The sequence below is a fragment of the Kitasatospora sp. MMS16-BH015 genome, from assembly GCF_002943525.1.
Classification (GTDB): domain Bacteria; phylum Actinomycetota; class Actinomycetes; order Streptomycetales; family Streptomycetaceae; genus Kitasatospora.
Genome location: NZ_CP025394.1, coordinates 4,291,890 through 5,208,263 on the forward strand (window position 1 = coordinate 4,291,890; position 916,374 = coordinate 5,208,263).

Below are 916,374 nucleotides of genomic sequence, written 5' to 3' on the forward strand. Positions count from 1 at the left end.
GCGGACCAGCAGCGCCGGCAGTGCCCGGGACGCCGAGCCCACGGCCGTCGGTGGGACCGAGCCCCAGCGAGTAGAGGTCACCGGACACCGTCGACCCCCTCCGAACCCGAAGCCGCGCCAGTGCCAGTGCCCGCGCCAGTGCCCGCGCCCGCGCCCGCGCCCAGCCCCTCCCAGGGGCGGTCGTAGCGGTAGGCGGCCCGGGCCTCGTCCAGCCGGGAGCCCGCCTCCACGGCCGCCCGGATCCGGCGCTCGGTGGCGTCCACCCGCTCGGCCCGGTCGACCACCTCGGCCAGCCGCGCGGCCGGCACGCAGAGCACGCCGTTGTCGTCGGCGAAGATCAGGTCACCGGGGGCGACGGCGGTGCCGCCGATCTCCAACTCCACCTGCACCCGGTCGAGTTCGACCCGGTTCTTGCCGCTCACCATGGTCACCCCGGTGCTGTGCAGCGGGTAGCCCAGCTCCCGGACCTCGGCCAGATCCCGGGCCGAGCCGTGCAGGACTGTGCCCGCCAGACCCCGGGAGCGGGCCACCGCGGTAAGCAGTGAGCCCCAGTTGGTGCAGGTCAGGCTGCCGCCGTTGTCGATCACCACGACGGCCCCGGCGGGCACCTCGTCCAGGTAGTTGGCCGCGTTGCGGAAGCCCGCCCGGTCGGCCACCGGCCGGTAGCGGACGGTATAGGCGGGGCCGAAGGCCACCGCTCCGGGGACACGGGCCGCCAGGCCCGGCAGTACTCCGGCGATGCCGAGGCTGTCCAGCGCGTCGGAGAGGGCGGCGGTGTCCAGGCGGGCGAGCCGCTCACGCGACACCCCGGTGGCGACCGGGTGGGCGGCAAGGTCGACGGTGCTCATCAGTGGTCCTTTCCCAGCGTCGGGGTGTACAGCGAACGCAGCCCGCGCAGCACGCTCCAGGCCACGAACTCGGCGGCGTAGTCGAAGACTTCGGGCCCACGTCGGGGCACGACCAGGGCGTAGTCACGGTGGCCGGCCACCGTCTCGACGGTGCAGTGCATCGCCAAGGAGCCCGTCCAGCGGTCGGGTTCGGGCTGCTCGCCCTCCGCCCAGGCCCGGACGGTGACCGGGTGCGCCGCGCCCTGGGTGGGGCGCAGGGCCGTGCCGAACAGCTTCTCGGCCCTGCCCCCGGTCAGCCGGTCGTCCAGCTCCACCGTCGCGGTGCTCAACCCGGCCAGCAGCTCGGCGAGTTCCTCGCCGGCCGAGCGGCCGCGGCGGCTCACCACGTGGCCGTCGAGCAGCTCGCTGATCCGCTTCTCCAGGCCGGGGAGGGTGCGGGTGGGCAGCGAGATGTCCACGTAGGGGTAGGTCCAGCGGTACGCGGGCGAGAGCCGGGCCACTCCCTCGGCCGCGATCGCCTCGTCCACGGCGGCGGCCACGTCGGACTCGATCAGCCCGATGGTGCGCCACCGCGGCCACTCCGGCTGGGGCTTGGCGGGGGCGATCCGCTCCAGCAGGGTGCGCAGCATCGGCAGGCACTCCTTCGGCGGGCCGGGGAGCATCACCACCTTGGTGCCGTCCTGGTCGGTGAGCGAACCCCAGGCGGTGCCGTTCTCGTTCGGCAGCAGCTCGCTGCCGGCCGGGAAGAGCGCCTGCCGCTCGTTGTCGGGGTGCACCACCAGGCCGAACCGCTCCAGCCGCTCCACCACGGCCGCCCAGGCCTCGGCGCTGTGGTCCAGCGGCCGGCCGAGCGCCTGGGCCACGCCCTGGCGGGTGCGGTCGTCGGAGGTCGGGCCGAGGCCGCCGATCACCACCAGCAGGTCGTGGCCGAGCAGTTCGGCCACCCCGCCGGAGATGTCGGCCTCGCCGTCGCCCACCGTGCGGCGGGCCCGGGTGCGGAAGCCGTGGGTGCGCAGCAGCTTGCCGGCCTGGCTCGCGTTGGTGTCCACCACGTCGCCGTTCAGCAGCTCGTCGCCGACGGTGAGCACGGCGGCGGTGGGCTCCCGGCTGTCGTCGGTGCAGGCGGCCACCACGGCGGCGGCCGTCTCGGCGGTGCCGGCCGAGCCGCCGAGGTCGTAGGTGAGCACCTCGCCGCGGCGCAGCACCGAGCGGACGGCCCGCGGGATCTCCCGGGCGGCCTCGGCCAGGCCCAGGTGGTCCAGCATCATCGCCAGGGTGAGCATCATCGCGGCCGGGTTGGCCCGGTCCCGCCCGGCCAGGTGCGGGGCGCTGCCGTGCACCGGCTCGAAGTAGCTGCCGGCCGCACCGATGTTGCCGCTCGGGGCCAGCCCGAGGCCGCCCATCACGCCGGCCCCGAGGTCGGAGAGGATGTCGCCGTACATGTTCTCGGCCACGATCACGCCGAACCGCTCGGGGCGGCGCACCAGCCAGAGCGCGACGGCGTCCACGTTCTGCACCTCGGCGGTGATGCCGGGGTACTCGGTGGCCACCCGCTCCAACACCTCGCGGGCGAACTGGCCGCTCTCCCGCAGCACGTTGGGCTTGTCGGCCCAGGTGACCAGGGTGTGGTCGTTGGCCCGGGCGTACTCGAAGGCGTACCGGATCAGCTGCTCCAGGCCGTACCGGGTGAGCAGCCGCAGGCTCACGGCCGAGCCGCCGGGGCCGCTGGCGGCGGCGTTGGGGTGGCTGCCGACCAGGGTGCCGAGCTCGCCGGGCAAGGCCGCCCCGGCGTAGTCGAAGCCCGCGTACAGGCCCTCGGTGTTCTCCCGGATCACCGCGAACCGGTACGGGCGGCCCCGGCCCAGGTGGTTCTCCACCGGGCGGACGTTGGCGTACAGGCCCAGCCGCTGGCGGAGTTGGACCACCGGTGAGACGTACCGCAGGCCCCGACCGCGCAGCGCGGGGTCGAGCTCGGCCTCGGCCTCGCGCGGCGGCTTGCTGGTGACGGCGCCGACCAGCGCGGTGTCGGTGGCGGCGAGCAGCTCCCAGGTGCGGGCCGGGACGGGGTCGCCCTCGCGCTGCCAGCACTTCCAGCCGAGGTCGCCGTGGATCAGCTCCACCGGTGCACCCAGCACGTCGAGCACCGGCAGGGCGGCGTCCACGACCTCGCGGCCGATGCCGTCACCCGGCAGGACGGCGATCTTCTTGGTTGGTGTCACGGTGCCACTCCCTCGAGGCCCTCAAGTGCTGCCAGGAACTCCCGGACGGCTCGTGCGACGAACTCCGGGCTGTCGTACTGCGGCCGCATCCCGGCTCCCGGGACGGCGACCGCGCTGATCTGGGGGTGCCGGCCCGGCACGGCGTGCCGGAGGCCGACCAACTGCGAGCTTTCGCCGTAGAGATGGAGCTGGCGTCCGGTCAACTCATGCGCGTACTTGGTGAGATCGAGGCCGCGCAGCAGGCCGAGACCCTGGGCTATTCGCTCCGCCCCGGCCGAAGGCACGGCCCCGTCCCGCACCGCCGGCACCGCCGGTCCGGCCGAGGCGCCCTCGGGAGTCACGTACCGCTCCAGCAAGCCGTACGCCGCGCCGAGCCGGCCATCGGCAGCCAGGGCGGCGATCTCGCCGAGCCGGGCGTCCAGCAGGCCGTCCGCCCGGCAGGGGGCGGAGAGCAGCAGGGCGGGCCGGGCCCGCAGTTCGGGCCGGGAGAGCAGGGCCAGGGCGGTGGCGCCGCCGAGGGCGGCACCCCCGATCAGGTCGACCGGACCGAGCCCCGCCACCACTGCCGCCCAGCGGTCCGCGAGCCCGCGGAGCACCGCGCCGGGCTCCTGCCCGATCCGGGCGAGCGATGCACCGGCCGACTCCCCGGCCAGCAGCGAGAGCGTGTCGCAGACGGTGACCCGGTAGCCGGCGGCGAGCAGCAGCTCGGTCACCGGGGCGAAGAACGCGCCCTCGTCCCAGACCGCCATCGCCGGGGAGAGCACCACCGCGTGCCGGGTGCCGCTGCCGCTGTCGCCGCCGCCGTCGGGAGCGGCGAACTGCGTGGTGACGGGGGCGGCGCTCACGCGACCGGCACCGCGTGGGCGAGGACGGCGGCCGCGGCGAACTGGTCGGCGATCTGGTGCCCGTCGAGCTCCGCCCGGTGCTCCACCGCGAGGTCGAACCAGCCCAACAGCAGGTCCGGCAGCGGGAGTTCGGGGGTGGATTCGGCCACCGAGGCGGCCAGCCGCTCGGCCAGCGCGAGCGAGGTGCCGAGGTCGTAGCCGGTGCCGGCGTCCCGGCGAGTGAGGTAGGCCAGCCACTGCTCGGTGGCCAGGTTGCCCGGGCCCTTGCCCATGCCGAGCACCGAGGCGTCGATCCAGGTCGCGCCCGCCTCCACGGCGGCGATCGAATTGGCCAGTGCCAGGCCGAGGTTGTTGTGCGCGTGCAGGCCGATCGCGCTGGGCACCACGTGGCCCACCGAGGTGATCAGCCGCCTGGTCTCGTCCGGGGTGAGGCTGCCGTTGGAGTCGGCCAGGTAGATCACGTCGGTACCGAGATCGGCCACCTCGGCGGCGGCGTGCACGAGTTGGCGACGGTCCTGCTGGGTGACCCGGGTGAAGTTGACCGCCACGGTGAACCCGAGGTCCTTGGCCCGACGGACGGTGTCCACGCCGGCGCCGAACTCGGCGGCGTTGAGGCAGATCCGGACCAGCCGGGCGCCCGCCCGATACATCCGGTCGAGGTCGGTCGGGTCGACGTTCTTCGGGTGCAGGATCATGCCCACCCGGTCCGGGCCGATCAGGTCGGCGAAGGCCCGGATGTAGTCGTCCTCGCCGCGCCCGCTCGGGCCGATCCCGGGGATCGGCTTGAACGAGCCGTTGCGGTAGGCGATCTCGACCCACTCCAGCCCGGCACGGGCGCTGAGCTCGGCGTGGGTGCGGGCGTACTCCTCGGGGAAGGAGAAGTTGTTCCGGTAACCGCCGTCGCGCAGGGTGACATCAATGGTGGTGAGCATCGGTTTCTCCTCGACTGGGGGGTGTCGGCGGGAGGTACGGGTGCGGGGACGATTTCCTGGGCCCGTCACCACTTCACCAGCGGCGGAGCGGCCCATCAACGAGCACTTCGAGCTCGCACCGATCGTCCCCGTCGATCAATCGGAAAAGCCGACCGCCGACCCGCCGATCGATCGACTCGACCGATCAAAGCGACCGGTCAAGCCCGGCCGGAACGGTCGAAACGACCGGCCAGGGCGGTCAGGCGGGCCAGGCGGGCCGGGCGGGCCGGGCGGGCCGGGCGGGCCGCCTCAGCCCGCCGAGGCACCGGTCAGCAGCTCGCTGGCCGACTGGCAGGCCGCCACCAGCGGGCGCAGCCGCTCGGGCCGCAGGTCGGCGCGGACGGCCAGCCGGACGGGGACGGTGGGCCCGCCCTCGGCGAACTCGCGGAAGGCGATCCGGCGGGTCACGGCGGCGGCGGTGTTGTCCGCGTAGAAGACCGTCCAGGCGGCCTCGCCCATCGCCATCTCGGCGAAGGTGTCGTGCTGGGTGGTGAAGGGCTGGCCGATGATCGGCCGGAAGCCGGCCTCGGCGCAGGCGGTGACCACCAGGTCGTAGAGTGCGGCGTTCCGCTCCCGGGGGATGATCCGCAGCGGCAGGTCACGCAGTTGGCCCAGTGAGACGGCCGACTGTTCGGCCAGCGGGTGCCAGGCGGGCAGCGCGGCCACCAGCCGGTCCTCCCAGAGGCGGAGCAGCCGTAGGCCCGGCACGGTGGTGATGCCGCGCAGGAAGGCGCCGTCCAGCTTGCCGGTGCGCACCTGCTCGATCCGCTCGTCGCAGTCCAGGTTGGTGAACCGCACCTTGAGACCGGAGCCGTGCGCGGCCACCGCGTCCAGGAAGAGGTCGAGCCGGCTGCCCAGGCTGGTGCCGGTGCCGAGCAGCAGCGCGTCGCCCAGCGGGGCGGCCAGCGCGTGCGCCTCGGCGGTGAGCGCGTCCCCGGCGGCCAGCACCGCGCGGGCCCGGGGCAGCAGCCGGCGCCCGGCCGAGGAGAGCGCGACCACCCGGCTGGACCGGTCGAACAGACAGACGCCCAGCTCGCGCTCCAGCCGCCGCACCTGCTGGCTCACGGTGGACTGGACGATGTGCAGCCGCTCGGCCGCCCGTCCGAAGTGCAGCTCCTCCGCGACCATGACGAAGTACTGAAGCTGCCTGAGCTCCATCGCCGGCCCCCTCTACGCGCCCCCGGGGCGCGGCGGAGCCCCGGGCCCGTCGCGCGTCTTCCGTACGTCTTCCGTACACCAAGCTAGACCCGCCGCCGGAGCTCGATCAGCCGGCCGACCCGGTTCGCCAGACCTCGTCACATCATCCATCCATCGGATGGAGCACGCCCGCGCACTCTCAGCGCGCACGGCGCACGCCCGGGTTTTGGGGGCGCGCAGCGGACAGAGTCGTTCACCGGCGTGATCAGACCCTGTCGAGGCCGACGCCCAGACTGGTGAAAGCCCGACGAAGATGGGTAAATCCCTGACGGACCCGGAGAATTCGTGCTTCTCTGCTGCTGAATCTCCAGCCGGAATCCTTCCTTCCACGGTCGGCCGCGCCAGCCGCCGCACAGTCTCGAACCAGCCCCGCCACTGCCGGGCCGGAAGTCTGTTCGACGGGCGCGTACGGAGCTGAAACGCGGAGCCCAGCATGCTCACCACACTCGAGACTTCCTACACGGACACCCGCGCCGGCGATTTGGCGTGGTGCCTGGGCGGCGAGCCGCTGCCCGCACTCGCGGTGCGGGACCTGAGACTCGACTGCCCCGGCACCGAGCCCAGCGGTGGCGGCGGCGCCACCCTCGGCACCCTGCAGCTGCGCCTGCTCGGCGCCTCCCACCAGGTCGTGCTCGCCGCCGGGCCGGGCGAGTGCCTGGAGACGGTCGCCTGCCTGCCCGGCCGGCAGACCCCACTGCCCGCCCGGGTCGCCAAGCAGGTGGCGGGCTGGGAGTACGAGTTCGCGGCCCGGATCGAGGAGTTGCCGCCGCACATCTTCGCGGCCCGCGCCCAGGAGCTGCTCGCCCTGGTGGAGGGGCACCCGCGCGCGCTGGCCGGGGTCTTCCCGGGCGATCCGAGCGCCTTCACCGCCCTGGTCGCGCACGGTGACCAGAACCGCGTGCTCTGGCGCACCTGGCACGCCTACCCGCAGGAGGGCCGGCTGGTCTGCACCCGCTCCTCCCTGGTGGTGCGCCCGGCCGACCCGGCGCACCGGCCCCGCACCGGCGACCCGAATCGCACAGACTGATGAACCGTCAACTCACGCCACCCCGCTGTCCGTCGAATGGGTGCAGCTATCGGCGGCGGCCGTCGCCTAGCGTTTGGCCATGATCAACCACCTGGGGGAGGGCCCACCCACCCGGCCGGACACCGGGCCCAGCCCGCACCCGGCCCCCCACGCGTCGGGGCCCCGGCCCGGCCGACCGGGACCGGCCGTACCGGAAGGCGCCACCCGGCTCCGACGGCACGGCCGCGCGCACCCGCGCGCGGCCCGCGCCCTGGTGCTGCTCGCCGCCTTCGTCTGTGCGGCCTGCGGTCTGGTGTACGAGCTCGAACTCGTGGCCCTCGGTGGATACTTGCTCGGCGACTCGATGACCCAAACCTCCGTCGTGCTCTCCGTGATGGTCTTCGCGATGGGGGTGGGATCGCTGCTCGCCAAGCGGCTGACCCGCCGCCCGGCCACCTTCTTCGCGCTGGTGGAGTGCGTGCTGGCCCTGATCGGCGGGCTCTCCGTGCTGGCGCTGTACAGCAGTTGGGCCTGGCTGGACCGACACGGCGCCACCACCGCCGGGCTGGTCGCCACCACCTTCGTGATCGGCACCCTGATCGGCGCCGAGATCCCGCTGCTGATGACCCTGATCCAGCGGATCCGCCGCGAGGACGCCGGCCGGGCCGTCGCCGACCTGTTCGCCGCCGACTACGTGGGCGCGCTGATCGGCGGCCTGGCCTTCCCGTTCGTGCTGCTGCCCGCCCTCGGGCAGGCCACCGGCGCACTGGCCACCGGCGCGGTCAACGCACTGGCCGGGGCGGCGGTGGTGCTCTGGCTGTTCCGCGAGGAGCCCTCGCCGCGGGCCCGGCTGCTGCTCTGGACGGGCTGCGGCCTGGTGCTGATCACCCTCGCGGTGGCGGCGGCCTGCACCGGCGCGATCGAACGGGCCGCCCGCCAGGCGCTCTACGGCGCCCAGGTGCGGGCCGCCGTCCGCAGCGGCGGGCACGAGCTGGTGCTGGCCGGCGGCCCGGCCCCCCGGGTGCCGGCCCAGCGGGAGGCGCCGCTGGAGCTCTTCGTGGACGGCCGCCCGGTGCTCTGCGGGCCGGACGAGTACCGCGAGCACGAGGCGCTGGTGCGGCCCGCCCTCGGCGACGGGCCCCGGCGGCGGGTGCTGCTGCTCGGCGGCGGCGACGGGCTGGCCCTGCGCGAGGTGCTGACCGATCCGGCGGTGGCCGAAGTGCTGGTGGTCGAGCCCGACCGGGCCCTGCCGGAGCTGGCCCGCACCGACCCGGCCCTGGCCGAGCTCGGCGGCCACTCCTTCGCCGACCCCCGGGCCCGCCTGGTCACCGCCGACCCGCTCGCCTGGCTCCGCGGCCACCCGTCCCGGCCGGCCGCCTCGCCCACCGCGCCCGACGCCCCCGCCGACGCGACCGACGCGCCCGACACCCCCGCCGCGACCGACTCCCCCTCCGCCGCGGCCATCCCCGCTGCGGCGGACCAGGACGGCCCCTTCGACGTGATCCTCGCCGACCTGCCGAGCTCGGCCTCCGGGCACGACCTGACATACACCACCGCCGAGTTCTACGGCCTGGCCGCCCGCCGGCTCGCCCCCGACGGCCGGCTGGCCGTCCGCTCCGGCCCGCTCGGCCCCGGGCTGTGGGCCGGCGAGGCCGGGCTGCGCGCGGCCGGGCTGCGGACCGTCCCGTACGCGGCGGCGGAGGGCCCGAACCACTGCCCGCGCGGGCCGGCCACCGGGCAGACCTTCGTGCTCGCCGCCCGCGACCAGCCCGAGCTCGCCCTCGACCCCGGAGCACCGCCCCCGCGCTCCCTCACCACCGACTCGCTCCGGCACTCCGCCGACCGACTGGCCGCTCTCCGGCCGGACTCGCCGCCGGCTCCGCGCACCCTGCTCGACTGAACCCCACCCGCCCCGGCCGCCCCACCCGTCGGGGCGTGCTCCGGCGGTCGGCCTGCGCCAAGCGTGCCAACCGGAACGGTGAACCTGACGGCAAGGGTCCGCTCCGGCGAGGTGGATGGGTAGGCTCGCTGACATGGAGCACGAGGTTGTCGTACCGCTGTCGGCCGAAGTCGTCCTGAAGGCCCTCCGGGAGCCGGAGCTGCTGGCCCGGTGCGTGCCCGGGCTGTCCACCGACGCGGTCGACGGCCAGGAGCTGACCGGCCGGCTGCGGCTGCGGCTCGGCAGCTCGACCATCACCTACCGCGGCACCCTCTCCCTGATCGAGGGCCGCGAGGGCGTGCTGACCGTGCTCGCCGAGGGCCAGGAGGCCCGGGGCGAGGGCGAGGTCACCGCCACGCTGCGGATCGCCGCCGAGGCGGCCGACCCCGAGGGCGCGGTGCTCAGATTCACCGGCGACCTCTCCGCCACCGGGCGGCTGGCCGAGTACGAGGAGACCGCGCTGGCCACCGCCGGGCGCCGGCTGCTCGACCGCTTCGTGAGCGCCCTCGCGGTGGAGACCGGCGAGGTCGAGCCGCCCTCGGCCACCGTGCTCTACCTGGAGGACCACGCGGGCTTCGGCGGCGACCTGGACGACGACCTGAGCGACCTGATCGCCTTCTCCGACGGCCCGGGCGAGCCCGGCGACCCCGGGGAGTCCGAGGCCGCGGCGGCCGCCGTGGAGCCGCCCGCCCTGCCGGAGCCGGCCGAGGAGCTGCCGTACGTCTTCCAGGCCGTCCCGGCCGCCGCCGAGGCGGGCGGCGAGGGTCCGGTGCGCCGCAGCATCGTCGGCCGCTCGGCCGAGGAGGTCGACCACGCCCCGCCGCGCGGCCGCTACGCCCCCGCCCCGCCCGCCCGCAGCGCCCGGGCCCGGGCCGCCACCCGCTGGGTCGGCCCGGAGACCGTCCCGGCCCACCAGGGCCCGCTCGGCGGCGTCCCGGCCATGCCCTGGGTGATCGGCGGCGGCGTGGCCCTGCTGGGCGGCGCCGTGGTGCTGGTCCGCGCCCTGCGCCGCCGCTGACCAGCCGCCGCCGTCCTGGTCCGCGCCCTGCGCCGCCGCTGATCGCCCGGCCCTCCAGCCCTTAGACTGGCTGCTCATGAGCAACGACCGCGACGCCCTGCTGGCGCAGATCAAGGACAAGGCCGTCGTACACGGCAAGGTCACCCTCTCCTCCGGCCTCGAGGCCGACTACTACATCGACCTGCGGCGCATCACGCTGGACGCGCAGGCCGCTCCGCTGGTCGGCAAGGTCATGCTGGACGCCACCGCCGAGCTCGACTACGACGCCGTCGGCGGGCTGACCCTGGGCGCCGACCCGGTGGCCACCTCGATGCTGCACGCCGCCGCCGCCCGCGGCCGCGAGCTGGACGCCTTCGTGGTCCGCAAGACCGGCAAGGCGCACGGCATGCAGCGCCGGATCGAGGGCCCCGAGGTCAAGGGCCGCCGGGTGCTGGTGGTCGAGGACGTCTCCACCACCGGTGGTTCGCCGCTGACCGCCGTCGAGGCGCTCCGCGAGGCGGGCGCCGAGGTGGTCGGCGTCGCGGTGATCGTCGAGCGCGGCGCGGCCCCGGCCATCGCCGAGGCCGGCCTGCCCTACCTCGCCGCCTACAGCCTGGCCGACCTGGGCCTCTGAGGCCCCTGAGGCTCCCCGCACACGACGAACGGCCGGGGTTTCACGTGAAACAACGTGAGACCCCGGCCGTTCGGCCGTCCTGGAGCGTTCAGCCCTTGCGGTGACGACCGCCGCCGGCCACCTCGGCGCCGGCCTCCGCGCCACCGGCGCGCTTCTTCTTCCGCTCGCGCAGGATCTCCACCAGGATCGGCGAGATCGAGACCAGGATGATCAGCGCCATCGCCGGGAGCAGGTACTTGTCGATCACCGGCGCCATCCAGGCCCCGGTGAAGTAGCCGATCAGGAGCATCGACTCGGTCCAGAGCACGCCGCCCACGACGTTCCAGACCAGGAAGGTCCTGGCGGGCATCTCGAGCGTCCCGGCCACCGGGTTGAGGAAGGTGCGCACGATCGGGATGAACCGGGCCAGCACCACCGCCTTGGCCGGGCCGAACTTCTCGAAGTACTCCTCGGCCTTGACCACGTACTCCCGCTTGAAGATCTTCGACTCGGGTTTGTCGAAGAGCCTCGGCCCCACCTTGGCCCCGATCAGGTGGCCCAGCTGGGCCCCGGCCACGGCACAGACCGGCGCGCCGAGCAGCAGCACCGCGATCGGCAGCCGGGCCCCCTCGCCGAGCACCGAGGAGGCGGCGCTGGAGGAGGCCACCCCGGCCAGGATCAGCAGCGAGTCGCCGGGGAAGAAGAACCCGATCAGCAAGCCGGTCTCGGCGAAGATGATCGCCAGCAGGCCGATCGCCCCGAGCGAGGAGATCAGCGACTTGGCGTCCAGGACGTTGACAGCGAGTTGGATGTGGTCCACGGGCGCAGGATAGCGCTCCCGTCCTGGCACGGGCTGAACGCGTAGCGGCGGACCTGTGGTGAGCGCACCGGCCCAAGGTCCCGGACCACCCGTGGCCTTGGGCCCGTGCTTCGTGCGCCGACCGTCCCAAGTGGCGGGCCACCTGGTGAAAGGAGGGGGTTCGTCTGGGAAGATGGCTGCGGCGTCCGGACCGTGGTCGCAGAACACCCTCAATCTGCTCCACCGCGTGCCGAAGGCGTAACGAGCGCCGGACAGGCCGTCCTGCGCCGCCACACCGACAGGAGCGGATTCGCATGCCCATCGCAACTCCCGAGGTCTACAACGAGATGCTCGACCGGGCCAAGGCGGGCAAGTTCGCCTACCCGGCCATCAACGTCACCTCGACGCAGACCCTGCACGCCGCCCTCCGCGGCTTCGCCGAGGCGGAGAGCGACGGGATCGTCCAGATCTCCACGGGTGGTGCCGAGTTCCTGGGTGGCCAGTACAGCAAGGACATGGTGACCGGCGCGGTCGCGCTCGCCGAATTCGCCCACATCGTGGCCGCCAAGTACCCGGTCAACATCGCCCTGCACACCGACCACTGCCCCAAGGACAAGCTGGACGGCTACGTCCGCCCGCTGCTCGCGGTCTCCGCCGAGCGCGTGGCCCGGGGCGAGAACCCGCTCTTCCAGTCGCACATGTGGGACGGCTCGGCCGAGACCCTGGCCGACAACCTCTCCATCGCCCAGGAGCTGCTGGTCCAGGCCGCCACCGCGAAGATCATCCTTGAGGTCGAGATCACCCCGACCGGTGGCGAGGAGGACGGCGTCTCGCACGAGATCAACGACGAGCTCTACACCACGGTCAACGACGCCGTCCGCACCGCCGAGGCCCTCGGCCTGGGCGAGAAGGGCCGCTACCTGCTGGCCGCCTCCTTCGGCAACGTGCACGGCGTCTACAAGCCGGGCAACGTCGTGCTGAAGCCGGAGCTGCTCCGCGAGCTCCAGGCCGAGATCGGCAAGGCCTACGGCAAGCAGGACCCGTTCGACTTCGTCTTCCACGGCGGCTCGGGCTCCACCCCCGAGGAGATCGCCACCGCGCTGGAGAACGGCGTCGTGAAGATGAACCTCGACACCGACACCCAGTACGCCTTCACCCGCCCGGTCGTGGACCACATGTTCCGCAACTACGACGGCGTGCTGAAGGTCGACGGCGAGGTCGGCAAGAAGAACACCTACGACCCGCGCACCTGGGGCAAGCTGGCCGAGGCCGGCATGGCCGCCCGCGTGGTCGAGGCCGCCAAGAGCCTCCGCTCGGCCGGCAACCGCCTGAAGTAGGCCAGGCACGCGTGAGCCCCCCGGCCGGGCGGCCGGGGGGCTCACGCGCGTCCTGGAGCGGGTTACTGCTTGAGCTCGGCGTACGCCTCGGGGCTGCTGTCGTTCAGGAACTCCCAGCAGCGCTTCGCCTCCTCGGTCTCACCGATCGAGTCGGCGGCCCGGGCCAGGGCGGCCAGGCAGCGCAGGAAGCCGCGGTTGGCCCGGTGCTCCCAGGGCACCGGGCCGTGCCCCTTCCACCCGGCGCGCCGCAGCGCGTCCAGGCCGCGGTGGTAGCCGGTGCGCGCGTAGGCGTACGACTCGACCACCCGACCGGCGTCGAACGCGTCGTCGGCCAGCATCGCCCAGGCCAGCGAGAAGGAGGGGAAGGCGGCGGCGACCTGGGTGGGCGAGGCCGACTCCTCCCCGAGCATCCGGTACGGCTGCTCCTCCTCGGTCAGCCGGGTCGGTTCCGGGCCGCCGAGCAGGTTCTTGTAATTGGTCATACGGGCAGTCTGCCACTCGACTGGAACCGCGCCATGCATACTGGGTATCTAGACAGAGGAGGGGAGTCACCGCACGGTGGCCGAGCGGGCCGGCACGGCCTGACATCCCGTCGTACCCGATCTGACGGAGGACAACTGTGCCCGTACGTCTGCGCCGCCGCGCCCTCGGCGCGGCCCTCGCCCTGGCCCTGCTCGCCGGCCTCGCGCTCGCCCTGGTCGATCTGAACGAGCGCCACGAGGCCTCCCAGCGGGCCAGTGCCCGGCTGGCCCTGACCCGGGTGGCCACCCTCCAGGACAGCTTCACCGTCGCCAAGGCGGACGGCCCGGCCGCCGGCACCGGCGGCACGCTGCGCCGCTACCGGGTCGAGGTCGAGCGCGGGGTCGAGGTGGACGCGCAGGCCGCCGCCGACCAGGTGCAGCGCATCCTGGCCGACAGGCGGAGCTGGACGGCGGACGGCCAGGACTCCTTCCAGCTGGTCTCGGCCGAGCCCTTCGACTTCACCGTCCGGATAGCCTCGCCCCAGCTGGTCGACCGGATCTGCGGGGCGGCCGGGCTGGACACCAAGGGCGAGGTCAACTGCGACGTGGAGCGCCAGGTGATGGTCAACGCCAAGCGCTGGCAGACCGGCTCACCGCAGTTCACCGGCAGCCTGGACGACTACCGGGCCCTGATCGTCAACCACGAGGTCGGCCACCGGATCGGCCACGGCCACGAGGGCTGCCCCGGCCCGGGCCAACCGGCCCCCGCGATGATGCAGCAGATCTACGGCCTGAACGGCTGCCTGCCGAACGCCTGGCCCTACTCGGCCGACGGCCACTACCTGAGCGGGCCGCCGGTCAAGCCATGACCGGCAGGTGACCGCTGAGGTCGCTGCGCTCCCCGCTCGCCGAGAGCTCCGCCCCCACCGCCTCGGCCCAGGCCAGCCGGCCGGTGGCCAGCCGGATCCAGGTCAGCGCGTCCGTCTCCACCACGTTCGGCGGGGTGCCCCGGGTGTGCCGGGGGCCCGGCACGGCCTGCACCACCGCGAACGGCGGCACCCGCAGCTCCACCGCCCCGCCCGGCACCTGCGCGGCGAAGGCGTCCGCCAGCAGCCGGGAGACGGCCGCCAGCGCCTGCCGAGCGTGCGGGAACTCGGGCAGCCCGAGCGCAGCAGCCAGGTCGTCGGCGTGCACCACCAGCTCCACCAGCCTGGTCACCAGGAAGTCGCCCACCAGCATCGGCCCGAACCGGATCACCAGCCGTCGCGACGGATCCGTGTCGAGCACCGCCAGCAGCGCGTCCGCCGCCGCGTCGAACTCCGCCGCCAGCTCGGCCGGAGCGCCCCCGAAGGCACCGGCGGCCAGCTCCTGCGCGACCGCCCCGATGGCGGGGGCAGCCGTCCGGGTCACCCCGACCCAGTCGGTCAGCGGCAGCGCGGCCCCCGCGGGCACCTCGTCCGCCAGGTGCCTCGGCAGCCACTCCAGACAGAACGCCAGGTGTGCGACCAGCTCCCGCACCCGCCACTCCCCCAGCCGGGTCGGCCGGTCGAGATCCGCCGCATCGAGCCGGTGCACGGCGGCCCGCACCGCCTCGGTCTGCTCCACGAGCGCGGCTCGCACCTTGGCGGGGTCGTACGTACGGGGCTTGTTGGCAGGCATGGACGGCAGGCTAACGCGAAGGGCGGCCCGTGCGGGTGCACGGACCGCCCTTCGAGAAGACGCCGCTACGCGAGCAGCGCCTCGATGACGCCGGTGTGAGCCTCGGTCAGCTCCGCGAGCGAGACCTGGAACTGGCCCTGCACGTCGAGCACGTCACCGTCGACCACGCCGATGCGGGTGACCGGCAGGCCGCGCGCGCCGCACATGTCGTTGAACCGGAGCTCCTCGCTGCGCGGGATCGCCACGATGGCGCGCCCGGCCGACTCGGAGAACAGGTAGACGAACGGGTCCAGGCCCTCGGGGACGACGATGCGGGCACCGTTGCCGCCCTTGAGGCAGCTCTCCACCAGGGCCTGGGCCAGGCCGCCGTCGGAGAGGTCGTGCGCGGCGTCGATCATGCCGTCGCGCGAGGCGGCGATCAGGATCTCGCCGAGCAGCTTCTCGCGGTCCAGGTCGACCTTGGGCGGCAGGCCGCCCAGGTGGTCGTGCGCGACCTGCGACCAGGCCGAGCCGCCCAGCTCGTCGGCGGTGTCGCCGAGCAGGTAGATCAGCTGGCCCTCCTCCGCGAACGCCATCGGCGTGCGGCGGGTGACGTCGTCGATGACGCCGAGCACCGCGACCACGGGGGTCGGGTGGATGGCGACCTCGCCGGTCTGGTTGTAGAGCGAGACGTTGCCGCCGGTCACCGGGGTGCCGAGCGCCAGGCAGGCGTCGGCCAGACCGCGGGTGGCCTCGGCGAACTGCCACATCACGTCCGGGTCCTCGGGGGAGCCGAAGTTGAGGCAGTCCGAGATCGCCAGCGGGCGGGCGCCACCGGCGGCGACGTTGCGGTACGCCTCCGCCAGGGCCAGCTGGGCACCGGTGTACGGGTCCAGCTTGGCGTAGCGGCCGTTGCCGTCGGTGGCCACCGAGACGCCGAGGTTGGTCTCGTCGTCGATCCGGATCATGCCCGAGTCCTCGGGGTACGAGAGCACGGTGTTGCCGAGCACGTACCGGTCGTACTGCGAGGTGATCCACGCCTTGGAGGCCTGGTTCGGCGAGGAGACCAGCTTGAGCAGGGTCTCCTTCAGCTCGGCGCCGTTCGCCGGGCGGGCCAGCCGCTCGGCGGTCGGGGCGTCGGCCTGCAGCGCGTCCTGCCAGGCGGGGCGCGCGAACGGGCGGTTGTAGACCGGGCCGTCGTGGGCGACGGTGCGCGGCGGCACGTCCACGACCTGCTCGCCGTGCCAGAAGATCTCCAGGCGGTCGCCGTCGGTCACCTCACCGATCACGGTGGCGATGACGTCCCACTTCTCGCAGATCTCCAGGAAGCGGGCGACCTTGTCGGGCTCGACGATCGCGCACATGCGCTCCTGCGACTCGCTCATCAGGATCTCCTCGGGAGAGAGCGAGGAGTCGCGCAGCGGAACGGTGTCCAGCTCGACGCGCATGCCGCCGGAGCCGGCCGAGGCCAGCTCGGAGGTGGCGCAGGAGAGGCCGGCGCCGCCGAGGTCCTGGATGCCCTTGACCAGCTTCTCGGCGAAGATCTCCAGGGTGCACTCGATGAGGAGCTTCTCCTGGAACGGGTCGCCGACCTGCACCGCCGGGCGCTTGGCCGGGCCGGTGGAGTCGAAGGTCTCCGAGGCCAGCACCGAGACGCCGCCGATGCCGTCGCCGCCGGTGCGGGCACCGTAGAGGATGACCTTGTTGCCGGCGCCGGACGCCTGCGCGAGGTGGATGTCCTCGTGCTTCATGACGCCCACGCAGAGCGCGTTGACCAGCGGGTTGCCCTGGTAGCAGGAGTCGAAGACGACCTCGCCGCCGATGTTCGGCAGGCCCAGGCAGTTGCCGTAGCCGCCGATGCCCGCGACGATCCCGGGCAGCACGCGCCGGGTGTCCGGGTGGTCGGCCGCACCGAAGCGCAGCGGGTCCATCACGGCGACCGGGCGGGCGCCCATCGCCAGGATGTCGCGCACGATGCCGCCGATGCCGGTGGCCGCACCCTGGTAGGGCTCGATGTACGAGGGGTGGTTGTGCGACTCGACCTTGAAGGTCACCGCGTAGCCCTGGCCGACGTCGACCACACCGGCGTTCTCGCCGATGCCGACGAGCATCGCGTCGGACTGCGGGGCCTTCTCGCCGAACTGCTTGAGGTGCACCTTGGAGCTTTTGTACGAGCAGTGCTCCGACCACATGACCGAGTACATCGCGAGCTCGGCGCCGGTGGGGCGGCGGCCGAGGATCTCGCGGATGCGGGCGTACTCGTCTTCCTTCAGACCGAGCTCGGCCCAGGGCTGCGCGGAGTCCGGGGTCTGCTCGGCGTTCTTGACGGTGTCGAGAGACATCAGGCGTTCACCAGCTGCTTCAGTACGGAGGTGAAGAAACCCAGGCCCTCGGTGTTCGGGCCGGTGAGCTCCTCCACGGCGTGCTCGGGGTGCGGCATCAGACCGACGACGTTGCCGGCGGCGTTGGTGATGCCGGCGATGTCGCGGTACGAACCGTTGGGGTTCACGTCGAGGTACCGGGCGACGATGCGGCCCTCGGCCTCCAGCTCGTCCAGCACGTGCTCGTCGGCCACGAAGCGGCCCTCGCCGTTCTTCAGCGGGACGACGATTTCCTGGCCGGCTGAGTAATCGGCCGTCCAGGCGGTGGCCGCGTTCTCGATCCGCAGCTTCTGGTCGCGGCAGATGAAGTGCAGCGAGTCGTTGCGGGTGAGCGCCCCGGGCAGCAGGTGCGATTCGCACAGCACTTGGAAGCCGTTGCAGATACCGAGGACGGGCATTCCCAGCTTGGCCTGCTCGATGATGGTCTCCATCACCGGCGAGAAGCGGGAGATCGCACCGCAGCGCAGATAGTCGCCGTAGGAGAAACCACCCGGCAGCACGACGGCGTCGACCTGGTGGAGATCCTTGTCACGGTGCCAGAGCGCGACCGGCTCGGCGCCCGCGAGGCGGACGGCGCGGCGGGCGTCCTGGTCGTCGAGCGAGCCGGGGAAAGTGACGACGCCTACGCGCGCGGTCACTTGCCCTCCTCCTCGACTCGGACGGTGAAGTCCTCGATCACGGTGTTGGCGAGGAAGGTCTCGGCAGCCTCACGGATGCGGGCGAGGGCGGCGTCGTCCACCGGCCCCTCCAGCTCCAGCTCGAAACGCTTTCCCTGGCGGACGTCGGCGACCCCGGTGAACCCGAGACGCGGCAGCGCACGCTGCACCGCCTGTCCCTGGGGGTCGAGGATCTCCGGCTTGAGCATGACGTCGACTACGACGCGTGCCACGGGCACTCCCGATGTGTGGTGCGTGAAGGCGGGGGGACCTTCAGAGTACCGGGGCTTTCGGGCGCTTTTGCGAGCGGCCACAGGCGACGCGCGTAGACCGCCGACCCTTACGCAGCAAGGGCTCCGAGCCCCTCGCGCTCCCCTTCCCGGCCGGTTATCACCCGGCCCATTCCTGGTCCAGACCTTCTCCGAGCCGCCCCGAGAACGTCCGAATACCGGCACACCGGACATGTCGACCATCAGTATCCGAAGCGCAAATCCCGGCCGGCGCCGGCCAACGGCGATCCTCCGTGAATATCCGGAAAAAGAATGCACGGGCCCTTCGATTTCAACCCGCTTTTGGTGCAGAATAAGGGCCACCGGCAGCGGAGTGCGCCGCGTATCGGCATGGGCTCGCCCGCTGCTCCGGTGCGCTTTCGCGGCCGCTGCACAGGGCCGGTGTGGCGCACCCTGCACCCGACGGCCGAATTGCCCGAGAGGATTGACACCCATGGCTCAGCGTGTAGTTGTCACGCTCTCCGACGACCTGGACGGCGGCACCGCCGCCGAAACCGTCCACTTCGGCGTCGACGGGAAGTCGTACGAGATCGACCTGTCCCTGGACAACGCGGAAAAGCTGCGGGAGGCCCTCGCCCCGTTCGTCGCGGCCGGCCGGCGCCAGAGCCGCAGCGGCAAGTCCTTCCGCCGCACCGCCCTCACCCCGGACCCGGCGGCCGTCCGCGCCTGGGCCCAGTCGCACGGCATGGAGCTGCCGGCCCGCGGTCGCATCCCCAAGCACGTCTACGAAGCCTTCGCCGACGCGAACTGACCCACCCGTCGCCCCGCCCAGGTCACCGCGGCCAAGGGTGGGGCGACCACCCCGAAACATGGGGTAGAGTATTCCTCGTCGCCGCAACCGGAGAGATCCGAACGAGGCGGCCGGTGCCCACCAGCACCGTGCGGACGTGGCTCAGTTGGTAGAGCATCACCTTGCCAAGGTGAGGGTCGCGAGTTCGAATCTCGTCGTCCGCTCCAGCCCTTCGGGGTGTGCAGTACAACTCAAAATCGTGCGGACGTGGCTCAGTTGGTAGAGCATCACCTTGCCAAGGTGAGGGTCGCGAGTTCGAATCTCGTCGTCCGCTCCAGTCCCGAAAGCCCCCTCGCCGAGGGGGCTTTCGGCGTTTCCGGCTCCGGTCGTCCCCAGCCGTTCGCAGCCGTTCCCGGTTGATCAGTGCCCGAAGGGGGCGTACCGGATCCGGTACGCCCCCTTCCGTCCGCACTCAGCTCCAGCTGAGCCCGGTGAGCAGTTCGTACGCCTCGACGTAGCGGGCGCGGACCCGCTCGGTCACCTCGGCGGGCAGCACCGGCGGCGGCAGCTCGCCGGCCGGGTCCCAGCCGGAGGCCGGGGAGGCCAGCCAGTTGCGGATGATCTGCTTGTCGAAGGAGGGCTGGGCCCGGCCCGGCTGCCACTCGTCGGCCGGCCAGTAGCGGGAGGAATCCGGGGTCAGCACCTCGTCGCCGATCACCAGCTCGCCGTCCAGCAGGCCGAACTCGAACTTGGTGTCGGCCAGGATCAGGCCGCGGTCCCTGGCCACGTCCCGGGCCCGGGAGTACACCGCGAGGGTGGTCTGCCGCAGGGTGGCGGCCAGGTCGGCGCCGATCCGGCGGGCGGTCTCCTCGTAGGAGACGTTCTCGTCGTGCTCGCCGACCTCGGCCTTGAGCGCCGGGGTGTAGATCGGGCTGGGCAGCTCGGAGCCGTCCTCCAGGCCCTCGGGCAGCGCGATCCCGCAGACCGTGCGGTCCTTCACGTACTCCTTGAGGCCGGAGCCGGTCAGGTAGCCGCGGGCCACGCACTCGACCGGCACCATCTCCAGGCTCTTGCAGATCATCGTCCGCCCGGCCCAGTCGGCGGGGGCCCCGGCCGGCACCTCGGTGGAGATCACGTGGTTCGGCACGATGTCCGCGATCCGCTCGAACCACCACAGCGAGAGCTGGGTGAGCACGCGCCCCTTGTCCGGGATCTCGTTGGGCAGCACCCAGTCGAAGGCCGAGGTGCGGTCGCTGGCGACCATCACCAGCTCCCCCGACTCGGCGCGGTAGAGGTCGCGCACCTTGCCGGTGTGCAGGTGGGTCAGGCCAGGCACCTGGACCGGCTCGGGCTTGGTGACAAATCCGCTCAAGGTCGTCTCAGTCCTCAGGGGTGGTACGCGTGTGGGGAACCGCGCGATGGGAGGTCACTGGCCCCGAGTCTTTCACGACCCCTCCGACCAGGCCGATCAGCCGTCCTTGCAGAGCTGGTCGAGGAGGTTGGCGGTGGCCCGCTGGATCCTTTCGTCGGTGTGGCCGGGGCGGTCCAGGGCGGGCGACCAGGCGAAGGTGCCGGCGGCGAAGACGTAGGCGCCGCTGGGGGCCCGGTAGAGCGAGGTCTCCTGGTGGCGGGGGCGGCCGGCCGGGTCGCGGTAGGGGGAGTGGGCCAGCAGGATCCGCTCGCGGTGCGGGGGCAGCGCAGTCCTGGGGTGGTAGTGGTCGGCCTCGCCGGCCACCAGGCCGGGCAGCTCGTCGCCGTCCCGCAGGCCGGTGCCGGCCCAGAGCCAGTGCCCGGTGTTCCGCGCGACCAGCGGCACCGGCGTGCTCACGCTGCCGCCGTACTGCAGCCCGAGCAGCAGTTGCTCGGGCTCGCCCGCGTCGCGCCAGAGCGCGCTCTGACTGCCGGGCACCCCGGCCGCCGCGTGCCCGGCCGGCACCCGCTGCCGCTTGCGGCAGTTGAGCAGCCGGTTCGGCTCCCCCGCCGCCCCCGCGCTCAGCTCCACCCGCCAGTACATGGTGTTGGCCGAGAGGAAGACCAGCGAGGTGCCGCCGTCTCTGGCCCGCTCGACGGCCCGCCGCATCGGCTCGGACCAGTACTCGTCGTGCCCGGGGAAGACCAGCGCCCTGTGCCGGGCGGGCTCGACCAGCCCGGCGTGCAGGTCGGAGGCGGTGGCGTAGGAGAGGTCGTAGCCGTACCGCTCGGCCCAGCGGATGAAGTCGTAGGCGTGGCCCACGTGCAGCGGCAGCCCGGCCCCGGCGTGCGGGCGGTCGAAGGAGACCGTCACGGCGGCCTCCGGCTCGCGCAGCAGCCCGCCCCGGTCGTCCCAGGCGTGGTAGAGGCTGGCGCCCTGCCGGCCGTCCTCGGGGAAGAGGTTGTACGCCTGCCAGGTCACGTCCGGCAGCACCAGCAGCAGCTCGGCGGGATGGGTGGGCTCGGCGAAGTCCCGTACGGTGAACGGGATGTGACTGCGGTGCAGGTTGTCGGCGGTGGTGAGCACCGCGACGTAGGCGCCGGGGTGCCAGTGCGGCGGCACCTGGAGCCGCCAGGACTGCCACCAGTGGTGGCAGGAGACCGTCCGCCCGACCACCAGCGGGGCCGGCTGGGCCACCCCGGCGACCACCGGGCTGCAGGTCATGTGGTGGGCGCCGTCGCCGCCGTAGTGGCCGATCCGGTAGACGTCCACGGTGAACTCGCGCGGCGGGTGCACGGTGACCCGGAAGTCCACCGAGCCGCCGGGGCGGACCACCCCGGCCGAGGCGAAGCCCTTGATCTGCTGCTGCACGTCGTCGGCGTTGGCCGGGGTGCCGACCGGTGGCTTGGGGCGGCCGGTGGCCAGCGGCTGCTGGCCCGGGGCGTCCACGCTCACGTACCAGGGCACCGCCCCCTCGACCTCGGCCAGGTACTGGTCGGGCCCGCGCAGCCAGGGCAGCGGGCCCTGGCCGAAGGGATCCGACACGCCGTGCGCCAGCGTGCCCGACTCCCAGCGGCGGTTGAGTTCCGTCCCCACGCGCCCCTCCCACAGTTCACGCCCGCGAGCGGCATGTGCCAAGCGGATGTGCGTGCGGCCAAGCACACCACACCAGGCTGGCGCTGCGTCACCCCAAGGTAGCAACAACTCTTGTTGAAATCAGGGCAGCTGACGGGCCGTCCGTGCTCCGTCAAACCCCCCGCGACGCCCGCCCGGCTCAGCTCCGGACCGGGCGCTCCAGCCGGATGCCCTCCGCCTCCAGCCAGCCGCGGAGCGGAGCGTCCTTGCCCTGCTCGACCGCCTCGGCGACCGCCAGGGCCAGATCCGGCCGCCGGACGCCGCCGATCAGCAGCACCGGCCCGTCCAGCCAGTCCAGACCGGGGGTGCCCACCCCGGCGTCGATCACCGCGCAGCAGACCGTGGAGGTGACGTGCTCCACCAGCAGATCGGCCCCGCCCCGGGGCTGATCCAACGGAGGCACGCCCGCCGCCGGGGGCGCGGCCGCGGCGGCGCGCGCCACCTGGAGGGCCAGCGCGGCGGCCAGCGACTCCCCCGCCCCCTCGCCCAGCCGGTCGAGCACCCGGCGCAGCGTCGGCCCCGGGGCGCCCGCGCCGCTCTCCGGCCCGACCTCCGACCCGCTCTCCGCTCGGGCCTCCGCGGCACCCTGGGCCCCGCCCGCCAGGGCGGCCCGCAGGGTGGCCACCTGGAGACGCCAGCCCCGGTGGGCCACCTGCTCGGGGTAGTCGGCCCAGTCCAGCGGCTCCCAGCCGGGCTCGGCCCGGCCGACGAAGAGCTCTGCGGCCAGCAGCGAGACGGCCGCGTCCACCCCGCCCGGCTGCTCCAGCAGATCGCAGGCGGGCCGGTCGCCCAGCCGGGTCTCGTAGCCGTCGGCCAGCCTGTCCCGCCGGGAGAGCTCGGTGAGGGCGGCGACCACGCCGGCGTCCAGGTGCGCGGGGTGGCGGCCGAGCCGCCAGGCCGGCAGCGCCACCCTGGTCAGCAGCCTGTCCCAGCCCGCGTAGGCCAGGCCGACCTGCTCCTGGGCGGCCACCCGCAGCCCGTAGTCCACCGCCTTGGCCCGCTCGGAGGCCCGGGCGGCCACCGCCCGCTCCAGCTCGGCGGAGTGCTCCCGGCAGGCGCCGAGCAGCAGCCGCAGCACCCGGGCGGTGAAGCCCCGGCGACCGGCCTCGCCGAGCGCCGCGTCCAGGCTGCGGACGAAACGGCGGGCGGCGGCGATCTCCGGATCGGCCGAGGCGGCCGTGCCGGCCACCACCGGGGCGAGCAGCGCGCGGAGCTCGCCCGCCCGCATCCACCACAGGAACGGCGAGCCGACCACCAGCACCGGAGCCGCGGGCTCCGCCGGGCGGCGGGTGAGCGGGCCGCGGCGCGGGTGCTCCTCCTCCAGCCAGCTGTCGCAGTCCGGCACGATCGCGATGCCCGCCGGGGCGGGCACCTCCAGACCGGCCGCCAGCTCGGTGATCATCCCGTAGAGCTCGGGCGCCTCGCCCGGCGCCACCAGCACGGCGGGCGTCCGCGGCGGCACGGCCCGGGCCAGCGCCCGCACCACCACGGCCGCGCCCAGCAGCGCGACCACCGCGGCTATGCAGACCACCCAGCGGACGACCCCCCAGAACGCGGCGTCCTCCGCCCCGGCGGCCCCGATCCTTCCGGTGACCCGCCCGGCGCACAGCACCACGGCGAAGGCGGCGGGCAGCACGGCGACGGCCAGCGCCCGCCCTCGGACCCGGAGCACGGCCTGGGCACGTGCGCGGGCTGCGTCGACAGCGGCCATACGGCGCGGCACCCCCTTTGGAGCCGAATCGGAATGATCAGTACTCGACCGGGAAACGGCGGTGGCCGACCCCGACTGTGCGTCCTGCGTGGCACTTCTGACAGTTTTGACGCCCGTGTGCGGGTAGGCGTTCCGGAACGCCACACTTTCCACCCGTCCTGGTGACAAGTGGCGCACCGCACCCCCACCGGCGCACCCCGCCAAGATCCCCCGGCCACCCCCGCCACAGCGATTCAGCGCACCATAAGGCCGAACCCGGCACCACGTCAGCCGGATACCGACTCAGTCACCCGAACGACTGGAATCACCCCACCGATCGGTGTGTCGGCTGGCGCGGATATCCGCGCAGAGCGAGTTGCCCTATTAGGGGCGGAAACGACAGGGGCGCGGGCAACGACGCGAGCGTACCTGCACAAAGGTGCATGGTCGGTCGCGCAGTTCCCCGCGCCCCAGGTGGTGCGGCAGTGCCTAGCCCGCGGCCTTGGCCGCGATGTCGGTGCGGTGGTGCGAGCCCTTCAGCGAGATCGCGGCCACGCCGCGGTAGGCCTTCTCCCGGGCCTCGGCGAGGTCGGCGCCCACCGCCGTCACCGACAGCACGCGGCCGCCCGCGCTGAGCACCTCGCCGTTCTCGCCGGCCTTGGTGCCGGCGTGCAGCACGAACGCGGTGCCGTCGGCCTCCGCCTCGGCCAGGCCCTCGATCGGGTCACCGGTGCGCGGCGAGGCCGGGTACCCCTCGGAGGCGATCACCACGGTGACCGCGGCGCCCTCGTCCCAGCGCAGCGGCTCCAGGGCGTCGAGGGTGCCCTCGGCCGAGGCCAGCAGCACGCCCGCCAGCGGGGTGCGCAGGCGGGCCAGCACGACCTGGGTCTCCGGGTCGCCGAAGCGGGCGTTGAACTCGATCACCCGGGTGCCGCGCGAGGTGAGCGCGAGCCCGGCGTAGAGCAGGCCGGAGAACGGGGTGCCCCGGCGTCGCAGCTCGTCCACGGTGGGCTGCAGGACGGTGGCCAGCACCTCCTGCACCAGGCCCTCGGGGGCCCAGGGCAGCGGCGAGTAGGCGCCCATGCCACCGGTGTTCGGGCCCTCGTCGCCGTCCAGCGCGCGCTTGAAGTCCTGCGCGGGCACCAGCGGCAGCACGGTGGTGCCGTCGGTGATCGCGAAGAGCGAGACCTCCGGGCCGTCCAGGTACTCCTCGATCACCACGCGGTCGCAGGAGAGCGCGTGGGCCAGCGCCTCGGCGCGGTCCGAGGTGACCACGACGCCCTTGCCGGCCGCCAGGCCGTCGTCCTTGACCACGTACGGGGCGCCGAAGGCGTCCAGCGCCTCGACGATTTCCGCCTCGGTGGTGCAGACGTAGGACCGGGCGGTGGGCACCCCGGCGCCCGCCATCACGTCCTTGGCGAAGGCCTTGGAGCCCTCCAGCTGGGCCGCCGCCCCGGAGGGGCCGAAGACCGGGATGCCGGCCGCCCGGACGGCGTCGGAGACGCCCGCGACCAGCGGGGCCTCCGGGCCGACCACGACCAGACCGGCCCCGAGCCGCTGGGCGAGCGCCGTGACGGCCGCGCCGTCCAGCTGGTCGACCGGGTGCACGGTGGCGAGCTGGGCGATCCCGGCGTTGCCCGGAGCGCAGTGCAGCTCAGTGACGTCGGGATCTTGGGACAGAGAGCGGCACAGGGCGTGTTCGCGGGCGCCGCCGCCGATGACGAGGACCTTCACGCTTGGAAGGGTAGTCGGTGGCCCGTCCGGGCCGTGGACCGGCTCCGGTCGAACCTCCAACCAGGGCCTCACTGAGCTGCCGATATCTGGAGGAACCTCCAACTCCGGAACCCCCCGGCCCCGGGTGTCAGAGCGGCGGGAGAGAGTGGGCTCGCTCGGACGGGTGAAATCCCACCGTCCCCCGCAACTCTCCCACCTCGGGGAAAGGGGGTGAATTCCGGTAACGATCACCGCCGAAGCGGCCACATGGTCAGCCATTTGGCGGTAAGAAGTGCTGTTGGACAGCGGTACCGCGCCTCGTGGTACGCAGCAGTCAGCGTGGTACGCAGTCAGGTTCGACACCCGAGTTCCACGAGCAGTCAGGTCCGGCACCCGGCCAGGGCCTCAGCAGTCCCCGCCACAGGGAGCCCCACAGGTGAGCCAGCCGGAAATGCAGCCCGAGGAGACCCCCTGGGGCAAGGAGATCGGCGAGGAGGACCAGCCCGCCGCGCCCGGGCGGGCCCCGACCCGCCGCCGCACCGATCTGAGTGCCCGCCAGTTCCCCCTGGGGGACTGGGGCGAGCCCGCCGAGCGGTTGGAGGAGCTCTACCGCTGGTCCGAGGAGCGCGCCGTCGAGGCCATCGACTGGTACCGCCGCGACCGGATCTGGAAGCGCCGCTGGGCCCGGTTGCTCCGCCTCGGCGCCGGCCTGTTCGCCGCCGCCGGCGTCACCGCCCCGGTGGTCGCCCTGACCGGCCTGGCCGACCGCGCCGCCGACTGGGGCTACGTCTCGCTCGCCCTGGCCGCCGCCTGCGTGGGCGCCGACCGCGCCTTCGGCCTGACCTCCGGCTGGATGCGGGACATCTCCACCTCCCAGGCGCTCCAGCGCCGCCTGGAGGCGTTCCAGTTCGACTGGGCCTCCGAGTGCGTGCGCGAGGTGCTCGGCCCCACCGAGGGCACGGCCGGCGAAGCCGCCGAGCGCTGCCTCGGCGTGCTGCGGCGGTTCTGCGAGGACGTCTCCGACATGGTCCGCACCGAGACCGCGGAGTGGATGCTCGAGTTCCGCGCCTCGATGACCCAGCTCCCCACCCAGTCCCCCGGCCCCTGGGGCGGCCGCACCGAACTCGGCGCCGGCGCACAGGTGCGCATCCTCCCGCCGCCGGGCACCCGGCCCACCATGCCGCGGCAGCGGCCCCCGGAGGGGCGGTGATTTTCCCTCCGGGGTGCGGTTGCACGATCAGGGGCGCGGGGAACGGCGCGGCCAGCCAGTGAGCTCGCCGCAGATCGCAGAGATGCCCACTTGCACCGTCAACGGACAGTGCAAGTGGGCATCTGCGGTTACGCGAAGACGATCATGGCACCTTGGGTGACGCTCCGCGTCGCCGCCGCGAACAGCCCCGCCCAGGCATGGCGCTCGCGGGCGTAGGGGTGGATGTCGTCGAGCGGGGGGCCGAAGGGCTGCTCGAGGCCGGTGGGGCCGAGCGGGCGGGTCGGCAGGGGCGGGTTGAGGTGGTCTATGCCGAGCAGGGGGGCCACGGCGAGCAGCTCGCGGAGCAGGCCCTGGGAGGAGCCGAGCGGGCCGCCGGCCTCCAGCAGGGTGTCCACCACCAGCGGCAGCTGGAAGTCGATCGGCACGTACGCCCCGGCGTGGTCGAAGTGCCAGACCAGGTGCGACTGCTCCGCCGTGGATTCGAACATCTCCAGCAGCTGCTCGTAGTCGCCGCCGAGCGCGTCCACCGGGCTCAGCTGGAAGCCGGTCAGGCCCAGCAGGTAGGCGCGCCGCAGGAAGTGCAGCGAGTCGTAGTCGAAGGCGGCTATCGGCTCGACCGTGCCGCTGAATCCCGGCACGTACTCGTAGACCGGCACCTCGGGCAGCCCGTGGGCGGCGAGTGCGGAGTTGTACCGCAGGAGGTCGTCGCGGAAGGGGTTGTCGGGGTTGTGCGTCAGCACGTCCACAAGCGGGACGAGCCAGAGGTCGCAGGCCATGGGCCGGCTCGTCCTCTCCGGTCGGCGGGCAACGACCGCCCACCCTACCGGCCCGTGGCTCCTCCTCCACCGGGCAGCAGCGGGCGGCCGAACCGGCCCGGCGGGAGCGAGCGCGGCAGGGGCACCAGGCCCAGACCGACCTCCGGCCCCTCGACCACCGTCACCTGCGGCACCGCCTCCCGGCAGGGCGCCGACGAGCCTGCAGCGGCCGACGACTCCAGCGGCCGCAGCGGTTCCATCGGCTGCAGCGGCTCCATCGGCTCGACGGCCGAGGTGAGCAGCGGGAGCACGCCCACGGTGTCCAGCGAGTTGCCGGTCAGCCGGGCCATCAGGCTGATGGTGAAGAGGTTGTAGTCGTTCACCACCTGGTGGGCGCCGGCCACGTCCCGGGCCTCGATCCGGTCGACCAGCTCGCTGTGCCGGGCCCAGCAGACCCCGTTCAGGTCCTCGGCGGCCCGCAGGAAGGGCGCGGCGTACATCCAGGACTGCACCCGCAGCCAGTCCAGGTAGTCGGCGGTGCGCCGGTTGTCGAGCAGGGCCCCGGCCTCCTGCCAGAAGCGGCGGTCGCAGCCGACCATCACGTCCAGCTGCCCGGCCCGGGCGGCGGAGGCCGCGGCCTCGGCGCGGCGGCGCAGCGAGGGCAGCCGGCCCCAGTCGTAGCCGGCGGCCAGGTTGGTGAGGCGGCGGAAGGAGCCGTCGGTGAGCAGGGTGCGGCTCTCGAAGATCTCCACGAAGTCGCGCCAGGTGAACTCGGGCACGGTGAAGCCGCGGTGGTGCTCGGCCCAGAGCAGGCCCTGGGCCGCGAGGTCGACCAGCGCCTCGCGGGCCGGGGTCGCCGAGACTCCGTAGAGCTCGGCGATCTCCTTGACGGTGAAGTTGCGACCGGCGGCGAGCCGCCCGGCCATCATCTCCTCGCGCAGCGCTCCGGCGATCTGCTCGCGGAGGCTGTTGCGCTGGATCGGCGCGCGGCTGTGGCCGTCGACGGTGGCGGGCATCGGGCGACGGCCTCCTGTTCGGGCTCGAGCCGGTGGGGCGTCCGCTGCCCGGGGCAGAGAACGCGACGACGGCTCATCTTCTCAAAGATGGTCACCCGATGCGCAATGCCTTAACCCCGCCCAATCCGGACCCAATCCGGACACGGCCCCCGCTACCGCCCCGCCGCTGCCCCTGCGGGCAGTCAGCGCTGGACCGGCGCGGGGATGCCGAGCAGTCTGTCCCGGTGCACCGGGAAGTCCACCCGGGCCTTGGAGACCTCGGCCGCGTCGAACTCGACCGAGAGCACCTCCTCGCCGAGGCCGGCCTCGGCCAGCACCTTGCCCCAGGGGTCGACGACCACGCTGTACCCGCCCTGCTCGACCCCGCCGTGCGTGCCGGCGGTGTTGCAGGCCAGCACGTACGCCTGCTCCTCCACCGCGCGGGCCCGGGCCAGCAGCGACCAGTGCTCGCGGCGGCGCTCCGGCCAGGCGGCGGGGACGACCAGCAGCTCGGCCCCGGCGTCCAGCAGCGCCCGGAACAGCTCCGGGAAGCGCAGGTCGTAGCAGGTGGCCAGGCCCAGGGTGCCGAGCTCGGTGGTGGCGGTGACGATCTCCTGCCCGGCGCCCATCACCACGGCCTCACCGCTGTCGAAGCCGAAGCGGTGGATCTTGCGGTAGGTGTGCGCGAGCTCGCCGTCGGGGGCGAAGAGCAGCGAGGTGTTGTAGATCGGCCCGTCGGGGTCGCGTTCGACGATCGACCCGGCGTGCAGCCAGACCCCGGCCGCCTTGGCCGCCGCCGACATCGCCTCGGCCGTCGGCCCGTCCAGCGTCTCGGCCCCGGTCGACCAGGCGTCGTACGCGAAGCCGCCCAGCGGCCACAGCTCGGGCAGCACCACCAGGTCGGCGCCCTCCTGGGCCCGTACCAACGCGGCCGCGCGGGCCCGCCGTTCGGCCGGGGGCTCCTCGTCGGAGACCGCGAGTTGGATCAATGAAGCGCGCACACTACCACCGTCCGTGAGACGAGTCCTACGATCATCATCCGAAAGCGCTGCCCTGCTGTCACCCGGCAGCGTAACGTGCGGTTAGTGCGTCCGTCCGGCAGCCGGGACACCCGGTCGCCCGCCGCCACCCCCGGCGGCTCCGGGCGCCGTGGGGCAAGGAAGCTGACGGAGAGCCGGAGATCGCCGTGACCGACCAGACGGACCACCAGACGGACAGCCAGACCGTGCAGGGCTACATCGACGCCTGGACACACTCCGTCGAATCCATAATCGAGCTGCTCTCCACCCTCCCGGAGGACTCCTGGAACCGGGCCACCGAGTGCCCCGGCTGGTCCGTCCGGGACGTCGTCTCGCACATCATCGCCCTGGAGTCCGAACTCCTCGGCGACCCGCGGCCGATCCACTCGCTCCCGCGCGACCTGCGGCACGTCACCAGCGAGCTGGCCCGCTACATGGAGCTGCCGGTGGACAAGCGGCGCTGCCACACCGCCCTGGAGATGACCAGCGAGCTGGAGTACGTGGTCATCCGCCGCTCCCGCGCCCTGCGCGAGGCCCGCCAGACCGCCGGCGAACTCGTCCGCTGGTCGGCCGGCCCGCTCTCCCGCGAGCTGCCCTACGCCACCCTGCTCAAGCTCCGCACCTTCGACGTCTGGGTCCACGAGCAGGACCTCCGCCGCGCCCTCGCCACCCCCGGCAACCTCGACTCCCCCGCCGCCCGGATCACCCGCGACCACCTGCTGTCCGCCCTCCCCGCCGTGATCGCCAAGCGGGCCGGCGCCCCGGCCGGCTCCACCGTCACCCTCGACGTCACCGGCCCCCTCGAATTCCTCCGCACCGTCCGCGTCGACCCCACCGGCCGCGCCACCCTCGACGCCACCGTCACCCTCGCCCCCGACGTCCAGCTCTCCCTCGACTGGGAGACCTACCTCCGCCTCGCCTGCGGCCGAGGCCGCCCGGGCCCGGTCAAGGCCGAGGGCGACCAGGAACTGGCCGCCCGCATCCTCGCCAACTTCGCGGTCACCCCATGACAATCTGTGAAGGTTGATAACGATCGGTGCACACCGCCGGGCGCACAACCGTCCGCCCGGCGGGTACCGGTACGTCACTCATTCGGCCTCGTTACGCCATGCAACGGGTAAATCACCCGGCGTAATCGGAGGATGACATGAGCGATCAGGAAGAACAGATGACCCTCGTCCGGACCAGCTTCCCCGTCACGGGGCAGCCGATCCGGGTGGTGCTGATCGACGGCGAGCCGTGGTTCGCGGCTGCCGACGTCTGCGCGGTCATCGGACGGCAGAACCCCAGCGACACGGTGCGGGCCCTCGACCCGTGGCAGACCTGCACCGTGGACCTGCGCGACGTGACCCTCCAGCAAGGTGAAGGCCGGAAAGCGAACAAGCGGGGCAACCCGACCCTCGTCGTGATCAGCGAGGCGGGCCTGTACACCTTGCTCGTGCGGTCGGACAAGGCCGCTGCCAAGCCGTTCCGCCGCTGGGTCACCGACGAGCTCCTGCCCTCGATCCGGCGGGGCGACACCGACGTGCCGTTCCAGCGGCAGCGGATGGCCGAGACCCTCGCCGAGGCGATCGGCCAGCCGGTGGAGATCATCTCCGAGATCGAGGACCTCGACGGCGGACCGAGCTTCCTCGTCCACTCGGACGGCACGGTCCACTGCCGACACGGCGAGATGGAGTTCCGGATGCCCAGCCGGGAGGAGGACAGCGGGCCGCCCTTCGGCGGGTACTTCGAGTGCCCGAGCGTGGAGCGGGTCGGCATCCGGGGCGGGCGGGCCTTCCCGCGCTGCGCGCGGCTCAAGCTGGTGGACCTGATCCGCCGGGCGACCAGGCCGCCGGCCGAGGCGCAGGAGTCGCCGGTTGGTGGGGTGCTGGAGTGGCAGATCCGTAGCAACCGCGTCTTCGGTAACGCCCAGGACCTGGCCGCGCTGCTCCGCGCGTTGGACGAGCTGCCGGAGTAATCCACAGGCGCCGGGAGACTTGTCCACAGCCTGTGCCCCGGCGTTCTCTGCTGACGCCGTATGCCTAGGACAGACCTAGGCATACGGCGTTTCCAATGCCCGAATGCCTATCGCCGCAGGTCGGAAACCCTACGGCCGCCCGACCTTGCCCCGCAGCCGCAGGATCGCGATCACCCCGCCCGCCATCGGCAGCAGCATCCAGCAGAACGCCCACCGGTAGGTCTCCGCCGTGTAGCCGCCGGGGCCGGAGAGGGTGTCGAGGAGGACGCCGACGCCCAGCAGGGTGATCACGGTGCCGATGAAGCCGCCCATGTTGGCGATGCCGGTCGCGGTGCCGAGGCGTTCCAGCGGGTTGTGGGAGCGGGCGTAGTCGAGGCCGACCAGGGAGGCGGGGCCGTTGCTGCCCATGACGAGCAGGATCAGGACGAGGAGCCAGAGCGGGGGGTGGGCGCCGGGCCAGGCGAGGGCGAGGGTCCAGCCGGCGGTGGTGGTGGCGATGACGGCCAGGGTGATCGGCATCCGGGCCCGGGCCGACCGCATCAGCATCCGGCCGAAGACCAGCCCGAAGGCCATGTTCGCCAGCACGAGCAGGGTGAGCAGGCCGCCGGCCTCGGCCCGGGTCACGCCCTGGCCCTCGACCAGGTAGGGCAGGCCCCAGAGCAGGGAGAAGGCGGCACCGGGGAAGGCGGTGGTGAAGTGGACGGCCATGCCGAGCCGGGTGCCGGGCTCGCGCCAGGCGTCCCGGACCTGCTGCCGGACGGGGAGGCGCCGCGGGGCGGCGGGGGCCGGGGCGGGCGCGCCGGCCGGGGCCTCGCGGAGCAGCAGGGCGACCACGGCGAAGACGAGCAGGCCGATCCCGGCCATGGTGCCGAAGGTGGGCGTCCAGCCCTGGGCGTGCAGGGCCTGGGCGATGACCACGGTGGTGATCAGATTGCCGCCGGTGCCGACCAGGCCGGTGAGCTGGGCGACCAGTGCGTTGCGCCCGGCCGGGAACCACCGCGCGACCACCCGCAGCACGCTGATGAAGGTCATCGCGTCGCCGCAGCCGAGCACGGCCCGCGACACCAGCGCGGGCCCGAACCCGGGGCTGAGCGCGAAGGCCAGCTGCCCGGCGCTGAGCAGCAGCACGCCGGTCAGCAGCACCCGCTTCGGCCCGAACCGGTCGACCAGCAGGCCGACCGGGATCTGCATGGCCGCGTAGACCAGCACCTGCAGGATCGAGAAGGTGGCGAGCGCCGAGGCGTTGATGCCGAACCGCTGCGCGGCGTCCAGCCCGGCGACGCCGAGGCTGGTGCGGTGCATCACGGCCAGCACGTAGACGCTGACGGCGATCGACCAGGCGGCCCAGGCGGACCGCCCACCCGGCGGCCCGGTCTCGACCGCAAGAACCGGCGAGGCCGGAGCGGCCGGCGCGGCCGAGGAGCCCTGCGGGGGCCGGGGACCGGGGACGGAGGCGGCACGGGCGGGGCTGGCTGGGTCCACGGTCACCCGGACAGACTAGCCAGCTCACCCGTTCGACCGACAGGGGGTCGTACCCGAACCGCCGGACCGTCTCAACCCTTGAGCGTCCAGGTCGCCGTCCGCGTCATCCGGCTGTCCCGGAACGCCTCGTCCCGGACCCAGTCGGTGGTGTCCCGGACGGTCGCGGTGACGGTCAGCGGGCCGGTCAGGCCGAGCGCGGAGGTGTCCAGCCAGGTGCGGTCGGGGGCCTGCGGCTCGACCGGTGCGCCGTTGACCCGCCAGGCGATCTCCAGGTGGCGGCCGCCGACCAGGTCCACCGGGCGGACCTGGAGGCGCGGGCGCCCGGTCAGTTCGCCCTCGGCGGGCACCGGCGGGTCGACCGGGCTGACCCGGTGGTAGATCTGCTCGATGATCGCCTCCCGGGAGGGCAGGTTGTAGCTGCCGCCGAGGGTCCGCATCACGGAGTCGGTGGTCGGCCGGTAGACACCGTTGGTGCTGCGGTACGCGCCGACCGTGTCGGGGCCGTCGGGCGACTGCGCACCCAGCCAGCGCCACCACTTGAGGTGGTTGCGGAGCATCTCGTCGGCGCCGACCGAGGAGAGGTTGGGGTAGTCCGGGTCGTCGGGCGCGCTGTCGTACTCGTCGCCCAGGTCGCCGACGGTGTGCCCCATCTCGTGCTGGATGATCCGGCCGGCGTCCGGGCTGCCGCCCGCGAGGGTGGTGACCCCGGTGCCGCCCGCACCGCCGTACTCGGCGGAGTTGGCCAGCGCGATCAGGTACTGCGGGCCGTTGCCCTGGCCCGCGTACCGGGCGGTGGCGGTCTCGTCGGCGCAGAGCAGCCGGGCCGTGCCCTCGCACCAGAAGTGCATGCCCAGCGGGGTGCCGAGCTTGCGGCTGTGGTTCTCCGTCTCGGCGATGCCGGCCACCGGGGAGACCACCTCGACCCGCCTTATGTTGAAGAACCCCTGGTACGAGCGGAACGGTTCGATGTCCATCAGCGCGTGCCAGGCCCGGTCGGCCTGGTCGCGGAAGAGCGGCTGCTGGTCGGCGGTGTAGCCGTCGCCGAGCAGCACCAGGGTGATCCGGTTGGCGGGGTCGCCGGTCCGCCTTATGTCGACGGTGGGCGCGCTGCCGGGGCTGCGCAGGTCGGCGCGGGCGGCCGTGTGCGGCGGCACGGCCCGGTCCGGGCCGGCCGCGCTCTCGGGAGCGCCGATCGCGCCGAAGGGGGACGGGGCGACGAGCTCCAGCGCGGCGGGCAGCACGGCGGCCGACAGCAGCACGAGCACGGCCAGACTCCGGACGAGCCGGCCAGGTTTGCCAGTCGGCATACGGGGGCGTCCTCGGTGGTCCGGTCACCCGGCACGTCGCGCGGGTGGGGGGTCGCTCAGACGTACCCCCACCATCGCCCGGACCAGCCCCCCACCACCCGAGGTTCGCCGGGGGGTGCCATTTCCCCGGTCCAACCGGCGCAACCGGCAGGCGGCACCCGTAACCCCTGAGTTAGTCCTTTCGAACACCCCACCGGCTGCCCTTGGTGAGGGCGTGGGTGGCCAGGCCGAGGACCAGGCCCCAGAAGGCGGAGCCGATGCCGTGCAGGGTGAGGCCGGAGGCGGTGGCGAGGAAGGTGACCATGGCGCCGTCGCGGTCGGCCGGGTCGGCGAGGGCGGTGGTGAGGCTGTTCTGCAGGGCGCCGAGGAGGGCCACCCCGGCGACCACGGCGATCAGGGCGGGCGGCAGGCCGGTGAAGAGGCTGACCAGCAGGCCGCCGAAGCTGCCGACCAGGAGGTAGAGGAGGCCGGTGGACATCCCGGCCACGTAGCGGCGGCGCAGGTCGGGGTGGCTCTCCGGGCTGGTGCAGATCGCGGCGGTGATGGCGGCCAGGTTGACGCCCGGGGAGCCGAACGGGGCGAGCAGGATCGAGACGGCGCCGGTGCCGGTGACCAGCAGCCGGTCGTCCGGCTGGTAGCCGGAGGCCCGCATGATGCCCAGGCCCGCCGCGTCCTGCGAGGCCAGCGCGGCGATGGTGAGCGGCAGCGCGAGCCCCACGGTGGCCGACCAGGAGAAGGCGGGCGCCGTCAGCACGGGGTGCACCAGCCCGCCGCCGCCCAGGTGCAGCGGGAGCCCCACGGTGGCGGCGGCCAGCCCGGCCCCGGCCAGCAGGGCGAGCGGCACCGCGTACCGGGGCAGCAGCCGCTTGGCCACCAGGAAGGCGGCGAAGCTGCCGAGCACCAGCGCGGGCGCGCCCGGCAGGGCACCGAAGATGCCCACCCCGAACTCGAACAGGATGCCCGCCAGCATCGCGTTCACGATCCCGGCCGGGATGGCCCGGATCAGCCGCCCGAACAGGCCGGTGGCCCCGAAGACGGTGACGGCCACCCCGCAGAGCAGGTACGCGCCGACCGCCTCCCGGTACGGGTACGTCGCGAGCCCGGTCACCAGCAGCGCCGCGCCGGGGGTGGACCAGGCGGTGATCACCGGCTGCCGGGTGCGCCAGCTGAGCAGCAGGCTGGTCAGCCCGCAGCCCATCGAGACGGCCCAGATCCAGGAGGCGGTGTGCGCGGCGTCCAGGTGCCCGGCCGCCGCCCCGGCCAGCACCACCACCAGCGGCCCGGAGAACCCCACCGCGATGCAGACCAGCCCGGCGAGCAGCGCCGGCACCGAGACGTCCCGGCGCAGCGAGTGGCGGTACGCGGTCTCCGACGGGCCCGGGGGCGCCTCGATCTGGTGTTCAGTCACCCGCGCAGTATCCCGAAGGGCGCCGCGGATCCGCCGGAAAATATTTCGGAACCCACCTGCAACCCCCGGCGGGGATGCGCGTCTGTACGGGTGAAGGGCAACGGGGAGCGGACCGGCGAGTACCGGGGGGACGCGGACACCGGCCACCTTCGACCTGACGAATCATCGACACGCCACCCCTGGGGGAGCTCCATCATGCGTACGTCCGTTATCTCCCGTTCTGTCGCCCTCGCCGCCGCCACCCTCGGCCTCGCCGTGGCCCTCCCGCTCTCGCTCGGCTCCACCGCCGCCTTCGCCTGCGGCGAGGACACCGCGCCGACCGCACCGACCCAGGCCCCCGAGCACCACGACAAGCCGGCCCAGGCGAACTTCATCCCGGAGGTCCCGGGCACCCCGATGACCGTCACGGCGGGCGGTCCGGGCTTCGAACTCGGCGTGGAGATGGCCAACTTCACCGGCGCCCCGTACCGGCACATCGCCCCCGCCTTCAACGTGTTCGCCAGCGCGGACGCAGGGGACGGCAAGCACCTGATCAACCTCCAGCCGGCAGACGTCAAGGTCGAGGTGATGAACGCGGGCCACTGGCTGCCGCTCACCATGCACCACGGCTGCGACCCGACCCTGATCGGTGACACCACCCCCATCCAGGCCCCGCTCGCCGACGGCCACGCCCGCCGCTTCATGTTCCGGATCAGCATCGCCGCCGACACCTCGAAGAAGCTCACCAAGCTCGACGTCTTCACCTACGCCGACGGCCTGGCCAAGATCGACCGCCAGACCCTGACCATCGCCCACCCGGCCGCCACCGCCAAGCCCGTCCCGCCGAAGCCGGTCACTCCCAAGCCCACCCCGACCGCGACCACTCCCGCGCCGACCACCCCGGCCCCGGTCGCGAGCAACACCCCCGCCACCGTCCCGGCCGCCGTGGTCACCAGCACCACCCCCTCGGCCCCGGCCGCCCCGGTCACCCCGGCCACCGCCCCGGTCGCCGCCGAGCTGGCCAGCACCGGCCCCTCCGGCACCATCACCGCCCTGGCCGGCGCGGGCGGCGCCCTCGTCCTGCTCGGCGGCGGCGCGCTCTTCGCCTTCCGCCGCCGCACCGCCCGCTGACGCCGGGCGGAGCCGCCGGCCGCCGGGGGGCCGCCGGACCGCCTCCGCCCGCATCCCACACCGCCACGCCTTCGTACCGCCACACCACTCGTCACCACCGCTTCGGGGGGAAGCTCTGCCATGCGCACGCCCGTTATCACCCGTTTCATCACCTTTGCCCTGACGGTCGCGCTCAGTGCAGCCCTCCCCCTGACCGCCGGAGCCACTGCCGCCGCCGCTGCCTCGGCCTGCGGGAGCGGCACCCCCACCCCGTCGAGCCCGGCCGCCGACCCCGCCGGGCCCCAGCTCGGCAGCCTCCGGGCCGGGTTCGGCGCGAGCCCGCTCGACCTGACCGCGACCGAGGACGAACCGCTGGTGCTGACGGCCGAGTTCGGCACCACCGGCGAGGCCGCGACCGTCCGGCCGGTGCTCGGCCTGGACGCCTACGGGCCGGAGGACTCGCCGCACCGACCCGTCGACCTCCGCCCCGAGGACGTGACGGTCGAGCTGGAGACGGCGGACGGCACCCGGACGCCCCTGCCACTGCGGGCCGGCTGCGCCCCGACGCTGCGGACCGACGGCACGGCCCCCGCCCTGCCGCTGCCCGGCGGCCACAGCGCCCACGTCACGCTCCGGATCACCCTCCGCCCGACCCTGCCCGAGCAGGTCACCTCGCTCTCGCTCGGTCTCGCCGCCGACGGCGGCCCGGCCTTCAGCTCCGGCACCGACCACCGCACCGTCCAGGTCCGCCACCACTGGCCCGCCGCGGCCGGCCCGCGGCTGCGCACCACCCTCCCCACCGGCACCCTCCTCGCGGCGGCCGGTCTCGTACTCCTGGTCGGCGGCGGGGTGCTGTACACCGTGCGGCGCCGCAACGGCTCCCGCTGACCGGGAACGCGGAAGGGCCCGTCCTCGGCGGAGGACGGGCCCTTCCGTACGTACTGCCCGGGGCGTCAGCCCCAGGTGATCAGGCGCTTCGGGCGCTCCAGGATGGCGGCCGTGTCGGCCAGCACCTTGGAGCCGAGCTCGCCGTCGACCAGGCGGTGGTCGAAGGAGAGGGCCAGGGTGGTGACCTGGCGGGGGACGACCTTGCCCTTGTGCACCCAGGGGAGGTCGCGGACGGCACCGAAGGCGAGGATGGCGGCCTCGCCCGGGTTGAGGATCGGGGTGCCGGTGTCGACGCCGAAGACGCCGACGTTGGTGATGGTGATCGAACCGCCCGACATGTCGGCGGGCGGGGTCTTGCCCTGGCGGGCGGTGTCGATCAGGTCGCCGAGCGAGGCGGCCAGCTGCGGCAGGGTCTTGCTGCCGGCGTCCTTGATGTTCGGCACGATCAGCCCGCGCGGGGTGGCCGCGGCGAAGCCGAGGTTGACCTGGCCCTTGATCACGATCTCCTGGGCGGCCTCGTCCCAGCTGGCGTTGATCTCGGGGTAGCGGCGCACCGCGGTGAGCAGCGCCTTGGCGACGATCAGCAGCGGGCTGACCCGCACGCCCGCGCCCAGCTCGCCGCTCTCCTTGAGCTCGCGGACCAGCTTCATCGTCCGGGTCACGTCGACCTGGACGAACTCGGTCACGTGCGGAGCGGTGAACGCCGAGGCGACCATGGCCTGGGCCGTCGCCTTGCGGACACCCTTGACCGGCACCCGGACGTCACCGGCACCGACCGCGACGGGCAGCACCGGAGCGGCCTCGACCACCGGCGCCACGGCCTCGGCCACGGCGGCCGGAGCCGGCGCGGCGGCGGCGTGCACGTCCTCGCGGGTGATCACGCCGTCCGGACCGGTCGGGGTGACCGTCCGCAGGTCGATCCCGAGGTCCTTGGCGAGCTTGCGCACCGGGGGCTTGGCCAACGGCCGCTCCCCCGTCTGCACCGGCTCGGCCACCGGGGCGGGCGCGGGTACGGCCGGAGCGGCCACCGGAGCGGCCGCAGCCGGAGCCGAGGTGGCGACGACCGTGGTCTTGCGGGCCCGGCGCTGGACGCCGCCGGTGCGCGGGCCGTAGCCCACCAGCACCGCGCGCCGCTCGGGCTCGGGCTCGGCCTCGGCGGCCGGGGCGGCGGCCGGGGCGGCGGCCGGAGCCGCCACCGGAGCGGGAGCGGGAGCGGCCGCAGGAGCAGCGCCCTCCACCGCGACCGAGATGATCGAGGTGCCCACGTCCACCGTGGTGCCGGCCGGGAAGAACAGCTGCTCCACCGTGCCGTTGAACGGGATCGGCAGCTCGACGGCGGCCTTGGCCGTCTCGACCTCGCAGACGATCTGACCGTCCGTCACGGTGTCGCCCACCTTGACGAACCAGGTCAGGATCTCGGCCTCGGTGAGGCCCTCACCCACGTCGGGCATCTTGAACTCGCGGAGCGAGCGAACTTCGGTAGTCATGCTTCAGTCGCTCCCGGGATCAGTACGCGAGCGCGCGGTCGACGGCGTCGAGCACACGGTCCAGGTCGGGCAGGAAGGCCTCCTCGACCCGCGACGGCGGGTACGGGGCGTGGTAGCCGCCGACCCGCAGGACCGGGGCCTCCAGGTGGTAGAAGCACTTCTCGGTCAGCCGGGCGGCCAGCTCGGCGCCCATGCCCATGAAGACCGGGGCCTCGTGCACGACCACGGCGCGGCCGGTGCGCTTGACCGACTCCTCCACCGTGGCGAAGTCGATCGGCGAGAGCGAGCGCAGGTCGAGGACCTCCAGGTTGTGCCCGTCCTCGGCCGCGGCGGCCGCGACCTCGTGGCAGACCTTGACCATCGGGCCGTACGCGATCAGCGTCAGGTCGGTGCCCGGCCGCGCGATCCGCGCCGCGTGCAGCGGCAGCGGGGCGGCGGAGCCGACCTCGCCCTTGTCCCAGTAGCGGCGCTTGGGCTCCAGGAAGATGACCGGGTCGTCCGACTCGATCGACTGCTTGAGCATCCAGTACGCGTCGTCCGCGTTCGAGGGGGTGACCACGCGGAGCCCCGCGGTGTGCGCGAAGTACGCCTCGTGCGACTCGCTGTGGTGCTCGACGGCACCGATGCCGCCCGCGTACGGGATGCGGACGGTGACCGGCATCTTCACGTGGCCGAGCGCACGGGCGTGCATCTTGGCCAGCTGGGAGACGATCTGGTCGAAGGCCGGGTAGACGAAGCCGTCGAACTGGATCTCCACCACCGGGCGGTAGCCGCGCAGGGCCAGGCCGATCGCGGTGCCCATGATGCCGGACTCGGCCAGCGGGGTGTCGATGACCCGGGCCTCGCCGAAGTCCTTCTGCAGGCCGTCGGTGATCCGGAAGACACCGCCCAGCTTGCCGATGTCCTCACCCATGAGGACGGTCTTGGGGTCGCTCTCCAGCGACGAGCGAAGCGCGTTGTTGAGCGCCTTCGCGATGCTCAGCTGACCAGCCATCAGTGGTTCTCCCCGCCCTCGAACGACGCCGCGTACGCCTCGTACTCGGCCCGCTCCTCGTCCACCAGCGCGTGCGGCTCGGCGTAGACGTGCTCGAAGATCAGCGTCGGGTCCGGGTCCGGCATGCTGCGGACCCCCTCGCGCACGCGCAGGCCGAGCTGCTCGCTCTCCGCCTCGACGCCGGCGAAGAAGGCCTCGTCGCCGATGCCCTCCTTCTCCAACAGCGCCTTGAGCCGGGAGATCGGGTCCTTGGCCTTCCAGGCCTCGGTCTCCTCGTTCTCGCGGTAGCGGGTCGGGTCGTCGGAGGTGGTGTGCGCGCCCATCCGGTAGGTGAAGGCCTCGATCAGCACCGGGCCGGCCCCGCTGCGGGCGTGGTCGAGCGCCCAGCGGGTCACCGCGAGGCAGGCCAGCACGTCGTTGCCGTCCACCCGGACACCGGGGAAGCCGAAGCCGGAGGCGCGGCGGTAGAGCGGGATCTTGGTCTGCGTGGTGGTGGGCTCGGAGATCGCCCACTGGTTGTTCTGGCAGAAGAAGACCACGGGGGAGTTGTAGACCGAGGCGAAGGTGAAGGCCTCGTTGACGTCGCCCTGGCTGGAGGCGCCGTCGCCGAAGTACGCGATGACCGCGTCGTCCGCGCCGTCCTTGGTGATCCCCATCGCGTAGCCCGTGGCGTGCAGCGCCTGCGAGCCGATCACGATCGTGTAGAGGTGGAAGTTCTTCTCGTTGGGATCCCAGCCGCCGTGGTTCACGCCGCGGAACATGCCGAGCAGGTTCAGCGGGTCCACGTCGCGGCACCAGGCCACGCCGTGCTCACGGTAGGTGGGGAAGGCGTAGTCGCCCTCCCGCATCGCACGGCCCGACCCGACCTGCGCCGCCTCCTGGCCGAGCAGCGAGGCCCACAGGCCCAGCTCGCCCTGGCGCTGGAGGGAGGTGGCCTCGGCGTCGAAGCGCCGGACCAGGACGAGGTCGCGGTACAGCGCGAGCAGCTGCTCCGGCGTCGTCTCCAGGGGGTAGTCCGGGTGCTCGACGCGCTCGCCTTCCGGCGTCAGCAGCTGGATGAGCTCCGGCTGGGCGTCCGTCCCGACGCTCTGGGGGACGGAGGGGGCGGTCTTCTTGCGCGCCCTCGCCGTGCTTTTGACGGTCACGTTCACTCCTCGGTCTGTCCGGCCGCCCGGGGTCGCCGGTGACCGGTCCGGTCACCCCCCTGCAAGCGCGCGTGGGTGTGCGCGCGCCGACTGCTGGGCAGGTGGTGTTCCCTTTCCGACGGCGCCCCTCACGAGAACGTTACCCAGCGGCGCCCCTTGGCGCGCCTGCGCTAGGACGTCCTACTTGTTCTCTCGCCGGGAGCGGCGGGGTGGCGCCGCGCCTCGGACGGTGGCCGTCAGGACACCTGCGCACGCTATCCGGGCAGAGGGCTCCGCGTAAGGGGGTAACACGAACGAAATATTCGGACCCACAAGGAACGGAGCCTGTCCATCCGGTCTCACCTGTCGGACATCCCTGCGGTGGTATGGGAGTATTTGACCGTGACTGAAAACGGGCAAATCAGGGTATTCCTCCTCGACGACCACGAGGTCGTGCGCCGTGGCGTCCACGATCTCCTCGCGATGGAAGGCGACATCGAAGTCGTCGGCGAGGCCGGCACCGCCGCCGAGGCGCTGACCCGGATCCCGGCCGTCCAGCCCGACGTGGCCGTCCTCGACGTGCGCCTGCCGGACGGGAACGGCGTGGAGGTCTGCCGCGAGGTGCGCTCCCAGCACCCGGCGATCAAGTGCCTGATGCTCACCTCGTTCTCCGACGACGAGGCGCTGTTCGACGCGATCATGGCCGGGGCCTCGGGTTACGTGCTCAAGGCGATCCGCGGCACCGACCTCCTCTCGGCCGTCCGGGACGTGGCGGCGGGCAAGTCGCTGCTCGACCCGGTGGCCACCTCCCGGGTGCTCGCGCGGCTGCGCGACGGGGGTGAGAAGGAGGACGAACGACTCGCGCAGTTGACGAAGCAGGAGCGGAAGATCCTCGACTTGATCGGCGAGGGCATGACGAACCGTCAGATCGGCAACGAGCTGCACCTGGCCGAGAAGACCGTGAAGAACTACGTGAGCAGCCTACTTGCCAAGATGGGCATGGAGCGCCGGACTCAGGCCGCCGCCTACGTGGCCCGCCACCAAGCCGACCACCAGCACTGAGAGTTCACGGATCAGATGGCTGACACTCTGTCAAGTCGGCATGCCGCATCCGGCTACGATCTGCCCCGTGACGACGTACGGCCAGCTCTACGTGAGCGCTCCGGAGCGCCCTGACACCACCGCTCCCCCGGTCGGCACCCTCAGCCCCCCGGTCGGCCACCCGGCCGTCGCCGGGGTGCTGCGGGCCTACCGGACCGGTCCGGCCCGGGAGATCCGCCCGGTCTCCGAGGGCTTGTTGAACCGGGGGTACCGCGTCACGACGGGGAGCGGGCGGTACTTCCTCAAGTGCTACGTGGACCACGCGACCGCCTCCCGCCCGGCGATCACCGCCCAGCACCGCGCGACGGCTGCCCTGCACGCCCTCGGGCTGCCCACCGCGCCCCCGCTGACCACCCGGAGCGGCCGCACCGTGACGGCCTACGGCGGCCGCCGGTTCGCGCTCTTCCCGTGGGTCGAGGGCGGCCACCGGCACGGCACCGAGCTCGGCCAGCCGCAGTGCGGGGAGCTCGGGGAGCTGCTGGGGCGAGTGCACGGCGCGCTGGAGCAGGTCTGCGCCCCCGTGGTGCAACCCGCAGGCCACCGCAGCGCCGACCCGGCCGAGACCGCCCGGCTGGTCCGCGACCTGCTCGCCCTGCCCCGGATCCGCGAACGGGCCGAGCCCTTCGACGCCCTGGCCGCCCACCGGCTCGCCGAGCGGCTCGAACTGCTCGCCGCCCACTGGCACCGCCGCCCGGCCCCCGAGGCCGCCCCGCCCACCGGCTGGACGCACGGCGACTTCCACGGCCTCAACCTGCTCTACGGCCCCGGCGACGCGCTGGCGGCCGTGCTCGACTGGGACAAGCTCGGCCGCCGCCCGCGCGCCGAGGAGGCCGTCCGGGCCGCCACCCTGATCTTCAACGACCGGGAGACCGGCGTGCTGGACCTCGTCCGGGTCCGCCGCTACTCCCAGGCCTACCGCGCCGGCGGAGCCGCGACGGCGGCCGAGATGGCCGCCGCCTGCCACCGGGTCTGGTGGGAGCGGCTCAACGACCTCTGGATGCTCCAGTGGCACTACCAGCGCCAGGACCACCGGGCCGACCCGCTCTACCCGGCCTCGGCGGCCCAACTCTCCTGGTGGTGCGAGGAGTACGAGCAGGTGCTGGACGCCTTCTCCAACTGAGGCCCTGGGCCCCGACTACTCGGTGGCCCCGTCGGTGTGCTCCTGCGGGGTCGCCCCGCCCTTCGGCGAACCGCTCGGCGGGGGCGGCGGGCTGGCCGGGGTGCTCGGCGCCGCGGGCGAGCTGGCCGGCTCGCTCGGGGTGCTGGACTCCGTGGGCGAGCTGGAGGCCGAGGGCGAGCTGGACGGCGAGCTGGACGCGGAGGGCGAGCTGGAGGCCGTCTTCGAGCTGGTCGGCGACGGCGAGCTGCTGTGCGTGGCCGGCGGCGGGGTGTTCGGCGCGGTGTCGGTGGGCTGGGTGTACCCGCCGCTGCTCGGAGTCCGCTGGGGCGTCGGCGAGCTCTGCTCGCTGGGCTCCTCGGACGGCGACTGCGAGGCCGTGGCCGGCGCCGTCGGCGCCGTCGGACCGGTCTTGTGGTTGTTGTTGGTGTTGGTCACCGCGAGCACCACACCGACCGTCGCGGCCAGCAGGATCAGCACCGCACCGGCGATCCAGACCGCCGGCCCGCGCCGCCGGTGCTCCGGCTCCTCGTCCTCGGGGTAGTGACCGCCGTAGCCGTCCCCACCGCCACCGCCCGCCGCCGGGTACGGCGCGGCCGGGGTCTGGTAGGGCGAGGCCACCTGGTACGGCAGCACGGCCGTCGGGTCGGCCGGGCCCACGCCCGGCACCAGCGGCTTGGTGAGCGAGCCGTTCGGGGTGCCCTCGAAGGGCGGCTGCGGGCCGTTGCCCGCGCCCGCCGCCGCCAGCCCGGCCGCGGCGGCGGCCGCAGCGGCGGCACCGGCCGCGTAGCCGGCCCCGGCCGCGCCGTGCATCTCGCGCAGCGCGTGCTGGAGGTGGGCGCGGAACTCGTCGGCGCTCTGGAAGCGGTCGTCCGGGTTCTTGGCCAGCGAACGGAGCACCAGCTCGTCCAGCTCGGCCAGCACCCGGGTGTTGACCTGCGAGGGCGGCACCGGCGCGTCCTGGACGTGCTGGTAGACCACCGCGAGCGGGGTCTCGCCGACGAACGGCGGACGCAGCGTCAGCAGCTCGTAGAGCATGCAGCCGGCCGCGTAGAGGTCCGAGCGGTGGTCGACCGGCTTGCCGAGCGCCTGCTCCGGGGAGAGGTACTGCGGGGTGCCCATCACCATGCCGGTCTGGGTCATGGTGGAGGCCGCGCCGGTCAGCGCCCGGGCGATGCCGAAGTCCATCACCTTGACCGCGCCGGAGCTGGTGATGATCACGTTGGCGGGCTTGATGTCCCGGTGCACGATCCCGTGCCGGTGGCTGTAGGCCAGCGCCTCCAGCACCCCGGCGATGATGATCAGCGCCTGGTCGACCGGCGGCGCCTCCTCGTCCACCAGCAGCTCGCGGACGGTGCGGCCCTCGACCAGCTCCATCACGATGAACGGGGTGGACTCGCCGCCCTCCAGCTCCTCGCCGGTGTCGTAGACCGCGACGATCGAGTGGTGGTTGAGCGCCGCGACGGCGTGCGCCTCGCGGGTGAAGCGGAGCCGGGCCACCTCGTCCTGGGCCAGCTCGGAGCGGAGCAGCTTGACCGCCACCGTCCGGGCCAGCCGGATGTCCTGGGCCGCGAAGACCTCGGCCATGCCGCCCCGGCCGAGCCGGTGGGTCAGCCGGTACCGGCCGTCGCCCACCGTGCCGAGCGGCGCGGCGGTGCCCCGGCCGGGCGTGGCCGGGCCGCCGGCCAGCGGCCCGGCGGGCGGCTGGGTGGGCGTGGCGTCGCTGGGCGGCGGCGGAGTGCTGGGCGGACCGGCCGGCGCCGCCGAGGCGGGCAGGGCGGTGGTCTCGGCGGTCTCCTCCGGCGTCCTCGGAGCGCTGCCCCCGGCCGCGTCCTGCTCCGCCTCGCCGTCACCCGGCCGCTGTGTGTCTGCCATCGCTCCTCGCCCCGGGCAGTCGGCTCGGTGCGCTGTCGCCCTGTCGGTTCCGTCCCCTGAACGCTACCGCCTCGGCGCCCTCAGCGTGGAACCGCAGCTCCGGACGCCACCGGAGCGGCGCCGTACGTGCTATGCGTGCGCTGCTTCTGGGTCTTCGAGGCGGCCATCCCGACGATCACCACGGCCAGCACGATCAGCGCCACCAGCACCCCGATCACGATCAGCGCGGTGGCGCACCCGCTGTTGCGCTGCTTCTGCTGCGGCGGCAGGGGCTGCGGCACGTGCGGGGGGACCTGCTGGGGGACCTGCTGGGGGACCTGCTGGGGGACCTGCTGGGGAAAGGGGTGCGGGGTCGGGTAGCCCGGCTGCGGGGCGTACTGCGGCGGCGCGTACGGCTGCTGCTGCTGCGGGAAGGGGTGCGGGGTCGGGTACTGCTGCACCTGCGGGTAGGGAGGCGGGGTCTGCGGCCCGTACGGCGCCGGGGTCGGCGGCTGGTAGAGCGGCAGCGGCTGGCCGGAGAGCGCGCGGGCGTCGCCCGGCACCTGCGGGAAGTCGGTCAGCGAGGGCGCGGCGTGCACCGAGCGCGGCCCCTCCCCGATCACCAGCGGCTGCCCGGCCGCCAGCGGGCTGCCGTGGTCGCCCGCCGCCACCCGCTCGACCTCCTGCCGCATCGCCTCGGCGGTCGGGAACCGGTGGCCCGGGTCCTTCCGCAGCGCCCGCGCCACCAGGGCGTCCACCCCGGGGCGCACCGCCGGGTTGAGCGTGGAGGGCGCGGGCGGCTCCTCCTGCACGTGCTTGTACGCGATCGAGAACGGCGAATCGCCGTCGAAGGGCGGCTGCCCGGTCACCAGTTCGTGCAGCAGGCAGCCGACGGAGTACAGGTCGGAGCGGGCGTCCACGCTCTTGCCGAGCGCCTGCTCCGGCGAGAGGTACTGCGGGGTGCCGACGACCATGCCGGTCTGCGTCATCGAGGTCACCCCGGACTGCAGGGCGCGGGCGATGCCGAAGTCCATCACCTTCACCACGCCCTTGGCCGTCACCATGACGTTGCCCGGCTTGATGTCCCGGTGCACCAGCCCGTGGTCGTGCGAGGCGTCCAGCGCGGCCAGCACCTCGGCGGTGATCCGCAGCGCCTCCTCGGCCGGCATCGCGCCCCTGGCGCGCACCGCCTCGTTGAGCAGGTCGCGCAGGGCCTTGCCCTCCACGTACTCCATCACGATGTACGGCACCGTCACGCCGTCCGGCCCGACGTCCTCGCCACTGTCGAAGACCGCCACCACGTTCGGGTGCTGCAGCCGCGCCACGGCCTGCGCCTCGCGGCGGAACCGCTCGCGGAACGACTGCTCCCGCCCGAGCTCCGTGTGCAGCGTCTTCACCGCCACCTGCCGGTCCAGCACGGTGTCGTGCGCCAGGTGCACGGAGGCCATCCCGCCCTCGCCGAGCAGGTGGCGCAGAACGTACCGGCCGTTGCCCAGGGAGTGCTCGCCCATCGTCTCTCCACTCCCCGCTAGCCCGTCTGCCGGGTCAGATTACCGCCCTCATCCGGACGCGCCTCCCAGGGGCGCGGGGAACGGCGCGGCCAAGCATGCACTCTGCCGCTGTCTTACGCGGATGCCCTTGTCGCACTATCCGTTGACAGTGCAACTGGGCATCTCTGCGATCTTGAAGGCGCGCTTCTTCCGCTTCGCGCAGTTCCCCGCGCCCCTGGAGAGTGCAACTACAGGTACGGTCCGGCCCGCAGGCCCCGGCCGTCGGCAGGGTCGTCGTGGTCCTGTTCGGCGCCGAGGCTGCCGGGCGGCAGGGCCCGCCGCATCTGCTCCAGCTGGGCCCGGGCCGCCATCTGCTGGGCGAAGAGGGCGGTCTGGATGCCGTGGAAGAGGCCCTCCAGCCAGCCGACCAGCTGGGCCTGGGCGATCCGCAGCTCGGCCTCGGTGGGGATGGTGTCGTCGGTGAACGGCAGCGACAGGCGCTCCAGCTCCTCGACCAGCTCGGGGGCGAGGCCGAGCTCCAGCTCCTTGATCGAGCTCTTGTGGATCTCCTTCAGCCGCACCCGGCTGGCCTCGTCGAGGGGAGCCGCCCGCACTTCCTCCAGCAGCTGCTTGATCATGCTGCCGATCCGCATGACCTTGGCCGGCTGCTCGACCATCTCGGTCACCGGCAGCTCCCGGGGCTCCGCGCCCTCGGCGCCCGCCCGGCCGAGCCCCGCACCGACCGGCATCCCGTCCGGTCCCACGATCAGCACCTTCGGGATCTCCCCCGGCTGCGAAGCTTCGTTCATCGGGTTAGTCATAGCTCCTTCATATGCTTCGGCGACGGAGAGGGTCAACTGACACCCCGCCAGTAACCTCGGGGGCTCCGCCCGGTGCGGCGGCCGCACCGGGCTCAGCGCCGCCGCAGCCGCAGGCCGACCAGGGCCAGACCGCAGCCGATCATGGTCAGCCCGGCGCCGAGCGGGAGCTGGAGATTGGCCGGGTCGGTCCAGCGCAGGGGGGCGGCCACCGGTGCGCCGGCGGCCTGGGCGAGCCCCTGGCCGGGGGCTGCGGCAGCCGGGGTGGCCGCCGGCGTGACCTCCTCCTCGGGGGCCTGCGCCGACTCGTCCGGCGCCTGCGGGGCGGCGGCCTCGGCGTCCTCCGGGGCCTGCTCGGGCGCCGCCTCGGCCGGGGCTTCGGCGGGCTCCTGCTCGGGCGGCTGCTCCGCCTGCTGCTGCACCGGCCGGGCCGGGCGCTCGGGCGCCGGGCGGCGGGCCACCGTGCCGGCGGCGGTCGGGTCCGCGACCGAGGTGGCCGAGGGGGTGGCGCTCGGCTGCGGGGTGGAGCTGGGGGTGGGCTCGGCGGAGGGGGTCGGCACCGGGCTCGGGGTGGCGGCGACCGGGCCGGTGGCGGTCGGCTGGGCGGTCTCCGCCGGCGGAGTGGGCTGGGCGGAGGGGGTCGGCGGCGGGGTGGGTATCGCGGTGCCCGGGTCCGGGTCCACCGGGGGTACGGCGGGCGGCGTCGGCGGCTCCACCGGCGGCAGGGTGACCGGCGGCAGGGTGACCGGCGGCACCTCGACCGCCGGGACGGACGGGACCACCACCGGCGGGAGGGTGACCGTCACGGTGGGCAGGGTGGTCGTGGGAAGGGTCGGGAGGACCACCTCCGGGGTGGCCGTGCGGTCGGCCGCGAAGGCCGGGCCGGCCAGCAGGAGGGGTACGGCGAGGCCCGCGGCGGCCCGCACGGCCCAGCGGGCGTGCGGGGAGCGGAGCGCGGGGGAGGCGTACGGAGTTGCGGCCACGGACGGAAGTCCTTCCGACGGCCGTCCGCGCCGGGGCGCGGACGGTGGCGGGACAGCTCCGCACCAGCCTCACACATTCGCGACATTCCGGACATTCGACGGACCCCCGCGCCCGTCACGTCTCGACTCAGCCCAGCACCCGCACCGGGCTCCCCGCCAGGAAGGCGCCGATCGCCTCCACGGCCTGGCCGTAGTACCGCTCGTAGTTGGCCCGGGAGACGTATCCCAGGTGCGGGGTGGCCAGCAGCCGGGGAGCAGTCCGCATCGGGTGGTCGGCGGGCAGCGGTTCGAGGTCGAAGACGTCCACGGCCGCCCCGGCGATCCGGCCCTCGTGCAGGGCGGCGAGCAGGGCGTCCTGGTCCACGATGGCCGCGCGGGAGGTGTTCACCAGGTAGGCGGTGGGCTTCATCAGGGCCAGCTCGGGGGCGCCCAGCAGGCCCCGGGTGCGGTCGCCGAGGGCGAGGTGCACGGAGACGAAGTCGCTGCTCGCGAGCAGCTCCTCCTTGGAGGCGGCGAGGGTCACCCCGGCGGCCTCGGCCCGCTCGGCGGTCAGGTTGGCGCTCCAGGCGGTGACCTCCATCCCGAAGGCCAGCCCGATCCGGGCCATCGGCACGCCGATCTTGCCGAGCCCGAGCAGGCCCAGCCGGCGGCCGTGCAGATCGGCGCCGAGCGTGCTCTGCCAGGGGCCGCCGGTGCGCAGCGCGGTGCTCTCCTCGACCACGCCCCGGGCCAGGCCCAGCAGCAGCGCCCAGGTCAGCTCGACCGGCGGGGTCGAGGAGCTCTCGGTGCCGCAGACGGTGACCCCGTGCTCCGCGGCGGCCGCCAGGTCGATCACCGAGTTGCGCATCCCGGAGGCCACCAGCAGCCGCAGCCCGGGCAGCCGGGCGAACACCTCGGCGGGGAAGGGCACCCGCTCACGCAGGGTCACCACCACCTCGTACCCGTCGAGCGCGGCGACCAGCTCGTCCACCGTGCCGAAGTGCTCCCGGAAGCGGGTGACGGTCACCTCCCCGCCCAGCACCGACCAGTCGGCGCAGCTCTCGGCCACCCCCTGGTAGTCGTCCAGCACCGCACAGCGCAGCGACATCGCAGCCCTCCCGTAGCACCGCCCGACCCCCCTGGCCGGGCGGTGCCGAGTGAACCACACGGGACGTGCCGGTCAGGCGCGGAGCACGACCTTGCCGGTCTGGTCGCCGGCCTCCAGGACGCGGTGGGCCTCGGCGGCCTCGGTGAGCGGGAGGACGCGGTCGATCACGGGCTTGACCACGCCGGATTCGACCAGGGGCCAGACGTGCTCGCGGACGCCCGCGATGATGGCGGCCTTCTCGGCGAGCGGGCGCGGGCGCAGCGCGGTGCCGATCACGGCGGCCCGCTTGGCGAGCAGGGTGCCGAGGTTGAGCTCGCCCTTGACCCCGCCCTGCATGCCGATCACCACCAGGCGGCCGTTGATCGCGAGCGAATCCACGTTCCGCTGGAGGTACTTGGCGCCCATGATGTCGAGGATGACGTCCACCCCGGCGCCGCCGGTAGCCTCGCGGACGACCTCGGCGAAGTCCTGCTCGCGGTAGTTGACCAGCACGTCGGCGCCCAACTCGGCGCAGCGGGCCAGCTTCTCGGCGCTGCCGGCGGTGACGGCCACCTTGGCGCCGATCGCCTTGGCGAGCTGGATGGCCATGGTGCCGATGCCGCTCGCCCCGCCGTGCACCAGCACGGTCTCGCCCGGGCGCAGGTGGGCCACCATGAAGATGTTGGACCAGACGGTGGCCGCCGCCTCGGGCAGTGCGGCGGCCTCTTCCAGACTCAACCCCTTCGGGACGGGCAGGAGTTGGCCGACCGGCACGTTGACCCGCTGGGCGTAGCCGCCGGCCACCAGCAGGGCGCAGACCTCGTCGCCGACGGCCCAGCCGGAGACGCCGGGGCCCAGGGCGGCGATCCGGCCCGCGCACTCCAGGCCGGGGTAGGGCGAGGAGCCGGGCGGCGGCGGGTAGACGCCCTGCCGCTGGAGCAGATCGGCGCGGTTGACGGCCGTCGCCGCCACCTCGACCACCACTTCGCCCTCGGCCGGCTCCGGATCGGGCACGGTGGCCCAGACCAGGGCCTCCGGGCCGCCGTACTGGGGAATCGTCATCGCGTACATGGCTCGACGCTACCGCGCAGTTCAGCGCGGTCGGCCCCGGCTCACCCGATCGTGGGGCGGGCCGGCCGCGGCGGCTCGTACAGGGTGCGAACCCGGTACGAACTGCCGTGCGGCTCCGGCCCGTTCAGCCACGGTGGCGGTCTCAGTGACCGAGCGCCGCGGCACCGGCCGCCGCGAAGGCCTCGTCCTGGTCGCCGCTCGGGGCGCCGGCGACGCCGATGCCCGCGATCGGGGCGCCCGTGGCGTCCACCGGCACGCCGCCGGCCAGGAAGAGGGTGCCGGGGATGTCCTTCAGGTTCGGGGCCTGCGCCAGGCGGCCGGCCAGCACCGAGGTGGTGGCGTTCCAGGAGACGGCGGTGAAGGCCTTCTCCTGCGCGGAGGAGTAGGACTGCGGGCCGGCGCCGTCGCCGCGCAGGCTGACGATGGTGTTGCCGTTGCGGTCGACCACCGCGACGGAGACCTTCTGGCCGGCCTTGGTGGCGGCGTCCACGGCGGCCTGGGCGGCCTTGAGGGCGGCGGCCTCGGTCAGGTGGGTGGTCTGGGTGGTGGTGGAGGCCGGCACCGAGACCGGGGCGGCCGGGGCGGGCGCGGCGGCCGGGGTCTGGGCGGTGGCGGTCACGGCGCCGACCACACCGGCGGTCAGCGCGGCCAGGGTGGCGGCGGCGGTGAGGGCGGTCTTGCGGTGCTTGCGGGGGGTGGCGTTCATGGTGGTGCTCGCTTCCGCTGGGGCCCGTGCTGTCCGGGCCGGTGGTTCCATCCTGGGTTCGGCACCGGCCTGCAGCGGTCGGCCGACGGGGTCGACCCGGCCGGCCGCCCGGGCGACCCCGGGGTCATCCGATCGGCTGATGCGGGCCCCGCCCACCGTGTGACGATGGGAAGGAAAGCGCTGGTGAGGACGGGAGTACGGGATGACCACGCGCACCACCCCCTCCACCCCCGCCCCGGCGGACACCCCGGCCACCGGCTCGGCCCCCAGCCAGGCCGCCTCCGCCGTACGCCCAGCCGCCTCCGGCCCCGACACCGCACCGACCACCGGTCTGGCCGCACCCGGTGCCTTCCCGGCCGGCTCCGCGCTGGGCCAGGCCAACTCGGCCACCGGCTCGGCCACCAGCCAGGCCGCCTCCGCTCTCGCCGCCCCTGCTATCACCGCCCCCGCCACGGCCTCCGCTGCCGTCCCCTCCGACTCGTCCCTCGTCCACGACCCCGTCGGCTCTGCCGACGACGGCCGGGCGGCGGTCCGGGCCGAGCGGCGACTGAGCGCCGTGATGCACGGGGCGTTCTTCGTGCTGCTGGCCGCCTCGCTGGCGCGGTTCCTCCAGCGGCACCCGGGTGACCCGCGGATGCCCTGGGTGCTGGGGGCCGGGGTGGTGCTCGCGGTGGTCTACCTGCTGGCCGGGGCGCTGCGCCGGCGGCCCCGGCTCTGGCTGGCGGCGGTGCTCACAGCCTGGCTGGCACTGGTGCTGCTGGCGCCGAGCTGCTCCTGGTGCGCGGTGCCGCTGCTCTACTCCGCGCTGCGGATCCTGCCGACCAGGCCCGCGATCGTGCTGGTCGGGCTGCTCACCGGGGCGATCGTCGGCTCCGAGGTGCGGCTCTCCGGCTGGGACCCGAACGTGCTGATCGCCCCGCCCGCGATCGCCACCCTGGCGGTCACCGTGCTGCTGCACACCCAGCGCCAGGCCGAGCGGCTGCGCCGCAGCATGGCCGAGCTGGTCCGGGCCCGGGACGAGCTGGCCGTCACCGAGCGCCGGGCCGGGGTGCTGGCCGAGCGCCAGCGGCTGGCCGCCGAGATCCACGACACCCTGGCCCAGGGGCTGGCCAGCCAGCAGTTGCTGCTCCAGGCCGCCGACCGGCACTGGCGGCACGATCCGGTGGCCGCCCGGGCCCAGCTGGCCGCCGCCTCCGAGGCCACCGCCCGCTCGCTCGCCGAGGCCCGCCGCTTCGTCCACGACCTCGCCCCGGCCGATCTGGCCGAGACCGGCGGCCTGGTGGCCGCGCTGCGCGCGGTGACGGCCCGCGAGGGCGCCGGGCTGCACGTGGACGGCACCCCGGTGGAGCTGCCGCAGCGCACCGAGGGCGCGCTGCTGCGGGTGGCCCAGGGCGCGCTGGCCAACACCCGGCGGCACGCGGCGGCGGCCACCAGTACCGTGAGCCTGACCTACCTGGACGACCAGGTGATCCTGGACGTCTGGGACGACGGCCGCGGTTTCGACCCCGCCGGGCTGCCCGGGCCGGGGCCGGACGGCGGCCACGGGCTGCCCGCGATGCGGGCCCGCCTGGGCCAGCTCGGCGGTGCGCTCACCGTGGAGTCCGCGCCCGGCGCGGGCACCACCGTGACGGCCGTCGTCCCGCTGCACGCCCCCGTCCCTCCGGAAGGAACCAGCGCATGATCCGGGTCCTGCTCTGCGACGACCACGCCGTGGTCCGGGCCGGCCTGCGGGCCCTGCTGGGCAGCGAGCCCGGCATCGAGATCGTCGGGGAGGCCGCCTCCGGCGAGGAGGCGCTGGCCGCCACCGCCCGGCTGCGGCCGGACGTGGTGCTGATGGACCTCCAGCTCGGCGAGGGCATGGACGGGGTGGAGACCACCCGTCGGCTCGCCGCCACGGCGGAGGCACCCCGGGTGCTGGTGCTGACCACCTACGACACCGACGCCGACATCACCCGGGCGATCGAGGCGGGCGCCACCGGCTATCTGCTCAAGGCCGAGCGGCCGGAGGAGCTGTTCACCGCGATCAGCGCCGCCGCCCAGGGCCGCACCACCCTCTCGGCCCCGATCGCCACCCGGGTGATGGCCCGCCTCCGGGCCCCGCAACCCGCTCTCACCGCACGCGAGTTGGACATCCTCGGGCAGCTCTCCCAGGGCCTGGGCAACCGTGAGATCGCCCAGGCCCTGTACATCAGCGAGGCCACCGTCAAGACCCACCTGAGCCGGGTCTACGCCAAGCTCGGGGTGGACAACCGGGCCGCCGCCGTGGCCACCGCCAAGGAGCAGCGCCTGCTGCCGTGAGGCCGCCCTCGCCCGCCCGCCGTCAGCTCGCCTGCTGCCGTGAGGCCGCCGTCAGCTCGCCTGGCGCCGGCCGCCCCGCACGGTGGACCAGCGGGACTGGCTCAGGTACTGCTCGGCGAGCTGGTTGATCTGCGCCTCCAGATCGGCGTTGCGCCGGGCCCGGGCCACCCGGAAGCTGGCCTCGATCTCCTCCCGGTCGGCCTGCGCGGCCTGCTCCCGGCGGTAGATCTCCACCTCCTGGCGCACCGTGATGCTGCGCTCCTCCAGCCGCCGCCGGGTGCCCGCCCGGACCACGTTGCTGCGCAGCTGGTCGGCCAGGATGCTGTCGTAACTCGTCGCACCGCCCATGAACTTGACCAGGATCGGCATGCAGTCGAGCAGCAGCACGAGCAGCCGCACCAGCCAGACCCCGGCGAAGACGAAGAAGTTGTCCGAGGCGACCTGCTCGAGCGCCCGGTCCTCGTCCAGCAGCCCGGTGCCGCTGTGGTTCTTCAGGTACTCCTCGGCCTTCGCCTTGGCACCCTGGTTGACCTCGGCGGCCTGGGCGGCGGTGGCCGTCTGGATGCCGGTCGTGAGGCTGTTCTGCCGGTCCCGCAGGGCGGCGAGCTCGCCCGCCCGCTGGGTCATCCGCTGGTCGGTGCGGAAGCGCTGCTCGGCGGCGGTGTCGGCGTCACAGGCCGGGCCCTTGCCCCGGCGGCCGGTGGTGCCGGGGGCGGTGGCGCCGTTGCACTCCGCGTTGGTGGTGGCGGCCAGCGTGTTGAGCTGGGCCTGGAGGCCGTCGAACTCGGCCTGCTGGGTCTTCAGTTGCTGCGCGGTCTCGGCCTGCTCCCGCTGGAGCGAGACCAGCGCGGGCGAGGGCGGCAGGGTGTGGTCCACGCAGCCCTTGAGACCGGGCGGCGGGGTGGCCTGGCTGCAGTCCTGCCAGAGCTTGTACTCGGCGCTGGCGGCGGCCGAGGCAGAGGTGCGGATCTGGTCCCGGATCGAGGGCTGGAAGATCTGCAGCACCAGCGGCTCGGCGATCACCAGCCCGACCACCACCGCCACGGCGAGCCGGGGCAGCAGCAGGACCAGCTTGGAGCGCAGGTCGAAGACCCCGTGACTGGCGGAGACCAGGAAGCCGTCCAGGGTGAGGATCAGCCAGCCCCAGACCAGCGCCACCGGCACCACCGCGAGCAGCGGCGCCCCGGGCACCACCTTGCCCACCGAGACGGCCATCGAGACGGCCGCCAGCAGACCGGTGTTGAGCACCACGAACGCGTACTTGGTGTACCGGGAGCGCTCGTCCGGCGTGAGGTCGAGCAGCTCCTCCCGGATGCCGATCAGTTTGCGCAGGGTCCGGGCCGGCCCCCGGTCCGGCGCCGCCGGCCAGCGCACCGACTCCACCCGCGCGTGCCGCGCCCCCAGCGGCACCGTCGGCGACTCCACGAACCCGCCGACCGGCCCCTCGACCCGTTCGGCGGCCCGCTGCCGGTCGTACTCGGCGGCCCGCTCGGCGGCCCAGGCTTCGGCCTGTGCCTCGGTCCAGCCGACGGGCCCCCCGACCCCGTCGCCCGGCTCCCGGGGCCCGTCGCCCGGTTGTCCGTCCTCGTCCGTCATCTTCAGCCCTCGTACTTCCACAGATCGTCGGCCAGGTCCTCGCCCGGCCCGTCCTCGGGCGGCCCGCCCGGGGACGCGGCCGGCTCCTTGGTCATCCGCACCCCGCCGGGCGCGCTCTCGTCCAGCTCCCGCCGCTCCCCCGAACGGCCCCGCGCGACCGGCTGCTGCGGGTCCTCCTCCCGACGGGCGTAGTCCTCCAGCCCGTCCACGAAGCGTTCCAACTCCTCGACGCTGCTGTCGCCGTAGCCCTTCTGGATGGCCGAGCGCCGCAGCTCGAACCGCATCTCCAGCCGCCGCTGCTGGTCCTCGTAGCGGCGCTGCAGCGCGGCCATCCGCTCGTCCCGGGCCGCCTGGTAGCGCTGGTCGGCCCGGCGGTCGTCCCGCTCCACCTTCCACCGCCGGTCCTCGCGCTCCTGCGCGGCGGCCGTGCGGCGCTCCTCCGTCCGGGCCTGCAGCTCGATCCGGCGGCGGTCCAGCTCGGCCATCTCCTCCCGGCGCAGCGCCTCGGCCCGGGCGTCGTCTCGCTGCACGTCCCAGCGGTAGTCCTCGCGGTCCAGCGATCGGCCGGTCAACCCCCGGTCGTAGGACTGCCGTTCGAGCCGGTCGAGGCGCTCGAAGAGCTCCCGCTCACCGATCTCGCCGCGCTGGTAGGAGAGCCGCACCTGGCGGGCCAGCGAGGCGCCCACCGTCTCCTCGTCGGCCTGGTACTCCTGCCGGGCGAATTCGTTGGAGCGCCGCCGGCGGCCCAACTCGCCACGCTGGTCCAAATCCTGGAGATCGTGGCCGTGCAGCCGCTCGTCCACCTCGTCCAGCCGTACGGTCTGCCGGGTCTCCCGCTGGTAGCCCCGGGCCCGGGTGTCGTACTCGTGGTCCTTGTCGAGCTTGTCGGTGCGGACCAGGTGGCTGTGCTGCTGGTCGATCCGGGTGAGCCGCAACTCCCGCTCGCGGCGGGCTATCGCCTCCTCGTGCTCGCGTTCGGCCGCGCGGCGGGTGTGCTCCTGCTCCTTGAGGATGGCCGGGGTGAGCACGTCGGTGCCGACCACCCGCACCGCCATGCCCGGGTAGGCCGGCGGCTGGATCTCGGTGTAGGCCCGGATCTGGGTCTGCACCAGCTCGCGGACCTCGAACAGCTCGTCCAGGCCGTGCTGCTGGCCGATGTCGTGGATCCGGGGGCAGCCGTTCAGGTAGGCCAGCAGATTGGCCCGGATCCGCCGCCCGTCCTCGACCACCCGGGCCGCGTCCAGCACCGCGCAGGCGAACTCGGCCCGGACGGTGAACTGTTCGGCCTCGTGCGAGCCGAGCTTGAGGTCGACCACCACCGAGACGTCCTTGCGGCAGTCCACCACCGTCACCGAGGTGGCGGCGCGCAGCACCGGGTCGTTCAGCGGCCGGTCGCCGTCCTCCACCAGGTAGGTGTCGCCGACCCGGTAGACCAGCTTCTGGTGCGAGGCGACGGCCGGCAGGTCACCGGGCTGCCGGGCCGGGCTGCCCAGGCTGAACCGCCGTGCCCTGGGCAGCCGTTCGAGCGGTTTCTCGTCGACGATGGGGTAGGTGTCGGTGTCCACTTCGGGATCCCTTCCGCACAGATGGGGTGAAACCCGGGGGTGTCAGGCGCGGACGCCGGCCCGCCGGAGGGCGTCCAGCAGGCGCAGCGCCTCGTCCTTGCTCAGCCGGCCGGCCCGGCCCTCGGCCGTCCGGCGCAGGGCCAGCAGCAGCTTGCGCCACTCCTGGGGCGGCATCCTGGCCTCCAAGGCGCCGCCGAGCAGGCCGAGTTCCTCCTGCGGGCGGTGGCTCACCCGGTCCACCGTCCACAGGCAGGCGTAGAGGGCGGCCCTGGCCCGGCCCAGGGTGGGCACCGCGAGCAGCAGCGGCGCCCACAACTCGGCCAACTGCACGGCCCGTTCGGCCCGGACGTCCTGCTCAAGACCGTCCGCGGTGAGCAGCAGGGCGGCCGCCGAGCGGCCCGGTTCGCCCGCCTCCAGCACGGCCAGCGCGGCCTGCCGGGCGAGCTCCTTGGGCCGGTGGCTGCTCGGCCGGTCGGCGTACCGCTCCAACCGGCCGGCCAGCACGCCGAGCACCACCCTGGTGTCCTCGCCGTACTCCACCAGGCCGGTGAACAGCCGCCCGAGCTCCTCCAACGCCCGCTGCTCCTCGCCACCCTCCTGCCCGGCCACGTGCCAGATCCAGCGCACCGCCTCGGCCGGGAAGCGCACCCCGAGCTCGCCGCCGAGGGCGAGGGCCGCGAGGTAGCGGCGGGTCGGATCCCGGTCGCGGGCGAAGCGGCGAGCCACGTCCAGGGCGGCGGGGGCGAGTTCGTCGTCCATGGCCATGCACCAGAGCGTGTAGGTGGCGGTGAGGGCGTGCGCCGGGCTCTCCTCGGGCTCGGTCCACGGCCAGAGGTACTGGGTGAGCACCTCCTCGAAGGCCGGCCGGGCCAGCAGGGCCAGCCCGGCGGCCACCGAGACCTGGGTCTCGGCGTCCGAACCGGTCACCAACTCGCCCAGCCAGCGCCGGATGCCGTCCCAGAGCTCGAAGTGGTGGCGCTGCCAGAGCTCGCGCAGCACCTGGGCCCGGTGCGCCGGGCGGCGGAAGACCACGGCGGTGCGCGGCAGCACGCCGGAGAGCAGCCGGGTGGTGGTGATCAGTCCGCCGTCGGTGGTCAACTGCCCGCGCAGCGGCAGCAGTCGGGTGCTGCGCGGGGCCTCCTCCGGATCGGCCGGCTCGGGTTCGAGCAGCTGCTGGAGCAGGTGCAGGGCCCGTTCGAAGTCCCGCTCACCCGCGCCCGGCACGAAGGCCAGCGCGGCCACCGCCAGCCGGGCCCGCGGCTCGGGCCCGGCGTCGAACCAGGCCGTCACCACCGGGTCCAGCGCGGCCGTCCGCTCGGCCCAGACCTGCTCGGGCACCGCCCCGGCCGCGATCCGGGCCGCCACGGCGGCCAGTTCGGCCGGGGTGGCGTCCGGCTGCCGGCTGGCCAGCGCCGCCGTCACCGTCTGCTCCCCACAGCCCGCCAGCAGCAGCGCGGTGCGCAACTGCTCGGCCCCGTCGGGAGCCGCCCAGTCCACCGGCCCGAGCGAGCCCGGCAGCCCGCCCTCCAGCCGCTCGGCGGCGGCGGTCACCACCAGGTGCGCCCCGCAGGCCCGCACCTGGTCGCGCACCTGCCGCCAGCCGAAGTCCAGCGCCTCCCCGCCCGCGAGCTCCTCGGTCCGGTTGAGCAGGGCATAACCCCAGCCCCGCTGGTAGTCGGCCCGGGCCAGCTCCTCGGTGGAGAGCACCGGGGAGAGCAGCCGCAGCGGCCCGCCGGCCACCTCCCGCAGCAGGTTGACCGCCCCGCTGCGCTTGCCGCTGTCGGCCGGGCCGACCAGCAGCACCACGCCCTGCTCGCGGAGCCGCTCCAGGGCCCGCCCGTACGGCGCCGGGCGGACGTACCCGCGCAGCAGCCCGGTCACCTCGGCCTCGGAGAGCTTGCCGGTGTTGCTCCGTCGGCCGGTGGCGGGCTCGGCGGCGATGCCGAAGTGCGCACCGGCGGCGTTCACCTGACCGTGGAAGTGGTTGTGCACCCTGGCACCGAAGTCCTCGGCGCGGTGCGGCTGTTGGGCCGGCTCCTCGGGGGCCGGCGGCGGCTCGGTGGTCGAGGTGCTGCTCATCTTCGGTCCTGCACGATCCCGAAGACGGCGCCCCGGGCGTCCACCGCACCCTCGAAGCGGTTCACCACCTGCGGCGCGGGCGCATCCACCTGCGGCGCGGGCGCTTCGGCCTGCGGCGCGGGCTCGGGTTCAGCGGGTTCAGCGGGCTCCAGCTGCGGCTCGGCCTCGGGCAGCTCCAGCGCGTGCACGTCCCCGGTGGGCAGCCAGAGCCAGACCGGTTCGGCGTACTCCCGCTCGGCGAGGCGCACCCGCAGCTCCCGGAAGTCCTCGGCGCGCAGCGGCGGCACGGTAGCCTGGAACACCTCCCCGGAGAGAGCGAGCGCCAGGCTGGCGGTGGAGGCCGTGAGGGCCTGCCGCAGCGGCCGGCTGTCGGCCAGCCGGGAGACCAGCACCGGACCGGGGCCGTGGTACCCGAGCGGCCCGCGCTCGGCCAGCCCGCGGTGGACGGCCATCCGTAACCTGACCTGCTCCTGGGCCGAGGCCCGCCCGTTGTACGCGTCGAGTAGCCCGGCCAACGCCTGGGCGAACGGCCCGACCAGCCGCGCCTCGTCCGCCGGATCCCCCTCCGGCAGCACGGCCAGCACCGAGTCGGCACCCCCCTGCTCCACCCAGCCGGACCGGTCCAGCCCGGCCCGTTCGGCCGCGGCGGCCAGCGCGGCGGGCACCGCGTGCCGCACACTGCGCTGCTCGACCCGGGCACGCGGCGCGTACCCCATGACGTCCACCCGGAACAACAGTCGGCGGGTCGCTCGCTCCGGCCCTCGCTGGTCCGGCCGCTGCGGTGAATTCATGATCGACCCCAGGGACTTCCGGCCGGTGCGCCAACCGCCTCCGGCCTGCCAGTGGGCTGGATATTGTCACATTGGAGACCGATTCGGAAAATCCTGATTACCGATCGTCAAGTTTTGCTTTCCGACCAGATTGAACACCAATTCCCGTACAGCAAAAGATCATTGACGATCCACCAGGTCAAGGCCTGGGTACCGCCCGCTGAATGGTGATCACCCGGTCGGTCAGCTGGAGCACCGCCGCCTCCGGCTCGGTGTACCTCAGCACCCGGTGCCCGCGCACCACGGCCAGCACCAGGTCGTCGCAGGCCCGCGGACTCTTCCCGGCCTCCTCCCGGGTGACCGGCCGCTCCACCACGTCCAGTCCGGTGCCGTAGGTGAGCAGGTCCTCCATCACCGCCCCCGCGTGCGGGCTCAGCACCGACATCCCGAGCAGCCGCCCGGCCGAGCTGGAGCTGGTCACCACCACATCGGCCCCGCTCTGCCGCAGCAGTGGCGCGTTCTCGTCCTCCCGGACGGCCGCCACCACGGTGGCCCCCTTGTTGAGCTGACGTGCCGTCAGGGTCACCAGCACGGCCGTGTCGTCCCGCTCAGGCGCGACCACCACCCGGGCGGCCACCGGGAGTTCGGCTCGCAGCAGGGTGTCGCTCCGGGTCGCGTCGCCGACCACCCCGACCAACCCGTCCCGGTTCGCCTGGTCGATCACCTTCCGCTGCGGGTCCACCACCACGATGGTGTCCTTGGGCACCCCCTGCCCGAGCAGGGTGTCCACCGCGCTGCGGCCCTTGGTGCCGTAGCCGACCACGACGGTGTGCTCGTGCACGGTGTTCCTCCACCGGTCCAGCCGCCACTGCTGGCGGGTGCGCTCGGTCAGCACCTCCAGGGTGGTGCCGACCAGGATGATCAGGAAGACCACGCGCAGCGGCGTGATCACCAGGATGTTGACCAGCCGGGCCGAGTCGCTCACCGGCGTCACATCGCCGTAGCCGGTGGTGGAGAGCGTCACGGTCGCGTAGTACGCGGCGTCCAGCAGGCTCACCGAGTCGTTGGCGTTGTCGTGGTAGCCCGCCCGGTCCAGCCAGACGATCACCGTGGTGGCCACCAGCACCAGCAGCGCCGCCGCCAGCCGCACCCCCACCTGCCGCAGCGGCGGCCGGGTCGGCCGGGCCGGCAGGAAGACCCCGCCGCCGTCCGCCACCGGGGCCGTCCGCAGCGACCGCAGCATGGGCACTCCCCTGGTGATCCGACCCGCCCGCGCCGCCTGGGCTGCCCGCGCCGCCTGTGCCGCCCGCGCTGCCCGTGCCGCCTGTCCGTTCTGCACCGGACGCCGGGCGCTCACGGCAGGGCCAGCAGCTCGACCCGGCCGCCCGCCGGGCAGCCGCCGGGCTCCACCACGGCCAGTGCCTCGGCCAGCGCGAGCCCGCGCAGCATCGCCGGGCCGTCGAAGGCCAGCGGCGTCACACCCTGCTCCGTCCGCCGGACCGGCACCAGCCGGGTGTCGCACGGGTGGCCCGGCAGCGCCACGGCGGCCCGGGCGAAAGCCCCGGCCTCCTCCGCCCGGCCGGCCAGCCGGTGCAGCAGCGGCAGGGCGAGCGTCACCGTGCCCGCGACGGCCGCCAACGGATTGCCCGGCAGGCCCACCAGGTGGCGCCCGCCCGGGAGTTCGGCCAGCAGCATCGGATGACCGGGCCGGATCGCGACCCCGTCCACCAGCAGCCGGGCCCCGGCCGCCGCCAAGGCGTCGTGCAGGAAGTCCACCGGGCCGGCGGCCGTCCCACCGGTGGTCAGCACCAGATCGGCGGGCGAGTGCCGCACCGCGTCCCGCAGCAGCCCGAAGTCGTCCCGCACGTACCGCTGCCCGATCAGCTCCGCCCCGGCCGCCGCCAGCCACGGCGGCAGCAGCGGCCCGAGCGCGTCCCGCACCTGCCCCGGCCCGGGCAGCCCGGCCGTGAGCAGCTCGTCGCCGAGCACCAGCAGCTCCACCGTCGGCCGCCGCCGCACCGACAGCCGGTCGTGCCCGCAGGCCGCCGCCAGCCCCAGCACCGCCGGAGTCACCATCACCCCGCCCGCCAGCAGCGGCTCCCCGCGCCGGCACTCCTGCCCACGCGGCCGCACGTCCTGCCCGGGCGGCACCGAACGGTCGCCGTGCAGCACCCACGGCACCTCCCGACTGGGCACTCCGCTCGGCCCTCCCGGCCGTCCCCCGGACGCCGCCGGCGGCACCGACCGGCCGTGCTCGCGGCGCAGCACCCCGGTGGCCCCGCCCGGCAGCTGCGCGCCGGTCGCGATCTCGACGGCCTCACCGTCCGCCAGCTCCACCCCCGGCTGCCCGGCCAGGACGCGCCCGACCAGCTGCCAGGGTCCCGGCCCGGACACGGCCCAGCCGTCCATCGCCGAGGTGTCGAAGGCCGGCAGATCGGTCAACGCGGCCAACGGCTCGGCCAACGTCCGCCCGAGCGCCGCCCCCAACTCCACCTCGACGGCGGGCAGCACCTGACGCCCCGCCGCCCGCGCCACCGCCCGGGCCCGCGCCCAGGCTGCCGGAGCACCACCCTTCGGCACCGCCCCGGCCCTCCCGGGCTCGGCCCCGCTCGCCGGCTCACCCAGAAAATCACCAGCCGGCCCGCCCAACGGATCACCGGCCGAGCCGTTCGCCGGTCCACCGGCCGGGCCGCGCACCGCACCGTTCCCCTCGCCACCGGCCGGGTCGCCGACCGGACCGAGTGGATCCGCCGTCATGGTGGTCACGCCGGGTCCTTCGACTCATGCCCGGGCGACCCGGCAGCTCCCGAAGCCGTCCCGGCCACCCCCGTCTCCCCGGCAGCTCCCGAAGCCGTCCCGGCCTCCCCCGGCTCCCCCGGCTCCCCCGGCTCCCCGGACCCTCCGGCCTGCGCCACCCAGCGCTCGGCGAGGGCGGCCAGCCGCGCGCTCGCGGCTGCGACGGCCTCCGGCCCGCCACCCTGCTGGGCTGCGGCGTACCCGACCAGGAAGGTGCTCAGGGGCGCGGCCGGCCGGTCCACCCCGTGGGCCACCACCCGGGCGAGGTCGAGCAGACCCCGCACGTCCACCTCGAGGTCGATGCCGAGTTCGGTGCCGGCCTCGGTGATCCAGTCATCCAGCGTGCGCTCCATGGCCCCATGCTGCCTGATCCGGTGCCGCGCGCAGCGCTCCGGTGATGACCGTCGCGCGTCGTTTCGCTCACTCGGCCACCTGACGCGCCGTGAACCCGCACCCCTGCCGTGGGTGGCCTACTCGGCCGGGGCCTCCGCCCGGGCCCGTTCGCGGGCCTGGGCCAGCTCCTCCCAGGTGTCGCAGTCGTAGGCCGTACCGCCGGGATCGGCGAGCCTGGCCGTCCGCAGCGGGGCGAGCAGGCGCCGCAGCGGCTGCCCGGCCGGGTCGCCGAGTTGGGCGAGGGCGGTGCGCAGGGCGGCCGTCCGGTACGCCCCGGCGAGCGGCTGGTCGCGTCCGGCGGCGTCCACCAGGATCGCGGCCTCGGTCTCCTCCGCGTCCAGCGCGGCGAGCAGCCGGTCGATGGTCGGCCGGTCCAGGAACGGCAGGTCGGCCGCCAGCAGCAGCACCCGCTCGGCCGTCACCTGTCCGAGCCCGGCCGCCACCGCCGCCACCGGCCCGCCGCCGGGCGGCTCCTCCCGGGCCCACCGGACCGTCGGCCCGGCGGTCGCCCGCTCGGGGCCCACCACGACCGTCCGCCCGGCCGCCGCACAGGCGGCCAGCACCCGGTCCAGCAACCGCCGCCCGCCGACCTCCAGCCCTGGCTTGTCCGCCCCACCCAGCCGCCGGGCCGCGCCCCCGGCCAGCACCATCGCGTCGTAACCGGTCATACCGTCAGTATCGTCCGGCCCGGCCCGCCACCGGCGGCCCGGCCACGTCCCGGTGCCCGGCCCCCCAGCACCCGCCGGGGCGGCGTCACCGCTCCCCGCCGGTGCCCTCCCCCGGCTCCTCGACGATCTCGGCGTCCACGATCCCGTTCTCCTCGGCCGCCGGCGCCCGCCGGGCCACCTCGTGCCCCTCCTCCGCTCCGCCGGCCGCCTGCTCCAGGGCCGTCGCGGTGGCGGCCTCGGTGTTGGCGGCCGCGCCGAGCTCCAGGATCAGCGGCAGCGTCAGCGCGCCCCACCGCTCGTTGACGGCGGCGGCCAGCGCCTCGGGGTCCTCGGGGTGGTCGGCCAGGGCCCGGTCGAAGTCCCGCAGGTAGGCGTCGGTGAAGCCGAGCACCTGCCGGGCGTCGTCGTCCCCGCCGGGCGCGCGGTGGCCGGCGACCACCCGGTCGGCGCCGAGGTCGGCGATCCGGGCGAGGTTGCGGAGCCACTCCTGCCGCTCGGTGGGGCCGGTGTCGGCGGTCCAGACGTGGGTGCCGTAGTACGCGAAGTCGCCGGCGAGCACGGTGCCGGCGCTGGGCACGTGCACCAGGGTGGAGGCCGCGCAGTCGCCCTGGCCGAGGTGGAGCACCCGGATCAGCTGCTGGTCGATCATCAACGGCTGCGGCAGCAGCGGGGCGGGCAGCAGCGGCTGGTCGGGGATGTCGTCGCCGTACACCGGCTTCCACTGGGCCACCTTGGCGGCGGCGGTCCGGGCGATCTCGGCCACCACCGGCGGGGCGGCCAGCAGCTGGGCCTTGGGGAAGAGCCGCAGCACCTCCTCGGCCCCGAAGTAGTGGTCGGGGTGCTGGTGGGTGATCACGATGGCCAGCAGCGCCCGGCCCTTGCCGGCGATCCACTCGGCGAGCTCGCGGCCCGCACTGCGGGTGAGCTGGGCGTCCACCAGGATCGCGGTGCGCTCGCCCATGATCAGGCTGGAGGTCGCGAAGAACGCCGTCTCCGGGCCGGTGAACACCTCGACGGTCAACGGCGCCGGCACCGGCCCTCCCCCGTGCCCGGGTCCGTAGCCGGGCACCGGGCCGGCCGACCCAGCCGGTACCGGGCCCGGGCCGGCCGCCGGGCCGAGCTCCGCGCCTGCGGTGTGGTCGGGCGGGGACGTGCTCACGGGTGGCTCCCTGGTCGGCGCGGCGGCCCGTTCGGGGCCCTGTTCAGGGCTCCAGCTTGGAAGCACCGCCCCCGGAACGCCGTGCAGGCGCGCCCAGCCGGGTGAGTAGTGCTCGTCACTCCCGGCCGGACCCGCCTGCGGGGCCGACTTCTGGTTACCTCCGGTTACCCGGGGTCCCCTACTTCTTGCCGGTCTTGCCGGTGAGCTTCTGGATACGGCTGTTGATGCCCCAGCCGGTGACGCGGAAGAGGGCTTCGACGAGGATGTTGCGGCTCATCTTGGAGGCGCCGAATTCGCGCTCGATGAAGGTGATGGGGACCTCGACGACCTTGAAGCCGGCCTTGACGGTGCGCCAGGCGAGGTCGACCTGGAAGCAGTAGCCGGCGGAGGCGACCTCGTCCATGCCGATGCCCAGGAGGGTCTCCTTGCGGAAGGCGCGGTAGCCGCCGGTGACGTCCTTGATGGGGACGCCGAGCATCATGCGGGAGTAGAAGGAGCCGCCGCGGGAGATGAGGAGGCGGGACTTGGGCCAGTTGACGACCTTGCCGCCGGGGACCCAGCGGGAGCCCTGGACGAGGTCGGCGCCGCGCAGGGCGGTGAGGAGGCGGTGGAGTTCCTCGGGCTGGTGGGAGCCGTCGGCGTCCATTTCGACGAGGACGCTGTAGCCGTGGTCGATGCCCCAGCGGAAGCCGGCGAGGTAGGCGGCGCCGAGGCCTTCCTTGCCCTTGCGGTGCATGACCTGGACGTGGTCGTCGGTGGCGGCGAGCTTGTCGGCGATGTCGCCGGTGCCGTCGGGGCTGTTGTCGTCGGCGACGAGGACGTGGACCTCGGGGACGGCGGCACGGACGCGGGAGACGATCCGCTCGACGTTCTCGGCCTCGTTGTAGGTCGGGATGATCACCAGGACCTTGCCGAGATCGGCGAAGGTCGTCTCCTCAGGGGCAGTCACGTCTGAGCCTTTCGAAGCAGCCGGGAAGAGGCACCGGGTCTGCGGTCGTCCGTCAGGCGGTCGTCCGTCAGGCGGCGGTGCGCGTCATGCGCTGACCACAGGAACTGGGCCCACGCGGTACGACGTTGCAGTACGGATGCACTGCGGGTGCAACGCGGATGCGCTGCGGGTGCGGTACGGAATGCAGTACTGGTTGCGGTACGACGATGTCAAGAATCCGCATGCTACAACGGCCGAGCGGCCACCCCTGACCTCAGGGCCCGGCCGCCCGGCCCCCACCAGGTAGTCTTCCTGCTCAACCTGAACACCAGCGGGTCGCGGAGCAGGGTCGCTCCCGTCCGGACTCTCGTCGACGGCTGCCCCGAACTCCCGGGGGCCCACCGGACCGGCGCCCCCGAGGCCCGCACCGGTGTCGACCGAGAGCGTGCGGGCTCAGACCGCACCGAGCAGGGTGGAGCGGTAGTGCGGGACCTGAAGCAGTTGGTGAAGGCGTACGACGTGCGTGGCGTGGTCCCGGACCAGTGGGACGAGGGCCTGTCGCGGGCGTTCGGTGCGGCGTTCGTGCGGGTGGTCGGGGCCGCGGCGGTCGTGGTGGGCCACGACATGCGCCCGTCCTCGCCGTCGCTGTCGCGGGCGTTCGCCGAGGGCGCGGCCGCCTCGGGTGCGGACGTGGTCGAGATCGGGCTCTGCTCGACCGACCAGCTGTACTACGCCTCCGGGTCGATGGACCTGCCCGGTGCGATGTTCACCGCCTCCCACAACCCGGCCCAGTACAACGGCATCAAGCTCTGCCGGGCCGGCGCGGCCCCGGTCGGCCAGGACACCGGCCTGTCCGAGATCCGCGAGCTCGTCGAGTCCTGGACGGCCGCGGACGGCACCGTCACCGTCCCGCCGCTGGAGGGCGTCAAGCCCGGCTCGCTCTCGCAGGCGGAGACGCTGCGCGGCTACGCGGACCATCTGCTGGGTCTGGTGGACCTGACGGGGATCCGGCCGTTGAAGGTCGTGGTGGACGCGGGCAACGGCATGGGCGGCCACACCGTCCCCACCGTCTTCGACGGCCTGCCCCTCGATGTCGACGCGCTGTACTTCGAGCTGGACGGCACCTTTCCCAACCACGAGGCGAACCCGCTGGACCCGGCGAACCTGGTGGATCTGCAGGCGCGGGTGCGGGAGGTCGGCGCCGATCTGGGGCTGGCGTTCGACGGGGACGCGGACCGCTGCTTCGTCGTGGACGAGCGCGGTGAGCCGGTCTCGCCGTCGGCGATCACGGCGCTGGTCGCGGCCCGGGAGATCGCCCGGGCCCGTGCCGCGGGTGAGGCGGAGCCGACGGTCATCCACAACCTGATCACCTCGTGGACGGTGCCGGAGGTGGTGCGGGAGCTGGGTGGCAAGCCGGTGCGGACCCGGGTGGGGCACTCCTTCATCAAGCAGGAGATGGCCACGACGGACGCGGTGTTCGGTGGGGAGCACTCGGCGCATTACTACTTCCGGGATTTCTGGCGTGCGGACACCGGCATGCTGGCGGCCCTGCACGTGCTGGCGGCCCTGGGCGGGCAGGACGGCACGCTGTCGGCGTTGACGGCGGAGTACGACCGGTATGCGGCCTCGGGTGAGATCAACTCGACTGTCACGGACCAGGGGGCGAAGGTCGCGGAGGTCCGCGCGGCTTACGAGGGTCGGGACGGGGTGTCCCTCGACACGCTGGACGGGCTGACCGTCGCCGGGGCGGACTGGTGGTTCAACCTCCGTGCGTCCAACACCGAGCCGTTGCTGCGGTTGAACGTGGAGGCGAAGGACCCGGCTCGGATGGCGGAGCTGCGTGACAGCGTGCTGGCCACCGTCCGCGCCTGACCGTCACCTCGCTTCGCCCTCGGAGCTCTGGACACCCGGGCGGCCCCGCACAGCCGCCCGGGTGTCACCCACTTGTTACGAAAGGTCGGCTAAGGTCGATTCCCTCCGCCAGGCCGGTGCCCGCCGCACGGCCCGCGCGGCCCTGCCACTCCGGAACGACTCCGGCAGCCTGACCTCGAAGGACCCGCGACCATGGACAAGCTCGTCAACATCGTCCGCCCCTATGCCTGGGGTTCGGTCACGGCCATACCCGAACTGATGGGCCAGGAGCCGACCGGCGAACCGCAGGCGGAGCTGTGGATGGGCGCCCACCCGGGCTCCCCCTCGCTGGCGGTCCGCGACGGGGGCACCCACTCGCTCGCCGAACTCATCGCCGCCGCACCCGAACGGGAACTCGGCACGGCCGCCGTCGCCAAGTTCGGCCCGGAGCTGCCGTTCCTGCTCAAGGTGCTGGCGGCAGGGCAACCGCTCTCCATCCAGGCCCACCCCGATCTGGCCCAGGCCCGCACCGGGTACGCCGACGAGGAGGCCCGGGGCATCCCGCTGGACGCCCCGCACCGCAACTACAAGGACGCCAACCACAAGCCCGAACTCATCTGCGCCCTCACCGAGTTCGACGGCCTCTGCGGCTTCCGTCCGGCGACCGAGGCCGCCGACCTGCTGGAGTCCCTGAACGTCCCGGAACTGGCCGACCTGATCGACCTGCTCCGCACCAAGCCCGAGGCCGAAGCCCTGAGCGAGGCCCTCGCCACCGTCCTGTCGATGACCGGCCCGACCGCCACCGAGACGGTCGCCCGAGTGGCGGCCGCCGTCGAACGCGCCGCCGCCACGGAGGCTGGGACCGGCTCCGGAACCGAAACCGAGGTCACCGACGGGCAGTTCGCCGGCTACGCCTTCGCGGCCCGTGAATTCCCGGGTGACACCGGGCTGTTGGCAGCTCTGCTGCTCAACTACGTGCGCCTGCAGCCGGGTGAGGCCCTGTACCTGGGCGCAGGGGTGCCGCACGCGTACCTGCGCGGCCTGGGCGTCGAGATCCTGGCCAACTCGGACAACGTGCTGCGCGGCGGGTTCACCCCGAAGCACATCGACGTGCCGGAGCTGCTCCGCGTGGTCGTCTTCGCGGGCGGCCGACCCGAGGTGCTGCGGCCGACCGTCGGCGCGGACGGGGAGCAGCTCTACCCGGTGCCGATCGACGAGTTCCGCCTCTCGCGCTACCAGCCGACGTCCGCCGCACCGGCCGCCCTGGGCGGCACCGCCCCGCAGATCCTCCTCTGCACCGAGGGCAGCGCGGTGCTGAACGGCGCCGACGGCTCCTCCCTCACCCTGGCCCCGGGCGAGTCCGCCTTCCTGCCGGCCGACGGCACCGTCACGACGGTCGCCGGCGCCCCGAGCGCCACGGTCTTCCGGGCTACGGTCACGCTCTGATCTTGCGCCGGCGGATGACCGACGATAACTGACTGCCAACCGATGACGGGTGACCGATGACCGGTGACCGGTATCGGATGGCAGAGATCAGCTGACGACTGACAGCCGACAAAATCTGTCATCGCCATTTGCACCGCTGCCTGCGGTCATCGGTCATCGGTCATCGGTCATCGGTCATCGGTCATCGGTCATCGGTCATCGGTCATCGGTCAAGGCGTAGCCGTCGGCGCGCGCCGCGTCCACCTCAGCCGTACGCCCGCAGGAACGCCCGCACCCCAGCCCGGACCAGCCCCTCGGCCTCCTCCGCCGGCACGGCGACCGTCCCCCACATGCTCCGCGCCTCCACCTCCGCCGTGGCCAGCGCCAGGAAGTGCGCCACCATCCGGTCCACCGCACCCGCCCCCGCAGCATCGACGGCGGTGCCGGCACCGGCACCGGCACCCAGCAGCCCCCGCTCCACCAGCCCCGTGAACCGAGCGACCAGCTCCCGCTGCACCGCCCACGGCCCGACCTCCTGCCAGGCCGCCACCAGCTCGGCCGGCAGGTGCCTCGCCTCCGCCTGGATCTGCCGCACCAACGCGAAGTGCGCCTCGAAGCTCTCCGACCGCGCCGCCAGCGCGAGCCCCAGCCCCACCAGGTCGTCCTCCAGCGAGACCACCTTGCCCAGGTGCCGCTCGATCTCCGCGAGCTGCGCGTCCCGGACCCGCGTCGCGCTCTCTTCGATCACGATCCGGAAGAGCTGCGCCTTGTCGGCGAAGTGGTTGTAGATGGTCCGGGTGGAGACCCCGGCCTCCCGGGCGATCGCGTCGATGCTCGCCCGGGTGTAGCCGTCCTGGGCGAAGACCACACCGGCCCCCTGGACGATGGCCTGCCGCTTCTCCGCCAGGCCACGCCGGGGCGGCCGGTCGGTCGGGCTCTCGGCCTGGCGTTCTGACATCGCTCCTCCATTTTTTGCAGATACCGTTTTACTTGCTGCCATACACGTTGTACTTTACTCAGCACGCCGTCAGTACTCCACCGGCGCGACCACACCACGCCTGCCAACCAAGGAGTTCGCCATGCCCGTCACCACCCCGGTCCGCCTCGCGATCATCATCGGCAGCACCCGCCCCGGCCGGTTCGCCCCCACCATCGCCCGGTGGGCCGCCGAGCAGGCCGACCACTACGGCTTCGAGCTCGATCTCATCGACCTGGCCGAGACCGGCCTGCCGCATGAGCTCGGCGACCCGTCAGCCGAGGGCCGGGCCGCCGTCGCCGCGCTCAGCACCCGCCTGCACCGGGCCGACGCCTTCCTGGTGCTCACCCCCGAGTACAACCACAGCTTCCCGGCCCCGCTGAAGCAGGCCATCGACTCGTTCCGCCCGGAGTGGGCCGCGAAGCCGGTCGCCTTCGTCTCCTACGGCGGGATCAGCGGCGGCCTGCGCGCCGTCGAGCAGCTCAGGCTGGTCTTCGCCGAGCTGCACGCCACCACCATCCGCAACACCGTGAGCTTCCAGAACGCCGGCGCCCGGTTCGACGCCGACGGCCGGCCGGTGGACGCCGCCGACACCAACCTGGCCATGAAGGAGATGCTGCACCAGCTGGACTGGTGGGCGCAGGCCCTGCGCACCGCCCGCGCCACCACTCCCTACGGCCAGAACGGCTGACCGGCCGGGCGCCAACCAGCCGATCCCCCCACCACCTACCCGACGATCTGCTGGAAGAGGACGACCCCACCGGCGAAGCCCGCCCCACCGGCCAACACCGCGTCCGCCGCCCCCGCCCCGCCCAGGGCGGTCAGCACCCCGGCGGCGACCCCCGTCAACACTCCGAGCAGCAGGACGAGCGTCGCCCGCTGGTCGAGCAGAGGCTTCTGAGCACTCACCACGGCCCTCCGTTCGCTTCAGGGCCATCTCCGTTGCGGCGAGACCCACTTGGGGATGTAGGTCCGACCGGCCCCCGGCCCCCTGGTGACCGGCATCACATCGGATTCGCCGACCGCAGCGGGGGAACACGGCTACCAGCGCCCTACCACCCCAGTTGTCAGGCAAGGCCGCACCACCCGGATCACCCACCCGCAGGGAGCCAGCGTGCAGGTCGCAAGCTCTGCCAGCTTCGGAGATCCCGAGCATCCATCGGAAACCCATCAGACCGACCAGCCGACGAACCGTCCGACGAACCGTCCGACGCACCTCCCGACGGACGGGATCTCCACCGAGGACGACTCCACCGACGGTTCCCCCACCGAGGGGGACCGCAGCCACGAACCGACCGGGCCCACCGAACTCACGGGGGCAACAGGGCCCACCGAGCTGACCAGAGCGGAATTCCTGCTCCTGGACGGCTGGTTGACCCTCGGCTCGCCCCGCGAGGACGAGGCCGCCCGGGCCGCCCGGCTCGCCGCCGACCAGCGGTTGGTCGAGCTGCTGCGCCGCGACGGCTTCACCGGACCCCGGTTCGAGCGGTTCGCCGAACGGACCGTCCTCTACGGGGTGAACGTGCTCTCCAAGTGGGCGCTCAGCGGCGAGATCTTCGCCAAGGCGGCCGCCGCCGGGCGACCGGTCCGCACCGTCCGTCGCCCCGCCTGGTCCAGGGACGAACGCCGGGACGTGGCGGTGGAGACGGCCCTGGTCGGCTTCGCACTCTTCCGTCAGCACGGGTTGATCCTCGGCCGCTGGCACCCGAACGGCGGTGCCTCGCTGACCACTTACTACGTGGGCGCCACCTTGCGGGTCTTCCCGCAGACCTATCACCGATGGCACCGGGAATGGCTGAACGGCCAGTACCTCAGGGCCGCCCTGAACCCAGGCTCGGAGGAGGGCCGGGACCACCCCGACGTCGTCGACCACCAGGCCGTGGATCCGTACCGACACGCGGCCGACCGGGACGAGTTGGGCCGACTGCTGCCGAGCGTCCGGGATCCGAAGCTGCGCGCCATCCTCCACTGCGTCGCGGACGGCTACACCCAGGAGGAGACCGCCCGCCGGGTCGGCCTGCCGTCGGCCAAAGCCGTGGAACGACGCCTGGCCCGCGCCCGGAAGACCTGGCGCACCACCCGCACGCGGCAGGTCTGAGATGGGGGGGACCCGATGAATGCCCGCAGCAACAGCAACAGCAACAGCGATCCGGCCGGGCCGCACTTCCGGGCCCCGGGCCCGCCGAACACCCACCCCGACTCGGCCGACCGCACCGACCCGGCAGACCTCTCCGGCCCGACCGAGCACACCAATCCGACCGATCAGACCAACCTGACCGATCACACCGGCCGCGCCGACCCGAGCAGCTCGTCCGTACCGTCCACCTCGCCGAGCCGACCGGCTCACCCCGCCATCCGTGGGGCGAGCCGGCCCTGGGCCGACCAACCCCCCGCCGACCGACCTGCGCCCGCCCCATCCGTGCCGGCCGCCGGTCCAGCCTTCCCGGGGTCCGGCGAACCGGACGAGTTCGAGGCCCTGTTGGCCGCGTCCAGTCTGGGTGCGCCCCACGTGCTGTCCACCGTCGAGCAAGCCGACCCGGCGGTGACCGTGCGGGTCCGCGCTGCCCTACGCCGGGCCTCGGCGGTCTCGACCGCCGGGCCGCCGACCGGGTGGTCGGCGCTGACCCTGCCCCAACGGACCCCGCCGCCGTACCACTGGGTGCTCCCCGAGGCCCACGGTCACCGACACCGCCTCCGGCGGCGCCACCACGCCCGTGTCAGCCCGGTGGCACCCGGCGTCCCGGGCCCGCGCCGCTGAAGGCCGAGCACCACCACCGGGCAGACGCACCGACCCGACCGGCAGACCGTAGGCGCGCCCACCCCGTCCCCACACCGCCGCCTCACACCGGCGGCACCAGCTCGAAGTACCGCTCCAGCAAGCCGGGTTCACCGTGCACCAGTAGCCCGTCAGCGGATCGTCGCTGCCAGAGGAAGAGCATCAACTCCTCTGCGCTCCCAGCGAGTTCGACATCCGCAGCAGGGTCATCCGAAGCTCCCTGCTCCAGCCCGACCGACGGGCCGTCGAAGTGGACCAACCAGTCCCCCGGCCCGTCGGTGCGGCGGAAGCGGTACCGCTCGCCCTCGCCGGGCGGCGCTTCGCGCCAGGCCCGGCGGGCCGGAGCCATCACCTCGAAGACCTGCGGCACCGCATCGGCCGCCAACTCGGCAGCGATCGGCGCCGGTTCGCCGAGGATGGCCTCCGCGTCACAGCGGTGGACGGCCGCCTCGATGGTCTGCATCCGCAGCCAGAAGCGCGCCGACTGGTCCGGCGACCAGCTCCAGACCGGCTCGGCCGCCGCCGCCACCGCCACCGCCACCGCCACCGCCACCGCCTCGAACTGCTCGGCTAGGGCGGCGGCTCCGGCCGCGAACCAGTCCGTCAGCAGCGGAGACACCCCCACCCGGTGCGGGCCGGCGCCGGGCATCGGCCAGCCGGTCAGGTCGGCGGGGAGTCCGTAGATGCTCAGGTCGGTCTCGTCCGGCGGCCCCGACAGCCGCTCCGCCAGGATCCGGTTCACATAGCGCTGCACACCGCCCAGGTGCACCGTCAGATCAGCGGCCGACCAGCCCAGGCAAGAGCCGCACCATCGCCACCGGCTCCACGGCCAGCGCCCGCCGCGCTGCTGCCTCGAAGGCCCGCACCTCACGCCGGAAGTGGGTCACGTAGTCCATCACCCCACTCTGCCAGCACCCACCCGGAAACCTCCCGACACGACCCGGCCGACTCGATGCACCACCACCCAGCCGACTCCCTCCACCACAAGCCGAACCAGCCCAACCAGTCCAACCAGCCCAACCCGATCACCCCCGCAACGACTGGCGCACCATCAGCTTCCCGTCTCGCCGCGCCCTAGGCTCGTACCCGACCACTACCGGACCCGAAGGATCCCGATGCCCTCCTCGACAGCCCAGGTCGCCACCGCCCACGCCGCCCGGTACGCCCACCACCTCGCCGAAGCCCTGGCCAAGGACCCGGCTCCCGGAGTCAGCAGCACCGTCGCCCGGGACGGCCGCACCACCCTCGACTACCCGGGCGGGTCCTGCGTGCTCGCGCCGCTCGGCGACCAGCTCGAACTGCTCGCCACCGCGTCGAGCGGGGCCGCGCTGGAGACCGTCCGTCAGGACGTCACCGAGCGGCTGCGGGTCGAGGCGGCCGGGCAGGAGGAGCTCGGCGTCGACTGGTCCGCTCCGGTCCGAGGCGAGGAGCTGCAGATCACCCACCCGCTGGTCAGCGACTACCTGCTGACCCACTGCACCCCCGCCGACGAGATCCTCCAGGACCTGGTCGTGGAGACCCGGGAGGCCACCGGCGGCGCCGCCGGGATGCAGATCTCACACGACGAGGGTGCGCTGCTCACCATGCTGACCCGCCTGGTCGGGGCCCGCCGGGCCGTCGAGGTGGGCGTGTTCACCGGGTACTCCTCGCTCTGCATCGCCCGCGGCCTCCCGGCCGACGGCCACCTGCTGGCCTGCGACGTCAGCGAGGAGTGGACCTCGCGCGCCAAGCCGTACTGGGAGCGGGCCAGCGTCGCCGACCGGATCGAGCTGAAGATCGGCCCGGCCCTGGACACCCTGCGCGCGCTGCCGCTGGAGGAGACCGTCGACATCGCCTTCATCGACGCCGACAAGATCAGCTACCCGCTCTACTACGAGGAGCTGGTCCCGCGGCTGCGCCCCGGCGGCCTGATCGTGCTGGACAACGTCTTCCTGGCCGGCGGCGCCCTCGACCCGGCCTGCGACCAGCCGCACCAGGTGGCCATGCGTGAGCTCAACGACCTGATCGCCGCCGACCCCCGGGTCGAGTCGGTCATGCTGCCCGTCCGCGACGGCGTCACCCTCGCCCGCAAGCGCACCGGCTGACCCAACTGCCCAGCTGACCAGCACCGGCCGGCCGGCACCGACCGGCCAAGGCCGGCTGACCAGGCCCGCCCCGGTCAGCCGACCGCGCCCACCAGGCCGGCCGCAGCCTCGACGAACGCCCGCACCCGGGCGGTCGCCCGCTCGGCCGGCCACATCAGCCCCCACTCGACCGACGGCGCGTCCCGCAGCGGCACGTAGGCGATGTCCGGCCGCGCGTAGTACCGCCGGGCGTGGCCACCAACCGCCAACAGCCCCTGCCCGGCTCCCACCAGCGTCAACGCCTCGTGGAACGTCCCCGCCACCGGCCCCGACCCAACCCCGGTGCCGCCCTCCCCAGCCTCAGCCTCAGCCCCAGCCCCGACCCCGGCCCCGGCCCCGAGCAGCCCCGCTCCCTGCCCGGCCAGCCGCACCAACGGCACCCCGGCCAACTCCGCCACCGAAACCCCCCACGAAGCCTCGGCAGCCGCCACCCCCGCACCCCGATCGGCGAACGGGTGCGTCACCGGCACCGCCAGCAGCTGCGCCTCCCGCACCAGGGGCCGCCCGCACGCGATCCCGGGCTCCGCCGCAGCCAGCACCCCGAGCCCCAACTCGACCTCGCCCGAGCGCAGCCAGGGCAGCAACTCGGCCGGCTGCGCCTCCCGGATCCGCACCTCGCACCCGGGAGCCCGCTCCCGGAACGCCTCCACCGCCCCGATCACCAACTGCCCGGCCGCCGCGCCGACGAAGGCCACCTCCAGCCGTCCGTCCAAACCCCGTCCGGCAGCCACCGCCCGCTCCACGGCCGTACCGACGGCCGACCAGGCAGGGGCCAGCTCCTCCACCAACCGGCGCCCCACCGGCGTGAGTTCGACCACCCGGCTGGTCCGCCGGAACAGCGGTACGCCGACCCGGCGCTCGACCTTGCGGATGGTCTGGCTGACGTTCGCGGTGGACACGTGCAGCCGCTCGGCCGTCCGCCCGAAGTGCAGCTCCTCCGCGAGCGCCAGCAGCGCCTCCACCTCGTGCCGCTCCAACACCCCGACCCCTCATCGTTAAGCCCTGATTCACGATCCTGGCGCAGACGACCGTTGTTCACCAGCCACGCCCCCGGCAGAGTGATCAGTGACGGCAGCCCCACCCGCAACTCACCGCCACCGAAGCACCCTTGGAGCGATCATGGCCCAGCACGCCCTCTCCGCGCTCGCTGCCCACCCCGGCGACACCGCCGCGACTCTCGCCGAGCTGCGCGCCCGCGCCGAGATCACCGACGCGCTGTACCGCTTCGCCCTGGGCCAGGACCTCAAGGACGCCGAGCTCTTCGCCTCGGCCTTCACCCCCGACGCCGAGCTCGACTTCCGTCCGGCGGCCGCCCGTTGGGGCGCCGAGCCGCCCCTGATGGTCGGTCGGGACTTCATCGTCTCCACCATCCTCGGCATGTTCGCCGGCCGGGTGGACACCACCCATCAGGTCACCAACCCCCGGATCCGCATCGAGGGCGACACCGCCCAGCTGACCGCCCTGGTCGAGGCCCAGCACCTGCTCACCGCCGACCCCACCGTGCACGCCCTGCTCAAGAACCCGTACGAGGTCGAGCTCCACCGCGACGGTGCCCGCTGGCTGATCCACCGGCTGCGGATCCGCAACACCTGGTACACCGGCGACCCGACCGCCATCTTCGGCGGCTGAAAGTAGCGTTCAGTCTCAGATCATTGCAATGACCCGCCTTCTCTTCATTGCATTACCCATCAGATCACCGCAACGATTTCCCACCATCTACCTGCAAGGACAGTCTCAATGCGCAACGAGATGATTGCCAGACCAGTGAATGCAACGTAGCGTTTCCTTCATCAGAAACGACGGGCCGACCAAGCGCCCGCCGCCGGAGAAGGAGCAGCACGATGCAGCAGTTCACCACCCCCACCCCGGTCACCGCCCTCCTGACCATCCCGGTCGGACGGGTGCGCCTGGTCGCCGGCGACCGCAGCGACACCACCGTCGAGGTCCGCCCGGCGAACGGCGCCAAGCGCCGCGACGTCCAGGCCGCCGAGCAGATCGAGATCAGCTACCTCGACGGCGTGCTGCGGATCGCCGCCCCGCCCGCCGAGCACCCGCTGCTCGGCGACTCCGGCTCCGTCGAGGTCACCGTGCAGCTGCCGGCCGGCTCTCGCGTCGAAGCCGCCCTGGCGGACGGCGAGTTCCGCAGCACCGGACGGCTCGGCGAGGTCGTTCTCGACGGCAGCCGCGCCACCGTCCAGCTCGACGAGACCGCGGGCGCCCGGATCGCCGTCCAGGCCGGCTCCCTCACGGTCGGCCGCCTGGGCGGCCCCGCCGAACTCAGCACCCGCCAGGGCGACATCCTGGTCACCGAGGCCGTCACCGGCACGGTCGTCCTGCGCACCGACGCCGGCGCGATCACGGTCGGCGCCACCGCAGGAGCCGAGGCCTCGCTCGACGCCGCCACCTCCTATGGCCGGATCGAGAACGCCCTGCGCACCAGCACGTCCGGCACTCCCGACCTGCGGATCCAGGCCACCACCGCCTACGGCGACATCACCGCCCGCAGCCTCTGACCTCGAACTCGCCTTCGCCTGAAAACCGTTGGGCTCGGATCAGCGGGCGAAGGCCCGCTCCTGCCGGTCGACGTACTCGGCGACGATCGCGAAGAACCGGGCCGGGTCCTCGAACGGCAGCCCGTGCCCGCCCGGGGTCTCCAGGTACTCGGCCCCGCCGATCGCGGCGGCCAACTGCCGCTGGTGGTACGGCGGCACGATCAGATCGTCCGCACTGGCCACCACCAGAGTGGGCGCAGCGACCCGCCCCACGGCCGACCGCAGGTCCACCCGGCCGTTCAACTCGATCTGCCCGAGGATGCGTTCGTCCAGCATGTCGGTGAACCCGGCCGCCAACTCGGCGAACTGCGCCTCGTCCAGCGAGGCGAGCAGCTCGGGCCCCATCGCGGTGAGCACCAACTCCCTTGCCAACAGCCCCTTGTCCGTGCGCAGCAGCCGATCCCACAGGTCGAACATGAACGCCTCGCGCGGCGCCGTCCGCACCCAACCAGCATGCAGCAACAGCGAATTCACCGCCTCAGGATGCCGAGCAGCCACGGCGGTGGCGACCACCGCCCCCAGCGAGTGCCCGGCCAGATGAAACCGCTCCACCCCGGCAGCCCGGGCAGTGGCGACCACCCGGTCCGCCAGCTCCGCCAGGTCGATCGGCCCGTCCACCACGGCAGTGGCCCCCGCCCCGGGCAGGTTCGGAGCGACCACCGCGTACCGGTCACCCACCGCCTCGATCAGCCCACCCCAGTTCGAGACCGCGTCGGCCCCGGTGCCGTGCAGCACCACGAGCCCGGGGCCGGATCCGGCGACGACGTGATCGAGCAGGGCAGCACTGGTCATGGGTCGCCTCCGAGTGAATGACTATCAGCTTCCTTATATATAGCAGAGAGCTGTTATGCCCGCCCATGTTCACCGACGAAGCCACCGCCGGCCGCTGCTTCCGGTGCTCGGATGGCCTGATCGTCCGAGCACCGGGCATCCCGCACCTGGTCGAGGTCATCACTGCGCTGCTCGCGGCGAACGAATTCGCCGGAGCCTTCCACCGCATCGAGGACGAAGAGACGAAGAGCGGGACGAGGAGTAGCTGTAGGGTCTCGCGGCTCGTGTCGCAGGTCACCGTTGTGACCTTTGGTTCTCAGATCTGTCTCACCGCGTGTCGGGGTTGGTCGGTCTCACCACGGTGGCGGATCCCCAGGGCCAAGCTCGTCACTCGTCTTCGTCGTCGAAGTCGAGGGCGGAATGGTCCAGCGCATCATCATCTCGCCCACCTCGTCGGCTTCGAGTGTGACCGGATAGACCTGGCCGTGGGCCCGCTCACCGCGGTGCCTCATCGAGTGGTCGCCCTGGTCCCATTCGATGCCGAGTACCTGGCAGCCGCCGACCTCGATCGCACCAACGTGGAGCGGATGGTCCCACCCGGCCCGCCGGAAGCGGTGGTAGTCGGTGTGCTTGTCGACCGAGACCATGAGGCCCTTGCCGTGGAGGCGGTCGCGCCAGGCCGTGAGTTCGGCCGCGCGCACGGCTGCCTGGGCCACCGAAAGATCGAGCCACCCGTGCGGTCCGTCGACGCCGTACTGCACGATCCGCTCACCACCGAACTGCGCATGCGCATCGTCCGCGTACCGGCCCCAGTAGAAGACGTCAGCGAGCCCGTCGGCCGGCTCGTCGTCCATGCCTGTCCACGCGTCCAGCCCAGAGGCGTCACCGACGACCATGCCGCACCGGTCGACGGGCAGGTCACCAAGCCGTACCGGCATCGACTGTTCTGCTGTCTCGGGCCATGGGAGACCGAGGCTGATCTCCAGGGTCGCGATCGTCGGTTCCTCGTCGAACGGGGACGGAGAGGTGCTCGCCCTCACCCTCAACGGCCGGTCATCAGCGGCAGGGACCGCGACGACCTCGCACAGCCACTCCCGAAGGTGGCCGCCTCCCGACTCCGCCGCTATCTTGGCACGCTCAGACAGGGGCTGACCCAGTTCAGGCCAGTAGTCGATCCACCCGGCCATGCCGAGCACCAGCACACCGGACGGTGCGGTGACAGATCCCAGGTCGATGAAGGTCTCAGGCATGCGCCGATTGTGCCGTCCCGGTACGACACAGTGATCCGTCGGCGGGTCCTGCTACGAACGTCCAACGCTCGAGTGACGGCACCGTCTGCGAGTCTCAGGATGGTGTCGCATCCGACTCTGACCCGACATCAGACCTGAGATTTCGACATGAAATCTGAGACCCTACAGTAGCCCCGCTACTCCCGGGTCATGTCGACGAAGCGGGAGTAGTGGCCCTGGAAGGCCACGGTGATGGTGGCGGTGGGGCCGTTACGGTGCTTGGCGACGATGAGGTCGGCCTCGCCCGCGCGGGGGGACTCCTTCTCGTAGGCGTCCTCGCGGTGGAGCAGGATGACCATATCGGCGTCCTGCTCGATCGAGCCGGATTCGCGCAGGTCGCTGACCATCGGCTTCTTGTCGGTGCGCTGCTCGGGGCCACGGTTCAGCTGGGAGAGCGCGATGACCGGGACTTCGAGCTCCTTGGCCAGCAGCTTGAGGTTACGGGACATGTCCGAGACCTCCTGCTGACGGTTCTCGGCCCGGCGCGAGCCACCGGACTGCATCAGCTGGAGGTAGTCGATGACCACCAGCTTGAGGTCCGCCCGCTGCTTCAACCGGCGGCACTTGGCCCGGATCTCCATCATCGACAGGTTCGGCGAGTCATCGATGTAGAGCGGAGCCGCCGTCACATCCGGCATCCGCCGGGCCACTCGCGTCCAGTCGTCGTCCGTCATCTGCCCCGACCGCATGTGGTGCAGCGCCACCCGCGCCTCCGCCGAGAGCAGTCGCATCGCGATCTCGTTCCGCCCCATTTCGAGCGAGAAGATGACGCTCGGCAGCCCGTTGGTGATCGAGCAGGCCCGGGAGAAGTCCAGCGCCAGGGTGGAGTTGTGCACCACGATGTCGTTGGCAACGAAGTTGTGGGTGCCGTCCACCGTGAGGTCGTAGACCTGCTCCTCGCCCGCCGGGACGACGGATTCGACGGCGTCCCACTGCACGTCCGAGGAGGCCAGATCCAGCAGGGCCCGCGAGTCCAGCGCCTTGGCCAGCTCCATCAGCCGGTGCCGGCTGACCGCCTGGCCGACGTGCCAGTTGTGGCTGCGCGGACGGCCCGTCCGGGCGCTGACCTCGGCCCAGCTCAGCTCGCCCTTCTCGGCAAGGATCAGCTCCCAGACCTCGCTCGGGACCAGATCCAGGTTCGGCCGGCCCACCCGCTCGCCGAAGGTCGCCAGGACCTCGGCCAGCTGGGCCTCCTTCGAGAAGATCCCGACCCGGGCCGCGAAGGTACGGATCTGGTCGATGTCGTGGACCAGCACCTGGAAAGCCGGCCGCCGCTCGCCCTGGTACGCCACGGTGCGGCGTACCACCTTGGCCACGATGCCCAGCCGCAGCAGCAGGTGCGCCACGTCCCGGGCCAGCCGCTCGCTGACCGAGCAGTACCCGATCTGCGGCTGGTTGCCCGGCTCGGAGACCGACGCCCAGCCGTCAGTGGCGTAGAGCCGGGAGAGGAAGAGCGCGATCTGCGGCTCGGAGAGCCGGAAGAAGACCTCGGGCACGAACTTGGTGTGGCTGGTCGTGCCCCACAGCCCCAACTCACGGAGCCTGGCCACGAGCGGGTTTCCCCCGCGGACAGCTGAGCTGAATCGCACCAGGGATGGGTGCTGGTGCTCGGCACGGTCGAAGTCGGGGCAGCCGCGGTCCCGGCAAGGCCTGGCCATGCTGTGCTCCGGACGGAGCGACAGCTGGCGCGCCCAACGGTCGGCGTCGCGCCGGATGGCAGCCGAGAAGGCGGTCAGGTCCGGGGTTCCGCGCGAGATGCAACCGTCGCCGAGCAGGTAGCCCGTCAGGGCCACCAGCGCGCTGGGCAGCTCCGCCGAGGCGCCCGCCTGGAGATCCCGGGCCACCGCGATCCGATCGCCCGGCTGCAGTTCCTCCAGCGGCACCCAACCGCGCAGCGTGCGGAAGGGGTGGTTCGGGGTGGCGGTGATCGACCGGCCAAGCTGGGTAGTCAGCTTCAGGACCGCCCGGCGACCGTTGTCGATGAAGTCCGAGGGCTGGACCGCGCTCAGCTGCCAGCGATCGTCCAGTGTGTGCACTTCAAGGTGCTCGCCGTCCTGCCCGCGCCGCACGAAGTCTGCAATGGTGATACGTTCGCCAGTAGCCGCATCTGTAATGGTCGTATCGCTACTGAGACACTTACCCATAGCCGGTCGTGCCGCGATGACGATCATCTGGCCCGGGTGGAGGCCGTTGGTGAGGGCATCGAGGTCGGCGAAGCCGGTGGGGACGCCGGACATCTGGCCCTGGCGGGAGCCGATGGCCTCGATCTCGTCGAGGGCGCCCTCCATGATGTCGGCGAGGGGGGCATAGTCCTCGCTGGTGCGCTGCTCGGTGACGGCGTAGATCTCGGCCTGGGCGGCGTTGACGATCTCGTCCACGTCGCCCTCGGCGGCGTAGCCCATGCCGGCGATCCGGGTGCCGGCCTCGACCAGGCGGCGCAGTACGGCGCGCTCGTGGACGATCTCCGCGTAGTACTCGGCGTTGGCCGCGGTCGGGACGGAGTTGACCAGGGTGTGCAGGTAGGAGGCACCGCCCACCCGGGCCAGCTCGCCGCGCTTGGTGAGCTCGCTGGCCACGGTGATCGGGTCGGCCGGCTCGCCGCGGGCGTAGAGGTCGAGGATCGCGCTGTGCACGAGCTCGTGGGCCGGGCGGTAGTAGTCGTGCGGCTTGAGCACCTCGACCACGTCGGCGATGGCGTCCTTGGAGAGCAGCATGCCGCCGAGGACGGACTGCTCGGCCGCGAGGTCCTGCGGGGGCACCCGCTCGAACCCCTCGCCGCCGGACCGGCTCTCGCCGCCGCCCTCGGAGTCGGAGTCCCGCTTGCGCTTCCCGTTGAACGAGCCGCCCTTGCCGCCACCACCCCCGCCGGAACCACCGGAACCGGAGCCGGCGGAGCCGCGCTGGCCGCCGTCCCGCCGGGCCACGGGCAGCCGGTCGCCCGGCCCGTCCGGGAAGGGCCCCGGGGGGAAGGCGTCGTCGGACGGCTGCCAGTCGTCCTCCGGGGGCGGAGGCACGTCGTGGTCGTCGTACTGGGGGCCGGTCACGCGAGTTCCCCGATCAGCGAAGCGGTGCGAGTACAGCGAGTACAGCAAGGTGGAGCGGAACGTCGGCGCCGCCGGAGACGTCGTCGGCGCACCTTCCTTCATACGCCACCGGGCGGACAAATCCGACGCCGGGTGGGCAGGTGTCGCCCGGACGGCAGGGCGGGCAGGCGTCCACGCTAAGGGGCCGGGAGCCGATCGGCCAAGATGGTTATCCACAGGACATGTGGACGAAGGTCCCACACCTGTGGGTAACTCCCCCGAACCTGTGCACAACTCTGTGGACATCACTGTGGATAACCACACCATCTACTCGGCGTCAACGCCCTGACCTGCACATACTCCTTCCACGGGCTGTGCATGAGAATTTCTTCACACACCTGAACCATCACTCCGGCGGCCCAGCCGCACCCCGCTCCTTACCGCTGGGTAGGTAAGAATCAATACCCCCTAGCAGTCATTACCTGTGGATGAGTACGCTGGCCCGGTGACCACAGCCCCTACCAACAGCCGGCCCGAGCGCCGCCGCCACGACCGCGAGATCCTCGCCCTGGCCGTGCCGGCCTTCGGCGCGCTCGTCGCCGAGCCGCTCTTCCTGCTGGCCGACTCCGCGATCGTCGGCCACCTCGGCACCGCCCAGCTGGCCGGTCTCGGCGTGGCCGCGACCCTGCTGGCCACCGCCACCGGCGTGTTCGTCTTCCTCGCCTACGCCACCACCGCCGCCGTGGCCCGCCGGATCGGGGCGGGCGACCGGCGGGCGGCCGTACAGCAGGGGATGGACGGGATCTGGCTGGCCCTGCTGCTCTCGGTCGGCGTGGTCGCCCTCGCCCTGCTGCTGGCCCCGGAGGCGGTCCGGGCGCTCGGCGCCTCCGCCACCGCCGCGCCCTACGCCGTGACCTACCTGCGGATCAGCGCCCTGGGCATCCCCGGCATGCTGATGGTGATGGCCGCCACCGGCGTGCTCCGCGGCTTCCAGGACACCCGCACCCCGCTGCTGGTGGCGATCGGCGGCTTCGGCGCCAACATCCTGCTCAACCTGGGCCTGGTCTACGGCGCCGGACTCGGGGTGGCCGGCTCGGCCTGGGGCACGGTGATCGCGCAGACCGCGATGGCCGCCGCGTACCTGGTCGTGGTCGTCCGCGGCGCCCGCCGGGCCGGGGCGAGCCTGCGGCCGGACGCGGCCGGGATCCGGGCCTGCGCCAGGGCCGGCGGACCGCTGCTGATCCGCACCCTGAGCCTGCGCGCGGTGCTGATGATCGCCACCGCCGTGGCGGCGGGACTGGGCGACGCCCAGATCGCCGCGCACCAGATCACCATGACCATCTGGGGCTTCCTGGCCTTCGCGCTGGACGCCATCGCGATCGCCGGCCAGGCGATCGTCGGCCGGTACCTGGGCGCCTCCGACCTGCCCGGCACCCGGGCCGCCGCCCGCCGGATGGTGCAGTGGGGCATCGGCTCCGGCATCGTGCTGGGGCTGGCCCTGGTGCTGGCCCGGCCGCTGTACGTGCCGCTGTTCACCACCGACCCGGCCGTCCGGCACCAGCTCGGCACGGCCCTGCTGCTCGCCGCGCTGACCCAGCCGGTGGGCGGGCTGGTCTTCGTGCTGGACGGCGTGCTGATGGGCGCCGGCGACAGCACCTACCTGGCCTGGGCCATGCTCGGCACGCTCGCCGTCTTCGCCCCGGCCGCCTTCGCCGTCCCGGCGCTGGGCCTCGGCCTGGCCGGCCTCTGGTGGGCGATGAACCTCTTCATGCTGGCCCGCGCCGTCCTTCTCTGGCGCCGCTTCCGCACCGGCGCCTGGCTCGTCCCGGGCGCCGTCCGGGCATAGCCCTCGGCAGGGGGTAGCCCGGGCGCCGTCCGCGCCTGACCCCGGCACGGGCGGTCCGGACACCGCCGGCACGGGAAAAGCCCGAGGGCCGGACACCCCCCGGAAGGGGTGCCCGGCCCTCGGAGCCGGTTCAGCAGAGCTGAGCGCAGCGTCAGGCGGCGACGACGGCGACGTCGAGGTTGGCCTGGACGTCGGCGTGCAGCTTGACCGAGACGCGGTGGGTGCCCACGGTCTTGATCGGCGAGGCGATCGCGACGGCGCGCTTGTCCACGACCGGGCCGTTGGCGGCCTTGATGGCCTCCACGACGTCGGCCTGGGTCACCGAGCCGAACAGGCGGCCGGCGTCGCCGGAGCGAACGGCCAGCTTGACCTGGAGACCCTCGAGCTTGCCCTTGACCTCGTTGGCGGCCTCGAGCGTCTGGATCTCGTGGATCTTGCGGGCGCGACGGATGGCGTCGACGTCCTTCTGACCACCGCGGGTCCAGCGGATGGCGAAGCCACGCGGGACCAGGTAGTTGCGGGCGTAGCCGTCCTTGACCTCGACGACCTCGCCGGCCGAGCCGAGACCGGGAACCTCGTGCGTGAGGATGATCTTCATTGTTCGGTCACCCTCTCTTAGCGCGTGGTGGAGGTGTAGGGCAGCAGCGCCATCTCACGGCTGTTCTTCACGGCCGTGGCGACGTCACGCTGGTGCTGGGTGCAGTTGCCGGTGACCCGGCGGGCGCGGATCTTCCCGCGGTCGGAGATGAACTTGCGAAGCAGGTTCGTGTCCTTGTAGTCAACGTAGTTGACCTTGTCCTTGCAGAAGACGCAAACCTTCTTCTTCGGCTTGCGAGCAGGCGGCTTCGCCATCGTGTGCTCCTGTGGTTACGAAATCTGTCAGCGTCCGCCGGACCCGTGGCCCGACGGTGCACCGCTTAGAACGGGGGCTCTTCCGAGTAGCCGCCGCCGGACGGGGCTCCCCAGCCGCCGCCACCCTGGTTGCCACCAGAGGGAGCGCTGGACGCCCACGGGTCGTCGGACGGGCCGGACTGGCCGCCGCCGGAGTTGCCCTGCGGGCCACCCCAACCGCCGCCACCGCCGCCGCCCTGCTGGCCGCCGTAGCCGCCCTGGCCACCGCCACCGAAGCCGCCGCCGGGACCGCCCTGCCCACCGGACCGGTTGGCCCGGGTGACCTTGGCGGTGGCGGAGCGCAGGCTCGGGCCGACCTCGTCGACCTCGACCTCGAAGACCGTCCGCTTCTCGCCTTCCTTGGTCTCGTAAGACCGCTGGCGCAGCCGGCCCTGCACGATGACGCGCATGCCCCGCTGCAGCGATTCGGCGACGTTCTCCGCGGGCTGACGCCAGACGTTGCACGTGAGGAAGAGGCTCTCGCCGTCCTTCCACTCGTTGGTCTGACGGTCGAAGGTCCGCGGCGTCGAAGCGATGCGGAACTTGGCGACCGCGGCACCCGAAGGGGTGAAGCGCAGCTCGGGGTCGTCGACGAGATTGCCGACGAGGGTGATGACGGTCTCGCCTGCCATGGTGGTGATGACCTCTCGGAAAGAAGTTCTGCGGTGCTCGTCCGGATGTTTCACGTGAAACACCGGACGTGAACCACCCGACGCCTAGGGCGTCAGGGCGTGGCTCAGTGGGTGTCCGGGCGCAGGACCTTGGTCCGCAGAACCGACTCGCTCAGGCCAAGCTGGCGGTCGAGCTCCTTGACGACCTCAGGGGTGGCCTTGAGGTCGATGACCGAGTAGATGCCCTCGGACTGCTTGTTGATCTCGTAAGCCAGGCGGCGGCGACCCCAGGTGTCGACCTTCTCGACCTTGCCGCCGCCGTTGCGGACGACAGCGAGGAAGTTCTCGATCAGGGGGGAGACAGCGCGCTCCTCGACCGAGGGGTCGAGGATGACCATCAGCTCGTAGTGACGCATGAGAAACCCACCTCCTTTGGACTCAGCGGCCACGGTCTCTCCGTGGCAGGAGGGTTGTGCAGCGTCGACACTGGTGCGGTGCGAACAGTGCCGGTCGGCCCGAGGGCAGACGGGGGCACAACTACACCAGTGCAGACCGCACAGCCTACCTGCACCCGTACGGCCGAACAAAACGCATAGGGGTTGTCACCCGCCCCAAACCGCCGCAACCTGTACAGAACGGTGCCGGTGCGCCCATCGCACGGCACGTCTTCCTCCTCAGGAGGTGGGTCCTCATGGCTCAGACCGTCCGCCGCATGCCGGCCTTCACCCTCAACACCGACGGCCATCCGCACCCACGCGAGAACACCCTGGTCGGCCTGACCGTGGTGTTCGGGCTGCTGGCCTTCGTCAGTTCGTTCTTCCACAGCCTGCACCTGCTGAGCTCCTGGACGGGCCTGGCGGGCGTGGTCACCGGCCTCTGGGGCCAGTTCATCTCGGTCACCACGGCGGAGCGGTTCGTCACCGTCATCGCGCTCGGTGCCTCCGCCGTGGGCCTCGGTCTGGGGCTCGCACACGGCGGGCTGTTCGGGTGAACCACCGGGCACTTCGCCCGGACGGCGTAACTTAACCCGCTCCCCCCACGTCTCATTACCTGGTGCACCGGGTGTGCACGGGCCGCGTGGGGGGAGCACCTCCATGTCGGCGGCGCCCCGGAAACGGACCATTCGGGCGATAAGGTCAGGTGGACCAGCCGACCGAGGAGGAACAGCCGAGCATGAGCCTGCGCCTGAGGACGATCACCCGCGAGGAACACCTCAAGTTCATCGAGAGCCGCCCGTCCGCCAGCCACATGCAGGTGCCCTCCTGGGGCGAGGTGAAGGCGGAGTGGCGCTCGGAGAGCATCGGGTGGTTCGACCCGGCGGGCGAGCTGGTCGGGGCCGGGCTGGTGCTGTACCGGCAGCTGCCCAAGCTCAAGCGGTACCTGGCCTACCTGCCCGAGGGCCCGGTGATCGACTGGTACGACCGCGACCTCGACCAGTGGCTGCAGCCGATGCTGGCGCACCTCAAGTCGCAGGGCGCCTTCTCCGTGAAGATGGGCCCGCCGGTGGTGATCCGCCGCTGGGACGCGCCCGCGATCAAGGAGGCGATCGCGGGCAAGGAGGCCAAGCGCCTGCGCGACGTGGAGCCCAGCTGGTACGAGCCCCGGGCCTTCGAGGTGGCCGACCGGCTGCGCAAGTCCGGCTGGCTCCAGGGCGAGGACGGCGGCGCGGGCTTCGGCGACGTCCAGCCCCGGTACGTCTTCCAGGTGCCGCTGGCCGGCCGCTCGCTGGACGACGTCCAGCGCGGCTTCAACCAGCTCTGGCGCCGCAACATCAAGAAGGCCGAGAAGAGCGGGGTCGAGGTCGTCCAGGGCGGCTACGAGGACCTGCCGGTCTTCCACCAGCTGTACGTGGTGACGGCCCAGCGCGACCAGTTCACCCCCCGCCCGCTGGCCTACTTCCAGCGGATGTGGAAGGCGCTGGCCGCCGAGCACCCGGACCGGATGCGGCTCTACCTGGCCTACCACGAGGGCGAGCCGCTGGCCGCGACCACCATGCTCACCGTCGGCGAGCACGTCTGGTACTCCTACGGCGCCTCGGCCAACCACAAGCGCGAGGTGAAGCCCTCCAACGCGATCCAGTGGCGGATGATGCGCGACTCGTACGCGCTCGGCGCCGGGATCTACGACCTGCGCGGGATCAGCGACACGCTCGACGAGGACGACCACCTCTTCGGGCTGATCCAGTTCAAGGTCGGTACCGGCGGCCAGGCCGCCGAGTACCTCGGCGAGTGGGACTTCCCGCTCAACAAGCTGCTGCACAAGGCGCTCGACCTCTACATGTCGCGCCGCTGACGGCCCGTTCGGCGCCACTGACGGCGCCGCACCGGCCGCCCACCCACCGATCCTCTCGGGGAGTACACCCATGACCCTCTCGCTCGCCGTGGACACCGCCCGCTGGCGGACCCACCAACGCGCCGTGCTGGCCGAGTTCCCCGGGCTGGTGCCGGTGGCCAAGGGCAACGGGTACGGGCTGGGCAACGAGCGGCTGGCGGCCGAGGCGGAGCGGCTGGGCACCGGGCTGCTGGCCGTCGGCACGGCGGCCGAGGCGGCGGCGGTGCTGGACCGGTTCCGGGGCGACCTGCTGGTGCTGACGCCCTACCGGGTCGGCGAGGAACCGCTCGAACTGCCCGCCCGGGTGATCCGCACGGTGGCGCACGTGGAGGCACTGCGGGCGCTGCCGGCCGGTACCCGGGTGGTGGTGGAGTGCATGACCAGCATGCGGCGGCACGGGATCTCCCCGGCGGAGCTGGCCCACCTGCCACTGGAGGGGCTGGTCTTCGAGGGGTTCGCGCTGCACCTGCCGCTGGACCGGCCGGGTGGTGCTCCGGGCGACGACGCCTCGGTGGCGGAGTGCGCCGAGTGGGTGGAGGCGATCGCCGCGGCCGGGCTGCCCACCGCCACCGTCTTCCTCAGCCACCTGGGCGCGGCCGGGGTGGCCCGGCTGGGCGAGCGCTACCCGGGCACCACGTTCCGGTCCCGGATCGGCACCCGGCTCTGGCTGGGCGATCCGGGCGCACTGACCGCCCGGGCCACCGTGCTGGACGTGACCCCGATCGCCAAGGGCGAGCGGTACGGCTACCGCCAGCACCGCGCGCCCTCGGACGGCCAGCTGCTGGTGGTCACCGGCGGCACCGCGCACGGGGTCGGCCTGGAGGCCCCCAAGTACCTGCACGGCATGGTGCCGCGGGCCAAGGGCCTGGCCCGGGCCGGCCTGGCCACGGTGAACCGGACCCTCTCGCCGTACTCCTGGTCGGGCCGTCAGCTCTGGTTCGCCGAGCCCCCGCACATGCAGGTGAGCATCCTCTTCCTGCCCGCCGATACCAAGCCCCCGGTGATCGGCGAGGAGCTGCCGCTGAACACCCGCCACACCACCACCCACTTCGACCGGGTGGTGGACCGCTAGGGCCGGCCCTCGGTGTCGGCGCCGGCCTCGGCCGGCGCCCAGTCCAGGTCGTCCAGGCGGTACTCCCGGTACGTCTCCTCCTCCTGCAGCCGCCGGGCGGTGCCGAGCACGAACACGTCCGGCGCGCCGTCGAGGACGCCGCCCGACGGGTCGTCACTGCCGTCCCAGCGCACCGGGTCACGCTCGGGCTGGAGCACGTCGCGGACCACCATCGCGCACAGGTAGAGCGTGCCGACCAGGTGCAGCACCACCGCGAAGTGGTACCAGTCCTGGCCGATGCCGTGCTGCTTGGAGTCGCTCACGAAGGCCAGGTAGGACCAGATGCCGAGGAAGTAGAGCGCCTCGCAGGCCTGCCAGATCAGGAAGTCCCGCCAGCGCGGGCGGGCCAGTGCGGCCAGCGGGATCAGCCAGAGCACGTACTGCGGCGAGTAGACCTTGTTGGTGAGCACGAAGGCGGCCACCACCAGGAAGGCCAGCTGGGCGAAGCGCGGGCGGCGCGGGGCGGCCAGCGCGAGCCAGCCGATGGCCAGGCAGCTGAGCACCAGCAGGCCGGCGATCCAGGTGTTGAGCGTCTCCAGTTGGGCGCCCCGGTCCTGCATCAGGATCAGCCAGAAGGAGCCGTAGTCCTCCTTGCGGGTCTGGCTGAAGGTGTAGAAGGTGGCCCAGCCCTTCCAGTTGGCCATCATGATCGGCAGGTCCACCACCAGCCAGGCCAGCGCCGCGCCCCCGGCCGCCGCGCCGAAGGCGCGCCAGCGGCCGGCCCGCCAGCAGAGCACCAGCAGCGGGCCGAGCAGCAGCACCGGGTAGAGCTTGGCGGCGGTGGCCAGGCCGATGAACACGCCGGACCAGCCGGGGCGGCCGCCGGACCAGTAGGCCATCGCCACCGCGGCCAGCGCCACGGCGAGCAGGTCCCAGTTGATGGTGGAGTCCAGCGCCAGGCAGGGCGCCAGCGCGAAGAGCAGCGCGTCCCAGGGGCGGCGGCGGTGGATGCGGGAGAGCGCGACCACGACCACCACCGCGCAGATCATCAGCATCCCGGCGTTGATCAGCCAGAACAGCTGCTCGCGGTCCTGGCCGCCGCCGGAGCCCGGGGTCAGCCAGGCCGCGACCTGCATGAAGAGCCCGGTCAGCACCGGGTACTCCAGGTACTGCATGTCCGGGGTGGGGTTCGGCAGCTTGTCCAGGTACGGGTGCAGGCCGTCGGCGAAGCCGCGGCCGGTGAACAGGTGCGGGATGTCGCTGTAGCAGGCGTGGGTGTACTGGGCGGCGGCCCCGTGGAACCAGCCGCCGTCGTAGCAGGAGACCTTCTGCACCATGCCGAGCACCGAGGTGATGATCACCGCGAGCGCCAGGAAGCGGGCCGGCACCCACCAGGAGACCCCGAGCAGGGCCCGCCGGCCGGGCGGGCCGCCGAGCACCTCGCTGCCCGCCGCGGCGACCGGGTCCTCGTCCGCCGGGACGACCACGGTGTTGGGCAGCGGGCCCACCGTGGCCGGGCCCATCGTGGCCACGCCCGCTTCGTCACGCTCGCTCGAGGTCATGGCGGACATGATGCCGCACCGATCGGGCCTGGACGAAGAGGCTCCGGCGAACTCTCATTGGTCGATACCACTGGGGTGGCCGGCCGCCGGAAACGCCGAGGGGGCGCGGCTCGGCCGCGCCCCCTCGGGCTCGCACTGCGTCAGGCTCAGCCCGAGGCGCTCTCGTTGTTGGAGAGCGCCCCGCCACCGGCACCGCCGCCGCCACCGCCACCGCCGCCACCGGCGGCCGGGCTGGCGCTGTCGCTGGGCGAGGAGGAGGGCTGACCGCCGCCACCGCCCGGCTTGGTGCGGGTCGGCGAGGGAGCGGTCGGGCTCGAGGACTCGCAGAGCCCCAGCAGACAGGTCGGCGAGCTGCTGGTGGTCGGCGAGCTGGACGGCCGGCCACCGGTGCGGCTGCTGCTCGGGCTCGGCGTGCTGCTCGGGGTGGCGCTCGGCGTCGCGCTGGCCGAGGGCGAGTCGCTGGCCGAGGGCGAGGGCGAGTCGGTGGACGGCGCACCCGAGGAGTTGACGGCCTGGCCGATCGGCTCCGGGTCGGGGAAGTCCATCTTCTCCTGACCGTCCAGCGCCACCTTCATGTACCGGGTGAAGATGTCGGTCGGGAAGTCACCACCGTGCACCGAGGTGTGCCCGGCGGTGCCGTCCAGCGAGAGCAGACCGGGCTTGCCCGGCTCCTCGCGCCACATGCCGACCGAGGTGGTCAGCTGCGGGGTGTAGCCCACCCACCAGGCCGAGGTGCCGGCGTCGGTGGTACCGGTCTTGCCCGCCACCGGGCGGCCCAGCGCGTTGGTCTTGGTACCGGTACCGTTCTTCGCCACGTTCTGCAGCACGTCGGTGACGTTGTCGGCGACGGCCTGGTCGATGACCTGCTTGGCCTTCGGCTTCTCGAAGCCGGGCTTGGGCACGCCGTCCTTGACCAGCTTGAGCACCGAGTACGGGTCGGTCTGCATGCCGCGGGCGGCGAACACCGAGTAGGCCGAGGCCATCCGGATCGCGCTCGGGGTCGAGGTGCCCAGCGGGAAGGTCAGCGAGGTGGTCGGCGCGAAGCCGGCGGTCAGGCCCAGCGACTGGGCCATCGCCTTCACATTGTCGTTGCCGACGTCCTGGCCGAGCTGCACGAACGGCACGTTGTACGAGTACTGCATGGCCTGCTTCAGCGTCACGTAGCCCTTGTCGCCCGGGCTGTCGTTGCGCTGGTGGTACGGCTTGCCGTCGTCGCCGATGGCCGGCGAGCCGTCGGCCTTGTAGATCGGCGCCATGTCGTCGGCCAGGTAGAGGCTGCTGGCGTTGATCGGGGTCGGCTGGCCGTCGGCGCCCTTCTTGGTCAGCACGCCCTTCTGCATCGCGGTGGCCAGCACGAAGGGCTTGAACGTCGAACCGACCGGGATGCCCGAGCCGTCGGCGTTGTTGGTGTAGTGCTTGTTCTCGACCCCGTCACCGCCGTAGATCGCCACGATCGCGCCGTCGTTCGGCACCACCGAGGCGGCACCGATCTGCACGAAGGTGTCGGTCTTGGGGCGCTTGTTGGTGTCGAGGGCCTCGGCCTTGACGTCGTCGACCGCCTTCTTCAGGGCGTCGACCTTGCCCTTGTCGAAGGTGGTGTAGATCTGGAAGCCACCGTGCGCCAGGGTGGCGTCGGTGATCGTCTTGTCCTTGGACTCGATGTAGTTGTTGGCCATGTCGACCAGGTAGCTGATCTCGCCGTTCATGTTCGCCGAGGGGCGCTTCGGGATCGGCTCGGGGAAGGTGGTGCACTTGGCCTTCTCCTCCGGGGTGATCGCCTTGGTGATCACCATCCGGCCGAGGATCCAGTTCCACCGGTCCACCATGCGCTGGTGGTTCGCGGCGTTCAGCGAGGGGTCGTACAGGCCGGCGCCCTTGAGCAGACCGGCCAGCATCGCGCTCTGGCAGACGTCCAGGTTCTTCGCGTCCACGCCGTAGTACGACTGGGCGGCGGCCTGGATGCCGGTGGAGCCACGGCCGAACCAGCTGGTGTTCAGGTAGCCGGTGAGGATCTTGTCCTTGCTCTGGTTCTGGTTGACCTTGAGCGTGATGAAGAGCTCGTCCACCTTGCGGGAGAGGGTCTGCTCCTGGCTCAGGTAGGCGTTCTTCACGTACTGCTGGGTGATGGTCGAGCCACCCTGGGTCTCGCCACCGGTGGCCATGTTGTAGACGGCGCGGGCGATGCCCTTGGGGTCGATGCCGGAGTCGGTCTCGAAGCTCTCGTTCTCGGCCGCGATGACGGCCTTGCGCGCATTCGGGCTGATGTCCTGGAGCTGGACCACCTGACGGTTGGTCGAGCCCTGACGGGTCATCTCCGAGTTGTCGGCCCAGTAGTAGATGTTGTTCTGGTCGTGCACCAGGGCGTTGACGTCCGGGATCGTGGTGTTCGCGTACGCGATGCCGACGGCCGCCACGCAGCTGCCGAAGAAGATCACGAAGGCGGAGAGCACCTGCTTCCAGGAGGGCATCCAGCGCCAGACCCCGCGCTTGCCGTAGCGGGGGTAGTCGATGAAGCGCTTCTTGCCGGGCCCGCTCGGGGCGCCGGCCCCACCGGGGCCGCCCGGCCCCCGGCCACCACGACCGCCGCCGCCGTTGCCCCCGCCGTTGCCGGCGCCGCCGCGGCCGCCGCCCTTGGCGGCCTGCTTGCGCATCTCCGCCCGGGTCAGCCGGGGCTGCTGGGCCGTCTCCCGGTGCACCGCCTGGCGCGGCCCCGGTCCCGGGGCCGGCCGGTCGTACCGCGGGGCACCCTCCGGCGGGGTGCCGTAGGCATAGGGGCGTCCGCCCTCGGGCGCGCGGCGGCCCGGAGGCTGCTCACCGCCGCCCGGGTTGGACGACCTGCGCCGGTGTTCGCTCATCTTCCAGCAACTCCTCGGTCAGACCGCTCGGGCCTGAAGGCAGGGTTCACTTCCGATGCCCGCCAACCGCCTTGTCCCCGGGAGGTGGTCCTCGTGCACACGCGACAGCGTACGCACCTGTAATTCGGTACTAAACGGGCATCAGGCGCATAAGCCCGCATACCGTCGCCAGATCATTACCTGCCCGTTGCGTTCTACCCCCTCCCCGGGGCCGCCCGCCTCTCCGGACCGGCGACCTGACGCACCGTCCAAGCCCACGTGATCACATTCACTCGTGCCCCCCTTGCCCGTTTCGTGACCCAGGTTTACTGTTCTCGATATATCGAGCCGATACATCGAGACGGCATAACCGACGCGACCGCGTCGGAGCCGGCGACAGGGCGGGAGGCAAGACGGCATGAGCAGGCGCTCCGGAGTGCTGGAATTCGCCGTTCTCGGCCTGCTCCACGACGCCCCGATGCACGGGTACGAGCTCCGCAAGCGGCTCAACGTGCTGCTCGGGTCGTTCCGTGCCTTCTCGTACGGCACGCTCTACCCCTGCCTGAAGAGCCTGGTGGCCCAGGGTTTCCTGGTCGAGGACAACCCGGACGTCGAGTACGTCCCCGCCACCGCGCTCAACGGCAAGCGGTCGAAGATCGTCTACCGGCTCTCGGCCGAGGGCAAGCAGCGCTTCGAGGAGCTGCTCGCCGACTCCGGGCCGGACGCGTGGGAGGACGAGCACTTCGGTGTGCGCTTCGCCTTCTTCGGTCAGACCGACCGATCGGTGCGGATGCGCGTCCTGGAGGGCCGCCGCAGCCGGCTGGAGGAGCGGCTGGAGCGGATGCGCAGCTCCATCTCCCGCACCCGCGAGCGGTTCGACGACTACACGCTCGAGCTCCAGCGGCACGGCCTCGAATCGGTGGAGCGCGAAGTCCGCTGGTTGAACGAGCTGATCGAGACCGAGCGGGCCAATCGCACCGGTCGCGGCGGGACCTCCGCCGGCGACCCCAGTACTTCGGACGGCCGTGGCCAGGAGGCCGGGTCGGCAGACCCGCCCAGGCCACCGCACGACCGCCCGGGGCGCTCCGCCATGGAGCGCTGACGCCGCGCACGCCAGGCGGAGCGATCCGCCCGAGCACGTGGCACCGAGTGGGCGCCGTGCGCGCCCGTCGATCAGTCAGAACAGAAGTTGAGCTGAGTCCCGCCTCGCGGCGGGCCTCATGAGAACACAGGGAGCAACCGGAATGGGTTCGGTTCGCGTAGCCATCGTGGGCGTCGGTAACTGCGCCGCGTCGCTGGTGCAGGGTGTCGAGTACTACAAGGACGCCGACCCGGCCGGCAAGGTCCCCGGGCTGATGCACGTGCAGTTCGGCGACTACCACGTCCGTGACGTGGAGTTCGTCGCCGCGTTCGACGTCGACGCCAAGAAGGTCGGCTTCGACCTGGCCGACGCCATCGGCAACAGCGAGAACAACACCATCAAGATCTGCGACGTGCCGCCGACCGGCGTCACCGTGCAGCGTGGCCACACCCTCGACGGTCTGGGCAAGTACTACCTCGAGACCATCGAGCAGTCCGACGAGGCCCCGGTCGACGTCGTCCAGGCCCTCAAGGACGCCCAGGTCGACGTCCTGGTCTGCTACCTGCCGGTCGGCTCGGAGCAGGCTGCCAAGTTCTACGCCCAGTGCGCCATCGACGCCAAGGTCGCCTTCGTGAACGCCCTCCCGGTGTTCATCGCCGGCACCAAGGAGTGGGCCGACAAGTTCACCGAGGCCGGCGTGCCGATCGTCGGCGACGACATCAAGTCGCAGGTCGGCGCCACCATCACGCACCGCGTGATGGCGAAGCTCTTCGAGGACCGCGGTGTCATCCTCGAGCGCACCATGCAGCTGAACGTCGGCGGCAACATGGACTTCAAGAACATGCTCGAGCGCGAGCGCCTGGAGTCCAAGAAGATCTCCAAGACCCAGGCCGTCACCTCGCAGATCCGCGACCGTGACATGGGCGCCAAGAACGTCCACATCGGCCCGTCCGACTACGTCGCGTGGCTCGACGACCGCAAGTGGGCCTACGTCCGCCTCGAGGGCCGCGCCTTCGGCGACGTCCCGCTGAACCTCGAGTACAAGCTCGAGGTCTGGGACTCCCCGAACTCGGCCGGTGTCATCATCGACGCCGTCCGCGCCGCGAAGATCGCCAAGGACCGCGGCATCGGCGGCCCGATCCTCTCCGCGTCCTCGTACTTCATGAAGTCGCCGCCGGTGCAGTACTTCGACGACGAGGCCAAGGAGAACGTCGAGAAGTTCATCCGTGGCGAGGTCGAGCGCTGAGCGCAGCGAAGCATTGCTCGCTGTTGAAGGGTGAGCGCTGAGCGCAGCGAAGCATTGCTCGCTGTTGAACGGTGAGCGCTGCTAGCTGATCTCCACCTTAGGGCCCGAGTGCATCGCACTCGGGCCCTTCGGGCTTTTCCGGGCCGGTACGCCCCGTTTTACGTCATGTTTCACGTGAAACACCGGCAGGTGGCATGGCACCCTGGGCGGGTGGCCCTCACGGAGAACAGCAGCCCCGCAGCCGGTGACACCCAGAGCCCGCCCAGCGCCACCCTCCGCGGGCTGCTGCGTGGCCGGGACTTCCGGCGCCTCCTGACGGCCCGGGTGCTGTCCCAACTCTCCGACGGGGTCTTCCAGGTCTCCCTGGCCTCCTACGTGATCTTCTCCCCCGAACGCCAGGCCAGCCCCGCCGACATCGCCTCGATGCTCGCGGTGCTGCTGCTGCCGTTCTCGGTGATCGGCCCGTTCGCCGGCGTCCTGCTCGACCGCTGGCGGCGCCGACAGGTGCTCTACCTCGGCAACCTCGCCCGGTTCGGCCTGGGCCTGGCCACCGGTGGGCTGCTGCTGGCGCGGGCCCCCGAGTGGCTGTTCTTCGGTGCGGCCCTGCTGGTCACCGCGCTCAACCGCTTCATCCTGGCCGGCCTCTCGGCCGCCCTCCCCCGGGTGGTCGCCGCGGATCAGCTGGTCACCGCCAACTCCCTCTCCCCCACCCTCGGCACCGTCGCCGCCGCGGCGGGCGGCGGGATAGGCTTCCTGGTCCACCTGGTGCTGCCGCCCGGCCGCGACGCCGACGCCACCCTGGTCACCCTGGCCGCCCTGCTCTACCTCTCCGCCTCCCTGGCCGCCCGCCGGATGGCCCCCGACCTGCTCGGCCCGGATGTCCACACCGACCACCCGCCCCTGGGCCGGGCCATCCGCCAGGCCGCCCACGACCTCTCGGCCGGCGTCCGCCACCTGACCCGCGACTGCCGCCCGGCGGTCCACGCACTGGCCGCCGTCACCGTCTCGCGCTTCTGCTACGGCGTCCTGGTGGTGATGGTCCTGATGCTCTCCCGCTACACCTTCAACGACCCCGCCAACAGCACCGCCGGCATGGCGACCCTCGGCAAGACCGTCGCCGTCTCCGCCCTCGGCTTCTTCCTCGCCGCCGTGATCAGCCCCTGGTGCAGCCGCCGCCTCACCGTCCCCGGCTGGCTCGCCACCTGCTCCGCCCTGGCCGCCCTCTTCGTCCCCGCCCTCGGTCTCTTCTTCGCCCCCGGCCCGGCCATCCTCACCGCCCTGCTGCTCGGCATCGTCACCCAGGGCACCAAGATCTGCGCCGACACGCTCGTGCAGGAGGCTGTGGAAGACGAATTCCGGGGGCGGGTCTTCGCGATCTACGACGTGCTCTTCAACCTGGCCTTCGTGGCGGCGGCGGGGGTGACGGCCCTGGTACTGCCACTGAACGGGCGCTCGGCGGCGGTGGTGGTGGGAGTAGCCGTGGTCTACGCGGCGACGGCGGCCCTGTACTGGCGAGCGGCCCGACGGAAGTGATTGAAGATCCACAGACCGCCTTCGAGGCGGTCTGTGAACGCTGGCTCCGGCGCCGATTTCGTTGAATCTTGACTGACCGCCTTCGAGGCGGTCAGTCAAGATTCAACTTACTTCAGTGTCCCGCGCCGTCGTCCAAGGCCCGGAGGAGCCGCTGGCGGCGCCGGGCGATCTCCTTCTCCTCGTCGTCCAACACGATCCGCTCCAGCCGGTCGACCCGGTCGCCCATGGCGTCCAGCTTCCGGCTGTTGCTGCCGACCTCCACGATCAGCGCGTTGAGCAACGGCGTGACCGAGGTGTGGATGACGTTCCGCACCACCCGCTCCGAGACCCGGGCAACCGCCTCGTCGACGCTCCCCGGCGCGAACGGCGGGTTGTCCACAACCCCTCCGGAGGGGTTGTCCACAGGCTGGAACATCGTGCGCCGCTCGATGTCCAGGAGGTAGCACCGCACCTGTCGGGCCACCTCGCTGTCCCGCATCAGCATCGCGAGGTTCAGCACCGTACGGCGGGTGAAGAGCGCCAACGAGCGCGCCCGCGAGGGCGACTTGCCGAGCTCCTTGAACGAGGCGAGCTCCGCCCCGGTCACCACCCGGTAGCCGTTGGACTCCAGCTCGCCCCGGTGGTCGATCACCAGCGAGTGGACCGCCTTCTCCTCGACCTCGAAGTACTGCGCGACGCCCTCGGTCGTGACGTGCATGCCGTCCGGCAGCAGCACGAGCGCCCGGACCTTGTCGAGCACCTCCACGCGGTCGGCGACCGCCGCGCGCATCGTCGGGGACTCGATCAGGACGGTATCGATGGCCATGACTGCTCTCCTTCCGAGGCGGAGGGACTTTCCCTCCCCTCGGACGGAGCAACGAGGCCACTGATCAGCCAGTACGACCTACCGATCAGTACCGCACAATCGAGCGGAAGTTCCCTCCGACCCCTAAAGGGACTAGCACTCGATCCATTAAAAATCGAAAAACGGCGCCGAATCGAACTACTGCTGTGCCGCCCACCACTCGCGCAAGGCGGCGACCGCCGCCTCGTGCTCCATCGGCCCGTGCTCCAGGCGGAGCTCCAGCATGTGCTTGTACGCCTTGCCGACCATCGGCCCCGGCTTCAGGTCCAGCAGGCCCATGATCTCGTTGCCGTCCAGGGCCGGGCGGATCGCGTCGAGCTCCTCCCTCTCCTTGAGCTCGGCGATCCGCACCTCCAGCGAGTCGTACGTGCGCGAGAGCGCCGCTGCCTTCCGCTTGTTGCGGGTGGTGCAGTCGGAGCGGGTCAGCTTGTGGAGGCGCTCGAGCAGCGGGCCGGCGTCCGTGACGTACCGCCGCACCGCCGAATCCGTCCACTCGCCGCCGCCGTAGCCGTGGAAGCGCAGGTGGAGCTCGACCAGCTTGGAGACCTCGTCGATCATCTCCTTGGAGTACTTGAGCTCCCGCATCCGCTTGCGGGTCATCTTCGCGCCGACCACCTCGTGGTGGTGGAAGGAGACCCGGCCGTCGGACTCGAAGCGGCGGGTGCGCGGCTTGCCGATGTCGTGCAGCAGCGCAGCCAGCCGCAGCACCAGGTCCGGGCCGTCCTGCTCCAGGTCGATGGCCTGCTCGAGGACGGTCAGTGAGTGCTCGTAGACGTCCTTGTGGCGGTGGTGCTCGTCGGCTTCGAGCTGCAGCGCCGGGAGCTCGGGCAGCACGTGCTCGGCGAGGCCGGTGTCGACCAGCAGGCGCAGGCCCTTCACCGGGTGGGCGGCCAGCAGCAGCTTGTTGAGCTCGGCCTGGACCCGCTCGGCGGAGACGATGGTGATCCGGTCGGCCATCGCGGTCATCGCCGCGACCACCTCGGGGGCCGGGGTGAAGTCGAGCTGGGCGGCGAAGCGGGCGGCCCGCATCATCCGCAGCGGGTCGTCGGAGAAGGACTCCTCGGGGGTGGCGGGGGTGCGCAGCACCCGGGCCTCCAGGTCGTCCAGCCCGTGGTGCGGGTCGACGAACCCTCGTCCGGGCAGGTCCACGGCCATCGCGTTGACGGTGAAGTCGCGGCGGACCAGGTCCTGCTCGATGGTGTCGCCGTAGGTCACCTCGGGCTTGCGCGAGGTGCGGTCGTACGCCTCGGAGCGGTAGGTGGTGATCTCGATCAGGAAGCTGCCGTCGGCAGTGTCCTTGCGGGCGCCGACGGTGCCGAAGGCGATGCCCACGTCCCAGACCGCGTCCGCCCAGCCACGCACGAGCTTGAGCACCTGCTCCGGCCGGGCGTCGGTGGTGAAGTCGAGGTCGTTGCCGAGCCGGCCGAGCAGCGCGTCGCGCACCGAGCCGCCGACCAGGGCCAGCCGGTAGCCGGCGTCCTGGAAGCGGCGGGCGACCTCGTCGGCGACCGGGGAGACCCGCAGCAGCTCCTGGAGGCCGAGGGCCTGGGCCTCGCTCAGCCCCGGTACGGCCGCAGGGGCCGCAGCAGCCGCGACGGGCTCGGGGGTACGGGCACCAGCGGCGCTGGACTGGACGGGGGGCTCATTGGCAGTGGACACGGCACACAAGGGTACGTGGCCGGACTCCCCCGCTGCCCGGTCACACCCGCCGCCCGCCCCACCAACGGTCAGCCGGAGGCCAGCCGGAGGCGCACCGCCCGACCCGCCGAAGCCCCGCCGAGGCCCCGCCGATCCCCCGCCGAGGCCCCGCCGAGCACCCGCCGAGCACCGTCCGGACACGCACCGGCCGACCCACTGCCCGCCCCGGCCCGGGGTCGCCGGACGGCCGGCCGGGCGTTCAGCCGAGGGCCCGCAACACTGCGGGTGCCGCCACGTCGTTACCATGCCGGTGGGACAGCACCAGCGCGGTACCGCGTCAGCTCCACGCCCGGGCCGGGGGAGCGGCTGCGCCCACCCCACGGACTGATCGAGAAACGGCGAGGGCTGAGCGCGTGAGCGACCGGACGAAGCGGACCGCACACACCGGACAGCGCCTCGCCGCGCTGCTGGCCGGCTTCGCCGCCCTGGTCGCCACCGGCACCCCGGCGCTGGCCGCCGGAGCGGCCCGCCCCGGTCTGCTGACGGCCGCCCCCGAGTACCCGGCCAGTGTCACGATCAACACCGTGAGCCCCTCGGTGGCCGACCAGTCCACCGGCACGGTCACCGTGACCGGCACCGTCACCAACTCCGGCGGCTCCGCGTTCAAGTCCGCCCACGCGGCCGTGCGCAAGCCCTCGCCGGACGGCCGCAAGTCACTGCCGCTGCAGACCCGCAGCGACCTCAACCTGGTCGCCATCCGCAACTCCCCGGGCAGCGCGGACGGCATCGACCTCGCCGCCCCGCTGGACCAGCTCGGCGACCTGGCACCGGGTCAGAGCAAGTCGTTCAAGCTGGAGGTGCCCACCGCCAAGCTGGACCTCGGTGAGGCGGGGGCGTACGAGCTGGCGGTGGACGTCTGGGAGGGCAACGAGGCCGCGGAGAACTCCCACCCGCTCGGCATCGCCCGCACCTTCCTGCCGTACAACACCCCGGCCTCGCCGCTGGCCACCAACGTGGCCGCGCTCTGGCCGATCACTCACTCCCCCGAGCTGGTCGCGCAGACCATGCAGGACGCCGAGCAGACGCCGGTGCTGCGGGACGACAGCCTGACCAAGGACCTCGCCCCCGGCGGCCGGCTCTACGAGCTGGTGAACACCGGCGCCGGGCTGCCCGGGCTGACCTGGATGGTCGACCCGGACCTGCTGGACGCGGTCTACGCGATGACCCGCAACTACCGGGTGCAGAAGCCGGGCACCCAGGCGGAGACCGCCACCAACGACAACACCGTGCCCGGCGGCGGCAAGGCCGTGGCCACCGCCTGGCTGGCCGCGCTGCGCACGGCAGTCGCCACGGCGGGCAGCCAGGTGGTGGCGCTGCCCTACGCGGACCCGGACCTCGCCTCGATCGCGCACAACGGCGTCGGCCTCCCGGGCATGGACACCGCGCTGCGCAAGGCCGGCACGGTCGGCCGGCTGACCGCCGAGGGACGCCTCGCCACCGACGTCACGGCCGGGGTGGCCTGGCCGTACGACGGCTACCTGGACCAGGCCGTGGGCCAGGTCGCGCAGACCGCCGGGGACGGCGTGGTGCTGGTCAACGGCATGAGCCTGCCCGACCCGGCCTCGCTGCGGTACACCCCCAACGCCGTCCGCAAGCTCGGCAACGGACTGACCGCGGTGGTCGCCGACCCGGTGGTCTCCGAGCCCTTCCAGCACGACCTGAGCACGCCCAAGGACGTCACCGCGGCCACCCAGCGCTTCCTGGCCGAGACCATGACGATCACTCAGCAGCAGCCGCAGGACCAGCGCAGCCTGCTGGTGATGCCCCCGCGCGAGCTGACCGCCGCCACCGCCAAGGCGCTGGCCAACGCCCTCACCCAGGCGCAGAACGGCAAGTGGCTCCAGCTGGTCAAGCTGGACACGGTGGCCCAGGCCCAGCCCAACCCGCAGGCCGCCACCAACCCGGCCGACTACCCTGCCGGGGTGCGCGCCTCCGAGCTGGACGGCACCGAGCTGGGCAGCGTGATGTCCATGCAGGGCGACCTCGACCAGCTGCTGCGGATCCTGACCCAGCCGCAGCGGGTGCGCAGCCCCTTCAGCGCCGCGATGCTCCGCTCGATGTCCACCGCCTGGCGCGCCGACCCGGCCGCCGGGGACGACTACCGGGCGGGCGTGAAGAAGTACCTGTACAACCTGATCACGGCGGTCAAGGTCCCGAAGAAGAGCGTGATCACTCTCCCAGGTGACTCGGGCACCCTGCTGGTGAGCGTCAAGAACGACCTCACCCAGGCCGTCGGCAACCTCGAACTGCGCCTCACCTCGGTGCAGCCGAACCGCCTGAACGTCGGCCCGCCGGAGACTGTGGTGCTCGACGCCTCCACCAGCCGCACCCTCCGGTTCCCGGCCGAGGCCAAGGTCAACGGCACCGTCCAGATGACCGCCCAGCTGTACACCACCGGCCCGGGCGGCGGCCCGTACGGCGAGGCGGTGACCTTCAACGTGGACGTCACCTCGGTGACCCAGGGCGTGCTCTACGTGATCGGCGGGGGCGTGGTGCTGATGCTGCTGGCCGGCGGCCGGTTCTACCTCCAGCGCAAGAAGCGGGCCGGTGAGCCCGAGGAGGACCCGGACGCGCCGCTGGAGCCCGGCCCGGACGCGGCGTACGGCGCCAGCGCGGATGCCACTGATCCGGCCGCCGGTGATGAGAAGGTGGGTCACTGAGGAGCCGCCACCGGGGCGCCTCCACCCCAGTGACGAAGAGGTGGCATGAGCGAGCAGCGCCCGCAGCAGGCCCGAGGGCGTGACCAGTCGGACGGCGCCACGGACGCCGCGCGGCCCGCCGACTGGTACCTCTCCGACACCTACGCCGAGGACCCGTTCGCGGCCGGGGCGTACGACACCGAGGCCGGGGCGGACCCGTACGGGCTGCGCGCCGCCGAAGCGGCCGCCGCGCCGCCGAAGCCCCCCGCAACGCCGCTCCCCCCGCAGAGCGGCCCGCCCGAGCCCGCCCTGACGCCCCCGCCGACCCACTGGACCTCGCTCGCGGCCGACCTGGCCGAGCTCAGGGCCGACCTCCAGCCGACCGCACCGGCACCGGCACCGGCCGCCCCCGCGCCGGCTACGCCCGCCGGGCCCGAGGCCGAAGCAGCCGAGGCCGATGCCGAGCCCGTGGTGCCCGAGCTGACCATGGAGCTCCGCGTCCCCGAGGCGCCGGCCCAACCGGTAGAACCGGTCGAGCCGGCCGAGCCGCTGGAACCGGTGGCCGGACCGGTCGAGAGCTCCCCGTGGAACACCGAGACCACCGAGTACGTCGGCGTGGACGCCCTGCTCGGCGCCCGGGCCGCCGCCGAGGAGCCGGAGCAGCATCCCGAGCAGGGGCCCGGGCACCCCACACCCCCGCCGCAGCCGGCCACCCCGCCGATCGAGTTCGACCCGCCGCTCTCCGAGGAGGAGGCCAACCTCCAGGTGGCGGCCGTCCAGGTCCCGCCGGCCCACCTGGTGCCCGAGGAGACCCCGGCGGCCGGCGACGAGGGCCGCGGGGGCGGTGGCGGTGGCGGCGGCAAGGTCTCCGGCCTGCTCGGCTCCAGCGCCGTGATGGCCGCCGGCACCCTGGTCTCCCGGGGCACCGGCTTCCTGCGCACCATGGTGATCGCCGCCGCGATCGGCGTCGGCACCATGGGCGACTCGTACAACGCCGCCAACACCCTCCCCACCCTGCTCTACATCCTGATCGGCGGCGGCGCGCTGAACGCCGTCTTCGTGCCGCAGCTGGTCCGCAGCATGAAGCAGGACGAGGACGGCGGCACCGCCTACGCAAACCGGCTGCTCACCCTGGTGATGACCGGTCTGGCCGGGGTCGCCTTCGTCGCCGTGCTGGCCGCCCCGGTGCTGGTCCAGCTGATCTCGCACTCGCTGATGAAGGACCAGGCGAGCGCCGACGCCACCGTGGCGCTGGCCCGGTACTGCCTGCCGACCATCTTCTTCATGGGCGTGCACGTGGTGATGGGCCAGATCCTCAACGCCCGCGGCCGGTTCGGCGCGATGATGTGGACGCCGGTCCTGAACAACATCGTGGTGATCTTCACCTTCGCGATGTACCTCGGGGTCTTCGGCACCTTCGAGCACAGCGAGGTCACCCCGGACACCGTCTCCCCCGAGGGCATCCGGCTGCTCGGGGTCGGCACCCTGCTCGGCCTCGCCGTCCAGGCGCTCGCGATGGTCCCGTACCTGCGGGCGGCCGGCTTCCACTTCAAGCCGCGCTTCGACTGGCGCGGCCACGGCCTGGGCAAGGCCGCCCGGCTGGCCAAGTGGACCTTCCTCTTCGTGCTGGCCAACCAGGCCGGCTACCTGGTCGTCACCCAGCTGGCCACCGCCGCCGGTTCGAAGGCCGAGAAGGCCGGCCACCTGGGCGTGGGCCTGGCCGCGTACTCCAACGCGCTGCTGATCTGGCAGCTGCCGATGGCGGTGGTCACCGTCTCGGTGATGAGCGCGGTGCTCCCCCGGCTCTCCCGCTCGGCCGCCGACGGCGACCCGGGCGCCGTCCGCGACGACCTCAGCTACGGCCTGCGCACCTCGGCGGTGGCGATCGTGCCCGCCGCCTTCCTCTTCCTCGCCCTCGGCCCGGTGATCGGCAGCGCCATCTACGGCCTGGGCAACGGCGGCGCCGTCGCGCACGGCACCACCGCCGTCGGCTTCATGCTCTCCGCCTTCGCCCTCGGGCTGATCCCGTACTCCGTCCAGTACGTGCTGCTGCGCGGCTTCTACGCCTACGAGGACACCCGCACCCCGTTCTCCAACACCGTCTGGGTGGCCGTCTGCCAGGCCGCCGCCGCCGTGCTCTGCTACCTGGTGCTGCCCGCCCAGTGGGCCGTCACCGGGATGGCCCTGGGGTACGGCGCCGCCTACGCCGTCGGCGTGGCCGTCGCGGTGCCCAAGCTCAAGGCGAAGATCGGCGGCCTGGACACCGGCCGGATCGCCAAGACCTACGTCCGGCTGACCATCGCCTCGCTGCCGGCCGCCGCCGTCGGCCTCGGCGTCGAACTGGCCCTGAACGGCCTGCTCGACGGCTGGCTCGGCAGCGTGCTCACCCTGGTGCTGGCCGCCGGGCTCCAGCTGGCCGTGTTCGGGCTGGTCGCCCGCAGGATGCGGATCGAGGAGCTCAACTCGCTGCTCGGCATGGTGCGCAGCCGACTCGGCCGTTGACGGCGAGCCCACCGGGCCTGGCTCTCCCTCAGGCGGCGCACACCGGGCCGGATTCGACAGATCTCGTCGAATCCGGCCCGTTCGCAGGTGAGCGCCCCTGCCGGGCCCCCGCAGGCGGCCGGTCGGCCCCCGTGCGGTCGTAGCGGGGTGCCAAGAGTGGGCACAATTGTCCTGGCGCGGCGCGACCCCCTTCGACGGGGCGCGCCCGAGCCGGAGTTCGCGGACCGGGGCGATACAAGGGGAGGCAGGACCACGGTGGCTGATGGCACCAAGGCAGTCGTCGACACGTCCGAGGCGGACGAGGCGGCACTCGCCGTGGCACTCGGGGAGACCTCCGACGCCACGCCCCCCGAGACCGCCCGCACACGCTCCACCCCCGACCCCGCTGAGCCCGCCGAACCTGCCGAACCCGCTGCCAAGAGCGGGGCCGCCGCGAAGAGAGACCCGGCCGAGGAGACCACCCCGGCCACTCCGGCCACCCCAGCAGCCCCGGCCGAGAAGACCGCCCAGGTCGAGGAGACCGCCCCGCTCTCCACCGCCGAGATCGCCGCCGAACTGGCCGTCGGCGCCGCAGCCCTCTCCAACGCGGCCCTGCTGCTCGCCGCCGACCACACCGCCGCCCCGGCCCGGTCCACCGCCGCCACCCCGGCCGAGGCCGACCCGGACACCGGCTCACTGCCCGTCCTGCTGCCCGCCCCGCTGCGGCACAGCGGCGACAAGATCGGCGGCCGGTACCGGCTGGAGGAGTGCGTCACCCAGTCCGAGGCGTTCAGCAGCTGGCGGGCCGTGGACGAGAAGCTCCGCCGCGACGTGGGCGTCCACCTGCTCGCCGCCGGCCACCAGCGCGCCCGCGCCGTGCTCGCCGCCGCCAAGGCCGGCGCGCTGCTCAACGACCCGCGCTTCGTCCAGGTGCTCGACGCCGTCCAGGACGGCGAGCTGGTCTACGTGATCCGCGAGTGGCTGCCCGGGGCCGTCGACCTCGCCCAGCAGCTCGCCGACGGCCCGATGGAGCCGTACGACGCCTACCAGATGGTCCGTCAGGTCACCGACGCGATCGCCGCCGCCCACCGGGCCGGGCAGGCCCACCTGCGGCTCACCCCGCGCTGCGTGCTGCGCACCGACTCCGGCCAGTACCGGATCAACGGCATCGCCGTGGACGCCGCCCTGCGCGGCCTGCCCACCGAGGAGGCCGCCCTCGCCGACACCCGGGCGATCGGCGCGCTGCTCTACGCCGCCCTCACCCACCGCTGGCCCTACCCCGAGGACCGGTACGACCTCCAGGGCCTGCCCAAGGACCTCGGCTGCGTGCCGCCCGACCAGGTGCGGGCGGGCGTGCACAAGGGGCTTGCCGAGCTCGCCGCCCGCGCCCTGTGCGCGCAGCCGCCGCACCACCTGGAGCCGATCACCACCCCCGAGCAGCTCGCCAAGGCGATCGCCCTGATGCCCCGGCTGCGCGCGCCCGAGCCCCCGGCCCTCACCCCGCCGTCCGCCTTCGCCTCCCCCGCTACACGCCCGGCCGCCCCTCCGACGCCACCACCGTGCTACCGCCGCACCCCGCCCAGGCGCAGCTCGGCACCGTCCAGATCGGCGCGGGGGCACCCCCCGCCCCGCCCCGGAAGCGGCGCGGACGCCGCCGCAAGGTGGTGAAGCTGGCCAAGTGGACCGTCTCGGCGGTCGCGCTGGCCGCCATCGGCCTGGGCTCCTGGCAGCTGGTCAGCTACCTGCACAACCAGGAGAAGACCGGCGGCACCGGCCACGGCGGCACCCCCGGCCAGAGCGCCGCCCCGCTGCCCCCGACCCCGACCGGTCAGCCGGTGCGGATCAGCGCGGTCACGGCGTACAACCCGCTCGGCACCGGTCTCGAGCACCCGGACACCGCTGCCAACGCCGCCGACGGCAAGCCGGACACCGTCTGGACGACCTCCAAGTACGACTCGCAGCTCGGCTCCTGGAAGCAGGGCACCGGCCTGATCGTCGACCTGGGCTCCGTGCACCACGTCTCCGCCGTCCACGTCGAGGCCGTCGGCGGCCCCACCACGGTCGAGCTCCGGGCCACCGCCGCCACGGTCACCGGCGCGGCCCCCATCGAGCGGGAGGACCTCCCTGCCTACGGCAGCGCCCTCGCCAAGGACATCGGCACCGACCTCAACCTCAACCCGGCCCACGCACTCGACACCCGCTACCTCTTGATCTGGCTCACCGACCTGCCCAAGGATGTGGATGGCAAGTTCCAGGGCCGGATCGCCGAGATCAAGGTCACCGGCTGACCGGCAGCACGAGGGGAGGCGGCATGCCCGCACCGGCTTCCTCCCCCGCTGCCCCCGACTCGGCCGCCGGCGGCTCCGGCGCCGCCCCCGCCACCGGAGCGGCTGAGCGCACCGGGCCCGCCGGGAGCACCCCGCCCACCGACACCACCCCGCCCACCGAGACCTCCACGCTCACCGACGCCGAGCTGCTGGCCCGGCACAGCACCGGCGACCCGGAAGCCTTCGGCCTGCTCTTCCAGCGCCACCGGGACCGCCTCTGGGCCGTCGCCCTGCGCACCCTGGGCGACCCCGAGGAGGCCGCAGACGCCCTCCAGGACGCCCTTGTCTCCGCCTTCCGGGCCGCCGCCGGCTTCGAAGGCCGCTCCGCCGTCACCACCTGGCTGCACCGGATCGTGGTCAACGCCTGCCTGGACCGGGCCCGTCGGGCCGCCACCCGCCGGGCCGGCTCCCTGGACGAGACCCCCGAGCGGCTGGACACCCTGCTCGGCACCGCCGAAGCCCCCGAGACCGCGGTGGTCCGCGCGGAGCAGCAACGCGAGATCTCCGCCGCGCTGGCCGCCCTCCCGCCCGACCAGCGCGCGGCCCTCGTCCTGGTCGACATGCAGGGCTACCCGGTGGCCGAGGCCGCCGCCGTCCTCGGCGTCCCCACCGGCACCGTCAAGAGTCGCTGCGCCCGTGGCCGGGCCCGGCTGCTCCCGCTGCTCGGCCACCTCCGCACCCCGGCCGCCGACCCCGCTGTTTCACGTGAAACCACGGCCCCCGCGCCAGTCGCTGTTTCACGTGAAACAGCGACCGCACCCGGGCCCGCCACCGACGGGAACCCAGCCGGGCCCGCTCCCGTCCAACCAGCGGCCACCGAGCGCCCGAAGCCCACGGATGGCCCGAAGCCCCTGGAAGGGATGTGACCGCCCGATGACGCCCCACACCCCCTCCCAGCCCGCCGACGACCAGCCCGGCCACCCCGAGCTGGAGCTGCTGGCCGACCTCGCCGAGGACCTGCTCCCGCCGGCCCGGGCCACCGAGCTGCACGCCCACCTCGCCGACTGCCCCGAGTGCGCCGACACCTACGCGGCCTTCGCCGAGGTCCGCGAACTGCTGGCCGACACCCCGGCGCCCCCGATGCCCCCCAAGGTCGCCGCCCGCATCGACGCCGCCCTCGCCGCCGAGGCCGCCGCCCGCGCCGAGACCGCCCGAGCCGCCGAAGCCGCCATCCGCACCCAGGCCCAGACCACCGCCCGAGCCGAAACCCCCGCGCCCACCCCCTCCCCCGCCACCACCACCGAGCCCACCGAGCCCACCGAGGCCCCCGGCTCGCGCCCCCACCCCCGGCGCCGACGCCGCCTGCTGGCCGGCGCCCTCGGGCTCGCCGCCGCGCTGGCGATCGGCACCCTGGTCGGTCAGCTCGACGGCTCGGCCCCGAGCACAGCGGGCCCGTCCGCCGGCGCCGCCGCCCAGGCCCCCGTCGGCCCGGCCTTCACCGCCGACAACCTCGCCCCCGAGGTCCGCCGACTGTTCCCGCCCCGGGAGACCGGCAAGCCCTCCACCGGGGCCAACCCCGAGATCCACGGCCTCGCCACCCCGGCCGACCCCGGCACCCCGGACACCATCGCCGTCCCCGAGCCCTGCCTCGCCCAGGCCGTCGGCCACCCGGGCGCCGCCCCGCTCGCCAGCACCAAGGGCAGCTACCAGGGCACCCCCGTCCTGGCCCTGGTCTACCCCCTCCCCGACCAGCCGGCCGACTACGACGTCTACCTGGTCACCCCCGGCTGCCCCGGCGCCACCGTGCTGCTCCACCAGACCGTCCCCGCGCACTGAACCCCTCCGGTCGGCCGCCACCACCGCCGACGCGAGCGCGTATGGGAAAGAGATAGGGCCTGCTTCCAAGATCGGAAACGTCCCGCTCGACCTTCTCCCTCCCATCTCCGGAGCGACACCCATGCAGAAGAAGCGCGCCGCAGCCCTCCTCCTCGCCGCCACCGCGGTCCCGGCCATGCTGCTCGGCACCTCCACCGCTGCCTACGCCGGCACCGGCGTCACCTGGCAGGACGCCGCCACCGGCTACTACCTGGAGTCCGTGACCGGCACCAATTCCGTCATCACCTTCTGGAACGGCGGCGCCCAGGGCACCCACTGGACCGACATCCAGAACAGCGACGGCAGCTGGAACGAGGTCGACCAGTGGGGCCGCTGCCTCACCGCCTACTGGCAGGACCAGGTCTACACCGAGAACTGCAACTCGGCCGCCGACGGCACCAACTGGTACCAGCGCTGGTACGAGGTCAACACCGGCAACGGCTGGAAGCTGGTCAACCGCGAGACCGGCCGCGTCCTGGACAGCAACGGCAACGGCAGCGTCTACACCGGCCCGGACAACGGCGGCTCGTACCAGCGCTGGCACTGATCCCGCCCGGGCCCCTGGGCCCCCGGGCTCCGGGCGGGCCCCGCACCCCGCCCCGCACGACCTGACGAGGTGGACCCGATCGAGCCCTTCCCGGGCCCGACGGGACACCCGCAGCACGAAGCTCCTGGTAGGCAGGCGATCCACCGAACTCGCCCGCACTGCCAGGAGCTTCGTGTTTCCCCCACGCCGCCCCGCCCGGGCGACGGCCCGCCGCCGAGCTCCGCACCACCCGCCCGACCCCTGGTGCTGGCCCGACCACCCATCGGGCGGCTGCTGCGCCGACCCGTGGGAATGAGCGACACTGGTGTGTCGTTGTCCGGGGCGGCGGAGCAGGACCGCCCTCCGCGCAGAAGCGCCCCACCCGCGGTCCAGGCCGTGTGATGCGAACCAGGAGATGCAGTGAGCGACGTCCGTAATGTGATCATCATCGGGTCCGGCCCCGCCGGGTACACCGCCGCGCTCTACACCGCCCGAGCCTCCCTCAAGCCGCTGGTCTTCGAGGGCGCCGTGACCGCCGGCGGCGCGCTGATGAACACCACCGAGGTCGAGAACTTCCCGGGCTTCCGGGACGGCATCATGGGCCCCGAGCTGATGGACAACATGCGGGCCCAGGCCGAGCGCTTCGGCGCCGAGCTGGTGCCGGACGACATCGTCGAGGTCGACCTCACCGGTGACATCAAGACCGTCACCGACTCCGAGGGCACCGTGCACCGCGCCCGCGCCGTGATCGTCACCACCGGCTCGCAGCACCGCAAGCTGGGCCTGCCCCGCGAGGACGAGCTCTCAGGTCGCGGTGTCTCCTGGTGCGCCACCTGCGACGGCTTCTTCTTCCGCGACCAGGACATCGCCGTGGTCGGCGGCGGCGACACCGCGCTGGAGGAGGCGACCTTCCTCTCCCGCTTCGCCAAGTCCGTCACGGTGATCCACCGCCGCGACTCGCTGCGCGCCTCCAAGGCCATGCAGGAGCGCGCCTTCGCCGACCCGAAGATCTCCTTCGCCTGGGACAGCGCCGTGGAGGCCATCCACGGCGACCCGAAGCTGAGCGGTGTCACCCTGCGCGACACCACCACCGGCGAGCTCCGCGAGCTGCCCGTCACCGGCCTGTTCATCGCGATCGGCCACGACCCGCGCACCGAGCTCTTCAAGGGCCAGCTCGACCTCGACGCCGAGGGCTACCTCAAGGTCGAGGCCCCCTCCACCCGCACCAACATCCCGGGCGTCTTCGGCGCCGGCGACGTGGTCGACCACACCTACCGCCAGGCCATCACCGCCTCCGGCACCGGCTGCTCCGCCGCGCTGGACGCCGAGCGCTACCTCGCCTCGCTGGCCGACCTGGAGGCCCAGGCCGCCGCGGTCGCCGTCTGATCCACCACGAGCCCGACGCAGAGCGGGCTTGAAACAAGACAGCAGCCCCGGTTGTTGTCCTCCCCAGAGGTGCCGAGCGGTTCCCAGCCCGCGCACCACCCGTTCGCAACCTTTAGGAGCTCCCGTGGCCGGCGCCACCATCACCGTCACCGACGATTCCTTCGACGCCGAGGTGCTCAAGAGCGAGAAGCCCGTCCTGGTGGACTTCTGGGCCACCTGGTGCGGCCCGTGCCGCATGGTCGCCCCGATCCTCGAGGAGATCGCGGGCGAGCACGGCGACAAGCTCACCGTCGCCAAGATCGACGTCGACGCCAACCAGCAGACCGCTGCCACGTACAACGTCATCTCCATCCCGACGCTGAACGTGTACAAGGGCGGTGAGCTGGTGAAGACCATCACCGGCGCCCGTCCGAAGGCCGCCCTGCTCCGCGAGCTGGCCGAGTACCTCTAAGCCGATTCCTCCGAGCCGGTAGCACCACTCCGGTAGCACGTGCACCGCCGAGGGCGGGCCCTTCCCACAGGGGCCCGCCCTCCGCCGTTCCCGATCACTCCGGTCACCCCGGTCCTCAGAGCAGCCCGGAACAGCGTGGACCGGCCCTCAGAACGGCCGCAGCGCGGGCTCCTTCCGCCGCCCGCCCCGGCCACCGCCCAGGAGGCGCTCCAGGGCCACCTCCACGTCCCCCTTCCAGGAGAGCGTGGTGCGGGCCTCCAGCCGCAGCCGCGGGTACCGGTGGTGCGGCCGCACCGTCTTGAAGCCCACCGCCAGCAGGTGGTCGGCGGGCAGCACGCAGCTCGGGATCTCCCGGCCGACCGCCCCGAAGGCCTCCACCGCACGGAAGCCGCGGCCGACCACGTCCTTGACCACCTGCTGCACCAGCACCCGGCCGAGCCCCTGCCGCTGGTAGCCGGGCAGCACCCGGCTGACCATCAGCTGCACGGCGTCCGGCGAGACCGGGCTGGTCGGGAAGGCGCCGGAGCGCGGCACGTAGGCCGGCGGCGCGTACAGCACGTACCCGGCCGGCACGTCGTCCACGTAGGCGATCCGGCCGCAGGAGCCCCACTCCAGGAGCACCGCCGAGATCCAGCCCTCCTTCTCCAGCTCCGGCTTGCCGCTCTCCACCGCCGCCTTGGCGGTGACCGGGTCCAGCTCCCAGAACACACAGGACCGGCAGGTGGACGGAAGGTCCGCCAGGTTGTCCAGGGTCAGCGGAGCGATCCTGCGTCCCACGCCCGCACCTCCTCCTCAGCACACCAGCTTGCTCCGAAAAGACGGAAACGGGTGCATGTTTCACGTGAAACATGCACCCGTCATAGGGCCCCCGTCGTACGGGACCGGCCGGGGCTCAGCCCTGCGAGAGCCGCAGCCCCTCCTCGCCGGGGGCGAGGCTGTCCAGGATCCGGTTCAGGTCCTCCACCGAGGCGAACTCCAGCACGACCTTGCCCTTGCCGAGCTTGCCGCCGCGCTGCGAGACCTCCACCTTGACCCGGGTGTCGAAACGGTCCGAGAGCCGGCCCGCCAGGTCGTTGAAGGCCGGGGAGATCAGCCGGCCGGCCTTCGGGCCGGCACCCCGCTGCGGCTTCTCCTCCTGGTCCATCACCGCGACCAGCTCCTCGGTGGTGCGCACCGAGAGCCCCTCCGCGATGATCCGCTTGGCCAGCGCGTCCTGCCGCTCGCCGTCCGGCACCCCGAGCAGCGCGCGGGCATGGCCCGCCGTCAGCACGCCCGCCGCCACCCGGCGCTGCACGGCCGGCGAGAGCCGGAGCAGCCGCAGCGTGTTGGAGACGTGCGAGCGGGAACGGCCGATCCGGTCGGCCAGCTCGTCGTGGGTGCAGGAGAAGTCGCGCAGCAGCTGGTCGTAGGCGGCCGCCTCCTCCAGCGGGTTGAGCTCGGCCCGGTGCAGGTTCTCCAGGAGCGCGTCCAGGAGCAGCTTGTCGTCCTCGGTGGCCCGGACGATCGCCGGGATCTGCTCCAGACCGGCCTCCCGGGAGGCCCGCCAGCGCCGCTCGCCCATGATGAGCTCGAAGCGGTCGGCCGAGACCTGCCGCACCACCACCGGCTGGAGCAGGCCCACCTCCTTGATGGAGGCCACCAGCTCGGCCAGCTTGTCCTCGTCGAAGACCTCGCGCGGCTGGCGCGGGTTCGGCGTGATCGAGTCCAGCGGCAGCTCCGCGAAGCGGGCGCCCTCCACCGGGGTCAGCTGGGCCTGCTGCTCGCGGGCGGATTCGGCGGCCGCCTTGGCCGCCACCGTGCCGCGGTCGGTCGGCAGCACCGGCACCGCGCTGGGCGAGACCGCCCCGCTGCCGACCACCGGCGCCGCGCCCGAACGCGCGGGGGCCACCGTGGCCGGCGCGGCGGCGGGCACCCCCGCCGGGATCAGGGCTCCGAGCCCGCGGCCGAGGCCCCTACGTCCACCGCTCACCGGTTGTCCTCCATCGTGCTGCCGTGCTGTGCCATCTCAGCCCCACCGCTGCGCTGCTGCCCCACCGAACCGGCCCCGACCGCCCCGACCCCGACCGCCCGCAGCGCGAGCTCGCGGGCCGCCTCCAGGTAGGAGAGCGCCCCGGTGGAACCCGGATCATAGGTCAGCACCGTCTGCCCGTAGCTCGGCGCCTCCGAGATGCGGACCGAGCGCGGGATCGCGGTGCGCAGCACCTCCTCGCTGAAGTGGGTGCGCACCTCCTCCGCGACCTGGGCGGCCAGCCGGGTGCGGGCGTCGTACATGGTGAGCAGGATGGTGGAGACGTGCAGCTGCGGGTTGAGGTGCTGGCGCACCAGCTCCACGTTGCGCAGCAGCTGGCCGAGGCCCTCCAGCGCGTAGTACTCGCACTGGATCGGGATCAGCACCTCCTGGCAGGCCACCAGGGCGTTCACGGTGAGCAGGCCGAGCGAGGGCGGGCAGTCGATCAGGATGTAGTCCAGCGGCTGCTCGTAGGCCGCGATCGCCCGCTGGAGCCGGCTCTCCCGGGCCACCAGCGAGACCAGCTCGATCTCGGCGCCCGCCAGGTCGATGGTGGCGGGCACGCAGAACAGCCCCTCCACCTCGACCACCGGCTGCACCACGTCGGCCAGCGGCTTGCCGCCGACCACCACGTCGTAGATGGACGGCACCTCCACGTGGTGGTCGATGCCGAGCGCGGTGGAAGCGTTGCCCTGCGGGTCGAGGTCGATGACCAGGACGCGCAGCCCGTGCATGGCCAGCGAGGCGGCCATGTTGACGGTGGTGGTGGTCTTCCCCACCCCGCCCTTCTGGTTCGCCACCACGATCACCCGGGTCGCAGCGGGCCTGGGCAGCCCCTCGCCGGCCCGTCCGATGGCCTGCACAGCGGCCTGCGCGGCCCGTGCGATAGGCGTGTCATCGATCTGGTCGATGGTCTCCGAGTCCTGCATGGGGGTCAGTGTTTCACGTGAAACCGGAGCGGCAACAGTCGCCGCCCGGCCGCGACGGAGGATTCCTGGAAGCAGCGAGCGACGTTTCACAGGAAACACCATGCCCGCAATGTCGGAAATCTGACGGTGCGACACTCCGACCGTAGAACGCGACCAGCCCCGGGGATGAAGCCCCGGGGCTGGTCAGCGGGTGTCGAAGAAGCTCAGCGGCGGCGGCGGGCCTGGCCGCGGCCGCCCTCGCCCGGGCGGCCGGCCCGGCCCGCGCGGGCGGCCTTGGCGCGGCGGGTGGCCGCGCGGACGCCGCCGGGGCTCTCCCCCGCCTCGACCTGGACCACCCGGGTCGAGGTCTCCAGGGTGCCCTCGCCCACCGAGATCACCGTCCACTTCACCGCGCCGAGCTTGGTCAGCGCCGAGCGCGACTCGGCCAGCTCCTGCTCCGCGGTGTCGCCCTTGAGCGCCAGCATCTGGCCGTACGGGCGCAGCAGCGGCAGGCCCCAGCCCGCCAGCCGCTCCATCGGAGCCACCGCGCGGGCGGTCACCACGTCCACCGAGAGCTTGCCGACCATCTCCTCGGCCCGGCCGCGCAGCACCGTGACGTTGTCCAGCCCGAGCTCGCGGACCACCTCCTCCAGGAAGGTGGTGCGGCGCAGCAGCGGCTCCAGCAGCGTCACCGAGACGTCCGGGCGGGCCATCGCCACCGGGATGCCGGGCAGGCCGGCCCCCGAGCCGACGTCGCAGAGCGAGGCGTTCTCCGGCAGCAGCTCCGCCAGCACCGCACAGTTGAGCACGTGCCGGTCCCACAGTCGGGGCACCTCGCGCGGGCCGATCAGGCCGCGCTGCACCCCCGCCGTCGCCAGCAGCTCGGTGTACCGCACGGCGGTCTCGTACCTGTCCCCGAAGACCTCGCGCGCCACCGGCGGCGCCTCGGGCAGGCCCTGCTCGCCGCCCTCCGCCGGGATGCCCTCGGTCGTCACGCCGTCCGTGCTCATCTCAGCCTCTCCGCTCACCGTCTCCACCACCGCACTCGACCAGTCGACCAGTCGACCCACTGTTTCACGTGTGCCGTGTTTCACGTGAAACACCGCACGCGAAACGCATCACCGGGCACCCGGCGCCCTCCTGACGGACGACGACCCCGCCCGCGACAGCGGGCGGGGTCGGTCGTCGATCACCACGTCAGGCCGGAAGAACGACCACGCAACGCTGGGGCTCCTCGCCCTCCGACTCGCTGCGCAGACCCGCCGCGGCCACCGCGTCGTGGACCACCTTGCGCTCGAACGGCGTCATCGGACGGAGCTTGACCTGCTCGCCGGTGCTCTTCGCCCGCTCGGCCGCCTCGCTGCCCAGCTCCGCCAGCTCGGACCGCTTCTTGGCCCGGAAACCCGCGATGTCCAGCATGAGGCGGCTGCGCTCACCGGTCTCCCGGTGCACGGCCAGTCGGGTCAGCTCCTGGAGCGCCTCCAGCACCTCGCCGTCCTGGCCGACCAGACGCTGCAGCGCCCGGTCGTTGCCGTCGCTGACGATGGACACCAGAGCGCGGTCGCCCTCGACATCCATGTCGATGTCACCGTCGAGGTCGGCGATGTCGAGCAGACCCTCCAGGTAGTCGGCCGCGATGTCGCCCTCCTGCTCCAGGCGGGCGACGAGGCTCTCCGCACCGGCCTCGGCCTTGACTGCGGCGGTGGTGCCTTCCGTCACTGATGGACTCCTTCGAGGATGGGCCCGCGGGTGGGGCCGAGAACGTGGTTCGAGGGGCTGAGCGGGCGTCGCAGGGGGAGACTACGGCTTCTTCTTGCGCCCCTGGGCGCCCTGCTGGCCACCGCGCTTCGGCTGCTGGCGCTGGCCCGGCTTGGCCGCCGCCTTGCCGCCCGCACCGGCGCCGCTGGGCTCGGCCGGCTTCTCCTCGACCGGTGCCTCCTCGGCCACCGCGTCCTGCGGCTCCTTGGTCAGGCTGGTCGCGTGGCCCGTGGACTGGCGCTGCGCCTTGGTCTGCTTGCGCGGCTGCTGCCGGCGCACCTGCACGGCCTCCTCGACGGCCGCCCCGGCGTCAGCCGTACCACCGGCGGCGGAGGACTTGCCGGACAGCATCGCCATCAGGCCGACCTTCTTGATCGAACCGTCCGGGTTGATCCGGCCCTGCTTCTTCAGCCGCTCCTGGCGCTCGGCGAAGGCCTGGCTGCCGGGCGTCGGGTTGTTGCGGATGACGATCAGCTGCTGGCCCATCGACCAGACGTTGGTGGTGAGCCAGTAGACCAGCACACCGACCGGGAAGTTGATGCCCATCACGGCGAACATGATCGGGAAGACGTACATCAGCATCTTCTGCTGCTGCATGAACGGCGTCTTGACCGTGAGGTCCATGTTCTTGGTCATCAGCTGGCGCTGCGTGATGAACTGCGACAGCGACATCATGACGATCATGACGGCGGTGACGATCTTCACGTTCAGCTCGGTGCTGTGCACGAAGGTCGCGGAGAGCGGGGCACCGAAGATGTGCGCCTGGCCGGCGCTCGCCAGCAGGTCGCCCTTGATGACACCGATCGGCTCGTGGTGCGCGACCTTGCTCAGCACGCCGTACAGGGCCGTGAAGAACGGCATCTGCACCAGGATGGGAAGGCACGAGGAGAACGGGTTGGTACCCGCCTCCTTGTACAGCTTCATCATCTCTTCGGACTGGCGCTGCTTGTCGTTCTTGTAGCGCTCCTGGATGGCCTTCATCTTGGGCTGGATGGCCTGCATCGCCCGAGTCGCCTTGATCTGCTTCACGAAGAGCGGGATCAGGCAGATCCGGATCACGACCACCATCGAGGCGATCGCCAGGCCCCAGGCCCAACCACCGTTCGGATCGAAGACGTGGCTGTACAGCGAGTGGAACTGGACGATGATCCAGGACACCGCGGTGTACAGGGGGTTGAGGAAGGACCAGGTCACCGGTCAGACTCCTTGGACATCGGGCTTGGCCACCGGCTCAGGCCCGGCGGTCCCGCTCTTCGGGCTCAGCAGATCGCGCAGCCGACGGTGCCAGACCGGGTGCTTGCGCGGCGGAACGTGATCGACCCCGCCGGGCGACCACGGGTTGCAGCGCAGGATGCGCCACGCGGTCAGGCCACTGCCCTTGACCGCGCCGTGCACCCGCACCGCTTCGTACCCGTAATGCGAGCACGAGGGGTAGTACCGGCAGACCGGACCGAGCAACGGACTGATCGTCCACTGGTAGAGCCTGATCAGCCCCATCAGCAGGTACTTCATCGCCCTGCTCCCGTCGGCGCACTGCCGGAAGTGCCCGAAGGCTCGACCCGCAGCAGGCGCCGCAGCGCCGCCGTCAGGTCGTGCTCGAGTTCTGCGTGCGTGGCCGACCCGGCCGGGGGCAGCGCGCGCACCACTATCAGGCTACCTGCGGGCAGGCGCGCCAGATGGTCCCGGACGAGGTGGCGCAGCCGACGCTTCACGCGGTTGCGGACCACGGCGGGCCCGACGGCCTTGCTCACGACGAAACCCGCACGCGCCGAAGGAAGCCCCTCGGCGACGTGCGGGCTGGTGTCGCTGTTCCGGTCGGTCGGCCCCTCGGTCTCCTCAGCTCTGCTGAGGTGGACGACCAAGAGGGGTCGACCGGCCCGGCGACCGCGTTTCACCGCGGTCGCGAAGTCCTGGCGCCGCCGCAGCCGATGCTCGGAGGGCAGCACGACAGACCCTGGCGCGGATCAGGCGGAGATGGCGGCGCGGCCCTTGCCACGGCGAGACGCCAGGATGGCGCGGCCGGCGCGGGTACGCATCCGCAGCCGGAAGCCGTGGGTCTTCGCGCGACGACGGTTGTTCGGCTGGAAGGTGCGCTTGCTCACTCGGGGGCTCCTGGGGTGAATCGAAGGATGACGGGACATCGCTTGGCCGTCACCGTGCGTCCGCGTGATCCCCTGCCCTCCGGTCTCCCGGAGGGTGGCGGTACGGCCCCGACTTCCCAGGTCGGCTGGGTTTCGGAGCATTCCACGGCGCCCGTGCTGCTCGCCTCTGGAAGCGGGAGGACCCGCGGACATGCGGCAGCGGCCATCGACAACTCGACCTGGTTACGGTACGCGGGACGGGGCCGGGGGGTCAAACCGGGTGCCGCCACGGGCCCCTCGCCCACAGCCTGTGGACAACAACTTGAATCAGCTCTGTCCGCTGACTACCGTTGCAGGACTTGTCTGGTTTGTTCTGCTCGGCCGGGCCCCACCCAAGAGTCCTTTGACACCGAGTCCTTTGACACCCCCCTGCCGGGGAACGAGAAAGCGTGCACCAGTGGCTGATGTCAACAGCGATCTCGTCGTGGTCTGGGCGAGGGTCGTCGAGCGGCTGGTCAACGACACCGGTGTCGGGGACAAGGACAAGGCGTGGGTGCGGCGCACCCAGCCGATGTGGATGATGCACGACACCGCCCTGCTCGCGGCGCCCAACGAGTTCGCCAAGCAGGTGCTCGAGGGTCGGCTGATGCCGCAGCTGAGCGAGGCGCTGAGCCGCGAATTCGGCCGCCCGGTGCGGATCGCCGTCATGGTGGACGCCAACGCCGTCCCGCCCACCCCCGCCGCCGCCCCGCAGCCCGAGCCGCCGGCCGCCGAGCCCGAGCGGGAGCGGGAGCGCGAGGAGTGGCAGCAGCCCTACCGCGAGGAGCCCGTCTACGGCGGCGCCCGCGAGCGGGACCGGGAGCGCGGCCGCGAGGCCGGCCGCTGGCCCGGCAGCGCCGGCGAGGACTACCCCGAGCGCGACTACGGCCGCTCCTACGAGCGCCCCGCCGAGCCCGAGTACGGCCGCGGCCGCTACGACAGCTCCGGCTACGACCAGCGCCCCGACCCGTACGCGAGCAACGACCGCACCGGCGCCGACCCGTACGGCAGCGGCGAGCGCTCCGGCGGCGAGGCGTACGGCAGTGGTGAGCGCTCCGGCGGCGAGCCGGGCTACCCCGGTGAGCAGCAGGGCTACCCGGGCGGCGAGCGGCCGGACCCGTACCGCGGCGAGCAGCCGAGCTGGGCCGGGGCCGAGGGGCGCCCGGGCGGCGACTCCGGCGAGCGCTGGGGCCGGGGCGGCTACGGCGCGGCCGAGGGCGGCGGCGAGCGGGAGCGCGAGAGCAACGGCCAGGGCGACCTCTTCGGCGGGGCCTACAGCACCCCGGGCGGCGCCGGCGCCCGGTCCGGCCCCGGCGGGCGGCGGGCCGCCCCGGCACGGCCCCCGGCGGCGGGCGCGTCCGGCGGCTCCGGTGCCCCCGGTGGGGCGAGCGGCCCGGCCGGCGGCGCGCTGGAGCGGCCCGCCGCTCCCCCGGGGCTGCCCGAGCGCACCCCGAGCCCGGGCGTGCCCGCTCCCCCCGGTGCTCCCCCGGCCGGCGGCTCCCGCAAGGACGAGCCCGCGGCCCGGCTCAACCCGAAGTACCTCTTCGACACCTTCGTGATCGGCGCCTCCAACCGCTTCGCGCACGCGGCGGCCGTCGCCGTCGCCGAGGCCCCGGCCAAGGCGTACAACCCGCTGTTCATCTACGGCGAGTCCGGCCTCGGCAAGACCCACCTGCTGCACGCGATCGGGCACTACTCGCGGAGCCTCTTCCCGGGCACCCGGGTGCGGTACGTGAGCTCGGAGGAGTTCACCAACGAGTTCATCAACTCGATCCGGGACGGCAAGGCGGACGCGTTCCGCAAGCGGTACCGGGACATGGACATCCTGCTGGTCGACGACGTGCAGTTCCTGGCGTCCAAGGAGTCGACCCAGGAGGAGTTCTTCCACACCTTCAACACGCTGCACAACGCCAACAAGCAGATCGTGCTCTCCTCGGACCGGCCGCCCAAGCTGCTGACCACGCTGGAGGACCGGCTCCGCAACCGCTTCGAGTGGGGGCTGATCACCGACGTCACCCCGCCGGAGCTGGAGACCCGGATCGCGATCCTGCGCAAGAAGGCGATCCAGGAGCAACTCAACGCTCCCGCCGACGTGTTGGAGTTCATCGCGTCCCGGATCACCCGGAACATCCGGGAGTTGGAGGGCGCGCTGATCCGGGTCACCGCCTTCGCCAACCTCAACCGGGCCCCGGTCGACCTGGAGCTGGCCGGCATCGTCCTCAAGGACCTGATCCCGGGCGGCGACGAGGACGCGGGGCCGGAGATCACGGCGCAGGTCATCATGCAGCAGACCGCCGCCTACTTCGGGCTCGGTGTGGACGACCTATGCGGATCCTCGCGCAGCCGGGTGCTGGTGACGGCCCGCCAGATCGCCATGTACCTCTGCCGCGAGCTCACCGACCTCTCGCTGCCGAAGATCGGTGCCCAGTTCGGCGGGCGCGACCACACCACGGTCATGCACGCCGACCGGAAGATCCGCTCGCTGATGGCCGAGCGGCGCTCGATCTACAACCAGGTCACCGAGCTCACCAACCGCATCAAGAGCTAGCCGGCCCGGCAAGGGCCTTGAGAGGGAGTCAGGACGCCGTCCTGGCTCCCTCTCGGCGTATCCGGGGGCACCGGTTCGGCGTATCCCTGGCGGCGGGAGGTGTAGCCCTCGGAGGGGCTGGGCAGGATTCGTCTCGTCAGCTCCGGGCGCAGGGCGAACACCTGAGCAGCAATTCGAACAGGTCGGGCCGGAACGGCCTTCGTCCACAGGAACGGGTGGTTTCTCCCCGTCCACAGGCCGCCGGGCTCGGAGTTATCCAGAATTCCTCCACAGGGCGAGCGCCGCTACGCTCGTCCGCGCAGGTCAGACCCCTGTGGACTTGTGCACAACGGTTATCCACAGGATGTGGACAGCTGGTACTCCGTCAGGGTGTCCACCAGGTTGTCCACCGGCTGTCCCCAGGGAAAGCCGGGTTATCCCCAGCTTCTCCACAGCACAGTCCACAGTTCGACAACATTGGGGAAGAGTTCACCGACCGGTGTGAAAGGCGTCACGCGACGTTGACCGGGGCCCGTGGATAACCGGTCCATGATCTGGGGACGGACCTGGGGATAACCTGTGGATACTCTGAGTGCCCTGTGGGTAACCCTGCGCTGTCCACAGCAGGGCCTGGTTGTCCACATCGGCCCTCCACAGTCCCTGTGGATGAAAAACCGGGCCTGACCTGCGAAAACGGGGTTATCCACGGTTTCCACAGGCCCTACTACTACCACTACACCTATAGAGCGATGGACTCGGAAAATGGTGGGTGGGCCCGAAATCTGTGGACAACCGCTCTCCGACAACTGTTCGGCTTCCTGCCGCCCGTCTACCCCGCCTGTCGGTGAAGTACGTCAGACTGTCCTAGGCAACCTGGAGCCGAGCGGGCCGAGCCCCGAGCACGGCAGCCAGGTGGACGATCCAAGAGCGAAGCGACAGCAGGACCCAGGAGGCGGTTACCGGTGAAGTTCCGGGTGGAGCGTGACGTCCTCGCGGAGGCGGTGGCCTGGGCTGCCCGCAGCCTCCCGGCGAGGCCGCCGGTGCCGGTGCTGGCCGGCCTGCTGCTGACGGCGCAGGAGGGCAGCCTGGCGCTGTCCGGGTTCGACTACGAGGTCTCGGCCCGGGTCGAGCTGGAGGCGGACGTGGAGGAGGCCGGCACCGTCCTGGTCTCCGGCCGCCTGCTCAACGACATCTCGCGGAACCTTCCCAACCGGCCGGTGGAGATCTCCACCGACGGCATGCGGGTGAGCGTGGTCTGCGGCAGCTCGCGATTCACACTCCCCACCCTGCCTGTGGACGAGTACCCGGCCCTGCCGCAGATGCCCACCGCCACCGGCACCGTCTCCGGTGACGTGTTCGCCGCCGCCGTGAGCCAGGCAGCCGTGGCCGCCGGCCGCGACGACACCCTCCCGGTGCTGACCGGTGTCCGGGTGGAGATCGAGGGCGACAAGATCACGCTGGCGGCCACCGACCGGTACCGCTTCGCCGTCCGCGAGCTGCTCTGGAAGCCCGAGCAGTCGGACATCTCCGCCGTCGCCCTGGTGCCCGCCAAGACCCTGCAGGACATCGCCAAGTCCCTCGGCAGCGGCGACAACGTCTCGATCGCGCTCGCCTCGGGCGGCGCGGGCGAGGGCCTGATCGGCTTCGAGGGCGCCGGCCGCCGGACCACCACCCGCCTGCTGGAGGGTGACTTCCCGAAGTTCCGGAACCTCTTCCCGACCGACTTCTCGGCCACCGCCGCGATCCAGACCCAGCCCTTCCTGGAGGCGCTCAAGCGCGTCTCGCTGGTCGCCGAGCGGAACACCCCCGTCCGGCTCAGCTTCGAGCAGGGCGTGCTGACCCTGGAGGCCGGCTCGGGCGACGACGCACAGGCTGTGGAGCGCATCGAGGCCGACCTGGAAGGTGACGACATCTCGATCGCCTTCAACCCGGGTTACCTCGAGGAGGGCCTCAAGGCGATCGACGCCCCGTACGCCCAGCTCGCCTTCACCACCTCGACGAAGCCCGCCCTGCTCAGCGGGAAGGCCGCGATCGACGCCGAGGCGGACGCCGCGTACCAGTACCTGATCATGCCGGTGCGCCTCTCCGGCTGACTCCGGCGGGCTGGCGCCGTTGTCCCCACGCCTTAGGCTCGGAGGGCGGCAACGGCGCCGCGGTCAGGCACGTCACCACAGTGAAGGACTTGTCATGGAGCTCGGCCTCATCGGTCTCGGCAAGATGGGCGGCAACATGCGCGAGCGCATCCGCCGCGCCGGCCACACCGTCATCGGTTACGACCGCAACCCGGATCTCGCCGACGTCGACAGCCTGGAGCAGCTGGTCGCCAAGCTGGAGGCCCCCCGGGTCGTCTGGGTCATGGTGCCCGCCGGCGGCCCCACCCAGGACACCGTCGACCAGCTGGCCGAGCTGCTCTCCCCCGGCGACGTGGTGGTGGACGGCGGCAACTCGCGCTGGACGGACGACGTCAAGCACGCCGAGGCGCTGGCCGCCAAGGGCATCGGCTTCGTCGACTGCGGCGTCTCGGGCGGTGTCTGGGGCCTGGAGAACGGCTACGCCCTGATGTACGGCGGCGAGGCCGCCGACGTGGCGAAGGTGCAGCCGGTCTTCGACGCCCTCAAGCCCGAGGGCGACTTCGGCAGCGTGCACGCGGGCAAGGTCGGCGCGGGCCACTTCGCCAAGATGGTCCACAACGGCATCGAGTACGCGATGATGCAGGCCTTCGCCGAGGGCTGGGAGCTGCTGGAGGCCGCTCCCGAGGTCACCGACGTGCGCGAGGTCTTCCGCAGCTGGCAGGAGGGCACGGTCATCCGCTCCTGGCTGCTCGACCTGGCCGTCCGCGCGCTGGACGACGACGAGCACCTGGCCAAGCTCAAGGGCTGGGCCGCCGACTCGGGCGAGGGCCGCTGGACGGTCGAGGCCGCGATCGACCACGCGGTGCCGCTGCCGGCCATCACCGCCTCGCTGTTCGCGCGGTTCGCCTCGCGTCAGGAGGACTCCCCGCAGATGAAGATGATCGCCGCGCTGCGCAACCAGTTCGGCGGCCACGCGGTCGAGTCGAAGTAGTCGTTCCACCGGAGCAGAAGGCGGCGTAGTCCACAGCCATGCACGTAGCGCATCTGTCGCTCGCCGATTTCCGTTCCTACGCCCGGGCCGAGGTACCGCTCGGCCCGGGCGTGACGGCTTTCGTGGGGCCGAACGGCCAGGGCAAGACCAATCTGGTCGAGGCGATCGGGTACGTCGCCACCCTGGGCAGCCACCGGGTGGCCAACGACGCCCCGCTGGTGCGGCTCGGCGCGGAGCGCGCCGTGGTGCGGACCTCGGTCGTCCGCGACGCCCGGACCACCCTGGTCGAGCTGGAGATCACCCCGGGCAAGGCCAACCGGGCCCGGATCAACCGCTCGGACAACGTGCGGCCCCGGGACGTGCTCGGGCTGCTGCGCACGGTGCTGTTCGCCCCGGAGGACCTGGCCCTGGTGAAGGGCGATCCGGGTGAGCGGCGGCGCTTCCTGGACGAGCTGCTGGTGGCCAGGGCGCCCCGGCTGGCGGGGGTGCGCTCGGACTACGAGCGGGTGCTCAAGCAGCGCAACGCCCTGCTGAAGACGGCCGCGGCGGCCCGCCGCAGTGGCGGTGGCCGCGCCTCGGACCTGGCCACCCTGGAGGTGTGGGACGGTCATCTGGCCCGCACCGGCGCGGAGTTGACGGCCTTCCGGCTCCAGCTGGTGGCCGCGCTGCAGCCACTGGTGGCCGCGGCTTATGCACAGCTTGCCCCCGGGGCTGGGGAAACCTTGCTGGAGTACCGCAGCTCCTTCGAGGGCGAGCGTCCGGCCAGCCGGGAGGAGGCCGAGCAGCAGCTGCTCGCGGCCCTCGCCGAGGTGCGCGGCCAGGAGCTGGCCCGAGGCCTGACGCTGGTCGGCCCGCACCGGGACGAGCTCGGCCTGCGGCTGGGCGAGCTGCCGGCCAAGGGGTACGCGAGCCACGGGGAGTCCTGGTCGTACGCGCTGGCGCTGCGGCTGGCCTCGTATGAGCTGCTGCGCTCGGACGGCGGTGAGCCGGTGCTGATCCTGGACGACGTCTTCGCCGAGCTGGACGCCCGGCGGCGGGAGCAGCTGGCCGAGCTGGTGGCCCCGGCGGAGCAGGTGCTGGTCACCGCCGCGGTGGCGGAGGACGTGCCGAAGGCGTTGAGCGGGGCGCGGTATGCCGTGGCCGGCGGCGAGGTGACCCAACTCTAGTCAGTTGCACCACCCAGGGGCGCGGGGAACGGCGCGATCGGCCCTCTACGGAGGTGCATGGTCGGCAGCGCAGTTCCCCGCGCCCCAGAAAAAACTCGGCGTACGCTGGTCTGTCCACAGCCTGGGGAAAGGAGATCGCGGTGAGCGATCCGGAGCTGTCGGGCGTGGATCTGGCCCGGGTGGCGTTGCGGGCGGCCAAGGAGGCCGCCCGGCAGCGGGGCGAGCAGGTGCGGGAGAAGCGGGAAGCGAAGAAGCACGGGCTGCGGAGCGGGGCGCGGGCGGACGGGCGGGATCCGGTGCCGCTGGGGGCGGCGCTGAACCGGTTGATCACCGAGCGGGGCTGGGAGGCGCCGGCGGCGGTGGGCGGGGTGATGGGCCGTTGGGCGCAGATCGTCGGGCCGGACATCGCGGCGCACTGTGAGCCGAAGAGCTTCGACGAGGCGGCGGCGGTGTTGACGGTGCAGTGCGACTCCACCGCGTGGGCTACTCAACTCCGGCTGTTGGCACGCCAGTTGGTGGCCCGTCTGAATCACGAGCTGGGCCACGGCACGGTCAAGGTGATCAAGGTGCAGGGGCCGGACGCCCCGGCCCGGGGGTACGGCCGGCTGCGGGCGCCGGGGAGCAAGGGGCCGGGCGACACCTGGGGGTGACCGCTCCCGCGCGGAACGCCACCCTCCGGAATCGCTGACGGCCCTTGTGCGGCCTCTCAGCCCCCCTGGCGAGTATCGGGACATGTGCGACGGGGATTCAGGGCGGCACATCTGCCCTCAGGGGCTGCCAAACGCCCATCTATGTCAGTCCTACCGGTAGACTAGAAGCCAAACACCGTTGCTCGCAGCAACCGAGTCGAAATGCCGTGGTCGCAGGCCCGCCCGAACCGGGGTGGGGGTTGCGGCCGCGCGCTGTGCCAGAGAGGGCGCTTCGTGGCCGATTCCGGCAACCCCAGCCAGAACCCAGACCCCACCGACCAGGCGACCGCCGCGTCGTACGACGCCAGCAACATCCAGGTGCTGGAGGGCCTCGACGCCGTCCGCAAGCGTCCCGGCATGTACATCGGCTCGACCGGCGAGCGGGGCCTGCACCACCTGGTGCAGGAGATCGTGGACAACTCCGTCGACGAGGCGATGGCCGGGCACGCCGACCGCATCGACGTGACCCTGCTGGCCGACGGCGGCGTCCGGGTCGTGGACAACGGCCGCGGGATCCCGGTCGGCATCATGCCGGCCTACAACAAGCCCGCCGTCGAGGTCGTGCTGACCATCCTGCACGCGGGCGGCAAGTTCGGCGGCGGCGGCTACGCCGTCTCCGGCGGTCTGCACGGTGTCGGCATCTCGGTGGTGAACGCGCTCTCCACCCGGCTCGCGGTCGAGATCCACACCGAGGGCTCGCGCTGGACGCAGGAGTACAAGGTCGGTGCGCCGGTCGCCCCGCTGGAGCAGCACGAGGCCACCGAGCGGACGGGCACCGTCGTCACCTTCTGGGCCGACCCGGACATCTTCGAGACCACCGTCTACTCCTTCGAGACGCTCTCCCGGCGCTTCCAGGAGATGGCCTTCCTCAACAAGGGCCTCACCATCGCGCTCACCGACGAGCGCCCGGAGCACGTGGACGAGGAGGGCAAGCCGCTCTCGGTCACGTACAAGTACGACGGCGGCATCGCCGACTTCGTCGCGCACCTGAACTCGCGCAAGGGCGAGGTCATCCACCCCTCGGTGATCGACTTCGAGGCGGAGGACAAGGAGAAGCGGATCTCCGTCGAGATCGCGCTCCAGTGGAACAGCTCCTACACCGAGAGCGTCTACTCCTTCGCCAACACCATCCACACCCACGGCGGCGGCACCCACGAGGAGGGCTTCCGTGCGGCGCTGACCGGCCTGGTCAACCGCTACGCGCGGGACAAGAAGCTGCTCCGCGAGAAGGATGACAACCTCTCCGGCGAGGACATCCGCGAGGGTCTGACCGCGATCATCTCGATCAAGCTCGGCGAGCCGCAGTTCGAGGGCCAGACCAAGGACAAGCTCGGCAACACCGAGGCGAAGACCTTCGTGCAGAAGGTCGTCCACGAGCAGCTCAACGACTGGCTGGACCGCAACCCGAACGAGGCGGCGGACATCATCCGTAAGTCGATCCAGGCGGCCACCGCCCGGGTCGCCGCCCGCAAGGCGCGCGACCTGACCCGGCGCAAGGGCCTGCTGGAGTCGGCCTCGCTGCCGGGCAAGCTGAGCGACTGCCAGTCCAAGGACCCGTCCGAGTGCGAGATCTTCATCGTCGAGGGTGACTCGGCCGGCGGCTCGGCCAAGCAGGGCCGCGACCCGCGCATCCAGGCCATCCTGCCGATCCGCGGCAAGATCCTGAACGTGGAGAAGGCCCGGATCGACAAGGTGCTGCAGAACACCGAGGTCCAGGCGCTGATCTCGGCCTTCGGCTGCGGCATCCAGGAGGACTACGACGAGTCCAAGCTCCGCTATCACAAGATCGTCCTGATGGCGGACGCCGACGTCGACGGGCAGCACATCCGCACCCTGCTGCTCACCCTGCTGTTCCGCTTCATGCGCCCGCTGGTCGAGTCCGGCTACGTGTACCTCGCGATGCCGCCGCTCTACAAGATCAAGTGGGGCAAGGACGACTTCGAGTACGTCTACTCCGACCGCGAGCGCGACAGCGTGATCGCCGCGGGCGTGGCGGCCGGCCGCCGGCTACCCAAGGACGACGCGATCCAGCGCTTCAAGGGTCTGGGCGAGATGAACGCCGAGGAGCTGCGGATCACCACCATGGACCAGCAGCACCGCCTGCTCCAGCAGATCACCCTGGAGGACGCGGCCCGTGCCGACGACCTGTTCTCCGTCCTGATGGGCGAGGACGTCGAGGCCCGGCGCTCCTTCATCCAGCGCAACGCCAAGGACGTCCGGTTCCTGGACGTGTGACGCGCGATCCGTCCGCACACACCTCCAGTCCGCATGAAAGGAAACTGACCACCAGTGGTCGACGAGAACCGTCCTGACGGCGAGCAGCCGGACGACAGCAGCCTCGACACGTTCGTCTCCCGGGTCGAGCCGATCGAGCTCGAGACCGAGATGCAGCGCTCCTACCTCGACTACGCGATGAGCGTGATCGTGAGCCGTGCGCTGCCCGAGGTCCGCGACGGCCTCAAGCCGGTGCACCGCCGGGTGCTGTACGCGATGTACGACGGCGGGTACCGGCCCGAGAAGGGCTACTACAAGTGCGCCCGCGTGGTCGGCGACGTGATGGGCAACTACCACCCGCACGGCGACACCTCGATCTACGACACCGTGGTGCGCCTGGCCCAGCCCTGGTCGCTGCGGATGCCGCTGGTGGACGGCAACGGCAACTTCGGCTCGCCGGGCAACGACCCGGCGGCGGCGATGCGCTACACCGAGTGCAAGCTGATGCCGCTGGCCATGGAGATGATGCGCGACATCGACGAGGAGACCGTCGACTTCGCCGCCAACTACGACGGCCGCTCGCAGGAGCCGACCGTCCTGCCGGCCCGCATCCCCAACCTGCTGGTCAACGGCGCCACCGGCATCGCGGTCGGCATGGCCACCAACATCCCGCCGCACAACCTGCGCGAGGTGGCCTCCGGCGCCCTGTGGGCGCTGGAGCACCCGGAGGCCTCCAACGAGGAGCTGCTGGACGCCCTGATCGAGCGGATCAAGGGCCCGGACTTCCCGACCGGGGCGCTGATCGTCGGCCGCCGGGGCATCGAGGACGCGTACCGCACCGGCCGCGGCTCGATCACCATGCGCGCGGTGGTGGAGGTCGAGGAGATCCAGGGCCGCCAGTGCCTGGTGATCACCGAGCTGCCGTACCAGGTCAACCCGGACAACCTCGCGCTGAAGATCGCCGACCTGGTCAAGGACGGCAAGATCGCGGGCATCGCCGACGTGCGCGACGAGTCCTCCTCGCGCACCGGCCAGCGCCTGGTGGTCGTGCTCAAGCGCGACGCCGTGGCCAAGGTCGTGCTGAACAACCTGTACAAGCACACCGACCTGCAGACCAACTTCGGCGCCAACATGCTGGCCCTGGTCGACGGCGTGCCGCGCACCCTGTCGATCGACGCCTTCATCCGGCACTGGGTGAGCCACCAGGTCGAGGTCATCGTCCGCCGCACCACCTTCCGGCTGCGCAAGGCCGAGGAGCGGGCGCACATCCTGCGCGCGCTGCTCAAGGCGCTGGACCAGATCGACGCGGTGATCGCGCTGATCCGGGCCTCGGAGAGCGCGGACGCGGCCCGCACCGGCCTGATGGACCTGCTGCGGATCGACGAGATCCAGGCCAACGCGATCCTGGAGATGCAGCTGCGCCGCCTGGCGGCCCTGGAGAGCGCCCGCATCCTGAGCGAGCACGACGAGCTGCAGGCCAAGATCGACGAGTACAACGCGATCCTGGCCTCGCCCTCCCGCCAGCGCGAGATCATCTCCGAGGAGCTGACCGCGATCGTCGAGAAGTACGGCGACGAGCGGCGTTCGACCCTGATCCCCTCCGACGGCGACCTCTCGATCGAGGACCTCATCGCCGAGGAGGACATCGTGGTCACCATCACCCGTGGCGGCTACGTCAAGCGCACCCGCTCCGACCTGTACCGCTCGCAGAAGCGCGGCGGCAAGGGCGTGCGCGGCGCGCAGCTGAAGCAGGACGACATCGTCGACCACTTCTTCGTGACCACCACGCACAACTGGATCCTGTTCTTCACCAACAAGGGCCGGGTCTACCGCGCCAAGGGCTACGAGCTGCCCGACGCCGGGCGCGACGCCCGCGGCCAGCACGTGGCCAACCTGCTGGCCTTCCAGCCAGAGGAGCACATCACCCAGGTGATGGCGGTGCGCACCTACGAGGACAAGCCGTACCTGGTGCTGGCCACCCGGGCCGGCCTGGTGAAGAAGTCCGCGCTCAAGGACTACGACTCCCCGCGCTCCGGCGGCCTGATCGCGATCAACCTGCGGCAGGACGAGGAGGGCAAGGACGACGAGCTGATCGGCGCCGAGCTGGTCTCCGCCGAGGACGACCTGCTGCTGGTCTCCCGGAAGGCCCAGTCGATCCGCTTCACCGCCACCGACGAGGCGCTGCGCCCGATGAGCCGGGCCACCTCGGGCGTGAAGGGCATGTCCTTCCGCGAGGACGACGAGCTGCTCTCGATGAACGTGGTCCGTCCGGGCACCTATGTCTTCACGGCCACCGACGGCGGTTACGCCAAGCGGACCTCCGTGGACGAGTACCGTGTCCAGGGGCGGGGCGGTTTCGGTACCAAGGCGGCGAAGATCGTCGAGGGCCGGGGCTCGCTGGTGGGGGCGCTGGTGGTCGAGGAGACCGACGAGATCATGGCGATCACCCTCTCCGGTGGTGTGATCCGCACCAGGGTTTCGGGCGTTCGTGAAACCGGACGTGACACGATGGGCGTCCAACTGATCAACCTCGGAAAGAAGGACGCGGTGGTGGGCATGGCCCGCAACGCGGAGGCCGAGGACGAGGAGCTGGACGAGGTCGAGGGCGAGGGCACTGCCCCCGAGGCCTCGACCGGCGAGAGCGAGACCACGGCGGAGGCCTGATCCTCTGCCCAGGTGGCCGGTGCCTGCCCTTTCGGGCAGGCACCGGCCACCGACCGCGTCCGGGCACACGGCCCGGAGGGCGGAGCTTTGAGCCAGGGCGGAAGGCCGGCCTGGCAGGGACTGCGGGAGGACCAGCGTGAGTGGAGCCACGGGTGCTGCGGGAGGTGCCGGAGGCGGCCTGCCGGGCGCCGGACAGAGCGGGATGCCGTACGGCGGCGTGCCGCAGCCTCCGGCCGAGCACCCGGCCTCGTCCACCTCGCTGATGCCGCCGGTGGGCCAGGCCGGGCAGGGTGGCTACGGCGGCGCGCCGCAGCCACCCGCGCAGCCGCCGCAGGCCGGCTTCTCCCAGCCGACCACGTACACCAAGGGCCAGCCGACCCCGCCCCGGGGCACCCGGACCAGCCAGGGCACCTCCTCGGCCCCGCGCCGCCCCGCGGCGGCCCCCACGGCCGGCCAGGGCGGTGCGCTGAGCGGGCGGGTCCGCAAGGCCCGGCTGCGGATCACCAAGGCCGACCCGTGGTCGGTCATGAAGGTGAGCTTCCTGCTCTCGCTGGCCGTCGGCATCATCATGATCGTCGCGGCCGCGGTGCTCTGGATGACCCTGGACGGCCTCGGCGTCTTCGACTCGCTGAGCACCACGCTCAAGGAGGTCACCGGCTCGGACACCTCCGGCGGCCTCGACATCATGGACTACATCGGCTTCGGCAAGGTGATGCTCTTCACCACCCTGATCGCCGTGGTCGACGTCGTCCTGATGACCGCCCTGGCCACCCTCTCGGCGTTCATCTACAACACCGCCGCGGGCTTCACCGGCGGCATCGAGCTGACCCTCGCCGAGGAGGACTAGTCCCTCCGGAGGTCCGCCAGGTGCGCCCGACCTGACACAGCATCCGGTCGACCGCCGCAATACCGGAATCCCCGAGCCCCCAAGGCCGTTCACTGCCTTGGGGGCTCGCTGGCGTTCGGGTGACAGCGGCTGCGTCCCGGCGTGCCGTCCGGCGTGCCCGTGGACGCCGTCCGATTAGCTGTCCGCGACGTCTTCGGGGCCGGTGACGGGCGGGAACTTCGTGGAGGCACACCATGGCAAAGGTCGCAACGCAACTGGTCGGCGCACTGGAGGAGCTGCTCGGGGCGAGGATCCCGCTGCGGGTCCGGGCCTGGGACGGCAGTGAGGCGGGGGCCCCGGGCGCGCCCCTGGTGGTGCTGCGCAACCGCCGCGCGGTGCGGCACCTGATCTGGCAGCCGGGCGAGCTGGGGCTGGCCCGCGCCTACGTCTCGGGCGATCTGGACCTCGCCCCGGAATCCGACCTGTACGAGGTGCTGGCGGCCGTCGGCACCTTCGCCGAGCAGCAGGAGCTCGCGGGCCAGCAGATCGGCCTCAAGGAGATCACCGGCCCCGAGGGCCGCCGGCTGCTCGCCGCGGCGCTGCGCACCGGCGCGCTGGGCCTGCAGCCCACTCCCCCGCCGGAGGAGGCCCGCCAGCAGGGCCGGCTGCACAGCCGCGGCCGCGACCGGCAGGCGATCAGCCACCACTACGACGTGGGCAACGACTTCTACGAGCTGGTGCTCGGCGACTCGATGGTCTACTCCTGCGCGTACTGGGAGCCGGCCGCCAAGAGCCTGGAGGCCGCCCAGGCGGCCAAGCTCGACCTGATCTGCCGCAAGCTCGGCCTGCGGCCCGGCATGCGCCTGCTGGACGTGGGCTGCGGCTGGGGCTCGATGGCGCTGCACGCGGCGAAGCACTACGGCGTGGACGTGGTCGGCGTCTCGATCTCCACCGAGCAGGTCGCCTACGCCCGCAAGCGGGTGGCCGACGCCGGGCTGACCGACCGGGTCGAGATCCGGATGCAGGACTACCGGGAGATCCCGGACGGCCCCTTCGACGCGATCTCCAGCATCGGCATGGCCGAGCACGTCGGCAGCGCCGAGTACCTCACCTACGCCTCCGGCCTGCACAAGCTGCTGGCCCCGGGCGGGCGCCTGCTCAACCACCAGATCTCCCGCCGGCCCAACCGTCCGGGCCAGCCGCACAACCAGAGCGCCTTCATCAACCGGTACGTCTTCCCCGACGGCGAGCTCTCCCCGGTCGGCTCCACCGTGGGCCTGATCGAGGAGGCGGGCTTCGAGGTCCGGGACGTGGAGTCGCTGCGCGAGCACTACGCCCTGACCCTGCGCGAGTGGGTGGCCAACCTGGAGGCCAACTGGACCCAGGCGGTCGCCCTGGTCGGCAACGGGCGGGCCCGGGTCTGGCGGCTCTACATGGCGGCCTGCGCGATCGCCTTCGAGGAGAACCGGATCGGCATCAACCAGGTGCTCGCAGTTCGCCCCGCCAAGGGCGGCCGCAGTGGTCTGCCGGCCACCCGGGAGCAGTGGCTGACCCGGCACCCGGCCACCGACCCGGCCCCCGAACTGGGCGTCCAGGAGAAGGCCACGGGCACCGCCGCCTGAATGGATTTGGGAGATCGGCCGCCGGTCCGCTAATCTTTGAGTGCGGCAAGGGCCTATAGCTCAGACGGTTAGAGCGCTTCCCTGATAAGGAAGAGGCCACAGGTTCAAGTCCTGTTAGGCCCACCGGCAAGAAGGCCCCCGGTCACGAAAGTGACCGGGGGCCTTCGTCATGTCCGGGCCGTCCGCCGCAGGCCGCCGGGCGGGCTCGCCGGCGGGCTGAGATCCACGTCACAGGCGGGCCGGCCGGGATCCGCAGGTGACCGCCGCGCGCGGTGGTTGGCCTGGCGTCAATCCGTTGCCCGGATCGGCCGGTTGGACGTGGCGGCGCCCGCCCGGTCGGTGGTTACCGGTGTGTATCATCGGCCGGAAGGCGGTCTTCAGCCGGGCCGCTAACCAAGCACGAAGGACGAGGTCCCGCGGTGAAGAAGCTCCTCCTGGTCGCACTGCTCGCCCTCGGCGGGCTCTTTGTCTACCGTCAGGTCCAGGCCGACAAGGCCGAGCAGGACCTGTGGACCGAGGCCACCGACCCGGTGCCCGCCGCCCGCTGAGGCGCCGACCACGGCTCCGGTCCTCCGCCCACGGTGCGTACGCGCCGTGGGCGGAAACCTGCTCACTGATCGCCGGTGGGAGCAGGTACGCTAGGCGCAGCACCGCACGGGGCTTTAGCTCAGTTGGTAGAGCGCTGCCTTTGCAAGGCAGATGTCAGGAGTTCGAGTCTCCTAAGCTCCACGTGCACCGACGCCCCCAGGCTCTTCGAAGCCTGGGGGCGTCCGTCGTCTCCGGCCCCTGACGGCGGGTCAGGGGCCGGAGCGGGCTCAGTGCGGTTTGCGCGGGTCGTGCGGCTTGGGGCGGTCGTCCTGGGGCTTCGGCGGCGGGCCTGGCTCGGGGTGCTCCTCCGGGGCGGGCTCGGTGGCGGCGGAGCCGTTGACCGAGCCGGCCGGGGCGGCGGGCGCCTCGGTGGCGGTGTCGGTGGTGCCGATGCTCGCCGGGGGTTCGACCAGCCATTCGGGGCTGCTCTGGCGGCGCCACCACTGCCAGGCCGCCAGGCCGGCGCCGATCGCCAGCAGCCCGGCCACGGCCAGGCCGGTGCCCCGGCGGTGCCGCCGCTGCTCCCTCCTGGCGTTGCGGTCGGCCAGCTCGCTGATCTCGGCGGCGCTCACGTGGCCCTGGAGGGCGGTGAGGGCCGCGCTGCCGCGCTGCTGGGCCTGGAGGGCCACGGGGGCCAGCGCGGCCTGTGCGGCGCCCACCCTGGGCGCCAGACCGGCCCTGGCCTGGTCGGCGGCGGTGCGGGCGCCCTCGGCGGCGCGGCCGGCCGAGTGCTTGGCGGCCAGCGCGGCCTCCTGGGCCCGGTGGACGGCCTTGAGGGTCTGCGCCTGGGTCTGCGGGGGGAGCGCGGCGAAGGCCTGCTCCAGCTGCGGGGCGAGGTGCTTGGCGTACTGGACGCGGGCGCCCCGGGTGGCCTCGGCGGCTCCGCTGCGGGCCTTGGGCCCGAGCGCCTCGACGGCCGGGCCGAACCGGTCGCGGGCCTCCTGGGCGAGGTGTACGGCGGTGTCCCGGGCTCCGGCGGCGTAGGGCGCGAGCGCCTCCTTGGTCCGGTCGGCCGTCTCGCGGGCTGCGTGCGTCACTGGCTTCTCCTCCTCGGTGCGTCCGTTCTGCTGGGTAGCATCCGTTATGCACCTTTCCACCTGATTGCAGATCATGCCCGGCCATCCGGGGCTCGGCGCGCCGGGTTGCGCCGTCTGCGGCGCGCGGCACGAAGGCTCCGCCCGGGGCAGGTGGATCATGGGATGATTCCCGGGTCAGAGAGACCGGCAGCACCAAGGACAGAAGGAAGGCACACCGTGGCTGAGAAGCTCACCGCCACCCTGAAGACCAACCACGGCGACATCGTCGTGGAGCTCTTCCCGAACCACGCCCCGAAGACGGTCGCCAACTTCGTGGAGCTCGCCGAGGGCACCCGCGAGTGGATCGACCCGAAGACCGGCCAGAAGAGCAACGCCCCGCTGTACAACGGCACGGTCTTCCACCGCGTCATCAAGGACTTCATGAACCAGGGCGGCGACCCGCTCGGCAACGGCACCGGCGGCCCGGGCTACAAGTTCGCCGACGAGTTCCACCCCGACCTGGCCTTCACCAAGCCCTACCTGCTCGCGATGGCCAACGCCGGCCCGGGCACCAACGGCTCGCAGTTCTTCATCACCACCGTGCCGACCACCTGGCTGACCGGCAAGCACACCATCTTCGGTGAGGTCACCGACGAGGCCTCGCAGAAGGTCGTCGACGCCATCAACGGCGTCCAGGTCGGCCGCAACGACCGTCCGGTCCAGGACGTGATCATCGAGTCCGTGGTGATCGACCGCGGCTGAGTGCCGTAACGCCGCACGGCGGTAACCTGGCGGTCCCGGTGACATCCCTTCCGTGGGTGTGGCACCGGGACCAGCCATGAGAGCCGGCGACGGAACGTGAGGGTGGGGATGGACGAGCAGGCCCGACCGCAGGCCGACGGGGGCCACGCCCTGCCCGGCTGCTACCGGCACCCCGACCGCGAGACGGGCATAGCCTGCGCGCGGTGCGGGCGGCCGATCTGCCCCGACTGCATGGTCGACGCCTCGGTGGGCTTCCAGTGCCCGGACTGCGTGCGCGGCGCGCAGCAGCAGGTGCGGCAGGCCACCACGCCCTTCGGCGGGCGGCCGGTGCGGGACCCGGCGCTGGTGACCAAGGTGCTGATCGGGCTCAACCTGCTGGTCTTCGTCTTCACCGCGTACATCCGCCCGGAGTGGCAGTACGACCTGGAGCTGTCGAGCCGGCCGGGGGATTCGCTCTACCTGCCCTACGGCGTCGTGGCCGGTGAGTGGTACCGGCTGGTGTCGGCGGTCTTCGTCCACTACGGGCTGCTGCACATCGTGATGAACATGGTCTCGCTCTGGGTGCTCGGCCCCCAGCTCGAGGCCGCGCTCGGGCGGCTGCGCTACCTGGCGCTCTACCTGGTCTCCGGCGTGGCGGGCAACGCCCTGGTCTACCTGGTGGCCCCCGGCTTCTTCGAGTCGGCCGGCGCCTCGGGGGCGATCTTCGGGCTGCTGGGGGCGACGGCGGTGCTGTTCCGGGTGTACCGCAGGCCGGTCGGCCCGGTGATCGCGCTGCTGGTGTTCAACCTGGTCATCACGTTCTCGGTGCCGCACATCGACTGGCGCGCGCACATCGGCGGCCTGGTCGCCGGCACCGCGATGGCCGCCGGGATGATGTACGCCCCCCGGGCGAACCGGAACCTGCTGCAGGGGCTGACGGTGGCCGCGGTGCTGGGCGCGGCCGTGCTGCTGGTCGTAGTGAGGACCGCCCAGCAGGGGTAGTGCGCCCGGTTGTCCACAGTGCGGGTGGGGGTGTGCGCGGGAGTTTCCGCTACCCCCTGGGGAGAAACCGCGCTACGCGCGTCCAACTCGGGGAACGCGCGGATTCCGGGCCTGGCAAGGGCCGGATGGCGGAAAAGTTATCCACAGGAACGGGGGAGTTTTCCCCACTGTGGATAACCGTGTGGATAAACACATCGTCTGCCGAGGCGGCCGTGCGGCCGCCCCAGCAGACGGAGGGTTCAGCGGGGGCTTACTTCCACTGGGTGGAGACGCCGAAGCCGGCGGCGATGAAGCCGAAGCCGACCAGGATGTTCCAGTTGCCCCAGCTCTGCACCGGCCAGGTCCCGCTCGTCACGTAGTAGGTGACGATCCACACCAGCCCGATCAGGAAGAAGGCCAGCATCAGCGGGGCGACCCAGCTGCGGCCGGTGCCGATCTTCACCGCGGTGGCGGTCGAGGTGGTGGGCGGGGTGTAGTCGGACTTCTTGCGGAGTCGAGACTTCGGCACGAGTGGGTTCTCCTGTCGATGCGCTGTGACCGCGCAGGGTGCAGCGGGCGGAACGGCTGTGGGGGCCGGTCAGTGTCGGGCGCTCCGCACATGCCACCGGCGTCCGTTAGCGTAGTGGCTCGCCGGGTCTGAAGGAGATAAGGGTACGGTGCCTAATTCCACGATTCCTCCGCTTCCGGGCTCCGGACGCCGGATCGGCACCCGAATTGTCGGACGTGCCCTGACCTGCGCCGTCTTCGCGCTCGCCGGATTGCTCTTCTACATCAGCGCGCAGACCGCCAAGGGCACCTCCCTGCGGACCGACAACACCCTGCTCCACCTCAGTGACGTGATACAGCAGCGGTCCACCCAGAACCAGCAGGACCAGGCCGAGCTCTCCGCCCTGCAGGACCGGGCCGACGCCCTGGTCAAGGAGCAGAACCGCAGCCCGGCCGACACCGCCCAGCTGGACGCCCTGCAGAAGGCGGCCGGCCTCCAGGGCCTCCAGGGCCCCGGCCTGACCGTCACCCTCAACGACGCCCCGCCCGGCGCCACCGCCCGCATCCCGGGCGTGCCCGAGCCCGGCGTCAACGACCTGGTCATCCACCAGCAGGACATCCAGGCCGTGGTCAACGCGCTCTGGCGCGGCGGCGCCGAGGGCATCCAGGTGATGGACCAGCGCCTGATCGCCACCAGCGCCGTGCGCTGCGTGGGCAACACCCTGCTGCTCCAGGGCCGGGTCTACTCCCCGCCGTACGTGATCAAGGCGGTGGGCAGGACCGACGGGCTGCGCTCGGCCGTGGACAACGACCCCACCATCCGCAACTACCTCCAGTACGTCGCCGCCTACGGCCTCGGCTGGAAGGTGCAGGAGAGCGGCGACCTCCAGCTGCCCGGCTACGCCGGCACCGTCGACCTGCACGCCGCCACCGGCGGCTGAGCCGCAGCCGACCGGTGGATACCCGCCTGTGGGGCGGGCCCGGCGGTCTAGTCTTTGACTGCGACCTGAACCCTAGGAGTGCCATGTACGACTGGATCTGGCGGCACCTGCCGGGGAACCTCCCCGTCCGGACGATCCTCGCGCTGCTCCTGATCGCCGGGGCGGTCTACGTCCTGTTCCAGTACGTCTTCCCGTGGGTGGAGCCGCTGCTGCCCTTCGGCGACGTCACGGTGGACCAGAGCGGCACCGGATGACCGGGCCTCGGCACACGCACTCCAGGAGTAGTACGCGCATGACCTCCGTCGGCGGCTCGCCCCGCATCCTCGTGGTGGACAACTACGACAGCTTCGTCTTCAACCTCGTGCAGTACCTCTACCAGCTGGGGGCCACCTGCGAGGTGGTGCGCAACGACGAGGTGACGGTGGAGCACGCGGTGCGGCGGGCCGGTGACCAGGGCTTCGACGGGGTGCTGCTCTCCCCCGGGCCCGGATCGCCCGAGGAGGCCGGGGTCTGCGTCGACATGGTGCACCACTGCGCGGCCATCGGGCTGCCGGTCTTCGGCGTCTGCCTCGGCCTGCAGTCGATCGCCGTCGCCTACGGCGCGGTGGTCGGCCGGGCGCCGGAGCTGCTGCACGGCAAGACCTCGCCGGTCGAGCACGAGGACGCCGGCGTCTTCGCCGGCCTGGCCTCGCCGCTCACCTGCACCCGCTACCACTCGCTGGCCGTCGACCCGGCCACCGTGCCCGCCGAGCTGCTGGTCACCGCCCGCACCGCGAGCGGCGTGATCATGGGCCTGCGCCACCGCGACCTGCCGGTGGAGGGAGTGCAGTTCCACCCCGAGTCGGTGCTCACCGAGGGCGGCCACCGGATGCTGGCCAACTGGCTGGCCGAGTGCGGCGACCCCGCCGCCGTCGGCCGCTCGGCCGGGCTCGCGCCGGTGATCGGCCGGGGCTGACCGGGTGACCGTGCTACGCCCGGAGGGGGGCGCCGGCCCGGCCACCGGGGACGGTCCGGGCGCCGGGGGAGAACCGGGGGACTGGGGGGTCTACGAGCCCGCTCCCGAGCCGCCGGCCCCCGCCGACTCGACGCTCCGGCTGCGGATACCCGGCCAGGGCGGCCGACGGGCCGCCGGGGCCGGGACGGCCCTGCGCGGCGGTACCGGACGGCGCCGGGGCGGCCGGGCGCGCGGGCCCCGGACGCGGCGGCCCGAGCCCAAGCGGGTGGTGCTGGCCCGGCTGGTGGGGGAGCTGCTGATCACCCTGGGCGCGGTGATGCTGCTCTTCGTCGCCTACCAGCTCTGGTGGACCAACGTGCAGGCCGACGCCTCGGCCGACGACACCCGCAGCCGCCTGGAGCAGCAGTGGGCCGCCGCCGCCGCCCCCGCCGGCCCGGCACCGGCCACCGGCTCCGGCTCCCCCGCCGCCAGGCCGGCCGGGGCCTTCCAGCCCGGCCAGGGCTTCGCCGTCCTGCACGTGCCCAAGCTGGGCCTGACCTACCCGATCGCCGAGGGCACCGGCAAGCAGCAGGTGCTCGACAAGGGCCTGGTCGGCCACTACACCGGCACCGCGATGCCGGCCGACCCCAGCGGCAACTTCGCGATCGCCGCCCACCGGACCACCCACGGGCAGCCGTTCCGCAAGCTCGCCGAGCTGGTGCCGGGGGACAGGGTGGTGGTGGAGACGGCCACCGCGTACTACACGTACGAGGTCGAGGGCGGCATCCCGGAGACGCCTCCCTCGAACGTGTCGGTGATCCTTCCGGTGCCGAAGGGCTCGCCGTTCGGCGGCCCCGGGCGGTACCTGACCATGACCACCTGCACGCCGGAGTTCAGTGCCCGGGGCAGGCTGATCGTCTTTGGCAAGATGGTCGAGGAACGGCCGAGGAGCCAGGGACAGCCCCCGGCGCTCGGCTGACCCGAGGGTCTGCGAGGCGATCGGTGTGACGAAGGTGCGGCGGAGCCGGGGTGCGGTGCTGCTCGGGGTGGTCGGCGAGCTGCTGATCACCGCCGGGGTGGTGCTGGGCCTGTTTGTGGCGTACTCGCTCTGGTGGACCGACGTGGTCGCCGACCGGCGAGCCGGGCAGGTCGGCGGCGAGCTGCGCCGGGACTGGGCCGCCACCGCGCCCGCCCGGCCCGGCGGCGGTGCCGAGGCCGCCGCGCCGCCGGTGTACGCGGCCGGGGACGGGATCGGCTTCCTGCACGTGCCGGCCTTGGGCAAGGGCGATTCCACGCTGATCCGGATGGGTACCACCCCGGAGGTGCTCAACGAGGGCGTGGCCGGGGTCTACCAGGACCCGTACCGGGCCGCGATGCCCTGGGAGGCCGAGGGCAACTTCGCCCTCGCCGCCCACCGGGACGGCCACGGCGCCCGCTTCCACGACCTCGACCGGCTCGGCAAGGGCGATCCGATCGTGGTGGAGACCAAGGACAGCTGGTACGTCTACCGGGTCGACGCCACCCTCCCGCAGACCTCCCGCTACGACACCGGCATCATCGCCCCCGTCCCGGTCGGCTCCGGCTACCACCAGCCCGGCCGCTACCTCACCCTGACCACCTGCACCCCCGTCTACACCTCGCGCTACCGGATGGCCGTCTGGGCCAGCCTGGTCCGGGTCGATCCGGTGGACGCCAAGCGCACTCCCCCGCCCGAACTGCGCTGAGCCCTGATGTGACCTGTATCACGATGCCGGTTGCCGTAACTCCCCCCGGTGAAGTGGTGAGAACCAGCAAGGCTGGGGTGGTGAGCGGGGCGCAAGGCCCGGCCCGGACAAGGGAGTTGAAGCCATGGCGGGGGAGATGATGCGGGCGGTCGAGGCACAGGCCTGGGGCGGGCCCGAGGTGCTGCGGCCGGTGCAGCGGGAGCGGCCGGAGCCCGGGCCTACCGAGGTGCTGGTGCGGGTGCACGCGGCCGGGATCAACCCGGTGGACTGGAAGACCCGCAAGTACGGCGGTCTGCTGCGGGTGCCGGCGCCGTTCGTGCCCGGCTACGACGTCTCCGGGGTGGTGGAGGCGGTCGGGATGGGCGTGGTGCTCTTCCGGCCGGGGGACGAGGTGTACGGCATGGTGGGCTTCCCCCACCTGCGCGGCGCCTACGCCGAGTACCTCACCGCCCCGACCAGGCACCTGGTGGCCAAGCCGGCCGAGCTCAGCCACGTCACCGCCGCCGCCCTGCCGCTGGCCGCGCTGACGGCCTGGCAGGCGCTCTTCGACGTGGCCGGGCTGCGGGCCGGGCAGCGGGTCCTGGTGCACGCGGCGGCGGGCGGCCTGGGCCACCTGGCCGTCCAGATCGCCAAGGCGGCCGGCGCGTACGTGATCGGTACGGCCAGTACGGCCAAGCACGAGTACCTGCGGGGCCTGGGCGCGGACGAGCTGATCGACTACCGGACCACGGATTTCGCCTCGGCGGTCTCCGATCTCGACGTGGTGCTCGACACCATCGGCGGCGACTACGGCGCCCGGTCGCTGCCGCTGATCAAGGACGGCGGCGCCCTGGTCAACTTCACCGGCCCCGACGACCTCCGCCCCGGCCCGCGCGGCATCCGGTCCTCCTTCATGTTGGTGGAGCCCGACCGCCGCGCCCTGCTCGCCGTCGACGCCCTCGTCCGCGAGGGCCGGCTGCGCCCCACCGTGGTCGACACTTTCCCCCTCGCCGAGGCCGCGAAGGCCCACGAGGTGAGCGAATCCGGCCGCACCACGGGCAAGTTGGTCCTCCGGATGGTCGACTGACCACAACCTGTGGATAACTCCGGGCCAGTTGACGCACCGTGCCGTCAACTGGCCCGTCTGACCAGTGGAGTTGTCGGGACGGCTCCGACTTGACGACCTGTGGACAAGGCTGTGCACAACTCACTGTGGAAGCGCTTGTGCGGCGTCAGCTCGGGTATCACGGAGAGTGGGTGACGTCAGCTGAGGTGAATCACGGGGGTGGGTGCGTGGCGCGGAAGAAGCAGGGCGGCGACTGGTTCTTGGGGCTGCTGCTGGGGCTGATCCTGGTCGTCGGCCTGGCGCCGGGGCTCTTCCTGATCTTCGCGCTGCTCTGGGCGATCGCGCACGGAGCGTCCTTGCCGCCCTGGCACGGGGGCGGGTAGCGGAGTGCTTCGATGCGCTGCTCCGAGAGAGTGACGAAGCTGGCCGGAAATCGTTCCCAGGGCGATCCGGGCGCACCGCCCGGAGCCGCTGCACGAGGTTGAGGTGGGAACGATGGATATCAGCGAAGCCGTGGTGTTGGAGTCGCGGACCCTGCGAGGCACCATGACCGGCCGGGTCGAGGTGCTGGACAAGGTGAAGGCGCTGGTGCTGCTGCCGGACGGGCTGCACGTGACCGGACAGATGGTGGCCGACTACTACGAGGTTGGCTTGGAGGCCATCAAGTCCTTGGTGAAGGACCACCGGGAGGAGCTGGAGAACAGCGGATACCGCGTTGTTGCAGGTCAGGAACTCAGGTCCTTTAAGGACCTGAGTTCCTTCGACCCCCGGACGCCCACGCTCGCGGTTTTCCCGAGGCGGGCCGTGCTCAACGTGGGGATGCTCCTGCGCGACAGCGAGGTGGCCCGGGAGGTGCGGCGGTGGCTGCTGGACCGCGCGGAGCCACCGGGGATGAGCCAGGAGCTGGAGCGACTGAGGGCGGAGCAGCAGCAGCTCAAGGTCGAGCAGCAGCGCCTGTGGGAGGCGCACGCCGCGCTGGCGCGGCAGGCGGAGCTGGACCGGGAGGTGATCGGGGCGCTGAGCGTGCGGATAGCGGACATGTCCTGCGAGGTCCGGACGCTCGGGGGGCGGGTGGACATGCTCTGCTCGCTGGCGAGTGCTCCTGGGCCGGGCCGGCGGCGGTTCACTGGGCGGTCGAGGCGCTAAGAGACCTCTGTGCCTTCAAGGCACAGAGAGTTATCCACAGGGGTGGCGGCACAGAGGTCCTTCAAGGACCTCTGTGACTGGCCTGCGGAAATGCCGGAGGGGGCCACCGCGAGCAGCGGTGGCCCCCTCCGGGTGGGTCAGTTGTTGCCGGCGGGCGGGGAGGCCGAGCCGGAGGGGGACGGGGTGTTGCTGCCGCCGCCGTTCTTGTCGGCGGGCTTGGTGAAGAGGGTGACGCTGCTGCCGGGGGCGGCCTGGTTGCCGGCGCCGGGGGTGGAGTAGAGGACGATGGCGTTCGGGTCCTGGGGGCCGACCACGGTGTAGTGGAGGCCGGCGGCCTCGAGCTGCTTGCCGGCTTCCTTCAGGGTCACGTTCTGGAGCGGGGGGACGGTCACGTTCTGGGCCATCTTGCCGACCATGATCGTGACGGTGCCGCCCTTCTTCAGGGAACCGGTCTTGGGGGACTGGTCGATGACCACGCCGTCCTTGGCCTGGTCGGTGGTGCTGACCGTCTTGACGGACGGGGTGAGGCCGGCGTCGCTGATGGCCTGCTGGGCGGCGTCGGACTGCTGGCCGACCACCGGCGGGACGGGGATCTTGCCCTGGCCGCTGGAGAGGGTCAGGGTGACGGTCGAGCCGGGGGCGGCGTTGCCGGTCACGTCCTGGGAGATCACCGAGTCCTGGGGGACGGAGTCGCTGTCCTTGTAGGCCATCGGGCCGACTGTGAAGCCGGCCTTGGTGAGGGCGGCGGAGGCGTCGTCCTTGGTCTTGCCGGTCACGTCCGGGACGGCCTGGGTGACCGGGCCGGCGGAGAGGTGGACCTTGATGACGGTGTCGGCAGCGACCTGGATGCCGGCCTTGGGCTCCTGGGTGCAGACCTGGCCCTGCTTGATGCTGGTGTCCGGGCACTGGATCTGGTCGCCCTGGCTCAGCTGGAGCTTGGCGTTGGTGTTGGTCACCGCCTGCTGGGCTTCGGCGAAGGTCTTGCCGACCAGGGTGGGCGAGGTGACCTTGCCGCCGCCGCTGTCGCCGGGCGGGGCGATGGCCTGGACGACGAAGTAGGCACCCACCAGGACCAGCACGGCCGCCACGGCCAGGATGATCCAGGAGGTGTTGCTCTTCTTCGGCGGCTCCTGGCCGCGGCGGCCGCCGCGGTCGTAGTCGTCGTAGCCGCCGTTGTCGTTGCCGCCGGGGCCGCCGGGGTAGCCCTGCTGCTCCTGGTAGCCGTAGGCGGGCTGCGGGGGGCCGACCGGCGGCATCATCGTGGTCGGGCCGGCCGCGCCCTGCTGCGGGAGCAGGTTGGTCTGGCCGTACGGGTCGTGCTGGGCGTAGCCCTGCTGCTGGTCGTAGCCGTAGCCGGCCGCGCCCATGCCGTAGGCGGCCTGCTGGGCGGCGATCACCGGGAGGCCGTCGAGGAAGCGCTCGATGTCCTCGCGCATCTCGTCGGCGCTCTGGTACCGGTAGTCGCGGTCCTTGGTGAGCGACTTGAGCACGATCGCGTCGATCTCGGGCCGCAGCTCGGGGTCGTACGTGGACGGCGGCAGCGGGTCCTCGCGGACGTGCTGGTACGCCACCGCGATCGGCGAGTCGCCGACGAACGGCGGGCGGACGGCGAGCAGCTCGTAGAGCAGGCAGCCGGTGGAGTAGATGTCGGAGCGCGCGTCGACCTGCTCGCCCTTGGCCTGCTCCGGGGAGAGGTACTGGGCGGTGCCGATCACGGCGGAGGTCTGGGTCATCGTCATGCCGGCGTCGCCCATGGCGCGGGCGATGCCGAAGTCCATGACCTTGACGTTGCCCTGCCGGGTGAGCATGACGTTGGCGGGCTTGATGTCGCGGTGGACGATCCCGGCCCGGTGCGAGTACTCCAGGGCCTGCAGGATGCCGATGGTCATCTCGAGCGCGCGCTCGGGCAGCAGCCGGCGGCCGGAGTGCAGCAGCTCGCGCAGGGTGGACCCCTCGACGTACTCCATCACGATGTACGGGATGGAGATGTTGTCGATGTAGTCCTCGCCGGTGTCGTAGACGGCGACGATGGTGGGGTGGTTGAGTGAGGCCGCGGACTGCGCCTCGCGACGGAAGCGGGCCTGGAACGAAGGGTCGCGGGCCATGTCGGCCCGCAGCGTCTTCACTGCGACGGAACGGCCGAGCCGGGTGTCATGGGCGAGGTAGACCTCGGCCATGCCGCCGCGTCCGAGGACGCCGCCGAGCTCGTACCTGCCGCCTAGGCGACGAGGCTCTTCCATAGTTCCGACCCTCTCCCTCACCGGCCGGTGAGGATGTCACGTTGGTGTCCCCGCACGCACTCATGGACGCGGCCGACACCACGCTGGTTCTGTGACCTCGGCCCCACGGGGTGGCCGTGGGCGAGCCGCGGGCACACCCGCTGCTGCGGATACGCTACCGCTCCGGCCCGGCGGTGCCGTGCCGGGCCGCCAGCTGAGACCAGACCGGTATCGAAGATGCGACTACTTGAGCACGGCCTCCATGACCGACTTGGCGATCGGCGCGGCGATCGAACCGCCGCTGATCTCGTTGCGCTCGGCGGCGCCGTCCTCGACCACCACGGCCACCGCGACGGACTTGTTGTCGGGGCCCTTGGCGTAGGACATGAACCAGGCGAAGGGCAGGCCGGCGTTGTCCTGGCCGTGCTGGGCGGTGCCGGTCTTGCCGCCGACGGTGAGGCCGTCGATCTGGGCCTTGGTGCCGGTGCCGTTGGCCACCACGCTCTCCATCAGCTGCTGGAGCTTCTGGGCGGTGCCCGGGGAGACGGCCTGGCTGAGCTGCTTGGGGGTGTGCTTGGAGATGACGGTGAGGTTGGCCGAGCGCTCCTGCTCGACCAGGTACGGGGTCATCAGGCTGCCGTTGTTGCAGATGGCCGAGGCCACCATGGCCATCTGGAGCGGGGTGGCGCGGGTGTCGTGCTGGCCGATGGCGTCCATCGCGGTGCCGTCGGGGGAGGAATTGGGCGGGAAGTAGCTCGGGACGGCGCGGATCGGGGTGTCCAGCGCCGGGTTGTTGAAGCCGAACTTCTCCGCCTGGCCGCGCAGCTTGTCCTTGCCGAGGTCGGCGCCGATCTTGCCGAAGACGGTGTTGCAGGAGAAGTCCATGCCGGTCTTCACCGTGGCGTTCGGGCAGGGCTCGGTGTCGCTGGCGTTCTTCAGCTCGGTGTTGGTGCCCGGCAGGATGTAGTGCGCCGGGGTGTCGGTGGTGTCGTCGATGCTCTGGAAGCGGCCGTTCTCGAAGGCCGCCGCTGCGGTGATCAGCTTGAAGGTCGAGCCGGGCGGGTAGGTCTCGCGCAGCGCGCGGTTGAGCAGCGGCTGGTTCGGGTCCTTGTCCAGGGCGGCCTTGGCGTTGCCGTCGGCGGTGGCGCCGCCGGCGAAGGTGGACGGGTCGTAGGACGGGGTGGAGACCAGCGCCAGGATCGCCCCGGTGGCCGGGTCGATCGCGACGGCCGCGCCCTTCTTGTCGCCCAGGCCCTCGAAGGCGGCCTTCTGCGCCTTGGCGTTGATCGTGGTGACCACGTCGCCGCCCTGCTTCTGCTTGCCGGTGAGCATGTCCAGGGTGTTGCGCAGGAACAGCCGGGAGTCGGTGCCGGAGAGGATCGGGTCCTCCAGCTTCTCCAGCTGGCTGGAGTCGAAGGCCTGCGAGGACCAGCCGGTGACCGGTGCGTACATCGGGCCGTCGACCCAGGACTGCTTGTACTTGTAGCGCAGGCCGTTGACGAAGTCGGACTTCGTGACCGGGTTGCCCTGCACGATGATGTTGCCGCGCGGGTAGGCGTACCGGTCGTACTTGTTCCGGTCGTTGTGGCTGTTGCTCGCCCAGGTGTCGGCCTGCACGCCCTGCACCCAGTTGGTGCGGACCATCAGGGCCAGGATCAGGACCAGGCAGAAGACCGAGACCCGGCGGATGGGCTTGTTCACGAGGGGGTGCCCCCAGAGGTCGTTGTCGGCACGGGGTCGGCGGCCGGGCGGCGGGCGCTGTCGCTGATCTTCAGCAGGATCGCGACGAGCGCCCAGTTGGCCACCACGGAGGAACCGCCCTGGGCCAGGAAGGGCATGGTCATGCCGGTCAGCGGGATGAGGCCGGTGACTCCGCCGGCGACCACGAAGACCTGGAGCGCGAAGGCCGAGGAGAGGCCGACGGCCAGCAGCTTGCCGAACGGGTCGCGGGCCGCCAGGCCGGTGCGCAGGCCGCGCTGGACGACCAGGCCGTAGAGCAGGAAGAGCGCCATCATGCCGGTCAGGCCGAGCTCCTCGCCGAAGGAGCCGAGGATGAAGTCGCTCTTGGCGGCGAACTGGATCAGCCAGGAGCGGCCCTGGCCGAGGCCCGAGCCGGTCACCCCGCCGGAGCCGAAGGCCATCAGGGTCTGGCCGATCTGCTCGGTGGAGCCCGGCGGGGGCTTGGGCGAGAAGGCGGCCATCGGGTCGAGCCAGGCGTCGATCCGGGTCTTCACGTGCGCCTCGGAGGAGGCGACCACCACGGCGCCGCCGACCGAGAGCAGCAGGCCGAAGACGATCCAGCTGGTGCGCTCGGTGGCGACGTAGAGCATCACCACGAAGAGGCCGAAGAAGAGGAAGGAGCTGCCGAGGTCGGTCTCGAAGACCAGGATCAGGATCGACAGCAGCCAGACCACGATGATCGGCCCGAGGTCGCGCCCGCGCGGCAGGTAGAGGCCCATGAAGCGGCGGCTGGCCAGGGCCAGCGCGTCCCGCTTGACCATCAGGTACCCGGCGAAGAACACGGTCAGGATGATCTTGGCGAACTCACCGGGCTGGAAGGACATGCTGCCCAGGTGGATCCAGATCTTGGCGCCGTAGTCCTCCTTCCGGGCGGGGAAGAAGGCGGGCGCGGCCAGCAGCACCAGGGCCACGGCCATCGAGATGTAGGTGAACCGCTGGAGGATCCGGTGGTCCTTCAGGAAGACGATCACACCGATGAACAGCGCGACGCCGAGCCCCGACCACATCAGCTGGTTGGCGGCGGCGGGGAAGTTGTTGCGCAGCAGCTGGCCGGCCTTGTCGAGGCGCCAGATCATCACCAGGCCGAGGCCGTTGAGCAGGGTGGCCAGCGGCAGCAGCAGCGGGTCGGCGTAGGGCGCGAACCGGCGCATCACCAGGTGCGCGACCAGGGCCAGCGCCCCCATGCCGAGGCCGTACTCCAGCATCCCGGCGGGCAGCTTCTTGTCCATCGCGAGGCCGACGTTGGCGTACGCCAGCATCGGCACCACCACGGCGAAGGCCAGCAGCGCCAGCTCGGTGTTGCGCCGGTTGGGCGCGGCCGGGGCCGCGTCGGAGCCGGCCGGGCGGCGGCGCAGCGGGAGGCCGAAACGGCGGGTCGAAGGGGTGCTGTCCAGGTCGAGAGTGCTCAAGGGGCCGTCCTACTTGGCCGGGCAGTTGCTCGCCAGGAGCTGCTCCGCCGCGGAGAGCGGCGGGGTGGGGCTCGGGGTCGGCGAGGTGCCCTGTGCGGGCACGGTGGGGCTCGGGCTCGGGCTGGGGGTGGTGGAGGGGGTGGCCGGGCTCGCGCCGTCGATCTTCTTGCAGACGGCGGCCTGGTCGGAGAGGCGCTTCACCTGGTCGCGGGCGTCGTCCAGGCTCTTGGCTTGGATCGTGTTGCTGACCTGGGTGCGCTGGTAGGTCGGCAGGTACTTGAGTTCGACCTCGCCGAAGCTCTGGTAGACCGAGGAGAGGCTCAGGCCGGCCAGGTTCTGGTTGACCCCGCGGTAGACGGCGACCACGTTGCCGTCGGCGCCCACGTAGTACTGGTCCTGGGTCCACCGCCAGCCGAAGTACCCGGCGCCGCCGAGCACGGCCAGGACGGCGACCACGGCGATGGAGACCTTCAGCCCGCGCCGCCGGCGGGGCTCGTCCAGGTAGTCCTCGTCGTAGGGCTCGGGCTCGGCCGCCGCCCGGTAGGGCTCGGCCTGCTGCTGCCCGTAGGGCTCGCCGTAGCTGTCCTCGTAGCCGGTGCCGTAGCCCTCGGCGCCGTACTCCCCGGCGGGGTGGCCCTCGGCCGGGTAGCCCTGCGGGGCGCCGTAGCCCTCGGCCGGGCCGAAGGCACCCTGGGGGGCCGGCGGGGCCTGCGGGGTGCGGCCCAGGCCCGCCGCGCGGGCGGCCGGGTGGTTGGGCATCAGCTGGTCGTGGTGGCCGGGCGGGGTGTCGGCGACGGCGCCGACCACCACCGGCAGGTCGGTCAGCTGACCGCTCAGGGTGTCGGTGTGGCCGACCTCGATCACGTCCGCCACGATGCAGGTGATGTTGTCCGGGCCGCCGCCGCGCAGGGCGAGCTGGATCAGCTCCTGGATGGTCTGCTCGGGGGAGTAGAAGCTGCCGAGGGTCTCCTCCAGGGTCTGGTGGGAGACCGGGCCGGAGAGGCCGTCGGAGCAGATCAGGTACCGGTCGCCGGCCCGGACCTCGCGGATCGACAGGTCGGGCTCGACCTGGCCGCGGCCGTCCAGGGCGCGCATCAGCAGCGAGCGCTGCGGGTGGGTCTCGGCCTCCTCGGGCGTGATCCGGCCCTCGTCGACCAGGCGCTGCACCCAGGTGTGGTCCTGGGTGATCTGGTCGAGGCGGCCGTCCCGGAGCAGGTACGCGCGGGAGTCGCCGATGTGCACCAGGCCCATCTGGCGGCCGGTCCAGAGCAGCGCGGTGAGGGTGCAGCCCATGCCCTCGAGCTGCGGGTCCTCCTCGACCATCTGGCGCAGGCGCTCGTTGGCGTCCTGCACCGCGGTGTTGAGCAGGGTCAGCAGGTCGGCCCCGGAGGTGTCCTGGTCGAGCCGGAGGATCGACCCGAGCACCTCGGAGGAGGCGACCTCACCGGCCGCCGCCCCGCCCATGCCGTCGGCCACGGCGAGCAGCCGCGGCCCGGCGTAGCCGGAGTCCTCGTTCCCCTCCCGGATCAGGCCCTTGTGGGAACCGGCGGCGAACCGCAGCACGAGACTCATACCTACTACTTCCGCAGTTCGATGACGGTCCTGCCGATACGAATCGGCATGCCCGGCTGGAGGGGCGTGGGCGCGGTGAGCCGCTGCCGGTCCAGATAGGTGCCGTTGGTGGAGCCTAGATCCTCGACCGTCCACTGCCCAGTCTGGTCGGGGTAGATCCTGGCATGCCGGGAGGAGGCGTAGTCGTCGTCGAGGACGATGGTGGAGTCGTGCGCCCGGCCCAGCGTGATCGTCTGGCCCTGGAGCGCCACGGTGGTGCCGGCCAGCGAACCCTGCACCACGACCAGCTGGGTGGGCGCGCCGCGGCGCTGCCGGGGCTGGGCCTGGGTGGCGGCGGTCTGCTGCTGCGGCGGCGCGGGGCGCCCGCCCGCGGCGGGCGCGGGCGCGGTGGTCGCACTCGCCCGGCGCGCGCCGCGCGCGCTCACCTTGCTGCCGAACAGGTCACTGCGGATGACCTGTACGGCCACGATGACGAACAGCCACAGCACGGCCAGGAAGCCGAGCCGCATGACCGTCAGGGTCAGTTCTGACATGTGGGGGCCGCTCTACCCTTCGACCTGTCGGTAGACGATGGTGGTGCTCCCCAGGACGATCCTGGAGCCGTCGCGGAGCGTAGCGCGCTGGGTGTGCTGCCCGTCCACCACGATGCCGTTGGTCGAGCCGAGGTCGAGCACCATCGCCGGGGTGCCCGGCCGGATCTCGGCGTGCTTGCGGGAGACGCCTGGGTCGTCGATCCGCACGTCGGCCTCGGTGGAGCGGCCGAGCACGCAGGCGTTCCCGGTGATCTGGTGCCGGGTGCCGTTGACCTCGATCCAGCGCCGGGTGGCGGCGCCGCCGTGGCCCGCGCCGGGGAAGGGGCGGACGTTGCCGCCACCGGGGGCCGCCGGCGGCATGGCCGGGGTGCTCGGGGGCATGCCGGGGGGTGCGGCCGGGGGCGGCGGCGCGGCGTACCCGCCCGCGCCGGGCTGCTGCCAGGGCGCGCCCGGGGCCGGCGGGGTGGGCTGGCGGCCGTAGCCGGTGGGCTGGTGCGGGGGCTGGGCGGGCGGCTGCGGCGGGGCCGGGGGCTCCTCGGCGGCCAGGGTGCGGCTGCGCACCCGGTACAGCCCGGTGTCCAGGTCCTCGGCCCGCTCCAGCGTCACCTGGAGCGGGCCCATGAAGCTGTAGCGCTGCGCCTCGGCGTATTCGCGCACCATGCCGGCCAGCTCGGTGCCGAGCTGGCCGGAGTAGGGGCTGAGCCGCTCGTGGTCGTGCGCGCTCAGCTCCACGATGAAGTCGTTGGGCACCACGGTGCGGTCGCGGTTCCAGATGGTGGCGTTGTTGTCGCACTCGCGCTGCAGGGCGCCGGCGATCTCCACGGGCTGGACCTCGGACTTGAAGACCTTGGCGAAGGTGCCGTTGACGAGACCCTCAAGCCGCTGTTCGAACTTCTTCAGGACTCCCATGGGGCACCTCCCTTCCTGGGCTTCGGTCGGGCCCCTCGGCGGGGCCTGCTGGCGGTACTTCCGTACTGATCGTATCCACGCCCGGGCCATCCGTACGGTTCCCCGCGCGGGCGCGGCCCAGGGGTGAGGCTTGGCACAGGGCACCTCCGGTTCGGGTCGGAGCGGCCCGTGGACCCGTTCGGGCTGCTCCGGTTGCGGGGCCGCCCGGAAGGGATTTCGTGGCCGGGCCGCAGGTCTGCTACTGTTTCTCATGTCGGAAGGGGCGCCCGCAAGGGAGCCGGACGGAAGACCAGCGAAGAGCCCGAGTGGTTCGGAGAGGGTCGGAAGTCAGGTAAGGTTCACGAAGACAGACACCCATGCGCGGGTGGCGGAATAGGCAGACGCGCTGGATTCAGGTTCCAGTGCCCGAAAGGGCGTGGGGGTTCAACTCCCCCCTCGCGCACAGCGAAGCCCCGCAGATCTACGGATCTGCGGGGCTTTTTTGTTGTTCCGGAGTCGGTGAGCGCTCACAGGTCCCGCCCAGGTGCCGTTCAGGGAGGACGGCCTCGGATGTGCGAGGGAGGGGCGTCCAAGGGCACCCCCGCCCGCGCGGCTCGACTTGATGAAGCCGGCGAGCGAGAACGATCAAGCGTCGGTGTCGCCACCCCCGCCGAATGGCGGGCCATAGAGCTCTCCTTGGCATGCGAACTACATTCAAGCGTTACTGATCGGCGAGTTGAATGTCCGTTTTGCCCGTTGTTCGCAAGGTGTAATTGTTTTGTCAATGTTTTGTATGCGCATGACTTTCCGGGGCTCGCCTGCCCGCCTCTGTCCGAGGTGAGTGCTCCGGCGGGCTGCTACCACCTGGCCCTACCGAATCGAGAAGACGAATGAAGCTGTCCTGGTCCGCCCGCGCCGCCGTTGCAGGTGGTGCCGCACTCCTGTCCCTCGGCACAGTCGCCGCCACGGGCGCCCACGCCAGCACGGGGGAGGACAACCAGATGAACCCCACTGCCTGCGTCAGCAACGTGAACAGCAGCTTCCAGTTCACCCTTTGGTACAACTCCTCCTACTCCGGCAGCTGGCGCAACATCGGCTGGAGTGTCCTCGACTTCGATGACGAGCGTGTCGGTGGCGACGCGCAGGCCGGCACCCAGCCGCTGAAGTTCTGCAGCAACGGAGCGGCGGGCGGGGGACAGGGTCTGAAGAACAACGCCGCGTCGGCCCAGAACCGCCATTCGAAGTCCACGGCGAACGTCTACTACAACAAGAACTTCAGGGGCAAAGTGGACTCGCTGGCGAATCGCTCCAGCTGGTTCCAGTTGAAGGAGACCTACAACAACAACGCTTCGTTCCAGTGGATCTGACGAACCTCCACCGCCCGGGCAGGGGCGGACCGTCCCGCCGCCGCCCGGGTTGTACCCCACCCCGGCTTTCTTCCGTCCGCTGAGGACGGCGCACCACCCTTCAATCTTGGAGCACCACCATGGCGACCTCCGTCCGACGGATGTCCGCAGCACTCGCACTCATCGCCGCCCTCAGCACGGTCGGCGCCTGCTCGCAGGCTTCCTCGCCCGCCCGTCCCGCCGCTGCCCCCACCAAGGCAGCGGCAGCGGGGGTCGCCTTCGACCAGGCCGACCCGAAGACCTGGACCCTCCCGATGGAGGCCTACCTGCCCACCGACGCCGAGAACCGGCAACTGGGCCGCGCCTCGGCCGCGTTGATGGAGAGTTGCATGCACAAGGCCGGGTTCACGGCTTGGCAGCCCGCGCCCGATCTGCCCAAGCTCGGACCCAAGACGCTCACCGACTGGCGCTACGGCATCCACGAGAAGGCACTGTCCAGCAAGCGCGGCTACCACACCGACGCCGCTGAGCAGGAGGCGTACGACGTCGCCATGCAGGCAGGCGCACTCGACGGCACGACCCCCGAGAACGCGCAGACACGCTCCAGCTGCGCCGACAAGACCGTCGGCGCGCTCGGTCGCACCGGGAAGACCTACGGCGAGCTGGCCCAGCAGCTCGGCAACGACGCCTATCTCCGAGCCAAGCAGGAACCCGAGGTCGTCGCGGCGTTCAAGCAGTGGTCCGACTGCATGAAGGAGAGCGGTTACTCCTACAAGGAACCGATGGACGCCAACGACGACCAGCGCTTCAGCGGGCGCGATGTGTCCCGTGAGGAGATCGCCACCGCCCTTGCCGATCTCGGCTGCCGCAGCCGTACCCAGGTCGCGTTGGTCTGGTACCGCGCGGAGGTAGGGCTCCAGCAGGCGGCGCTGGAGCAGAATGCCCAGGCGCTGCGCGCCGAGCGCCAAGAGCTGGACGCCGTCGTGAAGAAGGCCGCGGGCGTGCTCGCGGACGCCCGGTAGGAGCAAGCGATGACCGAGCTCGACACCCCGGACACTGGGCTGCGCCGCCGCCGTAAGCTGCTGGTCGCGATCGTGGTCACTGCGGTACTGGCCGCTGCTGCCGGCGCTGGCGCGGCCACCGTCCTCAAGTCGCCCGCCCAGGTGGCAGCCGAGACCGCGCCCCCGGCGCCCGACACGCTCACGGCGGCCGTGGAGCGCCGGGTGGTCGTCGATACCTTGATCACCCGTGGGAAGGCCGTGTCGACGTCCGCTGCGGGCGTCCAGGGTACGGCTCCCGCCGGTGTGGAGGGCGCCCGACCGGTCGTCACCAAGGTCAAGGTGTCCTCCGGCGAGAGCCTGGAGCCCGGCCGCCAGCTCTTCGAGGTGTCGGGTCGGCCGGTCTTCACGCTGAGCGGCCCGCTGCCCGCGTACCGGGACCTGCGGACCGGGGCCACCGGTGAGGACGTCGCCCAGCTCCAGCACGCACTTGCCACCCTCGGCCGTTCCAGTGCCCCCGACCGCAGCGGCACGTTCGGCCCCGGGACGGAACGGGCGGTGACCGCCCTCTACAAGTCGCTCGGCTACCAGCCGGTCCGGATGCCGAACGCATCCGGCCGCAGTGACACCCCAAAAACGGCCGACAGTCCTGCTCCTCCCGCCTCGGCGGCCCCGGCCGTACCAACGGCCGGTACCGCCTCTGCCCCGGCCGCCCCGACGGCCGACGCCGTGGTGGTCCCGATGGCCGAGGTCGTCTACCTCAGTGCTCTTCCGGCGCGGGCCGAGTCGGTCACCGCCACCGTCGGCCAGGCCCCCGGAGACCGGCTGATGACCGTCTCGACCGGGGACCTGATGATCGACGCGCTGGTGTCCGGCGACGAGAAGGCACGGCTCAAACCCGGCCAGCGGACCGAGATCCTGGACGAGGCCACGGGCACCCGAACTGGCGGCAGCGTGCTGTCCGTCTCCGATTCCGTCGTCAAACCCAAGGACGAGCAGACCGGGTCCGGTGCGCCCGGGTACCAGCTGCGGATCAAACCGGACCACGCCCTCGGACCGGACCTGGCCGGCAAGGACGTCAGGCTCACCATCACTTCCGCGTCCTCAGAGGTCCCGGTGCTCACCGTGCCGTCGGCTGCGGTGTCGTCCGGCGCCGACGGCCGTAGCAGTGTCGGCGTGCTGGAAGCGGACGGCACCGTCCGCCGGGTCGTCGTGCGCCCCGGCCTTTCGGGGGACGGGTTCCTCGGGGTCACCGCCGAGGACGGAGCCTCCCTGGCACCCGGCCAGCGCGTGGTGGTCGGCACCAAGCCCGCGGGCGGCCGTCCATGACGGCCGAGGCCTCGGTCATCGAGCTTTCGGGCGTGGGCCTGACCTATCCGGGACCGCCCACCGTGACAGCGCTGCACACGTGCGATCTGACTGTACGGCGCGGTGAGTACGTCACCGTGGTCGGCCCCTCCGGCGCCGGAAAGTCGACGTTACTGAACATCGTCGGCCTGCTCGACGCCCCCACCTCCGGTCGCTACCTGCTGGACGGAGTCGATGTCGCGACCCTGCCCGACGCTGGACGCACCGCACTGCGCGGCGGCCGGATCGGCTTCGTCTTCCAGTCCTTTCACCTGCTCCCGCACCGCACGGCCCTCGAGAACGTCGAATTGTCGATGGTGTACCAGCGCGTCCCACGGCATGCGCGACGGACCCGTGCGGTCGACGCCCTCGAGCGGGTCGGGCTCGGTCACCGGATGGCGACTCTGCCCACCAGGCTCTCCGGCGGAGAACGGCAGCGCGCCGCGATCGCCCGGGCCCTGGCCGCACAGCCGTCCCTGCTGCTGTGCGACGAGCCCACCGGAAACCTGGACTCCGACACCACCGCCTCGATCCTCGACCTCTTCGACCGGCTCCACCAGGACGGCATGACCATCGTGATGATCACCCATGACCCGCAGGTGGCCCACCGGGCCCACCGGACCGTGACCATCCGCGACGGCCGACTGGCGGAGACCACATCCGGGAACCAGCGATGACCCACCGCCCGGCCGGAACCGGCCGCTCCCGCCTGGCCGTCCGCGACCTGCTCGCCGAAGCGGTGGCGGGAATCCTGCAACGGCCGGCCCGCTCGTCCCTCACCGCCCTCGGGACCGTCCTGGGAGTCGGATCGCTGATAACGGTACTGGGACTCACCAGCACCGCCGCCTCGCAGATCGACGCCCGTTTCGACGAGCTCACCGCCACCGAGGTCACCCTCGAAGACGTCGCACCGAGAACCACCGCGCTCGCGTTCCCGGCCGATGCCGACACCCGGATGGAAGGACTGAACGGCGTCACCGCCGCAGGGGTCAGCTGGCGGATCCGGCTCGCACCCGGCCAGCGGGTGGCCGCAGGCCCGGACCCCGCCACGGCCGGCACCGACAGCCAGGCCCAACTCGTCGCGGCCTCATTCGGGATGCTGAAAGCAGCCGGAGCCTCCTACGAACAGGGCCGCGCCTTCGACTCCTTCCACGACCACCGCCAAGAGCGGGTCGCGGTGCTCGGCGCAGCCGCAGCCCGGCGGCTCGGCATCTCCTCCGTGCAGAACCAGCCCGCCGTCTTCGTGGGTGGCACGGCATTCACCGTGGTCGGCATCCTTGCCGACGTCCAGCGCCGCCCCGACCTCCTGACCTCGGTCATCGTGCCGCGCGGCACCGCAGAGCACCTGTGGGGACAACCCGCCGACGAGCGCGCCAAGATGCTCGTCACCACCCGACTCGGCGCCGCGACCCAGATTGCCGACGAAGCCCCCCTCGCCCTTTGCCCCGAGCACCCGGAGTACCTGCGCGCGGTGGCGCCCCCGGACCCCCGGACACTGCGCTCCGGCGTGAAGACCGACCTGGGGCAGTTGTTTCTGCTCCTGGCCGGCGTCTGCCTGTTCATCGGCGCGGTCGGGATCGCCAACACCACGCTGGTCGCGGTGATGGAACGGACCGGCGAGATCGGGCTGCGGCGGGCCCTCGGTGCCCGCGGGCGGCACATCACCGCCCAGTTCCTCGCCGAATCGACGGCGCTCGGCCTGCTCGGCGGCCTCGTCGGTGCCGCGATCGGCACCGTGACGATCGTGACCGTCTCCGTAGTCAAGGAATGGACGCCGGTGCTGCAGCCCGCAGCGCTGGCGAGCGCCCCGCTGCTCGGGCTGGCCACCGGTCTGCTGGCAGGCGTCTACCCGGCCTGGCGGGCCTCGCGCATCGCCCCGGTCGAGGCCCTCCGCCGCTGAGGCCCCCGCTTCCCCGTCCCACTGAAGTCTTCGCCTGACCGCGCTCGAGCATGCCTCGACCGCTGTCCGGTCGATCCGTCATGCGCCGGCACCGGCGCCTGGCCCCTCGCACCAAGGAGAGCCGATGAGGCTGAAACCGTTCAGGGCACGGCGCCCGCTGGCGGCACTGTCCGCCGCGTTCGTCGCCGCGACCCTGGTCCAGGGCACCAACGCCTTCGCCGACACCGCCACCCCGCCCGAGGCGCTCACCGCGCCGTCTGCCGACAAGCCGTCCGAGGTCGTGCCCCAGGACCGGGACAAGGTCCTCGGCAAGGACTGGAAGACATCCACCGACCGGGCCTGGACCACCTCCGGCGACGCGGACGGCTTCCACGTCCTGACCGCCGACGCCAAGGCCGGATACGGCTGGCGGACCGCGGCCACCCTGAAGGAACCCGGTTTCGACGCCGACCAGTGGATCGGCAACGCCTGCGTCACCGGCTCCGGCAAGCGCCTGGTCGCCGTCTACGCGCCGCGGACCTTCACCAACGACGCCACCCTGTTCGCCCGCGGAGGCTTCGCCGCAGTCGTCGACCTGGAATCCGGCGTCGTGACCAAACTGGCCGTCAACGCCTCGCTCGCGTACTACAGCCCCGGCTGCGGTGCCGGCGAGCAGGCCGTGCTCACCCAGAGCGGCGGTGACGACAAGCCCGGCACCCGCCTGGTCACCGTGGACGCCACCAGCGGCAAGACGGCCGCCCCACTGGCCGTCGAGGGCCAGGTCACCTCCGCCGTTCCGGCCGCCGACGGCTCGTTCGTCGCGGCCGACACCGACCGGGTCGTCCGGATCACCACCGACGGCAAGCGTGCCGAGCTCACCCGCACCGACGGCACCCCCTTCCACCTGAAGCCGGACGCCGAGGGCGGCGTGGTCTTCATGGACCACGCCAACACCGCCGCCAGCGTCAAGCGTCTGCCCGGCCGCCCCGGACACGCCCCCACGGCGCGGCCCAAGGCGGACGTGCTCGCCACCGGTGCGAGCGACCAGCTCGGCCTCACCGCCGGTGCGGGCGGCCGGGTCTTCATCACCGGCGACCCGAAGCAGACCGGACACCTCCCCGGCCCCGTCAAGCAGGTGAAGGCCCCGGTCGAGGCCACCGTCTCCACCGAGGGTCGCTCCGTCGTCAACCAGACCCGCTGGGCCGACCAGAGCTCCCCGCAGCTCGCCTCCCCGACCGGCACCGACCCCCGCCCGGTCGCCATCGAACTGTCCGTCCCCGGCACCGGCCAGTCCGCGGACTTCACCGTGAAGCCGGCCGAGCAGCCGCTCGGGACGGCAGCCGTCGGATCGGCGCCCTCGCCGGCGCTCCGCTCCACCGCCAAGGGCGCCACGCAGGCCCCGTCCTCGCCGGCCAAGAGCAACGCGCCGAGCGCCGTCGCGCCGCGCTCGCTCGCAGCTGCCCCGGCCGCTCCGGCTGCCGCACCCACCGGCTCCAGCTCCGACCCGGTCGAAGCGGAGCGGGTCTGCGCCGTGCCGCGCAACGACCCGCGCAACCAGGCGATGCAGCCCAAGCCGCGCCAGGTCGAATGGGCCGTGGACCAGGCCATCGTGGGCAACCTGAACACCCCGCGCCCGGCCAACTGGAAGAACCTGGGCATGCCCGCCTACACCCCGCAGGGGCTCTTCCCCCCGACCGCCCTGGAGGGCGGCGGTCACATACCCGCGCAGATCATGCTGGGCATCATCGCCCAGGAGTCCAACATGTGGCAGGCCGCCCGCTACGCCGTGCCCGGGGTCACCGGCAACCCGCTGGTCGGCAACTTCTACGGGCGTGAGCTCTACAACGCCTCCAGCGCCGACGACTGGGACATCGACTTCGCCAAGGCGGACTGCGGCTACGGCCTCACCCAGCAGACCGACGGTATGCGCCTGCCCGCGTTCAGCCCCAAGGACACCCCCGCCTTCGCCTACCAGACGCAGCGCGCGGTGGCACTCGACTACGCGACCAACATCGCCGCCGGGCTGAACACCCTGGCGGAGAAGTGGAACACCACCCGCCGGGCGGGGATGACCGTAAACAACGGTGACGTCTCCAAGCCGGAGAACTGGTACTACGCCGCCTGGGCCTACAACTCCGGCTTCCACCCGAAGACCTCCGACGGCAGCCCGTGGGGCCTGGGCTGGTCCAACAACCCCGCCAACCCCAACTACCCGGCCAACCGCAAGCCGTTCCTCAACAACAACAGCTACGCGGACGCCGCCCACCCCCAGGACTGGCCCTACCCCGAGAAGATCATGGGCTGGGCCGCCTATCCGATCGAGGGCCTGGAATCCCCCGGCAAGACCGTGCCGGGCTTCCGCGCGGCCTGGTGGAACGGCAAGGACGCCAACCTCGCCGCGGCCAACCGCTTCACCAACTCCCCGCCGCTGAACCAGTTCTGCGACGACAGCAACTCCTGCAAGCCCGGCCAGTCCTTCACCCCGAACGCCCCCGATGTGGCCGGCGCCAAGGCCGGGCCCTGCGCCCACCAGAACGCGGGCGGCCAGTATGACCTGCACTGCTGGTACAACAAGCCGGTCACCTGGAAGAGCGACTGCTCCTACAGCTGCGGCAACGAGGTCATCCGCTTCAACACCACCTACCCTGAAGAGGCGGACGGCACCGCCTACCCGCCCAACTGCACCACCAACCCGGGCCTGCCGATCGGCGCCATGGTCATCGACGACCTGCCGGACGATGTCCCCTCCATCCGCCCCAACTGCCCACGCACTGCCAACAGCGGCACCTTCTCCCTGGACTTCGCCCAGGACAGCTCAGGGCACTTCCCTTCCAAGGTGGACCTCCACCAGCTCGGCGCCGGCTTCGGCGGCCACTTCTACTTCGCCCACACCCGCACCGCTGGCGCCGAGGGCGGCAAGCTCGCCGTCACCGGCACCTGGAAGCTGAACCAGGACGTCAACGGCCCCGCCCAGGTACTCGTCCATCTCCCTGACCACGGAGCCCAGACCACCCAGGCGGCCTACCAGGTGGAAACCGCCAAGGGCACGCGCACCCGGGTGATCCCCCAGCCCGGCACCGGCAACCGCTGGGTGCCGATCGGTACGTTCCTCTTCAACGGCAAGCCCACCGTGCGTCTCTCCAACGTGACCGACAACGGCACCGGCGACCAGGACATCGCCTACGACGCCATTGCGGTCGCCCCGGTCAAGGGACAGTTCGTGGAACGCACCTTCGACGCCGTCTCGGTGTTCGACCCGAACCAGAGCCTCGACAGCAACATGCCGTCCCAGATCAACACGCCGATGCGGGGGATGGACACTCTCTATGACTGGGCCAAGGGGCTGGCTGACCAGGGTCCGGGCTGGAACGACCATTCGACCAGTACGAGGGGTATCCTCGCCGACCCCGTGTGCGCGGCGGGGCAGACCGGCGCGTGCGTGAAGCCGGCTGTCGGTGCGGCGGCCAAGCAGTGGTACGACGATATCGTCAACGGCGGCCGTGCCGTCCGCTCCGACGGTTCGGCGCCCGCCATGTCGGAGCCGGTCTGGATGGGCATGGCCAACCGACGCCCCGACCCGGCAGCGACCGTGGACAACGCCTTCGCGTCCCAGGACAGTTACAAGATCAAGAGTCGAGTCACCGTCAGCTATCTGCTCGGCGACGACGGCAAGATCATCTCCGGCAGTGAGTTCGCGGACGGCGGGACACAGGTCGGCAATGCCCACCTGCCGAAGTTCGTCACCGGACTGATCCATGCCGTTGCGCAGGACTACGGCATCCCCGAGCCCGATCTGTCCTATGACGAGATCGACGCCTACCGGTACAGCGGCGGCAACAAGCTACACGTCAACCCGCTGGTGGACGGCGACACTCCAGGCCAGGCGTACCTGCCGCACACCAGGGGTGCCCGGCTCAGCGCCGACGGCCAGTGCGTCGATGTCCGCCACACCGGTGGTGGAGTGCACGGCTACCGCGCCATGACCGCCCAGCAGAGTGTCAACGACAACTTCAAGGCATGGGTGGACAAGGTCAACGGCAACGGCGCCGTCCAGCCGGCCGTAGCCCACGCTGTCAGCGAGATCTACCAGATGTTCTTCAAGAACCAGGGCCCGCTCGGCTACAACACCTTCGGCAACACGATCGGCAACGCCCCGCCGATCTGGCACAACATTGCCATGGCGTTCTGCGCGGACGGCTCGGTCAAGGCCACCCAGAACTTCCCCAACCGAGACTCCCAGCCGAATTACGGCCTGGTGTACCAGAGCTACATGCCCGACCTGTACCTCTACCTCGACGGCCGGCTGGTGGACAACGAGGGCAAGCCCACGGCCACGCCCGTTCATAAGGGAGACTGGAAGAACTTCTCGAACATCCCTCTGCTGAACAGCGACGCGGGCAACGCTTTCGGCCAGTGCGATGTCGATGCCCGTGGCAGTGGCGGCAACCCGTGGAACATCGGTATCCCGTTCCCGGTGATCGGCAACGCGCCCGGCGACATCCCCACCCGGATGAAGCACTGCGACGACACCGGCACCACCTTCAACAGCACCTTCACCCCCTGACCCCCGGGGCGGCCCGGTACTAAGGATCATCAAGCACATGGCACTCGGCGTGGTCTTTCTCGGCGGCATCTTGCTCCTCCTGGCCGCCGTGGTCGGAGCAGCTTGCTCCTACTGGGCATCCGGCTCCGTGCTCCGGCGAGCAGGAATGGGGTGCCTCTGTGGGGTAGCGATCGTTCTTCTGCCACTGACAGTGATCATCCTGCCGCTGTTCTTCATACGCTGAGCCTGCCGAGCGGTCGTCGGCAGCGGGCCGGTCCTCGGCTCACCTCGACAGCAGCCACGCCGGACGCCCTCGTGGTGGGGCCTGATCACGGGCCCCACCACCTGACCGAGAACCGTGCCCGTGTCCTCCCACCACATCACCCGAGCCGCACTCGTAGCGGCGCCGCCCGTCTTCACCACCACCCTCGCGGTCACCGCAGGCATAACCCCCACGCCGGCCGACCTTGTGTACTGCACCGTCATCGCAATGCTGCCCGCCGCAGGTCTTTGGCACTTCTCCCGGCACCTTCCGACCGGCCGCCCCGCAGAGACTCTGAGAAACCCCGGGGTATGGGCCGCCGTCACCACCGCGCTGCTCGCGTGCTTGACCATCGCGGCCTTCTGCTACGGGTACTTCTTCGCGTTCCTACTCGCCCCACTGCTCGGTATCTTCACGGCCTTCAGCGCTGTCGGCTGTGTCGCGCTGCATCGCCGGCGTCGTTCAGGAGTTGCCCTCTCCATCGTCCCTCCCACGACGCTCGCGATGATCGCACTCCTCACTACGGCCGCAAGCACGCTCACCAGTACTGTTCTGGCCGCCGATATCGTCCTGCTCATCCCGGCAGGGCTGACCTGGATCACCAGCCGTCAGCGAGACCCGTTCGAGAAGCCGTAGTCCAGGCCGGCCGGAACCGATGCGGCTTGATTCTCCATCCCGAGTACCCCGTGACTGACGGCTGCACCCCTTCGACTCTTCTGCTCGGCACCGCTGGAGCCACCGCCCTCGCCATCGGGGGCTGGTACGCCTGGCAAACTCAGGACCACACCCTGCGCGTCGCCACCGTCGCCGTCGCGCTGGTGCTCGTCGGGGTGATCGGCGCTGCCCGCGAACTCAGGCGGTCCTGCCGCAAGAGCGCCGCAGGAGCGGCGTTCCTCCTGCGGCTGTTTGCCACGGCCGCGCTGGCCCGGCGCCTCCTGCGCACGGGCCACCGGCTTGGCGCGGTGATCGACTCCCTCCTGCTCACCGGTGTCGCCTGGGCTGCCTTCGCTGCTCCCGCCGCTGACCCTGGTGGCCCGTTCTCGGCGGCCTGGCCACTGCGTCAGCAGCCCTCTTCGCCGTAACCGTCACCACCGCCCACCCCGAGTGGAGAACGGCTCGGCCACGCTGAGATACGTTCGTTCGAGGGTCTGGGTGAGCGACTCGACGATCTGCCGCAGTGGCGTGAACAGCCCCGTTCCGGGGCGTGGGGGGCGATGGCGTCTGGTTCCATCGGACCAAGGTTCGCCGACGGCCTTCACCACTCGCAGGGTAACGATTCGGGAACATTGAGGGTCCAGGTGAGGGTCAGGGGCTTCAGGTGTGTCGAATGCCACAATGGTCGGCCCCTGCGAGGTCACCCGTGCGGGTGCGTGGGCGATGGTGCGAGGAAGTGATCTTCGGGGTTGCCGGAGCGGCCTGGCTGCTGTCCGGTGAAGCCGCAGGTCAGTGGGGCGTAGCGGCTCAGCATGGCGCGGCGCCGAGCTGCCCGGGCCTGCGTGATCCTCTCGTTGTCCTGCGTTGGTGGAGCGCTCCGAGGGGCCTCCCAGGTACCGCTCAGGACACTCCCAGGTATCACCTTGGCAAAACCCGCCGCCCTCTCGGTGATGTTGTCTCTCCGGACTGATAAAAAGCTCATCAGGAAATCCCGCTGGCAGGTCCAGAGAGAGATGTCCGGATTGGTGTCATTAGCACCTGTTCGCCTCTCTCCCCCAGTGGTTGATTCGTGGGGGCTGAGCAAATCTTTCTTCAGTCGTTCATGGGGTCGCGCGCTTGTCCGGGGTTCCTCCTGTCGCTTGTCACAGCCATCCCAAGGAGAACGCGGATGCTCGACCCGTCGGGTCCCCAGCGGACGCCTCGCGCACGAGGCCCCCTCGGCCGCGCGACCACGCTGGCCGCCATCACCGTCGCCCTCGTGGCCGGTGCCGGTACGCCGAACGCCCTGGCCGCCCCCACCACTTCGCTCGCGCCGCAGCGCCTGAGCGGTGACCTGGGCCAGCTGCCCGCCGACGCGGTCAAGACCGCGGCGCCGGCCGGCGACACCCCCCTCGACCTGTCGGTCACCCTCGCGATGCGCGACGAGGCCGGTGCCCAGGCCCTGGCCGCCGCCATGACCGACCCGTCCTCGGCGGAGTACCACCACTTCCTGGCCACCGGCGAGTTCGCCAAGCGCTTCGGCGCGGACGCGGCCACCGTCGCCAAGGTCACCCAGGCGCTCAAGGACGCGGGCCTGCAGCCCGGCGCCCTCGGCGCGGACGGCCTGACCCTCCCGGTGCACACCACCGTCGCGGGTGCCAAGAAGGCCTTCGACGTCGACTTCGCGGGCTACCGCCTGGGCGACGGCACCTCCGCCTTCCGCAACACCGAGGCCCCGGCGCTGCGCGGCGACGTGGTCGGCTCGGTCGCCGCGATCACCGGCATGAACAGCACGGCCAAGCCGCACGCCCACCACAAGGGCGCGCAGGACCTGGCCACCGTGCCGGCCGCCAAGTACAGCTCCAACGCCTCGGCCGCCGCTGCCTACCCGCAGCTGTGCCAGAGCGTGAAGGACTACTACGCGGGCAAGGGCCGCATCGACGGCCGGGACTACTTCAGCCCCGCCTCGCTGGCCAACGCCTACGGCCTGAACGGCCTGAGCGACGGCGGCGCCGGCACCACCGTGGCGATCTTCTCGCTGGAGTCGTACTCCGCCCCCGCGCTGAAGACCTACCAGGACTGCGTGGGCACCAACGCCACCGTCAACACGGTGCTGGTCAACGCGGGCAACCCGGCCCCGGCCGACCCCGCCAAGGAGATCGGCCTGGAGGCCGCGCTCGACATCGACACCGTGGTGGGCCTCGCCCCCAAGGCGAAGGTGCTCTTCTACCAGGGCAAGGACGCCGCCCAGGCGACCGACGCGGACGTGATCAACACGTACCGTCAGATCGTCACGGACAACCAGGCCGACGTCATCTCGACGAGCTGGGGCTCCTGCGACTACGTCAACGACCGCAACACCCTGAAGGCGGAGAGCAACGTCTTCCTCCAGGGCGCCCTCCAGGGCATCTCGATGGTGGCGGCCTCGGGTGACGACGGCTCGACCGACTGCACCCGCTCCACCAACGACCCGGTGGCCCAGAAGCACCTGAGCGCGGACGACCCGTCCTCGCAGCCCTTCGTCACCGGCGTGGGCGGCACCACCCTCTCCGCCTCCGGCGAGACGGTCTGGAACCACGACCACGGCGCCTCCGGCGGCGGCGAGAGCACCTTCTGGGCGCTCCCCAACGGTGGTTACCAGAACGGCTTCAAGGCCCCCGGCTTCGACAACTCGCGCTGCGAGCTGCACGACGCCACCCACCTGTGCCGCCAGTCGCCCGACGTGGCCGCCGACGCCGACCCGGCGACCGGCTACATCGTCGCGGTGGGCGCGGGCCAGTGGATGCGGATCGGCGGCACCTCCGGTGCGGCCCCGCTCTGGGCGGCCGTCACGGCGCACGTCGACTCCACCCCGACCTGCACCGGTCGCGTGGGTCTGCTCAACACCCCGCTGTACCAGGCCGCCCGCACCGGCCGCAGCCCGCTCAACGACGTGACCGTCGGCAACAACGACGTCGACAACCAGCAGGGTGGCCTCTACGCCGCCGCCGCCGGTTACGACATGGCCACCGGCCTGGGCACCCCCAAGGGCGCCGAGCTGGTGAGCACCCTCTGCATGCCGGCCGCGACCTACCAGCCGGTCACCCCGAGCCGCATCCTCGACACCCGCAACGGCACCGGCCGCGGTCAGGTCGCCGGGCTGCACTCGGTCGACCTCCAGGTCACCGGCAAGGCCGGCGTGCCGTCCACCAACGTCACCGCCGTGGTGCTCAACACCACCGTGGTCGACACCGCCGCCGCGGGTTACCTGACGGCCTACCCGGCCGCCACCAAGCGCCCGCTCTCGTCCAACCTGAACTGGACCCAGGGCGGCGTCGTGCCGAACCTGGTCACCGTCCCGGTCAGCGCCGACGGCAAGATCACCCTCTTCAACGGCAGCTGGGGCGCGAGCGACTTCGTCGCCGACGTGGCCGGCTACTACACCACCGACGGTTCGGGCGCGCAGCTCGCTCCGCTGGCCCCGACCCGCCTGCTGGACACCCGTCGTCCGAAGGCCACCCTCGCGGGCAAGACCGGCACCTCCCTCCAGGTCACCGGCCGTGCCGGCGTCCCGGCCGGTGCCACCGCCGCCGTGCTCAACGTGACCGTCGCGGACACCGCCTCCAGCGGCTACCTGACCGTCTCCCCGAGCGGCATCGCGCGCCCGCTGGCCTCCAACCTGAACTGGGTGCCCGGCCAGGTCGTGCCGAACGCGGTCATCGTCCCGATCGGTGCCGACGGCAAGATCGACATCTTCAACGGCGGCCTCGGCTCCACCGACGTGGTCGTCGACATCGCCGGCTACTTCTCCCCGAAGGCCACCGGCGGCAAGTTCCAGGCCGTCAAGCCGGCCCGCCAGCTCGACACCCGTCAGGGCCACGGCGCGCTGACCAACGGCAAGGTCACCCCGCTGGCCCTGTCGGTGCCGGCCAACGCCACCTCGGTGACGCTGAACGTGACCGTCACCAACACCACCTCCCCGGGCTACCTGACCGCCTGGGCGGACGGCTCGACCCGCCCGCTGGCCTCCAACCTCAACTGGGTGCAGGGCAACACGATCGCCAACCTGGTGACCGTGCCCGTGCACAACGGCAAGGTGGACCTGGTCGTCTCCGGCTGGGGCCAGGCCGACGTGGTCGTCGACCTGTTCGGCTACTACAGCAACTGAGCTGACCGCTAGACACCTCCGGTAGCCCAACGCGGCGCCCTTCCCCTCCGGGGGGAGGGCGCCGTTGCCATGACCGGGGGTCAGGCGGGCAGCTCGGCGCGGAGCAGGAAGCCGCCGTCCGGGGTGGGGCCGGCCGTCAGGGTGCCGCCCAGCAGGGTGGCCCGCTCGCGCAGGCCCACCAGGCCGTGGCCGCCGCCCGGCAGTGGGTCGGGACGCCGGGCGGGCGGGCCGTTGCGGACCTCCACCAGCAGCCGGGGGCCGGCCGAGCCGACCCGGACGGTCAGCTCGGCGCCCGGGGCGTGCTTGCCGGCGTTGGTGAGCGCCTCCTGGACGGTCCGGTAGGCCGCCCGCTCCACCGCCTCCGGCCAGGGGCCCGGGCCCGGGTCGAACTCGGTGCGCACCGGCAGCCCGCAGCCCGCGACCAGCTCCGGCAGATCGGCCAGCCGGGGCTGCGGGTTGAGCGGCACCCCCGGCCGCACCCCCGCCGCCCGCAGCACCCCGACCATCTGCCGCAGCTCCTCCAGCGTGCGCACCGACAGCTCCCGGATGGTCCGCGCGGTGTCCTTGGCCACCGGGTCGGGCGAGCTGATCTGGAGCGCCCCGGCCTGGATCGAGATCAGGCTCACCTGGTGCGAGACCACGTCGTGCATCTCCCGGGCCAACCGGGCCCGCTCGGTGACCAGCACCCGCTCGGTCAGCAGCCGGTGCTCCCGCTGCTGCCCCCGGGTCAGCTCGTCCAGCCGGTCGGCCAGCTCGTGCCGGGTGCGGGCCAGCAGGCCCAGCGCGGCCGGCCCGGCGGCCAGCATCAGGCACTGGATGGCGTAGAGCGCGTTGTCCCGGTCCAGGGCCAGCGGGTGGTCCGAGAGCGGCCAGTGGAAGAACTCCACCAGGGCGAAGACGGTGGCGCAGAGCACGGTGACCCTCGGCTGCGCCCGGTGGGCGGCCACCGAGTAGACCGCGGTGATCGGCGCGATCCAGATGTAGCTGAGGAAGCTGCCGGGCAGGGTCAGCAGCAGCACCAGGACGGGCCACCGGCGGCGCAGCAGCAGGGCCAGGGCGGCCAGGGCCGAGAGGGCGACCGCCCAGCCGGGCGAGTCCTTGGCGACCAGGGCGGAGTCCACCCCGGCGAGCAGCACGGGCAGGGTGAGCAGGAACCAGGGGGCGGTGGTCCAGGCCGGCCGGGCCGTGCGGGCCGCGGGCCCGGCGGGGGTCATGCCTCGGGCTGCCGGGGCGTGCGGACCAGCCCCGCCCGGTTGGCCACCACGGCGGCCTGGACGCGGTTGGCGGCGCCGAGCTTGCCCAGGATGGCGCTGATGTGGTCCTTGACGGTGCCGGTGCCCAGGAAGAGCCGGTCGGCTATCTCGGCGTTGGAGAGCCCCTCGCCGAGCAAGGCCAGCACGTCCAGCTCGCGGCCGGTGAGGGTGCGGGTGAGCGCGGCGGCCTCGGCGTCCGGGCCGCCGCCCTCCACGTAGCCGCCGATCACGGTGCGGGTCACGGTCGGGGAGAGCACGCTGCCGCCGGCCGCCAGCACCCGGACGGCGTGCACCAACTGCTCGGGGGCGGTGTCCTTGAGCAGGAAGCCGGCCGCGCCCGAGCGCAGCGCGGTGCCGATGTACTCGTCGGTGTCGAAGGTGGTGAGCATCGCCACGGCGGGCGGGTGCGGCAGGGCGCGCAGCCGGCGCAGCGCCGAGATGCCGTCCAGGTCGGGCATCCGGATGTCGAGCAGCACCACCTGCGGGCGCAGCTCCACCGCCAGCTGCTCGGCCTGCCCGCCGGAGCAGTCGCCGACCACCTCCAGATCGGGGGCGGAGCCGACGATCAGGCCGAGTCCGGACCGGACCAGGACCTCGTCGTCCACGATGAGGACGCGGATCGGGGTCATGGTGCTTCTCCTCGGGGGTACGACCAGCGGTCGGGTGCGGCGGCAGGGGTGGTCCGAGCCGAAACAGGGGTGGTCCGAGCCTAAGACAGCCAGGCGCGCGGGGCGCCGCCCCCGCCGATCGGCGGGGTGGGAATCGGCTGCCCGGTTCACGTAATTCTCATCGGGGGTGAGCAACCATGGAGACGGCGGGGTGTGCGGATGCGCCCCCACATCTGATCGTTTGGAATTGAGCCGTGTCCTCCACCGTGAAGCCGGAGCCTTCCGCCGCCCCCGAGAAGCAGCCCGGTGCCGCCGCCCGGGTGCTGGCCCGCTGGCGGCCCCGCGCCGCCGCGACCACCGTCTGGTACCTGCGCCTGCTGGCGCTGCTGAACCTCGTCGCGGTGCTCGCGGTGCCCTTCCGGCACCAGGTGCAGCACCACAACGAGGGCGAGTACTTCACCCCGTACCTGCTGACCGCCGGTCTGACCTCGGTGGTGCTCTCGCTGGCCCTCGCGGTGGCGATGCGCCGGCGCAAGCGGGCCGCCTGGATCTTCAACACCGCGCTCTCCGGCTTCTTCGCCGTGCTGTACGTGGCGGCGATGCTGCTGCCGGAGTTCCACCGGCACGCCTTCAACTACGTCTCGACCGTGCTGACGGTGGTCTTCTTCCTGGCCTGCCTGATCGGGCGCCGGGAGTTCACCTCCAAGGGCGACCGCTCCAACCCGAAGACCGGGGTGGCCGCGGCGATCGGCGGCCTGCTGCTCGGCGGGGTGGTGGGCAGCCTGTTCGTGCAGGCGACCAACACCGTCGCGGGCGCGGACTTCTGGGACCGGTTCACCTACGCGTTCTTCCGGATGGTCACGCTCCAGCCCTCGGAGCACGCGATCAGCGTGATCTCGGTGCCCACCTGGGTGAATGCTTTCATCAACGCGATGGGCGCCGTGCTCTTCCTGCTGGTGATGTGGGTGGCCTTCCGCAGCCCGCGTGGCCAGGAGCTGCTGAGCGACGAGGAGGAGGCGAAGCTGCGCGTGCTGCTGGACAAGCAGGGCGGGCGGGATTCGCTGGGGTACTTCGCGCTGCGCCGGGACAAGGCGGTGATCTTCTCGCCGAGCGGGAAGGCGGCGGTCTCCTACCGGGTGGTCGGCGGGGTATCGCTGGCCTCGGGCGACCCGATCGGTGACCCGGAGGCCTGGCCGGGCGCGATCGAGGGCTGGCTGGCCGAGGCGCGCGAGCACGCCTGGGTGCCGGCCGTGATGGGCGCCTCCGAGGAGGCCGGGGTGATTTACGCCCGGCACGGTCTGGACGCGCTGGAGCTGGGCGACGAGGCGATCGTCGAGCTGGACGAGTTCTCGCTGGACGGCCGGGCCATGCGGGTGGTCCGCCAGGCGTACAACCGGGTGAAGCGGGCCGGGTACACCGTGCGGATCCGCCGCCACGAGGACATCCCCGAGGCGGAGATGGCCGAGCTGGTGGAGAAGGCCGACCACTGGCGGGACGGCGCCACCGAGCGCGGCTTCTCGATGGCGCTCGGCCGCCTGGGCGATGCCGGGGACGGCCGCTGCGTGATGCTGGAGTGCCACGACGGCCAGGGCGAGCTGCAGGCCCTGCTCAGTTTCGTGCCCTGGGGCGACAAGGGATTGTCGCTGGACCTGATGCGCCGGGCCCGGGACACCGAGAACGGCCTGATGGAATTCATGGTGATCGAACTCCTGCAGGGTTCGAAGCAGGTCGAGCTGGAACGCGTCTCGCTGAACTTCGCGATGTTCCGTTCCGTCTTCGAGCGCGGGTCGAAGCTCGGCGCGGGCCCGGTGCTGCGGCTCTGGCGCTCGGTGCTCGGCTTCTTCTCCCGCTGGTGGCAGATCGAGTCCCTCTACCGGGCCAACGCGAAGTACCGCCCGATCTGGGAGCCCCGCTACCTGCTCTTCGAGAAGAGCAGCGAGATCCCGCGGATCGGCCTGGCCAGCGCCCGGGCCGAGGGCTTCATCACCGCACCGAGCCTGCCCGCTCTGTTCCGTCGTCGACATGTCCGGTCCGCCGCTCCTGCGGCCGCCGGGCTGCCGGCGGCGGAGCGCAGTGGGAAGGGGTAGTCCCTCCGCCGGGGGGCGGAGGGGTGCCGTAGGGGTTCATCCCGAGGGTTGTCCGGCATATGGGGGGTTGCCCTCGGGGTTTTGTCAGACTCCAGGATGAGCCCGGATTCGGCTTTTAAGCTGAGGCATTCCGTATAGCGAGTCCTTAGTGTGGATGTAGTGGCCCGCGGCAGCATCCGGGGTGGATGGTTCCGGGCACGAAACGTGTAGGACCGAGAAGGAGCCGACGGGAGCTGCGGTCGTGAATCAGACAACCCACGCGGGGGGCGTGCGAAAGGGGCCGGTGGCGCATGCCAAACAGGCCGCTGTCGCCGAGTGGGGGGCGCTCTACGCCGCCGTTCGCGAGCAGGTGGTGCGCAAGAAGTTCGCGGCCGTGCCGCTCGCCACGACGGCGACACTGCTGATCCTGCTGTTCAGCATCGTCCAGCACCTGCCCGGCGGGGAGCGCTTCGTCACCCATCTGGGCGTGGTGAAGGCATCCCTTCCGCTCGACGTCTCGCTGCTGCGCACGCCGCTCTCGCTCTACGTGCCCGCGCTCGACCTGCCGGTCTGGGGCGCGCTGGCCCAGGTGCTGCTGGTCTTCGGCCTGGCCGAGATCGTGCTCGGCCGCCGGATGACGCTGGTGGTCGCCTACGTCTGCACGCTGGCCGGCACGCTCTTCGCCCGGGTCGGCATCGCGCTCGGCCCGGAGCACGTCCTCGGCTTCCCCAAGTGGGTCGCCTACGTGCGGGACACCGGCCCCTCGGCCGCCGTGGTGGGCCTGGCCGTGGTGATCGCGTTCCGGGTCCGCGCCTGGTGGACGGGCGGCACCGTGATCGGCGCGATGGCCCTGGAGGTCGCGCTCAAGCCGAACCTGGCGGGGCTGGAGCACATCGTGGCGCTGGTCTTCGCGGTGCTGATCGCCGTCTCGGTCGAGGTCTTCGGCGACTTCTGGCCGCGGGTGCTGGCCGGGGTCGGCGCCGCCACCTCGGTGGCGAACCAGGCGCGGCGGCGGGCGGCCATCGCCCGCTGACGTACCGGTCGCACGCGAGCCCTCGAGGGCGCGGGGCTCTGCCCCGCGCCCTCGCCGCGTCCGGGCCGTCAGCTCCGGGGGAGCGGCATCTCGAACCAGACCACCTTGCCGACGGCCTTGCGGGCCGTGCCCCAGCGCTCGGCGAGCTTGCTGACCAGGTTGAGGCCCCGGCCGTGCTCGTCGCCCGCGTCGGCGGGCTCCAGCGAGGGCAGGTTGTGGTTGTCGTCGCTGACCTCGACCAGCAGCTTGTCCACCCGGATCAGCTGGAGCTGGACGTGGTCGCGGGCCACCCGGACGGCGTTGGTGACCAGCTCGGAGACCAGCAGCTCCACGGTGTCGGTCAGCCCGGAGAGCCGCCAGGCGGCCAGCTGCTCGCGGACCAGAGCCCGGGCGTGCCGCACCTCGCCGGTGGCCACGCTCAGCTGCCAGGTGGCCACCTCCGTCGGCGGCACCCCGTCGAACCGGGCCACCAGGAGTGCGATGTCGTCCTGCCGGTCCTCCGAGTGCAGCCGCTCCAGCACCACGTCGCAGGCCTGCTCGGGGCTCTGTTTCGGGTCGATCAGGTTGCCGCAGAGCGCCGCGAGCCCCGCTCCTATGTCCCCGCCCCGGACCTCGACCAGCCCGTCGGTGCAGAGCACCAGCATCGAGCCGTCCGTCACCTCGATCTTCTTCGCCACGAACGGCACCCCGCCGACCCCGATCGGCGCCCCCGCCGGGATCTCCAGCAGCTCGCCGCTGCCGTCCGGGTGCACCAGCACCGGCGGCACGTGGCCGGCGCTGGCCAGCTCGCAGGTGCGGTTGATCGGGTCGTAGACCGCGTACAGGCAGGTGGCCAGGTGGTCGTCGCCCAGCTTGTGCGCCAGGTTGTCCAGGTGGCGCAGCAGCTGGCCCGGCGGCAGGTCGAGGGCGGCCAGGGTCTGCATCGCGGTGCGGAAGCGGCCCATCGCCGCCGCCGAGTGCAGGCCGTGGCCCATCACGTCGCCGACCACCAGCGCCACCCGGCTGCCCGGCAGCTGGATCGCGTCGAACCAGTCGCCGCCCACCTCGGCCCGGCGGTCGCCCGGCATGTAGCGGTGGGCGATCTGCACCCCGGGGATCCGCGGCGGGCTGGTCGGGATCATGCTCCGCTGCAGCGTGGTGGCCACCTTGGACTCGGCCCGGTGCAGCCGGGCGTTGTCCAGCGAGAGCGCGGCCCGGGCGGCCAGCTCGCGCAGGGTGGCCGCGTCGGCGCGGTCGAAGGGGGTGCGGTCGGGCAGCCGCAGCAGCTTGAGGATGCCGAGCACGGTGCCGCGGGCGGAGAGCGGCAGCACCAGCATCGAGCGGCCGGTCACTATCGGCACCAGGTCCTGGCTGCCCAGCGATAGCGCGTACTCCACCGCCACGTCCGGGGTGACCGTCTCCACCAGCACCGGGGAGTTCTCCTGGAGCGCCAGGCCGGGCGGGGTGGAGCGCGGCATCGACATCAGCGCGCCCTCCTCCAGCACATGCTCCCACTCGCCGGTGGCCGCGTTGAAGGCCCGGGCCACCCGGCGCAGCGAGGTGTCGTCGTCCGGCCGGCCGATCGGCAGCTCGGAGTCGGCGATCAGGCCGTCCAGCAGGTCGACGCAGGCGAAGTCGGCGACCCGGGGCACCAGCACCTCGCACAGCTCGCGGGCCGTGGTGTCGAGGTCCAGGGTGGTGCCGACACTGCTGCCGACCTCGCTCAGCAGGGCCAGCTGCTCGCTCGCCGGGCCGCTGGTCAGCACCTCGACGGCCGTGGAGGACTGGGCGGGCAGGGTGGTGACCAGCGCCGGGGCGGCGTGGCCGTGGGCGGAAGGTTCGATGGTGGGGCCTCCCGTGGTCGGGGCGGTGGAGTGCGAGCTCGCTCCCGGGCCGCTCTCGCTCGGGCCGCCGGGGCCGTGCGGGTTGCGGGGGGCGTCGGCGCTCGGGCCGGTCGGTGCGGCCGGGGGGTACGGCGGGGCGGCGCTGCGCGGGCCGGGCACGCCGACCGGCAGCAGGCCGATCGCGGCCTGGCCGGGCGCGGGCCGGGCCGGCTCTGGCGGCCGCCGGGCGGCGGACCGGGGCTGGACGGCGCGCTGCTGCGCCGTCGGGTAGCGCCGGCCGAGCCCGGCCGCGACCCGGGCCACCCCGGAGCCGGCCGGTTCGTAGGGCAGCACCGGCAGGCGGGTGGCGGAGTCGACCCAGAGCGCGGGGGCGCCGGTGCCGGTCAGCTGGGCCAGCAGGCTCCGGCGGCGCTCCTCGGAGCAGCGGGGCAGCAGGGCCTCGGCTGCGGCCAGGGCGGCGGCGCCGTCGGCGGGGGCGGGCGCGCCGGGGGTGGCGGTGACGGGGGTGAAGCCGGCCGCGATGCGGTGGAAGCCGCCCCGGCCGGCCGGGGCCGCCGCGTACGGGAGGAGGCGCTCGCCGAGGGCGATCCGGGGGCCGGCCGCGCGGAGCGGGCGGGCGTCGGCGGCCAGTACCAGGAGGGTGCGGCCTGCCGGTTCGGTGAGCGGGTAGGCCCACCAGAGCATGTCGCGCAGCCGCTCCTCACGGTCCAGCACCGCCATCGAACCGGCCCAGGGCAGGCCGTCGGCGCCGGTCAGCGCGGCCAGGGTGTCGAAGGCGTCGCAGCGGCGGCCCGCCCCGCCGGGCTGGCCGCCGGCCGTCTCCGGGCGGGGCTCCACGGCGGGCAGCAGCCCGCTGGCGGCCCGGCCCCGGGTGACCTCGGCGCGGTGGCCGAACAGCTCCTCGGCGGCCCGGTTCCACCGGTCGATCCGGCCGTGGGTGTCGACCAGCACGGAGGCCACCCGCAGCAGCGCGACCACCCCGGCGGGGCGGATGCCGGGCGGGACGACGGAACTGCGGGCGCTTGCCGGCGGGGGTGTGGCGGCGGGTGCGGGTGTGGCGGGGCCGGCCGGCCCGGTGGGGGCCGGTGGGTGGGGCGTGCCGTGGCTGCTGGGCGCGCGGTGCGTGTGCGGCGCGCTCGGCGTGTCCGGCGTACTCGGTGTGGAGTTTGGCTCGTCCGCCATGGATCCGGTCTGCTCCCGCCTGGCCGCTGCGCCTTCCTGATGTCCGCCCGGCTTTCGTGCGCCTTCCAGCGAAGCACGGAGAGGGGCGGGACTGATAGCTAATCGAGGAGATTCGTCAGTATCAGTTGCGTGTCGTGCGGGGCGCGCCCCCTGGTGCTCCTGATCCATCCGTCCGGACGGAGGCCGTCCGGGTGGCGGGGCGCTTGGGTAGGGTGGCGCGGGTGAGTGCCGAGACGCCTGCCCCCTGGACCGATCCCGAGCGGCAGCAGCTGGAGGAGTTGGTCGCCGCGACCGAGCTGGCCTGGCTGACGCTCGACGTCGAGGTGGAGACCCTGCGGGTCGAGATCGACAACTTCGCGCTGGTCCACCACGAGCTGCTCGGGCCGCTGTACGCCCGGCTGGACGAGCTGGACGCGCTGATCGCCGAGGCGGTGGCCGCCGCGAGCGGCGACCCGGAGGACCTGCGGCGGGCCGAGGAGGCCCGGCGGCTGGTCGCCGACCAGCCGGAGCTCGACGCCCTGCGGGACGCGGTCGCGGCGGCCGAGGCGGAGGCGGCGGCCGAGCCGGCCGAGCCGCCCACGGCCGGGCGGCGGGTGCGGCCGGACCGGGAGGCGCAGCGGGTCTACCGCGAGCTGGCCCGCCGGGCCCACCCGGACCTGTCCACCGACCCGGCCGAGCAGGAGCGCCGCTCGGCCTTCATCGCGCGGGTCAACGAGGCGTACGCGGCGGGCGACTCCGGCCGGCTGACCGAGCTCGCGGAGGAGTGGCGGACGGCCCCCGAATCGGCGCCGGACCTCGGCTCCCCCGACCGGCTCGGCTGGCTGCGGGACCGGTTGGAGTGGCTGCGCGGCCGGATCGGCGCCCTGGCCACCGAGCAGGTCCGGCTGGAGCGCACCCCGATGGGCGAGCTGCTGCAGCTCGCCCCGCAGGAGCCCGAGCGCCTGCTGGAGGAGCTGGCCGAGCAGCTGCTCGCCCGCGCCGCCGACCGGCGCGCGGAGCTGGAGCGGGTGCTCGGTGAGCTGGAGCAGCGGATGACGGGCGGCTCCTCCTACGGCGCGGCCGGGGCCGATGGGCCCGGGGGCGGCGGCCCGTACGCCGGGCAGACCGGGGTGGGCGCGGCTGACGCCGGCGACCACGGTGCGCGGGGCGCGGGCGGCGACGCCTACGGCGCGCCTACGGCGGCCGGCGTACCTGGTGGGGTGGCTGGGCAGGAGACCGCCGGCGCCTACGGCGCGCCTACGGCCGGGCAGGCGGCTGGGCAGGGGGTCGGGCAGGGGGTCGGTCGGGACGCCGCCGAGGGGTACGACAATGGTGGGGCCGATCACCACAGGACTCAGGAGAGCTCGACGATGTTCACTCAGCTGCCCAGCACCGACGCCGCCTCGGTGCCCGATGACGCTCTGCTGCTCGACGTGCGGGAGCAGGACGAGTGGGACGCCGGGCACGTGGACGGTGCGCTGCACATCCCGATCGGCGAGGTCGTCGAGCGGCTCGGTGAGTTGCCGGACGGGAAGCTCTACGTGGTGTGCCGGGTCGGCGGTCGCTCGGCGCAGGTGGTGCAGTACCTGGTGGCCCAGGGGCGGGAGGCCGTGAACGTGGACGGCGGGATGTTCGCCTGGGAGGGCGCCGGGCGGCCGATGGTGAGCTCGGACGGGCGGGACGCCTTCGTCCTCTGAGGGCCCGGGGGCCGGCGGACCCCTGTCGCGGGTGCGGCCCGGTGGGGCAGGATGACCGGGCACACCGCGCTGGGAGGAGGCCGCCGTGGAGCCACGGGTCTGGTCCCGCCCGGCGAAGGCGGTGCTCGGGGTCGGCGGAGCCGGGCTGGTGCTCGGCACGCTGGCGTTCCTGGCGGCGCTGTTCCTGCACGTCGCGCCCGCCAACGTGCTCTCGCAGCGCTACCAGGCGCAGGTCGACGCGGTGGTCTACCCCGAGTTCGAGCAGAACTGGCGGCTCTTCGCGCCCAACCCCGTGCAGCAGGACCAGCACCTGGACGCCCGGGTGCAGACCATCGCCGCCGGGCGGATCACCACCCGGGAGTGGGTGGACCTGACGGCGCAGGACTACGCGGCCGTCCGGCACGATCCGGCGCCCGGGCACGTGGCGCAGAACCTGCTCCGGCGGGCCTGGGACTTCTACGCCTCCACCCACCCCTCGGGTGACGGCCCGGCCGACGAGGAGCGCGGCCGGCTGGCCGAGGAGTACCTGAAGCGGGCCGGGCTGGCCCGGATCGGGGCGGTGGCGGCCGGGGAGCGGGTGCTCCAGGTGGAGTTCCGGCTGCGGACGGCCGCGATCGGGCCGCCGGCCTGGAGCCGGGAGGACCCGTCCGCGGCCGTGCCGGACCGGGTGCTGCCCTGGTGGCCGGTGGACGGGACCGACCTGCGGGGGCTCGGATGAGGCTCCGTCAGGCGGTCGGGGTGTTCCTCGGACGGCCGGTGGGCCGCTACCAGGCGGCCGTGCTGCGGATCGGCTTCGGGCTGGCCTGGGCCGCGTACCTGCTGCGCGAGTGGCCCGAGCGGCGGGTGCTGTACGGCGACCGCTCGCCCTGGTCCGAGGAGTTGGCCGGGCGGCTGCTCGCGCAGACGCACGCCTTCACCGTGCTCCCGTGGCAGCACGGGCGGCTCTGGGCGGAGCTGGTCTACCACCTGGCGATCCTGGCCGCGCTGCTGCTCGCGCTCGGCTGGCGGACCAGGGCCAGTGCGGCGCTGTTCGCCGTCACCGTGCTCTCGCTGCAGAACCGGGACGTGCTGATCGGGGACGGCGGCGACAACCTCGTCCACCTGATGGCCCTGTACCTGCTGACGGTGCGTTGCTCGCTGGTCTGGTCGCTGGACGCCCGGCGGCTGCGGCGGACCGGCCGGAGCGGGGCGGTCTGGCTCTGGGCCGGGCTCGGGGCGGCGCTCGCGCTGCTGGAGCCCGGGCCGCGGGCCGGGTGGTGGCTCTGGGTGCTCTGGGCGGTGGCGGGGCTCTGGTGGGCGGTGGACCGGTGGTGGCCGACGGGCGAGCCGCGGGCCGTGCTGGACGCGCTGGCCACCATGCTGCACAACTGCGGGATGCCGGTGATCGCCGTCCAGGTGGTGCTGGTGTACGCCACGGCCGGTTGGTACAAGGTGCAGGGCTCGCGCTGGCAGGACGGCACCGCGCTCTACTACCCGCTGCACCTGGGCTACTTCACCCCCTGGCCCGCCCTCTCCGGGGCGGTGGCCGCGCTGCTGCCGGTGGTCTTCCTGCTCAGCTACGGCACCGTGCTGCTCCAGGTGGCCTTCCCGTTCACCCTGGCCAACCGGCGGCTCAAGAACGTGCTGCTGGTGGTGGTGATGGCCGAGCACCTGGGGATCGCGGTGCTGCTCGGGCTGCCGTTCTTCTCGCTGGCGATGCTGGCGGCCGACGCGGTCTTCCTGCCCACGGCCTGGCTGCTGGGCGCCGAGCGGCGGATCGGGCAGTGGACGAGGTCGTGGCGGGCGCAGGCCGTAAGCTGACGATATGTCCTGGTCTGCGGCTCTGGGTGCCACCGTGAAGGCCGGGCTGCACCTGGACCGGCGGCTGACCAGCCCCAAGCGGGCGCTGCGCGGGGCGGTGGCGGTGGCCGTGGTGGTCTTCCCCGCGCTCGCGCTGGCCGGGCCGGCCGCCGCCACCTCGGCGGCGATGGGCGCGTTCATCGCCGGCACCGCCACCTTCCAGCGCAGCTTCCGGCCGCGAGTCTCGCTGGCCGTGGCGGCCGGGATCGGACTGGGCGTCAGCACCTTCCTCGGCTACCTGGCGGTCGGGGTGCCCGGGGCCTTCCCGGTGCTGCTCGCGGTCTGGGCCTTCGGCGCCGGGATGGCCTGGTCGATCGGGCCGAGCAGCGGGGTGGTGGCCGCCAACACGCTCTCGGTGATGCTGGTCGTGGTCCAACTGCCCGTCAGCGTGCCGACGGCCCTGGGCCACGGGCTGCTCTGCGCGCTGGGCGGCGCCGTGCAGGCGTTGGTGGTGACGGTCTGGCCGATGGACAGCTGGCGGGCGCAGCGCGACGCGCTCGCCGACACCTACGCCTCGCTGGCCGACTACGCCCGGCGGCTGCGGCAGGACCCCACCGCGCACGTGGACCCCGAGCCGTTCATCCTGGCCCGGCAGGCGGCCACCCTGACGCCCTGGCAGGCCCGGCACCGCCCGCCCGAACTGGCCGGGCTGCGCGGCATCGCCGAACGCGTCCGCCCTGCGCTCGCCGCCCTGGCCGACCCCAAGGTCGGCGCCCCCGAGGAGGGCCCGCAGCGCGACCGGGCGCGGGAGGTGCTGGCCGCCTCGGCCGAGGCGCTGGACTCGCTGGCCCGGGCGATCCGGCACGCCGAGCCGCTGCGCGCCACCCGCTCGGCCCCGGCGCTGACCCTGCTGGCCCCCGAGGAGACCGCCGAGGCCCGGCTCACCGGCCCGGCCCGGCGGGCCGCCCGGCGGTTGATCACCCTGCTGCGCAGGGCCGCCGACACCTTCGACAAGCAGGACCAGGAGACCGTCTCCACCCCCACCGTCGGCCCCGGCCTGCGCCGCCCGCCGCTGTTCCGGCTGGTGCCCACCGCCTGGCAGGCCGTCCGCCGCCAGCTCCAGCCGCGCTCGGCCGTCTTCCAGCACGCCGTCCGGCTGGCCGGGGTGGTGACGGTGGCCTACCTGACGGCCAAACTGCTCGGCCTGCACCACGGCTACTGGGCGCCGATGACCGCCGCGATGGTGATGCGGCCCGACTTCGCCCAGACCTACAGCCGGGGCTTCGCCCGGCTGGCCGGCACGGTGGTCGGGGTGGCGCTCAGCACGGCGGTGGTGCAGGCCCTGCACCCCGGGCAGTGGCTCTCGGTGGCGCTGGCCGTGGTCTGCATCGGCGGGGCCTACCTGACGCTGCGCACCGGGTACGCGCTGATGACGGCCTGCGTCTCCTCCTACGTCGTCTTCCTGCTCGGCATCCAGCTGGGCGAGCCGTACCGGACGGCGGTGGACCGGGTCGGGCTGACCCTGGTGGGCGGGGTGGTCGCGCTGCTCGCGTACGCGCTCTTCCCCACCTGGCAGACGGCCCGGCTGGCCGAGCGGCTGGCGGAGTGGCTGGCCGCCGCCGGGCGGTACGCGGGGGCGGTGCTCGGGGTCTTCGGCGAGCCGGCCCGGCGCGGGAGCGGGGAGGTGCGCAAGGCCCTGCTCGATTCGCGGGAGGCCCGCTCGGAGCTGCTCCAGGCGATCGAGCGGGCGGACGCCGAGCCGGTGCGGCACTCGGCGCACTCCCCCGAGCTCTCCCGCAAGCAGATCGACCGGGCCCGGGCGGCGGTCGGGCTGCTCGGGCGCAGCGTGGTGCTGCTCGAGGCGCACCTGCCGGAGGCGGACGCGGCGCCGGTGCCGGGGGCGGCGGAGTTCGCGGAGGAGCTGCGGTACGCCACGGCGATCGCGGCGGCGGCGCTGCTGGTGGGTCAGGAGGTGGACTTCGAGGGCCTGCGCAAGGCCCACCGGCAGTGGGAGGAGCAGCTGGCGGCGGCCGGGGCGGAGGGGGACGCGGTGCGGGTGGCCCGGGCGGGCGGCCGGCTGGTGATGCAGGCGGTGGGCGACCTGGAGAAGGCGGTGCGGCGGCGGGGGCCCGTACCCTCGGGGGCGTGAGCAGCGAAGGCGTGCCCCAGGTGGGGGAGCAGTACGACGAGGATCCGGACCGCGAGATCGGGGTGGGGCCCTACCCCGGGCCGTGGCCGGAGGGGGAGCAGTACGACCCGGAGCTGCTGGCCGGCGGCGACCGGCGCAACGTGGTGGACCAGTACCGGTACTGGCGGCACGAGGCGATCGTGGCGGACCTGGACACCCGGCGGCACGGGTTCCACGTGGCCGTGGAGAACTGGCAGCACGACTTCAACATCGGGTCGGTGGTGCGGACGGCCAACGCCTTCCTGGCCCAGGAGGTGCACATCGTCGGGCGCCGGCGGTGGAACCGGCGCGGGGCGATGGTGACGGACCGGTACCAGCACGTGCGGCACCACTCGGACGTGGAGTCGCTGGCGGCGTACGCGGCGGGCCTGGGCATCCCGGTGATCGGGATCGACAACCTGCCGGGGGCGGTGCCGCTGGAGACCTTCGAGCTGCCGGAGCGGTGCGTGCTGCTGTTCGGGCAGGAGGGGCCGGGGCTGACGGAGGCGGCTTGGGCGCACTCGTCGGCGGTGTGTTCCATCGCGCAGTACGGGTCGACGAGGTCGATCAATGCGGGGGCGGCGGCGGCCATTGCGATGCACTCGTGGATTCGGGTGCACGGCAGATAGTGCAACGGGCTGTTCTGTGGGTGGGCGCGGGGAGGGCGGGGGTTGGCCGCGCCGTTCCCCGCGCCCCCGATCGGATCACGTGAACAGTTTTCTCCACGTGTCCGGGCCGGGGTAGCCGTCGGCTTCGGTGCCCTGCCAGCCGAGGGAGTGTTGGAAGTCGGCGACGTTGAGGCGGTCGCTTTCGGACCAGGTGGGGCCGGGGCCTTCCGTGTAGTGGCGGCCGAAGCCCTTGCGGACGAGTTGCTCGCCGAGCTGCTTGACGGAGTCGTTGGACTGGCCGGGGCCGAAGGCGGCCGTGCCGGGGAAGGGCGGGGCTGCCGAGGCGGGCGGCGGGGGTGCCGGGGTCGGGGGGATGTCGTGGCCGTGGCCGGTGACCAGGAGGTTCCAGGTGTCCTTGCCGGGGTAGCCGTCGGCCTCGCTGCCCTGCCAGCCCTGGGCGCGTTGGAAGGCCTCGGTGGCGCGGCGGTCGGCCTCGCCCCAGCTGGGGTCGGGGCCCTCGCCGTAGAAGCGGGCGGCGCCGCGCTGGACCAGCATCTCGCCGAGCCGCTTGACGTAGTCGTTGGTGCGACCGGGGCCGAAGGCGTCGGTGCCGGGGAAGAGGTCGGCGGTGCCGGCGGCCAGGCCGCGGTAGCGGTAGGGGACGTAGGAGTCGGCGTGGCTCCAGTAGGCGTACGGGGTGGCGCGGCGGCGGGTGGTCGGGCGGGTCTGCTCGTAGGCGAGGTAGCGGGTGTGGGCGGAGTCCTGCCAGCCGCCGAAGAGGACGGTGTGCGAGCCGCCCTGCGGGTTGTCGCTGTTGTTGTAGACCAGGATGTCGCCGGGCTGGAGGTCGGCGGGCGCTATTCGGTCGGCGAAGTCGGGCAGGGTCCAGGTGGTCTGGCTCGAGCCGAGGCCCCAGGCCATCGAGACGTAGCCCGAGCAGTCCTGGCGGTAGCCGTCGCTCCAGTAGCTGCTCATGCTGTACGGCACCTGCTGGTCGACCCAGCGCTGGGCCCGGGCCATGATCTCGCCGCGGGTGGTGGCGGCGGCTGCGCCGCGGGTGTGCGGGGTGAGGGTGCGGCCGCCGAAGAGCGGGCTGACCTCTCCCTGGGGGGTGTCGGTGTCGGCGGGGCTGCTGGTGCCGCCGGCCCTGGGGGCGGCGCCGGCGGTGGCGGCGGCGCCGAGCACGGTGGAGACGGCGGCCATCAGGACGGCGGCGCGGCGCGCCCGGTGGGGGGTGGGGCGGGGCCGCGGGCTGCGGCGGGCGGCGCAGTCGCCGCAGCCGCAGCTCGCGTCCGGGGCTATCTCGGTGAACTCCATCAGCACGGGGGTGCCCTCCTCAGATGAGAGCAGATGTGTTCCACCGTGAGCTGAGGACGAATCAGGACAATGGTCACATAAAAGGAAAATATAGGTCAGTAGTAGTCGCGCATCAGTTCGGTGGCCCAGGCCGGCTGACGGGTCTCGCCGAGGGGCGCGAACTCGGCCATGTACGGCTTGATGTCCAGGACGGGCGTGCCCTCGACGGCGTCCAGGCCGAGCACGTGGATGTCCAGGCCGTCCGTCTTGACCAGGCGGCAGCGCGAGACGCCGATCCGGTTGGGGCGGTTCTTGCCGCGCTGGGCGAAGATGCCGACCAGCGGGAGGTCGGGGTTGTTGCGCGGGTGGCGGTGGCCGGTCTCGATCTTCGCCAGCGGCACCCGGTCGAAGTGGAAGACCACTTCGAGGTGGGAGAAGTCGGTCAGGCCGGAGACGGCGTCCGGGGTGAAGCGGGACTCGTCCAGCCGGATCACGGCGGCGACCCCGCCCCACTCGAAGCGGTCGTCGACCTCGGTGCGGTCGCTGCGGTGGACGGTGGCTATGGGGTCCAGAACGATCTCGGTCATGGCGGTCAGTATCGGGCCGTCGGCGGGTTGGCGGGGGAGTATTCCGGGGCGGTCCAGGTGAGGGGGGTCGCGTGGGCGATCTCGACGGCGCGTTCGACGGTGAACTCGACGCCCTCGCGGTCGGTGCGGGCGGTGCCGGAGAGGTGGAGGGCGGAGCCGGTCTCCCAGTCGGGGAGGAGCAGGGCGGCGGCCGGGTTGAGTTCGAGGTTGCCGAGCGTCATGAAGAGCTGGTTGCCCGGGTACTCGGGCCAGCGCAGGAGGTTCGGGGCGGGCGAGGTCAGGAAGCCCGGCAGGCCGCCCCGGTGGGAGGCGTCGGCCTTGCCCAGGGGGTCGGCGGTGGCCACGAAGAAGGTGTCGGCGGTGGTGGTGAACAGCCGCTGGGCCGTGGTCAGCTCCGGGGTGTCGCTGACCAGGCAGGGGGTCTGCGGGCGCTCGACGTCGAGCGGGGTGCGGCGCTGGATGTACTTGGGGCAGTTGGCGAAGACCTGCTCGGTGGTGATGGTCAGGCCGCCGTCGGCGGTGGGAGTGGCGAGGCCGTTGACCCGCATCCGGCGGCGGCCGGCCGAGTCGAGGGCGATGGTGCCGACCTCGGTGGGCCCGGTGAGGCCGCCCGCGAGCGGGTCCACGGTGGCGGGGCGGGCCGCGACGGTGAGGGTGTGGTCGTCGGGCGCCTGCAGGAAGCCCGCCGGGCCGGAGAGCTGGGTGATCCAGAGCCGACCGGTGGGGTCGGGGGCGGCGAGGACGAGCGTGCGGCGTTCGGTGAGGAAGCGGGCTGCTACGGCGGGGATGGTGGTGCGGATGGCCTTGGCGGCTTGGGTTGCTGTTGGCATGCGGGAACTCCCTCTGGGGGCGCGGGGAACTGCGCGAGGGCGGGAGAAGCGGAGTCGTCATCTCGCCGGGGGAGCCAGTTGCACCGTCAACGGATAGTGCAAGTGGGCGATGGAGTAAGACAGCCGGAGGTGCGGGATTGGCCGCGCCGTTCCCCGCGCCCCTGGCCTTACCCTCCGTCAGAAGAAGCCGCAGGTCGGGGCCTCTGACGGGGCCGCCACGGCTTCCGTCATCGCCTGGGCGGTGTAGATCTCCAGGCGGGTGCCGTCGGGGTCGGTGAAGAAGATCCCGCCGGAGGCGGAGCCCTCGTGGTGGGGGACGACGCCCTCGTGGGTGAAGTGGGTGCCGAGGGACTTGAGGGTGGCTTCGGTGGCGAGGACCTCGGCGAGGGTGTCGAGCTGGAAGGAGAGGTGGTGCAGGCCCGGGCGGTCGGTGGCGAAGGTGTCGGTGGACTGCTGCCAGAGGGTCACCAGGGTGCGGTCACCGGTGCCGAGGAAGGCGTGGTCCTCGGCCTTGTAGGTGGTCTCCAGGCCGAGGGCTTGCTCGTAGAAGGCGGTGGAGCGGGCGAGGTCGGTGACGTTGATCCCGATGTGGCCGGTCTGCAGGGAGGACATCCGTACGGCTCCAAAGTCGGCGTGGCCCGGTCTCTCCAACCGGTACTGATGACAGTAGTGGTTAGAAAGACGAAGGGTCAACCGTTATGGAGTTCTGAAGGGGTTAGAAGTCCTACTCCCACTCCCAACGGATCCCGACCTGGCCGGGGGCCTGGTCGAGGGCGAGCACGTGGGCACTGGCCGAGGCGCCGATCCAGAGCTGGCGGCGGCGGCTGTCCTCCTCGGTGCCGGGGTCGCGGTCGTACTGCTCGCAGTGGGCGGGCACGGCGGCCGGGTCGAAGTGCACCTGGAGCACGTACTCGCGCACCGGCACGGCGAACCGGCGGGCGTAGGTGGTGGCCGGGGCGCCGGGCGGGATCTCGACCTCGTACTCCAGCACGGTGCTGTCGCCCTGGCCGAGCGGGCGGTCGAGCAGCAGCTCGGCCACCAGCAGGCCGCTCTCCGGGCGGCGGCGCACCCTGCCCAGGCGGGCGTGCCGGACGGAGGTGATCTCCGGGCAGCCGGTGGCCTCCTCGTCGGCCTTGTGCACCACCAGGCAGCGGGAGACCCCGCTCACGGTGGCCCGGACGACCTGCCGCATCCGCAGCAGCGAGCCGCGCCGCTCGGCGTCCACGTAGTAGGAGTCGTGGATGGAGAGCCGCTCCAGCTCACCGGTGGGCGGGGCGTCCAGCTCGGCGAAGACGCCGTAGATCTCGTCCTCGCCGGGCCAGATCTCCTCGACCGGGAGACTGTCGGTGGCGGCGGGGGTGACCCAGCGGCCGCGCGGGCGGGGCGGGCCGAGCAGGGCCGAGAGGGTGGCGTGCGGGAGACCGAGCAGCTCCTCCAGCAGGTGCACCGCGCGCAGCGAGGTGGCCCGCTCGGGCTGGCTGCGGCCGCGCCGCCAGTAACTGAGGGTGGTGACACTGACTCTGACGCCCTGTTGGGCCAGCGCCGATCTGAGCCGGTCCAGGCTGAGCCCGCTGGCCTCGATCGCCGTGTGCAGCGTCTCGGCGAAGGTGCCGGCCGGACGCGGCGGGGCCGCCACGGGGGCGAGCTGCGCGGCCGACGGGGTCGCCGCGACGGGGGTGGCGGCCACCGGTGCGGCGCTGCCGTGGCGGTGTGCCACCAGACGGAGCCGGCCGGCGTGCTGTGCGTGTTGTGAGGCCATTGCGAAACCCCTCCCCACCAGGCGAGTTCGGTGGGATGAGCCCAACGCGGATGCGTCGGGAAACCGGCCACCGAGTTGCCGGAACCCTACGCACGAGCGAGAGGCTACGTCATCCACCTGGCGGTATGACAGTGGTCACGACAAGAAATCCGTCCACCGGCCGGAAATGAAACAAGGCGGAAACACGCGGCGGCCGGCACGGGCGGTGGAGCCCGTACCGGCCGCTGAGCTGGCCTGACGTCAGGAGACGTTGAGCGCGGTGTCGTCGATCACGAAGCTGGTCTGGAGCGAGGAGTCCTCCACACCGTTGAACTTGATGGTGACGCTCTGGCCGGCGTAGGCCGAGAGGTCGAAGGTGCGCTGGGTGTAGCCGGTGGCCGCGTCCACGTTGGAGTAGGTCTTCAGCGTGGTGCCGTTCACCGAGACGGTGAGCTTGTCGTACGCGGTGGTGCCGGTCTCGGCGGTGTCGATGTGCAGCCAGAAGCTGAAGCTGGCCTTGCAGCCGGCCGGGATGGTGACGGTCTGCGAGACGGTGTCGGTGTGGGCCGAGCCGTAACCGTTCATCCAGGCCTTCCAGGAGCCGCTGTGGGCGGCCTGGGAGGAGCTGTTGTCGACCACGCCGGAGGTGGTGGTCCACGGGGCGGCGGTGCCGGTCTCGAAGCCGGCGTTGCCGAGCAGCTGGGCCGGGGTGCAGCCGGTGGAGCCGCCGGTGACCGTCCAGGTGAAGGAGGTCGAGCCGGTCGCGCCGGTGGTGTCGGTGGCGGTGACCGTGACGGTGCCGGAGGTGGCGGTGGTCGGGGTGCCGGTGATCAGGCCCGAGGCGGAGATCGACAGGCCGGCCGGGAGGCCGGTGGCCGAGTAGCTCAGGGTCTGGCCGGAGGCCGAGTCGGAGCCGCTGACCTGCAGGCTGACGGCGGTGCCGACGGTGCCGTTCTGGGTGCCCGGGTTGGTCACCGTGACGGTGTTGCCGGTCGGGGTGCCGCCGCTGTTGATCAGGGCGGTGGCCAGCGCGTCGGCGACCGGGGTGCCCCAGCCGGTGACCTGGTCGTAGCCGGTCTTGGTGGAGAAGTCCTGGTTGGCGCCCGAGGTCACGTCGTGAAACGTGGTGCCGTAGCTGCTGCTGTTGGCGATCGAGTAGAGCTTCGGGTTGGCCTCGCCCAGGACGGCCTTGCCCGCGGCGGCGGCCTTCTGGTTGTAGAGCGCGGCGTAGCCGGACCAGAGCGGGGCGGCGGCGGAGGTGCCACCGTAGACCTGCCAGCCGGCGCTGGTCGAGCCCTGGGTGTAGATCGCGAAGCCGCTGTTCGGGTCGGCGTTGGAGGAGACGTCGGGCACGGTGCGCATGGTGCCGGAGACGCCGGTGCCGGTCTGCCAGGAGGGCTTGGCGAACTGGGTCGAGACGCCGCCGCCCGCGGTGGACCAGGCGCTCTCGGAGGAGTACGTGGTGCCGGAGACCTTGAGGTTGGTGCCGCCGACGCCGGTGTTGTACGGGCTGGAGGCCGGGAAGTCGACGGCCTTGACCGTGGAGCCGCTGGTGGAGCGGGTGCAGTCGCGCGAGCCGTCGTCACCCGAGGCCGAGAAGATCGAGATGCCCTGGGCGGCGGCCTGCTTGAAGGAGTTGTTCACGGCCGTCATCGAGGCGGCGGTGGTGTCCGGCTCGCAGGAGCCCCAGGAGATGGAGACGACCGAGACCTGGTTGTCCGAGACGATCTTGGCGGCCATGTCGATCTCGCCCTGGTCGCTGTTCGGGGCCTCGTAGACCAGCTGGGTGGCCTTGGGGGCCACGCCGCGCACGATCTCGGAGTCCAGCTCGACCTCGCCCTGGCCCTGGCCGGGGGCGGAGTCGTAGTTGGCGCCGTCCACCGAGACGGTGGTGACCGTCGGGCCGGTCAGGCCGTACTGGGTGTCGTAGGTCTTCAGGTTGGTCGACTTGTAGCCGTCGAACTCCCAGAGCGCGACCTTGACGCCGGTGCCGTCGGTGCCGACCTTGTTCAGGTTGTAGGCGCCGTCGTACTGGCTCGGGCCGAAGCCGCTCGGGGTGGCGTGCGGGGTGACCGTGTTCGGCTTCGCCACGCGGGTGGTGCGCACGGTGTAGTTGTTCAGGCCGGCTATGCCGGAGACGACGTCCGCGAGGGCGGCCGGGACGGTGGCCGCGCCCTCGTTGGCGAAGAAGGAACGGTTCTTCGAGGCGTCGAAGTAGCTGCTCTCCTGGGTCCCGAAGGCCTTGGAGATCTGCGCGGCGGTGCCGCGGGCGTTCACCACCTGGCGGTTGGCGCTGACCGAGTCGACGGCCAGGCCCTGGCCGGCCAGGTAGGTCTTGACCTGGTCCACGTCCGCCTGGGTGGGGCCGAAGCGGGCGTTGAACTGGGCCGGGGTCAGGTACTGGCCGAAGAGCGGGTTGCCCTTGGTGGAGACGGCCTTGAGGAAGGCGTCCAGCGCGTCCGTGTTGCGCAGCTTGAGGCTGATCGCGACCGAGATCTGCGTGTTGCTGGGCAGGGTGGCCTTCTTCGCCGAGTGGGCGACGGCCGGGGTCACGGTGTTGGGGAGCGCCACCCGGGAGACGGAGGCGTTCGGGGTCGGCGCGGCGGTCGCGACGGTGGCACCCAGGGACACGACGGTCAGGGGAAGCACAGCGAGAGCCGAGACGAGAGCGAGCGAGCGGGGTCGCACGGGTCCTCCGGATTGTGTGGGGGCGCTCCGGGGTTGAAACGCTGGAGAAAAACCTCCCAGAAAGCTCACAGGATTGGGGCCATGAGCTGGCAATTGGTTCCTAAAAAACAGTCAAGTGTGGAATGCGCATTCATGAACAGAATGTGCGGCCTTCCATACAGTGAATAAAGCTCGGAGGGCGCCGGAGCTAGACTCACTGGTATGGCCGACCCACGTGACCCGCGCCCCCTCATCGGTGAACCGCTCGCCCTCGATCTGTTGAACACCCGGTGGCACTCGGCCGGTGAGCAGGACCTTCTCGCCGATCTCGACGGGTACGGGGTGTGGCTCTCCTCGGCCGGTCTGGCCGACCGCTGCCCCGTGGACGAGGCCGGTCTGGCCGCCGCCCGACAGGCCCGTGCGGCCCTCGCGGAGGCCGTCGGGGGCGGCGGGGCGGGCGAGTTGAACGCGGTGCTGGCGCGCGGGCGGGTACGGCGCTCGCTCGGGCCGGACGGGCCGCAGGAGTCGGTGGAGACCGACGGCCCCGAGTGGCTGGCCGGCTGGCTGGCCGCCGACGACTACCTCGCGCTGCTGCGGCAGGGCGCGCAGCGGATCCGGCAGTGCGCCGGCGCCGGCTGCGTGCTGCATTTCTTCGACACCTCGCAGAACGGGCGTCGGCGGTGGTGCTCGATGGCCGCCTGCGGAAATCGCGCGAAAGCGGCGCGGCATTACGAGAAGGTCAGCGGGGGCGGGCCGGAGGCGAAGGGCTGAGAGCGCGCGCTCAGGGTCGGCGGGGTGGGTGGGCGCTCGGCTGAGAGCGCGCGCTCAGGGTTTGGTCGGTGGGGGCGCCGATCGGTGCGGGGGCGCGGTGGGCGGGCGGCGATCGGGTTGTTGCCTTCCGCAGTCGCGCAGTTCCCCGCGCCCCTAGGGGTACCCGCCCCTGGTGGTACCGCCCCTGGTTCCGGTGTCCTCAGCTCGGGGTGCCGAGAAGGGTGGCGAGGGCGGCGCGGATCTCGCCGCGGCTGGGGTCGACGGCGGCCCAGGCCGCGTAGCCGTCCGGGCGGACCAGCAGCACGGTGTCGCGTAGCTTGCCGTGCGGGTCGGCGGGAGCGGCGGTGACCAGGCGGTCCTCCCAGGCGTCGGCCACCGAGAGCTCGTCGTTGCTGATCAGGACGGCCTTGCCGGCTTGCAGCGCCGCGTACAGGCGGTCCGGGCCGCCGGCGGTGTCCACGGCTAGCCGCAGGTCCGGGACGCGGTGGCCGGTCAGCGGGTGGGCGTCCTTGGCAGCCGGGTAGGAGATGCCGAGGCCCGAGACGGTGCGGGCGGCCCGGCTGGTGACCGGGCCGAGCAGGCCGGCCGCGCCGGTCAGCGCCGAGCGCAGCGCGCGCTGCGGGGCCGTCCGGCCGACGGCCAGGCGGATCAGCGCGCCGGAGCTGCGCAGCACCGACCGGCCGACCGGGTGACGCTCCGTCTGGTAGGTGTCCAACAGGGCGTCGGGCGACCAGCCGTTCAGCACGGCGGCCAGCTTCCAGCTCAGGTTGGCGGCGTCCTGGAGGCCGGTGTTCATGCCCTGGCCGCCGGCCGGGGAGTGGCAGTGCGCCGCGTCCCCGGCGAGGAACACCCGGCCGGAGCGGTAGCTGGGCACCTGCCGCTCGTCGCTGTGGAAGCGGGACATCCAGCGGGGGTCGTGCAGGCCGTGGTCGACCCCGAACACCTCGCGCACCAGCTCGGTCAGCTCGCTGAACACCACCGGTGCGCTGTCCGGGAGTTGGCGGCTGCGGTCCCAGGCGATCACCCGGTACCAGCCGTCGCCGAACGGCACCAGGAAGGCCAGGCCGCGGTCGGTCGCCTCGGCGGTGAGCAGCTCGGCCGGGGGCCGCTCCAGCCGGACGTCGGCCAGCACCACCGAGCTGATCACCGACTCGCCGGGGTACGGGATGCCGAGCAACTCCCGGACGGTGGAGTGCACTCCGTCGGCGCCGACGGCGTACCGGGCCCGCAGGGCGGCCCGGCCGCCCTCGGTCTCGGCCGTCAGTTCGACGCCCTGGGCGTCCTGCCGCAGGCCGGTCAGGCGGGCGCCGCGCAGGAAGGTCACGCCCTGCTTCGCAGCCCGCTCCTGGAGCAGCCGCTCGGTGTTGGACTGCGGGGTGATCAGCACGAACGGGAAGCGGCTGGGCAGGTCGCCCAGCCGCAGGTCGAGCCGGCCGCCGAAGAACCGGAGCGAGCTCAGCGCGGTGCCGGTCGCGATCAGGTCCTCCGCCAGCCCCCGGGCGTCCAGCAGCTCCAGGGTCCGCGCGTGCACCGCGAAGGCCCTGGTCAGGTTGGACTCGACGGCCCGCTTCTCCACCACCGTCACGGCGAGCCCGGCGGCGGCCAGGTCGCCGGCGAGCAGGAGCCCGGTGGGGCCCGCCCCGACGACCACGACATCGGCGGTCAGCTGCTGGTCGACCATCTGCCATCTCCCGGTGCTCGGAGGACCGTTCGCGAAGGTGCTCGCTCAGCGAGCGTAGTAGCCGTTCACGTCCGCGACCACGTGTACCGGGCCATTGCTGCCGTTGTAGAGGTCGACGGCGCCGAAACCGGGCTTGACCACGACCTGGTTGGGGATGGTCTCGCCGGTGGTCCAGTTGAGGTTGGAGGCCAGCGGGCGGTCGGTGTCGTACGGGAAGGCGGTCAGGTAGCCGGGGGCGGTGCCGCCGGTGACGGTGACGTTCAGGGCGACGGCCGTCGCGTCCGGGGTGTCGGTGCCGAAGGTCGGCGCGCGGTGCGGGGCGACCGGGCCGGGGTGGCCTGCGCCGTAGCGGTCGTTCGGGTTCGGGATCCAGTCGTCGCTGCGGGTGTCGATGATCCGGTACGGGGTGAGGGCGTGGTAGCTGTCGCCGCCGGTGGCGGTGAAGTAGCCGGCGAGGTCGGCGACCACGTTCACGCTGCCGTAGGTGCCGCCGGTGACCAGGCTGACCTTGCCGTCCTTGACCGGGACGGTGACCAGGTTGGGGATGGTCTTGCCCTTGGGCCAGTTGAGGTTGGAGGCGGTCGGGCGGGCGCTGCCGTGCGGGTAGACGGTCAGGTAGCCCTGGTCGGTGGTGTCGGTGGCTGTCACGTTGAGGGTGACGGCGGTGATGTCCTTCGGCACGTCCTTGAGGCCGGCGATCTGGAGGTCGATCGGCTTGCCGTTGGTGAGCGGGGTCTTGGGTGCGCCGGTGCCGTCGCGGGTGTCGAGCAGGCGGGTCGGCGTGGTGCTGGTGTAGCCGCTGCCTTCGGCGGTGCTGTAGGTGCCGAGCAGGTCGGCGACGATGTGCACGGTGCCCTGGCTGCCGTTGTAGAAGGAGACCTTGCCTCTGTTCACCTTGGCGGTCACCAGGTTCGGGATGGTCTGGCCGGGCGTCCAGTTGAGGCTGGAGGCGGTCGGACGCTCCGCACCGGTCGGGTAGACGGTGAGGTAGCCCGGGCCCGTGCCGCCGGTGACGGTGACGTTCATGGTGACGGCGGTCATGCCCTTGATCGCGACGCCGTTCAGGCTGAGAACCGGGAGGTCGAGGGTGCCGCCCGGGGCGACGGCTATGCCCATGCCGGTGCGGGTGTCGAGGATGCGGACCGGGCCGACTGGGGTGTAGCGGGCGGCGAAGCTGTCGATCTCGAAGGCGCCGCGGTCGCGCAGGCCCGAGCCCGTGCCGTTGTTCGGTGCGTACGGGTCGTCCACCGCGGTGTCGCCCTTGAGGTCGGTGGCGGTCATCCCGGGGGCGGATTCGTCGGCCGAGTCGACCACCGGGGAGACGGACTTGCCCGAATCGCCGTTCACCGGACGGATGTTGGAGTCACCAATGATGTCGTGGCCACCCTGGCCGGAGGCGGCGGCGAACGCGGCCACCGTACGGTGGACCGTGCCGGCCCACTGGTACACCGGGCTGTTGTCGGCGCTGTAGGTGTTGTAGGCGACCTTGGTGCCACTGGTCGCCTCGGCGGCGACCGACAGCTGCGGGGTGCTCGCCGGTGCGCCGCAGCCCGGCTCCGCGCCGGCCTGCTGGACGTTGGTGAACACGTTGTTCTCGATCGTCGCCCCGGTGGAGCTGCCGGTGAGCTTAATCAGGCTGTCGCACCACCGCTCCAGGGTGTTGCCGACGATCACCGTGTCGGGGGCCGAATCGGCGAGGATCGCCGGGCCCGCGAAGGGCTCGGCAGCGAGGTTGGTGGCGATCACGGTGCCGCGTACCCCGGCTGCCAGGCGCGCGAAGGTGCCTCGTGAGCCAAAGTTCTGACGAATCGTCACATCATGAGTGGTGCCCTTGAGGTCGAACGCGGTGGTGCCCAGCGAGGAGGTGTGCTGGACCGTGACGTCCGAGCCGCCGTCGATCAGCGTCGCGCTGGCGGAGCCGCTGAGTTCGAGGTCCTGGACGAGGACGTGGGCGGCGCCGTCGATCACCAGACCGTGCTGGACGGCGCGGGCCCCGAGCACGGTGTGCCGGGACGAGGACTGGTGCAGGTAGCCCTTGCTACCCACGTAGTCCGAGGCGTCGCCGGTGAGTGGGCCGCGCACGCCGGTGAAGGTGATCGGTGCGGCGGCCGTGCCGGACCGGGTGAGCGTGACCTGCTCGGGGTAGTCGCCGGCGGCAATATGCACGGTCTGGCCCGGCTCGACGGTCTTGGCCGCGGCGGAGACGGTGCAGTACGGCTGGGCGGTGGTGCCGTGGCCGGCGTCGGAGCAGTGCGCGGCGGCGGCGTTGTTCACGTACAGGTCGGTGACGGCCGCGCTCGCGCCGGTGGTGATGCCCGGCACGCTCAGGGCGGCGAGGGCTGCGGCTGCGGCGAAGGCGGCGGTGCGGCGGCTGTTGATGGTGGTCCCCCGTGGAAAGGTCTTCGGAAGGCAGGGTCTTCGGAACGCAGTGTCTTCGAAAAGCACTGCACCCCGTCGGACTGCTCCGACGGGGTGAAGGTTGTACGGGAAGAACGGCTGATTTTCAGCGGGCGTAGTAGCCGTTCACGTCCACGACCACCTGCGTCGGGGTGTCGCTCCCGTTGTAGATGGAGATGTCACCGCTCGCCGCACCGACGACCACCTGGTTGGGGACGGTCTGGCCGGCGGTCCAGTTGAGGTTGGAGGCCAGCGGCCGATCGGAGTAACGCGGGTAGACCGTAAGGAAGCCAGGACCGGTTGCACCGGCGACCGTGACGTTCATGGCGACCGAGTGCGCGTTCGAGTCGGGGATGCGGGTGTAGAAGACCGGGGCCCGACGCGGGGCGATCGGGCCCGGGTGGGAGCCGGACTGACCGTTGTCGGGGATCCAGCTGTCGGTGCGGGTGTCGATCACGCGGTACGGCGTGAGGGCGTGGTAGCTGTCGCCGCCCCCGGCGGTGAAGTAGCCGGCCACGTCGGCGACCAGGTCGGCGGTGCCATTGGTGCCGCCGGTGACCAGGGTGATCCTGCCGTCCACCACCGGGACGGTGACCAGGTTCGGGACGGTCTTGCCCGCCGTCCAGTTGAGGTTGGAGGCGGTCGGACGGGCGTCGCCGTAGGGGTAGACCGTCAGGTAGCCGTGGTCGGTGGTGTTGGTGGCCGTGACGTTGAGGGTGACGGCGGTGACGTCGGTGGCGGGCACCCCGCCCCGGCCGATGATCTGCAGGTCGATCGGCCGGCCGTTGGTGAGCGGGGCCTTGGGCGCGCCGGTGCCGTCGCGGGTGTCGAGGATGCGGGTCGGGGTGAGGGTGGCGTAGCCGCTGCCGGTGCGGCTGTACTGGCCGAGCAGGTCGGCGACCACGTGCACGGTGCCCTGGCTGCCGTTGTAGAACGACACCTTGCCGTCGCTCACCTTGGCGGTCACCAGGTTGGCGATGGTCTGGCCCGGCGTCCAGTTGAGGTTGGAAGCGGTCGGGCGGGTGGCGCCGTGCGGGTAGACGGTGAGGTAGCCCGGGCCGGTGCCGCCGGTCACCGTGACGTTCAGGGATACGGCGGTCAGGCCCGTGGTGGGCACGCCGTGCAGGCCGGCCACCGGGAGGTCGACGGTGCCGCCGGGGCCGACGGCCTTGCCGGCGCCGGTCCGGGTGTCGAGCAGGCGGACGGGGGTGACCGGGGTATAGCGGGCGGCGAAGTTGTCGATCTCGAAGGCGCCGCGGTCGCGCAGGCCCGAGCCCGTACCGCTGTTCGGCACGTACGGGTCGTCGACGGCAGCCCGGCCGTCGAAGTCGACGCTGGTCATGCCGGGAACGTTCTCGTCGGCGGAGTCGACCACCGGGGACACCTTGTCGCCGGGGTCGCCGGTGTACGGGTTGACGGAGGTGTCGCCGATGATGTCGTGGTCGCCCTGGCCGGTGGCGGCGGCGAAGTCCGCCACGGTGCGGTAGGTCTGCCCGGCCCAGCGGTACGCGGAGGAGCCGCCCTGGGTGTAGGCGTTGTAGGCCACCTTGGTGCCGCTGGTCGCCTCGGCCTCGACGCTGACCTGGGCGAGCTTCGGCAGGGCCGCCTCGCAGTTGGTCCTGCTGCGGTCCAGGACCACGTTGTTCTCGACCGTCGCGCCGACCGAGGCGCCGGCCAGGCTGATCACATCGGTGCAGGCCTGCTCCAAGGTGTTGCCGACGACGACCGTCCCGGGCGCGGACTCAGCGGCGACCAGTGGTGTCTTCCCACCGGCGCCCCAGACGTGGTTGGTGGCGATCACGGTGTCCCTGACCCCGGCGGCGAGATGGACGAACGGTGAGCCGCCGCCCTCGCTCCGACTGATCGTCACCCCCTGGGCCGCGCCCTTGACTTCGATGTTGGCATCGGGTGTGTAGGCACCGGTGGAGAAGCTGATCTGGGAGAGCCGGAGATCGGAGCCGCCGTCGATCACCGTCGAGGCCGCGGTGCCGGCCAGGGTCATGTTCTGGAATCGGAGGTGCGAGGCCCCGGTGGTCGTCAGCGCGTGGCTGTCGCCGCCGAGCCAGGTGTAGGTGCCCACGCCGTTGTCGTAGTACGACTTGCCCGCCCCGATGAACGTGATGGGGGCGGCGGCGGTGCCCGAGCGGGTGACGCTGACCTGCTCGGGGTAGCGGCCGGCGGCGATGTGCACGGTCTGGCCGGGCTGGGCCGCGTCGGCGGCGGCCTGGACGGTGCAGTACGGCTGCGTCTGGGTGCCGTGGCCGGCGTCGGAGCAGTGGGCGGCCGAGGCGTTGTCGACGTAGAGGTCGGTGACGGCGGCCCCGGCGCTGGTGGTCAGGCCCGGGACGCTCAGGGCGCCCAGCACGACGGCTGCGGCGAGGGCGGCGGTGCGGCGGGTTTTGATGGCGGACTCCCCCGGTCGGTGATGGCAAGCACTACGCCCGGTCAGATGCTCCTGACCGGGCGAAGGTTGTACGTCGTGCTCGGGAGATCAGGGCGCGTAGTAGCCGTTCAGGTCGGCGACCACCTGCACCGGCCCGATGCTGCCGTTGTAGAAGCTGACGCCCTGGATGTTGGTGCTGGAATCCCAGAGCCAGCCCTGCTTGACCACGACCTGGTTGGGGATGGTCTGGCCGGTGGTCCAGTTGAGGTTGGAGGCCAGCGGGCGGTTGGCGTCGACTGGGAAGGCGGTCAGGAAGCCGGGGGCGGTGCCGCCGGTCACGGTCACGTTCATGGCGACGGAGTCGGCCCGGGTGACACCGGTCGGGAGCTGGGTGGTCTGGTACGGGCCCACCGCCTTGTCCGTGCGGGTGTCGAGCAGGCGGTACGGGGTGAGGGCGTGGTACGTGTCGCCGCCGGTGGCGGTGAAGTAGCCGGCGAGGTCGGCGACCACGTTCGCGGTGCCGTTGGTGCCGCCGGTGACGAGCGAGATCCTGCCGTCCTTGACGGGCACGGTGACCAGGTTGGGGATGGTCTGCCCGGCCGTCCAGTTGAGGTTGGACGCGGTGGGGCGGGCACTGCCGTGCGGGTAGGCGGTCAGGTACCCGTGGTCGGTGGTGCCGGTGGCCGTCACGTTGAGGGTGACGGCGGTGATGTCCTTCGGCACGCCCCGGACACCGGCGATCTGGAGGTCGACCGGCTTGCCATTGGTGAGCGGGGCCTTGGCGGCGCCGGTGCCGTCGCGGGTGTCGAGCAGCCGGGTCGGCGTGGCGGTGGTGTAGCCGCTGCCGGTGCGGGCGTAGGCGCCGAGCAGGTCGGCGACGATGTGCACGGTGCCCTGGCTGCCGTTGTAGAAGGAGACCTTGCCGTCGCTCACCTTGGTGGTGACGAGGTTGGGGATGATCTGGCCGGCGGTCCAGTTGAGGTTGGAGGCCAGCGGCCGGTCGGCGCCGTGCGGGTAGACCGTCAGGTAGCCGGGGCCGGTGCCGCCGGTGACGGTCACGTTCATGGTGACGGCGGTCAGGCCGGTGGCCGGGAGGCCGTTCAGACCGGCGATCGGGAGGTCGACGGTGCCGCCCGGGGCGACGGCCTTGCCGCCGCCGGTGCGGGTGTCGAGCACGCGGACCGGGCCGACCGGGGTGTAGCGGGCGGCGAAGTCATCGATCTCGTACGCACCCCGGTCGCGCAGGCCCGAGCCCGTGCCGGTGTTCGCGGCGTACGGGTCGTCCACCGGCCGGAGCCCGCGGAGGTCGGTGTCGAGCATGCCGGGGGCCGACTCGTCGGCGGAGTCGATGGCCGAGGAGCCGGTGCCCGGGTCGCTGTAGGAGGAGTTCACGAAGGCGAAGTCACCGCCGTCGTGCTGTCCCTGTCCGGTGACGGCGGTGAAGTCCTTGGTGTAGGAGTACTTGGTGCCCGCCCAGTCGTACGTGTAGCGGCCGGGACCGGCGAAGGAGTTGTAGTCCGCTTTGATGCCGCGGGCGGCCTCGGCGTCGACGGCCAAGGCAGCCACCACGTACATCTGCGGGCTGTCCGAGGAGAGACCGCTGAGCACGTTGTTCTCGACGACGGTGCCGGTGGCCGTGCCCGTCACGGCGATCCCGACGTTCTCGCTCCGGGCAATGGTGTTGCTGACGATCACCGTGCCGGGGGCCGAGTCGGCCTCCAGCGCGGGGATGCGGTCCAGCTCCGCGCCGAAGTCGTTGGTGGAGACCACAGTGCCCTCGACGCCGGGGCTCAGGTGGAGGTACGGCGCTCCGGCGCCCGTGGTCCGCTGGACGGTCAGGCCCTGCGCTGCGCCCTTGACCTCGATGGTGGGCCGGAAAGCCGAGGAGGAGGTGATCCGGGCCCGGGAGAGCGTGAGGTCGGAGCCGCCGTCGACCGTCACCGCGCCCTTGAGGCCGGCGAGCGCGAGGTCGTGGATCCGGACGTGCGAGGCGTGGTCCAGCACGAGGGCCTGGTCGGGGCCGGACTGGCCGGAGGCGCCGACCAGGGTGGTCCGGGGCTTGGACCCGACGGGTGCGAGGGTGCTCAGGCCCGCGCCCGCCCCGGTGAAGGTGATCGGGGCCTCGGCGGTGCCGGAGCGGGTGAGGGTGACGGTCTCGGGGTAGCTGCCCTCGGCGATGTGCACCGTCTGGCCCGGGTTCACCACCTTGGCGGCGGCTCCGATGGTGCAGTACGGCTGGTCGGCGGCGCCGTGGCCGGTGTCCGAGCAGTGCGCGGCGGCGGCGTTGTCCACGTACAGGTCGGTGACGGCGGCGTTCGCGGTGGTGGTGAGCGCGGGCAGACTCAGTGCGCCCAGCGCGACGGCTGTGGCGAGGGCGGCGGTGCGACGGGTACTGATGGTGATCTCCCCCGGGATGATGGCCTGAAGAACCTTCGTCCCGTCAGACTCACTCGACGGGGCGAAGGTTGTACGGGGGCGATCCGGTCTCTCAGGGGGCGTAGTAGCCGTTCAGGTCGGTGACCACGTGCACGGTGCCCTGGCTGCCGTTGTAGTAGTCGTCGTCACGGCCACCCAGGCCCACGACGACCTGGTTGGCGACGGTCTGGCCGGTGGTCCAGTTGAGGTTGGAGGCCAGCGGCCGGAGGTTGTCCGGGTTGGAGGGGTAGACCGTGAGGTAGCCCGGAGCGGTGCCGCCGGTCACGGTGACGTTCAGCGAGACGGCGGTTGCCGCGGTGTCCCGGGTTTTGGCGGTGAAGACCGGTGCCCGGCGCGGGGCGATCGGACCTGCATGCCATGGGCCCTGATCGGCGGGGATCCACGGGTCGACCCGGGTGTCCCGTATGCGGGTCGGGGTGAGCGCGTGGTAGCTGTCGCCGCCAGTGACGGTGAAGTAGCCGGAGACATCGGCGACCACATCCACGGTGCCGTTGGTGCCACCCGCCACCAGGCTGACCTTGCCGTCCTTGACCGGGACGGTGACCAGGTTGGGCACGGTCTGGCCGGCGGTCCAGTTGAGGTTGGACGCGGTGGGGCGGTCGGTGCCGTGCGGGTAGGCGGTGAGGTAGCCGCGGTCGGTGGCGCCGGTGGCCGTGACGTTGAGGGTCACGGCGGTGACTCCGGTGGCGGGGACGCCGCCGCGGCCGGTGACCTGGAGGTCGATCGGCTTGCCGTTGATGAGTGGGGCCTTGGCGGCGCCGGTGCCGTCGCGGGTGTCGAGGAGGCGGCTCGGCGCGGTGGCGTGGTATCCGCTGCCGTCGAGGCGGTAGGAGCCGAGCAGGTCGGCGACGACGTGCACGGTGCTGTTACTGCCGTTGTAGAAGGAGAGCTTGCCGTCGATCACCTTGGCGGTGACGAGGTTGGGGACGGTCTGCCCGGCGGTCCAGTTGACGCTGGAGGCGAGCGGGCGGTCCTCGCCGTGGGGGTAGACCGTGAGGTACCCGGGGCAGGCCGCTCCGGTCGCGGTGACGTTCATGGTGACGGCGCTGATGCCGGTGGCCGGGAGACCGCCCAGACCGGCGACCTGGAGGTCGATGGTGCCGTGCGGTGGGACGGCGGTGGCCTTGTCCACCCCGGTGCCGTTGCGGGTGTCGAGGATCCGGGTAGGGCCGGTGGGGGTGTAGCGGGTGGCGAAGTTCGCCACCTCGTAGGCGCCCCGGTCGCGGTGGCCGGAGCCCGTGCCGGTGTCGGGCACCCATGGGTCGTCGACGGCGGGCTCACCGGTGATGTCGGTGTCGGTCATGCCTGGGGCGTTCTCGTCGGCCGAGTCGAAGATCGGGGAAGGCCGGTCGGTCGCGCCGTACCACGGGACGAAGGGCGTGTCGGCGACGAGGTCGTGGGCACCCTGGCCGGTGGCGGCGGCGAATTCGGCCAAGGACGAGTAAGCCGTGCCCGCCCACTGGTAGATCGGGCCGCCGCCGGTGGGGTAGACGTTGTAGGCGGCCTTGGTGCCGCTCGCCGCTGCGGCGGTGACGCTGACCTGGCCCGACTGCGGCCGGTTGCTGCAGAGGAACGGTTGGATCACGTTGTTCTCTATGGTGGCGCCGGTGGTGGCGCCCATGACTGCGATGACCTCCGCGCAGCCCTGGGTGAGGGTGTTGCCGACGATCACCGTGCCTGGGGCCGAGTCCACGGAGATCACCGGCCCTGACCTGGAGTCCGCGTTCGGGACGGCGTTGGTGGACAGTACGGTGTCCCTGGCCCCGGGGGCGACGTGGACGAAGGGGGTGACCCGGCTCTCGGTCTGACTGATGGTCACTCCCTGGGCTGCTCCGCCGACTTCGATCGCGGCACCGCTGCCACCGGTGCCGACGAACTGGTCACGGGAGAGCCGGATGTCGGAGCCGCCCTCGATCGTCACCGTGCCCGAGGCACCGGCGAGCTGCATGTCCTGGAAGCGGACGTGGGAAGCCCCGGCGATCGTCAGTGCGGGCTTGGCACCGCCGGAGGCAGGCTTGCCGAGCACGGTGGTCTGGACACCACTGGGCGGGCTGGAGGTCCGCTGGAGGTCGATGGCGGCGCCGGCGCCGGTGAAGGTGATCGGCGCACCGGCGGTGCCGGAGCGGGTGAGGGTGACCTGCTCCGGGTAGTCGCCGGGGGCGATGTGCACGGTCTGGCCGGGCTGGACGGTATCGGCTGCGGCACCGATGGTGCAGTACGGCTGGATGGCGGTGCCCTGGCCGGTGTCCGAGCAGTGCGCGGCGGCTCTGTCGACGTACAGGTCGGTGAGGGTTGCGCTCGCGACGGCGGTGGTGACGGGCAGGCTCAGGGTACCGAGCACGACGGCTGCGGCGACTGCGGCGGTGCGGCGGGTGTTGATGGCGATCCCCCGGATGGCTGGTGGTTGGAAGAACCTCTGGTCTGGTGGGACCTTCGCCCCGTCGGGTGCTTGCGACGGGGCGAAGGTGGTACCCGGGACCACCGACTGACGGTCAGTGGGAGTAGTAGCCGTTGACGTCGAGGACGAGGTGCACCGGGCCGTCGCTGCCGTCGTAGAAGTCGTCGGCGCCGTTGCCGCCGGTCTTGGTCACCACCTGGTTGGCGATGGTCTGGCCAGCCGTCCAGTTGAGGTTGGAGGCGAGCGGTCGGTCGGTCCCCGTCGGGTACGCGGTGAGGTAGCCGGGGGCGGTGCCGCCGGTGACGGTGGCGTTCATCGCCACGGCGGTGGCCGGGAACTGGAGACGGGAGTACCAGAAGCTCGGTGCCCGGCGAGCGGCGATCGGGCCGGGGTGCAGGCCGATCGGGCCGTCGTCGGTGTAGTCGACCGCGATCCAGTCGTCGGACCGGGTGTCGAGCTGCCGGTAGGGGTCGATGGCGAAGTAGGCGTCGCCCCCGGTGGCGGTGAAGTAGCCGTTCACGTCGGCGATGACGTCGACGGTGCCGTTGCCGCCGCCGTAGTAGAGGGAGACCCTGCCGTCCTTGACCGGGACGGTGACCAGGTTGGGGATGGTCTGGCCGGTGGTCCAGTTGAGGCTGGAGGCGGTGGGCCGGACCGTGCCGTGCGGGTAGACCGTCAGGAAGCCGGCGGTGGTCGGCCGGGTGACGGTCATGTTCAGCGTGACGGCGGTGACGCCGGTGGCGGGGACGCCGCCCCGGCCGGTGACCTGGAGGTCGATGGTGCGGCCGGCCGGGAGCGGGGCCTTGGCGGAGGTGCCGGTGCCGTCGCGGGTGTCCAGCAGCCGGGCTGGGGCGGTGCTGGTGAAGCCGGCACCGGGGGCGGCGGCGTAGGAGCCGAGCAGGTCGGCGACGATCTGCACGGTGCCCTGGCTGCCGTTGTAGAAGGAGACCTTGCCGTCCTTGACCTTGACGGTGACCAGGTTGGGGATGGTCTGCCCGGCCGTCCAGTTGAGGTTCGAGACCACCGGGCGGGTGTCGCCGTGCGGGTAGACGCTGAGGTACCCCGGACCGGTCGTCCCGGTGACGGTGACGTTCATGCTGACGGCAGTCAGGCCGCTGGTGGGCACGCCGTTCTGCCCGGCGAGTTGGAGATCGACGGTACCCCCGGCCGGGACGGCTCGGGCGGTCGTACCGGTGCCGTTGCGGGTGTCGAGCACCCGTACGGGGCCGAGCGGGGTGTAGTAGGCGCCGATGTCGGTGATCTCGTACGCGCCCCGGTCGCGGCGGCTCGTCCCGGTGCCGCTGTTCCGGTACCAGGGGTTGTCGACGGGCGAGGCGCCGTTGATGTCGGGGTCGGTCGCGCCGGGGGCGTTCTCGTCGGCCGCGTCGACGATGGGGGAGGGCCCGCCGTCGGCGGACTTCCAACCGGGCGCGGAGGTGTCTCCGATGATGTCGTGGTCGCCCTGCCCGGAGGCGGCGGTGAAGTCGGCGGTGGTGGTGTACGTCTTCCCGGCCCAGCGGTAGGCCGGTACACCGCCCTGCGGATAGGAGTTGTAGGCGATCTTGGTGCCCGTGACCGCCTCGGCGGCCACGTCCACCAGCACGGGGTCCTTGGCCGTGGTGCCCCAGGCCCTGATCAGGTTGTTCTCCACCGTGCTGCCGCCGGACGCACCGCGAAGGCCGATCGCGCCGAGGTCGCCGGAGGCGAAGGTGTTGCCGACGATGGTGTTGCCGGGTGCCGAGTCGGCCTCCACCGCGGGGTGGCCGGGCTCCCCACCACTGATGATGTTGGTGGCGATGACGGTGTCTCGCACGCCCGGGTTGAGCCTGATGTAGCCGGACACGGAGTTCTGCCGGATGGTCACTGCTCGGGCGTTGCCCTTGACGTCGATCCCCGGGTCGCCGAACACGGTCGCATGGACCTGGTTCCGGCCGAAGACGAGGTCGGAGCCACCGTCGATCACGACCGATCCGTACTCGCCGTAGGCGGTGAGGTTCTGGACCCGGACGTGGGAGGCACCTTGGAGGACGAGGGCGTGGTCGTGCCCGTAGTCGCGCGCGTTTCCGATCCGGGTGTCCTGGTGCGAACCGTTCGCCGCGCTCTGGTTGGCGCCGGTGAACGTGATGGGCGCGTCGGTGGTGCCGGAGCGGGTGAGGGTGACCTTCTCGTCGTATAGACCCGGGGCGATGTGCACGGTCTGCCCGGGCTGGACGAGGTCGGCGGCGGCCTGGACGGTGCAGTACGGCTGGGCGGTGGTGCCGTGGCCGGCGTCGGAGCAGTGCGCGGCCGAGGAGTTGTCGACGTAGAGGTCGGTGGCGACCGCGCTCGCGTCGGTGGTGATGCCCGGGATGCTCAGGGCGGCGAGTGCGGCGGCTGCCGCGAGTGCGGCGGTGCGGCGGGTGTTGATGGCGATCCCCTCGTGGCTGGTTCGGTCTGGAAAGTACCTTCGCCCCGTCGGATGCTTGCGACGGGGCGAAGGTTGTACGGGGGCGATCCGGTCTCTCAGGGGGCGTAATAGCCGTTCAGGTCGGTGACCACGTGCACGGTGCCCTCGCTGCCGTTGTAGTAGTCGTCGTCACGGCCACCCAGGCCGACGACGACCTGGTTGGCGACGGTCTGGCCCGGGGTCCAGTTGAGGTTGGAGGCCAGCGGCCGGAGGTTGCCCGGGTTGGAGGGGTAGACCGTGAGGTAGCCGGGAGCGGTGCCGCCGGTCACGGTGACGTTCAGCGAGACGGACCGCGCGTTCTGGTCCTCGGTCTTGGCCGAGAAGCCGGGCGCCCGGCGCGGGGTGATCGGGCCGGGGTGGCCCAGCCCGGCGTCGGGGAGCCACGGGTCGATCCGGGTGTCCCGTACGCGGGTCGGGGTGAGCGCGTGGTAGCGGTCGCCGCCGGTGGCGGTGAAGTAGCCGGCCACGTCGGCGACCACGTTCACGGTGCCGTTGGTGCCACCGGTGACCAGGCTGACCTTGCCGTCCTTGACCGGGACGGTGACCAGGTTCGGGACGGTCTGGCCGGCCGTCCAGTTGAGATTGGAGGCGGTCGGGCGGTCGGTGCCGTGCGGGTAGACCGTCAGGTAGCCGTGGTCGCTGGTGTCGGTGGCCGTGACGTTGAGCGTGACGGCGGTGATGGCGCCGGCCGGGACACCGCCGCGGCCCGCGACCTGGAGCTCGATCGGGCGGCCGTTGGTGAGCGGGGCCTTGGCCGCGCCGGTGCCGTTGCGGGTGTCGAGCAGGCGGGTGGGCGTGGTGCTGACGTAGCCGCTGCCGGCCGTCCCGTAGGAGCCGAGCAGGTCGGCGACCACGTGCACGGTGCTGTTACTGCCGTTGTAGAAGGAGACCTTGCCGTCGATCACCTTGGCGGTGACGAGGTTGGGGACGGTCTGGCCGGCCGTCCAGTTGAGGCTGGAGGCGGTGGGGCGGTCCTCGCCGTGCGGGTAGACGGTCAGGTAGCCGGGACCGGCCGCTCCGGTCACGGTGACGTTCATGGTGACGGCGGTGAGCCCGGCGGAGATGCCGTTCAGACCGGCCACCGGGAGGGTGACGGTGCCGCCGGGCGGGACGGCGGCACCCCGGCCCACGCCGGTGCCGTTGCGGGTGTCAAGGATCCGGGTGGGGCCGGTGGGGGTGTAGCGGGTGGCGAAGTTGGTGATCTCGTAGGCGCCGCGGTCGCGGTGGCCCGAGCCGGTGCCGGTGTCGGGCGCGTAGGGGTCGTCCACGGCCGGCTCGCCGGTGATGTCGCGGTCGGTCATGCCGGGGGCGTTCTCGTCGGCCGAGTCGAAGATCGACGAGGGCTGGTCGCCCTGGTCACCGGTCTGCCGGAGGTTGTACAGGTCGACGGGGCCGACCACATCGTGGGCGCCTTGCCCCGAGGCGGCGGTGAAGTCCGCGCTGGACGAGTAGGTCTTGCCCGCCCATCGGTAGGCCGGGACCGGACCGCTGGCGTAGGAGTTGTAGGCGACCTTGGTGCCGCCGACGGCCTCGGCGGCGACCTCTAGTTGGACGGACTGCGACTGGTCGCCGCACCTGTACGCCTCGATCACGTTGTTCTCGACGGTGCTGCCCGTGGAGGCACCGGTCAGCGCGACGGCCTCGTTGCTGCAGGCTTGCGTGATGCTGTTGCCGACGACGACCGTGCCGGGCGCCGAGACCGCCTCGATGATCGGTGCGTTCCTCGACGGGACCGTCCAGTTCCAGATCCTGTTGGTGGACAGCACGGTGCCCTTCGTGCCCTCGGAGAGGTGGGCGAAATGTGCACCGTAGTACTGGATCTGACTAATCGTCACGTCTTGGGCCGACTCGTCGACGAAGAACGCGGAGTTGTCCGGCGCGCTCCGGGCGACCCCGCGGGAGATCCGGATGTCGGAGCCGCCGTCGACCACCACCGCGCTCGCTCCGCTGACGTACTGCATGTCCTGGAAGCGGACGTGGGAGGCTCCGGTGACGGTCAGGGCCGGAGCGGCGGAGGCCAGTCCGAGTGAGGTGTACCGAACGCCGCTGGGCGGGCTGGAGGTCCGCCAGGTGTCGACGGCCGCTCCGACCCCGGTGAAGGTGATGGGTGCGTCGGCCGTCCCGGACCGGGTGAGGCGGACGTTCTCGTGGTACTCGCCCGCGGCGATGTGCACGGTCTGGCCGGGCAGCACCCGGTCGGCGGCGGTGGAGATGGTGCAGTACGGCTGGGCGATGGTGCCGTGGCCGGCATCCGAGCAGTGGGCCGTCGCGCTGTTGTCCACGTAGAGGTCGGTGACGGCGGCGCCGGCCGGGGTGGCGATGCCGGGCAGGCTCAGGGTGCCGAGCACGGTGGCTGCGGCGAGGGCGGCGATGCGGCGCGTGTTGATGACTGTCCCCCATGGCAAGGCTGTGGAATGCACTTCGCCCCGTCGGACACGTCCGACGGGGCGAAGGTTGTACGGGGACCGGAGTTTTGTGCGGGTCAGCTGTGGCGGCGGACCTCGACGGTGCGGAACCGGGAGGCGACGAAGGCGCCGTCGCAGTAGGCGGAGTTGGCGGCCGGGTTGGCGCCGGTGCCGTGGAGGTCGGAGAAGGCGGCGGTCTGGTTGGCGAAGACGCCGCCGGTGAGGTTGAGGGAGAGGGAGACGCCGGCGTCGAGGCAGGCGTCGACCAGGGCGGCCTCGACCTCCTCGGAGACCGTCCAGGCGGCGGCCGTCATGGCGCCCTGCTCGCGCACGGTGCGGCGCAGCAGCTCGACGGCGGCCTCGGCCGAGTCGACGGCCACGGCGAAGCTGACCGGGCCGAAGCACTCGGCGAGGAAGGCGGCGCGGTCGTCCGGCTTGTCGGAGTCGGCGCGGACCAGCGCGGGGGTGCGGATCACGGCGGCCGGGTGCTCGGGCGAGGTGACCACGCGGGGGGCGAGCGCCAGGTCGCCGTATTCGCCGTTCGCGGCGGAGGCGGTGCGCTGCAGCACGCCCGGGTTGACCACGGCGCCGAGGATGGCGGCGGCCTTGGCGTCATCCTTGAGCAGGCCGGAGATCGCGCCGGCGAGGTCGGTGACCACCTCGTCGTAGCTCTTGTCGCCCTCGTCGGTGCGGATGCCGGTGCGGGGGATCAGCAGGTTCTGCGGGGTGGTGCACATCTGGCCGCTGTAGAGCGAGAGGGAGAAGGCCAGGTTGCCCAGCATGCCCTTGTAGTTGTCGGTCGACTCGATGACGACGGTGTTGACGCCCGCCTTCTCGGTGTAGACCTGGGCCTGGGTGGCGTTGGTCTCCAGCCAGTCGCCGAAGGTGGTCGAGCCGGTGTAGTCGATGATCTTGACCTCGGGCCGGGTGGCCAGGGTGGCCGCGACCGTCCCGCCCTCGTGCTCGGCCGCCAGGCAGACCAGGTTCGGGTCGAAGCCGGCCTCGGCCAGCACCTCGCGGGCGATCTTCACGGTGAGGGCCAGCGGCAGGGTGGCGCGCGAGTGCGGCTTGACCAGCACCGGGTTGCCGGTGGCCAGCGAGGCGAACAGGCCGGGGAAGCCGTTCCAGGTCGGGAAGGTGTTGCAGCCGATCAGCAGCGCGAGGCCGCGCGGCACCACGGTGAAGTCCTTGACCATGGTGAGCGGGTCGCGCTTGCCCTGCGGCTTGGTCCAGTGGGCCCGGCCGGGGATGCGGGTCTGCTCGAAGTAGGCGTAGGCCACGGCCTCCAGGCCGCGGTCCTGGGCGTGCGGGCCACCGGCTTGGAAGGCCATCCCGTACGCCTGGCCGGTGGTGTGCATCACCGCGTGCGCGAACTCGTGGCTGCGGGCGTTGATCCGGGCCAGGATCTCCAGGCAGACGGCCGCGCGGGCGGCCGGGCTCGCGGCGGCCCAGGCGGGCTGCGCGGCCGTCAGGGCCGCGATCAGCGCCTGCGGCTCGGCGTGCGGGTAGGTGATGCCGAGCACCGGCCCGTACGGCGAGGTCTCGCCGCCGACCAGCTCCCCGCTGCCCGGGTGCCCCTCGATCGTGAACGGAGCGTCCAGCAGCGCCTCGAAGGCGGCCTGGCCGTCGGCCTGCCCCGTCTCGCCGTAGGCCTTGGCGAACTCCGGGTACGGCGACCAGTAGTCGCGCGAGGCGGAGGCTTCCAGGGCACCGGTGAGGGTCTGCTGGTGACGGTCGATCAGTTCGGCGACGAAGGGGTGGTCGGCCGGTGCGGTCATGGCGCGCTCCTTTTAGGGGCGGACGGGACGCACCCCAGCGTAACCGAACGATCGGTCGGTGCAAGACCCTGGTGGGGGGCTTGTGGGAGGCGTTTGGGAGGATGCCGGGCAGGGGGTGGGCGGTATGTCGATCGAACTGCCGGGCGAGCTGGTCTGGGTGATGAACCTGCTCGGGCTGAACTGGCCTGACGTGGACGAGGACGAACTGCGGGCCTGGGCGGGGCACGTGCGGGAGTTCGCCGCCGGGCTGCAGGGTGCCCACGACGACACTCACGCCATGGTGCAGGGTCTGGCCGCCAGCTACCAGGGGGCTTCCTACGAGGCGTTGGTCGACCGCTGGAGCCGGGCTTCGGCCGAGCACCACACGGTGCTGATCGACTGCTGCGGGGTGCTGGCCACCGGGCTGGAGCTGGCGGCCGACGGGATCGTGGTCGCCAAGGGCGCGGTGATCGCCGAGTTGGTCGCGATGGCCGCCGAGTTCGCCGCCGAGCAGGCGGCGGCGGTGGCGACCTTGGGGCTGGCGGAGGCGGCGAACGTGGTGATCGTCGAGGCCGGCAAGCGGGTGGTCAACGCGATCCTCCAGCAGATCGAGCAGGAGATCATCGGGCAGTTGGTCTCGATGGCGATCGAGCCGTTCCAGGCGGAGATCGAGAAGGCCGTCGGCGGGCTGGTCTTCGACGGTGTGGAGAAGGCGCTGGGGGGCGCGGCATGAGCGGCGGCTTCCGGGCGCACCCGGAGCACCTGGGCGCGGGCGCGCGCAAGGCGCACGAGCACGCCGACCGGGTCGAGCACCACTCGCGCGCCCTCGACTCCGCGACCCAGGGCAAGGTCCTGGGCCGGGGCAAGTTCGGCAAGCTGGTCGAGAAGGCCGTCCGGCCGGTGGTCGACTCGATGATCAAGGACATGTCCAAGGCGATGGCGGGCACCCACCGCTCCCTCGGCCACGGCCTGGAGATCACCAAGAAGAACCTCGACGAGGCCGAGAAGGCCGTCCGGGAGGGCTTGAAGGGCGACCGCACCTCCCTCAACAAGCACGGCATCAAGCTGGGGGACGGCCAGTCGATACCCGGCCGGGAGGCGTTGCAGCACCAGTACGACAAGCAGGTCCGCGAGCGCGTCGACGAGCTGGCGAAGCAGGGCCACGGGCCCGGACGGCACCTGCGGGTCTCGGACGACCAGCTCAAGGCCCGGCTGGGTAAGCCGTTCCAGGAGCGGCGGCGGAGGCCGCAGGAGACGGTTCGTGACGACCGGGGGCGGCCGGTCCGTCAGCCGGCGCAGTACGAGATGGTGTGGGACCGGAACGAGAACGGCTTCCTGAATTCGCGGGACAAGATCGACCCGCTGCACGGCCCGGAAGGCCCCAACCGTCCGGAGGCGGTCCGGTACGACGACTACGAGAAGGTCGACCAGTACGGAAACCCGAAGAAGCACACCTGTGACAACTACTCGACGGCCTTCAAGGACGAAGAGGCGTACATGTACGCCGAGCTGCGGGCGCGCCAGAAGATCGACCTCGGCGAAGGGCCGCCCCACCCGGCCAGGTTGACACCGGAGGAGGCGTGGGGGCCGGGAGATCACCGCGACAAGTTCAAGGGGTATTATCTTGACCCCACGAATCCGATGGGCCCGACCGGGCCGAATTATCGGAATGTGAACTTCGAGGGCGCGTCTATCGAAGCGTGGTACTACCCCGACGGAAAGGGTGGGTATACGTTGGCGACGATGTTCCCGAAGCCGGATCACGCGCACAATCCGGTCTCATGACTGCGCGGAACTGGCCGGTCCCCGGGTGGAACGAGCACAGCCGGCTGCCCGCCTGGTTCGCCTCCGTGTTCCAGCCCGAGCTGATCAACTACGTGGACGACTGGCGGGACTTCCACCGGGACAACGTGCTGCTCCGGGAGAGTTTCGAGTACATCCTGGAGCGGCAGCCGTTCAGTATCAGCGACTGGTACGACCTGACCAAGTGGATGTTCTACGCCGAGGGCGAGCTGTACGGCTACCTGCTCCAGGTGTACGAGTACTACTACCTGGGGTCCGACCGGATTCCGACGCTGCCGGACGAGCACCGGCCGAAGCCGGATTCCTATGGTCCGCCGTGGGTCTCCTTCCTGGATCCGACGCCCTGTGACATTCCCGGATGGTGCGAGAGCGAGGAAATCCGGGAATTCTACCTGTGGGCGTTCCATCCGAAGGTGATCAAGCACCTGTACATGTACGACCTCTGGGCGCGGGAGAGACCACTGGTCCGGGCCGGTCTGCGGTACCTGATCGAGGAGAAACCGTTCTCGGTGCGGGACTGGAAGCTGTTCACCCAGTCCGAGTTCGCGTCCGAGGCCGAGCTGTACGCCTTTCTGGTAGATCTCTACGAGTACTTCTACGACGAGGAGCCCCCGCGCCATGCCCCTGCGTGACGAACTGCCGCCGCGTACCGGCCCCTGGGCCAGTCGGTTCGACAGTGAGGAGGCGCTGGTCAAGGCGGACGATGCGCTGCGGGCCGCCGCGCTGCGGGACCGCGACCTCGCGCCCGTGCTGCCGTACGGGGAGGTGTACGGGTACTGGCTGGACGGGCGGGGGAACGCGACGGCGATCGCGATCGATCCGGCGGAGCCGTACGGGGCGGACGGGGAGCTGCAGTACGTGTACGGGGACTTCCTGACCGGGGCGCACGTGTACGGGGTGTACCGGCCGGCGGCGGGGGTCGGGGCGCAGGGGCCGGCCGGGGCCGGGGAGCTGTGGAACACCACGCTGTACCCGTACCCCGGGGGGTCGCTCGACCCCGTGACGGTGCCGTTGGCGGAGTTGGGGCTGGACGTGCCGGGGGTGGACCGGCGGTTCGTGAACTTCTGTGCCGGGGTGCTCGGGGTGGAGGCGGTGGACGACCTCGGGATGTTGAAGGAGACCTTCGGCGGGGCGTGGCCGGACTACCGGGAGGTGGTGCGGGCGGGGTTGGCGCACCTGGCGCGGCAGCCGATGCCGGTGGAGCAGTGGTACGCGCTGACGTACGTGGCGTTCCCGGACCGGCGGGCGTTGGGGTACTACCTGGCGCAGGTGTACGCGTACCTGTTCGACGGCTTCGACGCGATGCCGGTCGCCCCGCAGTAGCGGTGGGGCCGGTCTACGGGATGCCGAGCTCGAAGAGGACGTAGCCCGCGTACCAGCCGGAGGCCAGGGCGGTGAGGGTGAGGACGAAGGCGAGCGAGGCGTTGCTCAGCCGGCGCAGGGCGACGGCGAGCGGGAGGAAGAGGGGGAAGGCGGGCAGCAGGTAGCGGGAGGTGTTGCCGAAGATCTGCTGGCTGCCGAGCACCAGGACGACGGTGACCAGGGTGTAGACCAGGAGGAAGACCGGCACCCGCATCCGCACCAGCAGGAAGACCAGGATCGGCAGGGAGAAGACCAGCAGGAGCGCGATCAGGTCTTCGGTCGGGTACGCGAAGTAGTAGTCGGTGTGGCCGAAGACCACGCCGCGCAGCACCGACATGGTGTGCCGGCCGTAGTCGAAGAAGTGCATCCAGGCCCCGCGCTGGAGCGTGAAGTACCCCGTCCACTCCCCCATCCGCCAGCCGACCCAGGCCACGTAGCCGAACAGGCCCAGCGGGGCGATCGCCATCGCGAGCAGCGGGCGCCAGACGCCGTCCCGGCGGTGGTACAGCGCGAACAGGCCGGCCACGCCGAGGGCGCCGATCAGGGCGGAGGCGGTCGGGCGGTTGAGCCCGGCGATCAGGGTGAGCACCCCGGCCTCGATCCACCGGCGGGTGAGCACCGCGTAGCAGGCCCAGGCGGCCAGCGCGACGAAGAGCGAGTCGGAGTAGACCGCCCACTCGGCGCCGGAGCCGGGGAAGAGGCCCCAGATCGCGGCGGCCAAGATGCCGGCCCGGCGGTCGGTCAGGTGGGCGGTGACGGCGTAGATGCCGGCCGCGGCGACGAAAGAGGAGAGGACGGAGACGACCATCCCGGCGCCGTAGGTGCCCAGACCGGTGACATCCGAGACCAACCGCATCAAGCCCGGGTAGAGCGGGAAGAAGGCAGCCGAGTTCTGGTCGTGCGTCATCCACTGACCGGGCGGGAGCAGCACGAGCTGGGGGTGGTAGCCGTTGGCGGCGACCTGCTGGTACCACCAGCCGTCCCAGCTCTGCAGGACGTCCCAGGCGTGGGCGCCGCCACCGAAGCGCGGCTCCTTGTGCTTGAAATCTCCTGAGGAGTTGAGCAGCCACATGAAGACGGCGAACCCGAGCAGCTTGACCACGCCGAACACCGCGAGCGCGGGCCCGAACCGGTGGGCGGCCCGCCGGGCCCAGTGGTCGAGACCACTGGGTGAGGGGCCCTGACCAGCCGCGTTCTCCGGCAGGAGCTCCTCGACCGGTGAACCGGGTATTGCGTTCATCTGATCCTGACCCCGCCCGTGTGTGGCTCACTGGTTGGTGATGGATGGCCTGCCGACCCCAAGAGCCTAGGTCATGGCAGGTCGGAGGGGGGATCTTCCTCACCCGGCTCTCAGCGAGCCGCTTGTAAAATCCGACCAGCCCATCAATCAAGGCCAGCGGCGGGAAAAGCCTGATGACGTCAGCGAGTACCGGGATCACCCTCTCCGTGGTCATCCCCATGTACAACGAAGAGGAAGCGCTCCCTGCCCTCGCCGCCCGGCTCCGCCCGGCCCTGGAGGGCACTGCGGTGCGGTACGAGGTGGTGGCCGTCGACGACGGCAGCCGCGACAAGACCGCGGCCGTCCTCGCCGACCTGCGGGAGACCTGGCCCGAGCTGCGGGTGGTCCGGCTGCGCCGCAACTCCGGCCACCAGGCCGCGCTCACGGCCGGCCTGCACCGCGCCCGCGGCGCGTACGTGGCCAGCATCGACGCCGACCTCCAGGACCCGCCGGAGAAGATCGCCGAGATGCTGGCGCTGGCCCGCCGGGACGGGCTCGACATCGTCTACGGGGTGCGCACCGACCGCTCCACCGACACCGGCTTCAAGCGCCGCACGGCCGGGGTCTACTACGGCCTGATGCGGCGGCTGGTCGGCAAGCAGATGCCCGCCCAGGCGGGTGACTTCCGGCTGCTCAGCCGGGAGGCCGTGGAGGCGCTCAAGCAGCTGCCCGACCAGCAGCGGGTCTACCGCCTGCTGGTGCCCTGGCTGGGCTTCCCGAGCGGGGAGGTGCACTACCAGCGGGAGGAGCGGGTGGCGGGCGAGACCAAGTACCCGCTGAGCAAGATGATCGGCCTCGCGGTGGACAGCATCACCGGCTTCTCGGCCGCCCCGCTGCGGATCGCCACCTGGCTGGGCGTGACCAGCTTCTTCGCCTGCCTGGGCCTGCTGGTCTTCAGCCTGGTGGCCTACGGGGAGGGCAAGACCGTGCCGGGGTGGACCTCGCTCTTCGTCGGGCTGCTCTTCATCGGGGCGGTGCAGCTGATCTGCGTGGGCCTGCTGGGCGAGTACATCGGGCGGATCTACACGGCGGTGCAGCGGCGCCCGACGTACTTCGTCGGCTACGACTCGGCGGAGGGCACCGCCGGTGACGCCGCCGGTGATTCCCCGGCGATGGTCGGGCCGCGGCACGAGGGGGAGCGGGCCGGCGTCTGAGGAGCGGCGGCCCCGGGGCACGCGGGTGCCGTGGCGGGATCGGGGCGGTGCCCCGGGCTGACGAGCTGTCGGCCGGGCGGGGATACTCGGTCGCATGGCCGAGAACACCACCCGCACCGCCTACACCGTCGACTCCCTGCTCGCCGTGACGGTGGGGGTCTTCAACGAGCGCGGGTACGACGGCACCTCGATGGAGGACCTGTCGCGGGCGGCCGGGATCTCGAAATCCTCGATCTACCACCACGTGCGGGGCAAGGAGGAGCTGCTGCGGCTCGCCGTGGGGCGGGCGCTGGACGCGCTCTTCGCCATCCTGGCCGAGCCGGCGGCCGTCGCGGGCCGGCCGGTGGACCGGCTGGAGCACGTGGTGCGGCGCACCACCGAGGTGCTGCTGGCCGAGCTGCCCTACGTGACGCTGCTGCTGCGGGTGCGGGGCAACACCGCGACCGAGCAGTGGGCGCTGGAGCGGCGCCGGGACTTCGACCACCAGGTCTCCGAGCTGCTGCGGGCCGCCGTGGTCGCGGGTGAACTGCGCTCGGACGTGGAGCCCCGGCTGGCCACCCGGCTGCTCTTCGGCATGATCAACTCGGTGGTGGAGTGGTACCGCCCGGGCGCCCGGGGCGCCGACGGGGTGGCCGAGGCCGTGGTGCACCTGGCCTTCGACGGCCTGCGGGCGCGGTAAGGGGCACTCACACCGGCGGCACCTGGTCGGTCTCCTCGAAGACCAGCATGGTCTGGCTGGAGAGCACCTGCGGGATGGCCTGGATCCGGCCCAGCACCAGCTCGCGCAGGGCCTGGTTGTCGGCCGCGTGCACCAGCAGCAGGACGTCGAATTCGCCGCCGACCAGTGCGATGTGCGCGACGCCCGGGAGGGCGAGCAGCTGCTCGCGGACGGTGCGCCAGGAGTTCTGCACGATCTTCAGGGTGAGGTAGGCCGTCGCGCCCTGCCCGGCCCGTTCGTGGTCGACCCGGGCGGTGAAGCCGCGGATCACGCCGTCCTCGACCATCCTGGAGATGCGGGCGTACGCGTTCGCGCGGGAGACGTGCACCCGCTCGGCGACCGAACGGATCGACGCCCGGCCGTCCTGTTGCAGCAACCGAAGGATCGCACGGTCCACCCGGTCCAACTGGCCAGCCCGGTCAGACCTGGACATCTGTTCACCCGACACGGCCCCCCACCCTCTCAGTATGGACGTAGTGCCACCAGCAGACCGCCTACTCGGCCGTATGTCCACCACCGTGACGCAACTCTGGTCAGAATGACCAAGCGACCGAACAATCGGTAGGGAGGAAGTGCCCAGGCGAGAGCCCCGGTGCCCCTCCGCTCACCCACGGCACCCCTGCCGCACCCCCCACACCCCCGGAGGTGCCCGAGATGACCGTCCTCGACCACAGGCACCCGGCCACCGTGCCGGGCTGGCTCCCTGGAGCGACCGCCCCGCGGACCGACCCGGCTCCCCTGCTGCCGGACTCCTCGCCGCTCCGCGTTCTCGGCACCGAGGCCCAGACCAAGACCGACCCCGCCCTGCTGCGCGAGCTCTACCGCCGCCTGGTGGTCGGCCGCCGCTACAACCAGCAGGCCACCACCCTCACCAAGCAGGGCCGGCTGGCGGTCTACCCCGCCTCCACCGGCCAGGAGGCCTGTGAGGTGGCCGCCGCGCTGGCGCTGCGCCCGCAGGACTGGCTGTTCCCCAGCTACCGCGACACCCTCGCGGTGGTCTCCCGGGGCGTCGACCCGCTGGAGGCGCTCACCCTGCTGCGCGGCAGCGCGCACACCGGCTACGACCCCAAGGCCACCCGGACGGCCCCGCTGAGCACCCCGCTCGCCACCCAGGCCCCGCACGCCGTGGGCCTGGCCCACGCGGCCCGGCTGGCCGGCGACCAGACCGTCGCGCTCGCCATGCTCGGCGACGGCGGCACCAGCGAGGGCGACTTCCACGAGGCGCTGAACTTCGCCGCCGTGCTCAACGCGCCGGTGGTCTTCCTGGTGCAGAACAACGGCTACGCCATCTCGGTGCCGCTCACCCAGCAGTCGGCGGCGCCCAGCCTGGCCCACAAGGCCGTCGGCTACGGCATGCCCGGCCGGCTGGTGGACGGCAACGACGCGGCGGCCATGCACGCGGTGCTCAGCGAGGCCGTCGAGCGGGCCCGCGCCGGCGGCGGCCCGACCCTGATCGAGGCGCTCACCTACCGGATCGAGGCGCACACCAACGCCGACGACGCCACCCGGTACCGCGAGGAGGCCGAGGTCACCGCCTGGCGCGAGCACGACCCGATCCTGCTGATGGAGCGCCACCTGCGCCCGGCCGGCGTGCTCGACGACGAGCTCGTCCGGGAGGCCGCCGAGGAGGCCGAGGCGCTGGCCGCCCGGATGCGCGCCGAGTTCCACGCCGAACCCGAATTGGACCCGATGTCGCTCTTCACCCACGTATACGCCGAGATGACCCCGCAACTGCGCGAGCAGTCGGCCCAGTTGGCGGCGGAGCTGGCGGCCGAGGCCGAGGTGGAAGCCCGATGACCACGGCCACCGCACTGCGCACCTCCACCATGGCCCAGGCGCTCAACCTGGCCCTCAAGGACGAGATGCGGGCCGACCCGACCGTGCACGTGCTCGGCGAGGACGTCGGCGCGCTCGGCGGCGTCTTCCGGATCACCGACGGCCTGACGGCCGAGTTCGGCGAGGACCGCTGCCTCAACACCCCGCTCGCCGAGGCGGGCATCCTCGGCACCGCGATCGGCATGGCGATGTACGGCCTGCGCCCGGTGGTGGAGATGCAGTTCGACGCCTTCGCCTACCCGGCGATGGAGCAGCTCGTCTCGCACGTCGCCAAGATGCGCAACCGCACGGCCGGCAGGCTGCCGCTGCCGATCACCATCCGCGTCCCCTACGGCGGCGGTATCGGCGGCGTCGAGCACCACAGCGACTCCTCCGAGGCGTACTACGCCTCCACCCCCGGCCTGCACGTGGTGACCCCGGCCACGGTCGAGGACGCCTACGGCCTGCTGCGCGCCTCGATCGCCTCCGACGACCCCGTGGTCTTCCTGGAGCCCAAGCGGCTCTACTGGGGCAAGAGCGAGTGGGACCCGTCGCTCGCGGTGCCGCCGATCGGCAAGGCCGCGCTGAAGCGGGACGGCCGCTCGGCGGTGCTGATCACCTACGGCCCCTCGCTGCCGATCTGCCTGGACGCGGCCGAGGCCGCCAAGGCCGAGGGCTGGGACCTCGCGGTGCTCGACCTGCGCACCCTGGTGCCCTTCGACGAGCAGACGGTCTGCGAGGTGGTCCGCTCGATCGGGCGGGCCGTGGTGGTGCACGAGGCCACCGGCTTCGGCGGCCCCGGTGCGGAGATCGCCGCCCGGGTCACCGAGCGCTGCTTCCACCACCTGGCCGCGCCGGTGCTGCGGGTCACGGGCTTCGACATCCCCTTCCCGCCGCCGATGCTGGAGCACCATCACCTGCCCGGGGTGGACCGGATCCTGGACGCCGTCGCCCGGCTCCAGTGGGAGGACGGACGATGATGCCGGTGGTGCGGGAGTTCAAGCTGCCCGATCTCGGTGAGGGGCTCACCGGGGCCGAGGTGGTCCGCTGGATGGTCGAGGTCGGCGAGGTCATCGCGATCGACCAGCCGGTGGTCGAGGTGGAGACCGCCAAGGCCGTGGTGGAGGTGCCCTGCCCGTACGGCGGCGTGGTCACCGCCCTCTACGGCGCGGAGGGCGAGGAGATCGCCGTCGGCGCCCCGCTGATCACCGTCGCGGTGGCGCCGGCGGAGGGTGCCGAGGCACTGGTGGCCGCGGAGGCGGCGGCCGCCGCCGCGGTGGCCGCCGAGCGGCCGCTGGTCGGGTACGGCGTGGCCGAGCCCGCCAAGGGCGGGCGGCGGGCGAGGGTCGGGGTCGCTCCGGTCACTGCTGCTGCTCCGGCTCCGGCTGCTGCTCTGACTCTGGTTCCGGCTCCGGTTGCCGTGGCTGCTCCGGTGGCGCCCGTCCCGGTCGTGGTGCCGGTGATCTCGCCGCTGGTGCGGCGGTTGGCCCGGGAGCAGGGCGTCGACCTGACCGCGCTGACCGGCAGCGGGCCGGACGGGCTGATCATGCGGGCGGACGTGGAACGGGCGGTCGCGGCGAAGGTGACCGCTCCGGCCGCTGCGGCTTCCGCTACCGCTGCGGCTTCGGCTGCGGCTTCGGCCGAGGGGGTCATCCCGCTGCGCGGGCTGCGCAAGGCGGTGGCCGAGAAGCTCAGCCGCAGCCACCGGGAGATCCCGGCCGCGACCTGCTGGGTGGACGCCGATGCCACCGAACTGATGGCGCTGCGCCGGCAGTTGAATGCCACCCCGGGGCCCAAGGTGAGCGTGCTCGCGCTGCTCGCCAAGATCTGCACGGTCGCGCTGGACCGCTTCCCGGAGCTCAACTCCAGTGTCACCGAGGACGGTTCGGGGATCATCCGGCACTCCGTGGTGCACCTGGGCTTCGCCGCCCAGGGCGAGCGCGGCCTGGTCGTCCCGGTGGTCCGGGACGCGCACCTGCGCAGCACCGACCAACTCGGCGAGGAGCTGGGAAGGTTGACCGAGGGTGCCCGGACCGGCGCGCTCAAGCCGGCCGAGCTGACCGGCGGCACCTTCACCCTCAACAACTACGGCGTCTTCGGTGTGGACGGCTCCACCCCGATCCTCAACCACCCCGAGGCCGCCATGCTCGGCGTCGGCCGGATCGTGGCCAAGCCCTGGGTGCACCAGGGCGAGTTGGCCGTCCGCCAGGTCACCCAGCTCTCATTCACCTTCGACCACCGCGTCTGCGACGGCGGCACGGCCGGCGGCTTCCTCCGCTTCGTCGCCGACTGCGTCGAGCAGCCCGGCATGCTCCTGCGCCAGCTCTGACCAGCCCGTCCGGCTTCACCGAGGCGGCCACCCGACCGGGTGGCCGCCTCGCCTGCGTGCGCGCGGGGAATGGGCGCCGGGCGGAGGTGGTGGAGCCGGTTCCGGCAGGGGGCACCTGCGGGCCGAAGGCTGGGGCGCGGCGGGCGAGAGTAGCGCTTTGATGGGGTGGGTGTCCGGGCTTCGCCGGATTTGTGGGATGAGCTGTCTGTGCGTGGCACGCTACCGAGACGTCAGCGGGATGGGCCAGACGTGGAAACGGGACGACCGGAAGCGAAGCGATTCTCTTGGGCACTCGTCAAATCGCGGTGAAGACACCATCGTTGAGGGTCCGAGCGGGCCATGGGTCGGTGGCGGTCGCTGCCGTGCCGGGGCTGGGAATGCCGGTGATCGAGCCGGAGGACGAGGCGCCGGAGGCGGTGGAGCCGGGAGCCGGGGCCGCTCGGGTCGAGGTGGCAGAGGCGGAAAACCCGGCCCTGGCGGCCGAGTTGGTGGTGCCGCCCCGGCCGGAGCTGCCGCCGGTGGCGCACCTGCGGTCGGTGCTGCACGTGCAGTCGGTGGCTCAGGTGATGCCGATGGTACCGGTGGTGCCGGTGGTCCAGCCGGTGGTGGCCCTGTCGCAGTCGGCCGAACCGGTGGGCGGGGTCGTGGAGCGGGTGGCGCCGGGTGCACAGGTGCCCCCGGCGGCGCCGGTCCAGCCGATGTTCCCCGATGCGCCGGGGCTCAACTGGGCCGGGCCCGGGGATCATTGGAGCCGGGCCTGGGCGCTCGGAACGGTCGGGGAGACCGAGGTGACACCGCCGGCCGCACCCGAGCCGGTGGCGGCCGTGGTCGAGGGCGGGGCGCCGACGGCGCGGGACATCGAGTTGATCCGGGCCAGCCTGGCGGTGGTGGAACCGGTGGCGGACCGGGCCACCGCGCACTTCTACGCGCTGATCTTCCTGCACCACCCCGAGGTGCGGGCGCTCTTCCCGGCCGCGATGGACGTACAGCGCGACCGGCTGTTCCGGGCGCTGCTCGCGGCGGCTCGGGGCGCCGACGACCTGCCGGCGCTCACCGAGTACCTCTCCGCGCTCGGCCGGGGGCACCGGAAGTACGGCACGCTGACCGGCCACTACGGCCCGGTCGGCGAGTGCCTGATCGCCGCGCTGGAACGTTACTGCGGCAGCCGCTGGGACGCCGAGACCGAGCTGGCCTGGCGCCGGGTGTACGGGCTGATCGCCAAGGTGATGAGCGAGGCGGCGGAGGAGGCGGCCCGGGTCTCGCCGCCCTGGTGGCAGGCGGAGATCGTCGGGCACCGGCTGCGCACCCCGGAGGTGGTCGAGCTGACGCTGCGGCCGGACCAGGCGTACCCGTACCGGGCCGGCCAGCACGCCTCGGTGGAGACGCCCTGGTGGCCCCGGGTCTGGCGGCAGTTCTCCTTCGCCACCGCCCCGCGCCCGGACGGCCTGCTCACCTTCCAGGTCAAGGCGGTGCCGGCGGGCTGGGTGAGCAATGCGCTGGTGCACCGGGCCGCGCCCGGGGACGTGCTGCGGATCGGGCCCGCCGCCGGGGCGATGGTGGTGGACCACGCGGGCGGGGAGGACCTGCTCTGCCTGGGCGGCGGCACCGGCATAGCGCCGATCCGGGCCCTGGTCGAGGAGGTGGCCGAGCACGGCGCGGGCGGCCGGGCGGTGGACGTGTTCTACGGCGCGCGGCGGCGCGCGGACCTCTACGAGCTGGCGGAGCTGCGGCGACTGGCGACCGTGCACCGGTGGCTCTCGGTGCGGGCGATGGTCTCGGCGGAGCCGGTGGTCACCGGGGAAGCGCTGGTGGGCGAGCTGCCCGAGGTGATCGGCGGGCCGGGCGGGGCGTGGCGCGGCCGGGCGGCGTACCTGAGCGGGCCCGCCGCGATGGTGCGGCGGGCCGCGGGGGCGCTGCTGCGGGCCGGGGTGGCGCCCACGGCGATCCACCACGACCTGGTGGGCGAGCTGGCCTGAGCCCGGGCCCCGGGCCGGCGAGTGGGCCCCGGTCCGGTGAGTGGGCGCGTCAGTCGAGGTCGGCGGCGAGGGTCGCGCGGATGCCCTCGATGTTGGCGGCCAGGTAGGCGCGGAGCGACGGGGGGACGACGTTGACCGAGGTGACGCCCTCGCGGGTGAAGGGCAGCCGGACGATCTCGTACTCGCCCTGGGGCTCGTCCACCTCGGGGCCGTGCCGACGGCTCGGGTCCATCGCGGCGAGGCGGCAGACGAAGAAGTGCTGCACCTTGACGCCGTGCGGGTGGGCCGGCGTGCCGTCCTCGTGGTGGGAGTGGGCGACGGTGTCGACGAAGGCGTGCACGACCCCCTCGACCCGGCCGCCGAGCTCCTCGTCCACCTCGCGGTGCAGCGCGGCGAGCACCGACTTGTCCTCGGGCTCGACCCCGCCGCCGGGAGTGATCCAGTACGGCCGGGCGCCCGGGCGGGTGCGCTTGATCAGCACCAGGGAGGCGGGGGCGTGCGGGTCGTCCGGGTCCACCTCCAGCAGGATCGCCCGGGCAGTGCGCTTCACCACGGGACGGACCGGGCCGGTCATGGCCACCTCCGGAGGGGGCTCGGTACAGCTCTGGACAGCGGGGAGTCTCCCGCGCGGCGGGACGGCTGAAACTCGCCGCCGACCGCCCGGTGGGTGGTTCGACTGCGCCGAACGGCTGATTCGCCGCGTTGCGGCGGTACGGCTGCCGGGAGTGGGCGGTCGTTCGATGGATCTTTGATGGTGAGGTCGGCCAGGAGACAATAGGGGTAAAGCAAGGGTCAATCGCCGGTAAATGCCATGGAAGTGAAGGTCGCGTGAAGAACGGAAGGCTTCGGGCGATTGCGGGCCCGTCGGCCCTGTGCTGCAATGAGCGCCAGTCGGGCGAATCGGCGCGGATTACTCCGCCTGCCCGCTCCGCATGAGGACTCGACCGGGGACTGGTAATCGCCATGGAACGCACGGGTCGGGCCGAAGCCGCGGAGCCGGAGGGCGGCGCGGCGAGGAACATACGGGGCGTCAGACCCCCGGACCGGCCCGCCGCCCGGGCGGTGACCAGGCGGACCGGCCGGCCGCCCACCCTGATCGCCTCGGTGCAGCGGGCCCTGCGGCTGCTGGAGGCGGTCGGCGAGCAGCAGCGCGGGGCGACGGCCAAGCAGCTGGCCCGCACGGCCGGGCTGCCGCTGGGCACCACGTACCACTTGCTGCGCACCCTCGCCCACGAGGGCTACCTGCGGCGGCTGGACGGCAAGTTCTACTTCGGCGCGGCCGTGGACGCCATCGGCCGGGCCGAGGACCGGCACGCCTGGCAGGACGGTCTGCGGCAGCGGATGGCGCTGCTGGGCGAGGAGTTGGGTGCGGCGGTGTACTACGCGGTCTACCAGGACGGCGAGGTGCGGGTGGTGGACGTGGCGACCGGCCCGGCCCGGCCGGCGGTGGCGGAGTGGGCCGACTTCCGGGCCACCGCGCACGCGCACGCCATCGGGCTCTGCCTGCTCTCGCAGTTGGGCGAGGAGGGCCGGCGCGACCACCTGGCCCGCCACCCGCCGCAGGACCTCACCCCGGCCACCCTCACCGACCGGGCGGCGCTGCTGCGCCGGCTGGCCGCGGTGGAGCCGACCCGCCCGGTGCTCGAGCGGCAGGAGTACCAACTCGGCACGGTCTGCGCGGCGGTGCCGATCACCGTCGGGGCGGCGGTGGCGACCATGGCGCTCTCGCTCCCGGTGGCCGAGGCGGCCCGGCTGCCGGCCGCCGCCGAGCGGCTGCGCGGACTGGTCGGGGCGATGACCCCCTCGTTCGTCCGGTAACGGCGCGCCGCAGTTCGTTCACCATTTGAAAAAGCACGTCTTGTCCGCTTCGTCCCCGAACGGGGACCATGGTGGGATCACGACACGCAGGACGTAGAACGAGAGGTAGAGGTACTCGCGCATGCACAGCACAGTCCAGGGCCAGGTGGTGATGCACCTCGTGGTCTCGAACGAGCTCTCCTTCCGCCTCCTGGTCGACCTGGAGTACGACCCGGCCGACCCGTTCGCGGTGCGCGTCACCTTCCACCTGCCCGGCGACGCCCCGGTCGCCTGGGTCTTCGCGCGCGAGCTGCTGCTCGACGGCATCAGCCGCCCGACCGGCGAGGGCGACGTGCACGTCCGCCCGGTGGGCGGCGAACTCGCCGACGTGCTGATCGTGTTGCGCTCCCCGGAGGGGGAGGCGCGGCTGCGCTCCGCCGCGCCCCCGCTGATCGCCTTCCTGACCAGGACGGACCGGATGGTGCCGATGGGTCAGGAGCTCACCGGGGACGAGATCGAGGCGCAGCTGGCCGACATCCTGAGCCAGGGCGGCGCGCGCGGGGTCTGAGGACGTGCGAAGGGGGCCCGGGCGTGCGGCCCGGGCCCCCTGTCGTTCGCGGTGCGTCAGTCCTTGTCGTCGAAGGCCAGGTGCAGGCCCCAGGAGACCAGGCTGATGATCAGCGAGCCGAACAGCGCCGCCCAGAAGCCCTGGACGTGGAAGTCCAGGCTGAGCTTGTCCGAGGCCCAGGAAGTCAGCCACAGCATCAGGGCGTTGATGAGGAAGGTGACCAGGCCGAGGGTCAGGATGAACAGGGGTAGCGAGAACAGCTTCACCACCGGCTTGATCAGCCAGTTCACCACCCCGAAGACCAGGGCGACGGCGATCACGGTGATCGTCTTGTGCTGCCAGTCGCCCCCGGAGAGGGTGATCCCGTCGACGATCCAGGCCGCCACCCAGATGGCCGCCGCGTTGATGAGCGTTTTGATGACGAAACTCTTCATGCCGCCGATCGTCGCAGCTCAGGGGGCCGGGCGGAAGCTCCCTGCCGGATGATGTTCAATGACCGGAGGACGGGTGGAGGGACGAGGATGAAGCTCTTCCGGTTGGACCAGCTGGACGCCGAGCGGGCGGCCAACGACGGTGCGTACCTGCGCTTCCTGAAGGAGCGCCACATGTCCGCCGGTCTGTACGCCCTGGCACCGGGTGAGACCGACACCCAGACCCCGCACGCCCAGGACGAGATCTACCAGATCGTCAGCGGCCGGGCCGAGTTGACCGTCGGCGACGAGACCGCGACGGTCGGCCGCGGCTGCGTGGTGTACGTGCCGGCCGGGGTGCCGCACCGCTTCCACCACGTCACCGAGGAGCTGCGGGTGCTGGTGGTCTTCTCGCCGCCCGAGGACTGAGGCGGCCTCCCGGGCCCGGCGGATCGGCCGGGTACCGTGCCGGTATGACCAGCACGCTTACCGAAGAACTCTGGGCTGCCGTCGAGCCGGTGTACGCCGAGATCCTGGCCCACCCCTTCCTCGGCGGACTGACCGACGGCACGCTGCCGCGCGAGGCCTTCCGGCACTTCGTCGTACAGGACTCGCACTACCTGCGCGACTACGCGCGGGCCCTGGCGGTCTGCGCCGCCAAGGCGCCCGGGGAGGCGGAGGTGCGGGCCTTCGCCGACGACGCGATCGGCGCGCTCGCCGCCGAGCAGGGCATGCACGCCGAGTTCCTCACCGCCTTCGGCGACACCGCCGAGCAGGCCGCCGCCGAGCCGGTGCTGCCGACCACCCGCGCGTACACCAGCTACCTGCTGGCCACCGTCTACGGCGGCTCCTTCGCCGAGGGCCTGGCCGCCGTGCTGCCCTGCTACTGGATCTACGCCCGGGTCGGCGAGCAGCTGCTCGCGCAGTCCTCCCCCGACCCGCTCTACGCCAAGTGGATCTCCACCTACGGAGACGAGGCGTTCCAGTCCGTGGTGCGGCGGGTGCTGGCGCTCACCGACCGCCTCGGCGAGGAGGTCTCCCCGGCCGAGCGGCGGCGGATGGTGGAGCACTTCAGCAGCACCTCGCGCTACGAGTGGATGTTCTGGGACGCCGCCTGGCGCGGGGAGACCTGGCCGGTCTGACCTCGCTCGGGCGCGGTGGCTGGGGGTGATCCCTGGGGCCCGGCCTCAGGGGGATCTCCGGGTTCTCTCGGGGGCTGGAACCCTCGTTCCGCAGGTACGCCCCCCGTACGATCGAAGTATCGAAAGCGAGCGGGACGCGGCGGAGAAGCCGGCGCTAGCCCGAGGGGAGAGAAGGAACCGACATGGCTGAGCTCTGGAAGTCGCTGCCCTCTTGGGTGCGCAACATCGTCGTCCCGATCATCGTCCTGGTCCTGGCCTGGAACCTGATCTGGTTCGTGGTCGGCGTGGTGAGCTCGCTGCTCGCGCTGGTGATCAAGGCCCTGGTGGTGGTCGGGGTGGCCGCCGCCGTCTGGATCCTGGTGAAGAAGGCAGCCAAGAGCTGACCTGGTCCGATCGAACGTCGAGACCCCGCCTCCGGAGCTTCCGGGGGCGGGGTCTTCGGTTGTGCACGGTGTGCCCGGTGACATCCGTCATGCGGGTTGCCGGACGGTAGGCACTGCAGCGGGTGGGGCCCCTCGCGGGATGGTTGAGCCACGGCCGGGAACGGCACCGGGGCGGAACCGAAAGGGCGGACACCAATGGCGATCGGCGTGAACGAGAAGACGGTCGGACAGCAGCAGGGCGGCCCCTGGTCGGCGCTGCGCCCGGTGGCGGTGGACATCGCGGTGCCGCTGGGCGCGTACTACGCGGCGCACTCGGTGCTCGGGCTCGGGCTGGTGCCCTCGCTCGCGGTCAGCAGCGTGGTGCCGCTGGTGCGGACGGTGGCGCAGCTGCGGCGGGACCGCTCGGTGAACGGGCCGGCCCTGCTGATGCTGATGGTCAACCTGGTGGGCATCGCGCTCTCCGCCGTGGCCGGCGACCCCCGGCTGATGATCGCCAAGGACGGTGCGGTCAGCAGCGTGATCGGCCTCGGCATGCTGGCCTCGGTGGTGATCGGGCGGCCGATGATGACGGCGGCGATGCGGCCGTTCATCGTCCGGGATGAGGCGGAGAAGGAGGCGGCTTGGGAGCGGGCCTCGGGCGGGGCCCTCTTCCGGCGGTACGAGCGGGCGTTCACGCTGGTCTGGGGCACGGCGCTGGTCGCGGAGTGCGTGGCGAAGGTCGTCCTCGCGTACACCCTGCCGGTGGCGACGATGGCCTGGCTGAGCACGCTGCTGCTGGTCGGTGCGATCGTGCTGGCGATGGTGGTGGGGAACGTCTTCGCCGGGAAGATCGCCGAACTGGTGGCGTGAACCCACTGGGGGCGCGGGGAACTGCGCGACTGGCCATGCACCTCCGTGCACGGTTGATCGCGCAGTTCCCCGCGCCCCTGCTGTGGTTACTCCTGGATCGGAATGGTTTCCGCCACCGGCGTCGGTGAACTCTGTTGGCTGTTCATCGAGTTGAGGAGCTGGCGGGCCAGGCCGAGGCCGGTGCCGCCCATGGTGAGGGCCTTGGCGAACATGTCGCCCATGCCCTCCGCGCCGTTCAGCAGGATCATGTGCTCGACGTTGCCGAAGGCCTCGGCGCCGGCCCGGACGATGTCCGGCCAGTTCTCGGCGAGTTGCTGGGCGACCACGGCCTCCTGGTTCTCGGCCAGGGCGGCCGCGCGGGCCTTGATCGACTCCGCCTCGGCCAGACCGAGGGCGCGGGCGGCCTCGGCGGTCGCGAGGCCCTTGGCCTCGGCTGCGGCGGCCTCGGCCTGGCCGGTGGCCTTGGTGGCCTCGGCGGAGGCCAGACCGCGGGCCCGGGTGGCCTCGGCCTCGGCGAGGGCGGCGACCTTGACCCGGCTGGCCTCGGCGGCGGCCTTGAGCTCGGTCTCCTTGGCCTGGGCCTGGGCGGCCGAGATCCGGGCGTCGCGGTCGGCCTCGGCCTTGGTGCGGGTCTCGTAGGCGCGGGCGTCGGCCGGCTTGCGGACGTCGGCCTGGAGCTGCTGCTCCTTGCGGAAGGCCTCCAGCTCGGCGACCTTGGTCTCCTGGACCACGACCTCCTGGCGGGCGGCCGCCTGGGCCAGCGGGCCGGCCTGCATCGCGTGGGCGGTGGCCTTCTCCAGCTCGGCCTGGTAACCGGCCTGCTGGATACCGGAGTTGCGGGTGGCCTCGGCCTTGCGGGCGAAGGCCTCCTGCTCGGCCTCGGTGGCCATCCGGTCGGCCGCGGCGGCCGCGATGCGGGCGTCCCGCTGGACGGCGGCGGCGTGCGGGGCGGCCAGGTTGGTGATGTACCCGGTCGGGTCGAGGATCTCCTGGATCTGGAGCGAGTCGATGATCAGGCCGAGCTTCTCCATCTCGGAGCCGGAGGCGGACCGGGTCTCGGCGGTGAGCCGCTCGCGGTCGCGGATCATGTCCTCGACCGTCAAGGAGCCGACGATGGAACGGAGATGGCCGGCGAAGACGTTGTGGACCCGGGGGCCCATCGAGGTCTGCTGGCCGAGGAAGCGGCGGGCCGCGTTGGCGATCGAGACCAGGTCGTCGCCCACCTTGAAGATGACGACGCCCTTGACGTGCACCGGGATGCCCTGGGACGTCACGCACTCGACGTCCAGGTCGGCCTCGTTGAGGTCGAGCGAGAGCCGGCGGACCACCTGGAGGCCCGGGGTCACGAGCGTGCCCCGGCCGGTGACGATGCGGAAGCCAAGCCCGTCGCCGACCCCCTCGGTGCGGTGCTTGGAGCCGGAGATGATGAGAGCCTCGTCCGGCTCGGCGACCCGCCACATCATCTTGAAGAGCACGACGACCAGTACGACAGCGGCGATGGCGCCGCCCAAAACGCCGATGAACATCGGCAGATTCCCCCTTCAGGGCACACCGGCGTCCCGTGGCTGCGCGAGTTGTGCAGGGTTGCGCGGGACGCGGTGGCAGATCGAGATTGTGCGCCTGTCGGATTCCGTTGGGAAGGGCGGGGTGCCGGTTGTCGGGGTCGTTATGCGGTCAGTGGCGCGACGTACACCGTGCGTGGTGGCTGGTACTCGACCACCAGCACCTGACTCCCGATCGGCAGCGGCTCGCCGGGCACCGCGAGGTAGGCGAGGAACGCCTCCGTCCCGCCGCGCTCGGGGACGTGCACCAGCACCTCCCCCACCAGGCCCGCGCCGATCCTCCCGGTCACCCGGCCGGTGGTCCCGATCATCCCCGTCGTCATGCGAGCCCTTTCGTCATGCCGGCCCCGTCGTCACGCCCGGAGTCTGCCACCCGTCCGACGGCTGGAACCCTGCTGGACCAGCTCCCTCCGGCCCGCTACGGTGGCGGATGTCTTGTCGCGGGCAATTCCGCCCGACGACACGGGAGCTCGGAGCACCGGGCTGAGAGGGCGCTGACGGATCTCTGCATCCACCTGCTGCGCCGACCGCAGGAACCTGACCGGGTAATGCCGGCGTAGGGAGATAGAGGGTCTCATGACCACGTCCGAGTCACAGCACAGCCCTGCCCAGACCGCTGTCACCAGTGCCTCCACCGGGTACCCGACGCCCGCCTGGCGCAAGGCGTACCGGGAGGGTTCGCGGCCCGACCTGCGCGTCCCGTACCGCGAGGTGCAGCTCACCAACGGCAAGACCGTCCCGCTCTACGACACCTCCGGTCCGTACACCGACCAGGCCTTCGAGGCCGACGTGCGGCGCGGCCTGCCGCCGCTGCGCGACGCCTGGATCCGCCAGCGCGGCGACGTGGAGGAGTACGACGGCCGGGAGGCCCGGCCGGAGGACGACGGCATCAAGCACACCTCCCCGCGCGGTGGCAACCTGCGCAACCTGGACGCCGTCTTCCCGGGCCGTCCGCGCCGTCCGCTGCGTGGACGTGACGGAGTACCGGTGACCCAACTCGCCTACGCGCGGCGCGGGATCGTCACCCCGGAGATGGAGTTCATCGCGCTCCGGGAGGGCCTGGACGCGGAGTTCGTGCGCAGCGAGGTCGCGGCCGGACGGGCCGTCATCCCGCTGAACGTGAACCACCCCGAGGTGGAGCCGGCCATCATCGGCACCAACTTCCTGGTCAAGATCAACGCCAACATCGGCAACTCGGCGGTGACTTCCTCGATCGAGGAGGAGGTGGAGAAGATGACCTGGGCGACCCGCTGGGGCGCCGACACGGTCATGGACCTCTCCACCGGGCGCAACATCCACACCACCCGCGAGTGGATCCTGCGCAACTCCCCGGTGCCGATCGGCACCGTGCCGCTCTACCAGGCCCTGGAGAAGGTGGACGGCCGGGCGGAGGACCTCAGTTGGGAGGTCTACCGGGACACCATCATCGAGCAGTGCGAGCAGGGCGTCGACTACATGACGGTGCACGCGGGCGTGCTGCTGCGGTACGTGCCGATGACGGCCCGCCGCAAGACCGGCATCGTCTCGCGCGGCGGCTCGATCATGGCGGCCTGGTGTCTGGCGCACCATCAGGAGAACTTCCTCTACACCAACTTCGAGGAGCTCTGCGACATCCTCGCCGCCTATGACGTGACCTTCTCGCTCGGTGACGGCCTGCGGCCGGGCTCGATCGCGGACGCCAACGACGAGGCGCAGTTCGCCGAGCTGCAGACGCTGGGCGAACTCGGGCGGATCGCCCGGGAGCGCGGCGTGCAGGTGATGATCGAGGGCCCGGGCCACGTCCCGATGAACAAGATCAAGGAGAACATGGATCTCCAGAAGGAGATCTGCGACGAGGCGCCGTTCTACACCCTCGGCCCGCTCACCACCGACGTGGCGCCCGGTTACGACCACATCACCTCGGGCATCGGCGCGGCGATGATCGCCTGGTGGGGCACAGCGATGCTCTGCTACGTCACGCCCAAGGAGCACCTGGGCCTGCCCAACCGGGACGACGTCAAGACCGGCGTGATCACCTACAAGATCGCCGCCCACGCCGCCGACCTGGCCAAGGGCCACCCCGGCGCCCAGGCCTGGGACGACGCGCTCTCCGACGCCCGCTTCGAGTTCCGCTGGGAGGACCAGTTCAACCTGGCCCTCGACCCGGAGACCGCGCGCGACTTCCACGACGAGACGCTCCCGGCCGAGCCGGCCAAGACCGCGCACTTCTGCTCCATGTGCGGCCCGAAGTTCTGCTCGATGAAGATCAGCAAAACCATCAATGAGAAGTTCGGCGCCGGGGCGGCATCGCCGGAGTACGACGAGGCGGCTGTCGAGGGCATGAAGGCCAAGTCCGAGGAGTTCGCGGCCCAGGGCAACCGGGTCTACCTCCCCCTGGCCGACTGACGGCCGACCCAGAACGGCGCCGCACCGGGAGGCAGGAGGGGGTCTCCCGGCGCGGCGCTTCGGCTTGCTCGTTCGGCTTAGTCTCCGCGAGTCGGTTCTTAGGCGAACCTGTTCGCGCGGTTCCCTGGAGAGGCAACGCCTGCGTAGGGAGACGGATCGATGACTGATCAGCAGCCGTCCGGCCAGGAACGGCCCGAAGGTGAGCCGGCCGATGGACAGGGGGGACCGGCCAAGGGGTGGGGGCAGCAACCGCCACCCGGGCAGTCGCCGTACGGGCCGCCGCCGCCAGGTTGGAGCCAGCAGCCGCCGGCTCCTCCCAAGCGCCGTTTCGGCCGGGGTGTTCTCGTCGGCTGCCTCAGCGCGGTCGTGCTACTCGTCGTGCTGATCGTGGTCATCGTCCTAGCCGTCGGGGGGAGCAGCAAGAAGTCCCCGACCAGCCCCAGCTCCACCGGTAGCGGCGTGCAGTCGACCGGAGGGGCGCACCCGCCGGAGGCGGATGTGACGGTCACCTCCTGCGACGTGGACCCGACGACCTCGATCCCCAGCGCCAAGCTGGAGATCGTCAACCACAGCTCGAAGTCTTCGGACTACAGCATCTCGGTGGAGTTCGTGGACGCGAACGGCACCCGGGTGGCTGAGGGCGCGGCGCTCCAGAACCACCTTGGACCGGGCCAGAAGGCAGAGGACACGGCCGGTGGTACGGCTCAGGTGAGTGGCAAGGTCACCTGTCGGGTGACCTCTGTGAACCGGATTTCAGCGGTCGGGTAACCGTGGCGGCGCCGAGGCGATGAACGTGCCGCGGGCCGAGACGCCATATGTCAGTGCTGGTCGGCATGATCTCGAGCATGGATGCCGGCCTGACCATCTTGAGCCAGGAGTTCGACGCCGAGGAGGGGAGCTTTCTGCTGCGGCTGCGGTGTGACCTGCACTGGGACCGGGCGGCCTTCAGTAGGTTGGAACGGGCCATGCGGCTCGTCTGCGAGCAGACCCAGGCAGCCACCCAGCTCGATCGCTGGGTGGCTGAAGGCTTTCACAGCGTCCCATCCTGGGTGGCGGACTGGACCGCACACCCCCAATTCCCGAGACCGGAGCCGGACAGGTACTACCGGGCCTGCATTGAGCGGTTGAGTGACCTGGCCACTTGGTACTTCCAGGGGTATCACGACTATCTGGAGCCACACTCCTGGGCTGAACTGTGACCACCGAGCACTTCGGACGTTCGACAGTTCCCAATGTGCTGCTTCCGCGCCCAAGTTGTCGTCGATGAAGATCAGTCGATCCATCAATGAGAAGTTCGGCGCCGGGGCGGCATCGCTGGAGTACGACGAGGCGGCTGTCGAGGGCATGAAGGCCAAGTCCGAGGAGTTCGCGGCCCAGGGCAACCGGGTCTACCTCCCGCTGGCCGACTGACGGGCAGCCCCAGAACGGCGCCGCACCGGGAGGCCGAAGGGGGTCTCCCGGCGCGTCGCTCTGCCTGTTGTCGTGGGCGGTAGGGGGCTGCCCGCACAACAGGTCTATCCGCCGTTGGAGGACTGCGCCTGCCGGAGTCGTTGGACCTGCTTGTTGATCAGTTCCAGGGGGAAGGTCGAACTCCCACCGACATCGAGCATGTTGAAGATGGCGATAGTGCTTCCGGCGCGCACCACAGTGAACTGGTCGTTCCGAACCTGTGGCGAACCGACGTTCGTGGGGATGAGCTCGCGGAAGCTCACCGCCTCGTCCCCGACCTGCGGACCCTGCTCCACCCGGATCTCTGCTGTGAATTCGCCTGTGCGGCCGGACCCCCGGTAACTCCGGCACGAGCTGAGGGAATCTCTGAGCTGGGTGAAAGTCCGTTGAGCCGACCCGTCCGGATAGGCAGCGAGGATCGACCCGCCGGGCCAGATGTCGTCCTTCCAGTTGAAGATCTGGTGGACCGCCGCAGATGCTCCGACACCTGTCCTGATGTTGATGATGGTTTGGCAAGCGGGGTTTGAGACAGGCGGGGAGGAACTGCTCCTGCTACCGAAGCTGGGAAGCGAGACGTCGATCCCGCCTTGGTGCGCTTGCGGGACCTCTCCGTCCTTGAAGGTGAGCTCTCGCAACTGCGCAGCGGTCAACGGCACCTTGGCGGCCCCGCTGGAAGCGGTGGACTGGTCGGCTTGCCCCGCAGGGTGCGGTTGCTGGGCTGTTCCGCACCCGCCCAATATGAGTGCTCCCATGACCGCGGCGATCGCCGCTGACAGCGACCGTACTTTACGAGCCTGCATGTGTCCCCCTGGATCACGCGGATGAGGCGACCGAGGTTAGTGGGATGCGAGAGCTGGGAACAGCTGGCACCGGCCTTGTCACTGTGCCGGCCAGCGTCACCGTGATCAGCCGGTTGTTCTCGATGCCGGTGCCGATGTGCCGGTTCCGGCCTGAAGTGGTCTTCGATGAAGATCAGCAAATCCATCAATGAGAAGTTCGGCGCCGGGGCGGCATCGCCGGAGTACGACGAGGCGGCTGTCGAGGGCATGAAGGCCAAGTCCGAGGAGTTCGCGGCCCAGGGCAACCGGGTCTACCTCCCCCTGGCCGACTGACGGCCGACCCAGGACGGCGCCGCACCGGGAGGCAGGAGGGGGTTCCCGGCGCGGCGCTTCGGCCTGTCAGGTCGTGACAGCTTCCGTGGAGCCAGTTGAGTAGACGCTGCGGCATACGGCTACGAGATCCTCGGCATGGATGGCTCCGTATTGCTCGGGCGTCACCATGTCCACCGCCTGGAGAACCTGATGAGCGGACTTGGATCGGTAGCCGTTGGCGCTGTCATCTGTGGTCACGGCGACCGCCCAGTACTTGGCCAGAATCGGCGACTCCTGGAAGGTTCGGTAGGTCAAGGTGTCGCGCAGATCCATATCCTTGATCTCGACGTTAAGTCCCTCAGCCAGGGCCTCTCTTGCGTAGTCGAGGGCCTTATCGAGGCTCATGGTGTACAAGGTCAGAGGCCGACCGTTCGGCTCGCGTGGGATCGCCATGTCTGCAGGCTACAAGGCAGGTCCGTCGATCGAGCGGTCAACTCGGCATTATGGGAGGGGAGTCCAGCGGCCCCCGGCCACTGGTCGGCTGTTGCCGCGAGTTGGTTGGCAGCGGTGCCAGCAACAATTCGGTCAGTGCGGCATCCTGGCGCGCGGACGCCTATTCGTCAGGGTGACGCAAATTCGCTGGAACGGGCGTGCCGGTCTTCTCGTCTCTGACATGCTGAGGGTCCACCGAGAGGGGCCGTCGCGATGCAGTGGAAGATCCACGGGGAACGTCCGATCTACGAGAACCCATGGGTGAACCTGTGGCTGGCTGATGTCGAGCAGCCCGACGGGCACCGGTGGGAACACCACGTGGTCAAGCTGCGGCACCTCGCGGTCGCCGCCTTGGTGAACGCTGAGAAGCAGGTGTTGATGATGTGGCGGCACCGCTTCATCACCGACTCGTGGGCCTGGGAACTGCCCATGGGCCTGATCGAAGCTGACGAGACTCCGGCCGAGGCCGCCGCGCGTGAGGTGCTGGAGGAGACCGGCTGGAAGACCGGCGAGATCAAGCCGCTCATCTACGCCCAACCGGCGAACGGCATCACGGACTCCGAGCACTTCGTCTTCCGGGCCGACGCGGTCGAGTACGTGGGGCCGCCGACCGAGCGCAACGAGTCGGACCGCATCGAGTGGATTCCGTTGGCCGACCTGCGCGGCATGATCGACCGCCGCGAGATCGTCAGCAGCGGCACGCTGGTCGGCGTGCTCTACCTGCTGCTGGATGAGGCCGGCCTCTGACGTCACCGAGTCGCCAACGCGCCGATCCTGCGGACCAGCTCCGAGGCGATCGGCGCGTTCCGGTAGGGGCGCAGTAGCTCGCTGAACTCCTGGAGGTGGGCGAGCACCCTGGGCGACTCCACGTCCGTTGCGAGATCTAGTGCTTCCGTCGCCGTCACGCAAGCTAACTCGACTTCTTGACGCTGGAGTTGAGTGCGGGCGAGCCAGAATGTGTGGAAGGCGCGCCCTCGGTGGTTGGTTGCTGTCTCGCCCTGTAGGGCCTCGGCGATGAGTGGTTCGGCTGCGTCGACGTCGCCCAGCTGTCCGAGGGCGATGCCGGTGTCAACGGTCAGTTTGGTGCGGTCGAAGTACTGGACCCACGCCGGATCGTCGTCCGTCGGGTCGATCCGGTCGAACTGGTGCAGCGCCTCGTTGATCAAAAGGTGCGTTGCCTCCCGGTCGTGCTCGGTGGCGTGGCCGAACGCCTCACGCATGGACAACATCGCCATCAACCGGGGAGTGCCACCGGAGATGCGGGCGCTGTCCTGGGCGGCCCGAGCGAGCGTGATGGCCTCACTTGCCTGGTCCTGGTAGGTCGCCTGGAGGCTGAGGCAGGCCAGAACGTTGGCGACGAACGGGCGGTCGTCGATCTCGCGTGCCAGGCGGAGCGACTCGACGAAGTATCCCCGAGCGGTGCTGTACTGCCGTGCGTCGAAGTAGGTCCAGCCGGTCAGTCGTGCGAGTTCGGCTGCGATGCCGTGGAGGCTCCGGCGGAAGTTGGGTTCGGCGGTGTCGTGCAGTATGCCTTTCACGTACCTGAGTTGGCCGATCACTGCTGGCCGGAGGGCTTCGCCGCCGTGCTCGTCGTCCCGTCGCCAATAGTCCTCGATCGACGCTTGCAGTGAGCGCAGGACGGTGGGCGTGACTCGGGTGCCGGCTGCGATGGCGAGGATCTCGTCCAACCCGGTGCTGGGCGGCGGAGACTCCGGAAGCCAGGGGGCTACCGCCTGTCGGGGGATCGGGGTCAGCTGGTCCGCAGGGGGAGCCGTGGGGAGTTCCCAGCTCCGAGCAGCGAGGCCGAGCCGGTGCCCGGGAATCCTCAGGCCATCTGCGATGCGCTCGATCACGGTGATATTGGTGATCTTCGGCTTGCCGTTCATGACCTCGCCCACCCTGCTGGGCGTCAGGTCGCATGCCCGCGCGATGCGTGAGGCATGGAACCCACCTTTGCGCTTGGCAAGTTGGAAGATTAGTGCGAAGTCTCGCGCGGCACAGGCCGCGATCATCTCAGGATCGGCAAGTAGTCGGCTTGGCAGCCCTGGTGACGCCGTGGAGTCGGTCATGTCCGGCACCCCCACCACCGGGTTGATCATCGCTCAGTGTCACGCTGGATAACTGACCGCGAGTTTACCCATGGTGGGTACACGCGCTGGCCTTAATTGGGAACGGGCTTCCCGGCAATCCTGTGAGTCCACCGGGGAAGCCCGGGGCACTCGACCAGAAGGAAGGCGTCCCGTGCTGATGAGCCTCACCGACACCGCCGTGTTCCCTGCCCCTCAGGCGTGGGACGTCGAGCCCGATCCGGCTGCTGTTCCGCCTGCGCGTCAGCTGATCAGGGAGATCGTCGAGTCCTGGCAAGTCCAGCTGTCAGACGGTGCGTTGCGGGAGATCGCAGACTGGAGGTCCGCATGTCCGGCAGTATCGCTGCAACGTCCGCCGACTCTTCGGGTGCCGTGCTCGTCGAGGTCCAAGCGGTTGGCCCTGGCGACCTGGGCTGCCTTCTGGAGCTGCCGTGTCTTCCCGAATCCGCAGGGACCGCCCGAAAGTTGGTGGCCGCTGCCGTGGCGGCCTGGTCTGCCGAGCAACTTCGCGAGGTGGCCGAGCTGTTGGTGACCGAGCTGGTTGCGAATGCGGTCAAGCACACGGGATGTACCCGTATCGCGGTCTCGGTGGAGCGCCAGGCGGCGGCGGTGTGGGTGGGCGTCCGGGACTCCTCCGGCGAGCTGCCCTGCCACTTGCCCCTGGCACATGAGGCGGAGTCCGGGTACGGCCTCGGACTGGTGGCCACCCTCTCCTCGCGCTGGGGAGTGGCCTGGGCGCCGTTCGGGAAGTGGGTCTGGTTCGAGCTGAGGATGGGCAGGTCATGACGATCGATTCTCCGGCTGGAGGTCACCGCCACCGCGGTCGCCGCGATGGGGCCGGACCGGTGGTGACCGGAATCTGGGTGCTGGCCAACCTGGCCACCGTGCTCCTCCTCGGCGCTTCCGCCGCGCATCAGCTGGACTCGGACGACTTCGGTCCGGCGCGTGCCTCCCGGTCGGCGCCGGACCACAACCCGCCGGCCTCCTGAGCCGCTGGCGTCCTGCCGCCCGGCTCCGCTGGGGGTTGGACACCATCCCGCGCCCCAGGGCGCTCACGAACTCCTGGTCCTTCGGAAGGACGCTTCCGGCGGGCTGGGCTGCACCACCCTGCACGACTGCCCGCCCATTTCCGGACGGGCAGAGCAAATTCGATGGGAGAAGCACATGAGCAGCGACATCACGCGGGCCCCGGAGGTCTCCGCCCTGACGCGACGGCTGGACCACTCGGTCCCGGACGGCGACTTCGCGCCGGCGGTCACCGGCCTGACTCGCGCCCTGGACCACATGGTCCCGGACGGCGACTTCGCGCCCGTGGGAACCGAGAGCTGATCTCGGATCTGAAGTGACGCCGTCTGGTTGACGGCTTGGCGGGCCGACTCGGCGTGAATAACCGAGTCGGCCCGCTCCCCTCCTGCTCCGCCATCTGCACGTTCCGTCCAAGGAGAGTTCACCGTGTCGACCACGATTGCCGCCCGCGTTCCGTCCGGTTCCTTCTTCGACCTCACCCGCAGCGACCCGGAGTTGGCCCAGCTCCGGGAGGCGGGAGCCGAGTGGGCCCTCCCGTTCGCGCTGATGGGCCGCATCCTGCGCTCGGGCACCCCCTACGCGGAGCACGCCCGCACCCTGCGCAGCGAGCAGCTAACGGTGGCCGGGGCGGCCTTCGCCTGGTTCGATGCCGAGCTGCCCCGCGAGATCGCCGCCGACGTGAACCTGGCGAACTACCGGATCGTGGAGCACACCGACGAGCGTCGTGCTGCGCTGACAGCCGCGCTGGACCGCCTGTCGCTGGTTCACCCTGAGGGCTTCGACCGCCTACGCGAGTTCGTTCGCGGCATGCTGTGGGTGGGCCTCAAGCCCGGTGTCCACGCCTCCTCGTTGACCAGTTCCAGCGACCCGGCACTTCCGTACGTCATCGTGTTCTCCGACAAGGCCCGGCACCACATCCCGCCGAACACCGTCAGCGCGGACCCGTCCCCCCGCTTCCTTGCGGAGAACCTGTTGCATGAGGGAACGCACCAGTCGATCGCCCTCCACATCCACCAGCACCAGGTCTTCGCCGACGGGTACTCGTCCGAGACTTCCCCGAAGATCGAAATCGCGTGGCGGGCCGGTCAGGGTGTCACTCGAAACCAGGCATGGGAGATCGACCGCGCCTTTCACGCGACCTGCGTCTACAACCAGTTGTTGCGCTTCCGCCGGACCGAGCTGGACCGCGACGACCTGACCGCCAACGAGCGCGCGTGCTTCCAGAGCGCCTACGACGAGGGGTTGCCGGCCGTCCGCTACCTCATGCGCGAACTCGAACTCCTGGGGGAGCACTTCACCCCGCACGGGATGGACCTGCTGACCGGCCTGCGCCAGCAGATCGACCAGCTGTAGTGCCAGGCTGACCGCAACCGAACGAGGGAAGGCCCAGTGCTCCAGCACCTCATCACACAAGACGCCGACCTGCGCATGGTCCCCACCGACCGGGCCGAGCTGACCGCTGCGGTCCACCGGCTCCGCGAGGAGTTGTCCACCGACCCCGACCCCGACCGGACCCGGGTCCTGACCCGGTGGATCGGCATCGCCCAGATGAGCTTGGGGGACTACGGCGAGGCCCACACGTTCCTCCGCCGGTCGCTCGAACTGGCCATCAGCAGCGGGAACGTCCGGGCCGTCGTCGCCACCGAACTCAACTTCGGCGACGCCCACCGCTATGCCGGCGACGTCGAGACTGCGGAGACGTTCTACCGCAGCGCCCTGGACACCGCACGGGGCAAGTGCCCGGAACTGCTCGACTTCGCGCTCCAGCACTTCGGCAAGCACCTCATGGAGCGCGGAGACCTCGCCGGTGCCCGCACTCATCTACAAGAGTCGCTGCGGCTGCGGATCGGCAAAGGGAACACCGAGCTGGTCGAGTCCACGCAAGCCGCACTCGACCGGGTGGACGCGCTGATCGGCAGCGCCTCCGCGTCAGCATCGGCTGTCGCGGCACCGGGCGAGTGGAGCCGTCGATGGACGGCGTGGCTCCAGTCCCGCACCACCGTGGGTGACCCGACCCGGTGGAACGACGGGTTCCCCGCCATCAGAGACGCGGTGCAGAGCCTCGCCATGTACCAACGGGTGCAGCCCCGCCACCTGTGGGACCAGCCATTCCCTGCCGAGCTGATCACCGCCATGGCGGCGGAAGCCGAGAAGGCCCTCACCGCCGACGGCTACCAGCACAACGGCAAGCGCAACGCGGCCGTCGGCAAGGCCGCGAACCACTTCGCCGCCCAAGTCGACCTCGCCGCGCTCGTGGCACAGTCCACCGGCCTGGATGTCGAGCAACCGCACACCGGCGTCTACATCGGTTACACGGAAGGGCAGTCCCTCGACTTCCACGTGGACGAGGCCGGATTCGGCGAGGCCAACTTGATCATCTGCCTCGCACGCACCCGCCCCACCGAAGCGGACAGGGCCAGTACCACCGTCTTCATCAGTGCCGCTGGCTACCTCGAATGCGATCTCGGGGCGGGCAGTGGTGTCGTCTTCGACGGGGCGCTAACGCCACACGGCCGGACGCCCCTGGGTGCAGGGGAGAGCATCACCCTCATCAGCCTCGGATTCCGCGCGCGGGACCAGGCCAAGAGGGCTCTTGCAGACCTTCCCCTGGTTCCGGCGTAACGACGCGTCCTGACCAGTCAATGTCCGACCGGGCGGCCCGGCCTCCCGTACCCGCTGCCCTCCCGCCACCTTCTTGCGGCACCCCACCGAATCTCTCCACGTACGCGAAGGGCGCTTCGGTAGCCGCAGCGGTGGCTAGGGCAGGGCCCACTGAGAGTGAAGTGAGCACGATGCAAGAGCCCCCGGGTCCTGCGCAGGTGGCCTTTGAGGATCAGATTCGCGCTGCGGGCGCCCACGCTGCCGAGTGGCTGGCTCAGCAGGGCAGACGGCCGGAGACTACCGTCACGGCGGCCCGGACCCCTCAGTGGCAGCGTGACGCCCTCGCCGCGATGGGGGACGCGATCCAGCGGGACGCACTCAAGTCCTGCCGGCATCTGACGCGCGCTCCCCAGCCGGTTGCCGTTCTGGCCGAAGCACCCTGGAGGAAAGGGGGCTTGCTGCCGTGTCTTCCGAGGAACGCCAACCCCCTGCCGGCGACTACGCAGAGTAGCTTTTACTTGCCGCTAGGGGATTTCCCCGCATTGCAAGTGGGTGCCCCATACGATGACGGCGCTGGTCTTCATGGCTTGATGCCCGGCGGAAACCGAGAGGACAGCACTGAGGCCCCCGGCAGTTGGGATGCCGGGGGCCTCGTCGTGGGCTACTTCAGCGCGGCGACGATGACGCCGGCCGCCGTGATGACGAGCCCTGCGAGGGGGATCGCGTTCTCACGGAGCCACGTGCGTGCCGTCGTGCCGCGCTGTCGTTGGCCTTGTCGTCCCATGGATCATCCATCCACTCGGTTCCAGGCATGGCGCCTGACTGCGGGTGGAGTGGGTGGTGCCACTCGGCGACAGGGCGACGCTATCCGGTGATCGGCGTCTCGGTGGCCGATTCGCCGAGATTGCACGGTCTGCCCAGGGTCGCAGGGACGGGCAGTGGCGGGCTCGGGGACCATTCCGGTCGAGCGCCCCGATAGCTGCCGGGAGTAGGGGCGGGCGGGTTCGGTCAAGCCCGCTGTACGGGCCTGCAGCTGGCCATTGGTGGTGAGCGGTGCGGGCTTGACGGGTTCCGTTCGCCCCGGATCATCGAGCAGCGGGGAGCCCGGCCGAACGGCGCTCAGCCATCGGCCGTGACCGGTCCTCCGGGGCCGGCTGAACCTGTCCGGGCTCTTGCCGGTCCCGTGCTGCCTTCCAAATCGTTCATGCGCCGCCAGCGGGGCCGTCCATAGCGGGGCGCGAGACAGGAGCGGCGGGCGGCAACGCGGCGGCGCGCGGCCCGCCTCCGGCGGGCCGCCCTTGATCCAGTAATGAAACTCTGAACACCCCCCTCCGGCTCCGTGCTCTCCAGCCCGGCTGTGTCTCCACCAGCCGTCTCCCCCTGCTCGACCGCCAACCGGAGATCAGAGGGCTGATCAGCTTCCGCACCGCCCGATCGCTCCCGGCAGATCGCCCCGGCAGCGGACCCGTCACGCGGTGATGCTCCGGCCACCGCCATGCGCTGCTCCCGGGCTGCTCCGGAAGCCCGCACCGGTGCGCTAGTCGCCTCTCCGTCGCCGGTTGTAGCGCACTACTGCCCAGGCGATGAGTGCAACCGGCGCACCGATCACCAGGATCTCGATCAGGGGAACGATCGGGTCCCATCCAGTTCTTGTCATGCATTCATCCTGTCGCACGCCACGTACCGAGGGCAGGGAATCCAGAAAGCGGGGCTGGTTGGTCCGCTTACCACAAGATCGGCTCGCTACGTCGGGCCGTTGGCGGCGCAGAGTTGTCCTGCGGGCGGAGCCGTCTGGCGTCTACCAGTTTTCTCCGGCCGCACCAAACCTGAAAGTCGGGTGCACACTGCTCCCGCAACGCACCGCAAGGGCCGGAAACGGCCCCTGTGGCGCACGTCACAATCGAATTTTCCGTTCGCTATTTCCGAGGGCAACTCGGCTGCGGGGAAAGGAAATTCGCAAATCGGAGGAGTGTGGCATGTCGAGACCTTTGCGGGGCTCATAGCAGATACCCCGTGTACTGCTCAACGAACACCCTCGTCGGCAAGCTGTGGTCCGGGCCGCCGGTCCGGAGTGGCGGAGCAACGAAGGGAGTGTGCAGGTCAGCCGTCCGGCTGTGGGATGCGCCACAGCCGGAGCGGGCTGGTTCGTCTCGCTCGTTCTCGTCGTTTCTCGCCGCCGCTCGTCCGCTTCAACGCCTGCCGCAGGGGCGCCGGAATGCCCCTCGACAGGGCCCGTCGGAGTCGGTTTCTCTTGTCCCGCACAGCCCGCTCGCCGGGTGCTGCAAGAGCTGGGAGAAACGTTTCCCCGCTCGCCAATTCCCCCTCTTTTCCTGCCTCCTGGAGTTTTCATGGCTCGCATTGTCATCCGTCCCGACCTGACCGACACCCTCCACATGGTTGCCACCCCGCCCGCCCCGAAGCTGGCGGACGCGGCAACCGGTCTGGTCGCCACCGACCGCGAGAGCGGCGCACAGCTGTACACCGTCCAGCTGCTGGAGACCTACGACGGCACCGCACAGCTGATCAAGGTCACCGTCCCCGAGGGTGGCTTCGACACCTCGCTGACGGCGGGGGCTGTCGTTCGTCCGGTCGGCCTGCTCGCCACCCCGTGGGCGAACGTCTTCAACGGCCAGGTGCAGCACGGTGTTGCCTACCGCGCGGCCTCGCTGGCCTCCTCGTCGGCCACCGGCGTGAGCGCCGCGCCTGCTGACGCGCCGAAGGCGGCCAAGTCGTGACCGGCAGAGCGGTCCTGGCCGGGCCGGTGGACCTGCCGTTCACCGGCCCGGCCGGGCCTCGGCCCTCGCCTTCACCTCCTCCGGGCCAGCGGGCCCGTTGGGGCATCAACTCCCTTCAAGGAAAGCTCTCTTGTCCAACACCCCCACCCCCTCCCCGTCTCCTTCCCCGGGGCCCAACCTGCTCCCGTCACTGGACCACATCGGCTTCCCGCCGGCAGCCTGGTACGCGCTCGGCGCCGCGCTCCTGGTCCTGCTGGCCTGGCTGCTGCTCATCACCGGCCGCTATCTCATAGCCGATCGCGACACCCGGGCCAGCATCCGTCAGGCGTTCTGGATACGCCGCCGCTGGCCGCGTCTGGCGAAGGCCATCGGCCTGGTCACGACCGACCGGCACCCCAGCCTCGGGCAGACGCTCGTCATCGACGGCCAGCGCACGCCAGCACCGAAGATCCTCATCCCGTCGATCACCACGAAGTGCGACCGCTACGGCGTCCAGATCAAGGTGCGCACCGTGCCCGGCGTGGGCCTGGCGGAGTTCCAGAAGCACGCCGATCACCTGGCCGAAGCCTGGGGCTGTACCCGGGTCTCGGTCGCCGTCGACAGGCCCGGTCGCCTGCTCCTGCGCGCCGTGCGCACCGAGCCCCTCGCTCACAAGACCGCCGTGGTGCCGGACGGTTCGGCGCCGGCTGACCTGTCGGTGTGGGACCTGGGCTTGGACGAGTACGCCATGCCCGCCGTACTGCACATGGCCGACGTGCCCGGCATGCTCGTCGGCGGCCTGCCCGGCAAGGGCAAGAGCGCACTGGTCAACGGCCTGATCTCCCAGCTCGCCCCCTCGGACGCGGTGCAGTTCGCCGTGGCCGACGGCAAGGTCTACAAGGCCCACGAAGGCGACTACGCCGACGTTGCCGACCGCCTGTTCGCCTTCGCCGGGGCCGACCTGGAAGAAGCCAACGCGCTGTTCAAGCGCCTGGTACAGCTGCGCCGCGACCGGGCCGAACAGGTCCGCTCGACACTCGGCGTGAAGAACATGTGGCACGTCGGTCCCACCCCGGCGTGGCCGCTGGTCGTCCTGGTCATCGACGAAGCCCACACGTTCTTCCGGGACTTCCGGGGCAGCGACCCCGAGACCAAGCGCCTGGCCGCCCTCGCGCAGGAGAACGCCCGGCTCGTGGAGGAGCTGGTGAAGATGGGCCGCGCCACCGGCTTCCTGGTCGTCCTGATCACCCAGAAGCCCACCGGCGACGCCATCCCCACCGCGATCCGCGACGTGTGCCCCGTCTCCCTGTCCTTCGCCCAGCGCAGCACCGAAGCCGCGGTAGCCACCCTCGGCGAGAACATCCGCCAGTGGAAGGACATGGACCCCAGCACCATGCAGCACCCCGACTTCGTCGGCGTCGCCGTCATGGCCCGCGAGGGACGCGAAGGGTTCATCCGGGTGCGCATCCCCTACGTCAACGCCGACGACACCGCCCGCATCGCCCACACCACCGCCCGCCTGACGGCGGACCCCGCTGACCTGCTCACCCGGTCCGCCCCCAACACCCTTGCCCAGTCCACCACCGCCCGCGAAGAAGCCTCCCGATGCCGCACCGCACCCTCTGCCCCCACCCCGACCGAGCCGCGAGCGCCCGTTCCGCCCGCTCCCGCCGGACCAGGAACCGCCCGCGCAACCCGGCACCGCTGATGACCCTGCGGAACGTGGTCAAGGGCCCCCGTCGCCGCCACTTGCGGCTGCCCCACTGACCACCCGGGCCGCCACGGCCTGACCCTCGCCCCTCTTCCAACTGCCTCGCGCCGACCGCGAGCACCACACACCTCGTGGTCGGCGCGACGGCACCCCCATGCCTCAACGGCCCTCAACTGCCCGGAAGGACAGCCCAGATGACCGACATAGACCCGCGCACGGTCCCCTCCCTGTTCACCCGGGACCTGCTCGCCCTCGCTCAGCGCGACGACTTCGACCGCATCGAAACCGCCGTCGAACGCCTGGCCGGATGCACCAGCCCGATCCAGCTCACCGGCCACACGACCACCGTTGACGCCACCACCCACGAAGTGCTGCGGCACTACACCACCGCCAGCGAACCCCTCGGCCGCCTCCTCATCGCCTGCGGCAACCGCCGTGCCTCCCGCTGCCCCGCCTGCTCGCGCACCTATGCCGCCGACACCTACCAGCTCATCCGCGCCGGTCTCTCCGGCGGCAAGGGCACCCCCGACGCCGTCCGCACCCACCCCCGCGTCTTCACCACTCTCACCGCCCCCTCCTTCGGCCCGGTCCACAACCGGCCCACCACTCGCACCGGCAAGGCCCGTCACTGCCGCTGCGGTGCCCACCATCCCGCCGACCACCCCACCCTCGGCACCCCGCTGGACCCGACCACCTACGACTACGCCGGAGCCGTCCTCTTCAACGCCCACGCCGGAGCCCTCTGGGCCCGCTTCACCACCTACCTGCGCCGCGCCGTCGCCCGTGCCGCCGGACTGACCACCGCCGAACTGCGCGAGACCTGCCGCGTCTCCTTCGCCAAGGTCGCCGAGTTCCAAAAGCGCGGCCTGGTCCACTTCCACGCCATCATCCGCCTCGACGGCCCCGACGGCGGCACCACCGCCCCGCCCGACTGGGCCACCCCCGACCTGCTCACCTGCGCAGTCCGCCAAGCCGCCGGCCGCGTGGCGATCACTGTCACCGGCGACTCGATCGGAGCGCGTGAACTGCGCTGGGGCGCCCAGCTCGACATCCGTGAGATCGCCCGCCCCGATGCCACTGCTGACGGCTCCGCCCCGCTCACCGATGCCGCCGTGGCCGGGTACGTCGCCAAGTACGCCACCAAGAGCGCCGAAGGCACCGGCACCATCGACCGGCCCCTCTACTGCACCCGGTGCAAGGGACGCGGACGAACCCCCACCGGCGGCGGCCTGACCGAGGAATGCCACCGGTGCGCGGGTGCCGGGCTGGCTGAGCCGATCGCTGACCTTCGGGTTGCCGGTCACGTCCGCCAGATGATTCGCACCTGCTGGGACCTTGGCACCCGCCCCGACTTCGCCGACCTCAAGCTCACCAAGTGGGCCCACATGCTCGGCTTCCGGGGCCACTTCTCCACCAAGTCCCGCCGTTACTCCACCACCCTCGGCCACCTGCGCGGCGTCCGTCGCACCTGGCAAGCCGGGCAAGCTCGTATCCGTGCGGGCCACCTGCCGATCGACCAGGACACCACCCTCGTGGTCTCTGACTGGCGGTTCCTCGCCACCGGCTACACCCCCGGGGAAGAACTCCTCGCCCAAGCCGTCCGCGACAACCGGGCCGCCACACAACGCCTCAAGCGAGAGGGGGACTTGCTGTGACCTCGATGACGGATAGCCGCTCCTGCTCGGCCTCCCGGCTCTGCCCTGACGATGCTGTGGACCGCTGGATCGAGAAGCACTTGGCGACGGCCCCGCGCTTCTCGGACGACCAGCTTCGGGAGATGGGTCTCATTCTGGGAGTGCAGCTGATTCGGCGGACTTCCACACAGGGATGAGCTGTTCCACGTCGAAGGGCTTGTTGCCCATTCCGCCCGGCACCGCGATGACCGCGTGCAGAGCCTTCTTGATCAGCTCCCGCTTCTGCCTGATGGTCTTCGACTTCCACTCCTTCTCGACGTCGGCCGTCGCCTCCTCGGCGGCGGCCTTCGCCGCTAGGTTCTTCGCCTGATCGGCTCGCAACTCCTTGATGGTCTTGTCGACCGCCGGGAGGTTCCGGAAGAACTGCTCGTTGCTGATCTCTCCTGCGTTCCAGTGCTGTTCGAGGGCACTCCGGCGCTGTAGCGCAGCCTCTAGTTCCTCCTCGCGGCCCCAGTCCGGCACATCCCTGACCGCCGCTGCGGCGTCGGCCTTCAACTTCGCCTGAACGAGCCGGGTGATGTGCTTGTCCGTCTCGTCGCCGCGCTTGTAGGTGCCGTTGCAGCCACCGTCAACGGTCTTCTTGCAGAAGTACCCGTGCTCGTACTTCACCCACTGGTTGGCCTTCTCGCCCTTCATCGGGTGGTTGCACTTCGTGCCGTCCTCCAGGGTGTTGCCGCAGCGGAGGATGTTGGTCAGCAGGTACTTGTGCACGAGCTTCCCGCCGGGCTGCCCACTCCGTCCGCGACTCCGGATGGCCGCGACCACGGCGAACCACTCCTTCGGCGTGACGATGGCCTCCCATTCACCGACGATGGGCTGATCGTCTCCATCGCGGACCAACTCGTCGTCGATCTCGCGGTAGCCGCAGAGCCGCGCGTTCATGAGCACCTGCTTGACGCTCTGGTACTGGAAGAGATTGCCCCGGGCGGTGAGGTATCCCGCTTCCTTCCACTGCCGGGTGATCTCGGAGATGGACGCGCCAGCGATCACGTCCTTCACGGCCTTCTTGACGGCTGCTGCCTCGACCGCCCGCAGCGTGATCTTGTCGTCATCCCAGCCAAACGGGCGCCAGGCCGAGACGGACTGACCACGGATCGCCCGGTTGCGGTGGCTGTTACGTGAACGCCGCTGCTTCTTCCGCGTCTCCGCGAGGGACATCGCGACACCGACGAGGCCCTTGATCTCGAAACCCTCGGCGTAGAGGTCCTGGACGCCGTTGGAGTCCCAGTACACCCGTCCCTCGTGAGCTGTGAACGCTCGCAGGTAGCGCTCCCAATCACCGGGGCGTCGGTACAGCCGGTCGTCGTTGTCCGCCATCACGCCGTGGATGGGGTAGCCCTCGGGCGTGTGCCCGGCGGCGAGGTCCACCACCAGCTGCTCGAAGTCGTCGCGGACGACGTTCTCCTTGCTGGCGCTCTTGTCGTTGTCGGTGTAGCGGTAGACGACCAGCCACCCGAACGAGCGTGCCTTCTCGCTGAGGTTCCGGTGCTGGTCCTCGACGCCGTGTGCGTCCTTCACCCGGCCGTCGAATGAGATGCGCGCGTAGCAGACCACGCACTTCAAGGCGGGGTTGGCTTCGAGCATCGCCCGCACATCGGCGACCGACGGCAGGTCCGCCGGCGTCCCCCGGAGCTTGCCGATCAGCTCGTCACGCGTTCCCATGGTCGGGCCCCCTCGTCCGTGCGCGGAACAGTAGGCAGCAGAGTAGCTCATGCTGCCTTTGTTCATGTTCTGCTCGATGAAGATCTCGCAGAAGATCCGCGACGAGCACGGCGACGGCTCCACGGCCGTGGCCTCCGACTTCGACGCCGAGGCGCTGGCCGGCATGGCCGAGAAGTCCGCGGAGTTCGCTGCCCAGGGCAACAAGGTCTACCTGCCGATGGCGGACTGACAGCCACCACGAGGGGGCGCCGCACCGGGAGGCAGGAGGGGGCTTCCCGGCGCGGCGCTTCGGCTTGCCCGTTCGGCCCAGTCCCCGCGAGTCGATTTCTTGGACGAACCTGTTCACGCGGTTCCCTGGAGAGGCAACGCCTGCGTAGGGAGACGGATCGATGACTGAGCAGGGTGGGGGCAGCAACCGCCCCCTGGGCAGCCGCCGTACGGACCGCCGCCGCCAGGTTGGAGTCAGCAGCCGCCTGGTCCGCCCAGGCGCCGTTTCGGCCGGGGCGTACTCGTCGGCTGCCTCAGTGCGGTCGTACTGCTCGTGGTGCTGATCGTGGTCATCGTCGTAGCCGTCGGTGGGAGCAGCAAGAAGTCCCCGACGAGTCCCGCCTCCACCGCCGGTGGTGTGCAGTCGAGCGGAGGGGCGCACCCGCCAGAGGCGGATGTGACGGTCACCTCCTGCGACGTAGACCCGACGACTTCAATCCCCAGCGCCAAGCTGGAGGTCGTCAACCGCAGCTCGAAGTCGTCGGACTACAGCATCTCGGTGGAGTTCGTGGATGCGAACGGCACCCGGGTGGCCGAAGGCGCCACGTTCCAGAGTCACCTTGCACCGGGTCAGAAGGCGGAGGACACGGCCGGAGGTACGGCTCAGGTGAGTGGCAAGGTCACCTGTCGGGTGACCTCTGTGAACCGGATTTCAGCGGTCGGGTAACCGTGGCGGCGCCGAGGCGATGAACGGGCCATGGTCCGAGACGCCACATGTCAGTGCTGGTCGGCATGATCTCGAACATGGATGCCGGCCTGACCATCTTGCGACAGGAGTTCGACGCCGAGGAGGGTAGCTTCCTGCTGCGGCTGCGGTGTGACCTGCACTGGGACCGGGCGGCCTTCCGTAGGTTGGAACGGGCCATGCGGCTCGTCTGCGAGCAGAACCAAGCAGCCACCCAGCTCGACCGCTGGGTGGCCGAAGGCTTTCACAGCGTCCCATCCTGGGTGGCGGACTGGACCGCACACCCCCAGTTCCCGAGACCGGAGCCGGACAGGTACTACCGAGCCTGCATCGAGCGGTTGAGTGACCTGGCCACTTGGTACTTCCAGGGGTATCACGATCACCTGGAGCCACACTCCTGGGCTGAACTGTGACCACCGAGCATTTCGGACGTTCGACAGTTCCCAACGTGCCGCTTCCGGGCCCAAGTTGTCGTCGATGAAGATCTCACAAGCCGAGGCGCCGGCCGGCTTGCCCGGAAAAGGTCCGCCGACGCGCGGCAACCCTCTGTGCGGTCTGTGACCACAAGGGAGTGGATCCGGCCAATTCCGGTGGCCTGATCCGCCTTCTCTCGTGCACAGTTCGCAAGGAGACCGTCTACCCATGAGCAACCCCTCGCACGGCCGCCGAGGCCGTGGGCGTCACCGCCGTCGGATGAGCGCCACCGCTCTGGCGCTCGGTGTGCCCCTCGCCGGCGTCTCGTACTTCATGTTCGCTCCCGAGGACTCCCAGGCCGCGACGGTCGACAGCGGTGCCTACTACCGGCTGGTCTCGGTGCGCAGCGGCCAGGTCGTGGACGTCAACGCCTTCGCCACCGCCGACGGCAGCCGGATCCAGCAGTGGACCGACCAGAACACCGCCAATCAGCAGTGGAAGCTGAAGCCCACCGGGGACGGCTACTACGAACTGGTGAACCGCAACAGCGGCAAGGTGCTGGGCATCGCGGGCGACTCGACCGGACAGGGGGCCGTGGCCGAGCAGCAGACGGATCGCTCCTCCGCCTCCCAGCAGTGGCGGATCGCCGACGTGAGCGGGTCCGACGCGGTCACCTTCACCTCCCGCAGGAGCGGTCAGGTCCTGGACGTCACGGGCAACTCCACGGACCGGGGCGCGCAGCTCATCCAGTGGCCCGGGTGGGGCGGTGCCAACCAGCAGTGGAAGCTGGTGAAGGTGGCCGGGACCGGCGGCGCGCAGACCGGGTCCGGCCCGTACGTGTGGCAGAACGCGCAGGTGGTGGGCGGTGGTTACGTCACAGGGTTGGTCTTCAACCAGAAGGAGAAGGGCCTGCTGTACGCGCGCACCGACATGGGTGGCGCGTACCGGTGGGACACCGGCGCCGAGCAGTGGACACCGCTCACCGACTGGATCGGCCAGAAGGACTGGAACCTGCTGGGCATCGAGTCGCTGGCCACCGACCCGGTCGACCCGGACCGGCTTTACCTCGCGGCCGGCACCTACACCAACGACTGGGCCGGCAACGGCGCGATCCTGCGCTCCACCGACCGCGGCCGCACCTTCCAGCGCACCGACCTGCCGTTCAAGCTGGGTGGCAACGAGGACGCCCGCGGGGCGGGCGAGCGCCTGGTGATCGACCCCGCGAACCACGACAACCTGCTGCTCGGCACCCGGAAGAACGGCCTGTGGCGCAGCACCGATGCCGGCCGGAGCTGGAGCCAGGTCTCCTCGTTCCCGGTCAAGGACGGCGCGAGCTTCGGCACCGGCATCTCCTACGTGACGTACGGCCCGGCCGGCAGCAACACGGTCTACGTCGGTGTCGCCGACCGGTCCACCAACCTGTACCGGTCCACCGACGGCGGCAACTCCTGGCAGACGGTCTCCGGGCAGCCCACCGGCCAGGTGCCGCAGCACGGCGTGCTGTCCGGCGACGGCTCGCTGTACGTGTCGTACGCCGACAACACCGGCCCGAACAACGTGTCGGGCGGCTCGGTGTGGAAGTACACCGGCGGGGCGTGGAAGAACATCTCCCCGTCGCAGGGCAACTACGGCTTCGGCGGGCTGGCTGTCGACCCGCAGCACCCGTCCACGGTGATGGTCACCACGCTGGACCGCTGGTGGCCGCAGGACGAGGTCTACCGCAGCACCGACGGCGGTGCGACCTGGAAGACCCAGTCCGACAGGTCCGTGCGGGACGCCTCCATCGCACCGTACCTCGGTACCGGGATCGGGCACTGGATGACCGCGCTGAGCATCGACCCGTTCGACTCCGGGCACGTGATGTACGGCACCGGCAACGGCATCTGGGCCAGCAAGGACGCCAACGCGACCGACAACGGCGGCACCAGCCACTGGTTCATCGGAGCCCGCGGGTTGGAGGAGACGGCGTACTACGACGCGGTCTCCCCGCCCGGCGCCGCTGCCCTCATCACCTCGCTGGGGGACCAGGGCGGCTTCGTGTACGACGACCTGACGAAGGAGCCCACCGGGCGGCTGACCAACCCGGAGATCTACAACAGCACTTCCGTCGACTTCGCCCAGTCCAACCCCTCGCTGGTGGTCCGGGTCGGCCGGGGCGGCAAGCAGGACGGCGCCCTGTCCACCGACGGCGGCCACACCTGGAACGGCTTCAGGGGCGAGCCGGTGCCCAGCGCGGACAGCGGCCACATCGCGATCGCGGCGGACGGCTCCAGCTTCGTCTGGGCCGAGGCCGGCCAGGCCCCGTACCGCTCCACCGACCGGGGTGCGAGCTGGTCGCGGGTCAACGGCCTCGGCAACGATGCCGTGGTCGTCGCCGACCGGTCCGCGGCCAACACCTTCTACTCATTGAGCAACGGCACGCTGTACGCCAGCACCGACGGCGGCGCGAACTTCACCGCCCGCTCCGGCAACCTGCCGGGCGGCAAGCTCAGCGCCGTCCCCGGCGTCGCGGGCGACCTGTGGCTCGCCGGCGACGGCACGGGTCTGCTGCACTCCACCGACGGCGGCCGCAGCTTCACCACGCTGTCCTCGGTGGAGTCCGCCTCCGCCCTCGGCTTCGGCAAGGCCGCACCGGGCACCTCGTACCAGGCGCTGTACCTGATCGGCACAGTCAAGGGCGTCGCCGGCGTCTTCCGCTCCACCGACCGGGGCGCGAGCTGGCTCCGGATCAACGACGACGCCCACCAGTGGGGCAACTTCGCCGGCAGCCGCATCGTCACCGGTGACCCCGACACCTACGGCCGCGTCTACATCGGCACCAACGGTCGCGGTCTCCAGTACGGCGACCCCTCCTGATCCCGACCCTCCAGCACGGAAGAACCCCGGCCGATGTACGGCCGGGGTTCTTCCGTGCGGTGGGTACCGGTCAGTGCTGCAAGGTCAGGACGCCCGGCCGGTACGGCAGTTGGTCGTAGGGGCCGGTGGCCGTGGGGGACTTGCCCTGGTAGAGGAACTGCAGGTTGCAGGGGTCGATGGTCATGGTCTGGTCGGGGTTGTTGCGGACCAGGTCGCCGTGGCTGATGTCGTTGGTCCAGGTGGCGCCGCTGTTGGCCTTGCCGGCGAAGGGGTTGGCCTCGGTGGCGGCCTGCGGGGTCCAGGAGCCGTTCAGGCTGGTGGCGGTGAAGGAGCGGAAGTAGCGGTTCTCGTTCGCTCCGCGGGCTTCGACGATCATGAGGTACTGGTTCTGGCCCTGGACCTTGTAGACCTGCGGGGCCTCGAAGAGGTTCTTCACCGAGTCGCTCATGACCGTGGTGTACGAGGAGCCGAAGTTGCCCGGGAAGTTCCCGATCGGCATGCTCGCCCGGTAGATGCTGCCGTTGTCACCGGCGAAGAACAGGTACATGTTCTGGCCGTCGGCGATCAGGGTCTGGTCGATCGGCGCGGCACCGCCCGGGAGGCCGCCGGTGAACAGCGGCTGCGGGGCGGACCAGCCGTTGGGGTTGGTCGGGTCGCTGGAGGTGCGGTAGATGAACGGCCACTGGCCCCACTGGTAGGCGAGCACCCAGATGTTCTTGGGCGCGAAGTAGAACAGCGTGGGGGCCACCGCGGCCTGCGGCAGGCCGGTCTGGCGGGCCGAGGCCATGTCCGACCAGTTGGTGAACGGGCTGAACATCATCGAGCCGTACGAGGAGCCGTTCACGTCCGAGGCGTAGACCAGGTGCTTGCCGTTGTAGACCACGTCGGTGAAGTCCTTCACCGACTTCCAGCCGTTGGCGGGCTGGGCCAGCGCACCGGTCGAGGACCACCGGTAGGTCGACGGGAGGGCGCAGTTGCCGCCCGTCGGCGCGGGCGTCGGGGTCGACGTCGCGGCGAGGCCGGTCCACTTCTGGTTGCTGCCGCCGGACCAGCAGGCGTACAGCTGGATCTTGGTGCTGTTGGCGGTGCCCGCGCCGACGGCGTCGAGGCAGAGCCCGGACTGGACACCGGCGATCGAGCCGTCGGCGTTGGCGTTCCACTGCTGGTCGGCGCCGCCGTTGCAGTCGTCGATGACCACCGGCGTGCCGTTGCCGGTGCCCTTGGCGGCCAGGCACTTGGTGCCGTAGACCATCAGCTGCTTGCCGGCGGTGTACGTCCAGCGCTGGTTGGCCTGCCCGTGGCAGTCCCAGAGCTGTGCCTGGGTGCCGTTGGCGGTGGTGGCGCCGTTGATGTCGATGCAACGGCCGGAGGGGACGCCCTTGATCACCCCGCCGCCGGATCCGCCGCTCGTCCCGCCCGTTCCGGTACCGGCGGCGGCCTTGAGGGCGTTCATGACGGTGGTGTAGGCGGGCTTGGGGTTGCCGTTGCGGTCGAACAGCAGGGGGTCCTCGCCGCCGCGCCAGGAGTCGCTGTCGCGGATGCCCCACACCGTGATGCCGGTGCAGCGGGCGACGGCGAGACAGGCGCCGACCGCGTTGGCGTAGTTGGTGGGCGAGGCCTGGGCGATGTCGAGCTCGGTGAGCTGGACGTCCACGCCGAGGGCGGCGAAGTTGGCCAGGGTGGTCTGGAAGCTCGACGGCGGGCCGCCGGTGCCGAAGTGGCTCTGGAAGCCGACGCAGTCGATGGGCACGCCACGGGACTTGAAGTCCTTGACCATGCGGTAGACGCCCTGGGTCTTGGCGTCGGACCAGTTCTCGATGTTGTAGTCGTTGTAGCAGAGCTTGGCCGAGGCATCGACGCCCCGGGCGGTGCGGAAGGCCTGCTCGATGAAGCCGTCGCCCAGCAGGTTCTGGAAGACCGAGCCGCGGTGCCGGCCGCTGCCGTCGTCGGCGAAGGCCTCGTTGACCACGTCCCAGGCGTAGATCTTGCCCTTGTAGTGGGACATCTCCTGGGTGATGTGGTTGTCCATCACGCCGCGCAGCGTGTTCGCGTCGCCGATCGAGCTGACCCAGGAGGGCAGTTGGGAGTGCCAGACCAGGGTGTGGCCGCGCATCCGCTGGCCGTGGGCGGTGGCGTGCGCCACGATCTGGTCGCCGCCCCCGAAGGTGAAGTTGCCGCGGGACGGCTCGGTGGCGTCCCACTTCATCTCGTTCTCCGGGGTGATCATGGTGAACTCCCGGTCGGCGATGCCGGCGTACGTCGAGTCACCGAGCCGGCCGGCGGCCAAGGCGGTGCCGAAGTACCGGCCGGAGGGGGCCGCCTGCGTACCCAGGGCGGCGGCTCCGGCGAAGTCGGGGAGGAGCGCCACGGCACCGGCCACCAGGGCCGCGGCCGAGGTTCCGATCGCCACGACCCGGCGACGCCGGCTGAGCCGGTGCAGACCCTTCATGACTCCCCCCGCGGGCTGCGGGCCGCCACGGGCCTCGCGATCGTGCCTGCCTCGGCCGGGGGTTCGTGGGTGTGTCGCATCATTGGAGCGGCTTTCTTCCGGGGATACCTCATCGGGGAAGTCGGGGCACCTCCCGGGCCGGCCCGTCATCCCGGGCGGCGGGAGGAGCACCCCACACCTGGGAGGCCCCCGAACGCACGGCTCCGTAACGAAAAAAGGCGGGCGATCCGGCAGATCGCCCGGTGATGCATCTCGCAGCCGGAAAGCGTTACGCCTGGCCCCGCGGCCTGGTCGCCCCGGTCAGGCCCAGGCTCCGCGCACGAGGAAGGAGGCCTGGCCGGCGAAGGTCCGAGTGCCGTCGGAGCCGTCGAGCCAGATGCCGCCGTCGCGGGAGCGGATGACCGATCCGGGGTAGTTGTGCGCGTGCAGGGTCACCGACCCGGCGACCGCCCCGGGGAGCGGACAGAAGGTGGCGTCCTCACGGAACAGCTCGCTGCCGTCGTCGGCGCTCAGCCGCAGCCGCAGGTCACGATGGCGCAGGTAGCGGCCGTCGGCGGCGCGGAAGGTGACGCACCGCGGGTCGGCCAGGCCCCCGACGACCGTGAAGGTGGCCCGCTGCCGCGTCTGCGCACTGCTGGACGCGCCGACTCGGCCGAGCGTCGCGAAGTCATCGCCGGCATACGTGAGGTACAGGGCGGGATCGGCCACGGACTCCAGCGACTGCGGGCCCGGCGGCACCACGGCTGCGACGGCGGACGGACTCACCTGGGACGGCCGGGCCGACGTACCGTCGGCCGACGTACTGTCCGCCGACGGGGTGCCGGTGCCGGCCGGCGTGGTGGCGGACGGGATGGTGGCGGTCGGCGTGGTCGTCGGCGTGGGGTCGCCGGCCGTGGGCGCGGCGGTGGCGCCGGGCACCCGGGGCGCCGGCTCGGGCCAGACCGCGTAGGTGGCGGCGGCCCCGGTGACGAGCACCGCGCCGGTGGCGAGCGCCACCAGCGGATGGGCGGTCGCCGCGGAGAGCTTGGCGACCAGGGAGCCGTGCAGACCGCCTCCCCCGGTCGCCGTGCCGACGGCGACCTGCGCCGTGGTCAGCCCGGTGGCGCCGAGGGCGGCCCCCGACAGCAGGCCCTTGGCGGCCAGCGCGGCGACGAGCCCGGCCGGGACCGCCAGCGGCGCGACCCGCAGGAGCAGCAGTTCGGCCGGAATCCGTTCGGCCGTCGTGGGCGCGCAGACCGGGCAGTCGCGGGTGTGCCGAGCGATCCGCTTGCGCCACACCGACGCGGGGCGCCCGTCCCAGCCGACGAGTACCTGGTCCAGCCGCTGACAGCGAGGGTCGGCGCCCAGCGCGACGACGATCGTCCGGCTCAGGTCCAGCTGCTCGCGCATGCGTTGCAGGCGCACTCCGACGTGGGCGGCCGTGAGGCCCGTCGCGGCGGCGAGGTCGGCACGGCTCAGCGAGCCGGCCCCTTCCTGCCACCACAGCGAGAGCAGCACCCGATGGTCCGGATCGAGCCACCGGCCGGCTTCGACGACCTGGCGGCGCTGGTCCGAGACCTGCAGCCGCAGGATCGTCATGTCCTCGGACTCGCCGCCGGTGTCGGGTATCCGGTGCGCCTCGTCGATGACCGCCGTCCGGTCGGCGAAGACGCGTTGCCGGTGCCGGTGGGTGCTGATCTGGCGGAGCGTGATCGACACCAGCCAGGACCGGAAGCTCTCCGGGGTCCGCAGGCCGGGCAGGTCGCGCACCACGCGCAGCAGGGTCTCCTGGACGACGTCGTCGACGTCGGCATGCCCGCTCAGTGCTCGTCCGACGATGTTGTAGAGCAACGGCAGGTACGCGGCGATCAGCTCCTCGCGCGCCCGATCGTCGCCGGCCTGCGCCGCTACCACCAGCCCCGCGTGGTCTGCATCCATGAGCCGCATCCCCACCTCCTTCGAGCCTCCTTCGAGCGGGCGATCCGCCGAACACGGCGCACCTTAGCGAAAAAATTTTCGGGGGCGGGGCAACCTCTTCGGCGTCGGTGACCACCAGATGTCGTCCCGGCCGGGAGGTCCGGTCAGAGGCAGCGGCTGAAAGAGAGCACCGACGTGTCCCCTCGCCCACCCACGCCGTCGCAGGCGTCCCCCGCCGGCGGCCGCGCCCGCCGTGGTCGCCCGTCGTTCCGCTCGGTCCTGACCGGTCAGCGGCAGGCGCACCGTCGCCGTCGGCTGTACCAGCGTCGGGGCTTCTGGGCGGCCGTCGGCCTTGCCGTCGTGGGCGGCTCCGTGGTCGTGGTCAACTCGGCCTCGGCGGGCACCACCGTGGACACCGGCTCCTGGTACCTGCTGGTCAACCGCAGCACCGGCCAGGTGCTGGACGACTACGGCTACGCCTCGAACGACGGCGCGTCGGTGGTGCAGTGGAGCAGGACCGGTGCGGCCAACCAGCAGTGGAAGTTCGTCGACTCGGGTGGCGGCAACTACCGGCTGCAGAACCGGAACTCCGGGAAGGTGCTCGACGACTACAACTGGTCGAAGGCCGAAGGCGCCGAGCTGGTGCAGTGGCACGACCTGAACGGCGCCAACCAGCAGTTCCACGTGGAGAAGTCCTCGGACGGCTACGTGCGTCTGATCAACCGTCACAACGGCAAGGCCGTCGAGGTCCCGCTCGGCTCCAAGGCCGACGGGGGCAGGATCGCCCAGTACCACGACTGGAACGGCGCCAACCAGCAGTGGCAGCTCGTCCCGGCCGGGAGCACCGGCAGCACCGGCAGCACCGGCACGCCCACGCCGTCCGTCCCGACCACCACGCCGGGCGGCGGCTCGGCGAAGAGCTTCATGGGCAGCAACACGGTGCTCATCGGCGGCTCGATGTCCGACGCCTCGGCGAACGCCGCGCCCTTCGACGTGCGGTACGCCTACATCCACAGCCGGCCCGCGCCCTCGTCGGACGCCTACACGGCCCCGCGCTGCAAGTCCGAGTGGTCGGGCTGGTGGGGCTGCTGGACCGGTGACACCACGGCGCCCGGCACCCAGCTGGCCGTGAACAACGACCGTGCGGCCAAGGCCACGTACCAGGGCAGGCCGCGCCCGCAGAAGTACCTCTTCACCTGGTACTCGCTGCGCGACCTCGGGGACATGGCGGGCCAGGGCGACGGCCCCGGCGAGGTCCAGGCCATCAACCGGGCCGACCTGCTCACCAAGTACCTGAACGACTACCGCTTCTTCCTCCAGAAGATCGGCACCTCGCAGGACATGATCGATCTCGAACCCGACTTCTGGGGCTACGTCCGCTCCCTCGGCAACCCGCACCAGGTCGCCGCGCAGGTCAGGGCGGCGAACCCGACGGACTGCGGATCGCAGGAGAACAGCGCCGTCGGCCTGGCCCAGTGCCTGATCTCGATGGCGCACAAGTACGCCCCGAACACCGGCGCGGGAATGCACCTGTCCTGCTTCGACTGGGAGCAGAACACGCCGCAGTGCGTCAAGGACTACGCGGCCCTCGGGGCGTCGAGCGCCGACTTCCTGGTCACCGACGTGTCGGACCGCGACGCGGGCTGGTACGCGCAGCCGGCCCACGGCAGCCTCGACAAGTTCTGGAACGACCAGAAGGCCGCCGCCCAACTGTCGTTCTACAAGACGATGGCCGAGTCGGTGGGCAAGCCGGTGGTCCTGTGGCAGGTCCCCGTGGGCGACATGGCGCAGAACAACACCCTCAACCACTACAAGGACGACAAGGTGGACTGGTTCTTCGCGCACATGGACCAGGTGGCGAACGCGCACATCGCGGGCCTGCTGTTCGGCGCGGGTCAGCAGGAGCAGACCACGCCCGAGACCGACGGCGGGAATCTGATCAACAAGACGATCGCCTACCACAACTCCGGTGGCACGGCGCTCAAGTAGCCGCTCGGCGGGGCGCCGGCGGAACGCCGCCGGCGCCCCGCCCGGCTGTCGGTGATCCGGACGTGGCCCTGCCTCTCGAGGATCTCGCCCGAGGGGGCGCTCCCCGGCGAGGCAGGGCCACGGAGGACGGAGAAGCGGTGCTCAGGCGGATCCGAGGCGTCCCAGCGGCTGGCTGCATTCTGCAGATTCTGGATCTAAAATGCATGCATGACAGCTCTCACCATCCGTGACGTGCCGGAAGATCAGATCCAGACCCTGAAGGTTCGCGCGGCTCAGGCCGGCAAGTCGCTCCAGGCCTTCATGCAGGACCTCATTGCCAGGGAGGCGTCGAGGCCCACGATGGCGGAGATGATGGAGAGGTTGAATCGGGAGACCACTGCCGATGTCACTACCTCTGACGTGCTTGCCGCCCTCGACCAGGGGCGAGTGGGGCGTTGATCGTCATTGACTGCTCCGCTCTCGTTCTCGCCCTCACGGCCAGCGGCCTTGACGGCCAGCGCGTCCGTGGTCGGCTTGCCGAGGCTGGGGACGTGTATGCGCCGACCCTCCTGGACTACGAGATCCAGTCGGCGCTCCTCGGCATGCAACGGGGCGGGAAGCTGACCGAGAAGGAGGTGGACCGGGCGGTTGCCGCATACCGGATGCTGCCCATCGCCAAGCGGGAGACGCTGCCTTTCTGGGACCGGGTGAGGAAGCTGCACGCCAACCTCAGCGCGTATGACGCCCAGTACGTCGCGCTGGCCGAAGCCCTGGGCGTCCCGCTGATCACCAGCCACGCGCGGATCGGGCGGAGCGGTGCGGCGAGGTGCGACATCGAGGTCTTCTCCTCGGGGGCCCCGTAGCCGGGCCCCTCCGGTGGCGGTTCTAAGGCTTGGCCCGGCTCGGGGCCTCGGGGCTTGCGTCCGGGTCGTACCAGAGGCTGGCCATGGCGGAGCGGGTGGTCCAGCCGAGGGTGGTGTAGAGCGCCCGGCCGTCCGGGGTGCCGACCAGGATGCCGGTCTCGGCGCCTGCCGTGTGGGCCGTGTGCTGGAGGGTGCGCATCACCAAGGCGCCGAGACCCCGGCGGCGGTGCGCGGGGTGGGTCTCGATCTGGTCGAAGACGGCGCTGCGGCCGGTCGGGGCGACCTGGCCGCGGGCGGCGAACTCCCCTGCGGCGGTGCGGACCAGCACCCGCGTGACCCCACCCCGCGTCCAGTCGGTCAGTTGGTAGCCGCTCGGCACGGCCGGCTGTTCGGAGGCCAGTGGCACGGTCATCAGGTACCCGGGCTGGTCGAACCGCCAGCCCGCGCCGAGCCACGGTCGTACCGTCTCGTCCGGGGCGAACAGCTTCAGCCAGGTGCCGGGCGCACGCGTGGCCGCCGCGATCCGGCGCACCTCGGCTTCCTCGGGGGTCGGCAGCACGTGCCGTGACACCTGTGCCCGCTGCCCCACGTCGACCGTCCACCCCCACGGCCGCGTCACCGGATCGGCGGCCCCGCGTGAGACCACCCATCCGTCGATCCAGGCCCGGACGAGCCCGCCGATCGTGCCGTCGTCCTGCACCGCTGCCCCCTTTGAGTAAGAGATCAACTGCCAGTGTGCCACTTACTCAGGGCTGGAGTCGAGACCCGGCGGTGCTCGGTGGTCGGGGAAGGGCACCGGGGGGAGGTAGCGGTGCCGCAGGAGCGGCGAGGCCGCGTGGCAGCGGGCGAGCAGGTGGGTGGCGCGGTGGGCGGCGGCCTGATTGTCCCGGCCGCCGGAGCCCTCGGGCCGGAGCGACTCAGCGCCCGGGGTGAGCAGGTAGAGCAGGAGGTCGAGCCGGCTCGGGGAGGGGAGGGCGGTGGCGTGTTCGAGGCCGTCGGCGAGGGTGCTGTGGGCCAGGAGGGCCTGGACGGCCTCGGCAGCCTCGGTGGCCGGGTCCGGCGCGGCTACGGCCGGGCGGCGGTCCAGGCTGGCGTAGACCAGGTCCATCCGGGGTCAGCCCCAGGTGAGGTCGCCGGCCGTGACGACGGTGGTGGGCGCGGACTGCGGGGCGGCGGCCTGGGCAGTGGTGGCGGTGGCGGCACTGGCGGTCGCGGCTGCGGCGGGGAGCAGGGTGACGGCGCCGAGGGCGAGGGCGGCGACCGCGGCGGCCTGGGCGATACGGGTGCGGATCATGGTGGTGGTCCTTTCCGGAGGGCTGAGGAGTGGTCCTGTCGTCGGCTTCGGCATCCCGCGGCGGTGCCTCTTCCGTCTGCCTTCGGGCTGTTCCCTTCCGGCGGTCACCAGCTTCGTCCTGCCGCGCCGGGCACGGAAGGACTTCCGGTCGGCGCCAAATCGCCTGTCTGGATCCCGCCACGGTGTCATGTGCACGACGTGTCGGATTTGATCCCGTTCCAGCCGTTCCCCCGGTGCGCAGATCCAAGCAAGAGCCCCGGATCACGGACAGAACGGGGCGAGTGGTCATAAGCCCTGAGCTGCGACGAAGGCCGCATGGGGAGACCTTGAAAGAGGTGTGTGCAGCCTGCGAGCATGGGCCCGGCAGGGGGATGCGCAGCTCAGTGGGGGGACACGCATGATGCTGGAGACGCTCGGGATGACGGCGGCGGCCGGCCTGGTCTACCAGGCTCTGCTCGACCGGCCAGGGGACGGCATCGAGCTGCTGGCCGCGCACTGCGAGCTGACGGACGACCAAGTCCGGTCCTGCCTGGACGAGCTGGGGCGCCTCATGCTGGTGCGGGCCTCCAGTGAGCACCCGGGTCAGCTGCGGGCCGTCACCCCCGAGATCGGTCTGGCCGACATGCTGGCGCGGGAGGAGGCCGAGCTGGCCGCCCGTCAGGCCCAGCTGGCGGCCTCGCGCGCCGCCGTCACCCGGCTGGTGGCCGACCGGGCCGACAACCGCCCCACGCACGGCGAGCGGCTGCTGGGCATGGACGCCATCCAGACCCGCTTGGAGCTGCTCGGCCGGGCGGCGACCAAGGAGGTGCTGGGCGTGCACCCCGGCTCGCAGCGGCGGGCCGAGGACCTGGAGGCGGGGCGGCAGTCCAACGCGGCCGCCCTGGCCCGCGGGGTCGCGATCAGGTCGCTGTACCAGGAGAGCACCCGCAACGACCCGACCGCCACGACCTACGCGCACTGGCTGATCAGCGTCGGCGGCGAGGTGCGCACCGCGCCCGTGCTGCCCCAGCGGCTGGTGATCGTCGACCGGGCCCAGGCGCTGGTGCCGATCGACCCGGCGGACACCCGCAAGGGCGCCCTGCACGTGACCGAACCCGGCATCGTCGCGGCCCTGGTGGACCTCTTCGAGCAGGCGTGGAGCATCGCCGTGCCGCACGGCGCCGTCCGCACCGAGGACCCGGCGACCGGGCTCAGCGACACCGAGCGCGAGCTGCTGCGCCTGCTCGGGACCGGGCTGACCGACGAGGGGGCGGGGCAGCGGCTGGGGATCTCCAGCCGGACGGTGAGCCGCCACATGTCCTCCATCATGGAGCGGCTCGGGGCGAGCAGCCGGTTCGAGGCGGGGATCAAGGCCGCGCAGAGGGGCTGGCTCTGAAGCCGCCCGCCGGTCAGGGTGGTCGAGTTCAGTAGCCGGTGGGGCGGATCAGGCCGGATTCGTAGGCGAAGACGGCGGCCTGGGTGCGGTCGCGGAGGCCGAGCTTGGGCAGGATCCGGCTGACGTGGGTCTTCACGGTCTGCTCGGCGACCAGGAGGGTGCCGGCGATCTCGGCGTTGGAGAGCCCCTGGGCGATCAGGCTCAGGACTTCGGTCTCGCGCTCGGTGAGGTCGCCGAGCCGGGACTTGAGCGGGGCGCGCGGGGTCGGGCTGGTGCGGGAGAACTCGGTGATCAGCCGGCGGGTGACGCTCGGGGCGAGCAGGGCCTCGCCGGCGGCCACCACGCGGACGGCGTGGGCGAGTTCGTCGGCGGAGGCGTCCTTGAGCAGGAAGCCGGAGGCGCCCGCACGGAGTGCCTCGTAAACGTACTCGTCCAGGTCGAAGGTGGTCAGGATGAGCACCCGGACCGGCGAATCCGCTGCCCCGGTGATCCGGCGGGTGGCCTCGATGCCGCCGAGTTCGGGCATCCGGATGTCCATCAGCACCACGTCCGGGGCGAGTTCGGCCGTCTTGGCGACGGCGTCGAGGCCGTCCACGGCCTGGCCGACCACCTGGATGCCGGGCTCCGCGCCCAGCAGGACGGCGAAGCCCTGGCGGATCATCACCTGGTCGTCGGCGATCAGGACGCGGATGTCGGTCACGGGGTGTCCTTGCTGGTCTTGGCGGCGGTGGGCAGGAGGGCGGTGACGGCGTAACCGCCCTCCGGAGTGGGGCCGGTGGCGATCCGGCCGCCGAGCATGGCGACGCGTTCGCGCATGCCGAGCAGGCCGTGGCCGGTGCCATTGCCCGGTGGAGTCGGCCGGTGCGGGCGGGAGTTGGTGACGGTGAGGGTGAGTTCGGTGGTGCGGTAGGCGAGTTCGACCCGGACCTCGGCGCCCGGGGCGTGCCGCATCGCGTTGCTGAGTGCCTCCTGCACGATCCGGTACGCCGAGAGGTCGACCCCCGGGGGCAGCAGGCGGGGCTCGCCGGTGGTCGCGGTGGTGACGGTGAGGCCCGTCGAGCGGACGGTGCCGAGCAGGTCGTCGAGCCGGTCGAGGGTGGGCTGCGGGGCGTGCCGGTTGGCGTCCAGGGCGCTCTCCTCGGAGCGCAACACGCCGAGTACGCGCCGGAGTTCGATCAGTGCGTCGACCGCGTTGGCCCGGATGCCGGCCAGGTTCTCCTTGAGCTCCTCGGAGGGGTTCTCGGCCAGGTGGACGGCCACCTGGGCCTGCACCGAGATCACCGACATGTGGTGGGCCACCACGTCGTGCAGCTCGCGGGCGATCCGGGTGCGCTCCTCCAGCAGGGTGCGGCGGGCCTTCTCCTGGACGGTCAGCTCCTCCTGGGCGACCAGATCGCGCCGGGCCAGGTGGCGCCCGCGCAGCGCCGCGCCGAGGGCGGTGGCCACGGTGAGGGCGAGGAGGGAGTTGGACTGGCTCTGGAACCGGATCACGAAGACCAGGGTGGGCAGCAGATGGATCAGCAGGCCGACCACGGCCGTGCGGACCGGGACGAGCTGGGCGAAGAAGAAGAACAGCAGCGTCAGCAGGGGCAACTCGATGAGGTTCCACGGCACTTCGGGAGCACCCGGGCCGACGGCGCGGATGAAGGGCACCGTGGCGAGCGTGCTGAGGGTGGCCAGCCACCAGGCCGGCACCGGCCGGAACAGCACCAGCACCAGGGCCGCCGACTGCGCGGCGGCGAGCAGGAAGCCGAACGGCTTGGGCAGGCCGTACCGGAACATGAACAGGTCGGCGCTGACGGCCGTGGACAGCACCGCGACCACCAGGGCCAGCACCAGGATCGAGGCGAACCAGTCGCCGCCGAGCCGGCGGACGGGCCGTCGGTCGCGCAGTGCGGCCAGGCCGAAGTCCTCGCGCAGTCGGCGCGGGAAGGCGCTCGGCGTCGTGGTCGGCCGGCTCATCGGATCCCCCCGTTCGTCAAGATCCACTTTACGGCCTCCGGGTGGGGCGCAGGGTCGGATTTCCTTGTCGGGGAGGGGCGTTCGTGGGTGTGGAAGGCGGCCCAGCAGGCGAGCAGGGCGAGGGCGAAGAGGGGCAGCCAGAGCAGGCGGGTGAGGATCCAGCCGGGGCCGTCCGGGAGGGTGTGCAGGCCGGGCAGCGGGCCGTCGGCCGCCGTGCCGTCGGTCAGCAGGCCGAGGGCGGAGACGGCCATCATGGCGGTCTGGTGCCAGAGGAAGACCGTCATCGCGAAGAGGTTGACCAGGGCCACCGCGGCCCAGGCGGCCGGCCGCCGCATCGCCCGGCGCAGCGGGCCGAGCAGCAGCAGGGCCGCGCCGCACTGGGCCAGGCCGAAGGTGACGGCGGCCAGGGTGAGCGGACCGAGGTTGGAGACGGCGGCGCCGGGCACCCCGACCATCGCGGCCGGGTAGCCGCCCCAGCGGATCAGCGCGGCGGTCGCGGCGGCGCCGCCGAGCAGCAGGGCCCAGGCCGTCCGGCGGTCGGTCCGGCGGTCGGCCCGGCGGTCGCCTGGGTGGGCGGCTTGGCGGCCGCGGCCGCCGGCCCAGGCCGCGCCGAGGCAGTACGGGACCGACCAGCCGGCCAACTCGTTGAGGTAGCCCAGCTGTTCGGGGGCGCCGAGCTGGAAGCGGGCCAGGTCGACCAGGGTCACCAGGGCGAGCGGCCAGGCCGGGTGGAGCCGGGCGAGCAGCGGGGTGGCGGCGGTCAGGGCGGCGAAGACCAGCAGGAACCAGAGCGGGGAGACGGCTAGTTTGACCAGGGTGTGCACGGTCTCCGGGCTCACCCCGCCGGCCAGCAGGGCGGCGCCGGCCACCGCCCAGACGGTGAGCAGCACGGCCACCGGCCGGAACAGCCGGGCCAGCCGGGCGGTGAGCCAGTGCCGGTACGGGGTGCCGCGGGTGCGGGCGGTGCGCAGACTGCGGGCGGCGACCAGGCCGCCGACCAGGAAGAAGACCGCGAGGGTCTGGAACGCCCAGGAGACGGGCGCCAGTTCGGGCAGGTAGTGCAGCGGGCTGGCGACCTGGAGGGTACCGGTGTCGACGACCAGGGCGGTGACCAGCCAGTGGCCGAGCACCACGCCGAGGATGGCGAGGGCGCGCAGGGCGTCGAGCGCGCGGTCGCGTTCGGGGGCGGTGGCGGCGTCGATCCGGTGCGCGGCGGTGCGGAGGCGGCCGGTGCGGGGGCGAACTGTGGTCTCAGGCACGGGTGTTCACCTCACCCATGGGTGTGCGGCCCTCGACGATGCGGCCCTCGACGATGCGGGCGAGGCTCTCCAGGGCGGCGGAGCCGGGGCGGAGGTAGTCACTGTGGCCGCCCTGGCCGGCCGGGAAGGGGTGGGCGCCGAACTGCGGGGAGACCGGGTCGGTGCCGAACCCGAGGGTGGTGAAAGGGAGTCGGAGGCTGAGGTGCGGCAGGTCGGCGATCCAGTCGCCGCCGGCCCGGCCGGCCCAGACGGTGGCCGTGGTGTGCAGGGCGGCCGCGTCGGGGTAGCCGACCCCGGGGCTGCCGTACAACACCAGATCGGTGGCGGGCAGGCCGGCGGCGGCGTGGGCGCAGACCACCGTGCCGTAGGAGTGGCAGAGCACGGCGAGGCGGGCGCCGGGCAGGGCGCGGTGCAGGGCGGCGGTGAACTCGCGCAGTCGTGGTGCGGCCTGCTCGGCGCGGGTGGAGGTGACGGCTTCGGGGCTCACGGTGGCCGGGGTGCGGTAGCCGAGCCAGGCGAGGACGGCGGCGTGCGGGCCGAGCCGCTGCCGGAGCGCGAGGGCGCCGGCCCGGAGCCGGTCGCCGTGCTCGAAGGAGGTGTCCGCGCCGGGGACCAGCACGGCCACCCGCTCGGCGCCGGCCAGTTCGCCGAAGACCTCCACCGAGCGTCCGCCCGAGCGGCCGTCGAAGGAGAGGAACTGCCGGGCCGGGTCGGCCATCGCGTGCAGCGCGGCGGCCCGCTCGTGGTCGCCGTGGTCCGCCGCGGCCCGCTCGGCCGCCGCGATGTCGGCCCGGCTGCCCGTGTACCGCGCGGCCAGCGCCCCCGGTGTGGCCGTCGGCAGCCCGGCGGCCACGGTGGGCGCCGGGGCGGGGACCTCGGCGCCGCGGGCCGCCCCGGTGGTCGGCAGCACCACGGCGGCGGCGACGAGCACGCCGTACCCGGCCCGCCGGAGCCGGCCACCCCGGCCCGGCGCGGGCACACGGGCGGCGGCGGGCCCGGGGGCGGCGGTGGCGGGAGCGGTGATGTGGGCGGGGGCGGTGACGGGGGCGGTGACGGGGGCGGGGCCTGCGGTGGGGCGGAGGCGGGGCGCCATGGCGGGGAGGTCCTTCCGGGCCGGAGATCGGGTTTCCGGTACCGAAGGTAGGGACGGCCGCCGGTGGTCCGCGTCCCGCTGGAGAGCGCTCCCGCCGGGTAGCTCTCAGGTATGACGGGTAGCCGGCGGAGCGGGCCCGGCTACGGTTGGCTAACGCTTGGGTGGGTGGGTATGTCCGCTTTGGTCCGGGTGGGTTGTCCCGGTTTCGGACGAGCGCGGGTGGTCGACGGGTGAGGCGCGGGGTGGAAATGGGGCGGCCGGTGTCCGGGGGATCCAGTAGCGTGCGCACTCTCCGAAGCGAATGCTTATCTGATCTTTATGTGGGGGAATCCCGTGAACCTGGACTTCAGCGCCGAGCCGCTCTTCTCCTGGTACGTGCTGCTGCTGTTCGTCAGTGGCGTCGCGATGCTGGCCATCGCCGCCGCCAACACGGGTGCGCTGAGCACGGGGTGGCGGATCTTCAACGCGGTGGCGGGCGTCGGCTTCGTCGGGTACGGGGTGTACCTCGGGTTCGTCTTCCAGGGCGGCAGCTACATCATCTTCTTCAAGGCGTTCATCCTGCCGGTGGTGATGATCGTCAACTTCTGCCGCGGGCTCGCGGCGAAGCGGACCGCCCAGCAGCAGGCCGCCCGGGCCGGTCAGCAGGCGTTCGCGCGGCCGACCGTGCCGGTGCAGGACGCCGCTCCGGCCGAGCCGACGGTGGGTCAGGCCGGCTGAGCCGAGCTCCTCGCACGCGTACGGTGCCGCTCCGGGCTGTTCCCGGGGCGGCTTCGTGCTGATCGGCGGTGGTGGGCCCCGGGGGTCAGACCTCGTCGGGGCCGGTGAAGTCCGGGGAGGTGTAGCCGGGGCTGGTGAAGTCCGGGGCGGTGGTGGGGACGGTGGGGGCCGGGCTGCTGAAGCCGGGGCTGGTGTAGCCGGGGCTGAGGTGCTCGGGTGGGCGGGGGTGACCGTTGGGGCGGGTGGAGAGGGCCGGTTCGGAGGCGAGGTTGGCGAGCAGGTAGGGGCGCAGGGCCTCCTCGCGGAGGGCCCGTAGCCAGGCCAGCCGGGCCTGGGCCAGGTCCTCGCGCAGCTGCGGGTCCTGGCCGTCCGGGCTGGCGGCGCCGTCCCGCAGGGCGGTGAGCAGCAGGCCGACGATCCCGACCAGCAGCGCCACGGCCCCCACCGCGAGCAGCACCCAGCCGGCCGTCACCAGGGCCTGCCCGAGGGTGAACTCCGGGCTCACCGAGCGCAGCAGGTAGCCGAGCAGGAGCAGTACGGCCGCCGCGGCCCAGGCCAGCACCGGGGTGAGCGCGGTGAGCACCGGGAAGACCCCCGCGCCCTTCGCGGACCGGAGCCGCCCGGAGAGCCCGCCGTGCGGGGCGTGGGCGTGGCCGTGCTGCGGCGGGCCGTCGGGGCCGTCGGGGCCGTCGGGCTGTCTCAGGCCGTCCCGCAGGGCGGCGTAGTGCCGGTGCTGCACGGCGGCGGAGGCGGCGATCTCCTCGGCGGCGAGCAGTGCCTTGGTGTGCAGCTGCTCGGCGTTGAGGTGGGGGCCGGGCTGCCGGAGAGCGTCGAGGATGGCAGGGTCACGCAGTGCTTCGTCGAGGGCTCGCTCGTAGTCCGGGCGGTCCTCGGCGGGCAGGTGCGGGGTGTCGGTCATGGGTACCCCGTTCCGCTTGGTCACGGAGGTGGATTGGACGGTGGCACGGTCGGGCCGGGCGGTGGGGGCGGCCCGGGACCCGGCGTGCGGGTGTGTAGATGGTAGGGGCGGGTGCCGACCCGGAGACAGTCGCTTTCCGGATTTTCAGTACGGTCAGCGGTTGTCAGCACGGTCAGGAGCTGGTCGGCGACCCGAAGTGACGACCCGTCCGATCGTCTGTCCGGATGGCCGGCCGGGCAAACGGTCCGTCAGCAGCACCGCCGCAAGGCCGGCGGACGGCTGACGGACGGTCCGTCAGTTCAGCGGCAGGCGGGCGACCAGCAGGCGGCCCTCCATGGTGACGCCGCCGTCCATCGCGATGGCCAGCTCGTCCGCGTAGATGTACGGCCCGGGCACGTGCGGCGGGGTGCCGTCGTCCAGGTGGGTGGAGCCGGTGAGGTACGGGATCGGGCTGTGGCCGTGCACCACGCGGTGGCCGCCGTAGGCGCCGAGCAGCTCGTGCACGGCCTGCGGGCCGGCCTCGCCGCGGAAGGCGAACCGCTTGGTGAAGCGGCGGAAGCAGTCCCACCACTCGTCGGCGCCCTCCTCGGTGAGCAGGTGGTGGACGGCGTCGTTGACCTCGGTGATCGACTCGCCGTACTCGAGGTAGGCGGTGGTGTCGGAGTGCACCAACAGGTGGCCGTCCTCCAGGGCGAGGGCGGGGAGCCGGGAGAGCCAGCTGATGTGGTGGGTCTGCAGCCGCTCCAGGTCCTGCTGCTGGCCGCCGTTGAGCCGCCAGGCGGCCAGGAAGGAGGCGGTGCCGGCGGTGGACTGGACGGGCTCGTCGCCGTACTTGGCGGCGCCCAGGAAGAGCAGTTCGTGATTGCCCATCAGCGCGCGGCAGTAGCCGCCGGCGGCGGCGGCCTCGGCGGCCAGCTGCATGACCAGGTCGATCACCCCGATGCCGTCCGGGCCGCGGTCGGTGAAGTCGCCGAGGAACCAGATCCGGGAGCGCCCGGCAGACCAGTGGCCCTCGTCGTCGATCAGGCCCTGCTGGTGCAGCGCGGCGAGCAGCTCGTCGAGGTAGCCGTGCACGTCGCCGACCACGTAGAGCGGGCCGGGGGCCTCGCCGGGCTCGGGCTGCGGGTACGGGAAGTTCATCTCCTCGACCGGCGCGCCGAACTCGCCGAGCGGCGGGCCGAGCTCGATGGTCGGCGGGTCCTCGGCGCTCGGCTCGGCGGGGAAGCCCTCGGGCGGCTGGGCGACCGGGAAGCCTTCGGGGGCCTGGGCGACGGGGGCGTGCGGGTGGCTGGCGGCCGGCCAGTGCGCCTCCAGGAAGCGGGCACCGCCGTAGCCGCTGGTGGTGCTGTAGCCGTAGCCCTGGTCGGGCTCGGGGGGTTCGTAGTACGAGCCGTACGGGAGCACGTCGAGGTCCGGCTGGTGGCGGGGGCCTGAGTCGGGCAGTTCAGGCCCGGGGAAGCGGTCCTCGGGAGTCATTCGCCCATCATAGGAAGACCACTCTCCCGGCGTCCTCACCTGGTCGGTATCCAATCGCCGGGAGAGTCTCCCGGCCGCGGTGCCGAGGGGTGGAATCACCCGGTCTGTCCGGACCTGGTACGGCCCGGGGACGCTCTCGGCACGATCCATCTATGGTCTAGACCTCGCCGGGAGGGCGGGGCGGGCTGACGGTGGTTCGGGGGCTGCGCGGCTGGGAGGAGGCCCGGACGATCAGCTCGGTGGGCATCAGGGTGCCGGGCGGCGGGCCGTGACCGGCCGTCCGGTAGCGCGGCGGGAAGAGCCGGCCCCCCGGGTGGGTGTCGGGCACGGTCACCCCGGTGCCGGAGTCGACTCCCTCGATGGCGTCGATCAGCAGGTTGACGACGGTGGTGCCGATCCGCCGCGGCTTGAGCGAGAGGGTGGTGATCGGCGGCTCGGTGGTGGCGTACACGTCGGACTCGCTGCAGCAGACCAGCAGCAGGTCGTCCGGCACCCGCAGGCCGTACCGGCGGGCGGCGGCCAGCAGGTCGGTGCCGTTGGGGTCGAACAGCCCGTAGACCGCGTCCGGTCGGTCCGGGCGGGCCAGCAGCCGGTCGGCGGCCAGCGCGCCGGCCGCCGGGTCGTGGGCGGGGTAGGTCTCGTAGACCGGCTCCTGGCCGACCCGGTCGCACCAGCCGAGGTAGGCGTCGGTGGAGAGCCGGGTGTAGGTGTCGGTGGAGGTGCCGGTGAGCAGGCCGATCCGGCGGGCGCCGGCCTCGCTCAGGTGGTCGAGGATGCCGAGCACGGCGGCCTCGTGGTCGTTGTCCACCCAGGCGGTGACCGGGCAGTTGCCCGGCTTGCCGTCGCTGACCACCGGCACGCCGGACCGGTAGAGCTCGCTGACCAGCGGGTCCTGGTCGGGCGGGTCGATCACCACGGTGCCGTCCAGGGCGATGTTGCTCCAGACGTCGTGCCGGGACGAGGCGGGCAGCACCACCAGCGCGTAGCCCCGGCTGAGCGCCGCACTGGTCGCGGCGCGCGCCATCTCGGCGAAGTAGGCGAACTCGGTGAAGGTGAACGGCTCCTCGCCGTACGTGGTGACGGTCAGTCCGATCAGTCCGGACCGACCGGTGCGCAGGGTCCGCGCGGCGGCGGACGGGCGGTAGCCGAGGCGCTCCGCTACTTCGCGCACCCGGCTTCTGGTCTCGTCGGGTAGGCGTCCCTTGCCGTTCAGGGCGTCCGAGACCGTGGTGATCGACACTCCGGCGGCTGCTGCCACATCCCGGATGCCGGCCCGCTCCAGACGCCGCGAGGTGGTGGGTCGCCGACCGCTCTGGTTGGCTGCTGCTGTCATGGCGGACCGATCGTATGGCGCATGACGCCGCTCCGTAACCGGGGCGTCACTCGGCCGAGAAGAACCGTTTCTCCATGAGCCGGTCGCCTGAAGGCCCTTGGAAACCCGCTTCGTTTCGGCCTTCTTACCTCTGACATGTGCCATAGGAACCCGGCAGAATGGCTGATCTGCACCCGTGGCCCGGGCGAGCATCTCACTCCTACGGGTGAGGGGCGGTCGGTATCGTTCGGGGCACCCGACCGGGGTGGTCACGGGTGCCAGGCTTGTGCTCGGTGCGCCGGTGACCCCGGGCGTACGCAGAGCGCACGAGAAGAAGAACGACGAAGGAGTGCACCGTGAGTGGCACGGCAGCGCAGGCCCCCCGGCTCCGGCCGACCCTGGACGGCATCCCGACCTACAAGCCGGGCAAGCCGGCCAGCGCGGACTCGTACAAGCTCTCGTCCAACGAGAACCCGTATGAGCCGCTGCCCGGCGTGCTGGAGGCGGCCGTCGCCGCCGCCGGTTCGATCAACCGCTACCCCGACATGGCCGCCTCCGAGCTGACGGCCGAGCTGGCCGGCCGGTTCGGCGTCCCCGCCGAGCACGTGGCGCTGGGCACCGGCTCGGTGAGCGTGGCGCAGTCGCTGGTGCTCTCCACGGCGGGCCCGGGCGACGAGGTGATCTTCGCCTGGCGCTCCTTCGAGGCGTACCCGATCATCACCCAGGTCTCCGGGGCCACTCCGGTGCCGGTGCCGCTCACCTCCGGTGAGGCGCACGACCTGGACGCGATGCTGGCCGCGATCACCGAGCGGACCCGGCTGATCTTCGTCTGCAACCCGAACAACCCGACCGGTGTCGCCATCCACCGCGAGGAGCTGGTCCGCTTCCTGGACGCCGTCCCGGGCGACATCCTGGTCGTGCTGGACGAGGCGTACCGCGAGTTCATCCGCGACGAGCGGGTGCCGGACGGCATCGAGCTCTACCGGGACCGGCCGAACGTCTGCGTGCTGCGCACCTTCTCCAAGGCGTACGGCCTGGCCGGCCTGCGGGTGGGCTTCGCGATCGGGCACGAGCCGGTGGCCACCGCCCTGCGCAAGACCGCCATCCCGTTCGGCGTGAGCCAGCTGGCCCAGGACGCGGCCGTCGCCTCGCTCCGCGCGGAGGAGGCCCTGCTGGTCCGGGTCGAGGCCCTGGTCGAGGAGCGCACCCGGGTCGCCGCCGAGCTGGCCCGCCAGGGCTGGGAGCTCGCCGACTCCCAGGCCAACTTCGTCTGGCTCCGGCTGGGCGAGCAGACGATGGACTTCGCGGCGGCCTGTGGCGCGGCGGGTGTGGTCGTCCGCCCGTTCCCGGGCGAGGGCGTCCGGGTGACGATCGGCGAGGTCGCCGGCAACGACATCTTCCTCGCGACGGCGGAGGCCTTCCGCAAGTCGCTGTAGCGGCGGGGGCGGGGCTCTTCGGTGGGCCCCGCCTACAGCCCGGTGGTGTCGAGGTCGAGGTCGAAGGGCTCGGGGAGCCGGATCGTGACGCCGAAGGGGTGCGGGCCCTCGACCCGGGTGTAACCGAGTCGGCCGGGCTGCGAGAACAGCGTGCAGGTCTGTTCCTGGCGGTCGATCAGGAGGTAGAGCGGTGCGCCGTACTGGGCGTAGCGCCGCCGCTTCACCGCCCGGTCGGTGTCGCCGTTCGAGGGGGAGGTCACCTCGACGACCAGGAGGGTCTGGTCGGGGACCAAGGCACCCTCGGTGCGGGCCAGGTCGGCGGGCACCACGGCGAGGTCGGGGACGTAGTAGTTCGCACTGCCCGGCAGGTCGAGGTTGCCGGAGCCGGCCCGGAGACCGAGAGCCCGCATTCGCGGCCCGATCTGCTCCCGGATCAAGTCGGCGGCGTTCTCGTGGGCCCAGGTCGGTGACATCGGGGTGATGACTCCCTCGACGATCTCGGCGCGGTCTCCGGCCAGGTGCTGGATGGCGTACTTCAGCGCCCGTTCCGGGCTGTCGACCTGCTCGTAGTCGATGGGGTCGGGGTGCGGGGAGGTGCTCATGCGGGAGCCCTTCTCGTCCGGTGTCGCGGTACGGCTCACCACTCACGGTAGCGGGAACGCGAAGGGGCGCGGGGATCTGTCGCTGCCGCGCGTGCACGTGGGTGCATGGTTGGCAGCGCACGCAGTTAAGCAAACAGAGCCTCGCGCCCCTGGGGCGCTGCAACTGAACGTCAGCTCATGGTCAGCTCATCGGGGTGAAGGTCCACTGCTGGGCGGGGGTGCCGTTGCAGTCCCAGAGCTGGGGGCGGGTGCCGCTGGTGACGTTGCCCTGGGGCATGTCGAGGCACTTGCCGGTGGCGGAGTTGACGATGGAGCCGTCGGCGCGGGGGAGCCACTTCTGGGCGGCCGAGCCGTTGCAGGTCCAGAGCTGGGTGACGGTGCCGCTGGCGGAGTTGCCCTGCGGGTCGTCGAGGCAGTGGCCGAGGACCTGGAGGGAGCCGTCGGGCATGGCCGTCCACTGCTGGGGCGCGGAGCCGTTGCAGTCCCAGATCTGGACCGCGTTGCCGTCGGTGAGGGCGCCCTGGCTGTCGTCGAGGCAGCGGTTGGCGGCCACCCCGTTGGTGATCTTGCTGGGCGCTCCAGCCGGCACGGTCGGGGTGTTGTAGACCGCCAGGTCGCTGATGCTGCCGGTGTAGAAGGAGTTCGCGGCGCCCTGGTACTTGTAACGACCGAGCACGACCGGCCCGGTGATGCCGGACTGGGTGGTGTGGTAGCCGGAGCCGGCCAGGATGCCGTTGACCCAGAGGTTCATCTGGTTGGTGGTGGCGTTGTAGCTCGCGGTCAGTTTGGTCCAGACGTTCGGCTGGGCCTTGGCGGCGGCGCTGCGGTAGTCGGTCTGGTCGTAGTTCCAGCCGTTGTCGTCGGATCGGCCCATGCCGAACCGCCAGGTGCCGTCCGAACCCTCGGGCCAGACCATGAAGCCGCTGGCGCTGGTGCCGTCCTGGCTGACCACCGGGGAGCCCAGCGCGGTCGGCTTGGCCCAGAGCGAGACGGTGAACGACTTGCTGATGTCCAGCGAGGTGCCGGCGGTGTCGATCTCTGCCGCGCCGCCGGAGAGGGCGGCCACGGTGGTGGTGCGGCCCGCGACGGTGTCGGACGGGAAGGTGACGCCGCCCTTGACGGTGCCGGCGTGCTGGCCGGTGGCGTCCGGGGTGACCGAGTTGGTCGCGCCGGTCAGGCGCCACTCGTCGGCGGCCAGGTTGGTCGAGCCGAGCTGGTACGGGGCGGCCAGGTCGGTGACGGCCTTGCCACCGGCGGTGGCGGTGTGGCCGGGCCAGATCTGCAGGGTGTTGCCGACCGGGTCGAGCGCCCAGAGGTCGGCCAGGCCGTCCCCGGTCAGGTCGCCCTCGGAGCCGACCACGGCCCACGGGGTGACCGGCACGTTGCCGATCGTCGTGCCGGCGTCGATCGCGGAGACGGTGTTCCAGGGGGGCGTGGCGGTGCCGAACTCGTCGGTGGTCGAGTCCTGGGCGACCGTCAGGTTGTAGGCGGTGACGTCACCGTTCGCGCTGCGGGCCCAGACGCCCGGGCGGCCCTTGGCGTTCCAGTCTCCGGGGGAGATCAGGTCGCGACCCAGCCAGCCGGTGGAGGCCAGCCGGACGGGCTGGCCCAGGGTGGTGTCCGAGGTGGTCGGGTAGTACCAGAGCGCGGCGTCGGTGGAGCCGACGGCCTCGATGCTGAGCAGGCCGGTGCGGTCCTGGTACGCCTTGTTGGTGCCGAGGGCGGAGTGCGCCGGGTCGCCGATGGCGAGGACCTGCTTGGTGGTGGACCAGTCGGTGGCGAAGTAGCCGGCGCAGCTCGGGTTGAGCGTGGTGACCGCGCAGGCGGGCTTCTGGATCGGGATCTTGGTGTTGATCCGGCCCGTCGGCACGTTGTTGCCCGGGTTGAGGTAGGCGGTCAGCACTGCTCCGCCGTTCTTGTGCGCGAGCACGTCGTCGACGTTCTTGGAGCCGCGCAGGCTGCCGCGGTGGGTCACCTGGTAGTTGGCCCAGGAATCGCCGCCGGGGGAGTCGGCGGGCAGCGCGGTGAGCGAGACAGCGGCGCTGCCCGCCTGGGTGCTGGCCGGGGCGTTGTGGGTGTAAAGACCGCCGTCCGGGTGCCGGACCAGGATGTCGGGCGAGCTGTCACCCGTCATGTCGCCGAAGGCCGGGGCCGGGCCGTTGGGGTTCCACGGCGCGTAGAAGGAGTACGAGGAGACCTGCGAGAGGTTGCCCGCGTTGTCCTCGGCCTGGACGTAGAGCACGTTGGTGCCCCAGCGGGCCGGGGTGACCGAGATGCCGGCGGAGGGGATGGCGCCGCCGCACTGCCACTGGGCGCCCGCGAGCTGCGGGTCGAAGCTCCAGCGCAGGCAGGCCAGCCCGGAGGACTGCAGGCCCGAGGGGTTCGGGTCGGTGGCGGTGAACGGCACCAGGCCGGTCTGGCCCGCGTACAGCTGTGGCACCTGGCCGTTGCCGGACATCGGGAACTGCTTGGTCAGGTCGGTGACGGTGCTCGGGAAGGTCACCGTCGGCGCGGTGCGGTCGACCCGGAAGTGGCAGTCGGGGCTGAACTGGGCCCAGCCGACGCCCGGCAGGGTGTCGGTGGCGAAGCCGCCCCAGCCGTACCAGTGGCCGTCCTTGAGGGAGCCGGCCGGCAGCTGCCAGGAGGCGTCACTGCCGCTGTTGACCAGACCGGTGGTGCCGGAGCTGACCTCGGGGGTGCCGCTCTGCCCGTAGTCCCAGATGTGCACCCAGGCGGCCAGCTGGCTCTGGGCCGAGCTGGAGACGTTGACGTTGAGGCTCGCGGTGTCGCTGTTCAGCCAGCCCCAGGTGCTCAGGTCGTTGGTGTTGCAACTGTCCGTCGAACCGGCCGGGTTGACGGTGTGCGGGGAGACCGGGCCGGTGTGCGGGTTGGTCGGCACGTTCGGCACGCGGTCGTACTGGATGGAGAGCGAGGCGTTGTAGTCGAAGCGCTTGAAGGCGTTCCTGTTGCCCTCGTCGCCCTGGAGTGTGAAGGCCGCGACGTTCCATCCGGCACCGAGGCCGTTCTTCACCACGGTGGTGGCGTCCCAGTCGACGCCGACGTTGTTGTAGCAGCCGTTCTGGCCTGCCCCAGGGACGTTCCTGCTGCCCAGTGAGTCGTACCGGGCCGGGGAGTTGTTCCAGGTGGTGTTGCCGTCGAACGAGGCGGACAGGTAGGCGTTGACGCCGTAGCTGTTGGTGCAGGACCAGTCCGAGGACATGTACTCCTCGGCGTGCAGGGTGGCGCTGTTGACGACGACGCCCTTGTAGCCCGAGACGTCGAACTGGTAGTACGCGCGCTCGATCCCGTAAGGGGAGCTCCAGCCCTGGTAGCCCACGCCGGGGTGGTCGATGTCGGCGCTGGAGGACTTGTTGAGGTTGCTGGTGTTGGGGAAGGCCTGCTGCGTCCAGGTGTACTGCTGCTTGCCGATGGTGGCAGGCACCCAGGCGGGGTCGATGTAGACCGGGTACTTGGTGGTGGAGTCGGTCAGGATCGACTGGTCGGCCGTCAGGCCGACGGTGGTGCCGGCCGTGCTGACCGGCATCTGGGCCAGCTTGGCGCCGGTGCCCGGGCCGTCGGGGGTGCTCGCGGCGCCCTTGCCGTTCGCCCTGCCGGGGACCGGGGCGGCAGCGCCGGCCGGGGCGGCGGCATCCAGGTCTGCTGCTGCGGGGGCGGCGGCGAGGCTGCGGGCGGCGGTCTTCGGGGCGGCTGCGGTCTTCGAAGCGTCGGCCGAGGAGTCCCACATGAGCGGGGCGGGGGCGGAGAAGACCGGCTGGCCCTTGGCGTCGGTGGCCTTGAGGTTGCCGCCCTGGTCGGCGGCGATGGTGACGCCCTTGGTCTTGGTGGCGAACTTGAGGTTCTTGACGACCGGGTTGGCGGCGGCCTGCGGGGTCTTGACGATCAGGACGGTGGAGAAGCCGCCCTGCTTGGAGACGCTGACGCGCAGGTCGGTGTCGGGGGCGACGTTCGGGTAGAGCGCCGTGGTGCCGTCGAGGGTGGGGGCCGGGAGCGAGGCGAACGGGGCGCTGATGGCGAGTTGCTTGCCGTCGGCGGTGGTCATGGTGGCGAGGGGGCCGGTGCCGCCGCCGGAGAGCGCCAGGCCGGAGGCGGCGGTCTTGGGGGTGACGGTGCCATCGGCGGTGGTGGCGAGGGTGGCGTCGAGGTCCTGCCAGGCGCCGTTCTTCCTGGTGCGCTGCTGGAGGGGGTGCTGGGTCTGGTTGAAGTGCCCGGCGGGGGTGGCGACGGTCTCGCTGAACTCGGTGGTGAGCGAGGGGACGGGGACGTCCTTGCCGGTGGCCTTGGCCTGGGCGAGTGCCTTGGAGCCCTCGTCCTCGCCGGCCTGCTTGAAGCCGGGGGCGGGCGGGGTGTCCTTGGCGTGGGCGGCGTCGGCGGCCGCGATGGCGGCGTTCGGGTCGGTGGGGCTCGCGGCCCACGCGGCGGGGGCAGCGGCCAGCAGCCCCGTGGTCAGCCCCAGTGCGGCGATTGCGGCCATCGGGCGCATTCGTCTGCGACGGGAATTGATCGAGAAATGACTCGACGTCAGTTTTTGCACGGGATATCCCAGGTAAGGGGAGTACTGGCGCTGTTCGCACAGAGATCAGAGATGAAGATGAGCTAAATATCGACATCCAGTCAACAGATCCGACCGGCGGAATGTCCGGTTTGCGCGCGCTGGTGACGGTATGCCAGCAGTGTGGGATACGTCACTGGGCAATTGGCCCTTGATCATGTTGACGATCCGAAGAATGCACCCCCTAAAGTTCGCTGGATTTGCTCTGCGAGCAAGATCGATAATCAGAAGGGGGTTAAGCAAAATCATGGCAAAAATATGGGGAAGGGCGAGTAATTCGCCCGCCCGTCCCGGCCTGAGACGGACCGGCGTCACCGCCGTCGGGGTGCTCGCGGTGGTCGCCGCGACGCTCTCCGGCGGGGTGGCCTCGGCTGCCGCGGCCGGTACGCACAAGGTGTGGAGCCCGCCGAACACGGCCCTCCCGAAGACCAAGTCGGTGAGCGGCAAGACCGCGCCGAAGCCGGTGGCGGTCAAGCCCCGCTACCAGGTGCCCGCCGAGTGGTCGGCCACCACGTCCGCCAAGGCCACCGCCACCCCGTCGCCCACTGCGGCGGGCAGGGTGGCGCCCCGGCTGTTCGCGGCGGCCGCCGCTGCGGCACCTGCCGGTGCGGCGGGCGGCGCGGGTGACTACACCGCGACCAGCCTCTCGCCGACCTCCGCCTGGGCCTCCGGCAGCACCAGTGGCGCGTTCACCTACAGCTACCCGCTCGACCTGCCGCCGGCCCTCGGCGGCAGAGAGCCGGGTGTGACGCTGAACTACGACTCCTCCTCGGTGGACGGCCGCACCTCCGCCAGCAATGCGCAGGCGTCCTGGATCGGTGACGGCTGGGACTACCAACCGGGTTTCATCGAACGTTCGTATGTGAACTGTGACAAGAACGGCATCACCGGCTCCGCCGACCGCTGCTGGGGAGGTGACAATGCGACAATCTCCCTGCCCGGCCACTCCGGTGAACTCGTGAAGGACGACTCCTCCGGTGCCTGGCACTTGAAGAACGACGACGGCACCAAGGTCGAATTCCTCACCGGCGCCGCCAACGGCGCCAACAACGGTGAGTATGCGAAGGTCACCGACAACGACGGCACCGCCTACTGGTTCGGCCTCAACCACCTTCCCGGCGGCGACAACACCGACCCGGCCACCAACTCCGCCTGGTCCGTGCCGGTCTACTCCCCGAAGGCCGGCCAGCCCTGCTACAACTCGGCCACCGGCACCGGCTCCTGGTGCAACATGGCCTGGCGCTGGAACCTCGACTACGTCGTCGACGCCCATGGCAACCTGACCACGTACAACTACGCGGCCGAGGCCAACTCCTACAGTCGCGGCGCCGGTCAGAACAACGGCACCGGCACCCTCACCGCCTACTCCCGGGGCGGCGAGCTGGTCTCGATCGGCTACGGCCAGCGCCTGAGCGACCAGGTCGCGGCCAAGGGTGCGAACAAGCCGGCGGCCAAGGTGCTCTTCAACTCCGCTCCCGAGGGCCGCTGTTCGACATCGGGCGGGTTCACCTGCGCCGGTGCGACGATCTCCAGCGCGAACGCCTCGCACTGGCCCGACGTGCCCTACGACCAGAACTGCGCCGCCACCGGCAGCTGCACGGTCTACAGCCCGAGCTTCTGGTCCAACGCCCGCCTGGCCTCGATCACCACCCAGGTGCTCTCCGGGGGCAGTTACAAGAACGTGGACAGCTACGCGCTGACCCAGTCCTTCCCCGACCCGGGTGACGGCACCAAGCCGCCGATGTGGCTCTCGAGCATCCAGCGCACGGGCCAGGACGGCACCGCGATCAGCCTGCCGGCCACCAGCTTCACCCCGGTGATGCTGCCCAACCGCGTGGACGGCACCAACCTCGTGCCGGCGCCGCCGGCGCTGAACCGGCCGCGCATCCAGATGGTCACCACCGAGACCGGCGGCCAGACCAACGTGGACTACAACCTGCCCGCCTGCTCGCGGGTGAACAACGTGATGCCCGCCTCGGCGGACAGCGACACCTCGTCCTGCTTCAACGTGAAGTGGTACCCACCGGGCACGGCGGCCGGCGCGGACCCGGTGGACGACTGGTTCAACCACTACTCGGTCAAGGACATCACCGAGAACGACCCGGTGGCCGGCTCCCCGCAGAAGATCACCGCCTACGCCTACGGGCCGGCCGCCTGGCACCGCAACGACTCGGCGCTGATCGACACCAAGACCCGTACCTGGGACCAGTTCCGCGGCTTCGCCACGGTGACCGTCACCACCGGTGACGGCAACGACAGCCCGAAGGGCCAGGCCCGCAAGGTCTACCTCCAGGGCATGAACGGCGACCTGCTCGCCAACGGCTCGACCCGCAGCGTCACCGTCGCCGACTCGCTCGGCGAGAACGTCACCGACGACGACTGGCTGGCCGGCGAGGAGCTCGAATCCGACACCTACACCCAGGCCGGCGGCGCCCTGAGCGCCTACACCGTCAACCGGCTGACCGCACCGGTCACCACCGCCACCCACAGCCGGGGCTCCGGCCTGCCGGCTCTGGTCGCGCGCTACTCGGCCACCGCCATCACGGCGACCACCAAGTCGCTGAAGGCGGACGGCACCTGGCAGTCTAAGGCGAAGACCACGACGACGGATGCCGCCAACGGAAACCGCCCGGTCACCGTCGACGAGACCGCCGACGGCCTGCCGGAGCTGTGTACCCGCACCACGTACGCGAGCAGCACCAACCCGATGCTGCGGCGCCTGGTGAGCGAGAGCGTCCAGGTGTCGGGGGCCAACGCCTGCACCGCGACGGCTGGTACGGCCAACACGGTGAACGGCAGTCGGACGCTCTACGACGGGCTGGCCTTCGGCCAGGCCGGGGCGGTCGGCGACGCCACCTCGACGCTGGTGCTCGACCACTACGACGGCGGCGGAGCGGCGCAGTACACCACCACCGCCACCACCGGCTACGACGCCTACGGCCGGGTCACCTCCACCACCGACCCGAACGCGACCGACGCCCAGCACCTGACCGGCTCGACCACCACGACGGCCTACACTCCGGCCGCGGCCGGTGAGTTGCCCGCCACGGTGACCGTCACCTCCTCGGCACCGGGCACCGCCGCCAACTGGACCTCCAGCACCACGCAGGACGTGGCGCGCGGTCTGGTGCTGACCAGCACCGATGTCAACGGCAAGGTCACGAGTGAGAGTTACGACGCACTCGGTCGCCTCACCGCGGTCTGGCTGCCCGGTCAGGCGACCAGCAGCCCGGCGAACCAGACCTTCGCCTACGCGATCAACGGCTCCACCGGCCCGTCCACCGTCACCACCTCGACGCTCGGCCAGGACAGCGTCTACCACGACGTCACCGTGCAGTTGTACGACGGTCTGGCCCGGCTCCGGCAGACCCAGGCGACCCCGGGGATCTCCTCGTACCACGGCCGCCTGATCACCGACGCCTTCTACGACTCCCAGGGCCGCGAGAGCAAGTCCAACGCAAGCTGGTACAACGACGGTACGGCGCCGACCACTTCGCTCTACACCACGACGGACGCCCAGGTGCCCGGCCAGACCCGGACCGTCTTCGACGGCCAGGGCCGCGCCACTGCCAAGGTCTTCCTGTCGCTGGGCCAGGAGCAGTGGCGCGCCACCACCGCCTACCCGGGGGTGGACCGCACCGATGTGACCCCGGCGGCGGGCACCACTCCCACCAGTACCGTCACCGACGCGCGCGGGCACACCACCCAGCGGTGGCAGTACCGCACCGCCACCGCTACCGGCAACGCGGCCGATGCCGACGTTTCCACGATGGCGTACACCCCGGGCGGGTTGGTCGCATCCCGGACGGACTCCACCGGCAAGAACACCTGGACGTACCAGTACGACCTCCAGGGCCGCCAGACCAGCGCCTCCGACCCGGACGAGGGCAACTCGCTGCAGACCTTCGACGCGGACGGCCACCTGGTGACCAGCACCGACGGCCGGGGCACCACCACGACCCGGGTCTACGACCTGCTGGGCCGCAAGACCGCGCTGTACGCGGGCACCGCCACCACCGACTCGACGAAGCTGCTCGCCAGTTGGGCGTTCGACACCGTCGCCGGTGGCAAGGGCAAGCCGGCCGGCTCCACCCGGTACGTCGGCGGCGCGGCCGGTGACGCCTACTCCTCGGCGGTGTACGGCTACGACAACGCCTACCGTTCCACCGGCACCACCCAGACCATCCCGGGCAAGGAGATCGGCCAGAGCACTGCGCTGACGTACACCACCCGCTCGGTCTACAACACCATCAGCGGTACGCTCAAGGCGTCCAACACCACGGCGGTGGGTGACCAGCCCGCCGAGACGCTGAACTATTCGTACGACGTCAACGGTGCGATGCTGACCTTCGGTTCGGCCACCACGACCTACGACATCTCCTCCGAGTACGACGCCTACGGCCGGGCCACCCGGACCACGGTCAACCCGTGGGGCACCCAGATCGTCTCGACGATCAACTACGACGAGGCCACCGGTCACGCGCTGTCGCAGTACGTGGACAAGCAGACCGCGGCCACCGGTTCTACCCAGCAGACCAGCTACACCTACAACCCGTCCGGCCGGGTCACCTCGGTCAAGGACGTGCCGGACGCCAACCCGGCCCAGACCGACCTGCAGTGCTTCGGCTACGACTACCTGGGCCGCCTCACCACCGCGTGGAGCGACACCGGCGCCGTCACCACCCAGCCGCAGCCCTCCGTCGCCGGCATCGGCGGCTGCGCGAACACCAGCCCGACCGGCGGTGCCGTCGCTCCGGCGAAGACCACCGTGGGCGGCCCGGCCGCGTACTGGCAGAGCTACGGCTACGACCTGACCGGCAATCGGACCAGCCTGGTCAAGCACGACCCTTCGGGCAACACCGCTGCGGACGTCACGGTGAGCGAGAGCTACCCGGCGGCCGGCCAGAGCAACCAGTCGGCCGGCAACGGCCAGGGCACCGGCGGCCCGCACGCCCTGCTGGGCACCACGGCCACCGGCACCGGCAACCCCGGCAGCAGCTCGTACCAGTACGACACGGCCGGTGACACCACCAAGATCACCAACTCGGCGGGCACCGCCACGCTGAGCTGGGACACCGAGGGCAAGCTCGCCTCGTTGGCCAACGCGGCCGGCACCACCGGCTACGTCTACAACGCCGAGGGCGGTCTGCTGGTCCGGCACTCCCCCGGGGGGAAGACCACGGTCTTCCTGGGCACGGACGAGCTGAACTACGCGGGTGGCGTGCTGAGCGACACCCGGTACTACTCGCTGCCGGACGGCCTGACCGCCGTGCGCACCGGCTCGGCACTCACCTTCGAGATCGCCGACCCGCACGGCACCAACGGGCTGGCGCTGGACGCCACCACGCTGGCCGAGACCCGTCGCCCGAGCGACCCGTTCGGTGGCCCGCGCGGCACCCAGCCGGGCAGCTGGGCCGACGACAAGGGATTCGTCGGCGGTATCCAGGACCCGGGCACCGGCCTGACCAACCTCGGTGCCCGCGAGTACGACCCCTCGACCGGGCGGTTCGTCAACCCGGACCCGCTGCTGGTGGACGACAGCCCGCAGCAGTGGAACGGCTACGCCTACAGCAACGACGACCCGGTCAACCTGACCGACCCGACCGGCCTCGCCTTCGAGGAGTGCCGCAACGGCATGTACGTCTGCACCGGCATGGGCACCGTCCCGGTCGCGCAGGGCACCAACTACAACCAGATCGTCGAGGAGAACCACAAGACGGAGGCAGTCCAGCACAAGAGCTACACCAACTACCTCAACAGCCAGAAGAAGGCCGCCGCTCCGAAGAAGAAGAGCAGTGGGGGCCTGGGCAACAGCATCCAGGTCAAGGCGGCGAAGATCATCGGCTCCAAGCTCTGGAACGGCTGGAAGAGCCTGCACACCTGGGAGCGCCAGCACGAGTACCTCGGGGTCTCGGGCTGTGGACTCGTGGCCTGCGGTGGGGTCACTTACCAGGACAACAACCTCATCTTCAATTACGGATTCAATCTCCCCTGGATGGGCTCGGAAAGCCATTCGAGTGGTGGCAGCGAGCTCTGGCGGATGGTCAGGCGATCGGGCAGTATCGGATTCAATGCGGGAATCGACTCCGCTACTCCCGACAAGCAGGGAGCGGCCGGTATGTCCGCATGCGCCTATGCCGGTCTCGGTGGCTGCATCAGCGGAACTCCCGCGCAATCCGGGGGGCATTTCGGTGCCGGTGTCGGCCTGGGTGAAGGCTTCTCCTTCGGTGCCACCACCAGCAAGACCGTCCAGCTGCCGGGCTGGATGAATGCCTTGGTGCCCGGCTAAAACCAGCAGGTTGATACAGTAGGGGCACCGTGGCGGGGGTGGAGCAATTGCATTCCACCCCCGCCCGGTCGCCCTGTCAGGACCGTGTGACACTCATGGAAAAGATTGGACCTGAAATGGCATATCGAACCATCACTCCGGCCAGTGCAATCGGCTTCAAAGAAGCGGCGATCTTCTGGGGGGCTGCGCTTGTCATCTCGGGAGTCGCATACTTCCGCTACAGCGCGCAGAAGGGGAGTGGCGGGAGGCCGGAAAGCCTGGAGCGGGCACGCACAATCTTCATTGTCGTGGCGCTCTTCACCGGACTGGCCGCCGCAGCGGTGACCATTACCGCCATTTCGAACCAATGATGATCCTCGGATTCGCGCCGGTGATCGTGGCGGGTGTCGCCCTGACGGTGCGGGCGGTGCTGCGGCGCAGTTGGGCGGACGCGGGCGCCGCGGTGCTGACGCCGACGGGGATGGTGCTCGGCTGGCTCTGCTTCCAGCGCCACCTGGTATGGGCGGGGGCCGGGGCCGCGGTCTGCGGTCTCGCTCTGCTCGTGCTCATTCAGAAGCGGTCGGGAAGTGCTGGGAACTCCCTGTGAGCCGGATCAAGGGTTTCCCAGCGGGAGGTAGACGGCGGGGAGAGCCCACCCCGGTCTGAGGGCAAATGTCCGGATCGCTGGGGTCAGGGTCCTCCCAGGCGGGCCCCAGGGGTTGGCAAGAGCACGGGGCCAGGCTAGGGCGCCATGAAGGTGTTCCCGCGACGGCGTGGTGCCGTCCTAGTCAACTCCGCGCTCGGTGTGGCCCTGCTGGCCGCGGCGGCGCTGGCGTACACCACCCTGGACAGCGGCACGAGTTCGGCGGCCGGCAAGACCCAGACCCGTACCGCGACGGTGGCCAAGGGCACCGTGCTGGCCACGGTGTCCGGCTCCGGCACGCTCACCTCGCCCAGCGACAGCAGCCAGGACTTCGTCACCGGCGGCAGGTTGACCTCGGTCAAGGTCGCGGTGGGCGACACGGTGAAGAAGGGCCAGGTGCTCGCCACCGTCGACACCACCGAGGCCCAGCAGCAGGTGGCCGCCGCCCAGTCGGCGCTCAACACCGCCGACGCCAACCTCACCAAGGCCCAGGCCGGGGTGACCACGACCACGACCAGCCAGCTCCCGGGCACCGGTAGCGGCGGCTCCGGCGGTGGCAGTGGCAGCGGCGGCCGTGGCGGTCAGCAGACCCCCACCCCGCAGACCACCACCGTCACCACCACCAAGGTGGACGACGCCCAGGTGGCCCAGGCCCAGCAGCAGGTGGACAGTGCCAAGACCCAACTCGCCAACGCCCAGACGGCGTTGACCGGGACGACGCTGTACGCCTCGGCCGACGGCACGGTGGCCTCGATCGCCGGCAAGGTCGGCGACACGGTGGGCTCCACCGGCGGCACTCCGTCCAGTGGCAGTGGCAACTCCAAGTCGAGCAGCGGCAGTTCGAGCAGTAGCTCGTCCAGCGGCACGCCGAGCGGCTTCATCGTGCTCACCAACCCGAGCGGCATGCAGGTCAGTGCCGCCTTCTCCGAGCTGGACTCGCTCAAGCTCAAGAAGGGCGAGGCGGCCACCGTCACGCTCAACGCGCAGTCCGACACCGTGCTCAACGCCACGGTGCTGTCGGTCAGTTCGCTGCCCACCACGAGCGGCGGCAGTGCCGGCTCCTCCGGCGCCGTCCAGTACGGCGCGCTGCTCCAGATCAGCGGTGACACCAGCAAGCTGCGCACCGGCCTGAGCGCCACCATCTCGGTCACCACCGGCGAGGCCGACAACGCCCTCTCGGTGCCCACGGCGGCGCTCCAGGGCACCGGCAGCAGCCGGACGGCCACCCTGGTGCACGAGGACGGCAGCACCGAGCGGGTGGACGTCACCGTCGGCATCGAGGGCGATGCCACCGTGCAGGTGGTCTCCGGCCTCCAGGCCGGTGACAAGGTGCAGCTCACCGCGACCACGGCGGGCACCGGCAACGGCTTCCCCGGCGGCGGCTTCCCGGGCCTGACCGGCGGGGCCGGCGGCTTCGGCGGCGGCACCGGCCGGGGCGGCGCGGGTGGTACCGGTGGCGGCGGTGGCCGCAGCGGCGGCGGCACCGGTGGTGGCGGCGGGGGCCGGGGCTGATGGCAGCTCGGTTGATGTCGCAGAAGCAGCCGCCCGTCATCCAGATCCGCCAGGTCACCAAGGCGTACGGGCACGGGGACGCCACCGTGCACGCGCTGCGCGGCCCGGCCGATCCGGCCACCGGGGCCCCGCTGGGCGTCAGCCTGGACATCGAGCAGGGCGACTTCGTCGCGGTGATGGGCAGCTCGGGCTCCGGCAAGTCGACCCTGATGAACATCCTCGGCTGCCTGGACGTGCCCACTGCCGGCCGGTACCTGCTGGACGGCATCGACGTCGGCCACCTGGACGAGGGCCAGCTCTCGCTGGTGCGCAACCGCAAGATCGGCTTCATCTTCCAGTCCTTCAACCTGGTGCCGCGCACTACCGCGCTGGCCCAGGTGGAGCTCCCGCTGGCCTACGCCGGCGTGCGCGCGGCCGAGCGGCGCGAGCGGGCGCTGGCCGCGCTCGACCTGGTCGGCCTGGCCGACCGGGCCGGGCACAAGCCCAACGAGCTCTCCGGAGGACAGCAGCAACGCGTCGCCGTGGCAAGGGCGTTGGTCACCGCCCCGGCGATGCTGCTGGCCGACGAGCCGACCGGCAACCTGGACAGCCGCTCCACCGAGGAGGTGCTGTCGATCATCGACAGGCTCAACGCGACCGGCCGCACCGTGGTGCTGATCACGCACGAGGACGAAGTCGCCCGCCACGCCAAGCGGGTGATCCGGCTGGTCGACGGCGCGATCGTCCAGGACCTCCGGCAGGCGCCCGTGCAGGGCCCGCCGCCGGCGCTCCGCGCCCATGACCTCGATGGGGTGCGCACGTGATCCTCTGGCAGATGCTCCGCTTCGCCCTCGGCGGCCTGGCGGCCAACAAGGTGCGCTCCGCGCTCACCATGCTCGGCGTGCTGATCGGTGTCGCCTCGGTGATCCTGCTGCTCGCCGTCGGCAACGGCTCCTCCACCGCGGTGAAGAACTCGATCACCTCGCTGGGCACCAACTCGCTGACCGTCTCCTCCAGTTCGCTGCGCGGCACCGGCGGGGTGGCGAAGAAGCTCACCGTGGCCGACGCCAAGGCGCTGGCCACCGACACCCAGGGGAACGCGATCAAGTCGGTCGCCCCGGTGGTCACCACCTCGGCCACCGCGCTGTACGGCAACATCTCGTACACCCCCGGCCAGGTGGTCGGCACCTACCCGGCGTACTTCGAGACCGCCAACCAGAAGGTGGCCAAGGGCGACTACTTCAGCAACGACGACGTGCTGAACTCCCGCAAGGTGGCCGTGATCGGCTCCACCACCGCCTCCCAACTCTTCGACACCGAGGACCCGGTCGGCAGGAAGATCGTGCTGGGCGGCACGCCGTTCACCGTGGTCGGGGTGCTGCAGACCAAGGGCAGCACCGGCTTCAACGACCCGGACGACGTGGTGATCGCCCCGCTGCCCACCGTGCAGAACGCCTTCACCGGCTTCGGTTCGGTCAACCAGATCCTGGTGCAGGCCACCTCGGCCGACACCACCACGGCGGCGCAGAGCGACATCACCCGGGTGCTGATGGGCACCCACGCGATCGCCGACCCGACCAAGCTCGACTTCCGGGTGAGCAACCAGGCCTCGCTGCTGACCGCCCGGGAGAGCACCACCAAGACCTTCACGGTGCTGCTCGGCGCGGTGGCCGCGATCTCGCTGCTGGTCGGCGGCATCGGCATCACCAACATCATGCTGGTGACCGTCACCGAGCGGACCCGGGAGATCGGCATCCGTAAGGCGCTCGGCGCGCCCAAAGGCGTGATCCTCGGGCAGTTCCTCACCGAGTCCACCCTGCTCTCGGTGATCGGGGCCGGGCTCGGCGTGCTGGCCGGGATCGCCGGCTCGCACTTCAGCATCGTCGGCATCAAGCCGGTGGTCATCCCGGAGTCGGTGCTCGGGGCCTTCGCGATCGCGGTGGCCATCGGTCTCTTCTTCGGCAGCTACCCCGCCAACCGGGCCGCCTCGCTGCGCCCGATCGAAGCCCTCCGGCACGAGTAGGAGCACGTCACCATGTCCGCCGAACACGACCCGAAGAAGCTGGAGCTGCTGGCCACCGCGCCGGACGCCCGCGACATCACCGCCGAGCTGGCCGCCCCGCCGCGCCGCAAGCTGCCCTGGCTCACCCTCGCCCTGGCCGGGGCGGTGCTCGTCACCGTCTCCTTCGCCGGCGGCGTCTGGTACGAGCAGGGCAACGGCAAGGGCTCCACCACCACCCGCGCCGCCGGCCAGGGCCGCCAGGGCTTCGGTGGCGGCGGTCAGGGCGGCTACGGTCAGGGCGGCACCCGCCGCCAGGGCGGTGGCACCGGTGGCGGCCAGGGCGGCGGCTTCACCCGCGGCACGGTCAAGAGCGTGGACGGCACCACCGTCTACCTCACCGACGCCAACGGCAACACCGTGAAGGTGACCACCGGCGACCAGACCAAGGTGCAGCTCAACAAGGAGGGCAAGGTCACCGACCTGCAGCCCGGCCAGAGCGTCACCGTGATCGGCACCCCCGACTCCTCCGGCGGCTACAGCGCCACCCAGCTGATGGAGGGCGCGTCCGGCGGCTTCGGCGGCGGCTTCGGCGGCGGCCGGGGCGGTGGCGGTACGGGCGGCAACGGTGGTGGTGGCAACGGCGGTGGCGCCCCGCAGGGCTGACCGTCCGTCACGGACTGCGGACGGTCGGCCGCCCCGGGCCGACCGTCCGCGTACGCCGTTTGATGGCGGCCCGCGGTGGTCATCCACTACTGTCCCGCCTGGCGTATTCGAAGATCAACGGGGGAAGTCGTGTCGGATCAGATTCCGGCCCGCAGGAGCGGCGGTTCCGCCGCGCTCGGCTGGGCGCTCACCATCGTCTGCAACGTCATCGCCCCGGTGGTGACGTATGGTCAGCTCACCGACCACGGGTACGGCGAGTTCACCGCGCTGCTCGCCTCGGCGGTCTGGCCGGTGATCGACCTGCTGATCTACCTGGCCTGGCACCGCAAGGTGGACGAGTTCGCGGTGATCAGCCTGGTCTTCCTGGTGCTGACCATCGTGGTCTCGCTGGCCGGCCCGCACGACGCGCACCTGCTGCTGGTCAAGGACTCCTTCGTCACGGGCCTGTTCGGCGTGGTCTGCCTGGCCACCCTGGCCGCGCCCCGGCCGCTGATGTTCTACTTCGGCCGCAAGTTCGCCACCGACGGCACGAAGGAGGGCGCCGAGCGCTGGAACGCGCTCTGGCAGTACCCCACCTTCCGCGCCGTGCAGCGCAACCTCACCCTGGGGTGGGGCCTGGCCTACCTGGCCGAGGCCGCGCTGCGGATCGCGCTCTCCTACACCCTCTCCACCTCGGCGATGGTGACCCTGAACTCGGTGCTCAGCTACGGCGTGACCGGCCTGCTCGTCCTCTGGACGGTGCTCTACGCGAAGCGGGCCCGGGCCAAGGGCGCGGCCGCCACGGCCGCCGCGGCCGCCGCCTGAACCCGCCGCCTGAACCCGCCGCCCGGACCCGTGGCGGGGCCCGGCCGAGGCCCGGCTGACCTCGGACCTTGATGGAGCTGTGACCGATTAATCCAGTCTTCATCGACCCGGCATAGCCTCCCCGGGCTATCGTCCTTGGAGGATGGGAAACGAACGACCGGGAGGCGGGTCAGCCGTGCACGGGATGTTGTCGGGCGGACCGCAGGCAGCGGGCGGCGCAGCGAGCGGTGCCTCGGGCGGCGAGGCGTACCTGCTCGTCGTCGACGACGAGCCGAACATCCGGGAGCTGCTGGCCGCCTCGCTGCGCTTCTCGGGCTTCCGGGTGGCCTCCGCCGCCACCGGCGAGGAGGCGCTGGCCTCGGTGGCCGCCGAGCGGCCCGACCTCGTGGTGCTCGATGTGATGCTGCCCGACCTGGACGGTTTCACCGTGGTCGAGCGGCTGCGCGAGCAGACCCAGTGGCCGCAGGCCGCCGAGCACGTGCCGGTGCTGCTGCTCACCGCCAAGGACGGCACCGGCGACAAGGTGCAGGGCCTGGCGGCGGGCGCCGACGACTACGTGACCAAGCCGTTCAGCCTGGAGGAGCTGATCGCCCGGATCCGGGCGATCCTGCGCCGGGCCGGCGGCCCGGCCGAGGACGGCCGACTGGTGGTCGCCGACCTCACCCTCGACCCGCTGGCCCACGAGGTGACCCGGGCCGAGAAGCCGGTGGCGCTCTCGCCCACCGAGTTCAAGCTGCTGCACTACCTGATGGCCAACGTGGGCCGGGTGGTCTCCAAGGCGCAGATCCTCGACCACGTCTGGGCCTACGACTTCGGCGGCGACCTCTCCATCGTCGAGTCGTACATCTCCTACCTGCGCCGCAAGCTCGACTCCGGCCCGGCGCACGGCCCCAAGCTGATCCACACCGTGCGCGGGATCGGGTACGCGCTGCGGCGGCCGCCGCAGGGCTGAGATGCGCCGCCACCTCCTCTCCCGGCTGTCGCCCGCCCGGCTCTCGCTGCGCGCGCGGCTGCTGGTGCTCGCCCTGGCGCTGGTGACCATCGGCCTCGGCGTGAGCGACGTGGTGGTGCTCGGCACCGTCCGCAGCCAGCTGGTCGATCAGGCCGACGGGCAGCTGAAGCGCTTCGCCGTCCAGCTCGGGCGCCGGGCGCCGGGTGCCAGCCGTACCCCGGGGCAGGGGCCGAACGTCCGGCGGCTGGGCCAGATGCTGCCCAGCCAGTACCTGGTGGACTACCTGGACGTGGACGGCCGGGTGCAGCAGACCCTGCGGCAGCCGGCCGAGGCCGACCCGGGCCCCGATCTGGACGAGCTCTCCCCGGCCCAGCTGGTGGCCAAGGTGGGAGCCGGCTTCACCCTGCCGAACGAGCGGCACGACGGCCACTGGCGGGTGGTGGTGCTCCCGCTGCAGCGCTCGGACTTCTCCGTCTCCGGCGTCCCCAGCTATCTGCTGGCCGCCGTCTCGCTGGACGACGTGGACTCCACGGTGGCGGAGCTGAGCAACGCCTTCCTGGTGATCGGCGGGGTGGTGCTGGTGCTGATCGCCGGACTCGGCTTCTTCGCGGTGCGGGCCGGGCTGCGGCCGCTGGCCCGGATCGGGCAGGACGCCGAGCTGATCGCGGCCGGCCGGCTCTCGCACCGGATGCCGGAGCTGGCCCCGCGGACGGAGGTCGGCCGGCTCTCGGCCTCGCTCAACGAGATGCTCACCCAGATCGAGGCCGCCTTCGCCGCCCGGGCGGAGTCGGAGGCGCGGATGCGGCGCTTCGTCGCGGACGCCTCGCACGAGCTGCGGACGCCGCTGGCCGGCATCCGGGGCTTCGCCGAGCTGTACCGGATGGGCGCGCTGGCCGGGCCGACCGAGGTGCAGCGCACCATGCAGCGGATCGAGAGCGAGGCCGTCCGGATGGGCGGCCTGGTCGAGGACCTGCTGACTCTCGCCCGCCTCGACGAGGAGCGCCCGCTCGACCTGGCCCCGATGGACCTGCGGACGCTGGCCGCCGACGCCCTGCACGACCTGACCGCGCTCGACCCCGGCCGCCCGGTGGCGCTGACCGGGCCGCTCGGCAGCGGCGCCCCGCAGGCCGCGCCGGTGCTCGGCGACGAGGCCCGGCTGCGCCAGGTGGTGACCAACCTGGTCGGCAACGCCGTCAAGCACACCCCGCCCGGCACCGCCGTCCGGATCGGCGTCGGCGCCGGCCCCGGCGGCTGCCTGCTGGAGGTGGCCGACTCCGGCCCGGGCCTGACTCCGGACCAGGCCGCCCGGGTCTTCGACCGGTTCTACCGGGTCGACCCCTCCCGCAGCCGCCACGAGGGCGGCGGCGCCGGCCTCGGCCTGGCCATCGCGGCCGCCCTGGCCCACGCCCACGGCGGCTCGCTCACCCTGGATTCCACCCCGGGCCAGGGCGCCGCCTTCCGCCTGCTCATCCCGAAGGCCCGCCGCCCGCTGAGCTGAGGCTCTTACCTACCCGGCGCTTACCTCTCGCGAGTTGCACGGCTCTGACCTGCGGCGATGCGCTGCCGTTCGAGTCGAGCACCCCCGCCGTTCGAGCTCTCCGGGGCATGGTGTTGAATGCCCTTGTGAACGTGTTCACGTTCACAAGCGGACAAGCTTGTGGGTCTTTGATCGATCCGCGTGCTAAAGATGCGTATGTCCGATATGCGGCATAAGTAAGAGAGGGCGAAGTGGAGCTAGCAGTCGCTCACGAGACCATCGCGAGATGGCAGTTCGGCATCACCACCGTCTACCACTTCCTCTTCGTCCCCTTGACGATCAGTCTGGCCGCCATCGTGGCCGGGCTGGAGACGGCCTGGGTGCGGACGGGCAAGGAGAAGTACTTCCACGCCACGAAGTTCTGGGGCAAGCTCTTCCTGATCAACATCGCGATGGGTGTCGTCACCGGCATCGTCCAGGAGTTCCAGTTCGGCATGAACTGGTCGGACTACTCGCGGTTCGTCGGGGACGTCTTCGGAGCGCCGCTGGCGATGGAGGCGCTGATCGCCTTCTTCTTCGAATCCACCTTCATCGGCCTCTGGATCTTCGGCTGGGACCGGCTGCCCAAGAAGATCCACTGCGCCTGCATCTGGATGGTCGCGATCGGCACCGTGCTGTCGGCGTACTTCATCCTGGCCGCCAACTCCTGGATGCAGCACCCGGTCGGCTACTCGATCGACCCCGCCACCAAGAAGGCCCAGCTCACCGACATCGGCGCGGTGCTCTTCCAGAACACCACCCTCGTCCAGGTCTTCCACACCCTGACCGCCTCCTTCCTGACCGGCGCCGCTTTCATGGTCGGCATCGCCTCGCTGCACCTGTGGCGGGCCAAGCGGCACGGCGAGCCGGACAGGAAGAAGACCGCCTCGATGCTCACCTCGCTCCGGGTCGGCCTGGCCATCGCCGGCATCGCCGGCCTCGGGGTGGCGATCAGCGGCGACACCCTCGGCAAGGTGATGTTCGAGCAGCAGCCGATGAAGATGGCCGCCGCCGAGGCGCTCTGGGACACCTCGTCCCCCGCGCCGTTCTCCATCTTCGCCGTCGGCGACGTCAACAAGGGCCACAACTCGGTGGAGTTGGAGATCCCCGGGATACTGTCCTTCCTCGCGCACAGCGACTTCTCCTCCGCGGTGCCCGGCATCAACGACACCGCCGCCGCCGAGGCCGCCAAGTACGGGGGGCAGCCCACCGACTACATCCCGAGCATCTTCGTGACCTACTGGGGCTTCCGCCTCATGATCGGCTTCGGGATGACCTCCTTCGTGGCCGCGCTGGTCGGCCTGTGGACCACCCGGCGGAAGTTCTGGCTGGCCCCCGAGCACCGGGCCGGCGAGGACGGCATCCCCAAGCTGATGCTCACCAAGAACCGCGAGATGAGCATCTTCTTCACCAAGTGGAGCTGGCGGATCGGCATCCTCACCATGGGCTTCCCGCTGATCGCCAACAGCTTCGGCTGGATCTTCACCGAGATGGGCCGCCAGCCCTGGGCCGTCTTCGGCCTGATGAAGACCTCGAGCGCCGTCTCGCCGAACGTCGGCATCACCACCCAGGTGATCGCGCTCACCACCTTCACCACGCTCTACGCGATCCTCGCGGTGATCGAGGTGCGGCTGCTGGCCAAGTACGCCAACGCCGGCCCCAACACCGCCGAGCAGCCCCCGGCCAAGGACCCGACCCTGCGCGGGCCGTCCTCCGACGAGGACGCCGACAAGCCCCTCGCCTTCGCCTACTGACGGGGACTCACGATGCAACTCCACGACCTCTGGTTCGTCCTGATCGCCGTCCTCTGGATCGGCTACTTCTTCCTCGAGGGCTTCGACTTCGGCATCGGGGTGCTCACCAAGCTGCTGGCCCGGGACACCGCCGAGCGCCGCGTCCTGATCAACACCATCGGCCCGGTCTGGGACGGCAACGAGGTCTGGCTGCTCACCGCCGGCGGCGCCACCTTCGCCGCCTTCCCGGACTGGTACGCCACCCTCTTCAGCGGCTTCTACCTGCCGCTGCTGATCATCCTGGTCTGCCTGATCGTCCGCGGCGTGGCCTTCGAGTACCGGGCCAAGCGGGACGGCGCGCGCTGGCAGCGGAACTGGGAGGAGGCCATCTTCTGGACCTCCCTGCTGCCCGCCTTCCTCTGGGGCGTGGCCTTCGCCAACATCGTGCACGGCGTGGACATCGACGCGCAGAAGAACTACGTGGGCAGCTTCTGGGACCTGCTCAACCCGTACGCGATCCTCGGCGGGCTGGTCACCCTGGCGCTGTTCACCTTCCACGGCGCGGTCTTCGCCTCGCTCAAGACCAACGGCGACATCCGGCTCCGAGCACGTACCGTGGCCCGGCAGCTCGGCCTGGTGACCGCCGTGCTGGCCCTGGTCTTCCTGAGCTGGACCCAGGCCCACCAGGGCGACGGCTGGAGCCTGGCCGCCATGATCGTCGCGGTGCTCGCCCTGGTCGGTGCGCTGGTGGCCAACCAGCTCGGCCGCGAGGGCTGGTCCTTCGGCCTCTCCGGGCTGACCATCGCGGCAGCGGTCGCGATGCTCTTCCTGGCGCTCTTCCCCGACGTGATGCCCTCCACCCTCAACGAGGACTGGTCGCTGACCGCCGCCAACGCCGCCTCCTCGCCGTACACGCTGAAGCTGATGACCATCGTGGCCGCGGTCTTCACCCCGATCGTGCTGCTCTACCAGGGCTGGACCTACTGGGTCTTCCGCCGCCGGATCGGCGTGCAGAACATCCCGGCGACGCCGACCCAGGCCCACTGATGAAGCCCGTCGACCCCAGACTGCTCCGCCACGCGCGGGCCACCCGGGGCTTCCTCGCCGCGTCCGTCCTGCTCGGCGGGGCGGGCGCGGCGCTGGTCGTCGCGCAGGCCTCGCTGATCGCGGAGATCGTGGTGCGGGCCTTCCAGCGGCAGCAGTACGGGCTCACCGGCCCGCTGCTGGGGCTGGCCCTGGTCGCCTGCGGCCGGGCGCTGGTCGCCTGGCTCACCGAGCTGGCCGCCCACCGCTCGGTGGCCCGGGTGAAGTCCGAACTGCGCGGGCGGCTGCTCGACCACGCCACCGCCCTGGGCCCGCTCTCCTCGGCGCGCACCGGCGAACTGACCACGCTGGCCACCCGCGGCGTGGACGCGCTGGACGACTACTTCGCCCGCTACCTCCCGCAGCTGGCGCTGGCCGTGGTGGTGCCGGTCGTCCTGCTGGCCCGGATCGTCGGGGCCGACTGGGAGTCGGCCGCGATCATCGCCGGTACCCTGCCGCTGATCCCGCTCTTCATGATCCTGATCGGCCTGGCCACCCAGAGCCGGATGGACCGCCAGTGGCGCACCCTGGCCCGGCTCTCCCACCACTTCCTCGACGTGGTGGCTGGCCTGCCCACCCTCAAGGTCTTCAACCGGGCCAAGGCCCAGGCCGCCACCATCGCCCGGATCACCGACGACTACCGCCGGGCCACCCTGAAGACCCTGCGGATCGCCTTCGTCTCCTCCTTCGCGCTCGAGCTGCTCGCCACCCTCTCGGTCGCCCTGGTCGCGGTCTCGATCGGCTTCCGGCTGGTCGGCGGCTCGCTCGACCTGGAGACCGGCCTGCTGATCCTCGTGCTCGCCCCCGAGGTCTACCTGCCGCTTCGGCAGGTGGGTGCGCTCTACCACTCCAGCGTCGAGGGCCTGAGCGCGGCCGAGCGGATCTTCGAGGTGCTCGAAGTCCCGTTGCCCGTTGCCGGTGTCGTGCCGGCGCCGGTGCTGGCCGGTGCGGCGATCGAGGTGGACGGGCTGACGGTGCTCCGGCCGGGCCGTTCCGTCCCGGCCCTCGCCGACTTCTCGCTCCGCCTGGAACCCGGCCGCACCACCGCCCTGACCGGCCCGAGCGGAGCCGGCAAGTCCACCCTGCTCTCCGTCCTGCTCGGCTTCACCCCACCCACCGCCGGCCAGGTCCGGGTGGTCACCCCCGAGGCCAGCTACGACCTCGCCGAGCTCGACCCGGCCACCTGGCGCAGCCAGATCGCCTGGGTCCCGCAGCACCCCCACCTCTTCGCCGGCACCATCGCCGAGAACGTCCGCCTGGCCCGCCCCGAGGCCACCGACGCCGAACTCCACGCCGCCCTGGCCGCCGCCCACGCCACCGACTTCGCCGCCCCCGACCGCCTCCTCGGCGAGGGCGGCACCGGCCTCTCGGCCGGCCAGCGCCAACGCCTCGCCCTGGCCCGCGCCCTCCTCACCGACCGCCCCCTCGTGCTACTTGACGAACCCACCGCCAACCTCGACGGCGCGAGCGAGGCAGCCGTCGTCGAGGCAGTCCGCGCGCTGTCGGGCAGGACTGTCCTGGTGGTTGCCCACCGCCCGGCTGTCCTGGCCGCAGCTGACGCTCATTGGGACGTTGCACCATTCAGGGGCGCGGGGAACTGCGCGATCTCGGAAGAAGCCGACCGGATTCTCGCCGCAGAGGACCAGTTGCACTATCCAGGGGCGCGGGGAACTGCGCGCAGCGATAGGCCTCAGGCCGCAGATGGTTGGCAGCGCAGTTCCCCGCGCCCCCCATACGAAACGCCCCACTTGGCCTTGCCGGTGCTCCTCGGGTCCCTCGCCCTCGGGTGCGCGGTCGCGCTGCTGGGTACGTCCGGCTGGCTGATCTCGTACGCCTCGCAGATGCCCCCCGTGCTGTACCTGATGATGGCCGTCACCTCGGTGCGGGCCTTCGGGATCGGCCGCAGTGTGTTCCGGTACGCCGAGCGACTCGTCTCGCACGACCGGGTGCTCCGGGCCCTCGGCGGGGTGCGGACGGCGGTGTACCGCCGGTTGGAGCGGCTGGCGCCCGCCGGGCTGCCCGCGTACCGGCGGGGTGATCTGCTCTCCCGGCTGGTGGCGGACGTGGACGCGGTGCAGGACCACCACCTGCGCTGGCGGCTGCCGGCCGCCGTGGCGGTGGTGGTCTCGCTCGGGTCGGCCGCTGCGCTGGCGGCGTTCTCGCCGCTCGCGGGGGTGCTGCTCGCGGTCGGGCTGCTGCTGGCGGGGGCGGCAGTGCCGGCCCTAGCGGTGCGGATCTCGGGTGCGACGGAGCGTCAGCAGGCCCCGGCCCGGGGTGAGCTGGCCACCGCCGTGGTGGACACCCTCACCGGTACCGCCGAGCTGACCGTGGCCGGTGCGCTGCCGGCCCGGCTGGCCGCGACCCGCCGGGCCGACGGTCGGCTGACCGCGCTGGCCTCCCGTTCGGCCGCCACGGCCGCGCTCGCGGCCGGGCTGACGGCGTTGGTCACCGGCCTCACCGTGACGGCTGCGGCCGCCGTCGGGGTGCACGGGGTGGCGAGCGGTGCGCTGCCGGGCGTCTGCCTGGCGCTGGTGGTGCTGCTGCCGCTGGCCGCCTTCGAGGCGGTGGCCGGGATGCCCACCGCCGTCCGGGAGCGCGAGCGCAGCCGGGCCGCCCAGGCCCGCCTCGCCGAGCTGCTGGCGGCCGAGCCTCCGGTGGCGGAGCCGGCCGAGCCGGTCGAGCCGACGGCCCAGCTGCCGGTCACCGTCCGGGGCCTGACCGCCCGCTGGCCGGGCCAGGCGGCGGACGCGCTGAGCGGGGTCGACCTCGACCTCACCCCCGGCCGCCGGATCGCGGTGGTCGGCCCGTCCGGCTCGGGCAAGTCCACGCTGGCCCAGGTGCTGCTCCGCTTCCTGGACCAGAGCGCCGGCAGCGTGACCTTCGGGCCTTCTCCACAGGCTGTGGACAGCCGGGCGATGGATTCGGACCGGGTGCGCCGGATCATCGGCCTCTGCGCCCAGGACGCGCACGTCTTCGACAGCTCGCTGCGGGAGAACCTGCGGCTCGCCCGCCCCGAGGCCGAGGAGGCCGAGCTGCGCGGGGCGCTGGCCCGGGCCCGGCTGCTCGACTGGGTCCAGACCCTGCCCGAGGGCCTGGACACCATGGTCGGCGAGCACGGCGCCCGCCTCTCCGGCGGCCAGCGCCAGCGCCTCGCGCTGGCCCGCGCGCTGCTGGCCGACTTCCCCGTGCTGGTGCTGGACGAGCCCGCCGAGCACCTCGACCTGCCCACCGCCGACGCCCTCACCGCCGACCTGCTGGCCGCCACCGAGGGCCGCACCACCCTGCTGATCACCCACCGGCTGGCGGGCCTGAGCGAGAGCACGGTGGACGAGGTGCTGGTGCTCGACCGGGGCCGGGTGGTCGAGCGCGGCGGCTGGCGCGAGCTGGCCGACCGCCCGGACGGACGGCTGGCCGTCCTGCTGGCCCGCGAGCGGCAGGCCGACGCCCTGCTGCCGGCCCCCGCTCCGGTGCCGTTCGACATGCCGTCGCCCGCCGCCTGCCCCGTCTCGTAAACCCGGACAAACTAGGCTCATCCCATGGAGATTTCCCAGGACCAACCTCCCCACCGCGTGCCGGAGATCGCTTCGCTCGGCCTGGACACCCTGGTCACCGAGGTCTCCGAACGCCTCCAGTCGGCCGCCGCCGTCACCGACCGGATGCAGCGGCTCCTCGAGGCGGTGGTCTCGGTCGGCGCCGGGCTCGACCTGCACGCCACCCTGCAGCGGATCGCGCACGCCGCCGCCGAGTTGGTGGACGCCCGGTACGCCGCGATCGGGGTGATCTCCCCGCACACCGACGGGCTCTCCGACTTCATCCACATCGGGGTGGACGACGAGACGGCCGCCCGGATCGGCGAACTCCCCGCCGGGCGGGGCATCCTGGGCGTACTGATCGACCACCCGGAGGCGCTCCGGCTGGCCGATCTGGCCGCCGACCCGCGCTCCAGCGGCTTCCCGCCGCACCACCCGCCGATGAAGTCCTTCCTGGGCGAGCCGATCCGGATCCGCGACGAGGTCTTCGGCAACATCTACCTGACCGAGAAGCAGACCGGCGGCCCGTTCACCCCCGAGGACGAGCAGGTGGTGCACGCGCTGGCGGCGGCGGCGGGCGTGGCGATCGAGAACTCCCGGCTGTACGAGGAGGGTCTGCGCCGCGAGCGCTGGATCGCCGGGGCCGCCGCCGTCACCACCGCGCTGCTCTCCACCGACGAGGCGCAGGTGGCGCTCACCGTGGCGGCCGAGCAGGTACGGGAGTTGGCGGGCGCGGCGCTCGGCATGATCCTGCTGCCCACCGGCGACGGGCAGATGCGGGTGGCCCACGCCTCGGGCGAGGCCGCCGAGTTCGTCACCGGGGAGCTGATGCCGCGCTCCGGCTTCGCGGCCAAGCTCCTCGAGGGCGAGAGCGCCTACCTGGACGACATGTCCACCGACCCGACCGTGGTGCTGCGGCTGGCCCGCAGCTTCGGGCCCTCGATGGCGGTACCGATGATCGCCGCCGGCCGGGTGCTGGGCGGGCTGGTGGTCTGGCGGGCCAAAGGCGCCGCGCCGTTCATGGAGGCCGAGAAGCAGCTCGCCGAGACCTTCGCCTCGCAGTCCGCGCTGGCCCTGCGCCTTGCCGAGGGCCAGCGCGACCAGCAGCGCCTGGCCGTCTTCCAGGACCGCGACCGGATCGCCCGCGACCTCCACGACCTGGTCATCCAACGGCTGTTCGCCACCGGGATGATGATGGAGAGTGCGGCCCGGCGGGCCGTCGTCCCCGAGGTGCGGACCGGGATCGCCAAGGCGGTGGACGAGTTGGACGCCACCATCCAGGAGGTGCGCACCACCATCTACGCCCTCCAGCACGACGACACCGGCAACGAGCCCGACACCCTGCGCACCCGGGTGCTGCGCGAGGGCAGCCAGGCGGCCGCCGCGCTCGGCTTCAAGCCCTCGATGACCTTCACCGGCCCGGTGGAGAGCCTGGTCGGCGAGAAGACCGGCCGCCAACTCCTGGCCGCCCTGCGGGAGATGCTCTCCAACACGGCCCGGCACGCCCGCGCCTCCCGGGTCGGCGTGGACGTGGACGCCACCGTCCACCTGGACGCCGACGGCCACCCCGTCCCCGGTGACCCGGAGTCCATCGACCGGGCCGGCCGCCCGGGCGTCCTGCTCACCGTCACCGACGACGGCGTCGGCATCCCGGACGGCGGCCGGCGCAGCGGCCTGCTCAACCTCACCCGCCGTGCCGAGGCCCTCGGCGGCGACGCCTGGCACGAGCCCGGCCCGTACGGCAAGGGCACCCGCGTCCGCTGGTCCGCCCGGCTGTAGCCCTACAGCTCCGCGAGGAGCTGCTCGACCACCGCCGCCACGCCGTCCTTGTCGTTGCTGACGGTGTGCCGGGAGACGGCGGCCAGCACCTCGGGGTGGGCGTTGGCCACGGCGTAGGAGTGGCCGGCCCAGGCGAGCATCTCCAGGTCGTTGGGCATGTCGCCGAAGGCCACCACCTCGGTGCGGTCGATGCCCTGCTCGCGGCACCAACTCTCCAGCGTGCTGGCCTTGGTGACGCCGAGTGCGCTGATCTCGACCATCGCCACCGGCGCCGAGCGAGTGATCTCGGCCAGGTGGCCGGCCGCCCGGCGGGCCTCGGCCAGGAAGGTGTCCGGGTCGAGGGTGGGGTGCTTGGCGAGCACCTTGAACAGCCCGGCCACCCGCCCGTCGGCGATCAGCTCCTCGGCCGGGGCGACCTCGTGCTCCACGTCGTCGCCCCACATCCGCAGCTCGTACTCCGGCTCCCGCGCCCAGCCCTGCGGGTGCTCGAACGCGAAGGAGACGCCCGGCAGTTCGGCGCGCATGGCGGTCACGATGGCCAGCACGGCCCCGGCCGTCAGCGGGAAGCTCTCCAGCAGCTCGCCGCGCCGCACGTCCACGATCGCCCCGCCGTTGGAGCAGATCGCCACGCCGTGGCCGCCGATGTGCGGGCTGACCTGCTGCATCCAGCGCGGTGGGCGGCCGGTCACGAAGACCACCTGGATGCCCGCCGCTTCGGCCGCCGCCAGGGCGGCGGCGGTGCGGTCGGAGACGGTGCCGCCCGCGCAGAGCAGCGTGCCGTCGAGGTCGGTGGCGATCAGGCGGGTGCGGGGCGAAGAGGTGGTCACCCGTCCATCTTCCCGCACGCCGTTCGAACGGCTCCGCCCGCGGGCCGGGCGGTGCCGTTCCAGGGGTGGGCCGGTTCACGGCCCAGGGGTCAGCTCACCTTGAGGGTGAGGGCGGCGGTGTGCAGGGTGCCGGCGGTCTGGAACTGCAGGAACAGCCGCCAGTCACCGGCCTTCGGCAGCTCGGCGTGGAACGGCAGGCTCGGGCCGCCGGTGCCGGTGCCGGTGCCGACCGGCGTCTGCGGGTGCAGGTGGGCGAAGGCCTGGTCACCCGCGTGGAAGGCGGTCAGGTGGGCGTAGGTGTCCAGGTACGGCTGGAGGTCGGTGACCGGCCTGCCGTCCTTGCTCACCGTCACGGTGAGCGGCACCGCCTGCCCCGCGACCGGCTTGCCCGCCACCGTCACGGTGTACCCGTCCACGGTGGTGCTCTCCGCGGCGGCCGGCAGGGGGGTGTCCGCCGCCTGCCCCGGCACGGTCAGCGGCCGGCTCAGCACCATCATGGTGCCCTTGCCCGGCCCCTCGGCCGGGGTCAGCTGGGTGTAGACCCGCCAGGCGCCGGGCCGGAGCGCGGCCAGCGGGGCCGTCCAGGTGCCGTCGGCGGCCATGGTCGGGTGCAGGTGCTGGAAGCCGGAGAGGTCCGAGCGCACCGCGTAGAAGTGCAGGTCCTTGGTCTGCTCGGCGGTGAAGGCGGTCAGCGGGGCGCCGCCCGGAGCGGTGATCCTGAACGTGAACGCGCCCGGCGTTCCGGCGGCGGGCAGCCCGCCGATCGGGTCCAGCCGGTAGCCGGCCTGCTCGGCGGCCAGGCCGTCACCGTCGGTGGCGTTGCCGCCCATCGCGCTCATGTCGTGGGTGGCGCTGTTGCTCGCGCCGCTGCTGGTGCTCATGCCGGGCATGCCGCCCATGTCGGCCTTGCTGTCGCCGCTGCCGCTGCCGCTGCCGCCGGAGCCGCAGGCGGCGAGGGTCAGGGCGAGAGCGGTGGTGGCGGCGAGGCTGGTCAGGGTACGGCGAACTGGCTTACGCATGGTGGATCCTCAGGGGTGTGCGTGCGGTGAACGGGGACGCGTGACCCGAACCCCACTGGGGCCCGGGCGGGCCCGATCACGTCCGCGCGACGCACACCTTGAGCAGCAGGTCTTCGGGCGGGGCCCGCGACCCCTCGGCGCCGTCCACCACCGCACCGCCGCCCAGCGCGGGCAGCGCTGCGGGCACGGTGATCGGCGCGGGGCCGGGCGTGGCCACCGGCTGCCCGTCCCGACCGGGCGTGGCCAGGCAGACCTCCCCGGCGTGCCCGTGCCCGCCCTCGCCGGGCGCGGCCTCCGGGCCCTCGGTCGACCGGTCGGCGACCATGGCGTGGTGCGGCATGCTCCGCACCGTCTCCGCGCTCGTCCGATGGCAGCCGGAGGCGGCCGAGGCGGGGCTCCCGTGCATCAGGAACAGCCCGGCCAGCACGGCGCAGAGCACGTAAAGCCGGGTGAGGGCGCGTCGTTCGCGTGCCATGCCTCGCCTCCCGTGCCGTTCCCGTGCTGTTCCCGTGCCGTGGTCCGTTCCGCTCGACGATACCCCCAGCCGGTATAGGGTCACCAGTGGCCCCGGCGGTCAGGAGTGCCACAGCTCCTTGATCGCGGTGATCTCGCCCTTCGCGTTCTGGGTGATCTCGTACGCCGGGAAGTTCGAGCAGCTCAACGGCGGCTGCACGTTCGCCCCGCCGTCCAGGCAGTCCCCGATGTGTACCCACAGGTCCCCGACCAGCACGTCCCGGTACGTCCCGTCGTCCAGCACCAGCTGCGCCTTGGCCCCCGCTGCGAACTGGAAGGTCTCCGGGGCCTTGTCCCCCACGAAGTGCCCGCCCCCGGGGTCACACGCGAACTGCGCCACCTTCGCGAACATGATCGCCTGCTTCGGCCGCGCCCCCGGGATCACCACCTTGTCCCCGGCCTTCACCGTCGGCTCCGTACAACTCACCCCGGGCGCGTCCCCGGCCGCCTGCGACTTCCCCGGCACCGGCGCCGGCGTCCCCGTGGCGGTGGGTACCGCCGGGGCCGTCGGCGCGGCCGTCACCGTCACCGTGGCCACCGGAGCCGGCCCGGCCTGGGAGCTGCCCTTCTCCGGCCCGCACCCGACCACCCCCACGGCTGCCAGCAACACCCCGGCCGCAACCGCCATCCCCCGACGTGCCATCAGAACTCCCGTTTCTCGGCCGTACCGGTCACCAGCCCGCCAGGCTATCGGCCTCCGAGAACTCCGAAATACCCGGGCAGTTCTCGATTCCCGGCCCTCCTGTCGCCGCCCCGGGCTACGGTCGTCCGTACGTACGACCACGGGGGTGGGCTTCGGATGAGCAACCAGATCGTCAAAGCACTCGAACACGCGGCGGAGAAGATCGGCACGGCCATCGCCAAGGACGCCGGCAAGGCCGTCAAGGACCTCTACCACTCCGCCGGCCAGAACCTGAAGAAGGTCGCCGCCAACGTCCGCGAGGTCGAGGAGAAACACGCCAAGGACCTCGCCAAGACCTTCGAACACGACACCAAGGGCGTCCCCCACCCCCGCTCGGGCGGTGGCACGGGCCCGAAGGGCCACGACCACCCCAAGGGCCGCGGCCGCGACCAGGTCAAGGACCCCCGCACCGAGGGCCGCGACCACACCTCCCGCAAATGCCCCGGCGAGCCCGTCGACATCGCCACCGGCCGGATGTTCATCGACCAGACCGACGCCTCACTGCCCGGCTCGCTGCCGCTCCACTTCACCCGCAGCTTCGAATCCGGCCTGCGCACCGGCCGCTGGATGGGCACCAAATGGCTCTGCCCCTTCGACGAACGCCTCGAACTCGACGAGGCCGGCGTCGTCCACATCCGCCCCGACCGCATCACCCAGGCCTACCCCCACCCCGAACCCGGCGACCCGGTCCTCGCCTCGGCCGGCTCCCGCCACCAACTCGACCGCACCGACGACACGTTCACCGTCACCGACCCCGCCACCGGCCTGGTCAAGGAATTCACCCCCACCCCCGACGGCACCGAGGCCCTCCTCACCACCGTCCGCGACCGCCACGGCCGCCACTACACCCTCACCTACGACCCCGACGGCACCCCACTCGCCATCACCCACTCCGGCGGCTACCGCCTGAACGTCACCGTCGAACACACCCGCATCACCGCCCTCCGCCTGGCCACCCCCGACGGCGACGTGATGCTCATGCGCTACGGCTACACCGACGGCCACCTCACCGCCGTCTACAACTCCTCCGGCAAGCCCATGCGCTTCGCCAACGACACCGCAGGCCGCATCCTCTCCTGGACCGACCGCAACAACTCCCAGTACCGGTACACCTACGACCCCTTCGACCGCGTCACCGACGAAGGCGGCACCACCGGCGCCCTCCGCTTCACCTTCACCTACGCCGACCCCGACCCGGCCACCGGCCTGCGCACCCACACCGAGACCAACGCCCTCGGCCACACCACTACCTACCTGATCAACCACCACGCCCAAGTCACCGCCGTCACCGACGCCTTGGGCCACACCACCAGCTACGAACGCGACGACTACGACCGCCTGTTGAGCGAGACCGACCCCCTCGGCCGCACCACCCGCTACACCTACGACGGCGCCGGCGACCTGATCACCATCACCCGCCCCGACGGCGAACAGGCCACCGCCACCTACCTCGACCACCTCAGCCTGCCCACCGAGATCACCGAACCCGGCGGCGCCACCTGGCACCAGACCTACGACGAGAACGGCCTCCGCACAGCCCTCACCAACCCCCTCGGCGCCACCACCCACTACACCTACGACGACCACGGCCACCTCGCCACCGTCACCGACGCCCTCGGCCACACCACCCGGATCCGCTGCAACCCGGCCGGCCTCCCCGTCGAGATCACCGACCCCACCGGCTCCGTCACCCGCTACCAGCGCGACGCCTTCGGCCGCACCACTGCCGTTGTCGATCCGATGGGTGCTACCACGAAGCTGGGCTGGACCTCTGAGGGGCGTCTCTCGTCCCGCACCACCGCTGACGGTGCCACCGAGACCTGGGCTTACGACGGTGAGGGCAACATGATCGCCCACACCGACCAACTCGGGCGGGTCGCCGCGTACGAGTACACCCACTTCGAGACCCTCGCCGCCCGCACCACCCCCGACGGCGCCCGCTACACCTTCGCCCACGACGCGCACATGCAACTCACCACCGTGACCGACCCCCTCGGCCGACAGTGGACCTACGACTACGACCGCGCCGGGCGTCTCGTCGGCGAGACCGACTTCGACGGGCGAGCCGTCAGCTACCAACTCGATGCGGCCGGCCAGGCAGTCGCCCGCACCAACGCCCTGGGCGAGCAGATCCGGTACACGTACGACGCCCTCGGCCGGGCCAGCACGAAGGAATCCGACGGTCGTACCACCCTCTACCGGTACGACGCTACCGGGAACCTGATCGGAGCTGTCGACCCCGACACCGAACTGATCCGCACGCTGGACGTCCTCGGCAACCTGTTGTCCGAGAGTGTCAACGGACGCACCATCACGTTCGGTCGCGACGTTCTCGGTCGCCGTACCAGCCGCCGTACCCCGACCGGTCACCGGACCTCCTGGACCTACGATGCTGCCGGCCGGCCGAGCTCGCTCGGTACCTCGGGCGGTGACATCGGCTTCACCTATGACGAGGCCGGGCGCGAACACGAGCGCACCATCGCGAACCACCTGACTCTCACCAGCGTCTGGGACGACCGGCACCGCCTCACCGGACAGACCCTCAGCACCCCGTCCACCGTCCTACAGCAGCGCGGGTACACCTACCGAGCGGACGGCAACCTAGTCGGTGTCGACGACCTGCTGGCTGGTCCGCGTGTCTTCGAGCTTGACCCAGCCGACCGCATCACAGCGGTCCGAGCCGCCGACTGGTCCGAGACCTATGCCTATGATCCGGTCGGTAACCTCACCGAGGCTGACTGGCCCGCCACCCGGGGGACACGGGCCTCGCTGGGAGCGCGTACCTACCTCGGCACACGACTCACCACGGCCGGACGGATCCGCTACGAACACGACGCCGCAGGGCGCACCACCCTGCGGCAGGTCACTCGACTGTCACGCAAGCCGGACAGCTGGCACTACTCCTGGGACGGCGAGAATAGGCTCGCCGGTGTCACCACCCCTGACGGCACCCGGTGGCGCTACCGTTACGACCCCCTCGGTCGGCGGATCGCCAAGCAGCGCATGGGCGCGGACGGCGCGACGGTCGAGGAACAGACCGACTTCACCTGGGACGGTGCCAACCTCGCCGAGGAGACCACCCGAGCACCCCACCTGCCGGGGCCGTACACCCTCAGCTGGGACCACGACGGTCTCCGGCCGCTCGCCCAGACCGAAACCCTCACCACCGCGACGGTGACCGAGGACGGCCAGAGTGAGGTCGAGCGCCGCTTCTTCGCCATCGTCACCGACCTCATCGGCACACCGACCGAACTCGTCGACCCGGCCACCGGAGTCATCGCCTGGCGTGCCACCTCGACCGTCTGGGGGCACACCACCTGGCCGACGGACAGCACCACCTACACACCGCTCCGGTTCCCCGGCCAGTACTTCGACCCCGAGACCCGGCTCCACTACAACGTGCACCGCTACTACGACCCGGAAACCGCTCGCTACACCAGCCCCGACCCGCTCGGCCTGTTCCCCGCTCCCAACCCCGACACCTACGTCACCAATCCGCACCTGCGCAGCGACCCGCTCGGGCTCTCCCCGCACGACCACGCCACGGACGGCGATGTCGTACGGCTGTTCAAGGCTCCGCAGAAGGGCACGGGGGAGCAGCAGTACCGGAACGGTTACCAGAAGGACGACTTCCCGGGCGGTCCGCACGACCCCTACATGGACGGCAAGGCGTACTTCGCCAAGGAGGAGCGCGGGCTGGCCGACAAGTACGCCAAGCACTACGGGGAGGGAGTCATGGAGATCCAGATCCCGGTGGCCGAATACAATCGGCTGTTCCAGCAGTACGAGGCGAAGTACGAGGGCGGCCCGCTCATCGAAGTGCCCATTCCGAACACCGCACTTGAAGAGCTGAACAAATTCCCGAGGTTCTGGCACAGATGACAGACACAGCAGAGTGGGAAGCCGCGAAGCGCGATTTCCCGATCGGTCACCCGGTGACGGGCCGCATCGCCGCGGTCCGCCCCTTCGGCATGTTCGTCGCCCTCCCGGGCCGACCAGAAGTCATCGCGGTCCTCGACGCGATCTCGTACCACCCCGACCAGGACCCGATTCCTCCGGAGCAGTGGCCCGGGGTGGGTGAGGAGATCGGCGCCGTGGTCTCGAGCCACGCCGAGCACAACCACCAGATCAAGCTCCGGGTCGGCTGATCGAGAACCACCCGGACCAGTGCAACCCCTCCTGAACGAGGAGCGACCGTGGACGTCCTGCTCACCGGGGGAGTCCCGGCCGTCGTCGGGCCGGCGCCAGCCGGCTGTCCGCGGCCTCAACTTCTCCTCGACCGGGATACCGACCTGCTGAGCAGTCTCGCCCTCCACGTGCCCGACCGGCCGGCCGAGTCGGCCGCCGGGGGAGCCGAGCTTCCACCTCTGACGAGCGGTACGTTGCGTCTGGGTGAGACCCGGCAGTTCCACCTCGCTACCACCACCGTTCGCAGCTTCTTCCGGCGGCCCAGGACGACCCCGATCTCGCCACCGCTCTGGCCGGGTTCCTCACCCTCGCTGCCACTCCGGCCTTGGAGGCCCTGTTCGACGGCGACCCCCAAGCACGCTCGCTGCTGGAACGGATCCGTGCAGGGACCTCCCACACGGCCGGCGACCGAGCCCGCCGGGCCGTGCTGCGGACCCGGATCGACGAGCTCGCCGCAGATCTGTACGACTGAGGAGTGGGGGCTGGGCTGGGCCCCGCCTAGGTGTACTCGGCCGACACGTTGGTGACAGGGCCGGTCGGTAGTTGATCAGCAAGGGACCTCCGGGCGTAGTGGAGTTTGCCGTCTTCACTCACCTCGGAGGTCCTGGTGCCCCACGCTAATGCCCGGCTGACCTTTCACGGCAGATGCCTGCTGGTACGCCGTGTCGTCCTCGACGGGCGGCCGGTCGCGCACGTTGCGAAAGAACTGGGCGTCTCCCGGCAGTGCGCCCACCGCTGGGTCAACCGCTACCGGGCCGAGGGCAGGGCCGGCCTGCACGACCGCTCAAGCCGCCCCCCACCGGTGCCCGCGCCACACACCCGCAGCCGTCGAACAGCAGGTCCTGACCGCCCGCCAGGAACTGCGGTGCGGCCCCGACGGCCTGGCCGAGCACACGGGCGTCCCCGCCCGCACCGTCAGCCGCATCCTGCGACGCCACCACATCCCGCCCCTGTCCGCCTGCGACCCGCTGACCGGACAGGTAATCCGCGCCACCCGGTCCAGCGCCGAACGCTACGAACACGCCCGGCCCGGGGACATGATCCACCTCGACGTGAAGAAGCTCGGGAAGATCCCCGACGGCGGCGGCCACCGCGCCCACGGCCGCAGCGAAGCAGTCCGCGGGCGCGGCCTGGGCTACGACACGTCCACGCCGCCGTCGACGACCACAGCCGCCTGGCCTACGCCGAGATCCTCACCGACGAAAAGGGCACCACCTGCGCGGGCTTCCTCACCCGAGCGGCGGAGTTCTTCCGCGCCCACGGCATCACCCGCATCGAAAGGGTCATGACCGACAACGCCAAGAACTACCGCATCTCGCACGACTTCCAGGCCGCCTGCCAGGCCCTCGGCGCCCGCCAGAAGTTCACCCGGCCGCACTGCCCCTGGACCAACGGCAAGGTCGAACGCTTCAACCGCACCCTGCAGACCGAGTGGGCCTACCGGCAGGTCTTCACCAGCAACGACCGACGCGCAGCCGCACTCGCGCCATGGCTCGACTTCTACAACACTGGCCGCCGACACAGCGCGCTCGGCGGCCAGCCCCCGATCACCCGACTGTCACCAACCTCATGACCAAGTACACCTAGGCCAGCTGGGCCAGGCCCTCGGTGGCGATCTGTTCGAAGACGGCGAGGTCGTTGGCGAAGATCGAGTCGGGAACGGGCCAGTGGATGACCAGTTCGGTGATGCCGATCTCCTGGTAGCGGCCGGCCCAGTCGACGAAGGCGTCGAGGGACTGGAGGGGCTTCTCGGCGGTGGAGCCCTGGAGCAGCACCTTCTCGAGGCCGGCGACGTCACGGCCGACGGCCTCGCAGGCGGTGGTCAGCTTGGCGAGCTGCGCCGCGATCACCTCGGGGGCCTGCTCGACCGGGACGTCGGCCGGGCCCCTGGGGTCGCCGTAGGTGACCCAGCCCTGGCCGTGCTCGGCGGCCAGCTTGAGGCCGCGGGGGCCGGTGGCGGCCACGTAGAAGGGCAGCCGGGGCGTCTGGACGCACCCGGGGATGTTCCGGGCCTCGACCGCCGAGTAGTGGGTGCCCTCGCGGGTGGTGGCGTCGGTGGTCAGCAGCTCGTCCAGCAGCGGCAGGAACTCGGCGAACCGGTCGGCCCGCTCCCTCGGCGACCAGGCCTCCTGCCCCATCGCGGTGGCGTCGAACCCGGTGCCGCCGGCCCCGATCCCGAGCGTGACCCGCCCACCGGAGACGTCGTCCAGGGTGATGAGCTCCTTGGCCAGCGTCACCGGATGCCGGAAGTTCGGCGAGGTCACCAGCGTGCCGAGTCGAATTCGCTCGGTCGCGCACGCGGCCGCGGTCAGCGTCGGCACCGACCCGAACCACGGCTCGTCCCGGAAGGACCGCCAGCTCAGGTGGTCGTACGTATAGGCGGCGTGGAACCCGAGGTCCTCGGCCCGCTGCCAGATCTTCTGCCCCTCGCTCCACCGGTGGATGGGGAGGATCACCGTGCTCAGTCGCATACAGGCGACCCTACGGGAGCTGGCGCCACGCACGCAGTAGCTGCGGGCCGGAAGCTACGTCACGCTCACACATCATGTACTACACTTCTGCTATGGACACGCCTCGCCCCGGCAAGACCCGAGTCACCAGCGTCTCCCTGCAGGCCGAGACCTTGGAGGCGATTCGCGCGCGCGCTGGCAGGCAGGGCGTCTCCTCCTATATCGAAGAGGCCGTGCAGCGACACCTCCAGCGTGAGGTCATCGACGAGTACATTGCAGCCTCCGAGGCCGAGCACGGCCCGGTCGACGCGGCCGAGGTGGCGGCCAAAGCTGAACGCATCCGCGCACACCATGCCGCTCACCGTGGAGACGCCGCCCCGGCCGACGCCGCGTGAGCGGCACCCTCGTACTTGACAGCGAGGCACTGTCCAAGCTCTCCCGCCGGCAGCGCGACATGACCACTTGGCTGGATGTTGCACGAACGCTGGACCTCCTGGTCGTGACGAGCGCGGCGACACTGGTCGAAGCACGTGACCCCAAGGTGCCCCAGGCGGCGTTCGACCACGCCGTGTCCCTGGCCAAGGTGCGGCCGATCACGGAAGAGATCGCACGGGCGGCGAGCAAGCTGCTCGCGGCCGAGGGACTGCACGGCCATAAGTACGCCATCGACGCAATGCTGGCAGCGACCGCGCATCTCGAGCGCGGCGATGTGACGATCGTGACAAGTGACCCGGAGGACCTGCGTCGGCTGTGTCACCGCCGCATCGCGATCGAGTCGATCTGACGTCTTCGCCCCCAGCGGTTCGGTTCCCACAGCGCGATGTCGGAAGTCGCTATTGATGAGCCGTCACCCCTCGGCACGCACATCGCTCTTGGGGACTTGGCTTGCCGATGACGTGAGCTATGTATGCTCTTGCGCATCCGATTCGCGGAGACTCGGATGCACAGCGATGCCATGCGGGCCCGGTACCCGAGGCAGCTGAGCGCGGGTGTAGAGCACCCACTCCGCACATCCATTGGTGTGGTCTCACGATGTCTGCGACCGAAGCGCTGACCGGGCGGTGACGAGGTGTCAGCATGCCTGGAACCAATCGCACGAAGGCGGCGCGCGTTCGGATTCGCTACACGGGCGAGACCAGGGAGGCAGCCGAAGCCGGTGCGTGTTCCAGCGCGCGCACGATCTGATTGCTCATCCGAAAGCCCCCCGTGGCTACACGTACCGGAGACGGTAGTCGTGGTGGCCGCCGGGGGGCGTCGGGTTCGCGAGTTGCCCGGGAATGTCCGGGGTGTGGGCGGGGTCAGGCCTGGGGGCGGAGGCGGAGGCCGTGCATGCCGTTGTCCACGGCCAGGGTGGTGCCGACGGTGGCGGTGGCGTAGGGGCCGGCCAGGTAGGCGATGGCGTGGGCGATCTCTTCGGGGGTGACCAGGCGGCCGGTGGGCTGGAAGGCGTCGAGGGCGGCGCGGGCGGCGACCGGGTCGGGGGTGTCCTGGAGGGAGCGGCCGATCCAGGGGGTGTCGGCGGAGCCGGGGGCCACGCAGTTGACCCGGATGCCCTCGCGGACGTGGTCGGCGGCCATGGCCAGGGTGAGGGCCTGCACGGCGCCCTTGGTGGCGGAGTAGAGCACGCGCTGCTGCACCCCGGCCCAGGCCACGATCGAGCAGGTGTTGACGATCGCCGCGGCCGGCGAGCGCCGCAGGTGCGGCACCGCGTGCCGGGCCACCCGCACCATCCCGATCACGTTGACGTCCAGGACGCGGGCCCACTCCTCGTCGCTGTTGGCGGTGACGTCCCCGATCGCGCCGATTCCGGCGTTGTTGACCACCACGTCGAGCCGGCCGTACCGCTCGACCACGGCGGCCACGGCGGCCTGCACCTGGGCGTCGTCGGTGACGTCCACCTGCACGCCGAGGACGCCCTCGGGCAGCCCCTCCGGCTTGAGGTCGAGCGCGGCCACCCGGGCGCCCCGCTCCTGCAGCAGCTTCGCGGTGGCCAGGCCGATGCCGGAGGCACCGCCGGTGACCAGGGCGACCAGCCCGTCGAACTCGCTCACGGGGCCAGCACCTCCGCGATCATGTCGACGCCGAGGTCGATCTCCTCGCGGGTGACGACCAGCGGCGGGGCGACCCGCAGGTGGCCGCGGGCCTCCTTGCAGAGCAGGCCGCGCTCGGCCAGCCGCTCGGTGACCCTGCGGTCCGCCCAGCGCTCCTCGGCGATCTGGACGCCGGCCCAGAGGCCGCGTCCGCGCACCTCGGTGACGCCGTCCAGCTCGTTCAGCCGGGTGTGCAGGTGGGCGCCGAGCTCGCGCGAGCGCTCCTGCAGCTCGCCGGTGGCCAGCAGCCGTACCGCCGCCAGGCCGACCGCGCAGGCCAGCGGGTTGCCGCCGAAGGTGGAGCCGTGGTCGCCGTGCCCGATCACCCGGAGCACGTCGGCCCGGCCGATCAGCGCGGAGAGCGGCAGCAGGCCGCCGCTCAGGCTCTTGCCGAGGGTGTAGAGGTCGGCCTTGACGCCCTCGTGGTCCAGGGCCAGGGTGTCGCCGGTGCGGGCCAGGCCGCACTGCACCTCGTCGGCGATGAAGAGCGTGTTGCTGTCGTCGCAGAGCTGCCGGACCTCGTTGAGGTAGCCCTTGGGCGGGACGACGATCCCGGCCTCGCCCTGCACCGGCTCCAGCAGGATCGCCGCGGTGTTCTCGGTGACCGCGCCGCGCAGCGCCTTGATGTCGCCGAACGGCACGGTCTTGAAGCCGGGGGTGAACGGGCCGAAGCCGGCCTTGTGGTTCTCGTGCGAGGAGAAGGAGATGATCGAGATGGTCCGCCCGTGGAAGTTGGAGGCGGCCACGATCACCTCGGCGGCGCCGTCCGGCACGCCCTTGACCTGGTAGGCCCACTTGCGGGCCACCTTGATGGCGGTGTCGATCGCCTCGCCGCCGGAGTTGGACGGCATCACCATCTCGGTGCCGGTCAGCTCGGCCAGCTCGCGGCAGAACGGCCCGTACTGGTCGTTGTGGAAGGCCCGGGTGCTCAGCGTGATCCGGTCGAGCTGGGCCTTGGCCGCCGCGACCAGGGCCGGGTGGCGGTGGCCGAAGTTGAGCGCGGAGTACCCGCCGTGGAAGTCGAGGTAGCGCCGGCCCTCGGAGTCGGTCACCCAGGCACCCTCTCCTTCGGAGAGCACGACCGGGAACGGCACGGAGTCGGGGCCGCCCCAGCGGGCGGCGAGGTCCATGTGGTCCTGGGCGGAGAGGAGGTCCGCAGTCATGGGGCGATGCTCCTTGTGTCTGAGGTCGATGGGCCCGGCGGGCTTGGTGCGCGTCGCCGGGCGCCCTGGGCCCGGCGGGCTTGGTGCGCGTCGGCGGAGCGGGGCTCAGGCCTTGCGGCCGACCGCGCCGTGGATCGGGAGGACGAAGTCCGTGGCCACCGCCCCGGCGTCCGGGTGCCACTCGGCGGCGGGCACCACGCCGGGGTCGAGCAGCTCGAAGCCCTCGAACAGGCCGGCGATCTGGGCCGCCGAGCGCAGGTGCATGTCCTCGGTGGCCCGGGCCAGCACCTCGGGGCTGTTCTCCGGGCGCCAGGGGAGGTCCGAGGCGACGTGCGAGATGACCAGGTGGCTGCCGGCCGGCAGGGCGTCCCGCAGCACGGCGGTGATCCGCGCCGGGTCGGCCTCCTCCGGCACGAAGTGCAGGACGGCGGCCAGGATGCAGGCCACCGGCCGGCCGGCCTCGATCAGGGCCCGGACGGCCGGCTGCGCCAGGATCGCCTCGGGCTCGCGGATGTCGGCCGGCACGAAGGCGGCCCGCGGCTCCTCGGCGATCAGTGCGCGGGTGCGCTCGCCGACGGTGGGGTCGAGGTCGCAGTAGACCACCGAGCCCTCGGGGTGCGCGGCGAGCACGGTCTCGTGGGTGTTCGGCGACAGCGGGAAGCCGGAGCCGATGTCGATGAAGCGGTCGATGCCGCGGGCGCTCAGCCACCGCACGGCCCGGGAGAGGAAGGCGCGGTTCTCCTGCATCGCGGCGATCAGGTCGGGGGCCTGGAGCCGGATCCAGAAACCGGCCGCGCGATCGGTCTCGAAACCGCTGTCGCCGCCGATGAAGTTGTCGTAGACACGGGCCTGTGCGGCATTGATCTCGATGGTCATGGCGCGGCGTGCTTCCCCTCGGAGTCCAGGCGGCGGACTGCGCGGTCCGGCTGCGCAATCCGGTGCGGCGAACTAGATGCTGGCACGGGCCCGGCGCGCGCGAGGTAAGCGGAATCCTTACCGGCCAGGGGCCGGGTCAGCGAAATGCGTCCGCCGGAATGCACCTGTCGCGGAGGCGGCCCGGGGCAGGGCGCCCGTACCGTGGCGCACCGTTGACACCTCTGGAATTCGGGGAGTTTTGCATGCCGCTTCATCCGGTCGTCGAGGGCATCAGGAACTTTCGCGTTGCCACCGGCTTCACCCCGCTCTACACCATGTCGGTGGAGGACGCCCGGACGGCGGACGCCGCGACCGAGGCCACCGCCTGGGACTGGACCACGCAGCCGGAGGAGGTCTTCGACCTGGACATCCCCGGCCCGGCCGGCCCGCTGACCCTGCGGGTCTACCGCCCGGTCACCGACAGCACCGGGCCGCTGCCGGTGCTGATGTACTTCTTCGGCGGCGGCTTCGTGGTCGGCACCCTGCAGACCTCGGACGCGTTCTGCCGCGCGCTCTCCGACCTGTCCGGCTGCATGATCGTCTCGGTGGGCTACCGGCTGGCGCCGGAGCACCCCTTCCCCGCCGCGCCCGAGGACTGCTACGCCGCCACCGCCTGGGTGGCCGAACACGCCGGTGAGTTCGGCGGGGACGGCTCCCGGCTCGCGGTCGCCGGCGACAGCAACGGCGGCACGCTGGCCGCCGTGGTCTCGCTGATGGCCCGGGACCGCAAGGGACCGGAGATCACCGCCCAGGTGCTGGTCTACCCGGCGCTGCAGTACGGCTCGGACACCGCCTCGATGCGCGAGAACGTCGACCCGATGTTCTTCAACGGCATCTCGGTGCCGTGGTTCTGGAGCCTCTACCTGGCCGACCCGGCCGACGGTGCCTCCCCCTACGCCTCGCCGCTCAACGCGGCGGACCACTCCGGGCTCCCGGCGGCGCTGATCGTCACGGCCGAGTACTGCCCGCTGCGGGACGAGGGCGAGGCGTACGCCAAGGCGCTCGCGGACGCCGGCACCACGGTGGACTTCCGGCCGCACGCCGACCTGCCGCACGGCTTCCTCTCGATGGCCTCGGTGCTGCCCGAGGGCAAGCAGGCGCTGCTCGGGGTGGCCGACTTCCTGCGCACGCGGCTGGCCTGACCGGCCGTAAGGCGGGGAGCGAGGCTCCCGGTGGGGTGGGCGACCGAGTCGCCCGGGCCCGGCCGGGAGCCTCGCTCCGTGCTCGGCCGACGAGTTCGGTTTCTTCGGCAGGAATCTTCCGGCGCGCCGCGTGCCGGCATCACCGCGCGTGTGGTCGCGCACGCCTTCTCGCAATCCCCCCCGGAGGTCACGTCATGAAATCCGTGCTCGTCCTGTCCTGGATAGCCATCGGCAACGTGCCCGCAGCGGTCCGGGAGATCCGCGCCCGCGGCCTTCGACCGGTGCTGGTCTCCAACCTGCCGGCGGACCCGAATGCCGGGCTCTGCGAGGACCACGTGGTCTTCGACTGGGACGGCGAGGAGCTGCCGGCCTTGCTCGCGCGGATCGAGGAGCGCGGGATCACACCGATCGCGGTGGTCAGCATGGTCGAGAAGCTGATCGAGTGGAGCATCGCGCTCACCACGCACTACGACCTGCCGGGCGGCGGCCCGGCCCGGCAGGTGCTGGTCAGCAAGTACGCCGTCCGGGAGCACCTGCGGGCGACGGGGCGTTCGGCGATCAGGTTCACGGGTGACCCGCTGGCGGTGGACTTCTTCCCCGCCATCCTCAAGCCCGCGCGGGAGTCCTCGGCCTCCTACCTGGTCAAGCGGGTGGACGACCGCGAGGAACTGCTGGCCCATCTGGCCGACTTGGAGCGGGCCGGCAAGGGCGGGGTGGAGCTGATCGCCGAGGAGTTCCTGGACGGGGTCGAGTTCTCGGTGGACGGCCCCGTGCTCGGCGGCCGCTTCCACCCGCTGCTCGCGGTGGAGAAGCCCGACCACGACGACCTGCGCCACCACGACGCCGGCCTGGAACTGCACCCGCCGCAGCGGGAGTTCGTCCGCGCGGGCGTCCGGGAGCTCAGTGAGGTGGTGAGCGGGCTCTGCGCCGACCGCGGCCTGGACCAGGTCTGGCTGCACTTCGAGGGCCGCAGCACGGCGGCGGGCCGCACCGAGCTGATCGAGATCAACCTGCGGGCCGGGGGCGGGCAGATCCCGCACGTGCTCGGCGAGTTGTACGGCATCGACGTGTACGCGGTGATCGTCGCGATGGCGCTGGGCGAGTACACGCCGGAGCAGGTGCCCGCACCGCGCGAGCGGCCGATGCTCGGCTGGTTCGACGTGGAGGCCAAGGAGGTCGGCACGGTCGAGGTGGCCACCACCGAGGCGGAGCTGCTCGCCCTGCCCGGGGTGCTCGACGTCAATCTGGCCCACGGCTACCGGGTCACCCGGCTGGACCAGGAGAACTTCTTCCTCTCCTTCACGATGGCCGCCGACTCGGTGGACCAGCTGCGCGAGCACGCGGCCCGGGTGCTGGACACCCTGGAGTACGCGGTCCGGCCGTAGCCGCGGGGGTACGCATGAGGCCCGGTCCGCCGAGTAGTGGACCGGGCCTTCGTCGTCGGGTCAGTGCTCCGCCGAGACCATGCCCGCCGTCAGGGTGGTGCCGTCGGCCTCGTCCACCAGCAGGAAGGAGCCGGTGCGGCGGTGCTCGGTGTAGTCGTCCAGCGGCAGCGGCGCCGCGGTGCGCAGCGTGACGCGGCCGATGTCGTTGGCGTGCAGGGCCTCGGGGCCCGGCTCGCGGCGCAGGGTCTGCAGGTCGAGCACCGAGTCGAGCGAGCGGACCAGGGCCTTGACGGTGGCGGTGCCGTGCCGCAGCAGCACCCGGTCGCCGGCCCGCAGCGGGCGGTCGGCGAGGTGGCAGACGGTGGCCGTGACCTCCTGGGTGACCCGGGGGGCCCGCTCGACGGCCGCGATCAGGTCGCCGCGCGCGAGGTCGATCTCCTCGGCCAGCCGGATCGTCACCGAGTCCTCGGCCAGGGCGAGTTCGACGTCCTGCTCGCCGAGCCGGTCGATCCCGGCGATGGTGGTCCGCCGGCCGGCCGGCAGCAGCACCACCTCGTCACCCGGGCGGAAGACCCCGGAGGTGACCTGGCCCGCGTAGCCGCGGTAGTCGCGGAACTCCTCGCGCTGCGGGCGCAGGACGTACTGCACCGGCATCCGGGCGGGGGAGTCGGCCGGGTCGCCGTCGAGTTCGACGGTCTCCAGGTGCTCGAGCAGGGTCGGGCCGCCGTACCAGTCGGTGTGCGCGGAGGGCTCGACCACGTTGTCCCCGCGCAGGGCGCTGATCGGGATCGCGGTCACGGCGGGCACGCCGAGCTCCCGGGCGTAGGCGGTGAACTCCTCGGCGATGGCGGCGAAGACGTGCTCCTGGTAGTCGACCAGGTCCATCTTGTTGACGGCCAGGACGACGTGCGGCACCCGCAGCAGAGCGGCCACGGCGGCGTGCCGGCGGGTCTGCTCGACCACGCCGTGCCGGGCGTCCACCAGCACCACGGTGAGTTGGGCGGTGGAGGCGCCGGTCACCATGTTGCGGGTGTACTGCACGTGGCCGGGGGTGTCGGCGAGGATGAACCGCCGTGCGGGAGTGGCGAAGTAGCGGTAGGCCACGTCGATGGTGATGCCCTGCTCGCGCTCGGCGCGCAGGCCGTCGGTGAGCAGCGCCAGGTCGGCGCCGTCCAGGCCGCGCTCGCGGGAGACCCGCTCCACGGCGTCGAGTTGGTCGGCGAAGACCTGCTTGGTGTCGTGCAGCAGCCGGCCGACCAGGGTCGACTTGCCGTCGTCCACCGAGCCGGCCGTGGCGAGCCGAAGCAGCGCGGCGGGGGCGGCGGCCTCGCCGAAGTCTGCTTCGGTGGCGTGCAGTTCGGTCGTCATGGTTAGAAGTACCCCTCGCGCTTGCGGTCCTCCATGGCAGCCTCGGACAGCTTGTCGTCGGCCCGGGTCGCGCCGCGCTCGGTGAGCGTCGAGGCGGCGATCTCCGCGATGATCTCGGTCAGCGTCGCGGCGTCGGAGTCGACGGCGCCGGTGCAGGACATGTCGCCGACGGTGCGGTAGCGCACCCGGCGGGTCTCGACCCGCTCGCCCTCGGCGGGGCCGCCCCACTCGCCGGCGGTGAGCCACATGCCGTGGCGGGAGAACACCTCGCGCTGGTGGGCGAAGTAGATCTCGGGCAGCTCGATCCCCTCGCGCTCGATGTACTGCCAGACGTCCAGCTCGGTCCAGTTGGAGAGCGGGAAGACCCGGACGTGCTCGCCGGGGCTGTGCCGCCCGTTGTAGAGCGACCAGAGCTCGGGGCGCTGGCGGCGCGGGTCCCACTGGCCGAACTCGTCGCGCAGCGAGAAGACCCGCTCCTTGGCCCGGGCCTTCTCCTCGTCGCGGCGGCCGCCGCCGAACAGCGCATCGAAGCGGTGGGTGGCGATCGCGTCCAGCAGCGGGACGGTCTGCAGCGGGTTGCGGGTGCCGTCCGGGCGCTCGCGCAGCCGGCCGTCGTCGATGAAGTCCTGCACCCTGGCCACGTCGAGCCGCACGCCGGTCGCGGCCACCACGCGGTCGCGGTAGGCCAGCACCTCGGGGAAGTTGTGGCCGGTGTCCACGTGCAGCAGGCCGAACGGCACCTTCGCGGGCCAGAACGCCTTGGCCGCCAGGTGCAGCATGACGATCGAGTCCTTGCCGCCGGAGAAGAGCAGCACCGGCCGCTCGAACTGGGCGGCGGCCTCCCGGAAGACGTGCACCGCCTCTGCCTCGAGCGCGTCCAGGTGGGTGCGGGCGGGTGCCCCGGTGCGGGCGGGTGTCCCGGTGTCGGCGGGTGTCCCGGTACGGGTCGCGGTCGTCATGCCAGGCCCCTCGTGGTCAGGAAGGCGTGCAGTGCGGCGGCGGATTCGGCCACCGACTGCCGCTGGGTCTCGATGCGCAGGTCCGGGTGCTCGGGTGCCTGGTACGGGTCGTCCACGCCGGTCAGGTGGGCGATCTCGCCGGCGGCCTGCTTGGCGTACAGGCCCTTGACGTCCCGCTCGGAGCAGACCTCGACCGGGGTGGCGACGTGGATCTCCAGGAAGTCGGTGCCGGCCTTGTCGTGCTGCTCGCGGACGGCGGCGCGGGAGGTGGCGTAGGGGGCGATCACCGGGGCGAGCACCTTGACGCCGTGCGAGGCGAGCTTCTGGGCGACGAAGCCGATCCGGGTCACGTTGGTGTGCCGGTCCTCCTCGGTGAAGCCCAGGCCCTTGGAGAGGAACTCGCGGATCTCGTCGCCGTCCAGCACCTCCACCTGGTGGCCCTCGGCGCGCAGCCGCTCGGCCAGGGCGAGGGCCAGCGTGGTCTTGCCCGCGCTGGGCAGCCCGGTCAGCCACACGGTGGCGCCGCGTTCGGTGGCGCTCATGCCGGCACCGCCGCAGCCTCGGCCAGGTGCACGGTGGTGCCGGCCCCGGCCAGGGCCGCGCTGACCGGGCGCTCGGTGCGGCCGTCGGCGATCCGTACGGTGGGGACCCCGCCGGCCAGCGCCTCGCGGGCGGCGATCAGCTTGAGCGCCATGCCGCCGGTGGCGGAGGGGTCGGGGGCGCCGGTAGCGGCGATCCGCAGGCCGGCGCGGAGGCTGGCCGGGTCGGCCGGGTCGGCCAGCACGCCGGGGGCGCCGGTGAGCAGCAGCAGCTGCTCGGCGCCGAGGGCGGCGGCCAGCGCGGCGGCGGCCCGGTCGGCGTCCACGTTGACCGGGCGGTCGTGTTCGTCGATGGCCGGCGGGGAGACCACCGGCACGAAGCCGGCCGCCAGCAGGGCCTGCGGCAGGGTGGGGTCGACGGTGGTGATCCGGCCGCTCTGGTTGTCCCGGACCAGCACGGTGCGGCCCTCGACCACGGCCCGGACGGCCGCCTTGCGGCGGGCTCGCAGCAGGCCGCCGTCCAGGCCGGTCAGGCCGACGGCGGGCACCCGGTGGCGGGCCAGCTCGGCCACCAGCCGGGGCTTGACCGCCCCGGCCAGGGCGAGCACGACCACCTCGAGGGTCTCGGGGTCGGTGTAGCGGGTGGAGACGCCGTCGGGGGCGGTCAGGGTGCGGTGCGGGACGCCGAGCCGGCCGCCCAGGCGGGCGATCTCGCCGGAGCCGCCGTGCACCAGGAGGACGGAGTGGCCCTGGTGGACCAGGCCGGCCAGGTCGGCGCAGATGCCTGCGGCGTCGACGGCGGGGTTGCCGCCGACCTTGACGACGGTCAGGGGTTGGGTGGTCACGCTCTCTCCGGTTCGGCCGGGGGCTACAGCGGGTGGAGGCCGGGGAAGGTCAGGCCGAGGTGCTCGGGCAGGCCCATCCGGACGTTGAGGCACTGCACGGCGTTGCCGGCCCCGCCCTTGACCAGGTTGTCCAGGGCGCCGATGGTGGTCAGCCGGCCCTGCTCCTCGTCCACGGCGAAGCCCACGTCGCAGAAGTTCGACCCCAGCAGGATCTTCGGGTCGGGGTAGCGGTGGATGCCGCGCTGGTGCGCGACCACCCGGACGAAGGGCTCGTCCGCGTACTGCACCCGGAAGGCCCGGCGCACCGCCTTGCTGTCCACGCCGGGGCGCAGCGTGGCGTGGCAGAGCGTCTGGGCGCCGCGCACGGCCTCGACCCCGGTGGCGGTCATCGCGGTGGGCAGGCCCAGGTGGCGGGCGATCTCGGCCTCGTGCCGGTGCCGGGTGGGGGCGAAGACCCGCATGGCGCCGCTGCGTTCGGCGTGCAGGTTGGCCGGGCCCGCGGTGGCCCCCGAGCCGCTGGAGCCGGTCCGGGCGTCGACCTGGGCACCCCGGTCAAGGTCGATCAGGTCGTGCGCCACCAGCGGGTGGAGGGCGAGCACGGCGGCGGTGGCCATGCAGCCGGGCACGCTGATCAGGTCGGCGGTGCGCAGCCGCTCCCGGTAGAGCTCCGGCAGGCCGGGCACGAAGGCCTCCAGCAGCTTGGGGGCGAGGTGGTCCTCGCCGTAGTACTGCCGGAAGACCTCGGGATCGGCCAGCCGGAAGTCGCCGGTCAGGTCGAGCACCACGCCGGCCCGGTCGCGCCACTGCTCGATCTGGGTCATCGCCACCCGGTGCGGCAGGGCCAGGAAGACGGCGTCGCTCTCCGGCACCTCCTCGGCCGAGCAGAAGGCCAGGTCGGTGACGGAGCGCAGGTTCGGGTGCACCCCGTCGATCCGCTTTCCGGGGAAGCGCGAGGAGACCGCGCCCACCAGCTCGAACTCGGGGTGCCCCAGCAGCAGCCGCAGCAGCTCCCCGCCGATGTAGCCGGCCGCGCCGACCACGCTCACTCGCACAACGTCCTCCAACCTGCAGGGGTCTGATCGTGGTTCGGTGGGTCAGCCGGCGTGGTCGGCGGCCAGGATGCCGAAGTTGCGGCGGGCGATCGACACGGCGAGGTCCTGCACGGCGTAGGCCGAGACGTAGTAGCCGTGCGGCGCGATGTCGGGGGTGAGGGTCAGCGTGAAGACGGCCTCGCCGGTGCCGTCGGCGCCGATCTTGACCTTCCGCAGGTCCGGCACGATGCTGCAGCCGGAGCGCCCGTAGCTGGCGAAGAACAGGCCGAGCCGCAGGATGCCGGGGCGGGCCTCGCGCACGGCCACCCGGACCTCGTTGGTGGTGCCCTGGCGGGCGCCGTCCTCGGCGTGGACGAGCAGCGAGGGGGAGTCGGGCAGCCGGAAGGCCACGTCGCCGCAGCGGGTGCAGACGATGCCCTCGGTGTCGAGCACGGTGGGCACCAGGGCGTTGCGCCGGTACCGCTCGGCGGGCCGGCCGCACTGGCAGCGCACGTGGGCGAGGCTGGCCAGGTCGATCCGGCTGCGCTCGCCGAAGTAGCCGAAGCAGTTGCTGAGTTCGTTCTCCGGGTCCTTGACGAACTGGGTGGCGATGGCCATGTCCAGCGACTGGAGGTCGTCCAGCAGGCCGCGGATCACCGGGGTGCGGTCCTGGTTCACCGCGAGGTCGCGGCGGGAGACCTGGCCCTCCACCTTGGTGGCGAGCTTGCCCAGGCGGGCGCGGAGCGGGTTGTTGGGGGAGAGCGCCCCGCCGGCCAGGTAGGCGGTGAGCCGGGCCGAGGTGGTGAGCAGCAGTTGCTCCGGCTCGACGGTGGGCAGTGCGGGCACGGCGCCGGAGTCCTCGGCCAGGCCGAACTGCACGTAGGCGGGGTAGGGCTCGGAGGTGCAGATGCTCGTGTTGAGCGCGGTCACGGAGGCGGTGCCGGTGAGCGCGGCCTCCGTCCAGACGAGGTTCTCCGGGCGGGTGGAGCCGTGCACGGTGATCGCGCCGACCACGTTGCGGGCGGTGCCGTCGATCGCGTTCAGCATCAGCTGGTACTTGGGGTCGTAGACCGTGGCGTCGGCGAACGGGCTGTTGTTGCAGGAGCTCAGCACCACCTCGGCGGTGCGGATCTCGCGCAGCTGGATGAGCTTGTCCACCGGCTTGTAGCAGGTGGAGGTGGCGCAGATCGGGGCGACCATCTCGAGGTTGCGGCCGACCGTCTCGTTCAGGCCGCAGATGGTGTAGTCGGCGAGGTTGAGCGAGTCGTCCTTGCCGTGGCCCTGGAGCATCAGCCGGCGCCAACGGGTGCCGAGGATCTCGGACCTGACGTCCACCGACTCCAGCTCGGCCTCGTTGCGCAGGTGGACGCCGCTGCGGGTGAAGCCGCGGTCCACGGCCGTGAAGAGGCCGAACTCCTCGACGTCATCGGCGGGTTCGAGGTACTGCTTGGCGGTGAACCAGGCCAGCGAGGCGGCGTCCCGGCCGGTCAGGAAGACCAGCTTCAGCTCGGGGCGGGTGCCGGCGGCGCGCACCAGCGGCCAGATCAGGTCCACCGTGAAGTGCTCGTAGAGGCCGGCGATCACCAGCGAGACGGGCTGCCCGCCGGCGGCCGGGGCGAGGCGCTCCAGCAGGGCGGGGGCGAGCTCGGCCTCGTCCAGCCACTCGGCCGCGCAGGGGGTGATCAGCGCGCGCAGGCCGGCCGGCAGGGTCTGCGGGGCGAGCAGCACGCCGTGGGTGCGGGGGGCGGGACGGCGGACCGCTCCGTACACCTCGGCCGCGCGCTCGGCGGAGGCGGCCAGGTCGGTGCGGCCGCCGGTCCAGACCGGGACGGCGGTGGGCGCCTCGGCGGCGAGGAAGGCGTCGACGGCGGCGGTGTACGAGCCCGCGTCGTCGAGGACCGAGAACGGCGAGGTCATCAGGGTGGCCGTCCCGGCGCCGGGACCGTGGGGCTCGGACTGCATGAGGTGGTGCTCCTTTGGGGAGGGGGTGCTGCGGGGCGTGCGGGCGGGCCGGAACGCGGCTCGCCCCCGGCGTACGGGGTACCGGGGGCGAGCCGCTGGCCGGTGGGGGCTACTCGCCCCAGTCCTCCTCGACCTCGGGGGCGAGGGCGAGCACGGTCGGGTCGAGGGCGACGATCTCCAGCTCGCTGCGGCAGCCGCCGCACTCGACGATCTCGTTGAGCCGGGCGGAGGCGCCGATGGAGACCGGCTCCTCGCACTCCGGGCAGGGCTGAGCGGTCAGCGTGGTCACGAGACGTGTTCCTTTCGGTGGGTGGTTCCGGAGCGGGCCGCGGTGTCGAGGGCGGTACGGACCGCCCTCACCACCCGCTCCGCGGTGAGGTCGTAGTGCGCGATCAGGTGTTCCTGGTTGCCCACCTGGTCGACAAAGGTGTCCGGTACGCCCAGGCGCAGCACCCGCACCGGCGCGCGCTCGGCCAGCGTCTCGGCGACGGCGCCGCCGAGGCCGCCGCCGCGCCAGTGCTCCTCCAGGGTGACCACCAGGTCGGCCGGGCCGGCCGCGGCGACCAGCGCCTCGGTGTCCAGCGGGCGCAGGGTGTGCATGTTGAGCACGGTGGCCTCGATGCCGTGCCCGGCGAGCTCCTCGGCCGCCGCGAGGCAGGCGAGCACCGGGTAGGCGCCGCAGGCGGCCAGCACCACGTCGCCGCCCTCGCGCAGGGTCTGCGCCTTGCCGATGACGGGCGGCGGGCCGGGCGGCAGCGCCGGGGTGGCCTTGCGGCCGAGCCGCACGTAGAGCGGGCCGGGCAGGTGCAGGCTCTGCTCCAGCACGGCCTCGGTGGCGGCGGCGTCGGCCGGCACCACCACGGTCATCCCGGGCAGCACCCGCATCACCGCGAGGTCCTCCAAGGCCTGGTGGGTCGGGCCGAGGTGGCCGGCGGCCAGGCCGCCGTGGGTGGCCATGATCCTGACCGGCAGCCCGTTGTAGGCGATGTCGATCTTGATCGCCTCCAGCGCCCGGGAGGTGGCGAAGGCGGCCATGGTGTTGACGAACGGCACCCGCCCGCAGGCCGCCATCCCGGCGGCCATCCCCATCAGGTTCTGCTCGGCGATGCCGAGGTTGAGGTACTGCTCGCCGGCCGCGGCCACCTGCTCCGCGCCGAACAGGCCGGTGTCGGAGTCCAGGCAGATCAGCTCGGGGTGGCGGGCCAGCAGCGGGATCAGGGCGTCCCGGTACGCCTCGCGGGTCGCGCGGCTCATGCCGTGGCCTCCGTGGCCCGCAGCGCGTTGCGCGCCCGGGAGTGGTTGCGGGGCGAGAGGGTGACGTAGTGGCTCGCGGCCCGGCCGGCCAGGAAGGGCAGGCCCTGGCCCTTGACCGTGCGGGCCAGCAGCACGCTCGGCTTGCCGGGCTCCCAGGGGCCGGCGCCGAGGTGCTCGGCGAGCAGCGCCGGGTCGTGCCCGTCCACCTCGCGCACCGACCAGCCGAAGCTGCTCCAGCGCTCGGCCAGCGGCTCCATCGGGGCGATGCCCTCGGTCGGGCCGGTCAGCTGGAGGCCGTTGCAGTCCACGATCGCGACCAGCCGGTCCAGGCCCAGACTGGCGGCGGCGATGGCCGCCTCCCAGACCGAGCCCTCCTGGAGCTCGCCGTCGCCCAGCAGCACGAAGCTGCGCGAGGTGCGGCCCGCGTACCGGTTGGCCAGCGCGAAGCCGCAGGCCAGCGGGAGGCCGTGGCCCAGCGAGCCGGTCGGCAGCTCCACCCCGGGCACCGCGCGGACGGGGTGGCCCATCAGCCGGCTGCCGGGACGGCCGAACTCGGCCAGCTCCTCGACCGGGAAGTACCCGCGCTCGGCCAGGGTGGCGTAGAGCGCGAGGGCCGCGTGGCCCTTGCTGAGCAGGAAGCGGTCACGGTCCGGGTCCGCCGGTCGGAGCGGGTCGGCGTTCATGACCGAGAAGTAGAGCGCGGTGAGCACGTCGGTGCAGGAGAGGCCGCCGCCGAGGTGGCCGCCCTCGGGCCCGGCGCACATGTCCACCACGTGCCGGCGGATCCGGGCGGCGACGGCCGCCAGGGTCTCGGGCTCGGCGCGCTCCAGCAGGGCGCCGGTCATGACGCCGCCTTGGCGAGGGTGGCGACCATGTCCCTGTTGGCCCAGACCTTCTCGAAGGCGTCGGCGTAGAGCGCGAGCAGCCAGCCGGCGTCCGGGTTGAGGTGGCGCTTCTGGATGGTCAGCGAGTCGGCGATGACCGCGCGGGTCACCGGGTACCCCTCGCCGGAGGCGGTGCCGGGCGCGCCGGTGACGGCCCACGGGTGGCCGGAGCCGAAGCCGAGCCGCTCCACGAAGACCTTCTGGTCGGGCAGCGGCATCAGCTGGTACTGCGACATCGGCACGCCCTCGGCGCGCAGCAGCCGGCGCAGCGCCCCGCGCAGCGCCTGCGGGCGCACCCCCTCCAGGCCGAAGGCGGCCGGGTCGAAGCGGAAGCGCAGGATGTGCCAGACGTGGGTGGTGTCCGGCAGCGCGGTGGGCACCACCAGGCCGGGCAACTCGGCCAGCCGGCCCAGGAATTCGGTGACGTTGCGCTGGCGGCGCTGCTCGTAGTCGTCGAAGCGGGCCAGCTGGGAGCTGGTGAACGCGGCCTGGATGGCGTTCATCTTGTGGTTCCAGCCCAGGCCGTAGGAGACGTAGTCGCGGTCGCGGCCGGCCTCGATCACCTCGCCGAACTGGCGGCCCCGGCGCATCGCCTCCGCCAGCTCGGTGCTGCCGGTGACCAGCAGGCCGCCCTCGCCGCAGGTCGGGATGTTCTTGGTGACCTGGAGGCTGAAGGAGCCGGCGTCGCCGATCCCGCCGACCGGGCGGCCGCGGTGGGTCGCGCCGGGGGCCTGGGCGGCGTCCTCGACGACCGCGAGGTGGTACTTCCTCGCGATCGCCATGATCCGGTCCATGTCGGCGGGGGCGCCGTGCAGGTGCACCGGGATGATCGCCTTGGTCCGGGGGGTGATCCGGCGCTCGACGTCGTCCGGGTCGATGTTGAAGGTGACCGGGTCGATGTCGGCGAAGACCGGGACGGCCATCTGGTGCACCGGGGCGAGCCCGGTGGCGATGAAGGTCAGCGCGGGCACGATCACCTCGTCGCCCGGGCCGATGCCGAGCGCGGCCAGCGCGAGGGAGAGCGCGGCGGTGCCGTTGGACACCGCGACGCAGTGCTCGAAGCCGAACCGCTCGGCCCAGCCCCGCTCCAGCTCGGAGACCGCGTTGACGCCGTCGGTGTCGGAGACCAGCCTCGGGCCGTCCAGCGCGTCCAGGACGGACTTGCGGTCCTCGTCCTCGATCAGCGGCCACTGCACGCCACGTCGGTCCTTCGGCACGGCCGCCGTGCCACCGAACGCTGCCAGCTTGCTCATCAGTTGTCTCTCCGGGAGGTCACGAGGGTCGGTGCGGGCGCGGTCACAGCCGGGCCGCCACGGCGCCGACGGCGTCGACCGCCCGGGTGTAGGCGGCGCGCAGCAGGGTGGTGTGGCGCGCGAGGTCGGGGGTGGCGGCGCGCGGGTCACCGAGCCCGTGCGCGCCGGTGAACCGGAGCCCGGTCCAGGCGTGCGCCACCGTCTCCACCGCGCGGCCGGCCGCGGCCAGCGCCGGGTCGCCCCACCGGTGGCCGCAGCGGCGCAGCAGCTCGCCGTGGAGCGAGGCCTGGGCCTGCATGGCCCAGCCGAACGGGTAGAGCTCGCGCAGCGCGGCGGCCTCGCCGGCCCCGGCGCGGGCCAGCAGCTCGGCGGCGAACAGGTCGAAGCCGGGCAGGCCGGTGCGGTGCGGGCCGGCCGTGGTGAACAGCTCGGCGTCGGCGCGCAGGAAGCGGCCCAGCCGCCCGGGGGTGAGCGGCTCCGGCACGGACTCCAGCCGCACGTCCAGGCAGCGCCGGCCGATCCGGGAGTCGCTGAAGAAGGCGTCCTGGACGTCGGTCGGGTTCTCCGAGCCCCAGCTGGCCAGGAACTTCTCGATCGGGACGGCCCCCCGGAAGCCGGGCGGCATCGCGTCCGAGACGTAGACCAGGCCGCGCAGCTCGTCCAGCCCGTAGACCAGCACCTGGTGGGCGGCGTGCACGTCCCCGTAGGCGGGGCGGAAGGGCAGGTGGAAGTTGTCCACGGCGGCGATCACCGGCCGGTCCTCGGCCAGCGCGGCGCGCACCTCGCGCCAGAGGTCCTGCTCGTCGGCCGGCTGCCACCAGCGCGCGCGCAGCGCGTGGTGCGGGGCCAGCGCGGCGCCCAGGTCCACCCGGCCGTCGGCGTCCGGCAGGCACGGGTAGTAGAACTCCTCGTGCCGCACCTCGCCGGGCAGGTGCAGGAACCGCCAGCCCGCGCCGAGCACCTCCAGCGGATCGGCGCCGCCGCGCAGCAGCACCGAGGCGGTGGTGGACTGCAGGCAGCTGATCAGGTCGCGGTACCAGAGCTCGGGTTCCGGGCCCTTCAGCGTGTACGAGCGCTTGGCCGTCATCTCAGAGCTCCGTCCGCTGGAGGGTGACCGCGAAGACGTGCACCGCGACGTTGCGCGGCAGCAGGAGGCCGGTCAGGTCGACCCGCCGGGTCACCGCCACCCGCTGCGACCACATCACCGCGGGCACCCCGCGCTGCACGTGCTGCGGATAGTGCATGGTCAGGCTCTCGAACGCCTTGACCTCGCCGAACCAGGCCGGGGCCGCCCAGAAGTCGGAGACCCGCAGCGGCTCGGCGTCCACCGAGCCGTCGGCGAAGGTCAACTCGACGGTGTCCTCGCAGCGCCGCTCGGAGGCGGCCAGCAGGTGGATCCAGTCGTAGCGGTCCCGGGGGACCTCCAGGTACTGGCCGGCACAGCGGACGTTGTCCGGCCCCTGGCAGACCGGCGGGAAGTCGAAGGGGACGCCGTCCACCTCGACCAGGCTCCCCCCGGCGGGCAGGTACTCCGCCGCGAAGGAATTCCGCCACACGTTGAACGCACCCGCACCGGTGTCGGTCGCCGCGGAAACGGCGGTGTTGTTCCGGTGCCCGGATATGTCGATCCGGTCGTACTGCCGGGCGGCGGTGGACGCCGATGTCCCCGTCAAGTGACCCACCTCGCTGGAAAGGCTTTTCACGGCTCGAACGTAGTCTGCTGACCGGCGCGGATCGTCCCTCTGGTGATTACCCCGCACACCCGGGACGGCCGCGCGGCGATCACCCGGCCTGCTCCGCGCCGAGCGGCTCGAGGGCGACGGCGCGCAGCTTCTCGTAGTACGGCTGGTGGTGGTCGCGGTAGCCGCGCAGCACCGGGTCGGCCTCGACCTTCGCGGCGCCGTCGGTGCGGCGGCGGGCGAAGCCGGTGGTCTCGCTGGTCGACTGGTGCCACTTGCTGGTCGACTGCCACTCCGAGCGCATGCCGGACTGCCAGTTCAGCGCCTCGGGGCGGTAGTCGATGCCGACGGCCGCGCAGTAGGCGCGCACCGTCTCGGCCGGCCGGTCGAGCAGGTCGTCCGAGTCCACCACCACCGGGGTGCGGCCGGTGGCCTCCTGCACGGCGGTGAAGATCTCGTACAGCCGGGCGAAGCCGATCTCCTCAAGCCCCAACTCCGGGTTGAGCTCGTGGTGCGAGGCGATCGCCTCGGCCGGGTCCCGGATGATGAAGGTGTGGGTGGCGCCGGTCAGGAAGGCTCGGTCTGCGAGCAGCTCGGGGTAGTGGAAGTCCGTGGTGTCCTTGAAGAACACCGGCTGCTCCGCGGCCATCGCGCGCAGCCGGGCCAGCACCTCCAGCTCGCTGTGCACCGGGGTGCCGCCCACCTCGACCTCGCCGAAGTCGACCACCCGGGAGAGCGGCTCGTGCACCACGGCGTGGTCGCCGCGCTCGGTCATCATCCGGGCGAAGGCGGTCGAGCGGCAGCGCGGCGCGCTCCACAGTGCGATCACCGGAATCCGCAGGTCTCCCACGACGTGGCCCCTCTCGCTCTCGCGGCGGTGAATCCGGCCGCGGCTCAGTCGAATACCGGCTCAGAATGGCACGGCGCCGACCGGGGCCGGGTAATCAGAATTCGCAATCGCGGACAGCCCGGTAAACGCGGTGCGCGCCGCGGATTGCGCTTGGCGCGGACGCGGGGGCGGGCCGTGCGGGCCTAGTTTTCCTTTTCACGCGGCAGGCCCGATCTGTCGCCCGACCCGTCAGCGGTCCCCTTATCCGGAGGTCACGTGTCAGCGACGCCCGAGCGCCCAGACGCCAGCAGGATCGCCGTGCTCGCCAGCCGGGTCGGCGCGGACGAGAAGCGGCTGTTCGACGCCTTCGACCGGCGCGGCGTCCCCTTCGAGCACCTCGACCCGCGCCGGCTCTGGTTCCCGGCCGGGCAGCGCGAGCTGCCCTGGGGCCTCGCGCTGAACCGGGAGATCGGCCAGACCCGGGCGGCCTACGCGGCCCGCTGCCTGGCCGCCGCCGGGGTCGAGGTGCTCAACAGCGTGACCGCGACCGAGGTCTGCGGCGACAAGTGGCTCACCACCCAGGCCCTGGAGGCCGCCCGGGTGCCGACCCCGCGCACCGCGCTGGGCCTCACCCCGGAGGCCGCGCTGGCCGCGCTGGACGAATCCATCGGCTACCCGGCGCTGATCAAGCCGCTGGTCGGCTCCTGGGGCCGGCTGGTCGTCCAACTCCCCGACCGGGCGGCGGCCGAGGCCGTGCTGGAGTACGCCGGCGCGCTCACCGGCCCGCAGTCGCACCTGGGTTACGTGCAGGAGCTGATCGACAAACCCGACCGGGACATCCGGGTGATCGTGGTCGGCGGGCAGGTGGTCGGCGCGATCTACCGCACTGGCGAGGGCCTGCGCACCAACGTGGCCCTCGGCGGCAGGGCGCTGCCCTGCGAGGTGACCCCGGAGATCGAGAAGCTCTCCCTCGAGGCCGCCGCCGCCGTCGGCGCGGACATCGCCGGGGTCGACCTGATCGAGGCCGGCGACGGCCGGCTGCTGGTGCTGGAGGTCAACCACCGGGTGGAGTTCTCCGGCTTCCAGGCCGCCCTCGGCGACCGGGTCAGCGTCGCCGACCACATCCTCGACCACCTCCTGGAACGGGCAGCGCGATGAACTGGGCCTTCACCAGCTCCGGCAAGGTCACCGAGACCTACGCCGCCGGGCTGCTCCGCCGCATGCTGGAGATCCCCTCCTGTTCGTACCACGAGCGGGAGTTGGCCGACTTCCTGGCCGAGGAGATGACCGGCCTGGGCTACCGGACGCACATCGACGAGGCCGGCAACGTGATCGGGGTGATCGAGCACGGCCCCGGCCCCACGGTCATGCTGCTCGGGCACCTGGACACCGTCGCGGGCCACGTCCCGGTCCGCTCCGAGGACGGCCGGCTGTACGGCCGCGGCGCGGTGGACGCCAAGGGCCCGCTGGCCGCGATGGTCTGCGCCGCGGCCGGCGCCGTCGACTTCCCCGGCACCCTGGTGGTGATCGGCGTTGTCGAGGAGGAGACTCCGCGCTCGCGCGGCGCGATGGCCGTCCGGGCCCGCCAGCAGCGGCCGGACGCGCTGGTGATCGGCGAGCCGAGCGGCTGGTCGAGCGTGGTGCTCGGCTACAAGGGCAAGCTCGACCTGCGCTACACCGTCAAGTGCGCGGCCACCCACCCGAGCAACCCGGTGCCCAAGGCCTCCGAACTGGCCGTGGCCTGCTGGAACGCACTGGTCGAGCTGCTCGGCCCCGACGCGAGCCACGCCGTCTTCGACCGGCCCGGCGCCACGCTCTGCCAGCTCAACGCCGACCTGACCACGGCCACCGTGGACCTGAGCGTGCGCACCCCGCCCGGTTTCGACGACGAGGGGCTGGTCCGCGCGCTGCGCGAGCGGCTGCCCGAGGGCGAGCTCAAGGTGCTCAACTCGGTGGCCGCCTGCCGGGTGGGCCGGGCCGACCCGGCCGTCCGCGCCCTGGTCACCGGCATCCGCCGGCTGCACGCCCAGCCCCGGCTGGTGCTCAAGACGGCCACCTCGGACATGAACACCCTGGCCGAGGAGTGGGACATCCCGATGGCCACCTACGGCCCCGGCGACAGCAGCCTCGACCACGCCGACGACGAGCACATCCTGCTGGCCGACTACCTGCGCGGCATCGACGTGCTCACCATCGCCCTCTCCGAGCTGGCCCACCTCCCGGCCCGCGACCGGGCGGCCGCCGCCCCGCAGCCGCTGAGGAGCGTCAAGTGACGGATCTGTGCGGTTGGTTGGCGGGGCAGTGGGCTGTCGAGCGTGGGGTGGGTAGCGCCGTGCGGTCGTTGAGGAGTGTCAAGTGACCGATCTGTGCGGGTGGTTCGCGGGGCAGTTGGCTGTCGTGCGCGGGGTGGGTAGCGCCGTGCGGTCGTTGAGGAGCGTCAAGTGACCGATCTGACCGAGCGGTTCGCCGCGCTGCCGGCCGAGCGTCGGGCCGAGTTCCGGGCCCGGCTGCGGGAGCAGGCCAGGGCCGCCGCGGAGCGCGGGCCGGTCCGTCGCGGCCACACCGGGCCGGCCCCGCTGACGGCCGCCCAGCAGTCGCGGCGCTACCTCGACCGCACCGCCCCGAGCTCCCCCGCCGTCGGCGCCCCGCTGCTGCTGCGGCTGCGCGGCGAGCTGGACGTGACGGCGCTGCGTGCGGCCCTGGCCGCCGTGGTCGCCCGGCACGAGGCGCTGCGGACGGTGGTGGTGGAGCGCGAGGACGGCCCGGTGCAGGTGGTCGCGGCCGGGGTGCCGGTCCGACTGCCGCTGGTCGAGACCCCGGATCCTGCCGTAGCGCAGGAGCTGATTGAGCGTCAGGCCGACAGGCCGGTCGAGCTGCCGGCGGCCGAGGCTCCGGAGCTCTCGGCGGCTCTGGAGCTGATTGGACGTCAGGTCCGTGAGCCGTTCGAGCCGGGGCGGGCGCCGGGCTGGCGGGCGCTGCTGGTGCGGGCCGGCCAGGACGACCACCTCTTCCTGCTCGACGTGCACCCGCTGCTCTGCGATGCCTCCTCGCACGGCCTGCTGCTGGCCGAACTCGCCGAGTGCTACCGCGCCGCGCGCGTGGGCGAGGAGCCCGTGCTGCCGGAGCCCGTGGTGCAGTACCCCGACCACGCGTGCTGGGAGCACGGGCGGCTCGGCGCCGAGGAGTCGGAGCGCCTGGCCTCGTACTGGCGTGAGCGCCTCGCCGGGGTCGAGGTGCTGGAGTTCCCGGCCGACCGCGCCCCGGGCGAGCAGCGTGGCTTCGCCGGCGAGCGGGCCCGCTTCGCGGTCGGCGGCGAGGCGCTGGCCCGGGCGGCCGAGCTGGCCCGGCAGGAGGGGGTGGCCACCGCCGAGGTGCTCACCGCCGCGTTCCTCACCCTGCTCCAGCGCTACTGCGGCCTGGACGACCTGGTGATCGGCTCGCCGCAGACCCGCCGGCCCGCCACCTCGGCCGGGACGGTCGGCCTCTTCACCGACCTGCGGGTGCTGCGCGCCGACCTCTCCGGAGACCCCGACTTCCGCACCCTGGTGCGCCGGGTCGCGCACAGCTCGGCCGAGGCCGCCGCCCACGCCGGCCTGCCCTTCGACCGGCTGGTCGAGGCGGTCGAGCCGGCCGAGGACCCGTCCCGCGCGCCGATCTGCCAGCTGCTCTTCGGCGTCACCGAGCCCACCCCCGTCCCCGCCTTCCCCGGCCTCACCGCCTCGGTGGAGCAGGTGCGCAGCGGCGTCACCCGCACCGACCTGGCCTGGGAGCTGACCCTGCCGCAGGCGCCCGGGGCCGGGGCCACCCTGGACGTGGAGTACGACCGCGAGCTGTTCGAGGCCGAGAGCGTCGCCCGGTACGCCCGGCACTACGACGGGCTGCTGCACGCGCTGACCGCCGCCCCGGACGCCCCGCTCTCCGCCGCCCGGATGCTGAGCCCGGCCGACCTGGCCTTCCTGGCCGAGACCGGGCGTGGCCCGGTGCGGCCGGTCCGCGAATCCACCGTGGTGGCGGAGTTCGAGGCCCGGGTCGCCGAGGCGCCCGAGCGGGTGGCGGTGGTGGTCTCCGGCGTGGAGACCGACTACGCCGAGCTCAACCGCCGGGCCAACCGGCTGGCCGCCCTGCTGCGCGCCCGGGGCGTCGAGCCCGGCGCGCGGGTCGGCCTCTGCCTGCGCCGCACGGTGGACCTGCCGACCGCGATCCTCGCCGTGCTCAAGACCGGCGCGGCCTACCTCCCGCTCGATCCGGCCAGCCCGGCCGGCCGGATCGCCGAGATCGCCGCCGACGCCGAGCTGCGGCTGGTGCTCGCCCACACCGAGACCGCCCCGGCCCTGGCCGAGGTCGAGGCCACCGTGCTGACCCTCGATCAGCTGGGCGCGGAGCTGGCCGCGCAGCCCGAGGACGACCCACCACTCGCGGCCCGGCCCGGCGACGTCGCGTACGTCATCTACACCTCCGGCAGCACCGGCAAGCCCAAGGGCGTCGTGCTGGAGCACCGGGGCGTGGTCAACTTCACCGACTCCACCCGGGAGCTGTTCGAGCTGACCCCGGCCGACCGGGTGCTCGGCTTCGCCTCGGCCACCTTCGACGTCTCCGTCTTCGAGACCTTCGCGGCGCTGCTCACCGGCGCCCGGCTCTACGTGGCCACCGAGGAGGAGCGGCTCTCGGTGGACCGGCTCCAGGAGCTGATGGAGCAGAGCGGCATCACCGTGATCGACCTGCCGCCCACCGTGATGCCGCTGCTGGCCCCCGAGCGGTTCACCGCGCTGCGGATCGCCTTCGTCGGCGGCGAGGCGTTCAGCGGCGAGCTGGTCAACCGGTGGAACCCGGGCCGGCGGCTGTTCAACGGCTACGGGCCCACCGAGTGCACCGTGACGATGATCGTCGAGGAGTGCCCGGGCAGTTGGGACGCCTCCCCGCCGATCGGCCTGCCGATGACCAACCACGTGGCGCACGTGCTCGACCGCGAGCTGCGCCCGGTGCCGGTCGGCGTGCCGGGCGAGCTGGTGATCGGCGGGGCCGGCCTGGCCCGGGGCTACCTCAACCGGGACGGGCTGACGGCGGAGAAGTTCGTCCCGGACCCGTTCGGCACCGCGATCGGCGGCCGGCTCTACCGCACCGGTGACCTGGTCAAGCGGCTGCCCGACGGCCGGCTGGTCTTCCTCGGCCGGATCGACCAGCAGGTCAAGATCCGCGGCCTGCGGATCGAGCTGGGCGAGGTGGAGTCGGCGCTCACCGGCTTCGCGGGCATCGGCCCGGTCAGCGTCCGGGCCTGGGCCGACCCGATTGGGGCCAAGCACCTGGTCGGCTACCTGACCGGGGTCACCGAGGCGCAGCTGCCGGCGGTGCGGGAGCACCTGGCGGCGCTGCTGCCCGCCTACATGATCCCCTCCTACTTCGTGGTGCTCGCCGAACTGCCGCTCACCAGCAGCGGCAAGGTGGACTGGCGCAAGCTGCCCGACCCGGACCTCAGCCGGGCGGCCGGGCTGCCGGGCGACCGAGCGGCCACCCCGACCGAGCGCCGGCTGCTGCGCGAGGTGGTCACCCCGCTGCTCGGCGAGGGCCGGCTCGGCCCGCGGGACGACTTCTTCCTGGCCGGCGGCAACAGCCTCCAGGCCGTCCAGCTGATGTCGGCGATCCGGCGCCGGTTCGGGGTGGAGATCGCGCTCGGCGAGTTCTTCGCCGCGCCCACCGTCGCCGGGCTGGCCGCCGCGATCGACAACCACCGGGCCGCCGCCCACCGCGGCGCGGGCCGGGAGCCGGTGGTGATGCGCGCGGCCGGGCCCGAGCAGCTGGTGCTGGTCCATCCCTCCGGCGGGGCGCTGTTCTGCTACGTCCCGCTGGTGCGGGCGCTGCCCGAGCGGCTCTCGGTGACCGGCTTCGCGGCCGATCCGTCCGAGGCCGAACTGCCTCCGGCCGAGGGCCTGGTGGCCTCCGCCACCCGGATCGCGCAGGCTCTGCTGGAGACCGGCCCGGCGGAGGCCACCACGCTGGCCGGCTGGTCCTACGGCGGGGTGCTCGCCTTCGAGGCGGCCCGGCAGATCGAGCAGAAGACGGGCCGCCGGCTGCCGGTGGTACTGCTGGACTCCGCCCACGACGAGGACCCGGAGCCGCTGGACGAGACCACGGTGCGCGAGCGCTTCGTCCACGACCTCGCGCGGCTGACCGGGCGCGACCGGGCCGGGATCGAGCAGGAGCTGGCCTCGGGCTCTTCGGAGCTGGCCGCGAGCTACCGGACCTTCCGGTTCTGCGCGCTGGCGCTGGAGGCCTACCGGCCGCCGACCCCGTACGGCGGGCCGGTCACCCTGCTCACCGCCGGGCCGCAGCCCGCCGTCGAGGAGCAGTGGCGGGCGGTCTGCACCGGCCCGTTCCGCGCCGAGAGCGTGCCCGGCGACCACTACACCCTGTTCACAGAGCCGGCGTTGAGCCGGGTCGTCGCGGCGCTCGAAGCGACGCCGGCCCGCTGAGGAGGAGACCCATGCGGTTCGGATTCACCGAGGAGCAGCAGCGGTACCGGGCGCGGGTGCGCGCGGCGCTGCGCGCACCCGAGGTGCGCGCAGCCGCGGCGGCGGCCACCGGGGTGGACGGCGTCGAGCCGGACGCCCGCCCGCTCTACCGGCTGCTCGGCGGCCTCGGCCTGCTCGCCGTGCACTGGCCGGTCGAGTACGGCGGCGCCGGGCGCCCGCTCACCGACGCGGCGATCGTGGCCGAGGAGCTGGTGCGGGCCGGCGTGCCGGACACCTTCCACGTCAACACCGTGCAGATCGTCGGTCAGTTCCTGCTGATGGCGGGCACCGAGGAGCAGAAGCTCCGGTACCTCCCGGCGATGGCCCGGGGCGAGAGCTTCGCCTCGGTGCTCTACACCGAGCCCGAGGCCGCCTCCGACCTCGGTGCGCTGCGCGCGGTGGCCGAGCCCGAGGGGGACGGCTACCGGATCACCGGCACCAAGGTGTTCAGCCTCAAGACCCGGTTCGTCGACCTCGGTCTCTGCGCGGCCCGCACCACCCCGGGCGCGGGCAAGTACCAGGGCATCAGCCTCTTCCTGGTCGACCTGACCGCCCCCGGCGTCACCGTCTCGCTGATCCCCGGCCTCGGCGACGAGCACTTCCACCGGGTCGACCTGGACGGCGTCCCGGTCGCCGCCGGCGACCTGCTCGGCCCGCGCGACGAGGGCTGGCCGCTGCTGGGCGAGGCCCTGGCCATCGAGCGCACCGGGCTCGACTACCACCTCAAGGCCGAGCGCTGGTTCGACACCGCGCTGGACGCCCTGGTCGCCGCCGACCCGGCCGCCGGGCACCCGGACCAGCTGGAGCGGATCGGCCGTTTCCACGGCGCCCTGTCGGCCGACCACGCCCTCTCCTGGGAGGTCATCACCGGCCTCGCGGCCGGCCGGGTCGACCAGCTCGCCACGGCCGTGGCCAAGTACCACAGCAGCGAGCTCGCGCAGTCCGTCGCGCACTGGGCCGTCGGCGTGCCGACCCCCGCCCAGCGGGCCGACCGCACCCCGGCGGCCCTGATCCTGGACTCCGCCCACCGCGAGGCCCCCGGCCTCACGCTCTCGGCCGGCACCTCCGAGGTGATGCTCCAGATCGTGACCACCGCGTTCGACTCCACCGGACAGGAAGAGTACTGACAGTGGACCTGCTCCCCGACCCGCTCTTCACCGAGCTGCGCACCACCCTCCGCAAGGCCCTGGCCGGTCTCGCCCCCCTCCCCGACCTGCACGGAGCTCCGGTCGCCGACGGCGCCCAAGGCCCCACCCGGCCGGTCCTCGACACCCTGTCGGCGGCCGAGTTCGAACGCCCCGCCTCGGCCGGCGGCCTCGGCCTGGGCCTCACCGCGGGGGCGCTGGTGAGCGAGGAGCTCGGCCGCGCGGCCTGCGGCAACTCCTACCGGGCCGGGGCACTGGCCGCCTCGCTGGGCGTTCCCGGCGGTGCGGTGGCCCCGGCCGGGACCGGGGGCGGCCTGCTCGCGGCACCGGTGGCCGAGGGCTGGGAGCTGACCGGAGCGGCCACGGCGGAGGAGGCGGGCGCAGACCGCTTCCTGGTGCTCGTGCGGGCGGCTGACGGAGAGTTCTTCGCCGAGGTGGAGCGCGGAGCGGCGGGCGTGACGGTGGCGGACGGGTGCTGGCCGCCCGTCCTGCGGCTCGACCGCACCCCGGTCGCGGCCCTCCTGCCGGCCGGAGCTTCGGGCGGGGCGCCGGCCGAGCTGTCGGGCGGAGTGCCGGCCGGGTCCTCCGCCGGGGCGTCAGCCGGGGTTTTCGGGGCGGCGTCGGTGGCTGGCGGGGGCGTGCACGGTGTGTCGGGTGGGGCGGCTGCGCCGAGCGGCGGAGCCGTGTTCGCGGGGCTGGACGAGTCGGCCGTGGGGCCGCTCGCGCGGGCGCGGGTGCGGCAGGCGGCCTACCTGCTGGGGATCGCGGCCGGGGCGCACCGGGAGGCGGTCGAATACGCGGGCCACCGGCGGCAGTTCGGGACTCGGCTGCGCGACCTGCCGGCCGTCTCGTTCCCGCTGGCCCGGGGGTTGGTGAGCCTGCGCGCGACCAGGGCGGCGGTGTACCGGGCCGCCTGGCTGGTCGACGCCGAGCCGGCCGCCGCCGGTACGGCGCCGGCCGAGGCGCTGGCGACGGCGGCGGAGACGGCCCGCGAGGTGGTGCGGGGAGCCATGCAGACCTGCGGGGTGCGGGCGATGACCACGGAGCTCGGCCTGCACCGCTACTACCGCCTGACCGCGGCCGAATCCGTCCGCTACGGCGACCCGGCCGCGCTCTGGCGCGAGGTCGGTGCGGCCCGCCTCCGCGAGGCGAAGGAGCGGGCGGCGGTACAGCCGGCCTGACCGGCCTGACCGGCCGTCGGAAGTGTTCAGACGCGAAGACCCGCGAAGACCGGGGCGGGCCGTGGTGGCCCGCCCCGGTCTTCGCGGTGCGGCGGCTTCAGCTGGCCTGGAGTGCCCGGTCGCCGCCGAAGGCGGGGCGGTCGGCGGAGTGGATCAGGCCGGTGCGGTAGGCGAGGGAGACGAGTTCGGCGCGGTCACGGACGCCGAGCTTGGTGCGGACCCGGTAGAGATGGGTGCGCACGGTGGCCTCGCCGATGATGAGTTCACTGGCGACCTCCTCGGTGGACATGCCGAGGGCCACCATGCGGGTGACCTCCCGCTCGCGGGGGGTCAGTTCGGTCACCTCGGGGCAGGCCACCGGCTCCTGGGGCTCGGGCTGGGCTCGGAACCAACGGACCAGGCGCTCGGCCACGCTGGGGGCGAGCAGGGTCTGGCCGGCCGCCGCGGCCTGGATCGCGGTGATCAGCTCCTGCGGGCTGGCGGCCTTGCCGAGCAGACAGCTCGCGCCGGCGTGCAGCACGTCGCTCACCGTCTTGTCGCTGTGGGACGCGGTGAACACCACGACGTTGGGGGAGTCCTCCTCCTTGCCGAGCCGCCGGATCAGCTCGAGGCCGGAGATGGTCTGGAGGTCCAGGTCGGTGACCACCACGTCCGGGCGCAGGGTGCGCACCAGCACGATGGCCTCCATCCCGTTCTGGGTGGTGCCGATGACGTCGATCTCGGGCACCGCGTCGAGGATGGTCCGCAGACCGTCCGCGATGACGGGCAGTTGGTCACAGATGAGCACCCTGATGGTCATTGCGTGAACCCCTCCAAGCCCTCGGAACCGGGGTTTCAGTCGTTGCCGTGGTTGCCGCCGGGCAGCCTCGGCACGCCGGCGGCGGGGGCGTCGGCGACGACCGGCGGCCGCTTGGCCGTCGGCGCGGCCTGGGTGACGGAGGAGGCGGCGACACCACCCAACAGAGCACCGAGCACCAGGGCCGAGGTGACGGAGAGTGCGGTGAGACGCATGGACGGACTCCTTCGTGGGGAGGTGGTCTGTTCGGCTTCGCTTCCGCTCATGCTGGCCATCGGCCTTCCCAGCCCGTTCCCCTCTGGACACCCGGCCGATACCCGGCCCGGGCCGGCCGGCGGGGCCGGCCTCACCAGGCCGTCTCCGGCACCTTCATCAGGGTGAACAGCCGTTCGGCAGAGGCTTGGTGACGCCGCGCCAGCACGAAGTCCCCCTGGGCCCCGGTGGTCCGGGCCAGGCCCCGGAGCGCGCAGGCCTCGTCGTACCGCAGCTCCATCCGGCAGGCGATCTCGTGGGCCAGCAGCTGCTGGGCCCGGGCCGGCGCCAGCTCGCCCTGCGCGTACCGGACCCGGCCGACCGTGAGGTGCACGGCGGCCCGGTGGATGTCGTCGATGCTGCCGGCCGCCCGGGCCAGCGCGTGGTCGGCGCTGTCCGCCGCCTCCGCCAGCCGGCCGAGCCGGACCAGGGCGTCGGCCCGGCGGGCCAGCACCAGCGGGAGCACCGAGGGGAGGTTGATCCGTTCGCAGCGCTCCAGCGCCTCCTCGGCCCGCTCCAGCGCCTCCTCGTGGCGGCCGAGGCCCTCCACCGCCAGCGAGAGGTTGCTCAGCGCGTCGACCGAGAGCGGGACCTCCTGGATCGAGTCGAAGATCGCCACCGCCCGCTCGGCCGCCTCCGCGGCCTCCTCGAAGCGGCCCATCCGCACCTTGATCAGGCCGAGCATGCTGAGCGAGGAGCCGTCCAGCCGGGTCAGCCCGAGCTCCCGGGCCCGGCGGTTGACCTCCTGGTTGAGCTCCAGCGCCCGCTCCAGCTCGCCCATGCTGTTGTACGCCTGCCCGAGCCGGGCCTGGCAGGCGGCCTCGCTGAGGTCGTCGGCCATCTGCCGGGAGAGCTCGGCGGCCTCCTCCAGCCTGGCCACCGCGTCGCTCAGCCGGCCGAGCCGCCACATGCCCATGCCGAGGTTGGTGAGGTTGAGCCTGGTCAGCGACCGGTCGCCGAGGCGCCGGGAGGCGGCCACCGCCTTCTCCAGGGCCGCGTTCGCGCTGGCGTCGTAGGCGCGGATGCTGGAGTGGAAGCCCAGCTCGCGCGGCAGTCGCGCGGCGTGCCAGTAGAGGCCCTCGGTGTAGGCGGCGTCCACCGCCGCGAGCATCCCGTCCCGGTGCTGGTCGAGCCAGAGCAGCGCCTTGTCCTTGTGGTCGAAGGCCGGGCCCGCCGGCTCGGCCGGCTGCTCCTCCCCGTCCTCCCGGTAGCGGCGCCGGCCGGGGAAGAGCACGTCGCCCGCCCGCTCGGCCATCAGCACGTAGTGGTCGAGCAGCCGGCGCACCGCCTGCCCGTCCTCGGTGGCCTTCTCCGCCTGGGCGACGCGCTGGACGAAGCTGCGCACCAGGTCGTGCAGGGCGTACACCCCGGGCTCCCGGGCCTCCAGCAGCCGGACGTCGACCAGCTCCTCCAGGACGTCCTCGGCGGTCAGCACGTCGGTGTCCAGCAGCGCGGCGGCCTCGGCGGCGTCCAGGTACCGGCCCGGGTGGTGGCCCAGCAGCCGGAAGGCCGTCCGCTGCTCGGCGGGCATCGACTGGTACGAGAGCAGCAGCGCCCCGGCCACGCCCCGGCCCTCGCTGGTGAGTTCGTCGAGCCGGCGGCTGTGGTCGCGCAGCCGCTCGACCAGGTGCTGGACGGTCCAGTGCGGGCGGTTGGCCAGCCGGGCGGCGGCGATCCGGACGGCCAGCGGGAGGCCGCCGCAGAGCCGGAGCAGCTCGCGGGCCGCCTCCGGCTCGCGGGCGACCCGCTCGGGGCCGAGGGTGTTGCGCAGGATCTCCTTGCTGTCCGGCTCCGGGAGCGCGCCCACCGAGCGCCACCGGACACCGTCCAGCCCCGTCAGCCGGGGGCGGCTGGTGACCAGCACCAGGCTGTCGGAGGCGGCCGGCAGCAGGCCCCGGACCTGCTCGGAGGAGGCGGCGTTGTCCAGGACGAGCAGCAGCCGCCGCCCGCGCACGAAGGACTGCCAGCGCGCGGCCCGGCCGGCCGGCACGGTGGGGATCTCCTCGCTGGGGATGCCGGCCGCGGCCAGCAGATCGCCCTGGGCGTGGAAGGCGCTCAGCGGGTGCTGGCCCGGGGTGAAGCCGTGCAGGTCGATGAAGAGGCAGCCGTCCGGGTACCGCGCGGCCAGCAGGTGGGCGGCCCGCACCGCCAGCGCCGTCTTGCCGCTGCCGCCCATGCCGTCCAGGGCCAGCACGGTCGAGATGCCCGGCACGGCCCGCTCCGCGGCCTCGGCGACCCACTGCAGCTCGGTGCCGCGGCCGGAGAAGTCGCGCACGTCGAAGGGGAGCGCGTACGGCGCCTCGGCGGCGGCCGGGGCGGTGACCACGGCGGCGGGACGCTGGGCGGGGGAGAGGTTCTGCCGCAGGATCCGCTCCTGCAGCTCGGTGAGTTCGGCGCCCGGGTCGATGCCCAGCTCCTCCGCGAGGTGGCGCCGGGCGCGGGCGAACTCGTCCAGGGCGGCGGCCTGTTGGCCCGAGTGGTAGAGGGCGAGCATCAGCCGGCTGCGCAGCGATTCGCGCAGCGGGTGGTCCTCGACCAGCCGCCGCAGCTCGCCGGTGACGGCGGCGGCCTCGCCGGCCTCGATGCACAGGTCGTAGAGCTGCTCGGCGGCGCCGAGCCGCTGCTCCTCCAGCGCGGTGGAGGCCGCGTCGATCACCGGGCCGCCGGCCCCGGAGAGCACCGGCCCGCGCCAGAGCGCGAGCGCCGCGCGGAACCGCGCCACGGCCTGGCCCGGGTCGCCGGCCTCCAGCGCCTCCCTGGCCTGGGTGAGCAGCTGCTGATGGCGCAGCAGGTCCAGCTGGTCGGGGCCCACCACGGCGCGGTAGCCGGGGCCGTCGGTGAGGATGAGCTCGGGGCCGCGCGGGATCCGGCCGCGCAGTTTGGCCACGGTCTTGCGCACCTGGTGCTCGGCGCTGTCCGGCGGGTCCTCGTTCCACCCGGCCGCGACCAGCCGGGAGACCGGCACCACCCGGCCGGCCTCCAGCAGCAGCATCACCAGGACGCGTCGCTGCAGCGCCCCGCTGACCAGCACGGATTCCCCACCACTGCGGATCTCCAGCGAACCGAGCACCGCGAACTCCGCAGCCTCCTGACCCTCCTGGGCCCCCCTCGACGTCGCGGCCGACACCCTGTTGTCCCCTCCCCTAGCAGAGCCGAGCCCCCCTTCACCGCGACAGTAGAACACCATGAATGACTACACCAGGTTGCGTAATGGCAGATTCCGGTCACGGCCCGGACGGCCTGACCTCCGCGATCAGGTCCCGGCGGGCCTCGGCCACGCGCGCCCGGGTGAGCTCCGGAGTCTCCCCCTCGACCACCACGTAGGCGCGGTGGGAGCGCCGGTCGCCGACCGGGGCGACCGGGTCGCCGGCCCGGTACGGGAAGCGCGCGCCGCACACCCACGGGCTGACGGCGATCTCCTCGGTGCCGGTGTAGGTCTCCAACCGGCCCTCGGGCAGCAGGAAGAAGCCGACCTCCGCGTACCGCTCGGCCGGCCCCACCACCGGCCGGCTGCCGAGCAGCCCGGCGAAGAGCGCCCGCTCCGGGTCGCAGCCGCGGGCGATCTCGATCAGCAGCGGGATGCGGTCGCCGGCCGGCTGCGCCCGGCAGGAGACCACCCGGGGCCCCAGCGGCAGCAGGGCCACCTGGCTGTGGGCCGGCCCGGACCGGTACCCGCTGGCGGTCAGCAGCTGCTTGACCGCCGCCGTGACCTGTCGGGCCGTCCGCTCGGGCAGCGGGGCCGGGTGGAGATGGCCCGTCAGGTGGAAGTCCGGTGCCCCGGTGGTGCGTTGGGCGGTCAGGCCGATCAGGTGGTGGGTGCCGTCCACCGTCAGGGTCTGCACGCTGACCCGGGGGGCCTCGGCGGGGGCCGCGACCGCCTCGCAGCCGCGCAGCCGCTCGTGCACCTGCGGCGGGTTCGGGGTCAGCCCCAGCCGCCAGGCCTCCCGGGCGACCGGCAGCACCGAGCTGCCGTGCCCGCAGTGCAGCACCACGTCCAGGTCGTGGGTGCGTGCCGTCCGCGCGATCAGGGCGCGCAGCGCGTCCTCGTCACCGAAGTCGGCGAGCAGCAGCTCCTCGGAGAACTCCTCGAGCAGCGGCCGGAAGTCCTCGTCGAGCAGCGCGGGATCCCAGAGCGACCAGATCCGGAAACCCAGTTCGGTTCCCTTGCGCACCAGTTGATGGCTCGGCATCACCAGCAGCAATCTGAACTGCGAGCTTCTCTCGGAGTGTGCACGCATGACCCCCACTGTGCACAGCCCGGTTCCCGCGCCGTTCCCCTCAGCTTCCCTCGATCACCGGGGTGTCGGCCGCATCGCCGTCTGCCGCCGGGGCGACGAAGAGCGGGCGGGAGCCGAAGGCCAGGGCCGCGACCACCAGCATGGCCAGCACCACGCCGAGGAAGGGGGCCCAGGTGCCGTAGGCACCGAGCACGAGGCCGCCGAGCTGGGAGCCGATCGCCGAGCCGCCGACGGTGACCGTGATCGCCCAGGTGTACGCCTCGGTGACGTAACCCTCGCGCGCGGTACGGGAGATGAGCTCGTAGGAGAGCGCTGTCGCCGGGGCCTCCAGCAGGCCGAGGGCGACCAGGGCCACGCTCATCGACCAGTTGTCCCAGGCCACCAGTACCAGGGCGGAGGCCACCCCGAGGGCCAGCAGGGCCCAGGCGAAGACCGTCTCGGTGGGCTGGCGGAAGGTGCGGCTGCCGTACCAGAGCCCGCCGAGGATGCCGCCGACGCCCCAGACCCCGAAGACCAGGCCGATCTGGTTGGCCGAGCCGTGGGTCTCGACGAAGGTGGGCACCGCGACGTTGTAGGCGCCGGTGGCCAGCCCGGCGGTGAAGAGCAGCACCAGTAGCCGGACCAGCGGCCTGGAGCGGAGGGCGCCCAGCGGGTCGCGCTTGCCGGTGACGGGGGCCACCTTGCGGCCCCGGGAGGCCCGGGTCAGGGCGAAGCCGAGCGCCCCGATGCCGGTGAGCACCCCGCCGACCACCAGGGCCGAGCCCGCGTCGCCCCAGATCAGCACCAGGCTGAGCAGCAGCGGCCCGCCGATGGTGAAGGCCTCGCCGAGCACCGCCTCCAGCGAGAGGCCGACCCGCTCGGTGTTGCCCGGCGCGCTCCAGAGCGAGCGGATGCAGCCGCTGATCGGCGGGATCGCGGCGCCGGCCACGACCGCGCAGGCCAGCTGCAGGGTCAGCGCCTTCGGGTCGGCGAGCACGAAGCCGATCAGCGCCAGCGGGTTGACCAGGCCGGTGATCAGCAGCACCGGCGGCTGCCCGTACCGGTCGACGAACCGGGCCACGAACGGCGCCAGCAGGGCGGCGCCGATGCTGTAGGCGGAGAGCATCAGGCCGGCCTGGAAGTAGCTGAGCCCCCGTCCGGTGGAGAAGACCACCATGGAGACCGAGATCAGGTAGAGCGGGAGCCGGCCGAGCACGCTCCAGAACAGCGGGGCGCGCATGACCTTGTCGCGGATCGCCGCCGCGAACGGGTTCTTGACGGCGGCGGGCTCGGCGGCCGGCTCGGCGGCGGGCTCGGTGGGCTCGGCCGCGGGGGCTGCCGAGGGCTCCAGGGCGTCGGCGTCCTGCGCGGCTTCGGAGGCGGTGGGCGGCATGGGGGCTCGCAATTCTCGCGGGCGCGGCCTCCCGGGCGGAGGCCGCACGGTCAGCTGGCTGGTGCCGGGGCGGTGGGCCGCCCCGGGGCGTGCACGGCCGCGGCCCGGGCGCCGCGGACCAGGCTCTCGCCGCTGCGCACGGCCAGCGGCGACCGGGGGCCGCGTACCGCGACCGCCCCCACGTACGGGGCGGGCAGCGGCAGGTCCCGGAGGGTGTACTCCGCCGGACGGCCGAGTTCGGCGGGGAGGGTGAGCGGGGTCGTGCCGTCCAGTTCGATCCGCCCGGGGTGCACGGCCAGGCCCTGTCCGCCGGTCTTGAGCAGGGCCTCCTTGCGGGTCCAGCGCCGGGCGAAGTCCGGGTAGTCGCGGCATTCGGCCAGCTCCCGGGCGCAGAGGCCGGAGAGCGCGGCGGCCGACGGGGCCGGGGCGGCGGTGGCGTCCTCCACGTCCACCCCGACCGGGTGGTCCGCGACGGCGAGCACCGCGAGCCCGCCCACGTGCGAGAGCGAGAACTCCGGCCGGGGGCCGGCCGTGGCCAGCACCGGCTTGCCGTGCGCCGGGTCCGCGCAGTGCGCGCAGGCTCGGTCGAAGCGCAGCTCGGCCGGGCTCAGGCCGAGCCGCTCGCCGAGCACCAGGCGGGTCAGCACCCAGGCGGCGAGGAAGCGGTGCCGGTCCGCCGGGAGGGCGATCCGCTGCCGACGGCTGCGCTCGGGCCCGTCGAGCAGCCCGGCGAGCGACTCGGGCACCCGGTCGACACCGACGTACCAGACCTCGGCCATGACGTGCTCCGCTCTGCGCCGGCCGGAGCGCCACGGACGGGCCGTGACGCTCCGGGGCGGCTCTGCTCCGTGGGTCAGACCGCCGGGGTGGCCGCAGCCGCCGGGGCGAGGAACTTCTCGTTGATCCGGTCGAGGGTGCGGAAGTCGTCGATCTTCAGGTTCGCGACGTCGATCCGGTCCCCGGTGAGGTCCTCCAGGAGCGCGACGAACTCGAGGAACGAGACCGAGGCGATGAGCCGCGACTCGATCAGATCGGTGTCCCCGGCGACCTCGGTCTCCAGGTCCGGGTGCTTGCTCCGGATCCAGCTGATGATTTCGTCCATGTCCATACCTTCCTGAAGCCGCCGGCTACGCCGCGGACTGGTGGATCGCGGCGAGCGCGGTGCGCGCGTCGCCGTGCGCCTGGAGCAGCACGTGGACCCAGCGCTCCACACCGAAGGCCAGGCAGCCGCTGAAGGCGGACTCGCCCTCGAAGGAGATGCCAAGGCGCTCCCCGAAGAAGTTGCGGTGCCGGTTGACCGAGGCGATGGCGGTGCCGTCGGCCGCGACGAACTCGTACTTCACCGGGTCCATCTGGTTGAGCAGCGACCGCGAGCCGTCACCGAGGTAGAACGGGTCGGTGGCCGGCTCGTGGCTCACCTTGACCCCGAGCTCCTCGGCCAGCGCCAGCACGAGCTCGGTGGAGCGGGCCAGGTGCTCCAGCACGCCGTCCCGGCTGCCGACGTACAGGGCCTCCCGCATGTGGAAGGAGCGGAGCCGGCGCAGGCCGTCGTAGTGGTCCTCGTTCCGGAAGCAGCGGCCGATCGAGGTCACCACCTCCGGGGCCTGAAGGGCGCGCTCGCGCAGGTGCAGCAGCAGGCCGTAGCAGGTGGCGGTGGGCAGGCAGGTGCCGGTGGAGACCAGGCCCTGCTCGGCGGCGGGCAGCTCGGCCTCGCCCCGGGCCAGCTCCTCGCGGGCCGGCTCGGTGAGGGTGGCCACCGGGAGGGCGAGGTGCGGGAAGTTGCGGAAGAAGTCGAGGCGGGCCAGCTGCTCCACGGGCAGCAGGGCCGGGCCGGCCACCGGCCGGGCCCCGAGGGTGGTGGCGATCTGCTGGAACCTCTCCTCGACGGCCGCGAAGAGGGCGGCCTCGTCGGATTCGAGGACCGTGATTCCAGGGGCGAGGAACGTCGGCATGGGATCTCCCGTCGGGGGCGGAGGCGTCAGGCGAACAGGCCGATGCGGCGGTAGAAGTTGACGGTGCGCCGGGTGATCCGGGCCGTGGCCTCGGCCCGCGCCGGGTCGGCCATCACGGCGGCCCGGAAGCGGCCGGGCTCGGGGATGCCGGCGTCCGCGTAGGCGTCCCGGCTGCAGAGCATCTGCATGATCAGGTCGATGTAGCCGCGCAGGTACTGCGCGACCTCCTCGACCTCCTCGGCGGTGTGCTTGCGGCGCACCTCGTCGAGCAGCGCCGAGACCAGCTGGCCGCCGAAGGCGATGTGCCGGGACTCGTCGCGGTGGTGGATCCGGTTGACCGCGCGCACCGTCTCGGGGAGGCTCTCGTCCGAGGCCATCCGGGCGTTGTAGTGGTCGCCGATCATCTCGAAGATGAGGATCTGGCTGAAGACGATGAAGTTGTTCATCTCCGGCGAGCGCTCCGCCGCCGGGAAGACCATCCGGCGGTCCGGGTAGATCCGGCCGGCGTAGCGCAGGCAGAACTCGGCGAAGAACCACATGTGTTCGTTCTCTTCGCCGATGAAGTGGTGGAAGTACGGCGTCGGGATCTCGTAGCCCGGCGTGTGGATCCGGCGCATCACCTCGATCAGCAGCTCGCGGATGCCGTGCGCGATCATGCTGTAGAGGTTGACGCTCTCCCAGCGGGAGAGCTCCAGCAGCTGCTCCGGCGTCAGCTCCCGCTCCATGGCGGTGCCGTGCACGGAGAGCAGGTCACGGCTCATCCACAGGTCGGCGGGCTCGACCGACTCCGGCCACTCGAAGGTGCGGTAGGGGTTGTAGTAGTCGTCGACGGAGGCATCTATCAGGCGCTGTACGGCCCGAGTGAATTCTTCCGTCCACTCAATCGTCGACGCTGACACGTGACCTCCGCAGTAGGACCCTCTGGCTGACCGGTCGAACAACCGGGTGAACAGGCTCAGTGGGACGCTACGCCGGAGGCCCCGTGGGGCACGTCCGCGACGATGTCAGTCCTGGGGCAACACCGCGCGCAGCCGCCGTGGCGGCGGCTAAGCGGCTCGCTTACCCGTCACCGGGTCAGCCAGCCGGACTTGGCGGCGGGGGTGGTGGGTTCGCCCTTGGCGAGGTGGGCCATCTGGTCGGCGGGCAGGGCCTGGGGCCAGATCCGGACCTCGGCGATCGCGCCGTCCCAGAAGTCCACCCAGTGGGACTTGTAGCGGGCCCGGCCGATCTCGATCGGGCCGCCGGTGGTGAAGATGCCCGGGACGGGGGTGGTCTGGGTGAGGACGCCGTCCACGTAGAGCGCGATGGTCTTGGCCTTGGCGTCGTACACACCGGCCAGGGCCGTCCACCGGCCGACGGCGGCCGGGGCGATCGAGTAGGCCATCTTGGTCTTGCCGGTGGCGCCGGCGGTCTGCACCTTGAACACCCACTTGTCGGGCGCCGTGACGGCGGAGTCCTCCCGCCCCAGGTAGAGCGAGAAGAAGCCGTCGCTGCCCTGGGAGACGGCGGCCCGGGTGTTCTCGGCGGCGTCGTTGCGCACCACGGCCGAGACGGTGAAGCTGTCGCCGGTGTCCACCACGGCGCTCTTCACCTCGGCGTAGCCCTCGTGGTCGGCGTGCACGCTCAGCGCCGGCCCGGTGTGCCCGGCCGGCTGGCCGACCTGCACGGCGTTGCCCAGGTGCAGGCCGCTGACGTGCGGGGCCGCCGAGGCGGAGGCCGAGGCGGAGGGGGCCGCGCCGCTCGCGGCCGGGGCGGCGGCCGGGGCCGCCGTGCTCCCGTCCTTGCCCGGGCCCGGGTGGCCGGCGCCCTGGACCACCACGGCCAGCGCCACGGCTCCGGCCAGGGCCACCGCCCCGCCGCCGATCGCGGCGATCCGCACCCGCTTCTTCCTCCGCACCTCGCGCTCGTGCGCCTCCGCCAGCGCGGCCCAGTCCGGCTCGCCGCCGCCGAAGGTGCCGCCCGGAACGCCCCAGCCGTCGCCCATAACCGCTCTCCTTGTCAGGCGCTCACCAACCGTCGCACTCTAGGGCCTCCCTTACGGACCGGTCGGCGGTGGGGCCGCAGGAGGACAGCGGGCACCCGGCCTCAGGGGATGTCGACGGTCAGGGTGAAGGTCTGCTGGTCGGGGGCGCAGGGCTTGGCCTCGCCGCAGCTGGTGCGGTGGGCGGTGATCTGCGCGGTGCCGGGGGCCTTGGCGGTGAAGCCGCCGACCACGGTGCCGCAGCCGGAGCCCGGGTGGCAGTTCGGCAGGTCGGTGCCGGGCGTCGCGACGGTGACGGCGGCCAGCAGCGCCGGGGCCGAGCTGACCGGGCGGGACCAGTAGGTGCTGTGCAGGTCCAGGTGGAGCGTGGCGTCGACGGCCAGGTGCACGGTGGTGCCGTTGGCGTGCTCGTCCAGCACCAGGGGCTGCGCGGGCGTGCTCGGGGTGGTGACGCCCGGCACGGAGGCGGCCGGGGCGGTGGGGCCCGAGCGGGCGGGTGTGGTGGTGGTCGAGCCGCAGGCGGTCAGGGTGGCGGCGGCGAGCAGGGCGAGGGCGGCGGCGCGGCGCGGCAGGGTGGTCTTCAACGGGGGCTCCAAGGGTCTCGGTCTCGGGGGCCGGCGCGAATGGGACGCAGCGGGGGGCGATTCGGATCCCTCGCCGATGCGGCGGGCCGGCCGCCTCGTCCGGAGAACGCGGCCGGGGTGGGCCTGGATCAGGCCCACCCCGGTGCTGTGCGGTCAGACGTGCGGCGTCAGCGTCAGGAGACGGTCACGTCGTCGAAGTAGGTGTAGGTGGCGTCGCCGGCGTAGTTGTCGTCGACGTTGGTCAGGGTCAGCGTGTAGCTGTGGCCCGGGGTCAGGGTGCCGCTGGCGGTCTTCCAGCCGGCGCCCAGGGTGCAGGTCTTGGCCAGGACGGTCACCGTGGTGCCGGCGGTGTTGTCCTTGAGGGTGGCGGTCGCCCAGTCGTACGTCACGGTGTCGTTGCAGGTGACGTTGTAGCCGAAGCTGACCTTGGAGCTGCCGGTGGGGGCGGTGAAGGTCTGGGCGACGGAGGAGGTGGTGGTCGGGTTGGCGGAGCCGAGGAGCGCGCCGTAGCTGCCGGTGTGGGCGGCGGAGGAGCTCGCGGCGGCGGTGCCGGTCGCGGTCCAGCTGCTCAGGCTGCCGGTCTCGAAGCCGCCGTTGGTGACACCGCCGGTGACGACGGAGCCGACCGTCCAGGTGAAGGTGGTCGAGCCCTTGGCGCCGGTGGTGTCGGTCGCGGTGACGGTCACCGAGGAGGTGCCGGCCGTGGTGACGGTGCCGGAGATCAGGCCGGTCGAGGAGATCGACAGGCCGGCCGGGAGGCCGGTGGCCGAGTAGGTCAGGGTCTGGCCGGAGGCCGAGTCACTGGCGCTGACCTGGAGCGAGGCGGCGGTGTTGACCGTGGTGCTCTGGGCGCCCGGGTTGGTCACCGTCACGACGTTGCCGTGGTTCAGGATGGCGTGCGAGATGGCGCAGGAGTTGGTGTCGTTCGACCAGCTGGCCTGCTCGGCGAAGGTGCCGTAGGAGCCGAAGCTCACGTTGGCCGCGCCGCCGGTGGTGCCGGGCTTGAGCCAGGCGCACTCGTCGGAGTTCTCCTGGCCGTTGTACGAGCTGCCGGAGACGTGGTTGGTCCAGCCGCCCGCCGGGTTCTGGTCCGACATCATCTCGTGCCACTCGTGGCCGAGGGTCATCGTGTAACCATCCAGCGTACCGGGCGAGTTGACGAAGCCGACGCCGCAGTTCGCACCCTGGTCGATGTTGTACGGCTGGTTCGAGAAGGCGAGGTCGCCGTAGGGCGAGGACGCCGCACCGCCGGTGAGGGTGGTGTCGCCGTTCCAGTCGTGCCAGGCGCAGTAGCCCGTGGTCGGGTTCTGGTAGTCGTCCGGGTTGGTGCCGTGGGGCGACAGGATGACGTAGTACGCGTCGCGGTTGGACGCCGCCGTGGTGTTGCCGAAGTGCGCGGCCGCGTTGACGGCCTCGACACCCAGCTGGTGGCCGGTGGCCTGGGCCGGCGAGGCGGCCGCGTTGTCGTACCAGACACCGGAGAGCACGCCACCGGCCTGGTACGGGATGAAGTTGGCGTTCGCGGGGCAGCTGGTGGCACCGGTGGCCACGCCGGCGCCGTCGCACCACTGGGTCAGCTCGGCCGACCAGGTCTCGCCGTTGGTGCCGATGCCCTTGAACATCTGCTGGGTGGCGCCCGCCGCACCGGCCGAGTCGCCTGAGAACTTGGCGTTGCCGTTGGCGTCGGTGGTCTGGGTGCCCCACTGGTTCCCGTAGAAGACCAGGTAGACCTTGGAGTGGCCGCTCTGGACGCCGATGCCGTCGACACCGCCGCCGTAGGAGAGGGTCTGCTGGCCGGTGGCCGCCGCGTGCGGCTGGGCCGCGATCTGGGCGCGCTTCTTGGCCGCGTACTGCTGCATGCCCGGAATCTTGCTGCCGGTCATCTGCGGGCTGAAGGGGTTGAACTCGTTGTGGATGCCCGACGCCGTGGCGGCGTGGTGGTGGGCCATGCCGGAGACGGCCGGGGCGTTGCCGGTGGAGGCCAGCGCCGGGGTCGCGACGCTGGCCAGACCGGCCGCCGCGAGGGTCAGCGAAGCGATGCCGGTGAAAGCCACCAGCCGCTTGCGGGAAGTCGTGGGGGAACCACCCATGGGTGAGGGAGCCTCTCTCAATGACCACCCGCGCACCGGTGGGCCCGACGGGCGGTCGCTTGCCTGGGACAGGTGCCGACGGGCTGGGCACGGGCGGTCGGGGAGCCCGCGCGAGGAAGCGTGCGCGGAATCCCCCGCAAGGAATTCCGTGCCGACCAGGAGGTGATGGCACATCACCCAGTGGGGCTGGTCCGCCGTCTGCGGCCTGAAGCAAAGCAGAGGGCATGATCGGCGGTCAATGGGAAACTTTCAGAGGATTCTCAGAAGTTACGTTCTCCCTGGTCAGGGATGGTTTAGTGGCCATTTGCAACGCGCGTAGTCATACAGTTTATTGATTCGCTGAAATCTGTTCAGTGACATTCGAGGCGATTTAGCGAGCGATTTTTTGCCGTATTTTGGAAGTGCCGCCCGGAGGTCGTCCGCGCGTGGGGGACAACGAAACGGTGGGGTTGTTCGTGGAGGTGGGTGACGAGGGAGAGGTGAGGGGTGGACTGGGACGAAGTCGCGGGGCAGCTGCTGCGGAGCAGGGGCGACGCGCTGAAGCGGTACGGGTACCTGCTCTGCGGGGACCGCGCGGAGGCCGAGGACCTGGTGCAGGAGGCGCTGGTGCGGGTGTTCGCGAAGCCGCGCCGGACATGGGCCGTGGAGTCGGCGGAGCCGTACGTGCGGCGGGCCATGCTCAACCGGTACCTCGACCAGCACCGCCGGCGGGCGCGCTGGGCCCGGCTGCTGCCCCGGCTGGCGGAGCCCACCAGCGGGGGCGACTTCGCCGGGGCGAGCGGTCGGCGGCTGGACGTGGTCAGCGCCCTCGGCACGCTCTCGCCCCGGCAGCGGGCCTGCGCCGTCCTCCGGTTCTACGAGGACCTGTCGGTGGCGGAGGTCGCGGCCCGGCTGGGGTGCGGCGAGGGCACGGTCAAGCGCCACCTGAGCGAGGCGGTGGCCCGGCTCGGCGCGGTGCTGACCCTCGACGAGCCGGTGGCGGACGGACAACTCCAGGGAGGCGGCAATGGCTGAACAGCAGGACGTGGTCGGACAGTTGCTGCGCGAAGCGGCGGAGGAGGCGGGTCCCTTGGAGCTCGGCGTGGAGCAGCTGACCGGAAGCGTCCGGCGCCGCCGACTGGCCCGCGCCGGCGCGGCGGGCCTGGCGATCGGCTGCCTGGCGGCGGGGGCGGTGCTCACCGTCCAGGCCCTCCGCCCGAGCGAGGTGGCGGTGGCCGCCAAGCCGCCGGTGGTGACGGCCCGGCCGACGCCGGGGCCGAGCGGGGAGGTCAACTGCACCGGGAAGTCGACGGATCCGCTGATGAAAGGGTGGGAGTCCTGCCAGTACATCGGGCTGACCCTGGAGCAGGGCCGGGCCCAGGCCGCGACGGAGCACCGCGACTTCGTGATCGTCTGGCGCGACGGGGTCAGCTACCCCATCACCATGGAGCTCCGGCCCACCCGGGTGACGGTGAAGGTCGAGCACGACCGCATCACCCAGGCTCTGATCGGCTGACCCCGCACTCGGCCTGCATATGATCCGTGCGGATTTTCGAGCGCGGAGACGGACGGGGAGACGGTCATGAAGAGGATTCACCGGGCGGGGCTGGCCGGGGCGGCGGCGATGGTGATCGCGGGGATGCTGCCGGTGCAGGCGGCCCACGCGGTCGGGCCGGTGCTGGGCGTGCAGGGCGCCCAGTGCCCGGTGGGGGCAGGCGAGCACTGGTACGACTGGAGTTCGCAGCCCCTGGTGGTGAAGGCAGGCGAGGACGACGCCCAGACCTGCCGGGTCGGGATCAACGTGGGCTCGGAGGGGGCCAAGGCCCTCACGTTGGGCCTGACGGTCTCCGCGCAGACGGTGGCGGCCACCGGGTACACGGCCGAGCAGTTGAGCCGGATGATCTCCGTCCAGGCCCACTTCATGCCGGCCGGCGGTGTCGGCTCCTCCACGGAGGACGGCCGCTGGGTGGTGAACGGCGACGGCTCGCTCACCCTGCAGCTCGCCGCGCACGACGTGCGCGGCGGCTACACCCCGGGGCTGGACTACGACCTCTACTTCTCGGTCGCCCCCGCGCTGAAGTCCTTCGGCCTCAAGGCCGGTCTGGAGCTCTCCACCGACGGCGGTGCCCCGCAGTGGCAGCGTGACGTGCTGCTCTCGGTCGTCGGCAACGGCCACAGCGTCGACTTCGCGCCCAAGAGCACGTTCGAGCCGCTCACCCCGGCCCGGCTGTTGGACACCCGGAACGGGACGGGCGTGGCCCGGGGCAAGGTGGGCCCGGGCGGCACGGTCGCGCTCCAGGTGGCCGGCCGGGGCGGGGTGCCGGCGACCGGGGTCAGCGCGGTGGTGCTGAACGTGACGGCGACCAACCCGACGGCCCCTGGCTACGTCACGGTGTACCCGCACGGCAAGGCGCGCCCGACCGCCTCCAACCTCAACTTCACCGCCGGGAAGACCGTCCCGAACCAGGTGACCGTGCCGGTGGTGGACGGCAAGGTCAACCTCTACAACGCCTTCGGCACCACCGACCTGGTCGCCGACGTCAACGGCTACTACACCCCGGGCGACTCGGGTGGCCGCTTCACCGGTCTCGACAATCCGGCCCGGCTGCTGGACACCCGGAACGGGACGGGCGTGGCCCGGGGCAAGGTGGGCCCGGGCGGCACGGTCGCGCTCCAGGTGGCCGGCCGGGGCGCGGTGCCCGCCACCGGGGTCAGCGCGGTCATCCTGAACGTGACGGTGACCAACCCGACGGCCGCCGGGTACGTCACGGTGTACCCGTACGGCGCGTCCCGCCCGCTCGCCTCGAACCTCAACTTCACCACCCGGCAGACCGTCCCGAACCAGGTCACCGTGCCGGTGGTGGACGGGAAGATCGATCTCTACAACGCCTTCGGCACCACCGACCTGGTCGCCGACGTGAGCGGCTACTACTCGGGTGAGGGTTCGGTCTTCGTGCCGACCGGCCCGGTCCGGATCCTGGACACCCGCGACGGCACGGGCGGCCTGCTCGGCACCATCCCCGGCGGTCACGGGATCGGGGTCTCCTACCACCTCTGGGAGTACGGGGTGCCGTTCTACGGCGCCCGTGGCGCGGTGCTGAACGTCACCGCCACCAACCCGACCGCGCCGAGCTTCCTGACCGTCCGGGGCGGCTACGAGGGGCAGCCCTACACGCCGATCACCACCTCGAACCTCAACTTCGGCGCCGGCGAGACCGTCGCCAACGCCGTGACCACCGGTGACAACTACGGCGGCTTCAGCATCGACAACCACACGGGCCGGGTGGACGCGGTCGCCGACCTGGCCGGCTACTTCCTGAACGGCTGACGACCGGGTGGCAGCGGGTAGGGGAGCCCGCTGCCTGCGGCGTTGCGGTTCGATTACGAAGGTGCCCGGTTTGGCTGGGCATCGTGGGGAGTGTCTGGGTAAAGGCGTTGGTGGGGAGGGGGCGGGGCTCCCATAATTCCGGGGCGCGGTTGCGCAGGGTCTCGGGTCGTGGTGGGGGAGTGGCGTGTCGGTGCCAGAGGGCGTGAGCCCGGTCGAGGACGCGGAGAGTGGGGCGGCGCGGGCCGCCGCGGTCCGGCCGCGTCCGCGCAGGGCGGCGGTGGCGCTGGCCGTGGCCGGGCTGCTGGCCGTGACGGCGGTGAGCGCGACCGTCACGGTGGCGGTCGGCAGGCCGGCCGGACGCAAGCCGGTGGCTGCGGCCAAGTCGGCTGCGCCGACGGTGAGTTCTTCACCCAGTGCCGGCCCGACCCCGAGCCCGGCGGTGACCCCGACCCAGTCGGCCGCCCCGGCGCCCGCGCCGAGCTCCACCGTGCACGGCACGGTGGACGGCAGCACCCACGGCGGCGACCTGCGCTACTTCCTGCTGCCGCTGCCCGACGGCGCCGAGGTCTACGGCTCCGCCGACGGGCTCAGCCTCAGCCAGAAGGACGTGTCGGCCGAGTTCGGCAACGCCGACCAGATGGGCCAGGTGCTCGACTCCTACGGCTACCAGGACGACGCGGCCACCCGCCACTACCGCACGGCCGACGGCCGCCAGGACGTCACCACCCGGCTGCTTCGCTTCAAGTCCCGCCAGATGGCGAAGGAGTTCGCCCGGGGGATGAGCTTCAAGAAGGGCGACTCCTTCGAGATCGACGGTGACGGCGATGCCCAGGGCGTCCAGCTGACGCCCGAACAGCAGGCCTGGACAGGCGAGTTGATCGGAGTCAGCTCGGTCGGCGACGTGGAGTACGAGGTTACGGTGATGGTGAAGGGCACGCCGGACAAGGCGCTGCTGGTGGACGCGATGAAGCGTCAGCGGGATCGGCTGGCCAGCGGTGGCTGAGGAGGGCCGGATGGCCGAGGAGGTTCGCGTGCCGGAGGCAGAACAGCCCGAGCTGGGGCAGCCGCAGCCGGAGCAGCAGGCGGGAGCCGAGGAGCGGCCGCAGCCGGGCCGGAAGCCGGTCGGGTGGGTGCGGCTGCTGGTGGCCGCCGCGCTGCTCGGGCCGCTGCTCGGGGCCGGCGTGGGCTATGCGGTGCAGGCCGGCCGTCCGGCCACCCCGCTGCCGCCGCTGCAGGTCGCGCTGCCCGCGCACCCGACCGCCGTGCTGGACGCCAAGGCGGCGGCCGAGGCTGCGCCCAAGCCGCTGAACATCGACGGTGACCTGCGGAAGCTGCTGATCGCCAAGCCCGGTGACGCCGAGGACTGGGACAACTTCGGCCGCGGCGACATGAGCGGTTGGATCAGCGTCGGCGAGAAGGCGATGACCTACGGCGGGGCCGACCGGAAGTTCAGCTCGCTGCTGACCCAGGGCTTCCGCCGGGACGCGATCGTCAGCTGGCGGAAGGGCGAGGTCAAGTACTCGGTGGAGCTGATCCAGTACACCGACGGGCACGCCGCCCAGGCGGTGGACGCGGTCTTCGGCTCGCCGGGCGGCTCGCACCCGATCGACGGGACGGTCAGCGGCTACTACGCCGCGCCCAACACCCCGGAGCAGTACGCGGAGAGCACCGAGAAGTACTACCTGGGCACCGCCGTGGCCCACCGGGGCGACGTGGTCATGATGATCAACGTCTTCTCCCCGAACCAGGTGGACGAGAACGAGCTCAAGGACCTCGCCAAGCGGCAGTGGGAGCGGTTGGTATGACCGAGGAGACGACGACAGCAGCGGCCGAGGAGATGGCGGCCGAGGCGACGGTGGCCTCGGCCGAGGCGACTCCGGCAGCAGCCCAAGCCGATCCGACCGTGCAGGCCGCGCAGGCCGCCCAAGCCGCTCCGACCGCCCCGGCCGCCCGGCGCGGCGGCTTCGCGCTGCGGGCCGGGGCAGCCGTGCTGGCCGCCGCGCTGCTCGGGGTCGGCATCGGGGAGGGGATCCTCAAGGTCGCCTACCCGGAGCCGAGCGGATCGGTCGCCGCGGCGCCCGCCCCGGCGCCGAGCGCCTCGGCGCCCCCGGCCTTCGGTGCCAAGTCGGACGGTACGCACTTCGGTTCGCTCCGCGACCTGCTCGCGCCGATGCCGGCCGGCTACCTGCCGGGCCCGGACGCTGGCGCGTACGGCAACGACACCGAGCTGACCGAGGACCAGCGCAAGTCCTGGGTCGAGGACTCGGTGCTCGGCCTGCCCGCCAAGCTCCAGCAGGGCGTGCGGGACCACTGGAAGGAGCTGCGGCTCAAGGGCGCGGGCGTGCGCAGCTACACCTCCACCGGGGACGACCTGGTGGTCACGGTCTGGCTGCTCCAGTACCACCAGGACGCGGTCAAGGCGGACAACGCCTTCGTCGAGGCGCTCGGCTCGGACTCCGGCCTGTTCCGCACCGGCCCCGACGTGCCCGGGCACGCCGAGGCGCACTGCTACCTGCCGTACGCCGCACCGGGCGACGCGATCGACAGCCTGGTCTGCTCGGCCGCCGAGGGCGACCTGCGGGTGGAGATGCGGGTCGAGGGCGTCGCCCCGCTGCCCAAGAGCAAGGCCGTCACCCTCTTCACCCAGCAGCTCGACCGGCTGGCCCGCCCAGGAGCACAGGCATGACCGACCAGCACCCCGCCCAGCACCCCGATCAGCACCCCGCCCAGCACCCCGATCAGCACCCCGCCCAGCAGGCCGCCGAGCACCCCGTGCGGGACATCGAGGAGATCGAGGAGAGCGAGAGCGGCACCGGAGAGGCTCCCGCCGCCGACCTGTTGGCGGCCGAGCCGCGCCGGGCGCGGCCGGGGCTGCTGCGCTGGGGCGCCGCCGCGCTGGTGCTGCTGCTCACCGGGGCCGGTGCCGCCTTCGCGGTGACCGCCCCCGAGCGGACCGACCTGCCGGGCCTGCGCACCCCGAACGACGGCCGGTACGCCTTCGCGCCGCTCAGCCTGCCGCCGCTGCCGCCGGGCCGCCCGGCCTTCACGTCGGCCGGTTCGGCCGGCCACCACTACGCGGACCTGCGGCAGTTGCTGCTGCCGATGCCCAAGGGCGCCACCCCGGTGGTGCTGCCCGGCCGGGGCGCGGGCAACCCCGCTCCGACCGGTGCCTCGCCGAGCGCCGGTGCCACCGCGAGTCCCAAGCCCACCGCCACCCCGAGCGCCCCGACCACCCCGGCCGGCTCGCCCACCGGCGCCCGGCCGGCCGACGGGCTGGTCGGCAAGGTCGGCTGCACCGATTACGCGGCCCGCGACCTGCACCCGGCCCAGGTCACCGCGCTGCTCACCGAGGCGGCCTGCCGCTCGGCGGCCGAGCGGGTCTGGACCGGGCCGGACGGCACCCGGGCCGAGCTCTGGCTGCTGCGGTTCGGCTCGGGCGACGAGGCCGGGGCGTTCTACCTGAAGGCGGCCTCGGACGACCCGATCGAGCTGCCCGGTCTCAAGGACGTGGACAACGGCTTCGTGCAGCTCAACGCGATGACCGCCTCGGCGCTGCGGGCCACCGCGAAGACCGCCGGGCCGGGTCAGGACCCGGTCGGCCGGGTCGCGTACCTGCGGGTGGGCGACGTGTACGCGCTGGTGGCGCTGACCAACCCGAAGGGCGTCCCGGCGCAGGCCTTCCGGCAGGTGACGATGGATCAGGACGACCTGCTGCAGTAGCGCGGCGAGCAGCGCGGCGGCGACCCTTAGGGGTCGGGGGCCCGGGTGTCATCCGCAAGGAGCACTCGGGCTTCGTCATCGCAGCTCATGTACGCGCGCCGGCCCGGCCGTTAGGTTGGGCAGGTGTCCACTGTCATCAAGACGGACGGCCTCACCAAGAGGTTCCCCCGGGTCACTGCCCTCGACCAGCTCACCGTAGCGGTGCAGCCCGGGGTGGTCGGCCTGGTGGGGGCGAACGGCGCGGGCAAGTCCACTCTCATCAAGATCCTGCTCGGGCTCTCCCCGGCCACCTCCGGCACCGGGCAGGTGCTCGGGTTGGACATCGCCACCGAGGGCCCGGCCATCCGCGAGCGGGTCGGGTACATGCCCGAGCACGACTGCCTGCCGCCGGACGTGTCGGCCACCGAGTTCGTGGTGCACATGGCCCGGATGTCCGGCCTGCCGGCCGCCGCCGCGCGCGAGCGGACGGCCGACACGCTGCGGCACGTCGGCCTGTACGAGGAGCGGTACCGCCCGATCGGCGGGTACTCCACCGGCATGAAGCAGCGGGTCAAGCTGGCCCAGGCCCTGGTGCACGACCCGCAGTTGGTGCTGCTCGACGAGCCGACCAACGGGCTCGACCCGGTCGGCCGGGACGAGATGCTGGCGTTGATCCGCCGGGTGCACACCGAGTTCGGCATCTCGGTGCTGGTCACCACCCACCTGCTCGGCGAGCTGGAGCGCACCTGCGACCACCTGGTGGTGATCGACGGCGGCAAGCTGCTGCGCTCCTCCTCCACGGCCTCCTTCACCGAGGCCACCCAGCTGCTCGCGGTGGAGGTCACCGACCACCCCGAGGACCGCACCCTGGACGCCGAGGCGGCCGTCCGCGACCGCCTGACCGCCGCCGGGCTGAGCGTCTCGGCGGACGGCTCGCGGGTGCTGCTGGTCGAGCTCGCGGGGGATTCCACCTACGACACCGTCCGGGACACCGTGGCCGAGCTCGGCCTGGGCCTGGTCCGGCTCGAGCAGCGCCGCCACCGGGTCGCCGAGATCTTCACCAGCGACCGTACGGACGCCGACCAGCCGAGCGGAGGGGCGCAGGATGTCGCCTGAGACGAAGAGCGCGGGCCGCCCCGACACCGGGGTGATCCACGACATCGGGTACCGCTCGTACCAGGGCCCGCGGCTGGGCCGCGGCTACGCGACCCGCTCGCTCTACACCCAGAGCCTGCGGGCGGCCTTCGGCCTCGGCCGCTCGGGCAAGTCCAAGGTGGTGCCGATGCTGATGCTCGGCCTGCCGGTGCTGGTGGCGGGGATGCTGGTCGCCTTCGCGATCATGTCCAAGCTGCCCCAGCTGGGCGTGGACTACCCCGCCTTCCTGGCTGTCACCGGTCTGCTGGTGCAGATCTTCGTGGCCGCCCAGGCACCGGTGCTGCTCTCCCGCGACCTGCGGCACCACACCATGCCGCTCTACTTCTCCCGCCCGATCACCCGGCAGGACTACGTGCGGGCGAAGTTCGCCGCGATGGTCAGCGCGATGATGATCGTGATGGGGCTGCCGCTGCTGGTGATGTTCGTCGGCTCGCTGCTGGCCGGGATGGACTTCGGCCACAACCTCGGCCACTTCCTGATCGGCCTGCTCACCGCGCTGCTCTACGCGCTGCTGTACTCGGCGGTCGCGCTGCTGATCGCGGCGAGCACCCCGCGCCGGGGCTTCGGGGTGGCGGCGATCATGGGCGTGCTGGTGATCAGCCGGATCGTGGCCCAGATCGTCTTCGGCCTGAGCGGCGGCTTCGACCTGCACCCGGCCGAGTCGGCCGACTGGGCCGGGCTGCTCTCGCCGTCCATGCTGGTCGACTCCTTCGTCACCCAGCTCTTCGGCCTGGCCGACGACGCCCGGGCGATGCACGCCCCCGGCACCCTCGGCCTGGTGGTCTTCGCCGCCGAGATGCTCGTCCTGGTGGTGGGCGCCTACGGGCTCACCGGCCGCCGCTACCGGAAGATCTGAGGGCCCGGCATGGCTGTCATCACCATCGACAAGGTCTCCCGCTGGTTCGGCAACGTGGTCGCCGTCAACGACGTCTCGATGACCATCGGCCCGGGCGTGACCGGCCTGCTCGGCCCCAACGGCGCCGGCAAGTCCACCCTGATCCACCTGATGAGCGGCTTCCTCGCCCCCTCGGCCGGGGCGGTCACCCTGGACGGCGCGCGGATCTGGCGCAACCAGGAGGTCTACCGCTCGATCGGCCTGGTGCCCGAGCGCGAGTCCATGTACGACCAGCTGACCGGCTGGGAGTTCGTGCTGGCCAACGCCGAGCTGCACGGCCTGCCCGACCCGGGCGCGGCGGCCAGGCGGGCGATCGGCCTGGTCGAGATGGAGTACGCCCAGGAGCGGAAGACCGGCACCTACTCCAAGGGCATGAAGCAGCGGGTCAAGATGGCCTCCGCGCTGGTGCACGACCCGGCGGTGCTGCTGCTCGACGAGCCGTTCAACGGCATGGACCCGCGCCAGCGGCTCCAGCTGATGGAGCTGCTGCGCCGGTTCGGCGCCGACGGCCGCACCGTGCTCTTCTCCTCGCACATCCTGGAGGAGGTGGAGCAGCTGGCCCGCCACATCGAGGTGATCGTGGCCGGCCGGCACGCGGCCTCCGGCGACTTCCGGGAGATCCGCCGGCTGATGACGGACCGTCCGCACCGGTACCTGGTGCGCTCCAGCGACGACCGCCGGCTGGCCGCCGCCCTGATCGCCGACGGCTCCACCGCCGGGATCGAGCTGGACTACCAGGAGCGGGCGCTGCGCATCCAGGCGATCAACTTCCAGGGCTTCACCACCCTGCTGCCGAAGGTCGCCCAGGAGGCGGGCATCCGGCTCTACACCGTCTCCCCGGCCGACGAGTCGCTGGAGAGCGTCTTCTCCTACCTCGTCGCCTCCTGACCCAGCCTCCTGGCCTCGCAGCCTCCTGACCCCCGCCCCGGAAGGGACCGTTACCGTGAACACCACCGTCGCCCGGCTGACCGTGCGCGGTCTGCTGGGCAGCCGCCGCGGCGTCCTGCTGCTGATCGTCCCGGTCGTCCTGCTGCTGATCTCGGTGATCGGGCGGAGCACCGGCGCCGACAAGCACGACCTCGCCGTGAGCGTGCTCGGCCAGCTCGGCCTGGGCACCCTGGTGCCGATCCTCGGCCTGATCATCGGCACCGGCGTGATCGCCACCGAGATCGACGACGGCTCGATCGTCTACCTGCTGGCCAAGCCGCTGCCCCGCTGGCAGATCATCACCACCAAGCTCGCGGTGGCGATCGGCACCACCTGGCTGGTCGCGGCCGTGCCGATGCTGGTCAGCGGCCTGATCCTGTACGGCACCCAGGAGGGCCTGGCGGCCGGGTATTTCCTCGGCACCCTGGTCGCCGGGGCCGCGTACAGCGCCGTCTTCCTGATGCTCGGCGTGGTCACCCGGCACGCCGTGGTGGCCGGCCTGGCCTACGCGCTGATCTGGGAGAGTCTGATCGGCAGCTACGTGGACGGCGCCAAGACGCTCTCCATCCAGCAGTGGGGCCTCTCGATCGCCAAGGCCACCGCGAGCGAGGACGCCCTCACCGCGCACGTCTCGCTCGGCGCGGCCGTCCCGCTGCTGGTGATCGTCACGGTGGCGGCCACCGTGCTGGCCTCGGTCAAGCTGGCCGGGCTCACCCTCGCCTCGGACGAGTGAGCCGCGTGAGCGCTGAGCGCTGTCGCCGCGTGCGCGCTGTCGCCGCGTGAGCTCTCTGGCCGCGTGAGCGCGGCGGGCCCGGTGCACCCCCGTGGCGCCGGGCCCGCCGCGCTCAGTCCAGGCCGAGCAGCTGCCGCTCGCGCTCCGGGTCGAGCCCGAGCACCGGGCGGTCCGGCCGCTGCGGGGCGACGCCGCCCAGCGCGCTGAGCCAGGCCCAGGTGTCGGCCACCGTCTCCGTCACCGGGCGGCAGCGCAGACCGGCGGCCAGCGCGTTCTCGGTCACCGTCCGGTAGAGGAAGTCGTGGTACTTCCCGGGCGGGGCCCAGACCGGCAGGTCCATCCAGGGCGCGACGCCGGCGGCCAGGATCGGCTCCGGGTCCGTCCAGCGCAGCTCGGCGTCCGAGCCGGTCACCGCCACGCAGGCCTCCAGCAGCTCCCGCATGCTCGCGTGCCCGGTGCGGCTGGCCAGGTTGTACGGGCCGCTCAGGCCGGCCACCGCCGCGTCCAGCGACCAGACGGCCAGGTCGCGCACGTCCACGTACTGCAGCGGCAGCTCCGCCGGGCCCGGCGCCAGCACCGGGCCGCCGCGGGCGATCCGGTTGAGCCACCAGGGCAGCCGGCCGATGTCCTCGCCGGGGCCGAGGATCAGGCCGCTGCGCACCAGCAGCGAGCGCTCGGCGCCGAAGGCGGCCTCCACGGCCAGCTCCCCGCCCCGCTTGGCGGCGGCGTACTCGGCCCCCACCTCGTCGTCCGGCGAGGCCGGTACGGCCACGCCCGCCTCGGCCGCCGCGTGGTCCACCGGCTCGGCGTAGACCGAGCAGCTGGAGACGTAGACGTACCGCCCCACCCGGTCGGCCAGGGCCGCCGCCGAATCCCGGACGGCGCTCGGGCGGGCGCTCCAGGTGTCCACCACCAGATCCCACTCGCCGCCGGCCAGCGCGGCCAGGCCGTCCGGGGCCGTCCGGTCGCCGTGCAGCACGGTGGCCCCCGCCGGGGTGGGCTTGCTGCCCCGGTGCAGCACGGTCACGGACCAGTCCCGGGCCACGGCCTCCTCGACGACGGCGCGTCCGACGAAGCCTGTCCCTCCGAGCATCAGAAGTCGCATGCGGTCAATCTCGCGCACCGACCGGGCCCCCGTACAGCGAAATCTGCCGTCAGCCGAACGGTCCGGCTGACGGCAGAGGGCTCCCGGTGATCAGAGCGAGCGGTCGCGGCCCGCGCCGAAGCCCGCCACGGCGGCGACGCCGGCCAGTACCAGCATCAGCACCAGGGTGACGTTCCAGCCGCCGGTCAGCTGGTGCAGGGCGCCCGCGCCGACCGGGCCGGCCGCGGCCACCAGGTAGCCGACCGCCTGGCTCATGCCGCCCAGCTGGGCGGCGCCGGCGGCGCTGCGGGTGCGCAGCACGATGAAGGCCAGGCCCAGGCCCAGCGAGCCGCCCTGGGCGACGCCGAGCACCGCCGCGCAGACCCAGGCGCCGGAGACCGGGGCGACCAGCAGACCGGTGATGCCCAGCGCGCTGAGCGAGGCCATGCCCACCGCGAGCCAGCTCTGGTGGGTCAGGCGGCCGGCGATCATCGGCACCAGGAAGGCGCCGACCACCTGGAGCAGGTTGCTGAAGGCGAAGACCAGGCCGGCCTGGCCGCGGTCCATGCCGTGCTCGGCCAGGATGGTCGGCATCCAGGCGACCAGGATGTAGACCAGCAGCGAGGAGATGCCCATGAAGATGCTGATCTGCCAGGCCAGCCGGGCGCGCCAGATGCCCTCGATCGGCTTGGCCGGCCCGGGGGTGGCCTGAGCCGTGGCCTGGGCCGTGGTCTGGGCGGCGGCCGGGACGGGCAGGGCCCGGGCTCGGAGCACCTGCGGCAGCCAGGCCACCGCGGCGATCAGCGCGAGCAGCGACCAGGCGCCCAGCGAGGCCTGCCAGCCGCCGCCGAGCACCTTCTCCAGCGGCACCGAGACACCGGCGGCCAGCGTGGCGCCGACCAGCATCGCGGTGGAGTAGACCCCGGTCATGGTCGCGGCCCGCTGCGGGAACTCGCGCTTGACCAGGCCCGGCATCGAGACGTTCAGGACGGCGATCGCCACGCCGATCACCACGCAGCCCGCGTACAGCGCGCCCACCGAGGGCAGCACCCGCAGCAGCACGCCCGCGCCCAGCACCAGCACGGCGCCGAGCACCACCCGCTCGGTGCCGAACCGGCGGGTCAGCCGGGGGGTGAGCGGGGCGCCCAGGCCCTGGAAGAGCACCGGGATGGTGGTGATCAGGCCGCTCGCGGTGGTGGAGAGGCCGAAGGTGCGCTGGATCTCGCCGACCATCGGCGAGATCGCCGCCAGGCAGGCGCGCATGTTGAGCGCGACCAGCACGATGCCCGCCAGCAGCAGGGCGGGGTGGGCGAGCCTGGTGCGAGTACGGACGACTGGGGCGACGACCGGCTGATACGCGCGGGTGACCGACATGGTGGGGTGTGCTCCGGGCAGAGTGGTGCTGGGAATGGGGGGCGTGAAGGAGCCGCCTGCGAAGGCGGCGGCGCGCGTTACTTCCGCGCGGCGATGGCGGCGATCAGCTGCTCCACGGCGGCCGTAGGCTCCGCGAGCAGCTCGCGACACGCGGCCTCGGCCCGGTCCGGGTCGCCGCTCTCGATCGCGTCAACCAGGGCCGCGTGGGTGGCGATGGCCACCTCGGGCATCTCGTGGTCGCCGAAGGCGGTGCGCATCGACTCGCGGACGGAGGCGCCGAAGTACCGGTACACCTCGGTCAGCGCCGGGTTGTGCGCGGCCTCCACCACGGCGGTGTGGAACTCCAGGTCGTGCTCGACGGTGGCCTCGCGGCCGGCCCGCTCGGGCTGCGCCGCCATCACCTCGGCCTCGCGGGCCAGGGCGGCGCGCATCCGCGCGATGTCCTCGGGGGTGTGCCGGACGGCGGCCAGCCGGGCGGCCTCCGCCTCCAGCGCGGCCCGTACCTCCAGCACGTCCCGCACGCCCGAGCGCTGGACCCCGCGCAGCACCGCCGCCGGGTCGCTGGTGCTCCGCACGAAGGTGCCCTCACCCTGCCGGGAGACCAGCATCCCCGCGTGCACCAGCACCCGGATCGCCTCCCGCACGGTGTTGCGCCCCACCTGCAACCGCTCGGCCAGCTCGTGCTCGGTCGGGATCTTCGCCCCCACCGGCCACGCCCCGGCGCTCAGCTGCTCCCGCAGCTGCTCGATCGCCGCGTCCACCAACGACCGCCGCCCGGGGGCCTGTAGCCCGTCGTTCCCGCTCACGCCGCACTCCCTCCCGGTCGACACCTGTCCTTGCCCGGTCATCCTACAACCGATTGCCCGGTCATCCTACAACTGAGGTGGGTGAGTGGTCGTACGAATGCGCCGGACGGGTGGGCGGCGCTGCTGCGAGCGGGCGACGGGCCGCGTGTGGCTGTCGGGTGATCACTGAATGCGTTGATCGGATTACCGGTGATCCGGCAGCGGCCGGGCGGTGACCGGTGGCCGAGGAGCAAGTCGGTGTCGAGATTCGCAGCGCGGGCCCTGCGGGGGCTGCTGGTGCTGGCCCTGACCTTCGGCCTGGTCGGGCCGCCCCGACCAACCCGCTGCCGGGCGGCAAGCTCACCTACACCCTGACCCTCACCGGCACCGGCCAGGCCGACTACCTCGGCGCCCAGGTCAACGACGACCTGACCAACGTGCTGCGGGGAGCCGACTACAACAACGACGCGACAGCCACGGCCGGTTCGGCCCCGACGTACACAGCACCACGCCTCACCTGGTCGGGCACCGTCCCGGCCGGCGGCTCGGTCCGGATCACCTACAGCGTGACGGTGAAGGACCCGGTGCCGGCGGGTGCGACCACGCTGACGAACGCGGTGACGACGAACGTGCCGGGGGTCTGCCCGTCGGGGTCGACCGATCCGAACTGTTCGACGAGTACGAAGCTGCCGAGGTTGGAGATCGCGAAGACTGCAACTCCCAACCCCGCCAGGGTCGGTGACAAGGTCGCCTACACGGTGACGGTGCACAACACGGGTGACGCCGACTACCCGAACGCCCAGGTGGTCGACGACCTCACCGAGGTGCTGACCGGCGCGACGTACAACAACGACGCGGCCTCGACCACCGCGCCGGCGCCGACCTACGCGGCGCCGAAGCTCACCTGGACCGGGCTGGTGGCCAAGGGCGCCACGGTGACGCTCACGTACAGCGTCACGGCCACGGGTGCGAGCAGCAAGCTGCTGGTCAACAAGGTTTCGGCCGACGGCAGCACCTGCAAGGACGGCTGCACCAACGAGGTGCCACTGGCCTCGCTGACCGTCGTCAAGGTCTCCTCGCCGAAGGAGCCCAAGCCCGGCGACAAGCTCACCTACACCGTGACGATGACCAACGCGGGCCAGGCCGACTACACCGACGCCCGGATCGAGGACGACCTGACCAACGTGCTGACGGGCGCGGACTACAACGGCGATGCCTCGGCCTCCACCGGCGCGACGCCCACGTACGCCGCACCGAAGCTGAGGTGGTCCGGCACGGTGGCCAAGGGCACCGGCGTGACCGTCACCTACAGCGTGACGGTGAAGAACCCGGTGCCGAGCGGGGCCACCACGCTCACCAATGCCGTGACGACCAACATTCCTGGCCAGTGTCCGCCGGGTTCGACGGACCCGAACTGCTCGACCAGTACGAAACTGCCGCGCCTGGACATCATGAAGACGGCCTCGCCGAATCCGGCGAAGGTCGGCGACAAGGTCGTGTACCGGGTGACGGCCACCAACACGGGCGACGCCGCGTACCCCGGTGCGAGCATCGTCGACGATCTGACGGATGTGCTCACCAACGCTACGTACGACAACGATGCTACGGCGACGGTCGGTTCGGCCCCCACGTACGCGGAGCCGAAGCTGACCTGGACCGGTGACCTGGCCAAGGGTGCGCGGGTCGTCCTGACCTACTCGGTGACCGTGAAGACCACGGCGACGGGTTCGCTGGTCAACAAGGTGACGGCCGACGGCAGCAACTGCGTCTCCGGCTCGACCGACCCCAACTGCACGACCACCACCCCGGTCGCCGCCGTGAGCGTGACCAAGACGGCCGCCCCGACCAGCCCGCTCCCGGGCGGCAAGCTGACCTACACGATCACCGTGGCCAACACCGGCCAGGCCGACTACGTCGGAGTCCAGGTCGAGGACGACCTGACCAATGTGCTGCGGGGTGCCGACTACAACAGCGACGCGGCGGCGAGCACCGCGCCGGCGCCCACCTACGCCGCCCCGAAGCTGAGTTGGGCGGGCACCGTGGCGCAGGGCGCGACGGTGACGATCACGTACAGCGTGACGGTGAAGGATCCGGTGCCGGCGGGTGCGACCACGTTGACGAACGCGGTGACGACGAACGTGCCCGGGGTCTGCCCGCCGGGTGCGACGGATCCTAAGTGTTCGACGAGCACGAAGGTGCCGAGGCTGGAGATCGCCAAGTCGGCAACTCCCAACCCGGCCAGGGTCGGTGACAAGGTCGGCTACACGGTGACGGTGAAGAACACCGGCCAGGCGGACTACCCGAACGCGCAGATCACCGACGACCTCACCGAGGTGCTGACGGGCGCTACCTACAACAACGACGCGGCCTCGACCACCGCGCCCACGCCCACGTACGCTGCGCCGAAGCTGACCTGGACCGGGACGGTCGCGCAGGGCGCGACGGTGACGATCACCTACAGCGTCACGGCCACGGGTGCGAGCAGCAGCAAGCTGGTCAACAAGGTGCAGGCCGACGGCAGCACCTGCAAGACGGCGTGTACCAACGAGGTGCCGCTGGCCAAGGTGGAGGTGCGCAAGACGGCCAGCCCGGCCGACCCCAAGCCGGGCGGCACGGTCACCTACACCATCACCGCCCGCAACACCGGCGAGGCCGACTACCCGAACGCGCAGATCACCGATGACCTCACCAACGTGCTGAAGGGCGCGACGTACAACAACGACGCCGCTGCCGGCACGGCCCCGGCGCCGAGCTACACCGCGCCGCTGCTGACCTGGCGAGGGGCGGTGCCCAAGAGCGGCGCGGTGACCATCACGTACACCGTGACGGTCAAGGACCCGGTGCCGGCCGACGGGACCACGCTCACCAATGCCGTCGCGACCAACATCCCCGGGCAGTGCCCGCCGGGGTCGACCGATCCGAAGTGCTCGACCAGCACCAGGCTGCCCCGGCTGGAGATCCTCAAGACGGCCGACCGGACGGCGACCACGCCGCTGCGGGCGGGCGAGCGGATCACCTACACGGTGACGGTGAAGAACACCGGCGACGCCGACGACCCGAACGTCACCGTCACGGACGACCTGACCAAGGTGCTGACCGGGGCGACGTACAACGACGACGCGGCCTCGACCACGGCGCCGAACCCGACCTACGCGGCGCCGAAGCTGACCTGGACGGGCGCCGTGCCGAAGGGCGGCCAGGTGGTGCTGACCTACTCGGTCTCGGTCACCAACGCCGGGACGGTACTGGTCAACAAGGTCACCGCCGACCACAGCAACTGCCGCGCCGACTCGGGCGACCCGGCCTGCACCACCACCGTGCCGACGCCCAGCGTGAAGGTGGTCAAGAAGGCCGACCCGGTGGTGGTGCGGGCGGGCGGGACCGTCACGTACACCGTCACCGTGACCAACGAGGGCACCGGCGACCAGGCCGACTTCCGGCTCACCGACGACCTGAGCAAGGTGCTGACCGGGGCCCGGTACAACGGGGACGCCACCGCCAGCAGTGGGGCGGCGCCCACGTACACCGCGCCCAGGCTGAGCTGGACCGGCACCGTGCCGGCCGGCGGGCAGGTGGTGATCCGGTACACGGTGACCACGGCCGACCCGACCCCGGCGGGGGCGGAGGAGCTGCGCAACAGCGTCTCGACCAACGTGCCGGGCGTCTGCCCGCCGGGCTCGACCGACCCGGCCTGCAGCGCGGTGGTGCTGCTGCGCGGGCTGGAGGTCACCAAGACGGTGGACAAGCCGGTGCTCTGGGCCGGTGACACCTTCACCTACACCGTCACCGTGCGGAACACCGGCGGGGTGGACTACCGGGGCGCCACCGTGGTGGACGACCTGAGCGACCCGCTCACGGCCGCCCGGTACGACAACGACGCCAAGGCCTCCAGCGGCCCGGCCCCGGTCTACGCGGCGCCGAAGCTGACCTGGACCGGCGACGTGCCCAAGGGCGGCTCGGTGGTGCTGACCTACAGCCTGCGGGCCACCGGCGGCAACGGCACACCGGTGCACAACAGGGTGACCGCGCCGGACAGCAACTGCGCGAGCGGCTCCACCGACCCGCGCTGCACCACCGAGGTCGACATGATCGTCGACCGGCTGAAGTTCGCCACGAAGATCGCGAAGACGGTCTCGCCCGCCAACCCGGCCCCCGGCGACACCCTCACCTACCGGATCACCGTGCAGAACCTCAGCGGGGCCGACTACCCGGAGGCCCGGCTCACCGACGACCTGACCGAGGTGCTCAAGGGGGCGAGCTACGACCGGAACGCCACCGCGACCAGCGCGGCGGGCGACCCGGTGGCCGCCCCGGTCTACACCGAGCCCACCCTCGGCTGGGGCCCGGCCATGCTGCGGATGGACGACACCGTGACGGTCACCTACTCGGTGACCATCCGCAAGCCGCTGCCGGCCGGGGTGACCAGCCTGCGGAACTCGGTGGTCGGCGGGGAGAACAGCAACTGCCGCCCCGACCGGCAGGCGCCGGAGTGCACCACGGTGACCACCCTGGCCAAGCTGGTGCTCACCAAGACCGCCACCCCGGGCAGCGTCAAGGTCGGTGAGGTGGTCGGCTACCGGATCACCGCCGTCAACACCGGCACCGCCGACTACACCGGCGCGGTGATCCAGGACGACCTGACCAAGGTGCTCCCCTGGGCCCGGTACAACGGCAACGCCACCTCGAGCAGCGGCCCGGACCCGGTCTTCACCAGCCCGCTGCTCAGCTGGCAGGGCACCGTCCCGGCCGGCGGCTCGGTCTCGATCACGTACACGGTGACCGCACAGGCGGCCACCCCGATCGGGCAGGGCCTGGTCAACCTGGCGGGGGCGAGCGGCAGCAACTGCCCGCTGCCGATGCCGGCCCGGGCGGCGGCCCGCGGGCTGCGGGCGCCCGGCGCGGTGGACCCGCGCTGCTCGACCCTGACACCCGTGTACGACCGGACCGTGGTGCCCCCGCAGCCGCCGATCCCGCCGAAACCCCCGGTCAAGCCGGTGAAGCCGCTGCCGGGCACCGGGGTGGAGGTCTACCGGACGGGGCTGCTCGCGGGCCTGTGCACCGGGCTGGCCCTGCTGGTCCTCGCGGTGGCCCACCGGCGCCGCCGGGGCTGAGCCACCGCCCGCCGAACGGACCGTGCCCACCGTCAACCCGGTGGACGCGGTCCGTCGGCACCTCCGCCGTGTTGGATGATTGGCCAATCGGGAGCCCAGGCAGTGACTCCGCAATGTTGCCTTTATATGCTCCGCTGAAGCTCTACGCGTCCGTACGGTACGGCGCCCGGCCCCGAGGGGCGGGCGGCAGGTTCGGTCGGCCTGGGGCGCCCGTCTCCGGGCACCGCTCTGGTGACGGGGGCAGTACCTGTCGGCCGGTGAAGGGTGTACGAATGTCAGGCCAGAGGACGGGGTCGTCCGATCACGACGCCGGATGGTGGCGCGACGAGTCGCCGTACCAGGGCGACGCGCCGCTGCGTGACGACGCGCCCTACTCCTCCTACGGCGCCGTGCCCCGACAGGGCGGCACCCGGGCCGACATCCCCCGCCCGGGCGGCCGGGCCGAGGCCCGACGGGCCCAGCAGGGCGGCCGACCGGGCAACCCCGGCGGGCCGGGCAACCCCGGCGGGCCGGGCGGCCCCGGCGGACCGGAGAACGGCGGCCGAGCGGCGGCCCGCGCGGCGGCCGAGCGCGGCAAGAAGAAGAACCGCCGCAAGATCGTGGTCTGGGTGGCCGTGGGCTCGCTGGGGCTGCTGGTCGCCGGTGGCGGGGCGATCTACTGGAAGCTCAACGGCAACATCAACACCTTCGGCAAGGACGGCCTGAGCGCCGACCGCCCCGACGCCGCCCCGGCCGACGCCAACGGGCACACCCCGATCAACATCCTGCTGATCGGCTCCGACTCGCGCGGCGGCAACAACAAGGACTTCGGCGGCGGCGGCGACGGGGGAGCCCGCTCGGACACCACGATCCTGCTGCACGTCTACGCCGACCACAAGCACGCCGTGGGCATCTCCTTCCCCCGCGACGCCCTGGTCACCATCCCCAAGTGCAAGCTGCCCAGCGGGAAGTGGACCGAAGAGCAGAAGAACACCATGTTCAACTCGGCGTTCTCGGTCGGCGACACCGACCAGGGCAACCCGGCCTGTACCCAGAACACCGTCGAGAAGCTCACCAACCTCCGGGTGGATCACACGATGGTGGTCAACTTCGAGGGTTTCGCCTCGATGACGGCCGCCGTCGGCGGCGTCGAGGTCTGCATGCCGAACGCCATCTACGAGGGCGACCTCGACCCCAACCTCGGGCACAAGGGCAAGCAGATCTTCGCCAAGGGCGTGCAGACCGTGGCCGGTCAGCAGGCGCTCGACTACGTCCGGCTGCGGCACGGCGTCGGCGACGGCTCGGACATCGGCCGGATGAAGCGTCAGCAGGCCTTCATGTCGGCGCTGATCAAGGACGTCAAGACCAAGGGCATGAGCCCCACCACGCTGCTCCCGCTGGCCGACGCCGCGACCAAGTCGCTGACCGTCGACGAGGGCCTGGGCTCGGCCCAGAAGCTGCTCTCCTTCGCGCTGTCGATGAAGGACATCGACCTGCACGACATCAAGTTCGTCACCACCCCGTGGCGCTACGAGGGCCCCCGGGTCGCCCTGGTGCAGCCGGACACCACGCAGCTGTTCGCCGCCCTCAAGGCCGACCGCACCCTTGACGGCCAGGACGCCAGCGCGGGCAGCGCCAGCCCCTCGGCCGCCGCCGAGGCATCCTCGGCCCCGCCGGCCGCCCAGCCGCCCACCCAGGCCGAGGCACCCGCCACGGTCAAGGGCACCGGCATCCGGGTCGGCGTCTACAACGGCACCACCACCCCGGGCCTGACCACCAAGGCCGCGGCCACCCTCAAGGCCTCCAAGTTCACCGTCTCCACGGTGGGCAACGCGGCCTCGCAGAACCACGCCACCACCGTGATCCAGTACGGCCCGGGCGAGAAGGCCGCGGCCCAGTCCGTGGCCGGGCTCTTCCCCGGCGCCACCCTGGAGCCCGCCAAGGCCGCCGGCGTCAGCCTCGTCCTGGGCAAGGACTACGCCGCAGACAACGGCGGAGCCCCCGCCGCCCCCTCGGCCCCTGCCGCGGCGGCCCCGGGCCCGCTCCCCAGCAGCGTCGCCGCAGCCGCCCGCTCGGCGGACGACGACCCCTGCTCGAACGTCTCCTACGGGTAACCACCGGGGGCGCGGGGAACTGCGCGAGATCGGAAGAAGGGGTCGCTGAGACTCCCACTCTGATCCAGTTGCACACACCTAGGGGCGCGAGGAACTGCGCGCAGCGGTAGGCCACAGGCCGGTTGTCTTCCGCCCTCGCGCAGTTCCCCGCGCCCCTAGTGGTTGCCGTAGAGGCGTTCGAGCACGACGGCCACGCCGTCCTCATCGTTGCCGGCCGTCACCTCGTCGGCCACGGCCAACAGCGACGCGTGGGCGTTGGCCATCGCGACCCCGTGGGCGGCCCAGCCGAACATCGGGACGTCGTTGGGCATGTCGCCGAAGGCGATGGTCTGACGGGCCTTCACGCCGAGGCGGTGGGCGGCCACGGCCAGGCCGGTGGCCTTGGTCAGGCCGAGCGGGAGCAGCTCGACCACGCCGGGGCCGGCCATCACCACGCCCACCAGGTGGCCGGCGACCTGGTGCGCGCACTCGGCCAGCTCGTCGTCGCTGAGCCGTGGGTGCTGGATGTAGAGCTTGCTGACCGGCGTGGCCAGCAGGTCACTGCGATCGGTCGGCACGATCGGCAGGTCCGAGCCGATCTTCAGCGCGTAGCCGGGCCCGGCGAGCACCGAGCCGTCCAGCCCGTCCTCGCTGGCGGCCACGGCCAGGGTGCCGGTCTCGGCCTCGATCTTGGCCAGCGCGGTGGCGGCCAGGCGCCTGTCCAGGGTGAGCGAGGTGAGCAGCTTGTGCGCCCCCGCGTCGTATACCTGGGCGCCCTGGCCGCAGACGGCCAGACCGGTGTAGCCGATCTCGTCGAAGATCGGCCGGGCCCAGGTCGCGCCGCGGCCGGTCACGATGATGTGCACGGCCCCGGCCGCCTGAGCGGTGGCCAGCGCGGCCCTGGTGCGCTCGGAGACCGTCTCGGCGGTGCTGAGCAGCGTGCCGTCCAGGTCGGTGGCGACCAACCGGTAGGGCAGCTCGGGGGAGGCCCCCTGGGAGTCGGGGCGGTGCTGGCCGGTGATGCTCATCTGGCGTACGTCTCCCAGGGGGTTCTGCTCCGGCGGGGGCCCGCCGGTGGCGGCTACTTGACGGGCTCCAGGACGGTGCGACCGCCGAGGTAGGGGCGAAGCGCCTCGGGCACCAGGACGGAGCCGTCGGCCTGCTGGTGGTTCTCCAGGACCGCCACGATCACGCGCGGCACGGCGACCAGGGTGCCGTTGAGGGTGGCGAGCGGACGCACGCCGTTCTCGTCGCGCATCCGGATGGAGAGGCGGCGGGACTGGTACTCGGTGGTGTTCGAGGTGGAGGTGACCTCGCGGTACTTGCCCTGGGTCGGGATCCAGGCCTCGATGTCGAACTTGCGGGCGGCCGAGGCGCCGAGGTCGCCGGAGGCGACGTCGATCACCCGGTAGGGCAGCTCGAGCGCGGTGAGGAAGTCCTTCTCCCACTGGAGCAGGCGGCGGTGCTCCGCCTCGGCCTCCTCCGGCGTGGTGTAGACGAACATCTCCACCTTCTCGAACTGGTGCACCCGGATGATGCCGCGGGTGTCCTTGCCGTAGGTGCCCGCCTCGCGGCGGAAGCAGGAGGAGTAACCGGCGTACCGCAGCGGGAGCTTGTCCGCGTCGATGATCTCGTCCATGTGGTACGCCGCGAGCGGGACCTCGCTGGTACCGACCAGGTACCGGTCCTCCTCCTCGAGGAAGTACACGTTCTCCGCGGCCTGACCGAGGAAGCCGGTGCCGTCCATCGCGGCCGGGCGGACCAGCGCGGGGGTGATCATCGGGATGAAGCCGGCCGCGGTGGCCTGGGCGATCGCCATGTTGACCAGGGCGAGCTCGAGCAGCGCGCCGACGCCGGTCAGGTAGTAGGAGCGCGAACCGGCCACCTTGGCGCCGCGCTCGGTGTCGATGGCGCCGAGGATCTGGCCCAGCTCGACGTGGTCCTTGGGCTCGAAGCCCTCGGCCGCGAAATCGCGCGGGGTGCCGATCTCCTCGAGGGTGAGGAAGTCCTCCTCGCCGCCGACCGGGGCGGCCGGGTCGATCAGGTTGGCCAGCGAGCGGAGCAGGCGGTCGGCCTCCTCCTTCGCGGCCGACTGCTCGGCGTCGGCGGCCTTCACCTCGGCGGCCAGCTCCTTGGTGCGCAGGAGCAGCGCGGCCTTCTCGTCGCCCTGGGCCTTGGCGACCTGCTTGCCCAGTGTCTTCTGCTCGTTGCGGAGCTCGTCGAAGCGACTGCCCGACGACCGGCGCCGTTCGTCGGCAGAGAGGAGGGCGTCGACGAGGTCGACGTCCTCACCACGGACGCGCTGCGAGGCGCGCACTCGGTCGGGGTCCTCACGGAGCAGGCGAAGGTCAATCACGGGGCCCAGCCTACCGGGGCGGGGGCCCCGGACCGGAATGGTTTGCCCGCCTGTGGACAACCGGCCCGAATCTGTGGATAACCATGGTGGGAATCCGACGCCCAGGGAGTTGTCCACAGGCTGTGCGGGCGGGCTGTGGAGAGCCGCTGGACCGGGGGAAGAAGTGGCGCGCTACCGAGGAATTGAGGTTTGAAACCTCGATACACCTTCTCAGGTGAGGTAATTCGCTCACTCGGAACGGTGAAATGGTGGATCCGAGCTGACATTGGTCCGATTGGTGGACCTTGCGGCGCTATCAGATGATCTGACCAGTTCCCCCAATGTATATGCCGGTTTGTCGACTCATCCCCAGGGCTGTGGATAACTGTGGGTGGTCACAGCCTGTGGAAAGCGACCCCGGCCTGTGGATGAACGGTCACCGTCCGCCCACCCGCCCGGGCGGTGGTTGCACCGCCCGGGTGAACTCCGGCGCTGTTACGAAAAGGACCGTTTCGGCCGGGAAATGACCGCTCAGAGCTCGCCGCGACCGTCCAGGCAGCGGGAGAGCCAGTCGGCCGCCGCGCTGAAGTCCTGATCCGAGGTGCCCGGCCGGCGCAGCGAGGACGCCCCCTCGTCGGCCCGGGGGTAGGAGCCGAGGAAGCGCACCTGCGGGCAGATCCGCTTGAGCCCCATCAGGGCCTCGCTCACCCGCCGCTCGCTGAGGTGCCCCTCGCAGTCGATCAGGAAGCAGTAGTTGCCGATCCCCTCGCCGGTCGGTCGGGATTCGATCCGCATCAGGTTGATCCCGCGCACCGCGAACTCCTGTAGCAGCTCGAGCAGCGCACCCGGGTGATCGTCCGGCAGCCAGACCACCATCGAGGTCTTGTCCCGCCCGGTCGGCGAGGAGACCCGGCCCGGGCGGCCGACCAGCACGAACCGGGTGGTCGCGTTGGCGGCGTCGTGGATGTCGGAGACCAGGACGTCCAGCCCGTACAGCGGTGCGGCGAACTCGCCCGCGAAGGCCCCGTCGAAGCGGCCCTCCTGCACCAGCCGGGCGCCGTCCGCGTTCGAGGCGGCCGACTCCCAGCGCGAGTCCGGCAGGTTGGCGGCGATCCACTTGCGCACCTGCGGCTGCGCCACCGGGTGGCTGGTCACCGTCTTGATGTCCGCCAGCGTGGTGCCCGGCCGCACCAGCAGTGCGAAGGTGATCGGCAGCAGCACCTCGCGGTAGATCATCAGCGGCGACCCGGCGGCCAGTTCGTCACTGGTCGCGGTGACGGCCCCCTCCACCGAGTTCTCCACCGGCACGAACGCCCCACTGGCATCCCCCGCCCGCACCGCGTCCAGCACCGCCGGCACCGAGGTCAGCGGCACCAGCTCCCGGGTGGCCGCCTCGGGCAGCGTGCGCAGCGCGGCCTCGGTGAAGGTGCCCTCGGGCCCGAGATAGGTGTAGCGGGTCGCCGACATGCCGCCTCCGTCGCGAAACTGGGTTGGGTGAGCCAGCTTAGACAGCTGCCCGCATAGCGCACCGATAACGTCCGAAGGCCGGGCACCGGGCCCGGCCGGGGTCTACAGTCACCCCTCCAGCAGCTGCTGCCCCACGTAGCCGCCCGCGGGGGCGGCCGGGGGAACGGCCCAGAGGCCGCTCGCCTCGTGGCGGAGGAAGCGGGAGAGGCCGTCGCCGCGGGCCAGCCGCTGCTGGACCGGGACGAAGCCGTGGGCCGGGTCGGCCTGGAAGGCCAGGAAGAGCAGGCCGGCGTCGGGGGTGCCGTCGGGGCGCAGGCCGTCCGCGTAGCTGAAGCCGCGCCGCAGCATCGCCGCCCCGCCGTTGGCCGCCGGGGCGGCCAGCCGGATGTGGGCGTCCGGGGCGATCGCCAGGGTGCCGTCCGGCCGCTGGGCGGCCAGGTCGGCGGGGGTGTGCTCGGTGCCGCCGGAGAGCGGCGCACCGTCGGTCTTCCGCCGTCCGATCACCCGCTCCTGACGCTCCCTCGGCAGGTTGTCCCAGTTGTCGAGCAGCATCCGGATCCGCCGCTGCACCAGGTACGTGCCGCCGGCCAGCCAGTCCGGTCCGGTCGCGAAGACCAGGCCGTCGAAGCCCGCCGAGCCCGGCTGCGGGTTGTTGGTGCCGTCCAGCTGCCCCATCAGGTTGCGGACCGTCAGCGGCTTGCCGGTCGCCCCCGGGGTGCGGCTGAAGCCCGCCATCTGCCAGCGCGGGCGGGCCAGCCCGGCGGCGGCGCGCAGCAGGGCGCGGTGCGCGTGCCAGGCCACCAGCGCGTCGTCCGCGCCGATCTGCAGCCAGAGGTCGCCGTCGGAGCGGGCCGGGTCCAGCGCGTCCTCGGGGAAGGCGGGCAGCGGGGTCAGCGCGGCCGGCCGACGGGCCGTCAGCCCGGCCTTGTCGAACAGCGTCGGGCCGAAGCCGAAGGTGACGGTCAGCGAGCAGGGCCCGGCGTCCGCCGCGACCAGGTCGTCCTCGGGCAGCTCCTCGCCCAGGGTGAGGCGCTCGGCCGTGGCCGACCAGCGGCGCAGCAGCTTCTGCAGCCCGGCCCGGCCGGCGGCCGGCTCCAGGTCGAACCCGGCCAGCTGTACGGCCGCCTGCTGCGGCTCCAGGATCCCGGCCTGGTGCGGCCCCCGGAAGGCCACCCCGCGCGCGCCGAGCGCCCCACTGCGACCGTCCCCCGCGAGCGCCCGCCCACCGGCCAGCCCGCCGCCGGCCCCGACGGCCAGCCCGGCGGCGGCCCCGCCGAGCACGGCCCGCCGGGACACCCTGCGGGCATCGTCCCGTTCGGTGGATCCGCTCGGTGCGGCGGCTGGGGTCGGTCCGGTCATCCGATCGTCACCGGCTTCACCTGGGTGTCCTGGTCGAAGTCGGAGGAGCGGACCACCACCGAGGCCACCCAGTCGCCGGCCAGCGGGAGTTGGACGGTGCCGCTCCAGCGGCCGGTGCCGGTGGGCTGGAGGGTGACCGGGAGCGGGCCGAGGTCGCGGTCGGGCAGGGTGAAGGCCACCTGCACCTCGGGCACGGCCACCGGCTTGCCGCTCTCGTCCGCGATGGTCACCTGCACGGCGTTCTGCCCGGTGGCGGCGGGCCCGAGGGCGACCGTGGCGGTGCCCTTCGAGCCGGGCGTCTTGCCGCCGGTGTTGTACGGCAGCTTGAGCTCCACGCTCTTGCCCGGCACGGTGCCGGGCACGTTCGGCGCCGAGGTCGCCTTGGCGGGCCCCGGCCCGTTCCCGGTGGCGGCCACCGCCTGGGCCACCCGCCCGGGCGGCGAGTTGGTCAGCATCGTGGTGACCACCAGCACGGCCACCCCGACCCCGGCCTCCACCAGCACCGAGCGCCGCAGCCCGGCCCGCGCGGGCGTCCCGTCCTGGGCCTTGCGCTGCTTCGCCTTGGCCACCGCCGCCTGCTGCCGCGCCAGCTGCGCGGCCCGGGCGGGATCGGCGGCGCCGGCTTCCTCGGTCCGCGTGCTCACGGACGGCGACGCCGTCCCGGTCTCCGTGGTGGCTGCCGTGTCCTCGGCGGGGCCGAGCCGGGTCAGCCAGCCCCGGGAGAACCAGGCCACGCCGACCATCGCGACCACGCAGCCGGTCTTGATCAGCAGCAGGCGGCCGTACTCGGTGCCGGTCAGCGCGCCCCAGGAGCCGACGCCGCGCCAGGACTGGTAGACGCCGGTGACCACCAGGACCACCACGGACCAGAACGCGAGCTTGGAGAACAGCTGCACCGCCGCCGTCTCCAGCCCGTGCCGGAGGCCGACCAGCACGGTGACCAGCCCGCCGAGCCAGAGCGCCATCGCCAGCAGGTGCAGCGCACCCAGCGGCAGCGCCAGCGCGACCTGGATGCCCACCGAGGCGTGGTCGGCCCCGACCCAGGTGGCCGAGAGGGCGATCGCGAGCACCAGCCCGGCCACCCCCAGCCCGAGCCGCGCCTCCCGCAACGGCCGCTCGGCGGCCCGCTGCTCCAGCTTCCGCAGCTCGGCCTCCTCCGCCTCCTCGACGGCCCTGCCCGAGGCTTCGCCGGAGCCCACTCCCGGCGCCGGCCGGCCGGCCCCGCCGTCCCGGGCGCCGCGCCCCCGCGCGCTCCCGTCGGAAGTCCCGTCCCCGGCCTCGTCCGCCGTCCCGTCCGTCCGGTCCGTGCCGTTCGGCTCCGTCGCCGGCTGCGCGCCGCCCAGCTGGCCGACCAGCAGGGAGAGGAAGACCCCGCCGGCCGCGAGCAGCAGCAGCCGGGCCGAGAGGGCGGTGCCGATCCGCTCCTCCAGTGTGGTGCGGACCAGGCTCAGGTCGAGGGCCTGGCCGATGCCGGTGCCGCGTTCGTACGGGCCGCGCAGCAGCAGGACGGCCACCGTGGCCACCAGCAGGGCGACCCAGCCGGCCATCAGCAGGCGCTGGACCCGGACCACGCCGGCCCCCCGGGGCCAGCAGATCAGCACGAAGGCGGCGGCGCCGGCCAGCAGCGCGAAGGCCAGGTAGGCGATCACCCGGCCGGTGCCGTAGGCGAAGGCGACCAGCGGGTCGGCCTTGCCGCCGGTGTCGACGGCGGCGGCCGAGACGGTGGTCGCGGAGGGGGCGCCGATGGAGAAGGTGAAGGCGCCGCCGACGGGGTGGGAGTCCTCGGAGACGGCCCGCCAGGCCACGGTGTAGGTGCCGTTGGCGAGGCCGGAGTTCAGTTGGACGCGGGCGGTGTCGGCCTTGCCGTCCGCGTGGCCCGGGTTGCCCTGGTCGACCGCCTTGCCGTCGGGGCCGAGCACCCGGACGGAGTCCGGGGCGAGCGAGACGCCCTCGCTGAAGGTGAGCGTCACGGCGGCGGGCGCCGTCGGCACCACGGCGTTCTGCGACGGGTCGGTGCTGATCAGCGTGGCGTGGGCGGCGGCGCTGCCGGCGCCGGCCACCAGCAGGATCAGCGCTGCGCCGAGTGCGGCGAGCAGGGCCCCGAGCCTTCTCAACATGTTCGGCTAGCTCCCGGGTCGGTAGGTGAGCGGCTTGACCGGCACCTGGACGGTGATGGTGGCGCCCTTGGCGAAGGTCAGGTCCAGTTCGAGCTGGTCCCCCACGGCGGGGTTGCGGTCCCACCCCATGATCATCAGGTGGTTGCCGCCCCGGTCCAGCCGCAGGCTGCCGTGCGCGGGCACGGGCAGCGCCTCCACCTCCTCCATGGTGGAGCCGGTCGAGCGGTGCATGGTGACCGACTTGGCCTCCGGGCTGCTCACCTTGACCAGCTCGTCGTCCCCGCCGCCGCTGTTGCTGACCGTCAGGTAGCCGGCGCCCATCCCACCGGGGGTGGCCGGCAGCGGTATGTAGGAGCCGGAGACGCTCAGCTCGCTGGCGCCGCTCGGGGCGGGCTTGTCGTCGGAGCCGCAGGCGACCAGGAAGGTGCCGGCGGTGAGCACGGCGGCCAGGCCGGCGCCGAGCAGGGCGGTGCGGCGGAACCGGTGGCTCATGCGGGCACCCCCTTGGCGAGCAGGGCCAGGTCGTGGGTGTAGGTCTCGGTGCTGGACCCGCTCAGGTAGAGCAGGTGGGCCTTGTCGTCGGAGGGCAGGAAGGCGAGCACCTGGGCGCCGTGGGTGGAGGTCACGCTGCCGTCCTTGTTGACGATCGGGTCCTCGACCATGATGCCGAGCGGCTTGGCGGCCGCCTTGACCTTCGTCAGGTCGCCGGTGAGCCCGACGAAGTTCTTGCCCATCGAGTCCAGCCAGGTGCGCAGCACCTTGGGGGTGTCGCGGACGGGGTCGGTGGAGACGAAGACCACGTCGATCTTCTTCTGCTCCTCCGGCGAGAGCTTGGACATCGCCACGCCGATGTCGCCCATGGTGGTGGGGCAGACGTCCGGGCAGCTGGTGTAGCCGAAGAAGAGCAGGGTGGGGTGGCCGGCGGTCTGCTTGCGCAGGTCGAAGGGCTGGCCGGAGGTGTCGTTCAGCACCAGGTCGGGCTTGTCGAAGTGCTTGCTCAGCACGGTGCCCTGGTACGGGGAGTTGTTGGTCTCCTTGACCACCTTGGCGGCGCCGTCGGTGGAGCCGCCGCCGGAGCCGCAGGCGCTCAGCGAGAGCGCGGCGGTCAGCGCGAGGGCGGCGGCGGCCAGCAGGCGGGGGCGTCGGGAGCTTGGCATGCGGTGAGTCCCATCTGGGGTGGTGCGGCTGGTGGTGCACCGGCCGGCCGGGGCCGGTTCTCGGGCCCCGGCCGGCCGGGGGGTCAGTTGGCGCTGCTCTTGCGGCGCAGGCCCGCGACGCCGAGGGCGGCGCCGATCACGCCGACCACGATGCCGACCACGCCGAGGGTGCGGGCGGCGTTGTCGCTGCCGCCGCTCTTGCCGCTCGCGGCGGCGGCCTGGTCCTGCGAGGCGCCGCCGGCGGCGTGGTGGTCGCCGGCCGCGTCGGCCTTGGTGAGGGTCAGGGTGGGCGCCGGGTGCGCGGGCTCGGCCTGGCCTTCCTTGGCCTCGTCGATCCAGCGGACCACGTTGCCGTCGTCGTAGGTCTGCAGCGCCTTGAAGGTGAGCTTCTCGGTGTCGGCCGGCATGGCGCCGAGCGAGACCCGGAACTCCTGGAACTGGCCGGGTGCGACCTTGGTGCCGGGCTCGGCGGTCCAGGTGATCTTGGAGACGGCCTCGGTGATGTCCTGGCCGTGCGACTTCAGCGGCTTGTCGAGCTTGGACTTCTCCAGGGTGGCCGTCCAGCCCGGCAGCGGCTGGGTGCGGACGGAGGCCATCGGGTGGTCCATCGGCAGGCTGACCTCGAGCTTCACGGTGGAGGCGGTGTCGCTCTCGTCCGGCACCCGGAAGGCGACGGCGGTGTACCCGCCCTGGGCGGCCTGGCCGGGCTGCACGGTCACGTGCGCGAAGGCGGGCGAGGCCACGGCGACCAGGGCGGCGGTGGCCACGGCGGTGGTGGCGGCCAGGCGGTGGGCGGAGGTGAAGCGCATGGAAGTACTCCAGACAGGAGGGCACCCGGGCGCCCCGCAGGAGGGCGGGCCGGTGCACGGAAAGAGGCTGTGGGGTGGGCGCCGCCCGTGCGCGGGGTGCGCGGCCGTACCTCTCGGGTACGCAGCCGTGCTCGCGGTACGTGGGCGGCGGTGCGCGCGGCGCACCCCGGGGCCTCCTCCGGTCGGTCGGAGCGGGGCCGGGTCAGTGCGCCGGGAGGGCGGCCGGCGGACCGCGCCGGCTGAGGGTGTGGCGCAGCGAGGCCGCGGTCGGCAGCGCCCAGTCCTCCGGGCGCTCGGCCTGCGGCCGGTACGGGCCGGCGGCGGTGCCCAGCAGCGCGGCGGCGAGCAGCGCGAGGGCGCGGCGCAGCGGGGCCGCGTACTCCTGGGCCACCTCGTACGCGGCGTCCCTGGTCGCGGTGGCGGCCAGCCGGAGCAGCCGCCAGACGGCGGCCTCGCCGCGCCGCAGCCACCAGCCGGCCAGCACGGCGGCGGCCAGGTGGCCGAGCAGCATGGCCGGGGTGAAGCCGAGGAAGGCGGCGTGCGGCGCGGCGGTCGCGTACGCCTGCGGGTCGAGCCCGGCGGCGCTCACCACCTGCTCGGGGGTGAAGCCGGCCGGCACGGCGGTCAGGCCGGTGTGCGGGTCGTCGTCGCAGAGCAGCCGCCCGGCGACCTGGGCCAGCGGGCTGCTGCCGCCGCCCATCCCCGGCATCCCGGCCATGCCGGCCATCGGCCGGGCCGGGTCGGCCGACAGGCCGCCGAGGTGGCCCGCGCAGTAGTGGAAGAGCAGGTGCAGGCCGAGCTGGCCCGCGCCGAGCGCCCCGGCGATGGCGGTGAGCGAACGCTCCCGGCCGCCGAGCAGCGCGGCGAGCAGGCAGACGGCGGTGAAGCCGAGGGCCAGCGTGGGCGCGGAGACCGTACCGGCGCCGAGCAGGGCGTGACCTGCGGCGGCGACCAGCGTGCAGACCAGGGCGAACGGCACGGCCCGGGCCACGCGCAGGTCCCAGGCGGCGGCCGGGCCCGGAATCTCCGGGGCGGCGGCGCCTGTGCGCGCGGGGACGGTGACGGTAGCCATGGCCGAGTCATCCTCTCATCACCTACCGCAGCCGTCCGGGGAGGGTGCGGAAATACATCAGAATGCCCCGTTCGGCCCCGGCGCGTGGCCGCCCGCACGCGCCGTTCGGCACAGCGCGCTGCGCCAGTCCATCCGCCGAACGGGCGGTACCGGCCCCGCTGAACGGTTCACCACGAGATCGGTCGGAGATACCTAGTTGTATGTGGAGCCGCAGCCAGGAGGGACCTCCCGTGGACATCTGGTGGACTCTGCACCTCAAGCGCGACCCGGCCAGCGTGCCGCTGGCCCGGCGCATCCTGCTCGGCGCCATGGACACCGCCGGGGTCGACCCGCAGGTCGCCCACGACCTCGGGGTGGCCCTGACCGAAGCCTGCGCCAACGCGGTCGAGCACGGGGTGGGCGGTGACCCGGACGAGGGCTTCCAGATCACCGCCTCGATCGAGGGCGACCGGCTCCGGATCGAGGTCACCGACACCGGCCCCGGCCTGCCGCCGCTCGCCACCCCGCTGCTGCCGCCTCCGCTGCCCCGGCTGCGCCGCCCGGCCGCCGCCCGCCCGGCGGCCTGCCGCCGCAGCCGCCGCGGCCGGGCCACCCTGCCGGCCCCCGTCCCGACCCGCCCGCGCACCACGGGCCCCTACGACACCCACGTCCTCCCGCCGCGCCGCCCGGCCGCCCCGGTCCGCACCCCCGAGTTCGACACCGTGCCCGACCTGCTCGCCGAGAGCGGCCGCGGCCTCTTCCTGATCCACGCCCTCACCGACCACGTCCAACTCCGCAACCACCCGCTGCGCGGCGCCACGGTGACCTTCGACAAGCTGCTCAAGTGGCAGGACAAGCAGCTCTTCTCGGTCGCCTCCTGAGCCGCTCCCCCTCGTCGGCCCGGCCACCTCCGTCCTCCCCGGCCGCCTCCGGCCTCCCCGGCACACCGATCGGCAGGCCGTCGCGCACCCCGTCTCGCGCACGCCGTCTCGCGCACGCCGCTTCCCGCTTCCCGCTTCCCGCTTCCCGCTTCCCGCACCTCGCCTCGCGCACGCTGCTCCTCGCCTCGCGCACGCCGCTCCCCGCTCCCCGCTTCCCGCTCCTCGCCTCGCGCACCCCGTCTCCCGCTCCCCGCTTCCCGCTCCCGCCTCCCGCCTCGTGCCTCCCGTCTCGCGCACGCCGCCTCGCGCACCGCGTCTCCCGCTCCCCGCCTCCCGCGCCCATGGCGGGCTGCTCGCCCTAGGGTGGCGGAATGGCGGTGGACTGGGACGTACGGAAGTTGCGGGTGCTGCGGGCGGTGGCCGAGTGCGGCACTGTCACGGCCGCCGCCGAGCGGCTGCTGCTCTCGCCCTCGGCGGTGTCGCAGCAGCTGGCCGCGCTGGGGCGGCAGGTCGGGGCGCCGATGGTGGAGCCGGACGGGCGGCGGGTGCGGCTGACAGGGGCGGCCCGGCTGCTGCTGCGGCACGCCGATCGGGTGCTGGGCCAGCTGGAGTCGGCGGAGGCGGAGCTGGCGGGCTATCTGCACGGGGCGGCGGGCGAGGTGCGGGTCGGGGCGTTCGCCACCGCGATCGGTGCGCTGGTCGTGCCGATGGCGGCCCGACTCCGCTCAGCTGCACCGGAGTTGAAGGTGACGGTGGTGGAGGCCGAGGCCGCCGAGGCGTACCGCCTGCTGGCGGCGGGCGAGGTGGACCTGGCGGTCTCGCTGGACACGGGCGCGGCTGCGCCGGACGCGCCGTTCGGTCAACTGCCGCTGCTGTCCGACCCGTTGGACGTGGCCCTGCCGGTCGGGCATCCGTCGGCGGGGGTGCCGGAGTTGCGGCTGGCCGAGTTGGCGGGCGAGCCGTGGATCTTCGGGGCGGCCGGGCCCTGGGCCGAGATCACCCTGGGGGCCTGTGCGGATGCGGGCTTCGTGCCGGAGCGGGCGCACACGGCGGCCGACTGGGCGGCGATCCTGGCGCTGGTCGCGGGCGGGCTCGGGGTGGCGCTGGTGCCCCGGCTGGCGGTGGCGGCTGCGGTACGGCCGGCCGGGGTGGTGGTGCGGTCGCTGCCGGCCGACCTGCCGGCCCGGCGGGTGGTGGCGGCGGTGCGGCGGGAGGCGGCGGGGGCGCCGCCGCTGCGGCGGGCCCTGACGGAGCTGCGCGGGGTGGCGGCGGAGCTCGGGCAACCATGAAGGCTGACTTCACGTTCTGATCAGAACTATGCGATGGACCTGAACGGATCCCCGGGAGGAGAGTGGAACTCGCCGAGACAGCGCCCCGCACACCGCGAAGGAGCAGCCCTGTGACCATCACCGACACCGCACTCGACCTCGCCGCCGCCCCGTACGCCGGCGGCGACCCGTACGCCGACTACCGGGCCGCCGGGGCCCACGAGTTCACCGGCCTGACCGATCTCGCCGACCGGCGGCTCGGCGGCGCCGTGGTCGCGGCGGGGGACGAGTTCTTCGCCGACCGGGAGAACCTGCTGCTGCCGGGGCGGCCCGAGTTCCGCCCGCACACCTTCGGCAACAAGGGCCAGCTGATGGACGGTTGGGAGACCAGGCGGCGCCGCGGCGGGGCCGACGGCGGGCTGCGGCCGACCGGCGAGGAGTACGACTGGGCGCTGATCCGGCTGGGCGTCCCGGGCGTGGTGCACGGCGTGCTGGTCGACACCGCGCACTTCCGGGGCAACCACCCGCCCGCCGTCTCCGTGGAGGCGGTGGAACTGCCCGGCACCCCGGGCCCGGCCGAGCTGGCCGCCGCCGACTGGCGGCCCCTGGTGCCGCGTTCGGCGGTGCGCGGCCACGCCGCCAACCTCTTTGCCGTGCAGGGCGGTTCGCGCGTCACCCACCTGCGGCTGCGGCAGTACCCGGACGGCGGGATCGCCCGGCTGCGGGTGTACGGCGAGGCGCGGCCGGACCCGCGCTGGCTGGCGGCACTGGGCACCTTCGACCTGGCTGCGCTGGAGTACGGCGGGGTGGTCGAGGACGCCTCGGACCGGTTCTACTCCGAGCCGACCAACGTGCTGCTGCCGGACCGCTCCCGGGTGATGGGCGACGGCTGGGAGACCAAGCGCCGCCGCGACGAGGGCCACGACTGGCTGCGGCTGCGGCTCGCCGGGCGCGGCACCGTCCGTGCGGTGGAGATCGACACCGCCAACTACCTGGGCAACGCGGCCGGTTGGGTCACCCTCTCCGGCCGGGACGGCGAGCAGGGCGACTGGTTCGAGCTGCTGCCCCGGCTCGCCCTCCAGCCGGACACCTGCCACCGCCTCCCGCTGCCCGTGCACCGCCCGGCCACCCACGTCCGCCTCGACGTCTTCCCGGACGGCGGGATCGCCCGGCTGCGCCTGCACGGCAGCCTGAGCGAGTAGCCGGCCGGAGCGGCCCCCGGGTGGTCCTGACGGCCTAACCGGGGTTGCCCGGTCGGGGCCGCGGTTCGCAGCATGGTGATCATGGACCATCAGATGCGGGCCGAGTACGGCCCGAACGGCCCCGAGGCCGGGGTGAAGAGCTGGCACATCGTGGCGGAGGACCCGGTCAAGGCCATGTGCGGCCGCGAACTCTCCGCCGAGGCGGAGACCCGCGACCCCAGCCGCTGGGGCGAGCAGCCCAAGCTCTCCTGCCACACCTGCGGCGCGCTGCTGCTGCGCGAGTCGCCGTACCTCCCGGCCGAGCACGAGGAGCGGGACCGCCCCTCCGCCTGGTGAAGCGGGCCCTGGTGGGCTCGGCCGCCCGCGCTCGGCTCGGCCGCCCGTGCTCGGCCCGGCCGCCCGCGCTCGGCCCGGCGCCGGGGCGCGGGCCCGGTGCGGTCGTACAGTCGGCGGCATGGAGCCCCTGATCCACCCCGTACCGCTGCGGACCGGACACCCCGAGGAGCCCGGGTACGTCGACCGGCTCTGCACCCGGATCGACCGGGTCGACCCGGTGGTCCAGGCGTTCGTGCCCGAGCCCGGCCGGTACGGGCGGCTCACCGCCGAGGCGGCCGGGCTGGTCCGGGCCACCGCGCTCGCCACGGCCGGGCCCGGGCCGCTCTACGGGGTGCCGGTCGGGGTCAAGGACGTGATCCACGTCGACGGGCTGCCCACCCACGGCGGCTCCGCGCTGCCGCCCGGCGTGCTCACCGGCCCGGAGGGCACGGCGGTGCGGCGGCTGCGGGCGGCGGGGGCACTGGTGGCGGGCAAGACCACCACCGCCGAGTTCGCGGTGCTCGCCCCGGGCCCGACCCGCAACCCGTACGACCTGGCCCACACCCCCGGCGGTTCGAGCAGCGGCTCGGCCGTGGCCGTGGCCACCGGGCTGGTGCCGCTGGCGCTCGGCACCCAGACCGTCGGCTCGATGATCCGCCCGGCCGCGTACTGCGGCGTGGTCGCCTACCGGCCGGGCCTCGGCCGGATGCCGGTGGACGGGGTGATCCTGCATGCGCCCAGCCTGGACACCCTCGGCGTCTTCACCGCCGAACTGGCCGGCGCCGAGCTGGCTGCGGCCCTGCTCTGCGACAGCTGGACCCCGGTGACCGACCCCGGCCGCCCGCCGGTGCTCGGCGTGCCCGAGGGACCGTACCTGGACCGGACCCACCCGACCGCGCGGGCCGTCTTCGAGCAGCAGCTGCGGGCGCTGGCCGAGCTCGGGGTGACGGTCCGGCGGGTGCCGGTGATGGCGGGCTTCGAGGAGGTGGTCCGGGACCTGCGGACGATCATCCGGTACGAGCTGGCCCAGGGGCACGCCGACTGGTTCGCCCGGTTCGGGCAGCTCTACCGGGCGGAGACGGTCAACGCGATCCGGTTGGGGCGGGAGTTCGACGCGGCCGACCACGCGGCCGCCCTGCGGGCCCGCGACCTTTTCCGGCAGCAGCTGGCCGACACCACGGCCGCGGCCGGCCTCGACCTCTGGGTGGCCCCGGCGGCCCCGAGCACCGCCCCGGCCGGCCTGGAGACCACCGGCGACGCCGTGATGTCGCTGCCCTGGAGCTTCGCCGGCCTGCCCGCCCTCGCCCTGCCCGCCGGCCGCAGCCCCGAGGGCCTCCCGTACGGCCTCCAACTCATCGCCCCGGCCGGGGCCGACGAGCGCCTGCTCGCCCTGGCCCGCCCGCTCGAAGGCACCCTCGACCGCACCTGGCCCTGCTGACGCCACCCACTGGACTCCGAAACGCGGCCGGGCTTCGAACGCGGCCGGGCTTCGAACGCGGCCGGGCCGGCCGGGTGACGTTGCACCCGGCCGGCCCGGTCCCTCGGCTGCGGCGGAGCCTCAGCCGCCGCTCTTGCGGCGGAAGTTGCGCTTGGCACCGGCGGCCGCGTGGGTGCCGTGGATCTTGGAATCGCCCCCCGCGCCACCGGCGGCGTCCTTGTGGCCGCCCTGCTTGCGGGCCAGCGCGGCCAGGAACTTGGCCTTCTGGTCGTCCTGTTCCCCGCCGCCGGCGGCCGACCCGCCCTCGTTCTCCTCGGGTACGACTGCTTCGCTGCTCATACGGACCTCCTCGGCGGTAGGGGCCCGAATGGCCCCCACCCCACCTTCCCACGCCGGGGCGGCCCGTCAGGTCACCGGCGCCCGTCGCGGTAGTTCGGGCCGCCGATCAGGGCCAGCAGGGTCAGGGTCGGGAAGCCGATCGCGGCGATGACCAGCACGAAGAACTGCCACACCATCAGGGCCTCGCAGGGTGCGCGGAGGGATCTTGGTGCCTCCGACGCTAGACGGGCCCGCGGGGGCCCGCCACCGGAGGCGGGTCGAGAACCGGACGCGGGGAGGGGGCGAGCCAAAGCCGTGCACGGGTCTGGGCCAGGCCGGTGCGGGGCCGCACACTGGCGGGATGCAGGTACAGCTCGCGGGCGAACCGCAGAAGCCGGGCAGGACGAGCGAGGACTACGCCGCGGCCTCCCCGGAGGCGTTGGTGCTGCTGGACGGGTCGAGCACGCCGGACGACCTGGAGTCGGGCTGTCGGCACGGCACCGCCTGGTACGTCCGCAGACTGGGCGCCCACCTGCTGGCCCGGCTGACCGACCGGGCCGACCGCTCGATCGCGGAGTGCCTGGCGGACGCCATCGTCGAGACGGCCGCGCTGCACGGCGGCCGCTGCGACCTCGGCCACCCCGGCACCCCGGCCGCGACGGTGGTCGCGGCCAGGCTGCACGGGAGCGCGCTGGAGTACCTGGTGCTCGGCGACTCGATGCTGGTGCTCCAGTACCGGGACGAGTCCGTCCGGCCGATCGGCGACAACCAGCGCTTCGCGGCCGGGGACGAGCTGCGCCGGCAGGTCTGGGCGACGGTGCCCGGCTCGGCGGAGCGGGCCGAGCTGCACCGGCGGTACACCCTGGCCGTCCGCGCGGCCCGCAACACCGGCCGGGGCCCGTGGATCGCCGCCGCCACCCCGAGGGCGGCCCCGCACGCCGAGACCGGCTTCGCCCGGCTCGACGAGCTGCGCGCGGTGGCCGCCCTCACCGACGGCGCGGCCCGCTGGACGGACCGGTTCGGCCTGGGCAGCTGGTCCGACGCCCTCCACCTGCTCGCCGAGGCGGGCCCGGCCGCCCTGATCGGCCAGGTCCGGGCCGCCGAACGGACCGACCCGCACTGCGAGCGCTGGCCGCGCGGCAAGGCCCACGACGACGCGGCGGCGCTCTACGCACTGATCTGAGCGCACCCGTCAGGGCGTCAGGCCAGGGTGCCGAGCAGGGTCAGGTCCTCCGGGGTGAGGCTGAGCGAGGCGGCGGCCACGTTCTCCGCCAGGTGGGCGGGGTCGCCGGTGCCGGGGATGGCCAGCACGTGCGGGCCGTGCTGGAGGGTCCAGGCGAGCCGCACCTGGGCCGGGGTGGCGCCGTGGGCGGCGGCCACGGCGGTCACAGCCTGCTCCTCGGCCGGGGCGGCCGCCACCCCGCCCTCGCGGCGCGGGCCGGCGATCGCGTAGAACGGCACGAAGGCGATGCCCTGCTCGCCGCAGGCGCGCAGCACGGCGTCGTCGGCCCCGCCGTCCAGGTGGAACTTGTTCTGCACGCACACCACCGGGGCGATGGCCTGCGCCTCGGCCAGGTGGGCGGTGCTGACGTTGGAGACGCCCAGGTGCCGGATCAGCCCGGCCTCCCGGAGCTCGGCGAGCGCGCCGAAGTGCTCGGCGATCGAGGTCATCGAGGGCTGCCGCCGCAGGTTCACCACGTCCAGGTGGTCGCGGCCGAGCTGGCGCAGGTTCTCCTCGACCTGCCCGCGCAGCTGCTCCGGCGTGGCCAGGTACCAGGTCCCGTCCGGCCCGCGCCCGGGCCCGACCTTGGTGACCACCACCAGGTCCTCCCGGTACGGGTTGAGCGCGCTGTTGATCAGCTCGTTGGCCGAGCGCAGCCAGGAGAAGTAGAACGAGGCCGTGTCGATGTGGTTGACCCCCAGCTCCACCGCGCGCCGCAGCACCCGGATCGAGGTCTCCCGATCCCGCGGCGTCCCCTGGTCGAAGGCGGCCGTCCCGGTCAGCCGCATCGCCCCGAAGCCCATCCGGTTCACCGTCAGATCCCCCAGCTGCCAAGTCCCGGCGGCCGAGGCGTCGATGATGGTGGTGTTCTGCAAGTCCGTGTCCCCCTGCTCTTCCGCCCCCGTCCCTCGGGCGCGGAGCTCAGGCATCATGACCCCCGCCCACCGGCCCCGCCAAGCCCTCCCGACCGCCGTGAACCTCACACCCCCACCGGGAACCCCACCGGCCCCAGGACCGTTCGACTTGGTGAGAATGACGACTCGTGACCGACTGGAAGCCGTACCTCGCCGCCCCCGCCCTGCCTCCCACCCCCGCGCTGCTGGCCGAGCTCGGCGCGGCCCTCCGCTCGCCGGATCCGGTGCTCCGGGACGAGCAGGCGTTCACGCTCCTCGCCCGGTGGGTCCCGGAGTCGCCGGAGGCGTGGCTGCGTCCGCTGGGTGACGAGCTGGCCGATCGCCTCACGGACCGGGAGATCCAGGCCCGTTCCTTCGCCGCGCTGGTGCTGGCTCGGCTGGTGCGGCGCGGGATGTACGAGGAGCGGTGGCTGACGGCCTTCCGGCGCTGGTACCCGGCGGAGGGCGATCTGCGCGGCCACGACCCGGAGTTGGGCTGGCTGCACGCGGTGGCCCACGGCGCCGATCTGCTGGGGGAGTTCGGCCGGTGCGCGCGGGTGGCGCCCACCGCCATGCTGGAGCTGGCGGCGGCGCGGCTGCTGGCGCCGACGGCGCACGTCTTCGACGCGATGGAGGACGACCGGCTGGGGGCCGCGATCGCCATGACGCTGACCCGGGGCGAGTTGACGGCGGAGGAGTCGGTGGCCTGGCTGGCGCCGATCGAGGCGGACTTCCTGGCGGGGGAGCCCGGGCCGGTGCCCGCGTACGCCTCGAACGCGATGCGGACCTTGCGGGTGGTGTACCTGTCGGCCGACCTCGGGGTCCGGCCGGCCGGGGCGGCGGCGGTCGGGGTGCGGCATCCGGCGGCGGTGAAGACGGGGGTCGCCGGGGTGCTGCGGCGGTGTGCGCCGTACTTGGGCTGAGGCGCTCAGGCCGGGGTGGTCTGTTCGCGGGCGAAGGCGCCCAGGAGGCGGGGGAGTTCGTACCAGAGGGCGTGGGCGGTGACCTCGTGGTCGGGTGGGGTGATGATGCCCGCGTCCATCAGGCGTTCGAGTTCGGCGCGGGCGGTGTCGGGGGCGTCGCCGAGGGCGGCGGCGGCCTGGGTGAGGGAGAAGCCGTCGGCCGGCAGGGTGCAGAGCAGGCGGAGCGAGCGGCGGCGGGCGGCGGGCAGTTCGCGCCAACATCGGCCGAGGTACGGGCGGACGGCGAGGTCGCCGGCCGAGAGCTCGTCGAGGACCCGGGTGCCGTCCTCCAGACGGGTCGCGTACTCGCCCAGCGGGAGGTGCCGCAGCACGGCCAGCTTCTGCCCGCAGACCCGCAGGGCCAGCGGCAGCCGCCCGACCGCCTCGATGATCCGCTCGGCGGCCCTCGGGTCGCCCGCGATCCGGTCGGGGCCGATGATCCGGCCGAGCAGCCGGGAGGCGTCCGCGGCGGGCAGCGGGCCGAGGCTCCAGCGGCGGGCGTCGGGCAGGCCGGCCAGCTGGCCGCGGGAGGTGACCAGGACGGCGCTGCGGCCGCCGGCCGGCAGCAGCGGCCGCACCTGGGCCTCGCCCGGCGCGTCGTCCAGCACCAGCAGCACCCGGTGGTGCTCCAACCAGGCCCGGTGGCCGGCGGTGCAGTCGCTGCCGGAGCCGGCCCGGTAGGGCGCCCGGCCGTTCGGCGGGGTGCGGCCGGCCGCCTGGGCGAGTTCGGCGAGGACGGTGCGCAGCGGCCGGGCCCGCCCCTGGTCGTCCCGCAGCCGTACCAGGACGCGGCCGTCGGGGTACCGGTCGGCCAGCCGGTGGGCGAGGTGTACGGCGGTGGCCGTCTTGCCGACCCCGGCCGGGCCGGTCAGCACCACCAGCCGGGGCTGGGCGGGGCCGGCCTCCGGGTCCAACGAGCGCTGTAGGAAGTCGAGTTCCTCCGAGCGGCCGGTGAACTCCGCCTGGTCGGGCGGCAGTCGGTGGGCGGCGGCCACGGGTGCGGGGGCGGTGGGCGGCGCGGCGGGGGCGCCGGCCAGGACGGAGCCGTACTGGGCGGCCAGCGCCGGGCTGGGGGCCAGGCCGAAGTCGGCCGCCAGGTAGAGCCGGAACTGCTCGTACGCGGCCAGTGCCTCGGTCTGGCGGCCGAGTTGGGAGAGCGCTCGCATCTGGACGGCGCGCAGCCGCTCGCGCTCCGGGTGCCGTTCGACCAGATCGCCGACCGTCTCGGCCACCCGCGCGGGGTGCCCGAGGCTCAACTCGGTCTCCGCCCAGTCCTCGTAGACCGGCGCGTACCGCTGGGCCAGGCGTTCGGCCTCCTCGGCCACGGCCTGGGAGTCGTGCAGCTCGGCGAGCGGCGGCCCCTGCCAGAGGTCGAGGGCCTCGCGCAGCAGCCGGGCCACCGCGGCGGGGCTGTCGTGCTCGGCCGCCGCCCGGGCGGCCCGGATCAGGTGGTGGAAGCGGAGTAGGTCGCACTCCTGCTCGGTGAGGTCAAGCTGGTAGCCGCTGCTGTGCAGGCTGATCCGGTCGGTCAGCCCGGCCTCGGTGAGCAGGTGGCGCAGGGTGGAGACGTACACCTGGAGGTTCTTGCGGGCCGTCCGGGGCGGCGAGCCCTCCCAGAGCGCCTCGATCAGGGCGGGCACGGTGACCGGGGAGTTGGCGTGGCAGAGCAGCATCGCGAGCACCAGGCGCTGCTTCATCGGCCCCAGCGGTGACTCGCCACGGGCCGTCCGCAGGCTGAGCGGGCCGAGCACGGTGAGCCGGGCGATGGCTTCGCCCGGTCGGCGAGGTGTCATCGGGCGATCTTCTCGACGAAATCCGCTGCCTGAAAAGCACTTTGACGATCCGTCATGCTGCGTCCCAGTGAGTCGATCCGCGCCCGGACGGACGGGTCCGTGGCGGCGGCGCGGAGCAGCTCGGCCGGGCCCCCGGGGGAGTCCGGGGAGTCGGGGGAGTCGGGCAGCAGGTGGGCGATCCCGGCGCGCAGGCAGGCCGCGGCCAGCAGGAGTTGTTCGCCGCCGGTGGGGGCGACCAGCAGCGGGCGGCGGTGCAGCAGGGCGCCGAGCACGGGGGCGGTGGTGGCGTTGGTCAGCACCAGTTCGGCCCGGTCGAGCAGCGGGCCCATCCAGGGCTTGCGCACCGCGTGCAGGTCGCGGTGGCTGGGGTCGGTGGCCAGGTCGGGGGTGCGGCCCAGCTCGACCACGGCCTGCCAGGGCGTCCCGGTGAACAGCCTGGCCAGCCAGGACCAGAGGCTGGGGTGGTCGAAGGTGCGGCCGAGGTGCACGTAGACCACCGGCTTGCCGCTGCGGGCCAGCCGTTCGTCCAGCGCAGCCAACTCCCCCTCCGGGGCGGTCGGTTCCCACCAGCAGGGGCCGATCTGGTGCACCCCCTCCGGCAGTACGGCGCCGGGGAACTCCAGTGCGGCGGCGCCGCGCAGCAGGAAGCCGTCGCCGAGCAGGGCCCGCCGGGCGGCGGCCTCGTCCTGTGCGGCGAGGCCGAGGTCCGCGCGCAACTTCCGGTACCGGTCGGCCATCTCGTCCTGCCGCCACTCGCGGGTGCTGCGCTGCGGCGGCTCGCCCTCGCCGCCGCTCGCGTACGGCCACAGGTGGGTGGCCAGCCCGAGCACCGCCACCGGCAGGCCGAGCGTCTCGGCGGCGGGCAGTGCGCCCTGGCAGAGCACGGAGGTGAGCAGCGCGTCGGCGCCGGTGGCCCGGGCCGCCTCGCGCACGGCCCGGTACTGGGCCTCGCCCTCGCGGTACCAGCGGATGGCGTCGAACCCCTCGTCCGCGCCGATCGGACGGAATTCCAGCCCGGCGGCCTCGGCGACGCCGGCCGCACCTGGCCGCCCTGCGACGGTCACCTGATGGCCGCGGCGGCGGAGCTCCCGGCCCACGGCCAAGGCGGGGAAGAGAAAGCCCGGGTCGCTCATCGGGGCCAGCAGGATGCGCACCGTCTGCCTCCTTCGGTCGGCGGGGGACGATCGGCGGGGTACCGTCGGTACGGTGAGCGCTCAGTGGGGGGAGCCCGGCGGGGGAGCTCGGTGCGGGCCGGCCGAGTGTGTTCGGAACGTGCTCAACCTGCAAGCGAAGAGGCCGAGTTGTGGAACCCCCCGGGTGCCATTGAACGGCGACCGGAGTGTTCCGACAAGCCCTCGCGCAGGCCGTCGTCGGAGCCCTCGCTCAGGCTCCGGTCTCGACTGCGCTGTCCGGGCGCAATGCTGACGATGCGTCATCATCGGCGTCCTGCTGATCGCTCGGCTCTGCCGAGACGGATGCCAGGGTGCGGTCGCGCAGCAGGGGGCCGGCCGTCAGCAGCGTGGTCACCAGGCAGGCGAGGGTCATGGCGAGCCAGGCGCTGCGCACCCCGTACCCCTGGAGCACGGCGCCGATGGCGATCGGTCCGAGTGCGGGCAGGCCGCGCAGCAGCAGGCCCTGGGCGCCGATCACCCGGCCCATCAGGTCGCGGGGCGTCAGCACCAGGATCGCGCGCTGCACCACGATGCTGCACGGCGGGCCCAGCAGGCCGACGGCGACCAGGACGAGGCCGGTCACCCAGGGGCCCGGCACGGTGATCAGTACGGCGAACCCGGCGGACCACACGAAGCCCACCAGGACCAGGAGTTGGCCGGGGGAGAGCAGTCTGGTGATCCTGGTCGCGGCGAGGGCGCCGAGCACGGAGCCCACGCCGAGCCCGGCCGTCACGGCACCGATCGAGGTGCCGCTCGCGCCGGCCTGCCGCAGCGAGACCACCAGGGGGAGGGTGAGGCCGGTGCCGATCACGTTGAAGGTCGCCGCGAAGAGCAGCGCGCGCAGCAGCGAACGCTGGCCGAGCATCCACTTCACGCCCGCCAGGGCGGACTCCCGGCCGTCGGCCCCGGTGCGGGCGGCCGGCTGCCGGTACGGCAGTCGCAGGCGGCCGACCAGCAGGACGGAGGCGAGGAAGGAGGCCGAGTCGGCGAGGAAGGGCAGCATCGACCACTGCACGAAGAGCCAGCCGCCGAGGAAGGGGCCGAGCAGCCCGGTGGTGGCGGTGGAGAGCTGGATCTTGCCCAGCGCCTCGGGCAGGTCGGCCTCCGCCACCACGTCCCGCAGGGCGATGCTGCTGGCCGGTCCGAACACCGAGCCGGCCACGCCCTGGACGGCGGCGACCACCAGCAGCTGCGGGTAGCCCAGCACGCCGAAGGCCTGGGCCAGCGGGATGCTGCCCAGGGCCAGGCAGCGGACCAGGTCGGCGCCGATCATCAGCCGCTTCACGTCGAAGCGGTCGACCAGCGCCCCGCCCGGCAGCCGGGTCACCAGGCCGAGCAGCAGCAGGCAGGTGGCCAGGGCGCCGGCCTCGGTGGTGCTGGCCCCGAGCGAGAGCACCAGCAGCGGGAAGGCCAGCTGGGACACCGAGGAGCCGAGCATCGAGAGCGTGAAGCCCGACCAGTAGCTGCGGAACTCCCCGGAGCGGCGTAGCAGTGCGCCGTCGGCCATGGCCATCTCCCCTTCCAGCCAGGAGGTCGAGGGTCGGGATCGTGGGGTTCTCCGGGCCCGTGGGATGAGTCGGGCCTGGCGAACCCGGCGGATCCGGTGGGGTTCAGAGCCGCCCGGTGGCGTACAGGTGGTCGAGCAGGATGCCGTCCAGCCGGTCCTGGAAGGCGGCCCGGACGGCGGCCTCCTCCTCGTGCCGGTAGAGGTCCTGGCAGGTGACCCAGCGCTCGGCGGTGACCTCCTCGGGCAGGTAGCCCTCGGTGATGGTGCCGACCTCCCACCCCGGGTGGCCCGCGGTCTCCCAGCAACTCGACAGCACGCCGTCGGCGTTGACCGTCGCGCCGTACCGGCCGTCGGTGAACGAGCAGGTGGGGCAGGGCTTGGCGGGGCCGGGCGCGGACACCTGGAAGCCCAGGTCGAGGGCGCGCAGGTACCAGTCGGCGAACTCCGCGGCCAGATCGGCCTGGTGGTCCAGGCGGTTGGCGTAGCCGACCCCGACATCGCCGACCCGGGCGAAGCTGAGGGTGGCCTGGGAGGGGTCGAGCCGGGCGGCCAACTGCTCGACCAGCGAGGGCATTCCGGCCTGGTTGTGGTGCGAGACGTTGACCCGCAGGATCCAGCGCAGCTCGGGGGCGGCGGCCATGGCCCGGGCCACGTTGCGGGTGATCTGCTCGAAGGTGCCGCCGCCGGAGCGCTGCACCCGGATGCCGTCGTGCCGCTGCTGGTCGCCGTCGAAGGTCACCTGGATCCGGGTGAGGCCGGACCGGTGCAGGTCCTTGGCGATCAGCGGGGTCAACAGGGTGGCGTTGGAGATCATCAGCGCGTCGACCGGGCCCAACTCGGCTGCTCTGCCGAGCAGTTCGCGGCAGCCGCGCGGGTTGAGCAGCGGCTCGCCGCCGAACAGCGTGACGGCCAGCTTGTGCAGGTCGGCCTCGGCCATCCGGATCCGGGTGAAGTCCAGCACCTTGGTGATGGTCTCCGAGGTGAGCCGGGAGTGCTTGATCCGGGGCGGGCGGTGGCCGCCCTTCTCGTCCTGGCCGGTGTTCTGGAAGCAGTAGCCGCAGCCCAGGTTGCAGTCGGTGGAGGTCAGTACGGTCAACGCGTAGGCGTCGTACGGGCGGACCTCGTACAGCCCGGCCTCCCGCAGGTACCGCTCGGCGGGTTCGGTCAGGGTGCCCTCGGGGGTGACCTGCGCGGGACGGACCCGGGCCCGCCCGCTGCCGCCCAGGAACCACCAGCCGCTCTCGGCTCGGATCAGACGGGGAGTGACGGTGGGGCCGGGCTTGGGACGGGTGAGCGGCACGGGGGTCTCCCGGGGGTGGAGGGTGAGCCGACGAGGGACGGTCCCCGCGCCGGTCGCGGGACCGGCGCGGGGACCCGGTGGATCAGTTCCCGACGCAGGAGCCGTTGTGGGTGCCGCACGGCTCCACGTACCCGTCGCCCGAGTGGCCGACGACCTCGGGGGTCTCCTCGGTCTCCTCGACGGCCGGCTCGGTCTGCTCGGTGTTCTTGGGGGCGTTCTCGGACACGACAGTCCTCCTGCTCGCTACGGACGGAAGCCGGCCGCCACGGGCTTGGCCGACACCGCAGACGCTAGGAGCGGGGGGTTTGCCACCGGTACGAGACCGGTACGTCACCGAACAGTCCCCTGGTCGGCGCGGGTGGCACCACCCCCGTCACCAGCGGCCCGGGAGCCGGGCGGCGCGGGCCAGTGACCCGCAGAGGACGGAGGTGGCGGCCCACACCAGGGGCACCGCCCACGGGCTCCACCGCACCAGCGCCAGCGAGACGGCCGCCGAGGCCAGCAGTGCGACGGTGACCGGGAGCACGACCTCGCGCCGGTACCGACCCAGCCGCTCGCCGAGGACCTCGTCGACGATCTCGGCGACCCGGTCGTCGATGGCGTCCTCGTAGTGCACCAGGAACTGCTCGATGTCGTCGGCCCTTCCGGCCGGGCAGGGGTGGCCGGCGGCGCGCGGGTGTCGATCGGTCATGCCCCCACGGTGCCGCACCGCGCGGCGGCGGGTCGGCAGCGTGAACCCACCGGCCGGAGGGGGGTAAACCCTACCCCCGGTCGGTGGGCTCACCTCGCTGCCGGCGGCCGGCCGGGTTGGGTACCGTCCCTAGGGGCTGTCCGGCCGATCCGGACAGCCCCTAGTCGAACTGAGGCGCGGACGGTGACCTGGCCGCCGCCCGCACTGCCCATGAGAGCGGGTCCGAAGCAGTTGACCGAGAACATCGCCGGCCCTGCCCCCGGCATGGCCCGGCCGGACCGCGAGGCGGTGCCGGGCAATCCGCTGCGCGCACTGGCCTCCCCAGCGCTGTGGCGGGCGTCGATCCACCTGGTGCTCGACGGGCTGGTGGCGCTCGCGGGGCTGGTCGTGCTGGTCGTGCTGGTCGTCGCCGTCTGCCTGGCGCCGACCGGCCTGGTGGGCCTGCCGCTCACGGTGGTGGCGGGGTGGGCGCTGTTCCGGCTGGCCGCCGTCGAGCGCGCCAGGTTCGCCGTGACCTGCGGGCTGGAGCTCGACGAGCTGCCGGCGCCGGTCTCCTCCTGGCGGCTGGCCAAGTCGCTGCAGTCGCTCGTCCACAACCTCTGCACCTGGCGGCTGATCGGCTACTTCGTCCTGCTGATGCCGGTGGCGGTGGTGACCGTGGTCGGAGTCGCGCTGGTCTGGGCCGTGCCGCTGACCCTGGTGCTGCTGCCGGCCTACTACCGGGGCCTGCCCGGCGGACAGGCCCAGCTCGGGCCGTTCCTGGTGGATTCCCTGCCCCGGGCGCTGCTGGTCGCGGCGGTGGCGCTGCTGGTCGGTGCGGTCGTCTCCCCGCTGCTCGTCAGGCTGCTGCTGGCGCTGGACACCGCGCTGGCCGTCGCCCTGCTCTCCCGGCCCCGCGGTCTGGAGCTGGAGCAGCGGGTCATCGACCTGACGGAGAGCCGGGCCCGGGTGCTGGACGCCGCCGAGGCGGAGCGCAGACGGATCGAGCGGGATCTGCACGACGGCGCCCAGCAGCGGCTGGTGGCGATGTCGATCACCCTGGGCCGGGTCAGCTCGCGGTTGAAGAAGTCCGGTGACCACGAGACCGGCAAGCTGGTCGAGGAGATCCGGCGGGAAACCCTCGCCACCATCGCCGAGTTGCGCAACCTGGCCCGCGGCCTGCACCCGCCGGTGCTGACCGACCGCGGCCTGGCGGCCTCGCTCTCCGCCGTCGCCGCGCTGGCCCCGGTGCCGGTGCGGCTCGACGTCCTGGTGGAGCCGCGCCCCGCCGCCGGCATCGAGGCGGTCGCCTACTTCACGGTGACCGAGGCGCTCACCAATGTGGCCAAGCACGCTCGGGCCACCCGGGCTTGGGTGGAGATCCGGCGGGAGGGCTCCCGCCTGGACGTTAGGGTGGGCGACGACGGGCGTGGCGGGGCCGACCCCGGGGCCGGCACCGGTCTGACCGGTCTGGCGGACCGCGTCTCCGGGGTGGACGGGCGGTTCCGGATCAGCAGTCCGGTGGGTGGACCGACCGTGATCGAGGTGGAACTGCCATGCGGGTAGTGCTGGCCGAGGACTCCGCGCTGCTGCGCCAGGGCATCGAGCTGCTGCTCAGCGAGCAGGGGATCGAGGTGGTCGCCGCGGTCGGCGACGGGGAGCAACTCCTGCGCGCGGTGGCCGAGCACCGGCCGGACGCCTGCGTGACGGACGTCCGGATGCCGCCCACCTTCCTGGACGAGGGCCTGCGCGCCGCACTGGCGGTACGCGCCCGCTGGCCGGAGACCGCCGTGCTGGTGCTCTCCAACTACGTCGAGGAGCGCTACGCCATCGACCTGGTCAACACCGATGACCACGGGGTCGGTTACCTGCTCAAGGACCGGGTGTCGGACGCCGAGGAGTTCGTGGACGCGCTGCGCCGGGTCGCCGCGGGCGAGACGGTCCTCGACCCGGAGGTGGTCAAGCAGCTGCTGGCCGGCAGCCGGCAGCGGGACCCGCTGGCCACCCTGACGCCGCGCGAGCGGGAGGTGCTCACGGCCATGGCGGGGGGCCGCTCCAACGCCGGGATCGCGGCCGATCTGGTGATCGGCACGGCGGCGGTGGAGAAGTACATCCGCAGCATCTTCGTGAAGTTCGATCTGCAGCAGGAGGCGGGAGACCACCGCCGCGTGCTCGCCGTGCTGCGCTACCTGGGGGCTTGAGATCGGTACCACGCCGAGGATGCGCCGCGGCATCCTGCTCATCGGGCTGGCCCTCCTCGTCACGGTCGTCGCCCTGGCCGGCTGGGGCGTGGTCGCCCTGCTCCCGGCGCACCACCCGTACCGCGGCGACTGGCACCAGGACGCGGCCGGCGCCGGCCGGTTGACGGTCCGGTCCGACGGTCTCGACCTGGCGCTCGGTCAGGGCGGCGCCTCGCAGGTCACGGTGGCCGTGAGCGGCAGCTACACGGGCCGTGCTCCGCTGGTCTCCGTCGCCCGGTCCGGGCCGGAGGTCACGGTCACCGCCCACTGCTCCGCCGGCTGCTCGGGCCATCTGCAGGTCACGGTGCCGGCCGGCCTGGCCGCGCAGGTGAGCGCCGGGGACGCGGGGATCCGGGCGGAGGGCCTGACCGGCCGGCTGGAGCTGACCACCGGGCTGGGCAGGGTCGAGGTGGACGGGTCGTCCGGCCCGCTGACCGTGCGGAGCACCAACGGCGCGGTGATCCTCGCCGACAGCAGCGCCCCGGAGGCCGAGGTGGTCAGCACCGACGGCGCGGTCAGCGCCTCCTTCACGGCGGCACCCGCCTCCCTGAAGGTCACCACGGGCTACGGCCGGGTCGACCTCAGGGTGCCGCACGGGGCCACCTACCACGTCGACGCGCAGAGCTCCTGGTCGGCGCCGAGCGTCTCGCTGCCGAACACCGCCACGGACGCGCCGCACAGCGTGGTGGTGAGGACCACGCGCGGAGAGATCACGGTGCACTGAGCACGTCCGTGCCGCGAACGACGGTGGCGCCCCCGGGATCTCCCGGGGGCGCCACCGTCGTTCGCGGGCCAGGGGCCGACCCGGGGGGTTATCCCTACCCCGGTTCGGTGGGCTGGCCGCGTGTCCGGCGCAGGCCGAACTGCGGTTGGCTGGAAGGCAGATGGCAGACGGCCGCTGCAGGCCGGCGCGGGTACGCCCCCGCAGCGCCGCCGCGGACCACCGCCCCAGGCCGACGACCGATGTTGGAGAAGAACCATGCGCCAAACCTCCTCACCCCTGCGCGCCCCGTTCGGCAAGGCCGGCGTCTGGGCCCTCGCGGGCGCCTCGGCCGCAGCCGCGGCCGCCGCCTGGTGGGCGACCGACTCCGCGCCGTACCCCTACGCGCAGCACCGACTGCTCGACCTGCCACTGCCGTTCCTGTCCTGGGAGCGGCTGGCCGAGCAGCTCCGGCCGCTGCCGGGCGAGCGGATGCTGGAGATCGGCCCCGGCACCGGGCTGCAGTCGCTCCAGGTGGCGCCTCGGCTCGGCGCCGAAGGCCGGCTGGACATCGTCGACATCCAGCAGGAGATGCTCGACCACGTGATGCGGCGGGCCGATGCCACCGGCCTCGACACCATCGTCCCCACCCTGGCCGACGCACGCGAACTCCCCTTCGAGGACGCCACGTTCGACGCCGCCTACCTGGTCACCGCGCTGGGCGAGATCCCGGACGTGCCCGCCGCCCTGAGCGAGCTGCGCCGGGTGCTCAAGCCGACCGGCCGGCTGGTCGTCGGCGAGTTCTTCGACCGCCACCAGATCCGTCCGGCGGCCCTGGCCCGGCAGGCCAACGCCGTCGGCCTGCACGTCATCCGGCAGTCCGGACCGGCCCTGTCCTACTTCGCGCTGCTGCGGCCGTGCACCTCGGGCTCCGAGGGCCGGCCGCAGGCCGGTGCCGCGGACCGGCGTGCGACCACCGTCGACGCCTGACCGGGCCGGGAGGACCGTCGTGAACACTTCCGGTATCCGACGCGCGGCCGAGCGCGAGTGGGGCCCGCTCCACCGCCGGGCGCGCGCCCGGCTGCGGGACAAGGGCCCCGCCGCACTGCCCGTCACCCTGGCCGCCGGCTGCCTGGTGCTGCTGTTCGCGGCGGTCGACGCGTTACCCGGCGGGGCGGACTTCGTCTCCCGGATCGGTGTGGTCCGGGCCACCGAGCCGTGGGGCCTCGCGCTGCTGCGCTTCCCGCTCTCGATCTTCGTGCCGGCCCTGGGCCTGCCGGTCTGGGGGGGCGCTGGCCCAGGTCTTCGTGGTCTTCGCGGTCGCCGAGCTGACTCTCGGCCCGCGGCGCACGCTAGCCGTCGGCTACGCCTGCTCGCTGGTGGGCACCTGCTACGCGCGCTTCGGGGTCTCCCGCCCGCCCGGCCACCTGCTCCACCTGCCCGCCGCCTTCGCCCAGGTCCGCGACACCGGCCCGTCGGCGGCCGTGATCGGGCTGGGCCTGCTGGTCAGCTGGCGGTTCGGGGCGCGCTGGACCGCGCTGGGCGTGGTGCTGCTGACGACCGCGATGACCGTACTGGACCCGGAGTTGGCGGGCTACGAGCACATGGCCGCCCTGGTGACCGCCGCCCTGCTGCTGCTCGCGGACGGGATCGCCCGCAGGCAGGCCGCCCGCAGGTTGACCGCCCGTAGGCAGGCCGCCCGCGCTGCGCACGGTCACGGATCCCGGTCTCTCGAAGGGGTGGTGGCGGGTGGCGAAGGCGCCGTGCTCGGCGACCGCTAGGTACGCGAGGAAGTCAGTCTTGGCCGACATCGACCAGCCTCCCGATCGTGGAGCGTTCCGGCGACCCCCACCAGGCCAACCCGAAGGCCCCGAGCACGGCGCCCAGCACCAGCCAGGCCGTGGTGAGCCCGCCCGCGTCCACCAGCCACCCGGCCAGCAGTGAGAAGCCCGCCTTGGCCGAGCCCGCGACGGCGTTGCGCACCACGCTGAACCGGCCGACCCGGCCTTCGGGCGGCGCCTGGTTGGTCAGCACCTGCATCACCATCACGTGCGCCGTCAGCACCGCGGTGGCCACGAGCATGAGCAGCACCACGGCCGGCCGCCAGTGGAACGCGGCGAAGCAGGCGACCAGCGCGCCGCCCGTGCCGAGCGCGGTGTTCAGGGTCGCCGCTGCGGAGAGCCGTCCGCTGGAGAGAGCCATCCCAGCCAGGAACCCGCCGCACATCGAGGTCACGGTCAGCACCGAGTAGAAGAGTCCGGAGCCGGGGGCCACGGCTTGGGCCAGCGGCACCATCAGGGTCGAGACGAACGGGAGCGCGCCACTGCTGGGGACCGAGTACAGCAGGATCAGCCGCAACCGGCCCGCCGGGTCCTCGAGTTCGACGTCGGTGGGTGTCGGCCCGGCCACCAGCTGAGCCGTGGGGGCCGGGGTCGCCGCCGTGCCTTCGGGGCGCGTCCTGGCGACCCGCCACACGGCGGCGAGGCTGACCAGGTAGAGCACGGCGGCCAGGGTGAAGCACCAGTCGGCCGCGCTGGTGTCGAGCAGCAGGCCGGAGATCCCGCCGCCGACCAGACCGCCGACCAGGGCGAGCGAGGTGGCGCGCTCCACCAGCCGTACTGCCTCGGAGCGGGCGAAGTGCCGGCGCACGAACCGGCCCACGTAGGCCTTGTTGAGCGTCTTGACCACACTCAGACTGCACTGGACCAGCGCGAAGGCTCCGAGCAGCGCGCCCTGGGGCAGGTCGGCCGCCCAGACCAGGGCCAGGGCGGTCGAACCGGCGAAGAGCACCCAGTTGGTGAGCGAGAGCAGACGCCCCGCGGAGCCGGAATCGGCCTTCTTCCGCAGCACCAGCCCCAGCACCACCCCCGGGAGGTAGGCGGCGGCGTTGACCGCGCCCACGATCACCGCGTTGTGGGTGAGCAGGTACGTCGCCCAGAGGATGGCCACCGCCTGGAGCGTCTCGGCGGCGCTGCCGGCCGCGTAGAAGCCGAGCAGCCAGGAGCCCGCCCGTGATCGGCGGTCGTCCGTCGTCGCCGTCACGCCGCCGCCACCGAGGAGCGCGGCGCCGCCGGCTGATCCGTGCTCAGCCCCTGGAAGAACGCCAGGTGCTTGAACTCGCAACCGTTCGACGGCTGCGCAGCACGGGCCAGGTTGCCGGCGGCCCGGACTCCGTCGCCATGGATCTCCTCGGCCACCTCGACGCACATGGGCACCGGACCCCCTCTGTACGTGTCCTCAGGCGCGTCGAGCGCCGACTGGCCGCAGCAGGCCCCCCGGCCTGGCGCCAGGAGCGGCTCGGCAGCGCGGATTGCGCCGATGCCGTCAGCGCCACGGGTGGGTGGAAGTCGCCGGGCCCGGCTTGTTCGTACGGCAACGTAACCGGCCCCGACAAGATCTGTCCACGGCCCGAATTCCGCGTCTGTCAGGTCACGGCTTGGCGGGATCCGCAGCCGGCGGCATCGGTCGCCGCACTGGGCCGCGGAGCGCAGGGGACATGGCGAAGGGCGGGTGGCGGCACCGGTGTCCGGTGCCGCCACCCGCCCTGGGTGGGGTCAGTTCGCGTCGGCGGGGATGGTGCCGAGGCGGCCGGCCTGGAAGTCCTCCATGGCCTGCTGGAGTTCGCGGTGGCTGTTCATCACGAACGGGCCGTAGTGGGCGACGGGCTCGCGGATGGGGAGGCCGCCGAGGAGGACGAACTCGAAGTTGGGGTCGCGGGAGTCCTGCTTCTCGTCGGCGCGGACGGTGAGGGAGCCGCCCTCGCCGAAGACCACGGACTGGCCGCGGTGGAAGGGGCGGTGCTCCTCGCCGGCGGTGCCGCTGCCGGCCAGGCCGTAGGCGAGGGCGTTGAAGTCGGTGCGCCAGGGGATGGTGATCTGGGCGCCCGGGTTGAGCGAGATGTGGGTCATGGTGATCGGGGTGTGGGTGGCGCCGGGGCCCTGGTGGCCGTCGATCTCGCCGGCGATCACGCGCACCAGCGCGCCGCCGTCGGCGGAGGTGAGCAGCTTGACGCTGCCGCCGCGGATGTCCTGGTACTTGGGCGCGATCATCTTGTCCGAGGCGGGCAGGTTGACCCAGAGCTGGAGGCCGTGGAAGAGGCCGCCGGACTTGACCAGCGACTCCGGCGGGGTCTCGATGTGCAGCAGGCCCGAGCCGGCCGTCATCCACTGGGTGTCGCCGTCGGTGATGGTGCCGCCGCCGCCGTGCGAGTCACGGTGGATGAAGGTGCCGTCGATGATGTAGGTGACGGTCTCGAAGCCGCGGTGCGGATGCCAGGGGGTGCCCTTGGGCTCCCCGGCGGCGTAATCCACCTCGCCCATCTGGTCCATCATGATGAACGGGTCGAGGTACTTCTGGTTGATCTTGGCGAAGGCCCGGCGGACCGGGAAGCCCTCGCCCTCGAAGCCCTCGGGCGCGGTGGAGACGGCCAGGACGGGGCGGGCGACGGTGCCCTCGGCGGGGGCCGCGATGCGCGGCAGGATGAGCGGGTTCTCGACGGTCACGGCGGGCATGTCGGCCTCCTTGGTCCGGGTGTGCTGGCCTACATCGAGGATGGTAGTTCAATGCTCAACCAATTGCAAGGTTGAAGATTGAACTACCATCCTCGGGGTCAGCCGATCCCAAGGAGGATCACCGGCGGAGCCCCGCGGATCACCGCTGGAGCTGCGGATCACCCACCAACCACACGCCCGGCCGAACCTCGACCGCCTCCGGTCGGGCCTCCCGGGCACCCCCCGCCCAGTCGATCATGTGCTCCTGGATCCGGTCGATCGAACGGCTGCCGAACTGCGCCCACCGCCGGTCGCCCAGCCGCTGCGCCGCGTCCACGAACTCCGCGAACCCGACCAGCGCCTCCTCCGTCCGCCCCGAGATCAGGTGCGCCAGCGCCAGGCCCCGCAGCACGTCCACCCGCCCGCGCTGCCCGGCCGGCTCGGTGCCGTACAGCTCGGCCGCCTGCGCGTAGAGCTTGCCCGCCGGGCCCGGCTCGGCGTCGGTGAGCGCCACGTCCGCCAGCCCGACCAGGCAGCGCGCCTCGCCGAGCCGGTCGCCCAGCTCCCGGTGGATCACCCGGGCCGTCTCGTAGTGCTCGGCCGCCAGCGGCCCGCGCCGCTGCTGCCAGGCCAGGTCGCCCAGCGAGACCAGCACCGCCGCCCGCGCCCCCGGGTGCTCGGCCCGGTGCGCCGCCGCCAGCGCCAGCTCGTGGGTGGCCGCCCACTCGTCCCAGGCCGAACCGGCCTCGAAGTACCCGGCCAGCGCCCGGGTCAGCTCCCAGGTGAGCAGCCAGAGCCCGGCCGCGTGCGCCTGCCGGACGGCCCCGACCAGCCCGGCCGCCTCCTCCTGGAACCAGCGCGCCGGGTTGTCCCCGACGATCCGCCCGCAGGAGAGCGCCCCCGGCCCGCCGCCGTCCGGCCGCTCGGCCCGCTCGGGGGTGAGCAGCGCCGCCGCGTACTGGGCGTACGAGAGGTACGCCGTGGCCAGGCGCTCGGTGCCCGCCTCCACCGCGCCGACCGGGTCGGCCGCGAGCAGCTCGAGCGCCAGGGTGCGCAGCAGCCGGTGGTAGCTGTATCGGCAGGGCTGGCCCGGGCCGTGCCGCCGCACGCTCAGCAGCTGCGACTCCACCAGCCGCTCCACCACCTGCTCGGCCTCGGCCGGGGGCAGGTCGAGCAGCGCGGCGGCCGCCCAGAGCGGGAAGTCCGGCACCGGTGCGAGCGCCAGCAGCCGGAAGGCGCGCTGCTCGGCCGGGCCGATCTCGCGGTAGCCCACCAGCAGGCTGGCCCGCACGTCCAGGTCGCCCGCCACGAACGGGCTCAGGCCCGCGCCCTCGTCCGCCAGTCGGTCGGCCCAGTCGTTCGCCGACCAGTGCGGGCGGGCCGCCAGGCCGCTGCCCGCCACCCGGACGGCCAGCGGCAGGCAGCCGCAGAGCCGGACGATCTCCCGCGCCGCCGTCGAGTCCTCGGTGAGCCGGGGGCCGACGATCGAGGTGAGCAGCCGGGCGGCCTCGGAGGGCCGGAGCACGTCGAGCACCAGGTGCCGGGCGCCGTCCAGGCCGGTCAGCGGCCGGCGGCTGGTGACCACGGTGAACACCTCGGGCATCGCGGCCAGCACCGGCCGCAGCTGGTCCTCGGAGGCCGCGTCGTCCAGCACCAGGAGCAGCTTGCGCCCCTCCACGGCCCGGTGCAGCTGCTCGGTCAGCTCGGCCAGCTCGGGTCGGCCCTCGGCGCTGCTCCCTTCCTGGTCCCCCGGTGCGGCAGCGGAGTCGGTGGAGAGCCGGTGCAGCAGGCCGAGCACGGTCTGCGCGCTGTCCAGCGGCCGGTCCTGCCCACCGCGGAGCGGCAGCAGCACCTGGCCGTCCGGGAAGTTCGCGGCGAACCGGCGGGCGAACTCGGCGGCGAAGGCCGTCTTGCCGACCCCGGCCCGGCCGCCGATCACCAGCACCCGCGGGCCCTGGCCCTCCTCGCCGGGCAGCAGCTTGGCGGCGGTGGCCAGCGCGGCCTCCCGGCCGGTGAAGTCGGCCGTGGCGGGCGGCAGCCAGAGCGCGGGCGCCACCGGGGCGGGCCGGGCCGGAGCCGGGTCCTGCCAGGCCAGGTGCGGGTCCGAGCGCAGGATGCGGTCGTGCAGCCGGCGTAGCCCGGCCCCGGGCTCCACGCCCAGCTCGTCCACCAGCGCCTTCCGGGCGCGGGCGAAGGCCTGGAGCGCGTCGGACTGCCGGTCGGAGCGGTAGAGCGCCACCATCAGGTGCGCGTGCAGCGTCTCCCGGTACGGGTGCTGGTTGACCAACTCCATGAGCTCGCCGGTGAGTTCGTGGTGCCGGCCGAGCCGCAGGTCGGCCGCGATCCGCTGCTCCAGGGTGACGGTGCGCAGCTCCTCCAGCCGCACGCTGGTGGTGGCGAGCACCGGGCCGTGCGGCACGCCGGAGAGCGCCAGGCCGGTCCAGAGCGACAGGCTCTCCCGCAGATCGGCGGCGGCGGTGACGTAATCCCCCTGGTCGTAGGCCTCCTTGCCGGTGCGGCGCAGGGTCTCGAAGCGGCTGAGGTCGAACTCCTCCTCGCTGACGGTGAGCCGGTAGCCCGGCGGGACGGTGTGCAGTCGGCGTTCGGTGGTGGTCGGCTCGGACGGTATCTCGCCGAGCGCGCGCCGTAGTTGGGAGACGTAGACCTGGAGCGTGGTGGCCGCCGTGCGCGGCGGGTGGATGTCCCAGAGCTCGTCGATCAGGGCCGTGGTGGAGACGGCCTCGTTGGCCCGGACGAGCAGCGTGGCCAGCAGCACCCGGACCTTGGCGGCGGTCGGCGTGTGCGGCAGCATGCTGATCGGTCCGAGCACGCGGAATCTGACGGTGTCCCCTGAGCCCGACATCAGCAGTCCTGGAGCACGACGGTGTCGATCGCGGCGACCTGCCGCGACCCCTGGTGCAGGGTGAGCGCCACGGGCAGGGCCGGCCGCCCGTCCGCCGTGCGCTCCAACTCCCCGGCGGTGGCCCGGCAGTAGAGCGGCAGGTCGGGCTCGGCGAACCCCTGGAAGCGCGCGTTCCACCGGCTCAGCACGCAGCTGCCGACGGTGAAGCCGTGCAGCTCGCCCGCGAGCAGCAGCGCGGCCTGCCGGGTGCCCTCGATCAGCACCAGGGCCGGCACGTGGTCGGTGGTGGCCTCGGCGTAGACCTGGTTGCGCGGGTCGGTCACCAGCTCCACCACCAGTTCGCTCTCCGGGCTGAGCAGCGGGGTGCCGAGCACCACGTTGACCTGGTCGGCCCGGCCGACCGCCCGCGCGGTGGGCGAACCGGCCCACAGCTCGCCGTCGGTGGGGCCGATGAACTCGGCCCTGCTCATCGAGCGCCCGCGCTCGCGGTGGTTCTGGTAGACCCGCGGCATCAGGAAGACCAGCCGGGCGCTGGCGGTGCCGCAGCGCGCCCCCTCGACGTAGATCGTCGACTCGCACTCCAGACCGCGCGGCACCCCACTGACCACGTCGGCCGGGGTCAGCGTGATGTCCATCGCCAGGTGGGCCGGCCCCGGGCTGCGCCGCCAGGGCTCCAGCCCGGTCATCGCCACTTCCGTCGCGGCGAACACCGCCGGTCTCTCCTGCGGCACCCGGAAGTACCGGTGCGAGACGAACAGCGCGGTGCGGCGCAGGACTTCGGCTGGCGAGTGCAGGTCGTGGAACAGCTCGGCGCCGTCGTTGAAGAGCGGGTGCCGCTCGGGCAGCAGTGCGGAGACCGCGAACTGCTGCTCGGTCGGACCGGTGGTGCCCAGCACCACGCCCTCGGGCGTGTTGGGCCGGTGGACCAGGTGGTGCACGAGGGCCGAGGCGCCCGGCACAGGGGTCGGCGCGGAGGGCCGACGGACCGCTTGAGCGAGGGTCTGACCTGGTGCTTTCTCTGGCACGGTGATCTCCACTCGTAAGCGCAGCTGCGGGCTGATTCAGCCGGAGGAGGCGAGAACCCGAGCCGGTGGACGCTCCCCCCGTCCGCGATCAGGTTAGGAAGCCTTACGACCGCCCGGTTAGGACCGGCGGTACTCGATTGGGCCCGACGGGCGGTACTCCGGGTACCGGTGGGGTGGTCGCCCACCGGGCATCCGTGCTGGTGGCGGACGTTCGTACGAGTGCACGTGCGGGTGCACGTGCGGACGGCCGGGCGCGTTTCGCGCGGAGTGTCGCAACTCTCCGGCGCTACTTGCGAAACAAGCGGGGTGCGCGTTGACCCACATTCCGGGCTCTTTGGACAATCTTCGGTACCTGACAGAGTCGGGCCGAGTCCGGCCTGAAGGGCGGCACGCCGAGGGGACGGGGTGGGACGGATGACGACGGAGCGCTATGACGAGGTGAACGAGGCCCTGCCCCGCCGGGCCCGGCGGGCGCTGGTGGTCGACCAGTGGCCGTTGGCCCGGTGGGCCGTCTCGGGCCTGCTGCGGGACGCGGCGGTCGTGGAGTCGGTCTCGGTAGCCGCCACCGCCGAGGCCGCCTGGCGGATCTACCAGGAATCCCGCCCCGAACTCGTGGTCACCGACTGCGACTTGCTCGGCTCCTGGGACGGCATCCGGCTCGGCCGCCGGCTCAAGGAGTTGCCCGGGGCGCCGCTGGTGCTGGTCTACACCGAGCGCAGCGAGCTGAGCGTGGTGATCGAGTGCCTGCGGGGCGCGGCCGACGGCTTCGTGCACCGCTCGGTGGAGACGGTCGCCATGGTCGACGCCGTCGAGCGCCTGGTGGCCGGCCGGCACGTCTGGCTCACCAGCCAGGACCAGCCCCGCGCGGAGGAGGGCTGGCTGGAGACCGACCTCCAGCACGGCGGGATGACGGTGCGCGAGCGCGAGGTGCTGGCCCTGCTGCTGCGGCGGTTCTCCAACGACGAGATCGCGGACGAGCTCCACCTGGCCCGGCAGACGGTGAAGAACTACGTCAGCACGGTGCTGCAGAAGCTGGAGGTCTCCTCGCGGCGCGAGCTGTACGGACGGATGTGGGCCCCGGCCCAGGTCGGCAGCTGACGTAGCGGAAGTAGCGCAAGTCGAAGGGGTGTTGGGGGATACGATCCCCCAACACCCCTTCGCTGTGTTGCTGTTCAGTCGTTCAGAGGGACCGCAGGCCGGTGGTGAAGAGCTGCACCAGCAGGCCGCGGGATTCGGCCGAGCCGCCGAGGGCGGCCGAGGCCAGGGCCACGGCGCGCAGGGCGTGGGTGGCGTGGTGTAGCTCCGGCTCGGGCAGCTCGTAGCCGCGCAGGGCGGCGGCCATCACGGCGTCCACCTGGTCGACCTGGCCCGGGCAGCTGCCCGGCTCGCCGGCGGTGAGCAGCGCGTACCGGTGCGGCTCGCGGTCGGCGTAGTCCTGGTGGGCGCGGAGCAGGGCGGAGACCGCCTCGCCCGAGCTGCGGCCCTGGACGGCCTCGCGCAGCTCCGCGCCGAGCTCGGTGCGCACCTGTTCGGCGGCCCGGCGGCGCAGGTCGGCCAGGCCCTTGACGTGCTTGTAGAGCGAGGGGGTCGCCACGCCGGTCCGGTCGGCCACGGCGGCGAGGGTCAGGGCGGCGGGGCCGCGCTCGTCCACGACGGAGAGCGCGGCGGCCACCACGGCGGCGGTGTCCAGGCCCAGGCGCGGCACGGCGGCCTCAGACCTGACTCGGCACGTACGCCGTCACCACGGGGTGGTCCTCGGCGAAGACCTCCACCGTGGACGCCCCGCCCGGCGAGCCGAGCGGGATGAACACCTCGGCGTTGGCGCGGGCGAAGTCGGCCCACTCCTCCGGGAGTTCGTCCTGGAAGAAGATCGCCTCCACCGGGCAGACCGGCTCACAGGCCCCGCAGTCCACGCACTCGTCCGGGTGGATGTACTGCGAGCGCTGCCCCTCGTAGATGCAGTCGACGGGGCACTCGTCGATGCAGGCCCGGTCCTTCACGTCGACACAGGGGGCCGCTATCACGTACGCCATGGGTGGTTCCTCTTCGTCCGGGGTGACGGTTAGTTGACGGTCCAGGTGTCGTTGCCGGCCAGCAGGCCGGCCAGGTCGCCGGGGCCCTTGGCCGCGGTGGCGGCGGCGAGTTGGTCGGCCATGAGGGTGTCGTAGACGGGGCGGGTGGTGTCGCGGATGACGCCGATGGGGGTGTGGTGGAGGAGGTCGGCGTCGGTGAGGCGGGTGAGGGCGAAGGCCCGGGCGGCGCTGGGGTGGTGGGCGTCGTGGACGAGCACCCGGTCGCGGTTGGCCTCGGTGACGGTGTCGACGGTCAGTTCGCCGTCGGGGTCGCGGAAGACGCCTTGGTCGGTGCCGAAGGTGATGGGTTGTCCGTGTTCGAGGCGGATGAGGGCTTCGTCGCGGGTGCCGGGCTCTTTGAGGAGTTCGAAGGCGCCGTCGTTGAAGATGTTGCAGTTCTGGTAGATCTCGACGAGGGCGGTGCCTTGGTGGCGGGCGGCGGCGCGGAGGACGGAGGTGAGGTGTTGGCGGTCGGAGTCGATGGTGCGGGCGATGAAGGTGGCTTCGGCGCCGACGGCCAGGGAGAGGGGGTTGAAGGGGTGGTCGAGGGAGCCCATGGGGGTGGATTTGGTGATCTTGCCGACTTCGCTGGTGGGTGAGTACTGGCCCTTCGTCAGGCCGTAGATGCGGTTGTTGAAGAGCAGGATCTTGAGGTTGACGTTGCGGCGCAGGGCGTGGATGAGGTGGTTGCCGCCGATGGAGAGGGCGTCGCCGTCGCCCGTGACGACCCAGACGGAGAGGTCGGGCCGGGAGGCGGCGAGGCCGGTGGCGATGGCCGGGGCGCGGCCGTGGATGGAGTGCATCCCGAAGGTGTTCATGTAGTACGGGAAGCGGGAGGAGCAGCCGATGCCGGAGACGAAGACGGTGTTCTCGCGTTTGATGCCGAGTTCGGGCATGAAGGACTGGACGGCGGCGAGGATGGCGTAGTCGCCGCAGCCGGGGCACCAGCGGACTTCCTGGTCGGTCTTGAAGTCACGGGCTGCGAGGGGCAGTTCGGACTTCGGCACCAGGTTCAACGAGGGGAACGCGGCCTCAGGCATGGTCGGGGGCTCCGTCGGTCAGGGCGGCCGTGAGCGCGCCGGCCAGCTGTTCGGCCTTGAAGGGCAGGCCGGTGACCTGCGTGAAGGACTCCACGTCCACCAGGTACTCCGCACGCAGCAGCAGGGCGAGCTGGCCCAGGTTCATCTCGGGCACGATCACCCGGTCGTAACCGCGCAGTACGGCACCGAGGTTGGCGGGGAAGGGGTTGACGTTCCGCAGGTGGGTCTGGGCGATCCGCCCGCCCTCGCGGCGGACCCGGCGCACGGCCGCCGTGATCGGGCCGTAGGTCGAGCCCCAGCCGAGCACCAGCACCCGCGCGTCCCCGGTCGGGTCGTCCACCTCCACCGGGCGGACGGCGATGCCGTCGATCTTGGCGCGCCGGGTGCGGACCATGTGCTGGTGGTTGGCCGGGTCGTAGGAGATGTTGCCGGTGCCGTCCTGCTTCTCGATCCCGCCGATCCGGTGCTCGAGCCCGGCCGTGCCGGGCACCGCCCACGGCCGGGCCAGCGTCTGCGAGTCCCGCTTGTACGGCCAGAACACCTCGCTGCCGTCGGGCAGCACGTGGTTCGGCGCGGTGGCGAACCCGGGCTCGATGACGGGCAGTTCCGCGACGTTCGGCACCCGCCAGGGTTCGGAGCCGTTGGCCAGGTAGCCGTCCGAGAGCAGCAGCACCGGCGTCCGGTAGGTCACCGCGATGCGTGCCGCCTCGATCGCCGCGTCAAAGCACTCGGCCGCCGTGGCCGGGGCCACGATCGGCACCGGCGCCTCGCCGTTGCGGCCGAACATCGCCTGCAGCAGGTCGGCCTGCTCGGTCTTGGTCGGCAGCCCGGTGGACGGCCCGCCGCGCTGGATGTCCACCACCAGCAGCGGGAGTTCGAGCGAGACGGCGAGCCCGATGGTCTCCGACTTCAGCGCCACGCCCGGGCCCGAGGTGGTGGTCACGCCGAGCGCGCCGCCGAAGGCCGCACCGAGGGCGGCGCCGATGCCGGCGATCTCGTCCTCGGCCTGGAAGGTGCGGACACCGAAGTTCTTGTGCTTGCTCAGCTCGTGCAGGATGTCCGAGGCCGGGGTGATCGGGTACGAGCCCAGGAACAGCGGGAGGCCGCTGCGCTGGGCGGCGGCGATCAGGCCGTAGGAGAGCGCGAGGTTGCCGGAGATGTTCCGGTAGGTGCCGGCCGGGAAGGTGCTCGGGGCGACCTCATAGGAGACGGCGAAGGACTCGGTGGTCTCGCCGTAGTTCCAACCGGCCCGGTAGGCCGTGATGTTGGCCTCGGCGATGGCGGGCTTCCTGGCGAACTTCTGCCGCAGGAAGGCCTCGGTGCTGTGGGTCGGCCGGTGGTACATCCAGGAGAGCAGGCCGAGCGCGAACATGTTCTTCGCCCGCTCGGCGTCCTTGCGGGCCAGGCCGCTCTCCTTGAGCGCCTCCACGGTCAGCGAGGTGAGCGGGACGGCGTGCAGCCGGTACGCGTCCAGTGAGCCGTCGGCCAGCGGATCGCTGTCGTACCCGACCTTGGTGAGTGCGCGCTTGGTGAACTCGTCGGTGTTGACGATGAGTTCGGCGCCGCGCGGGAGGTCGGCCAGGTTGGCCTTGAGGGCGGCCGGGTTCATCGCGACCAGCACGTTCGGCGCGTCGCCGGGGGTGAGGATGTCGTGGTCCGCGAAGTGCAGCTGGAAGCTGGAGACCCCCGGCAGGGTGCCGGCAGGGGCCCGGATCTCGGCCGGGAAGTTCGGCAGGGTGGAGAGGTCGTTCCCGAAGGAGGCCGTCTCCGAGGTGAACCGGTCACCCGTGAGCTGCATGCCGTCGCCGGAGTCACCGGCGAAACGGATGATCACCCGGTCGACCTGTAGGACGACCTTCGCCGGGGCAGGTGCTTCTGCCTGAACTGTCACGGGAGTCAGACCCCTCTCGGAAGCGGGAACGTGCCGAGCTGTCCGATCGACTCTCCTGCCCTGAGCTTGCGGAGCGCTTGAATGTTCGCCACCGAATCACCAGCGGTGAGATACCGGGTGAAGGCCCTTAAGAGCCTCGCAAGCCCCGAGCCGCACTGTCGTCCGGTACCGCTTCGATGCGCAGCCGTAGGAGGCACTGTGGTGACCAATGCGGGCAGGACGGCCGGTGGGCCCCGGCCGGCCGCGGGGAACGAGATCCGCCTGCGGACCCGCGTCGTGCACGGCTACCGGCGGGCCTTCCGGATGGCCGGCAAGGGCAGCGCGGTGCTGCTGGTGCACGGGATCGGGGACTCCTCGGCCACCTGGGCCGAGGTGATGCCGGGGCTGGCGCAGCGGTACAAGGTGGTGGCGCCGGACCTGCTGGGGCACGGCGCCTCGGACAAGCCGCGGGCCGACTACTCGATCGGCGGCTACGCGAACGGGATGCGCGATCTGCTCTCGGTGCTGGGCATCGAGCGGGTCACCCTGGTCGGGCACTCGCTCGGCGGCGCGGTGGCGATGCAGTTCGCCTACCAGTTCCCCGAGCGGACCGAGCGGTTGGTGCTGGTGGGCACCGGCGGGGTCGGGCGGCAGGTGACGCCGGTGCTCAAGGCCGCCACCCTGCCCGGGGCCAACCTGGTGCTCTCGGCGCTGCGGCTGCCGACCATGCGCACCCAGATCGGCATCTTCGTGAAGTTGATGGAGCTGCTCGACACCGGCCTCGGCCTGGACGCGCCGGACGTGCTGCGGGTGGTGGACGCGCTGCCGGACGCCACCTCGCGCAACGCCTTCATCCGCACCCTGCGCGCGGTGGTCGACTGGCGCGGCCAGGTCGGCACCATGCTCGACCGGTGTTACCTGACCCAGGGCATGCCCACCATGCTGATCTGGGGCGAGCGCGACCAGGTGGTGCCCCCGGTGCACGCGGGCATCGCGCACGTGGCGATGCCCGGCAGCCGGCTCGAACTCTTCCCGGACGCCGGGCACTTCCCGTTCCGCTCCGATCCGCAGCGCTTCATCTCGGTGCTGCGCGACTTCATCGAGACCACCGAGCCCGCGCACTTCAGCCCGGAGGAGTGGCGCTCGATGCTGCGCGGCCAGAGCCCGCAGCTGCGCCGGGCGGTCGCGGCCCGGCTGGCCTCGGTCGCGGGTGACGGGCCGGGGGACGGGCTCAGGGGCACCGAGGACCGGGGGGACACCAAGGACCGGCCCGGAGGGGCCGAGGCGAAGGCGAGGGAATCGGCATGACGCGGTATCTGCCGGGGGGCGGGCACGCGGGCGAGCGGCTGCCCGGGGCGTTGCGGGTGTTCTGCTTCCCGTACGCCGGCGGGGCGGCCTCCACGTACGCCCGGTGGCAGCGGCTGCTCGGGCTCGAGGTGGAGGTGCTGCCCGTTCAGCTGCCCGGCCGGGAGGGCCGGATGGCGGAGAAACGGTTCACCAATCTGCCCGCCCTGGTCGACGAGCTCGACCGGGAGCTCGGGCCCGAGCTGGAGCACCCGCACGTGCTGTTCGGCCACAGCATGGGCGCGCTGATCGCCTTCGCGCTGGCCGAGCGCCGACTGATCCAGGGCTCCCGCCCGGCCGAGGCGGTACTGCTCAGCGCCTACCGGGCCCCGCACCTGCCGCCGCCGGAGTTCGCCGCCCCGGACGCCACCGAGCACGAGCTGGTGGAGAGCCTGGTGCGGCTCGGCGGCATCCCCCAGGTGCTGCTCGACCACCCGGACTGGCTCTCCGCCCTGCTGCCGATCGCCCGGGACGACCTGCTGATGTGCTCCGGCCCCGGCCCGAGCGGCACCGTGCCGCTGCCGATGCCGGTGCACACCTTCGCCGGGACGGAGGACCTGCTGGTCACCCCGGACGAGGTGCGGCAGTGGGACCGCTACGCCGAGGGCGACTTCGGGATGCGGATGGTGCCCGGCGGGCACTTCTTCATCCGGGAGAGCGAGCAGGAGTTCCTGGTCGAACTACGGGACATACTCGGCGGGTTGACCGAGCGACGGTTTGCGCTGATCTGACATCCCCTCAACTGAGGGCGTGTTGGCGCCGAGCAGCTTGGCGTCCGCCAGGGTGCGGACGGTGCGCAGCGGGGAGGCGAGCAGCCAGAGCGGGGCGGCCAGGCAGGCGGTGCCGATCACCCAGGCGGCGGTGTGCGGGGAGAGCACGTCGGCCAGCGCGCCGCCGAGCAGGCCGCCGGCCGGCAGGGTGCCCAGGGCCACCATCCGGTAGCTGGCCGTGACGGCGCCGAGCTGCTGCGGCTGGGGGATCGACTGGCGCAGGCTCACCGCGTACACGTTGAAGAGAGAGACGCCGAAGCCGAGCACCACGAAGGCGAGCGAGGCGAGCACCGGCACGTACCCGCCGACGGCCACCGCGGCGGGCACGCCGAGCAGGCCGAGGGCCAGCAGGGTGACCCCGGCCAGCAGGGTGCGGCCGACGGTGAGCCGGGCGGCCAGCCGGGCCGCGTAGAGCGAGCCGGCCACCGAGCCCAGGCTGCCGATGCCCAGGATCACCCCCACCGTGGCACTGCCCAGGCCGAGTTCGCGCACGGCCTGGAGCAGGAAGACGGTCATGAACGCCTGGGAGAGCAGATTGGCCAGCCCGGCCTGCACGCACAGGTCGCGGATCGGGCGCAGCGACCAGGTGTAGCGCAGCCCGGTGCGGATCGAGCGCAGCACCGGCTCGCGGCCGGCGCCGGCCGCGCCGACCCCGCGCAGCAGGCTGCCGCTGACGATCGCGCCGACGAACAGCGCCACCGCCACGGCCAGGGTGGGGGAGAGGCCGAGCCGGCCGAGCAGGAAGCCGGCCACCGAGGGGCCGGCCAGCTCGCCGACCGAGTAGACCGCCTGCTGGAGCCCGTTGGCGGCGGCGATCGAGTCGGTGGGCACGATCTTGGGCACGGTGGACTGGTACGCCACCTCGTAGAACACGTTGGCGGTGCCCACCAGCCCGGTGGCCAGGCCGAGTTCGAGCAGGGTGACCCGGCCGGTGGCGGCCGCCAGGCCGAGCCCGGCCAGGGCGGCGCCGCGCAGGATGCTGCCGAGCACCAGGGTGTGGCGCGGCGGGTGCCGGTCCACCACCACCCCGGCGACCAGTGAGAAGAGCAGCACCGGCAGGAACTGAGCGAAGGAGACCAGGCCGACGCCCAGCCCGCTCGCGTGCACGGTGGAGACGGCGACCAGCGGCAGCGCGAAGGTGGTCAGCTGCATGCCGAAGTTGGCCAGCACCTCGCCGGCCCACACGGTGCGGAAGGTCCGGTTGGCGGTCAGCAGGGCCCGGGCGTCCCGGTCGATCAGCGGCATCGGGCTCAGCTCCGCGCGTCGGTGTGGGCGTCGGCGTCGGCGCCGGCCTGGGCCCAGTCGTGCCGGTCCATCCGGCGGCGGTGGCCGAGGTCGACCAGGGCGGCGGCCCGGGCTCCGGCCGTCCGCTGACCGGCGGGCAGCCGGACGTGGCTGACCAGGCGCTCCAGGGCGCAGCCGCGCAGTGCCTTGGCGCCGTACGCCTCGGGGCCGTAGACGATCTGCCGGATGCCCTCGGCGAGTGCCACCCGGACCGGCTCGTAGTAGGTCAGGTTGAAGTAGGCGCTGCTGCGCTTCTCGCCCTCGGCGACGCCGATCATCTTCGGGTAGAACACGTCGCCGAGCTGGTAGCAGACCACGAACCCGATCAACTCCGTGCCGCGCCAGGCCTCGAAGACCCGGCCGGTGCCGGTGCGGTGGGTCTGGATGCTCGTGATCAGCTGCCGGGAGGCGGCGGGCTCCGCCGGGTGTCCGTAGCGCCTCATGTGCCCGGCGTGCAGCAGGGCGTGGGCCTCGCCCAGGCTGTCCAGGCCGGTCTCGCGCAGCTCGGCCCCGGATTCGGCGAAGGCCCGGATCTCCCGGCGCACCGCCGTGCGGCGGTGGCTCTTCAGGCTGCCGAGGTAGCCCCCGAAGTCGGCCCACGGGGTGTGCAGCACGCAGTCGCCGACGGCCACGAAGGGCAGGTAGCCGCGCCGCTCCAGGCGCTCGCGCAGGGCGCTGGCGCGCTCGGGCACGTGCAGCACGGCGGCGGTGGGGTAGCCGCCCTCGGCGGCGAGGGCGTCCAGCTGGTCGAGCAGAGCCTCGGTGACGGTGCCCGCCGGGTCGGGCCCGGGCAGCAGGCCGGGGCGGTAGCCGCTGGGCAGGTAGCAGGCCAGGGCGGGGTGGAGCTGGTCCTGCGCCTCGGTCAACTCCTTCGCGCACGTGGTCAGTTCGGCGAGCTCGGCGGAGTCGAGGTGTTCGGCCACCGCCTCGGTGCTGCGGGCCAGCAGGGCCACCGGGTTGGCGAAGTGCCAGCCGTCCGGGCCGGTCTCGTAGGCGACCAGACCGCCCTGCGGGGTGCCGTCGGCCTCGGAGAGCACCGCGTAGTGGCAGCGGCCGGGCGCGCGGGCCTCGGCGGTGGCCAGCCAGTTCGGGAGGGAGTAGAGGTCGTTCGCCACCGAATCCCAGGCGGCTGCGACTTCACTGATGCGGTGCGAGTGACGGATCGCCCCGGTTATGAACGACATGAATGACTCCTGCCTTTTCTGTCTGCGGTTCCGTGCGAACTCCCGAAAACAGCACGAGCGGTCTGCTAGCGTACCCCCATGAATATCTGCGTCTTCCTTTCGGCGACCAATCTCGACGAGCGTTACGCCCGTCCGGTGCGCGATTTCGGCACGCTTCTGGCCGAGTACGGCCACACCCTGGTGTGGGGCGGTTCGAATGTCGGCCTGATGAAGGTGATAGCGGACAGCGTGGCCGAGGCCGGCGGTTCGATGATCGGTGTCTCGGTGGAATTCCTCTCGCACATCGTCCGGCCCGGCGTCGACGAGATGATCGTCACCGCCGACCTGGCCGAGCGCAAGGAATTGCTGCGGGAGAAGGCCGATGTCGTGGTGGTGGCCCCGGGCGGGATGGGGACGCTGGACGAGACCACCGACATCCTGGAGCTCAAGAACCACTACAAGACCGGTGTCCCGGTGATCATGCTGAACACCGAGGGTTTCTACAACGGTCTGCGCGAGCAGTTCCAGCGGATGGAGCAGGACGGCTTCCTGCCCATTCCGCTGGCCGAGCTGGTGCATTTCGCGGACACCGAGCAGGATGTGTTCGCCTACCTCGACAGCCGTGCCGAGGCGGCCGCGGCGGCCTGAGTCCCGAAGGCCGGGCCTGGCCGGGGGAGCGCCCCGGCCAGGCCCGGCCGCCGGTCTCAGCCCGTCCAGCCCCGGGCGGTCAGCCAGCCGCGGGCCCGCTCCAGCGGCGCGCGCCGCATGGTGTGGTGCATCCGGTCGGCCAGGCTCATCTCGCCGAGGGTCTGCCCGGTGGCGCCGACCTCGAAGATCGGCGTCCAGCCGCCCAGGCCGCCCCGGGCGTCCACCAGCCGGCCGGCCAGGTGACCGACCCAGACCTCGCAATCGCCCCGGTGCACCAGGCCGACCGCGCTGGTGGCGGTGGCCCCGAGCGGAGCGCCCGGGGTGGCCATCAGCTCCTTGAGCCGGGCCGGGCCGAGCCCGCCGACGAACCACTTGACCAGCGCACCGGGCAGCCCGTCCCAGGCGTCCACCGCCAGGCCGGTGTCCTCGACCAGCACGGGCACCTCGAGGTCGAGGGCCCGCACCTGCGCCAGCTTGTGCCGGACCACCTCGGCGGGGTCGGTGTGCTGCACCTCCAGGAGTTCGAGGTCCAGCGTGCCGACCTCCGGGAAGACCAGGCGGGTCTCCTCGATCTTGATGCTGTTCTGGCTCGCCAGCAGGATTCGGCTCACGTCACCCGGCCACTTTCAGTCGAGAAATTTCCGCATCGTACCATTCGACCGGCGGGTCTTCGTGGCGCAGCGGGAGAACGAACTTGAACGCCTCCGTCTCGTAGGACGGATATCCGCCGTGGGCGTCCGTGAATTTGGCCCGGATCTTCGCCCGGGTCTTCCGGCCCTGGGCGCCGAGCCGGGCGTGGAAAGAGCTGTTCGGCTGCATCATCAGGAAGACCGAATCGGTGATCCCGAAAGTCGACCGGCTGTGGTCCGCGCCGTAGACCGGAGAGAAGACGGCCAGGAAGTAGTCGATCCCGGCGAACCGGAAGCGCCATTTACCGCCGAGGATCTCCGCCCGGTCGCGGCCGGCCGGACAGACCGGATCGGCCTCGGCCAGCACGTCCACCAGCAGGCGGACGAGTTCGCCCAATTCCTCCACCCCGGTGCCGACCGCCGCGGCCGGGAAACGGTAGAGGAATCCGTCCAGGCCCTCCCGCTCGGCGTCCCGGGAGAAGGCCAGCAGCGGTTCCACCGAATCCTCCAGGTTCTCCCGGAGGGTGCGTAACGGGTCGAAGCACGGGGCGCCGCGCAGCCGGGCCTTGGTGGCGAAGGGGCAGAGGGTGCCGTTGACGATGGGCTCCATGGCCCGGACCGCGTCGGAGGGGGCGGTCAGGTGGGGGTCAGCCATGGCAGCCCCGCTCACGCGGCCGTGCGGCGGGCCAGCAGGTGGCCCCACTGGTGGTAGTGGTCCACCGGGTACTCGACGTGCGCCTTGTCGAGGGTCGGCGGCATGACGCGGTTGTGCTTCACCTCCCAGACCGGGCGGGAGGTGAAGTACTCCTTCCACCACGGTGCCTCCGGACAGATGGCCCGGCCCTGGTACTTCTCCTCGTACGGCAGCATGTAGTCGATGTAGAGCAGACCGCCCGGCTTCACGCAGGCGCCCACCTCGGTGACCATCTGCTCCAGCGAGTGCTCCAGGTTGTTGGAGTACTGGAGCGCGCCGCTGGTGAACACGGCGTCGAACTTCTGCTGCGGCGGCGCGGCCATGAAGTCGCCGTGCACCACCTCGACCAGGTCCTCCAGGCCCTCGGCCTTGACCCGGGAGGCGAGGCCGGGCATCAGCACCTCGCCGGTGAGGTCCTTCTTGTAGCCGCCGAACAGCGCGACCTCGTCGATGTCGATCGCCCACACCTTGAAGCCGCGGCGGGCGGCGGGCAGCACGTACTTGCCGTCGGCGCAGCCGATCACGGCCATGGTGGGCGGCTGCCCGGCGGGGGTGTTCTCCTCGATCCGCTGGAGCAGGCGGTAGTAGCGGGACTGCGGGGTGCCCCAGAGGCTGGACGTCTTCACAGCGGTGTTCCTTCCGAACGTACGTAACAGAGAAAGGAGTTCGGGCTAGAGGCCCTTGAAGAGGTGCGAGGTGGCGACCAAGGCGGTCTGCTCACCGGCCCGCACGGTGCCGTCGGCGCGCAGCGCCTCGTACGCGGCGAAGACCGTCGCGCTGCTGCGCTCCCAGACCTGGCCCCGGCCGGTCAGCCGGCGGAAGGCCAGGTCGGCCTGGTGGTCGGTGACCACCAGGGCGGTGCCGCCGCCGGCCACCACGGCCCGGTGGGCCTGGTGGGTGGTGGTGTCGCCGCCGATCGAGTGCAGACGGCCGATGTCGCCGGGGAAGCGGTCGGTGAGGCCGGCCGAGCCGGCCAGTACGGCGGCCAGCCGAGGGATGGGTTCGACCAGGTGGAGCCGGGGGGCCGGGCGGCCGGTCAGCTCCTGCAGGTCCTGGAAGCCGAGGTGGATGCCCCAGGCCAGGTCGCCCCGGCTGGAGGGGACCACCACGTGGTGCAGGTCGGCAGGATGCTGCTCGGCGAGCTCCCAGGCGATCTGCTTGTAGCCCTCGATGCCGATGCAGTGGCTGCCGGTCACCGGGTCGGTGATGCTCGACACGGTGAGCACCGCCGGGTCGTCGGCCAGGTCGGCGATGCAGCGGAGCCGGTCGCCGTCCTCCTCGAAGAGCCGCAAGTCGGCTCCGAGGCACTCCAGTTGGGCGCGGGTTGATTCGGGCAGGTAGTTGAAGGCGGCCACCACGCAGGCCAATCCGGCCGCCGCCGCGTGGGCGGCCAGCGCGTACCCGGCGTTGCCGGAGGAGCCGACCGCGACCGCCCGGTAGCCCCGGGCCACCGCGTGCGCGACCACCTGGGCCGCGAACCGGTCCTTGTGCGAGCCGGTGTGGCTGATCGCCTCGTTCTTGACCAGCACCTCCGGCAGGCCCGGGCGGGCGGTGAGCGGGGTGGGGCCGACGCCGAAGTTCCAGGCGCCGGGGTAGGGGAGCCGCTGCGCCAGGGGCGTGCCCTCGGCGTACCGGCAGTACAGGTTGGCGCTCTGCCCGGCCGCGTGGCAGGCGGGGCAGCCGCGCGGGTGGTCCTCCACCGGGTAGCGGGCCGCGCAGCGCACGCACTCCAGGCCGGTCAGCGCCGGGGAGAGGGGGGCGAAGGCGGCCATCAGGTCATCGTCCAGACGCGACCGGTGCCCTGCTCGTGGTCGGCGCCCGGCACGCAGAGCACCGACTCCTCGCCGGCGGCCTCCCACAGCTCCAGCGCGTCGGCCAGCGCGGCGGTGCGGCTGCTGCCCGCGCTGCCCCGGCCGAGGCCGGTGAGCAGGAAGAGCGGGGTGTCGGCCGGGCGGTGGGCCAGCAGCGCGTCGCGCAGCAGTAGGAAGCGGCGGCGGGCGAGTTCGGCGGCCGGCTCGGGGGTGGGGAAGAGCTCGGGCAGCTGCTCGCCGTTGTGCCGCAGCATGTAGGCGACCAGGCCCAGGCCGGAGGCGGCCAGGCCCTCGACCTGCCGCCGCACCTTCTCCTCGGTGTGGGTGTACAGGCAGAGCGAGAGCACGCCGAGCCCGCTGTTGAACGGGGCGCCGAGCGCGGCCGAGGCGTACTGCCAGGCGGAGAGCCCGGGCAGCACCCGGGCCGTCTCCAACTCCCGCTCCAGACCGGCTCGGTGGAGGTGGTGCAGGGCTGGCCCGGCCATCCCGAGCAGGCCCGGGTCGCCGCCCGAGAGCAGCACCACGGCGGCGCCCGCCGCCGAGTGCTCGGCGGCGATCCGGGTGCGGGCGGCGAACACGTCCTCGCCCTCGGCCAGCCGGTCGAGCACGTCGAAGCAGTCGGCGGCCGGGTTGATCAGGTCCTTCACCTCGGCCACGAAGACCGGGTGCCCGATCACCACCTCGGCCTCGGCCAGGGCGGCGGCCACCGAGGTGGTGACGTCCGCTCCGTAGCCGGTGCCCAGGATGCTGAGCGTCATCGTCCGTGCTCCTCTCCGGTGGTGCGGATCCGCAGGTGGCGGGCGGCGGCCAGGGCCCGCTGCAGGGCCTCCTCGGGGCTGGGCCCGGTGGCGGTCAGGAAGCCGTAGCAGGCGCCCTGGTCGGTGACCGCGGTGATCTCGTCCCCGGCGGCCTTGAGCCGGGTCCAGCCGACCTCGCCGGGGAAGGCGGCCAGCGCCTCGGCTCCGGTCACCTCGCCGAGCGGGCCGGTGCGCCGGGTGTACTTGAGCACCTGGGCGTAGCCGCCGGTCTCGGGGCGGTGGGTGGCGGCGGCGAGGTGCCGCCGCTCGATCCGGGGCTCCAACGCCTGGGCGAGCAGCAGCTCGTAGACGTCCACGCCGGTGGTGCGCAGCACCGCCTCGCCGATGTGTCCGCCGCCGAGCCGGGGGTTGACCTCGACCAGCTCGGGGCCCTCGGCCGTCCTGATGAACTCGATGTGCGCGGGCCCGGTGCCCCGGCCGAGCACCCGGAGCACCTCGCCGGCCCAGACCTCGATCTCCCGCTCCCAGGCGGTGCCGTGGCCGACCGGGAAGGTCAGGTCGAGCTCGCGGAACTCGGGCAGCTCGGACATCGTGCGGCTGCTGATGCCCAGCAGGGTGGTGCCCTCGGCGGTGCTGTACGTCTCGGCACTGAACAGCGGGCCGCAGGCGTACGGCTCGATCGTGATCCGCTCGGCCGGGACGCCCTTGGCGGTCAACCCGGCGATCAATGCGTCCACTTCGGCGGCGCTCTCGGCCAGGTGGACGTGCTTGCTGCTGGTGCCGGCCGCGTCCTTGACGATCGCGAGCGGGGGCCGCTGCGCGGCGGGGGTGGCGGCCCACCGGTCGCCGCGCACCGCGCGGGCGGCGGTGAGGCCGGCCTCGGCCAGGCGGTTGCGCACCGCGGTCTTGTCGCGGAACAGCGCCGACCCGCGCAACACGTTGGGGAAGCCGTACTCGGCGGCCAGCGCCTCGGCGATCGGCGACCAGGTGTCGGTGTTGGCGATCAGCCCGTCCACCGGGCCGAGCCCGTCCAGCGCCTTGCGGACGGCGCCGAGGTCGAAGGTGTCCACGTCCACGACCCGGACGCGCTCCCCGCAGGCGGCCAACTGCCGCCGGTAGTAGGCACGGTCGAAGGTCAGCAGGACGAGACCCACCCCGTGCCGCTCGGCGGCTGCGGCGAGGTGGTCAAGGCCGAAGGCGAGGGCCTCCAGCATCACCACGGTCGGCATCTCAACCCTCCCCGCCCGGACAGGGGAAGCCGGCCCGGTGCTGCTGCCAGTCGGTCACGCACCAGGGCAGCCCGAGCTCTCCGGGCGTGGTGACCCGGCGCGGGTACTGCTGCTCGTCGCGCTCGACCACCGGGGCGGGGCCGGCGAACACCTCGTTCAGGTACCGGTGCCCGGTGTCGGGGGCGATGAAGACCACGGGGTGCTCCGTCGACTGCGCCCGGCGCTGCGCGTGCCACCGGGCGACCACGTAGGCCGCGCCGCTGGAGAGGCCCGCGAAGACGCAGTGCTCGCGGAGCAGCTCGATGCAGCCGGAGCGGGCGTAGGTGAAGTCCATCCAGTGGATCTCGCGGTAGGCCTCGTAGGCGATGTTGCCGAACGGGATGCCGCTGCCGATCCCGGCGATCAGGAACTCCGGGTCCTCGACGGCCTGGCTGGCGAAGGAGACGGAGCCGAAGGGCTGCACGCCGATCAGCTCGGTCTGCACCCCGAGCTCGGTCAGGCCGCGGTGCAGGCCGCCGGTGGAGGCGCCGGTGCCGACCCCGCCGACCAGGGTGAGCCGCTCGGTGCCGAGCCCCTCGGCGAGTTGGCGGGCCACCGGGGCGTAGCCGTCGTAGTGGCCCTGGTCGTGGTACTGGCGCATCCAGTGTGCCCGGGGGTGATTCTTGACGAACTCCACCGCCAGCTCGACCCGGCCGGCCTGGTCGAGCTTGGCGTCCGGCGAGGAGCCGGGCTGGTCGACCACGGCGCCGAGCAGCTCCAACTGGGTCTTGAGAGTGGCGTCCACGGCCGGTGAGGCGATGATCCGGCACTCGAAGCCGTACCGCTTGCAGGCCAGCGCGAGCCCGTAGGCGTAGACCCCGCTGGAGCTGTCCACCAAGGTGTCGCCGGGGCGGATCACGCCCTCGGCCATCAGGCGCCGCACCGCCGCGAGGGCGGAGGTCACCTTCATCGATTCGAATCTGACGACGTACAGTCCGGCCTCCAGCCGGACGATGTCCGGCACGGCCAGCGCGTCTGCGATGTGGCTGAACAACAGGCCCCCTCGTGTTGCGTCCGGGCCCGTGAACGCACTTGTGGTGCACACGAACCCAGTCCCCCGACAGGCACCTGACACAACCTCATCGTGCTCGTACGGGCAACACTCGTATCGCGCACTACGTCAGGTAGCGTCGAGCTGCGACCGTCCGAGTGACGGTCCGTCAGAATTTCTACAGGGGGGGGCTCGGTGAATCCGGAAATCGGCTCGCGGCGCGATGTGTTGATTTTCTCCAAGCGGCTGGCCGGCGGGGTCCGGAAGGTGGCGCAGATCCTGGAGGGGCTCGGCCGCCAGCCCGTCCTGGTCTCGGCGCTGGCGGAGGACCTGAACCGGGATTCCTGCGCCGCGCACCTGGTGGTCGACTGGGAGCGGGACGGCCCGGAGGCGCTCGTGGCGGCGGCCGAGGCGGCCGGGGTGGTGCCGACGGCGGTGGTCAACTTCGTCGAGCCGCTGATCAGTTGGCAGCTGGCGGTGGCCCGGCACTACGGGCTGCCCGGCGGGGAGCCGGGCCGGGAGGCCCTGCTCAGCAAGGCCCGGGTGCGCGAGGAGCTGCGCCGGATCGGGCGCTCGGAGCTGGAGTTCCATGCCGGCCCGGCCGCCGGCATCGCGGTGGAGGCGGTGGCCCGGTACCCGGTCATCGTCAAGCCCTCGCGGGATTCCGGTGGCTCCCGGCTGGTCCGGCGGGCGGATGACGCGGCGGCGCTGGCCGCGCACCTGAAGGAGATCGAGGCGGTGGTCGGCCCGGACTTCGAGCTGATCGTGGAGGGCTACCTGGACGGCCGGGAGTTCTCGGTGGACGGGCCGCTGGTGGCGGGCGAGTTCCACGGCCTGTTCGTGGTGGAGAAGACCGAGCACGACGAGGAGCGCCACCACGACGCCGGCCTCAACGTCTCCCCGCCGACCTCCCCGCACGTGGCCCGGGGCGCGGCCGAACTCACTGCCGAGATAACCGAGTTGTGCCACCACCTGGGCCTGTCGCAGGGCTGGCTGCACGTGGAGGGCCGGGCCTTCGCCGACGGCAGCGCCGAGCTGGTGGAGATCAACCCCCGCCCCGGCGGCGGCCTCTACCGCAGCGCGACCATGCGCACCTGCGGGGTCGACCCGATCGAGCTCTCGGTGCTGGCCGCGCTCGGCGAGCTCGGCCCGGCGACGGCCCGGGGCTACCGCCGCAGCGAGGAGCTGCTGGCGCTCTACCCGGTGGACGCCGATCGGCCCGGCACCCTGACCGCGGCCACCCCGGTCGAGGAGATGCTGCGGATCCCGGGCGTGGTCGACGCGTACCGGACCATGGGGTATCGGGTGGAATCCTTCGACCAGGAGAACATCTTCGCCGAGTTCCTGCTCACGGCGGCGAGCCCGGCCGCGCTGGCCGAGGTGGCCGAACGGGTCCGGGCGGCCTTCCGCTACACCTTCGAGTAGCCACGCCTTCGGAAGGGCCGGGGTCAGGGCGCCCAGGTGGTGACCCGGGCCACGGCGGCCGTCCAGCTGAAGCCCATCGAGGCGCCCAGCAGCAGGATCAGGTCGCCCTGGCGGGCCCGGCCGCTCTCCACCAGCTGGTGCAGGCCCAGCAGTTGGTCGGCCCCGCCGACGTGGCCCACGTCCAGGCCCCAGTCGTGCATGGTGCGGCCGGCCTCGATGCCGAGCGGCTTGTGGAACTGGCCCTCGGCGAACGGGGTGCCGAAGTTCGCGTGCACCAGGAAGGCCACCTCGCCGAGGGTGGCCTCCGCGTCCCGCAGGGCCTGGCCGACGGTGGCGTGCATCTGGGCGGCCAGCCGGCCGAAGACGGCCGCCGGGTTCGGCTCCTTGGCGAACCAGGCGGCCTTGCGGCCGCGGATGTCCACCGGCCCGGGCCGCTCGTACGGGGTGTCCGTCCAGCCGTCGTAGCCCCGGCAGACCGGCTCCAGCTCGGGGGAGGCGGCCGAGGCGCTGGCCAGCAGCTGGAGCGGGCCGCCGTAGCGGGAGAGCACCAGGGCCGCCGCGCCGTCCCCGAAGACGCCGTTGTCGTCGGAGCGCCAGCGGTCGAAGCGCGGCAGCCGGAAGGCGTCCGCGCAGGTCAGCAGGACGGCCCGGTCGGCCGGGTGGGAGGCCAGGTGCGAGGCGGCCAGCTCCAGGCCGGCCAGGCCGCCGTTGGCACCCGGGGAGATGTCCAGGGCCAGCGCGTTGCCGCCCAGCACCTCGCGCTGGACGTAGTGGGCCGGGGTCCACATGTCCTGGCCCTGGTGGAACATCGAGGCGTGCAGGACCAGTCCGAAGTCGGGCGTCTTGTGCCCGCTGCGCCGGACGGCTCTGGAGGCCGCGGCCACCGCCATGTCGACGGCGGGCAGCCCGGGCGGGGCGGCCGTCACCGAGCGGATCTGGTAGCTCTCGAAGTCCTTCCGGTCATAGGCGCCGGCCTCGGCCGCCTCGGCGGCGCTCACCGTCGGCGGCAGGTAGGCACCCAGGCCGGCTATGTAGAGGTTGTCCCATCTCATGGTGCTCCTCGGGGAGTTGGTATGTGGGAACGCGACAGGCCGCCGGTTCCGCCAGGGGGATGGGCGGGAACCGGCGGCCTGGGTGAGCGGCCCGGTGGGGCCGTCGGTGGCCGGGGCCGTCAGTGGCCGGGGGCCTTGGCGGCCTCCGGGTCGGGCTTGCCGAGACCACGGAAGCCGACCAGGCCGTTGACGATGCTCAGGCCGAGCATCACCAGCAGGGCGGTGGCCGCGATCGAGATGCCGCTCACCAGCGAGGCGTTGGCGCTGTGGCCGGAGGCCAGCTGGTGGGTGACGCGGTTGTTGAAGACGGTGACGGCGATCGCCAGACCGAAGGCGGCGCCGAGCTGGGTGGAGGCGTTGAGCAGGGCGGAGGTGGTGCCCGCGTCCTCCTCGGTGGCCTGCGAGGTGCCGACCACCGGGGTGGCGATCAGGCAGAGCACCAGACCGACCCCGAAGAGCGCGGAGAGCGGGAGCATGAAGCCCCAGAAGCTGCTGTGCTGCGGGATGGCGATCGCCACCGCCAGGGTGCCGCCCAGCACCAGGGTGCCGAGCAGGTACATCGGACGGGCGCCGATCTTGGTGATGAGCTGCGAGGCGATCGGCGCGCAGATCATCAGGCCGAGGCTGGTCGGGATCCAGGCCAGACCGGTCTGGAGGGTGGAGTAGCCGAGCACGTTCTGCAGGTAGAGCGGGATCAGGAAGAACAGCGGCATCATCAGGCCGGCGGTGAGGAACTCGCCGAGCGCCCCGGAGACCACGGCCCGGCTGCGGAACAGCCGGAGCGGGACGAGCGGCGCCTTGCTCTTGCTCTCGACCACCACGAAGGCGATCAGGAGCGCGACGGCGGCGGCGAAGCAACCGATCGTGGTCGCCGAGCCCCAGCCGTGCTGGTCGGTGGTGACGATGCCGTAGACCAGCAGCAGCACGCCGGCGGTGGCCGTGAAGGCACCGATCAGGTCGACCGGCGGACGCGGGCCGCTGCGGACGGAGCGGGTGACCAGGGCCACCGCGCCGAGACCGACCACCAGGCCGATCGGCACGTTGATCCAGAAGGCCCACCGCCAGTCGGCGTTGGCGATCGCGCCACCGATGATGGTGCCGACGCTGGCGCCGATGCCGATCACCGCACCCCAGATGCCGAACGCCTTGCTGCGCTCACCGGGGTCGGGGAAGGAGGTGACGAGGATGGAGAGCGAGGCGGGCGAGAGCGCGGCGGCGGCGATGCCCTGCGCGGCCCGGGAGGCCAGCAACTGGCCCTCGCTGTGGGCGAACCCGGCGGTGAAGGAGGCGATGGTGAACACGGCCAGACCACCGATGAACATCGCCTTGCGGCCCAGCACGTCGGAGAGCCGGCCGCCGAGCAGCAGCAGACCGCCGAAGAGCAGGACGTAGATGTTCATGACCCACTGGAGGCCGGTGGTGGACAGGCCGATCGACTCCTTGAGCCGCGGGCCCATCACGTTCACGACCGAGGAGTCGATGGCGATGATGAACTGCGCGAGGGAGACGACGATCAGCACCCACCACCGCTTGGGGTTCGCTTCCACAGCGGCGGCTCCTGGCGCCTGGTTGGCGGAGGCCCCGGAACCAGGGCCTGAGGCACGCGCTGCCTCGGCGGACTCGGTCTTCATGGTGGCTGCTCCTTAGACGGATGACTGCGGGACTGTCGCCTGGGTCACGCTAGGGAAGGGGGCTGAAGGGCCACTAAAGCGTTGAGTTGACCAGCTGTTGACCATACGTATGCGGAGCTCCCCGGCCGGCCCGGGGCGTGCAACCCGGGCTTTAGCGCCCCCGCCGAGGCTTGCCCCCGACTCTGTGGGACTCCAGGAGAGGGAAGGCGATGACAGCTGCACTGAACACCCAGGTGTGTGTGGTGGGAGGCGGCCCGGCGGGACTCGCCCTCGCGCTCGAACTCGCCCGGTACTCCCGCGAGGTGGTCGTCGTCGAGCAGAGCGGGCACTTCAACCGCTCGTTCCGCGGCGAGTCCATCTCGCCCGACTCGGTCTGGATGCTGGAGAAGCTCGGCATCCTCGACCAGGTCAGAGACAGCACGCTGCGCACCGAGCGGATGGTCATCACCGACGGCGGCAAGGACGTGCTCTCCGCCGACTTCGCCGACTTCGACGAGCCCAGCCGCTACCCGATGGAGCTGCCCCAGCCGGTGCTCCTGGAGGCGCTGGCCGCCGAGGCCGCCCACCACCCCGGCTTCGCGCTGCTGCGCCGCACCACCGCCACCGGCCTGATCCACGACGGGGACAGGGTGGCCGGCGTCAGCTGCACCGGCCCGGACGGGCCGCTGGAGATCCGGGCCAAGCTGGTGGTCGCCGCCGACGGCCGGTTCAGCAAGATCCGCGAGATGGCCGGGATGCGCTACGACAAGATCCCGCTGGAGCGGGACTTCGTCTGGTTCAAGGTACCGATCCCGGAGAGCTGGGACGGCCACACCCTGCGGGTGCGCATCCTCGGCGACCGGCACGGCCTGTTCATCCCGACCGTGCCCGACCTGATCCGGATCGGCTTCAACATCCCCAAGGGCGGCCTGCGCGAGCTGCGCAAGGAGGGCATCGGCGCCCTGCACGAGCGGATCGACGAGCTGGCCCCCGAGCTCTCCCAGGGCGTCCGGGAGCACGTCAAGGGCTGGTCCGACACCTCGATGCTGGACATCTTCACCGCCGTCGTCCCCGAGTGGTCCGTCCCCGGCCTGGTGCTGATCGGCGACGCCGCGCACACCCTCACCCCGGTGCTCGGCCAGGGCGTCAACCAGGCCATGGTGGACGCGATCACGCTCGCCCCGCTGGTCTCCCGCGCGCTGCTGGCCGCCGACCCGTACCGGGCCCTGGACGAGGCAGGCCGCACCTTCCAGGCCGCCCGCGAGGAGGCCGTCTCCACCGCCCGGCGGCTCCAGATGCGCCAGGAGCGCGCCTTCGCGCTCTCCCACCCGCTGGCGGTCGCGCTGCGCCGCGCGGTCTACCGGGTGGTCTCGGTCAGCCCCGGCCTCAAGCGCTCGATCGTCGGCGGCGTCTACTACCAGCTCCAGGACCAGGTGCGGCGCAGCGGCAAGCCGCTGGAGCTCGCCCCGGCCACCCGCCCGGCCGCCCCCGCGCCCGCGCCGGTGACCGACAACGCCCGCTGACCAAGGGCGACTTGACGTCTTCCCCGACCGCCGCCACGAACGGAGAGCCCGATGACCGAAGCCGAGCCGCAGGACTTCCCCTTCGAACGGACCTCGGCCCTGCACCCCTGCCCGCACTACGCCCGGCTCCGCGAGGAATCCGCCCTGGCCGCGATCCGGATGCCCAGCGGCGACACCGGGCAGCTGGTGACGCGGTACGAGGACGTGCGCTCCGTCCTCTCCGACGACCGGTTCAGCCGGGCCGCCACCATGGAGGACGGCGCCCCGCGCTACGGCCCGGCCCCGCAGAAGTTCAAGACCCTGCTCAACATGGACGACCCGGAGCACAGCAGAGTGCGCCGCCTGGTCTCCCGCGAGTTCACCGCCCGCCGGGTGGCCGGGCTCAGACCGCGGATCCAGGAGTTCACCGACCGGCTGCTGGACGAGATGGCCGCCGTGGAGGCCCGCGAGGTCGACCTGGTGAAGGCGCTGGCCTTCCCGCTGCCGGTGCTGATGATCTGCGAGCTGCTGGGCGTCCCGTTCGAGGACCGGGAGCAGTTCGCCGCCTGGTCCGACTCCTTCATGTCGATCACCGCCGTCTCGGTGGAGGAGATCCTCGCCGCCCAGCGCGCGCTCTACGTCTACCTGGCGGGCCTGATCAAGGCCAAGCGGGAGAACCCCGGCCAGGACCTGCTCTCCGCCCTCACCCAGATCTCCGACTCCGACGAAGGCCGGCTCAGCGAGGAGGAGCTCACCTTCCTCGGCATCAGCCTGCTGCTGGCCGGCCACGAGACCACCGCCAACTCGATCGCCAACGGCGTGACCGCCCTGCTCAGCCACCCCGACCAGCTGGAGATCCTGCGCAAGGAGCCCGAGCTGATGCCCGGGGCGGTGGAGGAGCTGCTCCGGCTCTTCCCGCCCGGGGACGAGACCCTGCTGCGGATCGCCCTGGAGGACGTGGAGATCGACGGCCAGGTGGTGCCCGCCGGGCACGCCGTGCTCCCCTCGCTCGGCTCGGCCAACCGCGACGAGCGGCACTTCGAGCAGGCCGAGGTCTTCGACGTGCGCCGCCAGCAGGTCGACCACATGACCTTCGGCCAGGGCGCCCACTACTGCCTCGGCTCGGGCCTGGCCCGCGCCGAACTCCAGATCGTCATCGAGACCCTGATCCGGCGCTTCCCGACCCTGCGGCTCGCCGTGCCGCTCGCGGAAGTGCCCCGCCACACCGGCCGCCTCGTGCACGGTGTCAGCAGGCTCCCGGTGGCGTGGTGAACGGCCGCCTCCCGGCGCTGTTCCGGGTCGGGCCCTCGCTGGCCACGCTGGACCGGGATTACGCCCGGGCCGGCCGTGTCGACAGCGCGGCACCCGTCCAGGCGCGGCACCAGGTCGCCGTCGCCGCGCCACCGGGTCAGGTCTTCGCCCTGATCACGGACGTGGCCGGCTGGCCGCGGTGGTTCCCGGCGGTGGAGGGCGTCGAGCTCTCCCCGGGTCCGCTGCGGCCCGGCTCCGAGTTCCGCTGGCGCAACGGCAAGAACCGCATCCGCTCGACCGTCGCCACCCTCATACCCGGGCAGGAGATCAGCTGGACCGGCGTCTGCTCCGGCGCCCGCGCCGTCCGGCGGCACCTGCTGACTGAGACCGCCGACGGCGGCACCCTGCTGACCGTCGAAGAGTCCATGTCGGGTCTCCTGCTCACCCTGTTCTACGACAGCGACAGACTCCAACGGGCAACCGGCGCATGGCTGGAGGCCCTCCAGGCCATTGCGGAAAGAGGTTGGCGAGATGGGTTTCAGCCCGGTCAGTCTGGGAGTTCGGTTCCTGCTTGAGCTCTCGGCTCTGGCAGCCTTCGGTTACTGGGGCTTCAAGACGGCCCCCGGCGGCATGCGGGTGCTCGCGCTCATCGCGCTCCCGATCATCACGGCCGTCCTCTGGACGGTCTTCGCCACCCCCGGCGACCCCTCCCGCAACGGCGGCACGGTCATCGCCACCCCGGGCCCGCTCCGCTTCGTCCTGGAGCTGGTCATCCTCTTCGGCGCGGCCTGGGCCCTCTACAACGCGGGCGCCAAGACCCCGGCGATGGTCCTGCTGGTCGTCCTGGTGATCTACCACCTGACGGCGCTGGACCGCGTCTTCTGGCTCTTCCGACACTGAACCGTTCGGCAGCACCAGCCAGTTGCACTATCAGGGGCGCGGGGCCCCTCTTGATTAACTGCGCGCGCGACCGGCCATGCACCTTCGTAGAGGGCCGATCGCGCACGTAGTTGATTGAGCTGGGCCCCGCGCCCCCGGGCGTGTGCAACTGGCCCTTTAGTCGAAGGCTCCACGCTCGCAGCAACGCGACCCATCCGCCCGAGCGGGGAGACTCCCTATGACCATCGCCACCCACGAAGCGACCGTACGGGAACGGCTGCGCACCCTGGCCGCCGCAGGCGAACTCGCCGCCCGCTACCCGGAGATCCCGCAGATCCTGGCCACCGCCGGCCCGGAGGAGATCGCCGCCGCCGGCCGCCAGCTCTCCCGGCTGAAGCCCGAGGAGGTCATCGCCCTGCACCCCGGCACGGACACCTTCACCGTCGCCGTGACCGGCTCCTCGACCCTCGGCGGCCTGCTGCCCGCCCTGACCGGTGAACTCGCCCGGCACGGCCTGCTGCTCCGCCCCTGGGTGGGCGACTTCGACGGCTGGATCACCGAACTCCAGGACACTGACAGCGAGTTGTACCAGGCCAAGGCAGACCTCACGCTCTGCGTGCTGGACGCCGCTGCGGTGCTGCGCTCGCTCCCGACCCCGTGGCAGGCCGCCGATGCCGCCGCCGCGACGGCGGCCACCCTGGCTCAGCTGGACCGGCTGGCCGCGCACTACCTGGAGCACGGCACCGGCACCCTGGTGCTCAACACCGTCCCGCTGCTGCGCGGCTGGACCCACCAGCTGGTCGATCTCGCGTCCCGGGCCCAACTGGGCATCACCTGGCGCGAGTTCAATGCTGGTCTGCTCAAGCTGGCGGCCAAGTACGACCGGGTCGCGGTGCTCGACCTGGAGCCGCTGCTGGCCGAGTCCGGGCCGGTCAACGACCCGCGGCTGGCGGTATACGCCAAGGCCGAGTACGGCGACGAGCTGCTCGGCCGGTACGCCCGCGAGGTGGGGCACCTGGCCCGGACGGTCAAGGGCCGCACCAAGAAGGTGCTGGTGGTCGACCTGGACAACACGCTCTGGGACGGCATCCTGGGCGACGACGGCGCGGACGGCATCGCGGCCGCCGTGACCTTCCGGGGCGAGGCCTTCGGCCGGTTCCAGCAGGTGGTCAAGCAGATCGGCTCGCAGGGCGTGCTGCTCGCGGTGAGCAGCAAGAACGACCAGGAGCCGGTGGTGGACGTGCTGACCAGCCACCCCGACATGGTGCTGCGGGCCGCGGACTTCGTCCGGATCAACGCCAACTGGCAGCCCAAGGACGCCAATCTGCAGGACATCGCGCAGCGGCTCAACCTCGGGGTGGACAGCTTCGTCTTCGCCGACGACTCCTCCTTCGAGACCGGCCTGGTGGCCAGCTCGCTGCCCTCGGTCGCGGTGATCCGGCTCGACGAGGAGCCGGCCCTGCACGTGGCCAAGCTGCTGGCCGACAACTGGTTCGACGTGCGCGAGCTGACGGCCGAGGACCGGGCCCGGGCCGGGCTGTACCGCAGCGAGGAGGCCCGGCAGACGCTGCTGGAGAGCACCGGGTCGATGGAGGAGTACCTGGCCCAGCTGGAGGTGGTCGTCGACCTCTCCCCGGTGCAGGAGCACGAGATCGCCCGGCTGGCCCAACTGACGCTGCGCACAAACCAGTTCAACCTCACCACCGAGCGGCTCCAGGTGGCTGACGTGCGCGAGCGCCTCGCCGACGACTCGCACCTGGTGCTGGCCGTCCGCACCGCCGACCGGTTCGGCGACCAGGGGCTGGTGGGCGGGGTGTTCGCGCACACCGAGGGCGACGCGCTGGCCATCGACAACGTGATCCTGAGCTGCCGGGTGTTCTCCCGGGGCATCGAGCAGACGGCGATCGCCACCGTGCTGGCCGAGGCGGCCCGGCGCGGGCTGCGCCGGGTGACGGCCTCGTACCGGCCGACCAAGAAGAACCACAAGGTGCGGGAGTTCTACCCCTCGGTGGGCTTCGCCCGGGCCGGCGGCACCGACGAGGAGCCGGACTTCGCGCACGACCTGGCCGAGCGGCTGGAGGTGCCCGGCCATGTCCGGGTCGCGGCCCGGTTCTGACCCGGGGGATCCGGTCGGCCAGTCCTGGTGGCGTGGCTTCGTGCTCTACGGCCTCTTCCACGGCTTCGCCGACGACGACCTGGCCGCGCTGGTCCTCGGCCTGCGCGGCCCCGCCCCGGGCCACCCGGAGCGGGCCGTCCCCTGGCTGCCGCCCACACCCGAGGAGCGCGACCTCTGGGCCCGGGCGTCCGAGTAGCCCAACCGGCGCTCCTGGCAAGGGAAGTGGCGCCGCAAGGGGCCCTAAAGCTCCGCCCCCGAGTATCGATCCTGTTGGTCCAGCTCCGACGGCCTGCCCGTCGGCGAGTCAGAGGCGAGGGGAAGACGTTGACGGGTTTCGAAACATTCACCGAGCTGGTGCTGCACCGCACGGCGGATCTTGGCGAGAAGGACGCCTTCATCTTCCTGCACGACAACGCGGCCGGCACCGGCGCCGAGCACCTCACGTACAACGGCCTGGACGCCGAGGCCAAGCGGATCGCCTCCTGGCTGCAGGCCCAGGGGGCGGAGGGCGGCCAGGTGCTGCTGCTCTACCCCTCCAGCGCGGACTTCGTGAAGGCCTTCACCGCCTGCCTGTACGCCGGTTCGGTGGCCGTGCCGGCCCCGCTGCCGGGTGACCAGGGGCACCACTTCGCCCGGGTCTCGGGCATCCTGCGCGACGCCGAGGTCAAGGCGGTGCTCACCGACAGCGCCAACGAGCCCAACATCAGCGCCTGGCTGCGCGAGGCGGGCTTCACCGACATCAACTGCCTGGCCACCGACCGGCCAGGCGAGGGCGACCCGTCGGCCTGGACGGCACCGAAGCTGACCCCGGAGTCGCTGGCCTTCCTGCAGTACACCTCGGGCTCGACCAGCAGCCCCAAGGGCGTGATGGTCTCGCACTTCAACCTGCTCTCCAACGAGTACGCGATCCAGCGCTCGACCAGCAGCGACGAGAACTCCCGGTTGGGCGGCTGGCTGCCCTTCTACCACGACATGGGCCTGATCGGGCACATCCTCCAGCCGCTCTGGCTGGGCGGATCGGCCGCGCTGATGTCGCCGGTCTCCTTCCTCAAGCGGCCGTTCCGCTGGCTGCAGATGATCGACCAGTACAAGGTGACCATCGGCGGCGGCCCGAACTTCGCCTTCGACCTGTGCACCCGCCGGGTCACCGACGAGCAGCTGGCCACCCTCGACCTGTCCAGCTGGAAGGTGGCCTGCAACGGCGCCGAGCCGGTCCGGGCCGAGACCATCCGGGCCTTCACCGAGCGGTTCGAGCCGGCCGGCTTCACCCCCGAGGCGTTCTTCCCCTGCTACGGCATGGCGGAGACCACGCTGCTGGTCTCCGGCACCCCGTACGGGCAGAAGCCGGTGATCCGCAGCGCGGACATCGCCGCCCTGGAGCTCGGCACCCTGCGCGAGCCCGCCGAGGGCGCCCCGGCCCGCACCCTGGTCTCCAGCGGCGTCTTCCAGGACTTCGACGTGCGGATCGTCGACCCGCAGGAGCACACCGAGCGCCCCGAGGGCGGGGTCGGCGAGATCTGGGTCAAGGGCGACAGCGTGGCCGGCGGCTACTGGAAGCGGCCGGAGACCAACGCGGAGATCTTCCAGGCCGTGATCCTCGGCGGCGAGCAGGGCCCGGACGCCGGCTGGCTGCGCACCGGCGACCTGGGCGTGCTGGAGAGCGGCCAGCTCTACGTCACCGGCCGGCTCAAGGAGATGATCCTGATCAACGGCCGGAACATCTACCCGCACGACGTGGAGCGCACGGTGCAGGCGCTGGACCCGGCGCTGGCCCCCGGCAACGGCGCGGTCTTCTCGGTGGACACCGGCGAGGAGCACCTGGTCATCGTCCAGGAGATCAAGCCCAACTCCCCCTCGGCGGCCGACCTCCCGGCGCTGGCCGCGCAGGTCCGCACGCTGATCAGCAAGGAGTTCACCGTCGCGGGCAGCGTGGTGCTGGTCAAGCCGGGCACCATCCGCAAGACCACCAGCGGCAAGCTGCAGCGCACCCTGATGCGCCAGCTCCTGATCGAGGGCAAGCTCACCCCGCTGCACGAGGTGCTGGAGGACGGGGTCAAGGCCCTGGTGGACGCCGCCGCGCTGGCCTCGGTGGGCTGACATGGACCACGCTCCCTACCTGCTGGCCGAGCAGCTGGAACGCGACCTCGGTGACCCGGAGGGCCCGGGCGTGGTGTTCAGCCACGCCAACTCGCTGGCCCTGGACGAGACGGAGGAGTTCCCGGCCGCGATCTGCCGGCGGCTGGAGGAGCTCGGCGTCCACGAGTACTACGTCCCGGCCCAGTACGGCGGGCGGTTGGAGACCTACGAGCAGGTGCTCCAGCTGATCCGCACGGTGGCCCGGCGCGACCTCACGGTGGCGATCGGACACGGCAAGACCTACCTGGGCGGGGTCTGCGTCTGGGTGGCCGGCTCGCCCGAGCAGGCCACCGCACTGGGCGCGGACATCAAGGCCGGCCTGCCGGTCTCGCTCGGCCTGACCGAACGCGCCCACGGCAGCGACCTGCTGGCCGGCGAGGTGCAGGGCGTGCCGACCGAGGACGGCGGCTGGCTGGTCAGCGGCGAGAAGTGGCTGATCAACAACGCCACCCGCGGCTCGCTGCTCTCGCTGCTGACCCGCACCGACCCGGCCGCCGGGCCGCGCGCCTTCAGCGTGCTGCTGGTCGACAAGCGGGCCATCCCGCAGGAGAGTTACCGCCACCTGCCGAAGATCCACACCCACGGGATCCGCGGCGCCGACATCTCCGGCATCGCCTTCACCGAGGCGCCGGTGGCCGGCTCGGCGGTGGTCGGCGAGGCCGGCAGCGGCATCGAGATCGTGCTCAAGGCGCTCCAGCTGACCCGCACCATGTGTGCCGCGCTCTCCCTCGGGGCGGCCGACCACGCGCTGGCCATCGTGCTCGACTTCGTCGAGGAGCGCGAGCTCTACGGCCGCAAGCTGGTCGAACTCCCGCAGGCCCGGCACCTGTTGGCCGGAGCCGCCGCCGACGTGCTGCTGGACGAGGCGCTCGCACTGACCGCCTCGCGCGGCGTGCACACCCTCACCGAGGAGCTGTCGGTCACCGCCGCCGTCACCAAGTACCTGGTGCCCACCGGCACCGAGGGCGTCATCGCCGACCTCACCAAGCTGCTCGGCGCCCGGGCCTTCCTCAAGGACGTGCACGCCCGGGGGATGTTCCAGAAGGTCGACCGGGACCACCGGATCGTCGGCCTCTTCGACGGCAACACCCTCGTCAACCTCAGCTCCCTGGTGAGCCAGTTCCGCTCGCTGGTGCGCGGGTACCGCCGGGGCACCGGCGGACTCGACGGTGCCGGCGCGGCGTACGACCTGGCACGGCCGCTGCCGCCCCTGGCGCCCGAGCGGCTCTCGCTCGTCGCCCGGTACGGCAGCGGCGTCATCGCCTCGCTGCCCGGCTCGGTCGAGGCGCTGCGCGCGGAGGCGGACGCCAACCCGGCGTACAAGCCCGCGCTGGCCCACGCCGAGCGCCTGGTCGCGGCCGTGGCCCGCGTCCACGAGGCGATGGAGGCCCACCAGAACGCGCTCACCGACGTGCCGCCCGAGGCCTTCGACGTGGCCCGCAGCTACGCCCTGTGCTTCGCCGCGGCCGCCGCCCTCGGCATCTGGCGGCACAACCACCGGGCAGCCGAGCAGGGCCGCACCGCCGGGCTCTGGCAGGACGGGCTCTGGCTGCGCGCCACGCTGGCCCGGGTGCTGGGCCGGCTCGGTGAGCCCACCGACGACCGGGAGGCCGCCGAGGCGCTCCTGGAGCAGGTCCGGGCAGTGCGCGGCGAGGGGCTGCTCCCCTCGCTCCTTCCGCTGGCCCTGAAGCACAACGACGAGGGGACGTCATGCTGAACCAAGCCGCCGACCAGGTGGTCGGTCCCGATATCGGAGCGGAGGCCCGCGCCGTCGCCCGGGTGGCCGAGATCGAGCGGGCCTTCGGTGACCCGACCGACGCCACCAACCCGGTGGGCTTCGCCCGCCTGCTGGAGGCCGACGAGGCGGGGGAGCTCTCCGCCGAGGGCGAGAAGATCCTGGACGACCTCGGCTTCAACGCCGAGTTCGTGCCCGTCGAGCTGGGCGGCCGGCTGGAGCAGCTGGACACCCTGACCCGGGTGGTCCGGCAGGTCTTCCGCCGGGACATCGCGCTCGGGCTCGGCTACGGCGTGACCTCCTTCATGGCCTCGGTCAACGTCTGGGCGGCCGGCAGCGAGGCCCAGCAGCGCAAGCTGGCGGACATCCTGCTGCGCGGCGGCAAGGTCTCGGTGGCGTACCACGAGCTGGCGCACGGCAACGACTTCGTGCGCAACGAGTTCGAGGCCCGCCCCTCGGCCGAGGGCGGCTACCTGCTCGACGGCGAGAAGCAGGTCATCAACAACGCCGGCCGAGCCGCCGCCTGGCTGCTGTTCAGCCGCACCTCGCAGGCCCCGGGCAGCCGCAGCCACTCGGTGCTGATGGTCGAGCGGGCCCGGATCGACACCGAGCGGCTGCGGGTGCTGCCCCGCTACGGCACGGTCGGGGTGCGCGGCTGCTACCTCTCCGGCCTGGACTTCGACCGGGCCCCGGTGCCCGGCGAGGCGCTGGTCGGCGCGGAGGGCCAGGGCGTCGAACTCGCCCTGCGATCCTTCCAGATGACCCGCAGCGCGATCCCCGGCATGGCGCTCGGCGCGGCCGACACCGCGCTGCGCACGGTGGTCGGCTTCGCGGTGAGCCGGGAGCTCTACGGCAAGTCACTGCTGAAGATCCCGCACGCCAAGTCCACCCTCGGCACCGCCTTCCTGGACCTGCTGATCAGCGACAGCCTCTCGCTGGTCGGCACCCGCGCGGTGCACCTGCTGCCCGACGAGACCAGCGTCTACGCCTCGGCGGTCAAGTACCTGGTGCCGAAGATCCTGACCGAGACGATGTACGAGCTCTCGATCGTGCTCGGCGCCCGGTTCTACGTCCGCGAGGGCGAGCACGGGATCTTCCAGAAGCACGTGCGCGACCTGCCGGTGCTCAGCCTCGGCCACGCCGGCTCGGCCGCCTGCCAGGCCACCATCATCCCGCAACTGCCCCGGCTGGCCCGCAAGTCCTGGTTCCGGGCCGAGCCCGCCCCGGCCGAGCTGTTCCAGCCGCGCAGCCCGCTGCCGCCGATCCGCTACGAGCAACTCGCCCTGGCCACCGGCCGGGACAGCCTCTCGGCCGCGCTGGTGGCCGCCGTGGACGAGCTGCCCACCACCAACCCGGAGGAGCGGGCGATCCAGAGCCTGGCCCTGCGGTTGATGGACGAGCTGCGCCAAGTCCAGGAAGCCGCCCTCCAGTTGTCCCCGCAGGACCGCACCGCGCTGGCCAGCCCGAGCAGCTTCTCGCTGGCCGACCGGTACGCGGTGCTGCTGGCCGCCTCCGCCGTGCTCGGCGTCTGGCGCGAGGCCCGCGGCGGGGAGGACGCCTTCCTGGCCGACCCGGCCTGGGCCGCCGCCGCCCTGCACCGCCTGGCCAAGCGGCTCGGCCAGCAGCCGGCCCCGCTGCCCGCCTCCTGCGAGGAGCGGCTGCACGAGGAGGTCGTCCGCCGCTTCACCGAGCACCGCAGCTACGACCTGTACGACACGCCCCTCGCGGGCTGAGCCACCCACCGGAACCGACCCTAGGAGCGCCCCATGTCCGTCCCCACCACCAACCGGCCCGCAGGCGGGGCCGGGCACACCGCCGAATCCCTCACCGTCTGGCTGGCCGACCGGATCGCGGTCTACCTCAAGCGCCAGCCCTCCGAGATCGACCCGACCGTCCCGCTCGCCGAGTACGGGCTCAACTCCGTGGCGGCGCTGGGCCTGTGCGGCGACATCGAGGAGGACTTCGACCTGATCCTGGAGCCCACCGCGGCCTGGGACTACCCGACGGTCGAGGCGCTGGCCGGCCACCTGCTGGAGGAGTTCGCCGCCCAGGCCCAGGACAGCTCTCGATGAGCACCCCCGCCGAGAAGACCGGGCCTGACCGCCGCATCGCGGTGGTCGGCCTGGACTGCCGCTTCCCCGGAGCGCCGGACCCAGCCGCCTACTGGGACCTGCTGATGCGCTCCGGGGACGGGGTCGGCCAGGTGCCCGACACCAGATGGCTGGGCGCCGACTTCTACTCGCCCGAGGGCGAGGAGGGTCGCACCAACACCACCGAGGGCGGGTTCATCGCCGACCCGGACGTCTTCGACAACGAGTTCTTCACCATCTCGCCCCGCGAGGCCGCCGCGATGGACCCGCAGCAGCGCCTGCTGCTGCACACCGCATGGCGGGCCCTGGAGAACGCCGGGGTGGCCCCGAGCAGCCTCGCGGGCACCCGGACGGGCGTCTTCGTCGGCATCATGGGCAACGAGTGGGCCCAGCTGCACCTGACCGACTACGACCGGATCACCGCCCAGGTCGGCTCCGGCAACGGCTACTGCATGACGGCCAACCGGATCTCCTACCACCTCGACCTCAAGGGGCCCTCGCTGGCCGTGGACACGGCCTGCTCCTCCTCCCTGGTCGCGGTGCACCTGGCCGGCAACGCGCTGCTCTCCGGCGAGTGCGACTACGCGCTGGCCGGCGGGGTCAACGTCCAGCTCACCCCGGCGCTGGGCATCTTCTACACCCAGGCCGGGCTCTCCGCCCCGGACGGCCGGTGCAAGCCGTTCAGCTCCGAGGCGGACGGCATCGGGCGCGGCGAGGGCGTCGGCGTGGTGGTGCTCCGCCGCCTCGAGGACGCCCTGGCCGACGGCCAGCAGATCTACGCCGTGATCCGCGGCACCGCCGTCAACCAGGACGGGCGCAGCAACGGCATCACCGCGCCCAACCGCTGGTCGCAGCAGGAGGTGCTCTCGGCCGCGTACCAGCGGGCCGGGGTGGAGCCCGCGGACGTGGCCTTCACCGAGGGCCACGGCACCGGCACCGAGCTCGGCGACATGATCGAGGTCAAGGCTCTCGGCGGGCTGCACAACCGCCGCGAGAAGCCGATGGCGCTCGGCTCGGTCAAGGGCAACCTGGGCCACACCGAGGGCGCCGCCGGCATCGCCGGCCTGATCAAGGTGGCCCTCGCCCTGCACCACCGGGTGGTCCCGGCCAGCCGGTTCGCCACCAAGGAGAACGGCAAGCTCAACCTGACCCGGCACGGTCTCAAGCTGCTCAAGGCCCCGCTGCGGCTGCCCGCCGGCACCAGCGTGGCCGGCCTCTCCAGCTTCGGCATGGGCGGCACCAACGCCCACGCGGTCCTGGAGTCCGCCCCGGCCGGCGCGGTGCGCCCGGCCGTCCCGGAGGGCTCGGTGGGCGTCTTCACGCTCAGCGCCACCACCCCGGAGGCGCTGCGCCGCAACCTGCTGGCCCAGGCCGGCGAGCTCGGCAAGCGCCGGGTGCCGGTCGGCCCGGTCTGCTGGAGCAGCAACCGGGTCAAGGGCGGCCACCGGGTCCGCTTCGCGCTGCCCGCCGCCGACACCGCCGAGCTGGCGGTGAAGCTGCGCCAGGCCGCCGAGGACGAGGAGGTGCTCGGCCAGTACGCGGCCCAGCCCGCCGGCCGCCCGCGCACCGCCTTCTTCTACACCGGCCAGGGCGCCCAGAGCCCGGCCATGACGGCCCGGCTCTACCGCGAATCCCCGCGCTACCGGGCCCACTTGGAGGAGGCGGACGCGGCGCTGCGCCCGCACCTGGACGAGTCGGTGCTGCAGCTGATCCTCTCCGGCGACGAGCGGGTGCACCTGACCCGGTACACCCAGCCGGCGCTGTTCGCGGTCGGCTACGCGCTCACCCGCACCCTGGACGAGCTGGGCGTCGCCCCGGCGCTGCTGCTCGGCCACAGCGTGGGCGAGTACGCGGCGGCGGTGGCCGCCGGGGTGTTCGGCCTGCCCGAGGCGGCCCGGCTGATCGCCGCCCGAGGGGCGCTGATGCAGGCCCTGCCCTCCGGCGGTGGCATGCTCTCGGTGCCCGCGCCGGTGGCCGAGCTGCGCGAACTGGTGGACGCCGAGCCGCTGGTGGGCATCGGCGCGGTCAACGGCCCGCAGGGCACGGTGCTCTCCGGCGACCTCAAGGCGCTGGAGCGGATCGACGCGGTGCTCCTCGCGCGGGGGCTGGAGACCAAGCGGCTCCAGGTCTCGCACGCCTTCCACTCCCCGCTGATGGCCCCGATGCTGGAGCGCTTCTCGCTGGTGGCCGAGGAGGTCGGCGGCGGCATCCCGAAGCTGCCGGTCTACTCCACCGTGCGGGGCAGGCTGCTGCGCGACGACGAGCCGATGGACGCGGCGTACTGGGTCGAGCACGTGGGCGCCCCGGTGCTCTTCGCCGAGGCCGCCGAGCGGCTCTTCGAGGCCGGGCCCACCCACGTGGTGGAGATCGGCCCGCGCCCGGTGCTCAGCGGCCTGGTCCGTCGGCTGCGCCCGCCCGCCGGGCTGCGCACCCTGCACCCGGCCCAGGCCCCGCGCGGGGAGGAGCCCGGCCTGCCGCACCTGGCCGAGCTGCTCGCCGCCCTGCACCGGGACGGCCTCAACCCGGCCTGGGACGCCTTCTACCCGGAGGCCGACCGGCAGGCGCTGCGGCTCGCCCCGTACGTCTTCTCCGACGCCCACCGGTACTGGAGCAAGCCCGTCCGGCGCAATCCGGTCGCCGTGGTGGAGGCGGTGGCCGAGGCCCCCGCTGCCGCCGCCCCGCAGCCGGTGAGCGCCCGCCTCACCCTGGGCCGGGGCGCGGGCCTGACCGGCCCGACCGCGGAGGCGGTGCTGGCGGCCGTGGCCCAGGTCGGCGGCTACACGGTGGCCGAGCTGAACGCGCACTCGCGGCTGTACGAGGACCTCGGCTTCGACTCGGTGATGGTCATGGAGCTCAAGACCCGGATCGAGAAGAAGCTCGCCCTGCCCGAGGCGATCCCGGTGCAGGACCTGCTCCCGCACCTGGGCTCCGTCGGCACCCTGATCACCTTCTTCGAGGAGCGCCGCACCCGCGTCACGGTGGCCTCATGAGCCTGGGAAAGGACTCAGCGATGACGAGCAACGAGGCCTACATCGCCTCGATCGGGACGGCCCTGCCGGGCGCGCCCGTGGACAACGAGCAGCTGGCCAAGGCCCTCGGGGTCAACCAGGAGTGGGTGGAGCTCTTCATCGGCACCAAGACCCGCCACTTCGCCCGCGACGTGGGCACCAACGAGGTGCGCTGGTCACTGGCCGACCTGGCCGCCCAGGCGGGGGAGAAGGCGATCGCCTCGGCCGGGATCGACCCGGCGCAGATCGACTTCATCGTGATGGGCACCGCCACCCCCGACACCCTGATGCCGGCCACCGTCAACCACGTGGCCGACCAGCTCGGCCTCGACCAACTGCCCACCTACCAGCTCCAGTCGGGATGCGCCGGCGCCGTCCAGGCGCTGGAGCTCGGCCGCACCCTGGTCACCGCCACCGGCGGCACCGGCCTGGTGATCGGCGGCGACGTGTGCAGCAAGCACCTCGACCTGCGCCGCGACCTGACCGACGCCCCCTCCAGCGAGCTGGTCAACTTCGTGCTCTTCGGCGACGGCGCCGGAGCGGCCGTGCTCACCCCCGAGCCGATCGGCCAACGGGTCGCGCTGCGGCGGGTGTTGAACCGTCTCACCGGCCTCGGCCGGGCCCCCGGCCAGACCATCGAGTGGTTCGGGGTGGCCGACAAGGACACCGACAAGCAGGCCATCAACGAGGACTACAAGGCCATCGAGGAGTCCGTCCCGGTGATGGCGGTGGAGATCCTCTGGGAGCTCCTCGGTGAACTCGACTGGTCCGTGGAGGAGTTGGACTACATCCTGCCGCCCCAGCTGTCCGGCCGGATGACCAGTCTGATCTACCAGAAGCTCGACATCCCGAACGTCCGGGAGATCTCCTGCGTCGCCGACACCGGCAACAACGGCAACGCCCTGCCGTTCCTGCAGACCGAGCGCCTGCTCGCCGAGATGAAGACCGGCGAGAGGGCCCTCGCGGTCGCCATCGAATCCAGCAAGTGGATCAAGGGCGGCTTCGCCCTTGAGAAGATCTAGGGGGCCCGGATGAGCATCACCACCGAGGAGTTCGTCCAGCTGGTCAACGAGGACATCGGCCTGCAGGTCGAACCCACCGAGCTGGAGGCCGACTTCGACGCGCTCCCCGGCTGGGATTCGCTGCACCTGCTCAAGCTGGTGACGGCCCTGGAGAAGGCCACCGGCCGGAAGGTGCCGGTCGGCCGCCTGCTCGAGGCCCGCTCGCTGGGCCAGATCCACCGACTGGCCACGGCCTCGTGAGCGCGGGCCAGGTGAGCACCGAGCCCGTCCGGGCGCGCCGGCACACGCTCTTCTTCCTGGAGTACGCGGCCGCGCAGCGCCCGGTCTACCTGGACACCGAGGTGGACATGACCCTGGTCACGGCGCACCGGGCGGGCAGCGAACGCCGGTACTCCCTGGTCAGCTACCTGCTGCTCGCCGTCGGCGAGGTGCTCGGCCGCCACCCGGAGGCGAACGCGGTGCTCGCCCCCGGCTGGCCCGGCCGCCTCGCCACCCCCAAGGTCACCCGCTTCCCCTCGGTGACCGCCAAACTCGCCCTCGACCGCCCGGTCGAGGGGCAGCGCACCGTCCTGTCCGCCCTGCTGCCGGGTCTGGAGCACCAGACCCTGGCGGGCATCCAGGACACCGTCGACCGCTACCGGGGGCCGGACGCCGCCGACCTCCCGGAGTTCACCGCCGTCCGCAAGCTCGGCAGGCTGCCCGCCCCGCTCGGGCGCCTCGCCTTCACCGCCGCGCTGCGCCGCCCGGAGCGGCGCGCACAGATCCTCGGCACGGTGGCCGTCAGCTCGCTGGGCCACCGCCCGGTGGAGGCGTTCCACTCGGTGGGCGGCACGGCGGTGACGATCAACGCGGGCCGGGTCACCGACCGCCCGGTGGCCCGGGCCGGCCAGGTGGTGATCGCGCCGGTGATGCGGCTCGGCCTGGCCTTCGACCACCGCGTCGTCGACGGCGGGACGGCCGCCGACGTGCTGGGCGATCTCAAGCAGACACTGGAGGAGTTCCATGACCGGAGTGGAGGCGGCCGCGGCGAAGCCGTTCGGGCCACCGATCAGGATCACCGGCCGGGACGGCCCGTGGGCGCCCGTCACCCGTAGCGTCCAGGAGTACGGCACCGCCCTGGTCTACGCCCACCTGGACGACTGGCGCCCGGACCGGGCGGCCGGCCCCCGGCTGCAGCGCCTGCTCGGCCGCGACTGGGCCAAGTACCTGGAGCTGACCCACCTGGACGTGCGGATCCGCTTCGCCGCCTCCCGGATCCTGCTGAAGACCGCCGTCGGGCGGCTCTTCGGCGTGGGCCCGGAGGAGGTCGAGCTCGGCTACCGGGACAAGGGCCGCCCGTTCATCCGGGGCAACGACTCGGTGGACGTCTCGATCAGCCACACCGACGGCCTGCTGCTGGTCGGCCTCTCCACCCAGGGCCAGATCGGCGTGGACGTGGAGCCGGCCGACCGCGAGCTCTACGACCAGGGCCTGGCCCGGCACCTGTGCACCGAGACCGAGCTGAAGCGGGTCGAGGCGCTCCCGTACGAGCTGCGCAACGCCGAGCTGCTGCGGATCTGGACCCTCAAGGAGGCGTACACCAAGGCGATCGGCACCGGCCTGATGTCCTCCTTCGGCAGCTTCAGCGTGGACGGCAGCGGCAGCTGCCACGGGCTGCGCGGCCCGGACGGCGAACCGGCCGACACCGGCACCTGGTACTCGGCCACCTTCACCGACGAGCCCGAGTACGTGCTCAGCGTGGCCGTGGTCGACGACGGCTTCGGCTCCGACACCCAGGCGGCGACCGGCGCCCGGCTCAACGACGGCCTGGTCTCGGCGCTGATCGACGCCCTCGGCGAGGAGGAGCCCGACCAGGGCGCCGACTCCGACTGGTAACCCATCCGAAGGGGAGCACCCATGAGCAGCACCGCGTTCGCCGTCACCAGCCACGAGCCGCCGCCGGACCGGTGGACCTGGCGCCACCCCGAGGGCCGCCTGCTGAGCGCGGCCGTCGGGGTCGGCGCGCTGACCGCCGCCACCGTGCTGGCCGGCCCGCTCACCTGGACCTTCTGGGCCGGCCTGCTCGGCCCGGACCTGGCCTTCGCCAAGGGCTGGGGCCGGCCCACCCCGGGCCCGGGCTACGTGCCGAAGGAGACGGTCGGCCTCTACAACGAGCTGCACCACCCGATTGCCCCGGCGGCCGCCATCGCGCTGGGCATCGTCACCCTCTCCCAGCCCCTGGTGGTCGGCGGCCTCGGCTGGCTGGCCCACATCGCGATCGACCGCGCCACCGGGATCGGCCTGCGCCACCCGGACGGCCACATCCACTGACGACTCGCCGGAAGGTCAGCCATGTACGACTTGGACGAACTCAAGGGCTACGCCCGCCTGCACGCCCGGGGCCAGGGTGTCGACGCCCGCCGGGTCGCCGAGGTCCTGGACGGGATCACCAACGACACCCCCGGGGACGAGCACTCCTGGGCCAGGGTCTGGCACACCGCCGCCTACGCGCTGGCGGCGCGCGGCCGCGAGCTCGAGGCCTGCGCGCACTACGCGATGGCCCGCTTCCCCTACCCCTCCGACCAGCCGCGGGCCGAGGCCCAGCAGGCCGCGGTGGCCGCCTTCGACCGCTGGCGCACCGCGCACGGCGGCATCGAACCGCTGGAGGTGGCCGTCCCGGGGAAGGGCAAGGTGCGGGCCTGGACGGCCGGCCTGGACGCGGCCGACCCGCGCCCGCTGATCGTGGTGATGGGCGGCATCGTCTCCACCAAGGAGCAGTGGGCACCGCAGCTGCCCAAGTTCGCCAAGCAGGGCTTCGCGGCCGTGGTCGCCGAGTTCCCCGGCGTCGGCGAGAACGGGATGACCTACACGGCCGACTCCTGGCGCCTGCTGCCGGCCCTTCTGGACGCCCTCCAGGGCCGGGCCCGGCTCACCGACGTCTCGCTGCTCACCCTGAGCTTCAGCGGCCACCTCGCGCTGCGCGCCGCCGCCACCGACGACCGGATCGGCCGGGTGCTCACCGTCGGCGCCCCGGTCTCGGCCTTCTTCACCGACGACCAGTGGTGGGAGACCAGCGTCCCCGCGATCACCAAGCAGACCCTGGCCCACCTCACCGGCCTCACCGACCCGGCGGCCCTGCGCGCCGAGCTGCGCGGCTGGGCCCTGACCGAGGCGGAGCTGGACGCTGTCCAGGTGCCGGTCGGCTACGTGGTCTCCACCCGGGACGAGATCATCCCGCGGGCCGACGGCAAGCTGCTGGCCGACCGGCTGCCGCAGGCCCGCTTCAAGGAGTTCGACGACGTGCACGGCTCGCCGGACCACCTGGGCGAGATGCGCCTGTGGCTGATGCACGCCCTGCTCAGCAGCCAGGGCATCGAGGACCACCGGACGGCGGCCCTGGAGGTCGGTCTCGGCCTGCACAAGCTCGCCGAGATCGTCAAAGAGGGAAGGTCCTGAAAGAGGGAAGGCCTTACCCGTACATCCGGCGCATGGTGAAGTCCACCATCTGCTCGACCGCCTTGGCGTCGAAGACCATGCGGTGTTCGCCCTCCATGTCGAGGGCGAACCCGTAGCCGGTCGGCAGCAGGTCGAGCACCTCGGCCCCGGTGACGCTGAAGTACTTGGAGTCCTTGCCCGCGTACCGGCGCAGCTCCTTCAGCGAGGAGAACATCGGGATCACCGGGGTGGGCGTGTTGTGCAGCGCCAGGAAGCCCGGCCGGTCGCCGCGCGGGCAGTGCACCTTGGAGGTGATGAAGATCGCCTGGAAGTCCTCCACCGGCATCGAGCCCGTGGTGAAGGCCCGCACCGCGTCCGCGAGCGTGGGCGGCGACGGTTCGGGGTACAGGGACTGCTGGGGAGCGCCCTGCTGGTCGCCGTAGGCACCGGCGCCGGGCATGCCCATGCCGGCCTGCTGCTGGTACGGGTCGCTCTGGTACCCGGTCTGCTCGTAGCCGTACACGCGCCCAAGGTTAGCGGGGGACGTGACCACGTTCATAGCTGGCTTTGGCAGCCTTTTGGCCCTCACCCCCTTGAACAAGTTACTTACGGGTAGCATCATGTTGTCTACTGGTGGGTAAGTGGGGCGCGCGAAGCGACGGTCCCCGGAAGCGACGAACCGGAGAAACGGCCATGGGTCACTACAAGTCCAACCTGCGGGACGTGGAGTTCAACCTCTTCGAGGTGTTCGGCCGCGAGCAGGTGTACGGCACCGGTGCGTTCGCCGACATGGACGTCGACACCGCGAAGAACATCCTCAGCGAGATCGCGCGCCTGGCCGAGAACGACCTGGCCGCCTCCTTCGTCGACGCCGACCGCAACCCGCCGGTCTTCGACCCGGAGACCAACACCGCGCCGGTCCCGGCCTCGTTCAAGAAGAGCTACCAGACCTTCATGGACGCCGAGTGGTGGCGCCTGGGCATCCCGGAGTCGATCGGCGGCCAGGTCACCCCCGCCTCGCTCATCTGGGCCTTCGCCGAGCAGATCCTCGGCTCGAACCCGGCCATCTGGATGTACTCCTCCGGCCCGGCCTTCGCCGGCGTCATCGCGGACGAGGGCACCGAGGAGCAGCTCAAGATCGCCCAGCGGATGACCGACCGCCTCTGGGGCTCGACCATGGTCCTCACCGAGCCCGACGCGGGCTCCGACGTGGGCGCCGGCCGCACCAAGGCGATCAAGCAGGAGGACGGCTCCTGGCACATCGAGGGCGTCAAGCGCTTCATCACCTCGGGCGAGCACGACATGTCCGAGAACATCATCCACATGGTGCTGGCCCGCCCCGAGGGCGGCAAGCCGGGCACCAAGGGCCTCGGCCTCTACATCGTGCCGAAGTACGACTTCGACTGGGAGACCGGCGAGCTCGGCGAGCGCAACGGCGTCTACGCCACCAACGTCGAGCACAAGATGGGCCTCAAGGCCTCGAACACCTGCGAGATGACCTTCGGTGCCAAGCACCCGGCCAAGGGCTGGCTGCTGGGCGAGACCGTCGACGGCATCCGCCAGATGTTCAAGATCATCGAGTTCGCCCGCATGATGGTCGGCACGAAGGCGATCGCCACCCTCTCCACCGGCTACCTGAACGCGCTGGAGTACGCCAAGGAGCGCGTGCAGGGCGCCGACATCTCCAACTTCCTGGACAAGAACGCCCCGCGCGTCACCATCACCAACCACCCCGACGTCCGCCGCTCGCTGATGATGCAGAAGGCGTACGCGGAGGGCATGCGCGCCCTGGTGCTCTTCACCGCCTCCACCCAGGACGACGTGCTGGCCGCCCGCCTGCGCGGCGAGCAGGACGAGGCCGCCGAGCGCCTCAACGACCTGCTGCTGCCGATCGTCAAGGGCTACGGCTCCGAGAAGTCCTACGAGCAGCTCGCCCAGTCCCTGCAGACCTTCGGTGGCTCCGGCTACCTGCAGGAGTACCCGATCGAGCAGTACATCCGGGACGCCAAGATCGACACCCTCTACGAGGGCACCACCGCGATCCAGGGCCTGGACTTCTTCTTCCGCAAGATCGTCAAGGACGGCGGCCAGGCGCTCACCGCCGTCTCCGAGCAGATCCAGAAGTTCCTCGGCGCGGCCTCCGGCGGCGATGCCCTGGCCACCGAGCGCGAGCTGCTCGCCAAGGCCGCGGGCGACCTGGAGGCGATCGTCGGCAAGCTGCTGGCCGACCTCTCCTCGGTCGAGCAGGACGTCAAGAACATGTACAAGGTCGGCCTCAACAGCACCCGCCTGCTGATGGTCTCCGGCGACGTGGTGGTCGGCTGGCTGCTGCTGCGTCAGGCCGTCGTGGCCCTGGCCAAGCTGGAGGCCGGCGCCTCGGAGAAGGACGTCCCCTTCTACCAGGGCAAGGTCGCCGCGGCCCGCTTCTTCGCCCGCAACGTGCTCACCACCACCGCCGCCCAGCGCGTGATCGCCGAGGGCGTGGACAACGCGATCATGGAGCTCGACGAGGCCGCCTTCTAAGGCACCCCAGGTCCTCCTGACCCACCCTCACACGGAGGGGGTCTACGCACAGCGCGTAGACCCCCTCCGTGCTTGTGCGACCATCGAGGTGCCGAGCCGCGCCCCCACCGGTCCGTACCGGCCTGGCACCGTTGTGTCACCGTTGTTGAAGACACCTCGACGTGTCCGTGTACGGGCATATGCTCGGGGTCGGAGACCGGGTTCCCCGTCCGGCTTTCAGCCCTCCCTCAACCCAGGAGCAGCATGTCGACCGCCGCCCGCCCGGCCTACTTCGACCGAACGCACACCGACGACCTGATCGCCTTCCTGAGCGCGTCGCCGTCGCCGTTCCACGCCGTGGCGAGCGCGGCCGAGCGACTGGAGAAGGTGGGCTTCCGGCGGGTGGCCGAGACGGACGCGTGGGACGCTGCGGCCGGTGGCCGGTACCTCGTGCGCGGCGGCGCGCTGATCGCCTGGTACGTCCCCGAGGGCGCCACCCCGGCCACCCCGTTCCGGGTGGTCGGCACCCACACCGACTCGCCGAACCTGCGGGTCAAGCCCGTCCCGGACACCGGCTCGGCGGGCTGGCGCCAGGTGGCCGTGGAGATCTACGGGGGCGTGCCGCTCAACACCTGGCTCGACCGCGACCTCGGCCTCTCCGGCCGGCTGGTGCTGCGGGACGGCTCCACCGTGCTGGTCCAGATCGACGAGGCGCTGCTGCGCGTCCCGCAGCTGGCCATCCACCTGGACCGCCAGGTCAACGACGGCCTCAAGCTGGACCGCCAGCGCCACCTCACGCCGATCTGGGGGATCGGCGAGGTCACCGAGGGCTCCCTGATCGAGTACGTGGCCGAGCGTGCGGGCGTGGCCGCCTCCGACATCCTCGGCTGGGACTTGATGACCCATGACATCCAGCCCCCCGGCTACCTGGGCCGGGACAAGGAGCTGCTGGCCGCGCCCCGGCTGGACAACCTGCTCTCGGTGCACGCCGGCGCCGCCGCCCTCGCCTCGGTCGCGGGTGAGCGCCTCCCGTACATCCCCGTCCTCGCCGCCTTCGACCACGAGGAGACCGGCAGCGAGTCCGACACCGGCGCCCAGGGCCCCCTGCTCGGCAACGTGCTGGAGCGCAGCGTGCACGCCCGGGGCGGCTCCGCCGAAGACCGCGCCCGCGCGCTGGCCGGCACGGTCTGCCTCTCCTCCGACATGGGCCACGCCGTCCACCCCAACTACAGCGAGCGCCACGAGCCCGGCCACCACCCGCTCCCCAACGGCGGCCCGATCCTCAAGGTCAACGTCAACAACCGCTACGCCACCGACGCCGTCGGCCGGGCCGTCTTCGCCACCGCTTGCGAGAAGGCCGGCGTCCCGTGGCAGAGCTTCGTCTCCAACAACGCCATGCCCTGCGGCACCACCATCGGCCCCATCACGGCGGCCCGCCTCGGCATCACCACCGTCGACTGCGGCATCGCGGCCCTCTCCATGCACTCGGCCCGCGAGCTCTGCGGCGCCGAGGACCCGCACCACCTGGCCAACGCCATCCGCGCCTTCCTCCAGGGCTGAGCGCACACGCCGAAGGGGCCGACTCCGTACGACGGAGTCGGCCCCTTCGCGTGCTTGGCGGTGGGTCAGGACGCCCCGGTGCCGGTCCAGAGGTAGAGGTTGCCGGTGGAGTCGTTGCGGGCGATCAGGTCGGCCTTGCCGTCGCCGTTGAAGTCCGAGGTGGTGGTCTGCGAGAACGCGCCCCAACCACCGGTCAGGTACTCCCGGGTGGCGAAGCCGCCGTTGCCGTCACCGTGCCACAGGTACAGGATCCCGGTGGAGTCCTGGCGGGCGATCAGGTCGGCCTTGCCGTCACCGTCGAAGTCGGCGGTGGTGGTCTGCGAGAAGGCACCCCAACCGCTGGTGAGCAGGGTCGGGCGGGAGAAGCCGCCGTTGCCGTCGCCGGTCCAGAGGTAGAGGTTGCCGGTGGAGTCGTTGCGGGCGATGAGGTCGGGCTTGCCGTCGCCGTTGAAGTCCGAGGTGGTGGTCTGGGAGAAGGCGCCCCAGCCGCCGGTCAGCAGCACCGGGCGGGAGAAGCCGCCGTTGCCGTCGCCGGTCCACAGGTAGAGCTCGCCGGTGGAGTCGTTGCGGGCGATCAGGTCGGGCTTGCCGTCCCCGTTGAAGTCGGCGGTGGTGGTCTGCGAGAACGCGCTCCAGCCGCCGGTCAGCAGCACCGGCCGGGCGAAGCCGCCGGCCCCGTTGCCCGTCCAGAGGTAGAGGTTCCCGTTGGAGTCGTTGCGGGCGATCAGGTCGGCCTGGTGATCGCCGTTGAAGTCGGCCGTGGTGGTCTGGGAGAACGCGCCCCAGCCGCCGGTCAGCAGCGAGGCACCGGAGAACCGAGCCTGGCCGCTGCCCACGTCCACGTAGTTGCGGTCGATGCTGATCGAGATACCGCCGTAGCTCTCGGTGGCGTTTCCGGCGAACTGGTGCACCCGCTGGTGACTCGGCCAGTAGTCCGGGCCCGGCAGGCCCATGGCACCGTCCGAGACGTTGTCCTGGCCGTTCCAGCTCGCGGACCAGACCACGTCCGGGTTGGCGTAGCCGCCCTGGGCGTACAGCGTGGCCAGGTCCTTGATGCCGCTGGAGGCGCTGGAGTAGATGCCCGAGCGGTAGCCCTGGGCCTTGAGCTGCTTGGTCCAGTACGCCATGTAGGCCACCACGCGGTCGTGGTAGGCGGGGGCGTAGTTCTCCACGTCCAGGTAGAGCACCGAGCCGGTCGGGAAGCCGAGGGCCTGTGCCTGGGCGATGGCGTCGCCGGCCGCGTTGGCGCCGGCCTGCTGGGCAGAGACCAGGTCGGCGGGGATGGTCTGACCGATGGTGGCCTGCGGGCCGACGTAGATCGGCAGGAAGGACCAACCCTCGTTGGCCCGGTTGGCGACCCAGCTCTGGGTCAGGTTGGCCTGGGTCTTGCAGCCGCGGTTGATCCCACCGATGTAGACGCCCACCGTGCGGTACGGCGAGTTGGCCCGCCAAGTCTGCATGGTGTTGGCCGAGGGGGCGTCACAGGCATCGAAGCCGTATCCGGTGGCCACGGTGCTCGGGGCGACGCTGCTCTTCGGCGTCACCGAGCGGGGCGCGAGCGCCGACTTGGGCGCGGTGGCCGTGGTGGCGGCGGTGACCTTGGCCGAGGCCAGGACACCGTTCACCGCCGAGGCGTTGTCGGCGTAGTTCGCCGTCACCAGCAGGCCGGTGCCGCCGATGGTGGCCCGGAACTGGTGGCCCACGGCGCCCGGCGCGAGGACGGACTGCTGCGCGGCAGTGCCGGCCGCCAGCTCGGGGGCCTTGGCGGCCCGGTCACCTGCAGCAGCCGCCGGCTCGATCACCAGGTTGTCGGCGGCGCCGCCGACACCGTGCGCGGAGCAGTCCTGGTCGGCGCCGGGGGTGCCGAGGTAGACGGCGTTCACGTCGGAGCGCACGCAGGTTCGGGGTGCCTGCTCCAGGTCGACGACCTGCCAGGAGGCGGGCACCTGGAGGTCGTAGCCCCGGTAGCTGACGTGCTGGGTGCCGGCGGTGGGGGCCGGGGCGGCCGCGAAGGCCGGGGAGGCTGCGCTCAGCACGGCGGCGGAGGCGGCGAGCAGGGTGACGGCGCGTTTGGTCAGCAGCTTCTGCATGGACGCGGAGCTAGCCCTTCGGCAGGAGTAGGGGGACGCGTGGGCCGCCCGAATACATCTGATGATCGGGCGGCCGCGCGTGATCTTTGAGAACGGTAGTACACGTCTACGACGCGCCAGAACCCGCTCCCGTTACACCCCAGTTCCTGTGATTTCACTCTGCTGTGGCTGGGAGCTACTCCTGGGAGTCCGCCCCGGCCAGGATCAGCGGCAGCCGGGTGGCGCCACCGGCCGTGAGCCGCACCGGCACGCCCCAGTCCTGCTGGTGCACGTGGCAGGCCGGGTACTCGATCTCGGGGTCGTCGTCGCAGGAGGCGGCCATCGCCGAGACGTGCAGCACGCCCTCGGTGACGCCCTCGGCGAGCACCAGCTCGCGGGAGAGCGCGGTGTCCGCCCCGGCGCCGGAGGCCAGCAGCTCCGGCGGGGTGGAGCTGACCAGCAGCCGGGTGGAGGGCCCGTACCGCTCGTCCAGCTTCTGCCCGCTCGGCGCCTCGAAGATCACGTCCAGCTGTAGCGCGCCCGCCGCCACCTCGGTGGCGGCCCGCTGGGTGCGGTGCGCCACCGCCTCGACCCGGACGGCCTCCTCGGGCAGCCGCAGCCTGGTCAGCCGGTGCCGCGCCGACTCGACCACCACCAGGTCACCCTCCACCAGCACCGCGCCCGAGGGCTCCCGCAGGTCGGTGGCCAGCGTGGACACCTCCCCGCTCGCCGGGTCGTACCGGCGCAGCGCGTGGTTGTACGTGTCGCAGATCGCCACCGAGCCGTCCGGCAGCACCGTCACCCCGAGCGGGTGCTGGAGCAGCGCCTGCTCCGCCGCGCCGTCCCGGTGCCCGAAGTCGAACAGGCCGGTGCCGACGGCGGTGTGCACCTCGCCGGTTTCACGTGAAACCCAGCGGACGGCCGAGGTCTCCGAGTCCGCGACCCAGAGCTTCTCGCCGTCCGCCGAGACCGCCAGCCCGCTGGGCTGGGCGAACCAGGCCTCGGCCACCGGCCCGTCCACCAGGCCCTCGTTGGTCGTCCCGGCCGCGACCCGGACGGTGCCGGCCACCGGGTCGTACGCCCAGAGCTGGTGCACCCCGGCCATCGCGATCCAGACCTCGCCGTCGAAGAAGGCCACGTCCCAGGGCGAGGAGAGCTCCACCTCGCCGGCCGGCCCGCTGGTCGGCGAGCCCTGCCACCACTGCTTGCCGGTGCCGGCCAGCGTGGTGACGTGGCCGTCGCTCAGCCGCACCCCGCGCAGCGCGTGGTTGACCGTGTCGGCCACCACCACGTCGTAGTCCAGCCCGAGCCCGGCCGGCACCAGCGCCAGGCCCTGCGGCTCGCTGAACCGCGGCTCGGCGCCGTCCACCAGCCCGCGCTCGCCGTCGCCGATCCGGCGCACCACGGTCTCGCCGTCCTCGGCCAGCTCGACCAGCGAGTGGTGCCCCGAATCCGCCACCAGGAAGTGCCCGTCGGCCAGCCGCACGGCCTTCCCCGGGAACTTCAGGTCGCCCGCGACCGGCTCCGGCGCCACGTACGGGCCGTCTCCGCGCCGCAGTGTCCCCTTCGCCGCGTGCTCGGCCTCCAGCTCCTCGACCAGCCGCTCGATCGCGTGCGCGTGCCCCTCCCCGGCGTGCTGCGCGACCACGTACCCCTCGGGGTCGATCACCACCAGCGTCGGCCAGGCCCGCACCGCGTACTGCTTCCACGTCACCAGCGCCGGGTCGTCCAGCACCGGGTGGTGCACCTCGTACCGCGCCACCGCGTCCACCACGGCCTGGTGGTCGGCCTCGTGCACGAACTTCGGCGAGTGCACCCCGACGATCACCACCGTGTCCCGGTGCTTCTCCTCCAACTCCCGCAGCTCGTCCAGGACGTGCAGGCAGTTGATGCAGCAGAAGGTCCAGAAGTCTACAACGACACACTTACCTCGTAGATCGGCAAGAGTCAGATCCTTGCCGCCTGTGTTGAGCCAACCACCAGCCCCGACCAGTTCAGGGGCGCGAACGCGTGCACGAGATGCCATAACCCCATCAAACCGCACGATGTCAGGCGGCATTCCGAGCCGGCACCCTGAGCGCGGAGAAAGCCCTGCCCGCACGCCACAGGTGGAGACGTACAGACAGGGCTTTCCGGGGTGATACGAGAAACCGACGGTCGTCCTAGTCGTCCTCGGTAACCTCCCGGGCGAGCAAGAAGTCGAGGCGACCCTCTTCGAACGCCCTCTTCAGCTGCGCCAGGTGCGCCGGGGTGCCCACCAGGACCACCCCCGGGTTGTCGACGTTGGCCACGGCCACCCTGCCGGACCCCACCTCCGCCAGGACGAACCCCTCCGGCACCTCGTCTTCCGGGTCCGCCGCTGCCTCCCAGTGCAGTCCGGGGAAGCTCCACGGGAAGAACTCCAGCACGCTCAACTCTTCCGCCCCTTCTTTGCTTTCGGGTCTTCCGGCATCACGTAGTCGATCTCCACCGCCACCCAGTTGGGCCCGTTGGGGTCACCGGAGTACCGGTGCTGGCAGCGGTCTCCCGACTGCATCAGATCGAGCAGGGTCAACGACTGCTCCGGATGCCCGCCCAACTCGTGCGTGATCCGGACCGACACCTTCAGGCTCGGCCGGTCCGTCCACGTGGTCGACGCCCGGTAGCCGGCCAGTTGACTCAACCGGGCAGCAAGCAACCGCGCCATCTCCCGGGCCTCCTCGTAGCTCCGCTGACCGCTCACTCGGCGGAGGAGTCCTGCGGCAGGTACAGCCCGAACCGCAGCAGCTGGACCTGTGCCTTCGTCGGCCGCTTCCGCTGCTGCGCCCTGATGCGGGCCTCGGTTGCTGCACGGGCCCGACGGGTATCTGCCGTCATCAGCCACAGGCGGGCCTGGTAGGCGCTGGGGAAGGCCAGCAGCACCGGCTGGCCCGCCAGGTCGGGCAGGGTGCAGAAGTCGTCCAGGAGCACGTCCCGGAGAACGTGGGAGCCTGCCGCTTCGACTACCTCGTACCGCATGGTCCTACTGGTCGGCAGAGCCTTGGCGGTGGCTCTGCTCAGCAGCGTCGGCATGGTGACCTCCCGTGTCGCTCGGCGCTCGTCGTGGGCGCATGCTGGCATGCACTTTCGGACGAATTCGGCCCGCAGCCCGGACAGTTGGCTTGTCTTGGCGGTAGCGTCGGAGAACGCCCAAATGTCCATGGGGGATGCCTTGAACACTGCCTTACGATCGGCTATGTCCGCTGCTGGCCTGAACCCACGCCAGCTGGCAGGCCGCGTCGGGGTCACGGGCAAGACAGTCGAGCGTTGGCTGGCTGACGACGACCTCGTCCCCCACGCGAGGAACCGCGAGGACGCCTGTAGGGCGCTGGGAGTGGACGAAGAGATGATCTGGCCGCAGATAGTGAAAGACAAGATCAAGACCGGTCACGATCGCGAGCTGGTCCGCGCGTACCCGTACCGGTCTGCGTGTCCGAGTGAGGTGTGGGCCGAGCTTGTCGCACAGGCGACAGAAGACCTGTTCTTCGCGGGTTACACCAACTACTTCGTCTGGCTTGAGCAGCCGAACTTCGTCGCAACGCTCCGCAGGAAGGCCGAGCAGGGGTGTCGAGTTCGCTTCCTCCTGGGCGACCCGGACGGCGAGACGACACGCCAGCGCGAGGCCATCGAGGACACTGCGCTCTCCGTCTCGACCCGCATCCGGATCAGCTTGGAGAACCTGAGCCGGCTCACGACTGTGGAGGGCATCGAGAGTCGGTTCAGCGCTCCCGAGGACGCGACGAACCACGTGAGCTTGTCCGTGTTCCGGTTCGACTCTCAGGCACTCGTCACGCCGCATCTTGCGCGATTGGTAGGCCACGACTCGCCCCTGCTGCACCTGCGCCGGGCCGAGGACGGGGGGCTGTTCGACCGCTTCGCCGAGCATGCGGAGGAACTTTGGTCGCGTGGGGTTGAAGCCGGCTGATCGTCGTCCGGCCGGTCGGGTGCCGGTAGCTCCGACTCTCCGCCACAGCGTGGGCAGCCTTCGTCCGTCCACGGCCGGAGCTTGAGGTTTCACGCTGTGCCCCACCGATGGCCCAGGTGCCCTTCATGAGCGTTACGCCCCCCTTAACGCCCCCTTTTCTCGGGGATGTTGAACTGCCAACTAGGCTGGCGATCAGTTGAATTGGCATCTCGGGGGCGCAGGAAACAGCATGACACCTAGCGTGTACCGCGCATGCTGGAACCGGGATCGCGAGACGATAACATGCGGAACTTCCGCAGCACTCCCACCTTATTCTCCCGGGCGCAGGGAGGACTGCTAACCCGCAACAAGTACGGCCTCGGCCGTTGCAGTGTCGCCATTACTACTTACTTCCCCCTGACTGGAAAGTCAGTGGTGCTTTAGTTCGAAAATAAAGCCGAGAGGCTGTCGATGGAGCAGGCTCTTACCCTGTCGGGCCAGTGTAAATGCTTTGCCACCCGCTGGGAGCGATGCCTCGGCCTCTACAGCTCACTTGTCTCCCCCCGCATCTCCTCTCATCTGCTGGCGAGAACTTTAAACCGGTGCCACGATTGTGCAACGAGCCCTTATCAATCAATGGCCGGATCTATTGGGACTTCATTCCTTCTGCCTATTCGGAGCATGTTCGCGCAACTCCATCCAGCGGGTGATCCAACGGTTCAAGCGGCCAGTACTGTTCTCTGCGGCGACATATTCACCAGTCGGGAGAACTGCCAGCCCGCATTCCTTTGCGATGAGCTTTAGTTGTTGCCCATAAGATGCGACAAGACGAGTCTCTAGGAGGCGATCGCGAACGCTATCATATTCAATTCCGCGAGACTCTAGCCATGACAACATTTCAGAGTCATTGGCGTGGACTTCCTTTCCTTGGCGCAGCCGCATAAGCAAAGAAAATTCCTCCTCCCCGATAAAGCTGGGACTCCACTGTTCAGTTACCGGAATCTTGTTGAGCGCTTCATTGTCGACCTCATGCACACTCGCTTGCCAGCCACTTCTCCCATCGACCTGGACGGCGCGGAAGCTCAACAGGCCCCTGCCGACCTCTATCTCAAGATCTTCTCCCCAAAGTTGCTGGCCAAATCCATACATTTCATCTAGTCGCGTCCATATAAATTCCAGCAGTAGCTGCAGTGGGTTTTCTGGCGTCGAGAAGTAGAATGGCCACCAGCCGTCGACCAGAGGTGCCATGAATGGCCGCCCATTAGTCTTCACGAGAGAATAGCTGCCCGAGATGATCAGCTGCGGAAAATCCGTCGGACCGAAGCCGACATTTCCAATGTTCTCCTCAAGATAGTCCACCATTGAGGATCGGAAGTTTTTCTCGCTCTTGAACCCATGTATTCCAAGAATGACTCGGATTGCGGAAACCTGCTCCAAGGCAAGGGCATTAAGTATGGCCTCCTCTGCGTATGAGAGGGTGGCAATCCCTTCTGCTCCCCAGGCGGCCCGCCCGGTCATCTCGGCGAACGTTCTGATTGAGGGTCCCATGCTCCGATGTGGATCGTCTAGCTCCTCGGCACCTTGATAATAAGGGTGCTCAATTTCGCTGACCGTCTTGAGTTGGGAGAATGCGTCGCGAAGCTCGGCCGAGTGAAGATTTTTCTTTACTTCGATGACGGCAATGATGTCTTTAACATGCCATACGTAAGTTTCGCTGTATGGCAGTCTCTCCCCTTCTCCCTTTACCACCATGCAGTCCATTTGGCCAGAAATGCGGCCATTGCCATCGCAGGCAAATCCGGTCACTACTCGCAGCCCCAGACCATCGGGAAGGGCGCGATTCAATATGCTAGAAGACAGTCCCTCGTACATGTCCCCAATCGTCGGGGCGTGCTTTATGGGGACCTGATCAAGTTTGGGCAGCTCTTTGCGGAGAATTTCCGAAAGAAGATCTGCGGCTGTGCGAATCACCGAGCCTCGCCCCAATTCTTGTACTTCATATTATTCTCAATGGCTCATCATAGATGGCAGCGTTGAAGCAATTGGGGCGTTCGCGGTAACGATCTCGCGCGTGGTTGGCTCGCTGGACTGTCCGTGGTAGCGGCAGGGGGCAGGAGGTGACACATCGGGTGGCGCATCACTCCTGCCCGAGGTGGCGGTACAGCGTCGCCCGGCTGATCCCGAGTGCTTTCGCGATGCCGCTCACGCTCTCCCCTTTGGCGCGGCGGGCACGGGCTATCGTCAGCCTGTCCTCGCTGATCACCGTCGGACGGCCTCCGATGCGCCCCTGCGCCTTCGCGGCATCCAGCCCGGCCTGAGTGCGCTCCTTGATCAGCGACCGCTCGAACTCCGCCATGGCGCCGACCACCTGAAGCATGAGCCGCCCGTCCGGTGTGTTCGGGTCGATGCTCGCCAGTGCGCCGGTCAGCACCTTGAAGCCGATGCCCCGAGCCGACAGGGCGTCCACCATCGTCACCAGGTCGATCAGCGAACAGGCGAACCGGTCCAGCTTCCACACGCACAGCGTGTCCCCGGGGCGGACGTAGTCGAGCACGGCGGCAAGCTCCGGCCGGTCCTTGCTCTTGCCGCTCGCCTTGTCGATGAAGACCCGGGAGCAGCCGGCGTCCGCCAGGGCATCCAGTTGAAGCTGCGCCTCCTGCTCGTCTGTGGAGACTCGGGCGTAGCCGATCAGGTGGCCGGTGGTCTTCTTCGTCGTCATGTCTCTACTGTCTCAAAACTGGTCTCAGAACATCAGGGGTTTCGAGTATGTTCTGAGATGGGTTTTGAACACCGAGACGACCCCGAGGCGGGCCCCTGAGGGGCCGTCGCACAAACCATCGTTTCTGAGACGACTCCCGAGGGTGACCCGGCGTCACGGAGACCCCCCGGTCTCAATTTCGCGGCGACGTGTCTGGACCTGGGGGCCGGGTCCGGGTGGCTCGATCCCCCAGAGATTGACCCACCCCCCGGGTACCCCCACCCCTCAACCTGTGCGTGTCGCTAAGAACGTGGGGGCCGGGTCCACCAGAAAGCCCCGATGAGCCATGCGAGCCTTCCCCCTCCCTGCCGCTCAGGGTGGAGCAGCAAGGGGGGTACCCGCCTGGGGGTGGACCCACTGCGGAGCAGCCCGGGGTAACCCGCATCGTGGCCAGCGGCGAGGGTCGGAACACTTGGGACACTTCTGGGGTCCGATGCCGTAACTCTCCCCATGCACGCGTAGAGGAGGTTTAGGGAAACGACCCTTCAAGCGTCCCAAGTGTTCCAGTCCTGCTGCTTCCGCCGGTCAGCGCGGTTGCCCGAATACGTCCCGCTGAACGGCCACCAGGCGGACGCCCGCAACCCCGCGCACCTTCTTGCCGTTCACGCGCTGCTGCCGCCCCGCTTCCGCGCCGAAGTGGCGGGCCACCGCCTTGGACCATGCTTGCGGCTGTCCGGGGAGTCGAGGGTGCTGCTGTTCGCCGCGCTGCTTGATCTCGCTGTTGGGCACGAACCCGTCCGGCGCCGCCTCGAAGTTGGCTTCCGCCCAGTCGGCGAACGGATCGGACTCCTCCCGGTACTCGTCCGTTGCCCTGGCAACCCGCTCCGGCTCGTTCAGCCCGTGCCGGTGCCACTCGGCTGCCCCACGGACCACCCATGCGGCGATGCCCTCCGCTTCGTCCAGGAGACGGCCCTTAAGCCCCTGGTCCTCCCGTCCCACGAACGACTCGTCCCACGGGACACACCGGAACCGGCGCCAGATCCCTTCGTCGGTGCCCTTGATCGTCGGCTGGTCGTTGCCGGACATGATGAGCAGCGCGGTGGGGGTGAAGTCGTACGCCGGCTTGTACTTCTGGTTGGCGGTGAGGAGGTCGGCGGCCGTGAACGCCTTCACGAACGCCTCGTCCAGCCGGGCGGCCGTCATCTCGCTGGACAGTACGAGCCGGGCGCCGTGGAGCTTGGCCACCAGCGACCCGTTGCGGCCGTTGCGCTGCTTCTCCCAGAACTCTGCCTCTTGCGCCGTGGTCACGGCTGCGAACACCTTGCCCAGCGTCTCGGTGAACACCCCCTTGCCGTTGCGCCCCGAGCCGTAGAAGAACGCCAGGCACTCCTCCCGGGTGGAGCCTGTCACGGCGTATCCCGCCAGCCGTTGCAGGAAGGTGTGCATCTCGGGGTCACCAGGCTGTGAACTCTCAAGAAAGGCAATCCAGTTGGGACAGTCAGCGTCTTGGCGGTAGTCCAGGTCCACCATGCGGGTGATCAGGTCACCGGGATCGTGGGGGCGCAGCCGGCCGGTGCGCAGGTCCACGGTGCCGTTGCGGAACGTCAGGGCGAACGGGTCGGTGTCCAGGTCCGCGACGCTGCGCCGGATGCCGGGCATAGCTTGCATCTCCAGCAGAGCCGCCGAGATGAGCCGGGAGGTGCGCAGTGCCTTGCCCGCGTCGATGAGTTCGCTGTTGCCCGCTTCGATGGCTTCGGTGAGCAGGGCACTGGACACGTCGTGGACCATGCCGCGCGCCACGGCGTCCCGGTTGGAGTCGTTGGCCCAGCGCCGCCCGTCCCACGCATACCAGCCGGGCCCGTCCACGTAGATGAGCTGGCCGCCGACCCGGTCGGCGATGAACTCGGCCCGGTCAACGTCGGTGCCGTCCCGCTGCGTCAGCAGTCGTACGGTCTCGGGTGCGGTGGTCATCGGCTGCCCCCGTCGCGCTTGGCCTTCCAAGCGGCCAGGTAGGCGCTGTTGCGGCCCTGCTTGCCGGCCTGGTCGGTCTTCTCGGTTCGGCGGTGCAGCTCGTCCAGCAGGACGCCGATGAGCTGGTCGGACTCCGTCTCGCGGGGCGCCGCTGCCGTGTCCTGGTCCGCCAGTTCCATCTCGGCTTCCTCCAGCAGGCCGCTGGCGTATTCGCGTTCCTGCTCCCAGTCGATGTCGGCATCGGCGGGGGCAAGCTCGTACGGCGGCAGGTAGCGCAGCACTCGGGCGTCGAACACCGGACGGCCCCGGTAGTCGGTGTCACGGCAGTGCGGGACGAGAGTGCCGCCGATGAGGGGCTGGTGGTTGCTGCCTCCTCCGTGTCGGTGTTCGGCGGGGCAGTACGGGCACTGGATGGTGATTGGCCAAGTGCCGCATGTGGAACGGCCGTTGACGTGGGCGGCGACGATCGGGGGCCGCGCCTGCGGGCCGAACGGAGGGTAGATGTGCTGTTCAGACAAGTTGAGTCCTCTTGTTCGGGAAACGGAAAACCCCCGCAGGTGACCCGTCACCCCATGCGCCAACACGGGTGATTCGGGTCCTGCGGGGGTCGTTGATGGTCCCTGGACGGGAGGAAAGGCACGGTGGTTGGCGTCACCGTGACCGTGGAGAGGCAGCGCGGGCCGGCTGGCGGGTCTTTTGGGATATGGAGGGCGGGGGTTTCCCGTCGAAGTGCGCTGATCACGCCCCGACATGGGCCTCTACCTCCCTGTAGGGAGGGAGAGGCCCCCGCCGAAACGGGCAGTCACGATCTTTCGGGACATACAGGCAGCGAAGCGTTACCGAACCCTGATCCGGTCCGCTGTTCCCTGCCCCACCTAGAGCGCGGCGACTTCCCCGGTTCCACCACTGCGGAAGGGCTCAGCCAGCACGGGGCACCTACTCACGTGAGTAGGTGGTCCTGGCTGCCGAGCACCGGATTACGTAATTAGGCGCCCCGGACGCCCCGAGGCTCCGGAACGCGACGGATTCTCTTCACCAGAGGTAGAGTGCAACGGTTGCCACGCAAGACGGTCACTGGTGCACGCAGTGGGACATACAGGACCGAGTCCTTCACTTGATCTTCACGAATGACACTGCCAATCTCAGCCCTTGGGATGCCTGGCTCCCTGCGATTCGGCTTGCCGGCCCCGAGCCACGCGGCGGTGCCCCCTCGGGAACGTGAAGGATTCCCGGTCTGACCCTACTCGCTGTGGGGAGCAGAGGGTTTCCGTCCGCCGCCGTATTCCACGGCCTGTGGATGGGGCTCGGATCGGTACTCCACTACGCCACCCCCATGGAGCGCCTGTACGGCCCTCTGCGAGCACGAGAGAGCCCCGCCGGACCGCACGGGGGCCAGACGGGGCCGAAAGGGGCGCAGCGGGGCTACTGCTCCTCGATCTCCGCCCACTCGATTCGAATCCGCTGCTCCGGTACGAAGCGCTTGCCGCGTTCGCCCTTGCTGACGAAGACTCCGTCGATGGCGAGTGACAGGCGGTCCCGCTTCTGCTCCTGTGTCGAGGCCGCCCACGCCGGCAGCAACAGCTCGGAGTCGAGAAGCGGCGTGATGTTCACGGCGGGGAGCGGCAGCGCGGCCAAGTCGGCGCGCAGTCCGTCGATTCGGCTCTGTAGGCGGTCGGCGAGCCGGTCGTAGCGCTCTACGGCACCTGGTCGGTCGAACTCGCCCCGGACGTACCGTGCGTCTTCCAGATCGGCCAACCGGGCTTCCTGGTCGGCGATTTCACCGCTGATCGCATCGCGCTTGGCGAAGGTCTCGGGGTCGCTCCGCTTCACCCAGCGGTCGGCGATGGCGACCAGGAGCGGGTCCTCCGGCTCAAGCGCCGGAAGGAGGTACAGGAAGCGCATGGCTACGTACTCGTCCACCCGGTCAGCCATCGCGCTCGCGCCGGGGCACTGGTTGCCGGCCCGCCGAGCCATGCACTGGTAGCTGCCGCCAACCCGGTGCATCCGTCGGCCACAACCGGGAACGTCGCAGAACACCAGGCCCGTCAGGAGTGCGGTTCCGTCGGGCTTCGGGCGGCGCTTCCCTGCGTGGACGTAGGTCCGGGATTCGAGTTGGCGGATGATGCGCTCGCGCTCCCCGACCGTGATGATGCCTTCGCCTATGCTCACGGTGTCCAGCGTCTCGGGGTCTCGGTAGGGAAAGACACGACCAGTGAACTTCCTTCCGCCGTCCTCCGTTTCGACCGACTCTGTCTCCGGCATCAGACCGGCGAACGCCGGGGACTTGAGCAGGTTCATGATGCTGGCGGCGTTCCACTGCCCACCTCGGGCGGCGGGGATGTCGTACTCGTTGAGCAGCCGTGCGATCTTCACCAGCGACTGGCCGGCCAGGGCGTCATCGGCGATCAGCCGGGCGTAGACGGCCGTCTCCGGGTCGTGCACCAGCTTCTTCGTACTGGGGTCGACCAGCAGCCCGTACGGGGGCTGTCCGCCGATCCACTGGCCCTTGCGCCGAAGGTGCCGCTTGGCGCTGGCGACCCGAGTGCCGAGGTTCTTCGACTCGGACCGGGCGAGTTCGGCGAGCATGGCGACGATCATGCGGGACGAGTCGTTCGAGGTGTCGAGACTGTCCATGACGGACACCAGGCGCCCGCCGGCCTTCTCGATGTCGTCCAAGACCTTGCCGACCTGGCCGATGCCCTTCCGCGACAGCCGGTCGAGCTTCCACACGATCAGCGTCCCGACGACGCCCGCCGTGACGGCGGCAAGGGCGGAGTCGAACCCCTTGCGCTCAACGTCCTTGAAGCCGGAGCGTCCCCGGTCGATGTGGACCTTGCGGACCGTCAGGCCGTTGCGCTCGGCCCACGCGCGGCAATCGGCTTCCTGCCGTTCGATCGCCGTCTTGCCGTCCCGGTCCAAGGACAGCCGTAGGTACAGGTCACACAGCGTGTGGTGGTGCATGCACGCCCCCTCTGGAGATCCCTACATTGTGTAGGACTTCCAGAAGTCCGCGATGACGATCTTCCCCCGGAAGTCCGCCAGCGTCAGCTCCTTCCCTCCGGTGTTCAGCCAGCCACCAGCCCCGACCAACTCAGGGGCACGTACACGCGCGCGAGATGCCATGGCCACATCCAACCCCATCGGGGCGCGGGCTGTTCCCGGGTGAGGAGTGTGCGGGGGAAGCGTGACGGAAGCGTGTGTTTCGGCCTGGCTGATGAGTTCGGGCGAGAACTGGTGATCGATGGACATGATCGCCGGAAGGGAAGGCGGGAATCCCCTGACAGCTCGGGTTTGTTTCGCTACGCTCTGTCCATGTCTGATCCTTGGGGTCCCGAACGAGTGGAGCGACTTCGGGAATCGTTGGCCCTCCTGAAAGGGGAACAGATCGAGTCCTTCTTCGACGATCATGGCCTTGGAGATGCATATCGAAGACCCAGTGGCTGGAGTTCCAAGCTGCTGAAGGTCGAGGCGGCCTTCGCTGAGGCATTCACCCGTGGAGAGGAGTCATATCGAGCCTTCCTCGGCGAAGTGGAGGACTTTCGTGAACGTAGTGCAGCCGCCTCGGCGTCTGGTCGACCGAAGGCCGCCGGAAATGATCCGGGTAGAGCTCCTGAGCATCGGATGATCTTCATAAGCCACTCCTCGGAGGATGGGGACGTGGCTCGGTGGATGACGAATCTCCTCGTGCTCGGTGGGATGCCAAGGAGGCAGATATTCTGCTCCTCCGAAAGGTCCACCGGTATCCCATCCGGCGAGGGGATACGGACCTACCTGCGTCGGATGTTGATGCGATCCGACCTGGTCATCGAATTGATAAGCAAAAGCTTTTTGGAGCGGCCTTTCTGCGTGATGGAGATGGGGGCTGCGTGGGTGCTGGAGAGAAGTACGATTCCCGTGGTGGTGCCGCCATTGACCCTCGGTGAGGTGACGGGCAAGTTGGGCGATCTGCGCTTGGAATTGATCGGAGATGACATGGGGATCGATTCGGTGCTCGATGAGCTCCACGGGCGCCTCGTAGACCTCTTCGACGTTCACCCCTCGCTGGCTGAATGGAATGCGGCGGCTCGGGATTTCAAGCAGCAGTGGGCCGATCGCCCGGCCGCCCTGGGCGGGTAGGGCTGTGCAACCTGGCGTCGTCGGCCGTTCCGGCGCCTCACCGGAGCGTCGTGGTCACCGCACAAGGCAATGGGTACTGTGAACTTGTCCATCCCTGTCGTTCTCCGTAGTTCTGGCCGCTCCTTCGGGAGACTTCGGTGGTGGCGTTCACTCGCAGTCGATACTGCCATCGCATTCGGGTTCGCCTCCGGAGCCATTCGGCCACTGCTTGCGCTCTGGCCGGATATCGATGTGCCGCCGTTCGAGGCGTCCGCGACGACTGCGGCGCTCTCGCTCGCCTGGGCTCTGGCGCGTGCGATGCCCCGGACCAGGGTCACTCGTTCCCTCGGTCGCCCTGATGTCGTGGTGGAGGTGAAGATCGGTAATCTATTCGACGAGCCCGGCCATTTGATCGTCGGCTTCAACGACGTGTTCGACACGGACTGCACGGGGGGCAACATCATATCGCGGACCAGTATTCAGGGGCAGTTCTTGGAGCTGGTCTACTCAGGAGACAGGGAGCGCCTGGACGCCGATCTTTCGGTGGCGCTCGCCGGTGTTTCGGAATCGAGCCGTGAACTCAGGTCCCAGAAGCGGGCGGGCAAACTGGTCCGGTATCCAGTGGGTTCGGTGGCCGTGCTCTCGGAGCGCGAGCGAAGGTACTACTGCTCCGCCTACGGGAAGATGGGCAATGACCTGACGGTCCGTTCGAGCTTGGATGATCTCTGGTTGAGCCTGGGGGAGCTCTGGCGCGCGATCGAGATTTCCGGACGGCGGGAGCCCGTCGCGATGCCGGTCATCGGGTCCGAGATGGCTCGAATCGATCATGTTGATCGGGAAGTGCTGATCAGGATGATCATCCTGTCATTTGTCGCCAGATCCCGTGAGCGGCTGATTGCCAAGAAGCTCACGGTCGTCGTGCACCCCAGTGACGCGCACAGGGTGGACATGCTCGAGATGGGGGCCTTCCTCAAGGTCCTGTGACGCGGTCACGCGGCAAGATGGCGGGAGACAGTCCCGGCTCAGTGCGGAGGTTGCGGCGTGAAGTACGTGATGAAGGAGCGGATGTTCTCGCTCGGGGACGATCACTGGATCGAGGACGAGCGCGGGGAGAAGGCCTTCCTGGTGGACGGGAAGGTGCTGCGGCTCCGGGAGACCTTCGAGTTGAAGGACCAGGCCGGGCGGGTGGTGGCCGTGGTGAAGAAGAAGGTGGTGACCGTCCGGGACGCGATGAAGATCGAGGACGCCGAGGGGGAGGTGATCGCGACCGTCCGGGAGAAGCTGTTCACGCCGTTCCGGGACAAGTACAAGGTGGAGCTGGAGGCCGGCGGGGAGCTGGAGATCCACGGCAACCTGCTGGACCGGGACTACCGGATCGAGGACGAGCACGGGCGCGAGCTGGCCCAGGTCTCCCGGCGCTGGTTCAGCATCCGCGACGCGTACGGCATCCACGTCCACGAGGGCGGGGACACCGCGCTGCTGCTGGCGATCGCGGTCTGCCTCGACCACATGGTGGCCGAGGAGCACTGACGAACCGTCAGGTGATCAAGTGCGGCAGGAAGCGGGCGCCCTGATGGGTGATCAGGCTGTCGTCGGTCTCGCGGATGCCGAGGCCGGCGGCCTCGCCGTCCACCACCCAGGCGCCGAGCACCGGCCGGTGGCCGTCGAAGTCCGGTAGCGGGTGCAGCTGCTGGTAGCAGTGGCCCTCGGCGCCGTAGCGGTCCGGGTCGCCGGCCCACTCGGCCAGGCGGTCGACGGAGCCGTCGGGCCCCACGATCCGGACGCCCGCGCCCTCCCGGCCGAGCAGCGGCTTGGCGGCGTAGCCGGTGGCGGCCAGCTCGCGCGGGCTGTCCAGGTAGGCGGGCAGCAGGTTGGGGTGGCCGGGGTTGAGCTCCCAGAGCAGGGCGAGCAGCGCCTTGTTGGAGAGCAGCATCTTCCAGGCCGGCTCGATCCAGAGGGTCGAGCCGGTGCCGCCGCCCAGGTCGATGCCGCCGAGCAGCTGCGGCCCGAACTCCTCCTCGACCAGCCACTCCCACGGGTAGAGCTTGAAGACCGAGCGGATGTACCGGTGCTCCAGGTCGACGAACCGCCCGGTCAGCCCGTCCAGCCCGATGTCCTCCATCGCGATGCCGACGGTCTCGATGCCCGCCTGCTCGGCGGTCTCCTGGAGGTAGAGGGTGGTCATCCAGTCCTCGCCCTCGGTGTCCCCGCGCGAGTGCGCGAAGTGCACCGGGCCGGGCGGCAGCAGCGGCTTCTGCCGGGCCCAGGCGGCGACCAGCCGCTCGTGCAGCGAGTTCCACTGGTCGGCGGCCGGGTACAGCTGCTCCATCCAGAACCACTGCGGGCCGGCCGCCTCGATCAGCGAGGTCGGGGTGTCGGCGTTGTACTCGAAGAGCTTGGCCGGGCCGGTGCCGTCGTAGGCGAGGTCGAACCGGCCGTACAGCGAGGGTTGTTCGGCTCGCCGCCGCCAGGACTCGGCGATCACCTCGGCGACGCGCTGCGAGGTGATGCCGTACTCGGCGTACCGCCGCTCCCGCACCACGTGCTCGACCGCGTCGAGGCAGAGCCCGTGCAGCTCCTCGACGACCTCCTCCAGGGCCTCCACCTCGGGGAGCGAGAACTCGTAGTACGCGCTCTCGTCCCAGTAGGCGTGCGGGCCGCCCTGGTTGCAGGGGTCCTGGCAGATCGCGTAGATCAGGCCCTGGCCCTCCACCTGGGCCTGCCAGTCGGGGCGGGGCGGGCGGGTGCGGCGGCGCACGGCGGTCAGCCCCCGGCCGTGCCGCTGTGCGAGGGGCAGCCGAAGCCGCCGCGCTTGGTGGCGGCCTGGTCGAAGGTGCCGCCGCCGGCGGTCAGCGAGCCGGAGCCGCAGTAGTACCAGCGGCCGGTGGCGCCGGTGCCGCTGCAGGAGTGGTTGTCCAGCACCTTGAGGCTGCCCGGGTCCACGCAGCGCCGCGGCGCGTCGGAGGAGGAAGAGGAGCAGCTGGTCAGCGCCAGCGCGAGGGTGCCGACCATGCCCAGGGCGACGGCACCCGAACGGCGGCGCCCGGGGGTGGGGGAGGGCGTCATGGCAGGTGATGCTATCGAGCCGGTCGCACCATCTGCTTTTCAGGGGCGCGAGGAGCGGCGCGCAGCGGTGGCGCCAGGCCGATGCCTTCCGCTCTCGCGCAGTCCGCGCGCCCCTGGGGGGCTAGCCCGCGGCCAGGCGGGCCGTCAGCCGCTCCCGGGCCTCCGGCCACTCGACCTCGCGCAGCATCGAGAAGTGCACGCTGTCCCGCCAGGTGCCGTCCGGCATGCGGCGGTGGCGGCGGAAGGTGCCCTCGTAGCTGGCGCCCAGGCGGCGGATGGCGTTCTGCGAGCGCTCGTTGTTGTGGTGGGTCTTCCACATCACGCGGCTGAAGCCCAACTCCTCGAAGGCATGGCGCAGGAGCAGCAGTTTCGCCTCGGTGTTGACGGGCGTGCGCCAGTACGGGCGGGCGTACCAGGTGCCGCCGATCTCCAGCTCCTCGTGCTTGGCGCTGAAGCCGAAGTAGCAGGTGATGCCGATGACCCGGCCGCTGATCAGGTCGGTCACGCCGAAGGGCACGCACTCCGCGTCGTTCAGCCGGGCCTCGACCAGGGCCCGCATGTCGGCCTCGGTGTGCGGAGTCGAGTCCAGCTGCCAGCGCCAGACCTCCTCGTCGCCCCCGGCGATGCCGAAGAGGTCGGGCACGTCGTCCAGGGAGAGCGGCTCCAGGCTGATGTGGTCGCCGGTCAGGACGGTGTCGCGGGAAGGCAGCTTCGCAGTCATGGTCCCCACGGTAGCCACTCATTGCACTAGAGACAATAGATGCCTGCACTAGTGCAATGGCTTCAGGTCATGCGAAAGCCCCGCCCACCCGGTGAGGGGTGGACGGGGCTCTGCGCGGGCCGCTTACAGGAAGGAGTTGATCTGGATGGTCTCGGTTCGGCCGGGGCCGACGCCGATCGCGGAGATCGGGGCGCCCGACATCTCCTCCAGGGCCTTCACGTACGCCTGGGCGTTCTTCGGCAGCTCGGCGAAGGTCTTCGCCTTGCTGATGTCCTCGCTCCAGCCGGGCAAGTTCTCGTAGATCGGCTTGGCGTGGTGGAAGTCCGACTGGTTGTAGGGGAGCTCCTCCACCCGCTGGCCGTCGATCTCGTACGCGACGCAGACCGGGATCTCCTCCCAGCCGGTCAGCACGTCCAGCTTGGTGAGGAAGAAGTCGGTCAGGCCGTTCACGCGGGTCGCGTAGCGGGCGATCACGGCGTCGAACCAGCCGCAGCGGCGGTCACGGCCGGTGGTCACGCCGCGCTCGCCGCCGATCCGGCGCAGCGCGTCGCCGTCGGCGTCCAGCAGCTCGGTCGGGAACGGGCCCGAGCCGACGCGGGTGGTGTACGCCTTCAGGATGCCGATGACCCGGTCGATCTTGGTCGGGCCGATGCCGGCGCCGGTGCAGGCGCCGCCCGAGGTCGGGTTCGAGGAGGTGACGAAGGGGTACGTGCCGTGGTCCACGTCCAGCAGGGTGCCCTGGCCGCCCTCCAGGAGGACGACCTTGTTCGCCTTGAGGGCCTGGTCGAGCACCAGGGTGGTGTCGGCGAGGTATGGGCGGATCTTCTCCGCGTAGCCCAGGTACTCCTCGACGACCAGCTCGGCCGGGATGGCGCGGCGGTTGTAGAGCTTGACCAGCAGCTGGTTCTTGTCGTGGAGGGCCGCCTCGACCTTCTGGCGCAGGATCGACTCGTCGAAGAGGTCCTGCACGCGGATGCCGACGCGGTTGATCTTGTCGGCGTAGGTCGGGCCGATGCCGCGCCCGGTGGTGCCGATCCGGCGCTTGCCCAGGAAGCGCTCGGTGACCTTGTCCAGGGTGCGGTGGTACGGGGTGATCAGGTGGGCGTTGCCCGAGATCAGCAGCTTCGAGGTGTCGATGCCCCGCTCGTCCAGGCCCTTGAGCTCGGAGAGCAGCACGCCCGGGTCGATCACGACGCCGTTGCCGATCACCGGGGTCACGTTCGGGCTGAGGATGCCGGAAGGCAGCAGGTGGAGGGCGTACTTCTGATCGCCGATGACCACCGTGTGACCGGCGTTGTTGCCGCCCTGGTAGCGGACGACGTAGTCGACGGAGCCACCGAGCAGGTCGGTCGCCTTCCCCTTGCCCTCGTCTCCCCACTGAGCGCCAACGAGCACGAGTGCCGGCACAGGCGTACACCCCTTCCGGTTGGGGCATCCTGCGTAGGCCGCAGTCTGCCCCGAGATAGACGAAGCCCCTGGCGCAGTAGCGCAAGGGGCTCTTGCACCGAGAGATTACCTGAGGAAGGACCGGTCGTGTCGTCCCTGTCCACGCCCGAATCCCGTGCCGTTTCTCCAGGTGGGCCGGACCCGTTGCTCGTGCTGCTCGACCCGGCGGCCAGGCAGGCCGACGGCGAGTCGGTGCGGATCGCCCGGGACGTGCTGCGCGGCGGAGCCGACTGCAAGGTGGCGCTGCCGGAAACGGGAGCCGAACTCGACCGGTTGTTGGCCCATCGTGGCCGTCGCCGACCGGTCGTGATCGGCTCTGATCAGGCACTTCAGCGGGTGCTCCAGTCGCTGCACCGCCAGCGCGAGCTCGGCGCGGAGGCCGTCGGCGTGGTGCCGGTGGGCCGGCCGGGAGCGGTCGGGGTGGCCCGCGCACTGGGCGTGCCGGGCGAGCCGGTGGCGGCCGCGCGGGCGGTGATCCGGGGCGGCGCGCGCAAGTTCGACCTGCTGGTGGACGAGGCCGGCGGGGTGGTGCTCGGCGGGGTCCGGATCCAGCCGAGGGGCCGCCGCGCGCCGCTGCGTTCGCTCTGGGCGAAACTGGCTGCGGCCGAGCGGGGGAGGGCGCCCGGCCGGGACGAGGAGCGCACCCGGCTCCGGATCGAGGCCGACGGCCGGCTGCTCGCCGACCTGCACCACTCCGTCCGGCTGCTCCAGGTCAACCTGCCGGCCGACGCCGGGGTGATGGAGCTGGTGCTCCGCCGCCCGGGCACCGCCCACCGGCTGCGCGCGGCCAGCCTGACCGTGGCCGGCCCCGGCTTCGGCTACGAGGCGGACGGCTGCCCCTGCGGCCCGGTGCACAGCCGCACCTGGACGGTGCAAGCCGGCGCCTGGTCGCTGCTGCTCCCGAATGCGGCCTGAGGCCGTCACCCACCGCGACGGTGAACCCCGCGTGAAGCCCGGGTGAGCAGCGTCACGTTCCGACCCTCGCGGACGGCGTGTCGCGAGCGGCCCGACCCCGTGCAGTGCTGGTCGCGCAAGGGCCGCCGAATTCCCGGGCCGGAAATGCCCCCATCGGTAAGGGGTTATGTCTACGCGCGTTGCTATTGGAACGCCCGATATCGGAGGGCTCCCCTGTTCGGGAAGCCGTACGGAACTGCCCTAGACTCGAAGGCGTGCCACGTGGTGACGGAAGACTCAACCACGATCTTCTTCCCGGCGAGAAAGGCCCCCAGGACGCTTGCGGCGTCTTCGGTGTCTGGGCTCCCGGCGAGGAGGTCGCAAAGCTCTCGTACTTCGGCCTCTATGCCCTGCAGCACCGCGGACAGGAATCCGCGGGCATCGCAGTGAGCAATGGCTCCCAGATTCTCGTCTTCAAGGACATGGGACTCGTCTCCCAGGTCTTCGACGAAGCGGCTCTGGGGTCCTTGCACGGGCATATCGCCGTCGGACATGCCCGCTACTCGACCACCGGTTCCTCGGTCTGGGAGAACGCCCAGCCGACCTTCCGGGCGACCGTTCACGGTTCGCTTGCCCTCGGGCACAACGGAAACCTGGTGAACACCGCCGAGCTCGCCGCCATGGTGGCCGAGCTGCCCGGTGAGGAGCACGTCTCGCGCTCCGGCCGCTCCGCGGCGACCAACGACACCGACCTCGTGACCGCCCTGCTCGCGGGCCACCCGGACCTCTCCATCGAGGAGACGGCCCAGCTGGTGCTGCCCAAGGTCAAGGGCGCGTTCTCGCTGGTCTTCATGGACGAGCACACCCTCTACGCCGCCCGTGACCCGCAGGGCATCCGCCCGCTGGTGCTCGGCCGGCTGGAGCGCGGCTGGGTGGTCGCCTCCGAGACGGCGGCGCTCGACATCTGCGGCGCCTCCTTCATCCGCGAGGTGGAGCCGGGCGAGCTGATCGCCATCGACGAGAACGGCATCCGCACCTCCCGCTTCGCCGAGGCCAAGCCCAAGGGCTGCGTCTTCGAGTACGTGTACCTGGCCCGCCCGGACACGACCATCGCCGGCCGCAACGTCTACGTCTCCCGTGTGGAGATGGGCCGCAAGCTGGCCGCCGAGGCGCCCGTCGAGGCCGACCTGGTGATAGCGACCCCGGAGTCCGGCACCCCCGCCGCGATCGGGTACGCCGAGGCCAGCGGGATCCCGTACGGCTCCGGCCTGGTGAAGAACGCCTACGTGGGCCGCACCTTCATCCAGCCGAACCAGACCATCCGCCAGCTCGGCATCCGGCTCAAGCTGAACCCGCTCAAGGAGGTCATCCAGGGCAAGCGCCTGGTGGTCGTGGACGACTCGATCGTCCGCGGCAACACCCAGCGCGCGCTGGTCCGGATGCTCCGCGAGGCCGGTGCGGCCGAGGTCCACATCCGGATCTCCTCCCCGCCGGTGAAGTGGCCCTGCTTCTTCGGGATCGACTTCGCCACCCGGGCCGAGCTGATCGCCAACGGAATGACCGTGGAGGAGATCGGTCGCACGCTCGGCGCGGACTCGCTCGCGTACATCTCGATCGACGGCATGATCGAGGCCACCGCGCAGCCCAAGGAGAAGCTCTGCCGGGCCTGCTTCGACGGGGAGTACCCGATGGAGCTGCCCGACCCGGCGCTGCTGGGCAAGCTGCTGCTCGAGGCGGAGATCGCCGGCGGTCAGCAGAAGCCCGCGACGCGGGGCAAGCCGACCTCGGACCTCGACGGCGTGCAGACGCTGATCGGCGGGCACGGTGCAGCTGACGCCTTGCGGCGTCCGTAGTTTCGATGAGCAACCACAGCAGGGGCGTGGGGGACCGCGTGATCAACAGTCGACGTACGTCGGGGCTGGTCGCGCAGTTCTCCGCGCCCCTGTTGTGCTGCCCCAAGTTTGTTAACCACTGACCCGGAAGGGCCATCGCACGTGACCAGCAACGAGACCGCCGGCGCCACCTACGCCGCCGCAGGCGTCGACATCGAGGCGGGCGACCGCGCCGTCGAGCTGATGAAGGAGTGGGTCAAGAAGGCCAACCGCCCCGAGGTCGTGGGCGGCCTGGGCGGCTTCGCCGGGCTCTTCGACGCCTCCGCCTTCAAGCGTTACGAGCGCCCGCTGCTGGCCTCCGCGACGGACGGCGTGGGGACGAAGGTCGCCATCGCCCAGGCGATGCGGAAGTACGACACCATCGGCCACGACCTGGTCGGCATGGTCGTCGACGACCTGGTGGTCTGCGGCGCCGAGCCGCTGTTCATGACCGACTACATCTGCGTCGGCAAGGTCTTCCCCGAGCGGGTCGCGGCGATCGTCAAGGGCATCGCCGAGGGCTGTGCACTGGCCGGCTGCGCGCTGGTCGGCGGCGAGACGGCCGAGCACCCGGGTCTGCTGGCCGAGGACGACTTCGACGTCGCGGGCGCGGGCACCGGCGTGGTCGAGGCCGACCAGCTGCTGGGCGCCGAGCGGGTCCGCGCGGGCGACGTGGTGATCGCGATGGCCGCCAGCGGCCTGCACTCCAACGGCTACTCGCTGGTGCGCCACGTGCTGCTGGGCCAGGCCGGCTGGTCGCTGGACCGCAAGGTCGAGGAGTTCGGCCGCACCCTGGGCGAGGAGCTCCTGGAGCCGACCCGGATCTACTCGCTGGACTGCCTGGCGCTCACCCGCGCCACCGAGATCCACGCCTTCTCGCACGTCACCGGCGGCGGTCTGGCGGCCAACCTGGCCCGGGTCATCCCGGCCGGCCTGCACGCCCGCCTGGACCGCGGCACCTGGACCCCGCTGCCGGTCTTCCAGACCGTGGCCCAGGTCGGCGGGATGAAGACCCTGGAGATCGAGAAGACGCTCAACATGGGTGTCGGCATGGTCGCGGTCGTGCCGCCGGCCTCGGTGGACGTGGTGCTCTCGATCCTGGCGGACCGGGACGTCGAGGCCTGGGTGCTGGGCGACGTCGTCGACCGCACCGACGAGCACGCGGAGGGCGCGGCGCTCTACAACGCGTACGAGGGCTTCGAGCTGGCCTGAGCCGGCTGAGTGGCCACCGCCGGGTTCCGGCGGTGGCCACACTGGTTGTATCTACTATCAGCGGGTACGACGAAGACCGGCTCGGGGCCCCGTGGTGGGGCCGAGCCGGTCTTGTGCGGAGTACTCAGGCGCGACGGCGGTACGTGCTGCCCGCGTCGGTGTCCTCTTCGTCCTCGTCGTTGTAGCGGCTGGCGTACGCCGCGTAGGGATCGTCGTCCTCTTCTTCTTCGATCGGTGTTGGCTTGATCGAAGCAGTGGAGGGCGATACGCCCAGCTCGCTGGACAGACGGTTAGCGTCGAAGCCGCCGCTGTTGTACTTCAGCTCGCGGGCGACCTTCGTCTGCTTGGCCTTGGCCCGGCCGCGCCCCATGGGTCGACCCCCTCAACGATGGGGCTCACGGCCCCGAGTCTGACACGTGTTCATGATCAGGAGCGGCGCCGCCCGAAGTGGGAGTGCCGTCCCTTGGAGCATTAACGGTACCTGTTTCCGCCGCCGAACGGTACGTCGCCGGTGTGACGTGGCGCGCACTGTCGCCCCTCGAAACCGGGTCTTTCCAGGTCACGAGGAGATTTCCGGGCGTTGGCAGGCTGGTTGCAGCATGCCACGGTCCGTCGTTCCGGGGTCGATTATCCCCGGGAGGGGGCCCTGCATAGCCCGTTCGGCGGACAGAGCGAGAATCCGGTTCCACATCGTGACCCGGCTCCGGGCACCTACTTACGCAAGCAGGTGCCCGGCGCGGTGGCTCAGCCCTTGCGGGCGCCCGGGAGGAGGATCGTGCGCAGTGCGCTGATCTCCCGCATCCGCTTCTCGGCCAGGCGGTCGGCGGCCACGGCCGGCGGGACGCCGTCGGTGACGGCGCGGGTGAAGATCTCCAGGGTGGTGTCGAAGATCTTCGTGGCCTTGTTCTTGGCGCGCTCGAAGTTGAAGCCGTCGATCTCGTCGGCGACCTGGATGACGCCGCCGGAGTTCACCAGGTAGTCCGGGGCGTAGAGGATGCCGCGGTCGGCCAGGTCCTTCTCCACGCCCGGGTGGGCCAGCTGGTTGTTGGCCGCGCCGCAGACCACCGCGGTGCCGGCCGCGCCGAGCGCGCCCACCGTGTGGTCGTCCAGCGCGCCGCCCAGGGCGCAGGGGGCGTAGACGTCCAGGCGGGCTTGGAGCAGGGCGGCGGTGTCGGCGACCACCTCGACGTCCGGGTGGGCCGCGCGGACGCGGTTCACGGCGGTCTCGAAGGGGTCGGTGACGACCACGGTGGCGCCGTCGGCGACCAGGTGGCCGACCAGGTAGTGGCCGACCTTGCCGACGCCGGCGACGCCGACCCGCTTGCCGCGTAGGGTCGGCTGGCCCCACTTGGCCTGGGCCGAGGCGCGCATGCCCTGGAAGACGCCGAAGGCGGTGAGGATGGAGGAGTCGCCGGCACCGCCGTGCTCGGGGGAGCGGCCGGTGACGAACTCGGTCTCGCGGGCGATCACGTCCATGTCCTGGACGTAGGTGCCCACGTCGCAGGCGGTGATGTACCGGCCGCGCAGCGACTGCACGAAGCGCCCGTAGGCGCGCAGCATCGCCTCGTTCTTCTCCTTGTTGGGGTCGCCGATGATGACGGCCTTGCCGCCACCGAGGTCGAGACCCGCCAGGGCGTTCTTGTAGCTCATGCCACGGGAGAGGCGCAGCGCGTCGTCGAGCGCCTCCTCCTCGGAGGCGTAGTCGAAGAAGCGGGTGCCGCCGAGGGCCGGGCCCAGCGCGGTGGAGTGGATGGCGATGATCGCCTTGAGGCCGGACGCGCGGTCGTGGCAGAGCACGACCTGCTCGTGCCCGTCACCGGGGACGCCGTCCTGCTCGGTACGGAAGATCCTGCTGAGCACGCCGGGTGCGGGGTGCGGAGCGGACGCGGTCTGTACGTCGGTCACTGTGGTGACTCCAGTATCTGTGGCCCACTGCTGTGGTGTGGGCGCCTAAGGGAAGCGTAGCCGCGGGGCGGGCGCCCGCTGGGTCCTGTCCGGATAACGATCGGTGGGCCCCCGACGGCACTCTCCCGGGGGGTGCCGGGCCCGTGCGACCATGCAGAGCGTGACCGCCGTGCGCACTTCGGTGCTCCCGCCCTACACCGCCCACCTGCGGGTCTACGAGCCGCTCGCCGCCTTCCCGGAGCCGGAGCGCGCGCACTGGCAGGGCTGGGCCGCCGCACACGGCCCGGACGCCGAGGGGCCGGGGCAGCCGGTGGCCGCGGCGGCCCTGGCGGAGCAGCGGGCGGCGCTGGCCGAGCTGCTCTCCGGCACCCCGAGGGCGCTGCCGGAGAAGGAGAGCGGCCGGGCCTTCGTGCGGGTGGTGGACGGGGTCACCTACGTCTGCCCGTGGTCGACCCGGCTGCGCAGCTGGCAGGCGCTGGCCGAGCTGGCCGAGACGCTGCCGGTCTCGCTGCTGGACACGGTGCTGCCGCCGGCCGTCCGGGCGGCCGCCGAGGCGGACCGGGAGCGCTGGCGGGCGGGCCATCCGGACGCCCGGCCGTGGATCCTGACCAGCCGCTGGGAGGTGCCGGTCCGGTGGTTCCTGCCCTTCGGCGCGGAGGACCGCTGTTTCGTACCGGAAGGCCCGTGCAATTCGGTTTTGACCGATGGGGAGAATGGGGAGAGGGCGGAGGGGGGCAGGACGGCGGCCACGCTGTTCTATCTGACGCCGATGGCGCAGGCGCGTCGACGGGTGGCACGGGGTTACCGGGTGCTGCGGGAGCGGATCCCGCTGGGCCCGCTGGTACGGGAGGTGGAGCAGGTCGGTCGGTGGCTGGAGGAGTTCCATCCCAGGTCACTGGTCGAGCTGGACTACGGGGGGTTGGTGCACCTGCTGGGTGCGGAGCGGCTGGCGGCCGAGGATTCGGCGGGCGAGCTGGAGCGGGGGCTGGGGGCGTTGCGGGCCGGGGACGGGGCCTCGGCGGCCCGTTCGTACCGCCTGGTGGTCGACCGCTGGCGAGAGGTGCTGGCGCTGCGTCACGCCAGCTGACAGGGGCTCAACCGCCTTGTCAGTGGGCGGCGTGAGGATGGTCGGGACCTTCGCCCACCCGTCCGGGACCTTGGTCCCGGTTCGGGTCAATACCCCTCGAACGTGACACTACTCACCGTTGACGCGTACTTACACCTATGTGTAAAAATGGGACAACCAGCCCAAGTTCACTCAAGTGTGTCCACTTTTGGGTGGATCTGACGGTGGTGCGTGCTTTGCGGGGAAACGAAGGGACTGGTCCGCTCATAACCGATTGTCACCCGGGGGTGACTGTCCGTTATGGGGTGGTCCATGGCCATCCGCCGCTCTTGGGCCCGTGAGGGGTCAATTTTGGCGGTTTGGCCGATGGGGCTGGACGGATGGTGTAGTTGTAGACACCAGGACAAGCCGTTCGTCCTATAACCGACTCGGCCCGTCTATGCCATTTCGGGCATCGCGGGCCAAGGTGCAGAATTTGAAGGATAGAACCGCCCTGGTTCGGTTCTCCCGAGGAGGCCGCTCATGACCGCTCGTACCCCTGATGCTGAGCCCCTGCTGACTCCGGCAGAGGTAGCCACCATGTTCCGCGTCGATCCGAAGACGGTGACGCGTTGGGCCAAGGCCGGCAAGCTCACGTCTATCCGCACTCTCGGCGGGCACCGCCGTTACCGCGAGGCGGAGGTGCGCGCTCTGCTGGCCGGGATTCCGGCGCAGCGTACCGAGGGCTGAGAAGCCCGTCTGAAGCATTTTCGAAGGGGCTGTGCGCCTGACTCCGCCGGGTCAGGGGTGCAGCCCCTTCGGCATGCCCTGGAAGGCCGGAATCAATGGCTCCAAATGTCCACGGGATGTCCACCGGGGAGGGAGGGGGGAATGCGCCTTAAACTCAGTACAATTTTATATATTAAATTACGCGACTCCCAGGCGGCTCCCAGGGAGCCGTTCGTCAAGAAAAGATAAGTGACGAGCGTCACGGGAGTTCACTCTTGACGCGCCATCACCAGAGGAGTGCGGAAAACGCAAGAGGCCCGGAACCTTTCGGCTCCGGGCCTCTCATTACGGCGATCCTGACGGGACTTGAACCCGCGACCTCCACCTTGACAGGGTGGCGAGCTAACCAACTGCTCCACAGGACCAGAGTTTTACTTCCTTGCCCGCCTGCTCTCGCCTGCGAACAAGACAGATCGTACGGCATCCGGGGCCCTGAAGTCGAACCGCGTCCTCCGGGGCCCCGGAGCCCCTTCCTAGCCGGCCGCGGCGGCGGCCTCCATCGCCTTCAGGATCCGCTTCTCCGAGACCGGGGTCGGGGTGCCCAGGCCCTGGGCGAAGAAGCTGACCCGGAGCTCCTCGATCATCCAGCGGATCTGCTTCACGGCCGCCGAGGGCTCCCGGCCGGGCGGCAGGGAGGCCAGCAGCTCGCCGTAGGCCTGCTGGACCTGCTGGACCTTCTGCAGGTGCAGCAGGTCGCGCTGCGGGTGGTTGGGCAGCGCCTCCAGGCGGCGGTCGACCGCGAGCAGGTAGCGCTTGAGGTCGGGCAGCCGCTGCCAGCCGGTCTCGGTGACGAAGCCGGGGTGGATGAGGGAGGCCAGGTGCAGCCGGATGTCGTTGACGGCGGTGAGCAGCACCGGGCTGCTGACCGACTTCAGCCGGGTCGAGGCCTTGTGGAAGGCGATCAGGGCCGAGGCCGTCTTGAGGGTGGCGTCCGCCGAGAGCTCGTACAGGTCGCCGCGGACCTTGTCGTACAGCTTGGCGTACGCCGCCTCGTCCCAGGCCGGGCCGCCGTTCAGGGTCATCAGCCGGTCGGTGGCGGCGGCGACGATGTCCTCGAACAGGGCCGGGATCGACCCGTGCGGGTTGTGCGAGAGGGCGAGCTTGGCCTGGTTGCCCAGCCGGCCCTGGATCGACTTGGCGGGGGAGTTGGTGGAGAGCATCAGCAGCTGGCGGGTGCCGGCCCACATCGCCTGGGCCTGCGCCTCGGGGGTGTCGAAGAGCTTGATCGCCACCGAGTCCGTCTCGTCCACCAGCGCCGGGTAGGCCCGCAGCGAGTGGCCGCGCGAGCGCTGCTCGAAGGTGCGCTGGAGGGTGGGCAGGTCGGCCGGCCAGCCGGTCAGGCCGGTGCGCTCGATGCCCTGGCCGGAGGCGGCCGAGGAGAGGGTCTCCTTGAGCTTGGGCTTGAGCTTGAGGCGCAGGTCCTCCAGGTCCTTGGACTCGGCGAGCTTGCGCTTGCCGTCCACCACCCGGAAGGTCACCCGCAGGTGGTCCGGCACCCGCTCGTCGTCCCAGGCCTCCGGCGGGATGGTGATCGCCGTCAGCCGCTTGAGGATGTGCTCGAGGGTCGGCAGGAGCGGCTCCTGACGGTCCTTCACCTGCTTGAGCGCGGCCGCCGCGAAGTCCGGGGCGGGCACGAAGTTGCGCCGGATCGCCTTGGGGAGCGAGCGGATGTACGCGGTGACCAGCTCGGCCCGCAGGCCGGGGATCTGCCAGTCGAAGCCCTCGCCGGTGACCTGGTTGAGCACGGGGAGCGGGATGTGGACGGTGACGCCGTCGGCGTCGCTGCCGGGCTCGAACTGGTAGGTGAGCTTGAAGCGGAGCTTGCCCTGCTGCCAATAGTCCGGGTAGTCGGCCTCGGTGACCCCGTCGGCGGAGTCGTTGATGAGCATCGACTTCTCGAAGTTGAGCAGGTCGGGCTGCTCGTGCCGCTCCTTCTTCCACCAGGAGTCGAAGTGCCGGGTGGAGACGATCTCTTCCGGCAGGCGGCTGTCGTAGAAGTCGAAGAGGGTCTGGTCGTCCACCAGGATGTCGCGGCGGCGGGCGCGGTTCTCCAGCTCCTCGACCTCGGAGAGCAGCTTGCGGTTCTCGGCGAAGAACTTGTGGTGCGTCTCCCAGTCGCCCTCGACCAGGGCGTTGCGGATGAACAGCTCGCGGCAGAGCTCCTGGTCGATCCGGCCGTAGTTGACCTTGCGCTGGGCCACGATCGGCATCCCGTAGAGGGTCACCTTCTCGTAGGCCAGCACGGCCCCGGCCTTCTTCTCCCAGTGCGGCTCGCTGTACGTCTTCTTGATCAGGTGGCCGGCGATCGGCTCCACCCACTCGGGCTCGATCTTGGCGTTGATCCGGGCCCAGAGCCGGGACGTCTCGACCAGCTCGGCGGACATCACCCAGCGCGGGGGCTTCTTGAACAGCCCCGAGCCGGGGAAGATCGCGAACCGGGCGCCGCGCGCGCCGCCGTACTCGCGCTTCTCCACGTCGAAGAGGCCCAGGTGCGAGAGCAGACCGGCCAGCAGCGACTGGTGGATCCGGTCGGCGTCCGGTTCGGCATCGGGGTGGGGCTCGTCGATCTGGACGCCCAGCTGCTTGGCGACGGTGCGCAGCTGCGAGTAGATGTCCTGCCACTCGCGTATCCGCAGGTAGTTCAGGTACTCGCTCTTGCACATCCGGCGGAAGGCCGAGCTGGAGAGCTCTTTCTGCTGCTCGCGGACGTACCGCCAGATCGCCAGGTAGGCGAGGAAGTCGGAGGTCTCGGAGTTGAAGCGGCGGTGCCGCTCGTCGGCCGCCTGGCGCTTCTCGGCGGGGCGCTCGCGCGGGTCCTGGATGGAGAGCGCGGCGGCGATCACCATGACGTCGCGGACGCAGCCGTTCTTGGCCGCCTCGATGACCATCCGGGCCAGCCGGGGGTCGACCGGGAGCTGGGCCAGCTGGCGGCCGAGCGGGGTCAGGCGCTTGCGGTGGTCCTTCTCGGCCGGGTCGAGGGCGCCGAGCTCGTGGAGCAGGTTGACGCCGTCCTTGATGTTGCGCGAGTCCGGCGGGTCGAGGAACGGGAAGGCGGCGATGTCGCCGAGGCCGGCGGCGGTCATCTGGAGGATGACGGAGGCCAGGTTGGTGCGCAGGATCTCGGCATCGGTGAACTCGGGGCGGGCGAGGAAGTCCTCCTCCGAGTAGAGCCGGATGCAGATGCCGTCGCTGGTGCGGCCGCAGCGGCCCTTGCGCTGGTTGGCGCTGGCCTGGCTGATCGCCTCGATCGGCAGGCGCTGCACCTTGGTGCGGTGGCTGTAGCGCGAGATCCGGGCGGTGCCCGGGTCGATCACGTACTTGATGCCGGGGACGGTGAGGGAGGTCTCCGCGACGTTGGTCGCGAGCACGATCCGGCGGGAGTTGGAGCGCTGGAAGACCCGGTGCTGCTCGGCGCTGCTGAGGCGGGCGTAGAGCGGGAGGATCTCCGTGAACTTCAGTTTCAGCTTGGTGAGCGCGTCCGCGGTGTCGCGGATCTCGCGCTCGCCGGAGAGGAAGACCAGGATGTCGCCCGGGCCCTCGGCCTGGAGCTCCTGGGCGGCCTCGCAGATCGCCTGGATCTGGTCGCGGTCGCGGTCGACGGTCACGTCGTCCTCGTCCGCGTCCTCGGTGTCGTCGACCAGCGGGCGGTAGCGGACCTCGACGGGGTAGGTGCGGCCGGAGACCTCGATGATCGGGGCGTCCGAGAAGTGCTTGGCGAAGCGCTCGGGGTCGATGGTCGCCGAGGTGATGATGACCTTGAGGTCGGGGCGGCGGGGGAGCAGCTGCTTGAGGTAGCCGAGCAGGAAGTCGATGTTGAGGCTGCGCTCGTGCGCCTCGTCGATGATCAGGGTGTCGTACTGGCGCAGCTCGCGGTCGGTCTGGATCTCGGCGAGCAGGATGCCGTCCGTCATCAGCTTGACCAGGGTGTCCTGGCCGACCTGGTCGGTGAAGCGGACCTTCCAGCCGACGGCCTCGCCGAGCGGGGTGTTCAGCTCCTCGGCGACGCGGTCGGCCACCGTGCGGGCCGCGATCCGGCGGGGCTGGGTGTGGCCGATCAGGCCCTTGACCCCGCGGCCGAGCTCCAGACAGATCTTGGGGATCTGGGTGGTCTTCCCGGAGCCCGTCTCACCCGCGACGATCACCACCTGGTGGTCGCGGACGGCCGCCAGGATGTCGTCCTTCTTCTGGCTGACCGGCAGCTCGGCCGGATACCTGATCTCCGGCACGGCGGCCCGGCGCTGCTCGACCCGCAGCTCGGCCTTGTCGATCTCCGCGGACAGCTGCTCGGCGATCTTCTGCCGGGCCTCGGGCCCCCGGACCCGCCGGGCGCCGTCCAACCGGCGGCCGATCCGCTGCTGGTCGCGCAGCATCAGCTCGGGCAGCCGGGCGGCCAGCTCCCCGATGGTGGCTGCATCGGCGGGCTTGGCTACGGGAGAACTCAACTCGGACATCCCTCTAGGTTCGCAAGGAGGCACGGGCTGGCGCACCTCGGTTTTCGAGCCCCTCCAGTGTCACAGACGGCCGGGGCCTGTCGCCGGAGCGGGCGCCGGGTAGCCTCCGGGGCGAAAGGGGTGGTGATCATGACCGGGATCGACACGGGCTCCGCGGCGGGGGACTTCGACCGGCACGAGCGGGGGCTCTGGGTCGGCAAGGCCGAGGCGTACCGGGCGAGCTTCGCGGCGCTGTGCGGGCACGCGGTGCCGGCGCTGCTGGCGGCCGGCGGGGTGGCGGCCGGCGTGCGGGTGCTCGACGTGGGCACCGGCCCGGGCACGGCCGCGCGGGCGGCGCAGCAGCTCGGGGCGGTGGTCAGCGCGGTGGACGCCGACCCCGGGATGGTCGCGCTGGCGGTGGCCGGCGGGGTGGCGGCGCGGGTGGCCGTGCTGCCGGAGCTGCCGTACGAGGACGGTGCGTACGAGTCGGTGGTGGGCAACTTCGTGGTCAACCACGTGGAGCACCCGGCGGCGGCGATGGCCGAGCTGCGCCGGGTGGCCCGGCCCGGCGGGCGGCTGGCCGCGACGATCTGGGCGGACGCCGGGAACGGCTCGATGGACCTCTTCGTCCGGGCGCTGGCGGTGGCCGAGCACGGCCGGCCGGTGCCGCCCAGGGTGCCGGAGGCGCTGAACTTCGAGCGCAGCGCGGCGGGCTTCGCCGAGCTGGCGGTCGCGGCGGGCTGGGACGGGGTGAGCTGCCGCGAGCTGCTCTTCGAGCACCGGGTGACGCCGGCCGACTGGTGGGCCGGGGTCGCGGCCGGGGTGGCCAACCTCGGGTACGTGGTGACCGGCCTGCCGACCGAGCAGCGGGCCCGGGTCGAGGCCGAGTACCGCCGGCTGGCGGCGGCGGCCGTCGGGGCGGACGGGCTGCTGACCGTGCCGGCGGTGGCGCTGCTGGTCTCCGGGCGGGCCTGAGGGAGCTTTCGGCGGGTGCGGAGGGGCGCCTGCGGCCGGGGCCGGTGGGAGCGTCCGGCCGGGGCGGAGGGGGAGTGTCCGCTTATACCCGGCTCTCCTCGGGTTGGGGTCGGTCCGATAGCCTTTTGACTGATTATCAGCCAGGCTTTACGGGGGAATGGGGGAACGGCCATGGGGTTCCTGAGCGCGCTCGAAGGCATCGGCAAGGGGATCGTGCACGGCGTCGAGGACGTCGTCCTGGTGCCGAGCGAGGTCGCGCACTGGGCGCTGGGCAAGATGTTCGGCGATTCGGACGCCGACCTGGAGAAGCTGGCCGGCGAGGTGGAGGCGATGGCCAAGCAGGTCGACCGGCTGAACGATGACATCCGGACGGCCCTCGGCCAGCTGACCTGGCACGGCCCCGCCTCGGACGCGTTCATCGCGCACGCGAACGAGCGGCTGCGCGAGCTGGCCGGGCTCTCGGAGGAGCTGCAGGGCCTGGCCGCGGCGATGCGGCGGCTGGCCCATGTCTACTGAGGTGCCGACAACCACGGGGAGTGAGTCGTAATGGCTGGTGACCAGTTCGGTTTCCAGATGGGCGAGTTGGCCAAGATCCAGCAGGACTGGCAGCAGCTCAACCAGCAGATGGCCTCGATGACGGCCAAGATGGGCGAGATCGAGTCGGTGATCGCCAAGGCGGCGGCCACCGACCTCTTCGCGGGCATCCCCTCCGGGCTGCTCGGCTTCGGCGTGATCGCCAACCGGCTGACCAAGGACGTGGCGCAGATCAAGGCCCGGGCCGAGGCGCTCAAGCAGACCAAGGAGAAGCTGACCCAGGAGCTCGGCGAGGACGCCGAGAAGCTCAAGGCCGTGTCCGCGGAGTACGCGGAGACCGAGAAGAAGATCCTCGAGGAGCTGGCCAAGCAGAAGGACAAGCAGCCGCCGAGCACCCCGCAGCCGCCCCAGCAGGGCGGCGGCGGTACCGGCAGCGGGTCCGGGGGATCGGGCGGTGGTTCCGGCGGTGGCGGCGGTGGCGGCTCGCAGGGCGGGCACGGCGGCCACGGCGGTGGCCACGGCGGCACCGGCCTGGACGGCGGCGGCTCGGGCGACTCCGGGGGCTCCGGTGGCGGGGACGGCGGCGCGATCCCGGCCGGGCCGGGCGGCAAGTACGACGGGCCCAAGCTCAAGGACCACAGCACCGGCAACTGGAACGACACCCGTTTCATCACCGGCCACAGCTGGGACGCCTGGAGCGACCACGCCCACCCGACCAACGGGCACGGCGAGGGCGTGGTGGACCGGCCCAACCTGGACGGGCTCGACCCCGAGCGCAAGGCCATCCTGGAGCGCGGCCTGGACCGCGCGGAGCACAAGCTCGGCTACAGCCAGGGCGCCGTCACCAACGGCTACCGGGTGGACTGCTCCGGCCTGGTCTCGGCCGCCTGGGGCATCCCGCCCGGCTCCGAGGGCGGCCTGAACACCTGGGACCTGGAGAGCTCCAACGTCTCGCACCACATCACCAAGGACGAGTTGAAGCCCGGCGACGCGCTGGTCTGCAACACGCCCAAGCACGAGCACGTGGTGCTCTTCGGCGGCTGGGCCAACCCCGAGCACACCAAGTTCATCTGCATCGAGGACAGCGGCAGCAAGGGCTGCGTCTCGCACGTGCTGACCTACCCGTACCCGGGCACCGGCCCGTACCGGCCGATCCGCAAGAACGGCGTGGAATAGCCCCACCGGCCGGGGCGGCCACCCGGGTCATCGGGTAGCCTCCCCGGCCGTCAGGGCATCGCGTCACCATCAGTTGGGGGAGTCAACCACCTTGTCCACACGTCTGGTTCTCAGCGCCACCGCCGGGGCGGTGGCCGTCCTGGCCCTGGCCGGGTGCGGCCCCAAGGCCGCCCCGGCGGGCAATGCCGCCGCTCCGCCGGCCAGTACCGCAGCGGGCTCCTCGGCGGGCTCCTCGGCCGCTGCGGCCACCGGTGCTCCCACGGACGCCGCGCCGACGACGGCCGCGCCCAGTGCCGGTGATCCGCAGCCGGCTCCGGCCACCTCCAACCCGGCCGTCTCCTCCACCGCGCCGCTCAAGCCCGGCGCCCCCACCTGCAAGCCGGACAAGCCGGTGGCCGCCGGCCACAAGGTGGTGGTGGCCGACAAGGCCGCGACCGCCACCACGCTCTACGCCCAGGACGGCGCCTTCGACTGCGGCAAGGCCCCCGACCACGGCTGGTGGCCCAAGGGCGACGAGAAGACGTACACCATCCTGCCCACCGCCAAGGCCGAGCTGGCCGGGGCCGAGGGCAACAAGTCCGTCACCCTCGCCAAGCTGATCGAGCACCTCAACGCCTGCGTCACCAACACCGGCGACACCTCCAGCTGCGGCTCCGGCAAGACCTACGACCTCGGCCTGGACCCGGCCGGCAAGGTCACCAGCCTGACCGAGCTCTTCAGCCCCTGAGCCGCTCGCGCCGAGCGGCGTCCGTCCAGGGCTTCAGAACCAGACGGACGCCGCCTGGCGCAGCCGCTCCAGCGACTCGGCCAGGCCGGCCACCGAGCCGAGCGCGCCGGTGAGGGTGAGCAGCGTCCGCCGCAGCCGCCCCGGCTCGGCCGGGTCGACGGTGTCCAACTCCTCCTCCACCACCTGGGCGTGCTCGGCCGGCAGGGCTGCCGGATCGGCCGCCCGCAGGGCCCGCAGCTCCGCGCGCAGGGCCTCCACCGCCGCGCGCAGCTCCTCCTGCCGCGGGTCCGCCTCGGCGACGGGCGCCGCGTGGTAGACGGCCCGGGCGTTCGCGCCGTTCTGGACGATGCCGTTGACCGTCCCGTTCACCTGGATGCCGTGGTTGGCGGTGGAGTGCTGTTCCTCGGACACGCTCGTACTCCTCAACTCGTCTGTGGGTCAGGCTGGTTCAGCGGTCGGCGGTGCCGACCCGCGGCTGTGGGGGCGTCACCTGCTGCTGGGAGGCCCGGGTGTTCGCGCCGTTCTGGACGATGCCGTTGACCGTTCCGTTCACCTGGATGCCGTTGTTGATCACGGTGGTCTGCCGGGCCTCGTACTCGTCGGTGCGGTAGCCGTGTTCGCGCAGGAAGCGGTTGACGGCCGTCAGGGTGCGCAGTTCGATGCTCTGCACGAAGCGCTGCACGTCCATCTCCTGGAAGAGCTGCTGGTACTCCGCCTCGGCGCCCAACTCCCGTACCGAGAGCGTCGGTCCGTGGTCCACCGGCTGGTCCCGGTGGCACATCCAGGCGTACCAGCCCTGGGTGCGGGTGGTCCGGTTGGCGGTGCGGACGGTGGTGTAGAGGTCGGGCACGGCGGTGGCGACCAGCGGCAGGAACGAGGTGACGGCCCGGGCGGCCACCGAGAGCCAGCCGTCCACGCCCTTGGGCGGGCGGATCTGGTCGATCGCGTAGTAGGCGCGGTCCAGTGGCGGCAGCAGGAAGGCCCGGCTCTCCAGGAAGAGCAGCCCGCCCTGGAGTTGGGCCCGGGTGAAGACGGTGACCACCACCGAGCCGTCCCAACTCTCCACTCGGGTGGCCAGGTAGTGCCGCAGCTGCTCCTCGGCCGCGAGGTCGAGGCTGTCGTACCACCAGGTGCCGGGCAACTGGTCGGCAGGGATGCCGAGTTGGTGAGCGGCCTGTTGGGCGGCGAAGGGGGCGAGCTCGGCGAAGGCGGTGCCGGGCCCGGTGCCGCTCCAGTCCTTGGCCGGGCCGACCCGGCGGCCGCGCTTGAAGACGTAGTCGTCCACCCGGATGCCGTGCAGCCGGTCGCCCGGGTAGGTCTGGCCGGGGCCGTGGCCGCCGAGGCGGAGCAGCTCGGCGCGCAGGTGGGCGTGCAGCTCGGCCCGAGTGAAGGGCACGGCCTGCGGCTGCTTGGCCAGCGGGTCCTCCGCCCCCTCGGCCTCCTTCTTCGGGGTGGCCCGCTGGGGCAGCAGCTCGATCGGGAAGGACCAGCTGTCCAGCTCCACCCCGGCGCCGACGAACGGCGCGTAGTCGCTGAACACCACGTCCGGGTCGGCCTGTTGGCGTCGCAGCTCCTGGTAGCGGGTGGCCCGGCGGCCGACCCCGTCCGGGGCCACCGGCGCGGTGCCGGTGGCCAGCGCGTGCAGGGTGTGCAGACGGCGGTACCGGTCGTAGCCCGCGATCGCCACCCAGCCGGCCAGCACGATCAGCCGGCAGATCGCGGTCGGGTCGACCGTCTCCTCGTCGTGGCAGTCCTGGTAGTGCTCCGGGCCACTCGGGTGGCAGACGATCTCGTCGTGGGTGAGCCCGTGGTCCCAGAGCACGGCGATGGCGGCCAGGTTGGCGAAGACCAGGTAGCCGAGCACCACCAGCCAGACCAGCGAACTCGCCCGGCGCAGCCAGCGCGAGGCGTCTCGGTCGCTCAGCCTGGCCGCGAAGGCGAGCAAGCGCCCGGTGGCCCACCGGGCGAGCCCCAGGTAGGCGCGGACGGAGAGCACCAGGATCAGTGGCAGCAGGACCCCCTCCCCGCCGAACGGGAGCAGCAGGAACGGCAGCAGCAGCATCGCCAACCCGCGGACCGCCGCCCAGTTCCGGTTGGCGAAGCACTCCTTGAGCACGGCGACCAGGTCGATGCCGAGCGAGGGCGGCGGGATGCGGTGCGGGTTCTCCGCCAACTCCTCGATCACGGCGTCCCGGAAGGCGGGGTTGAGGTGCGCGGCCCCGCGCAGGTACGCCGTCGCGTCCCCGCGCCGGTTGCCGGTCTGCGAGCGGATCAGGTCGACCAGCGGCCCGCTCGGCGGTCCGGCCGGCATGGGTGGGGGAGTCGGTTCCTGGCGCGGTCCGGGCAGCGGTGGCTGGCTCATCGGGACGGGCGGGCCCTTCGGTCGGAGTCCGGTGGAGGACGGTGCCCGGCGGAGCACCACCCCGCAGTGTGGCGTACGGAGCAGGGCGGCAGAAGTCATTTTGCGGTGGCCGGGGCTCGAGCTGACGCCCGTTCACCCCGCCGGGGCGAACGGGCGGGACGGCCGCGCCGGATGATGACTCCGCCCGCCCCGGTCGCTGCGCCGAGACCGGGGCGGCCGTCGGCACGCAGGAGCGGCCGTACTGCACCGTCCAGGCTGCCGCTGATGCGGCGCAGCCCGGGCAGACCGTGCAGATCGCCCTGGGGAGCTACCCGGAGCAGGTCACCGTGACCCGTTCCGGTGAGTCCGGGAGCCCGATCACCTTCCCGGGGCGACCGACACCGTGCTGGCCGGCAACGCGATCGGGGCCGGAGGTGTCCGGGCCACCGATGCCCCGGCACCGTGATCACCGGGTGGCCAACCAGGTCGTGGTGCCGATCGGGGCCGACGGCAGCGTGCAGCCGGGCAACTTCGCGGGCGGTGCCGACGCGGTCGTGGACCTCTTCGAGTACTACGGACCGAAGGGCGAGGCGCTGTTCCGGCCAACCACGCCGAAGCGGCTGGTGGACACCCGGACGGCCGGGCACGGCGCGCTCGGGGTGGGTGGTCAGCTGACCGTGCCGACGGGGGCGCCGGCCGGTGCCAGCGGAGCCGTGGTGAACCTGACGGCGACGGCGCCGACGGCGGCGGCCGGGTACCTGACGGCCCGGCCCGGCCCGGGGGAGCGGGGCTCTCCGCCACGGACGGCCCGGCCCGGGGGAGCGGGGCTCTCCGCCACGGACGGCCCGGCCCGGGGGAGCGGGGCTCTCCGCCACGGACGGCCCGGCCCGGGGGAGCGGGGCTCTCCGCCACGGACGGCCCGGCCCGGGGGAGCGGGGCTCTCCGCCACGGACGGCCCGGCCCGGCGTTCGAATGTCACTGGCGGTCGGTAGGGTGCCGCCATGGATCTTCGCCGCCTGCGCCACTTCGTCGCCGTGGCCGAGGAGCTGCACTACGGGCGGGCGGCCACCCGGCCGCAGCCCGGGCCGTCCGTGCCGAGCCCCGGCCTCCGGGAGCTTGAGGCGGAGCTGGGGTGCCGGCTGTTCGAGCCTTCGGCGCTGGGCCTGCGGCTGAGCCCGGCCGGTGAGGTGCTGCTCGGCGAGGCCCGGGAGCTGCTGGAGGCGGCGGAGCGGGCCCGCGAGACGGGCCGCCGCACCCTGGTGGTCGCCGTCGTGGCCGGTGCGGCCCCCGGTCTCGGCCGCCGGGCCGTCCGGTCCTTCCGCCGCACCCACCCCGAGGTCGACGTGCACCTGCGCGAGGCCGACCTCACCGACCCCACGGCCGGCCTGCGCAGCGGCCGGGTCGACCTCGCCCTCACCCGGCTGCCCTTCGACACCGCCGGCCTGGCCGTCCACCCGCTCGGCACCGAGCCCCTGGTGGCCGTCCTCGCCGCCGACGACCCGCTCGGCCGCCGCCCGGCGCTGACCGTCGCCGAGCTCCGGGCCCGCCCCTGGATACGCCTGCCCGATGCCGCCGACCCGGCCTGGCGGGCGTACTGGGCCGGAGAGTCGGAGGGCTCGGCCCCGGCCGGGGCCACCGTGCCGCCGCCCCGCTCCGCCCCCCTTCCCCGGGCCGTCGCCGGGCCGGTGGTCCGCACCGTGCCCGAGTGCCTGCACGCCGTCGTCTGGCAGCGGGCGGTCGGCCTGCTGCCGGCCGGCACCGAGGCCACCCACCGGGCCGACGGCATCCGCTTCGTCCCGGTCACCGACTACCCGCCGAGCCGCGCGGTGCTGGCCCGGCCCGCCGCCGAGCCGTGCACCACCGTGCTGGCCTTCGCCGCCGCCGTGGTGGCCGCCGCACTGGCCTGATCGCCGTCCTCGTGCTGGCTGCCGCGCCGGTCCGGCTCAGCCGGGGAGGCCCAGGCGGGCTGCCAGGTAGGCCAGGTGGGCGTCCGGGCGGCCGCGTTGGCGGCGGAGCCAGGAGGTGACCAGCCGGCGGGCGATCACATGGTGGCGGACGAGTTCCGGTGCCTCGTGCTCGGCGGCCAGCAGCAGGGCGAGGGCCCGGTCGCGGTGCCGGCGGGCGTCGTGGGCGCGGGCGGTCTCCAGGGCCAGCCGGAGCCGGCGTTCGGGCGGCAGGGCGGAGGTGTCCAGGTGGTCGCCGAGCCGGGCGGCCAGCCGGGCGTCGCCGAGCTCCATGGTGGCGGAGACCCGGTGCACGGTCAGGTTGGTCGGCCCGAAGGCCGTCCAGAGGTGGTTGGCGTCCCGGCCCAGCCGGGCGGCGAGCCGTTCGCCCTCGGCCAGGAACTCCCCTACGCCGTCCCGGTCTTCGAGCCGTCCGGCGGCCACCGCCCCGACCAGCAGCAGGCTCCCGTGGGCCGACAGCCCGTCCGCCGTCCGGGCCGCCCGGGTGCCGCGCAGGGCGTCCACCGCCGTCACCACGATCTCCCGGGCGGCGGCCGGTTCGCCGGCGGTGAGCTGGCAGTGCGCGAGCGAGCGGTACAGCGAACCGACCACGGCCAGATCGCCCGAGGCCCGGGCGGCGGTCAGCCCGCGGTCGGCGGCGAGCCAGGCGAGCTCGGCCTCGCCGACCCGGGTGAGCAGCATCGCCGCCCCCTGGTACGCGAGGGCCAGCAGCCTCTGCCCGCCGCCCTCCGGCTCCTCGGAGGCCGGGGCCCGGCGGCCCGAGCCCGCACCCTCCTGCTCCTCGGCCGCCCGCCGGGCCGTGGGCAGCAGCTCGGCCGTCAGCCGCTCGGCCCGCGCGTACGCGCCGGACTGGAACGCCGCCCGGGCCGCCGCGACCAGCGCTGCCAACTGCTCAGGCGCGGGCGGTGGGCCGGCCGGCGGGCGGTAGTCGCTCAGCGCCCGGCGCAGCCGGGGCGAGCCGGCGGCCCGTGCCGGGGGCGCCGGTCGGGGCAGCAACTCGCCTGTCGGGAGGTGGAGTTCCTCGGTCAGCGCGCTGATCACGCTCAGTCGGTCCAGGGTGAGTACCCCGCGCTCCACCCGGCCGAGCCAGTCGGCCGAGCACCCCACCAGGCCGGCCAGCACCTCCCGGGAGAGGCCCCGGCGCCGCCGGTGCCAGGCGATCCGCTCCCCGAGGCTCAACTCACCTTCGCCGTCGTCCCTTTCGTCCTTCTCCATGCCAGGCATGCCGTCGATTCCCTTCCCCCACCCGGAGGAATTCTCCGGGTCCCCGGCCTGTCATCGTCCTAGCGTCTGTTCCGTATCTCAAGTACCGAATCATTGACCGTAGTTGACGATCGGAGCCATGATGTCCGGTGCCACGCAGGGAAGTCGGGAGGCCCTGCCGCTCAGCTGGCACCGCTTCGCCCTCAGCTGCCACCCCGCCGAGCGGGCCGTCCCCGAGCTCCGGCTCGTGCTACGTGGCGCCCTGGCCACCCTCGGCCTGCCGGCCGAACTCGCCGAGGCCACCGAGCTGGTGGCCACCGAGCTGGCCGGCAACGCCGTCCGGCGCGCCGGGGGTGACTTCTCCTTCCGGCTGCTGCCCACCCCGGCCGCGCTCCGGATCGAGGTCGCCGACCCCTCCGCCCGACTGCCCCGCACCCCGCCCCCGGCCGCCCTCGCCACCCACGGCCGGGGGCTCCCGCTGCTGGCCGCCCTCGCCGATGACTGGGGCGCCGTGCCCACCGCCACCGGCAAGACCTGCTGGGCCGTGTTCCACCGCCCGCACTGAGCGCGGTCCTTCTGCTTGGATCCTGATCATGTTTCAGAGAATCCGCGCCGCACTGATATCGGCGCTCCTGCTGGTCCCGCTGCTGGGAGCCTTCCCCGCCGCCGCCTCGGCGGCCACCGTGGCGACCCCGTCCGATCCGCAGGCCACGGCGGCGGCCGGGCAGGTGCTCGACTGGCTGGGGCACCTGCCCGGCCGGGCCGGCCACCGGGTGGTGTCCGGGATGTTCGCCGGGTACAGCGGGACGACCTTCTCGCTCGGGCAGGTGGAGGGGCTCAAGACGCAGACCGGGCAGTACCCCGGGCTGATCGCCTGCGACTACGGGGCCGGCGGGAGCGCCACCGTCGATTACTCCTGCAACGCCGAGCTCAAGGCCTGGTGGGCCAAGGGCGGCCTGGTCTCGGTCAGCGTGCACGCGCCGAACCCGGCGCAGCCGAACTTCCAGGGCCTCTACCACCACCTGGACGGCCTCCCGCAGCTCACCGACCCGGGCACGCCGCTCGGCGCCGCCTGGCAGCAGACCCTGGACCGGATCGCCGCCGGGCTGGCCGAGCTGGACGCGGCGGGCGTGCCCGTGCTGTTCCGCCCGTTCCACGAGATGAACACCTCCGGGCCGAACGCCTTCTGGTGGAGCGGGCAGGACCGGGCCGCGTACGCCGCTGTCTGGCAGTACACCTACCGCTACCTGACCCAGGCCAAGGGCCTGCACAACCTGCTCTGGGTCTACTCGCCGCTCTGCGGCGCGGGGGACAGGGCCGCCTACTACCCGGGCGACGCCTACACCGACGTGGTCGGCCTGGACTGCTACCCGGCCGATCCGGCGGCGGCCCAGGGCTACGAGGAGCTGACCGCGCTGCACAAGCCGTTCGCCTTCGCCGAGATCGGACCGCCGAACGACCCGGCCACCCACCTGCCGGCCCCCGCCTCCTACGACTACGGCCGCTGGGCCGAGGCGATCCGCACCCGCTTCCCGGCCACCAGCTACTTCCTGGCCTGGAACGACCAGTGGGGGCCGACGGCGCAGCTGGGCGCCACGGCCCTGTGGAACGACCGCTGGACGGTCGACCTGGGCGGGATCGACCTCGGCGCGAAGACCGACCCGGCCGGGCCGCCGCGGACCCCGGGGCCGGGCGTGCCGCTGGAGGGCTTCGAACAGGGCCTGGACGGCTGGGGCGGTTGGCAGACCCTGCACGGGCCCTGGACGGTGACCGAATGGGCCTCCCAGGGGGCCTCCTCGCTCAAGGCCGACGTGGACCTGGCCCAGCCCGAGACCTACCTGGACAAGACCGGTCACCAGGACCTGAGCGGGTACGCCACGCTCTCGGTGGACGCCCGCACCGCGCCCTGGGGCAGCCCGGCGGCCGGCACCACGGCCAAGCTCTACCTGCGCACCGGCGCGGGCCTGGCCTGGTACGACAGCGGGCCGACGGTGGTCGGCCCGGACGGCGCCGTGCTCACCCTCCCGCTCGCCGGGGTGGCCGACCTCGCGGACGTGCGGGAGATCGGCGTCCGCTTCGCGCCCGCGGCCGGGGCCGCGGGCCAGAGCGCGGTTTACCTGGACAACCTGACGGCCACCCGCCCGGCGGCGGCCCTCGGCGACTTCGAGACCGGCACCACCGAGGGCTGGGGCGCCTGGCAGATCAAGAACGGCCCCTGGTCGGTCACCGAGTGGTCCGCCCAGGGCACCCACGCCCTCAAGGCCGACGTCCAACTGGAGAACGGCGAGTCCTTCCTGCTCCACCGCTTCCCCGCCCCGGCGGACCTGAGCGGCCGCCTCATCCTCACCGCCACCGCCCGTACCGCCCCCTGGGGCGCCCAGGCCACCGGCACCGAGGCCAAGCTCTACCTGAAGACCGGCCCCACCTGCGCCTGGCACGACAGCGGCCCCTTCCCCGTCACCCCCACCGCAACCCGCCTCGCCTTCAACCTCGCCAACGTCCCCGACCTCACCCAGGTCTGCGAGGTCGGCGTCGACTTCGCCCCCGCCCCCGGAGCCACCGGCCAGTCGGCCGTCTACCTGGACGGAGTCACGGCTCAGTAGGCCAGCAGGTCCTCGGTGACCAGGTCGAAGCCGAACGGCTCGGGGATGTGCAGGGTCTCACCGAACTCCACGTCCTCGCGCCGGTGGTACCTGGTCCCCTCGGGCCGGCTGAACAGGGTGACGGACTTCTGCCGGGCATCCACCAGCAGGTACAGCGGGATCCCCATCAACGGGTAGTCGCGGACCTTCCCCACCCAGTCGTTCTCCGGGTTCGAGGGCGAGACCAGCTCGACGGCCACCGCGGCCAGCTCGGCCGGGATCTGGTTCGCCGAGGTCTGCAGCGCGACCTCCGGAAGGTAGGTCAGGTCGGGGTTGCGGCTCTTGCCGACGGCGGGCGAGACCAGGTCGGTGTTCTCGCTGGGCAGCAGTTCGGCCGGGGCGTGCCGGTCGAACTGCCGGCGGACCAGCAGCAGGTTCCGCTGGTGGATGCCGGATGGGCTGACCGTCATCACGATGGTGTCGCCCGAGAGCTCCACCTTGAAGCCGTCCGGCAGGCTCCGGCGGGCTTCCTCGAGGAGGGCGAAGCGCTCCGGGTTCATGCGCGGTGTCTCCAGGGGTGAGCCGGGCAGCAGCCTCAGCCTAGCCCCGGGGAACACGAGAAGGCCCCCGAAGCGAGTGCTTCGGGGGCCTTCTCAGTACAGTGGCCAGGGCCGGGGTCGAACCGGCGACCTCCCGCTTTTCAGGCGGGCGCTCGTACCAACTGAGCTACCTGGCCGTACTGCACCGTCTCTTGCGAGACGAGCGATCCTGACGGGACTTGAACCCGCGACCTCCACCTTGACAGGGTGGCGAGCTAACCAACTGCTCCACAGGACCATCTGTGCGGATCCTATCCGCTTCAGCCTCTCGCGAAGCTGACTGTACTACGGTACTGCGTGCCCCCAACGGGATTCGAACCCGTGCTACCGCCTTGAAAGGGCGGCGTCCTGGGCCACTAGACGATGAGGGCTTGCGGCTCTTCCCGCCGGTTCAATCCGGCGTTCGGGGACGTCGAGAAGCATATGGGATGTGGGGCGGGAACACCAAAACGGTTTACGGCAGGTGGGTGGGGGTGGGTCGGGGCTGGTCAGGACCAGCCGAGTTCGTGGAGCTCGTGGTCGTCGAAGCCGAAGTGGTGGGCGACCTCGTGGATGACCGTGGTGCGGACCTCGGCGACGGCCTCCTCCTGGGTGGCGCAGTGTCGGAGGGTCGGGCCCATGTAGATGATGATCCGGTCGGGGAGCACCCCGGCGTACCACTCGCCGCGCTCGGTGAGCGGCGTCCCCTCGTACAGCCCGAGCAGCTCCGGCTCGGCCGGATCGGGCTCGTCCTCGACGAAGATCGCGACGTTGTCCATCATCGCGGCGAGCTGCGGGGGGATCTGGTCGAGGGCATCGGCGACCAGCGTCTCGAACTCGTCCCGGGTCATGTCCACCGGTTCATTGTCGGGTGCCCGGTGACGGTGCGCCAGGTGATCGACACCGGAGATTCGGGTGATCGGGGCCGGTGCGGCGGGCGGCCACGCCCGGGATGCCGCCGATCGGGGTGGTGGTTGACTGGTGGGCATGACAGTCGAACGGACCGCGGAGGCCGCGCCGCCGCGGGCGCGGGCCCACCGGCAGGGGCAGGGGCCCGTGCTCGGAGTGGTCGCGCTCGGTGGGGTGCTCGGGGCCTGGGCCCGGTACGGCGCCGGGCTGCTCTGGCCCACCGCCGCCGGGGCCTTCCCGTGGACCACGCTGCTGGTCAACGTGGTCGGCTGCGCCGTGATCGGCTTCTTCCTGGTGGCGGTGACCGAGGTCTGGGCGCCGCACCCGCTGCTCCGCCCGTTCTTCGGCACCGGCGTGCTCGGCGGCTTCACCACCTTCTCCACCTACGTGCTGGACGCGCACGGCCTGGTCGAGCGTGGCGAGGCGGTCAAGGGCTTGGGGTACCTGGCGGGCACGCTGGTGGCCGCGCTCGGCGCGGTCTGGCTGAGCGCGAGCCTGACCCGGTGGGCGTTCGGACGGAGGACGGCCCGATGAACGAGAACGTGATCGAGAACGAGAACGTGAACGTGATCGAGAACGAGACCGCGATCGAGACCGTGGCCGCGCTGCGGCTGACCGTCTTCGTCGGCGAGAACGACGTCTGGCACCACCGCCCGCTCTACAGCGAGATCGTGCACCGCGCGCACGCCGCCGGCCTGGCCGGGGCGAGCGTGTTCCGGGGCGTCGAGGGCTTCGGCGGCTCGGCGGTGGTGCACACCACCCGGCTGCTCTCGCTCGGCGAGGACCTGCCGGTGGCCGTGGTGATCGTGGACGCGCCCGAGCGCGTCCGAGCCTTCCTGCCGGAGCTGGCCGGTCTGGTGGCCGAGGGCCTGGCGGTGCTGGACAGTTGTGAGACCGTCAGGTTCGGGGACGGGGCGTGAGTGCGGCGAACTGGCTACTGGTGGCGGCCGGGGCCGCGGTCGGTGCGCCGCTGCGGTGCCTGACGGACCGTGTGGTGCAGGCCCGGCACGACACCGTCTTCCCCTGGGGCACCTTCACCGTCAACGTGGTCGGCAGCGCGGTGCTCGGCCTGGTCGGCGGCGCGGTGGCCGCCGGCGCCGGCTCCCCGCACCTGCAACTGCTGGTCGGCACCGGCTTCTGCGGCGCGCTCACCACGTACTCCACGTTCGGCTACGAGACCCTGCGGCTGGCCGAGACCGGCGCGCGGCTGCTCGCCTTCGCCAATGTGTGCGGCAGCCTGCTGGCCGGCCTCGGAGCGGTCTGGCTCGGCACCGAGGTGGCCACCGCGATCTGGGGCTGAGCCCGAGCGGCTGTTCGGGCCGTGTCCGGAGGCGGGGCGCGCGCGTTGGGCACCGAAAGGGGCCGCGCGGGCGGTGTGCGCCGTACGGCGGGCGGCCCGGCGGGAGGTAAGCGCGGTGGAAGCGGTACGTGTGGTGGGCCCGGATGCGAGGACGACGGCCCCGGTGGCCCCGAGGACGGGCGCGGCGGAGCGGGCCGGGGGCGCGCGGCGACGACGGGCGCTCCGGGGCGTGGCCCTGGCGCTGGCCGGGGTCGGGGCCGGGGTGGGCGTCACCGGGTGCATGTCGGTGGGCGGCAGCTCCTCGGAGCAGGCGCCCGGCATCCAGCCGGTCGGGCAGGGCGGGGCGATCACCAAGAGCGGTCCGGCGGCCCCCGGTGGGGCGCGCAGCGGGGGCGGGCAGCACGGCGAGCGCTCCTCCGGTGCCGCGAGTGCCCAGAGCACGCCCACCGCCTCGGTCACCGGCAGCGCCCCCGGCCTGCCGGCCGTGGTGCCGGTCGCGCCCGGCGTCCCCGCGCCGCTGCCGCCCGGCAGCCCGGCGCCCAGCAGCAGCCCCAGCCCGCACCCCTCCGCCTCGCACAGCGCGGCCCCGGCCTCGCCCACCCCCTCGGCCCCCACCGACCCCTCGCCGACCCCCTCGCCGAGCGCCTCCAGCGCCGCGCCCTCCCCGGAACCCTCGCCCAGCACCAGTGGTTCGGCGGCTCCATCGGCCGAGCCCTCCGCTCATTAGCGGTCTGGCCAGGGGATTTGCCTCCGATCCCCAGGTTCGCCTATGGTGGTAGATCGTTCGTATGATCCATTTGTCTGGCGCCCTCATTCACTAACTGGCGCCCTTGGCGCGTTCCGGTGATCCGTGGCTGACCGCATAGAGGCGGTTGTGTAACAGAACCCCGGACTTTGGCGCGTGCCACTTCCGGAAGGTTTTGCATTGTCTCTCGTTGACGACGCCCGCTTCGCCATGCCCGCGAACGGCTCGGACTCCGACGCCCCCACCACCGACTCCCTCGAGACCACCGCCGTCGAGGCCGCCGAGATCGCGGCCGACCTGGACGAGCTGGACGCCGAGCTCGACGCCGACACCGACGCTGTCGCCGAGCAGGACGAGGCCGAGGCCGCCCCCGCCGAGCCCACCGTCACCTTCGGTGACCTGGGCCTGCACGACGACGTGGTGCGGGCGCTCGCCAAGCGCGGCGTCACCACCCCGTTCCCGATCCAGGCCGCGACCATCCCGGACGCGCTGGCCGGCAAGGACGTGCTCGGCCGTGGCCGCACCGGCTCCGGCAAGACCCTGAGCTTCGGCCTGCCGCTGCTCACCCGCCTCGCCGGTGGCGAGCGCACCCGCCCGAAGCACCCGCGCGGCCTGATCCTGGTGCCGACCCGCGAGCTGGCCATGCAGGTCGCCGACGCCCTGGAGCCCTTCGGCTCGGTGCTCGGCCTCAAGCTCAAGGTCGTCTGCGGTGGCACCTCGATGTCGAACCAGATCTACGCGCTGGAGCGCGGTGTCGACGTCCTGGTCGCCACCCCCGGCCGTCTGCGTGACCTGATCAACCGCGGCAGCGCCAAGCTCGGCGACGTCGAGACCGTCGTCCTCGACGAGGCCGACCAGATGGCCGACATGGGCTTCCTGCCCGAGGTCACCGAGATCCTCGACCAGGTGCCGGCCGGCGGTCAGCGCCTGCTCTTCTCCGCCACCCTGGAGAACGAGATCGACACCCTGGTCAAGCGCTACCTGAAGAGCCCGGTCACCCACGAGGTCGACCCGTCGGCCGGTGCCGTCACCACCATGACGCACCACATCCTCGTGGTGAAGCCGAAGGACAAGGCCCCGATCACCAACGCGATCGCCGCCCGCAAGGGCCGCACGATCATCTTCGTCCGCACCCAGATGGGCGCCGACCGCGTGGCCGAGCAGCTCATCGAGGCCGGTGTGAAGGCCGACGCGCTGCACGGCGGCATGACCCAGGGCGCCCGTACCCGCGTCCTCGGCGACTTCAAGGACGGCTACGTCAACGTGGTCGTCGCCACCGACGTGGCCGCCCGTGGCATCCACGTCGACGGCATCGACCTGGTGCTCAACGTCGACCCGGCCGGTGACCACAAGGACTACCTGCACCGCTCCGGCCGCACCGCCCGGGCCGGCCGCTCCGGCGCCGTCGTCACCCTGGTGCTGCCGCACCAGCGCCGTGGCGTCTTCCGCCTGATGGAGGACGCGGGTGTGGAGGCCAGCCGCCACATCCTCGACCACGCCTTCGACGCCGAGGTCGCCAAGATCACCGGCGCCCGCTCGCTGGTCGAGGTCCAGGCCGAGTCGGCCTCCGGCATCGCCGGTGCCGCCGAGCGCGAGGTCGCCGAGATGACCCGCCAGCTGGAGCGCGCGCAGCGTCGCGCCACCGAGCTGCGCGAGGAGGCCGACCGCCTGGCCGCCCGCGCCGCCCGTGAGCGTGCCGACTTGGGCATCGAGGACGAGGCCCCCGCCGCCGAGGACACCACCGAGGAGGCCCCGGCCGCCGAGGCCGCCGCCCCCGCCGTCGAGGCCGAGCGCACCCCGAGCTACCGCGAGGCCCGCACCGAGCGCCCGTCCTACGGCAACCGCGAGGACCGTCCGGCCCGCTCCTTCGGTGACCGCGACCGTGGCGACCGTGGTGGCTTCAACCGTGACGACCGTGGTGGCCGTCCGTCCTTCGGTGACCGCGACCGCGGCGACCGTGGCGGCCGTTCCTTCGGTGACCGCGACAACCGCTCGGGTGGCTTCAACCGCGAGGACCGTCCGGCCCGCTCCTTCGGGGACCGCGACCGTGGCGACCGTGGTGGCTTCAACCGTGACGACCGCGGTGGCCGTCCGTCCTTCGGCGACCGTGACAACCGCTCCGGTGGCTTCAACCGCGACAACCGCTCGGGTGGCTTCAACCGGGACAACCGTTCCGGGGGCTTCAACCGTGACGACCGCGGTGGCCGTCCGTCCTTCGGCGACCGTGACAACCGTTCCGGTGGCTTCAACCGCGACGACCGCGGCGGCCGTTCCTTCGGCGACCGCCCGTCCTTCGGTGACCGCGACCGTGGCGCCGCCGGCGCGAGCCGTCCGTTCTCGCGCCGCGACGACCACCGCTCGGGTGGCCGCCCGCAGGGTGGCTTCAACCGTGACGACCGTGGTGGCCGTCCGTCCTTCGGCGACCGTGACAACCGCTCCGGTGGTTTCAACCGCGACGACCGCAAGCCGCGCTGGAAGAGCTGACCGGCTCCGCACCGCCTCCGAAGGCCCGTCCCGCTCCGCGGGGCGGGCCTTCCGCGTACCTGACCGCTTCCTGCCTCGGAAAACCTTTGGCGGGTGGGGAGTTGATGACCTAGCGTGACGCGGATGGGAAATCGACTGCAGAACGTCGCGGCGTCCAACGAGGAGATCGCCGCGCGGGGGAGTTACCAGGCGCCCTCCGGGGCCGAGGTGGAGATCGCGGCGGCGCTGGCCGCCGCCCGGGCCGGCACGGTCTCGTACGGGCCCGAGGAGGAGTACCCCGCCGGAGCCGGGCCGTACGGCGGCCGGATCGAGGTGACGGCCGAGGGCAGCATGACGGCGGCCCGGCGGCTGGTCGAGGCGGGCGGGCGGCACGTCGGGGTGCTCAACTTCGCCTCCGCGCGCAACCCGGGCGGCGGCTACCTGCGCGGGTCCAAGGCCCAGGAGGAGGACCTCTGCCGCTCGGCCCTGCTCTACCACTGCCTGCTGGCCGCCCCCGACTACTACGAGGCGCACCGGGCCTCGACCGACCTGCGGTACAGCCACCGGGTGATCTTCTCCCCGGCCGTGCCGGTGATCCGGGACGACCACCGGGAGCTCCTCGAACGGCCCTACCCCGTCTCCTTCCTGACCTCGCCGGCGCCCAACGCCGGTCAGCTGGCGCTGCGTTCGGAAGGCCGACCGGTGGACGTGCGGGCCGAGCTGGTCGAGCGGGCCGGGCGGGTGCTGGCGGTGGCCGAGCGGCACGGGGTGCGGGAGTTGGTGCTCGGGGCCTGGGGCTGCGGGGTGTTCGGCAACGACCCGGCCGAGGTGGCGGAGGCCTTCGCCCAGGCCCTCGGCAGCCACGGCGCGGCCTTCGACACGGTGGTCTTCGCGGTCTGGGACCGGTCGCCGGTCTCGCCGAACCGGGCCGCGTTCGAGGCCCGGTTCGGTTCCTGAGGCGTCGGCTGCTCTGCCCCTGGCTTCCTGGCTACTTGCTCGGGGCCAGGGCGGAGGCGGCCGCGACCACGCCGGTGACGGCGAAGACGGACGGCCAGGCGCCGATCTTCTTGGCCAGCGGGTGCGAGCCGCCGAAGGCCGCCACGTACAGGCCGGTCAGCGCGGCGGCGGTGGCCGGCCCGCTCTGCTTCTTCCACTGCACGGCGGCCGCCGCCCCGGCCACGGCCAGCACCGCCCCGCCCAGCTCGCGCCGCCCGCTCCACCGGGCCGCGCCGTAACCACCGAGCAGCCCCGTCGCGGCGATCGCGGCGGTGGGGATCTTCGCCATCTCTGTGCTCCTCCGTCCGGCGTCACCGCGCGCGGGGTGGCACCACGTCGTTCCGTCCTTGCCGACCCTAACGCGCGACCCACCGCCCCGGTGCCGGGCACCCACCCGCGACGGCACCCGAACGGGGTGGCCTCAGGCGGTCAGGAGGGAGCTGAGGGTGTCGAGGGTGGTGGGCGGGACGCCGTGGTGGTGGAGGTAGGCGGGGATGGAGGCGTGCCGGGTGTGGATGTGGGTGAGGGAGATCTCCAGGAGGTGGGCGGCTACGGGGTGGGAGACGCCCTCGCGGCCGTGCTCGTCGAGGTAGGGGATGGAGCCCTGGTCGAGGCCGAGGTTGCGGTTGGAGCGGAGGAAGTCGGCCAGGACGTCCTCGGGTGAGGCGCCGGCCAGGGACTGGAGGACGGCGATGGTGAGGCCGGTGCGGTCCTTGCCGACGGCGCAGTGGATCAGGGCCGGGAAGGCGCCCGGGGTGGCCAGGCGGCGGACGGTGGCGGCGATCGCCGGGCCGCCGGCCTCGGCCATGTAGCGGTAGGTGGCCTCCTGGCCCTCGGACCAGTCGGTGCTGCGCTGCTCGCGGTCGGGCAGCACGGGCAGGTGCAGGTGCTCGAAGTCGAGGTGGTGGCGCTGGTCGGGGAGCAGCTTGAGCTCGTTGCCGGTGCGCAGGTCGATCACCGTGCGCAGGCCGAGCTCGGCCAGCTGTTCCGCCCCGTCCGGGGTCAACTCGGCCAGGTGGCCGGATCGGTAGAGCAGGCCGGGGCGCAGGCCGGTGATCCCGGCGTCGCGCAGGTTGCGGACGCCGGGGATCGGCAGCAGCGCCGGGATGCCGTCTGCGGCGGCGGGGGCGTGCGGGAGGGGAGTGGCGGACGGGTCGTCGAACGCGCGCTCGGTCATGGCTGTCACGGTAGCGCGGGGAGCGGGCCCTGCGGGCTCTGATTGCCGGGACGGGGCGCCTGCCGGTACGGGGCGGTACCGAGGTGGGGTCAGCGGCCGCCGGCCAGGTCGATGAAGGCGCCGGTGGTGTAGGAGGAGGCCTCGGAGAGCAGGAAGACGATCGACTCGGCGACCTCCTCGGGGGTGCCGCCCCGGCCCATCGGGAGCAGCGGGCCGACCCGGTCGACCCGGCCGGGCTCGCCGCCGAGGGCGTGGATGCCGGTGTGGATCAGGCCCGGCCGGACGGAGTTGACCCGGATGCCCTCGGCCGCGACCTCCAGGGCCAGGCCGGTGGTCATGCTGTCGAGCGCGCCCTTGGACGCGGCGTAGTCCACGTACTCGTTGGGGCTGCCGAGCTGGGCGGCCCGCGAGGAGACGTTGACGATCGCCCCGCCCCGCCCGCCGTGCCGGGTGGACATCCGGCGGACGGCCGCCGCCGCGCAGAGGAACGGCCCGGTGATGTTGGCCGACCAGATCCGGGCCAGCCGCTCCTCGTCCAAGTCCTCCAGCCGGGACTGCCGTTCGAGTGTGCCCGCGTTGTTGACCAGCGCGTCCAGCGGCCCGTACGTCTCGTCCACGGCCCGGAACAGTCGCTCCACCTCGGCCGTCCGGCTGACGTCCGCGCGGACGGCGAAGGCGGTGCCCCCGGCGGCCTCGATCGCATCGACCACCGAGGCCGCCGCAGCCTCGTCCATCCGGTAGTTGACACAGACCCGGTAGCCGCGGGCCGCCGCCAGCAGGGCCGTCGCCGCACCGATGCCCCGGCTGCCGCCGGTGATCAGGAGGATCTTCTCGCTCATGGCCGGACCGTACCCGATCGGTCGGGCCGGGTGGCGGCCGTGTCAGCTGGTGAAACTCGAGTGCGGCGGAGATGCCGGGTACCCAGGATGGCGGGCATGACTGAGCGGAGTGGTGCGGTGGAGCCGGGGACGGATGCGGTGGAGGTGGAGCTCGGGGCCTATCTGGCGGCCGATGCGGTGATCGACCACGGGCACCCGGAGATCCGGGCGTTGGCGGAGCGGTTGCGGCGGGGCACGCCGGTGGAGACGGCGCGGGCGGCGTACGAGTACGTCCGGGACGAGATCCCGCACTCGGGGGACGTGGACCGGTGGAGCGCGGCCTACCGGGCCTCGGCGGTGCTGGCGGAGGGCAATGCGATCTGCCACGGGAAGGCGCACCTGCTGATCGCCCTGCTGCGGGCCTCGGGCATCCCGGCGGGGGTCCGGTACCAGCGGTTCGAGGTGCTGCACGGCCTGGTGGCGGCCTGGTGGCCGGGGGAGGGCTGGGTGTCGATCGACCCCCGGGGCAACGTCGGCGGGATCACGGCGGAGTTCAGCGTGGTGCGGGCCGCGGAGCGGATCGCCTTCCCGGAGGCGGCCTTGGAGCCCGGGGTGTACCCGGCCGTGCCCGAGCGGGTGGCTCGGGCGCTCGCGGAGGCGGTGCCCGGAGTGGCCGGCTACGAGTACCTGCCGGCGGCGCCCTGAGCCACCCGACCGGGGAGCCTCCGCCGGCTGAGCGCCGAGGCGTTCAGCCGGCGGCTCGGAATGCGGCGATCTTGGGGGCCCGGCTCTTGGGTGAGTCGAGACTGAACCCCCTTGCGTCGCCGAGCTGTTCGCGGATGAAGCGCTCGGTGCCGGCGATCGCGGCGCGCAGCGCGGAGTCGGCCGGCACGAAGAGCTTGTGGACGAGCTGCTCGGCGGTGGTGTCGTACTCCCAGAGGCCGACGATCCGGCCCCGGTCGGCGATGACATGGGTCTGCGGGTCGGCCTCGCTGCCGAAGGAGCGGCCCGACTTGGCGCCGGGGACGGGGAGTGCGGCGTCGGCCGGGTCGAGCAGGCGGGGGAGGTCCCGGTGCAGCAGGTGGAGGCCGTCGATGCCCGCGAGCAGGGTGTAGTGTGGGGTGGTCGGCGGGGTGAACTCGGCGAACTCCTCGGCGAGTTCGGTGGGGATGAGCAGGTCGGTGCCGGGCAGGGGGGTGAGGTCGAGCGGGGCGGTGGCGGCCTTCGCGGTGGCGGCGGTGAAGCCGGAGAACCAGCGGAAGTGCTTGAGTGAGGCCGGGGCGGCCCAGGAGAAGTACCGCTCGGCGAGCTCGGCGGCCGAGCCCTTCACCGGCTGGTCCCAGCCGACGTAGCCGTAACGCTGTTGATCCAGGCGGCCGTTGACCGGGACGCGGCGCAGCGCACCCCGGGCCTGGAGCAGCCCGAGGGCCAGCGGGAGGGTGGTGGAGAGGCCGCGCTTCTTGCCCGGCTCGCCGAGCGGACGGACGGCGTCGCCGACCGCCTCGCGGATCGCTGCCGGGTCCAACGGCTGGGTGGGGCTGGTGACTTGGGTGACGGCCAGGCAGAGCTTCTCGATCTCGTCGCGGGTGACGCCCAGGTGCTTCTCGGCTGCCGCCAGCTCGCCCTCGGGCGCGGCTGCGCCGGCGGCGAGGCCGAGCGCGTAGTCGGCGGCGGGCAGCACGTAGGTGCAGCCGCGCGCGGCGGGCAGTTCGTGCACCGCCACGGCGGCCACGGCGGCGTCCACCGCCGCCCGGCCCAGCCCCGCCCGGGCGTACAGCCCCAGGTACGGCGCGGCCCCACCCACCGACCGGGCCCACCCGGTCGCGGCCAGCACCTCGGCGGGGCCGGCGCCGTCGGCGAGGTGGCCGCCGTCGAGCCACTGGCGGTGCGACCACCAGGCACGGAGTTTCGGGAGCGGGATCTCACTGGTCGCCATGGGCCCAGTATCCGCGCGCGGCGGCGGAGGAGAAGGGAGCGACGCCGGAGGAGAGGGCGGCGAGGCCGGAGGAGGGGGCGGCGAGGTCGGAGGAGGGGCGAGCGAGGCTGGAGGAGCGGGGGAGGAAAGGGAGCGCAGCCGGAGGAGCAGGGGAGGGAAGGGAGCGCCGCCGGAGGAGCGGGGAGGGAAGCCGGAGGAGCGGGGGGCGAGGCTGGAGGAGCGGGGGAGGGAGGGGGAGCGAGGCCGGAGGGGCGGTGCCGTCGGGGGTGGGCGTGGCACAAATCGGTCGCGTGGAGCGGGGGCGGCGGGGGAGACTTCGGGCGTTCCCGTTCCCGTTCCCGTGGTCGCCGAGGAGGCGAGGCTCAACCATGCACGTTCTGCTGTCCGGCATCGTCGGCTCCACCGCGTACGGGCTGGCGCACGCCGGCTCCGACCTCGACCGGTTGGGGGTGTTCGCGGCGCCGACCGAGGGGTTCCACGGGCTGCACCGGCCGGTGGAGTCGCACGTCACCACCGCCCCTGACCACACCCTGCACGAGGCCGCCAAGTGGTGCCGCCTCGCGCTGAGTTGCAATCCGACGGCGGCCGAGCTGGCCTGGCTGCCGGAGGGCCTGTACGAGACCAGGACGCCGCTCGGCGAGGAGCTGATCGGCATCCGGCAGGCCTTCCTGAGCGCGCGGGCGGTGCGGAACTCCTACCTCGGCTACGCGACCCAGCAGTTCCGCAAGCTGACCACCCGTGACCCGGGCGAGGCGGCCAGCCGGGCGAAGGCGGCCAAGCACGCGCGGCACCTGATCCGGTTGCTGCTCCAGGGCGTCACCCTGCACGAGACCGGTGCGCTGGAGATCCGGCTGGCCGATCCGGACCGGGTCCGCGAGTTGGGCGAGCGGTTCGCCGACCACCCCGAGCTGGCCCGCCCGCTGCTGGCCGACGCCGAGACCCGGTTCACCCGCCGGGGCGTCCTCCCGGAGCGGCCGGACGAGGCCCCGGTGGAGGCCTGGCTCCAGCGCGTCCGGGCGGCCCACCTGGCCCTGGCCGTCTGAGTGCCGCCACCGACCCGCCCGGGCGGGAACGGGACACCCCGGCGTGGCAGCGGCAATCCGCTGGCCAAGGGCCGGGGCGTACCGGGTAGGATCACCGTGGCAGGCGGCTTACCACCACGGTGGCCCGCAGGCCGCGGGGCGCTAGCTCAATTGGCAGAGCTGCGGACTTTTAATCCGTAGGTTCAGGGTTCGAGCCCCTGGCGGCCCACATGATCAAACCGTGTCTGACCAGGGCATTCTCCCTAGCGGGAGGATGCCCTTCGTCATGATCGGTTCTGTGATGGGACGCGGGTGGGACTCAGGTGAGTCGACAGGACACGGGCGAAGTCGGGAAATCCCTATGCTGAGCTGGCAGTTCGCCGCTGCTGGGTTGCGGCTCGCCGGGTGTTCCGGCGGACCTCGTTGCGTCTTACCTGGTGGGCGGTCTTGTACTTGAGTTGGCGGTCGGCCTTCCGCAGAAGGTCGGCGACAGCCTCGGCGCCCTGGTTCGCCGCGCCGGGCAGGACGGACTGGTAGATGTCCGCGGTGGTGACAATGCTGTCGTGACCTGCTTGATCGGACACAGTCTTCAGGTCGACGTTGGCTTCGAGGCCGAGGCTGATTGCTCCGTGCCTGAGGTCGTGCAGGCGGATGGGCGGGAGGTTGTGCTGAAATACGAGTCTGCGGAATTCGGCGCTGACATTGTCCGGGTGCAGTGGTGAGCCGCTGCGGCGGGTGAAGACGAGTCCTGTAGGGTCCCAACAACTGCCTGCTTCAAGTGCTTCGGCCGCTTGGCGGTCCCGATGGGCGCGCAGGGCGCGGAGCGTGTCGCGGTCCAGGGCAACGGTGCGGATGCTCGCGCGGGTCTTGGGTACGACCTCCCGCAGTGGCTCGGCGTCCAGGCCTTGGAGCTGCGAGGTGATGCTGACGTACTTCCGGTTGAAGTTGATGTCCGTCCAGCGTAGGGAGAGGGCTTCGCTGCGCCGCAGTCCGCGTGCGACGTAGAGTCGGAAGAGGGCTTGGAGCCGGTGGTGCTTGGTGAGTTGGAGGAACCGCGCGGTCATCGGGGTGGTCCAGACGGCGACCGGTGGCCGCTCGCCGGTGCGGCGCCAGCGCTGGACGAGTGCGCTGGTCCACACTTGTGGCCTGACCTTCTTGGGGCGGGGTAGGTCCAGGTCGGCTGCGGGGTTCTCGGGTATGAGTCCTGCGCGGACGGCGGCGGTGAGTGCGGGGCGCAAGGTGGCGACGATCCGTTGCACGGTCGATGCGCTGATCGGCCGTCCGTAGCGATTCTGGCGGCGGATGATGCCGTCGAATGCCTGTCGGATGATCTCGGGAGTGAGCTCGGTGAGGACCTGGTGGCCGAGTGCGGGGCGCAGGTCCTTGCGGAGGTGGCGCTGGTAGTTCCGGAAGCTGCTCGGCCGGAGGGTGTTCTGGATGCGAGCCTCCCAATGGTCGAACCACTGGTTGAGTGTGACCGGCTGCTGGGGGTGCCGGCGGTCGAAGGCGGCGACGTCGGCGAGTGCCTGTTGAGCCTCGGCGCGGGTGTGGTAGCCACCCCGGCGAAGCCGGCCGACGGGCGCCTCGATGGTGGGAGTGATCGGCAGGTTGATGTACCAGGCCCCGTGGCCGCGTTTGCGCAGCTGCGGGCAGCGGGCGCCGTACTGGCGCTTGGAGCGCGGGTCACGGCAGCCGCACCGCTTGTAGACTGTTCCCCGCCCGGTGGCCAACAATGCCTCCCCGAAGTGATGCTGATGGTCAGTAGGGTGTCAGAAGCGTGCCGCGCGGGGCGATGTTGATCAGATGCGAGTTCTCTGCGCGGTCCAAGACACCGGCCTCGGCGTGGCGGGCGGAGATGCCCAGGGTGCCCTTCCGCAGGGCAATACCCGGAACCTGTGGATCGGCTGATGGGGGACCGCCCTCCCCGGTGATTGATAGGTCATCGAGCAAGGCCGGTGCGGGTGCGCTGGTCGGGATGAGGTGATGCTCGCGGTAGTCAACGAAGACGGCACCACGCCTAGTGGGGCGTCGCTGCTGGATGAGATCTCCCAGGAGGGCGCGCGCAGGATGCTGGCGGGTGCCCGACCTGAAGCGGGCCGCCGCGTCTTTCAGCTGGCTGCTGGAGGCTCTGGGCCACATGCTCTTCCAGAGCTGGGACAACGGCCGCGGCTGGAGGCTCGGAGCGACCTACCTGGTTGTCGGGTAATCTCCCGACCTCACCACCGGTGCCGGCTAGGGCACGTATTCGGTTGTGATCACGGGGCGGTTTTGGTGAGGTCTTTGATCCAGATCATCGCGCCGCGGAGGTGGAGGCCGGCGAGGTAGCTGCCGGGGGTCTTGTCGTATCGCGTGGCGATGCCTCGCCAGGCCTTCAGCTTGTTGATCAGGCGCTCGACGGTGTTCCGCTCCCTGTAGAGGTCGGTGTCGTGGCTGACGGGCCGGCCGCCCTTGCTGCCTTTCTTCTTCCGGTTGGCGGCCTGGTCCTTCTTCTCGGGGATGACCGCCTTGATACGGCGACCGCGCAGGTGGGCGCGGTTGGCGCGGGAGGAGTAGGCCTTGTCCCCGGCGACCGCGTCGGGCCGGGTGCGGGGGCGGCCGACGGGCCCGCGGACCCGCACCTTCTCCAGGGCGGGGATGAACTGCGGGCTGTCGGCGGCCTGCCCCTCGGTCAGAATGAACGCCAGCGGGCGGCACCTGCGCTCGCCGGCGACGTGGACCTTGCTGGTCTGTCCGCCTCTGGAGCGTCCGAGCAGGGCGGCCTTCAGGCGGAGCCTTCGCCTGCGTCGGACGCGTCGGAGCTCGTCCCGTTCCGGGTCGTGTGCGGTGTCCTGTCCGTCTTGTCCCTGCGGGCCGCCCCTTTTTGCCGGGCCTTCTCCGCCTCCTCGGCGGCCTTCTCCAGGTCGGCGAGCGTGTCGGGGTCAAGGTGCATCCCGGCGGCGTCGTGGTGGGCCCGGATGGTGGTGGAATCCACGCTGACCAGCGAGAGGTCCACCTCGCCCCGTCTGGCGGCTTCCGTGATCGCGCCCTCCAGCAGGGCCTCGAACACCCTGGCGTCCCTCCACTGCCGGAAGCGGTTGTGGACGGTCGACCAGGCGCCGAACTCGCTCGGCATCTCCCGCCACTGGCCGCCCGTCCGAAACCGCCAGATCACGCCCTCGAACTGGCGGCGCAGCCGCTCGGGGTACGGGCCGTACTCGCCGATCGGCAGGTACGGCTCGATGAACTCCCACTCGGCATCGGTCAGTTGCACACGCGTCACACAACACGATCTACCGGATCAGGCACGAGCGCGAGGGCGAAACCCACAAAGTGATCACAACCCGATACGTGCCCTAGGCCCGAACCATCTTGCGTTCCAGGTCGGGGATTCCGGCACGGTGGATATGCTGGTCACCGGGGTACCACGACACGGCTTGAGCTTGATGTCCCCGGACTGCTACCCGAACGCTGGCTGCGAACAGTCCTACGTCGCCAACTTGGAGAACACCGACGGTTTCGAGGCCGAACTCGCCGCGGTCAACTCATCCGCGCCAGGCTGCCGACGATCTCCCCGTTCACAGGTTTTGACGAGAGCGCGCCTTTCCCTTGCCGTGAGGCGGGGAAAGGCGCGCTGGGAGTGGCGGGTGGTCAGGTCACTGGTTGTTGTAGATGGTCTTGACCTGCTCCTTGGTGAGGACGTAGGGGTAGGTGCGGACGTCGGCGATGTTGCCGTGCACCTGGTTGCTGGTGGAGCCGCCGGTGAGCTTGACTGCGCCGATGGTCAGGGGGCCGGGGGCGGACCAGGAGTGCTGGTCCGCGGCGGGGACGCCGGCGGAGCCGGCGTAATCGCCGTTGACGTAGAGCGTGAGCGAGCCGTCAGGCCCCTTGGTGTCAGCGGGGGTGTAGGTGCCGACGAGGTGCGTCCAGTTTCCCGAGACGGCCTGCGGGTTGCTGTGGGCGATGTACTGCGTGGCTCCCGATGAGTCGGTGGACGTGGTCAGGAAGGTCCAGGCGTTGAGGGCCTTGTTGTACTGGAGGTAGAAGGCGCTCGTGTTCGTGCCCGCCTGGGAGACGAAGGTCTGGTAGCTGTCGACGTTGTCGAGCTTGACCCAGGCGCTGACCGTGTAGGCGCTCTTGGTGTCGACGGCGGTGCCTACCGCTGTTGCCATTCCGCCGTCGAGCCGCAGGGATCCGGTGGAGCCGGGAATGGACGGCAGCGGTGCGCCCCAGGACACCGGGTCGGTGGTGGTGAGGTTGTTGAAGTTGTTGGCGTCGGTCTTGGTCTGGGAGAGGGTCCACTGGTCGTTGCGGCGGGTGAAGGTGACGACCGGGGCGCCGGGCTTGCTCGGGTCGGTGACCCCTGCCCAGGTGGTGATCTGGTTGGTCGTACTCCCTCGTGCCCAGAGGTCGGGGACGTCGTCGCTGGTGAGGCTCGCGGCGCCGACGATGGGCCAGTCCTGGACGGTGACGCCGGAACCGATGAGGGTGGGCGGTGTGCCGGCGGTGTCGAGGGGGGCGATGGTGGTGTAGGGGCCGCTGGCGTTGGTCGCGCCGACGAACTTCAGGGCGTACTGGTAGATGTTGCCCGCGGTCACGCCACCGACGGAGGCCCTGGCGCGGACCCAGAGGGTGGGCGTGCGCGGATTGGCGGTGTTGAGGGCATCGCCGGGGATGATCAGGTCGTAGTTGCCCCAGGTGCCGTCCGTGGTGAGCTGGGCTGGGTCGGCGAAGCTGGAGAGCCTGCCGGCGCCGTTGTCCACGGTGGCGTTGCCGTTGTTCGCGGGGTAGTACCAGAGGTTGCCGTCCTGGACGGCGAGGAGACCGGTGCTCTGGGTGGGGGTGTCGGACGGGGCGAGGGTAGTGGTGTCCGATCCGACGGGGGTGATCTGGCTGACCGACTCCCAGCCGGGCATGCTCGCCTTGTACTTGGTGCAGTCGGTGGTCGATGTCGGGACGCACTTGGGCCGGGCCAAGCTATCGGAGCTTTTGTCTGTGAACTGGCCCGTCACGGCAGTCTTGTTGTTCGCCAGGTAGTACAGCTCCGGGCTACCGTCGGCCGCGCCGGGTGAGCTCGGGTCCTTGTGGACGATGAGGTCGTCCACCGGCTTCTGGGGGTTCTTCGCGCCGCGGTGGCTGACACGGTAGTCGTTCCAGGTCAGCCCGTCTGTCGAGCGGGGTGCCTGCGCGGCGGTGGCGGCCTGGCGCGGCGCGATCTGTGAGTCCGCGAAGCTGGGAACCCTGTTGGGGGCGTTGAAGGTGAGGGCTTGGCTGTAGTCGAGGAGGTCTCCCGTCTTGAGGTCGGGGACCAGGATGTCGGGACGGCCGTCGCCGGACACGTCGCCGTAGGCGAGGGGTGTGGGTGCCCAGGGCACGTAGAACGAGAACGGGACGGTGGCGCTGAGGTTGCCCGCCCGGTCCTGCGCCTGCACGTAGATGATGTTGGTGCCCCAGTGCGTCGCCGTGACCGGCAGGCCGGTGACGGCGATGCTCGCGGAGGCGCCCTTCGGGGTCCAGGTCGGGGAGACCCAGCCCCAGCCCGGGGCGGGGGTGGGGTCGTAGCTCCAGCGCAGTGCTGCGATGCCGGAGGCGACCTTGCCGTTGCCGTTGGTGTCGGGGGCGTCGTTGGCCTGGAACTTGATGTAGCCGGTGCCACCAGGGTGGATGGGGCTGTCCTGTCCGTTGCCCGACGGGGGGAGCTGCATCTTGGGCTTTACCCCAGGTTGTGGACACTTCTGAGAAGCGGATCTTCGGGTCCGTGGAGAGGATGTCCTCATGGGTACTGCGAGGTACTCGGGGGAGTTCAAGCGGGACGCGGTTGCTTTGGTGGAGTCCAGCGGGCGCCGGGTCTCGGCGGTGGCGCGGGAGCTGGGTGTCAACCCGGAGTCGCTGCGCCAGTGGGTTGCACGCTCACGCGCACAAGCGCCTTCTGGTGCGGGCGGTGAGGGCCCGTTGACCCCCGCCGAGCGCGAGGAACTGCGCCGGCTGCGCGGGCAGGTCCGTGAGTTGGAGCTGGAGAAGGAGATCCTGCGGAAGGCGGCTCAGTATTTTGCCAAGGAGATGGGCCGATGACCGGCCGCTGGCGGTTCATCTCCGACCATCGTGACCTGTACGGAGTACAGCGGCTGTGCCGGGTGCTGAGCGTCTCGGCGTCCGGTTTCTACCGGTGGATACGCGCCACCCCTGTCCGTGTGGCCCGCAAGGCGGCCGACGAGGTGCCGGCCGGGCGGATCGAGGAGATCCACGGCGAGTCGAACGGCGCCTACGGCGTCCCCAGAATCACCCGCGAGCTGCGCGAGCGGCACGGCGCGGTGAACCACAAGCGGGTTGCCCGGCTGATGCGCGAGCGCGGCCTGGCCGGGCGGCGCCTGCGGCGCACGGTCCGCACGACGATCGCTGACCGGACCGTGCCCCCGGCGCCGGACCTGGTCGGGCGGGTGTTCGCCGCCCCGGCACCGGACGTGCGCTGGTGCGGCGACATCACGTACCTGCCGGTCGGTGGGTCGTGGATGTACCTGGCGACGGTGATCGACATGCACTCGCGGCGGGTCGTGGGCTGGTCGCTCGCGGAGCACATGCGTGCCGGCCTGGTCGTCGACGCCGTCCGGTCAGCGGTCGCCGCCCGGGGCGGCGATGTGCGCGGTGTGCTGTTTCACTCCGATCGCGGGGCGCAATATACGTCGGCGGCCTTCGCCGAGGTCTGTCGGGCGTACGGGATACGGCGCTCGATGGGCCGGGTCGGCTCGAGTTACGACAATGCGATGGCGGAGTCGTTCTTCGCCACGCTCAAGCGCGAACTGCTCTATGGTTCCCGATGGTTGACCCGGCCCCAGGCACGCATGGCGGTCTTCGCCTGGATGGCCTGGTACAACCATCGCCGACGGCACTCCGCCCTCGGCTACCGAAGCCCCGTCGACTACGAACGGCAGCACGCCAGGCCTGTTACTAACCTGGACTTGGTCGCATAACAGGCAAGTGTCTACGAAATAGGGCAAAGCCCGCACCAACCTCGGCGCCCGCGCCTACGACACCGCTCACGGCCGATTCATCAGCCCAGACCCACTCCTAGCCCCCGCCGATCCGCAGCAGTGGAACGGCTACGCCTACAGCGACAACAACCCTGTCAACCTCAGCGACCCGACCGGGCTCTGCCCCCGGAACCTGTGCGACGGCTACGGCCAGAACCCAGGCATGGACGTCGGCACCCACGGCACACCCGACGACGAGGTACGTCCCGCGCACGGTACCGAGTCCACCATGGGTGGATCCATCGGGGACGACAGGCCTCACGGAACCCCCGGCCTGCGGAAGGTCTATCCCACCGTTTATATCCCCACCGACTGGGACCAAGGCGACGAGTTCATCAGGCAGTTCAACCACATCATCACCAAGGAGTGGCATAACTGGCCGGACTATACGTCCGGTTTCGACCCGACCTCCCCGCTAGCCCAGATGCAGATCGGCCACGTCTCCTGGGAGGCTTGCCAGCGGGTCAAGGGCGGCTGCCCCAAGGGCGTCGGCGACCTCTCGACGGAGTTGGCCGCGGCGGCAGCATTCGAACTCGAAACCGGCGGAGGAATCCCCAACCCACTCGGCAAGGGAGGAATGACCGGAGAACGCCCCGGCGGTAGGCCCTGCAACAGCTTCGCACCGTCCACCCAGGTCCTCATGGAAGGCGGGAAAACAAAGGCGATCAGTGACATCAAGGTCGGGGACCGTGTGGAATCCGGCGATCCGGATACTGGCGAGGATCAAGGTGGACGCCGGGTCACCGCGCTCCACCTCAACCATGACGACGACCTCGTCGACCTCAGCGTAACCACCCCAGATGGCCTGAGTGCCATCCTGCACACCACGGCGAACCACCCATTCTGGGACGACAGCACCAAGGCATGGACTCCGGCCGGAAAGCTTCCGGTGGGCGATGCCCTCGTAACCGCCTCTGGCCAGCACGCCTACATCAGCACTGTTGCCGCCGTACCCGGCGCTGCCGACATGCGTAACCTCACTGTCGACGACCTCCACACGTACTATGTGCTGGCAGGCAACACGCCGGTTCTGGTACATAACTCAGGATGCGGCGTATCGTTCAGTGCGAAGCAGCTTCAGAAGAAGTACAAGCATGCCGTCGACTTCGGCGTAAGCGGCAATTGGGGCAAGGGCAGTGCAAAGGCATTTGAAGATGCCCTGGAGACGCATATTCATGATCCGAGCACCGTTCAAATCCCTGGCACTTACAGAGGAGACCCTGTGACGCACTACTACAACCCGAATACGGAGCTCAACGTAATCGTTGACCCTGCTGGCAACTTTGTCAGCGGTTGGAGGCTGGGGCCTGCGCAGATTCAAAACGTTCTGGCGCACGGAGGGCTTAACTAATGGCTGGACAGTTGGACTCGTATGTCATCGTTGCTCGTGCGCTCGTAGAGTCGAGAATGAGCGCGCAAGAGTTCGAGACAGTTTTTCTGTCCATCTTCAGAGGAGAAGGAGATATGTTTTCGGACGCCGAAACTCGCGCCCTCCACTCGCTCTTCTTGGATGTTGATTCCTATTGCTCCAATCCCGATCTTCGTGATACTGGAGATCTCGACGATGATGGCCTGATCGAATCGGCTCGGAAATTCCTTGACGCCGTGCATTCGTGATTAGCCTTCCGTGTCGGCGATAGCGAGGATCTGTATCTGAATCAGGGATAGCGTGTCGAGGGCACACGTGGCGCGCCCTCGACACGCGACACGAGATGGTCGACTCCTTGTCATTTTTCCAATTCGACCTCACCATCGCAGTTTCCAAACATCCCCGCAGGCTATCCACAGCCTGACTTTCGGCCAGGTCATCCGTACTATGTACTGGCGGGCGGCACGCCAGTGCTCGTGCATAACAGCAACGGACTTTGCGGGACACCGCAAGAGGTTGCTGCGGCATATCGCGCTGACGCTGCCAACGGAGTAGGTGGGCGCAGGAATATCGCGGTTGCTCAGTATGATGTCGATGGTGGGACAGGGCAGCTGATTGGAGTCAGCGGCTCGCATCAGAATCCCGGTTCGGTGGGGGTGCCGAAGAATCCTATTTTCGACCCTAGCGGCAGGGAATCTGATTCCGAGTGGCAGGTTTTGGAGAATCTTGCGGAGGGGTTGACGCCGCGCTCATCGGGGACTGTCAACATGTACTCCGAGCGAGAGGTTTGCCCAAGTTGTCAATCGGTGATCCAGCAATTCCAAGAGCGATTCCCAGGAGTTACGATCAATGTCACCACTGGATAGCGATGGGCGAGACCGCATGGTCAGCTTCTTCAATGATCTGATCCGGTCTATCGAGGCCATCGGGAGAGGGCCCGCGGTCGCTGGCCTAGGGGCGGAAGAGATCGAGAGCGTCCGTGTCGATCAACATGTCGACTCGCTTCCCATGTATTACGAAGAGTTTCTTCGTAATATGGGTCGCAGTGCTGGGCAGTTTCTGATTGGCACGGATGCCTTCTATCCGGAGTTGATGGGGATTAAGCCCGACGCGCTGGAGCTTCTGGTCGAGAATAGTGCCTCTCATCTCATCGCAGAGAATGCAATCGTCTTTGCGATGCATCAGGGATATCAAGTCTATTGGCTGGAGCCTTCGGGGAGCGACGATCCGCCTGTAGCCATGTATCAGGAAGGCAGTGCTGAGCTTCGCGCTCGGTGGGATTCGTTTAGTGAATTCCTGGCGGACCAGTCATCGAGGGATCTCGCTTTGGCTGCGCGAAAATGATGCTTGATTGAATATGGACACGACTTTCCGGGCGAGTAGCGTCGCCCGGTGAGTAATATTCAGAAGCCCCGTCAGATTCAACTCTGACGGGGCTTCTGTGCGTCTTGACGGCAACGGTTGACGGCAACGTCAGCGGACGGGTGCTGCACAAGACGGCGGATCGCCGCCATCGTCGGGCTCGGCGCTGCCGTCTGTGGGGCGGCGGAGGGCGTTGCCGAGGAGGTCGATGGCGTCGCGCTGGAGGCGGAGCCGGACGTGGGCGTACACGGTGGCGGTGACGCCGATGTGGGCGTGGCCGAGGAGTTCCTTGATGACGACGAGTTCGACGCCTTGTTCCAGGAGGAGGGTCGCCGCCGAGTGCCGGAGGTCGTGGAAGCGGATGCGGCGGAGCTTGGCCAGGCGGAGCACGGCGTTGAAGTGCCGGGTGAGGGTGGCTCCCTCGATCGGGGCGCCGTTGGTCCGGGTGAAGACGTAGCCGCTGCCTTTCCAGCCCGAACCTGCTGCTTCGCGCTCCTGGCGCTGCCGGTCGCGGTGCTGTCCGAGTGAGCGCACGCACGGCGTCGGCAGGGCGATCCGCCGTTCGGAGCTCTGGGTCTTGGTTGGGAGGGCGGTCAGGCCGCCGGTGTTGGTGCGCTGGAGGGTGCGGCGGATGCTGGCGGTTCCGCCGGTCAGGTCGAGGTCTTCCCAGCGCAGGCCGAGGAGTTCGCCCTTACGAAGCCCGGTGCGTAGGGCGAGTTCGAACAGCGCGCTCAGCCGGTGTCCCTGGGCGGCGGCGAGGAAGATGCGGGCTTCGTCGGCGGTGAGGGGTTCGAAGCGGCGGGGCCTCGGGGTGCCCATGCGGACGTTGCGGGCGACGTTACGGGGGATCTCCTCTTCGCGGACGGCGTGCTCCAGGGCGGACTTGAGCACGGAATGCACGTAGGCGAGGGTCAGCGCGGAGAACCGCTTGCCGCAGCACTTTCCGATCACGCAGCAGCGGGGACGACCAGCCTCCTCCGGCGCGTTCGGGACACGGGCGGCATCGAGGCCGCGTACGCAGTACTGGCAGCAGGTGCGGAACTGGTCAAGCCAGGTGCGGACGTCCTTGACGGTGAGTTTGGCGAGCTTCATCCGGCCGAGCCCGGGTATCAGGTAGAGCCAGGTCCACCGACACCTCGCTGCCTCCGGGTGCTGGGTGATCGCGGCCGACGGGGTCGAGTACTTCCGGATCCAGGATGTGACGGTCTCCCGCTACACCTACCAGGAGATCGGCAGACCCCGGGGAATTGCGTCCGATGACCGATCGCGAGCTGGACGTGGGGCTGAACTGCGACATTGAAGCACCATCCTCTGGTGTCGTTGAAGGGCTCTTACCTGCGCTTTTGCGGACAGGCTTGCATTTGATGCATGATTCTCGCATCCAGTGATCTAGGGAGTGCGGGTCGTTGAGAGGTCTAAGCGAGGGGTCCGCGCGGCTGGTGCTGCTCGACGGCGTCGCGCTGCTGCACCCCGAGGACGCCGTGTTCGACGGGATGCTGGAGGGCTGGGCACGTCAGCAGCTCGGCGGGCGGCGCCTACAGCCAGACACGGTCCGGGGCCGCCAGCAGCTCGTGCGCCGGTTCAACAAGTTCACCAACGCCTACCCCTGGCAGTGGTCCGCCGCAGACGTCGACGAGTGGATGACCTACCTGATCGGCGAGTTGAGGCGGGCCGAGTCGACGATCCGCGGCTACCAGACCACGCTGCGGCTGTTCTGCGACTACATCACCTCGCCGCACTACCAGTGGCCACAGGAGTGCGAGGCCCGGTTCGGCACCCACCCGGTTCAGATCTGCCACGAGTGGAACACCGCGGCCCACCTCGTCGACTACGAGGGCGGCCCCGACCGCCGGCCGATGACGCGCGAGGAGATCCAGCTCTTTCTCGACTACGCCGACGAGCAGGTTGACCGGGCGGTCCGGCTCGGCCGCAAGGGAGCCTTGGCGGCCTACCGCGACGCGACGGTGTTCAAGGCGATCTATGGCTGGGGCCTGCGTTGCACCGAGACCTCGAAGCTCGACACCACGGACTGGTACCGCAACCCCAAGGCCCCCGAGCTTGGCCCGTTCGGCTCGCTCCACGTGCGGTACGGGAAGCGGACCAAGGGCTCGCCGCCGAGGCGCCGCACGGTGCTCAGCGTGATGCCGTGGGCGGTCGAAGCGGTCGAGGACTACGTCGTCAACGTCCGCCCCCGCTACTCCGCCGCCGGCCGCAGCCCGGCTCTGTGGCTGACCGAGCGCGGCGGCCGGCTCCAGGCCCGCGAGATCGAGGACCGCTTCGCGACGTACCGCGACGCCCTGGGCCTGGACAAGGAGCTGGTGCCGCACTGCCTGCGGCACAGCCACGTCACCCACCAGATCGAGGACGGCGCCGACCCCGTCTTCGTCCAGAATCAGGTCGGCCACCGCTTCGCCTCGACAACGGCCCTCTACACCGGCGTCAGCGGCGACTTCATGAACACGATGATGCGCACGGTCCTGGACCGCGCTCTGCGCAACGAACAGTAGGGAATCGACGTGACGGCAAAACTGGACTACCGCTGGCACCTGCGGGAGGTGATGGCCACCCGCGGAATGTTCTCCACCACCGACCTGCGCCCGCTGCTGGCCGAGCGCGAGATCGACTTGTCGCCCAGCCAGACCTATCGCCTGGTGGTCGAGCGGCCGGAGCGGCTGAGCCTGAAGACGCTGATGGCCCTCCTGGACATCCTCGGCTGCACGATGGACGAGCTCATCGAGCCCGTCGCTGCGGCTGGCGCCGGGCGCCGCAAGGCAGCAGCGGCCGGCTCGGCCACAGGTGGGAGCGAAGGGCCCTCCGGAGTGGGCGAGTTCAGGCCCCGCCGGGCCCGCATCGTTTCCGAGTAGGCGCTTCCGTGGCCGATCACCTGCCGCGGTTCGCGACCGAGCCTGAGCGCGTCATCGTCGAAGCCGTACTGGCTGCCGATACCCAGCTGTCGGCCGCCGACGTCGAGGCCGTCCTGGTCGCCGCCGTGCGGCGCCGACCCGACCGGCGCCTGCTCGCCGAGGCGTTGCACGCCGACCCTCAGCTGCTGACCTCCACCCGGCCCGAGGGCCCGAGGAGTATCGAGCACCTGATCCGCGCGCTGATCGACCACGGAGCCCGCCACCTGCGGCTGCCCCAGTGCGGCCGTTGCCGGAAGGAACGCCCGCTCCCCGCCCGCGACGGCACCCAGCGCATCTGCACGCCCTGCAAGGGGCGCCTCATCGCGCTCGCCAACCCGTGCGTGATCTGCGGCGGGACCAACTTCGCCGTCCGTGACCGCGACGGCCGGCCGCGCTGCCGCCGGCACCTGCCCGAGCCCGACCGGGACGTCTTCCGCGAACTCAGCGAACGCGTCGCGGCCCTCCCCATCGGGCTGACCATCGACACCGTCGCGGAGGCCATCCGGGAAGCCGTTCCCAGCCGCCACGGCCAGCTCCGCCTCCTCTGGGCCCTGGAGGACCAGCCCGACCTGCTCACCGAGCACGCCGTCACCGGTCCGCCCAAGACCCTCCCGCTGGTCAAGGCCCTGGTCGATCGCGGCGCGGCCGAACTGAGCGAGCCGCTGTGCCCCTTCTGCAAGATCCGCCCCGCGCAGTCCCTCGACCGCGACGGCGTGCGGTGCTGCAAGAGCTGCTGGCGCGAGGCCCGCTCCGAACCGTGCTCGGCCTGCGGACGCACCACCTGGGTGGCCGCCCGTACGTTCGACGGCGCCCCGCTGTGCACGTCGTGCCGAGGCCACGACACCTTCCACCACCAGCCCTGCATCCGCTGTGGCACCTCCGGACGACCTGTTCAGCGCACCGCCGACGGCATCCTGTGCCGGCGCTGCTGCGAGAGACCGACCGCGATCTGCTCGGTCTGCGGCCGGTCGCGCCCGGTCCACCACGCCCAGACCAGCACGCCGATCTGCGGCTCCTGCTCGACCCGTGCCCAGAAGCCCAAGCCCTGCAGCCAGTGCGGCATCGAGCGGCGCGCCAACTACCGCACGCCGGACGGCCAGCCCCTGTGCAAGCCGTGCGGGCAGCCACGACTGCCCTGCGACAGCTGCGGCAACGCCCGCGTCGTGTACGGCCGGACGCCGGACAACGAGCCGCTCTGCGAGGTCTGCTGGTCCAAGCACCCGGTCGCCCGCAGGCCGTGCGGCGAATGCGGGACTGTGGAGAAGCAGTTCCACCACAGCCTGTGCGCGGCCTGCAGCGCCCGTCGTGCTCTGCGCGCCGTGCTCTCCGACGAGAACACCACGATGCGCTCCGACATCGAGCCCGTCTTCCACGCACTGCTCCACGTACTTCCTCCTCTCGCTGTTCTGCGGTGGACACGCTCCTCGACCACCTGCCGCAGCCTGCTCGGCACCCTGGCCACAAGCTCCGGGCCGGTGACCCACGCTCTGCTCGACCGGCTCGGGCCGCCCAAGACGGTCAAGGCCGTGCGCGCCGCCCTCGTCGCGGGCGGGGCCCTGCCCGCTCGCGACGAGCGGCTCGCCGATCTGGAGTCGTGGCTGGCGAAGACCTACCTCCGCGTCGCGAATCCCGACGACCGGAAGGCCCTTCGCAGCTTCGCGACCTGGTACCACCTGCGCCGACTCCGACGTCTGCCGGAGGGCCAGCCCGTGACTGCGGGCCGAGCCATCGCCGTGCGGCACGAGGTCCGGAACATCGTGCGCCTCATGGAGTGGCTCGAGCAGCAGGGCACCGCGCTGGGCACCTGCACCCAGGACCACGTCGACGCCTGGCTCGCCGACGGCCCCATCCAGCGCGTGCTCGTTCGCAACTTCCTGCTCTGGGCCAGCCGCCGCGGTCACGCCGTCGGGCTGCAAGCACCTTGGTACCGCGGCGACTTCACCGCCTCCGTCATCGCCCGGGACCACCGCTGGTCCCAGGTCCAGCGCCTGGCCGGAGACGACACGCTCGACGTAGTGGACCGCGCCGCAGGTCTCCTTCTGCTCCTGCTCGCCCAGCCGCCCAGCCGGATCAGTCTCCTGCGCACCGACCAGGTCACCGACCACGGCGACAAGGTCACGCTCCAGCTCGGCCGGACCCCAGTCGACCTGCCGCCGCCGTTGGACGACCTGCTCCGCGTCCTCGTTCAGCGCCGCGTCGGCCACGCGGCCGCGACACCCGTCCAGGAGTCGAACTGGCTGTTCCCCGGCGGCCTGGCAGGCCGCCCGATGAGCCCCGAGCACCTTGCGCATCGCCTGCGCGCGCTCGGCATCCGCCCTCGGGCGGCCCGGAACACAGCCCTCATGGACCTCGCCGCCGAGCTGTCCGCTGTCGTCGTCAGCCGGCTGCTGGGATTCCACCAGAACACCGCCGACACCTGGCAGCGCGAGGCCAGCGGCTTCGGCAGCGACTACGCCGCAGACCTCGCCCGCCGCTGACCCGCTCCCGTTGGGGGCATAGCTCTGATCGCGGAGGTTGCCCATGGACCCCGGGGAAATTTCAACGTCGCGCAGAAGATCACGACCTGCGGAAACGCGCCAAGGGCCCTATCGGTAGCGACCGACGGGACCGGACAGCACTCCGGCTTCGGCACGGGTTCTGCGAGGCCGGCACCGAAGTGGAAATGGTCCACGACGCCGGGGTCACCGGGGGATGGCCTACCTGCCCTGATCGAGACCAGGGATCAGGGCAAGTGCGGCGGCCCCCGCGACGCCAGAGTATGCGTTGCGTGACTCGGCACTTAGAGCGCCCGCCGAGTATGCCGCGACGGGTGCCCCCGAGTAGTCCACGATGGCAATGGTCTGCGGGATGGCGCGACCGCCGCTGACGACGAGCTGGGCCACGCCGTCCACGTAGCGCAGGCTGAGCGTGCCCAGATCCTCGGGGTTGACCTGGTCGGCTGGGATCAGCGCAAGTTCCGTCGTCTCGGGCGTGAGCTGGACCGTGGCCGGCCCCTTGGCCTGGGGCGTGTTCTCGGACATGGGTATCTCCTCACCGGCCGGCCCGGTGCCGACGCATGCAGATCTTCCCATGATGGGGCGTCAGCTCACTATCACGGTTGACAGATCGGAGGCGCCCTGTCACTGCCGACCTGCGGGCATTCCGCAGGTTCTGATAGCGGAAGTTACCCATAAAGCCCGGGGAATTGCATCGACGTCGCTGGAGGCATCACGACCTGCGGAAACGCAGCAGAAAGGGCCCCGCTGGTGGCCGCGACCGCCGGGGTCCTTCGTCGTCGCGAGCCAGCACTCCGACACAGCGTGCGCACCCTCGCATCATGGTGGACTAGCGCTCGCTTTGGTAAAGCACTCCGGGCACGCCCTCGCCGAAGAGATCCACCAGCTGGTATTGGGCGCTACCTGCCGCGCCCTCGGGTGTGGTGACCGATCCATACGTTGCAATGGCAAGCCCATCCGAATCGACGACGGGGAGCTGAGCCGGAAGAACCCTTCCGCCGCTGACGACGATCACGGGCAGACCATCGCGGTACTCGATCGACAGCGTGCCCACGTCCTCGGGAGTCACTTCGGATGCCGGAATCGGCGCGGGTTCGGTCGTTCCGGGCGTGGACTGGATCGGGGCCGGTCCCTTTGAGTTGGGCGTAGTTGAGCCGGAGACGGCGCTGAGCACCTGCTTGACTCGCCAAATGAGTTCATCCCGATTGAAAGGCTTCGTGAGATAGTCATCGGCCCCGAGGCCGAACCCCTTCAGCTTCAAGTCTTCCGCCGAACTGCGGAGCACCACGACAGGAGCCTTCGGATTCGCGCCGCGCAGCCTGAGCAGCACCTCGAAGCCACTGATGTCCGGAAGCATGAGATCAAGAATGATGATGTCGTAGTCGTACAGCTTTGCAGCAGCGAGTCCGGCCTCGCCGGATTCTGCGACCTCAACAGTCACTGCCTCGGCTGCGAAGGCGGTTTGGATCGCGCGGCTGGTGGCTTGGTCATCCTCGATGCACAGGACACGAGCCATGGAACCGTCGACCGTGCCCTCGGGCTCGATCTGGTCCGCCGGGATCAGCGCGGGTTCAGCCTTCGCAGGCGTGGACTGGACCGGTGCGGGGCCCTTCGAGTTGGGCGTGGTCTCGGACATGGCTGTCTCCTCACTGGCCGGCTTGGTGCCAACGCGCGTGGATCTTCCCCATGACGAGGCGTCAGTACACCATCACACGCGGACGGGAGAGCCGACCAATCCACGACCTCCAGGCATTCCGCAGGTTCTGATAACCGAAGTTACCCATACGGCAGGTTCGGAGAGCGGCGCGGGGAAATGGACCGGGAGCAATCCCGGCACCGCTCCCGGGCCGACTCACCAACCGGATGCGGCGGAGCCTGGCAGCCCGGCACAGCGCGGTGAAGTGTCGGGTCAGGTTGGATGGGTCGGTGGGTGAGCCGTCTGGCGCGGTGGGGACGAAGCCGTGGATGCGCCTGGGGTGTTGCCGGGGGCTAGGAGCTAAGCAGCTTCTCCCCCTGCGTCGTCGTGGCGGCCGGGGCGCTCTCGTCCGGAGGCGCGCCATTGGCCGCGCGCATACCCCCGGGCGGCTTCGCGCAGGAGTCGGGCGGTGGCCTCGGCGCCTTCGCGGGCGATCTGAGGCAAGACAGATACGTAGGTGTCGGCGGTGGTGACGATGCTGGCGTGGCCGATCTGGTGCTGGATGACTTTCAGGTCGACGTGGGCGCTCAGGGCCATGCTGGCCGCGCCGTGGCGGAGGTCGTGCAGCCGGACCGGCGGTAGGCCGTGGCGGCGGACCAACTGCTGGAAGACGTGGCCGACATGGTCTGGTGCGAGGGGCTCGCCGAGGACGGTGGTGAAGACGTAGCCGCTGTCTGTCCAGGTGCCGCCGGCGGTGGTCTGTTCGGCTTCCTGGCGGCGTTGGTGGGCACGCAGGGAGCGGATGGTGTCGTGGTCGAGCGCGATCTGTCGTGTGCCGGCTCTGCTCTTCGGCTCGCAGATCGTGATCACTCCGCCTGCCAGTTTCTGCAGTTGGCGTTCCACGTTCAGTACGCGGTGTTCGAAGTCGATGTCGGTCCACCGTAGTGCGAGTGCCTCGCCGCGGCGCAAACCCCGGGTGGCTTAGAGGCGGTAGAGGGCGTGCAGGCGGTGGTCGCGGATGAGATGGAGGAAACGCGCCGTCTGGACGGGTGTCCACACCGCCACTGCGGGTCGGTGGCCGGTGAGGCGCCACCGGTCGACGAGGGAGTCCGTCCAGACCTGTGGCTGAGGTCGCCGTTCCCTGGGCAGGCTGAGGTCGCGGGCCGGATTGTGGTCGATCAGCCCGGCGTTGACAGCGGCGGCCAGCGCGGCCCGCAGCGTAGCCTGGATGCGCCGCACGGTGCTCGCGCTCAATGGGTTCTTGCCGGCGGCGCGGTGCTTGAGGGCGATCCTGGCGAACACCGACTCTACGTCGGCGTAGGTCAGCGCACGCAGTGGAACGCGGCCGATCAGCGGTGCCAGGTACTGCTCGACGTGCTTTCGGTAGCCGCGCACGGTCGTGGGACGAAGGCGCTCCGCAGCGCCCTCCAGCCATCGTTCCAGCCACGTGGCGGTGCTCAGCCGGGCCCGCCGCCGCGGCGACGGAGGTTCGGTGAGCCGTCGCAAGGCGGCTGTGGCCGCGGTCTTGGTCGGGTAGCCGCCCTGGCGCAGCCGCGACCGGGGCTCCTCCTTGGTGGCCCACACGGGGAGCGAGACGTACCACGCTCCGTGAGTGCGCTGCGAGAGCTTCGGACAGTGGCTGCCCAGCTGGCGCCTGCTGCGGGGATCCCGGCACCCGCAGCGCTTGAAGACACTCCCGTCACCGCGCACGGCAACCTCCTCGGAGTAGATCCGTTCCTGGCAGCCACGATCCCCGGCGCGCGCCGCGCCGCTCCCGGACGGCTTGTACACGTTCGCCCAAGGGACGGGCTTCGCGTCGTTTCCCGGACAACGGTGGTCCGTGCCTGCTAACGCCGAGCACCGACGGCCCGTACAGCCGGTATCCGTGCTGCGCCGCAGGCCCGGCTCGCAGCAGTCCGGTCCGCCGTAGCCGTCCCGGCGCGCCGCCGGACCACCTGTCGAGCTCACACAAGCACTCGGAGCCCTCCCACCTGCGCGGGAGGACCATCAGAACACGCCCATCTGATGTCCAGTCACTCGCTGGGTGTGGCCAAGGTGTGGCCGAACGCCTTCGGACGATTCGGCACGGGACGGCATCAAGATGGCGTGAGCATGGCGGTCTCAGTCAGGGGCGGCGCGGGCTGGTGCCGATATACCGCTCCTGACCTGCCCGGATGCCGGATTTGACGGCACCCGGCGGCAGTGTCTGGCATGATGTGGATGTTGTCGGGGCGCTAGCTCAATTGGCAGAGCTGCGGACTTTTAATCCGTAGGTTCAGGGTTCGAGCCCCTGGCGCCCCACCGAGAACACATCCTTGGGTGACGCTTGTGCGTTCCTCGAGCCGTGGCGCGCACACTCCCCCGGGCCGGGACCCTACTCCCGGTCGGAGGGAGGAGACGCCCACGATGGGTACGTCGATAGTGCGAAGCCTGGTGAGGTTACTGGACTCGCCCGTGATGCTGGGGCTGATGGCCTGCGGGACGTTCTTCGGGCTGATGGTCCCGGTCGGGGCGGTGGACCAGCCGGTGCTGTCCGGCCCGACGCCGGGTCATCCCGAACGGCTCTGCCCGATGGAGCCGCTGAGCCCCCTGGAACGGAGGTTGCAGCGGGAGCTCCGGTAGCCGCCGGTCGGTGGACGATCGCCTGAGGACCGGGAGGGCGGGCCCGGACCTGCCTGACGGGGACTCAGGTGATCCCCCCGGTGATCCTTGGATCCGACGGGGTGCACGTGGGTAGCATCTCCACCATGGCGCTGTTGAGCGGTATTCGAGCCGTTCTGGAGCGGACAAGCGGGGGGCTGCGGTGACCATCAGGGTTTTGCTGGCCGAGGACATGCACATGGTGCGGGGCGCACTGGTGGCGCTGCTCGACCTGGAAGAGGACATCGCGGTGGTCGCGGAGTTGGCCAACGGGGACGAGATCTTACCGACCGCCTTGAAACGGCAGCCCGATGTGGCCGTCATCGACATCGACCTGGCCGGAATGGACGGGCTCACCGCGGCGGCACTGCTGCACGAGGCGATGCCCGAGTGCCGGACGCTGATCCTGACCAGCCTCGGCCGCCCGGGCACGTTCCGCCGGGCGCTCGCGGCCGGCGTGCGCGGGTTCCTCCTCAAGGACGCTCCGTCCGGCGAACTGGCCCATGCCATCCGCCGGGTGGCGCAGGGCGAGCGGGTGGTCGACCCGGAGCTGATGGTGGCCGCCTGGGACAGTGGGGACAGCCCGCTGACGGAGCGTGAGACCGAGGTGCTGCGGCTGGCGGCCGACGGTGCCGGGGTCACCGAGATCGCCCGCCGGCTGTACCTGTCGGACGGGACGGTCCGGAACTACCTGACCTCGACGGTGGTCAAGCTGAACGCCCGCAACCGGTTGGACGCCGTGCGGATCGCCCGCGACGCCGGCTGGGTGTAGCACGGGCCGGCCGAGGGCGGCCTCAGGCCACCCGGCTCGCACCCTCGGCGGCGCCGTCGTCGGCGGCGTCGGTGGCGGTGGCGGTGGCGGCGAGCTCGGCGGGCGGCGAGATCTCGGCCTCCAGGTGGAACCAACCGTCCGCACGGACCTCGACCGTGAGCGTCCCGTTGACGTCGGCCAGCCGGGCGGCCAGGTTGTCGAGGCCGCCGTTGCCCGCGGCGAGCCAGGCCTCGGGGGCTCGGCCGCCGTCCTGGTCGTGGGTCGGCACGCCGTCGTTGGCCAGCCGCAGGCTGGTCGCGCCGTCCTGGGCGACCGCCTCGATGACGCACCGCGACGCCTTGCTGTGCCGGATCACATTGGTGATGCCCTCGCGCAGCACGGTGGCGAGGACCGTGTCGGCGTCCGCCGAGAGGCGCCCGTACTCCACCCGCAGATGCGCGTCGATCCCGGCGGCCGAGAGCACCGAGCGGGCCGAGGAGAGCTCCGTCAGCAGCGACATGGACCGGTAGCTGCGCGCCACCTCGCGTACGTCGCGCAGGGCCTGGCGGGACAGGCCGATAATGCTCTCCAGCTCTGCCGAGGCCCGGTCGGGCGAGCGGTTGACCATGGCGTGGGCGAGCTCGCTCTTCAGCGTGATCGCGGAGAGGCTGTACCCCAGCAGGTCGTGCAGGTCGCGGGCGAACCGCAGCCGCTCCTTGATGACGGCGACCCGGGCGATGTCGTCCTGCGCCTCGTGGACGGCGAGCGTGAGGTTGGCGAGCAGGGTGAGGCTGTAGACGATGACGCCGGTGACCAGCGTGGACACCACCATGTAGATCACCAGGCCCGGCTTGCTGTGGGCCTCCAGGCCGGCGCCCAGGCCGATGGCCGTGACCAGGCAGCCGAAGGCCGGCAGGGCTGCCCGCAACGGCAGCAGCGACAGCATCGAGGCGCCGACGAAGCCGCCCATGCCGCCCCAGGGCCAGCCGAGGAACAGCGGGGGCACGGTGGTGAGCAGCGCCTGGGCGAGCAAGGTCCACCGCCCGTACCGGGCGCGCAGGCGCCGACATCGGGGGAGCGTGTGCACCAGTTGCAGACCGATGGTGGCCGGCAGCACGGTCAGGGCGCAGACCACGGTGGGCACAGTGAGGGCCTCGCCGAGGATGTCGACGATCTGCATGACGAGGAACGCCGTCATGACCGACCACACCACGGCCAGCGCGAAGTGCGGGGCGGGCGCTCGGATGCCCAGGACCCGTACGCCCGGCTCCTGACGGCCCGGGTGCTCGATGGGATCCTCCGGGGCGTCAGGAGCCCGCTGCTCTAACGACAGGGGCTTCCACCTTCTGGCACTGGCCGTCATGGCTCTCCGTAAGGTGTGAGGCGGCCCGGGAGGGCCGGGTGTGGCTGGGGTGGACCGGGTGCTCTGGATGATGGTAGAGCGTGAGCGATCCGCCCGGGAGACCTCGACCGGACCTACCGGTCCTCCGGCAGGGAGCCGAGGATGAACTCGCCGACCGCCGACTCGACCCGCCAGTCCAGGCCGAAGGCCTCGGCCGAGAGGCTGGTGTCACCGGTCCCCAGCGCGCAGCCGGCCAGGCCCATGCCGGTGGTCAGCAGGTACAGCGTCTGCTGCACCACGCCGACGTGTTTCAGGGTCAGCGCGTAGGAGAGTCCGCTGTACTTCCAGGAGACCCGGGCGAATCGGGCGGTCATGGTGAGCAGCAGGTCGGGCGGTGCGGTCATCCCGGCGCCGCTCTGGGCCTCGCGCAGCAGCGTGGCGGCCGGCGGTGTGCCCGAGGCGAGCCGGACCAGCGCGTGGCCGAGCGGGTCGTAGTAGTAGACGCCGGGGTCGAGGTCGGCGCAGCGTCCGACGGTGAGGTAGAACTCCAACTCGGCGCAGGCGCCGCCGCTGGGGTACGGGCGACTGTTCGTCCCCGGGTGGTCGTCCGAGGGGGCGGGGCTGCCGGTGCCCCGGACGCGCAGGGCGCGGTGGAGCAGCTCGCCCAGCTGTTGGAGCGTCACCGGCCTCGGCCCGTGTCGGCGGACCGACCGCCGCTGGTCCAGCACCTCGGCCAGGGAGGCTTCCCAGCCCGGCTTTTCGGGGTCGGGCCGGGGCAGGGGGATCCGGGTGCCGGGCGGCACGGGCTTGAGGGGCGGGAGCCGGTCCTGCCTGCCGCGCAGCGGGTAGGTGGCGCCGAACGGCTGGTCGTGCAGACCGGGGCGGCTGCTCCAGTGGAACCGGAGGTCGTGGTGGGACCAGGGGAGCAGCGCCGGGTCGCGGTCCTCGGGGAAGCGGGCCTGGTGGGCCCGCGCGGGCTGTTCGGCGACCTCGACCATGCCGGTCGCGATCAGATGGGCGATCAGGGCGTCGGCGGTCGCCCGGGCGATCGGCAGCCGTTCGGCCGCCCGTTCCAGCGTGACGGGGCCGCCGAGCGAGGCGATCAGCCAGCCGACCTCGGGCCGGGTGAAGACGGCGCGGAAGGGCGACAGCGGTGACTCCAGCAGGCTGCCGCGCCCGGTGGACCGCAGCGCCGCGAACCGGGAGAGCCGCAGCAGCAGACCCGCCGGCACCGGCACCGGGTCGAGCCGGGCACCGAGGGCCGTCGGGACGACGGACAGCAGCGGCTCCTCCCCGTCCGGTGCCCCGATCGAGCGGACCACCAGGCCGCCCAGCCGCTGCAACGCGGCCAGCAGGCCCAGTCTCGACCGGAGTTCACCGGTGCCCGGGACGTTCTCCAACTGGACGGGGCCGAGCGACATCCGGCGCAGTGCCTCCGTCAGGACCGTGCCGGGCTGCGGGAGGTGCAGGTCGCCCCAGTGGGAGCGGAGCATCACCGCGCCGTCGTCCAACTGCTCCAGCAGGGTGTCCTCGCGCAGGGACCACAGCTTGATCCAGGGGGCGGAGGAGGAGCTGTCGGAGGGCTGGTCGGACGGCACGGTGACTCCTGGTCGGGGTTCGGGTGTACTCAGACGAACAGGGGGATCGGATTCAGCTCCTCGTACGGTGTCGGGCGCGGCAGCCTGCCGAGGGACACGGGGACGTCGAAGAGCCGGCCCGGCGCGAACCGGGGCCAGAAGTGCCGCAGGCCCGGTACCAGGGTCCGCACTACGGGCAGCCCCAGGTCGGGGCGGGTCTGGTCCAGTATGCAGACCTCCAGGCCCCGCTGTTCCAACGTTCCCTGCAGGCTCCGGAGTTCGTCGAGCAGGTCTCCAGTCGGGCGATAGCCGTAGTCGAGCGGCGTACGAGCCGGGGCCGCCGGATCCGGGGCGAGGTAGGGCATGCCGTCCCGGGTGGCGGTGCGCCACCAGTGCAGGGCGACCGGGTCGGCGCAGCCGTAACCCGTCCCGTCCGGGTGGGCTCCCAGGACGGGCGGGAGCAGCTGGTTCATCTCGGTGAGCGCCCGGCAGAGGGCGATGGCCGGGTCGGGGTGGGCGCCGAAGCCGAAGACGATGTCCTCGGGCCCGCGGCCGGTCCGCCGGGACAGCGCCGCGACCACCGGGACGCCGAGGTCCGAGGTGAGGTCCAGGGCCCAGACCGCACGGCCCAGTTCGGCGTGCGCCTGGCACACCTCGGCCGTCCAGGGGTCGCCGAAGGAGGTGAGGTCGACGGCCGGCTGGCGGGTGCGGTTGTACCACCACAGGGCCACCGCGTCCCGTTCGACCAGCTCCAGCAGGCCCTGCAGTGCGGCGTCCTCCAGCGTGCCGCCGGCGGCGCAGCCATTGGAGTCGGCGTGGACCATCCGCCGGCCGGGCTGGTCGGGGACGTTGTAGTAGAGCAGGGTGGTCGGGAACAGCACGTGGCGCGCCCTGGTCAGTGACCAGACGGGTGACCAGTCGAGCACCGCGTCGGGGTCGAAGGGCTCGGCGACCCGGTGGAAGGGGTGGCCGCCCGCGTTCGCCCCGGCCCGCTGGGCGAACTGCCGCTCGTCCCAGAGCTGGCAGCTGCCGGGATGCACGGCGTCCGGGCCGAGCGAGCGCAGCGAGCCGCGGACCCGGGCCTCGTCGCCCTGCCACGAGCCGCTGATCCGCTCCACCGCCTCGCAGAGCGCACCCACCTGGGCCTCCAGCGGAGTCCGGCCCTTGCCGCAGCTCTCCTGGCGCAGTGTGGCGCGCAGTTCGGACATCCGCCGGGGCCCGAGCGCCGGGTTGTGCCCGGCCCGGTAGACGTTGAGCAGTTCGGGTCCGCGCGGGTCGCGACGGATGTCCTTGACCACGCCGGTCACCGGGCTGAGCAGGTGCCCGTACCGGTTGAGCACGTGCTGCGAGGAGAGTGCCCGGTGGCCGCCGCCCGTGGCCCTGCTCCGGCGGTGGGTCAGGACCACCGGCCGCTCGGCCTGACCGGCCATCATCGAGGCGTCCCCGCAGTCCGGGCACTGGGGGCGGCGGGTGAGCCGGTGCGACCGGGTGGCGAGGGTGAGGGTGTCCAGGGTGGTCACGCAGTCCTGCTCGCCGCTGCGGCGGCCGGCCAGCCACTTGGTGCACTCCAGGGCGGCGAGTTGGGCGCCCAGGCCGACCGTGACCGGGAGTGCGGCCTTCGGTATGGGCACCGGGGCACCGCCATGCCGCAGCCGGACCGGGGCCTCGGCGTGCCGGTGCCCCCGGAGCCGGTGGGCGAGGCAGTTCCAGCAGGCACCGGCACCGGGCCGGAACACCGGGCCGACCCACAGGGTGGTGCCGCACACCTTGGTGAGCAGCCAGGGGCGGCCGTCGGCCCGCCGCTCGGCGTCGACCGCGCGCAGCCGCGGATCGAGGTAGTCGGAGCAGACCACCAGGTCGAGGTCGGCCGGCCGGCCCGCCCCGGCCGGCGGGATCCCCGCGGCCAGGCAGGCGGCGCGCAGCGGTGCGTCGTCCACCTCGCCGACGGCGGTGATCCGCAGGGTGCCGGCCCGCTCGGGGGCGCCGCCGGCGAGTTCCCAGTACGCCCTGGCCGCGCTGTCCCCGGCCTCGGCCGGCCGCTGGGGCGGACGGTGGTCGAGCAGCCCCTGGTGGGTCAACTGGCCGATCAGTTTGGCCACTTGCTCGGGCCGGACGGTGGGTGTCGCCTCGCTCAGCAGCGTCGGCAGATCCCGGGTGCCGTCGAGCAGCGGCGCCAGGGCGGCCAGCTCGGCCCCGGCGACGGCCGTCACCCCGCGTTCGGACATCAGGTAGACGGCGTCACCGGGCACGACCTCCGCCCGGAGGTGCTGCTTGAAGCCGATCAGCGGCGCCGACTCGTTCCCCGCCTGCGTGGTCATGTCGTCAGGCCGCCGCACCCGAGAGGGCCGCCGTGTACTCGGTTTCGTTGAAGGTGAGGCAGTAGGAGGCGGGCCCCGGCGCCACGGCGGGGAGCCGGTCGAACAGGTCCACCACGAGGTCGAGCTCCTCGGCGGCCGGCAGGGCCGGCACCGCCTCGCCGGGAGTCGTCCCGATGCCCGCCTCGGCCAGCACCCGGTAGGGGTTCTCCTCGTACCGGCGGCGTAAGCCGGGCTCGGTCAAGGCCCGCACGATCAGCTCTGCGAAACGCCAGTCCTGGTCTATGGACATGCTCTTCCTCCGATGACGGTGCCACTGTCGGGCTGCGGATCGACGGACTTTTGAGTCGGGCTCAAGCAAGGAGTTAACGAAATCCGACCGATCTTTGACCAGTGCCTCCCTCATGCAGTCGACATGAGGAAGTCACGGCGTTCCGGAACCTCGCCTTCGACCTGAGTGGTCTTCGAGCGCGCGGTGCCACGCTGCGGTCCCCGGCCATCCCGAGGAGGAGTCATGGGGCACGGCACGCCCGTCGTCGAACGGATCCTGGTCGCCGCATTCCGGCCGCTCGCCATCCTGGCGGCGGTGTACGGATTCATGCCGCCGCCGTGGGCCATCCTGCATCTGCTGGGCCGTGCGGGCGGTCCGACCGATGGTCCCCGGAGTTTCGAGTAGCGCTTGAGCGGTGGCACACATGCTCGAACGCGATCGTCCGTCGGACCAGACGTCATGGGGGTAATGGTGGCGGGAGCCGTTGATTTCACCGATCTGCTGCTTCGCCGGGGCGAGGAGCTGGTGGACCGCGAGGCCTACCGCTTCGTCCGCGGTGAGGACCTCGACGCGGGGCGCGCCGCCGGAGAGCTGCCGCCGGGCGTCCCGGTCAGCTACGGGGAGCTGGACCGGGCGGCGAAGCGGATCGCCTCCCGGCTGCAGGAGGGCCGGCCGGTCGGGCAGCGGGTGGTGCTCTGCCACGGGGACGCCGCCGGCTTCCTCCCGGCCTTCGTGGGCTGCCTGTACGCCGGTGCGATCCCCGTCCCGGCACCCGCGCCCACCGGCACCCGGCAGTCCGGCGAGCGGCTGGCCAGGATCCTCCGGGACACCGCCGCCGCCGCCGTGCTCACCGACGCGGCGAACGGGCCCGCGGTGTCCCAACTGCTCGCGACGGTGAGCCAGGCGCACATCCCCTGTCTGGCGACGGACCGCCCGGGCCTGGGCGATCCCGACGCCTGGGTCCGCCCGCCGGCCCGGCCGGACGAGCCGGCCCTGCTGCAGTACACCTCGGGCTCGGTGAGCGAGCCCAGGGGCGTCGTGGTCAGCCAGGCCAACCTGCTCGCCAACCAGCGGGCCATCCAGCGGGTCCTGGGCACCACCGAGCACTCGCGGATCGGCGGTTGGCTGCCGTTCCACCACGACATGGGGCTGATCGGCCAGCTGCTGCACCCGCTCTTCCTCGGCGCCTCGGCCGTCCTGCTCCCACCGGTCGCCTTCGCCCATCGGCCCGTCCGCTGGCTGCAGATGATCGACCGGTACGGCATCACCGTCTCCGGCGCCCCCGACTTCGCCTACCAGCTGTGCGTGCGGCGGGTCCCCGAGGAGCGGGCCGCGGAGCTCGACCTGTCGCGCCTGGAGATCGCGGTCAGCGGCGGTGAGTCCGTCCGGGCCAAGACGCTGGACGACTTCGCGGCGCACTTCGCCCCGGCCGGGCTGCGCCCCGGCGTCCTGCGGGCCGGGTACGGCATGGCCGAGGCCACCCTGATGGTCGCGGTCGGCGGCCGGCGGCCGGCCCGCGCGGTGGACGCCGCCGCGCTGGCGAAGAACCGGGTCGCTCCGGCCGTACCGGACCGGCCTTCGCGCAGGTTCGTCCCGGTCGGCCGGGTGATCGACGAGCTGGAGACGCTGGTCGTCGATCCGGACTCCAGGCGCCGCCTGCCCGACGGGCAGGTCGGCGAGATCTGGATCCGGGGGAGCAGCGTGGCCCAGGGCTACTGGAACCAGGCCAGGGAGAGCGTCGAACTCTTCCAGGCGGTGCCGGCCGGGGCGGGGCCGGAGGAGGGCGGCTACCTGCGCACCGGTGACCTGGGCTTCCTCGACGAGGGCGAGCTCTTCGTGGCCGGCCGGCTCAAGGAGGTCATGATCGTGGCCGGCCGCAACCTCCACCCGCAGGACATCGAGCAGCAGGTGCAGAAGCTCAGCGTCCTGTTCGGTTCGGGGGCCGCCTTCGCGGTCGGAGCGGACCAGGACGAGGTGGTGGTGGTCCAGGAGGTGCGGTCCGGCGATCGGGACCCCGAGCAGGAGCTGCCCGCGCTGGTCGGCGCCGTCCGGCGGTGCGTGGCCGAGGAGTTCGGCGTCGCGGTGGAGCACGTCGTCCTGGTCCGGCCCGGCACCGTGCGGCGCACCACCAGCGGCAAGCTGCGGCGGACCGCGATGCGGCAGCTCTTCCTGGCTGGTCGGATCAAGCCGCTGCACGCGACGCGCGAGCCGGACGGCGCGTCGGCCGCGCTGACCTCCGTTGCCTAGCACCGGCCGGGCCGGCCCCGGCTCGGCGGGAACGGACGGGGAGGCCGAGGTCCGGCGGCGGGTCGCGGAGCTGGAGCGCTGGTTCGGCGATCCCGCCGATCCGGCCAACCCGCTGGGGACCGCGGCGTTCCTCGCGGCCGACGCCCGGGAGGAGCCGCTCGCGGCGGCCGAACTGCTGCTGGAGCGGCTCGGGTTGACCGCCGAGTTCGTGCCGCGCGAGCTCGGTGGCCGGCTGACGGAGCTCGACGCCCTGGCCCGCGTGGTGCGGGTGGTCTTCCGCCGGGACGCGGCGCTCGGGCTCGGCTACGGGTTCACCGACTTCCAGGCCGCCGTGGTGATCTGGGCGGCCGGCAGCCCCGCCCAGCGGCAGGCCGCGGCGCGCCTGCTGCACGGCGGCGGCCGGATCGTCGCCGCCTATCCGGAGCTGGCGAGCGGCAGCAACTTCCTGGCCAACGAGCTGACCGCCCGGCCGGCCGAGGGCGCGGCGGTGGCCCGCCTCAGCGGGCGGAAGGAGTCCTTCACCAATGTCTCCCGGGCCGACCGCCTGGTGCTGTTCGCCCGGACCGGCGAGGGGCGGCACAGCCATTCGGTGCTGCTCGTCGACCGGGCGGCGCTGCCGGCGGACCGGGTCGCCGACCTGCCGAGGCGCCGCACCCGGGGCGTGCGCGGCTGCCTGGTGGCCGGGATCGAGTTCGCCGACTGCCCGGTGCCCGCCGATGCCCTGGTGGGCGAGCCGGGCGGCGGCCTGGAGCTGACCCTGCGGCTCTTCCCGGTCATCCGCAGCGTCGGCCCGTCCGTGGCGCTCGGCTGCGCGGACACCGCGCTGCGCACCGCCGTGGCCTGCGTGGTGGACCGGGGCGTGGTGGGGCGGCCGAGCGAGCCGGACGGGCCGCAGACCCTGTCGCACGCCAGGAGCACCCTGGCGGGCGCCTTCGTCGACCTGCTGATGTGCGACTGCCTGGCGCTGGTGGCGACCCGCGCGGTGCACCTCGCCCCCGCCGACTCCGGGCTGTACGCGGCGGCCGTCAAGTACCTGCTGCCGCAGCTGCTCACGGACACCTCGTACGAGCTGTCCACCTTGCTGGGGGCGGAGTTCCACGACCGTGACGGGGCGTACGGGGCGTTCGCCAAGAGCGTCCGCGACCTGCCGATGATCGGGCTCGGCGCGGCCGGGTCGGCCGCCTGCCGGGCCACCGTCGTCCCTCAACTGCCAAGGCTGGCAAGGGAGTCCTGGCTCCGCGACGCCGAGCCGCCGGCCGAGCTGTTCCGCCTGGAGGCGGGCGGGCTGCCCCCGCTGGACTTCGGCCGGCTCAGCCCGGCGGCCACCGGTGACCCGCTGGCCGCCTCGCTGCCGGGCTCGGCGGCGGCCACCGCGGCGGACCCCGGCGGACACCTGGCCGAACTGAGCGGCCTGCTCGCGGCGGAGCTGGCCGGCCTGCGGGAGGGCTGCGCCGCCCTCGACCGGGACGGCCGCTCCGCGCTGCTCGACCCGCGCGGCCGGGCCCTGGCCGACCGCTACGCCCTGGTGCTCACGGGCGCGGCCTGCCTGGGCGTCTGGCGGCATCAGCAGGGCCCCGGCGCCGGCTTCCTGGCCGACCCGGGCTGGCTGACCGTGGCGCTCACCCGGCTGCTCCGCCGGCTGGGCACCCCCACGCCGAAACCTCCGGTGGACCAGGAGGAGCCGCTGCTCGCCGAGGTGCTGGCGAGGTTCGGCGGGCACCGCAGTTACGACCTGTACGACACGCCGCTGGCCGGCGGTACATCCACCGACGGAGAGGGAAGGGACAGTCGATGAGAGGGACGGACGGCCGGCCGCCGCTGGCGATCATCTCGACGGACGGGACCGAGCACGAGCTGTGCGGCTGGCTGACGGCCCGGCTGCACGCCCAGCTGCCCGGCACCCGGCCGATCGACCCTGACACGCAGTTGATCGAGTACGGCATGGACTCCGTGGTGGCGCTCGGCCTGTACGGCGAGATCGAGGAGGTCTTCGGGCTGAAGCTCGACTTCGGCGCGGTCTACGAGTACGCCACCGTCCACGAGTTGGCCGCGCACCTGGCGGCCAGGGCGGCCGTCCGCCGGCCGCGCCCGGGGGCGGGCTCATGACGACCGGGGCGACCGCGGCCTGCACCGTCGGCCCGCGGCTCCAGGCAGCGCTGCTGGCCGTCTCCGAGGTGACGCCGGAGCTGCTCTTCGGTGAGCCGGAGGCCGGCTTCGGGGCCGAACTCGACGACGAACTCCAGCTGGTGGACGACCTCGGCTTCGACTCGGTGATGCTGATGGAGTTCCTGCACCGCCTCCAGGAGCACTTCCCGGCCCTCGGGGAGCTGTCCCTGCCGGAGACCCTGCCACACCTGCGCACGGTCGGTTCGGTCACGGAGTTCCTGAGGCGGCGGTTGCCACGGGCCGAGGCGGTCTGAATGGTCTTCTCGCTGGAACCCGCGGCCAACCCGAACACGCCGGGGATGTTCGCCCGCCCGATCCAGGTGCGCGGACCGGACGGGCCGTGGGAGGCCGTGCGCGCGGCGGTGTCCCGGTACGGCAGCGCGCTGGTCCACGCCCGGATGGACGACTGGCTGCCGACGGACCTGTCGGACCCGCTGATCCCGGATCAGCTCGGGCCCGACCAGGTGCGGTTCCGCCGGATGCGCCACCCGACCGTCCGGGCGCGCTTCGTGGCCTCCCGGCTGATGCTCAAGCACACCGCCGGCGCGGTCCTCGGCGAGCCGCCGCACGCCCTGGAACTGGCCTACAAGCTGGGCGGCCGCCCGTACCTGCGCGGTTTCGAACAGCTGGACGTCAGCCTCAGCCACACCGCCGACCTGCTGGTGGTCGGGCTGACCAGGCGCGGCTGGATCGGCGTGGACGCCGAACTCCGTGACCGGCAGATGGTGGGCCTGGGCACCGAGGCCCAGATGTGCACCCGGCACGAGCGGGAGGAGCTGGAGCGGATCGCCGAGGAGCAGCGCAACACCGCGCTGGTGCGCCTGTGGACACTCAAGGAGGCGTACAGCAAGGCCATCGGCCAGGGCATGCGGTTCCGCTTCACCGAGTTCGGCTTCGGGCCGCGGGAGCTCCAGGCGGCGGACGTCCGACTGCCCGACGGCTCCCCCGCGACCGGCGCGGAGTGGACCTTCCGCACCGCCCTGCTGCAGGAGCGCTACACGGTGAGCGTCGCCCTGTACGACGCGGGCTTCGGGGAGGCGGGTGACGGGGCGCACGCGCTGCGGGTGGAGGACGGCCTGCTGGCCGAGCTGCTCGGTGGGGCCGCCGACGCCCCTTGAGCATCATGCGGCAGCCGGCCCGCAGGCTGCCAGTGCGGTCCTCACCCGCCGGAGGTGAGGAATCCATACCGACTCCGTGCACTTGCTTCCTGTCCGATTCCTGAACTTCTCACTGTCACGAGCGCCACCCACCGTGTCACGATCCGTAGTGACCGGACGCATCCGCAGCCCGGCGTTGTGCGGAGAGGTGGGGAAGTCCTCGGATGGAAATTCAGGTACTGGGCCCGTTGACCGCTGCCGACTCAGGGGTGTCCATCGTCCCGACGGCGGCGAAGCCGCGCCAGCTCCTGGCGCTGCTCGCGCTGAACGCGAACCGGATCGTCTCGGTGCCGCAGCTGATGGAGGAGCTCTGGGGCGCGGAGCTGCCGCGCAGCGCCCCCACGACGCTGCAGACGTACATCCTCCAGCTGCGCCGGAAGCTTCGGGCGGCCGCCCAGGCGAACGGCCGGCCGGGCTGTGCCGAGGAGGTCCTGGCCACCCGGCACGGTGGCTACGTGCTGCAGGTGCCGGACTCCTCGGTGGACGCCACCGAGTTCGACCGGCTGTCCGCCGCCGGCCACGCCGCCTTCGGGGTCGGCGACCTGGAGGCCGCCTCCGCGCTGCTGGGCGCCGCCTCCGCGCTGTGGCGCGGGTCGGTGCTGGCCGACGTCCGGCACGGTCAGCAGCTGAGCATCGAGGTCACCCGGCTGGAGGAGTCCCGGATCGGAGTGCTCGAGCGGCGGATCCGCGCCGACCTGCGGCTCGGCCGCCACCACGAGCTGATCGGTGAACTCTACGCGCTGACCGGACGCCACCCGATGGACGAGGCGCTGCACGCCCACCTGATCGTCGCCCTCTACCGCGCGGGCCGCGCGCCACGGGCGCTGACGGTGTACCAGAAGCTCCGGGACACCCTGGTCGACGAGCTCGGCCTGGAGCCCTCGGGCCCGCTGCAGCTGCTCCAGCGCGCCATCCTGCGCGGGGAGCCGGCCGACGACTACGGGATGGAGGGCGCCGCCGCGCTGGTGGCCGGCGGCCGGCTGGTGGGCTGACTGCCCGACGCCCCGTCAAATCCGCTGCACGGCCCGGGTCGTGCGCATCCATCCGTGCTCCAGTTCACGTCCAGTGTTCTTCCAGGGCCGCTGGCCACCATCGTCGGGCGCTGCCGTCCGGTAGTGCCGATGGAGGCGAAGGAGGCCGCGTGAACCAGTACTTCGCAGCCGTGCCGCAGGCCGGGGCGCCGTTGCGCCTCGTCTGCTTCCACCACGCCGGGGCCGGTGCGACGGCGTTCGCCGGCTGGGCCGCCCGGGTCGGTCCCGACATCTCGGTGCTGCCGGTGCGGCTGCCCGGTCGGGAGAACCGGCTCGGCGAGGCCAGGATCACCGATGTCGAGCTGCTGTTCCGGGAGTTGGACGAGCACCTCGGCCCGGTGCTGGAGCAGGGCCCCTACGCCTTCTACGGGCACAGCCTCGGCGCCCTGGTGGCGTACCGCCTGGCGGAGCACCGGATCAGGACCGGGCAGCGCCCGCCGGCCGGGGTGGTCGTCGGGGCCTGCATGGCTCCCCATCTGCCCAACCCGCTGATCTCCGCCGCGGACCTGGGCGACGACGGGCTGCTCGGCCTGCTGTCGGGCCTGGGCGGCATCCCCGAGGAGCTGCTGGCCCGGCCGGTCTGGCTGCAGGAGATGCTGGCCACCGTCCGGGCCGACCTGACGCTCGGCCGCGCGCTGCGCGACGGCGCCCTGACGCCGCTGTCCTGCCCGATCTGGGCGTTCGCCGGAGCGCAGGACCGGATCGCCACCCCCGCCGCGGTCGCCGCGTGGGAGCGCTGGACGACCTCGTCCTTCCACAGCCGGACGCTGACCGGCGGCCACTTCTTCGTCCGGGACGGCGAGCTGCCGGAGCTGCTGGGCGAGCTGCTCACCGAGCGGCTCGTCCTCGCCTCCGTCGACTGACCGAACCGCGGGAACCGCGAGAACCTCGAAGGGAGAAGGCGCCATGAATATCGGCCTGCTCGGCCCGCTCAGGGTCGACCAGTCGGGGGTCTCCATCGTGCCGACGGCCAGCAAGCCCCGCAAGGTACTGGCCCTGTTGGCCTGCCGGGCGGACCGGCTGGTGTCGGTGGAGGCACTGATCGAGGAGGTCTGGGGCGAGCACCCGCCGCGCAGTGTCCAGACCACCCTGCAGACCTACGTCCTGCAGCTGCGCGGCTGCATCGCCACGGCCCTGGGCGGCCAGACGCCCGTGGACCTGCCGCGCGGCTCGAAGAGCGTGCTGGTCACCGAGCCCGGCGGCTACCTGCTGGACACCCAGGGCGGCTCCCTGGACCGCGACGAGTTCGACCTGCTCTCCCGGCGCGGCCACCGCGCGATGGACGGCGGGGACTGCCTGGCGGCCTCCGCCACCTTCCGGCAGGCGCTGGAACTGTGGCGCGGACCGGCCCTGGTGGACGTCCAGTGCGGGGCGCTGCTCGAGGCGGAGGCGCGCTCGCTGGAGGAGGCCCGGCTGAGCATCCTGGGCCGGCGGATCGAGGCCGACCTGAGGCTCGGGCGCCACCACGAACTGGTCGGCGAACTGGCCGGCCTCTGCGTCCAGCACCCCCTGCACGAGGGGTTGCAGGCCCAGTTGATGATCGCCCTCTACCGGGCGGGGCGCCGCAGCGCCGCGCTGGAGACCTACCACCGGCTGCGCACCGTCCTCAGCCGGGAGCTCGGACTCGACCCGTCGCCGGAGCTGCGCGAGCTGCAGAGCGCCCTGCTCGACGCCGACCCGGGGCTCGACCTGGTCAGGACCGGCCCCCCGGGACGGCTGCTGCGAGCCATCTGAACCACCGTGCATCCGACCAGTCACCACTGAGGAAGGAAAACCGATGAGTGAGTTCACCCTGTCCGAGCTGACCGACAAGCTGCGCGAGTGCGCGGGCGATCCCGCCGAGGGCTACGACCTGGACCGCGACGACGTCACGGACGTCCTGTTCTTCGACCTCGGTTACGACTCCCTGGCGCTGCTCCAGGTCACCGGGGTGCTCAAGCGGGAGCGCGGCGTCGTGCTGCGGGACGACGAGGTGATGGGCGTGGAGACCCCCAGGGAGCTGCTCCAGCTGATCAACGCCGACCTCAGCGTGCGGGCCGCCTGATGCCGTACGCAGCGATCACCTACCGCGTCAAGCCGGGCCACGAGGACGAGATCGCCGCGATCTTCGCGGACTTCCAGCGGGTCGACACCCCCGAGTACGCCGCCGAGGACGGGACCTCGGCCGGGCGGCTGCTCGGCACCGGTGTCTTCGTCAAGGACGACGTGCTCGTCAGGGTCATCCACTACGAGGGCGACTTCGCCGCCGTGGGCCGGCACATGGCGGCCCAGCGCGGCGTGCACGTCCTGGAGGAGCGGCTGGCCCCCTACCTCGCCGAGCAGCGGGACACCACCAGTGCCGAGGGCTTCGCGGCGTACTTCCGCAACGCCCTGATGCGCTCGGTCGCCCAACTCACCGTGGACACCCACCCGACGCGGGTCTGAGCACCGGCAGAAAGGCGGTTCGCCATGACAGCGGCGTTGGGCTTCCTCGCGCTGCTCGGCAGCGGGGTCACGGCCGGGGTGCTGTTCGCCGTCGCGCTGAGCGTGCTTCCCGCGCTGTTCGCGATGGAGACGAGCACCTACGTGTACGCGCACCAGCTGCTCGGCCGGAACTGGGATCCGACCATGCCGGTGATCGTGCTGGGCTCCACCCTGGCCGATCTCCTGTGGGCGGTGTTCGGCGGCGGGGCCGTCCGCGGCCCGGCCGCCGCGGCGACGGTGCTGCTGCTGGGCGTCTCCGGCGTCTCGCACCTGTGCAACGTGCCGATCAACCGCAGGGTGAAGGCCGTCGAGGACCCCCGGCGGCTCCCCGCCGACTGGACGGATCCGCGCCCGCCGTGGCGGCGTTGGCACCTGCTGCGCACCGCCCTGGCGGCCGCCGCCCTGACCCTGAACAGCATCGCGGCACTGGGCAGTTGACCGACACCAGCAGGCCGGGCCGGCCCCCTCGAGGGGGCCGGCCCGGCCTGCTGCGCCGCGCGGTCAGGAGGCCGCCGGCACGTCCCGGACCGAGATCTGGGCGACGGTGCGCAGCAGGCTGCGCCGGAAGGTGGCGACGAAGCCCTCCACGGTGTCGGTGTCACGCGGCTTGCTCAGGTACGGCTTGAGGCGCTGCTCCACCTCGCGCACACCCGGCTGGGAGGCCATGTGGCGCGCCACCGCGTCCAGGTCGCCCTGGTACTCGATGACCCGCACCAGGGTGTCGTCGCGGATGAACACGGCGGTGGCCAGGATCCGGCCGGCCTCCTCGCCGGTCTCGGTCCGCACCTGGTCGGACCGCACCCGGCGGAAGTTGCCGAAGATCTCGGCCAGTTCGGCCTCGAAGCCCGGCTTGATGTCGTAGGTGAGGGCGGCGAACGGCATGGGTCGCTCCTGGGTGGTCGCTGGACTTGTCCCCCCGATGCCAGCACCACGGCCTCGGATCTCTCTCAAGTCCTTTTGCTGGACGCTCTCTTGAGTGCACCTCCAGTTGGCAGTGGAACAGTCCGATCGTCGGTTGCAGCACCCAATTCAGTAGGAGGCGAGCAGTGCACCGAACCCTTATCGTGGCGAAGTTGCAGCCGGGCAAGGCCGATGACATCGCGGGCATCTTCGGCGACTCCGACGCGACCGAGCTGCCGCACATGATCGGTGTCGCCCGGCGCACCCTGTTCAAGTTCCACGACCTCTACTTCCACCTGGTCGAGGCCGACCAGGACATCGCGCCCGACCTCTACAAGGCGCGCAGCCACCCGCTCTACGAGGAGATCAACAGCCGGCTCGCCGCCTGTGTGAACCCGTACGACCCGAACTGGAAGGAACCCAAGGACGCCATGGCGACCCCCTTCTACGTGTGGACCAAGGGCGAGGGGCGGATCCTGTGAGCAGCGCCGACCGCACCACCATCACCCGCACCGTCAAGTTCTCGGCGGACCAGGCCGAGGCCAACACCAAGCGCGGCGGCGACATCCGGGTGACGCTCAGCCCCAAGACCGTCGGGTGCACCTCCGGCTTCGGCGGAGTGATGAGCCTGGTGCCGGGCGACCACGTCACGGAGCACTACCACCCGTACTCCGAGGAGTTCATCCACGTGGTCTCCGGCGAGCTGGAGATGAGCCTGGACGGCCAGCCGGTGAAGCTCACCGCGGGCGACTCGCTGCTGGTGCCGATCGGCGTCCGGCACCGCCTGGTGAACGTCGGCGAGGTCACGGCGCACTGCGCCTTCCACCTGTCGCCGCTGGCCCCGCGTCCCGAGCTCGGGCACGTGGACACCGAGCCGGCGCAGCACCCGGGTGCCGCCAACCCGCAGATAGGCGGCGGGGCGTGAGCACCGGCCCGCAGCCGGAGCGGTCACCGCGGGCCGAGCGGCGTGCGGTGATCACCGGGATCGGCGTGGTGGCACCGGGCGGCGTCGGCCGGGAGGCCTTCTGGCAGCTGCTGACGGAGGGGCGGACCGCCACCCGGCGGCTCAGCCTCTTCGACCCCGCCCTGTTCCGCTCCCAGGTCGCCGCCGAGGTGGACTTCGACCCGGCGGCGGCCGGGCTCCAGGCCCGCGAGATCAGGCGGATGGACCGGGCCGCGCAGTTCGCCGTGGTGTGCGCCCGCGAGGCGCTCGCCGACAGCGGACTCGACCTGGCGGCGGTGGCCCCGGAGCGGGTCGCCGTGGGCCTGGGCAGCGCGGTCGGTTGCACCATGGGCCTGGAGGAGGAGTACAAGGTCCTCAGCGACTCCGGCAAGGAGTGGCTGGTCGACCACAGCTACGGCGTCCCGCACCTCTACGGCTACATGGTGCCCTCGACGCTCGCGGTGGAGGTCGCCTGGGCGGCCGGTGCGGAGGGCCCGGTCTCGCTGGTCTCCACCGGGTGCACCTCGGGGATCGACGCCGTGGCGCACGCCGTCCAGCTCATCGAGGAGGGCAGCGCCGACGTGGCCCTGGCCGGCGCCACCGACGCGCCGATCTCGCCGATCAGCGCGGCCTGCTTCGACGCGATCAGGGCCACCACCAGCCGCAACGAGGACCCCGAGCACGCTTCCCGCCCCTTCGACCGGGACCGGGCCGGCTTCGTGCTGGGCGAGGGCTCGGCGGTCATGGTGCTGGAGGAGAAGTCGGCCGCCGAGGCGCGGGGCGCGCACGTCTACGGCGAGATCGTCGGCAGTGCCGGGCGCAGCAACGCCCACCACATGACCGGTCTGAAGGCGGACGGCCGGGAGATGGCGGAGGCCATCCGGGTCGCCCTGGACCAGGCCCGGCTCGACCCGACCGCGGTGAGCTACGTCAACGCGCACGGCTCGGGCACCAAGCAGAACGACCGGCACGAGACGGCCGCCTTCAAGCGCAGCCTCGGCAGCCACGCGTACGACATCCCGGTCAGCTCGATCAAGTCGATGATCGGCCACTCGCTGGGCGCCATCGGCTCGATCGAGGTGGCGGCCTGCGCGCTGGCCCTGGACCGCCAGGTCGTACCGCCGACCGCCAACCTGCACAACCCGGACCCGGACTGCGACCTGGACTACGTGCCGCTGACCGCCCGTGACCACCGGACCGACGTGGTGCTGACGGTCGGCAGCGGCTTCGGCGGATTCCAGAGCGCGATGGTCCTGGCCCGGCCCGGAGTCGTCTCCTACGGGAGGAGTTGAACGTGCGGACCGACGACACGCCCCCGGTGATCACCGGGATCGGCATCACCGCGCCGACCGGCATCGGCATCGAGGCCCACTGGGCCGCGGTGCTGGCCGGGAAGTCGGGCATCGACCGGATCACCCGCTTCGATCCCGCGCCCTACCCGGTGACCCTGGCCGGCGAGGTGACCGGCTTCACCGCCGCCGACTCCGTGCCCAGTCTGCTGATCCAGCAGACCGACCAGTGGACCCACCTGGCGCTGACCGCCTCCGAGGCGGCGCTCGCCGACGCCGGGGTGGACCCGGCCGGGCTGCCGGAGTACGAGATGGCGGTGGTCACCGCCAGTTCGTCCGGCGGCACCGAGTTCGGCCAGCGCGAGATGTCGGCGCTCTACCAGCACGAGCCGGAGTGGGTCGGCGCCTACCAGTCGATCGCCTGGTTCTACGCGGCCACCACCGGGCAGCTCTCCATCCGGCACAAGATGCGCGGCCCGTGCGGCGTGCTGTGCGGGGAGCAGGCGGGCGGCCTCGACGCCATCGGCCAGGCCCGGCGGCTGACCAGGCGCGGGGCCCGGCTGGTGCTCACCGGCGGCACCGACGCCTCGCTCTGCCCGTACGGGCTGGCCGCGCAGCTCGCCACCGGCAAGCTCTCCACCGTGCCGGACCCCTACCGGGCCTACCTGCCCTTCGACCGGACGGCCGCCGGCCACCTGCCGGGCGAGGGCGGCGCGATCCTGGTGCTGGAGAGCGCGGCCTCGGCCGCCGAGCGGGGGGCCGGGCAGCGGTACGGCACCGTGCTCGGGTACGCCGCGGGCTTCGACCCGGCGCCCGGCTCCGGCCGCCCCCCGGCGCTGGCGCGCACCGTCCACCAGGCGCTCGCGGACGCCCGCCTGAGCGCCTCGGACATCGACGTGGTCTTCGCCGACGGCTCCGGCACGCCCGCCGAGGACCTGGCGGAGGCCGAGGCGATCACGGCGGTGTTCGGCCCGCGCGGGGTGCCGGTCACCGTGCCCAAGGTGCTCACCGGCCGGCTCTACGGCGGTGGCGCGCCGCTGGACGTGGCCACCGCGCTGCTCGCGCTGCGCGACGGGGTGATCCCGCACACCGCCGGGGTCGAGTCGCTCGCCCCGGGGTGCGAGATCGACCTGGTGACCCAGGCTCCGCGCACCGCACCGCTGCGCCGCGCCCTGGTGCTGGCGCGCGGCCACGGCGGCTTCAACTCAGCTCTGATCCTGGCACGTTGACGGAAGGACAAGGCGCCATGGCAGGTCACACCGACAACTCGATCGTCATCGACGCACCCCTGGAGACCGTCTGGGAGATCACCAACGACCTGGAGAACTGGCCGAACCTGTTCAGCGAGTACGCCTCGGCCGAGGTGCTGGAGCGGGACGGCCGCACCGTCACCTTCCGGCTCACCATGCACCCCGACGAGAACGGCACGGTGTGGAGCTGGGTCTCCCGCCGTACGCCGGACCCGGTGACCCGCACGGTCTCGGCGCACCGGGTGGAGACCGGCCCGTTCGAGTTCATGGACATCCACTGGGAGTACACCGCCGCCGAGGAGGGTGGGGTCCGGATGCGCTGGGTCCAGGACTTCCACATGAAGCCGCAGGCCCCGGTGGACGACGAGGGCATGACCGGGCACCTCAACCGCAACACCGTCGTCCAGATGCAGCTGATCAAGGAGAAGGTCGAGGCGGCCGCCCGCGCGCGCAGCGCGGCCTGACGCCACGTCGAAGACCCGCCGGAAACGAGAGGACAGCCGGTGACCGCTCTGCTCGCTCCGCTGGTGGTGCTGCTCAACGGCCTTGCCGCCGGGGTGCTCCTGGGCACCCAGCTCGGCGGCTGGCCGCTGCTCGCCGCGCTGCCACCGGACCGCTACGTCCACGCCCACGCCTTCTTCGCCACCCGCTACGACCCGGCCATGCCGATCTGCCTGCTGGGCACCCTGGTCGGCGACCTGGTGCTCGCCGTCGGCGGCCCGCAGGGCCTGGCCCGGGGGCTCTGCCTGGTCGCCGCCCTGCTCGCCGCGGCCACCGTCGTCATCTCGATCACCAAGAACGTGCCGGTCAACAAGTGGATCCGGACGATCGACCCGGAGAACCTCCCGGCGAACTTCGCCGAGCTCGACCCGCGGGGCACCTGGGGGCCGTGGAACCGGCGGCGCAGCGTCCTCGCCCTGCTCGCCCTCGCCGCCAACTGCGCCGCGCTGTCGGCCCTGCTCTGACGCACCGACCCACCAGTCCAAGGAGGAAGACAATGAATCTGGCCCTGGAGGGCAAGAAGGCCCTCGTCACCGGCGGTACCCGCGGCGTCGGCCGCGGCATCGTGCTCGCCCTGGCCCGGGCCGGCGTCGACGTGGTGACCTGCTACCAGCAGGAGAGCGACTACGTCGGCTCGCTGGAGCGGGAGTTGAAGGAGATCGGCGGCAACCACCTGGTGCTGCAGGCCGACGTGACCCGCCCGGACGAGGTGGCCGCCCTGGTCGCGCGGGCCGGCGAGGCGTACGGCCGGCTCGACCTGGTGGTCAACAACGCCGGGGCGATCAGCCACATCCCCTACGCCGAGCTGCCGCTGGAGGAGTTCCAGCGGGTGTTCACCACCAACGTCACCGCCGCGCACCTGGTCGTCCAGCACGCCCTGCCGCTGCTGCACGCGGGCTCCTCCGTGGTCAGCATCGGCTCCAAGGCGGTGGACGCCGGCATTCCGCTGCGCTCGCACTACACCGCCACCAAGGCGGCGCTGGTGGGTCTCAGCCGTTCGCTGGCCAAGGAGTTCGGCGGCAAGGGCATCCGGTTCAACGTGGTGGCCCTCGGCGTGGTGGAGACCGAGAACCTGTACAAGCTGCCCGAGGACCAGCAGAAGCTGATGGTCGAGCGCTACAGCGCCAAGACGGCCCTGGGCCGGCTCGGGACTCCGGAGGAGGTCGCCGGTGCGGTGCTCTGGCTGGCCAGCGACCTCTCCCGCTACGTGACCGGCTCGACCGTCAGCGTCGACGGGGGGATCTCCTGATGACGTTCCGGGTCATGCTCCGGATGGAGATCAAGCCGGAGACCGAGGCCGCCTTCGTCGAGGAGTGGCACCGCGGCACCGAGGCGGTCACGGGCCACCCGGCCAATCTCGGCCAGTGGCTCTCCAAGGACAGCGGAGAGGCGGGCACCTACTGGATCGTCAGCGACTGGCTGGACGAGCCCCGGTTCCGGGCCTTCGAGGAGAGCCCCGCCCACCTGGAGCACCGGGCCAAGCTGCACCCCTACCGCAGCGGCGGCTCGTTCCACACCATGGAGCTGGTGGCCCACATCCCGGGCCGGGCGGCGGCCGCCGATGTCTGAGGTACGGGTGCTGGTCTACCAGGTCGCCCGGGACGAGGCCGAGTTGGCCGCCGTCCGGGAGGCGTACCACCAGGTGAGCGGGCGGCTGGCCGAGGTGCCGGGGATGCTCGGCAACGAGCTGCTCCGGCAGGCCCACGACCCCCTGTCGCTGGTGGTGGTCAGCCGCTGGGCGAGCATGGCGGACTTCGAGACCTGGGAGTCGGGCGCGGAGCACCGCGAGGACACCGCACCGCTGCGGCCCTACCGGGACACCCGGACCGGCACGCCGTTCGCCGTCTACCAGGTCGACGCGGTCCACTGACCGGCCGCCCGCCCCTGACCGCTGTCCCCGGCGCAAACCCCCGGCGCCGGGGACAGCCCTTTACCCCGAACACGTACCGGGAACGCACCCCAGAAGGAAGGCAGCACCATGAGCCACCCCAGACTGGCCTTCATCGGACTCGGCGCCATGGGCGGCGGCATGGCGCACCGCCTGCTCCGCTCGGGCTACGAGCTGACCGTCCACAACCGGACCGCGAGCCGGGCCGCACCGCTGGTCGCCGAAGGCGCCGTGCTCGCCGGCTCGCCGGCGCGGGCCGTCGCGGGCCTGGGCACCGTGCTGCTCAGCCTCAGCGACGAGGCCGCCGTCGAGCAGGTGCTGTTCGGCGAGGTGCTGCCCGTCCTGGCGCCCGGCAGCACGGTGATCGACACCTCCACCGTCTCCCCGGAGTACGCGCGCGAGGCCGCGGCCCGGCTGGCCGCGGCGGGGCTGCGCCGGGTGGAGGCCTGCGTGGTGGGCAACCCGCTGCAGGCCAGGGAGGGGCAGCTGCGGGTCTTCGCCGCCGGGGAGGAGCGGGACATCGAGGCGGTGCGGCCCGTCCTGGAGGCCATCGGCTCCGAAGTGGTGCTCTTCGGTGCGCCGGGTGCGGCGGCCACCGCCAAGTTGATCCTCAACCTGCTGCTGGGTGCCCAGGTGGCCTCGCTCGCCGAGGCGGTGACGTACGGGGAGCGGGCCGGGCTCGACCGGGACCAGCTGCTCGCGACGATCGCCGGCACCGGCTTCAGCTCCCAGGTCATGCGGTTCCGGGCCGAGTTGATGCGCAAGGGCGCCTACCAGCCGGCCTTCTTCCGCTCCACGCTGATGGAGAAGGACCTGCGCCTCGCCGTCACCGACGCCGCCGCGGCGGGCGTCGCCATGCCGGTGCTCGACACCGTACGGTCGCGCTTCGCCGCCGTGGTCGAGGCCGGCGACGGCGACAAGGACGCGTCGGTCCTGATCGAGCACAGCTGACCGTAGGGCCCATCGGGCGTGGGGGCTTCGGCCGCCACGCCCTCGGGCGTGCGTCAGCGGGCGAGCATCCGGGCCAGGGCCTGCCGGAGGGCCTCGGCGGCATCGTCGAGGGCTCCGGCCGACCGCCAGGCCACCGCGCCGTCCGGGCGGACCAGCACCGCACCGGCCTCGGTCACGCCGTAGGTCTTCGCCCAGGTGCCGCTCGGATCCTCGAACTCGCCGTCGCCGCCGATGCCGTGCAGGTCGAGCGGGACGCCCAGCTGCCGGGCGGCGGTCTCGGCCGCCGCGGGCCACGCGCCGGGGATCGAGCCGGTGAGCAGAACCGGCGCGCCGCCGAAGAGGTCCAGGGTGGAGCACTCGCCACCGGGCCGCCGGAGCTGGACGTGGGGGGCCCGGGTGCCCGGCAGGCCGCGCGGATCCGTCGCCCAGACCGCCGGCTCGCCCGCCGCCGCGGGCTCGGTCTCGGGCTCCTCGGCGGCCGGGTCGCACGGGTAGCGCCAGCCGAACCACATCGTGGCGTCCTCGACGACGCCCGGCGGAAGCCCGCGCCGCCCGCTGCGGTCGGCGCCCCGGGGGCGGTCCTGCTGGCGCAGGACGGCCTGCCGCACGGTGGCCTCGCAGATCGGCCGGCGTTCGGCGTCGTAGCTGTCGAGCAGGTCGGGCGCCGCGTGGCCGGTCAGGACGGCGGCCAGCTTCCAGGCCAGGTTGTGGGCGTCCTGGACACCGGTGTTGGAGCCGAAGGCGCCGCTCGGGGGCATCACATGGGCGGCGTCACCGGCCAGGAACACCCGGCCGGACCGGAACGTGTCGGCCACCTTCGCCGCCGCCTCCCACGGGACGACGCCCAGGATCTGCACGGGCAGCCCGGGGACTCCGGCGGCCGCCCGGACCAGCTCCACGCAGCGCTCGGGCGGGTAGTCGGCCGCGACGTCCTCGGCGGCGGCCGGGTCCACGATCACGTCGAGCCGCCACTCCCGCGCGTTGTCCAGGGGGATCAGCGCGCCGCGCACCCGGGAGTTGAACGTGTAGCACATGATGAACCGGCGGTCGCCGAGCTCCGCCGTGAGGTCGGCCCGGAAGTGGACGGCCAGGAACCGGCCGAGCTGCCCGCTGCCGCCGAACGGGATGTCCAGCTGCCGGCGCACCGCGCTGCGGGCTCCGTCGGCCGCGACCAGGTAGCCGGCCCGCACCCGGTCGGTCCGGCCGTCGGGGCCCCGGACCAGCGCGGTGACCCCGCTGGTGTCCTGCTCCAGGGCGAGGAGCCGGCTGTCGAAGCGGAAGACCGCCCCGGCCCGTTCGGCGGCCCGGCGCAGCACGCCCTCCAGCTCGCCCTGGTGGCACAGGCACCAGGTGGTGGGGGACAGCCCGCTCAGGTCGGAGCTGACCTCGCGGTAGTACTCCTCCCGGAAGGCGCCGAGCTCCGGTCCGGCCAGCGACCCCGCCAGCCGCACCCCGCTGTTGCGGGCCAGGGCCCGCGCGGAGGGCAGGGCGCGCAGCTCCTCCTCCAGGCCGGCGGCCCGCAGCAGCTCCATCGAGCGCGGGTTCACGCCCCGGGTGCGCGGGTGGGACGAGAGGCTGCTCCGCTGCTCGAGCACCAGGCAGCGGACTCCCCGCCGGGCCAGGAACAGCGCGGTGGACAGCCCGACCAGGCTGCCTCCGACGATCACTACCGGAAACTGCGACTCCTCGGTCATCCCGTGTTCTCCTCCGACGGCCGTGATGGAGGCCCGAGGATCGCCGCCCGGCATCGGGAACCACTCAAGCCGGGCCCCATTGACCGGGATTCGAGCAGGGCGGGGCACGCTGGCCCGGTCGGGCCGGCCGGCCCGGCGGCCGAGGAGAGAGGCGGGCGGGGAATGGCGGAGTACGAGGGGCCGGTCCGGGTGATCCTGCGGATGGACATCGCCCCGGGCCGGGAGGCGGAGTTCGAGGCCGTCTGGCTGGAGATCGGCGGGCTCATCGGGGCTCAGCCGGCCAACCGGGGCCAGATGCTGGTCCGGTCCGCCGAGGAAGGGGAGGGCCAGGTCTACCACGTGTTCACGGACTGGGCCGACGAGCCCTCCTTCCGCGCGTTCGAGCTCAGCGCGGAGCACGTGGAGCACCGCCGCCGGCTCCGGCCGCTGCGGATCGGCGGGGGGATGACGGTGACGCGGATCGTGCACGACCTGCGCCGGCCCGCGCCCGCGGCGGGCTGAACGCGCGAGCGGTCCCCCGCCGGTCGGGCGGGGGACCGCTCGCGGGTGCCGGGTGCTCAGACCCCGCCGTCCACGTTGAGGGTCACGCCGCTGATGTACGCGGAGGTGTCGCCGGCCAGGAAGAGCACCGCGCCGGCCACGTCCTCGGGCCGGCAGATCCGCCCCAGCGCGGTCATCCCGACGATGCGCTCGACCGCCTCGGGCGGCAGCCCGGCGCCCGGCTCGGTCTCGGTGAGGCCGGGGGCCACGGTGTTGACCCGGATGGCGCGCGGGCCGAGCTCCTTGCACAGCGCCCGGGTGAGGCCGATCAGGGCGGCCTTCGAGGCGGTGTAGTGCACCCCGCGGACGCGACCGCGGAGCGCGACGGACGAGCCCACGTTGACCACCGAGGCGCCGTCGACGAGCAGCGGCAGCGCGGCCTGGGTGACCAGGTACGCCGAGGTGACGTTGTGGTCGATCACCCGGTGCCACTCGGTCTCCGCCAGCTCGCCGAACCAGACCTGGCCGTCCACCCCCACGTTGTTGACCAGCGCGTCCAGCCCGCCCAGCGATTCGCGGACCCGCGCGGCCAGCTCCGCGGCACCGGCCCCGGTGGTCACGTCGGCCTGGACGACGAGATGCCCCTCACCGGTCTCCTTCAGCTCCCGGGCGAGCGAGTCGGCCTCGGCCCCGGCGCTCCTGGAGCACACCGCCACCGTGGCCCCCGCCCGGGCGAAGGCGAGCGCCGTCGCCCGCCCGATGCCCCGGGTGCCGCCGGTGACGAGCACGCGCTTGCCGAGCAGTCCCTGATCCATCTGCTTCTCCTCTGCTGCCGGACCTCGGCCGCCACCGTCGCGCGGCCGTCTCGCGGATGGCTGGACGGCAGCTCGGGCCGGCCTGGTTCGAGCGGTCCGCGATCGGTCCGATAGGCAGGCGAGAGACCCTTCGCGCCATCAGACGAACCGTAGGTTCTCAAGGAAGGTGGGGCGATCCATGCGGGTACTGTTCGCGACCTGGGCGTGGCCTTCGCACCTGTACGCGTTGGTGCCGCTGGCCCGGGCCTGCCGGGCCGCCGGGCACGAGGTGCTGGTCGCCAGTCAGCCGGCGATCCAGGACGAGATCGTCCGCGTCGGCCTGCCGGCGGCCGCGGTCGGGCAGGACGTGGACGCGGCCGGGCTGGTCCGTGGCTATCTGCTGCCGTCCGCCGCCGTCCCCGCCCCCGTGGTGCCGGCCGGACCGGAGGGCCGGGGCCCGCGCGCCATGCGGATGTTCCACGCCCACGCCGACTCCATGGTGGACGACCTCACCGCGCTGGCCCGCGACTGGCGGGCCGATCTGGTGGTGTACGAGCCCACCGCGCTGGCCGGCCCGATCGCCGCCGCGGCGGCCGGGGTGCCCGCGGTGCGGCTGCTGTACGGCACCGATCTGCTGCTGCGGGCGCGGGGCCTGCTGCCCGAGGTGCTCGCGCCGCTGGCCGAGCGCAACGGGGTGGGCGCGTTCGACCCGTTCGGATCCTGCACGGTGGACCCGTGCCCGGACGAGTTCCAGGTGCCGGTCGACTACGAGCGGCTGCCGATGCGGTACGTCCCGTACAACGGGCCCGGTGCGGGCTCGCCCCTGCGGGCGCCGGCCCCCGGCAGGCGCCGGGCCGTGGTGACCTGGGGCCACACGATGGCCAAGATGTCCCCCGCCCACTTCCTCGCCCCGCAGGCCGCCCTGGCCGCCCGCGACGAGGACACCGAGGTGGTGCTCGCCGTCTCCGCCGCGCAGCTCCCGCTGCTCGGCGAGCTCCCCGAGGACGTCACCGTCACCGTGGACGTGCCGCTCCACCTGCTGCTCGCCGACGCGGACCTGGTGGTCTCGCACGGCGGGGCGGGCACCGTGCTGACCGCCCTCCAGGCCGGCCTGCCGCTGCTGCTGGTGCCGCAACTCCCGGACCACGCCGGCCACTCGGCCCGGGTGCTGGCCTGCGGGGCCGGCGAGGTGCTCAGCCGGGACGAGGCCGACCCCGCGCGGCTGCGTGCCGAGGTGCGGCGGCTGCTCGACTCCGGGGCGGAGCGCGCCGCGGCCCGGCGGCTGCGCGAGCGCAACGCCGAGCGGCCCGCCCCGGCCGAGCTGGTGCCCGCCCTCGAAGAACTCACCGATCGCCGGTCGGCATCCGTTCGCTGACCGTCCGTCGAGACCCGACGAAGGAGAGAGCCGTGGAGATCGGAATAGGTCTGCCCACCACCGTCCCGGACAAGGTCGGCCCGGAGGTGCCCCGGTGGGCGCGCCGGGCCGAGGAGTGCGGCTTCGCCAGCCTCGGTGTGCTGGACCGGCTGGTGTACGACAACTTCGAGCCGCTGGTGTCGCTGGCGGCCGCCGCCGCCGTCACCGAGCGGATCAGGCTGGTGACCACCATCCTGATCGCCGGCTACCGCGGCGACGTCGCGCTGCTCGCGAAGCAGGCGGCCACCATCGACGCGATCTCCGAGGGCCGGCTGACGCTCGGCGTCGCCGCCGGCGGCCGGGAGGACGACTACGCCGCGACCGGTACCGGCTACCACGACCGCGGGGCGCGCCTGGACGCCCTGCTCGGCGAGCTGCGGGAGATCTGGGCGGGCCGGGGCACGGTGCCCGGCATCGGGCCCGCGCCGCTGCGGCCGGAGGGCGTACCGCTGCTGGTCGGCGGGCACTCGGCCCGGGCGATGCGGCGGTCCGCGCAGTTCGGCACCGGCTGGATCGCCGGCGGCAACTCCGTCACGGCCTACGCCGAGCAGGTCCGCCAGGCCCGGCAGACCTGGGTCGACGCGGGCCGCACCGACCGGCCCAGGATGGTGGCGATCCTCTACACCCACCTCGGGCCGGACGCGGCCCGGGTGGCCGGTGACTACCTGCGCGCGTACTACTCGTTCATCGGCCCCAAGGCCGAGCGGACGGCCGCCGGTGTGCTGGTCGAGCCGGAGCGGATCCGCGAGGCCGTCCAGGCGTACGCCGAGGCGGGGTGCGACGAGCTGATCCTGCTGCCCTGCACGGCGGACCTCAAGCAGGTCGGGCTGCTGGCGGACGCCGCGCTCTGACCCGGCCGGCCACGGTGAAGGCGCCGGTCCCTCCTGGGGCCGGCGCCTCCGCCGTGCCCGGCCCGCACGCCGAAGGGCGGCCCGCTCCGATCCGGAGCGGGCCGCCCTTCGGCGTGCGGCAGGCGGTCAGCCGGCCAGGGCCACCGCGGTGTCCAGCCCGGCCGAGCGGCTGAGCGCCTCGGCGAGCGAGTCCGTCGCCCCGGCAGCCGGACCGGTGGCGCGCCAGGCGACGAAGGCGTCCGGGCGAACCAGCACCGCGCCGCCCGCCGAGACCCCGTACGCCTCGGCCCAGTCGCGGTCCTTGGGCTTCAACTCGCTCTCCGGGCCGACCCGGTGGACCCGCAGCGGGACACCGAGCCGCTCGGCGGCCTGGGTCGCGGCCTCCGCCCAGGCGGAGCCGGCCTCGTCGGTGAGCAGCACGTAGGAGTCCCAGAACAGGTCGATGGTGGAGACGACCTCGCCGTCCCGCTCGACCCAGACGTGCGGGGCCCGGGTGCCGGGCACGCCGGTGAGCTGGAGCTGCGGGCTGAGCACCGGGCCGTCGCCCTCGCCGGTGATGGAGGAGGAGGTGTAGCGGTACCCGAGGGTGATGATGATGTCGTCCACCATCTCGGCCCGGTCCTGGTCGGTGGCGTGGCCGTGCCGGATCCGGTTGCGGACCATCGCCTGCGCCGCCATCGCGGAGCCGACCGCGTGGCGCTCGGCGTGGTACGTGTCGAGCAGGGGGTCACCCGCCCAGCCCTTGAGCACGGCCGCCAGCTTCCACGCGAGGTTGTGGGCGTCGTGGATGCCGGTGTTGGCGCCGAAGCCGCCGGCCGGCGGGTGCAGGTGGGCGGCGTCGCCGGCCAGGAAGACCCGCTGGGTGCGGAAGCGCTCGGCGACCAGCTGGGCGCCCTGCCACGGCACCTTGTCGACCACCTCGACCGCGAGGTCGGCCTTGCCGGCCGCCGTGCGCACGATCTCGACGCAGCGCTCGTCGGTGAAGTCCTCCGGCTTCTCGCCGCGCTCGGGGTGGTAGATGGGGGCGGCCAGGTACGGGTCGCAGCCGTGCAGCCGGGAGAGGCCCATCAGCGTGCCGTTGACATTGGCGTAGCAGAGGATGAACTTGCGGCCCTTGAGCACCGTCTCCAGCTCGGGCGCCTTGAAGTAGATGCTGAGCGCGTTGAAGACCGTCCCGCGCCCGTGCCGTTCCACCCCGAGGTGCTTGCGGACGCTGCTGTTCGCGCCGTCGGCCCCCACCAGGTAGTCGGCCCGGATGGTGAAGCGCTTGCCGGTGGCGTTCTCCTCGGCGACGGCGGTGACGCCGTCCTCGTCCTGGGTGAACTCGATCAGCCGGGTGCCGAACCGGACGTCCGAGCCGAACTCCCGGGCCTTCTCGACCAGGACCTTCTCGTAGCGGTCCTGCCCGCAGCCCATCACCCGCTCGGGGCTGACCGTCGGGCCGTCCAGCGAGGGGGCCTCCAGGACCACCGCGTCGTCGATCCCGGCGAAGGTGTCGACCTGGATGATCCCGCCCTCGAAGTAGGGGTGGGAGTCGCCCATCTCCAGCGCCCGGATGTCGGCGTGGATGCCGGCGGCCCGGAACAGCTCCAGGGTGCGCGCCTGGAGACCCGGGGCGCGGGGCAGCAGCGACGTACCGTCGCGCTTCTCGAGCACCATCGTGCGGATCCCGTGGCGCCCGCTGAAGAGGGCGGTGGAGAGGCCGACCGGCCCGGCTCCCACGATCAGCACAGGGATGTTCACGTCATACATGCGTGTCCCCTCATGAACTCATGAACAGTGGCGGGTCGATCCGGCACTGCGTCAGGGGTACCGGCGCGAACTCGAGGATTCCTGGCTTCACGGTCGGGCCCCGGGCCGCCGCGACCCCTCCAGACAGGTTCGAGGGTTGCTCCATCTCCGGCTGTCAGCGTCACACCCCGACAGGTGCGGCGCCTGGCAGGCAGGCGTCCAGGAAAGGAGTCTCAGCAATGACTACCAAGGCCCCGGACGTCGGTACCGCCGCGGGGATACTGCGCCTCGGCAACGCGTTCTGCGATGCCAAGGCCCTCCTGACGGCTGTGGAACTCGACCTGTTCACACAGCTGCACAAGGCGCCGAGCGGTTCGGCCACCGTCGAGGAGGTCAAGGATCTGCTCGGGCTGCACGGCCGGGGCCTGCAGGACTTCCTCGACCTGCTGGTCGCGCTGCGGATCCTGGAGCGCCAGGAGGGCCGCTACCGCAACGCGGAGGGTACCGACCGGCACCTGGTGCGCGGTGGCGAGGCCTATGTCGGCGGCTTCCTGCTGCGCTCCAGCCGCAACCTCTACCCGGCCTGGGGCCGGCTGGAGGAGGCGCTGCGCACGGGGCAGCAGCAGTCCGGCAGCCACTACGACGAGGTGACCCAGAACCCCGAGATCCTCCGCCAGTTCATCGGCAGCATGGACGCCTTCACCAACGTGCTCGGCGCCCAGCTGATCGAGGCGTACGACTGGTCCGGCCACGGCTCGGTGGTGGACGTGGGCGGCGCGCGCGGCAACCTGGCCTCGCAGATCGTCCGGGCCCGGCCGCACCTGGCCGGGCGCGTCTTCGACCTGCCCGAGATGAAGCCGTTCGCCGAGGAGCTGATCGCGGAGCTCGGCCTGACCGGCAAGCTGGAGTTCCACGGCGGCAGCTTCTTCACCGACCCGCTGCCCTCGGCGGACGTGGTGGTGCTCGGCCACGTGCTGCACGACTGGGACCCGCAGCAGCGCAGCATGCTGGTGCACAAGGCCTTCGACGCGGTCAACCCCGGCGGCACGCTGCTGGTCTACGACCGGATGCTGGACGACGAGCCGGAGCACGCCGAGAACCTGGTGATCAGCCTCGACATGCTGCTGGTGACCGACGGCGGCTCGGAGTACCCGGCCGCCGAGATCGTGGGCTACGCGGAGCACGCCGGCTTCGCCGGCACCGAGGTCGTCCCGCTGGGCGACTTCGACACCCTGGTGATCTGCCGCAAGGCGGCCTGACCGGTCAACGGCAAGGAGGGCGCCCCCGGACCTCGGTCCGGGGGCGCCCTCCTTGCGAGGCCCCGCCGTTCAGCCGGCCTTGCGGCAGAGCACGAGCGTGTCGAAGTCGGCGAGCGGCCGGTGGGTGACCTCGGTGAAGCCCGCCGCCCGCGCCTGGGCACCGATCTCGGCGACGGTGTACTCGGCGCCGCCCTCGGTGACCAGCAGCATGTTCAGACTGGCGACCAGGTTCTCGGTGTCGTCGGGCAGCTCGCCCAGCATCCGGTCGTAGACCAGCAGCGCCCCGCCGGGGTTGACCGCGCGGTACGCCTTGTCGAGCAGCTGCTGCCGCTGCGCAGGGTCCCAGTCGTGCAGGATGTGGCCTAGCACGAGCACGTCCGCCGAGGGCAGCGCGTCCTGGAAGAAGTCGCCCGGGTGGAAGACGGCCTGTCCGGTCCGGCCGAGTTCGGCCTGGTACTCGTGGAAGAACGGCTCCAGCTGCGGAAGGTCGAAGACGTGGCCCTCCAGGCCGGGGCGGGCCGCGAGCAGTTGGCCGAGCAGGTGCCCCCGGCAGCCGCCGACGTCCAGCACCGAGCGGTACTCCACCCCCTCCAGGGCGGCGAGCAGCCGCACCCCCAGGCCCTGGGTCAGGCCGTCCATCATCCGCACGAAGTGGCCGGTGGCGACCGGGTCGTCGAGCATGCCCGTGTAGTCGACCCGGCCCTGCGGCCGGCCGGTGCGCAGCGCCTGCGCCAGGTCCGCGTAGACCGGGTAGAGGTTGATGTCCGCGCCGCGCAGGAAGCCGCCGACCGCACCGGGGCGGCTGGCCACCAGGAAGCGGTCGGCGCCCTCCGCGTTGCGGTAGCGGCCGTCGGCGTCCCGGCGCAGCAGGCCGAGGGAGGTGAGCAGCTCCAGGAAGTCGGCGAGCCCCCGGCCGTGCAGGCCGAGCCGCTGCCGGAGCCCCTCGGTGGTCGCGGGGCCTTCGTCGAGCACGGTGAAGAGGTCGAGCCGGACGGCGGTGAGCAGGGCCTTCGCGGTGCAGAACCGGTTGCCGAGTTGCAGGATGTGAGCCGCCGTACCGACGTTCTCCACGGTGGTGGTCATGACCGGGTCTCCAGTTCTCTGACGATGCTGCGCGGACGATGCTGTGGGGACGGTGCCGCTCGGACGAGGTGCCGGCGCACCGGAATCTCGCAGCGCGGGATGGAGAACGGCTCGATCCGGGCTCGGTCCCTGCCGCGGGCTACCGGCCGGCCGGTGCGGCCTCCTCCTGCGGTCGCAGCCGGGCGGGGAGCAGGAAGGTCAGCAGGAAGGCCACCGCGAGCAGGGCCGTCTCGCACCAGAGGACCTGGGAGATCGCGGGGGAGAAGCCCTCCTGCCGGCCCAGCAGCCCGAAGAACAGCACGCCCAGCCCCGCGACACCGGCCGCGGCACCCAGCTGGTTGACGGTGTTGAGGACGCCGGAGGCGGACCCGGCGTCCTCGTGCGGCACTTCGGACAGCACCAGCTCGATCATGGGCGAGGCCACCAGGCCCATGCCCAGGCCCATCACCAGCAGCGCCGGCGCGAGGGCCCAGGCGTCGGCGGCCGCGCTGTGGTGACGAATCGTCAGGAGCAGCGCCACCACGCCGACCGTCATCACCGCGATGCCGCCGCTGAGCACGATCCGGCCCAGGCGCTTGGCGGCCAGCGGGGAGAACGAGGAGGTGGCCACCACCCCGAGCGAGAACGGCAGGACCGCCAGGCCCGCGCCACCCGCGGAGAAGCCCATGCCGTTCTGGAGGAAGTAGGTGAAGGGGAAGAAGAAGCCGGCCACGGCGGCGAAGAAGAACAGCAGCAAGACCAGCCCGACCGTGAACGTCCGCCTGCCGAACAGCGCCGGCTGGACCAGCGCGAAGCCGTCCCGCCGCTGCTTGGCCCGCTCGTGGGCGGCGAACGCCAGGAGCAGCGGGACGGAGCAGCCCATCGCGACGAACGACCAGGTGGGCCAGCCGAGTTCGCGGCCCTGCACCAGCGGGTACAGCACCGCGAGGAGTGCCGCGGTCACCAGCAGCACGCCCACCCCGTCCAGCCGTCGGGCGTCCGGGGCCTTCGACTCGCGGACGTACCGGGCCACCCCGGCCAGCGCCACCAGCCCGACCGGCAGGTTGATGAGGAAGATCGGCCGCCAGGACCACCCGAACAGGTTCGCGTTGATCAACAGGCCGCCGAGCACCGGCCCGAGCACCGAGGCCAGCCCGGAGAGGGCGCCGAACAGCCCGAACACCTTGGCCCGCTCGCTGTCCGGGAACGACACCTGGAAGATCGACAGCCCCTGGGTCACCACCAGGGCTCCGCCGAGGCCCTGGAAGACCCGCGCGAGGATGAGCGCCGAGGGGGTCGGCGCGGCGCCGCAGCCGGCCGAGGCGATCAGGAACAGGACGATCCCGATGAGCAGCACCCGCTTGCGCCCCAGCAGGTCGCCGACCCGCCCGGCCGTCACCAGGCAGAGCGCGAAGGTGAGGGTGTACGCCTCGACGACCCACTGGAGGGCCGCGCCGCTCGCGTGCAGGTGCTGCTGGAGTCCGGGCAGCGCCACCACGACGATCGAGGTGTCGACGAGGTCGAGCGCCATCGCGACCAGGACGAAGACCGCCGCGCGCCAGCGCATCGGGTCGGGGCCGCTCGGGGCGGCCAGGCCGACTTGGTCGGGTGCGATCGTCATGTGTTCTCTCCGTCAGCGTCTTGGGCCGTGCCCGCGCGGCGATCGGCGCCGACGGGCCGGGGGGCGGTACCCGCGACGGGAGATGCTGGCAGGCTCGGCTCGGGTGGCGGTCGAGCGCCGACGGGGACGCGCGAGGGCCCCTCCGGCCGTGTCCGGAGGGGCCCTCGACGGTGCGTCAGGAGGCGATCGGCGCCGCTTCCAGTGCGTGGTAGAGGTACGGGCAGGGCAGCGGGGTGGCGGCGGTGAGCCGCAGGCCGGCGCCGGCGAACAGCTGCTCGTACTCCGCCAGGGTGCGCTCGCGGCCGGTGGTCATCACCAGCATCTCGATGTCGGAGATGGCCGCACCCAGCGCGTCGCCCGGGTCCTCGTCGGTGCTCTCGCCCTCGGACAGCACCGAGGTGAAGACGACGACCCGGCCGCCCTCGGGGAGGACCTCGCGGATGTTGCCGAGGATCCGGATGCTCTCCTCGTCGTTCCAGTCGTGCAGGATGTTCTTCAGCAGGTACACGTCCCCACCGGCGGGCACCGACTCGAAGAACGAGCCCACGGTGATGTCGCAGCGGTCGTCGAGCCCGGCCTCGGCGAGCACGCCGGCGGTCTCCACGACGCCGTTGGCGGTGTCGAACACGGTGCCGCGCAGCCCGGAGTTGGCGCCGAGCACGGCCGCCAGCAGGGTGCCGCGGCCGCCGCCGACGTCCACCGCGTGCCGGAAGCGGGTGAAGTCGAAGTGCTTGACGATCGCGGGTGACTGCACGTCACTGCCGCCGGTCATCGCGGCGTGGAAGGTGGCGGCCAGCTTCGGGTCGTTCTTGAAGTGCTCGAAGAGCGGGGCGCCGTTGGCGATGTCGAACGCCGACCGCCCGGTGCGCACCGACTCCTCCAGCACCTCCCAGGCCCGCCAGACCGCGGGGTTGGCGTGCATGTCGGACAGCGGCCCGAACTGCTCGGACACCGGGGTGGCCCGGTAGCCGTCGGCGTCCTGGAAGAGCACGCCCGCCTTGACCGCGGCGTACAGCAGGCGGCGCAGGCTGCGCGGGTGGGCCCCGGTGAGCTCGATCAGCTGCTCGGCGGTCCGGGGCCGCTCGGCCACCGCGTCGAGGATGCCGAGGCTCGACACGGTCGCGCCGATCTGGTGGAGGGCGAATCCGAAGGCCAGCGGCAGGTACTCCGCGGCGGTCGCCGGCTGCGTCGGGATCTGACTGCTCATTGCACTCCCTTGGGTTCCATCAGGATCCGACCACCGTGGGTCACGGCGGTCGCGGCGCCAGCGCCGGAGGTGTACCGCCGCGAATCTCGCAGCGGCCGATGGAGGATCGCTCGATCTGCGCTGGGCCCGCGCCCCGCGCCGCCGACTCGACCGGGCTTCGAGCCGGTCCCCAGGGCGGGTGCCCACCCTGGGCCGGGGCCGAGCGGTACGCGCGGTCGAAACGTTGCGTGGAGGAGAGGGCGGTTCACAGATGAGCGCGTCGAGTCCCATCGGGTATCCCCTTCCCTGGGCGCCGGCACCGGACATTCCGGAATCCTGGGCGGCCCTGGGCGAGCGGCCGCTGCAGGAGATCACGCTGCCCAGCGGTGACCCGGCCCTCCTGGTCACCCGCTACAAGGACGTACGGCGGCTGTTCGCCGACGAGCGGCTCAGCCGCAACACCTTCGGCCGGGCCTCGCGGGTCTCCGCCAGCAACGACCTGTTCGGCGACCCGAACATCGACAACGACCCGCCGCGCTACCTGACCGAACGCTCCGTGGTGATGCGGGCGTTCAGTGCGCGCCGGATCGAGGCGCTGCGCGAGGTCGTCAAGGTGATCGTCGAGGAGCTGCTGGACGCCATGGAGGCCGGGCCGCAGCCGGCCGAGCTGATGGAGGCGTTCGCCTACCCGCTGCCCATCCTGGTGATCTGCCACATGCTCGGCGTGCCGCCGCAGGACCGGCCCAAGTTCCGGCGCCTGATCGACGGCTTCCTGTCGGTCTCGGCCCTGCCCGAGGACGAGGTCGAGGAGTGCCGGAAGCAGTACTGGGAGTACCTGGCCGAGCTGATCGACGCCAAGCGGGCCGAGCCCGGCGACGACCTGATCAGCGACCTGATCGAGATCAGCCGGGAGGATCCGTCCAAGCTGACGGCCTACCAGCTGCAGCACTGGGTCAAGACGCTGCTGATCGCCGGCTACGTGACGACGGCCTCGCAGCTGGGCACCGGCATGGCCGTGCTGCTGCACCGGCCGGAGGTGGCCGCCGAGCTGAAGGCCGACCTCTCGCTGGTGCCCTCCGCCGTCGAGGAGCTGCTCCGCTACCAGATGATGGGCACCTCGCTGGGGACGCTGCGGTACGCGGTCGAGGACATCGAGCTGCTCGACGGCAGCACGGTCATCCCGAAGGGGTCGACCGTGCTGCTCTCCCAGGAGTCCAACATGGACCCCGCGGAGTTCGACGACCCGCTGAAGCTGGACATCCACCGCACCGACAACCACCACTTGACCTTCGGCGCGGGCATCCACTTCTGCGCGGGCGCGGCCCTGGCCCGGATGGAGTTGCAGGAGGCCACCGAGGGCCTGCTGCGGCGGTTCCCGGGGCTGCGGCTCGCGGTGCCGGGCGAGGAGCTGAAGCGGCCGGTCGGCGGCTTCCTCGCCGGTTACACCGAGATCCCGGTGAGCTGGTGACGGCCATGGGCTCCCTGCGCGTCTCGGCCGACCGGGAGAGCTGTGTGACCAGCAGCCTCTGCGTCTACCGGCTGCCCCAGGTGTTCGACCAGGACGCCGAGGGCCGGGTGCTGGTGGTGGACGAGCAGCCGCCGGACGGGCTGCTCCGCGAGTTGCAGCGCGCCCGGCGCGGCTGCCCGACCCGGTCGATCCGGCTCGAGGGGCCGGGCGTCGAGCCCGACGAGGCGGGGGAGGCCACGCCATGACCGACTCGCCGCTGCGCGTCCTCGTCATCGGCGCCGGCACCGGCGGCATGGCGCTGGCCCACGGCCTGCGCCGGGCGGGCTTCGAGGTCGCGGTGTTCGAGCGCGACCGCACCCGCAGCGCGGGCCTGCACGGCTACCGGGTCGGCATCGGGCCCGACGGCAGCTCCGCCCTCAAGCGGCTGCTGCCCCCCGAGCTGTACGAGACCTTCAAGGCCACCTGCGCCCGCCCGCCGCGCCACTTCGTGATGCTCACCGAGCGGCTCCGCACCAGCATCGCCCTGCCGGTCCGCCCGGCCGTGGACGAGGAGAGCGGCGAGCGGTCGGTCAGCCGGATGACGCTGCGCCAGGTGCTGTTCACCGGCATGGAGGACGTCGTCCGGTTCGACAAGGAGTTCACCCACTACGAGCAGCACCCCGACGGCCGGGTCACCGCCCACTTCCAGGACGGCAGCCAGGAGACCGGGGACCTGCTGGTGGCCGCCGACGGGGCCGGCTCCCGGGTGCGCAGGCAGTACCTGCCGCACGCCCGGGTGGAGGACGCCGGGATCATCTCGATCGCCGCGAAGCTGCCGGCCACGCCCGAGGCCCTGGCCCTGCTGCCGGACAGCGTCCGCAACGGCATCGGCCTGGTGCTCGGCCCCAAGGGTTACACCTGCATCCTGCACACCATGGAGTTCCCCTGGGACGGGGAGGGCCGGGTCAAGGACGGCATCGGCGGCAACGACGCCGAGCTGGTCGGGCAGTGGCCGGGCCTGCTGTTCGACAACACCCGCGACTACGTCAACTGGGGCTTCTGGGCCTCGACCGACAAGTTCCCGCCGGACGTGATGAAGCGCGACGGCCGTGAACTGATCGACCTCGTCCAGGAGATGACCTCCGGGTGGCATCCCGCCCTCCGGGAGCTGATCCGGCTGGGCGACCCCAGCACCTGCTTCCCGATCAACATCCGCACCTCCGTGCCCGTCCCGCAGTGGCCCACCACCACCATCACGCTGCTCGGCGACGCGATCCACACCATGACGCCCGGTCAGGGGGTCGGCGCCAACACCGCCCTGCGCGACGCGGCGCTGCTCACCAAGCGGCTCACCGCCTTCCGCGAGGGCCGGCTCAGCCTGCACGACGCCGTCCGCGGCTACGAGACCGAGATGATCCGGTACGGCTTCGAGGCCGTGCTGGCGTCGAAGCGCCAGACCGGCGGCGACCAGCCGATCCACCGGCCGTACCTCGGGCGGCTGGCGCTCGCCGGGATGCGCTCCTACTTCTTCGTGGCCTCGCGGGTGCCGTCCATGAAACAGAAGATGGCCGACGCCATGCACACCCACCGCGGCGGGGACCGGGACGACTGACCGGCCCGGCCCGCCCGCCTGCCCAAGCGACCGAGGAGAACACAGTGGACATCGGGGTTTGCCTGCCGATCGGCGTACCCGGCGCCTCCGGCGGCCAGTTGATCGAGTTCGCCCGCCGGGCCGACGCTCTCGGCTTCAGCAGCCTGACCGTCACCGACCGCGTGGTGTACGACAGTTACGACAGCCTCGTGGCCCTCTCCGCGGCCGCCGCGGTCACCACCCGGATCAAGCTGGTCACGGCCATCCTGCTGCCCGCCTACCGGCCCAGCGTGGTGGAACTGGCCAAGCAGCTCGCCAGCCTGGACCGGCTCTCCGAGGGCCGCCTGGTGATCGGCGTCTCGGCCGGCATGCGCGAGGACGACTACGCCGCGACCGGCACCGACTTCAGCACCCGGGGCCACCGCCTGGACACCATGCTGCAGGAGCTGCGGGAGGTCTGGGCCGGCAAGGGCCCGACGCCCGGAGTCGGCCCGCGCCCGGTCAACGGCGACATCCCGCTGTGGGGCGGCGGCCACTCCCCGGCCGGGCTGCGCCGCGCCGCGCGCCACGCAATCGGCTGGATCTCCCCCGGCGGCCCGCCGCAGCGCTTCGCCGACCAGGTGGCCGGCTTCCGCGCGCTGTGGGACGAGGAGGGCCGCAGCGGCTCCCCCCGGATGGGCGCGAACTGCTACGTGGCCCTCGGCCCGGGCGGGGCGGAGCACGCCCGGGAGCACATGCTCAGCTACTACGCCTACATGGGCCAGTTGGCCGAGCACCTGGCGAAGGGCGCCGTGACCGAGGCCGACACGCTCCGCGCGCTGGTCGAGGGCTACGCCGCCGCCGGCTGCGACGAGCTGTTCCTGCTGCCGGTCACCGCCGACCCCGGCCACCTGGACCTGCTCGCGGATGCGGTCCTGCGCTGATGCCCGCGGATTCGAGCCGGCCAGGGCCGGGCCGCAGCGCGGTGGTCGTCGGGGGCGGGATCGGCGGGCTGGCCGCCGCCGTCGGACTGCACCGGACCGGCTGGCGCGTCACCGTGCTGGAACGCGCTCCCGAGCCGCGCGAGGCCGGCGCCGGCATCTCGCTGCTGACCAACGCCCAGCGGGCCCTGGACCTGCTGGGCCTCGGGGACGCCGTCCGGGCGAACGCGGCGGTGATGGCACCCGGGGGAGAGGGCCTGCGGCTCGCCTCCGGACGCCGCCTCCAGCCGCCGGCCGACCCGGCCTTCCTGCGGGAGAGGGGCCTGTCCCTCCTGGTGCTGACCCGCCCCGCCCTGCACGGCCTGCTGCGCGCCGCCCTCCCGGACGGCGCGCTGCGCACCGGCGCGGCCGTCACCCGGGTCGTCGACCAAGGGGGCTCCGCGGTGGCCTTCCACCGCACGCCGGAGGGCGAGCAGGCCGTGAGCGGCGACCTGGTGATCGCCGCGGACGGAGCCTTCAGCGCGATCAGGAGTGCCCTGTGGCCGCAGGTGCCGCCGCCCGTCTACAGCGGGCACAGCGTCTGGCGGGGCATCGCCGAAGGGGTCGACAGTGCCGCCGAGCCGGGCGGCAGCACCTGGGGGCGCGGCCTGGAGTTCGGCCGGATGCCGCTCGGCGGCGACCGCGTCTACTGGTTCGCCGTCGCCAACACACCGGAGGGCAGGCGCTTCCCCGACGAACACGCCGAGGTGCTGCGCCGGTTCGGCTCCTGGCACCAGCCGGTGCCCGCGCTGATCGCCGCGACCCCGCTGGGCGGGGTGCTGCGCCACGACGTCTTCGAGCTGGCGCAGCCGCTGCCCGGTTACGTGTCCGGGCGGGTGGCAGTGCTGGGCGACGCCGCGCACGCCATGACCTCCGATCTCGGGCAGGGGGCGTGCCAGGCCCTGGAGGACGCGGCGGTCCTGTGCGCCGTCCTCGCGGCGCAGGACGACATCCCCCGGGCGCTCGCCGACTACGACGAGCAGCGTCGGCCGCGGTCCCAGTCGATCGTCGAAGCGTCGCGTCGGATGGGCGAGTTGAAGCTGACCGAGCGGCCCTGGCAGCTGCTGCGGCGCAATGCCCGGATGCGGCGCACGCAGCCGCGGGCGAGCCAGCAGGGGCTGGCCATGGTGGGTGACTGGCACCCGCCGGCCCTCCCCGAGCCCGCGGCGGTGGCGGCGGCCCGGCCGGGGGAGGCCCGGTGATCCTGGTGATCGGTGCGACCGGCACCGTGGGCCGTGAGGTGGTCGCCGGTCTGACCGCCGCCGGCCACCGGGTCCGGGCCTTCACCCGTGCCGCCGCCCGGGCCGGCTTCGGCCCCGGCGTCGAGCCGGCCGAGGGCGACCTGGCCCGGCCGGAGACCGTGCGGGCCGCGCTGGCGGGCGTCGACGGCGTCTTCGTGCTGTCGGCCGGCCCCGATGCCGCCGCGCACGAGGCGGCCGTGGCCGAGGCCGTCCGCCGGGGCGGCGTCCGCAAGGTGGTGAAGCTCTCCTCCGTCGCCGCCGACGAACCGGTGGTCGGCGCCTACGGGCACGCCCAGGCGGATGCCGAGCGGGCGTTCGCCCGGTCCGGCGCCGAGTGGACCGCGCTGCGCGCGGCCGGCTTCATGTCGAACGTCCTGCAGTGGCGGGCGTCGATCGCTGCCGAGGGCAGGGTCTACCAGACCTACGGCGACATCCCGAGAGCCGTCGTCGACCCCGCGGACGTGGCCGCGGCGGCGGTCGTCTGCCTGACCTCCGAGGGGCACGGCGGGCGGATCTACCGGCTCACCGGACCCGAGGCGCTGACCGCGCCCGAGCAGGCGGCGAAGGTCGCCCGCCTGCTCGGGCGCCCGTTGGAGTACGTCGAGGCGCCGCCGGAGGCCGCCGCCCGGGCGATGGCCGCCGGCGGCCTGCCGCCCGCGTTCGCGGCCGGTCTGCTGGACGCGCTCGCCGACCCCGATCCGCGCCGTGGCGGCACCCCGCTGCCGACCGTCCAGGAGCTCACCGGCCGGCCGGCCGGCACCTTCGACGCCTGGCTGCTGCGGCACCGGGGCGAGCTGGACCCGCGGCAGGCTCCGGCGCGCTGACGGGGTGCCGCCGGCCGCTCCGGCGGGACTCGAGCCGTTCTCGACCGCCATGGCCGAGTTTCGGGGACGAAATCATTCGGTATACGACCGCCTGGGGGCGGGATGAGGGGTGGACGGCGATGCTGCGACGACGACTCTGGTCCCGCGCCGAACCCCTGGTCGCCCAAGTCCTGGACCATCCCTTCTGGGCCGGGCTCCGGGACGGCACGCTGCCGCCCCAGGTCCTCTGGCACTTCGCGGAGCAGGACGCCCGCTACACGGTGCCCGCCTACGCGCGGGCCCTCGCCCGTACCGCGGCCGCGCCGGACCGGGAGGACCACGGCGCGCTGCTCGCGGGCGCGGCCTGCGCCACCTTCGAGTCGCTCACCCGGATGTCCCGCGAGCTGACGGAGCTGTCCGACCGGTTCGAGGGGCTGGCACCGGCGGCCGGCATCAGCCCGTCGACGCTGGCCCACACCTCGTTCATGACGGCCGCCGCCACCGAGTCCTTCGCCGCCGGGATCGGCGGGCTGCTGCCCATGACCTGGTTCCACCAGCAGGTCTGCCTGGACCTGAGGAAGCGTCAAGTCCCGGGCGCGCGCTACGAGTGGTGGATCGACCAGTACTGTCCCGAGGACGGCTTCCATGACTACGTCGAGGCCTACCTCGAGATGATCGACGACTTCGGCCGGCGGGCGACCGAGGCCGAAGTCACTGTGCTCGCCGACAGTTTCCTGTACGGCGCCCGCTACGAGCTGGCCTTCTGCGAGGCGGCCTGGCGGTTGCAGGGCTGGGCCGAATGACATCGGAAAGGACTATGGAGAACGTGAATTCATACGACGAAAGCGTGCCGGTACTCATCGTCGGCGGGGGGTACTCGGGTCTGGCGACCTCGATGTTCCTCGCCCACCACGGGGTGCGCTCGCTCCTGGTGGACCGTCATGCCGGGGTGGCGGTCCAGGGCCGCGCGCGCGGCATCAACCCGCGCACCATGGAGATCTACCGTCCGCTCGGCATCGAGGAGCGCATCAAGGAGGCGGGCCGCCCCTTCGACGCGGACTCGGGCGTGGTGCGCTGCGAGAGCCTGAGTTCCGAGTGGAACTGGATCATGATGCAGGACTCGCCGCGCGCGCTGCCCGAGCTGACGGCGGGTGAGTTCGGCATGGCCGACCAGAGCACCGTCGAGCCGATCCTGGCCGAGACGGCCCGCGCCGGGGGTGCCGAGCTCCGCCACTACACCCAGTGCGTGTCGGTCGAGCAGGACGCCGACGGCGTGACGGCCGTGATCGAGGACCGCACGACGGGCAAGCGGCGGACGGTACGGGCGCAGTACCTGGTCGCCTGTGACGGCTACCGCGGCGGCATCCGGGAGAGCGTGGGCATCGAGCGCACCGGGCGCGGGGTGATCCGTTCCTACGTCTCCTTCGTCATCAAGGCCGACCTGTCGGATCTGATCGAGAAGACCGCGCTGTTCTGGATCATCGGCGGCGGCAGTGTGGCCGGCGGGTTCGTCACCCACGCGGTGCCGAACCAGTGGGGCGTGGCGCTCACCTACGACCCCGCCGTCGAGTCGCCGGAGGACTTCACGATCGAGCGGTGCGCGAAGGCGGCGCAGGGCCTGATCGGCCGTGACGTGCCGGTCGAGGTCGTGGACAAGGCGGCGTGGGAGGAGGCCGTCGGCGTCGCCGACCGGTACCGCAGCGGCCGGGTCTTCCTGGCCGGTGACGCCGCGCACGTCTGGCCGCCGGCCGGCGCGCTGGGTGCCAACTCGGCCGTGCAGGACGCCCACAACCTGGCCTGGAAGCTCGCCGCCGTGCTGAAGGGGCAGGCGGGCGACGCCCTGCTGGACAGCTACGAGGACGAGCGCCGCGCCGTCGCGGTCGAGCTGGCCGACCTCACCGTCCGCAGCCAGGAGTCGCGGTTCGGGCCCACCCCGCAGGAGGACCCGCTGGAGCCCACGCTGTGCATCCTGGCCCAGCGGTACCGGTCCTCGGCGATGATCGGCGCCGAGCACACCGGCGTGATCGGCGAGACGGTGGACCAGTACGCCAAGCCCGGCACCCGCGCGCCGCACCTGTGGCTCGACCACGAGGGCCGCCGCATCGGCGTGCACGACCTCTTCCACGACGCCTTCACCCTCGTCACCGGACCGTCGGGCGACGAGTGGCAGCGGGCCGTGGAGACCGTCTCCGGGCGCACCTCCGTCCCGGTCCGGGCCTACCGGGTCGGCCCGGCCTCGGCCGCCCCCGAGCTGGTCGACGTCGAGGCGAACTGGGCCGCCCGCTACCGCCTCGGCCACGGCGGCGCGGTGCTGGTGCGCCCCGACGGCTACGTGGCGTGGCGCTCCGAGGAGCTGCCGGACGACCCGGCCGCCGCGCTGGCCGACGCGCTCCGCCAGGTGCTCGGCAAGGCGGCCTGACCTCTCGACACGCGAAAGGCGCCGATCCCCCGGTGGGATCGGCGCCTTTCGCGTGGGCCGTCAGCCGGCGGTGGCCCGGAAGACCGCGACTGCGCCGCGGATCCGCACCTCGTACTCCGGGAAGTAGAGGGCGAGTTGGCGCTCGAGGCCGTGCGGATCGTCGCCCTGGTTCTGGAAGTTGCCGCGCCGGTGCTGCTCGAGCAGCAGCTTGTGGGTGAAGCGGCTCATCGGGACGCCCTCGGCGAGGACGGTCGTGCCGAACAGGACGCCGCCGGGCCGCAGGGTCTCGGCCACGTGCTTGAGGATGACGCCCTTGCCCTCCCAGCCGCCGGGGATGGTGTGGAAGACCAGGTTCATGGCGGCCGAGTCGAAGTGCTGCGGGGGCAGCGGCAGCGGCTCCATCAGGTTGGCCCGGCAGGTCTGCGGCCGGTAGCGGGAGAGCCGGGCGGCCGACATCCGCAGGCACTCCTCGCTGAGGTCGAGCAGGGTGATCTCCGGGTCCGGCGCCGGGAAGCGGCAGCGGTCGACGAAGTATCCGGTGCCCGGGCCGATGTCCAGGTGACGGTGGCCGACGGAGGTGTCGTAGAGCTTGCGCATCACGTGGGCCGGGCACTTCCAGACCGCCGAGCAGAACAGCCCGAGCACCCACTTGTCGTAGATCGCGAGCTTGCCCCGGGTGTACACCTCCTGCGCGTGCGCGATCCGGGGGTCCAGCCGCTCGGGAGCGGGCGAGGTCTCGGTCATCTCGGTCTCCATCTCAGATCGCCAACTCGACGTCGTAGTGGGTCAGCCAGGCGTTGAACTGGAGCGCCATCTCCAGGTGCATGCGGCTGGGCCAGTCGTGCGCCTCGCCGGGCTCGGCGAGCGTGCGCCGCACCGCGTCGAGGTCCAGGTAGGGCAGGATCGGCGCGGTGCCGTCGGCGATCAGGGCGGCCAGCTCGGCGTGCAGCATGCGGGTGTACGCCGGGTCCTGGGTGACCGGCCAGGGGCTCTTCTTGCGCTCGAGCACCGAGGCGGGCAGCAGGTCGCGGGCGACGGCGCGCAGCAGGGACTTCTCCTGGCCGTCGAAGGTCTTGAAGCTCCACGGCGTGTTGTAGAGGTACTCGACCAGCCGGTGGTCGGCGTACGGCAGCCGCAGCTCCAGGCCGTGGGCCATCGAGAGCCGGTCGCTGCGGTCCAGGAGCATCGGCAGCCACCGGGTCAGGGTGAGGTAGCCGATGGTGCGCATCCGGCTCTCCTCGGGGCTCTCGCCCTCCTGGTGCGGTGCCTGGGCCGCCGCCTCGCGGTAGGTGTCGGCGTAGTGGCCGGCCATGTCCAGCTTCTCCAGGAAGCCGAGGCCGAAGAGGTCCCGGCCCTGCCCGCCCTTGTTGCCCGGGTGCAGGCCCTCGTTGAGCACCCACGGGAAGGCGTCGGCGTTCACGCACTCCGGCTTGAACATCCAGTTGTAGCCGCCGAAGATCTCGTCGGCCACCTCGCCCACCAGCGCCACCGTGGAGTGCGTCTTGATCCGGCGGGAGGTGAGGTAGTTGGAGGTGTCCATGTCGCCGAGGGTGGACGGCCCGTCCTGTGCCAGCAGCACCTGGAGGCGGTCCTGCGGGTCCATCAGGTCGTCCGGGCTCAGCCTGATGTTGACGTGGTCGGAGGACACGTGCCGGGCGACCTCGACCGCGTACGGCTCGTCGGGCGAGAAGCGGACGTCGTCCCGCTGGAAGTTCTCGACGTAGTCGTCGAACGTGGTCACGAAGGTCCGGATCCGCTCGCCGTCCAGCTTCCACCGCCAGTTGGCGGCGATCGCGGTGACGGTGCTGGAGTCCAGGCCGCCGGAGAGCGCGGTGCAGAGCGGGACGTCCGAGACCAGTTCGCGCAGCACGATGTCGTGCAGTAGCGAGCGCACCCGCTCGATGGTCCCGCCGAGGTCGTCGGTGTGCGGGCGGGCCGTCAGCTGCCAGTACGCGTGCTCCCGGGCCCCGTCGCGCCCGATGGTCAGGGTGTGGCCGGGGAGCAGCTCCCGCATGTCCCGGAACACGGCCCGGCCGGGCTGCTTGGCCACGGAGAACAGTTCGCGCAGGCCCTCGACGTCGACCACCGGGCGGACCTCGGGGTGGGCCAGCAGGGCCTTCGGCTCGGAGCCGAAGAGCACGCCGCCCTCGGGCAGCAGGCTGTAGAACAGCGGCTTGACCCCCAGGCGGTCGCGGACCAGCACCAGTTCGTCGCGGCGCACGTCCCAGATGGCGAAGGCGAAGATGCCCTCCAGCCGCTCGGCGAAGGAGGGCCCCCACTCCAGGTACGCCTGGAGCGCCACCTCGGTGTCGGTGCGGGTGCGGAACCGGCGGCCGCGGGCCTCGAGTTCGGTGCGCAGCTGCTTGAAGTTGTAGATCTCGCCGTTGTGGACGATCACGGCCACCGGGTGGCCGTCCTCCTCCACCGCCAGCGGCTGCGCGCCGCCGGCCAGGTCGATGACCGCGGTACGGGTGTGCCCGAGCGCCGCGTTGCCGCTCAGCCACAGGCCCTGGCCGTCGACGCCCCGCTTGGCCAGGGCGTCAGTCATCGCCTGCAACACCGGTCGCTCGCCGGAGAGGTCCCGTCCGAAGTCCACCCAGCCTGTGATGCCGCACATAGGCGTGTCCTTACCGTCGATGGTGGTAACCCGGAGCAGCGTGCGGCCGCCGGTTCGAGTACTCCTCGACGACCGCTGGACCGCGCCGCGGCGGGCGGGGGCCGTTCGACCGCAGCCCCATCCGGATTCGAGCGGGCGCCGCGACTCTGTGGGCGGCCGGAGCGGCGGATGAGAGGTGGACGAGGATGGACGCGCAGGACAGCACTCCCCAGCCCCAGGGCATGGCCGGATGGTTCGACCCGAGCCTGCCGCCGCGTCAGCAGGTGCTGGGATTCATCTACGCCAAGTGGGCCATCGGCGCGCTGCGCGCGGCCGTCGAGGTCAAGGTGTTCGACGCGCTGGTCGACGGCCCCCGGACGGTCGCCGAGGTCGCCGCGGCGACGGGCACCGACGCCGACGCGCTCTACCGGGTGCTCCGGGCGGTCGCCGCCGCCGGCGTGCTGGAGGAGCGCGGCGACGGCCGCTTCGCGCTGCGGCCGGTGTCCGAGGGGCTGGTGTCGGGGGCCGAGGGCGGCATCCGCGACATGTTCCTGTTCGCCTCCGACGCCATGCTGTGGCGGCCGTACGAGAACGTGGCGCACACCCTGCGGACCGGCGAGGCGGCCTTCGTGTCGGCCTTCGGCGACCCGTTCTACGAGTACACCAAGGCGCACCCGGAGAAGGCCGCGGTGCTCGACCGGGCGATGCTCCAGAACCGCTACCCCGGCATGGACCGGATCTTCGACCAGTTCGACTTCGGGCGGTTCGGCCGGATCGCGGACGTGGGCGGTGGCCGGGGCCACTTCCTGGCCGAGGTGCTGCGCCGCCACCCCGGCACCACCGGCGTGCTGGCCGACCAGCCGCACACGGTCGCCGAGGCGAAGGAGGTCTTCGACGGCTCCGGCCTGGAGGACCGGGTCACCGTCGTGCCGACCGACTTCTTCGTCGAGGTGCCCGCCGGCTGCGACGCCTACTTCATCAAGAACACGCTGCACAACTGGGACAACGACAAGGCGGTGCTGATCCTGCGGAGCATCAGGGCGGCGATCGGTGACACCGACGCCCGCCTGCTGATCGTCGAGAACCTGCTGCGCGGCCCGGGGGAGTGGGACATCGGCAAGCTCATCGACGTCGAGTCGCTGGCGGTGCTCGGCGGCCGCGAGCGCGACCGCGCGGAGTGGAACCGGCTGGCCGGGGAGGCCGGCTTCGCGCCCGCCAACGACCCGCTGCCCGGCGACGTCGCGCTGCTGGAGTACCGGCCGGTCTGAGCCGGCCGGCACTCCAGCAGGTCCTCCACCACCGGTCGATTCGCGAAACAGGTGTGTTCATGTCGATGCCGCTTCCCGATCCGATGATCCTTCCGTCGCGGCGCAGTTGCCCGTTCGACCCACCCGAGGAGTACGCGCGGTTGCGCGAGGAGCGGCCGATGAGCCGGCTCCGGCTGCCCGGTGGCCGGATCGGCTGGCTGGTCACCCGCCACGAGGACGTACGCGCCGCGCTGGCGGACCCGCGGACCAGCCCGCCGCTGATCCAGGTGACACCGGCGGCCGACCTCCCGCTGCCCGACGAGGAGCTGGAGGTCCCGCCCGGGGTGTTCTCCGCCATGGACCCGCCGGAGCAGAGCCGGTACCGGCGGCTGGTGAGCCGCTACTTCACCCGCAAGCGGTGCCGCGAGATCACGCCCAGGCTGGAACAGATCATCGATGAGCAGCTGACCGCGATGATCGAGCACGGGTCGCCGGCCGACCTGGTGGAGTGGTTCTCGCAGCCGATTCCGACCCTGGTGATCACGGAGATGCTGGGCATCCCGGCGGAGCAGCGGCCCGACTACCAGCGGTGGATCCTGGCGATGCTGTCGCTCGACACCGAGCCCGAGCCCCTGCGCGAGGCCAGGGACGGGCTCTACGGGGGGCTGGGCGAACTCGTCCGGGCCAGGCGGGTCGACCCGGGGGACGACATCCTCAGCGACCTGCTCCACGGCGACACGCCGCTGAAGGACGACGAGGTCGTCGGGATCGGTGCGCTGCTGCTGATCGCGGGGCTGGAGACGACCGCCAACATGCTGGGCCTCGGGGCGTTCGCGCTGCTGCAGAACCCCGATCAGGCGGCCGCCCTGCGGGCCGACGAAGGGCTGCTCGACGGCGCGGTCGAGGAACTGCTGCGGTACCTGACGATCGTCCAGTTCGGTCTGACCCGCACGGCGCGCGAGGACCTGGAGATCGCCGGGCAGACGGTGCGGGCGGGGGAGACGCTCATCGTGTCGCTCGCCGCCGCCAACCGCGATCCGCAGGTGTACCCGGAGCCCGACCGCCTGGACCTTGCCCGCGACCAGGCTCCCCACCTGGCCTTCGGGTACGGCGTCCACCAGTGCCTCGGGGCGCAACTCGCTCGCATCGAGATGAAGTTGGCCTTCCGTGCCCTGCTGACCAGGCTGCCGGAGCTGCGCCTTGCGGTGCCGGCCGAGGAAGTCCCGACGGCCGGTGAGGACAAGGTGTTCTACGGGGTGCACTCCCTCCTGGTCGCCTGGTAGCCGGGCGAGTGGCCGGGCCCGCGACCCAGGTCGCGGGCCCGGCCACTGGCATGCCCGTCAGTGGCCACGGGCGGGGTCGTCGACCGTGGTGTGCCGGCCCTCCCGGCGGGCGCTCAGGGCGTCGTCGAGGTACTCGCGGGAGAGCATCGCGGAGATGATCGCCACGCCGCCGCGGTGGACCCGGATCTCGCTGTTGACGGCGGTGCCGTACAGGTGGATGCGGCGGCCGGCCTCGCCGGTGGGGCCCTGCGTGTCCTTGAGCCGACCCTTGGCGGGCCACCGCACGTCCCAGTGGTCGATGGTGTCGCCGTCGGCGAGGAGCAGCTTGACGGTGCTGTGGTGCAGTTCGAGGTGGATCTGGAGGTCGTTCGGGATGTCGGGCGAGCGCAGGTCGAGCACGACGCTCGCGTCGCGGCCCCGGACGTCGTAGCTGTCGGCCGCAGTCCAGTTGCCCAGCCGCTTGGTCACGGTGTGGTCGGCAAGGATGCGCTCGGTCGTCTTGCTGGTCATCTCGGTGGGTCCTTCCCCGGTCCGTGGAGCCCCTGTGCTGACTCTCAAATAGTTTCACTGAGACTAGTTGCATGTCAACTAGTGATGGGGAGACGTCGGTGCGCACTACGATGGCGCGCATGACCGACGCATCGCTGCGCAGCTCCCCGCTCGCCCTGACCGTCCTGTCGCTGCTGCACTACCAGCCGCTGCACCCCTACGGCATGCAGCGGCTGATCAAGGAGTGGGGCAAGGACCAGGTCGTCAACGTCAACCAGCGGGCGAGCATCTACCGGACGATCGAGCGGCTGCTGACCGCCGGGCTGGTCGAGGTCCAGGGGACCGGGCGTGACCAGCAGTACGCCGAGCGCACCATCTACGCGGTCACCGAGGCCGGGCGCCGGGTCGCCCGCGAGTGGCTGCTGGAGATGCTCGGGGCGCCCAAGCAGGAGTTCCCGCAGTTCCCCGTCGCGCTCTCCTTCGCGCTCATGCTCACCCCGGAGGAGGCCCGGACCGTCCTGGAGCAGCGGGCCGCCGCCCTCACCCGGGCCCTGGAGCGGCTGGACGCGCTGCTGGCCGGCGAGACCGGCGGGGCCGGAGACGGGCTCAGCCGGGTGGTGATGCTGGAGACCGAGTACCAGCGCACGATGGCCGCGGCCGAGCTGCGCTGGCTCACCTCGGTGGTCGAGGACCTGGCGGCCGGCCGGCTCGCCTGGTCCTGGGAGGAGCTGACCGCGCTGGCCGGCCCCGGGGAGGCGCTGGACGGCTGACCGGCCGTCAAGCCGGGCCCCAGGCACCTTCGAGCGCGCGTCCATACCGTCCCGGACGAGGACAGGAACGAGGCGGCGAGAGGGAGTGCGATGCTGCGGGACGAGCTCGCGGAGATCCGTGAACCGGTACTGCGCCAGGTGCTGGACCATCCGTTCTGGTCGGGCCTGCGGGACGGGACGCTGCCCGGCGCGGCGCTGTCCCGCTTCGTCCGCCAGGACACCGCCTTCCTGCTCCCGGCCTACGCCCGCGCCCTGGCGCGCTGCGCGGCCTCCGCCCCCGAGGACGCGGACACCCTGCTGTTCGGGCAGTCCGTGGTCGGCACCCTGGAGGCCCGGGACGGGCTGCGCGCGGCGTACACCGCGCTCACCGGCGAGCTGCGCCTGCCGGAGCCGGACGGGCACTCAGCCGTCGAGCCGGCCGTGGCGGCGCACGCCGGGTTCTTCACGGCCGCCGCCGAGACCTCCTTCCACGCCGGCGTGGGTGCGCTGCTGCCCATGGTGTGGTTCAACGCCGAGGTCTCGGACCACCTCAGGGACAATGCCGTGCCGGGCACCCGCTACCTGCCCTGGATCACCGCCTACCACCCCGGGGAGTCGTACCGGTACGCCGTCGAGGCGTTCCTCGCCATGGCCGACCGGGTCGGCGGCCAGGCCCCGCCCCGGCTGCGCCAGATGATCGTCGATCACTTCTCCCGTGGCATCCGCCACGAACTCGCCTTCGCCGACTGCTGCGCCGGCCTCGCGGCGCCGGCGGGAAAGGGTGCGCGATGACCACCCAGGACCTCGACCTGATGGATGCGAAGACCTTCGCCGACGGCATCCCGCACGACCACTTCCGCCGGCTGCGCCGACTGGACCGGCCGATCAGGGGCACGGACACCGACGGCGAGCCGCTCTGGCACCTGCTGCGCCACCGGGACGTGGTCGCGGTCTCCAAGGACCACCGGACCTTCTCGTCCAGCCCGACCACCATGACCTCCATCCGGAAGGTGGACCCCAGCCCGCCCATCATCACCTTCCTCGACAGCCCCGAGCACACCCGCATCCGCAAGCTGACCTTCAAGGTGTTCGCCCCCGCCCGGCTGGCAGCCCTGCAGAAGCCGATCCGGGGCATCGTCGACAGGCTGCTGGCGCAGGCCCGCGAGCGGGGCGGCTTCGACCTCGCCGAGGACATCGCGCTGCGGCTGCCCTTCGAGGTGCTGCTGGAGCTGCTCGGCATCCCGGAGGAGGACCGCGAGCTGATGCTGGGCTGGGCGCGCCGGACGGTGAACCTCGGCGACGAGGAGTACGACGGCGACGGCCTGGGCGGCCAGGACGCGTTCCAGCAGATCCACGCCTACCTGCAGGACTTCGCCCGGCACCGCGCCGCGCACCGCACCGACGACTGCTTCTCGCTGCTCCTGGACGCCCGGCTGCAGGGCGCCGAACGGCTCGGCCTGGCGGACCGGCTCACCCCGGAGGAGGTCGGCCTGTTCGCCTCGACGCTGATCACCGCCGGGAGCGAGACCACCTACTGCTCCGTCACCGGTGCCGTCCTCGCGCTGCTGGACTTCCCCGACCAGCTGGACCGGCTGCGCGCCGACCGGAGCCTGCTGCCCACCGCCACCAACGAGGTGCTGCGCTGGGTCACCCCGGTGACCCACTTCGCCCGGCGGGCCGTCACCGACACCGTGGTCGCCGGACAGCCCGTCGCCGCGGGCGAGACGGTGGTGATGTGGTACAGCTCGGCCAACCGGGACGAGGAGGTCTTCGCGGACCCCGACCGGTTCGACGTCGCCCGTACGACCAATCCGCAGCTCAGCTTCGGCGGCGGCGGCCCGCACGTCTGCATCGGCAACGGCCTGGCGGTCATGGAGCTGCGCCAGTTCCTGGAGGGGGTGGTCGACCTGCTGCCGGAGCTGGAGATCACCGGCCCGGTGCTGCGCCCCGAGACCAACTTCATGAACAGCGTCAAGCACCTGCCCATGCGCTTCCGTTGACCCGGCAGACCCCTGGAGACCGAGACGTGGACGTGAACGAATGACCGCCGGCGACGACCTCCCCGCGCCGGCCGGGCGCGGCAGCGCCCTGGTCACCGGCGCGAACCGGGGCATCGGCCGCGCCGTCGCCGCCGAACTGCGCGGCCGGGGCCTCGACGTCGTCCTGACCGCGCGGCGCGCCGAGGACGCCCGCGCCGCGGCCGAGGAGCTCGGCCCCGGTACGCGCTGGGCCGCCCTGGACACCACCGACGCCGACAGCGTCCGGCGCGCCGCCGAGGCGGTCGGGCCGGTCGACATCCTGGTCTGCAACGCCGGCGTGCTCCTGGACGCGCGCACCGACCCGCTGACCGTGCCGCTGGAACTCGCCGAGCGCACCCTCCAGGTGAACCTGCTGGGGACGTGGCGGGTGATCCAGGAGTTCGTGCCGCCCATGGTCGGGCGGGGCCGGGGCCACGTCGTGGTCATCTCCAGCGGCACCACCGCGGAGTTCGGCGGGCAGCTGTTCGCCGGCACCCCCGGCTACTCGCTGTCCAAGAGCGCGTTGAACGGACTGACCATCATGCTCGCGGCCCGGACGGCGGGCACCGGCGTGCGGGTCAACGCCGTCAACCCGGGGCGCGTCCGCACCCGCATGATGCCGGGGCAGGAGCAGCTTCCCGAGGAGGCGGCGCGGTTCATCGCCGAGGTGGCGACCCTTCCGCACGACGGGCCGACCGGCCAGTTCTTCGCCGAGCAGCGCTGACTCGCCGAGCAGCGCTGCCCTCCTCCCAGCGCGAGCAGCGCTGACCTCCTCCCAGCCGACCCATCCCACAGGAGAACCCATGCAATTCGACCTGACCGGCCGCAAGGCGGTCGTCACCGGAGCCGGCAGCGGGATCGGCTTGGCCTGCGTGCGGGCGCTCGCCGCGGCCGGTGCCGAGGTGCTCGGCGGCTCCCGCACCGTGGGCCCGGAGCTGCTCGAGGCCACCCCGCACACCCTCCAGGTGGACCTGGCCGCCGAGGACGGCGCGCAGACCCTGGTGAAGCACGCGCTCGCCGAGTTCGGCGGTGTCGACATCCTGGTCAACAACGTCGGCGGCGGCGTGAAGCTGGCCGCCGGCTTCCTCGACATCGACGACGACACCTGGCGCGAGGCGTTCGGACTGAACGTCCTCACCGCCGTCCGCACCACCCGCGAGGCGCTGCCCAGCCTCGTCGAGCGCCGGGGCGCCGTCATCAACATCGGATCGATCAACGCCACCCTCGCCGACCCCCGGCTGGGCCACTACTCGGCCGCCAAGGCCGCGCTCGCCAGCGTCGGCAAGTCGCTCTCCGCCGAGTTCAGCCCGCTGGGCGTCCGGGTCAACACCATCTCGCCCGGGCCGGTGCGCACGCGGGTCTGGACCAACCCCGAGACGGCCAAGAGCGCCGGGCTCACGCCCGAGGAGTTCATCGCCGCCGTGCCGAAGATGACCGGCCTGGCCACCGGCCGGATCATCGAACCCGAGGAGGTCGCCACCCTGGTCGTGCTGCTGGCCTCCGGCAAGGTGCCCAGCATCACCGGCTCCGACTACTCGATCGACGCGGGGATGAGCCGCCCCGCGCTCCGCTGACCGACAAGCTGACGGGCCCTCCGGCGGACATCCGCCGGAGGGCCCGTCGCGTGGCCGGCTCCTCGTGTGGCCGGCTGAGCTACCGGGCCCGGCTGTCCACCGGCACCCGCGCGGGGAGGCTCCGGTCCGGACGCGGCCCCGTGGTGCGGCCGCGCATCAGGACGGCCGTCGCGCAGGCGGCCGCCAGCAGGCCGGCGGCGAGCCAGAACGTCACCTTCAGCGCGCCGTCGGCATCGCCCGGGGCGTCGCCCAGGACGCTGAAGAACACCGTGCCCAGCAGGGCGTACCCGATGCTGTTGCCCAACTGCTGGAAGGAGTTGAGCAGGCCGGAGGCCGCGCCGGTCTCGGGGACGGAGACCATGGCGAGGGCGAGGTTGAAGTACGGGGTCAGCACCCCGCCCATGCCCAGGCCGAGCAGCACCAGCGGGACGAGCAGCTGCCAGGTGGTGACCGCGGGGCCGGCCGACACCACGGCGATCACGCCCACGGCCCCGGCGACCAGCAGGGCGAGTCCGCCCTGGAGCATCCGCAGGCCGCTCCAGCGACGGGCCAGCAGCGCACCGGCGGCGGCGGAGCCCACGGCGGAGCCGAGCGTCCACGGCACCATGGCCAGGCCGGCGCCCAGGGCGGTGAAGCCGTGCGCGGTCTGGAGCTGCACCATGAGGGCGAACATCATGCCGCTCAGGGCCACGTAGTACAGCACACCGACCACGAGCGCGGCGACGAACCGGCCGTTGCGCATCAGCCCCGGCTCGATCAGCGGCACCCGGCCCGCCCGGGCCCGGCGGCTCTGGTGCAGGCCCAGGACGGCCAGCACCGGCACCGAGGCGGCCATGCTGACGAAGCACCAGGCCGGCCAGCCCGCCGTGCGCCCCTGCATCAGCGGGTAGGCGACCAGGACCATCGCCCCGACGGCCAGCACCGTGCCGATCCAGTCGAGCCGGCGCGTCCCCAGCCGGACCTCGGGCCGGACCTCGGGCCGGACGTCGGGCACGTATCTGGCCGCGCCGAGGACCGCGACCAGACCGAGCGGCACGTTGACGAAGAACACGGCCCGCCAGCCCAGGCCGAACAGGTCTCCGGTGGCCAGCGCGCCGCCCAGGACCGGCGCGACGATCGCCGCCAGGCCGACCACCGGGCCCATCATGCCGATGGCCTTGGGCAGATCGCGCGGCGGGAAGAGCTCGCGCATGATGCCCAGGCCCTGCGGGACCATCACGGCGGCGCACGCGCCCTGGACGATCCGGACGGCGATGACCATCTCGACGTTGACGGACAGCCCGGCCAGCAGCGAGGCGAGGGTGAACCCGGCGGTGCCGACCAGGAGCATCCGCCGGCGGCCGAAGACGTCCCCCAGCCGCCCGCCGGTGATCAGCAGCGAGGCGAAGGCGAGGGTGTATCCGGCGGCCATCCACTGGAGGTCGAGGTAGCTGCCGTGCAGACCGGTGCGGATCACCGGGGCGACGGTGTTGACCATCATCCCGTCGAGCAGGTCCATGCAGTGCGTGATGAGGATCGCGGTGAGTGCGAACCAGCGCAGTCGGCCGACGGCCGCTTCGGCGCTCGCCCGCGGAGCGGGGACGGTCATGGGAAGCCTTTCGACGAACAGGGCCTGAATTCGCGCGAACTGTTCCCCCGTCCGCTGCAGAACCGGTCGAGAACCCGTGGAGAACGACCTCGGCGGCGATGTGCTCCAGCGGCGCTCCAGCGCGGTCCGAGCCGCCGTCGAGTGCCCTTCCCGAGGGTGGGTGCCCGGCCCGGCTGTTGGGTGCCGCATCGCAGGAGCACGAGGGAGCGTCATGGATCTGGGATTGGCCGACAAGAGGGTGCTGATCACCGGCGCCACGAGGGGGATAGGCCGGGCGACGGCGAAGGCGTTCGCCCAGGAGGGCGCGCGGACCGCGATCACCTACCACCGTTCCGAGGCCGCCGCCAAGGAACTGGTCGAGGAGCTCGGCGGCCCGGAGCGCGCCTGCGCGCTGCCCTACGACCTCGCTGATCCGGTGTCGATCGCGGACGCGGTACGCGCCGTGGAGGAGCGCTGGGGCGGGGTCGACGTGGTGGTCGCCAACGCCCAGACCTGGGTGTGGATGAACCCCGAGGACATGGTGCCCTACCAGGACTTCCCGATGGACTTCTGGCTCTCCCGCTACCGGGAGAACGTCGAAGGACACCTGTGGACGGTGCGTCAGGCCCTGGGCGGCATGCGGGAACGGGGCTGGGGGCGGATCGTGCTGCTCTCCTCGGTCACCGCGACCCACGGCAACCCGGGCTCGGAGATCTACAGCGCGGCCAAGGCCTCCCTGCACGGCTTCGTGCGCGGGCTCATGTGGACGGGTGACGGCGTGCTGGCCAACGTGGTCGCGCCCGGCGGCACCATCACCGAGAGCCTGGAGGCGGTGGACCCCGCGCTGCTGGCGAAGGCCGTGGCGGAGACCCCCAGCGGCCGCCTGACCACCGCCGACGAGGTGGCCCGGCTGATCGTCTTCCTCGGTTCGGAGGCGAACGGGAACATCAGCGGTCAGGTCATCCACCCGGCCGGCGGGCGCTGAGCCGCACCGCCCGAGCCCCGCCCAGCCGGCCCTCGACCGGTTCCTCACAGCATTCACACCAAGGAGCATCAGCATGATCAGAACGTGGAGATCGGCAAGAGTGGCGCTCGGCCTGTCGCTCTGTGCCGCGCCGGTCCTCGCCGCCGCGCCGGCGGGCGCGGCCACCGGCCACCAGTACTACGTCGACTGTGCCGCCGGGAGCGACGCGGCGGCCGGCACCTCGACCGGAGCCGCGTGGGCCACGCTGGCCAAGGTCAACACGGTCACCTTCCAGCCCGGTGACTCGATATCGCTGCGCAGCGGTGTCACCTGCACCGGCGTCCTGGCCCCGCACGGGTCCGGGACGGCGAGCGCGCCCATCACCGTCGGCTCGTACGGCGGCACGGCGCGCGCGGCCATCGACGGGGCGGGCGCCCGCGCGGCGGTGTTCCTGAACAACGTGCAGGGCTGGGAGCTCCGGAACCTGGACGTCTCGGACAAGGTCGCCGCGGACGGTACCGCGCGCACCGGGATCTACGTGCTGCTGACCGACTACGGCACGGGCAGCCACTACGTCGTCGACAACGTCAACGTGCACGACGTGACCGGCATCGACAGCACCGGCCCCGACGTCGAGGACAGCGGCGGCATCCTGCTCAAGGCCGCCGGTTCGGTCACCCCGACCGGCTTCGACGGCATCCGGGTCTCCAACAGCACCGTCACCAGGACGGAGGGCTACGGGATCGCCACCGAGTCGCAGTGGTCCAAGCGCGCGCTCTTCCCGGGCGGCGAGAACTCCTTCGTGCCGATGACCAACGTGCGGATCACCGGGAACCACCTCGCCGACATGGGCGGCGACGGGGTCGTCGTCCAGAACGGCGTGAGCCCCTTGGTCGACCACAACGTGGTCGACGGCTTCGGCCTGCGGGCCACCGCGTACCACGCCGGCGTCTGGGTGTGGAACTCGGACCACGCCCTGCTGGAGTACAACGAGGCCTCCCACGGCGCGAGTTCGCCGCCGATGATGGCCTTCGACGTCGACGGTGCGGACTACGACGTCACCTACCAGTACAACTACAGCCACGACAACGGCGGTGGCTTCCTGGCCTTCTGCACCGCGCCGGGCCAGCTGTCCGACACCGCCACGATCCGCTACAACATCAGCCAGAACGACCACGACGCCACCTACAGCGGCTTCACCTTCCCGGTGATCTTCAACGGCTGCGGGGTCACCGAGACCAACCTGTCGGTCTACAACAACGTGGTGTACGCCCCGACCGCGAAGGCGATCGTCGGCAACTACGGGCAGACCAACGTCTCGTACCGCAACAACATCTTCTACGGTGCTCAGGGCGGCTCGACCATCACCGACACGGTGAGCACCTTCGACCACAACCTCTACTACAACATCAACCCCGTGCCGGCCGGTGACAAGCACGCGGTGACGGCGAACCCGCTGTTCGCCGCCGCCGGTACCGGCAAGCTCGGGTACCGCCTGACCTGCGGCTCGCCGGCGATCGGCGCGGGCGTCCTGATCACCAACCAGGGCGGCAGCGACTGCTCCGGCAACCCGGTCGCCGCGTGCGCCGCGCCGAACATCGGTGCCTCCCAGGAGGCGTGCGCCCAGTAGCACCGGTGAGGCGGGACCGGACGGGGGGCGGGTCGGTGACGACCCGCCCCCCGTTGCGTCCTGCTCAGCCGTTCCGTCCTGCTCAGCCCTCGGCCTTCTTGATCGACCACTGCGCGATCCGCATGGACATCTCCACGCCCTCCGTCGCGTACTCGACCATCGCCTCCTGGTACTCCGCCACCGCCGCGGCCAGCTCCCGCTCCCCCTGGTCGACCGCGGCCAGCAGCGCACTGAGCGCCTGGGCGTCGCGTACGGCGGTGTTCGCACCCACCCCGCCCGACGGCGGCATCGCGTGCACCGCGTCACCGAGCGGCACCACCGGGCCGGTCTCCCAGGCCCGCACCGGCCGGGTGGCCCGCAGGGCGACGGCGAAGGTGGTCTCCGGCTGGGCGAAGGCGAAGATCTCCCGCAGGTCGGGGTGCCAGGCCTTGGTGCGGTCGACGACCAGCGCGCAGAGCTCCTCGCCGCTGAGGGCGAAGAACTCCTGGTCCTCGATGCCCAGATCGCTCCGGTGCACGTTGAACACCGACATGTAGTAGTCGTCGCTGTCGACCAGGCCCGCGTCCGGCCACAGCCGTGCGGCGGCCGCGGACGGGCGCTCGCGGAAGAGCATCGGCATCAGGCCGAGGTGGTGGCCGTCGGTGCCGATCACGTAGCTGAAGCGGTCCTGCAGCGCCGGCGGCAGACCGGCCGCGATCGCCGCGTCCCGGGGGATCCGGGAGAAGATGGTGCGTATCCCGAGGTCCTCCGGCACGTCCTGCGGCCGGAGCTGCGCGCGCACCCGGGAGTTGGTGCCGTCCGCGGCCACCAGCACGTCGCCGGTCGCCTCGGTGCCGTCCTCGAAGTACGCCGTCACCCGCCCGTCGGCCGTCCGGTCCAGCCGCTGGAAGTTCTTCCCGAAGTGGACCACCTCCTCCAGGCCGGCCAGCAGGATCCGGCGCAGCGTCACCCGGTCGACGGCATCGATCTTGTCGGGCCGGCCGGCCCGCGGATCGTCGAAGCGCGGCGCCCACTGCTCGACCAGGTGCTCGTCGTAGGCGGCCAGCCCGCTGTCGTCCCGCGTGTTCGCCGTCGCGGCCAGCAACTGCGCCAGCGGGGCGGGCAGACAGGCCCGCAGGGCGGCCTCGCCCTCCGGGCTGATCCGCAGCCGGTAGCCCTGCCGACGGCCGTCGGCCGACTCGTCGCGCTCGTACACCTGCACGTCGACACCGGCCTGCCGCAGCCCCTGGGCCAGGCAGAGTCCGCCGATACCGCCGCCGATGACCAGGACCCGGATGGGTGATCGGCTTGTTCGCATGGCCGTCGACACCTCTCTTCACTACTGCGTACGGGACCCCGGCACAGTGCGCCGTGCCGCTCGGGTACGGCTCGAGGCGCCCGCCGGCCCTCCCGCTTCGACCCGGGCTTGAGCAGCCTTGGAGAGCGCCCTCCCAGCCTGTGCGGGCCCGACAGTCCGTGGCCGCCGACCATCCGGAGGAACCGTGTCCCGTCGTCTCTTCACCTCGGAGTCCGTGACCGAGGGTCACCCCGACAAGATCGCCGATCAGATCAGCGACACCATCCTGGACGCCCTGCTCCAGCAGGCCCCGGCCTCCCGCGTCGCGGTCGAGACCCTGATCACCACCGGCCAGGTGCACATCGCCGGCGAGGTCACCACCAGCGCCTACGCGGACATCGCCAGCCTGGTGCGCGAGACCGTGCTCGCGATCGGCTACGACTCCTCGGCCAAGGGCTTCGACGGCGCCTCCTGCGGCGTCTCGGTCTCCATCGGCGCCCAGTCGCCCGACATCGCCCAGGGGGTGGACGCGGCGATCGAGACCCGGGTGGACGGCACGGAGGACTCGCTGGACCAGCAGGGCGCCGGCGACCAGGGCCTGATGTTCGGCTACGCCTGCGACGAGACCCCCGAGCTGATGCCGCTGCCGATCCGGCTGGCCCACCGGCTCGCCGAGCGGCTCACCCGGGTCCGCAAGGACGGCACGCTCCCGTACCTGCGCCCGGACGGCAAGACCCAGGTCACCATCGAGTACGACGGCGACCGGCCCGTGCGGCTCGACACCGTCGTGGTCTCCTCGCAGCACGCCGCCGACATCGACCTCGACTCGCTGCTCGCCCCGGACATCCGCGAGTTCGTCGTGGAGCCGGTCCTCGCCGGGCTGGACCTGGACACCTCCGACTACCGGCTGCTGGTCAACCCGACCGGGCGGTTCGAGATCGGCGGCCCGATGGGTGACGCCGGTCTGACCGGCCGCAAGATCATCGTGGACACCTACGGCGGCTACGCCCGCCACGGCGGCGGCGCGTTCTCGGGCAAGGACCCGTCCAAGGTGGACCGCTCGGCCGCGTACGCGATGCGCTGGGTCGCCAAGAACATCGTTGCGGCCGGGCTCGCCCGCCGGGCCGAGGTGCAGGTCGCGTACGCGATCGGCAAGGCCGAGCCGGTCGGTCTCTTCGTGGAGACCTTCGGGACGGAGACCGTGCCGGTGCTGAAGATCCAGGAGGCCGTCACCCAGGTCTTCGACCTGCGGCCGGCCGCGATCATCCGCGACCTCGACCTGCTGCGGCCGATCTACGCGCAGACCGCCGCCTACGGCCACTTCGGCCGTGAGCTGCCCGACTTCACCTGGGAGCGCACCGACCGGGTGGAGAAGCTCCGCGCCGCCGTCCAGGGCTGACCGAAAGCCCGCCGAACCGGAGCGACCGCCGCTCGCCGTCCTGCCACTGCCCCGAGGAGACACCGCTGTGCGTATTGCCGTCACCGGTTCGATCGCCACCGACCATCTCATGGTCTACCCAGGACGCTTCGCCGACCAGCTGATCGAAGGCCGGCTCGACAAGGTGTCACTGTCGTTCCTCGCCGACGACCTGGAGGTCCGTCGCGGCGGGGTGGCGGCCAACATCGCGTTCGGGCTGGGCAGTCTGGGCCTGCGGCCCGTTCTGGTCGGCGCGGCCGGCCGCGACTTCGCCGAGTACCGGGTCTGGCTGGAGGCCGCCGGAGTCGACACCGAGTCCGTCCGGATCAGCGACTCCCGGCACACCGCCCGCTTCGTCTGCACCACCGACGCCGACCAGAACCAGATCGCCACCTTCTACGCCGGAGCGATGTCCGAGGCCCGCGAGCTGACGCTGGCCCCGATCGCGGAGCGGGTCGGCGGCCTCGACCTGGTGGTGATCGCCCCCAACGACCCCGAGGCGATGATCCGGCACACGGACGAGTGCCGCGCCCTTGGCCTCTCCTTCGCCGCCGACCCCTCGCAGCAGCTCGCCCGCCTCGACCGGGCGGAGGTCCGGCGCCTGGTGGAGGGTGCGGACCTGCTGTTCACCAACGAGTACGAGGCGGCCCTGCTCCAGCAGCGATCCGGCTGGACGGAACATCAGGTCCTCGAGCAGGTCGGCACCTGGATCACCACCCACGGCGCGGACGGAGTCGTCATCGCTCGCTCGGACGCCCCGACGGTGACCGTCCCGGCCGTGCCCACCGACCACGCCGCCGACCCCACCGGCGTCGGGGACGCCTTCCGGGCCGGCTTCCTGGCCGGTCTCAGCCGCCGGTGGCCGCCGGCGCAGGCGGCCCGCCTGGGCTGCGCGCTCGCCACCGAGGCCCTGCAGACGGTCGGCACCCAGGAGTACCGGATCACCCCGGCCGACCTGATCCGGCACGCCGCCGACGCACCGGTCGGCATCCGATGACCGCCGCACAGCAGGCTCGCGCGGACGCCCTGCGCGAGGCACTCGCCACCCGGGTGGTGGTGGCCGACGGTGCGATGGGCACCATGCTCCAGGCGCAGGATCCGTCGATGGAGGACTTCCAGCAGCTGGAGGGCTGCAACGAGATCCTGAACGTGACCCGGCCCGACATCGTGCGCTCCGTCCACGACGCCTACTTCGCGGTGGGCGTGGACTGTGTGGAGACCAACACCTTCGGCGCGAACTTCGCGGCTCTGGGCGAGTACGACATCCCGGGCCGGATCTTCGAGCTCTCCGAGGCCGGGGCGCGGATCGCGCGGGAGGCGGCGGACAGTTTCGCGGCGGAGGACGGCCGGACCCGCTGGGTGCTCGGCTCGATCGGGCCGGGGACGAAGCTGCCGACCCTGGGGCACACGGAGTACGCGGTGCTGCGGGACGGGTTCCGTGACAATGCGGCGGGTCTGATCGCCGGTGGTGCGGATGCGCTGCTGGTGGAGACCTCGCAGGACCTGCTGCAGACCAAGGCCGCCGTGCTGGGCGCGAAGGCCGCGCTCGCGGAGGCGGGTCTCGATCTGCCGGTCTTCGCCCAGGTGACGGTGGAGACGACCGGCACGATGCTGCTGGGTTCGGAGATCGGTGCGGCGCTGACGGCGCTGGAGCCGCTGGGCGTGGACTTCATCGGGCTGAACTGCGCGACCGGTCCGGCCGAGATGAGCGAGCACCTGCGCTACCTCGCCAAGAACGCCCGGGTCGGGCTGTCGGGCATGCCGAACGCGGGTCTGCCGGTGCTGGGCAAGGACGGCGCGCACTATCCGCTGTCGCCGGCCGAGTTGGCGGACGCCCACGAGATGTTCGTGCGGGAGTACGGGCTGTCGCTGGTCGGCGGCTGCTGCGGCACCACCCCGGAGCACCTGCGCGCGGTGGTCGAGCGTGTCCAGGGCCGTCCGGTCACGGTCCGCGACCCGCGTCCGGAGTCGGCGGCTTCCTCGCTGTACCAGTCGGTGCCGTTCCGGCAGGACACCTCGTACCTGGCGATCGGTGAGCGGACGAACGCGAACGGGTCGAAGAAGTTCCGCGAGTCGATGCTGGCGGGTGACTGGCAGGCGTGTGTGGAGATCGCCCGGGACCAGATCCGGGACGGTTCGCACCTGCTGGACCTGTGCGTGGACTACGTCGGCCGGGACGGTGTCGCCGACATGCGCGAGATCGCGGGTCGGCTGGCGACGGCTTCGACGCTGCCGATCGTGCTGGACTCCACCGAACCGGCCGTGCTGCGGGCGGGGTTGGAGAAGCTCGGTGGTCGTGCGGTGCTGAACTCGGTGAACTACGAGGACGGCAACGAGGAGGGTTCGCGGTTCGCGGTGATCGCGGGGCTGGCGCGTGAGCACGGTGCCGGTCTGATCGCGCTGACCATCGACGAGGAGGGGCAGGCCCGCACCGCCGGGAAGAAGGTGGAGATCGCGGAGCGGCTGATCGCGGAGCTGACGGGCGACTACGGCATCGACGAGGGTTCGATCCTGGTCGACTGCCTGGCGTTCACGCTCGGCACGGGGCAGGAGGAGTCGCGTCGGGACGGTATCGAGACGATCGAGGCGATCCGTGAGCTGAAGCGCCGTCACCCGCGGGTGCAGACGACGCTGGGTCTGTCGAACATCTCGTTCGGTCTCTCGCCGGCGGCGCGTCAGGTCATCAACTCGGTTTTCCTGAACGAGTGTGTCGAGGCCGGGCTGGATTCGGCGATCGTGCACGCTTCGAAGATCCTCCCCATGGCGCGGATCCCCGAGGAGCAGCGCGAGGTGGCGCTCGACCTGGTGTATGACCGGCGTCGTGAGGGTTATGACCCGTTGCAGCGGCTGCTGCAGCTGTTCGAGGGTGTGAGCATGGCGTCCTCGGCGGCGTCGAAGGCGCAGGAGTTGGCGGCGTTGCCGTTGGAGGAGCGTCTGCAGCGTCGGGTCATCGACGGTGAGCGGGGCGGCCTGGAGCCCGATCTCGAAGAGGCGCTCCGGACTCGGCCGGCGCTGGACATCGTCAACACCACGCTGCTGGCGGGCATGAAGGTGGTCGGTGAGCTGTTCGGCTCCGGCCAGATGCAGCTGCCGTTCGTGCTCCAGTCCGCCGAGGTCATGAAGTCGGCGGTGGCGTATCTCGAGCCGCACATGGAGAAGTCGGACGATGAGGGCAAGGGCACGATCGTGCTGGCCACCGTCAAGGGTGACGTGCACGACATCGGCAAGAACCTGGTCGACATCATCCTGTCCAACAACGGCTACACGGTCGTCAACCTCGGTATCAAGCAGCCGGTTTCGGCGATCCTGGACGCGGCGGTGGAGCACAAGGCCGATGTGATCGGCATGTCGGGTCTGCTGGTGAAGTCGACGGTGATCATGAAGGAGAACCTGGAGGAGCTGAACCAGCGCAGGCTGGCCGCCGACTTCCCGGTGATCCTCGGCGGCGCCGCCCTCACCCGCGCCTACGTCGAGCAGGATCTGCACGAGATCTACGAGGGTGAGGTCCGGTACGCGCGGGACGCGTTCGAGGGCCTGCGCCTGATGGACGCGCTGATGGGTGTCAAGCGGGGTGTCCCCGGGGTCGCGCTGCCGGAGTTGCGGAAGCGGCGGGTCGCCGCCACCGCATCGGTGAGCGAACCCGCGCCCGAGTCGGATGAGTTGGGGCCGATCCGGTCCGATGTCTCGACCGGGAACCGGGTGCCGGAGCCGCCGTTCTGGGGGGATCGGATCGTCAAGGGTGTGCCGTTCGCGGACTACGCGTCCTGGCTGGACGAGGACGCGCTGTTCAAGGGGCAGTGGGGTCTGAAGGCCTCGCGGGCATCAGAAGGGGTGGCGCGAAGCGCCTCGGACAAGGGTGGTGGCGGGCGACGGGCGGGCGGGCCCTCGTACGAGGAGTTGGTGGAGACGGAGGGGCGGCCGCGGCTGCGGATGTGGCTGGACCGGTTGCAGACCGAGGGCTGGCTTGAGGCGGCGGTGGTCTACGGGTACTTCCCGGCGGCGTCCAAGGGTGACGATCTGATCGTCTACGCGCAGGACGGTGCGGAGCGCACCCGGTTCACCTTCCCGCGTCAGCGGCGTGGGCGTCGGCTCTGTCTGGCGGACTTCTTCCGGCCGGAGGAGTCGGGGCAGAAGGACGTCCTCGGGCTCCAGGTGGTCACGATGGGCAACCGGATCTCGGAGGCCGCGAACGAGCTGTTCGCCGCCAACGCGTACCGGGACTATCTCGAGCTGCACGGGCTGTCGGTCCAACTGGCCGAGGCGCTGGCGGAGTTCTGGCACGCGCGGGTCCGCTACGAGCTGGGCTTCGGGGACGAGGACCCGCAGGACGTGCGGGACATGTTCCAGCTGAAGTACCGGGGTGCGCGGTTCTCGCTCGGGTACGGGGCCTGCCCGGAGCTGGAGGACCGGGCGAAGATCGCCGAGTTGCTGCGGCCGGAGCGGATCGGGGTGGTGCTGTCGGAGGAGTTCCAGCTGCACCCGGAGCAGTCCACGGACGCGATCGTGATCCACCACCCCGAGGCGAAGTACTTCAACGCGAGGTGACCATGTTCCGATCAGAAGTAGGCGAACCCAGCTACTCCTTCGAGTTCTTCCCGCCGAAGACCCCGGCCGGCGAGCTGTCGCTGTGGCGGACCATCCGCCGGGTCGAGGCGGTCGCACCGGCCTTCGTGTCCGTGACGTACGGTGCGGGTGGCTCCTCCCGGGAGCGGACGATCGAGACGGTCGAGCGGATCGCCAGTGAGACCACTCTGCGGCCGGTCGCCCACCTCACGGCCGTCGGTCACTCGGTCAGGGAACTCCGTTCATTCATTGGGCAGTTGGCCGATTCGGGGATCCGCGACGTGCTCGCTCTGCGTGGCGACCCGCCGGGCGATCCGGGCGGCCCTTGGGTCCGGCATCCAGAGGGCTTCGCGTATGCCGCCGATCTGGTCAGGCTGGTCAAGGAGTGCGGCGACTTCACGGTCGGCGTCGCTGCCTTCCCCGAGCGGCACCCGCGTTCCGAGAGTTGGGACGAGGACATCCGGCACTTCGTCGCCAAGTGCCGGGCGGGGGCGGACTACGCCATCACCCAGATGTTCTTCCGGGCGGAGGACTACCTGCGGCTGCGAGACCGGGTGGCCGCCGCCGGGTGCGACACCCCGATCATCCCGGAGATCATGCCCGCGACCAGCTTCTCGCAGATCGCCCGCTTCGCCGCTCTGAGCAACGCCACCCTCCCGCCGGAGCTCGCCCGGCAGTTGGAGGCGGCCGCCGGTGATCCCGGAGCCGGGCACCGGATCGGGGTCGACCACGCCACCGCGATGGCCGCCGAGTTGCTCGCCGAGGGCGCCCCGGGCCTGCACTACATCACGCTCAACAGCTCGACCGCGGCCGTGGAGATCCACCAGAACCTCGGCCTGCACCGGGCACCGTCCATCCTGACAGCCGTCTGACCCCCTAGGAGTGCACATGTCTTCCACCGCTGGTGATTTCAAGGTCGCCGACCTCTCCCTCGCGGCGTTCGGCCGCAAGGAGATCGAGCTGGCCGAGCACGAGATGCCCGGTCTGATGGCCATCCGCAAGGAGTACGCGGCCGCCCAGCCGCTGGCCGGTGCCCGGATCGTCGGCTCGCTGCACATGACCATCCAGACCGCGGTGCTGATCGAGACCCTGGTCGCCCTCGGCGCCGAGGTGCGCTGGGTCTCCTGCAACATCTTCTCCACCCAGGATCACGCCGCCGCCGCGATCGCCGCCGCCGGCATCCCGGTGTTCGCCTGGAAGGGCGAGACGCTGGAGGAGTACTGGTGGTGCACCGAGCAGGCGTTCACCTGGCCGAACGGCGAGGTGCCGAACATGATCCTGGACGACGGCGGTGACGCCACCCTGCTCGTCCACAAGGGACTCGAGTACGCCAAGGCCGGTGCGGTGCCGGACCCGTCGACGGCCGACAACGAGGAGTTCCGGATCGTCCTGGAGCTGCTGGCCGACAGCAAGCTCGACTGGGCCCGGATCGCCGGCGAGATCAAGGGCGTGACGGAGGAGACCACCACGGGTGTCCACCGCCTGTACGAGATGCACCGTGACGGCAAGCTGCTGTTCCCGGCGATCAACGTCAACGACGCGGTGACCAAGTCGAAGTTCGACAACAAGTACGGCTGCCGTCACTCGCTGATCGACGGCATCAACCGGGCGACCGACGTGCTGATCGGTGGCAAGGTCGCCGTCGTCGCGGGCTACGGCGACGTGGGCAAGGGCTGCGCGGAGTCGCTGCGCGGCCAGGGCGCCCGGGTGATCGTGACCGAGATCGACCCGATCTGCGCGCTGCAGGCGGCGATGGACGGCTACCAGGTGACCACCCTGGAGGAGGTCGTCGGAATCGCGGACATCTTCATCACCACCACGGGCAACAAGGACATCATCCTTGCCGAGCACATGGAGAAGATGAAGCACCAGGCGATCGTCGGCAACATCGGCCACTTCGACAACGAGATCGACATCGCCGGTCTGGCCAAGGTCCCGGGCATCGTGAAGACCGAGGTCAAGCCGCAGGTCCACGAGTGGCGCTTCGCGGACGGCCACACGATCATCATGCTGTCCGAGGGCCGTCTGCTGAACCTGGGGAACGCGACGGGCCACCCGTCCTTCGTGATGTCCAACTCCTTCGCGAACCAGACGATCGCGCAGATCGAGCTCTTCACGAAGACCGAGGAGTACCCGGTCGGCGTCTACGTGCTCCCGAAGCACCTGGACGAGAAGGTGGCCCGCCTCCACCTGGACGCCCTCGGCGTGAAGCTCACCGTCCTCTCCAAGGACCAGGCCGACTACATCGGCGTCCCGGTCGAGGGCCCGTACAAGCCCGAGCAGTACCGCTACTGATCCACCGAGGAGAACGCCATGGCAACGCCGACCACGGTCCAGACGCCCGTCGGGGCGTCAGAGGCCGTCCCGTCCGCCTTACTGGGAAGACCCCGCTGGTTCGTCACCCTGTTCGTGACGGACATGTGGGAGCGGTTCAGTTTCTACGGGATGCTGGCCATCCTCTTCCTCTTCGCCTCGGCCCCGGCGTCCCGGGGCGGGCTGGCACTGACGAACGCCGACGCCGGCATGCTCTTCGGCGCCTACACGGCCGCCATCTTCCTGGCCGCGCTGCCGGGTGGGTGGCTCGGTGACCGGGTGTTCGGCACCCGCCGGGCGACTCTGTACGGCGCGGTGGTCATCATGGTCGGGCATCTGCTGATGGCCGTGCCCACCGAGGTGACCGTCTTCGCCGGGCTGCTGTTCATCGCCGCCGGCACCGGCCTGCTCAAGCCGAACCTGGCGAGCCTGCTGAGCGCCTTCTACCCCCGGGGCGCGACGGCCGAGCGGGATGCCGGCTTCGCGATCTTCTACACGTCCATCCAGGTCAGCGCCCTGGTGGCGCCGCTGGTGGTGGGAAGCCTCGGGGAGGGGGTCAACTGGCACCTGGGGTTCGGTGTCGCCGCCGTCGGCATGGCCTTCGGGGTGTGGCAGTACGTGCGCGGGTCGGCCTCGTTCGGCGAGACCGGCCGGCTGCCCGAACGGCCGGCGACGGCGGTGGAGCTCCGCCGGGTGGGCCGGGCCTCGGCCGTGGCACTCGCCGCCGTGGTGGCGGCGTTCACCGCCGACGCGGTGGCCGGCACGTTCACCATCCGCCATGTGCTCCTCCTGGTCACGGTGCTGAGCGTGGTCGTGCCCATCCGGTGCTTCCGCGGCCTGCTCCGGAGCCCGGAGGTCTCACCCGCCGCCCGGGCCCGGCTCCGTACGTACATCTGGTTCTTCGTGGCCTCGGCGCTGTTCTGGGGCCTGCACGTCCAGGGCGGTTCGCTGCTCAGCCTGTTCGCCCGGGACTCCACCGACCGTGCGGTCCTCGGGGTCCGGTTGCCGGCCAGCTGGTTCCAGTCGGCCACGCCGCTGGCGATCCTGCTCCTGGCCCCGGTGTTCGCCTGGCTCTGGCTGCGGTACGGGCGCCGGATCAGCGCGGCCGTGAAGTTCGCGGTGGGGATGACGACGATGGGCTCGGCCCTGCTGCTGATCGCGTTGGCCGCCGAGTTCGCCCGGAGCGGCGGGCGGGTCTCACCGCTCTGGCTGGTCGGCACGTACCTCCTGATGGGAGCGGGGGAGGCGGCGTTGGCGCCGGTCGGCATGAGCGTCGCGGCCGCGGTCGCACCCACCGGCTTCCTGAGCCAACTGGTCGGGGTGTCCTGGCTGGGCGCCGGCATGGGGGCCGGCCTCGGCGGCGTCGCGCTGAAGGCCGCGGGCGGGAACGCTCCCGGGCCCGGGCTCTTCCTGCTCATGGGTGCGCTGTCGGTCGCGGCGGGCCTCGGACTCCTGCTGGCCGCCCGCCCGCTCGCCCGAAGGCTGGGCCTCTGAACCCTGCCCGTTGCACCTCACCCGTTGCACCTCACCTGTTGCACCTCACCCGTTGAACCCGGCCCGTGGACACCTAGGAGGCATTCATGAACATCGTCGATGTCGAACGCTCCGTCAGAAAGCGGCGTGGCAGCCATGGTTCGGGCTGCGGTGCGGTGTCCGCGGAGACGGCCAGGGCGGCGCGGGAGCAGGTCACCCACGCCGTGGCCAGGCTGTTCGAGGAGGTCAGCGGGCAGCGCTTCCAGGAGGCCGCCCTCCACATCCTCACCGATCAGGTGCCCGCCGAAGCCCAGGGTCGACCCAGCGTGGATGCGTGACGGCACCCGGCGGCAGTGTCTGGCCCGAGGTCGCAGGGCGCTCTCCTTCGGGAGGGCGCCCTGCTTCGTGCGCGGGGGCGGCGGCCGGGCGCGGGGGGTGGCCGAGGCGGAAGCCGACGCCCCGGACGGTGACGATCCAGGCGCTGGAGCCGAGCTTGCCGCGCAGGCTGCTGACGTGGGTGTCGACGGTGCGGCGGGACCAAGTGCCGCCCCAGACCTGGTGGATCAGCTGCTTGCGCGGGATGACGCTCTCGGGGTGCGAGGCCAGCAGGTGGAGCAGGTCGAACTCCTTGCGGGTGAGCTCGACCGGGCGGCCGGCCAGGGTGATCCGACGGGAGGCCGCGTCGATCCGCAGCGGCCCGTGGTCGATCAGGTCGGGCTGCTGGAGCCGGGGCGGCTGGGCCCGCCGCAGGACGGCGTCCATCCGGGCCGTCAACTCGCTGAGCCCGTACGGCTTGACCAGGTAGTCGTCGGCGCCGGCCCGCAGGCCGAGCACCCGGTCGAGCTCGCTGCCCCGGGCGGTGACGGCGATGACCGGGACGCAGCAGGCGGCCCGGATGCTCCGGCAGACCTCCAGGCCGTCCAGGTCGGGGAGTTCGAAGTCGAGCAGCACCAGGTCGACGCTCGGGTAGCGCCGGAGGGCGGCGGTGCCGGTGGCCACGCTCTCGGCCTGGTACCCGTGCCGGAGCAGGTCGGCGACCAGGGTGGCGGCGCTGCAGGCGTCGCTCTCGACCACGAGGACACGCAGGCCGAGGGGGTTGAGGGGGCTGAGGGGGCTGTGGGGGGTACGGGCGGGATCCAGCAGTGGCGTGGATTGCGTGCTCATGGTGCCTCCCCGTTGAGTAGCGTCCGCTTCGAGCATAAAAACCGGCCCGGATGCTGTCAAAGAACTTCTGGTCGGCCGGAGAAAACGGCCGTGGGGATTTCACGAGCTCTTAACAGTCCAGAAAGTTTAATAATAAACTACAAACCGGACCAGTGGATCGTGGCTGTTCGGATGTGGTGGGTCGAGTGAGAGTGACGGAGTGGGCCGAGCACTCTGTCAGGACGAGGTGGATCCGGGAAAGTCGGCGGGGGGAATTCAGTCGCCCGGCTCGGCGGGCCGTCGGAATCCCGCAGATATGACACAGCTCTGACATTGCGAGCCTTGAATGGTGCCCCCGCTCGGCTCAGGCTGGAGAAGGCCTCCCCCGTGGCCCCCGCACCGCTCCGGCGGATCCGCTGCCCCCCGATTCAGGAGAACGAGAGACGATGACCGCACTGACCACCGCCCTGGCCACGCCGAAGCTGTCGGCCACCTGGCGGGAACGGCCGGCGGCCCAGCAACCCGATTGGCCCGACGCGGCGGCGCTGAAGCAGGCGACCGAGGAACTGGCCGAGGCCCCGCCGCTGGTGGCCGGCGCCGAGGCGGCGCGGCTGCGCGAGCGGCTGGCCGCCGTGGCCCGCGGTGAGGCGCTGCTGCTCCAGGGCGGTGACTGCGCCGAGACCTTCGCGGCGGTGTCCGCGCAGTCCGTCCAGGGCAAGATCAGCACGCTGTTACAGATGTCCTCGGTGCTCACCTACGGCGCCGCGCTGCCGGTGGTCACCGTCGGCCGGCTGGCCGGGCAGTACGCCAAGCCCCGGTCGAAGCCGGTGGAGACCCGGGACGGCGTCACCCTGCCCGCGTACCGCGGCGACGCGGTGAACGGCTTCGGCTTCACCGCCGCCTCCCGCACCCCCGACCCGCAGCGGCTGCTGGCCACCTACCGGGCCTCGGCCCGCACGGTGGAGCTGGTCCGCGAGCTGACCGAGGGCGGCTACGCCGGGCTGGAGGAGGTCAACGCCTGGAACCGGGAGTTCGTGGCCGGCTCGCCGCTCGGGCCGCAGTACCGGCGGATCTCCGAGGGGATCGACCAGGCGCTGGGCTTCATGCGGGCCACCGGCGGGCGGCCGAGCGAGTTCGAGGGCGGGGAGTTCTTCGTCTCGCACGAGGGCCTGCTGCTCGACTACGAGGAGCCGCTGACCCGGTGGGACGAGGCCACCGGCCGCTGGTACGCGAGCTCCGGCCACCTGCTCTGGATCGGCGAGCGCACCCGTGACCTGGACGGCGCCCACGTCGAGTACTTCAGCCGGATCGCCAACCCGATCGCCGTCAAGCTCGGCCCGACGGCCACGGCGGACGACGCGCTCGCGCTGATCGACCGGCTCGACCCGGAGCGCGAGCCCGGCCGGCTCACCTTCGTGATCCGGATGGGCGTGGACCGCGTCCGGGAGGCGCTGCCGACCCTGGTGGAGAAGGTGACGGCCGAGGGGGTCACCCCGGCCTGGATCTGCGACCCGATGCACGGCAACACCATCGAGGCGCCCAGCGGCCACAAGACCCGCCGCTTCGACGACGTGCTCGGCGAGGTGCGCGGCTTCTTCGAGGTGCACCGCGAGCTGGGCACCCACCCGGGTGGCATCCACGTCGAGCTGACCGGTGACGACGTCACCGAATGCGTGGGCGGCGGCCACGAGTTGGACTTCCCCGACCTGCACCGCCGGTACGAGTCGACCTGCGACCCGCGGCTGAACCGCAGCCAGTCGCTCGACCTCGCCTTCCTGGTCGCCGAGTTCGCCGGCGGCGCCCGGTAGGGCGGGAAGCACCGACCGATTGACCGATCGTCGAATGCCCGGGCCGTCACGGCCCGGGCATTTGTGCGTTCGTACCAGCCGCGCCTCGGGTGGGCGGGCCCGGTGCCGGGCGTGCAAAGATTTGATGATCCTATTCTGTGGCCGCCCGACTGAATGGGTTTAAACCAGGGGGCGCGTGACTGATGGGGCGTGCGCCCCCCGTGCGCCGGGCTTCATGCGAACCTTTTACCTTTTGGCCCCTCCGTGGCCGACGGGCCGCACGCTCTCATCAAACCCACCTCGCTGACCTGCAGTTTTGCGAGTTGACGCAGACACGGGACGGTGGCTTTCGTGTGAATGGGGCGCATACGGAGTCCGTGAAACGGAGGTGGAAGTGGTGATTCCACCCCTCCGGAGGGCGTGAATGGGCGTTTGCTCGGACGACAAGAAACCAACCGGGCGGTATCGTTGTGGGCAGGGGCACTGACAGCCAGTAGCTGCCTGCCAACGGGAGGACCCGGCATGACAGTGGTGGAGGAAAGATCGGCGAATCAAGCGCCCGTCCCCATGGCGTCACTGGGGGGGGCTCGGGCGAGGGTGGCCGAGCTCGGGGAGATTCGCCGGAGCGTACAGGAGGGGCCCAGTGCCGCCGCCACCGAGGCGCAGCACAACAGGGGCAAGCTGACGGCCCGTGAGCGGATCGAACTGCTCTTGGACGAAGGGTCGTTCACCGAGGTGGAGCAGCTGCGCCGGCACCGGGCGGTCGGCTTCGGCCTGGAGGCCAAGAAGCCGCACACCGACGGGGTGGTGACCGGCTGGGGCACAGTACACGGCCGTACCGTCTTCGTCTACGCGCACGACTTCCGGATCTTCGGCGGTGCCCTCGGTGAGGCGCACGCCCAGAAGATCCACAAGCTGATGGACCTGGCCGAGGCCGCCGGGGCGCCGCTGGTCTCGCTCAACGACGGTGCGGGTGCCCGGATCCAGGAGGGCGTCTCGGCGCTGGCCGGGTACGGCGGGATCTTCCAGCGCAACACCCGCTCCTCCGGGGTGATCCCGCAGATCTCGGTGATGCTCGGCCCGTGCGCGGGCGGCGCGGCCTACTCGCCGGCGCTGACCGACTTCGTCTTCATGGTGCGGGACATCGCGCAGATGTTCATCACCGGCCCGGACGTGGTGCAGGCCGTGACCGGCGAGAAGATCTCGCAGAACGGCCTGGGCGGCGCCGACGTGCACTCGGAGATCTCCGGCGTCTCGCACTTCGCCTACGACGACGAGCAGAGCTGCCTGGCCGACGTGCGCTACCTGCTCTCGCTGCTGCCGCAGAACAACCGCGAGATGTCGCCGGTGGAGAAGAGCTGCGACCCGCCGGACCGCCGCTGCGAGAAGCTGCTCGACCTGGTGCCGGCCGACGCCAACCGGGCGTACGACATGCGCTCGGTGGTCGAGGAACTGGTCGACGACGGCGAGTACTTCGAGATCCAGCCGGGCTGGGCGGGCAACATCCTCTGCGTGTTGGCCCGGCTCGACGGCCACGTCACCGGCATTGTGGCCAACCAACCGCAGTCGCTGGCCGGGGTGTTGGACATCCACGCCTCGGAGAAGGCGGCCCGCTTCGTGCAGATGTGCGACGCCTTCAACATCCCGCTGGTGAGCCTGGTGGACGTGCCGGGCTTCCTGCCCGGGGTGGACCAGGAGCACGAGGGCATCATCCGGCACGGCGCCAAGCTGCTGTACGCCTACTGCAACGCCACCGTGCCGCGGATCCAGGTGATCCTGCGCAAGGCGTACGGCGGGGCGTACATCGTGATGGACTCCCGCTCGATCGGCACCGACCTCTCCTTCGCCTGGCCCACCAACGAGATCGCGGTGATGGGCGCGGAGGGCGCGGCGAACGTCATCTTCCGCCGTGACATAGCGGGTTCACAGGATCCGGACGCGACGCGGGCGCAGAAGATCAAGGAGTACAAGAGCGAGCTGATGCACCCGTACTACGCGGCCGAGCGCGGCCTGGTCGACGACGTGATCGACCCGGTCGAGACCCGCGCGGTGCTGATCCGCTCGCTCGCCATGCTCCGGCTCAAGCACGTCGAGCTGCCGTCCCGCAAGCACGGCAACCCGCCGGTCTGATGGGCGAGGAGCAGACCCCGGCGGATGTCACCGTCCGCATCCTGCGGGGCAACCCGGACGAGCTGGAGATCGCCGTGGTGACGGCGGTGCTGGCGGCGGCCGTCCGCGACGCGGAGCGGGCCGGCGCCGATGGCTCGACCGGTCGCGCGCGGCCCGGTTGGGAGCTGCGGGAGAAGGGCCGTCCGTCCTGGCGGAGCGGGCCATGAGCACGGCCGTCGAGATGGCCGACGAAGGGAGTGTCACCATGGCCCTCACCAGCTTCTCTCCTCGGGAGAGGACCTACTCGATCACCGAAGTGGAGCGGATCAGCGGCCTGGCGGCGCACACCCTGCGCTGGTACGAGCAGCTCGGGCTGATCGACGGCGTCCAGCGCGGCCCGGGCGGCAAGCGGGTGTACACCGCACGTCACCTGAACTGGCTGGAGTTCCTCTCCGGCGTTCGGGAAACCGGCATGAGCGTGGCCGACATGACGAGGTATGTGGCGCTGGCTCGGGAGGGTGACCGGACGATTCCCCTCCGGCGTCAAATGGTCGAGGAGCACCGTGCGCTCATCCGCCGGCGCTCCGACGAGCTGGCCTGCATCCTCCGCCAGCTGGACCAGAAGATCGACACCTACCGGCAGTTCGAGGAGGCCGCCGCAGTCGAGGCGGTGTGAGGTGGGCCACAGAATCGGCGCTCGCTTCAGGTGCACTTGAACCAACTAGCTTCGATCCAGCCGACGGATGTCATGTGAAACAGATCTGACGGACAGTCATCTTCCTTGCCGTCAATCCTGCAGTCGACGAACGACGTTCGGCATGACTCGACCGCATGGGACGACAATCGATTGGAGGGCAAATGACCAGCTCGTTCCTCGACCGGATGACCGGCTTCGGCGATGCCGAGGCGATTGTGTTCGACAACACGCGGTACAGCTACGCGTACCTGGTCCGCCGCACCGCCGACTGGCGCGAGTACCTGGACGCGCACGGGGTGCGCGCCGGCCACGTCGTGGTGCTGGAGAGCGTCAGCAGCGTCGAGGCCTGCGCCGGTCTGCTCGCGCTGATCGAGCGCGGGGCCATCGTGGTGCCGCTGACCCCGCTGCCGGCCGCCAAGCGCGCCGAGTTCCACGAGGTCGCCGAGGTCGAGGTGGTGATCGCGATCGAGGGCGAGGAGCGTGCCTGCGAGCACACCGGCCGCTCCTCCGAGCGCGAGCTCTACCAGCAGCTGCGCACCGCCGAGGTGCCCGGTCTGGTGCTGTTCAGCTCCGGCACCACGGGGCGCAGCAAGGCCACCGTGCTCGACTTCTCCAAGGTGCTGGCCAAGTACGGCGCGCCGACCCGGCCCAAGCGCACGCTGGCCTTCCTCAACCTGGACCACATCGGCGGGATCAACACCCTGCTGCACACGCTCAGCCAGGGCGGCGCGCTCATCACCATCCCCGAGCGCACCCCCGAGACGGTCTGCGCGGCGATCCAGGAGCACCGGGTCGAGGTGCTGCCCACCACCCCGACCTTCCTCAACATGCTGCTGATCTCGGGCGCCTACCAGCGCTACGACCTCACCTCGCTCGGTCTGATCACCTACGGCACCGAGCCGATGCCGCTCGGCACCCTGCAGAGCCTCAAGAAGGCGATGCCGGACGTGCGGTTCAAGCAGACCTACGGGCTCTCCGAGCTCGGCATCATGCCGACCAAGTCGAAGAGCGACGACACCCTCTGGGTGAAGCTCGGCGGCGAGGGCTTCGAGTACCGGATCACCGACGGGGTGCTCTGGATCCGCTCGGACATGGCGATGCTCGGCTACCTCAACGCGCCGGCGCCCTTCGACGAGGAGGGGTTCTTCAACACCCAGGACGCGGTCGAGGTGGACGGCGAGTACGTCCGGATCCTCGGGCGGAAGTCGGAGATCATCAACGTCGCCGGGGAGAAGGTCTACCCCAGCGAGGTGGAGAACGTGCTCCTGGAGATCCCGGTGATCGCCGAGGCCACCGTCTCCGGCCGGCCGAGCCCGGTCACCGGCATGGTGGTCAAGGCCACCGTCACGGTCTCCGAGGAGATCGACCGGCGCGAGCTCACCCGCCTGGTCCGCGAGCACTGCGGCCGCCGCCTGGAGGCCTTCAAGGTGCCGGTGGTGGTCGAGATCGCCGAGGCCGCGCAGCACAACGACCGGTTCAAGAAGATCCGGAGCGCGGCATGAGCACCGCCCAGCTGGAGCACCCGACCGAGGCCCCGCTCGCGGAGCCGCAGGAGGCCGCGCCCGTCCGGGACGACCGCCGGGTCGCCGTGATCAGCGGCGGCAGCCGCGGGCTGGGCCGCGTGCTGGCCGAGAAGCTGCTGGCGGACGACTGGCGGGTGGCGACCTTCAGCCGCAGCGCCAACGAGTTCACCGCCAAGACCGCCGACTACGACCCCGAGTCCTTCTTCTGGGAGGCCGCCGACCTGAGCGACCCGCAGAGCATGCGGGCGTTCGTGCGGCAGGTCTCCAAGCGCTTCGGCCGGATCGACCTGCTGGTCAACAACGCCGGGGTGCTGCACCAGGAGCTCTTCCTCACCACCACCCCCAGGAACATCGAGTCCCTGGTCACCAACAACCTGATCGCGCCGATCACCCTCACCCAGGCCTGCGCCCGGCTGATGGTGCGCAGCGGCGGCGGCAACGTCGTCAACATCTCCTCGATCAACGCGATCCGCGGCTACCGGGGAGTGGCGGTCTACGCCGCCGCCAAGGCCGGCCTGGACGGCTTCAGCCGCAGCCTGGCCCGCGAGCTCGGCGCCTTCAACATCCGGGTGAACTCGCTCGTGCCCGGCTTCTTCGACAGCGACATGACCGCCGAGGTCACCGAGCGCAACCGTGACCGGATCCAGCACCGCACCCCGCTGGGCCGGCTGGGGACGGTCGACGAGATCGCCGACGCAGTCCTCTTCCTCACTTCTCCCAGGGCTCAGTTCGTCACCGGACAGTCCCTGGTCATCGACGGAGGCATCACATGCTGACCACCGAGCAGATCCAGGCCCTGATCGAGCAGGAGATCCGGGCGCTGCTGCTGGACGCCGACACCGGCGCGGAGCAGCTCACCATCGACGACGAGCTGTTCAAGTTCGGCCTCAACTCGCTGATGCTCGCCCAGCTGCTCATCCAGCTGGAGGCGGAGCTGGGCGTGGACCCGTTCGCCGAGCAGGTCTCGATCACCGACGTGCGGTCGATCAGAGACCTCGTGGACGCGTACGAGCAGGCCCTGCGGACCACGGCCGGGGTCTGACCGTGCCCGCCAAGGAGCAGCTGCTGCTGCACTCCATCGACGACTACCTGGGGCCGGGGGAGACGCGGTTCTTCTCCCGCGGGTACCAGCGGGCCGGGTACGACGTGCACGCGCTCGTGGCCACCCCGGCCGGGGCCGAGGAGCCCGGGGTGCGCGGCACCCTGGACCTCGACTACCCGGCCGACTGGTCCAAGAAGAAGGACGGCGACCTCCGGCCGCACCTGAGCACCGTCGACGCGCTGGTGCTCGGCGTGCAGCTGGCCGAGCTCCACCTGGCCCACGCCTACGGGCTCGGCCCGGTCGAGCGCCGGTCGGTGCGGCTGCGCAAGGTCTCGATGCGGGCGGGCACCACGCCGCAGGAGGACCTGACCGGGGTGCCGCTGACCGGTCGCCTGGTCGGTACGGAGGCCGACCAGGAGGCGGCCGGCGGCCACCGCTCCAGCTACGAGTGCACCGTCGGCAAGCTGGTGGTGCGCTGCACCATCGAGCACCCGGTCACGGCCGAGGCCACCGCCGAGGCCCGCTGGGATTCGCTCACCGACGCCCTTGGCCCGGGTGAACCCCGGTTCTACGGCGAGGGGTTCAAGCTCCGCCGGCACACCATCGAGGACGTCCGGGTGGACACCGAGGAGCTCAGCGCCGCGGCCGCCGTCCGGTTCACCCCGGTCGAGGGCAGCCCCGCGCCCGTCGAGGGCATCGAGGGCGACGGGCAGCCGTCGGTCTCGCTGGTGGACTGCTTCGTGGTCAACCTCCAGCTGGCCCAGGTGCTGATGTACGAACTGGACTCGATCACCCGGGCGGAGAGCAACACGCTCTGGATGATGCAGACCGTGCTGACCGCGCCCGAGCTGCGGGAGCCGCTGCCCGCCGCCGAGGAGCCGCTGGCCGCGACCGCCGCGATCACCGACAAGCGGCTGCTGCCGCTGCGCGGCGGACGCTGGCGCAGCGTCGGCATCCAGGGCCGCCTGGCCGGTGTCGAGATGCGCTGCACCTTCGCGCACGAGCTGCCGGAACGGGTCGCCGCCACCGCGACCTGACCGGCCCCGCCCTCCCCCCGCGACCTAGGAGACCACCATGCGCATCTCGATTTCCGGCACCTACTCGGCCGGCAAGACCTCGACGGCGATCGCGCTGTCGTACCTGACCGGCATCCCCCGCTCGCCCGCCAAGACCATCCGCGAGATCATGCCCGACGCCGTGCCCGGCAAGGCGCTCACCGAGGTGACGCCCGCCGAGTACATACAGCTGGCGGTCCGCCGCCACGTCGGTCGCGCGGTCAACGAGGCGCTGCTGGGCGACAGTTTCATCGCCGACGGCTCCTCGCTCCAGGAGTGGACCTACGCCGCCGCCCGCGTCCAGTACGGGATGGACCCGGGGGCCTTCGTGGACGGCCCGCCGCCGGCCAAGACCGCCGAGATGGCCTTCTTCGAGGACGTCACCGCCCAGTTGGGGCACGCCTTCAAGCAGCACGTGAAGGAGTCCTTTGACGGCTTCGTCCACCTGCGCAACGAGTTCAAGCTCTCCGCCGACGGCCACCGGCCGATGAACGAGCAGTTCCGCACCGCCTGCGACGACATGCTGCTCGAGGCGCTGGACGAGCTGGAGATCCCGTACCACGTGATCGAGGGCACCACGGCCGAGCGCCTGGAGAAGATCGTGGCCGTCTTCGACCTCCCCACCATCCGCACCATCGACGAGGCCATCGCGCTGGCCGCCGAGGACTACTCGAAGATCGACTGGCGCCTCGAGAAGGAGCGCACCCAGAGCGTGGCAGCGGCCGCGGCTTCCGCCGCCGCCTGAGTGCCACTCAGGGCCGGGTCACCCGCCCGGTGACCCGGCCCTGAACAGCCGAAGGAACGGGCGCGGCCCGACAGAGGACCGGCCTCGATCCAGAGCCCAACCACAAGAAGGGATCCGAGCCATGTCGCTCACCCGAGACGAGGCCCCGGTGACGCGGGCCACCGGGCCGCAGCCGGCGGCCTCCGCGCCCGCGGCCGAGGAGCCGTACGCCCGTCGGTGGCTGATGCTGCCGGTGCTTCTGCTGGCCATGTTCATGGCCCAGTTCGACCTCTACGTCGTCAACGTCGCCGCCCCCTCGCTGGAGCACGACCTGCACGCCGGGCAGGCCGCCCTCGAACTCATCGTGGCCGGCTACGCCTTCACCTACGCGAGCGGTCTGGTCACCGGCGGACGCCTGGGCGACCTGTTCGGCTCGCGCCGACTCTTCCTCTGGGGCACGGCGGCCTTCACCGCCGCCTCGCTGCTCTGCGGCATCGCCCAGAACCCGGGCGAGCTGGTCGCCTTCCGGCTGATCCAGGGCCTGACCGGTGCCGCGATGGTGCCGCAGGTGCTCGCGCTGATCACCGCCACCTTCCCGCCGACCGAGCGGGCCAAGGCGCTCTCCTGGTTCGGCGTCACGGTCGGCGTCGGCGCGGTGGCCGGTCAGGTGCTGGGCGGCGCGCTGCTCCAGGCCGACGTGTTCGGCCTCGGCTGGCGGGTGATCTTCCTGATCAACATCCCGATCGGCCTGATCAGCCTGGGCTTCGCCCAGAGCCTGCTGCCCCGCAAGCGCGCGGCCGGCACCCAGAAGCTCGACCCGGTCGGTGCCGTCGGCATCTCCGGCAGCCTCGCGCTGGCGCTCATCCCGCTGGTGCTGGGCCGCACCGAGCACTGGCCGGTCTGGACCTGGATCATGCTGATCCTCTCCGCCCCGGTCATGGCCGTCACCCTGGCCTACGAGAAGAAGCTCACCGCCAAGGGCGGCCAGCCGCTGCTCAACCTCTCGCTCTTCAGCGACCGGGCCTTCACCCGCGGTCTGATCGTCTCCATCGCGATCTTCACCGGCTTCTTCAGCTTCATGTTCGCGCTGACCCTGGTGCTGCAGTCCGGCCTCGGCCTGACCCCGCTCCAGTCCGGCCTGACCTTCACCCCGCTGGGCGTGGCCTTCTCGGTCGCCTCGATCACCTCCCAGCGGATCGTGGCCCGCCACGGCGGCCGGATCATCACCACCGGTGCGACCATCGCCGTGATCGGCATGATCGCCATCCTGATCGACCTCAAGGTGTCGGGTGCCGCGACCACCGCCCCGCGCCTGATCGGCCCGATGGTGCTGATCGGCTTCGGCAACGGCCTGGCCGTGCCGGCCCTGATCGGCGCGGTGCTGGCCGGCATCAAGCCGCAGCAGGCCGGTGCCGCGGCCGGTGTGCTCACCACCGCCCAGCAGTTCGCCAGCGCGGTGGGCGTGGCCGCCCTCGGCTCCGTCTTCTTCGCCGCCGTCGGCAGCAAGCACGGCCCCGCCGCCTACGCCTCCGCCCTGGAGTGGGTGGCCGCGATCGGCCTGGTCCTGGTCCTGATCGCCATCGGGGTCAGCATCAAGCTGCCCCGCCCGGCCCGCAAGTAAGCCCGGCCGCCCGGCCGGCCGACCCCCGGCCGGGCCCCACCCCCAGCCCGCAGCAGCCCCTGAGAGGCACCCCATGACGACCGTCCCGTCCGGCACCTCCACCGAGGCCCGCAAGGCCAAGATCACCCTGCTCTTCGAGAGCATCATCACCAAGGGTGAGCTGGAGCTGGCCGACGAGATCTTCCACGAGGACTTCTACTGGCCGCAGTTCGACCTGCGCGGCCCCGAGGGCGTCCGGACCTGGGTCCGGGCCTTCCTGACCGCCTTCCCGGACATGGTCGACCTGGTCCAGGAGCAGGTCGCCGAGGGCGACATGGTGGTCACCCGGGTCAAGTGCGAGGGCACCCAGACCGGCCCGTTCCGCGGCCTGCCGCCGACCGGCAAGCGGGCGGTCTTCACCGCCATCGGCATCGACCGCTTCGAGGGCGAGAAGGTCATCGAGCGCTCCGCGCACTTCGACATCGTCGACCTGATGCGCCAGCTCGGCCACACCACGCTCGAGGTCCCGCCGGTCAACAACCCGTGACCCCGGCCGGGCCCGGCCACCGCGCCGGGCCCGCCGGTCACCCGGCCGGGCCGGTACGACACCGGCTCGCACCACCAGTCGGTACGGAAAGAGGGCAACCCGCCTGAGGAGAGGGCAATGCTGCCTTATAGGAGAGGGCAATGAAACCGGCACCGTTCGTCTACGTCCGCCCCGACACCGTCGAGGAGGCGGTGGCCTTCCTGGCCGAGCACCAGGGCGAGGCCCGGGCCCTGGCCGGTGGCCAGAGCCTGATCCCGCTGCTGCACCGCCGGCTGGTGCGCCCCACCGCGGTGGTCGACCTGGCCCGCCTCGACGGCCTGCGCCACCTGACCCCGACCGACGGCGGCCTGCGGATCGGCGCGCTCACCCGGCACGCCGAGATCGAGCGCGGCACCGACCCGGCGCTGCGCGCGGGCTTCCGCACCCTCCCCGAGACCGCCCGGCTGATCGGCCACCAGCCGGTCCGCACCCGCGGCACCTTCGGCGGCACCCTGGCCCACGGCGACCCGAGCGCCGAGTGGTGCCTGCTCGCCGTCCTGCTGGACGCCGAACTCACCGCCCTCGGCCCGGCCGGCTCCCGCACCATCGCCGCCGAGTCCTTCTTCACCGGCGCCTTCCGCACCGCGCTGCGCCCGGACGAACTGCTGGTCGAGGCCCACCTCCCGTACGCGGCGCCGACCGCCGCACTGGTCGAGTACGCCCCCCAGCGCCACCAACTCCCGCTGGTCGCCGCGGCCGCCGCCGTGACGCTGACCGGCTGCGGCCGGATCGCCACCGCGCAGATCGCGCTGGCCGGCGTGGCCGACCGCCCGGTGCGGGCCAGGGCCGCCGAGCAGGCCCTGATCGGCGGCATCCCCGAGGACCGCCTGCTGGAGCACGCCGGGCTGCTCGCCACCCGTGACCTCGAGCCGGCCGACGACGCCCGCGCCAGCGGCGGCTACCGCCGCGAACTGGCCGCCGTGCTGCTGGCCCGGGCCGTCCGGGTCTCGCTGGCCCGCTGCGCGGAGGCAGCCCGGGAGGCGCAGGCCCTGCAGGAGGCGGAGATCGCCAAGGAGGCCGCCCGGGAGGCCGCCCGGGAGGCCCAGGTGTTGGCCGAGGCCACCGCCACACTGAGAACGGAGGTGGGCGTCGCATGACCACCACGCCCGAGATCCCTGCGGTGGCAACCGAGTTGACCGTCAACGGCGAGCCGCACGCGCTCCACCTCGAACCCCGCCGTAGCCTGGCCGACGTGCTCCGCCGCGACCTGCGGCTGACCGGCACCCAGGTCGGCTGCGAGACCGGCGCCTGCGGCTCCTGCACCGTGCTGGTGGACGGCGAGCCCGTCCGCTCCTGCCTGCTGCTCGCCGTGCAGGCCGACGGCTGCGCCGTGGAGACGGTCGAATCCCTCACCGTGGACGGCAAGTTGAGCCCGCTGCAGCAGGCGTTCAGCGAGCAGTCCGCGCTGCAGTGCGGCTTCTGCACCCCCGGCTTCCTGATGCTCTGCACCGCGCTGCTGCGCGAGGAGCCAGCGCCGAGCGGCCCCCGGGTGCGCGAGTGCCTGTCGGCCAACCTCTGCCGCTGCACCGGCTACGCGCCCATCGTCGCGGCCGTCGAATCGGTCAACCTCTCTACCGAGGAGCAGAGTTGAGCGCCATCGGAGCCGACGTGACGCGCCTGGAGGACGACCGGCTGCTGCGCGGCTGGGGCCGGTTCCACGACGACGTGATCCGCCCCGGCCAGCTCTGGCTGCGGATCGTGCGCTCCCCGCTCGCGCACGCCCGGATCCTCGCCGTGCACACCGAGGAGGCCGCCGCGGCCCCCGGCGTGGTCGCCGTGCTGACCGCCGCCGACCTGGCCGGGCTGCCCCGGATCCCGGTCCGCCAGCCGCACCCCGGCATCGACTTCGCCCCCTACCTCCAGCCGGTGCTGGCCACCGAGTGGGTCCGCTACGCGGGCGAGCCGATCGCCGCCGTCCTGGCCGACGACCCCTATCTCGCCGAGGACGCCGCCGAGTTGGTGCGCCTGGAGGCCGAGGAGCTGCCCATCTCGATGGACGCCCGCTCCGGCACCGAGCTGCGCCCCGACTGCTGGGGCGGGCAGCGCGCCGAGGTCGGCGTGGTCGAGTTCGGCTACGGCGAGGTGGACGAGGTCTTCGCCACCGCCCCGCACGTGGTCTCGGTGGACCTGAAGATCGGCCGGCACAGCGGCACCCCGCTGGAGGGGCGCGGCCTGGTCGCCGAGTGGGACGAGCGCGAGCAGCGGATGACCGTCTGGGGCGCCTCCAAGGTGCCGTACTTCAACCGGCGCATCCTGGCCGGGATGCTCGGCATCGCCGAGCACCAGATGCACATGAAGGAGGCCGACTCCGGCGGCAGCTTCGGCATCCGGGGCGAGCTCTACCCCGAGGACGTGCTGGTGCCGCTGCTCTGCCTGCGCACCGGCCGCCCGGTGAAGTGGTCCGAGGACCGGATCGAGCACATGACAGCGGCCAACCACGCCCGCGAGCAGGAGCACCGGATCGAGCTCGCCTTCGACGCCGAGCACCGGCTGCTCGGCCTGCGCGACGAGGCCTGGCAGGACACCGGCGGCTACATCCGCACCCACGGCGCCGTGGTGGCCGCGCTCACCGCCGCGATGATCTGCGGCCCGTACCGGCTGCCCGCCTGCCGCTCCCGGGTGCACATCGTCACCACCAACAAGACCCCGGTCGGCACCTTCCGGGCCCCCGGCCGGTTCCAGAACAACTTCGTCCGGGAGCACGCCTTCGACCTGGCGGCGACCCAGCTGGGCGTCGACCCGGTGGAGTTGCGCCGGATGAACCTGCTGGACGCCACCGAGCTGCCGCACCGCCGCCCGATGGGCATCTTCGGCGCCCCGATGCTGCTCGACGGCGGCGACCACCTGGGCCACTTCGACAAGGGCCTGGCCGCGTTCGGCTACCAGGAGTGGCGCGCCGAGGCCGCCGCCGCCCGGGCCGAGGGCCGGCTGGTCGGCACCGGCTGCGCGGTGATGCTGGAGAAAGCCGGGCTCGGCCACGACAGTGCCGTGGTGGACGTGGGCGTCACCGGCGCCGTGCGGGTCGCCATGGGCGGGGTCACCGTCGGCCAGGGCATCGAGACCGCGATGGCGGCCATCGTGGCCGAGGAGTTCGACCTCCCGGCCTCGGCCGTCAAGGTGGTGCTCTCCGACACCGACATCCTGCCCGACGGCGCCGGCACCTTCGCCAGCCGCTCCACCGTGGTCGGCGGCAGCGCCGTCAAGCTCGCCGCCGAGGCGGTGGCCCGCAAGGCCCGCCGGGTGGCCGCTACCCTGCTCTCGGTGGAGGAGGCCGAACTGGTCTTCCGCGCCGGTGCGTTGGTCGTCGCGGCGGAGCCGGAGCGGCAGCTGACGCTCGGCCAGATCACCGGCGCCTGCTTCACCCCGCAGTTCCTGCGCACCGGCGAGGAGCCCGGCCTGATCGGCCGCGGCACCTACGTGGCCGACGGGATGACCTACCCCTACGGCGCCCACTACGTGCAGGCCGAGGTCGACCCGGGCACCGGCGGGGTCACCCTGCTGCGCTACGGGGTCAGCTACGAGATCGGCCGCGCCGTCCACCCGGCCTCCGTGCACGGGCAGTTGCTCGGCGGCACGGTGCAGGGCATCGGCGGCGCCCTGCTCGAGGAGTTCCACTACGACGAGCGCGGCCTGCCGCTCTCCGTCACCCTCGACGAGTACCGCTGGCCCCGGCTGACCGACCTGCCGGACATCCGGATCGAGGTGTACGAGGACTCGCCCGCCCCCGGCAACCCGCTCGGCGTCCGCGGCGCGGGCGAGGGCGGCACCGCGGGGGCCGGCGCGGCGATCGCCAACGCCGTCCGCGACGCCCTCCAACTCCACGGCGACGTGGGCGCCCTGCCGCTCCACCCGGAGCGGGTCAAGGCACTGCTGCGCCGCCCCCGGGGCTGAACCCCCGCCGGGCCCGGTGCCGCCCCCGGCCACCGGGCCCGGCCGCGCCACCCGCCGGCCTGTCCGTACCGCTGTTGTGACGCCGTACCGCTTCCGTCCGCTCATGCCGTCCTTTCACGGGGAGAACTCCATGACCACGCAGGTGAGCACGGAGCCGGCCACCCGGCTGCCGCTGATACCCCTCGACCTCGCCGCCGCCGATCTGCCGGCCGCCGTGACCGACTTCGTCCGCTGGGAGCTGGGCCGACTCCTCGACCTCGCACCGGAGTTGGTCGACCTGATCGGCGAGCCGATGACCAGCCTGGGCGTGGGCTCGGTGGCCGGCCTGGAGCTCCAGCGCCGGCTGGAGGCCGCGCTGCCGGTACGGATCAACCTGCCCCGGCTGCTCGGTGCGCAGAGCGCCACGGTGCTGATCGACGACCTGGTGGCGCAGCTCGCCGCCCGCCGGGCCGAGTCGGCCGAGCCGGTCGGGTCGGCGGCGGGTCGATGAAGGCGCTCCGGGACGGCCAGGTCGACCTCTGGTTACTGCGGCAGCCGGAGCGGGGCACCGCGCTCGGCGGCAGCCTGGACCTCTCCGAACTCGACGCGGCGGAGCTCGGCCGCACCAGCGTCTGCCGCACCAAGCCGAACGGCTTCCTCTACACCTCGGCGCACATCGCGCTCCGCCGGCTGCTCGGCGGCTACCTCGGCACCCCGCCCGGCGAGCTCACCTTCACCCGTGAGCCCTGCCCCGGCTGCGGCGAGCCGCACGGCCGCCCGGCCCTGGCCACCGCGCCGTCCTTCGTCCCCGACCTCACCGTCACCGACCTCGCGGGCCGGCCGCACCGGCCGGCCGCCGCCGAGCCGCCGCTGCACTTCTCGCTCTCGCACAGCACCGGCATGGTGCTGGTCGGCGTGGCCCTGGCCCCGATCGGGGTGGACGTGGAGAAGCTGCCCAACCCCGAGACCATCACCACCTGTGCGCCGGCCTTCCACCCGGCCGAGCAGGTCGAGCTCTCCACCGTCGCCGAGGCCGAACGGCGCCTGGTCTTCGGCCAGTTGTGGACGCGCAAGGAGGCGTACCTCAAGGCCCTGGGCACCGGCCTGAGCCGCCCCCTCGACCTCGACTACCTCGGCCGCGACCTCACCCGCCGCCCGGCCGGCTGGTCGCTGCTCGACCTCCCCTGCGGCCCGGCCCACAGCGCGGCCGCCGCGGTCCGCAGCGCCACCCCGGTGGTCGCCACCCTCCGCTGGCTGGAGATGGAGTCGCTCTACCCGGGCGGCACCATCGACCTCGACGCCCCCGCGGCCACCGTCGGCGCCACCCCGGAGCCGGTACCGGTCCCGGGCTGAGCCCGCCCGGGCCGGGCCGATCACGGGCGGCCGGACCGCCCTCGCCCCCAGGACCGTCGAAGACCGCCGGGAGCAGCTGCCTCCCGGCGGTCCGCCGCGCCGCCCGCTAGGGGCTGTCCGGCCGATCACGCCGGGCGGTCGCCGCCGGGGCACGCGCCCTCCTTGCCCGGCATCGGGCAGGAGGGGCCCTTCGACGACTTCTCCTCAGTCGCCGATGCTCCGCATGGACTCGCCCCCAGCCTTCGGCCGGGAGGTACCCCCGCGTCGGCGCCGCCGATGCACGCGCCCTCCTTGCCCGCCAACGGGCAGGAGGGGCCCTCCAACGACGCCCGCTGATCCGACGTGATCGGCCGGACAGCCCCTCGGGGCACCGCTGCTCCGCCCCGCCCTTCCGCCGACCCCGTGAGGAGACCCCGCGCCATGCAGGACATCGCCGAGCAGTTGCTCGCCTGGCACTCCTCCGGGCGCACCTACGCGGTGGCCACCGTCGTCGGGGTCTCCGGCAGCGCCCCGCGTGACCCGGGCGCCGCGCTGGCCGTGGACGCGGCCGGGGAGGCGATCGGCTCGGTCTCCGGCGGCTGCGTCGAGGGGGCGGTGTACGCCCTCTGCGAGGAGGCCATCGCCAGCGGCCGGCCCGTGCTCGAACACTTCGGCTACAGCGACGCGGACGCCTTCGCCGTCGGCCTGACCTGCGGCGGGCTGCTCGACGTGTTCGTCCAGCCGGTCACCCCCGGGGCCGATCCCGGCCTGGACGCCGCGGTCGCCCACCTCGCCGCCGGTACGCCGGTCGCACTCGCCCGGGTGGTCGAGGGCCCGGCCGCCCTGCTCGGGGTGGGCCTGGCCGTCACCGCCGAGGGCCACCACGGCTCGCTCACCGGTGCGCTGGAGCGCGCCGCCGTGGCCGAGGCCCGGGCCATGCTCGACGCCGGCCGCACCGGCAGGCTGGTCCTCGGCCCGGACGGCCGCCCCTGCGACGACCGCGGCCTGGGCACCGTCACCTTCTTCGTCGAGTCGCACGTGCCGCCGCCCCGGATGCTGGTCTTCGGCGCGATCGACTTCGCCGCCGCCGTGGTCCGGATGGGCAAGTTCCTCGGGTACCACGTGACGGTCTGCGACGCCCGTCCGGTCTTCGCCACGGCCCGGCGCTTCCCCGAAGCCGACACAGTCGTGGTCGACTGGCCGCATCGGTACCTCGACACCCAACTCGACCGGATCGACGGCCGTACCGTGCTGTGCGTGCTCACTCATGACGCCAAGTTCGACATCCCGCTGCTGGAGCGGGCGCTGCGCCTGCCCGTCGGCTACGTCGGCGCCATGGGATCCCGGCGCACGCACCAGGACCGCAACCGTCGACTGTGCGAAGTCGGCCTCACCGAGGCCGAGATCGGCCGGTTGCGCTCACCCATCGGCCTCGACCTCGGTGCCCGGACGCCCGAGGAGACGGCCGTCTCCATCGCCGCCGAGATCGTCGCGCTGCGGCGCGGCGGCGGTTGCCTTCCCCTGGCCGCCCACGCCGGCCCGATCCACCACGACCTGTTGCGAGCCGCTGAAACCCTCCCCACTGTCAACGCCGCCAGAGCGGCTTGAGGAGCCCAACACCATGAGCCAGTCGTCCGCGAGCCGTGGCCTGCGCGTACTCCGCGAGGCCACAAACCCGGAGGCACCCGAGCTGACCCTGCTGCTGATGCACCATGCCGGTGGATCAGCCGTCTCCTGGGTGCCCTTTGAGTCCCAACTCCCGGCCGATTGGCGGGTGGTGGCCCTGGAGCTGCCCGCTCGGGTGACCTCTCCGGCCGAGCCGGGGTGCCGCTCGACCATGGAGGCGGTGCACTGGCTGAAGGCGGCTCTCGGTGGCGAACTGACCGGCCCGTACGCGATCTTCGGGCACAGCATGGGCGCCCTGGTGGCGTACGAGCTGGCCCGGGCCCTGGAGTGGCAGGGCAACGGCCCCTGCTGGCTCGGCGTCTCCGGGCTGGCCGCGCCCCGGCTGCTGGGCGGCGGCGAGCGGCGCGACTACTGGAGCCAGGACCAACTGGTCGACTTCATGCGGGACTTGGGCGGCATCCCGGAGAGCGCCTTCCGCTCGCCGGCCCTGGTCAGCCGGATGGTCCGCACCCTGCGCCGCGACCTGGCGATCGTGGACAGCTACCAGTACAGCGACTGCCTCCCGCTGCGCACCCCGATCTCGGTCTTCTCCGGCGCGGAGGACGACCTGGCCGGGCCTTCGCTCACCCTGCCCTGGTCCAGCCACACCTCGGCCCCCACCACCTTCCACACCTACCCGGGCCGCCACTTCTACCTGTTCGACCGGATCGCCGAGATCTGCGACCAGATCACCCTCGACCTGACCCGCGCCCGCACCCCGCAGGCCGCATAGGGCCGCTCTTGCGGATCACACCGGCCCCCGGGAGTGCTGCTCCCGGGGGCCGGCCGCGTGGTGAGAAAGTTCTCCGGTCCGCACGACATTCCGGGGCTCCCGCGTCGTCATGAGGAGTGGACGGGGGATCACGGCGCGAGCGGACGGGGCGGGAGCCGAGTGAAGGCAGCACGCGAGGACGAGTACCTGGAATTCGTGGCCGCACGGGCGAAGGCGCTGTACCGCTCGGCGTACGCGCTGGCGGCGGGGGACGCGCACCTGGCCGAGGACTTGGTGCAGGAGACGCTCAGCCGGGTGTACGTGCACTGGCACCGGGTGGGCGCGGCCGACAGCCCGGCGGCCTACGCGCAGACGGTGCTGTTCCGCACCTTCGTGAGCCTGCGCCGCCGGCGCAGCACCACCGAACGCCCCACCGGCTACCTGCCGGACGGTGAGGCTGTCGGCCCGGACAGCGCGCTGCGGGTCACCCTGCTCGACGCCCTGGCCCAGCTGCCGCCCAAGGACCGGGCGGTGCTGCTGCTGCGGTACTGGGAGGACCGCAGCATCGAGGAGACGGCCGAGATGCTCCGGCTGAGCAGCAGTGCCGTCCGCTCCCAGGGCACCCGCGCCCTCACACGGGTCCGCGCGCTGCTCGGCGACAGCCTTGCCGACCTCGTGCCGCACTGAGCGAGTCCGCCACCTCCTTCGACCACGACCGAAAGGTGCCTTCGGCATGCCCTTCGAGAACGACTTCTCCCGTGCCCTGGACCACACGACCGACGCCCTCGATCCCGACCTCGGCCTCTTCCTGACCGGCGCCGTCCAGCGCGGGCGCCGCCGCAAGCGCCGTCGCAACGCTGCGATGGCCGCCGGGGTCGGGGTGGCCGTCGGCTCGCTGGCCCTGGCGACCGGCCTGCTGCCCGGCCCGCTGCTCGGGGTGCACCCGGCCGGGGTGGCGGCCGCCCCCGCCGCGACGCCGAGCCGGTCCGTGCTCGCCGGCTCCCATCTGATCGGGCTGATCGAGGACATGTACCCCTCGGTGGCCTTCAACCGCAGGGCCGGCCAGGACACCGACCCCAGGAACGAACCCGAGGTCGCCCACGCGAGCGTGATCGTCGACGACGGCCGAGGCGGTTTGATGGCCGAGGTCTCCGCCACCAAGGTCTCGGGCGCCGGGCCGACCTGCCTCGGGACTCCCGCCGGCGACACCTGCACGCTTGCCGAGTCGCCGAGGGGCGACGCCTCGGTGCTGGCGGAGCAGAGCACGGTCGGGCAACTGTTCAACGGCCAGGCCGCCCTGCGCTGGACGGTCACGGTGACCATGAAGGCGACCGGCGCCCAGCTCAGGTTCACCCAGTCGAACCTCCCGCTCGGCGGCGGCCCGGCCCCGACCGGCGCCACCCCGCGGCTCAGCGATCAGCAGGTGGTCGCCGCCCTCACCGGCCCGGCCTGGGCCCCGGTCCTGGCCTACCTCGGCTGAACAGGTCGCAACGGAGAAGCAGTCGGCCTCCGGGAACGGGGAGCTCTCGGAGGCCGAAGCAGCGCAGCGACCGGCGCAATGGTCAGGACGCCCGACCCCAGGGGATGGGTCGGGCGTCCTGGTTCGGGGGCCGGCCCGGGTGGGGTCGGCGGGTGGGTCAGGCCAGGTCGTTGGCGTCGACCAGGGGGAAGTCCAGGTCGGGCTGGGCGACGTGGTTGAAGTAGTTGGAGAGCACGTTGAGCGCGATGTGGGCGACGATCTCGGCGATCTCGGCGTCGGTCACACCGGCCGCGCGGGCGGCGGCGAGGGTCTCGTCGTCGATGTCGCCGCCGTCGTTCATGATCTCGCTGGTCAGGTGCAGCACCGCGTGCATGTGCGGGTCGGCGTCGGTGCCCTTGCGGGTGGCGAGCAGCTCCTCCTCGGTCATCTTGGCGAGCCGGGCGCCGCGCATCGAGTGGGCGGAGACGCAGTAGGTGCAGCCGTTCTTCTGGGCGATGAAGAGGGCGAGCTGCTCGCGCTGACGGTCGCCGAAGCTGCCGCCGACCAGGGCGTCGCGCATGGCCAGGTAGCCGCGGAGGGCGGCCGGGCCGTTGGCCATCGAGGCGTACAGGTTCGGGAGCTTGCCGAGCTGCTTCAGGGTGCCCTCGAGCAGCTCGCGCTGCTCGTCGTTGGCGGTCTCGACGGTCAGCTGGGGCAGACGGGGCATCGGAATCTCCTTGGGATCGTCCTGAGACGGAACTGATCGGTACCGAAAAAACGGTACCGATCGGTGCCGTCCGAGTGCAAGCGGTCCTTGGTACTTCGTCAGGTTCCGGGACTGTTCAGTAAGGAGGAACCGAGTGGTACCGTTCGGGCATGCCGAGCCATGCCAGAGAACGACTCCTCGTCGCCGCCGAGCGGCTGTTCTACGAGGAGGGCATCCGTGCGGTCGGGGTCGAGCGGATCCTCTCCGAATCCGGCGTGGGCCGGGCCTCGTTCTACCGGCACTTCCCCGGCAAGGAGGACCTCGTGGTCGAGGTGCTGCGCCGGCGTGACGTCAACTGGCGGGCCTGGCTGGCGGATCGCGTGGAGCGGAGCGGGCTCGCGGCGGAGCAGCAGGCGCTGGCGCTGTTCGACGGCCTCGCGGAGCGGTTCGCCGCGGAGGACTTCCGGGGCTGCGCGTTCATCAACACCATGGTGGAGGAGGCCGCGCCGGAGAGCGCGGCGCACCTGGTCGCGCACGAGCACAAGGAGCAGGTGATCGCGTACCTGGACGGGCTGCTGGCGCGGGCCGGCTACGCAGAACACGAGGCGCTCGCGAGGCAGTTGGCGCTGCTGGGGGACGGGGCGATCGTGACCGCGCTGCGGGAGGGGACTGTTGCGGCGGCCTCCCGGGCTCGGGGGGTGGCTGAGGCTCTGCTCGGCGGTGCGGTGAAGGTGGCGTAGCGCGGCAGGGGGGTGGGAGGCTTCCAGGGGCGGCGGGTGCGGCTCAGAAGGTGGTTGGCCGCGCAGTTCCCCGCGCCCCTGGGGTGCCCTCACAGTCCGAGTAGCGCAACTAGTTCGCTGCGGCGGACCTTGCCGGAGCGGGTGCGGGGGAGTTCGGTGGTGAATTCGACCGAGCGGGGGACGAAGATCGGCGCCAGCCGGTCTGCCGCGCGGGTGAGCAGGGCCTCCCGTAGGTGGTCGGGCTCGGCGCCCGGGCGGGGGACGACGACCGCGTGGGGGACGAGGCCGCCGAGGGGGTCGGGGCGGGGGAGGACGACGGCGTCGGCGACCTCGGGGTGGCCGCGCAGGACGGCCTCGATCTCCACCGGGGAGACCCGGTGGCCGAAGGACTTGAAGACGTCGTCGGTGCGGCCGAGCAGGCGGATCGAGCCGTCCGCGCAGCGTTCGCCGCTGTCGCCGGTGCGGTAGAGGCCGTCGGCGAAGGCGGCGGCGGTCTTGACCGGGTCCTCCGCGTAGCCGGCCATCAGGCCGGCCGGGCGGTCGGTGAGGTCGAGGCAGACCTCGCCGGTGTCGCCGAGCTCGCCGGTGGCCGGGTCGCGCAGGACGATCCGGTAGCCGGGCAGCGGGTGGCCGAGCGGGGAGATCGGCTCGGGGCCGTCGGGGGAGCGGCCGATCAGGGCGGTGGCCTCGGTCTGGCCGTAGCCGTCCCGGACCCGGACGCCCCAGGCGGCGGCGATCCGCTCGTTGACCTCGCCGGTCAGCGGTTCGCCGGCGGCGGTGGCCTCGCGCAGCCGGACTCCCGCGCCGGGCAGGTGCGGGAGCAGCGAGCGCCAGGCGCTGGGCGGGGCGCAGAAGCTGGCCACCGCGTGGTCGGCGAGCACGCCGGGCAGGTGCTCGGCGGGCAGGCCGGAGTCCGGCGGGGCGAGCACGGTGGCCTCGGCGGCCCAGGGCACGAAGAAGCTGCTCCAGGAGTGCTTGGCCCAGCCGGGGGCGGAGAGGTTGAGGTGCCGGTCGCCGGGGCGCAGGCCGTTCCAGTAGAGGCTGGAGAGGTGGCCGACGGGGTAGCTGGCGTGGGTGTGTTCGACCAGCTTGGGCAGGGAGGTGGTGCCCGAGGTGAAGTAGCAGAAGGCCGGGTCGGCCGAGGGCGTGTCCTGCTCGGGCAGGTACGGGCAGTGGGCGGTGGTGTCCGGGTAGGGGTGCCAGTCGGGGCGGGCCGGGCCGGTGCTGATCCGTACCCCGGGGATCGGCAACTCATCGAGGAGCGCGGCGAGTTCGCCGGTGCACAGGACGTGCCGGATCCGGCCGCGGGTGATCCGGTCCAGGGCCTCCTCGCGGGTGACGTCCTGGTAGGTGGGCACCACCACCGCGCCGAGCTTGAGGCAGCCGAGCAGGCTCTCCCAGAGCGCGACGCGGGTGCCGAGCAGGAGCAGGACGCGCTCGCCCCTGGCCACTCCGAGCTCGGCCAGCGAGACGGCCAACGCGTCGGAGCGGGCGGAGAGTTCGGCGAAGCTGACCTGCTCGGCCACGGGCACCGAGCCGTCCGCGGCCGGGGCGCCGAGCACCTCGAGGGCCGAGGCGTGGTTGCCCTCGGCGATCACGTCGAACCACTCCAGCGCCCAGTTGAACCGCTCGGCGCGCGGCCAGCGGAACTCGGCGTGGGCGGCGGCCTGGTCGCCGCGCAGCCGCAGCAGCAGGTCGCGGGCGGCCCGGTACTCGGTGTGGGCGGCGGTGCGCCGGCGGTCCCAGTAGCCCTCGGGGAGACGGTCCCCGTGGCCCTCGGGCAGTGGACGCCCGGCGGGCCGGGCCATCGCCGAAGCGGGGCCCGGCCCAAGGTGTCGGTCAGCCTGGCTCACCTGGTGCTCCCGATGCCGGCGCCGACCCCGGGACCGCCGACCCCGGGGCCGGCGGCCGTGGGGCCGGCGGCCGTGGCGGAAGTGGCAGTGGAGGAAGCGGGCGTGGCGGAGGCGGGCGTGGCCGGCTTCGCCTGGCCCAGCAGGGATTCGGCGATCGCGTCGGCGTCCTTGGTGAAGGAGCCCCACGGGCCCGGGCGGCCGCTGCCGACCTGGGTGAACCAGCGGGTGTGCTCGCTCGGGATGCCGATCACGTGCATGGTGCGCTCCACGCGATCATCCGCCCGGATCGGGTGGAACGGCGCGTCGGTGGAGGCCAGGCCGCCGGTGTTGAAGGCGTGGTCGGCCCAGGTGTTGACGAAGGTGCGGATGATGCCGTCGGCGAGGAGGCCCTTCATCAGCGGGTCCTGGCCCACCCGCAGGTCGGTGCTGGGGATGCGGGCGTCCACCAGCACGTCCAGTCGGGTGCGGGAGTTGTCCACCTGCGGGGAGCAGATGGTGAAGCAGCCGTGCTGCTCGTCGGTGCGGAACCGGGCCTGCGGGCCGACGGGGTCGAGGATCCCGGCGTTCAGCAGGGCGAGGAACTGCTCCGAGCGCAGCGGCGGCGGGCCGGTGGAGACCAGCGCCGCGACCGGGTTGAACTCGGCCAGGAAGCGCCGGTGCGACTCCGGGCAGAGCCCGCCGAAGTCGACCACCGAGCGGATCGTCTGGCGGACGTCGCGCAGCACGTCGAAGGCGGCCTTGAGCGGCCCCTCGGCGTTGCCGAGGCGGGCCTCGGCCAGGTCGGCGCGCAGCCACTCGGCCAGCGTCTTGCGGAACTCCTCGGGCGAGCCGAAGCGCATCCCGCTGAACGGGCGGGCCAGCCGGTTCAGGTCCTTGAGCAGGGCGGTGTCCACGCAGTACCGGGAGGCCAGCTCGGAGAGCGTGTCCAGGCAGGGCAGTTCGGCGCAGCCCAGCTGCTCCACCACGCGCTCGGCGAACTCGGCGGCCTGCTCCGGCCCGGCGGCGTTCTTGATCCGGGTCTCCAGCAGGACGAGGTTGACCTCGGCCATCAGCCAGGGCAGCACCTGCTCGTAGAAGTCGACCGGGCCGCTCTCGCGGACGGCCGCCATCCGGGCGGCGGTGAACAGCCGGGCGGTGTACCGGTGCAGCGGGCCCTTCTGGTTGGCGCCGCGGGTGAGCAGCGGGATGCCGCCGCGCGAGGCCGGGTAGATCTTGGGCTCGCGGCCGCTGGGGATGTACCGCAGGCCGTCGTCGGAGGGCACGTACCGCCCGCCCCGGCCCTCGGTGAGCTCCGCCATCAGGTCGTAGAAGGTCAGGCCCATGCCGACCACGCCCACCGCCGCGCCGGGCGGGATGTGCGAGAGCGGCATGTCGTTGGCCGAGTCGCCGACGATGTACTGCTGCGGCGGGTGGGCGGCGGCGAACGCGGCCCGGCTCTTCTGCTCGCAGTCCAGGTCGTTGGTGGGGTGGCCGGTGGCCAGCACCAGACGGTCCACGGTGAGCACGTCGCCGCGGCTCATCCGCAGCCGGTAGACGCCGGCCGCGGGGTCCTCGGCCCGGCCGGCCCGGCTGCCGCCGACGCCCCAGCCGATGGTGCGGTCGGCGCCTAGGTCGGCGATCCGGTCCGCGGTGATCACCTGGCCGCGCACCCGGTGCACGGTCAGGCCGGCCGGCAGCGACATCATGATCCGCTCGAACACGTAGGACAGGTACCGCCCGTAGACCACCCGGGGGGCGAAGCCGTCCGGGTCCGCCGACTCCGGCTCCGCCTGGGCCCACCACTCGGCCAGCGAGGGGCCGGCGCCCGGGCGGGCGGGGCCCTCGTCGGTGCCGCCGGAGAACATGGTGACCTCCTTGGCCGCCGTGTTCATCAGGAAGTACGGCGACTGCTCCTGCCGCCAGATCCGGCCGGCGCCCGCGTCGTGCGGGTCGATCACGTGCACCGAGACCGGCCGCCGCAGCGGCTCGGCGGCGGCGCGCGCGACCAGCCGTTCCAGGACGGAGAGGCCGCGCGGGCCCATCCCGACCACGGCGATCCGCAGCGGGCGCTGCACCTCGGCCTCGGCGGGCCGGGCCAGCGGCACCACGGCCGCCTGCGGCTCTGCGGCGGGCGCCTCGGCCGCGGCGGCCGCCGCGAGCTCGGCGTCGTGGTCGTGCTCCTCGGCCACCCGGCGCAGCATCATGGCAAGCCGGCCGGAGGTCAGCGGGGCGGTGCGGCTGGTGTTGGAGATCGGCATGGCGCCGACCTCGGCCCAGCGCAGCCGGCCGTCGGAGGTGATGACCCCGCGGGTGGCGCCCCGGTTGTCCGGGTGCAGGCAGTACGGCACGTCCAGGATGCCCCGGTGGAAGGCGCGCTGGAGGGCGGTGCCGACGTTGTCGGAGAGCGAGAGCACGGCGGTGACCAGGGCCCGGGCCTCCATCAGCACCTCCTCCGCGTCCGGCCGCACGGCCCGCAGCGCGCGCACCGGGCGGTCCGCCGCCTCGGCCAGCTCGGCCCGGGTGCGGCGGGCCTGCGCGGCGGCGCCGCGCAGCGCGATGAGGTTCTCCTCGACCGTGGGGATGCGGTGCGCCTCCTGCTCGGTCTTGACGATCAGTCGCTCCGCCCCGCCCCGGACGGCGAGTTCGGCGCTGCGGGTGAGCAGCAGCCGGGCGCCGGGGATGGTCTTGGGGAAGACGCCCATGTACGTGTAGAGCACCAGGTGCCGGTCCACATCCTTGGGCAGCAGCTCGTCGGCGAGCAGCCGCAGCGCGGTGAGCGCCTCGGCGTCCTGCTCGTGGTGGGTCTGCTGGGCGTAGCTGAGCGAGACGCTGGTGATCCCGTGCTGGGCGAAGAACAGCGCCTCCAGGGCGGAGATCGCGATCAGGAGCGAGGGCGGGCAGAGCTGCCCGAGCATGCAGCCGCCGAAGGTCTCCAGGTGCGCCCGGACGCCGTTGCCCCGGCTCTCCTCGGCCAGCAGCCGCACCGAGTCGCGCCAGGCGGCGATGGACTCGGCCAGCGGGGTGCGGCCGTAAGGCAGGCAGTACGAGACCGGGCCGCCCTCGCTGGCGCCGAGGCCGGCGGCGGCCATGGTGCGGAAGATGGCCATCGGGTCGGCCGAGCCGTGCCGCACCTGCACCGGCACCTCGCCCCCGGCGTGGGAGGCGACCTCGGCGGCGATCTTCGGGCCGTGGCTGACGATCGGGAAGCCGTTCAGCGGCTGGCCGGCCCGGACGGCGGCGGTGGCCGCCGCGTGGTTGCCGACCCGGGTGTAGCTGTCCAGGGTGATGGTGGCGACGGTCCGCTCGGGCAGGCCCGCCACGGCGGCGACGCCGGCGGCCATCACTTCGGGCTTGGCCATCCCCATCCGGGGCTGGACGACGAGTTCTCCGGCCGCCGCGGCGGCTCGCACGTACGCGCCCAGGTCGGCGACCTGGGCGCTGTCGTGCACGGAGTTGCTGCGGGTCACGCCGCGACCCGCGCGGTACACGCGGTGTCGAGCGCGGCGAGCTTGCCGAGCAGGGCCTCGGGGCCGGTGCCGTCGGTGTGCACCTCGTCGAAGCCGGCCGCCAGCAGGTCGGCGGTGCGCTGCTCCGCGCCCTCCGGGGAGATGCCGAGCAGGCCGCCGATGACCATCGGGATGTCCCGGGTGGCGGAGTCGGCGCGCATCGCCTCGGCGGCACGCATGCCGTCCAGGTGCCCGTGGCCGTTGACCGAGCTGAAGACCACCAGGTCGGGCATGGTCAGCTGCGCGGTGTCGACCAGCAGCTTCTCGGGCACGCACGGACCGAGGTTGAGCACCGAGTGGCCGTGCTCCTCCAGGAAGAGCTGCAGGTGGACCAGGTTCCAGGTGTGCGCATCGGAGGACCCGGTGGTCAGCAGCACCCGACGGCCGGTAGCCGAGGGCCCCTGCTGGGCGGGACGCAGCAGTTGGGGAGTGGAGGACTGGGACATGACTACTCCTCGAAAGGGTTCTGACGGTATGTCAGGGGCGCGGCCGGCGGATGCCGGCCGCGCCCCTGTTGTGAGGTGGTCTCGGACCGACCAGGCTCGGACCGGCCGGTCTCAGGCCCCGGCGCCGACCCCGGTGGTGATCTGGCCGGGCTCGGGCGTCCGCGCGGAGGCGGGCCGGGCGCGGACGGCGAGCACCGTGCAACCGGTGGCACTGGACATCTGGTGCCGGGTGCCGGGCTCCTCCACGACCATGTCGCCCTTGACGAACCGGGTGCCGTCGCTGTGGTCGAGGGTGCCGTCCAGCACGAGCATCAGCTCGTGGCCGAGGTGCTCGTGGAAGTCGCCGTGCGCACCGGCCGGGAAGCGCAGCAGCAGCGCCGCCGAGTCCTCCCCGGTCTCCTCGTTCGGGCCCCACAGCACCACGTACTCGACGCCGACCCGGCCCGGCTCCTGCCAGGGCACCCAGGCCAGGTCGGTCATGTCGAAGCCGTTGCGGAAGACGTCCGCGATCACCGTCACGTCAGACATTGCTGTTCTCCGTCGTCCGGACGGCGCCCCACGGGAGCGGACCCTTGACCACGGGCGAGCCAATCAGCGACCCGAACTCCCGCCAGGCACCGTCGTAGTTGCTGACCTTGTCGAATCCGAGCAGCTCGTGCAGCACGAACCAGCTGTGCGCGGAGCGCCAGCCGACCCGGCAGTAGACGACCGTCTCGACGGAGGTGTCCAGACAGCCGTACACCTCCTTGAGCTCCGCGTCGGAGCGGAAGGTGCCGTCCGGGTTGACCGCCGCGTTCCAGGGCAGGTGCTGGGCGGAGAGGACGTGGCCGGGGCGCACGCCCAGGTCGTCCGGCACGCCGGGCGGAGCGGTGCGGTCGCCCAGGTACTCCTCCAGCGAGCGGACGTCGACGAGGTTGAGCTCGCCTATCCCGCTCAGCAGGTCGTCCCGGTAGGCGCGGGGCGAGCGGTCCGGGGTGCGGACCGGGTACTCGGTGCGGGCGCGGCGCGGCGTCTCGAAGGTGAGCGGCAGGCCGAGGGCTTCCCAGCGTGCCAACCCGCCGTCCAGCAGCCGCAGTTCGCGGTGGCCGGCCATCCGGAACTGCCAGAAGCCGGCCGCCGCCCACCAGTTGCTGTTGCCGCTGTAGAACACCAGGGTGTCCTCCGGGCCGATGCCGTGCCGGCCGGCCAGTGCGGCGAACTCCTCCGGGGTGATCAGGTCGCGCCGGACGGGATCCTGCAGGTCCCGGGTCCAGTCGAGGCTGACGGCTCCCGGGATGCGCCCGGAGGCGCTCGGGCCGCCGTCGGTGATCTCGATCAGGACGATGCCCTCGTCCTGCCCGTGCTCCTTGACCCAGTCGGTAGAGACCAGGATGTTGTCGCGGTTCACCGGTACTCCGTTCCTCTCTGCTCCGGCCGGAGTGGTCGGCCGGAGCCGCCGGTCACCACCAGTAGGTGGGGTACTTGCCGATCACGTTGATGCGCGAGGCGATGATGCCGATCACGATCAGCAGCACGCTGCCGATCGCCAGCAGCACCAGGAACTTGCCTTCGGCGGGGTGCTGGACCACGACCAGCGCCGCGGTGGCGGCGGCCGGGGCGTGGACGGCCCGCAGCAGGCCCATCACCCCGACCGAGACGCCGGCCGCGACGGCCGCGACCCAGAGCGAGTGGCCGAACAGACCGGCGGCGACGAAGCCGAGGACGGCCGAGCCCAGCTGGCCGAGCAGCACACCGCGAGGCTGGGCCGGGGGCAGCCCCGGGCTGGCGCAGATGATCATCGCGGTCGCCGCCAGCGGGGCGATCATCAGCACCTGGTGGCTGGCCTTGCCCAGCGCGACCAGGATCACCAGCGAGACGACGGTGGCGAGTGCGCCGAGGACGAGGCCCTTGGCTTTCGGCGCCGGCGCGGAGCCGGCCCAGAGGCCGGCCCGCTGCCCGGCGGCCGGCGTGGCCGCCGGTGCGGACTGCTGGGTGGTGGTCGAGTTGCTCATGGTGTCCTCCTCGCCGAGTCAGGGCTCGGCGGCGGGTCGGGAATCAGCGGTGGTAGCCCCGGAAGTAGCTCTGCGCCACTTGGTAGACGACGCCACCGATCTGGTGGCCCATGGCCAGGCCGGGAGCGTTGTCGAAGCTCCAGTGCATGCCGCCGTAGATCCGGGAGATGCCGGCCTGCTCGGCGGCGGCGGTGAAGGTCGGCCAGCTCAGGGTGACGTCCTGGGCCGGGGTGACGCCGGGCTCCACGGTCGAGGTCTTCGCCTTGAAGGTGTACGAGTCGCCGAACTCGTCCGAGCCGGTGAAGCGCTTGAGGAACTCGGCGGCCGCACCCGAGAAGGTGGAGTGGCCCGAGACTGTGGCCGGGAAGCCCGGAACGGCCACGTACGCGCGCCACTTGACGCCGTCCATGGTGACGGTGCCCTGGCCGGGGCCGCCCCAGGCCTGGATCTGCCGGCCGCGCTGGTCGTAGGGGATCAGCGTGGACGGGCGGGCGTAGTTGTACTTGATCTTGACGGCCCAGGAGCCGAACGCCGCGTCCGCCTCGGCCATGTTGAGGCCGAAGAAGAGCTTCGCGTCCTCGTCCACGCCGTAGCCGTCACGGTTGGAGACGAAGCGGGCCCACTGCTGCTGGGCGCCGGGCGGGGTGGTGTCGTTGTCCAGCCAGAACTCGGCGATGCACTTCTGCTCGTCGGTCAGGTTGGCGCTGATGTCGATCAGCTCGCTGATCGCGGCGGACAGCTGGGTGGACGGGTAGGACGGCGGGGCGGCCACCGTGAACTGGTCCGGGCTGGTGAGCGCGAACGGCTTGGTGTACGCGAACTGCGGGGTCAGGTACTTCTGGGTCTGGCCGCCCACGATCAGTGGGGTCCAGTGCTCCGGCTGGTTGACCAGGGCCGGGTCGAAGGTGGCCACGGCCTGGGCCGGGTTGACCGGCACGTAGCCGGTGGTGTCCGCGTAGGCCGGGGTGCCGAGCTGGTTGGCGCCGTCCTGGTGACGGAAGTTCAGCACCGCCTGGGCGCAGCGCAGGCCGATGTCGGCCGGGCTGTTGGCCGGGGCGCTGGTCCGGGTCGGGTCGTAGCCGAGGCTGGTCATGAACGAGTCGGCGGCCGGGGCCTGGAGCGGGAAGAGGTCCACCAGGGCGGCGTGCGCGGCGTAGCTGATCGCCTCGTTCTTGTTGGCGAGGGTGCGCTCCCACCACGGGCGCCGCAGCGAGCCGCCGAACTGGGTGCCGACGGCTATGCCGTCGTAGCAGGCCCAGGCGTCGTAGATGGCGTTGTGCACGATGGCCAGCGCCCGGGCGTTGACGGTCGCGGGGCCGAAGACGGCGCCGGCGGCCTTGTACTTCGCGAGGATGGCGTCCATCGTCGCCTCGTTCCACCGCACCACGATGCTCGGGGCCACGTCGCAGTGCGGCACCCGGCGCTTGCGGTTCGGGTTCTCGGAGGCCCAGGTGGTGGGGGCGGAGAGGGCCAGGGCGCCGGCGGCGCCCGCGGCGCCGGCCAGCACCCTGCGGCGGGAGAACGTGCGAGCGGAGTTGGAGGGAAGAGTCATCGGGTGATTCCTTCTCGCGAATTACCGGGATGGCCAGGCTTGGCCGACACGCGGAAGGTAGGCGAGGGCTCGTGTCACCGCCGTTGCAGGCGTATTGCACCGCATTGCGAACGACCCGGGCGGAGGGCAACCGCATCCCGGGCCGGACCGGGGCTGACCTGCCCGGGGTCCGGTTCGGGGGGTGGCGGGCAATCCGTCGGCTCTATGTCAGGTGCACGGCCCGGTCGACAGGCTCGCCGCGTCCGTCACCAGTGGTTAGCGTGGGGGCCAGGTGAAGGAGCTGGGGGGAGTAAGCGCCATGATCCAACCACTGTCCGAATCTGCCGGGGACGGCGAGGCCGTACCGCTCCCGGAGACGGCACAAGGCCCGCACGCGGGCGGGACGGCCACGGACCAGCGGCCCGTGGTGGAGCTGGACCTGCTGGGGGGTTTCGCGCTGCGCTGCGACGGCCGCGACGTGCACCCGACGGTCGGGGCCCGGCGGCTGCTCGCCCTGCTGGCCCTCGAGCCTAACGGCATGACCCGGTCAAGGACAGCGGCCGTGCTCTGGCCGCAGCTCGACCCGGCCCGCGCCGGGGCGGCGCTGCGCACCGCCCTGCACCGGCTGCCGGGCGACCGGTCGTACCTGGTGGACAGCACCCTGGAGCGGCTCCGGCTGGCCACCCACATCACCGTTGACCTGGTCGAACACCGGTCGGTGGCGGCCCACTTGCTCAACCTCGCGCTGCCCATGGGCACCGAGGAGCTGGGCCGCGCGGTGAGCTGCGACCTCAGCCGCGACCTGCTGCCGGATTGGGAGGAGGACTGGCTGGAGCACCACCAGGTGCGCTGGCGCCAGCTGCGCCTGCACGCCCTGGAGGCCCTCTCCAGCCGCCTCTCCGAGGCCGGCTGGGCGGGTGCGGCGGTGGACGCCGCGCTGGTGGCCATCCACTCCGACAGCCTGCGCGAGAGCGCCCACGAGACGCTGGTGGCCGCCTACCTGGCGGCCGGCAACCAGATCGCCGCCCACGCCTACCGGGCCTCCTACCGGGCGCTGCTCCAGCGCGAGCTGAGCGCCACCGCGCCCGGCCGGTGGGCCAACTTCCCGGCCGGAGCCGACGGGCCGGGCGGCCGGATGCGCCGGCTCAGCTGACGCAGTCGGCGCGGACTACTGACTGAGTCGGGCACGACCGGTGGCCGGAGTCGATCTTGTGGCTGCCGCCGGTCGGCCCCACCGTCGGGTGGCGGAGCCGGGCGCGGGCGGCGAAGGTGTGACAGGGGGTCAAGCAGCGCGCCCCGGGTGCCCCGGGGCGGCACGGCACGGGAGAGACCGCAGATGCCTGAAGTCACCGCCGAGCACTACCCGCCCGGCACGCCCTGTTGGATCGACCTGATGGCCCCGGACCAGCAGGCCGCGCTGGACTTCTACCGCGACCTGTTCGGCTGGCAGGGCGAGGTCGGACCGCCCGAGTTCGGCGGGTACGCGATGTGCACCCTGAACGGCAAGCCGGTGGCCGGGATCATGAAGGCCCAGCCGATGAACGAGGGCGACCCGGTGCCGCCCACGGTGTGGACCAGCTACCTGGCCAGCGCCGACGCGGACGCCACCCAGGCGGCGATCACGGCGGCCGGCGGCACCGTGATGTTCCCGGCGATGGACGTGGGCACGGTCGGCCGGATGCTGGTCGCGGCCGACCCGACCGGAGCCGTGTTCGGCGTCTGGCAGCCGGTGGACTTCTACGGCGCCCAGGTGGTCAACGAGGCCGGCGCGCTCTGCTGGAACGAGCTGCACACCGAGGACCTCCCCGCCGCCCGGGCCTTCTACCGGCAGGCCCTGGGCATCGAATCCGAGCTGATGGAGGGCATGACCGACTACTTCGCGGCCAAGGTCTCCGGCCGCCCGGTCGGCGGCCTGACCACCCTGGGCGGCCAGGCGCCCCCCGGCACGCCCCCGCACTGGCTGGTCTACTTCGCGGTGGACGACACCGACAGCACGGTCGACGCCCTGGTCAAGCGGGGCGGCAACGTCCTGGTGCCGCCGTTCGACATGGTGGCCGGCCGGATGGCCGTGGTGGCCGACCCGCAGGGCGCCGTCTTCGCGGTGATCAAGCCCGTACCGATGTGACCGTGCGTGTCGGATGAGTACGACCGGGCCCGGCGGGTGAGACTGGCGGACATGCTGGGACTTCCGGAGCACATCCACGCGTACCTGTTCGACCTCGACGGGGTGCTGACCCAGACCGCCAAGGTGCACGCGGCCGCCTGGAAGGACATGTTCGACTCCTTCCTGCGCGCCGAGGCCGAGCGCACCGGCACCCCGTTCGTCCCCTTCGACCCGGTGGCCGACTACGACACCTACGTGGACGGCCGCCCCCGGCTCGACGGCACCCGGGCCTTCCTCGACTCCCGGGGCGTCGAGCTGCCCGAGGGCCGGCCCGAGGACCCGCCCGGCACCCGCAGCGTGCACGGGCTGAGCAGCGCCAAGAACGACACGGTGCTGCGGATGATCCACGAGCAGGGCGTCCAGCCCTACCCCGGCTCGGTGGCCTACTTGCGCCGGCTGCGCGAGCTGGGGCGGCCCGCCGCCGTGGTCTCCTCCTCGGCCAACTGCCGGGATGTGCTGAAGGCCGCCGGGATCGAGGAGTACTTCGAGGTGGTGGTGGACGGCCTGACCGCCGCCCGCGACCACCTGCCGGGCAAGCCGGCCCCCGACACCTACCTGGCCGCCGCCCGGCAGCTCGCCACCGAGCCCGCGCACGCCGCCGTCTTCGAGGACGCCCTGGCCGGGGTGGCCTCCGGCCGGGCGGGCGGCTTCGGCGCCGTGGTCGGCGTGGACCGCACCGGCCAGGCGGATGCGCTGCGCGAGCACGGCGCCAGCCTGGTGGTCACCGACCTGGCCGAGCTGCTCGGGGGTGCCGAGTGACCGCCGCCGGCAGCTTCACCGTCGACCCCTGGGGCGTCACCGAGCACGGCTTCGACCTGGCGGGCCAGGCCCGGGCCGAATCCGTCTTCGCCCTCTCCAACGGCCACATCGGCCTGCGCGGCAACCTCGACGAGGGGGAGCCGCACGGCCTGCCCGGCAGCTACCTGAACGGCGTCTTCGAGCTGCGCCCGCTGCCCTACGCCGAGGGCGGCTACGGCTACCCGGAGTCCGGCCAGAGCGTTATCAACGTGACCAACGGCAAGCTGATCCGGCTGCTGGTCGACGACGAGCCCTTCGACCTGCGCTACGGCGAGCTCCGCAGCCACCAGCGGAGCCTGGACTTCCGCGAGGGCCTGCTGCGGCGGGCCGCCGAGTGGACCTCCCCGGCCGGGCGCACCGTCAAGGTGGCCTCCACCCGGCTGGTCTCGCTGACCCAGCGGGCGGTGGCCGCGGTGGAGTACAAGGTCACCGCGGTGGACGGCCCGGTGCGGATCGTGGTCCAGTCCGAGCTGGTGGCCAACGAGCAGCTGCCCGCCGGGGAGGCCGACCCGCGGGCCGCCGCCGTGCTGGAGGCCCCGCTGGTCAGCGAGGCGCACCAGGCCAACGGCGGCAAGGCGGTGCTGGTGCACCGCACCCGCTACAGCGGGCTGCGGGTCTGCGCCGGCATGGACCACCTGGTCGAGGGCCCGGGCCGCTACGACACGGTGGCCGAGAGCTGGGACGACCAGGGCCGGGTCAGCGTCACCACCGTGCTGCACCCCGGCGAGGAGCTGCGGCTGGTCAAGTTCCTCGCGTACGGCTGGTCGGCCACCCGTTCGCTGCCCGCCGTCCGCGACCAGGTGGAGGCCGCGCTGACCGCCGCCCGGTACACCGGCTGGGAGGGCCTGGTGGCCGAACAGCGGGCGTACCTGGACGAGTTCTGGGCGGCCAGCGACATCCGTCTGGACGGCGACGTGGAGCTCCAGCAGGCCGTCCGGTTCGCGCTCTTCCACGTGCTCCAGGCCGGCGCCCGGAGCGAGGAGCGGGCCATCCCCGCCAAGGGGCTGACCGGCCCGGGCTACGACGGGCACAGCTTCTGGGACACCGAGACCTTCGTGCTCCCGGTGCTCACCTACTGCCTGCCCGGCGCCGTCAAGCAGGCGCTGCGCTGGCGGCACACCACCCTGCCGATGGCCCGCGACCGGGCCGCCCAACTCGGCCTGTCCGGCGCGGTGTTCCCTTGGCGGACGATCCACGGCGAGGAGTGCTCCGGCTACTGGCCGGCCGGCACCGCCGCCTTCCACATCGGCGCCGACATCGCGGTGGCCGCCGCCCGGTACGTCCGGGCCAGCGGGGACGAGGAGTTCGAGCGCGCCTACGGGCTCGAACTCCTGGTGGAGACGGCCCGGATGTGGCGCTCGCTGGGCCACCACGACGCGGCCGGCCGGTTCCGGATCGAGGGGGTCACCGGCCCGGACGAGTACAGCGCGGTGGCCGACAACAACGTCTTCACCAACCTGATGGCGCAGACCAACCTGCGGGCCGCCGCCGAGGCCGCCAACCGGCACCCGCACGAGGCCGCCGCGCTGGGCGTGGATACCGAGGAGACCGCCGCCTGGCGGGACGCCGCCCGGGCCATGTACATCCCCTACGACGCCAAGCTCGGCGTGCACCCGCAGGCCGACGGCTTCACCGACCACCAGCTCTGGGACTTCGAGGCCACCCCGGCCGAGAAGTACCCGCTGCTGCTGCACTACCCGTACTTCGACCTCTACCGCAAGCAGGTGGTCAAGCAGGCCGACCTGGTGCTGGCCATGCAGGTGCGCGGGGACGCCTTCACCGACGAGCAGAAGGCCCGCAACTTCGCCTACTACGAGCGCCTGACCGTGCGGGACTCCTCGCTCTCGGCCTGCACCCAGGCGGTGATCGCCGCCGAGGTGGGCCAGCTCGACCTCGCGTACGACTACACCGCCGAGGCCGCCCTGATGGACCTGCACGACCTGGGCGGCAACACCCGGGACGGGCTGCACATGGCCTCGCTGGCCGGGGCCTGCATCGCGCTGGTCGCGGGCTTCGGCGGGCTGCGCGACCACAACTCGCACCTCTCCTTCCGGCCCCGGCTGCCCGCCGGGCTGCAGCGGCTCAGCTTCGCGCTGCGGGTGCGCGAGCACCTGCTCGGCCTGGAGATCACCCACGCCAGGACCGTCTACACCGTCCGCGAGGGCGGCCCGGTCACCGTGCTGCACGAGGGCGAGGAGCTGACCGTGACGGCCGACAAGCCGGTGAGCCGGGCGATGCCCGAGCCGGAGCAGGTGGAGCGGTGCGTCCAGCCGCCCGGACGCGAGCCCGCCCGACGGCAGCCTCAGGCCGGAGTGCAGGTCGGCAGCGGGGCCGTGGAGCACCTGCCGGCCGAATAGCGTCAGGTAGTTGCCATCGACGTGTGGAGATCTCCCGAAGATGACATAAAAAGTCTTACTATCGCCCATCACATGATCGGCGTGGTGGGGAGGTGCTAAGGGGCCGTGACGTGTTACCCGGCGCTGTCCGACAGTGACCTGAGGGTGTTCCAGTGGGCGGCCGGCCACGGCCGGCTCACCCCGCAGGCGGCGGCCGAGCTCGGCCTCTCCGAGAGCGAACTCCGGCACTCCACCGAGGTGCTGGAGCAGCTGCACCTGCTCCGCCCGCTGCCCGGCGGCCCGGACGGCGGGCCCGACCTGGTGCCCGTCGCCCCCGATCTGGCCGCCGCCAGCCTGCTCGCCCCCACCGAGGCCGAGCTGCGCCGCCGACTGGCCGACACCGAGCGGATGCGGGCCGAACTCACCCGGCTCACCCCGCTCTACGAGCAGGGCGGCCCCGGCCGGGCGGTCGAGCCGCTGGACGAGATCCTCGAACTCGACGCCGTGATCGACGTGATCGCCGGCCTGACCGCCCGATGTCGCAGCGAAGTGCTCACCTGTCAGCCCGGCGGCCCGCGCGCCCCGCACCTGCTGGAGCAGGCGTTCACCCGCGACCTGGCGATGATCCGGCGCGGGGTGCGGATGCGCACCCTCTACCAGCACACCTCGCGCCGGCACGCCCCCACCCAGGAGTACGTGCAGCGGATCTCCGGGGCGGGCGCCGAAGTCCGCACCCTCACCGCCCTGTTCGGCCGGATGATCGCCTTCGACCGGGAGACCGTGATCATCCCGCACCACGAGGCCTACGACGGCGCGGTGGTGGTCCGCGACCCCTCCGCGGTGGCCTACCTGTGTGCCGTCTTCGACCACTCCTGGACCCTCGCGGACCCCTACACCCCGCTCGGCCAGCCCGGCGGGGAGAGCGCCCTGGACGAGATCAAGCAGGCCATCGTCCGGCTGATGGCCGAGGGCATGAAGGACGAGATGATCGCCCGCCGGCTCGGCATGTCGCTGCGCACCTGCCGCAAGCACATCGCCGAGACCATGGAGACCCTCGGCGCCGGCAGCCGCTTCCAGGCCGGCTACCTGGCCCGGGCCCGGGGCGACTAGTTCAGGACGTGCAGGGCGTCCAGCCGGCGGTGCTGGTGGCCGCCGGAGTACTGCGGCGGGCCGCCGGTGAGCCGGGCCTGCGGCCAGTGGCGGGTGAACGCCTCCAGGGTGGCGGTCAGTTCGAGCTTGGCCAGGGCCGCACCGAGGCAGTAGTGCGGGCCCGCGCCGAAGCTCAGGTGGCGGGCGGCGCCCGGGCGGGCGAGGTCCAGCCGGTCCGGCTCGGGGTGGCTGCGCGGGTCGCGGTTGGCCGCCGTGACGGCCAGCAGCACGCCGCTGCCGGCCGGGATCACGGTGCCGCCGATGGCCACGTCCGCGAGGGCCGTGCGGCGGGTGCCGAACGGGCCCGGGGTGTCCCAGCGCAGCAGTTCGTCCACCGCCCCCGGGGCCAGCCCCGGATCGGCCGTCAGTCTCGCGTACTCCTCGGGGTGGGTGAGCAGCGCCAGCACCGCCATCCCGATCATCTGCACCGTGCTGTCGAAGCCGGCCAGCACCAGCATCGCGATCAGGTCGACCAGTTCGGCTTCGGTCACCTCGCCGCTCGACTCCCAGGCGCGCAGCACCTGCGCCACCACGTCACCCCCGCCCGGGTGGGCCCGGCGGTCGGCCAGCTGGGCCCGCACCACCGCGTCCAGCCCGTCCAGCGCCGCCTCCGCCGCCCGGTGCGCCAGCAGGTCGGCCACCGCCCGCCGGATCACCCCGCCCGCCTCTGGCGGGAAGCCGAACACCTCGCGCAGCATCGCGAAGGCGAACGGCTCGGCGTACTCCGTCATCAGCTCCACCGGCCGCGCCTGCCCGGCGAGCCCGCCGAGCAGCTCGTCGGCCAGCCGCTCGGCCAGCGGGCGGTGCGCCGAGATCCGGCCGGGGGCGAAGGCGGGCGCGGCGAGGCGGCGGATCCGGGTGTGGTCCGGCGGGTCGTAGTTGACCAGCGTCATGTCCAGCGCCCGGTGCGGCCGGCCCGGGGCGGGCGGGGTGCCGCGCAGCGAGAGCCGCGGATCGGTGAAGGCCGCCCGCACCTCGGCCTCCCGGGTGACCAGCCAGACCGGCCGCCCGGCTGGCGTGCTCACCCGGGCCACCGGGCAGCCCTCCCGGTACCGGGCGAGCACCTCGGCCGGGCGGGCCAGGAACTCGGCGCCGAGCGGTGATCCGGTCATGGCTGCCTCCGGGGTGGGGTGGGGCGGGCGTTCGGGGTCGGGAGCGTGATGGCGCGGGCTCAGGGGGCGAGCAGCAGCTCGCGCAGGGCCTCCAGCGCGCGCAGGCCGGCGGCCCGCTCGGCCGGGCCGAGCGCGGCCAGGGCCGGTGCGGGGGCGGCGGCTTGGGCCGCCCGGGCGGCGCGCAGGTCGAGCACGGCGCGCAGCGCGGTGGCGGCCTGCCGGGCGAACAGCGACAGCAGGTCGAGCTCGTTCAGGCTGGAGCGGGCCTGCGGGGCCGGGTCCAGCACCTCCAGCACGCCGAGCACCCCGGTGGAGTCGAGCAGCGGGGCGGCCATCAGCGAGTTCGGCACGTACTTGGTCGATTCGGCCAAGTCCCGGGCGAAGCCGCCGTGTTGGGTGAGGTCGTCGACCACCATCGGCTCACCGGTGCTGGCCACCCAGCCCGCGATGCCCCGCCCCGCGGGGAAGCGGGTGCCCACCAGGAACTCCTCGCCCTGCCCCGAGACGGCCTGGAAGACCAGCTCCCCGGCGGCCTCGTCGAGCAGGAAGATCGAGCTGGCCTCGGCCCCGAAGATGGCCCGCGCGGTGTCCACCACCGACTGGAGCAACTCTCTTGCGCTGTCGTCGACTTCGTGCGCGGCGTGGCTGGTCATTCGGCACCTCGGTGGCTGCTGGGGCTGGTGGTGGTGACGTTGGAAGCGGCCTGGTAGAGCACGGACTTGAGCTGGAAGGTGGTCAGCTTCGGATGCTTGGAGAGCACCCGGGCGCTGAGCCCGGCGATGTACGGGGTGGCGAAGCTGTTGCCGGTGGTGCGGATGGTCGCGCCGCCCAGCCAGGGCACCGTCACGTTCTGGCCCGGGGCGAAGAACTCCACGGGGGGCTGCGGGTTGTAGAGGTAGAGCCCCGGGTCGTCCTCCTGGTGGCTGCCCACCGAGATGACCGAGGAGAACCGCCAGGGGAAGCTCTCCACCGGGGTGTTGTGGGCGGAGGCGACGATCGCCGTGCGGTGGAAGAAGGCCTCGTCGGAGAGGGCCCGCAGCTGGTCGGTGAACTTCTCCCGGGTGGTGGAGAGGCTCAGGTTGATCACGTCGAACCGCTGCTCCACCGCCCAGCGCAGCCCGGCCAGCAGCACGTCCCCCGTCCCGGAGAACCGCTCGCCGAGCACCCGCACGCTGTACAGCTCGCACTCCGGCGCCACCCGCCGGATGATCCCGCCGCAGGCCGTCCCGTGCCCGCAGCTGTCCCCGGTCTCGGTCGGCTCCACCCGTACGGTGCCGTCCTCGTCCTTGAGCACCACGTACGAGCCGTCCACCGGCCCGACCAGCGGGTGGTCGCGCTCCACCCCGCTGTCCACCACGCAGACCCGGACGCCGCGCCCGGTGGCGCCGCCCCAGGCCCAGTCGGGCGTCACCGGCGAGCCGTCGGCGGCGATCGGAATGTCGTCGGGCGCCCGGCCACGCAGGCTCCAGGTGAGCGCGGTACTGGTCATCGGGGCTCTGACTCCTCTGTGCGGGTCGGGCGCTCGGCGCCCGGGGCGGTGGTGCCGGGGGCAGTGGCGGTCGGAGTGCCGGCCGCCGGGTGCTCGGGGCCGGGAACCTCGGCAGCCGAGGCCTCGGCGTGCCGGGTCTCGGGGCTCAAGGCCGCTGCGCTCAGGTCGGTGCCGAGCAGGGCGGCGGCGCGGCGCAGGCCCGGCAGGTGGCCCTTGGTGCGGTACCAGTGGTGGGCCTGTTCGGCCCAGGAGGCGGCCTCGGCCGGGCGGCCGAGGGCCAGGGCCGCGTGAGCCCGGTCCAGGGCGGCCGTGGCGCGGACCACGGGGGAGTCGGTGCCGGCCGCCTCGGCCACCGCGCGGGCGGCCGCCCGGTCGGCGGCCGTCGCGCGGCCGGCCAGGGCGTGCAGGCGGGCCAGGCTGCCGTGCAGGTCGGCGGCGTCGGCGGCGGCCGGGTCCGCCTCGCCCGCGCCCGCGGCCGCCGCCTCGATGGCGTCGGCTCCGGCCGCGCGGCTCGCGTTGTCGCCCGCGTCGCCGCCCGGGTTGTCGCCTGCGTCGCCGTCCACGCTGTCGCCGGCGTCGAGCAGGGCGCGGGTGAGATCGCGGGTGATGGCGGGCAGCAGGGTCACCGCGCCCAGGTCGCGGCAGGTCCGCTCCACCGCCCGGAGCAGCTCGGCGGCCCGTGACGGCCGCCCGGCCAGCGCCTCCACGGCGGCCCGGAAGACCGGCAGGAAGACCAGCGCCTCGGCGAAGCCCAGCTCCTCGCCGAGGGCGGCGGCCTCGGCCAGGCACTGCCGCGCCCCGGCCCAGTCCTCCCGGAGGGCGAGCAGCACGGCCAGCGGGCAGTTGAGCGTGATCCGCACCGCCCGGCGGTCCGCGCCGTGCTCGGCGAGCAGCGCCCGGCAGCGCTCCACCGCCGCCGGCACCGGCAGCGGGCCCAGCCAGAGCGAGACGCCGACCGCGCCGAGCGCGGCGGCCCGCTCGGGCTCCGCCCCGGCCCGGACGGCGTGCGCGAGGGCGCGGTCGAGCAGCCGGTCGGCGGTGCCGTGCCGGCCGAGCACCTGCTGGTGCTGGGCCAGCCGCAGGCAGGCCCGGGCCTGGCCGAGCTCCTCCCCGGCGGCCTCGAAGAGCGGCAGCACCTGCTCGGCCGTCCGGGCGGCGTCGGCCAGCCCGGGGCCCGGGTCGAGCACGGCCAGGCCCAGCCGGGCGTGCGCCGCGAGCACCGGGTCGGCGGCCCCGGCCACCCGCAGCAGCAGCGCGCGGCCCTCCTCCACCCGTCCGGTGGCCAGCCGCACCTCGGCCAGGCGCCAGGCGGTGGTGAGCCAGCCCGGGTCCTCCTCCCGGGCCAACTCCACGGCACCGGTGAGCAGTTCGTCGGCCCAGCCGAGGTCGGCCCGGGCCAGGGCCTGGGCGCCGGCGGCGGCCAGGTGGGCGGCGGCGCGGTGGCGCAGCCGCTCGGTGTGCGGGTCGAGGGTGCCGAGCTGGGCCCGGTAGCGGTAGGCCCGGGCCAGGTGCCCGCCCAGGGTGGCGTCGCCCGCGCCGCGGTCGGTGAGCAGCTCGGCCACCCGCTCGTGCCGGTCGGCCCGGACGCGCTTGGCCATGCCCTGGTAGGAGACCTCCTGCACCAGCCCGCTGCTGAACCGGTACCGCGCCTCGTCCTGGTCGGCCTCCACCAGCCGGCGCCGGGTCAGCCGGTGCAGCGTGGGCCGCACGCTGTCCAGCCCCGCCGCGTCCGGCGCCAGCTCCCCGCCGGCCCGCCCCTCGGGCCCGCTCCGGGCCAGCCCGGTCAGCTCGCCCCGCTCGAACTCCCGCCCCACCACGGCGGCCAGCGAGAGCGCCGTCCGCTCGGGCGCCGCCAGCGCGTCGATCCGCGCCCCGAGCAGGGCGTGGACGGTCGGCGGCAGCTCCCCCGGGTCCCGCCCGTCGGCGGCCATCGCGTACAGCTGCTCCAGGTGCAGCGGATTGCCCTCGGCCCGCTCGACCAGCGAGGCGAGGAGCGCCCCGGCGGCGTCGGAGCCGGTGGGCCTCGGCCCGCCGGTGCCCGCGTCCGTCCGGCCGGCGGCCGCCGCTAGGCCGGCGCCGTGGGCGGTCACCTCGACCGGGCCGGTGGTGTGGGCGGTCACCTCCGCCAGCCCCGCCGCCAGGCGGTGGCTCTCGGTCGGGGAGAGGCCGGGCAGCGGGATCAGGCGGCCGGTGTCGGCCCACTCCGGGACGCGTTCGACCAGTTCGGGGCGGGCCGCGCAGACCACCAGCACCGGGCCGGGGCCGGTGGCCAGGCGTGCCACGGCCTCGCGCAGGGCCGGGCCGGCCCAGTGGAAGTCGTCCAGGATCAGCACGGTGGGGCCGCCGGGGGCGAAACCGGCGAAGAGCTCGCCGAGCGCCGCGCAGGTGTCGGCCACCGTCGGGCTGGGGGTGCCGTCGCGCAGCAGGCCCGCCCGCAGGGCCGGCGGCACCTCGGGCCCGGCCGGGCCCGGCCCGAGCAGTTGGCGCACGGCCTCGGCCAGCGGCGCCAGGCTGCCGCTCTCGCCGTACGGGCGGCAGCGGCCGGCGCCGTACCGGGGGGTGGTGCGGCGCAGCCACTCGCGTAGCAGCCGGGTCTTGCCGATGCCCGCCTCGCCGGCCACCGTGAGCAGGCCGGAGCCGCGCCGGCCGATCGCCAAGGCGTTCTCCAGCACCGCGAGTTCGAGCGAGCGGCCGATGAACGGGGTGTCGAAGCGGCGGAGCAGCTCGGGCGCGTCCTCGTGCAGGCCGAGCAGCCGGTACGCGGGGAAGGGCTCGGCCTTGCCCTTGAGGGTGAGCAGGCCGGCGTCCTCGGTGCGGGCGGCCGGGCCGACGGCGCGCAGGGTGTCCGGGCCGATCAGGATCTCGCCGGGGCCGGCGTTCTGCTCCAGCCGGGCGGCGATGTTGACCACCTCGCCGGAGACCAGGGCCTGCCGGCTGGAGGCATCGGTACTGGCCACCGCCTCACCGGTGTTGACCCCGATCCGGACGTTCAGCCGGATGCCGAGCGCGGCCTCCAGCTCGGCGTTCAGGCCGGCCAGTGCGGTGCGCATGTCCAGGGTGGCGGCCAGCGCTCGGCGGGCGTCGTCCTCGTGCAGCACCGGGATGCCGAAGACGGCCATCACGGCGTCGCCGATGAACTTCTCCACGGTGCCGCCGTGGGCCTCGATCCGGGCGGTCATCAGCTCGAAGTACCGCAGGGTGACCGAGCGCAGGGCCTCCGGATCGAGCCGGCCGGAGAGCGCGGTGGAGCCGACCAGGTCGCAGAAGACCAGCGTCACCAGCCGGCGCTCGTCCACCACCGGGCGGGCGGGCGCGGCGGCCGCGGGCGTGCCGCAGCCGGGGCAGAACCGCGCCCCGGCGGGCAGCTCCTGCGCGCACGACGTGCAGTTCACGTGGTCCTCCGGTGGTCGAGGGGCGGGGTCGGCCCGGCGGGCGGCCGCGGCGCCGGGTCAGAAGAGGGCGCCGCCGGCGATGGTGCCGTGCGCCTGCACCTCGGGCTCGACCTCGTCGAGCTTGGCCTTGATGTCGAGCAGCAGGGCGAGTTCGTCCTCGCCGAGGCCGGCCAGCACCTCCAGTTGCTCGGGGGTGAGGGCGTCCACGGGGAAGCCTGCGGCGGCCAGTACGGCGACGGTCCGGGGGTCGGGTGCGGTCATGGCTCTGGCGTCCTCTCGGGTGGAGTCGGGTGGGCTGGGTGGCGGGCGAGACGGGCGAAGAGGTCGGTGGCGGCCTGGGCGGTGTGCAGCGCGCTCACCGCGACGGCGCTCTCCTGGGCCTCGTCCAGGGGCAACCGGTCGAGGAACTCGGCCAGTTCGGCGCTGTGCTCGGTGTCGAGCCCGGCGTGGTGGCTGACGGTCTGGAAGGCGGCGCCGGGCAGCCCGGTGTCGGCCGCCAGCCGCTCGGCCAGCCAGGGGGCGGGGGCGTTGGATTCGAGCACGGTGATGTACCCGAGCAGCGCCACCGGGTGGTAGTGCTCGATCCAGTAGTACTGCGGGCCGACCAACCGGGCCACCACCGGCGGTGGTTGGCGGCGCAGCGGGGTGCCCGGGTCGAGCCCGGCGGCGGCCAGATCGGCCAGCAGCCAGTCGTCGTGGCCGCGTTCCTCCAGGATGTGCCGCTCCAGGTACTCGGCCAGCGGCCGGGCCACCGGGTCGGCGGAGCCGCGCCGGTGGCACCGGCGGGCGGCCAGCTCCATCAGCGGCACCGAGGCCCGGATCACCTCGTGCATGGTGGCCAGGTACCGCCCGTACCGCTCGGTGAGCCCCTCGGGGCGCCAGAGTTCGGCCATCGCGGTGTTGAGCCCCGGTGCGGCGAAGGAGAGTTTGAGCCGCAGCGCGGCGCTCCGGCTGAGCCCGCTCACCTGGCGCCCCCGACCGGCTCGCCCACCGCGAGGCCGTCCGGGCCGGATTCCCCTACCCCGTGAACGAGTTCGGCGTAGCGCGGGCTGCCGAAGCGGCGGACCAGGGCGGCCGGGCCGGCGGCGCGGCCGGTGCGGGTGGCGTGCAGGTCGAGCAGGGCGCCGACCGGGCCGCGGCCGGCGCGTTCGGTGGCGGCCAGCACCTCGGGGTGGGCCGGCAGGGCGCGGCAGCCGGCGCAGTAGCCGGTGCAGTCGGCGGGGTCGCCGTAGCGGGCGTAGAGGTGGCCGGGGCCGACGGCGCGCAGCATCCGCAGGGCGGGGGAGTCGAGGGCCCGCCGGCGGACGGTCGGCCAGTCGTCCCGGTCGATGGTGCCGAGCAGCAGGTGGGGCGGGGCCGGGCGGCGGTCCACGGTGTCCTGGTTGCAGCAGGCGAGCACGGCGCCGTCGGGCGCGACCACCGGCCAGGCGGCCATCGCGCAGGGCAGCGGCCGCCCGTCCGGGGCGGGGGTGCGGCCGGCCTCGGCCCAGGCGGCGGCCCGGCCGACGGAGCGGAGCTCGTTGACCAGCATCGGGCAGTCGGCGCCGAAGGCGCGCCGTACGTCGGCGGTCAGCCCGGCCAGGTACGGGTCCTCGGGGCCGCTGCCGGTGGCGTGCAGGCTGATCGGCACGCCCGCGTCGAGGATCTCCCGCAGCGCGCGGAACACCTCGGCGCGCGGCACCTCGCGCTCGTGGAAGACGTCGATGCTGGCGGAGAAGTGGTCCAGGGCGCGGACGGCGGCCCGGATGCCGGCCGGGATGCGGGGCTGCCGGGCGAAGTACATGCCGCTGAGCAGGGCCGTGCGGGTGCCGGCCGCCCGGGCGGTGGTGGCGAGCGCGGCGGCCAGTGCGGGCCGCAGCAGCGGCTCGCCGCCGGTCAGCAGCATCAGCTCGGGGCGGTCATCGGGCCCGAACGAGCCGACGAAGCGCAGCAGTTCGGCACTGCCGGGCTGACCACCGCGCATGGTGGAGGAGGTCGAGCAGTGCGCGCAGCTGAGCGGGCAGCGCTCGGTCAGGGTGACCAGCAGCCCGGCTCCCGGGCTCGGGCGCAGTCCCACCAGTTCGGCCAGCTCCACGGCACTCCCACCTCCTCCCGCGCTGCGGCCCGTCTCTTCGGCCCGTCCCGTCACGCTGCGTACGTCCCGTACCCGTCCCGCGCCGCGCCCGGGCGGTGTCCCGGCGTCCAGACTCCCGGCGCCGAGTACGCGGCCGGTATGGCGGACGGCCGGGAGTGGTACATCCGCAGGTCAGCGCGGGTGCCGACGGCGGCGCGGCCGGACTGTGTCAAGTCGGGAGGCGCTGCGGAACCCCCGCTGACCTGCGAGTTCGCCGGGCCGGTACCGGGCCCGAACCGATTTGGGGTCGGCGCTTCCTAGCTTTCTCGGTGTCGGCGGGAGTCACCGCCGAAGCGTCGACACTCGTGAAGGAGATCACCATGGCTGAGAACACCGAGCCCACCCGGTCCGAGGACGTCGAGGTCGTCGCCCACAGCGGCGAGGAGACCCCGTGGTGCATCGGCAACTCGGGCAACACCAACTTCGACGGTGCCGAGGTCGTCGCGCACAGCGGTGACGAGACCCCGTGGTGCATCGGCAACTCGGGCAACACCAACCTGGACGAGCCCGAGGTCGTCGCCCACAGCGACGAGGAGACCCCGTGGTGTATCGGCAACTCCGGTAACACCAACTGACCTTGGACAGCCAACGGGGCCTGCCGCGCGAGCGGTGGGCCCCGTCCCCGCTCCACCCCAGACCCCGCTCCACCCCAGACCCCGCCGCACCACCTCCCCGCCGAACCACCTCTGGAGGCACCCGTGTCCGCAACGCAGCCCGCGCCCGAGGCCGGCCGCAGCCGTCTGATCAAGGCGGAGAGCGGCGGCTGGTGGTTCCTGGGTGACGGCGGCTTCGCCAAGCTGCGCGCCGCCCAGGTCACGCCCGAGGGCGAACTCTCGGCGGGCGCCCGGCAGTTCCTGCGCGAGCGCGGCCTGTACGACAAGAAGCCGTACTCCTCGTACTCGCTCACCGTGCTCACCTCCACCGACTGCAACCTGGGCTGCGGCTACTGCTTCCAGAACACCGGCCAGGACGAGAAGGGCGGCCACCGCCCGCCCCGGATCAAGCACGCCCGGCTGACCTCGGAGACCATCACCGAGGTGCTCGACTTCACCCGCGAGCGGATGGCGGCGGCCGAGCTGCACCGCCTCTCGCTGATGCTGTTCGGCGGCGAGCCGCTGCTCAACCCGCGCGGGGCCCGCGAACTGCTGCGCCGGGCCGCCGAGTTGGGCCAGCTGGACGCCTCCATGGTGTCCAACGGCACGCTGCTCACCCCGCTCATCGCCAAGGAGCTGAACGCGGCCGGCCTCGGCTCGATCCAGATCACCTTCGACGGCGACCAGGCCGAGCACGACGCGATCCGGATCAAGCGCTCGGGCGGCGGCACCTTCGACCTGATCGTCCACAACGTGGCCAAGGCGATGGCCACCACCTCGCTCCGCTGGCACCTGCGGATCAACGTCTCGCACCACAACCGGCACGGCATGGACGCCCTGGTCGAGCGGCTGGCCGAGCGGCTCGACGTCTCCCGCTGCGGCATCCAGTTCGCGCTGATCGGTGACGTGGGCGTGGGCTACCGCAACGACCTCGCCTACGGCGGTTCGCTGGCCGGGGAGTTCACCCGCTGGCACGCCCGCGCGCTGGAGCTCGGCTTCGCCGTCTCCCGCCCCAAGCCCAACACCGGCTGCCAGGCCTGCTCGTTCAAGAACGGGCAGTACGGCGCCGTGATCAACGCCGACGGCGTGCTCTCCAGCTGCTGGGAGACGGCCGGGCAGCCCGGCTGGGAGGTCGGCTCGCTGGCCGAGGGCTACCGCTCCGAGGAGGAGACCGAAGGCCGCTGGATCACCTGCTACGACCAGTACCGGTACGACGAGGAGGAGGCCGCCCGGCTGGCCGCCTTCCAGGACGAGGTGGACGCGGCCCTGCTCGACCGCCTGAACGCCGCCGGCCGGCTCTGAGCCCCACCCGCCCCGCACAACCCCCAACCAGCCCTCACCCCCAACCAGCCTTCACCGCCGGGCGGCCCGAGAACCCCCGGCCCGTCCCGGAGGTGGACCGATGGCCGAACCCGGCGTGCTCCGCACCAACCGCGCCTTCCGGAGACTCTGGGTGGGGTCGGCGCTCTCCACGCTCGGCTCCCAGATCTCCCTGATCGCCTTCCCGCTGCTGGTGCTCGGCCTCGGCGGTGGCGCCGCCCAGGCCGGTCTGGTGGCCTCCTGCTCGCTGGTCACCCGGATGGTGCTGCGGCTGCCCGGCGGGCAGCTGGCCGACCGGTACGACCGGCGCAGGCTGATGATCGGCGCCGACCTGGTCCGGCTGGCCACCGTGGGCACCATCCCGGTGGCCGCCGGACTCGGCGTGCTGCACTACCCGCAGCTGCTCGCGGTGGCCGTGGTCGAGGGCGCCGCCACGGCCGTGTTCGCCCCGGCCTCCACCACGGCGGTGCGGGACGTGGTGCCCGACGGGCAGCTGGCCGCCGCGCTGGCCAAGGACCAGTCCGCGATGGCCGCCGCCGGGCTGATCGGCCCCTTCCTGGGCGGCTGGCTCTACACGGTGGACAGGATCCTGCCGTTCGCGGTGGACGCCGGCTCCTACGCCGTCTCGGTGGTGCTGCTGGCCGCCACCGCCACCCGCCCCCGCCCGGCCGCCGGGGCCGCCGCCCGGGACAACCGGGTCACGGCCGGGGTGCGCTGGCTGGCCGGGCAGCCCTCGCTGCTGCGCCTGCTGGTCTTCGTCGCGCTGCTCAACCTGGTCGGCTCGGCCGCCGAGGTGGCCATGGTGGTGACCCTGCGGGACACCGGCTCCGGCGGGTCCTCGATCGGTCTGGTGATGGCCTGTGCCGGGGTCGGCGCGGTGATCGGCTCGCTGGCCGCGCCCCGGGTGATGAGGCTCTTCACCGCCGGGCAGCTCTTCCTGGTGATCGGGGTGGTCTGGGCCGGCGGCCTGGCCGCCTTCGCGGCCACCCAGCGCCCGTGGATCGTCGGCCCGCTGCTGGTGGTGCTCGTCCTGCTCACCCCGCCCGCCGGGATCGTGATCGGGCAGGCCGTGCTGAGCCGTTCGCCGCGCGAGCTGCTGGGCCGGGTCTCCACCGCCGTCGACCTGCTGCTGGCCGGGCTGGCCGCGCTCGGCCCGATCCTCACCGGCCTCGCGCTCCAGGGCCTGGGCATCGCCCCCACCTGGCTGGTGCTGGCCGGGCTGGTCGGCGCGGCCACCCTGGTGGCCGCCCTCCCGATGCTGCGCGACGGCTCGCTGGCCGCCGCCCCCGAGGCGGCCCCCGAAGCCGCCGCCGTCTGAGCCGCTCGAAGACCGAGGAGCCGACCCGCCGTGCTGACCTACGAGCTGTCGTACCCGCCCGCGCCCCGCGCGGAGCTGACCGAGGAGCTGCACGGCCACCTGGTGGCCGACCCGTACCGGGCCCTGGAGGAGGCCGGCTCGCCGACCACCAAGGCCTGGTCGGCGGCCCAGGACGAGCTCTTCCGGGCGGCCCGGGCCGGCTGGGCCGGGCTCGGCGCATTCGACGCCCGGGTGCGGCAGCTGCTCGCCACCGGGATGAGCACGGCCCCGCTGGTGCACGGCGACCGGGCGTTCAACCTGCGCCAGCGCCCCGACCAGGACCAGCCGGCCCTGTACGTGGCCGAGGGCGGCCGGGACCGGGTGCTCTTCGACCCGGCCGTCTTCGACCCGAGCGGGGCGAGCCTGCTGGAGGAGTGGTCGGTGGCCCCGGCCGGTGACCGGGTCGCGGTGCAGACCTCCAGCGGCGGCACCGAGGACTCCGAGCTGCGGGTGCTCTGCGTGGCCACCGGCGCGGTGCTGGACGGCCCGATCGACCGGGTCCGCCGCTCCACCCTGGCCTGGCTGCCGGACGGTTCGGGCTTCTACTACGTGCGCCGGCTGCCGCCCGAGCTGCACCCCGGCGAGGAGCGCTACCACCGCCGGGTCTGGCTGCACCTGGTGGACACCGACCCGGCCGAGGACACCCTGGTCTTCGGCGAGGGCCGGCCCGCCGAGCAGCACTACGCGGTGGCCACCGACGGCCGCCTGCTCACCGTCACCGCCACCGCCGGAGCCTCGCCGCGCACCGACGTGTACGCCGCCGTGCTGGCCGAGGGCCCCCTGGACCGGCCGGCGCTGCGGCCGGTCCAGGAGGGCGTGGACGCGGCCACCACCGCGCGCCCGTACGGCGGCGTGCTCCACCTGGCCACCTGCCGGGACGCCCCGCGCGGCCGGCTGGAGCTGGCCGACCCGGTCACCGGCGAGCGCCGGGTGCTGCTGCCCGAGCACCCCGAGGCGGTGCTGGAGGACTTCGCCGTCCTGGACGGCCCCGAGCTGCCCCGCCCGCTGCTGCTGGCCACCTACACCCGGCACGCGATCAGCGAGATCACCGTGCACTGCGCCCGCACCGGCGAGCCCCTCGGCGAGGTCGAGCTGCCGGGTGCGGGCACCGTCGGCCCGCTGCGCCCGCGCCGGGGGCCTTTCGAAGCGGCCGGCGGGAGCGGCGCCCACGAGCTCTGGTTCGCCTACGCCGACCACGTGACCCCCTCCCGCGCGCTGCACTACGACGCCCGCACCGGCCGCACCACCCCCTGGGCCGCCCCCGCGGGCAGCCCGCGCACCACGGTGCGGGTGCGCCAGGTGGTGTACCCGGGCCTGGACGGCACCCCGGTGCGGATGTTCGTGATCTCCCCGACCGGCACCCCTGACCGCCCCCGGCCCACCGTGATCACCGGCTACGGCGGCTTCGGCGCCCGGATGGTGCCGGGCTACGCGGCCCAGGCGGTGGCCTGGGCCGAGGCCGGCGGGGTGTACGTGTTCGCCTGCCTGCGCGGCGGCGGCGAGGAGGGCGAGGGCTGGCACCGGGCCGGCCGGCGCGAACACAAGCAGCGCACCTTCGACGACCTGCACGCCGCCGCCGACTGGCTCACCGCCGAGGGCTGGGCCTCCGGCATCGGCCTGGTCGGCAGCTCCAACGGCGGACTCACCGTGGGCGCCGCACTCACCCAGCGCCCCGAGCGGTACGCGGCCGTGGTCTGCGTGGCCCCGCTGCTCGACATGGTGCGCTACGAGCACTCCGGCCTCGGCCCCAGCTGGCGCGACGAGTACGGCAGCGCCGCCGAACCGGCCGAGCTGGCCTGGCTGTTGGCCTACTCCCCGTACCACGCGGTGCGGCCCGGCACGGTGTATCCGGCGGTGCTGTTCGGCGTCGCGGACGGCGACACCCGGGTCGATCCGCTGCACGCCCGCAAGATGTGCGCGGCGCTCCAGCACGCCGGAGCCCCGGGGAGCGGCCCGGTGCTGCTCCGCCAGGAGACCGGGGTGGGCCACGGGCTGCGCGGGGTGGACGCGACGGCGGCGCTGCTCGCCGATCAGCTGGCCTTCCTCGCCGATCGACTCGGTATTTGACAGGAAGTCACCAATTCGCTTGCGGAGTCTCTGATCCGGCCCGACGGATCGTCGGCTCCGCGGGCTTTCGTCCGATTTGTGGAGCCGGGTCTGTTGCTGCATGCAGCTTGCTGCAGCCCGCCCTCCCTTGGCTGCGGCCTGGCCGGACGGCAGGCTTCAGGAGTCGGGCCGACCCCGTCCACGCCGGTCGTCCCAGGGCCCGACACTCCAGGCCACAGCCCGTTCCAGGGGGAACAGATGAAGCGCGTCCGTGCAGCCGTCGCCGTCCTCGTGAGTGCCTTCGCCCTCGCTGCCCTGCCCGCCGCGGCCGCCCACGCGGACGCCTCCGGCGGCACCGGTACCGCCGGTACTTCCAGCACCGCCAACCCCGGTGGTACCGACGGCACCCCGGACGGCCACTCGAACCCGCAGGACACCGCCTGGGGCCACTGAGCGCCGCCCCGAATCCTCAGCCGACCGTGGCCCCCGCCGCCGAACTCCCCCTCGCCGACCTCCCGTCGGCCGACCGGCCCCGCGCCGGCCGGCCCTCGGTCGAGCAGGTCCTCCCCGGCCTGACCCCCGGCGAACGGGCCTGTGCCACAAGGGCGTTACTGGCCGGCCTGGCCATCGGTGCGGCGGCCGCCCTGCTCCTCCCGGCGGCCCTGCTCGGCCTGCGGGCCGCCCGCCACCGCGTCCACCTCCGCCGGGCCCGCGAGGTCCTGGCCGAGCAGCGCCTCCCCGGCTGGCCCTGACCCCGGGCCGGTCGGCCCGCGCCCCCACCGGGGCCGAACGGCACCCGACCCGGCGTTCAGAACCCTGATCCGAAGGGCGTGTTGAGATGCTGGATCACCGTGACCCGGCCCAGGCCGTCGTCCACCACCGCGAGCCCTCGCCCCACCTTGACTCCCCACTTCACCGTTTTGACACCCCGGTGCAGCACGGTGCCCGTCCCTACGACGGCCCGCGGTTCGAGCCCCAGCCGTACGAGTCGGCGCGCCACGACGCCCCACCGCGCCGGGACCCCCGGGTGGCCTTCCCCGCCCCGCACGGATCGGCCTTGCACGGATCGGCCTCGCACGGATCGGCCTCGCACGGGCCGGTCCAGCAGGCGCTCGGCTTCCGGGTGCTCGGTGAGCTCTCGGTCGAGCTCGGCGGCCGGCCGCTGCCGCTCGGCCCGGTCCGTCAGCGGCTGGTGCTCGGCCTGCTGCTCTGCCGCCCGAACGCGACCGTCTCCACCGACCTGCTGACAGAGGCCGTCTGGGGCGAGGAGCCGCCCCGCTCGGCCCGGAAGAACCTCCAGGCGTACGTCTGCTCGCTGCGCAAGCTGCTGGCCCTGGCCGGCGGCCCCGGCCGGCTGCTCCACCAGCCGGCCGGCTACCTGCTGCGGGTCGAGCCGGGCGAGCTCGACCTGCTGCGCTTCGAGGAGCTCACCAGAGCCGGCCGGCAGGCGGCCCGGCTCGGTGCCGGGGCGCACGCGGCCCGGCTGCTGCGCGAGGCGCTGGAGCTGTGGAGCGGCCCGCTGCTGGCCGATCTGGGGCAGAGCGAGGTGGTGCGACAGGAGGCGGTCCGGCATGCGGCCCGCCGGGTGGCCGTCCAGGAGGACTGGGCGGAGAACGAGTTGGAGCTCGGCCATGCCCCACTGGTGGCCGACGCGTTGGCCGAGGCGGCCCGCGAGCACCCGATGCGCGAGCGGCTCTGCGCGGCCCGGATGACGGCCCTGCACCGCTCGGGCCGGCAGAGCGAGGCGCTGGCCGCCTACGACGACCTGCGCCAACTGCTCTCCCGCCAGCTCGGCCTGCAGCCCGGCGCGGCCCTCGCACAGCTCTACCGCTCGATCCTGGACGGCCGCGCCGAGGGCGGCGACCGGACACCCCGCCGGGTCGAGCGCCCGCGCACCGTGCTGCCCGCCGACCTGCCGGACTTCACCGGCCGTCGCGATCAACTCGTCGAGCTGTGCACGGCGTTGACCGGCCCGGGCCGCACCGTGGTGTTGAGCGGACCGGTCGGTGTGGGCAAGACCGCGCTGGCCGAGCACGCGGTGCACGCGCTGGAGCGGGAGTACCCGGACGGCCGGCTCACCGTCCGGCTCCGCCGGGCCGACGGCTCGCCCCGGCACCCCGGCTCGGTGCTGGCCGAACTCTGCCGGGCCACCGGCCTGTTGGGGGAGGTGCCGGAGGACGAGGAGGAGGCCGCCGCACTCTGGCGGTCCTGGCTGGCCGACCGCCGGGCGCTGGTGCTGCTGGACGACGTCCCGGACGAGGCCAGTGTCCGCCAGCTGCTGCCGGGGGCCGGCTCGGCCTCGGTGCTGATCACCAGCCGGGGCCGGCTGGCCGGGCTCGGCCCGCTGCACCGGCTCGAACTCGGCCCGTACCTCCCGGCGGAGGCGGTCGAGCTGCTGGGCCGGCTGGTCGGCCCCGAGCGGGTGGCCGCGGACCGGGCGGCGGCCGAGCGGATCGTCTGCGCGATCGGCCTGCTGCCGCTGGCCGTCCGGGTGGTGGGCACCAAGCTGGCCGTGCTGCGTCAGCTGACCCTGGCCGAGTACGCCGCCCGGCTGGAGCAGAGCCCCTCTCTGCTGGACGAGTTGGCGGCGGGCGACCTGGCGGTGCGCTCCCGACTGGCCGGCTGGTGGGCCGAACTGCCCGAGCCGGCCCGCTCGGTGGTCCGCTCGCTGGGCCGGCTGCCCGGCCCGCTGTTCACCCTGGCCGAGGCCACGGCGGTGCTCGGCTGCGGCGACCAGTCGGCTCGGCGGGTGCTGGAGGGCCTGATCGAGGACTCGGTGCTGAGTTGTCCGATCGCCGAGCTGGCGGAGGTTTCGGCGCACACCGCGCTGTACGAACTTCCGCTGCTGGCCCAGGTGTACGCACGCGAACAGGCCGACCAGGCCGGGGCTCCGGAGCCGGTCTGACCCGTCAATTCGCCCATGTCCAACGGTGGTTGTTTCGCCCGCGTACCGCGCGCGTGACGTTACCTGACATGTTTCTGCTAGTCAGGTAAAGGGATAGTCGAATCTTCGGCCGACCCATTGTTGACCTGCCCATGCCTGGCTAGCGTCAGCGGCGGCTCACAGCGGCACCGGACGGTCTGATCACCCGTCAGTCGCCCGCCCCTGCCCGGCCGTCCCACCGTGCCGCACCCGGCCCGGACCGGCCGTCCCCCACTCGCTCCGCGGTTTACCCAGCCACAGGAGGCAGTCCACCGTGCGTACCCCCACCCTGTCCGCCGCCACCCGCCGCAGCGCCATGGCACTCGCGGGCACCGCCGCACTCGCCGTCTCGACCCTCGCCATGGCGATGCCGGCCGGCGCGAGCACCACCCCCACCGTGTACTCCAAGGGCGGCACGTCCTGGGTCCGGGCCTGCGACACGCTGGCCAAGGGCGACACCATGGCCTGCAACGCGCTGAAGGTCACCAACACGGTGCAGAAGGTCCACGCACTCGGCCTGACCCCCAACGCCACCCCCTCGGGCCTGGGCCCGAGCGACCTGCTGAGCGCCTACAAGCTCGCCGCCAACGGCGGCGCCGGCCAGACGATCGCCATCGTCGACGCCTACAACGACCCGAACGCCGCGGCCGACATGGCCGTCTACCGGGCCCAGTACGGCCTCCCGGCCTGCACCGTGGCCAGCGGCTGCTTCAAGCAGGTCAGCCAGACCGGCTCCTCCACCCTGCCGGCCAACAACACCGGCTGGGCGGGCGAGATCTCCCTCGACCTCGACATGGTCTCGGCGATCGCCCCGAACGCCCACATCATCCTGGTCGAGGCCAAGACCGCCTCGATGGCCAACCTCGGCACCGCGGTCAACGAGGCCGTCAAGCTGGGCGCCAAGTTCGTCTCCAACAGCTACGGCGGCGGCGAGTCCTCCAGCGACAGCAGCTACGACACCACGTACTTCAACCACCCGGGAGTCGCGATCACCGTCTCGGCCGGTGACTCCGCCTACGGCGCCCAGTACCCCGCTGCCTCGAAGTACGTCACCTCGGTGGGCGGCACCGCCCTGAAGCGCGACTCGAGCGCCCGTGGCTGGAACGAGTCGGTCTGGTACACCAACTCCACCGAGGGCACCGGCTCCGGCTGCTCGGCCTACGACGCCAAGCCCACCTGGCAGAAGGACAGCGGCTGCGCCAAGCGCACCATATCGGACGTCTCGGCCGTGGCCGACCCGGCCACCGGCGTCGCGGTCTACCAGACCTACGGCGGCTCCGGCTGGGCCGTGTACGGCGGCACCTCCGCCTCCTCCCCGATTATCGCCTCGGTCTACGCGCTGGCGGGCACCCCGTCGGCGGGCAGCTACCCGGCCTCCTTCCCGTACGCCCACACGGCCTCGCTGTACGACGTGACCACGGGCTCCAACGGCTCCTGCTCGCCGACCTACCTCTGCACCGCGGGCGCCGGCTACGACGGCCCGACCGGCCTCGGCACCCCGAACGGCACCGCCGCCTTCTCCGGCTGACCCCACCTCGGCCCCGAGCGGCCTCCCGGCCCCACCCGGGCTGACCACGCACGGCCCTGACCGATCCGAAACGGCACCCCCACGCCGAGTCGGCCCGGTCAGGGCCTTCCCCGTCCCCGGCCCCATCCCACCCTCGTTCAGCCCCACCGGCCCCCGCCGCCACCCCCTCACCCGTCCGCCCCTCCCACTTGCCGCCCGTCCCTCCCGCCGGTTGCCACCGTCCGCCCGTCGCCCCCTCCCCACTCCTCCCCTCACCCGTTCGCCCCTCCCGGTCGCCGCCCGTCCCTCCCCGCCGGAGGCTGGTGGCGTCCTGTGACCGAGCGAGGAGCGGAGCAGCCGTGGTCAGCGTGGCGGAACAGATGGTGGAGGTGCTCCGGCAGGCCGGGGTGGAGCGGGTCTACGGGGTGGTGGGGGACAGCCTCAACCCCGTGGTGGACGCGATCCGGCGGGCCGAGGGCATCTCCTGGGTGCACGTGCGCAACGAGGAAGCCGGGGCCTTCGCGGCCGCCGCCGAGGCGGAGCTCACCGGCTCGCTGGCCGTCTGCGCGGGGTCCTGCGGGCCCGGCAACACCCACCTGATCCAGGGCCTCTACGACGCCCACCGCTCCGGTCTGCCGGTGCTCGCCCTGGCCTCGCACATCCCCTCCGCCCAGATCGGCACCGGCTTCTTCCAGGAGACGCACCCGGACCGGGTCTTCACCGACTGCAGCGGCTTCTGCGAGATGGTGAGCACCCCGGCCCAGCTGCCCCGCCTGCTCCGGGTGGCCGTGCAGCACGCCCTGGGCGCCCGCGGCGTCTCCGTGCTGGTCTTCCCCGGTGACGTGGCTGCGCTCCCGGCGGCCGGCCCGACCGGCACCGGCGGGTTCCTGACCGAGCTGGCCGTGCCCGCCCCGCCCTGGGGCCAGGTGCAGGCGCTGGCCGCCGCGCTGAACGAGGCCCGCAGCGTGACGCTGTTCTGCGGCGCGGGGGTGCGCGGCGCGCATGCCGAGGTGATGGAGCTGGCCGGCCGCCTGCAGGCGCCGGTCGGGCACTCGCTGCGCGGCAAGGAGTGGATCCAGTACGACAACCCGTACGACGTCGGGATGAGCGGCCTGCTGGGCTACGGCGCCTGCCACGAGGCGCTGCACGAGGCCGAGTTGGTGCTGCTGCTGGGCACCGACTTCCCGTACGACAGCTTCCTCCCGCAGGCCCGCACCATCCAGGTCGACCACGACGCGACCCGGCTCGGCCGCCGCACCCCGCTCGAACTCGCCGTGCACGGCGACGTGTCGGCGACCCTGCGGGCGGTGCTGCCGCTGCTCGAACAGAAGGCGGACCGGGCCTTCCTGGATTCGCTGCTGGCCCGGCACTGCAAGGCGCTGGAGCAGGTGGTCGGCGCCTACACCCGCGACATCGCCAAGCACCTGCCGATCCACCCCGAGTACGTGGCCGCCGTGCTGGACGAACTGGCGGCGGAGGACGCGGTGTTCACCGTGGACACCGGGATGTGCAACGTCTGGGCGGCCCGCTACCTCACCCCGAACGGGCGCCGCCGGGTGATCGGGTCCTTCCTGCACGGCTCGATGGCCAACGCCCTGCCGCACGCGATCGGCGCCCAACTCGCCTGCCCGGGGCGGCAGGTGGTCTCGATGTCGGGCGACGGTGGGCTCGGCATGCTGATGGGTGAGCTGCTCACGGTGGCCAAGCACCGGCTGCCGGTGAAGACCGTGGTCTTCAACAACGGCGCGCTCGGCATGATCAAGCTGGAGATGCTGGTCAGCGGCTACCCCGAGACGGAGACCGACAACGGCGACGTGGACTACGCCGCGATCGCCCGCGCGGCCGGCATCCCGGCCAAGCGGGTCACCGAGCCGGCCCTGCTGCGCGAGACCCTCGCCGAGGCGCTGGAGCGCCCGGGCCCGGCCCTGGTGGACGTGGTCACCGACCCGAACGCGCTCTCCATCCCGCCGCACATCACCGCCGCCCAGCTGCGCGGCTTCGCCCTGGCGGCCGGCCGCACCGTGCTCTCCGGCGGCGTGGGCAAGATGATCGACCTGGCCCGCAGCAATCTCCGCAACATCCCCAGGCCCTGAAGCCAGGCCCTGAAGCCAGGCCCTGAACGGGCCCCCGGGGAGGCAATTTGCCTCTGAGGCAAAATTCTTGCCCCTGGGGCATAGCGGGTGTGGACTGGACCCATGAGTGAGGACCAAGAGGTCGAGGGCCTCGGCGCCAGGCTGCGGGAGCACCGGCTGAGCAGCAGGTACACCCTGGAGACGGCCGCGGCGCGGGTCGGGCTGTCCCCAGCGTACTTGTCGCGGCTGGAGACCGGCCAGCGGCAGCCCTCGCTGCCCGTCCTGCTGGGCCTCGCCCGGACCTACGGCACCAGTGTGGCCGGGCTGCTCGGCGAGACGCCGGGCGAGGCCGACCCGGTGGTCCGGGGCGGGGCGATCGAGCCCGGCCTCGCGGGCGGCTGGGGCTACCGGCGGGCCGGGGCACCCGGCCGGGCCATGCAGGCCCTGCACGTCCAGGTGCCGCCCTCGCTCCAGGACGCGGTCGTCCGCGTGCACCCGGGCGAGGAGTGGCTCTACGTGACCAGGGGACGGCTGCGGCTGACCCTCGGCGAGCGCACCCACCTGTTGGAGGAGGGCGACTCGGCCCACTTCGACTCGCTCACCCCGCACTGCATCGCCGCCGATTCGGCGTCCGGTGTCGAACTGCTCTTCCTGCACACCCTGCTCCAGAGCCCCGGCGGCGAACTCTGCCTCGGCGGCCCCCACCGATAGGGAGGAACGTCATCATGACCCAGGAGACCATCGCCCCGGCCGGCCCGCTCACCACCGACGCCGGGCGCCGCACCGACAACCGGGTGTGGATCCGGGCCGCCATCTACATCGGCGCCACCCACTTCTTCGCCGGCTTCGTGATCCTGCTGTTCGAGCTCGGTTCGCGGAAGTAGCGACGCTGGGTCAGCCTGAAGAAGCGTCAGCGGATCTTCCGCCTGTCCCGACGCCTTCAGCGCCCGAGGAGCGCCCATGCACCCGTTCCGCACCGCTTCCCCCGCCCGCGCCTTGGTGGCCGGTGCCACCACCACCCTGCTGCTCGCCCTGGGCGGCCTGGCCGCCCTCCCCGGCACCGCCGGCGCGGCCACCCTCGCAAAGGCCACCCCCGCAAAGGCCACCCCCGCAAAGGCCGCCGACACCAGGGCCGCGCCCGCCAAGTTCGCCCCCGAGTCCGCCCCCGGATTCACCCCGGTGACGCTCCACCCGGCGCTCACCCCGGCGCTCAGCCCCTGCACCGCCGCCGGCTGTACCGGGGAGGACCCGTCCGGCACCAACTGCGCCGACGACGCCACCACCGTGGCCTCCTTCTCGGGCGCGTCCGTCCGGGTGGAGCTGCGGTACAGCCGGGGCTGCCAGTCCGCCTGGGCCCGGGCCACCTCCGCCCCGGCCGGCCAGGTGCTCTACGTGGAGAACGCCAAGGGCACCCGCCGCCAGGTCAGCATCCGCAACGGGCGGACCAGCGTCTGGACGGCGATGGTCGACTCCTCCGTCCGCACCCGGGCCTGCCTCGGCCCGCTGAACAGCGACGCGGTCACCTGCACCTCCTGGGGCTGACCGGCCCGGTGCGCCGCCTTAGGCCGGTCGGCCTCAGAGCGTGAGCAGCCGGCAGAGGGCGTCCACCGCCCCCGCGAAGGCGTGCTCGGGCGGCGTCCCGTACCCGATCACCAGGGCCGGCGGACGCTCCTCCGCCGGCCCCGCGGCGGCCGCCCGGCAGCCCGAGGCCGCGTTCACGGAGAGCCCCAACCAGCCGGCCTGGGCGAGCAGTTCGCGCTCGCTGAGGCCGCCCGGCGGCAGCTGCAGCACCGCGTGCAGCCCGGCCGCCAGGCCGGTCACCCGGACCTGCGGGGCCCGCTCCGCGAGGGTGGTGAGCAGCAGGTCGCGGCGGCGACGGTAGTGCTGGCGGCAGCGGCGGACGTGCCGGTCCAGGCCGCCCGACGTGATGAACTCCGCCATGGTGAGCTGCTCGAAGACGCCCGAGTGGCCGTCCGCCAGGTACTTCTGCCGGGTCACCGGCTCGACCAGCTCGGCGGGCAGTACCAGCCAGCCGAGCCGCAGGCCCGGGGCCAGGCTCTTGCTGGCGGTGCCCACGTAGGCGACCAGCTCCGGATCGAGGGCCTGGAGCGCGCCCACCGGCTGGCGGTCGTAGCGGAGTTCGCCGTCGTAGTCGTCCTCGACCACCAGCCCGCCGCTCTGCCGGGCCCACTCCACGGCCGCCGCCCGGCGGGCCGGGTGCAGCGCCACCCCGGTGGGGAACTGGTGGGCGGGGGTGAGCGTGACCAGGCCGACCCCGGTCGGGCCGAGCAGGTCGGTGCGGGCGCCGGAGGCGTCCAGCGGGAGCGTGACGGCCGTCAACCCGCCGGTCTCGACCAGGTGTTGCTGCTGCGGGAGGCCGTACTCCTCGATCGCGGCCCGCCGAACCCCGCGCTCGTGCAGGGTGCGGCAGAGCAGGCCGACGGCCTGGGTGTAGCCGGTGCAGACCACGATCCGCTCCGGATCGGTCCGCACGCCCCGGACCCGGGCCAGGTAGTCGGCGAGGGCCCGCCGCAGCTCGATCCGGCCGCGCGGGTCGGAGTAGCCGAGCGCCTCGTTCGGGGCGGCGGCCAGCGCGCGGCGGGCGGCGGCCAGCCAGGCGGTGCGGGGGAAGAGGCCGAGGTCGGGGCGGCCGGGGGTGAAGTCGTAGCGGGCGGCGGGGGCGCGCTGCGGCAGGCCGGGGGTGGCCACCGGGGCGGGGGCGCCCCGCTCGGCGACCACCGTGCCGGAGCCCTGGCGGGCCGTCAGCCAGCCCTCGGCGGTCAGCTGGGCGTACGCCTCGGCGACGGTGTTGCGGGCGATCCCGAGGTCGGCGGCGAGCGAGCGGGAGGGCGGCAGCCGGGTGCCGGGAGCCAGCCGGCCATCCCGGACGGAGCCGCGCAGCGCGTCCTCCAGGGCCGCCCGCAGGCCCAGGCCCCGGGCCCGGCCGGTGGTGAGGTCCAGGTGGAGGTCGGCGCCGCTGGGTGTGCCCGCAGGCCAGGAGTCCATGGGGCCAGTCCATCACATCCGACCATCGCACCGGCCGGAATTGGCCCAGGAAAACAGGCGGGAAATGCACCAAACAGTCGGGCCGCATCCCTCCTAGAGTTCTTCTCATGACGACGAACGAGAACAGCAACGAGACCTACGCCCCCGCCCCCGAGCAGCGCTTCTCGATGCCGGACCAGGCCCCCGAGTGGTACCGCGCGATGATCGACCTGGACCGCGTCTCCCGGGGCAGCGTCGACCCGGTGCTCGGCGAGCTGGTCCGCACCCGCGCCTCGCAGATCAACGGCTGCGCCTTCTGCCTCGACATGCACACCGTGGACGCCCGCAAGAACGGCGAGCAGGAGCACCGCCTGCACACCCTGGCGGCCTGGCGGGAGACCCCGTACTTCACGGTCAAGGAGCGCGCCGCCCTCGCGCTGACCGAGGCCGTCACCCTGGTCACCACCGGCCACGTGCCGGACGAGGTCTACCAGGAGGCAGCCAAGCACTTCGAGCCCCAGGAGCTCGCCCACCTGATCGCCATCATCATCACCATCAACGCCTGGAACCGGATCGCCATCACCACCCGGCTCAGCCCGGCACCCAAGCGGGGCTGAGCACCCGTCAGGATCGACCCGGGCCGGTCGGACCCCCGGCCCGGCTGCCCTTCGCCCGCACTCTCCCGACAGGCTGTCCTTCATGACGAATCAGCACGAAAAGGCCCGTCTCCTCCACGAGTTGCACCGACCGGGTACCCCGCTGGTGCTCGCCAACGTCTGGGACGCGGCGAGCGCCCGGCTGGTCGCCGAGGCCGGGGCGCCGGGCATCGCCACCGCGAGCGCGAGCGTCTGCTGGACGCTCGGCGCGCGGGACGGCGGCGGGGCGGACGGCGGCGGGCTCGACCGCGACCGGGCGATCGCGCAGACCGCGCTCATCGCCTCGGCCGTCGACCTGCCGGTGACGGCCGACCTGGAGGACGGCCTGGCCGCCACCGCCGAGGGGGTGGCCGAGACGGTCACCGCGCTGCTCGCCACCGGCGCGGTCGGGGTCAACCTGGAGGACGCGGCGCCGGAGGGCGGCCTGCGTCCGCTGGCCGAGGCCACGGCCCGGATCGCGGCGGCCCGCGCGGCGGCCGAGCGCGCGGGGGTGGAGCTCTTCCTGAACGCCCGCACCGACCTCTACCTGCAGGGAGTGGGCGAGCCCGAGCAGCGGCTCGACCTGGCCGTGGAGCGGGCGCTGGCCTTCGTCGAGGCGGGCGCGAGCGGCGTCTTCCTGCCGGGCCTGGGCGAGTTGACCCTGATCGCGGCCTTCGTGAAGGCCGTGCCGGTGCCGGTCAACGTGTTGGGCTTCCCCGGCGGCCCGAGCCTGGCCGAGCTGGCCTCGGCGGGCGTGGCCCGGGTCAGCTTCGGCCCGGGCCTGGCCAAGGTGGCCTACGCGGCCGTCGACCGCGCGGCCCGTGAGCTCTACACCGGGGGCGGTTACGGCGGCCTGGAGGGCGGCCTGGACTACGGCCGGCTGAACGGCCTCTTCCTGGCCTGACGGACAGTCGGCAGGCGCTTCAGCGCACGGGGGTGTGCCGGATCTGGTCCTGGATGTCCGCCGCGTAGGGGGCGATCACCGGCAGCCCGGCGAAGTCGGAGAGCGTGGCATCCGTCTCGGCCAGCTTGGGGTCGAGGGCGGGCGCCGCGCTCGCCGTGGCGGCGGGGGCGGCGAGGGCGAGTCCGGCCAGGGTCAGGGCCGCGAGCGTGGCGATCTTCTTCATGTCCTGCCCAACGAGCCGACCGCCCGTCAGTCACCCATGGCCCACAAGCCCCACTCCGCGCGGCCGACAAAGATTCGGTCAAGTTTTCGCTCAGCAGTATCCCTACTCGTCGGTCCTGTGGTCGAGTCTCCCCGGCCCGTCGCCAACACCCGTGTGCGACCGGTCCATTGGCCTGCACGACTGGGGAGGAACTGTTGTCGGCAAGCGACCACAAGAGGCGATGGCTCACGATCTGCGCCGTCACCGCGACGATGGGCCTGATCGGCCTGCCCGCGAGCGCGGCTGGGGTGCACGGCACCCCGTTCGGCGCCCGGCAGCTGGCGGCCCAGGCCAAGCAGCGGCTGGCGCACACCGCTGCGACGCCGCACACCTTCGCCTCGCGTGCGGCGGGCGGGGACGGCGACGGCGGCAGCGAGTCGGACTCCGTGCAGGAGGGTGCCGACCAGCGGGCCGAGGCCCGCACCTCGCCCGGCATCGTGACCCCCGGCGCCTTCTCGGCGGCCTGGGGGCAGCTGCGCGCCCTGCCGCAGGCGGGCGGCGACTGGAAGCACCTGACCGGCCTGGCCTACGACTCGGACGACCCGCGCTACCGTGACGTGGACTCCAACTCCAGCGCCGGCATGGGCAGGGTGACCGGCAGGACGGCCGCCGTCGCGGCCGACGACCAGGGCCACGTCTACGCCGGCAGCGCGGGCGGCGGCGTCTGGCGCTCCTCGACCGGTGGCGGCAAGTGGGAGCCGATCAGCGACGCGCTGCCCAGCCAGTCCACCGGGGCGCTCGCCCTGGACGGCCAGGGCCGGCTCTGGCTCGGCACCGGCGAGGCCAACACCAACACCGACGCCTACCTGGGCGCGGGCGTCTTCGTGCTCGACCGCCCGGCGAGCGGCAGGTTCACCGCCCGCACCCGGGTCGGCGGCGCCGAGCTGGACAGCACCACCGTGCACGCGATCCGCTTCGGCGCGGGCAAGGCCTGGGCGGCCACCAGCAAGGGCGTCTGGACCCACTCGCTGAGCGACCTCGCCGGCCCCTGGCAGCTGGAGTTCGCGCCCAACCCGGACTACCTGCCCGGCGGCCCGCTGGCGGCCGACCCGAACGCCCCGTACAAGAACATCACCACCGACATCGCGATCGACCCGCGCGACCCGTCCAAGGTGGTGCTGGCGGTCGGTTGGCGCGGCGGTGACAGCTACAACGGCTTCTACACCAAGAGCAACGGCAGTTGGCAGCGGATCGCCTCGCTCGGCGACCTGCCGACCGACGCCGCGAACGTGGGCAGCGTGACCTTCGCCCGCTCGGCGGACGGCTCGCGGTACTACGCGATCGACCAGTCCCCGGCGCAGCAGGCCGGCAACCCGGACAGCGCGCTGGCCGGCATCTTCGAATCCAAGTCCGGCTCGCCGCTGGGCCCGTGGACCCGAATAGCCGACTACCACCAGCTGGCCGCCGCCGGCTCGGGCCTCCAACAGGAGGGCGACCTGCCGGGCAGCCAGTCCTGGTACGACCAGTCGCTCCAGGTCGACCCGACCAACCCGGACCACGTGTACGCGGGCCTGGAGGAGCTCTTCGAGACCTCCGACGCGGGCACCACCTGGAAGGCCGTCGGGCCGTACTGGAACTTCAACTTCCCGTGCTGGTCGATCGATCCGGCGCACCAGAGCGGCAGCTGCTCGCCGACCACCCACCCGGACCAGCACGGTCTGGCGGTCGGCAGCTACCAGGGCAGGCCGTACCTGTTCGCGGGCAACGACGGTGGTGTCTACCGCCGGCCGCTGGTCGGGCAGACCGACGCGAGCGGGCACGCCACCGACTGGGCCTCGCTCAACGACGGCACCATCGACACCCTGGAGTACTACTCGGTCGGCGTCGGCAAGGACCCGGCCGGCAAGGGGGTGGCGATCACCGGCGGCCTCCAGGACAACGGGCAGTCGATGCTCCGCCCGCACGACAAGGTGATGGGCTCCAACTTCGGCGGTGACGGCGGCGATTCGCTGGCCAACCCGAAGAACGGCTGCGAGATGGCCCAGGAGTACGTCTACCTGGCGCTCAACGTCACCCAGAACTGCGCGGTCAACGACGGAAGTTGGATCACCGACCCGAGCAAGGCCACCTCCTTCTCGATCGCCCCGGCGGACAACAAGCTGGGCGGGGCCGGGGCCCGGTTCATCGCCCCGCTGGCGGCCGACGCCAACGACCCGAATCGCTGGGTGGCCGGCGGGCGGCACGTCTGGACCCAGTCCAAGGGCTACGCGATCCGCTCCGGCGACGAGTGGCTCTCGGCCTACGACCTCGGCGCCGGGCACGTCTCCACCGCCGTGGCCGCCGCCAACGGCACGGTGTACGCGGCCTGGTGCGGCCCGTGCAACAACCAGGGCTTCACCCGCGGCATCGCCGTCGGCAACGCGGACGGCACCGGCTGGCGCCAGCTCACCCTGCCGGCCGACGGCTCCGGCGTGCCCAACCGCTACCTGAGCGGCCTGACCGTCGACCCGGCCGACCCGGCGCACGTGTTCGTCGCCGTCAACGGCTTCTCCCGGCACTGGACGGAGGGCCCCGGCGCGGGCCTCGGCCACGTCTGGGAGAGCCACGACTCCGGCGCGCACTGGACGGACATCAGCGCCGACCTGCCGGACGTGCCGGCCGACTCGCTGGTCCAACTGCCCGGCGGCGCCCTGGCCCTGGCCACCGACCTCGGGGTGCTCTACCGCCCGGCCCACTCCACCGGCTGGCAGCGCCTGGGCGAGCTGCCCGCCGTCGCCGTCGACCAGCTGAAGGTCGGCCCGGACGGCAAGCTCTACGCCGCGACCCACGGCCGCGGGCTGTACTCGATGGCCCTGGAGGACATCGAAGGCCAGCAGTGACGGACGGCGGGGTGGCGGCCGGCGACGGCCCCCACCCCGCCCCCGGTCAGACCGTGACGTACAGCTGCCGCACGCTGTTGCCGATGAACGAGGGGAGCGGCACCGGCGCCGGCTTCCCCTCGGCCAGCGCCAAGCCGGGGTAGCGGCCGAAGAGTTCGCGCAGCGCCGTCTCGGCCTCCAGCCGGGCCAGGCCCGCCCCCAGGCAGAAGTGCGGGCCGTGGCCGAGTGAGAGGTGCCTGGTCTGGGCCCGGGTGAGGTCGAAGCGGTCTGCCTCGGGGTAGTGCCCCTCGTCCCGCCCGACGGCCGCGTAGGAGGCGAGGATCGCCTCCCCGGCGCGGATCAGCACCCCGCCGACCTCGATCGGCTCGGCCGCGTAGCGCAGCGGGAACTGGCCCACCGGCGAGTCGTAGCGCAGCGTCTCCTCCACCACGGCGGCCCAGCCCACCTCGCCGTCGAGCACCAGCCGCAGCTGCTCGGGGTGGGCCAGCAGGGCCCGGACGGCGTTGGTGATCAGGTTGAGCGTGGTCTCGTGCCCGGCGATCAGCATCAGCAGCATGGTGCCGACCAGCTCGATCTCGGTGAGCCGGTCGTCCGCCTCGCGGGCCGCGATCAGCGCGGTGGTCAGGTCCTCGCCCGGCTGCTCGCGCTTGGCCGCCACCACCGAGCCGAGCAGGGCGAACAGCCCCTGGTTGGCGGCGGCGGCCCGCTCGGCGGTGGCGGAGCTGGAGACCAGGGTGTCGGAGAGCACGTGCAGCTCGTCCTGCTGGGACGGGTCGAGCCCGAGCAGCTCGCCGATCACCTGCATCGGCAGCGGGTAGGCGAAGTGCGCGCGCAGGTCGAAGGGGCCCTGGAGGCCGGCCACCGCCGTCAGCAGCTCATCGGTCAACCGCTCGATCCGCGGCTGGAGTTCGGCGATCCGGCGCGGGGTGAAGGCCTGGCTGACCAGGCCGCGCAGCCGCCGGTGGTCCTCGCCGTCGGCGGTGACCATGCCGGGCACGGTGACGAAGCTGCGCAGCGGCCAGTCCGCGGGCAGCCGGCCCTCCCGGAACTCGTTCCAGAGCCGGGGGTCCTTGCCGATCCGGGGGTCGGCGAGCAGCCGCTGGAGGGCGTCGTGGTGGGTTATCGCCCAGACCACCACCCCGCCAGGGAGCTCCACCAGGACCGCGGGCCCGGCCTCGCGGAGTCCTCGGTTCTCGGTGTGCTGGTCGGCTCCGAAGGGGTCGAGCCGGAGGGGTCGGAGGTCGTCGGCGGTTCGAAGGGCGGGGGCGTCCATGCGGGCCTCTCGGGTGTGGCGGTGCGCGGCGGGGTGAACGCGCTGTAGAGCACCGGCAACGAGACCAGTGCGCGCGACCAGGGGGACGGACGCCAGGCCAACTCGTGTCCTGGGACGGCTAGTTGCAGATCGGGCAGCCGGTGGAGCAGGGTCTCCACGGCCGTCTCGACGATGATCCGGGCCGGGTGCTGGGCCGGGCAGACGTGCCGGCCGGCCCCCCAGGCCAGGTGGGCCCGGTTGCCGACGTGGCCCACCATCGGGCCGCTGGCCCCGTGCACCGCCGGGTCGGCGTTGGCCCCGGCCAGGCCGAGCACCAGCAGGTCGCCCGCGCTGATGTACTGGCCGCCGAGCACGGTGTCGCCGGTGGCCCAGCGGCCGGGGAAGTTCTGGGTCGGCGGGTCGCGCCAGAGCACCTCCTCCAGCGCGTCCGAGACGGTCAGCCGGCCACCGGTGAGGGTGGAGCGGAAGCGGCGGTCGGTGAGCAGCAGCCGCAGTGTGTTGCCGGTCCAGTTGATGGTGGTCTCGTTGCCCGCGACCAGGATCACCACCAGGTGGTGCACGGCCTCCTCGTCGCTGAGGCCGGCCGGGTGGGCGAGCAGCCAGGAGGTGAGGTCCTGGCCCGGCTCGACCCGGCGGCGCTTGACCAGGTCGATCAGGATGGCCTGGAACTCGGCGTTGGCCCGCACCGACTTCTCGCTGCTGTCCACGAAGTGGCTGATCAGCTCGATCAGGTGCGGCCCGGCCTCGGCGGGCAGGCCGAGCAGCCGGGTGAAGACCAGCAGCGGCAGCCGCCGGGCGTACTGGCTGATCAGGTCGGCGGTGCCGTCCGGGCCCCAGCTGTCGATCAGGCCGTGCGCGGCGCTCTCGGTGGTCTGCCGCAGCTCCCGGTGGTCGATCCGGCCGAGGGTCTGGGCCACCGCCCCGCGCAGCCGCTGGTGCTCGGCGCCGTCCATGTTGAGCAGGGTCGGCCGCCAGGAGGTCATCGGCAGCAGCCGGGAGTCGGGCTTGAGCCGCCCCTCCCGGGGCACCCGCCAGCGCCGCGAGTCCTTGGAGAAGAGCTGTTCGTTGCGGGTGAGTTCGAGCAGCTCGGCGTAGCCGAGCACCAGCCAGGCCTCCACCCCGGGCTCCAGCTCGATCGGCGCCACCGGGCCGTGCCGCTCGCGCATCCGGGCGTACAGCCCGTGCGGGTCCTCGGCCACCGTCTGGCCGTAGAGCGGGGTGACGTCGCCCTGCGGGCGGTGGGCCGGACAGCCCGGCGGCGGTACCGCGGCGGCGGCCGCCTCCGGCGGGGGAGTGGTCATGGCTGGAGCTCCAGGACGGCGGTGGAGTGGAGGTGCGCGACGAAGTCGATCAGCAGGTCGTACGAGTTCCGGCGGTCCCGCGCGTCGCAGCTGAGGATGGGCACCTCGGGCAGCAGGTCCAGCGCCTCGCGCAGCGCCTCCTCGGGGTGCTCGGGGCTGCCGGGGAAGGTGTTGACGGCGACGGCGAACGGGATGCGCTGCTCCTCCAGCCGGCCGAGCACGTCGAAGCTCTCCTCCAGCCGCCGGGTGTCCACCAGCGCGATGGCGCCCAGCGCCCCGCGCGAGAGGTCGTCCCAGAGCGGCCAGAACCGCTGCTGGCCGGGGGTGCCGAAGAGGTAGAGCGCGAGCCGGGGGTTGAGCGTGATCCGGCCGAAGTCCAGCGCGACCGTGGTGGTGGTCTTGTCGGTGCGCCAGGTGAGGTCGTCCACCCCGGCCCCGGCGGCCGTCATGGTCTCCTCGGTGCGCAGCGGCGCGATCTCGCTGAGCGAGCCGACCAGGGTGGTCTTGCCCACCCCGAACGGGCCGGTGACCAGGATCTTGACGGCGCTCTGCACGGTGGCGGGCAGGTAGGCGGGTTCCTCGAGCGGCGCGGCGGCAGGCTCAACGGAGTTGGCGGAGGCCAACGAGCACCTCCTCCAGGAGGGTCGCGGGCAGGCGCTCGGCCTGCTCGACGGGCGGTCGGACGTGCACGGCCCCGAGGTCCCACAGGTCGCCGAGCAGCACCTTGACCACGCCGAGCGGCAGCCGCAGGTGGGCGGCGATCTCGGCCACCGAGAGCAACTCGCGGGCCAGGCCCAGGATCCGCAGGTGTTCGCGGCCCAGCCCGGCCGCCTCCGGATCCGGCAGCTCGGCGGCGGGCACGGCGGCCACCAGGCTCTCCAGGGCCAGCACGTTCCGGCTCGGGCGGCTGCGCCCGCCGGTGATCACGTACGGCCGGACCGGTCCGCTCACCGGGCGTCCCCGCCCGCGTGTTCCAGCCGCGGCGGGCTGGTCAGGTGGGTGCCGATCCGCTCGACCAGCACCTGCATCTGGTACGCGACCAGACCGGCGTCCACGGCCTCGCTGGTGATCACCGCGAGGTGCGCCCCGGCCCCGGCGGCCACGATGAACAGGTAGCCGCCGCCGTACTCTACGATGATCTGCCGGGTGGTGGACTGCTGCCCGCCGAACCCCTGCGCCACCCCGCGGGCCAGCGACTGGAGCCCGGAGCAGGCCGCGGCCAGCCGTTCGGCGTCCTCGCGCAGGATCCGCTCGCTGCGGCCGATCTCCAGCCCGTCGGAGGAGACCACCACCGCGTGCTGCACCTCGGGGACGTTGACGATGTCGGCGAGCAGCCAGCCGAGGTCAGGACTGGGGGTCATGGAATTCTCCGGGGGCCAGGGGAGGGACGGGGGGAGCGTCGTCGTACGGCTGCCGGGCGGCGGAACGGCCGCTGGCGGTGCCGGCCTGGAAGAGCGCCATGAAGGTCTGCGCGTCCCGGGCCGAGCGCGGCGGTACGGGGGCACCGCCGAAGTCCTGGGTGGGCGGGGGCGTCACGCCCCGGCGGTTGGTGCGGCGGGGCAGCGCCCCGGTGGCCGGCGGCGGCCCGGCGGGGGCGGGCTGCGACGGCACCTGGGCCTCCCGGTGGCCACCCGGCTCGTACTCCCGCTGCGGCTCGCGGGCGTGCGCCGCGCGGCGCGGGCGGACCGGCAGCTCGGGGCTCTCCACGGCCGGGCGGCCGCGGTGCGGCACCACCGGGGAGCCGTACTCCTCGTGCGCGGGCGGCAGGTTGCCCGGCAGCGGGTCGGTGAGCAGCGCGTGTGGCAGCAGCACCACCACCCGCACCCCGCCGTAGGGCGAGGGGGCGGAGCTCAGGGTGGCCCGGAAGCCGTACTGCTCGGCGAGCCGGCCGACGGCGGCCAGGCCCAGCTGCGGCACCTCGCCTAGCCGGGAGACCTCCAGGGTGCTGCCGCCGGCCAGCGCGGTGGCGGCCTTCTCCACGGCGTGCTCGGGCATGCCGACCCCGCCGTCGTCGATCTCGATCACCGCGCCGTTGTGCACCGGCATCAGCGTCACGAACACCTGGGTGGAGGGCGGCGAGTAGCGGGTGGCGTTGTCCAGCAGCTCGGCCACGGCGTGGATCAGCGCCTCGGCGGCGGCGCCGATCACGGCGGTCTCGATCCGGCTGCGCACCACCACCCGCTGGAACGGCAGGATCCGCGACTGCGCCCCGCGCACCACGTCCTCCAGCGCGACCGGCTCGGGCCAGTGCCGCCCGGCCCGGGCGCCGCAGAGCACGGCCAGGGTCTGGGCCAGCCGGGCCTGCTGGGCGGCGGCGTGGTCGGCCTTGAGCAGGCCCTCGAGCAGCGCCGGGTCGTCGTGGGTGCGCTCCATCTCGTCCAGCCCGGCCTGCTGGTCGTGGGCCATCACCAGGATCCGGCGGGCCACGCTGAGGAAGGCGCGCTGGGTGGAGGCGTTGAGCTCCTGCTCGTGCAGGATGGCGGCGCTCTCGGCGCCGCGCCGGGCCCCCTCCTCGCGCAGCTGCTCGCGCAGGACGGCGCTCTCCTGCTCGCACTCGGCCAGCCGGCCGCGCAGGGTGGTGGCGACCGCGTGGTAGCGGGCGGCGGCCAGCACCGAGAGGGCGGCGAGCGCACCGGCGGCGGTGCAGAACCACTGAGTCGTCGTCACGCGGCGAATTCTAGGGCGATGATCCTATCCAAGGGTGAACACTTCTGACACTCAGTGACCCGAACCCGACAGTTTTTACCCTGGAGGTCATCCGGCGGGTGCCTTTCAGCCAACTCACAGCCACCGGCGGGATGCTGGGCGCCCCCGCTCAGACCGCCGCTCGGCACGCACTCAGCCCGCACTCAGCCCGCCGGGGCGATCCGGTGCAGGAGCAGCAGCGCGACGTCGTCCGGCTGGTGCCGCCGCTCGGTCACGTTCAGGGTCAGCAGGTCGGCCAACTGCTCCAGTCCGGCCGCCTCGTGGTCGGCCGGATCGGCCCGCCGGGTCCACAGCGCGAGCCCGCCGAGCATCCGCTGCACCGACTCCTCGTAGTCCTCCCGCCGGTCCTCGACCAGGCCGTCCGTGTACACCAGCAGCGTCTCGCCCGGCCCCAACCCGCCCGTCACCAGCGGGTACGAGCCCTCGGGGTCGACCCCGAGCGGCGGCCCGCCGGGCAGCTCCAGCTCGGTGGCGGCGCCCTCCGCGATCCGCACCGGCGGCGGGTGCCCGGCCCGGGCCCCGCGCAACTCCCCGGTGGCCGGATCCAGCGTCAGGTAGAGACAGGTGGCGAAAAGGTCGGTGTCCAGCTCGGCCAGCAGCCGGCTGGTCCGGGCCAGCGTGGCCGCCGGGTCGTGCCCGTCGGTCGCGTACGCCCGCAGCCCGCTGCGGAGCTGGCCCATCACCGCGCTGGCCTCGGCGTTGTGCCCCTGCACGTCCCCGATCACCAGCCCCACCAGCCCGTCGGGCAGCCGCAGCAGGTCGTACCAGTCGCCGCCGATCTGCATCCCCTCGGTGCTCGGCAGGTACCGCGCGGCGCTGGTCACCCCCGGCAGCCGGGGCAGCCGGCGCGGCAGCATCGCCCGCTGCAGCTCGGTGGCCCGGTGGTGGTGGGTGTCGTACAGCCGGGCCCGCTCCAGCGACTGCGCCAGGATGCCCGCGAAGGAGGAGTACATGGTGCGGTCCTCCCGGCTGAACACCCGCGCGGTGGCGAAGGTGATCAGGCAGGACCCGACCTGCCGCCCGGAGGCGACCAGCGGCAGCACCGCCCAGGCCGCCGGGGCCAGCGGACCGCCGCCCCCGGTCTGCCCTGGCTCGCTGAACAGCGGGGTGGCCCGGGTCAGCGAGTGCCGCATCACCCCGGCCGAGAGGTCGTGCAGCCGGCTCAACTCGCTGCGGTACGGGCCGCCGTAGACGGTGTGCGAGACCGGCAGCAGCCGGCCCTCTTCCACCAGGTCGAGCACCACGCTCGCCGCCCCGAGCGCCGGCCGGGCTATGTCGGTCAGCGCGGTGGTCACGTCCCGCACGGTGACCGCCCGCGACAGCGTCCTGGTCAGCGCGAGCAGCAGCGCCGACCGCGCCCCGGCCACCTCCGGGGCCGGCCCGCCCCCGGTCGCCGCCCGACCGGCCCGGTGCCGGTCCCCGAACAGCCCGGCCACCCGCACCGGCCGCCCGTGCAGGTCCAGCATCACCTCGCCGGTCTCCTCCACCGGCACCACCGAGCCGTCCCCGCGCACCACCCGGTAGCTGAGCCGGTACGCCCCACCCTCGGCCAGCGCCTCGGCCATCCCGGCCTGCAGGTCCGGCAGGTCCTCCGGGTGCACCAGATCGGCGAAGTCCGGCACCACCGCCGCCGCCGGATCGGCCGGGGCCGGCCGCCCGAAGATCTCGTACGACCGGGCGTCCCAGACGGTCTCCCCGGTCACCAGATCCCGCTCGAACGCCCCCACCCCCGAGGCCCGCACGGCCAGCGACAGCAGCGGCTGCGGCCCGGCCGGCTGGGCCGTCCGGACCCCCGGCGGCGGGCGGTCGCTGCTCTGCACGTGGTCGATCAGGTGCGCCAGGCGGTGGGCCACCGCCTCGGCCAGCGTCTCCAGCACGTCGATGTCCCGGTGCGGCACCGTCCCCCGGTGCGCCAGCGCCACCGCCAGCGACCCGACGGTGGCGCCGTCCACCAGCAGCGGCAGCGTGGCCAGCGCCACCAGCCCCGTCCCGCGCCCCGCCTTGGCGTCCGGATAGTCCGCGCTGGTCTGCTCCGGGCTGAGCAGCACCGGCCCGCGCTTGCGCACCGCCAGCGCGGCCGGCAGATCACTGGCCGGGTCGACCAGGGTGTACCGCTCGTGCGCCCAGTCCGGCAGCCCGTGCGAGGCCGCGAGCCGCAGCATCCCGTCCCCGTCCACCAGGTACAGCGCCGACCCCTCCCCGGTGATCCAGGCCGGCCCCTCCGCCAGGATCGTCCCCAGCAACTCCGCCGCACTGTTGCACCGCAACAGCAGCCGCACGCACCGCATCGCCGTCCGAGGCGAGGGCCCGCCCGCCCCGTCCTCCGGCGGCAGCCATGGCGAGGACAGATCCATGCAACGATCCTAAGTTCGTGTGAGGCACCCGGCACGGGACGACAACCACCACCAGGGGCGCGGGGCCCCTCTCGATTCACTGCGTGCGCGGCCCACCCTGCACTCCGCCGCTGTCTTGCGCCCATGCCCTGGTCGCACTCTCCGTTGACGGTGCAACTGGCTCCCCGCGCGAGATGGCACCTTCGCCCCTCCCGATCTCGCGCAGTTCCCCGCGCCCCTGAAAACCCCTGCTCAGCTGCCCGCCCCGAGCCGTCGGACCACGACCACCGTCCGGTCGTCCGCCACGTCCGGCGCCACCCGCCGCAGCAACTCCGCCGCCGAGTCGGCCGCCCCGGCCCGGAGCAGCGGCGCCGCCGCACCGAGCAGGCGCCCGATCCCCTCGTCGATGTCCTCCCCGGGCACCTCCACCAGCCCGTCGCTGTAGAGCAGGAGTGCATCCCCGTGGTCCAGCTGACCGCCCGCCGCCGGGAAGGAGGCGCCGGGCAGGATGCCCAGGGCGGGGCCGCCCGCCTCGCGGAGCTGCCAGCTGCCGCCGAGGGCGCGGTGGTAGTGGGCGGCCGGGGGGTGGCCGGCGTGGAAGAGGCGGTACTCGCCGCTGGAGGGCCGCAGGGCCAGGTGGACGGCGGTGGCGAACTCGTCCTCCCAGTCCAGGCGGCAGAGGTAGTCGTTGGCCCGGGGGAGGAAGGATTCGGCGGGCACCGAGCCGAGCAGCATGGCCAGGGCGCCGGAGAGGTGCATCGACCGCGCGGCGGCCCGGCTGCCCTTGCCGGAGACGTCCACCAGGACGACCTCCAGGAGGTCGCGGTCGGCCCGGTGCGAGGCGAGCAGGAAGTCGCCGGAGAAGAAGGCGCCGCTGACGGGGGCCAGGGCCCGGTCGAAGCGCCAGTCGAGGAGCTGTTCGGGGAGCCGGCCGAGTGCCCGGGTCCGTTCGGAGAGTTCGACCAGCATCGAGTCGCCCCGGGTGCCGCGCAGGCCCAGCCGGGTGCGGTAGCGCGAGGTGAGCAGCACCAGGCCGGCGGTGGCGATGACCACGGCGGCGGAGCCGGGCCGCAGCCCGTACGGGGTGCGCAGGAAGATGTCCAGCATCAGCCCGACCGTCACCGGTACGAGCAGCGCGAGCTGCCGCCGGGTGTGCAGCACGAAGCCCCCGCAGATCAGCGGGAAGACCAGCATCGAGGGCGGGCAGTAGTCGGGCCAGCGGATCGCCAGCCAGGTCAGCAGGCCGGCCACGGCCGTGAGCACACCGACGGCCTCGCGTTCGGCCCGGGTCTCCCCGTCGAGCAGTCGGCTCAGCCACCGGCCGAGCGACCCCCGCCGCAACCCCTCCCGCACCTGCCGAGCCACCGTCGTGACTGCGGGCACCGCAACCTCCGCCAGCGCTCGGTCTCATCGGGACAATCCGCTCAATCTATCCCGAATCACCCCGCGCCCTGCGGAAGCGAGGCACCGGCGCCAGTGCCGGCACCGGCCCTACTGGCCGTCGCACTCCCCGTACGCCTGCACGGGAGCGGCCGCCACCGGCCGCAGCCGCCAGACCGAACGGGCTATCTCGACCGCCCGCCGCACCGCGCTGCCCACCCCGTCGCCACCGGCCGCCGGGACGAGTGCCGCGGGCACCGGCGAGGCCGTGCGCTGGCCGGGGACGAGGGCCGTGGTGGTCTGCGCGGTCTGCGTCATGGTGCCCACATCCTTGGAGTGATCCGCTCTTGCCCCGAACCATATGGCTACCCAGGCTCCGCACAGTCTCCCGGGTGTCCGGCGACGAATTGGTAAAGGAAACCGCGCGAATCCGTACCAGTCCATACCGGCCGAATCACCATCAGTTCCCCCGCGAACGGATCCTCAGTGCGCCTCGGCCGGGGCTGGGGCTTCGGCCGGTGGCCAGCTCCGCAGACCCTCCGTCAGCACCCGGGTCAGCCGCTCCCGGGTCACCGCGAGGTCCGCCGCCAGCTGGAAGGCCCCACCGGCCGTCAGGGCCGCGAAGCCGTGCGCCACCGAGCGGACCGTCCGGGCGGCGTGCACCGCCTCCTCGCCGGCCAGGCCGTAGCCGCGCAGCACCGCGATGATCACGCCGACCAGCCGGGCGGCGGCCTCGCGGAGCTCGGCGTCGTCCTGCGGGGCCTGCGGCAGCGCGCCGTACCGGTACGGGTGGCGCTCGGCGTAGTCGAGGTAGGCGTCGAGCAGGGCGGCCACCGCCACGTCCCGGCTGCGGCCGAGCACGGCCTCGCCGAGGGCGGTGGCCAGTTCGGTGGTGACCCGGACGGCGACCAGGCGGCGCAGCTCGGGCAGGCCGCCCGGTACGTGCTTGTACAGCGAAGGGGTGGCGACCCCGGCCTTGGCGGCCACGGCGGCCAGGGTCAGGGCCTCGGCGCCCTGGACGTCGACCAGGTCGATCGCGTGGTCGACCACGGCCTGCGGGGTGAGTCCGGCGCGCGGCATCAGGCGGCCTTCACGGCTGCGGCCTCGGCGGCGGCCACCTCGGCCAGGAAGGGCAGCAGCGCGGCGGCGGTGGCCTGCGGGTCCTCGGCCATCGGGTAGTGGCCGGCACCGGGGATCAGCACCTGGCGGGCGTTCAGCGCCTCGGCCTGCCGCTGGGCGACGGCGGCGGGGGAGGGGAAGTCGGGGTCCTGCTCGCCCATGACCACCAGGGCCGGGCACTCGACGGCCGCGCTCCAGCCGACCGGCGCGGAGTCGCCGAACACGTAGCCCCGGGTGGCGGTGGCCCGGCCGGGGGTGCGCAGGCTGGCCACCAGGCCGGCCGCGTAGGCGTCCAGGTCGGCGGGCTTGGCCTGGCCGAAGGCGGTCTTGCGCAGGTAGAGGCCCCAGAGGCTCGGGAAGCGGAGCACCGCGTGGCCGAGCGCCTTGACCATCCCGCGCTGGAGGGCGTTCGGCGACAGGTTCTCGATGAAGCCGTCGATCAGCGCGATGCCGGCCACCCGCTCGGGCGCCAGCCCGGCGGCCTTGACCACCGAGGCGGCGGTGTAGGAGCTGCCGACCAGGGTGGCCCGCTCGATCCCGAGGTGGCTCAGCAGGGCGAGCGCGTCCTCGGCGATCGCGGCGGGGGAGTAGTCCGCCCACTCGATCGAGGACTCGCCGAACCCGCGCAGGTCCATGGCGACCACCCGGTGCCCGGCGGCCAGCAGCAGCGGCCGCAGGTGCCGGTAGGCGTGCCGGGAGTCGAGCATGCCCGGCAGCAGCAGGACGGCGCTGCCGGTGCCCTCGTCGTCGAAGGCGATCCGCCCGCCGGGCAGCTCCAGGTACCGGGTGGCGGTGGTGGCGGTGGCGTTCATGGTGCTCCCCCTCGGGATCGGTGCGTTGTTCCCTGTAGCCATAAAGCTAAGGCTAATAGCCTTAGCCGTCAAGCGACTGGGATACGGTCGGCGCACCCGCACCACCTGAACCATCTGCACCAGAGGGGCCACCCGATGCCGTTCATCAACGTCAAGCAGCTCTCCGGCCGGACCGACGAGCAGAACGCGGAGATCACCCGCGAACTCACCGCCGCCTACGCCCGGATCACCGGGGTCTCGCCGGAGAACATCTGGGTGGCCATCGAGGAGATCCCGGCCACCCACTGGTCCTCGGGCGGTGTCACCTACGCGGCCAAGCGGGCCGCGGAGGCGCAGCAGTAGGGGCGGTGCTCACGGGGCGTCCACCCGGAACGGGTCGTGCTCGGCGAGCAGCTTGTCGAGCCTGGCCTGGTCGACCCGGGTGACGATCGCGCCGTCCTCCTGGCGGTCGCGGATCACCTTGGCCAGCGTGAAGGCCGAGGTGATCTCGTAGAGCAGGCCGACGGCGAGGAAGCCCCGCACCCAGGCGCTGACGGGCAGGTAGGCGATCCCGATCGCCAGGGCCGCCGAGGCGAGCCCGAAGGAGAGGATCGCCTGGATGTAGTAGGCGTTGGTGGTCCGGCCGGGCACTGGTGTGTTCATGACTCCAGGGTCGCCAACTCCCGTACTCGGCACATGAGTACGCGTACTCAACCGCAGCGCCCGGGAGTTGCCGGTCGACCGTCTCAAATCACCACGTATGCACCCGGATCGGACCTGACATCGTCCACAGGTCTGGACCGAGATGCCGAGCGGCTTGGAATCAGGGGCCACTCGGATTAACGTTTGATAACGCAGCGCGGTCGGCAACGCCGTACCCGAAACGGCACCGTGCGCCGTCGCCTAATCCATGGGCCCGCCCTCACCGGTGGGCCCGGGAGCCGGGGAACCACGTTCCACTGGGGTGAATCAGCCGGGCCCCCGCCCGGCCGTAGGAGACCTTCCTGCTCCGAACCCGTCAGCTAACCCGGTAGGCGCGAAGGAAGGAAAGGAGCGCGCCTCCCTTGGCGTCGACGCACTCCCCCGCAGGCCCGGCCACCCAGCTGCTGGACGGCCCCACCGTGCTGCCGCCCCTCGGAGACGAGGTGGCCAGGCATCGGATGCCCCGCCAGGCCCGTACCGGCGGCCCGCTGCTCGGCGTCACCGCGATGGCCGCCTCGCTCGGCGCCACCGGTTTCGCCGCGGCCGGCCCGGCCGCCGCCGCGCCGCTCCCCGCCGCCCCGGTGACCACCCCCGACGCGGCCACCGAGGACTCCACCGAGCTCACCCTCTCGGCCGACCCGGGCCTGGCCCTCGCCGCCCGGATCCAGCAGCAGGCCGACGGCCAGCGCACCGCCGCGGAGGAGACCGCCCGGGTGGTTGCCGCCCAGGAGGCCGAGGCCAAGCGGGCCGCCCAGCAGGCCGAGGCCCGGGCCGAGACCGAGCGCACCGCCGTGACCCTCCCGGTCGCCGGCTACACCCTCACCGCCCACTACGGTCAGGCCGGTTCCTACTGGTCGCACCTGCACACCGGCCTCGACTTCGCCGCCCCGACCGGCACCCCGGCCGTGGCCGTCGCCGCGGGCACCGTCACCTCGGCGGGCTGGGCCGGCGCCTACGGCTACCGGGTCGTCCTGACCCTCCCCGACGGCACCGAGCTCTGGTACTGCCACCTCTCCGCCATCACCACCACCGCCGGCCCCGTCACCCCGGGCACCCAGCTCGGCCGGGTCGGCGCCACCGGCAATGTCACCGGCCCCCACCTCCACCTGGAGGTCCGTCCGGCCGCCGGTGCCCCGATCGACCCGCTGCCCTGGCTCCACGCCCGCGGCCTCCAGCCCTGACTCCAGGGGCCCGACCCCAGGGGCCCGACCCCGAGCCCGACCCCAGGGGCTCGGGGAACTGCGAGGGCATCCGAAGGGGCGTGCACTCCTTGACGCCCCACCCGGCTCACCGCTCGCCCCCTCCGACTACTCCGTCTCCTGCTCCTGCTCCTGCTCCTGCTCCTGCTCCGCCGCCTCCTGCGCGGCCAGGTACGCGTCGATCTCCTCCGGGCCCGGCTCGGGGGCCAGTTCGGGGTACTCCAGCAGCAGCTCGGGCAGCCCCGGCACCGTCCACTCGCCGCACAGCCGCAGCGCCTCCCGCACCACCGCCGCCTCGAACTCGGCGTAGTCCCCGGACAGTTCGTCCGGCATCGGCAGGCCGAGCGCGTTCAGCCCGGCCAGGTTGCGGTAGCTGCGCCGCATCAGCCACTGCTCCAGCAGCGCCCGCGCGCCGTCGGTGGCCATGCCCACCGAGATCACCCGGGTCGGCCCCCAGCCGCCGTCCCCGCCGACCCAGTCCAGCACACCGAGCCCGTCCGGCCCGCCGCCCTCCTCCAGCGCCCCGAACGCGGCCAGCCGCTCCGTCTCGGGCAGCTCCCGGAAGGCGTCCAGCCAGGCCCGCACGGCGGCCGGATCGGCGGTGTCCACCCCGTCCGCCCGCAGCAGCAGGGTGTAGAGCCGGGGCCAGGTCACCAGGTGCGGCTGCCGCAGCAGCCCGCAGAGCAGCTCGCCCTGCCATTCGGCCTCCTCGTGCAGCCGCTCCCACCGCTTCGCGTTGAGCCGCCGGGCCGCCCGCTGGTGGTCGATCAGCAGCCGCACCGCCGCCCCGTACGCCTCCGGCTGCTCGGCCGGCTGCACGTACAGGTACATCCGCTCGTACAGCAGCTGCTCCACCACCGGCGAGGTCAGCTCGGGGAAGCCGTCGTGCAGCTGGGCATCACCGAACTCCAGCAGGGTCAGCACCGTCCGGACGGCCTCCTCCGGTACGGGCGGCAGGCCGGCTTCGGCGGCCCAGGCCAGTAGATCGGCGGTGCGGGGGTGCGGGGTGAGCTGGAGGTCTTCGACGTTCACCCTCGGTACGGTAGCCGCTGGGCCCACCACTCGGCGGTATCGTCGGGAGCCATGCAGCCCGAACCCACCCCGGCGCAGCCCCCGCACCCCGCCCCGGCCGAGCCCGCTCCGCTCCCTGAGCCCGGTCCGCTCCTTGAGCCCGCTCCGCTTCCTGAGCCCGCTCCGGCCGCTCCGGCCGTCCCGCTCACGCCGGTGCGGCTCACCGGGCCCCGGTTGGCGATCCGCGAGTTCCACCACACGCCCGAGGACGTGGACGCCCTGCACGCCGTCTTCGGCGATCCGGAGACGGCCCGCTACCTCCCCTTCGAGCCGCGCGACCGCGAGACCTGCGCCGACCAGATCTCCCTCTACCTGGACGAGGCCGAGGCCGAACCCCGCACGGTCTACCGCCTCGCCGTCACCCTGCTGGCCGAGGGCGAGCCCGAGTACGCGGTACCGATCGGCAACCTCGCCCTCGGTCTGGAGGGCGACCGGGCCGCCTTCCTCGGCTACGCGCTGCGCCGCGACACCTGGGGGCGCGGCTACGCCGGCGAGATCACCGCCCTGGCCTGCGACTTCGCCTTCGGCCCGCTCGGCCTGCACCGCCTCTGGGCCCGGGTCGACCCGGACAACACCGCCTCCTCCCGCGTCCTCACCCGGGCCGGCTTCCAGCTGGAGGGCCGGATCCGGCACGACCTCCACCTCGGCGGCCGCTGGCACGACGCGTTCCAGTACTCCCTGCTGGAGGACGAGTGGCAGGCCGGTGCCTGGCGCACCGGGGAGCAGCCACCCGCTCGGGGGTAGGGAGAACCCCACCCCGGATTCGGTAGTGGGCTGCAATGTGCCGAGGGGGGTCGGCGCGGCATCGTGGTGGTCGTAGCGAGGACGAGGACACGAGCCAGCAGCCCAGGGGGCCCAGGATGAGCACCATGCAGCCGAGTACGACGCTCTACGACACCAGCGCGTACCCCTACCGGCGGAAGCCCGCCCCGTCCTTCCTGCACGCCCCGTTCGCGGGGGCGACGTACCGGGAGCTGGGCTACCTGCTCACCGCCTTCCCGATAGCGACGGCGGCCTTCGTCGCGGCGGTCACCCTGCTCTCGGTCGGCGCGGGCCTGCTGGTCACCGTGCTGGGCCTCCCGGTGCTCGGCCTGCTGCTGGCGAGCGCCCGCGGCTTCGGCGCGGTCGAGCGCCTGCGCGCCCGCACCCTGCTCGACATGGAGGTCCCCGCCCCGGCCCCGGTCCGGCCCCGCCGCCCCGGCTTCTGGGGCGCCGTCACCGCCCGCCTGGCCGACGGCCCCGGTTGGCGCGCCGTCACCTACCAGCTGGTGGTCTTCCCCTGGGCGGTCTTCTCCTTCGTCACCTCGGTGGTCTTCCTCTCGGTCGGCTGGGCCGCCGCCCTCTACCCGGCCTACCACTGGGCGATCGCCCGCTTCACCCCCTGGCCCGGCCTCCAGCTCTTCGACTTCAGCAACGAGACCGGCGTCCACCGCTACTACCTGAGCTCCCCCTGGCAGATAGCCGGCTTCTCCGCCCTCGGCCTGCTCATGGTCTTCCTCTCCCCGCTCCTGCTCCGCGCCCTGACCAGCGTCCACCGCCTGGCCGTCCGCCTCCTCCTCGGCGCCCTCTAGGGCCTCCCGGAGAAGCCGAAAGGCCCGGCAGAAGAATCTGCCGGGCCTTTCGGTGCTACTGAGTAGCGGGGACAGGATTTGAACCTGCGACCTCTGGGTTATGAGCCCAGCGAGCTACCGAGCTGCTCCACCCCGCGTCGGTGAGATCACCCTATGCGACAACCCCCCACATCGCGAAATCCATTTCCCGAGGGCCCGCTCAGCGCGGTCGCCGCAGCCACTCGTCGAGGGCCGGGTAGTCCGCCGCCACCAGCCCGATCCGGGGGTCCACCCGGTACAGCAGGGCCGGCCCCTCGTGGTGCGCCGCCACCCAGGCCCGGTCCGCCGCACCGATCTCGTCGTCCACCCAGACGAACGGCCGCCCGGCCGCCCGGGCCACGATCGCCCGGGTCTTCCAGTGCAGCCCCCGCCGTTCGTCCAGCTCCTCCGACTCGGAGGGCTCCGGCCAGTCCAGCACCTCGGCCGGCGGCAGCCCCAGTCGAGGCGCCACCCACTCGTTCGCCTCGCCCAGCCAGGTCGTCGCCCAGACCAGCTCACCGTGCAGCTCCGCCAGCCGGGCCCCCTGCCCGGGGTCGATCCGGGTCAGCAGCGGGTTCACCCCGAGGGCATCCGGGCCAGGCTCCGGCGGGAAGGCCGGGTAGGACGACGCGGCCCCACCGAACGGGATGAGCACCCCGTCGACATCGAGGAACAGCAGCGGGTCGAAGGCTCCGGTCACTCCGGCACGGTAGTCCGCCGCCGCCTCGCCGCGTTCCCCTTCCCGCTCGCCGCCGCCTGCCACCGTGCCCCCCGACCGCCCGGTGGCGCCCGCCCGGCCGGTGGGCTCCGGGTGCGGGGGGTGGTGGGGCGTGTTGCGATGAGGCCACCGGGTCGTCGCAGGTCGAAGGGGTCTTCGTGCTGGTCACCTCGCGTCCGCTGGACGAGTACTGCGAGCTGTTCGGCCTCACCCGCCGCCGGCTCCGCGCCGTCCCCGGCCGGATACTCGACTGCCCCGGCGGCGCGGCCGGCCTCGCGGCCGAAGCCCGCGCGCTCGGGGTCGAGGTGGTGGCCACCGATCCGGCGTACGCGGCCCCGATCGCCACCCTCGCGGCCCGCGCCCGGGCCGGCCGCGCCGCGATGGCCGCCGCGATGACGGCCAGCCCGCAGCTCTACCCGCCGACGCGCCACGTCCAGCCCGCCCGCTACCTACGCGGCTGGGACCGCGCCCGCCGCCTCTTCGAGGCCGACGCCACCGACGACCCCTCCCGGTACGTCGCCGCCGCCCTACCCCACTTGCCCTTCGCCGACGGCTCCTTCGCCCTCACCCTCAGCTCGTACCTGCTCTTCGCCTACCCCGAGCTCTTCCCGCCCGCCGCCCAACTGGCCGCCCTGCTCGAACTGACCCGCGTCACCACCCCCACCGGCGAAGTCCGCGTCTACCCCCTCCACGACGGCACCGGCCGCCGCTGCCCCCACCTCCCCGAACTCCGCGCGGCCCTCCGCCACCACGGCGTCAGCAGCCGCCTGCTCACCCTCCCCCGCCCGGGCGACGCCACCCGCGGCCGCACCGTCCTGCTGCTCGGCCACCGAGACGGTCGGCCCGGCCGCCTGGCCGGTCAGCTCGGGTAGCGGATCAGCCCGCCGGTCGCCAGCTCGAAACCGAACGGATCCGGGACGGGCACGGTGTCCCCGAAGGCGCCGTTCCACTGGAGCCGGTAGGACCCGCCGGCAGGCTCGGAGAACAGGGTGATCCGCCCGTCCCGCGGGTCGATCAGCAGATAGAGCGGGATGTCCATCAACGGGTAGTCGCGGACCTTGCCGACCAAGTCGTTCTCCGGATTGGACACCGAGACGATCTCGACGGCGATGGCGGCGAGCCCGGCCGGCACCTCGTTGCCGCCGAGTTCCACGACCGACAGCGGGATGTACGTCAGGTCCGGGTTCCGTAGCTTGCCGACGTTGGGTGACGCCAGGTCGGTGTTCTCGCTGGGCATCAGTCCGGCCGGCCGGTGAGCGTCGAACTGCTCCCGGACCACCAAGAGGTTCCGTTGATGGATCACCGAGGGTCCGGCCATCATGATGATCTCGTCACCGGAGATCTCGACCTTCCACCCGGCTGGGGGCGTCAGGCTCTGTGCATACTCCAGCAGCTGCGCGTGGCGTTCGGGAACACGGAACTCGGCCATGGGGACATCCTCCCATCCAAGCCCCGCGCCACGCCGTGGCTCACACCTCGGTCGGCGGGGCGGGCGTCACCCCCGCCGACGGGCTGTTGTCCGGGGCGTTGGCGGCGGTGGCCTGCTGGGGGAGCTGTACGTGCCCGAGGATGTCCTCCACCACCGCGCGGCGGCGTGAACGCGGGGGGATGGCACGGGAGTTGGCCGCCTTCGCGGTGACGGCCGCGAGGATCTCGGCGCGCTGGCCGGCGGTGAGGTCGGCGTCGAGGGCGGCCCGGGCGGCCTGGAGGGCCTGGAGGAGTTCGAAGGAGGAGAGGGGGTTCTTCAGGACGTCCAGGACCAGCGGCACCGCCGCCGGGTCGGGGCGGCCCTTGAGCAGGGCGAGCGCCTGGATCCGCAGGCCCTGGACGCCCGAGCAGAGCATCGCCCGCACCTCCTGCGGCCCGATCCCCTTCACCGAACCGGCCGCGATGGCCGTCTGGTTGACCGAGTCGGCCAGCGTCTCGCGGTCGGCGGCCGAGAGGGCCCGGGCCATCCGCAGCCTGGTCAGCAGCCAGGCGGCCACGAACCCGACCACGGTGAAGTAGACCGCCAGCGCCGCGCCGTACTGCGCGGCCCCCCGCCCGGTCTCACCCCCGCCGACCAACGGGGCCACCGCGTCGCCGAGTTGGTGCAGCCGGTGCGGCAGGGTGACGAGCTGGGTGAGCCCGGCGCCGAGCAGGATCTTGGTCAGCCAGTCGGAGACCTGCTCCAGGTTGGTGTTGGGCGCGTAGGTGGAGGTCGAGGTGGCCTGCATGTCCTCGGGGTGTGCGGCCGCGCCGCTGGTGAGCACCTTGGGGATGCCGAACAGGAACCCCAGCAGCCCGCCGGTCACCGTGCACCCGCCCGCGACCATCAGCGAGCCGCCAAGCGCCCGGGCCCAGTCCCCGGTGGAGACCGCGAACAGCACCAATCCGGCCAATCCGGCACCCAGCAGCACCGCCAACCCGGCCTGCGCCGCCGGCGCCAACTCGCCGTCCCGGGCGGACTCCTGCCCCGCGTACCCCGCCCGGCTCCGCTCGAACACCACTGCCGCCTCCCCCGTAGTCCGTGCTCGGATGGTAGCCGGTGGCCGGAACGGACCACATCGTGGTCGGCCCCTTGGAGGGCCTTGTCGATCTCTATACCCTGAGGCCATGCGACCAGCCGTGACTCTGCCTCCAACTGCCGCCCGGGTCAATGCAGTCGGCCCCTCGCCGGTGCGCGAGATCCTGGCGCTGACCGCCCGCCCCGAGGTGATCAACTTCGCCGGCGGCCTGCCCGCGCCCGAGCTGTTCGACGCCGAGGGCCTGCGGGCCGCGTACGACCGCGTGCTCGCCGAGGACCCGCAGCGGGTGCTCCAGTACTCCACCACCGAGGGTGACCTCGACCTCCGGACGGCCGTCGCCGCCCGGCTGACCGCCCGCGGCCTGGCCACCGGGCCGGACGACCTGCTGATCACCTCGGGTTCGCAGCAGGCGCTCACCCTGCTGGCCGTCGCGCTGCTCGAACCCGGCGACGTGGTGCTGGTCGAGGACCCCTGCTACCTCGCCGCCCTGCAGTGCTTCGGCTTCGCCGGCGCCCGGGTGGTGCCGGTGCCCACCGACGAGGACGGCATCGACCCGGCCGCGCTGGCCGAGATCGCCGAGCGGGAGCGCCCCAAGCTGCTCTACCTGGTGCCCACCTTCCAGAACCCGACCGGCCGCACCCTGACCGCTCCCCGCCGCCGCGAGGTGGCCGAGCTGGCCGGGCGGCTCGGCTTCCGGATCATCGAGGACGACCCGTACGGCGAGCTCCGCTACGACGGGCAGCCGGTGCCCTGGATCGCCACCGACCCGGCCGCCGCCGACCGCACCGCGCTGCTCGGCTCCTTCTCCAAGGTGCTGGCCCCGGGCCTGCGGCTGGGCTACCTGCGTGCCCCGGCCGAGCTGCGCCGCGCCTGCGTGATCGCCAAGCAGGGCGCCGACCTGCACACCTCGACCGTCGACCAGGCCGCCGCCGCCCGCTACCTGCGGGACAACGACCTGGACGCCCATGTGGCCACCGTTCGCGCCGCCTACCGCGAACGGCGCGACGCCCTGCTCGGCGGCCTGGCCGCCGCCCTCCCACCGGGCAGCCGTTGGAACCAGCCGGCCGGCGGCATGTTCGTCTGGGCGAGCCTGGCCGGCGGCCTGGACGCGACCGAACTGCTGGCCACGGCCGTCAAGCACGAGGTGGCCTACGTGCCGGGCGCCCCGTTCTTCGTCGGCGACCCGGACCGGGGTGCCCTGCGGCTCTCCTTCATCACCCAGGGCCCGGACGTGATCGAGGAGGGCCTGCGCCGCCTGGCCAAGGCGATCGAGGAGCACGGCTAGCTCCGGACGGGGTCGATCCGGCCCCGGGCATGCCGAAGCCCCCGGGCCCTCGCTCTGAGGGGCTCCGGGAGCTCGACAACTTCTGCGCATCTCCGCCGCAGAGAGCTACGGACTAGGCCGCGGCCTCCACGGAGGCGCGCCCGAGCGAGTCAGCCGCGCACACGGACGCAGTCGTAGAGGTACTCAACTCAGGATCACCTCCCTTCTCTTCGATGTCCCCAACACTAGGCAGGGCCGCCGAGGGCCGCAACGGAATTAAATCCGGGGAGATGCACCGGAGAAGCCGAAAGGCCCGGCAGAAGAATCTGCCGGGCCTTTCGGTGCTACTGAGTAGCGGGGACAGGATTTGAACCTGCGACCTCTGGGTTATGAGCCCAGCGAGCTACCGAGCTGCTCCACCCCGCGTCGGTGAACCCAACCCTACGGGAGAGTGCCGCAGAAGGGAAATCGCTTTCGGCGGGGCCCGTACGAGGCCGTCAGCCGGCCGGGTGGGCCGGTCTGGGCTGGGGGCGGCGTTGGGCGTGCCTGGCGGTGCGGGACCGGGCCCAGGCGGCGAAGCAGACCAGGGCGGCGAAGCAGGGCACCATCAGGGCGGCGTAGACCAGCAGGAAGCCGTGGGTGCCGAGGCCGGCGGCGGCGTTCCAGGTGCCGTGCAGGGCCATCGCGAGCAGCAGCCCGAGCGGCCCCGCCGTGCGGGCCAGCCAGCGGCGGCCGGTGGTCAGGGCGACGGCGAGGCCCAGGCCGGTGAGCGCGGTGAAGAGCGGGTGCGCGAAGGGCGAGAGCAGGCCGCGCAGGACGAAGGTGTGCACGGTGCTGTCGAAGTCGCGAAGGCTGGGCGTCTCGCCGAGCCCTATCCCGTCCAGCCGGGCCTGCTGGTCGTCGGTGAAGGCCCGGCCCAGGTAGAGGGCGTTCTCGGTGAAGGCGAAGCCGCAGGCCGTGACCCCGCCGAGCACCACCCCGGCGGCCAGCGTCCGGGGGTGCGCCCGGGCCCGGCTGCGCGGGTGCGCCCGGGGGTACGGGCGGGCGCGCAGATGCGGTGCGGGGCGCGGCCGCCCCGCCGGGCGCCACCCCCGAGCGCCGAGCCGGAGCGAGCCCAGCCGCAGCGAGCCGAGCCGCAGTGCACCCAACTGCAGTGCACCCAACTGCAGCGCACCGAGTCGCAGCCCGCCCAGCCGCAGCCCGCCCAGCCGCAGGGTGCCGAGCCGGAGCGCGGCGGGGGAGCGGCGGGCCAGTACGGCGTAGCCGCGTTCGGCCCGGCAGCGCAGTCGGCGGCGGACGGGCAGCATGAGCAGCAGCAGGGCCGCACCCTTGGCCGTCTCCTCGATCAGCGGGGTGGCGAACTCCGCGCCGAGGGTCTCGCCCCGGGCGCTGCCCTGGTGGGCGATCAGGAAGTCGCTGGCCCAGCCGTTGGCCATGATCGCGACGGTGGTCGCGGCGCAGGCGCCCCAGGCCAGGCAGAACAGCGTGTGCCGCAGTGGCACCCGGCCGGTCTGGTTCAGCCAGGCCAGCGCGCCGAGCACGAAGGGCAGTGGCAGCAGGGCCAGGCCCATGCCGACCAGCAGTCCGACGGTGCCGGTCTGCCGGTGGACGAGTTGCAGGATCAGCACCCCGCAGCCGGCCAGCGCGAGCGCGGCCAGGGCGGAGGAGACGGCGGTGCCGCGCAGCGGTCGGGCCCGGCGGAGGTAGCGGTCGGGCACCAGCCGGGCAGGCGCCGGTCGAGCGGCTGCCGGGCGCCGGGGCAGCACCAGGCCCGCCCGGCGCAGCCGGGGGCCGGGGATCAGCCGGGTGCCCGAGCGGCGCGTGGGCGGGTCGTCAGCGGTGGTGTCGGCCCCGGACGCGGGAGGCCGACCGCCCCCGGGCGGACTGCTCACCCGAAAAGCCTAGGGGAACCCCACCCCCACGGGGAGGCCCCGACACGAACGGGTGGGGTCCGCCCGAGGCACTGGCCGCACCGGCCCCACCAGCGGTATCGGCCCCCGACCGCCCGGGCCCGGGCCCGCCCGGCAGGCGGCCCCGGTGTTCGCAGGTCTAGCGGCGGCGGAAGAGCAGATCGTGCACGACGTGGCCCTTCGCTATCCCGGCGCGCTCGAACTTGGTCACCGGGCGCCAGTCCGGCCGCGGGGCGTAGCCGGGCACCGAGCCGGCCGGGTGCTCCTCGGGCTCGAGCCAGCCGGTGCCGTCGCCCTCGGGGTGGAGGTTCTCCAGCTCGGGGCAGGCGGAGAGCACGGCGAGCATCTGCTCGGCGTACGGCTCCCAGTCGGTGGCGCAGTGCACCAGGGCGCCGGGGGCCAGCCGCGGCAGCACCAGCTCCAGGAAGGAGGCCTGGACCAGGCGGCGCTTGTGGTGCTTGGGCTTGGGCCACGGGTCGGCGAAGTAGATCCGCAGGCCGTCCAGCGAGGCGTCCGCGAGCATGTCGCGCAGCAGGATGACGGCGTCACCGGCGGCCAGGCGGACGTTGGTCGAACCGTCGCGCTCCAGCAGCTGGAGCAGGTTGCCGTGGCCGGGGGTGTGCACGTCGGCCGCGAGGATGCCGGTGCCGGGGTCGGCGGCGGCCATCCGGGCCGTGGTCTCGCCCATGCCGAAGCCGATCTCCAGCGTCACCGGCAGGCCGCCGAACAGCTCCTTCAGGTCGAGCGGGCTGCCGTCGATGGCGAGGCCGTTCGCCTCCCAGCCGCGGTCCAGCGCCCCGGCCTGGGCCGGGGTCATCCGGCCCCGGCGGGGCTGGAAGCTGCGGATGCGGCGCTCGCTGTGCTGGGCCTCGGTGGCCCGGTGCGGGTACATCGGCGCGGGGTACCCGGCCGGGGCGGCCGAGAGCCGGGCGGACGGGGAGGTCTGGGTGCTGGGGGCAGAGGCAGTCACAATCGCCCTAGTTTACGGCGGCCCTGCGGTGGTCCGGGCGTGAGTTGCGTGACGGTCCGGTCGTCGGTCGACGGTCCGGGCGTGGGCTGCGTGACGGTCCGGTCATCAGTGGCGTGACGGTCCGGTCGTCGGTGGCGCGACCCCGCCTGGCAGGATGGCCCGCCGTGACAGCTGGTGGGACACCCGCACGGACGCACGGCCGGACCACCCGGCGCCGCCCGGTCGCCGCAGGGGCGGACTCGTACCCCCGGCGGCCCTGGCTGACGGCCCTCTGGGTGCCGGCCGGCGTGCTGGCCCTCCCGGCGGGCGGGGCGCTGTCGGCCTTCGGCGGCTGGTGGTACCTGCCCGGGCTGGTGCTGGTGGTCGGCGGGGGCATCGGGCTGCTCACCACGCTGGTGCTGCTCGGCGCGGCCAGAGTCCTCCGGGCGCTGACCGGGACGCTGCTGATCGCCCCGCTGATCGCGGTGCCCATCCTCAGCTACCACGCCACCCAGGACACCGTGCTGGCGCACCGGGGCGTCCCGCACCGGGGCACCGTCACCCAGGTGCAGGTCAGCCACGGCAAGACCACCACCTACCGCTGCGCCGTCCGCTACGAGGACCAGCCGGCCGGCACGCACGGCGTGGAGTGCAACGAGTACGACCACGCGGGCGAGCAGGTGCGGGTCACCGCCGACCCGGACGGCTGGGTGGAGCCGCAGTTCACCGACCTGGTCGAGGGCAGCGCCGTGGCCCGCGCCTTCGCGCTGATGGCCGAGGGCGGCCTGCTGGCGGTCTCGCTGGCGCTGGCCCTGCTCGGCCTGCTCCACCACGCCTGGCGCACCCGCCGCACCGCTCCACTTTCGGGTTGACCTCAGCCGGCCGCCAGGGCGGCCAGCGCGCGCCGGGCCACCTCCCGCCCGATCGCCAGCGAGGCGGTGGCGGCGGGGGAGGGGGCGTTGAGCACGTGCACCACCCGGCGGGTGGAGGACGGGTCGTCCGGGTCGAAGCCGGCGAAGGCGAAGTCGTCGAGCAGGGTGCCGTCCTTGGCCACGGCCTGGGCCCGGACGCCGGCCGTGGCGGGGGTCAGGTCGGCGGCGGTCACGGCGGGCAGCAGGCGCTGGACGGCGGTGGTGAAGGCGCGCTTGGAGAGCGAGCGGTGCAGCTCGCCGATCTCGTACCGCCAGTGCCGGCGGGCGATCTGCCAGGTGCCGGGGAAGGAGACCGTCTCGGCCAGGTCGCGGGGCTTCACCGTCCGCCAGTCGTAGCCCTCCCGGGCCAGCGCGGGCACGGCGTTGGGGCCGACGTGCACGTCGCCGTGCACGCCCCGGGTCAGGTGGACGCCGAGGAACGGGAAGGCCGGGTCGGGCACGGGGTAGACCAACCCGCGGACCAGGCTGCGCCGGTGCTCGACCAGCTCGTAGTACTCGCCCCGGAACGGGATGATCCGCACCCCGGGGTCGTCCCCGGCCAGCCGGGCGATCCGGTCGCTGTGCAGGCCGGCGCAGTTGACCAGCACGCCGCAGCGCAGCTCGCGCTGCCCGGCCCGCAGGGTCACCCCGTCGGCCCGGCGGTCGACGGTCAGCAGCTCGGTGCCGGTGAGCAGCACCGCCCCGGCCTCCTGGGCCAGTTCGGCGTAGCGGCGGGCCACGGCGGGGTAGTCGCAGATGCCCGTGGTGCCGATGTGCAGCCCGGCCAGGCCGGTCACCTCGGGCTCGTACGCACGGATGCCCGCCCGGTCGAGCTCGGCGACCGGGATGCCGTTCTCCCGGCCGCGCTCGGCCAGTGCGCGCAGCCGGGGCAGCTCGTCCGGCCGGGTGGCCACGATGAGCTTGCCGGTCACCTCGTACGGGACGCCCTGCTCCTTGCAGAACTCGACCATCTCGGCGGCGCCGCCGGTCGCGTACTGCGCCTTGAGCGAGCCCGGCCGGTAGTACACACCGCTGTGGATGACGCCGCTGTTGCGGCCGGTCTGGTGCCGGGAGAGGTCCTGCTCCTTCTCCACCACCGCGACCTTCACCCCGGGCCGGGCCCGGGTCAGCGCGTAGGCCGTCGACAGACCGACGATCCCCCCGCCGACCACCACGAGGTCGAACTCCGTTGCCATCGCCACCCCTTCCTCGGGGCGAACTCTACGCACGAGGAAGGGGTGGCGACGGCGGTTCCGGGCTACTGCCGCGACTCCCAGGGCCAGGCGGCGTCCCGCCCGGCCTCCAGCAGCGGGATCAGCCGGAAGGCCGCGTCCGAGAGCCCGCCGAAGGTGTGCCGGTGGGCGCCGCCGGCCGGGGTGTGGCCGGTGCGGTACCCGGCCAGGTTCCAGGTGTAGACCGGGACCTGGGCCGGGACGGCGGCCAGTGGGTCGCCGAGGTGGCCGTACGCCTGCTCGTCGGTGACGATCACCACCCGGTCGTGGCCCCGGTAGTGCTCCCGCAGCGCCCGGGCCGTCTCGGTGCCGCCGAGGTTGCCGAAGCGCTCCAGCACCCGCAGCACCGACTCGCCCCGACCGAGCTGGACCACCGCGCTGCCGGACCCGAACTGCACCAGCTCGGCCTGCTCGGCCCGCAGGGCGAGCGCAGTGCCGAAGACGGCGGCTGAGTCGGCCCGGTTGAGCTCGCTCTGCCCGCTCGCGCGGTCGAACATCGAGCCCGAGCGGTCGACCAGCACCAGCGTGCGGCCGGGCAGCGCGGGCACGTTGGCCAGGGAGTGGCCCAGTGCGGTCTCCAGCGCGTGGCCCCAGCGCAGCGAGGGCGCGTGCCGGTACGCGGCCAGGTAGCGGAACGGGAACTGCCGGGAGCGCCGCACCTCACCCCGGTCGGCGATCCGGCGGCAGACCTCGGCGGCCACCTCGTCCGAGACCCCGGCCCGGTCGAAGTTGCGCAGGTTCCGCACCAGGGCCATCGGGCCCATCGACGGGATGATCGCCGCCCAAGTCTCGCCGTCCAGTGGCTCGTTCAGCCAACCGGCCAGCGCCTCCCAGGTCAGCCCGGCCGCCGCCAGCCGCTCGGCGCCGCCGGGTGCGGTCACCAAGGCCCGCCGCTCCGCGAGCGGAGTGGCCAGCAACTCCCGGTTGCTGCGGAGGAGTTCGCTGGAGATGGGCGGTACGGCCTCCTCCGGCCGGTGCCGGCGGTCCAGGGCGTAACGGAACAGCTCGCCCTGCCACGGCCGGTCGGCTCGCGGCGTGGGGTGGGTCAACTCCAGGACGTCGCCGAAGCGGTAGCCCTTCGAGGCGGTGTCGTACTTCAGCAGGGCCCGCTCGGTGTAGAGCCGCGCCACGGCGTCGGTGACGCCGCGCTTGACCGGCTTGGGCAGGTTGCGGCCGTACCGGGACACCCAGTAGGCGATCAACTCGCCCGGCTCGTCCGGGCGCTGGAGCACGGCGTCGACCACCTGCCGCGAGTGTCCGGGCAGCCCGGCGTCGAGCCGGGCCCGGGCGTACTCGGCGGCGCCGACCAGCGAGGCCGTCCGCATCCCGGCCGCGTACCGCAGCCAGCGCAGCAGCCCGAGCGTCCACTCCGGCTCGGCCACGGCGAGTTCGCGCACCAGCGCGGTGTACCGGTCGTCGCGCTGCCCGCCGCGCTCGTAGAAGGTGTCCTGGCCGACCAGATTGGCCACGGCCAGCAGGAAGAGCTCCGACTTGGCGTCCCGCAGGTGCCCGACGGCACCCTCGTGGTTGACGGTGCGACGGAGGTTGAAACGGGACACGGTGGTGCCTCCCCTGCGGGCTGGTCGGACGGAAGCGCGCAGGCTAAGCACCGGTTGCCCGAGATCGGAGCGGCTGTGGTGACGCAAAGACCCAACTTCACCGCGCCCCATGGGGACACTCCATTGAAGTAACCACTGCCTGCGCACCGGGCAACCGGTGGGTCCGGAGATCGAGAGGTCGGCGGGGGTGAATCTCATTGGTGCTCTACCGGTTGAGCTACACCGAACCTGAGTCGATGACGGGAGTCGAACCCGCAACCGCCAATGTCAGTGAAGTAACCCCTGCCTGCGCACCCGGACGTGACCGGCCATAACGAGCCGTCGATCGCGCTCGCACCCGAATATCCGCCGCTACGCCGGGGCGGCCAGCACCAGCCGGGCCCGTTCGGTCAGTTCCCGGACCCGCCGTTCGTCCTGGTACGGCTCCAGCTGCCGCAGCAGCTCGACCACGTACTCCCGGCTGCGCTGCGAGGAGATCCGGCCGGCCAGGTCGACGGCCCGCTCGCCGGCGGCCACGGCGGCCTCCAGGTCGCCCGCCTCGGCCTCGGCCATCGCGGAGACGATCAGGCGGAGGCCGTGCGAGCGGACGTAGCCCTCGGTGGGGCGGGCCAGCGCCTCGCGGGTGAACTGCCGGACCTTGCTGGGCACTCCGAGGTCGCGGAAGCACTCGGCGGCGTCGGCCGCCAGCCGGTCGTAGGCGTAGAAGTCGATCCAGGCCGGGTCGGTGTCCCCGGCGCGCGAGCGCTCCAGTGCGCCCTCCGCCGCGCCGAGCGCCGTCGCGCAGGCCGCCGCGTTGCCGCCCTTGGCCTGGGCCCGGGCCTCGACCAGGTGGAAGAAGCTCATCGTCCGGGAGGTGGCCAGGCCGCGGTTGCGCTCCAGCGCGGCCTGGGCCAGGTCGACGGCCTCCTCGGCGAAGCCCCGGTAGCCGGCCTGCAGGCTCATCGAGGCCAGCACGTACCCGCCGAGCGGCACGTCGGCCGCCGCCCGGGCCAGCCGTAGGGCCTGGATGTAGTACCGCTGGGCGGCCTCGTGCTGGCCGGTGTCGAAGGCCATCCACCCGGCCAGCCTGGTCAGTTCGGCCGTGGCGCCGAACAGCGCCCGGCCCACCGCGTCGCTGTAGGAGGCGAGCAGCAGCGGTGCGGCCTCCACCCGCAGGCACTCCGGCACCATCGAGGAGCGCCAGTCGCCGCCGCCGTACTTGGAGTCCCAGCGGCGGGCCTCCTGGGCCGCCTCGCGGAGCTTGGCCACGTCCGCGTGGCCGACCCGGTAGCCGGCCAGGTCCGGGGCGGCGGGCTCGCGGGCCACCGAGCCGTCGGCCGGGGTGATCAGCCAGCGGGAGACCGGCGTCGCGTACGCGGAGACGGCGAAGGTGCCGGCCAGGCTGTCGCTCCACCGGCCGCCGCCGGGCCCGCGCCGCAGCTCCAGGTCGACCCGCCAGAGGTCGGTGGCCGAGCGGACGGCCTCCGGCACCTCGCGCGGGAAGGCCAGGCCCAGCTCCGGCGCCGGGTCGGTGTCGCCCAGGCCGATCTCGTCCAGCGGCACCGGGCGGCCGAGCTTGCTGCCGATCGCACTGGCGATCAGGTGCGGCACCGGGCCCTGCGGGATCATGCCCTTGCTCACCCAGCGCGCCACCGAGGTCTTGTCGTACCGGAGGGTCAGGCCGCGCTGGGTGCCCAGGTCGTTGACCCGGCGGGCGAGTCCGGCGTTGCTGATCTGGGCGAGGGTGAGGAGCGCACCGAGCCGTTCGTTCGGTCCACGTGAGCTGACGGTCATGGCGGTGGCGGCACCCCCTGGTGGCACTGCGAGTACGGCGCTGCGAACACGGCGCAGCGGGCGAGGTGTTGCGGGCGGGCGCGCCGGGCGCGCTGGGGGCGGCGGGTGGGCCGCCGTTCTGCTGCACCTAGCGTAGTCGGCCGCGTTCCGAGGGTTAAGGGTCAGCATTCCGGATGGCGGGAACCAGCACACCCGCCGACGGCCCGTCAGGCCGCTCCCGGCCCGCTGACCACCACCGCAACGCCTGCGGCGGACGGTCGTGCTCCGGTGGCGTGTCGATGTGCGCCCGGCCGTGCTCCCTGGTCGGGTCGGCAGGTCGGCGATTCGCTGGACCCTGTGGGTCGGCCCGTCGTCGAGGACCCGGCGGGCCGGGGGACGCCGTCGCCTACATCCCCGCGGGCGGTGGCGGGTCCGGGAGGGCATGCGGATGCCCTCCCGGGCAGTGCGACGCCTTTCGGCCATCTGTAGATGTGCATGTCAGGGCGGAACGACCGGGGCGGCCCGGGCCACGGAGGGGGAGGCCCGGTCCGCCCCACCGGCGAGTGCGGACATCCTCGCCGACTCCGGCACCCTCAGCCCGTCTTCGGTGGCAGGATGACCTCCGAACGGAGCAGCGACGCACCGTGCGTGCTCCCGGGCAGCGGAGGCCGACCATGCGATGGCTCACGGGCTGGAGCGGTAGTGCCGTCACCGTGCCCGCCGGGCTCCGCCCGCTGGCCGCCGCCCCGCTCTGGACCGGGGCGGACCCGCTCTGGGCCGTCGGCGACTGGCGGCCGGACGAGATCCGGCTGGTCACCCTCCGCCCCGGCCGCCCGGCCACCGTCACCACCGGCCTGCCCGGCTCCGAGGCGGCCGAGCCGGACACCCCCGCCACCTCCCGGCTCGCCGTGGTCGGCCGCTGCGGCGCCACCGACGCCGAACTCGCCGCCGGCCTGGCCACCGCCCGCGGCGGCGCCGTCCGCCACCTGACCACCTGGCCCGGCAGCTACACCGTGGTCCTCCGCTCGGGTCTGCGCTCCACCCAGCTGCTCACCGACCTCGCGGGCGTCCACCCCGGCTTCCACACCCCCTGGCACGGCGGCACGGCCTACGCCACCGCCGCCCTCCCCCTCGCCGACCTCACCGGCGCCCCGATCGACACCACCCACCTCGCCGCCCGCCTGGCCTGCCCCGAATCCCCCGAGGCGCTCGGCTCCGGGACCCCCTACCGCGGCATCCACCGCGTCCCACCCGGCCACGCCCTCGCCATCCGGGCCGGCCGCCCCCACATCTGTGCCTACGAGCCCCCCACCGGCTGGCCCGCACCCCCACCCGGCCCCCGCGAGGAGGCCCCGGCCGTCCGCGAACTCACCCGCGCCCTGCTCGAATCCGTCCGCTGCCGCGTCCGTACCGCCCCGCCGCCCACCACCCCGCACCCCCGCCTCGGCGTCGACCTCTCCTACGGCACCGCCTCCACCACCATCGCCCTCCTCGCCTCCGCGATCCCCCTCCCCCCGGGCGGGGCGGACACCCCGGGGCGGGCCGGTGCCGGCGCCGCACCCCCGGCCCTCGGCTCCCGCACCCCCGGCCGCCCGGCCGCCGGCATACCCGACCCCGGTGCGCCCGCTCCCGATGCCCATGGCCGCCCCCGCAGGGGCGCGGTCAAGGGCTCCTGGGTCCGTACCACCGCGCCGTCCACCCCCGAGGCGCCCGCCCTCGACGCCCTCGCCGCCGTCACCCTCGCGGAGGGGACGGCAATCGAGGAGGCGGGCGAGGCCGCCGGGCCACCCCACCGGACACTCCTCGTCGAGGCCCCCCGGCTGCGCCACCTGGTGCTCCCCCCGGCCCTCCCGTACGCCGAACTCGCCCACAACCCGGCCGACTTCACTTCCGGGCCGCTCACCGACGAGCCCGGCCAGGTGCTGGCCGCCACCGCCGGGGCGGTCGACCGGTACGGCTCCGGCGGGGCCGACCACCTCACCGGCCACGGCGCCCGCCAGCTGCTCGACGGCCACCCGGCCCGGCTGGCCGACCTGATCCGGGCCGGCCGATCCCGCGAACTCCTCGCCCCGATGGCCGCGTTGGCCGCCCAGGAGGGAGGTCTCCGCACGCCGGTCGCCGTCCTCCGGGCCGCCCGCCGACTGGCCCGTACCCGCTACGCCGAAGCGCTGGACGACGCCGCCGTACTCTTGACGATCCGTCAGGCACCCTCCACGGCAACGGCTCTGCGCTCCCGGATCGCCCTCGCCTGGTGCCCGCCCGGGCCGGCGGCCCGCTGGCTCTCCGACGACGCCCTGGCCTCCGTCGCCCTCCGGCTGCGGCTGGCCGCCCGGGAGGCGGCCCCCACCGAGCCGCCCGGCGCCCGCCGGGCCCGGCAGGCGCTGCACCGGCACGCGGCCGAGTACCGGGTGCTGGTCCAGGCCGCCGAGCAGTACGGCCAGCGCCTGCATGCGCCCTTCCTGGACAACCGCGTGGTGCGGGCCGCCGCGCTGCTCCCCGACGAGACCCGCCTCCAGCCGGGCGCCCGCCCGGCGCTGCTCCGCGCCGTGCTGGCCGGTGCGGGCCGCATTGACCTCCCCCCGGACTGGGGCCGGGCCCCGCGCCCCGACCGCACGGCCCAGGCCCGGGCGGGGCTGCGCCACTCCGCCGACGCCCTCGCCGAACTCTTCCGTGCCCCGCTCCTCGCCGAGGCCGGCCTGATCGACCTCCCCGCCGTCCGCACCGCCCTGGCCACGGCCGCCGCCTCCGACACCCCCCTCGCCCCGGATACCCTCCCCGGCCTCGCCGACCTGATCGCCACCGAACTCTGGCTCCGCCGCACCGCCGCCCGCCACGGCACCTGCTGGACCGGCCTCCCAGCCCCCCGCCGCCCCGCCCTCGACTGACCCCCGGGACGAATGTCGGACCCCGGGGCCGGGGCCCCTGCCCAGCGCCCGGCCTCTGCTCGGGCTCTGGCACCCCGCCGGGCCCCTGCCCAGCGCCCGGCCTCTGCTCTGGCCCAGCGCCCAGCGCCCGGCCCTGGCCTGGCCCCGGCCCAGCGCCCGGCCCCTGGCCCAGCGCCCGGCCCCTGGCCCTGGCCTGGCCCCTGGCCCTGGCCTGGCCCCTGGCCCCGGCCCAGTGCCTGGCCCCTGCTCTGGCTCTGGCTCTGCCCCGCCCGGGCCTGATCCCGCGCTGCCGGCCGCCCCCTCTCGCCCCCTTCCCCTCTCCACCCCCTCCCGCCGACCCGTCCCGCCATTCCGTGCCATTCCGTGCCGTTCCCCGGATCGGGCCGGGCGGGAGCCCAAGATGGCGGGAGGGGGCCGAGCGGATGGGCAGGAGGACACGGTGGCCGAAGAACTTCCGGTGTCGGGCGAGATGCCCGGGACGGCGGTGGCCGGGGTGCTGGTGGCCTGTGACGGTTCGGACGGGTCGCTCTGGGCGCTCGACCGGGCGATGTCGGAGGCGCAGGCGCACGGGCTGCCACTGGCCGTCCTCGCGGTGGTCGACCCGTCCCCGGCCGGGTACCCGCCGGGGATGGCCGAGCTGGTGCAGGAGAGCGTCGAGCGGCTCGCGGCCAGCATGGCGGACGGCCTGCGCCGGGCGGTGGCCGCCGTGCAGCAGGCCCGCCCGCAGCCGTACGCGGGGCCGCTCGGGCTGCACGTGGTGCTGGGCAACGTGATCGAGGTGCTGCTCGCGGCCAGCGCGGGCCGCCACACCCTGGTGGTCGGCACCCGGGGCAACGGCGGCTTCACCCGCCTGCTCCTCGGCTCGGTCAGCACCGCCGCCGTCCACCACGCGGCCTGCCCGGTCCTGGTCGTCCCGGCCCCGCCGGCGAAGTAGCGCGAGGTAGCGCGGAGTGGCCCGCAGTGGTGCGGAGCGGCCCGGGGCAGCTCCGTTCATCACATCCGGGGGAATACCGGCACAAAGTTGACGGTTCACCCAAACGGGCGTGGCCGTACATCCGTGCGATCCGCGCCCGGTCAGCCTGTCCCACCGCGAGGAGTCATCCGTCATGAAGGTCGAGATCTACTCGGACATCGCCTGCCCCTGGTGCTACATCGGCAAGCGCCGGTTCGAGCAGGCGCTGGACCGGTTCGACGGGAAGGACGGCGTCGAGGTGGTCTACCGGCCGTACCAGCTGGTGCCGGACGCGCCGGCGGAGGCCTCGCCGCACCGCGCCTGGCTGGCCGAGCGCTACGGCCCGCAGTCCGTGGCGATGGACGCCCGGGTCGCCGAGCTGGGCGCCGCCGAGGGCATCCGCTACGACTTCGACGCCGCGCTGCACGCCAACACCTTCCTCGGCCACCGGCTGCTGCACCTGGCCGAGACCGAGTATGGCCCGGCCGTGCAGGTCGCCCTCAAGGAGGCCCTGCTCAAGGCCCACTTCACCGACGGCGTGGACATCGGCGACCGCGCCGCGCTGACCGAGATCGCGGTGGCCACCGGCCTGGACGGCGAGCGGGTGGCCGGTTACCTCGCGGGCGAGGAGGGCACGGCCGAGGTCCGCGCCCAGCTGGAGGAGGGCCGCCAGCTCGGCATCTCGGCCGTCCCGACCTTCGTGTTCGAGGGCAAGTGGGCGGTCCAGGGCGGCCAGGAGGCCGAGACCTTCCTCCGCGTGCTGACCCAGGTCGCCGCCGAAACGGCCACGACCGAGAGCCCCGAGCACGGCGAGTCCTGCACCGACGGCAGCTGCGCCGTCTGAGCAGGACCCACCCGAGCAGCTCTCAGCCGAGCAGCTCTCAGCCGAGCAGCTGTCACCCGAGCAGCTCTCAGCCGAGCAGCTCTCAGGAGCAGGTGAACCTGGCCTCTGCCCAGTCCGACAGGTTGATCAGCGCCCACCGCCCGCTCGCCGGAGCCACCACCAACCGGACGGACTTCTGTCCGGCCAGCGGCACGTGCACGGCGAGCGGTGCGTCCCCGGGCTTGAACGGGTCGGAGCGCCAGAGCGTCCGGCCGCCGTCGCCCTCCACGCTGAAGACCACGTCCTCGACCTGCGGGGCGAAGTCGTCCAGCCCGGCCACCGCCTCGAAGGCGGTGCAGCTGCGGTTGAGGTCGATGGTCACGGTGGAGGGGGCGTGCACGGCCAGGCCGTGGCGGTACTGCCCGCCGTTCATCCACAGCGAGTCACGCTGCCAGGTCCAGTCGCTGTCCGCACGGATGGTCGGGCCCGGCGGGGTGCCCCGGTGGCCGTCCTTGCCGTAGGGCAGGCCGTCCACCCAGAAGTCGGTGGGCGGGGCCGGCGGGGTGAAGGTGGGCGTGGGCACGCTCGGCGTCGGCACCGGGATCGGCGAGAGCGACGGCGGGGCGGGCGGGCTGGGCAGCTCGACCACCGGCGGAGTGGGCGCGGGCGGGGGCGGCGTGCTGGGCGGCGTGCTGGGCGGCGGAGCCGGGCTGGACGGCTCCGGCGTGGGCGTGGGTGTCGGTGTCGGCGTGGGGGAGGGGCTCGGCGGCGGCACCCGGCGCGGCAGCACCGGCGCCGGGGTCGGCGAGGGCTCCTCGGCGGCCGAGGGGGAGGGCGTGGGCGTCGGCCGCACCGCCACCGGCGGTGGCAGCGCGGGCGCGGAGACCACCGGCGCGGCCACCGGCGGCTTCGGCTCGGGCGAGCCGCTCAGCGCATAGGCGGCCACGGCTGCCGCCGCGACGGCGACCCCGGCCGCGATCGCGGCCTTGGCCGTGGTGCCGAGGCCCTCACCGGCCGCCGCCCCGAGCCCGCCGGAGCCACCACCGGCACCCCCCGCCGCACCGGCACCGGCCGCAGCGCCACCGGTCGCTCCGGCACCGGCCGTCGCGCCTGCGGTCGCGCCGCTCCCGACGGCCGAGGCGCCGCCGACCACGGCGGCCGTCCCGGCCACCCCGGCGCCGACGGCGGCCGCGGCGGCCGTGAAGTACCCCGCGCCGATCCAGACCAGCACCCCGCCGGGCAGGATCGCCCGCAGGCCGGTGTTGATCTCGGTCAGCTCCAGGTACGCGGCCGTGCAGCGGTCGCACTCCTGCACGTGCCGCCCGACCTCGGCCGAGGCGCGCTTGCGCAGCGAGCCGCGCGCGTAGGCGCCGAGCCGGTTGGCGTACGCGGCGCAGTCCTGCTCCTGGCTGCCGGAGACGTGCGCCTGGAGGAAGCCGGCGGCCAGCCGGTCCCGAGCGCGGTGGGCCTGCACGGCCGTGGCGTTGGCGGTCTTGCCCAGCAGCACGGCGACGGTCTTGGGCGATTCCCGTTCGACCTCGGTGTGCCAGAGCACCATCCGGTCGTCCTCGGGCAGCCCGACGAAGGCCTGCATGACCATCCGCTGGTCGGCCATCGCCATCGCCCAGGCGTCGGCGCCCGGATCGGCGAGGTCCAGCTCGACGGTGGCGGCGGTCTGCGCGAACGCGCTGAAGTCGTCCACCAGTTGCTCGCGCCGCTCGCTGCGGGCCCAGGCGGCGGCCACGTTGCGGACGGCGGTGAGCAGGTAGGCCCGGACGGCGAACTCCGGCCCCTTGCCCGCCCGCAGGGCCTGCAGGGTACGGGCGAAGACCTCGCCGGCCAGGTCCTCGGCGGTGAAGCTGTCCCGGCAGCAGGTGCGGGCGTAGCGCCGTACCGAGCCGACGTGGCGGCGGTAGAGCTCCTCGTAGGCGGTGTCGTCGCCGGCCCGCACCAGGGCGGTCAACTCGGCGTCGGAGGGCGGCCGTTCGCCGTCCACCGGGTCGGCGGGGGCGGGCACCAGGGCCCGGGCGAGCTCCTCGCCCGCCGGGTCCTCCGGCGGGGTCGGGGCGGCCGGGGCCTCCCCGACGCGCGCGCCCTCGCGGGCGACGAAGGCCTCGGGGGTGACCCCGCCCTGCCCGGCCGGAGCCTGGCCCGGCACCCGCCCGGCGAGCGACTCCCGCAGCGGGGCGCCCGCCTGGTCGGGCACCTGGCCCGGCAGCTCACGGCCGAAGCCGCGCTCGTTCTGCTCGTCGGCGCTCAACTCGGCCCCCAGCACTCGGTCCGGCCCACGCCACCACCCCGCCCGTGCCGCGCACCTACGGGTGCGTCGGCGGACGCACCCGTGCACGCGCTCCGGCGCGCGCCCGTGGCCGCGCTCGGGGGCGCGTCCGCCCGCGCCTCCGCGGGCGGATGAACGGTACGCAACGGGAGAATGGCTCCAACCACGGCCAAAGAATGGCATAGCGGAGCGGTGACCGGTAGCCGGACCGGCGGCGGCCCACTCTTCCGAGCTGCGGATCGAGGCTCTGTTCGGTCGGCCCGCACCGGCCCCGGCAGGACCTCAGCAGGCCCGGCCGCGGCCTCAGTTGGCCCGCAGCCCCTGGAGCAGGATGCGGAGCAGCCGGTCCGCCGGAGCGTCGTACGGTTGAGCGGCGCCGAGTTGACCGGTACCGGGTTGACCAGCACCGGGTTGACCAGCGCCGACCTGGCCGGTGCCGTACGGGCTGCCGCCGAGGGCGCCGCTGCCGCCCGGCTGGCCGCCGTTCGACGGACCGGTCGGCTGTTCGTGCTCGCCGGCCCGGGCCTGCGCCACGTGCACCGGCACCGCCGCGGTGAGCACCAGCACCACATCGGCCACCGTCACCCCGGCCCGCAACTCACCGGCCGCCGCCGCCCGGGCGACCAGCGCCGCCAGCAGGTGCAGCAGCAGCCGCGGATCGGCGTCGTCCGTGACGGCCTCGGCCGGGCCGAACCGCCCGCGCTCGCCGGGACCACCCGAGCCGAACGCCCCTGCGCCGTAGCCCGGCCCGCGCCGGGCCGGCTCATTGAAGGATCCCCGCTCCCCGAAGGATCCCCGCTCCCCGAAGGATCCCCGCTCCCCGAAGGATCCCCGATCCCCGAAGGAGCCGCGTTCACCCTGGACGGTCCGTTCGCCGAGCCCCTGCTCGGTGAACCTCCGGTCCCCGTACAGCCGTTCGCCGTACCCTCGTTCGCCGTCCGGTGTGGCCCGGCCGCCCGGCAGTCCGGCCGCCAGGGCCAGGTCCGCCTGCTGCTCCGCCAGCCGCTGCTCGGGCACCGCGCCGTCCGCGGCCGTGCCCAGCTGCTCCGCGTACCGGAAGGCCGAGGGCGGGAGTAAGCGTCCGGCACCGGAGGCCGCGGCCCGGGCCAGGTAGTCCGCCAGCGCCTCCCACGGGCCGGCGTTGCTGTACAGCGAGTCGCGGGCCTGGGCGGTCAGCCAGGCCACCTCCTCGGCGGCGATCCGCTGGACCAGCACCTCCTTGCTCGGGAAGCGCCGGTACACGGTGCCGACACCGACCCCGGCCCGCCGGGCGACCTCCTCCATCGGCGCGTCGTAGCCGAGTTCGCCGAACACCTGCCGGGCCGCCCGCAGCACGCTCTCCAGATTGCGCCGCGCGTCCACCCGCAGTCGCGCGGGCACCGCGGCCGGCTCGGCGGCCGCTGCGGCCGTCACCGCCGCACCGGCCGCAGCCGTCGCCGTGGAGTCGTACACCGGGCCGTCCACCGGCCCGCGCTGCTCGGGCACCACCCTGTGCGCCGTGGCCGCCTCCGGCAAGCCGGGCACCGTGTCGGGCGCTCCGAGCACCTGGTCCTGATCAGTCATCCCCAAACCTCCCCCGCAGGGGCCCGCTGCGGGCACCCCTGCCTGGCCACTTCGCACCCCCCGGTGCGCGGTGCTCCCGCCCAGTCCAGGGCGGACTTCCGTGGACCAACCTTCCCCGGTTCGCCCGGGCGCAGTCGGAAACTGCCGCAGGCCGACGCCGGACCGTTCGGCCCCGGCGCACAATCCGACCATAGTTCAAGGAAGTTCGCGGCAGAAGTGGGCGGAAAGCTACCCCGGCCAGGCCCGAAACCGGCCCTCACCACCGCATCTCGGACCACCCGGGGTGCCCGACCGCACGTTCGAGAGCGGCCGATCCGGTCCGCCCTGTGGACAAGACCCGACCCGACAGGGCGTCATGGTCCGGTGAATCAGGTCACATCGGCAGGGGGTGCCCCATCAAGGTACTGATCGTCGGCGGCGGCTGCGCGGGCATGGCCACCGCCCTCCGCCTCCAACAGACCCTGCGCACCCGGCTGCGCGAAGGCCGCGCCGAGATCACCGTGGTCGAGCCGCAGCCGTACCTCACCTACCACCCGCTGCTCGCCGAGGTGGCGGCCGGCTCGATCGACCCCCGGCACGTGGTCGTCCCGCTCCGCAAGGTGCTTCCCGACTGCCTGGTGCTCACCGCCCGGGTCACCCGGATCGACCACGCCAACCGCCAGGTCTGGATCGACGCCGCCGCGAGCGGGGAGCCCGAGGCGGTCTCGCTGCTCGGCTACGACCTGCTGGTGATCGCCCCCGGCTCGGTCTCCCGGATCGACCCGGTGCCGGGCCTGGCCGAGCACGGCCTCGGCTTCGCCACCGTCGGCGAGGCCGTGAGCCTGCGCAACCACGTGCTCGAACAGCTCGACCTCGCCTCCTCCACCCGCGACCCGGAGCTGCGCCAGGCCGCCCTCACCTTCGTCTTCGTCGGCGCGGGCTACGCGGGAGTCGGCGCGCTCGCCGAGCTGGAGGACATGACCCGGTACGCGGCCAAGGGCTACCACAACCTCGGCGCCGAGGACCTGCGCTGGGTGCTGGTCGAGGCCACCGACCGGATCCTCCCGGACGAATCCCCCGAGCTCGCCGCGCACACCCTGACCGAACTGCGCGAGCGGAACGTGGACGTCCGCCTGGAGACCCGACTCGAATCCGCCCTCGGCCGGGTGGTGGCGCTCTCCGACGGCAGCCGCTTCGCCGCCCGCACCCTGGTCTGGACGGCCGGCGTCCGGCCCGCCCCGCTGCTCCGCGACACCGACCTCCCGCTCGACCCGACCGGCCGGGTGCGCTGCCTGCCCACCCTCCAGGTCTGCACCCCGGACGGCACCCCGCTGGACGGGGTCTGGGCGGCGGGCGACTGCGCGGCCGTCCCGGACCCGGGCACCCCGGAGACCCCCACCACCCCCGGCAGCCTCTGCGCGCCCAACGCCCAGCACGCCCTCGCCCAGGCCAGGCTGCTCGCCGACAACCTCACCGCCGTACTGGCCGGCGGCACCCCCGTGCCCTACCTCCCCGACCGGCTCGAATGCTCCACCTCCCTCGGTCTGCGCCGCGCCGTCGCCCACACCAGGCGCGGCGGCCAGCTCACCGGCCGCCGTGCCTGGTGGCTGCACCGGGCCCGCCACCTGCGCCGGCTGCCCAGCGCCGAACGCCGGGTCCGGGTGCTCACCGACTGGCTGCTCGGCGGACTCTTCAAGCGCGAAGTGGTCTCGCTCGGGGCCGTCGAACACCCCCGCTCGGAGTTCGAAGCCGGTTTCCCGCCACACTGACCCTGCACTGACCCCACGACTGAGGAGCCCGCGCGCGGGCCCGCCGACCCACGGGGGACACACGCCGTACCGGATGGACGACTTCCGGAACGACGCCGAGCCTGACAGGATCAGCCCGACCGGATCATCACTGCACGTGCCAAGATGCACACAAGGTGTGATTGAACACCTACCCAATCGACCGAGGAAGCGGCCGTCGTTGAACCTCATCCGCTGGAGCGCCCGGCTCACCGGAGCCGCGTGGCGCGCCGCTCCCCCTGCCGCCGCCTCCGGCGAGCCGGTCACCCTGCCGGCCCCGCGCGACCCGAGCAGCGCCCACGCGCTGCTCGACCTGCGTGAGATCCACGAGCTCTACGACCTCCGCGACGTGCTCGGCCGCCTCCCCGCCCCGGTCGCCGTCACCTACGGCCCGATGCACCAGCTCGGCTACGCCAACCGCGCCTACCGCGAACTCTTCGGCGAGCGCCCCACCGGCCTGCCCGCCGCCGAGGCGCTGCCCGAGCTCACCACCCTCGGCGTGCTGCCCCTGCTCGACCAGGTGCTCCGCAGCGGCCGACCGCGCAGCGTCAAGGCCCGGTGCATCCTCGGCCTCAACGGCAGCCGCTACTACAACGTGGCCTGCGTCCCGCTGGGCCCCGAGAGCGGCCCCCACCCGCGCCACCCGCACACCGACCCGCCGGGCATCCTCATCTACGCCTCCGAGGTCACCGATCAGGTCCAGGCCGCCACCCGCCTGCGCGAGGCCGAGCGCCGCCAGCGCGAGGCCGCCGTCACCCTCCAGCGCAGCCTCCTCCCGCAGAAGCTCGAGCAGCCCGGTGACCTCCGGGTGGCCGCCACCTACCAGCCCGGTGGCGCCGACGCCGCCGTGGGCGGCGACTGGTACGACGTGATCGGCCTCGGCGGCGGCCGGACGGCCCTGGTGATCGGCGACGTGATGGGCCGCGGCATGCGCGCCGCCGCCGTGATGGGCCAGCTCCGCACCGCCGTCCGCGCCTACGCCCGCCTCGATCTCCCCCCGCACGAGGTGCTGCGCCTGCTCGACGGCCTCGCCATGGAGATCGACGCCAACCAGATCGCCACCTGCACCTACGCCATCTGGGACCCGACCCCCGGCACCCTGGTCTACGCCTCGGCCGGCCACCTCCCCCTCCTCCTCCGCACCCCCGACGGCACCGTCCTGCGCGGCGAGGAACTCAACGGCCCCCCGCTCGGCACCGGCAGCGGCGGCCACCTCTCCCACACCCTCCGCCTCCTCCCCGGCACCACCGGCGTCCTCTACACCGACGGCCTGGTCGAACGCCGGGACGAGGACATCGACCAAGGGCTCGACCAACTCGCCCACACCCTCGCCGGCGCCCCCGGCGAGCCCGAAGTGGTCTGCGCCCGCCTGCTCCGAGCCATGGGCGTGACCGCCGACCACGACGACGACGTGGCCGTCCTGGCCTTCCACCTCCCCGGTGACCAGCCCGTTCCCACCGAGGCCGAGGCGTGCCTTGACTCGGCCGCGCTGGAGGTCTAATGTTCTCCGAGTTGCCTGACAGGGAGCACCGGACGCGCGGTCTGCACGGACGGTCCCGGGGCAGCCAATCCCCTTGAACCACCACTTCCGCTCGGCGGAGTCGTGTCTTCTGACATGCCTCGGCTTGAATTGTCGTGTGCGTTTATCGGATTGCGGTCGGATTCGCCTTTCGGAGCGGGGATCGGCTAAGGTTTGAAACGTCGGACGGGCCGTCAGGTCGCAGACCGGCAGAGAAAACCGAGTGGAAAGCGGAGCGGAAATCATCTGCTAAGCTGGAAACACGAAAGAACGAAACGAACGAAGCCCGGAGAGCTTGCGAGAGCGGCTTGAAGGAAGCGTCCGTTCCTTGAGAACTCAACAGCGTGCCAAAAGTCAACGCCAGATATGTTGACATCCCCGGCCTTGGTCCTTCGGGATCGGGGTTGGAGATTCCTTTAGTAACAAAACACAGCGAGGACGCAGTGCGCGGGGCCACCCTATTCCGGTGGTTGCCGTGCCGCTCAACGCGAGTGTCTCTCCCGATTACGGGAAAACATTCACGGAGAGTTTGATCCTGGCTCAGGACGAACGCTGGCGGCGTGCTTAACACATGCAAGTCGAACGATGAAGCTCTTCGGAGTGGATTAGTGGCGAACGGGTGAGTAACACGTGGGAAATCTGCCCTGCACTCTGGGACAAGCCTTGGAAACGAGGTCTAATACCGGATATGACCTTCCTCCGCATGGGGGTTGGTGGAAAGCTCCGGCGGTGCAGGATGATCCCGCGGCCTATCAGCTTGTTGGTGGGGTAACGGCCCACCAAGGCGACGACGGGTAGCCGGCCTGAGAGGGCGACCGGCCACACTGGGACTGAGACACGGCCCAGACTCCTACGGGAGGCAGCAGTGGGGAATATTGCACAATGGGCGAAAGCCTGATGCAGCGACGCCGCGTGAGGGATGACGGCCTTCGGGTTGTAAACCTCTTTCAGCAGGGAAGAAGCGCAAGTGACGGTACCTGCAGAAGAAGCACCGGCTAACTACGTGCCAGCAGCCGCGGTAATACGTAGGGTGCGAGCGTTGTCCGGAATTATTGGGCGTAAAGAGCTCGTAGGCGGCCTGTCGCGTCGGATGTGAAAGCCCGGGGCTTAACCCCGGGTCTGCATTCGATACGGGCAGGCTAGAGTGTGGTAGGGGAGATCGGAATTCCTGGTGTAGCGGTGAAATGCGCAGATATCAGGAGGAACACCGGTGGCGAAGGCGGATCTCTGGGCCATTACTGACGCTGAGGAGCGAAAGCGTGGGGAGCGAACAGGATTAGATACCCTGGTAGTCCACGCCGTAAACGTTGGGAACTAGGTGTTGGCGACATTCCACGTCGTCGGTGCCGCAGCTAACGCATTAAGTTCCCCGCCTGGGGAGTACGGCCGCAAGGCTAAAACTCAAAGGAATTGACGGGGGCCCGCACAAGCAGCGGAGCATGTGGCTTAATTCGACGCAACGCGAAGAACCTTACCAAGGCTTGACATATACCGGAAACGGCTAGAGATAGTCGCCCCCTTGTGGTCGGTATACAGGTGGTGCATGGTTGTCGTCAGCTCGTGTCGTGAGATGTTGGGTTAAGTCCCGCAACGAGCGCAACCCTTGTTCTGTGTTGCCAGCATGCCTTTCGGGGTGATGGGGACTCACAGGAGACTGCCGGGGTCAACTCGGAGGAAGGTGGGGACGACGTCAAATCATCATGCCCCTTATGTCTTGGGCTGCACACGTGCTACAATGGTCGGTACAAAGGGCTGCGATGCCGCGAGGCGGAGCGAATCCCAAAAAGCCGGCCTCAGTTCGGATTGGGGTCTGCAACTCGACCCCATGAAGTTGGAGTTGCTAGTAATCGCAGATCAGCATGCTGCGGTGAATACGTTCCCGGGCCTTGTACACACCGCCCGTCACGTCACGAAAGTCGGTAACACCCGAAGCCGGTGGCCTAACCCTTGGGAGGGAGCCGTCGAAGGTGGGACCAGCGATTGGGACGAAGTCGTAACAAGGTAGCCGTACCGGAAGGTGCGGCTGGATCACCTCCTTTCTAAGGAGCACACAGCAGCTCGGAGCGAATGTCTTCGAGTGCTAGCTCATGGGTGGAACGTTGACTATTCGGCACACTGGGTGATGGTTCGTTAGTACTGCTTCGGCGTGGAAAGCGTATCCAGAGTCTGGTGGGTCGGGCACGTTGTTGGGTCCTGAGGGAACGGCTTGATGTCGTTGCTTCAGTGATCGCCGGTCTCACTTGAGAGCCGCCTTGTGCGGGTCGAGGGTGGGGGACTGGTCGTTGTTTGAGAACTGCACAGTGGACGCGAGCATCTGTGGCCAAGTTTTTAAGGGCGCACGGTGGATGCCTTGGCACCAGGAACCGATGAAGGACGTGGGAGGCCGCGATAGTCCCCGGGGAGTCGTCAACCAGGCTTTGATCCGGGGGTTTCCGAATGGGGGAACCCGGCAGTCGTCATGGGCTGTCACCCGCACCTGAACACATAGGGTGTGTGGAGGGAACGAGGGGAAGTGAAACATCTCAGTACCCTCAGGAAGAGAAAACAACCGTGATTCCGGGAGTAGTGGCGAGCGAAACCGGATGAGGCTAAACCTTGAGCGTGTGAGACCCGGCAGGGGTTGCGCTCAAGGGGTCGTGGGAAAGTTCTTCAGCTGTCTGCCGGCAGTTGGGCGAGTCAGAAACCGTATGGATAGTCGAAGGACATGCGAAAGGTCCGGCGTAGAGGGTAAGACCCCCGTAGATGAAATCTGTACGGCTCGCTTGAGCTTCTCCCAAGTAGCACGGGGCCCGAGAAATCCCGTGTGAATCTGGCGGGACCACCCGCTAAGCCTAAATATTCCCTGGTGACCGATAGCGGATAGTACCGTGAGGGAATGGTGAAAAGTACCGCGGGAGCGGAGTGAAATAGTACCTGAAACCGTGTGCCTACAAGCCGTGGGAGCGTCGGACATGCAGCTTGCTGTGTGTCTCGTGACTGCGTGCCTTTTGAAGAATGAGCCTGCGAGTTTGCGGTGTGTAGCGAGGTTAACCCGTGTGGGGTAGCCGTAGCGAAAGCGAGTCCGAATAGGGCGGTTGAGTTGCACGCCCAAGACCCGAAGCGGAGTGATCTAGCCATGGGCAGGTTGAAGCGCGGGTAAGACCGTGTGGAGGACCGAACCCACCAGGGTTGAAAACCTGGGGGATGACCTGTGGTTAGGGGTGAAAGGCCAATCAAACTCCGTGATAGCTGGTTCTCCCCGAAATGCATTTAGGTGCAGCGTCACGTGTTTCTTGCCGGAGGTAGAGCACTGGATAGGCGATGGGCCTCACCGGGTTACTGACCTTAGCCAAACTCCGAATGCCGGTAAGTGAGAGCGTGGCAGTGAGACTGTGGGGGATAAGCTCCATGGTCGAGAGGGAAACAGCCCAGAACACCGACTAAGGTCCCTAAGCGTGTGCTAAGTGGGAAAGGATGTGGAGTCGCAGAGACAACCAGGAGGTTGGCTTAGAAGCAGCCACCCTTGAAAGAGTGCGTAATAGCTCACTGGTCAAGTGATTCCGCGCCGACAATGTAGCGGGGCTCAAGCACACCACCGAAGTCGTGTCATTACAGCAATACTCCCAACGGGGGCTGTGATGGGTAGGGGAGCGTCGTGTGCCGGGTGAAGCAGCGGAGGAATCCAGTTGTGGACGGTTCACGAGTGAGAATGCAGGCATGAGTAGCGATACAAGAGTGGGAAACTCTTGCGCCGATTGACCAAGGGTTCCTGGGTCAAGCTGATCTGCCCAGGGTAAGTCGGGACCTAAGGCGAGGCCGACAGGCGTAGTCGATGGACAACGGGTTGATATTCCCGTACCCGCTTTGAAGCGCCAACGGCGAACCTCTGAATGCTAAAGCCGTGAAGCCGGCCCGGAGTCTTCGGACGATGGGACGTGGTGGAGCCGCTGACCCAACAGGGTAGTAGCTGAGCGATGGGGTGACGCAGGAAGGTAGTCCAGCCCGGGCGGTGGTTGTCCCGGGGTAAGGGTGTAGGGCGTTGTGTAGGCAAATCCGCACAACAATAGCCTGAGACCTGATGCCGAGCCGATTGTGGTGAAGTGGATGATCCTATGCTGTCGAGAAAAGCCTCTAGCGAGTTTCATGGCGGCCCGTACCCCAAACCGACTCAGGTGGTCAGGTAGAGAATACCGAGGCGTTCGGGTGAACTATGGTTAAGGAACTCGGCAAAATGCCCCCGTAACTTCGGGAGAAGGGGGGCCGGAACTGGTGATCGGATTTACTCCGTGAGCTGGGGCCGGCCGCAGAGACCAGCGAGAAGCGACTGTTTACTAAAAACACAGGTCCGTGCGAAGCCGTAAGGCGATGTATACGGACTGACGCCTGCCCGGTGCTGGAACGTTAAGGGGACCGGTTAGTCGTGATTCGTCACGGCGAAGCTGAGAACTTAAGCGCCAGTAAACGGCGGTGGTAACTATAACCATCCTAAGGTAGCGAAATTCCTTGTCGGGTAAGTTCCGACCTGCACGAATGGCGTAACGACTTCTCGACTGTCTCAACCATAGGCCCGGTGAAATTGCATTACGAGTAAAGATGCTCGTTTCGCGCAGCAGGACGGAAAGACCCCGGGACCTTTACTATAGCTTGATATTGGTGTTCGGTTCGGCTTGTGTAGGATAGGTGGGAGACTGTGAAGCCGTGACGCCAGTCATGGTGGAGTCATCGTTGAAATACCACTCTGGTCGTGCTGGATGTCTAACCTGGGTCCGTGATCCGGATCAGGGACAGTGTCTGGTGGGTAGTTTAACTGGGGCGGTTGCCTCCTAAAGAGTAACGGAGGCGCCCAAAGGTTCCCTCAGCCTGGTTGGCAATCAGGTGTTGAGTGTAAGTGCACAAGGGAGCTTGACTGTGAGACCGACGGGTCGAGCAGGTGCGAAAGCAGGGACTAGTGATCCGGCGGTGGCTTGTGGAAGCGCCGTCGCTCAACGGATAAAAGGTACCCCGGGGATAACAGGCTGATCTTCCCCAAGAGTCCATATCGACGGGATGGTTTGGCACCTCGATGTCGGCTCGTCGCATCCTGGGGCTGGAGTAGGTCCCAAGGGTTGGGCTGTTCGCCCATTAAAGCGGTACGCGAGCTGGGTTTAGAACGTCGTGAGACAGTTCGGTCCCTATCCGCTGTGCGCGTAGGAATATTGAGAAGGGCTGTCCCTAGTACGAGAGGACCGGGACGGACGAACCTCTGGTGTGCCAGTTGTCCTGCCAAGGGCATGGCTGGTTGGCTACGTTCGGGAGGGATAACCGCTGAAAGCATCTAAGCGGGAAGCCTGCTTCGAGATGAATGTTCCCACCTCCTTGAGAGGGTAAGGCTCCCAGTAGACGACTGGGTTGATAGGCCGGATGTGGAAGCCCAGTAATGGGTGGAGCTGACCGGTACTAATAGGCCGAGGGCTTGTCCTCAGTTGCTCGCGTCCACTGTGTTGTTCTGAAACAACGACCCCATGCTCATGGAGAGTGTGGTGCGGTCGGATAGTTTCATAGTGTTTCGGTGGTCATAGCGTGAGGGAAACGCCCGGTTACATTCCGAACCCGGAAGCTAAGCCTCACAGCGCCGATGGTACTGCAGGGGGGACCCTGTGGGAGAGTAGGACGCCGCCGAACAATCATTGTGGAGAAGCCTCATCCGGGAGACCGGATGGGGCTTCTTTGCGTTTCAGCTGACAAATACGTCAGGTCATTCCGCCACCGGGCGCTGACTCGGCGTAAGGTCGTGCCATGACTGCTTCTCACGCCGGCCAGCAGCCGCAGCCCCGTCGCTCCCGTTCGGTGAACCTCGGTGAGGTCGAGAGCCTGGTGGTCACCTCGCCCGTGCTCTCCGAAGGGGAGTCGCAGGCGGCCGCCGAGATCCTCGGGCTGGCTGCGGTGTCGGACGGCCGGCAGGCGGTTTCGGAGCAGGGGCGGCTGCGGTTGAAGGCTTCGGAGCCCCGGGTCGGGATCGTTCACCTGTTGCAGTCGGCGGTGAGCGGGCGGCAAGGGAGCCAGCGGGCCGATGTCGGGTACGCGCAGCTGGAGTCGCCGGGGGCGGGGAAGGCCGGGACGGCCGAGCTGGCGGTGGCGCCGGGGCGCCGGGGGGAGGGCTTCGGGCGGGAGCTGGTCGAGGCGGTGCTGGCTGCGGCGGCGGAGGCCGAGCCGGGTGGGGCGGTGGAGTTCTGGGCGCACGGTGGGCACCCGGCGGCGCGGCACCTGGCGCAGACGTACGGCGCCCAGCTGGTCCGGGAGCTGCGGCAGATGCGGCGGCCCTCGACGCCGGCCGGGGTGGCGGAGGAGTTGCCGCGGCTGCCCGAGGGCGTGACGGTGCGGGCCTTCCGGCCGGACCGGGACGGGGCGGAGTGGCTGCGGCTCAACGCGCTGGCCTTCGCGCACCACCCGGAGCAGGGGGCCTGGACGGAGCAGGACCTGGCGGACCGGGTGGCCGAGCCCTGGTTCGATCCGGAGGGCTTCTTCCTCGCGGTCCGCGGGGAGGGTGCGGCGGAGCGCGTGGTGGGCTTCCACTGGACGAAGGTGCATCCGGAGGGGCTGGGCGAGGTCTACGTGGTCGGGGTCGACCCGGCGGAGCAGGGCAACGGGCTGGGGCGGGCGCTGACGGCGATCGGGCTGCGCTACCTGGCGCAGGAGCGCAAGCAGGAGACCGTGATGCTCTACGTGGACGCCGACAACGCGGCGGCCGTGCGGGTGTACGAGCGGCTCGGGTTCACCGTGCACGAAATCGACCTGATGTACCGGGTGGCCGGCGAGCGCCCGGGGGCCTGAGCTGCCGCGGTGACGGGTCCACGGGGGTGACCGACTCAGCTTTCCTCCCGGCCATGCGGTGTTTACCGTGGATTAAATTGTCGCCGCGAAGATCACAGGATGACATCAGCAGTGCCTCGCCCCCGTGCGGTCGACCACCCCGACGGGGAGGACCGGCCGGCTGCCGTGACCGGTGGTGCCGCCGTACCCGGTGGAGCCGCCGAGTACGGCGGTCGGGAGTCGGTTCCGGGCAGTGCGGATTTCGTCCTGCTGGAGGAGCTGGAACCCATGAGCGTCCCCCGCCCTGCCCACCTGCCCACCCTGGAAGCCCTGGACAGCCGGGACACCGTGCTCGACCTCGCCGAGCTGGGGCTCGGCGAGCTGCCGGAAGGGCGCTTCCTGGACCGGGAGCGCAGCTGGCTGGCCTTCAACGAGCGGGTCCTGGAGCTCGCCGAGGACCCGCGGATCCCGCTGCTCGAACGGGCCAAGTTCCTGGCGATCTTCGCGAGCAACCTGGACGAGTTCTTCATGGTCCGGGTCGCCGGGCTGAAGCGCCGGATCGCCACCGGGGTGGCGCAGCGCTCCGCCTCGGGCCTGCAGCCGCGTGAGGTGCTGGATCAGATCTGGACCCGCTCGCGGGAGTTGATGGCCCGCCACGCGGCCGCCTTCCAGCACGAGGTGCTGGCCGATCTGGCGGCCGCGGGCATCGAGCTGGTGCGCTGGTCGGAGCTGACGGACAAGGAGCAGGCCCGCCTGCACACCCTGTTCCGGGCGAAGATCTTCCCGGTGCTGACCCCGCTGGCGGTCGACCCGGCGCACCCCTTCCCGTATATATCGGGGCTGAGCCTCAACCTGGCCGTGGTGGTGCGCAACCCGGTCTCGGGGCACAAGCACTTCGCCCGGGTGAAGGTGCCGCAGTCGCTGGCCCGGTTCCTGGAGGCGTCCCCGCAGCGGTACGTGCCGCTGGAGGACGTGATGGGGGCGCACCTGGAGGAGCTCTTCCCGGGGATGGAGGTGCTGGCTCACCACGCCTTCCGGGTCACTCGCAACGAGGACCTGGAGGTGGAGGAGGACGACACCGAGAACATCCTGAAGGCGCTCGAGAAGGAGCTGATGCGCCGTCGGTTCGGCCCGCCGGTCCGGCTGGAGGTGGAGGAGTCGATCGACCCCTACATCCTCGACCTGCTGGTGCGCGAGCTGAACATCACCGAGGCCGAGGTCTTCCCGCTGCCCGGCCCGCTGGACCTGACCGGGCTGTTCGGCATCGCCGGCCTGGACCGTCCGGAGCTGAAGTACCCGGCGTTCGTGGCGGGCACGGCGCGCGGGCTGACGGACGTGGAGTCGGCCTCGCAGCCGGACATCCTGGCCGCGATGCGCGAGCGGGACGTGCTGCTGCACCATCCGTACGACTCCTTCTCCACCTCGGTGCAGGCCTTCCTGGAGCAGGCCGCGGCCGACCCGGACGTGCTGGCGATCAAGCAGACGCTGTACCGCACCTCGGGTGACTCGCCGATCGTGGACGCGTTGATCGACGCGGCCGAATCCGGCAAGCAGGTGCTGGTGCTGGTGGAGATCAAGGCGCGCTTCGACGAGCAGGCCAACATCAAGTGGGCCCGCAAGCTGGAGGAGGCCGGCTGCCACGTGGTCTACGGCCTGGTGGGCCTGAAGACGCACTGCAAGCTGTCACTGGTGGTCCGCCAGGAGGGGGACAGCCTGCGGCGGTACTCGCACGTGGGCACCGGCAACTACCACCCGAAGACGGCGCGGCTGTACGAGGACATCGGGCTGTTGACGGCCGACCCGCAGATGGGCGCCGACCTCTCGGACCTGTTCAACCGGCTCTCCGGCTACAGCCGGCGGGAGTCCTACCGCCGGCTGCTGACCGCCCCGCGCGGGCTGCGGGACGGGCTGGTGGCGCGGATCCACGGGGAGATCGCGCACCACCGGGCCGGGCGGCCGGCCGGGGTGAAGCTGAAGCTCAACTCGATCGTGGACGAGGAGCTGATCGACGCGCTCTACCGGGCCTCCCAGGCGGGGGTGCCGGTGGACGTGTGGGTGCGCGGGATCTGCGCGATCCGGCCGGGGGTGCCGGGGCTGAGCGAGAACGTGCGGGTGCGCAGCGTGCTCGGCCGGTTCCTGGAGCACTCGCGGATCTTCGTCTTCGGCAACGGCGGCGAGCCGGAGGTGTGGTTCGGCAGCGCCGACATGATGCACCGCAACCTGGACCGCCGGATCGAGGCGCTGGTGCGGGTGGCCGACCCGGGGCACCGGGCCGAGCTCTCGGCGCTGATCGAGCAGGGCATGTCGGACGAGACCGAGTCCTGGCACCTGGGCCCGGACGGCGCCTGGACCCGGCACTCGCAGGACGCCGAGGGCAGACGCCTCAAGGACGTCCAGGAGATGCTGATCGACTCCCGGACGCGCCGCCGCAGCTCGGCCGTCACCCGCTGACCCACCGGCAGCGGATCCGCTGCACCGTCACACCGCCCCCGGGAACGTCCTCCCGGGGGAAGGCCCTCGGGGGACGAGGTTTTCCTGCCATGACCGATGTGCCGATGTCGGCCCGGACGACGGCCGACGCCAGCGCCACCGTCGGTGAGCTGCTCTCCGGGCACCTCACCGAGCAGGCGGGCGTGTTCCTGCGCGCGCTGCCGCTGGCCGTCGGCGAGGCGGGGGCGAGACCGGGGGAGCGGGCGCTGGCCGGGGCGGCGGGCACGGCGGACCTGCTGCGGTGCGTGCGCCGGATCGGCGGCGCGCTGCACACCTTCGGCCCGGCCTTCGAGCCGGCCTGGGCGCAGGAGACCAGGGTCGAGCTGCGCTGGCTGCTGGACCTGCTGGCGCAGGAGCCGGCCCTGGTGCGCCGGGGCGAGCGGCTGCTGGCGGCGGTGGACTCGCTGAGCGAGACGGATCCGCAGGGGCCGGGGATGCTGGCCGGGCACGCGGGCGCGCCCAAGGCGCGGGCGCTGCTCGAGCGTCAGCTGACGCTGGCCCGGACGCGGGCGCACAGTGCCCTGCTGCAGGAGCTGCGGTCGGCCCGGCTGCACGCGCTGGCGGACCGGATGACCCTGCTGGCGGGGGAGGCGCCGCTGCTGCCCGGGGCGCGCGCCCAGCGGGCGGCGGTGCTGCTGCCGCAGGCGGCGGCCGCGCTGGGGGCGCTGGGCGCGGGGGTGGAGCTGCTGCCGCTGGGGCGGTCGGCGACGCCGTACGGCGGGGAGGGGCTGCACCGGCTGGGCACGGCCCGGCTGGTGCCGGCGGCCCGCGGGGAGGCGCGCGCGGAGGGCGAGGCCGTGGTGGCGGCGGACGACGCGCCCTGGCTGCGGGTGCGGATCCTGGTGAAGCGGGCCCGGTACGCGCTGGACGTGTGCGGGGCGCCCTCGGCGGAGCTGGACGCGGTGGACCTGACGCTGGGCCGCCACCAGGAGGCGGCGGACGCGGCGGTCACGGTGGCCACGGCGGCGCGCACGCCGCGGATCACCCCGGCGACGGCCTACGTGCTCGGGGTGGTGCATGCTGATCAGCGACTGGAGGTGGAGGCGGCCCGGTACGCCTTCGGACACCAGTGGCCGAAGCTCCCGCATCACGGATGGCACGAATGGGCAACCGCCTGAGCGCCCCGCAGCGCTCCTCCCGCCGCAGCGACCCCGCCGACCCGGCGCCCTCGCCCTACCGCCGCCGGCCGACGGTGCTGGCGGCCGGGGCGGTGCTCTGGGTGCCCGGGCCGCTGAAGAAGGACGGCTGGAGCCGGAAGAAGCCCCGGCTGGCGCTGGTGCACCGGCCGAAGTACGACGACTGGAGCTTCCCCAAGGGCAAGCTGGAGGCCGGGGAGGGCTGGCGGGCGGCGGCGCTGCGCGAGGTGCGGGAGGAGACCGGGCTGAGCTGCCTGCTGGGGCCGGAGCTGCCGGTGCAGCACTACCTGGCGCAGGGGCGGCCGAAAGAGGTGCGCTACTGGGCGGCGGTGCCCACCGACGGGGTGTTCACGCCCAACCGCGAGGTGGACCGGCTGGTCTGGCTCTCGCCCCGCAAGGCCCGGGAGCGGCTGACCCACGAGCGCGACCGCGCCCTGGTCGACGCCCTGCTGGTGGCACTCGGCGGCTGACCCGGCAACCCGGTTGACCTTGCCGAGTCTTGGCCGTGACGCAACCGTTACTACCGGCCGGTGTTTCCTGTCATCCGTTCGAGGTTCACCGTCCGTTCACTTACGACCGCCTGATGCGTCACCTGACCGGCCTAACTTCGGGGTTACCGGAGGGCCGTACGGGCCCCGGACCACAGCTAGACCTCCCTCCCGCAAGGCTGTTTCCAGCCCCGTCGGAGCAGGTCGGGCCACAGAAAGGGACACCCTGTGAAGCTCCAGCGGAACGGCCGCACCAAGGCCCTCGCAATCGGTGCCGTGGCGCTCGTCAGCTCGCTGTCGCTCGCTGCGTGCGGCTCTGACAACAACACCCCGACCCAGGGCGGCAGCGGCACCTCCGCCGCCAGCTCGGGCTCCTCCGACGCGAAGATCGACTGCGGCAAGGGCGGCCAGCTGCTCGCCGCGGGCTCCACCGCGCAGCAGAACGCGATCGACGTCTGGAAGGCCGCCTACGGCAGCGCCTGCTCCAGCACCACGATCACCTACTCCGGTGGCGGTTCGGGCGCGGGTGTCCAGCAGTTCAACCAGGGCAAGCTGGCCTTCGCCGGCTCCGACTCGGCCCTCAAGCCGGCCGAGGTCGAGGCCTCCAAGGCGGTCTGCAAGACCGGCCAGGGCATCGACCTGCCGATGGTCGCCGGCCTGGTCTCGATCGTCTTCAACGTGGACGGTGTCGACAAGCTCGTCCTCGACGGCCCGACCCTGGCGAAGATCTTCGACTCGAAGATCACCAAGTGGAACGACCCGGCCATCACCGCGCTGAACCCGGGCGTGACCCTGCCGGACGCCACCATCCAGGCCGTCCACCGCTCGGACGACTCGGGCACCACCGCGAACCTCACCACCTACTTCTCCAAGGCCGGCGGCGGCAACTGGACCTACGAGCCGAACAAGACCTGGAAGGGCCAGGGCGGCCAGGCGGCCGACAAGAGCGCCGGTGTCTCGGCCCAGATCAAGCAGGTCAAGAACTCGATCGGCTACGTCGAGCTCTCCTACGCCCAGCTCAACAGCCTGAAGAGCGCCCAGATCGCCACCGGCGCGGCCAAGCCGGTCGAGGCCAGCGCCGAGAACGCCGCCACCACCTTCGCCAACGCCAAGGTCACCGGCACCGGCGCGGACCTCACCCTGTCGCTGGACTACGCGACCAAGGCCGAGGGTGCCTACCCGATCGTCCTGGTCACCTACGAGATCGTCTGCGACAAGGGCAACAAGCCCGAGTCGCTGGACGCCCTCAAGTCCTTCCTGAACTACACCATCAGCGACGCCGGCCAGAAGGCCATCGGCGACAAGGGCTACGTCCCGCTGCCCGCCGCGCTCGCCACCAAGGTGAAGACGGCCATCGCCGCCCTCGCCTGACCCTCCAGCACCACCCGCAGGACCAACTGAACACCGGCCGGGCGGCCCTCACTGGGGGGCAGGGCCGCCCGCCCGTTCAGCACGACGAACCACGTCCGGGGCACCGCCGCCATGGTGCCGCCCTCCACGGGGCAGCGCCGCCAGACCGGAGTAGACCACCATGACTTCATCCCCCCCTACCGCGCCCAGCGGGAGGGACCGCCGCAGGTCGGACAGCCGACGCGGTGACGCCATCTTCTTCAACCTCTCCCGTGGCGCGGGCATCCTGCTGCTGGTGGTCATGGCCGCCATCGCGGGCTTCCTGGCCTGGCGCTCGGGCATCGCCCTCGGCAAGAACCAGGGCAACTTCCTCACCACCTTCGAGTGGGACCCGGACAACATCACGAAGCCGGTCTTCGGCGTCGCGGTGCTGGCCTTCGGCACCATCGTCAGCGCGGTCATCGCGATGGCGATCGCCGTGCCGGTCGCGATCGGGATCGCGCTCTTCATCTCGCACTACGCGCCGAAGAAGATCGCCCAGCCCTTCGCCTACCTGGTCGACCTGCTCGCCGCCGTCCCCAGCATCGTCTACGGCCTCTGGGGCGTGCTCTGGCTGGTGCCGCACATGGCCGGCCTGACGGCCTGGATGGACCAGTACCTCGGCTGGACGTACGTCTTCGACCAGACCCAGGACGGCGTCAGCCCGCGCAACCTGTTCACCGTCGGCGTGCTGCTGGCGATCATGATCCTCCCGATCATCACCGCCGTGAGCCGCGAGGTGTTCCGCCAGGTGCCGCGGATGCACGAGGAGGCGGCGCTCGCCCTCGGGGCGACCCGCTGGGAGATGATCCGCACCGCGGTGATCCCGTTCGGCAAGCCCGGCATCATCTCGGCCTCGATGCTCGGCCTCGGCCGCGCGCTCGGCGAGACCGTCGCCGTGGCCACCGTGCTCTCGCCCAACAGCAAGCTCTCGCTGCACCTGCTCGACCTGGGCAGCGGCACCTTCGCGCAGAACATCGCGCTGAAGTTCGGCGAGGCCTCGCCCTTCGGCCGGGACGCCCTGATGGCCTCCGGTCTCGTCCTGTTCGTCATCACCCTGCTGGTGAACGGCGCCGCCCGTCTGATCATCGCGCGCCGCAAGGAGTACTCGGGGGCCAACGCATGAGTACCGTGACCATGGACGCGGCTCCCGCTCCGCAGCTGAGCCGCAACCTCACCAACGCCCGGCTGCCCAAGTGGGCGCCGGCCGGGGTGGCCGTCCTCTCCATCGCGCTCGGTGCCGCCATCGGCGCCGGGGGCGGGCTGAAGAGCCACCTGCAGTGGGGCCTGATCGCCGCCGCCCTCTTCCTGATCATCAGCTACGGCGTCTCGGCCAAGGTCGAGGGCCGTCGCCAGGCCAAGGACCGGCTCGCCACCTCGGTGGTCTGGGTCGCCTTCGTGGCCGCGGTCCTGCCGCTCGCCTCGCTGGTGATCTACACCGTCCAGCAGGGCGCCAAGGTCGTCGACGGCAACTTCCTCAGCCACTCGATGCGCAACATCGTGCCGACCCGCCCCGGCGGCGGCATCTACCACGCCATCATCGGCACCCTGGAGCAGGTCGGCCTCGCCACCGCGATGGCCGCGCCGATCGGCCTCCTGACCGCCGTCTACCTGGTGGAGTACGGCCGCGGCCGGCTCGCCAAGGCGGTCACCTTCTTCGTCGACGTCATGACGGGTGTCCCGTCCATCGTCGCCGGTCTGTTCGTCCTCTCGGTCTGGAACCTCGCGCTCGGCTTCCAGTTCTCCGGCTTCTCGGGCAGCCTCGCGCTGGCCATCCTGATGCTGCCGGTGGTCGTCCGCTCCACCGAGGAGATGCTCAAGCTCGTCCCGAACGAGCTGCGGGAAGCCTCGTACGCCCTCGGCGTGCCGAAGTGGAAGACGATCCTGCGGATCGTGCTCCCGACGGCCATCGGCGGCATCACCACCGGCGTCATGCTGGCCGTGGCCCGCGTGGCCGGTGAGACCGCCCCGGTGATGATGCTGGTCTTCGGTGCCGACGCGATCAACACCGATCCGTTCAACGGCCCGCAGGCCAACCTGCCGCTGTTCATCTGGCAGCAGTACGCCAACGTCAACAACGACGCCGGCTACGCCCGAGCCTGGGGAGCCGCCCTGGTGCTGATCGTCTTCGTGATGGGGCTCAACCTCATCGCGCGGGGCATCGCCCGCTGGCGCTCGCCCAAGGCCGGCCACTGACCGCCCGACTGACGTACGAGACCTGAGAGAAGACGAAAGATCATGGCCAAGCGCATCGACGTCAGCGGACTGTCGGCTTTCTACGGCACCACCAAGGCCATCGAGGACATCTCGATGACCATCGAGCCCCGCTCGGTGACGGCCTTCATCGGCCCCTCCGGCTGCGGCAAGTCCACCTTCCTGCGCACGCTCAACCGCATGCACGAGGTGATCCCCGGCGCCCGGGTCGAGGGCAAGGTCCTGCTGGACGACGAGAACCTCTACGGTGCCTCGATCGACCCGGTGGCCGTGCGCCGCACCGTCGGGATGGTCTTCCAGCGCCCGAACCCCTTCCCGACCATGTCGATCTACGAGAACGTGGTCGCCGGCCTGAAGCTCGCCGGGGTCAAGAAGAAGTCCGTGCTGGACGGCGTGGTGGAGAAGTCGCTCCAGGGCGCCAACCTCTGGAACGAGGTCAAGGACCGCCTGAACAAGCCGGGCTCCGGCCTCTCCGGCGGCCAGCAGCAGCGCCTCTGCATCGCCCGCGCCATCGCGGTCGAGCCCCAGGTGCTGCTGATGGACGAGCCCTGCTCGGCGCTCGACCCGATCTCCACCCTCGCGGTGGAGGACCTGATCAGCGAGCTCAAGTCGCAGTTCACGATCGTCATCGTGACCCACAACATGCAGCAGGCGGCCCGCGTCTCCGACCGCACCGCCTTCTTCAACCTGGCCGGGGTCGGCCAGCCGGGCAAGCTGGTCGAGCTGGACGACACCCAGCGGATCTTCAACAACCCGTCCGTCCAGGCGACCGAGGACTACATCTCCGGCCGCTTCGGCTAGACCGCTCCACCCCCACAGCTGCTCCGTGGCGCTGCATGGCGGTGCCGCCACGGAGTACGAAGAGCCCGCCCCCGTGATGTGGGGGCGGGCTCTGCCTTGTGCTGCGTACCGGGTCAGCCGAAGATCGCGTGGGTGATCCAGTAGCAGATCGCCGCGACCAGCGCGGCGGCCGGCATGGTGTAGAACCAGCCGAGCACGATGTTCTTCGCGACGCCCCAGCGGACCGCGCGGACCCGCTTGGTGGCCCCCGCGCCCATGATCGCCGAGGTGATCACGTGGGTGGTGGAGATCGGCGCCTTGAAGACGAACGAGGTGATGTACATGATCGTCGCCGCGGTGGCCTCGGCGGCGAAGCCCTGCGGCGGGTCCAGCTCGATGATCTTGCGGCCGAGGGTCCGCATGATCCGCCAGCCACCGGCGTAGGTGCCCAGCGAGAGCATGGTCGCACAGGAGATCTTGACCCAGATCGGGATCTCGCTGCCGTGCTGGTGGCCCGAGATGGTGAGGGCCATGACCACGATGCCCATCGTCTTCTGGGCGTCCTGGAGGCCGTGGGCCAGGGCCATCGCGGCCGCCGAGGCGGTCTGGGCGACCCGGAAGTTGCGCTTGGCCTTGTGCGGGTTGGCCCGGCGGAAGATCCAGAGGATCGCGAGCATCACCAGGAAGCCCGCGACCAGGCCGACCACCGGCGAGACGATCATCGGGATGACGATCTTGTCGACCACCCCGCTCCAGATCACCTCGGTGCCGCCGGCCAGCGCCGCGCCCACCATGCCGCCGAACAGGGCGTGCGAGGAGGAGGAGGGCAGGCCGAAGTACCAGGTGATCAGGTTCCAGGCGATCGCGCCGACCAGGGCGGCGAACAGGATGGTCATGCCCTGCGAGCCGCTCGGGGTCTCGATCAGGCCCTCGGAGACGGTCTTGGCGACGCCGGTGCCCAGGAAGGCGCCGGCCAGGTTCATCACCGCGGCCATCGCCAGCGCCGCCCGCGGGGTCAGCGCCCGAGTGGAGACGGAGGTGGCGATCGCGTTCGCGGAGTCGTGGAAGCCGTTGGTGTAGGTGAAGAAGAACGCCACGCCGACGACGGCGATCAGTGCTGCCATGTCCACGCGGTCAGGACTCCTTGACGGCGATGGTCTCCACCGTGTTGGCCACGTGCTCGAAGGCGTCGGCGGCCTCCTCCAGCACGTCCACGACCTGCTTGAGCTTCAGCACCTCGATCGCCTCGTACTGGCCGCTGAAGAGGTGGGCGAGCAGCTTGCGGTGGATCTGGTCGGCCTGGTTCTCCAGCCGGTTGACCTCGATCCAGTACTCCGTCAGGTTCGACATCGAGCGCAGGTTGGGCATCGCCTCGGCGGTCAGCTCGGCGGCCCGGGCCAGCACCTCGATCTGCTGCTCGACGCCCTTGGGCAGGGTCTGGATGTCGTAGAGGACGACCAGGTCGACGGCCTCCTCCATGTAATCCATGATGTCGTCCAGCGAGGACGCGAGGTTGTAGATGTCCTCGCGGTCGAAGGGCGTGATGAACGAGGAGTTCAGCTGGTGGAAGATCGCGTGGGTGGTGTCGTCGCCCGCGTGCTCGGCGGCGCGCATGCGCTCGACGATCTCCGCACGGCCGGCCACGTCTGAACCCAGCAGTTCCAGCAGGAGCTTCGATCCGACGACGAGGTTCTCCGCTGCTGCGGCGAACATGTCGTAGAAGCTCGTCTCCTTCGGGGTCAGGCTAAAACGCACGGAGGTCTCCGATGTGCGGGGGCGGGACTGAACGATGCTAGGCGCACTCGGACCCATCTGCGCAAACCGGGTGACACCTCGGAAGGTGTCAGCCGCCCGTACGGGGTAACCGTCCGTGGCCCGTCGGACTCAGGACGGGCCCTGACGGTCGAGCAGCACCTCGTCGATCCGCTCCGGTGCCAGCCGCTCCTCGGGGCTGGCGGTGGCGGCGATCATCAGCTCGCCCGCCAGCTCGATCTCGTCCAGTGCCGCCTGGTCGTGCCCGCCCTGACGGGCCTCCGAGGACGCGACCATCTGCCAACCCCCTCCGACCGTGCCCCGCAGGGGGCAGCGGCCCCCGGTCCAGCGTAGGCAGCGCACCGGCCGCGCCCCATGGCACGGACGGGTCATCTCTGCCGCCGCGCCGGGCTACTCACTTGGCCGGGCTGGCGGGCGGCGGGGAGTAGAGCTGGTCGCCGGCGGGCTCGGCGGCGTCGACCGGCTTGCCGAACTCGGAGAGGGTCACCGTGGAGACGACCTTGACCTGGTCCTTCGGGTCCTTGGAGCCGGCCACCCCGGCGAAGGCGAAGTCCTCCACCAGCTTGTGCACCCGGCCCTGGCCGTCCAGCCAGACCTCGTAGGGCACCTCCTTGACCACGAAGGTCTGGGCCGCCATCCGCAGCCCGTCCGCCCCGCGGCCGCCGGTGGCCTCGGCGGCCTTGGCCAGGTCGAGGGTGCCCCGGTAGTGCTTGAGCTCCTCGCCGCCCACCGTCTCCGGCCCGACCAGCTCGGCCTTGAGCGCCCCGCGCAGCGCGCCGGTGGCGCTGGCCGGGTCGGTGGCCCCGCTGGAGACCAGGTTGCCGTCGGGGAGCTGACGGACGTCCAGCTTGACCCACTTGCCCTCGGGGATCTTGGTGCCGCTGTTCTGCGCGCCGCTGTTCTGCAGGTAGACGATGCCGGGCAGCACCACCTCGGCGATCTTCCCGGTGGTGGCGGCCCCGGGCGGCACGTCCACCTCCAGCTTGCCGATCCGCTTCACGTAGTCGTACCCGCCGGTGCCGGTGAAGGCCGCCTTCTTGCTGCCCGACTCGGTGGTCAGCTCGGTGGCCGCGTGCACCGAGCCGGTGCGGCCGGTGATGTCGGCGGCGCTGCGGACGGCGGTGAGCGGGTCGGCCGAGAGCTGGTCGGTGGTGGCGTCCTGCGAGCGACCGGTGCCGCCGGCCGCGCAGGCGGTGAGCGCCGCGCTCAGCAGGGCGGCCACGGCGGTGGCCCGTACGGCCACGGTCGGTACGGTCTTCAACTCGGAACCCCCTCGGGCCGGTGCCCGCCAAGCAGCCACCCCGGATGGGCGGAGCTCTTCCCCGGTCAACGACCTGACGGCGTGCCGGTCACGGGTGGCCCGGCGCACGGGGGCTCTTCGCGCGCCGGGGGGCGGGCGGGTTACGGTGAGGTACGTGCCCAGCGAGCCGTCGGCCCGGCCGACCGTGACCCACCAGGTGACCACCGTCGAACGAGGGTCCTTCTGCACCGCCAGGTGCAGCTGCGGCTGGTACGCCCCGGCCCGCCGCTCGCGCGACAAGGCCCGCCGGGACGCCGAGGAGCACCTGGCGGCACCGGAGGGCCATTCCTAGGGCCTCCCTCACGCGGTGAGTCCTACGCGGCGAGGTCCGTCTCCCGGGGGGTCTCCTCCGGGGCGGCGGACCGGCGGCGGCGCCGCTCGGGGGCGGTGATCAGCGGGGCCAGGGCGGTGCGGGTGAGCGCGTGGCAGAACGGCACCAGCACGGCCATCGCGATCGGGGCCAGCAGCAGCACCACGGCGGTGGCCAGCGCGTAGCCGCCGATCACGTCGGTGGGGTAGTGGACGCCCATGAAGAGCCGGCAGAAGCCCTGCAGCAGGGCCAGGCCGCCGGCGATCAGGCCCAGGCGCTTGTTGACCAGGTAGAGCGCCACCGCGATGCCCATCGACATCGCGGAGTGGTCGCTGACGAAGGAGAGGGTGCCGGCCTTGCCGGAGACCAGCACGTCCAGCTCGGGGTGGTCGACGAAGGGCCGGGGCCGGTCGACGATCCGGGAGACCGGCAGGTTGGCCAGCTCGCAGAGGGCCACCGAGAGCGGGGCCCAGAGCAGCCCGGCCACGGCCACCGGGGCGTCCGGCCGGCGGCGGGCCTGCAGCCAGCCGACGGCGCAGAGCGCGGCGAGACCGAGCAGGATGCCGTACTCGCCGACCCAGGAGACCGTGCTGTCCAGCCAGCCGGGGGCGGCCTTGGCCAGGCCGTTGACGGCCTTCAGCAGGTCGAGATCGGGGCCGGTCGTGTCGGCAAGCAGCGTCGACACACCGCACCTTCCTTTCGCTCACCGGCGCGGGACACCGCACCACGGCGCGGGATGCCGCACCACCTGGCACAACGCCACCAGCCCGTCCCTGGTTTCCCCGGAAACTCGCTGTTATGGAAACTTGACTGAGTGTCCACGGAGGTGACACAACCCGGGGCCTCGCGCGCCGGGCGTACGGAGCGTCAGGCCTTGGGCTGGCTCGGGGCGATGACGGCGCCGGTCTTGTCGTCCCGGGTGGGCAGCGCCTGGGCGCCGTCCGGGGTGACCCGGGTGGCGCCGAAGTAGTCCCGGCCGTCGATCTTGTCGTACCGGATGAAGGCGCCGGTGTGCGGGGCGTCCAGCATGTACCCGCCGCCCACGTAGATGCCGACGTGGTGGATCGAGCGCGGGTCGTTCGGGTCGGTGGCGAAGAAGACCAGGTCGCCCGCGCGCAGCTCGTCCCGGGAGGGGTGCGGGCCGGAGTACCACTGGTCGTTGGCCACCCGGGGCAGCTCGATGCCCACGCTGTGGAAGGCGGCCTGGGTCAGCCCCGAGCAGTCGAACCGGCCGTTGTCGTCGGCCGAGCCGGTGCCGCCCCAGAGGTAGGGCTTGCCGAGCTGGTTCTGCGCGAAGTAGATCGCCCCGGCGGACTGCGCGGAGAGCGCCACCGGGCCGCTGGCGGGAGCGGGGGCGGTGAAGTTCCGGGCCAGGGCCTGGATGTTGCGCACGTACCCCTGGGTCTCGCGGTAGGCCGGGATGCCGCCGGCCCTGATCACGGCGTAGGGCCCGGCGTTGTACGCGGCGAGCATGTTGGCCTGCTTGTCGCCGGGCACGCCCGCCACGTCCTTGGCGAGGGCGCAGTCGTAGGTGGCGGCGGAGGCGATCGCGTCGGAGGCGTTCCAGATGTCCTTCTTGCCGTCACCGTCCGCGTCCACCCCGTAGGTGGCCCAGGTGGCCTCGAGGAACTGGGCCATCCCGTACGCCTTGGCGGGGCTGCGGGCGGCCGGGTCGAAGCCGCTCTCCTGGTAGAGCTGGGCGGCCAGCATCGGGGGGGAGATCTCGGGGCAGAGGGTGCCCCACTTCTGGATCATCGGCTGGTACGCGGCGGGCACGGTGCCGGCCTCGATGGCCAGGTTGTTACCCACGGTGCCGGTGGTGCCGCTGGCGGCGAAGGTGCCGAGGGTGACCACGGCGACGAAGCCGACGGCGACAACCCCTGCAGCGACGGCGGCAGCCCCTGCCTTCCGGAGTACCATCAGCACCATCCCGACGTGGCGTCAGTTCTCAGTGTTCTGGAAGGCGTTGCTCAGCGCAATCATCGCAGATACAAAGAGTGAGCGGTATCCTTCGTACGGTGGACATCCTGTCGTACGTGTCCCGGCTCGCACGACCAATCCGTGAGAAGTAGCCAAGTCGACATCAGATCTGGCCAAGAATAGGTCCTGGCCCTTCGCGAAACCGTGCTGCGGGGCCTTCAATTTGCCTGATCGGGCGGTGAGATGGAAATGAACCTGAGCAGCGTGGGCAACACAGTGGTCGGTCAGCTGGCGGCGGATCCGCCCAAGAAGGCCAACATCGACACCATCATCGGCGGGATCGCGCCCGACTGGGGGCCGTTCGCCAGTCTGGGCTCCGAGGCCCGGGTGATGGTGGAGGTCGTCATGGCCGTGGCCATCCTGGGCTGCCTGGCGATCGCCGTCTGGGGGGCGGCCAAGCAGCGGATCGGCGCCACTGCGATGAGGGACACCTTCAGCGCCGAACAGGGCAAGGGGCTGATCATCGCCGGGCTGACCGGCGTGTTCATCATCGGTTCGCTGGGCACGCTGTTCACCATTGTCTACGGTATGGCGATCTGACGATCGTTCTGTCGTCGCGGCTGGCCAACAGCTGAGCAGCCGTGACCCGGCCCGTCCGGGCTCACCCGTACACCTCGGGGCCCGCCTGGGCCCCCCGCACCAGGAGGGGCCGCCGTGCCGCTGTCCGACGACCAGCCGCACACCCGTACGCGGCTGCCGGTCGCCGAACAGTCCGTCTACCAGCCCAGCGCGCGCCGCAGCCGCCCGCTGCGCACCCTGCTGACGGTCCTGGTGGTGGTCACCCTGCTGGTGCTGGCGATCTCGATCGCCAACCGGGGCAAGCAGCCCGGGCAGAGCGCCGCCCCGCCCTCGGCCGACCGGGCCGGGCAGTCGGGGCAGGCCACCCCCGGCACCCCCGCCCCCGCCGACACCGCCGCCAGCGGCCAGGAGCCGGTGGCCACCACCAGCCACGGCATCGCCAACGGCTTCCCGCACACCGACCAGGGGGCCCAGTCGGCGGCGGCCAACTACGCCACGGCGCTGGGCTCGGCGGAGATGTTCCAGACCGCGGCCCGGCACACCCTGGTCGCCACCGTCAGCGACCCGAGCGTGGCCGCCGACCTGCAGACCCGGCTGGACCAGGCCTACGGCCCGGCCACCGCCACCGCCTTCGGGCTGGACGCGCAGGGCAAGGCGCCCAAGGGCCTCACCTTCGTCAGCCGCACCGTGCCGGTCGGCACCAGGACCACCAACGGCGCCGACACCGCGACCAAGGTCGAGGTCTGGTGCACCCGGCTGGCCGGGCTGGCCGGCGAGCACTCCACCCAGCCGGTCACCGCCACCTGGTACACCCTCAGCCTGACCATGCGCTGGACGGGCAGCGACTGGAAGGTCACCGACTTCAGCCAGCAGAACGGCCCGGCCCCCCTCCCGGGGGACCAGCAGGCCGCCACCGCGGACGAGATCACCCGCGCCGTCCAGGACTTCGGAGGCTTCCGCTATGCCCGTTGACGGTACGTCCTCGCTCCGCTCCTGGGTGGTCAGAGGCGGCACCGCCCTGACGGCGCTGCAGATCTCGCTCCTGCTGGGGGCCGGCCGGGCCTTCGCCGACCCGACCCCGTCCCCGAGCTGCTCGGTGCAGCTGCCCATCCCGGCCGCCGCCCAGGCCTGCGGTGCCACCGTGGTGACCGGCCCCGGCGGGGTCGGAGCCACCGGCGGCGGGGTCGGCGGCACGGTGGCCAACGTGACCGACCCGCTCGGCTCGCTGGCCAAGGGCTGCGCCGAGGCGGCGGCCTGGGTGGTCCGCAAGCTCTCCGGTGCGATCGACGGCACCACCCAGGTGGACTTCACCAACGCCGCCTTCCTCCAGCAGTACGCCGTGGTCTTCGCGGGCTCCACCGTGGTCACCCTGGTGCTCTGGCTGCTCGCGGTGGCCAAGCGGGCCGTCCGCGGCGCCTCGCTGACCACCGCGATCTCCGAGGCGGTGGGCTTCCTCTGGCTGACGGTGGTGGCCTCGGCCTTCACCCCGCTGATCCTCTACACCGTGGTGAGCGCCACCGACGGGCTGACCACCGCCATCGCGGCGGGCACCAAATCCGACACCGGCACCTACCTGGGCGGCTTCGCCGACACCCTGGAGAAGGGCAGCCTCGGCGGCGGCCCGCTGATCCTGATCATCGTCTCGCTGGTGGCCGTGCTGGCCGCCGCCGTGCTCTGGATCGAGCTGCTGATCCGGGCCGCGATGCTCTACGTGGGCGCGCTGCTCGGCACCGCCGTCTACGCGGGCCTGGTGGACAAGCAGCTCTGGAAGCACGTGCGCCGCTGGGCCGGGGTGATGACCGCCGTCGACCTGGCCAAGCCGATCATCGTGATCATCCTGGGGCTGGCCGGCGCGGTCTCCGGCGCGGCCGGGGCCGGCGACGACTTCTCGCACGTGCTCTCCGGCCTGGCCATCCTCTTCCTGTCGATCTTCGCCAGCGCCTCGGTCTACCGCTTCGTGCCCGGCTTCGGCGACGAGATGATGCAGATGCGCCGGGCCCGGGCCAGCGCCGTGACGGCCGGCTCCGCGATGATCAACGGCCCGGCCAACCTGGTCAAGCAGGGCATCAGCGCGCACGGTTCGCGCGGCGGCCCGCAGACGGCCAACGCCTCCACCGGCGCCGGCGGCGGCTCGGTCGCCCCCGGCATCGCCGCCCACGCCGGCCGCACCCCCGCCCCGCCCCCGCAGGCCCCACCGACCGCCGCCCAGCAGATCAACCCAGCGAAGGGAGGGTGACGGGCCAGATGAGCACCGAGACCCGCTACGGCACCCAGTACGCCCAGCCGTACGTGCACCAGCGCCGCACCTACCTGATCGGCAAGTCCCGGCCGAACGCGCCGATCGGGCGCAACCGGGAGTCCGGAGAGATCATCCTGATCATCTTCGGAGCCTTTCTCGGCATGATGTGGGGCCTGCTGATGCCCGTCCTGCCGCTGCGGATCGCCGGGCTGGTCGGGTTGCCGGTGCTCGCCGTCATGGCGGTCTACGTGCCCTACCGGCGCCGCACCTTCTACAAGTGGGTGGAGATCAACCGCAGCTACCGCCGCACCGTGCGCAGCGGCCGGGCGGTCTGGAAGTCCGAGGTGGTGGACGCGGGCACCCGGCTGGACGGCCGCGAGGTGGAGATCGGCCCGCCGCCCGGCGTCGGCCGGCTGCGCTGGCTCTCCGCGCCGTTCGGGCCGGACGAGGTCGGGGTGCTGATGCACCTGGAGCGCCGCACCGTCACCGCCGCGATCGAGATCGAGGGCCCGGGCGTGGGCCTGCGCGACTCGGAGGACCAGGAGGCCCTGGTCGACCGGTTCGGCACCCTGCTCAAGCACGTGGCCAACGGGGACGGCTTCGTCACCCGGCTGCAGATCCTGGCCCGCACCCTGCCGGCCGACCCGGACGCGCACGCCAAGGACGTGGAGCGCCGCGGCGACCCGGGCGCGCCGAACTGGCTCAAGCACAGCTACGACGAGCTCCAGTCGATGGTCTCCACCTCCTCCGAGCAGCACCGCGCCTACCTGGTCGCCTGCATGCACTACAACCGCGACCTCGCGGCCGAGGCCTACGCGATGGGCCGCACGGCGGGGGGTGCCCGGCAGCGCGACGACGAGGGCCTGGCGGCCGTGATGGCCCGTGAGCTCACCGACATCTGCGCGCGGTTGGCCGAGGCCGACATCCGGGTCCGCCAGCCCCTCGGGCAGGCGCGGCTCTCCTCCCTCCTCCACTCGATGTACGACCCGGACCACCCGATCGACCACATCCAGGCGATGAGCCGCCGCAACGCCTGGCCGGCCGAACTGGACGCCACCCACCCGCAGTTCCTCCAGGCCAAGACCCGCGAATCGGCCACCCGGGAGCCCTGGTGTCACGCCACCGCCTGGATCAAGGAGTGGCCGCTCACCCCGGTCGGCGTCAACTTCCTGGCCCCGCTGCTGGTGCACACCCCGGACGTGATCCGCACCGTCGCCGTGACGATGGACCTGGAGCCGACCGACGTGGCGATCGAGCGGATGCTCACCGAGAAGACCAACGACGACGCCGAATCCAGCCGCGCCGCCAAGATGAACCGCACCGTCGACCCGCGCGACCTGGCCCACACCGGCCGGGTCGACCAGCGCGGTGACGACCTCGCCTCCGGCGCCGCCGGGGTCAACCTGGTCGGCTACATCACGGTCTCCTCCCGCAGCCCCGAGGCGCTGGCCCGCGACAAGCGCACCATCCGCGCCTCGGCGGGCAAGAGCTACCTCAAGCTGGAGTGGTGCGACCGCGAGCACCACCGCGCCTTCGTCAACACCCTCCCGTTCGCCACCGGCATCCGCCGCTAGGTCTTGTTTGGAGCTGTCATGGCGATCGGCAGTCTGACCGACGCGTTCACCAGCCTGATGTTCGGCAAGGTGGAGACCACCCGGCTCCCGGTCCGGACCTCCACCGGCCAGGCCCAGGCGGTCTACCTGCCCACCGCCGCCCCGGGCCTGGGCGACTCCGGCGTGATCATCGGCCGCGAGGTGTACAGCGGCAAGGGGTACGTCTACGACCCCTTCCAGCTCTACGGCCAGCAGCTGCCGGCCCCGCACTGGCTCGTCCTCGGCGAATCCGGCAACGGCAAGTCGGCGCTGGAGAAGACCTACGTGCTGCGGCAGTTGCGCTTCCGCGACCGCCAGGTGGTGGTGCTCGACGCTCAGGGCGAGGACGGGGTCGGCGAGTGGAACCTGATCGCCAACGCGCTGGGGATAAAGTCCATCCGGCTCGACCCGATGGCCGCCCGGGACGGCGGGGTCAAGCTCAACCCGCTCGACCCGGCGATCACCACCACCGGCCAGCTCTCGCTGCTGCGCACCATCATCGAGGTGGCGATGGGCCGCGGCCTGGAGGAGCGGGCCGGCTTCGCGCTCAAGGCCGCCCACGCCCACGTGGTGGCCACCGTGACGGACCGCCAGCCCGTGCTCGACGACATCATCACCACCCTGCGCAGCCCGGACCTCTCCTCGGTGGAGTCGCTCGGTGTGGCGGTCGGCGACGTGCAGTCCTGGGGCCTGGACGTGGCCCTCGTCCTTGACCGGCTGGTCGACGGCGACCTGCGCGGCATGTTCGACGGCTCGACCACGGACGGCATCGACCTGGACGCCCCGCTGATCGTCTTCGACCTCTCGCACATCGACCGCAACTCGATCGCGATGCCGATCCTGATGGCGATCGTCGGCGTCTGGCTGGAGCACACCTGGATCCGTCCCGACCGGAAGAAGCGCATCTTCCTGGTCGAGGAGGCCTGGCACATCATCAACAGCCCGTTCGTGGCCCAGCTCTTCCAGCGCCTGCTCAAGTTCGGCCGCCGGCTCGGCCTCTCCTTCGTGGCCGTGGTCCACCACCTCTCCGACGTGGTGGACGGCGCCGCCGCCAAGGAGGCCTCGGCGATCCTCAAGATGGCCTCCACCCGCACCATCTACATGCAGAAGGCCGAGGAGGCGAGAGCCACCGGCCGCGTCCTCGGCCTGCCCCGCTGGGCCGTGGAGATCATCCCGACCCTCTCCCCGGGCATCGCGGTCTGGGACGTCAACGGCAACGTCCAGGTGGTCAAGCACATCATCACCGAGTCGGAACGCCCGCTGGTCTACACCGACCGGGCCATGACGGAGGACGCGGTGCTCGAACGCGACCGCGCGGAGCGGCAGTTGGCGTCCGAGCCGGGGGTCTGAAGCGGGCCTGAGGGTGGGGCCCGCTCCGTGGGCTTCTCGTGCACGCAACCTTCTTGTTACGCGCAACCCCCTGACAGCTACGCGCGTGGACTTTACGCTCTCTTGAATTACCCCGGGCCCACAGCCCCCGAAGGTGCAGGGATTCCGCATGCCCATTTCCGGCCGCCCTCAGGCCGCTCGCCGCGGCCTCCGCCGCGCGACGCTGATCTCGTTCGCCGCCGCCGGCCTGCTCGGCAGCCTGGTCGCGCCCAACCTGGCCGAGGCCAAGTCCGCGCCCAAGCCGCGGGTCGAGGACCTCCAGCTGCTCGCCATCAACGACTTCCACGGCAACCTCGAGCCCCCGGCCGGCTCCTCCGGCACCATCAAGGAGATCGATCCCAAGACCGGTCAGGTCGTCTCCACCCCCGCCGGCGGCATCGAGTACCTGGCGACCGAGCTGCGCCAGGCCCGCGAGGGCAAGCGCAACTCCGTCACCGTGGCCGCCGGTGACATCGTGGGCGCCAGCCCGCTGCTCTCCGGCCTGTTCCACGACGAGCCCACCGTCGAGGCGATGAACAAGCTCGGCCTGGACGTCACCAGCGTGGGCAACCACGAGTTCGACGAGGGAGCAAAGGAACTGCTGCGGATGCAGCGGGGCGGGTGCCACCCGGTGGACGGCTGCTACGCCGACGGCCGCACCTTCGAGGGCGCCTCGTTCAAGTACCTGGCCGCCAACGTCACCAGCGAGAAGACCGGCAAGCCGATCCTCCCGCCGTACTGGATCAAGAACGTCCGGGGCGTCAAGGTCGGCTTCATCGGCGTCACGCTGGAGGGTACGCCCAACATCGTCACCGCCGAGGGGGTCAAGGGCCTCAAGTTCGGCAACGAGGTCACCACGATCAACAAGTACGCGGCCGAGCTGCGCGCCCGGGGCGTCAACTCGATCGTGGCCCTGATCCACGAGGGCGGGTACCCGGCCAGCACCACCTACAACTACGACTGCGGCGCGGCCGGGGCCGGTGTCTCCGGCCCGATCGTCGACATCGCCCGGAAGATCGACCCCTCGGTCGGCGCGATCGTCACCGGCCACACCCACAACTCCTACGCCTGCGCCATCCCGGACCCGAACGGCGTGCCGCGCTCGGTGACCAGCGCCGCCTCCTTCGGCCGGCTCTACACCGAGATCGACCTCAAGCTGGACAAGACCGACGGCTCGATCATCCGGCCCTCGGTGACGGCCGCGAACCACGTCGTGCGGCGTGACGTGCCCAAGGCGCCCGACATGACCGCCCTGATCGCGTACTACAACAAGCTGGCCGCCCCGATCGCCAACCGCCCGGTCGGCTACATCGGCGCCGACATCAACGGCCGCGGCTCCAGCGACTTCGAGAAGCCGCTCGGCGACGTGATCGCCGACGCCCAGCTGGCCGGTCTCGCCGCCAAGGACAAGGGCGGCGCCCAAGTCGCCTTCATGAACCCCGGGGGCATCCGCTCCGACCTGGTCTACCGGGCCTCCGGCGCCGAGGGCGACGGCGTGGTCACCTACGCCGAGGCCTTCACCGTCCAGCCCTTCACCAACATGATGCAGGTCAAGACGCTGACCGGTGCGGCCCTCCTGGCCCTCCTCCAGCAGCAGGTCAGCGGCCTCAACGACGCCGCCCCCAAGATCCTGCAGCCCTCCGCCAACCTCACCTACACCCTCGACCTCACCAAGAAGGGCGCCGACCGCATCCTCGCGACCTCGGTCCGCCTCGACGGCGCCCCCCTCGACCCCGCCGCCACCTACCGCGTGGCCGCCAACGAGTTCCTCGCCGGCGGCGGCGACGGCTTCCCCGCCTTCACCACCGGCACCGACAAGCTCGTCGGCCCCTCCGACCTCGACCTCTTCACCGCCTACCTCACCACCAACTCCAAGCCGGGCACTCCGCTGACCGTCCCGGCCCAGACCCGCATCAAGATCATCGGCGCCGGCACCGACCAGGACTGACGGTCAGTGATTCCGCCGAGGGGCGCCGGGTCTTCCCGGTGCCCCTCGGTTCATTTCCGGTGCTCGTCCAGCACCTCGTGCGTCACCCGCGCCAAGTCGTCCTCGGTGGGCAGCAGTTCGCGCATCGCGGGCGGCAGCGTCTCGTACGTGCTGACCGCCATCGGCTGGATCGTCCCGCTCAGCGAGTACTGCACGACCTCCTGGTCGCGATCGGCGGCGATCAGGATCCCGATCGTCTCGTCGTCCCGCTCGGGGTCACGGATCTTGTCGTTCACCACGGCGATGTAGAAGGCCAGTTGACCGACGTGCGCGGGCTGCGCCGGGCCGGTCTTCAGCTCGATCACGACGTAACGGTGCAGCCGCGCGTGGTAGAAGAGCAGGTCCATCCGGAACTCCTGCCTACCCACCTGGAGCGGGTACTGCCGCCCCATGAAGGCGAACCCGACCCCGAGCTCCTGGAGGAACTTCACCACGTGGTCGACGAGCGCGTCCTCGAGCTCACGCTCGGCGTGGTCGGCCCCGAGGTGGGTGAAGTCCAGGACGTACGGGTCCTTGGTGATCTCCCGCAGCAGGTCCGACCCCTCGGGGACGGTGCGGTCGAAGTTGGAGATCGCCGCGCCCTGGCGGAGGTGGAGTTGGCTGGACAACATGTGGCTCAGCACGTTCCGCGACCAGCCGTGCTGCACGGCCTGCTCGGCGTAGAAGTCCCTGGTCAGACGGTCGTCGAGGCTGTCGAGCAGGACGGTGATGTGGCCCCAGGGCAATTGTGCAACAGCTTGCTGCACAATTGGCTCGGGCCAGCTCTTGGCCATCCGCTGCATGTACTGGAGTGAGCGAACCGAGAGCCCGCGCTGACTGGGGAAGGTGGTCCGCAGGTCCGTCGAGAGGCGCTGGACGACCTTTGCGCCCCACCCCTCCCGCTCTTGCCGGTCGAGGATCAGGCGGCCGAGGCGCCAGTAGTGGCAGATCATCTCGGTGTTCACGACCCGCCGGGCTCGGATCTGCGCGGTGCGGATCTCGGCCTTCAGGTCGTTCAGCAGGTCGGCGTACCCGGCGGGCAAGCTCTCGGGCGTTGACTGGGCCGGGAGTTCGGCCTTCGCGGTGATCTCGTTGCTCATGGCGCGGAGCCTTGCAGCAGTCGTGGGGTTCGTCGGCGGAGATCGGTCGTGCTCACCCGTTCGGCGAAGCGCGCAGGGGCGCAGTGAGCCGTGCGTGTGCTCACTGCGCCCCTGTGGTCAGGTGGTGGATATGTCGATAATCGAGGTCACTGCGGTACGTCGGCCTGGCCGGGGATGCGGACGGTGGCCAGGGCGCCCGGGCCGCCATCGGTGGCGGGGCCGAGGGTGACGGTGCCCTCGGAGTCTTCGACGGTCTGGGCGACGATCGACAAGCCGAGGCCGGAGCCGGGGAGTTGGCGGGAGGAGGGGGAGCGCCAGAAGCGGTCGAAGACGTACTTGAGCTCCTCCGGGGGGATGCCCGGGCCGTGGTCGCGGACCGTCAGGGTGCCGTGGGCGAGGCGGACTTCGATGGTGCTGGCGGGCGGGCTGTACTTGACGGCGTTGTCGAGCAGGTTGATCACGGCCCGTTCGAGGGCGGCGGGGTCGCCGGCCACGTACCAGGGGTGGATGTCGAGTTCGAAGTGCAGGCCCGGGCCGCGCAGGCGGGCCCGTTCGACGGCGCGGTCGGCGATCTCGTGCAGGGCGACGACGGTGTGCGGGCGCTCCCGCTTCGCGGAGTCCGGGCGGGAGAGTTCGAGCAGGTCGCCGATCAGGAGGGTGAGTTCCTGCATCTGCGCCTTCATGTTGCCCAGCATCTTGGTCTTGGTCGCCTCCGGGAGGGCCCGACCGGTCTGATCGCTGCGGATCAGGAGGTCGACGTTGGTGCGGAGGGAAGTGAGGGGCGTGCGGAGTTCGTGTCCGGCGTCGGCGATCAGACGGGTCTGACGGTCGCGGGAGTTGGCGAGGGCCGTGCTCATGGAGTTGAACGAGGAGGAGAGCCGGGCGATCTCGTCGCTCCCGTGCACGGGGATGGTGGAGCCGACCTCCTCGGTGCGGGCGATGTGTTCGACCACGTCCGTGAGGTCGTCCACCGGCTTGAGTGCCGAGCGGGCGACGATGCGGCCGGTGACGCCGGCACCGACCACTCCGAGGGCGGCTACGCCGAGGAGGATGAGGGCGAGGCCGCGGAGGGAGTCCTCCACGCTCCCGGTGGGCACGGCGGTAAGCAGGACGGCCTGTTCACGGGGGCTGCCGAACGCGGTCACCCGGACCAACGCCGAGGCGCCGTCGACGAACTTCCCCTCACGGAAGATGGCGGCATGAGTGCCGAGTACGGTCAGGTCGTTCTGCTCGAAGACGATCCCCTTGGTCGAGCCCTGGGGGAGACAGAACTCGGACTCCTGAGTGAACAGCACTTCCATGGGCCAGCGGAATGGTGGCCCGGCGGGGTAGCCGGTGGGAACGTCCTGGGCTTCCTGGGGCGTGGCACCGCACTTGGGGGTCTGGCCGGCGGGGGTCTTGGGAATCTCGAAGACTGAAGCCGGCGCGCTGGCGAGGTTGTCGCGCACTTGCTGGTGGAGCCGGTCCGCGACCAGGAAGTAGCACGCCAACGCCGCCAGCGCGATCGCCACAGCCACGGCGGCAGCCGTGAGCATGGCCAGCCTGGTCCGCAGCGACCGCGCGCGGAACCAGGTGGCCAACTGCCGGAGAGGCTTCACGCAGCGGCGCCCGCGGCTGGGCGCAGGGCGTAGCCGACACCGCGAACCGTCTGGATGATGCGCGGCATGCCGCCCTGTTCGGTCTTGCGGCGCAGGTACATCACGTAGACGTCCAGGGAGTTGGACGAGGGCTCGAAGTCGAAGCCCCAGACGGCCTTGAGGATCTGTTCCCGGGTCAGCACCTGCCTCGGGTGGGACAGGAACATCTCAAGCAGCATGAACTCGGTGCGGGTGAGCTCGATCGGCTTGCCCTCCCGGGTGACTTCCCGGGTGGCGGTGTTCATCCGCAGGTCGCCGAAGGCGAGGACCTCGCTGTCGTCCTCCTCGACGGCCGCGCGGGCGGCCTCGGCCGCGATGGCGTTGCGGCGGAGCAGGGCGCGGACGCGGGCGAGGAGTTCGTCCAGCTCGAAGGGCTTGGCCAGGTAGTCGTCGGCGCCGACGTCGAGGCCGGTCACGCGGTCGCCGACGGCGTCGCGGGCGGTGAGCATGAGGACGGGGGCGGTGTCACCGCGGGACCGCATGCGGCGGACGGCCGTGAGGCCGTCCATCCGCGGCATCATGATGTCGAGCAGGACGAGGTCGGGGCGCTCGCGCTCGACGGCGTCGAGGGCCTCGTAGCCGTCGGTGGCGGTGAGGACCTCGTAGCCCTCGAAGGCGAGGCTGCTCTCCAGGGCGTCCCGCAGCGCGGGCTCGTCGTCGACCACGAGGAGCCGGGCGGGGGCGGCCAGGGCCTCGGGGGTGCGGTCGTCGGCGGGGGGAGTCATGGGCGCGGGCCCTTTCTGAGTCCTTGAGCTGCTGCGGGTGTGGAGCGGGACGGGTGCCCCCATTGTCCGCCGTCCCGGGCGGGCGCGGGGGAGGAACGCGGGTCAGACGTTCTGGCCGGCCTGGAGCTGGGGGAGCACCTGCTTGACGTCGTTGATCGGGATGGCGAAGCCGAGGCCGACGCTGCCCGCGCCGCTGGAGCCCGAGCCCGAGCCGGAGCCGGAGCTCGAACCGGAGTACATCGCGGAGTTGATGCCGATCACCTGCCCGTTGGCGTTGATCAGCGGGCCGCCGGAGTTGCCGGGGTTGATCGCGGCGTCGGTCTGGAAGGCCTTGTAGGTGGCGGTGTCGCCGGCCGCGGACTTCGAACTGCCGGAGTTGCCCGAGCCGCCGAAGCCGAAGGAGTTGTAGCCGTTGAAGCCCTGGAGCTGCGGGAAGCCGAAGCCGCCGTTGCCCCGGGTGGTGCCCTCGTCGACCTGGACGGTGACCGGGCGGTTCTTGGCGCTGATGATGCCGGAGGTGACGGTGCCGGTCAGGCCCTCGGGATTGCCGATGGCGACCACCGAGTCGCCGACGTCCATGCTGTCGGAGTTGCCGAGGGTGGCGGGGGTGAGGCCGCTGACGCCCTGGGCGGTGATCACGGCGATGTCGGTCTTCTTGTCGGTGCCGGTCACGGTGGCCGTGGCGGTGGAGCCGTCCTTGAAGGTGACGGTGATCTGGCCACCCTCGTCGACGGCGCCGGAGATGACGTGGAAGTTGGTGAGGATCTGGCCGTTCGCGGTGAGGATCACGCCGGTGCCGGTTGCGGTGCCGGAGCCGGTCTTCACGGTGATCTGGACGACGCTGGGGGAGACGGCCTTGTTGATCGCGGCGGCGTCGGCGGTGCCGTCGGACTTCGCGGACACCGGGCTGACGATGGTGCTGGAGCCGGCGGCGCTGCGGGAGCCGTCCCGCCCGTCGGCGAGCACCCCGCCCGCGACCCCGCCGAGCACGGCGGCGACGGCGGCCACGGCGGTGACCAGGGCGAGCCGGCTCTTCAGGAAGCCGCGCCGGGCGTGGCTGCCCCGGGCCGAGGGGGGCTCGGTGGTCGAGCTGTCGAGGACGGTGCCCGGGATGACGGTGCCCTCGGCATCGTGCGGGCCCGGGTAGGCGTACGCACCGGGGGTGGTCTGCTCTGCGGAGTCACGCTGCTGCTCGGTCATGGACCAAACTTCGGCCCGCCGGATGAAGAGCGGATGAGAGCCGGGTCAGAACGGTCCGAGAAGCCCGTTGAGTTCTCATAAAGCCTGGTCAGCCCGTAGCCGGCCCGGGAAGGGCGGCAGCGGCCGGAGGGAAGGCCTCAGCAGCCGCAGGAACGCCGCACGACCAGCCGGGACGGGAACTTCCGCACCCGCTCGGTGTCCGAACCGGGCACCATCAGCGAGTCGTCCAGGACCAGGTCGACGGCGGCCCGGGCCATCGCGTCCCGGTCCGAGGCGACGGTGGTGAGCGGCGGGTCGGCCAGGGCGGCCTCGGGCACGTCGTCGAAGCCGGCCACCGCCAGGTCCTCCGGCACCCGCAGGCCCACCTCGCGGGCGGCCCGCAGCACGCCGATCGCCTGGTCGTCGGTGGAGCAGAAGATCGCCCGCGGCCGGTCGGCGGAGCGCAGCAGCCCGAGGGCCACCTCGTACGCGCCGTACCGGTGGAAGGGGGCGTCGACCAGCAGGTGCTCGCTGGGCAGGCCGTGGGCGTCCATCGCGCGCTGCCAGCCCTCGACGTGGTCGATGACCGGGTCGCCGGGGACGGGGGTGTCGACCGGGCCGCCGAAGCAGGCGACGGTCGGGTAGCCGTGGACCTCGAGCAGGTGACGGACGGCCAGCTCGGCGCCGCCCACGTCGTCGGTGACCACCGAGACGTCGTCGATCGCCTCGGGGCGGCGGTGCAGCAGCACCACCTTGGCCCCCTCTATGGCGGCGAACTCCTTGGCGGCCTGCTGCGGGGCGCCCTGGCTGACCAGGATCAGCCCGGAGACCCGCATGCCGAGGAAGGCGCGGACGTAGTGCATCTCGCGGTCGTCGACGTAGTCGGAGTTGCCGATCAGCACGAGCTTGCCGCGGTCGGAGGCGGCGCGTTCGACGGCGTGCGCCATCTCGGCGAAGAAGGGCTGGCGGGCGTCGGGGACGACCATGCCGATCAGGTTGGTGCGCCGGGAGGCCATCGCCTGGGCGACGCTGTTCGGCCGGTAGCCGAGCTCCTCGATCGCGGCGAGGACCTTCTCCTTGGTCGCGGGCGCGACCGGGCGCGGCCCGTTGTTGATGACGTAGCTGACGACCGCGGTCGAGGTCCCAGCCAGTCGGGCTACATCGTCGCGCGTCACCTTGGCCACGGAGGGAGTCTACGCGGGTCGTCCAGCTCCCATGCGGGGGATATGGCCCGTCTCACAGTCGCCTCTCGCAGTCGCCCCCCGCGGCCGTGCCGACCGGGTCAACCGCCGAACGGCCCTTCCGCGACGAACCGTCCGAGCTGCCGGGCGAAGACCTGGGCCTCGGCGGGCTCCCAGCCGTCCAGGCTCGCGGCGATCCGGGCGGCCAGCCGCTCGCGCAGCTGCGCCACCACCTGCTCGCCCGGGCCGGTGAGGGCCAGCAGGGTGGCCCGGCGGTCGGCCGGGTCGGGCTCGCGCCGGACCAGGCCGGCCTCCTCCAGGCGGGTGGCCCGGCGGGTGACGCCCGAGCGGTCGAGACCGACCTCGGCGGCCAGCTCGGCGGCGCTGCGCGGCCCCGTCCGGGCCAGCGCGCTGAGCACCGGGTAGGTCAGCTCGTCCAGGCCCTCGTGCAGGCCCTCGGTCAGGGCCCGGTGCAGCTGGGCGCGGGCGCCGCGCCGGAGCAGGACGCCCAGGGCGTCGGCGATCCGGTGGCCCACCTCGTTCTCCATGGATCCAAGAATAGCGTGCATGGTGCACGCATCTGGTGCTACGGTCATCCCCAAGAAAGCGTGCGCAGCGCACGCTTCCCGATCGAGGGGACCCCCATGTCCGACATCCGCGCCGCCCTGACCGACCTGCTGCTCACCCCCGGCCTGCCGCTGGCCGAGGCCGTCGACCGCCACTTCGCCCCCGACTACCGCCAGCGCACCGACGGCGAGTGGGCCGACCGGGCCGCCTTCACCGAGCACATCGCCCACGTCCGCGGCCTGGTCGCGAGCGGCCGCATCGAGGTGCACGAGGAGCTGCGCGACGGCAGCCGGTACGCCGACCGCCACACCGTCCACCTGGTGAAGCGGGACGGTGCGGAGGTGAGCGTCGAGGTCTACGTCTTCGCCGACCTGGCCGAGGACGGCCGGTTCCGCCGGATCGAGGAGACCACCCTGATGCTCGCGGGCGGCGAGGCCGACCGGAACATCGGCAGCGCACGCTCCTGAGACGGGCCCTGGGCGCCTGTCCGGCGCCGGGGGCTCAGTGCTCGCGGGTGCCGACCGGGCGCTGCTCCAGGCTCGGGCGCTCGCCCTTCTCGGGCTTCTCCGGGATGACGAAGCGGTAGCCGACGTTGCGGACGGTGCCGATCAACTGCTCGTGCTCGACGCCGAGCTTGGCCCGCAGGCGCCGGACGTGCACGTCCACCGTCCGGGTGCCGCCGAAGTAGTCGTAGCCCCAGACCTCCTGCAGCAGCTGCGCCCGGGTGAAGACCCGGCCGGGGTGCTGGGCGAGGTACTTGAGCAGCTCGAACTCCTTGAAGGTGAGGTCGAGCACCCGGCCCTTGAGCTTGGCCGAGTAGGTCGCCTCGTCCACCGAGAGGTCGCCGTTGCGGATCTCCATCGGGCTGTCGTCGTTGACGACCTGCAGGCGGCCCGTGGCCAGCCGCAGCCGGGCCTCCACCTCGGCCGGCCCGGCGGTGTCGAGCAGCACGTCGTCGATGCCCCACTCGGCGGTGACGGCGGCCAGACCGCCCTCGGTGACGACCAGGATCAGCGGGCAGCCGATCCCGGTGGAGCGCAGCAGCTGGCAGAGGCTGCGGATGTGCGGCAGGTCCCGGCGGCCGTCGACCAGTATGACGTCGGCGCTTGGCGTGTCCACGAGGGCGGAGCCCTCGGCCGGCGCCACCCGGACGTTGTGCAGCAGCAGGCCGAGTGCGGGCAGCACCTCGGCGGAGGGCTGCAGTGCGTTGGTGAGCAGCAGGAGAGAACTCATACCCGGTTAGTCCCCTTTCCGGGTCGTCGCGCTCACCGCGCGGGGCCGGCCGTCGCACGCGGCGGGCACCCTGGCGGTGGCAGGTGGGGGCGACGCGTCCGCACGGTGAGACCGGAGCCGGACGGGGGCGGGCGCGGCGGCGTGCCGGGGGTCCCGCGACCCCGGGCGTTCCGTCACTGCTCGGCCCATCCGTTGAACCTTCCGGTCTGATCGAGCGCCGGGCAGGGGCCCGGCGCAGGCACTGCCGCTCCTGCCGTCCGGGGGCACACCGTCGTGCCGCCGCCGCGGGGCGGCCCCCACCGGCCGGTGCGGGTGGGGCACCGGTCGGTCGGGACGTCCGTGCGTGCGTCCTGAAAGCACAAAAGGACCCGGGGGCGACTCTGCCCAGGTCCCTCACGCCACGAGAATAGCCGACCACTCCCCGCACCGGGAGGGATTCCGGGCCTGGATACGTCACATCCGGGGCCCGCCCGGCCGCCGCCGCGACCAGGGTGGTTGCCGGTCGCGGCGGGCTCCGGTCCATCATGGGAGCCGCAGAGTGACGAGAGGAGGGCCGCGATGAGCGCGACCACGACCGAGGGCGGGACTTCAACCGAGCGGGTGACGGCACCTGCCGCCCCCACGGTGACGACCGGCACCATCCACTACTGGGCCGCCGCCAAGGCCGCCGCCGGCACGGCCGAGGAGCCCTACCGGGCCGCCACCCTCGCCGAGGCCCTCGCCGCCGCCCGCACCCGCCACGCGGACCGCCCCCAACTCCTGCGCCTGCTCGACCACTGCTCCTACCTGGTCGACTCCACCCAGGTCGGCACCCGCCCCCACACCGAGGTCCCCCTGACCGAGAACGGCACCATCGAGGTCTTGCCGCCTTTCGCGGGGGGGTGACCACAGTCAGGGGCGCGCGGAACTGCGCGAGATCGGAAGCAGCGAACCCGACACTTTTTCCCCGTAGCTCAGTTGCACTATCCGAGCGCGCAAGGGGCTGAGCGAGGCGGCAGGCTGCAGGTCGTTCCTTCCGACCTCGCGCCGTTCCCCGCGCCCCTGGGGTAGTGCAACTGACTGGAGATCAGAGAGGGATCCATGGTCACCATCGAAGCCTCGCCGGTGCCCACCCGCTCACCGATCATCGAGCCCGGGTTGATCCCGGCCGCGCTCACCGCGACCGCTGCGGGCCTGCTCGCCCTCGCGCCGTACGCGACCCTTCCCGCGCTCCAAGTCCTCACCGCCGCCGGGTGGTTCCGCCTGCACGGGATGTGGCCCGCCCGGCAGGGCATTGCGCTGGCGGTGCTCACCGGCTTCGCCGCCGACGCCGCGCTGGCCCTCGGCGGGCCGTCGGCGGTGTTCGCCGCGCTCGGGGCGGCCGTCCCGGTCCTGCTGCTCTGGGGGGCGGCCGGGCCGGAACGGTTCAGCTCCCTCACCGTCCTGGTCACGGCCGCCGGTCTGACCGGCCTCTGTGCGACGCTGCCCCGCACGCCCCACCTGCCCGCCGCGCTGGCGGCCGTCGCGCTGGCCGTGCTGCTCGCCGCCGCCCACCTGCCGGCGGTGCTGGCACTGGCCGGCGCGACCGTGGCCACGGCCCTGCTGACCAGCGCCCCGCCGCAGCTGCTGGTGGTCGCGGCCGCCGCCGCGCTGATCGGGCGCCGGGTCGCCTCGTACGACTTCCCGAGCCGCTTCGTGCACCACACCGCCGGGGTGGCCCTGCCCCTGGCCCTGGCCGCGCCCCTCCTCCAGCTGGTGCCCTAGGCGCCGTCCCGACCAGCGAGACAGACTGTCGGTATCCGTCCCGGATGGCGGTCCGGCCAGGTCCGCCAAGGGGTCTGCTGGAGCCGCCCCAGCCGGGCCGAGCTGCGAAAAGGCGCTAAATCCCGAATAGTGAGCGGATTCATCTCAATATTCGACACGCTGATGACAGCCCCTACTCCCGGTCCCTAGCATCGTCGGCATGAAGCGACAGGCGGACCTCACGAAGCGGCGGGCGGTAGACCTGTGCCGCGTCTCCGCCTGCCTGTGTCGAATGCGCTGACAGAGCGGTTCTGACCGGTACCACCGGCCCCGTTCGACCCCTTGCCCCCGGCTTGACCTGGCACGCTTGCGCTTGCGAGCAGCCAGACGCACCTGAGTACCCGGTACGACAGCACGGCGCCATCCACGCTCGACCACGTCTCACCATTCGGACAAAAGTTCGGACCGACCGAGTCGACGCGGCCTCCCGCGACCCTGCTGACCAGCCTCTTCCGTTCAACCGCCCCCGGATGGAGAACACCACCATGAGCCGCAGTGACGTCCTGGTAGACGCCGACTGGGTCGAGAAGCACCTGGACGACCCGAAGGTCGTCGTCGTCGAGGTCGACGAGGACACCTCCGCCTACGAGAAGAACCACATCCGCAACGCGGTCCGGATCGACTGGAAGCAGGACCTCCAGGACCCGATCCGCCGTGACTTCGTCGACCAGGCGGGCTTCGAGGCGCTGCTGAGCCGCAAGGGCATCGGCAACGACGACACCGTGGTGCTCTACGGCGGCAACAACAACTGGTTCGCCAGCTACGCCTACTGGTACTTCAAGCTGTACGGCCACGGCGACGTCAAGCTGCTCGACGGTGGTCGCAAGAAGTGGGAGCTCGACGCCCGCGAGCTCGTCGCCGCCGTGCCCGAGCGCGCCGCGACCGAGTACAAGGCGCAGGCCCAGGACACCTCGATCCGCGCCTACCGCGACGACGTGCTGGCCGCGATCGGCAACCTGAACCTGGTCGACGTGCGTTCGCCCGACGAGTTCGCCGGCCGCCTGCTCGCCCCGGCCCACCTGCCGCAGGAGCAGTCGCAGCGTCCGGGCCACGTCCCGTCCGCCAAGAACATCCCGTGGGCGAAGAACGCCAACGACGACGGCACCTTCAAGAGCGACGACGAGCTCCGCGAGCTCTACACCGCCTCGGGCGTCGACCTGGCGAAGGACACCATCGCCTACTGCCGCATCGGCGAGCGCTCCGCGCTCACCTGGTTCGTGCTGCACCAGCTGCTGGGCCAGGAGAACGTCAAGAACTACGACGGCTCCTGGACCGAGTACGGCAGCCTGGTCGGCGTGCCGATCGAGATCGGCGACTGATCAACCCCCGGTCGACGACCACCAAGTCATGAGCGCTCCCCGGGTCTGCGGGGATGTGCCGTCATAGAGGAGTACATACATGTGCGGTGCACAGCCGGGTGGCCCGGACCTTTCGGGAGTTGACGTGGCCAAGGAGACCATCATCCAGGGCTCGGTGACCAAGAACGGCGTGCCGGTCAACGGTTACGTCCGTCTGCTCGACTCGAACGGCGAGTTCACGGCCGAGGTCCCGACCTCCGCCACGGGCCAGTTCCGCTTCTTCGCCCGCCCGGGCACCTGGACGCTGCGTGCGCTCGTCCCCGGTGCCACGGTCGACCGTCAGGTGGTGACCTCCAAGGAGGTCAACCCGACCGAGGTCGCGATCGCGGTCTGAGGTCGGCAGTACCGAACGTGCGAGGGCCCCTGCCGCGGCGGGGGCCCTCCGCCGTACCGTGGAGTTGTGCGAGGACACCGGCGGCACGTGCGCTACTTCGTCATGATGGGCGTCTGCCTGGCGCTCTTCGTCCTGGCCTGGGGCGTGGTGCGCTTCTGGTCGGTGCCGGTGGCGATCGGGATGTGCGTGGTCGCCATGGTGATCCCGCCGGTGGCCGCGATCACCGTCAACCGGCGCGACCCGGAGGACGACTGGTGGAACGACCCCCGCTGGGACGACCCGCGCTGGGACGATCCCGGCCACGACCGGGACCACCCGGACGACGAGCACCCCGACAGGCCGGCCTAGTCAGTAGACGAGGGCCTGCACGCCCTCGGCCATGATCTCGCTGACGAAGACCTGCGCGCCCGCGATCCGGACGCCCCCGATCACGTCCTCCTGAGTGATGCCGCGCCGCGTCGCGCACTGCGTGCAGAGCGTCACCTGCCCGCTCACCAGTAGCGAGCCGAGCAGATCCGGCAGCGGCGCGGCGTGCGGCAGTTCGAACTCCGCGGCCCGGCCCGGCAGGGCGAACCAGGAGGACTCGCCGGTGAGCCAGAGCGAGACCTCCACCCCGCTGGCGACGGCGACCGCCGCCACGGTGAAGGCCTGCGAGCAGCGCTCGGGCGCGTCGGCCCCGGCGGTGACCTTGATGACCAGCTTCTTCGACATAGTCGACACCCTAACGGCGACGTGGCGGGGCTCACCGAGACCCGGCCTGCGCTGCCGGATAGACTCGTCGGCGCATTACCGCCCGTCCCCCAGACCCCATTTCCCCGCCGCATCCGGGAGCGCCGACCATGCTGGAAATCTTCTTCGACGGACTGCTCGCCCTCATGGCCGTCCTGATCACCTGGTTCGCCATCTTCTCCGTCATGAAGCTCTACCAGGGCCAGCGCTGACTTCTGCCTTACCGTTGAGGCAGCCCTACCCGACGACAGACACCAGGACCATGATCGAGATTCCTTCCGACCTCCACAAGGACGTCGTTTCGCTGGCCTTCCTCCTCGGTACCTGGGAGGGCGCGGGCGTCTTCGACTTCCCCGGTTCCGAGAAGTGCAACTTCGGCCAGGAGGTCGTGTTCCGTCACGACGGCCGTCCGTTCCTGGAGTTCCGCTCCCGGACCTGGGTGCTGGACAACGACGGTGAGAAGGTGCGTCCACTGGAGAACGAGCACGCGTTCTGGCGGGTGACGAGCAACCAGCACGGCACCAGCGGCGAGCGCGAGATCGAGATCTCCTCCGTCCGCGACGACGGTACCGTGGAGATCTGGTACGGCAAGCTGCACGACGGCAAGCCGCAGATCGACGTGGCCACCGACGCCGTGGCCCGGATCGACGGTTCGGCTCCGTACTCGGGTGGCAAGCGCCTCTACGGCATGGTCAACGAGGAGCTGCTCTGGGTCGGCGAGAAGGCCGCCCCCGAGGTGCCGCTCCGGCCGTACATGTCGGCGCAGCTCAAGAAGGTGCTCAGCCCGGCTCAGCTGATCAAGGACATCGCCGACCTGCCGGACGACGGCATCGCCTTCTTCAAGTAGGACAGCGGTATTGCTGGTGTAGGGACCGGTCGGTGACCGGTCCCTACACTTGTCTGCATGGTGAACGCGGACACCCCCACCGAGGCGGAGACCCCCGCCGACTGGAAGGCCGACCTGCGCGAGCGCGGGTACCGGCTGACCCCGCAGCGCCAGCTGGTGCTGGAGGCGGTGGACGTGCTCGACCACGCCACCCCGGACGAGATCCTGCACCAGGTGCGCAAGACCGCCAGCGGGGTCAACATCTCGACGGTCTACCGCACCCTGGAGCTGCTGGAGGAGCTCGGCCTGGTCTCGCACGCCCACCTCGGGCACGGCGCGCCCACCTACCACCTGGCCGGCCGGCACACCCACCTCCACCTGGTCTGCCGCGACTGCGATTCGGTGACCGAGACGGAGACCGGGATCGCCGCCCCGCTGATCGACAGCCTGCGCGAGCAGCACGGCTTCGACACCGACCTCAAGCACTTCGCGATCTTCGGCCGCTGCGCCGACTGCACGGCGAAGCTGGCCGCGGACGGCCCGGCCTGAGCACGGACGGGCCGACGTAAGCTCTCCGGTATGACTTCCGGTATCACGAAGAGCCCGCTCCTCGCCCTGCCCGGTGCCGTCCCCGCCGAAGGGCCCGACGAGGGCGTGGCGGCCCACTACGGCGGCCTGTTCCAGGAGCAGCGGGCGCTGGCCGAGGGCCGGGGCTTCGTGGACCTCTCGCACCGCGGCGTGGTCACCGTGACCGGCCCCGACCGGCTGGCCTGGCTGCACCTGCTGCTCACCCAGCACGTCAGCGCGCTGCCCCCGCAGCAGGCGGCCGACGCGCTGATCCTCTCCCCGAACGGCCACGTGGAGCACGCGCTCTACCTGGTGGACGACGGCACCACCACCTGGGCGCACGTCGAGCCGGGCACCCTGCCCGAGCTGCTCAAGTACCTGGAGAGCATGAAGTTCATGTACCGGGTGGAGGTCGCGGACGCCACCGCCGAGTACGCCCTGGTGCACCTGCCGGCCGGTTCGACCGCCCCGGTCGAGGGCGCGGCGGCCGTCCGCTCGCTGCCGTACGGCACCGACCTCTTCCTGCCGCGCGAGCGACTGGCCGAGCTCACGGCCGGGTACGGCCCGGCGGCCGGCGTCTGGGCGTACGAGGCGCTGCGGGTCGAGCAGCACCGGCCGCGGCTGGGCTTCGAGACCGACCACCGGACCATCCCGCACGAGGTGGACTGGCTGCGCACCGCCGTGCACCTGCAGAAGGGCTGCTACCGGGGGCAGGAGACGGTGGCCCGCGTCCACAACCTGGGGAAGCCGCCGCGCCGGCTGGTCTTCCTGCACCTGGACGGCACCGAGGAGTCGCTGCCCCCGCACGGCACCGAGCTGCGGCTGGCCTCCGACCCGGAGGGCCGGGCGCTGGGCTTCGTGACCTCCTCGGCCCGCCACCACGAGCTGGGCCCGATCGCGCTGGGCATCGTCAAGCGGAACGTGCCCGTGGACGCCGTGCTGGTGGCCGGGAGCGTCCCGGCCGCGCAGGAGGTCGTCGTCCCGCAGTAGGCCGGGCTCAGACTTCGAGGAGCACGGTGAACGGGCCGTCGTTGACCAGGGCCACCTTCATGTCGGCGCCGAACCTGCCCGTCTCCACCTTGGCGCCCAGCGTGCGGAGCTCGGCCACCACGGCCGCCACCAGCGGCTCGGCCACCGGGCCGGGGGCGGCGGCGTTCCAGGTGGGGCGGCGGCCCTTGCGGGCGTCGCCGTACAGGGTGAACTGACTGATCACCAGCAGCGGGGCGCCGAAGTCGGAGCAGGAGAGCTCGGCCTCCTCTCCCTCGAAGAGCCGCAGCGACCAGAGCTTGCGGGCCAGCTGGGCGGCCTTGGCGGGGGTGTCCTCGTGGGTCACCCCGACCAGGACGCACAGGCCCGGCTCCTCGATCGCGCCGACGGTCTCGCCGTCCACCGTCACCCTGGCCTCGGTCACTCGCTGCACCACTGCTCGCATGTGCGCCATTCTGCCGGAGCGCGCAGCCCGCTCGGGGGGCGCGTCCGATGCGATGCGCGCCGGAGTGGTGCGACGGGCCGGCGCCGCCACCTGCGGTTTGCGCCAGTCGTATCAGCCACCCCCGTTCGCCAGGGGGCCGTTCGGGTGGCCGGGCCGTGCGCGGCTGACGCCCCAGTGGCAGGCTGTGGGGCGGCACGGGCTGAGGGCCCCCGTCGTTCGATCGGATCGAACGTCCGTGTCGGTCGAGGTCGCCCGTGTGGGTGGTGCCGTCGGCCCGGGGGAACTCAGGGGGGCGTGCCGCGCGTGCACCAGTGACGAGGGCTCACCCCGCCGTGAGTGCAGGGGCAAGGAGCAGCGTGACCAGGACAGCGGCAGGTGGTTGGTTGATGGACGCGAGCAGCACGGCCCACGAGCAGCGGACGGACCTCGCGGAGCGGACCGACCTCGCGGCGCGGGCGGACCTCGCCGAGCGGGCGGGCCCGGCCGGGCGCACCGACCTCGCCGAGCGGGCCGGCCTGGCCGCCTCGGAGCCGGCGGAGCTCAGGGTGCTCCGGCTGGCGGAGTTGCGGCTGCTGCGCCGCGACGCGCTGGAGCAGGAGGCCGACCTCTCGTACCTGCGCCGGCTGCTCCAGGGCCGCACCGACATCCTGCGGGCCGAGCTGGCCCGGCGGGACGCCCCCGGCCCGGAGTCGGCGCCCGCCACCGCCCCGGCCGAGGAGCTGCTGCTCGACCGGCTGCCGGCGATCCTGGCCGACGCCCCCGCCTCGGTCCGCCGCCCGGCCCGCCACCTGACCCTCGGCCCGCCGCGCGGCGAGCGGTACCAGCGCGAGGCGGACGAGCTGATGGGTGACGTCCAACTGGCCGATCTGGCCGCCCACCCCACCGCCGAGCTGCTGGCCGCCGTCGAGCGCCTGGCGGTGCACGAACGGGAGGTCTCGGGCCGTCGCCAGCGGCTCCAGCGCACGGCCGACGACTGCGGTGCGGAGATCACCCGCAGGTACCGTGAAGGGGAAGCACGGGTCGACGACCTGCTCACCGGCGGCTGAGCCCCCACGGAGGCGGGTGGCCCGGGCCCACACCCTCAAGCCAGCCTCACCCGTGGAGCACCCTCCGATGCCGCAGACCTCCGCCCTGCCCGTCCTCGCCGACGTCATACGCTCCGGCTTCACCGAGGGCCACCACCGTGGCTCACTGGTGCTGCTGGCCCGCGACGGTTCGGTGGAGCTGGCCCTCGGCACCCCGCAGGAGCCGGTCTTCCCGCGCTCCTGCGGCAAGCCGTTCCAGGCCGTCGCCACCCTGCGCGCCGGGCTGGACCTGGACGGTGCCCCGCTGGCCCTGGCCGCCTCCAGCCACTCGGCCGAGCCCTTCCACCTGGCGGCCGTCCGCGAGCTGCTCGGCACGGCCGGCCTCACCGAGGCCGATCTGCGCACCCCGGCCGACCTGCCACTTGACGAGGTCGAGGCCGAAGCGGTGCTGCGCGCGGGCGGCGAGCGCGCGCCGATCCTGATGGACTGCTCCGGCAAGCACGCCGGCTGGCTGGCCGCCTGCGTGGCCAACGGCTGGGACACCGCCGGCTACCTGGACCCGGAGCACCCGGTGCAGCGGCTGGCGCTCGGAGCCCTGACCGAGTACACCGGCGAGACCCCGACGGCGCGGGGCACCGACGGCTGCGGCGCCCCGCTCTGGGCCGTCTCGCTGACCGGCCTGGCCCGGGGCTACCGCGCCCTGCTGGCCGCCGAGCCCGGCACCCCCGGCCGCCGGGTGGCCGACGCGATGCGGGCCCACCCCGAGTACGTGGCCGGCACCCGCCGCGCCGACACCTGGCTGATGCGGGCCGTCCCCGGCCTGCTCGCCAAGATGGGCGCCGAGGCCGTCCAGGTGGCCGCCCTGCCGGACGGCCGGGCCCTCGCCTTCAAGATCGACGACGGCGCCGAGCGGGCCCGCGGCCCGGTGCTGGCCGAGGCGCTGCGCCGGCTCGGCGCCCAGGTGCCGGCCGAGACCCTGGCCCGCCTGGAGGACTCCCCGCTGCACGGCGGCGGCGCGGTCGTGGGCGCCGTCCGGGCGGCCTTCTGACGGAGGATCCGGGGGTGCGGGGCGCCCTCGGGTGCGGCACGGTGGACCGGGGGGCCGTGCCGCACCCGAGGGAGCAACCCATGACCGACCACGTCTACCGCGTCACCGAGATCGTCGGCTCCTCGCCCGAGAGCATCGACGCCGCCATCCGCAACGGCGTGGACCGGGCGTCCCGCACCCTCCGCAACCTCGACTGGTTCGAGGTCACCCAGATCCGCGGCCACTTGGCCGAGGGCGCCGTCGCCCACTACCAGGTCGGCCTCAAGCTCGGCTTCCGGCTGGACGAGGAGGACTGACCCCGTCCGGGCCTTCGGGCAGCGGAAAGGCCGGGGTGGGCGTCCGATCGGGACGCTCACCCCGGCCTCGTCAGCCCCGGAAGGGACCGGAAGGGTGGGGCCGGCTCAGTGGCCGGACTCCTCCAGGCGCTTGATCGAGGCGGTGATCTCGGCCTCGGCCTCGGCGCGGCCGACCCAGTCGGCGCCCTGGACGGACTTGCCGGGCTCCAGGTCCTTGTAGACCTCGAAGAAGTGCTGGATCTCCAGGCGGTCGAACTCCGAGACGTGCTGGATGTCCTGGAGGTGCTCCCAGCGCGGGTCGGTCGCGGGGACGCAGAGCAGCTTGTCGTCGCCGCCGGCCTCGTCGGTCATGTGGAACATGCCGATCGCGCGGCACTTGATCAGGCAGCCGGGGAAGGTCGGCTCCTCCAGGATGACCAGCGCGTCGAGCGGGTCGCCGTCGTCGGCGAGGGTGCCCTCGACGTAGCCGTAGTCCGCCGGGTAGCGGGTCGACGTGAAGAGCATCCGGTCGAGGCGGAGGCGACCGGTCTCATGGTCGACCTCGTACTTGTTCCGCGAGCCCTTCGGGATCTCGATCAGGACGTCGAACTCCAACGGTTCCTCCAAGGTAGGGACTGACAGAATCCAAGTGTCTCCTACGGCAAGGTGTGCTCAGGAAAGGGGCCGGTCGGTGCGGCAAGGTGCAGGGGCGGGACGTGGACGCAGGGTGGCGCTCGCGGGGGTGCTGGGGGTGGCCCTGACGGCGGGAGGCCATGCGGTGAGCGCTGCCGCCGCGCCGACCCCCGCCCCCGGCCACAGCAGTACGGCGGGCAAGCCGAGCGAGAAGGCGGGGGCCAAGCCCGCCCAGCCGAGCGGGAAGCCCGCCGCCGCGCCGCCGGCCGGCACCCGGGCGGCCGTCGCCACGGCCGGCCCGGTGCTCGCCGCGGTGGACGGCGGCTCGGACGGCCTGCCCACCACGGCCGGCCTGCAGCGCGAGCTGGGCCCGCTGCTCCAGGACAAGGCGCTCGGCACGCTGACCTTCGCCGTGGCCGACGGCGCCACCGGCCAGTTCCTGTACGGCAACGGCGAATCCACCCCGGCCACCCCGGCCTCCACCACCAAGCTGCTCACCAGCCTGGCCGCGCTCTCGCTCATCCCGGCCGAGACCCGGATCCCCACCACGGTGGTGGCCGGCGCCAACCCGGGCGAGATCGTGCTGGTTGGCGGGGGAGACCCGACCGTCACCAACCTGCCGCGCGACCAGGTGCGGATCGGCGGCATGCCGGTGGACGAGGACTCGGCCCCGGCCTCGCTGGCCGACCTGGCCAAGCAGACCGCCGCCGCGCTCAAGGCGGCCGGCACCACCTCGGTGAAGCTGAGCTTCGACACCTCGATCTACTCCGGCCCGATCCTGCACAAGGAGAACGACTCGATGAACATCGCGGCCGTGGTGCCGCTGATGGTCGACGAGGGCCGGATCAACCCGCTCTCCACCGACGAGGCCCCGGCTCGGGTCTTCGACCCGGTGGGCCAGGCGACCGACGCCTTCGCGGCCCTGCTCGGCGGCCAGGGCATCACCGTGCAGGGCAAGGCCGCCAAGGGCCAGGCGGCGCCCGGGGCCAAGCAGCTCGGCAAGATCCTCTCGCCGACCGTGCCCCGGCTGGTCGACCGGCTGCTCACCACCTCCGACAACACCCTGGCCGAGGCGATCGCCCGGCAGGTGGCGATCGCCGCCAAGCAGCCGGTCAGCTTCGACGGCGCGGTCACGGCGGTGACCGACGCCCTCACCAAGCTCGGCCTGCCGATGACCGGCGTGGTGCTGCACGACGGCAGCGGCCTGCACACCCAGAACCTGATCCCGCCGCTGGTGCTGGCCAAGGTGATCGGCCTGGCCTCCGCCCCGGACCACCCGGAGCTGCGCCCGGTGCTCACCGGCATGCCGATCGCCGGCTTCACCGGCACCCTGGTCAGCCGGTTCGGCGCCAGCTCCGGCGCGCAGAGCGCCGCGGGCATCGTCCGGGCCAAGACCGGCAGCCTGAGCGGGATCAACACGCTGGCAGGCACGGTGGTGGACCAGGACGGCCGGGTGCTGGTCTTCGCCATGATGACCAGGACCACCGCCCCGGCCGACCAGGCCCGCAGCGCGGTGGACCGGATCGTCGCGAAGATCGCCTCCTGCGGATGCCAGTGAGTTTTTCAGGGGCGCGGGGAACTGCGCGAGGTCGGGAGAGGCGGACGCGCCACTTCGTCCGGGTAGCCAGTTGCACCATCAACGGATAGTGCAACCAGGGCAGGCACGTAAGAGAGCAGCAGAGTGCAGTCCTGGCCGCGCAGTTCCCCGCGCCCCTGTCACTTGCGTACGGTGAGGGCATGACGAGCGCGAGTGGCGGTGCGGACATGGTCGACTGGGAGCTCGCGGTCGCGACGGCGACGCGGCTGGCCCGGTCCGGGCCGGAGATCACCAGGGGCGAGGCGCGCGAGGTGGTCGCCGAGTTGCGGCGGCACGCGCTGGAAGCGGAGGAGCACGTCCGGTCGTACACCGGGATGCGCTCGTCCAGCCTGCTGGAGGAGGCGGCGACCCCGGTGCTGGTGGTGGACCGGCCGGGCTGGGTGCGGGCCAACGTGGCGGGCTTCCGTACCGTCACCCGGCCGCTGGTGGAGAAGCTGGCGGCCCGCCGCCGCGACACCCCGGGGGCGGCGGTGTTCGGTTCGCTGGGGGAGAAGGCCACCGGGGTCGAGCTCGGCGCGGTGCTGGCCTTCCTCTCCACCAAGGTGCTCGGCCAGTACGAGACCTTCGCCCCGGTCGAGCCCGAGGCGGCCCCGGGGCCGACCGGCGAGCCGGTCGCCCCGGACAGCCCGGCCGCGCTGTTCGAGCAGCCCCGCCAGCCGGGCCGGCTGCTGCTGGTGGCGCCCAACATCGTCCAGGCCGAGCGTGAACTCGACGTGGCCCCGCACGACTTCCGGCTCTGGGTCTGCCTGCACGAGGAGACCCACCGCACCCAGTTCACCGCCGTGCCCTGGCTGCGCGACCACATCCAGGCCGAGGTGCAGGCCTTCCTCACCGAGACCGACCTGGACGCCGCCGCCCTGCTCGACCGGGCCCGCGACGCCTTCGGCGGCGGCCTCCCGGGCCTCGGCCGGGGCGACGGCTCGGCCCCGGGCACCCTGCTGGAGGCCGTCCAGTCGCCGGCCCAGCGGGAGATCCTCGGTCGGCTCACCGCCGTGATGTCGCTGCTGGAGGGCCACGCGGACGTGGTGATGGACGGGGTCGGCCCGGCCGTGGTGCCCTCGGTGGCCGAGATCCGGGAGAAGTTCCAGCGCCGCCGGGACAGGGGTGCCACCCGGATCGACCAGCTGCTGCGCCGGCTGCTGGGGATGGACGCCAAGCTGCGCCAGTACCAGGACGGCGCGGTCTTCGTCCGGGGCGTGGTGGACCGGGTCGGGATGGCCGACTTCAACCGGGTCTGGACCTCCCCGAACACCCTGCCGACCAAGGAGGAGATCCACGACCCGGCCGCCTGGGTGGCCCGGGTGATCGGGTGAGCCGAGCCGACGGCGGCCCGTCCGAGTGGCGCAGCCGTACATCCGGGGGTCGGAGATACGTTTCTCCATTCACCCGTACGTGGGACGGTGGTCGTACCGGTGGCGCGGGTGGCGTAGCCCGCCCCCGGATTCTGCGACCATCTGTGAGCACCCGGTGACGGACAGCTGACTCCCTGTCACCGACTCCCGACCCTTCCGGAGCTTCCCCGTGGGACCTCACCCCGCCGTCGCGGCGATACGTCTCGCCGTCCGCCGCACGCTCACCGACCTCGCCGTCGAGGCCGGTGCCACCTTCGGCGCGCCCGTCCGCGCGCCCCGCACCCCCCAGTCCGCCAACGCGCAGCCCGTCCCGGCCCTGCACGGCCAGGGGGGCACCACCACGCTGATCGGCAACGCCCGCCGCCACCCCTCCGGGCTGCCCCGCACCCCGGCCGCGCCCGGCTCCCCGCTGGTGCTGGTCGCCGTCAGCGGCGGCGCCGACTCGATGGCGCTGGCCACTGCGACCGCCTTCGAGGCCCCCAAGCTCGGCCTGCGGGTCGGGGCCGTCACCGTCGACCACGGCCTCCAGGAGGGCTCGACCGAGCGCGCCCGCCAGGTGGCCGACCGGTTGCGCGAGCTCGGGCTCGACCCGGTGGAGGCGATCCCGGTGCTGGTGGGCCGTCAGGGCGGGCCGGAGAACGCCGCCCGGGACGCCCGCTACGCCGCCCTGGACGAGGCCGCCGAGCGCCACCGCGCGGTGGCCGTGCTGCTCGGGCACACCCGGGACGACCAGGCCGAGACGGTGCTGATGGGCCTGGCCCGCGGCTCCGGCGCCCGCTCACTGGCCGGGATGCCCGCCCAGAAGGGCCGCTACCGCCGCCCGCTGCTCGAGCTCGACCGCTCGGCCACCCGGCAGGCCTGCTCGGCGCAGTCCATCCCGGTCTGGGACGACCCGCACAACACCGATCCGGCCTACACCCGCTCCCGGGTGCGCCACGAGGTGCTCCCCGTCCTGGAGAAGCATCTGGGCGCCGGGGTCACCGAGGCGCTGGCCCGCACCGCCCGGCTGTTCCGCGACGACGCCGACGCGCTCGACCAGTGGGCCGCCCTCGCCGAGCGCGACCTCCGGACGGCCGAAGGCTCCCTGGACGTCGCGCGGCTGGCCGAACTGCCCTCCGCGGTGCGCCGCCGGGTGCTCCGCCGGGCCGCGCTGCGCGCGGGCTGCCCGGCCGGTGACCTGTTCGCCCGTCACCTGGAGGCGGTGGACTCGCTGGTCACCGGCTGGCGCGGCCAGGGCCCGCTGCACCTACCCGGGGGGGTGGAGGCGACCCGAAGGTGTGGCACGCTGGTCTTTCGGCGACAGGGCGACTAGTGGGTGACCACCGGCCGCAGGGCCGCCGCCGACACAGGACCCCGAACGTTTGAGGACGTATCCCCGGTGGACGACAAGGACATGGGCGCCGACCTGGCGAAGGTGCTCATCAGCAAGGACGAGATCGACGCCAAGCTCCTGGAGCTGGCCGAGCGGATCGACCGCGACTACGCCGGGCGCGATCTGCTGATCGTCGGCGTGCTCAAGGGCGCCGTGATGGTCATGGCGGACCTCGCCCGCGCGCTGCACTCCCAGGTGACGATGGACTGGATGGCGGTCTCCTCGTACGGGATGGGCACCAAGTCCTCCGGCGTGGTGCGGATCCTCAAGGACCTCGACACCGACATCGCCGGCCGGGACGTCCTGATCGTCGAGGACATCATCGACTCCGGCCTGACCCTCTCCTGGCTGCTCGGCAACCTGGGCTCGCGCGGCCCGGCCTCGCTGGAGGTCTGCACGCTGCTCCGCAAGCCGGACGCCGCCAAGGTCGAGATCGACGTCAAGTACGTCGGTTTCGACATCCCGAACGAGTTCGTGGTCGGCTACGGCCTGGACTACGCCGAGAAGCTGCGCAACCTCCCCTTCATCGGGACGCTGGCGCCGCACGTCTACGGCGGCTGAGACTCTCCCCCTATTCGGCCCACGGGCGGGAACAGCAGGCTCTTCCCGCCCGTTGAGCCGGGGTAGGAGAATACGTCGTGTCGTCGTGCTCCCGCCGCTGGCGGTGCGTGCTGCGGTACGGTCCCATTAACCGCTCTTCTCATGAGCACATACCGGATGCGCCGACGGCCCCACAGTCGCACGGCGCCGTTGAGTGGCAGGAGGGACGGGGCGGCAACGCCCCGCATGGATGGACGTCAAGCGATACTTCCGTGCGCCGATCATGTGGATCGTGCTGGCCGTCCTCGCCGTCGTGGTGCTGATGCAGGTCGTTTCGGATTCGAACGGCTACAAGACAGTGGACACGGGGCAGATCGTCGCGGCGATCGACGCGAAGCAGGTCAAGTCGGCGCAGATCACCACCGGTGACTCACAGACCATCAAGATCCAGCTGAAGGACGGCGAGAAGCTGCCGTCCGCCAGCTCGGGCAAGACTCCGTCGGGCAGCAAGTTCCAGGCCTCGTACATCGGCTCCCAGGGCAAGGACCTCGCGTCCACCCTCCAGGGGCAGATCAACGACGGCGACTCGAACACCCTGCCCGAGGGCTACACCGTCAGCCCCGAGAAGCAGTCGACCTTCGTCAGCCTGCTGCTCTCGATGCTGCCGATCGTCATCATCGTCCTGGTCTTCCTCTTCCTGATGAACCAGATGCAGGGCGGCGGCTCCCGGGTCATGCAGTTCGGCAAGTCCAAGGCCAAGCTGCTCACCAAGGACACCCCGAAGACGACCTTCGCGGACGTCGCGGGTGCCGACGAGGCGGTCGAGGAGCTCCACGAGATCAAGGAGTTCCTCCAGGAGCCGGCCAAGTTCCAGGCCGTCGGCGCCAAGATCCCCAAGGGCGTGCTGCTCTACGGCCCGCCCGGTACCGGCAAGACCCTGCTGGCGCGTGCCGTCGCCGGTGAGGCCGGGGTGCCGTTCTACTCGATCTCCGGCTCGGACTTCGTCGAGATGTTCGTGGGTGTCGGCGCCAGCCGCGTCCGCGACCTCTTCGAGCAGGCCAAGGCGAACGCCCCGGCGATCGTCTTCGTCGACGAGATCGACGCCGTCGGCCGGCACCGCGGTGCGGGCCTCGGCGGTGGCCACGACGAGCGCGAGCAGACCCTCAACCAGCTGCTGGTCGAGATGGACGGCTTCGACGTCAAGGGCGGCGTGATCCTGATCGCGGCGACCAACCGGCCCGACATCCTCGACCCGGCGCTGCTGCGCCCGGGCCGCTTCGACCGCCAGATCGCGGTCGACCGCCCGGACCTGATGGGCCGTCTGGACATCCTCAAGGTGCACCAGAAGGGCAAGCCCGTCGCGCCGGACGTCGACCTCAAGGCCGTCGCCAAGCGCACCCCGGGCTTCACCGGCGCCGACCTGGCCAACGTGCTGAACGAGGCCGCGCTGCTGACGGCCCGCTCGGACAAGAAGCTGATCGACAACGGCACCCTGGACGAGGCGATCGACCGCGTGGTCGCGGGCCCGCAGAAGCGGACCCGGATCATGTCGGAGAAGGAGAAGAAGATCACCGCGTACCACGAGGGCGGCCACGCCCTGGTCGCGGCGGCCTCCCCGAACGCCGACCCGGTGCACAAGATCACCATCCTGTCCCGGGGCCGCGCCCTCGGCTACACCATGGTGCTGCCGGACGAGGACAAGTACTCGACCACCCGGAACGAGATGCTCGACCAGCTGGCCTACATGCTGGGCGGGCGCGCGGCGGAGGAGCTGGTCTTCCACGACCCGACCACCGGCGCCTCGAACGACATCGAGAAGGCCACCGCCACGGCCCGGGCGATGGTCACCCAGTACGGCATGAGCGAGCGCCTCGGCGCGATCAAGTTCGGCTCGGACAACTCCGAGCCGTTCCTGGGCCGCGAGATGGGCCACCAGCGCGACTACTCCGAGGAGGTCGCCGGGCTGGTGGACGAGGAGGTCAAGAAGCTCATCGAGAACGCGCACAACGAGGCCTGGGAGATCCTGGTCGAGAACCGCGACGTGCTCGACAACCTCGTCCTGGAGCTCCTGGAGAAGGAGACCCTCAACAAGGAGCAGGTCGCCGAGATCTTCTCCACCATCGTGCGCCGCCCGGCCCGCCCGGCCTGGACGGGTTCGGCCCGCCGCACCCCGTCCACCCGGCCGCCGGTGCAGTCGCCGAAGGAGCTGGCGCTGACCAACGGCGCCGCCGAGGCCCCCTCCGTCGACATCGTCAAGCTGCCGCCCACCACGGGTGACGGCGAGGCGTAACCGCCTGGAATGGAAGCCGCGCCACCAGGGTTTGTACCCTGGAGGCGCGGCTTCCGTGCTGTTCCCTCATTCTCCTGATGACCAAGCGAGGCAGTGATGATCGACCCGGTGACGCTCGACGGCGAGGCCACCGTCGGCCAGTTCGATCAGAAGCGGGCCGAGAACGCCGTCCGCGAGCTCCTGATCGCCGTCGGCGAGGACCCGGACCGCGAGGGCCTGCTGGAGACGCCGGCCCGGGTCGCCCGCGCCTACAAGGAGATATTCGCCGGGCTCTGGCAGCAGCCGGAGGACGTGCTCAGCACCACCTTCGACCTCGGCCACGACGAGATGGTGCTGGTCAAGGACATCGAGGTGTACTCGACCTGCGAGCACCACCTGGTGCCCTTCCGCGGGGTGGCGCACGTCGGGTACATCCCGTCCACCAGCGGCAAGATCACCGGGCTCTCCAAGCTGGCCCGGCTCGTGGACGTGTACGCCCGCCGCCCGCAGGTGCAGGAGCGGCTCACCACCCAGGTGGCCGACGCGCTGATGCGGATCCTGGAGCCGCGCGGGGTGATCGTGGTGATCGAGTGCGAGCACATGTGCATGTCGATGCGCGGCATCCGCAAGCCGGGCGCCAAGACCATCACCTCGGCCGTCCGGGGCCAGCTCCGCGACCCGGCCACCCGGAACGAGGCGATGAGCCTCATCATCGGGCGCTGACCCGCAGCCCTTCCCAGGAGGACCCCGCCGGCGACTACTGCTGGCGGGGTTCCATGTCCTGCGGGGGCTTGAGGTGGTCGCTCATCCACTCCAGGGCGGCCGGCAGCTCGCGGCGCCAGGTCTCGAAGCTGTGGCCGCCGTCGTCCAGGAAGAGCGAGTCGGCCCGGAAGTCGGGGTGCGCCTCGGCCGCCTGCTGGGCGGTGGCCAGGAACTGCTGGGTGGCCGCGTAGTCCTCCTCGGTGCGGGTGCTGATCACCAGCAGCGAGACCTTCGGCACCGGCAGGTTCTTCAGCCGCCAGTCCACGTCGCTGTGCAGGGCCGCGGTCTTGTCGCCGCCGAACAGGTCGCCGTCCGTCCACCGGTCGTTCGGCACCTGGTAGTCGGCGTGCATCGCGGTCGCGTTCGGGTAGACCGCCGGGTTGCGCAGCGAGAGCCGCAGCGCGCAGCTGCCGCCGGTGGAGTAGCCGAGCACGCCCCAGGAGGCGGGGGAGCGGCTGACCCGGTAGGTGGCCCGCAGGGCGGCCGGCACGTCCTTGGCGAACCAGGTCTCGGTCTTCGGGCCGTTCGCCACGTCCACGCACTCGGTGTTGCGCGGCGGGGCCACGCTCGGCCGGGCCATCACGATCACGGTGGGCGCCATCCGGCCGGTGCGCTCCAGCTCCCAGGCGGTCTGCGGCACCCGCAGCCCCTCCACCAGGTGCAGCGAGGGCCCCGGGTAGCCGGCCAGGGTGAGCAGCACCGGGAAGCGCTCCCGGGCGTACCGGGGCACGAAGTACTCCGGCGGCAGGTAGACGAAGACCTGGTCGGAGAGGCCGGAGGCGGTGCCGGTGATCCGCACCGAGTCGACCCGGCCGACCTCCTCGGGCTTGCCCTGCGGCAGGTCCTTGATCGTCTCCAGGCCGCCCTCGGTGCTCGGCTGGATCAGCGCCCCGGCCTTGGGAGCGGCCGCCTTGGGGTGGTCGGCGGCCAGTGCGAGGGGGGTGCCGCCGGGATGCAGCAGGTCGTTCCAGGAGGTGTAGAACCCGTAGCTGTTGTTGACCGACAGGGCCAGCACGCTCAGCACGGCCAGCTGAACCACCGTCAGCAGGGCAATCCGGCCGAGCATCGGCAGCGGCCGCTGCCGGGCCAGCTTGGGCCAGAGCCAGAGGATCGCGACCAGCCCGACCGCGCCCAGCGCGGCCAGCGCGTACACCAGCGGCCTGCTGGTCAGTTCCATGCCTTGCCTTCCCTCGTCGCGGCTGCGGGGCCAGGGTTCATCGTGCGGGCGCGCCCCGGCGGCAGCCACCGGGGTGCGCCGCCCGGGGCAGCGCCCCCACCTTTCGGTGGAAGGCGCGCCGGGGCGCTGCGGCCGGTGCAACCGAGGCTCTAGAATGCGGCGTCCACCGTGTGTAACGCGTGCGCCGCTGTCCCGTAGCGCCGTGGTGAGGCCCACCCTGTCCCCCAGGTGCTCGTCCCCCGAGAACGCCACTCCCCGGAATTACCGTCCGCGGAAGCTTTCTTGACGAGTTGATTGCCAGACGAAGGAATTGCCATGAAGGTCCCTCTCATCTCCTCCCCCGGAGTGACAGGAGAGTCCGGAACAGCCTCTACGCTGAGCAACCATGAGCGTTCCCGTGTCCGTTGAGCCGTCCCCCGAGCAGCACCGTCGCCGCGGTCTGCAGACGCTCCGTAACCAAGCCGCCGCCGTGCCCCGGGCCTGGCTCCCGGGTGCCGTGGGGTACGCCTGCCTGCTGATCGGGCTGGTCAACATCGCCAGCGCGATCTTCCCCAAGCTGCGCAAGACCAAGGTGCACACCTGGGCAGGCCAGCTGCCCGGCGGGACCACCACGCTGGCCGCCGCGGGCACCCTCATGGTCGGCATCCTGCTGGTGGTGCTCGCGCACGCGCTGCGCCGCCGCAAGCAGCGGGCCTGGCGGGCCGTCTGCGTGCTGCTGCCGGTGGGCGCCGCGCTGCACATCCTGCGCTGGCACCAGGTCGGCCCGGCCGTGGTCTCGCTCGTGCTGCTCGTGGTGATGCTGGTGCACCGCCGCGAGTTCTACGCCAAGGCCGACCCGCGCACCCGCTGGCGGGCGGCGTTCAACCTGGTCGTGATGGGCATCGTCAGCGTGCTGCTCGGCCTCTTGATCGTCAGCGTGCACCCGAGCTCCGAGGTCGGGCACCCGAGCTTCACCGACCGGCTGCAGCACGTGGTCTTCGGGCTGTTCGCCTTCGAGGGCCCGATGCGCTTCCACAGCGATCGGGTCGCCGACCTGGTCTACTACTCGCTGGCCGCGCTCGGCCTGGTCACCGCGCTCACCACCGCGTACCTGCTGCTGCGCCCGGAGAAGCCCGAGCCGGTGCTCACGGCCGAGGACGAGGTCAAGGTGCGCGCCCTGCTGGAGCGGCACGGCGTCCGCGACTCGCTGGGCTACTTCGCGCTGCGCCGCGACAAGAGCGTGCTCTTCTCGCCCACCGGCAAGGCCGCGATCTCCTACCGGGTGATCTCCGGCGTGATGCTCGCCTCCGGTGACCCGGTGGGCGATGTGGAGGCCTGGCCCGGCGCGATCAAGGTCTTCATGGCCGAGGCCCGGGCGCACGCCTGGGTGCCGGCCGTGGTCGGCTGCAGCGAGGTCGGCGGCGAGGTGTGGACCCGCGAGGCGGGCCTGGACGCGCTGGAGCTCGGCGACGAGGCGATCGTGGACACCGCGACCTTCTCGCTCTCCGGCCGCGCGATGCGCAACGTCCGCCAGATGGTCAAGCGGATCGAGCGCAACGGCTACTCCTGCCAGGTGCGCCGGGTCGGCGAGCTGGAGCTGGAGGAGAAGCGCCGGATCGCCGACGCCGCCGCCCGCTGGCGCGGCACCGACACCGAGCGCGGCTTCTCGATGGCGCTGGGCCGCTTCGGCGACCCGGTGGACGACGGCTGCGTGGTGGTCACCGCCCACAAGGCCCCCGAGGAGGGCGAGCCCGGCTACGCGACCGGGGACGACCTGCGCGCGGTGCTGCACTTCGTGCCCTGGGGCCCGGACGGGATCTCGCTGGAGCTGATGCGGCGCGACCGCGCGGCCGACCCGGGCCTGAACGAGCTGCTGATCGTCGCGGCCCTGCAGGAGGTGCCGGCCCTCGGCGTGAAGCGGGTCTCGCTCAACTTCGCGATGTTCCGCTCGGCGCTGGCCCGCGGCGAGCGGATCGGCGCGGGCCCGGTGCTGCGCGCCTGGCGCGGGCTGCTGGTCTTCCTCTCGCGCTGGTTCCAGATCGAGTCGCTGTACAAGTTCAACGCGAAGTTCCAGCCCGAGTGGGAGCCGCGGTTCCTGGTCTACCCGGCCACCCGCGACCTGCCCCGGATCGGCTTCGCCGTGATGCAGGCGGAGGCCTTCATCACCCTGGGCATGCCGAAGTTCGGCCGCAAGAAGCAGCGCCAGGGCCTGATGCCCGAGCCGACGGCGGTCTCGGTCACCGAGGCAGCCTGAGCCCGTGGGGGTGTGGGGAGCGGGGCTCCCCACACCCCCTTCTTCGATAATGACTGCATGACCACCCTCCCTGGCCTCCCCGGTCTCCCCCTGCTCGACCGCTGCGCGGTGATGGGCATCGTCAACGTCACCCCCGACTCGTTCTCCGACGGCGGGCTCTGGCTCGACCCGGCGGCAGCCGTCGCGCACGGGCTGGCCCTCACCGCCCAGGGCGCCGACCTGGTGGACGTGGGCGGTGAGTCGACCCGCCCGGGGGCCCAGCGGGTGACCGAGGCGGAGGAGTTGCGCCGGGTGATCCCGGTGGTCCGGGAGCTGGCCGCGGCCGGGGTGGTGGTCAGCGTGGACACCATGCGGGCCGCCGTGGCCGAGCAGGCGCTGGCCGCCGGGGCCCGGTTGGTCAACGATGTCTCCGGCGGGCTGGCCGACCCGGGGATGGCCGAGGTGGTCGCCGCGAGCGGCGCGCCGTTCGTGGTGATGCACTGGCGCGGGCAGTCGGCCGAGATGGACGACCTGGCGGTGTACGGGGACGTGGTCACCGAGGTGGCGGCCGAGCTGACGGCCCGGGTGGCCGAACTGCTGGCGGCCGGGGTCAAGGAGGAGCAGCTGGTCCTCGACCCGGGGCTGGGCTTCGCCAAGACGCTGGAGCACAACTGGGAGCTGCTCGGCGGCCTGCACGTGCTCACCGCGCTCGGCCGCCCTCTCCTGGTGGCCGCATCGCGCAAGCGGTTCCTGGGTACGCTGCTCGCCGACCCGGAAACCGGGGAGCTCCGGCCCGCCCGGCAGCGGGACGACGCCACGGCGGCCGTCTCGGCGCTCGCGGCCCAGGCGGGTGCCTGGGCGGTGCGGGTGCACGACGTGGCCGGCACGGCCGACGCCGTACGGGTGGTGGCCGCCTGGCAGCGGGCGGCCGGCGGGAGGGCCTGACCGACGGTTTGGGAGGAGAGGCATGGCGGGTGACGGCAGGGTGAGCGGCAGCGACCGCGCGGCGGAGCCGGAGCTGGACCGGGAGGCCGTGCTGGCGGCGAACCAGGCTCTCTACGAGGCGCTGGAGAACGGCGACCTGGAGGCAGTGGAGTCGATCTGGCTCGGTGCGGCCGAGGCCGACGACAAGGGCGGGGTGGTCTGTGTGCACCCCGGCTGGCCGGTGCTGCGCGGGCGGGCCCAGGTGACCCGCTCGTACATGCTGATCATGATGAACACGGAGTACATCCAGTTCTTCCTGACCGATGTCGAGGTGGAGGTGCAGGGCGATGTGGCCCTGGTCACCTGCACCGAGAACATCCTCTCCGGCGGCGAGGCCGAGGAGGAGGGCGAGCTGGGCCCGCTGGTGGGCGGCAAGGTCGTCTCGACCAACCTGTTCCGCCGGACGGTGGACGGCTGGAAGCTCTGGTCGCACCACGGTTCACCCGTGCTGACCAGCGGCGACGACGAGGACGAGGAATAGGCCGGACGTAGCGGCGGGCGGCGACGGGCGGGCCGCCCGGTCCGCGGGGCGGCACGCCCGCCGCCGTCAATCGCCGAAACGGCGCGTAGCGCGCCCGCACACGCCGGGCGGGACGGTCGGGGTCCGTCCGTTCCCGCAGGTAGATTCGAGTACGGCGGGCGCCCGTGCCCGCCGCAGTTGAGCTGGGAGAGTTGAGTTGCTGGACCGCGTCAGCCTGCGGGGCCTGCGTGCCCGGGGCCACCACGGCGTCTTCGAGCGCGAGCGCATCGAGGGGCAGACCTTCGTGGTCGACCTGGTGCTCTACCTGGACACCCGTCCGGCGGCCTCCGGGGACGACCTGACCCGCACCGCGCACTACGGCGTGGTGGCCGAGGAGGTCACCGCGATCATCGCCGGCGAGCCGGTCGACCTGATCGAGACCCTGGCCCAGCGGATCGCCGACCAGTGCCTGAAGCACGAAGCCGTCGAGGAGGTCGAGGTCACCGTCCACAAGCCGGACGCCCCGATCACCGTGCCGTTCGACGACGTCACCATCACCATCCACCGGGGCCGCGCGTGAGGTACGCGTACCCCGCCACCGCTCCAGCCGCAGAGGAACTCCGATGAGCACCAGCGACCCGACCGCCTCGCCGACCACGTTCGACCTGGAGCGGCGCGTCGACAGTGCCGATCTCACCCTGCACAACCCGCGCACCGCGGTGATCGCCCTCGGCAGCAACCTCGGCAACCGCCTGGAGACCCTCCAAGGCGCCGTGGACGCGCTGGAGGACACCCCGGGCATCCGGATCACCGCCGTCTCCGGCGTCTTCGAGACCGAGGCCGTGGGCGGCCCCGCCGAGCAGCCCAACTACTACAACGCCGTGGTGCTGCTGCGCACCACGCTGCCGCCGGGCCCGCTGCTCGAGCGGGGCAACGCGATCGAGGACGCCTTCGGCCGGGTCCGTGAGGTCCGCTGGGGCCCCCGCACCCTGGACGTGGACATCCTCGCCTACGAGGGCGTCACCTCCACCGACCCGCGCCTCCTCCTCCCGCACCCGCGCGCCCACGAGCGCGCCTTCGTGCTCGCCCCCTGGGCCGACGCCGAGCCGGACGCCGAACTCCCGGGCCTCGGCCGGATCACCGACCTGCTCAAGGGCCTCGGCGCCGAGGCCGAGGAGGCCGTCTGGCGCCGGGACGACATCCAGCTGCGACTGCCGGAGTAATCGGGCGCTGCCGTCGCTGCCGGCACTGCTGGATGTCGCCGGCGCCGCCGGATGTCGCCGGATGTCGCCGGCGCTGCCGGATCTCGCCGGCGTGGCCGGGCGCTGAGGGAGTGGCCGGGCGCGGCCGGGGCAGACGGTCGGGGCAGACGGTCGGCGGGGCTCCGGCGGGGTCGGGGGAGAGTCGGTGGGGCTCCGGCGGGAACTCCGGGGTGGGCGTCGGCCGTACGAGTAGGTGGTCGGTGGAGTGCGGCCGGTACCGTGGCCTGGCAGGGCCGCCGCCGGGTGTGCCTCGCCCGGCCGACCGGGGTGGTGCCGCTGGTGGCGCCGGCCCGTCCGTGCCGCCGTACCGCTGCTCGTCCGCACCTCCGCCAGCCCGTACCTCCGCCAGCCCGCACCTCCGCTCGTCCGCCGGGAAGGGACCCAGCCTTCGTGAAGCCGCTCCGCCTCCGCCTGCTCCTGGGTATCGCCGCCGTGGCGGGGGTGCTCGCCTGGGCCGGTGCCAAGCTCTGGGACTCCGTCGGGCAGCTGCCCGGGGTGCCGACCGCCGCCCCCATCGTGCTGGCGGTGGTCGCGGTGGTGCTGCTCGCCACGGCGATCTCGCTCCGGGCCCGGCTCAAGGCCGCCCGTGAGCGGCGGCCCGGCGCCAAGGCGGTCGACCCGCTGAGCGCGGCCCGGGCGGTTGTGCTGGCCCAGGCCAGCGCCCTGGTCGCGGCGGTGGCCACCGGCATCTACGCCGGGGCCGGCGTCTACCTGCTCGGCCTGCTGGACATCGCGGCCCGCAAGTCGCAGGCGATCACCGCCGGCTTCGCGGTGCTGACCGGCGCCGCCGTGGTGGCCGCCGCCCTCTGGCTCCAGCACGTCTGCAAGCTCCCCGAGGACCACAACGACCCGACCCCGGGCCCGGCCCCCTCGGCCCGCTGACGTCTCCTCAGTGTGCTCGTCCGCCGGCCTCGGTCGCGTAGCGGGCGAGCAGGCGGGCCGTCAGGTGCCCGGGCCGGTGGTCCGGCGCCGGCAGACAGCGCTGCCGGGCGGGGGAGTACTCGGTGAGCACGATCCCCGCGTGGTCGGTGGGCGACTCGTCCAGGGTGACCGGGTGCCCGTGGGCGGTGAGGGTCTCGTACAGGGTGCGGGACTGCTCGGCGGGCACCACCTCGTCCGTGCTGCCGTGGATCAGGTGGACCGGGACGGGAGCGGCCGCCGTCTCCCGTCGGGCTGTCCCGAGCGTCCCGAGCGCCTGGGCGGCGGCCAGTGGGGTGGTGCCGGTGGTCGGGGACGGGGTGGTGAACCCGCCCGCGATCGAGACCACGGCCCGGGGGCGCCAGTCGGACTGCCCGGGCAGGCCCTCCAGGGCGACGCTCACCGCGCACTTGCCGCCGAGCGACCAGCCGGCCAGCACCAGCGGGGTCCCTTCGGCGGCCGCGTACCGGCGGGCGAAGGTGACGGATTCGAGCAGATGTGCCATTCCCTGGTCGGGGGCGTCCGGCCGCCAGTCCGGGACCAGCACGGTCACTCCGAGGGCCGCCGTGGCCTGGGCCAACGTGCCGAGCACGTCCCGCTCGTCCGGCCCCCGGCCGTGCCAGAGCAGGACGGTCGGCCGGGGGTCCGCCGGGCCGTCCTCGGCCGGGGCGGGCCGGTGGATGTCGAGCAGCCGGCCGCTCGGGCCGTACTCCACCGTGTGCAGCGTGGACACGGGTGCCTCCTCGTTCGGGTGGTGCGCGGACGGGGCCGGTTGTCGTGACGTCAGGTAGGCGTCCGTGTACCCCAGGTGGCGCCGACGGTCTGTCAAGAGCCGAAAAGGGGCCCAGGCTGACAGGGTGCCAATTCGCACGCTAGTTTCTTTGCCATGTCACGCGGACGCCACCGTCATTCCTCAGTCCTCGGCCGCTCTGCGCCCATGATCATCGCAGGGGTGCTCACCGTTGCCGCGTTGGCCGCGGTGGTCGCCAGTCCGGACGGGGCGCTGGCCCGGTCGGTGGGCGTGGCGGCCGTGCTGGTCTCGGTCGGCCTCGGGGTGCTGCTGCGGCAGCGCGACCGGGACGGTCGGGCGGCGGCCGAGCTGGCCGCGACCCGGCGGCTGCGGGACGAGGAGCGGTTCGAGGAGCAGTTGGCCGAGGCCGAGTACGCGGCCGAGGTCGCCGAGGAGCGGGCGGCCCGGTTCGGGCGCCGGCTGACGGCGGAGAAGTCCCGGCTGGCGAAGGCCGAGACCGAGATCGCCCGGCTGCTCAAGGAGCGCGCGGTGATGGTCGCGGCCCAGGCCCTCAAGGACGCCGAGGCGGCCCAGAAGGCGCTCGCCGCGACCCGGCCCCGCCACCCCGTGACGGCGGCCGCCTACGTCCGGGCCGGCGCCGTCCTGCGCCACCTGGAGCGCGAGGCCGACCGGGTCGAGCGCCTGCGCGAGAGCGCGGCCAACCGCGCCCAGCTCGCCCTCCGTCCGGCCCCGGCCCTGGTCCCGGCCGCTACGGCGGCCCCGGCGTCCGTTTCGGCCGCCGTCGACGTCTCGGCCAACGCGCTCGCCCCGGTCGGTACCGGTTCGGTGGGCACGGGTTCGGTGGGTGCCGGCCTCGGTGCTGCTGCGGTCGGTGCTGCTTCGGCCGGCGCGGCGTCCGTCGGCGCGGGCTCGGCGGTCGAGGGTGCTCCGGTGGCTGCGCCGGGCGCGGGTGGCGCCGAGGGTGCCGCTCCGGCGGCGGGCGAGCGGGCCGTGCACGCGCTGCGGGCGGGGATCGAGGCGGCGCCGCTGCGGCCGGTGCTCACGGCGGCCGTGGAGCCGCTGGGCGGGGCGCAGGCGGCGGCGATCGTGCCGGCCGGGCGGTCACAGCAGCGGCCCCGGCCGCAGGCGGCCAACGGGCGGACCTTCAGCTTCTTCGGGCGGACCGCCACGCCGCTGCGCCCGGCCGCTCCGGCCCCGGCGGTCGGCAGCGTGACGGACCTGGCGGACGTGCTCGGTGACGAGGCGCTGGCCGAGACGGCCCGGTACGCCGAGCAGGCCGTGACCGAGACGGTGGTGGAGCCGGTCGCCGAGATCGCGCCGGTGGCGGCCGAGGCCGCCGCCGAGCACGGCCGGCCGGAGGTCGTGGACCTCACCACGGAGGACGACACCGTGGGCCTGGAGGTCTCGGAGCTGCGCGCCAACCACCGCTGAGCGGTACCGGGTGCGGAGAGGGCCCGCACCCCGTCGGGGGAGCGGGCCCTCTGTCGTTCGTTCGTGCGGTGGGCGCCGTGCGTACGGCAGGCCCGGGCTAACTTTGCCCTGGTGGCAAAAATGCGCGAAGCGCAGATTTACGGGCAGGGTAAGAATGGGCTCACAGCAAACTTGCCACCAGGGTAAGAATGATCCAGGGGTAAGGCATCAGAGGTTGACGCCGAAGTCCTGCGCGATGCCGGAGAGCCCCGAGGCGTAGCCCTGGCCGATCGCGCGGAACTTCCACTCGGCACCGTTGCGGTAGAGCTCGCCGAAGATCATCGCGGTCTCGGTGGCCGCGTCCTCGGAGAGGTCGTAGCGGGCGATCTCGGCGCCGCCGGCGGCGTTGAGCACGCGGATGTAGGCGTTCCGCACCTGGCCGAAGTTCTGCCCGCGCGAGACGGCGTCGTAGATCGAGACCGGGAAGACGACCTTGACGGCCTCGGCCGGCAGGCCGGCCAGGTTGACGTTGATCGACTCGTCGTCGCCCGCGCCCTCGCCGGTGCGGTTGTCGCCGGTGTGGACGACGGTGCCGTCCGGGGAGCTGGTGTTGTTGAAGAACACGAAGTGCCCGTCGGAGAGCACCTTGCCGCCCTCGTTCAGCACGATGGCGCTGGCGTCCAGGTCGAACTCGGCGCCGGTGGTGGTGCGGACGTCCCACCCCAGGCCGACGGTGACGGCGGACAGGCCGGGGGCCTCCTTGGTCAGCGAGACGTTGCCACCCTTGGAGAGGCTCACAGGCATGCTGGTGTGTCCCTTCGTCGCTTGCACGTTGAACGCTGCACATTGCACGTTGAACGCTGCACGTTGAACGCCGCGCGTTTGCGCGTTTCGTCGCTTCTGCCCGGAAGAACGCGGTGCGACGCTGGGATGGTTCCACGTCCGCCCGGGATCAGGGAAGACTCAGGGTCAGACGCGCGGGAAGCGTCCCTGGACGGTCCACACGTTGGGGTTGTCGGCCAGCCCGTCGTGCAGGTCTCCGAGGTCGGCGAGCACGTCCTGGAGGAAGTCCCGGGCCTCCCGGCGGAGGTCGGCGTGGCGCACCACGGCCGGCGGCTCGTCCGGCAGCCAGGTGGCGCTGATCTCGACCAGGCCGAACCGGCGGGCGAAGCGGAGCAGCTCGGTGTTCTGGGTGAAGTCCAGGTCGTAGGTCTGCACCCGGGCGGCCCGGCTGCCCTGCGGGTCCAGGTCGAGCTGCTCGACCGTGTCGCAGAGGGCCCAGGCGAAGTCGAGCACCGGCACCCATCCCCAGCCTGTGGACAGGTCGACGCCGTCCGCCTCCAGCCAGATGTCGCCGCAGAACAGGTCGTACCGGAGGCTGCGCACGGAGGCGGAGCGGTAGTCCGTCTGCGGCGGGTCCGGGAAGCGGTTGGAGAGGGAGTAGCCGAGCTCGATCACACCCGTCATTGTCCGGCACCCCGGGGGCGCGCGGCACCGGCGGGGCCGTGGCCGGGCGGACTGTGGATAACCGGGTGACCGGCCGGGGCGGGCGCGGGATGATGGGCGGCATGACTGAGCCCATTCGCGTACGGGGGTCGGTGGCCGTCCCGGACGCCGAGCTCGTCTGGCGCTTCTCGCGGTCCTCCGGCCCCGGCGGACAGCACGTGAACACCTCGGACACCCAGGTGGAGCTGCGGTACGACCTGGCGGCCTCGGCCGCCCTGCCGCCGGTGTGGAAGGAGCGCGCCCTGGAGCGGCTGGCCGGCCGCCTGGTGGACGGCCGGTACCTGGTGGTCCGGGCCTCCGAGCACCGCTCGCAGTGGCGCAACCGCGAGGTCGCCGCCGCCCGCCTGGCCGCCCTGCTCGGCGAGGCCACGGCCCCGCCGCCGAAGGCCCGCCGGGCCACCAAGCCGAGCCGGGGCATGGTCGAGCGCCGGCTGGAGAACAAGAAGCACCGTGCGACGCTCAAGCAGGGCCGCGGCCGCGTGCAGTGGTGACACCCGGCCGCGCGGTGCTGCTCCCGGGAGGGGGTGCTGCTCCCGGAAGGGTGGGTGGGCCGCGCGGAGCCAGGGGAGCGGCCCACCCACCCGGACGAGGGGGGTCAGACGACCGGCGTCTCCGGCGTCTCCGAGGTCTCCGGGGTCTCCGGGGTCTCCGGGTCCGGGTGGTGCAGGGCGTAGACCGTGTAGGCGTGGGCGTCCGGCTTGGCCAGCTCGGAGGCGCGGTCGCGGACGGCCTGGACGTTCGGGTCGGAGAGGGTCGCCTTGATGTCGGCCTTGCTGCGCCACTGGGCGATGTAGAGCACGCGCTTGCCGTCGTTGCTGGTGAGCACGTTCACCGAGAGGCAGCCCGGGCGGTGCCGGATGTACTTCTCGGCGCCCTCGCTCATCACCTCGGCCAGTTCCTTCTGCTTCTCCGGCTCGACGTCCAGGCAGTTGATCATGAAGGTGGCGCCGTCGTCGGTGCGCAGGATGGTCTCGCTCATGGGATCGGTCCTTCTCTCTCGGGTCGGCCAGGGGCTTTCGGTGGGTCGGTTCGACGGGCGGGGCTCAGGTGGGCCGCGGCAGCGGGTCGGCCCAGGTGCGGGCCAGTTCGACGGCCTGGGCCGGGTTGAGCCGGGGGTCGCAGTGGGAGGGCGCGGCGGCCCGGCGAGCCGGTCCGGGGGCCTGCGTCCCGAGTTCGGCGGGGTCGCCCCAGACGCACTCCGCCACGTCGAACGGGGTGGTCTCCAGATGGAGCCCGGCGGGGGTGCCGCCGGCCTCGGTGACGGCCTGTCGGAAGGCCAGCACCTCGGCGGCCAGCGTGCGGACCGAGCGGACCTTCGCGCCGCTCGGTGACTTGACGGTGTTGCCGTGCATCGGGTCGCAGAGCCAGACGACCCGGTGGCCGGCCTCCTGGACGGCCGTGACCAGCGGGGGGAGCGCGGTGGAGACCGCGTCCGCCCCCATCCGGGAGATCAGCGTGAGCCGGCCGCTCTCGCGTTCCGGATCGAGCCGGGCGCAGAGGGCGAGCAGCTCCTCCGGCCGCATGGTCGGGCCGACCTTGCAGGCGACCGGGTTGGCGATCCGGGCCAGCATCATCACGTGCGGGCCGTCCGGCTGTCTGGTCCGCTCGCCGATCCAGGGCAGGTGGGTGGAGGTCAGCAGGATCCGACCGCTCGCCGCCCGCCGCAGCAGCGGCAGCTCGTAGTCGAAGACCAGTGCCTCGTGGCTGGTCCAGACCGGGGCCCCGCTGGGCAGGGTCCAGGCGCTGGTGCGCTGCCGCAGGTGCGTCACGGCCGCCGCGGCGGCGTGGTAGCAGTCCAGCATCCGCCGGGGATCGGCCCGGCGGTCCGCCGGGGTCGGCTCGGGGCCGTTGATCAAGTGTCCCCGGTAGACCGGGAGTTCGACCCCGTCGACGAGCTCGGTGTCGGTGCTGCGCGGCTTGGCGAACTGCCCGGCGATCCGGCCGATCCGCAGCACCGGTCTGCCGGTGCCGGCCACCATCACCCCGGCCAGGGCGTCGAGCAGCCCGGCCTTGCGCATCACCGTCGAGGGGTCGCACTCCGCCGGGTCCTCGGCGCAGTCGCCGGCCTGGATGACCTCGTAGTGGCCGCTCGCCGCCTCCGCCAACAGGGCCCGCAGCTGGCGGACTTCCTCGTCGGTGACCAGCCCGGGCAGCCGGGCCAGCTCGGCGCGGGTGGCCGCCGCCCGGACGGGATCCGCCCAGGACGGCTGCTGCACGGCCGTGTCGAGGTCCAGCGGGAGGTGCTCGTCGAGGTCGACGGGCGAGTCGAGCGTCGTCAGGCCGGTCATCAGGCGGGGAGGTCGACGGACGGCAGCCGCCGGGCCATGGTCAGACCGTCCGCCAGCGGCAGCATGACCAGCTCGACCCGGCTGTCCCGGCGGGCGTGCTCGTTGAACGCGCGGATGGCGGCCGGCTTCTCGCCCGGGTGCTCGTCGATCACCTCGCCGTTGAAGAGGGTGTTGTCGACCAGCAGCAGCCCGCCCGGCCGCAGCCGCGGCACCAGCTCCTCCCAGTAGCCGATGTAGCCGGGCTTGTCGGCGTCGATGAAGGCGAGGTCCAGGTGCGGCTTCGGCGACATCGTGCGGAGCGTCTCCAGCGCGTCGCCGAGCCGCAGTTCGATCCGGTCGGCCACTCCGGCCCGGCCCCAGAACTCCAGGGCGAGGGCCGTCCATTCGGCCGAGACGTCGCAGGTGACCAGCGAGCCGTGCTCGGGCAGCCCCCGGGCCAGGCAGAGCGAGGAGTACCCCGTGAAGGTGCCCACCTCGACGATGTTGACGGCGCCGAGCAGCTTCACCAGGAAGGTCAGCAGCGCGCCCTCCTCGGGCGCGACCGTCATGTGCGCCTGGTCCGGGATGGCGGCCCTGGTCCGCTCGATCAGCTCGGCCAGCAGCGGGTCGGGGGTCATCCGGCCCTGGTTGAGGAGGTAGGTGTGCAGCTCGGGGGTGAGGGCCAGGTTCCGGGCGCTCAGGGTGTCGTTGCGCAGCATGGATTCTTCTCCCGTGTAGGTGGGATGGGACGCTGGTCTCGCGAAGCCGGGCCCGAAGTGCGCTGGGCCGTGGGGTGGTTCAGGCGGGGATGTCCGGCCGGGCGGGCCGCCAGGCCGTGTAGGCGCGGCCGACCGCCTCGGTCTCCACCGGGAGCCGCTCGGTGAACTCCCGGAGGTCGCCGGCGCAGTGCAGCTCGAACCGGCGGCGGCGCGCGGGCCGTTCGTGCCCCCGGACGAAGTACATGACGGTGGAACCCTGCGGTCCTCCCTCGTGCGGGTTGTGCCCGCCGCCCTCCCGGAGCAGCCCGGCCTCGGTGCGCCAGGCGGCGACGAGTGCGGCGAGCAGCGGCGGGCTGGGCTCGGTCACCACGAACGCGGTGTGCTGCTCGAACCCGTGCGCCACCTCCGACTCCTCGATCCGGGGGTGGAACGCCCGGCTGTCGCGGGGGAAGAGGAAGACCTCGACCGCGCCGTGCCGGCGTCCGTCGGGCAGGTCGAGGTGGAGCCGGGTGAGGTGCACCTCGCAGTCCGCCGGCTCGAGCCCGTACCGCTCGATCAGTCGGCGGCGGACCACCGTGCTCGGCACCGCCGGGAGCGGGGCCAGACCGAGCCGCTCCAGCTCCCGGAGCCCGGCCTCCAGGGTGCGGGGGAAGAGCAGCACGCCGCAGTGGTCGAACACGCAGGACCGCTCGGTCAGGGACGTGGCGTCCCCGTCCGCGACGACCGGGGCGAGCAGTGCGGTCGCCGATGCGGTCGAAGCGAGTCGGGCGTCGCGGACCGCCTCGTCCAGCTGGTGCAGGTCGGCGACGGAGAAAGCGCCGTCCCCGGGGATTCGGCCGAGGGGCCTCAGCCGTTCGGCTGCCTTGCCGGACGGGTGGGAAATGGACATCCAAACCTCCTGCCTCAGGACACCCCGGAATTCTGTGGCGCCGTTCCGCCGATTTGCAAGCCCCGAAAATGCCGTCCGGACCGGGAATTCCAGGCCCCCGACCCGGGTGACCTCGGCAGATGTGCGGAATGATCGCCAGAAGACGGCTGTTTCGGCTTTGTCGATGACATCCATCGGTGTGGCCGAACGTCATTCCCCGGCGATCTGGATTGATTTTCCTTAAGCTCGTCCGGGATTTCGCCCGCAGTCGTTCGCCGGCGCCGATCAATGGCATCGGCCGAGCCGAACCGCGGTGATCGGGAAGGAGTGCGCACCGCCCGGTGGTCGCGTTATAGGGGACTCTTATCGGCGGGTGCCGCGCCGGGCGGATCGGGATTCCTTATCGGCACGCGCTGGACGGTCCGTTCGAATTGCGCGCAGAATCCGTGCAGCAGAGCACTGACTTTTCGTCCTGCCGCCCGACGGAGGAACCTCGTGAGCGCTCCCCTGATGGAATCGACGAGAAAAATCCCGACGTTCACCGAAGTGACGTTCACCGAAGCGCTGGAGCGCGCGGCCGCCCGCCGTCCGGGCCCCGCGATCTGGGACGGGCACCGCTGGCGGAGCTGGCGCGACTGCCTGGAACAGTCCGAACGGACGGCCGGCGCCCTGTACGGCCGGGGGCTGCGGGCCGGTGACGTCCTGGCGGCCCAACTGCCGAACGGCTGGGAGCTGGTGGTGCTGCACGCCGCCACCGCCCGGCTGGGCGTGCTCCTGCTGCCGCTGCACTCCGCGTACGGAGTCCACGAGGTGCGGTCCCTGGTGGACCAGTCGGGCGCGGTGGCGCTGGTGCTGCGGGGCGCCCACCGGGGCCGCGACCGCGTCGCGGAGGCGGTCGAGCTGCGGACGCGGTGCACCACGCTGCGTCACGTCTGGCTCTCCGGCGACCCGAGCGACCCAAGCGACCCGAGCGCCGGGAGCGGCCCGAGCGCCGGGAGCGGCCCGAGCGCCGGGAGCGCTGGGAGCGCCGGGCTACCGAGCACGGCCGAGCTGCTCGACCCGGCCCCCGGGCCGGCCGCGGCGCTCCCCGACCCCCCGGCGGACCCGCGGAGCCCGCTGATGCTGCTCGCCTCCTCGGGGACGACCTCCCGGCACCCGAAGCTCTGCGTCCACAGCCACGGCGGCCTGCTCGGCAACGCGGCGGCCGTGGCGGCCGACAGCGGCCTCGGCTCGGCCGACACGGTCGTCTCCGCGAGCCCGCTCAGCCACGCCTTCGGCCTGCTCTCGGTGCACCTGGCCCTGGTGGTCGGCGGCCGGGTCGGCCTCTTCGACGGGTGGGACGCGCGGCGCTTCCTCGACACCCTGCGCACCACCGCGGCCACCGCCGCCTTCGCGGTGCCGGCCCAGCTGCGCGACCTGACCGCCCTGTCGGCGGGGGCCGTGCCCGCCGGCCCGCCGCTCGGCCTGCGGGAGGTGCGCACCGGCGGTGCGCCGGTGCCCCGCGAGCTGGCCGAGGGCGTGCGGCGGATGCTGGGGGCGCGGCTGGTGGTGCAGTGGGGGATGACCGAGATCGGGGCGGGCACCTGCCTGCGGCCGGACGACCCGCCGGAGGCCGTGCTCACCCTGGGGCGGCCGGTCTCCGGCGGCGAGGTCCGGGTGCTCGGCCCGGGCGGCGCACCCGCCGGGCCGGGCGAGACCGGGGAGCTCCAGTACCGCAGCCCCTACATGTTCCAGGGCTACCTGCGGGCGCCCGGGCTGACCCGGGCCGCGCTCACGGCCGACGGCTGGCTGCGCTCCGGCGACCTGGCCGCCCTCAACCCCGACGGCACGGTGAGCTACCGGGGCCGCACCGGCGAGCTGATCAACCGCGGCGGGCTGAAGTTCAGCGCGCTGGAGGTGGAGGAGCTGCTGGGCGACCTGCCGCAGCTGGCCCAGCACGCGGTGGTGGCCCGGCCCGACCCCCGGCTGGGTCAGCGCTCCTGCCTGCTGGCCGCCCTGCACCAGGGCACCGAGCTGACCCTCGAGGAGGTCACCGGCCACCTGGCCCGCAAGGGCCTGGCCACCTACAAGCTGCCCGAGCAGCTGGTCCTCGTCGACCGGCTGCCGACCACGGTGACCGGCAAGATCGCCCGCGCCCGGCTGGCGGCCATCGCGGAGACCGGCGAGCTCGCGGGCGGTGCTGCGGGCGGTGCTGCGGGGACCATGCGGGCCGAGCTCGGGGAGGTGCGGCGGTGAGCCCGCGGTCAGCCGCCCAGCTGCTTGCGGAGCACGGTCTGGAAGTTGATCAGGTTCGGGTTGGCGGCGTTGCGGTCCAGCCAGGTCATGGTCACCTCGGTGCGCAGATCGGTGTCGCCGATCTCCACCACGGCCACCTCGCCGCGGCCGGCCTGGGCCCGTACCGAGATCATCGGCAGCAGGGCGCAGCCCATCCCGGCGGCCACGCAGGCGCCGAGCGTGCCGATGCTCGACACCTCCGCGACCGGCTCCTTCGCGACGGTGCCGGCGAAGGCGGAGTCGAACATCTCCCGGAAGCCGCAGCCCTGCTCGGTGGCCAGGAAGGGCTCCCGGGCCAGCTCCGCCAGGTCGGCCCGGCCGCGCTCGGCCAGGCGGTGGCCCGGCGGCACGATGACGACCAGCGGCTCGTCGGCCAGCGTCTCCGAAGACAGGCCCGCGTCGGCCGGCGGACGGCCGAAGGTCAGGCAGAGGTCCATCTCGCCCCGGCGCACGGCCTGGTAGAGGTCACCGCGGTTGAGCTGCCCGACCCGCACCCTGGTCTGCGGGTACAGCTCGCGGTAGTGCGAGAGCACCCCGGGCAGCAGGTGCATGCCCACCGTCTCCAGGGTGCCCACCGCCAGCTCGGTACCGGGCCGGGAGACCGCGAACCGGGCGTCCTCCATCAGCTTGAGGATGCTCTCCGTGTACTCCGAGAGGATCGCCCCCTGCGTGGTCAGTCGAATCCGGCGCTGCGACCGGTCGATCAGCTCCACGCCCAGTTCGCGCTCGAGTGACTGGATTTGATCGCTCACGCTGGACTGCGCGTAATGGAGCTCCTTGGCCGCCTGCGTCACGCTGAGTGTCCGCGCGACGGTTTCGAACGTTCGAAGATGACGCAGTTCCACGAGCCCGAAGCCCCCCTGGACGACCTATCGACTGAGCCGATGGTACCCATAGCGCATTCCTCTCGTCACCACCCCCAAACCGGCCCCAACTCCCGTTCCCCGTCCGGTTCAATGGATTCACGCGCTCCTGGCTGAACGGCTCGGGGACGGAAATCGCATTCGGAAACCGAGGAGAAGACATGGCCACGCAGGCCGTTCCGCAGCCCGTCGTCGCACCCGAACGACCCGACAAGCCGTCCCGCACCCTGTTGATCGGGCTCTCGCTCGGCTACTTCATGGTCCTGCTGGACATGACGATCGTCTCGGTGGCATTACCCGCAATCTCGCGCTACCTGCACGTCGGGATGAGCGGGCTCCAGTGGGTGACCAACGGATACACCATCACCTTCGCCGCCCTCCTGCTCACCGCGGGCTGGCTGTCGGACCGCTTCGGCGGCCGGCGGACCTTCCTCACCGGGCTGGTGGCCTTCGGGGTGCTCTCCGGCGTCTCGGCCCTGGCCACCAACCTCTCCACGCTGGTCGTCCTGCGGCTGGCCCTGGGCATCGCCGGAGCGCTGCTGCTCCCGGCCTCGCTGGCCATCATCACCAACGTCTACACCGTGCCCGCCGAGCGGGCCCGCGCGGTCGGGTCCTGGGCGGCCATCACGGGTGCGGCGCTCGCCGCCGGGCCGGTGGTGGGCGGCGTGCTGACCGAGACGGTCGGCTGGCGCGCCATCTTCCTGATCAACGTGCCGCTGGCCCTGGTCAGCTTCGCCATCACCGCCAAGCTCGCCCCGGAGACGGCCCGCAAGCAGCGCAGCGGGCTGGACCTGCCCGGCCAGGTCACCGGCGTGGTCGCCCTGGCAGCCCTGGTGTACGCGCTGATCGAGGGCCCGGACAAGGGCTGGGGCTCGACCGGGGTGGTGATCGCCTTCGCGCTCGCCGTGGTCGCGGCCGCCGTCTTCCTCGGCGCCGAGAAGCGGGCCGGCGACGCCGCGATGCTGCCGCTGCGGATGTTCCGCAACAAGAGCTTCTCGGCCGCCCTGGTGGCCGGTCTGCTGGCCAACTTCGGCCTCTCCGGGCTGCTGTTCGTGCTCTCGCTGTACTTCCAGGACGGCCGGAACTACTCCTCGATCGCCGCGGGTCTGGCCTTCCTGCCGCTGACCCTGCCCACCGCCTTCAACCCGATCTTCACCGGCCGCCTGGTCGGCCGGATCGGATCGCGCCGCCCGGCCACCATCGGCTTCGTGCTGATGGCCGTGGGCGCCCTCGTCCAGGCCCCGTTCACCGACAACTCCGGCCTCGGGCTGGCCGCCACCATCGTCGGTCTGCTGGCTTTCGGGTTCGGCGTCTCCTTCGCCCTGCCCGCGCTGGTCGCCGGGGTGGCCGGCACCGTCCCGACCGAGCTGGCCGGCATCGGCGCCGGCACGCTCAACTCCGCCCGGCAGGTGGGTGCTTCGCTCGGTGTCGCGATCCTGGGCGTGATCCTCAACCTCGCCTCGTCCAGTGCGGCCGGCACCGAGCAGGCCCTGATCGTCGGCGGCGTGGCCCTGCTGGTCGGGGCGGTCATCTCCGCCACCGGCCTGCGCTCCAAGTCCCCCGCAGCCTGACGCCGGAGGGCAGCGCCGCCCGTCGCCCCCGTGCGGGCGGCGCTGCCTCCGCCGGCCCCACCTCCAGGAGGAACATTGGCAACCACCGCACCCTCCGCCCGGCCCGCAGCCGCCCGGCAGGCCCTCCGGGTCGACGGGGTCGATCACCTGGCCTTCGTCACCTGGAGGCCCCGCGAGACCCACGACTTCTACACCCGGGTGCTCGGTCTGCCCCTGGTGCACGCGATCACCGCGACCGGCTGGGTCACCGAGGACTACCCGGATTTCGTGCACTTCTTCTTCGACCTGGGCCGGGGCAACCGGATCGCCTTCTTCTACTACTTCGGCCTGCCGGAGGAGGAGGCGCCGAGCGACCTCATGCACCGCTCCCGGCACATCGCCTTCCACGTCGAGACCGAGGCCGAACTGCTGGCCTGGCGCGACCGGTTGAAGGCCCACGGGGTGCGGGTCACCCCGCCGCTGCCGCACGAACTGATCGAGTCGATCTACTTCGACGACCCCAACGGCATCCAGCTGGAGATCACCCGCCCGCTCCGCGAGATGTCCGGGATCGACGCCCGGGACGCCGAGTTGACGCTCCGCGCACTCTTCGACGTGGCCGAGTCCCCGGCCCCCTCGGCCCAGGCGCTCTGGCAGCGCAAGGCCGAACTGGTGCGCAAGAACGCGGAGGTGGCGGCCGCATGACGCTCGCCCTGTACGTCCTCGACGTACCCGAGTTCGTGCCCCTGGTGCGCGCCGCCGAGGCCGCCCGGATGACGTCCCGCCGGATCGGCGACTACGTCGAACTCTCGACCGCAGCAGACGAAGTGACGATCAGTCGGGCCGGCACCGGCATCCGCACCGCCGTCTGGCACGCCGCCCTGACCGGCGGACTCGACGCACGCATCGGCTCGTTCGACTCCGAGACGCTCCACCTGGTGAAGGAGGGACAGTGAGCAACTCAGCTTCCGGTTCTGCGGGTTCCGGTCCGACGGGTGCCGCTCCGACCGGCCGCCACCCGGTGCTGGTGGTCGGCGCGGGCCCGGCCGGGCTCAGCGCGGCCCTGGCGCTGCGCGCCGCCGGCCTGCCCGCGACGGTCCTCGACCGGCGCACCGCGGACACCGTCCGCCCGGGCAGCCGCGCCGCCTACCTGCACGGAGCGTCACTGCGCTCCCTGGAGGAGCTCCGGCCCGGCCTCGGCCACGAGATCGCCGGACGTGGCCTGATGTGGGCCACCAAGCGGTCGTTCTGGGCGGGCAAGGAGATCTACACCCGCACCTACGCACCGGTCACCAAGGACGGCCTGCCGCCGTTCACCAGCCTGCCGCAGGTGGTCACCGAGGACCTGATGGCCGCCGCCTGCCGCGAGGCGGGGGTGGACTTCCGCTGGGGCGTGGAGGTGAAGTCGGCCGAGAGCGGCCCGGACGGGGTGCGGCTGGTGGACGCCGCCGGCACCGAGTGGCGGGCCGAGTACGTGATCGCGGCGGACGGCTCGCGCTCGCCGCTGCGCGCCGCGATCGGCAGCCCGCTGGAGGGGCCGCGTTCGCAGAACACCTTCGTGGTGGTCGACCTCGAGGACGACCCGGCCCACCCGCTGCCGCTGGAGCGGGTCTTCCACTACAACCACCCCGCCGTCGGTGGCCGGAACGTGCTGATGGTGCCGTTCGCGGGCGGCTGGCGGGTGGACCTCAACCTGCTGGTCGACGACGACCCCGAGCAGTACGTCTCGCCCGAGGGGCTGCGGCGGTGGATCCCCAAGGTGATGCCCGCCTCGTACGGCGAGCGGGTGCGCTGGGTGTCGACCTACCGGTTCGCCCAGCAGGTGGCCGAGCACTTCACCGACACCCACCGCCGGGTGCTGCTGACCGGCGAGGCCTCGCACCTGTTCGCCCCGTTCGGCGCGCGCGGGATGAACTCCAGCATCCCGGACGCGATCCGGGCCGTGCGGGCCGTCCAGGGTGCGCTGGCCGCCCCCGGCCGCCCGGCGGCCGCGGCCGAGGTCGACCGCTTCGCCGCGGAGCGGCAGGAGGCCGCCCGCTACAACCGGGCCTGCGCGAGCACCGCCCTGGAGCACATGCTGGCGCAGCGCCCGTCGGTCTGGCTGCGGCGGCGGGCGGCTGCGGCGGTGGCCGTGGCCGGCCGCAAGGCCGGCGCCTGGCTGGACTCGGCGCCCTACGGGCCGAAGCTGGCGGCGCGCGGGGCGGCCAAGACCTCCTACTGACCCGCCGTACGACGGAGCGCGTGGTCGGCCGCGACGGCCGGCCACGCGCTCGACGCCGTCCCGGGGCCGACGGTCACGGCAGGGAGAGCGGGAGGTCCTTGAGCATCGCCCGGGCGGCGGCCCGGGCGGCGTCCACCAGGGAGTCGCCCGCCGAGGGGGAGAAGGCCAGGTGGACCGGGAGCGGCTCCGGCTCCGGGCCGAGCAGGCCGGCCGGCACCGGCCGGAGCGAGGGATCGCCGTGGTGCGCGCCGGCCGGGAGCACGGTGTAGGCCAGACCGGCCCCGACGGCGGCCCGGACGGCCAGCGGATCGGCGCACCAGGGGGCGGCCCGCCAGCGGACCCGGTGCTCGGCGAGGGTCTCGACGACCCGCCGGCTCAGGGCCGAACCGCCGCCGACCAGGGCCACCGGGAATTCCCCGCCCGGCAGGGCCGGCGCCTGGCCGAACCAGCTCAGCCGCACCCGTCCCAGCATTTCGCCGCGGGAGGTTTCCGCGCCGAGCAGAATGGCGGCGTCCAATTCCTCCGCGGCGATCTTCCCGGCGAGTTCCTCGCTCATTCCGGTGGTCACCGCGCAGCACAGCTGCGGGCGGTCCAGTGAAAGCTGGGCGAGCATGGTGCTCAGCCCGTCGGCGAAATGGACCGAGCAGCCCATGTTCAGTCGTTCCTGGGTGCGCAGCGCCGATACCGTGCTGAGCACCTCGGTGTTCAGCAGGAGCACCCGGCGCGCGTGCGCCACCACTTCCCGGCCGACCGGGGAGAGTCTGAGGGGCCGTCTGGTCCGGTGGAACAGCGGCGTTTCGACGACGCTCTCCAGGCGCTGGATCTGCTGGCTGATGGTCGGCTGCGTCACGTGCAGCGCCTGTGCGGCGCGGGCGAAACCGCCCTCGTCGACGACGGCGACCAGGGCCCGTAAAAGCTTCACTTCGATGTCACGTTGCAACAAAGCCCCCACACCCTTCTCTGGGCGGCTACCTCCGGAATGCCGTCCCCCGAATTGGAGAGGTGAACGAACTCATCGTCGCATAGTCATTGGTTGGTGTAGAGGTGCATCTATTCGTGACCGGATCGCGCGGGTGTCCGTCCGGCGGAGCTGGTGCGCCGCCGACCGGTGCACCGGCCCCCAGCTGCGGCGGGCCCGATGCGGATGGGCGGGATCCGGTGGGCCGCCGTCCGCATGGCCCGGGCGAGGAGGTCGGACCGGTGTCATTCGGCCAGTGCGCGGAGGTCGGCCGGACGGCGAGGTGACGGAGTGCCCGGGCTGGTGCGTCGGGGCGCGGCGAGTGGCCAAACAGCGGCCCCGGGGTGGTCAGCCGCAGCATGCCCGGCCGTGATCGCCGTGACGTCGGTCAGCCGAGTTGGCGGTAGCCGCCGCGGAAGTAGAGGAGCGGGCGGTCGGCCGGGCCGGGCACGCGGGCCTCCAGCACGCGGCCGAGGACCAGGACGTGGTCGCCGGCCGGGATGCGCTGCTCGGTGCGGCACTCGACGGTGGCCAGGGCACCCTCGACCAGGGGCGCGCCGGTGTGCGGGCCGCGGGTGTGCGGGGTGTCCGCGAAGAGCAGGCGGTCGCTGAGCCGGCCCTTCATCGCGAAGCGGGAGGCCAGGGCGCGCTGCTCCTCGCCGAGGAGCGAGACGGCCCAGCTGTCGACCCGGCCGAGGATCTCGTCCATCCGGGAGTCCTCGCGCACCGAGATCAGCACCAGCGGCGGCTCCAGCGAGACCGAGAGGAACGAGGTGGCCGTCATCCCGGCGTCCCCGCCCTCGGCCCCCTCCTCGGGGTCGTGGGCGGTCACCAGCGCGACGCCGGAGGCGAGCTGGGAGAGCGCGGCCCGGAACTCGTCGGGCGAGGCGACAGGGGCGGCTGCGTGCTGCGGGGACGTGTACACCCGATGCACGCTAGTCGGCGGGCCGCCGGTCCGGCATCGGGCGGGGGACGTAGGACCGCAGGCGGGGTGGCACAGAACGGGACGGAACGGGCGCCGACCCGCCGGAGCGCTCGCCCGAACGTGGGCGGGCTCACCCCCAGGGGTGAGCGGGCCGGGTCCGCCGGGCCGCACCGGCCTTCAGTCCCGCTGCATGGTCGCCGACCACCCATTGACCGTGAATATCCGGATACATCAGCATCCGTCCGGTATCTGGCAGCTGAACTGACGCGGATGAGTAGTCGATGAGCATGTGCACGGTGTGAGTTGAGTCACAACTGGTGGTCGATTGTTGACCGAGCGTGCCTATCGCTGTGCTCCCTGTGATTCAGTTCTTCTGGCAATCGGACGATAACCAATCAAGAACTATCCGAAGCAGCCGGGGAGCCCCCGCATGGAAGCCGAGTCGGAGCCTTACGTCCGCCTCGCGACCCTCCGTACCTTGCACCGGGTCGTGGCGGACCTCAACGCTGCCCGCAGCCTGGCGGGCACGTTGCAGGCCGTGGTCGAGGGCGCGGTGCACGGGCTCGGGTTCGACGCGGCCGCCGTCAGCCTGGTCCGGGCCGACGGCGACCTCGTGGTGGCCGCGGTCTGGGAGCTGGAGGAGAGCGCCTTCGGCGGCCCCTCCGTGCTGCTCGGCCAGGTCGGCTCCCGGGAGTCCTGGGAGCGGATGCTCGGGGTGAGCGACCACTGGGGCACGCTGCGCTTCCTGCCGCACGACCGGGGCTGGGCCATCGGCGGCGACCTGCCGACCTGGACGGGCGACGGCCCGCTGCCGGTGTACGCCAACGACTGGCACCCGGCCGACTTCCTGCTGGCCCCGATGTACAGCGCCGGCGGCGACCTGCTCGGGGTGCTCAGCGTGGACCGCCCGCGCAGCGGCAAGCGGCCCGGGGCGTGGACCCGCGAGGCGCTGGAGATGTTCTCGCTGCAGGCCTCGATCGCGATCGGCAACGCCCGGCTGCGGGCCGAGATGCAGCGCGCGCTGGCCCGGCTGGAGAAGGAGCAGCAGGCGCTGCGGGCCAGCGAGGAGAGCTTCCGGCAGGCCTTCGAGTACGCCCCCAGCGGGATGGCCATCACCGAGCTGCACGGCGCCGGCCGGGGCCAGCTGACCAGGGTCAACGACGCGCTCTGTCGGCTGCTCGGCCGCCCCCGGGCCACCCTGCGCCAGCAGTGCTTCGCCGATCTGGTGCACCCCGACGACCTGGAGCTGCTGCTGCGCACCAGTGCCGAGGGGGGCCGGGCCGAGCTGCGGCTCTCCCGCCGGGACGGCGGCTACCAGTGGGTCTGCCTGCGCAATTCGGTGGTGGCCGACGCCGCCGAGGGCCCGAGCTTCCTGCTCACCCACGTCGAGGACATCGAGGAGCGCAAGCGCCACGAGCTCCAGCTGGCCCACCGGGCCAGCCACGACGCGCTCACCGGCCTGCCCAACAGCGCCGAGCTCAAGGCCCGGCTGGGCCGCCGGCTCTGCGCCCACCCGCCGGCGGTCGGTGGGGCGCTCCCGCCGCTGTACGGCACGCCCGCGCCCCTGGACGAGCCCGCGTACGCCCCCCAGGGGGTCTCCTACAGCGCGCACAGCGCCTTCGACGGCCTCGGGGTGCCCGGGAGCCTCACGCACGCCTACGGGGCCCCCGAGGGCGCGCACGGCTACGAGGGCGCGCACGGCTACGAGGGCGCCGAGGCGGCCGCCTGGGCCCGCCCGGGCGAGCGGCCGGCCCGTGCCGACGGCCCGGCCGACCACGTGCACACCGTGGTGCCCGGCGAGGCCCCGGGCGAGTGGGGCGGCCCGTTCCGCTCGGGCAGCGGGGAGAAGGGCCTGGCGGTGCTCTTCTGCGACCTGGACGGCTTCAAGTCGATCAACGACCGGTTCGGCCACAAGGCCGGCGACTCGGTGCTGATCGAGGTGGCCCGCCGACTGCAGCAGGTCGTCCGCGAGGGCGACACCGTGGCCCGCCTCGGCGGTGACGAGTTCGTGGTGCTGGCCGACGGGATCGGCCGCGAGGAGGCCAAGGACCTGGCCGGGCGGCTGCGGAACGCGATCATCCCGCCGATGCGGATCGACAACCGGACCACCCGGGTCGGCGTCTCGCTGGGCATCGGCTGGGCCGGCTGCGGGATGTCCATCGAGGAGGTCCTGCACGCCGCCGACGAGCGGATGTACGACGAGAAGCGGGCCCGGGGCGGCGCCGCCCGGGGCGCGCGCGGCGAGCGCTCGCACCGCCGCGCGGGGTGACGGGCGCTTTCCGGCCCGTCAGGTGCGGAAGGTAGGGTTCCCCGGTACGAGTTGTCCCTATTCCGCCCGCACGACCGCCCGTGCGCGGCGCCCACCGCTGGGAGTTGAACGCCGTGACCACGCCCGGTACGAACGGAGCGCCCGAGGGAGCGGCGGACGAGGATCCGTTCGCGTACCTCTACCGTCCGCAGGCGGGCGAGGAGGCGGCGGAGCAGCCGCGCGGGGCGATCAGCCGCCCGATGGAGGTCGGCCGCGCCCAGTACGGCCAGCAGTCCGCCTACGGGCAGCCGTACGGCCAGCAGTACCCGCCGCAGCAGCCCCCGTACGGTCAGCAGCCGCCGCCCTACGGTCAGCAGCAGCCCACCGTGCCCGCCCAGCCCAACCGCTACGCCGAGCACTCCCGCCCGCAGCCGGGCGAGGACCGGCCGAGCGGCGGCCGGGGCAAGGCCGCGGTGATCGGCGCGGTGGCCGTGGTGGCCGCGATCGCGATCGGCGCCGGCATCGCGCTGAGCGGCGGCGGTGGCGGCAAGACCACGAACGACGCCGGCGGCAAGCACACCGCCGCTCCGGCCAGCCCGGCGCCCAGCTCCGCGACCGCCTCGCCCTCGGCCACCCCGACGGCCTCCAGCGCGCCGATCGCCGACGCGAGCAAGCTGCAGGGCCAGGGCACCAGCAGCGCCAGCGCGATCAAGGGCGCGATCTCGGCCGACGGCAGCTACCTGACCCTCCAGCCGGGCGCCTCGATCACCTGGACGGTCAGCGTGGCCGCGGCCGGCCAGTACAAGTTCTGGCTGCACTACAACAACAGCGGCGCCGACGTCCCGGCCGCCGTCTCGGTCAACGGCAAGGACCGGGACGGCGGGGTGACGCTGAAGAACTGGGCCAAGTCCAGCGACCCGACCCAGTCCTGGGTCTCCACCAACATATGGCCGGAGCTGCAGGCCGGGACGAACACCCTCACGGTGTCCATCCCGGCCGGGGGCAGCGGCTCCGTCCCGGTCGACCAGGTGGCGATCACGCCGATGTCGGCGAGCAGCTACCCGCGCTGAGCGCCGGGCGACCACCCGCGCCGAGCGCAGGACGAGGGGTGAGCAGCGGGACGCAGTCCGCTGCTCACCCCTCGTGCGTTCCGGCTCAGGCCGCGTGCGCCACGCGGGAGAAGCGGTCCGCCCCGACGATCCAGCGGCCGCGGCGCATGACCGCGACCAGGTCGTAGCTGTCGGAGTCGAGCACCACGAGGTCGGCGTTCTTGCCCGCCTCGAGGGAGCCGATGGAGTCCGCCAGGCCGAGCAGGCGGGCCGGGACGGTGGAGAGCGACTGCACGGCCTGGTTGAGGCTCAGGCCGTTGACCGTGACGGAGCGCTTGAACGCGACGTTCAGGGTGAGGGTGGAGCCCGCGATGGAGCCGCCCTCGACCAGCCGGGCCACGCCGTTCTCGACCCGCACCTGGAGCGGGCCGAGCGGGTAGAGCCCGTCGCCCATCCCGGCCGCGCCCATCGCGTCGGTGATCAGCGCCACCCGCTCGGCCCCGGCGGTGCCGTAGGCCAGGTCGAGCACCGAGGGGTGCAGGTGGACGCCGTCGTTGATCAGCTCCACGGTGACCCGCTCGTCCTCGAGCAGGGCGACGATCGGGCCCGGGGCGCGGTGCTGGATGCCCGGCATCGCGTTGAACAGGTGGGTGGCGACGCTGGCCCCGGCTGTGATCGCCTCCAGGGTCTTGGCGTAGTCCGAGTCGGTGTGGCCGACGGCGGCGATGATGCCCTGGTCGGCCAGCATCCGGACGGACTCCAGCCCGCCGGGCAGCTCGGGCGCGAGGGTGAACATCTTCGCGGCGCCGCGCGCGGCCTCCACCAGCTTGCGGACCACCGCCGGGTCCGGGTCGCGCAGCAGGTCGGGGCGGTGCGCCCCGCAGCGGCCGGGGGAGATGAACGGACCCTCGAAGTGGATGCCCGCCAGCACCCCGTCCTCGACCAGCTCGGAGAGCACGGCGGCCTGGCGGCACAGGTCGTCGATCTCGCCGGTGACCGTGGAGGCCATCGTGGTGGTGGTGCCGTGCTCCAGGTGCGTCCGGGCGACGAGCTGCGCCTCCTCGGCGATGGCCGCCGAGTAGGAGCCGCCGCCACCGCCGTGCACGTGCAGGTCGACGAAGCCGGGGACGACGGTGTGGCCGGTCAGGTCGATGTCGCCCGGCTCACGGTCACCCCCGAGCCCGGCGATGGTGGCGCCCTCGACGGCCAGCCGGCCGTTCTCGATCACGCCGCCCGGCAGGACGAGTCGGGCGCCGGCCAGTGCAGTACGGTCCGCGGTTGTCACGCGGTCACCTCCATGGAGAGCAGATCCCAGGCGAGCAAACCGGCGCCCAGGGATGCGGCGGTGTCTTTGAGCATGGCCGGTACGACCTTCGGGGGCATCTGGAAGGTCAGCCGCTCGGAGACCGCCGCGCGCAGGGGTGTGAAGAGGGTGTCACCCGCCTCGGCCAGGCCGCCGCCGACGATCACCACGGCCGGGTCGAGCAGGCTCTGGGCCAGCACGATCCCGTCCGCGAGGGCGTCCACGGCCGTCCGCCAGACGGCCAGCGCGCGCTCGTCCCCGGCGTCCACGGCCGCGGCGCAGGCCGCCGCGTCCGCCGCCGGGTCGCCGCTCGCGGCGGCCCAGGCCCGGGAGACGGCCGAGGCCGAGGCCAGGGTCTCCAGGCAGCCCCGGGCCCCGCAGCCGCAGGCCGGCCCGCCGGGCCGGACCACCACGTGGCCGATCTCGCCGCCGTAGCCGTGCGCCCCAGCCTCGATCCGCCCGTCGATGCCGATGGCCCCGGCGATGCCGGTGCCCAGCGCGACGAAGAGGAAGCGGGAGACGCCCTGACCGGCGCCGATCCGGCCCTCGGCCAGACCGCCGGAGCGGACGTCGTGACCGAGCGCGACCGGGATCAGCGGCCGGCCGGGTTCGGCCAGCCGCTCGCCGAGGAGCTTGCGGATCGGGAGGTCCCGCCAACCGAGGTTGGCGGAGAACACCGCGATGCCGTTCTTCTCGTCGATCGTCCCCGGCACGGCGACGCCGGCCGCGAGGGGCGCGACGCCGTAGCGGGCGCGGCCCTCCGCGGCCAGGTCGGCGGCGAAGTCGAGGATGGCGGTGACGACGGCGTCGGTGCCGTGCTCCCGCCCGGTCGGTCGGCGTGCTTCGAACAGCACGGAGCCGTCCTGGGCGAGCAGCGCGGCCTTCATGCCGGTGCCGCCTACATCGAGTGCGATGACGTGCTTCACGGTGGACAGTTTCCCTTGACCAGGTCGGAGAGGTCTAGTCCAGTTGCGCGATTGGTCTGGTCCATGAGGGTGAGGTTTGTCGCCTTTGGCGGTGGCGTGGGTGGATTCAGGCTTTCCGGCAACCTTCTTTCCTGATACCCGGTACGGGAGTTGGGACGCCTGGGCCGCCCGGTGGGACCGCTCTAACGGAGGACGACCGAGCGGGTCAGCGCCCGCGGCTCGTCGGGGTCGAGACCACGGGCCTCGGCGGTGGCCACGGCCAGCCGGTGCACCCGCACCAGATCGGCCAGCGGGTCGAGGGCGGAGGTGACCAGCTCGGCGCCGGTGGCCGCGATCTGCTCGGCCAGCCCGGCCGGGGGCTCGCCGAAGGACCAGACCAGCCGGCCCGGGGCGGCGATGGCGACCGGGCCGTGCCGGTACTCCATCGCCGGGTAGGACTCCGTCCAGGCCCCGGCCGCCTCGCGCATCTTCAGCCCTGCCTCCAGGGCCAGGCCGTTGGTCCAGCCCCGGCCGAGGAAGCTGATCTGCTCGGCGCCGGCCCAGCCGGGCGGCAGCGGCTCGGCCAGCGCGGCCTCGGCGTCCTGTGCCGCCGCCGCGACCGGGCGCACACCGGGGGCGAGCGCCCCCTCGATCTCCAGGTGCGCCCGCAGCAGGGCCAGCGCGGTGGTGGCGAACCGGGTCTGCACCACCGACTCCTCGTCGGCGAAGTCCAGCACCACGGCCTGCCCGGCGGAGCGGTGCACGGGGGTGTCGAAGGTGGCGGTGATCGCGGTGGTCGGCGCCTTGAGCCGGTCGAGCAGGTCGAGCACTTCGGTGGTGGTGCCCGACCGGGTGATCGTCAGCACCCGGTCGTACCGGCGCCCTTCGGGGTACTCGGAGGCCGCGAAGGCGTCCGTCTCGCCGTGGCCGCCGGCCTCGCGCAGCGCGGCGTACGCCTGCGCCATGAACCAGGAGGTGCCGCAGCCGACCACCGCCACCCGCTCGCCGCGCTGCGGCAGGGCCGGGGCGGCCGAGGCGGCGAGGCCGGCGGCGCGGCGCCAGTTCTCCGGCTGGGTGGCCAGCTCCTCGGCGGTGCGGGAGGTCCTGCGGGGGCTGTCGGGCATGGGCTGACTCCTGTCGCAGCGCTCGCGGGCCCACGGCCGGGCCCACCGCTCGGGCGGTGCTCGACTGTGTGCGTGAAGATGTTTGATTTATAGCCCTGGCGCGCAGAATTGCGCAATGAGCTCGGCAGAGTCGCAGCCCCGACCCCACTCGGACGGGCGGACCTGTGCCAAGCTGGGCGCGCTTCGCGCAGTCGCGCGCGGAGGTGGCCGGACTGCTCGGAAGGGGCGGCGTGTCCAGGTACGAGCGGTGGAACGCACTGCTGGAACTACTGGCCGAGCAGGGCAAGCTGGAGGTCGAGGAGGCCGCCGAGGCGCTGGACGTCTCCGCCGCCACCATCCGGCGTGACCTCGACCAGCTGGCCCGTCAGCAGATGCTCACCCGCACCCGGGGCGGAGCCGTCGCGCACAGCGTCAGTTACGACCTCCCGCTGCGCTACAAGACCGCCCGCAACGCCGACGCCAAGCAGCGGATCGGCGCCGCCGTGGCCGCGCTGGTCTCCCCCGGCGAGGTGGTCGGCCTGAACGGCGGCACCACCACCACCGAGGTGGCCCGCGCCCTGGCGGTGTGGCCCGAGGGGGCCGAGGCCGGGGCGGCCCCCGGGGGCCAGGTGCTCACCATCGTCACCAACGCGGTCAACATCGCCAACGAGCTGACGGTCCGTCCGCAGGTCAAGATCGTGCTCACCGGGGGTGTGGCCCGGCCGCAGTCCTACGAGCTGATCGGCCCGCTGGCCGGTCTGGTGCTGGCCGAACTCGCCCTGGACGTCACCGTGTTGGGCGTGGACGCGCTGGACGTCGGACACGGCGCCACCGCGCACCACGAGGGCGAGGCCAGCGTCAACCGGCTGCTCGCCGAGCGGGCCCGCCGGGTGGTGGTGGCCGCCGACTCCTCCAAGCTCGGCCACCGCGCCTTCGCCCGGATCTGCGGGGTCGAGCGGATCGGCACCCTGGTCACCGACCAGGGCATCGGCGCCGAACTCACCGCCGCCTTCGAGGAGGCGGGCGTGCGGGTGATCGCGGTGTGACGAGCGTTGCGCGCTGCGCAACGTGAGGGGCCACTTCGGTAACTACGGCCGAGGAGGTCTGGACCACCGCTCGGAGGCGCTGACAGTGTGGCCGCCGCCCACCCCGTGCGAAGGCGGTCACCCGTGTCGAACCCCCCTGCCCAGAAGTCCCGTTGGTCCGCCCTGGTGGCCGCCTGCGTGCTGTTGACCGGCGGCTGCGGCAGCCTGCTGCCGCTGGGCGGCGGGGGAGACGTCACGCTGAAGTTCGTCGCGGCCGACTACGGCGACAGCGAGGCGACCAGCTCCACGCCGTACTGGAACGACCTGGCCCGGGCCTTCGAGGCGGCCAACCCCTTGATCAAGGTGGACGTCCAGGTGGTGCCCTGGACGGAGATCGACAAGCGGGTAGCCGACCTGATCAAGAAGGGCGACACGCCCGACGTGGTGCAGACCGGCGGCTACGCCGACCAGGTCGCCGCCGGGCGGCTCTACCCCGCGAGCGACGTGCTCACCATCGACACCCAGGCCGACCTGATCGACGCCTTCGCCAAGGCCGGCCAGGTGCTCGGCAGCCAGTACGGCATCCCCTTCGTGGCCTCCTCGCGCGCCTTCGTCTACAACAAGGCGATCTTCACCAAGGCCGGCATCGACCAGCCGCCGGCCACCTGGGAGGACCTGCGCAAGGACGCCGAGCAGATCAAGCGCAAGGTGCCCGGGGTGATCCCGTACGGCCTGCCGCTCGGGCCCGAGGAGGCCCAGGCCGAGGCCAGCATGTGGACCATGAGCGGCGGGGGCGGCCTGGCCGACACCGGCGGCAACTACACCGTCGACAGCCCGCAGAACCGGGCCACCTTCGACTGGCTCCGCACCCAGCTGGTGCAGCCCGGCCTCACCTACCCCGACCCCGCCGCGGTCGACCGCAAGGCCGCCTTCGCCGACTTCGTGGCCGGCAAGGTCGCGATGCTCGACGGGCACCCCTCGCTGATCCAGAAGGCGGTGGCCGCGAAGGTCGACTACGGCACCAGCCCGATCCCGCACAAGGACCCGCAGGCCAAGCCGATCACCCTCGGGGTGGCCGACTGGATGATGGCCTTCAAGGCCAACGGGCACCGGGTCGAGATCAAGAAGTTCCTCTCCTGGGTCTACCGGGAGGACAACACGCTCAAGTTCGACGAGCAGTACAACCTGCTGCCCGTCACCCAGTCCACCCTGGCCGCGATGACCGCGGGCGGGCACGAGGACCTCAAGCCCTTCCTGGCCGTGCTGCCGAACGCAAGCTTCTACCCGCTGGGCGATCCGGCCTGGGACACCGTGAACGGGCTGGTCAAGCAGCGGATCGGCGGGGCGGTCAAGCAGGGCGGCGACCAGGTGCTGGGCGACCTGCAGGCGGCGGCCGCGCAGGCCGCCGCCCACTCCCGGGGCTGATCCCCGGCCGCCGGTCGGCCGGGGTCAGCCGATCGCGTAGGCCTTGCGCAGCGTCTCGTGCACCGTCCAGGTGGTCCGGTCGCCCTCGCGCAGCACCGCCACGTCGCCCGGGCCGACCTCCAGGGTCGGGCCGCCCTCGAACTCGATGGTGGCCCGGCCGCTGACCACCACGAACATCTCGTCGGCCTCGGTGTCCGTCACCACCCCGGGCGTGATCTGCCAGATCCCGCGGATCCGGGAGCCGTCCTCGGACTCCCAGATGACCTTCCCGGAGACCTCGGGCGTGCCGGAGACGATCTGGCCCGGGTCCAGCGGGTCGGGTTCGAGGTCGGCGTCGGGGATGTGCAGAGCGAAGCTGTAGTCCATGGCCCCGACGCTAACCGCTGCGCCCGCCCGGTGTCGGCGGCAGAGTGTGTCCGGTCGGCCGGGCAGAATGACAGGGTGACGGAGGCAGCGGGCTTGAACGAGCGGGAACGGGCGGTCCTCGCCCTGGAGGCCCGTCAGTGGCGCACGGCCGGCGCCAAGGAACGCGCCGTCCGCGAGGAGCTCGACCTCTCGGCCACCCGGTACTACCAGATCCTCAACGGACTGCTCGATCGCGAGGCAGCGGCGGCGCACGCGCCTGTGTTGGTCAATCGTCTGCGGAGACTGCGGGACCGTTCCCGCGAGGAACGGCAGGGCAACGCCTGAGAAAGTGTTGGGTAAGCGGGTGACTACTCGTTCTTGAGGTCATCGGCGAGGCGGCGGGCTGCTTCGGTCTCGATGGGGCCGCGTGGTTCGACCTCCTCGCCGGCGAGGCGGGCGGCCATCAGGCGGATCATGGCGACCTTGATCATCGCTTCGGCGTGCGCGGTCTTGCGCTCGTAGTCCCGTGCCAACCGTCTGCACCGCCCCAGCCAGGAGAATGTCCGCTCGACCACCCACCTGCGGGGCAGCACCTGGAAGCCTTTCACATCCGCGTTGCGCGGCACCGCCACCACCGTCAGGTTCTCGTGCGCGGCAGCCCAGCCGACCAGACCGGCATCGATCGCGTTGACGTAGCCGCCGTCGACCCAGACCAGCCCGACCTGCGGGAACAGACCACGGATGCCGGCCAGGACCAGCTTCGCGCCCGCCCGCTCCTGGACGGACGCGGAGTGCACGACCGCCTTCAGGACCAGTCCACAGCTGTCCACCAGCAGGTGCCGCTTGCGGCCCCGGACACGCTTGCCCGCGTCGTAGCCGATCGCCTCGCCGCCCTGGTGACTGCGTACGGACTGGGAGTCCAGCACCGCCGCCGACGGCTGCGGATCCCGACCGTCCGCGACCCTCACCCGGTCACGCAACACGTCGTGGACCCGGTCCCACGTCCCGTCGGCGCTCCACGCACGAAACCACCGGTAGGCCGCGTCCCACGGCGCCAGGTCGTGCGGCACCAGCCGCCAGGCACAACCACTGACCAGGACGTACAGAACCGTGTCGACGACCAGGCGGCGAGGGAACTTCAGCGGCCGGCCGCCCCTGCGCGGATCCCGCCCCGGCAGCAGCGGCTCGATCACCGCCCACTGAGCATCCGTCAACGACGAGTCGTACGAAGGCTTGCACGAACAGACACACATACCGGTGATCCTCGCGGGCTCCTCGACCACGAAGATCACCGGCCGCACATCACACCAAGCAGTCGATCAATTACCCAACACTTTCTGAGGGGCGCGGGGAACGGCGCGGCCCACCCTGCACTCTGCCGCTGCTTTACGCTCATGCCCTCGTTGCACTGTCCGATGATGGTGCAACTGGCTGACCGGGGGAGATGACACGACCGTTCCTCCCGACCTCGCGCAGTTCCCCGCGCCCCTGATTTCTTCCGTATGGTCCGTTGGTATGGAGCTGAAGACGTGGGTTGCGCAGCTGGGTGATCCCCGGCGGGCGGTGGTTGGGCTCGACTTCGACGGGACGTTGGCGCCGATCGTGGCGGATCCGGCGGCGGCCAGGGCGCATCCGGGGGTGGTGCCGGCGCTCGCGGGGCTGGCGCCCTACCTGGCCGGAGTGGTGATCGTGACCGGGCGGCCGGCCGAACTGGCCGTGCAGTACGGGGGGTTCGCCGGGGTGCCGGGACTGGAGCGGTTGACCGTGCTGGGGCAGTACGGGGCGGAGCGCTGGGACGCCCGGACGGGCGAGCTCTCCTCGCCGGAGCCGCCGCCCGGGGTGGCGGCGGCCCGCGCCGAGCTGCCCGGGGTGCTGGCTGCGGCGCCGGAGGGCACCTGGGTGGAGGACAAGGGCCGGGCCCTGGCCGTGCACACCCGCCGCACCGAAGATCCTGGTGCAGCAATGGAGTTGCTCCGGGAGCCGGTGGCCGGGCTGGCCGCCGCGCACGGGCTGGTGGTCGAACCTGGCCGCTACGTCCTGGAGTTGCGTCCGCCGGGGGTCGACAAGGGTGCCGCCCTCACCGCCTACCTCGCCGAACTCGACGCTCACGCCGTGCTGTACGCGGGAGACGACCTCGGCGACCTGCCGGCCTTCGAGGCCGTCGAGCGGCGCCGCGAGGGTGGCCACCCCGGTCTGCTGGTGTGCAGCGGCGCCACCACCGGCGAGCGGCAAGTCACCGAACTCGCCGACCGGGCCGATCTGGTGGTGCCCGGGCCGGAGGGCGTGGTCGAGCTGCTCGCCGACCTCGCGGAGCTGCTCAGCCCGCCAGCGCGGCCCTGATCTGACGGGTGGTCTGCGCCGCCACCCGGGGGTGCGTGGCGGCGTACCAGCGATGGGCGTTGAGGCCGGTGGCCAGGGCCCAGGCGCGGCCCCGGAGCCAGGTCGCCCCGTCCAGGCCGAGGGCGGCCCGGAAGGCGGCCCGGGGACCGGGGTCGAACAGGGTGAAGGCGATGGTGAGGTCGCAGGCCGGGTCGCCCAGGCCGAGCCCGCCGAAGTCGATGACGGCACTCAGCTGCCCGTCCCGGGTGAGCAGATTGCCGGTGTGGAAGTCGCCGTGCACCCAGACCGGCGGCCGCTCCCAGTCGGGGGCGGCCAGCGCCTCCGTCCAGAGCCTGGTCATCGCCGAGCCGTCGAAGGGGCCTTCGGGGCCGCCGAGTTCGGCGATCGCCGAGCGGGTGTCGGCGTCCCGGTCGGCCAGGGTCTCGACGGTGAGCTCGGGGTGCGGCCCGGCAGCCGGGGCCCGGTGCAGGGCGGTCAGGAAGGCGGCCAACCGGGGGACACACTCGGGGGAGTCGGTCGGCAGCTGCGGGGTGGCCGGTGCCCCGTCGAGCCAGCGGGCCACCGACCAAGGCCAGGGGTAGCCGAGCCCGGGTTCGCCCAGGGCCACCGGGATCGGGACGGCCAACGGCAGGTGCGGGGCGAGCAGGGGCAGCCAGCGGTGCTCCTTGTGAGCCTGGCCGACCGCGTCCCGGTGGCGTGGCAGCCGGACGGCCAGCTCCCCGCCCAGCCGGTGGATCACGTGGTCGGACCCGGCCGGGTCCACCAGCGCCAGCGGCAGGTCGGCCCACTGCGGGAACTGCCGAGCGACCAGCCGCCGCACCAGGTCGGTGGTGACTGCGGTCTCCCTGTGCGCTGCCTCTGCGCTCTCCGTCATGCCGGCGAGTATGCCGGACCCTCAGCCCAGTGCCTCCAGCTGGTCGAGGAACCACTGCTGGGGCGGCAGGGCGGTCGCGGCGGCAGCCAGCCGCTTCGTCCGCTCGGTCCGCTCGGCGGCGGGCATGGTGAGGCCCTGGTGCAGGGCCTCGGCGGTGGCGAGCACGTCGTAGGGGTTCACCGTCAGTGCGTCCTCGGCCAGTTCGGCGTAGGCGCCGGCCTCCCGGGAGAGCACCAGGGCGCAGCCCGCGTCGGAGACCACCGGGATCTCCTTGGCGACCAGGTTCATGCCGTCCCGGATCGGGTTGACCAGGGCCACATCGGCCAGCCGGTAGGCGGCCAGCGAGCGCGGGAAGTCGTCGTTCACGTGCAGGATGAGCGGCTGCCAACTCGGCGTGCCGAACTCGTCGTTGATCTCATGGGCGATCCGCTGCACGGCGGCGGTGTACTCCCGGTACTCGGGCAGGTCGTGCCGGGAGGGGTAGGCGAAGGCGATGTGCACCACCCGGTCCAGCCACTCGGGGCGGCTGCGCAGCAGGTGCCGGTAGGCGAGCAGGCCGCGGACGATGTTCTTGCTCAGCTCGGTGCGGTCGACCCGGACGACGGTGCGCCGGTCGCCGACCTGCTCGCGCAGGGCGGTCAGCCGGGCCTCCACGTCGGGCTGCTGTGAGCGCTCACGCAGGAAGTCGCCGTCGGCGCCGAGCCCGTGCACGCCGAGGCGGGTGGTGCGGCCGTCGTGGGTGACGGTGAGGGCCTCGCGGTCGACGGTGGCGCCGAGCACGTCCGCGCAGCAGTCGGCGAAGGCCAGCGCCCAGCGGCGGGTGAGGAAGGCGGCCCGGTCGGCGCCCAGGATGCCGGTGAGCACCTGGGCGGCCACGTCGTCCGGCAGCAGCCGGTAGTACTCGGGCGGGGCCCAGGGGGTGTGCGAGAAGTGGCCGATCCGCAGGTCCGGGCGGAGCTCGCGGAGCAGGGCCGGGGCGAGCGAGAGGTGGTAGTCCTGCACCAGCACGGCGGCGCCCTGGGCGGCCTCCCCGGCCAGGGCCTCGGCGAAGGCGGCGTTGTACGCCCGGTAGGACTCCCACTCGCGGCGGAACCGCTCGTCGAAGACCGGCTGGACGGGGGTGTCGTACAGCAGGTGGTGGACGAACCACAGGGTGGAGTTGGCGACGCCGTTGTACGCCCGGGCGAAGGTGCCCGGGTCGATGTCGAGCATCCGGACGGCCTGGTGGCCGGTGTCGAAGCCGCCGAGGTCGAGCCGGCCCGCCGGGCTCTGCCGGGCGGCCTGCCGGTCGGCGTCCCCGAGGGCCGCGCAGACCCAGACGGCGGCCGGGTCGTCGATCGCGGAGAGCCCGGAGACCAGGCCACCACCGCCCCGGCGCAGGGTCAGGGCACCGTCGTCCCCGCTGCTGAAGGAGACCGGCCCCCGATTGGAGGCGACCAGGATGGGGGCGGCACCGTACCGGCTCGAACGTTCGCTCATACTGCCAACCTTGCCGCCCCCTCCGGCGGGCAAACCCCAGGCGGGGCCGGGAGTCGGCAACCGGCCAGGTGACTGGCCGGTTCGCGGCCGGACCTTGTCAGGACCGGCCGCCGCGCGGTACCGCCGAGGGCGCAGGGGGCGGACCGCCGCGCGCCTCAGCGCGGGGCCCGGTCCCGCCCCCGGTCCTGGCCGCGATCCTGGCCCCGGTCCCGGTACTCCGGGACGGTCCGCACCGGCGGCCGCTCCAGCGCGCCCACCGGGTGGGTGTGAGCGGTGAACTCGCGGGTGGCCGGGTCGCGGGTGAACTGGGTCAGCGCCGGGTGCACCAGGTCGGCCCCGGCCTTGAGCCGGTGGGTGCGGTCGAGGCGCTCCAGGGCGGTGCGGTAGATGGTGGCGGCCATCCGCCCGAGCGCCTGGCCGTCCTGGTGCCGGTGGTGCCGCACGCCCACGTCCACCTGGGCCAGCGCGTCCAGGCCGACCGCGTCCAGCGCGTCCACCAGCAGCCCGAGCTCGACCCCGTACCCGGTCGGGAAGGGCAGCCGCTCGAGCAGCGAGCGGCGGGCCGCGTACTCGCCGCCGAGCGGCTGGACGAAGCCCGCCAGCTGCGGCCAGTGCAGGCCCAGCAGCGGCCGGGCGACCAGCTCGGTGACCCGCCCGCCGCCGGCCGGGACGACCGCGCCGTCCGTCTCGAGCGGGCGGTCGTACATCGCCTTGACCAGCTGGAGGGCCGGATCGGTGAGCAGCGGCCCGACGATCCCGGAGACGAAGGCCGGGTCGAACTCGCGCAGGTCGGCGTCGATGAAGCAGACGATCTCGCCGGAGGTGACGAAGAGCGAGCGCCAGAGCACCTCGCCCTTGCCGGGGGCGGTGGGCAGCCGGGGCAGCACCTCGTCCCGGTGCACCACCCGGGCGCCGGCCGCGGCGGCCAGCTCGGCGGTGCGGTCGGAGGAGCCGGAGTCGACCACCACCAGCTCGTCCACCAGCGGCAGCCGCTCCATCAGCTCGGTGCGGATCACCCGGACGATCTCCCCGACCGTCGGCTCCTCGTCGAGTGCGGGCAGCACCACGCTGACCGTGCCCGCCCGGCCGGCCGCTCGCTTGGCGGCGAGCAGCGTCTCGGCGGGCCGGTCGGCGGCCGTCCAGGAACGGCGGCGCAGCCAGTCGGCCACCTCCGGGAGGAGAGCCGGGGTCAGCTCTGCTGGCACTGTGTCGCTCCTTGCAGGTCGTGATCGGTCGGGGCACCGGTGGGTACAAGGTGCCACGCCCCCAAGGGTGTTCCGCCCGGCAGCCGGCGGCGGACACCGTCATCTCGCTGGGCGGACGCTCCCTTGGAACTGCGACGCCTTCGGATACAGTCTTCGTACTGGGCCCGCGCCTTCGCACGTCGGGGTCGGCCCAGGAGTATGACCACAAGTTCACAGAGCTCATCCAGAGGGACTGAGGGAACGGCCCGTCGACGTCCCGGCAACCTTCTCGCACGGCTACTGACCATCGCGGTCGAGGCCCCGGCGGGACAGGTGCCAATTCCGTCCTGTGGCGCGCCCGCGTCACGGGGAAGATGAGGAGAGAGGCCTCCGCCATCATGGCTACCGCTACCCCTGAAGCGCCCGCGTCCGTCGACCTCGGCCCCGCCGTGGCGCTCTCCTGTCGCGAGTGCGGCACCCGCTTCCCGCTCGGCCCCAGCTTCGCCTGCCTGGAGTGCTTCGGGCCGCTGGAGATCGCCTACGACTTCGGCAGCGCCCCCGCCGAGGAGCTGCGCGCCCGGATCGAGGCCGGCCCGGCCAGCATCTGGCGCTACGCCCCGCTGCTCCCGGTGCCCGCCGACGTGGCCTCCAAGCCCAACCTGAACCCGGGCTGGACCCCGCTGGTCAAGGCCGACAACCTCGGCCGCGAGCTCGGCTTCACCGCCCAGCTGCACGTCAAGGACGACTCCGGCAACCCGACCCACTCCTTCAAAGACCGGGTGGTCGCCTGCGCGATCGAGGCGGCGCGCGCCTTCGACTTCACCACCCTCTCCTGCTCCTCCACCGGCAACCTGGCCGGTGCGGTGGGCGCGGCGGCGGCCCGGGCCGGTTTCAAGTCCTGCGTGTTCATCCCGCACGACCTGGAGCAGGGCAAGGTCGTGATGGCCGGGGTGTACGGCGGCGAGCTGGTCGGCATCGAGGGTAACTACGACGACGTGAACCGCTTCTGCTCCGAGCTGATCGGCGACTCGGCCGGCGAGGGCTGGGGCTTCGTCAACGTCAACCTGCGCCCGTACTACGGCGAGGGCTCCAAGACGCTGGCGTACGAGATCTGCGAGCAGCTCGGCTGGCGGCTGCCGGAGCAGATCGTCATCCCGATCGCCTCGGGCTCCCAGCTCACCAAGATCGACAAGGGCCTCCAGGAGCTGATCAAGCTCGGCCTGGTCGAGGACCGCCCGTACAAGATCTTCGGCGCCCAGGCCGAGGGCTGCTCCCCGGTGGCCGCCGCCTTCAAGGCCGGCCTCGACGTGATCCGCCCGGTCAAGCCGGACACCATCGCCAAGTCGCTGGCGATCGGCAACCCGGCCGACGGCCCGTACGTGCTCGACATCGCCCGCCGCACCGGCGGCGCGGTGGAGCACGTCACCGACGCCGAGGTGGTCGAGGCGATCAAGCTGCTCGCCCGCACCGAGGGCATCTTCGCCGAGACCGCGGGCGGGGTGACCGTCGGCGTGCTGAAGAAGCTGGTCGAGACCGGTCAGCTCGACCCCGCCAAGGAGACCGTGGCGATCAACACCGGCGACGGCCTGAAGACCCTGGACGCCGTCTCCGACGCCGGGATGACGGCCGTCATCCGCCCGACCCTGGAGTCCTTCCGCTCCGCCGGCCTCGCCTCCGCCTGAACCGTCACTGGACCCCGCTAGGAGCCTGATCGCATGAGCGCCACCGTCCGCATCCCCACCATCCTGCGCACCTACACCGGCGGGGCCGCCGAGGTCACCGCCGAGGGCGCCACCCTCGCCGAGGTCATCCAGAGCCTCGAGGCCGACCACCCGGGCATCGCCGCGCGGATCCTGGACGACACGGGCAAGCTGCGCCGCTTCGTCAACGTCTACGTCAACGACGACGACGTGCGCTTCGACAGCGGCCTCGAGACGGCCGTCGCGGACGGCGCCAGCGTCTCGGTGATCCCGGCGGTCGCCGGCGGCTGCTGAGCCGCCCGCGGGCGGCCCGCGCCTTTTCCGGCCCGCGCACCTCGCCACCCCCGAAAGCGGAATGATGAATTCCGCATTCGGGGGTGGCGTTCGCGTGCCCGGGGGAAATTCCGCCTCCGGGCGCGGGGTAGAGTGCGACTTAAGCGGGCCCTTTCCTTCCGCCTCGACACGTTCCCGGCACATCCACGGCCTCGGCCGGGGGCGGCCGTGCCCGCACCTCCGGCCGATCGCATACGCAAGGGGCGTCCGTCCGCTGAGACGTGTGTGCGGTAGTCCTGGGCGGAGGATGTCAGGCTGCCGTCAGAAATCTTCGGGCAAAGTGTTCCTTTCGCCCTGCTATGCCCGGTGCGAATTGCGTGGCTCTGCCGCTTTCCACCCGGTGCGTCCCTGTGAGCTGTCAGGGAATTCCATGAAGTTGGGCCTGTTGCAGAGGGCGTCTGTCCGGATACATTCAGCCGCGGTCGACGTATTCGGTGGGGCCCAGGGGGGTACCTCGGTCTCGGCCGACCACAGACCCGGGCCCGCATCCCTGCGGGTCCGTGAAGGGCCAGCACAGCACAAGGGGAGTTCGGAATGGCTCAGGGCACCGTCAAGTGGTTCAACGCCGAGAAGGGCTACGGCTTCATCGCGGTCGACGGTGGTGCGGACGTGTTCGTCCACTACAGCGCGATCCAGATGGACGGCTACCGCACCCTCGAAGAGGGCCAGCGGGTCGAGTTCGAGATCTCCCAGGGGCAGAAGGGCCCGCAGGCGGACATGGTCCGTGCCCCTGCGGTCTGACCTTTCCGAACTGCGGAGCCTCGGCTCTACCCGAGCTGGTGCTCACTGTCTCGCCCAGCAGGCCCGCACGACACCCGTCGTGCGGGCCTGCTGCCGTCTGCGGGGACAACGTGCGTGTCGGCCGAATGGGCTTGCACTCGGCACCCCCGAGTGCTAATCATTGGCGTTAGCACTCACAGCGTGAGAGTGACAACGGACCGGGTCGGTGAGGCCCCCGGGAGCGGCAGGGGACATGACCCCCGCACACCAGGGCCGTCCGTCGCGGGCACCTCTGGTCCGAGCAGTCGACCGTGTCCTGGAGGACCACTTCCGATGGCCAAGATCATCTCGTTTGACGAGGAAGCTCGCCGCGGCCTTGAGCGCGGCATGAACCAGCTTGCCGACGCCGTCAAGGTGACGCTGGGCCCCAAGGGCCGCAACGTCGTCCTTGAGAAGAAGTGGGGCGCCCCCACGATCACCAACGATGGTGTCTCCATCGCCAAGGAGATCGAGCTCGAGGACCCGTACGAGAAGATCGGTGCGGAGCTCGTCAAGGAGGTCGCCAAGAAGACGGACGACGTCGCGGGTGACGGCACCACCACCGCCACCGTGCTCGCCCAGGCGCTCGTCCGCGAGGGTCTGCGCAACGTCGCCGCCGGCGCCAACCCGATGGCCCTGAAGCGCGGTATCGAGAAGGCCGTCGCCGCCGTCTCGGACCAGCTGCTCGCGCAGGCCAAGGACGTGGAGACCAAGGAGCAGATCGCCTCCACCGCCTCCATCTCCGCCGCTGACACCCAGATCGGCGAGCTCATCGCCGAGGCCATGGACAAGGTCGGCAAGGAAGGCGTCATCACCGTCGAGGAGAGCAACACCTTCGGCCTCGAGCTCGAGCTCACCGAGGGCATGCGCTTCGACAAGGGCTACATCTCCGCCTACTTCGCCACCGACCTGGAGCGTATGGAGACCTCGTTCGAGGACCCGTACATCCTGATCGCCAACTCGAAGATCGGCTCGGTCAAGGACCTGCTGCCGCTGCTCGAGAAGGTCATGCAGAGCGGCAAGCCGCTCGTCATCATCGCCGAGGACGTCGAGGGCGAGGCCCTGTCGACCCTGGTCGTGAACAAGATCCGTGGCACCTTCAAGTCCGTCGCCGTCAAGGCCCCGGGCTTCGGTGACCGCCGCAAGGCCATGCTCGGCGACATCGCCATCCTCACCGGTGGCACCGTGATCTCCGAGGAGGTCGGCCTCAAGCTCGAGAACGCCGGCGTCGACCTGCTGGGCACCGCCCGCAAGGTGGTCATCACCAAGGACGAGACCACAATCGTCGACGGTGGCGGCGACAGCGACCAGGTCGCCGGTCGCGTCAACCAGATCCGTGCCGAGATCGAGAACAGCGACTCGGACTACGACCGCGAGAAGCTCCAGGAGCGCCTCGCCAAGCTCGCCGGTGGCGTCGCCGTCATCAAGGCGGGCGCGGCCACCGAGGTCGAGCTCAAGGAGCGCAAGCACCGCATCGAGGACGCCGTCCGCAACGCGAAGGCCGCCGTCGAGGAGGGCATCGTCGCCGGTGGTGGCGTCGCGCTGCTGCAGGCCGGTGTCGCGTTCGACAAGCTGGAGCTCGAGGGCGACGAGGCCACCGGTGCCAACATCGTCCGCGTGGCCCTGGAGGCCCCGATCAAGCAGATCGCGGTCAACGCCGGCCTCGAGGGCGGCGTCGTGGTGGAGAAGGTCCGCAACCTCCCCGCCGGCCACGGCCTGAACGCCGCGACCAACGAGTACGTCGACCTGATCGCCTCCGGCATCATCGACCCGGCGAAGGTCACCCGCTCCGCCCTGCAGAACGCCGCCTCCATCGCGGCGCTCTTCCTCACCACCGAGGCCGTCATCGCTGACAAGCCCGAGAAGGCCGGCGCCGCTGCCGGCGGCGGCATGCCGGGCGGTGACATGGACTTCTGATCCTGCTTCCAGGATCGGCGAGTTCGCTGCGTCCGCGAGGGCGGTTCCCGGTACTCCGGGGGCCGCCCTCGCGGCTTTCCTGCCGCCGGTCACCCGTTCGTGCGACTCTGGGCACATGGAAGGTCCTGGTGCTTCGGAGCGTGGCTACGGTGAGGGCGAGCAGGGTCGTGCGGGCGAGAGGAGGTCGACGGTGACCGCGATGACCGTGGAGACGGACCACGCGTGGGCCGACCTGCTGGACACCTGGCGGGACTTGGACGTCCCGGAGGGCTGGCGCGCCGAGATCGAGGAAGGGCAGATCGTCTTGGTGCCACCACCGAACAACGGGCACAACCTGATCGCCGGCGAGGTGCATCGGGCGCTGCTCCGGTGTGTCCCGGACGAGGTTGGCGTGTACCAGACGCTCGGCACCCAGATCCCGCGGCTGGAGAAGCTCTGCATCCCCGATCTTGTCGTGGTTGACGTGGCGGTGTTGAAGACCGGCAGGGACGATGACCCGATCGATGCAGCCGACGTCCTGCTGGCCATCGAGATCACGTCACGAAGCACGGCTCGGCAGGACCGTACCAAGAAGCTGTGGGGCTACGCGCACGGGCCGGTCCCGCTGTATCTGCTGATCGACCGCTTCGACCAGCCCGGCCCTACCGTGACGCTCTTCTGCGAACCCTCCGACGGTGCTTACCGACAGAGTCTGCGCACCCCGTTCGGAAAGCCGGTGAGTCTGCCGGAGCCCTTCGGCGTCACGCTGGACACCGCCTCCTTCCCGGCGCCCAGCTGAACTGCGCGACAATGAGGGGATGACCACCCCTGAGATCGAAGCCGCGCTGCACGGGGCCCGTGCGCTGATCCTTGCCGACCTGACCGCCCGGGACGTGGCGGATGCCGCCGTGGTGTCGCTGGTGGAGGAGGCGGTGGCGCACCGGCGCTGGTGGTTGGAGCAGTGGCCGGACGGGGTGGAGTACGTGCTCGGGCTGGTGGCCCAGGACGTGCAGGACAAGTTGCTGGAGACGTACGGCCGGTGGCCGCTCTGCGTGGAGTGCGCGGAGGCCGAGGACGACCCGCACGCGCTGAGCGTGGAGCCGGAGTTGGGGCCCGAGCCGCACTGGGTGTGCGGCAAGCGGGGTGTCGTGGTCGCGCCGGTCGGGGACCTGAAGTGATCTTCATCGACCCGCCCACCTGGCCCGGCCACGGGAAGCTCTGGTCGCACCTGGTGAGCGACGTCAGCTACGCCGAGCTGCACGAGTTCGCGGCCCGGCTCGGGGCTCCCGCGAAGGGCTTCGAACGGGACCACTACGACATCCCCGCGAAGTGGTACGAGGATGCCGTGCGGCTCGGGGCGCAGCCGGTCGGCAGCAAGGAGCTGGTGGCCCGCCTGACGGCGGCGGGCCTGCGGCGGCGGAAGGCCACCTACCAGGAGGGCTGAGCCCCCGGTCGGGCCGGGGCGGTCCTACCGGGTGAGTTCGGCGAGCTCTGCCGCCAGGTTGGCGCGGGCCGGGGCGTCGTAGCGGGCGTGGGCGGTCGGGGTGCGGAAGAGCGCCGGGAGGTCGAGCAGCTGGCGCAGCACGGCCGCGCGGCCCTCGCGGAAGGCCTCCGGCGGCACGAAGGAGTACTCCTCGCGGACGGCCGCCGCGTACGCCGCGTAGGCGTCCGGGGAACCGCCCAGCACGGCCAGGTCGGCGTCGCAGAGCACCTCGCCGTTGCGGTCGCCGGGCTCGGGGTGGTGGGTGACGGTGAGGCGGACCAGCCGGGCCGTCTCCTCGGCCAGGGCATCCGGCACGCCCGCGTCGGCCAGCGCCCGCAGGGCCAGCCGGGCGCTGCGCTCCTCGTTCTCGCTGCGCTCGGGCTGGTAGACGGCGTCGTGGTACCAGACGGCCAGGCGGACGGCGTCCGCGTCCTCCGCGTGCTCGGCGAGCAGGTCGACCTGGTCGAGCATCGCCCGCAGGTGGGCGGTGGTGTGGTAGCGCCGCTGCGGTTCGGACCAGCGCTTGAGCAGGTCCAGCCCGTAGGGCTCGGGGTCGGTACCGGCGGCGGCCTGGTCGTCGTCGGCGGCTTGGCCGGTGGCGGTGGCGGTGGCGGTGGCGCTGGCGGTGCTGGCGTCGGCGGGGGCGCAGCGCCCGAGCAGGGCGGCCCAGCGGTCGAGCATGTCGCGGTCTTCGGCGGTGGGCGGCTTCGGTGGCATGGGGCCATTCTGCCGTCGGGCCGTGGCGCGGAGGCGGGATCCCCTCGGGTCGCCGGGGCGGGGGCCGCTCCGGTCGCCGGGTGCGGCCGGGTGGTGTTGACTCGGCTCGGCCGCGCCGCCCTGGTCAGGGGTCTCGCCCCGGCGGCCCCGGATGTGGCAGGGTAGCAATATGTCTAGACCAATTCTCGAAGTAATCGCGCTGACCGCGCAGGACGCCCAGGCCGCCGAGCTCGGCGGAGCCGACCGGCTCGAACTGGTCACGGACATGGCCGCCGACGGGCTGACCCCGTCGGTGGAGGACTTCGTCAAGATCCGTGCGGCGGTGGAGATCCCGCTCCGGGTGATGCTGCGGATCCGGGACGGCTTCACGCCGGGCGACCTGGACGTGCTGCTCGCCCGGACGGCCGAACTGCGGGCGGAGGGCGCGGAGGAGTTCGTCTTCGGCTTCCTGACCGCCGAGGGCGCGGTCGACCTGGCCTCGACGGGCGCCCTGGCCGAGGCCGTCACCGGCTGCAAGTGGACCTTCCACCGCGCGCTCGACCACAGCGCGGACCGGGCCGCCCTCCGGGCCGCCGTCGGCCACCTCCCCGGGCTCGACACCTTCCTCACCTCCGGCGCCGCCGCCGGCGTGGCCGCCGGCATCGACACCCTCACCGCCGAACTCGCCCGCGCGGGCGAACCCGGCTACCGCCAGCAGATCCTGGTCGGCGGCGGCCTCAAGGCCGAACACGTCCCCACCCTGCGGGCGGCCGGCTTCGACGCCTTCCACATCGGCAGCGCAGTTCGCCTGTCCGGCTGGGAGAGTCCGGTGGACACCGCCAAGGTCGCCGAGTGGCGCACCCTGATCGACAGTTAGTTGCGCTAACCAGGGGTGCGGGGCCCCTCTGAATTCACTGCGTGCGCGGCCCGCTCTGCACTCTGCCGCTGTCTTGCACAGATGCCCAGTTGCACTATCCGTTGACGGTGCAACTGGCTACCGGTGCAAGGTGACGAGTCCGCTTCTCCCGACCTCGCGCAGTTCCCCGCGCCCCTGGTGTGCCCCTACCGGAGCGCCTCGGGGAGAGGCGCACTGTGCAGCAGCTGCAGCCCCGACACCGCTCGCGTCAGTGCGACGTACAGCCGTCGCAGGCCGGTCCGCTCGTCCGGCTCGCCCGCGATGACGGCGGCGGGCTCGTCGAGGACGACGTAGTCGTACTCCAGGCCCTTGGCGAGTGAGGCGGGGACGAGAGTGAGGCGGGCCTCGGCGCTGGTCTCGGTGCCGGGGGTCAGGTACGGGAGGCCGGCGGCGGCGAGGGCCTCGGCGTAGCGCGGGATGCGGTCGTCGGCGGCGATCAGGCCGGTGGAGCCCTCGTGGTCGAGGGCCTTGCGGCAGGCCTCGATGACGGCCTCGACCAGGCCGTCCGGGTCCGGGGTGTGGCTGATCTCCAGCGAGCCGGGCAGGTCGCGGATCGATGAGGCGGGGGCCAGGCCGGGGGCGATCTCGGGGAGTAGGCGGGAGGCGTAGGCGATCACCTCCTCCGGCACGCGGAAGCCCTTGGTGAGCTCCTCGATGTGGGCCTCGGGCTTGCCGAGGTGGTGCAGGGCCTCCGGCCAACTCGCCGTCGCCCAGGGGGTGGTGCCCTGGGCGAGGTCGCCGAGCACGGTGGCCGAGCCGGTGCTGCACCGGCGGCCGACGGCCCGGTACTGCATGGGGGAGAGGTCCTGGGCCTCGTCGAGCACCACGTGGCCGAGCGAGGCGGTGCGCTGCACCAGGTCGGTGGCCTCGTCCACCAGCACGGCGTCGGCTGCCGTCCAGGGGGCGGTCTTCACCGAGCGGGCGGGCTTGGTCCAGAGCAGGGCGGCCTGCTCCTCCTCCGAGTAGACGCCCTCGGCGCAGGCGGCGAGGAACCCGGGGTCGGAGAGCAGCCGGTGCACCAGCTTGGCGGGGTCGACGGCCGGCCAGCACTCCTTGACCACGGCCTTCACGGCGGCGTTGCGGGCCACCGCGTCCTGCACGCGGTCGTCGGGGGCCTCGCCGCCCTGCTCCATCTTGAGCAGCACGGCGTGCGCGATCCGCTGTGGCAGGGCCTCCCTGGCGGCGCCGTAGCGGATCTCCCGGTTCTTCAACTCCTCGATGATCTGGATCAGTTCGTAGGTCGGGACGCGCCAGCGGCGGGAGCCCCGGACGACCACGCAGGGCTCGGTGGGCAGGGTGATGCCGGCTCGGACGGCCCGGCGCAGCACCTCGGCCATCCGGGCGTCGCCCTTGAGCCGGGCCGCCTCGGCGCTGTCCTCGCCGCGCACCTCCACGTGCCCGACCAGCTGCTGGACGGTGGCCTGTGCCACGTCCAACTCGCCGAGCGCGGGCAGGACTTGCTCGATGTAGCTGAGGAAGGAGCTGTTCGGGCCGATCACCAGGGTGCCGGTGCGGGCCAGCCGCTCGCGGTGGGCGTAGAGCAGGTAGGCGACGCGGTGCAGGCCGACGGCGGTCTTCCCGGTGCCGGGGGCGCCCTGGACGCAGACCGTGCCGGTGATGTCGGCGCGGACGATCTCGTCCTGCTCGGGCTGGATGGTGGCGACGATGTCGCGCATCGGGCCGACGCGGGGCTTCTCGATCTCGGCGGCGAGCAGCGCGGAGGTGGTCTCGGTCTCGGCCGGGTCGGTCAGGTCCTCGTCCTCGTAGGCGGTCAACTCGCCGCCGGTGTAACCGAATCGGCGCCGCTTCTCGACGTCCTGCGGGTCGGTCCGGCTGGCCCGGTAGAACGGTTGGGAGACCGGCGCGCGCCAGTCGATCACCATCGGGTCGCCGTGGGCGTCGTGCACGTGCCGCCGCCCGATGTAGAACCGCTCGCCCGAGCCTCCCTCGGCCAACTCCTCGCTGATCGCGTGCAGGTAGTCCAGCCGGCCGAAGAAGAGCGGGGTGTGCGCGAGGTCGGCCAGGGCGGCGATCCGGTCGGTGACCTGCCGCTGGAGGACGGCAGCGGACACCCAGGTGCCGGCGACGTCCTTCAGGTCGAGGGACTCGACGTCCGCGCGCATCGCGCGCAGCGCGGCCCGGGAGGACGCGAGGTGGTCGCGCTCGCGCTGGAGCGGGTCGGGGGTGGTGGGGGCGTCGGGGGTGGGGGCGTGCACAGCGAACCTTCCCGGCGGCCGCTCATGGCGGCAGCGGTCTCGTCGTAGCTCACAGTGAAGGACCCCGGCCGGTTGCCGACCGGTCGGGACCTCCCCCGGCTGCCGAGACGGCACCACGGTTCGGGAGGGGGCAGACGAAAGATCCTAGACCCGGGCCGGGCTGGAGGCGAATCCTTTTGCCCCGGGGTCTCGGGGTCGCGCCCCGAACGAGTTAAGGGGCGTCGTACTCCTGAAGGACGACTTCCGGCCCCTCGGGTACGGCCTTTGGGTTGATGTGCACGGATGTCCGAAAAACTACCGTTGTCCCCATGAGCACCGTACAGATGACGGCGCCCCCGGCAGCGGCCACGACCCCCCGGGCGCGCACCCAGCAGTCCACCCACCAACCCCGGTTCGCCCACGGCGCCACGGCCGTCGAGCCCACTCCCGGCCGCCGACGAGGGCGCGCGTCGGCGGCCGTGCGGAACGTCGGGATCGCCCTCGACACCGTCGCTCGCGTCGTGTTCCTCGGCCGCGACGGCGTCAAGCTGTAGCGCTCGGCCGGTTACAGCACGTCGTCGGCGTCGATGATCCGGTACGCGTAGCCCTGCTCCGCCAGGAAGCGCTGCCGGTGTGCGGCGAAGTCCTGGTCCACGGTGTCCCGCGCCACGACGGAGTAGAAGTGCGCCGCGTGGCCGTCCGCCTTGGGCCGGAGCACCCGGCCGAGCCGCTGGGCCTCCTCCTGGCGCGAGCCGAAGGTGCCGGACACCTGGATGGCGACGGTCGCCTCCGGCAGGTCGATGGAGAAGTTGGCCACCTTGGAGACCACCAGCACGCTGATCTCCTTCGTCCGGAACGCGTCGAACAGCTTCTCGCGCTGGGTGTTGCTCGTCTCACCCTTGATGACGGGCGCGTCCAGGGCCTCGCCCAGCTCGTCCAGTTGGTCGATGTACTGGCCGATGATCAGCGTCTGGTCCTTCTCGTGCTTGCGGACCAGCGCCTCCACCACCCGCCGCTTGGTCGCGGTGGTCGCGCAGTACCGGTAGCGCTCCTCCGGCTCGGCGGTCGCGTAGGCGAGCCGCTCCGAGTCGGTGAGCGTCACCCGCACCTCGCAGCAGTCGGCGGGGGCGATGTACCCCTGCGCCTCGATCTCCTTCCACGGAGCGTCGAAGCGCTTCGGGCCGATGAGGGAGAACACGTCCCCCTCGCGGCCGTCCTCACGCACCAGGGTCGCCGTCAGCCCCAGCCGGCGGCGGGCCTGGAGATCGGCGGTGAACTTGAAGACCGGCGCGGGCAGCAGGTGCACCTCGTCGTAGACCACCAGGCCCCAGTTGCGGGCGTCGAACAGCTCGAGGTGGGCGTAGACGCCCTTCCGCTTGGTGGTCATCACCTGGTACGTGGCGATGGTGACCGGGCGGATCTCCTTCTTGGTGCCGCTGTACTCACCGATCTCGTCCTCGGTGAGCGAGGTGCGCTTGACCAGCTCGTGCTTCCACTGCCGCGCGGAGACGGTGTTGGTCACCAGGATCAGCGTGGTCGACTTGGCCTCGGCCATCGCCGCCGCGCCCACCAGCGTCTTGCCCGCGCCACAGGGCAGCACGACCACGCCGCTGCCGCCGTGCCAGAAGCCCTCCACGGCCTGCTGCTGGTAGGGCCGCAGCTCCCAGCCGTCCTGGTCCAGCTCGATCGGGTGCGCCTCGCCGTCCACGTACCCGGCGTGGTCCTCGGCCGGCCAGCCGAGCTTGAGCAGCACCTGCTTGATCTCCCCGCGCGCAGAGGGGTGCACGATCACGGTGTCCGGGTCGACCCGCGCGCCCACCAGCGGCGCCATCTTCTTCGACTTCAGCACCTCCTCCAGCACCGGCCGGTCGGTGGTGGTCAGCACCAGGCCGTGCACCGGGTGCTTGGAGAGCTGGAGCCGCCCGTACCGCGCCATGGTGTCCGCAATGTCCACCAGCAGCGCGTGCGGCACCGGGTAGCGCGAGTACGTGACCAGCGCGTCCACCACCTGCTCGGCGTCGTGCCCGGCGGCCCGCGCGTTCCACAGCCCCAGCGGCGTCACCCGGTACGTGTGCACGTGCTCCGGCGCCCGCTCCAACTCCGCGAACGGCGCGATCACCCGCCGGCAGTCGGCGGCCTGCGGATGGTCGATCTCCAGCAGCAGCGTCTTGTCACTCTGGACGATGAGTGGTCCGTTGTTCACGTACGTCCATCCCTCTCGCGCGGGCCAAACCTCCAGTGTGCCGCATCCGCGGGAGGCCGTGGGCGCCGGTCGGGTGGCAGGGGGTGACCGGGCGGGGGCGGGCTCGTTGAGGAGGGTATGAACAAGCCGAACCGCTTCCTTGCCGCTGTTGCTCTCTCCGGGGCGGCGCTCGCCGTCGCTGCCGGGCCGGCTCAGGCCGCCGGCAGTCTGGTGCCGACCGCGGGGGCGCTCGGGGGTGCTCCGGGTGGGCTCTTCGGGACTGCCGCCTTCACGCTGGCCGAGCTGACCAGCGGGATGCCGATGCCCGACACCGACAAGATGATCGAGGACGCCAAGAACTCGCCCGAGGGCCAGGCGATGGCGAAGCAGCAGGGTCAGCAGCAGGGCCACTGATCCATCGCGCGGCGGAGGCCGTCCCCGAGTCGGTGCGGGGACGGCCTCCGCCGTGTGCGCGGGCCCGGTGGTCAGTCGCCGAGGAGGCGGGTGCGGTGCCGGTCGGTCCACTCCAGGGAGTCGCGGATGCCGTCGGTGAGGGAGTGGGTGGCCTCCCAGCCGAGCAGGCGCTTGGCGCGGTCGCTCACGGTGTAGGCGCCGGCCACGTCGCCCGGGCGGGCCGGGGCGTCCACGGTGGCGACCGGAGTGGCCGAGACGGTGTTGAAGGCCGCGGCCAGCTCGCGGACGGTGGTGCCGGTCCCGGTGCCGAGGTTGATCGCGGTGGACCGGGTGGTCTCGTCCAGGATCTCGTCGAAGTGCCGGACGGCCGCGACGTGGGCCGCCGCCAGGTCCCAGACGTGGATGTAGTCGCGGATGCCCGAGCCGTCCCGGGTCGGCCAGTCGGTGCCGGTCACCCGGAACGGCACACCCGTGTCCCGGGCCTCGATCAGCTTGCCGAGCGCGTGGCTCGGGCGGGCCAGCTGGAGCCCGGTGCGCATCTGCGGGTCGGCCCCGATCGGGTTGAAGTACCGCAGCGAGAGCGCCCGGATCGGCTGGGTGGCCGCGATGTCGGCCAGCATGCCCTCGCAGACCGCCTTGGTCCGCGCGTACGGGCTCTGGGTGCCGATGGCGGAGTCCTCGCGGACGGTCAGGTCGTCGTTGGCCTGGTAGATCGCCGCCGAGGAGGAGAAGATCAGCCGGCCGCAGCCGTTGCGCAGCAGGTGGTCGGTGAAGTCCAGGGTCTTGGCCACGTTCGCCCGGTAGTAGCCGACCGGGTCGGCGACCGAATCCGGCACCACGATGAGCGCCGCGCAGTGCACCACGGCCCGGATGTCCGGGTGCTCGGCGAAGATCCGGTCGATCAGCCCGCCGTCGGCGATGTCGCCCTGGTAGAAGGCCCGGCCGGCGGTGAACTCGCGGCGCCCGGTCACCAGGCTGTCCAGGATCACCGGGGTGATTCCGGCGTCGATGCAGGCGGACGCGACGGTGCTGCCGATGTACCCGGCCCCGCCGGAGATCAGGATCTTCATGGCCCGATCGTAGGCGAGCGGGCCATGCCGAGGTCGGGACATACCGGGCGGCCGACCCTGCGGGGAATCCGGCCGGCCCGGTCTCAGGCGGTCTCCTCCACCTCGGCGACGCCGGTGATCCGGTGCAGCAGGAAGGTGCGGACCTCCTCCGCGTGGTGGTCGTAGGCCGTCACGTACCCGCCCTCGACCTTGACCGGGTCGACCACCCGCTGGGAGGCCAGGCCCTCGGCGTTGACGTAGCCGATCCACATCCGTTCGCCCAGCATGACGGCGGTCTGCAGCGCGGCGAGCGTGTCGGCGGCGGCCGTGCGGGGCAGTTGGCGCAGGTCGGTGCGGGCCGGGCCGCTCTGCTGAGGGTTGGCGGCGGGCCCGGCCACCGTCTCGCGGCGGACGGCCGTCGCGGCCCGGTCGCCCGCCCGGACGGCCTTCACGGCCGCGCCGAGCAGCGCGTCGTCCGGCACCGGCGGGCCGTCCGGCACGGGCACCGGGGCCGACCGGGGCGGGGTGCGGTGGGTGTCGGGGCGGGTGATCAGCACGTCGCCCTCGGCGGATTCGGCGGCCGGGGCGTACCCCATCGTGCGGAGCACGGCCAGCAGCGTGTCCGGCGCGGCCTGGGCGGCCAGCACGGTCGGGGCGAGCAGCCGCAGCCGCAGCTCCACCGCGCGGCGGTCAGCCTGCACCTCGGCGAGCAGGGCCGGGTCGTCGCAGCGCACGTAGCTGGAGGCCGCGCCGACCCGGAGCACGCCGTGCCGCCGCGCCACGTCGTCGATCAGGTACGCGAGCGGCTGGGGCACCGGCGTGCGGGAGTGCTGGGCGAGGAAGGCGTGCAGGTCGGCGGCGGTGCGGCCGGCGTCCAGCGCGCGGCGGACGGATTCGGTGGTGAACCGGTAGACCGTGGCGCCGCCCTTGGACTCGATGTCGGCCGCCAGCGCGAGTGCCTGGGCGAGCGGGGTGAGCAGCGGACCGGGGGCGATCGCGGTCAGGTCGGGCTGGAGGATCACGTGGTCGAGCGGCTCGGGCAGCAGCGGGGCGAGGGCCTCGACCACCTCGTCCGAAGTGCCGGAGCCCGAGCCGGTGAGCAGCGCGCGGGCCGGGGTGCCCAGCGCGCCGCGGCCGGTGATGCCCAGCTGTTCGGCCTCGGCTAGCGTCCACTCGGTGAGGTGTTCGCGCAGGTCACGGCCGTCGGGGGCGGTGGGGCCGCCGCGCAGCGGGCGCTGCCAGCGCAGGGCGGGCAGCAGGGCGGCGGCGCCGGCCACCGAGCCCGGCGGCAGCGCGGCGAGCAGGCCGAGGACGGCGCGGCGGGTGCTCGGCGCGAGGGTGCGGTCGAGCTCGGGCCCGAGGGCGGCGCGGGCCTTGCCCTTGCCGTCCGGGGAGCCGACCAGCCCCGGGGTACGGGTGGTGGCCAGCCAGGTGCGGGCCAGCAGCGCCCAGCGCTCGGCGATCGACTGCTGGAGCCAGAGGTCGTACGCGGGGGTGGGCGCCCAGTGCTCGTCCGCCTCGCCATCGGGGGCCAACAGCCCTGCGGCGTAGCAGAGTTCGAGCCAGAAAGCGGCCACCGGCTCGGGGCACTCCAGGGTCAGCGCGGCGCGCTTGAGGTCGCGCACGCCGAGGCCGCCGGCCCGCAGAGTGGGCGGGGGCTGGAGCGCCCAGGCCTCCAGCAGCTCCTCGACGGTGCGGACGGCGGTGTACGCCTGGCCGGCCGCCGCCGTGTCCACAGCCTGTGGATCGCGCTGTGCGTCGGTGACGGGGGTGGGGCGGACGGGCTCGGTGACCCGGTGGCTGCGGCCGCCGCGCAGGTGCAGGGCCAGCTCGCGCGGCAGCACGACCGAGGTCGGGCTGGTCGGCAGCAGCAGGCCGCGGGCCAGCAGCCACTCGACCGGGCTGTGCGCGTCCTCGGCGGTGACCTGCCGGGTCGCGTCCGGCACGGTGCCGGTGGGCGGCCCCCAGACCAATCGTTCCAGCAGGGCGAGGGCGGGCTGAGGGGCCTCGGCGAGCAGCGCAGCGCAGCGCTTGCGGTCGGTCAGCAGGGCGGTCAGCGCGGCCACGGCCGAGACCGGGTCGGGCGTACTGGGTTGGCCGGCCCCGGCCAGCAGTTGCTGGAGCCGGGCCGGGGACATCCCGAGGGTCGCCTCGGCGAGGGTCGGTCCGAGACCGGTCCGGCCGGGGTTGGCCGCGGTCGGGGCGAGGGCCTCGCGGACCGCGATCACCAGGCGGAGCCCGTTGTCCGGCCCCCAGAGCAGGCACTGCTCGCGGAGGGTGGCCAGGGCCGCCGGCAGCGCGGCGGTGACGGCGGCGCGGTCGGCGGGGGTGGCGGACGGATGCGGCTTGACCCTCGCCGGGCCGGCCAGCAGGTTCCGCACGGTGGCCTCCGGCCCGGCGTCCGGGGCGGCGGCGAGGGCTTCGGCGACCTGGAGGGTGAAGCGGTCCAGGCGTTCCAGCGCGCGCAGGGCCGAGGCTCGCCCCGAGGCCCGGGAAGCCAGCTGGGTCAGATCACTGGGCACCGGGTTGAGCAGGTCCGGGCGGCTGCGGAGCAGTACGGCGAGATCGGCGTCCTCGCGGGCGCGGAGCTCGTCGGCGAGCGTGCGGTGGGCGGCGGAGGCCCGGGCGGGGCGGGGCGCGCTCGGCTGGGTGCTCATCCGATCCAGATTAGACCCTCCGGGTGTGGGGGGTGGGGGAAGGAGTGGTGGGGGAGGGGAACCTGAGGCGGCCGAGGCGTGGCGGGTGGGGGCGGCTCGGTCGCGGCGGCTCGGTCGGGGTGGATGGGGGCGCGGGGGAGGGGAAGCGCGTCGGCGGGCATGGTGGGCGGGCCGGTGGAGTGGGTAGCGTCTGCGGGGACGGAGCGGGGTGTGGCACATGGCTGGTGGCGAGTGGTGGCGGGTGGACGGGCCCTGGCGCGTGCTGGGGCGGGCGGCCGACGGGGCTGCCGAACCCGAGGGCGGAAGTGTGTACGTGCCCGAGGTGCCGGTCGGGCAGCCCGGGGCCGGTGGGGTGATCGGACCGGAGGATGGTGACGGGGGTCGTGACTCCTCGGCTGGTGCCGGGTCTGGTGGTGGGGCTGGTGCCGGGTCTGGGGCTGGTGGTGGGGCTGCGGGCGGGGCGGTCGGGCTGACCAAGGAGGGTGGGGACGGCGCCTGGTTGATTGCGCGGGCCTCACAGGGGCCTTCGTTGACGGCTCGGGACTTCCCTGGTTGGGACAGCGTGGTCTTCGACTTCAGCGACGTGACGGCGAAGGCGGAGGCGGCGGACGCGGCGGCGGATGCGACGTTGCCCGGACAGCGGGGCGGGGAGCAGGGCGGCGAGGGCGCGGCGGTCGGGGCCACGGGGTCGGTGGGGGCCGCTGGGGCGGCCGGGCCGGTGGCGGTCGAGCAGGCGGTGGCCAAGGCCGGGTCGGTGCTGGCGGGGCGGCGGCCGCCGTTCGTGGCGATGCTGGCGGCGCTGGTGCTGCTGGGTGGGGCGGTGTCGGGGCAGTTCCTGGCGCTGTTGGCGGGATGGGCGTTGGCGTACGTGGCACCGAAGTTGGGCGAGTGGACGCGGAAGCTGGCGGCGTTCGGCATTCCGCTGATCACGATGGCCGGGTCGACGGTCTGGTACTGGGGGCGGGAACGGGGTCGGTGGGGCAGCCCGTTGGGCGCCGGGCAGCAGCTGACGCAGGTGACGTGGTCGGCGGCGCCGGGGGTGTTGCGGCTGGCGGGGGTGCTTTCGGCGGTGTTCCTGGTGGGGGTGGCGATGCGGCGGCGCCGGTCGGCGGAGGGGCAGGGGCAGGGGTAGGGGTAGGCGTAGGTGGTGGGGGCGGCGCAGTAGGGGCGTTGATGGTGCCGCTGCTGGGGTGGGGTGGGTGCGGGGAGGGGTTCTTCCGGATTCGCGCAGTTCCCCGCGCCCCTGGTGGTGCGCCCGTGGTGTGGTGCGCCGGCGCTACTGGTGGTGCGTCAGGCGCCCAGGAAGCGTTGGAGTTCGGCGATGACGTAGTGGGCTCCGGTGTAGCCGATGCCCTGGTACCAGAGTTGGTCGCTGACGGGGAAGGCTCGGTGGTTCTGGACGGCCGAGAGGGCGTGCCAGGCCGGGGTGGTGAGCGTGGCGGCGGTCTGGGCGGCGCCGTAGGTGGCGTAGAAGAGGTAGTCGGCGTCGGCTTTGGCGATCTGGTCCGGGGGGATCTCGACGGCGAAGGTGTCGGCGTTCTGGCTGTCGGGGCGGGGGAGTTGGAGGTCGGCGAGCACGGTGCCGAGGAAGTTCTGGCGGGCGTAGAGGCGGATGGTGGGGGAGCCCTCGACGAAGCGGACCAGGCTGATGCGTTTGCCGGCGGCGCCGACCGAGCCGATCGCGGCGGTGGCCTGGGTGAGGTGGTCGGCGTAGGACTCGACGACGGCGGCGGCCTGCTCGGTGCGGCCGAGGGCCTGGGCGTGGAGTTGGAAGTCGGCTTTCCAGGGGTAGCCGGTGGTCTGGGTGAGAACGGTCGGGGCGAGGCGGCTGAGTTCCTCGTAGTGGGCGCCGTCGCGGGTCTGGTTGCCGAGGATCACGTCGGGGCGCAGGGCGGCGATCAGTTGGGGGTCGGGGGCGCCGATCGGGCCGACGTAGTTGGTGACGGAGAACCGGGAGGCGGGCCAGTAGTCGGGGAACTCGGGGTCGGCGGGGACGCGGGTGGCGCCAACGGGGGTGAGGCCGAGGGTCATCGCGGAGTCGAGTTCGGCGGTGTCGAGGGCGATGACGCGCTGGGGGGCGCCGGGCACCAGGACTGGGCCGGTGGCGGCGGTGACGGTGGTGCTCGGGACGGCGGCTGGGCTCGGGGCGGCGCTGTCGGTGCCGTTCGGGGAGCTGGGGGCGGCGGGGGTGCCCGGGGCGGGGGCGGGGAGGCGGTGGCCGGTGGTGGCGCAGCCGGTCAGCAGGAAGGCTCCTAGGCCGGTGAGGGCGGTGCGGCGCGGCAGCTGACGTGGCATCGGTCCGTCCCTTCCCGGGCGAGGGGTGTGCTGGTGTCGAAATGGCCCGGTGAGTCGATTATGTCGGAATTATCAGGAAACCTTCCGGAGAGATAGCTCTAGGGTGGGTGAGGTGTGTTTCTGATTAATTATCAGGAAGGCACCCTGATAGTTACTCTCGTCCCGACCACGGTGCGGCCGGTACGACCAGCGGAGTGCCGGTCACCGGGTCGGGGACGACCACCGACTCCAGCCCGAACACGTCCCGGACCAGCTCGGCCGTCACCACCTCGCCGGGCCGGCCCTGGGCCACCACCCGCCCCGCCTTCAGTGCGACGAGGTGATCCGCGTACCGGGCGGCCTGGTTGAGGTCGTGCAGCACCGCGACCACCGTGCGCCCCCGCTCCCGGTTGAGCCGCCGGACCAGGTCGAGCACCTCGACCTGGTGGGCGAGGTCGAGGAAGGTGGTGGGCTCGTCGAGCAGCAGGATGTCGGTGTTCTGGGCCAGCGCCATCGCGATCCAGACCCGTTGGCGCTGCCCGCCGGAGAGCTCGTCCACCCCGCGTTCGGCCAGCTCGGTGGTGGCCGTCCGGGCCAGTGCCTCGGTCACCGCCGCCTCGTCCTCGGCCGACCACTGGCGCCACCAGCTCTGGTGCGGCTGCCGCCCCCGGGCGACCAGGTCCGCCACGGTGATGCCCTCCGGTGCGGTCGGCGACTGCGGCAGCAGCCCGAGGCGGCGGGCCACCTCGCGGGTGGGGGTCCGGGCCAGTTCGGCGCCGTCGAGCAGCACGCTGCCCGCGACCGGCTTGAGCAGCCGCCCGAGCGCCCGGAGCAGGGTGGACTTGCCGCAGGCGTTCGGTCCGACGATCACGGTCACCTGCCCGTCCGGCACGGCGAGGTCGAGCCCCTCGACGACGGTCCGGGACTCGTACGCCAGGGTCAGGCCGCGCGCTTCCAGGGCCTGGGGCGAGGTGGACCGGGTCGGTTCGGGCCGGGCCGAGAAGGGGCGCGAGTGAGAGGGCGAGGGCGAGTGCGGCTGCGTCCCCGGGCCGGGGGAGGAGGTCTGGGTGGGCTGGTGGGGGTGCATCAGTTGCCTCCGCGGCGGCGGGACGAGGCGAGGAGCCACATCAGGTACGGGGCGCCGACCAGGCCGGTGACCACGCCGACCGGGAGTTCGGTCGGGGCGAGCAGGCGGCGGGCCAGGAGGTCGGCGAGGACGACGAGGAGGGCGCCGGTCAGGGCGGCGCAGGCGAGCGGGATGCGGGGGGAACGGGTCAGGCGGAGGGCGATCTGCGGGGCGGTCAGGGCGACGAAGTCGACCGGTCCGGCGGCGCCGGTGGCGCAGGCCGCGAGGACGACGCCGAGCAGGGCGGTGCCCAGGCGGACGCGGTGGAGCCGGATGCCGAGGCCGACGGCCGTCGCGTCGTCGAAGGTGATCCCGCGTTGGGCTCGGGCCGCCCAGCCGAGGAAGGGCAGGGCGGCGAGCAGGACCCAGACGAGCCAGCCGGCCTGGTCGAAGCCGGTGCCGTTCAGCGAACCGGTCGTCCAGACCTTGGCCTGCTGGGCCTGGAGACCGTCGCCTTTGGTGAGGAAGAGCGAGGTGAGGGCGCCCAGCGCGATGCTGAGCCCGATGCCGATCAGGACGAAGCGTTGGGCGTGCAGCCCGTGCCGCCAGGCCAGCAGGTGCACCAGCAGCCCCGCGCCCACCCCGCCGGCCACCGCGGCCCAGGGCACCTGGCCCGGCGAGGTGGTGAGGCCGAACGCGGTCAGCCCGACCACGACGGCCGAGGCGCCGTGGCTGACGCCGATCACGTCCGGGCTGGCCAGTGGATTCCGGGCCACGGTCTGGATCAGCGCCCCGGCCGCGCCGAGGGCCAGCCCGGTGAGCACCCCGACGACCACGCGCGGCAGGCGCAGTTCGCCGACCACCAGCTGCTCCGGGCTCGGCCATCCGAGCAGTACGTCCAGTACGGCCCCGGGAGAGACGGTGGTCTCGCCGAAGCAGAGCGAGGCGACGACGGCCCCGGCGAGGAGTACGAGCAGCACGGCGGCGACGGCGGCGGACCGGCGGTGCATCAGTGCCGAGGCGCGCCCGCAGCGGAGCGCGGCGTACCCGGGGAGGGGCGTGGTCATGCGGCGACCGTCCGGTGGGGGAGCCGGGCAGCGGACCGGGGGCGCGTGGCGGAGGTCCGCAGGGAGCCGGGGGGGGCAGCCGGGGGTGGGGTGGTTCATGCGGCGATGACCTTCCGGCGGCGGACCAGGGTGATCAGGACGGGGACGCCGACCAGGGCGGTGAGGACGCCGGCCGGGACTTCGGCGGGTGGGAAGAGGATCCGGCCGAGGGTGTCGGCGAAGAGGAGGAAGGCGGCGCCGAGGAGGGCGGAGAGGGGGAGCAGCCAGCGGTGGGAGGGGCCGACCAGGAAGCGGGCGGCGTGCGGGACGGCCAGGCCGACGAAGGCGATCGGTCCGGTGGCCGCGACGGCGGAGCCGGTGAGGACGGTGGCGGCCAGGGCGCCGAGGATCCGGGTGCGGCCGGTGCGGGTGCCGAGGCCGCGGGCGGTGTCCTCGCCGAGGGCGAGGGCGTCCAGGCCGGGTGCGGCGGCGAGGGCCAGGGCGGTGCCGGTGAGCAGGAAGGGCAGCAGCTGCCAGGCGGTCTCCGGCGTGCGGCCCGAGAGCGAGCCGACCTGCCAGAACCGGAACTGGTCCATGGTGGCCGCGTCGGTGGTGAGCACCAGGCTGGTGAGGGAGGCCAGGAAGGCCGACATCGCGGCCCCGGCGAGGGCAAGCTTCACCGGGGTGGCCCCGCCCCGGCCGGTGCCGGCCAGCGCGTACACCAGGACGGCGGCCAGCACCGCCCCCGCGAAGCCGTACCAGACGTACCCGGTCAGCGAGCCGAGGCCGAACAGCGAGATCGCCGTCACCACGCCGGCCGCCGCGCCCTGGCTGACGCCGAGGATGCCGGGGTCGGCGATCGGGTTGCGGGTCAGCCCCTGCATGACGCCGCCGGCCAGGCCCAGGGCCGCGCCGACGGCCAGGCCGACGGCGGTGCGGGGCAGGCGCAGCTCGCGGATCACCACGGTGTCGGTGCCGCCGCCCGCGTGCAGCAGGGCGTGGAGGGTGTGTCCGAGGGGGACCGTACGGCTGCCGACGGCGAGGCTGAGCAGGGCGGCGAGCAGGAGGACGGCGAGGGCGCCGGCCAGGATGCCGGTGCGGGGGAGGGTGCGGTGGCGTGGCGTATCGGCGGCCAAGGCATCCCCCTCCGGTGGTTAGCTTAGGCAAAGCTAAGTTGAGGGGACGGGGTGGGGCAAATCCGGCGAACGGAGGGAAGGGAATCGAGCGCAGAGGGCGCGGCGGGGCGGGGCGTGGGGCGAGCTGAGCCGAGCCGAGGGAGTGCAAGGCAGGGAGCCGGGGGCCAGGGAGCCGGGGGACCGAGGGGCCAGGGCCGGAGGTTCAGCGGGCCCGAGGTGAGGAGGTCTGCGGGGGTTCGGGCGCGGGGGCCGGGCGGGCGGAGGGGCTGGCTAGGCTGGCGGGTATGGCGCTCACCGTGGGATTCGACCTCGACATGACCCTGCTGGACACGCGGCCCGGCATCAAGGCCGCGTACGACACGCTGGCCGCGGAGACCGGGACGTACATCGACAGTGAGCTGGTGGTCAGTCGGCTGGGGCCGCCGCTGGCGCAGGAGATGGCGGTGTGGTTCCCGGCCGATCAGGTGCAGTCGGCGCTGGACCGGTACCGGGAGCTGTACCCGGAGCTCGCGCTCACCGAGGCCGGGACGCTGGTGCTGCCGGGGGCGCGGGAGGCCCTGGCGGCGGTGCGGGCGGCCGGCGGGCGGGTGGCGGTGATCACCGGCAAGTTCGAGCGGAACGCGCGGCTGCAGCTGGCCCACGTCGGGATGGAGGTGGACATCCTGGTCGGGGACACCTGGGCCGAGACCAAGGGGGCGGCGCTGCTGGAGCACGGCGCCGGCGTGTACGTGGGCGACCACCTGGGCGACGTCCGGGGTGCCCGGGCCGCCGGGGCGGTGGCGGTCGGGGTGACCACGGGCCCGTACGACGAGGCGGCGCTGCGCGAGGCCGGGGCCGACGTGGTGCTGGGCTCGCTCACCGAGTTCCCGGACTGGCTGGCCACACACCTCGACCGGGCCGCCGTCCGCTAGGGGCTGTCCGGAGGGCCGCGGGGGCAGGGGAGGGGCCGGACGGGACGGCCCCGAGGGGCAGGGCTCAGGCGGCCCCGCTGCCCTCCTCGGCGCGGTGCTTCTGTGCGCGCGCTCCCTGGAGCAGGCCCACGAGGGAGAGCAGGAAGCCCAGCGGCATCAGCATGCAGAGCCAGTAGGCGGCGGTCGGCAGCGGCTTCAGGTGGAAGAAGAGTGGGACGAACGTCACCAGCGTGGCGACCGATCCCAGTCCGAAGACGATGCCTCCGGCGCGGACGAAGGCGGCGCCGGGCTCGGTGGTACTGGTCTTCACGTCGTTCCTCCCGGAAAAAGTTGCCTCCCAGTGTCGCAGAAGAACCGACCCCCGCCGATCGGCGGGGGTCGGTTCACTCTGGGCGGTCAGGGCTTTCAGAGAACTCTCAGGCACTCTGGAGGATGTTCGAGATGTCGTTCAGGGAGCAGGGGCGTACAGGGGCATGGGTCTGACGAGTCACAAGGTGCTGGCGCTGTCCGCACTGATCTCGGTCCTGCTGGTCGTCGGCACGGTCTGGCTCTGGCCGAGGCTGGCCAAGAAGAGCGTCGGCGCGGTGTGCGGCCGGATCGGCACCATCCTGGCCACCCAGCTGGCCGTCATGTGCACCCTGGGGCTGGTCGCGAACAACTACTTCGCGTTCTACAGCAGCTGGGCCGACCTGCTGGGCACCAACGACAACTCGCCGGTGACCATCCAGAGCCAGCTGGTGGGCGGCAAGAAGACCGGCGTGCAGCAGATCTCGAACGAGAACGTGCGCGGCACCAACACGGTCGGCCGCGACCCGCAGCAGGTCGGCAAGCTGGAGAAGATCCGGATCCCCGGCCTGAGCACCGGCCTCTCCACCGAGGGGTACGTCTACCTGCCGCCGCAGTACTTCCAGCCGGAGTACCAGAACAAGAAGTTCCCGGCCGCGATCGCGATCACCGGCTTCCCCGGCGATGCCAAGAACCTGATCACCAAGCTCAACTACCCGGCCACCGAGCTCCAGGCGATCAAGGACGGCAAGACCAACCCGACCGTGCTGGTCATGATGCGGCCCTCCCCGGCGATGCCGCGCGACACCGAGTGCGAGGACGTGCCCGGCAGCACCCAGGCCGAGACCTACTTCGCCAAGGACGTGCCGCAGGCCATCCGCAGCTCGTACCGGATCGCCGAGGGCCCCGGCAGCCTCGGCATCATCGGCAACTCCACCGGCGGCTACTGCGCGCTCAAGCTGACCATGAAGCACCCGGACGTGTTCACCGCCGCAGTCTCGCTCTCCGGCTACTACAAGGCCGCCGAGGACGCGACCACCGGCGACCTCTTCGGCGGCGACCAGTCCCGCCGCCAGCAGGCCGACCTCGACTGGCGGCTGAAGCACCTGCCGAAGCCCGCCGTCTCGCTGCTGCTCGGCGGCAGCAAGGAGGGCGACGGCGACTACTACAAGTCCACCAAGAAGTTCATCGCGGCGGCCAAGGGCGGCCCGACCAAGGTCTCCTGGATCGAGCTGCCGACCGGCGGGCACAACTTCAACACCTGGTCGCGGATGCTGCCGGCCTCGCTCGGCTGGCTCGGCCAGCAGCTGCACGCCCCGAGCGAGACCCCCGCTCAGGCCCCGAGCACCCCGGCCCAGGCCCCGAGCACCCCGGCTCAGACCCCGAGCACCCCGGCTCAGACCCCGAGCACGCCGGCCCAGACCCCGAGCACTCCGGCCGGAGCCCCGGCCGGCGCCGCCGCCTGAGCCCCGGCCGGGGCCCGCAGCGGCCGCCCGGCTGACCTGCTGGAACCTGACTCCTCGTCACTGCGTGCAACTCCGCGGAGACGGGGAGTTTCGGTGTGCCCGTCAACGGGGTATGCAGCAGGCACGCGGGGTCGCACCGGTCACTCCGCTCGTCCGGTCGGGGGTGGAGCCAGTGGAGAGCCCGTTGCGGGGCCCTGCTGTGCCCGGGCCCGGGCCGGCGGCCGCCGCGAGACCACGCTCCGCGCCGGTGGCCGAAGCCGGTCGACGGCGGTCCGAAAAGCCGTTCTCACGAATCTCTCGAAAGAGTCGTTGACGGAGCGTTAATCTCTGCGGAGCCGTGCCCGCCCGTCGTGGGCGTACGGCCCGCCATCCACCTGCTGACCCTCGGCCGTCCGACGGCCCGGGGGTCTCCCCACACCCAGACTGAGGACTTTCGAGATGCCCACCGGCCAGGTCAAGTGGTTCAACGAGACGAAGGGCTACGGCTTCCTGTCGCGCGACGACGGGGGCGAGGTCTTCGTCCACACCAAGGCGCTGCCTGCCGGGGTCACCTCGCTCCGGCCCGGTCAGCGGGTCGAGTTCGGCGTGGCCGCCGGCCACCGCGGCGACCAGGCGATGGCCGTCACCCTGCTGGAGGCGCTGCCCTCGGTCGCGGCGGCCCAGCGCAAGACCCCGGACGACATGGCCCCCATCGTCCAGGACCTGATCACCACGCTCGACGCGGTGCTGCCCGGCCTCCAGCGCGGCCGGTACCCCGCGAAGCCGGCCGGGCAGAAGCTCGCGGTGCTCCTGCGGGCGGTCGCGGACCAGTTCGACGTCTGACCGGCGGATGGTGCGACCGGAGCAACGGGCGTGAGTGCGGCGCAGTCGATGGTCGGCCGCGCAGTTCCCCGCGCCCCTAGCTGATTGCCACCGGAGGTACGAGCCCCTCTTCGGCCGCGCGGTCGAGGAGGGCCCGGACTGCGGCGTGGCCCTCCTCGCCGAGGTCGGCGGTGAACTCGTTCACGTACAGGGCGATGTGCTGGTCGGCCACGGCCGGGTCCATCTCCTGGGCGTGCGCGAGCACGTACGCGCGGGAGGCGGCCGGGTCGGCCCAGGCCGCGCGGACGGAGGCCCGGATGGTCTCGGTCAGCGCGGCGATCCGCTCCGCGCCGAGCGAGCGGCGGGCCACGATCGCGCCGAGCGGGATCGGCAGCCCGGTCTCCTGCTCCCAGGCCTCGCCCATGTCGGCCAGGCGGTGCAGGCCGTACTGCTGGTACGTGAAGCGGGCCTCGTGGATCACCAGGCCGGCGTCCACCCGCCCGTCCCGCACGGCGGGCATGATCTGGTCGAACGGGAGCACCACGATCTCCCCGAACCCGCCCGGCACGGCCTTCGCGGCCCAGAGCCGGAAGAGCAGGTACGCCGTGGAGCGCTCGCTCGGGACGGCGACGGTGCGGCCGGTCAGGTCCTCGTCGGGGGAGCGGGTGAGCACCAGCGGGCCGCAGCCGCGGCCGAGCGCGCCGCCGCAGGGCAGCAGCTGGTACTCGTCCAGGACCCAGGGCAGCTGCCCGTAACTGATCTTCAGCAGATCGCCCTCGCCGCGCTCGGCGAGCCCGTTGGTGATGTCGATGTCGGCGAACCGCACCTCGGGGGCGGGCTCGCCCGGTACCAGGCCGTGCGCCCAGGCGTGGAAGACGAAGGTGTCGTTCGGGCAGGGCGAGTAGGCGACGGAGAGCCGGTCAGTCACGGGGAAGCGCCTCCAGGACGGCGGGTAGGGGCAACACCTGGAAGGCCAGTTCCAGGGCCGCCAGGGCCTCGCCGATCCGCCAGGCGGAGCGGTCCCGGGGCCCGACGGGGTTGGAGACCGCACGGATCTCCAGGGCCGGCAGGCCGAACCGGGCGGCGGCCTCGGCCACGCCGTGGCCCTCCATCGCCTCGGCCACCGCGCCGGGGTGCCGGTCGGCCAGCTCGGCGGCGCGCTCGGCGCTGCCGGTGACGGTGGAGACGGTGAGCACCGGGCCGGTGGCCACGGTGAGCAACGGCCGGGCGGTGGCCCCGGGCCCGGGAGCGATGACGGCGGCGGCCCGCAGGTCGCCTGCGGCCAGCGCGACGGCGGCGGCGGGCGGGGTGTAGCGGGTGCGGCCGAAGCCGAGCTGCTCGACGTCCAGGAAGCCCTCGGGGGATTCGGCGCCGAGGTCGGCCGCGACCAGCTCGGTGGCGACCACCACCGAGCCGACCGGGGCCTGCGGGGCGAAGCCGCCCGCGATCCCGGCCGAGACCACCAGCCGGTACGGGAAGGTGGCGAGCGCGGCGGCCGTCGCGGCGGCCACCGCCGCCGGGCCGACCCCGCCGGCCAGCACGTCCACCGGCGCGCCGGTGGACAGCAGGCTGCGGCGCAGCTCGCCGCCGGGCACCGCGTGCGGGGCGGCGCCGTGGCCCAGGCCGCGCAGCACGGCCTCGGCCTCGGCCGGAACGGCGACGACGACCAGCACCCCGGCGGGGTGCTGGTCGTCGTGGTGACGCTGGAGGGGGGAGGTCACTTACTGGGCCGGAGCGGCCTGGGCGACGTAGTCCTTGTTGTCCAGGGTGAAGTACCAGGCGGCGAGGATGTCGCCGGTCTTCTCGTCGGCCTGGACCACGGTGACGGTGGTCTTCTTGCCCTGGGCGAGCAGGCCGGAGACCGGCAGCATGCCCGAGAAGGTGGTGTTGGTCCGCGAGGAGGAGATCGGGGCCTGGCCCTGCTGACCGCCGTCGGTGAAGGAGAACCAGCCCTTGTCGGCGGTGCCCGGGTCGACGCCGACGCCGATCCGGTCGCTGTTGCGCACGTCCAGGCCGGGCAGCTCGCCGTTGTCGGCGGCCTTCTTGGCGTCCGTCTGGCACTTGGCGACGGCGTCCTTGCCGAGCGGCTTGCCGTCGTTGTAGCAGGAGGCGAACGGCTCGGCGTGGATGGACGACCGGCCGACCGTCAGGGTGGCCTGGTGGCTGATGGGCTGGTCCTCGCCGGTCGCGTAGGCGATGGACCCGCCGACCGTGCCGGCGCCGATCACGACGACGGCGCCGAGGGCGGCGATTGCACGGGTGCTGAGGCTCATGGGCAAGAGGCTACCGGGCTTCGTCGATCACGCTACGCGGGGGTGGCCGAGTTTCGGCACTCGATCGGGATTACGTCACTCGCCTGCGCCGCTTCAGGCCACCCGCGGGCGGGTGGCGGGGCCGTGCAGACCGACCCGCAGCAGGGAACGGACCGTCACCAGCAGCATCAGCCCGACCACCCCGGCGGCGACCGCCAGGCCCAGCGTGCCGTTCAGCGGCAGCACGATGCCGAGACCGCCCCCGGCCACCCAGCAGAGCTGCAGCGCCGTTTCCGAGCGGGCGAAGGCGGAGGTGCGGACGGCCTCGGGCACGTCCCGCTGGATCAGCGCGTCCAGCGCCAGCTTGCCCAGCGAGGCGGCCACCCCGGAGACGCCGGCGACCAGCGCGACGGTGAGCAGGCTGTACCAGAGCGCCGCCGCCGTGGCCGCGCCGGTGGCCAGCAGCAGCATCGCCGTCACCGTCATCTCCGAGCCCCGGGTGCGCAGCCAGGAGCCGAACACCGAGCCGAGCGCGTTGCCCGCCCCGGCCGCGAAGGCGACGATGCCCAGCGTCGCGGTGGGGGCCAGGCTGCTGACCGGGTCGTCGCGCAGCAGGAAGGCCAGGAACATGACCAGGAAACCGACCAGGAAGCGCAGCGCCCCGACCGCCCGCAGGGCCAGGATCACCGAGGGGCCGACGCTGCGCAGCATCGCCTTGACCGGCGGGGCCTTGGGCTTCTGCGGCGGCTCGGGCGCGTGGTGGTGGCCGAGCAGGTGGCCGGCGGGGTGCTCCTCGGCGTGCAGCACGGCGCGCTGCTCGCCCTTGGCGGAGTCCACCTTGTGCGGCAGGTGGAAGGCCATCAGGGTGCCGATCACGAAGACCAGGAAGGCCCCGCGCAGCGGCCAGCCGGGCCCGATCAGGTGCAGCCCCGCGCCCAGCGGCGCGGCCAGGCCGGTGGCCAGCAGTCCGGCCAGGGTGACCCGGGAGTTGGCCTTCACCAGGGAGAGCTGCGGGGGCAGAAGCCGGGGCACCACGACGCTGCGCACCACCCCGTACGCCTTGGAGGCGACCAGCACCCCCAGCGCCTCCGGGTAGAGCGCGAGCCCGCCGTCGGCCACGGTGGAGGCCATCGTCCAGGCGAGCACCGCGCGGACCAGCATCGACATCGCCATCGCGGCCCGGCGACCGTGCGGCAGCCGGTCGAGCAGCGGGCCGATCACCGGGGCGAGCAGGGCGAAGGGCGCCATGGTGATCAGCAGGTAGAGCGCGACCCGGCCGCGGGCCTCGCCGGTGGGCACCGAGAAGAAGATGGTGGAGGCCAGCGCGATGGTGATCAGCATGTCGCCGAAGGAGTTCAGCGCGTGCAGCTCGATCAGCTTGGCGAGGCCCGATTCGCCCGCGCCCTCGGCGGCGGTGGCCCGGCGGATCCGGCGGCCGGTGCCGTTGACCACCTTGCCGGTGCGGGCGCCGGCGGCGGAGGCGCCGCGGATCAGCGCGTTGCGCCGGGGCTCCTGCTCGGCTTCCTGATCGAGTGCCTCGGTGGCCGCGTCCTCGGTGGCCATGTCCTCGGCGGTCGCGGGCTGCGGAGCGGTTGTGGACTGCGGAGCGGCTGCGGGCTGCGCGGAGTCCGCCTCCGGCGGGGGCTCGGCGCCGTCCGCAGGGGCGAGAGGGAGGTGCGGTCGCGGCACGGTGCCCGGCTCCGAAGGGGGCCCGGGTGAGCCGTTCGCCTGCGGGTCGTGCAGTGCGTGCTGCGACGGGTGCTCTTCCGCCACAGAGCCAATCCTGCCTGAGAAACGCCCGCGAGACGAGGGAACGCGAGGCGGACCCGCCGACAATCGGAGGTCACGTTCCGGCGTCGTCGGGGTGGTGCGCAGGCACCGGGCTGTCGTCCGCGCCTGACCGACGGGTAGCCTGCACTACGCGCGTGCACAGCCCGGTGGGCGGCGCGGCCGGTCCACGGACCGGTGCCGAGTCGCGCAGAATAGACCCGAAGACGGTACCCAGCGGCACCCGAACCCCGTGACGGCGCCTCCGGCAGGCCCCGAAGCACTCCCCAGAGTCGCTTCCAGGCAGGCCCCGGAGGCTTGATCGACACGGAGTGGGCGGTTGTCGCCGCCGGGGCCCGCGAAGCAACAGAGAAGTGGGAGAGAATCGACGCCGTGAGTGCTGCGATGCGAAGCCGTACCCCTGATCGGCTCTGTGCCGAGGCCGTCGAACTCGCCCGTCAGGCCGCCGTGGAGGCGGTCGGCGCCGAGGCCGTCGGCGCCCACCTCGGGGTGCAGGCCGAGGGCGAACGGGTCGTCACCCACAGCTTCGAGTGCCGGGACGCCGCGTACCGCGGCTGGCACTGGGCCGTGACGGTGGCTCGGGCCGCCCGGGCCAAGAACGTGACCGTGGACGAGACGGTGCTGCTGCCGGGCCAGGACGCCGTACTGGCCCCGCAGTGGGTGCCGTGGAGCGAGCGGCTGCGGCCGGGCGACCTCGGCCCCGGCGACCTGCTGCCCACCGGCGCGGACGACCTGCGCCTGGAGCCGGGCTGGACCGGCGAGGACGAGCCGGCCCCCAACTCGGTGGCCGCCCTCGCGGAGGAGGACGACCTGGTCGTCTCCGACTCGCACGTGCAGCCGGCTCCCGCCCGGGCCCGGATCGGCGCCGTCGCCGAGGAGCTCGGCCTGGGCCGCCCCCGGGTGCTCTCCCGGATGGGCCTGCACCTGGCCGCCGACCGCTGGGAGACCGCCTACGGCCCCCAGACGCCGATGGCCCAGTCCGCCCCGGCGAACTGCAACAGCTGCGGCTTCCTGGTGCCGATCGGCGGCTCGCTCGGCCAGGCGTTCGGCGTCTGCGGCAACGAGTTCGGTCCGGCCGACGGCCAGGTCGTCTCGCTCGGCTACGGCTGCGGCGGCCACTCCGAGGCGGCCGTGCTGCCGGCCCCGCCGGTTCCGGCGGAGCTGATCCTGGACGAACTCGTGGTCGAGCCGCTGCAGCTCCACCCGGACCGGTCGAGCGGGTCGGTGGAGCCCGATGCCCCGGCCGAGGAGCTCGGACACTCCTGATTCGCACTATCCGCAGTTGCACTATCAGGGGCGCGGGGAACGGCGCGGCCAGCCCGGCACTCTGCGGTTGTCTTACGCTGTGAGCCACTTGCACTGTCCGTTGATGGTGCAAGTGGCTCATTGCGGTTGCGGGCAGGTCCGGTTCCTTCGACCTCGCGCAGTTCCCCGCGCCCCTGGATAGTGCATCTGAAGGGACGGCAGTTAAGTGGAGCCTCGGATCATCGGCGGCAGCAGCGACGACCAGATCGCCGACGTGTTCGACACGGCGGGGCTGCGGCACCGGGTGCTGGCGGCGTGGGCGGCGGCCCCGGCGCGGTTCCGGGAGGACGCCAATGCCGAGGAGGAGCTGGCGCTCGGGGGGTACCGGGACCGGCTGATCGTCGAGCTCGCGCAGAACGCGGCGGATGCCGCGGCCCGGGCCGGCGCCGTGCCCGGGCGGCTGCGGCTGACGCTGCGGGACGGGGTGCTGGCCGCCGCGAACACCGGGGCGCCGCTGGACGCCGCCGCCGTGGAGTCGCTGTCGACCCTGCGGGCCTCCTCCAAGCGCTCGGACGAGAGCCCCACCGTCGGGCGGTTCGGGGTCGGCTTCGCGGCCGTGCTGGCCGTCACCGACGAGCCCGCGGTGCTGTGCGGCCACGGCGGCGTGCGCTGGTCGCTGGCCGAGGCGCGCGAGCTGACGGCGGCCCGGGCGGAGCTCGGCGAGGAGCTGCGGCGGCGCGAGGGGCACGTACCGCTGCTGCGGCTGCCGCTGCCCGCGGAGGGCACCGCGCCGGAGGGCTACGACACCGTGGTGGTGCTGCCGCTGCGCGACGCGGCGGCCGAGGACCTGACCCGGCGGCTGCTGGACGAGGTGGACGCGGCGCTGCTGCTCACCCTGCCGGGGCTGGCCGAGGTCGTGGTGGAGACGCCCGAGGGCACCCGCCGGCTGGCTCGCACGGCGGCCGAGCAGCGACCCGACGGGCTGACCCTGGTGACCGTCACCGATGAGGCCGAGGAGACGATCTGGCAGACCGTCACCCAGGCCGGGGCGATCGCCCCCGAGCTGCTGGCCGACCGGCCGACCGAGGAGCGGGCCCGGCCGTACTGGTCGGTGACCTGGGCGGTGCCGGTCCGGGCTGACGGCACGCCGCTGCCGCTCACCACCACCGCCGTGGTGCACGCGCCCACCCCCAGCGAGGAGCCGCTCGGGGTGCCCGCGCTGCTGATCGCGGGCTACCCGCTGGACTCCACCCGGCGGCACGTGGCCCCCGGGCCGCTGACCGACTTCCTGACCGCGCGCGCCGCCGAGGCGTACGCCGAGCTGCTGCGCGCCCGGGGCGCGAGCCTCGGCTCGTTGGGGCTGGTGCCCGGCCCGCTCGGCCAGGGCGCGCTGGACAACGCGCTGCGCGCCGGGATCCTCGCGCTGCTGCCCGAGACGCCCTTCCTGCCGCACCCGGCCCCGGTCGAGGAGGGCACCCCGGCGCTGCGCCCGCGTGACGCGACGCTGCTGGAGGGTGCCGACCACTCGGTGGTCGAGGCGCTGGCCCCGATCTTCCCCGGCCTGCTGCCGGCCGGTCTGGAGCGCCGCACCGAGCTGCGGGTGCTCGGCGTGCGGCGGGTGCCGCTGGCCGAGGTGGTCGACCAGCTCGGCGGCCTGGAGCGCGAGCCGTCCTGGTGGCGCGGGCTGTACTCCGCGCTGGGCGGCGCCGACCCGGAGGCGCTCGGCGCGCTGCCGGTGCCGCTGGCCGACGGGCGCATGGTGACCGGCCCGCGCCGGGTGCTGCTGCCCTCCGACCCGGCCGACTGGGCCGGGTACGAGGGCTATCCGGAGACGCTGGCCGAGGCGCTGGGCCTGCTCGACCTGCGGCTGGCCCACCCGGAGGCCGCCCACCCGCTGCTGGCCAAGCTCGGCGCGGGCACCGCGACCCCCGCCGGGGTGCTCGACACCCCCGAGGTGCGGGCCGCCGTGGCCCGCTCGCTGGAGCTGGGCGAGGACGACTTCGACGCCGCCGTCGACCTGGCCGACGCCGTGCTGGCCCTGGTCAAGGCGGCCGGCACCACCGCCGGCGAGCACCCCTGGCTGGCCCGGCTCGCGCTGCCGGACGACGAGGGCGAGCTCTCCCGCGCGGGCGAGCTGATCCTGCCGGACAGCCCGCTGGCCGCGCTGGCCCGCGAGGAGGACGCCGGCTACGCCGACGATGACCTGCTGGACCGCTGGGGCCCCGAAGTGCTGGCCGCCGCAGGCGTGTTGAGCAGCTTCGTACTGGTCCGCGCCGAGGACGTGGTGCTCGACCCGGACGACCTGGAGCGGCTCGACCCGACCGCCCCCGCCGACCGCGCGGCGGGCGGCCGCCCGACCGGCCTGCTGGACGAGGCCCCCGACGGCCTGGCCGAGTGGTGCGAGGACGCCCTGGAGTCGCTGCACGCCGACCAGGCCGAGCTCGGCGTCCCGCCGGTGGCCGCCGAACTCCTCGCCGTCCGCGACCTCGACCTGGTCGAGGACGGCGCCTGGCCCGAGGCGCTGGCCCTGCTGGCCCGCCCGCCGTACCGGGAGGCCGTGGTCAACCCCGTCCGCGCCCTGCTGCCCGACGGCCGCTACGCCGACCTCCCGCCGTACACCGCCTGGTGGCTCCGCGACCACCCCGTCCTGGACGGCCGCGAGCCCGCCGGCCTGCGCGCGGCCGGCGCCGACCCGCTGCTGCGCGGCCTCTACGACGAGGCCCGCACCACCCTGGACGAGACCTTCCTGCACGCCCTCGGCGTCCGCACCACGCTCTCCGCGCTGCTCGCCGAGCCGCACGGCGCGGAGGAGCTGCTGGACCGGCTGACCGACCCGGCCTCTGATGTGACGCATCGTCAACTTCATGGCATCCACACGCAGTTGGCGAGCGTGCCGGTCGACCGCATCGACCCGCTGGACGTGGTGCGCGCGGTGCCGCCGCTCGACCCGGACACCGGCCGCCGCCCGGAGGGCACCGTGCTGGTCGACGCCACCGAGGCGGTGGTCGCCGACGCGCCGGATCTCGTCGAACTCCTGCACACCCACCCGCTGTTGCCCGTCGCCCCCGAGCTCGCCGCCGGTCTGGCCGAGCGGCTGCACGTCTCGCTGGCGAGCGAAGTGGCCGGTGGGCGCGTGCTCTCGGAAGGCACCCTGCATCGGACTCCGGCGGTGGTACGGGAGTTGCTGCCCGGCTGCCCCGCCGCGTACGAGGAGCACGAGGAGCTGCTGGTCGTCGGCCCCGACGGCGAGGAGGCCGAGATCGGCTGGCGCTGGGACACCTCGGCCGCCACCCCCGAGGTCCCGTACGACCCGGCCGAGGCCGAAGCCGGCGACGAGGACGACGAGTTCGACGTCCCACCGGTCCCGGGCCTGCTGCACGCCGCCACCCCGGAGGGCCTGGCGGCCGGCCTGGCCTGGTCGGTGGGGCAGTGGCACCGCCGCTTCGAGGTCCTGGCGGCTCTCACCGAGCCCGAGCGGGCTTATGAGCTGCTCGCTGCGCGCGACTTCGAGGGGTAACCACCAGGGGCGCGAGGAACGGCGCGGCCAGCCATACGACTTGCTGTCGCTTTACACGGTGAGCCAGTTGCACTATCCGATGGGGCGTGCAAGTGACTCTTCGGCGGCAGGTTCAGGTCGGCTTCTTCCGATTTCGCGCAGTTCCCCGCGCCCCTGGGTGTGCCGTTCCCCGCGCCCCTTGAAGTGCCGCCCCTGAATGGCTCGCCTTGGCGCGTTGGGTCTCCTTGAGGAGCCTCAAGGCCGCCAGTTGGTCGCCGATCTGGATCGGCGTCCGCAGGGTGCGGTAGGCCAGGACGGTGCAGGTCAGGCCGATCAGGGCGACGGTCAGGGCGGTGTGGCCCTGGATCGGGGGTGGGAGGGCCTCGGCTTCGGCCAGGCAGTGGAGGCCCAGCCAGCTGAGGAAGGCGGCGGTGCCGCCCAGGCAGAATGCGATGAACGCCTCCAGGTCCCCACCCCTGCGTGCCACCTCGTCAGCCCCCGTTCGTCATCCGCCGCCCCATCACTCGTGAGACGACCTCCAGCAGCAAGCCTGCCACCACCGCGATGCCCACACCCGTCCATGGATCACGTGTGCCGTCCAGCGAGAGCTGGAAGAAGTTCGACAGCCAGGGCACCAGCAGGACGAGTGCGAACGCTCCCCCCATCGTGCCGATCAGGGCCAGCCGCCACCAGGTGTACGGGCGGGCCACGATCGCCAGCACCCAGATGGCGACCAGGAAGAGGGTCAGGGTGGCCACGCTGGTGTCGGCCTTGAGGTCGGTCGCGTGGTTGGCGCGGGCCAGCATGTAGGCGGTGAAGGTCGCGGTGCCGGCGATCACCCCGCCGGGGATCGCGAGCCGCAGGACGCGGCGGACGAAGCCGGTACGGGCCCGTTCGTTGTTGGGGGCCAGGGCCAGGAAGAAGGCCGGGATGCCGATGGTGAGGGAGCTGAGCACGGTGGAGTGCCGGGGCAGGAACGGGTACGGCACGTGGGTGAAGACCACCAGCAGGGCCAACAAGACCGAATAGACCGTTTTGACCAGGAAGAGCCGCGCGACCCGTTCGATGTTGCCGATCACCCGGCGGCCCTCGGCCACCACCGAGGGGAGGGTGGCGAAGCTGTCGTTCAGCAGGACGATCTGGGCCACCGCCCGGGTGGCCTCGCTGCCGGAGCCCATCGCCACGCCGATGTCGGCGTCCTTGAGCGCCAGCACGTCGTTGACGCCGTCGCCGGTCATCGCCACGGTGTGCGCCCGGGACTGCAGGGCCCCGACCAGGTCGCGCTTCTGCTGGGGCGTCACCCGGCCGAAGACGGTGGTGCGGTCGGCGGTCTCGGCCAGCTCCTCGGGGGTGGTGGGGAGGGTGCGGGCGTCCAGCGGGTGGTCGGCCCCGGGCAGCTCAAGGTGGGCGGCGACGGCGCCGACCGAGACGGCGCTGTCGCCGGAGATGACCTTGACCTCGACCTGCTGGCTCTCGAAGTAGCGCAGCGTCTCGGCGGCGTCCGAACGCAGCCGCTGACGCAGCACCACCAGGGCCAGCGGGCGGAGCTCGGCGGCCGGGTCGGGGGCGTCCAGCGGCAGCGGCGAGCGGCCGAGCAGCAGCACCCGCAGGCCCTGCGAGCCGAGCTCGTCCACCTCGGCCAGCGCCGGGTGCCCGGCCGGCAGCAGCACGTCCGGTGCGCCGAGCAGCCAGCTGGCCTCGCCGCCCTGCGGCTCCAGCAGCTGCACCCCGCTCCACTTGCGGGCGGAGGAGAAGGGCATCGCCTCCAGCACCCGCCAGCCGCCCTCCTGCTCGCCGCCGTAGGCGTCGAGCACGGCCTGCATGCTGGGGTTGGGCCGGGCGTCGGCCCGGCCCATCGCGCCGAGCGCCTGGCCGAGCACCGCGCGGTCGGTGAGCAGGTGGTTGGCCAGCGGCGCGCCAGGCCGCAGCCGCTCCTCGGCGGGGGCCTGCGGCGCGTCCAGCGGGCGCAGCTCGACCAGGTCCATCCCGCCCTCGGTGAGGGTGCCGGTCTTGTCCAGGCAGACGGTGTCCACCCGGGCCAGGCCCTCGATCGCGGGCAGCTCCTGCACCAGGCACTGCTTGCGGCCCAGGCGCACCACGCCGATCGCGAAGGCGACCGAGGTGAGCAGCACCAGGCCCTCCGGCACCATCGGCACGATGCCGGCCACCATCCGGCGCACCGCCTCGCGCCAGTCGTGCTTCTCCACAGCCAGCTGGCTGACGATCAGGCCGATCGCGGTGGGCACCAGCAGGTAGGTGATGAACTTCAGGATCGAGTCGATGCCGCTGCGCAGCTCCGACTTGACCAGGGTGAACCGGCTGGCCTCCTCGGCCAGCTGCGCCGCGTACGCCTGGCGGCCGACCTTGGTGGCGGTGAACGCGCCGGCCCCGGCCACCACGAAGCTGCCGGACATCACCTCGTCGCCGGGGCGCTTGAGCACCGGGTCGGGCTCGCCGGTGAGCAGTGACTCGTCGATCTCCAGACCGTCGGCCTCGGTGACCAGGCCGTCCACGATCACCTTGTCGCCGATGCCGAGCAGCACGGTGTCGTCGAGCACGATCTCGCCGACCGAGACCTGCTGCGCGGTGCCGTCCCGCCGCACCTGGGGCTTGGCCTCGCCGATCAGGGCCAGGCTGTCCAGGGTCTTCTTGGCCCTTAGCTCCTGGATGATGCCGATCGCGGTGTTGGCCACGATCACCAGGCCGAACAGGCCGTCCTGGATCGGGCCGACCACCAGGATGATCGCGAACATCACGCCGATGATCGCGTTGAACCTGGTGAAGACGTTGGCCCGGACGATCTCCCGCAGCGAGCGGCTGGAGCGCACCGGCACGTCGTTGACCTGGCCGTTCGCGATCCGCTCGGCCACCTGGGCAGTACTGAGCCCGGCGCGCCGGTCGGGCCCGAGGCCGCTGGAGTGCGCGCCCGGGGCGGGGCCGCTGCCGTGGTCGGTGGTGTCTTCCGCGGGATGCGTCATGAGACCGACTCTAGGTGGGTGATTTGTCCGTTGCGCCCTCCCGTGGGGCGATTCGGGCCAACCGAGTGGCGGGGCCCGCCCGGGGTGCTCCGGCCGGTCAGGCGGGCTTGCGGGCCTCGATCAGGAAGCGGGAGGAGTGCGCGACGAACGGGCCCTCGGCCCGGATCCGCGCGTCCAGTGCGCGCAGCCGCTCGCGGTACTGCTCCACGGTGAAGCCCGGCACCATCCAGATCACCTTGCGGAGGAAGTAGACCACCGCGCCGATGTCGCGGAACTCGGTGCGCAGCGACTCGAAGCGCAGGTCCGTCACCTCGAGGCCGGCGGCCTGTGCGGCGGCCCGGTCCGTCTCGGGGTGGCGGGCCCGGCGGACCTGCTCGGGCTGCGGGCCGAGGAAGTACTCGACCAGCTCGAAGACGCTGGAGTGGCCCACGTGCTGGGCGAAGTAGCTGCCGCCGGGGGCCAGCACCCGGGCGATCTCCTCCCACCAGACGGTGGCCGGGTGACGGCTGGTCACCAGGTCGAAGGCGGCGTCGGCGAAGGGCAGCGGCGGCTCGTCCGGGTCGGCCACCACCACGGCGCCCAGCGGGTGCAGCAGGCGGGTGGCCTTGGCGATGTTGGGCGGCCAGGACTCGGTGGCCACCGTCAGCTTTGCCAGCGCCCCGGCGCCGGCCAGCACCTCGCCGCCGCCGGTCTGGACGTCCAGCGCGGCGGAGGCGGTGGCCAGCCGGCCACCGAGCAGCCGCTGGTAGCCCCAGGACGGGCGCTGCTCGGTGGCCCGGCCGTCCAGCCAGCTGAAGTCCCAGCCGTCGACGGAGACGCTGTCGGCCTCGGCGACGAGGTCCTCGAAGGTGCGATCGCTGTGGTCCATGGGGCCATCGTCGCGGAGTGCCGCCGTGCGGTTCCACCGATTTACGGGTGAAACGCCCGGAAGGGGGCGAAACGGACCTCAGTCGGCGGTGGGGGCGGCCTGCGGGCCGGCGGCGCCGGCTGCCTCGCTGCGCCGGATGGCGGCCTGGCGGGCGCGGCAGTACCAGAGGCCGATCAGGCCGAGGCCGGCGCCGGAGAGGCAGATCCACGGCCAGTAGTGGTGGCCACCCGCGCTCAGGCTGTCGTCGAAGGGCAGCAGGGCGAGGAAGGCTAGGAACCAGAGCACCGTGCCGCCGCCGACGATCGCGACGTCGTTCACCTCGTAGGGCGGCGGGGAGGGGTGCAGCGGGGTCTTGGCCATGGGGCATAGCGTACGGGGCCGGTGGGGCCCGGGTGGAGAGGCGGCGGCGACGTCCTGGCGGAGACCGACCGGGAGTGACCGTAAGTGGCGTGTTCTACGCGCGAAGATGGCGCGTGCACGACCGAGGAATCCATACTTGAGACTCCGGTGAGCCTCCCCAGAGCCTGACCGCTCCCGGCTCCGCCCGGCTCACCGTCGCTCCGGGCGATTCCTCCTCTCCCCCCCCACTCGACGAGGACGTCCGATGTCTCCGCAGGCCCAGCCGACCACCACGTCGCCCGAGCCCTCCCAGACCACGCCGCCCGGCGGCGTGCTGGACCGTTACTTCCGGATCTCCGAGCGCGGCTCCACGCTCGGCCGCGAGATCCGCGGTGGCACGGCCACCTTCTTCACCATGGCCTACATCCTGGTGCTGAACCCGATCATCCTGGCCAGCGCCGTGGACGTGCACGGCGCCCACCTCAGCAGCGCCCAGCTGGTCACCGCCACCGCGCTCACCGCCGGGCTCACCACCCTGCTGATGGGCGTGATCGGCAACGTGCCGATCGGCCTGGCGGCCGGCCTCGGGGTCAACACCATCGTCGCCCTCCAGCTCGCCCCCAAGATGAGCTGGCCGGACGCGATGGGCATGGTGGTGCTGGCCGGCTTCGCGATCATGCTGCTGGTCGCCACCGGGCTGCGCGAGCGGGTGATGAACGCGGTGCCGCTCGGCCTGCGCAAGGCCATCGCGATCGGCATCGGCCTGTTCATCGCGCTGGTCGGCCTGGTCGACTCCGGCTTCGTCACCCGGATGCCGGACGCCGCCCACACCACCGTGCCGGTGCAGCTCGGCGGCACCGGGCACCTGGTCGGCTGGCCGGTGCTGGTCTTCATCCTCGGGCTGCTGCTCACCCTGGTGCTGGTCATCCGCAAGGTGCCGGGCGCGATCCTGATCAGCATTGCGGCGATGACCGCCTTCGCGGTGCTGCTCGACCAGGCCGCCACCATCGCGCCGAGCGCCTGGGGCCTGACCGTGCCGGTCTGGCCGGGCAACCCGGTGGCCGCGCCGGACTTCGGGCTGGTCGGTCAGGTGAGCCTGTTCGGCGGGTTCCACCACGTCGGGCTGGTGACCGGCGTGCTCTTCGTCTTCACCGTGCTGATGTCCTGCTTCTTCGACGCGATGGGCACCATCCTCGGCGTGGCCGACGAGGCGCACCTGCTGGACGAGAAGGGCGACCTGCCGGGCATCAACAAGATCCTGATGGTGGACGGCATCGCCACCGCCGCGGGCGGCGCCACCTCCTCCTCGGCCAACACCTGCTTCGTCGAGTCCACCGCCGGCGTCGGCGAGGGCGCCCGCACCGGCTTCGCCTCGATCGTCACCGGCGGCCTCTTCCTGCTGGCCCTCTTCTTCACCCCGCTGGCCACCATGGTCCCGGCCCAGGCCGCCACCCCGGCCCTGGTCACGGTCGGCTTCCTGATCCTGGCCAACTCGATCCGCGAGATCGACTGGAACGACTACACGATCGCCGTCCCGGCCTTCCTGACGATGATCATGATGCCGTTCACCTACTCCATCACCAACGGCATCGGCTTCGGCTTCATCGCCTTCTGCGTCCTGCGCATCGCCGCCGGCCGCTTCCGCGAGGTCCCGGTCGCGATGTACGCGGTCGCCGCCGTCTTCGCCTTCTACTACGCGATGCCGGCCCTCGGCCTGAGCTGACCCGGCCCTCGATCGGACGGCCCCGCACTCGCCGGAGTGCGGGGCCGTCACTGCTCGATCCTCATGTTCCACCGCACGGTGGCCTCCGCGTCGACGCTGACGCTGATGTCCTTGGGGGAGCCGAGGTGGAAATTGTTCCTCACCGGAGTGACTGCCCCGATGGTGCAGGGGATGGTGGTCGTGGAGACCGGCTCCATGTGCAGGACGAGGGATCCGCCGGTGCAGAGGATGGTCACCAGGAGGTCGCCCTTGCCGACGCTGATCGAAGCCACCGTGGTGCCTCCGGTCCGGAGCGGTACGGATGCCAGGGTGGTGGTGCCGGACTCCGCCGGAGGGAGGGGCGGCAAATCGAGCGGGGTCGGTGTCGTGGCGGAGGGCGAGGCGGGTGAGGCCGGCAGTGGAGCTGCGGTGCCGGTGGCTGTCGGGGCGACTGACGAACAGCCGGCGACCAGGCCGACGAGGAGCGCGGTGCCGAGGAGGGCTCCGCTCCGCTGATTCTTCCGTGTTGCCATGGCTGTCCGTTCTGAGCTGAGGTCGGCCGCCGCGGGGCGGCGGCCGACGGTGTCATGCGATCCGGGCCGGTCAGTTGCTCCAGGTGTTCCAGCCGACGTACCAGGGGCTGAAGGCAGTCAGCCCGGTGGCAGTCGAGGAGCAGTCCTCTCGGTTGACGTGGTAGGTGCCGTAGGTCTGGAGTCGCCAGACCCCGTAGGTGGCGTAAGCGGTGCGCCCGGGGCTGGTGGTGACCGTGGTGGAGTTGCCGAGGCTGGCGGTGAGGGAGGCACTGAGGCTGACGCCGGTGCTGGCGGAGGCGCGGGCGAGCACGATCCCCGCATCGGCCGAGACACTGGCATTGATCGTCATGCCGACGGTGCCGCTGATCTGAGCCGAGAAGGTCGATGTGGCGTCGTGGGACGTGCCGTTGTAGTTGGCCTGCGTGGGGCCGACTCCGAACAGGGTCCGGCCTTGGTTGCTGATGCCGTCGTACCACGCCTCGTAGTTGCAGTGGTTGACGTTCGGGCCCGGGACGGCGCTGCCGGCGGCAATCGCTGTCGGCGCCGACAGGAAGGTGGCTGCTGCCGAGGCAGTTGCCACGATCAGTACGGCCTTGCGTCGCATGAAGTGCTCCTCGTGACGGTGACGGGTAGCGGTGCCGGTGCCAGGGCCCTTGGCGGTCGGCGTTGCTACGGGTGCTCTGTAGACGCAGGACGAAGTCGTTCGTATGACAGGGAGAGCAAGATCTTCTTCCGTGCGATCGGTCATGACGGCCGGCGTAGGCGGGCGATGCCGCGGGCTCGAAGCCGTGCAATGGTGCCGCGGTGGACTCCGAGGCGTAGTGCCGCCTCGTCGAGGGTGTAGCCGTCGACATCGACGAGGGCGACGGCTCGGGCCTGGCCGTCCGTCAGCGTGCGGAGGATCCGGAGTGTCTCCAGTTCGGCCTCGCGGCGTTCGATCGGGCGGTGTGACGGGGTCTCGGCCACTGCCAGGGGAGCTTCGTGGCGTTCGCGCCGGTGACCGTCGTACGCGGTGGTGATGACCGAGCGGAGCGCGTAGGCGAGGGGATTGGGGTGTTCCAGCAGGTCGAGTCTCCTGCGGAGGAGCTTCTCGCAGACGGACTGCACGACGTCATGGGCGTTTGCCGGGGCGTACCAGGACGCCTGGCGGTGGAGTTCCGGAAGCATGGCGCAGATCAGGGCGTCCGCTCTCTGCCGTAAGTGGTCTCCGTCTTCCGGTTCGATGCTCGTGGATGTCGGCTGAGTGGAAAGTGGCAAGGCTGTCCCCCCTTGTCGGTGCCGGGCCTCGTGGCCGAGCCTTCGGCGCGGTGCTTCTGCGATGCCCAAGCGACAGAACCATCAGAGTGCCTTTCTTGACCGTGACTTGAGGAAGAACAGAGCTTCGGCAGGCGAGATCGGATAGTCCTGGTGGAAATCCGTCGAGTAGAGCGGTCAATTCCGACCAGTCGTGGATGAGTTGTGTAGTCGCCGCTCGGCTTCCACGCATGGACTGCGACGGGGGCTCGTTGGCGTTCGAGCGGTCGAAACTGCACGGTCTGTTGGCATATTCAGGCGAGTGGGGGCAGTTGTGGACATACCGGAGTGGGCGGGGGGTCGATGCGGTGGGGTGGGGAGGGAACGGGGCCGGTTCGCGAGGGTGAGGGAGCAGGCATGGGCGGTGGCGCGGGCAGAGCGGCCGAGCGGAGGTTCCGGGGGTTGCTGGAGGCGGCGCCGGACGCGATGGTGATCGTGGACGACGCCGGGGTGATCACGTTGGTGAACGCGCAGACGGAGGCGCTGTTCGGGTACCGGCGGGAGGAGCTGCTGGGGCGGCCGGTGGAGCTGCTGGTGCCAGGGCGGTTCCGGGGGCAGCACACCCGGCACCGGGACGGGTATGCCGCCAACCGGCAGGTACGGCCGATGGGGGCGGGGCTGGAGCTGCACGGGCTGCGCAAGGACGGCACCGAGTTCCCGGTGGAGATCAGCCTGAGCCCGCTGGAGACGGCCGAGGGGATGCTGTACTCGGCGGCCGTACGGGACGTCAGCGACCGCAAGGCGGCCGAGGCGCGGATCAACGAGCTGGCCGCGCTGGTGGAGTCCTCGCAGGACGCGATCCTGGCCAAGACGCTGGACGGGCGGATCACCTACTGGAACGCCGCCGCACAGTCGCTGTACGGGTACTCGGCAGCCGAGGCGCTCGGCCGCCACGTGGCGATGCTGGCCTTGCCGGAGCACCACGAGGAGATCACCGTGCTGCTCAAGCGGCTCGGGGCCGGCGAGCGGGTGGAGCACTTCGAGACCCTGCGGGTCACCCGCAGCGGCGCCCTGGTCGACGTGGACGTGACGCTCTGGCCGACCAGGACGGCCGACGGCACCGTGACCGGGGCCTGCGCGATCGTCCGGGACATCGGCGACCGCAAGCGGGCCGAGGCCGAGCTGACCGTGCTGTACGAACAGCAGCGGCACATCGCGCTGACCCTCCAGCGCAGCCTGATGGGCACCCCGCCCGCGATCCCCGGCCTGGCCACCGCCAGCCGGTACCTGCCGGCCACCCAGGGGGCGGGGGTGGGCGGCGACTGGTTCGACCTGATCCCTCTGGGTGCCGGGCGGGTCGGGGTGCTGATCGGAGACGTGATGGGCCGTGGGCTGGAGGCCGCCGCCGTGATGGGCCAACTCCGTTCGGCCGCACACGCCCTGGCCAAGACCGGGATGGAGCCCCGGCAGCTGATGCAGGCGCTGGACGCGGCCGTCACCGACCTGGAGCTGCCCGACCAACTGGTCACCTGCTGCTACCTGGTGATCGCCCCTGACACCGGCGAGGTGACCATCTGCTCGGCCGGCCACCTGCCCACCCTGCTGGCCGCGCCCGGCGAGCCCGTCCGGGTGCTGCCGGCCCCGGTCAGCGCGCCGCTCGGGGTGGGCGGCATCCCGCACCAGCAGCAGCGGACGGCGGTGCCGCCCGGCGCCACCCTGCTGCTCTACACCGACGGCCTGGTGGAGACCCCCGGCGGCGACATCGAGGCCGAACTCGACCACCTGGTCGGCGTGGTGGGAAAGGCGTTCGAGGCCGGGTCGGGCCGGGAAGGGCTGGAGGCGGTGGCTGACCACGTACTGGGCACGCTGCTGCCGGACGCCGAGGGCCACAACGACGACGTCACGCTGCTGCTGACCCGGTTGCCCGAGGCACCGCTGGCCACCGTGAGCACCGAACTGCCGGCCCGGGCCTCGGCCGTGGCGGAGGCCCGGGGCTTCCTGGCCGAGGCGTTGACCGCCTGGGGCTGCGCCCATCGGGCGGACGACGCCTGCCTGCTGCTCTCGGAGCTGCTCACCAACTCCGTCCGGCACGCCCGGGGGCCGATCGGGCTGCGCCTGCACCGCACCGCCGACGAGCTCACGGTGGAGATCAGCGACCACAGCCCGGAGCGCCCGCACCCCCGGCTGGCCACCGACGAGGAGGAGTCCGGCCGGGGTCTGATCATCGTCGACACGCTCGCCGAGAGCTGGGGCGTGCGGCCGAACGGGACCGGGAAGACCACCTGGTTCACCCTGCACTTGTGAGCGCTAACGGGGTCGATTGCGAACGGGAGGTGACCGACGGGTACGGAGCGTGAGCGTTGGGTGAGGAAATCGGCCGCAAGTTCGGGTTTAGCCGCCTTGCATGTCCATGACCATGGTTGGATGGGCGGGCCCGGTGCGCCGGGCGGGGTGACGTCCGGGTTGGGGGCCCGGTGGATCGGAGAGCACCACGGGGATTCGACAGTACTGCTGACTCACAGTCGGAGGGGCCACCTTGCGCATTCTGCTGATCGCCAGCGCGTTCAACAGCCTTACCCAGCGGGTGCACACCGAACTCAGAAGCCGTGGGCACGTGGTGGGTGTCGAACTGGCCCTGGGTGAAGACGTGATGCGGGCCGGGGTGGCGCGGTTCGAGCCGGACCTGATCGTGGCGCCGATGCTCACCAGAGCGATACCCGAGGACATCTGGTCCCGGCACACCGTGCTCATCGTGCACCCGGGCCCGAAGGGCGACCGCGGGCCCTCCTCACTCGACTGGGCGATCCACGAGGGCGCCGAGGAGTGGGGCGTCACCGTGCTCCAGGCCGTGGCGGAGATGGACGCCGGGCCGATCTGGGCCTCGGTGGCCTTCACCGTGGAGCCCTGCGGCAAGAGCGAGTTGTACCGGAACGAGGTGGCCGCCGCGGCCGTCGAGGGCGTGCTGCTGGCGGTCGAGCGCTTCGGCTCCGGCCGCTACCGCCCCGAGCCGCTGGACTACGACCGCGAGGACGTGCGGGGTCGGCTGCGGCCGTACCACGGCCAGGAGCACCGCCGGATCGACTGGCAGGCGGACGACACCGCCACCGTGCTGCGCAAGCTGCGCTCGGCCGATTCGCAGCCCGGGGTGCTGGACGAGATCGACGGCCGCGAGTACTTCCTGCACGGGGCCCACCCCGAGGACGAACTGCGCGGCAAGGCCGGCGAGTTGATCGCCCGGCGGGAGGGTGCGGTCTGCCGGGCCACCCGGGACGGCGCGGTCTGGCTGACCCAGCTGCGGGCCCGCCGCACCCCCGGCGGCCCGGTCACCTACAAGCTGCCGGCCACCCTGGTGCTCGGCGAGCTCGCCGAGGCGCTGCCCGAGGTGTCGGTCAAGCCGTTCGTCGCCGCCGGGCGGCAGACCTGGTCGGAGCTGCGCTACCGCGAGGAGGGGGAGGTCGGCTACCTCGAATTCGCCTTCCCCAGCGGGGCGATGAGCACCGAGCAGTGCCGCCGGCTGACCGCCGCCTACCGGGCCGCCGCCGACCGGCCGACCTCGGTGCTGGTGCTCGGCCCGGCCCGGGACTTCTTCTCCAACGGCATCCACCTCAACGTGATCGAGGCGGCCGAGGACCCGGCCCAGGAGTCCTGGGAGAACATCAACGCGATGGACGACCTGGTCGAGGCCATCCTCACCACCACCGGCAAGGTCACCGTCTCCGCACTGGCCGGCAACGCGGCGGCCGGCGGCCTGATGCTGGCCATCGCGGCGGACGAGGTCTGGTGCCGCAGCGCGGCCGTGCTCAACCCGCACTACCGGCTGATGGGCCTGTACGGCTCCGAGTACTGGACCTACACCCTGCCGCGCCGGGTCGGCGAGGAGCAGGCCCGGCGGCTCACCACCGAGGCGCTGCCGGTCGGCGCGGCCGAGGCGCTGCGGCTCGGCCTGGTGGACCGGGTGGGCGGCGGCAGCGCGGCCGAGTTCCGCGAGTGGACCAGGCGGCAGGCCGCCGAGCTGGCCGGATCTCCCGAGCTGGCGGGCAAGTTGCTGGAGAAGCAGCGCTGGCGGGAGGCGGACGAGGCGGTCAAGCCGCTGGCCCGCTACCGCGAGGAGGAACTCGCCCGGATGCGGCGGAACTTCTTCGAGCCGGAGGAGCCGTACCACCGGCTGCGGCAGGAGTTCGTGCACAAGGTCTGCCCGACGGCGACCCCCGAACACATCAGGGGCGAGGGCAAGTTGGTCGGCTCCGAGGCCGGCCGGGGCTGAACCGCCGCAGTACTGGAGCGGCGGAGGAACGGCAACGCGGAAGGGCTCGTCCCGTCGGGGGGTGGGGACGGGCCCTTCCGCTGCTCTCAGGGTAACTCTGTTTTGCCGAAAGCGAGTTGTGGTCAGCGACGGACGGGGTACCCGCTGCCGGACGGGGCCAGCGGGGCGGCCGGGCCGAGGAAGACCGACTGCTGGGCGTTCTGCTTGCTGGGCGCTGCCGCGAAGGCCAGCGCGCTGACGAACACGTAGGTGCCGAAGCCGACGGCGAGCGGGAAGACGAACTCCAGCGCGGGCACCCCGGCGGTGGTGTGCCGGATGCCGTCGGTCAGGTGCACCGAGACCGCGAACATGCCGGTGTAGTGCATCGCGCAGACGGCGACGCCCATCACGGGCGCGGCGGCCAGCACGGCGCGGGTGCCGCGGATGTTCAGGGTGGCCCAGAGTGCGGCGGTGGCCGCCAGGACGGCGATCGCGATCGAGGCGGCCACCGTGAGGGGCGCGTACTCGACGGTGCCGGGCAGTCGCATGGCCGCCATGCCGAGGTAGTGCATCGCCGCGACGCCCAGTCCGGTGGCCAAACCCCCTACCGGGAGGGCCAGGTTGGGCCGCTTGCTGTAGCCGACGGCGAAGATGCCGGCGCCGACCACCACGATCGCGATCACCAGGCTGAGCACCGTGAGCAGGACGTCGTAGTGCACCTCGGCGCCGGAGACGGAGAAGCCCAGGATGGCGATGAAGTGCATGGTCCAGATCCCGCCACCGAGCGAAATCGACGCGAAGACAAGCCAGTTGCGCCGGGTGCGGCCCTCACTGAGCAGGGCCCAGCGGGTCGAGCGCAGGGCCACCAGGGCGCCCAGGCAGGCGGCGAGGTAGGACAGCGCAGGCGTCACCCAGCCGTAGACGGCGTGGTTGAGATGGGCCAAGAGAACTCCCGTGCTGGGTGGGCGTGATGGGGTTTCGTGCCGTGTTCCTGACAATCCGGAGCGTAATTCTTCGGTTGCGCTACGGCAAAACTCGCCAAACGCGGCGAAATTCGGCGAACTGGCAGGTCAGGAGCGGTACTTCACGATCTGCACATGAAGTCGCCATGGAGTCTCGACCGGATGTTCAGGTGGCGCGGCCCGACTTGCGGCTTGATCAAATGATTTTTCTTTAGGGAGGGTAATGACGTAGGCTAAGTACATGCCCGAGATGTCCGAGGATGATCTGGCGGCGATCAGCCAGCTCAGGTCCTCCGCGATGCGCCTTGCCCGCCGACTCCGACACCAGCGTGTCGAGGAGTCGCTCAGTCCTACCGAGATCGGGGTGCTGGGGACGCTCGGGAGGTGCGGGAAGGCGACCCCGGGTGAGCTGGCCCGGAAGGAGCACGTGCAGCCGCCTTCGATGACCAGGATCATCGCGATGCTGGAGGAGAAGGGCCTGGTGCGGCGGGAGCCGCACCCGGAGGACCGGCGGCAGGTGGTGGTGAGCGCCACCGAGCAGGCCGAGGCGATCCTCGCGGAGAGCCGTCGGCGGCGGAACGCCTGGCTGGCCGAGCTGGCCGAGGGGTTGAGCGAGGAGGAGTGGGCGCAGCTGAAGGCGGCGGCGCCCGCGCTCTACAAGCTCGCGCACCTCTGAGCCGCGTTCTGCGACCGACGCACCGGCCCGGCCCGGCCACGAGGGAACGGCCCGGGCCACGAGAGAAGGAGTACCGCATCACCGCAGGACCGATACGAGAGAACAGTCGCGTGCGCGTCGCCCCGGCGGCGCGTGCGCACCGAGGGGAGACCAACGTGACACCGCCGGCCTCAGCTGCCGCCGCCACCCGTACCGACGACTCCGGCACCGAGCAGGCGGCCCCCGCCGCCTCCGCCGAGCTCCAGGCGCCCGCCCCCGTGGGCCTGCCGGGCACCGGCGACGACGACCCCGACGAACGCACCGCGGCGGCCACCACCGCCGCGTCCGGCTCCCGTGGCCCCGGCGCCACCGGAGCGCAGTTCACCCGGCCCCGGGGGATGTTCTCCTCGCTGCGGGTCCGCAACTACCGCTACTACTTCGCCGGTCAGGTGGTCTCCAACACGGGCACCTGGATGCAGCGGATCGCCCAGGACTGGCTGGTGCTGAGCCTCACCGGCAGCCCGCTCGCGGTGGGTATCACCACCGCCATGCAGTTCCTCCCGATGCTGCTGCTCGGCCTGTTCGGCGGGGTGCTCGCCGACCGGATGCCCAAGCGCCGGCTGCTGATCGTCACCCAGGGCGCGATGGGCCTGCTGGCCGCCGGCCTGGCCGTGCTGACGATCACTGGGGTGGTCACCGCCGGGGTGGTGTACGTCTTCGCCCTGCTGCTCGGCCTGGTCACCGTGGTCGACAACCCGACCCGGCAGGCCTTCGTGAGCGAGATGGTCGGCCCCAAGGACCTGGCCAACGCGGTCAGCCTGAACGCCGCCAACTTCCAGACCGCGCGCCTGGTCGGCCCGGCCGTGGCCGGTCTGCTGATCGCCGCGGTGGGCAGCGGCTGGGCCTTCGCCGTCAACGCGGTCTCCTTCGCGGCGGTGATCGGCGGCCTGCTGGCCATGCGGACCGGCGAGCTGCGGCCGATCACACCGATCGCCCGGGAGAGGGGGCAGCTCCGGGAGGGGCTGCGGTACGTGAAGGAGCGCCCGCAGCTGTTCTGGCCGATGGTGCTGGCCGGCTTCATCGGCACCTTCGGCTTCAACTTCCCGACCCTGCTGTCGGGTTTCGCCTACGACACCTTCAAGGTCGGCGCCGGGCAGTACGGCCTGCTGAACACCGCGATGGCGGTCGGCTCGCTGGCCGGGGCGCTGTACGCGGCCCGGCGCGGGGCGCCGAGACTGCGGCGGCTGGTCTGGGCCGCGCTGGCCTTCGGGGCGCTGGAGGTGCTGGCCGCCTTCGCGCCGGGCTACTGGTCCTTCGCGGTGCTGCTGACGCTGATCGGCATCTTCGGGCTGACCTTCAACACCTCGGTCAACTCGGCGATCCAGCTGGCCACCGAGCCCGCGATGCGCGGGCGGGTGATGGGCCTGCTGGTACTGGTCTTCACCGGCGGCACCCCGATCGGCGCCCCGCTGGTCGGCTGGGTGACGGCCGCGTACGGCCCCCGGCTCGGCCTGCTGGCCTGCGGCGCCGTCTCGGCGGCCGCGGCCGGAGTGGTCGCGCTGGTGCTGGCCCGGGCGGCCGACCTGCGGGTGCGGGTGGACCTGCACCCCGGGCACGGCGGCCGGGTGGTGGCCGTGGTGCCGCGGTCGGCACTGGCCACCGCGGCGTGACCGCCGGGCCGGCGGTGCGGGCGCTCCTGGGGGTCAGACCCGGATCTCCAGGAGCTGGCCCGGCCAGGGCTTGCCCGCCTGCTCCACCGTGAAGGTGTCGGTGGGGGTGAAGCCGAGGCGCTGGTACTGGCCGACCAGGCGGCGGTCGTCGCCCGCGTAGCAGTCCAGCCGGAGCACCGGGTGGCCCCGGCGGCGGGTCTCCTCGACCGCGTCCGCGATCAGGGCGGCGCCGATGCCGGAGCCGGAGTGCTCGCGGGAGGTGACCAGCAGGCGCACGTACAGCTCGGTGTCCTCGATCGGGGTGGCGTACGAGGGCAGGGTCTCGGAGAGCACGCAGGCGCCGAGCAGGGTGCCGTCCTCGGCCTCGGCGAGGCGGGGCAGGCAGTCCGGGGCGAAGTAGCCGTGCACGTGCTCGACCCGGCGGGGCACGGAGCTGAAGGGCTGGTCGCCCCACTGGCCGGTGCGGCCCAGGCCGGCGAGCCAGGCCACGGCCTCGTCGAGCAGGCGGAGCACCTCGGGGGCGGATTCGGCGGTGCCGGTGCGTATCTTCATGGCTCAGTTCTATCCGGTGGCCGGGCGTGGGTGCACGGGGCTTTCGCGGTGGTCGGGGGATGGGAGTGGGGCGGGTGCGCCGGGCCCTGCGGGTGGCCGAGGGCGGGTGCGTGGGGCCTTCGCGGTGGTCGGGCGATGGGAGTGGGGCGGGTGCGCGGGGGCCTGCGGGTGGCTGAGGATGGGCGCATGAGGCTTTTCGTGGCGGTGCTGCCGCCGGTGTCGGCGGTGCAGGAGTTGGTGGATGCCGTGGCGCCGCTGCGGTCGGCGGCGGAGGCGGAGCGGCTGCGCTGGTCGGCGGTGGAGGGGTGGCACCTGACGCTGGCCTTCCTCGGGGAGCTGCCGGTCACCGAGGTGCCGGCCGTGGAGGAGCTGCTCGGGCGGGTCGCGGCCGGGCACGGCGCCCACCGGCTGCGGCTGGCCGGGGGCGGCTGCTTCGGTGACCGGGTGCTCTGGGCCGGGGTGGAGGGCGAGGTCTGGGCGCTGCGGCGCCTTGCCGAGGCCGTCCGGGCCGGGGTCGGCGAACTCGGGGTGGAGACCGACCAGTTCGGCTTCCACCCGCACCTGACCCTGGCCCGGGCCGGCTCCACCCACGGGCAGCGCCGGGCCGAGCGGCGGGCCGCCGCCGGGGGCCTGCAGCGGCTGGCCGAGCAGCTGGCGGAGTACCGGGGCGAGGAGTGGGAGGCGGCGGAGCTGCACCTGGTGCGCAGCGAGACCGGCTCCGGGCCCTCGCGGTACACCACGCTGCGGAGTTGGCCGCTGGCCCGGTGGTCGGAGGGCTGAGGGAGCCGAGAGGGCCGAGAGGTCTGAGGTCTGAGGGCTGGGGCGCGGGGCTGCGCTACAGCCCGGACTCGGGCCGGTGCCTCGACGTCGGGAGCTACGGCAGCTGGACCGAGTTCCGGTGCTGCACCGGCGCCAACGCGGAGAACTGGAGCCAGGCCGACTTCTGACCGGGGCGGCCCGGGCCGCCGCGCCCCCGGGCCGGGAGGCGCGGTCGGGCCAGGTACCCTCGATGACCGTGGACCCGAAAACCCGTATGCGGATCGTGAGCGGCTCGCTGCTGCTGCTGTTGGTTGTCGTACTGATCAGCTCGCTGGTCAAGTAGACGTGCGAAAGGGGGGTGCGGCCGAGGCCGCACCCCCCTTTCGCATGGGTCAGAGCGCGTCGACCACGTAGTCGATGCAGGCCGTGAGCGCCTGCACGTCGGCCGGCTCGACGGCCGGGAACATCGCGACGCGGAGCTGGTTGCGGCCGAGCTTGCGGTACGGCTCGGTGTCGACGATGCCGTTGGCGCGCAGCGCCTTGGCGATGGCGGCGGCGTCGATCGACTCGTCGAAGTCGATGGTGCCGACCACCTGCGAGCGCTCCTCGGCCTTGGCCACGAAGGGCTGGGCGAAGGATGACTTCTCGGCCCAGGAGTACAGGATCGAGGAGGACTCGGCGGTGCGGGCCACGGCCCAGTCGAGGCCGCCGTTGCCGTTCAGCCACTCCAGCTGCTCGGCGAGCAGCACCAGGGTGGAGATGGCCGGGGTGTTGTAGGTCTGGTCCTTCGAGGAGTTGTCGATCGCCGTCGGCAGGTCGAAGAACGGCGGGATGTACCGGCCGGAGGCGGCGATCTCGGCGGCGCGCTCCAGGGCGGCCGGGGAGAAGGTCGCCAGCCAGAGGCCGCCCTCGGAGGCGAAGCACTTCTGCGGGGCGAAGTAGTAGACGTCCGTCTCGGTGATGTCCACGGGCAGGCCGCCCGCGCCCGAGGTGGCGTCCACCAGCACCAGCGAGCCCGCGTCCGCGCCCTCGGGGCGGCGGATCGGCATCGCGACACCGGTGGAGGTCTCGTTGTGGGTGAGCGCGAAGACGTCCACGCCCGCCTCGGCGACCGGCAGCGGGTGGGTGCCCGGCTCGGTCTTGATCACGGTCGGGTCGTCCAGCCAGGGGGCGGCCTTGACCGAGGAGGCGAACTTGGACGAGAACTCGCCGAAGTTGAGGTGCTGGGACTTGCTCCGGACGAGGCCGAAGGCCGCGATGTCCCAGAAAGCGGTGGAGCCGCCGTTGCCGAGCACGACCTCGTAACCCTCGGGGAGGGAGAAGAGCTCGCGGACGCCTTCGCGGACGCGCTTGACCACGTTCTTGACCGGGGCCTGGCGGTGCGAAGTGCCCAGCAGGGCAGCGCCGGTGGCAGCGAGGGCACTCAGTGCCTCGGGGCGCACCTTGGACGGGCCGCAGCCGAATCGGCCGTCGGCGGGCTTGATGTCAGCGGGGATCTGGATCTGAGCCACGATGGGCAGCCTACTGCTCTCCGTGCGGGGGCGGACACGTCGGTCCGCCCGCTGAGACGTGAGCTTCGCTGGTCACGCCGTGGGGTGTGCCGGGGCCTGGTCACCCGCGCGGGTGACCAGGCCTCAGATCTGCGTTCAGTGGGCGATGGACTCGTAGCCCTCGATGTCGCGCGGGCTGCGCGGGCCGGGGCCGATGTAGCGCGCGGCGGGGCGCACGAGGCGGCCGGTGCGCTTCTGCTCCAGGATGTGCGCCGACCAGCCGGCGGTGCGGGCGCAGGTGAACATCGAGGTGAACATGTGCGCGGGCACCTCGGCGAAGTCGAGCATGATGGCGGCCCAGAACTCCACGTTGGTGGCGAGCACGCGGTCGGGGCGGCGGTTGTGCAGCTCCTCCAGCGCGGCCTTCTCCAGCGCCTCGGCGATCTCGAAGCGCGGGGCGCCGAGCTCCTTGGCGGTGCGGCGCAGCACGCGGGCGCGCGGGTCCTCGGCGCGGTAGACGCGGTGGCCGAAGCCCATCAGGCGCTCGCCCTTGTCGAGGGCGTTCTTGACCCAGGTGGTGGCGTCGCCGGTGCGCTCGATCTCCTCGATCATGCCGAGCACGCGGGACGGGGCGCCGCCGTGCAGCGGGCCGGACATCGCGCCGACGGCGCCGGAGAGCGCGGCGGCCACGTCGGCGCCGGTGGAGGCGATGACGCGGGCGGTGAAGGTGGAGGCGTTCATGCCGTGCTCGGCGGCGGAGGTCCAGTACGCGTCGATCGCCTTGACGTGCTTCGGGTCCGGCTCGCCGCGCCAGCGGATCATGAACCGCTCGACCACGGTCTCGGCCTTGTCGATCTCGCTCTGCGGGACCATCGGCAGGCCCTGGCCGCGGGCCGACTGGGCCACGTAGGAGAGCGCCATCACGGCGGCCCGGGCGAGGTCGTCACGGGCCTGCTCGGCGTCGATGTCGAGCAGCGGCTTGAGGCCCCAGACCGGGGCGAGCATCGCGAGCGCGGACTGCACGTCGACCCGGATGTCACCGGAGTGCACCGGGATCGGGAAGGGCTCGGCGGCCGGCAGGCCGGGGTTGAACTTGCCGTCCACCAGCAGGCCCCAGACGTGGCCGAAGGAGACGTTGCCGACCAGTTCGTCGATGTCGACACCACGGTATCGGAGGGCGCCGCCTTCACGGTCGGGCTCGGCGATCTCGCTCTCGAAAGCGACGACACCCTCAAGCCCGGGTACGAAATCGGACATGGACGGCTCCTTCAGTGATCCGATGCGCCGGGCCGCCGTGGTGGGGCGGATCCGGCGTCGACCGTATGGTGGTTGGCACTCGGTGTCAGAGTGACAGGCACGGAGTGCATTGCGCCAGACACCACCGAGGTGATGTTCCCCGGAGCCTGACGTCACTGGCGGGCTCGGCCCGTCCTCGTTGACGGGCGAATCGGCGAGTGCCGGGTGATACCGGACAAATCCTCGCACTGGGGGCGGTGAAGCGGTGGCGAGACACCTTATCTCCCACCCGGGTTTGCCCGGGCGTAGCGGTACCCGACGCTTGTCGTACGGGATGATGTTGGGGTGCCTACCGCGGAAAGCCACCCGAAACACCAGTCGACGCCCGCCGAGGACCGGCCCGCCCCGGACCCGAGCGTGATGCGCGAGCACTACGAGCACGACGGTCTGACCGAGCACCAGCTCGCGGCCGACCCGGTCGCGCAGTTCACCCGGTGGTTCGACGAGGCTCGGCAGGCGGGCGTGCCCGAGCCCAACGCGATGGTGCTCTCCACCGCCGACGCGGCGGGCCGGCCGAGCTCGCGCACCGTGCTGCTGAAGGGCTACGACCGGCGCGGCTTCGTGTTCTACACCAACTACGGCTCCCGCAAGGGCGGCGAACTGGCCGTCAACCCCTGGGCCGCGCTGCTCTTCCCGTGGATCCTGCTGGGCCGCCAGGTGCAGGTCACCGGCCGGGTGGAGAAGGTCGGCCGGGACGAGACGGCCGCCTACTTCCGCACCAGGCCGCACGGGTCGCAGCTCGGCGCCTGGGCCAGCGAGCAGTCCAGCCCGGTCAGCGGGCGCGAGGTGCTGGAGCAGCGGTACGCCGACCTGGCCGGCCGCTACCCCGAGGGCGAGGGCGTGCCGGTGCCGCCGTTCTGGGGCGGGTACCGGGTGGTGCCGGAGACGGTGGAGTTCTGGCAGGGCCGGGCGAACCGGCTGCACGACCGGCTGCGGTACGTGGCGGAGGGCTCCGGCTGGCGGGTGGAGCGGCTCTGCCCGTAGGCGGCGGCCCGGCCCGTGGGCGGCGGCGCCGTCCACGGGCGGTGGGCGAACATGATCGGTACGGCTACGTCAACCGCCGTACGGGTTACTAGACCGAGCTGGTGGAGAGTCTCACTCTTCCGGGCCATTCTCCGGGGGCGCCAGGGGCTGCTGGGCCCTCGCGTGGGGAAAATCGGGCGTAATCGGGATCGACCCAGTGCCAGGACAGGGTATCTGTGTTACCCCGTTTTCCCCGCGCCCAAGCTTCCCCGTGCCCCGGGCGCAGAAACGAGACTTCCATGGTCGCCGCACTCGCCGTCCGGCCGGTTGACACCGAGCCGGACGAGACCTCCGCACCTCGGCCCGCGCTCGCCGAGCTCGCCGCACTGGGTACGGACCGCCTCACCGCGCGCCTGCACCGCGCCCTGCCGGGCGACGAGCCCGGCCGGGTCGCCGTCGCGGCCTTCAACTCCTCGATCTGACCACCCCGTAGATCCGAGACCCCGTCCGGCTGGCGGCCACTCACCGGTGGCCCGCTCAGCCGCCGTCCCGGGCCCGGGGATCCCCGGGCCCGGCAGGCAAGTGAGCCGGTAGCAGCCCTGATGTCCCGCCCCACCGCGCAGGTCGCCCCCCTCGCCGTGCCGCCGCAGTCGGCGCTCCCCCCGGCCGTGGTGCCGTTCACCCAGTTCGTGCTGAAGGTGCACAGCCGCTGCGACCTGGCCTGCGACCACTGCTACGTCTACGAGCACGCCGACACCAGCTGGCGCGGCAAGCCCCGGGCCGCCTCCGCGCGGGTGCTCGGGCAGGCCGCCGAGCGGATCGCCGAGCACGCCCGCGCCCACCGGTTGCCCGCCGTGCACGTGGTGCTGCACGGGGGCGAACCGCTGCTCGCCGGGCCGGCCGCGCTGCGGCGCGCCGCCGAGGAGCTGCGCGCGGCCCTGCCGGCCGACTGCGCGCTCGACCTGCGGATCCACACCAACGGCGTGCGGCTGGACCGCGCGTACTGCGAGCTCTTCGCCGAGCTCGGCATCCGGGTCGGCATCTCGCTGGACGGCGACCGGGCCGCCAACGACCGGCACCGGCGCTACGCCGACGGCCGGAGCAGCCACGGCCAGGTGCTGGCCGCCGTCGAGCTGCTGCGCACCCCGGAGTACCGGGAGCTCTACGCCGGCCTGCTCTGCACGGTGGACGTGGAGAACGACCCGGTGGCGGTCTACGACGCGCTGGTGGCGCTCGACCCGCCGCGGATCGACTTCCTGCTGCCCCATGCCACCTGGGACACCCCGCCCAAACGGCCGCCGGGCGCCGGGCCGACGCCCTACGCCGACTGGCTGCAGGCCGTGCACGACCGCTGGACGGCGCACGGCCGCCCGGTGCCGGTCCGGCTGTTCGACTCGGTGCACCGCACCCTGCGCGGCCGCTCCAGCCTCACCGAATCGCTCGGGCTCGACCCGGCCGACCTGGTGGTGGTGGAGACCGACGGCACGCTGGAGCAGGCCGACAGCCTCAAGACCGCCTACGACGGCGCCCCGGCCACCGGCTTCGACCTCTTCGCGCACTCCCTCGACCAGGTCGCCCGGCACCCCGCGATGGTCCAACGGCAGTCCGGCCTGGCCGGGTTGAGCGCCGAGTGCCGGGCCTGCCCGGTGGTCCGCTCCTGCGGCGGGGGGCTCTACGCGCACCGCTACCGGGCCGGGCGCGACTTCGACAACCCCTCCGTCTTCTGTGGGGACCTGATGAAACTGATCACGAACATCGGCGAGCGGGAGGCGGCGGCCGGCGCCGCCGTCGGCCGGCCCGAGGAGCCCGGGCTGCCCGGGCTGGACCTGGAACTGACGGAAAGTCAGTTCGACGAGCTGGCCGCCGGACACGGCGGTGCGGAGACGGTCGGCTTGCTGGTCGAGGCCCAACTCCGCCTCACCAAGCAGCTGTCGGCCGCGCTGGCGGCGGAGGAGCCGGCCGCCTGGGCGGTGCTGGGGCAGCTGGACGGCACGGCGCCGGCGGCGGTGGACGCGGTGCTGCGGCATCCGTACGCGCGGGCCTGGGCGGTGCGGCGGCTGCGGGGCGCCGACGGGGGCCTCGGTGGCGCGCCGGGGGAGGGCCCCGGCGGGTTGGCCGAGTCGGCGGGGGCGGCGGCGGTGCGGGCCGGGGTGGAGTGCGAGCTGCTGCTGCCGGTGCGGGCGGGCGCGGTGCGGCTGCCCACCCTCGGGGTGGCGCTGGTCGGCGGGGCGGGCAGTGCGCGGCTGGCGGTGACGGCCGCCGGGTTCACCGTGACCGGCGACAACTCGTCGGTGGTGACGGTGCGTTGGGGTGAACCGAGCGGGCCGGCCTGGCAGCCGGTGCGGCAGGTCGCGCTGCTGGGCGGCGGTGGCTGGACGGTTGCCCTGGAGGACACCGACCCGGCCCGGGACGAGTACCAGCAGGCCGTGGCCGACCGGCTCGACGGCGAGGAACTGCTGGGCTGGCAGGGGGCGTTGCGCGAGACCTGGGAGCTGATCCGGCGCGATCTGCCGGGCGCCGCACCCGGCCTGCGGGCCGGGCTCGGGGTGATCACCCCGCTGCGGCCCGGCCCGGCCGGGCGCGAGGTGAGCGCCGCCGCCCGGCAGGCCTTCGGGGCCGTGGGCATCGCCCGGCCGGCCACCGCGCCCACCCTCGCGCTGCTGCTCACCCACGAGTTCAACCACGTCAAGCTCGGTGCGCTGCTCGACCGCTACGACCTCTTCGACCGCGCCGACGCCCGCCGCTACCACGCCCCCTGGCGGCCGGACCCGCGCCCGATCGAGGGCCTGCTCCAGGGCACCTACGCGCACCTGGCCGTCACCGAGTACTGGGCCGCCCGGGTCCGGGCCTACGACGGTCTGCCGGGCGCGGCGGCCGACCGGGCCCGCCGCGAGCTGGCCACCTGGTACGGCCACTCCTGGGACGCCGTGGACACCCTGCTCGGCTCGGGCGCGCTGACCGAGCTGGGGGAGCGGTTCACGCTCGGGATGCGGGGCGCGCTGGAGACCGGCCCGGCCTCGCAAGGTGCCCGCAAGGGCGGTCGGGTGTCGTGGTGAGGGCCTCGCCCGGGGCTCTGGCACCGGGCTCTGGCACCGGGCTCTGTCACCGAGTTCTGGCACCGAGCCCTGGCAGCGAGTTTCTGGCACCGGGTAATGCCATGAAACGCCATGAACTGCCGGGGGTGGCGGTCTTCTGCTGCCCCCGGGGGACGGCGTACCGTCGTGCCGGTTCGGCCGGGTGGGTGTGAGGGAGCCGCTGTGTACGCAGCCGGGCAGCTGGAGCAGGACTTGCGGGCGCTCGGCGTCCGCGCCGGGGACACGCTGCTGGTGCAGTCCTCGCTGCGCTCGGTCGGGCCGGTGGACGGCGGTGGCGAAACGATTCTCAAGGCGCTGCTCGGCGTGCTCGGCCCCGAGGGCACCCTGGTCGTCTACACCGCCTCGCCGGAGAACTCCGACACCTCGCGCCTGGCGCTCGCGCTGACCGAGCACCTGGGGCCCGCCGAGCTGCGCGCCCACCGGGCCACCATGCCCCCGTACGACCCGGCCACCACCCCGACCTCGCCCATCCTGGGCGCCTTCTCCGAGCTGGTCCGGGCCCAGCCGGGGGCGCTGCGCAGCGCCCACCCGCAGACCTCCTTCACCGCCCTCGGCCCGAAGGCAGCCGAGCTGACGGCCCGGCACGACCTGGACTGCCACCTCGGCGAGCGCTCGCCGGTCGGCGCGCTCTACCGCACCGGCGCGCGGGCCCTGCTGGTCGGCATCCCGGTCTGGTGCTGCACCGCCTTCCACCTGGCCGAGTACCGCCTCCCCGGCCAGGGCACCCAGCGCTACGGCTGCGTGGTCACCGACTCCCGGGGCCTGCGGCAGTGGGTCCACTTCGACGCCCCCAAGCTGGAGGACGAGCACTTCGTCCGGATGGGCGAGGCGCTGGCCCAGGACATCGCCGGCCTGATCCGCGGCCGCCTCGGCGAGGCCGACTGCTTCCTTCTCGCCATCCCCGAGGGCGTCGACGCCTGCACCGCCTGGCTGGGGCGGGAGCGCTGACGGCCGCCGCCCCAGGAGGGGCGACGGCCGTCGGGGTGGCGCGGGGTCAGTCGGTCTGCCGCCACTCGGTGGTGCGGACCTGGCGGCCGGAGACCTCCAGGACGGTGGTGTGCAGGCGGCTGTCGGTGCCCATCACCGCGAGCACAGCCTGGCCGTGGTGGTTCAGGGCCAGCGAGGGAAGGTGGACGAACGGACCGCCGCCGAGGTCGTGCCATTCGGAGTGGAACGCACCGTCACCGGTGGGCTGGACCGTCGCGCTGACCGTCCCGTTGTCGTTGCGCTGGGCGATCAGCACATCGCCGGTCGGCAGCAGCACGGTGGCCAGCCGCCCGAAGCCGCCGTCGCCACCGAGCAGGTGCGCCCGGGTGTCCCAGCGGCCGTCGGGCTCGGACTGGCGGTAGGCGATCACCCAGGCGGTGTTGGGCTGGCGGACGAACAGCACCAGTCGGCCGTCCGGCTGCTCGAGCACCGCGGGCGGTCCGGAGGGCGCGGGCAGCAGCGTGTCGTACTCGGCCGCGAGGTCCGAGCCGGGGCTGCTCTGGCGCCAGCGGACCACACCGGGCTGGATGCCGTCGCCCACCGAGCCGCCGTAGAGCTCGATCGTGCCGCGGCTGGTGGTGAGCGCCCCGTAGCCGTCCTGGCTGCGGCCGCCGTGGTCCAGCCACTTGCTCCACTGGCCGTCCGCGAGCCGCTTGCGAGCGCTCAGACCGTGCCCGAAGTTGCGGACGAAGAAGCGCAGCTGGCCGTCGGCGTCGAAGGCGCCGACCGGGTTGCCGAGCTCCCGGCGCTTGATCGGGTTGTTGCCCGCCTCGTTGTACGGGTTGCCCAGGTTGTTCCACGGACCGAAGACGCTCGAGGGCTGCCCCTGCCAGGCGTGCACCACGTCGCGGGTGTGGCCGTACTGGTCGGCCGCGGCGTACATGCGCAGGCCCAGCACGTGCAGGCAGCCGCGCGGATCGCGGACCACGTCGAGCTGCGGCAGGAAGGTGGTGTCGTCCTGGTCGAGCAGGGCGCCCAGCGGGGCCCGCTCGGCGAACTCGCCGGTGCCGGCCAGGCTCTCCGTCCAACGCACCGGGCGGCCGTTCAGCACGGCGAAGGCCACGAGTCGGCCGTCGGGCTGCTGCTGGAGCCAGTTGGTGGTGCCCTGGTACCGGTAGGTGGTGCTCTGGCCGTAACCGCGGTTGTAGGCGCGGGCCCCGAGCTGGCGGTCGCCGCAGGTGAGCGGGGACTCGCACTCGTGGCCGTCGCCGCCGCCGTAGACGGTGATGTACTTCATCTTCTCGGCGAAGGCGGGGCCGCTCAGGTTGAAGGGCCACAGCTTGTTCCAGTAGCCGCGGTAGCTCTCCACCGTCACCGACTGGTCGTGGCCCGCCTGGTCGTAGCGGCGCAGCGCGGTGAGCGCGAACAGCGCGGAGGCGGTGTGGTCCTCGTTGTCGCAGTAGCGGGTCGGGCCGTTGCCGTAGCTGGTGTGGTCCGGGTCCGGGTCGAGGACGCGGACCACGCTCGGGCGGTGCTCCGCGAGGAGGTCGGCCAGGGTGTCGATCAGGCCGTCGCGGGTGAAGTTGTAGGTGCCGCTCTCCCCGGGGATGGGGCTGCCGGTGGGGCGCAGGGTCGGCTGGGCGGGCGACTCCTCGGTCCACAGGGTCCGCAGGCGCACGGGGGCACCGCCCTGGACCATCCGGAGGTTGAGGAAGATCAGCGTGATCGGTGCCTCGCCGGCCTCCAGCACGCTGACCTCGCCGACGACGCCGTCGCGGAAGGTGCGGGCCTCCCGCTTCCACTCCGCGCCCCGGTCGCCCGTCACGATCGCCGAGTAGGCGGCACGGATGCCGTTCTGGCGGCCGGCCGTGTAGCCCTCGAAGTCCTCCGGCAGTTCCAGGCGGTCCTTGTCCGAGGTGGGGGCGTTGCGCCCGTCGGCCTCACCGGCGGTGACGTAGACGCAGACCACCGGGATGCCCGCCCGGACGGTGTGGAGCAGGTCGGGCACCATGAAGTACAGGTCGTCGTCGGTGTGCGCGACGATCTGCATGTGGGGCTGGGCCGGCTGCTTGCGGACGGCCGACCCGGCCGTGTCACCCGAGGGCTCGGCTCGGTTCGATCGAGTGCGGAACAGGTTCACGGTGGTCGCTCTCTCTGCCGGGGAGGCTGGGGGTACCGGGGGCGGTGCCAGACGGCCGGTCCGAGGAGAGCGCACGCATCTCCTCGATCGCGCGGGCGAGCGCGGACCTCAGCAGTGTGGACACCGGGCGCTCCACGAAGCGGTGCACCAGCCAGGCCGCGAGCAGCATCGTGGCGACCAGGCCGAACAGGAGCGGGCCGGGTCGGAAGTGGTGCTGGAGGCGGCTGATGACGTTCCACCCGATGTACTCGTGGAGAAGGTACAGCGGGTAGGTCAGGGCCCCGGCGATGGTGAGCCAGCGCCACTGGATGCGGTCGAGCCATCCCAGGGCCACGGCGGCCACCGCCAGGAAGAACAGGGCGAGCAGTACGACGGTGGGCCAGGACGGGATCTGGCGGCCCATGTGCTTCTCGGCCTGGGAGTGGGCGATCAGCAGGTAGTGCTGGGCCATCAGGAAGCTGAAGCCCACCATGCACCAGAGCAGGATCGACGGCCGGAACTTGCGCATCAGGAAGAAGCAGATGCCCGCGATGAAGTACCAGCTCTGGTCCGGCAGGACCAGCATGTTCACCCAGTCGCTGTCGAGTGGCATGGCCACCACCGAGAGGGTGGCCCAGACGCAGCAGAAGATGACGGTCCGTCGGTAGGTGAGCCCGTGCCAGATCACCAGCGCGAAGACCAGGTAGAACCGCAGCTCCACCCAGAGCGTCCAGTACACGCTGTCGACCCCGTCGACCCCCAGCGGCTCCTGGAGCATCGTCAGGTTGACGCCGATGTCGCTGAGCGAGAGCGGGGAATACGGCTCGGGCAGCAGGAACAGCACCAGCGAGGTGGCCAGCACCGCGAACCAGTAGGCGGGGTAGAGCCTGATCACCCGGGAGGTGAAGAAGTGCCCCAGCGGCTTGCCCCAGCTGCTCAGGCAGATGACGAAGCCGCTGATCAGGAAGAACAGGTACACCCCGAGCCAGCCGTAGGAGGCAGGCAGGTAGGTGTGCGGGAAGAGCTGCTCCGGCTTCTTGTCCCAGCCGCGGCCGAACGCGATGTAGTGGTACGCGACGACCATCATGGCGGCGCCGAGCCGCAGCCCGTCCAGGGCGCCGAGGCGGTTGGCCCGGCCGGTCTTTCTGGCACTCATGAGCGGACCACGCGGCGGTTGCGGACGCTGCCCTTCTCGAACTGGCTCGCGACGGGGAAGTAACTGGGCAGGAAGACGGCGAGGACGTCGGCCTGCTCCTCGGCCGAGACGTCCGCGTCGTGGTAGTCGTTGATGCAGAAGACGTCGTTCGGGCGGGCGCCGAGCAGCTTGGCCAGGCGCGGGTGGTGGGTGCGCAGGCCGACGTTGACGAAGCCGCAGGAGATGGTGTCGGCGACGCTGCGGCCGGTGAACATCCCGTAGTAGTGCTGCAGCGAGGAGGCGATGGCCAGGTCGGTCGCGCTGCGCAGCTGGGCGTCCGCGGTGCGGGCCACCTCCATCGGGAAGCGCTCCTCCAGCTCCGCCAGGGTGGAGCGGCGCAGCGCGTGCGGGGAGTGCACGAAGGTGTTGGTGGGGGTACGGCCGAACTCGCGCTCCAGCAGGGCCCGGTTGTTCTTGGCCGCGATCAGCGCGAACTCCTCGCCGTCCTGGACCGGGGCCGGGTCGACCTTGGTCGGGGAGGGGAAGCACTTGGCCTGGCCGCTGCTCAGGAAGAAGGTCTCCGGGCGCAGCGGGCGGCCGAAGAACACGTCGTCGTTGAGGTAGAGGAACTGCTCGGAGAGCCCCTCGATCCGGTGCAGCCGGCTCTCGATGGCGTGCGAGTTGAAGCTGGGCAGGGTGCCGGTGTCGCCGAACAGCTCGCGGTGGCTGACCACCTTGACCCGCGGGTGGTCGGTGTCCAGCCAGGCCGGGGTCTGGTCGTCGGTGACCAGGTAGATCGTGCGGATCCAGGGCGCGAACATGTCCAGCGAGCGAAGGCTGTAGCGCAGCTCCTCGCGGTCGCGGAAGCGCGCGTCGTCCGAGGCGCCGTCACCGTCGGTCTGGGCCGGGGCCAGGCCGCGCTCGGCCAGCACCTTGTTGCGGCGGGCCTTCCAGGCCGGGTCGTTGCCGTCCACCCAGGTGTAGACGGCGTCCACGGGGAAGTCCACGTCGTTGGGCAGCCGCTTGGTGAAGGCCGCCAGCGAGGGGTAGTCCCGGCCGTCGACGGTGCGCACGGCGGTGTCCGCCAGCATCGACTTGGGCAGGGTCGGCCCGTACACGGTGTCACCCGCGAGGGCCAGCAGGTCGTCCTGCTCCTCGACCGGCTCCAGGAAGGAGACGGTGCAGCCGTAGACGCCGGTCAGGCGCAGGGTGGCGGCGGTGGTGGAGACCGGGCGGAAGACCCGGACGCCGTGGATCGCCTCGGCGTTCGCCAGGTGCTGGTCGAGCACGGCGGCCAGCACGTTCTTCACGGCGCCGCCGCGGGCGTTGAGCAGCGCCGCGTAGACCGGCTCGTCCTTGTACTGCTCGGTGAGCACGGTGAGCAGCTTCTCGCGGTACTCGACGTCGACGGCCAGGCTGTAGCGCAGCAGGTTGGTGCGGGTGAGCAGGTACGGGATGCCCGCCTGCTCCAGCACCTCGACCACGAGGTCGAGGTTGGCCCGCATCACGTCGAAGGGGGTCAGGTCGTCGGCGACCTGGCAGAGCATGCCGCCACCGCGGACGACGCTGCCGCCGCCCTGGGCCTCGATCCGCACCTCGTGGGCGCGCTGGTCGATCCGGACCACGGCGGAGGGGGAGGTGGAGGCCTCGGCGGCGACCACGCCCAGCTCGGTCAGCGAGGACTCGTGCAGCAGCCGGCGGCGCTCGCGCTCGGCGGCCAGGGTGCCGTTGTCGCGGGCGGCCACCAGCTCGGTGAGCAGGCTGCTCCAGCGCTGGGCGATCACCGGGGCGGACCAGCGCTCGGAGGCGGCCAGGGCGGCGGCGCCGAAGGCCTGGCGGGTCTCCTGCTCGGTGATCAGGCGGCGCAGCGCCTCGGCCAGGCCGTCGATGTCGCCGGGCGGCACCAGCAGGCCGTCCACCTCGTCGGTGACGATCTCGGCCGGGCCGTTCGGGCAGGCGTAGGAGACGATCGGCACGCCGGCCGCCTGGGCCTCGGCGAGCACCAGGCCGAACGCCTCGACCCGGGAGGTGAGCAGGCAGATGCTGGCCTGGGCCCACTCCTCCAGCATGTGCGGGGTGGAGCCGACCAGCTGCACCTGGTCCAGGATGCCGAGGTTGGCCGCGAGCTCGCGCATCCGGCGCAGCAGCGGGCCGTCGCCGAGCAGGCGCAGCTTCCACTGCGGGTGCGCCCCGGCCACCTTGGAGAAGGCGGTGATGGCGTGGTCGATCTGCTTCTCGGACACCATCCGGCCGGCCTGGGTGATGGTGCGGGTCTCCAGCGAGGAGGTCGGGCGGTACTCGCCGGGCAGCGCGTTGCCGATCACGGCGAGGCGGGGGGCGAAGCCGGCGAAGGTCTCGGCGAACCAGACCTTGGTGGGCTCGCTGAGCGTCACCATCGCGTCCAGCCGCGGGGTGAACTCGATCAGCGGGGCGCCACTGATGCCGCGCAGCTCGGAGACGCGGTGCTCCTGACCGACCGTCACCACCGACGGCGGGGCGACCCGGACCATCAGGGCCTGCAGCGCCGGGGTGGAGGAGACGATCACGTCGGCGTCGGTGGCGCGCAGGTAGCGCTCGGCCTCCAGGTCGGAGAGCCGGTTGAACGCCCGCTCCCAGGCCGGGTCCACCAGCTCGCTGGGGCGGGAGGCGACGGCCTTGTAGACCGAGTCCTCCAGTTCGCCGCCCCGGGCCGGGCGGGGCACCGGGCCGGTGTTGTCCACCAGGTACTCGATCGGCACCTTGGCGGTGAAGAAGCTGCTGGCGCGGGTCTTGAAGATGCTCAGCACCTTGACCTCGTGCAGCTCGGCCAGGGCCTCGGCCACGGTGAGGACAGCGCGTTCGGTGCCGCCCATCGCGTCAGCGGTGGTGAGCAGGAAAGTGATCTTCACGCGAGCGTTCCCGGGGTGGCGGTGGACGTGGGGGCGATGGACGTGGGGGCGGTGGCGGGTCCGGACGCGGGGGCGTCGGGCGCGGGGGTGCCGGGCGTGGCCGGGCGCGGCATCGCGGCGAAGAACACCTGGTAGGTGCCGCGGACGGTGTGGCGCTGGTTGACGTAGCTGAGCGCCCGGGTGGAGTCGGAGATCACCAGGCGGGTGCCGAGCGCGACCGTGGTGCGGGCGGTGCGCAGGTCGTCGGCCCGGCGGCGGAGCCAGTACCGGCGGCCGTCGGTGGCCGTCCAGCTGAAGGTCCAGGCCCGCTTGGGGTCGGCGGCGTGCAGCTCGCGCAGCGGGAGGGTGCAGCGCAGCAGGCCGACCGCCTCGGTGCAGTGCTCGTACGCCAGGTCCAGGGTCTGCTGCCCGTCGGTGGCCTGGAGCCTGCCCTCGGGGGCGGCGGCGGGCGGGAAGAAGTCCACCTCCAGGCCGGCGAACAGGCGGGTGACCCGGACGATCTCGGCGTGCTGGAGCGGGGCCGCGACGACCAGGCGGAGCCGGCCGGCCGGGGAGAGGCCGGTGCGGTAGCGGGTGCCGGTGACCGGGCAGGAGGTGAGCGCCCGGGTGGCGCCGCCGAGCACCGGGGTCTCGCCGCGACCGATCAGGCGGAGGGTCTCGGGGGTGCCGGAGTGCGGCGGGGTGACGCGCAGCGAGACCGACCAACGGCCCGGGGTGAGGGCCAGCCCGCCGATCTGCGAGCCGAGCCGCGCGCCGGCGACGACCATCGGGCGGGCGCCCTGGCCCGGGCGCGCGGGCAGCAGCCGGGCGGGGGCGGTGAACTCGCGGGTGCCGTCGCTCACCAGCAGCTCCACCGTGGCCGCCGGGTCGGTGCCGGGCGGCAGGGTGGCGCGGAGGTTGAGCTGGTGGCCGCCGAGCACCATGGCGTATCTCACAAGGGCGGAGCTGCTCTGTGAGAGCGGTGTCACGACCGAATGGATGAAGGTCTCGCGGCGGGCGGCCAGCTGACGGCGGGCGCGGTTCTTCAGCCCGGCCGGGATCCGGCTGACGGGCAGGCGCTGCCAGGCCGTCAGGCCGCTGCGCCCGATGACCCGGAGGGCGTGTGCCGGCTCCGCCACGGTGGCCTCCAGAGGTGTCTCGCGCAGCCGGGGCCGTCACGGTCGGTTCCTCCGGGCGGGGGTTGGCGCGGAGCCCCGCCATGATAGATCACCCGTTCGCAGGCGGCCCGGGGCCGCCTGCGCTGTGAGGCACATCTCATCTCCCCTGATATACGGGTAAATCAGACATTCCTTCGTGTCAGCGCCTGCTGACACCGATCCGATGCCAGGGGGGCCTCAGTCATTCGGTTGACTTGAGGGATAATCGGATGAAGATGAGATGAAGATGGCCTGCGGCCGCCCTGGAAACGACACCCGTGGCAGGCCGATCTCCACTCGGAGCAGTGAACCGCGGCGACCCCGAACGGGCGCCGGGCACCGGGTGCAGGACCGTGTCGGGGAGTTGGGTGTTGGGCGGCATGGAGGCTGACGGCGGTCGGGCCGGAGTGGTGCGCTCGGCGCCGCCGGTCGAGCAGAACGCGCGGCTGCTGCCCGTACCGGGCGGTCAGCTGCCGGACGGGCAGGCCGAGGGCGGGCGCAGCTCGCTCGGCGTGCTCCAGTCCGAGCGGTCCCGGCTGGTCCGGGTCTACCGCCGGCTGCTGCCCGAGCGCAGCCGGGCGGCCATCGCCGGGAAGATCTCGCACGAGGTACGCACCCAGGTCATCCACCAGATCTCGCGCTCGCTCTCGCTCCAGCAGCGGGTGACCACCGTGCGCGGCGGCCGGCTGGCCCGTCGTCACCCCGCGCTGTTCGAATCCGGCCAGGTCGTGCTGGCCCAGGTCGGCCGGGCCCGCAAGGTGGTCAGCCTGCGCGCCGACGCCTCGCCGATGCAGGCCCGCACCGACAACCTCCAGCTGGTGCGCCGCGCCCTGGATGCCGCCGGCATCCGCCACTTCTGCGTCCGGGGCGCCCTGGACGCCTCCTCGGTGGTGGCCGTCTCCCGGGCCGACCGGGCCGCCGCGCACGCCGCGCTGGCCGCGCTCTGCGCCAAGGTGCCCGGGTACGTCTCGGCCGTGCCGCTCGGCCCGGCCACCGTGCCGGACCACTCCGAGCCGGGCTTCGAGGCGGACAGCTGGCACGAGGTGGCCAAGGCCGGCGTCATCCGGCTCACCTGGTTCCACGGCGACCCGTCCGGGCAGTACGTGCTCGGCCACGAGTACGGCTGCGACGTCGAGTTCTGGACCCCGACCGAGGGCGAGCTGCTCGCGCCGCGGCGCAACCGGGTCTGCGAGCGGGTGCCGGCCGACGGGCCCGTGGTGGACGGCGCGCCCGGGCTGTTCACCAGACTCGAGGCCTGGGACCGGCCGGGAGAGCCCGTGCCGACCCGCGCGGAGTTCACCCACCCGCTGCCCGAGGACGTCCGCTTCCCGGTGGACGTGGTCTACACCTGGGTGGACGGCAACGACCCCGCCTGGCAGCGCCGCCGCGCCGAGGCCGAGGGATCGCCGCACGACTACAACCCCGAGGCGGTGAACGACGCCCGCTTCATGAGCCGGGACGAACTCCGCTACAGCCTGCGCTCGCTGCACCTCAACGCGCCCTGGGTGCGCAACGTCTACCTCGTCACCGACGACCAGACGCCGGAGTGGCTGGACACCTCCAACCCGCGGCTCAAGGTGCTCAGCCACCGGGACGTCTTCCGGGACGCCTCGGTGCTGCCTACCTTCAACTCGCACGCGATCGAGAGCCAGCTGCACCACATATCCGGGCTCTCTGAGCAGTTCCTCTACTTCAATGACGACGTCTTCCTGGGCCGCCCGGTTCCGCCGCAGCAGTTCTTCCACTCGAACGGGTTGACCAAGTTCTTCCCGTCCACCGCGATGGTGCCGCTCGGCGAGGCCACGCTGCTCGACGCCCCGGTGGCCGCCGCGGCCAAGAACAACCGGCGGCTGATCGAGGACGAGTTCGGCACCCGGCTGGTGCAGAAGATGATGCACGTGCCGCACGCGCTGCGGCGGGACGTGCTCTGGGAGATCGAGGCCCGCTACGCGGAGGGCCACCGGGCCACCTCGGCCACCCGCTTCCGCAGCCCCACCGACCTCTCGGTGGCCTCCTCCCTGCACCACTACTACGGCTACCACTCGGGCCGCGCCGTCCCCGACCGGCTCGAGTACGCCTACCTCGACCTGATGCACCCGAGCACCTCCCGCCGCCTGGCCAGGATCCTCGCCGACCGCAACCTCGACGTGTTCTGCATCAACGACACCGTCTCGGCCCGCAAGGACCTGGCCAACCAGCTGGAGCTGCTCCAGCCCTTCCTGGACTCCTACTTCCCGGTGCCCAGCCCGTTCGAGAAGTAGGGCCTCCGGCGCAGTCGTTCGACCACGCCTATTCAAACGATCTTCACACTTGCGCTAATGTTGCCCCTTGTACGGGGGGGCATCGGTGTTCTTCGTGGCGTCAATGACGAAGAACATGCGACGGGGAAGTGCGTAACCAGTGTCCGAGCCTGTGAAGAGACGGCCCCGCCTCGCGGTCCTGGACGGGATGCGGCTGGCAGCAGCCCTGCTCGTGGTGTTCTGCCACTACACGGCCTCCGACGACGCCTGGGGCAGCCCGGCCACGGACCTCTTCCCGGGGCTGCACGACGTGACCCAGTACGGCTGGGTCGGGGTCGAGGTCTTCTTCCTCATCAGCGGCTTCGTCATCTGCATGAGCAGTTGGGGCAAGTCCTTCGGGGACTTCGTGGTCTCCCGGGTGACCAGGCTCTACCCGGCGTACTGGATCGCCGTGGTGCTCGCGGCCGTGGTCGTCAGCCTCTGGCCGGCGGTGCGGCAGTTGAACAACTGGACCGAGGCTGCGGTCAACCTGACGATGCTCCAGGAGGGCCTGGGCGTCCACAGCACCGACGGCGTCTACTGGACGCTCTTCGTCGAGCTGAAGTTCTACCTGCTGTTCGGTCTGTTCGTGGTGGTGCGCGGGGTCGACTACCGCCGCTGCGTCATGTTCTGCGCGCTCTGGACGGTGGCCGGACTGGCCGAGCAGGTGGCGCCGAACAAGCTGCTCTTCATGTGGACGGAGCCGTTCTACTCGCCGTACTTCTGCGCCGGCATCGCGCTCTACCTGATGTACCGCTTCAAGCCCACCGCCCTGCTGGTCGGCATCACCCTGATCTCCTTCGTGCTGGCGGAGTACCAGGTCTCCCACCGGGTGGCCCGGCTGGGCTACGACACCACCAATGTGGACCACCGGATCGCCGCCTGGCCGGCCCAGCTGATCGTCGCGGCCGCGTTCCTGCTGCTGACCCTGATCGCCCTCGGCGTCTTCGACCGCATCCAGTGGCGCTGGCTCTCCACGGCGGGCGCGCTCACCTACCCGCTCTACCTGCTCCACCAGGACATCGGCTTGACGGCGCTGCACGCGCTCAAGGGCCGGGTCGGCCCGCTGCCGCTGGTGCTCGGGATGATCTCGGCGATGATGCTGCTCGCTTATCTCGTCCAGCGCTTCCTGGAGCGGCCGCTGAGCTCCGCGCTGAACCGGGCGATGAAGAGCGGTATGGCCGAGCTCCGGTACAACTCGGCCCCGGCGGAGCGCCGCCCGACCCGCGTCCAGGCTCCGGCCGAGCCGGAGCGGGTGCCGGAGCCGGTCTGACGGCGCGGCCGCCGGCCGGGTCTACCAGCCGGCGGTGATCCGCAAGGGGCGGCTGAAGGCCGCGCCGCCGGTGTTGTCCCACTCCCTGAGCTCGCCGGTGGTGTCGTCCCGGGCGATCAGATCGGCCCGGCCGGTGCCGCGGAAGGTGCTCGCGGTGGTCTGGGAGTCCGGCCCCCAGCCGGTGAGCAGCGCAGCTCGGCCGCCGAAGGTGCCGTCGCCGTGGCCCGCCCAGTGATAGAGGGTGCCGGTGGTGTCGTCCCGGGCGACGAGGTCGGCGATGCCGTCGCCGGTGAAGTCGGCGGCGGTGGTCTGGGTGAAGTTCCAGCCGCCGGTCAGTCTGACCGGCAGGCTGAAGGTGCCGCTGCGGTTGCCGGACCAGAGGTAGAGGGTGCCGGTGGCGTCCTTGGCGACGAGGTCGGCGATGCCGTCGCTGGTGAAGTCGGCGGCGGTGGTCTGGGTGAAGTTCCAGCCGCCGGTCAGTCTGACCGGCAGGCTGAAGGTGCCGCTGCGGTTGCCGGACCAGAGGTAGAGGGTGCCGGTGGCGTCCTTGGCGACGAGGTCGGCGATGCCGTCGCTGGTGAAGTCGGCGGCGGTGGTCTGGGTGAACGTCCAGCCGGCGGTGAGCTTGACCGGGGCGCCGAAGGTGCCGTCGCCGTGGCCGGGCCAGCGGTAGAGGGTGCCGGTGGAGTCCACGGCGATCAGGTCGCTGCGGCCCGAGCCGGTGAAGTCGCCGGCCACTGTCTGGGCGAAGTTCAGCGTGACGCCGGCCGGGGCGGGCGGGGTGAGTACGGTGTCGGCCAGCACCTGGTTGCCGTTGTCGTTGAGGTGCAGGTGGTCGTTGGCGGGGTTGTAGTACCCGGCGAACAGCTGCTCGGGCGCCAGCGGGTCACGGGTGGCCTGATCGAAGTCCACCACGCGGTCGACGTCGGCGGTGGCCCGAAGGTAGGCGTTCACGCAGGCCCGGACCTGGTCCTTCGCGGGCGTGTAGGTGGGGTGGCCGCCGAACGGGGGGATGGTGGCGGCGGTGAAGGAGAGCCCGGCACCGTGGGCCCGGCCGGCGAGGTCGTGGATGGCGGCCTCGATCGTGCTGTCGCTCGCGCCGCCGTAGGCGATGTCGTTGATCCCCTCGTAGAGGATGACCGAGCGGACGCCCGGCTGGTGCAGCACGTCCCGTTCGAACCGGTTCTTCGCACTGACGCCGTGCGCGGCGTCGGTGTCCGGTGCGTCGGCGGTCAGGCTGTTGCCGGAGATCCCCATGTCGACCACGCCCAGCGGACTGCCCTGGGCCAGCAGGGTGCGGGCGTAGTCGTTGACCCAGCGGCGGTTGGCGTCCTTCGTGGTGGCGCCGCCGTCGGTCTGCGAGTCGCCGAGCGCCACGATCGTCCCGCCGCCGGGGGCTGCGGTGACGTCGATCCCGCCCAGGTACGCCCAGTGGTCGAAGGCGGTGGTGAAGGCGCCGGGGCCTTGGTCGGCGGCGTGGTCGGCGCCGTCGGCGGCCGCGTAGGAGGAGGTGAGGGCATAGGCGTGGTACGCGGGCGAGCTCACCGCGTCGGGCAGGTGGATGCTGACGATCAGGTTCCGGTCGGCCGGCACAGTGAAGCCGGAAGCGTCGTCGCTGTAGACCTCACCGCCGTGCGGGATGACGGTCTGCAGGCCGCCGCCGAAGCGGAGGTCGACCGGGGGGCCGGCCGGGGTGGCGCCGCTCGCCTGGACGGCGATGGTGGCGTGGTCCACCCGGACGTCCGAAGAGGCGAACGGATTGACCAGGCGGATGCGGGCGTTGGGGCCGCCGACACTGCTGTGGACGACCATCCGCAGTGTCTCCCGACCCGGGACGGGAGATGGCGGGGCGGGGTCGACGGCCGGGTCGGGCGTGGACGGGACGGCCGTCGCCGTGCCCCAGGTACCCGTCCGAGCGGGGGATGACAGGGTGGGGCGACTGACGGGGGTCGGGGCGGGGAAGGGTGAGCAGCCTGCGGTGTCGGCGCCGGCCGCGCCCGCAGTGGCGAACTGCACCGCAGTGAGGCCGCAGGCCACCGCCAAGGCCGCAGCGGCGCGTGGCCCCCTCCGCTGTCCGGGTCTGATGCTCTGTCCGATGGTCCGCTGCACGTGCTGCTCCCCTTGGGGCCCTGATGGGTTGTGGTCGGACGATCGCCGACGCTAGAGGGTAGCGGCCCGGTGGTCAGACGGTGTGCCAGGGAGCGAACGGGCTGCGGAGCCCGGCCTCTCGGGTGCGGGCGACGTGCAGTCGGGCGTCGGTGCCGATCGCGGCGAGCACCAGCCTGCCCAGCCGGTCGTGGGCCAAGGCCGGGGCGCCGGTGACCGGGCCGCCGGTGTCGGCCCAGCCGCTCCCGCTGCGCAGGGTGAGGGTGGTGGCGTCGTTGCGGTGGGCCACCAGGTCGCCGTCCGGGGTGTGCAGGGCGGTCACCTCCCCCTGGCCGCCGTGCCCGTCCAAGCCGGCCGGGAGTAGTGGCCAGCCGTTGCTCCGCTCGCGCAGAGCGGTGACCGTGCCGCTGCGCCCCTGGCGGTAGTAGAGGGTCGTCCGCCCGGGTGTGGCCTCGACCGGGGTGAGGGCCCCGGCCACCGGGATGGCGAAGCCGACCCGGCTCGGGGTGAAGGCGACCGGGCCGCTCTGCCGCCAGCGCCAGGCGTTGCGCACGTCGCTGGCGAAGACCTCGACCTCGCCGGAGGCGAGTGTGTGCGCGGTGACGGCGTCCTGCAGCTGCTTGCCGCCCAGGCCGGTCCAGTGGCTCCAGCCACCGCCCGGCGTCAGTACCCGGTGGGCCAGCTCGTGGGCGAAGTCCCGGACGAAGACGTGCAGCCGCCCGGCGGAGTCGAAGGCGGCGGCGGGGGTGCCGATCTCCCGGCGCATCAGGTGGCGGCGGTTGCCGTGGTCGGGCCCGGCGAGGCTCTCCCAGGCGGCGAACGAGCCGCCCGGGTCGGCCTGGGCGGTGTGCACCACCTCGACTCCGACGGTGCCGTGGGCCCCGGCGGTGCGCCGCAGCGCGACCAGGTGGAGTCGGCCTGCCCGGTCGGCGAGCACCCGAACGGTGGGCAGCAGCCACTCCCCGGGCAGCGGCCCGACGAGCGCGAACTCGCCTCCCGGCGTCTGCTCGCGCCAGTGGACCAGTCGGCCGCCGAGTACGGCGAAGGCGTTGAGCCGACCGGTGCCGTCCGCCTGCAGCCAGTCGGTGGCGGCCGGGTAGCGGGAGATCGTGCTGATCAGGTGGGTGGTGGCGCCCGGGTCGGGGCGGACCTGGAAGTCTCCGCAGCTGTGCGCCGGGCAGGAGCGCGCGCCGTACCCGGCGTAGGGCATCAGATAGTGGCGCTTCTCCGCCTTGTCGGCCGGGCCGAGGTTGGAGGGCCAGAACTTGCTGCTGTAGCCGCGGTAGTGCTCGACCACCGGCTGCATGCCGGTGGCGGCCGTGTATTCGCGCAGGGCAGCGAGGGCGAACTGGGCGGTGGCGGTGTGGTCGATGTGGTCGGCGGCGGTGATCCCCTTCTCGGAGGGGTCGTGCTCCGGATCCGGGTCGAGGGTGCGCACGGTGGTCGGACGGTGGAGCTTGAGCAGGTCCAGCAGGACGGCTGTGACGCGGTCCCGGGTGAAGTCCTGCGGCGCCGTGACCGGGGAGCCGGCGCCCGGCAGGGTGGACTCCGCGGGGACGGCCCCGGACCACAGGGTGCGCAGCCGCACGCCGGTGCCGTTCGGGGCCTTGGCCTCCTCGTGCAGGCGCTGGCCGAGGTTGCAGAACCAGAGCTGCACGGTCGGGCGGGCGTTCAGGGTGCAGCGCTCCAGCACGGCGCCGTCGGCCACCGGGACGGCCTCGCGGCGCCAGCCGGCGTGCTGGTCGCCGGTGGCCATCAGGGCGTAGGCCGAGCGCAGGCCGTTGTGCCGGGCCTCCGTGTAGGCGGCCTTGTCGGCGTCGGTGGCGTCGTGCTCGGGGCTGTCGTTGGAGCTGTTCTTGCCGTCCGCCTCGCCGGCGGTGAGCACCACGGTGGCCACCGGCGCGCCCTGGGCGATGGCGCGCTGGAGCGGGGGGTTCATGAAGTACAGGTCGTCGTCCGGGTGGGCGATGATCTGCAGGTAGGAGCCCGACCAGCTGCCCTCGGGCAGCGGACCGGTGCCGGTCACCTCGGCCTCGGCGGCCCGGTCGTCGAGCGGGTACGAGCGCAGCAGTTCGGTGAACGGCAGTACGGCGAGTCCGGCACCCAGGACGGCCCGCCTGGTCCACGGACGGCGGGGCACGGTGGGCAACCCAGGCTCCTGTCAGCAAAATCGGTCATTCGATCTTACGTTCCAGGTCGTATGGGATTGTCCCAGGGTTCTCCCAGCCGTGTCACAGGCTTGTACCAGTCGAGGTGGGCCTGTACCGGCTGTGGCGGATGCGGCGCTATTCCATTTGGAGGCCGGGTCTTCCTAAACTGAAGTCCCTCTGTGGGGGAACGGCGCCCATTGGGTCTCGGGGGAGGCGCGTGTGTACGAAGACCCTGGCGGGATGGACGAGGCGACGGCCCGGCCGTACTTCTTCCTCAGTTACGCGCACACGCCCCGGGCGACCGGCCGCGGCGCGGGGGATCCGGACCACTGGGTGCGCAAGCTCTACGACGACCTGTGCGAGGCCGTGCTGGTGCTGACCGACCTGCCGGCCGGGGCGCAGGTGGGGTTCATGGACCAGTCGATGCACCAGGGCGAGCGCTGGGCCGAGCGGCTCTCCAAGGAGCTGGCCGGCTGCCGGGTGTTCGTGCCGCTCTACTCGCCGCGGTACTTCAACAGCCTGGCCTGCGGCCAGGAGTGGCACTCCTTCACCCGCCGCCCGGTCTTCCCGGCCCGGGCCGGCTCGGACCTGACCACGGCGATCGTGCCGGTGCTCTGGGTGGCGACCGGCCAGTACGCGTTACCGAAGGTGGCCAGCGACCTCCAGTTCAACCACAGCAGTTTCGGCGCCGACTACGCCGCCGAGGGGCTCTACGCCCTGATGAAGCTGAGTTACTTCCAAGCCAGTTACGAGCTCGCGGTGCACCGGCTGGCCAAGCGGATCGTCGAGGTGGCGGACGAGACGGTGATCCCGGTCGGGCGGCGGCTCAACTTCCAGGCGCAGCCCAGTGCGTTCGAGGCCAAGGCGCCGGTGCGGCGGCTGCAGATCTCGGTCTTCGCCAGCCACCACGCCGAGCTGCCCCAGGGTCGCAGCACCGACTGGTACGGGCCGGACCGGCTGGACTGGCACCCCTACCGGCCGCACGGCGGCCGGCCGCTGGCCGACCACGCGGTGCGCCTGGCCAAGCAGTTGGGCTTCCACCCGAGCGTGCAGGAGTTCGACGCGGAGGCCGCCGGGCGGCTGGCCGGCGCCGATCCGGGCGCGCCGGGGCTGCTGCTGCTCGACCGCTGGGCCCTGGGGGACGAGGAACGCCGGGAGCTGGTACGGCAGTTCGACCGGGCCAACCCGCCCTGGGTCAGCGTGCTGGAGCCGTGGAACGCCGACGACCAGGAGTGCGTGGAGCACACCGGCCACTACAGCGAGCTGAGCGACCGGGTGCTGCGCAACAAGCACCGGGACGCCAAGCCGAGCTTCGCCGAGGGGGACACCACCGGGCTCGCCAGCCTGGAGGACTTCGAGGAGGCGCTGCCGCGGGCCGCGATGCGGGCCAAGTACGCCTTCGAGGACCACACCCGCACCACCCAGCCCACCCAGACCGGCTCGCCCAAGCCCAACCTGCGGGCGGCCTTCGACGAACCGAGGGCCCCGGCCCCCGGGCCCGGCCCGAGCGGCTCCGGCAGCCCGGGCGGCACCGGCGGCCTGCGCGGATTCTTCGAACGACGGGCCGGCGACTTACGCGCCGGCGAGGACCCGGGCGCCGCCCCAGGGGGAGGAGTGGCATGACCGACAACCCGACCAGGAAGCTCCGGATCGCCGTGGACGCGGCCGAGGCCGAGCAGGAGCGGACCGCCGCCGAGGAGGACCGGCAGGGGCGGATCGTCACCTTCTACTCGTACAAGGGCGGCACCGGCCGCACCATGGCGCTGGCCAACACCGCCTGGATCCTGGCCGCCAACGGCTTCCGGGTGCTCGCGGTGGACTGGGACCTGGAGGCGCCGGGGCTGGCCAAGTTCTTCCGCCCCTTCCTCGACCAGGCCGCACTGGCCGGCACCACCGGCATGATGGACCTGATCACCGAGTACCGCGAGGAGGCGCTGCGCGAGGTCGAGCGCGAGCCCGGCTGGCACCGGGACTTCGCCCGGGTGCACCAGCACGCGATCTCGCTCAACTGGCAGCTCTTCCCGGCCGGCGGCAGCCTGGACTTCCTCTCCGCCGGGCAGCCCAACCGGGACTACTCCGAGACGGTCGGCCGGCTCGACTGGGACCTCTTCTACGACCGCTTCGACGGCGGCCAGTTCTTCGACGCGCTCAAGCGCGACATGAGCCAGCGCTACGACTACGTGCTGATCGACAGCCGCACCGGCCTCTCCGACATCGCCGAGATCTGCACCGTGCAGATGCCCGACGACCTGGTGGTCTGCTTCACCCTCAGCGACCAGTCCATCGAGGGCGCCTCCAAGATCGCCCAGCACATCAACGACCGCTACCGCGACCGCAACATCCGCATCCTGCCCGTCCCGATGCGGATCGACGAGGGCGAGAAGGAGAAGGCCGACGCCGGCCGGGCGCTGGCCCGGCTGCGGTTCGGCGGGCTGCCCGAGGGCCTGGACACCGACGAACTCTCCCAGTACTGGGCCTCGGTGGAGATCCCGTACCGGCCGTTCTACGCCTACGAGGAGATCCTGGCCACCTTCGGCGACCAGGGCGGCACCCCCACCTCGATGCTGGCCGCCTGCGAGCGGCTCACCGGGATGCTCACCAAGGGCCGGGTCACCAGCCTGCCCCCGGTGGACGAGGACCTGCGGCTGCACTGGGTGGACGCCTACACCCGGCGCCGGCCCAGCGTGCCCGCCGACCTCTACCTCAGCTACGTGCCCGAGGACCGGATGTGGGCCGACTGGATCGCCGCCGTGCTCACCAGCGCGGGTTTCAGGGTCGTCCCCCGGGATGTCGGTGCCGGGGCCGACAGCCGCTCCGACACCGAGCGGGGCATCGATGCCGCGTACCGGACCATCGCGGTCTTCTCCGCCGCCTACCTGCGCTCCCCGCAGGCCCGCGCGCTCTGGGATTCGCTGGCCGGCTTCGACACCGGCGGCACCCGCCGCCAGCTGGTGCCCGTCCGGGTCAGCGACGTGCGCCTGACCGCGCCCTTCAACAGCCGCAACCCGGTCGACCTGGTCGGCCGCGACGAGGCCCAGGCCGCCTTCACCCTGCTGCGCGCGCTCGGCCGCACCGACGCCTCGATCGAGGAGGCGGCCGCCGCCGACGTGCCGCGCTTCCCCGGCACCAAGCCGCGCTACTGGTCGGTGCCCCAGCGCAACCCCTCCTTCACCGGCCGGGCCCAGGTGCTCGACGAGCTGCGCGACCAGCTGGTCGGCGGCCCCACCGTGGTGCTGCCGGTGCCGCAGACCCTCTACGGCCTCGGCGGCGTCGGCAAGACCCAGCTCGCGCTGGAGTACGCCCACCGGTACATGTCGCACTACGACCTGGTCTGGTGGATCGACGCCGAGCAGACCGAGCTGATCGCCCCCGCCCTGGCCGAGCTGGCCCGCCGGCTCGAACTCCCGGTCGGCGACAGCGTCAACGAGGCCGCCGAGGCCGCCCGGGAGGCGCTGCGGCTGGGCCGGGTGGTCTCCCGCTGGCTGCTCATCTTCGACAACGCCGACGAGCCCGGCGAGATCCGCCGGTACTTCCCGGTCGGCGGCTCCGGCCACATCCTGGTCACCTCGCGCAACCAGGCCTGGACGGGCCAGGCCGGGGTGCTCGGGGTGGACGTCTTCACCCGTGGCGAGTCCATCGAGCACCTGCGCCGCCGCACCCGCGGCCTCTCCCGGCACGACGCCGACCGGGTGGCCGAGGCGGTCGGCGACCTGCCGCTGGCCGTGGAGGTGGCCGCCGCCTGGCTGGACACCACCCGCACCCCGGTGGACACCTACGTCACCCAGCTGCAGGAGGAGGCCACCCGCGCCCTCTCGGTCGGCCGCCCGGCCGACTACCCCAGCCAGGTCGGCGCCACCTGGAGCGTCTCGATGGCCCGGCTGCGCGAGCAGTCGCCCGCCGCCGTCCGGCTGCTCCAGCTCTGCGCCTTCTTCGCCCCCGAGCCGATCTCGCTGGACCTGGTCTACAGCGACCAGATGATCAAGTCCCTGGTCGGCTACGACGAGGAGCTGAGCGACACCTTCATGCTCGGCAAGGTCATCCAGGACGTCGGCCGGTACGCGCTGGCCAAGATCGACGCGGGCAGCAGCAGCCTCCAGGTGCACCGCCTGGTGCAGGCCGTGGTCCGGGACGAGATGTCCGAGGACGAGCGGGTGGCCGCGATGCACGAGGTGCACCGCATCCTGGTCGGCGCCCGCCCCAAGCTCGGCGACACCGACAACCCCGCCAACTGGCCCGCCTTCGACAAGATCTGGCCGCACCTCTCGCCCTCCCGGGCCCGCGACTGCGACGAGCGCGAGACCCGCGAGCTGCTCATCGACCGCGTCCGCTACCTCTGGAAGCGCGTCGACCTCGACCGGGCCCGCCGGCTCGGCGAGCAGCTGCACGGCACCTGGGCCGCCCGGCTCGGCAACGACGTGGAGCAGACCGAGGCCGACCGCCGCAACCTGCGCCGGCAGATCCTCAGCCTGGACTTCCAGCTCGCCAACGTGCTGCGCTCCCAGGGCAACTACGCCGAGGCACTGGCCCTGGACGAGGCCACCCTGACCGGCCAGAAGGAGCTGCTCGGCGAGCGCAACCCGTACACCCTGATGACGGCCGGCTCGCTCGGCGCCGACCTGCGCGCGATCGGCCGCTTCCAGGAGGCGCTCGACCTCGACCTGGACACCTACGGCAGCTTCCGCGAGCTGTTCGGCGACGAGAACGCCCGCACCCTCTCCAGCGCCAACAACCTGGCCATCTCCTACCGCCTGGTCGGCGACAGCGAGGCCGCCCGCGACCTCGACCAGGACACCTACGACCGCCGCTCCGCCGTGCTCGGCCCGCGCCACCCGTACACCCTCTCCAGCAAGTCCAACCTGGCCCGCGACCTGCGCGAGGCCGGCGACTACAAGGGCTCCATCGAGCTGCTGCGCGAGGTCACCGTCGACCTGGACGCGGTGCTCCAGCCCGACCTGCCGGAGAACCTGCGCAACGCCAAGTCGCTGGCCGTCTCGCTGCGCCGCGACGGCCAGCTGCGCGAGGCCCGCCAGCTCACCCTGCAGACCTACGAGCGCTACCTGGACCGGTACGGCGCCGAATCGGCCGAATCGCTGGCCTGCGCGCTCAACCTGGCCGCCGACCACAGCGCCTCCGGCGACAAGGAGACCGCCCGCGACCTCGCGCTGATCGTCTACGAGGGCCACCGGCGGCTGTTCGGCGACGAGCACCCCTTCACCCTGGCCTGCGAGAACAACCTCGGCATCTACCTGCGCGGCAGCGGGGAGACCGAGGAGGCCGTCCGGCGCGGCCGGCGCACCGTGGACGGGCTGACCAGGGTGCTCGGGCCCGACCACCCGTTCACCCTGAACGCGATGATCAACCTGGCCAACGCCTACGGCGACTCCGGCGACCTGGTCCGCGCCGAGGAGTTGGAGCGCCGCGCCTACGCCGGGCTGTGCAACCGCTACAGCCCCACCCACCCGGACGCGATCGCCTGCGAATCCAACCTGGCCGTCACGCTGCGCCGGGTCGGCCAGCAGACCGAGGCCAACGGCCTGCGCGAGCACGCCGTGGCCGAGCTGCTGCGGCAGTTCGGGGTCGAGCACCCGAACACCGTCGCAGCCCGGGGCTGGAAGCGGATCAACCGGGATCTGGAGCCGCAGCCCTGGTGAGCTCGGCTACGCTCCGACCATGACTGCCACCCGTCCGAAGGTCCTGGTCACCCGGCCGCTCGCCCCCGGCGTGCTGCCCCGGCTCGCCGCCGCCTGCGAGGTGACGGTGCACGAGGAGGACGGGCCGATGCCCCGGAAGGAGCTGCTCGAGGCCGTCCGGGGCGCGGCGGGGCTGCTCACCACCCTGGACAACCGGGTGGACGAGGAGCTGCTGGCCGCCGCCGGGCCCGGCCTTCGGATCGTGGCCAACCACGCCGTGGGGTACCACAACGTGGACGTGGCGGCCTGCGCCGCGCGCGGGGTCGCGGTGAGCAACACCCCCGGGGTGCTCACCGAATCCACCGCCGACATGGCCTGGGCGCTGCTGCTGGCCGCCGCCCGCCGGCTCGGCGAGGGGGAGCGGCTGCTGCGCTCCGGGCAGCCCTGGATCTGGGCGCCCACCTTCATGCTGGGCATGGAGCTCTCGGGCACCCCGCTGGGCATCCTCGGGATGGGCCGGATCGGGCAGGCGGTGGCCCGCCGGGCGGCCGGCTTCGGCATGCCGGTCAGCTACCACAACCGCCGCCGGCTCGACCCGGCCGAGGAGCAGGGCGCACAGTGGCTGCCGCTGGACGAACTGCTCGCCCAGTCGCCCGTGTTGGTGGTCACCTGCCCGCTCTCGGCCGGCACCCGGCACCTGCTGGACGCCGAGCGGATCGGTCAACTGCCGCCCGGCGCCGTACTGGTGAGCATGACGGCCGGAGTGGTGGACGAGGTGGCGCTGGCGGCCGCTCTCGACTCGGGTGCGCTGTTCGCCGCCGCCGTGGACAACTTCGAGCACGAGCCCGAGGTGCCGGCCGCGCTGCTGGCCCAGGAGCGGGCGGTGCTCGCCCCGCACCTGGGCAGCGCCACCGTCCGCACCCGGCAGGCGATGGGCGGCCTCGCGGTGGACAACCTGCTGGCCGTGCTGGCCGGCGGCCGGCCGGTCACCCCGGTCAGCCCGCAGCCCAGTTGAGCGCCTCGGTCATCACCTTGAGCGCGCCGAAGTGGGCGGCGCCGGGCTCCAGGTAGAGCTCGGCCCCGGGGATCTTGTCGGCCAGCCAGCGGGAGTGGTCGACCGGGGAGAACTGGTCGTCGGCGCCGTGCCATAGCCTGGTCGGCACCGCGATGTCCTCCACCTTGAAGCCCCAGTCGGTGGTGAAGGCCAGCATGTCGTCGATCCAGCCGTCCGCGTTCTGCCGGAAGGCCTGCCGGAAGGTGCTCAGCAGCATCCGGCGGATCCCCGCGTCGGCCACCAGGGTGCGGTCGGTGGGCGGGAGTTCGGAGACCAGCCCGTTGATCAGGCCGGTCGGGTCGTCCCGCAGCCGCTGCGAGCGCAGCTGGAGGCTGTCCGCGATGTGCTGCAGGCCGCGCTCGATCTCGCGGTAGGCGCGCACGTTCGAGGCGGTCATCCCGCCGTACCAGTCCAGGCCGTCCGCGTGCCGGGGCGCCAGGCTCACCAGGGCGGCCACCCGGCGCACCCGGTCGGGCAGCAGCGCCGCGCAGGCCAGCGCGTGCGGCCCGCCGCCGGAGCGGCCGAGCACCGCGAAGTCGCGCAAGGAGAAGGCGTCGGCGATCGCCGTCACGTCGGCCGCCGCCGAGGCCACCCGGCGGCCGGGCAGCCGGGTGGAGTCCCCGTAGCCGGGGCGGTCGAAGGAGAGCAGCAGCACGCCGAGCCGGTAGAGCACGCTGCTGCGCGGGAAGGGGCCGAGCCGGCTGCCGGGCATGCCGTGCAGCAGGAAGACCGGCCGCCCGGCGGGGTCGCCGACCCGGTCGACGGCCAGCACCCGGCCGTCCTCCGTTTCGACCAGGTGGGTGGTCACGCGGGTCCTCCTGGGGTCGGGGGCGGGTCCGGGGGTGGCTCAGCCGGCCACGTCGAGGTTGCGCACCTCGCGGCGGGCCTGCCAGGTGGTGTGCTCGCGGGAGATGGCGTCCTCGGCGTCCCGGGCCAGCCGGGCCCAGGTCTCCTCGGCCTGCGCCGAATCCACCGCGAGCTGCCCCAACTGCGCCTCGACCAGGGTGAGTTCGGAGGCGGCCAGGGAGTAGGCGGCGGCCTGCGGCCGGTACTGGCGCAGCTGGGCCCAGGCCGCCACCGAGGCGGCCACCGCCGAGAGGGTGCCGAGCGCGTCGTAGCTGTACCAGCCGAGCGCGCGCAGCACGGCGAGCACCAGCCCGGCCAGCGGCAGCACCACGCCGAGGGTGGAGGCCCGGCGGCTGGCGTTGGCGCACCGGCGGGCCTTCTCCCGGTACCAGTCGCGCTGGGCCAGCACCCGCTCGCGCAGGTACACCTCGCGCCGGACGGCCAGCGGCTGCTCGCGCAGCTGCTTCATGGTCTCGGTGATCTGCGGGTGGCGGGGCGGCCGGCCGGCCAGCGGGCCGCGCCACAGGTCCAGCTCGGCCTGCACCCGGGCGATCTGCGGGATCGCCCGGGTGGTGCCGAACTGGCTGATAATGCCCCCGAGTTGCACGTCGTACAGTCGTTCGGCATCCGGCAGGGTCTTCGGTGGCGGCTGGTAGGCGTCGGCCCGCACCGCGTACTTCCAGGAGAGCGTCTTGACCGACTCGGCCGCCGCCCGCCCCTCGTACCAGAGCCCCTGCGGGTTCTGCCGCCCGGCCAGCGCGGCCAGCGCCACGGTGGCGCCGTACGCGAGTGCGGCCAGCCAGGCCCAGACCGGGCCGTCGGCCGAGCCGGTGGCGGCGGCCGCCACCAGCATCAACAGCTCCCAGCGGGAGAGCGAGACCGCCCGCCGCTGCCCCTGCAGGGAGGAGGAGTCGGCCGTCCAGAACAGCTCCGGCAGCAGGTCGTCCTCCCGGACCCTGCCCATCGAACGCGGTGCGCCTGCCGTCATCCCGGCCCCCGTACCCGTCTACGCCTGATCCCCGGCCAGTATGAACGTCAACTGGCCCCGGCAACAGGGGCGGTACGCGCCATGTCGGAGCGCGCGGGAGCTCAGTACGCGTAGAGGATCCGGTCCGCGTTGTCGGCCATCACCTTGGCGTTCCACTCGGTGCCGCCCTCCACGTTGCCGGAGCGGAACAGCGGCGGGGTGTGGCCGCGCTCGGTGAGCTTGCCGACGGCGGCGGCCACCACGGCCTGCATCAGGGCGCTGGTGACGACGGTGGAGACCGAGCCGAAGGTGGTCTCGGCGCCGGGGGCGGTGAGCTCGCCGTCGCCCACCGCGATCTTGCTGTCCAGCACGAGGTCGCAGTTGTCCTTGAGGAAGGTGCCGGAGGGGTGGTTGGAGGTGGTCGCGGCCGGATAGGCCAGCGAGGTCACCCCGATCACCCGCATGCCCTTGGCCCGGGCGTGCCGGGCCAGCTCCACCGGCATCACCTGGCGGCCGGAGAGCGAGATCAGGAAGAGCAGGTCGCCCTCGCCGGCCGGGGTGAGGTCGAGGGTGGCGGTGGCCAGGCCGGAGACCCGCTCCAGCGCGCTGCCCAGCGGGGCGGGCATCACGTTGACCCCGGTCATCCCGGGCACGTTCAGCAGGTTGATCACCACCAGGCCGCCGGCCCGGTAGACCACGTCCTGGGCGGCCAGCGAGGAGTGCCCGGCCCCGAAGGTGAAGATCCGCCGCCCCTCGGCCACCGCCCCGGCCAGCAGCTCGGCGGCCCGGTCGATGCCCTCGGCCTCCTCGCTGCGCACCCGCTCCAGCTGCCGCACCGCCGCGTCGAAGTACTGCTGCACCAAGTCGCTCATCTGGTCTCCGTACCGGGCGGGGCGGCCGGGGTGGTCCAGACCGCCGCGGGAGAAAAAGCAATGGACAAAGCTACGGCGAGCACGGTGCTGCCTGGGGCGGCCCGCTGTCAACAGGGACAGAAAGCGCCCGCAGGACGGGTCGGGCGTGCTCGGGCGTCGGCCGGGTGCGTCAGAATTGGCGTCGAGGACACCGAGGAACGGAGCCGGCGACGATGTCTGGGCTGATCGACACCACTGAGATGTACCTTCGCACCATCCTGGAGCTGGAGGAGGAGGGCATCACCCCGATGCGCGCCCGGATCGCCGAGCGCCTGGAGCAGAGCGGGCCGACCGTCAGCCAGACCGTGGGCCGGATGGAGCGCGACGGCCTGCTGCAGGTGGCCGGCGACCGGCACCTCGAACTCACCGAGGAGGGCCGCCGGCTGGCCGTCCGGGTGATGCGCAAGCACCGGATCGCCGAGTGCCTGCTGGTCGACGTGATCGGCCTGGAGTGGGAGCAGGTGCACGAGGAGGCCTGCCGCTGGGAGCACGTGATGAGCGAGACGGTGGAGCGCAAGGTGCTCGCCATGCTCGGCCACCCGACCCAGTCCCCGTACGGCATCCCGATCCCCGGCCTGGACGAGCTGGGCGACACCAAGGCCGTGGGCGAGGGCTACGACGCCGCCCTGGTGACACTCAACGCGGTGCGGCCCGGCGAGAGCGGCTCCACCGTGGTGGTGCGGCGGATCGGCGAGCCGATCCAGACCGACGAGGAGCTGATGCGCACGCTCAGCCGGGCCGGGATCCTGCCGGGCGCCACCGTCCGGGTGGCCGCGGCCGCCGGCGGGGTGCTGGTCGGCGAGGGCGAGGGCGCGGTGGAGCTGGGCAAGGACATCGCGGTGCACGTCTTCGTGGCGCGCGGCTGAGGCAGACCGGAAGCCGGAAGCAGAGAAGGGCACGGCCCGGCGCGTCCCCGCGCACCGGGCCGTACCCGTCCCCTCCCGTGCCCCGTGGTGACCGGCCGCCCCGAGCGCGGTCGGTGCCCACGGCCCCCTCGGGCTCCCCTCCTCCCCTCCACCTGCCGACACCCGGCTTCCCCGTCCGAGCGCCCCTCCGGCAAGTCCTTGCGAGGTGATTCCTCCCCTCGGCAGGTGGCCGCAATCCTTGAGCGTTGTCACTCGTACGAGGGGCTTTCCGCAGGCCCGGACGGGTAGACCGTCTCTTTCCCGGCACGTCCGAAGGGCCCCGCCTCCGGTGGGAGGCGGGGCCCTTCGGGGGCGCGCCGGTCGCGCGCCTGGCACGCCCTGACGCCGCCCCCCAATGGCCGGTCGGTCTGAGCCGGTCAGCGGCGGGCGGCCGTCGGGGGGTGGGCCGGCTGCGGGGGCTGCACCGGCCGGGGTGGGGCGGCGGCCCGGCCGCAGGCGTAGGCGAGCGGGCTGACCAGCTCGGCGGCGTCCGGCAGCCAGCGGTTGAGCGCGGACGGCGGCCGGGCCCACTGGGCGAACCCGTACCCGCCGACCCGGGAGGGCGGCGCGACGATCCAGTCGCCGTCGCCGCGGCCGACCAGGTCGAGCCGGCCGGGGGCCCAGCCGAGCTTGCGCAGCTGCTCGGGCAGCTTGGCCAGCGAGCCGGGCAGCACCAGGAAGAGCAGCCGGCGGCCGGTCTGGCCGGGCATCGCCGGGACGGCCACCACCGGGCCGAGTTGGAGCTCGAGCCGCTCCATCCTGGCCAGCGCCAGGCAGCCCGCCGTCTCCGGCACGTCCAGCGCGTCGAAGCTGCGGCCGGTCGGGAGCAGGATCGAGGCCCGGGGGTTCTCCGTCCACCACTTGCGCACCACGCCCGGGCCCGCGCTGGCCTTGCGCTGCCAGTCCGGCGCGGTGGGGTGTGCGCCGGGCAGGGTGCAGCGCGCGTCGCCGCAGGAGCAGCGCGGCGGTCCGTCGCCCTCGACCAGCCAACTGCCCTGGGCCACCTCCCAGTGGCGGTCCTCCGCGTAGCGGACGGCTTCGATGAGCAGGGGCGGCAGGGCCTGTTCGGGGGCTTCCGGGGTCTGTTCCACGCCGTGCTCAACTCCCGGGGGAGGGCGGGGTTACGGGGTGATCTTCGAACTCGTCCGTCGATCTCCGCCGATCCGGTTGACCGTCAGGGGGGCGGTGGGGGAACGTCGGTGGGTGCGCGGCGCACCGCCGGGGGCTTCGCGCGCGCGTGGCCCGGCCGGGTCGCAACCGGCGCAGGCGGGGGCGCACGGGGGCATTTGCCAGGGCGCGTGGGGAGTGGGTCGGTCACGGTGGGTATCCCGGGGGTGTCGCTGATCGCTAACCTGGTCGGAGCACAGCCCCAACCGGTCGGCAAGTCGGCAACCGAGCAGCAGTAATCGTCGCCCGCCGGTCGAGGGCCGGGGGCGTGGGGAGGCGAAGCCCATGGCCGCTAGACCACTCGTCGCACGACAGCCCAACGAGCGTCTGCAGCAGCTGATCCAGGAAGCGAGCTGCTCGAACGCGGGCCTCGCCCGCCGGGTGAATCTCTGCGGTGCCGAGCACGGACTCGACCTGCGCTACGACAAGACCTCGGTGGCCCGCTGGCTGCGCGGCCAGCAGCCGCGCGGGCAGGCGCCCGCCGTGATCGCCGAGGCGCTGGGCCGCAAGCTCGGCCGCGGCGTCACGGTGGACGAGATCGGGATGGCCGACGGCAAGAACCTCAGCTCCGGGGTCGGCCTCCAGTTCGCGGCCACCCTCAGCGGCGCGCTCGACCAGGTCTGCGAGCTCTGGCGCAGCGACGTGGGCCGCCGGGAGTTCCTGGCCGGCGCCACGGTGGCCGCCTCCGCGCTGGTGGAGCCCAGCCGGGACTGGCTGATCACCCCGCCCGACCCGGTGGTGGCCCGCACCGGCGGCCCCCGGGTCGGCCTGGCCGACGTGGCGGCGATCCGGGCCACCACCCAGATGCTGGTCGAGCTGGACCACCGGTTCGGCAGCGGGCACGTCCGCCCGGTGGTGGTGCACTACCTCAACAGCGTGGTCTCCGGGCTGCTCTCCGGCGCCTACCGGGAGGAGACCGGCCGTCAGCTGTTCGGTGCGGTGGCCCGGCTGACGGAGCTGGCGGGGTACATGGCCGTCGACACGGGTCAGCCCGGGCTGGCCCAGCGGTACTACATCCAGGCACTGCGGCTGGCCCAGGCGGCGGACGACCGGGGCTACGGGGGCTACGTGCTCGCCGCCTCGATGAGCCACCTGGCCGCCACCCTGGGCAATCCGCGCGAGATCGCCCAACTGGCCCGGGCCGCCCAGGAGGGCGCCCGCTCGGTGGCCACCCCGACCGCGATGGCGATGTTCTACGCCGCCGAGGCCCGGGGCCACGCGCTGCTCGGCGACGCCCGCTCCTGCGAGGCGGTGGCCGCCAAGGCGCTGGCCGCGATGGAGCAGCGCAACCCCGAGGACGACCCGGACTGGATCGTGCACTTCGACGAGGCCTACCTGGCCGACGAGTTGGCGCACTGCCACCGCGACCTCGACCAGGCCCCGCAGGCCGAGAAGTACGCCCGAACGGCGCTCGAACTGCACCCGCCCACCCGGGTGCGCCGGCGCGCCGTCGACCTGGTGCTGCTCGCCACCGCCCAGCTCCAGCAGCGCGACATCGAACTCGCCTGCGAGACGGGCGCGGAGGCAGTCCGGCTGCTCAGCGGCCTGCGCTCCAACCGGGGCGTCGAGTACCTGGACGAGTTCCGCCGCCGGCTGGAGCCGTACCGGGACTACCCGGTGGTCCGCGAGTTCCACGCCCGGGTGGAGGTGGAGGCCGCGTGACGGATGGTCGGGCTGCGTAGTCACCCGTAACGGTGAGCGGGTAGCGTGGGCGCGAAACTCGGCGGACCGGCCGGACCGGCGGCCGGTGCCGCACAGAGGTGAGGGATTCGCGTGAGCCGCCGCTCGTACTCCAACGACTTCAACATGGACGACCTCTTCCGGCCCGAGCCGGGCGAGGCACCGCAGGCGCCCCCGCAGCAGTCGGGGCCGCCCCCGGCCGACCAGCCGGGCCCGCCGGCGGCCGACCCGGCGCCCGACACCCAGTACTTCCCGCCGTACCCGACCGGCAGCCCGGCCCCCGGAGCGCCCGCCGCGCCCTCGTACGGGGGCCAGCAGTCCTTCGGCGGCCAGCAGGGCTTCCCCGAGCCGCCGCAGCCCTCCTACGGCGGCCAGCAGGGCTTCGGCGGGCAGCCCTCGTACGGCGGTCAGCAAGGCTTCGGCGGCCAGCAGCAGTACGGTGCGCCGGCCCAGCAGCCGGGCGTGCCCCCGCAGCAGCCCGGTTACGGCCCGCCGCAGCCCTCCTACGGCGGCCAGCCCTCGTACGGGGGGCAGCAGACCTTCGGCGGGCAGCAGCAGTACGGCGTGCCGCCGCAGCAGCCCCCGTACGGCCAGCAGCCCGGCTACCCGGCCCCGGAGGAGGGCGGGCGCAAGCCCAACTCGCGGCTGCTGATCGGCGGCGCGGTGGTCGGCGTGGTCGCGGTGGGCGTGGCGGTCGGCCTGGCGCTGAGCGGCGGGGGCGGCAAGAGCGACGCCGGCTCGGCCGGGAAGAAGCCCACCAAGGCCGCCTCGGCGCCGAGCAGCACCGGCTCCGGCGCCGCGGCGGACCCGGCGACGAAGGCGCAGGCCCAGGCGCTGGCCGACCTGCTGGACAAGGCGAGCTCCAGCCGGTCCTCGGTGATCGCGGCGGTGGATTCGGTCGGCAAGTGCGACAAGGTGCCGGATGCGCAGCAGGCGCTCACCGCCGCGGCGGCCCAGCGCGACGGCCTGGTGACCAAGCTCAACGACCTCTCGGTGGACAAGCTGCCGGGCGGCGCCGACCTGGTCGCCCAGCTCAAGGCCGGCTGGCAGGCCTCGGCGGCGGCCGACCGCGCCTACGCGGCCTGGGCCGCCGACTCGCTCACGGCCTGCGACCCCGCCAAGCAGGCCGCCAAGGACACCAAGAAGCAGGCCGACGCGGCGAGCGGCCAGGCCACCGACGCCAAGAAGCAGGCCGCCGCGCTCTGGAACGTGGTGGCCGACAAGACCGGCCTGGCCGAGAAGGAGGGCTCCGCGCTCTGAGCGCCGGGCGGTCGCGGACACCACAGTGGGCCCCGGGTGATCCCGGGGCCCACTGTGGTGTCCGCGTACCGGTCAGCCCTGCGGCTTGCCGCCGGTCAGCACCCAGCGGATGTCGGTGAAGGTGCGCTGCTGGTCGACCAGCCGGCCGCCCTGGACCTGCTGGAAGGTGACGGCGGTGTTGACCAGCCGGGGCGAGTCGGCGGAGGGCAGCATGCTGGTCATGCCCCAGCTGAGCGGCGGGGTGGCGCCGGCCGTCTCGATCGGCTCGCCGCTGTCCAGCACGGCCCGCAGCGACCTGGCGGTGAGCGGGTGCCCGGGGCCGATCCGGCCCGCGGCCTGGCGGAGCACCTCGTAGGCCACCCAGGTGGTCTCCACGCCGGGGTCGGCGGGGTCGACGGCCTGGCCCTTGGCGTAGTCCTGCAGGGTGCCGCGCAGGGCGTCCCAGACGTGCGAGGACTCGGTCGGGTACCAGCCGGTCACGTAGGCGCCGGCCAGCGGGCCGCCGTCGCCGCCGGTGGAGTCGACCACGGACTGCTGCACGCTGCCGATCACCGAGGCGAAGACGGTGTTCCTGGGCTTCAGCCGCCGGTAGGGGTCGAGTAGGTTGGCCGTCGGCTCGGCGCCCAGCGCGCTGGTGACGCAGTGGCCCGGCCGGTCGTCGCCGACGGCCTGCTGGACGACGGCGGTGTAGTCGTTGGACTTCTCCGGCGCCTTGACGTCGGTGAGCCCGACCCGGTCGGGGGCCAGCGCGGCGGCCAGGAAGCCGAACAGCGAGTCGCCGGCCCGGGTGTCCGGGCGCACCAGCGAGACGGACTTGCAGCCGGCCGCGACCAGCTGCCGCCCGTTCCCCGCGACCAGGGCGGGCAGGCCGCCGGCCACCGGGTAGGAGAGCGGGCTGCTGTACTCGGGCGAGGAGAGGCCGTACCCGCCCAGGTAGGGGATGCCGGCCGTCTCCAGCAGCGACATGAAGCTGGTGCCGTACTGGCTGGAGGAGCCGACCACGGCGATCACGTGCGCGTCCACCGCCTGCTGGGCGCAGGCGGTGGCGCCGTCGGCGGTGTTCTCCTCGTTGCAGGTGAGCACGTGCACCGGGTGACCGGCCAGGCCGCCCTTGGCGGCCAGCTCGCGGCCGACGGCCTGGGCGAGGTCGGTCATGCCCGGGCGGTCGGCGGAGCCGGTGCCGGACGGCGCCCAGGTCATCACCGAGACGTCCTGGGCGTCGGTGGCCTCGGCCGGCCCGCCGCAGGCGCTGAGCAGGGCGGGCAACAGGGCCGCCGCCGCGGCCAGGGCCAGGGGGGAGCGGCGGCTGCGCCCGCGTGTGGTCCCCCGCGCGTCACGTGCTGCGATCAGCCTCATGGCTGTGTACCCTCCCCAGGCGCCCGGTCTTCGGCGCTCTCCACCCTCTGCCCGATCGGGTAGCCCGAAGGGACATCAAGGCGAACCGGAGGCCAACGGAAGCGGAACTCCAGGGGATCTTGATGGGTGACGCGTGTAGAGAGCGGTGTGGAGGAGTGTGGTTCGGGGAACGTACGATCCATTTCCATGGCTGCCAGTACTGACTCCACCGACACCGCCGTCCCGGCAGATTCTTCGTATCGGTCTGCCCGAAACTCTTCTCGGACGGGGCAGCGCTCCAGCACGATGGGCGGCATGCCGATCAACGACCTGCCCTGGTGGCGCTGGCGCGCCCGCGTGCGCTCGGGGCTGCACATGCTCGCCGACCCGGCCTTCCAGCAGCGCGTCTGGCTCTCCGGCCAGGACGGGTACGGGGACGTCACCGACGCGGTCTACCGCCTGGTCGAGGACACCTGGCTGGACCGCTGGCCGGCCGAGAAGTACCTCGGCACCGTCTTCCGGGACACCACCGAGACCGCCCTGGTCTCCGCGGCGGTGCTCCGGGTGCTCCAGGTGCTGCACGAGACCGGCGCGGACGCCCCCGCCGCCACCTACCTCGGTCACCCCGGCTGGCCGGCCGCCGTCGCGGCCTGCCGGGAGGCGCACGTGCAGCTGGCCCGGGCGGACGGCGAGGACCCGGACGCCGAGCCGCGCTCGCTCGAGGTGCTGCGGATCCTGACCCGGATCGGCTGAGACCGCCGAGCCGTCCCGAAGGGCGGTCGCGGCAGCGGATCACCGCAGGTCTGTGACACTCTGGACGGCTCGCACCAGCCACCGAGCAAGGAACGGGACGAGCGCACCGTGGAAGAGCAGAGCACCGGCACCCAGTACGTCCTCACGCTGTCCTGCCCCGACAAGCAGGGGATCGTGCACGCGGTCTCCAGCTACCTGTTCATGACGGGGTGCAACATCGTGGACAGCCAGCAGTACGGGGACGCCGAGAGCGGCCTCTTCTTCATGCGGGTGCACTTCACGGCCGAGAAGCAGGTGGACGCCGAGCGGCTGCGGGCCAGCTTCGCGGCGATCGGTGCCTCCTTCCGGATGGAGTGGAGCATCCATCCGAGCGCCGAGCGGATGCGCGTGCTGCTGATGGTCAGCAAGTTCGGCCACTGCCTCAACGACCTGCTCTTCCGGGCCCGGATCGGCGCCCTGCCGGTGGAGATCGCCGGGGTGGTCTCCAACCACACCGACTTCCGCGAGCTCACCGAGTCGTACGGGCTGCCCTTCCACCACCTGCCGGTCACCCGGGAGAACAAGGCCGAGGCCGAGCGCCGGCTGCTCGACCTGGTGGCCGAGGAGCGGGTCGACCTGGTGGTGCTGGCCCGCTACATGCAGGTGCTCTCCGACGACCTGTGCAAGGCGCTCTCCGGACGGATCATCAACATCCACCACTCCTTCCTGCCGAGCTTCAAGGGCGCGAAGCCGTACCACCAGGCGCACGCCAGGGGCGTGAAGTTGATCGGTGCGACGGCTCACTACGTGACGGCCGACCTGGACGAGGGGCCGATCATCGAGCAGGAGGTGGCCCGGGTCGGCCACGAGGTGACGCCCGAACAGCTGGTCGCGCTCGGCCGGGACGTGGAGTGCCAGGCCCTGGCCCGCGCGGTCAAGTGGCACAGCGAGCACCGGGTGCTGCTGAACGGCAGCCGTACGGTCGTGTTCGCCTGAGCGGAGGTCCAGCCGCGCTGTTCGAGGGCCGCTGGACTGATGTAGGAAGGGTGGTTCGCTCGTGGCGGCGGCCGGTTGGGGCCTGCGTGGCGGTAGTTTCGTTACGCTCGTGCCGCGCGCCGCACCGACCCTGGACGGCCCGCGCGGCCGGGCGGCCGGACGACCGCTGGTGCGAAGCTCGTCAGGGTGAGCGGGACAGTATGCACCGCGTTGTCCCCCGATCGCTGGAATATGCCCGAAGCGCTTGCTGTGCCCGGTCTGCCGGATCATCCTGAGGCGTATTCGTGACGAAGCCATGGGCAGTCCGACCGGGCCTCGGGTGTGCGGCCTTACTGCGAGTGCGGGTGGTGGAGTGGTGCAGGTACTTCAGGTGCAGCTGGCGGTCCAGGCGGATCCGGCCGAGGTGGGCCGGGCCCGCCGCTGGGTGCGCACCCGCCTCCAGGGCCACGGGCTCGATCCGGAGGCCCCGATCGCCGAGACGCTGATCCTGGTGGTCTCGGAGCTGGTGACCAACGCCGTGGTGCACACCGGCTCGCCGGCCGTGCTCCGGCTCTCGGTGCCGGTCTGCGGGGCCTCCGCCACGGTCGGCTTCGACCTCGTCCGGGTGGAGGTGGCGGACGCCAGCCAGGACGCCCCCGCCCCCCGGCACGCGAACGGCGAGGCGACCAACGGCCGCGGGCTCGAACTGGTCGAGCTGCTGTGCGACCGCTGGGGCTGGTACCCGGAAGGGTCCGGCAAGCGGGTCTGGTGCGAGATCGGCGCTGGTCACGAGGGTGCCCCCGCCGAGCAGGAGCCGGCCGCCAGCGCGTACGCCGGTTGACCTCCGGCCCCGCCGGGCCCGGTGCGCGCGCCGGAAATGCGCGCCAACCATTCCGAATTTCCGACAACCCATTGACGTGACGTATCCGACTGATCACTCTTGGGTGCAGCTCCCCGTCGTGTGAGGGGACGTCGAGGCCGCACCCGACCGGCGCCAGCACTGGGGGATCACCGCTGCCTGCCCTCGGGCCGCCTCCTCGACGAGAGTACGGAGAGCTGGGCGTGCGGCTCGGGCCGGGAGGCACCGAGGGGGCCCGCGCGTGGGGGACGGACGGCGGCCCGCCGGGCAGGCGGGCCGCCGTCCGCAGATCCCCGCCGTGTCCTGAAGTTCACGAATCCTGGCAGCTCCGGGCCTCGTCGCCGGCCGCCCGGCTCGGCAGACTCGGGCCCGTGACCGATACCACCGAGACCGTGCCCGCCGCCTCCGACACCTCACCCGCACCCACCCGTCAACGCCTGCACTACGCCTGGGTGGTGGCCGCCGTCGCCCTGGTGGTGCTGCTCGGCTCGGCCGGCTTCCGCTCCACCCCCGGCCTGATGATGGACGCGCTGAACGCCGAGTTCGGCTGGTCGCACGCGACCGTGGCCGGCGCCGTCTCGGTCAACCTCACCCTCTACGGCCTGACCGCCCCCTTCGCCGCCGCCCTGATGGACCGCTTCGGCGTCCGGCTGGTGGTGGTCTGCGCGCTGCTCACCATCTCCACCGGCGCCGGACTCACCGTACTGATGACCCGGCCCTGGCAGTTGATGCTCTGTTGGGGCGTGCTGGTCGGCCTGGGCAGCGGCTCGATGGCGGGGGCCTTCGCCACCACGGTCAGCGGCCGCTGGTTCACCGCCCGGCAGGGCCTGGTCACCGGCGTGCTCACCGCCGCCGGCGCGGCGGGCAACCTGGTCTTCATGCCGGTGCTGGCCGCCCTGGTGCAGAACCACGGCTGGCGCACCGCCGTGGTGGTGGTCTCGCTCTGCGCCACCGCAGTGGCCGTCCCGGTGCTGCTGCTGATGCGCGAGCGCCCGGCCGACCTCGGGCTGCTCCCGTACGGCGCCACCACGGCTCCGCCCGAACCGGTGCTGACCGGCAGCGCGCTGGCCCGCAGCCTGCGGATCCTGCGCGGGGCCGCCCGCAGCCGGGCGTTCTGGCTGCTGGCCGGCTCCTTCGCGATCTGCGGCGCCACCACGGCCGGCCTGGTCGGCACCCACTTCGTGCCGGCCGCGCACGACCACGGCATGCCGGTCACCACCAGCGCGAGCCTGCTTGCCCTGATCGGCGTCTTCGACGTGATCGGCACCATCGCCAGCGGCTGGTTCACCGACCGCTTCGACTCCCGGAAGCTGCTGGTCACCTACTACGCGCTGCGCGGCCTCTCGCTACTCCTGCTGCCCCAGCTCTTCGCCGGCTCGCTGCGGCCCCCGATGCTCGCCTTCGTGATCTTCTACGGCCTGGACTGGGTGGCCACCGTGCCGCCGACCGTCGCGCTCTGCCGCAAGCACTTCGGCCCGGACGCCCCGGTGGTCTTCGGCTGGGTGCTGGCCGCGCACCAGATCGGCGCGGCGGTGGTGGCCGAGCTGGCCGGCCTGGTCCGCGACAAGCTGGGCGACTACGACGCCGCCTGGTACGCGGCGGGCGGCCTCTGCGCGGTGGCGGTGCTGCTCTGCCTGGCGCTGCGCGTCGGCCGGGCGGCCGGAGCCCCGGCCGCGGCCTGAGCGGTGGGCTCCGCCACGGGCTGTCGTACGGCTGTCGTAAGGGTCTACTAGGCTCTGTGCCTATGACATTGCTGCGCTTCGAGCTGGATCCGGACCTGACCCCCGCCCTGCGGGCCGAGATCGTCACGCTCTGGACGGAGGTGAGCAACGCGGGCGGGGCGGTGGGCTTCGTGCCGCCGGTCACCGAGGAGCGGGTGCGGCCGACGGCCGAGAAGCAGTTCGCCGGGCTCGGCGGGCCCGGCGGAGACCGGCTGCTGGTCGGGTACGCGGGGGAGCGGGTGGCGGCGGTGCTCTTCTTCGAGGACCAGCGCTTCGACCTGATGGACCACTGGCGGCTGCTCAAGCGGGTCATGGTGCACCCCGCCAGCCAGGGCCTGGGCTACGGCGCCCAGCTGCTGGCCGAGGCCGAGCGGGTGGCCCGCGGCTGGGGCCTGGCCGGCCTGCGGCTCACCCTGCGGGGCGGGCACGGGCTGGAGCGCTTCTACGCCCGGAGCGGGTACGTCGAGGTCGGCCGGGTGCCCGGGGCGATCCGGGTCGGGCCGGGCGACGACCGCGACGACGTCACCATGTGGCTGGAGCTACGGTGAGGAACCACGGGGGCGCGAGGCGCTGTTCGTCAACTGCGTGCGCGGCCGGCCGCCGGCGGCCCGATGCCCACCCCTTCGCGCGGTTCCCCGCGCCCCCTGACGTCCGCGGCCGAGCCGCTGTGTTTCACTGGATGGCCCGTGTTTCACCCCCGGAAGGACGCAAAGCCGTGAGCAGCAGCAAGTCGCACGCCACGCTCCGCTACACCTCGCTGCGGGCCAGCATCTTCCTCGGGTGCCTGCTGCTGGCGCTGCTGCTCGGCCACTTCGGGGTCATCCCGGTCAGCGGGGCCGCCGGTGTGATGTTCCTGGTGCTGATCGCGGCGCTGGTCTCGGCGCCGCTGAGCTACGTGCTGCTGAGCAGGCAGCGGGACGAGATGTCGGCGCAGCTGGTGGCCAAGGTGGAGGGCCGCAAGTCCAGGACGGCCGCCCGGATCGCCCAGCAGAACGCCGAGGAGGACGCGGCCGACGAGGCCGCCCGTGCCGCGGCCGCCGCGCAGGGCTGAGGTGACCCACCCCGCCGAGCCGGCGGCCCGGCGCCCCACCGGGCGTGACGTGGCCCGGCTGGCCGGCGTCTCCCAGGCGACGGTCTCGCTGGTGTTCTCCGGCTCCGAGGCCGGCCACCGGGTCTCCGAGGCCACCCGGGAGCGGGTCCGCGAGGCGGCCCGGGAGCTCGGCTACCGCCCGCAGGCCGCCGGGCGGCAGCTGCGGCTGGGCCGCAGCGGGATGATCCTGCTGGCGGTGCCGAACATCCTGGGGCCGTTCTTCGGCCGGGTGCTGGTCGGGGTGCACGAGGAGGCCGGCAAGCACGGGATGGCCGTGGTGGTCAGCTCGGGCTGGGGCAGCGCGACGCTGGCCGAGGCCGCCGACACCAGCCGGTTCGACGGTCTGCTGATCTGCTCGCCGGACGACAGCCAGCTCGGCGAGCTGCCCCCGGCCACCCCCGCCGTCTTCCTGGACGCCGACCCGGTCACCGACCCGGCCCGCCCGACGGTGGAGCTGGACGTGGCGGGCGGCATGCGGGCCGCCGTCGAGCACCTCGCGGGCCTCGGCCACCGCCGGATCGGCCACCTGCGCTCCACCCACTCCGCGTACACCTTCCGCGTCCGCCAGGCCGCCTTCGAGGCGGCGGCCCGCGACCGCGAGCTGGCCGTGGTGGAGGCCGGGGTGACCCTCAACGAGGGCCAGGAGGCGGCCCGGACGGCCGCCTACCGGATGCTGGCCGCGCCCGACCGCCCCCGGGCGGTGCTCTGCGACGACGACGTGGTGGCCTCCGGGGTATACCAGGCCGCCGCCGAGCTGGGGCTGCGGATCCCGGCCGACCTCTCGGTGGTCGGCATCGACAACGTGCCGGTGGCCGGGCTGCTGGCCCCGCCGCTGACCACGGTGGACCTGCCCGGCGAGGAGCTGGGCCGGGCCGGGGTGGCGGCGCTGGCCGCCCTGCTGCGCGGCGAACCGGCCCCGGCGGTGCCGCCGCTGGCCACCGCGCTGGTGCTGCGGGCCTCGACCCGGCCGGTGTTCTGACGCCCGCTCCGCTGACGGACAGTTGAGCGGATCTGCCGCTGGTCCTATCGGATGAAAGGTTCGGAGGCGCGGACCGTCGCTGCCCTCCTGGACGAGATGTACGGGCTCAGATGGGAGCATGCGGAGAACCATCCCTCGGGGCCTATCCCGAACATCGCGACTGGCAGCCGCCTTCGGTCTGCTCTGCGGCACGATGCTGAGCAGCACCATGGGCGCGACCCCCGCGCATGCGGCGATCACCTTCACCAAGACGGCGGACAAGACGAACCCGGCCCCGGGGGAGAACGTCACCTACACGCTCTCGTACACCTGCTCGGTGGACGAGTGCGTCAACGGCGCCATCACCGACCAGCTCCCGCCGGAGATGGAGTGGGTCGGCTGGACGCCGGACGCCTCCACAGTGGACGTGGGCGGCTCCAAGGTGCCGTCGTCCGGGACGATGGGCGGCACGGCGGACATCAAGCTGGTCAGCCCACTGCCCCCCGGCACCACGGCCACGGTGAAGGTGGTGCTCAAGTATCCGAACTTCACCACCGCCAACGGCACCAAGGCCGTCAACACGGCGGACTTCACGGCCGACAACGAGACCAAGCAGACCGGCACCGTCACCACCACGGCCGTGGTCCAGCCCAAGTACGACGTCACCAAGGGCGTCCAGGCCAGCAGCCAGGACGGCCGGACGGTGACCTACCAGTTCGGTGCCTGCTCCAAGGACCAGACGCCCAACGTCGACCTGGACACCAGCCGGCTGGTCGACCAGCTGCCGCCCGGTGCGGTGGTGGACGTCAGCCGCTCGCCGGGTTGGACGGAGAAGCCCCCGGGCAGCAACAACTGGGAGTTCGACATCGGCGAGTTCCGCGCCGGGAACCACCAGGCGGGCTGCCGCTACCCCGGGGCGCTCGTGGTGAACTACCCCGAGTCGGCCTTCCCGAACGGCACCACCTCGAAGAACACCGTCGTCCTCAAGGGCGACCCGCTGGGGCCCGACCCGGAGCAGGATCTCTCCACGGCCGAGGCCACCACGCCGACCTTCCAGCCGCCGACCACCGGTGTGGTGGTGGGCGCCGCGAAGACCTGGGGTGCGAAGTCCGTCTCGGGTGACGTCAACGGGATGAGCCTCTTCCCGACCAACAACGCCGGGCCGGTCACCAGCCTGGTGATGACCGAGCCGGGCTCCGGCACCGCCCCCGCCAACATCTTCAACTGGCTGGTGCCGCAGAGCATCCAACTCAACCAGTGGGCACCCAGCAGCATCCGCCTGACGCTGGAGTACCGGATCAACGGTGATCCGACCTGGCAGACCTTCAACTCCGCTTCGCCCTTGGACGGCACCACCACTCGCCGGATCACCTTCGCCACCGCGCCCAGTGGCGCCGATACGATCGTCATCCCGGCCGGCCACCGGCTCGACGGCCTGCGGTTCAGCTGGAACGGTCCGATCCCCAGCGGCTGGAGCCCGGGCAACTCGGTGCAGTTCCTCACCCAGGTGCTCTACACCGGCCACGACGGCACCCCCGCGCCCGACCCGCTGCACAACTGCATCGACGTGGTCGGCACCGACGCCGCGGGTGTCCAGGGCAAGGCCAACGCCTGCGCCGACACCACCGTGACGGACGGCACCAACCTCGGCGCCGCCAAGGTCACCACGGAGGGCGCCGTGGTCTCCCCCGGCGGCCACGTGACCTTCCAGGTCACCCCGTACAACCGCACCGGCAAGGTGCTCGACAAGCCGCTGGAGCTGTACGACCTGCTGCCGCCCGGCGTCGTCTTCGTCGACGGCAGCGTCCGGCCCGACCCGGCCTGGTCCGGGAGCAAGGCGCCAGACACGGTGAGCGTGCTGCCCGGCAAGGACGGCCGCCAGCTGGTCAAGATGGTCTGGAACCCGCCGATCCAGGACCAGACCTACCTGAACGACGCCGGCAGGTACAAGGTGCTGTTCGACGCCGTGGTGGCGGGCAGCGCCAAGCCCGGGATGCTGACCAACGACATCTTCGTCACGGTCCAGAACCCCTCCCCGCCGGTGACCTGCTTCTTCTTCGGCACCGACACCTCCGTGCCGGACGGCGACGACCTCAACGGCAACGGCAACACCACCGAGAAGCTCTGCAAGGCCAGCTCGAACGTGCAGATCGACGTGCCCGCCGTGCTCAGGGCCTACAAGGAGGTCAAGGGCGACAAGGACGCCGACTACGGCTCCACCGGAACCACCTCGCCGGGCGGCGACATCTCCTACCGGATGACCGTCCGCAACGACTCGCCCGAGGCGGTCACCGACTTCGTCGCCTACGACCGTCTGCCCACCCCGGGCGACGGCTACGTGCTCAACCCGAACACCGGGCGCGGCTCCACCTGGACGCCCTCGCTCACCGTGCCGCTGACCAGCAGTGACCCGACCGTGGTGATCGAGTACACCACCGACCCGAACCCGTGCCGCCCGGCCGAGCTCCCCACCACGCCGCCGAACGCCCCGTGCAACGCCGGCGCCACCTGGAGCACCACCTTCCCCGGCCCCGGCACCGCCACCTGGTTCCGGATCCGCCGCCCCGGCGCGCTGGCCTCCGGCGCCAGCTTCACCCTGACCTGGTCGATGGTCGCCTCGGTGGACGCCCCCGACGCCGGCTTCGCATGGAACAGCTTCGCCTACACCGCCACCGACAACACCGGCAAGCCGCTCCTCCCGGCCGAGCCGGCCAAGGTCGGCATCGGTGTGCAGTGGCCCCCCACCCCGCCCAACTCCCTGGGCGACTTCGTCTGGGAGGACAGCAACAAGAACGGCCTCCAGGACCCCGGTGAGCCCGGCGTGGCGGGCATCAAGGTGACTCTCCTCGACGGCCAGGGCCGTGTGGTCCGCGACAAGACCGGCAAGCCGGTCACCGCCGTGACGGATGCGACTGGGAAGTACCTGTTCGACAAGCTGCCGAACGGCACGTACGGCGTGAAGTTCGATCTGTCGACGGTTCCGGCTGGTTGGTCGGTGACGGCTCGGGCCGCTGGTGACGCGGCGAAGGATTCGGATGCGGATCCGGCGACGGGTGTGACCCAGACGGTCCAGCTGACCGGTGGCATGAACTACCTCGACCTGGACATGGGCTTGGTCAAGCCCGACCAGCCCAATTCCTTGGGTGATTTCGTCTGGGAGGACACCAACCGGAATGGTCTTCAGGATGCCGGTGAGCCCGGTGTCGCCGGTGTGAAGGTGTTCCTGCTGGACGGGGCCGGCAAGAACGTGCTGGATGGGAGTGGTCAGCCGGTCACTGCGGTGACGGACGCGAGCGGCAAGTACCTGTTCGACAAGCTGCCGAACGGCACGTACGGCGTGAAGTTCGATCTGACGACCGTTCCGGCTGGTTGGTCTGTGACGGCTCGGGCCGCTGGGGACGCGGCGAGGGATTCGGATGCGGATCCGGCGACGGGTGTGACGCAGACGGTTCAGCTGACGGGTGGTACCAACTACCTGGATCTGGACATGGGCCTGGTGAAGCCGCTGAACTCCCTGGGTGATTTCGTGTGGGAGGACGTCAACAGGAATGGTCTTCAGGATGCCGGTGAGCCGGGTGTCGCCGGTGTGAAGGTGCTCCTGTTGGACGGGTCGGGCAAGAACGTCCTGGACGGCAGTGGTCAGCCGGTCGCTGCGGTGACGGATGCGACTGGGAAGTACCTGTTCGCGAACCTGCCGAACGGCACGTACGGCGTGAAGTTCGATCTGACGACCGTTCCGGCTGGTTGGTCGGTGACGGCTCGGGCTGCCGGTGACGCGGCGAAGGATTCGGATGCGGATCCGGCGACGGGTGTGACGCAGACGGTTCAGTTGACGGGTGGCACCAACTACCTGGATCTGGACATGGGTCTGGTGAAGCCGCTGCCGAACTCGTTGGGTGACTTCGTCTGGGAGGACGTCAACAGGAATGGTCTGCAGGATCCGGGTGAGCCGGGTGTCGCCGGTGTGAAGGTGCTCCTGTTGGACGGGTCGGGCAAGAACGTCCTGGACGGCAGTGGTCAGCCGGTCGCTGCGGTGACGGATGCGACTGGGAAGTACCTGTTCGCGAACCTGCCGAACGGCACGTACGGCGTGAAGTTCGATCTGACGACCGTTCCGGCTGGTTGGTCGGTGACGGCTCGGGCTGCCGGTGACGCGGCGAAGGATTCGGATGCCGACCAGACGACGGGTGTCACGCAGACGGTTCAGTTGACGGGTGGCACCAACTACCTGGATCTGGACATGGGTCTGTTGAAGCCGCTGCCGAACTCGTTGGGTGACTTCGTCTGGGAGGACGTCAACAAGAATGGCCTTCAGGACGCTGGTGAGCCTGGTGTCGCCGGTGTGAAGGTGTTCCTGTTGGACGGGTCCGGCAAGAACGTCCTGGATGGGAGTGGTCAGCCGGTCAGTGCGGTGACGGACGCGAGCGGCAAGTACCTGTTCGACAAGCTGCCGAACGGCACGTACGGCGTGAAGTTCGATCTGACGACGGTTCCGGCTGGTTGGTCGGTGACGGCTCGGGCTGCCGGTGACGCGGCGAAGGATTCGGACGCGGACCAGACGACGGGTGTCACGCAGACGGTCCGGTTGACGGGTGGCATGAACTACCTCGACCTGGACATGGGTCTGGTCAAGCCGGTGCCGCCGACTCCGACGCCGACACCCACTCCCACTCCCGCGCCGACACCCACTCCCACGCCTACTCCGGTCCCCACCCCCACCCCGACGCCTCCGGTGAGCCCCACAGCCAGCCCGACGCCGCTGCCGCACACCGGGAGTGACGTGCCGTTCGGCCCGCTGGGTGCACTGGCCGGCGTGCTGGTGGTCTTCGGCGCGGTGCTGATGCACCGTCGGAAGGGGGGCCACAGCTGATACCCGGTGGTCCGGGGCGCGAGGCGCCGTTCGGGGCTGAGGTCAGGCGACTGACTCCAGCTCGCGGGCGGCGCCTCGCGCCGTGTCCGTCTCGGGACCACCGGTCTCCTCGGCCGGCTGGAACCAGCGGCGGGCGCCGAACAGCAGCAGTGCGCCCAGCGTGATGCCGCCGGTGGCGCAGAGCGCGACACCGGTGAGCGAGTGCGCGACCAGCGAGCCGGAGACGGCGTAGCCCGCCGCGTTGCCGGTGGCGAACAGTGTGACCAGCCAGGCGAACGCCTCGGTGACGGTGCCGCGCGGGGCCAGCTCGGCCACCAGCACGAAGGCCGCCGCGAGCAGCGGCGCCAGGCCGATCCCGGAGAGCAGCGCCAGCCCGGCCATCGCCCAGGGGCCGGGCAGCAGGAGCAGCGGCAGGTAGCTCGCGGCCATCGCCAGGGCCAGCGCCCAGGTGCGGGTGGCCGTGGTCGAGCGCCACTTCACCGCGCCGTAGACCAGCGCCCCGACCAGGCCGCCGAGCGCGGCCAGCGCGAGCAGCGTGCCCGCGCCGCCGGGCAGCGCCCCGGCGTGCTGCCCGGCGTGCTGTTCCGCGTACGCGATGAAGAGCACGTTCTGCGCACCCACCGTCCAGCCGGCCCCGGCCAGACCGAGCAGCAGCAGCACCAGCCCCGGCGAGCGGAGCGGCCCGAGCAGCCCGGCCGACTCGCCGCGCGCGGGGGCCCGCCAGGCCCGGGCCGGAGCGGTGGTGGCCACCACCAGGGCCCCGGCCAGGCCGAGCCCGGCCGCCGTCCACAGGGCGGTGGACGGCCCGAAGACCGCCGAGATGCCGGCCACCGCGAGCGGGCCGGCCACGTAGAGGATCTGCTGTGAGGCGGAGTCGAAGGCGTACGCGGTGTCCAGCTGTTCCTCCTCGACGACGCTCGGCCAGAGCGAGCGCAGGCAGGGCTCCAGCGGCGGCATCGCCAGCCCGGCGATCGCGGCCCCGAGCGGGGCGGCCACCCCGTTGCCCGGCGCGAGCGCCAGCAGCGCGTACCCGCCGCCCGCGACCACGGCCGAGCCGAGCAGCACCTTCGGCTGCCCCGTCCGGTCCACCAGCCGCCCGAGCACCGGCCCGCCGACGGCCGCCGCGATCGCGTAGGCGGCGGTGGCCAGGCCGATCCTGCTGTAGGGCGTGCCCGCCTCGCGCAGGGCCAGGGCGATGACGAGGGCCGTCATGCCGGCGGGGAGGCGGCCGAGGAGGGTCCCGGTGAGCAGCCGGGTGACGTGTGGAGCGCGGAGCAGTGCGAGGTAGCCCATGGTGAAGTAAGTTATACGTATAACTGGATTGGGTCAAACCCGGTGCCCGGGCCGGGAGGGCCGGGTGTGGAACTTCCGGGTGGTCGATTGCGTCCGTTTTGGGTGGAAAAGCAAACCGACCAGGACGGGATCCGATGAACACCCCGAACCGTGGGTACGGCATGACCCGCTCGATCCGTCGGGCCTCGCTGTTCTGTCTGCTGCTGGTGCTCGCGCTGATGGTGCGGGTCACCTGGATTGCGGTGGCCAAGGCCGACTCGTACGACAAGAACCCCGCCAACGCGCGGAACACCATCGACCGGTACGCCGACCCGCTGGGCAACATCCTGGTCGGCGGCCAGCCCGTCACCGGCTCCAAGGCCGGCGGCGGCTCGCTCGCCTACCAGCGGACCTATGCCGACGGCCCGCTCTACGCCCCGGTCACCGGATACAGCTCGCAGGCGTACGGCTCGACCCAGCTGGAGAACCTCTACGGGCCGCTGCTCGACGGCTCCGACCCCCGCCTGGCCTCGCCCTTCGCCGCCCTCACCCGGGACAGGCCGGCCGGTGGCGACGTGGTGACCAGCATCGACCCGGCCGTGCAGCAGGCCGCCTGGAACGCGCTCGGCGGCAAGCAGGGCGCCGCCGTGGCGATCGACCCGGACACCGGGCGGATCCTCGCCCTGGTCTCCACCCCCTCCTGGGACCCGAACCGGATCACCGGCCGCTCGGCCGCCGACGCCGCCGCCTGGAAGCAGCTGAGCGCCGACAACGGCTCGGCGATGCTCAACAGCGCGCTGCGCTCCACCTACGCGCCCGGCTCCACCTTCAAGCTGGTCACGCTGGCCGCCGCGCTGGAGAACGGCCTCTACTCCGACGTGGACCAGCCCACCGACAGCCCGGACCCGTACACCCTGCCCGGCACCAGGACCGTGCTCACCAACGAGAACCCCTCGGCCCCCTGTACCAACGCCTCGCTCCGCACGGCGCTGGAGTACTCCTGCAACAACGTCTTCGCCAAGGTCGCCGCCGACCTGGGCGAGACGAAGATGGCGGCCCAGGCCGCGAAGTTCGGCTTCGGGCTGGGGCAGCTGGACGTGCCGGTGCGGGCCGCCGAGAGCGTCTATCCCAGCGGGATGGAGAAGTCGCAGGTGGCGCTCACCGGCATCGGCCAGTTCTCGGTGACGGCCACCCCGCTCCAGATGGCGATGGTCTCGGCGGCTGTGGCCAACGGCGGCGTGCTGATGAAGCCCTCGATGGTGGAGAAGCTCACCGACCACTCCGGGCGCACGGTGCAGGAGTTCGGGCCGGCCCGGCTCGACCAGGTGATGAGCAAGCGGACGGCCGACCAGATCCACTCCGCGATGGTCTCGGTGGTCACCGCCGGCACCGGACGCGCGGCGGCGGTGAAGGGCCTGACCGTCGGCGGCAAGACCGGCACCGCGCAGAACGGCATCGACAACAGCGGCATCCCGTACGCCTGGTTCACCTCCTTCGCGGAGGACGGCTCGGGCAAGCGGATCGCCACCGCCGTGGTGGTGCTCGACGGCTCCGCCGACCGCGACGCCGTGACCGGCGGCGGGCTGGCCGGCCCGGTCTCCAAGGCGATGGCGCAGGCGTACCTCAAGCGCTGACCGGGTGGTTCGTGGGCCCGCCCGGTGGCGTCCTCGCCGCTCATCTCAAACAAGTACTTTGAACTTCTCAAAGGTTTGTTGCTAGTGTGTCCGCCATGACCACCACCGGCACGCCTTCGCAGCAGGGGCCGGGCGCCATGCCCGCCGCCCGCGCCGCCGCGTGCCCCCGGGGTGCCGCCGCCCGCGCCTGTCGCAGCTGTATGCGGGCGGTACGTCGCGCCTGACGCCCTGTAGCCCGGGTGTCCCCGCTCGCCGTCGTATCGCCGTTTCCGGCCCCCACCCGCTTTCCTCCCCCGGAGTCGCACCAGCATGTCCACACCTCCCGTCCTCCGCGCCGTCCGGAAGACCCCCTTCTGGGCCCAGATCGTCGGTGGTCTCGTCCTCGGCGTCGCGCTCGGCTTCCTGGCCCGCAGCCAGGACGTCTCCTGGCTGACCACCACCCTGGAGACCATCGGCAAGACCTTCGTCCAGCTGCTCAAGCTGGCCGTGCCCCCGCTGGTCTTCACCGCGATCGTGGTCTCGGTGGCCAACCTCCGGAACGTCACCAACGCGGCCCGGCTGGCCGTCCGCACCCTGCTCTGGTTCCTGATCACCTCGCTGATCGCCGTCTCCATCGGCCTCGGGCTCGGCCTGCTCACCGACCCCGGCTCCGGCGCCGGGCTCTCCACCAGCGGCCTCAAGGCCCCCGAGGACGCCGGCTCCTGGGTCGACTTCCTGACCGGGATCATCCCGACCAACATCGCCACCTCCTTCGTCGAGGTGAACGTGCTGCAGATCGTCTTCCTGGCGATCGTCACCGGCGCCGCGATCCTCAAGCTCGGCGAGAAGGCCGCGCCGGTGCTCAAGCTCAGCGAGTCCGTCCTGGAGCTCACCCAGACCGCCCTGTGGTGGGTCATCCGCCTCGCCCCGCTCGGCACCCTCGGCCTGATCGGCAAGTCGGTGGCCAAGTACGGCTGGGACCTGCTCAAGCCCTTCGCGACCCTGACCATCGACGTGTACGTGGGCTGCGCGCTGGTGCTCTTCGTCGTCTACTCGCTGCTGCTGCGCTTCGCCGGCGGGCTCAACCCGGTCAACTTCTTCCGCGGTGCCTGGCCGGCCATCCAGCTGGCCTTCGTCTCCCGCTCCTCGGTCGGCACCCTGCCGGTCACCCGCCGGGTCACCGAGCGGCTCGGCGTCCCGCGCGAGTACGCCTCCTTCGCCGTCCCGTTCGGCGCCACCACGAAGATGGACGGCTGCGCCGCGATCTACCCCTCGCTGGCCGCGATCTTCGTCGCCCAGGTCTACGGCATCCACCTCTCCATCGGTGACTACCTGCTGATCGCCTTCGTCTCCGTGATCGGCTCGGCCGCCACGGCCGGCCTCACCGGCGCCATCGTGATGCTCACCCTCACCCTCTCCACCCTCGGCCTCCCGCTGGAGGGCGTCGGCCTCCTCCTCGCCATCGACCCGATCCTCGACATGGTCCGCACCGCCACCAACGTGGCCGGCCAGTCCGTGGTCCCGATCATCGTCGCGGCCCGCGAGAAGACCCTCGACCTCGAGGCCTACAACAACCCCACCGGCGACCTCCTCTCCGAGGACGCCCCGGTGACCGCCGAGAAGGCCGCCGTCGCGGCCTGACCCTGCACCGCTCGGCCCTGCGGCCGGGCCCCTCCCCACGTGTTTCGGGGGCGGGGCCCGGCCGTTGTCGTCCCCGGGGGATACGGTGATCGGATGATCAAGGACGGGGTGAACGGGGTGGACGTGGTGCGGATCAGGCCGAAGGCGTTCCACGAGGCGGTCGCCGCGCAGGGGTGGCGGGTGCTCGGGGAGGGCGGGTGCGCGTACTTCCCGGTGGCGGGGTTCGGGGCCGGGGCGCGGTTCGTGGGGGAGATCGCGGAGCTGGTGGCCGCCGGGGGGCGGGTACCGGACGTGGACCTGCGGCCGGACGGGGTGACGGTGCGGCTGGTCACGGTGACCGAGGACTACTACGGGTTGACCGAGGCGGACGTGGAGCTGGCGCGGGGGATCTCGGGGGTGGCGCGGCGGCTCGGGCTGGTGGCTGACCCGAGCCGGGTGCAGGGGGTGCAGGTGACCCTGGACGCACTGGGGGACGGTGTGGTGCCGTTCTGGCGGGCGCTGCTCGGGTACGACCAGCGCGCGGGGAGCGCGGAGGACCTGATCGATCCGCGCCGCCGCGGCGCGCAGTTCTACTTCCAGCGGATGGAAGAGCCGCGGCCGCAGCGGAACCGGGTGCACGTGGACCTCTGGCTCCCGTACGACCAGGCCGAGGCGCGGGTCGCCGCCGCCCTGGCCGCCGGTGGGCGGCTGGTGACGGACGAACACGCGCCCCAGCTCTGGATCCTGGCCGACCCCGAGGGCAACGAGGCCTGCGTGGGCACCTGCGGTTAAGGCCGACCGGCAATTGGGGGGTGGGAGAAGGAGCGGCGTCCAGACTCGGCCCGGGCGTCGCGCCGCCGCCCCCCAATCGCCGGTCGGCCTAAGGCTGGAGAAGGAACGTGGTGTCCAGGGCGGCCAGGCGGGCCTGGTCGGCCAGGACGTCGATCCGGGTGATCCGGTCCTCGACGACGGTGAAGGCCAGCACGGAGAAGAGCCGGCCGCCCGGGGCGGCGGCGAAGCCGTAGGTGCCGTTGACCAGGACGAGGCGGGATTCGGCGGCGAAGCGGGCGAAGGTGAGGGCGTTGGCGGCGACCGTCTCGGCGCCGTGCAGCTCGCGGTTGGCGCCGGGGGTGAGGGCGCCGTAGTCGGCGCGCAGCAGCACGTCGGGGTCGAGCACGGCGAGCAGGGCGTCGAAGTCGCCCTCGCGCGCGGCGGTCTGGAAGGCCTGGACGGCGGCCCGCTGCCGGCCGAGGTCGGGAGCGGGCGGGGCGGCCGCCCGGACGCGGCGGCGGGCCCGGGCCGCCGACTGGCGGGTGGCGGCGCCGGACCGGCCCGCGACGGCGGCGATCTCCTCGAAGGGCACGGCGAACATGTCGTGCAGCACGAAGGCGAGCCGCTCGGCCGGGGCGAGCGTGTCCAGTACCACCATCAGCGCAAGGCCCAACTCGTCGTCGAGCAGGGCGCGTTGCTCGGGTCCCTCCGGCTGGGTGGTGAGGGAAGGGTCGGGCACGGGGGTCAGGACGGGGTCGGGGACGTGCACGCCGAGCAGGTCCTCCCGCCGGGCGGCCCGGGTGCGCAGCTGGTCCAGGCAGATCCGGCCGACCACCGTGGTCAGCCACCCGGCCAGGTTGGCGATCTCGGTCTCCTCGGTGCGGCTGAGCCGGAACCAGGCCTCCTGGACGGCGTCCTCGGCCTCGGCGAGCGAACCGAGCATCCGGTAGCCCACCGTCCGCAGTAGCGGGCGGTGGGTCTCGAAGCGCTCGGCCAGGTCGGCTGAAGCGGCGTGGTTCTGCGCGGTCACGGGCACGTCCTCGGGTCACGGGCGCCCGGTGTCGGGGCCGTCATGACTATGACGTTCGTGAGCGGGCGAATGTGACAGCGGCGCGTCCGTCAGGGCGGATCGAGCAGCACCAGCCGGGCGCCGAGGGTGGTGAGGGCGGAGAGCAGGCCGGCATGGCCCCGGCGGAGGTGGTGCAGGCCGTGCAGGGTGGAGGTGCCCTCGGCCGCCAGGGCGGCCAGCAGCAGGGCGGTGGCCGTGCGGATGTCGGTGCCGTGCACCTCGGCGGCGCGCAGCGGGGTGCGGCCGTGGACGGTGATGCTCGGACCGTCGGCGTGTAGTGCTGCGCCGAGGGCTGCCAGCGGACGGATGTGGTCGGAGCGTTGGGCGAAGACCCGTTCGGTGAGGGTCGAGGTGCCCGGGGCTTGGGTGAGGAAGGCGGTCAGCTGGGGTTGGACGTCGGTCGGGAAGGCCGGGTGCGGGCCGGTGGCCAGGTGCAGCGGCTGCGGCCCGTCCGGGCAGGTGACGGTGGTGCCGCCGTGCTCCGGGGTGAAGCGGAGCCCGGCGGCGGTGAGGGCCGCCCGCAGGCCGTCCGTGAAGCCGGGGAAGCCGGTCAGGTGGAGGGTGCCGCCGGTGGCCGCGACGGCCAGCGCGAGGGTGGCGGCCTCGGTGCGGTCGGGTGGTACGGCGAAGGCGGCGCCGCCGAGCCGGTCGGCTCCGGTGACCAGCAGCCGGCCGGGTGACCAGTCGAGGTCGAGCCCACAGCGGGTCAACAGCTCCGCCACGGCGAGGATTTCGGGTTCGACGCTGGGGTGGTGGATGGTGGAGGTGCCGGGCGCTCGGGCGGCCAGCAGCAGGGCGGTGACGGTGGCGCCGAGACTCGGGCCCCAGTGGCTGGTGTTTGCATCGAAGCTGAACGGGCGGAGTGGGCCGGCGAGTTGGGCGGTGACCTGGCCTCGGTCGAGCTCCAGCTCGGCGCCGGCGGCTGCCATCGCGGCCAGGTGGCGGTCGATCGGCCGGTGGCAGAAGGCGTCGCCGCCGGGGAGGGGGAAGCGGACCCGCCCGGCCCGGGCGAGCAGGCCGGCGGCGAGCACGGGGGTGATGCGGGTCCGGCGGCCCAGGCGGTCGGGGACCACCAAGTGAGCTGGAGCGTCCGGGGGTTCGTCGGGCGGCCGGGTGCGGAAGACGCCGTCCCGGAAGGTGGCCGGGGTGCCGGTCAGAGTGAGGATCGCGGCGTAGACGGCGGTGTCGGTGATCGCCGGGGCGTTGGTCAAGGTGACCGGCTCGTCGGTGAGTTGGGTGGCGGCGTAGAGGTGGAGTGCGGTGTTCTTGCCGCCCTGGACGGTGGCGCGGCCGTGCAGGGGGCGGCCGCCGGTGATCAGCAGGCGTTCGGCGAGGGGCGGCGGGGGCGAGGACGTCGGCTACGGCAGTGCGGCGCCGGTGCGGGCGGCGTATTCGCGCAGTCCGGGCAGGTCGGGGTCGTGCCGGAGCAGTGCCGGGGCGAGGGCGCGGACGGAGCTGCGGCGCACCTCCTGCGGGGCGGCCCGTTCGGCGGCGAGCAGGGCTTGGAGGGATTGGGCGGGCCGCCCGCAGCGTTCGAAGCAGCGGGCCACGTCGGTGAAGAACCGGGCCCGGATCTCGGCAGTCGGCAGGGTGGCGGGGTCGATCCCCCGGGCCAGGTCCAGGGCGAGCCCGGCATCGCCCAACTCGTAGTGCACGGCGAGTTGGTGGAGTACGGCGGCGCCCGGGCCGCCGAACCGTCCGGAGCCGGCGCCGGCCGCCTGCGAGCAGGCGGTGGCCCGTTCGATCAGCGCGTGGGCCCGGGCCCGGTCGCCCAGTTTGGCGGCGCTGTACGCGGCGGTGGCGTACAGCTCGGCCTGGGCGGCGAGGCGGGCCTGGGCGTCGGCCCCGGGTGTGCCGGGTGCGGCGGGGCCCGGGTCCAGCTCCTCGGCGGCGCGGACGGCGAGCTCGGCGGCCCGGGCGGGGCGGCCCTGGCGGCGCCAGGCGACCGCGACCATCCGCTGGGCCTCGGCGGTGACCAGGGTGTGGCCGGCGGCGCGGGCGGTGGTCAGCGCGCGGTCGGCGGTGACGGCGGCCAGCGTGTCGTCGTCGAGCTTGGTGCAGAGCAGGGCCGCCAGGTTGTGCAGTTGGGCCACCAGCAGGGCGGAGCGTTCGGCCGGGCCGGGCAGCAGCTGGGCTGCGGCGATCCGGCCGGGCAGCGCGTGGGCCAGCTCGGCGTACCGGGCCGCCGCGAACTCCCGTCTGGCGGCCGCGAGTTCTCCGGCCGTCCCGGCCGTCCCGGCGGCGGGTGGGCCGTCGGCCGGGGCGGAGCCGTAGAGCAGCAGTTCGGCCAGGGCGGTCAACGGGCCCGGTCCGTCGGGTGGTTGCTCCTCGGGTGGCGGGGTCAGGAAGTCGGCGTAGCCCGCACCCGGGCGGGCCGGGGTCGCCCGGGTGCGGCGAACGGGCTTGCGGGGCTTGGGGATCAGGGCCGGCTGGGGGTGGCCGAGCAGCTCGTCCAGCTGGAGGTCGAGCGCCCGGGCGAGCCGCCCCAAGGTCTCCACGTTGCGCACCGGGATGATGTCGCGTTCGACCCCCGACATCCAGTCCTCGCTGCGGTCGAGCAGGGCGGCCAGGTCACGCTGGTACCAGCCCTTGCGTCTGCGCCGGGCGGCGATGTGGGCACCGAAGGTCTCGGGTGCGTCGGGGTGTCGGGGCGGGGTGCTGCCACGGTCAATCTCCCACTCTCGGTGATCGTTTGACTACGGCGTGACACCCTGCTGAGTGGGACGCTTCGCCGGGGCGCTCGATCGGGCCCGCTCCGGCTCTGTTGCCGAGTTGTGGAGAATTGCGCCTGGCCGGGCGGCGAGCGCGTCCCGCCGGACCGGCGCATCCGCTCAACTGGGCGCCACCCGAACGGGTGTTGAGGGAGTGTTAATCATGTAATGTCCACGTCATGAAGTCTTCTCGGGCTTGGTCCCTCGTCGGTGTCTCCCTCCTGGCGAGTCTGGTGATCCCGGTCTCCACCGCACATGCGCAGAGCGGTGACTGCCTGGCCGCACGGCCGGTGACGGATGTCGAACAGCAGCGGCTCGCCGACCCCCGGACGGGGCAACTGATCGCGAAGGGCGGGCTGTCGGGCTTCGTCGAGCGCTTCCCGGCCGCGCTCTGCGCGGTGCGGTCGGCGCCCGAGGCGGCCGGGCTGGTGACGGCCTGGGGCTCGGCGCTCTTCGAATCGGCCGTCCGGCGGGCCCAGGCGGCGGCCCCGAGCGGTGGGTTGGCGGCCGGGGACGACCGGCCGCTGTACTGGACCAGGCTCGCCCTGGACGGCCAACTCGACCGCTGGCAGCCGGGGTTCGCGGTGGACCGGGCGGCGGTGCGGCAGCGGTTCGAGGACGCCTCGCGCGGGCTGACCGGCAATGACTTCCGGGGCGCGCTCGGCGTGCGGCGGCTCTTCATCAGCGGCTTCGACCCGTTCGGGCTGGACGCCGAACTGCGGCGGGCCAACCCCTCGGGCTCGGTGGCGCTCGCCCTGAACGGGCGGCGCCTGGCGCTCGCGGACGGACAGCGGGTGGAGATCCGGGCGGTGGTCCTGCCGGTCCGGTACGCGGACTTCGACCGGGGCATCGTGGAGCGGGCGTTCGGCCGGCGGATGGCGCCCGGGCCGCGGGCGGCGGACCGGATCACCACGATCAGCCAGGGCTACCCGGGCAAGTTCACCCTGGAGGCCTGGGCCGGGCGGGCACGGTCCGCCGATCCGTACCCCGACAACCTCGGCGCGCTCTCCGGCGGCACCTACCAACACCCGGTGGTGGCACCGGGGATGGGGCCCGGCGCCCAGTTCATCGCGACCTCGCTGCCGACGGCGGCGATGACCGCCGCCGCACAGGCACCCTGGCCGGTGCTGCTCAACACCCAGGTCTCCGAGATCCCGGCCGGCGGCACCGGGACGGTGGACCGCGCGGACGGCCCCACCCCGGGCTCGACGGCCGTCGCCGGCGGTGGCGGCGGCTACCTCTCGAACGAAGTCGCCTACCGCAGCAACCGGTTGCGCCTGGAGCTCCGCCCCGAGATACCGGGCGGCCACCTGCACACGCCCGTCCTGACCGGCCTCCCGGCGAATCCGCAGGCGCTGACCGGGCCGGAGTTCGAGGCCAACGAGGCTGGTATCCGGGCGGAAGTCCTGACCGTACTGGAGGCAGGGTGGTGAGTTGCACTACCAGGGGCGCGGGGAACTGCGCGACCAGTCACCCACCGATGTGGAGCCTGGATCACGCCCCAGCCCGCGCCCCCGATAGTGCAACTGGATCGGGTGCCGTCAGTGGCTCTCGGCTCCGGGCTGGCCGCGCCGTTCCCCGCGCCCCTGGTAGTGCCGCGCCAGCACAGTGCAGACCATCAGCTGAAGTTGGTGGAAAAGCATCAGCGGCAGCACCAGGATCCCCACCGAGGCAGCCGGGAAGAGGATGGTGGCCAGCGGGAGGCCGTTGGCCAGGCTCTTCTTGGAACCGCAGAACTGGATGGTGACCCGGTCGGCGTAGGGGAAGCCGAGGCGGCGGGCGGCCAGGGAGCTGAGCACCAGCACGGTGCCGAGCAGGGCCAGGCAGATCACGGCCAGCCAGAGGAGTTGGGAGACCGAGACCCGGCTCCAGATGCCCTCCCGGACGCCTTCGGAGAAGGCCGCGTAGACGATCAGCAGGATCGAGCCCCGGTCGACCACCGTGGTCACGGCGCGGTGGCGGGCGATCCAGGGGCCGATCCGGCGGCGGAGCGACTGGCCGAGGGCGAAGGGCACCAGGAGCTGGAGCACGATGTCCAGGAGCTGGCCGCCGCTGACGTGCAGGCCGGTCGCCCCGGCGAGCAGCCAGGTGGCGAGCAGCGGGGTGAGCAGGATGCCGAGCAGGCTGGAGAAGGTGGCGGCGCAGATCGCGGCGGCCACGTTGCCCCGGGCCATCGAGGTGAAGGCGATCGAGGACTGGACGGTGGAGGGCAGCAGGGTGAGGAAGAGCACCCCGGTGGCCAGCTGCGGGGCCAGCACCGAGCCGGGGAGCAGCCGGGTGGCCTCGCCGAGCAGCGGGAAGAGCAGGAAGGTGCAGGCCAGGACGGGCAGGTGCAGCCGCCAGTGGCGGGCGCCGGCCAGCGCCTCCTGCGGGGAGAGCCGGGCGCCGTACAGGAAGAAGAGCAGGCCGACGGCGGCGTTCACGGCGCCGCTCACCGCGGTGGCGGCGGGGCCGGTGGCCGGGAGCAGGGTGGCCAGGCCGACGGTGGCGAGGAGCAGCAGCAGGTAGCCGTCGATGCCGATCCGGTGCAGCCCCCGGTCGACCGAGCGGAGACCTGTGCGGAGCGGGCGCGGTACGGGTGCCATGCGCACGATCATGCCCCGGCGGAGCGGCCGGGGAAGAGGCAGGGGGCCCGCCGTGTCCTGAACGGACGGCGGGCCCCCTTGGTGTTTCTCGTCATGCTCTGGTGACGGCCCCGGACGGCCGTCGGCGGACCCACACGGGGTCCCGAGCGATCAGATCATCAGGAGAGATGAATCAGATGGGGGTGACGTTCTCGGCCTGCGGGCCCTTGGGACCCTGGGTGACGTCGAAGTTCACCTGCTGGTTCTCCTCCAGCGAGCGGAAACCGCTCGCGTTGATGGCGGAGTAGTGGACGAAGACGTCGGGGCCGCCGCCATCCTGGGCGATGAAGCCGAAGCCCTTCTCAGCGTTGAACCACTTGACGGTTCCCTGAGCCATGCCGTTCTCCTTGCGAGGGACGTATTGGACGCCACACCGTGTGGCATCCGGTCCGCTGCGCTGATCGCCCCGCCTCCGGAGTGGGCCCGGAGTTTTTCGATAATGCTGAAAAACTACGAAAAGCCCGCGGTTACATGCTCCGCAGGCTTCAAGTACTGCAAGGGGAATCAAACTGCAACTGGATGGAACGGTAGCACGCGAGGGCGGGGCCGACCAGGGGTCTCCGGAGGCGCGGCGCGAGTGTGTCGACTCCCGGATGACGGGTCACGGGCGGCGCGGGCATACGCTGCGGAGAGGGTACGAACAGCGGGTGCGTAGGGAGATGTGCGGTGACCGGTCCGGAAGCGACGAGTGGCTCGGCGGCGGTAAGGCCCCGGGTGGGCCATATCCAGTTCCTCAACTGCGTGCCGCTCTACTGGGGACTGGGCAGGACGGGCAACCTGCTGGACCTGGACCTGACCAAGGACACCCCCGAGAAGCTGAGTGACCAGCTGGTCGACGGGCGGCTCGACATCGGGCCGATCACCTGCGTGGAGTACCTGCGGCACAGCGAGGAGCTGGTGGTGCTGCCGGACATCGCGGTGGGCAGCGACGGCCCGGTGATGTCCTGCGTGATCGTCAGCAAGCTGCCACTGGCTGAGCTGGACGGGCGGCGGGTCGCACTCGGGTCCACCAGTCGCACCTCCGTGCGGCTCGCCCGGCTGCTGCTCGAGGAGCGCGAGGGCGTGCGGCCCGAGTACTTCAGCGCGCCGCCGGACCTGGCGGCGATGCTGGCCGAGGCGGACGCCGCCGTGCTGATCGGCGACCCGGCGCTGCGGGCCACCCTGGAGGCCGACCGGCTCGACGGGCTCACCGTGCACGACCTGGGCGCGATGTGGAAGGAGTGGACGGGCCTGCCGTTCGTCTTCGCCGTCTGGGCCGCCCGCCGGGAGTACGTGGACCGCCACCCCGAGCTGGTCGGCGCCGTGCACCGGGCCTTCCTCGAATCCCGCGACCTCTCGCTGGCCGAGGCCGCCGAGGTGGCCGAACACGCCGCCCGCTGGGAGAACTTCGACGCGCCGCTGCTGGAGCAGTACTTCAGCAAGGCGCTGGACTTCTCGCTCGGCGACCGGCAGCTGGCCGGCATCGCCGAGTTCGCCCGCCGGGTCGCGGCCGACAGCGGCTTCGAACCCGACGTCCGGGTCACCCTGCTGGAGAGCGCTCCCGCCGCCTGACGGCCGCGGACGGGGCGGCGGAAGGGCCTGGCGTAGGCTGGGCGGGCGTTGGAATCCGAACGACGTCAGCAGAAACGACGTCGGACAGAAAGAAGGCCCGTCAGGTGTCCGAGCACCCTTCCGCCGTTGATCTCCAGGCCGTGCTGGACCGGGCCGCCGCCGGTGGCCGGATCACCCCGGAGGAGGCGCTGGAGCTCTACCGCTCCGCGCCGCTGCACGCGCTCGGCTCCGCTGCCGACGCCGTGCGCCGCCGCCGCTACGCGGGTACCGAGCACATCGCGACGTACATCATCGAGCGGAACATCAACTACACCAACGTCTGCGTGACGGCCTGCAAGTTCTGCGCCTTCTACGTCGCGCCCAAGAGCGACAAGGGCTGGTCGCGCGACCTCGACGAGATCCTGCGCCGCTGCGCGGAGACGGTCGAGCTGGGCGGCACCCAGATCATGTTCCAGGGCGGCCACCACCCGGACTACGGGGTCGAGTACTACGAGACCGCCTTCTCGGCGATCAAGAAGGACTTCCCCGAGCTGGTGATCCACTCGCTGGGTGCCTCCGAGGTCGACCACATGGCCCGGATCTCCAAGGTCTCGGTCGAGGAGGCGATCACCCGGATCCACCGGGCGGGCCTGGACTCCTTCGCCGGGGCCGGCGCCGAGCTGCTGCCCGAGCGCCCGCGCAAGGCGATCGCCCCGCTCAAGGAGTCGGGCGAGCGCTGGCTGGAGATCATGGAGACCGCCCACGGCCTGGGCGTCGAATCCACCTCCACCATGCTGATGGGCACCGGCGAGACCAACGCCGAGCGGATCGAGCACCTGCGGATGATCCGGGACGTGCAGGACCGCACCGGCGGCTTCCGCGCCTTCATCCCGTACACCTACCAGCCGCAGAACAACCACCTGAAGGGCTCGACCCAGGCCACCGTCTTCGAGTACCTGCGGATGATCTCGATCGCCCGCCTCTTCCTCGACAACGTGGCCCACATCCAGGGCTCCTGGCTGACCACCGGCAAGGAGGCCGGCCAGCTCTCGCTGCACTACGGCGCGGACGACCTCGGCTCGGTCATGCTCGAGGAGAACGTGGTCTCGGCGGCCGGTGCCAAGCACCGCTCCAACCTCACCGAGCTGATCCACCTGATCCGGGCCGCCGACCGCGTCCCGGCGCAGCGCTCCACCACCTACGAGCACCTGCGGGTGCTGGACGACCCCGCGAACGACCCGGTCGACCCGCGGGTGGCCTCGCACATCGCCTCCACTGCGATCGAGGGCGGCACGGCGCACCCGGAGCTGAAGATCCTCTCCACCACCTGAGGGCCGGTACCGAGATGCGCACCCTGCACCGGGCCGACCTGCTGCTCACCGGACCGGCCGCCGAGCCGGTCCGGGACGGCGCCGTGCTGATCGAGGGCGACCGGGTGGTCGCCCTCGGGGCGTATCCGGACGTGGCGGAGGTGGCCGATGGGGCGCGTGAGCGGGCGTGGGGCGGGCTGCTCACGCCGGGGCTGCGCAACGCGCACGGGCATTGGCTCCTGGAGACCGCGTACCACCCCGACCCCCGGGAGGAGCTGGGCGACCAGCCGCTGCCGCCGGGGGCGGCCGGGGTCGGCGAGGTGGACGAGGTGCGGCGCGGCCACAGCGCCCGGCGCGGGCTCCAGCGGATGCTCGGGTACGGCACCACGGCGGTGGCCGGGCCGTTCGCGGCGGCGGCGGTGCGGACCGCCGTGGCGCGGTCGGGGCTGGTCGCGACCGGTGGTGACGGTCTTCCCGGCGGGCTCGATCCGCTGGACGGGGCTGCGCTGGGGGCCGTGCTGGCCGGGGCGTTGACGGTGGGTGGCCGGGCGGATTTCGCGGTGTTCGCGGCCGGGTCGGTGGCCGAGCTGGAGCGGAGCGGGGCCGGGTGCTGCCTGGCGACCGTGCTGGGTGGTCGGTTGTCGTACCGACGGCGGTGAAGCGGCGGGGGAGCGGCGGTGATTCTGTGAAAGCTTCCGGGGCGTCAGTCCGATAATCGGTTCCGGATGGGTGAGGGAATGACCGGTTACCGGCGGGTTGACGGCCGAAAGACGGCTCGCATCGGTAATGGTCATACAAACTGATGTGTAGCCGCCGTGACCTGAGGCACCGCCAGCGGTTACGATCCCGGTCAGCCGTTCTCCGTTCCGTCCCGTTCCGGAGAAGGCACCTCACCACCGGGCCCTCCCCAGGCCCACACCAGGACAGGAACCATGCGATCCGCTCTCCGTCCGCGCGGCCCGCGCCTCGGCCGAGGCTGGTACCTCGCCGCCGTGCTCAGTGCCGCGCTCGCGGTCGTGATGTGCCTGCTCGGCTGGCGCCAGGCCGACCAGGCGGACCGGATCGCCGCCCACCCCGTCCGGGTCGAGGGCACCGTCACCCAGCTGCCCTCCGGCAGCGCCACCTACAGCGGGGTCAGCTACCGGGCCGACGGCCAGCTCCGGACGGCCGCCGACCTCTGGCTGCCCGGTGACGTCAAGGTCGGCGACTCGATCTGCCTGGAGCACGCGGCGGCCGACCCCGGTGCCGTCCGGGTCTGCGGCGAGCGGTACCCGCAGCCGGTCGGGATCAGCCTGGCCCGGATCAGCGTGCCGATCGCGCTGCTGCTGTTCGCGGGGTGCGCGTTCCGGATCTGGCGGCACAGCCGGCGGGTGCCGCGGGTGGGTCGTGCGCGGGTCACCGTCGCGTTCGCGGCGGAGGGGATGCCGGCCCTGACGAACGGGAAGCGCTCGCGCCGGAAGCGGCGCCGGCGGCGGTGAGGGCAGGGGGACTCGGCCGGGGTGCCCGCGCCGTTCCCCGCGCCCCTGGTGGTGCGACCCTGGAGCAGGCGCCTCCCCGGGGCCGGGTGTAGGGGTGCATAGGATGGGGACGTGACCCGAGCCTCCCTGGACAAGCAGCCGCACGAAGTCGCCGCGATGTTCGACGACGTCGCGGCGAAGTACGACCGGACGAACGACGTGCTCTCCCTCGGTCAGGCGCGCGCCTGGCGGCGGGCCGTCGCGGAGGCGGTGGGCGCCGGGCCCGGCCAGCGGGTGCTGGACTTGGGGGCCGGGACGGGCACCTCCTCGCTGCCGTTCGCGGCGGCCGGGGCGGAGGTCGTCCCGTGCGACTTCTCGCTGGGCATGCTGACCGAGGGCAAGGCCCGCCACCCCGAGCTGGCGCTGACCGCGGGCGACGCGACCAAGCTGCCCTTCGCGGACGGCTCCTTCGACGCGACCACCATCTCCTTCGCGCTGCGCAACGTGCAGGACACCGACGCCGCGCTGCGCGAGCTGTACCGGGTGACCAAGCCCGGCGGCAAGGTGGTCATCTGCGAGTTCTCCACCCCGACCTGGACGCCGCTGCGAACGGTCTACACCGAGTACCTGATGCGCGCGCTGCCGCCGGTGGCCACCGCCGTCAGCAGCAACCCGGACGCGTACGTCTACCTCGCCGAGTCGATCCGGGCCTGGCCGGACCAGCCGGCGCTGGCCGCGAAGCTCCAGGCGGCGGGCTGGTCGAAGGTGGCCTGGCGCAACCTGACCGGCGGCATCGTCGCGCTGCACCGGGGCTTCAAGGCCTGAGCCCGACCCTGGCTAGACTCGGCCGAACAGCCCGTCAACCACACCTGTCAGCAGGAGCGTGTCCCCGTGTCCCAGACCGCCGTCGATCCGAGCGAGACCAGCGAGACCGTGGAGAGCACCGCGGACGTCATCGTGGTCGGGGCGGGCCCGGCGGGCTCCACCACCGCGTACTACCTGGCGCAGGCCGGTCTCGACGTGCTGCTGCTGGAGAAGACGGAGTTCCCCCGGGAGAAGGTCTGCGGGGACGGCCTGACGCCGCGCGCCACCAAGCAGTTGGTGGACATGGGCATCGACGTCTCCACCGAGAACGGCTGGCTGCACAACAAGGGCCTGCGGATCATCGGTGGCGGCGTCCGGCTGGAGCTGGACTGGCCGGAGCTGGCCTCCTTCCCGGACTACGGGCTGGTGCGCAAGCGGGCCGACTTCGACGAGCTGCTGGCCCGTCAGGCGCAGAAGGCCGGCGCCCGGCTGTACGAGAAGTGCAACGTCTCCGGGCCCGTGCTGGACGACCGGACCGGCAAGATCACCGGGGTCACCGCCAAGCTCGGCGAGGAGAAGCGGCCGGTGGTCTTCAAGGCCCCGCTGGTGGTCGCCGCCGACGGCAACTCCACCCGGCTCTCGCTGGCCATGGGCCTGCACCGCCGGGAGGACCGCCCGATGGGCGTCGCCTACCGCACCTACTTCACCTCGCCCCGGCACTCGGACGACTACCTGGAGTCCTGGCTGGAGCTGTGGGACACCCGAGGCGGCGAGAAGAAGCTGCTGCCGGGCTACGGCTGGATCTTCGGCATGGGCGACGGCACCTCGAACGTGGGCCTGGGCATCCTGGACTCCTCGCCGGCCTTCGGCGAGCTGGACTGGCGCGAGGTGCTCAAGTCCTGGTGCGCGAGCATGCCCGCCGAGTGGGGCTACACCCCCGAGAACATGACCGACCCGATCCGCGGCGCGGCCCTGCCGATGGCCTTCAACCGCCAGCCGCACTACACCCGCGGCCTGCTCCTGGTGGGCGACGCCGGCGGCATGGTCAACCCCTTCAACGGCGAGGGCATCGCCTATGCGATGGAATCCGGCCAGATCGCGGCCCGCGTCATCACCCAGGCCCACGCCCGCGTCACCCCGGCCGGCCGCGAGAAGGCCCTGCACGCCTACCCGTCCGTCCTCAAGGACGTCTACGGCGGCTACTACACCCTCGGCCGCGGCTTTGTGAAGCTCATCGGCAACCCCAAGGTCATGCAGCTCGCCACCCAGCGCGGCCTCACCCACCCCATGCTGATGAAGTTCGTCCTCAAGCTCCTGGCCAACCTCACCGACCCCACGGGCGGCGACGCGATGGACCGGATCATCAACGGCCTCGCCAAGGTGGCCCCCAACGCCTGAGCCGGCCGGAGCCGGGGGCTCGTGAACGGATTCACGAGCCCCCGGGTTCAGACCGTCACGCTCTGCCGGGCGTCGGCCTCCTGGTGGGCGGTCGGCTTGCGGACCAGGGCGAAGACCAGCGCGGCGCCGAGCAGGCCGAGCGCACCGGAGACCAGGAAGGCGTCCCGCAGCCCGTCCGCGAAGGCGCCGTGCACGGCCGGGGCGAGCGCGGGGGAGCGGGTGATCAGTTCGCCGGCCCGGCCGCCGGTCAGTGCCTCGGCCGGGGTGCCGGCCGGGAGGGCGTGGTCGAGGCCGGCCTTGAAGACGGCACCGAGCACGGCGATGCCGAGCGCGTTGCCCAGCTGGCGCGCGGTGTTGAGGGCGCCACCCGCCATCCCGGCCCGGGCCGCCGGGACGGCGGCCATCGCGGCGGCGGCCATCGCCGGCGTGGCCAGCCCGACCCCGGCGCCGGTGACGGCGAGGCCCGGGACGAGGACCGTCCAGCTGGAGCCCGGCCCGATCAGGGCCAGCAGCAGGGCGCCGAGCCCGATCAGGGCCAGCCCGCCGCCGACCGTCCAGTGGGCGGGGGCGCCGTGCAGCCGCTTGCCGGCCACCCCGGCCACCACGAAGGCTGTGATGCTCATCGGCAGCATCGAGAGCCCGGCCGTCACCGGGCCCATGCCCCGGACGGACTGCAGCCAGAGGGAGGTGTAGACCAGGTAGGAGAAGGCGGCCACCGAGAGCAGCAGGCCGCCGACCATCATCCCGGCGAAGGCCGGGCTGCGGAACAGCGCCAGGTCGAGCATCGGGCGGGCGCTGCGCGCCTCGATCAGCAGGAAGGCGAGCAGCGCGAGCGCGGCGAGCGCGAAGAGGCCGAGCGTGGTGGTCGAGCCCCAGCCGTTCTCGCCGACCCGGATCAGCGCGTAGGTGAGCGAGCCGGCCGCGAGCGTGAAGGTCAGCAGGCCGGGCAGGTCGACCCCGGCGGCCTGCGGGTTGCGGGATTCCTTGACCACCTTGAGCGTGACGGCGATCGCCACCGTGCTGACCGGCAGGTTGACGTAGAAGATCCAGCGCCAGTCCAGGTGTTCGGTGAGCAGCCCGCCGAGCACCGGCCCGGCGGCGGCCGCCGCGCCGTTCACCGAGCCCCAGACGCCGAACGCGATCCCCCGGTCGCGGCCCTGGTACGCCTGGCTGAGCAGCGCCATGGTGGTGGCGAACATCGCCGCGCCGCCGATCCCCTGCACGCCCCGGAAGGCGATCAACTGGCCTGGCCCGGTGGCCAACCCGCAGGCCAGCGAGGCGGCGGCGAAGAGGCCGAGCCCGGCCAGGTAGACCGCCCGGCGCCCGATCCGGTCGGCCAGTGAGCCGGCCCCGAGCAGCAGCGCGGCCAGCGCCAGCGCGTAGCCGTCCAGCACCCACTGGAGGTCGGCGAACGTGGTGTGCAGGCTCTTCGCCATGTCGGGCAGGGCGACGGTCACGATCGTGACGTCGACCAGCAGCATGAACGCCCCCAGGCAGACCGCGGTCAGCGGCAGCCACTTGCGCATCGGTAACTCCTCGGACCAGGCCCGGGCAACCGCTGCCCGGGCTGGCCCGACCCTGACATCCGCTGCCAGGAAACACCGCTCCAGCGGTGCTCCGGTGACGGATTCCGACTCCGAGGTGGGGTGCGATGATGGAAAGCATGGACGAGATCGAGGTGCTGGACGAGCTGGACCAGGCCCTGGTGCAGGCGCTCACCGTCGACGGCCGGGTGCCGTTCAGCCGGCTCGCCGAGGTGCTGGAGGTCTCCGACCAGACGGTGATCCGGCGCTACCGGCGGCTGCGCGGGGAGGGCCTGCTGCGGGTGGTCGGCCTGCCGCTGGGCGAGAAGCTCGGGCTGTACGAGTCCTGGCTGCGGGTGCAGTGCACCCCGGACGCCGCGCTCGCGGTGGCCGACGGGCTGGCCCGGCGGCCGGACATCTCCTGGGTGACGCTCAACTCCGGCGGCACCGAGATCCACTGCATCACCCGGGCCCGCAGCCGGCAGGACCGCGACAACCTGCTGCTCCAGAAGCTGCCCGGCACCCGCCGGGTCACCGGCATCGCGGCGCACAGCGTGCTGCGCACCTTCGTCGGCGGCCTGGGCCGCTGGGGCGGCCTGGACGTGCTCACCCAGGCCCAAGTGGCCGCGCTGGAAAGGCCGGTGGACCGCAGCGGGCCCAAGATCCGGCTGGACGAGGCCGAGTCGGCGCTGCTCGCCGAGCTGGGCCGGGACGGGCGGACGGGCTACCCCGAACTCGCCCGCGCCACCGGCCTGTCGGAATCCACGGTGCGCCGCCGGGTGGAGCAGCTGCGGGCCGAGGGAGCGATCTACTTCGACGTCGAGATCGACCCCCGGCACTTCGGCTACCGCACCCAGGCGGTACTGCTCGCCACCGTGCCGCCCTCCGAACTGGCCCAGGCCGGAGCCGAGTTGGGCGGCCACCGGGAGGTGCCGTTCGCCGCGGCGATCACCGGCTCGGCCAATCTGCTGGCCGTGGTGATCTGCCGCGACGACGACGCGCTCTACGAGTACCTGACCACCCGGGTCGGCGCACTGTCCACCGTCCGGCAGCTGGAGGTGGTGCCGGTGCTGCGGACGGTCAAGCGGGCGGGCATGCTCATGGACGGTGCCCGGCTGGTGGACCTCTGAGGCACGGACCGACGAACCGCCCGGCCGGCTCTAGCGGTTGCTGATCCTGACGTGCTTGATGTTGACCGGCAGGTTCGGGAAGCCGTCGCCGGGGGAGTTCTGGTCGTCCTCGCCGCCGGCCGCGATCTTCTGCAGCACGTCCATCCCGGCGGTGATCTTGCCGAACGGGGTGTAGGCGGGGGAGAGCTTGGTGTCCTTCCAGACGAAGAAGAACTGGCTGCCGTTGGTGTTCGGTCCGGCGTTGGCCATCGCCACGGTGCCGGCCGGGTAGGTCGCGCCGGTCAGGTTCTCGTCCGGGAAGGAGTAGCCGGGGCCGCCGCTGCCGGTGCCGGTCGGGTCGCCGCACTGGAGCACCCAGAGCCGCTGGGTGGTGAGCCGGTGGCAGTGGCTGCGGTCGAAGTAGTCGTGCTCGGCCAGGAAGCGGAACGAGAAGGTGGTGCACGGGGCCTTGTCGGTGAGCGCCTGGAAGGTGATCGCGCCCTGGCTGGTGTTCAGCGTCGCGTGGTACGGCTTGGCCGCCTTCTTGGCGTCGAAGACCGGGATGCCCTTGAAGTTGTCGGCGGGCACCGCGGGGGTGTACGTGCAGCTCGCGCTGCCTGCCGCGCCGGCGGCTATGGCGGGCGCGGCGGCGGCCGTGCCGACCGAGGTGGCCAGCGGCAGGGTGGTGGCGGCGAGCAGCAACGCCCAGTGCTTGCGCTTCACGTGACGGGTCCTCTGTGGCGAGTGGGGTGGGTTGTCATGACTTACTCACCCTTGCCCGGCGGAGCGGGTGTTATGCCTGTGACATTCCGGGCAGGGCGCATGCGATCTGACGGAGTCACAACAAATCAGTTGATCACCCGGATCCGCCACGGGAAAATCGCGGGGCAACCGCTCCGTCCGAAGGCGTACGGGCGCCCTCGCACGCCCGCCCCTCCGGAGGCTTCGATGCGCAGTCAGACCGTCCGCGATCTCCCGCTGCTGGCCGTGGCCGTGGTCTGGGGCTCCAGCTTCCTGGTGCTCAAGCAGGTCGTCACCCAGGAGACGGTGCTCGGCACCCTGGTGCTGCGGTTCGGCATCGCGGTGCCGCTGCTCGCGGTCTTCGCCTGGCGCGGGCTGCGGCGGCTCAGCGCCCGGGAGTGGCTGGGCGGCGCCTCGCTCGGGCTGATCCTGGCCTCGATCTTCCTGATGGAGACCTACGGCGCGATCCACACCACCGCCACCAATGCCGGGCTGATCGTCAGCCTCACCATGGTCTTCACCCCGCTCGCCGAGAGCGCGCTGCGGCGCACCGCACTGCCCCGGGCCTTCCTCGGGGCGGCCTTCATGTCGGTGGTGGGCGTCGCGCTGCTCACCGGCGGCGGCTTCCACGCGCCGCGCTCCGGTGACTTCCTGATCCTCGGCTCGGCCCTGGTGCGGACGGTGCACGTGCTGGCGATGTCCCGGGCCAAGTGGATCAAGGGCACCGACGCGCTGAGCCTCACCTGGATCCAGCTCGGTACCGCCGCCGTGGTGTTCGCCCTGGTCTCGCCGTTCGTCGGCTCCTCGCCGCTGGCCGTGGCCCGCTCCTACGGCGCCGCCGACTGGGCCGGCCTGCTCTACCTCACGCTGCTCTGCACGCTGTTCGCCTTCCTGGTGCAGATGTGGGCCGTGCGCACCACCTCGCCCTCCCGGGTCAGCCTGCTGCTCGGCACCGAACCGCTCTGGGCCGCCGTCTTCGGCACCGCCCTCGGCGGCGACCGCCTCGGCGCCCTCGCCCTGCTCGGCGGCCTCCTGGTGCTGGCCGGCACCGAGTGGGGCCGCCGCGCCTCCGCCCCACCGGCCGCCACCGCCGCGCCCGTCGACCCCGTCGACCCCGTCGACCCCGCCGACCGCGCACCCGAACTCGTCTGAGACCACCCCGCTCGTCCCTCGGGCCCCGCCGTCCACGACGGCGGGGCTTCCGCGTTCCCGGGTGCCGGACCTCCGCGTTCCCGCCCTCGCCGACCGCTTGTGAACGAAAGGTCAAGCGAGCGTTGCCCGGTGGCCACTCGGGAGGGTGAGGCTCCCTATCACGTCAACCGGGCTCCCGGAAATTTGCGGTGGGCGGAGCAGGATTGATATAGCGCAGGGCCCCTGACCAGTCGGTTCAGAAGCGAATGCGACGGTATGTGGTCATTTGCCTGCGCTGTGTGGATACCTTGGGAGTTGATCCTCTTGGTGATCGTTTGCGAGGTGGCGTAGATCACAAAGATCGTCCAGAACTGCGTGTCGCAGATCACAAGCCGACGGGCATAGGATGCGCACGTTCCCGGCCTTGTGAACTGCCTCACATGGGGTGGATCTCGGGAACCGGATCAGCGGGTCAGCGGTGCGTGACCCCATGGTTTCGATCTGCGACCAAGGACGACTGGACGGAGGGAGCGGAGGCTCATGAATGCCTACGCGCCGATCCTCGTACTCGGTGCCATCGCGGCGGCGTTCGCGGTCGGCTCCGTCGTGATGGCCTCACTGACCGGCCCCAAGCGCTACAACCGGGCCAAGCTCGAGGCGTACGAGTGCGGTATCGAACCGACCCCGCAGCCCGTGGGCGGCGGCCGGTTCCCGATCAAGTACTACCTCACGGCGATGCTCTTCATCGTCTTCGACATCGAGATCGTCTTCCTCTACCCCTGGGCAGTGAGCTTCGACGCCCTGGGGATCTTCGGGTTGGTCGAGATGTTGCTGTTCATCGCCACCGTCTTCGTCGCGTACGCCTACGTCTGGCGGCGCGGCGGTCTGGAGTGGGACTGAGACCCGTGAGCTTGCCCTGACCAGATGTGGGGCGCGGGGGCAAACCACCGGACTTGAGAGGCTGAGAGGGATCTGATGGGAATCGAGGAGAAGCTGCCCAGCGGCTTTCTGCTCACCAGCGTGGAGACGGCCGCGGGGTGGGTGCGCAAGGCGTCGCTCTTCCCGGCCACCTTCGGGCTGGCCTGCTGCGCGATCGAGATGATGACGACGGGGGCCGGGCGCTACGACCTGGCCCGCTTCGGCATGGAGGTCTTCCGGGGCTCGCCCCGGCAGGCCGACCTGATGATCGTCGCCGGGCGGGTCAGCCAGAAGATGGCCCCGGTGCTGCGCCAGGTGTACGACCAGATGGCCAACCCCAAGTGGGTCATCTCGATGGGCGTCTGCGCCTCCTCGGGCGGGATGTTCAACAACTACGCGATCGTCCAGGGCGTGGACCACATCGTGCCGGTGGACATCTACCTGCCGGGCTGCCCGCCCAGGCCGGAGATGCTGATGGACGCGATCCTCAAGCTGCACGAGAAGATCCAGCACGAGAAGCTCGGGGTGCACAAGCGCCGGGCCGAGGAGCTGGCCGAGGAGCTCGCCCTGCACGCCACCCCGACCAGCGAGATGCGGGGGCTGCTGCAATGAGCGAGAACGTACCCGTCGCCCGCGCCGGGGAGGGTGGGCCCCGCAAGGAGATCCCGGTCGAGGTGATCGGCGCCCGGCAGGGCATGTTCGGGGCCCACGGCACCGGCGACACCTCCGGCTTCGGCGGCCTCACCGCGCCGATCGCGCTCCCGCCGGCCAGCCAACGGCCTTACGGCGGTGGGTGGTTCGACGAGGTGGCGGACGAGTTCGAGGGTGCGCTGGAGGAGCAGGGCCTCGACCCGGCGGAGGTGATCGAGAAGACCGTGGTGGACCGCGAGGAGCTCACCTTCCAGATCTCCCGCGAGCACCTGCTGCGGGCCGTCCGCACCCTGCGGGACGACCCGGCGCTCCGCTTCGAGCTCTGCCTCGGCGTCAGCGGGGTGCACTACCCGCACGACCAGGGACGGGAGTTGCACGCCGTCTACCACCTGCGCTCGATCACCCACGGTCGGCTGCTGCGGGTCGAGGTGACCGCGCCGGACAGCGACCCGAGGATCCCCTCGGTGGTCAGCGTCTACCCGACCAACGACTGGCACGAGCGCGAGGCCTACGACTTCTTCGGGCTGGTCTTCGAGGGCCACCCGGCGCTCACCCGGATCATGATGCCGGACGACTGGTTGGGCCACCCGCAGCGCAAGGACTACCCGCTCGGCGGCATCCCGGTCGAGTACAAGGGCGCCCAGATCCCGGCTCCCGATCAGCGGAGGTCGTACTCATGAGCACCGACTACCAGCAGGCCGGCCCGCACGGCACCGCCGAGGGCCGGGACACCACCGAGGGGCGGGTCTTCACCGTCACCGGTGGCGACTGGGGCGAGGTGGTGGAGGCCGTCGGCCGGGCCGACGACGAGCGGATCATCGTCAACATGGGGCCCCAACACCCCTCCACCCACGGGGTGTTGCGCCTGATCCTGGAGATCGACGGCGAGACGGTGACCGAGGCCAGGTGCGGGATCGGCTACCTGCACACCGGCATCGAGAAGAACATGGAGTACCGCTCCTGGGTG

At 72.4% G+C, this 916,374-nt stretch carries 796 protein-coding genes, 13 tRNA genes, 3 rRNA genes, 7 pseudogenes and 3 riboswitches (2 of these 822 running past the window's edge); of the genes and pseudogenes, 453 read left to right on the forward strand and 366 right to left on the reverse strand.

Translation table 11 applies throughout. The features are described from left to right. The 6 genes from CFP65_RS40005 to CFP65_RS18605 all read right to left on the reverse strand — a co-directional run. Positions 1-88, reverse strand: the beginning of a protein-coding gene (locus tag CFP65_RS40005; RefSeq protein WP_254552450.1) for a DUF6282 family protein. It extends 875 nt beyond the left edge of the window; only the first 88 of its 963 coding nucleotides appear in the window; the start codon lies at positions 86-88; its stop codon lies off the left edge, out of view. Beyond that, complete coding sequence (locus CFP65_RS40010) at positions 78-848, reverse strand: RraA family protein (RefSeq protein WP_104817163.1); 771 nt, start codon at positions 846-848, stop codon at positions 78-80. The genes CFP65_RS40005 and CFP65_RS40010 overlap by 11 nt, the downstream gene beginning before the upstream one ends. Next, positions 848-3,067, reverse strand: a complete 2,220-nt coding sequence (locus tag CFP65_RS18590) for an isocitrate/isopropylmalate family dehydrogenase (RefSeq protein WP_104817164.1) — start codon at positions 3,065-3,067, stop codon at positions 848-850. Before CFP65_RS18590 ends, CFP65_RS40010 begins: the two co-directional genes overlap by 1 nt. Beyond that, positions 3,064-3,912: an alpha/beta fold hydrolase gene (locus tag CFP65_RS18595; RefSeq protein WP_104817165.1), complete on the reverse strand. Its 849-nt coding sequence runs from the start codon at positions 3,910-3,912 to the stop codon at positions 3,064-3,066. The genes CFP65_RS18590 and CFP65_RS18595 overlap by 4 nt, the downstream gene beginning before the upstream one ends. Continuing rightward, positions 3,909-4,844 carry a 3-hydroxy-3-methylglutaryl-CoA lyase gene (locus CFP65_RS18600; protein WP_158702238.1) on the reverse strand — a complete coding sequence of 312 codons (936 nt, stop codon included), beginning with the start codon at positions 4,842-4,844 and terminating at the stop codon, positions 3,909-3,911. The genes CFP65_RS18595 and CFP65_RS18600 overlap by 4 nt, the downstream gene beginning before the upstream one ends. A 288-nt stretch (positions 4,845-5,132) precedes the next feature. After that, on the reverse strand, positions 5,133-6,041 hold the full coding sequence (locus CFP65_RS18605; RefSeq protein ID WP_104817167.1) for a LysR family transcriptional regulator: 909 nt from the start codon (positions 6,039-6,041) through the stop codon (positions 5,133-5,135). A 472-nt stretch (positions 6,042-6,513) separates the two neighbouring features. Here CFP65_RS18605 and CFP65_RS18610 point away from each other — a divergent pair, with 472 nt between their 5' ends. The 4 genes from CFP65_RS18610 (at position 6,514) to pyrE (ending at position 10,656) form a co-directional block, all read left to right on the forward strand. Then, entirely contained in the window at positions 6,514-7,107 is a 594-nt protein-coding gene (locus tag CFP65_RS18610; RefSeq protein WP_104817168.1) for a DUF2617 family protein, read from the forward strand. Positions 7,108-7,186: 79 nt separating this feature from the next. Beyond that, entirely contained in the window at positions 7,187-8,986 is a 1,800-nt protein-coding gene (locus CFP65_RS18615) for a spermidine synthase (RefSeq protein WP_104817169.1), read from the forward strand. A gap of 133 nt (positions 8,987-9,119) precedes the next feature. Beyond that, positions 9,120-10,043: an SRPBCC domain-containing protein gene (locus tag CFP65_RS18620; protein ID WP_104817170.1), complete on the forward strand. Its 924-nt coding sequence runs from the start codon at positions 9,120-9,122 to the stop codon at positions 10,041-10,043. Between the two features lie 76 nt (positions 10,044-10,119). Then, a complete protein-coding gene (gene pyrE / locus CFP65_RS18625) occupies positions 10,120-10,656 on the forward strand; it encodes an orotate phosphoribosyltransferase (RefSeq protein WP_168219612.1) in 537 nt (178 codons plus the stop codon). An 88-nt stretch (positions 10,657-10,744) separates the two neighbouring features. Here the strand turns inward: pyrE and CFP65_RS18630 are convergent, their stop codons facing one another. Then, on the reverse strand, positions 10,745-11,455 hold the full coding sequence (locus CFP65_RS18630) for a DedA family protein (RefSeq protein ID WP_104817172.1): 711 nt from the start codon (positions 11,453-11,455) through the stop codon (positions 10,745-10,747). A 293-nt stretch (positions 11,456-11,748) separates the two neighbouring features. Here CFP65_RS18630 and fbaA point away from each other — a divergent pair, with 293 nt between their 5' ends. Then, a complete protein-coding gene (gene fbaA, locus CFP65_RS18635; protein WP_104817173.1) occupies positions 11,749-12,771 on the forward strand; it encodes a class II fructose-bisphosphate aldolase in 1,023 nt (340 codons plus the stop codon). A gap of 62 nt (positions 12,772-12,833) precedes the next feature. Here fbaA and CFP65_RS18640 read toward each other — a convergent pair whose 3' ends face one another. After that, a complete protein-coding gene (locus CFP65_RS18640) occupies positions 12,834-13,253 on the reverse strand; it encodes a DUF3151 domain-containing protein (protein WP_104817174.1) in 420 nt (139 codons plus the stop codon). 137 nt (positions 13,254-13,390) lie between these two features. On the opposite strand from CFP65_RS18640, the gene CFP65_RS18645 reads away from it, so the two are divergent. Next, positions 13,391-14,101: a DUF3152 domain-containing protein gene (locus tag CFP65_RS18645; protein WP_254552451.1), complete on the forward strand. Its 711-nt coding sequence runs from the start codon at positions 13,391-13,393 to the stop codon at positions 14,099-14,101. On the opposite strand, the gene CFP65_RS18650 is transcribed toward CFP65_RS18645, so the two are convergent. The 4 genes from CFP65_RS18650 to purS form a co-directional block, all read right to left on the reverse strand. Continuing rightward, positions 14,091-14,891 (reverse strand): maleylpyruvate isomerase family mycothiol-dependent enzyme, encoded by an 801-nt coding sequence (locus CFP65_RS18650; RefSeq protein ID WP_104817175.1) that lies wholly within the window; start codon positions 14,889-14,891, stop codon positions 14,091-14,093. The genes CFP65_RS18645 and CFP65_RS18650 overlap by 11 nt on opposite strands. Before the next feature lie 65 nt (positions 14,892-14,956). Beyond that, positions 14,957-17,212 (reverse strand): phosphoribosylformylglycinamidine synthase subunit PurL, encoded by a 2,256-nt coding sequence (gene purL / locus CFP65_RS18655; RefSeq protein ID WP_104817176.1) that lies wholly within the window; start codon positions 17,210-17,212, stop codon positions 14,957-14,959. After that, on the reverse strand, positions 17,212-17,889 hold the full coding sequence (gene purQ, locus CFP65_RS18660) for a phosphoribosylformylglycinamidine synthase subunit PurQ (protein ID WP_104817177.1): 678 nt from the start codon (positions 17,887-17,889) through the stop codon (positions 17,212-17,214). Before purQ ends, purL begins: the two co-directional genes overlap by 1 nt. Next, positions 17,886-18,140, reverse strand: a complete 255-nt coding sequence (purS, locus tag CFP65_RS18665; RefSeq protein ID WP_104817178.1) for a phosphoribosylformylglycinamidine synthase subunit PurS — start codon at positions 18,138-18,140, stop codon at positions 17,886-17,888. Before purS ends, purQ begins: the two co-directional genes overlap by 4 nt. A gap of 490 nt (positions 18,141-18,630) precedes the next feature. On the opposite strand from purS, the gene CFP65_RS18670 reads away from it, so the two are divergent. The 3 genes from CFP65_RS18670 to CFP65_RS18680 all read left to right on the forward strand — a co-directional run bounded on the left by CFP65_RS18670 (position 18,631) and on the right by CFP65_RS18680 (position 19,264). Then, on the forward strand, positions 18,631-18,948 hold the full coding sequence (locus CFP65_RS18670; protein WP_104817179.1) for an Lsr2 family protein: 318 nt from the start codon (positions 18,631-18,633) through the stop codon (positions 18,946-18,948). Between the two features lie 130 nt (positions 18,949-19,078). Continuing rightward, positions 19,079-19,154: transfer RNA gene (locus CFP65_RS18675), tRNA-Gly, on the forward strand. Positions 19,155-19,188: 34 nt separating this feature from the next. Continuing rightward, positions 19,189-19,264 (forward strand) — tRNA-Gly (locus CFP65_RS18680). A gap of 135 nt (positions 19,265-19,399) precedes the next feature. Here the strand turns inward: CFP65_RS18680 and CFP65_RS18685 are convergent. The 4 genes from CFP65_RS18685 to purD form a co-directional block, all read right to left on the reverse strand. Further along, positions 19,400-20,299 (reverse strand): phosphoribosylaminoimidazolesuccinocarboxamide synthase, encoded by a 900-nt coding sequence (locus CFP65_RS18685; RefSeq protein WP_104817180.1) that lies wholly within the window; start codon positions 20,297-20,299, stop codon positions 19,400-19,402. Positions 20,300-20,395: 96 nt separating this feature from the next. Then, positions 20,396-21,934: a N,N-dimethylformamidase beta subunit family domain-containing protein gene (locus CFP65_RS18690; protein WP_104817181.1), complete on the reverse strand. Its 1,539-nt coding sequence runs from the start codon at positions 21,932-21,934 to the stop codon at positions 20,396-20,398. Positions 21,935-22,112: 178 nt separating this feature from the next. After that, entirely contained in the window at positions 22,113-23,684 is a 1,572-nt protein-coding gene (locus CFP65_RS18695) for a hypothetical protein (protein WP_104817182.1), read from the reverse strand. Between the two features lie 468 nt (positions 23,685-24,152). After that, entirely contained in the window at positions 24,153-25,397 is a 1,245-nt protein-coding gene (gene purD / locus CFP65_RS18700) for a phosphoribosylamine--glycine ligase (RefSeq protein ID WP_104817183.1), read from the reverse strand. 415 nt (positions 25,398-25,812) lie between these two features. On the opposite strand from purD, the gene CFP65_RS18705 reads away from it, so the two are divergent. Beyond that, positions 25,813-26,586: an SLATT domain-containing protein gene (locus CFP65_RS18705; protein WP_254552452.1), complete on the forward strand. Its 774-nt coding sequence runs from the start codon at positions 25,813-25,815 to the stop codon at positions 26,584-26,586. A gap of 128 nt (positions 26,587-26,714) precedes the next feature. On the opposite strand, the gene CFP65_RS18710 is transcribed toward CFP65_RS18705, so the two are convergent. The 3 genes from CFP65_RS18710 to CFP65_RS18720 form a co-directional block, all read right to left on the reverse strand. Next, positions 26,715-27,362 carry a hypothetical protein gene (locus tag CFP65_RS18710; protein ID WP_104817185.1) on the reverse strand — a complete coding sequence of 216 codons (648 nt, stop codon included), beginning with the start codon at positions 27,360-27,362 and terminating at the stop codon, positions 26,715-26,717. 44 nt (positions 27,363-27,406) lie between these two features. Continuing rightward, the gene (locus CFP65_RS18715; protein ID WP_104817186.1) at positions 27,407-28,357 is read right to left on the reverse strand and encodes a GntR family transcriptional regulator; all 951 of its coding nucleotides are present in this window, start codon (positions 28,355-28,357) and stop codon (positions 27,407-27,409) included. A 182-nt stretch (positions 28,358-28,539) separates the two neighbouring features. Further along, complete coding sequence (locus tag CFP65_RS18720) at positions 28,540-29,337, reverse strand: carbon-nitrogen family hydrolase (protein ID WP_104817187.1); 798 nt, start codon at positions 29,335-29,337, stop codon at positions 28,540-28,542. Positions 29,338-29,522: 185 nt separating this feature from the next. Between CFP65_RS18720 and CFP65_RS18725 the strand changes: the two genes are divergently transcribed. Next, entirely contained in the window at positions 29,523-30,365 is an 843-nt protein-coding gene (locus tag CFP65_RS18725) for a maleylpyruvate isomerase family mycothiol-dependent enzyme (RefSeq protein ID WP_104817188.1), read from the forward strand. 137 nt (positions 30,366-30,502) lie between these two features. Beyond that, positions 30,503-31,315, forward strand: a complete 813-nt coding sequence (locus tag CFP65_RS18730) for a Bro-N domain-containing protein (RefSeq protein WP_104817189.1) — start codon at positions 30,503-30,505, stop codon at positions 31,313-31,315. A 129-nt stretch (positions 31,316-31,444) separates the two neighbouring features. Here the strand turns inward: CFP65_RS18730 and CFP65_RS18735 are convergent, their stop codons facing one another. The 3 genes from CFP65_RS18735 to CFP65_RS18745 all read right to left on the reverse strand — a co-directional run bounded on the left by CFP65_RS18735 (position 31,445) and on the right by CFP65_RS18745 (position 35,512). After that, positions 31,445-32,803, reverse strand: coding sequence for a nitrate/nitrite transporter (locus CFP65_RS18735; protein WP_104817190.1), 1,359 nt, complete (start codon positions 32,801-32,803; stop codon positions 31,445-31,447). Between the two features lie 65 nt (positions 32,804-32,868). Further along, positions 32,869-34,062 (reverse strand): M64 family metallopeptidase, encoded by a 1,194-nt coding sequence (locus CFP65_RS18740; protein WP_158702239.1) that lies wholly within the window; start codon positions 34,060-34,062, stop codon positions 32,869-32,871. A 214-nt stretch (positions 34,063-34,276) separates the two neighbouring features. Beyond that, a complete protein-coding gene (locus tag CFP65_RS18745) occupies positions 34,277-35,512 on the reverse strand; it encodes a benzoate/H(+) symporter BenE family transporter (protein WP_254552453.1) in 1,236 nt (411 codons plus the stop codon). A 195-nt stretch (positions 35,513-35,707) separates the two neighbouring features. On the opposite strand from CFP65_RS18745, the gene CFP65_RS18750 reads away from it, so the two are divergent. Continuing rightward, a complete protein-coding gene (locus tag CFP65_RS18750; protein WP_158702240.1) occupies positions 35,708-36,622 on the forward strand; it encodes an LPXTG cell wall anchor domain-containing protein in 915 nt (304 codons plus the stop codon). A 120-nt stretch (positions 36,623-36,742) separates the two neighbouring features. After that, the gene (locus CFP65_RS18755; protein WP_104817193.1) at positions 36,743-37,489 is read left to right on the forward strand and encodes a hypothetical protein; all 747 of its coding nucleotides are present in this window, start codon (positions 36,743-36,745) and stop codon (positions 37,487-37,489) included. A gap of 65 nt (positions 37,490-37,554) precedes the next feature. On the opposite strand, the gene CFP65_RS18760 is transcribed toward CFP65_RS18755, so the two are convergent. From CFP65_RS18760 to pdhA (CFP65_RS18770), 3 genes are read right to left on the reverse strand one after another with little or no spacing between them, the layout of a single operon-like run. Further along, positions 37,555-38,976 (reverse strand): dihydrolipoamide acetyltransferase family protein, encoded by a 1,422-nt coding sequence (locus CFP65_RS18760; protein WP_104817194.1) that lies wholly within the window; start codon positions 38,974-38,976, stop codon positions 37,555-37,557. 19 nt (positions 38,977-38,995) lie between these two features. Then, positions 38,996-39,970 (reverse strand): alpha-ketoacid dehydrogenase subunit beta, encoded by a 975-nt coding sequence (locus CFP65_RS18765; protein WP_104817195.1) that lies wholly within the window; start codon positions 39,968-39,970, stop codon positions 38,996-38,998. Next, complete coding sequence (pdhA, locus tag CFP65_RS18770) at positions 39,970-41,115, reverse strand: pyruvate dehydrogenase (acetyl-transferring) E1 component subunit alpha (RefSeq protein WP_371682433.1); 1,146 nt, start codon at positions 41,113-41,115, stop codon at positions 39,970-39,972. Before pdhA (CFP65_RS18770) ends, CFP65_RS18765 begins: the two co-directional genes overlap by 1 nt. Positions 41,116-41,496: 381 nt before the next feature. On the opposite strand from pdhA (CFP65_RS18770), the gene CFP65_RS18775 reads away from it, so the two are divergent. Next, entirely contained in the window at positions 41,497-42,156 is a 660-nt protein-coding gene (locus tag CFP65_RS18775) for a response regulator transcription factor (protein WP_104817197.1), read from the forward strand. Between the two features lie 67 nt (positions 42,157-42,223). After that, on the forward strand, positions 42,224-43,315 hold the full coding sequence (locus CFP65_RS18780; RefSeq protein ID WP_254552454.1) for a phosphotransferase: 1,092 nt from the start codon (positions 42,224-42,226) through the stop codon (positions 43,313-43,315). Between the two features lie 15 nt (positions 43,316-43,330). Here the strand turns inward: CFP65_RS18780 and CFP65_RS18785 are convergent, their stop codons facing one another. From CFP65_RS18785 to CFP65_RS18815, 7 genes are all read right to left on the reverse strand, one after another. Further along, the gene (locus tag CFP65_RS18785; protein ID WP_104817199.1) at positions 43,331-45,187 is read right to left on the reverse strand and encodes a protein kinase; all 1,857 of its coding nucleotides are present in this window, start codon (positions 45,185-45,187) and stop codon (positions 43,331-43,333) included. Positions 45,188-45,267: 80 nt separating this feature from the next. After that, complete coding sequence (locus CFP65_RS18790; RefSeq protein ID WP_104817200.1) at positions 45,268-46,677, reverse strand: protein kinase; 1,410 nt, start codon at positions 46,675-46,677, stop codon at positions 45,268-45,270. Between the two features lie 227 nt (positions 46,678-46,904). Then, the gene (locus CFP65_RS18795) at positions 46,905-47,477 is read right to left on the reverse strand and encodes a bacterial proteasome activator family protein (protein WP_104817201.1); all 573 of its coding nucleotides are present in this window, start codon (positions 47,475-47,477) and stop codon (positions 46,905-46,907) included. Between the two features lie 92 nt (positions 47,478-47,569). Continuing rightward, positions 47,570-48,457, reverse strand: coding sequence for a hypothetical protein (locus CFP65_RS18800; protein WP_104817202.1), 888 nt, complete (start codon positions 48,455-48,457; stop codon positions 47,570-47,572). A gap of 127 nt (positions 48,458-48,584) precedes the next feature. Then, entirely contained in the window at positions 48,585-49,544 is a 960-nt protein-coding gene (locus tag CFP65_RS18805) for a D-2-hydroxyacid dehydrogenase family protein (protein WP_104817203.1), read from the reverse strand. A 72-nt stretch (positions 49,545-49,616) separates the two neighbouring features. After that, entirely contained in the window at positions 49,617-50,594 is a 978-nt protein-coding gene (locus CFP65_RS18810) for an NAD(P)H-quinone oxidoreductase (RefSeq protein ID WP_104817204.1), read from the reverse strand. A gap of 142 nt (positions 50,595-50,736) precedes the next feature. After that, complete coding sequence (locus tag CFP65_RS18815) at positions 50,737-51,300, reverse strand: heme-binding protein (protein WP_104817205.1); 564 nt, start codon at positions 51,298-51,300, stop codon at positions 50,737-50,739. A 202-nt stretch (positions 51,301-51,502) separates the two neighbouring features. On the opposite strand from CFP65_RS18815, the gene CFP65_RS18820 reads away from it, so the two are divergent. Continuing rightward, a complete protein-coding gene (locus CFP65_RS18820; protein ID WP_104817206.1) occupies positions 51,503-52,981 on the forward strand; it encodes a sensor histidine kinase in 1,479 nt (492 codons plus the stop codon). Next, the gene (locus CFP65_RS18825; protein WP_104817207.1) at positions 52,978-53,598 is read left to right on the forward strand and encodes a response regulator transcription factor; all 621 of its coding nucleotides are present in this window, start codon (positions 52,978-52,980) and stop codon (positions 53,596-53,598) included. Before CFP65_RS18820 ends, CFP65_RS18825 begins: the two co-directional genes overlap by 4 nt. Positions 53,599-53,649: 51 nt before the next feature. On the opposite strand, the gene CFP65_RS18830 is transcribed toward CFP65_RS18825, so the two are convergent. From CFP65_RS18830 to CFP65_RS18875, 10 genes and pseudogenes are all read right to left on the reverse strand, one after another. After that, a complete protein-coding gene (locus CFP65_RS18830; protein ID WP_104817208.1) occupies positions 53,650-55,194 on the reverse strand; it encodes a DUF4407 domain-containing protein in 1,545 nt (514 codons plus the stop codon). Between the two features lie 2 nt (positions 55,195-55,196). After that, positions 55,197-56,759, reverse strand: coding sequence for a hypothetical protein (locus tag CFP65_RS18835; protein ID WP_104817209.1), 1,563 nt, complete (start codon positions 56,757-56,759; stop codon positions 55,197-55,199). Positions 56,760-56,801: 42 nt separating this feature from the next. Further along, positions 56,802-58,838 (reverse strand): hypothetical protein, encoded by a 2,037-nt coding sequence (locus CFP65_RS18840; protein WP_104817210.1) that lies wholly within the window; start codon positions 58,836-58,838, stop codon positions 56,802-56,804. Further along, a complete protein-coding gene (locus CFP65_RS39030) occupies positions 58,835-59,554 on the reverse strand; it encodes a hypothetical protein (RefSeq protein WP_158702241.1) in 720 nt (239 codons plus the stop codon). The genes CFP65_RS18840 and CFP65_RS39030 overlap by 4 nt, the downstream gene beginning before the upstream one ends. 253 nt (positions 59,555-59,807) lie before the next feature. Further along, positions 59,808-60,851, reverse strand: coding sequence for a TrkA family potassium uptake protein (locus CFP65_RS18850; protein ID WP_104817211.1), 1,044 nt, complete (start codon positions 60,849-60,851; stop codon positions 59,808-59,810). 110 nt (positions 60,852-60,961) lie between these two features. Next, complete coding sequence (locus CFP65_RS18855; RefSeq protein WP_371682434.1) at positions 60,962-62,374, reverse strand: molybdopterin molybdotransferase MoeA; 1,413 nt, start codon at positions 62,372-62,374, stop codon at positions 60,962-60,964. Then, a pseudogene (locus CFP65_RS42525) lies at positions 62,371-62,790 on the reverse strand (DUF6457 domain-containing protein); the annotation flags it as partial. The pseudogene CFP65_RS42525 and the gene CFP65_RS18855, both read right to left, overlap by 4 nt. Before the next feature lie 114 nt (positions 62,791-62,904). Then, positions 62,905-63,465: pseudogene (locus CFP65_RS42530) on the reverse strand (molybdenum cofactor guanylyltransferase); the annotation flags it as partial. 85 nt (positions 63,466-63,550) lie between these two features. Beyond that, positions 63,551-64,624 carry an MBL fold metallo-hydrolase gene (locus CFP65_RS18870; RefSeq protein ID WP_104817214.1) on the reverse strand — a complete coding sequence of 358 codons (1,074 nt, stop codon included), beginning with the start codon at positions 64,622-64,624 and terminating at the stop codon, positions 63,551-63,553. Positions 64,625-64,802: 178 nt separating this feature from the next. Then, complete coding sequence (locus CFP65_RS18875) at positions 64,803-65,573, reverse strand: polyprenol monophosphomannose synthase (protein ID WP_104817215.1); 771 nt, start codon at positions 65,571-65,573, stop codon at positions 64,803-64,805. Positions 65,574-66,035: 462 nt separating this feature from the next. On the opposite strand from CFP65_RS18875, the gene CFP65_RS18880 reads away from it, so the two are divergent. Further along, positions 66,036-67,424 carry a phosphomannomutase/phosphoglucomutase gene (locus CFP65_RS18880; RefSeq protein WP_104817216.1) on the forward strand — a complete coding sequence of 463 codons (1,389 nt, stop codon included), beginning with the start codon at positions 66,036-66,038 and terminating at the stop codon, positions 67,422-67,424. A gap of 192 nt (positions 67,425-67,616) precedes the next feature. After that, on the forward strand, positions 67,617-68,849 hold the full coding sequence (gene manA, locus CFP65_RS18885) for a mannose-6-phosphate isomerase, class I (protein ID WP_104817217.1): 1,233 nt from the start codon (positions 67,617-67,619) through the stop codon (positions 68,847-68,849). A 244-nt stretch (positions 68,850-69,093) separates the two neighbouring features. Here the strand turns inward: manA and CFP65_RS18890 are convergent, their stop codons facing one another. Continuing rightward, positions 69,094-69,786: a TetR/AcrR family transcriptional regulator gene (locus CFP65_RS18890; RefSeq protein ID WP_104817218.1), complete on the reverse strand. Its 693-nt coding sequence runs from the start codon at positions 69,784-69,786 to the stop codon at positions 69,094-69,096. Positions 69,787-69,907: 121 nt separating this feature from the next. Between CFP65_RS18890 and CFP65_RS18895 the strand changes: the two genes are divergently transcribed. Continuing rightward, the gene (locus CFP65_RS18895) at positions 69,908-70,495 is read left to right on the forward strand and encodes an NADPH-dependent FMN reductase (RefSeq protein ID WP_104817219.1); all 588 of its coding nucleotides are present in this window, start codon (positions 69,908-69,910) and stop codon (positions 70,493-70,495) included. A gap of 35 nt (positions 70,496-70,530) precedes the next feature. Here the strand turns inward: CFP65_RS18895 and CFP65_RS18900 are convergent, their stop codons facing one another. Next, positions 70,531-70,713: a hypothetical protein gene (locus CFP65_RS18900; protein ID WP_254552455.1), complete on the reverse strand. Its 183-nt coding sequence runs from the start codon at positions 70,711-70,713 to the stop codon at positions 70,531-70,533. A gap of 463 nt (positions 70,714-71,176) precedes the next feature. Here CFP65_RS18900 and CFP65_RS18905 point away from each other — a divergent pair, with 463 nt between their 5' ends. Then, positions 71,177-71,902 carry a hypothetical protein gene (locus tag CFP65_RS18905; protein WP_158702242.1) on the forward strand — a complete coding sequence of 242 codons (726 nt, stop codon included), beginning with the start codon at positions 71,177-71,179 and terminating at the stop codon, positions 71,900-71,902. A gap of 15 nt (positions 71,903-71,917) precedes the next feature. Continuing rightward, positions 71,918-72,562, forward strand: a complete 645-nt coding sequence (locus CFP65_RS18910; protein WP_104817222.1) for a hypothetical protein — start codon at positions 71,918-71,920, stop codon at positions 72,560-72,562. Positions 72,563-72,644: 82 nt separating this feature from the next. Here CFP65_RS18910 and CFP65_RS18915 read toward each other — a convergent pair whose 3' ends face one another. After that, positions 72,645-73,334 (reverse strand): maleylpyruvate isomerase N-terminal domain-containing protein, encoded by a 690-nt coding sequence (locus tag CFP65_RS18915; RefSeq protein ID WP_254552456.1) that lies wholly within the window; start codon positions 73,332-73,334, stop codon positions 72,645-72,647. A 361-nt stretch (positions 73,335-73,695) separates the two neighbouring features. Here CFP65_RS18915 and CFP65_RS41050 point away from each other — a divergent pair. Together CFP65_RS41050 and CFP65_RS18920 are read left to right on the forward strand one after the other, a co-directional pair. Beyond that, positions 73,696-73,977: pseudogene (locus CFP65_RS41050) on the forward strand (DUF2218 domain-containing protein); the annotation flags it as partial. 33 nt (positions 73,978-74,010) lie between these two features. Further along, positions 74,011-74,664, forward strand: coding sequence for an O-methyltransferase (locus CFP65_RS18920; protein ID WP_254553014.1), 654 nt, complete (start codon positions 74,011-74,013; stop codon positions 74,662-74,664). 74 nt (positions 74,665-74,738) lie between these two features. Here CFP65_RS18920 and CFP65_RS18925 read toward each other — a convergent pair whose 3' ends face one another. Next, positions 74,739-75,683, reverse strand: a complete 945-nt coding sequence (locus CFP65_RS18925) for a LysR family transcriptional regulator (protein WP_104817224.1) — start codon at positions 75,681-75,683, stop codon at positions 74,739-74,741. 139 nt (positions 75,684-75,822) lie between these two features. On the opposite strand from CFP65_RS18925, the gene CFP65_RS18930 reads away from it, so the two are divergent. Together CFP65_RS18930 and CFP65_RS18935 are read left to right on the forward strand one after the other, a co-directional pair. Next, complete coding sequence (locus CFP65_RS18930; RefSeq protein ID WP_104817225.1) at positions 75,823-76,332, forward strand: nuclear transport factor 2 family protein; 510 nt, start codon at positions 75,823-75,825, stop codon at positions 76,330-76,332. 212 nt (positions 76,333-76,544) lie between these two features. After that, positions 76,545-77,216 carry a DUF4097 family beta strand repeat-containing protein gene (locus CFP65_RS18935; RefSeq protein ID WP_104817226.1) on the forward strand — a complete coding sequence of 224 codons (672 nt, stop codon included), beginning with the start codon at positions 76,545-76,547 and terminating at the stop codon, positions 77,214-77,216. Between the two features lie 39 nt (positions 77,217-77,255). Here CFP65_RS18935 and CFP65_RS18940 read toward each other — a convergent pair whose 3' ends face one another. The 3 genes from CFP65_RS18940 to dnaB all read right to left on the reverse strand — a co-directional run bounded on the left by CFP65_RS18940 (position 77,256) and on the right by dnaB (position 82,329). Further along, positions 77,256-78,047: an alpha/beta fold hydrolase gene (locus CFP65_RS18940; RefSeq protein WP_104817227.1), complete on the reverse strand. Its 792-nt coding sequence runs from the start codon at positions 78,045-78,047 to the stop codon at positions 77,256-77,258. A gap of 332 nt (positions 78,048-78,379) precedes the next feature. Further along, positions 78,380-79,276: a hypothetical protein gene (locus tag CFP65_RS18945; protein ID WP_254552457.1), complete on the reverse strand. Its 897-nt coding sequence runs from the start codon at positions 79,274-79,276 to the stop codon at positions 78,380-78,382. A 176-nt stretch (positions 79,277-79,452) separates the two neighbouring features. Next, positions 79,453-82,329 carry a replicative DNA helicase gene (dnaB, locus tag CFP65_RS18950; RefSeq protein WP_371682538.1) on the reverse strand — a complete coding sequence of 959 codons (2,877 nt, stop codon included), beginning with the start codon at positions 82,327-82,329 and terminating at the stop codon, positions 79,453-79,455. A 514-nt stretch (positions 82,330-82,843) separates the two neighbouring features. Here dnaB and CFP65_RS18955 point away from each other — a divergent pair. Beyond that, complete coding sequence (locus CFP65_RS18955; RefSeq protein ID WP_104817229.1) at positions 82,844-84,184, forward strand: MATE family efflux transporter; 1,341 nt, start codon at positions 82,844-82,846, stop codon at positions 84,182-84,184. A gap of 151 nt (positions 84,185-84,335) precedes the next feature. Here CFP65_RS18955 and rplI read toward each other — a convergent pair whose 3' ends face one another. From rplI to rpsF, 4 genes are all read right to left on the reverse strand, one after another. Next, complete coding sequence (gene rplI, locus CFP65_RS18960; RefSeq protein WP_104817230.1) at positions 84,336-84,782, reverse strand: 50S ribosomal protein L9; 447 nt, start codon at positions 84,780-84,782, stop codon at positions 84,336-84,338. A gap of 17 nt (positions 84,783-84,799) precedes the next feature. Beyond that, positions 84,800-85,036 (reverse strand): 30S ribosomal protein S18, encoded by a 237-nt coding sequence (gene rpsR / locus CFP65_RS18965; protein ID WP_030270170.1) that lies wholly within the window; start codon positions 85,034-85,036, stop codon positions 84,800-84,802. A 65-nt stretch (positions 85,037-85,101) separates the two neighbouring features. Beyond that, a complete protein-coding gene (locus CFP65_RS18970; protein ID WP_104817231.1) occupies positions 85,102-85,707 on the reverse strand; it encodes a single-stranded DNA-binding protein in 606 nt (201 codons plus the stop codon). 104 nt (positions 85,708-85,811) lie between these two features. After that, a complete protein-coding gene (gene rpsF / locus CFP65_RS18975) occupies positions 85,812-86,102 on the reverse strand; it encodes a 30S ribosomal protein S6 (protein ID WP_104817232.1) in 291 nt (96 codons plus the stop codon). A 275-nt stretch (positions 86,103-86,377) separates the two neighbouring features. Between rpsF and CFP65_RS18980 the strand changes: the two genes are divergently transcribed. The 3 genes from CFP65_RS18980 (at position 86,378) to CFP65_RS18990 (ending at position 89,089) form a co-directional block, all read left to right on the forward strand. Beyond that, entirely contained in the window at positions 86,378-86,677 is a 300-nt protein-coding gene (locus CFP65_RS18980; protein ID WP_104817233.1) for a hypothetical protein, read from the forward strand. A 182-nt stretch (positions 86,678-86,859) separates the two neighbouring features. Continuing rightward, complete coding sequence (locus CFP65_RS18985) at positions 86,860-87,978, forward strand: peptidoglycan bridge formation glycyltransferase FemA/FemB family protein (protein WP_104820975.1); 1,119 nt, start codon at positions 86,860-86,862, stop codon at positions 87,976-87,978. A 70-nt stretch (positions 87,979-88,048) separates the two neighbouring features. Then, the gene (locus CFP65_RS18990; protein WP_104817234.1) at positions 88,049-89,089 is read left to right on the forward strand and encodes an alanine racemase; all 1,041 of its coding nucleotides are present in this window, start codon (positions 88,049-88,051) and stop codon (positions 89,087-89,089) included. Here the strand turns inward: CFP65_RS18990 and CFP65_RS18995 are convergent. Both CFP65_RS18995 and CFP65_RS19000 read right to left on the reverse strand, forming a co-directional pair. Next, on the reverse strand, positions 89,086-90,639 hold the full coding sequence (locus tag CFP65_RS18995) for a glycosyltransferase family 87 protein (protein WP_371682435.1): 1,554 nt from the start codon (positions 90,637-90,639) through the stop codon (positions 89,086-89,088). The two genes, CFP65_RS18990 and CFP65_RS18995, sit on opposite strands and share 4 nt — an antisense overlap. Positions 90,640-90,776: 137 nt before the next feature. Then, on the reverse strand, positions 90,777-93,485 hold the full coding sequence (locus CFP65_RS19000) for a transglycosylase domain-containing protein (RefSeq protein ID WP_254552458.1): 2,709 nt from the start codon (positions 93,483-93,485) through the stop codon (positions 90,777-90,779). 397 nt (positions 93,486-93,882) lie between these two features. On the opposite strand from CFP65_RS19000, the gene CFP65_RS19010 reads away from it, so the two are divergent. The 3 genes from CFP65_RS19010 to CFP65_RS19020 all read left to right on the forward strand — a co-directional run bounded on the left by CFP65_RS19010 (position 93,883) and on the right by CFP65_RS19020 (position 97,324). Then, positions 93,883-94,566 carry a PadR family transcriptional regulator gene (locus CFP65_RS19010; protein WP_104817237.1) on the forward strand — a complete coding sequence of 228 codons (684 nt, stop codon included), beginning with the start codon at positions 93,883-93,885 and terminating at the stop codon, positions 94,564-94,566. 142 nt (positions 94,567-94,708) lie between these two features. After that, positions 94,709-95,791 (forward strand): inositol-3-phosphate synthase, encoded by a 1,083-nt coding sequence (locus CFP65_RS19015; RefSeq protein WP_104817239.1) that lies wholly within the window; start codon positions 94,709-94,711, stop codon positions 95,789-95,791. A gap of 210 nt (positions 95,792-96,001) precedes the next feature. Then, positions 96,002-97,324: an MFS transporter gene (locus tag CFP65_RS19020; RefSeq protein ID WP_371682436.1), complete on the forward strand. Its 1,323-nt coding sequence runs from the start codon at positions 96,002-96,004 to the stop codon at positions 97,322-97,324. A gap of 112 nt (positions 97,325-97,436) precedes the next feature. Here the strand turns inward: CFP65_RS19020 and CFP65_RS19025 are convergent, their stop codons facing one another. Together CFP65_RS19025 and CFP65_RS19030 are read right to left on the reverse strand one after the other, a co-directional pair. Continuing rightward, positions 97,437-98,129 (reverse strand): restriction endonuclease, encoded by a 693-nt coding sequence (locus CFP65_RS19025; RefSeq protein WP_104817243.1) that lies wholly within the window; start codon positions 98,127-98,129, stop codon positions 97,437-97,439. A gap of 177 nt (positions 98,130-98,306) precedes the next feature. After that, the gene (locus CFP65_RS19030) at positions 98,307-99,728 is read right to left on the reverse strand and encodes a CCA tRNA nucleotidyltransferase (RefSeq protein WP_104820977.1); all 1,422 of its coding nucleotides are present in this window, start codon (positions 99,726-99,728) and stop codon (positions 98,307-98,309) included. A 491-nt stretch (positions 99,729-100,219) separates the two neighbouring features. On the opposite strand from CFP65_RS19030, the gene CFP65_RS19035 reads away from it, so the two are divergent. The 9 genes from CFP65_RS19035 (at position 100,220) to trxA (ending at position 111,491) form a co-directional block, all read left to right on the forward strand. After that, positions 100,220-102,526, forward strand: a complete 2,307-nt coding sequence (locus CFP65_RS19035; protein ID WP_104817245.1) for a DUF6049 family protein — start codon at positions 100,220-100,222, stop codon at positions 102,524-102,526. A gap of 45 nt (positions 102,527-102,571) precedes the next feature. Further along, entirely contained in the window at positions 102,572-105,007 is a 2,436-nt protein-coding gene (gene murJ / locus CFP65_RS19040; RefSeq protein ID WP_104817247.1) for a murein biosynthesis integral membrane protein MurJ, read from the forward strand. A 255-nt stretch (positions 105,008-105,262) separates the two neighbouring features. Continuing rightward, positions 105,263-106,654: a protein kinase family protein gene (locus CFP65_RS19045; RefSeq protein ID WP_104817249.1), complete on the forward strand. Its 1,392-nt coding sequence runs from the start codon at positions 105,263-105,265 to the stop codon at positions 106,652-106,654. After that, a complete protein-coding gene (locus CFP65_RS19050; RefSeq protein WP_158702243.1) occupies positions 106,651-107,274 on the forward strand; it encodes a hypothetical protein in 624 nt (207 codons plus the stop codon). The genes CFP65_RS19045 and CFP65_RS19050 overlap by 4 nt, the downstream gene beginning before the upstream one ends. A 23-nt stretch (positions 107,275-107,297) precedes the next feature. Then, entirely contained in the window at positions 107,298-108,179 is an 882-nt protein-coding gene (gene sigM / locus CFP65_RS19055) for an RNA polymerase sigma factor SigM (RefSeq protein WP_104817252.1), read from the forward strand. 7 nt (positions 108,180-108,186) lie between these two features. After that, positions 108,187-109,089, forward strand: coding sequence for an anti-sigma factor (locus CFP65_RS39035; protein ID WP_158702244.1), 903 nt, complete (start codon positions 108,187-108,189; stop codon positions 109,087-109,089). Positions 109,090-109,210: 121 nt separating this feature from the next. Further along, entirely contained in the window at positions 109,211-109,675 is a 465-nt protein-coding gene (locus tag CFP65_RS19065) for a hypothetical protein (protein ID WP_104817254.1), read from the forward strand. A gap of 399 nt (positions 109,676-110,074) precedes the next feature. Then, positions 110,075-111,040 carry a thioredoxin-disulfide reductase gene (gene trxB / locus CFP65_RS19075; protein ID WP_104817258.1) on the forward strand — a complete coding sequence of 322 codons (966 nt, stop codon included), beginning with the start codon at positions 110,075-110,077 and terminating at the stop codon, positions 111,038-111,040. Positions 111,041-111,164: 124 nt separating this feature from the next. Further along, a complete protein-coding gene (gene trxA / locus CFP65_RS19080; protein ID WP_104817260.1) occupies positions 111,165-111,491 on the forward strand; it encodes a thioredoxin in 327 nt (108 codons plus the stop codon). A 147-nt stretch (positions 111,492-111,638) separates the two neighbouring features. Here the strand turns inward: trxA and CFP65_RS19085 are convergent, their stop codons facing one another. From CFP65_RS19085 to rpmH, 9 genes are all read right to left on the reverse strand, one after another. After that, positions 111,639-112,268, reverse strand: a complete 630-nt coding sequence (locus CFP65_RS19085) for a GNAT family N-acetyltransferase (protein ID WP_104817262.1) — start codon at positions 112,266-112,268, stop codon at positions 111,639-111,641. A gap of 115 nt (positions 112,269-112,383) precedes the next feature. Beyond that, positions 112,384-113,460 carry a ParB/RepB/Spo0J family partition protein gene (locus CFP65_RS19090; protein WP_104817263.1) on the reverse strand — a complete coding sequence of 359 codons (1,077 nt, stop codon included), beginning with the start codon at positions 113,458-113,460 and terminating at the stop codon, positions 112,384-112,386. Further along, entirely contained in the window at positions 113,457-114,428 is a 972-nt protein-coding gene (locus CFP65_RS19095) for a ParA family protein (protein WP_158702245.1), read from the reverse strand. Before CFP65_RS19095 ends, CFP65_RS19090 begins: the two co-directional genes overlap by 4 nt. A 203-nt stretch (positions 114,429-114,631) precedes the next feature. Next, a complete protein-coding gene (gene rsmG / locus CFP65_RS19100) occupies positions 114,632-115,417 on the reverse strand; it encodes a 16S rRNA (guanine(527)-N(7))-methyltransferase RsmG (protein ID WP_104817266.1) in 786 nt (261 codons plus the stop codon). 187 nt (positions 115,418-115,604) lie between these two features. After that, positions 115,605-116,126: a R3H domain-containing nucleic acid-binding protein gene (locus tag CFP65_RS19105; RefSeq protein ID WP_104817268.1), complete on the reverse strand. Its 522-nt coding sequence runs from the start codon at positions 116,124-116,126 to the stop codon at positions 115,605-115,607. Between the two features lie 81 nt (positions 116,127-116,207). Beyond that, positions 116,208-117,359, reverse strand: a complete 1,152-nt coding sequence (gene yidC / locus CFP65_RS19110) for a membrane protein insertase YidC (protein WP_104817269.1) — start codon at positions 117,357-117,359, stop codon at positions 116,208-116,210. 3 nt (positions 117,360-117,362) lie between these two features. Next, positions 117,363-117,677 carry a membrane protein insertion efficiency factor YidD gene (yidD, locus tag CFP65_RS19115; protein ID WP_045303235.1) on the reverse strand — a complete coding sequence of 105 codons (315 nt, stop codon included), beginning with the start codon at positions 117,675-117,677 and terminating at the stop codon, positions 117,363-117,365. After that, a complete protein-coding gene (rnpA, locus tag CFP65_RS19120) occupies positions 117,674-118,111 on the reverse strand; it encodes a ribonuclease P protein component (RefSeq protein ID WP_104817271.1) in 438 nt (145 codons plus the stop codon). Before rnpA ends, yidD begins: the two co-directional genes overlap by 4 nt. An 18-nt stretch (positions 118,112-118,129) precedes the next feature. Next, a complete protein-coding gene (rpmH, locus tag CFP65_RS19125) occupies positions 118,130-118,267 on the reverse strand; it encodes a 50S ribosomal protein L34 (protein ID WP_104817273.1) in 138 nt (45 codons plus the stop codon). A 436-nt stretch (positions 118,268-118,703) separates the two neighbouring features. Here rpmH and dnaA point away from each other — a divergent pair, with 436 nt between their 5' ends. The 12 genes from dnaA to CFP65_RS19180 all read left to right on the forward strand — a co-directional run bounded on the left by dnaA (position 118,704) and on the right by CFP65_RS19180 (position 133,785). Next, the gene (dnaA, locus tag CFP65_RS19130; protein ID WP_104817275.1) at positions 118,704-120,833 is read left to right on the forward strand and encodes a chromosomal replication initiator protein DnaA; all 2,130 of its coding nucleotides are present in this window, start codon (positions 118,704-118,706) and stop codon (positions 120,831-120,833) included. Between the two features lie 941 nt (positions 120,834-121,774). Next, positions 121,775-122,905 (forward strand): DNA polymerase III subunit beta, encoded by a 1,131-nt coding sequence (gene dnaN / locus CFP65_RS19135; protein ID WP_104817277.1) that lies wholly within the window; start codon positions 121,775-121,777, stop codon positions 122,903-122,905. A 94-nt stretch (positions 122,906-122,999) separates the two neighbouring features. Continuing rightward, complete coding sequence (gnd, locus tag CFP65_RS19140; RefSeq protein WP_104817279.1) at positions 123,000-123,875, forward strand: phosphogluconate dehydrogenase (NAD(+)-dependent, decarboxylating); 876 nt, start codon at positions 123,000-123,002, stop codon at positions 123,873-123,875. 38 nt (positions 123,876-123,913) lie between these two features. Further along, the gene (gene recF, locus CFP65_RS19145; protein WP_104817281.1) at positions 123,914-125,041 is read left to right on the forward strand and encodes a DNA replication/repair protein RecF; all 1,128 of its coding nucleotides are present in this window, start codon (positions 123,914-123,916) and stop codon (positions 125,039-125,041) included. Positions 125,042-125,175: 134 nt separating this feature from the next. Continuing rightward, the gene (locus CFP65_RS19150) at positions 125,176-125,691 is read left to right on the forward strand and encodes a DciA family protein (RefSeq protein ID WP_104820978.1); all 516 of its coding nucleotides are present in this window, start codon (positions 125,176-125,178) and stop codon (positions 125,689-125,691) included. 201 nt (positions 125,692-125,892) lie between these two features. After that, positions 125,893-127,965, forward strand: a complete 2,073-nt coding sequence (gene gyrB / locus CFP65_RS19155) for a DNA topoisomerase (ATP-hydrolyzing) subunit B (RefSeq protein WP_104817283.1) — start codon at positions 125,893-125,895, stop codon at positions 127,963-127,965. Positions 127,966-128,019: 54 nt separating this feature from the next. Next, a complete protein-coding gene (gene gyrA, locus CFP65_RS19160; protein WP_104817285.1) occupies positions 128,020-130,608 on the forward strand; it encodes a DNA gyrase subunit A in 2,589 nt (862 codons plus the stop codon). Between the two features lie 136 nt (positions 130,609-130,744). Next, positions 130,745-131,455 (forward strand): DUF3566 domain-containing protein, encoded by a 711-nt coding sequence (locus CFP65_RS19165; protein WP_168219613.1) that lies wholly within the window; start codon positions 130,745-130,747, stop codon positions 131,453-131,455. Positions 131,456-131,688: 233 nt separating this feature from the next. After that, positions 131,689-133,056, forward strand: a complete 1,368-nt coding sequence (locus tag CFP65_RS19170; protein ID WP_104817289.1) for a cyclopropane-fatty-acyl-phospholipid synthase family protein — start codon at positions 131,689-131,691, stop codon at positions 133,054-133,056. 49 nt (positions 133,057-133,105) lie between these two features. Beyond that, positions 133,106-133,179, forward strand: a tRNA-Ile gene (locus CFP65_RS19175). 296 nt (positions 133,180-133,475) lie between these two features. Then, positions 133,476-133,604 (forward strand): DLW-39 family protein, encoded by a 129-nt coding sequence (locus CFP65_RS40210; RefSeq protein WP_217368170.1) that lies wholly within the window; start codon positions 133,476-133,478, stop codon positions 133,602-133,604. A gap of 108 nt (positions 133,605-133,712) precedes the next feature. After that, positions 133,713-133,785: transfer RNA gene (locus CFP65_RS19180), tRNA-Ala, on the forward strand. A gap of 86 nt (positions 133,786-133,871) precedes the next feature. On the opposite strand, the gene CFP65_RS19185 is transcribed toward CFP65_RS19180, so the two are convergent. After that, the gene (locus CFP65_RS19185; RefSeq protein WP_104817291.1) at positions 133,872-134,681 is read right to left on the reverse strand and encodes a DUF5324 family protein; all 810 of its coding nucleotides are present in this window, start codon (positions 134,679-134,681) and stop codon (positions 133,872-133,874) included. 216 nt (positions 134,682-134,897) lie between these two features. Here CFP65_RS19185 and CFP65_RS19190 point away from each other — a divergent pair, with 216 nt between their 5' ends. Both CFP65_RS19190 and CFP65_RS19195 read left to right on the forward strand, forming a co-directional pair. Continuing rightward, positions 134,898-135,422 (forward strand): peptidylprolyl isomerase, encoded by a 525-nt coding sequence (locus CFP65_RS19190; protein ID WP_104817292.1) that lies wholly within the window; start codon positions 134,898-134,900, stop codon positions 135,420-135,422. A 108-nt stretch (positions 135,423-135,530) separates the two neighbouring features. Continuing rightward, positions 135,531-136,403 (forward strand): rhomboid family intramembrane serine protease, encoded by an 873-nt coding sequence (locus CFP65_RS19195; protein ID WP_104817294.1) that lies wholly within the window; start codon positions 135,531-135,533, stop codon positions 136,401-136,403. Positions 136,404-136,653: 250 nt separating this feature from the next. On the opposite strand, the gene crgA is transcribed toward CFP65_RS19195, so the two are convergent. Next, a complete protein-coding gene (gene crgA, locus CFP65_RS19200; protein WP_104817295.1) occupies positions 136,654-136,911 on the reverse strand; it encodes a cell division protein CrgA in 258 nt (85 codons plus the stop codon). 148 nt (positions 136,912-137,059) lie between these two features. On the opposite strand from crgA, the gene CFP65_RS19205 reads away from it, so the two are divergent. The 8 genes from CFP65_RS19205 to CFP65_RS19230 all read left to right on the forward strand — a co-directional run bounded on the left by CFP65_RS19205 (position 137,060) and on the right by CFP65_RS19230 (position 142,679). Beyond that, on the forward strand, positions 137,060-137,830 hold the full coding sequence (locus CFP65_RS19205) for a DUF881 domain-containing protein (RefSeq protein WP_371682437.1): 771 nt from the start codon (positions 137,060-137,062) through the stop codon (positions 137,828-137,830). An 83-nt stretch (positions 137,831-137,913) separates the two neighbouring features. After that, positions 137,914-138,084: a hypothetical protein gene (locus CFP65_RS39790; protein WP_168219614.1), complete on the forward strand. Its 171-nt coding sequence runs from the start codon at positions 137,914-137,916 to the stop codon at positions 138,082-138,084. Positions 138,085-138,122: 38 nt separating this feature from the next. Next, on the forward strand, positions 138,123-138,785 hold the full coding sequence (locus CFP65_RS19210) for an aminodeoxychorismate/anthranilate synthase component II (RefSeq protein ID WP_104817297.1): 663 nt from the start codon (positions 138,123-138,125) through the stop codon (positions 138,783-138,785). Positions 138,786-138,789: 4 nt separating this feature from the next. Next, positions 138,790-139,743, forward strand: a complete 954-nt coding sequence (locus tag CFP65_RS19215) for a class E sortase (RefSeq protein ID WP_254552460.1) — start codon at positions 138,790-138,792, stop codon at positions 139,741-139,743. Positions 139,744-139,768: 25 nt separating this feature from the next. Then, complete coding sequence (locus tag CFP65_RS19220; protein ID WP_254552461.1) at positions 139,769-140,488, forward strand: class E sortase; 720 nt, start codon at positions 139,769-139,771, stop codon at positions 140,486-140,488. Between the two features lie 124 nt (positions 140,489-140,612). Further along, positions 140,613-141,554, forward strand: coding sequence for an NADP-dependent oxidoreductase (locus CFP65_RS19225; protein ID WP_254552462.1), 942 nt, complete (start codon positions 140,613-140,615; stop codon positions 141,552-141,554). A 206-nt stretch (positions 141,555-141,760) separates the two neighbouring features. Then, positions 141,761-141,916, forward strand: a complete 156-nt coding sequence (locus CFP65_RS39040) for a hypothetical protein (RefSeq protein ID WP_158702247.1) — start codon at positions 141,761-141,763, stop codon at positions 141,914-141,916. 112 nt (positions 141,917-142,028) lie between these two features. Further along, entirely contained in the window at positions 142,029-142,679 is a 651-nt protein-coding gene (locus CFP65_RS19230; protein ID WP_104817298.1) for a hypothetical protein, read from the forward strand. A 137-nt stretch (positions 142,680-142,816) separates the two neighbouring features. On the opposite strand, the gene pknB is transcribed toward CFP65_RS19230, so the two are convergent. From pknB to CFP65_RS19260, 6 genes are all read right to left on the reverse strand, one after another. Next, positions 142,817-144,919: a Stk1 family PASTA domain-containing Ser/Thr kinase gene (pknB, locus tag CFP65_RS19235; RefSeq protein WP_104817300.1), complete on the reverse strand. Its 2,103-nt coding sequence runs from the start codon at positions 144,917-144,919 to the stop codon at positions 142,817-142,819. 222 nt (positions 144,920-145,141) lie between these two features. Then, positions 145,142-146,599, reverse strand: coding sequence for a penicillin-binding protein 2 (locus CFP65_RS19240; RefSeq protein WP_104817302.1), 1,458 nt, complete (start codon positions 146,597-146,599; stop codon positions 145,142-145,144). After that, positions 146,596-147,993, reverse strand: a complete 1,398-nt coding sequence (locus tag CFP65_RS19245; RefSeq protein ID WP_254553026.1) for an FtsW/RodA/SpoVE family cell cycle protein — start codon at positions 147,991-147,993, stop codon at positions 146,596-146,598. Before CFP65_RS19245 ends, CFP65_RS19240 begins: the two co-directional genes overlap by 4 nt. A 63-nt stretch (positions 147,994-148,056) precedes the next feature. Beyond that, entirely contained in the window at positions 148,057-149,619 is a 1,563-nt protein-coding gene (locus CFP65_RS19250; protein ID WP_104817304.1) for a PP2C family serine/threonine-protein phosphatase, read from the reverse strand. A 5-nt stretch (positions 149,620-149,624) separates the two neighbouring features. Beyond that, the gene (locus CFP65_RS19255; RefSeq protein ID WP_104817305.1) at positions 149,625-150,152 is read right to left on the reverse strand and encodes an FHA domain-containing protein; all 528 of its coding nucleotides are present in this window, start codon (positions 150,150-150,152) and stop codon (positions 149,625-149,627) included. A gap of 12 nt (positions 150,153-150,164) precedes the next feature. Continuing rightward, the gene (locus tag CFP65_RS19260; RefSeq protein WP_104817307.1) at positions 150,165-151,061 is read right to left on the reverse strand and encodes a DUF3662 and FHA domain-containing protein; all 897 of its coding nucleotides are present in this window, start codon (positions 151,059-151,061) and stop codon (positions 150,165-150,167) included. Between the two features lie 358 nt (positions 151,062-151,419). Between CFP65_RS19260 and CFP65_RS19265 the strand changes: the two genes are divergently transcribed. From CFP65_RS19265 to CFP65_RS19315, 10 genes are all read left to right on the forward strand, one after another. After that, positions 151,420-151,503 (forward strand) — tRNA-Leu (locus tag CFP65_RS19265). 427 nt (positions 151,504-151,930) lie between these two features. Then, positions 151,931-152,407: a peptidase inhibitor family I36 protein gene (locus CFP65_RS19270; protein ID WP_104817309.1), complete on the forward strand. Its 477-nt coding sequence runs from the start codon at positions 151,931-151,933 to the stop codon at positions 152,405-152,407. Positions 152,408-152,526: 119 nt separating this feature from the next. Further along, positions 152,527-153,408: a hypothetical protein gene (locus CFP65_RS19275; RefSeq protein ID WP_158702248.1), complete on the forward strand. Its 882-nt coding sequence runs from the start codon at positions 152,527-152,529 to the stop codon at positions 153,406-153,408. A gap of 9 nt (positions 153,409-153,417) precedes the next feature. Continuing rightward, positions 153,418-154,713, forward strand: a complete 1,296-nt coding sequence (locus CFP65_RS19280) for a peptidoglycan-binding domain-containing protein (protein WP_104817312.1) — start codon at positions 153,418-153,420, stop codon at positions 154,711-154,713. Beyond that, positions 154,710-155,408: an ABC transporter ATP-binding protein gene (locus tag CFP65_RS19285; protein ID WP_104817314.1), complete on the forward strand. Its 699-nt coding sequence runs from the start codon at positions 154,710-154,712 to the stop codon at positions 155,406-155,408. The genes CFP65_RS19280 and CFP65_RS19285 overlap by 4 nt, the downstream gene beginning before the upstream one ends. After that, the gene (locus CFP65_RS19290; protein WP_104817315.1) at positions 155,405-156,631 is read left to right on the forward strand and encodes an ABC transporter permease; all 1,227 of its coding nucleotides are present in this window, start codon (positions 155,405-155,407) and stop codon (positions 156,629-156,631) included. The genes CFP65_RS19285 and CFP65_RS19290 overlap by 4 nt, the downstream gene beginning before the upstream one ends. Positions 156,632-156,755: 124 nt before the next feature. Beyond that, positions 156,756-161,174, forward strand: coding sequence for a hypothetical protein (locus tag CFP65_RS42145; protein WP_104817317.1), 4,419 nt, complete (start codon positions 156,756-156,758; stop codon positions 161,172-161,174). 343 nt (positions 161,175-161,517) lie between these two features. Continuing rightward, entirely contained in the window at positions 161,518-162,051 is a 534-nt protein-coding gene (locus tag CFP65_RS19305) for a hypothetical protein (RefSeq protein ID WP_104817321.1), read from the forward strand. A gap of 50 nt (positions 162,052-162,101) precedes the next feature. After that, the gene (locus CFP65_RS19310) at positions 162,102-162,497 is read left to right on the forward strand and encodes a hypothetical protein (protein WP_158702249.1); all 396 of its coding nucleotides are present in this window, start codon (positions 162,102-162,104) and stop codon (positions 162,495-162,497) included. Between the two features lie 740 nt (positions 162,498-163,237). After that, complete coding sequence (locus CFP65_RS19315) at positions 163,238-166,195, forward strand: protease pro-enzyme activation domain-containing protein (protein ID WP_158702250.1); 2,958 nt, start codon at positions 163,238-163,240, stop codon at positions 166,193-166,195. Between the two features lie 80 nt (positions 166,196-166,275). Here the strand turns inward: CFP65_RS19315 and CFP65_RS19320 are convergent, their stop codons facing one another. Next, a complete protein-coding gene (locus CFP65_RS19320) occupies positions 166,276-167,409 on the reverse strand; it encodes a sensor histidine kinase (RefSeq protein ID WP_104817326.1) in 1,134 nt (377 codons plus the stop codon). Then, on the reverse strand, positions 167,406-168,077 hold the full coding sequence (locus CFP65_RS19325; protein WP_104817328.1) for a response regulator transcription factor: 672 nt from the start codon (positions 168,075-168,077) through the stop codon (positions 167,406-167,408). Before CFP65_RS19325 ends, CFP65_RS19320 begins: the two co-directional genes overlap by 4 nt. A gap of 233 nt (positions 168,078-168,310) precedes the next feature. On the opposite strand from CFP65_RS19325, the gene CFP65_RS19330 reads away from it, so the two are divergent. Both CFP65_RS19330 and CFP65_RS19335 read left to right on the forward strand, forming a co-directional pair. Beyond that, a complete protein-coding gene (locus CFP65_RS19330; RefSeq protein WP_168219615.1) occupies positions 168,311-170,143 on the forward strand; it encodes a phosphatidylglycerol lysyltransferase domain-containing protein in 1,833 nt (610 codons plus the stop codon). 283 nt (positions 170,144-170,426) lie between these two features. Beyond that, entirely contained in the window at positions 170,427-171,155 is a 729-nt protein-coding gene (locus CFP65_RS19335) for a hypothetical protein (protein ID WP_254552463.1), read from the forward strand. Positions 171,156-171,223: 68 nt separating this feature from the next. On the opposite strand, the gene CFP65_RS19340 is transcribed toward CFP65_RS19335, so the two are convergent. Continuing rightward, positions 171,224-174,160, reverse strand: coding sequence for a SpoIIE family protein phosphatase (locus CFP65_RS19340; RefSeq protein ID WP_104817332.1), 2,937 nt, complete (start codon positions 174,158-174,160; stop codon positions 171,224-171,226). A gap of 221 nt (positions 174,161-174,381) precedes the next feature. Here CFP65_RS19340 and CFP65_RS40215 point away from each other — a divergent pair, with 221 nt between their 5' ends. The 5 genes from CFP65_RS40215 to CFP65_RS19365 all read left to right on the forward strand — a co-directional run bounded on the left by CFP65_RS40215 (position 174,382) and on the right by CFP65_RS19365 (position 180,411). Then, on the forward strand, positions 174,382-175,836 hold the full coding sequence (locus CFP65_RS40215; protein WP_217368171.1) for a rhodanese-like domain-containing protein: 1,455 nt from the start codon (positions 174,382-174,384) through the stop codon (positions 175,834-175,836). Between the two features lie 85 nt (positions 175,837-175,921). After that, a complete protein-coding gene (locus CFP65_RS19350) occupies positions 175,922-176,554 on the forward strand; it encodes a DUF5819 family protein (RefSeq protein ID WP_104817336.1) in 633 nt (210 codons plus the stop codon). Continuing rightward, positions 176,551-177,636, forward strand: a complete 1,086-nt coding sequence (locus tag CFP65_RS19355) for an HTTM domain-containing protein (RefSeq protein ID WP_174805552.1) — start codon at positions 176,551-176,553, stop codon at positions 177,634-177,636. The genes CFP65_RS19350 and CFP65_RS19355 overlap by 4 nt, the downstream gene beginning before the upstream one ends. A gap of 4 nt (positions 177,637-177,640) precedes the next feature. Continuing rightward, complete coding sequence (locus CFP65_RS19360; RefSeq protein WP_104817338.1) at positions 177,641-179,764, forward strand: FUSC family protein; 2,124 nt, start codon at positions 177,641-177,643, stop codon at positions 179,762-179,764. Beyond that, the gene (locus tag CFP65_RS19365) at positions 179,761-180,411 is read left to right on the forward strand and encodes a TrmH family RNA methyltransferase (RefSeq protein WP_104817340.1); all 651 of its coding nucleotides are present in this window, start codon (positions 179,761-179,763) and stop codon (positions 180,409-180,411) included. Before CFP65_RS19360 ends, CFP65_RS19365 begins: the two co-directional genes overlap by 4 nt. A 75-nt stretch (positions 180,412-180,486) precedes the next feature. Here the strand turns inward: CFP65_RS19365 and CFP65_RS19370 are convergent, their stop codons facing one another. The 6 genes from CFP65_RS19370 to CFP65_RS19395 all read right to left on the reverse strand — a co-directional run bounded on the left by CFP65_RS19370 (position 180,487) and on the right by CFP65_RS19395 (position 187,472). Further along, positions 180,487-181,707: a peptidoglycan-binding protein gene (locus tag CFP65_RS19370; RefSeq protein ID WP_104820985.1), complete on the reverse strand. Its 1,221-nt coding sequence runs from the start codon at positions 181,705-181,707 to the stop codon at positions 180,487-180,489. Positions 181,708-181,802: 95 nt separating this feature from the next. Beyond that, positions 181,803-182,273, reverse strand: a complete 471-nt coding sequence (locus CFP65_RS19375; RefSeq protein ID WP_104817342.1) for an SAM-dependent methyltransferase — start codon at positions 182,271-182,273, stop codon at positions 181,803-181,805. A gap of 5 nt (positions 182,274-182,278) precedes the next feature. Further along, positions 182,279-183,103, reverse strand: a complete 825-nt coding sequence (locus CFP65_RS19380) for a pyridoxamine 5'-phosphate oxidase family protein (protein ID WP_104817344.1) — start codon at positions 183,101-183,103, stop codon at positions 182,279-182,281. A 177-nt stretch (positions 183,104-183,280) separates the two neighbouring features. Then, the gene (locus tag CFP65_RS19385; RefSeq protein WP_104817345.1) at positions 183,281-183,715 is read right to left on the reverse strand and encodes a VOC family protein; all 435 of its coding nucleotides are present in this window, start codon (positions 183,713-183,715) and stop codon (positions 183,281-183,283) included. Positions 183,716-183,827: 112 nt separating this feature from the next. Continuing rightward, on the reverse strand, positions 183,828-184,820 hold the full coding sequence (locus CFP65_RS19390; protein WP_217368172.1) for a hypothetical protein: 993 nt from the start codon (positions 184,818-184,820) through the stop codon (positions 183,828-183,830). 282 nt (positions 184,821-185,102) lie between these two features. Next, complete coding sequence (locus tag CFP65_RS19395) at positions 185,103-187,472, reverse strand: protease pro-enzyme activation domain-containing protein (protein ID WP_158702251.1); 2,370 nt, start codon at positions 187,470-187,472, stop codon at positions 185,103-185,105. Between the two features lie 258 nt (positions 187,473-187,730). On the opposite strand from CFP65_RS19395, the gene CFP65_RS19400 reads away from it, so the two are divergent. Next, a complete protein-coding gene (locus CFP65_RS19400; protein WP_104817351.1) occupies positions 187,731-188,279 on the forward strand; it encodes a CGNR zinc finger domain-containing protein in 549 nt (182 codons plus the stop codon). 199 nt (positions 188,280-188,478) lie between these two features. Here CFP65_RS19400 and CFP65_RS19405 read toward each other — a convergent pair whose 3' ends face one another. The 8 genes from CFP65_RS19405 to paaN form a co-directional block, all read right to left on the reverse strand. Then, positions 188,479-189,960, reverse strand: coding sequence for an FAD-dependent monooxygenase (locus tag CFP65_RS19405; RefSeq protein ID WP_104817353.1), 1,482 nt, complete (start codon positions 189,958-189,960; stop codon positions 188,479-188,481). 45 nt (positions 189,961-190,005) lie between these two features. After that, complete coding sequence (locus CFP65_RS19410) at positions 190,006-192,405, reverse strand: right-handed parallel beta-helix repeat-containing protein (protein WP_104817354.1); 2,400 nt, start codon at positions 192,403-192,405, stop codon at positions 190,006-190,008. Between the two features lie 58 nt (positions 192,406-192,463). Then, complete coding sequence (locus CFP65_RS19415; RefSeq protein ID WP_104817355.1) at positions 192,464-194,722, reverse strand: hypothetical protein; 2,259 nt, start codon at positions 194,720-194,722, stop codon at positions 192,464-192,466. A gap of 126 nt (positions 194,723-194,848) precedes the next feature. Beyond that, positions 194,849-197,032 (reverse strand): hypothetical protein, encoded by a 2,184-nt coding sequence (locus CFP65_RS41060; RefSeq protein WP_104817356.1) that lies wholly within the window; start codon positions 197,030-197,032, stop codon positions 194,849-194,851. 196 nt (positions 197,033-197,228) lie between these two features. After that, on the reverse strand, positions 197,229-199,658 hold the full coding sequence (locus tag CFP65_RS19425) for a hypothetical protein (protein WP_158702252.1): 2,430 nt from the start codon (positions 199,656-199,658) through the stop codon (positions 197,229-197,231). Between the two features lie 10 nt (positions 199,659-199,668). Next, entirely contained in the window at positions 199,669-201,768 is a 2,100-nt protein-coding gene (locus CFP65_RS42150) for a right-handed parallel beta-helix repeat-containing protein (protein WP_104817358.1), read from the reverse strand. 308 nt (positions 201,769-202,076) lie between these two features. Continuing rightward, positions 202,077-204,425 (reverse strand): hypothetical protein, encoded by a 2,349-nt coding sequence (locus CFP65_RS19435; RefSeq protein WP_158702253.1) that lies wholly within the window; start codon positions 204,423-204,425, stop codon positions 202,077-202,079. Between the two features lie 77 nt (positions 204,426-204,502). After that, positions 204,503-206,203, reverse strand: a complete 1,701-nt coding sequence (gene paaN / locus CFP65_RS19440) for a phenylacetic acid degradation protein PaaN (protein WP_104817360.1) — start codon at positions 206,201-206,203, stop codon at positions 204,503-204,505. Between the two features lie 124 nt (positions 206,204-206,327). Here paaN and CFP65_RS19445 point away from each other — a divergent pair, with 124 nt between their 5' ends. Genes CFP65_RS19445 through CFP65_RS19460 form a run of 4 tightly spaced genes read left to right on the forward strand, consistent with a single transcriptional unit; the run spans position 206,328 to position 209,308 of the window. Further along, positions 206,328-206,915 carry a WXG100 family type VII secretion target gene (locus CFP65_RS19445; protein ID WP_104817361.1) on the forward strand — a complete coding sequence of 196 codons (588 nt, stop codon included), beginning with the start codon at positions 206,328-206,330 and terminating at the stop codon, positions 206,913-206,915. Further along, positions 206,912-207,967, forward strand: coding sequence for a hypothetical protein (locus CFP65_RS19450; RefSeq protein WP_104817362.1), 1,056 nt, complete (start codon positions 206,912-206,914; stop codon positions 207,965-207,967). Before CFP65_RS19445 ends, CFP65_RS19450 begins: the two co-directional genes overlap by 4 nt. After that, complete coding sequence (locus CFP65_RS19455) at positions 207,964-208,617, forward strand: hypothetical protein (protein WP_104817363.1); 654 nt, start codon at positions 207,964-207,966, stop codon at positions 208,615-208,617. Before CFP65_RS19450 ends, CFP65_RS19455 begins: the two co-directional genes overlap by 4 nt. Continuing rightward, positions 208,604-209,308 carry a hypothetical protein gene (locus CFP65_RS19460; RefSeq protein WP_104817364.1) on the forward strand — a complete coding sequence of 235 codons (705 nt, stop codon included), beginning with the start codon at positions 208,604-208,606 and terminating at the stop codon, positions 209,306-209,308. Before CFP65_RS19455 ends, CFP65_RS19460 begins: the two co-directional genes overlap by 14 nt. A gap of 13 nt (positions 209,309-209,321) precedes the next feature. Here the strand turns inward: CFP65_RS19460 and CFP65_RS19465 are convergent, their stop codons facing one another. Beyond that, entirely contained in the window at positions 209,322-210,587 is a 1,266-nt protein-coding gene (locus CFP65_RS19465; protein ID WP_104817365.1) for a hypothetical protein, read from the reverse strand. Between the two features lie 173 nt (positions 210,588-210,760). On the opposite strand from CFP65_RS19465, the gene CFP65_RS19470 reads away from it, so the two are divergent. Together CFP65_RS19470 and CFP65_RS19475 are read left to right on the forward strand one after the other, a co-directional pair. Continuing rightward, on the forward strand, positions 210,761-211,780 hold the full coding sequence (locus CFP65_RS19470) for a glycosyltransferase family 2 protein (protein ID WP_104817366.1): 1,020 nt from the start codon (positions 210,761-210,763) through the stop codon (positions 211,778-211,780). A 94-nt stretch (positions 211,781-211,874) separates the two neighbouring features. Then, positions 211,875-212,459 (forward strand): TetR/AcrR family transcriptional regulator, encoded by a 585-nt coding sequence (locus tag CFP65_RS19475; RefSeq protein ID WP_104817367.1) that lies wholly within the window; start codon positions 211,875-211,877, stop codon positions 212,457-212,459. A 7-nt stretch (positions 212,460-212,466) separates the two neighbouring features. On the opposite strand, the gene CFP65_RS19480 is transcribed toward CFP65_RS19475, so the two are convergent. Continuing rightward, positions 212,467-212,931 (reverse strand): Lrp/AsnC family transcriptional regulator, encoded by a 465-nt coding sequence (locus CFP65_RS19480; RefSeq protein WP_104817368.1) that lies wholly within the window; start codon positions 212,929-212,931, stop codon positions 212,467-212,469. A 221-nt stretch (positions 212,932-213,152) separates the two neighbouring features. Here CFP65_RS19480 and pdhA (CFP65_RS19485) point away from each other — a divergent pair, with 221 nt between their 5' ends. The 4 genes from pdhA (CFP65_RS19485) (at position 213,153) to CFP65_RS19500 (ending at position 218,618) form a co-directional block, all read left to right on the forward strand. Continuing rightward, the gene (pdhA, locus tag CFP65_RS19485; RefSeq protein ID WP_104817369.1) at positions 213,153-214,295 is read left to right on the forward strand and encodes a pyruvate dehydrogenase (acetyl-transferring) E1 component subunit alpha; all 1,143 of its coding nucleotides are present in this window, start codon (positions 213,153-213,155) and stop codon (positions 214,293-214,295) included. Then, positions 214,292-215,293 carry an alpha-ketoacid dehydrogenase subunit beta gene (locus CFP65_RS19490; RefSeq protein WP_104817370.1) on the forward strand — a complete coding sequence of 334 codons (1,002 nt, stop codon included), beginning with the start codon at positions 214,292-214,294 and terminating at the stop codon, positions 215,291-215,293. The genes pdhA (CFP65_RS19485) and CFP65_RS19490 overlap by 4 nt, the downstream gene beginning before the upstream one ends. Then, positions 215,293-216,642 (forward strand): dihydrolipoamide acetyltransferase family protein, encoded by a 1,350-nt coding sequence (locus CFP65_RS19495; RefSeq protein ID WP_174805644.1) that lies wholly within the window; start codon positions 215,293-215,295, stop codon positions 216,640-216,642. The genes CFP65_RS19490 and CFP65_RS19495 overlap by 1 nt, the downstream gene beginning before the upstream one ends. Positions 216,643-217,025: 383 nt before the next feature. Beyond that, entirely contained in the window at positions 217,026-218,618 is a 1,593-nt protein-coding gene (locus CFP65_RS19500) for a globin domain-containing protein (RefSeq protein ID WP_254552465.1), read from the forward strand. A gap of 49 nt (positions 218,619-218,667) precedes the next feature. On the opposite strand, the gene CFP65_RS19505 is transcribed toward CFP65_RS19500, so the two are convergent. Further along, positions 218,668-219,192, reverse strand: a complete 525-nt coding sequence (locus tag CFP65_RS19505; RefSeq protein WP_104817372.1) for an NUDIX domain-containing protein — start codon at positions 219,190-219,192, stop codon at positions 218,668-218,670. 389 nt (positions 219,193-219,581) lie between these two features. Between CFP65_RS19505 and CFP65_RS19510 the strand changes: the two genes are divergently transcribed. Both CFP65_RS19510 and CFP65_RS19515 read left to right on the forward strand, forming a co-directional pair. Further along, complete coding sequence (locus CFP65_RS19510) at positions 219,582-220,436, forward strand: IclR family transcriptional regulator (protein WP_104817373.1); 855 nt, start codon at positions 219,582-219,584, stop codon at positions 220,434-220,436. A gap of 121 nt (positions 220,437-220,557) precedes the next feature. Then, on the forward strand, positions 220,558-220,983 hold the full coding sequence (locus tag CFP65_RS19515; RefSeq protein ID WP_104817374.1) for an SsgA family sporulation/cell division regulator: 426 nt from the start codon (positions 220,558-220,560) through the stop codon (positions 220,981-220,983). Between the two features lie 56 nt (positions 220,984-221,039). Here CFP65_RS19515 and CFP65_RS19520 read toward each other — a convergent pair whose 3' ends face one another. Continuing rightward, positions 221,040-221,417 carry a phage holin family protein gene (locus CFP65_RS19520; RefSeq protein ID WP_104817375.1) on the reverse strand — a complete coding sequence of 126 codons (378 nt, stop codon included), beginning with the start codon at positions 221,415-221,417 and terminating at the stop codon, positions 221,040-221,042. An 87-nt stretch (positions 221,418-221,504) separates the two neighbouring features. Between CFP65_RS19520 and CFP65_RS19525 the strand changes: the two genes are divergently transcribed. From CFP65_RS19525 to CFP65_RS19540, 4 genes are all read left to right on the forward strand, one after another. Next, positions 221,505-221,822 carry a cupin domain-containing protein gene (locus CFP65_RS19525; RefSeq protein ID WP_104817376.1) on the forward strand — a complete coding sequence of 106 codons (318 nt, stop codon included), beginning with the start codon at positions 221,505-221,507 and terminating at the stop codon, positions 221,820-221,822. 44 nt (positions 221,823-221,866) lie between these two features. Further along, positions 221,867-222,535, forward strand: coding sequence for a thiaminase II (gene tenA, locus CFP65_RS19530; RefSeq protein ID WP_104817377.1), 669 nt, complete (start codon positions 221,867-221,869; stop codon positions 222,533-222,535). A gap of 182 nt (positions 222,536-222,717) precedes the next feature. Further along, a complete protein-coding gene (locus CFP65_RS19535) occupies positions 222,718-222,918 on the forward strand; it encodes a DUF5326 family protein (protein WP_104817378.1) in 201 nt (66 codons plus the stop codon). 207 nt (positions 222,919-223,125) lie between these two features. Then, positions 223,126-223,767 carry a VC0807 family protein gene (locus CFP65_RS19540; RefSeq protein ID WP_254552466.1) on the forward strand — a complete coding sequence of 214 codons (642 nt, stop codon included), beginning with the start codon at positions 223,126-223,128 and terminating at the stop codon, positions 223,765-223,767. An 86-nt stretch (positions 223,768-223,853) separates the two neighbouring features. Here CFP65_RS19540 and CFP65_RS19545 read toward each other — a convergent pair whose 3' ends face one another. Continuing rightward, complete coding sequence (locus CFP65_RS19545) at positions 223,854-225,293, reverse strand: flotillin family protein (protein ID WP_104817380.1); 1,440 nt, start codon at positions 225,291-225,293, stop codon at positions 223,854-223,856. Between the two features lie 140 nt (positions 225,294-225,433). Further along, a complete protein-coding gene (locus CFP65_RS19550; protein WP_104817381.1) occupies positions 225,434-225,640 on the reverse strand; it encodes a hypothetical protein in 207 nt (68 codons plus the stop codon). Positions 225,641-225,781: 141 nt separating this feature from the next. Continuing rightward, positions 225,782-225,910, forward strand: a riboswitch (TPP riboswitch). On the opposite strand from CFP65_RS19550, the gene thiC reads away from it, so the two are divergent. The 4 genes from thiC to CFP65_RS39045 all read left to right on the forward strand — a co-directional run bounded on the left by thiC (position 225,906) and on the right by CFP65_RS39045 (position 229,124). Further along, a complete protein-coding gene (thiC, locus tag CFP65_RS19555) occupies positions 225,906-227,714 on the forward strand; it encodes a phosphomethylpyrimidine synthase ThiC (protein WP_104817382.1) in 1,809 nt (602 codons plus the stop codon). Its footprint overlaps the riboswitch before it by 5 nt. Before the next feature lie 366 nt (positions 227,715-228,080). Continuing rightward, a complete protein-coding gene (locus CFP65_RS19560) occupies positions 228,081-228,482 on the forward strand; it encodes a hypothetical protein (protein WP_104817383.1) in 402 nt (133 codons plus the stop codon). Between the two features lie 77 nt (positions 228,483-228,559). Then, positions 228,560-228,913 (forward strand): hypothetical protein, encoded by a 354-nt coding sequence (locus CFP65_RS19565; protein WP_104820987.1) that lies wholly within the window; start codon positions 228,560-228,562, stop codon positions 228,911-228,913. 64 nt (positions 228,914-228,977) lie between these two features. Next, positions 228,978-229,124, forward strand: a complete 147-nt coding sequence (locus CFP65_RS39045) for a hypothetical protein (RefSeq protein ID WP_158702254.1) — start codon at positions 228,978-228,980, stop codon at positions 229,122-229,124. A 104-nt stretch (positions 229,125-229,228) separates the two neighbouring features. Here the strand turns inward: CFP65_RS39045 and CFP65_RS19570 are convergent, their stop codons facing one another. Continuing rightward, the gene (locus CFP65_RS19570) at positions 229,229-229,963 is read right to left on the reverse strand and encodes a hypothetical protein (protein WP_254552467.1); all 735 of its coding nucleotides are present in this window, start codon (positions 229,961-229,963) and stop codon (positions 229,229-229,231) included. A 165-nt stretch (positions 229,964-230,128) separates the two neighbouring features. Between CFP65_RS19570 and CFP65_RS39050 the strand changes: the two genes are divergently transcribed. Beyond that, positions 230,129-230,275 (forward strand): hypothetical protein, encoded by a 147-nt coding sequence (locus CFP65_RS39050; protein ID WP_158702255.1) that lies wholly within the window; start codon positions 230,129-230,131, stop codon positions 230,273-230,275. Between the two features lie 66 nt (positions 230,276-230,341). Here the strand turns inward: CFP65_RS39050 and CFP65_RS19575 are convergent, their stop codons facing one another. Then, positions 230,342-230,707 (reverse strand): hypothetical protein, encoded by a 366-nt coding sequence (locus CFP65_RS19575; RefSeq protein WP_104817384.1) that lies wholly within the window; start codon positions 230,705-230,707, stop codon positions 230,342-230,344. Positions 230,708-230,959: 252 nt separating this feature from the next. Here CFP65_RS19575 and CFP65_RS19580 point away from each other — a divergent pair, with 252 nt between their 5' ends. Beyond that, the gene (locus CFP65_RS19580) at positions 230,960-231,493 is read left to right on the forward strand and encodes an NUDIX hydrolase (RefSeq protein WP_104817385.1); all 534 of its coding nucleotides are present in this window, start codon (positions 230,960-230,962) and stop codon (positions 231,491-231,493) included. A gap of 2 nt (positions 231,494-231,495) precedes the next feature. Here CFP65_RS19580 and CFP65_RS19585 read toward each other — a convergent pair whose 3' ends face one another. Next, complete coding sequence (locus tag CFP65_RS19585; RefSeq protein WP_254552468.1) at positions 231,496-232,845, reverse strand: hypothetical protein; 1,350 nt, start codon at positions 232,843-232,845, stop codon at positions 231,496-231,498. 315 nt (positions 232,846-233,160) lie between these two features. On the opposite strand from CFP65_RS19585, the gene CFP65_RS19590 reads away from it, so the two are divergent. The 8 genes from CFP65_RS19590 (at position 233,161) to CFP65_RS19615 (ending at position 242,540) form a co-directional block, all read left to right on the forward strand. Further along, positions 233,161-233,619, forward strand: coding sequence for an ATP-binding protein (locus CFP65_RS19590; RefSeq protein ID WP_104817386.1), 459 nt, complete (start codon positions 233,161-233,163; stop codon positions 233,617-233,619). A gap of 59 nt (positions 233,620-233,678) precedes the next feature. Then, positions 233,679-233,822 carry a hypothetical protein gene (locus tag CFP65_RS39055; RefSeq protein WP_158702256.1) on the forward strand — a complete coding sequence of 48 codons (144 nt, stop codon included), beginning with the start codon at positions 233,679-233,681 and terminating at the stop codon, positions 233,820-233,822. A 175-nt stretch (positions 233,823-233,997) separates the two neighbouring features. Further along, the gene (locus CFP65_RS39060; RefSeq protein WP_158702257.1) at positions 233,998-234,162 is read left to right on the forward strand and encodes a hypothetical protein; all 165 of its coding nucleotides are present in this window, start codon (positions 233,998-234,000) and stop codon (positions 234,160-234,162) included. A gap of 123 nt (positions 234,163-234,285) precedes the next feature. Continuing rightward, positions 234,286-235,212, forward strand: coding sequence for a hypothetical protein (locus CFP65_RS19595; protein WP_104817387.1), 927 nt, complete (start codon positions 234,286-234,288; stop codon positions 235,210-235,212). A gap of 36 nt (positions 235,213-235,248) precedes the next feature. Next, the gene (locus CFP65_RS19600; RefSeq protein ID WP_104817388.1) at positions 235,249-236,481 is read left to right on the forward strand and encodes a tetratricopeptide repeat protein; all 1,233 of its coding nucleotides are present in this window, start codon (positions 235,249-235,251) and stop codon (positions 236,479-236,481) included. 2,327 nt (positions 236,482-238,808) lie between these two features. After that, complete coding sequence (locus CFP65_RS19605) at positions 238,809-239,195, forward strand: hypothetical protein (RefSeq protein ID WP_104817389.1); 387 nt, start codon at positions 238,809-238,811, stop codon at positions 239,193-239,195. Between the two features lie 130 nt (positions 239,196-239,325). After that, positions 239,326-240,882, forward strand: a complete 1,557-nt coding sequence (locus tag CFP65_RS19610) for an FtsK/SpoIIIE domain-containing protein (RefSeq protein ID WP_217368173.1) — start codon at positions 239,326-239,328, stop codon at positions 240,880-240,882. Positions 240,883-241,079: 197 nt separating this feature from the next. Then, positions 241,080-242,540 carry a replication initiator gene (locus tag CFP65_RS19615; protein WP_104817390.1) on the forward strand — a complete coding sequence of 487 codons (1,461 nt, stop codon included), beginning with the start codon at positions 241,080-241,082 and terminating at the stop codon, positions 242,538-242,540. A 129-nt stretch (positions 242,541-242,669) separates the two neighbouring features. Here CFP65_RS19615 and CFP65_RS19620 read toward each other — a convergent pair whose 3' ends face one another. Beyond that, on the reverse strand, positions 242,670-244,241 hold the full coding sequence (locus CFP65_RS19620) for a recombinase family protein (protein WP_254552469.1): 1,572 nt from the start codon (positions 244,239-244,241) through the stop codon (positions 242,670-242,672). A 49-nt stretch (positions 244,242-244,290) separates the two neighbouring features. On the opposite strand from CFP65_RS19620, the gene CFP65_RS39065 reads away from it, so the two are divergent. From CFP65_RS39065 to CFP65_RS19635, 4 genes are all read left to right on the forward strand, one after another. Further along, entirely contained in the window at positions 244,291-244,470 is a 180-nt protein-coding gene (locus CFP65_RS39065) for a hypothetical protein (RefSeq protein ID WP_158702258.1), read from the forward strand. 315 nt (positions 244,471-244,785) lie between these two features. Then, on the forward strand, positions 244,786-245,175 hold the full coding sequence (locus CFP65_RS19625) for a hypothetical protein (protein ID WP_158702259.1): 390 nt from the start codon (positions 244,786-244,788) through the stop codon (positions 245,173-245,175). A gap of 47 nt (positions 245,176-245,222) precedes the next feature. Next, positions 245,223-245,606, forward strand: coding sequence for a hypothetical protein (locus tag CFP65_RS19630; RefSeq protein WP_217368174.1), 384 nt, complete (start codon positions 245,223-245,225; stop codon positions 245,604-245,606). Between the two features lie 229 nt (positions 245,607-245,835). After that, on the forward strand, positions 245,836-248,463 hold the full coding sequence (locus CFP65_RS19635; protein WP_104817392.1) for an RICIN domain-containing protein: 2,628 nt from the start codon (positions 245,836-245,838) through the stop codon (positions 248,461-248,463). A 70-nt stretch (positions 248,464-248,533) separates the two neighbouring features. Here the strand turns inward: CFP65_RS19635 and CFP65_RS19640 are convergent, their stop codons facing one another. Both CFP65_RS19640 and CFP65_RS19645 read right to left on the reverse strand, forming a co-directional pair. Then, positions 248,534-250,912, reverse strand: coding sequence for a non-reducing end alpha-L-arabinofuranosidase family hydrolase (locus CFP65_RS19640; protein WP_104817393.1), 2,379 nt, complete (start codon positions 250,910-250,912; stop codon positions 248,534-248,536). Between the two features lie 300 nt (positions 250,913-251,212). Then, on the reverse strand, positions 251,213-252,829 hold the full coding sequence (locus CFP65_RS19645; protein WP_254552470.1) for a sigma-70 family RNA polymerase sigma factor: 1,617 nt from the start codon (positions 252,827-252,829) through the stop codon (positions 251,213-251,215). 174 nt (positions 252,830-253,003) lie between these two features. Between CFP65_RS19645 and CFP65_RS19650 the strand changes: the two genes are divergently transcribed. The 3 genes from CFP65_RS19650 (at position 253,004) to CFP65_RS19660 (ending at position 255,639) form a co-directional block, all read left to right on the forward strand. Beyond that, complete coding sequence (locus CFP65_RS19650; protein WP_371682438.1) at positions 253,004-254,797, forward strand: RICIN domain-containing protein; 1,794 nt, start codon at positions 253,004-253,006, stop codon at positions 254,795-254,797. 207 nt (positions 254,798-255,004) lie between these two features. Next, positions 255,005-255,235, forward strand: coding sequence for an antitoxin (locus CFP65_RS19655; RefSeq protein ID WP_104817395.1), 231 nt, complete (start codon positions 255,005-255,007; stop codon positions 255,233-255,235). Continuing rightward, the gene (locus CFP65_RS19660) at positions 255,232-255,639 is read left to right on the forward strand and encodes a type II toxin-antitoxin system VapC family toxin (protein WP_104817396.1); all 408 of its coding nucleotides are present in this window, start codon (positions 255,232-255,234) and stop codon (positions 255,637-255,639) included. Before CFP65_RS19655 ends, CFP65_RS19660 begins: the two co-directional genes overlap by 4 nt. Before the next feature lie 22 nt (positions 255,640-255,661). Here CFP65_RS19660 and CFP65_RS19665 read toward each other — a convergent pair whose 3' ends face one another. From CFP65_RS19665 to CFP65_RS19675, 3 genes are read right to left on the reverse strand one after another with little or no spacing between them, the layout of a single operon-like run. After that, positions 255,662-256,339, reverse strand: coding sequence for a GNAT family N-acetyltransferase (locus CFP65_RS19665; RefSeq protein ID WP_254552471.1), 678 nt, complete (start codon positions 256,337-256,339; stop codon positions 255,662-255,664). A 42-nt stretch (positions 256,340-256,381) separates the two neighbouring features. Continuing rightward, the gene (locus tag CFP65_RS19670; protein WP_104817397.1) at positions 256,382-256,747 is read right to left on the reverse strand and encodes a hypothetical protein; all 366 of its coding nucleotides are present in this window, start codon (positions 256,745-256,747) and stop codon (positions 256,382-256,384) included. A 6-nt stretch (positions 256,748-256,753) separates the two neighbouring features. After that, positions 256,754-256,933, reverse strand: a complete 180-nt coding sequence (locus CFP65_RS19675) for a hypothetical protein (protein WP_104817398.1) — start codon at positions 256,931-256,933, stop codon at positions 256,754-256,756. Between the two features lie 397 nt (positions 256,934-257,330). Here CFP65_RS19675 and CFP65_RS19680 point away from each other — a divergent pair, with 397 nt between their 5' ends. Then, a complete protein-coding gene (locus CFP65_RS19680; protein ID WP_254552472.1) occupies positions 257,331-258,308 on the forward strand; it encodes a LuxR C-terminal-related transcriptional regulator in 978 nt (325 codons plus the stop codon). A 28-nt stretch (positions 258,309-258,336) separates the two neighbouring features. On the opposite strand, the gene CFP65_RS19685 is transcribed toward CFP65_RS19680, so the two are convergent. Genes CFP65_RS19685 through CFP65_RS19700 form a run of 4 tightly spaced genes read right to left on the reverse strand, consistent with a single transcriptional unit; the run spans position 258,337 to position 262,508 of the window. Then, complete coding sequence (locus CFP65_RS19685) at positions 258,337-259,008, reverse strand: response regulator transcription factor (protein ID WP_104817399.1); 672 nt, start codon at positions 259,006-259,008, stop codon at positions 258,337-258,339. Continuing rightward, entirely contained in the window at positions 259,005-260,270 is a 1,266-nt protein-coding gene (locus CFP65_RS19690; RefSeq protein WP_104817400.1) for a sensor histidine kinase, read from the reverse strand. Before CFP65_RS19690 ends, CFP65_RS19685 begins: the two co-directional genes overlap by 4 nt. Beyond that, a complete protein-coding gene (locus CFP65_RS19695; protein ID WP_104817401.1) occupies positions 260,267-261,529 on the reverse strand; it encodes an acyltransferase in 1,263 nt (420 codons plus the stop codon). The genes CFP65_RS19690 and CFP65_RS19695 overlap by 4 nt, the downstream gene beginning before the upstream one ends. After that, complete coding sequence (locus CFP65_RS19700; protein ID WP_371682539.1) at positions 261,522-262,508, reverse strand: alpha/beta hydrolase; 987 nt, start codon at positions 262,506-262,508, stop codon at positions 261,522-261,524. The genes CFP65_RS19695 and CFP65_RS19700 overlap by 8 nt, the downstream gene beginning before the upstream one ends. A 447-nt stretch (positions 262,509-262,955) precedes the next feature. On the opposite strand from CFP65_RS19700, the gene CFP65_RS19705 reads away from it, so the two are divergent. Further along, entirely contained in the window at positions 262,956-263,339 is a 384-nt protein-coding gene (locus CFP65_RS19705) for a hypothetical protein (RefSeq protein WP_174805553.1), read from the forward strand. Positions 263,340-263,424: 85 nt separating this feature from the next. On the opposite strand, the gene CFP65_RS19710 is transcribed toward CFP65_RS19705, so the two are convergent. The 3 genes from CFP65_RS19710 to CFP65_RS19720 all read right to left on the reverse strand — a co-directional run bounded on the left by CFP65_RS19710 (position 263,425) and on the right by CFP65_RS19720 (position 267,067). Next, entirely contained in the window at positions 263,425-264,258 is an 834-nt protein-coding gene (locus CFP65_RS19710) for a hypothetical protein (RefSeq protein WP_104817403.1), read from the reverse strand. 294 nt (positions 264,259-264,552) lie between these two features. Then, a complete protein-coding gene (locus tag CFP65_RS19715; RefSeq protein WP_104817404.1) occupies positions 264,553-265,734 on the reverse strand; it encodes a metallophosphoesterase in 1,182 nt (393 codons plus the stop codon). A 157-nt stretch (positions 265,735-265,891) separates the two neighbouring features. Then, positions 265,892-267,067, reverse strand: a complete 1,176-nt coding sequence (locus tag CFP65_RS19720; protein ID WP_104817405.1) for a LacI family DNA-binding transcriptional regulator — start codon at positions 267,065-267,067, stop codon at positions 265,892-265,894. Between the two features lie 335 nt (positions 267,068-267,402). On the opposite strand from CFP65_RS19720, the gene hisC reads away from it, so the two are divergent. Continuing rightward, positions 267,403-268,482 (forward strand): histidinol-phosphate transaminase, encoded by a 1,080-nt coding sequence (hisC, locus tag CFP65_RS19725; protein ID WP_104817406.1) that lies wholly within the window; start codon positions 267,403-267,405, stop codon positions 268,480-268,482. Positions 268,483-268,514: 32 nt separating this feature from the next. Here the strand turns inward: hisC and CFP65_RS19730 are convergent, their stop codons facing one another. Together CFP65_RS19730 and CFP65_RS19735 are read right to left on the reverse strand one after the other, a co-directional pair. Further along, positions 268,515-269,084: a Uma2 family endonuclease gene (locus CFP65_RS19730; protein ID WP_104817407.1), complete on the reverse strand. Its 570-nt coding sequence runs from the start codon at positions 269,082-269,084 to the stop codon at positions 268,515-268,517. A 181-nt stretch (positions 269,085-269,265) separates the two neighbouring features. Further along, on the reverse strand, positions 269,266-273,576 hold the full coding sequence (locus CFP65_RS19735; RefSeq protein ID WP_104817408.1) for a ricin-type beta-trefoil lectin domain protein: 4,311 nt from the start codon (positions 273,574-273,576) through the stop codon (positions 269,266-269,268). Between the two features lie 412 nt (positions 273,577-273,988). On the opposite strand from CFP65_RS19735, the gene CFP65_RS19740 reads away from it, so the two are divergent. The 14 genes from CFP65_RS19740 (at position 273,989) to CFP65_RS19805 (ending at position 296,118) form a co-directional block, all read left to right on the forward strand. After that, a complete protein-coding gene (locus CFP65_RS19740) occupies positions 273,989-279,943 on the forward strand; it encodes an RHS repeat-associated core domain-containing protein (RefSeq protein ID WP_158702260.1) in 5,955 nt (1,984 codons plus the stop codon). Between the two features lie 38 nt (positions 279,944-279,981). Then, positions 279,982-280,293 (forward strand): hypothetical protein, encoded by a 312-nt coding sequence (locus CFP65_RS19745; RefSeq protein WP_158702261.1) that lies wholly within the window; start codon positions 279,982-279,984, stop codon positions 280,291-280,293. Continuing rightward, entirely contained in the window at positions 280,293-280,529 is a 237-nt protein-coding gene (locus tag CFP65_RS19750) for a hypothetical protein (RefSeq protein WP_158702262.1), read from the forward strand. The genes CFP65_RS19745 and CFP65_RS19750 overlap by 1 nt, the downstream gene beginning before the upstream one ends. 144 nt (positions 280,530-280,673) lie before the next feature. After that, positions 280,674-282,077: an efflux RND transporter periplasmic adaptor subunit gene (locus CFP65_RS39805; protein WP_104817412.1), complete on the forward strand. Its 1,404-nt coding sequence runs from the start codon at positions 280,674-280,676 to the stop codon at positions 282,075-282,077. A 14-nt stretch (positions 282,078-282,091) separates the two neighbouring features. Next, complete coding sequence (locus CFP65_RS19760; RefSeq protein ID WP_104817413.1) at positions 282,092-282,880, forward strand: ABC transporter ATP-binding protein; 789 nt, start codon at positions 282,092-282,094, stop codon at positions 282,878-282,880. Beyond that, positions 282,877-284,079 carry an ABC transporter permease gene (locus CFP65_RS19765; RefSeq protein ID WP_104817414.1) on the forward strand — a complete coding sequence of 401 codons (1,203 nt, stop codon included), beginning with the start codon at positions 282,877-282,879 and terminating at the stop codon, positions 284,077-284,079. The genes CFP65_RS19760 and CFP65_RS19765 overlap by 4 nt, the downstream gene beginning before the upstream one ends. 12 nt (positions 284,080-284,091) lie before the next feature. Further along, a complete protein-coding gene (locus CFP65_RS39075) occupies positions 284,092-284,721 on the forward strand; it encodes a DUF5666 domain-containing protein (RefSeq protein ID WP_158702263.1) in 630 nt (209 codons plus the stop codon). Between the two features lie 129 nt (positions 284,722-284,850). After that, entirely contained in the window at positions 284,851-285,525 is a 675-nt protein-coding gene (locus CFP65_RS19775) for a VC0807 family protein (RefSeq protein ID WP_254552473.1), read from the forward strand. A 184-nt stretch (positions 285,526-285,709) separates the two neighbouring features. Further along, on the forward strand, positions 285,710-286,477 hold the full coding sequence (locus tag CFP65_RS19780) for a response regulator transcription factor (protein WP_104817416.1): 768 nt from the start codon (positions 285,710-285,712) through the stop codon (positions 286,475-286,477). Between the two features lies 1 nt (position 286,478). Next, a complete protein-coding gene (locus CFP65_RS19785) occupies positions 286,479-287,975 on the forward strand; it encodes a cell wall metabolism sensor histidine kinase WalK (protein WP_104817417.1) in 1,497 nt (498 codons plus the stop codon). A 230-nt stretch (positions 287,976-288,205) separates the two neighbouring features. Continuing rightward, positions 288,206-289,747: a cytochrome ubiquinol oxidase subunit I gene (locus CFP65_RS19790; RefSeq protein WP_104817418.1), complete on the forward strand. Its 1,542-nt coding sequence runs from the start codon at positions 288,206-288,208 to the stop codon at positions 289,745-289,747. A 12-nt stretch (positions 289,748-289,759) separates the two neighbouring features. Beyond that, positions 289,760-290,773, forward strand: a complete 1,014-nt coding sequence (cydB, locus tag CFP65_RS19795; RefSeq protein WP_104817419.1) for a cytochrome d ubiquinol oxidase subunit II — start codon at positions 289,760-289,762, stop codon at positions 290,771-290,773. Next, positions 290,773-294,321, forward strand: coding sequence for a thiol reductant ABC exporter subunit CydD (cydD, locus tag CFP65_RS19800; RefSeq protein ID WP_104817420.1), 3,549 nt, complete (start codon positions 290,773-290,775; stop codon positions 294,319-294,321). The genes cydB and cydD overlap by 1 nt, the downstream gene beginning before the upstream one ends. A gap of 24 nt (positions 294,322-294,345) precedes the next feature. Continuing rightward, positions 294,346-296,118, forward strand: a complete 1,773-nt coding sequence (locus tag CFP65_RS19805) for a GAF domain-containing protein (protein WP_104817421.1) — start codon at positions 294,346-294,348, stop codon at positions 296,116-296,118. 2 nt (positions 296,119-296,120) lie between these two features. Here the strand turns inward: CFP65_RS19805 and CFP65_RS19810 are convergent, their stop codons facing one another. From CFP65_RS19810 to CFP65_RS19825, 4 genes are all read right to left on the reverse strand, one after another. After that, the gene (locus tag CFP65_RS19810) at positions 296,121-296,945 is read right to left on the reverse strand and encodes an HAD family hydrolase (RefSeq protein ID WP_104817422.1); all 825 of its coding nucleotides are present in this window, start codon (positions 296,943-296,945) and stop codon (positions 296,121-296,123) included. 89 nt (positions 296,946-297,034) lie between these two features. Beyond that, positions 297,035-297,964 carry a hypothetical protein gene (locus tag CFP65_RS19815; RefSeq protein ID WP_104817423.1) on the reverse strand — a complete coding sequence of 310 codons (930 nt, stop codon included), beginning with the start codon at positions 297,962-297,964 and terminating at the stop codon, positions 297,035-297,037. 76 nt (positions 297,965-298,040) lie between these two features. Continuing rightward, on the reverse strand, positions 298,041-298,439 hold the full coding sequence (locus CFP65_RS19820) for a DUF6153 family protein (RefSeq protein ID WP_104817424.1): 399 nt from the start codon (positions 298,437-298,439) through the stop codon (positions 298,041-298,043). Between the two features lie 99 nt (positions 298,440-298,538). Then, the gene (locus CFP65_RS19825) at positions 298,539-299,120 is read right to left on the reverse strand and encodes a hypothetical protein (protein ID WP_158702264.1); all 582 of its coding nucleotides are present in this window, start codon (positions 299,118-299,120) and stop codon (positions 298,539-298,541) included. A 156-nt stretch (positions 299,121-299,276) separates the two neighbouring features. Here CFP65_RS19825 and CFP65_RS42155 point away from each other — a divergent pair, with 156 nt between their 5' ends. The 4 genes and pseudogenes from CFP65_RS42155 to CFP65_RS19840 all read left to right on the forward strand — a co-directional run bounded on the left by CFP65_RS42155 (position 299,277) and on the right by CFP65_RS19840 (position 304,920). Beyond that, positions 299,277-303,041 (forward strand): DUF6531 domain-containing protein, encoded by a 3,765-nt coding sequence (locus CFP65_RS42155; RefSeq protein WP_104817426.1) that lies wholly within the window; start codon positions 299,277-299,279, stop codon positions 303,039-303,041. Continuing rightward, positions 303,038-303,307: an RNA-binding protein gene (locus CFP65_RS19835; RefSeq protein WP_104817427.1), complete on the forward strand. Its 270-nt coding sequence runs from the start codon at positions 303,038-303,040 to the stop codon at positions 303,305-303,307. Before CFP65_RS42155 ends, CFP65_RS19835 begins: the two co-directional genes overlap by 4 nt. Before the next feature lie 365 nt (positions 303,308-303,672). Next, positions 303,673-303,819 carry a hypothetical protein gene (locus CFP65_RS39080; protein WP_158702265.1) on the forward strand — a complete coding sequence of 49 codons (147 nt, stop codon included), beginning with the start codon at positions 303,673-303,675 and terminating at the stop codon, positions 303,817-303,819. A 135-nt stretch (positions 303,820-303,954) separates the two neighbouring features. Next, positions 303,955-304,920: pseudogene (locus CFP65_RS19840) on the forward strand (IS481 family transposase). Positions 304,921-304,930: 10 nt separating this feature from the next. Here the strand turns inward: CFP65_RS19840 and CFP65_RS19845 are convergent. Further along, a complete protein-coding gene (locus CFP65_RS19845) occupies positions 304,931-305,818 on the reverse strand; it encodes an LLM class flavin-dependent oxidoreductase (protein ID WP_104817428.1) in 888 nt (295 codons plus the stop codon). A gap of 92 nt (positions 305,819-305,910) precedes the next feature. On the opposite strand from CFP65_RS19845, the gene CFP65_RS19850 reads away from it, so the two are divergent. Next, complete coding sequence (locus CFP65_RS19850; protein ID WP_254552474.1) at positions 305,911-306,192, forward strand: hypothetical protein; 282 nt, start codon at positions 305,911-305,913, stop codon at positions 306,190-306,192. Further along, on the forward strand, positions 306,189-306,581 hold the full coding sequence (locus CFP65_RS19855; protein WP_104817430.1) for a type II toxin-antitoxin system VapC family toxin: 393 nt from the start codon (positions 306,189-306,191) through the stop codon (positions 306,579-306,581). The genes CFP65_RS19850 and CFP65_RS19855 overlap by 4 nt, the downstream gene beginning before the upstream one ends. 514 nt (positions 306,582-307,095) lie before the next feature. Here CFP65_RS19855 and CFP65_RS19860 read toward each other — a convergent pair. From CFP65_RS19860 to CFP65_RS19870, 3 genes are all read right to left on the reverse strand, one after another. Then, positions 307,096-307,848, reverse strand: a complete 753-nt coding sequence (locus CFP65_RS19860) for an SDR family NAD(P)-dependent oxidoreductase (protein WP_104817431.1) — start codon at positions 307,846-307,848, stop codon at positions 307,096-307,098. Next, positions 307,845-309,050, reverse strand: coding sequence for an ornithine--oxo-acid transaminase (gene rocD / locus CFP65_RS19865; protein WP_104817432.1), 1,206 nt, complete (start codon positions 309,048-309,050; stop codon positions 307,845-307,847). Before rocD ends, CFP65_RS19860 begins: the two co-directional genes overlap by 4 nt. Positions 309,051-309,155: 105 nt before the next feature. Further along, complete coding sequence (locus CFP65_RS19870; RefSeq protein ID WP_104817433.1) at positions 309,156-309,926, reverse strand: SAM-dependent methyltransferase; 771 nt, start codon at positions 309,924-309,926, stop codon at positions 309,156-309,158. A gap of 242 nt (positions 309,927-310,168) precedes the next feature. On the opposite strand from CFP65_RS19870, the gene CFP65_RS19875 reads away from it, so the two are divergent. Together CFP65_RS19875 and CFP65_RS19880 are read left to right on the forward strand one after the other, a co-directional pair. Then, positions 310,169-311,107, forward strand: coding sequence for an alpha/beta hydrolase (locus tag CFP65_RS19875; protein ID WP_104817434.1), 939 nt, complete (start codon positions 310,169-310,171; stop codon positions 311,105-311,107). 194 nt (positions 311,108-311,301) lie between these two features. Continuing rightward, on the forward strand, positions 311,302-312,492 hold the full coding sequence (locus CFP65_RS19880) for an acetyl-CoA carboxylase biotin carboxylase subunit family protein (protein WP_104817435.1): 1,191 nt from the start codon (positions 311,302-311,304) through the stop codon (positions 312,490-312,492). 60 nt (positions 312,493-312,552) lie between these two features. Here CFP65_RS19880 and CFP65_RS19885 read toward each other — a convergent pair whose 3' ends face one another. From CFP65_RS19885 to CFP65_RS19945, 13 genes are all read right to left on the reverse strand, one after another. Further along, a complete protein-coding gene (locus CFP65_RS19885) occupies positions 312,553-313,860 on the reverse strand; it encodes a sulfate adenylyltransferase subunit 1 (RefSeq protein ID WP_104817436.1) in 1,308 nt (435 codons plus the stop codon). Between the two features lie 2 nt (positions 313,861-313,862). After that, a complete protein-coding gene (cysD, locus tag CFP65_RS19890; RefSeq protein ID WP_104817437.1) occupies positions 313,863-314,819 on the reverse strand; it encodes a sulfate adenylyltransferase subunit CysD in 957 nt (318 codons plus the stop codon). Continuing rightward, positions 314,816-315,361, reverse strand: a complete 546-nt coding sequence (gene cysC, locus CFP65_RS19895; RefSeq protein WP_104817438.1) for an adenylyl-sulfate kinase — start codon at positions 315,359-315,361, stop codon at positions 314,816-314,818. The genes cysD and cysC overlap by 4 nt, the downstream gene beginning before the upstream one ends. Next, positions 315,358-316,203, reverse strand: a complete 846-nt coding sequence (locus tag CFP65_RS19900; protein ID WP_104817439.1) for a [LysW]-aminoadipate kinase — start codon at positions 316,201-316,203, stop codon at positions 315,358-315,360. The genes cysC and CFP65_RS19900 overlap by 4 nt, the downstream gene beginning before the upstream one ends. Positions 316,204-316,226: 23 nt before the next feature. Further along, positions 316,227-317,255 (reverse strand): N-acetyl-gamma-glutamyl-phosphate reductase, encoded by a 1,029-nt coding sequence (argC, locus tag CFP65_RS19905; protein WP_104817440.1) that lies wholly within the window; start codon positions 317,253-317,255, stop codon positions 316,227-316,229. Between the two features lie 42 nt (positions 317,256-317,297). Then, entirely contained in the window at positions 317,298-319,196 is a 1,899-nt protein-coding gene (locus tag CFP65_RS19910) for a hypothetical protein (protein ID WP_104817441.1), read from the reverse strand. A gap of 109 nt (positions 319,197-319,305) precedes the next feature. After that, complete coding sequence (locus CFP65_RS19915; protein ID WP_104817442.1) at positions 319,306-319,485, reverse strand: lysine biosynthesis protein LysW; 180 nt, start codon at positions 319,483-319,485, stop codon at positions 319,306-319,308. Continuing rightward, complete coding sequence (locus CFP65_RS19920) at positions 319,482-320,450, reverse strand: transketolase family protein (protein WP_104817443.1); 969 nt, start codon at positions 320,448-320,450, stop codon at positions 319,482-319,484. The genes CFP65_RS19915 and CFP65_RS19920 overlap by 4 nt, the downstream gene beginning before the upstream one ends. Further along, positions 320,447-321,295: a transketolase gene (locus tag CFP65_RS19925; RefSeq protein WP_104817444.1), complete on the reverse strand. Its 849-nt coding sequence runs from the start codon at positions 321,293-321,295 to the stop codon at positions 320,447-320,449. The genes CFP65_RS19920 and CFP65_RS19925 overlap by 4 nt, the downstream gene beginning before the upstream one ends. Then, positions 321,292-322,587 carry a DegT/DnrJ/EryC1/StrS aminotransferase family protein gene (locus CFP65_RS19930; protein WP_104817445.1) on the reverse strand — a complete coding sequence of 432 codons (1,296 nt, stop codon included), beginning with the start codon at positions 322,585-322,587 and terminating at the stop codon, positions 321,292-321,294. Before CFP65_RS19930 ends, CFP65_RS19925 begins: the two co-directional genes overlap by 4 nt. Positions 322,588-322,630: 43 nt before the next feature. After that, positions 322,631-323,674 carry a BtrH N-terminal domain-containing protein gene (locus CFP65_RS19935; protein ID WP_104817446.1) on the reverse strand — a complete coding sequence of 348 codons (1,044 nt, stop codon included), beginning with the start codon at positions 323,672-323,674 and terminating at the stop codon, positions 322,631-322,633. Between the two features lies 1 nt (position 323,675). Then, positions 323,676-324,269, reverse strand: coding sequence for a hypothetical protein (locus tag CFP65_RS19940; protein WP_371682540.1), 594 nt, complete (start codon positions 324,267-324,269; stop codon positions 323,676-323,678). Between the two features lie 100 nt (positions 324,270-324,369). After that, positions 324,370-325,116 (reverse strand): sulfotransferase family protein, encoded by a 747-nt coding sequence (locus tag CFP65_RS19945; RefSeq protein WP_217368175.1) that lies wholly within the window; start codon positions 325,114-325,116, stop codon positions 324,370-324,372. 255 nt (positions 325,117-325,371) lie between these two features. Between CFP65_RS19945 and CFP65_RS19950 the strand changes: the two genes are divergently transcribed. From CFP65_RS19950 to CFP65_RS19970, 5 genes are all read left to right on the forward strand, one after another. After that, on the forward strand, positions 325,372-326,253 hold the full coding sequence (locus CFP65_RS19950) for a RimK family alpha-L-glutamate ligase (protein WP_104817449.1): 882 nt from the start codon (positions 325,372-325,374) through the stop codon (positions 326,251-326,253). Further along, positions 326,250-327,368 (forward strand): M20/M25/M40 family metallo-hydrolase, encoded by a 1,119-nt coding sequence (locus CFP65_RS19955; protein ID WP_104817450.1) that lies wholly within the window; start codon positions 326,250-326,252, stop codon positions 327,366-327,368. The genes CFP65_RS19950 and CFP65_RS19955 overlap by 4 nt, the downstream gene beginning before the upstream one ends. A 168-nt stretch (positions 327,369-327,536) precedes the next feature. Beyond that, a complete protein-coding gene (locus tag CFP65_RS19960; RefSeq protein WP_104817451.1) occupies positions 327,537-331,562 on the forward strand; it encodes a non-ribosomal peptide synthetase in 4,026 nt (1,341 codons plus the stop codon). A gap of 11 nt (positions 331,563-331,573) precedes the next feature. Continuing rightward, complete coding sequence (locus tag CFP65_RS19965; protein WP_104817452.1) at positions 331,574-332,728, forward strand: acyl-CoA dehydrogenase family protein; 1,155 nt, start codon at positions 331,574-331,576, stop codon at positions 332,726-332,728. A gap of 2 nt (positions 332,729-332,730) precedes the next feature. Beyond that, entirely contained in the window at positions 332,731-333,927 is a 1,197-nt protein-coding gene (locus tag CFP65_RS19970) for an acyl-CoA dehydrogenase family protein (RefSeq protein WP_254552475.1), read from the forward strand. A gap of 97 nt (positions 333,928-334,024) precedes the next feature. Here CFP65_RS19970 and CFP65_RS19975 read toward each other — a convergent pair whose 3' ends face one another. The 12 genes from CFP65_RS19975 to CFP65_RS20025 form a co-directional block, all read right to left on the reverse strand. After that, positions 334,025-334,726 (reverse strand): response regulator transcription factor, encoded by a 702-nt coding sequence (locus tag CFP65_RS19975; RefSeq protein ID WP_104817453.1) that lies wholly within the window; start codon positions 334,724-334,726, stop codon positions 334,025-334,027. Positions 334,727-334,761: 35 nt separating this feature from the next. Next, complete coding sequence (locus tag CFP65_RS39085) at positions 334,762-334,938, reverse strand: hypothetical protein (protein ID WP_158702266.1); 177 nt, start codon at positions 334,936-334,938, stop codon at positions 334,762-334,764. A 131-nt stretch (positions 334,939-335,069) separates the two neighbouring features. Next, on the reverse strand, positions 335,070-338,102 hold the full coding sequence (locus tag CFP65_RS19980) for a BTAD domain-containing putative transcriptional regulator (protein ID WP_254552476.1): 3,033 nt from the start codon (positions 338,100-338,102) through the stop codon (positions 335,070-335,072). A 97-nt stretch (positions 338,103-338,199) separates the two neighbouring features. Beyond that, positions 338,200-339,213, reverse strand: coding sequence for a phosphoribosylglycinamide synthetase (locus tag CFP65_RS19985; protein ID WP_158702267.1), 1,014 nt, complete (start codon positions 339,211-339,213; stop codon positions 338,200-338,202). Between the two features lie 40 nt (positions 339,214-339,253). After that, positions 339,254-340,585, reverse strand: coding sequence for an MFS transporter (locus tag CFP65_RS19990; protein ID WP_104817455.1), 1,332 nt, complete (start codon positions 340,583-340,585; stop codon positions 339,254-339,256). Between the two features lie 50 nt (positions 340,586-340,635). Beyond that, positions 340,636-341,364 (reverse strand): 4'-phosphopantetheinyl transferase superfamily protein, encoded by a 729-nt coding sequence (locus CFP65_RS19995; protein WP_104817456.1) that lies wholly within the window; start codon positions 341,362-341,364, stop codon positions 340,636-340,638. 74 nt (positions 341,365-341,438) lie between these two features. Then, positions 341,439-341,687, reverse strand: coding sequence for an acetyl xylan esterase (locus CFP65_RS20000; protein WP_104820998.1), 249 nt, complete (start codon positions 341,685-341,687; stop codon positions 341,439-341,441). Positions 341,688-341,712: 25 nt separating this feature from the next. Continuing rightward, positions 341,713-342,537 (reverse strand): aminoacyl--tRNA ligase-related protein, encoded by an 825-nt coding sequence (locus tag CFP65_RS20005; RefSeq protein WP_104817457.1) that lies wholly within the window; start codon positions 342,535-342,537, stop codon positions 341,713-341,715. 26 nt (positions 342,538-342,563) lie between these two features. Continuing rightward, entirely contained in the window at positions 342,564-343,436 is an 873-nt protein-coding gene (locus CFP65_RS20010) for a diiron oxygenase (protein ID WP_104817458.1), read from the reverse strand. A gap of 167 nt (positions 343,437-343,603) precedes the next feature. Further along, the gene (locus tag CFP65_RS20015) at positions 343,604-344,521 is read right to left on the reverse strand and encodes a LamG domain-containing protein (protein WP_104817459.1); all 918 of its coding nucleotides are present in this window, start codon (positions 344,519-344,521) and stop codon (positions 343,604-343,606) included. A gap of 101 nt (positions 344,522-344,622) precedes the next feature. Beyond that, positions 344,623-345,102, reverse strand: a complete 480-nt coding sequence (locus CFP65_RS20020; RefSeq protein WP_104817460.1) for a hypothetical protein — start codon at positions 345,100-345,102, stop codon at positions 344,623-344,625. 173 nt (positions 345,103-345,275) lie between these two features. Further along, positions 345,276-347,192 (reverse strand): Ig domain-containing protein, encoded by a 1,917-nt coding sequence (locus CFP65_RS20025; protein WP_104817461.1) that lies wholly within the window; start codon positions 347,190-347,192, stop codon positions 345,276-345,278. Between the two features lie 486 nt (positions 347,193-347,678). On the opposite strand from CFP65_RS20025, the gene CFP65_RS20030 reads away from it, so the two are divergent. The 11 genes from CFP65_RS20030 to CFP65_RS20080 all read left to right on the forward strand — a co-directional run bounded on the left by CFP65_RS20030 (position 347,679) and on the right by CFP65_RS20080 (position 357,908). Further along, complete coding sequence (locus tag CFP65_RS20030) at positions 347,679-348,206, forward strand: RNA polymerase sigma factor (RefSeq protein WP_104817462.1); 528 nt, start codon at positions 347,679-347,681, stop codon at positions 348,204-348,206. Next, the gene (locus tag CFP65_RS20035) at positions 348,199-348,687 is read left to right on the forward strand and encodes a hypothetical protein (RefSeq protein ID WP_104817463.1); all 489 of its coding nucleotides are present in this window, start codon (positions 348,199-348,201) and stop codon (positions 348,685-348,687) included. The genes CFP65_RS20030 and CFP65_RS20035 overlap by 8 nt, the downstream gene beginning before the upstream one ends. 66 nt (positions 348,688-348,753) lie before the next feature. After that, complete coding sequence (locus CFP65_RS20040; RefSeq protein ID WP_104817464.1) at positions 348,754-350,499, forward strand: hypothetical protein; 1,746 nt, start codon at positions 348,754-348,756, stop codon at positions 350,497-350,499. Positions 350,500-350,683: 184 nt separating this feature from the next. Continuing rightward, positions 350,684-351,502 carry a hypothetical protein gene (locus CFP65_RS20045; RefSeq protein ID WP_158702268.1) on the forward strand — a complete coding sequence of 273 codons (819 nt, stop codon included), beginning with the start codon at positions 350,684-350,686 and terminating at the stop codon, positions 351,500-351,502. Between the two features lie 10 nt (positions 351,503-351,512). Next, positions 351,513-352,304, forward strand: a complete 792-nt coding sequence (locus tag CFP65_RS20050) for a hypothetical protein (RefSeq protein WP_104817466.1) — start codon at positions 351,513-351,515, stop codon at positions 352,302-352,304. Next, a complete protein-coding gene (locus CFP65_RS20055; protein ID WP_104817467.1) occupies positions 352,301-353,185 on the forward strand; it encodes a hypothetical protein in 885 nt (294 codons plus the stop codon). The genes CFP65_RS20050 and CFP65_RS20055 overlap by 4 nt, the downstream gene beginning before the upstream one ends. After that, positions 353,182-354,219 carry a hypothetical protein gene (locus CFP65_RS40015; protein WP_174805554.1) on the forward strand — a complete coding sequence of 346 codons (1,038 nt, stop codon included), beginning with the start codon at positions 353,182-353,184 and terminating at the stop codon, positions 354,217-354,219. The genes CFP65_RS20055 and CFP65_RS40015 overlap by 4 nt, the downstream gene beginning before the upstream one ends. Positions 354,220-354,342: 123 nt before the next feature. Continuing rightward, positions 354,343-355,314 carry an ABC transporter ATP-binding protein gene (locus CFP65_RS20065; protein ID WP_104817468.1) on the forward strand — a complete coding sequence of 324 codons (972 nt, stop codon included), beginning with the start codon at positions 354,343-354,345 and terminating at the stop codon, positions 355,312-355,314. Beyond that, positions 355,304-356,209, forward strand: coding sequence for an ABC transporter permease (locus CFP65_RS20070; RefSeq protein ID WP_104817469.1), 906 nt, complete (start codon positions 355,304-355,306; stop codon positions 356,207-356,209). Before CFP65_RS20065 ends, CFP65_RS20070 begins: the two co-directional genes overlap by 11 nt. A gap of 9 nt (positions 356,210-356,218) precedes the next feature. Then, positions 356,219-357,136, forward strand: coding sequence for an ABC transporter ATP-binding protein (locus CFP65_RS20075; RefSeq protein WP_104817470.1), 918 nt, complete (start codon positions 356,219-356,221; stop codon positions 357,134-357,136). 55 nt (positions 357,137-357,191) lie between these two features. Continuing rightward, entirely contained in the window at positions 357,192-357,908 is a 717-nt protein-coding gene (locus CFP65_RS20080; protein ID WP_104817471.1) for an ABC transporter permease, read from the forward strand. 112 nt (positions 357,909-358,020) lie between these two features. Here the strand turns inward: CFP65_RS20080 and CFP65_RS20085 are convergent, their stop codons facing one another. The 3 genes from CFP65_RS20085 to CFP65_RS20095 form a co-directional block, all read right to left on the reverse strand. Further along, positions 358,021-359,013 (reverse strand): NAD-dependent epimerase/dehydratase family protein, encoded by a 993-nt coding sequence (locus CFP65_RS20085; protein ID WP_104817472.1) that lies wholly within the window; start codon positions 359,011-359,013, stop codon positions 358,021-358,023. Between the two features lie 90 nt (positions 359,014-359,103). Beyond that, positions 359,104-360,366, reverse strand: a complete 1,263-nt coding sequence (locus CFP65_RS20090) for an MFS transporter (RefSeq protein ID WP_104817473.1) — start codon at positions 360,364-360,366, stop codon at positions 359,104-359,106. A gap of 77 nt (positions 360,367-360,443) precedes the next feature. Then, positions 360,444-361,172, reverse strand: a complete 729-nt coding sequence (locus CFP65_RS20095; RefSeq protein ID WP_254552477.1) for a FadR/GntR family transcriptional regulator — start codon at positions 361,170-361,172, stop codon at positions 360,444-360,446. Between the two features lie 218 nt (positions 361,173-361,390). Here CFP65_RS20095 and CFP65_RS20100 point away from each other — a divergent pair, with 218 nt between their 5' ends. Both CFP65_RS20100 and CFP65_RS20105 read left to right on the forward strand, forming a co-directional pair. Next, positions 361,391-366,262, forward strand: coding sequence for a DUF11 domain-containing protein (locus CFP65_RS20100; protein ID WP_104817475.1), 4,872 nt, complete (start codon positions 361,391-361,393; stop codon positions 366,260-366,262). Between the two features lie 272 nt (positions 366,263-366,534). Next, a complete protein-coding gene (locus CFP65_RS20105; RefSeq protein WP_104817476.1) occupies positions 366,535-368,355 on the forward strand; it encodes an LCP family protein in 1,821 nt (606 codons plus the stop codon). Positions 368,356-368,510: 155 nt separating this feature from the next. On the opposite strand, the gene CFP65_RS20110 is transcribed toward CFP65_RS20105, so the two are convergent. The 9 genes from CFP65_RS20110 to CFP65_RS20150 form a co-directional block, all read right to left on the reverse strand. Next, a complete protein-coding gene (locus CFP65_RS20110) occupies positions 368,511-369,362 on the reverse strand; it encodes an HAD family hydrolase (protein ID WP_104817477.1) in 852 nt (283 codons plus the stop codon). A gap of 53 nt (positions 369,363-369,415) precedes the next feature. Further along, entirely contained in the window at positions 369,416-370,690 is a 1,275-nt protein-coding gene (serS, locus tag CFP65_RS20115; RefSeq protein WP_104817478.1) for a serine--tRNA ligase, read from the reverse strand. Between the two features lie 510 nt (positions 370,691-371,200). Beyond that, a complete protein-coding gene (pheA, locus tag CFP65_RS20120; protein ID WP_104817479.1) occupies positions 371,201-372,136 on the reverse strand; it encodes a prephenate dehydratase in 936 nt (311 codons plus the stop codon). 108 nt (positions 372,137-372,244) lie between these two features. Further along, the gene (locus tag CFP65_RS20125; protein WP_104817480.1) at positions 372,245-373,495 is read right to left on the reverse strand and encodes a Dyp-type peroxidase; all 1,251 of its coding nucleotides are present in this window, start codon (positions 373,493-373,495) and stop codon (positions 372,245-372,247) included. Continuing rightward, positions 373,492-375,612 carry a FixH family protein gene (locus CFP65_RS20130; protein WP_104817481.1) on the reverse strand — a complete coding sequence of 707 codons (2,121 nt, stop codon included), beginning with the start codon at positions 375,610-375,612 and terminating at the stop codon, positions 373,492-373,494. Before CFP65_RS20130 ends, CFP65_RS20125 begins: the two co-directional genes overlap by 4 nt. A 6-nt stretch (positions 375,613-375,618) precedes the next feature. Continuing rightward, the gene (locus tag CFP65_RS20135; RefSeq protein ID WP_104817482.1) at positions 375,619-376,104 is read right to left on the reverse strand and encodes a copper chaperone PCu(A)C; all 486 of its coding nucleotides are present in this window, start codon (positions 376,102-376,104) and stop codon (positions 375,619-375,621) included. After that, complete coding sequence (locus tag CFP65_RS20140) at positions 376,101-376,769, reverse strand: SCO family protein (RefSeq protein ID WP_104817483.1); 669 nt, start codon at positions 376,767-376,769, stop codon at positions 376,101-376,103. Before CFP65_RS20140 ends, CFP65_RS20135 begins: the two co-directional genes overlap by 4 nt. An 83-nt stretch (positions 376,770-376,852) precedes the next feature. After that, positions 376,853-377,578: a YcnI family protein gene (locus CFP65_RS20145; protein WP_104817484.1), complete on the reverse strand. Its 726-nt coding sequence runs from the start codon at positions 377,576-377,578 to the stop codon at positions 376,853-376,855. A 202-nt stretch (positions 377,579-377,780) separates the two neighbouring features. Continuing rightward, on the reverse strand, positions 377,781-378,650 hold the full coding sequence (locus tag CFP65_RS20150; RefSeq protein WP_254552478.1) for a hypothetical protein: 870 nt from the start codon (positions 378,648-378,650) through the stop codon (positions 377,781-377,783). A gap of 230 nt (positions 378,651-378,880) precedes the next feature. Here CFP65_RS20150 and CFP65_RS20155 point away from each other — a divergent pair, with 230 nt between their 5' ends. From CFP65_RS20155 to CFP65_RS20175, 5 genes are all read left to right on the forward strand, one after another. After that, entirely contained in the window at positions 378,881-379,510 is a 630-nt protein-coding gene (locus CFP65_RS20155; protein ID WP_174805555.1) for an ATP-binding protein, read from the forward strand. A 371-nt stretch (positions 379,511-379,881) separates the two neighbouring features. Next, positions 379,882-380,799 carry a LysR family transcriptional regulator gene (locus tag CFP65_RS20160; protein ID WP_104817486.1) on the forward strand — a complete coding sequence of 306 codons (918 nt, stop codon included), beginning with the start codon at positions 379,882-379,884 and terminating at the stop codon, positions 380,797-380,799. A 116-nt stretch (positions 380,800-380,915) separates the two neighbouring features. Then, positions 380,916-381,980, forward strand: a complete 1,065-nt coding sequence (alc, locus tag CFP65_RS20165) for an allantoicase (RefSeq protein ID WP_104821000.1) — start codon at positions 380,916-380,918, stop codon at positions 381,978-381,980. An 81-nt stretch (positions 381,981-382,061) separates the two neighbouring features. Continuing rightward, positions 382,062-382,316, forward strand: a complete 255-nt coding sequence (locus CFP65_RS20170; RefSeq protein WP_104821001.1) for a hypothetical protein — start codon at positions 382,062-382,064, stop codon at positions 382,314-382,316. Between the two features lie 118 nt (positions 382,317-382,434). Then, positions 382,435-383,733: an amidase gene (locus tag CFP65_RS20175; RefSeq protein ID WP_104817487.1), complete on the forward strand. Its 1,299-nt coding sequence runs from the start codon at positions 382,435-382,437 to the stop codon at positions 383,731-383,733. A 120-nt stretch (positions 383,734-383,853) separates the two neighbouring features. Here the strand turns inward: CFP65_RS20175 and CFP65_RS20180 are convergent, their stop codons facing one another. Then, positions 383,854-384,072 carry a DUF5302 domain-containing protein gene (locus CFP65_RS20180; protein WP_104817488.1) on the reverse strand — a complete coding sequence of 73 codons (219 nt, stop codon included), beginning with the start codon at positions 384,070-384,072 and terminating at the stop codon, positions 383,854-383,856. Positions 384,073-384,412: 340 nt separating this feature from the next. On the opposite strand from CFP65_RS20180, the gene CFP65_RS20185 reads away from it, so the two are divergent. Next, positions 384,413-385,234 (forward strand): protein phosphatase 2C domain-containing protein, encoded by an 822-nt coding sequence (locus tag CFP65_RS20185; RefSeq protein ID WP_104817489.1) that lies wholly within the window; start codon positions 384,413-384,415, stop codon positions 385,232-385,234. Between the two features lie 17 nt (positions 385,235-385,251). Here CFP65_RS20185 and CFP65_RS20190 read toward each other — a convergent pair whose 3' ends face one another. Beyond that, positions 385,252-386,148: an oxidoreductase gene (locus tag CFP65_RS20190; RefSeq protein ID WP_254552479.1), complete on the reverse strand. Its 897-nt coding sequence runs from the start codon at positions 386,146-386,148 to the stop codon at positions 385,252-385,254. 167 nt (positions 386,149-386,315) lie between these two features. On the opposite strand from CFP65_RS20190, the gene CFP65_RS20195 reads away from it, so the two are divergent. Then, positions 386,316-387,089: a DUF2785 domain-containing protein gene (locus CFP65_RS20195; protein ID WP_104817490.1), complete on the forward strand. Its 774-nt coding sequence runs from the start codon at positions 386,316-386,318 to the stop codon at positions 387,087-387,089. 5 nt (positions 387,090-387,094) lie between these two features. Here CFP65_RS20195 and CFP65_RS20200 read toward each other — a convergent pair whose 3' ends face one another. From CFP65_RS20200 to CFP65_RS20220, 6 genes are all read right to left on the reverse strand, one after another. Beyond that, complete coding sequence (locus tag CFP65_RS20200) at positions 387,095-388,921, reverse strand: BTAD domain-containing putative transcriptional regulator (protein ID WP_104817491.1); 1,827 nt, start codon at positions 388,919-388,921, stop codon at positions 387,095-387,097. Continuing rightward, positions 388,918-390,075: a glycosyltransferase gene (locus CFP65_RS20205; protein ID WP_104817492.1), complete on the reverse strand. Its 1,158-nt coding sequence runs from the start codon at positions 390,073-390,075 to the stop codon at positions 388,918-388,920. The genes CFP65_RS20200 and CFP65_RS20205 overlap by 4 nt, the downstream gene beginning before the upstream one ends. 229 nt (positions 390,076-390,304) lie before the next feature. Then, positions 390,305-391,600, reverse strand: a complete 1,296-nt coding sequence (locus tag CFP65_RS20210) for an MFS transporter (protein WP_158702269.1) — start codon at positions 391,598-391,600, stop codon at positions 390,305-390,307. 103 nt (positions 391,601-391,703) lie between these two features. Further along, positions 391,704-392,900 carry a radical SAM protein gene (locus tag CFP65_RS20215; RefSeq protein WP_104817494.1) on the reverse strand — a complete coding sequence of 399 codons (1,197 nt, stop codon included), beginning with the start codon at positions 392,898-392,900 and terminating at the stop codon, positions 391,704-391,706. An 82-nt stretch (positions 392,901-392,982) separates the two neighbouring features. Next, a complete protein-coding gene (locus CFP65_RS39090; protein WP_158702270.1) occupies positions 392,983-393,126 on the reverse strand; it encodes a hypothetical protein in 144 nt (47 codons plus the stop codon). A gap of 147 nt (positions 393,127-393,273) precedes the next feature. Beyond that, a complete protein-coding gene (locus CFP65_RS20220) occupies positions 393,274-393,591 on the reverse strand; it encodes a hypothetical protein (protein WP_104817495.1) in 318 nt (105 codons plus the stop codon). A gap of 231 nt (positions 393,592-393,822) precedes the next feature. On the opposite strand from CFP65_RS20220, the gene CFP65_RS20225 reads away from it, so the two are divergent. The 5 genes from CFP65_RS20225 to CFP65_RS39095 all read left to right on the forward strand — a co-directional run bounded on the left by CFP65_RS20225 (position 393,823) and on the right by CFP65_RS39095 (position 398,291). Then, on the forward strand, positions 393,823-395,136 hold the full coding sequence (locus CFP65_RS20225) for a sensor domain-containing protein (RefSeq protein ID WP_254552480.1): 1,314 nt from the start codon (positions 393,823-393,825) through the stop codon (positions 395,134-395,136). Further along, positions 395,127-395,771: a response regulator transcription factor gene (locus CFP65_RS20230; protein WP_104817496.1), complete on the forward strand. Its 645-nt coding sequence runs from the start codon at positions 395,127-395,129 to the stop codon at positions 395,769-395,771. Before CFP65_RS20225 ends, CFP65_RS20230 begins: the two co-directional genes overlap by 10 nt. A 19-nt stretch (positions 395,772-395,790) precedes the next feature. Further along, positions 395,791-396,534 (forward strand): DUF4097 family beta strand repeat-containing protein, encoded by a 744-nt coding sequence (locus tag CFP65_RS20235; RefSeq protein ID WP_104817497.1) that lies wholly within the window; start codon positions 395,791-395,793, stop codon positions 396,532-396,534. A gap of 255 nt (positions 396,535-396,789) precedes the next feature. Then, on the forward strand, positions 396,790-397,500 hold the full coding sequence (locus CFP65_RS20240; protein ID WP_104817498.1) for a class I SAM-dependent methyltransferase: 711 nt from the start codon (positions 396,790-396,792) through the stop codon (positions 397,498-397,500). A gap of 317 nt (positions 397,501-397,817) precedes the next feature. Then, complete coding sequence (locus CFP65_RS39095; protein ID WP_158702271.1) at positions 397,818-398,291, forward strand: hypothetical protein; 474 nt, start codon at positions 397,818-397,820, stop codon at positions 398,289-398,291. A 13-nt stretch (positions 398,292-398,304) separates the two neighbouring features. Here CFP65_RS39095 and CFP65_RS20250 read toward each other — a convergent pair whose 3' ends face one another. The 5 genes from CFP65_RS20250 to CFP65_RS20265 form a co-directional block, all read right to left on the reverse strand. Further along, a complete protein-coding gene (locus CFP65_RS20250) occupies positions 398,305-399,552 on the reverse strand; it encodes a hypothetical protein (RefSeq protein WP_104817499.1) in 1,248 nt (415 codons plus the stop codon). Further along, on the reverse strand, positions 399,549-399,719 hold the full coding sequence (locus CFP65_RS39100) for a hypothetical protein (protein ID WP_158702272.1): 171 nt from the start codon (positions 399,717-399,719) through the stop codon (positions 399,549-399,551). The genes CFP65_RS20250 and CFP65_RS39100 overlap by 4 nt, the downstream gene beginning before the upstream one ends. Positions 399,720-400,064: 345 nt before the next feature. After that, a complete protein-coding gene (locus CFP65_RS20255; protein WP_104817500.1) occupies positions 400,065-401,021 on the reverse strand; it encodes a pirin family protein in 957 nt (318 codons plus the stop codon). A gap of 139 nt (positions 401,022-401,160) precedes the next feature. Next, complete coding sequence (locus CFP65_RS20260; protein ID WP_104817501.1) at positions 401,161-403,863, reverse strand: AfsR/SARP family transcriptional regulator; 2,703 nt, start codon at positions 403,861-403,863, stop codon at positions 401,161-401,163. After that, positions 403,863-404,801, reverse strand: coding sequence for an AfsA-related hotdog domain-containing protein (locus tag CFP65_RS20265; RefSeq protein ID WP_158702273.1), 939 nt, complete (start codon positions 404,799-404,801; stop codon positions 403,863-403,865). The genes CFP65_RS20260 and CFP65_RS20265 overlap by 1 nt, the downstream gene beginning before the upstream one ends. Before the next feature lie 501 nt (positions 404,802-405,302). Here CFP65_RS20265 and CFP65_RS20270 point away from each other — a divergent pair. Then, a complete protein-coding gene (locus CFP65_RS20270) occupies positions 405,303-405,986 on the forward strand; it encodes a response regulator transcription factor (RefSeq protein ID WP_104817503.1) in 684 nt (227 codons plus the stop codon). 82 nt (positions 405,987-406,068) lie between these two features. Here the strand turns inward: CFP65_RS20270 and CFP65_RS20275 are convergent, their stop codons facing one another. The 4 genes from CFP65_RS20275 to CFP65_RS20290 are packed head-to-tail and all read right to left on the reverse strand — an operon-like array spanning position 406,069 to position 409,891. Beyond that, entirely contained in the window at positions 406,069-406,593 is a 525-nt protein-coding gene (locus CFP65_RS20275) for a TetR/AcrR family transcriptional regulator (RefSeq protein ID WP_104817504.1), read from the reverse strand. A 7-nt stretch (positions 406,594-406,600) separates the two neighbouring features. After that, positions 406,601-406,921 (reverse strand): ferredoxin, encoded by a 321-nt coding sequence (gene fdxA / locus CFP65_RS20280; RefSeq protein ID WP_104817505.1) that lies wholly within the window; start codon positions 406,919-406,921, stop codon positions 406,601-406,603. A gap of 29 nt (positions 406,922-406,950) precedes the next feature. Further along, positions 406,951-408,000 (reverse strand): 2-oxoacid:ferredoxin oxidoreductase subunit beta, encoded by a 1,050-nt coding sequence (locus tag CFP65_RS20285; protein ID WP_104817506.1) that lies wholly within the window; start codon positions 407,998-408,000, stop codon positions 406,951-406,953. Further along, positions 407,993-409,891: a 2-oxoacid:acceptor oxidoreductase subunit alpha gene (locus CFP65_RS20290; protein WP_254552481.1), complete on the reverse strand. Its 1,899-nt coding sequence runs from the start codon at positions 409,889-409,891 to the stop codon at positions 407,993-407,995. The genes CFP65_RS20285 and CFP65_RS20290 overlap by 8 nt, the downstream gene beginning before the upstream one ends. Before the next feature lie 201 nt (positions 409,892-410,092). Here CFP65_RS20290 and CFP65_RS20295 point away from each other — a divergent pair, with 201 nt between their 5' ends. Both CFP65_RS20295 and CFP65_RS20300 read left to right on the forward strand, forming a co-directional pair. Then, positions 410,093-411,178, forward strand: a complete 1,086-nt coding sequence (locus tag CFP65_RS20295) for an alpha/beta fold hydrolase (RefSeq protein WP_254552482.1) — start codon at positions 410,093-410,095, stop codon at positions 411,176-411,178. Next, a complete protein-coding gene (locus tag CFP65_RS20300; RefSeq protein ID WP_254552483.1) occupies positions 411,175-411,945 on the forward strand; it encodes a thioesterase II family protein in 771 nt (256 codons plus the stop codon). The genes CFP65_RS20295 and CFP65_RS20300 overlap by 4 nt, the downstream gene beginning before the upstream one ends. Here CFP65_RS20300 and CFP65_RS20305 read toward each other — a convergent pair. Next, positions 411,895-413,229, reverse strand: a complete 1,335-nt coding sequence (locus tag CFP65_RS20305; protein ID WP_104817509.1) for an MFS transporter — start codon at positions 413,227-413,229, stop codon at positions 411,895-411,897. The two genes, CFP65_RS20300 and CFP65_RS20305, sit on opposite strands and share 51 nt — an antisense overlap. Positions 413,230-413,234: 5 nt before the next feature. Beyond that, the gene (locus CFP65_RS20310; protein ID WP_104817510.1) at positions 413,235-414,452 is read right to left on the reverse strand and encodes a GNAT family N-acetyltransferase; all 1,218 of its coding nucleotides are present in this window, start codon (positions 414,450-414,452) and stop codon (positions 413,235-413,237) included. Positions 414,453-414,530: 78 nt separating this feature from the next. On the opposite strand from CFP65_RS20310, the gene CFP65_RS20315 reads away from it, so the two are divergent. Next, complete coding sequence (locus CFP65_RS20315; RefSeq protein WP_104817511.1) at positions 414,531-415,079, forward strand: TIGR00730 family Rossman fold protein; 549 nt, start codon at positions 414,531-414,533, stop codon at positions 415,077-415,079. Between the two features lie 56 nt (positions 415,080-415,135). Here CFP65_RS20315 and CFP65_RS20320 read toward each other — a convergent pair whose 3' ends face one another. The 7 genes from CFP65_RS20320 to CFP65_RS20350 are packed head-to-tail and all read right to left on the reverse strand — an operon-like array spanning position 415,136 to position 421,233. Next, a complete protein-coding gene (locus CFP65_RS20320; RefSeq protein ID WP_104817512.1) occupies positions 415,136-415,690 on the reverse strand; it encodes a non-canonical purine NTP pyrophosphatase in 555 nt (184 codons plus the stop codon). Position 415,691: 1 nt separating this feature from the next. Continuing rightward, the gene (locus tag CFP65_RS20325) at positions 415,692-416,363 is read right to left on the reverse strand and encodes a YqcI/YcgG family protein (protein WP_104817513.1); all 672 of its coding nucleotides are present in this window, start codon (positions 416,361-416,363) and stop codon (positions 415,692-415,694) included. A gap of 11 nt (positions 416,364-416,374) precedes the next feature. Next, on the reverse strand, positions 416,375-417,028 hold the full coding sequence (locus CFP65_RS20330) for a bifunctional 2-polyprenyl-6-hydroxyphenol methylase/3-demethylubiquinol 3-O-methyltransferase UbiG (RefSeq protein WP_104817514.1): 654 nt from the start codon (positions 417,026-417,028) through the stop codon (positions 416,375-416,377). Between the two features lie 45 nt (positions 417,029-417,073). Further along, a complete protein-coding gene (locus tag CFP65_RS20335) occupies positions 417,074-418,174 on the reverse strand; it encodes a PLP-dependent lyase/thiolase (protein WP_104817515.1) in 1,101 nt (366 codons plus the stop codon). Beyond that, entirely contained in the window at positions 418,174-418,971 is a 798-nt protein-coding gene (locus tag CFP65_RS20340) for an SAM-dependent methyltransferase (RefSeq protein WP_104817516.1), read from the reverse strand. Before CFP65_RS20340 ends, CFP65_RS20335 begins: the two co-directional genes overlap by 1 nt. Further along, positions 418,968-420,200, reverse strand: a complete 1,233-nt coding sequence (locus CFP65_RS20345) for an ATP-grasp domain-containing protein (protein WP_104817517.1) — start codon at positions 420,198-420,200, stop codon at positions 418,968-418,970. The genes CFP65_RS20340 and CFP65_RS20345 overlap by 4 nt, the downstream gene beginning before the upstream one ends. A gap of 1 nt (position 420,201) precedes the next feature. Beyond that, positions 420,202-421,233: a pyridoxal-phosphate dependent enzyme gene (locus tag CFP65_RS20350; protein ID WP_104817518.1), complete on the reverse strand. Its 1,032-nt coding sequence runs from the start codon at positions 421,231-421,233 to the stop codon at positions 420,202-420,204. Between the two features lie 192 nt (positions 421,234-421,425). Here CFP65_RS20350 and CFP65_RS20355 point away from each other — a divergent pair, with 192 nt between their 5' ends. Beyond that, on the forward strand, positions 421,426-422,655 hold the full coding sequence (locus tag CFP65_RS20355; protein WP_158702274.1) for an acetyl-CoA carboxylase biotin carboxylase subunit family protein: 1,230 nt from the start codon (positions 421,426-421,428) through the stop codon (positions 422,653-422,655). Between the two features lie 23 nt (positions 422,656-422,678). On the opposite strand, the gene CFP65_RS20360 is transcribed toward CFP65_RS20355, so the two are convergent. Then, complete coding sequence (locus CFP65_RS20360) at positions 422,679-423,707, reverse strand: ketoacyl-ACP synthase III family protein (protein ID WP_104817520.1); 1,029 nt, start codon at positions 423,705-423,707, stop codon at positions 422,679-422,681. A gap of 119 nt (positions 423,708-423,826) precedes the next feature. Continuing rightward, on the reverse strand, positions 423,827-425,254 hold the full coding sequence (locus tag CFP65_RS20365) for a DHA2 family efflux MFS transporter permease subunit (RefSeq protein WP_158702275.1): 1,428 nt from the start codon (positions 425,252-425,254) through the stop codon (positions 423,827-423,829). Between the two features lie 293 nt (positions 425,255-425,547). On the opposite strand from CFP65_RS20365, the gene CFP65_RS20370 reads away from it, so the two are divergent. The 17 genes from CFP65_RS20370 to CFP65_RS20450 all read left to right on the forward strand — a co-directional run bounded on the left by CFP65_RS20370 (position 425,548) and on the right by CFP65_RS20450 (position 444,491). Beyond that, positions 425,548-426,840 (forward strand): FAD-dependent monooxygenase, encoded by a 1,293-nt coding sequence (locus CFP65_RS20370; RefSeq protein WP_174805556.1) that lies wholly within the window; start codon positions 425,548-425,550, stop codon positions 426,838-426,840. 51 nt (positions 426,841-426,891) lie between these two features. Further along, positions 426,892-428,091 carry a cytochrome P450 gene (locus CFP65_RS20375; protein ID WP_104817522.1) on the forward strand — a complete coding sequence of 400 codons (1,200 nt, stop codon included), beginning with the start codon at positions 426,892-426,894 and terminating at the stop codon, positions 428,089-428,091. Further along, positions 428,085-428,645: an SRPBCC family protein gene (locus CFP65_RS20380; RefSeq protein WP_104817523.1), complete on the forward strand. Its 561-nt coding sequence runs from the start codon at positions 428,085-428,087 to the stop codon at positions 428,643-428,645. Before CFP65_RS20375 ends, CFP65_RS20380 begins: the two co-directional genes overlap by 7 nt. Next, positions 428,602-428,970 (forward strand): YrdB family protein, encoded by a 369-nt coding sequence (locus tag CFP65_RS20385; RefSeq protein WP_104817524.1) that lies wholly within the window; start codon positions 428,602-428,604, stop codon positions 428,968-428,970. Before CFP65_RS20380 ends, CFP65_RS20385 begins: the two co-directional genes overlap by 44 nt. Before the next feature lie 217 nt (positions 428,971-429,187). Further along, positions 429,188-431,065 carry an HAD family hydrolase gene (locus CFP65_RS20390; protein WP_104817525.1) on the forward strand — a complete coding sequence of 626 codons (1,878 nt, stop codon included), beginning with the start codon at positions 429,188-429,190 and terminating at the stop codon, positions 431,063-431,065. After that, a complete protein-coding gene (locus CFP65_RS20395) occupies positions 431,040-431,261 on the forward strand; it encodes a DUF6059 family protein (RefSeq protein ID WP_104817526.1) in 222 nt (73 codons plus the stop codon). Before CFP65_RS20390 ends, CFP65_RS20395 begins: the two co-directional genes overlap by 26 nt. A gap of 128 nt (positions 431,262-431,389) precedes the next feature. Continuing rightward, the gene (locus CFP65_RS20400) at positions 431,390-433,162 is read left to right on the forward strand and encodes a fatty acyl-AMP ligase (protein WP_104817527.1); all 1,773 of its coding nucleotides are present in this window, start codon (positions 431,390-431,392) and stop codon (positions 433,160-433,162) included. 1 nt (position 433,163) lies between these two features. Then, a complete protein-coding gene (locus CFP65_RS20405; RefSeq protein ID WP_104817528.1) occupies positions 433,164-434,918 on the forward strand; it encodes an acyl-CoA dehydrogenase family protein in 1,755 nt (584 codons plus the stop codon). Further along, positions 434,912-436,669: an acyl-CoA dehydrogenase gene (locus CFP65_RS20410; protein ID WP_104817529.1), complete on the forward strand. Its 1,758-nt coding sequence runs from the start codon at positions 434,912-434,914 to the stop codon at positions 436,667-436,669. The genes CFP65_RS20405 and CFP65_RS20410 overlap by 7 nt, the downstream gene beginning before the upstream one ends. A 33-nt stretch (positions 436,670-436,702) precedes the next feature. After that, the gene (locus tag CFP65_RS20415) at positions 436,703-437,008 is read left to right on the forward strand and encodes an acyl carrier protein (protein ID WP_104817530.1); all 306 of its coding nucleotides are present in this window, start codon (positions 436,703-436,705) and stop codon (positions 437,006-437,008) included. Beyond that, the gene (locus tag CFP65_RS20420; protein ID WP_104817531.1) at positions 437,005-440,016 is read left to right on the forward strand and encodes a type I polyketide synthase; all 3,012 of its coding nucleotides are present in this window, start codon (positions 437,005-437,007) and stop codon (positions 440,014-440,016) included. Before CFP65_RS20415 ends, CFP65_RS20420 begins: the two co-directional genes overlap by 4 nt. Before the next feature lie 20 nt (positions 440,017-440,036). Continuing rightward, the gene (locus CFP65_RS20425) at positions 440,037-441,056 is read left to right on the forward strand and encodes a 3-oxoacyl-ACP synthase III family protein (RefSeq protein WP_104817532.1); all 1,020 of its coding nucleotides are present in this window, start codon (positions 440,037-440,039) and stop codon (positions 441,054-441,056) included. A 9-nt stretch (positions 441,057-441,065) separates the two neighbouring features. Further along, positions 441,066-441,296, forward strand: a complete 231-nt coding sequence (locus CFP65_RS20430) for an acyl carrier protein (RefSeq protein WP_104817533.1) — start codon at positions 441,066-441,068, stop codon at positions 441,294-441,296. Positions 441,297-441,307: 11 nt separating this feature from the next. Beyond that, positions 441,308-442,150 carry a 2-oxo acid dehydrogenase subunit E2 gene (locus CFP65_RS20435; protein ID WP_254552484.1) on the forward strand — a complete coding sequence of 281 codons (843 nt, stop codon included), beginning with the start codon at positions 441,308-441,310 and terminating at the stop codon, positions 442,148-442,150. Further along, a complete protein-coding gene (locus CFP65_RS20440) occupies positions 442,059-442,931 on the forward strand; it encodes a 4'-phosphopantetheinyl transferase superfamily protein (RefSeq protein ID WP_254552485.1) in 873 nt (290 codons plus the stop codon). The genes CFP65_RS20435 and CFP65_RS20440 overlap by 92 nt, the downstream gene beginning before the upstream one ends. A 21-nt stretch (positions 442,932-442,952) precedes the next feature. Continuing rightward, positions 442,953-443,366, forward strand: coding sequence for a DUF4260 family protein (locus CFP65_RS20445; protein ID WP_104817534.1), 414 nt, complete (start codon positions 442,953-442,955; stop codon positions 443,364-443,366). 21 nt (positions 443,367-443,387) lie between these two features. After that, a complete protein-coding gene (locus CFP65_RS20450) occupies positions 443,388-444,491 on the forward strand; it encodes an alpha/beta hydrolase (RefSeq protein ID WP_104817535.1) in 1,104 nt (367 codons plus the stop codon). A 13-nt stretch (positions 444,492-444,504) separates the two neighbouring features. Here the strand turns inward: CFP65_RS20450 and CFP65_RS20455 are convergent, their stop codons facing one another. Beyond that, a complete protein-coding gene (locus tag CFP65_RS20455; protein WP_104817536.1) occupies positions 444,505-444,993 on the reverse strand; it encodes an SseB family protein in 489 nt (162 codons plus the stop codon). A gap of 170 nt (positions 444,994-445,163) precedes the next feature. Between CFP65_RS20455 and CFP65_RS20460 the strand changes: the two genes are divergently transcribed. Together CFP65_RS20460 and CFP65_RS20465 are read left to right on the forward strand one after the other, a co-directional pair. Then, on the forward strand, positions 445,164-446,993 hold the full coding sequence (locus CFP65_RS20460; protein ID WP_104817537.1) for an acyl-CoA dehydrogenase: 1,830 nt from the start codon (positions 445,164-445,166) through the stop codon (positions 446,991-446,993). 243 nt (positions 446,994-447,236) lie between these two features. Beyond that, a complete protein-coding gene (locus CFP65_RS20465) occupies positions 447,237-448,532 on the forward strand; it encodes a M18 family aminopeptidase (protein ID WP_104817538.1) in 1,296 nt (431 codons plus the stop codon). Positions 448,533-448,597: 65 nt separating this feature from the next. Here the strand turns inward: CFP65_RS20465 and CFP65_RS20470 are convergent, their stop codons facing one another. From CFP65_RS20470 to CFP65_RS20490, 5 genes are all read right to left on the reverse strand, one after another. Next, positions 448,598-450,622: an FG-GAP-like repeat-containing protein gene (locus CFP65_RS20470; protein WP_104817539.1), complete on the reverse strand. Its 2,025-nt coding sequence runs from the start codon at positions 450,620-450,622 to the stop codon at positions 448,598-448,600. A 175-nt stretch (positions 450,623-450,797) separates the two neighbouring features. Beyond that, positions 450,798-452,627: an NHL domain-containing thioredoxin family protein gene (locus CFP65_RS20475; RefSeq protein ID WP_104817540.1), complete on the reverse strand. Its 1,830-nt coding sequence runs from the start codon at positions 452,625-452,627 to the stop codon at positions 450,798-450,800. A 136-nt stretch (positions 452,628-452,763) separates the two neighbouring features. Further along, entirely contained in the window at positions 452,764-453,015 is a 252-nt protein-coding gene (locus tag CFP65_RS20480) for a hypothetical protein (RefSeq protein WP_158702276.1), read from the reverse strand. Beyond that, on the reverse strand, positions 453,012-453,287 hold the full coding sequence (locus tag CFP65_RS20485) for a hypothetical protein (RefSeq protein ID WP_158702277.1): 276 nt from the start codon (positions 453,285-453,287) through the stop codon (positions 453,012-453,014). The genes CFP65_RS20480 and CFP65_RS20485 overlap by 4 nt, the downstream gene beginning before the upstream one ends. A 32-nt stretch (positions 453,288-453,319) precedes the next feature. Beyond that, positions 453,320-453,652 carry a hypothetical protein gene (locus CFP65_RS20490; RefSeq protein WP_104817543.1) on the reverse strand — a complete coding sequence of 111 codons (333 nt, stop codon included), beginning with the start codon at positions 453,650-453,652 and terminating at the stop codon, positions 453,320-453,322. Between the two features lie 127 nt (positions 453,653-453,779). Between CFP65_RS20490 and CFP65_RS20495 the strand changes: the two genes are divergently transcribed. Next, entirely contained in the window at positions 453,780-454,544 is a 765-nt protein-coding gene (locus tag CFP65_RS20495) for a helix-turn-helix domain-containing protein (RefSeq protein ID WP_371682541.1), read from the forward strand. 636 nt (positions 454,545-455,180) lie between these two features. On the opposite strand, the gene CFP65_RS39105 is transcribed toward CFP65_RS20495, so the two are convergent. The 6 genes from CFP65_RS39105 to CFP65_RS39110 all read right to left on the reverse strand — a co-directional run bounded on the left by CFP65_RS39105 (position 455,181) and on the right by CFP65_RS39110 (position 462,441). After that, positions 455,181-456,494 (reverse strand): DUF6602 domain-containing protein, encoded by a 1,314-nt coding sequence (locus CFP65_RS39105; RefSeq protein WP_371682439.1) that lies wholly within the window; start codon positions 456,492-456,494, stop codon positions 455,181-455,183. A gap of 166 nt (positions 456,495-456,660) precedes the next feature. Then, positions 456,661-457,242 (reverse strand): recombinase family protein, encoded by a 582-nt coding sequence (locus CFP65_RS20500; RefSeq protein WP_104817544.1) that lies wholly within the window; start codon positions 457,240-457,242, stop codon positions 456,661-456,663. Between the two features lie 564 nt (positions 457,243-457,806). Further along, on the reverse strand, positions 457,807-459,192 hold the full coding sequence (locus tag CFP65_RS20505; protein WP_104817545.1) for a phage/plasmid primase, P4 family: 1,386 nt from the start codon (positions 459,190-459,192) through the stop codon (positions 457,807-457,809). Continuing rightward, a complete protein-coding gene (locus tag CFP65_RS20510) occupies positions 459,189-459,488 on the reverse strand; it encodes a hypothetical protein (protein WP_158702279.1) in 300 nt (99 codons plus the stop codon). The genes CFP65_RS20505 and CFP65_RS20510 overlap by 4 nt, the downstream gene beginning before the upstream one ends. A 1,126-nt stretch (positions 459,489-460,614) precedes the next feature. Beyond that, positions 460,615-462,153: a recombinase family protein gene (locus CFP65_RS20515; protein WP_104817547.1), complete on the reverse strand. Its 1,539-nt coding sequence runs from the start codon at positions 462,151-462,153 to the stop codon at positions 460,615-460,617. A 21-nt stretch (positions 462,154-462,174) separates the two neighbouring features. Continuing rightward, positions 462,175-462,441, reverse strand: coding sequence for a hypothetical protein (locus tag CFP65_RS39110; RefSeq protein WP_158702280.1), 267 nt, complete (start codon positions 462,439-462,441; stop codon positions 462,175-462,177). Between the two features lie 63 nt (positions 462,442-462,504). On the opposite strand from CFP65_RS39110, the gene CFP65_RS20520 reads away from it, so the two are divergent. The 3 genes from CFP65_RS20520 to CFP65_RS20530 all read left to right on the forward strand — a co-directional run bounded on the left by CFP65_RS20520 (position 462,505) and on the right by CFP65_RS20530 (position 464,817). Beyond that, positions 462,505-463,308 (forward strand): toll/interleukin-1 receptor domain-containing protein, encoded by an 804-nt coding sequence (locus tag CFP65_RS20520; RefSeq protein WP_158702281.1) that lies wholly within the window; start codon positions 462,505-462,507, stop codon positions 463,306-463,308. Positions 463,309-463,539: 231 nt separating this feature from the next. After that, positions 463,540-464,271: a macro domain-containing protein gene (locus CFP65_RS20525; protein ID WP_104817549.1), complete on the forward strand. Its 732-nt coding sequence runs from the start codon at positions 463,540-463,542 to the stop codon at positions 464,269-464,271. Between the two features lie 57 nt (positions 464,272-464,328). Next, positions 464,329-464,817 carry an LURP-one-related/scramblase family protein gene (locus CFP65_RS20530; protein WP_104817550.1) on the forward strand — a complete coding sequence of 163 codons (489 nt, stop codon included), beginning with the start codon at positions 464,329-464,331 and terminating at the stop codon, positions 464,815-464,817. A gap of 7 nt (positions 464,818-464,824) precedes the next feature. Here CFP65_RS20530 and CFP65_RS20535 read toward each other — a convergent pair whose 3' ends face one another. From CFP65_RS20535 to CFP65_RS20550, 4 genes are all read right to left on the reverse strand, one after another. After that, positions 464,825-466,045, reverse strand: a complete 1,221-nt coding sequence (locus CFP65_RS20535; RefSeq protein WP_104817551.1) for a glutathionylspermidine synthase family protein — start codon at positions 466,043-466,045, stop codon at positions 464,825-464,827. A gap of 5 nt (positions 466,046-466,050) precedes the next feature. After that, a complete protein-coding gene (locus CFP65_RS20540) occupies positions 466,051-466,353 on the reverse strand; it encodes a hypothetical protein (RefSeq protein WP_254552486.1) in 303 nt (100 codons plus the stop codon). A gap of 121 nt (positions 466,354-466,474) precedes the next feature. Next, entirely contained in the window at positions 466,475-467,074 is a 600-nt protein-coding gene (locus CFP65_RS20545) for a GNAT family N-acetyltransferase (protein ID WP_104817552.1), read from the reverse strand. Positions 467,075-467,197: 123 nt separating this feature from the next. Next, complete coding sequence (locus CFP65_RS20550; protein ID WP_104817553.1) at positions 467,198-468,481, reverse strand: adenylosuccinate synthase; 1,284 nt, start codon at positions 468,479-468,481, stop codon at positions 467,198-467,200. Between the two features lie 126 nt (positions 468,482-468,607). On the opposite strand from CFP65_RS20550, the gene CFP65_RS20555 reads away from it, so the two are divergent. From CFP65_RS20555 to purM, 3 genes are all read left to right on the forward strand, one after another. Beyond that, on the forward strand, positions 468,608-469,435 hold the full coding sequence (locus tag CFP65_RS20555; protein ID WP_371682440.1) for a diacylglycerol kinase: 828 nt from the start codon (positions 468,608-468,610) through the stop codon (positions 469,433-469,435). A gap of 254 nt (positions 469,436-469,689) precedes the next feature. Next, the gene (gene purF / locus CFP65_RS20560) at positions 469,690-471,267 is read left to right on the forward strand and encodes an amidophosphoribosyltransferase (protein ID WP_104817554.1); all 1,578 of its coding nucleotides are present in this window, start codon (positions 469,690-469,692) and stop codon (positions 471,265-471,267) included. A 141-nt stretch (positions 471,268-471,408) separates the two neighbouring features. Next, positions 471,409-472,497, forward strand: a complete 1,089-nt coding sequence (gene purM / locus CFP65_RS20565) for a phosphoribosylformylglycinamidine cyclo-ligase (protein WP_104817555.1) — start codon at positions 471,409-471,411, stop codon at positions 472,495-472,497. Between the two features lie 124 nt (positions 472,498-472,621). Here purM and CFP65_RS20570 read toward each other — a convergent pair whose 3' ends face one another. Both CFP65_RS20570 and CFP65_RS20575 read right to left on the reverse strand, forming a co-directional pair. Next, the gene (locus CFP65_RS20570) at positions 472,622-472,867 is read right to left on the reverse strand and encodes a DUF3073 domain-containing protein (protein WP_104817556.1); all 246 of its coding nucleotides are present in this window, start codon (positions 472,865-472,867) and stop codon (positions 472,622-472,624) included. 374 nt (positions 472,868-473,241) lie between these two features. Then, on the reverse strand, positions 473,242-474,402 hold the full coding sequence (locus CFP65_RS20575) for a Glu/Leu/Phe/Val dehydrogenase dimerization domain-containing protein (RefSeq protein ID WP_104817557.1): 1,161 nt from the start codon (positions 474,400-474,402) through the stop codon (positions 473,242-473,244). 151 nt (positions 474,403-474,553) lie between these two features. Between CFP65_RS20575 and CFP65_RS20580 the strand changes: the two genes are divergently transcribed. Together CFP65_RS20580 and bldC are read left to right on the forward strand one after the other, a co-directional pair. Continuing rightward, complete coding sequence (locus CFP65_RS20580; protein WP_104817558.1) at positions 474,554-475,489, forward strand: hypothetical protein; 936 nt, start codon at positions 474,554-474,556, stop codon at positions 475,487-475,489. A 501-nt stretch (positions 475,490-475,990) separates the two neighbouring features. Beyond that, positions 475,991-476,197: a developmental transcriptional regulator BldC gene (gene bldC / locus CFP65_RS20585; protein ID WP_104817559.1), complete on the forward strand. Its 207-nt coding sequence runs from the start codon at positions 475,991-475,993 to the stop codon at positions 476,195-476,197. A 330-nt stretch (positions 476,198-476,527) separates the two neighbouring features. Here bldC and CFP65_RS20590 read toward each other — a convergent pair. Together CFP65_RS20590 and hrpA are read right to left on the reverse strand one after the other, a co-directional pair. Further along, positions 476,528-476,601 (reverse strand) — tRNA-Asp (locus CFP65_RS20590). A gap of 108 nt (positions 476,602-476,709) precedes the next feature. Next, the gene (gene hrpA, locus CFP65_RS20595; protein WP_104817560.1) at positions 476,710-480,687 is read right to left on the reverse strand and encodes an ATP-dependent RNA helicase HrpA; all 3,978 of its coding nucleotides are present in this window, start codon (positions 480,685-480,687) and stop codon (positions 476,710-476,712) included. 129 nt (positions 480,688-480,816) lie between these two features. Here hrpA and CFP65_RS20600 point away from each other — a divergent pair, with 129 nt between their 5' ends. The 4 genes from CFP65_RS20600 (at position 480,817) to CFP65_RS20615 (ending at position 484,078) form a co-directional block, all read left to right on the forward strand. Then, positions 480,817-481,641: a class I SAM-dependent methyltransferase gene (locus CFP65_RS20600; RefSeq protein ID WP_158702282.1), complete on the forward strand. Its 825-nt coding sequence runs from the start codon at positions 480,817-480,819 to the stop codon at positions 481,639-481,641. A gap of 171 nt (positions 481,642-481,812) precedes the next feature. Then, positions 481,813-482,157 carry a WXG100 family type VII secretion target gene (locus CFP65_RS20605; protein WP_104817562.1) on the forward strand — a complete coding sequence of 115 codons (345 nt, stop codon included), beginning with the start codon at positions 481,813-481,815 and terminating at the stop codon, positions 482,155-482,157. Positions 482,158-482,187: 30 nt separating this feature from the next. After that, complete coding sequence (locus CFP65_RS20610) at positions 482,188-483,351, forward strand: hypothetical protein (protein WP_104817563.1); 1,164 nt, start codon at positions 482,188-482,190, stop codon at positions 483,349-483,351. A gap of 91 nt (positions 483,352-483,442) precedes the next feature. Beyond that, the gene (locus CFP65_RS20615) at positions 483,443-484,078 is read left to right on the forward strand and encodes a hypothetical protein (protein WP_104817564.1); all 636 of its coding nucleotides are present in this window, start codon (positions 483,443-483,445) and stop codon (positions 484,076-484,078) included. A 33-nt stretch (positions 484,079-484,111) separates the two neighbouring features. On the opposite strand, the gene CFP65_RS20620 is transcribed toward CFP65_RS20615, so the two are convergent. Then, positions 484,112-484,489, reverse strand: a complete 378-nt coding sequence (locus CFP65_RS20620) for a DUF5955 family protein (protein WP_254552488.1) — start codon at positions 484,487-484,489, stop codon at positions 484,112-484,114. A gap of 37 nt (positions 484,490-484,526) precedes the next feature. Then, positions 484,527-486,389: a hypothetical protein gene (locus CFP65_RS20625; protein WP_254552489.1), complete on the reverse strand. Its 1,863-nt coding sequence runs from the start codon at positions 486,387-486,389 to the stop codon at positions 484,527-484,529. Between the two features lie 479 nt (positions 486,390-486,868). On the opposite strand from CFP65_RS20625, the gene CFP65_RS20630 reads away from it, so the two are divergent. Both CFP65_RS20630 and CFP65_RS20635 read left to right on the forward strand, forming a co-directional pair. Beyond that, positions 486,869-487,411 carry a hypothetical protein gene (locus CFP65_RS20630; RefSeq protein ID WP_104817566.1) on the forward strand — a complete coding sequence of 181 codons (543 nt, stop codon included), beginning with the start codon at positions 486,869-486,871 and terminating at the stop codon, positions 487,409-487,411. Between the two features lie 9 nt (positions 487,412-487,420). Further along, positions 487,421-488,326: a LysR substrate-binding domain-containing protein gene (locus CFP65_RS20635; protein WP_104817567.1), complete on the forward strand. Its 906-nt coding sequence runs from the start codon at positions 487,421-487,423 to the stop codon at positions 488,324-488,326. Between the two features lie 36 nt (positions 488,327-488,362). Here the strand turns inward: CFP65_RS20635 and CFP65_RS20640 are convergent, their stop codons facing one another. Continuing rightward, on the reverse strand, positions 488,363-489,607 hold the full coding sequence (locus CFP65_RS20640) for a helix-turn-helix transcriptional regulator (RefSeq protein ID WP_254552490.1): 1,245 nt from the start codon (positions 489,605-489,607) through the stop codon (positions 488,363-488,365). A gap of 121 nt (positions 489,608-489,728) precedes the next feature. On the opposite strand from CFP65_RS20640, the gene CFP65_RS20645 reads away from it, so the two are divergent. Further along, the gene (locus CFP65_RS20645) at positions 489,729-490,151 is read left to right on the forward strand and encodes an ATP-binding protein (protein ID WP_158702283.1); all 423 of its coding nucleotides are present in this window, start codon (positions 489,729-489,731) and stop codon (positions 490,149-490,151) included. Between the two features lie 28 nt (positions 490,152-490,179). Further along, positions 490,180-492,189, forward strand: a complete 2,010-nt coding sequence (locus CFP65_RS20650; protein WP_158702284.1) for a glycosyl hydrolase — start codon at positions 490,180-490,182, stop codon at positions 492,187-492,189. Here CFP65_RS20650 and CFP65_RS20655 read toward each other — a convergent pair. The 5 genes from CFP65_RS20655 to CFP65_RS20675 all read right to left on the reverse strand — a co-directional run bounded on the left by CFP65_RS20655 (position 492,183) and on the right by CFP65_RS20675 (position 493,597). After that, positions 492,183-492,728, reverse strand: coding sequence for a Uma2 family endonuclease (locus CFP65_RS20655; RefSeq protein ID WP_168219618.1), 546 nt, complete (start codon positions 492,726-492,728; stop codon positions 492,183-492,185). The two genes, CFP65_RS20650 and CFP65_RS20655, sit on opposite strands and share 7 nt — an antisense overlap. Positions 492,729-492,830: 102 nt before the next feature. Beyond that, a tRNA-Phe gene (locus tag CFP65_RS20660) sits at positions 492,831-492,904 on the reverse strand. A gap of 27 nt (positions 492,905-492,931) precedes the next feature. Beyond that, a tRNA-Asp gene (locus CFP65_RS20665) sits at positions 492,932-493,005 on the reverse strand. Between the two features lie 60 nt (positions 493,006-493,065). After that, positions 493,066-493,138 (reverse strand) — tRNA-Glu (locus tag CFP65_RS20670). Between the two features lie 117 nt (positions 493,139-493,255). Beyond that, complete coding sequence (locus CFP65_RS20675) at positions 493,256-493,597, reverse strand: metallopeptidase family protein (RefSeq protein ID WP_104817571.1); 342 nt, start codon at positions 493,595-493,597, stop codon at positions 493,256-493,258. Between the two features lie 136 nt (positions 493,598-493,733). On the opposite strand from CFP65_RS20675, the gene CFP65_RS20680 reads away from it, so the two are divergent. The 6 genes from CFP65_RS20680 to CFP65_RS20705 all read left to right on the forward strand — a co-directional run bounded on the left by CFP65_RS20680 (position 493,734) and on the right by CFP65_RS20705 (position 499,120). Then, complete coding sequence (locus CFP65_RS20680; protein WP_104817572.1) at positions 493,734-494,189, forward strand: CrcB family protein; 456 nt, start codon at positions 493,734-493,736, stop codon at positions 494,187-494,189. A 53-nt stretch (positions 494,190-494,242) separates the two neighbouring features. After that, the gene (locus CFP65_RS20685; protein ID WP_254553040.1) at positions 494,243-494,575 is read left to right on the forward strand and encodes a DUF190 domain-containing protein; all 333 of its coding nucleotides are present in this window, start codon (positions 494,243-494,245) and stop codon (positions 494,573-494,575) included. Further along, positions 494,572-494,955, forward strand: coding sequence for a fluoride efflux transporter CrcB (gene crcB / locus CFP65_RS20690; protein WP_104817574.1), 384 nt, complete (start codon positions 494,572-494,574; stop codon positions 494,953-494,955). The genes CFP65_RS20685 and crcB overlap by 4 nt, the downstream gene beginning before the upstream one ends. 163 nt (positions 494,956-495,118) lie before the next feature. Continuing rightward, positions 495,119-495,682: a hypothetical protein gene (locus tag CFP65_RS20695; RefSeq protein ID WP_158702285.1), complete on the forward strand. Its 564-nt coding sequence runs from the start codon at positions 495,119-495,121 to the stop codon at positions 495,680-495,682. 228 nt (positions 495,683-495,910) lie between these two features. Next, on the forward strand, positions 495,911-498,184 hold the full coding sequence (locus tag CFP65_RS20700) for a DEAD/DEAH box helicase (protein WP_104817576.1): 2,274 nt from the start codon (positions 495,911-495,913) through the stop codon (positions 498,182-498,184). A gap of 123 nt (positions 498,185-498,307) precedes the next feature. Continuing rightward, positions 498,308-499,120: a TIGR02452 family protein gene (locus CFP65_RS20705; RefSeq protein WP_104817577.1), complete on the forward strand. Its 813-nt coding sequence runs from the start codon at positions 498,308-498,310 to the stop codon at positions 499,118-499,120. Between the two features lie 31 nt (positions 499,121-499,151). Here CFP65_RS20705 and CFP65_RS20710 read toward each other — a convergent pair whose 3' ends face one another. The 3 genes from CFP65_RS20710 to CFP65_RS20720 all read right to left on the reverse strand — a co-directional run bounded on the left by CFP65_RS20710 (position 499,152) and on the right by CFP65_RS20720 (position 501,175). Next, positions 499,152-499,448: a hypothetical protein gene (locus CFP65_RS20710; RefSeq protein WP_104817578.1), complete on the reverse strand. Its 297-nt coding sequence runs from the start codon at positions 499,446-499,448 to the stop codon at positions 499,152-499,154. 132 nt (positions 499,449-499,580) lie between these two features. Continuing rightward, entirely contained in the window at positions 499,581-500,336 is a 756-nt protein-coding gene (locus tag CFP65_RS20715; protein ID WP_104817579.1) for a tyrosine-protein phosphatase, read from the reverse strand. A gap of 89 nt (positions 500,337-500,425) precedes the next feature. Then, complete coding sequence (locus CFP65_RS20720) at positions 500,426-501,175, reverse strand: SDR family oxidoreductase (protein WP_104817580.1); 750 nt, start codon at positions 501,173-501,175, stop codon at positions 500,426-500,428. 96 nt (positions 501,176-501,271) lie between these two features. On the opposite strand from CFP65_RS20720, the gene CFP65_RS20725 reads away from it, so the two are divergent. After that, complete coding sequence (locus tag CFP65_RS20725; RefSeq protein ID WP_104817581.1) at positions 501,272-501,859, forward strand: transglutaminase family protein; 588 nt, start codon at positions 501,272-501,274, stop codon at positions 501,857-501,859. A 43-nt stretch (positions 501,860-501,902) separates the two neighbouring features. On the opposite strand, the gene CFP65_RS20730 is transcribed toward CFP65_RS20725, so the two are convergent. Continuing rightward, positions 501,903-503,090 (reverse strand): DNA glycosylase AlkZ-like family protein, encoded by a 1,188-nt coding sequence (locus tag CFP65_RS20730; RefSeq protein ID WP_104817582.1) that lies wholly within the window; start codon positions 503,088-503,090, stop codon positions 501,903-501,905. Between the two features lie 368 nt (positions 503,091-503,458). On the opposite strand from CFP65_RS20730, the gene CFP65_RS20735 reads away from it, so the two are divergent. Next, on the forward strand, positions 503,459-504,133 hold the full coding sequence (locus CFP65_RS20735) for a DNA polymerase beta superfamily protein (protein ID WP_104817583.1): 675 nt from the start codon (positions 503,459-503,461) through the stop codon (positions 504,131-504,133). 135 nt (positions 504,134-504,268) lie between these two features. Further along, a tRNA-Lys gene (locus CFP65_RS20740) sits at positions 504,269-504,341 on the forward strand. 130 nt (positions 504,342-504,471) lie between these two features. On the opposite strand, the gene CFP65_RS20745 is transcribed toward CFP65_RS20740, so the two are convergent. The 3 genes and pseudogenes from CFP65_RS20745 to CFP65_RS20755 form a co-directional block, all read right to left on the reverse strand. Then, positions 504,472-505,842, reverse strand: a complete 1,371-nt coding sequence (locus tag CFP65_RS20745; protein ID WP_158702286.1) for a tyrosine-type recombinase/integrase — start codon at positions 505,840-505,842, stop codon at positions 504,472-504,474. Between the two features lie 525 nt (positions 505,843-506,367). Then, a pseudogene (locus CFP65_RS20750) lies at positions 506,368-507,371 on the reverse strand (IS5 family transposase). Positions 507,372-507,744: 373 nt separating this feature from the next. After that, positions 507,745-509,793, reverse strand: coding sequence for a LamG-like jellyroll fold domain-containing protein (locus CFP65_RS20755; protein WP_104817585.1), 2,049 nt, complete (start codon positions 509,791-509,793; stop codon positions 507,745-507,747). 70 nt (positions 509,794-509,863) lie between these two features. On the opposite strand from CFP65_RS20755, the gene CFP65_RS20760 reads away from it, so the two are divergent. From CFP65_RS20760 to CFP65_RS20785, 5 genes are all read left to right on the forward strand, one after another. Further along, positions 509,864-511,056, forward strand: a protein-coding gene (locus tag CFP65_RS20760) for an IS3 family transposase (RefSeq protein ID WP_104817586.1) whose coding sequence is annotated in 2 segments (ribosomal slippage) — positions 509,864-510,092 and positions 510,092-511,056 — 1,194 coding nt in all. Because the reading frame shifts where the segments join, the coding sequence is not laid out codon by codon here. Between the two features lie 223 nt (positions 511,057-511,279). After that, positions 511,280-512,467 carry a colicin D domain-containing protein gene (locus tag CFP65_RS20770; protein WP_104817587.1) on the forward strand — a complete coding sequence of 396 codons (1,188 nt, stop codon included), beginning with the start codon at positions 511,280-511,282 and terminating at the stop codon, positions 512,465-512,467. Next, entirely contained in the window at positions 512,467-512,733 is a 267-nt protein-coding gene (locus CFP65_RS20775) for a colicin immunity domain-containing protein (RefSeq protein WP_104817588.1), read from the forward strand. Before CFP65_RS20770 ends, CFP65_RS20775 begins: the two co-directional genes overlap by 1 nt. Before the next feature lie 408 nt (positions 512,734-513,141). Next, the gene (locus CFP65_RS42535) at positions 513,142-513,351 is read left to right on the forward strand and encodes a deaminase domain-containing protein (protein WP_371682542.1); all 210 of its coding nucleotides are present in this window, start codon (positions 513,142-513,144) and stop codon (positions 513,349-513,351) included. After that, the gene (locus CFP65_RS20785; protein WP_104817590.1) at positions 513,335-513,829 is read left to right on the forward strand and encodes an SMI1/KNR4 family protein; all 495 of its coding nucleotides are present in this window, start codon (positions 513,335-513,337) and stop codon (positions 513,827-513,829) included. The genes CFP65_RS42535 and CFP65_RS20785 overlap by 17 nt, the downstream gene beginning before the upstream one ends. Before the next feature lie 129 nt (positions 513,830-513,958). Here CFP65_RS20785 and CFP65_RS20790 read toward each other — a convergent pair. Continuing rightward, positions 513,959-515,050 (reverse strand): annotated as a pseudogene (locus CFP65_RS20790) (tyrosine-type recombinase/integrase); the annotation flags it as partial. A gap of 203 nt (positions 515,051-515,253) precedes the next feature. Here CFP65_RS20790 and CFP65_RS20795 point away from each other — a divergent pair. The 3 genes from CFP65_RS20795 to CFP65_RS20805 are packed head-to-tail and all read left to right on the forward strand — an operon-like array spanning position 515,254 to position 519,227. Further along, positions 515,254-516,354, forward strand: a complete 1,101-nt coding sequence (locus CFP65_RS20795; RefSeq protein WP_104817591.1) for a tyrosine-type recombinase/integrase — start codon at positions 515,254-515,256, stop codon at positions 516,352-516,354. Positions 516,355-516,363: 9 nt separating this feature from the next. Beyond that, positions 516,364-516,711 (forward strand): helix-turn-helix transcriptional regulator, encoded by a 348-nt coding sequence (locus tag CFP65_RS20800; protein ID WP_104817592.1) that lies wholly within the window; start codon positions 516,364-516,366, stop codon positions 516,709-516,711. Positions 516,712-516,719: 8 nt separating this feature from the next. Next, a complete protein-coding gene (locus CFP65_RS20805) occupies positions 516,720-519,227 on the forward strand; it encodes a hypothetical protein (RefSeq protein ID WP_104817593.1) in 2,508 nt (835 codons plus the stop codon). 219 nt (positions 519,228-519,446) lie between these two features. Here CFP65_RS20805 and CFP65_RS20810 read toward each other — a convergent pair whose 3' ends face one another. The 4 genes from CFP65_RS20810 to CFP65_RS39120 all read right to left on the reverse strand — a co-directional run bounded on the left by CFP65_RS20810 (position 519,447) and on the right by CFP65_RS39120 (position 522,465). After that, positions 519,447-519,770, reverse strand: coding sequence for a hypothetical protein (locus CFP65_RS20810; protein ID WP_104817594.1), 324 nt, complete (start codon positions 519,768-519,770; stop codon positions 519,447-519,449). 304 nt (positions 519,771-520,074) lie between these two features. Continuing rightward, positions 520,075-520,881 (reverse strand): response regulator, encoded by an 807-nt coding sequence (locus CFP65_RS20815; protein WP_104817595.1) that lies wholly within the window; start codon positions 520,879-520,881, stop codon positions 520,075-520,077. Positions 520,882-521,241: 360 nt separating this feature from the next. Then, positions 521,242-521,850 (reverse strand): site-specific integrase, encoded by a 609-nt coding sequence (locus CFP65_RS20820; RefSeq protein ID WP_104817596.1) that lies wholly within the window; start codon positions 521,848-521,850, stop codon positions 521,242-521,244. Between the two features lie 12 nt (positions 521,851-521,862). After that, positions 521,863-522,465: a hypothetical protein gene (locus tag CFP65_RS39120; protein ID WP_158702290.1), complete on the reverse strand. Its 603-nt coding sequence runs from the start codon at positions 522,463-522,465 to the stop codon at positions 521,863-521,865. 644 nt (positions 522,466-523,109) lie between these two features. Here CFP65_RS39120 and CFP65_RS20830 point away from each other — a divergent pair. The 3 genes from CFP65_RS20830 (at position 523,110) to CFP65_RS20840 (ending at position 524,293) form a co-directional block, all read left to right on the forward strand. Further along, a tRNA-Lys gene (locus tag CFP65_RS20830) sits at positions 523,110-523,182 on the forward strand. Between the two features lie 105 nt (positions 523,183-523,287). Further along, complete coding sequence (locus CFP65_RS20835; protein ID WP_104817598.1) at positions 523,288-523,503, forward strand: DUF6059 family protein; 216 nt, start codon at positions 523,288-523,290, stop codon at positions 523,501-523,503. Between the two features lie 181 nt (positions 523,504-523,684). Next, positions 523,685-524,293, forward strand: coding sequence for a DNA-binding response regulator (locus CFP65_RS20840; protein ID WP_104817599.1), 609 nt, complete (start codon positions 523,685-523,687; stop codon positions 524,291-524,293). A gap of 22 nt (positions 524,294-524,315) precedes the next feature. Here CFP65_RS20840 and CFP65_RS20845 read toward each other — a convergent pair whose 3' ends face one another. The 4 genes from CFP65_RS20845 to CFP65_RS20860 form a co-directional block, all read right to left on the reverse strand. Further along, positions 524,316-525,470: a sensor histidine kinase gene (locus CFP65_RS20845; RefSeq protein WP_104817600.1), complete on the reverse strand. Its 1,155-nt coding sequence runs from the start codon at positions 525,468-525,470 to the stop codon at positions 524,316-524,318. A 278-nt stretch (positions 525,471-525,748) separates the two neighbouring features. Then, a complete protein-coding gene (locus CFP65_RS20850; protein ID WP_254552491.1) occupies positions 525,749-527,212 on the reverse strand; it encodes a SagB family peptide dehydrogenase in 1,464 nt (487 codons plus the stop codon). A gap of 29 nt (positions 527,213-527,241) precedes the next feature. Continuing rightward, on the reverse strand, positions 527,242-529,509 hold the full coding sequence (locus CFP65_RS20855; RefSeq protein WP_104821014.1) for a TOMM precursor leader peptide-binding protein: 2,268 nt from the start codon (positions 529,507-529,509) through the stop codon (positions 527,242-527,244). Between the two features lie 4 nt (positions 529,510-529,513). Then, positions 529,514-529,798: a hypothetical protein gene (locus CFP65_RS20860; RefSeq protein ID WP_104817601.1), complete on the reverse strand. Its 285-nt coding sequence runs from the start codon at positions 529,796-529,798 to the stop codon at positions 529,514-529,516. A 222-nt stretch (positions 529,799-530,020) separates the two neighbouring features. Between CFP65_RS20860 and CFP65_RS39125 the strand changes: the two genes are divergently transcribed. The 12 genes from CFP65_RS39125 to CFP65_RS20915 all read left to right on the forward strand — a co-directional run bounded on the left by CFP65_RS39125 (position 530,021) and on the right by CFP65_RS20915 (position 539,279). Next, on the forward strand, positions 530,021-530,182 hold the full coding sequence (locus CFP65_RS39125) for a hypothetical protein (protein ID WP_158702291.1): 162 nt from the start codon (positions 530,021-530,023) through the stop codon (positions 530,180-530,182). 54 nt (positions 530,183-530,236) lie between these two features. Then, on the forward strand, positions 530,237-532,024 hold the full coding sequence (locus CFP65_RS20865) for a fatty acyl-AMP ligase (RefSeq protein WP_104817602.1): 1,788 nt from the start codon (positions 530,237-530,239) through the stop codon (positions 532,022-532,024). Next, positions 532,017-533,819 carry an acyl-CoA dehydrogenase family protein gene (locus tag CFP65_RS20870; RefSeq protein WP_104817603.1) on the forward strand — a complete coding sequence of 601 codons (1,803 nt, stop codon included), beginning with the start codon at positions 532,017-532,019 and terminating at the stop codon, positions 533,817-533,819. The genes CFP65_RS20865 and CFP65_RS20870 overlap by 8 nt, the downstream gene beginning before the upstream one ends. Beyond that, positions 533,816-534,130 carry an acyl carrier protein gene (locus CFP65_RS20875; protein WP_104817604.1) on the forward strand — a complete coding sequence of 105 codons (315 nt, stop codon included), beginning with the start codon at positions 533,816-533,818 and terminating at the stop codon, positions 534,128-534,130. The genes CFP65_RS20870 and CFP65_RS20875 overlap by 4 nt, the downstream gene beginning before the upstream one ends. Further along, positions 534,127-534,444 carry an acyl carrier protein gene (locus CFP65_RS20880; protein ID WP_104817605.1) on the forward strand — a complete coding sequence of 106 codons (318 nt, stop codon included), beginning with the start codon at positions 534,127-534,129 and terminating at the stop codon, positions 534,442-534,444. The genes CFP65_RS20875 and CFP65_RS20880 overlap by 4 nt, the downstream gene beginning before the upstream one ends. Beyond that, positions 534,445-535,308 (forward strand): 4'-phosphopantetheinyl transferase superfamily protein, encoded by an 864-nt coding sequence (locus tag CFP65_RS20885; protein WP_104817606.1) that lies wholly within the window; start codon positions 534,445-534,447, stop codon positions 535,306-535,308. A 203-nt stretch (positions 535,309-535,511) separates the two neighbouring features. Next, on the forward strand, positions 535,512-536,339 hold the full coding sequence (locus CFP65_RS20890) for an AfsR/SARP family transcriptional regulator (protein WP_104817607.1): 828 nt from the start codon (positions 535,512-535,514) through the stop codon (positions 536,337-536,339). A gap of 149 nt (positions 536,340-536,488) precedes the next feature. After that, on the forward strand, positions 536,489-537,241 hold the full coding sequence (locus CFP65_RS20895; protein ID WP_158702292.1) for a thioesterase II family protein: 753 nt from the start codon (positions 536,489-536,491) through the stop codon (positions 537,239-537,241). Positions 537,242-537,284: 43 nt separating this feature from the next. After that, complete coding sequence (locus CFP65_RS20900) at positions 537,285-538,112, forward strand: AfsR/SARP family transcriptional regulator (protein WP_104817609.1); 828 nt, start codon at positions 537,285-537,287, stop codon at positions 538,110-538,112. A 43-nt stretch (positions 538,113-538,155) separates the two neighbouring features. Beyond that, the gene (locus CFP65_RS20905) at positions 538,156-538,422 is read left to right on the forward strand and encodes an acyl carrier protein (protein WP_104817610.1); all 267 of its coding nucleotides are present in this window, start codon (positions 538,156-538,158) and stop codon (positions 538,420-538,422) included. Continuing rightward, positions 538,422-538,802, forward strand: coding sequence for a SchA/CurD-like domain-containing protein (locus CFP65_RS20910; RefSeq protein WP_104817611.1), 381 nt, complete (start codon positions 538,422-538,424; stop codon positions 538,800-538,802). Before CFP65_RS20905 ends, CFP65_RS20910 begins: the two co-directional genes overlap by 1 nt. A 24-nt stretch (positions 538,803-538,826) precedes the next feature. After that, positions 538,827-539,279, forward strand: a complete 453-nt coding sequence (locus CFP65_RS20915) for a DUF1772 domain-containing protein (RefSeq protein WP_104817612.1) — start codon at positions 538,827-538,829, stop codon at positions 539,277-539,279. Positions 539,280-539,342: 63 nt separating this feature from the next. On the opposite strand, the gene CFP65_RS20920 is transcribed toward CFP65_RS20915, so the two are convergent. After that, positions 539,343-539,723, reverse strand: coding sequence for a SchA/CurD-like domain-containing protein (locus CFP65_RS20920; protein WP_104817613.1), 381 nt, complete (start codon positions 539,721-539,723; stop codon positions 539,343-539,345). Between the two features lie 164 nt (positions 539,724-539,887). On the opposite strand from CFP65_RS20920, the gene CFP65_RS20925 reads away from it, so the two are divergent. From CFP65_RS20925 to CFP65_RS20970, 10 genes are all read left to right on the forward strand, one after another. Beyond that, positions 539,888-540,223: a TcmI family type II polyketide cyclase gene (locus CFP65_RS20925; RefSeq protein ID WP_104817614.1), complete on the forward strand. Its 336-nt coding sequence runs from the start codon at positions 539,888-539,890 to the stop codon at positions 540,221-540,223. Beyond that, a complete protein-coding gene (locus CFP65_RS20930) occupies positions 540,220-540,666 on the forward strand; it encodes a cupin domain-containing protein (RefSeq protein ID WP_104817615.1) in 447 nt (148 codons plus the stop codon). The genes CFP65_RS20925 and CFP65_RS20930 overlap by 4 nt, the downstream gene beginning before the upstream one ends. Next, the gene (locus CFP65_RS20935; RefSeq protein ID WP_158702293.1) at positions 540,663-541,976 is read left to right on the forward strand and encodes a beta-ketoacyl synthase; all 1,314 of its coding nucleotides are present in this window, start codon (positions 540,663-540,665) and stop codon (positions 541,974-541,976) included. The genes CFP65_RS20930 and CFP65_RS20935 overlap by 4 nt, the downstream gene beginning before the upstream one ends. Then, positions 541,973-543,202, forward strand: coding sequence for a ketosynthase chain-length factor (locus CFP65_RS20940; protein ID WP_371682441.1), 1,230 nt, complete (start codon positions 541,973-541,975; stop codon positions 543,200-543,202). Before CFP65_RS20935 ends, CFP65_RS20940 begins: the two co-directional genes overlap by 4 nt. A gap of 17 nt (positions 543,203-543,219) precedes the next feature. Then, positions 543,220-543,687, forward strand: a complete 468-nt coding sequence (locus CFP65_RS20945) for an SRPBCC family protein (protein WP_104817617.1) — start codon at positions 543,220-543,222, stop codon at positions 543,685-543,687. 39 nt (positions 543,688-543,726) lie between these two features. Next, positions 543,727-544,188, forward strand: coding sequence for an anthrone oxygenase family protein (locus tag CFP65_RS20950; RefSeq protein ID WP_104817618.1), 462 nt, complete (start codon positions 543,727-543,729; stop codon positions 544,186-544,188). 32 nt (positions 544,189-544,220) lie between these two features. Continuing rightward, positions 544,221-544,973, forward strand: a complete 753-nt coding sequence (locus tag CFP65_RS20955; protein ID WP_104817619.1) for an SDR family NAD(P)-dependent oxidoreductase — start codon at positions 544,221-544,223, stop codon at positions 544,971-544,973. Then, positions 544,973-545,293 carry an antibiotic biosynthesis monooxygenase gene (locus tag CFP65_RS20960; protein ID WP_104817620.1) on the forward strand — a complete coding sequence of 107 codons (321 nt, stop codon included), beginning with the start codon at positions 544,973-544,975 and terminating at the stop codon, positions 545,291-545,293. Before CFP65_RS20955 ends, CFP65_RS20960 begins: the two co-directional genes overlap by 1 nt. After that, complete coding sequence (locus tag CFP65_RS20965) at positions 545,286-545,594, forward strand: antibiotic biosynthesis monooxygenase (RefSeq protein ID WP_104817621.1); 309 nt, start codon at positions 545,286-545,288, stop codon at positions 545,592-545,594. The genes CFP65_RS20960 and CFP65_RS20965 overlap by 8 nt, the downstream gene beginning before the upstream one ends. A 108-nt stretch (positions 545,595-545,702) precedes the next feature. Next, on the forward strand, positions 545,703-546,563 hold the full coding sequence (locus CFP65_RS20970) for an NAD(P)-dependent oxidoreductase (RefSeq protein WP_104817622.1): 861 nt from the start codon (positions 545,703-545,705) through the stop codon (positions 546,561-546,563). A gap of 53 nt (positions 546,564-546,616) precedes the next feature. Here the strand turns inward: CFP65_RS20970 and CFP65_RS20975 are convergent, their stop codons facing one another. Next, the gene (locus CFP65_RS20975) at positions 546,617-548,257 is read right to left on the reverse strand and encodes an FAD-dependent oxidoreductase (RefSeq protein WP_158702294.1); all 1,641 of its coding nucleotides are present in this window, start codon (positions 548,255-548,257) and stop codon (positions 546,617-546,619) included. Between the two features lie 162 nt (positions 548,258-548,419). Here CFP65_RS20975 and CFP65_RS20980 point away from each other — a divergent pair, with 162 nt between their 5' ends. Beyond that, positions 548,420-548,758: an antibiotic biosynthesis monooxygenase gene (locus CFP65_RS20980; RefSeq protein ID WP_104817624.1), complete on the forward strand. Its 339-nt coding sequence runs from the start codon at positions 548,420-548,422 to the stop codon at positions 548,756-548,758. Between the two features lie 56 nt (positions 548,759-548,814). On the opposite strand, the gene CFP65_RS20985 is transcribed toward CFP65_RS20980, so the two are convergent. Then, positions 548,815-549,552, reverse strand: a complete 738-nt coding sequence (locus CFP65_RS20985; protein ID WP_104817625.1) for an SDR family NAD(P)-dependent oxidoreductase — start codon at positions 549,550-549,552, stop codon at positions 548,815-548,817. Between the two features lie 178 nt (positions 549,553-549,730). Here CFP65_RS20985 and CFP65_RS20990 point away from each other — a divergent pair, with 178 nt between their 5' ends. Both CFP65_RS20990 and CFP65_RS20995 read left to right on the forward strand, forming a co-directional pair. Beyond that, on the forward strand, positions 549,731-550,906 hold the full coding sequence (locus CFP65_RS20990) for a nucleotide disphospho-sugar-binding domain-containing protein (RefSeq protein ID WP_104817626.1): 1,176 nt from the start codon (positions 549,731-549,733) through the stop codon (positions 550,904-550,906). Between the two features lie 32 nt (positions 550,907-550,938). Next, entirely contained in the window at positions 550,939-551,796 is an 858-nt protein-coding gene (locus tag CFP65_RS20995) for an LLM class flavin-dependent oxidoreductase (RefSeq protein WP_104817627.1), read from the forward strand. 126 nt (positions 551,797-551,922) lie between these two features. On the opposite strand, the gene CFP65_RS21000 is transcribed toward CFP65_RS20995, so the two are convergent. After that, positions 551,923-553,548 (reverse strand): FAD-dependent monooxygenase, encoded by a 1,626-nt coding sequence (locus CFP65_RS21000; RefSeq protein ID WP_104817628.1) that lies wholly within the window; start codon positions 553,546-553,548, stop codon positions 551,923-551,925. A 218-nt stretch (positions 553,549-553,766) separates the two neighbouring features. Between CFP65_RS21000 and CFP65_RS21005 the strand changes: the two genes are divergently transcribed. Next, complete coding sequence (locus tag CFP65_RS21005) at positions 553,767-554,786, forward strand: methyltransferase (RefSeq protein ID WP_104817629.1); 1,020 nt, start codon at positions 553,767-553,769, stop codon at positions 554,784-554,786. A 69-nt stretch (positions 554,787-554,855) separates the two neighbouring features. Here CFP65_RS21005 and CFP65_RS21010 read toward each other — a convergent pair whose 3' ends face one another. The 3 genes from CFP65_RS21010 to CFP65_RS21020 form a co-directional block, all read right to left on the reverse strand. Further along, positions 554,856-555,869: a methyltransferase gene (locus CFP65_RS21010; protein WP_104817630.1), complete on the reverse strand. Its 1,014-nt coding sequence runs from the start codon at positions 555,867-555,869 to the stop codon at positions 554,856-554,858. A 139-nt stretch (positions 555,870-556,008) separates the two neighbouring features. Further along, positions 556,009-557,469 (reverse strand): MFS transporter, encoded by a 1,461-nt coding sequence (locus CFP65_RS21015; RefSeq protein ID WP_104817631.1) that lies wholly within the window; start codon positions 557,467-557,469, stop codon positions 556,009-556,011. A gap of 175 nt (positions 557,470-557,644) precedes the next feature. Continuing rightward, on the reverse strand, positions 557,645-558,676 hold the full coding sequence (locus tag CFP65_RS21020) for a methyltransferase (RefSeq protein ID WP_158702295.1): 1,032 nt from the start codon (positions 558,674-558,676) through the stop codon (positions 557,645-557,647). 250 nt (positions 558,677-558,926) lie between these two features. Here CFP65_RS21020 and CFP65_RS21025 point away from each other — a divergent pair, with 250 nt between their 5' ends. The 8 genes from CFP65_RS21025 to CFP65_RS21060 all read left to right on the forward strand — a co-directional run bounded on the left by CFP65_RS21025 (position 558,927) and on the right by CFP65_RS21060 (position 567,115). Further along, positions 558,927-560,123 carry a cytochrome P450 gene (locus CFP65_RS21025; RefSeq protein ID WP_104817632.1) on the forward strand — a complete coding sequence of 399 codons (1,197 nt, stop codon included), beginning with the start codon at positions 558,927-558,929 and terminating at the stop codon, positions 560,121-560,123. Positions 560,124-560,128: 5 nt separating this feature from the next. After that, complete coding sequence (locus CFP65_RS21030) at positions 560,129-560,368, forward strand: ferredoxin (protein WP_174805557.1); 240 nt, start codon at positions 560,129-560,131, stop codon at positions 560,366-560,368. After that, the gene (locus CFP65_RS21035) at positions 560,365-561,714 is read left to right on the forward strand and encodes an NAD(P)/FAD-dependent oxidoreductase (protein ID WP_104817633.1); all 1,350 of its coding nucleotides are present in this window, start codon (positions 560,365-560,367) and stop codon (positions 561,712-561,714) included. The genes CFP65_RS21030 and CFP65_RS21035 overlap by 4 nt, the downstream gene beginning before the upstream one ends. Positions 561,715-561,758: 44 nt before the next feature. Further along, positions 561,759-562,616, forward strand: a complete 858-nt coding sequence (locus tag CFP65_RS21040; RefSeq protein ID WP_104817634.1) for an LLM class flavin-dependent oxidoreductase — start codon at positions 561,759-561,761, stop codon at positions 562,614-562,616. Next, positions 562,616-563,854, forward strand: a complete 1,239-nt coding sequence (locus tag CFP65_RS21045; RefSeq protein WP_104817635.1) for an FAD-dependent monooxygenase — start codon at positions 562,616-562,618, stop codon at positions 563,852-563,854. Before CFP65_RS21040 ends, CFP65_RS21045 begins: the two co-directional genes overlap by 1 nt. Next, positions 563,851-564,717: an NAD(P)H-binding protein gene (locus tag CFP65_RS21050; protein WP_104817636.1), complete on the forward strand. Its 867-nt coding sequence runs from the start codon at positions 563,851-563,853 to the stop codon at positions 564,715-564,717. The genes CFP65_RS21045 and CFP65_RS21050 overlap by 4 nt, the downstream gene beginning before the upstream one ends. A 119-nt stretch (positions 564,718-564,836) precedes the next feature. Further along, positions 564,837-565,499, forward strand: coding sequence for a TenA family protein (locus CFP65_RS21055; RefSeq protein WP_104817637.1), 663 nt, complete (start codon positions 564,837-564,839; stop codon positions 565,497-565,499). A gap of 44 nt (positions 565,500-565,543) precedes the next feature. Beyond that, a complete protein-coding gene (locus tag CFP65_RS21060) occupies positions 565,544-567,115 on the forward strand; it encodes an FAD-dependent monooxygenase (RefSeq protein WP_217368176.1) in 1,572 nt (523 codons plus the stop codon). Positions 567,116-567,175: 60 nt separating this feature from the next. Here the strand turns inward: CFP65_RS21060 and CFP65_RS21065 are convergent, their stop codons facing one another. Continuing rightward, positions 567,176-567,859: a class I SAM-dependent methyltransferase gene (locus tag CFP65_RS21065; protein ID WP_158702296.1), complete on the reverse strand. Its 684-nt coding sequence runs from the start codon at positions 567,857-567,859 to the stop codon at positions 567,176-567,178. 13 nt (positions 567,860-567,872) lie between these two features. After that, positions 567,873-569,732: an asparagine synthase (glutamine-hydrolyzing) gene (gene asnB, locus CFP65_RS21070; protein WP_104817639.1), complete on the reverse strand. Its 1,860-nt coding sequence runs from the start codon at positions 569,730-569,732 to the stop codon at positions 567,873-567,875. Between the two features lie 185 nt (positions 569,733-569,917). On the opposite strand from asnB, the gene CFP65_RS21075 reads away from it, so the two are divergent. Together CFP65_RS21075 and CFP65_RS21080 are read left to right on the forward strand one after the other, a co-directional pair. Then, complete coding sequence (locus CFP65_RS21075) at positions 569,918-570,979, forward strand: methyltransferase (RefSeq protein ID WP_104817640.1); 1,062 nt, start codon at positions 569,918-569,920, stop codon at positions 570,977-570,979. 158 nt (positions 570,980-571,137) lie between these two features. Next, on the forward strand, positions 571,138-572,241 hold the full coding sequence (locus tag CFP65_RS21080) for a cytochrome P450 (RefSeq protein ID WP_254552492.1): 1,104 nt from the start codon (positions 571,138-571,140) through the stop codon (positions 572,239-572,241). A 57-nt stretch (positions 572,242-572,298) separates the two neighbouring features. Here the strand turns inward: CFP65_RS21080 and CFP65_RS21085 are convergent, their stop codons facing one another. Then, positions 572,299-572,751 (reverse strand): hypothetical protein, encoded by a 453-nt coding sequence (locus tag CFP65_RS21085; RefSeq protein WP_104817641.1) that lies wholly within the window; start codon positions 572,749-572,751, stop codon positions 572,299-572,301. A 119-nt stretch (positions 572,752-572,870) separates the two neighbouring features. Between CFP65_RS21085 and CFP65_RS21090 the strand changes: the two genes are divergently transcribed. From CFP65_RS21090 to CFP65_RS21110, 5 genes are all read left to right on the forward strand, one after another. Beyond that, positions 572,871-573,500, forward strand: coding sequence for a PadR family transcriptional regulator (locus CFP65_RS21090; protein WP_254552493.1), 630 nt, complete (start codon positions 572,871-572,873; stop codon positions 573,498-573,500). 90 nt (positions 573,501-573,590) lie between these two features. Further along, positions 573,591-574,271, forward strand: a complete 681-nt coding sequence (locus CFP65_RS21095; RefSeq protein WP_104817643.1) for a TenA family protein — start codon at positions 573,591-573,593, stop codon at positions 574,269-574,271. Continuing rightward, positions 574,268-575,479, forward strand: coding sequence for a cytochrome P450 (locus CFP65_RS21100; protein WP_104817644.1), 1,212 nt, complete (start codon positions 574,268-574,270; stop codon positions 575,477-575,479). The genes CFP65_RS21095 and CFP65_RS21100 overlap by 4 nt, the downstream gene beginning before the upstream one ends. 40 nt (positions 575,480-575,519) lie before the next feature. Continuing rightward, positions 575,520-576,221, forward strand: coding sequence for an SDR family NAD(P)-dependent oxidoreductase (locus tag CFP65_RS21105; RefSeq protein ID WP_104817645.1), 702 nt, complete (start codon positions 575,520-575,522; stop codon positions 576,219-576,221). A gap of 79 nt (positions 576,222-576,300) precedes the next feature. After that, positions 576,301-577,071 carry an SDR family NAD(P)-dependent oxidoreductase gene (locus CFP65_RS21110; RefSeq protein WP_104817646.1) on the forward strand — a complete coding sequence of 257 codons (771 nt, stop codon included), beginning with the start codon at positions 576,301-576,303 and terminating at the stop codon, positions 577,069-577,071. A gap of 79 nt (positions 577,072-577,150) precedes the next feature. Here the strand turns inward: CFP65_RS21110 and CFP65_RS21115 are convergent, their stop codons facing one another. Next, positions 577,151-578,659 carry an MFS transporter gene (locus CFP65_RS21115; protein WP_158702297.1) on the reverse strand — a complete coding sequence of 503 codons (1,509 nt, stop codon included), beginning with the start codon at positions 578,657-578,659 and terminating at the stop codon, positions 577,151-577,153. A 211-nt stretch (positions 578,660-578,870) separates the two neighbouring features. Here CFP65_RS21115 and CFP65_RS21120 point away from each other — a divergent pair, with 211 nt between their 5' ends. Both CFP65_RS21120 and CFP65_RS21125 read left to right on the forward strand, forming a co-directional pair. Continuing rightward, entirely contained in the window at positions 578,871-579,623 is a 753-nt protein-coding gene (locus tag CFP65_RS21120; RefSeq protein WP_104817648.1) for an SDR family NAD(P)-dependent oxidoreductase, read from the forward strand. A gap of 73 nt (positions 579,624-579,696) precedes the next feature. Then, positions 579,697-581,232: a right-handed parallel beta-helix repeat-containing protein gene (locus tag CFP65_RS21125; protein WP_104817649.1), complete on the forward strand. Its 1,536-nt coding sequence runs from the start codon at positions 579,697-579,699 to the stop codon at positions 581,230-581,232. 82 nt (positions 581,233-581,314) lie between these two features. Here the strand turns inward: CFP65_RS21125 and CFP65_RS21130 are convergent, their stop codons facing one another. Next, positions 581,315-582,529, reverse strand: a complete 1,215-nt coding sequence (locus CFP65_RS21130) for an NAD(P)/FAD-dependent oxidoreductase (RefSeq protein WP_104817650.1) — start codon at positions 582,527-582,529, stop codon at positions 581,315-581,317. Between the two features lie 184 nt (positions 582,530-582,713). Between CFP65_RS21130 and metK the strand changes: the two genes are divergently transcribed. The 7 genes from metK (at position 582,714) to CFP65_RS21165 (ending at position 592,612) form a co-directional block, all read left to right on the forward strand. Further along, a complete protein-coding gene (metK, locus tag CFP65_RS21135) occupies positions 582,714-583,907 on the forward strand; it encodes a methionine adenosyltransferase (RefSeq protein ID WP_104817651.1) in 1,194 nt (397 codons plus the stop codon). Positions 583,908-583,974: 67 nt separating this feature from the next. Continuing rightward, positions 583,975-584,922 (forward strand): carbohydrate kinase family protein, encoded by a 948-nt coding sequence (locus CFP65_RS21140; protein ID WP_104817652.1) that lies wholly within the window; start codon positions 583,975-583,977, stop codon positions 584,920-584,922. Then, positions 584,919-588,470 carry a methionine synthase gene (metH, locus tag CFP65_RS21145; RefSeq protein ID WP_104817653.1) on the forward strand — a complete coding sequence of 1,184 codons (3,552 nt, stop codon included), beginning with the start codon at positions 584,919-584,921 and terminating at the stop codon, positions 588,468-588,470. The genes CFP65_RS21140 and metH overlap by 4 nt, the downstream gene beginning before the upstream one ends. A gap of 2 nt (positions 588,471-588,472) precedes the next feature. Beyond that, positions 588,473-589,360 carry a methylenetetrahydrofolate reductase [NAD(P)H] gene (gene metF / locus CFP65_RS21150; RefSeq protein ID WP_104817654.1) on the forward strand — a complete coding sequence of 296 codons (888 nt, stop codon included), beginning with the start codon at positions 588,473-588,475 and terminating at the stop codon, positions 589,358-589,360. Positions 589,361-589,376: 16 nt separating this feature from the next. Next, positions 589,377-590,783, forward strand: coding sequence for an adenosylhomocysteinase (gene ahcY / locus CFP65_RS21155; protein ID WP_104817655.1), 1,407 nt, complete (start codon positions 589,377-589,379; stop codon positions 590,781-590,783). Between the two features lie 18 nt (positions 590,784-590,801). Beyond that, positions 590,802-592,295: a peptide MFS transporter gene (locus tag CFP65_RS21160; RefSeq protein WP_104817656.1), complete on the forward strand. Its 1,494-nt coding sequence runs from the start codon at positions 590,802-590,804 to the stop codon at positions 592,293-592,295. A gap of 86 nt (positions 592,296-592,381) precedes the next feature. Next, entirely contained in the window at positions 592,382-592,612 is a 231-nt protein-coding gene (locus CFP65_RS21165) for a hypothetical protein (protein WP_104817657.1), read from the forward strand. On the opposite strand, the gene CFP65_RS21170 is transcribed toward CFP65_RS21165, so the two are convergent. Further along, a complete protein-coding gene (locus CFP65_RS21170) occupies positions 592,560-593,438 on the reverse strand; it encodes a response regulator transcription factor (protein ID WP_104817658.1) in 879 nt (292 codons plus the stop codon). The two genes, CFP65_RS21165 and CFP65_RS21170, sit on opposite strands and share 53 nt — an antisense overlap. Positions 593,439-593,863: 425 nt before the next feature. On the opposite strand from CFP65_RS21170, the gene CFP65_RS21175 reads away from it, so the two are divergent. The 20 genes from CFP65_RS21175 to CFP65_RS21270 all read left to right on the forward strand — a co-directional run bounded on the left by CFP65_RS21175 (position 593,864) and on the right by CFP65_RS21270 (position 613,599). Continuing rightward, entirely contained in the window at positions 593,864-595,225 is a 1,362-nt protein-coding gene (locus tag CFP65_RS21175; RefSeq protein ID WP_104817659.1) for a class II 3-deoxy-7-phosphoheptulonate synthase, read from the forward strand. Positions 595,226-595,771: 546 nt separating this feature from the next. Next, positions 595,772-597,334 (forward strand): acyl-CoA carboxylase subunit beta, encoded by a 1,563-nt coding sequence (locus tag CFP65_RS21180; protein WP_254552494.1) that lies wholly within the window; start codon positions 595,772-595,774, stop codon positions 597,332-597,334. Next, positions 597,334-597,540 carry an acyl-CoA carboxylase epsilon subunit gene (locus CFP65_RS21185; RefSeq protein ID WP_104817661.1) on the forward strand — a complete coding sequence of 69 codons (207 nt, stop codon included), beginning with the start codon at positions 597,334-597,336 and terminating at the stop codon, positions 597,538-597,540. The genes CFP65_RS21180 and CFP65_RS21185 overlap by 1 nt, the downstream gene beginning before the upstream one ends. Then, positions 597,537-597,989, forward strand: coding sequence for a MerR family transcriptional regulator (locus CFP65_RS21190; protein WP_254552495.1), 453 nt, complete (start codon positions 597,537-597,539; stop codon positions 597,987-597,989). Before CFP65_RS21185 ends, CFP65_RS21190 begins: the two co-directional genes overlap by 4 nt. Positions 597,990-598,171: 182 nt before the next feature. Continuing rightward, positions 598,172-599,512, forward strand: coding sequence for a class I adenylate-forming enzyme family protein (locus CFP65_RS21195; protein WP_104817662.1), 1,341 nt, complete (start codon positions 598,172-598,174; stop codon positions 599,510-599,512). Further along, on the forward strand, positions 599,509-600,309 hold the full coding sequence (locus CFP65_RS21200) for an SDR family NAD(P)-dependent oxidoreductase (protein ID WP_104817663.1): 801 nt from the start codon (positions 599,509-599,511) through the stop codon (positions 600,307-600,309). The genes CFP65_RS21195 and CFP65_RS21200 overlap by 4 nt, the downstream gene beginning before the upstream one ends. Next, on the forward strand, positions 600,303-600,575 hold the full coding sequence (locus CFP65_RS21205; RefSeq protein ID WP_104817664.1) for an acyl carrier protein: 273 nt from the start codon (positions 600,303-600,305) through the stop codon (positions 600,573-600,575). Before CFP65_RS21200 ends, CFP65_RS21205 begins: the two co-directional genes overlap by 7 nt. A 2-nt stretch (positions 600,576-600,577) precedes the next feature. After that, positions 600,578-601,612: an AvrD family protein gene (locus tag CFP65_RS21210; protein ID WP_104817665.1), complete on the forward strand. Its 1,035-nt coding sequence runs from the start codon at positions 600,578-600,580 to the stop codon at positions 601,610-601,612. Positions 601,613-601,649: 37 nt separating this feature from the next. Further along, entirely contained in the window at positions 601,650-602,375 is a 726-nt protein-coding gene (locus tag CFP65_RS21215; RefSeq protein WP_104817666.1) for an AAA family ATPase, read from the forward strand. Positions 602,376-602,496: 121 nt separating this feature from the next. Further along, on the forward strand, positions 602,497-603,975 hold the full coding sequence (locus tag CFP65_RS21220; RefSeq protein WP_254552496.1) for an MFS transporter: 1,479 nt from the start codon (positions 602,497-602,499) through the stop codon (positions 603,973-603,975). Positions 603,976-604,048: 73 nt separating this feature from the next. Beyond that, on the forward strand, positions 604,049-604,501 hold the full coding sequence (locus CFP65_RS21225) for an ester cyclase (RefSeq protein WP_104817667.1): 453 nt from the start codon (positions 604,049-604,051) through the stop codon (positions 604,499-604,501). Between the two features lie 140 nt (positions 604,502-604,641). Continuing rightward, complete coding sequence (locus CFP65_RS21230; protein WP_104817668.1) at positions 604,642-605,637, forward strand: xanthine dehydrogenase family protein subunit M; 996 nt, start codon at positions 604,642-604,644, stop codon at positions 605,635-605,637. Continuing rightward, the gene (locus CFP65_RS21235; RefSeq protein WP_104817669.1) at positions 605,634-606,131 is read left to right on the forward strand and encodes a (2Fe-2S)-binding protein; all 498 of its coding nucleotides are present in this window, start codon (positions 605,634-605,636) and stop codon (positions 606,129-606,131) included. Before CFP65_RS21230 ends, CFP65_RS21235 begins: the two co-directional genes overlap by 4 nt. After that, positions 606,128-608,431 carry a xanthine dehydrogenase family protein molybdopterin-binding subunit gene (locus CFP65_RS21240; protein WP_104817670.1) on the forward strand — a complete coding sequence of 768 codons (2,304 nt, stop codon included), beginning with the start codon at positions 606,128-606,130 and terminating at the stop codon, positions 608,429-608,431. The genes CFP65_RS21235 and CFP65_RS21240 overlap by 4 nt, the downstream gene beginning before the upstream one ends. Positions 608,432-608,561: 130 nt before the next feature. Beyond that, positions 608,562-608,921, forward strand: coding sequence for an acyl carrier protein (locus tag CFP65_RS21245; protein ID WP_104817671.1), 360 nt, complete (start codon positions 608,562-608,564; stop codon positions 608,919-608,921). Further along, complete coding sequence (locus tag CFP65_RS21250; RefSeq protein ID WP_104817672.1) at positions 608,918-609,763, forward strand: 4'-phosphopantetheinyl transferase superfamily protein; 846 nt, start codon at positions 608,918-608,920, stop codon at positions 609,761-609,763. The genes CFP65_RS21245 and CFP65_RS21250 overlap by 4 nt, the downstream gene beginning before the upstream one ends. A 420-nt stretch (positions 609,764-610,183) precedes the next feature. Further along, entirely contained in the window at positions 610,184-611,350 is a 1,167-nt protein-coding gene (locus CFP65_RS21255; RefSeq protein WP_104817673.1) for an XdhC family protein, read from the forward strand. Between the two features lie 13 nt (positions 611,351-611,363). Beyond that, positions 611,364-612,140: a thioesterase II family protein gene (locus CFP65_RS21260; RefSeq protein WP_104817674.1), complete on the forward strand. Its 777-nt coding sequence runs from the start codon at positions 611,364-611,366 to the stop codon at positions 612,138-612,140. Positions 612,141-612,299: 159 nt separating this feature from the next. After that, positions 612,300-612,806: a SigE family RNA polymerase sigma factor gene (locus CFP65_RS21265; RefSeq protein ID WP_104817675.1), complete on the forward strand. Its 507-nt coding sequence runs from the start codon at positions 612,300-612,302 to the stop codon at positions 612,804-612,806. Positions 612,807-612,852: 46 nt separating this feature from the next. After that, on the forward strand, positions 612,853-613,599 hold the full coding sequence (locus CFP65_RS21270) for a hypothetical protein (protein ID WP_104817676.1): 747 nt from the start codon (positions 612,853-612,855) through the stop codon (positions 613,597-613,599). Between the two features lie 157 nt (positions 613,600-613,756). On the opposite strand, the gene CFP65_RS21275 is transcribed toward CFP65_RS21270, so the two are convergent. Then, complete coding sequence (locus CFP65_RS21275; RefSeq protein ID WP_104817677.1) at positions 613,757-614,305, reverse strand: carboxymuconolactone decarboxylase family protein; 549 nt, start codon at positions 614,303-614,305, stop codon at positions 613,757-613,759. A 149-nt stretch (positions 614,306-614,454) separates the two neighbouring features. Here CFP65_RS21275 and CFP65_RS21280 point away from each other — a divergent pair, with 149 nt between their 5' ends. Further along, positions 614,455-615,024: a TetR/AcrR family transcriptional regulator gene (locus tag CFP65_RS21280; RefSeq protein WP_104817678.1), complete on the forward strand. Its 570-nt coding sequence runs from the start codon at positions 614,455-614,457 to the stop codon at positions 615,022-615,024. Positions 615,025-615,113: 89 nt separating this feature from the next. Here the strand turns inward: CFP65_RS21280 and CFP65_RS21285 are convergent, their stop codons facing one another. The 7 genes from CFP65_RS21285 to CFP65_RS21315 form a co-directional block, all read right to left on the reverse strand. Further along, positions 615,114-616,832: an AMP-binding protein gene (locus CFP65_RS21285; RefSeq protein ID WP_104817679.1), complete on the reverse strand. Its 1,719-nt coding sequence runs from the start codon at positions 616,830-616,832 to the stop codon at positions 615,114-615,116. Between the two features lie 41 nt (positions 616,833-616,873). Continuing rightward, a complete protein-coding gene (locus CFP65_RS21290; protein ID WP_254552497.1) occupies positions 616,874-620,323 on the reverse strand; it encodes an FAD/NAD(P)-binding protein in 3,450 nt (1,149 codons plus the stop codon). After that, complete coding sequence (locus CFP65_RS21295; RefSeq protein ID WP_104817680.1) at positions 620,320-620,808, reverse strand: cobalamin B12-binding domain-containing protein; 489 nt, start codon at positions 620,806-620,808, stop codon at positions 620,320-620,322. The genes CFP65_RS21290 and CFP65_RS21295 overlap by 4 nt, the downstream gene beginning before the upstream one ends. Positions 620,809-620,919: 111 nt before the next feature. After that, positions 620,920-621,336, reverse strand: coding sequence for a cupin domain-containing protein (locus tag CFP65_RS21300; RefSeq protein WP_104817681.1), 417 nt, complete (start codon positions 621,334-621,336; stop codon positions 620,920-620,922). Beyond that, positions 621,329-622,195: a sulfurtransferase gene (locus tag CFP65_RS21305; protein ID WP_104817682.1), complete on the reverse strand. Its 867-nt coding sequence runs from the start codon at positions 622,193-622,195 to the stop codon at positions 621,329-621,331. Before CFP65_RS21305 ends, CFP65_RS21300 begins: the two co-directional genes overlap by 8 nt. A 52-nt stretch (positions 622,196-622,247) precedes the next feature. Next, positions 622,248-622,799, reverse strand: a complete 552-nt coding sequence (locus CFP65_RS21310; protein ID WP_104817683.1) for an HPP family protein — start codon at positions 622,797-622,799, stop codon at positions 622,248-622,250. 43 nt (positions 622,800-622,842) lie between these two features. Next, positions 622,843-624,351 carry a vanadium-dependent haloperoxidase gene (locus tag CFP65_RS21315; protein WP_104817684.1) on the reverse strand — a complete coding sequence of 503 codons (1,509 nt, stop codon included), beginning with the start codon at positions 624,349-624,351 and terminating at the stop codon, positions 622,843-622,845. 298 nt (positions 624,352-624,649) lie between these two features. On the opposite strand from CFP65_RS21315, the gene CFP65_RS21320 reads away from it, so the two are divergent. The 5 genes from CFP65_RS21320 (at position 624,650) to CFP65_RS21340 (ending at position 630,738) form a co-directional block, all read left to right on the forward strand. Continuing rightward, entirely contained in the window at positions 624,650-625,483 is an 834-nt protein-coding gene (locus CFP65_RS21320; RefSeq protein ID WP_104817685.1) for a BTAD domain-containing putative transcriptional regulator, read from the forward strand. A gap of 183 nt (positions 625,484-625,666) precedes the next feature. Beyond that, positions 625,667-626,455, forward strand: coding sequence for a VOC family protein (locus tag CFP65_RS21325; protein ID WP_104817686.1), 789 nt, complete (start codon positions 625,667-625,669; stop codon positions 626,453-626,455). A gap of 51 nt (positions 626,456-626,506) precedes the next feature. Continuing rightward, positions 626,507-627,253: an HAD family phosphatase gene (locus tag CFP65_RS21330; protein WP_104821022.1), complete on the forward strand. Its 747-nt coding sequence runs from the start codon at positions 626,507-626,509 to the stop codon at positions 627,251-627,253. Then, a complete protein-coding gene (locus CFP65_RS21335; protein ID WP_104817687.1) occupies positions 627,250-629,649 on the forward strand; it encodes a glycoside hydrolase family 65 protein in 2,400 nt (799 codons plus the stop codon). The genes CFP65_RS21330 and CFP65_RS21335 overlap by 4 nt, the downstream gene beginning before the upstream one ends. Before the next feature lie 105 nt (positions 629,650-629,754). Continuing rightward, a complete protein-coding gene (locus tag CFP65_RS21340) occupies positions 629,755-630,738 on the forward strand; it encodes a LuxR C-terminal-related transcriptional regulator (RefSeq protein ID WP_158702298.1) in 984 nt (327 codons plus the stop codon). Here the strand turns inward: CFP65_RS21340 and CFP65_RS21345 are convergent. The 7 genes from CFP65_RS21345 to CFP65_RS21375 form a co-directional block, all read right to left on the reverse strand. Beyond that, positions 630,735-631,889 (reverse strand): cytochrome P450, encoded by a 1,155-nt coding sequence (locus tag CFP65_RS21345; protein WP_104817689.1) that lies wholly within the window; start codon positions 631,887-631,889, stop codon positions 630,735-630,737. The two genes, CFP65_RS21340 and CFP65_RS21345, sit on opposite strands and share 4 nt — an antisense overlap. A 59-nt stretch (positions 631,890-631,948) precedes the next feature. Continuing rightward, entirely contained in the window at positions 631,949-632,542 is a 594-nt protein-coding gene (locus tag CFP65_RS21350; RefSeq protein ID WP_104817690.1) for a GAF domain-containing protein, read from the reverse strand. Continuing rightward, positions 632,539-633,378: a S8 family serine peptidase gene (locus CFP65_RS21355; RefSeq protein WP_104817691.1), complete on the reverse strand. Its 840-nt coding sequence runs from the start codon at positions 633,376-633,378 to the stop codon at positions 632,539-632,541. The genes CFP65_RS21350 and CFP65_RS21355 overlap by 4 nt, the downstream gene beginning before the upstream one ends. Beyond that, on the reverse strand, positions 633,375-636,770 hold the full coding sequence (locus CFP65_RS21360; RefSeq protein ID WP_104817692.1) for an adenylate/guanylate cyclase domain-containing protein: 3,396 nt from the start codon (positions 636,768-636,770) through the stop codon (positions 633,375-633,377). The genes CFP65_RS21355 and CFP65_RS21360 overlap by 4 nt, the downstream gene beginning before the upstream one ends. A gap of 57 nt (positions 636,771-636,827) precedes the next feature. After that, positions 636,828-637,031, reverse strand: a complete 204-nt coding sequence (locus tag CFP65_RS21365; RefSeq protein WP_104817693.1) for an aroma-sacti cluster domain-containing protein — start codon at positions 637,029-637,031, stop codon at positions 636,828-636,830. Beyond that, positions 637,028-637,663, reverse strand: a complete 636-nt coding sequence (locus CFP65_RS21370; RefSeq protein ID WP_104821023.1) for an iron-containing redox enzyme family protein — start codon at positions 637,661-637,663, stop codon at positions 637,028-637,030. Before CFP65_RS21370 ends, CFP65_RS21365 begins: the two co-directional genes overlap by 4 nt. A gap of 68 nt (positions 637,664-637,731) precedes the next feature. Then, complete coding sequence (locus CFP65_RS21375) at positions 637,732-638,844, reverse strand: radical SAM protein (RefSeq protein WP_104817694.1); 1,113 nt, start codon at positions 638,842-638,844, stop codon at positions 637,732-637,734. Positions 638,845-639,203: 359 nt separating this feature from the next. On the opposite strand from CFP65_RS21375, the gene CFP65_RS21380 reads away from it, so the two are divergent. The 12 genes from CFP65_RS21380 (at position 639,204) to CFP65_RS42160 (ending at position 652,243) form a co-directional block, all read left to right on the forward strand. Further along, on the forward strand, positions 639,204-639,458 hold the full coding sequence (locus CFP65_RS21380; RefSeq protein ID WP_158702299.1) for a hypothetical protein: 255 nt from the start codon (positions 639,204-639,206) through the stop codon (positions 639,456-639,458). Between the two features lie 123 nt (positions 639,459-639,581). Beyond that, a complete protein-coding gene (locus CFP65_RS21385) occupies positions 639,582-640,778 on the forward strand; it encodes a radical SAM protein (protein WP_104817696.1) in 1,197 nt (398 codons plus the stop codon). Between the two features lie 100 nt (positions 640,779-640,878). Beyond that, the gene (locus CFP65_RS21390) at positions 640,879-642,114 is read left to right on the forward strand and encodes an MFS transporter (protein WP_104817697.1); all 1,236 of its coding nucleotides are present in this window, start codon (positions 640,879-640,881) and stop codon (positions 642,112-642,114) included. Positions 642,115-642,144: 30 nt separating this feature from the next. Beyond that, entirely contained in the window at positions 642,145-644,220 is a 2,076-nt protein-coding gene (locus tag CFP65_RS21395) for a prolyl oligopeptidase family protein (protein ID WP_104817698.1), read from the forward strand. 237 nt (positions 644,221-644,457) lie between these two features. Then, complete coding sequence (locus CFP65_RS21400; protein ID WP_104817699.1) at positions 644,458-644,652, forward strand: hypothetical protein; 195 nt, start codon at positions 644,458-644,460, stop codon at positions 644,650-644,652. Between the two features lie 26 nt (positions 644,653-644,678). Further along, positions 644,679-644,951 carry a hypothetical protein gene (locus tag CFP65_RS21405; protein ID WP_104817700.1) on the forward strand — a complete coding sequence of 91 codons (273 nt, stop codon included), beginning with the start codon at positions 644,679-644,681 and terminating at the stop codon, positions 644,949-644,951. Positions 644,952-645,037: 86 nt separating this feature from the next. Further along, entirely contained in the window at positions 645,038-647,104 is a 2,067-nt protein-coding gene (locus tag CFP65_RS21410) for an AfsR/SARP family transcriptional regulator (RefSeq protein ID WP_104817701.1), read from the forward strand. A gap of 334 nt (positions 647,105-647,438) precedes the next feature. Continuing rightward, positions 647,439-648,650: a peptidase S8 gene (locus CFP65_RS21415; protein WP_104821024.1), complete on the forward strand. Its 1,212-nt coding sequence runs from the start codon at positions 647,439-647,441 to the stop codon at positions 648,648-648,650. Positions 648,651-649,009: 359 nt separating this feature from the next. Beyond that, positions 649,010-650,722, forward strand: a complete 1,713-nt coding sequence (locus CFP65_RS21420; RefSeq protein WP_104821025.1) for a pyruvate dehydrogenase — start codon at positions 649,010-649,012, stop codon at positions 650,720-650,722. Between the two features lie 102 nt (positions 650,723-650,824). Next, positions 650,825-651,412 (forward strand): helix-turn-helix domain-containing protein, encoded by a 588-nt coding sequence (locus CFP65_RS21425; RefSeq protein WP_104817702.1) that lies wholly within the window; start codon positions 650,825-650,827, stop codon positions 651,410-651,412. A 14-nt stretch (positions 651,413-651,426) separates the two neighbouring features. Continuing rightward, on the forward strand, positions 651,427-651,585 hold the full coding sequence (locus CFP65_RS21430) for a DUF6126 family protein (protein ID WP_104817703.1): 159 nt from the start codon (positions 651,427-651,429) through the stop codon (positions 651,583-651,585). Between the two features lie 76 nt (positions 651,586-651,661). Next, complete coding sequence (locus tag CFP65_RS42160) at positions 651,662-652,243, forward strand: DUF2690 domain-containing protein (protein ID WP_104817704.1); 582 nt, start codon at positions 651,662-651,664, stop codon at positions 652,241-652,243. Positions 652,244-652,276: 33 nt separating this feature from the next. Here CFP65_RS42160 and CFP65_RS21440 read toward each other — a convergent pair whose 3' ends face one another. After that, positions 652,277-653,707: a PLP-dependent aminotransferase family protein gene (locus CFP65_RS21440; protein WP_104817705.1), complete on the reverse strand. Its 1,431-nt coding sequence runs from the start codon at positions 653,705-653,707 to the stop codon at positions 652,277-652,279. Positions 653,708-653,814: 107 nt separating this feature from the next. On the opposite strand from CFP65_RS21440, the gene CFP65_RS21445 reads away from it, so the two are divergent. Next, positions 653,815-654,303, forward strand: coding sequence for a carboxymuconolactone decarboxylase family protein (locus CFP65_RS21445; RefSeq protein ID WP_104817706.1), 489 nt, complete (start codon positions 653,815-653,817; stop codon positions 654,301-654,303). An 82-nt stretch (positions 654,304-654,385) separates the two neighbouring features. Then, on the forward strand, positions 654,386-655,225 hold the full coding sequence (locus CFP65_RS21450) for an isocitrate lyase/phosphoenolpyruvate mutase family protein (RefSeq protein ID WP_104817707.1): 840 nt from the start codon (positions 654,386-654,388) through the stop codon (positions 655,223-655,225). 19 nt (positions 655,226-655,244) lie between these two features. On the opposite strand, the gene CFP65_RS21455 is transcribed toward CFP65_RS21450, so the two are convergent. Continuing rightward, entirely contained in the window at positions 655,245-655,448 is a 204-nt protein-coding gene (locus CFP65_RS21455) for a hypothetical protein (protein WP_104817708.1), read from the reverse strand. Between the two features lie 194 nt (positions 655,449-655,642). On the opposite strand from CFP65_RS21455, the gene CFP65_RS21460 reads away from it, so the two are divergent. Beyond that, positions 655,643-658,306 carry a glycosyl hydrolase gene (locus tag CFP65_RS21460; protein WP_104817709.1) on the forward strand — a complete coding sequence of 888 codons (2,664 nt, stop codon included), beginning with the start codon at positions 655,643-655,645 and terminating at the stop codon, positions 658,304-658,306. 46 nt (positions 658,307-658,352) lie between these two features. Here CFP65_RS21460 and CFP65_RS21465 read toward each other — a convergent pair whose 3' ends face one another. From CFP65_RS21465 to CFP65_RS21510, 11 genes are all read right to left on the reverse strand, one after another. Next, the gene (locus tag CFP65_RS21465; protein WP_254552498.1) at positions 658,353-659,462 is read right to left on the reverse strand and encodes a cytochrome P450; all 1,110 of its coding nucleotides are present in this window, start codon (positions 659,460-659,462) and stop codon (positions 658,353-658,355) included. Beyond that, positions 659,426-660,880, reverse strand: coding sequence for a cytochrome P450 (locus CFP65_RS41090; protein ID WP_254552499.1), 1,455 nt, complete (start codon positions 660,878-660,880; stop codon positions 659,426-659,428). Before CFP65_RS41090 ends, CFP65_RS21465 begins: the two co-directional genes overlap by 37 nt. Next, the gene (locus CFP65_RS21470; protein WP_104817711.1) at positions 660,877-661,503 is read right to left on the reverse strand and encodes an ATP/GTP-binding protein; all 627 of its coding nucleotides are present in this window, start codon (positions 661,501-661,503) and stop codon (positions 660,877-660,879) included. Before CFP65_RS21470 ends, CFP65_RS41090 begins: the two co-directional genes overlap by 4 nt. Further along, the gene (locus CFP65_RS21475; RefSeq protein ID WP_104817712.1) at positions 661,481-661,831 is read right to left on the reverse strand and encodes a DUF742 domain-containing protein; all 351 of its coding nucleotides are present in this window, start codon (positions 661,829-661,831) and stop codon (positions 661,481-661,483) included. The genes CFP65_RS21470 and CFP65_RS21475 overlap by 23 nt, the downstream gene beginning before the upstream one ends. Continuing rightward, on the reverse strand, positions 661,828-662,241 hold the full coding sequence (locus tag CFP65_RS21480) for a roadblock/LC7 domain-containing protein (RefSeq protein WP_104817713.1): 414 nt from the start codon (positions 662,239-662,241) through the stop codon (positions 661,828-661,830). The genes CFP65_RS21475 and CFP65_RS21480 overlap by 4 nt, the downstream gene beginning before the upstream one ends. After that, a complete protein-coding gene (locus CFP65_RS42165; RefSeq protein ID WP_104817714.1) occupies positions 662,225-663,547 on the reverse strand; it encodes a sensor histidine kinase in 1,323 nt (440 codons plus the stop codon). The genes CFP65_RS21480 and CFP65_RS42165 overlap by 17 nt, the downstream gene beginning before the upstream one ends. Positions 663,548-663,729: 182 nt before the next feature. Beyond that, a complete protein-coding gene (locus CFP65_RS21490; RefSeq protein WP_104817715.1) occupies positions 663,730-665,940 on the reverse strand; it encodes a SpoIIE family protein phosphatase in 2,211 nt (736 codons plus the stop codon). Between the two features lie 231 nt (positions 665,941-666,171). Further along, complete coding sequence (locus tag CFP65_RS21495; RefSeq protein WP_158702300.1) at positions 666,172-667,302, reverse strand: PP2C family protein-serine/threonine phosphatase; 1,131 nt, start codon at positions 667,300-667,302, stop codon at positions 666,172-666,174. A gap of 108 nt (positions 667,303-667,410) precedes the next feature. Further along, a complete protein-coding gene (locus CFP65_RS21500; RefSeq protein WP_104817717.1) occupies positions 667,411-667,617 on the reverse strand; it encodes a hypothetical protein in 207 nt (68 codons plus the stop codon). 165 nt (positions 667,618-667,782) lie between these two features. Continuing rightward, positions 667,783-668,379 (reverse strand): TetR/AcrR family transcriptional regulator, encoded by a 597-nt coding sequence (locus CFP65_RS21505; RefSeq protein WP_104817718.1) that lies wholly within the window; start codon positions 668,377-668,379, stop codon positions 667,783-667,785. Further along, positions 668,379-669,230, reverse strand: coding sequence for an alpha/beta fold hydrolase (locus CFP65_RS21510; protein WP_158702301.1), 852 nt, complete (start codon positions 669,228-669,230; stop codon positions 668,379-668,381). The genes CFP65_RS21505 and CFP65_RS21510 overlap by 1 nt, the downstream gene beginning before the upstream one ends. A gap of 135 nt (positions 669,231-669,365) precedes the next feature. Here CFP65_RS21510 and CFP65_RS21515 point away from each other — a divergent pair, with 135 nt between their 5' ends. Further along, positions 669,366-669,572 (forward strand): 4-oxalocrotonate tautomerase family protein, encoded by a 207-nt coding sequence (locus tag CFP65_RS21515; RefSeq protein WP_104817720.1) that lies wholly within the window; start codon positions 669,366-669,368, stop codon positions 669,570-669,572. Positions 669,573-669,581: 9 nt separating this feature from the next. Here CFP65_RS21515 and CFP65_RS21520 read toward each other — a convergent pair whose 3' ends face one another. Then, positions 669,582-669,872, reverse strand: a complete 291-nt coding sequence (locus CFP65_RS21520) for a YiaA/YiaB family inner membrane protein (RefSeq protein ID WP_104817721.1) — start codon at positions 669,870-669,872, stop codon at positions 669,582-669,584. Between the two features lie 227 nt (positions 669,873-670,099). Further along, positions 670,100-670,260: riboswitch (cyclic di-AMP (ydaO/yuaA leader) on the forward strand. Between the two features lie 13 nt (positions 670,261-670,273). Here CFP65_RS21520 and CFP65_RS21525 point away from each other — a divergent pair. After that, entirely contained in the window at positions 670,274-671,092 is an 819-nt protein-coding gene (locus tag CFP65_RS21525) for a M23 family metallopeptidase (protein ID WP_254552500.1), read from the forward strand. 126 nt (positions 671,093-671,218) lie between these two features. On the opposite strand, the gene CFP65_RS21530 is transcribed toward CFP65_RS21525, so the two are convergent. Continuing rightward, a complete protein-coding gene (locus tag CFP65_RS21530) occupies positions 671,219-672,142 on the reverse strand; it encodes a hypothetical protein (protein ID WP_104817722.1) in 924 nt (307 codons plus the stop codon). A gap of 51 nt (positions 672,143-672,193) precedes the next feature. Here CFP65_RS21530 and CFP65_RS21535 point away from each other — a divergent pair, with 51 nt between their 5' ends. Both CFP65_RS21535 and CFP65_RS21540 read left to right on the forward strand, forming a co-directional pair. Beyond that, positions 672,194-672,925 (forward strand): GNAT family N-acetyltransferase, encoded by a 732-nt coding sequence (locus CFP65_RS21535; RefSeq protein ID WP_104817723.1) that lies wholly within the window; start codon positions 672,194-672,196, stop codon positions 672,923-672,925. Positions 672,926-673,041: 116 nt separating this feature from the next. Beyond that, positions 673,042-673,752 carry a sensor domain-containing protein gene (locus CFP65_RS21540; RefSeq protein ID WP_158702302.1) on the forward strand — a complete coding sequence of 237 codons (711 nt, stop codon included), beginning with the start codon at positions 673,042-673,044 and terminating at the stop codon, positions 673,750-673,752. 63 nt (positions 673,753-673,815) lie between these two features. Here CFP65_RS21540 and CFP65_RS21545 read toward each other — a convergent pair. Both CFP65_RS21545 and CFP65_RS21550 read right to left on the reverse strand, forming a co-directional pair. After that, a tRNA-Met gene (locus tag CFP65_RS21545) sits at positions 673,816-673,889 on the reverse strand. 62 nt (positions 673,890-673,951) lie between these two features. Beyond that, the gene (locus CFP65_RS21550) at positions 673,952-674,470 is read right to left on the reverse strand and encodes an HAD domain-containing protein (RefSeq protein ID WP_104817725.1); all 519 of its coding nucleotides are present in this window, start codon (positions 674,468-674,470) and stop codon (positions 673,952-673,954) included. Between the two features lie 176 nt (positions 674,471-674,646). On the opposite strand from CFP65_RS21550, the gene CFP65_RS21555 reads away from it, so the two are divergent. After that, entirely contained in the window at positions 674,647-675,360 is a 714-nt protein-coding gene (locus tag CFP65_RS21555) for a methyltransferase (RefSeq protein ID WP_104817726.1), read from the forward strand. On the opposite strand, the gene CFP65_RS21560 is transcribed toward CFP65_RS21555, so the two are convergent. Both CFP65_RS21560 and CFP65_RS21565 read right to left on the reverse strand, forming a co-directional pair. Beyond that, positions 675,348-675,917, reverse strand: a complete 570-nt coding sequence (locus CFP65_RS21560) for a Uma2 family endonuclease (RefSeq protein WP_104817727.1) — start codon at positions 675,915-675,917, stop codon at positions 675,348-675,350. The two genes, CFP65_RS21555 and CFP65_RS21560, sit on opposite strands and share 13 nt — an antisense overlap. 40 nt (positions 675,918-675,957) lie before the next feature. Beyond that, positions 675,958-676,977, reverse strand: coding sequence for a hypothetical protein (locus CFP65_RS21565; protein ID WP_104817728.1), 1,020 nt, complete (start codon positions 676,975-676,977; stop codon positions 675,958-675,960). A gap of 106 nt (positions 676,978-677,083) precedes the next feature. Between CFP65_RS21565 and CFP65_RS21570 the strand changes: the two genes are divergently transcribed. Then, positions 677,084-678,280 carry a PLP-dependent aminotransferase family protein gene (locus tag CFP65_RS21570; RefSeq protein WP_104817729.1) on the forward strand — a complete coding sequence of 399 codons (1,197 nt, stop codon included), beginning with the start codon at positions 677,084-677,086 and terminating at the stop codon, positions 678,278-678,280. A gap of 331 nt (positions 678,281-678,611) precedes the next feature. On the opposite strand, the gene CFP65_RS21575 is transcribed toward CFP65_RS21570, so the two are convergent. The 3 genes from CFP65_RS21575 to trmB form a co-directional block, all read right to left on the reverse strand. Beyond that, a tRNA-Met gene (locus CFP65_RS21575) sits at positions 678,612-678,685 on the reverse strand. Between the two features lie 71 nt (positions 678,686-678,756). After that, complete coding sequence (locus CFP65_RS39130; protein ID WP_158702303.1) at positions 678,757-680,151, reverse strand: PrsW family intramembrane metalloprotease; 1,395 nt, start codon at positions 680,149-680,151, stop codon at positions 678,757-678,759. Between the two features lie 157 nt (positions 680,152-680,308). Next, positions 680,309-681,139 (reverse strand): tRNA (guanosine(46)-N7)-methyltransferase TrmB, encoded by an 831-nt coding sequence (gene trmB / locus CFP65_RS21585; protein WP_254552501.1) that lies wholly within the window; start codon positions 681,137-681,139, stop codon positions 680,309-680,311. A gap of 164 nt (positions 681,140-681,303) precedes the next feature. Here trmB and CFP65_RS21590 point away from each other — a divergent pair, with 164 nt between their 5' ends. Continuing rightward, complete coding sequence (locus CFP65_RS21590; RefSeq protein WP_158702304.1) at positions 681,304-681,990, forward strand: hypothetical protein; 687 nt, start codon at positions 681,304-681,306, stop codon at positions 681,988-681,990. Between the two features lie 2 nt (positions 681,991-681,992). Here CFP65_RS21590 and lhgO read toward each other — a convergent pair whose 3' ends face one another. The 3 genes from lhgO to CFP65_RS21605 all read right to left on the reverse strand — a co-directional run bounded on the left by lhgO (position 681,993) and on the right by CFP65_RS21605 (position 686,593). Continuing rightward, positions 681,993-683,225, reverse strand: coding sequence for an L-2-hydroxyglutarate oxidase (lhgO, locus tag CFP65_RS21595; RefSeq protein ID WP_104817731.1), 1,233 nt, complete (start codon positions 683,223-683,225; stop codon positions 681,993-681,995). 62 nt (positions 683,226-683,287) lie between these two features. Then, on the reverse strand, positions 683,288-684,820 hold the full coding sequence (locus CFP65_RS21600; RefSeq protein ID WP_254552502.1) for a TROVE domain-containing protein: 1,533 nt from the start codon (positions 684,818-684,820) through the stop codon (positions 683,288-683,290). Between the two features lie 351 nt (positions 684,821-685,171). Continuing rightward, the gene (locus CFP65_RS21605; protein WP_104817733.1) at positions 685,172-686,593 is read right to left on the reverse strand and encodes an MFS transporter; all 1,422 of its coding nucleotides are present in this window, start codon (positions 686,591-686,593) and stop codon (positions 685,172-685,174) included. 653 nt (positions 686,594-687,246) lie between these two features. Between CFP65_RS21605 and CFP65_RS21610 the strand changes: the two genes are divergently transcribed. The 3 genes from CFP65_RS21610 (at position 687,247) to CFP65_RS21620 (ending at position 691,253) form a co-directional block, all read left to right on the forward strand. Next, positions 687,247-689,457 carry an asparagine synthase-related protein gene (locus CFP65_RS21610; RefSeq protein ID WP_104817734.1) on the forward strand — a complete coding sequence of 737 codons (2,211 nt, stop codon included), beginning with the start codon at positions 687,247-687,249 and terminating at the stop codon, positions 689,455-689,457. A 439-nt stretch (positions 689,458-689,896) separates the two neighbouring features. Further along, positions 689,897-690,391 carry a universal stress protein gene (locus CFP65_RS21615; RefSeq protein WP_158702305.1) on the forward strand — a complete coding sequence of 165 codons (495 nt, stop codon included), beginning with the start codon at positions 689,897-689,899 and terminating at the stop codon, positions 690,389-690,391. A gap of 172 nt (positions 690,392-690,563) precedes the next feature. Continuing rightward, positions 690,564-691,253: a DsbA family oxidoreductase gene (locus CFP65_RS21620; protein WP_104817736.1), complete on the forward strand. Its 690-nt coding sequence runs from the start codon at positions 690,564-690,566 to the stop codon at positions 691,251-691,253. 82 nt (positions 691,254-691,335) lie between these two features. Here CFP65_RS21620 and CFP65_RS21625 read toward each other — a convergent pair whose 3' ends face one another. Both CFP65_RS21625 and CFP65_RS42540 read right to left on the reverse strand, forming a co-directional pair. Further along, positions 691,336-693,492: a sigma-70 family RNA polymerase sigma factor gene (locus tag CFP65_RS21625; RefSeq protein ID WP_254552503.1), complete on the reverse strand. Its 2,157-nt coding sequence runs from the start codon at positions 693,490-693,492 to the stop codon at positions 691,336-691,338. 321 nt (positions 693,493-693,813) lie between these two features. Then, positions 693,814-695,073, reverse strand: a complete 1,260-nt coding sequence (locus tag CFP65_RS42540) for a TetR/AcrR family transcriptional regulator (RefSeq protein ID WP_371682442.1) — start codon at positions 695,071-695,073, stop codon at positions 693,814-693,816. A gap of 431 nt (positions 695,074-695,504) precedes the next feature. Here CFP65_RS42540 and CFP65_RS21635 point away from each other — a divergent pair, with 431 nt between their 5' ends. From CFP65_RS21635 to pstB, 13 genes and pseudogenes are all read left to right on the forward strand, one after another. Further along, positions 695,505-696,821: an NAD(P)/FAD-dependent oxidoreductase gene (locus CFP65_RS21635; RefSeq protein WP_104817738.1), complete on the forward strand. Its 1,317-nt coding sequence runs from the start codon at positions 695,505-695,507 to the stop codon at positions 696,819-696,821. A gap of 199 nt (positions 696,822-697,020) precedes the next feature. Continuing rightward, positions 697,021-698,277: pseudogene (locus CFP65_RS21640) on the forward strand (PP2C family protein-serine/threonine phosphatase); the annotation flags it as partial. Positions 698,278-698,875: 598 nt separating this feature from the next. Then, positions 698,876-700,397 (forward strand): 16S ribosomal RNA (locus CFP65_RS21650). Positions 700,398-700,676: 279 nt separating this feature from the next. Beyond that, positions 700,677-703,797 (forward strand): 23S ribosomal RNA (locus CFP65_RS21655). An 84-nt stretch (positions 703,798-703,881) separates the two neighbouring features. Continuing rightward, a 5S ribosomal RNA gene (gene rrf, locus CFP65_RS21660) occupies positions 703,882-703,998 on the forward strand. Together the 16S, 23S and 5S rRNA genes form the textbook arrangement of a ribosomal RNA operon. 114 nt (positions 703,999-704,112) lie before the next feature. Continuing rightward, on the forward strand, positions 704,113-705,147 hold the full coding sequence (mshD, locus tag CFP65_RS21665) for a mycothiol synthase (protein ID WP_104817741.1): 1,035 nt from the start codon (positions 704,113-704,115) through the stop codon (positions 705,145-705,147). Between the two features lie 99 nt (positions 705,148-705,246). Next, positions 705,247-707,577: an RNA degradosome polyphosphate kinase gene (locus CFP65_RS21670; RefSeq protein ID WP_371682443.1), complete on the forward strand. Its 2,331-nt coding sequence runs from the start codon at positions 705,247-705,249 to the stop codon at positions 707,575-707,577. An 89-nt stretch (positions 707,578-707,666) separates the two neighbouring features. Beyond that, entirely contained in the window at positions 707,667-708,734 is a 1,068-nt protein-coding gene (locus CFP65_RS21675; protein ID WP_104817742.1) for a CHAD domain-containing protein, read from the forward strand. Further along, the gene (locus CFP65_RS21680) at positions 708,719-709,222 is read left to right on the forward strand and encodes an NUDIX hydrolase (RefSeq protein ID WP_104817743.1); all 504 of its coding nucleotides are present in this window, start codon (positions 708,719-708,721) and stop codon (positions 709,220-709,222) included. Before CFP65_RS21675 ends, CFP65_RS21680 begins: the two co-directional genes overlap by 16 nt. Before the next feature lie 246 nt (positions 709,223-709,468). Then, a complete protein-coding gene (pstS, locus tag CFP65_RS21685) occupies positions 709,469-710,611 on the forward strand; it encodes a phosphate ABC transporter substrate-binding protein PstS (protein WP_104817744.1) in 1,143 nt (380 codons plus the stop codon). Between the two features lie 160 nt (positions 710,612-710,771). Then, positions 710,772-711,755: a phosphate ABC transporter permease subunit PstC gene (pstC, locus tag CFP65_RS21690; RefSeq protein WP_104817745.1), complete on the forward strand. Its 984-nt coding sequence runs from the start codon at positions 710,772-710,774 to the stop codon at positions 711,753-711,755. Further along, positions 711,752-712,825, forward strand: coding sequence for a phosphate ABC transporter permease PstA (pstA, locus tag CFP65_RS21695; protein ID WP_104817746.1), 1,074 nt, complete (start codon positions 711,752-711,754; stop codon positions 712,823-712,825). The genes pstC and pstA overlap by 4 nt, the downstream gene beginning before the upstream one ends. A gap of 42 nt (positions 712,826-712,867) precedes the next feature. After that, positions 712,868-713,644 carry a phosphate ABC transporter ATP-binding protein PstB gene (pstB, locus tag CFP65_RS21700; protein ID WP_104817747.1) on the forward strand — a complete coding sequence of 259 codons (777 nt, stop codon included), beginning with the start codon at positions 712,868-712,870 and terminating at the stop codon, positions 713,642-713,644. A 113-nt stretch (positions 713,645-713,757) separates the two neighbouring features. Here pstB and CFP65_RS21705 read toward each other — a convergent pair whose 3' ends face one another. From CFP65_RS21705 to CFP65_RS21715, 4 genes are all read right to left on the reverse strand, one after another. Further along, entirely contained in the window at positions 713,758-714,753 is a 996-nt protein-coding gene (locus CFP65_RS21705) for an inorganic phosphate transporter (protein ID WP_104817748.1), read from the reverse strand. Positions 714,754-714,757: 4 nt separating this feature from the next. After that, positions 714,758-715,378, reverse strand: a complete 621-nt coding sequence (locus tag CFP65_RS21710) for a DUF47 domain-containing protein (RefSeq protein ID WP_104817749.1) — start codon at positions 715,376-715,378, stop codon at positions 714,758-714,760. Between the two features lie 129 nt (positions 715,379-715,507). Further along, on the reverse strand, positions 715,508-715,672 hold the full coding sequence (locus CFP65_RS39810) for a hypothetical protein (RefSeq protein WP_168219620.1): 165 nt from the start codon (positions 715,670-715,672) through the stop codon (positions 715,508-715,510). 118 nt (positions 715,673-715,790) lie between these two features. Beyond that, entirely contained in the window at positions 715,791-716,657 is an 867-nt protein-coding gene (locus CFP65_RS21715; RefSeq protein WP_104817750.1) for a hypothetical protein, read from the reverse strand. A gap of 154 nt (positions 716,658-716,811) precedes the next feature. Here CFP65_RS21715 and CFP65_RS21720 point away from each other — a divergent pair, with 154 nt between their 5' ends. After that, positions 716,812-716,988: a hypothetical protein gene (locus CFP65_RS21720; protein ID WP_174805559.1), complete on the forward strand. Its 177-nt coding sequence runs from the start codon at positions 716,812-716,814 to the stop codon at positions 716,986-716,988. A 22-nt stretch (positions 716,989-717,010) separates the two neighbouring features. On the opposite strand, the gene CFP65_RS21725 is transcribed toward CFP65_RS21720, so the two are convergent. Further along, positions 717,011-717,691 (reverse strand): phosphatase PAP2 family protein, encoded by a 681-nt coding sequence (locus CFP65_RS21725; RefSeq protein ID WP_104817752.1) that lies wholly within the window; start codon positions 717,689-717,691, stop codon positions 717,011-717,013. A gap of 182 nt (positions 717,692-717,873) precedes the next feature. Continuing rightward, the gene (locus CFP65_RS21730) at positions 717,874-718,926 is read right to left on the reverse strand and encodes a bifunctional lytic transglycosylase/C40 family peptidase (RefSeq protein ID WP_104821029.1); all 1,053 of its coding nucleotides are present in this window, start codon (positions 718,924-718,926) and stop codon (positions 717,874-717,876) included. Positions 718,927-719,175: 249 nt separating this feature from the next. On the opposite strand from CFP65_RS21730, the gene CFP65_RS21735 reads away from it, so the two are divergent. The 6 genes from CFP65_RS21735 (at position 719,176) to CFP65_RS21760 (ending at position 726,652) form a co-directional block, all read left to right on the forward strand. Further along, entirely contained in the window at positions 719,176-719,526 is a 351-nt protein-coding gene (locus CFP65_RS21735; RefSeq protein ID WP_104817753.1) for a hypothetical protein, read from the forward strand. A 114-nt stretch (positions 719,527-719,640) separates the two neighbouring features. Further along, positions 719,641-720,477 (forward strand): hypothetical protein, encoded by an 837-nt coding sequence (locus CFP65_RS21740; RefSeq protein WP_254552505.1) that lies wholly within the window; start codon positions 719,641-719,643, stop codon positions 720,475-720,477. Next, positions 720,467-721,741: a hypothetical protein gene (locus CFP65_RS21745; RefSeq protein WP_254552506.1), complete on the forward strand. Its 1,275-nt coding sequence runs from the start codon at positions 720,467-720,469 to the stop codon at positions 721,739-721,741. Before CFP65_RS21740 ends, CFP65_RS21745 begins: the two co-directional genes overlap by 11 nt. A gap of 8 nt (positions 721,742-721,749) precedes the next feature. Next, complete coding sequence (locus CFP65_RS21750) at positions 721,750-723,318, forward strand: SCO6880 family protein (protein WP_104817754.1); 1,569 nt, start codon at positions 721,750-721,752, stop codon at positions 723,316-723,318. Positions 723,319-723,336: 18 nt separating this feature from the next. Then, a complete protein-coding gene (locus CFP65_RS21755) occupies positions 723,337-724,686 on the forward strand; it encodes an ATP-binding protein (protein ID WP_104817755.1) in 1,350 nt (449 codons plus the stop codon). Between the two features lie 154 nt (positions 724,687-724,840). Next, positions 724,841-726,652: a bifunctional UDP-sugar hydrolase/5'-nucleotidase gene (locus CFP65_RS21760; RefSeq protein WP_371682543.1), complete on the forward strand. Its 1,812-nt coding sequence runs from the start codon at positions 724,841-724,843 to the stop codon at positions 726,650-726,652. A 50-nt stretch (positions 726,653-726,702) separates the two neighbouring features. On the opposite strand, the gene CFP65_RS21765 is transcribed toward CFP65_RS21760, so the two are convergent. The 6 genes from CFP65_RS21765 to CFP65_RS21790 all read right to left on the reverse strand — a co-directional run bounded on the left by CFP65_RS21765 (position 726,703) and on the right by CFP65_RS21790 (position 733,040). Then, a complete protein-coding gene (locus CFP65_RS21765; RefSeq protein ID WP_104817757.1) occupies positions 726,703-727,770 on the reverse strand; it encodes a YhcG family protein in 1,068 nt (355 codons plus the stop codon). A 146-nt stretch (positions 727,771-727,916) separates the two neighbouring features. Beyond that, positions 727,917-729,368: a cell wall metabolism sensor histidine kinase WalK gene (locus tag CFP65_RS21770; protein WP_254552507.1), complete on the reverse strand. Its 1,452-nt coding sequence runs from the start codon at positions 729,366-729,368 to the stop codon at positions 727,917-727,919. Then, positions 729,365-730,132: a response regulator transcription factor gene (locus CFP65_RS21775; protein WP_104817758.1), complete on the reverse strand. Its 768-nt coding sequence runs from the start codon at positions 730,130-730,132 to the stop codon at positions 729,365-729,367. The genes CFP65_RS21770 and CFP65_RS21775 overlap by 4 nt, the downstream gene beginning before the upstream one ends. A gap of 102 nt (positions 730,133-730,234) precedes the next feature. After that, entirely contained in the window at positions 730,235-731,332 is a 1,098-nt protein-coding gene (locus tag CFP65_RS21780) for a S1C family serine protease (protein ID WP_104817759.1), read from the reverse strand. A 137-nt stretch (positions 731,333-731,469) separates the two neighbouring features. After that, the gene (locus CFP65_RS21785) at positions 731,470-732,495 is read right to left on the reverse strand and encodes a LacI family DNA-binding transcriptional regulator (protein ID WP_104817760.1); all 1,026 of its coding nucleotides are present in this window, start codon (positions 732,493-732,495) and stop codon (positions 731,470-731,472) included. A gap of 98 nt (positions 732,496-732,593) precedes the next feature. Next, a complete protein-coding gene (locus tag CFP65_RS21790; RefSeq protein WP_104817761.1) occupies positions 732,594-733,040 on the reverse strand; it encodes a MarR family winged helix-turn-helix transcriptional regulator in 447 nt (148 codons plus the stop codon). A 96-nt stretch (positions 733,041-733,136) separates the two neighbouring features. Between CFP65_RS21790 and CFP65_RS21795 the strand changes: the two genes are divergently transcribed. Beyond that, entirely contained in the window at positions 733,137-733,526 is a 390-nt protein-coding gene (locus CFP65_RS21795; RefSeq protein ID WP_104817762.1) for a nuclear transport factor 2 family protein, read from the forward strand. Between the two features lie 34 nt (positions 733,527-733,560). On the opposite strand, the gene CFP65_RS21800 is transcribed toward CFP65_RS21795, so the two are convergent. Next, on the reverse strand, positions 733,561-734,292 hold the full coding sequence (locus tag CFP65_RS21800) for a response regulator transcription factor (RefSeq protein ID WP_104817763.1): 732 nt from the start codon (positions 734,290-734,292) through the stop codon (positions 733,561-733,563). A 639-nt stretch (positions 734,293-734,931) separates the two neighbouring features. On the opposite strand from CFP65_RS21800, the gene CFP65_RS21805 reads away from it, so the two are divergent. The 6 genes from CFP65_RS21805 (at position 734,932) to CFP65_RS21825 (ending at position 738,114) form a co-directional block, all read left to right on the forward strand. Next, the gene (locus CFP65_RS21805) at positions 734,932-735,177 is read left to right on the forward strand and encodes a MoaD/ThiS family protein (protein WP_104821032.1); all 246 of its coding nucleotides are present in this window, start codon (positions 734,932-734,934) and stop codon (positions 735,175-735,177) included. A gap of 195 nt (positions 735,178-735,372) precedes the next feature. Further along, positions 735,373-736,035, forward strand: coding sequence for a hypothetical protein (locus CFP65_RS21810; protein WP_104817764.1), 663 nt, complete (start codon positions 735,373-735,375; stop codon positions 736,033-736,035). A gap of 199 nt (positions 736,036-736,234) precedes the next feature. Beyond that, a complete protein-coding gene (locus CFP65_RS42545) occupies positions 736,235-736,315 on the forward strand; it encodes a putative leader peptide (protein WP_350529122.1) in 81 nt (26 codons plus the stop codon). A 244-nt stretch (positions 736,316-736,559) separates the two neighbouring features. After that, on the forward strand, positions 736,560-737,393 hold the full coding sequence (locus CFP65_RS21815; RefSeq protein ID WP_104821033.1) for a sulfurtransferase: 834 nt from the start codon (positions 736,560-736,562) through the stop codon (positions 737,391-737,393). Positions 737,394-737,472: 79 nt separating this feature from the next. Continuing rightward, a complete protein-coding gene (locus CFP65_RS21820; protein WP_104817765.1) occupies positions 737,473-737,766 on the forward strand; it encodes a DUF1416 domain-containing protein in 294 nt (97 codons plus the stop codon). Positions 737,767-737,832: 66 nt separating this feature from the next. Beyond that, on the forward strand, positions 737,833-738,114 hold the full coding sequence (locus CFP65_RS21825; protein ID WP_104817766.1) for a DUF3099 domain-containing protein: 282 nt from the start codon (positions 737,833-737,835) through the stop codon (positions 738,112-738,114). Here CFP65_RS21825 and CFP65_RS21830 read toward each other — a convergent pair whose 3' ends face one another. Beyond that, on the reverse strand, positions 738,115-738,477 hold the full coding sequence (locus CFP65_RS21830; RefSeq protein ID WP_104817767.1) for a DsrE family protein: 363 nt from the start codon (positions 738,475-738,477) through the stop codon (positions 738,115-738,117). 280 nt (positions 738,478-738,757) lie between these two features. Here CFP65_RS21830 and CFP65_RS21835 point away from each other — a divergent pair, with 280 nt between their 5' ends. The 3 genes from CFP65_RS21835 to CFP65_RS21845 are packed head-to-tail and all read left to right on the forward strand — an operon-like array spanning position 738,758 to position 740,878. After that, positions 738,758-739,342, forward strand: coding sequence for an FABP family protein (locus CFP65_RS21835; protein ID WP_104817768.1), 585 nt, complete (start codon positions 738,758-738,760; stop codon positions 739,340-739,342). Between the two features lie 57 nt (positions 739,343-739,399). Further along, positions 739,400-739,870, forward strand: a complete 471-nt coding sequence (locus tag CFP65_RS21840) for a Fur family transcriptional regulator (RefSeq protein WP_104817769.1) — start codon at positions 739,400-739,402, stop codon at positions 739,868-739,870. 30 nt (positions 739,871-739,900) lie between these two features. Then, a complete protein-coding gene (locus tag CFP65_RS21845; protein ID WP_104817770.1) occupies positions 739,901-740,878 on the forward strand; it encodes a folate-binding protein YgfZ in 978 nt (325 codons plus the stop codon). Between the two features lie 7 nt (positions 740,879-740,885). Here CFP65_RS21845 and dtd read toward each other — a convergent pair whose 3' ends face one another. Continuing rightward, the gene (gene dtd, locus CFP65_RS21850) at positions 740,886-741,320 is read right to left on the reverse strand and encodes a D-aminoacyl-tRNA deacylase (RefSeq protein ID WP_104817771.1); all 435 of its coding nucleotides are present in this window, start codon (positions 741,318-741,320) and stop codon (positions 740,886-740,888) included. A gap of 386 nt (positions 741,321-741,706) precedes the next feature. On the opposite strand from dtd, the gene CFP65_RS21855 reads away from it, so the two are divergent. The 3 genes from CFP65_RS21855 (at position 741,707) to CFP65_RS21865 (ending at position 743,689) form a co-directional block, all read left to right on the forward strand. Further along, complete coding sequence (locus tag CFP65_RS21855) at positions 741,707-742,366, forward strand: ABC transporter substrate-binding protein (protein ID WP_254552508.1); 660 nt, start codon at positions 741,707-741,709, stop codon at positions 742,364-742,366. Positions 742,367-742,433: 67 nt separating this feature from the next. Continuing rightward, positions 742,434-743,393 (forward strand): asparaginase, encoded by a 960-nt coding sequence (locus CFP65_RS21860; RefSeq protein WP_104817772.1) that lies wholly within the window; start codon positions 742,434-742,436, stop codon positions 743,391-743,393. An 80-nt stretch (positions 743,394-743,473) separates the two neighbouring features. Further along, positions 743,474-743,689: a dodecin gene (locus CFP65_RS21865; protein ID WP_104817773.1), complete on the forward strand. Its 216-nt coding sequence runs from the start codon at positions 743,474-743,476 to the stop codon at positions 743,687-743,689. 105 nt (positions 743,690-743,794) lie between these two features. Here CFP65_RS21865 and CFP65_RS21870 read toward each other — a convergent pair whose 3' ends face one another. Next, the gene (locus CFP65_RS21870; protein WP_104817774.1) at positions 743,795-744,283 is read right to left on the reverse strand and encodes an inorganic diphosphatase; all 489 of its coding nucleotides are present in this window, start codon (positions 744,281-744,283) and stop codon (positions 743,795-743,797) included. Between the two features lie 163 nt (positions 744,284-744,446). On the opposite strand from CFP65_RS21870, the gene dacB reads away from it, so the two are divergent. The 6 genes from dacB to folE all read left to right on the forward strand — a co-directional run bounded on the left by dacB (position 744,447) and on the right by folE (position 752,154). Beyond that, a complete protein-coding gene (gene dacB, locus CFP65_RS21875) occupies positions 744,447-745,859 on the forward strand; it encodes a D-alanyl-D-alanine carboxypeptidase/D-alanyl-D-alanine-endopeptidase (RefSeq protein WP_104817775.1) in 1,413 nt (470 codons plus the stop codon). 179 nt (positions 745,860-746,038) lie between these two features. Continuing rightward, on the forward strand, positions 746,039-747,211 hold the full coding sequence (locus CFP65_RS21880) for a zinc-dependent metalloprotease (protein ID WP_104817776.1): 1,173 nt from the start codon (positions 746,039-746,041) through the stop codon (positions 747,209-747,211). A gap of 208 nt (positions 747,212-747,419) precedes the next feature. Further along, entirely contained in the window at positions 747,420-748,562 is a 1,143-nt protein-coding gene (gene tilS / locus CFP65_RS21885) for a tRNA lysidine(34) synthetase TilS (RefSeq protein ID WP_104817777.1), read from the forward strand. Between the two features lie 66 nt (positions 748,563-748,628). Next, on the forward strand, positions 748,629-749,183 hold the full coding sequence (gene hpt / locus CFP65_RS21890) for a hypoxanthine phosphoribosyltransferase (protein ID WP_104817778.1): 555 nt from the start codon (positions 748,629-748,631) through the stop codon (positions 749,181-749,183). Positions 749,184-749,412: 229 nt separating this feature from the next. Next, positions 749,413-751,452, forward strand: coding sequence for an ATP-dependent zinc metalloprotease FtsH (ftsH, locus tag CFP65_RS21895; protein WP_104817779.1), 2,040 nt, complete (start codon positions 749,413-749,415; stop codon positions 751,450-751,452). Between the two features lie 96 nt (positions 751,453-751,548). Next, a complete protein-coding gene (gene folE / locus CFP65_RS21900; RefSeq protein WP_104817780.1) occupies positions 751,549-752,154 on the forward strand; it encodes a GTP cyclohydrolase I FolE in 606 nt (201 codons plus the stop codon). A gap of 34 nt (positions 752,155-752,188) precedes the next feature. Here the strand turns inward: folE and CFP65_RS21905 are convergent, their stop codons facing one another. Beyond that, the gene (locus CFP65_RS21905; protein WP_104817781.1) at positions 752,189-753,370 is read right to left on the reverse strand and encodes an esterase family protein; all 1,182 of its coding nucleotides are present in this window, start codon (positions 753,368-753,370) and stop codon (positions 752,189-752,191) included. A gap of 385 nt (positions 753,371-753,755) precedes the next feature. On the opposite strand from CFP65_RS21905, the gene CFP65_RS21910 reads away from it, so the two are divergent. From CFP65_RS21910 to CFP65_RS21935, 6 genes are all read left to right on the forward strand, one after another. Beyond that, on the forward strand, positions 753,756-755,603 hold the full coding sequence (locus CFP65_RS21910; RefSeq protein WP_104817782.1) for a phosphatidylglycerol lysyltransferase domain-containing protein: 1,848 nt from the start codon (positions 753,756-753,758) through the stop codon (positions 755,601-755,603). Between the two features lie 57 nt (positions 755,604-755,660). After that, positions 755,661-756,527 (forward strand): dihydropteroate synthase, encoded by an 867-nt coding sequence (gene folP, locus CFP65_RS21915; protein WP_104817783.1) that lies wholly within the window; start codon positions 755,661-755,663, stop codon positions 756,525-756,527. 22 nt (positions 756,528-756,549) lie between these two features. After that, the gene (locus tag CFP65_RS21920) at positions 756,550-757,047 is read left to right on the forward strand and encodes a nuclear transport factor 2 family protein (protein WP_104817784.1); all 498 of its coding nucleotides are present in this window, start codon (positions 756,550-756,552) and stop codon (positions 757,045-757,047) included. A 199-nt stretch (positions 757,048-757,246) separates the two neighbouring features. Further along, positions 757,247-757,606 (forward strand): dihydroneopterin aldolase, encoded by a 360-nt coding sequence (gene folB / locus CFP65_RS21925; protein WP_104821035.1) that lies wholly within the window; start codon positions 757,247-757,249, stop codon positions 757,604-757,606. 43 nt (positions 757,607-757,649) lie between these two features. Continuing rightward, positions 757,650-758,249, forward strand: coding sequence for a 2-amino-4-hydroxy-6-hydroxymethyldihydropteridine diphosphokinase (gene folK, locus CFP65_RS21930; protein WP_104817785.1), 600 nt, complete (start codon positions 757,650-757,652; stop codon positions 758,247-758,249). 429 nt (positions 758,250-758,678) lie between these two features. After that, the gene (locus tag CFP65_RS21935) at positions 758,679-759,170 is read left to right on the forward strand and encodes a DUF3180 domain-containing protein (RefSeq protein ID WP_104817786.1); all 492 of its coding nucleotides are present in this window, start codon (positions 758,679-758,681) and stop codon (positions 759,168-759,170) included. 7 nt (positions 759,171-759,177) lie between these two features. Here CFP65_RS21935 and CFP65_RS21940 read toward each other — a convergent pair whose 3' ends face one another. Beyond that, the gene (locus CFP65_RS21940; RefSeq protein WP_104817787.1) at positions 759,178-759,939 is read right to left on the reverse strand and encodes an alpha/beta hydrolase; all 762 of its coding nucleotides are present in this window, start codon (positions 759,937-759,939) and stop codon (positions 759,178-759,180) included. Between the two features lie 204 nt (positions 759,940-760,143). Between CFP65_RS21940 and CFP65_RS21945 the strand changes: the two genes are divergently transcribed. Next, on the forward strand, positions 760,144-761,388 hold the full coding sequence (locus CFP65_RS21945) for a hypothetical protein (RefSeq protein WP_158702306.1): 1,245 nt from the start codon (positions 760,144-760,146) through the stop codon (positions 761,386-761,388). Between the two features lie 207 nt (positions 761,389-761,595). Here CFP65_RS21945 and CFP65_RS21950 read toward each other — a convergent pair whose 3' ends face one another. After that, the gene (locus CFP65_RS21950) at positions 761,596-762,171 is read right to left on the reverse strand and encodes a TerD family protein (RefSeq protein ID WP_104817789.1); all 576 of its coding nucleotides are present in this window, start codon (positions 762,169-762,171) and stop codon (positions 761,596-761,598) included. A 165-nt stretch (positions 762,172-762,336) separates the two neighbouring features. After that, on the reverse strand, positions 762,337-762,834 hold the full coding sequence (locus CFP65_RS21955) for a hypothetical protein (protein ID WP_371682444.1): 498 nt from the start codon (positions 762,832-762,834) through the stop codon (positions 762,337-762,339). Between the two features lie 92 nt (positions 762,835-762,926). Here CFP65_RS21955 and arfB point away from each other — a divergent pair, with 92 nt between their 5' ends. Beyond that, entirely contained in the window at positions 762,927-763,364 is a 438-nt protein-coding gene (gene arfB / locus CFP65_RS21960) for an alternative ribosome rescue aminoacyl-tRNA hydrolase ArfB (RefSeq protein ID WP_104821037.1), read from the forward strand. 104 nt (positions 763,365-763,468) lie between these two features. Here the strand turns inward: arfB and CFP65_RS21965 are convergent, their stop codons facing one another. The 4 genes from CFP65_RS21965 to CFP65_RS21980 form a co-directional block, all read right to left on the reverse strand. Continuing rightward, positions 763,469-763,852, reverse strand: coding sequence for a putative quinol monooxygenase (locus CFP65_RS21965; RefSeq protein ID WP_104817790.1), 384 nt, complete (start codon positions 763,850-763,852; stop codon positions 763,469-763,471). Positions 763,853-763,916: 64 nt separating this feature from the next. Further along, positions 763,917-765,161, reverse strand: a complete 1,245-nt coding sequence (locus tag CFP65_RS21970; RefSeq protein ID WP_104817791.1) for a 3-deoxy-7-phosphoheptulonate synthase — start codon at positions 765,159-765,161, stop codon at positions 763,917-763,919. Next, positions 765,161-765,859 (reverse strand): O-methyltransferase, encoded by a 699-nt coding sequence (locus CFP65_RS21975; RefSeq protein WP_104817792.1) that lies wholly within the window; start codon positions 765,857-765,859, stop codon positions 765,161-765,163. The genes CFP65_RS21970 and CFP65_RS21975 overlap by 1 nt, the downstream gene beginning before the upstream one ends. A 79-nt stretch (positions 765,860-765,938) precedes the next feature. After that, on the reverse strand, positions 765,939-766,748 hold the full coding sequence (locus CFP65_RS21980; protein ID WP_104817793.1) for a hypothetical protein: 810 nt from the start codon (positions 766,746-766,748) through the stop codon (positions 765,939-765,941). Positions 766,749-767,273: 525 nt separating this feature from the next. On the opposite strand from CFP65_RS21980, the gene CFP65_RS21985 reads away from it, so the two are divergent. Next, positions 767,274-768,962 carry a class I adenylate-forming enzyme family protein gene (locus CFP65_RS21985; RefSeq protein ID WP_158702307.1) on the forward strand — a complete coding sequence of 563 codons (1,689 nt, stop codon included), beginning with the start codon at positions 767,274-767,276 and terminating at the stop codon, positions 768,960-768,962. Between the two features lie 8 nt (positions 768,963-768,970). On the opposite strand, the gene CFP65_RS21990 is transcribed toward CFP65_RS21985, so the two are convergent. Next, positions 768,971-769,846, reverse strand: coding sequence for a LysR family transcriptional regulator (locus CFP65_RS21990; protein ID WP_104817795.1), 876 nt, complete (start codon positions 769,844-769,846; stop codon positions 768,971-768,973). Between the two features lie 179 nt (positions 769,847-770,025). Here CFP65_RS21990 and CFP65_RS21995 point away from each other — a divergent pair, with 179 nt between their 5' ends. The 4 genes from CFP65_RS21995 (at position 770,026) to CFP65_RS22010 (ending at position 773,635) form a co-directional block, all read left to right on the forward strand. Beyond that, positions 770,026-771,435 (forward strand): MFS transporter, encoded by a 1,410-nt coding sequence (locus tag CFP65_RS21995; protein WP_104817796.1) that lies wholly within the window; start codon positions 770,026-770,028, stop codon positions 771,433-771,435. A 75-nt stretch (positions 771,436-771,510) separates the two neighbouring features. After that, positions 771,511-772,119: a VOC family protein gene (locus CFP65_RS22000; RefSeq protein WP_104817797.1), complete on the forward strand. Its 609-nt coding sequence runs from the start codon at positions 771,511-771,513 to the stop codon at positions 772,117-772,119. Beyond that, positions 772,116-772,370, forward strand: a complete 255-nt coding sequence (locus CFP65_RS22005) for a hypothetical protein (protein WP_104817798.1) — start codon at positions 772,116-772,118, stop codon at positions 772,368-772,370. The genes CFP65_RS22000 and CFP65_RS22005 overlap by 4 nt, the downstream gene beginning before the upstream one ends. Next, a complete protein-coding gene (locus tag CFP65_RS22010) occupies positions 772,367-773,635 on the forward strand; it encodes an FAD-dependent monooxygenase (protein ID WP_104817799.1) in 1,269 nt (422 codons plus the stop codon). The genes CFP65_RS22005 and CFP65_RS22010 overlap by 4 nt, the downstream gene beginning before the upstream one ends. Before the next feature lie 73 nt (positions 773,636-773,708). On the opposite strand, the gene CFP65_RS22015 is transcribed toward CFP65_RS22010, so the two are convergent. Both CFP65_RS22015 and CFP65_RS22020 read right to left on the reverse strand, forming a co-directional pair. Next, entirely contained in the window at positions 773,709-774,575 is an 867-nt protein-coding gene (locus CFP65_RS22015; RefSeq protein WP_158702308.1) for a LysR family transcriptional regulator, read from the reverse strand. Between the two features lie 406 nt (positions 774,576-774,981). Then, positions 774,982-775,518: a flavin reductase family protein gene (locus CFP65_RS22020; protein WP_254552509.1), complete on the reverse strand. Its 537-nt coding sequence runs from the start codon at positions 775,516-775,518 to the stop codon at positions 774,982-774,984. Positions 775,519-775,948: 430 nt separating this feature from the next. Here CFP65_RS22020 and CFP65_RS22025 point away from each other — a divergent pair, with 430 nt between their 5' ends. After that, the gene (locus tag CFP65_RS22025) at positions 775,949-777,787 is read left to right on the forward strand and encodes a diguanylate cyclase (protein WP_104817802.1); all 1,839 of its coding nucleotides are present in this window, start codon (positions 775,949-775,951) and stop codon (positions 777,785-777,787) included. A 113-nt stretch (positions 777,788-777,900) separates the two neighbouring features. Beyond that, positions 777,901-778,836 carry a hypothetical protein gene (locus CFP65_RS22030; RefSeq protein ID WP_158702309.1) on the forward strand — a complete coding sequence of 312 codons (936 nt, stop codon included), beginning with the start codon at positions 777,901-777,903 and terminating at the stop codon, positions 778,834-778,836. A gap of 85 nt (positions 778,837-778,921) precedes the next feature. Here CFP65_RS22030 and nagA read toward each other — a convergent pair whose 3' ends face one another. The 3 genes from nagA to CFP65_RS22045 form a co-directional block, all read right to left on the reverse strand. Next, positions 778,922-780,100 (reverse strand): N-acetylglucosamine-6-phosphate deacetylase, encoded by a 1,179-nt coding sequence (gene nagA, locus CFP65_RS22035; RefSeq protein ID WP_104817804.1) that lies wholly within the window; start codon positions 780,098-780,100, stop codon positions 778,922-778,924. Beyond that, positions 780,097-781,044, reverse strand: coding sequence for an ROK family protein (locus tag CFP65_RS22040; RefSeq protein WP_104817805.1), 948 nt, complete (start codon positions 781,042-781,044; stop codon positions 780,097-780,099). The genes nagA and CFP65_RS22040 overlap by 4 nt, the downstream gene beginning before the upstream one ends. A gap of 182 nt (positions 781,045-781,226) precedes the next feature. After that, positions 781,227-782,147 (reverse strand): SIS domain-containing protein, encoded by a 921-nt coding sequence (locus CFP65_RS22045; RefSeq protein WP_104817806.1) that lies wholly within the window; start codon positions 782,145-782,147, stop codon positions 781,227-781,229. A 230-nt stretch (positions 782,148-782,377) separates the two neighbouring features. On the opposite strand from CFP65_RS22045, the gene CFP65_RS22050 reads away from it, so the two are divergent. Together CFP65_RS22050 and CFP65_RS22055 are read left to right on the forward strand one after the other, a co-directional pair. After that, on the forward strand, positions 782,378-783,172 hold the full coding sequence (locus tag CFP65_RS22050; protein WP_104817807.1) for a DeoR/GlpR family DNA-binding transcription regulator: 795 nt from the start codon (positions 782,378-782,380) through the stop codon (positions 783,170-783,172). A gap of 123 nt (positions 783,173-783,295) precedes the next feature. Then, positions 783,296-784,576 (forward strand): extracellular solute-binding protein, encoded by a 1,281-nt coding sequence (locus CFP65_RS22055; protein ID WP_254552510.1) that lies wholly within the window; start codon positions 783,296-783,298, stop codon positions 784,574-784,576. 24 nt (positions 784,577-784,600) lie between these two features. Here CFP65_RS22055 and CFP65_RS22060 read toward each other — a convergent pair whose 3' ends face one another. Then, a complete protein-coding gene (locus CFP65_RS22060; protein ID WP_104817808.1) occupies positions 784,601-784,942 on the reverse strand; it encodes a cupin domain-containing protein in 342 nt (113 codons plus the stop codon). Between the two features lie 75 nt (positions 784,943-785,017). Here CFP65_RS22060 and CFP65_RS22065 point away from each other — a divergent pair, with 75 nt between their 5' ends. After that, the gene (locus CFP65_RS22065) at positions 785,018-785,266 is read left to right on the forward strand and encodes a DUF3263 domain-containing protein (protein ID WP_254552511.1); all 249 of its coding nucleotides are present in this window, start codon (positions 785,018-785,020) and stop codon (positions 785,264-785,266) included. A gap of 23 nt (positions 785,267-785,289) precedes the next feature. Here the strand turns inward: CFP65_RS22065 and CFP65_RS22070 are convergent, their stop codons facing one another. Further along, on the reverse strand, positions 785,290-786,174 hold the full coding sequence (locus CFP65_RS22070) for an IS5 family transposase (RefSeq protein ID WP_104821039.1): 885 nt from the start codon (positions 786,172-786,174) through the stop codon (positions 785,290-785,292). 262 nt (positions 786,175-786,436) lie between these two features. On the opposite strand from CFP65_RS22070, the gene otsB reads away from it, so the two are divergent. Continuing rightward, the gene (otsB, locus tag CFP65_RS22075; protein WP_104817810.1) at positions 786,437-787,261 is read left to right on the forward strand and encodes a trehalose-phosphatase; all 825 of its coding nucleotides are present in this window, start codon (positions 786,437-786,439) and stop codon (positions 787,259-787,261) included. Here the strand turns inward: otsB and CFP65_RS22080 are convergent. The 3 genes from CFP65_RS22080 to CFP65_RS22090 all read right to left on the reverse strand — a co-directional run bounded on the left by CFP65_RS22080 (position 787,239) and on the right by CFP65_RS22090 (position 790,819). Beyond that, the gene (locus CFP65_RS22080; protein WP_104817811.1) at positions 787,239-788,135 is read right to left on the reverse strand and encodes an aminoglycoside phosphotransferase family protein; all 897 of its coding nucleotides are present in this window, start codon (positions 788,133-788,135) and stop codon (positions 787,239-787,241) included. The genes otsB and CFP65_RS22080 overlap by 23 nt on opposite strands. 21 nt (positions 788,136-788,156) lie before the next feature. Continuing rightward, positions 788,157-789,614: a trehalose-6-phosphate synthase gene (locus CFP65_RS22085; RefSeq protein ID WP_104817812.1), complete on the reverse strand. Its 1,458-nt coding sequence runs from the start codon at positions 789,612-789,614 to the stop codon at positions 788,157-788,159. Positions 789,615-789,769: 155 nt separating this feature from the next. Beyond that, on the reverse strand, positions 789,770-790,819 hold the full coding sequence (locus CFP65_RS22090; RefSeq protein WP_254552512.1) for a glucosyl-3-phosphoglycerate synthase: 1,050 nt from the start codon (positions 790,817-790,819) through the stop codon (positions 789,770-789,772). Between the two features lie 216 nt (positions 790,820-791,035). Next, positions 791,036-791,179, forward strand: a riboswitch (SAM riboswitch). A 17-nt stretch (positions 791,180-791,196) separates the two neighbouring features. Between CFP65_RS22090 and thrC the strand changes: the two genes are divergently transcribed. From thrC to CFP65_RS22125, 7 genes are all read left to right on the forward strand, one after another. After that, on the forward strand, positions 791,197-792,480 hold the full coding sequence (gene thrC, locus CFP65_RS22095) for a threonine synthase (RefSeq protein WP_104817813.1): 1,284 nt from the start codon (positions 791,197-791,199) through the stop codon (positions 792,478-792,480). Between the two features lie 33 nt (positions 792,481-792,513). Then, positions 792,514-792,792 (forward strand): ubiquitin-like small modifier protein 1, encoded by a 279-nt coding sequence (locus CFP65_RS22100; protein WP_104817814.1) that lies wholly within the window; start codon positions 792,514-792,516, stop codon positions 792,790-792,792. A 573-nt stretch (positions 792,793-793,365) separates the two neighbouring features. Further along, a complete protein-coding gene (locus tag CFP65_RS22105; protein ID WP_035798772.1) occupies positions 793,366-793,572 on the forward strand; it encodes a cold-shock protein in 207 nt (68 codons plus the stop codon). A 312-nt stretch (positions 793,573-793,884) separates the two neighbouring features. Beyond that, complete coding sequence (groL, locus tag CFP65_RS22110; RefSeq protein WP_104817815.1) at positions 793,885-795,507, forward strand: chaperonin GroEL; 1,623 nt, start codon at positions 793,885-793,887, stop codon at positions 795,505-795,507. A 199-nt stretch (positions 795,508-795,706) separates the two neighbouring features. Beyond that, on the forward strand, positions 795,707-796,285 hold the full coding sequence (locus CFP65_RS22115) for a Uma2 family endonuclease (protein ID WP_254553047.1): 579 nt from the start codon (positions 795,707-795,709) through the stop codon (positions 796,283-796,285). A gap of 19 nt (positions 796,286-796,304) precedes the next feature. After that, positions 796,305-796,664: a hypothetical protein gene (locus tag CFP65_RS22120; RefSeq protein WP_104817817.1), complete on the forward strand. Its 360-nt coding sequence runs from the start codon at positions 796,305-796,307 to the stop codon at positions 796,662-796,664. Next, positions 796,661-796,930, forward strand: coding sequence for a DUF4031 domain-containing protein (locus CFP65_RS22125; protein WP_104817818.1), 270 nt, complete (start codon positions 796,661-796,663; stop codon positions 796,928-796,930). Before CFP65_RS22120 ends, CFP65_RS22125 begins: the two co-directional genes overlap by 4 nt. Before the next feature lie 24 nt (positions 796,931-796,954). On the opposite strand, the gene CFP65_RS22130 is transcribed toward CFP65_RS22125, so the two are convergent. Further along, the gene (locus tag CFP65_RS22130) at positions 796,955-797,650 is read right to left on the reverse strand and encodes a hypothetical protein (protein ID WP_371682544.1); all 696 of its coding nucleotides are present in this window, start codon (positions 797,648-797,650) and stop codon (positions 796,955-796,957) included. A gap of 205 nt (positions 797,651-797,855) precedes the next feature. Between CFP65_RS22130 and CFP65_RS22135 the strand changes: the two genes are divergently transcribed. After that, positions 797,856-798,542: a copper homeostasis protein CutC gene (locus CFP65_RS22135; protein ID WP_104817819.1), complete on the forward strand. Its 687-nt coding sequence runs from the start codon at positions 797,856-797,858 to the stop codon at positions 798,540-798,542. A gap of 185 nt (positions 798,543-798,727) precedes the next feature. On the opposite strand, the gene CFP65_RS22140 is transcribed toward CFP65_RS22135, so the two are convergent. After that, positions 798,728-800,704, reverse strand: a complete 1,977-nt coding sequence (locus CFP65_RS22140; protein WP_174805648.1) for an AAA family ATPase — start codon at positions 800,702-800,704, stop codon at positions 798,728-798,730. A gap of 401 nt (positions 800,705-801,105) precedes the next feature. Between CFP65_RS22140 and CFP65_RS22145 the strand changes: the two genes are divergently transcribed. Continuing rightward, complete coding sequence (locus CFP65_RS22145; protein ID WP_158702310.1) at positions 801,106-801,330, forward strand: hypothetical protein; 225 nt, start codon at positions 801,106-801,108, stop codon at positions 801,328-801,330. 11 nt (positions 801,331-801,341) lie between these two features. Here CFP65_RS22145 and CFP65_RS22150 read toward each other — a convergent pair whose 3' ends face one another. Next, a complete protein-coding gene (locus CFP65_RS22150) occupies positions 801,342-802,979 on the reverse strand; it encodes a DNA repair helicase XPB (RefSeq protein WP_104817822.1) in 1,638 nt (545 codons plus the stop codon). 117 nt (positions 802,980-803,096) lie between these two features. Between CFP65_RS22150 and CFP65_RS22155 the strand changes: the two genes are divergently transcribed. Further along, complete coding sequence (locus CFP65_RS22155; protein WP_104817823.1) at positions 803,097-803,372, forward strand: hypothetical protein; 276 nt, start codon at positions 803,097-803,099, stop codon at positions 803,370-803,372. Between the two features lie 71 nt (positions 803,373-803,443). Here the strand turns inward: CFP65_RS22155 and galE are convergent, their stop codons facing one another. Continuing rightward, on the reverse strand, positions 803,444-804,442 hold the full coding sequence (gene galE / locus CFP65_RS22160) for a UDP-glucose 4-epimerase GalE (RefSeq protein WP_104817824.1): 999 nt from the start codon (positions 804,440-804,442) through the stop codon (positions 803,444-803,446). Positions 804,443-804,525: 83 nt separating this feature from the next. Next, complete coding sequence (locus tag CFP65_RS22165; protein WP_104817825.1) at positions 804,526-807,078, reverse strand: helicase C-terminal domain-containing protein; 2,553 nt, start codon at positions 807,076-807,078, stop codon at positions 804,526-804,528. Between the two features lie 529 nt (positions 807,079-807,607). On the opposite strand from CFP65_RS22165, the gene CFP65_RS42170 reads away from it, so the two are divergent. Further along, positions 807,608-808,210, forward strand: coding sequence for a hypothetical protein (locus CFP65_RS42170; RefSeq protein ID WP_158702311.1), 603 nt, complete (start codon positions 807,608-807,610; stop codon positions 808,208-808,210). Positions 808,211-808,368: 158 nt separating this feature from the next. Here the strand turns inward: CFP65_RS42170 and CFP65_RS22175 are convergent, their stop codons facing one another. The 4 genes from CFP65_RS22175 to CFP65_RS22190 all read right to left on the reverse strand — a co-directional run bounded on the left by CFP65_RS22175 (position 808,369) and on the right by CFP65_RS22190 (position 812,600). After that, entirely contained in the window at positions 808,369-809,373 is a 1,005-nt protein-coding gene (locus CFP65_RS22175; RefSeq protein ID WP_104817826.1) for an iron-siderophore ABC transporter substrate-binding protein, read from the reverse strand. Between the two features lie 151 nt (positions 809,374-809,524). Continuing rightward, positions 809,525-810,439 carry an ABC transporter ATP-binding protein gene (locus CFP65_RS22180; RefSeq protein WP_104817827.1) on the reverse strand — a complete coding sequence of 305 codons (915 nt, stop codon included), beginning with the start codon at positions 810,437-810,439 and terminating at the stop codon, positions 809,525-809,527. Beyond that, positions 810,439-811,485, reverse strand: a complete 1,047-nt coding sequence (locus CFP65_RS22185) for an iron chelate uptake ABC transporter family permease subunit (protein ID WP_104817828.1) — start codon at positions 811,483-811,485, stop codon at positions 810,439-810,441. Before CFP65_RS22185 ends, CFP65_RS22180 begins: the two co-directional genes overlap by 1 nt. Before the next feature lie 95 nt (positions 811,486-811,580). Further along, positions 811,581-812,600: an iron ABC transporter permease gene (locus CFP65_RS22190; protein ID WP_104817829.1), complete on the reverse strand. Its 1,020-nt coding sequence runs from the start codon at positions 812,598-812,600 to the stop codon at positions 811,581-811,583. 284 nt (positions 812,601-812,884) lie between these two features. Here CFP65_RS22190 and CFP65_RS22195 point away from each other — a divergent pair, with 284 nt between their 5' ends. Beyond that, positions 812,885-813,511, forward strand: coding sequence for an HAD family hydrolase (locus CFP65_RS22195; RefSeq protein WP_104817830.1), 627 nt, complete (start codon positions 812,885-812,887; stop codon positions 813,509-813,511). 64 nt (positions 813,512-813,575) lie between these two features. Here CFP65_RS22195 and CFP65_RS22200 read toward each other — a convergent pair whose 3' ends face one another. Continuing rightward, complete coding sequence (locus CFP65_RS22200; RefSeq protein ID WP_104817831.1) at positions 813,576-813,821, reverse strand: hypothetical protein; 246 nt, start codon at positions 813,819-813,821, stop codon at positions 813,576-813,578. 163 nt (positions 813,822-813,984) lie between these two features. Between CFP65_RS22200 and CFP65_RS22205 the strand changes: the two genes are divergently transcribed. Continuing rightward, entirely contained in the window at positions 813,985-815,262 is a 1,278-nt protein-coding gene (locus CFP65_RS22205; RefSeq protein WP_104817832.1) for an esterase family protein, read from the forward strand. 438 nt (positions 815,263-815,700) lie between these two features. Further along, complete coding sequence (locus tag CFP65_RS22210) at positions 815,701-816,084, forward strand: cold-shock protein (protein ID WP_104817833.1); 384 nt, start codon at positions 815,701-815,703, stop codon at positions 816,082-816,084. Positions 816,085-816,160: 76 nt separating this feature from the next. Here the strand turns inward: CFP65_RS22210 and CFP65_RS22215 are convergent, their stop codons facing one another. The 4 genes from CFP65_RS22215 to CFP65_RS22230 all read right to left on the reverse strand — a co-directional run bounded on the left by CFP65_RS22215 (position 816,161) and on the right by CFP65_RS22230 (position 819,878). Continuing rightward, the gene (locus tag CFP65_RS22215; protein WP_104817834.1) at positions 816,161-816,991 is read right to left on the reverse strand and encodes a 1,4-dihydroxy-6-naphthoate synthase; all 831 of its coding nucleotides are present in this window, start codon (positions 816,989-816,991) and stop codon (positions 816,161-816,163) included. Then, positions 816,984-817,784 carry a futalosine hydrolase gene (locus CFP65_RS22220; RefSeq protein WP_254552514.1) on the reverse strand — a complete coding sequence of 267 codons (801 nt, stop codon included), beginning with the start codon at positions 817,782-817,784 and terminating at the stop codon, positions 816,984-816,986. The genes CFP65_RS22215 and CFP65_RS22220 overlap by 8 nt, the downstream gene beginning before the upstream one ends. Further along, a complete protein-coding gene (locus CFP65_RS22225) occupies positions 817,785-818,336 on the reverse strand; it encodes a hypothetical protein (RefSeq protein WP_104817835.1) in 552 nt (183 codons plus the stop codon). A gap of 93 nt (positions 818,337-818,429) precedes the next feature. After that, on the reverse strand, positions 818,430-819,878 hold the full coding sequence (locus CFP65_RS22230; protein WP_158702612.1) for an MFS transporter: 1,449 nt from the start codon (positions 819,876-819,878) through the stop codon (positions 818,430-818,432). A 609-nt stretch (positions 819,879-820,487) separates the two neighbouring features. Here CFP65_RS22230 and CFP65_RS22235 point away from each other — a divergent pair. Together CFP65_RS22235 and CFP65_RS22240 are read left to right on the forward strand one after the other, a co-directional pair. Next, positions 820,488-821,369, forward strand: a complete 882-nt coding sequence (locus tag CFP65_RS22235) for a DUF3027 domain-containing protein (RefSeq protein ID WP_104817836.1) — start codon at positions 820,488-820,490, stop codon at positions 821,367-821,369. Between the two features lie 205 nt (positions 821,370-821,574). Continuing rightward, positions 821,575-824,865 carry a sacsin N-terminal ATP-binding-like domain-containing protein gene (locus CFP65_RS22240; RefSeq protein WP_104817837.1) on the forward strand — a complete coding sequence of 1,097 codons (3,291 nt, stop codon included), beginning with the start codon at positions 821,575-821,577 and terminating at the stop codon, positions 824,863-824,865. A 112-nt stretch (positions 824,866-824,977) separates the two neighbouring features. Here the strand turns inward: CFP65_RS22240 and CFP65_RS22245 are convergent, their stop codons facing one another. The 4 genes from CFP65_RS22245 to CFP65_RS22260 form a co-directional block, all read right to left on the reverse strand. Next, positions 824,978-825,331 carry a hypothetical protein gene (locus CFP65_RS22245; RefSeq protein ID WP_104817838.1) on the reverse strand — a complete coding sequence of 118 codons (354 nt, stop codon included), beginning with the start codon at positions 825,329-825,331 and terminating at the stop codon, positions 824,978-824,980. A 4-nt stretch (positions 825,332-825,335) separates the two neighbouring features. After that, the gene (locus CFP65_RS22250) at positions 825,336-827,822 is read right to left on the reverse strand and encodes an HAD-IC family P-type ATPase (protein ID WP_104817839.1); all 2,487 of its coding nucleotides are present in this window, start codon (positions 827,820-827,822) and stop codon (positions 825,336-825,338) included. Between the two features lie 97 nt (positions 827,823-827,919). Beyond that, positions 827,920-828,690: a class I SAM-dependent methyltransferase gene (locus CFP65_RS22255; RefSeq protein ID WP_104817840.1), complete on the reverse strand. Its 771-nt coding sequence runs from the start codon at positions 828,688-828,690 to the stop codon at positions 827,920-827,922. A 78-nt stretch (positions 828,691-828,768) separates the two neighbouring features. Then, positions 828,769-829,050: a DUF2530 domain-containing protein gene (locus CFP65_RS22260; protein WP_104817841.1), complete on the reverse strand. Its 282-nt coding sequence runs from the start codon at positions 829,048-829,050 to the stop codon at positions 828,769-828,771. A gap of 244 nt (positions 829,051-829,294) precedes the next feature. On the opposite strand from CFP65_RS22260, the gene CFP65_RS22265 reads away from it, so the two are divergent. Next, entirely contained in the window at positions 829,295-830,752 is a 1,458-nt protein-coding gene (locus CFP65_RS22265) for an NCS2 family permease (protein WP_104817842.1), read from the forward strand. A gap of 47 nt (positions 830,753-830,799) precedes the next feature. Here CFP65_RS22265 and CFP65_RS39140 read toward each other — a convergent pair whose 3' ends face one another. From CFP65_RS39140 to CFP65_RS22280, 3 genes are all read right to left on the reverse strand, one after another. After that, positions 830,800-831,024: a hypothetical protein gene (locus CFP65_RS39140; protein ID WP_158702312.1), complete on the reverse strand. Its 225-nt coding sequence runs from the start codon at positions 831,022-831,024 to the stop codon at positions 830,800-830,802. 310 nt (positions 831,025-831,334) lie between these two features. Beyond that, positions 831,335-831,868 carry a hypothetical protein gene (locus CFP65_RS22275; protein ID WP_104817844.1) on the reverse strand — a complete coding sequence of 178 codons (534 nt, stop codon included), beginning with the start codon at positions 831,866-831,868 and terminating at the stop codon, positions 831,335-831,337. A gap of 140 nt (positions 831,869-832,008) precedes the next feature. Then, on the reverse strand, positions 832,009-832,590 hold the full coding sequence (locus CFP65_RS22280) for a sigma-70 family RNA polymerase sigma factor (protein ID WP_371682445.1): 582 nt from the start codon (positions 832,588-832,590) through the stop codon (positions 832,009-832,011). A 324-nt stretch (positions 832,591-832,914) separates the two neighbouring features. Here CFP65_RS22280 and CFP65_RS22285 point away from each other — a divergent pair, with 324 nt between their 5' ends. Beyond that, on the forward strand, positions 832,915-834,801 hold the full coding sequence (locus CFP65_RS22285; RefSeq protein ID WP_168219621.1) for a PAS domain S-box protein: 1,887 nt from the start codon (positions 832,915-832,917) through the stop codon (positions 834,799-834,801). A gap of 232 nt (positions 834,802-835,033) precedes the next feature. After that, positions 835,034-836,761 carry a hydrogenase maturation protein gene (locus CFP65_RS22290; RefSeq protein WP_104817846.1) on the forward strand — a complete coding sequence of 576 codons (1,728 nt, stop codon included), beginning with the start codon at positions 835,034-835,036 and terminating at the stop codon, positions 836,759-836,761. 122 nt (positions 836,762-836,883) lie between these two features. On the opposite strand, the gene CFP65_RS22295 is transcribed toward CFP65_RS22290, so the two are convergent. Beyond that, on the reverse strand, positions 836,884-837,684 hold the full coding sequence (locus tag CFP65_RS22295) for an MHYT domain-containing protein (RefSeq protein ID WP_104817847.1): 801 nt from the start codon (positions 837,682-837,684) through the stop codon (positions 836,884-836,886). A gap of 259 nt (positions 837,685-837,943) precedes the next feature. Between CFP65_RS22295 and CFP65_RS22300 the strand changes: the two genes are divergently transcribed. Both CFP65_RS22300 and CFP65_RS22305 read left to right on the forward strand, forming a co-directional pair. Then, on the forward strand, positions 837,944-838,378 hold the full coding sequence (locus CFP65_RS22300; protein ID WP_104817848.1) for a MarR family winged helix-turn-helix transcriptional regulator: 435 nt from the start codon (positions 837,944-837,946) through the stop codon (positions 838,376-838,378). 377 nt (positions 838,379-838,755) lie between these two features. Then, positions 838,756-840,027, forward strand: coding sequence for an MFS transporter (locus CFP65_RS22305; protein ID WP_104821044.1), 1,272 nt, complete (start codon positions 838,756-838,758; stop codon positions 840,025-840,027). Between the two features lie 33 nt (positions 840,028-840,060). On the opposite strand, the gene CFP65_RS22310 is transcribed toward CFP65_RS22305, so the two are convergent. Then, positions 840,061-840,579, reverse strand: a complete 519-nt coding sequence (locus CFP65_RS22310) for a GNAT family N-acetyltransferase (RefSeq protein ID WP_104817849.1) — start codon at positions 840,577-840,579, stop codon at positions 840,061-840,063. 186 nt (positions 840,580-840,765) lie between these two features. Between CFP65_RS22310 and thpR the strand changes: the two genes are divergently transcribed. Next, positions 840,766-841,359: an RNA 2',3'-cyclic phosphodiesterase gene (gene thpR, locus CFP65_RS22315; RefSeq protein ID WP_104817850.1), complete on the forward strand. Its 594-nt coding sequence runs from the start codon at positions 840,766-840,768 to the stop codon at positions 841,357-841,359. Between the two features lie 371 nt (positions 841,360-841,730). Here the strand turns inward: thpR and serC are convergent, their stop codons facing one another. Continuing rightward, positions 841,731-842,849: a phosphoserine transaminase gene (gene serC, locus CFP65_RS22325; RefSeq protein WP_104817852.1), complete on the reverse strand. Its 1,119-nt coding sequence runs from the start codon at positions 842,847-842,849 to the stop codon at positions 841,731-841,733. Between the two features lie 135 nt (positions 842,850-842,984). Next, positions 842,985-844,085, reverse strand: a complete 1,101-nt coding sequence (locus tag CFP65_RS22330; protein ID WP_104817853.1) for a citrate synthase 2 — start codon at positions 844,083-844,085, stop codon at positions 842,985-842,987. 324 nt (positions 844,086-844,409) lie between these two features. Between CFP65_RS22330 and pdxH the strand changes: the two genes are divergently transcribed. The 4 genes from pdxH (at position 844,410) to CFP65_RS22350 (ending at position 849,130) form a co-directional block, all read left to right on the forward strand. Then, complete coding sequence (gene pdxH / locus CFP65_RS22335) at positions 844,410-845,108, forward strand: pyridoxamine 5'-phosphate oxidase (protein ID WP_371682447.1); 699 nt, start codon at positions 844,410-844,412, stop codon at positions 845,106-845,108. 278 nt (positions 845,109-845,386) lie between these two features. Then, positions 845,387-845,569, forward strand: coding sequence for an FxSxx-COOH cyclophane-containing RiPP peptide (gene fxsA, locus CFP65_RS22340; protein ID WP_104817855.1), 183 nt, complete (start codon positions 845,387-845,389; stop codon positions 845,567-845,569). A 120-nt stretch (positions 845,570-845,689) separates the two neighbouring features. Continuing rightward, positions 845,690-848,143, forward strand: coding sequence for an FxsB family cyclophane-forming radical SAM/SPASM peptide maturase (locus CFP65_RS22345; RefSeq protein WP_104817856.1), 2,454 nt, complete (start codon positions 845,690-845,692; stop codon positions 848,141-848,143). 201 nt (positions 848,144-848,344) lie between these two features. Beyond that, entirely contained in the window at positions 848,345-849,130 is a 786-nt protein-coding gene (locus CFP65_RS22350; protein ID WP_254552517.1) for an aminoglycoside N(3)-acetyltransferase, read from the forward strand. 46 nt (positions 849,131-849,176) lie between these two features. On the opposite strand, the gene CFP65_RS22355 is transcribed toward CFP65_RS22350, so the two are convergent. Genes CFP65_RS22355 through CFP65_RS39145 form a run of 4 tightly spaced genes read right to left on the reverse strand, consistent with a single transcriptional unit; the run spans position 849,177 to position 856,369 of the window. Next, on the reverse strand, positions 849,177-851,249 hold the full coding sequence (locus CFP65_RS22355; protein WP_104817858.1) for a PIG-L family deacetylase: 2,073 nt from the start codon (positions 851,247-851,249) through the stop codon (positions 849,177-849,179). Beyond that, positions 851,203-852,384 carry an acyltransferase gene (locus tag CFP65_RS22360; RefSeq protein WP_104817859.1) on the reverse strand — a complete coding sequence of 394 codons (1,182 nt, stop codon included), beginning with the start codon at positions 852,382-852,384 and terminating at the stop codon, positions 851,203-851,205. Before CFP65_RS22360 ends, CFP65_RS22355 begins: the two co-directional genes overlap by 47 nt. Further along, on the reverse strand, positions 852,381-855,251 hold the full coding sequence (locus CFP65_RS22365) for a stealth conserved region 3 domain-containing protein (protein WP_104817860.1): 2,871 nt from the start codon (positions 855,249-855,251) through the stop codon (positions 852,381-852,383). Before CFP65_RS22365 ends, CFP65_RS22360 begins: the two co-directional genes overlap by 4 nt. After that, positions 855,248-856,369 (reverse strand): hypothetical protein, encoded by a 1,122-nt coding sequence (locus CFP65_RS39145; protein WP_158702313.1) that lies wholly within the window; start codon positions 856,367-856,369, stop codon positions 855,248-855,250. The genes CFP65_RS22365 and CFP65_RS39145 overlap by 4 nt, the downstream gene beginning before the upstream one ends. Positions 856,370-856,767: 398 nt before the next feature. On the opposite strand from CFP65_RS39145, the gene CFP65_RS22375 reads away from it, so the two are divergent. Both CFP65_RS22375 and CFP65_RS22380 read left to right on the forward strand, forming a co-directional pair. Further along, positions 856,768-858,648, forward strand: a complete 1,881-nt coding sequence (locus CFP65_RS22375; RefSeq protein WP_217368177.1) for a stealth family protein — start codon at positions 856,768-856,770, stop codon at positions 858,646-858,648. Positions 858,649-858,799: 151 nt separating this feature from the next. Further along, positions 858,800-859,939: an acyltransferase gene (locus CFP65_RS22380; protein WP_217368178.1), complete on the forward strand. Its 1,140-nt coding sequence runs from the start codon at positions 858,800-858,802 to the stop codon at positions 859,937-859,939. Positions 859,940-859,960: 21 nt separating this feature from the next. Here CFP65_RS22380 and CFP65_RS22385 read toward each other — a convergent pair whose 3' ends face one another. Further along, on the reverse strand, positions 859,961-861,751 hold the full coding sequence (locus CFP65_RS22385) for an FG-GAP-like repeat-containing protein (RefSeq protein WP_104817862.1): 1,791 nt from the start codon (positions 861,749-861,751) through the stop codon (positions 859,961-859,963). 370 nt (positions 861,752-862,121) lie between these two features. Beyond that, a complete protein-coding gene (locus CFP65_RS22390) occupies positions 862,122-864,185 on the reverse strand; it encodes a PIG-L family deacetylase (RefSeq protein WP_254553049.1) in 2,064 nt (687 codons plus the stop codon). Between the two features lie 229 nt (positions 864,186-864,414). Here CFP65_RS22390 and CFP65_RS40225 point away from each other — a divergent pair, with 229 nt between their 5' ends. Genes CFP65_RS40225 through CFP65_RS22405 form a run of 3 tightly spaced genes read left to right on the forward strand, consistent with a single transcriptional unit; the run spans position 864,415 to position 870,840 of the window. Continuing rightward, positions 864,415-865,818 carry a TIR-like protein FxsC gene (locus CFP65_RS40225; RefSeq protein ID WP_158702314.1) on the forward strand — a complete coding sequence of 468 codons (1,404 nt, stop codon included), beginning with the start codon at positions 864,415-864,417 and terminating at the stop codon, positions 865,816-865,818. Continuing rightward, positions 865,815-869,846: an FxSxx-COOH system tetratricopeptide repeat protein gene (gene fxsT, locus CFP65_RS22400; RefSeq protein ID WP_104817865.1), complete on the forward strand. Its 4,032-nt coding sequence runs from the start codon at positions 865,815-865,817 to the stop codon at positions 869,844-869,846. The genes CFP65_RS40225 and fxsT overlap by 4 nt, the downstream gene beginning before the upstream one ends. Positions 869,847-869,865: 19 nt before the next feature. Further along, positions 869,866-870,840 (forward strand): D-glycerate dehydrogenase, encoded by a 975-nt coding sequence (locus tag CFP65_RS22405; RefSeq protein WP_104817866.1) that lies wholly within the window; start codon positions 869,866-869,868, stop codon positions 870,838-870,840. Here CFP65_RS22405 and CFP65_RS22410 read toward each other — a convergent pair. The 3 genes from CFP65_RS22410 to CFP65_RS22420 all read right to left on the reverse strand — a co-directional run bounded on the left by CFP65_RS22410 (position 870,821) and on the right by CFP65_RS22420 (position 873,564). After that, the gene (locus CFP65_RS22410) at positions 870,821-871,687 is read right to left on the reverse strand and encodes an alpha/beta hydrolase (protein WP_104817867.1); all 867 of its coding nucleotides are present in this window, start codon (positions 871,685-871,687) and stop codon (positions 870,821-870,823) included. The two genes, CFP65_RS22405 and CFP65_RS22410, sit on opposite strands and share 20 nt — an antisense overlap. A gap of 39 nt (positions 871,688-871,726) precedes the next feature. Then, complete coding sequence (locus CFP65_RS22415; RefSeq protein WP_104817868.1) at positions 871,727-872,713, reverse strand: DUF4231 domain-containing protein; 987 nt, start codon at positions 872,711-872,713, stop codon at positions 871,727-871,729. A 101-nt stretch (positions 872,714-872,814) separates the two neighbouring features. Continuing rightward, positions 872,815-873,564, reverse strand: coding sequence for a sugar isomerase domain-containing protein (locus CFP65_RS22420; RefSeq protein ID WP_104817869.1), 750 nt, complete (start codon positions 873,562-873,564; stop codon positions 872,815-872,817). A gap of 212 nt (positions 873,565-873,776) precedes the next feature. Between CFP65_RS22420 and CFP65_RS22425 the strand changes: the two genes are divergently transcribed. After that, entirely contained in the window at positions 873,777-874,469 is a 693-nt protein-coding gene (locus CFP65_RS22425; RefSeq protein WP_104817870.1) for a metal-dependent transcriptional regulator, read from the forward strand. A gap of 416 nt (positions 874,470-874,885) precedes the next feature. Here the strand turns inward: CFP65_RS22425 and CFP65_RS22430 are convergent, their stop codons facing one another. Then, positions 874,886-875,599, reverse strand: coding sequence for a bifunctional DNA primase/polymerase (locus CFP65_RS22430; RefSeq protein WP_104817871.1), 714 nt, complete (start codon positions 875,597-875,599; stop codon positions 874,886-874,888). 361 nt (positions 875,600-875,960) lie between these two features. On the opposite strand from CFP65_RS22430, the gene CFP65_RS22435 reads away from it, so the two are divergent. Continuing rightward, positions 875,961-877,337: a transcriptional regulator gene (locus tag CFP65_RS22435; protein WP_104817872.1), complete on the forward strand. Its 1,377-nt coding sequence runs from the start codon at positions 875,961-875,963 to the stop codon at positions 877,335-877,337. 111 nt (positions 877,338-877,448) lie between these two features. After that, complete coding sequence (locus CFP65_RS22440; RefSeq protein ID WP_104817873.1) at positions 877,449-878,615, forward strand: hypothetical protein; 1,167 nt, start codon at positions 877,449-877,451, stop codon at positions 878,613-878,615. Positions 878,616-878,687: 72 nt separating this feature from the next. Here the strand turns inward: CFP65_RS22440 and CFP65_RS22445 are convergent, their stop codons facing one another. Beyond that, a complete protein-coding gene (locus CFP65_RS22445; protein ID WP_104817874.1) occupies positions 878,688-879,971 on the reverse strand; it encodes an ABC transporter substrate-binding protein in 1,284 nt (427 codons plus the stop codon). Between the two features lie 294 nt (positions 879,972-880,265). Here CFP65_RS22445 and CFP65_RS22450 point away from each other — a divergent pair, with 294 nt between their 5' ends. The 8 genes from CFP65_RS22450 (at position 880,266) to CFP65_RS22485 (ending at position 891,155) form a co-directional block, all read left to right on the forward strand. Continuing rightward, on the forward strand, positions 880,266-880,703 hold the full coding sequence (locus CFP65_RS22450) for a hypothetical protein (protein ID WP_254552518.1): 438 nt from the start codon (positions 880,266-880,268) through the stop codon (positions 880,701-880,703). A 108-nt stretch (positions 880,704-880,811) separates the two neighbouring features. Next, the gene (purU, locus tag CFP65_RS22455) at positions 880,812-881,678 is read left to right on the forward strand and encodes a formyltetrahydrofolate deformylase (protein ID WP_104817876.1); all 867 of its coding nucleotides are present in this window, start codon (positions 880,812-880,814) and stop codon (positions 881,676-881,678) included. Positions 881,679-882,033: 355 nt separating this feature from the next. Next, a complete protein-coding gene (locus CFP65_RS22460; protein ID WP_104817877.1) occupies positions 882,034-882,498 on the forward strand; it encodes an ATP-binding protein in 465 nt (154 codons plus the stop codon). A 389-nt stretch (positions 882,499-882,887) separates the two neighbouring features. Continuing rightward, a complete protein-coding gene (locus tag CFP65_RS22465) occupies positions 882,888-884,198 on the forward strand; it encodes an MFS transporter (RefSeq protein ID WP_104817878.1) in 1,311 nt (436 codons plus the stop codon). 62 nt (positions 884,199-884,260) lie between these two features. After that, positions 884,261-884,785, forward strand: coding sequence for a GNAT family N-acetyltransferase (locus CFP65_RS22470; RefSeq protein ID WP_104817879.1), 525 nt, complete (start codon positions 884,261-884,263; stop codon positions 884,783-884,785). 167 nt (positions 884,786-884,952) lie between these two features. Next, positions 884,953-885,288 (forward strand): DUF4229 domain-containing protein, encoded by a 336-nt coding sequence (locus CFP65_RS22475; RefSeq protein ID WP_104817880.1) that lies wholly within the window; start codon positions 884,953-884,955, stop codon positions 885,286-885,288. A gap of 1 nt (position 885,289) precedes the next feature. After that, positions 885,290-886,306, forward strand: a complete 1,017-nt coding sequence (locus CFP65_RS22480; RefSeq protein WP_158702315.1) for a LacI family DNA-binding transcriptional regulator — start codon at positions 885,290-885,292, stop codon at positions 886,304-886,306. Between the two features lie 193 nt (positions 886,307-886,499). After that, positions 886,500-891,155, forward strand: a complete 4,656-nt coding sequence (locus tag CFP65_RS22485) for an SdrD B-like domain-containing protein (protein WP_158702316.1) — start codon at positions 886,500-886,502, stop codon at positions 891,153-891,155. Positions 891,156-891,197: 42 nt separating this feature from the next. Here the strand turns inward: CFP65_RS22485 and CFP65_RS22490 are convergent, their stop codons facing one another. Next, complete coding sequence (locus tag CFP65_RS22490; RefSeq protein ID WP_104817883.1) at positions 891,198-892,448, reverse strand: MFS transporter; 1,251 nt, start codon at positions 892,446-892,448, stop codon at positions 891,198-891,200. A gap of 161 nt (positions 892,449-892,609) precedes the next feature. On the opposite strand from CFP65_RS22490, the gene CFP65_RS22495 reads away from it, so the two are divergent. From CFP65_RS22495 to CFP65_RS22505, 3 genes are all read left to right on the forward strand, one after another. Next, a complete protein-coding gene (locus tag CFP65_RS22495) occupies positions 892,610-894,061 on the forward strand; it encodes a penicillin-binding protein 2 (RefSeq protein ID WP_104821046.1) in 1,452 nt (483 codons plus the stop codon). A gap of 309 nt (positions 894,062-894,370) precedes the next feature. Continuing rightward, positions 894,371-895,681 carry a dicarboxylate/amino acid:cation symporter gene (locus CFP65_RS22500; protein WP_104817884.1) on the forward strand — a complete coding sequence of 437 codons (1,311 nt, stop codon included), beginning with the start codon at positions 894,371-894,373 and terminating at the stop codon, positions 895,679-895,681. Positions 895,682-895,774: 93 nt separating this feature from the next. Beyond that, the gene (locus CFP65_RS22505) at positions 895,775-896,452 is read left to right on the forward strand and encodes a VOC family protein (protein ID WP_104817885.1); all 678 of its coding nucleotides are present in this window, start codon (positions 895,775-895,777) and stop codon (positions 896,450-896,452) included. An 88-nt stretch (positions 896,453-896,540) separates the two neighbouring features. Here CFP65_RS22505 and CFP65_RS22510 read toward each other — a convergent pair whose 3' ends face one another. From CFP65_RS22510 to CFP65_RS42175, 3 genes are all read right to left on the reverse strand, one after another. Then, the gene (locus CFP65_RS22510) at positions 896,541-897,461 is read right to left on the reverse strand and encodes a sigma-70 family RNA polymerase sigma factor (protein ID WP_104817886.1); all 921 of its coding nucleotides are present in this window, start codon (positions 897,459-897,461) and stop codon (positions 896,541-896,543) included. Positions 897,462-897,550: 89 nt separating this feature from the next. Then, positions 897,551-898,822, reverse strand: a complete 1,272-nt coding sequence (locus tag CFP65_RS22515; RefSeq protein WP_104817887.1) for a UDP-N-acetylglucosamine 1-carboxyvinyltransferase — start codon at positions 898,820-898,822, stop codon at positions 897,551-897,553. 36 nt (positions 898,823-898,858) lie between these two features. Beyond that, entirely contained in the window at positions 898,859-900,172 is a 1,314-nt protein-coding gene (locus tag CFP65_RS42175) for a helix-turn-helix transcriptional regulator (protein ID WP_104817888.1), read from the reverse strand. A gap of 218 nt (positions 900,173-900,390) precedes the next feature. Here CFP65_RS42175 and CFP65_RS22525 point away from each other — a divergent pair, with 218 nt between their 5' ends. Next, on the forward strand, positions 900,391-901,644 hold the full coding sequence (locus CFP65_RS22525; protein WP_158702317.1) for a pyroglutamyl peptidase: 1,254 nt from the start codon (positions 900,391-900,393) through the stop codon (positions 901,642-901,644). Positions 901,645-901,752: 108 nt separating this feature from the next. Here CFP65_RS22525 and CFP65_RS22530 read toward each other — a convergent pair whose 3' ends face one another. Then, positions 901,753-902,796, reverse strand: a complete 1,044-nt coding sequence (locus CFP65_RS22530; RefSeq protein WP_217368179.1) for a bile acid:sodium symporter family protein — start codon at positions 902,794-902,796, stop codon at positions 901,753-901,755. 172 nt (positions 902,797-902,968) lie between these two features. Then, complete coding sequence (locus tag CFP65_RS22535; protein WP_104817891.1) at positions 902,969-903,172, reverse strand: cold-shock protein; 204 nt, start codon at positions 903,170-903,172, stop codon at positions 902,969-902,971. Between the two features lie 329 nt (positions 903,173-903,501). Here CFP65_RS22535 and CFP65_RS22540 point away from each other — a divergent pair, with 329 nt between their 5' ends. The 6 genes from CFP65_RS22540 (at position 903,502) to CFP65_RS22565 (ending at position 909,334) form a co-directional block, all read left to right on the forward strand. Beyond that, a complete protein-coding gene (locus CFP65_RS22540; protein ID WP_104817892.1) occupies positions 903,502-904,386 on the forward strand; it encodes a menaquinone biosynthetic enzyme MqnA/MqnD family protein in 885 nt (294 codons plus the stop codon). Between the two features lie 104 nt (positions 904,387-904,490). Further along, positions 904,491-905,696 carry a cyclic dehypoxanthinyl futalosine synthase gene (gene mqnC, locus CFP65_RS22545; RefSeq protein ID WP_104817893.1) on the forward strand — a complete coding sequence of 402 codons (1,206 nt, stop codon included), beginning with the start codon at positions 904,491-904,493 and terminating at the stop codon, positions 905,694-905,696. A gap of 14 nt (positions 905,697-905,710) precedes the next feature. Next, the gene (locus CFP65_RS22550; RefSeq protein WP_104817894.1) at positions 905,711-906,334 is read left to right on the forward strand and encodes a hypothetical protein; all 624 of its coding nucleotides are present in this window, start codon (positions 905,711-905,713) and stop codon (positions 906,332-906,334) included. A gap of 273 nt (positions 906,335-906,607) precedes the next feature. Beyond that, positions 906,608-907,153, forward strand: coding sequence for a hypothetical protein (locus CFP65_RS22555; protein ID WP_104817895.1), 546 nt, complete (start codon positions 906,608-906,610; stop codon positions 907,151-907,153). Between the two features lie 111 nt (positions 907,154-907,264). Then, on the forward strand, positions 907,265-907,957 hold the full coding sequence (locus CFP65_RS22560; RefSeq protein WP_104817896.1) for a demethylmenaquinone methyltransferase: 693 nt from the start codon (positions 907,265-907,267) through the stop codon (positions 907,955-907,957). Between the two features lie 66 nt (positions 907,958-908,023). Next, the gene (locus tag CFP65_RS22565) at positions 908,024-909,334 is read left to right on the forward strand and encodes a geranylgeranyl reductase family protein (protein ID WP_254552520.1); all 1,311 of its coding nucleotides are present in this window, start codon (positions 908,024-908,026) and stop codon (positions 909,332-909,334) included. A 47-nt stretch (positions 909,335-909,381) separates the two neighbouring features. Here the strand turns inward: CFP65_RS22565 and CFP65_RS22570 are convergent, their stop codons facing one another. Next, positions 909,382-910,860 carry an MFS transporter gene (locus CFP65_RS22570; RefSeq protein ID WP_104817897.1) on the reverse strand — a complete coding sequence of 493 codons (1,479 nt, stop codon included), beginning with the start codon at positions 910,858-910,860 and terminating at the stop codon, positions 909,382-909,384. Positions 910,861-910,997: 137 nt separating this feature from the next. On the opposite strand from CFP65_RS22570, the gene CFP65_RS22575 reads away from it, so the two are divergent. Beyond that, on the forward strand, positions 910,998-911,987 hold the full coding sequence (locus CFP65_RS22575; protein WP_254552521.1) for an Lrp/AsnC family transcriptional regulator: 990 nt from the start codon (positions 910,998-911,000) through the stop codon (positions 911,985-911,987). A gap of 30 nt (positions 911,988-912,017) precedes the next feature. Here CFP65_RS22575 and CFP65_RS22580 read toward each other — a convergent pair whose 3' ends face one another. After that, positions 912,018-912,689, reverse strand: coding sequence for a peptidylprolyl isomerase (locus CFP65_RS22580; RefSeq protein WP_104817899.1), 672 nt, complete (start codon positions 912,687-912,689; stop codon positions 912,018-912,020). 225 nt (positions 912,690-912,914) lie between these two features. On the opposite strand from CFP65_RS22580, the gene CFP65_RS22585 reads away from it, so the two are divergent. The 5 genes from CFP65_RS22585 to CFP65_RS22605 all read left to right on the forward strand — a co-directional run. Beyond that, positions 912,915-913,859 (forward strand): DMT family transporter, encoded by a 945-nt coding sequence (locus CFP65_RS22585; protein ID WP_104817900.1) that lies wholly within the window; start codon positions 912,915-912,917, stop codon positions 913,857-913,859. Between the two features lie 519 nt (positions 913,860-914,378). Beyond that, on the forward strand, positions 914,379-914,738 hold the full coding sequence (locus tag CFP65_RS22590; RefSeq protein WP_014137597.1) for an NADH-quinone oxidoreductase subunit A: 360 nt from the start codon (positions 914,379-914,381) through the stop codon (positions 914,736-914,738). Positions 914,739-914,813: 75 nt separating this feature from the next. Then, the gene (locus tag CFP65_RS22595; RefSeq protein ID WP_104817901.1) at positions 914,814-915,368 is read left to right on the forward strand and encodes an NADH-quinone oxidoreductase subunit B family protein; all 555 of its coding nucleotides are present in this window, start codon (positions 914,814-914,816) and stop codon (positions 915,366-915,368) included. Next, positions 915,365-916,087 (forward strand): NADH-quinone oxidoreductase subunit C, encoded by a 723-nt coding sequence (locus tag CFP65_RS22600; protein ID WP_104817902.1) that lies wholly within the window; start codon positions 915,365-915,367, stop codon positions 916,085-916,087. The genes CFP65_RS22595 and CFP65_RS22600 overlap by 4 nt, the downstream gene beginning before the upstream one ends. Then, on the forward strand, positions 916,084-916,374 hold the start of the coding sequence (locus tag CFP65_RS22605) for an NADH-quinone oxidoreductase subunit D (RefSeq protein WP_104817903.1). Its footprint extends 1,056 nt past the window's final position; the window shows 291 of its 1,347 coding nt (coding positions 1-291); it begins with the start codon at positions 916,084-916,086; its stop codon lies off the right edge, out of view. The genes CFP65_RS22600 and CFP65_RS22605 overlap by 4 nt, the downstream gene beginning before the upstream one ends.

Excerpts from the sequence above, each read along its gene's own strand:
- CFP65_RS19935 (WP_104817446.1), bottom strand. The coding sequence starts at position 323,674 with ATGACGGCCAAGCGCTCGTACACGCTGAAGGGCCCGGAACCCGAGCTC.
- CFP65_RS20675 (WP_104817571.1), bottom strand. The coding sequence starts at position 493,597 with ATGACCCGGGACGAGTTCGAGACGCTGGTCGCCGATGCCCTCGACCAG.
- folP (WP_104817783.1), top strand. The coding sequence starts at position 755,661 with ATGACCACCCTCCCTGGCCTCCCCGGTCTCCCCCTGCTCGACCGCTGC.
- CFP65_RS19510 (WP_104817373.1), top strand. The coding sequence starts at position 219,582 with ATGGAACGCACGGGTCGGGCCGAAGCCGCGGAGCCGGAGGGCGGCGCG.
- pdhA (WP_104817369.1), top strand. The coding sequence starts at position 213,153 with ATGACCGTCCTCGACCACAGGCACCCGGCCACCGTGCCGGGCTGGCTC.
- CFP65_RS39075 (WP_158702263.1), top strand. The coding sequence starts at position 284,092 with ATGTCCGCCGAACACGACCCGAAGAAGCTGGAGCTGCTGGCCACCGCG.
- CFP65_RS19480 (WP_104817368.1), bottom strand. The coding sequence starts at position 212,931 with ATGTCCAGGTCTGACCGGGCTGGCCAGTTGGACCGGGTGGACCGTGCG.
- CFP65_RS21280 (WP_104817678.1), top strand. The coding sequence starts at position 614,455 with ATGCCGAGCCATGCCAGAGAACGACTCCTCGTCGCCGCCGAGCGGCTG.
- CFP65_RS22265 (WP_104817842.1), top strand. The coding sequence starts at position 829,295 with ATGTCTCCGCAGGCCCAGCCGACCACCACGTCGCCCGAGCCCTCCCAG.
- CFP65_RS21570 (WP_104817729.1), top strand. The coding sequence starts at position 677,084 with ATGCGACCAGCCGTGACTCTGCCTCCAACTGCCGCCCGGGTCAATGCA.
- CFP65_RS21170 (WP_104817658.1), bottom strand. The coding sequence starts at position 593,438 with ATGAGCACGCAATCCACGCCACTGCTGGATCCCGCCCGTACCCCCCAC.
- CFP65_RS21270 (WP_104817676.1), top strand. The coding sequence starts at position 612,853 with ATGCCCTTCGAGAACGACTTCTCCCGTGCCCTGGACCACACGACCGAC.
- CFP65_RS22285 (WP_168219621.1), top strand. The coding sequence starts at position 832,915 with ATGGGCGGTGGCGCGGGCAGAGCGGCCGAGCGGAGGTTCCGGGGGTTG.
- CFP65_RS20430 (WP_104817533.1), top strand. The coding sequence starts at position 441,066 with ATGAGCATCACCACCGAGGAGTTCGTCCAGCTGGTCAACGAGGACATC.
- CFP65_RS21100 (WP_104817644.1), top strand. The coding sequence starts at position 574,268 with ATGACCACCCAGGACCTCGACCTGATGGATGCGAAGACCTTCGCCGAC.
- CFP65_RS19630 (WP_217368174.1), top strand. The coding sequence starts at position 245,223 with ATGTCAGTGCTGGTCGGCATGATCTCGAACATGGATGCCGGCCTGACC.
- CFP65_RS21345 (WP_104817689.1), bottom strand. The coding sequence starts at position 631,889 with ATGACCGGATCACCGCTCGGCGCCGAGTTCCTGGCCCGCCCGGCCGAG.
- CFP65_RS21535 (WP_104817723.1), top strand. The coding sequence starts at position 672,194 with ATGCAGCCCGAACCCACCCCGGCGCAGCCCCCGCACCCCGCCCCGGCC.
- CFP65_RS19065 (WP_104817254.1), top strand. The coding sequence starts at position 109,211 with ATGCAGAAGAAGCGCGCCGCAGCCCTCCTCCTCGCCGCCACCGCGGTC.
- CFP65_RS20540 (WP_254552486.1), bottom strand. The coding sequence starts at position 466,353 with ATGACGCCCTCCCCCACCCCCGGGCGCCGCCGTTCGGGTGCCGTCGCC.
- CFP65_RS21995 (WP_104817796.1), top strand. The coding sequence starts at position 770,026 with ATGGCCACGCAGGCCGTTCCGCAGCCCGTCGTCGCACCCGAACGACCC.
- CFP65_RS21245 (WP_104817671.1), top strand. The coding sequence starts at position 608,562 with ATGACCACGCAGGTGAGCACGGAGCCGGCCACCCGGCTGCCGCTGATA.
- CFP65_RS19590 (WP_104817386.1), top strand. The coding sequence starts at position 233,161 with ATGTCCGGCAGTATCGCTGCAACGTCCGCCGACTCTTCGGGTGCCGTG.
- CFP65_RS21090 (WP_254552493.1), top strand. The coding sequence starts at position 572,871 with ATGACCGACGCATCGCTGCGCAGCTCCCCGCTCGCCCTGACCGTCCTG.
- CFP65_RS22595 (WP_104817901.1), top strand. The coding sequence starts at position 914,814 with ATGGGAATCGAGGAGAAGCTGCCCAGCGGCTTTCTGCTCACCAGCGTG.
- CFP65_RS21175 (WP_104817659.1), top strand. The coding sequence starts at position 593,864 with ATGACCGCACTGACCACCGCCCTGGCCACGCCGAAGCTGTCGGCCACC.
- CFP65_RS19465 (WP_104817365.1), bottom strand. The coding sequence starts at position 210,587 with ATGAACGCAATACCCGGTTCACCGGTCGAGGAGCTCCTGCCGGAGAAC.
- CFP65_RS21795 (WP_104817762.1), top strand. The coding sequence starts at position 733,137 with ATGTCCGACATCCGCGCCGCCCTGACCGACCTGCTGCTCACCCCCGGC.
- asnB (WP_104817639.1), bottom strand. The coding sequence starts at position 569,732 with ATGTGCGGCATCACAGGCTGGGTGGACTTCGGACGGGACCTCTCCGGC.
- CFP65_RS20440 (WP_254552485.1), top strand. The coding sequence starts at position 442,059 with ATGACCGGAGTGGAGGCGGCCGCGGCGAAGCCGTTCGGGCCACCGATC.
- CFP65_RS18605 (WP_104817167.1), bottom strand. The coding sequence starts at position 6,041 with ATGGAGCTCAGGCAGCTTCAGTACTTCGTCATGGTCGCGGAGGAGCTG.
- CFP65_RS18930 (WP_104817225.1), top strand. The coding sequence starts at position 75,823 with ATGGCCCAGCACGCCCTCTCCGCGCTCGCTGCCCACCCCGGCGACACC.
- cydB (WP_104817419.1), top strand. The coding sequence starts at position 289,760 with ATGCAACTCCACGACCTCTGGTTCGTCCTGATCGCCGTCCTCTGGATC.
- CFP65_RS19870 (WP_104817433.1), bottom strand. The coding sequence starts at position 309,926 with ATGACCATCGAGATCAATGCCGCACAGGCCCGTGTCTACGACAACTTC.
- CFP65_RS20735 (WP_104817583.1), top strand. The coding sequence starts at position 503,459 with ATGCACGTTCTGCTGTCCGGCATCGTCGGCTCCACCGCGTACGGGCTG.
- CFP65_RS18640 (WP_104817174.1), bottom strand. The coding sequence starts at position 13,253 with ATGACCAATTACAAGAACCTGCTCGGCGGCCCGGAACCGACCCGGCTG.
- CFP65_RS20305 (WP_104817509.1), bottom strand. The coding sequence starts at position 413,229 with ATGCCGCTGATCGACCGGGACGCCCGGGCCCTGCTGACCGCCAACCGG.
- CFP65_RS18790 (WP_104817200.1), bottom strand. The coding sequence starts at position 46,677 with ATGGGCGAGCACTCCCTGGGCAACGGCCGGTACGTTCTGCGCCACCTG.
- CFP65_RS21035 (WP_104817633.1), top strand. The coding sequence starts at position 560,365 with ATGACCGACTCGCCGCTGCGCGTCCTCGTCATCGGCGCCGGCACCGGC.
- CFP65_RS20915 (WP_104817612.1), top strand. The coding sequence starts at position 538,827 with ATGACAGCGGCGTTGGGCTTCCTCGCGCTGCTCGGCAGCGGGGTCACG.
- CFP65_RS20085 (WP_104817472.1), bottom strand. The coding sequence starts at position 359,013 with ATGCGACTTCTGATGCTCGGAGGGACAGGCTTCGTCGGACGCGCCGTC.
- rocD (WP_104817432.1), bottom strand. The coding sequence starts at position 309,050 with ATGACTGCGGACCTCCTCTCCGCCCAGGACCACATGGACCTCGCCGCC.
- CFP65_RS19995 (WP_104817456.1), bottom strand. The coding sequence starts at position 341,364 with ATGGCCGAGGTCTGGTACGTCGGTGTCGACCGGGTGCCCGAGTCGCTC.
- CFP65_RS18670 (WP_104817179.1), top strand. The coding sequence starts at position 18,631 with ATGGCTCAGCGTGTAGTTGTCACGCTCTCCGACGACCTGGACGGCGGC.
- CFP65_RS21560 (WP_104817727.1), bottom strand. The coding sequence starts at position 675,917 with ATGGCCGAGTTCCGTGTTCCCGAACGCCACGCGCAGCTGCTGGAGTAT.
- CFP65_RS20900 (WP_104817609.1), top strand. The coding sequence starts at position 537,285 with ATGAATATCGGCCTGCTCGGCCCGCTCAGGGTCGACCAGTCGGGGGTC.
- CFP65_RS21430 (WP_104817703.1), top strand. The coding sequence starts at position 651,427 with ATGACCCAGGAGACCATCGCCCCGGCCGGCCCGCTCACCACCGACGCC.
- CFP65_RS19760 (WP_104817413.1), top strand. The coding sequence starts at position 282,092 with ATGTCGCAGAAGCAGCCGCCCGTCATCCAGATCCGCCAGGTCACCAAG.
- CFP65_RS21965 (WP_104817790.1), bottom strand. The coding sequence starts at position 763,852 with ATGAGCGAGACCATCCTGCGCACCGACGACGGCGCCACCTTCATGATC.
- CFP65_RS20545 (WP_104817552.1), bottom strand. The coding sequence starts at position 467,074 with ATGACTGCGAAGCTGCCTTCCCGCGACACCGTCCTGACCGGCGACCAC.
- CFP65_RS21445 (WP_104817706.1), top strand. The coding sequence starts at position 653,815 with ATGACGACGAACGAGAACAGCAACGAGACCTACGCCCCCGCCCCCGAG.
- CFP65_RS22600 (WP_104817902.1), top strand. The coding sequence starts at position 915,365 with ATGAGCGAGAACGTACCCGTCGCCCGCGCCGGGGAGGGTGGGCCCCGC.
- CFP65_RS19445 (WP_104817361.1), top strand. The coding sequence starts at position 206,328 with ATGTCGATCGAACTGCCGGGCGAGCTGGTCTGGGTGATGAACCTGCTC.
- CFP65_RS19645 (WP_254552470.1), bottom strand. The coding sequence starts at position 252,829 with ATGGATGCAGACCACGCGGGGCTGGTGGTAGCGGCGCAGGCCGGCGAC.
- CFP65_RS20055 (WP_104817467.1), top strand. The coding sequence starts at position 352,301 with ATGACCGAGGAGACGACGACAGCAGCGGCCGAGGAGATGGCGGCCGAG.
- CFP65_RS21510 (WP_158702301.1), bottom strand. The coding sequence starts at position 669,230 with ATGAACGCCACCGCCACCACCGCCACCCGGTACCTGGAGCTGCCCGGC.
- CFP65_RS20260 (WP_104817501.1), bottom strand. The coding sequence starts at position 403,863 with ATGTCGGGCTCAGGGGACACCGTCAGATTCCGCGTGCTCGGACCGATC.
- CFP65_RS20220 (WP_104817495.1), bottom strand. The coding sequence starts at position 393,591 with ATGACCGATCGACACCCGCGCGCCGCCGGCCACCCCTGCCCGGCCGGA.
- CFP65_RS18785 (WP_104817199.1), bottom strand. The coding sequence starts at position 45,187 with ATGGCAGACACACAGCGGCCGGGTGACGGCGAGGCGGAGCAGGACGCG.
- CFP65_RS39110 (WP_158702280.1), bottom strand. The coding sequence starts at position 462,441 with ATGTCCATCGATCACCAGTTCTCGCCCGAACTCATCAGCCAGGCCGAA.
- CFP65_RS21085 (WP_104817641.1), bottom strand. The coding sequence starts at position 572,751 with ATGACCAGCAAGACGACCGAGCGCATCCTTGCCGACCACACCGTGACC.
- CFP65_RS20890 (WP_104817607.1), top strand. The coding sequence starts at position 535,512 with ATGGAAATTCAGGTACTGGGCCCGTTGACCGCTGCCGACTCAGGGGTG.
- CFP65_RS21790 (WP_104817761.1), bottom strand. The coding sequence starts at position 733,040 with ATGGAGAACGAGGTGGGCCACCGGATCGCCGACGCCCTGGGCGTCCTG.
- CFP65_RS20170 (WP_104821001.1), top strand. The coding sequence starts at position 382,062 with ATGGACCATCAGATGCGGGCCGAGTACGGCCCGAACGGCCCCGAGGCC.
- CFP65_RS20390 (WP_104817525.1), top strand. The coding sequence starts at position 429,188 with ATGACCATCGCCACCCACGAAGCGACCGTACGGGAACGGCTGCGCACC.
- CFP65_RS19535 (WP_104817378.1), top strand. The coding sequence starts at position 222,718 with ATGGCTGAGCTCTGGAAGTCGCTGCCCTCTTGGGTGCGCAACATCGTC.
- CFP65_RS18810 (WP_104817204.1), bottom strand. The coding sequence starts at position 50,594 with ATGTACGCGATGACGATTCCCCAGTACGGCGGCCCGGAGGCCCTGGTC.
- CFP65_RS21920 (WP_104817784.1), top strand. The coding sequence starts at position 756,550 with ATGGCGGGTGACGGCAGGGTGAGCGGCAGCGACCGCGCGGCGGAGCCG.
- CFP65_RS20145 (WP_104817484.1), bottom strand. The coding sequence starts at position 377,578 with ATGCGCTTCACCTCCGCCCACCGCCTGGCCGCCACCACCGCCGTGGCC.
- CFP65_RS19955 (WP_104817450.1), top strand. The coding sequence starts at position 326,250 with ATGAACTGGGCCTTCACCAGCTCCGGCAAGGTCACCGAGACCTACGCC.
- CFP65_RS22345 (WP_104817856.1), top strand. The coding sequence starts at position 845,690 with ATGTCCCGCCCCACCGCGCAGGTCGCCCCCCTCGCCGTGCCGCCGCAG.
- CFP65_RS21080 (WP_254552492.1), top strand. The coding sequence starts at position 571,138 with ATGAGCCGGCTCCGGCTGCCCGGTGGCCGGATCGGCTGGCTGGTCACC.
- CFP65_RS21205 (WP_104817664.1), top strand. The coding sequence starts at position 600,303 with ATGCTGACCACCGAGCAGATCCAGGCCCTGATCGAGCAGGAGATCCGG.
- CFP65_RS18910 (WP_104817222.1), top strand. The coding sequence starts at position 71,918 with ATGAATGCCCGCAGCAACAGCAACAGCAACAGCGATCCGGCCGGGCCG.
- CFP65_RS21380 (WP_158702299.1), top strand. The coding sequence starts at position 639,204 with ATGGCTGAGAACACCGAGCCCACCCGGTCCGAGGACGTCGAGGTCGTC.
- CFP65_RS21765 (WP_104817757.1), bottom strand. The coding sequence starts at position 727,770 with ATGAGCAACGAGATCACCGCGAAGGCCGAACTCCCGGCCCAGTCAACG.
- CFP65_RS21950 (WP_104817789.1), bottom strand. The coding sequence starts at position 762,171 with ATGCCTGTGAGCCTCTCCAAGGGTGGCAACGTCTCGCTGACCAAGGAG.
- CFP65_RS21830 (WP_104817767.1), bottom strand. The coding sequence starts at position 738,477 with ATGTCGAAGAAGCTGGTCATCAAGGTCACCGCCGGGGCCGACGCGCCC.
- CFP65_RS18895 (WP_104817219.1), top strand. The coding sequence starts at position 69,908 with ATGCCCGTCACCACCCCGGTCCGCCTCGCGATCATCATCGGCAGCACC.
- CFP65_RS21185 (WP_104817661.1), top strand. The coding sequence starts at position 597,334 with ATGGGCGAGGAGCAGACCCCGGCGGATGTCACCGTCCGCATCCTGCGG.
- CFP65_RS22070 (WP_104821039.1), bottom strand. The coding sequence starts at position 786,174 with ATGTGTGTCTGTTCGTGCAAGCCTTCGTACGACTCGTCGTTGACGGAT.
- CFP65_RS20730 (WP_104817582.1), bottom strand. The coding sequence starts at position 503,090 with ATGGCGACCAGTGAGATCCCGCTCCCGAAACTCCGTGCCTGGTGGTCG.
- CFP65_RS20815 (WP_104817595.1), bottom strand. The coding sequence starts at position 520,881 with ATGTCCGAGACCACGCCCAACTCGAAGGGCCCCGCACCGGTCCAGTCC.
- CFP65_RS20610 (WP_104817563.1), top strand. The coding sequence starts at position 482,188 with ATGGCTGGTGACCAGTTCGGTTTCCAGATGGGCGAGTTGGCCAAGATC.
- CFP65_RS20920 (WP_104817613.1), bottom strand. The coding sequence starts at position 539,723 with ATGCCGTTCGCCGCCCTCACCTACGACATCAAGCCGGGCTTCGAGGCC.
- CFP65_RS22495 (WP_104821046.1), top strand. The coding sequence starts at position 892,610 with ATGACCCGCTCGATCCGTCGGGCCTCGCTGTTCTGTCTGCTGCTGGTG.
- CFP65_RS20175 (WP_104817487.1), top strand. The coding sequence starts at position 382,435 with ATGGAGCCCCTGATCCACCCCGTACCGCTGCGGACCGGACACCCCGAG.
- CFP65_RS20625 (WP_254552489.1), bottom strand. The coding sequence starts at position 486,389 with ATGCCGGCCGGACCGCCGAGCGGGCCGCTGGTCGACCTGATCCGCTCG.
- CFP65_RS22445 (WP_104817874.1), bottom strand. The coding sequence starts at position 879,971 with ATGAGGCTGATCGCAGCACGTGACGCGCGGGGGACCACACGCGGGCGC.
- CFP65_RS42145 (WP_104817317.1), top strand. The coding sequence starts at position 156,756 with ATGAGGCTGAAACCGTTCAGGGCACGGCGCCCGCTGGCGGCACTGTCC.
- CFP65_RS20255 (WP_104817500.1), bottom strand. The coding sequence starts at position 401,021 with ATGCCCGCCGTGACCGTCGAGAACCCGCTCATCCTGCCGCGCATCGCG.
- CFP65_RS20410 (WP_104817529.1), top strand. The coding sequence starts at position 434,912 with ATGCTGAACCAAGCCGCCGACCAGGTGGTCGGTCCCGATATCGGAGCG.
- CFP65_RS21845 (WP_104817770.1), top strand. The coding sequence starts at position 739,901 with ATGACTTCCGGTATCACGAAGAGCCCGCTCCTCGCCCTGCCCGGTGCC.
- CFP65_RS42155 (WP_104817426.1), top strand. The coding sequence starts at position 299,277 with ATGAGCAACCAGATCGTCAAAGCACTCGAACACGCGGCGGAGAAGATC.
- CFP65_RS22025 (WP_104817802.1), top strand. The coding sequence starts at position 775,949 with ATGGAAGCCGAGTCGGAGCCTTACGTCCGCCTCGCGACCCTCCGTACC.
- CFP65_RS20450 (WP_104817535.1), top strand. The coding sequence starts at position 443,388 with ATGTACGACTTGGACGAACTCAAGGGCTACGCCCGCCTGCACGCCCGG.
- CFP65_RS22130 (WP_371682544.1), bottom strand. The coding sequence starts at position 797,650 with ATGCTCGACCGCTGGGCCGCCCTGCTCGGGCGCTGCGCCCCCGCCGAC.
- CFP65_RS19170 (WP_104817289.1), top strand. The coding sequence starts at position 131,689 with ATGGCAAAGGTCGCAACGCAACTGGTCGGCGCACTGGAGGAGCTGCTC.
- CFP65_RS20125 (WP_104817480.1), bottom strand. The coding sequence starts at position 373,495 with ATGACCGGACCGACCCCAGCCGCCGCACCGAGCGGATCCACCGAACGG.
- CFP65_RS20605 (WP_104817562.1), top strand. The coding sequence starts at position 481,813 with ATGGGGTTCCTGAGCGCGCTCGAAGGCATCGGCAAGGGGATCGTGCAC.
- CFP65_RS20700 (WP_104817576.1), top strand. The coding sequence starts at position 495,911 with ATGCCCGCGAACGGCTCGGACTCCGACGCCCCCACCACCGACTCCCTC.
- CFP65_RS19880 (WP_104817435.1), top strand. The coding sequence starts at position 311,302 with ATGAAATCCGTGCTCGTCCTGTCCTGGATAGCCATCGGCAACGTGCCC.
- CFP65_RS21045 (WP_104817635.1), top strand. The coding sequence starts at position 562,616 with ATGCCCGCGGATTCGAGCCGGCCAGGGCCGGGCCGCAGCGCGGTGGTC.
- CFP65_RS20415 (WP_104817530.1), top strand. The coding sequence starts at position 436,703 with ATGTCCGTCCCCACCACCAACCGGCCCGCAGGCGGGGCCGGGCACACC.
- CFP65_RS19965 (WP_104817452.1), top strand. The coding sequence starts at position 331,574 with ATGCGGTTCGGATTCACCGAGGAGCAGCAGCGGTACCGGGCGCGGGTG.
- CFP65_RS21440 (WP_104817705.1), bottom strand. The coding sequence starts at position 653,707 with ATGGACTCCTGGCCTGCGGGCACACCCAGCGGCGCCGACCTCCACCTG.
- CFP65_RS21295 (WP_104817680.1), bottom strand. The coding sequence starts at position 620,808 with ATGTCCCAGTCCTCCACTCCCCAACTGCTGCGTCCCGCCCAGCAGGGG.
- CFP65_RS20370 (WP_174805556.1), top strand. The coding sequence starts at position 425,548 with ATGACAGCTGCACTGAACACCCAGGTGTGTGTGGTGGGAGGCGGCCCG.
- CFP65_RS18840 (WP_104817210.1), bottom strand. The coding sequence starts at position 58,838 with ATGAGCAGCACCTCGACCACCGAGCCGCCGCCGGCCCCCGAGGAGCCG.
- CFP65_RS19275 (WP_158702248.1), top strand. The coding sequence starts at position 152,527 with ATGGCGACCTCCGTCCGACGGATGTCCGCAGCACTCGCACTCATCGCC.
- CFP65_RS19210 (WP_104817297.1), top strand. The coding sequence starts at position 138,123 with ATGACCTCCGTCGGCGGCTCGCCCCGCATCCTCGTGGTGGACAACTAC.
- CFP65_RS22330 (WP_104817853.1), bottom strand. The coding sequence starts at position 844,085 with ATGTCCGATTTCGTACCCGGGCTTGAGGGTGTCGTCGCTTTCGAGAGC.
- CFP65_RS21810 (WP_104817764.1), top strand. The coding sequence starts at position 735,373 with ATGGTCACCATCGAAGCCTCGCCGGTGCCCACCCGCTCACCGATCATC.
- CFP65_RS22135 (WP_104817819.1), top strand. The coding sequence starts at position 797,856 with ATGTCTAGACCAATTCTCGAAGTAATCGCGCTGACCGCGCAGGACGCC.
- CFP65_RS20040 (WP_104817464.1), top strand. The coding sequence starts at position 348,754 with ATGAAGAGGATTCACCGGGCGGGGCTGGCCGGGGCGGCGGCGATGGTG.
- CFP65_RS39060 (WP_158702257.1), top strand. The coding sequence starts at position 233,998 with ATGAGCAGCGACATCACGCGGGCCCCGGAGGTCTCCGCCCTGACGCGA.
- CFP65_RS18750 (WP_158702240.1), top strand. The coding sequence starts at position 35,708 with ATGCGTACGTCCGTTATCTCCCGTTCTGTCGCCCTCGCCGCCGCCACC.
- CFP65_RS21390 (WP_104817697.1), top strand. The coding sequence starts at position 640,879 with ATGGCCGAACCCGGCGTGCTCCGCACCAACCGCGCCTTCCGGAGACTC.
- CFP65_RS21250 (WP_104817672.1), top strand. The coding sequence starts at position 608,918 with ATGAAGGCGCTCCGGGACGGCCAGGTCGACCTCTGGTTACTGCGGCAG.
- CFP65_RS21300 (WP_104817681.1), bottom strand. The coding sequence starts at position 621,336 with ATGTCTGACGTGACGGTGATCGCGGACGTCTTCCGCAACGGCTTCGAC.
- CFP65_RS21315 (WP_104817684.1), bottom strand. The coding sequence starts at position 624,351 with ATGACTCTTCCCTCCAACTCCGCTCGCACGTTCTCCCGCCGCAGGGTG.
- CFP65_RS20445 (WP_104817534.1), top strand. The coding sequence starts at position 442,953 with ATGAGCAGCACCGCGTTCGCCGTCACCAGCCACGAGCCGCCGCCGGAC.
- CFP65_RS39035 (WP_158702244.1), top strand. The coding sequence starts at position 108,187 with ATGACGCCCCACACCCCCTCCCAGCCCGCCGACGACCAGCCCGGCCAC.
- CFP65_RS18945 (WP_254552457.1), bottom strand. The coding sequence starts at position 79,276 with ATGCCTGAGACCTTCATCGACCTGGGATCTGTCACCGCACCGTCCGGT.
- CFP65_RS39030 (WP_158702241.1), bottom strand. The coding sequence starts at position 59,554 with ATGGGGTACGCGCCGCGTGCCCGGGTCGAGCAGCGCAGTGTGCGGCAC.
- rpsF (WP_104817232.1), bottom strand. The coding sequence starts at position 86,102 with ATGCGTCACTACGAGCTGATGGTCATCCTCGACCCCTCGGTCGAGGAG.
- CFP65_RS19470 (WP_104817366.1), top strand. The coding sequence starts at position 210,761 with ATGACGTCAGCGAGTACCGGGATCACCCTCTCCGTGGTCATCCCCATG.
- folE (WP_104817780.1), top strand. The coding sequence starts at position 751,549 with ATGATCGACCCGGTGACGCTCGACGGCGAGGCCACCGTCGGCCAGTTC.
- CFP65_RS21110 (WP_104817646.1), top strand. The coding sequence starts at position 576,301 with ATGCAATTCGACCTGACCGGCCGCAAGGCGGTCGTCACCGGAGCCGGC.
- CFP65_RS20520 (WP_158702281.1), top strand. The coding sequence starts at position 462,505 with ATGTCTGATCCTTGGGGTCCCGAACGAGTGGAGCGACTTCGGGAATCG.
- CFP65_RS18890 (WP_104817218.1), bottom strand. The coding sequence starts at position 69,786 with ATGTCAGAACGCCAGGCCGAGAGCCCGACCGACCGGCCGCCCCGGCGT.
- CFP65_RS20070 (WP_104817469.1), top strand. The coding sequence starts at position 355,304 with ATGTCGCCTGAGACGAAGAGCGCGGGCCGCCCCGACACCGGGGTGATC.
- CFP65_RS19375 (WP_104817342.1), bottom strand. The coding sequence starts at position 182,273 with ATGACCGAGATCGTTCTGGACCCCATAGCCACCGTCCACCGCAGCGAC.
- CFP65_RS19580 (WP_104817385.1), top strand. The coding sequence starts at position 230,960 with ATGCAGTGGAAGATCCACGGGGAACGTCCGATCTACGAGAACCCATGG.
- CFP65_RS18795 (WP_104817201.1), bottom strand. The coding sequence starts at position 47,477 with ATGACTAACCCGATGAACGAAGCTTCGCAGCCGGGGGAGATCCCGAAG.
- CFP65_RS20910 (WP_104817611.1), top strand. The coding sequence starts at position 538,422 with ATGCCGTACGCAGCGATCACCTACCGCGTCAAGCCGGGCCACGAGGAC.
- CFP65_RS19285 (WP_104817314.1), top strand. The coding sequence starts at position 154,710 with ATGACGGCCGAGGCCTCGGTCATCGAGCTTTCGGGCGTGGGCCTGACC.
- CFP65_RS21025 (WP_104817632.1), top strand. The coding sequence starts at position 558,927 with ATGAGCGCGTCGAGTCCCATCGGGTATCCCCTTCCCTGGGCGCCGGCA.
- CFP65_RS22210 (WP_104817833.1), top strand. The coding sequence starts at position 815,701 with ATGCCCACCGGCCAGGTCAAGTGGTTCAACGAGACGAAGGGCTACGGC.
- CFP65_RS20715 (WP_104817579.1), bottom strand. The coding sequence starts at position 500,336 with ATGACCGAGCGCGCGTTCGACGACCCGTCCGCCACTCCCCTCCCGCAC.
- CFP65_RS22490 (WP_104817883.1), bottom strand. The coding sequence starts at position 892,448 with ATGGGCTACCTCGCACTGCTCCGCGCTCCACACGTCACCCGGCTGCTC.
- CFP65_RS22305 (WP_104821044.1), top strand. The coding sequence starts at position 838,756 with ATGTTCTCCTCGCTGCGGGTCCGCAACTACCGCTACTACTTCGCCGGT.
- CFP65_RS21855 (WP_254552508.1), top strand. The coding sequence starts at position 741,707 with ATGGACGCGAGCAGCACGGCCCACGAGCAGCGGACGGACCTCGCGGAG.
- CFP65_RS20210 (WP_158702269.1), bottom strand. The coding sequence starts at position 391,600 with ATGGCCGACGGCGCACTGCTACGCCGCTCCGGGGAGTTCCGCAGCTAC.
- gnd (WP_104817279.1), top strand. The coding sequence starts at position 123,000 with ATGGAGCTCGGCCTCATCGGTCTCGGCAAGATGGGCGGCAACATGCGC.
- CFP65_RS19195 (WP_104817294.1), top strand. The coding sequence starts at position 135,531 with ATGGACGAGCAGGCCCGACCGCAGGCCGACGGGGGCCACGCCCTGCCC.
- CFP65_RS20845 (WP_104817600.1), bottom strand. The coding sequence starts at position 525,470 with ATGACGGCGTTCCTCGTCATGCAGATCGTCGACATCCTCGGCGAGGCC.
- CFP65_RS22425 (WP_104817870.1), top strand. The coding sequence starts at position 873,777 with ATGTCTGGGCTGATCGACACCACTGAGATGTACCTTCGCACCATCCTG.
- CFP65_RS21180 (WP_254552494.1), top strand. The coding sequence starts at position 595,772 with ATGGCGTCACTGGGGGGGGCTCGGGCGAGGGTGGCCGAGCTCGGGGAG.
- CFP65_RS18850 (WP_104817211.1), bottom strand. The coding sequence starts at position 60,851 with ATGCTGCGGTCGCTGCGGACGGCCCCGGTGGCGGACGGCGGCGGGGTC.
- CFP65_RS19095 (WP_158702245.1), bottom strand. The coding sequence starts at position 114,428 with ATGCAGGACTCGGAGACCATCGACCAGATCGATGACACGCCTATCGCA.
- CFP65_RS21610 (WP_104817734.1), top strand. The coding sequence starts at position 687,247 with ATGCGATGGCTCACGGGCTGGAGCGGTAGTGCCGTCACCGTGCCCGCC.
- CFP65_RS22085 (WP_104817812.1), bottom strand. The coding sequence starts at position 789,614 with ATGAGCGAACGTTCGAGCCGGTACGGTGCCGCCCCCATCCTGGTCGCC.
- CFP65_RS22275 (WP_104817844.1), bottom strand. The coding sequence starts at position 831,868 with ATGCGACGCAAGGCCGTACTGATCGTGGCAACTGCCTCGGCAGCAGCC.
- CFP65_RS20385 (WP_104817524.1), top strand. The coding sequence starts at position 428,602 with ATGGGTTTCAGCCCGGTCAGTCTGGGAGTTCGGTTCCTGCTTGAGCTC.
- CFP65_RS18730 (WP_104817189.1), top strand. The coding sequence starts at position 30,503 with ATGAGCGATCAGGAAGAACAGATGACCCTCGTCCGGACCAGCTTCCCC.
- CFP65_RS21670 (WP_371682443.1), top strand. The coding sequence starts at position 705,247 with ATGACATCAGCAGTGCCTCGCCCCCGTGCGGTCGACCACCCCGACGGG.
- CFP65_RS21255 (WP_104817673.1), top strand. The coding sequence starts at position 610,184 with ATGCAGGACATCGCCGAGCAGTTGCTCGCCTGGCACTCCTCCGGGCGC.
- CFP65_RS20230 (WP_104817496.1), top strand. The coding sequence starts at position 395,127 with ATGCGGGTAGTGCTGGCCGAGGACTCCGCGCTGCTGCGCCAGGGCATC.
- CFP65_RS21320 (WP_104817685.1), top strand. The coding sequence starts at position 624,650 with ATGATCCAACCACTGTCCGAATCTGCCGGGGACGGCGAGGCCGTACCG.
- CFP65_RS21905 (WP_104817781.1), bottom strand. The coding sequence starts at position 753,370 with ATGGAACTGACCAGCAGGCCGCTGGTGTACGCGCTGGCCGCGCTGGGC.
- CFP65_RS21355 (WP_104817691.1), bottom strand. The coding sequence starts at position 633,378 with ATGACCAGTACCGCGCTCACCTGGAGCCTGCGTGGCCGGGCGCCCGAC.
- CFP65_RS21680 (WP_104817743.1), top strand. The coding sequence starts at position 708,719 with ATGGGCAACCGCCTGAGCGCCCCGCAGCGCTCCTCCCGCCGCAGCGAC.
- CFP65_RS22575 (WP_254552521.1), top strand. The coding sequence starts at position 910,998 with ATGGACGAGATCGAGGTGCTGGACGAGCTGGACCAGGCCCTGGTGCAG.
- CFP65_RS21095 (WP_104817643.1), top strand. The coding sequence starts at position 573,591 with ATGCTGCGGGACGAGCTCGCGGAGATCCGTGAACCGGTACTGCGCCAG.
- CFP65_RS19920 (WP_104817443.1), bottom strand. The coding sequence starts at position 320,450 with ATGAGCCGCGCGACCCGCGAGGCGTACCGGGACGCCCTGATCCCGCTG.
- CFP65_RS18970 (WP_104817231.1), bottom strand. The coding sequence starts at position 85,707 with ATGGCAGGCGAGACCGTCATCACCCTCGTCGGCAATCTCGTCGACGAC.
- rpsR (WP_030270170.1), bottom strand. The coding sequence starts at position 85,036 with ATGGCGAAGCCGCCTGCTCGCAAGCCGAAGAAGAAGGTTTGCGTCTTC.
- CFP65_RS22310 (WP_104817849.1), bottom strand. The coding sequence starts at position 840,579 with ATGAAGATACGCACCGGCACCGCCGAATCCGCCCCCGAGGTGCTCCGC.
- CFP65_RS19780 (WP_104817416.1), top strand. The coding sequence starts at position 285,710 with ATGTTGTCGGGCGGACCGCAGGCAGCGGGCGGCGCAGCGAGCGGTGCC.
- CFP65_RS20705 (WP_104817577.1), top strand. The coding sequence starts at position 498,308 with ATGGGAAATCGACTGCAGAACGTCGCGGCGTCCAACGAGGAGATCGCC.
- CFP65_RS19680 (WP_254552472.1), top strand. The coding sequence starts at position 257,331 with ATGATGCTGGAGACGCTCGGGATGACGGCGGCGGCCGGCCTGGTCTAC.
- CFP65_RS22230 (WP_158702612.1), bottom strand. The coding sequence starts at position 819,878 with ATGGCCACCGAGGACGCGGCCACCGAGGCACTCGATCAGGAAGCCGAG.
- CFP65_RS21800 (WP_104817763.1), bottom strand. The coding sequence starts at position 734,292 with ATGAGTTCTCTCCTGCTGCTCACCAACGCACTGCAGCCCTCCGCCGAG.
- murJ (WP_104817247.1), top strand. The coding sequence starts at position 102,572 with ATGAGCGAGCAGCGCCCGCAGCAGGCCCGAGGGCGTGACCAGTCGGAC.
- CFP65_RS18760 (WP_104817194.1), bottom strand. The coding sequence starts at position 38,976 with ATGACTACCGAAGTTCGCTCGCTCCGCGAGTTCAAGATGCCCGACGTG.
- thpR (WP_104817850.1), top strand. The coding sequence starts at position 840,766 with ATGAGGCTTTTCGTGGCGGTGCTGCCGCCGGTGTCGGCGGTGCAGGAG.
- CFP65_RS21160 (WP_104817656.1), top strand. The coding sequence starts at position 590,802 with ATGGCAACGCCGACCACGGTCCAGACGCCCGTCGGGGCGTCAGAGGCC.
- CFP65_RS20635 (WP_104817567.1), top strand. The coding sequence starts at position 487,421 with ATGGATCTTCGCCGCCTGCGCCACTTCGTCGCCGTGGCCGAGGAGCTG.
- CFP65_RS18815 (WP_104817205.1), bottom strand. The coding sequence starts at position 51,300 with ATGAACGCCACCCCCCGCAAGCACCGCAAGACCGCCCTCACCGCCGCC.
- CFP65_RS21215 (WP_104817666.1), top strand. The coding sequence starts at position 601,650 with ATGCGCATCTCGATTTCCGGCACCTACTCGGCCGGCAAGACCTCGACG.
- CFP65_RS20505 (WP_104817545.1), bottom strand. The coding sequence starts at position 459,192 with ATGACCACCGCACCCGAGACCGTACGACTGCTGACGCAGCGGGACGGC.
- CFP65_RS22175 (WP_104817826.1), bottom strand. The coding sequence starts at position 809,373 with ATGCCACGTCAGCTGCCGCGCCGCACCGCCCTCACCGGCCTAGGAGCC.
- CFP65_RS18820 (WP_104817206.1), top strand. The coding sequence starts at position 51,503 with ATGACCACGCGCACCACCCCCTCCACCCCCGCCCCGGCGGACACCCCG.
- lhgO (WP_104817731.1), bottom strand. The coding sequence starts at position 683,225 with ATGGCAACGGAGTTCGACCTCGTGGTGGTCGGCGGGGGGATCGTCGGT.
- CFP65_RS22590 (WP_014137597.1), top strand. The coding sequence starts at position 914,379 with ATGAATGCCTACGCGCCGATCCTCGTACTCGGTGCCATCGCGGCGGCG.
- CFP65_RS21910 (WP_104817782.1), top strand. The coding sequence starts at position 753,756 with ATGAGCGTTCCCGTGTCCGTTGAGCCGTCCCCCGAGCAGCACCGTCGC.
- CFP65_RS21165 (WP_104817657.1), top strand. The coding sequence starts at position 592,382 with ATGAACATCGTCGATGTCGAACGCTCCGTCAGAAAGCGGCGTGGCAGC.
- CFP65_RS21075 (WP_104817640.1), top strand. The coding sequence starts at position 569,918 with ATGGACGCGCAGGACAGCACTCCCCAGCCCCAGGGCATGGCCGGATGG.
- pknB (WP_104817300.1), bottom strand. The coding sequence starts at position 144,919 with ATGGAAGAGCCTCGTCGCCTAGGCGGCAGGTACGAGCTCGGCGGCGTC.
- CFP65_RS22300 (WP_104817848.1), top strand. The coding sequence starts at position 837,944 with ATGCCCGAGATGTCCGAGGATGATCTGGCGGCGATCAGCCAGCTCAGG.
- CFP65_RS19255 (WP_104817305.1), bottom strand. The coding sequence starts at position 150,152 with ATGTCAGAACTGACCCTGACGGTCATGCGGCTCGGCTTCCTGGCCGTG.
- CFP65_RS20465 (WP_104817538.1), top strand. The coding sequence starts at position 447,237 with ATGTCGACCGCCGCCCGCCCGGCCTACTTCGACCGAACGCACACCGAC.
- CFP65_RS21130 (WP_104817650.1), bottom strand. The coding sequence starts at position 582,529 with ATGCGAACAAGCCGATCACCCATCCGGGTCCTGGTCATCGGCGGCGGT.
- CFP65_RS19615 (WP_104817390.1), top strand. The coding sequence starts at position 241,080 with ATGACCGACATAGACCCGCGCACGGTCCCCTCCCTGTTCACCCGGGAC.
- cysD (WP_104817437.1), bottom strand. The coding sequence starts at position 314,819 with ATGACGACCGCGACCCGTACCGGGACACCCGCCGACACCGGGACACCC.
- CFP65_RS20325 (WP_104817513.1), bottom strand. The coding sequence starts at position 416,363 with ATGGCTGACCCCCACCTGACCGCCCCCTCCGACGCGGTCCGGGCCATG.
- CFP65_RS20130 (WP_104817481.1), bottom strand. The coding sequence starts at position 375,612 with ATGTTGAGAAGGCTCGGGGCCCTGCTCGCCGCACTCGGCGCAGCGCTG.
- ahcY (WP_104817655.1), top strand. The coding sequence starts at position 589,377 with ATGTCTTCCACCGCTGGTGATTTCAAGGTCGCCGACCTCTCCCTCGCG.
- pstC (WP_104817745.1), top strand. The coding sequence starts at position 710,772 with ATGACTTCATCCCCCCCTACCGCGCCCAGCGGGAGGGACCGCCGCAGG.
- CFP65_RS20185 (WP_104817489.1), top strand. The coding sequence starts at position 384,413 with ATGCAGGTACAGCTCGCGGGCGAACCGCAGAAGCCGGGCAGGACGAGC.
- CFP65_RS22005 (WP_104817798.1), top strand. The coding sequence starts at position 772,116 with ATGACGCTCGCCCTGTACGTCCTCGACGTACCCGAGTTCGTGCCCCTG.
- CFP65_RS22585 (WP_104817900.1), top strand. The coding sequence starts at position 912,915 with ATGCGCAGTCAGACCGTCCGCGATCTCCCGCTGCTGGCCGTGGCCGTG.
- yidD (WP_045303235.1), bottom strand. The coding sequence starts at position 117,677 with ATGAAGTACCTGCTGATGGGGCTGATCAGGCTCTACCAGTGGACGATC.
- CFP65_RS18715 (WP_104817186.1), bottom strand. The coding sequence starts at position 28,357 with ATGCCCGCCACCGTCGACGGCCACAGCCGCGCGCCGATCCAGCGCAAC.
- CFP65_RS20335 (WP_104817515.1), bottom strand. The coding sequence starts at position 418,174 with ATGGCCGCCTTCGCCCCCCTCTCCCCGGCGCTGACCGGCCTGGAGTGC.
- CFP65_RS19850 (WP_254552474.1), top strand. The coding sequence starts at position 305,911 with ATGGACACGCCTCGCCCCGGCAAGACCCGAGTCACCAGCGTCTCCCTG.
- CFP65_RS19025 (WP_104817243.1), bottom strand. The coding sequence starts at position 98,129 with ATGGCCATCGATACCGTCCTGATCGAGTCCCCGACGATGCGCGCGGCG.
- CFP65_RS20810 (WP_104817594.1), bottom strand. The coding sequence starts at position 519,770 with ATGTCCGAGAACACGCCCCAGGCCAAGGGGCCGGCCACGGTCCAGCTC.
- purL (WP_104817176.1), bottom strand. The coding sequence starts at position 17,212 with ATGTCTCTCGACACCGTCAAGAACGCCGAGCAGACCCCGGACTCCGCG.
- CFP65_RS18615 (WP_104817169.1), top strand. The coding sequence starts at position 7,187 with ATGATCAACCACCTGGGGGAGGGCCCACCCACCCGGCCGGACACCGGG.
- fxsT (WP_104817865.1), top strand. The coding sequence starts at position 865,815 with ATGACCGACAACCCGACCAGGAAGCTCCGGATCGCCGTGGACGCGGCC.
- CFP65_RS21540 (WP_158702302.1), top strand. The coding sequence starts at position 673,042 with ATGAGCACCATGCAGCCGAGTACGACGCTCTACGACACCAGCGCGTAC.
- CFP65_RS20655 (WP_168219618.1), bottom strand. The coding sequence starts at position 492,728 with ATGAACCCGGAGCGCTTCGCCCTCCTCGAGGAAGCCCGCCGGAGCCTG.
- CFP65_RS19715 (WP_104817404.1), bottom strand. The coding sequence starts at position 265,734 with ATGACTCCCGAGGACCGCTTCCCCGGGCCTGAACTGCCCGACTCAGGC.
- CFP65_RS18940 (WP_104817227.1), bottom strand. The coding sequence starts at position 78,047 with ATGACCAGTGCTGCCCTGCTCGATCACGTCGTCGCCGGATCCGGCCCC.
- CFP65_RS19845 (WP_104817428.1), bottom strand. The coding sequence starts at position 305,818 with ATGCGACTGAGCACGGTGATCCTCCCCATCCACCGGTGGAGCGAGGGG.
- CFP65_RS19520 (WP_104817375.1), bottom strand. The coding sequence starts at position 221,417 with ATGAAGAGTTTCGTCATCAAAACGCTCATCAACGCGGCGGCCATCTGG.
- CFP65_RS19000 (WP_254552458.1), bottom strand. The coding sequence starts at position 93,485 with ATGAGCGAACACCGGCGCAGGTCGTCCAACCCGGGCGGCGGTGAGCAG.
- CFP65_RS20785 (WP_104817590.1), top strand. The coding sequence starts at position 513,335 with ATGTCACCACTGGATAGCGATGGGCGAGACCGCATGGTCAGCTTCTTC.
- CFP65_RS20475 (WP_104817540.1), bottom strand. The coding sequence starts at position 452,627 with ATGGCATCTCGTGCACGCGTTCGCGCCCCTGAACTGGTCGGGGCTGGT.
- CFP65_RS19750 (WP_158702262.1), top strand. The coding sequence starts at position 280,293 with ATGATCCTCGGATTCGCGCCGGTGATCGTGGCGGGTGTCGCCCTGACG.
- CFP65_RS19805 (WP_104817421.1), top strand. The coding sequence starts at position 294,346 with ATGGAGATTTCCCAGGACCAACCTCCCCACCGCGTGCCGGAGATCGCT.
- CFP65_RS20640 (WP_254552490.1), bottom strand. The coding sequence starts at position 489,607 with ATGCCTGGCATGGAGAAGGACGAAAGGGACGACGGCGAAGGTGAGTTG.
- CFP65_RS19635 (WP_104817392.1), top strand. The coding sequence starts at position 245,836 with ATGAGCAACCCCTCGCACGGCCGCCGAGGCCGTGGGCGTCACCGCCGT.
- CFP65_RS21010 (WP_104817630.1), bottom strand. The coding sequence starts at position 555,869 with ATGACCACCACCGTGGAGAACGTCGGTACGGCGGCTCACATCCTGCAA.
- CFP65_RS21310 (WP_104817683.1), bottom strand. The coding sequence starts at position 622,799 with ATGAGCAACTCGACCACCACCCAGCAGTCCGCACCGGCGGCCACGCCG.
- CFP65_RS19785 (WP_104817417.1), top strand. The coding sequence starts at position 286,479 with ATGCGCCGCCACCTCCTCTCCCGGCTGTCGCCCGCCCGGCTCTCGCTG.
- CFP65_RS22105 (WP_035798772.1), top strand. The coding sequence starts at position 793,366 with ATGGCTCAGGGCACCGTCAAGTGGTTCAACGCCGAGAAGGGCTACGGC.
- CFP65_RS22375 (WP_217368177.1), top strand. The coding sequence starts at position 856,768 with ATGGAGGCTGACGGCGGTCGGGCCGGAGTGGTGCGCTCGGCGCCGCCG.
- CFP65_RS20980 (WP_104817624.1), top strand. The coding sequence starts at position 548,420 with ATGGCGGAGTACGAGGGGCCGGTCCGGGTGATCCTGCGGATGGACATC.
- CFP65_RS21620 (WP_104817736.1), top strand. The coding sequence starts at position 690,564 with ATGAAGGTCGAGATCTACTCGGACATCGCCTGCCCCTGGTGCTACATC.
- CFP65_RS18980 (WP_104817233.1), top strand. The coding sequence starts at position 86,378 with ATGGCTCAGACCGTCCGCCGCATGCCGGCCTTCACCCTCAACACCGAC.
- CFP65_RS20405 (WP_104817528.1), top strand. The coding sequence starts at position 433,164 with ATGGACCACGCTCCCTACCTGCTGGCCGAGCAGCTGGAACGCGACCTC.
- CFP65_RS19450 (WP_104817362.1), top strand. The coding sequence starts at position 206,912 with ATGAGCGGCGGCTTCCGGGCGCACCCGGAGCACCTGGGCGCGGGCGCG.
- CFP65_RS39050 (WP_158702255.1), top strand. The coding sequence starts at position 230,129 with ATGAAGATCAGCAAATCCATCAATGAGAAGTTCGGCGCCGGGGCGGCA.
- CFP65_RS22255 (WP_104817840.1), bottom strand. The coding sequence starts at position 828,690 with ATGGACCACAGCGATCGCACCTTCGAGGACCTCGTCGCCGAGGCCGAC.
- CFP65_RS20515 (WP_104817547.1), bottom strand. The coding sequence starts at position 462,153 with ATGCACCACCACACGCTGTGTGACCTGTACCTACGGCTGTCCTTGGAC.
- CFP65_RS19225 (WP_254552462.1), top strand. The coding sequence starts at position 140,613 with ATGGCGGGGGAGATGATGCGGGCGGTCGAGGCACAGGCCTGGGGCGGG.
- CFP65_RS21420 (WP_104821025.1), top strand. The coding sequence starts at position 649,010 with ATGGTGGAGGTGCTCCGGCAGGCCGGGGTGGAGCGGGTCTACGGGGTG.
- CFP65_RS21190 (WP_254552495.1), top strand. The coding sequence starts at position 597,537 with ATGAGCACGGCCGTCGAGATGGCCGACGAAGGGAGTGTCACCATGGCC.
- CFP65_RS21000 (WP_104817628.1), bottom strand. The coding sequence starts at position 553,548 with ATGTATGACGTGAACATCCCTGTGCTGATCGTGGGAGCCGGGCCGGTC.
- CFP65_RS20880 (WP_104817605.1), top strand. The coding sequence starts at position 534,127 with ATGACGACCGGGGCGACCGCGGCCTGCACCGTCGGCCCGCGGCTCCAG.
- CFP65_RS22145 (WP_158702310.1), top strand. The coding sequence starts at position 801,106 with ATGAGCACCGTACAGATGACGGCGCCCCCGGCAGCGGCCACGACCCCC.
- CFP65_RS21400 (WP_104817699.1), top strand. The coding sequence starts at position 644,458 with ATGAAGCGCGTCCGTGCAGCCGTCGCCGTCCTCGTGAGTGCCTTCGCC.
- CFP65_RS22100 (WP_104817814.1), top strand. The coding sequence starts at position 792,514 with ATGAGCGCCACCGTCCGCATCCCCACCATCCTGCGCACCTACACCGGC.
- CFP65_RS19835 (WP_104817427.1), top strand. The coding sequence starts at position 303,038 with ATGACAGACACAGCAGAGTGGGAAGCCGCGAAGCGCGATTTCCCGATC.
- mshD (WP_104817741.1), top strand. The coding sequence starts at position 704,113 with ATGACTGCTTCTCACGCCGGCCAGCAGCCGCAGCCCCGTCGCTCCCGT.
- CFP65_RS20680 (WP_104817572.1), top strand. The coding sequence starts at position 493,734 with ATGACAGTCGAACGGACCGCGGAGGCCGCGCCGCCGCGGGCGCGGGCC.
- CFP65_RS18985 (WP_104820975.1), top strand. The coding sequence starts at position 86,860 with ATGAGCCTGCGCCTGAGGACGATCACCCGCGAGGAACACCTCAAGTTC.
- CFP65_RS19550 (WP_104817381.1), bottom strand. The coding sequence starts at position 225,640 with ATGATCGGGACCACCGGCCGGGTGACCGGGAGGATCGGCGCGGGCCTG.
- CFP65_RS19985 (WP_158702267.1), bottom strand. The coding sequence starts at position 339,213 with ATGCGTGCACACTCCGAGAGAAGCTCGCAGTTCAGATTGCTGCTGGTG.
- CFP65_RS19930 (WP_104817445.1), bottom strand. The coding sequence starts at position 322,587 with ATGAGCAAGCTGGCAGCGTTCGGTGGCACGGCGGCCGTGCCGAAGGAC.
- CFP65_RS20755 (WP_104817585.1), bottom strand. The coding sequence starts at position 509,793 with ATGCAGCTCCCCCCGTCGGGCAACGGACAGGACAGCCCCATCCACCCT.
- CFP65_RS18620 (WP_104817170.1), top strand. The coding sequence starts at position 9,120 with ATGGAGCACGAGGTTGTCGTACCGCTGTCGGCCGAAGTCGTCCTGAAG.
- CFP65_RS22405 (WP_104817866.1), top strand. The coding sequence starts at position 869,866 with ATGACTGCCACCCGTCCGAAGGTCCTGGTCACCCGGCCGCTCGCCCCC.
- CFP65_RS20490 (WP_104817543.1), bottom strand. The coding sequence starts at position 453,652 with ATGCCGACGCTGCTGAGCAGAGCCACCGCCAAGGCTCTGCCGACCAGT.
- pstA (WP_104817746.1), top strand. The coding sequence starts at position 711,752 with ATGAGTACCGTGACCATGGACGCGGCTCCCGCTCCGCAGCTGAGCCGC.
- CFP65_RS18755 (WP_104817193.1), top strand. The coding sequence starts at position 36,743 with ATGCGCACGCCCGTTATCACCCGTTTCATCACCTTTGCCCTGACGGTC.
- CFP65_RS20460 (WP_104817537.1), top strand. The coding sequence starts at position 445,164 with ATGGGTCACTACAAGTCCAACCTGCGGGACGTGGAGTTCAACCTCTTC.
- CFP65_RS18765 (WP_104817195.1), bottom strand. The coding sequence starts at position 39,970 with ATGGCTGGTCAGCTGAGCATCGCGAAGGCGCTCAACAACGCGCTTCGC.
- CFP65_RS20905 (WP_104817610.1), top strand. The coding sequence starts at position 538,156 with ATGAGTGAGTTCACCCTGTCCGAGCTGACCGACAAGCTGCGCGAGTGC.
- CFP65_RS39065 (WP_158702258.1), top strand. The coding sequence starts at position 244,291 with ATGCTGCCTTTGTTCATGTTCTGCTCGATGAAGATCTCGCAGAAGATC.
- CFP65_RS21125 (WP_104817649.1), top strand. The coding sequence starts at position 579,697 with ATGATCAGAACGTGGAGATCGGCAAGAGTGGCGCTCGGCCTGTCGCTC.
- CFP65_RS22535 (WP_104817891.1), bottom strand. The coding sequence starts at position 903,172 with ATGGCTCAGGGAACCGTCAAGTGGTTCAACGCTGAGAAGGGCTTCGGC.
- CFP65_RS22120 (WP_104817817.1), top strand. The coding sequence starts at position 796,305 with ATGACCACCCCTGAGATCGAAGCCGCGCTGCACGGGGCCCGTGCGCTG.
- CFP65_RS21330 (WP_104821022.1), top strand. The coding sequence starts at position 626,507 with ATGCTGGGACTTCCGGAGCACATCCACGCGTACCTGTTCGACCTCGAC.
- fbaA (WP_104817173.1), top strand. The coding sequence starts at position 11,749 with ATGCCCATCGCAACTCCCGAGGTCTACAACGAGATGCTCGACCGGGCC.
- CFP65_RS20630 (WP_104817566.1), top strand. The coding sequence starts at position 486,869 with ATGCCCCGGCACCGTGATCACCGGGTGGCCAACCAGGTCGTGGTGCCG.
- thiC (WP_104817382.1), top strand. The coding sequence starts at position 225,906 with ATGACCACGTCCGAGTCACAGCACAGCCCTGCCCAGACCGCTGTCACC.
- CFP65_RS22415 (WP_104817868.1), bottom strand. The coding sequence starts at position 872,713 with ATGACGGCAGGCGCACCGCGTTCGATGGGCAGGGTCCGGGAGGACGAC.
- CFP65_RS22525 (WP_158702317.1), top strand. The coding sequence starts at position 900,391 with ATGAAGTCTTCTCGGGCTTGGTCCCTCGTCGGTGTCTCCCTCCTGGCG.
- CFP65_RS20885 (WP_104817606.1), top strand. The coding sequence starts at position 534,445 with ATGGTCTTCTCGCTGGAACCCGCGGCCAACCCGAACACGCCGGGGATG.
- CFP65_RS21970 (WP_104817791.1), bottom strand. The coding sequence starts at position 765,161 with ATGACCGGCCTGACGACGCTCGACTCGCCCGTCGACCTCGACGAGCAC.
- CFP65_RS21325 (WP_104817686.1), top strand. The coding sequence starts at position 625,667 with ATGCCTGAAGTCACCGCCGAGCACTACCCGCCCGGCACGCCCTGTTGG.
- CFP65_RS22360 (WP_104817859.1), bottom strand. The coding sequence starts at position 852,384 with ATGAGTGCCAGAAAGACCGGCCGGGCCAACCGCCTCGGCGCCCTGGAC.
- CFP65_RS22235 (WP_104817836.1), top strand. The coding sequence starts at position 820,488 with ATGCGAAGCCGTACCCCTGATCGGCTCTGTGCCGAGGCCGTCGAACTC.
- CFP65_RS18830 (WP_104817208.1), bottom strand. The coding sequence starts at position 55,194 with ATGACGGACGAGGACGGACAACCGGGCGACGGGCCCCGGGAGCCGGGC.
- CFP65_RS20970 (WP_104817622.1), top strand. The coding sequence starts at position 545,703 with ATGAGCCACCCCAGACTGGCCTTCATCGGACTCGGCGCCATGGGCGGC.
- CFP65_RS19640 (WP_104817393.1), bottom strand. The coding sequence starts at position 250,912 with ATGAAGGGTCTGCACCGGCTCAGCCGGCGTCGCCGGGTCGTGGCGATC.
- CFP65_RS20005 (WP_104817457.1), bottom strand. The coding sequence starts at position 342,537 with ATGCCGACGTTCCTCGCCCCTGGAATCACGGTCCTCGAATCCGACGAG.
- CFP65_RS20000 (WP_104820998.1), bottom strand. The coding sequence starts at position 341,687 with ATGGACGAAATCATCAGCTGGATCCGGAGCAAGCACCCGGACCTGGAG.
- CFP65_RS39790 (WP_168219614.1), top strand. The coding sequence starts at position 137,914 with ATGTACGACTGGATCTGGCGGCACCTGCCGGGGAACCTCCCCGTCCGG.
- CFP65_RS19820 (WP_104817424.1), bottom strand. The coding sequence starts at position 298,439 with ATGGCACGCGAACGACGCGCCCTCACCCGGCTTTACGTGCTCTGCGCC.
- CFP65_RS20420 (WP_104817531.1), top strand. The coding sequence starts at position 437,005 with ATGAGCACCCCCGCCGAGAAGACCGGGCCTGACCGCCGCATCGCGGTG.
- CFP65_RS20285 (WP_104817506.1), bottom strand. The coding sequence starts at position 408,000 with ATGCCTGAGGCCGCGTTCCCCTCGTTGAACCTGGTGCCGAAGTCCGAA.
- ftsH (WP_104817779.1), top strand. The coding sequence starts at position 749,413 with ATGGACGTCAAGCGATACTTCCGTGCGCCGATCATGTGGATCGTGCTG.
- CFP65_RS21880 (WP_104817776.1), top strand. The coding sequence starts at position 746,039 with ATGACGAGCGCGAGTGGCGGTGCGGACATGGTCGACTGGGAGCTCGCG.
- CFP65_RS20135 (WP_104817482.1), bottom strand. The coding sequence starts at position 376,104 with ATGAGCCACCGGTTCCGCCGCACCGCCCTGCTCGGCGCCGGCCTGGCC.
- CFP65_RS20470 (WP_104817539.1), bottom strand. The coding sequence starts at position 450,622 with ATGCAGAAGCTGCTGACCAAACGCGCCGTCACCCTGCTCGCCGCCTCC.
- CFP65_RS21415 (WP_104821024.1), top strand. The coding sequence starts at position 647,439 with ATGGCACTCGCGGGCACCGCCGCACTCGCCGTCTCGACCCTCGCCATG.
- CFP65_RS21755 (WP_104817755.1), top strand. The coding sequence starts at position 723,337 with ATGGCGATCGGCAGTCTGACCGACGCGTTCACCAGCCTGATGTTCGGC.
- CFP65_RS22060 (WP_104817808.1), bottom strand. The coding sequence starts at position 784,942 with ATGGACTACAGCTTCGCTCTGCACATCCCCGACGCCGACCTCGAACCC.
- CFP65_RS20775 (WP_104817588.1), top strand. The coding sequence starts at position 512,467 with ATGGCTGGACAGTTGGACTCGTATGTCATCGTTGCTCGTGCGCTCGTA.
- CFP65_RS21425 (WP_104817702.1), top strand. The coding sequence starts at position 650,825 with ATGAGTGAGGACCAAGAGGTCGAGGGCCTCGGCGCCAGGCTGCGGGAG.
- CFP65_RS21120 (WP_104817648.1), top strand. The coding sequence starts at position 578,871 with ATGGATCTGGGATTGGCCGACAAGAGGGTGCTGATCACCGGCGCCACG.
- CFP65_RS20485 (WP_158702277.1), bottom strand. The coding sequence starts at position 453,287 with ATGGCGCGGTTGCTTGCTGCCCGGTTGAGTCAACTGGCCGGCTACCGG.
- CFP65_RS19620 (WP_254552469.1), bottom strand. The coding sequence starts at position 244,241 with ATGGGAACGCGTGACGAGCTGATCGGCAAGCTCCGGGGGACGCCGGCG.
- CFP65_RS22555 (WP_104817895.1), top strand. The coding sequence starts at position 906,608 with ATGCGATCCGCTCTCCGTCCGCGCGGCCCGCGCCTCGGCCGAGGCTGG.
- CFP65_RS21505 (WP_104817718.1), bottom strand. The coding sequence starts at position 668,379 with ATGCCGCGCGCCGGACTCACCCCGCAGGCCGTGGTCGACCACGCGATC.
- CFP65_RS21835 (WP_104817768.1), top strand. The coding sequence starts at position 738,758 with ATGATCGAGATTCCTTCCGACCTCCACAAGGACGTCGTTTCGCTGGCC.
- CFP65_RS20200 (WP_104817491.1), bottom strand. The coding sequence starts at position 388,921 with ATGACACCTCGCCGACCGGGCGAAGCCATCGCCCGGCTCACCGTGCTC.
- CFP65_RS20310 (WP_104817510.1), bottom strand. The coding sequence starts at position 414,452 with ATGTCGTTCATAACCGGGGCGATCCGTCACTCGCACCGCATCAGTGAA.
- CFP65_RS19455 (WP_104817363.1), top strand. The coding sequence starts at position 207,964 with ATGACTGCGCGGAACTGGCCGGTCCCCGGGTGGAACGAGCACAGCCGG.
- CFP65_RS20580 (WP_104817558.1), top strand. The coding sequence starts at position 474,554 with ATGCAGAGCGTGACCGCCGTGCGCACTTCGGTGCTCCCGCCCTACACC.
- CFP65_RS40015 (WP_174805554.1), top strand. The coding sequence starts at position 353,182 with ATGACCGACCAGCACCCCGCCCAGCACCCCGATCAGCACCCCGCCCAG.
- CFP65_RS22385 (WP_104817862.1), bottom strand. The coding sequence starts at position 861,751 with ATGGTCGTCCACAGCAGTGTCGGCGGCCCCAACGCCCGCATCCGCCTG.
- CFP65_RS22260 (WP_104817841.1), bottom strand. The coding sequence starts at position 829,050 with ATGGCCAAGACCCCGCTGCACCCCTCCCCGCCGCCCTACGAGGTGAAC.
- manA (WP_104817217.1), top strand. The coding sequence starts at position 67,617 with ATGGACAAGCTCGTCAACATCGTCCGCCCCTATGCCTGGGGTTCGGTC.
- CFP65_RS22450 (WP_254552518.1), top strand. The coding sequence starts at position 880,266 with ATGCCGATCAACGACCTGCCCTGGTGGCGCTGGCGCGCCCGCGTGCGC.
- CFP65_RS21730 (WP_104821029.1), bottom strand. The coding sequence starts at position 718,926 with ATGGTACTCCGGAAGGCAGGGGCTGCCGCCGTCGCTGCAGGGGTTGTC.
- CFP65_RS21745 (WP_254552506.1), top strand. The coding sequence starts at position 720,467 with ATGCCCGTTGACGGTACGTCCTCGCTCCGCTCCTGGGTGGTCAGAGGC.
- CFP65_RS21975 (WP_104817792.1), bottom strand. The coding sequence starts at position 765,859 with ATGCTGCGCAACGACACCCTGAGCGCCCGGAACCTGGCCCTCACCCCC.
- fxsA (WP_104817855.1), top strand. The coding sequence starts at position 845,387 with ATGGTCGCCGCACTCGCCGTCCGGCCGGTTGACACCGAGCCGGACGAG.
- CFP65_RS21605 (WP_104817733.1), bottom strand. The coding sequence starts at position 686,593 with ATGACCGTCAGCTCACGTGGACCGAACGAACGGCTCGGTGCGCTCCTC.
- CFP65_RS21455 (WP_104817708.1), bottom strand. The coding sequence starts at position 655,448 with ATGAAGAAGATCGCCACGCTCGCGGCCCTGACCCTGGCCGGACTCGCC.
- CFP65_RS19585 (WP_254552468.1), bottom strand. The coding sequence starts at position 232,845 with ATGATCAACCCGGTGGTGGGGGTGCCGGACATGACCGACTCCACGGCG.
- CFP65_RS20035 (WP_104817463.1), top strand. The coding sequence starts at position 348,199 with ATGGCTGAACAGCAGGACGTGGTCGGACAGTTGCTGCGCGAAGCGGCG.
- CFP65_RS19250 (WP_104817304.1), bottom strand. The coding sequence starts at position 149,619 with ATGAGTCTCGTGCTGCGGTTCGCCGCCGGTTCCCACAAGGGCCTGATC.
- CFP65_RS19475 (WP_104817367.1), top strand. The coding sequence starts at position 211,875 with ATGGCCGAGAACACCACCCGCACCGCCTACACCGTCGACTCCCTGCTC.
- CFP65_RS20180 (WP_104817488.1), bottom strand. The coding sequence starts at position 384,072 with ATGAGCAGCGAAGCAGTCGTACCCGAGGAGAACGAGGGCGGGTCGGCC.
- CFP65_RS20075 (WP_104817470.1), top strand. The coding sequence starts at position 356,219 with ATGGCTGTCATCACCATCGACAAGGTCTCCCGCTGGTTCGGCAACGTG.
- CFP65_RS21865 (WP_104817773.1), top strand. The coding sequence starts at position 743,474 with ATGACCGACCACGTCTACCGCGTCACCGAGATCGTCGGCTCCTCGCCC.
- thrC (WP_104817813.1), top strand. The coding sequence starts at position 791,197 with ATGGCTACCGCTACCCCTGAAGCGCCCGCGTCCGTCGACCTCGGCCCC.
- CFP65_RS19690 (WP_104817400.1), bottom strand. The coding sequence starts at position 260,270 with ATGAGCCGGCCGACCACGACGCCGAGCGCCTTCCCGCGCCGACTGCGC.
- CFP65_RS22155 (WP_104817823.1), top strand. The coding sequence starts at position 803,097 with ATGAACAAGCCGAACCGCTTCCTTGCCGCTGTTGCTCTCTCCGGGGCG.
- CFP65_RS21015 (WP_104817631.1), bottom strand. The coding sequence starts at position 557,469 with ATGACGATCGCACCCGACCAAGTCGGCCTGGCCGCCCCGAGCGGCCCC.
- CFP65_RS20645 (WP_158702283.1), top strand. The coding sequence starts at position 489,729 with ATGTCCGGTGCCACGCAGGGAAGTCGGGAGGCCCTGCCGCTCAGCTGG.
- CFP65_RS21860 (WP_104817772.1), top strand. The coding sequence starts at position 742,434 with ATGCCGCAGACCTCCGCCCTGCCCGTCCTCGCCGACGTCATACGCTCC.
- CFP65_RS22250 (WP_104817839.1), bottom strand. The coding sequence starts at position 827,822 with ATGACGCATCCCGCGGAAGACACCACCGACCACGGCAGCGGCCCCGCC.
- CFP65_RS21220 (WP_254552496.1), top strand. The coding sequence starts at position 602,497 with ATGTCGCTCACCCGAGACGAGGCCCCGGTGACGCGGGCCACCGGGCCG.
- CFP65_RS18935 (WP_104817226.1), top strand. The coding sequence starts at position 76,545 with ATGCAGCAGTTCACCACCCCCACCCCGGTCACCGCCCTCCTGACCATC.
- CFP65_RS19460 (WP_104817364.1), top strand. The coding sequence starts at position 208,604 with ATGCCCCTGCGTGACGAACTGCCGCCGCGTACCGGCCCCTGGGCCAGT.
- tenA (WP_104817377.1), top strand. The coding sequence starts at position 221,867 with ATGACCAGCACGCTTACCGAAGAACTCTGGGCTGCCGTCGAGCCGGTG.
- CFP65_RS21285 (WP_104817679.1), bottom strand. The coding sequence starts at position 616,832 with ATGGCCCGGCCCGCCGGGCGTCCACTGCCCGAGGGCCACGGGGACCGT.
- CFP65_RS19875 (WP_104817434.1), top strand. The coding sequence starts at position 310,169 with ATGCCGCTTCATCCGGTCGTCGAGGGCATCAGGAACTTTCGCGTTGCC.
- CFP65_RS21450 (WP_104817707.1), top strand. The coding sequence starts at position 654,386 with ATGACGAATCAGCACGAAAAGGCCCGTCTCCTCCACGAGTTGCACCGA.
- CFP65_RS19230 (WP_104817298.1), top strand. The coding sequence starts at position 142,029 with ATGGATATCAGCGAAGCCGTGGTGTTGGAGTCGCGGACCCTGCGAGGC.
- CFP65_RS20955 (WP_104817619.1), top strand. The coding sequence starts at position 544,221 with ATGAATCTGGCCCTGGAGGGCAAGAAGGCCCTCGTCACCGGCGGTACC.
- CFP65_RS39045 (WP_158702254.1), top strand. The coding sequence starts at position 228,978 with ATGAAGATCAGTCGATCCATCAATGAGAAGTTCGGCGCCGGGGCGGCA.
- CFP65_RS19605 (WP_104817389.1), top strand. The coding sequence starts at position 238,809 with ATGGCTCGCATTGTCATCCGTCCCGACCTGACCGACACCCTCCACATG.
- groL (WP_104817815.1), top strand. The coding sequence starts at position 793,885 with ATGGCCAAGATCATCTCGTTTGACGAGGAAGCTCGCCGCGGCCTTGAG.
- CFP65_RS18990 (WP_104817234.1), top strand. The coding sequence starts at position 88,049 with ATGACCCTCTCGCTCGCCGTGGACACCGCCCGCTGGCGGACCCACCAA.
- CFP65_RS21260 (WP_104817674.1), top strand. The coding sequence starts at position 611,364 with ATGAGCCAGTCGTCCGCGAGCCGTGGCCTGCGCGTACTCCGCGAGGCC.
- pstB (WP_104817747.1), top strand. The coding sequence starts at position 712,868 with ATGGCCAAGCGCATCGACGTCAGCGGACTGTCGGCTTTCTACGGCACC.
- CFP65_RS21225 (WP_104817667.1), top strand. The coding sequence starts at position 604,049 with ATGACGACCGTCCCGTCCGGCACCTCCACCGAGGCCCGCAAGGCCAAG.
- CFP65_RS21410 (WP_104817701.1), top strand. The coding sequence starts at position 645,038 with ATGCTGGATCACCGTGACCCGGCCCAGGCCGTCGTCCACCACCGCGAG.
- CFP65_RS20160 (WP_104817486.1), top strand. The coding sequence starts at position 379,882 with ATGGCGGTGGACTGGGACGTACGGAAGTTGCGGGTGCTGCGGGCGGTG.
- CFP65_RS19925 (WP_104817444.1), bottom strand. The coding sequence starts at position 321,295 with ATGACCGGCGCCCTGCTGGAGCGCGCCGAGCCCGAGACCCTGGCGGCC.
- CFP65_RS20990 (WP_104817626.1), top strand. The coding sequence starts at position 549,731 with ATGCGGGTACTGTTCGCGACCTGGGCGTGGCCTTCGCACCTGTACGCG.
- CFP65_RS19885 (WP_104817436.1), bottom strand. The coding sequence starts at position 313,860 with ATGACGACCGAACTGCACGCCACCGAAGCAGACTTCGGCGAGGCCGCC.
- CFP65_RS20960 (WP_104817620.1), top strand. The coding sequence starts at position 544,973 with ATGACGTTCCGGGTCATGCTCCGGATGGAGATCAAGCCGGAGACCGAG.
- CFP65_RS21195 (WP_104817662.1), top strand. The coding sequence starts at position 598,172 with ATGACCAGCTCGTTCCTCGACCGGATGACCGGCTTCGGCGATGCCGAG.
- CFP65_RS21780 (WP_104817759.1), bottom strand. The coding sequence starts at position 731,332 with ATGACCGAGCAGCAGCGTGACTCCGCAGAGCAGACCACCCCCGGTGCG.
- CFP65_RS39810 (WP_168219620.1), bottom strand. The coding sequence starts at position 715,672 with ATGGTCGCGTCCTCGGAGGCCCGTCAGGGCGGGCACGACCAGGCGGCA.
- CFP65_RS22505 (WP_104817885.1), top strand. The coding sequence starts at position 895,775 with ATGATCAAGGACGGGGTGAACGGGGTGGACGTGGTGCGGATCAGGCCG.
- CFP65_RS39085 (WP_158702266.1), bottom strand. The coding sequence starts at position 334,938 with ATGCGTCTCACCGCACTCTCCGTCACCTCGGCCCTGGTGCTCGGTGCT.
- CFP65_RS22165 (WP_104817825.1), bottom strand. The coding sequence starts at position 807,078 with ATGAGCACCCAGCCGAGCGCGCCCCGCCCCGCCCGGGCCTCCGCCGCC.
- CFP65_RS19360 (WP_104817338.1), top strand. The coding sequence starts at position 177,641 with ATGTCCTGGTCTGCGGCTCTGGGTGCCACCGTGAAGGCCGGGCTGCAC.
- CFP65_RS20945 (WP_104817617.1), top strand. The coding sequence starts at position 543,220 with ATGGCAGGTCACACCGACAACTCGATCGTCATCGACGCACCCCTGGAG.
- hrpA (WP_104817560.1), bottom strand. The coding sequence starts at position 480,687 with ATGTCCGAGTTGAGTTCTCCCGTAGCCAAGCCCGCCGATGCAGCCACC.
- CFP65_RS21635 (WP_104817738.1), top strand. The coding sequence starts at position 695,505 with ATGGCCACCGCCCTCCGCCTCCAACAGACCCTGCGCACCCGGCTGCGC.
- CFP65_RS19320 (WP_104817326.1), bottom strand. The coding sequence starts at position 167,409 with ATGACCCCCGCCGGGCCCGCGGCCCGCACGGCCCGGCCGGCCTGGACC.
- CFP65_RS20500 (WP_104817544.1), bottom strand. The coding sequence starts at position 457,242 with ATGACGACGAAGAAGACCACCGGCCACCTGATCGGCTACGCCCGAGTC.
- CFP65_RS22435 (WP_104817872.1), top strand. The coding sequence starts at position 875,961 with ATGGCCGCTAGACCACTCGTCGCACGACAGCCCAACGAGCGTCTGCAG.
- rplI (WP_104817230.1), bottom strand. The coding sequence starts at position 84,782 with ATGAAGATCATCCTCACGCACGAGGTTCCCGGTCTCGGCTCGGCCGGC.
- CFP65_RS20570 (WP_104817556.1), bottom strand. The coding sequence starts at position 472,867 with ATGGGGCGCGGCCGGGCCAAGGCCAAGCAGACGAAGGTCGCCCGCGAG.
- CFP65_RS19515 (WP_104817374.1), top strand. The coding sequence starts at position 220,558 with ATGCACAGCACAGTCCAGGGCCAGGTGGTGATGCACCTCGTGGTCTCG.
- CFP65_RS22485 (WP_158702316.1), top strand. The coding sequence starts at position 886,500 with ATGCTGAGCAGCACCATGGGCGCGACCCCCGCGCATGCGGCGATCACC.
- fdxA (WP_104817505.1), bottom strand. The coding sequence starts at position 406,921 with ATGGCGTACGTGATAGCGGCCCCCTGTGTCGACGTGAAGGACCGGGCC.
- CFP65_RS21945 (WP_158702306.1), top strand. The coding sequence starts at position 760,144 with ATGATCATCGCAGGGGTGCTCACCGTTGCCGCGTTGGCCGCGGTGGTC.
- CFP65_RS42540 (WP_371682442.1), bottom strand. The coding sequence starts at position 695,073 with ATGACTGATCAGGACCAGGTGCTCGGAGCGCCCGACACGGTGCCCGGC.
- CFP65_RS21055 (WP_104817637.1), top strand. The coding sequence starts at position 564,837 with ATGCTGCGACGACGACTCTGGTCCCGCGCCGAACCCCTGGTCGCCCAA.
- CFP65_RS20495 (WP_371682541.1), top strand. The coding sequence starts at position 453,780 with ATGGGGGATGCCTTGAACACTGCCTTACGATCGGCTATGTCCGCTGCT.
- CFP65_RS22570 (WP_104817897.1), bottom strand. The coding sequence starts at position 910,860 with ATGCGCAAGTGGCTGCCGCTGACCGCGGTCTGCCTGGGGGCGTTCATG.
- CFP65_RS39125 (WP_158702291.1), top strand. The coding sequence starts at position 530,021 with ATGGGGCACGGCACGCCCGTCGTCGAACGGATCCTGGTCGCCGCATTC.
- CFP65_RS40010 (WP_104817163.1), bottom strand. The coding sequence starts at position 848 with ATGAGCACCGTCGACCTTGCCGCCCACCCGGTCGCCACCGGGGTGTCG.
- CFP65_RS20240 (WP_104817498.1), top strand. The coding sequence starts at position 396,790 with ATGCGCCAAACCTCCTCACCCCTGCGCGCCCCGTTCGGCAAGGCCGGC.
- CFP65_RS19370 (WP_104820985.1), bottom strand. The coding sequence starts at position 181,707 with ATGGAGTTCACCGAGATAGCCCCGGACGCGAGCTGCGGCTGCGGCGAC.
- CFP65_RS42545 (WP_350529122.1), top strand. The coding sequence starts at position 736,235 with ATGAAGCGACAGGCGGACCTCACGAAGCGGCGGGCGGTAGACCTGTGC.
- CFP65_RS18610 (WP_104817168.1), top strand. The coding sequence starts at position 6,514 with ATGCTCACCACACTCGAGACTTCCTACACGGACACCCGCGCCGGCGAT.
- CFP65_RS19545 (WP_104817380.1), bottom strand. The coding sequence starts at position 225,293 with ATGTTCATCGGCGTTTTGGGCGGCGCCATCGCCGCTGTCGTACTGGTC.
- CFP65_RS19380 (WP_104817344.1), bottom strand. The coding sequence starts at position 183,103 with ATGCCAACAGCAACCCAAGCCGCCAAGGCCATCCGCACCACCATCCCC.
- CFP65_RS21815 (WP_104821033.1), top strand. The coding sequence starts at position 736,560 with ATGAGCCGCAGTGACGTCCTGGTAGACGCCGACTGGGTCGAGAAGCAC.
- bldC (WP_104817559.1), top strand. The coding sequence starts at position 475,991 with ATGACCGCTCGTACCCCTGATGCTGAGCCCCTGCTGACTCCGGCAGAG.
- metH (WP_104817653.1), top strand. The coding sequence starts at position 584,919 with ATGACCGCCGCACAGCAGGCTCGCGCGGACGCCCTGCGCGAGGCACTC.
- CFP65_RS18995 (WP_371682435.1), bottom strand. The coding sequence starts at position 90,639 with ATGTCCGCCATGACCTCGAGCGAGCGTGACGAAGCGGGCGTGGCCACG.
- CFP65_RS41090 (WP_254552499.1), bottom strand. The coding sequence starts at position 660,880 with ATGACCACTCCCCCGCCGGAGGCGGCCGCCGCCGCGGTACCGCCGCCG.
- CFP65_RS21500 (WP_104817717.1), bottom strand. The coding sequence starts at position 667,617 with ATGACGCAGACCGCGCAGACCACCACGGCCCTCGTCCCCGGCCAGCGC.
- CFP65_RS20340 (WP_104817516.1), bottom strand. The coding sequence starts at position 418,971 with ATGACGCTCAGCATCCTGGGCACCGGCTACGGAGCGGACGTCACCACC.
- CFP65_RS21230 (WP_104817668.1), top strand. The coding sequence starts at position 604,642 with ATGAAACCGGCACCGTTCGTCTACGTCCGCCCCGACACCGTCGAGGAG.
- CFP65_RS22470 (WP_104817879.1), top strand. The coding sequence starts at position 884,261 with ATGACATTGCTGCGCTTCGAGCTGGATCCGGACCTGACCCCCGCCCTG.
- CFP65_RS21350 (WP_104817690.1), bottom strand. The coding sequence starts at position 632,542 with ATGACCAGCCACGCCGCGCACGAAGTCGACGACAGCGCAAGAGAGTTG.
- arfB (WP_104821037.1), top strand. The coding sequence starts at position 762,927 with ATGGGCGGCATGACTGAGCCCATTCGCGTACGGGGGTCGGTGGCCGTC.
- CFP65_RS20105 (WP_104817476.1), top strand. The coding sequence starts at position 366,535 with ATGTCAGGCCAGAGGACGGGGTCGTCCGATCACGACGCCGGATGGTGG.
- CFP65_RS21750 (WP_104817754.1), top strand. The coding sequence starts at position 721,750 with ATGAGCACCGAGACCCGCTACGGCACCCAGTACGCCCAGCCGTACGTG.
- CFP65_RS19400 (WP_104817351.1), top strand. The coding sequence starts at position 187,731 with ATGGCCGACCCACGTGACCCGCGCCCCCTCATCGGTGAACCGCTCGCC.
- CFP65_RS20985 (WP_104817625.1), bottom strand. The coding sequence starts at position 549,552 with ATGGATCAGGGACTGCTCGGCAAGCGCGTGCTCGTCACCGGCGGCACC.
- CFP65_RS20375 (WP_104817522.1), top strand. The coding sequence starts at position 426,892 with ATGACCGAAGCCGAGCCGCAGGACTTCCCCTTCGAACGGACCTCGGCC.
- CFP65_RS21020 (WP_158702295.1), bottom strand. The coding sequence starts at position 558,676 with ATGAGCAGTCAGATCCCGACGCAGCCGGCGACCGCCGCGGAGTACCTG.
- CFP65_RS21235 (WP_104817669.1), top strand. The coding sequence starts at position 605,634 with ATGACCACCACGCCCGAGATCCCTGCGGTGGCAACCGAGTTGACCGTC.
- CFP65_RS22080 (WP_104817811.1), bottom strand. The coding sequence starts at position 788,135 with ATGACGGAGAGCGCAGAGGCAGCGCACAGGGAGACCGCAGTCACCACC.
- CFP65_RS20860 (WP_104817601.1), bottom strand. The coding sequence starts at position 529,798 with ATGTCCATAGACCAGGACTGGCGTTTCGCAGAGCTGATCGTGCGGGCC.
- CFP65_RS19655 (WP_104817395.1), top strand. The coding sequence starts at position 255,005 with ATGACAGCTCTCACCATCCGTGACGTGCCGGAAGATCAGATCCAGACC.
- CFP65_RS19570 (WP_254552467.1), bottom strand. The coding sequence starts at position 229,963 with ATGCAGGCTCGTAAAGTACGGTCGCTGTCAGCGGCGATCGCCGCGGTC.
- CFP65_RS19720 (WP_104817405.1), bottom strand. The coding sequence starts at position 267,067 with ATGACAGCAGCAGCCAACCAGAGCGGTCGGCGACCCACCACCTCGCGG.
- CFP65_RS21515 (WP_104817720.1), top strand. The coding sequence starts at position 669,366 with ATGCCGTTCATCAACGTCAAGCAGCTCTCCGGCCGGACCGACGAGCAG.
- CFP65_RS20395 (WP_104817526.1), top strand. The coding sequence starts at position 431,040 with ATGTCCGGGTCGCGGCCCGGTTCTGACCCGGGGGATCCGGTCGGCCAG.
- CFP65_RS19270 (WP_104817309.1), top strand. The coding sequence starts at position 151,931 with ATGAAGCTGTCCTGGTCCGCCCGCGCCGCCGTTGCAGGTGGTGCCGCA.
- CFP65_RS21980 (WP_104817793.1), bottom strand. The coding sequence starts at position 766,748 with ATGTCCATTTCCCACCCGTCCGGCAAGGCAGCCGAACGGCTGAGGCCC.
- CFP65_RS21820 (WP_104817765.1), top strand. The coding sequence starts at position 737,473 with ATGTGCGGTGCACAGCCGGGTGGCCCGGACCTTTCGGGAGTTGACGTG.
- CFP65_RS39805 (WP_104817412.1), top strand. The coding sequence starts at position 280,674 with ATGAAGGTGTTCCCGCGACGGCGTGGTGCCGTCCTAGTCAACTCCGCG.
- otsB (WP_104817810.1), top strand. The coding sequence starts at position 786,437 with ATGGAGCTGAAGACGTGGGTTGCGCAGCTGGGTGATCCCCGGCGGGCG.
- CFP65_RS18710 (WP_104817185.1), bottom strand. The coding sequence starts at position 27,362 with ATGGCCTGCGACCTCTGGCTCGTCCCGCTTGTGGACGTGCTGACGCAC.
- CFP65_RS20015 (WP_104817459.1), bottom strand. The coding sequence starts at position 344,521 with ATGGGCGACGGCTGGGGCGTTCCGGGCGGCACCTTCGGCGGCGGCGAG.
- CFP65_RS19340 (WP_104817332.1), bottom strand. The coding sequence starts at position 174,160 with ATGGCGGACGAGCCAAACTCCACACCGAGTACGCCGGACACGCCGAGC.
- CFP65_RS39100 (WP_158702272.1), bottom strand. The coding sequence starts at position 399,719 with ATGTGCGTCGAGGTGGCCGAGGAGATCCATGGCGACGGAGTCCGGGCC.
- CFP65_RS19565 (WP_104820987.1), top strand. The coding sequence starts at position 228,560 with ATGGATGCCGGCCTGACCATCTTGAGCCAGGAGTTCGACGCCGAGGAG.
- CFP65_RS21200 (WP_104817663.1), top strand. The coding sequence starts at position 599,509 with ATGAGCACCGCCCAGCTGGAGCACCCGACCGAGGCCCCGCTCGCGGAG.
- CFP65_RS20835 (WP_104817598.1), top strand. The coding sequence starts at position 523,288 with ATGGGTACGTCGATAGTGCGAAGCCTGGTGAGGTTACTGGACTCGCCC.
- CFP65_RS19735 (WP_104817408.1), bottom strand. The coding sequence starts at position 273,576 with ATGGCCGCAATCGCCGCACTGGGGCTGACCACGGGGCTGCTGGCCGCT.
- pyrE (WP_168219612.1), top strand. The coding sequence starts at position 10,120 with ATGAGCAACGACCGCGACGCCCTGCTGGCGCAGATCAAGGACAAGGCC.
- sigM (WP_104817252.1), top strand. The coding sequence starts at position 107,298 with ATGCCCGCACCGGCTTCCTCCCCCGCTGCCCCCGACTCGGCCGCCGGC.
- CFP65_RS19815 (WP_104817423.1), bottom strand. The coding sequence starts at position 297,964 with ATGCGTAAGCCAGTTCGCCGTACCCTGACCAGCCTCGCCGCCACCACC.
- CFP65_RS20235 (WP_104817497.1), top strand. The coding sequence starts at position 395,791 with ATGCGCCGCGGCATCCTGCTCATCGGGCTGGCCCTCCTCGTCACGGTC.
- dtd (WP_104817771.1), bottom strand. The coding sequence starts at position 741,320 with ATGCGAGCAGTGGTGCAGCGAGTGACCGAGGCCAGGGTGACGGTGGAC.
- recF (WP_104817281.1), top strand. The coding sequence starts at position 123,914 with ATGCACGTAGCGCATCTGTCGCTCGCCGATTTCCGTTCCTACGCCCGG.
- CFP65_RS22045 (WP_104817806.1), bottom strand. The coding sequence starts at position 782,147 with ATGCCCGACAGCCCCCGCAGGACCTCCCGCACCGCCGAGGAGCTGGCC.
- CFP65_RS19505 (WP_104817372.1), bottom strand. The coding sequence starts at position 219,192 with ATGACCGGCCCGGTCCGTCCCGTGGTGAAGCGCACTGCCCGGGCGATC.
- CFP65_RS19280 (WP_104817312.1), top strand. The coding sequence starts at position 153,418 with ATGACCGAGCTCGACACCCCGGACACTGGGCTGCGCCGCCGCCGTAAG.
- CFP65_RS21480 (WP_104817713.1), bottom strand. The coding sequence starts at position 662,241 with ATGACCCCCAGTCCTGACCTCGGCTGGCTGCTCGCCGACATCGTCAAC.
- CFP65_RS20725 (WP_104817581.1), top strand. The coding sequence starts at position 501,272 with ATGACTGAGCGGAGTGGTGCGGTGGAGCCGGGGACGGATGCGGTGGAG.
- paaN (WP_104817360.1), bottom strand. The coding sequence starts at position 206,203 with ATGACCGCACCGGCCGACCACCCCTTCGTCGCCGAACTGATCGACCGT.
- CFP65_RS22115 (WP_254553047.1), top strand. The coding sequence starts at position 795,707 with ATGACCGTGGAGACGGACCACGCGTGGGCCGACCTGCTGGACACCTGG.
- CFP65_RS21005 (WP_104817629.1), top strand. The coding sequence starts at position 553,767 with ATGACTACCAAGGCCCCGGACGTCGGTACCGCCGCGGGGATACTGCGC.
- pheA (WP_104817479.1), bottom strand. The coding sequence starts at position 372,136 with ATGTCGGCGACCCGCTACACCTATCTCGGGCCCGAGGGCACCTTCACC.
- CFP65_RS22185 (WP_104817828.1), bottom strand. The coding sequence starts at position 811,485 with ATGACCACGCCCCTCCCCGGGTACGCCGCGCTCCGCTGCGGGCGCGCC.
- galE (WP_104817824.1), bottom strand. The coding sequence starts at position 804,442 with ATGAAGATCCTGATCTCCGGCGGGGCCGGGTACATCGGCAGCACCGTC.
- CFP65_RS18650 (WP_104817175.1), bottom strand. The coding sequence starts at position 14,891 with ATGCCTGCCAACAAGCCCCGTACGTACGACCCCGCCAAGGTGCGAGCC.
- CFP65_RS20140 (WP_104817483.1), bottom strand. The coding sequence starts at position 376,769 with ATGCCAAGCTCCCGACGCCCCCGCCTGCTGGCCGCCGCCGCCCTCGCG.
- CFP65_RS19315 (WP_158702250.1), top strand. The coding sequence starts at position 163,238 with ATGCTCGACCCGTCGGGTCCCCAGCGGACGCCTCGCGCACGAGGCCCC.
- CFP65_RS19385 (WP_104817345.1), bottom strand. The coding sequence starts at position 183,715 with ATGTCCTCCCTGCAGACCGGCCACATCGGGATCAACGTCACCGACCTC.
- CFP65_RS20150 (WP_254552478.1), bottom strand. The coding sequence starts at position 378,650 with ATGGCTACCGTCACCGTCCCCGCGCGCACAGGCGCCGCCGCCCCGGAG.
- CFP65_RS19355 (WP_174805552.1), top strand. The coding sequence starts at position 176,551 with ATGAGGCTCCGTCAGGCGGTCGGGGTGTTCCTCGGACGGCCGGTGGGC.
- CFP65_RS19495 (WP_174805644.1), top strand. The coding sequence starts at position 215,293 with ATGCCGGTGGTGCGGGAGTTCAAGCTGCCCGATCTCGGTGAGGGGCTC.
- CFP65_RS20025 (WP_104817461.1), bottom strand. The coding sequence starts at position 347,192 with ATGGGTGGTTCCCCCACGACTTCCCGCAAGCGGCTGGTGGCTTTCACC.
- CFP65_RS21520 (WP_104817721.1), bottom strand. The coding sequence starts at position 669,872 with ATGAACACACCAGTGCCCGGCCGGACCACCAACGCCTACTACATCCAG.
- CFP65_RS19405 (WP_104817353.1), bottom strand. The coding sequence starts at position 189,960 with ATGGTCGACCAGCAGCTGACCGCCGATGTCGTGGTCGTCGGGGCGGGC.
- CFP65_RS21490 (WP_104817715.1), bottom strand. The coding sequence starts at position 665,940 with ATGGATCTGTCCTCGCCATGGCTGCCGCCGGAGGACGGGGCGGGCGGG.
- CFP65_RS22500 (WP_104817884.1), top strand. The coding sequence starts at position 894,371 with ATGTCCACACCTCCCGTCCTCCGCGCCGTCCGGAAGACCCCCTTCTGG.
- CFP65_RS20965 (WP_104817621.1), top strand. The coding sequence starts at position 545,286 with ATGTCTGAGGTACGGGTGCTGGTCTACCAGGTCGCCCGGGACGAGGCC.
- CFP65_RS22550 (WP_104817894.1), top strand. The coding sequence starts at position 905,711 with ATGCGCACCCTGCACCGGGCCGACCTGCTGCTCACCGGACCGGCCGCC.
- CFP65_RS18600 (WP_158702238.1), bottom strand. The coding sequence starts at position 4,844 with ATGCTCACCACCATTGATGTCACCCTGCGCGACGGCGGTTACCGGAAC.
- CFP65_RS21370 (WP_104821023.1), bottom strand. The coding sequence starts at position 637,663 with ATGGCCGAACTCTGGCGCCCCGAGGGGCTCACCGAGCGGTACGGGCGG.
- CFP65_RS19670 (WP_104817397.1), bottom strand. The coding sequence starts at position 256,747 with ATGGACCTGGTCTACGCCAGCCTGGACCGCCGCCCGGCCGTAGCCGCG.
- CFP65_RS20315 (WP_104817511.1), top strand. The coding sequence starts at position 414,531 with ATGAATATCTGCGTCTTCCTTTCGGCGACCAATCTCGACGAGCGTTAC.
- CFP65_RS22530 (WP_217368179.1), bottom strand. The coding sequence starts at position 902,796 with ATGGCACCCGTACCGCGCCCGCTCCGCACAGGTCTCCGCTCGGTCGAC.
- CFP65_RS42160 (WP_104817704.1), top strand. The coding sequence starts at position 651,662 with ATGCACCCGTTCCGCACCGCTTCCCCCGCCCGCGCCTTGGTGGCCGGT.
- CFP65_RS19975 (WP_104817453.1), bottom strand. The coding sequence starts at position 334,726 with ATGACCATCAGGGTGCTCATCTGTGACCAACTGCCCGTCATCGCGGAC.
- CFP65_RS20360 (WP_104817520.1), bottom strand. The coding sequence starts at position 423,707 with ATGAGATGGGACAACCTCTACATAGCCGGCCTGGGTGCCTACCTGCCG.
- rsmG (WP_104817266.1), bottom strand. The coding sequence starts at position 115,417 with ATGAGCACGGACGGCGTGACGACCGAGGGCATCCCGGCGGAGGGCGGC.
- CFP65_RS21365 (WP_104817693.1), bottom strand. The coding sequence starts at position 637,031 with ATGACCGCACCCGACCCCCGGACCGTCGCCGTACTGGCCGCCGCAGGC.
- CFP65_RS21735 (WP_104817753.1), top strand. The coding sequence starts at position 719,176 with ATGAACCTGAGCAGCGTGGGCAACACAGTGGTCGGTCAGCTGGCGGCG.
- CFP65_RS19825 (WP_158702264.1), bottom strand. The coding sequence starts at position 299,120 with ATGGCACGTCGGGGGATGGCGGTTGCGGCCGGGGTGTTGCTGGCAGCC.
- CFP65_RS19525 (WP_104817376.1), top strand. The coding sequence starts at position 221,505 with ATGAAGCTCTTCCGGTTGGACCAGCTGGACGCCGAGCGGGCGGCCAAC.
- gyrB (WP_104817283.1), top strand. The coding sequence starts at position 125,893 with ATGCCGTGGTCGCAGGCCCGCCCGAACCGGGGTGGGGGTTGCGGCCGC.
- CFP65_RS20975 (WP_158702294.1), bottom strand. The coding sequence starts at position 548,257 with ATGACCGAGGAGTCGCAGTTTCCGGTAGTGATCGTCGGAGGCAGCCTG.
- CFP65_RS19010 (WP_104817237.1), top strand. The coding sequence starts at position 93,883 with ATGAGCAGGCGCTCCGGAGTGCTGGAATTCGCCGTTCTCGGCCTGCTC.
- CFP65_RS19015 (WP_104817239.1), top strand. The coding sequence starts at position 94,709 with ATGGGTTCGGTTCGCGTAGCCATCGTGGGCGTCGGTAACTGCGCCGCG.
- cysC (WP_104817438.1), bottom strand. The coding sequence starts at position 315,361 with ATGAGCGCCACCGAACGCGGCGCCACCGTGTGGCTGACCGGGCTGCCC.
- CFP65_RS21675 (WP_104817742.1), top strand. The coding sequence starts at position 707,667 with ATGACCGATGTGCCGATGTCGGCCCGGACGACGGCCGACGCCAGCGCC.
- CFP65_RS21275 (WP_104817677.1), bottom strand. The coding sequence starts at position 614,305 with ATGCCCCGTCTGCCCCAGCTGACCGTCGAGACCGCCAACGACGAGCAG.
- CFP65_RS22205 (WP_104817832.1), top strand. The coding sequence starts at position 813,985 with ATGGGTCTGACGAGTCACAAGGTGCTGGCGCTGTCCGCACTGATCTCG.
- CFP65_RS20090 (WP_104817473.1), bottom strand. The coding sequence starts at position 360,366 with ATGTCGGTCACCCGCGCGTATCAGCCGGTCGTCGCCCCAGTCGTCCGT.
- CFP65_RS21115 (WP_158702297.1), bottom strand. The coding sequence starts at position 578,659 with ATGACCGTCCCCGCTCCGCGGGCGAGCGCCGAAGCGGCCGTCGGCCGA.
- CFP65_RS19260 (WP_104817307.1), bottom strand. The coding sequence starts at position 151,061 with ATGGGAGTCCTGAAGAAGTTCGAACAGCGGCTTGAGGGTCTCGTCAAC.
- CFP65_RS20710 (WP_104817578.1), bottom strand. The coding sequence starts at position 499,448 with ATGGCGAAGATCCCCACCGCCGCGATCGCCGCGACGGGGCTGCTCGGT.
- CFP65_RS20875 (WP_104817604.1), top strand. The coding sequence starts at position 533,816 with ATGAGAGGGACGGACGGCCGGCCGCCGCTGGCGATCATCTCGACGGAC.
- CFP65_RS20345 (WP_104817517.1), bottom strand. The coding sequence starts at position 420,200 with ATGCCGACCGTGGTGATGCTGGAGGCCCTCGCCTTCGGCCTTGACCAC.
- CFP65_RS20720 (WP_104817580.1), bottom strand. The coding sequence starts at position 501,175 with ATGAGCGAGAAGATCCTCCTGATCACCGGCGGCAGCCGGGGCATCGGT.
- CFP65_RS20110 (WP_104817477.1), bottom strand. The coding sequence starts at position 369,362 with ATGAGCATCACCGGCCAGCACCGCCCCGACTCCCAGGGGGCCTCCCCC.
- CFP65_RS22140 (WP_174805648.1), bottom strand. The coding sequence starts at position 800,704 with ATGCGCGCGGACGTCGAGTCCCTCGACCTGAAGGACGTCGCCGGCACC.
- CFP65_RS21955 (WP_371682444.1), bottom strand. The coding sequence starts at position 762,834 with ATGACGGGTGTGATCGAGCTCGGCTACTCCCTCTCCAACCGCTTCCCG.
- CFP65_RS20050 (WP_104817466.1), top strand. The coding sequence starts at position 351,513 with ATGGCCGAGGAGGTTCGCGTGCCGGAGGCAGAACAGCCCGAGCTGGGG.
- CFP65_RS20300 (WP_254552483.1), top strand. The coding sequence starts at position 411,175 with ATGACGCGGTATCTGCCGGGGGGCGGGCACGCGGGCGAGCGGCTGCCC.
- CFP65_RS19710 (WP_104817403.1), bottom strand. The coding sequence starts at position 264,258 with ATGACCGACACCCCGCACCTGCCCGCCGAGGACCGCCCGGACTACGAG.
- CFP65_RS21065 (WP_158702296.1), bottom strand. The coding sequence starts at position 567,859 with ATGACCGAGACCTCGCCCGCTCCCGAGCGGCTGGACCCCCGGATCGCG.
- CFP65_RS20600 (WP_158702282.1), top strand. The coding sequence starts at position 480,817 with ATGACCGGGATCGACACGGGCTCCGCGGCGGGGGACTTCGACCGGCAC.
- CFP65_RS20855 (WP_104821014.1), bottom strand. The coding sequence starts at position 529,509 with ATGACCACGCAGGCGGGGAACGAGTCGGCGCCGCTGATCGGCTTCAAG.
- CFP65_RS19730 (WP_104817407.1), bottom strand. The coding sequence starts at position 269,084 with ATGAGCACCTCCCCGCACCCCGACCCCATCGACTACGAGCAGGTCGAC.
- CFP65_RS20270 (WP_104817503.1), top strand. The coding sequence starts at position 405,303 with ATGACGACGGAGCGCTATGACGAGGTGAACGAGGCCCTGCCCCGCCGG.
- CFP65_RS19910 (WP_104817441.1), bottom strand. The coding sequence starts at position 319,196 with ATGCAGTCCGAGCCCCACGGTCCCGGCGCCGGGACGGCCACCCTGATG.
- CFP65_RS20425 (WP_104817532.1), top strand. The coding sequence starts at position 440,037 with ATGACGAGCAACGAGGCCTACATCGCCTCGATCGGGACGGCCCTGCCG.
- cydD (WP_104817420.1), top strand. The coding sequence starts at position 290,773 with ATGAAGCCCGTCGACCCCAGACTGCTCCGCCACGCGCGGGCCACCCGG.
- CFP65_RS22180 (WP_104817827.1), bottom strand. The coding sequence starts at position 810,439 with ATGCACCCCCACCAGCCCACCCAGACCTCCTCCCCCGGCCCGGGGACG.
- CFP65_RS19990 (WP_104817455.1), bottom strand. The coding sequence starts at position 340,585 with ATGCCGCCCACCGCCTCCGAAGCCGCGCAGGACGCCGACGCCCTGGAG.
- CFP65_RS19325 (WP_104817328.1), bottom strand. The coding sequence starts at position 168,077 with ATGACCCCGATCCGCGTCCTCATCGTGGACGACGAGGTCCTGGTCCGG.
- CFP65_RS18695 (WP_104817182.1), bottom strand. The coding sequence starts at position 23,684 with ATGGCCGCTGTCGACGCAGCCCGCGCACGTGCCCAGGCCGTGCTCCGG.
- CFP65_RS21105 (WP_104817645.1), top strand. The coding sequence starts at position 575,520 with ATGACCGCCGGCGACGACCTCCCCGCGCCGGCCGGGCGCGGCAGCGCC.
- CFP65_RS21840 (WP_104817769.1), top strand. The coding sequence starts at position 739,400 with ATGGTGAACGCGGACACCCCCACCGAGGCGGAGACCCCCGCCGACTGG.
- CFP65_RS22420 (WP_104817869.1), bottom strand. The coding sequence starts at position 873,564 with ATGAGCGACTTGGTGCAGCAGTACTTCGACGCGGCGGTGCGGCAGCTG.
- CFP65_RS19575 (WP_104817384.1), bottom strand. The coding sequence starts at position 230,707 with ATGGCGATCCCACGCGAGCCGAACGGTCGGCCTCTGACCTTGTACACC.
- CFP65_RS22195 (WP_104817830.1), top strand. The coding sequence starts at position 812,885 with ATGGCGCTCACCGTGGGATTCGACCTCGACATGACCCTGCTGGACACG.
- CFP65_RS20865 (WP_104817602.1), top strand. The coding sequence starts at position 530,237 with ATGGGGGTAATGGTGGCGGGAGCCGTTGATTTCACCGATCTGCTGCTT.
- CFP65_RS20770 (WP_104817587.1), top strand. The coding sequence starts at position 511,280 with ATGGACGTCGGCACCCACGGCACACCCGACGACGAGGTACGTCCCGCG.
- CFP65_RS21775 (WP_104817758.1), bottom strand. The coding sequence starts at position 730,132 with ATGACTCCCCCCGCCGACGACCGCACCCCCGAGGCCCTGGCCGCCCCC.
- CFP65_RS21030 (WP_174805557.1), top strand. The coding sequence starts at position 560,129 with ATGGGCTCCCTGCGCGTCTCGGCCGACCGGGAGAGCTGTGTGACCAGC.
- CFP65_RS22225 (WP_104817835.1), bottom strand. The coding sequence starts at position 818,336 with ATGAGCCTCAGCACCCGTGCAATCGCCGCCCTCGGCGCCGTCGTCGTG.
- CFP65_RS19675 (WP_104817398.1), bottom strand. The coding sequence starts at position 256,933 with ATGATCCGCACCCGTATCGCCCAGGCCGCCGCGGTCGCCGCCCTCGCC.
- metF (WP_104817654.1), top strand. The coding sequence starts at position 588,473 with ATGTTCCGATCAGAAGTAGGCGAACCCAGCTACTCCTTCGAGTTCTTC.
- CFP65_RS18805 (WP_104817203.1), bottom strand. The coding sequence starts at position 49,544 with ATGTCGCTGCGCTGTGCGGTGCTGGACGACTACCAGGGGGTGGCCGAG.
- CFP65_RS20650 (WP_158702284.1), top strand. The coding sequence starts at position 490,180 with ATGTTTCAGAGAATCCGCGCCGCACTGATATCGGCGCTCCTGCTGGTC.
- CFP65_RS18825 (WP_104817207.1), top strand. The coding sequence starts at position 52,978 with ATGATCCGGGTCCTGCTCTGCGACGACCACGCCGTGGTCCGGGCCGGC.
- folK (WP_104817785.1), top strand. The coding sequence starts at position 757,650 with ATGAGCACCAGCGACCCGACCGCCTCGCCGACCACGTTCGACCTGGAG.
- CFP65_RS19490 (WP_104817370.1), top strand. The coding sequence starts at position 214,292 with ATGACCACGGCCACCGCACTGCGCACCTCCACCATGGCCCAGGCGCTC.
- CFP65_RS19290 (WP_104817315.1), top strand. The coding sequence starts at position 155,405 with ATGACCCACCGCCCGGCCGGAACCGGCCGCTCCCGCCTGGCCGTCCGC.